Source organism: Corynebacterium sp. S7 (assembly GCF_054401105.1).
In genome coordinates, this window is sequence record NZ_CM136760.1 from 1,945,312 (window position 1) to 2,868,057 (window position 922,746).

The 922,746-nt window shown below is 56.9% G+C and carries 822 protein-coding genes, 18 tRNA genes, 9 rRNA genes, 1 other RNA gene, 6 pseudogenes, 1 riboswitch and 2 other annotated features (2 of these 859 cut by a window edge); of the genes and pseudogenes, 325 read left to right on the forward strand and 531 right to left on the reverse strand.

The features are described from left to right. Together treY and ACXZ66_RS09300 are read left to right on the forward strand one after the other, a co-directional pair. Positions 1–2,004, forward strand: the 3' portion of a protein-coding gene (gene treY, locus ACXZ66_RS09295; RefSeq protein WP_458748325.1) for a malto-oligosyltrehalose synthase. It extends 525 nt beyond the left edge of the window; 2,004 of the gene's 2,529 nt are visible here — the last part of the coding sequence; the start codon falls outside the window, past its left edge; the stop codon is at positions 2,002–2,004. A 28-nt stretch (positions 2,005–2,032) separates the two neighbouring features. Next, complete coding sequence (locus ACXZ66_RS09300; RefSeq protein WP_458748327.1) at positions 2,033–3,037, forward strand: GTP pyrophosphokinase; 1,005 nt, start codon at positions 2,033–2,035, stop codon at positions 3,035–3,037. A gap of 16 nt (positions 3,038–3,053) precedes the next feature. On the opposite strand, the gene ACXZ66_RS09305 is transcribed toward ACXZ66_RS09300, so the two are convergent. From ACXZ66_RS09305 to ACXZ66_RS09315, 3 genes are read right to left on the reverse strand one after another with little or no spacing between them, the layout of a single operon-like run. Next, positions 3,054–3,437 (reverse strand): RNA-binding S4 domain-containing protein, encoded by a 384-nt coding sequence (locus ACXZ66_RS09305; RefSeq protein ID WP_458748329.1) that lies wholly within the window; start codon positions 3,435–3,437, stop codon positions 3,054–3,056. Positions 3,438–3,444: 7 nt separating this feature from the next. Next, a complete protein-coding gene (locus ACXZ66_RS09310; RefSeq protein ID WP_458748330.1) occupies positions 3,445–3,678 on the reverse strand; it encodes a hypothetical protein in 234 nt (77 codons plus the stop codon). Positions 3,679–3,687: 9 nt separating this feature from the next. Then, positions 3,688–4,347, reverse strand: coding sequence for an IMPACT family protein (locus tag ACXZ66_RS09315; RefSeq protein ID WP_458748332.1), 660 nt, complete (start codon positions 4,345–4,347; stop codon positions 3,688–3,690). Positions 4,348–4,399: 52 nt separating this feature from the next. On the opposite strand from ACXZ66_RS09315, the gene treZ reads away from it, so the two are divergent. Continuing rightward, positions 4,400–6,139 (forward strand): malto-oligosyltrehalose trehalohydrolase, encoded by a 1,740-nt coding sequence (treZ, locus tag ACXZ66_RS09320; protein ID WP_458748334.1) that lies wholly within the window; start codon positions 4,400–4,402, stop codon positions 6,137–6,139. On the opposite strand, the gene ilvA is transcribed toward treZ, so the two are convergent. Continuing rightward, complete coding sequence (gene ilvA, locus ACXZ66_RS09325; protein ID WP_458748336.1) at positions 6,136–7,419, reverse strand: threonine ammonia-lyase IlvA; 1,284 nt, start codon at positions 7,417–7,419, stop codon at positions 6,136–6,138. The genes treZ and ilvA overlap by 4 nt on opposite strands. Positions 7,420–7,637: 218 nt before the next feature. On the opposite strand from ilvA, the gene ACXZ66_RS09330 reads away from it, so the two are divergent. Both ACXZ66_RS09330 and ACXZ66_RS09335 read left to right on the forward strand, forming a co-directional pair. Beyond that, positions 7,638–9,422 carry a choice-of-anchor I family protein gene (locus ACXZ66_RS09330; protein ID WP_458748338.1) on the forward strand — a complete coding sequence of 595 codons (1,785 nt, stop codon included), beginning with the start codon at positions 7,638–7,640 and terminating at the stop codon, positions 9,420–9,422. Positions 9,423–9,513: 91 nt separating this feature from the next. Then, the gene (locus tag ACXZ66_RS09335; RefSeq protein ID WP_458748339.1) at positions 9,514–9,855 is read left to right on the forward strand and encodes a hypothetical protein; all 342 of its coding nucleotides are present in this window, start codon (positions 9,514–9,516) and stop codon (positions 9,853–9,855) included. Between the two features lie 97 nt (positions 9,856–9,952). Here ACXZ66_RS09335 and ACXZ66_RS09340 read toward each other — a convergent pair whose 3' ends face one another. The 3 genes from ACXZ66_RS09340 to ACXZ66_RS09350 all read right to left on the reverse strand — a co-directional run bounded on the left by ACXZ66_RS09340 (position 9,953) and on the right by ACXZ66_RS09350 (position 16,283). Beyond that, complete coding sequence (locus ACXZ66_RS09340) at positions 9,953–11,161, reverse strand: cobalamin-independent methionine synthase II family protein (RefSeq protein ID WP_458748340.1); 1,209 nt, start codon at positions 11,159–11,161, stop codon at positions 9,953–9,955. 212 nt (positions 11,162–11,373) lie between these two features. Beyond that, the gene (dnaE, locus tag ACXZ66_RS09345) at positions 11,374–14,934 is read right to left on the reverse strand and encodes a DNA polymerase III subunit alpha (RefSeq protein ID WP_458748342.1); all 3,561 of its coding nucleotides are present in this window, start codon (positions 14,932–14,934) and stop codon (positions 11,374–11,376) included. Between the two features lie 59 nt (positions 14,935–14,993). Then, entirely contained in the window at positions 14,994–16,283 is a 1,290-nt protein-coding gene (locus ACXZ66_RS09350) for an 8-oxoguanine DNA glycosylase OGG fold protein (protein ID WP_458751350.1), read from the reverse strand. A gap of 67 nt (positions 16,284–16,350) precedes the next feature. Here ACXZ66_RS09350 and rarD point away from each other — a divergent pair, with 67 nt between their 5' ends. Continuing rightward, complete coding sequence (gene rarD, locus ACXZ66_RS09355) at positions 16,351–17,244, forward strand: EamA family transporter RarD (RefSeq protein WP_458748344.1); 894 nt, start codon at positions 16,351–16,353, stop codon at positions 17,242–17,244. 1 nt (position 17,245) lies between these two features. On the opposite strand, the gene ACXZ66_RS09360 is transcribed toward rarD, so the two are convergent. The 3 genes from ACXZ66_RS09360 to lspA are packed head-to-tail and all read right to left on the reverse strand — an operon-like array spanning position 17,246 to position 19,226. Next, positions 17,246–17,830, reverse strand: coding sequence for a hypothetical protein (locus ACXZ66_RS09360; RefSeq protein ID WP_458748346.1), 585 nt, complete (start codon positions 17,828–17,830; stop codon positions 17,246–17,248). Further along, entirely contained in the window at positions 17,827–18,753 is a 927-nt protein-coding gene (locus ACXZ66_RS09365) for an RluA family pseudouridine synthase (RefSeq protein ID WP_458748348.1), read from the reverse strand. The genes ACXZ66_RS09360 and ACXZ66_RS09365 overlap by 4 nt, the downstream gene beginning before the upstream one ends. After that, a complete protein-coding gene (gene lspA / locus ACXZ66_RS09370) occupies positions 18,750–19,226 on the reverse strand; it encodes a signal peptidase II (protein ID WP_458751352.1) in 477 nt (158 codons plus the stop codon). Before lspA ends, ACXZ66_RS09365 begins: the two co-directional genes overlap by 4 nt. A 163-nt stretch (positions 19,227–19,389) precedes the next feature. Here lspA and ACXZ66_RS09375 point away from each other — a divergent pair, with 163 nt between their 5' ends. Together ACXZ66_RS09375 and ACXZ66_RS09380 are read left to right on the forward strand one after the other, a co-directional pair. Then, a complete protein-coding gene (locus tag ACXZ66_RS09375) occupies positions 19,390–20,349 on the forward strand; it encodes an oxidoreductase (protein WP_458748350.1) in 960 nt (319 codons plus the stop codon). 70 nt (positions 20,350–20,419) lie between these two features. Further along, on the forward strand, positions 20,420–22,114 hold the full coding sequence (locus tag ACXZ66_RS09380) for an ABC-F family ATP-binding cassette domain-containing protein (RefSeq protein WP_458748351.1): 1,695 nt from the start codon (positions 20,420–20,422) through the stop codon (positions 22,112–22,114). Position 22,115: 1 nt separating this feature from the next. On the opposite strand, the gene ACXZ66_RS09385 is transcribed toward ACXZ66_RS09380, so the two are convergent. Next, a complete protein-coding gene (locus ACXZ66_RS09385; protein WP_458748352.1) occupies positions 22,116–22,688 on the reverse strand; it encodes a hypothetical protein in 573 nt (190 codons plus the stop codon). Between the two features lie 131 nt (positions 22,689–22,819). Here ACXZ66_RS09385 and ACXZ66_RS09390 point away from each other — a divergent pair, with 131 nt between their 5' ends. After that, positions 22,820–23,767 (forward strand): asparaginase, encoded by a 948-nt coding sequence (locus ACXZ66_RS09390; RefSeq protein WP_458748353.1) that lies wholly within the window; start codon positions 22,820–22,822, stop codon positions 23,765–23,767. Here the strand turns inward: ACXZ66_RS09390 and ACXZ66_RS09395 are convergent. Then, a complete protein-coding gene (locus tag ACXZ66_RS09395; protein WP_458748355.1) occupies positions 23,764–25,161 on the reverse strand; it encodes a DNA polymerase IV in 1,398 nt (465 codons plus the stop codon). The genes ACXZ66_RS09390 and ACXZ66_RS09395 overlap by 4 nt on opposite strands. Before the next feature lie 10 nt (positions 25,162–25,171). Continuing rightward, entirely contained in the window at positions 25,172–25,978 is an 807-nt protein-coding gene (locus tag ACXZ66_RS09400; protein ID WP_458751354.1) for an EamA family transporter, read from the reverse strand. Positions 25,979–26,165: 187 nt separating this feature from the next. On the opposite strand from ACXZ66_RS09400, the gene ACXZ66_RS09405 reads away from it, so the two are divergent. Next, on the forward strand, positions 26,166–27,545 hold the full coding sequence (locus ACXZ66_RS09405; RefSeq protein ID WP_458748357.1) for an MFS transporter: 1,380 nt from the start codon (positions 26,166–26,168) through the stop codon (positions 27,543–27,545). On the opposite strand, the gene ileS is transcribed toward ACXZ66_RS09405, so the two are convergent. From ileS to ACXZ66_RS09510, 21 genes are all read right to left on the reverse strand, one after another. After that, the gene (gene ileS / locus ACXZ66_RS09410) at positions 27,542–30,730 is read right to left on the reverse strand and encodes an isoleucine--tRNA ligase (protein ID WP_458748359.1); all 3,189 of its coding nucleotides are present in this window, start codon (positions 30,728–30,730) and stop codon (positions 27,542–27,544) included. The two genes, ACXZ66_RS09405 and ileS, sit on opposite strands and share 4 nt — an antisense overlap. A gap of 441 nt (positions 30,731–31,171) precedes the next feature. Next, entirely contained in the window at positions 31,172–32,302 is a 1,131-nt protein-coding gene (locus ACXZ66_RS09415) for a DivIVA domain-containing protein (protein WP_458748361.1), read from the reverse strand. Positions 32,303–32,561: 259 nt separating this feature from the next. After that, positions 32,562–32,843 (reverse strand): YggT family protein, encoded by a 282-nt coding sequence (locus ACXZ66_RS09420; RefSeq protein ID WP_458751356.1) that lies wholly within the window; start codon positions 32,841–32,843, stop codon positions 32,562–32,564. Positions 32,844–32,956: 113 nt separating this feature from the next. Then, a complete protein-coding gene (locus tag ACXZ66_RS09425; RefSeq protein ID WP_458748362.1) occupies positions 32,957–33,445 on the reverse strand; it encodes a cell division protein SepF in 489 nt (162 codons plus the stop codon). A 59-nt stretch (positions 33,446–33,504) separates the two neighbouring features. Next, on the reverse strand, positions 33,505–34,224 hold the full coding sequence (locus ACXZ66_RS09430) for a YggS family pyridoxal phosphate-dependent enzyme (RefSeq protein WP_458748363.1): 720 nt from the start codon (positions 34,222–34,224) through the stop codon (positions 33,505–33,507). Further along, complete coding sequence (gene pgeF / locus ACXZ66_RS09435; protein WP_458748364.1) at positions 34,224–34,958, reverse strand: peptidoglycan editing factor PgeF; 735 nt, start codon at positions 34,956–34,958, stop codon at positions 34,224–34,226. The genes ACXZ66_RS09430 and pgeF overlap by 1 nt, the downstream gene beginning before the upstream one ends. Before the next feature lie 18 nt (positions 34,959–34,976). After that, positions 34,977–36,206 (reverse strand): cell division protein FtsZ, encoded by a 1,230-nt coding sequence (ftsZ, locus tag ACXZ66_RS09440; protein ID WP_458748365.1) that lies wholly within the window; start codon positions 36,204–36,206, stop codon positions 34,977–34,979. Between the two features lie 176 nt (positions 36,207–36,382). Then, on the reverse strand, positions 36,383–37,060 hold the full coding sequence (locus ACXZ66_RS09445) for a cell division protein FtsQ/DivIB (RefSeq protein WP_458748366.1): 678 nt from the start codon (positions 37,058–37,060) through the stop codon (positions 36,383–36,385). Between the two features lie 6 nt (positions 37,061–37,066). Beyond that, the gene (murC, locus tag ACXZ66_RS09450; protein ID WP_458748367.1) at positions 37,067–38,545 is read right to left on the reverse strand and encodes a UDP-N-acetylmuramate--L-alanine ligase; all 1,479 of its coding nucleotides are present in this window, start codon (positions 38,543–38,545) and stop codon (positions 37,067–37,069) included. Positions 38,546–38,617: 72 nt separating this feature from the next. After that, positions 38,618–39,730, reverse strand: coding sequence for an undecaprenyldiphospho-muramoylpentapeptide beta-N-acetylglucosaminyltransferase (murG, locus tag ACXZ66_RS09455; protein ID WP_458748368.1), 1,113 nt, complete (start codon positions 39,728–39,730; stop codon positions 38,618–38,620). 59 nt (positions 39,731–39,789) lie between these two features. After that, positions 39,790–41,325, reverse strand: coding sequence for an FtsW/RodA/SpoVE family cell cycle protein (locus ACXZ66_RS09460; protein WP_458748369.1), 1,536 nt, complete (start codon positions 41,323–41,325; stop codon positions 39,790–39,792). Positions 41,326–41,331: 6 nt separating this feature from the next. Continuing rightward, positions 41,332–42,792, reverse strand: a complete 1,461-nt coding sequence (gene murD, locus ACXZ66_RS09465; RefSeq protein ID WP_458748370.1) for a UDP-N-acetylmuramoyl-L-alanine--D-glutamate ligase — start codon at positions 42,790–42,792, stop codon at positions 41,332–41,334. After that, entirely contained in the window at positions 42,792–43,898 is a 1,107-nt protein-coding gene (gene mraY / locus ACXZ66_RS09470) for a phospho-N-acetylmuramoyl-pentapeptide-transferase (protein ID WP_458748372.1), read from the reverse strand. Before mraY ends, murD begins: the two co-directional genes overlap by 1 nt. A 6-nt stretch (positions 43,899–43,904) precedes the next feature. Then, positions 43,905–45,446 (reverse strand): UDP-N-acetylmuramoyl-tripeptide--D-alanyl-D-alanine ligase, encoded by a 1,542-nt coding sequence (locus tag ACXZ66_RS09475; RefSeq protein WP_458748373.1) that lies wholly within the window; start codon positions 45,444–45,446, stop codon positions 43,905–43,907. Beyond that, positions 45,443–46,993, reverse strand: coding sequence for a UDP-N-acetylmuramoyl-L-alanyl-D-glutamate--2,6-diaminopimelate ligase (locus ACXZ66_RS09480; RefSeq protein ID WP_458748374.1), 1,551 nt, complete (start codon positions 46,991–46,993; stop codon positions 45,443–45,445). Before ACXZ66_RS09480 ends, ACXZ66_RS09475 begins: the two co-directional genes overlap by 4 nt. Before the next feature lie 70 nt (positions 46,994–47,063). Then, positions 47,064–49,025 (reverse strand): peptidoglycan D,D-transpeptidase FtsI family protein, encoded by a 1,962-nt coding sequence (locus ACXZ66_RS09485; protein WP_458748376.1) that lies wholly within the window; start codon positions 49,023–49,025, stop codon positions 47,064–47,066. A 114-nt stretch (positions 49,026–49,139) separates the two neighbouring features. Beyond that, positions 49,140–49,925, reverse strand: a complete 786-nt coding sequence (locus ACXZ66_RS09490; protein WP_458748377.1) for a hypothetical protein — start codon at positions 49,923–49,925, stop codon at positions 49,140–49,142. A gap of 81 nt (positions 49,926–50,006) precedes the next feature. Beyond that, positions 50,007–51,008, reverse strand: a complete 1,002-nt coding sequence (rsmH, locus tag ACXZ66_RS09495; RefSeq protein WP_458748378.1) for a 16S rRNA (cytosine(1402)-N(4))-methyltransferase RsmH — start codon at positions 51,006–51,008, stop codon at positions 50,007–50,009. A 182-nt stretch (positions 51,009–51,190) separates the two neighbouring features. Continuing rightward, complete coding sequence (gene mraZ / locus ACXZ66_RS09500) at positions 51,191–51,625, reverse strand: division/cell wall cluster transcriptional repressor MraZ (RefSeq protein WP_458748379.1); 435 nt, start codon at positions 51,623–51,625, stop codon at positions 51,191–51,193. A 544-nt stretch (positions 51,626–52,169) separates the two neighbouring features. Then, positions 52,170–52,580, reverse strand: a complete 411-nt coding sequence (locus ACXZ66_RS09505; protein WP_458748381.1) for a DUF3040 domain-containing protein — start codon at positions 52,578–52,580, stop codon at positions 52,170–52,172. Positions 52,581–52,706: 126 nt separating this feature from the next. Further along, entirely contained in the window at positions 52,707–53,159 is a 453-nt protein-coding gene (locus ACXZ66_RS09510; protein WP_458748382.1) for an SAV_6107 family HEPN domain-containing protein, read from the reverse strand. Positions 53,160–53,415: 256 nt separating this feature from the next. Here ACXZ66_RS09510 and ACXZ66_RS09515 point away from each other — a divergent pair, with 256 nt between their 5' ends. The 3 genes from ACXZ66_RS09515 to ACXZ66_RS09525 all read left to right on the forward strand — a co-directional run bounded on the left by ACXZ66_RS09515 (position 53,416) and on the right by ACXZ66_RS09525 (position 56,688). Beyond that, the gene (locus ACXZ66_RS09515) at positions 53,416–53,979 is read left to right on the forward strand and encodes an N-acetyltransferase family protein (RefSeq protein WP_458748384.1); all 564 of its coding nucleotides are present in this window, start codon (positions 53,416–53,418) and stop codon (positions 53,977–53,979) included. Between the two features lie 103 nt (positions 53,980–54,082). Beyond that, positions 54,083–55,213, forward strand: coding sequence for a polyprenyl synthetase family protein (locus ACXZ66_RS09520; RefSeq protein ID WP_458748386.1), 1,131 nt, complete (start codon positions 54,083–54,085; stop codon positions 55,211–55,213). After that, positions 55,213–56,688, forward strand: a complete 1,476-nt coding sequence (locus ACXZ66_RS09525) for an alpha-(1->6)-mannopyranosyltransferase A (protein ID WP_458748388.1) — start codon at positions 55,213–55,215, stop codon at positions 56,686–56,688. The genes ACXZ66_RS09520 and ACXZ66_RS09525 overlap by 1 nt, the downstream gene beginning before the upstream one ends. Here the strand turns inward: ACXZ66_RS09525 and ACXZ66_RS09530 are convergent. After that, on the reverse strand, positions 56,660–57,058 hold the full coding sequence (locus tag ACXZ66_RS09530) for an Rv2175c family DNA-binding protein (RefSeq protein ID WP_458751358.1): 399 nt from the start codon (positions 57,056–57,058) through the stop codon (positions 56,660–56,662). The genes ACXZ66_RS09525 and ACXZ66_RS09530 overlap by 29 nt on opposite strands. Positions 57,059–57,163: 105 nt before the next feature. On the opposite strand from ACXZ66_RS09530, the gene ACXZ66_RS09535 reads away from it, so the two are divergent. After that, positions 57,164–59,479 carry a protein kinase domain-containing protein gene (locus tag ACXZ66_RS09535; protein ID WP_458748389.1) on the forward strand — a complete coding sequence of 772 codons (2,316 nt, stop codon included), beginning with the start codon at positions 57,164–57,166 and terminating at the stop codon, positions 59,477–59,479. A gap of 87 nt (positions 59,480–59,566) precedes the next feature. Here ACXZ66_RS09535 and ACXZ66_RS09540 read toward each other — a convergent pair whose 3' ends face one another. From ACXZ66_RS09540 to ctaC, 15 genes are all read right to left on the reverse strand, one after another. Further along, a complete protein-coding gene (locus ACXZ66_RS09540; protein ID WP_458748390.1) occupies positions 59,567–60,955 on the reverse strand; it encodes a class II 3-deoxy-7-phosphoheptulonate synthase in 1,389 nt (462 codons plus the stop codon). Between the two features lie 84 nt (positions 60,956–61,039). After that, positions 61,040–61,549, reverse strand: coding sequence for a polyadenylate-specific 3'-exoribonuclease AS (locus ACXZ66_RS09545; protein ID WP_458748392.1), 510 nt, complete (start codon positions 61,547–61,549; stop codon positions 61,040–61,042). Between the two features lie 52 nt (positions 61,550–61,601). Then, the gene (locus ACXZ66_RS09550) at positions 61,602–61,790 is read right to left on the reverse strand and encodes a hypothetical protein (RefSeq protein WP_458748394.1); all 189 of its coding nucleotides are present in this window, start codon (positions 61,788–61,790) and stop codon (positions 61,602–61,604) included. A gap of 29 nt (positions 61,791–61,819) precedes the next feature. Then, positions 61,820–62,995: an acyltransferase family protein gene (locus ACXZ66_RS09555; protein WP_458748396.1), complete on the reverse strand. Its 1,176-nt coding sequence runs from the start codon at positions 62,993–62,995 to the stop codon at positions 61,820–61,822. A gap of 133 nt (positions 62,996–63,128) precedes the next feature. Then, a complete protein-coding gene (locus ACXZ66_RS09560; protein ID WP_458748397.1) occupies positions 63,129–63,872 on the reverse strand; it encodes a lysophospholipid acyltransferase family protein in 744 nt (247 codons plus the stop codon). 22 nt (positions 63,873–63,894) lie between these two features. Further along, the gene (locus ACXZ66_RS09565; protein WP_458748398.1) at positions 63,895–64,863 is read right to left on the reverse strand and encodes an ROK family protein; all 969 of its coding nucleotides are present in this window, start codon (positions 64,861–64,863) and stop codon (positions 63,895–63,897) included. 11 nt (positions 64,864–64,874) lie between these two features. Further along, on the reverse strand, positions 64,875–66,029 hold the full coding sequence (locus ACXZ66_RS09570) for a glycosyltransferase family 4 protein (RefSeq protein ID WP_458748399.1): 1,155 nt from the start codon (positions 66,027–66,029) through the stop codon (positions 64,875–64,877). Next, the gene (locus tag ACXZ66_RS09575) at positions 66,030–67,091 is read right to left on the reverse strand and encodes a C40 family peptidase (RefSeq protein ID WP_458748400.1); all 1,062 of its coding nucleotides are present in this window, start codon (positions 67,089–67,091) and stop codon (positions 66,030–66,032) included. Positions 67,092–67,309: 218 nt separating this feature from the next. Further along, on the reverse strand, positions 67,310–68,062 hold the full coding sequence (locus ACXZ66_RS09580) for a C40 family peptidase (RefSeq protein ID WP_458748401.1): 753 nt from the start codon (positions 68,060–68,062) through the stop codon (positions 67,310–67,312). A gap of 10 nt (positions 68,063–68,072) precedes the next feature. After that, a riboswitch (cyclic di-AMP (ydaO/yuaA leader) is annotated at positions 68,073–68,271 on the reverse strand. 432 nt (positions 68,272–68,703) lie between these two features. Beyond that, complete coding sequence (gene qcrB / locus ACXZ66_RS09585) at positions 68,704–70,323, reverse strand: cytochrome bc1 complex cytochrome b subunit (RefSeq protein WP_458748403.1); 1,620 nt, start codon at positions 70,321–70,323, stop codon at positions 68,704–68,706. Then, positions 70,323–71,543 (reverse strand): cytochrome bc1 complex Rieske iron-sulfur subunit, encoded by a 1,221-nt coding sequence (qcrA, locus tag ACXZ66_RS09590; RefSeq protein WP_458748404.1) that lies wholly within the window; start codon positions 71,541–71,543, stop codon positions 70,323–70,325. Before qcrA ends, qcrB begins: the two co-directional genes overlap by 1 nt. Then, entirely contained in the window at positions 71,540–72,385 is an 846-nt protein-coding gene (gene qcrC, locus ACXZ66_RS09595; protein ID WP_458748405.1) for a cytochrome bc1 complex diheme cytochrome c subunit, read from the reverse strand. Before qcrC ends, qcrA begins: the two co-directional genes overlap by 4 nt. A gap of 51 nt (positions 72,386–72,436) precedes the next feature. Then, positions 72,437–73,057, reverse strand: coding sequence for an aa3-type cytochrome oxidase subunit III (gene ctaE / locus ACXZ66_RS09600; RefSeq protein WP_458748406.1), 621 nt, complete (start codon positions 73,055–73,057; stop codon positions 72,437–72,439). 572 nt (positions 73,058–73,629) lie between these two features. Next, on the reverse strand, positions 73,630–74,061 hold the full coding sequence (ctaF, locus tag ACXZ66_RS09605; RefSeq protein WP_458748408.1) for an aa3-type cytochrome oxidase subunit IV: 432 nt from the start codon (positions 74,059–74,061) through the stop codon (positions 73,630–73,632). 18 nt (positions 74,062–74,079) lie between these two features. Continuing rightward, positions 74,080–75,174 carry an aa3-type cytochrome oxidase subunit II gene (ctaC, locus tag ACXZ66_RS09610; protein WP_458748410.1) on the reverse strand — a complete coding sequence of 365 codons (1,095 nt, stop codon included), beginning with the start codon at positions 75,172–75,174 and terminating at the stop codon, positions 74,080–74,082. Between the two features lie 465 nt (positions 75,175–75,639). Between ctaC and asnB the strand changes: the two genes are divergently transcribed. Then, positions 75,640–77,562, forward strand: coding sequence for an asparagine synthase (glutamine-hydrolyzing) (gene asnB / locus ACXZ66_RS09615; protein WP_458748411.1), 1,923 nt, complete (start codon positions 75,640–75,642; stop codon positions 77,560–77,562). Positions 77,563–77,629: 67 nt separating this feature from the next. Here the strand turns inward: asnB and ACXZ66_RS09620 are convergent, their stop codons facing one another. Further along, positions 77,630–77,974 (reverse strand): HesB/IscA family protein, encoded by a 345-nt coding sequence (locus ACXZ66_RS09620; RefSeq protein ID WP_458748413.1) that lies wholly within the window; start codon positions 77,972–77,974, stop codon positions 77,630–77,632. A 197-nt stretch (positions 77,975–78,171) separates the two neighbouring features. Here ACXZ66_RS09620 and ACXZ66_RS09625 point away from each other — a divergent pair, with 197 nt between their 5' ends. Further along, positions 78,172–78,885: a DUF3043 domain-containing protein gene (locus tag ACXZ66_RS09625; RefSeq protein WP_458748415.1), complete on the forward strand. Its 714-nt coding sequence runs from the start codon at positions 78,172–78,174 to the stop codon at positions 78,883–78,885. Between the two features lie 56 nt (positions 78,886–78,941). After that, entirely contained in the window at positions 78,942–79,985 is a 1,044-nt protein-coding gene (locus ACXZ66_RS09630; protein ID WP_458751360.1) for a nicotinate-nucleotide--dimethylbenzimidazole phosphoribosyltransferase, read from the forward strand. A gap of 108 nt (positions 79,986–80,093) precedes the next feature. Here ACXZ66_RS09630 and ACXZ66_RS09635 read toward each other — a convergent pair whose 3' ends face one another. Continuing rightward, entirely contained in the window at positions 80,094–81,200 is a 1,107-nt protein-coding gene (locus tag ACXZ66_RS09635; protein WP_458748416.1) for a branched-chain amino acid aminotransferase, read from the reverse strand. 76 nt (positions 81,201–81,276) lie between these two features. Between ACXZ66_RS09635 and ACXZ66_RS09640 the strand changes: the two genes are divergently transcribed. After that, positions 81,277–82,734 carry a leucyl aminopeptidase gene (locus ACXZ66_RS09640; protein WP_458748418.1) on the forward strand — a complete coding sequence of 486 codons (1,458 nt, stop codon included), beginning with the start codon at positions 81,277–81,279 and terminating at the stop codon, positions 82,732–82,734. Between the two features lie 59 nt (positions 82,735–82,793). Then, positions 82,794–83,222 (forward strand): PAS domain-containing protein, encoded by a 429-nt coding sequence (locus ACXZ66_RS09645; protein WP_458748420.1) that lies wholly within the window; start codon positions 82,794–82,796, stop codon positions 83,220–83,222. Positions 83,223–83,260: 38 nt separating this feature from the next. On the opposite strand, the gene ACXZ66_RS09650 is transcribed toward ACXZ66_RS09645, so the two are convergent. Further along, positions 83,261–83,656, reverse strand: coding sequence for an oxidoreductase (locus ACXZ66_RS09650; protein WP_458748422.1), 396 nt, complete (start codon positions 83,654–83,656; stop codon positions 83,261–83,263). 138 nt (positions 83,657–83,794) lie between these two features. On the opposite strand from ACXZ66_RS09650, the gene sucB reads away from it, so the two are divergent. The 7 genes from sucB to ACXZ66_RS09685 all read left to right on the forward strand — a co-directional run bounded on the left by sucB (position 83,795) and on the right by ACXZ66_RS09685 (position 93,212). Continuing rightward, a complete protein-coding gene (gene sucB / locus ACXZ66_RS09655) occupies positions 83,795–85,924 on the forward strand; it encodes a 2-oxoglutarate dehydrogenase, E2 component, dihydrolipoamide succinyltransferase (protein ID WP_458748423.1) in 2,130 nt (709 codons plus the stop codon). Between the two features lie 146 nt (positions 85,925–86,070). Beyond that, positions 86,071–88,932 (forward strand): aminomethyl-transferring glycine dehydrogenase, encoded by a 2,862-nt coding sequence (gene gcvP, locus ACXZ66_RS09660; protein WP_458748425.1) that lies wholly within the window; start codon positions 86,071–86,073, stop codon positions 88,930–88,932. Positions 88,933–88,953: 21 nt separating this feature from the next. Continuing rightward, a complete protein-coding gene (gene gcvT, locus ACXZ66_RS09665) occupies positions 88,954–90,021 on the forward strand; it encodes a glycine cleavage system aminomethyltransferase GcvT (RefSeq protein WP_458748426.1) in 1,068 nt (355 codons plus the stop codon). A gap of 3 nt (positions 90,022–90,024) precedes the next feature. Continuing rightward, positions 90,025–90,414, forward strand: a complete 390-nt coding sequence (gene gcvH / locus ACXZ66_RS09670) for a glycine cleavage system protein GcvH (RefSeq protein ID WP_458748427.1) — start codon at positions 90,025–90,027, stop codon at positions 90,412–90,414. A gap of 11 nt (positions 90,415–90,425) precedes the next feature. Next, entirely contained in the window at positions 90,426–91,202 is a 777-nt protein-coding gene (gene lipB / locus ACXZ66_RS09675) for a lipoyl(octanoyl) transferase LipB (RefSeq protein ID WP_458748428.1), read from the forward strand. A 60-nt stretch (positions 91,203–91,262) separates the two neighbouring features. Next, on the forward strand, positions 91,263–92,306 hold the full coding sequence (gene lipA / locus ACXZ66_RS09680) for a lipoyl synthase (RefSeq protein ID WP_458748429.1): 1,044 nt from the start codon (positions 91,263–91,265) through the stop codon (positions 92,304–92,306). Between the two features lie 108 nt (positions 92,307–92,414). Beyond that, positions 92,415–93,212, forward strand: a complete 798-nt coding sequence (locus ACXZ66_RS09685; protein ID WP_458748431.1) for a DUF4191 domain-containing protein — start codon at positions 92,415–92,417, stop codon at positions 93,210–93,212. Positions 93,213–93,461: 249 nt separating this feature from the next. Here ACXZ66_RS09685 and ACXZ66_RS09690 read toward each other — a convergent pair whose 3' ends face one another. Beyond that, a complete protein-coding gene (locus ACXZ66_RS09690) occupies positions 93,462–93,935 on the reverse strand; it encodes an RDD family protein (RefSeq protein WP_458748433.1) in 474 nt (157 codons plus the stop codon). 128 nt (positions 93,936–94,063) lie between these two features. On the opposite strand from ACXZ66_RS09690, the gene glnA reads away from it, so the two are divergent. Next, the gene (gene glnA, locus ACXZ66_RS09695; protein ID WP_458748434.1) at positions 94,064–95,500 is read left to right on the forward strand and encodes a type I glutamate--ammonia ligase; all 1,437 of its coding nucleotides are present in this window, start codon (positions 94,064–94,066) and stop codon (positions 95,498–95,500) included. A gap of 60 nt (positions 95,501–95,560) precedes the next feature. Here the strand turns inward: glnA and ACXZ66_RS09700 are convergent, their stop codons facing one another. From ACXZ66_RS09700 to ACXZ66_RS09710, 3 genes are read right to left on the reverse strand one after another with little or no spacing between them, the layout of a single operon-like run. Continuing rightward, positions 95,561–96,187, reverse strand: coding sequence for a glycoside hydrolase family 25 protein (locus ACXZ66_RS09700; RefSeq protein ID WP_458748435.1), 627 nt, complete (start codon positions 96,185–96,187; stop codon positions 95,561–95,563). Further along, entirely contained in the window at positions 96,175–96,864 is a 690-nt protein-coding gene (locus ACXZ66_RS09705) for a PIG-L deacetylase family protein (RefSeq protein WP_458748436.1), read from the reverse strand. The genes ACXZ66_RS09700 and ACXZ66_RS09705 overlap by 13 nt, the downstream gene beginning before the upstream one ends. Before the next feature lie 24 nt (positions 96,865–96,888). Beyond that, positions 96,889–97,416 (reverse strand): NUDIX hydrolase, encoded by a 528-nt coding sequence (locus ACXZ66_RS09710; protein WP_458748437.1) that lies wholly within the window; start codon positions 97,414–97,416, stop codon positions 96,889–96,891. Between the two features lie 47 nt (positions 97,417–97,463). Between ACXZ66_RS09710 and ACXZ66_RS09715 the strand changes: the two genes are divergently transcribed. Beyond that, the gene (locus ACXZ66_RS09715) at positions 97,464–98,141 is read left to right on the forward strand and encodes a hypothetical protein (RefSeq protein WP_458748438.1); all 678 of its coding nucleotides are present in this window, start codon (positions 97,464–97,466) and stop codon (positions 98,139–98,141) included. Between the two features lie 21 nt (positions 98,142–98,162). Here ACXZ66_RS09715 and ACXZ66_RS09720 read toward each other — a convergent pair whose 3' ends face one another. The 3 genes from ACXZ66_RS09720 to thrC are packed head-to-tail and all read right to left on the reverse strand — an operon-like array spanning position 98,163 to position 100,743. After that, on the reverse strand, positions 98,163–99,137 hold the full coding sequence (locus tag ACXZ66_RS09720; protein WP_458748439.1) for a trypsin-like serine protease: 975 nt from the start codon (positions 99,135–99,137) through the stop codon (positions 98,163–98,165). 4 nt (positions 99,138–99,141) lie between these two features. Next, on the reverse strand, positions 99,142–99,288 hold the full coding sequence (locus ACXZ66_RS09725; RefSeq protein ID WP_458748441.1) for a hypothetical protein: 147 nt from the start codon (positions 99,286–99,288) through the stop codon (positions 99,142–99,144). A gap of 9 nt (positions 99,289–99,297) precedes the next feature. Next, positions 99,298–100,743 carry a threonine synthase gene (gene thrC, locus ACXZ66_RS09730; protein ID WP_458748442.1) on the reverse strand — a complete coding sequence of 482 codons (1,446 nt, stop codon included), beginning with the start codon at positions 100,741–100,743 and terminating at the stop codon, positions 99,298–99,300. 133 nt (positions 100,744–100,876) lie between these two features. On the opposite strand from thrC, the gene ACXZ66_RS09735 reads away from it, so the two are divergent. Next, positions 100,877–102,220, forward strand: a complete 1,344-nt coding sequence (locus ACXZ66_RS09735; protein ID WP_458748443.1) for an MFS transporter — start codon at positions 100,877–100,879, stop codon at positions 102,218–102,220. A gap of 3 nt (positions 102,221–102,223) precedes the next feature. On the opposite strand, the gene ACXZ66_RS09740 is transcribed toward ACXZ66_RS09735, so the two are convergent. From ACXZ66_RS09740 to ACXZ66_RS09750, 3 genes are all read right to left on the reverse strand, one after another. Next, entirely contained in the window at positions 102,224–102,502 is a 279-nt protein-coding gene (locus tag ACXZ66_RS09740) for a hypothetical protein (RefSeq protein ID WP_458748444.1), read from the reverse strand. 80 nt (positions 102,503–102,582) lie between these two features. Then, positions 102,583–105,654 carry a bifunctional [glutamine synthetase] adenylyltransferase/[glutamine synthetase]-adenylyl-L-tyrosine phosphorylase gene (locus tag ACXZ66_RS09745; RefSeq protein ID WP_458748446.1) on the reverse strand — a complete coding sequence of 1,024 codons (3,072 nt, stop codon included), beginning with the start codon at positions 105,652–105,654 and terminating at the stop codon, positions 102,583–102,585. A 33-nt stretch (positions 105,655–105,687) separates the two neighbouring features. Beyond that, positions 105,688–107,016, reverse strand: a complete 1,329-nt coding sequence (locus tag ACXZ66_RS09750; protein WP_458748448.1) for a glutamine synthetase family protein — start codon at positions 107,014–107,016, stop codon at positions 105,688–105,690. Between the two features lie 93 nt (positions 107,017–107,109). Between ACXZ66_RS09750 and ACXZ66_RS09755 the strand changes: the two genes are divergently transcribed. Continuing rightward, the gene (locus ACXZ66_RS09755; RefSeq protein ID WP_458748450.1) at positions 107,110–108,708 is read left to right on the forward strand and encodes a CYTH and CHAD domain-containing protein; all 1,599 of its coding nucleotides are present in this window, start codon (positions 107,110–107,112) and stop codon (positions 108,706–108,708) included. Here ACXZ66_RS09755 and ACXZ66_RS09760 read toward each other — a convergent pair whose 3' ends face one another. Further along, positions 108,709–108,945, reverse strand: coding sequence for a hypothetical protein (locus ACXZ66_RS09760; protein WP_458748451.1), 237 nt, complete (start codon positions 108,943–108,945; stop codon positions 108,709–108,711). An 84-nt stretch (positions 108,946–109,029) separates the two neighbouring features. Between ACXZ66_RS09760 and ACXZ66_RS09765 the strand changes: the two genes are divergently transcribed. Next, complete coding sequence (locus ACXZ66_RS09765) at positions 109,030–110,253, forward strand: galactokinase family protein (protein WP_458748452.1); 1,224 nt, start codon at positions 109,030–109,032, stop codon at positions 110,251–110,253. Positions 110,254–110,271: 18 nt separating this feature from the next. Here ACXZ66_RS09765 and ACXZ66_RS09770 read toward each other — a convergent pair whose 3' ends face one another. Both ACXZ66_RS09770 and rnpB read right to left on the reverse strand, forming a co-directional pair. Beyond that, complete coding sequence (locus ACXZ66_RS09770; protein ID WP_458748453.1) at positions 110,272–111,669, reverse strand: RNB domain-containing ribonuclease; 1,398 nt, start codon at positions 111,667–111,669, stop codon at positions 110,272–110,274. A 26-nt stretch (positions 111,670–111,695) separates the two neighbouring features. Then, positions 111,696–112,094, reverse strand: an RNA gene (gene rnpB / locus ACXZ66_RS09775) — RNase P RNA component class A. A gap of 140 nt (positions 112,095–112,234) precedes the next feature. On the opposite strand from rnpB, the gene ACXZ66_RS09780 reads away from it, so the two are divergent. Further along, positions 112,235–112,465, forward strand: a complete 231-nt coding sequence (locus tag ACXZ66_RS09780; protein WP_458748454.1) for a heavy-metal-associated domain-containing protein — start codon at positions 112,235–112,237, stop codon at positions 112,463–112,465. A gap of 16 nt (positions 112,466–112,481) precedes the next feature. Here ACXZ66_RS09780 and ACXZ66_RS09785 read toward each other — a convergent pair whose 3' ends face one another. Genes ACXZ66_RS09785 through ACXZ66_RS09795 form a run of 3 tightly spaced genes read right to left on the reverse strand, consistent with a single transcriptional unit; the run spans position 112,482 to position 115,447 of the window. Continuing rightward, positions 112,482–113,621: a bifunctional RNase H/acid phosphatase gene (locus ACXZ66_RS09785; RefSeq protein ID WP_458748455.1), complete on the reverse strand. Its 1,140-nt coding sequence runs from the start codon at positions 113,619–113,621 to the stop codon at positions 112,482–112,484. Beyond that, the gene (locus tag ACXZ66_RS09790; RefSeq protein WP_458748456.1) at positions 113,618–114,289 is read right to left on the reverse strand and encodes a zinc ribbon domain-containing protein; all 672 of its coding nucleotides are present in this window, start codon (positions 114,287–114,289) and stop codon (positions 113,618–113,620) included. Before ACXZ66_RS09790 ends, ACXZ66_RS09785 begins: the two co-directional genes overlap by 4 nt. Before the next feature lie 15 nt (positions 114,290–114,304). Then, a complete protein-coding gene (locus ACXZ66_RS09795) occupies positions 114,305–115,447 on the reverse strand; it encodes a Nif3-like dinuclear metal center hexameric protein (RefSeq protein WP_458748458.1) in 1,143 nt (380 codons plus the stop codon). Here ACXZ66_RS09795 and ACXZ66_RS09800 point away from each other — a divergent pair. From ACXZ66_RS09800 to ACXZ66_RS09815, 4 genes are read left to right on the forward strand one after another with little or no spacing between them, the layout of a single operon-like run. Beyond that, positions 115,446–116,147, forward strand: a complete 702-nt coding sequence (locus tag ACXZ66_RS09800) for an HAD-IA family hydrolase (RefSeq protein ID WP_458748459.1) — start codon at positions 115,446–115,448, stop codon at positions 116,145–116,147. The genes ACXZ66_RS09795 and ACXZ66_RS09800 overlap by 2 nt on opposite strands. Next, positions 116,134–116,613, forward strand: a complete 480-nt coding sequence (locus tag ACXZ66_RS09805) for a low molecular weight protein-tyrosine-phosphatase (protein WP_458748461.1) — start codon at positions 116,134–116,136, stop codon at positions 116,611–116,613. The genes ACXZ66_RS09800 and ACXZ66_RS09805 overlap by 14 nt, the downstream gene beginning before the upstream one ends. A gap of 6 nt (positions 116,614–116,619) precedes the next feature. Continuing rightward, positions 116,620–117,555 (forward strand): SURF1 family cytochrome oxidase biogenesis protein, encoded by a 936-nt coding sequence (locus ACXZ66_RS09810; RefSeq protein WP_458748463.1) that lies wholly within the window; start codon positions 116,620–116,622, stop codon positions 117,553–117,555. Positions 117,556–117,582: 27 nt separating this feature from the next. Beyond that, entirely contained in the window at positions 117,583–118,191 is a 609-nt protein-coding gene (locus ACXZ66_RS09815; protein ID WP_458748465.1) for a hypothetical protein, read from the forward strand. A gap of 221 nt (positions 118,192–118,412) precedes the next feature. Here the strand turns inward: ACXZ66_RS09815 and ACXZ66_RS09820 are convergent, their stop codons facing one another. The 3 genes from ACXZ66_RS09820 to ACXZ66_RS09830 form a co-directional block, all read right to left on the reverse strand. Beyond that, on the reverse strand, positions 118,413–118,976 hold the full coding sequence (locus ACXZ66_RS09820) for a TetR/AcrR family transcriptional regulator (RefSeq protein ID WP_458748466.1): 564 nt from the start codon (positions 118,974–118,976) through the stop codon (positions 118,413–118,415). A 105-nt stretch (positions 118,977–119,081) separates the two neighbouring features. Then, positions 119,082–119,366, reverse strand: a complete 285-nt coding sequence (locus tag ACXZ66_RS09825; protein WP_458748468.1) for a CBU_0592 family membrane protein — start codon at positions 119,364–119,366, stop codon at positions 119,082–119,084. A gap of 15 nt (positions 119,367–119,381) precedes the next feature. Beyond that, positions 119,382–119,663 (reverse strand): CBU_0592 family membrane protein, encoded by a 282-nt coding sequence (locus tag ACXZ66_RS09830; protein WP_458748470.1) that lies wholly within the window; start codon positions 119,661–119,663, stop codon positions 119,382–119,384. Between the two features lie 284 nt (positions 119,664–119,947). Between ACXZ66_RS09830 and ACXZ66_RS09835 the strand changes: the two genes are divergently transcribed. Genes ACXZ66_RS09835 through ACXZ66_RS09845 form a run of 3 tightly spaced genes read left to right on the forward strand, consistent with a single transcriptional unit; the run spans position 119,948 to position 122,683 of the window. Further along, positions 119,948–120,436 (forward strand): hypothetical protein, encoded by a 489-nt coding sequence (locus tag ACXZ66_RS09835; protein ID WP_458748472.1) that lies wholly within the window; start codon positions 119,948–119,950, stop codon positions 120,434–120,436. Positions 120,437–120,456: 20 nt separating this feature from the next. Next, on the forward strand, positions 120,457–121,965 hold the full coding sequence (locus tag ACXZ66_RS09840) for a molybdopterin-dependent oxidoreductase (RefSeq protein WP_458748474.1): 1,509 nt from the start codon (positions 120,457–120,459) through the stop codon (positions 121,963–121,965). A gap of 13 nt (positions 121,966–121,978) precedes the next feature. Next, positions 121,979–122,683, forward strand: a complete 705-nt coding sequence (locus tag ACXZ66_RS09845; protein ID WP_458748475.1) for a hypothetical protein — start codon at positions 121,979–121,981, stop codon at positions 122,681–122,683. Between the two features lie 284 nt (positions 122,684–122,967). On the opposite strand, the gene ACXZ66_RS09850 is transcribed toward ACXZ66_RS09845, so the two are convergent. Together ACXZ66_RS09850 and ACXZ66_RS09855 are read right to left on the reverse strand one after the other, a co-directional pair. Continuing rightward, positions 122,968–123,043, reverse strand: a tRNA-Val gene (locus tag ACXZ66_RS09850). Between the two features lie 61 nt (positions 123,044–123,104). Continuing rightward, positions 123,105–123,539, reverse strand: a complete 435-nt coding sequence (locus ACXZ66_RS09855) for a DUF3052 domain-containing protein (protein ID WP_458748476.1) — start codon at positions 123,537–123,539, stop codon at positions 123,105–123,107. Between the two features lie 253 nt (positions 123,540–123,792). On the opposite strand from ACXZ66_RS09855, the gene aceE reads away from it, so the two are divergent. Both aceE and ACXZ66_RS09865 read left to right on the forward strand, forming a co-directional pair. Next, positions 123,793–126,522 carry a pyruvate dehydrogenase (acetyl-transferring), homodimeric type gene (gene aceE, locus ACXZ66_RS09860; RefSeq protein ID WP_458748478.1) on the forward strand — a complete coding sequence of 910 codons (2,730 nt, stop codon included), beginning with the start codon at positions 123,793–123,795 and terminating at the stop codon, positions 126,520–126,522. A gap of 157 nt (positions 126,523–126,679) precedes the next feature. Beyond that, positions 126,680–127,267 carry a YdhK family protein gene (locus ACXZ66_RS09865; protein ID WP_458748479.1) on the forward strand — a complete coding sequence of 196 codons (588 nt, stop codon included), beginning with the start codon at positions 126,680–126,682 and terminating at the stop codon, positions 127,265–127,267. A gap of 3 nt (positions 127,268–127,270) precedes the next feature. On the opposite strand, the gene ACXZ66_RS09870 is transcribed toward ACXZ66_RS09865, so the two are convergent. Next, positions 127,271–127,900 carry a M23 family metallopeptidase gene (locus ACXZ66_RS09870; protein ID WP_458748480.1) on the reverse strand — a complete coding sequence of 210 codons (630 nt, stop codon included), beginning with the start codon at positions 127,898–127,900 and terminating at the stop codon, positions 127,271–127,273. Further along, positions 127,884–128,879, reverse strand: coding sequence for an alpha/beta fold hydrolase (locus tag ACXZ66_RS09875; RefSeq protein WP_458748482.1), 996 nt, complete (start codon positions 128,877–128,879; stop codon positions 127,884–127,886). The genes ACXZ66_RS09870 and ACXZ66_RS09875 overlap by 17 nt, the downstream gene beginning before the upstream one ends. Positions 128,880–129,010: 131 nt before the next feature. On the opposite strand from ACXZ66_RS09875, the gene ACXZ66_RS09880 reads away from it, so the two are divergent. Genes ACXZ66_RS09880 through ACXZ66_RS09890 form a run of 3 tightly spaced genes read left to right on the forward strand, consistent with a single transcriptional unit; the run spans position 129,011 to position 131,699 of the window. Continuing rightward, entirely contained in the window at positions 129,011–130,534 is a 1,524-nt protein-coding gene (locus ACXZ66_RS09880; protein WP_458748484.1) for an SLC13 family permease, read from the forward strand. Between the two features lie 36 nt (positions 130,535–130,570). Next, complete coding sequence (locus ACXZ66_RS09885; RefSeq protein WP_458748485.1) at positions 130,571–130,873, forward strand: acyl carrier protein; 303 nt, start codon at positions 130,571–130,573, stop codon at positions 130,871–130,873. A gap of 19 nt (positions 130,874–130,892) precedes the next feature. Next, the gene (locus ACXZ66_RS09890; protein ID WP_458748486.1) at positions 130,893–131,699 is read left to right on the forward strand and encodes an HAD-IIA family hydrolase; all 807 of its coding nucleotides are present in this window, start codon (positions 130,893–130,895) and stop codon (positions 131,697–131,699) included. On the opposite strand, the gene ACXZ66_RS09895 is transcribed toward ACXZ66_RS09890, so the two are convergent. Next, positions 131,700–132,698: a PLP-dependent cysteine synthase family protein gene (locus ACXZ66_RS09895; protein ID WP_458748488.1), complete on the reverse strand. Its 999-nt coding sequence runs from the start codon at positions 132,696–132,698 to the stop codon at positions 131,700–131,702. It lies immediately after the preceding gene. Positions 132,699–132,797: 99 nt separating this feature from the next. Here ACXZ66_RS09895 and ACXZ66_RS09900 point away from each other — a divergent pair, with 99 nt between their 5' ends. After that, positions 132,798–133,409, forward strand: a complete 612-nt coding sequence (locus tag ACXZ66_RS09900) for a GNAT family N-acetyltransferase (protein WP_458748489.1) — start codon at positions 132,798–132,800, stop codon at positions 133,407–133,409. A gap of 6 nt (positions 133,410–133,415) precedes the next feature. Here the strand turns inward: ACXZ66_RS09900 and ACXZ66_RS09905 are convergent, their stop codons facing one another. The 8 genes from ACXZ66_RS09905 to ACXZ66_RS09940 all read right to left on the reverse strand — a co-directional run bounded on the left by ACXZ66_RS09905 (position 133,416) and on the right by ACXZ66_RS09940 (position 140,890). Then, a complete protein-coding gene (locus ACXZ66_RS09905; protein ID WP_458748490.1) occupies positions 133,416–133,763 on the reverse strand; it encodes a hypothetical protein in 348 nt (115 codons plus the stop codon). 229 nt (positions 133,764–133,992) lie between these two features. Then, positions 133,993–134,931 (reverse strand): uridine-preferring nucleoside hydrolase UriH, encoded by a 939-nt coding sequence (gene uriH / locus ACXZ66_RS09910; protein ID WP_458748491.1) that lies wholly within the window; start codon positions 134,929–134,931, stop codon positions 133,993–133,995. Then, positions 134,924–136,387 (reverse strand): uridine transporter UriT, encoded by a 1,464-nt coding sequence (gene uriT / locus ACXZ66_RS09915; RefSeq protein WP_458748492.1) that lies wholly within the window; start codon positions 136,385–136,387, stop codon positions 134,924–134,926. The genes uriH and uriT overlap by 8 nt, the downstream gene beginning before the upstream one ends. 88 nt (positions 136,388–136,475) lie before the next feature. Next, a complete protein-coding gene (locus tag ACXZ66_RS09920) occupies positions 136,476–137,300 on the reverse strand; it encodes a serine hydrolase domain-containing protein (protein WP_458748493.1) in 825 nt (274 codons plus the stop codon). Positions 137,301–137,315: 15 nt separating this feature from the next. Beyond that, complete coding sequence (locus ACXZ66_RS09925) at positions 137,316–138,263, reverse strand: TRIC cation channel family protein (RefSeq protein ID WP_458748495.1); 948 nt, start codon at positions 138,261–138,263, stop codon at positions 137,316–137,318. Between the two features lie 22 nt (positions 138,264–138,285). Beyond that, positions 138,286–138,420 carry a hypothetical protein gene (locus ACXZ66_RS09930; protein ID WP_458748497.1) on the reverse strand — a complete coding sequence of 45 codons (135 nt, stop codon included), beginning with the start codon at positions 138,418–138,420 and terminating at the stop codon, positions 138,286–138,288. 132 nt (positions 138,421–138,552) lie between these two features. After that, positions 138,553–139,308 carry a CPBP family intramembrane glutamic endopeptidase gene (locus tag ACXZ66_RS09935; RefSeq protein ID WP_458748499.1) on the reverse strand — a complete coding sequence of 252 codons (756 nt, stop codon included), beginning with the start codon at positions 139,306–139,308 and terminating at the stop codon, positions 138,553–138,555. A gap of 97 nt (positions 139,309–139,405) precedes the next feature. Then, the gene (locus ACXZ66_RS09940; protein ID WP_458748500.1) at positions 139,406–140,890 is read right to left on the reverse strand and encodes a peptide MFS transporter; all 1,485 of its coding nucleotides are present in this window, start codon (positions 140,888–140,890) and stop codon (positions 139,406–139,408) included. A 67-nt stretch (positions 140,891–140,957) separates the two neighbouring features. Here ACXZ66_RS09940 and ACXZ66_RS09945 point away from each other — a divergent pair, with 67 nt between their 5' ends. Then, positions 140,958–141,608 (forward strand): GNAT family N-acetyltransferase, encoded by a 651-nt coding sequence (locus ACXZ66_RS09945; protein ID WP_458748501.1) that lies wholly within the window; start codon positions 140,958–140,960, stop codon positions 141,606–141,608. Positions 141,609–141,795: 187 nt separating this feature from the next. On the opposite strand, the gene ACXZ66_RS09950 is transcribed toward ACXZ66_RS09945, so the two are convergent. From ACXZ66_RS09950 to ACXZ66_RS09965, 4 genes are all read right to left on the reverse strand, one after another. Continuing rightward, positions 141,796–142,143: a hypothetical protein gene (locus tag ACXZ66_RS09950; protein ID WP_458748503.1), complete on the reverse strand. Its 348-nt coding sequence runs from the start codon at positions 142,141–142,143 to the stop codon at positions 141,796–141,798. 69 nt (positions 142,144–142,212) lie between these two features. Further along, entirely contained in the window at positions 142,213–143,064 is an 852-nt protein-coding gene (locus tag ACXZ66_RS09955) for a hypothetical protein (RefSeq protein WP_458748505.1), read from the reverse strand. Between the two features lie 119 nt (positions 143,065–143,183). Continuing rightward, on the reverse strand, positions 143,184–144,182 hold the full coding sequence (locus tag ACXZ66_RS09960; RefSeq protein WP_458748506.1) for a polysaccharide pyruvyl transferase family protein: 999 nt from the start codon (positions 144,180–144,182) through the stop codon (positions 143,184–143,186). 12 nt (positions 144,183–144,194) lie between these two features. Further along, entirely contained in the window at positions 144,195–146,210 is a 2,016-nt protein-coding gene (locus ACXZ66_RS09965; RefSeq protein ID WP_458748507.1) for a glycosyltransferase, read from the reverse strand. A 95-nt stretch (positions 146,211–146,305) separates the two neighbouring features. Here ACXZ66_RS09965 and ACXZ66_RS09970 point away from each other — a divergent pair. After that, positions 146,306–147,507 (forward strand): IS3 family transposase gene (locus tag ACXZ66_RS09970; RefSeq protein ID WP_458748508.1). Its coding sequence is split into 2 segments (ribosomal slippage): positions 146,306–146,600 and positions 146,600–147,507, totalling 1,203 coding nucleotides; the frame shifts between segments, so codons are not numbered across the junction. Here the strand turns inward: ACXZ66_RS09970 and ACXZ66_RS09975 are convergent. Beyond that, a complete protein-coding gene (locus tag ACXZ66_RS09975) occupies positions 147,414–148,355 on the reverse strand; it encodes a hypothetical protein (protein WP_458748510.1) in 942 nt (313 codons plus the stop codon). The genes ACXZ66_RS09970 and ACXZ66_RS09975 overlap by 94 nt on opposite strands. 139 nt (positions 148,356–148,494) lie before the next feature. Here ACXZ66_RS09975 and ACXZ66_RS09980 point away from each other — a divergent pair. The 3 genes from ACXZ66_RS09980 (at position 148,495) to ACXZ66_RS09990 (ending at position 152,082) form a co-directional block, all read left to right on the forward strand. Further along, a protein-coding gene (locus ACXZ66_RS09980; RefSeq protein WP_458748511.1) for an IS3 family transposase occupies positions 148,495–149,759 on the forward strand; the annotation gives its coding sequence in 2 pieces (ribosomal slippage) (positions 148,495–148,786 and positions 148,786–149,759; 1,266 coding nt in all). Then, positions 148,785–148,916 (forward strand) — a sequence feature (AL1L pseudoknot). Its footprint overlaps the gene before it by 132 nt. A 639-nt stretch (positions 149,760–150,398) precedes the next feature. After that, positions 150,399–151,265 carry an ABC transporter permease gene (locus ACXZ66_RS09985; RefSeq protein WP_458748512.1) on the forward strand — a complete coding sequence of 289 codons (867 nt, stop codon included), beginning with the start codon at positions 150,399–150,401 and terminating at the stop codon, positions 151,263–151,265. Further along, entirely contained in the window at positions 151,255–152,082 is an 828-nt protein-coding gene (locus ACXZ66_RS09990; RefSeq protein WP_458748514.1) for an ABC transporter ATP-binding protein, read from the forward strand. Before ACXZ66_RS09985 ends, ACXZ66_RS09990 begins: the two co-directional genes overlap by 11 nt. 7 nt (positions 152,083–152,089) lie before the next feature. Here the strand turns inward: ACXZ66_RS09990 and ACXZ66_RS09995 are convergent, their stop codons facing one another. The 4 genes from ACXZ66_RS09995 to wecC form a co-directional block, all read right to left on the reverse strand. After that, on the reverse strand, positions 152,090–153,634 hold the full coding sequence (locus tag ACXZ66_RS09995) for a glycosyltransferase (protein ID WP_458748515.1): 1,545 nt from the start codon (positions 153,632–153,634) through the stop codon (positions 152,090–152,092). Further along, positions 153,631–154,932 carry a glycosyltransferase family 4 protein gene (locus ACXZ66_RS10000; protein ID WP_458748516.1) on the reverse strand — a complete coding sequence of 434 codons (1,302 nt, stop codon included), beginning with the start codon at positions 154,930–154,932 and terminating at the stop codon, positions 153,631–153,633. The genes ACXZ66_RS09995 and ACXZ66_RS10000 overlap by 4 nt, the downstream gene beginning before the upstream one ends. A gap of 90 nt (positions 154,933–155,022) precedes the next feature. Next, positions 155,023–155,099: transfer RNA gene (locus ACXZ66_RS10005), tRNA-Ile, on the reverse strand. A gap of 91 nt (positions 155,100–155,190) precedes the next feature. Beyond that, positions 155,191–156,456, reverse strand: coding sequence for a UDP-N-acetyl-D-mannosamine dehydrogenase (gene wecC / locus ACXZ66_RS10010; protein WP_458748518.1), 1,266 nt, complete (start codon positions 156,454–156,456; stop codon positions 155,191–155,193). Positions 156,457–156,730: 274 nt separating this feature from the next. On the opposite strand from wecC, the gene ACXZ66_RS10015 reads away from it, so the two are divergent. Continuing rightward, positions 156,731–156,806 (forward strand) — tRNA-Asn (locus ACXZ66_RS10015). A 54-nt stretch (positions 156,807–156,860) separates the two neighbouring features. Next, positions 156,861–158,060 (forward strand): multidrug effflux MFS transporter, encoded by a 1,200-nt coding sequence (locus ACXZ66_RS10020; RefSeq protein WP_458748519.1) that lies wholly within the window; start codon positions 156,861–156,863, stop codon positions 158,058–158,060. Here the strand turns inward: ACXZ66_RS10020 and wecB are convergent. Then, on the reverse strand, positions 158,053–159,198 hold the full coding sequence (gene wecB / locus ACXZ66_RS10025; protein ID WP_458751361.1) for a non-hydrolyzing UDP-N-acetylglucosamine 2-epimerase: 1,146 nt from the start codon (positions 159,196–159,198) through the stop codon (positions 158,053–158,055). The two genes, ACXZ66_RS10020 and wecB, sit on opposite strands and share 8 nt — an antisense overlap. Positions 159,199–159,416: 218 nt before the next feature. Between wecB and ACXZ66_RS10030 the strand changes: the two genes are divergently transcribed. Further along, positions 159,417–159,677 (forward strand): hypothetical protein, encoded by a 261-nt coding sequence (locus ACXZ66_RS10030; protein ID WP_458748521.1) that lies wholly within the window; start codon positions 159,417–159,419, stop codon positions 159,675–159,677. 8 nt (positions 159,678–159,685) lie between these two features. Here the strand turns inward: ACXZ66_RS10030 and ACXZ66_RS10035 are convergent, their stop codons facing one another. The 6 genes from ACXZ66_RS10035 to ACXZ66_RS10060 all read right to left on the reverse strand — a co-directional run bounded on the left by ACXZ66_RS10035 (position 159,686) and on the right by ACXZ66_RS10060 (position 164,892). After that, the gene (locus tag ACXZ66_RS10035) at positions 159,686–160,636 is read right to left on the reverse strand and encodes a Ppx/GppA phosphatase family protein (RefSeq protein ID WP_458748522.1); all 951 of its coding nucleotides are present in this window, start codon (positions 160,634–160,636) and stop codon (positions 159,686–159,688) included. Further along, positions 160,633–161,202 carry a DUF501 domain-containing protein gene (locus ACXZ66_RS10040; protein ID WP_458748524.1) on the reverse strand — a complete coding sequence of 190 codons (570 nt, stop codon included), beginning with the start codon at positions 161,200–161,202 and terminating at the stop codon, positions 160,633–160,635. The genes ACXZ66_RS10035 and ACXZ66_RS10040 overlap by 4 nt, the downstream gene beginning before the upstream one ends. Before the next feature lie 26 nt (positions 161,203–161,228). After that, entirely contained in the window at positions 161,229–161,720 is a 492-nt protein-coding gene (locus tag ACXZ66_RS10045) for an FtsB family cell division protein (RefSeq protein ID WP_458748526.1), read from the reverse strand. Between the two features lie 81 nt (positions 161,721–161,801). Then, positions 161,802–162,536, reverse strand: a complete 735-nt coding sequence (locus ACXZ66_RS10050; RefSeq protein WP_458748527.1) for a DUF981 domain-containing protein — start codon at positions 162,534–162,536, stop codon at positions 161,802–161,804. 145 nt (positions 162,537–162,681) lie between these two features. After that, positions 162,682–163,959 (reverse strand): phosphopyruvate hydratase, encoded by a 1,278-nt coding sequence (gene eno / locus ACXZ66_RS10055; RefSeq protein ID WP_458748528.1) that lies wholly within the window; start codon positions 163,957–163,959, stop codon positions 162,682–162,684. A 123-nt stretch (positions 163,960–164,082) separates the two neighbouring features. Then, complete coding sequence (locus ACXZ66_RS10060) at positions 164,083–164,892, reverse strand: lytic murein transglycosylase (protein ID WP_458748529.1); 810 nt, start codon at positions 164,890–164,892, stop codon at positions 164,083–164,085. A 217-nt stretch (positions 164,893–165,109) separates the two neighbouring features. Between ACXZ66_RS10060 and ACXZ66_RS10065 the strand changes: the two genes are divergently transcribed. Next, positions 165,110–165,541 carry a hypothetical protein gene (locus tag ACXZ66_RS10065; protein WP_458748530.1) on the forward strand — a complete coding sequence of 144 codons (432 nt, stop codon included), beginning with the start codon at positions 165,110–165,112 and terminating at the stop codon, positions 165,539–165,541. Here the strand turns inward: ACXZ66_RS10065 and ACXZ66_RS10070 are convergent. Together ACXZ66_RS10070 and dnaG are read right to left on the reverse strand one after the other, a co-directional pair. Further along, the gene (locus tag ACXZ66_RS10070; protein ID WP_458748532.1) at positions 165,538–166,167 is read right to left on the reverse strand and encodes a MazG nucleotide pyrophosphohydrolase domain-containing protein; all 630 of its coding nucleotides are present in this window, start codon (positions 166,165–166,167) and stop codon (positions 165,538–165,540) included. The two genes, ACXZ66_RS10065 and ACXZ66_RS10070, sit on opposite strands and share 4 nt — an antisense overlap. A gap of 74 nt (positions 166,168–166,241) precedes the next feature. Continuing rightward, on the reverse strand, positions 166,242–168,137 hold the full coding sequence (gene dnaG / locus ACXZ66_RS10075; RefSeq protein ID WP_458748534.1) for a DNA primase: 1,896 nt from the start codon (positions 168,135–168,137) through the stop codon (positions 166,242–166,244). Positions 168,138–168,324: 187 nt separating this feature from the next. Here dnaG and ACXZ66_RS10080 point away from each other — a divergent pair, with 187 nt between their 5' ends. Further along, complete coding sequence (locus ACXZ66_RS10080; RefSeq protein ID WP_458748535.1) at positions 168,325–168,795, forward strand: guanyl-specific ribonuclease; 471 nt, start codon at positions 168,325–168,327, stop codon at positions 168,793–168,795. Further along, positions 168,788–169,051, forward strand: a complete 264-nt coding sequence (locus tag ACXZ66_RS10085) for a hypothetical protein (RefSeq protein WP_458748537.1) — start codon at positions 168,788–168,790, stop codon at positions 169,049–169,051. Before ACXZ66_RS10080 ends, ACXZ66_RS10085 begins: the two co-directional genes overlap by 8 nt. A 23-nt stretch (positions 169,052–169,074) precedes the next feature. On the opposite strand, the gene ACXZ66_RS10090 is transcribed toward ACXZ66_RS10085, so the two are convergent. Beyond that, the gene (locus tag ACXZ66_RS10090) at positions 169,075–170,349 is read right to left on the reverse strand and encodes a deoxyguanosinetriphosphate triphosphohydrolase (protein WP_458748538.1); all 1,275 of its coding nucleotides are present in this window, start codon (positions 170,347–170,349) and stop codon (positions 169,075–169,077) included. 116 nt (positions 170,350–170,465) lie between these two features. Here ACXZ66_RS10090 and ACXZ66_RS10095 point away from each other — a divergent pair, with 116 nt between their 5' ends. Beyond that, positions 170,466–172,466, forward strand: coding sequence for a TPM domain-containing protein (locus ACXZ66_RS10095; RefSeq protein WP_458748540.1), 2,001 nt, complete (start codon positions 170,466–170,468; stop codon positions 172,464–172,466). A gap of 19 nt (positions 172,467–172,485) precedes the next feature. Here ACXZ66_RS10095 and ACXZ66_RS10100 read toward each other — a convergent pair whose 3' ends face one another. From ACXZ66_RS10100 to ACXZ66_RS10110, 3 genes are read right to left on the reverse strand one after another with little or no spacing between them, the layout of a single operon-like run. Further along, the gene (locus ACXZ66_RS10100) at positions 172,486–172,962 is read right to left on the reverse strand and encodes a hypothetical protein (RefSeq protein ID WP_458748541.1); all 477 of its coding nucleotides are present in this window, start codon (positions 172,960–172,962) and stop codon (positions 172,486–172,488) included. Then, entirely contained in the window at positions 172,959–173,462 is a 504-nt protein-coding gene (locus tag ACXZ66_RS10105; RefSeq protein WP_458748542.1) for a hypothetical protein, read from the reverse strand. The genes ACXZ66_RS10100 and ACXZ66_RS10105 overlap by 4 nt, the downstream gene beginning before the upstream one ends. Continuing rightward, positions 173,462–174,844, reverse strand: coding sequence for a glycine--tRNA ligase (locus ACXZ66_RS10110; RefSeq protein ID WP_458748544.1), 1,383 nt, complete (start codon positions 174,842–174,844; stop codon positions 173,462–173,464). The genes ACXZ66_RS10105 and ACXZ66_RS10110 overlap by 1 nt, the downstream gene beginning before the upstream one ends. 299 nt (positions 174,845–175,143) lie before the next feature. On the opposite strand from ACXZ66_RS10110, the gene ACXZ66_RS10115 reads away from it, so the two are divergent. Beyond that, positions 175,144–175,644: an ArsR/SmtB family transcription factor gene (locus ACXZ66_RS10115; RefSeq protein ID WP_458748545.1), complete on the forward strand. Its 501-nt coding sequence runs from the start codon at positions 175,144–175,146 to the stop codon at positions 175,642–175,644. Positions 175,645–175,783: 139 nt separating this feature from the next. After that, a complete protein-coding gene (locus tag ACXZ66_RS10120) occupies positions 175,784–176,230 on the forward strand; it encodes a Fur family transcriptional regulator (RefSeq protein WP_458748546.1) in 447 nt (148 codons plus the stop codon). Here the strand turns inward: ACXZ66_RS10120 and ACXZ66_RS10125 are convergent. Genes ACXZ66_RS10125 through pdxY (ACXZ66_RS10150) form a run of 6 tightly spaced genes read right to left on the reverse strand, consistent with a single transcriptional unit; the run spans position 176,227 to position 181,428 of the window. Continuing rightward, the gene (locus ACXZ66_RS10125; protein ID WP_458748547.1) at positions 176,227–177,318 is read right to left on the reverse strand and encodes a VIT1/CCC1 transporter family protein; all 1,092 of its coding nucleotides are present in this window, start codon (positions 177,316–177,318) and stop codon (positions 176,227–176,229) included. The two genes, ACXZ66_RS10120 and ACXZ66_RS10125, sit on opposite strands and share 4 nt — an antisense overlap. Further along, on the reverse strand, positions 177,315–178,052 hold the full coding sequence (locus ACXZ66_RS10130) for an isoprenyl transferase (protein ID WP_458748548.1): 738 nt from the start codon (positions 178,050–178,052) through the stop codon (positions 177,315–177,317). Before ACXZ66_RS10130 ends, ACXZ66_RS10125 begins: the two co-directional genes overlap by 4 nt. Positions 178,053–178,059: 7 nt before the next feature. Beyond that, positions 178,060–178,800: a DNA repair protein RecO gene (gene recO, locus ACXZ66_RS10135; protein WP_458748550.1), complete on the reverse strand. Its 741-nt coding sequence runs from the start codon at positions 178,798–178,800 to the stop codon at positions 178,060–178,062. Position 178,801: 1 nt separating this feature from the next. After that, the gene (era, locus tag ACXZ66_RS10140) at positions 178,802–179,728 is read right to left on the reverse strand and encodes a GTPase Era (RefSeq protein WP_458748552.1); all 927 of its coding nucleotides are present in this window, start codon (positions 179,726–179,728) and stop codon (positions 178,802–178,804) included. A 15-nt stretch (positions 179,729–179,743) separates the two neighbouring features. Beyond that, on the reverse strand, positions 179,744–180,568 hold the full coding sequence (pdxY, locus tag ACXZ66_RS10145; protein ID WP_458748554.1) for a pyridoxal kinase PdxY: 825 nt from the start codon (positions 180,566–180,568) through the stop codon (positions 179,744–179,746). Continuing rightward, positions 180,568–181,428, reverse strand: coding sequence for a pyridoxal kinase PdxY (gene pdxY, locus ACXZ66_RS10150; protein WP_458751363.1), 861 nt, complete (start codon positions 181,426–181,428; stop codon positions 180,568–180,570). The genes pdxY (ACXZ66_RS10145) and pdxY (ACXZ66_RS10150) overlap by 1 nt, the downstream gene beginning before the upstream one ends. A gap of 199 nt (positions 181,429–181,627) precedes the next feature. On the opposite strand from pdxY (ACXZ66_RS10150), the gene ACXZ66_RS10155 reads away from it, so the two are divergent. After that, positions 181,628–182,692 carry a 2,3-butanediol dehydrogenase gene (locus ACXZ66_RS10155; protein WP_458748555.1) on the forward strand — a complete coding sequence of 355 codons (1,065 nt, stop codon included), beginning with the start codon at positions 181,628–181,630 and terminating at the stop codon, positions 182,690–182,692. 175 nt (positions 182,693–182,867) lie between these two features. Here ACXZ66_RS10155 and ACXZ66_RS10160 read toward each other — a convergent pair whose 3' ends face one another. The 9 genes from ACXZ66_RS10160 to ACXZ66_RS10200 form a co-directional block, all read right to left on the reverse strand. Beyond that, a complete protein-coding gene (locus tag ACXZ66_RS10160; RefSeq protein ID WP_458748557.1) occupies positions 182,868–184,202 on the reverse strand; it encodes a hemolysin family protein in 1,335 nt (444 codons plus the stop codon). Next, positions 184,202–184,807, reverse strand: a complete 606-nt coding sequence (gene ybeY / locus ACXZ66_RS10165) for an rRNA maturation RNase YbeY (RefSeq protein WP_458748559.1) — start codon at positions 184,805–184,807, stop codon at positions 184,202–184,204. The genes ACXZ66_RS10160 and ybeY overlap by 1 nt, the downstream gene beginning before the upstream one ends. Then, on the reverse strand, positions 184,804–185,811 hold the full coding sequence (locus ACXZ66_RS10170) for a PhoH family protein (protein WP_458748561.1): 1,008 nt from the start codon (positions 185,809–185,811) through the stop codon (positions 184,804–184,806). Before ACXZ66_RS10170 ends, ybeY begins: the two co-directional genes overlap by 4 nt. Before the next feature lie 10 nt (positions 185,812–185,821). Further along, positions 185,822–186,526, reverse strand: coding sequence for a 16S rRNA (uracil(1498)-N(3))-methyltransferase (locus ACXZ66_RS10175; protein ID WP_458748563.1), 705 nt, complete (start codon positions 186,524–186,526; stop codon positions 185,822–185,824). Continuing rightward, a complete protein-coding gene (dnaJ, locus tag ACXZ66_RS10180) occupies positions 186,526–187,656 on the reverse strand; it encodes a molecular chaperone DnaJ (protein WP_458748565.1) in 1,131 nt (376 codons plus the stop codon). The genes ACXZ66_RS10175 and dnaJ (ACXZ66_RS10180) overlap by 1 nt, the downstream gene beginning before the upstream one ends. Positions 187,657–187,675: 19 nt before the next feature. Then, on the reverse strand, positions 187,676–188,692 hold the full coding sequence (gene hrcA, locus ACXZ66_RS10185; protein WP_458748567.1) for a heat-inducible transcriptional repressor HrcA: 1,017 nt from the start codon (positions 188,690–188,692) through the stop codon (positions 187,676–187,678). Between the two features lie 47 nt (positions 188,693–188,739). Continuing rightward, complete coding sequence (hemW, locus tag ACXZ66_RS10190; RefSeq protein ID WP_458748568.1) at positions 188,740–189,846, reverse strand: radical SAM family heme chaperone HemW; 1,107 nt, start codon at positions 189,844–189,846, stop codon at positions 188,740–188,742. A 41-nt stretch (positions 189,847–189,887) separates the two neighbouring features. Next, complete coding sequence (locus ACXZ66_RS10195) at positions 189,888–190,559, reverse strand: hypothetical protein (protein ID WP_458748569.1); 672 nt, start codon at positions 190,557–190,559, stop codon at positions 189,888–189,890. 101 nt (positions 190,560–190,660) lie between these two features. Next, on the reverse strand, positions 190,661–192,526 hold the full coding sequence (locus tag ACXZ66_RS10200; RefSeq protein WP_458748571.1) for an AMP-dependent synthetase/ligase: 1,866 nt from the start codon (positions 192,524–192,526) through the stop codon (positions 190,661–190,663). Positions 192,527–192,667: 141 nt separating this feature from the next. Between ACXZ66_RS10200 and malQ the strand changes: the two genes are divergently transcribed. Beyond that, entirely contained in the window at positions 192,668–194,803 is a 2,136-nt protein-coding gene (gene malQ / locus ACXZ66_RS10205; protein ID WP_458748572.1) for a 4-alpha-glucanotransferase, read from the forward strand. Between the two features lie 14 nt (positions 194,804–194,817). Here the strand turns inward: malQ and ACXZ66_RS10210 are convergent, their stop codons facing one another. Genes ACXZ66_RS10210 through ACXZ66_RS10220 form a run of 3 tightly spaced genes read right to left on the reverse strand, consistent with a single transcriptional unit; the run spans position 194,818 to position 197,120 of the window. Beyond that, positions 194,818–194,958, reverse strand: a complete 141-nt coding sequence (locus tag ACXZ66_RS10210) for a hypothetical protein (protein WP_458748573.1) — start codon at positions 194,956–194,958, stop codon at positions 194,818–194,820. A 6-nt stretch (positions 194,959–194,964) separates the two neighbouring features. Further along, positions 194,965–195,144: a hypothetical protein gene (locus ACXZ66_RS10215; protein WP_458748574.1), complete on the reverse strand. Its 180-nt coding sequence runs from the start codon at positions 195,142–195,144 to the stop codon at positions 194,965–194,967. An 11-nt stretch (positions 195,145–195,155) separates the two neighbouring features. Then, entirely contained in the window at positions 195,156–197,120 is a 1,965-nt protein-coding gene (locus ACXZ66_RS10220) for a M3 family metallopeptidase (RefSeq protein ID WP_458748576.1), read from the reverse strand. Between the two features lie 37 nt (positions 197,121–197,157). Here ACXZ66_RS10220 and ACXZ66_RS10225 point away from each other — a divergent pair, with 37 nt between their 5' ends. Then, positions 197,158–198,435 carry a carboxylesterase family protein gene (locus tag ACXZ66_RS10225; RefSeq protein ID WP_458748578.1) on the forward strand — a complete coding sequence of 426 codons (1,278 nt, stop codon included), beginning with the start codon at positions 197,158–197,160 and terminating at the stop codon, positions 198,433–198,435. A 4-nt stretch (positions 198,436–198,439) separates the two neighbouring features. Here the strand turns inward: ACXZ66_RS10225 and idi are convergent, their stop codons facing one another. Together idi and ACXZ66_RS10235 are read right to left on the reverse strand one after the other, a co-directional pair. Further along, positions 198,440–198,994 (reverse strand): isopentenyl-diphosphate Delta-isomerase, encoded by a 555-nt coding sequence (gene idi / locus ACXZ66_RS10230; RefSeq protein WP_458748580.1) that lies wholly within the window; start codon positions 198,992–198,994, stop codon positions 198,440–198,442. Between the two features lie 93 nt (positions 198,995–199,087). Continuing rightward, a complete protein-coding gene (locus ACXZ66_RS10235; protein WP_458748582.1) occupies positions 199,088–199,663 on the reverse strand; it encodes a hypothetical protein in 576 nt (191 codons plus the stop codon). Between the two features lie 148 nt (positions 199,664–199,811). Here ACXZ66_RS10235 and ACXZ66_RS10240 point away from each other — a divergent pair, with 148 nt between their 5' ends. The 7 genes from ACXZ66_RS10240 (at position 199,812) to ACXZ66_RS10270 (ending at position 209,662) form a co-directional block, all read left to right on the forward strand. Beyond that, the gene (locus ACXZ66_RS10240) at positions 199,812–201,686 is read left to right on the forward strand and encodes an ABC transporter ATP-binding protein (RefSeq protein WP_458748584.1); all 1,875 of its coding nucleotides are present in this window, start codon (positions 199,812–199,814) and stop codon (positions 201,684–201,686) included. 36 nt (positions 201,687–201,722) lie between these two features. Continuing rightward, positions 201,723–202,859 (forward strand): MalY/PatB family protein, encoded by a 1,137-nt coding sequence (locus ACXZ66_RS10245; RefSeq protein WP_458751365.1) that lies wholly within the window; start codon positions 201,723–201,725, stop codon positions 202,857–202,859. A 10-nt stretch (positions 202,860–202,869) separates the two neighbouring features. Then, the gene (treS, locus tag ACXZ66_RS10250; protein ID WP_458748586.1) at positions 202,870–204,627 is read left to right on the forward strand and encodes a maltose alpha-D-glucosyltransferase; all 1,758 of its coding nucleotides are present in this window, start codon (positions 202,870–202,872) and stop codon (positions 204,625–204,627) included. Continuing rightward, a complete protein-coding gene (locus ACXZ66_RS10255) occupies positions 204,624–205,727 on the forward strand; it encodes a phosphotransferase (protein WP_458748587.1) in 1,104 nt (367 codons plus the stop codon). Before treS ends, ACXZ66_RS10255 begins: the two co-directional genes overlap by 4 nt. Before the next feature lie 89 nt (positions 205,728–205,816). Continuing rightward, a complete protein-coding gene (brnQ, locus tag ACXZ66_RS10260; RefSeq protein ID WP_458748588.1) occupies positions 205,817–207,208 on the forward strand; it encodes a branched-chain amino acid transport system II carrier protein in 1,392 nt (463 codons plus the stop codon). Between the two features lie 121 nt (positions 207,209–207,329). Further along, positions 207,330–208,355: an LLM class flavin-dependent oxidoreductase gene (locus ACXZ66_RS10265; protein ID WP_458748589.1), complete on the forward strand. Its 1,026-nt coding sequence runs from the start codon at positions 207,330–207,332 to the stop codon at positions 208,353–208,355. Between the two features lie 119 nt (positions 208,356–208,474). Continuing rightward, positions 208,475–209,662, forward strand: coding sequence for an HNH endonuclease signature motif containing protein (locus tag ACXZ66_RS10270; RefSeq protein WP_458748590.1), 1,188 nt, complete (start codon positions 208,475–208,477; stop codon positions 209,660–209,662). Here ACXZ66_RS10270 and ACXZ66_RS10275 read toward each other — a convergent pair. Further along, positions 209,659–210,582, reverse strand: coding sequence for an AEC family transporter (locus ACXZ66_RS10275; RefSeq protein ID WP_458748591.1), 924 nt, complete (start codon positions 210,580–210,582; stop codon positions 209,659–209,661). The two genes, ACXZ66_RS10270 and ACXZ66_RS10275, sit on opposite strands and share 4 nt — an antisense overlap. A gap of 220 nt (positions 210,583–210,802) precedes the next feature. Here ACXZ66_RS10275 and ACXZ66_RS10280 point away from each other — a divergent pair, with 220 nt between their 5' ends. Genes ACXZ66_RS10280 through ACXZ66_RS10295 form a run of 4 tightly spaced genes read left to right on the forward strand, consistent with a single transcriptional unit; the run spans position 210,803 to position 215,410 of the window. Next, positions 210,803–212,293: an ABC transporter substrate-binding protein gene (locus ACXZ66_RS10280; protein WP_458748593.1), complete on the forward strand. Its 1,491-nt coding sequence runs from the start codon at positions 210,803–210,805 to the stop codon at positions 212,291–212,293. Beyond that, positions 212,290–213,228 (forward strand): ABC transporter permease, encoded by a 939-nt coding sequence (locus tag ACXZ66_RS10285; RefSeq protein ID WP_458748595.1) that lies wholly within the window; start codon positions 212,290–212,292, stop codon positions 213,226–213,228. Before ACXZ66_RS10280 ends, ACXZ66_RS10285 begins: the two co-directional genes overlap by 4 nt. Then, entirely contained in the window at positions 213,225–214,043 is an 819-nt protein-coding gene (locus tag ACXZ66_RS10290) for an ABC transporter permease (protein WP_458748596.1), read from the forward strand. Before ACXZ66_RS10285 ends, ACXZ66_RS10290 begins: the two co-directional genes overlap by 4 nt. After that, a complete protein-coding gene (locus ACXZ66_RS10295) occupies positions 214,040–215,410 on the forward strand; it encodes an ATP-binding cassette domain-containing protein (RefSeq protein ID WP_458748598.1) in 1,371 nt (456 codons plus the stop codon). Before ACXZ66_RS10290 ends, ACXZ66_RS10295 begins: the two co-directional genes overlap by 4 nt. Here the strand turns inward: ACXZ66_RS10295 and sucD are convergent. The 4 genes from sucD to ACXZ66_RS10315 form a co-directional block, all read right to left on the reverse strand. Continuing rightward, the gene (gene sucD, locus ACXZ66_RS10300; RefSeq protein ID WP_458748600.1) at positions 215,384–216,268 is read right to left on the reverse strand and encodes a succinate--CoA ligase subunit alpha; all 885 of its coding nucleotides are present in this window, start codon (positions 216,266–216,268) and stop codon (positions 215,384–215,386) included. The two genes, ACXZ66_RS10295 and sucD, sit on opposite strands and share 27 nt — an antisense overlap. A 2-nt stretch (positions 216,269–216,270) precedes the next feature. Further along, positions 216,271–217,455 carry an ADP-forming succinate--CoA ligase subunit beta gene (gene sucC / locus ACXZ66_RS10305; protein WP_458748602.1) on the reverse strand — a complete coding sequence of 395 codons (1,185 nt, stop codon included), beginning with the start codon at positions 217,453–217,455 and terminating at the stop codon, positions 216,271–216,273. Positions 217,456–217,518: 63 nt separating this feature from the next. Then, the gene (gene thpR / locus ACXZ66_RS10310; RefSeq protein ID WP_458748603.1) at positions 217,519–218,055 is read right to left on the reverse strand and encodes an RNA 2',3'-cyclic phosphodiesterase; all 537 of its coding nucleotides are present in this window, start codon (positions 218,053–218,055) and stop codon (positions 217,519–217,521) included. Continuing rightward, on the reverse strand, positions 218,052–218,513 hold the full coding sequence (locus ACXZ66_RS10315) for a hypothetical protein (protein ID WP_458748605.1): 462 nt from the start codon (positions 218,511–218,513) through the stop codon (positions 218,052–218,054). Before ACXZ66_RS10315 ends, thpR begins: the two co-directional genes overlap by 4 nt. 30 nt (positions 218,514–218,543) lie before the next feature. Between ACXZ66_RS10315 and ACXZ66_RS10320 the strand changes: the two genes are divergently transcribed. Continuing rightward, on the forward strand, positions 218,544–219,452 hold the full coding sequence (locus tag ACXZ66_RS10320; protein WP_458748607.1) for a ribokinase: 909 nt from the start codon (positions 218,544–218,546) through the stop codon (positions 219,450–219,452). Here the strand turns inward: ACXZ66_RS10320 and ACXZ66_RS10325 are convergent. Then, the gene (locus ACXZ66_RS10325) at positions 219,449–219,580 is read right to left on the reverse strand and encodes a hypothetical protein (RefSeq protein WP_458748608.1); all 132 of its coding nucleotides are present in this window, start codon (positions 219,578–219,580) and stop codon (positions 219,449–219,451) included. The genes ACXZ66_RS10320 and ACXZ66_RS10325 overlap by 4 nt on opposite strands. Positions 219,581–219,590: 10 nt before the next feature. Next, a complete protein-coding gene (locus tag ACXZ66_RS10330) occupies positions 219,591–220,862 on the reverse strand; it encodes an alpha/beta fold hydrolase (protein WP_458748610.1) in 1,272 nt (423 codons plus the stop codon). A gap of 29 nt (positions 220,863–220,891) precedes the next feature. Here ACXZ66_RS10330 and ACXZ66_RS10335 point away from each other — a divergent pair, with 29 nt between their 5' ends. Together ACXZ66_RS10335 and ACXZ66_RS10340 are read left to right on the forward strand one after the other, a co-directional pair. Next, the gene (locus tag ACXZ66_RS10335; protein ID WP_458748612.1) at positions 220,892–221,623 is read left to right on the forward strand and encodes an aldose epimerase family protein; all 732 of its coding nucleotides are present in this window, start codon (positions 220,892–220,894) and stop codon (positions 221,621–221,623) included. A gap of 110 nt (positions 221,624–221,733) precedes the next feature. After that, a complete protein-coding gene (locus ACXZ66_RS10340) occupies positions 221,734–223,440 on the forward strand; it encodes an FUSC family protein (RefSeq protein WP_458748614.1) in 1,707 nt (568 codons plus the stop codon). On the opposite strand, the gene ACXZ66_RS10345 is transcribed toward ACXZ66_RS10340, so the two are convergent. After that, entirely contained in the window at positions 223,441–224,067 is a 627-nt protein-coding gene (locus ACXZ66_RS10345) for a DsbA family oxidoreductase (protein ID WP_458748616.1), read from the reverse strand. A 234-nt stretch (positions 224,068–224,301) separates the two neighbouring features. Between ACXZ66_RS10345 and ACXZ66_RS10350 the strand changes: the two genes are divergently transcribed. The 3 genes from ACXZ66_RS10350 to ACXZ66_RS10360 are packed head-to-tail and all read left to right on the forward strand — an operon-like array spanning position 224,302 to position 228,306. Further along, positions 224,302–226,185: a BCCT family transporter gene (locus ACXZ66_RS10350; protein ID WP_458751367.1), complete on the forward strand. Its 1,884-nt coding sequence runs from the start codon at positions 224,302–224,304 to the stop codon at positions 226,183–226,185. 9 nt (positions 226,186–226,194) lie between these two features. Further along, entirely contained in the window at positions 226,195–227,535 is a 1,341-nt protein-coding gene (locus ACXZ66_RS10355) for an FGGY-family carbohydrate kinase (protein WP_458748618.1), read from the forward strand. A gap of 18 nt (positions 227,536–227,553) precedes the next feature. Then, positions 227,554–228,306, forward strand: a complete 753-nt coding sequence (locus ACXZ66_RS10360; RefSeq protein WP_458748619.1) for an FMN-binding negative transcriptional regulator — start codon at positions 227,554–227,556, stop codon at positions 228,304–228,306. A 16-nt stretch (positions 228,307–228,322) separates the two neighbouring features. Here ACXZ66_RS10360 and lepA read toward each other — a convergent pair whose 3' ends face one another. Then, positions 228,323–230,179, reverse strand: coding sequence for a translation elongation factor 4 (gene lepA, locus ACXZ66_RS10365; RefSeq protein ID WP_458748620.1), 1,857 nt, complete (start codon positions 230,177–230,179; stop codon positions 228,323–228,325). A gap of 245 nt (positions 230,180–230,424) precedes the next feature. Between lepA and ACXZ66_RS10370 the strand changes: the two genes are divergently transcribed. The 3 genes from ACXZ66_RS10370 to ACXZ66_RS10380 all read left to right on the forward strand — a co-directional run bounded on the left by ACXZ66_RS10370 (position 230,425) and on the right by ACXZ66_RS10380 (position 232,481). Continuing rightward, the gene (locus ACXZ66_RS10370; RefSeq protein WP_458748621.1) at positions 230,425–231,051 is read left to right on the forward strand and encodes a type II toxin-antitoxin system PemK/MazF family toxin; all 627 of its coding nucleotides are present in this window, start codon (positions 230,425–230,427) and stop codon (positions 231,049–231,051) included. Positions 231,052–231,235: 184 nt separating this feature from the next. Beyond that, positions 231,236–231,499: a 30S ribosomal protein S20 gene (gene rpsT, locus ACXZ66_RS10375; RefSeq protein WP_458748623.1), complete on the forward strand. Its 264-nt coding sequence runs from the start codon at positions 231,236–231,238 to the stop codon at positions 231,497–231,499. Positions 231,500–231,578: 79 nt separating this feature from the next. Continuing rightward, on the forward strand, positions 231,579–232,481 hold the full coding sequence (locus ACXZ66_RS10380; RefSeq protein ID WP_458748625.1) for a CE1 family esterase: 903 nt from the start codon (positions 231,579–231,581) through the stop codon (positions 232,479–232,481). Here the strand turns inward: ACXZ66_RS10380 and ACXZ66_RS10385 are convergent, their stop codons facing one another. From ACXZ66_RS10385 to holA, 3 genes are read right to left on the reverse strand one after another with little or no spacing between them, the layout of a single operon-like run. Continuing rightward, positions 232,482–233,135 carry a LysE family translocator gene (locus ACXZ66_RS10385; RefSeq protein ID WP_458748627.1) on the reverse strand — a complete coding sequence of 218 codons (654 nt, stop codon included), beginning with the start codon at positions 233,133–233,135 and terminating at the stop codon, positions 232,482–232,484. Continuing rightward, positions 233,132–233,524: an ankyrin repeat domain-containing protein gene (locus ACXZ66_RS10390; RefSeq protein WP_458748629.1), complete on the reverse strand. Its 393-nt coding sequence runs from the start codon at positions 233,522–233,524 to the stop codon at positions 233,132–233,134. Before ACXZ66_RS10390 ends, ACXZ66_RS10385 begins: the two co-directional genes overlap by 4 nt. Before the next feature lie 14 nt (positions 233,525–233,538). Beyond that, a complete protein-coding gene (gene holA / locus ACXZ66_RS10395; RefSeq protein WP_458748631.1) occupies positions 233,539–234,465 on the reverse strand; it encodes a DNA polymerase III subunit delta in 927 nt (308 codons plus the stop codon). Positions 234,466–234,642: 177 nt separating this feature from the next. On the opposite strand from holA, the gene ACXZ66_RS10400 reads away from it, so the two are divergent. Further along, on the forward strand, positions 234,643–235,725 hold the full coding sequence (locus ACXZ66_RS10400) for a hypothetical protein (protein ID WP_458748633.1): 1,083 nt from the start codon (positions 234,643–234,645) through the stop codon (positions 235,723–235,725). Here ACXZ66_RS10400 and ACXZ66_RS10405 read toward each other — a convergent pair. Then, positions 235,722–237,362 (reverse strand): ComEC/Rec2 family competence protein, encoded by a 1,641-nt coding sequence (locus ACXZ66_RS10405; RefSeq protein ID WP_458748635.1) that lies wholly within the window; start codon positions 237,360–237,362, stop codon positions 235,722–235,724. The two genes, ACXZ66_RS10400 and ACXZ66_RS10405, sit on opposite strands and share 4 nt — an antisense overlap. Before the next feature lie 225 nt (positions 237,363–237,587). On the opposite strand from ACXZ66_RS10405, the gene ACXZ66_RS10410 reads away from it, so the two are divergent. Continuing rightward, positions 237,588–237,761, forward strand: a complete 174-nt coding sequence (locus ACXZ66_RS10410; RefSeq protein ID WP_458748637.1) for a hypothetical protein — start codon at positions 237,588–237,590, stop codon at positions 237,759–237,761. Between the two features lie 159 nt (positions 237,762–237,920). Here the strand turns inward: ACXZ66_RS10410 and ACXZ66_RS10415 are convergent, their stop codons facing one another. The 18 genes from ACXZ66_RS10415 to ACXZ66_RS10500 all read right to left on the reverse strand — a co-directional run bounded on the left by ACXZ66_RS10415 (position 237,921) and on the right by ACXZ66_RS10500 (position 262,642). After that, positions 237,921–241,688, reverse strand: a complete 3,768-nt coding sequence (locus ACXZ66_RS10415; protein ID WP_458748639.1) for an Ig-like domain-containing protein — start codon at positions 241,686–241,688, stop codon at positions 237,921–237,923. 24 nt (positions 241,689–241,712) lie between these two features. After that, a complete protein-coding gene (locus ACXZ66_RS10420) occupies positions 241,713–245,129 on the reverse strand; it encodes a hypothetical protein (protein WP_458748641.1) in 3,417 nt (1,138 codons plus the stop codon). A gap of 260 nt (positions 245,130–245,389) precedes the next feature. Next, positions 245,390–246,055 carry a ComEA family DNA-binding protein gene (locus ACXZ66_RS10425; protein ID WP_458748643.1) on the reverse strand — a complete coding sequence of 222 codons (666 nt, stop codon included), beginning with the start codon at positions 246,053–246,055 and terminating at the stop codon, positions 245,390–245,392. Between the two features lie 86 nt (positions 246,056–246,141). Then, positions 246,142–246,951, reverse strand: a complete 810-nt coding sequence (locus ACXZ66_RS10430; protein WP_458748645.1) for a DegV family protein — start codon at positions 246,949–246,951, stop codon at positions 246,142–246,144. A gap of 2 nt (positions 246,952–246,953) precedes the next feature. After that, complete coding sequence (locus ACXZ66_RS10435; protein ID WP_458748647.1) at positions 246,954–247,622, reverse strand: histidine phosphatase family protein; 669 nt, start codon at positions 247,620–247,622, stop codon at positions 246,954–246,956. Positions 247,623–247,675: 53 nt separating this feature from the next. After that, entirely contained in the window at positions 247,676–248,149 is a 474-nt protein-coding gene (gene rsfS / locus ACXZ66_RS10440; protein WP_458748649.1) for a ribosome silencing factor, read from the reverse strand. Positions 248,150–248,328: 179 nt separating this feature from the next. Then, the gene (gene nadD / locus ACXZ66_RS10445) at positions 248,329–248,946 is read right to left on the reverse strand and encodes a nicotinate-nucleotide adenylyltransferase (protein ID WP_458748651.1); all 618 of its coding nucleotides are present in this window, start codon (positions 248,944–248,946) and stop codon (positions 248,329–248,331) included. A gap of 22 nt (positions 248,947–248,968) precedes the next feature. Then, positions 248,969–249,886 carry a cutinase family protein gene (locus ACXZ66_RS10450; RefSeq protein ID WP_458748652.1) on the reverse strand — a complete coding sequence of 306 codons (918 nt, stop codon included), beginning with the start codon at positions 249,884–249,886 and terminating at the stop codon, positions 248,969–248,971. A 99-nt stretch (positions 249,887–249,985) separates the two neighbouring features. Beyond that, positions 249,986–251,275, reverse strand: coding sequence for a glutamate-5-semialdehyde dehydrogenase (locus tag ACXZ66_RS10455; protein ID WP_458748654.1), 1,290 nt, complete (start codon positions 251,273–251,275; stop codon positions 249,986–249,988). A 31-nt stretch (positions 251,276–251,306) separates the two neighbouring features. After that, on the reverse strand, positions 251,307–252,215 hold the full coding sequence (locus ACXZ66_RS10460) for a D-isomer specific 2-hydroxyacid dehydrogenase family protein (protein WP_458748655.1): 909 nt from the start codon (positions 252,213–252,215) through the stop codon (positions 251,307–251,309). Then, positions 252,215–253,126 (reverse strand): D-isomer specific 2-hydroxyacid dehydrogenase family protein, encoded by a 912-nt coding sequence (locus ACXZ66_RS10465; protein WP_458748656.1) that lies wholly within the window; start codon positions 253,124–253,126, stop codon positions 252,215–252,217. The genes ACXZ66_RS10460 and ACXZ66_RS10465 overlap by 1 nt, the downstream gene beginning before the upstream one ends. Positions 253,127–253,143: 17 nt before the next feature. Beyond that, positions 253,144–254,064, reverse strand: a complete 921-nt coding sequence (locus ACXZ66_RS10470) for a D-isomer specific 2-hydroxyacid dehydrogenase family protein (protein WP_458748657.1) — start codon at positions 254,062–254,064, stop codon at positions 253,144–253,146. Positions 254,065–254,083: 19 nt separating this feature from the next. Next, positions 254,084–255,247 carry a glutamate 5-kinase gene (gene proB / locus ACXZ66_RS10475; protein WP_458748658.1) on the reverse strand — a complete coding sequence of 388 codons (1,164 nt, stop codon included), beginning with the start codon at positions 255,245–255,247 and terminating at the stop codon, positions 254,084–254,086. Between the two features lie 23 nt (positions 255,248–255,270). Continuing rightward, positions 255,271–256,770, reverse strand: coding sequence for a GTPase ObgE (gene obgE, locus ACXZ66_RS10480; RefSeq protein WP_458748659.1), 1,500 nt, complete (start codon positions 256,768–256,770; stop codon positions 255,271–255,273). 122 nt (positions 256,771–256,892) lie between these two features. Continuing rightward, positions 256,893–257,171, reverse strand: a complete 279-nt coding sequence (gene rpmA / locus ACXZ66_RS10485) for a 50S ribosomal protein L27 (RefSeq protein WP_018296399.1) — start codon at positions 257,169–257,171, stop codon at positions 256,893–256,895. A 31-nt stretch (positions 257,172–257,202) separates the two neighbouring features. Next, positions 257,203–257,508, reverse strand: a complete 306-nt coding sequence (gene rplU / locus ACXZ66_RS10490; RefSeq protein WP_458748661.1) for a 50S ribosomal protein L21 — start codon at positions 257,506–257,508, stop codon at positions 257,203–257,205. Between the two features lie 189 nt (positions 257,509–257,697). Then, the gene (locus ACXZ66_RS10495; RefSeq protein WP_458748663.1) at positions 257,698–260,676 is read right to left on the reverse strand and encodes a translation initiation factor IF-2 N-terminal domain-containing protein; all 2,979 of its coding nucleotides are present in this window, start codon (positions 260,674–260,676) and stop codon (positions 257,698–257,700) included. 262 nt (positions 260,677–260,938) lie between these two features. Further along, positions 260,939–262,642 (reverse strand): alkaline phosphatase D family protein, encoded by a 1,704-nt coding sequence (locus tag ACXZ66_RS10500; protein WP_458748664.1) that lies wholly within the window; start codon positions 262,640–262,642, stop codon positions 260,939–260,941. A gap of 257 nt (positions 262,643–262,899) precedes the next feature. On the opposite strand from ACXZ66_RS10500, the gene ACXZ66_RS10505 reads away from it, so the two are divergent. Further along, a complete protein-coding gene (locus tag ACXZ66_RS10505) occupies positions 262,900–264,423 on the forward strand; it encodes a purple acid phosphatase family protein (protein ID WP_458748666.1) in 1,524 nt (507 codons plus the stop codon). An 80-nt stretch (positions 264,424–264,503) separates the two neighbouring features. Continuing rightward, positions 264,504–264,809, forward strand: a complete 306-nt coding sequence (locus ACXZ66_RS10510) for a GNAT family N-acetyltransferase (RefSeq protein WP_458748668.1) — start codon at positions 264,504–264,506, stop codon at positions 264,807–264,809. Between the two features lie 66 nt (positions 264,810–264,875). Here ACXZ66_RS10510 and ndk read toward each other — a convergent pair whose 3' ends face one another. The 9 genes from ndk to ACXZ66_RS10555 form a co-directional block, all read right to left on the reverse strand. Next, complete coding sequence (gene ndk / locus ACXZ66_RS10515) at positions 264,876–265,286, reverse strand: nucleoside-diphosphate kinase (protein ID WP_458748670.1); 411 nt, start codon at positions 265,284–265,286, stop codon at positions 264,876–264,878. Positions 265,287–265,333: 47 nt separating this feature from the next. Beyond that, positions 265,334–265,645 (reverse strand): hypothetical protein, encoded by a 312-nt coding sequence (locus ACXZ66_RS10520; RefSeq protein WP_458748672.1) that lies wholly within the window; start codon positions 265,643–265,645, stop codon positions 265,334–265,336. 10 nt (positions 265,646–265,655) lie between these two features. Continuing rightward, positions 265,656–266,477, reverse strand: coding sequence for an ATP-grasp domain-containing protein (locus ACXZ66_RS10525; protein ID WP_458748673.1), 822 nt, complete (start codon positions 266,475–266,477; stop codon positions 265,656–265,658). Then, positions 266,470–267,333, reverse strand: a complete 864-nt coding sequence (locus ACXZ66_RS10530; protein WP_458748674.1) for an ATP-grasp domain-containing protein — start codon at positions 267,331–267,333, stop codon at positions 266,470–266,472. Before ACXZ66_RS10530 ends, ACXZ66_RS10525 begins: the two co-directional genes overlap by 8 nt. Before the next feature lie 21 nt (positions 267,334–267,354). Continuing rightward, a complete protein-coding gene (locus ACXZ66_RS10535) occupies positions 267,355–267,714 on the reverse strand; it encodes a DUF4233 domain-containing protein (protein WP_458751369.1) in 360 nt (119 codons plus the stop codon). Positions 267,715–267,816: 102 nt separating this feature from the next. Continuing rightward, entirely contained in the window at positions 267,817–269,424 is a 1,608-nt protein-coding gene (locus tag ACXZ66_RS10540) for a bifunctional folylpolyglutamate synthase/dihydrofolate synthase (RefSeq protein ID WP_458748675.1), read from the reverse strand. Then, positions 269,425–272,118 (reverse strand): valine--tRNA ligase, encoded by a 2,694-nt coding sequence (locus tag ACXZ66_RS10545; RefSeq protein WP_458748677.1) that lies wholly within the window; start codon positions 272,116–272,118, stop codon positions 269,425–269,427. 10 nt (positions 272,119–272,128) lie between these two features. After that, the gene (locus ACXZ66_RS10550; RefSeq protein ID WP_458748678.1) at positions 272,129–273,604 is read right to left on the reverse strand and encodes an Hsp70 family protein; all 1,476 of its coding nucleotides are present in this window, start codon (positions 273,602–273,604) and stop codon (positions 272,129–272,131) included. 37 nt (positions 273,605–273,641) lie between these two features. Further along, positions 273,642–274,640: a malate dehydrogenase gene (locus tag ACXZ66_RS10555; RefSeq protein WP_458748679.1), complete on the reverse strand. Its 999-nt coding sequence runs from the start codon at positions 274,638–274,640 to the stop codon at positions 273,642–273,644. Between the two features lie 353 nt (positions 274,641–274,993). Here ACXZ66_RS10555 and ACXZ66_RS10560 point away from each other — a divergent pair, with 353 nt between their 5' ends. Next, entirely contained in the window at positions 274,994–275,758 is a 765-nt protein-coding gene (locus ACXZ66_RS10560) for a TetR/AcrR family transcriptional regulator (RefSeq protein WP_458748680.1), read from the forward strand. On the opposite strand, the gene clpX is transcribed toward ACXZ66_RS10560, so the two are convergent. The 3 genes from clpX to ACXZ66_RS10575 all read right to left on the reverse strand — a co-directional run bounded on the left by clpX (position 275,755) and on the right by ACXZ66_RS10575 (position 278,614). Beyond that, a complete protein-coding gene (gene clpX / locus ACXZ66_RS10565) occupies positions 275,755–277,032 on the reverse strand; it encodes an ATP-dependent Clp protease ATP-binding subunit ClpX (protein WP_458748681.1) in 1,278 nt (425 codons plus the stop codon). The two genes, ACXZ66_RS10560 and clpX, sit on opposite strands and share 4 nt — an antisense overlap. Before the next feature lie 191 nt (positions 277,033–277,223). Next, positions 277,224–277,871 carry a 3-oxoacid CoA-transferase subunit B gene (locus ACXZ66_RS10570; RefSeq protein WP_458748682.1) on the reverse strand — a complete coding sequence of 216 codons (648 nt, stop codon included), beginning with the start codon at positions 277,869–277,871 and terminating at the stop codon, positions 277,224–277,226. Next, positions 277,871–278,614: a CoA transferase subunit A gene (locus ACXZ66_RS10575; RefSeq protein WP_458748683.1), complete on the reverse strand. Its 744-nt coding sequence runs from the start codon at positions 278,612–278,614 to the stop codon at positions 277,871–277,873. The genes ACXZ66_RS10570 and ACXZ66_RS10575 overlap by 1 nt, the downstream gene beginning before the upstream one ends. A 114-nt stretch (positions 278,615–278,728) precedes the next feature. On the opposite strand from ACXZ66_RS10575, the gene ACXZ66_RS10580 reads away from it, so the two are divergent. The 5 genes from ACXZ66_RS10580 (at position 278,729) to ACXZ66_RS10600 (ending at position 283,485) form a co-directional block, all read left to right on the forward strand. Continuing rightward, positions 278,729–279,508 (forward strand): IclR family transcriptional regulator domain-containing protein, encoded by a 780-nt coding sequence (locus ACXZ66_RS10580; protein WP_458748684.1) that lies wholly within the window; start codon positions 278,729–278,731, stop codon positions 279,506–279,508. A gap of 84 nt (positions 279,509–279,592) precedes the next feature. Next, positions 279,593–280,816, forward strand: a complete 1,224-nt coding sequence (locus ACXZ66_RS10585; RefSeq protein WP_458748685.1) for an acetyl-CoA C-acetyltransferase — start codon at positions 279,593–279,595, stop codon at positions 280,814–280,816. A gap of 2 nt (positions 280,817–280,818) precedes the next feature. Then, positions 280,819–281,583 (forward strand): 3-oxoadipate enol-lactonase, encoded by a 765-nt coding sequence (gene pcaD / locus ACXZ66_RS10590; protein ID WP_458748686.1) that lies wholly within the window; start codon positions 280,819–280,821, stop codon positions 281,581–281,583. Between the two features lie 192 nt (positions 281,584–281,775). Then, a complete protein-coding gene (locus ACXZ66_RS10595; RefSeq protein WP_458748688.1) occupies positions 281,776–283,011 on the forward strand; it encodes a benzoate/H(+) symporter BenE family transporter in 1,236 nt (411 codons plus the stop codon). Positions 283,012–283,023: 12 nt separating this feature from the next. Next, positions 283,024–283,485, forward strand: coding sequence for a hypothetical protein (locus ACXZ66_RS10600; protein WP_458748689.1), 462 nt, complete (start codon positions 283,024–283,026; stop codon positions 283,483–283,485). A 3-nt stretch (positions 283,486–283,488) separates the two neighbouring features. On the opposite strand, the gene ACXZ66_RS10605 is transcribed toward ACXZ66_RS10600, so the two are convergent. Both ACXZ66_RS10605 and ACXZ66_RS10610 read right to left on the reverse strand, forming a co-directional pair. Further along, positions 283,489–284,292, reverse strand: coding sequence for a shikimate dehydrogenase (locus tag ACXZ66_RS10605; protein ID WP_458748690.1), 804 nt, complete (start codon positions 284,290–284,292; stop codon positions 283,489–283,491). Continuing rightward, positions 284,289–285,593 (reverse strand): MFS transporter, encoded by a 1,305-nt coding sequence (locus ACXZ66_RS10610; RefSeq protein WP_458748691.1) that lies wholly within the window; start codon positions 285,591–285,593, stop codon positions 284,289–284,291. Before ACXZ66_RS10610 ends, ACXZ66_RS10605 begins: the two co-directional genes overlap by 4 nt. A gap of 265 nt (positions 285,594–285,858) precedes the next feature. On the opposite strand from ACXZ66_RS10610, the gene ACXZ66_RS10615 reads away from it, so the two are divergent. Next, positions 285,859–287,193: an MFS transporter gene (locus ACXZ66_RS10615; protein ID WP_458748693.1), complete on the forward strand. Its 1,335-nt coding sequence runs from the start codon at positions 285,859–285,861 to the stop codon at positions 287,191–287,193. A 10-nt stretch (positions 287,194–287,203) separates the two neighbouring features. Here ACXZ66_RS10615 and ACXZ66_RS10620 read toward each other — a convergent pair whose 3' ends face one another. The 3 genes from ACXZ66_RS10620 to catA form a co-directional block, all read right to left on the reverse strand. Next, positions 287,204–287,449 carry a muconolactone Delta-isomerase family protein gene (locus ACXZ66_RS10620; RefSeq protein WP_458748694.1) on the reverse strand — a complete coding sequence of 82 codons (246 nt, stop codon included), beginning with the start codon at positions 287,447–287,449 and terminating at the stop codon, positions 287,204–287,206. A 22-nt stretch (positions 287,450–287,471) separates the two neighbouring features. After that, positions 287,472–288,593, reverse strand: a complete 1,122-nt coding sequence (locus ACXZ66_RS10625) for a muconate/chloromuconate family cycloisomerase (protein ID WP_458748695.1) — start codon at positions 288,591–288,593, stop codon at positions 287,472–287,474. Positions 288,594–288,708: 115 nt separating this feature from the next. Beyond that, a complete protein-coding gene (catA, locus tag ACXZ66_RS10630; RefSeq protein ID WP_458748696.1) occupies positions 288,709–289,578 on the reverse strand; it encodes a catechol 1,2-dioxygenase in 870 nt (289 codons plus the stop codon). A gap of 542 nt (positions 289,579–290,120) precedes the next feature. Between catA and benA the strand changes: the two genes are divergently transcribed. From benA to ACXZ66_RS10660, 6 genes are all read left to right on the forward strand, one after another. Then, positions 290,121–291,641 carry a benzoate 1,2-dioxygenase large subunit gene (gene benA, locus ACXZ66_RS10635; RefSeq protein ID WP_458748698.1) on the forward strand — a complete coding sequence of 507 codons (1,521 nt, stop codon included), beginning with the start codon at positions 290,121–290,123 and terminating at the stop codon, positions 291,639–291,641. Positions 291,642–291,688: 47 nt separating this feature from the next. Then, a complete protein-coding gene (benB, locus tag ACXZ66_RS10640) occupies positions 291,689–292,183 on the forward strand; it encodes a benzoate 1,2-dioxygenase small subunit (RefSeq protein ID WP_458748700.1) in 495 nt (164 codons plus the stop codon). A gap of 72 nt (positions 292,184–292,255) precedes the next feature. Further along, positions 292,256–293,842 carry a benzoate 1,2-dioxygenase electron transfer component BenC gene (gene benC, locus ACXZ66_RS10645; protein WP_458748701.1) on the forward strand — a complete coding sequence of 529 codons (1,587 nt, stop codon included), beginning with the start codon at positions 292,256–292,258 and terminating at the stop codon, positions 293,840–293,842. Further along, complete coding sequence (locus ACXZ66_RS10650; RefSeq protein ID WP_458748703.1) at positions 293,842–294,681, forward strand: 1,6-dihydroxycyclohexa-2,4-diene-1-carboxylate dehydrogenase; 840 nt, start codon at positions 293,842–293,844, stop codon at positions 294,679–294,681. Before benC ends, ACXZ66_RS10650 begins: the two co-directional genes overlap by 1 nt. Before the next feature lie 56 nt (positions 294,682–294,737). Continuing rightward, positions 294,738–297,311, forward strand: coding sequence for a helix-turn-helix transcriptional regulator (locus ACXZ66_RS10655; RefSeq protein ID WP_458748704.1), 2,574 nt, complete (start codon positions 294,738–294,740; stop codon positions 297,309–297,311). Positions 297,312–297,355: 44 nt separating this feature from the next. After that, the gene (locus tag ACXZ66_RS10660; RefSeq protein WP_458748705.1) at positions 297,356–299,614 is read left to right on the forward strand and encodes a helix-turn-helix transcriptional regulator; all 2,259 of its coding nucleotides are present in this window, start codon (positions 297,356–297,358) and stop codon (positions 299,612–299,614) included. 50 nt (positions 299,615–299,664) lie between these two features. Here ACXZ66_RS10660 and ACXZ66_RS10665 read toward each other — a convergent pair whose 3' ends face one another. The 7 genes from ACXZ66_RS10665 to ACXZ66_RS10695 all read right to left on the reverse strand — a co-directional run bounded on the left by ACXZ66_RS10665 (position 299,665) and on the right by ACXZ66_RS10695 (position 305,696). Then, positions 299,665–300,963, reverse strand: a complete 1,299-nt coding sequence (locus ACXZ66_RS10665) for an MFS transporter (RefSeq protein ID WP_458748706.1) — start codon at positions 300,961–300,963, stop codon at positions 299,665–299,667. A gap of 32 nt (positions 300,964–300,995) precedes the next feature. After that, positions 300,996–302,195, reverse strand: a complete 1,200-nt coding sequence (locus ACXZ66_RS10670; protein ID WP_458748708.1) for a 4-hydroxybenzoate 3-monooxygenase — start codon at positions 302,193–302,195, stop codon at positions 300,996–300,998. Between the two features lie 13 nt (positions 302,196–302,208). Continuing rightward, on the reverse strand, positions 302,209–302,610 hold the full coding sequence (gene pcaC, locus ACXZ66_RS10675; protein WP_458748709.1) for a 4-carboxymuconolactone decarboxylase: 402 nt from the start codon (positions 302,608–302,610) through the stop codon (positions 302,209–302,211). Next, positions 302,610–303,713, reverse strand: coding sequence for a lyase family protein (locus ACXZ66_RS10680; protein WP_458748711.1), 1,104 nt, complete (start codon positions 303,711–303,713; stop codon positions 302,610–302,612). Before ACXZ66_RS10680 ends, pcaC begins: the two co-directional genes overlap by 1 nt. Positions 303,714–303,733: 20 nt before the next feature. Then, entirely contained in the window at positions 303,734–304,330 is a 597-nt protein-coding gene (gene pcaG / locus ACXZ66_RS10685; RefSeq protein ID WP_458748713.1) for a protocatechuate 3,4-dioxygenase subunit alpha, read from the reverse strand. A 15-nt stretch (positions 304,331–304,345) separates the two neighbouring features. After that, a complete protein-coding gene (pcaH, locus tag ACXZ66_RS10690) occupies positions 304,346–305,059 on the reverse strand; it encodes a protocatechuate 3,4-dioxygenase subunit beta (protein ID WP_458748715.1) in 714 nt (237 codons plus the stop codon). Positions 305,060–305,228: 169 nt separating this feature from the next. After that, the gene (locus ACXZ66_RS10695; protein WP_458748716.1) at positions 305,229–305,696 is read right to left on the reverse strand and encodes a peroxiredoxin family protein; all 468 of its coding nucleotides are present in this window, start codon (positions 305,694–305,696) and stop codon (positions 305,229–305,231) included. 178 nt (positions 305,697–305,874) lie between these two features. Between ACXZ66_RS10695 and ACXZ66_RS10700 the strand changes: the two genes are divergently transcribed. Further along, positions 305,875–306,690, forward strand: a complete 816-nt coding sequence (locus tag ACXZ66_RS10700) for a hypothetical protein (RefSeq protein WP_458748718.1) — start codon at positions 305,875–305,877, stop codon at positions 306,688–306,690. A gap of 85 nt (positions 306,691–306,775) precedes the next feature. Here the strand turns inward: ACXZ66_RS10700 and ACXZ66_RS10705 are convergent, their stop codons facing one another. The 7 genes from ACXZ66_RS10705 to ACXZ66_RS10735 all read right to left on the reverse strand — a co-directional run bounded on the left by ACXZ66_RS10705 (position 306,776) and on the right by ACXZ66_RS10735 (position 315,107). Next, positions 306,776–308,254: an aldehyde dehydrogenase family protein gene (locus tag ACXZ66_RS10705; protein WP_458748719.1), complete on the reverse strand. Its 1,479-nt coding sequence runs from the start codon at positions 308,252–308,254 to the stop codon at positions 306,776–306,778. A 107-nt stretch (positions 308,255–308,361) separates the two neighbouring features. Further along, positions 308,362–309,816, reverse strand: a complete 1,455-nt coding sequence (locus ACXZ66_RS10710; RefSeq protein ID WP_458748721.1) for a carotenoid oxygenase family protein — start codon at positions 309,814–309,816, stop codon at positions 308,362–308,364. Positions 309,817–309,843: 27 nt separating this feature from the next. Next, the gene (locus ACXZ66_RS10715) at positions 309,844–311,406 is read right to left on the reverse strand and encodes an FAD-binding oxidoreductase (protein WP_458748723.1); all 1,563 of its coding nucleotides are present in this window, start codon (positions 311,404–311,406) and stop codon (positions 309,844–309,846) included. Positions 311,407–311,539: 133 nt separating this feature from the next. Further along, positions 311,540–312,850 (reverse strand): PucR family transcriptional regulator, encoded by a 1,311-nt coding sequence (locus ACXZ66_RS10720; protein WP_458748724.1) that lies wholly within the window; start codon positions 312,848–312,850, stop codon positions 311,540–311,542. A 329-nt stretch (positions 312,851–313,179) separates the two neighbouring features. Then, positions 313,180–313,800 carry an ATP-dependent Clp protease proteolytic subunit gene (locus ACXZ66_RS10725; protein WP_018296271.1) on the reverse strand — a complete coding sequence of 207 codons (621 nt, stop codon included), beginning with the start codon at positions 313,798–313,800 and terminating at the stop codon, positions 313,180–313,182. Between the two features lie 23 nt (positions 313,801–313,823). Further along, a complete protein-coding gene (locus tag ACXZ66_RS10730) occupies positions 313,824–314,426 on the reverse strand; it encodes an ATP-dependent Clp protease proteolytic subunit (RefSeq protein ID WP_458748725.1) in 603 nt (200 codons plus the stop codon). A gap of 99 nt (positions 314,427–314,525) precedes the next feature. After that, positions 314,526–315,107 (reverse strand): TetR/AcrR family transcriptional regulator, encoded by a 582-nt coding sequence (locus tag ACXZ66_RS10735; RefSeq protein ID WP_458748726.1) that lies wholly within the window; start codon positions 315,105–315,107, stop codon positions 314,526–314,528. 146 nt (positions 315,108–315,253) lie between these two features. Between ACXZ66_RS10735 and ACXZ66_RS10740 the strand changes: the two genes are divergently transcribed. Beyond that, a complete protein-coding gene (locus tag ACXZ66_RS10740) occupies positions 315,254–316,438 on the forward strand; it encodes an acyl-CoA dehydrogenase family protein (RefSeq protein ID WP_458748728.1) in 1,185 nt (394 codons plus the stop codon). Between the two features lie 3 nt (positions 316,439–316,441). On the opposite strand, the gene ACXZ66_RS10745 is transcribed toward ACXZ66_RS10740, so the two are convergent. Next, on the reverse strand, positions 316,442–316,822 hold the full coding sequence (locus ACXZ66_RS10745) for a tautomerase family protein (RefSeq protein ID WP_458748729.1): 381 nt from the start codon (positions 316,820–316,822) through the stop codon (positions 316,442–316,444). A gap of 17 nt (positions 316,823–316,839) precedes the next feature. Beyond that, positions 316,840–318,042 (reverse strand): annotated as a pseudogene (locus ACXZ66_RS10750) (MFS transporter). A 75-nt stretch (positions 318,043–318,117) separates the two neighbouring features. Between ACXZ66_RS10750 and ACXZ66_RS10755 the strand changes: the two are divergent. Continuing rightward, positions 318,118–318,648: a winged helix-turn-helix transcriptional regulator gene (locus ACXZ66_RS10755; RefSeq protein WP_458748730.1), complete on the forward strand. Its 531-nt coding sequence runs from the start codon at positions 318,118–318,120 to the stop codon at positions 318,646–318,648. On the opposite strand, the gene ACXZ66_RS10760 is transcribed toward ACXZ66_RS10755, so the two are convergent. Beyond that, positions 318,645–319,655, reverse strand: a complete 1,011-nt coding sequence (locus tag ACXZ66_RS10760) for a YeiH family protein (RefSeq protein ID WP_458748731.1) — start codon at positions 319,653–319,655, stop codon at positions 318,645–318,647. The genes ACXZ66_RS10755 and ACXZ66_RS10760 overlap by 4 nt on opposite strands. 71 nt (positions 319,656–319,726) lie before the next feature. Between ACXZ66_RS10760 and ACXZ66_RS10765 the strand changes: the two genes are divergently transcribed. Then, complete coding sequence (locus ACXZ66_RS10765) at positions 319,727–320,656, forward strand: LysR family transcriptional regulator (protein ID WP_458748732.1); 930 nt, start codon at positions 319,727–319,729, stop codon at positions 320,654–320,656. A 23-nt stretch (positions 320,657–320,679) separates the two neighbouring features. Here the strand turns inward: ACXZ66_RS10765 and ACXZ66_RS10770 are convergent, their stop codons facing one another. From ACXZ66_RS10770 to ACXZ66_RS10790, 5 genes are all read right to left on the reverse strand, one after another. Further along, positions 320,680–322,929 (reverse strand): 3-hydroxyacyl-CoA dehydrogenase/enoyl-CoA hydratase family protein, encoded by a 2,250-nt coding sequence (locus ACXZ66_RS10770; protein WP_458748733.1) that lies wholly within the window; start codon positions 322,927–322,929, stop codon positions 320,680–320,682. Positions 322,930–322,931: 2 nt separating this feature from the next. Continuing rightward, positions 322,932–324,104: an acetyl-CoA C-acyltransferase gene (locus ACXZ66_RS10775; RefSeq protein ID WP_458748734.1), complete on the reverse strand. Its 1,173-nt coding sequence runs from the start codon at positions 324,102–324,104 to the stop codon at positions 322,932–322,934. A gap of 193 nt (positions 324,105–324,297) precedes the next feature. Beyond that, the gene (tig, locus tag ACXZ66_RS10780) at positions 324,298–325,671 is read right to left on the reverse strand and encodes a trigger factor (protein ID WP_458748735.1); all 1,374 of its coding nucleotides are present in this window, start codon (positions 325,669–325,671) and stop codon (positions 324,298–324,300) included. Between the two features lie 82 nt (positions 325,672–325,753). Beyond that, a tRNA-Pro gene (locus ACXZ66_RS10785) sits at positions 325,754–325,827 on the reverse strand. Between the two features lie 201 nt (positions 325,828–326,028). Next, positions 326,029–326,102, reverse strand: a tRNA-Pro gene (locus tag ACXZ66_RS10790). Positions 326,103–326,278: 176 nt separating this feature from the next. Here ACXZ66_RS10790 and ACXZ66_RS10795 point away from each other — a divergent pair. Further along, positions 326,279–327,577, forward strand: coding sequence for an MFS transporter (locus ACXZ66_RS10795; protein WP_458748736.1), 1,299 nt, complete (start codon positions 326,279–326,281; stop codon positions 327,575–327,577). Here the strand turns inward: ACXZ66_RS10795 and ACXZ66_RS10800 are convergent. The 5 genes from ACXZ66_RS10800 to ACXZ66_RS10820 all read right to left on the reverse strand — a co-directional run bounded on the left by ACXZ66_RS10800 (position 327,478) and on the right by ACXZ66_RS10820 (position 332,629). Continuing rightward, positions 327,478–329,307: an ABC transporter permease subunit gene (locus tag ACXZ66_RS10800; RefSeq protein ID WP_458748737.1), complete on the reverse strand. Its 1,830-nt coding sequence runs from the start codon at positions 329,305–329,307 to the stop codon at positions 327,478–327,480. The two genes, ACXZ66_RS10795 and ACXZ66_RS10800, sit on opposite strands and share 100 nt — an antisense overlap. 4 nt (positions 329,308–329,311) lie before the next feature. After that, entirely contained in the window at positions 329,312–330,850 is a 1,539-nt protein-coding gene (locus ACXZ66_RS10805) for an ABC transporter substrate-binding protein (protein ID WP_458748738.1), read from the reverse strand. Between the two features lie 20 nt (positions 330,851–330,870). Beyond that, on the reverse strand, positions 330,871–331,635 hold the full coding sequence (locus ACXZ66_RS10810; RefSeq protein ID WP_458748739.1) for an ABC transporter ATP-binding protein: 765 nt from the start codon (positions 331,633–331,635) through the stop codon (positions 330,871–330,873). Beyond that, positions 331,632–332,387: an ATP-binding cassette domain-containing protein gene (locus ACXZ66_RS10815; protein ID WP_458748741.1), complete on the reverse strand. Its 756-nt coding sequence runs from the start codon at positions 332,385–332,387 to the stop codon at positions 331,632–331,634. Before ACXZ66_RS10815 ends, ACXZ66_RS10810 begins: the two co-directional genes overlap by 4 nt. A 167-nt stretch (positions 332,388–332,554) precedes the next feature. Beyond that, positions 332,555–332,629, reverse strand: a tRNA-Gly gene (locus ACXZ66_RS10820). Between the two features lie 165 nt (positions 332,630–332,794). Between ACXZ66_RS10820 and ACXZ66_RS10825 the strand changes: the two genes are divergently transcribed. Together ACXZ66_RS10825 and ACXZ66_RS10830 are read left to right on the forward strand one after the other, a co-directional pair. Next, positions 332,795–333,589 carry a DUF1542 domain-containing protein gene (locus ACXZ66_RS10825; protein ID WP_458748743.1) on the forward strand — a complete coding sequence of 265 codons (795 nt, stop codon included), beginning with the start codon at positions 332,795–332,797 and terminating at the stop codon, positions 333,587–333,589. A 143-nt stretch (positions 333,590–333,732) separates the two neighbouring features. Further along, on the forward strand, positions 333,733–334,557 hold the full coding sequence (locus tag ACXZ66_RS10830; protein ID WP_458748744.1) for an aldo/keto reductase: 825 nt from the start codon (positions 333,733–333,735) through the stop codon (positions 334,555–334,557). A 50-nt stretch (positions 334,558–334,607) separates the two neighbouring features. Here the strand turns inward: ACXZ66_RS10830 and ACXZ66_RS10835 are convergent, their stop codons facing one another. Both ACXZ66_RS10835 and ACXZ66_RS10840 read right to left on the reverse strand, forming a co-directional pair. Then, a complete protein-coding gene (locus tag ACXZ66_RS10835; protein ID WP_458748745.1) occupies positions 334,608–335,081 on the reverse strand; it encodes a ribose-5-phosphate isomerase in 474 nt (157 codons plus the stop codon). 95 nt (positions 335,082–335,176) lie between these two features. Then, on the reverse strand, positions 335,177–335,791 hold the full coding sequence (locus ACXZ66_RS10840) for a mycothiol-dependent nitroreductase Rv2466c family protein (protein WP_458748747.1): 615 nt from the start codon (positions 335,789–335,791) through the stop codon (positions 335,177–335,179). Positions 335,792–335,953: 162 nt separating this feature from the next. Here ACXZ66_RS10840 and pepN point away from each other — a divergent pair, with 162 nt between their 5' ends. Then, positions 335,954–338,359, forward strand: a complete 2,406-nt coding sequence (pepN, locus tag ACXZ66_RS10845) for an aminopeptidase N (protein WP_458748749.1) — start codon at positions 335,954–335,956, stop codon at positions 338,357–338,359. An 11-nt stretch (positions 338,360–338,370) separates the two neighbouring features. Here the strand turns inward: pepN and ACXZ66_RS10850 are convergent, their stop codons facing one another. Together ACXZ66_RS10850 and ACXZ66_RS10855 are read right to left on the reverse strand one after the other, a co-directional pair. Beyond that, on the reverse strand, positions 338,371–339,078 hold the full coding sequence (locus ACXZ66_RS10850) for a GntR family transcriptional regulator (RefSeq protein WP_458748751.1): 708 nt from the start codon (positions 339,076–339,078) through the stop codon (positions 338,371–338,373). Positions 339,079–339,181: 103 nt separating this feature from the next. Then, complete coding sequence (locus tag ACXZ66_RS10855) at positions 339,182–340,318, reverse strand: cystathionine gamma-synthase (protein WP_458748753.1); 1,137 nt, start codon at positions 340,316–340,318, stop codon at positions 339,182–339,184. Positions 340,319–340,519: 201 nt separating this feature from the next. Here ACXZ66_RS10855 and ACXZ66_RS10860 point away from each other — a divergent pair, with 201 nt between their 5' ends. The 3 genes from ACXZ66_RS10860 to chrA are packed head-to-tail and all read left to right on the forward strand — an operon-like array spanning position 340,520 to position 343,003. Then, on the forward strand, positions 340,520–341,449 hold the full coding sequence (locus ACXZ66_RS10860; RefSeq protein ID WP_458748755.1) for a mechanosensitive ion channel family protein: 930 nt from the start codon (positions 340,520–340,522) through the stop codon (positions 341,447–341,449). A gap of 17 nt (positions 341,450–341,466) precedes the next feature. After that, positions 341,467–341,841 carry a globin gene (locus tag ACXZ66_RS10865; RefSeq protein ID WP_458748757.1) on the forward strand — a complete coding sequence of 125 codons (375 nt, stop codon included), beginning with the start codon at positions 341,467–341,469 and terminating at the stop codon, positions 341,839–341,841. 7 nt (positions 341,842–341,848) lie between these two features. Beyond that, complete coding sequence (chrA, locus tag ACXZ66_RS10870; protein ID WP_458748759.1) at positions 341,849–343,003, forward strand: chromate efflux transporter; 1,155 nt, start codon at positions 341,849–341,851, stop codon at positions 343,001–343,003. Positions 343,004–343,012: 9 nt separating this feature from the next. On the opposite strand, the gene ACXZ66_RS10875 is transcribed toward chrA, so the two are convergent. From ACXZ66_RS10875 to ACXZ66_RS10895, 5 genes are all read right to left on the reverse strand, one after another. Then, the gene (locus ACXZ66_RS10875) at positions 343,013–343,633 is read right to left on the reverse strand and encodes a hypothetical protein (protein WP_458748761.1); all 621 of its coding nucleotides are present in this window, start codon (positions 343,631–343,633) and stop codon (positions 343,013–343,015) included. Further along, positions 343,633–344,082 (reverse strand): acyl-CoA thioesterase, encoded by a 450-nt coding sequence (locus ACXZ66_RS10880; protein WP_458748762.1) that lies wholly within the window; start codon positions 344,080–344,082, stop codon positions 343,633–343,635. The genes ACXZ66_RS10875 and ACXZ66_RS10880 overlap by 1 nt, the downstream gene beginning before the upstream one ends. A 10-nt stretch (positions 344,083–344,092) precedes the next feature. Further along, positions 344,093–345,763 (reverse strand): energy-dependent translational throttle protein EttA, encoded by a 1,671-nt coding sequence (gene ettA / locus ACXZ66_RS10885; RefSeq protein WP_458748763.1) that lies wholly within the window; start codon positions 345,761–345,763, stop codon positions 344,093–344,095. Positions 345,764–345,819: 56 nt separating this feature from the next. Continuing rightward, the gene (locus ACXZ66_RS10890; RefSeq protein ID WP_458748764.1) at positions 345,820–346,461 is read right to left on the reverse strand and encodes a single-stranded DNA-binding protein; all 642 of its coding nucleotides are present in this window, start codon (positions 346,459–346,461) and stop codon (positions 345,820–345,822) included. Positions 346,462–346,603: 142 nt separating this feature from the next. Continuing rightward, positions 346,604–348,748 carry a cytochrome c oxidase assembly protein gene (locus ACXZ66_RS10895; protein ID WP_458748765.1) on the reverse strand — a complete coding sequence of 715 codons (2,145 nt, stop codon included), beginning with the start codon at positions 348,746–348,748 and terminating at the stop codon, positions 346,604–346,606. Between the two features lie 119 nt (positions 348,749–348,867). On the opposite strand from ACXZ66_RS10895, the gene ACXZ66_RS10900 reads away from it, so the two are divergent. The 3 genes from ACXZ66_RS10900 to ACXZ66_RS10910 all read left to right on the forward strand — a co-directional run bounded on the left by ACXZ66_RS10900 (position 348,868) and on the right by ACXZ66_RS10910 (position 350,606). Continuing rightward, positions 348,868–349,782, forward strand: a complete 915-nt coding sequence (locus tag ACXZ66_RS10900) for a LysR family transcriptional regulator (protein ID WP_458748766.1) — start codon at positions 348,868–348,870, stop codon at positions 349,780–349,782. 70 nt (positions 349,783–349,852) lie between these two features. Further along, positions 349,853–349,926: transfer RNA gene (locus ACXZ66_RS10905), tRNA-Arg, on the forward strand. A gap of 398 nt (positions 349,927–350,324) precedes the next feature. Continuing rightward, on the forward strand, positions 350,325–350,606 hold the full coding sequence (locus ACXZ66_RS10910; RefSeq protein ID WP_458748767.1) for a hypothetical protein: 282 nt from the start codon (positions 350,325–350,327) through the stop codon (positions 350,604–350,606). A gap of 12 nt (positions 350,607–350,618) precedes the next feature. On the opposite strand, the gene ACXZ66_RS10915 is transcribed toward ACXZ66_RS10910, so the two are convergent. Continuing rightward, positions 350,619–351,533 carry a LysR family transcriptional regulator gene (locus ACXZ66_RS10915; RefSeq protein WP_458748769.1) on the reverse strand — a complete coding sequence of 305 codons (915 nt, stop codon included), beginning with the start codon at positions 351,531–351,533 and terminating at the stop codon, positions 350,619–350,621. A 101-nt stretch (positions 351,534–351,634) separates the two neighbouring features. On the opposite strand from ACXZ66_RS10915, the gene ACXZ66_RS10920 reads away from it, so the two are divergent. From ACXZ66_RS10920 to cmrA, 3 genes are all read left to right on the forward strand, one after another. Beyond that, positions 351,635–352,657, forward strand: coding sequence for an alcohol dehydrogenase catalytic domain-containing protein (locus tag ACXZ66_RS10920; RefSeq protein WP_458748770.1), 1,023 nt, complete (start codon positions 351,635–351,637; stop codon positions 352,655–352,657). After that, positions 352,654–353,715, forward strand: coding sequence for a flavin monoamine oxidase family protein (locus tag ACXZ66_RS10925; protein WP_458748771.1), 1,062 nt, complete (start codon positions 352,654–352,656; stop codon positions 353,713–353,715). Before ACXZ66_RS10920 ends, ACXZ66_RS10925 begins: the two co-directional genes overlap by 4 nt. Positions 353,716–353,961: 246 nt before the next feature. Continuing rightward, positions 353,962–354,762 (forward strand): mycolate reductase, encoded by an 801-nt coding sequence (gene cmrA, locus ACXZ66_RS10930; RefSeq protein ID WP_458748773.1) that lies wholly within the window; start codon positions 353,962–353,964, stop codon positions 354,760–354,762. A gap of 8 nt (positions 354,763–354,770) precedes the next feature. Here the strand turns inward: cmrA and ACXZ66_RS10935 are convergent, their stop codons facing one another. The 4 genes from ACXZ66_RS10935 to ACXZ66_RS10950 are packed head-to-tail and all read right to left on the reverse strand — an operon-like array spanning position 354,771 to position 360,557. Further along, positions 354,771–355,631 carry a PRD domain-containing protein gene (locus ACXZ66_RS10935; RefSeq protein WP_458748775.1) on the reverse strand — a complete coding sequence of 287 codons (861 nt, stop codon included), beginning with the start codon at positions 355,629–355,631 and terminating at the stop codon, positions 354,771–354,773. A gap of 13 nt (positions 355,632–355,644) precedes the next feature. Further along, positions 355,645–357,060: a glycoside hydrolase family 1 protein gene (locus ACXZ66_RS10940; protein ID WP_458748776.1), complete on the reverse strand. Its 1,416-nt coding sequence runs from the start codon at positions 357,058–357,060 to the stop codon at positions 355,645–355,647. Between the two features lie 26 nt (positions 357,061–357,086). After that, positions 357,087–358,505, reverse strand: a complete 1,419-nt coding sequence (locus ACXZ66_RS10945) for a glycoside hydrolase family 1 protein (protein ID WP_458748778.1) — start codon at positions 358,503–358,505, stop codon at positions 357,087–357,089. A gap of 9 nt (positions 358,506–358,514) precedes the next feature. Further along, positions 358,515–360,557, reverse strand: a complete 2,043-nt coding sequence (locus ACXZ66_RS10950; protein WP_458748779.1) for a beta-glucoside-specific PTS transporter subunit IIABC — start codon at positions 360,555–360,557, stop codon at positions 358,515–358,517. A 219-nt stretch (positions 360,558–360,776) separates the two neighbouring features. Here ACXZ66_RS10950 and ACXZ66_RS10955 point away from each other — a divergent pair, with 219 nt between their 5' ends. Next, the gene (locus tag ACXZ66_RS10955) at positions 360,777–361,598 is read left to right on the forward strand and encodes a Cof-type HAD-IIB family hydrolase (protein ID WP_458748781.1); all 822 of its coding nucleotides are present in this window, start codon (positions 360,777–360,779) and stop codon (positions 361,596–361,598) included. Here ACXZ66_RS10955 and nrdG read toward each other — a convergent pair. Further along, positions 361,563–362,138: an anaerobic ribonucleoside-triphosphate reductase activating protein gene (gene nrdG / locus ACXZ66_RS10960; RefSeq protein WP_458751370.1), complete on the reverse strand. Its 576-nt coding sequence runs from the start codon at positions 362,136–362,138 to the stop codon at positions 361,563–361,565. The two genes, ACXZ66_RS10955 and nrdG, sit on opposite strands and share 36 nt — an antisense overlap. After that, the gene (nrdD, locus tag ACXZ66_RS10965) at positions 362,131–364,263 is read right to left on the reverse strand and encodes an anaerobic ribonucleoside-triphosphate reductase (RefSeq protein WP_458748782.1); all 2,133 of its coding nucleotides are present in this window, start codon (positions 364,261–364,263) and stop codon (positions 362,131–362,133) included. The genes nrdG and nrdD overlap by 8 nt, the downstream gene beginning before the upstream one ends. 217 nt (positions 364,264–364,480) lie before the next feature. On the opposite strand from nrdD, the gene orn reads away from it, so the two are divergent. Both orn and ACXZ66_RS10975 read left to right on the forward strand, forming a co-directional pair. Continuing rightward, positions 364,481–365,116, forward strand: a complete 636-nt coding sequence (gene orn / locus ACXZ66_RS10970) for an oligoribonuclease (RefSeq protein WP_458748783.1) — start codon at positions 364,481–364,483, stop codon at positions 365,114–365,116. Between the two features lie 49 nt (positions 365,117–365,165). Further along, positions 365,166–365,238, forward strand: a tRNA-His gene (locus ACXZ66_RS10975). 67 nt (positions 365,239–365,305) lie between these two features. Here the strand turns inward: ACXZ66_RS10975 and ACXZ66_RS10980 are convergent. After that, complete coding sequence (locus ACXZ66_RS10980) at positions 365,306–365,806, reverse strand: HPP family protein (RefSeq protein WP_458748784.1); 501 nt, start codon at positions 365,804–365,806, stop codon at positions 365,306–365,308. A 103-nt stretch (positions 365,807–365,909) separates the two neighbouring features. Here ACXZ66_RS10980 and ACXZ66_RS10985 point away from each other — a divergent pair, with 103 nt between their 5' ends. Beyond that, a complete protein-coding gene (locus tag ACXZ66_RS10985; RefSeq protein ID WP_458748785.1) occupies positions 365,910–366,461 on the forward strand; it encodes a TetR/AcrR family transcriptional regulator in 552 nt (183 codons plus the stop codon). 29 nt (positions 366,462–366,490) lie between these two features. Here ACXZ66_RS10985 and ACXZ66_RS10990 read toward each other — a convergent pair whose 3' ends face one another. Beyond that, entirely contained in the window at positions 366,491–367,732 is a 1,242-nt protein-coding gene (locus ACXZ66_RS10990) for a multidrug effflux MFS transporter (protein WP_458748786.1), read from the reverse strand. A gap of 186 nt (positions 367,733–367,918) precedes the next feature. Between ACXZ66_RS10990 and ACXZ66_RS10995 the strand changes: the two genes are divergently transcribed. The 3 genes from ACXZ66_RS10995 (at position 367,919) to ACXZ66_RS11005 (ending at position 369,988) form a co-directional block, all read left to right on the forward strand. Further along, positions 367,919–368,374, forward strand: coding sequence for a hypothetical protein (locus ACXZ66_RS10995; protein WP_458748787.1), 456 nt, complete (start codon positions 367,919–367,921; stop codon positions 368,372–368,374). Positions 368,375–368,522: 148 nt separating this feature from the next. Continuing rightward, complete coding sequence (locus ACXZ66_RS11000) at positions 368,523–369,233, forward strand: DedA family protein (protein WP_458748788.1); 711 nt, start codon at positions 368,523–368,525, stop codon at positions 369,231–369,233. A gap of 77 nt (positions 369,234–369,310) precedes the next feature. Beyond that, positions 369,311–369,988, forward strand: a complete 678-nt coding sequence (locus tag ACXZ66_RS11005) for a metal-dependent transcriptional regulator (protein WP_458748789.1) — start codon at positions 369,311–369,313, stop codon at positions 369,986–369,988. On the opposite strand, the gene ACXZ66_RS11010 is transcribed toward ACXZ66_RS11005, so the two are convergent. Next, positions 369,989–371,263, reverse strand: coding sequence for an Nramp family divalent metal transporter (locus tag ACXZ66_RS11010; RefSeq protein ID WP_458748790.1), 1,275 nt, complete (start codon positions 371,261–371,263; stop codon positions 369,989–369,991). Between the two features lie 270 nt (positions 371,264–371,533). Between ACXZ66_RS11010 and ACXZ66_RS11015 the strand changes: the two genes are divergently transcribed. After that, positions 371,534–372,736 carry a thiolase family protein gene (locus ACXZ66_RS11015; protein ID WP_458748791.1) on the forward strand — a complete coding sequence of 401 codons (1,203 nt, stop codon included), beginning with the start codon at positions 371,534–371,536 and terminating at the stop codon, positions 372,734–372,736. Positions 372,737–372,746: 10 nt separating this feature from the next. Here the strand turns inward: ACXZ66_RS11015 and ACXZ66_RS11020 are convergent, their stop codons facing one another. From ACXZ66_RS11020 to ACXZ66_RS11075, 12 genes and pseudogenes are all read right to left on the reverse strand, one after another. Beyond that, positions 372,747–373,439 carry an SDR family NAD(P)-dependent oxidoreductase gene (locus tag ACXZ66_RS11020; protein WP_458748792.1) on the reverse strand — a complete coding sequence of 231 codons (693 nt, stop codon included), beginning with the start codon at positions 373,437–373,439 and terminating at the stop codon, positions 372,747–372,749. Further along, entirely contained in the window at positions 373,436–374,704 is a 1,269-nt protein-coding gene (locus ACXZ66_RS11025) for an acyl-CoA dehydrogenase family protein (protein WP_458748794.1), read from the reverse strand. The genes ACXZ66_RS11020 and ACXZ66_RS11025 overlap by 4 nt, the downstream gene beginning before the upstream one ends. After that, positions 374,697–375,557 (reverse strand): 3-hydroxyacyl-CoA dehydrogenase family protein, encoded by an 861-nt coding sequence (locus tag ACXZ66_RS11030; protein ID WP_458748795.1) that lies wholly within the window; start codon positions 375,555–375,557, stop codon positions 374,697–374,699. The genes ACXZ66_RS11025 and ACXZ66_RS11030 overlap by 8 nt, the downstream gene beginning before the upstream one ends. Before the next feature lie 7 nt (positions 375,558–375,564). Beyond that, positions 375,565–376,344, reverse strand: coding sequence for an enoyl-CoA hydratase/isomerase family protein (locus ACXZ66_RS11035; protein WP_458748796.1), 780 nt, complete (start codon positions 376,342–376,344; stop codon positions 375,565–375,567). After that, positions 376,344–377,516, reverse strand: a complete 1,173-nt coding sequence (locus ACXZ66_RS11040) for an acyl-CoA dehydrogenase family protein (protein WP_458751372.1) — start codon at positions 377,514–377,516, stop codon at positions 376,344–376,346. The genes ACXZ66_RS11035 and ACXZ66_RS11040 overlap by 1 nt, the downstream gene beginning before the upstream one ends. A 174-nt stretch (positions 377,517–377,690) precedes the next feature. Continuing rightward, a pseudogene (locus ACXZ66_RS11045) lies at positions 377,691–379,280 on the reverse strand (AMP-binding protein); the annotation flags it as partial. A 43-nt stretch (positions 379,281–379,323) separates the two neighbouring features. After that, a complete protein-coding gene (locus ACXZ66_RS11050; protein WP_458748797.1) occupies positions 379,324–380,088 on the reverse strand; it encodes an SDR family NAD(P)-dependent oxidoreductase in 765 nt (254 codons plus the stop codon). A 58-nt stretch (positions 380,089–380,146) separates the two neighbouring features. Beyond that, the gene (locus ACXZ66_RS11055) at positions 380,147–381,289 is read right to left on the reverse strand and encodes an acyl-CoA dehydrogenase family protein (RefSeq protein ID WP_458748798.1); all 1,143 of its coding nucleotides are present in this window, start codon (positions 381,287–381,289) and stop codon (positions 380,147–380,149) included. Positions 381,290–381,303: 14 nt separating this feature from the next. Then, entirely contained in the window at positions 381,304–382,107 is an 804-nt protein-coding gene (locus ACXZ66_RS11060) for an enoyl-CoA hydratase-related protein (protein WP_458748799.1), read from the reverse strand. Between the two features lie 38 nt (positions 382,108–382,145). Further along, on the reverse strand, positions 382,146–382,826 hold the full coding sequence (locus tag ACXZ66_RS11065) for a TetR/AcrR family transcriptional regulator (RefSeq protein ID WP_458748800.1): 681 nt from the start codon (positions 382,824–382,826) through the stop codon (positions 382,146–382,148). 250 nt (positions 382,827–383,076) lie between these two features. Beyond that, a complete protein-coding gene (locus tag ACXZ66_RS11070; protein ID WP_458748801.1) occupies positions 383,077–384,036 on the reverse strand; it encodes an MsnO8 family LLM class oxidoreductase in 960 nt (319 codons plus the stop codon). A 9-nt stretch (positions 384,037–384,045) separates the two neighbouring features. Next, on the reverse strand, positions 384,046–385,143 hold the full coding sequence (locus tag ACXZ66_RS11075; RefSeq protein WP_458748802.1) for a L,D-transpeptidase: 1,098 nt from the start codon (positions 385,141–385,143) through the stop codon (positions 384,046–384,048). 339 nt (positions 385,144–385,482) lie between these two features. Between ACXZ66_RS11075 and ACXZ66_RS11080 the strand changes: the two genes are divergently transcribed. Further along, positions 385,483–385,555: transfer RNA gene (locus ACXZ66_RS11080), tRNA-Lys, on the forward strand. Between the two features lie 1,150 nt (positions 385,556–386,705). Here ACXZ66_RS11080 and ACXZ66_RS11085 read toward each other — a convergent pair. The 13 genes from ACXZ66_RS11085 to ACXZ66_RS11145 all read right to left on the reverse strand — a co-directional run bounded on the left by ACXZ66_RS11085 (position 386,706) and on the right by ACXZ66_RS11145 (position 393,166). Continuing rightward, positions 386,706–387,278 (reverse strand): phage protease, encoded by a 573-nt coding sequence (locus tag ACXZ66_RS11085; RefSeq protein ID WP_458748804.1) that lies wholly within the window; start codon positions 387,276–387,278, stop codon positions 386,706–386,708. A 16-nt stretch (positions 387,279–387,294) separates the two neighbouring features. Further along, positions 387,295–387,675 carry a DUF2190 domain-containing protein gene (locus ACXZ66_RS11090; RefSeq protein ID WP_458748806.1) on the reverse strand — a complete coding sequence of 127 codons (381 nt, stop codon included), beginning with the start codon at positions 387,673–387,675 and terminating at the stop codon, positions 387,295–387,297. Between the two features lie 11 nt (positions 387,676–387,686). Further along, entirely contained in the window at positions 387,687–388,598 is a 912-nt protein-coding gene (locus ACXZ66_RS11095) for a major capsid protein (RefSeq protein ID WP_458748807.1), read from the reverse strand. 19 nt (positions 388,599–388,617) lie between these two features. Further along, on the reverse strand, positions 388,618–388,839 hold the full coding sequence (locus ACXZ66_RS11100; RefSeq protein WP_458748808.1) for a hypothetical protein: 222 nt from the start codon (positions 388,837–388,839) through the stop codon (positions 388,618–388,620). Between the two features lie 2 nt (positions 388,840–388,841). Further along, positions 388,842–389,081, reverse strand: a complete 240-nt coding sequence (locus ACXZ66_RS11105) for a hypothetical protein (RefSeq protein ID WP_458748810.1) — start codon at positions 389,079–389,081, stop codon at positions 388,842–388,844. A gap of 184 nt (positions 389,082–389,265) precedes the next feature. Next, positions 389,266–389,649, reverse strand: coding sequence for a helix-turn-helix domain-containing protein (locus ACXZ66_RS11110; RefSeq protein ID WP_458748812.1), 384 nt, complete (start codon positions 389,647–389,649; stop codon positions 389,266–389,268). Further along, a complete protein-coding gene (locus ACXZ66_RS11115; protein ID WP_458748814.1) occupies positions 389,619–389,897 on the reverse strand; it encodes a WhiB family transcriptional regulator in 279 nt (92 codons plus the stop codon). Before ACXZ66_RS11115 ends, ACXZ66_RS11110 begins: the two co-directional genes overlap by 31 nt. A 648-nt stretch (positions 389,898–390,545) precedes the next feature. Then, positions 390,546–391,832 (reverse strand): AAA family ATPase, encoded by a 1,287-nt coding sequence (locus ACXZ66_RS11120; protein WP_458748815.1) that lies wholly within the window; start codon positions 391,830–391,832, stop codon positions 390,546–390,548. Between the two features lie 135 nt (positions 391,833–391,967). After that, positions 391,968–392,126, reverse strand: a complete 159-nt coding sequence (locus ACXZ66_RS11125) for a hypothetical protein (RefSeq protein ID WP_458748816.1) — start codon at positions 392,124–392,126, stop codon at positions 391,968–391,970. Between the two features lie 187 nt (positions 392,127–392,313). Continuing rightward, entirely contained in the window at positions 392,314–392,520 is a 207-nt protein-coding gene (locus tag ACXZ66_RS11130) for a hypothetical protein (RefSeq protein WP_458748818.1), read from the reverse strand. Then, complete coding sequence (locus tag ACXZ66_RS11135; RefSeq protein ID WP_458748819.1) at positions 392,521–392,745, reverse strand: hypothetical protein; 225 nt, start codon at positions 392,743–392,745, stop codon at positions 392,521–392,523. Between the two features lie 17 nt (positions 392,746–392,762). Next, entirely contained in the window at positions 392,763–392,960 is a 198-nt protein-coding gene (locus ACXZ66_RS11140) for a hypothetical protein (protein WP_458748820.1), read from the reverse strand. A 2-nt stretch (positions 392,961–392,962) separates the two neighbouring features. Further along, complete coding sequence (locus ACXZ66_RS11145) at positions 392,963–393,166, reverse strand: helix-turn-helix transcriptional regulator (protein ID WP_458748821.1); 204 nt, start codon at positions 393,164–393,166, stop codon at positions 392,963–392,965. A 151-nt stretch (positions 393,167–393,317) separates the two neighbouring features. On the opposite strand from ACXZ66_RS11145, the gene ACXZ66_RS11150 reads away from it, so the two are divergent. From ACXZ66_RS11150 to ACXZ66_RS11200, 11 genes are all read left to right on the forward strand, one after another. Next, positions 393,318–393,923: a helix-turn-helix domain-containing protein gene (locus tag ACXZ66_RS11150; RefSeq protein WP_458748823.1), complete on the forward strand. Its 606-nt coding sequence runs from the start codon at positions 393,318–393,320 to the stop codon at positions 393,921–393,923. Further along, complete coding sequence (locus ACXZ66_RS11155) at positions 393,916–395,055, forward strand: tyrosine-type recombinase/integrase (RefSeq protein ID WP_458748824.1); 1,140 nt, start codon at positions 393,916–393,918, stop codon at positions 395,053–395,055. Before ACXZ66_RS11150 ends, ACXZ66_RS11155 begins: the two co-directional genes overlap by 8 nt. 268 nt (positions 395,056–395,323) lie before the next feature. Next, positions 395,324–397,198 carry a chorismate-binding protein gene (locus ACXZ66_RS11160; RefSeq protein WP_458748825.1) on the forward strand — a complete coding sequence of 625 codons (1,875 nt, stop codon included), beginning with the start codon at positions 395,324–395,326 and terminating at the stop codon, positions 397,196–397,198. After that, positions 397,195–397,905, forward strand: coding sequence for an aminotransferase class IV (locus ACXZ66_RS11165; RefSeq protein ID WP_458748827.1), 711 nt, complete (start codon positions 397,195–397,197; stop codon positions 397,903–397,905). Before ACXZ66_RS11160 ends, ACXZ66_RS11165 begins: the two co-directional genes overlap by 4 nt. Before the next feature lie 299 nt (positions 397,906–398,204). Beyond that, the gene (locus ACXZ66_RS11170; RefSeq protein ID WP_458748829.1) at positions 398,205–399,311 is read left to right on the forward strand and encodes a LacI family DNA-binding transcriptional regulator; all 1,107 of its coding nucleotides are present in this window, start codon (positions 398,205–398,207) and stop codon (positions 399,309–399,311) included. 59 nt (positions 399,312–399,370) lie between these two features. After that, on the forward strand, positions 399,371–400,132 hold the full coding sequence (locus ACXZ66_RS11175; protein ID WP_458748831.1) for an isocitrate lyase/PEP mutase family protein: 762 nt from the start codon (positions 399,371–399,373) through the stop codon (positions 400,130–400,132). Between the two features lie 113 nt (positions 400,133–400,245). After that, complete coding sequence (uxaC, locus tag ACXZ66_RS11180) at positions 400,246–401,652, forward strand: glucuronate isomerase (protein ID WP_458748833.1); 1,407 nt, start codon at positions 400,246–400,248, stop codon at positions 401,650–401,652. After that, positions 401,649–403,010: a mannitol dehydrogenase family protein gene (locus ACXZ66_RS11185; protein WP_458748834.1), complete on the forward strand. Its 1,362-nt coding sequence runs from the start codon at positions 401,649–401,651 to the stop codon at positions 403,008–403,010. Before uxaC ends, ACXZ66_RS11185 begins: the two co-directional genes overlap by 4 nt. Positions 403,011–403,180: 170 nt before the next feature. Next, positions 403,181–405,352, forward strand: coding sequence for a glycoside-pentoside-hexuronide (GPH):cation symporter (locus ACXZ66_RS11190; RefSeq protein ID WP_458748835.1), 2,172 nt, complete (start codon positions 403,181–403,183; stop codon positions 405,350–405,352). A 213-nt stretch (positions 405,353–405,565) separates the two neighbouring features. Further along, positions 405,566–406,066, forward strand: coding sequence for a gluconokinase (locus ACXZ66_RS11195; protein WP_458748837.1), 501 nt, complete (start codon positions 405,566–405,568; stop codon positions 406,064–406,066). A gap of 38 nt (positions 406,067–406,104) precedes the next feature. Then, complete coding sequence (locus tag ACXZ66_RS11200) at positions 406,105–406,668, forward strand: isochorismatase family protein (protein WP_458748838.1); 564 nt, start codon at positions 406,105–406,107, stop codon at positions 406,666–406,668. 10 nt (positions 406,669–406,678) lie between these two features. Here ACXZ66_RS11200 and ACXZ66_RS11205 read toward each other — a convergent pair whose 3' ends face one another. Then, positions 406,679–407,278, reverse strand: coding sequence for a DUF305 domain-containing protein (locus ACXZ66_RS11205; protein WP_458748839.1), 600 nt, complete (start codon positions 407,276–407,278; stop codon positions 406,679–406,681). 59 nt (positions 407,279–407,337) lie between these two features. Then, positions 407,338–407,616 (reverse strand): DUF3618 domain-containing protein, encoded by a 279-nt coding sequence (locus ACXZ66_RS11210; RefSeq protein WP_458748840.1) that lies wholly within the window; start codon positions 407,614–407,616, stop codon positions 407,338–407,340. 91 nt (positions 407,617–407,707) lie between these two features. Between ACXZ66_RS11210 and bcp the strand changes: the two genes are divergently transcribed. Continuing rightward, a complete protein-coding gene (gene bcp, locus ACXZ66_RS11215) occupies positions 407,708–408,181 on the forward strand; it encodes a thioredoxin-dependent thiol peroxidase (RefSeq protein ID WP_458748841.1) in 474 nt (157 codons plus the stop codon). Between the two features lie 2 nt (positions 408,182–408,183). Further along, a complete protein-coding gene (locus ACXZ66_RS11220) occupies positions 408,184–408,825 on the forward strand; it encodes a TetR family transcriptional regulator (protein ID WP_458748842.1) in 642 nt (213 codons plus the stop codon). Between the two features lie 10 nt (positions 408,826–408,835). Here the strand turns inward: ACXZ66_RS11220 and acpS are convergent, their stop codons facing one another. The 3 genes from acpS to ACXZ66_RS11235 form a co-directional block, all read right to left on the reverse strand. Further along, a complete protein-coding gene (acpS, locus tag ACXZ66_RS11225) occupies positions 408,836–409,216 on the reverse strand; it encodes a holo-ACP synthase AcpS (protein WP_458748843.1) in 381 nt (126 codons plus the stop codon). A 13-nt stretch (positions 409,217–409,229) separates the two neighbouring features. Further along, positions 409,230–418,058 carry a fatty acid synthase subunit beta domain-containing protein gene (locus ACXZ66_RS11230; RefSeq protein WP_458748844.1) on the reverse strand — a complete coding sequence of 2,943 codons (8,829 nt, stop codon included), beginning with the start codon at positions 418,056–418,058 and terminating at the stop codon, positions 409,230–409,232. 471 nt (positions 418,059–418,529) lie between these two features. Continuing rightward, positions 418,530–418,611: transfer RNA gene (locus ACXZ66_RS11235), tRNA-Leu, on the reverse strand. A 123-nt stretch (positions 418,612–418,734) separates the two neighbouring features. On the opposite strand from ACXZ66_RS11235, the gene ACXZ66_RS11240 reads away from it, so the two are divergent. Together ACXZ66_RS11240 and ACXZ66_RS11245 are read left to right on the forward strand one after the other, a co-directional pair. Beyond that, positions 418,735–419,208, forward strand: a complete 474-nt coding sequence (locus ACXZ66_RS11240) for a hypothetical protein (protein ID WP_458748845.1) — start codon at positions 418,735–418,737, stop codon at positions 419,206–419,208. Beyond that, positions 419,209–419,619, forward strand: a complete 411-nt coding sequence (locus tag ACXZ66_RS11245) for a DUF3817 domain-containing protein (protein WP_458748846.1) — start codon at positions 419,209–419,211, stop codon at positions 419,617–419,619. Positions 419,620–419,635: 16 nt separating this feature from the next. On the opposite strand, the gene rdgB is transcribed toward ACXZ66_RS11245, so the two are convergent. The 9 genes from rdgB to clpS form a co-directional block, all read right to left on the reverse strand. Continuing rightward, positions 419,636–420,238: an RdgB/HAM1 family non-canonical purine NTP pyrophosphatase gene (rdgB, locus tag ACXZ66_RS11250; RefSeq protein ID WP_458748847.1), complete on the reverse strand. Its 603-nt coding sequence runs from the start codon at positions 420,236–420,238 to the stop codon at positions 419,636–419,638. Continuing rightward, the gene (gene rph / locus ACXZ66_RS11255) at positions 420,232–420,963 is read right to left on the reverse strand and encodes a ribonuclease PH (protein WP_458748848.1); all 732 of its coding nucleotides are present in this window, start codon (positions 420,961–420,963) and stop codon (positions 420,232–420,234) included. The genes rdgB and rph overlap by 7 nt, the downstream gene beginning before the upstream one ends. 49 nt (positions 420,964–421,012) lie before the next feature. Next, positions 421,013–421,783, reverse strand: a complete 771-nt coding sequence (locus ACXZ66_RS11260) for an MBL fold metallo-hydrolase (RefSeq protein ID WP_458748849.1) — start codon at positions 421,781–421,783, stop codon at positions 421,013–421,015. A 50-nt stretch (positions 421,784–421,833) separates the two neighbouring features. Then, entirely contained in the window at positions 421,834–422,616 is a 783-nt protein-coding gene (gene murI / locus ACXZ66_RS11265; protein ID WP_458751374.1) for a glutamate racemase, read from the reverse strand. Positions 422,617–422,699: 83 nt separating this feature from the next. Beyond that, the gene (locus tag ACXZ66_RS11270; RefSeq protein WP_458748850.1) at positions 422,700–423,173 is read right to left on the reverse strand and encodes a MarR family winged helix-turn-helix transcriptional regulator; all 474 of its coding nucleotides are present in this window, start codon (positions 423,171–423,173) and stop codon (positions 422,700–422,702) included. A gap of 157 nt (positions 423,174–423,330) precedes the next feature. Then, on the reverse strand, positions 423,331–423,990 hold the full coding sequence (locus ACXZ66_RS11275) for a rhomboid family intramembrane serine protease (RefSeq protein ID WP_458748851.1): 660 nt from the start codon (positions 423,988–423,990) through the stop codon (positions 423,331–423,333). An 80-nt stretch (positions 423,991–424,070) separates the two neighbouring features. Continuing rightward, the gene (locus ACXZ66_RS11280; RefSeq protein ID WP_458748852.1) at positions 424,071–425,018 is read right to left on the reverse strand and encodes a P1 family peptidase; all 948 of its coding nucleotides are present in this window, start codon (positions 425,016–425,018) and stop codon (positions 424,071–424,073) included. Between the two features lie 24 nt (positions 425,019–425,042). Beyond that, positions 425,043–425,579: a DUF2017 domain-containing protein gene (locus ACXZ66_RS11285; protein WP_458748853.1), complete on the reverse strand. Its 537-nt coding sequence runs from the start codon at positions 425,577–425,579 to the stop codon at positions 425,043–425,045. Positions 425,580–425,651: 72 nt separating this feature from the next. Next, the gene (gene clpS / locus ACXZ66_RS11290) at positions 425,652–425,939 is read right to left on the reverse strand and encodes an ATP-dependent Clp protease adapter ClpS (protein WP_458751375.1); all 288 of its coding nucleotides are present in this window, start codon (positions 425,937–425,939) and stop codon (positions 425,652–425,654) included. Positions 425,940–426,095: 156 nt separating this feature from the next. Between clpS and ACXZ66_RS11295 the strand changes: the two genes are divergently transcribed. From ACXZ66_RS11295 to ACXZ66_RS11310, 4 genes are all read left to right on the forward strand, one after another. Continuing rightward, a complete protein-coding gene (locus tag ACXZ66_RS11295; RefSeq protein ID WP_458748854.1) occupies positions 426,096–426,626 on the forward strand; it encodes a CAP domain-containing protein in 531 nt (176 codons plus the stop codon). 99 nt (positions 426,627–426,725) lie between these two features. Then, positions 426,726–428,066 (forward strand): nicotinate phosphoribosyltransferase, encoded by a 1,341-nt coding sequence (locus ACXZ66_RS11300; protein ID WP_458748855.1) that lies wholly within the window; start codon positions 426,726–426,728, stop codon positions 428,064–428,066. 11 nt (positions 428,067–428,077) lie between these two features. Next, positions 428,078–430,060, forward strand: coding sequence for an ATP-dependent DNA helicase (locus ACXZ66_RS11305; protein ID WP_458748856.1), 1,983 nt, complete (start codon positions 428,078–428,080; stop codon positions 430,058–430,060). A 24-nt stretch (positions 430,061–430,084) separates the two neighbouring features. Further along, entirely contained in the window at positions 430,085–430,822 is a 738-nt protein-coding gene (locus tag ACXZ66_RS11310) for a Crp/Fnr family transcriptional regulator (RefSeq protein ID WP_458748857.1), read from the forward strand. Positions 430,823–430,853: 31 nt separating this feature from the next. Here ACXZ66_RS11310 and ACXZ66_RS11315 read toward each other — a convergent pair whose 3' ends face one another. From ACXZ66_RS11315 to ACXZ66_RS11365, 11 genes are all read right to left on the reverse strand, one after another. Beyond that, on the reverse strand, positions 430,854–431,594 hold the full coding sequence (locus ACXZ66_RS11315; RefSeq protein WP_458748858.1) for a peptidyl-tRNA hydrolase: 741 nt from the start codon (positions 431,592–431,594) through the stop codon (positions 430,854–430,856). Then, a complete protein-coding gene (serB, locus tag ACXZ66_RS11320) occupies positions 431,594–432,847 on the reverse strand; it encodes a phosphoserine phosphatase SerB (RefSeq protein ID WP_458748859.1) in 1,254 nt (417 codons plus the stop codon). Before serB ends, ACXZ66_RS11315 begins: the two co-directional genes overlap by 1 nt. Positions 432,848–433,013: 166 nt before the next feature. Next, positions 433,014–434,708, reverse strand: coding sequence for an aa3-type cytochrome oxidase subunit I (ctaD, locus tag ACXZ66_RS11325; protein ID WP_458748860.1), 1,695 nt, complete (start codon positions 434,706–434,708; stop codon positions 433,014–433,016). A 439-nt stretch (positions 434,709–435,147) separates the two neighbouring features. Beyond that, entirely contained in the window at positions 435,148–436,143 is a 996-nt protein-coding gene (nrdF, locus tag ACXZ66_RS11330; protein ID WP_458748862.1) for a class 1b ribonucleoside-diphosphate reductase subunit beta, read from the reverse strand. A gap of 156 nt (positions 436,144–436,299) precedes the next feature. Beyond that, positions 436,300–437,526 (reverse strand): type III PLP-dependent enzyme domain-containing protein, encoded by a 1,227-nt coding sequence (locus ACXZ66_RS11335; RefSeq protein WP_458748863.1) that lies wholly within the window; start codon positions 437,524–437,526, stop codon positions 436,300–436,302. Between the two features lie 89 nt (positions 437,527–437,615). Beyond that, positions 437,616–438,317 carry a sugar transferase gene (locus ACXZ66_RS11340; RefSeq protein WP_458748864.1) on the reverse strand — a complete coding sequence of 234 codons (702 nt, stop codon included), beginning with the start codon at positions 438,315–438,317 and terminating at the stop codon, positions 437,616–437,618. Beyond that, positions 438,314–439,324, reverse strand: a complete 1,011-nt coding sequence (locus ACXZ66_RS11345; protein WP_458748866.1) for an ATP-grasp domain-containing protein — start codon at positions 439,322–439,324, stop codon at positions 438,314–438,316. The genes ACXZ66_RS11340 and ACXZ66_RS11345 overlap by 4 nt, the downstream gene beginning before the upstream one ends. Continuing rightward, on the reverse strand, positions 439,321–440,472 hold the full coding sequence (locus ACXZ66_RS11350; protein ID WP_458748867.1) for a DegT/DnrJ/EryC1/StrS family aminotransferase: 1,152 nt from the start codon (positions 440,470–440,472) through the stop codon (positions 439,321–439,323). The genes ACXZ66_RS11345 and ACXZ66_RS11350 overlap by 4 nt, the downstream gene beginning before the upstream one ends. Continuing rightward, on the reverse strand, positions 440,469–441,368 hold the full coding sequence (locus ACXZ66_RS11355) for a polysaccharide biosynthesis protein (protein WP_458748868.1): 900 nt from the start codon (positions 441,366–441,368) through the stop codon (positions 440,469–440,471). The genes ACXZ66_RS11350 and ACXZ66_RS11355 overlap by 4 nt, the downstream gene beginning before the upstream one ends. Continuing rightward, a protein-coding gene (locus ACXZ66_RS11360) for an IS3 family transposase (RefSeq protein WP_458748511.1) occupies positions 441,301–442,565 on the reverse strand; the annotation gives its coding sequence in 2 pieces (ribosomal slippage) (positions 441,301–442,274 and positions 442,274–442,565; 1,266 coding nt in all). Before ACXZ66_RS11360 ends, ACXZ66_RS11355 begins: the two co-directional genes overlap by 68 nt. Next, positions 442,144–442,275 (reverse strand) — a sequence feature (AL1L pseudoknot). Its footprint overlaps the gene before it by 132 nt. Positions 442,566–442,590: 25 nt before the next feature. Next, positions 442,591–443,685, reverse strand: a complete 1,095-nt coding sequence (locus ACXZ66_RS11365) for a nucleoside-diphosphate sugar epimerase/dehydratase (protein WP_458748869.1) — start codon at positions 443,683–443,685, stop codon at positions 442,591–442,593. A gap of 922 nt (positions 443,686–444,607) precedes the next feature. On the opposite strand from ACXZ66_RS11365, the gene ACXZ66_RS11370 reads away from it, so the two are divergent. Beyond that, the gene (locus ACXZ66_RS11370) at positions 444,608–446,086 is read left to right on the forward strand and encodes an LCP family glycopolymer transferase (RefSeq protein ID WP_458748870.1); all 1,479 of its coding nucleotides are present in this window, start codon (positions 444,608–444,610) and stop codon (positions 446,084–446,086) included. 127 nt (positions 446,087–446,213) lie between these two features. Continuing rightward, the gene (locus ACXZ66_RS11375) at positions 446,214–446,927 is read left to right on the forward strand and encodes a FadR/GntR family transcriptional regulator (protein WP_458748871.1); all 714 of its coding nucleotides are present in this window, start codon (positions 446,214–446,216) and stop codon (positions 446,925–446,927) included. A gap of 73 nt (positions 446,928–447,000) precedes the next feature. Here the strand turns inward: ACXZ66_RS11375 and nrdE are convergent, their stop codons facing one another. The 5 genes from nrdE to ACXZ66_RS11400 all read right to left on the reverse strand — a co-directional run bounded on the left by nrdE (position 447,001) and on the right by ACXZ66_RS11400 (position 452,201). Then, complete coding sequence (nrdE, locus tag ACXZ66_RS11380) at positions 447,001–449,166, reverse strand: class 1b ribonucleoside-diphosphate reductase subunit alpha (RefSeq protein ID WP_458748872.1); 2,166 nt, start codon at positions 449,164–449,166, stop codon at positions 447,001–447,003. A 55-nt stretch (positions 449,167–449,221) separates the two neighbouring features. Continuing rightward, complete coding sequence (gene nrdI, locus ACXZ66_RS11385; protein WP_458748873.1) at positions 449,222–449,758, reverse strand: class Ib ribonucleoside-diphosphate reductase assembly flavoprotein NrdI; 537 nt, start codon at positions 449,756–449,758, stop codon at positions 449,222–449,224. Positions 449,759–449,935: 177 nt separating this feature from the next. Continuing rightward, the gene (gene nrdH / locus ACXZ66_RS11390; protein WP_458748874.1) at positions 449,936–450,169 is read right to left on the reverse strand and encodes a glutaredoxin-like protein NrdH; all 234 of its coding nucleotides are present in this window, start codon (positions 450,167–450,169) and stop codon (positions 449,936–449,938) included. Between the two features lie 374 nt (positions 450,170–450,543). Beyond that, positions 450,544–450,666: a type B 50S ribosomal protein L36 gene (gene ykgO / locus ACXZ66_RS11395; protein ID WP_013808454.1), complete on the reverse strand. Its 123-nt coding sequence runs from the start codon at positions 450,664–450,666 to the stop codon at positions 450,544–450,546. Between the two features lie 143 nt (positions 450,667–450,809). Continuing rightward, complete coding sequence (locus ACXZ66_RS11400; RefSeq protein ID WP_458748875.1) at positions 450,810–452,201, reverse strand: sugar porter family MFS transporter; 1,392 nt, start codon at positions 452,199–452,201, stop codon at positions 450,810–450,812. 35 nt (positions 452,202–452,236) lie between these two features. Between ACXZ66_RS11400 and nadE the strand changes: the two genes are divergently transcribed. Further along, complete coding sequence (nadE, locus tag ACXZ66_RS11405; protein ID WP_458748876.1) at positions 452,237–453,076, forward strand: ammonia-dependent NAD(+) synthetase; 840 nt, start codon at positions 452,237–452,239, stop codon at positions 453,074–453,076. Here the strand turns inward: nadE and ACXZ66_RS11410 are convergent. The 4 genes from ACXZ66_RS11410 to ACXZ66_RS11425 all read right to left on the reverse strand — a co-directional run bounded on the left by ACXZ66_RS11410 (position 453,073) and on the right by ACXZ66_RS11425 (position 457,008). Next, on the reverse strand, positions 453,073–453,834 hold the full coding sequence (locus ACXZ66_RS11410) for a fructosamine kinase family protein (RefSeq protein ID WP_458748877.1): 762 nt from the start codon (positions 453,832–453,834) through the stop codon (positions 453,073–453,075). The two genes, nadE and ACXZ66_RS11410, sit on opposite strands and share 4 nt — an antisense overlap. Positions 453,835–454,583: 749 nt before the next feature. Continuing rightward, positions 454,584–455,471, reverse strand: a complete 888-nt coding sequence (locus ACXZ66_RS11415) for an ABC transporter permease (protein WP_458748879.1) — start codon at positions 455,469–455,471, stop codon at positions 454,584–454,586. Then, a complete protein-coding gene (locus tag ACXZ66_RS11420) occupies positions 455,468–456,382 on the reverse strand; it encodes an ABC transporter ATP-binding protein (protein WP_458748880.1) in 915 nt (304 codons plus the stop codon). Before ACXZ66_RS11420 ends, ACXZ66_RS11415 begins: the two co-directional genes overlap by 4 nt. Next, positions 456,379–457,008 carry a MerR family transcriptional regulator gene (locus tag ACXZ66_RS11425; protein ID WP_458748881.1) on the reverse strand — a complete coding sequence of 210 codons (630 nt, stop codon included), beginning with the start codon at positions 457,006–457,008 and terminating at the stop codon, positions 456,379–456,381. Before ACXZ66_RS11425 ends, ACXZ66_RS11420 begins: the two co-directional genes overlap by 4 nt. Positions 457,009–457,076: 68 nt before the next feature. Between ACXZ66_RS11425 and ACXZ66_RS11430 the strand changes: the two genes are divergently transcribed. The 3 genes from ACXZ66_RS11430 (at position 457,077) to ACXZ66_RS11440 (ending at position 458,806) form a co-directional block, all read left to right on the forward strand. Beyond that, positions 457,077–457,313, forward strand: a complete 237-nt coding sequence (locus ACXZ66_RS11430) for a hypothetical protein (protein ID WP_458748883.1) — start codon at positions 457,077–457,079, stop codon at positions 457,311–457,313. A gap of 701 nt (positions 457,314–458,014) precedes the next feature. Then, positions 458,015–458,335, forward strand: a complete 321-nt coding sequence (locus tag ACXZ66_RS11435) for a recombinase family protein (protein ID WP_458748884.1) — start codon at positions 458,015–458,017, stop codon at positions 458,333–458,335. A 159-nt stretch (positions 458,336–458,494) separates the two neighbouring features. After that, positions 458,495–458,806, forward strand: coding sequence for a hypothetical protein (locus ACXZ66_RS11440; RefSeq protein ID WP_458751377.1), 312 nt, complete (start codon positions 458,495–458,497; stop codon positions 458,804–458,806). Here the strand turns inward: ACXZ66_RS11440 and ACXZ66_RS11445 are convergent. The 5 genes from ACXZ66_RS11445 to pgm form a co-directional block, all read right to left on the reverse strand. Continuing rightward, complete coding sequence (locus ACXZ66_RS11445; protein ID WP_458748886.1) at positions 458,730–459,032, reverse strand: hypothetical protein; 303 nt, start codon at positions 459,030–459,032, stop codon at positions 458,730–458,732. The genes ACXZ66_RS11440 and ACXZ66_RS11445 overlap by 77 nt on opposite strands. Positions 459,033–459,282: 250 nt before the next feature. Next, positions 459,283–459,355 (reverse strand) — tRNA-Ala (locus ACXZ66_RS11450). Between the two features lie 141 nt (positions 459,356–459,496). Beyond that, positions 459,497–460,228: a DsbA family protein gene (locus ACXZ66_RS11455; RefSeq protein ID WP_458748887.1), complete on the reverse strand. Its 732-nt coding sequence runs from the start codon at positions 460,226–460,228 to the stop codon at positions 459,497–459,499. 33 nt (positions 460,229–460,261) lie between these two features. Next, a complete protein-coding gene (locus ACXZ66_RS11460; protein ID WP_458748889.1) occupies positions 460,262–460,774 on the reverse strand; it encodes a DoxX family protein in 513 nt (170 codons plus the stop codon). A 108-nt stretch (positions 460,775–460,882) separates the two neighbouring features. Next, positions 460,883–462,538, reverse strand: a complete 1,656-nt coding sequence (gene pgm, locus ACXZ66_RS11465; RefSeq protein WP_458748891.1) for a phosphoglucomutase (alpha-D-glucose-1,6-bisphosphate-dependent) — start codon at positions 462,536–462,538, stop codon at positions 460,883–460,885. A 324-nt stretch (positions 462,539–462,862) separates the two neighbouring features. Here pgm and ACXZ66_RS11470 point away from each other — a divergent pair, with 324 nt between their 5' ends. Genes ACXZ66_RS11470 through ACXZ66_RS11480 form a run of 3 tightly spaced genes read left to right on the forward strand, consistent with a single transcriptional unit; the run spans position 462,863 to position 464,998 of the window. Next, complete coding sequence (locus tag ACXZ66_RS11470) at positions 462,863–464,281, forward strand: alanine/glycine:cation symporter family protein (RefSeq protein WP_458748892.1); 1,419 nt, start codon at positions 462,863–462,865, stop codon at positions 464,279–464,281. Between the two features lie 22 nt (positions 464,282–464,303). After that, entirely contained in the window at positions 464,304–464,663 is a 360-nt protein-coding gene (locus tag ACXZ66_RS11475) for a CrcB family protein (RefSeq protein ID WP_458748894.1), read from the forward strand. Then, on the forward strand, positions 464,633–464,998 hold the full coding sequence (locus ACXZ66_RS11480) for a fluoride efflux transporter FluC (protein WP_458748896.1): 366 nt from the start codon (positions 464,633–464,635) through the stop codon (positions 464,996–464,998). Before ACXZ66_RS11475 ends, ACXZ66_RS11480 begins: the two co-directional genes overlap by 31 nt. 23 nt (positions 464,999–465,021) lie before the next feature. On the opposite strand, the gene ACXZ66_RS11485 is transcribed toward ACXZ66_RS11480, so the two are convergent. Then, entirely contained in the window at positions 465,022–467,580 is a 2,559-nt protein-coding gene (locus tag ACXZ66_RS11485; RefSeq protein ID WP_458748897.1) for an ABC transporter permease, read from the reverse strand. A 3-nt stretch (positions 467,581–467,583) separates the two neighbouring features. After that, entirely contained in the window at positions 467,584–468,360 is a 777-nt protein-coding gene (locus ACXZ66_RS11490; protein WP_458751378.1) for an ABC transporter ATP-binding protein, read from the reverse strand. 143 nt (positions 468,361–468,503) lie between these two features. Here ACXZ66_RS11490 and ilvD point away from each other — a divergent pair, with 143 nt between their 5' ends. Beyond that, on the forward strand, positions 468,504–470,225 hold the full coding sequence (ilvD, locus tag ACXZ66_RS11495) for a dihydroxy-acid dehydratase (RefSeq protein ID WP_458748899.1): 1,722 nt from the start codon (positions 468,504–468,506) through the stop codon (positions 470,223–470,225). Positions 470,226–470,334: 109 nt separating this feature from the next. Here the strand turns inward: ilvD and rrf (ACXZ66_RS11500) are convergent. The 6 genes from rrf (ACXZ66_RS11500) to ramA form a co-directional block, all read right to left on the reverse strand. Then, positions 470,335–470,452: ribosomal RNA gene (gene rrf / locus ACXZ66_RS11500) — 5S ribosomal RNA — on the reverse strand. 217 nt (positions 470,453–470,669) lie between these two features. Then, positions 470,670–473,743 (reverse strand): 23S ribosomal RNA (locus ACXZ66_RS11505). 45 nt (positions 473,744–473,788) lie between these two features. Further along, positions 473,789–474,028, reverse strand: coding sequence for a hypothetical protein (locus ACXZ66_RS11510; protein WP_458747730.1), 240 nt, complete (start codon positions 474,026–474,028; stop codon positions 473,789–473,791). A 144-nt stretch (positions 474,029–474,172) separates the two neighbouring features. Continuing rightward, positions 474,173–475,693 (reverse strand): 16S ribosomal RNA (locus tag ACXZ66_RS11515). The 16S, 23S and 5S rRNA genes sit together here, the layout of an rRNA operon. Before the next feature lie 709 nt (positions 475,694–476,402). After that, positions 476,403–477,659, reverse strand: a complete 1,257-nt coding sequence (murA, locus tag ACXZ66_RS11520; RefSeq protein WP_458748900.1) for a UDP-N-acetylglucosamine 1-carboxyvinyltransferase — start codon at positions 477,657–477,659, stop codon at positions 476,403–476,405. A gap of 35 nt (positions 477,660–477,694) precedes the next feature. Next, positions 477,695–478,534, reverse strand: a complete 840-nt coding sequence (gene ramA, locus ACXZ66_RS11525) for an acetate metabolism transcriptional regulator RamA (RefSeq protein WP_458748901.1) — start codon at positions 478,532–478,534, stop codon at positions 477,695–477,697. Between the two features lie 351 nt (positions 478,535–478,885). Between ramA and cysK the strand changes: the two genes are divergently transcribed. Further along, positions 478,886–479,821, forward strand: a complete 936-nt coding sequence (gene cysK / locus ACXZ66_RS11530) for a cysteine synthase A (protein WP_458748902.1) — start codon at positions 478,886–478,888, stop codon at positions 479,819–479,821. Positions 479,822–479,956: 135 nt separating this feature from the next. Continuing rightward, complete coding sequence (gene epsC, locus ACXZ66_RS11535; protein WP_458748903.1) at positions 479,957–480,526, forward strand: serine O-acetyltransferase EpsC; 570 nt, start codon at positions 479,957–479,959, stop codon at positions 480,524–480,526. A gap of 1 nt (position 480,527) precedes the next feature. Here epsC and ACXZ66_RS11540 read toward each other — a convergent pair whose 3' ends face one another. The 5 genes from ACXZ66_RS11540 to ACXZ66_RS11560 form a co-directional block, all read right to left on the reverse strand. Then, positions 480,528–480,836, reverse strand: a complete 309-nt coding sequence (locus ACXZ66_RS11540; RefSeq protein ID WP_458748905.1) for a GNAT family N-acetyltransferase — start codon at positions 480,834–480,836, stop codon at positions 480,528–480,530. A gap of 120 nt (positions 480,837–480,956) precedes the next feature. After that, positions 480,957–481,029: transfer RNA gene (locus ACXZ66_RS11545), tRNA-Phe, on the reverse strand. Positions 481,030–481,050: 21 nt separating this feature from the next. Further along, positions 481,051–481,124 (reverse strand) — tRNA-Asp (locus ACXZ66_RS11550). 301 nt (positions 481,125–481,425) lie between these two features. Beyond that, positions 481,426–481,499: transfer RNA gene (locus ACXZ66_RS11555), tRNA-Asp, on the reverse strand. Positions 481,500–481,529: 30 nt separating this feature from the next. Further along, a tRNA-Glu gene (locus ACXZ66_RS11560) sits at positions 481,530–481,602 on the reverse strand. Between the two features lie 178 nt (positions 481,603–481,780). On the opposite strand from ACXZ66_RS11560, the gene ACXZ66_RS11565 reads away from it, so the two are divergent. Beyond that, positions 481,781–482,167: a metal-sensitive transcriptional regulator gene (locus ACXZ66_RS11565; RefSeq protein WP_458751380.1), complete on the forward strand. Its 387-nt coding sequence runs from the start codon at positions 481,781–481,783 to the stop codon at positions 482,165–482,167. On the opposite strand, the gene ACXZ66_RS11570 is transcribed toward ACXZ66_RS11565, so the two are convergent. Further along, on the reverse strand, positions 482,148–483,149 hold the full coding sequence (locus ACXZ66_RS11570) for a bile acid:sodium symporter family protein (protein ID WP_458748907.1): 1,002 nt from the start codon (positions 483,147–483,149) through the stop codon (positions 482,148–482,150). The genes ACXZ66_RS11565 and ACXZ66_RS11570 overlap by 20 nt on opposite strands. 211 nt (positions 483,150–483,360) lie before the next feature. Between ACXZ66_RS11570 and ACXZ66_RS11575 the strand changes: the two genes are divergently transcribed. Beyond that, positions 483,361–485,520, forward strand: coding sequence for a heavy metal translocating P-type ATPase (locus ACXZ66_RS11575; protein WP_458748908.1), 2,160 nt, complete (start codon positions 483,361–483,363; stop codon positions 485,518–485,520). On the opposite strand, the gene ACXZ66_RS11580 is transcribed toward ACXZ66_RS11575, so the two are convergent. The 3 genes from ACXZ66_RS11580 to ACXZ66_RS11590 form a co-directional block, all read right to left on the reverse strand. After that, positions 485,428–485,958 carry a GNAT family N-acetyltransferase gene (locus ACXZ66_RS11580; RefSeq protein ID WP_458748909.1) on the reverse strand — a complete coding sequence of 177 codons (531 nt, stop codon included), beginning with the start codon at positions 485,956–485,958 and terminating at the stop codon, positions 485,428–485,430. The two genes, ACXZ66_RS11575 and ACXZ66_RS11580, sit on opposite strands and share 93 nt — an antisense overlap. Before the next feature lie 365 nt (positions 485,959–486,323). After that, entirely contained in the window at positions 486,324–486,899 is a 576-nt protein-coding gene (locus ACXZ66_RS11585) for a hypothetical protein (RefSeq protein WP_458748910.1), read from the reverse strand. Between the two features lie 265 nt (positions 486,900–487,164). After that, positions 487,165–487,237, reverse strand: a tRNA-Lys gene (locus ACXZ66_RS11590). Positions 487,238–487,469: 232 nt separating this feature from the next. On the opposite strand from ACXZ66_RS11590, the gene ACXZ66_RS11595 reads away from it, so the two are divergent. The 4 genes from ACXZ66_RS11595 to cydC are packed head-to-tail and all read left to right on the forward strand — an operon-like array spanning position 487,470 to position 493,153. After that, entirely contained in the window at positions 487,470–489,077 is a 1,608-nt protein-coding gene (locus ACXZ66_RS11595; RefSeq protein WP_458748912.1) for a cytochrome ubiquinol oxidase subunit I, read from the forward strand. Further along, positions 489,078–490,082: a cytochrome d ubiquinol oxidase subunit II gene (gene cydB, locus ACXZ66_RS11600; protein ID WP_458748913.1), complete on the forward strand. Its 1,005-nt coding sequence runs from the start codon at positions 489,078–489,080 to the stop codon at positions 490,080–490,082. 3 nt (positions 490,083–490,085) lie between these two features. Next, positions 490,086–491,636, forward strand: a complete 1,551-nt coding sequence (locus ACXZ66_RS11605; protein WP_458748915.1) for an ABC transporter ATP-binding protein/permease — start codon at positions 490,086–490,088, stop codon at positions 491,634–491,636. Then, a complete protein-coding gene (gene cydC, locus ACXZ66_RS11610) occupies positions 491,633–493,153 on the forward strand; it encodes a thiol reductant ABC exporter subunit CydC (protein ID WP_458748916.1) in 1,521 nt (506 codons plus the stop codon). The genes ACXZ66_RS11605 and cydC overlap by 4 nt, the downstream gene beginning before the upstream one ends. Before the next feature lie 95 nt (positions 493,154–493,248). Here the strand turns inward: cydC and ACXZ66_RS11615 are convergent, their stop codons facing one another. After that, positions 493,249–494,754 carry a succinate CoA transferase gene (locus tag ACXZ66_RS11615; RefSeq protein ID WP_458748917.1) on the reverse strand — a complete coding sequence of 502 codons (1,506 nt, stop codon included), beginning with the start codon at positions 494,752–494,754 and terminating at the stop codon, positions 493,249–493,251. 322 nt (positions 494,755–495,076) lie between these two features. On the opposite strand from ACXZ66_RS11615, the gene dusB reads away from it, so the two are divergent. After that, complete coding sequence (gene dusB, locus ACXZ66_RS11620; RefSeq protein WP_458751382.1) at positions 495,077–496,201, forward strand: tRNA dihydrouridine synthase DusB; 1,125 nt, start codon at positions 495,077–495,079, stop codon at positions 496,199–496,201. A 75-nt stretch (positions 496,202–496,276) separates the two neighbouring features. After that, positions 496,277–497,020: a phosphate signaling complex protein PhoU gene (gene phoU / locus ACXZ66_RS11625; RefSeq protein ID WP_458748918.1), complete on the forward strand. Its 744-nt coding sequence runs from the start codon at positions 496,277–496,279 to the stop codon at positions 497,018–497,020. Here phoU and ACXZ66_RS11630 read toward each other — a convergent pair. The 7 genes from ACXZ66_RS11630 to mshD all read right to left on the reverse strand — a co-directional run bounded on the left by ACXZ66_RS11630 (position 497,017) and on the right by mshD (position 504,596). Beyond that, positions 497,017–498,141, reverse strand: a complete 1,125-nt coding sequence (locus tag ACXZ66_RS11630; protein ID WP_458748920.1) for a cytochrome P450 — start codon at positions 498,139–498,141, stop codon at positions 497,017–497,019. The two genes, phoU and ACXZ66_RS11630, sit on opposite strands and share 4 nt — an antisense overlap. A 70-nt stretch (positions 498,142–498,211) precedes the next feature. After that, positions 498,212–498,985 carry a phosphate ABC transporter ATP-binding protein PstB gene (pstB, locus tag ACXZ66_RS11635; protein WP_458748921.1) on the reverse strand — a complete coding sequence of 258 codons (774 nt, stop codon included), beginning with the start codon at positions 498,983–498,985 and terminating at the stop codon, positions 498,212–498,214. Between the two features lie 178 nt (positions 498,986–499,163). Further along, positions 499,164–499,937 carry a phosphate ABC transporter ATP-binding protein PstB gene (gene pstB, locus ACXZ66_RS11640; RefSeq protein WP_458748922.1) on the reverse strand — a complete coding sequence of 258 codons (774 nt, stop codon included), beginning with the start codon at positions 499,935–499,937 and terminating at the stop codon, positions 499,164–499,166. Between the two features lie 35 nt (positions 499,938–499,972). Then, a complete protein-coding gene (gene pstA, locus ACXZ66_RS11645) occupies positions 499,973–500,893 on the reverse strand; it encodes a phosphate ABC transporter permease PstA (protein WP_458748923.1) in 921 nt (306 codons plus the stop codon). An 11-nt stretch (positions 500,894–500,904) separates the two neighbouring features. Next, positions 500,905–502,002, reverse strand: a complete 1,098-nt coding sequence (gene pstC / locus ACXZ66_RS11650) for a phosphate ABC transporter permease subunit PstC (protein ID WP_458748924.1) — start codon at positions 502,000–502,002, stop codon at positions 500,905–500,907. A 265-nt stretch (positions 502,003–502,267) separates the two neighbouring features. After that, a complete protein-coding gene (gene pstS / locus ACXZ66_RS11655) occupies positions 502,268–503,398 on the reverse strand; it encodes a phosphate ABC transporter substrate-binding protein PstS (RefSeq protein WP_458748926.1) in 1,131 nt (376 codons plus the stop codon). Positions 503,399–503,708: 310 nt separating this feature from the next. Beyond that, complete coding sequence (gene mshD, locus ACXZ66_RS11660) at positions 503,709–504,596, reverse strand: mycothiol synthase (RefSeq protein WP_458748927.1); 888 nt, start codon at positions 504,594–504,596, stop codon at positions 503,709–503,711. On the opposite strand from mshD, the gene ACXZ66_RS11665 reads away from it, so the two are divergent. Together ACXZ66_RS11665 and ACXZ66_RS11670 are read left to right on the forward strand one after the other, a co-directional pair. Then, complete coding sequence (locus ACXZ66_RS11665) at positions 504,577–505,422, forward strand: LmeA family phospholipid-binding protein (protein ID WP_458748928.1); 846 nt, start codon at positions 504,577–504,579, stop codon at positions 505,420–505,422. The two genes, mshD and ACXZ66_RS11665, sit on opposite strands and share 20 nt — an antisense overlap. Continuing rightward, the gene (locus ACXZ66_RS11670) at positions 505,415–506,071 is read left to right on the forward strand and encodes a heme-binding beta-barrel domain-containing protein (protein WP_458748929.1); all 657 of its coding nucleotides are present in this window, start codon (positions 505,415–505,417) and stop codon (positions 506,069–506,071) included. The genes ACXZ66_RS11665 and ACXZ66_RS11670 overlap by 8 nt, the downstream gene beginning before the upstream one ends. A gap of 9 nt (positions 506,072–506,080) precedes the next feature. Here ACXZ66_RS11670 and ACXZ66_RS11675 read toward each other — a convergent pair whose 3' ends face one another. After that, the gene (locus tag ACXZ66_RS11675) at positions 506,081–507,007 is read right to left on the reverse strand and encodes an aminodeoxychorismate lyase (protein ID WP_458748930.1); all 927 of its coding nucleotides are present in this window, start codon (positions 507,005–507,007) and stop codon (positions 506,081–506,083) included. Positions 507,008–507,050: 43 nt separating this feature from the next. Between ACXZ66_RS11675 and ygfZ the strand changes: the two genes are divergently transcribed. Both ygfZ and ACXZ66_RS11685 read left to right on the forward strand, forming a co-directional pair. After that, complete coding sequence (gene ygfZ / locus ACXZ66_RS11680; protein WP_458748931.1) at positions 507,051–508,139, forward strand: CAF17-like 4Fe-4S cluster assembly/insertion protein YgfZ; 1,089 nt, start codon at positions 507,051–507,053, stop codon at positions 508,137–508,139. Positions 508,140–508,285: 146 nt separating this feature from the next. Continuing rightward, positions 508,286–508,504, forward strand: a complete 219-nt coding sequence (locus tag ACXZ66_RS11685) for a DUF3073 domain-containing protein (protein ID WP_458748932.1) — start codon at positions 508,286–508,288, stop codon at positions 508,502–508,504. Positions 508,505–508,574: 70 nt separating this feature from the next. On the opposite strand, the gene purM is transcribed toward ACXZ66_RS11685, so the two are convergent. Genes purM through ACXZ66_RS11700 form a run of 3 tightly spaced genes read right to left on the reverse strand, consistent with a single transcriptional unit; the run spans position 508,575 to position 511,609 of the window. Continuing rightward, positions 508,575–509,669: a phosphoribosylformylglycinamidine cyclo-ligase gene (gene purM, locus ACXZ66_RS11690; RefSeq protein WP_458748934.1), complete on the reverse strand. Its 1,095-nt coding sequence runs from the start codon at positions 509,667–509,669 to the stop codon at positions 508,575–508,577. Between the two features lie 5 nt (positions 509,670–509,674). Then, the gene (gene purF / locus ACXZ66_RS11695) at positions 509,675–511,183 is read right to left on the reverse strand and encodes an amidophosphoribosyltransferase (protein WP_458748935.1); all 1,509 of its coding nucleotides are present in this window, start codon (positions 511,181–511,183) and stop codon (positions 509,675–509,677) included. Positions 511,184–511,216: 33 nt separating this feature from the next. Further along, positions 511,217–511,609, reverse strand: a complete 393-nt coding sequence (locus ACXZ66_RS11700; RefSeq protein ID WP_458748937.1) for a sterol carrier family protein — start codon at positions 511,607–511,609, stop codon at positions 511,217–511,219. Positions 511,610–511,782: 173 nt separating this feature from the next. Here ACXZ66_RS11700 and ACXZ66_RS11705 point away from each other — a divergent pair, with 173 nt between their 5' ends. Continuing rightward, positions 511,783–512,790 carry an acyl-CoA thioesterase gene (locus ACXZ66_RS11705; protein ID WP_458748938.1) on the forward strand — a complete coding sequence of 336 codons (1,008 nt, stop codon included), beginning with the start codon at positions 511,783–511,785 and terminating at the stop codon, positions 512,788–512,790. A gap of 8 nt (positions 512,791–512,798) precedes the next feature. On the opposite strand, the gene trhA is transcribed toward ACXZ66_RS11705, so the two are convergent. After that, positions 512,799–513,476 carry a PAQR family membrane homeostasis protein TrhA gene (gene trhA / locus ACXZ66_RS11710; protein WP_458748940.1) on the reverse strand — a complete coding sequence of 226 codons (678 nt, stop codon included), beginning with the start codon at positions 513,474–513,476 and terminating at the stop codon, positions 512,799–512,801. Between the two features lie 163 nt (positions 513,477–513,639). On the opposite strand from trhA, the gene ACXZ66_RS11715 reads away from it, so the two are divergent. Next, entirely contained in the window at positions 513,640–514,704 is a 1,065-nt protein-coding gene (locus ACXZ66_RS11715) for an alpha/beta hydrolase (RefSeq protein WP_458748941.1), read from the forward strand. A gap of 21 nt (positions 514,705–514,725) precedes the next feature. Here ACXZ66_RS11715 and purL read toward each other — a convergent pair whose 3' ends face one another. From purL to purS, 3 genes are read right to left on the reverse strand one after another with little or no spacing between them, the layout of a single operon-like run. Beyond that, the gene (gene purL, locus ACXZ66_RS11720; protein WP_458748942.1) at positions 514,726–516,999 is read right to left on the reverse strand and encodes a phosphoribosylformylglycinamidine synthase subunit PurL; all 2,274 of its coding nucleotides are present in this window, start codon (positions 516,997–516,999) and stop codon (positions 514,726–514,728) included. 3 nt (positions 517,000–517,002) lie between these two features. Next, positions 517,003–517,674 (reverse strand): phosphoribosylformylglycinamidine synthase subunit PurQ, encoded by a 672-nt coding sequence (gene purQ, locus ACXZ66_RS11725; RefSeq protein WP_458748943.1) that lies wholly within the window; start codon positions 517,672–517,674, stop codon positions 517,003–517,005. Further along, a complete protein-coding gene (purS, locus tag ACXZ66_RS11730) occupies positions 517,671–517,901 on the reverse strand; it encodes a phosphoribosylformylglycinamidine synthase subunit PurS (protein ID WP_458748944.1) in 231 nt (76 codons plus the stop codon). The genes purQ and purS overlap by 4 nt, the downstream gene beginning before the upstream one ends. A gap of 376 nt (positions 517,902–518,277) precedes the next feature. On the opposite strand from purS, the gene ACXZ66_RS11735 reads away from it, so the two are divergent. Then, positions 518,278–520,911, forward strand: coding sequence for an ExeM/NucH family extracellular endonuclease (locus tag ACXZ66_RS11735; protein WP_458748946.1), 2,634 nt, complete (start codon positions 518,278–518,280; stop codon positions 520,909–520,911). Here the strand turns inward: ACXZ66_RS11735 and ACXZ66_RS11740 are convergent. The 7 genes from ACXZ66_RS11740 to purD all read right to left on the reverse strand — a co-directional run bounded on the left by ACXZ66_RS11740 (position 520,900) and on the right by purD (position 529,161). Beyond that, positions 520,900–521,391 carry a glutathione peroxidase gene (locus ACXZ66_RS11740; protein ID WP_458748947.1) on the reverse strand — a complete coding sequence of 164 codons (492 nt, stop codon included), beginning with the start codon at positions 521,389–521,391 and terminating at the stop codon, positions 520,900–520,902. The genes ACXZ66_RS11735 and ACXZ66_RS11740 overlap by 12 nt on opposite strands. A 9-nt stretch (positions 521,392–521,400) precedes the next feature. Beyond that, positions 521,401–522,081, reverse strand: coding sequence for a DUF2334 domain-containing protein (locus ACXZ66_RS11745; protein ID WP_458748949.1), 681 nt, complete (start codon positions 522,079–522,081; stop codon positions 521,401–521,403). 44 nt (positions 522,082–522,125) lie between these two features. Next, positions 522,126–524,261, reverse strand: coding sequence for a S9 family peptidase (locus ACXZ66_RS11750; protein WP_458748950.1), 2,136 nt, complete (start codon positions 524,259–524,261; stop codon positions 522,126–522,128). A 49-nt stretch (positions 524,262–524,310) separates the two neighbouring features. Continuing rightward, positions 524,311–525,204 (reverse strand): phosphoribosylaminoimidazolesuccinocarboxamide synthase, encoded by an 894-nt coding sequence (locus ACXZ66_RS11755; RefSeq protein WP_458748951.1) that lies wholly within the window; start codon positions 525,202–525,204, stop codon positions 524,311–524,313. 64 nt (positions 525,205–525,268) lie between these two features. Further along, positions 525,269–526,699, reverse strand: a complete 1,431-nt coding sequence (gene purB, locus ACXZ66_RS11760; protein ID WP_458748952.1) for an adenylosuccinate lyase — start codon at positions 526,697–526,699, stop codon at positions 525,269–525,271. Between the two features lie 43 nt (positions 526,700–526,742). After that, a complete protein-coding gene (locus ACXZ66_RS11765) occupies positions 526,743–527,843 on the reverse strand; it encodes a pyridoxal phosphate-dependent aminotransferase (RefSeq protein ID WP_458751383.1) in 1,101 nt (366 codons plus the stop codon). Between the two features lie 76 nt (positions 527,844–527,919). Continuing rightward, positions 527,920–529,161, reverse strand: coding sequence for a phosphoribosylamine--glycine ligase (gene purD, locus ACXZ66_RS11770; RefSeq protein ID WP_458748954.1), 1,242 nt, complete (start codon positions 529,159–529,161; stop codon positions 527,920–527,922). Positions 529,162–529,201: 40 nt separating this feature from the next. Between purD and ACXZ66_RS11775 the strand changes: the two genes are divergently transcribed. Then, the gene (locus ACXZ66_RS11775) at positions 529,202–529,627 is read left to right on the forward strand and encodes an HIT family protein (RefSeq protein ID WP_458748956.1); all 426 of its coding nucleotides are present in this window, start codon (positions 529,202–529,204) and stop codon (positions 529,625–529,627) included. Here ACXZ66_RS11775 and ACXZ66_RS11780 read toward each other — a convergent pair. The 3 genes from ACXZ66_RS11780 to ACXZ66_RS11790 all read right to left on the reverse strand — a co-directional run bounded on the left by ACXZ66_RS11780 (position 529,624) and on the right by ACXZ66_RS11790 (position 532,790). Beyond that, a complete protein-coding gene (locus ACXZ66_RS11780; protein ID WP_458748958.1) occupies positions 529,624–530,394 on the reverse strand; it encodes a MerR family transcriptional regulator in 771 nt (256 codons plus the stop codon). The two genes, ACXZ66_RS11775 and ACXZ66_RS11780, sit on opposite strands and share 4 nt — an antisense overlap. Positions 530,395–530,428: 34 nt before the next feature. Then, positions 530,429–531,964, reverse strand: a complete 1,536-nt coding sequence (locus tag ACXZ66_RS11785; RefSeq protein WP_458748959.1) for a sensor histidine kinase — start codon at positions 531,962–531,964, stop codon at positions 530,429–530,431. 112 nt (positions 531,965–532,076) lie between these two features. Continuing rightward, positions 532,077–532,790 (reverse strand): response regulator transcription factor, encoded by a 714-nt coding sequence (locus ACXZ66_RS11790; RefSeq protein WP_458748961.1) that lies wholly within the window; start codon positions 532,788–532,790, stop codon positions 532,077–532,079. Positions 532,791–532,914: 124 nt separating this feature from the next. Here ACXZ66_RS11790 and ACXZ66_RS11795 point away from each other — a divergent pair, with 124 nt between their 5' ends. Continuing rightward, positions 532,915–534,258 (forward strand): MFS transporter, encoded by a 1,344-nt coding sequence (locus ACXZ66_RS11795; protein WP_458748962.1) that lies wholly within the window; start codon positions 532,915–532,917, stop codon positions 534,256–534,258. 49 nt (positions 534,259–534,307) lie between these two features. Here ACXZ66_RS11795 and ACXZ66_RS11800 read toward each other — a convergent pair whose 3' ends face one another. The 3 genes from ACXZ66_RS11800 to ACXZ66_RS11810 all read right to left on the reverse strand — a co-directional run bounded on the left by ACXZ66_RS11800 (position 534,308) and on the right by ACXZ66_RS11810 (position 536,701). Next, positions 534,308–535,336: a hypothetical protein gene (locus ACXZ66_RS11800; RefSeq protein ID WP_458748964.1), complete on the reverse strand. Its 1,029-nt coding sequence runs from the start codon at positions 535,334–535,336 to the stop codon at positions 534,308–534,310. A gap of 326 nt (positions 535,337–535,662) precedes the next feature. Beyond that, positions 535,663–535,735: transfer RNA gene (locus ACXZ66_RS11805), tRNA-Thr, on the reverse strand. Between the two features lie 12 nt (positions 535,736–535,747). Beyond that, the gene (locus tag ACXZ66_RS11810) at positions 535,748–536,701 is read right to left on the reverse strand and encodes a diaminopimelate dehydrogenase (protein WP_458748966.1); all 954 of its coding nucleotides are present in this window, start codon (positions 536,699–536,701) and stop codon (positions 535,748–535,750) included. A 95-nt stretch (positions 536,702–536,796) separates the two neighbouring features. On the opposite strand from ACXZ66_RS11810, the gene thrE reads away from it, so the two are divergent. From thrE to otsB, 5 genes are all read left to right on the forward strand, one after another. Next, entirely contained in the window at positions 536,797–538,299 is a 1,503-nt protein-coding gene (thrE, locus tag ACXZ66_RS11815; RefSeq protein WP_458748967.1) for a threonine/serine exporter ThrE, read from the forward strand. Positions 538,300–538,429: 130 nt separating this feature from the next. Further along, positions 538,430–538,789, forward strand: a complete 360-nt coding sequence (locus ACXZ66_RS11820; protein WP_458748968.1) for a hypothetical protein — start codon at positions 538,430–538,432, stop codon at positions 538,787–538,789. Between the two features lie 22 nt (positions 538,790–538,811). Beyond that, a complete protein-coding gene (locus ACXZ66_RS11825; protein ID WP_458748970.1) occupies positions 538,812–540,131 on the forward strand; it encodes an alpha,alpha-trehalose-phosphate synthase (UDP-forming) in 1,320 nt (439 codons plus the stop codon). Further along, positions 540,131–540,601, forward strand: a complete 471-nt coding sequence (locus ACXZ66_RS11830; protein ID WP_458748972.1) for a hypothetical protein — start codon at positions 540,131–540,133, stop codon at positions 540,599–540,601. The genes ACXZ66_RS11825 and ACXZ66_RS11830 overlap by 1 nt, the downstream gene beginning before the upstream one ends. Then, positions 540,601–541,356: a trehalose-phosphatase gene (otsB, locus tag ACXZ66_RS11835; RefSeq protein ID WP_458748974.1), complete on the forward strand. Its 756-nt coding sequence runs from the start codon at positions 540,601–540,603 to the stop codon at positions 541,354–541,356. Before ACXZ66_RS11830 ends, otsB begins: the two co-directional genes overlap by 1 nt. On the opposite strand, the gene ACXZ66_RS11840 is transcribed toward otsB, so the two are convergent. Beyond that, positions 541,314–542,435: a LacI family DNA-binding transcriptional regulator gene (locus ACXZ66_RS11840; RefSeq protein ID WP_458748976.1), complete on the reverse strand. Its 1,122-nt coding sequence runs from the start codon at positions 542,433–542,435 to the stop codon at positions 541,314–541,316. The genes otsB and ACXZ66_RS11840 overlap by 43 nt on opposite strands. Before the next feature lie 139 nt (positions 542,436–542,574). On the opposite strand from ACXZ66_RS11840, the gene ACXZ66_RS11845 reads away from it, so the two are divergent. The 4 genes from ACXZ66_RS11845 to ACXZ66_RS11860 all read left to right on the forward strand — a co-directional run bounded on the left by ACXZ66_RS11845 (position 542,575) and on the right by ACXZ66_RS11860 (position 546,125). After that, complete coding sequence (locus ACXZ66_RS11845; protein WP_458748978.1) at positions 542,575–543,579, forward strand: metal ABC transporter solute-binding protein, Zn/Mn family; 1,005 nt, start codon at positions 542,575–542,577, stop codon at positions 543,577–543,579. Positions 543,580–543,706: 127 nt separating this feature from the next. Continuing rightward, a complete protein-coding gene (locus tag ACXZ66_RS11850; protein WP_458748979.1) occupies positions 543,707–544,408 on the forward strand; it encodes a metal ABC transporter ATP-binding protein in 702 nt (233 codons plus the stop codon). Beyond that, the gene (locus ACXZ66_RS11855) at positions 544,409–545,299 is read left to right on the forward strand and encodes a metal ABC transporter permease (RefSeq protein WP_458748980.1); all 891 of its coding nucleotides are present in this window, start codon (positions 544,409–544,411) and stop codon (positions 545,297–545,299) included. 10 nt (positions 545,300–545,309) lie between these two features. After that, on the forward strand, positions 545,310–546,125 hold the full coding sequence (locus tag ACXZ66_RS11860) for a CE1 family esterase (RefSeq protein ID WP_458748982.1): 816 nt from the start codon (positions 545,310–545,312) through the stop codon (positions 546,123–546,125). Between the two features lie 177 nt (positions 546,126–546,302). Here ACXZ66_RS11860 and ACXZ66_RS11865 read toward each other — a convergent pair whose 3' ends face one another. The 4 genes from ACXZ66_RS11865 to ACXZ66_RS11880 are packed head-to-tail and all read right to left on the reverse strand — an operon-like array spanning position 546,303 to position 552,010. Beyond that, entirely contained in the window at positions 546,303–547,082 is a 780-nt protein-coding gene (locus ACXZ66_RS11865) for an enoyl-CoA hydratase/isomerase family protein (protein WP_458748983.1), read from the reverse strand. Beyond that, entirely contained in the window at positions 547,083–550,025 is a 2,943-nt protein-coding gene (locus ACXZ66_RS11870; RefSeq protein WP_458748985.1) for an AMP-binding protein, read from the reverse strand. Positions 550,026–550,064: 39 nt separating this feature from the next. Beyond that, positions 550,065–550,817: an SDR family NAD(P)-dependent oxidoreductase gene (locus ACXZ66_RS11875; RefSeq protein WP_458748987.1), complete on the reverse strand. Its 753-nt coding sequence runs from the start codon at positions 550,815–550,817 to the stop codon at positions 550,065–550,067. A 50-nt stretch (positions 550,818–550,867) separates the two neighbouring features. Then, positions 550,868–552,010: an acyl-CoA dehydrogenase family protein gene (locus ACXZ66_RS11880; protein ID WP_458748989.1), complete on the reverse strand. Its 1,143-nt coding sequence runs from the start codon at positions 552,008–552,010 to the stop codon at positions 550,868–550,870. A gap of 2,664 nt (positions 552,011–554,674) precedes the next feature. Between ACXZ66_RS11880 and ACXZ66_RS11885 the strand changes: the two genes are divergently transcribed. Further along, positions 554,675–555,475 carry a glycosyltransferase family 32 protein gene (locus tag ACXZ66_RS11885; RefSeq protein ID WP_458748990.1) on the forward strand — a complete coding sequence of 267 codons (801 nt, stop codon included), beginning with the start codon at positions 554,675–554,677 and terminating at the stop codon, positions 555,473–555,475. Next, positions 555,472–557,622: a family 16 glycosylhydrolase gene (locus ACXZ66_RS11890; protein WP_458748992.1), complete on the forward strand. Its 2,151-nt coding sequence runs from the start codon at positions 555,472–555,474 to the stop codon at positions 557,620–557,622. The genes ACXZ66_RS11885 and ACXZ66_RS11890 overlap by 4 nt, the downstream gene beginning before the upstream one ends. A 149-nt stretch (positions 557,623–557,771) precedes the next feature. On the opposite strand, the gene ACXZ66_RS11895 is transcribed toward ACXZ66_RS11890, so the two are convergent. The 9 genes from ACXZ66_RS11895 to ACXZ66_RS11935 all read right to left on the reverse strand — a co-directional run bounded on the left by ACXZ66_RS11895 (position 557,772) and on the right by ACXZ66_RS11935 (position 567,699). Continuing rightward, positions 557,772–559,565: a UvrD-helicase domain-containing protein gene (locus tag ACXZ66_RS11895; RefSeq protein WP_458748994.1), complete on the reverse strand. Its 1,794-nt coding sequence runs from the start codon at positions 559,563–559,565 to the stop codon at positions 557,772–557,774. After that, positions 559,562–561,652 carry an ATP-dependent nuclease gene (locus tag ACXZ66_RS11900; protein WP_458748996.1) on the reverse strand — a complete coding sequence of 697 codons (2,091 nt, stop codon included), beginning with the start codon at positions 561,650–561,652 and terminating at the stop codon, positions 559,562–559,564. The genes ACXZ66_RS11895 and ACXZ66_RS11900 overlap by 4 nt, the downstream gene beginning before the upstream one ends. A gap of 262 nt (positions 561,653–561,914) precedes the next feature. Next, entirely contained in the window at positions 561,915–562,856 is a 942-nt protein-coding gene (rlmB, locus tag ACXZ66_RS11905) for a 23S rRNA (guanosine(2251)-2'-O)-methyltransferase RlmB (protein ID WP_458748998.1), read from the reverse strand. Between the two features lie 27 nt (positions 562,857–562,883). Continuing rightward, positions 562,884–564,275, reverse strand: a complete 1,392-nt coding sequence (gene cysS, locus ACXZ66_RS11910; RefSeq protein WP_458749000.1) for a cysteine--tRNA ligase — start codon at positions 564,273–564,275, stop codon at positions 562,884–562,886. Positions 564,276–564,322: 47 nt separating this feature from the next. Then, entirely contained in the window at positions 564,323–565,117 is a 795-nt protein-coding gene (nagB, locus tag ACXZ66_RS11915; RefSeq protein ID WP_458749001.1) for a glucosamine-6-phosphate deaminase, read from the reverse strand. A 10-nt stretch (positions 565,118–565,127) separates the two neighbouring features. Further along, complete coding sequence (locus ACXZ66_RS11920) at positions 565,128–565,865, reverse strand: alpha/beta fold hydrolase (protein WP_458749002.1); 738 nt, start codon at positions 565,863–565,865, stop codon at positions 565,128–565,130. Beyond that, complete coding sequence (ispF, locus tag ACXZ66_RS11925; protein ID WP_458749004.1) at positions 565,865–566,344, reverse strand: 2-C-methyl-D-erythritol 2,4-cyclodiphosphate synthase; 480 nt, start codon at positions 566,342–566,344, stop codon at positions 565,865–565,867. The genes ACXZ66_RS11920 and ispF overlap by 1 nt, the downstream gene beginning before the upstream one ends. A 9-nt stretch (positions 566,345–566,353) precedes the next feature. Further along, the gene (gene ispD, locus ACXZ66_RS11930) at positions 566,354–567,094 is read right to left on the reverse strand and encodes a 2-C-methyl-D-erythritol 4-phosphate cytidylyltransferase (protein WP_458749006.1); all 741 of its coding nucleotides are present in this window, start codon (positions 567,092–567,094) and stop codon (positions 566,354–566,356) included. A 14-nt stretch (positions 567,095–567,108) separates the two neighbouring features. After that, complete coding sequence (locus ACXZ66_RS11935; RefSeq protein ID WP_458749008.1) at positions 567,109–567,699, reverse strand: CarD family transcriptional regulator; 591 nt, start codon at positions 567,697–567,699, stop codon at positions 567,109–567,111. Positions 567,700–567,979: 280 nt separating this feature from the next. Here ACXZ66_RS11935 and ACXZ66_RS11940 point away from each other — a divergent pair, with 280 nt between their 5' ends. From ACXZ66_RS11940 to disA, 3 genes are all read left to right on the forward strand, one after another. Beyond that, entirely contained in the window at positions 567,980–568,576 is a 597-nt protein-coding gene (locus ACXZ66_RS11940) for a hypothetical protein (protein ID WP_458749009.1), read from the forward strand. 105 nt (positions 568,577–568,681) lie between these two features. Next, positions 568,682–570,061 (forward strand): DNA repair protein RadA, encoded by a 1,380-nt coding sequence (gene radA / locus ACXZ66_RS11945; RefSeq protein ID WP_458749011.1) that lies wholly within the window; start codon positions 568,682–568,684, stop codon positions 570,059–570,061. A gap of 11 nt (positions 570,062–570,072) precedes the next feature. Further along, complete coding sequence (disA, locus tag ACXZ66_RS11950) at positions 570,073–571,128, forward strand: DNA integrity scanning diadenylate cyclase DisA (protein ID WP_458749013.1); 1,056 nt, start codon at positions 570,073–570,075, stop codon at positions 571,126–571,128. A 22-nt stretch (positions 571,129–571,150) separates the two neighbouring features. Here the strand turns inward: disA and ACXZ66_RS11955 are convergent, their stop codons facing one another. Continuing rightward, positions 571,151–571,831: a hypothetical protein gene (locus ACXZ66_RS11955; RefSeq protein ID WP_458749015.1), complete on the reverse strand. Its 681-nt coding sequence runs from the start codon at positions 571,829–571,831 to the stop codon at positions 571,151–571,153. Between the two features lie 100 nt (positions 571,832–571,931). After that, positions 571,932–572,546, reverse strand: a complete 615-nt coding sequence (locus ACXZ66_RS11960) for a carbonic anhydrase (RefSeq protein WP_458749017.1) — start codon at positions 572,544–572,546, stop codon at positions 571,932–571,934. 10 nt (positions 572,547–572,556) lie between these two features. Between ACXZ66_RS11960 and ACXZ66_RS11965 the strand changes: the two genes are divergently transcribed. Beyond that, the gene (locus ACXZ66_RS11965) at positions 572,557–573,441 is read left to right on the forward strand and encodes an HhH-GPD family protein (RefSeq protein ID WP_458749019.1); all 885 of its coding nucleotides are present in this window, start codon (positions 572,557–572,559) and stop codon (positions 573,439–573,441) included. 2 nt (positions 573,442–573,443) lie between these two features. On the opposite strand, the gene ACXZ66_RS11970 is transcribed toward ACXZ66_RS11965, so the two are convergent. After that, positions 573,444–573,614, reverse strand: a complete 171-nt coding sequence (locus tag ACXZ66_RS11970; protein ID WP_458749020.1) for a DUF4236 domain-containing protein — start codon at positions 573,612–573,614, stop codon at positions 573,444–573,446. A gap of 40 nt (positions 573,615–573,654) precedes the next feature. Here ACXZ66_RS11970 and ACXZ66_RS11975 point away from each other — a divergent pair, with 40 nt between their 5' ends. Further along, positions 573,655–574,956, forward strand: a complete 1,302-nt coding sequence (locus ACXZ66_RS11975) for a lipase family protein (protein WP_458749022.1) — start codon at positions 573,655–573,657, stop codon at positions 574,954–574,956. Between the two features lie 86 nt (positions 574,957–575,042). Here ACXZ66_RS11975 and ACXZ66_RS11980 read toward each other — a convergent pair whose 3' ends face one another. The 8 genes from ACXZ66_RS11980 to ACXZ66_RS12015 all read right to left on the reverse strand — a co-directional run bounded on the left by ACXZ66_RS11980 (position 575,043) and on the right by ACXZ66_RS12015 (position 587,369). Next, positions 575,043–577,799: an ATP-dependent Clp protease ATP-binding subunit gene (locus tag ACXZ66_RS11980; protein WP_458749024.1), complete on the reverse strand. Its 2,757-nt coding sequence runs from the start codon at positions 577,797–577,799 to the stop codon at positions 575,043–575,045. Between the two features lie 180 nt (positions 577,800–577,979). Further along, positions 577,980–578,789 carry a MetQ/NlpA family ABC transporter substrate-binding protein gene (locus ACXZ66_RS11985; protein WP_458749026.1) on the reverse strand — a complete coding sequence of 270 codons (810 nt, stop codon included), beginning with the start codon at positions 578,787–578,789 and terminating at the stop codon, positions 577,980–577,982. A gap of 5 nt (positions 578,790–578,794) precedes the next feature. Continuing rightward, entirely contained in the window at positions 578,795–579,808 is a 1,014-nt protein-coding gene (locus tag ACXZ66_RS11990; RefSeq protein ID WP_458749028.1) for an isopenicillin N synthase family dioxygenase, read from the reverse strand. A 121-nt stretch (positions 579,809–579,929) separates the two neighbouring features. Next, a complete protein-coding gene (ptsP, locus tag ACXZ66_RS11995) occupies positions 579,930–581,615 on the reverse strand; it encodes a phosphoenolpyruvate--protein phosphotransferase (RefSeq protein ID WP_458749030.1) in 1,686 nt (561 codons plus the stop codon). 2 nt (positions 581,616–581,617) lie between these two features. Continuing rightward, positions 581,618–582,481 (reverse strand): PRD domain-containing protein, encoded by an 864-nt coding sequence (locus tag ACXZ66_RS12000; RefSeq protein ID WP_458749032.1) that lies wholly within the window; start codon positions 582,479–582,481, stop codon positions 581,618–581,620. A 15-nt stretch (positions 582,482–582,496) separates the two neighbouring features. Next, positions 582,497–584,602: a glucose PTS transporter subunit IIA gene (locus tag ACXZ66_RS12005; RefSeq protein WP_458749034.1), complete on the reverse strand. Its 2,106-nt coding sequence runs from the start codon at positions 584,600–584,602 to the stop codon at positions 582,497–582,499. Between the two features lie 320 nt (positions 584,603–584,922). Next, the gene (locus ACXZ66_RS12010) at positions 584,923–585,717 is read right to left on the reverse strand and encodes an SDR family oxidoreductase (RefSeq protein ID WP_458749036.1); all 795 of its coding nucleotides are present in this window, start codon (positions 585,715–585,717) and stop codon (positions 584,923–584,925) included. 182 nt (positions 585,718–585,899) lie between these two features. Continuing rightward, positions 585,900–587,369, reverse strand: coding sequence for an MDR family MFS transporter (locus tag ACXZ66_RS12015; protein WP_458749038.1), 1,470 nt, complete (start codon positions 587,367–587,369; stop codon positions 585,900–585,902). A gap of 248 nt (positions 587,370–587,617) precedes the next feature. Here ACXZ66_RS12015 and ACXZ66_RS12020 point away from each other — a divergent pair, with 248 nt between their 5' ends. Both ACXZ66_RS12020 and ACXZ66_RS12025 read left to right on the forward strand, forming a co-directional pair. Next, on the forward strand, positions 587,618–589,042 hold the full coding sequence (locus ACXZ66_RS12020; RefSeq protein ID WP_458751384.1) for a GuaB1 family IMP dehydrogenase-related protein: 1,425 nt from the start codon (positions 587,618–587,620) through the stop codon (positions 589,040–589,042). Positions 589,043–589,089: 47 nt separating this feature from the next. Continuing rightward, the gene (locus ACXZ66_RS12025; RefSeq protein WP_458749040.1) at positions 589,090–590,301 is read left to right on the forward strand and encodes an MFS transporter; all 1,212 of its coding nucleotides are present in this window, start codon (positions 589,090–589,092) and stop codon (positions 590,299–590,301) included. Here the strand turns inward: ACXZ66_RS12025 and lysS are convergent. Both lysS and ACXZ66_RS12035 read right to left on the reverse strand, forming a co-directional pair. Continuing rightward, positions 590,298–591,845: a lysine--tRNA ligase gene (gene lysS, locus ACXZ66_RS12030; protein ID WP_458749041.1), complete on the reverse strand. Its 1,548-nt coding sequence runs from the start codon at positions 591,843–591,845 to the stop codon at positions 590,298–590,300. The genes ACXZ66_RS12025 and lysS overlap by 4 nt on opposite strands. Before the next feature lie 31 nt (positions 591,846–591,876). Next, entirely contained in the window at positions 591,877–593,046 is a 1,170-nt protein-coding gene (locus tag ACXZ66_RS12035; RefSeq protein ID WP_458749042.1) for a globin domain-containing protein, read from the reverse strand. 326 nt (positions 593,047–593,372) lie between these two features. On the opposite strand from ACXZ66_RS12035, the gene ACXZ66_RS12040 reads away from it, so the two are divergent. Continuing rightward, positions 593,373–595,451 (forward strand): PhoX family protein, encoded by a 2,079-nt coding sequence (locus ACXZ66_RS12040; RefSeq protein ID WP_458749044.1) that lies wholly within the window; start codon positions 593,373–593,375, stop codon positions 595,449–595,451. An 83-nt stretch (positions 595,452–595,534) separates the two neighbouring features. On the opposite strand, the gene ACXZ66_RS12045 is transcribed toward ACXZ66_RS12040, so the two are convergent. Continuing rightward, complete coding sequence (locus tag ACXZ66_RS12045) at positions 595,535–595,897, reverse strand: winged helix-turn-helix transcriptional regulator (protein WP_458749046.1); 363 nt, start codon at positions 595,895–595,897, stop codon at positions 595,535–595,537. A 108-nt stretch (positions 595,898–596,005) separates the two neighbouring features. Between ACXZ66_RS12045 and ACXZ66_RS12050 the strand changes: the two genes are divergently transcribed. Beyond that, on the forward strand, positions 596,006–596,632 hold the full coding sequence (locus tag ACXZ66_RS12050) for an NAD(P)-dependent oxidoreductase (protein WP_458749048.1): 627 nt from the start codon (positions 596,006–596,008) through the stop codon (positions 596,630–596,632). 3 nt (positions 596,633–596,635) lie between these two features. Here the strand turns inward: ACXZ66_RS12050 and ACXZ66_RS12055 are convergent, their stop codons facing one another. The 16 genes from ACXZ66_RS12055 to dacB form a co-directional block, all read right to left on the reverse strand. Beyond that, positions 596,636–597,436 carry a pantoate--beta-alanine ligase gene (locus ACXZ66_RS12055; protein WP_458749049.1) on the reverse strand — a complete coding sequence of 267 codons (801 nt, stop codon included), beginning with the start codon at positions 597,434–597,436 and terminating at the stop codon, positions 596,636–596,638. A gap of 1 nt (position 597,437) precedes the next feature. After that, positions 597,438–598,127, reverse strand: a complete 690-nt coding sequence (locus tag ACXZ66_RS12060) for a 6PGD fold domain-containing protein (protein ID WP_458749051.1) — start codon at positions 598,125–598,127, stop codon at positions 597,438–597,440. Further along, the gene (locus ACXZ66_RS12065; RefSeq protein ID WP_458749052.1) at positions 598,124–599,203 is read right to left on the reverse strand and encodes a DUF6779 domain-containing protein; all 1,080 of its coding nucleotides are present in this window, start codon (positions 599,201–599,203) and stop codon (positions 598,124–598,126) included. Before ACXZ66_RS12065 ends, ACXZ66_RS12060 begins: the two co-directional genes overlap by 4 nt. A gap of 10 nt (positions 599,204–599,213) precedes the next feature. Continuing rightward, complete coding sequence (locus ACXZ66_RS12070; protein ID WP_458749054.1) at positions 599,214–599,681, reverse strand: DUF3180 domain-containing protein; 468 nt, start codon at positions 599,679–599,681, stop codon at positions 599,214–599,216. Next, positions 599,678–600,166, reverse strand: coding sequence for a 2-amino-4-hydroxy-6-hydroxymethyldihydropteridine diphosphokinase (folK, locus tag ACXZ66_RS12075; protein WP_458749056.1), 489 nt, complete (start codon positions 600,164–600,166; stop codon positions 599,678–599,680). Before folK ends, ACXZ66_RS12070 begins: the two co-directional genes overlap by 4 nt. Then, a complete protein-coding gene (folB, locus tag ACXZ66_RS12080) occupies positions 600,166–600,570 on the reverse strand; it encodes a dihydroneopterin aldolase (RefSeq protein ID WP_458749058.1) in 405 nt (134 codons plus the stop codon). The genes folK and folB overlap by 1 nt, the downstream gene beginning before the upstream one ends. Next, on the reverse strand, positions 600,571–601,425 hold the full coding sequence (gene folP, locus ACXZ66_RS12085) for a dihydropteroate synthase (RefSeq protein ID WP_458749059.1): 855 nt from the start codon (positions 601,423–601,425) through the stop codon (positions 600,571–600,573). Between the two features lie 5 nt (positions 601,426–601,430). Next, positions 601,431–602,015, reverse strand: coding sequence for a GTP cyclohydrolase I FolE (gene folE, locus ACXZ66_RS12090; RefSeq protein WP_458749061.1), 585 nt, complete (start codon positions 602,013–602,015; stop codon positions 601,431–601,433). Positions 602,016–602,019: 4 nt separating this feature from the next. Then, complete coding sequence (ftsH, locus tag ACXZ66_RS12095; protein WP_458749062.1) at positions 602,020–604,497, reverse strand: ATP-dependent zinc metalloprotease FtsH; 2,478 nt, start codon at positions 604,495–604,497, stop codon at positions 602,020–602,022. Between the two features lie 126 nt (positions 604,498–604,623). Beyond that, positions 604,624–605,235 (reverse strand): hypoxanthine phosphoribosyltransferase, encoded by a 612-nt coding sequence (gene hpt, locus ACXZ66_RS12100; protein WP_458749063.1) that lies wholly within the window; start codon positions 605,233–605,235, stop codon positions 604,624–604,626. 89 nt (positions 605,236–605,324) lie between these two features. Continuing rightward, positions 605,325–606,266 carry an ABC transporter substrate-binding protein gene (locus tag ACXZ66_RS12105; protein ID WP_458749064.1) on the reverse strand — a complete coding sequence of 314 codons (942 nt, stop codon included), beginning with the start codon at positions 606,264–606,266 and terminating at the stop codon, positions 605,325–605,327. After that, entirely contained in the window at positions 606,263–606,940 is a 678-nt protein-coding gene (locus ACXZ66_RS12110) for an ABC transporter permease (protein ID WP_458749066.1), read from the reverse strand. Before ACXZ66_RS12110 ends, ACXZ66_RS12105 begins: the two co-directional genes overlap by 4 nt. Then, the gene (locus tag ACXZ66_RS12115; protein WP_458749068.1) at positions 606,937–607,611 is read right to left on the reverse strand and encodes an ABC transporter permease; all 675 of its coding nucleotides are present in this window, start codon (positions 607,609–607,611) and stop codon (positions 606,937–606,939) included. Before ACXZ66_RS12115 ends, ACXZ66_RS12110 begins: the two co-directional genes overlap by 4 nt. Continuing rightward, positions 607,608–608,429, reverse strand: a complete 822-nt coding sequence (locus tag ACXZ66_RS12120) for an ABC transporter ATP-binding protein (RefSeq protein ID WP_458749069.1) — start codon at positions 608,427–608,429, stop codon at positions 607,608–607,610. Before ACXZ66_RS12120 ends, ACXZ66_RS12115 begins: the two co-directional genes overlap by 4 nt. Further along, positions 608,422–609,330: a tRNA lysidine(34) synthetase TilS gene (gene tilS, locus ACXZ66_RS12125; protein ID WP_458749071.1), complete on the reverse strand. Its 909-nt coding sequence runs from the start codon at positions 609,328–609,330 to the stop codon at positions 608,422–608,424. The genes ACXZ66_RS12120 and tilS overlap by 8 nt, the downstream gene beginning before the upstream one ends. Then, entirely contained in the window at positions 609,330–610,592 is a 1,263-nt protein-coding gene (dacB, locus tag ACXZ66_RS12130) for a D-alanyl-D-alanine carboxypeptidase/D-alanyl-D-alanine endopeptidase (RefSeq protein WP_458749073.1), read from the reverse strand. Before dacB ends, tilS begins: the two co-directional genes overlap by 1 nt. Before the next feature lie 88 nt (positions 610,593–610,680). On the opposite strand from dacB, the gene ACXZ66_RS12135 reads away from it, so the two are divergent. From ACXZ66_RS12135 to ACXZ66_RS12160, 6 genes and pseudogenes are all read left to right on the forward strand, one after another. After that, positions 610,681–611,154: an inorganic diphosphatase gene (locus ACXZ66_RS12135; protein ID WP_458749076.1), complete on the forward strand. Its 474-nt coding sequence runs from the start codon at positions 610,681–610,683 to the stop codon at positions 611,152–611,154. A 180-nt stretch (positions 611,155–611,334) separates the two neighbouring features. Continuing rightward, on the forward strand, positions 611,335–612,105 hold the full coding sequence (locus ACXZ66_RS12140; RefSeq protein ID WP_458749077.1) for an NYN domain-containing protein: 771 nt from the start codon (positions 611,335–611,337) through the stop codon (positions 612,103–612,105). A 52-nt stretch (positions 612,106–612,157) separates the two neighbouring features. After that, positions 612,158–612,301, forward strand: a pseudogene (locus ACXZ66_RS12145) (inorganic diphosphatase); the annotation flags it as partial. 248 nt (positions 612,302–612,549) lie between these two features. After that, entirely contained in the window at positions 612,550–612,855 is a 306-nt protein-coding gene (locus tag ACXZ66_RS12150; protein WP_458749079.1) for a rhodanese-like domain-containing protein, read from the forward strand. A gap of 73 nt (positions 612,856–612,928) precedes the next feature. Next, positions 612,929–613,372, forward strand: a complete 444-nt coding sequence (locus ACXZ66_RS12155; RefSeq protein ID WP_458749080.1) for a MarR family winged helix-turn-helix transcriptional regulator — start codon at positions 612,929–612,931, stop codon at positions 613,370–613,372. Positions 613,373–613,375: 3 nt separating this feature from the next. Further along, positions 613,376–617,224 carry a Pls/PosA family non-ribosomal peptide synthetase gene (locus ACXZ66_RS12160; RefSeq protein WP_458749081.1) on the forward strand — a complete coding sequence of 1,283 codons (3,849 nt, stop codon included), beginning with the start codon at positions 613,376–613,378 and terminating at the stop codon, positions 617,222–617,224. A gap of 48 nt (positions 617,225–617,272) precedes the next feature. On the opposite strand, the gene ACXZ66_RS12165 is transcribed toward ACXZ66_RS12160, so the two are convergent. Next, entirely contained in the window at positions 617,273–617,683 is a 411-nt protein-coding gene (locus ACXZ66_RS12165; RefSeq protein WP_458749082.1) for a helix-turn-helix domain-containing protein, read from the reverse strand. Positions 617,684–617,802: 119 nt separating this feature from the next. On the opposite strand from ACXZ66_RS12165, the gene ACXZ66_RS12170 reads away from it, so the two are divergent. Beyond that, positions 617,803–618,474, forward strand: a complete 672-nt coding sequence (locus ACXZ66_RS12170) for an SDR family oxidoreductase (RefSeq protein ID WP_458749083.1) — start codon at positions 617,803–617,805, stop codon at positions 618,472–618,474. Positions 618,475–618,715: 241 nt separating this feature from the next. Here the strand turns inward: ACXZ66_RS12170 and ACXZ66_RS12175 are convergent, their stop codons facing one another. Next, positions 618,716–619,948, reverse strand: a complete 1,233-nt coding sequence (locus tag ACXZ66_RS12175) for an alpha/beta hydrolase (protein ID WP_458749085.1) — start codon at positions 619,946–619,948, stop codon at positions 618,716–618,718. A gap of 59 nt (positions 619,949–620,007) precedes the next feature. Continuing rightward, positions 620,008–620,616, reverse strand: coding sequence for a TetR/AcrR family transcriptional regulator (locus ACXZ66_RS12180; RefSeq protein WP_458749087.1), 609 nt, complete (start codon positions 620,614–620,616; stop codon positions 620,008–620,010). A 126-nt stretch (positions 620,617–620,742) separates the two neighbouring features. Between ACXZ66_RS12180 and ACXZ66_RS12185 the strand changes: the two genes are divergently transcribed. Next, positions 620,743–621,741, forward strand: coding sequence for an ABC transporter permease (locus ACXZ66_RS12185; protein WP_458749089.1), 999 nt, complete (start codon positions 620,743–620,745; stop codon positions 621,739–621,741). A 31-nt stretch (positions 621,742–621,772) separates the two neighbouring features. Here ACXZ66_RS12185 and ACXZ66_RS12190 read toward each other — a convergent pair whose 3' ends face one another. The 5 genes from ACXZ66_RS12190 to groL all read right to left on the reverse strand — a co-directional run bounded on the left by ACXZ66_RS12190 (position 621,773) and on the right by groL (position 626,125). Further along, the gene (locus tag ACXZ66_RS12190; protein WP_458749091.1) at positions 621,773–622,498 is read right to left on the reverse strand and encodes an enoyl-CoA hydratase-related protein; all 726 of its coding nucleotides are present in this window, start codon (positions 622,496–622,498) and stop codon (positions 621,773–621,775) included. 1 nt (position 622,499) lies between these two features. Next, positions 622,500–623,399, reverse strand: a complete 900-nt coding sequence (gene ppk2 / locus ACXZ66_RS12195) for a polyphosphate kinase 2 (protein WP_458749092.1) — start codon at positions 623,397–623,399, stop codon at positions 622,500–622,502. A gap of 172 nt (positions 623,400–623,571) precedes the next feature. Then, the gene (locus tag ACXZ66_RS12200; RefSeq protein ID WP_458749094.1) at positions 623,572–623,709 is read right to left on the reverse strand and encodes a PorA family porin; all 138 of its coding nucleotides are present in this window, start codon (positions 623,707–623,709) and stop codon (positions 623,572–623,574) included. Positions 623,710–623,806: 97 nt separating this feature from the next. Next, a complete protein-coding gene (locus tag ACXZ66_RS12205; RefSeq protein WP_458749096.1) occupies positions 623,807–624,013 on the reverse strand; it encodes a PorH family porin in 207 nt (68 codons plus the stop codon). A gap of 474 nt (positions 624,014–624,487) precedes the next feature. Beyond that, a complete protein-coding gene (gene groL, locus ACXZ66_RS12210) occupies positions 624,488–626,125 on the reverse strand; it encodes a chaperonin GroEL (protein ID WP_458749097.1) in 1,638 nt (545 codons plus the stop codon). Positions 626,126–626,319: 194 nt separating this feature from the next. Between groL and ACXZ66_RS12215 the strand changes: the two genes are divergently transcribed. From ACXZ66_RS12215 to ACXZ66_RS12250, 8 genes are all read left to right on the forward strand, one after another. Beyond that, entirely contained in the window at positions 626,320–627,648 is a 1,329-nt protein-coding gene (locus ACXZ66_RS12215; protein WP_458749098.1) for a M20/M25/M40 family metallo-hydrolase, read from the forward strand. Between the two features lie 307 nt (positions 627,649–627,955). Beyond that, positions 627,956–628,492 (forward strand): acetyl-CoA acetyltransferase, encoded by a 537-nt coding sequence (locus tag ACXZ66_RS12220; RefSeq protein ID WP_458749099.1) that lies wholly within the window; start codon positions 627,956–627,958, stop codon positions 628,490–628,492. 312 nt (positions 628,493–628,804) lie between these two features. Then, entirely contained in the window at positions 628,805–631,774 is a 2,970-nt protein-coding gene (locus ACXZ66_RS12225; protein ID WP_458749101.1) for a Na+/H+ antiporter subunit A, read from the forward strand. After that, entirely contained in the window at positions 631,775–632,266 is a 492-nt protein-coding gene (locus ACXZ66_RS12230) for a Na(+)/H(+) antiporter subunit C (RefSeq protein ID WP_458749102.1), read from the forward strand. Further along, entirely contained in the window at positions 632,259–634,115 is a 1,857-nt protein-coding gene (locus ACXZ66_RS12235; RefSeq protein ID WP_458749104.1) for a Na+/H+ antiporter subunit D, read from the forward strand. The genes ACXZ66_RS12230 and ACXZ66_RS12235 overlap by 8 nt, the downstream gene beginning before the upstream one ends. Beyond that, positions 634,115–634,627, forward strand: a complete 513-nt coding sequence (locus ACXZ66_RS12240; RefSeq protein ID WP_458749105.1) for a Na+/H+ antiporter subunit E — start codon at positions 634,115–634,117, stop codon at positions 634,625–634,627. Before ACXZ66_RS12235 ends, ACXZ66_RS12240 begins: the two co-directional genes overlap by 1 nt. A 3-nt stretch (positions 634,628–634,630) precedes the next feature. Next, positions 634,631–634,906, forward strand: coding sequence for a monovalent cation/H+ antiporter complex subunit F (locus ACXZ66_RS12245; protein ID WP_458749107.1), 276 nt, complete (start codon positions 634,631–634,633; stop codon positions 634,904–634,906). 1 nt (position 634,907) lies between these two features. After that, positions 634,908–635,291: a monovalent cation/H(+) antiporter subunit G gene (locus ACXZ66_RS12250; protein WP_458749108.1), complete on the forward strand. Its 384-nt coding sequence runs from the start codon at positions 634,908–634,910 to the stop codon at positions 635,289–635,291. A 5-nt stretch (positions 635,292–635,296) separates the two neighbouring features. Here ACXZ66_RS12250 and ACXZ66_RS12255 read toward each other — a convergent pair whose 3' ends face one another. Genes ACXZ66_RS12255 through ACXZ66_RS12265 form a run of 3 tightly spaced genes read right to left on the reverse strand, consistent with a single transcriptional unit; the run spans position 635,297 to position 637,438 of the window. Next, positions 635,297–636,436, reverse strand: coding sequence for a glutamate--cysteine ligase (locus tag ACXZ66_RS12255; protein ID WP_458749109.1), 1,140 nt, complete (start codon positions 636,434–636,436; stop codon positions 635,297–635,299). Continuing rightward, a complete protein-coding gene (locus tag ACXZ66_RS12260) occupies positions 636,436–637,203 on the reverse strand; it encodes a LytR C-terminal domain-containing protein (RefSeq protein WP_458749111.1) in 768 nt (255 codons plus the stop codon). Before ACXZ66_RS12260 ends, ACXZ66_RS12255 begins: the two co-directional genes overlap by 1 nt. 10 nt (positions 637,204–637,213) lie before the next feature. Continuing rightward, on the reverse strand, positions 637,214–637,438 hold the full coding sequence (locus ACXZ66_RS12265; protein WP_458749113.1) for a DUF3263 domain-containing protein: 225 nt from the start codon (positions 637,436–637,438) through the stop codon (positions 637,214–637,216). 16 nt (positions 637,439–637,454) lie between these two features. Here ACXZ66_RS12265 and ACXZ66_RS12270 point away from each other — a divergent pair, with 16 nt between their 5' ends. From ACXZ66_RS12270 to ACXZ66_RS12290, 5 genes are read left to right on the forward strand one after another with little or no spacing between them, the layout of a single operon-like run. Then, positions 637,455–638,027 carry a peptide deformylase gene (locus tag ACXZ66_RS12270; RefSeq protein WP_458749115.1) on the forward strand — a complete coding sequence of 191 codons (573 nt, stop codon included), beginning with the start codon at positions 637,455–637,457 and terminating at the stop codon, positions 638,025–638,027. Beyond that, entirely contained in the window at positions 638,028–639,026 is a 999-nt protein-coding gene (locus tag ACXZ66_RS12275) for an N-acetylglutamate synthase, CG3035 family (RefSeq protein ID WP_458749117.1), read from the forward strand. Positions 639,027–639,036: 10 nt separating this feature from the next. Continuing rightward, on the forward strand, positions 639,037–639,834 hold the full coding sequence (locus ACXZ66_RS12280; RefSeq protein ID WP_458749119.1) for an exodeoxyribonuclease III: 798 nt from the start codon (positions 639,037–639,039) through the stop codon (positions 639,832–639,834). A gap of 3 nt (positions 639,835–639,837) precedes the next feature. Beyond that, positions 639,838–641,313: a cardiolipin synthase gene (cls, locus tag ACXZ66_RS12285; protein WP_458749121.1), complete on the forward strand. Its 1,476-nt coding sequence runs from the start codon at positions 639,838–639,840 to the stop codon at positions 641,311–641,313. Between the two features lie 54 nt (positions 641,314–641,367). After that, entirely contained in the window at positions 641,368–642,501 is a 1,134-nt protein-coding gene (locus ACXZ66_RS12290; protein WP_458749122.1) for a Na/Pi symporter, read from the forward strand. Positions 642,502–642,806: 305 nt separating this feature from the next. On the opposite strand, the gene ACXZ66_RS12295 is transcribed toward ACXZ66_RS12290, so the two are convergent. The 3 genes from ACXZ66_RS12295 to ACXZ66_RS12305 are packed head-to-tail and all read right to left on the reverse strand — an operon-like array spanning position 642,807 to position 644,987. Further along, positions 642,807–643,541 carry an ABC transporter permease gene (locus ACXZ66_RS12295; RefSeq protein WP_458749123.1) on the reverse strand — a complete coding sequence of 245 codons (735 nt, stop codon included), beginning with the start codon at positions 643,539–643,541 and terminating at the stop codon, positions 642,807–642,809. Beyond that, complete coding sequence (locus ACXZ66_RS12300) at positions 643,538–644,527, reverse strand: ABC transporter ATP-binding protein (protein ID WP_458749124.1); 990 nt, start codon at positions 644,525–644,527, stop codon at positions 643,538–643,540. The genes ACXZ66_RS12295 and ACXZ66_RS12300 overlap by 4 nt, the downstream gene beginning before the upstream one ends. Next, positions 644,520–644,987: an NUDIX domain-containing protein gene (locus ACXZ66_RS12305; protein WP_458749125.1), complete on the reverse strand. Its 468-nt coding sequence runs from the start codon at positions 644,985–644,987 to the stop codon at positions 644,520–644,522. Before ACXZ66_RS12305 ends, ACXZ66_RS12300 begins: the two co-directional genes overlap by 8 nt. 89 nt (positions 644,988–645,076) lie before the next feature. Here ACXZ66_RS12305 and ACXZ66_RS12310 point away from each other — a divergent pair, with 89 nt between their 5' ends. From ACXZ66_RS12310 to ACXZ66_RS12325, 4 genes are all read left to right on the forward strand, one after another. After that, entirely contained in the window at positions 645,077–646,576 is a 1,500-nt protein-coding gene (locus ACXZ66_RS12310) for a hypothetical protein (RefSeq protein WP_458749127.1), read from the forward strand. Beyond that, on the forward strand, positions 646,576–647,574 hold the full coding sequence (locus ACXZ66_RS12315; RefSeq protein WP_458749128.1) for a glutamate ABC transporter substrate-binding protein: 999 nt from the start codon (positions 646,576–646,578) through the stop codon (positions 647,572–647,574). Before ACXZ66_RS12310 ends, ACXZ66_RS12315 begins: the two co-directional genes overlap by 1 nt. Continuing rightward, positions 647,571–649,967: a serine/threonine protein kinase gene (locus ACXZ66_RS12320; protein WP_458749129.1), complete on the forward strand. Its 2,397-nt coding sequence runs from the start codon at positions 647,571–647,573 to the stop codon at positions 649,965–649,967. The genes ACXZ66_RS12315 and ACXZ66_RS12320 overlap by 4 nt, the downstream gene beginning before the upstream one ends. A gap of 329 nt (positions 649,968–650,296) precedes the next feature. After that, positions 650,297–651,226 (forward strand): hypothetical protein, encoded by a 930-nt coding sequence (locus ACXZ66_RS12325; protein ID WP_458749131.1) that lies wholly within the window; start codon positions 650,297–650,299, stop codon positions 651,224–651,226. Here ACXZ66_RS12325 and ACXZ66_RS12330 read toward each other — a convergent pair whose 3' ends face one another. After that, a complete protein-coding gene (locus tag ACXZ66_RS12330; protein WP_458749132.1) occupies positions 651,227–652,429 on the reverse strand; it encodes an acetate kinase in 1,203 nt (400 codons plus the stop codon). It abuts the gene before it with no gap. Beyond that, positions 652,430–653,806, reverse strand: a complete 1,377-nt coding sequence (gene pta / locus ACXZ66_RS12335) for a phosphate acetyltransferase (RefSeq protein ID WP_458749134.1) — start codon at positions 653,804–653,806, stop codon at positions 652,430–652,432. It abuts the gene before it with no gap. 270 nt (positions 653,807–654,076) lie between these two features. Between pta and ACXZ66_RS12340 the strand changes: the two genes are divergently transcribed. Continuing rightward, positions 654,077–655,444, forward strand: coding sequence for an FAD-dependent oxidoreductase (locus tag ACXZ66_RS12340; RefSeq protein WP_458749135.1), 1,368 nt, complete (start codon positions 654,077–654,079; stop codon positions 655,442–655,444). Between the two features lie 48 nt (positions 655,445–655,492). Next, positions 655,493–655,975 (forward strand): GNAT family N-acetyltransferase, encoded by a 483-nt coding sequence (locus tag ACXZ66_RS12345; protein ID WP_458749136.1) that lies wholly within the window; start codon positions 655,493–655,495, stop codon positions 655,973–655,975. Here the strand turns inward: ACXZ66_RS12345 and purT are convergent. Beyond that, positions 655,959–657,161: a formate-dependent phosphoribosylglycinamide formyltransferase gene (gene purT, locus ACXZ66_RS12350; RefSeq protein WP_458751385.1), complete on the reverse strand. Its 1,203-nt coding sequence runs from the start codon at positions 657,159–657,161 to the stop codon at positions 655,959–655,961. The genes ACXZ66_RS12345 and purT overlap by 17 nt on opposite strands. Next, on the reverse strand, positions 657,161–658,450 hold the full coding sequence (locus ACXZ66_RS12355) for an adenylosuccinate synthase (RefSeq protein WP_458749137.1): 1,290 nt from the start codon (positions 658,448–658,450) through the stop codon (positions 657,161–657,163). The genes purT and ACXZ66_RS12355 overlap by 1 nt, the downstream gene beginning before the upstream one ends. A gap of 69 nt (positions 658,451–658,519) precedes the next feature. On the opposite strand from ACXZ66_RS12355, the gene ACXZ66_RS12360 reads away from it, so the two are divergent. Next, positions 658,520–659,494 carry a diacylglycerol kinase catalytic domain-containing protein gene (locus ACXZ66_RS12360; protein ID WP_458749138.1) on the forward strand — a complete coding sequence of 325 codons (975 nt, stop codon included), beginning with the start codon at positions 658,520–658,522 and terminating at the stop codon, positions 659,492–659,494. Between the two features lie 25 nt (positions 659,495–659,519). Then, complete coding sequence (locus ACXZ66_RS12365) at positions 659,520–659,882, forward strand: PRC-barrel domain-containing protein (protein ID WP_458749140.1); 363 nt, start codon at positions 659,520–659,522, stop codon at positions 659,880–659,882. Here the strand turns inward: ACXZ66_RS12365 and ACXZ66_RS12370 are convergent. The 12 genes from ACXZ66_RS12370 to ACXZ66_RS12425 form a co-directional block, all read right to left on the reverse strand. Beyond that, entirely contained in the window at positions 659,879–661,066 is a 1,188-nt protein-coding gene (locus tag ACXZ66_RS12370; RefSeq protein WP_458749142.1) for an FUSC family protein, read from the reverse strand. The genes ACXZ66_RS12365 and ACXZ66_RS12370 overlap by 4 nt on opposite strands. 109 nt (positions 661,067–661,175) lie before the next feature. Then, positions 661,176–662,210: a class II fructose-bisphosphate aldolase gene (fbaA, locus tag ACXZ66_RS12375; protein WP_458749143.1), complete on the reverse strand. Its 1,035-nt coding sequence runs from the start codon at positions 662,208–662,210 to the stop codon at positions 661,176–661,178. 118 nt (positions 662,211–662,328) lie between these two features. Further along, positions 662,329–663,516, reverse strand: a complete 1,188-nt coding sequence (locus ACXZ66_RS12380) for a glycoside hydrolase family 76 protein (RefSeq protein ID WP_458749145.1) — start codon at positions 663,514–663,516, stop codon at positions 662,329–662,331. Between the two features lie 50 nt (positions 663,517–663,566). After that, the gene (locus tag ACXZ66_RS12385; RefSeq protein ID WP_458749146.1) at positions 663,567–664,220 is read right to left on the reverse strand and encodes a TrmH family RNA methyltransferase; all 654 of its coding nucleotides are present in this window, start codon (positions 664,218–664,220) and stop codon (positions 663,567–663,569) included. Beyond that, positions 664,213–664,767, reverse strand: coding sequence for an orotate phosphoribosyltransferase (gene pyrE / locus ACXZ66_RS12390; RefSeq protein WP_458749147.1), 555 nt, complete (start codon positions 664,765–664,767; stop codon positions 664,213–664,215). Before pyrE ends, ACXZ66_RS12385 begins: the two co-directional genes overlap by 8 nt. Before the next feature lie 10 nt (positions 664,768–664,777). Further along, positions 664,778–665,896 (reverse strand): hypothetical protein, encoded by a 1,119-nt coding sequence (locus ACXZ66_RS12395; protein WP_458749149.1) that lies wholly within the window; start codon positions 665,894–665,896, stop codon positions 664,778–664,780. Positions 665,897–665,925: 29 nt separating this feature from the next. Further along, complete coding sequence (locus tag ACXZ66_RS12400) at positions 665,926–666,765, reverse strand: sulfurtransferase (protein ID WP_458749150.1); 840 nt, start codon at positions 666,763–666,765, stop codon at positions 665,926–665,928. Between the two features lie 19 nt (positions 666,766–666,784). Then, positions 666,785–667,210 (reverse strand): DUF4265 domain-containing protein, encoded by a 426-nt coding sequence (locus tag ACXZ66_RS12405; protein ID WP_458749151.1) that lies wholly within the window; start codon positions 667,208–667,210, stop codon positions 666,785–666,787. 397 nt (positions 667,211–667,607) lie between these two features. Beyond that, on the reverse strand, positions 667,608–670,163 hold the full coding sequence (clpB, locus tag ACXZ66_RS12410) for an ATP-dependent chaperone ClpB (protein ID WP_458749153.1): 2,556 nt from the start codon (positions 670,161–670,163) through the stop codon (positions 667,608–667,610). A 146-nt stretch (positions 670,164–670,309) separates the two neighbouring features. Next, positions 670,310–671,788: an MDR family MFS transporter gene (locus ACXZ66_RS12415; protein WP_458749154.1), complete on the reverse strand. Its 1,479-nt coding sequence runs from the start codon at positions 671,786–671,788 to the stop codon at positions 670,310–670,312. Between the two features lie 257 nt (positions 671,789–672,045). Further along, positions 672,046–673,470 carry a DHA2 family efflux MFS transporter permease subunit gene (locus ACXZ66_RS12420; protein WP_458749155.1) on the reverse strand — a complete coding sequence of 475 codons (1,425 nt, stop codon included), beginning with the start codon at positions 673,468–673,470 and terminating at the stop codon, positions 672,046–672,048. Positions 673,471–673,789: 319 nt separating this feature from the next. Next, on the reverse strand, positions 673,790–675,139 hold the full coding sequence (locus ACXZ66_RS12425) for a sodium/glutamate symporter (protein WP_458749156.1): 1,350 nt from the start codon (positions 675,137–675,139) through the stop codon (positions 673,790–673,792). An 85-nt stretch (positions 675,140–675,224) separates the two neighbouring features. On the opposite strand from ACXZ66_RS12425, the gene ACXZ66_RS12430 reads away from it, so the two are divergent. The 5 genes from ACXZ66_RS12430 to ACXZ66_RS12450 all read left to right on the forward strand — a co-directional run bounded on the left by ACXZ66_RS12430 (position 675,225) and on the right by ACXZ66_RS12450 (position 680,352). Further along, complete coding sequence (locus ACXZ66_RS12430; protein ID WP_458749157.1) at positions 675,225–676,340, forward strand: NAD(P)-binding domain-containing protein; 1,116 nt, start codon at positions 675,225–675,227, stop codon at positions 676,338–676,340. Positions 676,341–676,395: 55 nt separating this feature from the next. Further along, complete coding sequence (locus ACXZ66_RS12435) at positions 676,396–676,767, forward strand: ArsR/SmtB family transcription factor (RefSeq protein WP_458749159.1); 372 nt, start codon at positions 676,396–676,398, stop codon at positions 676,765–676,767. A 2-nt stretch (positions 676,768–676,769) separates the two neighbouring features. Then, positions 676,770–678,008 (forward strand): MFS transporter, encoded by a 1,239-nt coding sequence (locus tag ACXZ66_RS12440; protein ID WP_458749161.1) that lies wholly within the window; start codon positions 676,770–676,772, stop codon positions 678,006–678,008. Positions 678,009–678,089: 81 nt separating this feature from the next. After that, complete coding sequence (locus ACXZ66_RS12445) at positions 678,090–679,169, forward strand: LLM class flavin-dependent oxidoreductase (RefSeq protein ID WP_458749163.1); 1,080 nt, start codon at positions 678,090–678,092, stop codon at positions 679,167–679,169. Between the two features lie 31 nt (positions 679,170–679,200). Next, on the forward strand, positions 679,201–680,352 hold the full coding sequence (locus tag ACXZ66_RS12450) for a hypothetical protein (RefSeq protein WP_458749165.1): 1,152 nt from the start codon (positions 679,201–679,203) through the stop codon (positions 680,350–680,352). Here ACXZ66_RS12450 and ACXZ66_RS12455 read toward each other — a convergent pair. Then, positions 680,335–681,126, reverse strand: coding sequence for a carbon-nitrogen hydrolase family protein (locus ACXZ66_RS12455; protein WP_458749166.1), 792 nt, complete (start codon positions 681,124–681,126; stop codon positions 680,335–680,337). The genes ACXZ66_RS12450 and ACXZ66_RS12455 overlap by 18 nt on opposite strands. Positions 681,127–681,215: 89 nt before the next feature. On the opposite strand from ACXZ66_RS12455, the gene ACXZ66_RS12460 reads away from it, so the two are divergent. From ACXZ66_RS12460 to ACXZ66_RS12470, 3 genes are all read left to right on the forward strand, one after another. Next, entirely contained in the window at positions 681,216–681,461 is a 246-nt protein-coding gene (locus tag ACXZ66_RS12460; RefSeq protein ID WP_458749168.1) for a hypothetical protein, read from the forward strand. A gap of 2 nt (positions 681,462–681,463) precedes the next feature. Beyond that, positions 681,464–682,648 (forward strand): alpha/beta hydrolase, encoded by a 1,185-nt coding sequence (locus ACXZ66_RS12465; protein ID WP_458749169.1) that lies wholly within the window; start codon positions 681,464–681,466, stop codon positions 682,646–682,648. Positions 682,649–682,729: 81 nt separating this feature from the next. Beyond that, positions 682,730–684,499, forward strand: a complete 1,770-nt coding sequence (locus tag ACXZ66_RS12470) for a pyruvate dehydrogenase (protein ID WP_458749171.1) — start codon at positions 682,730–682,732, stop codon at positions 684,497–684,499. Between the two features lie 79 nt (positions 684,500–684,578). Here the strand turns inward: ACXZ66_RS12470 and exaC are convergent, their stop codons facing one another. The 6 genes from exaC to ACXZ66_RS12500 all read right to left on the reverse strand — a co-directional run bounded on the left by exaC (position 684,579) and on the right by ACXZ66_RS12500 (position 691,926). Then, positions 684,579–686,099: an acetaldehyde dehydrogenase ExaC gene (gene exaC / locus ACXZ66_RS12475; RefSeq protein ID WP_458749172.1), complete on the reverse strand. Its 1,521-nt coding sequence runs from the start codon at positions 686,097–686,099 to the stop codon at positions 684,579–684,581. Positions 686,100–686,255: 156 nt separating this feature from the next. Then, a complete protein-coding gene (locus ACXZ66_RS12480) occupies positions 686,256–686,663 on the reverse strand; it encodes a heat shock protein transcriptional repressor HspR (RefSeq protein ID WP_458749173.1) in 408 nt (135 codons plus the stop codon). 23 nt (positions 686,664–686,686) lie between these two features. Continuing rightward, complete coding sequence (dnaJ, locus tag ACXZ66_RS12485; RefSeq protein ID WP_458749174.1) at positions 686,687–687,889, reverse strand: molecular chaperone DnaJ; 1,203 nt, start codon at positions 687,887–687,889, stop codon at positions 686,687–686,689. A 167-nt stretch (positions 687,890–688,056) separates the two neighbouring features. Further along, on the reverse strand, positions 688,057–688,767 hold the full coding sequence (gene grpE / locus ACXZ66_RS12490) for a nucleotide exchange factor GrpE (protein WP_458749175.1): 711 nt from the start codon (positions 688,765–688,767) through the stop codon (positions 688,057–688,059). Positions 688,768–688,845: 78 nt separating this feature from the next. Beyond that, positions 688,846–690,705: a molecular chaperone DnaK gene (dnaK, locus tag ACXZ66_RS12495; protein WP_458749176.1), complete on the reverse strand. Its 1,860-nt coding sequence runs from the start codon at positions 690,703–690,705 to the stop codon at positions 688,846–688,848. A 234-nt stretch (positions 690,706–690,939) separates the two neighbouring features. After that, the gene (locus ACXZ66_RS12500) at positions 690,940–691,926 is read right to left on the reverse strand and encodes a DUF4272 domain-containing protein (RefSeq protein WP_458749177.1); all 987 of its coding nucleotides are present in this window, start codon (positions 691,924–691,926) and stop codon (positions 690,940–690,942) included. A gap of 62 nt (positions 691,927–691,988) precedes the next feature. Between ACXZ66_RS12500 and ACXZ66_RS12505 the strand changes: the two genes are divergently transcribed. Both ACXZ66_RS12505 and ACXZ66_RS12510 read left to right on the forward strand, forming a co-directional pair. Further along, positions 691,989–693,365, forward strand: coding sequence for an AI-2E family transporter (locus tag ACXZ66_RS12505; RefSeq protein WP_458749178.1), 1,377 nt, complete (start codon positions 691,989–691,991; stop codon positions 693,363–693,365). A gap of 77 nt (positions 693,366–693,442) precedes the next feature. Further along, positions 693,443–693,967: a type 1 glutamine amidotransferase domain-containing protein gene (locus ACXZ66_RS12510; RefSeq protein WP_458749180.1), complete on the forward strand. Its 525-nt coding sequence runs from the start codon at positions 693,443–693,445 to the stop codon at positions 693,965–693,967. 5 nt (positions 693,968–693,972) lie between these two features. On the opposite strand, the gene ACXZ66_RS12515 is transcribed toward ACXZ66_RS12510, so the two are convergent. From ACXZ66_RS12515 to ACXZ66_RS12560, 10 genes are all read right to left on the reverse strand, one after another. Continuing rightward, positions 693,973–694,533, reverse strand: coding sequence for a nucleosidase (locus ACXZ66_RS12515; RefSeq protein ID WP_458749182.1), 561 nt, complete (start codon positions 694,531–694,533; stop codon positions 693,973–693,975). A 375-nt stretch (positions 694,534–694,908) separates the two neighbouring features. After that, complete coding sequence (locus ACXZ66_RS12520) at positions 694,909–695,115, reverse strand: hypothetical protein (protein ID WP_458749183.1); 207 nt, start codon at positions 695,113–695,115, stop codon at positions 694,909–694,911. 798 nt (positions 695,116–695,913) lie between these two features. Then, positions 695,914–696,837: a sulfite exporter TauE/SafE family protein gene (locus ACXZ66_RS12525; RefSeq protein ID WP_458749185.1), complete on the reverse strand. Its 924-nt coding sequence runs from the start codon at positions 696,835–696,837 to the stop codon at positions 695,914–695,916. 14 nt (positions 696,838–696,851) lie between these two features. After that, positions 696,852–697,802, reverse strand: a complete 951-nt coding sequence (locus ACXZ66_RS12530) for a sulfite exporter TauE/SafE family protein (protein WP_458749187.1) — start codon at positions 697,800–697,802, stop codon at positions 696,852–696,854. A gap of 2 nt (positions 697,803–697,804) precedes the next feature. Then, positions 697,805–698,542, reverse strand: coding sequence for a sirohydrochlorin chelatase (locus ACXZ66_RS12535; RefSeq protein WP_458749188.1), 738 nt, complete (start codon positions 698,540–698,542; stop codon positions 697,805–697,807). Between the two features lie 32 nt (positions 698,543–698,574). Beyond that, positions 698,575–699,864: a sulfate adenylyltransferase subunit 1 gene (locus ACXZ66_RS12540; protein WP_458749189.1), complete on the reverse strand. Its 1,290-nt coding sequence runs from the start codon at positions 699,862–699,864 to the stop codon at positions 698,575–698,577. After that, entirely contained in the window at positions 699,864–700,778 is a 915-nt protein-coding gene (gene cysD, locus ACXZ66_RS12545; RefSeq protein ID WP_458749190.1) for a sulfate adenylyltransferase subunit CysD, read from the reverse strand. The genes ACXZ66_RS12540 and cysD overlap by 1 nt, the downstream gene beginning before the upstream one ends. Continuing rightward, the gene (locus ACXZ66_RS12550) at positions 700,778–701,560 is read right to left on the reverse strand and encodes a phosphoadenylyl-sulfate reductase (RefSeq protein WP_458749191.1); all 783 of its coding nucleotides are present in this window, start codon (positions 701,558–701,560) and stop codon (positions 700,778–700,780) included. The genes cysD and ACXZ66_RS12550 overlap by 1 nt, the downstream gene beginning before the upstream one ends. Then, the gene (locus ACXZ66_RS12555) at positions 701,547–701,819 is read right to left on the reverse strand and encodes a hypothetical protein (RefSeq protein WP_458749192.1); all 273 of its coding nucleotides are present in this window, start codon (positions 701,817–701,819) and stop codon (positions 701,547–701,549) included. The genes ACXZ66_RS12550 and ACXZ66_RS12555 overlap by 14 nt, the downstream gene beginning before the upstream one ends. Further along, positions 701,816–703,483 carry a nitrite/sulfite reductase gene (locus tag ACXZ66_RS12560; protein ID WP_458749193.1) on the reverse strand — a complete coding sequence of 556 codons (1,668 nt, stop codon included), beginning with the start codon at positions 703,481–703,483 and terminating at the stop codon, positions 701,816–701,818. The genes ACXZ66_RS12555 and ACXZ66_RS12560 overlap by 4 nt, the downstream gene beginning before the upstream one ends. A 327-nt stretch (positions 703,484–703,810) precedes the next feature. On the opposite strand from ACXZ66_RS12560, the gene ACXZ66_RS12565 reads away from it, so the two are divergent. The 3 genes from ACXZ66_RS12565 to ACXZ66_RS12575 all read left to right on the forward strand — a co-directional run bounded on the left by ACXZ66_RS12565 (position 703,811) and on the right by ACXZ66_RS12575 (position 709,018). Further along, positions 703,811–705,163, forward strand: a complete 1,353-nt coding sequence (locus ACXZ66_RS12565; protein ID WP_458749194.1) for an FAD-dependent oxidoreductase — start codon at positions 703,811–703,813, stop codon at positions 705,161–705,163. A 203-nt stretch (positions 705,164–705,366) separates the two neighbouring features. After that, entirely contained in the window at positions 705,367–707,082 is a 1,716-nt protein-coding gene (locus ACXZ66_RS12570; RefSeq protein WP_458749196.1) for an ABC transporter ATP-binding protein, read from the forward strand. Then, the gene (locus tag ACXZ66_RS12575) at positions 707,075–709,018 is read left to right on the forward strand and encodes an ABC transporter ATP-binding protein (protein ID WP_458749198.1); all 1,944 of its coding nucleotides are present in this window, start codon (positions 707,075–707,077) and stop codon (positions 709,016–709,018) included. Before ACXZ66_RS12570 ends, ACXZ66_RS12575 begins: the two co-directional genes overlap by 8 nt. Positions 709,019–709,023: 5 nt before the next feature. Here ACXZ66_RS12575 and ACXZ66_RS12580 read toward each other — a convergent pair whose 3' ends face one another. Continuing rightward, positions 709,024–710,088 (reverse strand): alpha/beta fold hydrolase, encoded by a 1,065-nt coding sequence (locus tag ACXZ66_RS12580; RefSeq protein ID WP_458749200.1) that lies wholly within the window; start codon positions 710,086–710,088, stop codon positions 709,024–709,026. Positions 710,089–710,131: 43 nt separating this feature from the next. Here ACXZ66_RS12580 and ACXZ66_RS12585 point away from each other — a divergent pair, with 43 nt between their 5' ends. From ACXZ66_RS12585 to ACXZ66_RS12600, 4 genes are all read left to right on the forward strand, one after another. Continuing rightward, entirely contained in the window at positions 710,132–710,710 is a 579-nt protein-coding gene (locus tag ACXZ66_RS12585; protein ID WP_458749202.1) for a TetR/AcrR family transcriptional regulator, read from the forward strand. A 101-nt stretch (positions 710,711–710,811) separates the two neighbouring features. After that, positions 710,812–713,589, forward strand: a complete 2,778-nt coding sequence (locus ACXZ66_RS12590; protein WP_458749204.1) for a (Fe-S)-binding protein — start codon at positions 710,812–710,814, stop codon at positions 713,587–713,589. A gap of 319 nt (positions 713,590–713,908) precedes the next feature. Then, on the forward strand, positions 713,909–714,562 hold the full coding sequence (locus ACXZ66_RS12595) for a DUF1707 SHOCT-like domain-containing protein (RefSeq protein ID WP_458749205.1): 654 nt from the start codon (positions 713,909–713,911) through the stop codon (positions 714,560–714,562). A 46-nt stretch (positions 714,563–714,608) separates the two neighbouring features. Beyond that, positions 714,609–715,922, forward strand: coding sequence for a pyridoxal phosphate-dependent aminotransferase (locus ACXZ66_RS12600; protein WP_458749207.1), 1,314 nt, complete (start codon positions 714,609–714,611; stop codon positions 715,920–715,922). A gap of 10 nt (positions 715,923–715,932) precedes the next feature. Here ACXZ66_RS12600 and ACXZ66_RS12605 read toward each other — a convergent pair whose 3' ends face one another. From ACXZ66_RS12605 to ACXZ66_RS12620, 4 genes are all read right to left on the reverse strand, one after another. Then, positions 715,933–716,283 (reverse strand): hypothetical protein, encoded by a 351-nt coding sequence (locus ACXZ66_RS12605; RefSeq protein ID WP_458749209.1) that lies wholly within the window; start codon positions 716,281–716,283, stop codon positions 715,933–715,935. Positions 716,284–716,300: 17 nt separating this feature from the next. Next, positions 716,301–717,611 (reverse strand): UDP-glucose dehydrogenase family protein, encoded by a 1,311-nt coding sequence (locus ACXZ66_RS12610; protein ID WP_458749211.1) that lies wholly within the window; start codon positions 717,609–717,611, stop codon positions 716,301–716,303. An 89-nt stretch (positions 717,612–717,700) separates the two neighbouring features. Further along, positions 717,701–718,783 carry an NAD(P)-binding domain-containing protein gene (locus ACXZ66_RS12615; RefSeq protein WP_458749213.1) on the reverse strand — a complete coding sequence of 361 codons (1,083 nt, stop codon included), beginning with the start codon at positions 718,781–718,783 and terminating at the stop codon, positions 717,701–717,703. Between the two features lie 42 nt (positions 718,784–718,825). Then, complete coding sequence (locus ACXZ66_RS12620) at positions 718,826–720,130, reverse strand: aminotransferase class III-fold pyridoxal phosphate-dependent enzyme (RefSeq protein ID WP_458749214.1); 1,305 nt, start codon at positions 720,128–720,130, stop codon at positions 718,826–718,828. A 224-nt stretch (positions 720,131–720,354) separates the two neighbouring features. Here ACXZ66_RS12620 and ACXZ66_RS12625 point away from each other — a divergent pair, with 224 nt between their 5' ends. Further along, on the forward strand, positions 720,355–720,552 hold the full coding sequence (locus ACXZ66_RS12625; RefSeq protein WP_458749215.1) for a DUF2798 domain-containing protein: 198 nt from the start codon (positions 720,355–720,357) through the stop codon (positions 720,550–720,552). Positions 720,553–720,558: 6 nt separating this feature from the next. Here the strand turns inward: ACXZ66_RS12625 and dcd are convergent, their stop codons facing one another. Further along, a complete protein-coding gene (gene dcd / locus ACXZ66_RS12630) occupies positions 720,559–721,125 on the reverse strand; it encodes a dCTP deaminase (protein WP_458749216.1) in 567 nt (188 codons plus the stop codon). 72 nt (positions 721,126–721,197) lie between these two features. On the opposite strand from dcd, the gene ACXZ66_RS12635 reads away from it, so the two are divergent. After that, positions 721,198–721,271, forward strand: a tRNA-Gly gene (locus tag ACXZ66_RS12635). A gap of 242 nt (positions 721,272–721,513) precedes the next feature. On the opposite strand, the gene ACXZ66_RS12640 is transcribed toward ACXZ66_RS12635, so the two are convergent. Genes ACXZ66_RS12640 through ACXZ66_RS12660 form a run of 5 tightly spaced genes read right to left on the reverse strand, consistent with a single transcriptional unit; the run spans position 721,514 to position 726,377 of the window. Next, a complete protein-coding gene (locus ACXZ66_RS12640) occupies positions 721,514–722,359 on the reverse strand; it encodes an alkaline phosphatase family protein (RefSeq protein WP_458749218.1) in 846 nt (281 codons plus the stop codon). Continuing rightward, positions 722,356–723,459 (reverse strand): ABC transporter ATP-binding protein, encoded by a 1,104-nt coding sequence (locus ACXZ66_RS12645; protein WP_458749220.1) that lies wholly within the window; start codon positions 723,457–723,459, stop codon positions 722,356–722,358. The genes ACXZ66_RS12640 and ACXZ66_RS12645 overlap by 4 nt, the downstream gene beginning before the upstream one ends. Positions 723,460–723,477: 18 nt before the next feature. Beyond that, a complete protein-coding gene (locus tag ACXZ66_RS12650; protein WP_458749222.1) occupies positions 723,478–724,329 on the reverse strand; it encodes an ABC transporter permease in 852 nt (283 codons plus the stop codon). Next, positions 724,314–725,222, reverse strand: coding sequence for an ABC transporter permease (locus ACXZ66_RS12655; RefSeq protein ID WP_458749223.1), 909 nt, complete (start codon positions 725,220–725,222; stop codon positions 724,314–724,316). Before ACXZ66_RS12655 ends, ACXZ66_RS12650 begins: the two co-directional genes overlap by 16 nt. A gap of 3 nt (positions 725,223–725,225) precedes the next feature. Further along, positions 725,226–726,377, reverse strand: a complete 1,152-nt coding sequence (locus ACXZ66_RS12660; protein ID WP_458749224.1) for an ABC transporter substrate-binding protein — start codon at positions 726,375–726,377, stop codon at positions 725,226–725,228. Positions 726,378–726,545: 168 nt separating this feature from the next. Here ACXZ66_RS12660 and ACXZ66_RS12665 point away from each other — a divergent pair, with 168 nt between their 5' ends. Then, complete coding sequence (locus tag ACXZ66_RS12665; RefSeq protein ID WP_458749226.1) at positions 726,546–727,196, forward strand: HAD family hydrolase; 651 nt, start codon at positions 726,546–726,548, stop codon at positions 727,194–727,196. On the opposite strand, the gene ACXZ66_RS12670 is transcribed toward ACXZ66_RS12665, so the two are convergent. Next, positions 727,168–727,941, reverse strand: a complete 774-nt coding sequence (locus ACXZ66_RS12670; RefSeq protein WP_458749228.1) for a GntR family transcriptional regulator — start codon at positions 727,939–727,941, stop codon at positions 727,168–727,170. The two genes, ACXZ66_RS12665 and ACXZ66_RS12670, sit on opposite strands and share 29 nt — an antisense overlap. Before the next feature lie 409 nt (positions 727,942–728,350). Between ACXZ66_RS12670 and ACXZ66_RS12675 the strand changes: the two genes are divergently transcribed. Both ACXZ66_RS12675 and ACXZ66_RS12680 read left to right on the forward strand, forming a co-directional pair. After that, on the forward strand, positions 728,351–729,166 hold the full coding sequence (locus ACXZ66_RS12675) for a M23 family metallopeptidase (protein WP_458749230.1): 816 nt from the start codon (positions 728,351–728,353) through the stop codon (positions 729,164–729,166). Between the two features lie 90 nt (positions 729,167–729,256). Further along, on the forward strand, positions 729,257–730,120 hold the full coding sequence (locus ACXZ66_RS12680; protein WP_458749231.1) for an esterase/lipase family protein: 864 nt from the start codon (positions 729,257–729,259) through the stop codon (positions 730,118–730,120). 26 nt (positions 730,121–730,146) lie between these two features. Here the strand turns inward: ACXZ66_RS12680 and ACXZ66_RS12685 are convergent, their stop codons facing one another. From ACXZ66_RS12685 to ACXZ66_RS12695, 3 genes are all read right to left on the reverse strand, one after another. Beyond that, positions 730,147–731,970 carry a glycoside hydrolase family 15 protein gene (locus tag ACXZ66_RS12685; RefSeq protein WP_458749233.1) on the reverse strand — a complete coding sequence of 608 codons (1,824 nt, stop codon included), beginning with the start codon at positions 731,968–731,970 and terminating at the stop codon, positions 730,147–730,149. Positions 731,971–732,053: 83 nt separating this feature from the next. After that, positions 732,054–733,625: a VanW family protein gene (locus ACXZ66_RS12690; RefSeq protein WP_458751387.1), complete on the reverse strand. Its 1,572-nt coding sequence runs from the start codon at positions 733,623–733,625 to the stop codon at positions 732,054–732,056. A 180-nt stretch (positions 733,626–733,805) separates the two neighbouring features. Further along, positions 733,806–735,005, reverse strand: coding sequence for a glycoside hydrolase family 3 N-terminal domain-containing protein (locus ACXZ66_RS12695; RefSeq protein WP_458749234.1), 1,200 nt, complete (start codon positions 735,003–735,005; stop codon positions 733,806–733,808). 101 nt (positions 735,006–735,106) lie between these two features. On the opposite strand from ACXZ66_RS12695, the gene ACXZ66_RS12700 reads away from it, so the two are divergent. The 3 genes from ACXZ66_RS12700 to ACXZ66_RS12710 are packed head-to-tail and all read left to right on the forward strand — an operon-like array spanning position 735,107 to position 738,881. After that, the gene (locus ACXZ66_RS12700) at positions 735,107–735,589 is read left to right on the forward strand and encodes a universal stress protein (RefSeq protein WP_458749235.1); all 483 of its coding nucleotides are present in this window, start codon (positions 735,107–735,109) and stop codon (positions 735,587–735,589) included. Positions 735,590–735,610: 21 nt separating this feature from the next. Then, positions 735,611–735,808, forward strand: coding sequence for a DUF2613 domain-containing protein (locus ACXZ66_RS12705; RefSeq protein ID WP_458749236.1), 198 nt, complete (start codon positions 735,611–735,613; stop codon positions 735,806–735,808). A gap of 16 nt (positions 735,809–735,824) precedes the next feature. Further along, a complete protein-coding gene (locus ACXZ66_RS12710) occupies positions 735,825–738,881 on the forward strand; it encodes an alpha-(1->3)-arabinofuranosyltransferase domain-containing protein (RefSeq protein ID WP_458749237.1) in 3,057 nt (1,018 codons plus the stop codon). On the opposite strand, the gene ACXZ66_RS12715 is transcribed toward ACXZ66_RS12710, so the two are convergent. Continuing rightward, positions 738,779–739,816: an acyltransferase family protein gene (locus ACXZ66_RS12715; protein WP_458749238.1), complete on the reverse strand. Its 1,038-nt coding sequence runs from the start codon at positions 739,814–739,816 to the stop codon at positions 738,779–738,781. The two genes, ACXZ66_RS12710 and ACXZ66_RS12715, sit on opposite strands and share 103 nt — an antisense overlap. A 108-nt stretch (positions 739,817–739,924) precedes the next feature. Here ACXZ66_RS12715 and ACXZ66_RS12720 point away from each other — a divergent pair, with 108 nt between their 5' ends. Beyond that, positions 739,925–741,079, forward strand: coding sequence for a porin PorA family protein (locus ACXZ66_RS12720; protein ID WP_458749239.1), 1,155 nt, complete (start codon positions 739,925–739,927; stop codon positions 741,077–741,079). Between the two features lie 5 nt (positions 741,080–741,084). Then, on the forward strand, positions 741,085–742,515 hold the full coding sequence (locus ACXZ66_RS12725) for a hypothetical protein (RefSeq protein WP_458749240.1): 1,431 nt from the start codon (positions 741,085–741,087) through the stop codon (positions 742,513–742,515). Here ACXZ66_RS12725 and ACXZ66_RS12730 read toward each other — a convergent pair. Further along, positions 742,490–743,563: a glycosyltransferase family 4 protein gene (locus ACXZ66_RS12730; RefSeq protein WP_458749241.1), complete on the reverse strand. Its 1,074-nt coding sequence runs from the start codon at positions 743,561–743,563 to the stop codon at positions 742,490–742,492. The two genes, ACXZ66_RS12725 and ACXZ66_RS12730, sit on opposite strands and share 26 nt — an antisense overlap. A gap of 29 nt (positions 743,564–743,592) precedes the next feature. Between ACXZ66_RS12730 and ACXZ66_RS12735 the strand changes: the two genes are divergently transcribed. Continuing rightward, positions 743,593–744,366 (forward strand): class I SAM-dependent methyltransferase, encoded by a 774-nt coding sequence (locus ACXZ66_RS12735; RefSeq protein WP_458749243.1) that lies wholly within the window; start codon positions 743,593–743,595, stop codon positions 744,364–744,366. A gap of 183 nt (positions 744,367–744,549) precedes the next feature. Here the strand turns inward: ACXZ66_RS12735 and ACXZ66_RS12740 are convergent, their stop codons facing one another. Next, positions 744,550–746,379: a phosphoenolpyruvate carboxykinase (GTP) gene (locus ACXZ66_RS12740; RefSeq protein ID WP_458749245.1), complete on the reverse strand. Its 1,830-nt coding sequence runs from the start codon at positions 746,377–746,379 to the stop codon at positions 744,550–744,552. Between the two features lie 585 nt (positions 746,380–746,964). Between ACXZ66_RS12740 and trmB the strand changes: the two genes are divergently transcribed. Genes trmB through ACXZ66_RS12770 form a run of 6 tightly spaced genes read left to right on the forward strand, consistent with a single transcriptional unit; the run spans position 746,965 to position 752,752 of the window. Continuing rightward, complete coding sequence (gene trmB, locus ACXZ66_RS12745) at positions 746,965–747,750, forward strand: tRNA (guanosine(46)-N7)-methyltransferase TrmB (RefSeq protein WP_458749246.1); 786 nt, start codon at positions 746,965–746,967, stop codon at positions 747,748–747,750. Then, positions 747,750–748,430 (forward strand): NYN domain-containing protein, encoded by a 681-nt coding sequence (locus ACXZ66_RS12750; protein WP_458749247.1) that lies wholly within the window; start codon positions 747,750–747,752, stop codon positions 748,428–748,430. The genes trmB and ACXZ66_RS12750 overlap by 1 nt, the downstream gene beginning before the upstream one ends. A 17-nt stretch (positions 748,431–748,447) precedes the next feature. Next, a complete protein-coding gene (locus ACXZ66_RS12755) occupies positions 748,448–750,730 on the forward strand; it encodes an MMPL family transporter (RefSeq protein ID WP_458749248.1) in 2,283 nt (760 codons plus the stop codon). Further along, the gene (locus ACXZ66_RS12760; RefSeq protein WP_458749250.1) at positions 750,727–751,788 is read left to right on the forward strand and encodes a lysylphosphatidylglycerol synthase transmembrane domain-containing protein; all 1,062 of its coding nucleotides are present in this window, start codon (positions 750,727–750,729) and stop codon (positions 751,786–751,788) included. Before ACXZ66_RS12755 ends, ACXZ66_RS12760 begins: the two co-directional genes overlap by 4 nt. Positions 751,789–751,798: 10 nt before the next feature. Beyond that, positions 751,799–752,152, forward strand: a complete 354-nt coding sequence (locus ACXZ66_RS12765) for a DUF3054 domain-containing protein (RefSeq protein WP_458749252.1) — start codon at positions 751,799–751,801, stop codon at positions 752,150–752,152. Between the two features lie 27 nt (positions 752,153–752,179). Beyond that, the gene (locus ACXZ66_RS12770) at positions 752,180–752,752 is read left to right on the forward strand and encodes a protein-L-isoaspartate O-methyltransferase family protein (protein WP_458749253.1); all 573 of its coding nucleotides are present in this window, start codon (positions 752,180–752,182) and stop codon (positions 752,750–752,752) included. Positions 752,753–752,940: 188 nt separating this feature from the next. On the opposite strand, the gene ACXZ66_RS12775 is transcribed toward ACXZ66_RS12770, so the two are convergent. From ACXZ66_RS12775 to ACXZ66_RS12835, 13 genes are all read right to left on the reverse strand, one after another. After that, a complete protein-coding gene (locus ACXZ66_RS12775) occupies positions 752,941–754,509 on the reverse strand; it encodes an acyl-CoA carboxylase subunit beta (RefSeq protein WP_458749255.1) in 1,569 nt (522 codons plus the stop codon). Continuing rightward, complete coding sequence (pks13, locus tag ACXZ66_RS12780) at positions 754,484–759,301, reverse strand: polyketide synthase Pks13 (RefSeq protein ID WP_458749256.1); 4,818 nt, start codon at positions 759,299–759,301, stop codon at positions 754,484–754,486. The genes ACXZ66_RS12775 and pks13 overlap by 26 nt, the downstream gene beginning before the upstream one ends. A gap of 211 nt (positions 759,302–759,512) precedes the next feature. Next, positions 759,513–761,354, reverse strand: a complete 1,842-nt coding sequence (locus tag ACXZ66_RS12785; protein ID WP_458749258.1) for a FadD32-like long-chain-fatty-acid--AMP ligase — start codon at positions 761,352–761,354, stop codon at positions 759,513–759,515. A 101-nt stretch (positions 761,355–761,455) separates the two neighbouring features. Next, complete coding sequence (locus ACXZ66_RS12790; protein WP_458749259.1) at positions 761,456–762,388, reverse strand: cutinase family protein; 933 nt, start codon at positions 762,386–762,388, stop codon at positions 761,456–761,458. Positions 762,389–762,412: 24 nt separating this feature from the next. Further along, the gene (locus ACXZ66_RS12795; protein WP_458749261.1) at positions 762,413–762,907 is read right to left on the reverse strand and encodes a hypothetical protein; all 495 of its coding nucleotides are present in this window, start codon (positions 762,905–762,907) and stop codon (positions 762,413–762,415) included. Positions 762,908–762,910: 3 nt separating this feature from the next. Beyond that, positions 762,911–764,833 (reverse strand): alpha/beta hydrolase-fold protein, encoded by a 1,923-nt coding sequence (locus ACXZ66_RS12800; RefSeq protein WP_458749263.1) that lies wholly within the window; start codon positions 764,831–764,833, stop codon positions 762,911–762,913. 331 nt (positions 764,834–765,164) lie between these two features. Continuing rightward, a complete protein-coding gene (locus tag ACXZ66_RS12805) occupies positions 765,165–766,187 on the reverse strand; it encodes an alpha/beta hydrolase (RefSeq protein WP_458749265.1) in 1,023 nt (340 codons plus the stop codon). 82 nt (positions 766,188–766,269) lie between these two features. Beyond that, the gene (locus ACXZ66_RS12810) at positions 766,270–768,072 is read right to left on the reverse strand and encodes a hypothetical protein (protein ID WP_458749267.1); all 1,803 of its coding nucleotides are present in this window, start codon (positions 768,070–768,072) and stop codon (positions 766,270–766,272) included. Between the two features lie 37 nt (positions 768,073–768,109). Continuing rightward, on the reverse strand, positions 768,110–769,102 hold the full coding sequence (locus ACXZ66_RS12815) for a decaprenyl-phosphate phosphoribosyltransferase (RefSeq protein ID WP_458749268.1): 993 nt from the start codon (positions 769,100–769,102) through the stop codon (positions 768,110–768,112). Beyond that, entirely contained in the window at positions 769,099–769,605 is a 507-nt protein-coding gene (locus tag ACXZ66_RS12820) for a phosphatase PAP2 family protein (RefSeq protein ID WP_458749269.1), read from the reverse strand. Before ACXZ66_RS12820 ends, ACXZ66_RS12815 begins: the two co-directional genes overlap by 4 nt. Beyond that, complete coding sequence (locus ACXZ66_RS12825) at positions 769,595–771,538, reverse strand: glycosyltransferase (RefSeq protein ID WP_458751389.1); 1,944 nt, start codon at positions 771,536–771,538, stop codon at positions 769,595–769,597. The genes ACXZ66_RS12820 and ACXZ66_RS12825 overlap by 11 nt, the downstream gene beginning before the upstream one ends. A gap of 181 nt (positions 771,539–771,719) precedes the next feature. Next, the gene (locus tag ACXZ66_RS12830; protein ID WP_458749270.1) at positions 771,720–772,322 is read right to left on the reverse strand and encodes a three-helix bundle dimerization domain-containing protein; all 603 of its coding nucleotides are present in this window, start codon (positions 772,320–772,322) and stop codon (positions 771,720–771,722) included. A 149-nt stretch (positions 772,323–772,471) separates the two neighbouring features. Next, a complete protein-coding gene (locus ACXZ66_RS12835) occupies positions 772,472–772,630 on the reverse strand; it encodes a hypothetical protein (RefSeq protein ID WP_458749271.1) in 159 nt (52 codons plus the stop codon). 268 nt (positions 772,631–772,898) lie between these two features. Between ACXZ66_RS12835 and ACXZ66_RS12840 the strand changes: the two genes are divergently transcribed. Next, the gene (locus ACXZ66_RS12840) at positions 772,899–773,045 is read left to right on the forward strand and encodes a hypothetical protein (protein ID WP_458749272.1); all 147 of its coding nucleotides are present in this window, start codon (positions 772,899–772,901) and stop codon (positions 773,043–773,045) included. Positions 773,046–773,115: 70 nt separating this feature from the next. Here ACXZ66_RS12840 and glf read toward each other — a convergent pair whose 3' ends face one another. Continuing rightward, complete coding sequence (glf, locus tag ACXZ66_RS12845) at positions 773,116–774,294, reverse strand: UDP-galactopyranose mutase (protein ID WP_458749273.1); 1,179 nt, start codon at positions 774,292–774,294, stop codon at positions 773,116–773,118. 212 nt (positions 774,295–774,506) lie between these two features. Here glf and ACXZ66_RS12850 point away from each other — a divergent pair, with 212 nt between their 5' ends. After that, entirely contained in the window at positions 774,507–776,567 is a 2,061-nt protein-coding gene (locus ACXZ66_RS12850) for an N-acetylmuramoyl-L-alanine amidase (RefSeq protein ID WP_458749275.1), read from the forward strand. Between the two features lie 10 nt (positions 776,568–776,577). Here ACXZ66_RS12850 and glpK read toward each other — a convergent pair whose 3' ends face one another. Genes glpK through serS form a run of 4 tightly spaced genes read right to left on the reverse strand, consistent with a single transcriptional unit; the run spans position 776,578 to position 781,084 of the window. Beyond that, positions 776,578–778,059 carry a glycerol kinase GlpK gene (gene glpK / locus ACXZ66_RS12855; protein WP_458749277.1) on the reverse strand — a complete coding sequence of 494 codons (1,482 nt, stop codon included), beginning with the start codon at positions 778,057–778,059 and terminating at the stop codon, positions 776,578–776,580. A 4-nt stretch (positions 778,060–778,063) separates the two neighbouring features. Continuing rightward, positions 778,064–778,915, reverse strand: a complete 852-nt coding sequence (locus ACXZ66_RS12860; protein WP_458749279.1) for an HAD family hydrolase — start codon at positions 778,913–778,915, stop codon at positions 778,064–778,066. Between the two features lie 29 nt (positions 778,916–778,944). After that, complete coding sequence (locus tag ACXZ66_RS12865; protein ID WP_458749281.1) at positions 778,945–779,823, reverse strand: lysophospholipid acyltransferase family protein; 879 nt, start codon at positions 779,821–779,823, stop codon at positions 778,945–778,947. Between the two features lies 1 nt (position 779,824). Then, the gene (serS, locus tag ACXZ66_RS12870; protein WP_458749282.1) at positions 779,825–781,084 is read right to left on the reverse strand and encodes a serine--tRNA ligase; all 1,260 of its coding nucleotides are present in this window, start codon (positions 781,082–781,084) and stop codon (positions 779,825–779,827) included. A 147-nt stretch (positions 781,085–781,231) separates the two neighbouring features. Between serS and ACXZ66_RS12875 the strand changes: the two genes are divergently transcribed. From ACXZ66_RS12875 to ACXZ66_RS12885, 3 genes are read left to right on the forward strand one after another with little or no spacing between them, the layout of a single operon-like run. Further along, entirely contained in the window at positions 781,232–781,984 is a 753-nt protein-coding gene (locus ACXZ66_RS12875; protein ID WP_458749283.1) for a GntR family transcriptional regulator, read from the forward strand. A 53-nt stretch (positions 781,985–782,037) separates the two neighbouring features. Then, positions 782,038–783,075 carry a septum formation family protein gene (locus tag ACXZ66_RS12880; protein WP_458749284.1) on the forward strand — a complete coding sequence of 346 codons (1,038 nt, stop codon included), beginning with the start codon at positions 782,038–782,040 and terminating at the stop codon, positions 783,073–783,075. Then, entirely contained in the window at positions 783,072–783,419 is a 348-nt protein-coding gene (locus ACXZ66_RS12885; protein WP_458749286.1) for a metallopeptidase family protein, read from the forward strand. Before ACXZ66_RS12880 ends, ACXZ66_RS12885 begins: the two co-directional genes overlap by 4 nt. On the opposite strand, the gene ACXZ66_RS12890 is transcribed toward ACXZ66_RS12885, so the two are convergent. Both ACXZ66_RS12890 and pheA read right to left on the reverse strand, forming a co-directional pair. Next, entirely contained in the window at positions 783,416–784,009 is a 594-nt protein-coding gene (locus ACXZ66_RS12890; RefSeq protein ID WP_458749287.1) for a histidine phosphatase family protein, read from the reverse strand. The two genes, ACXZ66_RS12885 and ACXZ66_RS12890, sit on opposite strands and share 4 nt — an antisense overlap. After that, positions 784,010–784,939, reverse strand: coding sequence for a prephenate dehydratase (gene pheA / locus ACXZ66_RS12895; protein ID WP_458749289.1), 930 nt, complete (start codon positions 784,937–784,939; stop codon positions 784,010–784,012). 14 nt (positions 784,940–784,953) lie between these two features. Here pheA and ACXZ66_RS12900 point away from each other — a divergent pair, with 14 nt between their 5' ends. From ACXZ66_RS12900 to ACXZ66_RS12910, 3 genes are all read left to right on the forward strand, one after another. Next, a complete protein-coding gene (locus ACXZ66_RS12900; RefSeq protein ID WP_458749290.1) occupies positions 784,954–785,661 on the forward strand; it encodes a CPBP family intramembrane glutamic endopeptidase in 708 nt (235 codons plus the stop codon). A gap of 76 nt (positions 785,662–785,737) precedes the next feature. Beyond that, entirely contained in the window at positions 785,738–787,030 is a 1,293-nt protein-coding gene (locus ACXZ66_RS12905) for an LCP family protein (protein WP_458749291.1), read from the forward strand. A gap of 168 nt (positions 787,031–787,198) precedes the next feature. Next, positions 787,199–787,456 carry a hypothetical protein gene (locus ACXZ66_RS12910; protein ID WP_458749293.1) on the forward strand — a complete coding sequence of 86 codons (258 nt, stop codon included), beginning with the start codon at positions 787,199–787,201 and terminating at the stop codon, positions 787,454–787,456. Positions 787,457–787,553: 97 nt separating this feature from the next. Here ACXZ66_RS12910 and ACXZ66_RS12915 read toward each other — a convergent pair whose 3' ends face one another. From ACXZ66_RS12915 to ACXZ66_RS12945, 7 genes are all read right to left on the reverse strand, one after another. After that, positions 787,554–788,687, reverse strand: a complete 1,134-nt coding sequence (locus ACXZ66_RS12915; RefSeq protein WP_458749294.1) for an ABC transporter ATP-binding protein — start codon at positions 788,685–788,687, stop codon at positions 787,554–787,556. A gap of 44 nt (positions 788,688–788,731) precedes the next feature. Then, positions 788,732–790,057, reverse strand: coding sequence for an ABC transporter substrate-binding protein (locus tag ACXZ66_RS12920; RefSeq protein ID WP_458749295.1), 1,326 nt, complete (start codon positions 790,055–790,057; stop codon positions 788,732–788,734). Positions 790,058–790,147: 90 nt separating this feature from the next. After that, a complete protein-coding gene (locus tag ACXZ66_RS12925) occupies positions 790,148–791,077 on the reverse strand; it encodes a carbohydrate ABC transporter permease (RefSeq protein WP_458749296.1) in 930 nt (309 codons plus the stop codon). Next, positions 791,077–792,027 carry a carbohydrate ABC transporter permease gene (locus tag ACXZ66_RS12930; RefSeq protein ID WP_458749297.1) on the reverse strand — a complete coding sequence of 317 codons (951 nt, stop codon included), beginning with the start codon at positions 792,025–792,027 and terminating at the stop codon, positions 791,077–791,079. The genes ACXZ66_RS12925 and ACXZ66_RS12930 overlap by 1 nt, the downstream gene beginning before the upstream one ends. Positions 792,028–792,254: 227 nt before the next feature. After that, positions 792,255–793,166 carry a DUF5926 family protein gene (locus ACXZ66_RS12935; RefSeq protein ID WP_458749299.1) on the reverse strand — a complete coding sequence of 304 codons (912 nt, stop codon included), beginning with the start codon at positions 793,164–793,166 and terminating at the stop codon, positions 792,255–792,257. 10 nt (positions 793,167–793,176) lie between these two features. Further along, a complete protein-coding gene (locus ACXZ66_RS12940) occupies positions 793,177–793,890 on the reverse strand; it encodes a glycerophosphodiester phosphodiesterase family protein (protein WP_458749301.1) in 714 nt (237 codons plus the stop codon). Beyond that, on the reverse strand, positions 793,887–795,761 hold the full coding sequence (locus ACXZ66_RS12945; protein ID WP_458751391.1) for a pyruvate kinase: 1,875 nt from the start codon (positions 795,759–795,761) through the stop codon (positions 793,887–793,889). The genes ACXZ66_RS12940 and ACXZ66_RS12945 overlap by 4 nt, the downstream gene beginning before the upstream one ends. Positions 795,762–795,883: 122 nt before the next feature. On the opposite strand from ACXZ66_RS12945, the gene ACXZ66_RS12950 reads away from it, so the two are divergent. Beyond that, positions 795,884–797,779, forward strand: coding sequence for an alpha/beta-hydrolase family protein (locus ACXZ66_RS12950; protein WP_458749303.1), 1,896 nt, complete (start codon positions 795,884–795,886; stop codon positions 797,777–797,779). Here ACXZ66_RS12950 and ACXZ66_RS12955 read toward each other — a convergent pair. Then, positions 797,703–799,376 carry an alkaline phosphatase D family protein gene (locus tag ACXZ66_RS12955; protein ID WP_458749305.1) on the reverse strand — a complete coding sequence of 558 codons (1,674 nt, stop codon included), beginning with the start codon at positions 799,374–799,376 and terminating at the stop codon, positions 797,703–797,705. The two genes, ACXZ66_RS12950 and ACXZ66_RS12955, sit on opposite strands and share 77 nt — an antisense overlap. Positions 799,377–799,545: 169 nt before the next feature. On the opposite strand from ACXZ66_RS12955, the gene ACXZ66_RS12960 reads away from it, so the two are divergent. Next, positions 799,546–800,346, forward strand: coding sequence for a class E sortase (locus tag ACXZ66_RS12960; protein WP_458749306.1), 801 nt, complete (start codon positions 799,546–799,548; stop codon positions 800,344–800,346). Positions 800,347–800,358: 12 nt separating this feature from the next. Next, the gene (locus tag ACXZ66_RS12965; RefSeq protein ID WP_458749307.1) at positions 800,359–800,511 is read left to right on the forward strand and encodes a hypothetical protein; all 153 of its coding nucleotides are present in this window, start codon (positions 800,359–800,361) and stop codon (positions 800,509–800,511) included. Between the two features lie 79 nt (positions 800,512–800,590). On the opposite strand, the gene ACXZ66_RS12970 is transcribed toward ACXZ66_RS12965, so the two are convergent. From ACXZ66_RS12970 to msrA, 3 genes are all read right to left on the reverse strand, one after another. Beyond that, on the reverse strand, positions 800,591–800,731 hold the full coding sequence (locus ACXZ66_RS12970; RefSeq protein WP_458749309.1) for a hypothetical protein: 141 nt from the start codon (positions 800,729–800,731) through the stop codon (positions 800,591–800,593). A 135-nt stretch (positions 800,732–800,866) separates the two neighbouring features. Beyond that, positions 800,867–805,561, reverse strand: coding sequence for a DUF5979 domain-containing protein (locus tag ACXZ66_RS12975; RefSeq protein WP_458749310.1), 4,695 nt, complete (start codon positions 805,559–805,561; stop codon positions 800,867–800,869). Positions 805,562–806,020: 459 nt separating this feature from the next. Continuing rightward, positions 806,021–806,662: a peptide-methionine (S)-S-oxide reductase MsrA gene (msrA, locus tag ACXZ66_RS12980; RefSeq protein ID WP_458749311.1), complete on the reverse strand. Its 642-nt coding sequence runs from the start codon at positions 806,660–806,662 to the stop codon at positions 806,021–806,023. Positions 806,663–806,817: 155 nt separating this feature from the next. On the opposite strand from msrA, the gene ACXZ66_RS12985 reads away from it, so the two are divergent. From ACXZ66_RS12985 to ACXZ66_RS12995, 3 genes are all read left to right on the forward strand, one after another. Continuing rightward, a complete protein-coding gene (locus ACXZ66_RS12985) occupies positions 806,818–807,420 on the forward strand; it encodes a superoxide dismutase (protein ID WP_458749312.1) in 603 nt (200 codons plus the stop codon). A 114-nt stretch (positions 807,421–807,534) separates the two neighbouring features. Next, entirely contained in the window at positions 807,535–808,221 is a 687-nt protein-coding gene (locus tag ACXZ66_RS12990; protein WP_458749314.1) for a MerR family transcriptional regulator, read from the forward strand. A gap of 151 nt (positions 808,222–808,372) precedes the next feature. Beyond that, on the forward strand, positions 808,373–808,840 hold the full coding sequence (locus ACXZ66_RS12995) for a hypothetical protein (RefSeq protein WP_458749315.1): 468 nt from the start codon (positions 808,373–808,375) through the stop codon (positions 808,838–808,840). Here the strand turns inward: ACXZ66_RS12995 and ACXZ66_RS13000 are convergent. After that, positions 808,783–809,673, reverse strand: coding sequence for a LysR family transcriptional regulator (locus tag ACXZ66_RS13000; RefSeq protein ID WP_458749317.1), 891 nt, complete (start codon positions 809,671–809,673; stop codon positions 808,783–808,785). The two genes, ACXZ66_RS12995 and ACXZ66_RS13000, sit on opposite strands and share 58 nt — an antisense overlap. Before the next feature lie 71 nt (positions 809,674–809,744). Between ACXZ66_RS13000 and ACXZ66_RS13005 the strand changes: the two genes are divergently transcribed. Further along, positions 809,745–810,944, forward strand: a complete 1,200-nt coding sequence (locus ACXZ66_RS13005) for an MFS transporter (protein ID WP_458749319.1) — start codon at positions 809,745–809,747, stop codon at positions 810,942–810,944. Between the two features lie 38 nt (positions 810,945–810,982). Continuing rightward, positions 810,983–812,677 carry a cupredoxin domain-containing protein gene (locus ACXZ66_RS13010; protein WP_458749321.1) on the forward strand — a complete coding sequence of 565 codons (1,695 nt, stop codon included), beginning with the start codon at positions 810,983–810,985 and terminating at the stop codon, positions 812,675–812,677. Here the strand turns inward: ACXZ66_RS13010 and ACXZ66_RS13015 are convergent. Further along, entirely contained in the window at positions 812,664–814,151 is a 1,488-nt protein-coding gene (locus ACXZ66_RS13015; RefSeq protein WP_458751393.1) for a TM0106 family RecB-like putative nuclease, read from the reverse strand. The two genes, ACXZ66_RS13010 and ACXZ66_RS13015, sit on opposite strands and share 14 nt — an antisense overlap. Positions 814,152–814,272: 121 nt before the next feature. Between ACXZ66_RS13015 and ACXZ66_RS13020 the strand changes: the two genes are divergently transcribed. After that, positions 814,273–814,908, forward strand: a complete 636-nt coding sequence (locus tag ACXZ66_RS13020; protein WP_458749323.1) for a DUF6474 family protein — start codon at positions 814,273–814,275, stop codon at positions 814,906–814,908. Between the two features lie 19 nt (positions 814,909–814,927). On the opposite strand, the gene ACXZ66_RS13025 is transcribed toward ACXZ66_RS13020, so the two are convergent. Together ACXZ66_RS13025 and ACXZ66_RS13030 are read right to left on the reverse strand one after the other, a co-directional pair. Beyond that, positions 814,928–815,566 carry a LuxR C-terminal-related transcriptional regulator gene (locus ACXZ66_RS13025; RefSeq protein WP_458749325.1) on the reverse strand — a complete coding sequence of 213 codons (639 nt, stop codon included), beginning with the start codon at positions 815,564–815,566 and terminating at the stop codon, positions 814,928–814,930. Next, complete coding sequence (locus ACXZ66_RS13030) at positions 815,563–816,828, reverse strand: sensor histidine kinase (RefSeq protein WP_458749327.1); 1,266 nt, start codon at positions 816,826–816,828, stop codon at positions 815,563–815,565. The genes ACXZ66_RS13025 and ACXZ66_RS13030 overlap by 4 nt, the downstream gene beginning before the upstream one ends. 158 nt (positions 816,829–816,986) lie before the next feature. Between ACXZ66_RS13030 and yidC the strand changes: the two genes are divergently transcribed. Further along, positions 816,987–818,201 carry a membrane protein insertase YidC gene (yidC, locus tag ACXZ66_RS13035; protein ID WP_458749329.1) on the forward strand — a complete coding sequence of 405 codons (1,215 nt, stop codon included), beginning with the start codon at positions 816,987–816,989 and terminating at the stop codon, positions 818,199–818,201. Here the strand turns inward: yidC and ACXZ66_RS13040 are convergent. Then, positions 818,198–818,836 (reverse strand): TetR/AcrR family transcriptional regulator, encoded by a 639-nt coding sequence (locus ACXZ66_RS13040; protein ID WP_458749331.1) that lies wholly within the window; start codon positions 818,834–818,836, stop codon positions 818,198–818,200. The genes yidC and ACXZ66_RS13040 overlap by 4 nt on opposite strands. A 164-nt stretch (positions 818,837–819,000) precedes the next feature. On the opposite strand from ACXZ66_RS13040, the gene ACXZ66_RS13045 reads away from it, so the two are divergent. Continuing rightward, the gene (locus ACXZ66_RS13045; protein WP_458749333.1) at positions 819,001–819,489 is read left to right on the forward strand and encodes a TM2 domain-containing protein; all 489 of its coding nucleotides are present in this window, start codon (positions 819,001–819,003) and stop codon (positions 819,487–819,489) included. A 22-nt stretch (positions 819,490–819,511) separates the two neighbouring features. Here ACXZ66_RS13045 and ACXZ66_RS13050 read toward each other — a convergent pair whose 3' ends face one another. The 5 genes and pseudogenes from ACXZ66_RS13050 to ACXZ66_RS13070 all read right to left on the reverse strand — a co-directional run bounded on the left by ACXZ66_RS13050 (position 819,512) and on the right by ACXZ66_RS13070 (position 823,433). Then, on the reverse strand, positions 819,512–820,321 hold the full coding sequence (locus tag ACXZ66_RS13050; protein WP_458749334.1) for a hypothetical protein: 810 nt from the start codon (positions 820,319–820,321) through the stop codon (positions 819,512–819,514). A gap of 77 nt (positions 820,322–820,398) precedes the next feature. Then, entirely contained in the window at positions 820,399–820,656 is a 258-nt protein-coding gene (locus tag ACXZ66_RS13055) for a GlsB/YeaQ/YmgE family stress response membrane protein (RefSeq protein ID WP_458751394.1), read from the reverse strand. Between the two features lie 210 nt (positions 820,657–820,866). Then, positions 820,867–822,086, reverse strand: a pseudogene (locus tag ACXZ66_RS13060) (IS3 family transposase); the annotation flags it as partial. A 213-nt stretch (positions 822,087–822,299) separates the two neighbouring features. Then, on the reverse strand, positions 822,300–823,199 hold the full coding sequence (locus tag ACXZ66_RS13065) for a universal stress protein (protein ID WP_458749336.1): 900 nt from the start codon (positions 823,197–823,199) through the stop codon (positions 822,300–822,302). A 105-nt stretch (positions 823,200–823,304) separates the two neighbouring features. Further along, a complete protein-coding gene (locus ACXZ66_RS13070; protein ID WP_458749338.1) occupies positions 823,305–823,433 on the reverse strand; it encodes a hypothetical protein in 129 nt (42 codons plus the stop codon). Between the two features lie 22 nt (positions 823,434–823,455). Between ACXZ66_RS13070 and ACXZ66_RS13075 the strand changes: the two genes are divergently transcribed. Together ACXZ66_RS13075 and ACXZ66_RS13080 are read left to right on the forward strand one after the other, a co-directional pair. Further along, positions 823,456–824,430: a pseudouridine synthase gene (locus ACXZ66_RS13075; RefSeq protein ID WP_458749339.1), complete on the forward strand. Its 975-nt coding sequence runs from the start codon at positions 823,456–823,458 to the stop codon at positions 824,428–824,430. Positions 824,431–824,473: 43 nt separating this feature from the next. Continuing rightward, on the forward strand, positions 824,474–825,082 hold the full coding sequence (locus tag ACXZ66_RS13080) for a hypothetical protein (RefSeq protein ID WP_458749341.1): 609 nt from the start codon (positions 824,474–824,476) through the stop codon (positions 825,080–825,082). Positions 825,083–825,187: 105 nt separating this feature from the next. Here the strand turns inward: ACXZ66_RS13080 and rrf (ACXZ66_RS13085) are convergent. From rrf (ACXZ66_RS13085) to ACXZ66_RS13100, 4 genes are all read right to left on the reverse strand, one after another. Then, positions 825,188–825,305 (reverse strand): 5S ribosomal RNA (gene rrf / locus ACXZ66_RS13085). Between the two features lie 218 nt (positions 825,306–825,523). Then, positions 825,524–828,597 (reverse strand): 23S ribosomal RNA (locus ACXZ66_RS13090). Between the two features lie 45 nt (positions 828,598–828,642). Next, a complete protein-coding gene (locus ACXZ66_RS13095; RefSeq protein ID WP_458747730.1) occupies positions 828,643–828,882 on the reverse strand; it encodes a hypothetical protein in 240 nt (79 codons plus the stop codon). A gap of 144 nt (positions 828,883–829,026) precedes the next feature. After that, positions 829,027–830,547 (reverse strand): 16S ribosomal RNA (locus tag ACXZ66_RS13100). Positions 830,548–832,288: 1,741 nt separating this feature from the next. Here ACXZ66_RS13100 and ACXZ66_RS13105 point away from each other — a divergent pair. Continuing rightward, positions 832,289–832,597: pseudogene (locus ACXZ66_RS13105) on the forward strand (dihydroxy-acid dehydratase); the annotation flags it as partial. Positions 832,598–832,706: 109 nt separating this feature from the next. On the opposite strand, the gene rrf (ACXZ66_RS13110) reads toward ACXZ66_RS13105, so the two are convergent. From rrf (ACXZ66_RS13110) to ACXZ66_RS13130, 5 genes are all read right to left on the reverse strand, one after another. Then, a 5S ribosomal RNA gene (rrf, locus tag ACXZ66_RS13110) occupies positions 832,707–832,824 on the reverse strand. Positions 832,825–833,042: 218 nt separating this feature from the next. Then, positions 833,043–836,116 (reverse strand): 23S ribosomal RNA (locus ACXZ66_RS13115). Positions 836,117–836,161: 45 nt separating this feature from the next. Beyond that, positions 836,162–836,401, reverse strand: a complete 240-nt coding sequence (locus tag ACXZ66_RS13120; RefSeq protein WP_458747730.1) for a hypothetical protein — start codon at positions 836,399–836,401, stop codon at positions 836,162–836,164. A gap of 144 nt (positions 836,402–836,545) precedes the next feature. Further along, positions 836,546–838,066 (reverse strand): 16S ribosomal RNA (locus tag ACXZ66_RS13125). 777 nt (positions 838,067–838,843) lie between these two features. After that, positions 838,844–839,218 carry a GntR family transcriptional regulator gene (locus ACXZ66_RS13130; protein ID WP_458749342.1) on the reverse strand — a complete coding sequence of 125 codons (375 nt, stop codon included), beginning with the start codon at positions 839,216–839,218 and terminating at the stop codon, positions 838,844–838,846. Between the two features lie 200 nt (positions 839,219–839,418). Between ACXZ66_RS13130 and ACXZ66_RS13135 the strand changes: the two genes are divergently transcribed. Then, positions 839,419–840,723, forward strand: coding sequence for an NYN domain-containing protein (locus ACXZ66_RS13135; protein ID WP_458749344.1), 1,305 nt, complete (start codon positions 839,419–839,421; stop codon positions 840,721–840,723). Between the two features lie 115 nt (positions 840,724–840,838). On the opposite strand, the gene ACXZ66_RS13140 is transcribed toward ACXZ66_RS13135, so the two are convergent. Then, positions 840,839–841,714, reverse strand: a complete 876-nt coding sequence (locus ACXZ66_RS13140; RefSeq protein WP_458749346.1) for a PspA/IM30 family protein — start codon at positions 841,712–841,714, stop codon at positions 840,839–840,841. Positions 841,715–841,905: 191 nt separating this feature from the next. After that, a pseudogene (gene trxA, locus ACXZ66_RS13145) lies at positions 841,906–842,322 on the reverse strand (thioredoxin); the annotation flags it as partial. Between the two features lie 85 nt (positions 842,323–842,407). Here trxA and ACXZ66_RS13150 point away from each other — a divergent pair. The 7 genes from ACXZ66_RS13150 (at position 842,408) to ACXZ66_RS13180 (ending at position 848,573) form a co-directional block, all read left to right on the forward strand. After that, positions 842,408–842,611 carry a heavy-metal-associated domain-containing protein gene (locus tag ACXZ66_RS13150; protein WP_458749348.1) on the forward strand — a complete coding sequence of 68 codons (204 nt, stop codon included), beginning with the start codon at positions 842,408–842,410 and terminating at the stop codon, positions 842,609–842,611. A 38-nt stretch (positions 842,612–842,649) separates the two neighbouring features. Continuing rightward, positions 842,650–843,675: a pirin family protein gene (locus ACXZ66_RS13155; protein ID WP_458749350.1), complete on the forward strand. Its 1,026-nt coding sequence runs from the start codon at positions 842,650–842,652 to the stop codon at positions 843,673–843,675. Between the two features lie 2 nt (positions 843,676–843,677). Then, positions 843,678–844,013 (forward strand): GNAT family N-acetyltransferase, encoded by a 336-nt coding sequence (locus ACXZ66_RS13160; RefSeq protein WP_458749352.1) that lies wholly within the window; start codon positions 843,678–843,680, stop codon positions 844,011–844,013. Positions 844,014–844,015: 2 nt separating this feature from the next. After that, positions 844,016–844,498 carry a carboxymuconolactone decarboxylase family protein gene (locus ACXZ66_RS13165; protein WP_458749353.1) on the forward strand — a complete coding sequence of 161 codons (483 nt, stop codon included), beginning with the start codon at positions 844,016–844,018 and terminating at the stop codon, positions 844,496–844,498. A 59-nt stretch (positions 844,499–844,557) separates the two neighbouring features. Further along, positions 844,558–844,758 (forward strand): heavy-metal-associated domain-containing protein, encoded by a 201-nt coding sequence (locus ACXZ66_RS13170; RefSeq protein ID WP_458749354.1) that lies wholly within the window; start codon positions 844,558–844,560, stop codon positions 844,756–844,758. A gap of 106 nt (positions 844,759–844,864) precedes the next feature. Further along, on the forward strand, positions 844,865–847,147 hold the full coding sequence (locus ACXZ66_RS13175; protein WP_458749355.1) for a heavy metal translocating P-type ATPase: 2,283 nt from the start codon (positions 844,865–844,867) through the stop codon (positions 847,145–847,147). Positions 847,148–847,244: 97 nt separating this feature from the next. After that, the gene (locus ACXZ66_RS13180) at positions 847,245–848,573 is read left to right on the forward strand and encodes an MFS transporter (protein WP_458749356.1); all 1,329 of its coding nucleotides are present in this window, start codon (positions 847,245–847,247) and stop codon (positions 848,571–848,573) included. Between the two features lie 74 nt (positions 848,574–848,647). Here the strand turns inward: ACXZ66_RS13180 and ACXZ66_RS13185 are convergent, their stop codons facing one another. The 9 genes from ACXZ66_RS13185 to ACXZ66_RS13225 all read right to left on the reverse strand — a co-directional run bounded on the left by ACXZ66_RS13185 (position 848,648) and on the right by ACXZ66_RS13225 (position 857,296). After that, positions 848,648–848,845 (reverse strand): hypothetical protein, encoded by a 198-nt coding sequence (locus ACXZ66_RS13185; RefSeq protein WP_458749357.1) that lies wholly within the window; start codon positions 848,843–848,845, stop codon positions 848,648–848,650. A 206-nt stretch (positions 848,846–849,051) separates the two neighbouring features. Next, the gene (gene dnaB / locus ACXZ66_RS13190) at positions 849,052–850,506 is read right to left on the reverse strand and encodes a replicative DNA helicase (RefSeq protein ID WP_458749358.1); all 1,455 of its coding nucleotides are present in this window, start codon (positions 850,504–850,506) and stop codon (positions 849,052–849,054) included. A 569-nt stretch (positions 850,507–851,075) separates the two neighbouring features. After that, a complete protein-coding gene (gene rplI, locus ACXZ66_RS13195) occupies positions 851,076–851,528 on the reverse strand; it encodes a 50S ribosomal protein L9 (protein ID WP_458749359.1) in 453 nt (150 codons plus the stop codon). A gap of 46 nt (positions 851,529–851,574) precedes the next feature. Beyond that, on the reverse strand, positions 851,575–852,219 hold the full coding sequence (locus tag ACXZ66_RS13200) for a single-stranded DNA-binding protein (protein WP_458749361.1): 645 nt from the start codon (positions 852,217–852,219) through the stop codon (positions 851,575–851,577). Positions 852,220–852,319: 100 nt separating this feature from the next. Next, the gene (gene rpsF, locus ACXZ66_RS13205) at positions 852,320–852,607 is read right to left on the reverse strand and encodes a 30S ribosomal protein S6 (protein ID WP_026196173.1); all 288 of its coding nucleotides are present in this window, start codon (positions 852,605–852,607) and stop codon (positions 852,320–852,322) included. A gap of 176 nt (positions 852,608–852,783) precedes the next feature. Further along, entirely contained in the window at positions 852,784–852,984 is a 201-nt protein-coding gene (locus ACXZ66_RS13210; protein ID WP_458749363.1) for a hypothetical protein, read from the reverse strand. Further along, the gene (locus ACXZ66_RS13215; protein ID WP_458749365.1) at positions 852,984–854,372 is read right to left on the reverse strand and encodes a glycosyltransferase family 87 protein; all 1,389 of its coding nucleotides are present in this window, start codon (positions 854,370–854,372) and stop codon (positions 852,984–852,986) included. Before ACXZ66_RS13215 ends, ACXZ66_RS13210 begins: the two co-directional genes overlap by 1 nt. Before the next feature lie 82 nt (positions 854,373–854,454). After that, positions 854,455–856,689, reverse strand: a complete 2,235-nt coding sequence (locus ACXZ66_RS13220; RefSeq protein WP_458749367.1) for a transglycosylase domain-containing protein — start codon at positions 856,687–856,689, stop codon at positions 854,455–854,457. Positions 856,690–856,927: 238 nt separating this feature from the next. After that, positions 856,928–857,296, reverse strand: coding sequence for a DUF5318 family protein (locus ACXZ66_RS13225; RefSeq protein WP_458749369.1), 369 nt, complete (start codon positions 857,294–857,296; stop codon positions 856,928–856,930). A 121-nt stretch (positions 857,297–857,417) separates the two neighbouring features. Here ACXZ66_RS13225 and ACXZ66_RS13230 point away from each other — a divergent pair, with 121 nt between their 5' ends. The 4 genes from ACXZ66_RS13230 to ACXZ66_RS13245 are packed head-to-tail and all read left to right on the forward strand — an operon-like array spanning position 857,418 to position 860,556. Next, on the forward strand, positions 857,418–858,503 hold the full coding sequence (locus ACXZ66_RS13230) for an inositol-3-phosphate synthase (RefSeq protein WP_458749371.1): 1,086 nt from the start codon (positions 857,418–857,420) through the stop codon (positions 858,501–858,503). A gap of 48 nt (positions 858,504–858,551) precedes the next feature. After that, positions 858,552–859,043 (forward strand): MarR family winged helix-turn-helix transcriptional regulator, encoded by a 492-nt coding sequence (locus ACXZ66_RS13235; protein ID WP_458749372.1) that lies wholly within the window; start codon positions 858,552–858,554, stop codon positions 859,041–859,043. Between the two features lie 57 nt (positions 859,044–859,100). Beyond that, positions 859,101–860,075: a universal stress protein gene (locus ACXZ66_RS13240; RefSeq protein WP_458749373.1), complete on the forward strand. Its 975-nt coding sequence runs from the start codon at positions 859,101–859,103 to the stop codon at positions 860,073–860,075. 10 nt (positions 860,076–860,085) lie between these two features. Next, positions 860,086–860,556, forward strand: coding sequence for a hypothetical protein (locus ACXZ66_RS13245; RefSeq protein WP_458749374.1), 471 nt, complete (start codon positions 860,086–860,088; stop codon positions 860,554–860,556). Here the strand turns inward: ACXZ66_RS13245 and trhO are convergent. After that, positions 860,546–861,463 carry an oxygen-dependent tRNA uridine(34) hydroxylase TrhO gene (gene trhO / locus ACXZ66_RS13250; RefSeq protein ID WP_458749375.1) on the reverse strand — a complete coding sequence of 306 codons (918 nt, stop codon included), beginning with the start codon at positions 861,461–861,463 and terminating at the stop codon, positions 860,546–860,548. The genes ACXZ66_RS13245 and trhO overlap by 11 nt on opposite strands. Positions 861,464–861,593: 130 nt before the next feature. Here trhO and ACXZ66_RS13255 point away from each other — a divergent pair, with 130 nt between their 5' ends. Next, positions 861,594–862,634, forward strand: a complete 1,041-nt coding sequence (locus tag ACXZ66_RS13255) for an LLM class flavin-dependent oxidoreductase (RefSeq protein ID WP_458749377.1) — start codon at positions 861,594–861,596, stop codon at positions 862,632–862,634. 17 nt (positions 862,635–862,651) lie between these two features. Here the strand turns inward: ACXZ66_RS13255 and ACXZ66_RS13260 are convergent, their stop codons facing one another. The 3 genes from ACXZ66_RS13260 to glcB form a co-directional block, all read right to left on the reverse strand. Further along, on the reverse strand, positions 862,652–862,990 hold the full coding sequence (locus ACXZ66_RS13260) for a hypothetical protein (protein ID WP_458749379.1): 339 nt from the start codon (positions 862,988–862,990) through the stop codon (positions 862,652–862,654). A gap of 14 nt (positions 862,991–863,004) precedes the next feature. Continuing rightward, positions 863,005–864,498 carry a DUF1846 domain-containing protein gene (locus tag ACXZ66_RS13265; RefSeq protein WP_458749380.1) on the reverse strand — a complete coding sequence of 498 codons (1,494 nt, stop codon included), beginning with the start codon at positions 864,496–864,498 and terminating at the stop codon, positions 863,005–863,007. 69 nt (positions 864,499–864,567) lie between these two features. Continuing rightward, a complete protein-coding gene (gene glcB, locus ACXZ66_RS13270; protein WP_458749381.1) occupies positions 864,568–866,772 on the reverse strand; it encodes a malate synthase G in 2,205 nt (734 codons plus the stop codon). A 475-nt stretch (positions 866,773–867,247) separates the two neighbouring features. Here glcB and aceA point away from each other — a divergent pair, with 475 nt between their 5' ends. The 4 genes from aceA to ACXZ66_RS13290 all read left to right on the forward strand — a co-directional run bounded on the left by aceA (position 867,248) and on the right by ACXZ66_RS13290 (position 871,617). Then, entirely contained in the window at positions 867,248–868,543 is a 1,296-nt protein-coding gene (aceA, locus tag ACXZ66_RS13275) for an isocitrate lyase (RefSeq protein ID WP_458749383.1), read from the forward strand. A 146-nt stretch (positions 868,544–868,689) separates the two neighbouring features. Next, complete coding sequence (gene rraA / locus ACXZ66_RS13280) at positions 868,690–869,199, forward strand: ribonuclease E activity regulator RraA (RefSeq protein ID WP_458749385.1); 510 nt, start codon at positions 868,690–868,692, stop codon at positions 869,197–869,199. A 31-nt stretch (positions 869,200–869,230) separates the two neighbouring features. After that, positions 869,231–870,043 carry an Fpg/Nei family DNA glycosylase gene (locus ACXZ66_RS13285; RefSeq protein WP_458749387.1) on the forward strand — a complete coding sequence of 271 codons (813 nt, stop codon included), beginning with the start codon at positions 869,231–869,233 and terminating at the stop codon, positions 870,041–870,043. 17 nt (positions 870,044–870,060) lie between these two features. Next, positions 870,061–871,617, forward strand: a complete 1,557-nt coding sequence (locus tag ACXZ66_RS13290) for a bifunctional ADP-dependent NAD(P)H-hydrate dehydratase/NAD(P)H-hydrate epimerase (RefSeq protein ID WP_458749389.1) — start codon at positions 870,061–870,063, stop codon at positions 871,615–871,617. Here ACXZ66_RS13290 and ACXZ66_RS13295 read toward each other — a convergent pair. Then, on the reverse strand, positions 871,596–872,330 hold the full coding sequence (locus ACXZ66_RS13295; RefSeq protein ID WP_458749391.1) for a YwaF family protein: 735 nt from the start codon (positions 872,328–872,330) through the stop codon (positions 871,596–871,598). The two genes, ACXZ66_RS13290 and ACXZ66_RS13295, sit on opposite strands and share 22 nt — an antisense overlap. 45 nt (positions 872,331–872,375) lie before the next feature. Beyond that, positions 872,376–873,257, reverse strand: a complete 882-nt coding sequence (locus ACXZ66_RS13300; RefSeq protein ID WP_458749393.1) for an alpha/beta hydrolase family protein — start codon at positions 873,255–873,257, stop codon at positions 872,376–872,378. Positions 873,258–873,403: 146 nt separating this feature from the next. Between ACXZ66_RS13300 and ACXZ66_RS13305 the strand changes: the two genes are divergently transcribed. Then, positions 873,404–874,210, forward strand: coding sequence for an SDR family NAD(P)-dependent oxidoreductase (locus ACXZ66_RS13305; RefSeq protein ID WP_458749395.1), 807 nt, complete (start codon positions 873,404–873,406; stop codon positions 874,208–874,210). A gap of 145 nt (positions 874,211–874,355) precedes the next feature. Beyond that, positions 874,356–875,321: an NAD(P)/FAD-dependent oxidoreductase gene (locus tag ACXZ66_RS13310; RefSeq protein ID WP_458749397.1), complete on the forward strand. Its 966-nt coding sequence runs from the start codon at positions 874,356–874,358 to the stop codon at positions 875,319–875,321. A 58-nt stretch (positions 875,322–875,379) separates the two neighbouring features. Here the strand turns inward: ACXZ66_RS13310 and ACXZ66_RS13315 are convergent, their stop codons facing one another. The 3 genes from ACXZ66_RS13315 to ACXZ66_RS13325 form a co-directional block, all read right to left on the reverse strand. Next, positions 875,380–875,541 (reverse strand): zinc transporter permease, encoded by a 162-nt coding sequence (locus ACXZ66_RS13315; protein ID WP_458749399.1) that lies wholly within the window; start codon positions 875,539–875,541, stop codon positions 875,380–875,382. 16 nt (positions 875,542–875,557) lie between these two features. Beyond that, the gene (locus tag ACXZ66_RS13320) at positions 875,558–875,848 is read right to left on the reverse strand and encodes an ArsR/SmtB family transcription factor (protein WP_458749400.1); all 291 of its coding nucleotides are present in this window, start codon (positions 875,846–875,848) and stop codon (positions 875,558–875,560) included. 280 nt (positions 875,849–876,128) lie between these two features. Continuing rightward, complete coding sequence (locus ACXZ66_RS13325) at positions 876,129–876,806, reverse strand: alkylmercury lyase family protein (RefSeq protein WP_458749402.1); 678 nt, start codon at positions 876,804–876,806, stop codon at positions 876,129–876,131. Positions 876,807–876,854: 48 nt separating this feature from the next. On the opposite strand from ACXZ66_RS13325, the gene ACXZ66_RS13330 reads away from it, so the two are divergent. Beyond that, positions 876,855–877,658 (forward strand): helix-turn-helix transcriptional regulator, encoded by an 804-nt coding sequence (locus ACXZ66_RS13330; RefSeq protein ID WP_458749404.1) that lies wholly within the window; start codon positions 876,855–876,857, stop codon positions 877,656–877,658. On the opposite strand, the gene ACXZ66_RS13335 is transcribed toward ACXZ66_RS13330, so the two are convergent. Then, the gene (locus ACXZ66_RS13335) at positions 877,650–878,222 is read right to left on the reverse strand and encodes a LysE family translocator (protein WP_458749406.1); all 573 of its coding nucleotides are present in this window, start codon (positions 878,220–878,222) and stop codon (positions 877,650–877,652) included. The genes ACXZ66_RS13330 and ACXZ66_RS13335 overlap by 9 nt on opposite strands. A 152-nt stretch (positions 878,223–878,374) precedes the next feature. On the opposite strand from ACXZ66_RS13335, the gene ACXZ66_RS13340 reads away from it, so the two are divergent. From ACXZ66_RS13340 to ACXZ66_RS13355, 4 genes are all read left to right on the forward strand, one after another. Then, positions 878,375–878,827, forward strand: a complete 453-nt coding sequence (locus tag ACXZ66_RS13340) for an Lrp/AsnC family transcriptional regulator (protein WP_458749407.1) — start codon at positions 878,375–878,377, stop codon at positions 878,825–878,827. Positions 878,828–878,840: 13 nt separating this feature from the next. Next, a complete protein-coding gene (locus ACXZ66_RS13345; protein ID WP_458749409.1) occupies positions 878,841–879,278 on the forward strand; it encodes an SRPBCC family protein in 438 nt (145 codons plus the stop codon). A 139-nt stretch (positions 879,279–879,417) separates the two neighbouring features. After that, positions 879,418–879,816 (forward strand): helix-turn-helix domain-containing protein, encoded by a 399-nt coding sequence (locus tag ACXZ66_RS13350; RefSeq protein ID WP_458749410.1) that lies wholly within the window; start codon positions 879,418–879,420, stop codon positions 879,814–879,816. A gap of 54 nt (positions 879,817–879,870) precedes the next feature. Beyond that, positions 879,871–880,890: a DUF3039 domain-containing protein gene (locus ACXZ66_RS13355; RefSeq protein WP_458749412.1), complete on the forward strand. Its 1,020-nt coding sequence runs from the start codon at positions 879,871–879,873 to the stop codon at positions 880,888–880,890. Between the two features lie 11 nt (positions 880,891–880,901). On the opposite strand, the gene ACXZ66_RS13360 is transcribed toward ACXZ66_RS13355, so the two are convergent. Together ACXZ66_RS13360 and ACXZ66_RS13365 are read right to left on the reverse strand one after the other, a co-directional pair. Further along, complete coding sequence (locus ACXZ66_RS13360; RefSeq protein WP_458749413.1) at positions 880,902–881,600, reverse strand: ABC transporter ATP-binding protein; 699 nt, start codon at positions 881,598–881,600, stop codon at positions 880,902–880,904. Between the two features lies 1 nt (position 881,601). Beyond that, complete coding sequence (locus ACXZ66_RS13365; protein ID WP_458749415.1) at positions 881,602–882,591, reverse strand: ABC transporter permease; 990 nt, start codon at positions 882,589–882,591, stop codon at positions 881,602–881,604. Between the two features lie 113 nt (positions 882,592–882,704). On the opposite strand from ACXZ66_RS13365, the gene ACXZ66_RS13370 reads away from it, so the two are divergent. The 3 genes from ACXZ66_RS13370 to ACXZ66_RS13380 all read left to right on the forward strand — a co-directional run bounded on the left by ACXZ66_RS13370 (position 882,705) and on the right by ACXZ66_RS13380 (position 885,737). After that, the gene (locus ACXZ66_RS13370) at positions 882,705–883,838 is read left to right on the forward strand and encodes a sensor histidine kinase (protein ID WP_458749416.1); all 1,134 of its coding nucleotides are present in this window, start codon (positions 882,705–882,707) and stop codon (positions 883,836–883,838) included. Beyond that, the gene (locus tag ACXZ66_RS13375; protein WP_458749417.1) at positions 883,831–884,439 is read left to right on the forward strand and encodes a response regulator transcription factor; all 609 of its coding nucleotides are present in this window, start codon (positions 883,831–883,833) and stop codon (positions 884,437–884,439) included. The genes ACXZ66_RS13370 and ACXZ66_RS13375 overlap by 8 nt, the downstream gene beginning before the upstream one ends. Positions 884,440–884,549: 110 nt before the next feature. Continuing rightward, positions 884,550–885,737: a restriction endonuclease gene (locus tag ACXZ66_RS13380; protein ID WP_458749419.1), complete on the forward strand. Its 1,188-nt coding sequence runs from the start codon at positions 884,550–884,552 to the stop codon at positions 885,735–885,737. Positions 885,738–885,889: 152 nt separating this feature from the next. Here ACXZ66_RS13380 and ACXZ66_RS13385 read toward each other — a convergent pair whose 3' ends face one another. Then, positions 885,890–886,786, reverse strand: a complete 897-nt coding sequence (locus ACXZ66_RS13385) for an aldo/keto reductase (protein WP_458749421.1) — start codon at positions 886,784–886,786, stop codon at positions 885,890–885,892. Positions 886,787–886,907: 121 nt separating this feature from the next. Here ACXZ66_RS13385 and ACXZ66_RS13390 point away from each other — a divergent pair, with 121 nt between their 5' ends. Together ACXZ66_RS13390 and ACXZ66_RS13395 are read left to right on the forward strand one after the other, a co-directional pair. Then, a complete protein-coding gene (locus tag ACXZ66_RS13390) occupies positions 886,908–887,567 on the forward strand; it encodes a TetR/AcrR family transcriptional regulator (protein WP_458749422.1) in 660 nt (219 codons plus the stop codon). Between the two features lie 30 nt (positions 887,568–887,597). Beyond that, positions 887,598–888,620 (forward strand): FAD-dependent oxidoreductase, encoded by a 1,023-nt coding sequence (locus tag ACXZ66_RS13395; protein WP_458749424.1) that lies wholly within the window; start codon positions 887,598–887,600, stop codon positions 888,618–888,620. A 3-nt stretch (positions 888,621–888,623) separates the two neighbouring features. Here the strand turns inward: ACXZ66_RS13395 and ACXZ66_RS13400 are convergent, their stop codons facing one another. Beyond that, positions 888,624–888,929, reverse strand: coding sequence for a cupin domain-containing protein (locus ACXZ66_RS13400; protein ID WP_458749425.1), 306 nt, complete (start codon positions 888,927–888,929; stop codon positions 888,624–888,626). Positions 888,930–889,054: 125 nt separating this feature from the next. On the opposite strand from ACXZ66_RS13400, the gene ACXZ66_RS13405 reads away from it, so the two are divergent. Beyond that, complete coding sequence (locus ACXZ66_RS13405) at positions 889,055–890,176, forward strand: MFS transporter (RefSeq protein WP_458751396.1); 1,122 nt, start codon at positions 889,055–889,057, stop codon at positions 890,174–890,176. Between the two features lie 18 nt (positions 890,177–890,194). On the opposite strand, the gene ACXZ66_RS13410 is transcribed toward ACXZ66_RS13405, so the two are convergent. After that, a complete protein-coding gene (locus ACXZ66_RS13410) occupies positions 890,195–890,446 on the reverse strand; it encodes a hypothetical protein (protein WP_458749426.1) in 252 nt (83 codons plus the stop codon). 527 nt (positions 890,447–890,973) lie between these two features. Further along, positions 890,974–892,431, reverse strand: a complete 1,458-nt coding sequence (locus ACXZ66_RS13415) for an NAD(P)/FAD-dependent oxidoreductase (protein ID WP_458749428.1) — start codon at positions 892,429–892,431, stop codon at positions 890,974–890,976. A gap of 208 nt (positions 892,432–892,639) precedes the next feature. Between ACXZ66_RS13415 and ACXZ66_RS13420 the strand changes: the two genes are divergently transcribed. Beyond that, positions 892,640–892,789, forward strand: a complete 150-nt coding sequence (locus tag ACXZ66_RS13420; protein WP_458751398.1) for an antitoxin VbhA family protein — start codon at positions 892,640–892,642, stop codon at positions 892,787–892,789. Positions 892,790–893,027: 238 nt separating this feature from the next. Here the strand turns inward: ACXZ66_RS13420 and ACXZ66_RS13425 are convergent, their stop codons facing one another. The 4 genes from ACXZ66_RS13425 to ACXZ66_RS13440 are packed head-to-tail and all read right to left on the reverse strand — an operon-like array spanning position 893,028 to position 897,003. After that, the gene (locus ACXZ66_RS13425; protein WP_458749430.1) at positions 893,028–894,200 is read right to left on the reverse strand and encodes an acyl-CoA dehydrogenase family protein; all 1,173 of its coding nucleotides are present in this window, start codon (positions 894,198–894,200) and stop codon (positions 893,028–893,030) included. A gap of 2 nt (positions 894,201–894,202) precedes the next feature. After that, positions 894,203–895,294 (reverse strand): ABC transporter substrate-binding protein, encoded by a 1,092-nt coding sequence (locus tag ACXZ66_RS13430; RefSeq protein ID WP_458749432.1) that lies wholly within the window; start codon positions 895,292–895,294, stop codon positions 894,203–894,205. A 45-nt stretch (positions 895,295–895,339) separates the two neighbouring features. Then, on the reverse strand, positions 895,340–896,197 hold the full coding sequence (locus ACXZ66_RS13435; protein ID WP_458749434.1) for an ABC transporter permease: 858 nt from the start codon (positions 896,195–896,197) through the stop codon (positions 895,340–895,342). 41 nt (positions 896,198–896,238) lie between these two features. Then, positions 896,239–897,003, reverse strand: coding sequence for an ABC transporter ATP-binding protein (locus ACXZ66_RS13440; RefSeq protein ID WP_458749436.1), 765 nt, complete (start codon positions 897,001–897,003; stop codon positions 896,239–896,241). 403 nt (positions 897,004–897,406) lie between these two features. Between ACXZ66_RS13440 and ACXZ66_RS13445 the strand changes: the two genes are divergently transcribed. From ACXZ66_RS13445 to ACXZ66_RS13480, 8 genes are all read left to right on the forward strand, one after another. Then, complete coding sequence (locus ACXZ66_RS13445) at positions 897,407–897,811, forward strand: Zn-ribbon domain-containing OB-fold protein (protein WP_458749438.1); 405 nt, start codon at positions 897,407–897,409, stop codon at positions 897,809–897,811. Beyond that, positions 897,804–898,958, forward strand: a complete 1,155-nt coding sequence (locus ACXZ66_RS13450; RefSeq protein ID WP_458749439.1) for an acetyl-CoA acetyltransferase — start codon at positions 897,804–897,806, stop codon at positions 898,956–898,958. Before ACXZ66_RS13445 ends, ACXZ66_RS13450 begins: the two co-directional genes overlap by 8 nt. Positions 898,959–898,992: 34 nt before the next feature. Continuing rightward, positions 898,993–899,715: a 3-oxoacid CoA-transferase subunit A gene (locus ACXZ66_RS13455; RefSeq protein ID WP_458749441.1), complete on the forward strand. Its 723-nt coding sequence runs from the start codon at positions 898,993–898,995 to the stop codon at positions 899,713–899,715. Continuing rightward, positions 899,712–900,407: a CoA-transferase gene (locus tag ACXZ66_RS13460; protein ID WP_458749442.1), complete on the forward strand. Its 696-nt coding sequence runs from the start codon at positions 899,712–899,714 to the stop codon at positions 900,405–900,407. Before ACXZ66_RS13455 ends, ACXZ66_RS13460 begins: the two co-directional genes overlap by 4 nt. Next, positions 900,404–902,512 carry a 3-hydroxyacyl-CoA dehydrogenase NAD-binding domain-containing protein gene (locus tag ACXZ66_RS13465; protein ID WP_458749444.1) on the forward strand — a complete coding sequence of 703 codons (2,109 nt, stop codon included), beginning with the start codon at positions 900,404–900,406 and terminating at the stop codon, positions 902,510–902,512. Before ACXZ66_RS13460 ends, ACXZ66_RS13465 begins: the two co-directional genes overlap by 4 nt. A 36-nt stretch (positions 902,513–902,548) precedes the next feature. Next, positions 902,549–903,847 carry a CaiB/BaiF CoA transferase family protein gene (locus tag ACXZ66_RS13470; protein WP_458749446.1) on the forward strand — a complete coding sequence of 433 codons (1,299 nt, stop codon included), beginning with the start codon at positions 902,549–902,551 and terminating at the stop codon, positions 903,845–903,847. Next, complete coding sequence (locus tag ACXZ66_RS13475; RefSeq protein WP_458749447.1) at positions 903,822–904,589, forward strand: enoyl-CoA hydratase; 768 nt, start codon at positions 903,822–903,824, stop codon at positions 904,587–904,589. The genes ACXZ66_RS13470 and ACXZ66_RS13475 overlap by 26 nt, the downstream gene beginning before the upstream one ends. A 194-nt stretch (positions 904,590–904,783) precedes the next feature. Then, the gene (locus tag ACXZ66_RS13480) at positions 904,784–905,695 is read left to right on the forward strand and encodes a LysR family transcriptional regulator (protein ID WP_458749449.1); all 912 of its coding nucleotides are present in this window, start codon (positions 904,784–904,786) and stop codon (positions 905,693–905,695) included. 110 nt (positions 905,696–905,805) lie between these two features. Here the strand turns inward: ACXZ66_RS13480 and ACXZ66_RS13485 are convergent, their stop codons facing one another. Further along, a complete protein-coding gene (locus tag ACXZ66_RS13485) occupies positions 905,806–906,360 on the reverse strand; it encodes a helix-turn-helix domain-containing protein (protein ID WP_458749451.1) in 555 nt (184 codons plus the stop codon). 66 nt (positions 906,361–906,426) lie between these two features. Between ACXZ66_RS13485 and ACXZ66_RS13490 the strand changes: the two genes are divergently transcribed. Continuing rightward, positions 906,427–907,125, forward strand: coding sequence for an AzlC family ABC transporter permease (locus tag ACXZ66_RS13490; protein ID WP_458749453.1), 699 nt, complete (start codon positions 906,427–906,429; stop codon positions 907,123–907,125). After that, entirely contained in the window at positions 907,122–907,448 is a 327-nt protein-coding gene (locus ACXZ66_RS13495) for an AzlD domain-containing protein (RefSeq protein ID WP_458749455.1), read from the forward strand. Before ACXZ66_RS13490 ends, ACXZ66_RS13495 begins: the two co-directional genes overlap by 4 nt. Here the strand turns inward: ACXZ66_RS13495 and ACXZ66_RS13500 are convergent. The 7 genes from ACXZ66_RS13500 to ACXZ66_RS13530 form a co-directional block, all read right to left on the reverse strand. Next, the gene (locus tag ACXZ66_RS13500; RefSeq protein WP_458749457.1) at positions 907,445–908,494 is read right to left on the reverse strand and encodes a cyclase family protein; all 1,050 of its coding nucleotides are present in this window, start codon (positions 908,492–908,494) and stop codon (positions 907,445–907,447) included. The two genes, ACXZ66_RS13495 and ACXZ66_RS13500, sit on opposite strands and share 4 nt — an antisense overlap. A 12-nt stretch (positions 908,495–908,506) precedes the next feature. Beyond that, complete coding sequence (locus ACXZ66_RS13505) at positions 908,507–909,613, reverse strand: mandelate racemase/muconate lactonizing enzyme family protein (protein ID WP_458749459.1); 1,107 nt, start codon at positions 909,611–909,613, stop codon at positions 908,507–908,509. Between the two features lie 99 nt (positions 909,614–909,712). Further along, on the reverse strand, positions 909,713–910,027 hold the full coding sequence (locus ACXZ66_RS13510) for a YciI family protein (RefSeq protein ID WP_458749460.1): 315 nt from the start codon (positions 910,025–910,027) through the stop codon (positions 909,713–909,715). A gap of 39 nt (positions 910,028–910,066) precedes the next feature. Then, a complete protein-coding gene (locus ACXZ66_RS13515; RefSeq protein ID WP_458749461.1) occupies positions 910,067–911,527 on the reverse strand; it encodes a GntP family permease in 1,461 nt (486 codons plus the stop codon). Then, positions 911,524–912,420 carry an NAD(P)-dependent oxidoreductase gene (locus ACXZ66_RS13520; protein ID WP_458749463.1) on the reverse strand — a complete coding sequence of 299 codons (897 nt, stop codon included), beginning with the start codon at positions 912,418–912,420 and terminating at the stop codon, positions 911,524–911,526. The genes ACXZ66_RS13515 and ACXZ66_RS13520 overlap by 4 nt, the downstream gene beginning before the upstream one ends. Positions 912,421–912,457: 37 nt before the next feature. Further along, the gene (locus ACXZ66_RS13525; RefSeq protein WP_458749465.1) at positions 912,458–913,159 is read right to left on the reverse strand and encodes an SDR family oxidoreductase; all 702 of its coding nucleotides are present in this window, start codon (positions 913,157–913,159) and stop codon (positions 912,458–912,460) included. Next, positions 913,160–914,050, reverse strand: coding sequence for a VOC family protein (locus tag ACXZ66_RS13530; protein WP_458749466.1), 891 nt, complete (start codon positions 914,048–914,050; stop codon positions 913,160–913,162). Positions 914,051–914,283: 233 nt separating this feature from the next. On the opposite strand from ACXZ66_RS13530, the gene ACXZ66_RS13535 reads away from it, so the two are divergent. Beyond that, positions 914,284–915,207, forward strand: coding sequence for a LysR family transcriptional regulator (locus ACXZ66_RS13535; RefSeq protein ID WP_458749467.1), 924 nt, complete (start codon positions 914,284–914,286; stop codon positions 915,205–915,207). Here ACXZ66_RS13535 and ACXZ66_RS13540 read toward each other — a convergent pair. Beyond that, positions 915,204–916,388 carry a PucR family transcriptional regulator gene (locus tag ACXZ66_RS13540; RefSeq protein WP_458749468.1) on the reverse strand — a complete coding sequence of 395 codons (1,185 nt, stop codon included), beginning with the start codon at positions 916,386–916,388 and terminating at the stop codon, positions 915,204–915,206. The two genes, ACXZ66_RS13535 and ACXZ66_RS13540, sit on opposite strands and share 4 nt — an antisense overlap. Before the next feature lie 136 nt (positions 916,389–916,524). Here ACXZ66_RS13540 and ACXZ66_RS13545 point away from each other — a divergent pair, with 136 nt between their 5' ends. From ACXZ66_RS13545 to ACXZ66_RS13555, 3 genes are read left to right on the forward strand one after another with little or no spacing between them, the layout of a single operon-like run. Then, positions 916,525–917,742: an FAD-dependent monooxygenase gene (locus ACXZ66_RS13545; RefSeq protein ID WP_458749469.1), complete on the forward strand. Its 1,218-nt coding sequence runs from the start codon at positions 916,525–916,527 to the stop codon at positions 917,740–917,742. Between the two features lie 5 nt (positions 917,743–917,747). Next, entirely contained in the window at positions 917,748–918,938 is a 1,191-nt protein-coding gene (locus tag ACXZ66_RS13550; protein ID WP_458749470.1) for an acyl-CoA dehydrogenase family protein, read from the forward strand. A 15-nt stretch (positions 918,939–918,953) separates the two neighbouring features. Continuing rightward, on the forward strand, positions 918,954–919,790 hold the full coding sequence (locus tag ACXZ66_RS13555) for a 3-hydroxyacyl-CoA dehydrogenase family protein (RefSeq protein WP_458749471.1): 837 nt from the start codon (positions 918,954–918,956) through the stop codon (positions 919,788–919,790). A 30-nt stretch (positions 919,791–919,820) separates the two neighbouring features. On the opposite strand, the gene ACXZ66_RS13560 is transcribed toward ACXZ66_RS13555, so the two are convergent. Next, on the reverse strand, positions 919,821–920,051 hold the full coding sequence (locus ACXZ66_RS13560; RefSeq protein WP_458749472.1) for a hypothetical protein: 231 nt from the start codon (positions 920,049–920,051) through the stop codon (positions 919,821–919,823). A 336-nt stretch (positions 920,052–920,387) separates the two neighbouring features. Here ACXZ66_RS13560 and ACXZ66_RS13565 point away from each other — a divergent pair, with 336 nt between their 5' ends. Together ACXZ66_RS13565 and ACXZ66_RS13570 are read left to right on the forward strand one after the other, a co-directional pair. Further along, the gene (locus ACXZ66_RS13565) at positions 920,388–921,251 is read left to right on the forward strand and encodes a DUF4190 domain-containing protein (protein WP_458749474.1); all 864 of its coding nucleotides are present in this window, start codon (positions 920,388–920,390) and stop codon (positions 921,249–921,251) included. 166 nt (positions 921,252–921,417) lie between these two features. Beyond that, positions 921,418–922,746 carry the 5' portion of a hydantoinase/oxoprolinase family protein gene (locus ACXZ66_RS13570; protein ID WP_458749475.1) on the forward strand. Its footprint extends 702 nt past the window's final position, so 1,329 of the gene's 2,031 nt are visible here — the first part of the coding sequence; its start codon is at positions 921,418–921,420; its stop codon lies off the right edge, out of view.

Sequence of the window (922,746 nt, forward strand, 5' to 3'; positions counted from 1 at the left end):
TATTTCCCGGTCGCGCCCGACACGTGCGAGGGCCTTGAGGATGACCCGCTGCAGGTCTATGACCGGCAGTGTTACAGGTTAATGTACTGGCGCGACGGCGTCATTTCCTACCGCCGGTTCTTCTCCGTCAACGGTCTCGCAGGCATTCGCCAAGAGGACCCCCTCGTCTTTGAACATTCTCACCGCATCCTGCGTGAGCTCATTGCCGAAGACCTCATTGATGGCGTCCGCGTTGACCATCCCGATGGTTTGAGCAATCCTTTCGACTATTTGAATCGCTTGCGTAATCTCGTGGGTCCTGACCGGTGGCTCATCATTGAAAAGATCCTTGACGTTTCCGAGCCGCTTGATCCGCGTCTCGCAGTCGATGGCACGACGGGCTATGACGCACTGCGTGAATTCGACGGTGTGTTCATCTCGCGCGAAGCCGAAGACAATCTGTCCATGTTGGCTCTGCAACAAACAGGCTCCACATGGGACGAAGGCGCAATTGAGGCCACGGAACAGCATTTGAAGCGAGAAGTCGCTCGTGAAGAATTAGGTGCTGAGGTTCGCCGACTTGCACGCGCGATTAGGCGTGATAACTTCTCCACGGCCGGGGTTCTTGTCTCTGAATCGGAGTTGATTTCCACCATCGTCGAGCTTGTGGCGGCCATGCCCGTCTACCGCGCCGACTATGTCTCGCTGTCTCGGATTACCTCGAGTGTCGTCGCAGATATGTCGAAGCGTTTCCCTTCCCGGCGCGACGCTCTCGATCTCATCGCAGCAGCCCTCTTAGCCAACGGCGAGGCTAAGACCCGCTTCGCTCAGGTCTGCGGTGCTGTCATGGCCAAAGGCGTCGAGGACACCACGTTCTACCGGGCATCTCGCCTCGTGGCACTACAAGAAGTTGGCGGGGCACCCGGCAGGTTTGGGGTCTCGGCCGCCGAGTTCCATCTGTTGCAACAAGAACGCCAAACGCTCTGGCCTAAGGCGATGACCACTCTGTCAACCCATGACACGAAGCGCAGCGAAGACACCCGAGCCCGCATTATTGAGTTGACCGAATTCCCCAGCGAATTCGCGGAACTTGTGTCCACGATTAGTGCGGTGGTTCCCTCACCAGACAAGGGAACGAGCCATTTCCTCATCCAAAACATTATCGGGGTGTGGCCGGCAGACGGAGAGATCACTGATTCTCTGCGTAACCGTCTTCATGAATACGCGCTCAAGGCAGTTCGTGAAGCCGGGGTGCACACTTCGTGGGTGGATCAAGACTCAGCCTTTGAAACCGCTATCATCGACTGGATCGATGCCCTGCTCGATGGCCCCGCAACCTCGCAGATCACCGAGTTTGTAAAGAAAATCAATCGCGGTGCAGTCCAAATTTCTCTCGGACGCAAGATGTTGCAGCTCATCGGTCCGGGGATCCCCGATACTTACCAGGGGCAGGAGTTTTTCGACGATTCCCTTGTGGACCCCGACAACCGTCGCTTCGTTGACTACACGGCTCGTAACCAGTCCCTCGAACAAATTGGTGGCGAAGGTGACCTCGAACGCATTGTGGCCGATGCTCGCAATGAGGAATCTGATGAGGAGGTGCTTGGTCCATACCCACATCTGAGGCAATGGAAGGACCGCGCGAAGCAGGCCGTGGTCTACCGTGGTTTAACCCTCCGTCGCCAATTCCCCGATATCTTCCTTCGCGGTGAGCATCAGGCCGTATTCGGAGTTGGCGTGGCGGAAAGCCATCTCGTGGGTACGGCGCGCGGCGATGCGGACCTTCCAGGAACTGATGGAATCGCGGTCATTGCTTTGGCGACGCGTCGTCCGTTGGTCTTGGAAGCAAACGGCGGCTGGCGCGATACTACGGTGACCCTGCCGAAGGGCGATTGGGTCGATCGGCTCACAGGCAAGGTATTTTCAGGCACGGTGCTTGTTTCGGAAGTGCTTGATCTCCTACCGACAGCTCTCTTGGTCTCTCGGCGCTTGGAGGAACTTGCAGCAAGTATGTCCACCAACTAATCAGATGCTCCGGTAGGCTGTGAAAACTATGTCTGCGAACACCATTGCCCTGTTAGGAACGAAGTACCACGATTGGGTGAGGGCACACCCGGGTGCAGCTGAAGACGTAAAAGACGCGTTGGAGGATCTGCTCACCGATGCTGGCGTGAACTTCGACACCGTTGATGCCCGGGTAAAAACATGGAATTCGCTCAAAGCGAAGGCTCGGAAGCGGCGCCCGGACGGTTCGCTTTCCTACCCCAATCCTTGGGAGGACATTCACGATATCGTGGGTGCGCGGATCACCGTGTTGCACTCGACGGAAATCCCAGTGGTGCTTGATATCCTGGCCAATTCCTTCAACATTTTGCGCAGCGTGGACAAAGCACTAGAAACCAAGGTGTCGGGTGGATTTGGCTACGGTTCGCACCACCTTGTTGTCGAGGTGACCGACGACTCCGACGGCTTGGAGGACTATATCGGGCTGGATTTCGAGATCCAGGTGCGCACAGTCTTGCAGCATGCGTGGGCGGAATTCGAACACGATATTCGCTACAAGCGTGGCACAGGTGAGCTGGATCCACAGGTTGATCGGTCATTTACGCTGGCAGCTGGCCTCATCGAGCTTGCAGATCAGCAATTCGACCAGATTGCTGCCCTGCAGGACCCAGAGCATTTCCGCGTCGATGAGTCTGAAATTCAGCTTTCGGAAGAAACCCTGCCCGGAATCCTTGCCATGCTGGTGGGAACTAGGTTCCCGCGCTCACGCTCCGAGCATTATCGGTGGCTGACAGAACTCTTGCATGCCAACGGCGTGACAACGGTACAGGAACTATCCGACCTGCTCAATGACACCGACATCGAGACAGTGTCCAAGGCCATGAAGTACCGCTTCCAGCCGGGCCAGGTGCGCATTATCGACGACCTCCTGCTCAACCGGTTCGGCGAGGACCACATTAAGCGCACAGGCCATTCTGGGAATAGGTCCGAACAGCGCACGGCCCGCCTCAAGCAACGCCTCAAATTATTGCGCAACGCCCAGGCATCGGACTAGGCCAACTACTCGCCAACTACTCGCGGCGTCCTCGGAGCTGGTCGAGTTGACGGCGTTCACGCTTCGTCGGCCGACCCGCGCCACGGTCACGTTGCGGGATAGAAGCCAAGATTTCCTTCGGTGGTGGTGGCGGTGAATGGTCGATATAGCACGACCGAGCCACAGAGGCGCCGACGCGTTTGCGTACAGTCGCGGCCACTTCCACATCAAAGGTGCGATGGTCTTTCCACACCCGAACCCGGTCACCGGGAACAACTTGCTGGGCGGGTTTTGTCGACTCGTCGTTAAGCTTGACGTGCCCGGCGCGCACGGCCTTGGCTGCGTCGCTTCGCGTCTTAAAAAGGCGCACGGCCCACACCCACACGTCGATTCGAACTGGAGAGCCGTCGGGCGAAGTCATGGGTGAATTAATTGTTGTCCTTGTGCTTGATAATCTTTTGAACCTTGTTGTAATTGACCACGCCACCGATAACGGCGACAACGAAACCAATGATCACCAAGGTCCATGAGCCGAAGAGAAGACCCAGAGCGATACCACCGACCACTCCACCGCCTGCCCACAGGACGGCATTCTTGGAGTACTTGCGAACTGCATCTTTACGTGACTGAATAGGGTTTGGATTACGACGCTGCATTGACATGTAACTAGTTTATCCGTTTTTGAAACCGGAGTCGGATTCCACCCATGCATGGCCAGCTTCCGCGGTTTCGGCGCGGCCCTGGGTAATGGCGGCCAGGCGGTCGTCGAGAAGCGTGCGTCCTCCTGGCTCACATGCAAGCGTGTACGTTGCGGCCCGACCGTACTCGACGCCGACGATGGTCACGCCTTGATTGCGCAGCTCCGCCTCGATGCGGCCGGCTTCGGCGTGGGGGAAATCTACCGTGAAAAGGTCCTGCTTGCTGCGGGTGACGCGCCTCACCGAGGGCAAGGCCTCGCTGACCGAGTTGGAATAGGCATGCACCAAGCCCCCGGCACCAAGCTTGATGCCGCCGAAGTAGCGCACTACCACCACCGCGATATCGAGCATGCCCGAGCCTTTTACCACGTCCAACATGGGTTTTCCTGCGGTGCCGGAGGGTTCGCCGTCGTCGCTGGAGCGCTCGATGGGGTTGGACCCTTCCACGTTAAACACATAGGCGGAACAGTGGTGGCGCGCATCCGGGTACGCCGTGCGCGCGGCCGTGATCAATTCGCGGGCTTCTTCCTCGGTTTGGGCGCGCTGAATCCAGGTAATGAACCGCGAACGTTTGATTTCCCAATCGTGGGTAAATAGCTCGCCGGCTGAGGGTAATTCATAACTGGTCAGCATTAGTGAGCATCTTACCTGGCAGACTGTCGGTCTTTTCCATAGCCTAGGAAGCATGATTGCTATGGAACCGTACCAAGTATGGGCACCCATCGCCCACAATGTTCGCCTGCGACTTCAATCCACCCAAGGCCCCGAACTCCTAGAGATGCACCGCGACCCGCACCGTTCGGGGTGGTGGGTCTGCGACCAGATTGCCCAGGTCGATGATCGCTATGGTTTCGAGGTCTTTGATGGCACTGAATGGTCGATTACGCTTCCCGATCCGCGCACAACTTCCCAGCCCGACGGCATTCACGGGCTCTCGCGAATCCTTGACGCGGACTTTGAGTGGACAGACGAGGAGTGGACCGGCCGGATCCTGTCGGCACAGGTCCTCTACGAGTTGCACGTGGGCACCTTTACGCCGGAAGGGACGTTTGAGGCGATCGTCGATAAGCTAGATTATTTGCGTGAGCTGGGCGTGACGACGATTGAGCTCCTGCCTGTCCAACCGTTCGGCGGCGAGCGGAACTGGGGTTATGACGGAGTGGATTGGTTCGCCGTACAGGAATCCTACGGCGGTGCGGCCGGGTTGAAAAAGCTGGTCAACGAAGCCCACCGGAGAAACATCGGAGTTGTGCTCGACGTGGTGTACAACCACTTCGGCCCCGACGGAAACTACACGGGATTCTTCGGACCCTACACAGCGGGTGGCTCCACGGGTTGGGGCGAAGTGATCAACATCTCCGGCAATGGCTCGGATGAGGTGCGTCGCTACATTCTTGATGCCGTGCACCAATGGCTCGACGAGTTCCACATCGACGGGCTTCGCCTAGACGCGGTACATTCCTTGGACGACCGGGGTGCGTTCTCCATCATGGAGCAGATCCAGTATGTCGCCGACCAGGTCGAGGCTCGCACCGGCGTGCCGCGGGTGATCATCGCCGAAAGCGACTTGAATGATCCTCGCCTGATTACTCCGGAAGAAAATGGTGGCTACGGCTTGGCAGGCCAATGGGTCGACGATATCCACCACGCCCTGCACACTGTAGTGTCTGGGGAATCTCATGCTTATTACGAGGACTTTGGCTCAATCGAGATCCTTGCCGACACCTTGCGCAATGGGTTCAGGTTCCGCAATAGCTATTCCGGTTTCCGCGGACGAACGCACGGGCGTGCCCTCGATCTGACCACCACCCCGCCTTGGCGTTTGGTCACTTATACGACAACACACGATCAGACCGGAAATCGCGCCCAGGGAGATCGTCCATCGATGAACCTCACCCCGCGCCAGCAGGTGCTCAAGGCTGCGGTGATCTATCTCTCGCCGTTTACCCCGATGCTATTTATGGGTGAAGAGTTCGGCGCACAGACTCCGTTTCCGTTCTTCTGCTCGCACACTAACGACGAGCTCAACCGCCTGACCAGGGAGGGCCGCTTCCGCGAATTCGCGCGCTCGGGCTGGGACCCGAAGGATGTGCCGGACCCGTCTGCTGCCGAGACCTTTGAATCTGCGAAGTTGGAGTGGAATTTCACATCTGAGCAGCTCGAAATCCACCAGGCTTACACCACGCTGCTGCGCCTGCGAAAGGATCTCCGCCTGGTGCGCTCTGACCTGCGAGAACTCCAGGTCGAGCACGGCGATAACTGGTTGACAATGGGCTACGAGGATGTCGTGCTGGCCGTGAACTTCTCGAACACCGAAGTCACCCTGCCGATTGGCGGGGACTTGGTGTATTCGTTTAGCTCGCCAGAGGTGACCGAAGAAACGACAACTCTCGACGAGTGGGGGTTCGCGCTAATCCAGCGCTAGTTGCCCACGATAAATTCGTACTCAGACGTGCCCGGCATGAGACGCTTGAAGCCAATGGACGAGGAATCCATGCGCTCAAGTAGCGGCTCGAGGTCCCGGGCACGCTGTAGTTCAACGCCGACGAGTGCCGCACCGGTATCTCGGTTGTTCTTCTTCAAGTACTCAAACAGTGCGATGTCGTCGTTTTCTCCGAGCACATCATTGATGAAAATCCGCAGCTGACCTGGCTTTTGTGGGAAGTTCACCAAAAAGTAGTGCTTCAAACCACGGTGCACCAGGGAGCGCTCCATGATTTCTGCATACCGCAGCACATCGTTGTTGCCTCCGGAGATAATGCACACCACCGTTGAACCAGGAGCAAGGTGAACTTCGCTCAGACCAGCCACCGACAACGCACCCGCTGGCTCCGTAATGATGCCCTCGTTTTGGTAGAGCTCGAGCATCTCTGTAGCCACTGACCCTTCATCAGCGCTAAGTAGATGGATCCGGCCGAGATTTTGCTCGACAATCTTGTAGTTCAAATCGCCTGTGCGTTTGACCGACGCTCCATCAACAAATGTATCTACGTCGCTAAGCGTGACCGGTCCCCCGTTAGCCAACGCGGCCTGCAACGATGGTGCGCCAGTTGGTTCGACTCCGACGATGGCGGTGCGTGGCGACATATCTGCCAAATACGAGGTCACGCCGGAGAGTAGGCCTGCACCACCGACGGGAACGAGGATGGTGTCAAGGGACTTGCCCAAACTAGTGAGCTGCGAGACAATCTCGGCAGCCACGGTGCCTTGACCGATGACGGTATCGCGGGCATCAAAAGGCTCGATCATCGTTGCTCCGCGTGCTGCTGCATCTTCGCGAGCAAACTTCGCTGCCTCGTCGAAGTTACTGCCAACGACGACGAGTTCAACCTGGTCACCGCCGTGGACTTTGATGCGCTCACGCTTTTGTTGTGGCGTATTGTCAGGAACGAAAATCCGGCCTTCAACGCCCATCGCACGGCAGGCGTACGCCACACCCTGGGCGTGATTACCCGCGGATGCCGCGACAACACCAGCGTCGCGCTGTTCTGGTGACAGTTGCGTCATGGCATAGTAAGCGCCACGAATCTTATACGAGCGTACATCCTGCAAGTCTTCCCGTTTGAGGTAAACCTCGACCCCATGCTGCTGCGACAGGCGTGGGCAATACTGCAGCGGAGTCGGCGCAATCACGCTGGAAATACTGGCCTGCGCCACCTGTATATCTGATGCGCGGATTGGCTGAAACTCGCTCGATTGACTCATGGGTACTTAGTTTAGACCCTTCGTCGTTTTGGTCTCGAACTGTGCCCTAAGTTAATCCAGCCCAGGATCGCATATTCCTTATGACACGTCACCTAATGTTCATGCCGACTCAACCAATAGGATACTTTCAGTCCATTGCCAGCTTACTTTCAGCTAATAGAAATAACTAGGTTCAGCTCTATTTCCCTAATGTTCTTTTTGTTTGAAAGGTCCCAGCCGTGTCTATCCGCCGCCGTGGCATTGCCATCGCTATTGCAACCGCAACCACGCTTTCAGTTGCAGCCGTTCCTGCACATTCCGCCGTCGTGGACAATGTCTACACCCACAATGCGGACAATCCTTCGGTTTCCCTTGATGCCATCGGCACCTATGAGACCGGTGTGTTCGATGCTTCGGCAGCCGAGATTGTCGCCTACCACGCTGCCTCGAAGCGCATCTTGACGGTAAATGCACAGTCCGGCAAGATCGATGTGCTCAATGCAGCCGATCCAACTCAGCTCACCCTGATCGGCACCGTCTCCGGTGGCGCAGATACCACTATCAACTCGGTTGCCGTGCGCGAAGACGGACTTGCAGTTGCTGCAGTCCAGCCGGCAAACAAGACCGATGAGGGCCAACTCATTTTCTTCGATGCTGCGGCGGAAACCCCCGGTACTGTCCTTGGCAGCGTCAAGGTCGGTGCACTACCTGATGCAGTGACCATGAACCCCGAAGGCACCTACGCTCTCGTTGCTAACGAGGGCGAACCAGCCGAAGATTACAGCTACGACCCAGAGGGTTCGGTTTCCGTCGTTGCACTTAACGACGATGTGACGGCTTCCACCCAAGACCAGGTTCGCACCGCTGATTTCCAAAAATACAATGCTGAGGGCGCACTTCCTGAAGGCGTGCACATCTTCGGTCAGGTCGGCGATTCCAAGACCGTGGCACAAAACCTTGAGCCTGAGTACATCACGGTCTCTGGTTCTAAGGCATATGTCTCCCTGCAGGAGAATAACGCGATCGCGGTCATCGACATTGCTACTGCCTCGGTAGAAGAAATCTGGCCTTTGGGCTACGTGGACCGCACCAAGGTCGCTTTTGATGCGTCCGACCGTGACGACGCCATTAATATGCGCACCGATCTCCCCATCAAGTCCATCCGCCAGCCAGATACAATCGGTTCCTACGAAGTAGGCGGTCAGACTTACATTGTCACCGCGAACGAGGGCGATTCCCGCGACTGGGACGGCTACTCAGAAGAGGCTCGCATCAAGGACCTCAACGGTGTGAAGAACCCAGCATTGTGTGAGGGTTTCCAGGGCATGACGGCAGAAGAGATCAAGTCGTTCCAATCGGATGCTGAAGCCGGTCGCCAGAACATCTCCTTGGCCTTCGGTTTTAACGAAGAGAAGAATTGCTACGAAGAGCTCTACAGCTTTGGTGGTCGCAGTTTCTCCATCTTCACCGCGGACGGCACCTTGGTCTATGACTCCGGCTCCGAGTTCGAAGAAGTCACCGCTGCAGCGATCCCCGACTTCTTTAACTCCAACCACACGGAATCTAAGTTTGACGGTCGTTCTGACGATAAGGGTCCGGAGCCAGAGGGCTTGGCGCTGGGCACCATCGGCGATCGTACCTACGCCTTCGTCGGATTTGAGCGCATCGGTGGCATCATCGTGTACGACATCACCGATCCTAAGAACGCGGCATTCGTCACCTACGTCAACAACCGCGACTTCGCCATTTCCATGGAAGACTTCGAGGACGACGCTGCAGCAACCGCAGAGAACCTGCCAAAGGCCGGAGACCTTGGCCCAGAAGGCCTCGCCTTCGTTGCAGCTGCGGATTCACCAAACAATAAGAACCTGCTTATTGTCGGCAGTGAAGTCTCGGGCACCACCACCGTTTGGCAGGTCGATGACCTCCTCGAAGGCCAAGAAGGACCTGGTGGGGACGGAGATGCGGACTCGAACGGTTCGTCGAAGCTGTCCTCTGGTAGCTCCTTCGGTTCTTCCAACTAGGGCAAAAGTCGTATTTAACCACAGCAGAGCTCCGCGGGTGCGCTATATTAGTTTTCATTCCCGTTTTTTAGAACACCCGTAGGAGTTTCTTGTGAATCGTCGTTTGTCTGTCGCTGTAGCAACCATTGCGGCCACTGCCCTTGCGGGAGTTGGCACTGTCTCTGCTGCAGAGCCCACCCAGGACCAGTCCTCCGTAGCTTCCCTGTCGTCTGGTTCCTCGGTGGACACTGCTCCAACCACTACACCTGGTACCGGTACAGACGAATCTGCTTTCTCCAGCAAGCTGCTGGAATTGAATCAGATCAGCCCAGAGACCCAGAATACTGTTAACCAGGTCAGCCTCGTGCTCACCATCATCGCAGCAGTATTTCAAACGGCAGCCGTAGCAATTCCAATCATCCGCTACTTCCAGCCAGACTTCCTGCGCTTCTAAACAGCGCTTCTAGTCTGCCCACGAAGGAAAACCAGAGGCGCGGTTCCCACCGCAGTAGGTGGAAACCGCGCCTCTTTTGTCGTCGTCAAGCGAATGCTTAGCCGAACAGCTCCTTGGAAGCAATCTCGGCACCCTTGACCAGGGACTCAAGCTTTGCCCATGCGATCTGGTGGTGCAGGCGACCGCCCAAGCCACAGTCGGTGGAGGCAACAACGTTCTCAGGGCCTACGACCTCAGCGAACTGGATGATGCGGTCAGCAACCAAGCGTGGGTGCTCGACTGCGTTGGTGGAGTGCGAAATCACACCTGGGTAAATCAGCTTGCCCTCAGGCAGCTTGCCGTTCTCCCACACGCGCCACTCGTGGCCGTGGCGAGGGGAAGCGCCTTCGAAGGAGTAGCCGCCAACATCGGCGCGGAGGATCTCGTCGATGATGTCGCCGAACTCGACGTCGGTGGTGTGTGGTCCGTGCCAGGAGCCCCAGCAAATGTGCAGACGAGTCTGCTCCTTTGGCAGGCCCTCGAGTGCGGAGTTGATGGCATCGACGCGGACGCGCAGCCATGCACGGTAATCCTCAAGAGTTGGCTCTGGGTTGATCTGGTCCCAGGACTCAGCCAGGTCAGGAGCGTCAAGCTGCACGGTGAAGCCTGCATCGGTGATTGCCTTGTACTCGTGGGAGAGTGCATCGGCACATGCCTGGACGAGCTCCTCGTCGGTGGCGTAGTACTCGTTCTTCAGACGTGCCGCGGATCCTGGGGACAGAGCTGCGATGAAACCGTCGGTTGCTCCAGCCTTCTCCATGGCGTGACGCAGGAACTTTGCGTCTGCTTCGACGTCTTCCTGGCCGATGTAGGTGACCTCACCGGTGAACTTTGGGTTGCCCACCTTGGCGCGACCGGTGAAAATGCCGGAGGTAGGGTCGTTGTATGCCTCAGAGAAGATCACACGGTCACGACGATCGGCGAAGCTGGTCAGCTCAATGTTGCCCGGGGTGGAGCGCTTGACTTCCTGGGAAGCCCAACGGTCTTCGTCGGTCATGGTCAGGCCGCCAAGGCGGGAGAAAGAGTAGTTCCACCATGCGCCGTAATCGACTGCACCGGAGGTGATGTGGCCGTACTCGCCCTCGTTGACGATGTCGATGCCCAGATCAACCTGGCGCTTGACCACATCGTCGGATGCCTTCTGCAGGATCTCGAAGAATTCTGCGTCCTCGATAGTGCCCTCAGCGCGGCGCTTATTAGCTTCCAGCAGCTCAGGGGTGCGCGGCAGGGAGCCCACGTGGGTGGTACGAATCTTGTTTACTGACATAAAAGTCTCAGTCTCCAAAAAATTTATAGTCGGAAATGACAGCCAGGCCGGGGCTCCGGAATTACAGGCTTGCAACGTGCCATTCTAATGTACGGATTGCGCCGTGTTTACATGGCAGCCCGACCGGGGCTCCGGGTTTATGCGACTGCTGCTCCACAGCCTAATGAAACATGGCTGAAAAGAGTACCAATCCCACTATTTTATTCAGTTGTTTAGCCGAGGATTCCCGCTCCCATCGTGGCTTTCAAATCACCCATGAGGCTGCCCGAGCGCTCCACCCGCAGGTGATCACCGAGCACCATGAGCTGGGACGAATCGCCATTGACCAAGTTCAGGTACACATCTGATTCGCCTGGGTTATTCGCCAGGACATTCTTTAGCTTCGTAATGTTGTCTATCGTGCACTGATCGGTGCGCAAGGTCAGTCGCAGCGGCAATCCCGCTCCGTTGCCGGGGCCTAGTTCTGGGACTCGGACGTCGTCGCCAAACAAGCTCATGCGATCGTCGCGGATGGAGACCCTGGCCGAAACCAACAAGATATTGTCTTCCACCAGCTGCGGTGCTGCCAACGAGTATGCCTTGGAGAAAATGAGCACCTCCACCTGTGCACCGTGGTGGTCTTCCAACGTGACAATTGCCCACGGGGAACCATCCTTCTTCGAGAACCGGCGATCCACCGCGGAGACGATTCCGCCGATCACGACATCGGTGCCGTTGCGAAGTTCTCCGGAAATCACTGTGGTCAGCGGGGTGTCCGTCTGTGCCTCTAGTGCTTCCTCGAAGCCATCGAGAGGGTGGCCTGAGACGTACATGCCCAGCATGTCGCGCTCGAGGGCGAGCTTATGCTTGCGGTCCCACTCCTCATCGGGGACATCAATCTTGAATACGCTGTTGGCCTCATCATCGCCACCACCGAATCCTGCGAACAGGTCGAACTGCCCCTTGTCGGCTGCCTTCTTCGTGGTCAATACTGAATCCACGGCATCCTCTTGCACCAGCATGAGGCCCTTGCGGGAATGCCCCAGCGAGTCGAAGGCACCGGCCTTGATCAGTGATTCAGTGATGCGCTTGTTACACGGCAGCAAGTCGATCTTGTCCAAGTAGTCCGAGAACGAGGTGAAGTTGCCCTTGGTGCGCCGAGACTCCATGATCGAATCCACCACTTCACGGCCCACGTTGCGAATAGCTGCAAGCCCATAACGGATGTCCTTGCCCACAGCCATGAAGTCCTGCTCGGACTCGTTAACATCTGGTGGCAAAACTTTGATACCCAGGTGGCGGCAGTCGGAGAGATAGATTGCCGACTTGTCCTTCTTATCGCCCACCGAGGTCAACAGGGCCGCCATGTACTCAGCGGTGTAGTTCGCCTTGAGGTAACCCGTCCAATAGGACACCAAGGCGTAGCCCGCAGCGTGAGACTTGTTAAACGCGTAGGACGCGAAGGGCTCAATTGTGCCCCAGAGCGCGTCAACGGCATCCTTGGAGTAGCCGTTGCTGAACATACCGTTGGAGAACTTTTCGTACTCTTTGGCTAGGACCTCAGGCTTCTTCTTACCCATTGCCTTACGGAAACCATCAGCTTCACCGGCCGTGTAATTAGCCAGCTTGCGCGCGATCTCCATGATCTGCTCCTGGTACACGATCAGACCGTAGGTCTCGCCCAGGATGTCTTTGAGTGGCTCTTCCAATTCTGGGTGAATCGGGGTAATCGGCTGGCGCCCGTTCTTGCGGTCCGCGTAGTTCCAGTGGGCGTTCACACCCATTGGTCCTGGTCGGTAGAGCGCCAGAGACGCGACGATATCGTTAAATCCCGTCGGCTTCATGCGTTTGAGCAGTTCCTGCATGCCACCGCCATCGAGCTGAAACACGCCCAAGGTGTCACCGCGCCCCAGCAGCTCGTAGACAGCCGGGTCGTCGGTAGCCAGGTTATCCAGGTCGATCTCCTCGCCCCGGTTCTTCTTAATGTTTTCTAGGGCATCGCCGATAACCGTGAGGTTACGCAAGCCCAGGAAGTCCATCTTCAGCAGACCAATAGACTCACAGGCCGGGTAGTCCCAGCCCGTGATCAACGCACCGTCAGCGGGGCGCTTCCACATAGGAATATGGTCCATGAGTGGCACCGATGCCATAATCACGGCACAAGCGTGCACACCAGCCTGGCGAACAACACCCTCAAGTCCACGCGCGGTTTCGTAGATCTTCGCAACATCCGGATCGGTCTCGATCATGTTGCGCACCTCGGTCGCCTCGCCGTAGCGCGGGTGCTCTGGGTCGGTGATGCCAGATAGCGGAATGTCCTTCGCCATGATCGCAGGCGGAAGCGCGGCGTTAATGCGGTCAGCCATTTGGAAACCAGGCTGACCGTAGTTCACCTTCGCCGCATCCTTGACGGCCTGCTTCGTTTTCACGGTACCGAAGGTGATCACCTGGGCGATCTTGTCCTCGCCCCAACGCTCTGCAGCGTAGGTGATCATTTCACCGCGACGGCGATCGTCGAAGTCAATATCAATATCAGGTGCGGAAGGTCGCTCAGGGTTCAGGAACCTCTCAAACAGCAGGCCGTGTTCTATCGGGTCGATATTCGTGATGGTCAGCGCGTATGCAACCAACGAACCAGCTGCGGAACCACGACCAGGTCCGACGCGGATCCCAATGGAACGGGCATGCTTAATAATCTCGGCGACGATGAGGAAGTAGGACGGGTAGCCCTTACCGTCGATGACTTCGATCTCGTACTCGGCGCGATCGATGTAATCCTGTGGGATGTCCCCACCGTTGAACCGCTCATGCAAGCCTTCTACGACCTCGTGGTGCAGCCACGTTGTTGGTGTGTAGCCCTCGGGCACATCCGCGATAGGCATGCGATCGTGGGTGTGTTCCTCCCAGATCTCACCGTAGTCTTGGACGCGCTCGGCGACCCACAAGGTGTTGTCACAACCATCAGGCACCATATCGTCCCAGATGTCACGCATCTGCTCGGCCGACTTGATGTAATAGCCGGAACCATCGAACTTGAAGCGATCCTGGTCCAGCAGAGTCTTACCAGTCTGAACACACAACATCGCCTCGTGCGCAGGAGCCTGGGATTCCAGCACGTAGTGGCAATCGTTGGTGACCAGTGGTGGCATATCCAAGGCCTTACCAATACGCAGCAGGTCATCGCGCACCCGGTTCTCAATGGAGAGTCCGTGATCCATCAGTTCGAGGAAGTAGTTGTCCTTCCCGTAGATGTCCTGCCACATCGCCGCGGCTTCCAGCGCCTCGTCGTATTGGCCCAGGCGAAGCCTGGTTTGCACGTCGCCCGAAGGACAACCGGTGGTGGCAATAATGCCATCGGCGTGCTCGGCAACCAGTTCCGCATCCATGCGAGGCCACTTGCCCAGCTGCCCCTCATAGGATGCCAGGGAGGACAGCTTGAACAGGTTATGCAGGCCGGTAGCATTTTCCGCGATCATGGTTTGGTGCAAGTACGCACCGGATGCAGAGACATCGTCGCGTTTTTGATCCGGCGTTCCCCACAGCACGCGCTTCTTGTTAAACCGCGACTCGGGCGCCATATATGCCTCAATACCAATGATCGGTTTCACCCCGGCATCGACCATCGCGCGGTAGAAGGCGTTCGAGCCGAACATGTTGCCGTGGTCGGTCATCCCCACTGCGGGCATGCCTTGTCGCTGGACCTCCTCCGCGAGCAAATCCACCTTGCACATTCCGTCCAACATGGAAAACTCTGTGTGGTTGTGCAGGTGGACAAACGAGGAGTTCTTAGCCATGCCCGTAGTCTAGTCCAGCTGTCAAGAGTTCCAAACCCTCCAGAAACCCTCCCGGAAAATTACCGTTTCCCCAGGTCAACAAGCCTTCCCAGATGAAGAGCATTACCTAAGACCACACCGGTGTTATTTACCACATCGTAGGCGTCGATCTCGCCAGCACGCGAGTGATCGGGATCAGTCAGATCGGGGCGCTCCAAACGAATGAAAGCATCCACATCCTCTTCCGGTGGGTTCGCCTGCGAGAACGCAACAACCTGGGCCACTCCCCGGCGCGCAGTCGGCAGGGTCGCGGTGGGCCGATCGTCGAGAAGCACATCGGCGTTGGACTCGGGGTCAGGCTGCGCCAGGATGCGTACGGTGCCCGCCAGCTGCGGTGCCTTATCGACGATCGTATGTGCCCGTCCGGCATTGTCCCGGTTCGTGAGCTCGGCAACCGGTACTCCCGTGGTGCCGGCCAGCAGGAGCGCCCACGCCTCGCCCGGATCGAGTGTGGTGATCAAGTCGACGGAGACGCCACGGCGCGCGTTGCCGATGGCGATAGTGCGCATTAACGACGAGACGCCACTGCCCTTCTCACCGGTGATCGCGGAGACGGTGCCGGGCGCCAGCGGGCCAAATTTCTTATCCAGTGTGGAAAGCCCCCACGTAGTCGAGGCTGGCAAGTCCCGGCCGAGCAGATGGGCCAAAATCCTGCCCGTGTCGCCTGTAAATGTGACAGGTGTACTCGCCGGCGGGCAATTGAGAAGGGCCAGCTCTAAGTCGGCGGGGTCATGGAATTCGCCTGCCCAGTGATAAAGCACGTCGATGTAGGTGCGGTAGGCCTGTGCGGACCAGGGGCCGGTGGGGTCGATGTTCACGTCCGCGCGGTGCAAGGTCGCTGCCACCTGCGAATCTAACACGAAGGCCTCAGGCGTGATCGCTGCGAGGAAGCGGGTAAAAATCGCCGGCCCGATGTGGCTAAAGGTATTACGCGTGCCCGTGCGGAACTTCGCGTAGGCAGTAACGACGTCCTCGTTGGCTGCTACCGCGATGTCCTGCAAAGTCTGCTGGGCTTGGGCTCCCGAGATCGCGGCAAGCCGGGCCTTATTATTGCGCAGCGAGGTTGCCGAGACACTTGCGATGACTTGCACCATCAGGGTTTGCGCCTGCTCTGGGTCCTCGGGGGCTGCCTGAGCAGACTCCGCGATCACTGCAGCCGACAAGGTAGCTGCGGGGAGGCGGTACTCGATTTTGGCGGCTTTGAGCAGCCGGTTCATCCCAGCCTTATTTACCGGATATTCCTCGACCATGGGGGTTTGGCCAATATGGCGAGCGAGCCACGCGGGAAGGGCTGGGATATCGGGGTTCATCACGTCCTCGATGGTAGCTAGTAGCACTAATGGTTCAAACCATCAGCGGGGAGTAAGGTGCACCTGTGTGACTTACGGACTCATAGCCTATGTGATGTGGGGCCTGTTCCCCGCTTTCTTCCCGCTCCTTTTGCCAGCCGGACCACTGGAAATTTTGGCACACCGAGTCTTCTGGGCCGCCATCATCATGGCAATTGTCCTCTTTTTTACCAAGGGCTGGCGGGAACTGCGTGAGGCGGGGTCGAAGACCTGGCTGCAGCTTGTTATCTCAGGCGCGCTCATCACCGCGAACTGGGGCATCTACGTTGCAGCGGTCAACTCCGGACACGTGGCCGATGCCGCGCTTGGCTACTTCATCAACCCACTGTTCTCGGTGCTGCTTGGCGTGCTCTTCCTCGGCGAGCGCCTGCGGAAATTCCAGGTCGCTGCCGTGGCTATTGCCGCCGTCGGTGTGGCGTGGTTGCTGATCTTCGCTGAGCAGGCTCCGATCATGGCACTGGGAATGACCATTACCTTTGGCCTCTACGGCTTGGCGAAAAAACGCATCTCGCTCTCTCCCACGGTGTCGCTTGCTGGCGAAACTCTCGCGATGATGCCGCTGGCCCTGATCTACCTAATCTGGTTGGAAAGCTCCGGCCAGGGCACCTTCTTTACCGAAGGCGCCTCCCACTCGTTCCTTCTGGTGATCTCCGGCGTGGTGACCGTCTTGCCGTTGCTGTTCTACGGCATGGCTGCCAAGCAGCTCCCGTTGACCACGATCGGCATGTTGCAGTACGTCACCCCGACGATGCAGATGCTCTGGGCACTGTTCGTAACCCATGAGCAACTTTCCCCATCTCGGTGGACGGGCTTCATCATTATTTGGGTGGCTGTGGCTCTCTACCTGTGGGACATTTTGCGCTGGCAGAAAGAACGCAACTCGCGACGCAGACCCGAGAATGACCCCGAGCCAACAGGCTAATTTAAACAGCAGGAACTTCGTGGACGTTGACGGGTTGAATCCCGAAAAGGCCCCACGCCGCATCCGGTGGAAGCGCTTCCACTGTGGCCACGTGGGACTCGTCGCGAAGCGTGCTTAACGTTGCGGGATCATCCCACACCACAACCGCATCGATGGCCTCTGGCACCGGTACGTCGCCGATGCCGCTAAGGCTGTAGGCGATGCGGTCAAGGTCGCGCTGAAACACGTCGGCGCGTCCCTCGCCTGCGATGGGTTCGGGCAGTGGGCGCGCCGCCGCAACACCGATGGTCAGCGCGCTGACGCGGTCGACGCTACCAAGCTGGCTGGCGGCTTCCTCGGGTGTGAGGGACTGGGTGAAGGTGACTAGAGCGAAGGAGCTTTCGGTACTGACCGGGTCGAGGGCTTCGATCGAGGCATCAGCGCGCTGCTGATATTCAACGAAGGATTCACCGGTGTTTTGGCCTAAGTGATCCCCGTTGATGGGTTGAGGGGCCGGTGTGCGCGCGCCGAGGTAGAAGACCAGCCCGAAAAATGCGATGACGCAAACAACGGCCAGGGCCACACGGCCCCGATTGAACGTGCTCATCCGCGCATCTCCTCCAAGGCGTGCGCTAGGTCCTCGGGATAAGGAGACTCGACTTCCATGAAATCTCCAGTGCGAGGGTGATTGAAACCCAGACGCACGGCGTGCAGCCACTGTCGATCCAACCCGACACGCTTGGCCAGATTGGGATCAGAGCCATACATCGGATCGCCCACGCAGGGATGCCCGATCGCGGACATGTGCACACGGATTTGGTGGGTGCGCCCCGTTTCCAAATGCACCTCGATCAGGCTCGCTTCGCGAAAAGCCTCGAGTACCTCGTAGTGTGTCACCGCGGCTTTACCGTCACTGGTCACTGCAAATTTCCAGCCCGACGACGGGTGCCGGCCGATGGGCGCATCAATGGTGCCCACGATCGGATCAGGCAGGCCCTGGACCACCGCGTGGTAGGTCTTGATTACGGTGCGCTCTTTAAATGCGCGCTTGAGCACGGAATACCCCAGCTCGCTGGCCGCAACCACCATCACCCCGGAGGTACCCACATCGAGGCGCTGCACGATACCTTGGCGCTCTGGGGGCCCGGAGGTAGAGATGCGATAGCCTGCGGCCGCCAAACCACCCACCACGGTCGGGCCGTCCCAGCCCACTGTCGGGTGTGCTGCCACACCCACGGGTTTATTCACAGCGATGACGTCGCGGTCGGCATACAAGATGTCCAGTCCCTCGACGATCTCTTCCTTGGGCATCGGCGGGGATTTGGGCACGGGCAGGGTCACTTCGAGTACCGCCCCCTCACTCAAGCGATCGGATTTTGATACCCCTCGCCCATCGACGTGCACGTCGCCCGCAGCTGAAATTTCCGCGGCCACGCTGCGAGAAATGCCAAAAATCTTCGCCACAGCGGCGTCGACGCGCATCCCCTCGAAGGTGTCGGGGACCACCATTCGGCGAAAGTCTCCGCTCATTCGGCCTCCCCTACGGCTTGATTGCGGTTTTCTCCCCACTCTTCGAAAAGAACTGCCAACACGAAGATAATGACGCCCACGGTGATCGATGCATCCGCGATGTTAAACACGGCGAAGTTACCCACGGAGATGTAATCGACCACATGCCCAAACCAAAAACCTGGTTCGCGGAAGAGCCGGTCACACAAGTTGCCCAGCCCGCCTCCAGCAAGAAGGGCCAACCCCAGCGCCTGCCACTTATTTTTGATGCGTGGAGCTGCAATGAGCACGCTGACGACGAAGACCAGCTGGATTGTGGTGAACAGCCACGTGGAATCCTGCCCCATGGAAAAGGCCGCGCCGGGGTTAAAGAGCAGGTAGAAGCGGAACCAGTTGCCAATAATTGGTACGGGAACCCCGGGTTCCAACCAATTCAGCATGAGTTGTTTTACTAATTGATCAATCGCCGCTACAACGACAATGATTGTTACCATGCCGCCAACGATGCGCGCACGGTTGTACCCGCCGTGCGCATTGTCGCTTTGCTTGCTACCTTTTTGTACCTTATCCTCGCCCATCCCCAACCACATTAGTGCCAAGTCAGTGGAATAGAGCTATCAGGCCGTCGCCTAATGGTGGTGGGGTAGTTTCAAAGGTGTGCATTTTCGACAGGTTCTCACCCCACTAGTTCTCTCCAGCGCACTGGTTCTTACAGCGTGCAGTCAGGAATCCGATCCCCTGCAAGATGTCCCCGCATTCTCGGTGGATGTCGCCCGTATCAACGTTGTAGAGCCCGGTACTAACCCTCAGGTGCTGCGCTACAACGATATTTCCGATCCGCAGACGGACCCAGCGCACCAGTACACCCTTGACATCGCCGATGGTTTCGATCAGGTGGTCATCGCCGCGGACGCCCTCGATGCGAAGGCGCCGCAGGATTTCGCGCTCGACCCCACACAGTTCCGGCTCAGTGCGCAGACGAGTCAAGCCCCGCAGGCAGGACAGGACGAAGTCGAAGCTTCGCGACGAGTGGACTTCACCCTTGACGGAACCATTGCCTCGACACAGCGCGCCCAAGAGGATCTCGATTCAAACAATGGCTTCCTCATGTCCTGGCGCGCGACGGATCAAGGCCGCGTGAGCACGTTGAAGCTCCTCTCCCCTGATGGGTCCGTGGACGACGGGCGTGCGGCTGCCGAGGCTGGACTACTGCGGGTCCTGTCCTCCAACGTCATCTTCCCCTCTGAAGGCATTGGCGAGGGCGGCTCGTGGACAGTGGAGTCGCGAGTCACCGGCGACACCACGATGCTGCGCACCACCACGTACACGGTGACCTCTCTCAATGCCGACTCCGTCAATCTGGATGTTGCAGTCCAGGAGCGCCCGGCGCAGGCCACCTTGAATTTTGATGCCACCACCAACCCGGATCTGGCCGGCGAGTCCCTGAAAGTAGAAAGCTCGGATACCTTCTCCCAGGGCAACGTCACCGTTGCTTTTGATTCACCGATTCCTGTTGCGGGAGGAATCACCAGCACCACGCGTGTGGTCTACGCGGGAAATCAAGCTGACTTCCGAATCGTCCAAGACCAAGGCGCAAGTATCACCTACCAGCAGTAGGTTCCTGCACATGCGCTGCAGGAAGTAAGATCAAAGGTACAGCTGTCTCTCCTGCCGGAAGGGTGTCACCATGGTCGCTCCTCAACACTTCAATATCGACGGTGTTTCGTTCTCTTACCCTGGTGGCAATCGCGTGCTCACCGACATTTCCTTCGCCGTGCCCTCGGGCTCGGTCACAGGCCTCATCGGCGAAAATGGTTCAGGCAAGTCAACTCTGCTCAATCTGCTCGCTGGCGAGCTGATTCCTGATGCTGGCACGATCATCACCCCAGAGATCACGGGTTTCATTCCCCAGGAGACCTCCCTGCCGTTTACTGCTCCCGCAAAGGCGCTTATCGACGAAGCCGTGGAAGAGTTGCGCGGCATCGAACGCACCATCGCCGAGCTTTCCGAGGCCATGGCCACCGCCCCAGACACCCCCGGCCTTGCCGAGAATTTCGATCTCGCCCTCGCACGCGCAGAATCCTCGGGCGTGTGGGAGTTAGAAACCCGCATCGCCACAGTTCTTGCTGGTCTAGGTCTTGCCAACGTTAATCTTGACACCCCTCTCGGCGAGATGAGTGGTGGCCAACGTCGCCGCTTCGCACTGGCAACGTTGCTGCTGCGCCCTGTTGACGGAATGGTCCTCGACGAGCCCACCAACCACCTTGACGACGAGGCCGTGGACTTCTTGGTCGCCGAGCTCGCGGCCTTTTCCGGCCCAGTGTTGGTGGCCTCCCACGACCGTTACTTCCTAGATACCGCCTGCGACGGGCTGGTCGATCTCGACCCAAGCCTGGGCCCTGAGGGTGGCTTCGGTGAAGAAACCCGCCAGGGCCAACGCTTTACCGGTTCCTTTACCGATTATCTCATTGCCCGCGAGGCCCGCCGTCAGCGCTGGGCCACCGACTACGCCGCCCAAGAACATGAACGCGAGCGATTAGAAAAGGCCGCCGGGCAAACGGAAGAAGATATCTTCCACAGCCACGAGAACAAAACCGAGACGCGCGCTGCTTCGAAGTTCTTTGCCGACCGCGCGGCGAAAACCGTGGGCAACCGGCTGCGCAGCGCGCGGTCGAACCTCGAAGCACTCGAGCGCGACGCCATTCCGCGTCCCCCTGCACGGCTGCGCTTCCACGGGATTCCGAGCCACGACCCGGCATCACTCGGTGAGCCTGCGGTCACGGCCAAGAACCTGGCCGTGCCGAACCGTCTGGCACCTCTGACCTTAAAGATCCAGCCCGGCGAACAGCTGCTCGTCGAGGGCCCGAACGGATCCGGCAAGTCCACCCTGCTCAAAGTCATCGACGGTGTCATTACCAACTATGAGGGCGAGCTGCGCATTCCGGAGGAGCTGACCATCGATCGCCTCGAGCAGGACGACGATTGGAAGGACCTGAACCAAACCGCCGCCGAAATCTTTAGCGCTCGCACGCCGAAGGGCGCTCCATCGTTGGTAGAGATGGGCCTAATGACAGAAGAGCAATCGCAAAAGAAGCTCGCGGATCTGTCGTTGGGGCAGCGCCGCCGCGTGTCCTTGGGAATCATCTTGGCAAGCCCACCGGATTTATTGCTTCTCGACGAGCCCACCAACCACCTGTCGCTCGCGTTGGCAGAAGAACTCGAGACTGCACTGCTCGATTTCCCGGGCACCGTCATCCTGACCAGCCACGACCGGTGGATCCGCAGGCGTTGGCGCAAGCGCAAGGAGCAAAAAGACAATCGTGCCACACTGTTAACCCTGGAGACCTTGTGGTCTGAGGAAGTGTGGCGCGACGAAAACTAACTTACTGGGCTGGTGCAGGAGCGTCTGAAGCAGCACCCTGCGACGAGGTCGCAGCACACATCTCAGGAACCTGAGATGGATCCACAGTGTTGGTGATCAAGGTGCAGGCCCATGACTGGGAGAGCTGCCATTGGCCGTCTTCGTAGACGAACTCGACGTTCTCTGCCAGCTGGGTTGCCTGATCTGGCTGGGTAAAGTTCACCGTGGTGAGCACGGAGTTTGGTGCGTAACCAGGAAGAACAGGGTCGACGACCTGGAAGTTCGCGCCGGATTCTTCCTGCGACAGTGCCATCGTATCGAACAGTTCAGGTGCGGTCTCGCCACCCTGAACAGTATTGACGCGCTGGTCCATCGGAAGGCTGGAATCGGTGGCGCGAGCAAGCACGTCGTTGAGTTCCGCTGCCGTAGGCAAGGCTGGGGTCTCGGTGGCCGTAGACGCGCTGGATGCAGCCGTCGTTTCAGAGGCGCTTGAGCTAGCGGATGATCCGTTGCTGTCCTGTCCGCTGGAGCATGCCACCAGACTGACAGAAAGACCAAAAGCTGCGATCACTGCCGAGATCTTCTTCGCGTTCACGTATTCTCCTTGAACTAGTTGTTCTGGCGCCGGATTGAGGCCCAGTTTTAGCCCAGTTGATCTGAGGCGCCTTATACATAGCTAACTTATACGTTACAGATTTGTGACCTCAACGCCAAAGTTAAATTGTTATGGCAAGCTTTATTCTTATGCAATTCAAGGCAACTTCCACGGGTCACGTCACAGTCATCGCTACAGGCGGAACGATCGCCTCCACCTCGGACGACTCTGGTGCGCGCGTGCCCAGACTCGACGGCGCAGAACTCGTTGCCCGCAGCGACACGCAGATCCCGACAAAAGTGATCGATTCCACGTCACTGGACTCCTCTTCTATGACACTTGCCGACATCGACGAACTCGTTGGCCACATCCGCACCGCATTCACTGACCCCGCTACAAGTGGGGTCGTGGTCACCCACGGCACGGATTCCATGGCAGAGACAGCGCTCGCGCTCGACATGATGCTTGACGACGATCGCCCTGTTGTTCTCACAGGCGCCCAGTTGCCCGCAGACCACCCACGCCCCGACGGTCCACTGAATCTCGCTGGTGCCATTGAACTCGCCGCCGGCGAGGCACCGCAGCCCGGGGTGCTGATCCATTTCGGGGGCATGACCCTGCCTGCCCGCGGAGCCTTCAAGCGTCACACTCATGAGTTGCAGGCCTTTGCTTCTTCCTCCGATACCCCACTAGTGCGGCCCACACCCGTGGGGGCACACCTTTTGGAAGGCACCAATGTCGTGATCGTCACCGCCTGGCCCGGCGCGAGTGGCCAGGTGGTCGACGCAATCGTCGACACGCGTCCTGATGGCATCGTCGTAGCGGCCCTCGGTGCGGGAAACCTCTCTGCCGAGATGGGCAGGGCTCTGCATCGGCCGTTGCGCGCTGGCATTCCTGTGGTTATTTCCACCCAGGTGCCCTATGGGTCCGTGGCTTTCGACTATGGCGGAGCCGGTGGAGGAAACACCTTGGGTGCGCTTGGCGCGCTCTCGGCGGGCTACCTTTCACCTGGTCAGGCGCGTATTGCGTTGACTGTGGCGCTGGCGTCGGGTGCTGATCCCGCGCAGTTGTTGGCTTAATCTAGCTCTCGCTCGGCCGTGGACAGCCAGTCCTCCCAGGCTAAGGAATCCACGGGATCGGCGGGCTTCAGGTCGGGATCGTCGGCTCGCAAATTAACGATCCGCCCGGGTCCCGTCGCCCGGGTTTCAAAACGCACCGTTACCCAGCCGTGGCCTGCGCCTTGGACCCAACCGTGACCGTGATCGGGGTGGAAAACGTCTTGGGTGGCGCGCCACTGCCCCGGTACTTCGGCAGGGGTGATATCCACTTCGACATTGTTGGCGCCAAAGTGATCGCTGACTCCGGATTCATAATCGCTGTCGGCCGGTGTGGGGCGCACGATTTGTTGGTCGAGTTCGGGAAACATGACGTGTTGCAGCGAGTCCTCCAACCCGGAATAGCTGACCCCGACCAACCTAATCGGACCAACTTCGTCGGGATAGCGCACCAGGCGAAAAGCAAGGGCGCGCAGGGTGTCCTCGTCTTCGGTGGCATAGGGCAAGGTGGCGGATCGCGACTCGATATGAAAATCAGACATCCGCAGCTTTACGCTCACCGTGCGCGCCCCGCGCCCGTCTTTGAGCAAGCGACGATGAGCATCGTCTGCCGCGCGGGTCAGGGCGGCATCGACTTCTGCGGGCGAGGTGAGGTCCTGTGGGTAGGTGTGTTCGGCGGAGATCTGCTTGGCCACGGCACGCGGTGCTACTGGGCGGTCGTCGTGGCCGTTGGCCATTTGCCAGAGTTGTTTGCCCACTACACCGCCGAGGGCGATTTCTACTTCTTTTTCGCTTAAAGCCGCGAGGTCCCCGATGGTCTCGATGTTCATGGTGGACAGGCGCGCCTCGGTCACAGGTCCCACGCCCCATAGTTCGTTGACGTTGAGGGCGTGCAAGGTTTCTAGCTGACGCTCCGGGTCGATGACAAAAATTCCGTCCGGTTTCGCCAGGTCGGAGGAAATTTTCGCGAATTGTTTTCCGCTGCCCGCACCAATCGAAGCGGGCAGGCCAGTCTCCTGCTTGATCTGTGCGCGGAGGTGTTCGGCCCACTCGGTGACCTGTTCCACGGTGGCGTCGACGAGTTCTTCCGGCTCCATGAATGCCTCGTCGATGGAGAGTTGCTCCACTACCTCGACATTGCGAGCAACGATCTCAAAAACGCGTTTCGACGCCGTGGTGTACACCGCGCGCCTGGGAGTCACCAGGACAACCTTGGGCCCGACCAGCTTGGCGGCCCGGTGGGTGGGCATGGCTGAGCGCGCCCCGTATTTCCTGGCTTCGTAGCTGGCACCTGCCACCACACCACGGCCAGACACACCCGCGACAAGCACTGGTCGGCCACGCAAAGTTGGTCGGGTCAACTGCTCGCACGACGCATAAAACGCGTCCATGTCGATGTGTAAGACCCAACGCCGCATGGGTTCCAGTTTAGGGTCGTCGTAAAGCAACTGCGGCAACGATCATGGCAATGCCGATCATTTCTGGCACCGAGAGCCACTGCCCAAGAGCGACCGTGCCCATGACCGCGGCCGTGATTGGCAAGATTGCCAACAGGATCGCGAAGTAGGCGGGGCCGGCTTGGCGCAGCACAATCTGGTCAAGGCTGTACGGGATGACTGCGGAGAGCACGCCGAGCCCCAGGGCGAGGCCCACGATGGTCACCGGTGCCAGGTCCACGGCATCTAAGCCCGGCCACCACCACATGGCCAGCGGGAGTGTGAGAATGGAGGCCCAGGTAAAACCGACGGCCATGCCCGTGCGTGATGAGGCGGTGTTGCCCGCGATGCGGTTGCCGGTAAGGATATAGAGCGCCCGCATAAAAGCCGCGGCGAGTGCAAAAAGCACACCAGCACTGTTGCCGGCCCACTGGGCGCCACTGATGATCACCACTCCCACACCGGCAAGCGCGAGTGCAATCCACTCGCGGACCGTTCGGCTGCCCAGGGCTGCCACCACGACAGGTCCTAAAAATTCAATCGCCACGGCGGTGCCCATGGGGAGTCTGGCAATGGCCTCGTAGAAAGTGATGTTCATAGCGAGGGTGACCACGCCGTACACGGCAGCGTTAAACCCGGTACGACCAAGAAATGCTTTCACATTTGGGCGGTTGAGAACGAGCAGGATCAGGGCAGCTGCTGCCACGCGCATCCAAGCCACCAGTGCGGGACTGAATTGTTCAAACAGCCCGACTGCGAGTGCTGCCCCGGCGTAAAGCGAGAGACCGTCAAAGACCATGAGTAAGGGCGCGGTCCACCGTGACGCTCGAGTTCTATTCACGGTTTTCGGCTTGGATTCTGACACGAAATCTCATGCTACACCACGGAATATGTGGGAATATGTGGCTCTTCGTCCACAATTACTGAACCTCTTGGTCTATTCTCTTGTTAATTTCCACGACAATTGGCGTAATATTCCATGTCTCATGTCCTTACTTACTCCCCAGTCACGCCGGATCGTGTGGATCGCCATCCTGGGCGTTTTCGTCGCCCAGTTGCCCATCAATGCGCTCTCGGTCAGCTTGACCACCATCGCAGGCTCCACTGGAGCTACGACCTCCCAGCTGCAGTGGGTGCAGGCAATCTTCCTGCTCTCTATGGCCATTGCTGCGCTGACTGCCACGGCCTACGCCGTGAACTTTGGCCGCAAGCGCGTAATGGTCACCGCGTTGTGGCTGATGGCTGCTGGCGAAGCAGTAGGAATAGTCGCCTCTGTGTCGGGAGACTACGCCATTGAAGTGCTGTGGGCAGGACAGTTCCTCGCGGGAATTGGTGGCGGCGCGCTCGTGCCGATGACGCTAGCCACCATTTCCACTCGGGTCTCAGATCCGCGCCAACGCCTTGAATTCACCGCGCTGTGGGGCACGGGCACGACGGCGGGACTCGCCTTCGGTGCAGTGTCCTCCGGGCTGATTCTCACCGTAGCTCCCTGGGGGTGGCTGTTCGTACCCAACGTAGCGCTGACGGTCACCACCGCAATCTTGACCATGGTGTTTTTCAAAGAAACTGAGCCTCACCGCATCGGTCTCGATGCGCTGGGGCAAGTATTTGCCGCTATTACAGTGGTAGCGCTTGCTCTCGGGATAATTCAGGCGGGAACCCATGGCGTGTTGTCGTCGCAGGCACTGGTCCCCCTCGCCGTCGTGGCCATTTTTGGGGCGCTGCTGAGTTACCGCGAGCTCAATATTGCGGCGCCCTTGCTTGATCTACACCTGTTTCGGATCCCGCGTTTCGCCTCAGCGTGCTTTGCTGCCGCGGTGGCACTGTTCTCCGTATTGGGCACGGGTTTCCTCTTCGCAATCTTTCTCGGCACCGCGAAGCACTTAGATGCGTGGGGTATTGCTACGTATATCGCGTGCATGCCCGGCACGGCCTTGGTGGTCAGTCCGGTCGTCGCGAAGCTTCTGCGACATGTCCGCCCCGAGCTCGCGCTGGGATTCGGGCTGACCTTGGCCGCCGTGGGAACCTTCTTGATCTCGCGCACGACTGCGCAGTCGACCTACCTCGATGTGTTGTGGCGCATTGTCATCTTCGGGGTCGCCATCTCGATTATGTTGTCATCGGTGTCCATGGTGGCCGTCGCCGCCGTGCCTAGGGTGAAGTCTGCCATGGCCAGGGCCATGAACACGGCGTTTCGCCAGCTCGGCGGAGCACTCGGCCCCGCCGTCATCGGATCCGTGTACTCCTCACGGCTGGCAACGGGCGCGTCCATGTCAGCAGCCTTCGGCGCGACCATGCTGGTCACGGCGACGCTGCTGCTGGTGGCGGCCGTCGGCGTGTTCGCAACCTCGGCCGCTCGGCGCTAGTTCTTCGCTACTGTTGCGTTCACACCAGCAACGACCTCGTGGACATCGCCGTCAAGGGCTTCGGTGGTCACGGTGAAGCTGGTGGACAAGGTCTCAGCGGCAATGTGCTCCGCGTGACGATTCGCCCACTCCTCCTTGTCGGCAGGTACCGACAGGACTGTGGTGATGCGGTCGGAGACCTCGAACTGCGATGCCTTACGAGCATCCTGGAGCCCACGGATCACGTCGGCTGCCCAGCCCTCGGCCTCGAGTTCCTCAGTGACCTCCATGTCCAGCACGACAAGGCCATCAAGGCCATCGATGCGTGCGGTGGACTCTGGGTTCTCGGCCACGAGGCGCTCGGTGTAGAGCTCAGGGGTGAGAACGATATCGCCATCGACGACGACGTTGTCGCCCTGGCGCTCGTAGTTGCCAGCCTTCACGTTCTTGATCGCGCGCTGGACATCCTTGCCCAGGGTAGGTCCTGCGACCTTCGCGTTGACCACAACTTCGAAAGTACCCACGGAATCGACATCGTCGGTCAGCTCCACGTCCTTGACATTGACCTCATCGCGAATGATATCGCTGTAATCGGCCAGCTTCTCCGACTCTTGCAGTGCGACTGTCAGTTTCGGTAGTGGCAAACGGTTGCGCAGCTTATTCGCCTTGCGTACCGACGATGCCGCCGAGCACACTCCGCGGGTTGCATCCATGGCAGCAACCAGGTTGGCATCGGCTGGAATATCGTCAGCCGAAGGGTAATCCGTCAGGTGCACGGAACGCTCGCCGGTCAGACCGCGGTAGATCACCTCAGTGAGGTACGGCAGAAGCGGAGCTGCCACACGGGACAGGACCTCAAGCACGGTGTAGAGGGTGTCGAAAGCCTCCGGGTGAGTTTCCTGGCCTTCCCAGAACCGGTCGCGGGAACGACGCACGTACCAGTTGGTCAGCACATCGGAGAAGATGCGCACCTGGTCGCAAGCACCAGAGATATCGGTCGCCTCAAGGGCCTCGTCGACGCCCTTGACCAAGTCATGCAGCTTCGCCAGGATGTAGCGATCCAGCACGTCGGTGGAATCCACCGACCACTTTGCTTCCTCGGAGGAGTAGAGCTCCAGGAAGTTGTAGGCGTTCCAGATGGGCAAGATAGCCTGACGCACGCCGTCGCGGATGCCTTGTTCGGTCACAATCAGGTTGCCACCGCGCAGGATCGGGCTGGACATGAGGAACCAACGCATCGCGTCGGAACCATCGCGGTCGAAGACCTCGTTGACGTTCGGGTAATTCCCCTTCGACTTGGACATTTTCTGGCCGTCGTCGCCAAGCACAATGCCGTGCGCAACAACCTGCTTGAATGCAGGCTTATCGAACAGCGCCGTGGACAGCAGGTGCAGCAGGTAGAACCAGCCGCGGGTCTGGCCGATGTACTCCACGATGAAGTCAGCTGGGTGGTGCTCTTCGAACCATTCCTTGTTCTCGAATGGGTAGTGGAACTGCGCAAACGGCATCGAACCGGAATCGAACCACACGTCCAGCACGTCGGGCACACGGCGCATGGTGGACTGGCCGGTCGGATCATCGGGGTTCGGGCGGGTCAAGTCGTCGATGTATGGGCGGTGCAGGTCCGTTGGGCGCACGCCGAAGTCAGCCTCGAGCTCGTCGAGGGAGCCGTAGACGTCGGTGCGTGGGTACTCAGGATTATCCGACTGCCACACAGGAATCGGCGAGCCCCAGTAACGAGTACGCGAGATATTCCAGTCGCGGGCGTTTTCCAGCCACTTACCAAACTGGCCGTCGCGCACGTGCTCAGGGATCCACTCGATCTGCTCGTGGTTGAGCTCAACCATGCGGTCCTTGAATTCGTCGACCTTCACAAACCATGAAGGCAGCGCCATGTAGATCAGTGGCTCGCCCGAACGCCAGGAGTGTGGGTAGGAGTGGACGATGGTCTGGTGACGCAGGACGCGGCCCTTTGCCTTCAGATCCTTGATGATGTCCTTGTTCGCATCGAAAACAAGCTGGCCCTCATAGTCAGGAACCTGGCTTGTGAACTTGCCGTCCATGTCCACCGGGATCACCAGGTCGATGCCGTACTTCTTGGTGGTGGCCATATCGTCCTCACCAAAGGCAGGCGCCTGGTGGACGATACCCGTACCGTCCTCGGTGGTGACATAATCCGCCAGCAAGATCTTGAATGCATTCGGCTGATCCTTGAAGTAGTCAAAGATCGGCTCGTAGGTCAGGCCCTCGAGCTCTGCGCCCTTAAACGTTGCCACAGTCTCGGCCTTCTTGCCGAGTTCCTTTTGGTATGAACCCACAAGAGCAGAAGCAAGCAAGAATCGCTTGCCGACGAAGTCCTCTGCCCCATCTTCACCCACCTGCACCAGGGAGTACTCTACTTCTGGGTGCACCGCCAGCGCCAGGTTGGACGGCAAGGTCCATGGAGTCGTGGTCCATGCCAGGGCGGCTGCGTCGTGCAGCTCCGGATGCTCCGCCCAAGTGTCCACAGCTGCGGTACCTTCTTCAGCACCGGTCAGGGGCATGGTCACCGTAAGCGTTGGGTCCTGACGGTCGCGGTAGGAATCGTCGAGACGCGTCTCTTGATTCGACAACGGGGTGTGCTCCGCCCAGGAATAAGGAAGAACGCGAAAGCCCTGGTAGATCAGGCCCTTGTCGTAGAGCTGCTTGAACGCCCAGATGACCGACTCCATGTAATCCAAATCCATGGTGATGTAGCCGTTGTCGAAGTCAACCCAACGACCCTGGCGAGTAACATACGCTTTCCACTCCTCGGTGTAGCGCAGCACCGACTGGGCACAGTACTCGTTGAACTTGGCCAGACCCATTTCCTCGATCTCGGACTTGTCTTTGATGCCCAGCTGCTTTTCTGCCTCCAGCTCGGCGGGCAGACCGTGGGTATCCCAGCCGAACACACGTGGAACGTGGTAACCGGTCATGGTGCGGTAACGAGGAACGATGTCTTTGACGTAGCCGGTCAGCAAGTGACCATAGTGAGGCAAGCCGTTTGCAAACGGAGGGCCATCATAAAATACGTATTCCTCAGCGCCTTCTCGGTTATCCAAAGACGCCTGGAAGGTGTCGTCCTCTTCCCAATACTTCAGAACTTCTAGTTCCATGTCCGGGAACTTAGAGCTCCCTCCGGTCATATCAACCTTCGGGTAGACACCGCCAACGGGATTGTTCATCGTCTGGGTCCGATCCTTTCTTCACACACTGCGTGGGCCTGTTTGTGGCTTTATGCAGGGACGCAATTGCTTGCGCGGTACCACCCTGCTTGGACCCCACCGTTCTGGCTGGGTCCCGCTTCGTTGTGTTGTGAAGAAGGTGACGTCTTCTCTCCGTCCGGTTCTACTGGGCCCCGAATTCGAGGGCTGTTCTTCCGGAAACACTCCCCGGTGATGGCCGGATCATCGTGCGATGTAGAACCTGCGGTTCGAGGTTCCTCAACGGTGTGTCAGTATACACCCTTGGTTGGTTCCGGCGCATTTCCCGGCGCAATTTCCGTGTGCTCGAAAACCCGCGTACACGATTTCGAGCACACGGGAATTCGCCCCTTCAAAGGCCCACAAACAGCAAAAGGCGCAACCCCACCACCGGGGCTGCGCCTTTCACCAGCTAAAGAAGAACTAGCCTTCGTTCTTAGATTCGCTGTTTGGCTCGGAAGATCCGCGGGTCTCCAGCTCCTCGAGCTGGGACTGCAGCAGCGTCTTCAGGCGGGTGCGGTACTCGCGCTCGAAGGTACGCAGTTCCGCGATACGGTTCTCCAAGGCAGTCTGCTGAGACTTCACCGTGTTCATGATCTCGGTGTGCTTCTTCTCCGCGTCAGCCTGCAGGCTTGCGGCCTTCTCCTCTGCCTGGCGGATCTGAGCCTCGGCACGGGAGTTAGCGTCGTTGGTGGTCTCTTCTGCCTGCTTCTCCGCGTCAGAAATCAGCTTGTTCGCGCGGGTTTCGGCGTCCCGGGTCTTGGTTGCAACCTGCTTGTCGGTCTCAGCCAACTGATTCTTCGAACGGGTTTCAGCGTCTTGCAGCTGGGAAGTTGCCTTCGCCTGTGCTTCCTTGAGCTGGTTGTCAGCTGCGGAGCGAGCCTCATCCAGCATGGACTTGGACTCAGCCTGTGCCTCGGAGGTCAGGCGGTCTGCCATCTCCTGAGCCAGACCCAGCACCTTGGCTGCCTGCATGTGGGTATCTGCAGTAGCAACACCAGCAGCAGCTTCACCAGCACCTGCAGCAGGGGCTGCCGCTGCGGCGACCTTCTGGCCGGATTCCGCGTCGGACTTCTTCGCAGCTGCAGCAGCAGACTCAGAGTCCTTCTGAGCCTTTACAGCAGCGTCCGCTTCCTTACGAGCCTTGTCAGCATCAGACTTTGCAGTCTGGGCATCCTTCTGAGCCTTGGAGGCATCCTCTTGAGCCTTCTTCAACTTGGTCTCGTACTCAGCACGCAACTTCTCTTCGATCTGCTTGCGAAGCTCGGCCTCATTGACCTGAGGAGCCGCGTCCTTCTTGGTTGCTGCAACACCTGCTGCACCTGCGGCTGCACCAGCCGCGCCAGTTGCAGCAGCGGTAGTGGCACCCGACGCGCCCTTGCTGTCTAGTTCTTCCACCCGGGCACGCAGGTCATCGTTTTCATCCTGCAGATTAGCTAGGGCGTCCTCGACCAAATCCAGAAACTGATCGACTTCGTCCTCGTTGTAACCGCGCTTGCCAATGGGTGGCTTGCTGAAAGCGACATTGTGCACGTCTGCTGGTGTCAGCGGCATGAGCGTTCCCTTCGAGTAAATTAGTTGTGCCCTAAAATCCGACCTTTGCCACACAACTGATTAGTTTCGCTTGTGACAAAGTCAACGGGTTCTAATGCATTTTAGTTGATTTTCATTGTTCTGCTCCTCCAGTGTAATAAACCCGACACCGGAATGGCACAACAAACACTCTCAATCTTTACCGCAGCTTGAGCTTTTCGACCAGTCGGAGCGTCCAAACCGCGCTTGGAGACACTCCCAAGCGTACCCCCAAATGAGGTTATAAGAACGTCACAATAAGAAGAAGAATGATCTGCAGCACGAAGAACAGCACGAGGACGCTGACGTCCAAGGCCACTCCACCCAGCCGCAATGGCGGAATGAGGCGACGCAGTGCCTTGATCGGCGGATCTGTCAAGACGAAGAAGAACTCCGCTATGACCATAAACCACCGAGGCGGGCTGAATCGCCGAGAAAATGACTGAATCATTTCAATAATCAGTCGAACGATCACGATGAGGGTATAAACCCTCACCAGGGTATAAAGAATTGCTCCGAGCATGCTCACGGTTTTCAAGCCTACCTATTTATCGACATAAGCACGAACACCCGTCTACCGGTGTAAAGAACTCGGTAAACGGGTGTTGTTGGGACCTAACCACCTATCAAAAGCGGTTAGCGCAGGCCTGCCGCGCGCTCTAGCTCCAGGGTGGTGGTGCGAGCGTCCTCTGGCACGACTGCGAAGACCATCCGGTCGGTGTCCGAGTACTTGCCCAAGTTGTGCATCTGGCCACGCAGTGCGAAGCACAGGCCCGCAGCAAAGTCGACCATGCGCTTCTGCAGAGCGCGATCCAGCTCGGTCAGTTCCATGATTACAGCGTCGCCGTCACGGAATGGCTCGCCGATATCTTTTGCATCGTCGAAGGAGCGTGGCTCGACAACAACAATGGTCGGCGCATAGTTACGAGGCTCAGCGACAACGGTCTCGCTGCGTCCGTAACGGTGTCCTGCATCAGCGCGAGCATATGCTGGTTCGCGTTCTACCTCAGGGGCATATGCTGCGGAGCCGTCGTTGTCGTAGCGTGGCTCGTCGTAGTATGCGTCGTAATCGTTCGTGTCAGGCGTGAAGCCGAAAAATTCCTTTGCGCCTTTCATGAAGGACATATGTGTTACTCCTGCCGTTTGTGAGTGGTGTTGTCTGTTCAGTCCCCTGTTACTGTTGGTTAGCCTACGTTGCGTGCACCCAAAACCCCCGTTCCGACACGCACGATATCGGAGCCGTGAGCAATTGCTTTTTCGAAGTCTCCGGACATCCCCGCCGAGAGTAAAAGCTTCCGTCCGACGCGTTCACCAAGCCGGTCAGCTAGCGCCCTGGCCTCGTCAAACACCTGACTCGGATCCGCGTCGAGCGGAGGAACAACCATAATCCCATCAAAGGAAAGATGCTCGGCTTCTTCCAGCACCTCTGCCAGTTCTTCAACATGATCGAGCGGGACTCCCCCGCGGGTCGGATCATTGTCCATCGACACTTGCGCGAGGCAGCCAAGCGCACCCGATTCGCGGTCGCCGCGCTCAATTGCCAGACCCACTCCACGGTCCAAGCCTTGCGCCAACTTCACCGAATCCACAGAGTGCACCTGCTTCGCCCATCGCGCGACAGCGTTCGCTTTCTTCGATTGAATTTGGCCGATCATCGCAATGCTTATCGACGATTCCCCCGCCTCCTTCAGCGCCCCTGCTTTTCCACGGGCTTCCTGTTCCCGGTTTTCTCCGACAAGCGTGATGCCGAGCTGCCCGAGAATCACGATGTCCTCAACGGGGTGAAACTTGGTCACCGGAAGCAATGTCACACTTCCCACTTCCCTGCCGGCCTGCTTCTCGGCTGTGTGTATGCGGTCGTTGATTTCTTCCAGGTTGGTCTTGATCTCGTCGTAACGCGACATTAGTTCCCTGCCTTTCCGGTCAGCCACACCACTCCGGCTTGGCGGCCGGTGGTGCCTTGGCGACGATAGGAGAAGAAGTTTTCGTCGGTGATGGTATCGCGTGGGTCGGCGTCAATATTGGTGATGCCCAGTGACATCAGCTGGCGCACGAGGCCTGCGCGCACGTCGATGCCGGGGGTGCCCTTTGTGGTTTTCGTCTTCGAGCCGGGCAGGTGTGCCTCGACGTCCTCGGCCATGTCTTGGGGAACTTCGTAGGATTCGCCGGCGGCCGCCGGGCCAATCAGCACCTGAATCGAGGCCGGGTTTGCGCCGAGCTCGATCATCTTTTCTACTGTTTTCGGGATAATGCCATTACGCGCACCGATGCGGCCTGCGTGAGCTGCGGCGACGACGCCGTTGGTGTGGTCGGCGAGCAGTACTGGGGCGCAGTCCGCGACCAGCACACACAGCGCCAAACCGGGCTGCGTGGTCACGATGGCGTCGGTGGCTTCCACAGGTTCGGTGACTGGTCCGTCGACCACGGTGACGTTGTTGGTGTGAAGCTGTTCCATCCACACAAAGTTCTCATCGGGCACGCCCAGAGTCTGTGCAAGGCGGTGGCGGTTCGCGGCCACTGCCTCCGCGTCGTCGCCGACATGGGTACCTAAGTTGAAAGAATCATAGAGGGATTGCGAAACCCCGCCTGCACGGGAAGTAAACACCATGCGGACGGGGCGATTTTCTAACTGCGACATACTCCCAAGGCTAGCGCATTAGCGCATGAAGCTTGGCACATCCAGATCGTCATCGTCATCACCGCGACGAGTGGTGCGCTCTGGTTCACGCTCACTGGTGAACAGGCCGGAACGCTGTGGTTCTTCGCGACGTGGTTCGTAGCGGTGGCGGGCAGCTGGTTCTGGGGTGCGCTGCTCGTTGTCGTCGCGGGAGCGCTCGTCGAAAAGCGAACCGCGCGCAGGCGCAGGCGTTGCTGCCTCGGAGACGGGAGCTGGCTTTTCCTGCTCTGGGGTGTTGGAGTAATCCGAGGTCAGCGCGTTGGCCTTCTCGTCGAAGCCGGTGGCGATGATGGTCACGCGGACTTCGTCGCCCAGGTTGTCGTCGATGATGGTGCCGAAGATGATGTTGGCATCGTCGTCAGCCTTCTCTTCAACGATGGAGGCGGCGTTGTTAACTTCCATCAGGCCGAGGTCGGAGCCGCCGGCCACGGAGATCAGCACGCCCTTGGCGCCTTCCATGGTGGACTCGAGCAGAGGCGAATTGATGGCCTGCTGGGTCGCGGTCATGACCCGGTTGTCGCCGCGGGCGGAACCCACGCCCATCAGTGCGGAACCGGCATCTGCCATGACGGAGCGGACGTCGGCAAAGTCGACGTTGATCATGCCCGGGATGGTGATCAGATTGGTGATGCCTTGCACACCGTTGTAGAGCACTTCGTCGGCTGCGCGGAAGGCTTCCATCATGGACAGTTCCTGATCGCCGAGCTGCAGGAGACGATCGTTAGGAATCACGATGACGGTATCGCAAACTTCCTTGAGGTTTTCAATGCCCTCCATTGCCTGGCGGGTGCGACGCTTGCCCTCGAAGGAGAATGGGCGGGTGACAACGCCGATGGTCAGCGCGCCCATCTTCTTGGCGATGCCTGCGACAACCGGCGCCGCACCGGTACCGGTACCGCCGCCTTCGCCTGCGGTGACGAAGACCATGTCTGAGCCCTTGAGGGATTCTTCGATCTCGGACTTGTGATCTTCTGCGGAGGTGCGGCCTACCTCTGGGTTAGCGCCAGCTCCGAGGCCACGGGTGGCCTCGCGGCCGATGTCAAGCTTCGTGTCTGCGTCGGTGAACAGCAGTGCCTGGGAGTCAGTGTTGATGGCCACAAATTCAACGCCTTTGAGGCCCTCTTCGATCATGCGGTTGACCGCATTGACGCCACCGCCGCCAACACCGACGACGCGGATCATGGCGAGGTAGTTGTTCGGGGAAGTCATATGTAAATGCTCGCCTTTCAATTCATGGATGGAGATTGTGTCGCAGTTACTTGTGGTATCCATATTGGGCCAAAGCGAGCGAAAAAGTGGGTTAATTTTCGCGGCGTGTCGGTACCCTCAACCTTAACTTTAGGGTTATACCCTGCGGTTTTGCAGGTAACAGCACTGCGGTACGCCTAGCGCACACCAATTTGTGTGGGATTCGAAATATCAAACTCTTGCCCCTCACGCTTGAGCACTGTATCCAACGCCAACGCCTTGTCGTGATTATCTTCCGACGCGCCCCAAATCACCTTCCGCCCGTCGTTGAGCACGATGACAAAACTGTACGGCCCGTCGGCCTCGATCGAGGCAATTTCGCTCCGCGTTTGCGGGCTTATCGACGAGGCGACTGCCACCACGTTGGTCCGCACAGCTTCGTCGCCGCGGGCGCTACCGGTGATTTCCACCGCCTCCTGTGGTGGCTCCTCAATTGTGAAGTCGGTGCCGGACTGGTTGAGCAGGTGTGCCCCATCAGCCTCGCGGGTAAAAGCCACCGCCTCGTGTTCGACAACCTCTACTTGCAATGTGGATGGCCACCCGCGTTTTACGGTCACAGTGCGCACCCACGGTAAGGCCACCACATGGCGCGCGGCTTGTTCCACATTGACCTGTGCGAGAATCTGCCCCTCGGCCACACCAGTAGCTTCAATCACTTGCTCAGTAGAAACATGTTTGTTGCCCTGCACGTCATACTGGCGGACTGAAAATGCCGGCGTGAAGTAGACAACGATCCCGGCAACAACGGCAAGGACAGCCACCACCGCCACACTGATCCACACGGCGCGGGCAGAAACTCTTTTGGAAATACGCATGAGGAACTATTCCGCTAACGCATCGAGGATTTCATCGGCCAGCATGGTCACCGAGCCCGCACCCATGGTCAACACAATGTCGCCTGGCTGCGTCAGGCGCTTGACCGTCTGCGGAGCCGCCGAGAAGTCCTTTTCGTACACGGCATGATCAGCATCAAGTGTCATCTTGTCCACGATGATGCGCGAATCCACTCCTTCAACTGGGGCCTCGCGCGCACCAAAGATATCAAGCACCACAACCGCGTCCGCCTGGGACAATGCGGCAGCGAACTCGGTGGCAAATTCTTGGGTCCGCGAATACAGGTGTGGCTGGAAGCACACCACCACGCGGGCGCCGCTGCCTTCGGCTTCGACCTTTTCCCGAGCAGCTCCCAATACTGCAGCCACCTCGGTGGGATGGTGTGCGTAGTCGTCGTACACGCGAGTACCTGCGTACTCGCCCTCGGCGACCTCGCCGCGGAACTCAAAGCGACGACGCACCCCGGTAAACTCGCCGAGCCCCGTGGCGAGGCGACGCGGGTCAGCGCCCGCAAGAACTCCAGCCAAGAGTGCAGCTGCGGAGTTCAGCACCATGTGCCGACCAGGGGTCGACAGCGAGTAAGACAAAGACACCGTTGGGGTCACGGTATGTAAATCAACCGTCACCTCAGTCCCCGTGGCTTGCACGTCTTCGTCGGTGATGACCACACCAGCCTTGATATCGCTGTGTCGTTCACAAGCCTCGACGGTGCCATAGCCCACCACGTTGATCCCGCGGTTTTGTGCGTTGCGACCGCATTCGGCCGCGTTATCGTCGTCAAGGCAAACAACCAAGTATCCATCCGGGCTCACGCGATCGGCGAACTCATCAAAAACCTGGTAGTAAGCTTCAGGGCTGCCGAAGTAGTCCAGATGATCGGGCTCAATATTCGTGATCACCGCGATATCAGGCGAGTAACGCAAAAGGGATGCATCCGATTCATCCGCCTCAGCGATGAAGGCCGCACCTGTTCCATGGTGCGCGTTGGTCCCTGCCCTGTTGAGCTGACCGCCAATGGCGAAAGATGGATCTTCGCCCGCGGCCTGAAACGCAACCACTGCCATTGACGTCGAAGAAGTCTTGCCATGTGTGCCCGCAAATAGGACTTGGGTGTAACCATCCATGAGCTCTGCCAGAAGGTCCGAGCGACGAATCACCGGAATGTTCTCCTTGGCTGCGCGCTCCAACTCTGGATTGTCTTTAGGAATCGCGGCAAAACTTGTCACCACAACCGTTGGCAGCTCCCCTGCCAGCTCCAAATTCTTCGCATCGTGCCCGATGGCAATCTTGGCGCCCATGGTCACTAGGGCGCGCACGGGGCGGGAGTTCTTCACATCGGACCCAGTGACAACACTGCCGCGGTTGAGCAGGATGCGGGCCACTCCCGACATTCCGGAACCACCGATACCAATGAGGTGTACACGGCTGAGATCAACAGGTTCAACAGAAGTGTTGTTAGAGCTCACGGTGGGGATTCTCCTTAAATAATCAATTTGAGCATTAGAAACATTTAGTACTTTTCAGAGTTAGAGCCGAAACTACTGCTTAGTGTCTTCAGTGTCTACGGCAGCCACGACGCGACGCGCAAGAGTATCAGCAACGTTGCCTGCCCCGCTGTTGGCAAGAGCCACACACATTTTCTGATACGTATCTTCGTCGGAAAGTATCTCTACAACATTTTTTACCAGGAGATCCGCATTTAGATCCGCATCGTTGATCATGCGTGCTGCGCCGGCCTCGACAAGGTGCTGCGAGTTCAAACCTTGCTCACCATTACCGTGAGGCAGCGGGACATAAATGGCGGGCACGCCGGCTGCAGAATTCTCTGCCACGGTCATCGCACCCGAGCGGCACACCACAATGTCGGCCACGGCAAGAGCCGCAGACATATCGTCGATATATGGCACAGCCACGTAGTTTTCATGGGGCGCAGGCGCATCGTTTTTGCGCCCATAGGCGTGTAGCACTTGGTAGCCAGCCGACGTCAGCTGCTCCACGCTCTCTGCTACCGCCGTGTTCAAGCTCACTGCTCCCTGGGAGCCACCGGTGACCAACACAGTCTTCTTCTCCGGGTCAAGTTTCCAAGTGGCGTAGCCGCGGCGAGCCTTCTCGCCGTCCTCATCCGCGCCAACGGATTGGCGCACAGGGATGCCCACCACTTCACCCTTCATGCCCGAATTGGCCACCGCGTTGAACCCGGTGCCACCAAGACGAACACCTAACTTGTTGGCCACTCCTGCCAGCGCGTTGGATTCCAGCACAAAAAACGGCAAACGCAGCGAAGCCGCAGCCATATATGCCGATGCCGAGACATACCCACCGGTACCGAAAACTACGTCGGCACCAGCATTTTTCATTACCTTCCGCGCCTGGCCTACCGACTTAATCACCTTAAAAGGCAGCGCCAGCAACTTCAGCGGTTGCTTACGCGGCACCGGCACCGGGTCAATCAACTCGAGGTCAAAGCCACGAGCGGGAACGATCGAAGTTTCCAGGCCTTTTGGCGTTCCCAGCGCGACAACCTTTGCACCGTAGTTGTCCCGCAGCACCTCACCTACGGCAAGCGCCGGCTCGATGTGGCCAGCGGTGCCACCTCCGGCGAGTACAACAGTGATTTCCGGTGCATTTTCTGTGGAGTTGTCTTCGGACACGGGGGTGCCTCACCTTCTGCAGTCAACTATTCGTGCGGTTTTCATGAACGAAGCTTCTATTATCGCTCATCGCGTCGACGATCGTTGCGATAGGCGCTCGCAGAGGGTGCGCGGCGCGGGCGTTCGGTGTGGCGGCGCTGCGAAGCGGTCGGCACATTACGCCGTGGTGCTTCGCGACGATCGGCTGTTTGCGTTCGCGCGCGTGGCGGATTGCGTCTTGCTGTGACCGGTTGGCCATACCTGCTCGCCTGATCGTCGTGACGCTCCTTTCCGCCGCGGTGAGCATCGTCTGACTTTTTAGGCTTAGCCGTATTTGCAACGTAGGGCTTGGGTTCTGGTATCCCAAGTATCCGGTCAAAGAATGGGCGTCCATGGTTTTGCATTGATGAAATGGCATCTGGTTCGTGTCGTGCAACGGAGGCCAGAATGCCCATCGAACCAATCGTGATAATCGCGGAGGTACCACCAGCCGAAATCATGGGCAGCTGGATACCGGTGACGGGCAGGAGGCCGACGACGTAGCCAATGTTGATGAATGCCTGTGTTACAACACCCGCTGTCAGTGTTGCAGCCATGAGCGACTGGAATTGTGTTTGTGCACGGCGCGCGGTGCGCAGCCCAAAATAGAGCAATCCGAAGAACAAGGCGATAACTAAGATTCCGCCCCACAGGCCGAGCTCTTCGCCGATGACTGCGAAAATGAAGTCGTTTTTGGCTTCGGGGAGATAGAACCACTTTGCGCGCGACTGCCCGAGCCCAACACCGAACCAGGAGCCATCGGCCAGAGAGAGAAAGCCTTGGTACGCCTGGTAATCAATACCTTGAGTATCCTTAAAGTTGCCAGTCAGGGCATCGAAGAAGGTAGTAAAACGATCAGATCGGAAACCGCCACTGACGAACACGAGGCCCAAGCCGACGAGCGCAATTACAGCGACTACGGCTACTAACATCCACGGAATGCCCGCAAAAATCAGCAGCATAGCAACTTCGATGCCAACGGACATGGCCATGCCAAGATCGCCCTGGGCGGCAATCAAACAAATCGTCAGGGTGGCAACGATCATGAACAATACGTAGCCGTTGTTCTTAGCGAAGATCCTCTGCGGATTCTTATTTGCCAGGATGCTTGCGCCCCAGATAGCAATGGCGACCTTCGCGAACTCTGAAGGCTGCAGCTGGACACCAAACACCGGGAGCCAGGACTGGGAACCTACAGATTCTCGGCCGGTGCCCAATGGGGTGAGCACCAAGATCAGTAGCAGGAGTGCGACACCCATGATCCATCCCGACCACCGCTGTAAGTGCTCCGGTGAGAAACGCAGCATGAACCAGAACACCACCAACCCTGCCACGACCATTAAGGCTTGGCGCAGCGGCTGTGCCCAGACGTTGGCGTTTTCGTACACCGACGTTGACATCGACGAGCTTGTCACCATGACCACGCCAAGCGCCACAAGCACCAGCACGATAGTTCTGATCATGGAATAGTCCAGCAATGGCTGGCCATTCATCCACTCACGGCACTTTTGGACGACCCGCGCAAAGCGCGAACGCGCCGGAGCCTGCTGATTCGGACGATCGCGGGTAGTGGTCATAAGAAGTTACCCTTCTTGAGAGTTCTCTTGTTCAGGTTGGGGAATAATCGCGTGTGTTCGGGCTGCTCTAGCGAAAATATCACCACGTTGCGACATTCCCGTGTACATATCGAGGCTGGCCGCTGCCGGAGCCAAAAGTACCGAGTCTCCCGGCCTGACTCGCTCAGCCACGAACGAGACAACGTCATCCATCGCCTCGTCGGGGTCTTGGGAGTCGGTCACGAAAACTGGAACTTCTGGAGCAAGACGGGAGAAAGCATCAGCAATGATTTCTCGATCTTCTCCGAGGATACCCACCGCACGGAACTGATCGCGATGGGCGCTGATGAGACCGTCGACGCTTGCGCCCTTGAGCTGACCGCCTGCGATCCACGCTACGGTACCTGCACCCTCAAGTGCCGAATGTGCTGCGTGTGGGTTTGTCGCCTTCGAGTTATCTACCCAGGAAACGTCGCCGGCGCGGTGCACGATGGTGCCTCGGTGTCCGTCGACGTGGAAGTTGCGCAGGGCGTTGGCAATATCGTCGGCAGTGGCGCCCTGGCTCCGCGCGACGGCCGCAGCCGCCAAAGCATCAAGGATGCCTGCTTGACCGGCGGGCTCGATACCCGTTGCCGGTGCAAGGCGCGTACCGCTTGCGGTTCCGCCCCAAGCTTCTACCAAGTAATCGCCCACAACACCGTAATCTCCCTCGGCAGGTTCACCTAGGGTAAATCCAATGATGTCATCGCGTCCGGTGGCAGCTACCTGCGCGCGTACCTCGGCGTCGTCGATACCCGCGACTGCGATCGGAGCTTGCAATACCTTGGCCTTTGCCGAGGCATATTCCTCGAAGGAACCGTGCCAGTCGATGTGGTCGTCTGCGAGATTGAGCAGGACGCCTGCATCAGGGACGAGCTGGCTCGACCAGTGCAGCTGGAAGCTGGAGAGCTCGGCGACCAGGATATCCACGCGCTCTGGGTCGATCAGTGCGTCCGAGATGGCAACGCCGATATTGCCGCAAGCTTCCGCGCGAAGACCAGTGTGAAGACCGGTTTCCTTCATCATTGCGGTGAGCATGCCCGTGGTTGTTGTCTTGCCGTTGGTGCCTGTGACTACCAGCCAGGTACGTGGCGCGCCGAATATTTCTGCCCGATCGAGGCGGTAACACAGCTCGACATCACCAATGACTTCGATTCCTTCATCACGCGCGGTGACTAGAAGCGGAGTGTCAGGTCGCCATCCCGGAGAGGTGACCACGTGGGAAAACTCAGAGATACGCGCTTGAGCTTCTGCCACCGACAGCGTCTTAGCACCCGTGAGTTTTTCTACGTTGGCACGGTTGATCTCGTTGTCGTCGGCAACCGAGATGTCTGCATTGAGACCGCTGAGCAGTTTGGCGGCACCGAGCCCGGAAACCCCTGCACCCGCCACCAGGATCGAGCCCTGGAGAAACTCTGGGATAATCGCGAAGTCAGAAGATTCAGACATTAGAGCGAGACTCCTGAAGTAGTAAACCATTCGGCGCAGAAGATTGACAGACCAATCGCTACCGCGATTCCGGTAATCAGCCAGAAACGAATCACCACTGTGGTTTCAGGCCAGCCACCATTTTCAAAGTGATGGTGGAACGGTGCCATACGGAAGACACGCTTGCCGGTGGTTTTGAAGGCTGTCACCTGGATAACCACAGACGCAGCTTCCATCACGAAGATTGCGCCGATGATGACCATGAGCAGTTCTGTCTGGCTAGCAACCGACAGGCCAGCTACAAGACCGCCAAGCGCCAGGGAACCGGTGTCTCCCATGAAGATTTTCGCCGGAGCTGCGTTCCACCACAAGAACCCAGCGCAGGCACCCATGCCCGCAACAGCCAACACGGCCAAGTCCAGCGGATCGCGAACGTTGTAACAACCTGGTTCAGCAGCGACAGCACAAGAATTGCGGAACTGCCAGAAAGTAATCAGAGTGTAGGCACCCATCACGAGAGTGGTTGTACCGGCTGCCAGACCGTCGAGGCCGTCAGTCAGGTTGACCGCGTTCGACCATGCAGCGATCAGCAGGTAGATGAAGACGAGGAAGACGATCGTACCAATGACCCCGCCGCCGACGGCAAGATCAATAGTCGGGATGTCGCGGACGAAGCTCAGCATTGTCGAACCTGGGGTTTGCCCGTGCTCGTTTGGGAACTGCAGAATCAAGATGCCGAACACAACTGCAATGATCAGCTGGGCAACAAGCTTCGCCGTCTTATTCAGGCCAAGGTTGCGCCCCTTATACAGCTTGATGAAATCATCGGCGAAACCGACACCTCCGAGTGCGAGGGTCAGGCCCAGAATGATCCAGCCGGAAGCGGTAAAACCACCACGGCCTACTGCCATGGACCAGAATCCGGCCGCAAGGTAGGCCACGGTAATACCCAGCAAAATGGCGATGCCACCCATTGTGGGCGTGCCGCGCTTGCGCATGTGTGAGCGCGGGCCATCTTCGCGGATCTCTTGGCCGATCCCCTCTGCAGAGAAGTACTTAATTAGTACGGGTGTGGTGAAAATGGACACCAGGAAGCTGACGATTCCAGCAATAATAATTTGTGTCACGACAATCTACCTTGTGTTCCTTTGTTTGTCTTCGAGTAGCGCTTCGGCCACCTTCCATAATCCGAGCGCGTTGGATGCCTTCACCAAGACAACATCCTTCGCCTCACGGGCATGCCAGTCTTCTTCGCCAGCGGGTGACGTTGAAAGGATACCGCGAGTGATCTGAATTGCCTCACCGGCGTCACCGGCAATTCTTGTGAAAATTCCCTTCGCGTGAGCACTTTCGGCCATCGCGCGCACAGCTGGGCTATCGCCGACTGCCACTAAATCGCTGACTCCGTAGCGCGCCAGCTCGTCGCCAAGCGCTGCATGCTCTGCAATCGCGTCATTGCCGAGCTCGCCCATCTCTCCAAGCACAGCAATCGAGCGCGCACCTGGGCGCGCCGCAGCGGTGTATCCCAAGGCCGCGATGCCCGCACGCATGGACTCAGGGTTCGCGTTGTAGGCGTCGTTGATGATGGTCACTCCGTCAGGGCGGGTATTTACGTCCATCCGGTTGGCTGATGCGGTGCGGGCTTGCGACAACGCGGAGGCCACCTCGGCGGCATCCATCCCGGATTCAATGCCGACGGCCGCAGCCGCAAGCGCATTGGAAACCTGATGGGCACCAAACACATTGAGGCGTACCTGTTGCGGTGCATTTCCGGGCGAATGCATGACGAAGGAGGCGCGAGCGATGTCATCTAGCTCGATGTCGGTGGCGTAGTAGTCCGCGCGCGAGGCTGGGGGCTGGGCTGCGGAGTAGGTCACCACGCGTGCCGAGGTGCGCGACTCCATTGCGATCACGAAGGCGTCGTCGGCATTGAGCACAGCAACTCCCCCGTTATCGGCGGTAGGCAGCGCTTCGACGAGTTCACCCTTGGCTTGTGCAATATTTTCGCGCGAGCCGAATTCCCCCAGGTGCGCTGTGCCCACGTTCAGCACGACACCAAAACGCGGCGGGGCAATCGTCGCTAAGTGTGCAATGTGCCCGATGCCACGCGCCGACATCTCGGAAACTAGGAACTTCGTCTGCTCGGTGCAGCGCAGCACCGTATAAGGGTGCCCGATTTCATTGTTGAATGATCCTGGAGGTGCGACCGTATCGCCTGCGCGGGAGAGCACCTGGGCGATGAGGTCTTTGGTTGAGGTCTTGCCGGCAGAACCGGTCACACCCACAATATTTAGTTGATGCTTCTCGGTCAGCTCATGGGCAACAAAGGTTGCAAGCTTAGACATGCCTGCGACGACCGCCTGGGCAGATCCGTCGGGATCATTGGCGGCCAAATCGGAGTTGTCTCCTTCGCGGCCCTCGACCTTGGGCACGACAACAGCGGGCACACCGACAGGGCGCGCAGCGAGCACACCGGTAGCGCCTTTATCCATCGCGGTGCGGGCGAAGTCATGTCCGTCAACCTTCGCACCCGGCAGCGCCACGAAAAGCCCGCCTTCGGTGACCTTGCGCGAATCAAACTCAACGAACCCGGTGACCATCGCCTCCGGGTTGTCGGTGTCGTGCACCTCGCCCCCGGTCAGCTCAGCAATCCGCTTCAGACTTAGTGGAATCATTCTTCCTCCTCCGTGCTTACCTTCTGCGCCCCGCGCAATTCTCCCAGAGCTCGGCGAACTTCTTCCCTGTCATCGAAATGATGCACCTGATCTCCCACAATCTGGCCGACTTCGTGGCCCTTTCCAGTCACCACTACAGCGTCGCCGGGGCGCGCCCACGCCATCAATGCGTCGATGGCATCCGCGCGCGAACCGATCTCGGCTACCTCGACCTCACGGTCTTGAGCTGCGGCTTGATCGCGCGCCCCAGCAACCACGGCAGCCCTAATCGTGGCGGGATCCTCGGAGCGAGGGTTGTCGTCGGTGACGATGACATAGTCAGCACGCTTGACAGCTTCCGCACCCATCAGCGGGCGTTTCGACGAATCCCTGTCTCCACCAGCACCAACGATGACTCCGAGGCGACCATCAACCTGCGCGCGCAGCGTGTCTAAGACAGCGGCAACCGCGCCCGGCTTGTGTGCGTAATCAACAACGGCGACAAAATCCTGGCCCTCGTCGATACGCTCCATGCGTCCTGGCACCCCAGCGGTGGTGATCCCGGACAGGAATTGCTCCACGTCCACACCTGCGCAATACGCCATTCCGGTCGCTAGGGCTGCATTGGCTACGTTGAAGTCGCCCGGCAGCGAGATGTGCGCCTGGAATACTTCGGTGCCGATTGTCAGCTCGAGAGACTGGGCACCGCTTGCCTCGACATCGGTGCGACGAGCACTCAGCGAGAGGCCCTCTTGCCCCTGAGTTCCCACGGTAAAAGGTTCTTCCGCCAGCTCGGACATCCGTACACCCCACTCGTCATCGACGCAGATCACCGAGTGCTTGCCTGCAACCGGCGAGGCCGGATCGAAGAATCGCGCCTTCGCCTCGAAGTAATCTTCCATCGTCGGATGGAAATCAAGGTGGTCCTGGGAGAGATTGGTAAACCCTGCGACGTCGAAGTCTGTCCCGTCAACGCGCCCGAGACTCAGCGCGTGGGACGACACTTCCATGACAACGTGGGTCACACCCTCGTTCACCATCCGGGCAAACAGAGCCTGGAGGGTAGGCGCTTCTGGAGTGGTGAGTTTTGTGGGCACCTCACGCCCATCGATGCGCGTGCCCGTTGTTCCAATAATGCCGGTTTTTTGCCCCGCGGCCATCAGCCCATTTTCTAGGAGATAGGTCGTGGTGGTCTTACCTGACGTACCGGTCACGCCCAGAATAGTCAGCTGCCGCGAAGGGTAACCGTAAATGGCTGCAGAGACATCGCCCAAAATCGAACGCACATCATCAACGACAAGAATCGGGCGACGATCCGAAGTCTTCTGGATCAGCGCCAGACCCTCTTCATCGGTCAGCGTCGCCGCGGCAGGAGAATCAAAGGCATAGGCTGCGCCGTGCACGTGGGTGCCCGGCACGGCAGCAAAGATCCCACCCGGTTCGACATCAGAAGAGCTTAAGCTTATCGACGACACCTGTGTGGGAACCTGGGTGGCGTTGACAATGCGAGCACCAGCGATGCGTGCCACCTGCTCCAAAGTCAGCGCAGTAGTGGGTGTCTCTGCCATGCTATTTCCTTCTTTCTTCTCTTAAGCTGTGTTCTCTTAAGTGGCTCTCAGTCTGCCTGATCGGCGGGCTTTATGGTCTCTGCAACACGATCTGTTCCTCGGAGCCTGGCTGCGGTGCAATGTTGTCGCGGTTGATCAGCCAGTTCGAGATTTCACGGAATATTGGTGCTGAGGACTGGCCTCCTGCACCTCCTTCCAACACTCCACGCTGCGGTTCATCCACCATCACCGCGACAACGAAGCGAGGGTCATTAGCCGGCGCGATGCCAGCGAACGTGATCCAGTACTTCGAATTAGAGTAAGCGCCGGTATCTGGATCCACCTTTTGCGCGGTACCCGTTTTACCCGACAGTTGGTAACCTTCGATGCCTTGGCCTTGGGCAGTACCTGAGTTCAATCCGGTTGGGTCCTCTTGGAATACGCCCTGGAACATGTTGACCACGGTGGCTGCGGTTTCTGGGCTGACAACCTGGGTCCGGTTCGGTTGTTCTTGTTCGATCACGTTGCCCTTTGAATCACGCACTTCTTTGACAATGCGCGGTTCAATGCGCTCACCGCCGTTGGCCAACGTCTGATACACGCTAGCCATCTGCAACGTAGTCCAGCTCATACCCTGACCAATAGGAAGGTTGGCAAAGGTGCCTCCCGACCATTGCTCGAGTGCCGGGTACAACCCTGAGGACTCATTAGGCAACTCAATCCCGGTGGATTGGCCGATCCCGAACTGCTCAAGGTAGTGGGCATACTTCTCCTCGCCCAGTTTTTGCGCAAGCATCAAGGTGCCCACGTTGGAGGACTTACCGAAGATTCCGGCAGTGGTATAAGAATCCACGCCGTGCTGCCATGCGTCGGCCACCGTCACGCCCGCCATTTCAATCTGGCCTGGTACCTGGTGCACTTCCTCCGGAGTGGTCACGCCCTCTTCAATTGCTGCAGCTGCTGTGACAACCTTGGCCACCGAACCCGGCTCGAATGGGTGGGAAATCGACGAGTTTTCAAAACCACGGCCATCATCCAGCTGTGCTTGCAGATCTCCGTTGGGATCAATCGTGCCGGTATTGGCCATCGCCAACACTTCGCCGGTGGCTACGTCGAGCACGACTGCTTCCGCGGACTTGGCTCCCGAGTTTGCCTTTGACTGCTCGAGCAGCTGCTGCACATACGTTTGCAGGTCGAGGTCGATGGTCAATTGCATGTCGGTGCCGTGAACTGCAGGGGCCTCGTCGCGAAGCGTGCCTGGAATCTCTTGCCCCATTGCGGAGACGTCTTGGGTCTTGCGCCCGTTGATTCCGCTGAGAGTTGAGTCGCTGGAGGCTTCGAGCCCGAACTGGCCCTGGCCATCCATGGAGACCTTGCCGATAATGTTTTCACCAATGGCGCCGTTGGGGTACTCACGGATATCTTGGTGGTCTGCGGCCACACCGTAATATTCTTCGGCGATCTTCTCCGCCACGTCCGGGTCAACATTGCGCACTAAGACTTCATATTGAGTGTCAGCGTGGAGCTTGTCCAAGATTTCCTTGGAGTCGACGTCGCCGGAATTTGCTTTGCTTCCCGCGCCACCTTCGGCGATCATGCGTGGAATACCGTCGGCAATCTCTTTGAGCCGATCGTCGAGACGTGCTGGGAGCTGGGCTTCGATTGTCGCCGAATCTACGCCATCCAACGTCAGTTCCTGGGTGATCTGCTGCGAAATTTCGTCACGGAGCCGGACCGGAGAAACAGTCAACGAACGTGCCTGCATGGTGTATGCAAGTTGGTTGCCTTCCGTATCGGTAATCGAGCCACGCCGCGCTGGCTCGACGTAGACGCGCTCACGTTGACTTTGCGCGGACACCGACAGCGCCGGCCCCCAGACGACCTGAACCCATGCAAGACGCCCCACGAGGATTGCCGCAATCACGAGGAATGCTAAAAGTATCCACCCATAGCGCCTCCGAGATACGGAGTACTGGGCTGAGACAGGTGCATTTTTGCGACCATTCTTCCCGCTAGTGCCGTGCGCGTTTCCGTTTCTGCTCGGGGTACCCACGAGAGTTGTTCACCTGCCTACTTCCCTATGTCAATCTATTCTGGTGGCTCCTTCGGGGCCGTTATGTCCGAATTATTCAATATTTTTGGAGCGCCCTCCGCCACAGCGACCAGATTAGAACCGTGCGGGAACGTTGGGGCTATAAGGTGCAACTGCAGGAGCTTGAGGAGCCTGAGGCGCCTGTTGCGCTGGAGCGGGATCGTTGTTGGGACGTGACTCTAGTGACTGAGAAACCTGGTCGGTTTGCTTCGGGTCGCTGGAGGCCTGCCCAGGTCGAACCGGCGCACCATTGACATCAATCATAGGTTGCGTAGCGGGATCCGCCGGGCGACTCTCGGTAACTGTGCCGTCGTTTTGAACTTCCACAATTCCTGGGTTGGTGGGAACAACCATTCCCGCCTCTGATGCCCTGCGAGCGATCTCTGCCGAAGACTGCAAATTCTCCAAGTCACGGTTCAGCGTTTCCACCTGGTTGGACAACTGGTTGTCTGTGGCCTGCAGCTGCTGGATAGTAAAGGTTTGCTGAGTGGACAAGCCGGAAAACACCATCGCCAGGACTACACCGAAAGCTAAAAGCGGAAGCGCAATAATCGACACCGACGAGAAACGACGCTTGACCTCAGTCGTTGGCGTTTCCACCCTGCGACCACGAATCGAAACCACCTGATTGGAGCCGAGACGGCCACGATTGTGAGGCTCGTGGGGACGTACTCCGGGGCGCAGCTTGCGTGGCGCGGGAGCGGTCGTCGTCGCGCTTTGTTCGAACGCTTCACGACGAGCACCTGCCCTCTCGCTCGACCTATCACTAGAGCGATTACTCGGCCTGCGCGCCCCCTTTTCAAGCAGCGTGGCAGAATTTCCAGTTTCGTAACCGGAAGTCAGGTCGCGGCTTGCTCCCATGATGATCGCTCCTTCGGTAGCTGGTTCAATCTGAGTAGTGCTAGTGGGGGTCTAGTTTACTTGTCGGTTATTAGGGTTAGTTTATTTCAGCTGTTCGGGAAGTTTCTCTATACCACGAACCCTAACAGGTGCAGCACGTGGATTTTCTGCGATTTCCGCCTCCGATGCCTTTTCAGCCCCGCTGGTAATGGTCCGGAACTTTGGAGCGGTACCAGGTAAATCCATGGGCAACCCCGGTGGAGTTGTGGAAGCGGTCAATTCTTTGAATGCCGCTTTCACAATTTTGTCTTCCAACGACTGGTAGCTCATAAACACACTCCGGCCACCAACGCCGAGGGCGTCGGCGATCGCCGGAATGACGTTCTTAATGGACTCAAGCTCTCCATTGACTTCGATGCGCAGCGCTTGGAAGGTTCTTTTCGCAGGATGTCCACCGGTGCGACGCGTCGCTGCCGGAATGGTTGCATAGAGCAATTCAACCAATCGGCCAGATCGATCAAACGGTTCTTTCTCCCGTTCTTTCACGATCGCGCTGGCGATTTTTCCGGCAAAGCGTTCGTCGCCGTAGGTTTTCAGAATCCTGGCAATATCACCGTGCGAATAGGTGTTGAGGATGTCTGCAGCCGTGATCCCCGTGGTTTGATCCATGCGCATATCCAAAGGCGCATCCACCCGATAGGCGAAACCACGATCTTCCTGGTCAAGCTGCATCGACGACACACCGAGATCAAAAAGCGAACCAGCGACGCCGAATTCTCTGGCGCGCTCAAAAATCGGACCCTCGCCTTCCGAAATGGCCTCACCAAGCTCGTCGAAACGTGCTTGAACTGGGACAAAGCGATCACCGAAAGGTGCAAGTCGCTCGGATGCATCCCGCAGAGCGTTGGGATCACGGTCGATGCCGATCACCGATGCTGCTGGGAAGACCTTGAGGAAGTGTTCGGTGTGTCCACCTGCGCCGAGGGTGCCGTCAACGATCACGGCTTTGTCTCCGAAGGCTTCGATTGCAGGTGCAAGTAGTTGTGTCACTCGGTCGCGCAACACAGGTACGTGACCGTGGTTGGAATCGATGTTGTAGTCCATTGGCTCTTGCACCCCCCTCTCACTGCCTGCTTGTGGTGAATCGCTACATTTCCCTGAACGTGAATTTCGGGGAACGTATAGGGCCCTACTCGGAGCGGCAGATCTGATGTCGGGGAAGTACACCAGAACGGCTCGCGCTCCGAGCAGAGTCCGTACACGCTCTCCTCTGATTGGCGGCTGAATTACAGCAGACCAGAGAGAATGTCGTCCTCGTCAGCTGCAGCGAATGCAGCTTCCGTCTCTTCTTGGTATTTGGCCCAGGACTCGGCATCCCAGATCTCAAGAAAATCCACTGAACCAATGACCACGCATTCCTTTGACAAGTTTGCGTATTCACGGTGCGCCGGAGACAAGGTGATGCGACCGGACCCGTCGGGGGTTTGTTCATCCGCACTCGCTGCGAGGTTACGGATAAACGCACGTGCCTGTGGGTTCGTGCGAGACACAGCCGCAGCTTTTCTAGCTCTTGCTGCAAATGCTTCCCGCGGGTAGACCGCCAAAGAGTGGTCCTGCCCTTTCGCCACCATTAACCCATCCGCTAGTTCCTCACGGAATTTTGCCGGAAGTGTCAATCTGCCTTTGTCGTCGAGCTTCGGCGTGTAGGTACCCAGAAACATCCCGGGCCACCTTCCTTAGCTTGACTACGCCGGTGCGAATCTTCGTTCAACGACCCTTCCTGAACGCTGGATACGCCCCATCAGCTCGTTGCTGTGCCCCACTTTAACCCACTTTCCCCCACCATCGCCACATTACTGCCACACTTTTCAGGCGGCGCATTTATATCTGCAGGTAGAAAAGATATTTCCCAGTGGGGAGATTTCCCACAGCATTCTTCAGAGCGCAGGAAATCAAGTCCCACCAATCACACTAAAGGGCTTTAAACCCTTCTGTTGCGACGGCAAGGGCTTTGGAATGATCGGCGATGACCTGCACTTTTTAGGAAAGGGCAATATTTAGGGAATGAAGGTGGGGCAAAGTGGGGCGTATTTGTGGGGCAAGGTGGAGAGGCACTCATCCAATTTCAGCGACCCCCCAAAAAGGGGGCCGTCCGACACGCCGACACTTCGACACGCCATCGCCGACTTTTCCGGCACAGAAAAAGACACAGAAAAAACCGCACCCCGCTTGAAAGCGGGGTGCGGTTTGAACGGTTGTTAGATTTTAGCCTTCATTGTCCTCAAAGCGACGACGGAAGTTGTCTTCCATACGAGAGCCTACGCCCCCGCCCTGCCCAGGGGCAGATGCCGACTTATTGCGACTGGAACGTGAGGACGATCCTGCTCCCCCTTGAGGGGAACGCAACACCCAGATTCCAGCTCCAAGCATGACAATGAAACCAACCACGCTCAATGCGATAAACCACAGACTTGCCTGAGCGAGTGCTACGCCGACGATGAGTAGAACGAGGCCGAGAACTGAAAGGGCGATTCCCCGAAACATGGTTCTACCGTTTGGAGCACCACCCCCAAAAGAGCTTTGGGCTGATACAGACGCACCGAATTTTGGGTCTTCAGCGAGCAGTGACTGCTCGATTTCCCGGAGCGCACGCTGCTCCTGCTCTGAAAGGGCCACAATTCCTCCCGGCGATAGATGTTAGGTATCCCTTAAAAATGGAACCTCTTACCCTCTTAACGTACAGCGTAACCTGTTTGTTCCCCGCCGTGGAATCGCCTTTAAAAGCCACCCCCAACTGTAGAATTATGCAGCGGAAACCACCTCAGTTTCGCCCAAAGAATCGCCGTAAGAAACCTCCGCAAAAAACTCCGCAGCGAGACTAAAAACTCGCTCCACCACTGCCCGATTCGGCGAGGTAACAATCCCAGATGCTACGCGCCCACGCAGGGCCGAGTACTGCTCAAATTCTGTGGCCCACTTCTGACCGCTCGCACCCGTAAGAGCAAGGCGCTGCCAAGCACTGGAAGGAAGCCGCTTGCGCTTCCGGATAACCGGAGAATCCGCGTTTACCGCACCCGCAACGCGCAGAGCCGCACGATATGCATACTCAAGAGCTAAGTCAAGCTTGCCTTCCTGAAGGTAAGTCTGAGCCGAGTGAAGAAGTGATTCGGCAGAAGACAAGAACGCACCACTCTTACCCACACGGGTAGGCGCTCCAGAGACTGAGCCGGTAGTTGCTGAAATAACGCTGTTCATTACTGCCCCTTACCTTCGTAGTTGTGAGTAATTGCGGATGCCATACCTGATCAATGAATGAGTTAAGACTAAAACCTGTGTTCGACTGCCACACCCCAATTATAGATCATGTGTTCGAAAAAAGCTAGAGGTTTCGCTCTTTTACCAGCGATAATGCCAAGCCCTTACTCACAACGAACAGCTTTCCTCGAATTTCACCCGGTTTATTCGCCCAAAAGGCTCCCACTTCGACAGCGAACGTGGTTCGATAAGGGGTGTGAGTATAACGATCCGCCGCCTAACGGGGCCCGAGTTCTCGGTCCTAGCCCCGGAGCTCGTCGATATCTATATCGAAGCAATGAGGTACTCACCGTCAATTCGCATGCAACGCATCAACGTATGGCGCCGCGAAATCGTCCAACCGGGGTTTACCGCGCTGATTGCCCAATTAGAAGACCAAATCATTGGAGTGGCCTACGGTTTCCTCGGTTCCCCCGACCGCTGGTGGGATAAACAGCTCCGGCGCGGTTTCAAAGAAGCAGGCGGTGCCACCCCAGAGCAGCTCGAGCTGCTGCATAGCTACTTCGAAGTTGCCGAGATTCATGTGACACCTCGCCTGCAGGTGCGCGGAATCGGTCGTCGTCTCCTGACCGAACTCTTGTGGAACGCTCCCGCCTCTTTCGTCGCGCTTTCCACCCCAGAAGTGGAGCAGGAAAACAACCCAGCATTTGGCCTCTACCGCTCTCTCGGTTTCAAGGACGTCTTGCGCAACTTCTATTATCAAGGTGATGAGCGCCCCTTTGCCGTGCTAGGTCGCGCATTGCCATTGGATGCTCGCTAAGCCTCGCTAAGCCTCGCTACGCACAGTCCGGCTGTAATAATGGTTCCAGCCTCAGGTGGGTACTGTAAGAGGGACGACGATTCACCGACCAAGGAGTTTTCGCGTGAGCGCACCGGATAATCAAGCCCCGGATAATCAAGCCAAGGATCTCCGCAAGCTTTCATTGAATGATGTTCCTGAAGCAACCCAGCACGTACTGGAACAATTCTTCGACGAGCAGTCAGAGAAGGTGGCCAGTATTGGGCGTCCGGTTACTGAGGCGGTTAACTACCTCCGAGACTTTGTTCTCAATGGAGGCAAAAGGGTTCGCCCACTCTACGGCTGGGCTGGATTCGTCGGTGCCGGTGGCTTGAAAACTTCCGCCGAAGACCCGCAGGCAGTGCTGCGCGCCGTAAGTTCGCTGGAATTCATCCAGGCCTGTGCGCTGATCCACGATGACATCATCGATTCCTCCGATACCCGGCGCGGTAATCCCACTGTTCATCGCGCAGTTGAGGCAGCTCACCGCGAACAGAAGTGGGCAGGCGACTCTGCGCACTTCGGCGAATCCACAGCAATCCTTGTAGGCGACCTCGCCTTAGTCTGGGCGGAAGATATGTGGCGCTATTCCGGTCTCTCCCACGCTGCGCTTGATCGCACCGCCGAACCGTGGCGCGCCATGCGCACCGAGGTCATCGGTGGCCAGCTCCTCGATATTTCTTTGGAGGCATCCGGCAACGAAAGCCCCGAGCTCGCCAACGCCGTAAATCGCTTCAAAACCGCGGCGTACACTATCGAACGCCCGCTGCACCTTGGTGCCGCACTAGCCGGGGCTTCGCCAGAAGTCATTGAGGCATTCCGTGGTTACGGCACCGATATCGGCATCGCTTTTCAGCTTCGCGACGACCTCCTCGGCGTCTTCGGCGACCCCTCCGTAACAGGTAAGCCTGCTGGCGACGACCTGCGCGAAGGTAAGCGCACGGTGTTGCTCGCTATTGCTTTATCGCGTGCCGACGAGTCCGACCCAGCCGCCGCAGCAACCCTGCGCGCGGGGGTCGGTTCTGAAACTAATGCCGAGAAGATTAGTGAGCTTGCCTCCATCATTGCCTCGACCGGAGCCGTTGACGTTATTGAAGAGCAGATCTCATCCTTGACCGTCTCCGGGCTCAAGCACCTGACAGATGCTGGAATCGAGCCCGAGGTCACCGAAGACCTGCGTCAACTGGCCATCAAAATGACTGAGCGACGCAAATAATGTGGCAGAAAATAGCAAATGTCTCTCCCACAACCTGGGGCGTGATCGGCACTATCATGATCGCCCTTGGCTCCTTTGGCGCCGGTGCCACGCGCAATCGCGGCGGTGTGATTGATGCCCTGGGGCTGAATTTCCTCGCTTTTGGGCATGCCAAGGGAATCCTTGAAGTTGTCCTTTTAATTGGCATCCTGCTGCTCATTCTTGGGTGGCTTCAAGTGGGGCGCCGGGTGATCGTCGATAAGCCTGAAAGCGATATCGAGCGTTTTGCCACCGTGCGCCGGAGCCTGTGGCTGTGGGTGGCGCCGCTGGTCGTGTCCGCCCCGATCCTGTCGCGCGATGTGTACTCGTATCTCATGCAGGGCGCGATGGTGCGCGACGGATTCGATCCGTACACCGAGGGCGCGGCGATCAATCCCGGGCCATACTTGCTCGAGGTCTCGCACGATTGGCGCAACACCACGACTCCGTATGGGCCACTGCATTTGTGGATAGGTGAAGGGGTCACCACCGTCGTCGGCGATAACGTAGCTGCTGGTGTGATCGCTTATAAGCTGATTTCGCTACTGGGTTTTGCAGCGGTTGCGTGGGCAATTCCAAAGATTGCGGAGAAACTAGGCGGCGATCCCGCCTTAGCGCTGTGGATCGGCGTGGCTAACCCGCTGATGATCCTGCACATGGTCGGCGGTATGCACAACGAATCGATCATGGTAGGGCTCGTGTCCGTTGGTATCTTGTGCGCGCTGAATCGCAAGTTTGTGGCTTCGGTAGTTCTGATCTCTGTTGCGGTATCGCTGAAGGCAACTGCTGCGATCGCGCTGCCATTCGTGGTGTGGATGGCCACCAACTACTTCGCTGGCAAGGACGCAAAACTTGGCCGAAAGGTTCTGGTGTTCTTGATCTCGGGTGTCGTTGGCGTCGCTTTGACGCTGGCCGTGGTCAGTTTTGTCACCTGGGCATCCGGCTCCTCGTGGGGCTGGCTCGCAGAGATTTCCGGCAACTCGAAGGTGGTTAATCCCCTATCGCTGCCGACGCTGGTGACCGACCTTGTCACCCCGTTTATCCAGATTTTCGACGAGCTCTTCCCCTATAACCAAGTACTTTCGGTTGCTCGTACCGTGGGAACCATTGCCATGTTGGTGGGACTGGTGGTGATTTGGTGGCTGTTTCGCCAGAACGATCGCCGTGCGATTATGGGCACAACCCTTGCATATCTGTGGGCGTATTTGGTCAATGCGGTTGCCCTACCGTGGTACTACGCATCGGTAATTAGCCTGGTGGGCACTTTCCGCCCGCCGACATGGGTATTGCGCCTCACCACTGGTGCATCTGTGTTTCTTTCGCTGGCTTTTACCGGCGGAGGAAACCACAGGTTCTATGACCTGTGGTTCGTTGGAATCGGACTGGTTTTGGCATGGCTTGCCGCAACGTATGTCTTCCCGGAAAAAGCTAAAACGCCATCGCCTGCGCACGCCTAATTACTTCGCGCGCGCCGTGGCCATGGAGTGCATCCACGGGACGGCCTGGCAAGGTGTCATCCGCGGTAAACAGGAATCGCAAGATTTCCGCATCGGAATAATCGTTGTCTTTGAGGACGGTGACCGCGCTGGCAACGAATTTGTTTAGTTCGTCTCCGTCCAACAGCACAGCCGGGATGTACTTCTTGCCGTCCACGACATAAGCCACAAGCTTATTGTTATTCAACAGGTCGTGGACCTTAGTAACTACAACACCGAGACGCTCTGACACGTCCGGCAGAGCAAGGAGTTCTTCCCCTTCAAGCAGCGCTGCGAGTTCTTCGGCGGGAACTCCGCTGGTTTGTGCATTATCTTCCGAATCTCCCGAAATGGAATCCGAAACTGGGTTAGTCGCTGAGTTAGTCACAGTAGATAGTTTACGTATTACCCGGGTTCGACTACCACTTGAGCGCCGATGTGCACCATACTTGGTGCCATGAGTCAGCTCGCAGTTGGAGATTATCTGGAGGATAGGTACCGCATCGATCGCCCGATCGCGCGCGGTGGCATGTCCACGGTGTACAGATGCGTCGACGAGCGTTTAGGCCGGGAAGTCGCGGCGAAAGTCATGGACGACAAGTACGTCGATGACGAACTTTTCATGTCCCGTTTTACTCGGGAAGCGCGCGCCATGGCGCAGCTCTCACACCCGAATTTGGTCAATGTGTACGACTTTTCGGTACACGGCGACCACGCATTTTTGATTATGGAATTGATCACCGGTGGCACGCTGCGTGAGTTATTGGCCGAGCGCGGCCCCATGCCACCGCATGCAGCCACATCGGTCATGCGCGCCGTGCTGACGGGTCTATCTGTCGCACACGCGAAGGGCATGGTCCACCGCGATATCAAGCCCGACAACATTTTGATCAACGGCGACAACCGAGTCAAGCTTGCCGATTTCGGCCTTGTCCGCGCCGCCAGCGATTCCAAACATTCCACAGACCAAATCGTGGGCACGGTTGCCTACCTCTCCCCCGAGCAGGTCGATGGCTCCGAAATTACGCAAGCATCGGATGTTTATTCAGCCGGCATCGTCTTATATGAGCTCCTGACAGGAGAGACTCCTTTTTCGGGAGACTCCCAGCTCACGCACGCATTCGCACGCCTTAACGACGACGTGCCCGCCCCCTCGTCAAAGATCGCAGGCGTACCAAAGCTTTTCGACGAGCTCGTGGCCACTGCAACAGCAAGAGATCCGCAGGACAGGTTTAGCGATGCCGGGGAATTCCTCGCAGCTTTAGACGATGTCGCTGCCGAGCTGAACCTGCCTGCCTACACGGTGCCCGTACCAACTAATTCCGCGGCGCACCGAGTGGCAGCGATCCCCACCAATATGACGGCGTCTCGGGACGCTGATGCAGATTCGGGCACTGACCCAACCGAGATCGTCGACGGGCCGGAATCCAAGACGTCAATTCTTGAAAATAACGCCCGCGACAACGCGCAAACCTACGCCTTCCCCCAGGCGGATCCGCAGCCAGTCTCCTCTGCTACTCCTGCTAACGAGACAGCAATCATTCCAGCAGCGGCGTCCCCGCAACCCGAAACCCGCATCGAAACCCAGCAGGCCCAGCCCCAACAGGACCAACAGGCCCAGTCGGCACCCGCTCACCGTGAAGTGGAGCAACACCAACGCGCCGAGGTCAAGTCGCAGGTCCCAGCCCCAGAAACTAATCGTTCCAAAGTCTCTCTCATTGTGTGGTTGGTTGTCATTGCCGTTCTCACAGGAGCCGTGGCCATTGGCGCATGGTGGTTTGGTTCTGGCCGCTACGGTGAGATCCCCCAGGTCTTGGGCATGGATCGCCAGCAAGCGGTCACCGCAATTACCGAAGCCGGTTTCGAGCCAACCACCCAAATCGTCTACGACGACACCGTTCCCGCAGATCAACCCGTAGGCACCGAACCACCCATGGGTGGAAAGGCACTTCCGGGCGATCCCGTGACCCTGCTGATTTCCCAGGGCCGTCCCACCGTGCCTGAAATCCCGGCAGGTATGGGCGTGGAAGACTACCGAGCTTTGGCCAGCGAGCGCACTTTCCAAGTAGCCACCGGAGAGTCGGTCTATTCCACTAGCGCCCCAGTCGGCTCGGTTGCACAGACCGATCCGGCTGCCGGCACGGCCCTCGATATCGGCAGTACCGTCACTGTGGCGGTATCGAAGGGACCAGAGCCCATCGCCGTGCCCGATATCCGCGGAATTCCTCAAGAAGACGCCATCGCGCAAATTGAGGCAGCCGGTCTCAATGTCGGCGAGGTGACCGAGAAATTCGACAAGGAAATCTACGGGGGCAATGTCATCACTACCTCGCCCGCCCGCCTCTCCGAGCTCAAGCGCGGCGACACCGTGGATCTCATTGTTTCCAATGCTCTGACGGTTCCCGACGTCACCGGGTGGAACGCCACCGATGCCAGCGACGCTCTCAAAGAAGCCGGTCTCAGCGTTGGTAAGGCCACCCGCGACGAAGCTGTTGTCTCCGACAACGCCAACCGCGTGATCAAAACCGACCCGGCGGCATGGACAAATCTCGAGCCCGGCAAGGCCGACGTCCGCCTCGTTCTTCCAGGTCGCGTCACCGTACCCAACCTCGAAGGCATGAGCGTCAAGGATGCCCGAGACCAACTCGAAAGCATCGGGCTCAAGCTCAACAAAAGTTCGCGTTACGACGACGAAAAGATCACCTCTCAAACCACGAAGGCCGGAGACGCAGTTTCCGCTGGCACGACAATTAAAGTCAACAGCAAGAAATAGCCCCGCTAAAGCACCAAACCGCCCGCTCCCCCACGCACAAGATGTGCAGGTGGGAGGCGGGCGGTTTTGTCGTCGAGAAGCGAAATCTTAGTAACGCAACATCTCCGCGACGAGGAAGGAGAGCTCGAGCGCCTGCTCGGTGTTCAGACGAGGGTCACAGGCCGACTCGTAGCGACCAGGCAGGTCAACGTCGGTGATATCCTGCGCACCACCGAGGCACTCGGTGACGTTCTCACCGGTTAGCTCGATGTGGATGCCACCTGGGTGGGTGCCCAGTTCCCGGTGTACCTCGAAGAAGCCCTGGACTTCGTCGATGATCTTGTCGAAGTGGCGAGTCTTATACCCGTTCGAGGCGGTGAAGGTGTTGCCGTGCATTGGGTCGGACTGCCAGATCACCTTGTGACCGGAAGCCTCGACAGCCTTAATCACATCAGGCAGCACGGTGCGGACGTTTTCGTGGCCCATGCGTGCCACCATGGTCAGGCGACCCGGCTGGAAGTTAGGGTCCAGCTTGTGCGCGTACGCAACAGCTTCCTCAGGGGTAATCTTCGGGCCAATCTTGATTCCGATTGGGTTCTCGATCATCGCCGCGAAGTTCACGTGGAAGTCTTCGATGCCGCGGGTGCGCTCGCCGATCCAGAGCTGGTGGGCAGAGAGGTCATAGAGCTTCAGCTCACCGTTCTCGTCCTCAGCAAGGCGCAGCATGGCGCGCTCGTAGTCAACCAGCAGTGCTTCGTGGGAAGCGTAAATGTCCGAAGTGCGCAAGTGCTCGTCGTTGACGCCACATGCATCCATGAACGCGAGGGAACGCGAAATCTCGCGGGAGAGCGCCTCGTAGCGCGCACCCGCAGGCGAGTTAGCTACGAACTCGCGGTTCCACTCGTTGAGATTATGCAGATCAGCTGTGCCCGATTGGGTCAGCGCGCGGACCAAGTTCATGGCCGCGCCCGAGTTGGCGTACGCGCGCACCATGCGTGCTGGATCGTGGCGACGAGCTTCTTCGGTTGGCTCGACACCATTGACAATGTCGCCGCGGTAGTTCGGCAGACCGTTCGCGTCCAAGTCAGACGAGCGTGGCTTTGCGTACTGGCCGGCGATGCGGGCCAGTTTCACCACTGGCATGGATGCGCCGTAGGTCAGAACAACGGACATCTGCAGCAGAGTCTTAATGTTTGCACGGATATGCGGTTCCGTATTCGACTCGAAGGTCTCAGCACAGTCGCCGCCCTGGATCAGGAAGGCCTTGCCGTTGGCAACGTCAGCGAACTGCGCCTTGAGCTTGTGAATCTCAGGGGCCACCACAATTGGCGGGACAGACTCAAGGATCTTTCGGACGTTGTCGGCCTGCGCCTGATCCCAGCTTGGCTGCTGATGCGCCGGGCGGGAAATGACGTCTTGGAACTTCTCGTTCAGGTCACCCGGCAGCGGAGGGAGATCCGGGAGCATCGTTTCAGGGATATCAATAGTCCAACTCACATACATAGTTGTAGCACGTAAGCTGGAGAATCCCTAGAAGAGGGAAATAAATGCCCACTTGGTGGGACTGTCAGCGGTGTGCGCTTAGCGGTGTGCACGTCCGCGGCCGTCAATCGGCATGGACCTCATGCAAGCCTTGAACTTGGCAAGGTTGTGGCGGGCATCCACCAACGCGTCGTGATTTCCATCTGGCGATTCCGGCAGGTTCGGACGCCCCGCGATTTCCCAGTACTGCTTCAGCTCGTGGGTGAAACGAGGCAGATTCTTTGGCATCGCGGCCATGTCGCCCCACAATTGAGCGAAAACAACATGGTCATAGGCGCCAACCCAGGCCCACAGCTCGGGACGTGGCACTTGCTTGGTGATGAATGCATGTACCTCGTCACGAATGGTGTCCTTCGACTTCCACACCGGATCCTGCGGATTGGGAAGCTTTGCCAAAACGTTCTCGCGCACCCAAGAGTTCGCCTTGGATGAGTCGAACTCAGTGGACACCGCGTAATACTCGCTGCCGTCTTCGCCCACGATACCGATGGAGACTAAGTCGATCGTCGTCCCATTCTCGATGAACTCGGTGTCGTAAAAGTACCTCACGTGATTGACACGCCCATTTCCATTGAACTTGTATATGTCTGATTCTAGGATTCTAGTGCTGCTCTTGTTTGTTCTTCTTGTTTCCCTGCTTGTTTCGAACAGGTACAAAAAGAACCAGAACTAGCGCCAGCATCAAGATCGGCGAAAGTGTACCAACGTGGAAATTTAGGCTCGCGACAACCAAATATCCGATAATAATCGCCACAGAGAGCGTCAATCGGGTTGCTAGTACTTTATCCATGTAGTGGTTTCTTTCTTAATTCTTACCGTTTAGGTTCGCTGGGAGGCCCCAGAAGACCCAAATGACCCAGACTCTTCGGATACCTGCTTATCGTTTGCACGCTGCGTATCTGGAAGCTCTGTGACAGAACCAAGTTCCGGCAACTTTGGTGGGTAGAGAGTCCAGCGTACTCCTGGGATTTTACCCACCAACCACATGCCCAGTGCACCAAGGCACGCTGCAGCCAAAGCAAGGCCAATCCACAGGTACTTCGACATCCACGGGTTCGTTTCATCCACGCCAATTGGAAGGTCAAAGTACACGCGAGGCAGAGAAATCAGCAGTGTCATTCCGATTGGATGGCCCAGGTAAATCGGTAACGTGTTTTGCCCCAACTTCTGCAGTGGAACAGCAATAAATCGCACATAGGACAGGGCGACCGCAAGCAATACACCGAATGGCAGCATCAAAAAGTACTGCACGAGGTTGACCACCAACTGCACTTCTGCGTGTCCAAACGGGGGGAAATATATCACGGGTATTTCCAGCGGTGCCTCGGAAGCCACGAAGTTATTCCAGGACACAATCAGCGCCACAGCGGTGAGAAAAGTTGCCAAAGCTATTAACAAGTTCACCGGAGACAATCCTCGCTCTGCAAACTCCAAAATGTAGCGTCGCAGGTACGCACCAGCAATGAAGATTGGCATGTACATGATCGCCTTTGCGACGATCGGGATTTCGTGGTTCAGTGGCATGGCCAGAATTGGACTGAGTGAGACCAAGACCGTGGCCCACCACGGCAACTTTTTCGTTGCCCACAGCACGATGTTGAACAACACCAGCGCATAAAGGAACCATGCCATGTTCCTGCCCGTGATTATTTGGGTGAAATAATCCTCGCCCGTTAGTGGCACGGCCCTACCTACTATTTGGGCAGTCCAGTTATATAAACCAATCTCCACCGGCACCCACACAAGATAAGGCACAATGAAGAACCACAGCCGACGACGAAATAGCTCGCCAAAGCTAAAGTTGAATACTTTGGTGGAAAATAGGCCGCTGACAAGAAAAAACAGCGGCATCCGAAGCGGATCTAATAAAGCGTTGGTCTGGGAAAGGAGCGTGTCGCGTGCTCCTGGAATCAGGAGAGAAACGTGGAGAACGACAACGCCCATAATAGATAGACCTTTTGCTACATCGGGCCAAATCAGACGTTGGGATGCCATACCTCAGAAACACCTCAGAACATAAAATTCACATAACAGTAACCTAATGTCTTGCAAATGGTTTCCATCTTACCTGTTCAGAGGCTCGAACCCAAACGCTGTGAAATTTTAAAGTCTTATCAAAAGGCTTTTCTTAGGATTGGACGTCCGGTTCAAGGCCCTTCGGATAGCCCTTGCCTTCCGCCAAAGACTTCTTCACATCGGAAGCATAAGCATCGACATACGGATAGCCGGTCAACTCCGAGAGCGTGTGCATGACGTAATCCGTAAACGGACGCATCACCTCACGAGAATCTGGGTCATAGCCATTTTCCTTCGCCCATTCTCGCGGATTGATCGGCTCACCGATTCGCACCTCCACCTTGACGGGACGAATCAGTGTAGTGCCAATGGGGTTGGCTTTGCCCGTATTGAGCATACCGACAGGAATCACGGGAACACCGCTGGCCATGGCCACTCGTGCCATGCCTGTGCGACCCTTGTATACCCTCTCGTCAGGAGCACGCGTTCCCTCCGGGTAGATGCCAAATAAACCGTCGTCCTCGAAAACCTTTTTCGCGGCTTCGGTCAGCGCATCGCCGGCGTTTTCGGATTCGCGATCAATTGGGATTTGCCCTACCGAAGTGAAGAACCACTTCTGAAAGCGCCCCTTCAATCCAGGCTTGGTGAAGTACTCGCTCTTCGCTGGGAACACAATTTGGCGTGGGCACACCAATGGAAAAGCGAAAGAATCATATACCGACTGGTGATTCGAGGCCATAATAGCTGGCCCCTCCTTCGGGACATTTTCGCCACCGACGTATTTCGGGCGAGACCAGATCCGTGCGAGTGGACCGAGGAGGACGTACTTATATAGCCAATACCACTTATTATGCATTAGTTTCTCCTTGGTAAATACGCTACTGAGTACGTTCGCGCGCTAGATCAGCGACACCAATCATACCTGCCTCAGGGCCGAGTTCCGCGCGAATCACCCGTGCAAGTGGACGATAACCGGCCCCCACAATATTTTTACTCATGACCTGCGTTGCAGCGTCTAGGTAAAGATCAGCATCAGCACTCAGCCCGCCGCCAACCACAATCAGCTCTGGGTCTAGGATGTCCGAAACCATTGCTAGGCCTTGTCCTAGCCACATCGAGAATTCTTCAATCGTCGCAACGCCCAATGCATCTCCGGCGCGTGCTGCATCCATGACGTCATTTCCCGAGGCCCGTTTGCCCACGACCTTGCGGTACAGTTTTGTACTTTCGTAACCACCACGAGTGGCGATCTCCATCGCCGTATCCACAAGTGCCGTACCGGAAGCGTAACGCTCCAAACAGCCCCGCTTTCCACATGAACACGCGCGACCACCCGGAACCACAGTGATGTGGCCAATTTCCGGGGCAGTACCGTAGGAGCCACGGTAAACTTCTCCATCGATCATCAGGGTCGCGCCGATGCCGGTCCCCAGGGCAAAAAACACCCAGGTATCCACGTCTTTGGCCACGCCGTGGCGGAATTCGCCCCAGGCTGCAGCGTTGGCATCATGCTCCAGACGCACGGGAAGCCCTGTTGCTTCCTGCAAAATGGCGCGCACGGGAGCGTCGTCGCGCCACGGGAGATGCGGCGCAAAGCGCACAATTTCGCAGTCTCGGTCCAAGAACCCCGCAACAGCAACACCCACGGCGGAGATGTCATAGGAGGAGCGCAATTCGTCGATAAGCGAAATGATTGTGCGCACCATCTCTTCAGAGGTTTCCGGAGTGCGATCCGAGGCCCTGGCAAGGATTTCGCCGTGTTCATTCACGACGCCGGCGCGTGTATTCGTGCCGCCGATATCGAAGCCAACGGTGAGCGCACCGACTGAAGATGTGGGGGTAGACATAGCGATTAAGCCTATACGTTGCCGTGCTCAACCGCTTCCGCAGGTTCGCCTTCGAGCACCGCGCCGAGCTTTTTGCCTAGGTGGTCCCAGGTCCAGTGCGCGCAGACGTGGCGGCGACCTGCTTCGCCCATCGCTTTACGACGAGGCGCATCCCCCAGCAACTCCAGCAATGCTTCTTCGAGCTCACGTTGGCTATTGCCGTCAACGACGATGCCCGTCTCGGGGGTGACAGTCTCCGGCGAACCCCCCGAATTGCCCGCAACCACGGGCACGCCGCAAGCCTGCGCCTCAAGATAGACGATGCCTAGGCCTTCGACATCGAGGCCCCCTCCCCTAGTCCGCGACGGCATCGAAGCGATATCAGCGGCGGCGACAAGGTCGCGAAGATCGTCGCGTGGTACTGCTCCCGTGAAAGTGACGTTGTGCGGAAGATCCTGGGCCAGCACTTCCAGCGTTGTGCCGTAGTATCCCTTGCCCACGATGACGAGCTGAGCTTCAGGGAATTCCTTAATTACTGCCTCCATCGCACGGATAAGTTGGTCTTGGCCTTTGCGCGGGACGAGCCGAGAGGCACAAACGATAAGTGGCTGATCACCAATGCCAAACCTCTCCCGGGTTTGCAAGCGCTGCTGTGGCGTAGCCGGGCGGAAATAGTCAGTGTCCACGCCCGAAGGAAGGCGGACATACTCTGGGTGAGTGCCAATGGCTGTGCGGAAACGATTCAGCGTGTATTTCGAGATGTACGTGACTACATCGGAAGACTGCCCAATTATGGAGAGCACTTGCCTGGCACCTGGGATCATCGACCATCCGACCTCATGGCCATGGGTGGTAGAGACAACGCGTTGCGCCCCTGCTGCTCGCGCTGCTGCGCCCATGACAGCCAGGGGTGCTGCTGCACCGAACCACACTGTATTAATACTGTGCTCGCGGATGATTTTCTGCATCTCGCGGATAGTTGCCGGGGTAGGCAGCATTACCTTTCGCGGCCAGCGAATTACCTGATAAGGGAAATCTGCATCGAACCTCTCCGCCTCTGCGGCGTCCTGGGTGGATGCAAAGATGATTATTTTCTCAGGCGTTACTGTTGAGACAAAGTCTCTCAAATACGACTGAATCCCGCCTACGGTAGGCGGGAAATCATTCGTTACAAGCAGTGTGACCATTTAGTAGCGGGCTGCGCCCTGAATTGGCATTGAATCATAGGCAACAACCTGGACTGGAATGCCGTAGTCAGAAGCGTGCACAACCTGACCATTACCGATGTACATGCCCACGTGGGTTACACCTGGGTAATAGCCAATGATGTCGCCCGGCTGCAGATCAGAGGTAGACACCGACTGCCCACCGGCGAGCTGCGCCTGCGAGGTACGCGGAATGGACTTGCCCTGCTGCTGGTAAGCCCAGTACATCAGACCCGAGCAGTCGAAAGCGTCTGGGCCTGCCGCACCCCAGCCATATGGGGAACCAAGCTTGGACAAAGCCGCAGAGACTGCAGAAGAACCTGCTGCGGAAACAACCGCAACCGCACTAGAGGAAGACTCTGGCTGGCCAATTGCTGGATTCGGAACCTCAGGCTGATCCTTTTCTTCCCATGCACGACGCTGCTCCGCACTGAGGGAGTCAATGCGCTGCTGCATGTCCTGGACCTGGGACTCGAGAGTGCTGCGCTCTTGGTCCAGTTTCGCATGCTTCGAGTCCAGCTGGTTTTTGTAGAATTCGGCCTCAACTACAGCGATATTGGCCGCGTTCGCACGGTCTGCCGCTGTCTGAGTTGCGTCCTGCAGCTGGCCTAGGGTGCGCTCAGTGTTCCGCGAGATTGCGCCCAAGTACGCTGCACGATCGATCACGGTCTGCGGGTTGCCCGACTCCATGGTGGAAATCAGCGAGTCATTCTGGACATTGCGGTATTTCGATGTTGCAATGCCGTTCACATCGCCCTGGAATCCGCTTTGCACGTTGTTCGCATCTTGCACAGCTGCGTTGGCAACTGCTGCCTCCGAGCCGAGGGCATCGAGCTTGCTCTGCGACTGCTCAATCTCAATCTCGAGCTGCTTTACCGCTTCATTCTTAGCGCCAGCCTGCTGGGAGATGCCTTCCATCTCCTTGATCAGGTCATCGACCGAATCTGCTTGCGCAGGAACAACGACTGTTCCGGCTACGACGGCTGTCGCAATAGAAGAAGCAACAAGAGCGTAACGACGACCGGTTGCGCGGTGCTTTGCCACTGGGAAATCTCCTCTAAAAACACGTCTCCCAAGCCGAGGACCGTGGTTGTCCTGCCAGGCTAAAAGGGAGGAAGTCAAGCTTTAACGGTAGCCACTTTAGCTGTTACCACGATGCATAACAAGCTTAACTAAACCGTTATCTAATATATCTTTGGTGTTGTTGATCACAAATGCCCCGGGGCGCTTTTGGCGCTCACGGGGCATCATATTCGCGCAGACTAGTAGCGCACGATCGAGTGAATTGGCATGTAGTCGATTGGACGCTCTGCCACTGGGGAACCAGAGTTCAGTGCGTCAATCATCATGCCATTGCCCGCGTAGATGCCAACGTGGGAAGCACCGCTGTAGTAGACAATGATGTCTCCTGGCTGGATGTTCTCACGGGAAACGCTTGTGCCCTGTGCTGCCTGCGCTTGGGAAGTACGTGGAATCGTCTTACCTGCCTGCTGGTAGACCCAGGAGGTGAAACCGGAGCAGTCGAAGGAGTTAGGGCCGGCTGCGCCGTAGACGTAAGGGGAGCCAATCTTAGAGCGAGCAATGTCGACAATGTTCTGACCAGTGGATTGCTGAGCAACTGGTGCCGGTGCGGCTGCAGCAGGTGCAGAAGCAGCAGCGGAGTAAGTAGTCTCTGCTACAGGCGCAACCTGAGCCTCTACCCCATTAAGCCACTCGTTGAATCCTGGAACTGCGGCTGTGCCTGGGATCTGGCGAACCTGGTTAATTGCCGCCTGGACGTTGCTGTTGTCGGACTGGCCGGCCAAGGATGGGATCCACTGTTCAATGCCCGGGATGTTCGCAATGCCTGCAATGTTCTCAATTCCAGGAACCTCAGAGCTCAGGTTGGTGCCAGGTACGGTCACCTCAGCTGCGTTTGCAGCGGTTGGCACCAAAAGGGTGGTGCTCAGTGCAACTGCAGATACTGCAGCGATGTTACGTGCGGTCTTCGTATTCAGGCGACGGTGCTGTCCCACGAATGTTCTCCATATCTTCCTATAACGCCTACCGAGTTAGCTGACGGGCTAGGTTTCGGAATTAACCTTCCACCGCTCCATGGCAACGGATATCTGATCCAGCCACCCTTACGATGTCTTCGCCCCAGGAAAACTCTGTGGTTCCCCGGTCCGACCGGACAGCTCCAGGGTGAAACTGTAGATCCGGCCAAGTTCGGCAATATGTGTTCAATTGGTGTTCCGTGCGTACCGTTCGGCCGCAAGGTCTCAATTAGGTTACGAAACGGCAACAAGGTTTGTCCAACGACCCGCTCGTTATCTTCTCGTTATTTAGCTGAAACCATTCCGAGTTCATTGGGAGTGCAATTTTCAGAGGTTTTGAAATCCTCTTGGGACCGACTTGAATTAGTTCACCTGACCAGCAGGTTCCTTGGGGCCATTTTGGCGTACAAACTAGAATTCCTCGGCTAAAATTCCGCCACTAAATAGACCCTGGAACGTGATGTGACCTTCCTCACTTTCCAAAAGAAGTTGTCACATCCACATCAACCACAACATATGAAAACCGGTTAAGTTCACCAAAAGTGCCTCCAGAAGGAATGCGAAAACGCGCCCTACATATATATGTAGGGCGCGTTTGTGAGCGCTAAATCTAGCCGATGTTAGTCACGTCCGGCTTCAATGTCTCGACGACGATTCTCCTCGTTGAGAGCAGCGAGAGCACGCGTTTCTTCGTGATGGTTCTCGCGCTTGATCTGTGCACGACGTGCAGTGATATCAGGATCATCTGGGGAGAAGATACCGGAAGACTCACTGTCGGAGTAACCGAGCTGGTTCATCTGCTTAGGAACGCGTCCGCCGGTGTACTCCAGTGGGATTGCGTTGCCTTCAGCATCTGTGGCCAGTGGCTGGTGGATCTCTACGAATGCGCCGTTAGGCAGCTTCTTGATCACGCCGGTCTCAATGCCGTGCTCCAGGACCTCACGGTCGGAGCGCTGCAAACCAACGCAGATGCGGTAAGTAATGAAGTACGACAACGGTGGCAGGATAATCAGACCGATACGACCAACCCAGGTCATTGCATTCAGCGAGATCTGGAAGTGGTAAGCGAACAGGTCGTTACCGCCAGAGAGCGTCAGCAGCAGGAAGAAGACGATACCCATGACACCGATACCGGTACGAACTGGAACGTCACGTGGGCGCTGCAGCAAGTTGTGGTGAGCGTTATCGCCGGTGGCCTTCTTTTCAATCCACGGGTATGCGAACAACAGGACCACCATGGCACCTGCCATTAAGACAACCCAGAAGGCACCCGGAATCGTGTAGTTGCCAAGGTAGAGTTCCCACGCTGGCATGACACGTGCTGCGCCGTCAGTCCACAGCATGTAGATATCCGGCTGCGAACCAGCAGAGACTTGTGACGGGTTATACGGTCCGAGATTCCAGATGGCGTTGATCGTGGTCAAACCTGCCATTGCTGCAAGTACACCAAAGACCAACAGGCCCATACCGATAGCCTTCGTAGCGAAGACTGGCAGAATGCGGACACCAACAACGTTGTTCTCTGTACGACCAGGACCTGGGAACTGGGTGTGCTTCTGGTACCAGACCAACAGCACGTGAGCCGCGATCAGTGCGAGGAGCAAACCTGGCAGAACCAGAACGTGAAGGATATAGAAGCGATCCAGCATCAAGTCGGACGGGAAGTCGCCGCCGAAGATTGCCCAGTGAATCCAAGTACCGATAATTGGGATAGCAAGGATAATCGCCGACATAATACGCAGACCGACGCCGGAGAGCAGATCATCTGGCAATGAGTAACCCATGAAGCCCTCGACCATGCCAAGCAGGACCAGAGTACAACCGATGATCCAGTTGGCTTCACGTGGGCGACGGAACGCACCGGTGAAGAAGATTCGCATCATGTGCGCAACCATCGACATCATGAACATCAGTGCGGCCCAGTGGTGCATCTGACGGATGAACAGGCCACCACGGACATCGAAGGAAATCTCAAGAGCTGTTGCGTAAGCACGCGACATCTCTACGCCATTGAGGGGCAGGTAGGCGCCGTCGTAGATGACCTTCGTAATCGAAGGGTCAAAGAACAGTGCCAAGTAGATACCGGTCAGCAGCAAGATGATGAAGCTGTACAGCGCAACCTCACCGAGCATGAACGACCAGTGAGTTGGGAAGACTTTATTCAGCTGAGGGCGCAGAAAGCCCGCAATTGTGTAGCGCGAATCAACTGCATTCGCGGCTTTTCCGAGTTTAGTGCTCATTACGACTTACGCTCCCAGAATGCCGGGCCAAGTGGCTCAATAAAGTTGCCCTTGGCAATAAGGTATCCCTCTTCGTCAACCGTGATCGGCAGCTGTGGAAGTGCACGAGCAGCAGGGCCGAAGACTGGCTTGCCGTGCTGCAACGCGTCAAACTGCGACTGGTGGCATGGGCAAAGAATACGATTTGTTTGTGCTTCGAACAGTGAGGTCGGGCAACCAATGTGCGTACAGATCTTGGAGTACGCGTAGTAGTCGCCGTAGTGGAAATCTTCCTGACCTTCGCGCTCGATGACCTTTTGTGCGTCACTGCTGCGCAGGCGAATCAACATGACCGAGTTACGAGGACCGTGGATCGAGTGCATGTGATTCGTGTACACGTCACGAGCGGGATCGTAATTATTGCCATCGTTAACATCCGACTCAGCCAATGGGTAAACAGTTTCCATACCTGCAGCGGCTAGGTCCTCAGGACGAACTCGAACCAGGCGGGAAACGCCGGTCGTCGTGAAGTGAGTACCCGATTCGCCTACATGCTCTTCAGCAATCGCACCGGTATCACGAGCAAGGTACAGCTTCGTGCCTTGATCAAAGAGGTGCCAGCCAGAAGTCCACAGAGTGCCGTCGCCGTTGTAGGTCATCTCTCCTGCACGCCAAGGATTCTTGATCATGCCACCAAGTGGGGCGATGATGATCAAGCCCGCAAGCAGACCGGAGCCTCCGAGGAGACCCTTAATAACCGAACGACGTCCGAGAGTCGAGGTATCCCATGCGTCATTGAGCAACGCAGTGGTGGTACGACGATCAACTTCACTGGAAAGACCGTCGTGTCGGTTTTGTACTGCAACCTCTTCAGGAATGAAGCGCTTGACGTACTGAATAACCGCGACGCCGAGGGAAATAATCGCAACACCCGCGGTCAGGCCAAGAAGTGGCGTGTACAGAGTGTAGACACCCAGGCCCTCATCGCCGTGGAAGCGAGGTTCCCATGGCCAGAAGATGTAGACAGCCAAGAAAGCGATGCCGAAGATGACCGACAGGGCAAGCCAGAAAGTCACATTGTTGGCTGCACGCTTTTCTTCTGGATCGTTCTCGATAGGAAAACGTTCCTTGCGGTACGCCATGGTTACATCGTCAAGCTCGAGACCAAGGGTTGCGAGCTCAGCATCACTCATCTTGTCGAGTTCTGCATCCGTGTAATTCTTCTTCACTTCATTACTCATGAGCGCGATCCAATCCACATCGCGGCAGCACCAACGAGGGTAATGCCAATAATCCACATTGCGAGACCCTCAGAAACTGGGCCAAGTCCACCAAGGGCGTAGCCGGAAGGGCTAGGCGTTTCCTTGGTCGATTTAATGAAGGCAATGATGTCCTTCTTTTCATCAGCGGTGAGCTGACGATCAGAGAACTTAGGCATATTCTGCGGACCGGTCAGCATCGCCTGGTAGATTTCCTGCTCGTTGGCAGCATCTAGCGTTGGCGCGTACTTACCGGAGGACAGTGCGCCACCACGACCGGTGAAGTTGTGGCAGGACGCACAGTTAGTGCGGAACAGTTCGCCGCCGCGGGCCACGTCTTCCGTTTGGATCTGACCGTTGTAGTTCTTGCCACGAAGTTCGCTCATTGCAAGAGTGCCGTCCTCGTTGTACACGAGCTCAGGGCCACCGCCGTTGGCTGCAACATAGGCTGCCAACGCGAGAGACTGTTGCTCAGTGTATCGAGGCTGCTTGCGCTCTGCCTGCGCATCATTCGACATCATTGGCATACGACCAGAGTGAACCTGGAAGTAAACGGCACCTTCACCGACGCCGATTAGCGATGGTCCGCGGTCCTGGACACCCTGCAGGTTTGCACCATGGCAAGTAATGCAGGCAACGTCGTACAGATCCTTACCCTCTTGAATCAGAGCTTGGTCGTCGCGCTGAGCGGTTGCAACCTGTGCATCTGGAGTAAGGGCGGATGCGATGATGCCGGCACCAGTAAGACCTATGGTCAAAGCGGCGGCGCCAGCGACGGTACGCTTCACCTTACGGGTGCGCACCTTCTTTTGGTTCTTATCCATCTTTTTCCCTTTAGTGACTATGTAAAAATTGAAAGTCGCCTGTGAAGGCCACTACTGGATGAGGTAGATCACTGTGAAAACGCCGATCCAAATAACATCGACGAAGTGCCAGTAGTAAGAAACCACCATCGCCGCAGTTGCCTGCGCTGGCGTGAACTTCGACTTAGACACACGTGCCAAAATAATGATGAAGGCGATAATGCCCGCTGTCACGTGAGCCATGTGGAAGCCGGTAATGATGTAGAACACCGAACCGTAAACACTGCTTTGAATGGTCACTCCAGCGTGGATCATCTCGTAGTACTCGAAGGCAACCATGCCCAAGAACACAACACCGAGAAGGATCGTGATGGTGAACCACTTCCTCAGCCCGTATACGTCACCCCTTTCTGCTGCAAAGACGCCGAACTGCGAAGTGACGGAAGAGGAGACCAGGATGATCGTGATGATCAAGCCGTAAATCACGTTGAGATGGGAGGTTTGTACCGCCCAGTCCCCTGTTGCCATACCGTTCGCACGCGATGTGAAGTACATCGCGAAAAGTCCGGCGAAGAACATCAACTCCTGCGCCAGGAACAGGATCGTACCCACGCTGACCATGTTTGGTCGGTTCAGCACGGGCACACGCTGTTGCTGCGCAGCCGTATTTTGGTTAGAAATTGCGCTCGTCACGCCTATCAGTATGGCTGGTAACGACCTGAAAGTCACCTCGTTTACCCCCGAATATTTTTAGAGCTTTATGTGAGCCAAACCGAGTACCAGCGCTTTTATAGGTCATAAAAATGTCAATTAAATAATTCCCAATCCCAGGGAACTTTTTAGGCGTTTTTTCGACGCACGTTATTGCTGGTCAATTGCACCGATTGAAATGTACTACCCGAAGACTGTTTATTTTCCTGCCAGCTATCCAAACTTGTTTCAAAAGCTACTTGGAAGTTTCACAGAATCGTTGAGATTGATGTCACAGTTCCCCAAATTCCAAAATCCGCTGGAACCATACTTTCGGTTGACCCCTCCAGCTCTCCATATCACGCAACTTTGAAAACTGTCTACCCCCATTGACACTCTTTAGCGTGCCAAAATTTCCTGGCTTTTCCGCACGTCCACGCGATTTTTGTGGTATCCGACCCGCGACCCCGGAAGATAAGAAAAACAAAAAAGAGGGTGGAACTCTTTCATAAGAGTTCCACCCTCGGGTGTGGCAAAGAAGGCGAGGCGAAGCTTAGCTCAAAGTCTCAGTTAGCTTAGTGCTTCTCGCGTGGAATGCCGTACTGCAGGTTGAGCATTGTAACGGATCCGATCAAAAAGACCGCACCAAGGACAACCATCCAAAGTTGCCAGAACGCAATGCCTGCGCCCAAGACGAAGATCGAAGCTGCCATTGCGAACGGCCAGATGGAGCTTGGAGAGAAGAAGCCCAGAACGCCTGCGCCATCTTCAACTTCAGCTTCTTCCCAGTCTTCAGGAACAACGTCCATGCGACGCTCAGTGAAGTGAAGGTAGCCGCCAATCATGAGAGCCAAGACGGTAGCCAGGATAATTGCAACGCCACCGGCCCACTCGAAGCCATAGAGATAGGAATCATCGGAGATCCAGCTGGTGCCTAGGGCGTAGACGATGGCGATTACAGCCAAGAACGCCGCAAGACCGTAAAACAGTTTTGATGTAGGTCCCATTTTATTACCTAGCCCTTCCTATGCCGGGTTGTTGTTATCGACGTAGTTCTCGCTGTCGCGGGTACCGGTACGTTCCGACACGAATGGGTGCGTCGAAGTTGCGAACGGTGCCTGACCGATAGATGCGAGTGCCTCAGAGTTCGGGGCCGCCGGGTTATCAATGCGGTACTGCATGTACTGAGAGAATGCTTCTGGGGAGACTGCGCGAACTTCGAAGTTCATCATTGCGTGGTAGGTACCGCACATTTCCGCACAGCGACCAACGAAGGCACCTTCCTCATCGATAGAGGAGATCTGGAAAGAGCGCTCCTGCTGGTTCACCTCAGGGTGGGAGTACACGTCGCGCTTAAACAAGAACTCTGGAACCCAGAAGGAGTGCGAGACATCGCCTGATGCCAAGCGGAACTCAATCGGAGTGTTAGTTGGCAGCACCAGTACTGGAACTTCCTCGGTAGAACCAAGGGTCTCAATCTGGTTGAAGTTCAAGTAGGACTGGTCACCCTTGGACTGGCCATGGATTGGGTTCGCGTTCTTAAGCTCTGGATCGTCGTAACGCGTTGCATCTGCAGCCGCCTGACGCTCAGCGTCCGAGCCTTCGTAAGGCTGGCCATTGGCGGTGAAATTACCGTCAACGTTTGCGTAGCCGAACTTCCAGTTCCACTGGAAACCGGTGACGTCCACGACGACCTGAGGGTTCTTGTCGTTGGCAATCACCTTCTGCTGCGTCTGGACGGTGAAGAAGAAGATCACCATCACGATGACGATTGGGGTAATCGTCAAAACAAGCTCAAGCGGAATGTTGTACTGCAGCTGCTTCGGGAACTCGCCCTCACCCAAGCGCTCTTTGCGCTTGCGGTTCCAGCGGAAAATGGCCACGAGGAAGATGCTCCACATGATGATGCCGATTGTCCAAGCCGCGAGCCAGATCCACACCCAGAAGTTGTACATGCCCTGGCCTTCAGGGGTGACCGGATCCGGCCAACCCATATCCAAAACATTAGAGAGAGCTTCTGGAGGTGCCACTTCACAGCCCGCGAGAGCTAGTCCACCCAACGCAATGGCGCCAACGACGCCCAACTTTCGCGCGAAGCCACGATTGTTTCGCTTTTCCACGTGTGTCTACCTTCCTGTCCACACAACACGCCTCGAATCGAAATTCGAGCATTACTACCTTCTCAGGATAGTTCACTGAACTCTCAGACATGTTTCAGTTCCCCAGATCAATCACACCCCCTACTTTTGAATGACCCATTTTCTTGGCGTCGCCACAGGATATGGGCACGACATCCGCAGGTCGCCACCAACATTTATGAATATAAAGTTGCGCAGGTCACAATCAAGATTCATAACATCATCCATAAGTTGGCCCCCGTTCGGGGACCGGCTAAAGGTGTACCCAAGATCGGTCTTTCAAAACGGAATGTCCGGTTCGCCCGAAAGCCTGGTTCGCCCCTAAAGTAGTGGCATTGAACCGCGTAAGATTTATCGGAGATGCCCGACCACGTTTCTCTCATCAGATTTTCAGGTGTTCGGATCAAAATTTGTTTTACGCCTTATATATAGGAGCGATATTTACACATGTGCGGTCTTGTAGGAATGCTGACCACCAACGGCAATGCGCAACAGTACGTAACAGCCATCGAAGAGGGCCTTCCCTGCATGCGTCACCGTGGTCCCGACGCTGCTGGTACGTGGAATGACGACGATGTCGTGTTCGGCTTCAACCGTCTGGCTATCATCGACCTTGAACACTCCCATCAGCCGCTGCGCTGGGGTCCTGAGGATGAACCGGACCGCTACGCGTTGATTTTCAATGGCGAGATTTACAACTTCGTTGAGCTTCGCGCCCAGCTCCAGGCTGCAGGCTACGAGTTTAAGACTTCCGGAGACTCTGAAACAATCGTCGTTGGCTATCACCACTGGGGCGAGGATGTTGTCGAGCATCTCCGTGGCATGTTCGCATTCGTCATCTGGGACACCCACACCCGCACAATGTTTGCCGCCCGCGACCAGTTCGGCATCAAACCACTCTATTACGCGACCACCTCGGCTGGTACTGTCTTTGCTTCTGAGAAGAAGTCAATCCTCGAGATGGCAGAGGACATCGGTCTAGGCCTGGACCTTGATCGACGCGCAATCGAGCACTACGTTGACCTTCAATATGTTCCTGAACCGGAATCATTGCACAAGGAAATCCGTCGCGTAGAGTCCGGATGCACAGTCACTCTCACCCCCGGTGGCACTGTGGAGGCCAAGCGCTATTTCAAGCCACGCTTTGAAACCAAGCCAGTTCCCAAGGGACACGAGCAGGATTTGTACAACCGCATTGCAGGAGCCCTCGAGGACTCTGTAGAAAAGCACATGCGAGCAGACGTGACCGTTGGTTCCTTCCTCTCTGGCGGCATTGACTCCACGGCGATCGCTGCCTTGGCAAAACGTCACAATCCAAATCTGCTCACCTTCACCACCGGCTTCGAGCGCGAGGGCTACTCGGAGGTCGACGTGGCTGCGGAATCTGCAGCCGCCATCGGCGTAGAGCACATTGTCAAGATCGTCTCCCCTGAGGAATATGCTGACGCGATTCCAAAAATCATGTGGTACTTGGACGACCCTGTCGCCGACCCATCGCTGGTGCCACTGTACTTCGTCGCTCAGGAAGCACGTAAGCACGTCAAGGTGGTCCTATCTGGCGAGGGCGCTGACGAGCTCTTTGGCGGTTACACCATTTACAAGGAGCCGCTCTCCCTGGCACCTTTTGAAAAGATGCCAGATCCTTTGCGCAATGGGCTGCGCAAGCTGGGCCAGGTGTTGCCCGACGGGGTAAAGGGTAAGTCCTTGCTGGATCGTGGCACGCAGCCAATGGAGACCCGTTACTATGGCAACGCTCGTTCCTTTAACTGGGAGCAACTCCAGCGAGTGTTGCCATGGGCAAAGCCAGAATGGGATCACCGCGAGGTCACCGCACCTATCTACGAAGTGTCTAAGGACATGGACCCAGTGGCGCGTATGCAACATCTGGACCTGTTTACGTGGATGCGCGGCGACATCTTGGTAAAGGCTGATAAGATCAACATGGCCAACTCGCTTGAGCTGCGTGTGCCTTTCTTGGACAAAGAGGTCTTCGAGATCGCCCAGACCATCCCGAAGGAACAGAAGATCGCAGGTGGCACCACCAAGTACGCACTACGTAAGGCGATGGAGCAGATCGTTCCGGCTCACGTCCTGCATCGCAAGAAGCTGGGCTTCCCGGTTCCAATGCGCCACTGGCTTGCTGGCGACGAACTCTACGGCTGGGCTCAGGACACTATCAACGAGTCGCAGACCGACGACATCTTCAACCGCCACGAGGTTCTGGAGATGCTCAAGGAGCACCGTGATGGTGTCAGCGACCATTCCCGCCGCCTCTGGACGGTTCTGGCATTCATGATCTGGCACGGTATCTTCGTCGAAAAGCGAATTGATCCGCAGATCGAGCAGCGTGACTACCCTGTCAAGCTCTAGGGACAAACCCAAACAAATATAGCCCCAGAAACCTCATCGGTTTCTGGGGCTATATTTGCGAAAAGCTTTAGTTGAAAGAATCACCGCAAGCGCAGGAGCCACCGGCATTCGGGTTATCGATGGTGAAGCCTTGAGCCTCGATGGAATCTGCGAAATCGATGGTGGCGCCAGCGAGGTAAGGCACGCTCATCTTGTCTACGACCATGCGCACACCGCCGACGATGTCGGCCTTGTCGCCGTCGAGCTCACGGTCATCGAAGTAGAGCTGGTAACGCAGGCCTGCGCAACCACCTGGCTGCACTGCGATACGCAGGGACAGGTCATCTCGACCTTCTTGGTCAAGCAGGCCCTTTGCTTTTGCTGCGGCCTCGTCGGTGAGGATTACACCGGTGGAGGAGGTTGGCGCGGTCATATTATCTCCTTGAAACTTCTAGGAACCTTCTAGATTTTTGCTTTATTCACCGGACAAACAACCGGGTTTGGTGTACACCCTACTCCTAAGAATCAGAAGTTGGTAGGTAGCAAACTACCCGCCGGCATTACATTGTTTAACAACATTGATCCCACCCTTATTCCCGAATTCTTTTCGCACCTTGTAGCCTTAATAGGGTGAAACTCCCCTGGCAGAAATCTGATTCATCCGACACCGACGCACAGTCCGACGCTCAGGCCACCAATAATGCCTCCAGCTCCTCTGCGTCAGAGACCACTGAGAAGCCACTCCCGAAGGGCTACACCCCTCCGAAAGGCAAGGAAACCCCGAAGCGCCGCGATCAGGAGATCGCCCGCGGAGTCGTGCGTGACCCAAATGCTATGACTGCGGCTGAATCCGCTCAGCGTCATAAGGAACTAAAAAAGTCCATGACGAAGTCGGAGTGGAAAGAATATAAGCGCAAGAATCGCGATGAAAACCGCGCACGTAATAAAGAGGTCCAGGCCCGCATGGATGCTGGCGACGAGCGCTACCTCATGGACCGCGACCGAGGCCCAGAGCGCGCCTACGTCCGCAACTGGGTTGATTCCCGCAAGCACATGAACAACTGGGTCATGCCTGGTGCACTGGCTCTGCTAGTTGTTATGTTGCTGGGCCAGTGGTTCCCTGCTTTGGCGAACATCCTGTCGCTTGTTGCACTGGTGTTTATCTTCGTGCTTCTTGTCGAGGGCGTTGCAATCGGCCGCGGTGCCAACAAGGCTGTCCGCGAGAAATTCCCGAATACCACGGTCACCGGCTTCGGCCTGGGCATGTACGCCTATTCTCGTGCGTCCCAACCTCGGAAGTGGCGTACCCCTAAGCCTCAGGTAGCAATCGGCACAGACGTCTAAGGGTTATGCTTGATCCTGCTTCTTTAACCGCGCATCTTTATGGAGTGTGATCTTTGGTGTTCCCCGCCGTTACCCCCCCAGACCAGGCAATTTACTCACGAGTAGGTGCTGCCATCGATTCAACTCCACGGGGCCGTTCGTATGGTCGTTTGACCGGCGTGGGCGCATGGGTTGCGTCTTGCCAGGGCACTATGCAGCCTCACGCATTCGGTCAGATTCGCACTCTCGTCGTTGCCGGTGACCATGGGATTGCACAGCGTGGTGTCTCCGCATTTCAGCCCGAGGACTCGGTCAAGCAGGCAATGGAAATCCAGTCGGGAGCCGGCCCAGTCAATACCATGGCGCGGGCAGCAGGTTCCTCGGTTCGCCTCGTCGATGTCTCGCTCGACCACGAGGCATGGGGCGACGAGCGCGTTTCGCGCTCTACCGGTGCCATCGACGTCGAAGACGCAATGACGCAGGAGCAGTTCGAACGAGCACTGGAGATTGGCAAGCATCTCGCTGACCAGGAGATCGACGCCGGAGCAGACCTGATCATCCCTGCCGATTTAGGCGTGGGCAACACAACCGTTGCGGCTGCAGTTTTTGGTGCGCTAACCCGCACAGAGCCTGTCGTCGCAGTCGGGCCCGGTTCCGGCATCAGCGACGAAGGCTGGAAGCGCAAGGTCTCCATTGTGCGCGACGCAATGTTTAGAGTCCGCACGCAGCGCGATGATGTCGAGGCAGTGCTGACAAAGATCTCCGCGCCCTGCTTCGTGGTGCTCGTCGGTGTGATCGCGCAGTCTGCCGTGCGTCGCACACCGATGCTTATCGACGGCGCGTATGTCGCCGTCGCCGCCTACGTTGCGGAGCGTCTCGCTCCAGGAACCAAGGATTGGCTCCAGGCTGGCCAGCTCTCTCCGGAACCCTGCCACCTGGTGTGTTTACAGGCCTTGGGTTTGACTCCACTGATTGCACTCGAGATGACTACCGGGCAAGGTGCTGGTTCCCTTGCTGCTTTGCCATTGCTCAATGCCGGTGCTGAACTGATTGGTGAAGAGCTGGAGGATCAAATCGAGCACCACAATGAGGCGAGTGAATCGTCGCAAAGCGAAATCTGATCTTAAAAAGGGCCTTAAAAAGGGCAGAGAAAAACTCCGCGGTGAGGGTGGCCGCGGAGTTTTTTGTCTCTGATTTTGTCTCTGAACTTGCCTCTTGGGACGTGCGGATTACGCCGAAACTAAGGTGTGCACCCAACCGTGGGTGTCTTCGACAGTGCCTTGCTGGATGCCGGTGAGGCGCTCGCGCAACTGCATGGTGATGGTACCTGGCTCGTTGTTGTTGACCAGGAACTCGCCGTGGTTAGACAGCACGCGACCGACCGGAGTGATCACGGCCGCGGTGCCACATGCCATAGCCTCGGACATGGCGCCGGAGCGTGCGTCGTCGGCCCACTCGAACTTCGAAATGCGGCGCTCCTCGGTGTCGTAGCCCAGATCGCGCGCAACCTGCAACAAAGAATCGCGGGTCACGCCAGGCAGCAGCGAACCAGAGAGCTCAGGGGTGACAACCTTCGCGTTTTCGCCTTCACCATAGACGAACATGAGGTTCATGCCGCCCATCTCTTCGATGTAAGTGTGCTCGATGGCGTCCAACCAAACAACCTGGTCGCAGCCCTTTTCCTCGGCCTGAGCCTGGGCAAGCAGCGAAGCGGCATAGTTGCCAGCGAACTTGGCATCGCCGGTACCGCCAGGAGCAGCGCGGGTGTAATCCTCGGACAGCCACACAGATACTGGCGTCAGGCCACCCTTGAAGTACGCGCCAGACGGGGAGGCGATGACAGCAAAGCGGTAGGCGTTTGCCGGAGAGACTCCGAGAGAGACCTCGGTGGAGATCATGAAGGGGCGCAGGTAGAGCGCTGCTTCTCCGCCTGCGGCAGGAACCCAATCCCGGTCCGCGTCGACGAGCAGGCGCAGTGCCTCGATGAAGGTGTCTTCCGGCAGCGGTGGCATCGCCATGCGCTTAGCGGAGCGCTGCATACGCTGCGCGTTTTGCTCCGGACGGAACGTCGCAATCGAGCCATCCGGTTGGCGGTATGCCTTCAGACCCTCGAAGATGGCCTGGCCGTAGTGAAACACCGTCGATGCAGGGTCCATCGCGAATGCTTCGTAGGGGCGTAGGCGGGCATCGTGCCAGCCCTTCTCCTCGGTCCACTCGATGGTGATCATGTGGTCGGTGAAGTTTTTACCGAATTGCGGATTGGCCAAGATGGCTTCTAATTCCGCTCCTGTCGTGGGGTTGGTGGTCTTTTCGACCGTGAATTCAAGAGACGTCATGGATACCAACATACTCGCGCCCATTTCCGTGAAGTAGATATGCTCGTGGGTAGTCAACGAAAGGACAACAATTTTCATGAGTTTCACATTGCCTGTTACCGGTCGCGTCCCCATTGTCGAGTTCGCCACCCAGGCCCCGAAGAATCCAGGCGCCATTTTGGTCCCCGTCACCAAGGGCGAATCCCTAGAAGTACCTGTCACCGCTTTGGTTCCGGAGGGTTTGCTGGCCTCACTCGAGGCGGTCGGTGCCACCGGTGCGGCCGACGAGGTCACACGCGTGCTTATCGACGATCAACTGGTCATCTCCTTCGGTCTCGGCGACTCCGATGACATTGATGCTGAGACAGTGCGCCGCGCTGCGGGTTCCGTGGCTCGTTCGCTCAATGGCATCGAGACCGCCGTGGTGAGTTCCGAGTTCGGCATCAGCCCACTCGTCGAAGGCTTGTTGTTGGGTGGCTACGCATGGGATGGGTTTAAAACGGCTTCTTCCGATGATGACTCCACCCCAACCATCACCGTGGTGGGAGATAAATCCGAGAAGGAAGGGTTCGTCACCGCAACGGTTATCGCGGAATCTGTCAACATGGCCCGCGACCTGGTGAACACCCCCTCGAACTACCTCTACCCCGCTGTGTACGCGGAATTTGTGGCCGATGCTGCCAAGTCCGTCGGTCTCAAGGTCGAGGTCCTTGATGAAAAGGCCCTTGAAAAGGGCGGATTCGGTGGTCTGATTGCCGTCGGTCAGGGTTCCGCTCGCCCACCGCGTTTGGTACACCTGACCTGGGCGCCTCGGAAGGCTTCTACCGAGGTTGCGCTGGTTGGCAAGGGCATTACTTTTGATACCGGCGGTATTTCGCTCAAGCCTGGTTCCAAGATGGAAGACATGATTTCGGACATGGGTGGTTCCGCTGCGATGCTCGGTGCCACCATCGCCGCTGCACGCCTAAAGCTGCCTATCCACATTGACACCTGGTTGTCGATGGCAGAGAACATGCCTTCCGGAACTGCTCAGCGCCCGGGCGATGTGATTACCCACTATGGCGGGAAGACCTCGGAGATCATTAACACCGATGCCGAGGGTCGTTTGGTGTTGGCGGATGCGGTTGCTCGCGCCTCCGAAGAAAAGCCAGACTACTTGATTGATGCTGCGACTTTGACCGGTGCACAAATGGTGGCACTTGGCGCGCGCACTGCCGGTGTGATGGGTACCGACGACTTCCGTGACCAGGTTGCCGAGATCGGTCGCAATGCCGGCGAGCCTGCATGGTCCATGCCACTGCCTGAAGAAACCGCCGAGGACTTGAAGTCCCCTGTCGCCGACGTACGTAACAGCCACAACTCGCGCAACGCAGGCATGCTTGTTGCCGGTCGTTACATCGAGGCGTTTGTGGGCGAGGATATTCAGTGGGCTCACATTGATATTGCGGGCCCAGCGTTCAACAACGGTTCGGTCTTCGGATACACGCCGAAGCGCGCCACTGGCTTCGGCGTCCGCACGGTTGTCGATGTTTTGCGTACACTCGCAGAGAAATAGTTAGACTTTTCTCTAATAATTTCTTTTCCAGTCCAACTCTTATCCTCTAGGAGGTCCCCATGAGTGAGAACGCAGAGCTGTCCGCTCGGATCATTTCCGAAACCACGCTCGACGCCGTGATCTATGCCGATAGAAAAGGCGTGATTCGGTTTTGGAATGATGCCGCAACCACGCTTTTCGGTTACTCACGAGAGGAGGCCTTGGGTAAGTCGCTCGATTTGATCGTCCCCGAGAAGCACCGCAATGCACACTGGACGGGCTGGGACCGCGTGATGGAAACCGGCGAAACTCGCTACGGTAAGGATCCCTTGTCCGCTCCTGCGCTGAAGTCCACTGGTGAAAAGATTTCTCTGGAATTCTCCATCACCATGCTCAAGGATTCCGAGGGCAAGATCGAAGGCATCGCTGCCATCCTCCGCGATGTAACCAAGCGTTGGAACGCAGAACGCGCTGTGCGCGAGGAACTGCGTGAGCTGAGAGAGTCTTAATCCTTCGCCCATCACACCACCCGGATATCTCGTAGACGCTAGATATCCGGGTGTTCGCCTTTGTCGAACTTCGCGCGACGTTCGCGTTGCTCAGCGCGCTTCCGCAGAATGCGCTCTTGTTCTATACGACGACGCATCCGCTCTGGATACCCGGTCTCTTCCACGTCGTAGATCGGAATATCAAGCAGTTTCGAAACAGCACCAACGCCTTTCGGTCCACCGATTCTGCGGCGCGTGTGATCGCCTTTTTCGTCGACCAACACGATAGACATTTCATTGACCAAAGTTTCTGGTTCAATGAACCCTTCCACGAAGGCTCGGCCTTGTACCCACTGCTTCAAGTATGTGGCATCCTCAGGCCGAATCGTCTCCCCGGGGCCACGTGGTGGCTTGAGCGGGGACGACCGCTTTTTATTGCCGAATAGGTTGAACACGTCTCCCAGCATACTTTGCAACGGGGGTAGGAAAAGAACACCCAGTGTCTTGACCCTTAAATCCCAGAACACTCATAAAGCGGGTATCCTTGTGGGACAAATGCTTCCGTTTAACTAATTTCGAGGAGACTTTAAAACATGGCGCACTCTGTTGAGATGCCCGAGCTGGGCGAATCCGTCACCGAAGGCACGATTACCACGTGGCTGAAGCAGGTCGGAGATACCGTCGAGGTTGACGAACCACTGCTCGAGGTCTCCACCGACAAGGTCGACACCGAGATCCCATCGCCAGTATCTGGTGTTTTGTTGGAGATCAAGGCCGAAGAAGACGACACTGTCGAGGTCGGCGAAGTCATTGCAATCGTCGGTGAAGAGGGTGAACAGCCAGCATCCGGTGGTTCCGCTCCTGCGGAGCCTGCGGCACCAGCAGAACCTGCAGCCCCAGCAGCTGCCGAACCTGCAGCACCTGCACAGCCAGCTGCTCCGGCAGCTTCTGGTTCCGCCACCGACGTGGAAATGCCAGAACTCGGCGAGTCCGTTACCGAGGGCACCATTACTACTTGGCTCAAGCAGGTCGGCGACTCCGTTGAGGTCGACGAACCACTGCTCGAGGTCTCCACCGACAAGGTCGACACCGAGATCCCATCGCCAGTAGCAGGCACCCTTGTAGAAATCCTCGCCGAGGAAGATGACACCGTCGAGGTCGGCGCCGTCATCGCACGCGTCGGCGACGCCAACGCTGCACCAGCCGCAGCAGCACCAGCTGCCGCACCTGCACAGCCAGCCGCACCTGCACAGCCAGCCGCACCAGCAGAACCTGCAGCCCCAGCAGCTGCCGAACCTGCAGCACCTGCACAGCCAGCTGCTCCGGCAGCTTCTGGTTCCGCAACCGACGTGGAAATGCCAGAACTCGGCGAGTCCGTTACCGAGGGCACCATTACTACTTGGCTCAAGCAGGTCGGCGACTCCGTTGAGGTCGACGAACCACTGCTCGAGGTCTCCACCGACAAGGTCGACACCGAGATCCCATCGCCAGTAGCAGGCACCCTGGTAGAAATCCTCGCCGAGGAAGATGACACCGTCGAGGTCGGCGCCGTCATCGCACGCGTCGGCGACGCCAACGCTGCACCAGCCGCAGCAGCACCAGCTGCCGCACCTGCACAGCCAGCCGCTCCAGCAGAACCTGCAGCCCCAGCACAGCCTGAGGCACCTGCACAGCCTGCAGAGCCAGCTGCACAGGCACAGCCTGCAGCTGCGGCCGCACCTGCAGAACCAAAGACAGCTACGGCTTCCACGCAGGTCAACAACTCCGGCAACGTGCCTTACGTGACCCCACTGGTACGCAAGCTCGCTGACAAGCACGGCGTGGACCTAAACACTGTTGAGGGCACCGGCGTCGGTGGCCGTATCCGCAAGCAGGACGTTCTGGCTGCAGCTCAGGGCGGTGCTCCTGCAGAGGCAGAGGCAACTGCACCGCAGGCAGCAGCAGCACCTCAAGGTGCGCGCGCAAACTGGTCCACCAAGTCGGTTGATCCGGAGAAGGCTTCCCTGATCGGTACCACCCAGAAGGTCAACCGTATCCGCGAGATCACCGCTACCAAGATGGTTGAGTCCCTGCAGACCACTGCACAGCTCACCCACGTTCAGGAAGTCGATGTCACCCGCGTTGCAGATCTGCGCAAGCGCGTGAAGCCGGCATTCATCGAAAAGCACGGCGTGAACATCACGTACTTGGCGTTCTTCATCAAGGCCACCGCCGAGGCTCTGGTCTCGCACCCGAACGTGAATGCTTCCTACAACGCCGAGGCGAAGGAAATCACCTACCACCCAGATGTCAACATCGGTGTGGCAGTGGATACCCCACAGGGTCTGCTGGTTCCAGTGATCAAGAAGGCTCAGGATCTCAGCCTGGCTGGTATTGCGAAGGCCATCGTCGACTTGGCTGATCGTGCACGCAACAAGAAGCTGCGTCCGGATGATTTGGCTGGCGCAACCTTCACCGTGACCAACATTGGTTCCGAGGGTGCCCTGCTGGATACCCCAGTTCTGACTCCTCCGCAGGCAGGTATCTTGGGTACCGCTGCGATTGAGAAGCGCCCAGTGATCATCACCGAGGACGGCGTGGACTCCATCGCGATCCGCCAGATGTGCTACCTGCCATTCACCTACGACCACCAGCTGGTCGACGGTGCAGATGCAGGCCGCTTCGTCACCACCATCAAGGACCGCCTCGAGGCAGGCGACTTTGAGTCTGACCTTGAGCTCTAATCCGACTTAAAGCTCGGATCTGTTGAAGAACGACCGCCGCGTCCCACCCCTGGGACGTGGCGGTTTTGTGATTGCCCGTCGCGAACCTGGAAAACCCAATATGATCTGGGCATAACTAATTTCTCCCAGATATAAGGAGTAGCAGTATGGCATTGCCACCGTTGGCTGAATCAGCGGCCTTCATTCATCGTCATGTGGGGCCTAATGCCCCGGAACGGGAGGGAATGCTTCACAGCGTTGGTTATGAATCGCTCGACGCACTTGTAGATGCTGCGCTTCCTCAAAGCGTCAAGGCCGAGGTGACCCCGCGGCTTCCGGCCGCACTCACCGAGAACGAAGCTCAGAACCGCCTGCGCGAGCTGGCCGGCAAGAACAAGGTGCTCAAGGCGTTCTATGGCCAGGGCTACTCCTCTACTTTGACCCCACCGGTGATCCGCCGCGGCGTCATCGAGGACGCGGGCTGGTACACCGCATACACCCCGTATCAGCCCGAGATTTCCCAAGGTCGCCTGGAAGCCTTGCTAAATTTCCAGACCATGGTCCAGGAACTGACAGGTCTACCGATTTCAAATGCATCGCTTCTCGACGAGGCTTCTGCCGTCGCCGAAGCAGTCGGTCTGATGAGCCGAGCTGTGAAGAAGGGCCGCCGCGTCATTCTGGATCAGCGCCTGCACCCACAAGTCATTGCCGTGGCATCCGAGCGCGCCCGCGCCATCGACCTTGAGGTAGAGGTCACTGCTCTTGATTCCGCCCTTGTCGGCGAGGACTTGGTGGGCGTTGTTATTGCCTACCCAGGTACCGAGGGCGACCTGGTCAATCCAAAGCCGATCATTGATGCCGTCCACGAGCGTGGCGGCTTGGCTGCCCTAACCGCCGACCCGCTGGCTTTGATGTTGCTGGAAAGCCCAGGTTCGATGGGCGCTGACATCGTGGTGGGTTCTACTCAGCGCTTCGGTGTGCCGCTGTTCTACGGTGGTCCGCACGCAGCATATATGGCTGTCACTGACAAGCTCAAGCGCCAGATGCCGGGTCGCCTGGTTGGTGTATCCAAGGATGCAGAGGGCACCCCAGCGTATCGCTTGGCGTTGCAGACGCGTGAGCAGCACATCCGCCGCGAGCGCGCGACCAGTAACATTTGTACTGCTCAAGCACTTCTGGCAGTTACCGCCTCCTTCTACGCTGTCTACCATGGCCCAACCGGTTTGAAGGCTATCGCGAAACAGGTCCATGAGTGGGCGGCGCGCTTCGCCTCGTCGATAAGCGAGGCTGGCTTGACCGTCAAGCACGCCGACTTCTTCGATACCGTGACCGTCGAGGTCCCGGGCAAGGCGCAAGGCATCGTGGATACCTTGGCCGAGTCAGGCTACCTAGTGCGTGCCATCGGCGAGGACTACGTCAGCGTGAGCTTCGGCGAGGACACCTCCATGGAAGACCTGGGAGCACTGCTGGGTGGCTTCGGCATTCTGAAAATCGCCGAGGAGACGAACTTCCCACTGCCCGAGGAGCTGCTGCGCGCGGAGACCCCACTGACCCATGAGGTGTTCAACAAGTACCACTCCGAAACTCAGATCATGCGCTACATTCGCCTGCTGGGCGATAAGGATCTCGCGCTTGATCGCACGATGATCCCGCTGGGTTCGTGCACCATGAAGCTCAACCCAACCGCGGGCCTCGAGGCCATCACCTGGCCGGGTTTTGCCAACGTGCACCCTTACACTCCTGATGCTTATACCGAGGGGTGGCGTGAACTGATCGAGGAACTGGAGACCTGGCTGGCCGAGCTCACTGGATACGCCAAGGTATCGGTGCAGCCCAACGCTGGTTCGCAGGGCGAGCTGGCTGGTTTACTGGCTATTCGTCGCTACCACGTGGCAAGCGGCGACCATGACCGTGACATCTGTCTGATTCCGGCTTCCGCTCACGGCACCAACGCGGCCTCTGCCACTCTGGCGAACCTGCGTGTCGTGGTGGTCAAGACTGCGGACAACGGTGCGATCGATCTGTCCGACCTGGATGCCAAGCTCGACGAGCACGGCCCGCACGTGGCTGCCATCATGATCACCTACCCGTCGACCCACGGTGTGTTTGATCCGGAAGTCCGCGACGTGGCCGATAAGGTTCACGCGGTTGGTGGCCAGGTCTACATCGACGGCGCGAACATGAACGCACTAACTGGTATTGCCCGCCCGGGTGATTTCGGCGGCGATGTCTCGCACCTTAACTTGCATAAGACCTTCACCATTCCGCACGGTGGTGGCGGCCCCGGTGTTGGCCCGATCGGCGTGGCCGAGCACCTCGTGCCATTCCTGCCTACCGACCCAAATGGGGTCGACCCGATCGCCCCTGCACCAGTGGGCACCGGTGTGCCAAACAATGGCTCCAAGTACGGCTCGGCTGGCGTGCTGCCTATCTCCTGGGCATATATTGCTATGACCGGTGCGGATGGTTTGGCACACGCCACGGCGCACGCGATCTTAGGCGCGAACTACATTGCGCGCGAGCTCGGCAACGACTTCCCTATTCTCTACACCGGCAATGACGGTCTGGTTGGCCACGAGTGCATTCTGGATCTGCGCGAGCTGACCGACAAGTCCGGCGTGACCGCCGCAGACGTGTGCAAGCGTCTCGTCGACTTCGGCTTCCACGCACCTACCTTGGCGTTCCCTGTTGCTGGCACGCTCATGGTGGAGCCCACCGAGTCGGAAGACAAGGAAGAGGTGGACCGCTTCATCACCGCAATGCGCACTATCCGCGCGGAGATCCAGGAAATCATCGACGGCAAGGTTGCCTACGAAGATTCCGTCATCGCGCACGCCCCATTTACCGCGCTTTCGGTTTCCCGCGACGAGTGGGAGTACTCGTTTAGCCGCGAAAAGGCCGCCTACCCGGTTTCCGAGCTGCGTCGCTACAAATACTTCTCTCCAGTGCGCCGTATCGACGAAGCCTATGGCGACCGCAACTTGGTTTGTGCGTGCCCACCACCAGAAGCATTTGATATTTCCAAATAAGAATAAGGAGTACTTAAACCCATGGCGCAATCCCCACTTCACGCTGCCCACGAAAAGCTGGGCGCTACGTTTACCGACTTCGGTGGCTGGGACATGCCGCTGAAGTACGGCAACGAGCTCGACGAGCACCGCGCGGTGCGCGAAACTGCAGGCCTTTTCGATCTCTCCCACATGGGCGAGATTTCCGTGACGGGCCCCGACGCCGGTGAGTTCTTGGACTACGCTCTCATCTCAACTCTGTCCACCCTGAAAGTGGGTAAGGCAAAGTACTCGATGATCGTCAACGAAAAAGGTGGCATCCTCGATGACTTGATCACCTACAAGCTTGGCGAAGAGGACTACCTTGTCGTGCCAAACGCTTCCAACGCCGACACTGTGTGGGCTGCTTTTCAGGAGCGTCTTGGTGATTTCGAGGTCGCACTGAGCAACCAGTCCCTCGAGACTGCACTTATTGCGGTGCAGGGCCCGAACTCGGTGGAGATTCTTTCGCCGCTTCTCGACGAGGACCCCGACCGGCTCTCTTACTACTCCGCCGCTCCCATGAGTTTGCAGGGCACCGACGTGTTGGTCGCTCGCACCGGCTACACCGGTGAGGATGGTTTTGAGCTCTACGTTGCTAATGAAGATGCGCAGGTTGTCTGGGATTATCTGGTGGACAAGGCGACCCCGGCGGGCCTGGCTGCACGCGATTCGCTGCGCCTCGAGGCTTCGATGCCGCTCTACGGCCACGAACTAACTCAAGACATCACCCCGGTTGAGGCTGGGATGACCCGCGCGTTTGCCAAGAAGGAGGCGGACTTCGTCGGCAAGCAAGTGCTCACTGACCGTGCTCCCGAATCTGTGATCGCTGGCCTGACCTCTGATCAGCGTCGCGCAGCGCGCGAGGGCGCTGAAGTTTATCGTGGTGATACCAAGATTGGTGTAGTCACCTCTGGCCAGCCTTCGCCAACCTTGGGCTACCCGATTGCACTGGCACACCTCGACCCGGAGTGCTCGGATATTGGCACTGATGTTGAGATTGACATCCGTGGTCGTCGTTATCCGTTTACTATCAGTAACACACCGTTTTATACGCGAAAGGAAGCATAGAATATGTCTTTGCCGAACGATTTTTCCTACTCCGAAGACCACGAGTGGATCAACTCCACCCCTGAGGCAGCTCAAGGCACCAAGGTGCGCGTGGGTATTACCTCTGTTGCTACCGAGCGTCTCGGCGAGGTCGTCTTTGCTGAGCTTCCTGAGGTCGGCGACACCGTGACCCACGGCGAAACCTGTGGCGAAGTCGAGTCCACCAAGAGTGTCTCTGACCTTTACGCCCCTGTCACCGGCACCGTGACCGCTGTTAACGATGCGGTAGACGCTGACTACTCGCTGATCAACTCGGATCCATTCGGCGAAGGCTGGCTCTTCGAGGTTGAGGTCGAGGAAGTTGGTCCTTTGATGAACGCCGAGGAGTACGCAAAAGCGAACGGCGTGGACTAAAGTTTCGGGGTATGACTGCGCCCCGTGATCCATTCTTCCCAGCAGACAAATCTATCCGAGCCTCGGCCGAGCCACTAGACGTGCGCCGGCTGGGGCTTGTTGATTATCAGGAGGCCTGGGATTACCAGGCCGACCTCGCTGCAAAACGCGCCACCGGTGAGGTTGGCGATACCGTTCTTGTGGTCGAGCACCCCAATGTGTACACCGCGGGCAAGCGCACCCAGCCAGAAGACCGCCCCACGAACGGCCTGCCGGTCATCGATGTTGACCGCGGTGGCCGCATCACCTGGCACGGGTTGGGCCAGTTGGTGGTCTACCCCATTATCAAGTTGGCTGACCCGGTAGACGTGGTCGATTATGTCCGCCGCATTGAAGAAGCCCTGATCCACTCGGTGCGCCAAAGCGGCGTGACTGAGGCAGGTCGCATCGACGGCCGCAGCGGTGTGTGGGTCCCCGATACCGTCGCAGCGCTAGATCCTGCTGCGCCGAAGCGCGACCGCAAGATCGCCGCGATTGGCATCCGTATTACCCGCGGTGTGACTATGCACGGCATGGCCCTGAACTGCAATAACACCCTGGACTACTACGAGCACATCGTGGCTTGCGGGATCGACGACGCCGACAACTCCACGATTAGTCTGGAGCTGGGTAAAAACGTCACCACTGACGATATGGCCGATCCTCTCCTCCAAGCTCTGGACGACACGCTCTCAGGGCGAATGACAGTGGCGGACCATTCATTCAAGTCAGCCCCAGACCCGTCAAAGGGCCTGCGCAAGAAGCACTAATAATCCCATAGGGTTATGTGTACTCGACACATCTACAAACGAAAGATAACCTAAGTAACTGTGACTATTGCACCTGAAGGACGCCGCCTACTCCGCATCGAAAAGCGCAACATGGAGACTCCTATTGAGTCCAAACCGCGCTGGATCCGAAACTCCGTTAAGACAGGTCCTCACTACGAGGACATGAAGAAGAAGGTGAAGGGCGCTGACCTGCACACCGTTTGTCAGGAGGCAGGCTGCCCGAACATTCACGAATGTTGGGAGTCCCGCGAGGCTACCTTCCTTATCGGCGGCAATAACTGTTCCCGTCGCTGTGACTTCTGCATGATTAACTCCGCAAAGCCAGATCCCTTGGACCGCGAGGAGCCACAGCGCGTTGCCGAGTCCATCCAAGAGATGAACCTGAACTACGCCACCATTACTGGCGTGACCCGCGACGATCTCGACGACGAGGGTGCCTGGCTCTACGCCGAGGTCGTGCGCAAGATCCACGAGCTCAACCCAAATACCGGTGTCGAAAACCTCACCCCTGATTTCTCCGGCAAGTCTGACCTGCTGCAGGAAGTCTTCGAGGCTCGCCCAGAGGTCTTCGCCCACAACCTGGAAACGGTGCCAAGCATCTTCCGCCGCATTCGCCCGGCTTTCCGCTACGACCGTTCCCTCGACGTGATCAACCAAGCCCACGAGTTCGGCCTGATTACCAAGTCCAACCTGATCCTGGGCATGGGCGAGACCCGCGAGGAAGTTCTGACCACGCTGCAGGACATGGTCGATGCCGGCACCGACATCATCACCATTACCCAGTACCTGCGCCCTGGCCCTGGCTACCACCCGATTGAGCGTTGGGTAAAGCCTGAGGAATTCATCGAGTACCGCGACGCCGCCTACGACATGGGCTTCGGCGCCGTTATGTCCGGCCCACTGGTGCGTTCTTCCTACCGCGCCGGCAAGCTCTACGTCGAGGCCATGGAGAAGCGCGGCCTCGAGCTTCCTGCAAACCTGCAGCACCTGAAGCAGACCTCCCAGGGTGCCACCGATCAGGAGGCATCGACCTTGCTGGACAAGTACGGTGAGTCCACCGACCACCCGGTCGCTGCTCATTAGTTATTCCTTACATAAAGATCTTAACGACGATTACCTGCCGCGCAGGTGGTCGTCGTTAAGTATTGGTGCAGTTAAACAAATGTGGGGCGACCCGCTAAAGTAGAGGCCATGGCTGAATCCAAACGTGACAAGGCTGCCAACAAGGCGGCGAAGAAGGAAGAACGCGCCGCTAAGCGTGCGCAACGCAAGCAAACTTGGTCGCAGATGTGGCAGGCATTCCAGCTGCAGCGCAAGCGTGACAAGAAGCTGATCCCATTAATGGTGCTTGCCGTGGTGGGTGTGGCTGCTGTCTTCTTCCTGCTTGGCCTGATCTGGGGTGGCCATTGGTACATGCTGATCCTGGGCATCCTGGTCGGTGCGGTACTCGCGCTGTGGATTTTCACCCGTCGCCTGGAGAACTCCATGTACGACCAGGTCGGTGACACCCCCGGTGCCGCTGGCTGGACGCTGGAGAACATGAAGAACTCCGTAGGTATCGCGTGGGTGACCAAGACCGGTGTTGCTGCGAATACGCACATGGATACCATTCACCGCGTGGTGGGCAACCCCGGCGTCATCCTTGTCGGTGAGGGCAACCAGAAGCGCCTGAAGCCAATGATGGCCAAGGAGCATAAGCGCATTGATCGCCTGCTGGCCGGCGTACCTATTTATGAGGTCTACGTTGGCTCCGACGAGGAAGCCGGGCAGGTTCCGCTAAAGAAGCTGCAGCGCCACATGCTGAAGTTCCCTCGTAACTACAAGAAGAACGAGGTCTACTCGGTTTCTGCCAAGGTTGATGCCATGGATGCTGTCCATGGTGGCAATATGGCTGGGTTGCCAAAGGGCCCAATGCCACAGCAGGCGCAGAACATGTCTGGCATGAATCGTCGCATGCGCCGTATGCAGGAGCGCCGCGGAGGCAAGTAGTTCTTGGCCTGTTCAGCCTAATTTTGGTTTGACCTAGCTCCCCGCACCGATGGGATTCGGTGCGGGGAGTTTTTGGTTCTCCGTGTGGTCGAAAACTTGGCCACCGATTATCGACCATCCGAAAATCGGCATCGGTTGCATCGTGCAATTCCCCAGGTCAAATGTTGTCGCGGCAACGAAAAATCCCGGATGGTCGATAATGGATTTCGACCACCCGGGATCACCAGCGGGAAAATCTGCCCGCCGCCCCTAAGCTCGGATCACCGTGGTGCCGGTTGCCCGGTCATGCATCCCACGGCCGTCAGAATCAACGAGTGCGGCAGGCAACACGAAGGCGGTCAACAACGTGCGCACTGCGGCACGCCAAAAGCCCACCTGGGCGCCATCAACATCGATGCGCGCAACACCCATGCCCAGCAAGGCCATACCTGGGGTGCGAGCAAAGAGCCAGCCACACAGGATGCCCATGACAATCCACACCATCAGTTGCAGGGTGGCTTGTCCACCGAGCGCATCGGTGAACATTAAGATGAAGGAGGCAATGATCATAGCAATGACCCAGTCAATGAGCACTGCCCCGGCACGACGGGCAACCGACGCTTGAGACCCGGGCCCCTTCTGTGGGAGTCCGATTTTTTCGCCGGGCCACCTGCCTTGACCGACTTCGTCGTATTCACCGGGGATCTCAGGTCCGTCGAGCCAGCTGCGCTTTCTTTCTGCCATACGCACTAGCCTAGCCGGGGTTATTGTGGGGGTAAAAACGTGAGATATTACGCATTGTTTTGATAGCGCGATAGATATTAACGTATGCTCGTTTCACGTACACATTAGTCAAGCGAGGAGACATCACAGTGGCCTTCGAAAATGTTCAGGACATAATCAAATTCATCAAGGACGAGGACATTGAGTTCCTCGATGTCCGCTTCACGGATGTCCCAGGCATCGAGCAGCACTTCTCCCTGCCAGCAAGCGAGTTCACCGAGGATTCCGCTGAAGAGGGCCTGGCATTTGATGGTTCTTCGGTGCGTGGTTTCACCACCATCGATGAGTCCGACATGATTCTCCTGCCAGACCCAACCACCGCACGCGTGGATCCGTTCCGTTCGACGAAGACGCTGAACATGAAGTTCTTCGTCAACGATCCTTTCACCCGCGAGCCTTTCTCCCGCGACCCACGCAATGTGGCAGCGAAGGCTGAGGAGTACCTGCAGTCCACCGGCATCGCAGACACTGCTTCCATGGGCGCTGAGGCCGAGTTCTACATCTTTGACAAGGCAAAGTACTACGCAGGCACCAACAAGGCGTTCTACGAGCTTGATTCCGACGAGGGTTGGTGGAACCGCGGCAACGACACCCAGCTCGACGGCACCCCAAACCTGGGCAACCAGACCCGCATTAAGGGCGGCTACTTCCCTGTTCCTCCCTATGACAAGACCATGGAGCTTCGCGACGCAATGGCGAAGAACCTGCGCGACGCTGGTTTCCACCTGGAGCGTTTCCACCACGAGGTGGGCACCGGTGGCCAGAACGAGATCAACTACCGCTTCAACTCGCTGCTGGCTGCTGCGGATGATCTGCAGTCCTTCAAGTACATCATCAAGAACACTGCTGCACAGCACGGCAAGGTGGCTACCTTCATGCCTAAGCCACTCGCAGGCGACAACGGTTCGGGCATGCACGTCCACCAGTCGCTGTGGAAGGACGGCAAGCCACTGTTCTACGATGAGTCCGGCTACGGCGGCCTGTCCGATATCGCCCGCTACTACATTGGTGGCATCCTGCACCACGCTGGCGCGGTTCTTGCCTTCACCAACCCAACCCTGAACTCCTACCACCGCTTGGTCAAGGGCTTCGAGGCTCCCATCAACCTGGTGTACTCGCAGCGTAACCGCTCGGCTGCCGTGCGTATCCCAATCACTGGTTCCAACCCGAAGGCAAAGCGCATCGAGTTCCGCGCGCCGGACCCATCAGGCAACCCATACTTGGGCTTCTCCGCAATGCTCATGGCTGGCCTGGACGGTATCAAGAACCGCATCGAGCCACACGCTCCAGTGGATAAGGACCTCTACGAGCTGCCTGCAGAGGAAGCAAAGTCCATTCCTCAGGCACCAACCTCTCTCGAGGCTTCCTTGGCTGCACTGGAAGCAGACCATGACTTCCTCACCGAGGGCGACGTGTTCACCGAGGACTTGATCGAGACCTACATCAACCTCAAGTACGAAAACGAGATCCAGCCTTCTCGCGTTCGTCCTACCCCGCTTGAGTTCGAGCTGTACTTCGACGTCTAAGCCAATCGACGTCTAAACCAGACGCGAGCCAAAACCCTGAAGTTTTCTTCAGGGTTTTACTCATGCCCGCACCGCATTAATGTCCACGCTAAAGCCAGCTACCTGCGCCTTCGAGCCGAACTGCCACATCCTAGGAGTCTGCCCGCCCACGGGCCGCGACCACACCTTGGCCTCATCCCCGGGATACAACTCTGCAGGTGTGCCGGGAATATCAGGGCCATAATCCGCCAACCACAGCGAGCCGAATTCCCGCGAGTCTGGGTTGCCCATGCGCCAACGCCAGTATCTGGCATAGGTATAAACACCAGCCACCGGCACACCACGCAAACGAAACTCCGAAATGGCCGCGCGGACATCGCCCGCAGACAAACCGGCTGGGGTCTCGCAGTCGATCCACACAGGAACACCAGGAACACTAGGAACACCAGCCGAGCCCATCACAGCCACGGAAGCCGCAACCTGCTCGGCAACTGTGGTGCCTTCAGAGGGGTTGCGCAGGTAGTGGTAGGCGGAGATTTGCAGGCCTGCGGAGAGGGCGTCGTCGATATGCGAGCGATACGTGCGGTCTTTGTACGTGCCATCCGTCGTGCGCACCACCGCGAACCTGATGCCCTCGGCGGCCGCGCGAACGAGCGAGAGGCCGTCTTGGTGCTCGCTGACGTCGATGCCGAAGGTTACATGTCCCATACGGCGAAGCGCACGGCGCAGGCCGAATCGCCCACGGCGACGGTGTTGAACTCGTGGACTTCGCGCGGCGAGGGGTGATCCGGCAAATCGGCAAGATATTCCTTGTGAGCGGCCAGCGAGGCAATCCCCTTCTCATAAGCCTCGCCTTCGACGTCGACATAATGGGTCGGCGCAGCGTGTCCGCCCACGAGGAACTTGGTGGCCTTGTGCGGCTCGCCGAGCTCGGGGAAAAGCCAACGATTGTCGGCGTCGCGGATGGCGTCGCCTGCCGCCTCGCCGGTAACGCGGTGGTCGATGTGGTTAATGCCCCATGGCGCCTGCCAGGCGAAATTCGAAGTGACTACCCAGTCCGGCTTGAGCTTGCGAATCTCGCCCGCAATCGCGCGGCGCAATGAAACGCCGGGTTCCATCAGACCATCGGGGAAATCGAGAATAGTCAGCGAAGAGACACCCACGATATCGCAGGCATTCTGCTGCTCGACCGCGCGCAGTGGCCCCACGACCTCAGGCGGTCGCTGCATTCCGGCCTCGCCGGCGGTCATCAGCAGGTAATCCACTTGGATGCCTTGCTCAGTCCACGCGGCAACGGCGGCTGAAATGCCGTATTCCAGATCGTCGGGATGGGCAACAACGCAGAGGATGCGGCCTACGCCAGTGGTGTCTAGTTTTTCAGTCATGGCCCCAGACTAGCCAGAAAGAACCTAGTTGCGTTTGGTAAAGCCCATCCGCGGGGTGAACTTCTGCGGGTGCTTGCGCTGCGCTGCGCCATCGGCGATAAGAAGGCGCCATTTTGGGTCCTTCACCGGCATGTGTGCAATAGAGAACCAGCCGACCTCAAGGCTTTCATCGTCGCCAACCACAGGCTCAAGCGTTGGATCGTCGGCCTCGAGGCGCACTGCGATGGACTGGTAGGACGCTTGGTCCCCGTTGGGATGCGTGACAGGACCGACGGTGCCCACGGCCAGCAGTGCGACCGGGGTGACATGAAGTCCTGTTTCCTCAAGAACTTCACGACGAGCCGCATCGTGCGCCTCCTCGCCCGGTTCACAGATCCCAGTCACAGGGCTCCACTCCCCGCTCTCGACGCTCTTAACCAACAGCACCTCGGGCACGGCCCACGGAGAATCATCCGTGGAATCCCGCAGCACAATCGCGGCCGCAGCAGGGATCCACATTGGGTCGTGGCCAATCTTTTTTCGCGTTTCGACGATGAACTCTGGGGTAGGCATGTTCCATACTCTAGCTGGCGTGCCATGGCCTAAGATAACTTGTTGTGATGAGCTCTCCCTCCAACAGTCGCTTCAAGATCCCAGCCGCCGTTCACTACGTTGGTTTCGCGGTACTTCTTGCGGCTGCAATCGTCGCGATTGTGCTGCTGGCACGCCACGAGGCCACTGCTGTCAACCGCCCCGGCAAGACTGCCGGCGTTGAGTGGGGCTACCAGGACATTCCGGCCGATCCGAATCAAACCTTGGCGCAGGTACAGCCCTGGCTGATCAGCAACGCCGAGGTTAGCGATACTCACTCGGGTCTGAAGCTGACTGGCACGCTCACCCAAGATGCAGAGCTCAATCCGAATACCGTGACCGGGCACATCAATGCGCTGCTGTTTGATAACTGCATCAGCGCAATGTCGCTGCAAACTCAGGAGAACATGCAGTTCGATGCCTATGGGTACTGCCATTCCGGCATGGACCCGGCAGCGCTTAGTTCCCTGTACAAGGCAGCACTGGCCAATAACGCAGACGCACTCATGATTGCGGACTTCCCCACCGAAGTGCCACACTCACGCGCGCAGTACGTCTGGTTTGCTAACACCACCGAAGAGATGAACGCCATCATCGATTCCTGGGATTCCTTAGCAAAGACAATGCCCACCCTCAGGCTGGTCACTTTTGTTGTCTATGGTCCTGATGATGCGCAGATGCGCGACTTCTGGTGGACCGGCAGCTAGCCAAAACCTGGCTAGCCGAAATTACCAGGCCTGCTCATTCCAGGTGGCATCGGGAACAATGCGATTGATTACTTCGAGCGCCTGCGCCGAGGTGGAATAAGACATCAACATCTGGCGGCCAGCATCGGTGGAACAGTCACTCACCGAAGTACCAGCCTCAGTCCCGGAGACTACTCCGATGATGGCAGACCGGCCGTTTATGTCGTTGAATACGGGCCCACCAGAGTCACCTTTGGCGGCACAGACCTGGGCGATATCGCCTTGGGTGCGCACTTCTGCACCGGAGTCGGCCATGACAACCTGGGTACGATTCGCCTGTTGAAATGCGCCACAGGTATGGCCCGTTGTGCCACCGGTCTTGCAGACCTCGGCTGTGGGATCACTGTTTAAAACCAGACCGGTTTCGATAGACTGCCCCACGACTTGCATCTCGCGGTTCGGGTCGGTGATCTCAATAATGCCGATATCCGTACCCGTCTCGTTGCCCACCGCTAATTCGGAGTACATCCCGGAATAAATGAAGTGGCCCGCTTCGCTTGCGTAGTCCCAGGCATACATGGCATTGGTTGGCCAGACTAAATCGCCCTCTTTTCCGCAGTGCCCAGCAGTTACCCCGTAGGTGCGTCCGTCTTGGCCACTGAAAGAAAACGCCACAGTGCACGACTGCGCGCTAAACATTTCCCCTGGCTGTGGGTAGTGATCAGTAGTCTGAATCAGGGTACCCGGTGCCCAGGGGGCGGCCAGTGGCGTGAGCACATTGGCAGCACCAGTTGGCGAATTAGCCTGCACACTCGAGTCCGGCGGAGCAGAAGAACTAGAGTCCACCTGTGGCGCAGAGGTGCCCTGCGCATTCTGCTGCCCTGCGGATTCCGTGTACCCCAGCCACGCAACGGCAGCAACAACAAAACTGACAATGACGATCAGGGCCGACCACGAGGTCAGCCCACTATCGCCGCTGCTGGAGCCGGAAGAACTAGTCGAAGAAGATCCGCTCACGGGCCTACTCCGCCTGCGAGTTGTCGTCGTCGGAACGTTCCTGCTCTTCCTCTACGTGCTTTTGCTCAGCCTGAACTTTTAGATCACGGATGAACTTCTCTGGATCGAAAGAAATGTTGTACTCGGGGCCAGCGAATTGCTCCTGTGCCATGCGCTCTCCTTACTTCACGTCCACCGCCGCAATGGAATCGGCGATGAATTGCTTCACCTTCTCCGCATCATTAGGTAGGTCGGTCACGTAACGCTCTGCGTCCATGATGCCAGCGAAGCGCTCCGGGGTGGCAGGCTCTTCGCCGGTCGCTTCGACAATCGTATCCGAGAACTTCACCGGCAACGCGGTCTCAAGGACAACAATGTTGGTATCCACAGCGTCCTGCCAGTCGCGGGCAACCTTCACACCATCGGCGGTGTGCGGATCGATCATCACATCGAAGTTTTCCTTCGTCTCGCGAATAGTCACCAGACGGTCAGCATGTGTCGACTTACCCGACAAGAAGCCATAGGTGTCGCGCACCTTCGAGCGGTATTCTTCGCCCTCAAGGGAGAATCCCCCCTGCTTTACGTCCACACCAAAGTACTGCGCGGTGCGCTCAGCGTCGCGGTCGAGCACGTCGAAGATGAAGCGCTCGAAGTTGGAGGCCTTGGAAATGTCCATGCTTGGCGACGAAGTCGCCACGGTTTCCGCTGCGGAACGAGGAATGTACTTGCCGTTGGTAAAGAAATCGTTGAGCACGTCGTTCTCATTGGTTGCCACGATCAGGCGATCGATGGGCAGACCCATCTGGCGGGCAACGTGGCCAGCGCAGATGTCGCCGAAGTTGCCGGTTGGCACCGAGAAGGACAGCTTTTCGTCGTTAGTGTTAGTCACGCGCAGATACGTGGAGAAGTAATACACGGTCTGAGCCAGCAGGCGTGCCCAGTTAATCGAGTTCACGGCACCGATACGGTACTGCTTCTTAAACTCGGCGTCGGCGTTAACTTCCTTGACAATGTCCTGACAATCGTCGAAGACACCGTCGAGGGCAATGTTGAAGATGTTCGGATCATCCAACCCAAACATCTGCGCTTGCTGGAACGGGGTCATGCGCCCAGCCGGGGTGAGCATGAACACGCGAATGCCCTTGCGTCCGCGCATGGCGTATTCCGCAGACGAGCCGGTATCGCCGGAGGTGGCGCCCAGGATGTTGATGGTCTCGTCGCGACGCGAAAGCTCGTACTCAAAGAGCTCGCCGAGCAGCTGCATCGCCATATCTTTAAACGCCGCAGTCGGACCATCGGAGAGGTGCGCGATGAGCAAGTGCTCGTCGATACGCGTCACTGGCACGATGTCTTCTGTTTCGAAGACGGGGGTGCGGTAGGCGCGCGCGGTGATCGCCTCGATGTCGGCGGCTGGGATGTCGTCGATGTAGAGCTTAAGGATTTCGGCGGCCAGTGCCGCGTAGCCCTTGTCCGCGAGTAGCGTGCGCCACTGCGTGAGAGTCTCGCCGCTGATCTGCGGGTACTCAACTGGCATGTACAACCCGCCGTCGGGCGCCAAGCCGGACAGCAGGATGTCGGTGAACTTGTACGTCGTGCGGGAGGCATCGCGAGTTGAAATGTAATCCACCACCTATACATTACTGATCCTGAGCAACAATGAGGCACTTGGCTCTGGGTTTGTCAGGGTTTAACTGGGTTTGTCTGGCAGCTGTCTACTTGTCACCTGTCTAATTTGTGAATAGGGAGTAGAGTTTGCTCCCATGGCCACACCCGATCCCCGTGAAGTTGTTACGACGAAAGCCCTTACTGTCTGGGGAGCTGCGTGCATTGTCTACATTGTGGCGATCCTCGGGCGCACATCCTTCGGCGTAGCCAGCGTTGACGCGATTGATCGGTTCCAGGTCGATGCCTCCCGTATCGCGGTGTTTACCTCCGTGCAGGTCGGCGTCTACGCCCTTTCCCAGATCCCGATGGGCCTGCTCATCGACCGCTTTGGGCCACGTCGCATGCTGGTCGCGGGTGCGCTGATCATGGGCGTCGGGCAGATTTTGCTTGGCTTTACGACGAATTACTGGGTAGCCATCGCAGCTCGAGTTCTCATCGGCATGGGCGATGCCACGGCCTTCTTGTCAGTCATGCGCATTCTGCCGTACTGGTTCCCACTAAAGAAAACTCCGGTGTTTACCCAGCTCACGGCATCATTCGGGCAGATCGGCCAGTTCCTGTCTGCCGTGCCTTTCCTCTGGTTGCTGAACACGAGCGGCTGGACCGTTGCCTTTGTTACTTTGGGCGCCATTGGAATCTTGGTCTCGCTGGCCGCATTTGTGGCCGTGTCGGATGCTCCGGAAGATTCCACACCGGTAAAGGCCGAGAAAAAGGCAAGGTCCGGTGAAGGGCGTGTCTCCCTCGGCCAGTCGTTGAAGACCGTTTTGACCTCTCCGATTTGCTGGCAGGCCTTTTTTATTCATGGTGTTTCGATGCTTTATGTCAACGTTTTCTCGTTGCTCTGGGGCATGCCGCTGATGACTCTAGGCATGGGCCTGCCCCAGACTCAGGCCGGCATGGTGCTGGTGGTCAATACCATCTCCGCCGTTATCGCGGGCCCTATCCTGGGCATCATCTCTGCGCGTGCAGGCAATAAGCGCACAAACGTTGTCTTCGTCGCTACCGCGATCAATACCGGTGCTTGGGTTCTGTTCTTCCTCAGCCCCGAACCACGTGGCCTCGTCGCGATCATCGTGCTCAACATCATCATGGCGTTTGCAACGCCTGCATCGAACTTTGGTTTCGATCAGATCCGCGAAAAACTGCCGAATGGTGTGGTGGCCACCGGTACTGGGTTCGGCAACATGGGCGGATTCCTTGCCGCGATGATCGCGGCCCAGCTCGTGGGTATTCTGCTGGATCAGCACTCGCATGGCCAGTCCTACCAGTGGCTGGATTTCCGCTTCGCGTGGCTTGCGGTGTTCGGCGTGTGGGCCGTGTACATGGTTGGGCTGATCACCACGTATATCAAGATCAAGCGTCAGAGCGCACAAAAAATCGTCATCGTGGACATGGAAGATCCAGAGGAAAATTCAAAGCCCGACGACGACGAGAACTAGCCCTTATTGGTTCGAGCGAGGTGGCTCCTGGCGGCCAGTAAGAATATCGATCACGCTGCGAATTGCGGCATCGCCGATGTTTGGTTGCGAGGTGGTCCGGTCGTTCGAATGATCGCTGCCCAGCACCGTCACTCCTGGAGTGGTCACGGTGATAGAAAGCTCGGAGCCTTCTAAGTGCAGCGGTGCTCGTTTGTCTACGCCAGCTACTTCGGCTGCTTTGACCAAAGCTACAAGGTCGGAAAAAGTTGCGTCGTCGAGGTTGATTGTCATGTTCAGTGCCATGCCCCCATGCTACGACCGTGGGAGGCGATCGTGCATCGGGGCAAACCCTGAAAACAGACCCTGAAAACAAACCCTGAAAATTATTCGCCGAATTCGTGGCTGGGTTCCTCGCCCCAGAACACTTCCTCCACCACGCGGTGGCTGCGCCTAGTCACCCGCAGGTAATCCTCCAAGAACTCCTGGTTGTTGTGCGGATCGTACCCTGCGGCACCTGCGACCTGCGCCAGCTGCGGGCCGGGGCTTGGCAGCTGGTCACTGCGCTTACCACGCACCAGCACCAGCGCGTTGCGCGCATTCGTTGCCATCAACCAGGCCTCTTCTAATATGGTGACCTGCTCGGGGCGAATAATGTCGGCGGCCTCATCCGTTTTCAGGAAGTCCAGCACTTCCAGCGTCGACGTGTTGTGCAGTTGCGGGTACGTGTGCGCGTGCATCATCGTGATCAGCTGGATCGTCCACTCGATGTCCGAGAGCGCACCGCGACCGAGCTTCGTGTGCGTATTCCTGTCGGCGCCACGGGGCAGGCGCTCATTGTCCACCCGCGCCTTGATGCGACGAACCTCGCGGATATCCGCCTCGCTCGCCCCGTTTTCTGGGTAGCGGAACTGGTCAATGGCCTCAAGGAATTCCCGGCCCACATCCGGATCGCCGGCGACGTGGGAGGCGCGCTGCAGGGCTTGTTTCTCCCAGACTTCTCCCCACTCCGAGTAATAGCGCACGTAGGAGGAGATGGTGCGCGCCACGGGACCGGAGCGACCTTCAGGGCGCAACCCCAGATCCACCTCAATTGCCGGATCCCCGGAAGGCTTGGACAGGCGCCTGCGCATCTGGTCAATGATCTTCGTGGTCCAGGTCAAGGCATCGTATTCCTCAACGCCTTCAACGGGCTCGGCTACGATCATCACGTCAGCATCCGAGCCGTAGCCCAGCTCCTGGCCACCCAGCCGACCCATCCCGATCACGGAAATTCGGGCATAGGGCTCATCGCGATCATCACGCGCAGCAAGATCCGCACGAATCTCGGCCAGCAGCGCCGCTTGGAGCACAGCTTCCCACACCCACGTCAGTTCCATGCACACCTGGCGCACATCCATGAACCCCAGCAGATCCGCCGAAGCGATGCGCGCGAGTTCGCTGCGACGCAGGGCACGGGCAACGCTCACAGCTTTGTCTGGGTCTTTATGGCGTTTCGACGAGGCGATCAAGGCCTTGTACACCTGGTCGGGAGCAGCATCGAGCAACTTGGGTTGCTGGGCGCCATCACCGAGCAACTTCACAACATCGGGTGCCTTAATAATCAGGTCAGCGGTATACGGCGAGGTTCCCAAAATGTGCATGAGGCGCTGGCCGACCACGCCTTCGTCGCGAAGCATGCGCAAAAACCACGTGCGGTCGAAGGCAGCGTCGGAAAGCTTGCGGTAGTTGAGCAGGCCCGCATCGGGGTCGGCGGTTTCTGCGAGCCATTCCATGAGCGTGGGCAGCAAGATTGCCTGCAGTTTTGCCTTGCGCGACGAGCCCTTCGCCAGCGCGGTGAGATGTTCGAAGGCGCGGTCGGGGTGCTTGTAACCCAGCGCAGAGAGCTGCAGTTTCGCGGACTCGGGCGAAAGATTGACCTCGCCGTCGGTAAACGTGACCACGGAATTGAGCAGCGGACGGTAGAACAGCTTCGCGTGCAGGTTGGACACAACTCGGCGCACGCTGCGCAGCTCACGCTGCAGCTTTTCTACCGAGGTGTTTTCCATTGATGAACTCAAACCGATAGTAGAGGCCAACCACTTCAGGTTCTTCGTATCTTCGGGCGCGGGCAGCGTATGGGTGCGTTTGAAGCGGTGTAGCTGCAGGCGGTGCTCGAGCAGGCGGAGGAATTCATAGGCCGAGATCAGGTTTGCTGCGTCCTCGCGCCCGACATAGCCACCATTGCTCAGCGCCTGTAAAGCCTTGACGGTGTTCATCACGCGCAGGGATTTATCCACGCGGCCGTGCACCAGCTGGAGGAGCTGCACGGCGAATTCAACGTCGCGCAGGCCACCGCTGCCGAGTTTCAGCTCGCGGTCGCGCATATCCTGAGGCACTGTTTCGAGCACCCGGCGGCGCATTGCCTGGATATCTTCGACGAAACTTTCGCGTTGGCTGGCCTCCCACACCATTGGGGCGATGCGGTTCTTGTATTCTTGCGCCAGTGGCAGGTGCCCGGTCATCGGACGAGATTTCAACAGTGCCTGGAATTCCCAGGTCTCGGCCCAGCGCTTGTAGTAAGTTACGTGCGAATCCACAGTGCGCACGAGCGCGCCCGATTTACCTTCGGGGCGCAGGTTGGCATCAACTTCGAAGAAGCACGCCGATCCGATCCGGTTGAAGTCTGAGGCCAGACGCGTTGCCTTCGCGGTGGCTGGCTCGGCGATAAAGATGACATCCACATCCGAGATGTAGTTCAACTCTTGTGCTGCACACTTGCCCATGGCCATCACGGCGAGCTGAGTGTCCATCTCCTCCTCGCCATAAACCTGGCGCACGGCAACCGACAGCCCGGCGGTGAGAGCCGCGTCGGCACAGTCGGTTAAAAGAGCGGTGACCTGGGTGAACTCGAGCGTGGGTTCGTCGCCGCCATAGCCCTTGCGTGCGGCAAATGTGCCAGCCAGGTCGGCGGCGGCGATGCGCATCATGAGCGTGCGATATGCCCCGCGCAGTGCCACTTTCGCTTCCTTGCCTTCGATCCCGGCACGGTAGGTCCCGGCGCGATCAAGCTCGTCAGCACCCACGCACCACGGCTCCGGAACGGCTTGAACCGAGGAAAGCATGGTCTGGTAAATCTCGCCGGTGGCCAGATCCGATTTTTCAAACTCACGCCACAATTCCGGGTGGGCAACCAAGTGGTCACCGAGGGCGGTCGAGCCGCCGAGTAGCGCGAAGAAGCGTGTCCGGAGCGTCGCGTTCTCCTGGAGCGCTTCGCGCAGTTCGCTATAGCCAGATCCCGAACGGTCCAGATTGTCTTTGATCCGCCGGGCTGCATTGAGCGCCAGATCCGGATCGCCCGCCCCCGCCAGGGTGTACAACAACTCCTCGGTATTAAAGCCCAATTCGGCGATATCGGCTGAGGCATGTTCGCTGGTCAGACCAAGGCTTGCCGCAGAGGGCAAGGTTGCGCGCGTCATGATAAGTCACTCCAATCCAAGCTGAGAACCAAGCTAGAAACCAAGATTGTGATCGATCTCCCACGGGGTGATTTGCTCGGTGTAATCGTGCCACTCGTCCCACTTCGAACGCAGGAAGAATTCAAAGACCTGCTCGCCGAGCACCTCGGCCATGAATTCAGATTTCTCCATCAGGCGCAGCGCCTCGTCCAGTGAGGTCGGCAGATCACGGTAGCCCAACGCCCGGCGCTCCCGGCGGGTGAGAGAGAATACGTCGTCTTCGGCGGGCTCCCCCAACACGTATTCTTCTCGGATACCACGCAGGCCTGCAGCGAGCACCACGGCGAATCCGAGATACGGGTTGACACCCGAGTCGAGGGAGCGAACCTCCACTCGTCGTGAAGCTTCCTTATTCAACCGGTAAGTGGGCACCCGCACCAGCGCGGAGCGATTGGAAACTCCCCAGGTCGCGGACGTGGGGGCCTCGGCGCCGAACTGAAGGCGCTTGTAGGAATTGACCCACTGGTTGGTCACAGCGGAGATCTCCGGGGCGTGCTCGAGGATACCGGCAATGAACTGCATCCCCGTGGTCGACAGCGCGATCTCATTGTCTGGGTCGTGGAAGGCGTTGGTGTCACCCTCGAAAAGCGAAAAGTGCGTGTGCATCGCCGACCCAGCATGTTCTTTAAAGGGCTTTGGCATAAATGTTGCCTGCACTCCGTTTTTCGCGGCGACGTTTTTGATGAGATAGCGGAAAGTCATCACATTGTCGGCCATGGCGAGCACGTCTGCATAGCGCAGGTCGATCTCCTGCTGGCCCGGCGAGGCCTCGTGGTGGGAAAACTCGGTGGCAATGCCCATAAATTCCAGCGCGAGCATTGCTTCACGACGAAAAGTCGGCGCGGAATTAAACGTCGCCTGATCGAAATAGGCACCGTTATCGGTTGGCGAATGATGCTGGTCACGCTCGAGCACGTAGAACTCGATCTCGGGGGCGGCCATGCAGGTAAAGCCCTCGTCGCCAGCCTTGGTTACTTGCCGGCGCAGCACATCGCGCGGATCGGCATAAGCAGGACTACCGTCAGGAGTGGTGATGTCGCAAAACATGCGCGCGGTTTGCATGTTTGGGATTTCATTATCAAAAGGAAGCACCCGAAAAGTCGACGGGTCGGGCAACAACAAGGTGTCTGACTCGGAGATCCGCGAGAAGCCCTCAATGGAGGAACCATCAAACCCGACGCCCTCTTCGAAGGCGCCTTCCAGTTCAGATGGACTCATCATGATGGACTTCAATGCACCGGAAATGTCGGTGAACCACAACCGGATGAACCGAATGCCACGTTCTTCAACGGAGCTGAGCACAAATTCTTGTTGGCTGTTCATACTCTAAACTGTAGCGGGAATGTGTCAGTAGAATTAACAGAATCAGACCTGCGTGCCTTAAATGCTCGCCCTTACGTGCCAGGAGGCCAAGACGTGTCCACCCCGAGTTTTCTCGAAGTAGAAGCAAAGTTTGCTGTCGACGAAACGACTCCCACCCCAGATCTCACCGCGTTGAAAGCCGTGGACCACATTGCCTCGACCACGCAACATCATCTGTCGGCTATTTACTACGACACACGTGATCTGCGTCTGACCCGCGCGAAGGTAACCCTGCGCCGTCGCACTGGTGGCAAGGATGACGGCTGGCACCTGAAACTGCCCGCTACCCAGGGCCGCTTGGAGCTTTCGGCGGAGCTGACTGATCCGGCCACCATCCCTGAGGAGCTGCTTTCCCAGATCCGCGCGATTGTGCGCGATCAACCTCTGGAGCCCATTGCCCAGGTAGATAACAACCGCACCGAGTCGGAGCTGGCTAGCGCCAGCGAACAGGGAGAAAAGATTGTCGCCGAGTTCTGCGACGACCGGGTCACTGCCTGGTCTCTGCTGCCCGGTGGCGAGCGTACCAGCTGGCGCGAGTGGGAAGTTGAGCTCTCGGGCGAGCTGGCTGGCACGGCGGAAGGCTCGGAGCTGATTCGCCAGGCCACCACCTATCTCATTGCTCATGGTGCGCGGGTGTCGTCGTCGCCAAGCAAGCTTGTCTCTGCTCTTGGCCACACCCAGGATGAGGCACCGCTGCCACCGCATCTGGCCGGCGAGACCCTGGATTTCGATCACCCGGCGCATGCCGTTGTCGAGGCGCTCAAGGCGAACCGTGACTCGCTGATTAGCTGGGACCCGAAGGTCCGCCGCGATGAATGGGATTCGGTGCACCAGATGCGCGTGGCTACCCGCGAGCTGCGCAGCCACTTGGAAACCTTCGAGGGCATCTTGGTCTCGGACAAGCTGGAGTCCATTTCCAGCGAGCTCAAGGAGCTGGCCAATATTTTGGGCAAGGCGCGCGACGCGGAGGTAGTCGAAGAGCGCTTCCAGGAGCTGCTCGAATCTGATGTCACCGGCCTTGTCGACGAGACGGCGGCCTCGCACATTCGCGGCGATATGCGTGCCGAATACGAGGCCGCGCATGCCAAGATCATTGAGGCGCTGGACTCCAAGCGCTACCTCCAGCTCCTCGACGATATCGACGAGCTCATTGCCCACCCACCGGTGGACACTCAGCTAGAAACCGAGCAGGCAGAGGCTAAGACCCCACCGGCTGACGTGCTCTACGACCACCTGGCCGAGGCGTACAAGAAGTTGATGAAGCGCCACCAGCGCGTAGTGGATTACTACAACGACCCAGAGCTCTCTCTGCACGAGCGCGAGGATTACGTCCACGACATGCGCAAGGCCGCCAAGAAGCTGCGCTACGCTGCTGAGGCTGTGGGCGAGGCATCGCATTTAAAGACCACGAAGCTTGCTCGCTCCTGCAAGAAGCTGCAGTCCCTGCTGGGTGATTTCCAGGATGCCGTGACCGCTCGTGAGCGCCTGCATGATTTCTCCGAGGCTGCCCGCGAACGCGGTGAGGATACCTTCGCCTATGGCATGTTGTACCAGGTAGAAATGGATAACGCCGCCGCATCCCTGGAGGGCTACGACGACGTGGTTTCAGATATCAAGTTAGGTTTTTCCAAGTTGAAGAAGAAGCGCGGTTAGTTACTTCTCGTCCTTCTCCCAGGAGGCTGGCTCGCCCCAGTTATCGTCAGCCTCCTCAGCTCGATCTGCTGCCGCATTGCGCTTATTTGCAAGCGACAGTGCTGCGGCGGCTTCCTCGGCGGTGTCGTAGGGGCCCATTCGGTCTTCCCAAGCTGCATGCTTGCCTTGGCTTACTTCACCGCTGGAAGGGCTGTAGTAGAACTTGTCATCGGACACAGTTTGTTCCTCCTTGTTCATTCAGGTGCAGGTTATTCTACTCTCATCATTGGTAGTGTGGTTATATCCTCTAGAGTTTTGAAGTCGAAAGGTTGGTCAATCTCAATGCCATTGTGGACCACACCAGATACCCCACCAGCCGATCGAGTCCGCCAGACCCACGAGCGCATCACCGGTTCAAGGCCCGTGCATGTCGCCGACGCCCCTGGTACATGGGTTCTGATCGGAGAAAACGTCGACCATTATGGTGGTGTCACCATTGTAGGTTTAACACAGCTGCGCGCAGCAGTGGCGTTTTCGATGCGTGACGACGATCGCGTGCGCGTCACCTTCCGCACCGCCGAAGTCGACGAAGCAGGCGGCGAACACGTTAAAGAAGTCATTGGCGAAGTCTCGCTAGCCAATATCAACAAGGCCGAGCCCGGCATGGCCACGCGCTATGCCGGTGTGGTGCATAGTCTGATCTCGCGGCAGATGCTCTCGCGTGAAACCACTGGCCTAGATATCACGGTAGAGTCCGACATCCCGGTCGGCTCCGGCTTGGGTGCAATGTACGCCGCTGATGTGGCTCTTGCCCTAGCACTGCTGGCCGATCACGAGGACATCAACGAGGCCCCTCTGCGCACCAAGATTGCCGAGTTGTGCTCCCAGGCCGTGGATACTTATTCCACGATGCCAGTGCTGCGTGCGCGTCACACCGCTGCCCTACGCGGTGTCGGCGAGACCGTCTCGGTGGTTGATTACGCCGATGGTTCTGTTACCCAGGCCCCGCACCCGCTGCGTTCCGGAGTGGAGATCTTCTCGGTGTCCCATGGTCTCGGCGAGCCCGATTCTTCCCAGGCAGAACTGATCTCGCAGCGCCGTGATTTTATCGACGAAGCCGCGCACAACTTCGGCACCGATTCTCTGCGTTCTATCCCGGATGCCCCGACGCGCGTGGTGGAATGGCTCCAGGCTATTCACCAGGTCCGCGGCACCGAGGGCACCCCCACCGAGGAAGATGCCCGCGATTGGATGCTCTTTAGCGAAAACGAGACCCTGCGCGCCCTTGCCGTGGCCAAGGCTTTGCGTTCTCGTCGGCAAAACGACCTATTTCACCTGCTGAATACGCCACACGATATGCACGGGTTAGATACCCCAGATGATCTGGTGAAGTTGCTAAACCTGCGCGGTGCTCGTGCGGCTCGGCCTGCCGCCGCCGGGATGAGCCAAGCTGTTATCGCCTTTGTGCCTGTCCAGCGCGCGAAAAATTTCGTCGCCGATCTTGTCCACGACGGCTTCTACGTCATGCCCGTTCACCAGGGCGAGGGTGCCCGAGTAGTTAGCTAACAGTAATTAACTAAGGCGCTAGTCCGCTGGCCACGCGAAGGCTACTTCGCGGGTCTGCACATCGGCGCGCACGAGCGAGAAGTTGGTTTCAATCCCCTCCGCTGGCGCGCCGAGCGATTGTCCTAGCACCGGTGGCTCAATGATGAAGATGCGTGACTGCGAAGATTCAGGATTGGATTGCAGCACCACGCCGTTAAAGTTCTGCCCCAGCCACGGAGCAAGTACGGTGGCCTCGGTGAGATTCAGGCAGGCCCGATCCACCGAGTTGGCTAAAGGTGAAGTCCGACCCATTGCCTTGACAACGGCAGGCCCATTTTCTGTCACCCACGATGGAACTTCATAGCCACCGGAAATAGCCAGGCACACCTCGGTGGAATACCTGTCGATCAGTCTGCGCAGCGGTGCTGTGACGTGCGAGTAGTACCCACCGATACCGGCGTGGACTTCAGGTTCCTTCTGCGGCAGTGCGACATAGCCTGCCCCGCGCAGAAGCTTCTGGGCCTCTCGTTGCACTGCCATTCCGCGCGGCGTATCGGGATTAACCACCGATAAGAACTCCCCGATCGGCATGTCTGCATCAAAACTAAAGCCCAGCGCATGGACCTCGTCGCGGAAGACTTTTTCAGATTCTTCAGTTGCTGGGCGCAGCGTGCGCAAGAACCCAATGCCTGCCGATTCCATCATCTGCCCCGCTGCCATGCCCGTGAGCAGGGAGATCTCCGAGTTGTAATCCATAATCGGGTGGCGAGGTTCGATCTGCAATTCGTAGCGACCATCCTCGAGTTCTTCCACGCGCACCGAAGGCAGACGCAGGTTAATTGCGTGCCTGCGCAGAGAGGACTCCTGGCGCAGCTTGCCCACCTCCGGCAAATACTCAATCGAGGGGTGCAGGCACCCAGCATCGAGGTCGGCCTGGACTCCGTCATAGTCCAACCGCGCCACCGAATGCACCAGCGCGCGCTCGAGGTGCACGTTTTCTACTTCACCCTCCTCATCGAGATCAAAGGTCCACAGCACCGCTGGGCGATCCACGTCTGGCAACAGGGAGGCGGAACCCTCCGAGAGTTCTTCTGGGTGTAGGCGTGCTGGCTCGTCCGGCAGGTAGATGGTTTGACCCCGGACCAGGGACTCGTCGCTAAGCAAAGACCCTGGCTCAATGAACGCCGCAACATCGGCGATGGCGTAGTACACTCGGAACCCGCTCTTTGTCTGCTCGATGCAGACGGCCTGATCCAGGTCGCGCGAACCGACTGGGTCGATGGTCACGAGCGGGATTTCGCGGGCATCGCGGCGCTGACCGGCGAAGGAATCCGTCGCGGCCGCCGCCTCCGCGTGGAGTTCGGGCCGAAATGTTGTGGGAATATCGAATTCCGCGGCAATCGGCCGAAAATTTAGGGGTGCGGCATAAAGCTTCATAACTGCCTAGTATGGCAAAAAATTGGCGAATGAGCTGACCTGTAAGCCGGATTCTGTACCATGAGGCGAACCTCGTGGCGGCAATCATCCATCTGGACCTCCCGTTGCCGGGGGCCTCAAGCAGCTACCTTCGAACTAGACGAGCAGCCATAGCGTTCGAACCACCGCGCAGTGTGCTCGGTGTAATGCCTTGCTCCCAGTGGGGTTTACCTGGCCACACGTGTCACCACGCATGCCGGTGCGCTCTTACCGCACCCTTTCACCCTTACCTGGTTTCCCAGGCGGTCTACTTTCTGTTGCACTTTCCCGCAGGTCGCCCCGGGTTGCCGTTAGCAACCACCGTGCTCTGTGGAGTCCGGACTTTCCTCGACGCCTGCCTTCCATGTGACATGGGGTTCAGGAGCCGCGATTGCCCGGCCAGCTCATTCGCGAGTTCCTATTCTACGTCTCTGGCCCTGCGATTCACTAATTCCTTGCCATTTTCGTGCTACTTGATCTGCATCAAGGAACGGGTCCCGCCCGCGCCATAACCTAGGAAGTATCAGGACAAAGAAAGGAAAGAAAAATGCCTAACACATTGAAAAAGACCACACTTCGTTCCGACGAGTTCACCTGCCCCTCGTGTGTAACGAAGATTGAAACCAAGCTCAATAGTCTCGAGGGCGTCGAGGCTGCCGAGGTGAAGTTCTCATCGGGGCGCATCCTCGTCGAGCACGATCCCCAGCAGGTTAGCGTGCGGAACCTCGTCGACGCGGTCGCCGAGGTGGGTTATACGGCAAAGCCCTCGGCCGTTTAGGACCCTTTAGCGCCGTTTAGAGCATCAGGTGCGCTGTGTCATTGACGCGGCGCACCACCGCCGATTCAGGGTAAAACTCCACCACGGAAATCGATGCCAGATCCAAAAACAGGTGCGTAAACGTATCCGCGCCCGAATTTAGCCCCTGGCGCACGAACGACTTCACCGGAGTGACATGCGAGACCACAACCACCGTCTTGCCCGAGTAGCGCTGCTGCAGCTGCTTGCGCACAGCAACGATGCGGTGGTCCATGTCCTCGACAGACTCACCGCCCGGAGGAGCCACGCTATACGACGAATACCAGGCCTGGAACTGCTCCGGATCCGCCTCGCGGGCTTCATTGCGCGTCTTGCCTTCAAATTGACCGAAATCCATTTCGCGCAGGCCATCCACGGTTTCTACCTGGATGCCCGCAACATTTGACACTGCTGCGGCAGTCTCAAGCGCGCGGGTCCGTGGCGAGGAGACGATCACGTCCACTGATTCGGTTTGTGCAATCCACTTCGCTGCCCGCTGGGCCTGATCCCTGCCGACCTCAGTCAGTGCTGGGTCGGAGGAACCGGAGTAGCAGTGCTTGGCAGAGTGCTCTGTTTGGCCGTGGCGCAGGAGGACAAACCTGGTCGGGGCCTCGTCAATGCCGTACCAGTGGGCGTGGCTTGCGACCTCGTGTTCTTGGGACTTCTCCGGTTCTTGGGACTTCGCAGGCTCGGGCTCTGGGTCTTCGCCACCGACCACGCCCGGCGCGGCACCACCCGCGGCCGCATCCATGGCCACGTTGGAAAGTTCGTCGGCTTTCTTATTTTGGTTACGAGGCACCCAGGTGTAGCTCACCTTATTGAAACCCGCGGCAATCTTTTGTGCCTCCAAGGCCAGCTTCTGCATGTCGGGATGTTTAATCTTCCAGCGCCCGCTCATCTGCTCCACCACTAGCTTGGAGTCCATGTAGATGTCTACCTCGGTCGCGCCCAGGTCGCGTGCGGCTTCGAGCCCACGCAGTAGACCCGTGTATTCGGCGACGTTGTTGGTAGCCTTCTGCCCCACCACGTAGGCAATTTCGCGCAGCGTTGCACCCGACTCGTCGTAGACGACCGTGCCAGAACCGGCCACACCTGGGTTTCCCCGCGAGCCGCCGTCAGCGTAAATAGTGACTTTCATCGAACCAGCAACACTCCGCAGTTCGGACAGGTTGGCAATTCATCTTCCGGGGTAGCCAACACCTGGTCACGCTCCGACCCGAGAAGCTGGATGAAGCAGCTGCCGCAAGTGCGGGAATGAGTGAACTCGGCTGCTCCCTGATCGTCGTAGGCTTCCAGCACGTCGGACGGTAGTTGTGCCCGGATCTCTGCAGGATTTTGTTGCTGCACCTCTGGCACTGCCTCTGCGCTGCGCTTTGCCACCTCGATCTTGCGATCTAGCTCGTCCAGCCGCGCGCCGTGCACATCGCGGTTATTGCGCAGTGCTGCGATCTCGTTATGTGCTTCCTTCAGTTCAGAGAGCAGGTCAGCGATGCGCGACTTCGCCGCGTAGCGATCATGCTCCAAATCTTTACGACGATCCGGATCCGTCTCCGCAGAAAGCTGGCGCTTGTCGTCGAGCTCGCGCTTTTTCAGCTTGCGCTCATCTTCCTGGATACGCAGGATTTCCAGCTCCATGTCGTCCACGGCAAGCTGTGCGGAGCCAGTGGCATCTGACATGCGTTCGCGTTCCTTGAGCAGCTTGTTCAGTTCTTGTTGCTCAGGGCTGATCGGGCTTGGCTGGCCGGCACGACGCTCCGCCTCCGCCAGTTGCAGCAGGAGCGGCTGTAAATCTTTTGCGAGTTTCATCCTTAAAGTCTCTTTCTAGTTTTCCGGATGTGCTGACGGGTGTGCTGACACAGTCCACGGGTCGGTGCGAATGGAGATAATTTCCGTTGCAACCCCTAGAGGAGCCACGATACCCGCCGCCTGGGTAGTCCACGGAAATTCGCTGGCCCAGTGGGCAGTATCTATCACGGCTGGCCCGCCCGCACGCAGGTGTTCGTCTACTGGGTGGTGGCGCAGATCACTGGTGACGTAGACATCCACACCCAGCCTGGACACGTCCGCCAAGAAACTATCGCCAGAGCCCGAACTCACCGCCACTTTCTTTACCAGCTGATCTGGGTTACCTGCTGCACGGACTCCCCAGGCGGTTTCGGGCAGTGCGTTGGCCACCTGTTGGGTGAATTCGCGCAGTGTCATGGCCTCGGGCAGCACGCCGATCCGCCCCAAGCCGGTAGCGGTAGCAAGATCCACGTCTTGCTCCATGGACACGATATCGAAGGCTGGTTCCTCGTAGGGATGGGTTCTACGCAATTCGTCGATAAGCTTCCTGCGCAACGTGCTATCCGCAACGAACTCCACCCTCGTCTCTGGGGCCGAGAAGTGCGTGCCCACCTCTCCGTCGGTGGGATCTGCTCCCTCGAGCGGGGTGAACCCACCCTGACCTGCAATTTCGAAGGCACACTCGGAATAATTGCCAATGCGACCAGCACCGACGGCAAAGAGAGCATCCATCACAGTGCGCACCGAGGATTGCGGAATGTGCACGCCCCACTTGTCGCGAGCACGGGGATCTACCACCTTGATCGGGCGACCCGGGGTGATGCCCACGAGCTCGGCCAACTTATCGGAGACTCCTGGACGAGCAGAGTCCGCGTTGGTGTGCGCGGAAAAGAGCGCACAGCCTCCCCTTAATAAGGTGTGAATTACTTTGCCCTTCGGCGTGTTCGCGGCCACGGTATCCACCCCGCGCAGCAAAAGTGGGTGGTGCACGACCAACAGCTGCGCTCCTAGCTCGACTGCGCGCTCCGCGACCGCTTGTGTGCAATCCAACGCGAAAGCCACGCGGGTGACCTGATCGTCCGGGTCACCGCAGACTAGGCCCACAGAGTCCCAGCTCTCCGCCAAAGCGGGCGGATAAGCCCTATCGAGTTCATTGATTACGTCGCCGACAGTAGTCATGCGCACCATCTTAGATCACGCCCTCGACATAGTTTTGTGGGATGCTGGGCAGGTGACTACTTTGCTTTTGGACGTCGATGGAACCCTGATTGATTCCATGCCCGGCATCCGCGCCGGTTTTCTTCACGCCCTTGATTCGGTCGATTGGCCACACCCCGACGAGAAGTTCTTGAGCCGCATCGCAGGACCTCCGATGGAAGAAACCCTGCGCAACTTGGGGCTACCTCGGACTGCGGTGCGCAAGGCCTTTAACACCTACATGGAGTACACGCGCGACGGCGGCTGGGCCAACGCGACGGCCTTCCCAGGCATGCTTGATCTGGTGTCCACGTGGAGCGAAGAGAACTTCCGGCTGATCACAGCCACCTCGAAGGGCGAGGGTTTCGCCCGCGCAATCTTGAGCCGCGAAGGCTTCCTCGACCACTTCGAGTTCCTCGGTGCGGCTGAGGAGGACGGCGCAAGGCGCACGAAACGGGCTGTCATTCAGTATGTCTTCGACAACGTTGACCTCGAGGGCGAAGAAATCCTGATGGTCGGAGATCGCCACCACGACATCGAGGGCGCCGCCCATTTTGGCGTGGACACGGCCGCGGTAACGTGGGGGTACGGCGAACAGGCTGAATGGGACACGGCGCAATATGTTGCGCACTCCCCAGCCGAGCTGGACAAGATTGTAAGGAATATTGATGCTTCACATTGATTTTGTATGCACTGGCAACATCTGCCGCTCCCCGATGGCGGAGGTGATTGTCCGGGACGCATTAAAGCAAAAAGAACTTCACGACGACGTGCGTCTCACCTCCTCCGGCATCGGAAGCTGGCACGTGGGCAAACCCGCTGACAAACGCGCTTTGGCCGAGCTTTCGCACAATGGCTACGACGGTTCCCAACACCGCGCTGAACAGTTTGGCGGCGAACGCTTTGAGGCCGACCTCATCGTCGCACTCGCCCCAAACCACGTCTCCGAACTCGTAGCGCGTGGCGTGGCCGAGGACCGGATCCGCTTGCTGCGTTCCTTTGATCCGGACGCACCCGAGGGCGCGGGTGTCGATGATCCGTACTACGGTGGTCCTGAGGGGTTCGTGGAGACGCGCACCCAAATTGAGTCAGCCGCCCCAGGTATTATTGAATGGGTTCGGTCCAAACAAGACTCGCAGGTAGAGTAGGTAAATGTGAGCCGTACTAGTGTAACTTCCTGGTGGAAAAAGTTTTTAAGCCCCGGTTGGGTGATCACAGCTGTGCTGATTGTGATCTTCTCCTACTTCGCTTTTTCCTTTCTCGCTCCGTGGCAGCTCGGCAAAGATGATGCCATCGTCGAGCGCAACGACCGCATTGAGGCCGCCTACACGGTGGACCCCGTTCCAGTCACGGACGTTGTTGCACCAGACGGCACCTATAACCGCGATCAGGAGTGGACCCGTGTGACTCTTACCGGCCACTACCTGGCGGATTCCGAGGTTCTCCTGCGCCTGCGCCCCGTGGAATCGCACCCCGCTTTCCAGTCCCTAGTGCCCTTCGAGCTCAATAACGGCCAGGTCATTTTGATCAACCGTGGCTGGGTCGATGCCGTCGATGGCACCAAGGTCGCCCCCATTGCCGCACCGCCTTCCAATGAGGTGACGGTTACAGGCGTGTTGCGTGTCGACGAGGGCGTGCACACTTCCCAACCGCTCGTTGACCAGGGCTACCAGCAGGTTTACTCCATTAATACGGACCAAATTGCAAATCTCACGGGCCAGCCCCTGGCCCAGCCATGGATTATGGTCACCGATGAGCAGCCGGGTTCGTTGAACCCTCTTGTTCTTCCTCAACTTGAGCGCGGCAATCACCTCTCTTACGGTTTACAGTGGATCGCGTTCGGTGTGATGGCGCCACTGGGTCTTCTCATCTTCATTCGCTCCGAGTTCAAGGAGCGTCGCCGTGTGCGCGAGGAGGAAGCCGAGCTTGCCCTCGCCGGCCCAGATCCGCACCCTGAGAACGAGCCAGATACGGTTGAGACTTCCCGCGATGACGAGCCTGCTCAGGCTCAGCGGATGCGAAACCGCTACGGGGATTCTCGTCGCAGCCACTGGGCGAAGAACTCAGAGCGCGAGCAGGAGCGCATCTAGTAACTGCGAGGAAAGGACGGCCACGCCATGAGCTTGCCGGAATACTTCAGCATGCCTGTGCTGACTGAATCCGATCACACACTTATCGACGAGTCCGTGGCCACCCTCGAGTGCGTCGGCGTCTTCGCCCACCTGGGCATTGAACACGAGGACATCGAGGACTGCGTTTGCGACGACCTCGCACTGTTTCGCCGCCGCCCGTTGCTTTCCCTGCTTGGCGCCCGCGACCCAGCCGACGACCTGGTTTTCTACCACGTCTACGTCGACGAGTCTTACAGTGCCCGCACGACCCGCCCGGACCTTCTGGCCTTCTTCGCCGAGCTCGCCGAGGCCTCCGGTTCCGCACCTGTTCTTTCCGGGTTTGTTGATTTCCCCGACGCACACTCCACGCGTTCCGGCTCCCTGCGCTTTCAAGTCGGCGAATGGGACGTGCGCGACCTCGAATACAACCTCGACCCCGACTTCGGGGATACCTGCGCCGAGCTCACACTCCCCCAGCTAGTAGCCCAACCCGGCATGCAGGCGCATACCTTCGAAGGCGCCTGCCACTCCAATCCTCTCACCGTGTGGGTGGATCAGCGGGCCGCCGAGGAGATCGGCTTCGCTTCACTGATCCAGGCGGAGCTTTCGCGTTAAGTTTCGCCCGCAAAACTAGGTGCACTTTGCAAGATATCACCATTATTTGACCTGCGGGTTTAGATTTCGCAGTGCGTTAGGTCCGGTTTCTCGCTTTACGACGACGCCCCTGCCGTACCTAACGCCTGGCGAAAAATAAAAGCCCAGGTCGTTTCAAACCAAGACTTGCGAAATGCACCTAATTGAAGGTTCAAGTAAAAATATCGGGGGAACCGGAGTACTTAACCCAGGAAACTCTCCGGCGGAGTCATGCGCTCGACGGTGAGGGCGAGTCGCTCGTCGGAAAGCTCGCCTAATCGAAGACCTCGATATAACAGCACACCTTCGTAGAAGGCATCGATCGAGAGCACCGTACCCTCGTCGAAATAACGCTCCATGACTGCGCGGCAACGCTTTGACCACTGGTCCGTGATCAGGTGAAACCGGGGGCGTCGAAGTGAAACGCAGTAGAGTTCCGTGGCAAGTACCACTGCCTCGTGGTCCTTTGCGGTTTCGGTGAGCATCCGCACCGTGGCTGCTCGAGCCTCAGTTAATGTGGCAACGCCCTCGTAGAACCCTTCGAAAGTGGCCACTGAATTATTCGCGAACTGAAGGAACGCGGCGAAATAGAGGTCATCTTTGCCATCGAAGTAATAGCTGATAGAGCCAGTGGACACGCGCGCGGCCTGTGCAACCTTGCGCATCGTGGCACCTTCCAAACCATTCTGGGCTATGACGCGAATGGTTACCTCCACCAGGTGCTGCCTGCGGTTGGCGTGGCCTTGGGCTGTTAGGCGTTCGGCCAAATCGGGTGCCTCCTTAATCGAGCTTGGTCAAGTTCGGAAAACAATAAACCCGCTAGTTCGCAACGAACTAGCGGGCTGAAAACTACTTGCGACTAAGTGCTAAGTCTAGGCGACTTGAGTCGAGCGATCTTGCTTTTTCTTCTTATTGTTGTAGATTTTCCAAACACCAAAGACGGCAACAATTGCCCAGACGGCCTCAGTGATAAACAGGCCTGGGTTGAATGGTGAGATCGCCGTGTAGACGAATCCGATCGCGCCGAGGAAGTTCAGCGACTGGTAGAGCACGGAATCTGCGGTGACGACGCCGAAGTTAAGCAGCGCCAGGCCGATAACGAAGAATGCGCCGGCGATCAGACCGATCTCGGTGGAAAATGCCAAAGATTCAGACATTGTGACAGGTCCTTTCTAGTTCTGTGCTTGAGCAGTAGTGGTCGTGGAAGCAGACTTGCGGCGCTTGAGGTAAATCTTGACGATGCCGTAAAGGCCAAGCAGGGACCACAGCAGCTCAGTGATGAACACACCGATGTTCATTGGATTTGCAGCGGAAGCGGCGAGGAAGCCAGCACCGATGAAGTTGAGAATCTGGTACGGGTAGGAATCTGCAGTCCATTTACCCAGGTTAAGCATGGCGAATGCAAAAAGTAGTGCGACGGAGGCAATAAGCCCGAAGATGACCATAGCTGACATGGTGATCTCCTTTCGATGAGTGATATCGAGTTCTTATCTGGCGTGCCCAGGGCACTTCTCCGGTAGGCCCAGTCAATAGCACTAGGCAAGTATGACTAATCAATGAGTTCAGGTCGAAGCGAACGCTCAAACTCGGAAAACCGTACGTGCATACTGGCTGTTCATCGCAGTTTCGGGGGTAAAAGCAGCGTCAAAGCAAGATAAACGAAGCCACTCGGACATACAGTAAAACTCGCAACATCCACGGGTCGGTCTCCGGCGACCCCGTACCAATAGGAGTATCCGTGGCTGAAGAAGTCGACGTTCGGACAACCGACGTCAACCACTACATCAAACCCGGACGCAAGCGTGCACCGTTCTTGCGCTACATCCGGATCAATTTGCCGAAGACTACCCGCGCGCTAATTGTGTTAATCTTCGCTCTTCTCGGTGTCAGCGCAGGCTATGTCGCCTATCTTGGCCACCCCGTTTTCGATGGCATCGGCTTAGTACTGTGGGGACTCGTCGCACTCTGCGCCATCGCAGTTGTATTTACCGCATTTACAAAGCTGCGCACCTGGGACTTCCTTGTCCTGCCTGCAGTTGCAGCGCTGATCATCTGGGGCGTGGGCTTTTTCCAGAACGCGCCTTTCGTGTGGAACGGTGGCGGCCTCTATGAGGCTGTGGCCTGGAACATGCTCATGTTCTGTGGCCTCGCCTACCTGGTCATTTATTGGGCACTGAACTACGGCATGCTTGTCGCCTGGCCCGATGACCAAAACTTCAACGACTAACCACCGCAAGGAGAAGAACAATGGATTCTGCAATTCTGACCGACTTCCCCTGGTGGCTGCGAGTCGAACACATAGTCAACATCTTATTCATCACGCTTTTCATCCGCTCCGGTATTGAAATCCTAGGCACCTTCCCAAAGCTGCACTCCTCTGTGCACACCCCGGCTGGCGGGCAGTGGGCGCAGTTCACCATTAAGTCGAAGCGCCAAGCGAAGTACTACCCTGTCTCTGGCGAGTACGACGACTACCACCCTGCAATCTCACTGCCTGGCCACGGCGATCTTGGCCAAGGCCGCTACTGGCACTTCATTTCGGTGGTCCTCTGGGTCACAATGATGTTCATCTACTGGGTCGTGCTCATCTTCACGGGCCAATGGCGCCGCTACTGGCCTGAATCTTGGGATACGTTCGGCCAGGCCTGGCACGACCTGATGATGTACCTTTCCTTCCAGGTCCCACCGGCCATGGACGGTTACCCGTTTAATGCGATCCAGCAGCTGTCCTACGGCTTCGTCGTTGTGATCTTGCCACTGTGGATGATGATCACTGGTGCCTTCCAGTCCCCTGCGATTAACAACCACTTCCCTCGCATTGCAAAGCTCATGGGCGGCCGCCAACGCATCCGCACTGCGCACTTTCTGGGTCTTCTGGCGTACCTGATTTTCATTGTCATTCACGTGTCCATGGTGCTCCTGCACGGCTGGGGCCACGAGACCTCCAAGATGGTCTTTGGCCACGACGGTAACCCAGTCGCTGCTGGCATCATCTACATCGTCGGCCTGGGCTTCATCGTCTGGATCAATATTTGGGCCACCAAGACCTCGACGAATCAGCCGCACATCATCCGCAGCATCCATAACGCGATCTTCCGACCTGTCACGCGCTTCTTGCGCAAAACGTTCCCGTCGAAGCAAAAGGCTTACAAGAACGAAGAGGTCACACCGTGGGGCCAGCACCGCTCCTCGGGCATGCCACCGTCAAGCGAGGCTTACGCGGCGCTCGTCGCTAATGGCTATGACGACGACTTCGTCCTAGAGATCGGCGGCCTCGTCGAAAATCCTATGCGCCTGACCATGGACGACCTGCGCGAGATCAGCCACGGCCACGCGCAAAACACCGTACACCACTGCGTGCAGGGCTTCTCCTCCGTGGGCCGCTGGAACGGCGTCGCATTAAAGGACCTCATCGAGTTGGCTAAGCCCATCGAGGGCTGGACCGACGTCGCCGTGTTGAGCTTCCAGAACATGACGCGTGACGACGACCTCTACTCCGGTTCCTACTACTACGAAACCATGCCGAAGGTCGAGGCTCTGCAGCCACAGACCATGATCGCCACCGGCTACGACGACAAGGAGCTACCGATGCAATCCGGTGCCCCAGCGCGTCTGCGCCTAGAAACGTCCACCGGCTACCGCTCGGCGAAGTGGATTGAGCGCATCGAGATCACCAATCGATTCGACATCATTGGCAATGGTCGCGGCGGCTTCTTCGAGGACACCGATTCTTACGACCGCCTGCAGATGTTCTAAGGAGTTTTTAGCAATGGCAAATCCGCTTTACGACGACATCCAGCTCGACCAGGCCGGCATCTCCCGCGTCCGCGACTGGCTGCGCGAAGTTGACTTCCACCTTCCAGGTGGCACACCTGATGACTTCACCATCAACCCCAAAGCACGCTACATCGGCTACATGTTCCAACAGGAATCCCTCGAGGCCTACGCCATCGGCCTACGCCCCACGCTGGAGCGGCATGCGAGGATGAATACCTTCATTCGCATGTCCCGCGGGCAGTTGCTTGGCGACGAACATCCTCTCAAACTCCCCGTCAACGAGCCAGTCCTGGCCCGCGAAGCCATGACCATGAGGCGCTACTGGGAATCCCCACTGGGCCCAGCCTCCACCGGTATTGATGCCTTCTCTCAGGTCGCCGAGCCAGGTGAGCTACCAGGAGGCAACCAGGACCTCGACATGTTGGAGAAAACCCTGGACGACGCCATCGATTTCCACGAAGGCCGCCCTGTCTACGACAACCTAGAGATCCTCGACCTGCGCGTCTACTGGGGCACCCTGATGGCCGGTCGTTACCCGCGCCTAAAGCATTTTCAGCAGGCGGGCAAACTCTCCGTTGATCAGGAGCAGCGCCTGACCGCCCTCGAAGGAAAGGTCCGCGAGTACGCCTCGGACCTTGACTCAATGGGCCTGGCCACGCTTGAGCGACTGAACACGAAGCCGGTCATAGACGGCTAGGGAATCGTTTCCCCCTCAAAACTAGGTGCACTTTGCAAGATATCACCATTATTTGACCTGCGGGTTTAGATTTCGCAGTGCGTTAAGTCCGGCTTTTCGCTTCACGACGACCCCCTGCCGTACCTAACGCCTGGCGAAAAATAAAAGCCCAGGTCGTTTAAAACAAAGACTTGCGAAGTGCACCTATTTGAAGGTTCAAGCAAAAGCTCTCCTAAAGCACCGTCGCGGAAACAGAAAGAGCCACTCCCCGATTTCTCGGAAAGTGGCTCTACCTGCTCTTACGTTGGTGCGCCAAGAGGGGATCGAACCCCCGACCTACTGGGTGTAAACCAGTTGCTCTTCCAGCTGAGCTATCGGCGCGCTGGGATAAACTTTAACACTGTGTGTGCAGGAATATCAAAACGCCTGCACAACACGTGTTTTAGCGCCCTCCAGGGACCAAGCAAGAACCTTGCCATTCGCCGATTTTCTCGGCTTTCGTCTGCACGAGGCCAGCCAGCTGTGCGGACTCAGAGATATCCCCTGGGGTTACTCCATTGCCCTTGTTTGCAGCTGGAGTCAGAAGCCAGATACGACCGTCTTCGCCGAGGTTACGGCTTGCGTCAACCAGGGCATCGACAAGATCATCGTCTTCCGAGCGGTACCACAAGAGAACTACATCGCAGAGTTCGTCTGTGTCTTCATCGAGAAGTGCTTCACCGATGACCTCTTCAATGGACTCGGAAACTTCCACGTCGGCATCTTCGTCCCAGCCAATCTCCTGGACGATCATATCGCCCTCAATTCCGAGCAATTTACCGTAATCCTTGACACCGGGGGCGCCCACTGAAGTTGTCCTCCTTGAGAAAAGTTGCATTATCACATCAAAGGATACAACTCGAAGCATGGGTTTTCTCCATTTACCAACTTTTTGATAACCCTAACCGCGGAAAAAGACATTTGAAACTCGTTCCCAGATTTGGGAGGTACACCCATACTGGGGACCAAAAATTGCCGTCTAGGCGAACAATTGCAAAGGTACGAACAAAAAATGCGAAGAGTTACGCAATCGGACAAAAGGACGTATTCTGTTAGAAAAGCTTTCTACTACTAATTACGGAGGTCTGTTCATGGCTGATTCGAAGTCCCAGGACGCTGACTCAAACTTCCCGCTTATCCGCGATGGCGTGGCATCGTACTTGCACGATTCGGATCCGGAAGAGACCCGCGAGTGGATGGATTCCCTCGATGGCCTGCTCGATGAGTCGTCGCCTGAGCGTGCTCGCTACCTGATGTTGCGCCTGCTTGAGCGTGCATCGGCAAAGCGTGTGCCATTGCCTTCACTGACTTCAACTGACTTCGTGAACACAATTCCAACCAGCATCGAGCCTGAATTCCCGGGCGATGAGGAAATTGAGAAGCGCTACCGTCGTTGGATGCGCTGGAACGCTGCCATCATGGTGCACCGTGCGCAACGCCCAGGCATCGGCGTGGGTGGTCACATCTCTACCTATGCTGGCGCAGCCCCTCTCTATGAGGTTGGCTTCAACCACTTCTTCAAGGGCAAGGATGCCCCACAGGGCGGCGACCAGGTCTTCTTCCAGGGCCACGCTTCGCCAGGTATGTACGCCCGTGCTTACCTTGAAGGCCGCTTGGACGAGGATGACCTGGACGGTTTCCGTCAGCAGGTTTCTCGCCCACAGGGCGGCCTGCCGTCGTACCCTCACCCACACGACATGCCGGAGTTCTGGGAGTTCCCAACCGTGTCTATGGGCATTGGCCCAATGAACGCGATCTACCAGGCCCGCTTTAACAAGTACCTGCAAGACCGCGGTATCAAGGAAACTGACCAGCAGCATGTCTGGGCATTCTTGGGCGACGGCGAGATGGACGAGCCTGAATCTCGTGGCCTGCTCCAGACAGCTTCCCTGTACGACCTGGACAACTTGACGTTCGTGGTCAACTGTAACCTGCAGCGCCTTGACGGCCCTGTCCGCGGTAACGGCCAGATCATCCAGGAGCTTGAATCCTTCTTCATCGGCGCTGGCTGGGAAGTCATCAAGGTTGTCTGGGCTCGCGAGTGGGATGAGCTGCTGGAGAAGGACGAAGACGGCGCGTTGGTGAACATCATGAACACCACGCTCGATGGTGACTACCAGACCTTCAAGGCAAACGATGGCGCTTACGTGCGTGAGCACTTCTTCGGCCGCGATGAGCGCACCCTGAAGCTCGTTGAGGACATGACCGACGAGGAAATCTGGGCACTGCGTCGCGGTGGCCACGATTACCGCAAGGTTTACGCCGCTTACGATCGCGCGCTAAAGACCAAGGGCAAGCCAACCGTCATCTTGGCCCTTACGGTCAAGGGTTACGGTCTGGGCCACAACTTCGAGGGCCGCAACGCGACCCACCAGATGAAGAAGCTCACGCTGGACGATCTCAAGCTCTTCCGCGATAAGCAGCAGATCCCTATCTCCGATGAGGAGCTGGAGAAGGATCCGTACTTGCCGCCTTACTACCACCCTGGTGAGGACGCGGACGAGATCAAGTACCTCAAGGAGCGTCGCCAGGAGCTCGGCGGTTACCTGCCAGAGCGCCGCGAGAACTACACCCCGCTGCAAGTTCCAGATATCAGCACCTTCAAGTCGCTGATGAAGGACTCCGGCAAGCAGGAAGTCGCTACCACCATGGCTCTTGTCCGCACCTTCAAGTCGCTGATGCGCGACAAGGAGATCGGCAAGCGCGTTGTGCCAATCATCCCTGATGAGGCTCGCACCTTCGGCCTTGACTCCTGGTTCCCAACCCTGAAGATCTACAACCCACACGGCCAGAACTACGTGCCAGTGGACCACGATCTGATGCTGTCCTACCGCGAGGCCACCGACGGCCAGATCCTCCACGAGGGCATCAACGAGGACGGTTCCACCGCATCGTTTATCGCGGCTGCTACTTCCTACGCCACCCACGGCGAGCCGATGATCCCGATGTACATCTTCTACTCCATGTTCGGTTTCCAGCGCACGGGCGACGTGTTCTGGGCAGCAGGCGACCAGATGGCACGCGGTTTCGTCATCGGCGCTACGGCAGGTCGTACCACGCTCTTCGGCGAGGGCCTGCAGCACATGGATGGCCACTCCCCTGTTTTGGCTTCCACGAACCCGGCAGTTATCCAGTACGACCCTGCGTTTGCGTACGAGATCCCTCACCTGATTCGCGAGGGCATCGATCGCATGTATGGCCCTGGTCGCGGCGAGAACGTCATGTACTACCTCACCGTATACAACCAGCCAACTCACCAGCCCGCTGCTCCTGAGAACTTGGACGTCGAGGGCCTGCACAAGGGCATTTACCTCTTCGACAAGGGCGAGACCAAGCAGAACAACGTTTCCCTGCTGGCTTCCGGCGTGGGCATGCAGTTCGCGCTGAAGGCTCAGCAGATCCTGCAGGAAGAGTTCAACGTTGGAGCGTCGGTCTACTCCGTTACCTCGTGGGTTGAGCTGGCCCGCGATGGGGCGAAGAAGAACGTGGAGAAGCTGCGCGATCCTTCGTCGACACCTGAGGAGCCTTTTGTTACCAAGCAGCTCAAGCAGACCTCGGGCCCATACATTGCCACCTCGGACTTCACCTCTGACCTGCATGAGCAGATCCGTCCATACGTCCCAGGTCGCTACATGGTGCTCGGCGCCGACGGCTTCGGATTCTCCGATACCCGCGAGTCCGCTCGTCGCTACTTCAACATCGATGCCGAGTCGATGGTCGTCGCGGCACTGATCGGCCTAGCTGAAGAGGGCAAGATCGATATCTCCGTCGCAGACGAGGCGGCAAAGCGCTTCAAGCTCGACGATCCAACTTCTGTCTAAGAGCATTTCGCTTTACGACGATTACCTCTCCCCCAGGCAACTCCCCACGGAGTGCCTGGGGGTTTTGGTTTCCCATGAAACTATCATTGCCCCATACCCTACCGGGGTATAGCGTTTGAAGGGCATCACCAAACCAATTCTCGAGAGAAGGAATCTCATGAAACGAGCTCTATCTATCACCGCCGTAGCACTGTCAGCCGCACTTGTATTGAGTGCGTGCGGTAGCTCGTCGCAAAGCACTACTTCTTCTTCGAGCGCAACCTCCGAGACCACGAGCCAAGACGCCCACAGTGGCCACGGCATGGAGGGAATGGATCACCCGGCTGATGGCGGTGCCGCTCCGGCAGGCATGGTCGCGGCTGCGAATCCGGCCTACCCAGTTGGCACGAAGGTGACTCTGCACGCTGACCACATGGCAGGCATGGATGGTGCCCCGGCAACTGTGGTCGGGGTGTTTGATACCACGACCTATTCGGTGAGTTACACGCCAACCGATGGTGGAGCGCCTGTCACGGATCACAAGTGGGTTGTCCAGGAAGAGCTTGTCGATCCAGGTCAGGCCCCGCTTGCTAATGGAACCGAGGTTGTTCTGAATGCGGATCACATGTCAGGGATGAAGGGAGCTACCGCGACCATTGATTCGTCTACCCAGGAGCCCGTCTACATGGTCGACTACACCGCTGACGGAATGACCATGAAGAACCACAAGTGGGTCACCGAATCTGAGCTGAGCCCGGCTCAATAACTCTCAACAGTAGAATTTCTCGTTCTCACCGGGCAACCACGCCTCTGCCCTGCCGGCATCTAGGAAAGCCATCTCCAGAGCGTTCGCATTGAGGAGATCAGACGAATCAGTGACTTGAATGTGCACGTGAGGTTGGGTGGAGTTTCCGGTGTTTCCGCACCTGCCCAGTAGGTCCCCGGCGGATACGTGCTGGCCAACGACTACGTTGACGGAGTCGTGCTGCAGGTGCATGAGGGAGACGTACTCGTCGTGAAGCGTCTTGATCATGACCATGTTGCCGGTAATCGCGTGAGTGCCCTCGCGCAGGCGTTTTCTTTGGCCGAGCATGTAACCGACGAGGTGGAATTGCGAGCGTCTGGCCACGTGGTCGTGGGCTTGTGTGTGCGCTGCTTCGATGATGCCGTCGCAGGGGGCGAGGATGGGGCGTCCGAACCCGGGGAATCTGTGATTCGGCTCGGTGAGGAAGGTGGAGGCGAATCCCCAAGGGGCTAGTTTTGCGCGATCGTCGAGGCCAATGAAGTCGATGGCGTAGCCGCTGCCCCCGAACCAGGTGCCGTGGGAAGGGACCCGGCGCGCCGGTGAATTCCGTGCCAGCCAGTGGCCGGTGAAGGGAAATCTAAGTATCGTGGTCATTTTTTATTGCCCGTTTGATAAGTCGCTGGATGGCGGCGGTTACCACCTCGGGGGTTTCAATGGGCAGCATGTGCCCGGCGTTCGGAATGACCTGCAGGTAAGCCTCGGGCCAAATCTCGTTGAGCCGGTCCGCCTGTTCCAAGGGAGTGACCTCGTCTTTCGCACCCACCAGGATATAGCCAGGCACGCCTCTGAGATAGGGGCCTGCGGAAATTTCCTCGTGTTCTTGCAGGTCATCGAAGAATCCCACGAAAGTCTCCAGCGGAGTTTCGTGGATCATGGCTGCGTGGAAGTCCACGAGCCCCATGTCGGTGTCACGCTGGAACACGGCCACCGCTAGGCCCGGCGCGAGGATTTTGGTGACTTCCTCGCGGAATCTATCGGCCTCAGCAGCCGAGGCCTCCACTGCGTTATAAACCGCCTCGGCCGCCGGCGTTGCCAGGATCTGTGGGATGCCCTGATCCGAGAGCTCCTCCACCGAGGAGTTGATCATGATCAATCCCGCCAGCTCGAAGCGTTGCGCGTAGCGACGAATCAAGCTCAACCCGACCAGACCGCCCAGGGAATGACCCACGACAATCACGGGCCCGGTGACCTTGCGGTCTTCCATCACGGCCCAGACATCGTCGGCGGCAAGATCAACGCTGCACTGCTCGGGGCGCACCGCTCCTGTTTGCCCGTGTCCACGCAAGTCAAGCAGCACCTGGCGCACGTTCGCCTCGCGCAGCGCATCCACTTGTTGGAAGTACGCTTCGGCGGCCAGCGTGAATCCATGCACATAGACAACTGTCACCGGCGCATTGGCGGGCCCCACCTCGTAGTAGTGCACGCCAACCCCGTTATTGTCCACGACCCCTTGCGCATCCAAGTTTGTCAGACCTGGGGTGCGCTGGGTGGAGTGCAGCCGTCCGCGCGCCATTGCGAGCTGCCTGCGACCAGCCGGGGTGAGCGCGCGGGCGTAGAGTGCGGGGTTTTCCATGCATCCATCCTAGACACGTAACCCAGGCCTAATAGTAGCCAATGTCATAACCAGTTGAGTAGATCACTATTTAATTAAGAAGTAATGTCAATAACAGTAATGTTCTTACTTCGTGCAAGGAGTTTGGTCTTATGTCCTCATCTCACGTCGATGCCACACAGGCTCCAGACCAGGCTCCCAACCAAGCACCTCCAAAGAAGAAGCAAACCTCAACGGGCAAGGCGATTTCTTTTGTCGCAGCGTTCGTCGCACTCGCCGTTGTGCTCGCCCTGCCCATCGACTCGCTTGAGCGCCAAGGTCAGATTGCACTGGCCATGCTCGCATTCGCGGTGATCATGTGGGTGACCGAGGCCGTTGTCTACCCGATTAGCTCGATTATGATCGTTGCGCTGATCGCGATTCTCCTCGGCTTCTCCCAAGACCCCGCCACCGGTGAGATCGTGGGCACGGGCGAGGCACTAGGCGTGGCCATGGCTGGCTTTTCGACGAGTTCCGTCGCCCTCGTTTTCGCCGCGCTCGTCCTGGCAGCAGCCATGCAGGCTACAGGCCTGCACAAGCGCATCGCGCTGGCGGTCTTGAAAGTCGCCGGCGAAAAGACCTCCAACATTGTCATTGGCGCAATTGTCATCTCCACGATCTTGGCCTTCTTTGTGCCCTCGGCTACTGCGCGTGCTGGTGCCGTGGTTCCCATTCTGCTGGGCATGGTTGCGGCCTTCGGCCTGGCGAAAAACTCTAAGCTCTCCGCTTTGTTAATTATCACCGCAGCTCAGGCCGTGTCTATCTGGAATATCGGCATCAAAACTGCGGCTGCGCAAAACCTTGTTGCGGTGGGATTCATTGAGCAACAGATGGGACAGACCGTGAGCTGGGGCCAGTGGTTCCTCTGGGCAGCACCTTGGTCGGTGCTGATGTCCATTGCGCTGTTTTTCATCATGCGCGCCACCATCAAACCTGAAACCGAATCCATCGAAGGCGGCCGCGAGCTGATCAAAAAGCAGCTGGCAGAACTCGGCCCGATGACCGCCGCCGAAAAGCGCCTGGCCGTGATCGCGGTGGTCCTGCTCGGCTTCTGGGCAACCGAAGGCACGCTGCACCCCATCAGCTCTGCGGTTACCACCGTGATTGCCGTAGGTTTCATGCTTGTCCCGAAAATCGACGTGATCGATTGGAAGGAAGCGCAAGAGAAGGTCGACTGGGGAACGCTCATCGTTTTTGCCGTGGGAATTTCACTGGGCACCTTCCTGCTCGAAACCGGCGCGGCCTCGTGGCTCTCCGAGCAAACCTTCGGCGCGCTGGGCTTAAGCGAGATGCCAATCTTGGCCACCATCGCGATTGTCTCGCTGTTTAATATCCTGATCCACTTGGGCTTCGCTTCGGCTACCTCGCTGGCATCGGCACTGATTCCGGTGTTCATTGCGCTCGCCTCAACCCTGGACCTCCCCAACGGTGGCATCGGCTTCGTGATCATTCAACAGTTTGTGATCAGCTTCGGATTCCTCCTACCGGTCTCTGCGCCACAGAACATGCTCGCGTACGGCTCCGGCGCGTTTACCACCCGCCAGTTCCTGAAAACGGGTATCCCGCTGACCATCGTCGGATACCTGCTCATCTTGTTGTTCTCCGCGACGTATTGGAAGTGGCTGGGGCTTATTTAATCTTGTCTAGGACCTATTGCCCGCTACCATGAACTCATGGAGCTCTCGCAACGCATCAACATTTCCCTGCCACAAGAGCAGGCGGAGGATCAAGTAGATAAGGCGCAACCTCACGACATTGAGGGGCGCCTTGCCCAACTTATTGCAGAGACCACCGGTGTCGATGCAGAAAAGGTCACGGCCGAATCCACTACCGATTCTTTAGGCTTAGATTCGCTGTCCAGGATCGAAATTGTCGTCCGCGCCGAGGAGGTGTTTGGCGTGCGCATCGAGGCAAAAGATGCAGAAAGCTTTACGACGATCGGCGACTTGGCCACTTACCTCGCGGAGCACGAGTAAAAGGTGCACAATGGGCGGTGTGAACGCACCTATTTCTTATCTGACTGACATGGATGGTGTCCTCATCAAAGAGGGCGACATCATCCCCGGCGCCGATAAATTCATTGAGACCCTGCGGAAGAACAACATCCGTTTTATGGTGCTCACTAACAATTCCATGTCCACCCAGCGCGATCTGTCGGCTCGCCTGGCTTCGATGGGCCTGGATGTGCCCGCCGAGAATATTTGGACCTCAGCGGCCGCAACGGGAACCTATCTTTCTTCCCAGGTCAAGGCATCAACGGCCTACGTTATCGGTGAAACTGGCCTGACCACTGCCCTGCACGAAAAGGGCTGGATCTTCACCGAAAAATCCCCGAAGTTTGTCATTCTCGGTGAGACCCGCACCTACTCCTTTGAGGCAATCACCACTGCATGTAACCTCATCATCCAAGGTGCGCGCTTCATCTGCACCAACCCAGATGTCACCGCTCCTGGCCCACAGGGCGTCTTGCCCGCAACTGGTGCAGTAGCTGCCATGATCACCGCGGTCACCGGCAAGGAGCCTTACTACATTGGCAAGCCAAACCCGGTGATGATGCGCTCGGCGCTCAACAATATCGGTGCTCATTCGGAGCGCGCAGTGATGATCGGCGACCGCATGGACACCGACGTCAAGGCTGGCCTCGAGGCCGGGATGCGCACTATCTTGGTTCGCTCCGGCATCTCCGATGACGCCGAAATTGAGCGCTACCCGTACCGCCCAACCATGACCGTTGGTTCGGTCGCTGACCTCACCGACAAGATCTTCGACCCATTCGAGGACGGCTACTACAAGAAGGCCTAACTACTTCTCGCGCTTGTACAGGTCAGTGGAGAGGTACTTGTAGCCGTTATCCGGGTAGATCACCACAATGTTCTTACCCGCAGCCTCCGGGCGCGCCGCAATCTGAATCGCAGCGTTGAGCGCGGCCGCAGCGGAGGTACCCAGGAACAGCCCATCAGTTTCGGCTGTCTCCTGGGCAGTTTTATATGCATCCTCGGCTGCAACGTCGATGATCTCGTCCATAACAAAACCGTTGTCGCGGTTCGAGCGGATCAAGGTTGGCACGAACTCCTCTGGAAGATTACCTACAGGAAGCGTGCCGTCGATGATGTTGCCGGTGAAGTTTTCATTCTCAGGCCGCGAGGTCTCCGCGCCCTGCACACCCACGACGGTGATGTCCGGGTTCTTTTCGCGCAGGTAACGCGCCGTGCCCACCAGGGTGCCCGCGGTTCCCGCAGTAGCTACCAGGTAATCCACCTGGCCATCGGTGTCTTCCCAGATCTCTGGGCCAGTGGTTTTGTAGTGGTACTCTTGGTTCGCCTCGTTGACCGTCTGACCAGCGTAGTAGTAACCCTGTTCCTCAGCGATACGCTCCATACCGGCGATCAGATCGTCGAGGTTGAGCCCCTCCTGCTCGAAGTTGGCAATCTCTTCAACGTCGGTAAACGAGCGGATATCCAGGCCGTAGCCTTCAAAGATTTTCACGCGCTCTTCGCTGGTTCCCGGCTCCAAATATGGGATGAATTTCAGGCCTTCGGCATGCCCAATCCCCGCAAGGGAGATGCCGGTGTTTCCGCTGGTGACGTCGATAAGCGTGCTACCTTCCTCGATCGCGCCCTTGGCGCGAGCGTCCTCAATGAGCGCGACGGCGAGCCTGTCCTTGCTGCTGCCGGTAGGGTTGAGGTATTCGAGTTTGCCAATGATGTGCGCGCCGAGGCCGTGCTTCTTTTGGTAATTTGTCAGCTCCACGAGTGGGGTGTTGCCAACGAGCTCGATGATTGAGGAGTGAATCTTCGCCATTGCCGAAATGTCCTGTCTAAACTAGATGAACCACTTAGTCTGTTTGAGGATACATTAGCGCGCAGGCCGTGTCCGGTCAATGGATTACACTGTTGCCCTATGACAGATACGCTGATTACTGCCCACATCAATTCTCCGGAGGGCAAGTTCCTTCTCCAGGAGCTGGACGCTGAATATTCCACCCGATACAAGGGCTATCAGGGCTTCGGCGAGGATACGGAAGCCACTGATGATTTGGAGATTTTCCCACCCCTCCTATTCGAGGAGCCACTGGGCACACTTTTGATCATCCAGCGCGACGGCCAGCCGATCGCGGCCGGCGGATTCATTTACCTCGACGAGGAAACAGCCGAGGTCAAGAGGGTGTGGACGTCATCGCAGCATCGTCGTCAAGGGCTCTCACGCAAAATCATGGAGGCACTCGAGCAGGCCGCCGCGGAGCGCGGGTACCGCAAGATTTACCTCACCACGGGGCCTCGTCAGCCGGAGGCAGTGCGGTTGTACACCTCACTGGGCTACACCCCGCTCTTTGACATTGAAGCGGACCCGGAGACAATCGTCCACCTAGCTTTCGAGAAGCAGATCAGCAACGCAGCAGGCATCACAGTCCCGCCCGAGCTCGAGGAAAAGGCAGCGCAGCAGCGCGAGTTTGTAGAAGATACTTATCGACGACGCTCCCGCCCCGAAAACCGTTTGGGAAACGCTACATAGCGCTAGTTAAGCTCGCTCGACCGACACAGTGAAGCCGTGTGCGCACGCAAGTGACTCGAGCGCATGGACAAAGCGGTCTGTTTCTTCGCGGGATGCGGTGATGACCTCACGGCAGCGGACTCCACGTGCCCCGAAGGTGGTGCGGTCGGGCTGCCACCGAGTAAACCACTGCATATCCCAGATATCGGCGCCCGGATAGGTCTCGGGCTCTGCCGGCGAAAGGCATTGCTCCATCAGCTCTTCGACCTGAGGGCGCAGCTGAACGGGCATATTGGAGATAGTGAGGACACTCGCCACAGGCTGTGCGCATACAGGCTGCCAAGTGACGGTGGGTGCGGCCAACGTTGTAGTCATGTGGGGATCCTTTGTCTATAAAATGGCACACCACAACTGGCACAAACTAATGTATGCCAAAAATGGTGTGAGACGAGTTCCGTCTTCCCCAACGGCCTCAAAATTCTCGTTTTGTCCCTGAAGGACACTTCCGATTCTCGCCCCACACACGGCCCACCGGCAACCCTAAAGTATTCCTTTATCCCCCATTTAATAAAGTTTCACTTTAGGGTTGAGGTTGACTTATTGCCTAACCGATTCGCTCAATCGCGTCAGTTACAAGCGCCCAAAACTTCGGCGCATCCAGCTTCACGGCTACCTGAGTTGTGCAGTCCTCAGGCGCCGGAGCGCGGAAATCCGCCACCGTCATGCCCACGGTGAGATTACCCGCTAATTCCACATCCAGTGGGACCTTGCGCGTTGACACGATTGACGGGTCAATAATGTACGCGATGGTGCAGGGATCGTGCACCGGCGGATTTTCAAACCCCTGTGCATCCTGATAGTTCTTGCGGAACGCCCCAAACAGACCAACAACGAAGTCTGCCACGTCTGTACCCAGGGCTTTGATGCCTGCCTCTACCTCGGGAGTGGCAAGCGCCTGGTGCGTCAGATCCAGGCCCACCATGGTCAAAGGCCACGGCTCATTGAAGACGATGTGGGCTGCTTCCGGATCGATCTTGATATTGAACTCGGCAACCGCGGACCAATTGCCTTCGTGGTAGCCCCCGCCCATGAGCACGACTTCCTTGACGCGCGGGATGATCTTTGGCTCAAGGCGTGCAGCCAGGGCAATATTTGTCAAAGGACCGGTAGGCACCAGGGTGACGGTGCCGGGTTCTTCGCGCATGATGGTGTCGATAATAAACTGCACGCCACTACCCTCGCTGACCTCCACCTCGGGGGTAGGCAGCTCGTAGCCGTGGATCTCCATTCCTGTGTCACCGTGAATGTCCCCAGCGACTTCAACAGGACGCACCAACGGCCGCGTAGCTCCTGCATGCAATGGTGTATCGGTGATGCGAGCAATCGTCATTACTTGGCGCGCGTTGTAGGTCACCTTCTCCAAAGTCTGATTGCCGCCCACTGTGGTAATGCCCAACAGGTCAATCTCGGGGTTACCGTGCGCGAGCAGGATCGCCACAGCATCGTCGTGGCCAGGGTCGCAGTCGAGGATGATCTTATGCATTGGTTGCTCCTTGGGTTTTCCCCTGTGCTTCTTCCAAGGCGGCTTTCGCCGCTAGGGTGTCAGAGATGGTTTCGGGTTTTGGAATCATAAACGAGGTGACAAAGGCTAGCGCCAGCAGGATCGCGCCTGCGGTCATACCCGCGGCGTAGCCACCTGAATTTTCCACGAAAATTGTCGCCACCGCGAAGAGGATCGCGAACGAGATTCCCGCGCCCAAATTGAAGGCTCCGGCATTCATACCCGGCAGATAACCTTGGTTGTCTGCCGGGGAGAGCACGATGCCCAATCCGTTGAGCATGATATTTGCGGTGCCGGCGTACATGATGCCAACGAATACCGAGACAATCAGCAAGAGCACCGGTGTTGGGTTTTGGGTGATGAAGATTGCGAAAAGCACACCAATAAACGAACCACCGATGCCGATCTGCAAGATGATCTTGTAGCCAAACTTCGCCGCCATTATGCCGGCAATCGGGCCGAAAGCAAGACCTGCCAGCGCGTAGGGGGTGAGTGTCCACCACGAGACCACTTCTGCGGCAAGGCCCGGCCCATTGACCGAATCCTGTGCAAGGTTTGGTATCAGGCCGTTCATGATCGCGAAGACGCCTGTCATGGTGAGCAACGTGGTCAAAAGCAGCGCCCAGGTGCGACGTTGCTTCATGTACTCGATGGTGACAAGTGGGTGCTTGACCCGCTTTTCTACGTTCCAAAACGCAATCACACCGACCACACCAATGGCAACAAGCAGCAGCACGAACCACCAGTTTGCATCCTGGATCTTGCCAGCCTCGTTGAACGCTGTCAGCAGCGCACCAATTGCAATGGCCAGTGGCACAACGCCGGCCCAGTCCATTGGGTAGGTCTCGCGCGCACGAGATTCCTTGGTGAACAGTTGCAGAGCAATCACCGCCGCGATGCAGAACCCGGCCATGACCCAGAAAATGGACCGGAACCCGAAGGTACCTGCCAACCAACCACCGGCCAGGGCATCCACGCCGCCGATGCCGCCATTGACGGAAGTAAGGATGCCCAGATACAGGGCATATTGTTTCTCGTTGGGCACCTGTTGACGCAGCATGATCAAAGCCAACGGAACAGTGGGCCCGGCCACGCCTTGGATCACGCGGCCGAGAAAGAGGATTGTCACATTCGGGGCAAGAGCTGCGACGACACAACCGATGCCGGTAACAATCATCATTCCCACCAGCACCTTCCTGCGACCTATCAAGTCACCCCAGCGAGGCAGGAAGAGCGAGAACAAAGCAGCCGCCGTGAAAAATGCAGTTTGCGTCAACCCGATCTGGGCTGCGCTGGCATTGAGCTCTACTTCCATTGTGGCGAGAGCTGGAGAAAGCATCGATGCATTGAGCTGGAACGCGAACACCGCGATAAGCAACGCGAGCAGGATCGCCACCGCTTCCCCGGTGGGGGTACGTCTCGCTTCTTGCACAGTCATTAGATAGGTCCTTTCAATCGAAGCGACTAACCTATCATCATCTTCCTCCCGAATTCGCAGGTTAGCAATGGAATTCTTGCGAATTAACTCAATTGAGAAGATCGGCCACGATTGCTGTGTTCGTCTCCTCCCACAGCGGCTTCGCCCAGTCACCAAAATCGCGATCAGTCAGCGTCACTCCGGCCGTACCTGCTAGCTCATGCTCGCTCCAGGAAGGCACCGCCCACAAGTACGTCCCACTAATGCCAAAGTGCCCTACGGTCTCCGGAGGCATGTTGTCGCCGGTCCAGTGCGGGTGCTTTGCTCCCTTGATCTCAAAACCCAAGCCCCACGGATTCGGCTTCTGCATGCCGTATCCCGGCACAGTGCCAATTAGATCCGGGAACTGCACGGTGAAGGCCTCGCGCACGGTGGACTCGGCAAGCAGCGTCGGGCGCAAAAGCTCCTCGGCAAACTTGGACAAATCCGCTACGGTCGAGCGCGCGTCGTGGCCCGAAGAGCCCCAAATCACCGTCGAGTCCATGCCGAGTGGCTCAAAAATACCCAGCAGCGCGTAGTTGCCAAATGCAAGGCCAGTTTCCTGCTCAAGGATTTCCTGCAACCATTCGAAATCAGCCGAGGAATAAATCCGCCTCTCCCCCGGTGCCCTCTGCGACTTTCGCATCGCAGGAGAAACACCAGAAGCATGAGAAATCAAGTGCCGCACCGTCGACCCCTCTGGGCCAGCGGGCTGATCCAACTCAAACACACCCTCTTCCACAGCCATCAAAAACGCATAGGAAGAGAGCAGTTTGGTCACGCTCATCAGTTCGAACTCACGGTTAAGGTCACCATAGGTTGCAGAATGCTTGCCGACGATTGCCGCCGCCACATTATCAACCGGCCAGGATCCCAAGTGTTCAGAAAGGTTCATGGCTCTAGATCCTACTTAAGATTCATCCTCACCTTTTTCGTCGTGGTTTTTGCGCCGCTTCCGATCACGCCGCAGAGTCCACTGCTCGTTGGTGTTTTCCTCATCGGTTTCATTGAGGAGCATGTCCAGTGCTTCCTCGACGTCCTCGTCATGGGACTGCGCCTCGTCGTCACGCGAATCTTTTGTTTTCTTGCGCTCGAGGGCCTTTTCCATTTGCTCGTGGCGCCAACTGCGCACCTTGGGTGGTTCGATGCGACGACCGACGGAACGGCCGCGTTCCTCGGCCATTTTCATCAGGCTGCGGACCTGCGATGCCGTCATGTTGACGGGGGCGAAATCTTGGCGGGCGGGGATGTACCAGCCTCGCCAATAGGACAGCATGGCCAGTGCTACGGCGAGCAGTGGGGAGATGATCATGCCGGTCATGGGGTGGCCGAATTGATAGAAAATATACACCGAGACGGCAGCGACCACCGCAGGGACGGCGTAAAGCTGCTGCGAGCTGAAGATGCTGGGGACCTTGCCGATGGCGATGTCGCGGATCATGCCGCCGCCGACGCCGGTAAGCAAGCCCATGAAAACACACGAAAGGAAGGGCAGGTTGTAATTCATGGCCTTGACGCAGCCAGTAACGGCCCACGCGCCGAGAATGATCGCGTCGCCGTGGAATTGGAAGATCTCCCAGGCTTTGCCTTTGAAGTCGGTAACCAGGGCAACGAGTGCGCCGGCTAGGGCAAGGATGAGATATTCCGGGTTCGCAATGGCGGCAACGGTGCCTTGGCCAATCAGCACGTCTCGAAGCATGCCGCCACCAAGGGCGGTCAACAGGGAGAGAAAGAAGAAGCCAACAATGTCGAAGTTCTGCTTCCGCGCTATCGTTCCTCCGATAATGCCCATCAGGAATACGCCTGAGACATCTAAGAAGCGGTAGAGGGATGCAATCTCTGGGGCTGCATTTTCCACGGGCTCCAGTTTAGGACACGGATTAAGTGCGTGGCGGACGGATACTTTCCAACCAAGCCAATTGAGTGAGTTGGTCGATCTCACCGGTCTGCGAACTGACCAGCCCGGCAACGCCAAGGGCAGAGACTGCAATTATCGAAGAAATCTGATTTCGCATTGGCTCCCCCGCCCTGATTGATGGTGTTCGCATTGCCTTTAAGTCTTTGCACAGACAACGCCCAGAATGCCTACCCACAAACTTTAACTTATTAATCTGACCTTGTACAGCGGTCGTCGAAATTACTTGCTGCTACATGCTCCAAGCAGCGGCCGCGGCGAGCGCACCCACGGAATTCAGCGACCAGTGCAACCCGATCGGAGCGAGCACCGACTTCGTATGCGCGCGCAGCCAGGTAAACACCACGCCCGCGGCCGAGGTGGCCACAACGGCAAGGCCCACCCCGACCCACTGACCGAAGGTGCCGGTGCCCAGCACGCTGGAGAGCCCCGAGTTCGAGGCCGTCAAGCCTAACGACGAGGCCACGTGCCACAACCCGAACAGGGTCGAACCCGCAATCAGCGCCAACCGGGCTCCGCCAAGTCGATCCAGGGCGCCGTGCAGGACTCCTCTGAATGCGAGCTCCTCGGGCAGGACTGTCTGCAAAGGAATCAGAACCAGAGCCGCAAGCAGGGCATAGCGCGCATTGGAATAGGTCTGATTCAGGAAGAACTCACGAGTAAACGGCAGCAGGACGCCAATGCCAACTACGGCCGTGACGACGATGGCCGCCAACGAACCGTACTGCAGACCTTTGCGCACTGTTGCAGGCGAGATGCCGATATCACTCCAAGTCAGGCCCGCGAGTTTGGCCATGACTAGGAGTACGAGGACGGAAACGGGAATAGTCCAAAACCACTGGCCTGCAAGAGTGAAGTGTGCCGAGAGGTTAACAGCTACCAGGCTCGCGATCACTGCGAAAACAACGGCGATATCTTTGACGGGGATACGGCTTTGGATCTGAAGTCGGACCGGGAGACTGCGGGCAGTAGCTGTAGCTAAAGTCATTACGATAGCGTAACTGCGCCACACCTACCCGCCAACAGGAATAGAGTGAATCCAGGAAATTAACAGCGAAGTGCTAGCACACTAACTAGCGCCCTAACTAGCGCACGTCGACGAGCTTCTTCAGAATCCATTTGCGCATCAGCACCAACACAACACCGACCGCGATCGCTGCAACACCAATAATTATAAAGAACTGGCGCTCAGCATCAGCCGAAGTTGGGTCGTAGAAGCCACCAAGGGTGCCTGATAATGCCGTACCGGCTGACACCGCCATGAGCCAGACCGCGAACATACGCGACTGGAATGCCTTCGGCGCCACCTTCGTGGCCAAGGAGTTACCCACTGGCGAGAGCAAGAGCTCACCCATGGTGAACAGGAAGAGGATCCACACGATGACATAGAGTGGCGTCGAGTTCTCCCCGCCACCTGCATAAGGTAGGAAGAAGAACAGCGAAGCACCAATAATCATGTTGGCTACGCCGAATTTCACCGCCGAGCTCCACTGGCGCTTGCCCAGCTTGGTCCACATGGCCGCGAACACGCCCGAGAACAAGATGATGAAAATAGGGTTGATCGATTGAACCTGTCCCGGGGTGAGCTCTATGCCAAGGAAGCTACGATCCAGCCGCTGGTCCGAGTACACCGCCAGGATGGTGAACTGGGACTGGAAGATTGCGAAGAAGGCAATGCCACCGATGAGCAGCGGGATATAGCCCACGATGCGGGACTTTTCCACGGCCGAGGTCAAGTTGGAGTTGTACATCTGCACCAGCAGCACCACGATGGCCAGCATCGCGATGATTGCGGTGATCGTCGATAGCCATTCAACGCGAATAACTCCCGTGGCAATCAGCGCCACCACAACGCCAACAACTACAACGGCGCCGAGAGCCCACTTCCCGTATTCGGAGCGTGGCAGCGGGTTTGGTACTTCGTGCCCGGCTTCCTTAATAGTGGTCTGGCGCATTGCCAGGTATTGCGCGAGGCCGAGCGCCATACCGATCGCGGCAATACCGAAGCCCCAGTGGAAACCGCCCATGCCGTAGACCCAGCCGGTGATCAGTGGGCCAAACAACGCGCCGATGTTGACGCCCATGTAGAAGATGGAAAAGCCCGCGTCACGACGAGGGTCGTCACGCGAGTACAGCTGGCCCAGCACCACCTGCGCGGAGGTTTTCACGCCACCGGAACCCAGCGCAATAAACACGAGACCAAGTGCGAGGCCCAGGTATCCAGGTACTAGGGCGAGCAAGATGTGGCCGAGCATGACCACAACTGCCGACCACATCAGTGTGCGCTCGGGGCCAAGGATGCGGTCAGAGAGCCAGGAGGCCACCAACGAACACATGTAGACAAGGCCACCGTAGGCACCCACGATGGAGAGTGCCTGAGCCTTCTCCATTCCCAGGCCACCCTCGCTTACCGAGTAATAGAGGTAGAAGGCAAGAATGGATTGCATGCCATAGAAGCTGAAGCGCTCCCATAGCTCGACTCCGAAGAGATTTGCTAGGCCCCAGGGCTGGCCGAAGAATTGGCGTTCCTTCGGCTGCTCCTCCTGGGCCAGCTGGTTGTTGTTAGTCATCTCTTAAGATTTACTCTTGATTTTGGGATGAACCTAACTGAATTGACATTTCACTACTGTGTAAGCCATGGCCTCCCAACCCCAGATCACCTACCGCCCGTACGCACCTGCCGACGCGCCAGCAATCCAAGACATGCTCAACGAGGCCTTCAACGTCCATCACCGCTTCCGCGAGCCGGCGCTAACTCCCCTGCTCAGCATGGATCTGCAGCAATCACTTTTCGACGCCACCTTTACCCGCATCGCGGTCCGCAACAGTAAAGTCGTCGGCATCATCATCGGCAAAATCCACGGCCAGCCCAAGCAAGAGGCCAGACTCAAGCGCGCTGGCACGATTGCCACAAATATCGCACAGTCGCTCCCCCAACTCGTCCCGCAGTTCACGGGTTTGCGCGATTGGGTCCGCGAGCAGCGCTCCTATGCCAGAGCCACGCGCATGGCACGCAACCGAAACACGCCCCTGGACAACGAAATCATCTTGTTCATCGTCGATTCGAGCACCCGCGGCCAAGGCGTAGGCAAGCGCCTCTTCACCTCATATACAGATGAACTACAACGCCACGGCCAGCGCGACTTTTTCCTCTACACTGACTCCGAGTGCACCTGGCAGTTCTACGAGGCCCGTGGCATGCGACGCGTAGGGTTTTCCAGCTACGCATCACTTCTCAAAGAATCCCCCGCCGAAATAGAAAGCTACGTCTATGCAGGCTCCGCCTAATCCCAGAAATCGCCTCGGCGACTTTGCGCTCATACTAGCAATTCGCGATGCTCCAAAACGCTCCTCGGCCTATGCCTTGGTAGTTTCCATAGGTGGGTTCATCATCGGCTTTCTCACCTATTTATTCTGGATGGCCTGGCACATCAGCAACCCATAAAAGCGCGCTGACAGACCTACTGCTTTCGGCTTACTTGCCGTTCAACAGGCCTGGGACGAAACTAAGGCCCTCAAAGAGCTGATCAATCATGTTCAGCAGCGCGCCAAGTACTGGCAGAATCTTTAGCAGCAACGGCGCGAATGGTCCCGCTTGGCTTTCTACAAGCTGCGAGCTCTGCTCTACGAAAGGATCCTTCGGCGTTTCAGGAGTCGTGGTTTCACCGGCACCGCTTTGCGACGACAACGTGCCCGAATCCAAAGTGACCGTCTGCTCAGCGGGATTCTGCCCTGGGTTGGTCTCAGCTTGAGCAATGCCTGCACCAGCAAAAGTGAGGGAAACGGCCGTGGCAGAGGCGACGACGAGGCGAGCGATCTTCATTTCAGTATTCCTGACTATCAAGTGTCTGTTACACGTTGACTATCGCCACCGTGACCGGTTTGTTACAAACTAGGCTACGGGTCGAGTTCTGGTACTAAAGATTTCTACCTCGGCTAGGTTCTCGGTCAAACTAGCCCAACTTTCCGATTCTAAAACTACTTCCAAAACAGCCTGAAACGACTGGACATCGGGACCAATATGGCCTTCACCGAGGGCTTTCACAATCGGGTAAATCTTGATTTCCGAATTGAGTACCTGTTCAAATGGTTTCCAATGATTGTTGTAATGATCAGAGTCATCACGATTTTGAATGTAAACAATTTCGAGCTCGTGATTTTCCTCGTACGTTTGCAGCACCGAGGTCGTGACTGGCAACGATTCGGCTCCGTTCCAAGCAATGTTGCGGTACGTCGGATAGTACGAAAACAGCTTGATATCCGTTTGAGGATTCGACACGACGACGCGAACACCAGGAATCCTTGATCCCTGGAGCAGCGCAGCAAACCCTCCTCCTGACGCACCAAATAAAACAAGAGATTGGTTTGCGGCGAACACTTTCAAGATGAGAGTCAATTGATCCAAATATTCAGGCTGAGATTCATTTCCCAGATACCACGCTAGGTTCAGATCCGCATCCATCGCCAGGGAAGGATCCGAAACCATGAGGACGTTTGCATTAAGAGTTTTTGTCAGACCCCAGCCCGAAAAAATTGGAACCTCGCTCGCCTTGTTCCTAGATATTGCTGCGGAGAAGGTCACGATAGTATTTTTGGCTCGACGATTGATCCACCGGAACTGAAGAGGATTAACGTCGTTGATCTCAATGTTTGAAGTCTCCATTGAGCATTCAAATGTTCTTACAAACTCGTCGACACTAGAAAACTCAATTGCTTGAAATGATTCTCGGGATTCGCGTTTCATCTATTTCACCAAATTTTTTCGGACCGATTTCTTAAGAAGGCTCTACGCCTAAACCAGTCCAAGTGACGGCCCTGGTTTCTAAAGTTTTTGACCTTCCGATAAGCCACCTGCACTATTAATTAATCACCAATAGCCGAAGCTATCGACGACTTCAGGTGTTCATATCCCTTCGTGGATTCGCGCGACAACCAGTAGCGAACTCGACCCGAAATCTTTGCCGGATAATACGAAAGGTGCTTGTACAGCTCAGGATTCGTATAGCTTGCCAACATCTCGGGACGTTCAATCATCTTCAAGAAGTTCCGGTTCTTTGGTGTAACTGACATTGCGATAGTCGGAATCCCGTACATCGTTGCCACTACCATCCCGTGGAATTTGATAGATGCCAAGGCATCACAGCTGGACACCTCTGCGCAGAGCTCGCGAAGATCCTCGCTGACGAACAATTCTTCGTCCTCCTCTCGAATTATCTCTGCGCGTGTGAGATCCGCAGCACCAAGAGATTTATTCGACAACACCAAGTGCTTGATTTTGTAATCCATCGATTTCGCCTGGTTAATCAAGTCACGCAGTGGGCCCATGTCCTGATCGAGAGACCTGTGTTCTCGCATCACAACACCGAGGGTTTTATCTTTCGATGTCCTTTTCGCTGGGCGGTTCAGGGCACAAACGGGATCTGGATACCAGGTTAATTTGTCTCCAGGTTCAAGATTCTTCTCAATCCAATCGTGGCTTTCTTGGTCACGAGCAACCACCAACCTGCAATTCTCATGCTGCATAAACTTGCGGTAGTGATCAATCGTTGTAGTGCGCTGGCGACTCGTATTGGGAACGCCGATCCCAAAAATGAACACCGGCTTTTCCAGGAACGCTTCCTGCCAGTACAGCCCCGAGACATTGACCGGATTGATTAGGTCTCCGCCGCCGATCAAAACTGCATCGACTTCACTGACGATCTCCTCTACAGGTCGAGAGAAATAGGGAGCCTCAAGCAAATCGTTTGCAACAATCAGTTCATACTCGTCGGCCAAAAACTGATGATGGGCTTCAAGAAACAGCTCATCCCCGAAGTTACCCCAACCGAAATAGCCAACCAATAAGATCTTCTTCATTTTCATATTTCCAGTTCTTTAAACAGTGGCGAGATAGTCGTTAAGGTCAGCACCGTACAGTCCGGCAATTTCTTGGAGGGTACGTTTTGCGCTGGCCTGATTGTCTTCTGGGGTTTGACGCAGTTTCACCAGGTACCAATTCCGGATGAAGTTGTCCAGGTGATTATCTTTATAGATTTCAAGAAGATCGAGTTTCTCCAAGGCACTAACTTGCGCGCGCTCTAGCTCGAGACTCTTCGCGAAGTATTCTGGGTCCACCTTGTTGGTTACTGAGTCAGATCGATCTGCGTAGTAAACAATGTATGCAGTATCGACGAATGCGATTTTCCTCGCTGTCGCCAGAACTTCCCAGCCGTACAACGTATCTTGGCCGAGAGCCTTCTCCACAAAACGGATGTTGTTATTGGTCAGCATGGCCTTCCTGATCACGGAGGCCTGCGTAGACACCACGGGGAATTTTCCTTTCTCGAAGAATTCCTGTCGTGCCGAGTCAACTAGGCGCGTGGCTCCTGCTGTATGTCGACCGGTGTATTTCACGGTATTTGTGACTTTCACTTGGTAGCCACTTACAGCATCAATTTCAACGCCGGATTTTTCGAGCTGGACAAATTCTTCGTAGAGATTGTCGTAGCCGCCCGTGGAAATCTCATTATCTGGGTCTAAGAAAGTCACCAAGTCTGCGGTTGCGAGCTCCACGCCCTTATTTCGTGGTCGTGAAGCGCTACCGCTTCCTCCGTCACCAAACGAATGCACCCTTATATTCTGGTACTTGTCTTGCAGCTGCATACAAGTCAGAACCGTCGATTCATCACTTGAGCCGTCGTCAATGAGAAGGATTTCCATTGCCGACCAGAGTTTATTTCGCCGCAGGCTCGGAATGCACTTTCCGCTTAAGAAGGCACCATTGTTATACACAGGAATGATGACAGTGAGCAAAGGCTTCTCGGTGAAGCGTGGAGTCAAATTCGCAGCTACATATTGTACATAGCCGACACCGAATGGGTCAGCAGAATACCCCTTGCCGCGAAGTGACTTTAGGTCCCCAGCAACAAACGCTTTTACGTCGGGATGATCTGTCGAAACCATCGTGAGTTCACGTTCATCGGCACTATCGACGAACTCGTGTGTAGGACCCTGAACAAATTCTCCATCGACAAATCGAGATCCTTGAGTTGCAAAGAGAGAATCAGTGTAGGTAAATACGTTCTTCCTGCTCAGAAGATACTCAGATTCATAGTTGAGGTCCTCTCGCATCGCAGCAACATAGCCGAATTCTGACGCATCCAGATCAAGAGCCCTGAATTCATCCAACGAGACAAGCGAGAATTCGACCCCTTTTTGCAAACGAAGTTTTTCCTCAATGGTGTTCCAATCACCAAGAGCGACAACGAGGATTCGATCGTTTCGTGTCTGCAATGGAGGCAGGTTTGTCAGTCGTGCAAGCTCTCCAACGACGTGGAATGAGGTGCGCGAGGCGAAGAGCTCGTTCATCAAATGGTTCGCTGATTCCAGCTCCTCAAATAGGCAATCATCTGATTCAATCTCTCCAAGCGATGTGTCATTCGCGACGATTCGAATCGCTGGAAATTTATTGAACACCGATCGGGCATAGTTTGAAATGATTGGCTTGCCCTGCGCTTGAAGTTCATAAACTCTCATCGCGCACATCGTTGGACTGTCTTTAATGGAGTTAAAGTTCAGGCTCCAGCGGAACAGACGGTGCATCTTTTGCAATACCCCGTGTGGAACTGGACCGAGGATTGACGATTGGACTTCTGCAGGAAATCCGAAATCTTGGCTTTCGAAATTTCGATCAAGAATCACTAGGTTCTTAGCTGTTTCGGGGATCGCTGAAAATATGAGATTCATATCCGCGCAGCGTTCTGGGTAGCGTTCTGGGTACGATCCAGCGAAGAAAGCCTTATTTAGATTGTGCCGAAATGAACCAATCGGATTGTTAATCACTGGGTTCGCGCCATACTCACCGTAGTAGACCTGCTCGTGTCCGAGCTCGCTCTTATACCGCTCAATCATGTCGCTATCAGAGGTGAATACATAGTGGACCTGACCCCCGTTTGGTAGACACCTAACATCCCAACAATCTGGGACTGAAAGGTAATCTCCACACCATGCCAAGCAAGACCTACACCGAAGAGTTCAGACGCGATGCCGTCGCGCTCTACGAGAACTCCCCGGGCACCTCGCTCCAGACCATCGCCACTGATCTTGGGATCAACCGTGCCACCCTGCATAACTGGCTGAAAAAATACGGCACCGGTGCCCGCACCAAGATCAGCTCTAAGGATTCAGCTTCCCCGGCCTCGGTGACGGAGGCCGAGCGGATTCGACAACTCGAACGAGAAAACGCCCGGCTCCGGGAAGAACGTGACATCCTGCGGAAAGCCGCTAAATATTTCGCGGAAGAGACGAACTGGTGATCCGCTTCCGGTTCGTTGATGACGCCCAGAAGAACCATTCGGTTAAGCGGTTGTGCGAGGTGTTAAAACTCAACAGATCTTCGTTCTATAAATGGAAAAACAGCAGTTCAGCCCGCAGGAAACGCCTCATGTCCGACGCGATCCTCGGCGCCCGCGTCAAGACTGTATTCGCTGCCGAACGCGGTTGCTATGGGGCGAAACGGATCACGGCTGAACTCAAAGACCAGGCCGGTCATGGCCCCGTGAACCACAAGCGGGTTGCCCGAGTCATGCGCGAACTCAAGCTGTTCGGATATACAAAGAAACGCAAGGTCACCACGACCGTCTCAGATCAGAAGAAACCCGTGTTTCCTGACCTTGTCGGCCGGAAATTCACTGCCGATAAACCAAACCAGCTCTACGTCGGGGACATCACCTACCTGCCGATTGCGGATGGGTCGAATATATATCTGGCCACGGTCATTGATTGCTATTCTCGCCGACTTGTTGGTTTCGCGATCGCGGATCATATGCGCACGTCCCTGGTGCAGGATGCTTTGCTGATGGCTAAGGGCCAGCGTGGAAGCCTTAAAGGTGCGATTTTCCACTCGGATCACGGCAGCGTTTACACCTCTCACGCATTCCAGGACACCTGCAAAGAGCTTGGAATTAGGCAGTCAATGGGATCAATCGGCACCAGTGCGGACAACGCGTTAGCGGAGTCTTTCAACGCTGCGCTGAAGCGGGAAGTCCTCAAGGATTCCAAGACCTTTGAGAATCAATTGCGCTGCCGCCGGGACGTGTTCCGCTGGTGTATCCGTTACAACACGGTGCGCCGACATTCCTGGTGTAAATATCTCGCGCCTGCGGTGTTTGAGGAGCGCGGTCCTGCTATCCTGAAATCTGCTTCCTGATTAAATCCTCCGTGTCCACTTCCCGGGGGTCGGGCCCAGTCGAACTTCGCCGCCACGGGCAGGAAGTATTCGAAATTCGACGGATCTTCAATTGTTTGGAATATGGTCGGCGTGCCATTTGCGCGAGCATAATCCAGCACTGCATCTAATGCCTTCATTGGCTTTTCGCGGAATTTGACGCCCTTCCATTCCTCGCCGTTCATCCCCTTCCAACCCGTTACGTAGATGACGGCATCAATAGACTCACTCGTGAGGATCTCTTGGTAGTTGTCAGGCGACAGATAGAAGACTTCCCTGAATACATCTTTGTAAAAGTTAAACATGTACTCATCGGTGATAATCGCAATGTTGGCAGGAATTTTCCCAAAATGATGCGACCCATTCGATTCAGGGAGCGCTGCAGCCATTTCAACCAGCAGCTCACGTGCAAGGTGTTCTCTGCTCTGAGAGATAGGGCCATCGTTTCTAGAATCCCGAGCAGCATTAGGCTGAGTTAGAGCAACATTCCCTGATTCCCCAAGAAGGAAATCTTCGAAATGTGCGCCCAAGCTTTCAATATGTGACTTGAGTGAATCGATCTCACCATAGATCGCACTTGCAATCGAATTCGATTCAACTGCCTCTTCGAGCTGGAGAACCTGGATCCGATTCGACCCTTCGGGTTGGCTCTCAACAGTTGCAAAACTCAAGTGGATTCGATCAATGGTTACTTCACCAACGCCTGCAAACCTGATGGTAGGCAGCACATACTTGGTCGCAGGCAGCAGAGTTCCACGAACTTGCGCATTGGGACCAACGTTCAATTCACCGATGCGTTTACGATTTGAGTCATACTCAAGAACAACCACATTCGAGCGGACCTTGGGCCCTGCGGTAAGCCCAGTCTTTATAATCAGGGCATTTGATTCACCCACTGAAATGCCGGAATCTGTATGAGGCGGCCTGGGTTGGTCGGAGACTAGGTTTTACCCTAGGAGGAAGATCAGCATGGCACGACCCAGTCAGTACGACGCAGCCACGCAGGAGCGCGCGGTGCGCATGTACTTCGAGCGCCTCGAGGAAGGCGATATCTCCAAGGCGGGCGCCCGCCGGGAGATCGGTGAACTTCTCGGTGTGAAGGAATCCACCCTGCGCAACTGGATCCGCAAACAGGAAAAGCAGGCCGAAGCTCCTGAGCCTGGTTCCCTGTCCTACGAGCAACTCCAGGCCGCCTACGACGAGCAGGCCAAGGAAGTGGCCAAGCTGCGACGCGCGAATGAGATCTTGAAGACGGCGTCGGCTTTTTTCGCCCAGGCGGAGCTCGACCGCAAACTTCGGTAATCGTGGATTTCATCCGCACCTACCGCCACCGCTTCGGGGTCGAGCCAATCTGCGAAACCTTGACTGCCCATGGCATCGCGATTGCCCCAAGCACCTTTTACGACCATCAGGCCCGCGGCTTCGGCCCTTCGGGCGCCGAGTTGGATGAGGCCTATGCCGCTCACCGCATCTACCGGCTGTGGGAGGCCAACCGCAAGGTCTACGGCCGCCGTAAACTCTGGAAGGCCGCTGTCCGCGACGGCATGACTGTTGGCCGTGACCAGGTCGAACGACTGATGAAGATCACCGGAATCAAAGGCGTCTCACGTGGAATGCACCGTAAGAAAACCACCGTGGCCAACCCGGCCCACCGCCGGCACCCGGACCTGATCAACCGGCGGTGGAGCTATCCGTCGCACCCGAATCAGTGGTGGATCGCCGACTTCACCTACGTGTGGACACGCCAGGGCTTTTGTTACGTCGCCTTCATCGTCGACGCGTACTCACGGATGATCCTCGGCTGGGTCGTGACCCGGGTGATGGACACCCGGATGGTGCTCATGGCCCTGGAGCATGCCCTGTTTTCCCGCCGGCGTACGAAGATGGACTTCACCGCCACCGGCATCGTCCACCACTCGGACGCGGGTGCCCAGTATACCTCGCTGGCGTTTACCGACGCGCTGACGGAGGCCGGGTTGCAGGGCTCGATCGGCTCGGCCGGTGACGCGTTGGATAACGCGATGATGGAGTCGACGAACGGGCTCTACAAGACTGAGCTCATCGACTTCGACCCTGCACGGACATGGAGGGACGCCAAGGAGGTCGAAACGGAAACGGCCTCGTGGGTCTACTGGTATAATCACCAACGTCTGCACTCATCGATCGGTGACGTTCCCCCGATCGAATACGAGCAGGACTACGAGGAATTCAACACCACTCGAAAAGCCCAGTAAGGCTTTTAACCGTAGTCTCCGAAAAACTCAGGCCGATTCAGTATGAAGCTCTTTGAAATCCCGTTCGTTTCCACCAGCAACCAAATACGTGGGCGACGACGAAGTTAATCGAACGACGGTCCTTTTCGAAGAATCCTCTCCTACCTCGGGTGGATTTGTCAGACTCGAAGCCCAGGTTTTATCCGCAATGACATCCCCATTAACCTGATTTAGCACATGCGCCTTGTACAATTTCGAGCTCACCTTTCGTACTAACTTATGATTCAGGATTCTTAAAAGAAACTTCCGTTGTGGATAGTTCAATCGGAACCATTTCATTCTTGTAGAGCTCTCATTCTTCGTTTTGTCCACAAACTATCTAAATTCTTTGCATCCACTGTGAAGAGCCCCAGTCATTGCATAATGATTCTTTCACATGTTCTAGACTTTGGCCGGGCAAAAGTACTTTCATTAAGATTAATTTTGAAGTCTTCCGAGTTAATCTGGCGTTAACCAACTTTCAGCACCAGCGGACCAAAAACCTATCATCAGAAAAGTATTATTTTTGCGTCTAAGATATGTGGCGTTGATGCCTCGAGCTATCGATGGCATCGAAGTTTTATTTTCCGGGGCCATAAAATGTGGTCGTTTTGAAGCCGTATGAAGGGACTCCAGAAAGTGCTAGTACTGGTCGCTGACGAGGGATTACACAGACTTAACGTACGACCGAATATTCCCGAATACTTAAATCAACTCTGGAACCGCCGCCACTTTATTAAGGCTGAAGCTCGATCAAAGGCCTTTAGTACCGGAAGGAATACATACCTCGGCAAACTCTGGTTAATTTTGGATCCAGTTTTGCAGGTTTCATTTTACGGGCTGGTATTTGGTGCCATTTTGCGCGTTGACCGTGGTATGGATAATTTCATCGGATTCTTGGTCATTGGCGTGGTGTATTTTGGGTTCATTTCAAAAGCAATTAACTCGGGCGCGAATTTGATCCAAAGGTCTAGGAATCTCATCAATGCCTTTTCTTTCCCCCGGGCTGCGGTAGCAATTTCTGCATCACTTCGACAATTCCTTGACAGCATTATCCCCGCGATCGTTGCCGTGATCATAGCTCTTCTGTTTCAGCTGGATAAACCGGTTTCCTGGTCTGTCATCTTTGTTGTTCCGCTATTTGTGCTGATACATTTGTTCGGGTTGGGAGCCATCTTTATTGTTGCTCGACTGACTGCATTTGTGCCCGATTTTAAGTCCCTCGTAGCGCTTGGAACGCGCGGACTATTTTTCCTCTCGGGCGTCTTTTTCTCGCTAGACAGATTCGATACCCACCCCACGTTGAAACTATTGGTGGAAATGAATCCCATTTATCAGTTTTTGATGGCAGTTCGAACTTGCGTCCTTGATGGTGCCATTCCAAATCCGGAAGTGTGGATGTACCTCATTTTATGGTCCGTTGTTACAGTCATCGTCGGATTTGTCTTTTTCTGGCAAGCAGAAGAGCGATATGCCCATGTCAAATAAAACAACAGTAGTTGTCAGAAACCTGAATAAGTCGTTTTTCATCGACCGAAATGGCTCGGAAAAGAGCGTCTGGAATCGTAAGAATAGGAAGGAAGTCAAAGCGCTAAACGGCATCAATTTTGTCGCTTACGCTGGAGAAAGTATTGGCGTAATTGGCCGAAATGGGTCGGGAAAGTCCACATTGCTTAATATCATTGCCGGCAACGAACGCCCTTCTTCCGGAGAGTTACTCGTTTCCTCTCGGCCAACCATCTTGGGCGTTTCTGCAGCGTTGCAAGGGCATTTGGACGGCAGGGCCAACGTTCGTCTTGGATTACTCGCAATGGGGATTTCGCCGAATCAAGCAGAAGAAATGGTCCCAAGCGTATTGGAGTGGGCTGAGCTCACTGAAGCTGCAGACAGGCCAATGAGCACTTATTCATCAGGCATGAAGTCCAGGCTAAAGTTCGCAATCGCAACTGCGGTTCGTCGAGAGATTCTTCTCGTCGATGAAGCTCTTGCAACGGGCGATTCAAGCTTTACCAGCAAAGCGGCAGATCGCATGGAATCTTTCCTCACAGAGGCAGGCACAGTTTTCATCGTGTCGCATTCGACTGGGACGATTGAAAAGAATTGCAATCGAGCTATTTGGATGCATGATGGTGAGCTGATCGCCGACGGCAACCCCACTTTCGTCACAAAGCTGTATCGGGCTTGGTCGAGGAATATGTCTAATGGCGACACAGATATCGCGGATGGCATCATCACCAAACGCAAAGAAGTTTTCGATACTTCGGAGATCGTGTTTGAAAGTGAAGCGGTTGATGCCCTCGGATGAGGGCCCATCAGCCCTTTTTAGGCGTGTAAATGCCCTGCAATATTTCCGCATTCCGGTCCCAAGTGTGGCTCTTCACCCAGCGGGTTGAATCGGATTCGCGTGGATTATCTAGGCATTTACGAATAGCTGCGCCGAGTACTTCATGGTTCTCTGGTTCAACGTAGACTTCCAAGTTGCCCGTGATCTCCCGTAATGCTGGTAAATCGGATGCCACAATTGGGACTCCTAGTGCCTGCGCCATCAACGTTTTAATGGGAGTGACACTCCTAGTGACGTCCAGGTCTTTTCTTGGTACAACAAACAGGTCTAGGGCGGCGTACCATTTCCAAATATCCACAGTCGGCTTCTGTCCAACCAGAAGCACCCGCTCTTTAATTCCGATGTCACTTGCAAGTTTCTCGAGCTTCGGTCGTACAATGCCCTCTCCAACGATCAAACAGGTAACATTCTCCAGCGGCTCGATCGCACGTAAGAGCGTGTCCAGCCCTTCATAGTCCACGACCGAGGTCACTGTGCCTACGATCTGGCCATCTGGCAGGCCAAGCTCCGCGCGAATTGCTCCGCGATCAAATGATTTATCAATCGCTTTTTCATCAACAGCATTCGGGACGACTGTAATCTTTCCCGGATCGACTCCCCGAGCGATCATTCTTTGCCGCGCAACTTCGCTTAGCGCCACAACCGCGGAGGCAGCATTCATTGCCTGGGTTTCCTGTTTCCGCGACAACTCATAAAATTCTGAGCTCTTGGCAATTATTGCATCACGTGCATTGTGCCTAGACAACCATGTGTTTTCGAGTTCGCCACGGACTTCATAAACCCACGGAATATGTAGTTCTTCTGCAGCCCGCGCGGTCACAATCGCATTCTGAAAATCAGTCGTTGTGTGCAAGATGTCTGCTTGACATTCTCTAGCCACCTGCACCAATTTTTGTACCGCAAGATCTTCCCTAGTGCCCAGCGACGCCGGATATATCCACGGCAAGATTCGATGATAGGCGATCTGTTCAACTACTTGAACGCGGGATCGCGGAAGTTTTCCCACCACAATCGGATATCCGAGACGGGTCACTGCTTCAACTCGTATGCCATGATTCCTCAGCGCCGTCAACGTCTTCTGGCTTCGCAGGGTATAGCCAGAATGAGTAAATGGCTCACTATTCGTCAAAAAGAACAAGACCCGAGGACCATCGGAGTCGTGCTCGATGCCACCGATTGAATTGCCCTGAGGTATCACCCGGCGAAGTTGAGTTAGTTTGTCTGCGGCTTGTTGCGCGATCAGGCGATCAGGCCTTTTCGACAGATCTGCCGTCTTGATCACCTTACTCAACAGGCCGAGTTCCACATCTTGGCGTAGCTTGCTCGGCCGTGTGCGCCCCACTTTTGCCAGGGTGCGACCACACCATGTTCCAACAGAATTGTTGCTGGTACGCAACAACTCCACGACTTTTGCGCGAAACACTTCCGGATTATCGCAAGCCATTCCCCACATGGCCGAAGCAGTCAACGAGATCAACCGAATCCAGTGCAGAAGATTCGTCGTAAAGCTCACTTCTTTCCAACCGTTTCGACGAGCTGTAGAAGCAACTGCGGCGCCACGTTGTCTCGCTCGTTTTGGACCCATTCTTCTCCTCGGGAATCAACTCTAAGCAGGTTTGGGGAGTGCGCAAGCTTCTTCCACAGCGTCGCAAGTTCGTATGGAGACTCAGGTGCCACCACATGACCAGCACCAAGTTCTTGAATTAGATTCGCAGACTCTCCATCTACAACGGCAGTAATGTGCAGGCCAACCGACATTAACTCGTACGTCTTCGACGGAACCGCATTCCGAAGCGCAGGCCAATCCGTCAGATGCACCAAGGCCGTATCGGCCCAAGCATAGTGTTCCTGGAGATGCTCGGCTTCCTGGCGCGGGAGAAACTCAGCACTTATGCCGATTTCGTCGGCCTTCCTCCGTAACTCGGGCCTTGCGTCGCCCGCACCAACAAATCTGAGATTTACCCTCGTCCCATTTTCCCGTGCCAGCTTCGCAGCTACCAGCGCGTTTGTCAGATTCTGAGCCCGACCCAGAGTTCCCGCGTAAAGCACATTCAAAGTGCCCCGTTCAAAATCGCTCTTTTCCGCGGCTTGATAATTAGTCAAAGGAGGGAACACATTTCGGACGACCGTGATCGCAGTTTCGCTTTTCGACGATTGCCTGGTCCTTCGGTTGCGTAGCTGGTTAGCTAAATCCGCAGAAGTGACCATCAAGGCATTCGCTTGATCAAAGCTAAAGTTCAGCGAAGCCCTCGTGACAAAAATTAATACCTGCAGCGGGCCCTTGGATAAGATCCGCTCGCGCAGCGATGGTGCGCCAACGCTCTTATTCCATTGCCTTGACTCCTGTAACAGATCCGGCCAAGCATCACGCAGGTCAATAATAAAAGGGGTCCGATAAAATCGGGCAGCAAAGAGGGTAACTACCGCTGTCGGTAAGGCCGGTACAGTGCCGATCACTAGGTCAGGAGAATACCTTCGAAGTAGCCCGGACGGCTTGATCAGCTTCCACACTGCGCCGACAGCAACCGATGCCTGGCCAATAATGCGACGAGTGAGTGATCGGTCCGCGGGGATGAATCCACTTCGGATAATTTGTTCACCCGAGGGTCCTTCCGCGGCTTCTTCTGACTGGCATTGACCCCGATTCTTCCACCACGTCTTGAGATTGATTTTCCGCTGGTAATGCGGAGGCGGAGCAAGCACAGTAACTTCATGGCCAGTCTCGACCAGAATTTTTGTTAACCACGACCAGCGTCGTTGTGGCACTCCATTTTCCGGGGCCCAATACTGGGAGATCACTAAGATCTTCACTGTTGTCGCCCTTCAATCAAAGTTGTGCGGCCGATAGTAACTTTCCCTTTGTTCATTTAAAGGAAATCAATCGAAGGGTAAAACGCGCTGTGGTGGGGCTAGCGGGGCTCGAACCCGCGACCAACGGATTATGAGTCCGCGGCTCTAACCGACTGAGCTATAGCCCCAGCGTGATGATTATACCCAAATGATTTTTCTTGCTTGTTAATCGGGCCTAGTTTAAGACCGACGCAGATTGGATGATCTGTGAATGACCAGTCACCTCCAAAGCCCGCGTGTATCAATAAAAGGCTTTCCGGCTAGTTCATCCTTACTAATTGCCTTGAACTCTTTATGGTCCACCAGAAGCAAAATGAGATCGGCATCCGAAATCGCGGATTCCACATCCTGGAGCTTTAGGTTTGGTTGCACAGCCAATGCTTCCGGAAGTGCGTCGATATTTGGTTCAACAACGCGAATGTCAACATCTGGACGGTTCTGCGAGAGCTCTTTCACGATGTTCAAGGAAGGAGACTCCCTTAGATCATCAATGTCAGCCTTAAATGCAATGCCGAGTGCTGCTACTACTGGAGAATTTGTTTCTTCAATCAGCTTCTCCAGCTTTTCTAGAACGTAACAGGGCTTATTGTCATTGATTTCGCGAGCCGTCTTGATAATCTTTGCTTCCTCCGGTGTGGACGAAACAATAAACCACGGGTCGACAGCGATGCAATGCCCTCCAACCCCCGGACCAGGTTGCAAAATGTTGACGCGGGGATGATGATTCGCAAGCTCGATGAGCTCCCACACATCTATTCCTAGCCGATCGCAGATTAGCGAGAGTTCATTGGCAAAGGCAATGTTGACGTCACGGAAGGAATTCTCTGTCAGCTTTGCCATCTCAGCAGTTGTTGCATTAGTTTGCAACAGTTCAGCTGTGCAGAAAGTACTGTATAGCTCCGTAGCTCTTTGAGTGCCGCGAGGAGTTAGACCACCAATGACTCGGTCATTGCTCTCCATTTCCTCCATGATTTTTCCTGGTAGTACACGCTCTGGGCAGTGCGCAACGAATATCGCATTCTCATCGTCTTCGTCAAGAGATAGATCTGGGCGAAGTTCAATGATGTACTCGGCCATCTTCTTGGTGGTGCCTGGAGGGGAAGTTGACTCAAGCACAACCAATGCACCGGGTTTCAAAAATGGAGCCATGGCTTCTACTGCCGAATTGATGTATTTGGTGTCAACAGCGTGGTCTTCTTTAAACGGAGTTGGCACACAAACGATATAAGCATCTGCTTCTACTTGGTCAGCTCTAGCTTCTAAAACACCGTCGTTGACAACTTGCTGCAGCAGAGAATCAAATCCAGGTTCAACAAATGGGACTTCTCCCCTATTGATCGAATCAACATAAGTAGGGTTCACATCGACCCCTGCCACTTTTATCCCTTTTGAAGCGATAAACGCCGCAGTAGGCAACCCGATATATCCAAGTCCAACCACGCAGACTCGCTCGAACTTAGTGGGGCTAATTACTCCAACAGTCACACGGCACCTTCCCCTCAGCGATTTCCCTTAGTAGTTACACGATCAGATTGGCCCGATATTTTTTAATTTCAGCGCCGGAGAAAAATAGTATCACCAACAATGCATACTTTCTCGGCGAAGAGTAAAGATCCTTGCATAAGCTTTTTAGCCTCGAGAATCAGGTGCACTTATTTGCCCCTTTTTTACTTCCTGAACAGGCGATTTGTATTAAATGTCATCCTCACGCTAAAGTAACTAATCGTTGCAGAGAGCAAGACAGCAACAGACAAATTAATCCCGCATAGCTCAGTTGGCAGAGCATTCGACTGTTAATCGAAGGGTCACTGGTTCGAGCCCAGTTGCGGGAGCCACTACCCGGAACGCTTGCGTTCCGGGTCTTTTGCTTTCCAAACGCGGAGGAAGAAATGGCTCGATCAAAATCAACCGATGGGATCTCGTCCCCGATCCTGATTAGTCTTGCACTGTGTAGTGGATATGCGCCCTTTGCAATTGATACTTACCTAGTGGGAATGCCGGCGATCACCGATGATTTTCAAACAACTGCCTCACTGACACAATTCACTCTCACCGGATTCTTATTGGCTCTAGGCCTCAGTCAGCTCATCATCGGCCCGCTTTCCGACAGCGTTGGACGCCGGAAACTATTGCTCGGCGGGCTATTTGGTGCAGTTATCGCTTCGATTATTTGCGCCATGGCCCCGAATATCTGGGTGCTTATTTTGGGCCGCATTCTGCAGGGAGCTTTCGGGGCAGCCGGTGTTGTTCTCTCCCGTGCCATCGTTGGCGATTTGGGCCGCGGGATAGGGATTGCCCGCGCGTTTGCCCTTCTCATGTCGATTCAGTCATTGGCCCCTCTCATCGCACCGATCATCGGCGGGCTATTAATTCCAACATTGGGCTGGCGCAGCGCCTTTTGGTTCCTCGCTGGGCTGGGGCTTCTAACCTTCATTTTGGTAATGAGTTTTGTACCTGAATCGCTCCCTCCCGAAGAACGAACTACTGGAGGTGCATCGAATACCGTCAAGGACATCGCTTCGCTTCTCCAAAAAAGCCGATACGTACTTCCGCTCACGGTATTTGTCGGATCTTTCGCCATGATGTTTGCGTACATCGCCGCGTCACCCTTTGTGTTGCAACGAATTGGTGGACTTAGCGAAACCAGCTATACGATTGTATTTACTATCAATTCATTCGTAATTTTGATCATGAACTTGGTCAGCCGTAACCTCGTGCCAAAGTACGGACCTTACAAGTTGATCTCCGCAGGTGTCGCCATCGCTGCCATTGCATTCGTGTGGCTTTTCATTGGAGTCGTCTTCTTTGAATCGGCCCCACAGGCCATAATCCCTGGTTTCATGCTCGTCGTGTCAGCATCGGGTCTTATCCTGCCCAACACTTCGGCTATCGCGGTCGAGGCATCCGGTGACAAACGCGGTACCGGTTCTGCACTCCTTGGGGCTTTCCAGTTTGGATTGGCCGCCGTTGTGGCTCCGCTCACGGGAATCGGAAATGGAACGACTGCTATTCCCATGATCATCATCATGGGAATAGCAGTCGTTGTTCAGGTAACTGCTTTAGCTTTCCTGAAACGTAGTTCTAACTAGCGCCTGCTAAAGCAGGAGCAAAATCTTCAATCCGCTCGCCGACGCCAGTCAGCTCTGCAATTGCTGCAACCACTCGCGCAGCGGCATTTCCGTCCCCGTACGGATTTACCGCGTTGGCCATGGTGTTGTACGCCACCTCGTCGTCAAGCAAAATCTTTGCTTCTTCAACGATCGTGCCCCGACAGGTACCAACTAGCTTGACGGTACCTGCATCAACAGCTTCTGGACGCTCAGTGTTTTCTCGCATGACTAGGACGGGTTTACCAAGTGCTGGAGCTTCTTCCTGGACCCCGCCCGAATCAGTGAGCACTAAATACGAAGCATTCATTAAAGCCGTGAACTGGTCATACGGCAGTGGATCCGTGATAATCACGTTGTTCAGAAACTCGATTTCAGGCAGTATCGCTTCACGGACCTTAGGGTTCAGATGCAGCGGTAAAACGAACTGAATTTCTGGATAGGCACATGCAAGCTCTTGGACTGCACCGCCGATTTCGTGCATTACATCGAGATTCTCTCGACGATGAGTGGTTACCAATACGATGCGCTGGCCACTAGACACCACTTTTTGAATCCGCGCATCTTCAAACTTCGTATCCCAAGAAGATGCCTTGAGCAAGGAGTCGATCACCGTATTGCCGGTGACAACAATGTCATTAGGATGAAAATTCTCTTTTTGAAGGTTCTCTTTTGCTTCGCATGTCGGTGCCAAATGCAAACTTGCTACTTGGCCAATAATCCGACGATTAGCTTCCTCCGGGAAAGGAGAAAAAATATTGCCCGTCCGAAGACCTGCTTCCAAGTGCACTACTTGGACTTCGCGGTAAAACCCCGCAACTGCAGCTGCCATGGCCGTCGTCGTATCACCTTGGGCGATAATGACATCAGGTTGCACCTGCAAAATAACTTCTTCTAGCCCTGCGCCGGCTCGCGAGCCTAAAACGTTAAGACTTTGACCATGTTGCATTAGCTCAAGATCAAAATCAGGTTCGATACCGAACATTTTGTTGACTTGTTCTAGCATTTCTCGATGCTGACCAGTTGAAACAGAAATTGATGTGAAACGATCATCCGCTTTCAAGCGCGCGATAACTGGAACTACCTTGATTGCTTCAGGTCGTGTACCGTACACGGTCATCACTTTTGGTTTGAGCGAAGACAAGAAAAATCTCCTTCGTAATTAGTTGAATGATGAGAACCAAAGCAGAGCAATCCAAATAAATAAACAAACGTTATTTAAATGCTGCTTTATGGTTCAATCAGACATTAACGTATTACCAAAGATTTTTCCCGACAAAAGTGAAAGTAAATTTATCGACTCCTACGCCAGCAAGTCATGCCTGTATTATGGCAACCATGATTCAATTCGTCGTCGGAGCAGCTGCCGGTTACGTGCTCGGCACGAAAGCTGGCCGCAAGCGCTACCACCAGATTAAAGACGCAACTGCAAAGGCCATTAACTCTCCTGTGACCAAACAGGTCGTTCAGTCCACACGCAAGGCATTGGCGGATCGCCTAGACCCGAATCCGCGCATGAAAGAAGTGAAAAATCTGCGCGGAAAAAAGGGCTCCAAGATCAATGACGACACAATCATCTTGGAGCCCGACGAGGATTAAATCCTGGATTAAACTTCAGCGAGACCTGCAACGATTCCGTCGAGGATGTCCTTCTCGCTAATCACGAACTGATTGAGCCCAGTCAGCTTTTCGATGGCGTTCATGATCTCCTCCACAATGACCGAGCCCGAGCCAATGACATCGGCACGGCCAGGATGTATCACGGGATTCGCTGCCCGTGCCTCCGAAGGCGTCCGGATAAGCTGGCCGGTAATTAAGCGAAGTGCGTCAAACTTCAGCTGAGACATGTGGATCTCTTTTGGATCATATACCTCTAGCCCCTGCGCCAGCGCAGAGAGCGTGGTAAATGTTCCGGCGCACCCGACGAAGGTGCGAGCCTTCGCAAAAGGCACGATATGCGATGTATCTTCGAGACGCTCGGCGATATAATCGCGCGCAACCTCCTGCTCAGATTCAGTCGGTGGGTCGGTGCGCATAATGCGTTCGGTCAGGCGCACACAGCCCATTTGAGTGGAATGCGACCCCAGGATCGTGCCGTCTGCTTCCCCGACAATAAACTCAGTTGAGCCACCACCCAGATCAATGACGCAATAAGGCCCACGATCGTCGGGAACATCAAAGGTGGCCCCGCGGAAAGAAAGTGCTGCCTCTTCCTCTCCAGAGATCACCTCAGCCTGAGCCCCAGGGCTAATCGTGCCTAGGAGCCGTGCTGTCATATTGAAGAAGTCATCGCGATTCGAGGCATCCCTAGTAGCCGAGGTGGCAACCATTCGAACCGCTTCGACCCGCTCTTGTTGCATCATTTCTACAAATTCATGTAGTGCTTCCTCGGTGCGTTCGAGTGCCTGTGGATTGAGTTCTCCAGTGGCGTCGACGCCCTCGCCAAGGCGAACAATGCGCATTACTCGCGCAATCTCTTGGTGTTTTTCTGAAGAAACATCGGAAATAAGCAAACGGATCGAATTTGTTCCGCAATCGACGGCTGCAACTCGCGTCATAGCAATGGCTCTCCTGTCATCTCAGTGACTGCCTCATTAACTGATGCAGTGATGCCTAGGCTATCCGCAGTTGGCCAATCCTGCGGGATAGCCGTGCCGCGCAACTCTGGAGTGTGGTCGGCTGCAAGAGCGACAGACTCAGTGCCAAGGCGGAAATGATCAGGACCTTCTGCAAGTGCGTACGCGATAAGAACGTGCAAGCACTTCACACGATCCGGCATGCCTCCCCCGGAGAAATCAGTGCCCAAGTCTTCGATCTTGTTGCGCTCAGCGAGGTAGTGCTCATGAGCGGCTTGGTAATCCTTGGCGAGTTCTTCGTCTTCTCCTAGCCGGCGTTCCATCCACTTCATTACTTGGGCAACCTCGAGGCGGGAAGCCTCCGCGGTGAGGCGCGGATCCGTGAGGTAGTACAGGGTTGGAAATGGGGTTCCATCGTCGAGCTTTGGCGCTGTTTTTACTACTGCAGGCTGTTTATCGGGCGTGCGGTAGGAAATCTCGAGCACGCCACGGGCAGGGCGCCCGAGCTGCTCTTGAACAATATCTAGGTCGGCTTGGCTGACAGTCATGGGAACTATTGTTCCACAAGACCTAGCTAAGGCTGCTCTGGGGACGATAGAGAGTTCCACACGACCTTCGGCCAAGGGATCTGTTCTGGTGGCACGTTCTGCGGATCCGTGGTGACTCCGTCTTGCTTATCCATCCGAGGATCCACAATGCGCCAGGCTGTTTCACCTTGCTCTATCATGCCAAGACGCCGCCGCGCCTCCTGCTTGATGTATTCCTCGTCGGAGTACTTATTTATGTCCTGTTGGAGCTGGTCACGGCGCTGTTCCTGCGCGGCAATCGATTCGTTGAGCCTGGCGATTTCACTGCGCCCTTCGTAGTAGGTACGCAGTGGAACAGCAATTGCAATGAGTACAATCAGGACGACAAAAATAATGATAGCGACGCCAACAAAGTCACCCTTGAGGGTGAACTTGCTTTCCTTCTTTGGCTTAGGCTTCGCATTTTCGGCATCACGAGACACCACCGGAACCGAGGTAGGAATCCGGCGGGGTCGACGCGATGATGCTTGAGAAGCCATGATGTAGATAGTCTACTCAACTGTCACATGCGTAACCGATTCCGGCTCGCATCAAATTTTTGCTTTGAGGGACAGCGGGTTCTACATCGTGTTTACAATCAGGCCGATGTGGGTGTAAAAGTTCATCGCACCAAAGAGAATGAATACAACACCCGCGATAAGCCACAACCAATGCACCCAAGTACCCACGGTTCCGGATTCTTCACCGCGGGCAACCTTATTGTTCGCAATTGGCAGGAGGACTGCCCCAAGACCCACCATGGCGAAAAGAATTCCCATAAATGTTGCTTCAAGGATTGGCCATGCACCGAAGTAGCCAGAGATTGGCTCCTGCGGAGGTGCTGCGAAAAGTTGGTACACGATTCCAGCAAGTGCGATTGCAAACAGCGCAAGTCCAAGGCCAGCGATAAAGATCGAAAGTGGCTTTAAAGCCTGAGCGATCGTCCGGCTCATATTTTCACTTTCAAGAATCTTTTCTTGGCGACGCCAGAGATAAATCGCAGCAGCTAACATGAGGACGCCGAAGGCGAGCGAAGTTTCACCGAACACAATATTGTCGAAGGCGAAATCTGGGGCAAGCGGCCATGTCAGGGTCATGTGGAGACCAGTAGCAGTGAGAATAAAGCCGAGGACACCAAAAGTTAATGCCCAACCATCTAGGCTGACCTCCTTGCCTTCCTTCTGAATAGCTCGATTAAATAGCACTAATGCCACCAATCCAGCACCAACCGCTATTGACATGATGGTGTTATAAGTAGGCAACGTTTCCCAGGCAATTGCCCCAGGCGTTGATACGCCCATAAAGAAGTCACGCATTTTCTTACCTTTCGTAAATTAGTTGAACTTTAAATGAAGTTCATATTCGATGGTAAGCCTAAAGTGTGACTTTTTCAATATTTAAACAATCCCCAACAAAAAAGCCTAGCCCGGATTCCGGGCTAGGCTTTCGTCGTGAAGCGAACTATGCGTTGAATCGTGGGAACGCGGAACGGCCCGCGTACACTGCAGCGTCGCCGAGCTCCTGCTCGATGCGCAGCAGCTGGTTGTACTTAGCTACGCGCTCGGAACGAGCTGGCGCGCCAGTCTTGATCTGGCCGCAGCCCAGCGCCACAGCGAGATCGGCGATGGTGGTGTCCTCGGTCTCGCCGGAGCGGTGGGACATCATGGTGCGGTAGCCGTTGCGGTGAGCGAGATCGACAGCGTCGAAGGTCTCGGTAAGCGTACCGATCTGGTTGACCTTAACCAGCAGAGCGTTTGCAGCCTTGCGCTCGATACCCTCAGCTAGGCGCTTCGGGTTGGTGACGAAGAAGTCATCGCCGACGATCTGAACCTTATCGCCGATCTTCTCGGTGATGGAGACGTAGCCTTCCCAGTCATCCTCATCCAGTGGATCCTCGATGGAAACGATTGGGTACTCTGCCACGAGGTTCTCGTACACAGCAATCATTTCCTCAGGAGTGTGCTGGCCACCCTCGAAGTTGTACTTGCCGTCCTCGTAGAACTCGGAAGATGCAACGTCGAGTGCAAGAGCGACGTCCTTGCCCGGCTCGTAGCCGGCCTTCTTGATGGCCTCAAGGATGAGATCCAGTGCTTCCTTGGTGGAATCAACGGAAGGAGCAAAGCCGCCTTCGTCGCCCAAGCCGGTGGAGAGGCCACGGTCATGGATAACGTTCTTCAGGTTGTGGTAGACCTCAGCGCCCATGCGCAGTGCCTCGGAGAAGGACTCAGCGCCGATTGGAGCGATCATGAACTCCTGAACGTCCACGCCAGAGTCTGCGTGGGAGCCACCGTTGACAATGTTCATCATTGGAACAGGCAGGATGTGAGCGTTAGGGCCGCCGATGTAACGGTACAGTGGCAGGCCAGCGGACTGGGCCGCAGCCTTCGCAACAGCCATGGAGACACCAAGGATGGCGTTTGCGCCCAAGCGGGACTTGTTCTCAGTGCCATCGAGAGCGATCATTGCCTGGTCGATCAGGCGCTGATCATCGGCCTCGAGGCCAGCGATCTCGTCTGCGATTTCCTCGTTGACGAACTCAACAGCCTTGAGCACACCCTTGCCCATGTAGCGGTCTCCACCGTCACGCAGCTCGTGTGCCTCGTGTGCACCGGTGGATGCACCGGAAGGAACACCAGCGGTGCCCACCGAGCCATCGTCCAAAAATACTTCTGCCTCAACGGTTGGGTTTCCGCGGGAATCCAGGATTTCGCGGGCAAATGCATGAATGATGTCAGCCACTGTAATTTCTCCTCTTAGGGGCTAGAAAGTAAAAGCTTTGTCCTCGACCCATTCTTCCAGAAGATTGTGGTGCGCGGGCGGTTCAACCCCGAAAGTTAAGTAGATTACGTCACTGAGCTGAAACTAACGCACGGCAGGCTGCTCGATCGCGTATGCTGCGGCGGCGTCGCGAACTTTCAGCACGTAATCATTGGACTGGTTGTACGACAAAATAGCCTCCTGCCAGCCCTCCTGGGTGGAAAGATCGCGGTCATTGGAGCACAAAAGATTTGCTGCGGCCAATGCTGCATCGTCGATCTGTTGCGGATCAGCAATGCCGTCGCCATCGGCGTCACGGCCGTACTTGGCCCACGACTGCGGAATGAACTGCATTGGGCCAACGGCACGGTCGTAGGTGGTGTCGCCGTCGTACGTTCCGGCATCGGTGTCGAGGATCTCGGCGAAGCCTTGGGATCCGTTAAGTGCGGGACCGACGATTGGCGGGGTGGCAAAACCGTTTTCATCAAGGTGGCCTTGGTTCAGGGCGTTGCCGGAGTATTTTCCGTGGCGGGTTTCTACCCAGCCAATACCTGCCAGCGTGTTCCATTTCAGGTTGCACTGTGGCCAGGCTTCGCGCGCAATAAGCTCCGCGTTGCCATAGGCACGGATCGCTTGCGGATCCACGTTGACGGCACCGGCGATGGGAGCTGCCCAATCGGCCAAGTTATCGGCGGTGCGCCCAGCGGCATGGACGTCGATCAGGTGAGGCGGTGCACCCGCTGCTGGCGGAATGGTATCGGGTACTGGGAGATAGGAACGCGCTGATTTAACCGGGTTAAAAGCACTGAGCAACCACCCCACCAGTGCAATAACCATCACGATTGTGAGTACTACAGCAGAGACGGCTGCAAGTCCACAGCCCGCCTTTTGTTGCCCCCGTGTTCGTGAAGTCATGAGGGTCGACCTTACCCGGATTGGCCTAAAAACTACGAACCACAAACGGAGACGAAGCGGGATTCACAAGGGTTTCCCAGAGAAATTGACCCCACCCCTCAAAGTTACGGTTAAATAACAATACTCACTTAGGAAACTTTAATCACATGTGTAACAACTATGGTCAGTGATTGTTGTCTCCCATCGCTCCCGTACACACCTTTGAGAGGACTCTCCCATGGCAAAAATCGCTCGTATTGGTCTAGCAGCAGCCGCAACCGCGCTCACCGCAGGCCTAGTCGCTCCGGCGGCACAGGCACAAACCGGCATCCTAGACTTGATCAGAATCGTGAACGAAGGCGTAGACAACGCCAACTGCGACACCCTTGGTACCGCGTTGCGTGGTACCAACATGGTGGGCACCGACACCACCCGCGGCGAGCTTGTAGCCAACCTAAACAAGGCAATTGGCGACGACTCCACGCTGAAATTGGTGGCTGCATCGACCATTAACAAGGTCGGCGACCGCGCCCTAGAGTGCAAGATTGTGAAGGCAGACCAGCTCACCCCAACCGAGCAGGCAATCCAGTTCTCCTCGCAGCTCTCCTCCCAGTTCGGTCTACCAGAGGCACGTAACCTGCTGCCTGCCCTACCGATTCTCGGGTTCTAGTTCTTCGATTTGTCTTTCTCTTCCCGCGCTTTCCCTTCCTCCCAGAGGCGTTCTTGTTCCTTCTCGGACACAATGCCGTCGGATCCATCGAACAGGTAGGGGGCGCGGGATTTCATTTTTTCGGTAAAGCTTGCGGCGACGTCCTGGAAGTCGAAGGCGCCTCGTCGTGAAGCGATCTCTGAATGGAACAAAACCTGCAGCAACACGTCGCCGAGCTCTTTCTTCAGGGTCTCGTCGCTGGCACCCGAACGTACGGCGTCGGCGAACTCGCGGGACTCTTCCTTCAGGTAAGGCAAGAGCGACTCGTGGGTTTGGCCAATCTCCCACGCACCCCGGTTACGGGAGTTGTGCATGGTGCTCACGGCCTCCTGGACCTTGTCATCGAGGCTGGGCACCCTATATACCGACTCGCCGCGAGCGATACGGCTGCGCACTTCCGGGGCCTGTGGGTCTGTAGTGAGAAGTGTGCCCCATCCCGTCAAGGATTCATTGGTGGGTAAATCGGTCAGGGACCAACGAACAGAAACCGGTACTTCACCAGTGACAGAGATCGGTGCTTCCAAATGCGACACTGCGCCCATTGGGATCATGTCGGGCCACCGCGGATCGAGAACTACTACAGCCATGTAACACATCATAGACGGGTAAAGCTGTTCGTCGGCGAAGTGCCGTAATTGGAACTAGTGCCCGCTAGTTCCCCCTAGTTGCCGCGAAAGGCACGATCATTCAGGTCGCGGCGGGCCTGCTCGAGGGCAACCAAATCGGAAAACAGCGAGTTGTAGGCCACCTCGTCATCGGAAGGACGCATGCGCTGCAGCTGCGACTTCAATTGCGCGATCTGATCGCCGACGCGGGTTTCCTGCAGCCTAGAGAGCACAGAATCCGCGTAGACGCTGATGTCGTCGGCGTGGATCGGCTCCACGGCAAGCTCAGAAACAAAGTTGCGCCCGGCAAGGTCGAGCATCTCCCCCGCCACTGCGGCGAGCCAATCCACGCCCTCCTGTGCCTTGGAGGTCCCGCCTGCCCTGGAGATCGCTTCGCGCACCTGTCGGTAGGCAGGGTTGGTGAAGGCATCGGGATTAATCCCGTCGAAGTAGCTGCCCGCTTCCTGCGGAAACTGCAAAGCCACCTTGAGGGATTCGCGCTGCGGCCACAATGTCGGGTCCTTCGGATCTGGCGGGGTCAAAGAAGGCTGCGCGGTAGATACCGGCTGATTGTTTGCGGGCTCGCGCACAACCACCCGTTCCTTCTTCTTGGTCGGATGCTTAGCCTCGTTGCGCACCTGTTGGAGCACCTCGTTGGGGTCAGGCCAACCAACCCAACCCGCAAGTAAGCGGGCGTATTCCGTCTGCAAGGACTTATCGCGTATCTGGGCCACAATAGGCACCGTGCGGCGCAGTGCCTGCAGACGCGATTCTGCAGTATCCAGGCTGTAATCCTTCAAGATTGACTGGATGACAAACTCGAACATCGGGATCCGGCTGGCCACCAAGTCACGCAGGGCAGAATCACCCTTGGCTAGGCGAAGGTCACATGGGTCCATCCCGTCGGGGGCTACTGCCACGAAGGACTGGCCGGTGAACTTCTGGTCGCCTTCAAAGGCGCGCAGGGCTGCCTTCTGCCCCGCCTCGTCACCGTCGAAGGTGTAGATCAGCTCTCCGCGGAAGTAATCGTCGTCAAGCATGATGCGTCGCAGGATGGAGAGGTGGTCCGAGCCGAAGGCGGTGCCGGACGAGGCGACTGCGGTTTTTACCCCGGCGGCATGCATGGCCATCACGTCGGTGTAGCCTTCGACCACCACGGCCTGGTGCCCGGCGGCGATATGCTTCTTCGCTAGGTCCACGCCGAAGAGCACCTTGGACTTCGAATACAGCATCGTGTCCGAGGTGTTCATGTACTTGCCCATGTTGTCATCGTCGAAAAGTTTGCGGGCGCCGAAGCCGATGACGTTGCCGGAGAGGTCCTTGATGGGCCACAGCAGGCGGCGGTGGAACTTATCAATCGGGCCGCGCCTGCCCATTGTGGAAATGCCCGCGGCCTCGAGCTCCTTGAAGTCGAAGCCCTTGCGCAGCAGGTGCTTGGTGGTGGTGTCCCACCCGCCCGGCGCGTAGCCGCACTCGAATTCGTAGATGATCTCCTGGCCGAAGCCACGGTTGAGCAGGAAATCACGCGCGGGCTGAGCCTCGGGGGTTTCTAACTGCTCGCGGTAGAACTCATGAGCCGCCTTGTTCGCGGCGATCAAACGCGCGCGGGTACCCGGCTTGACGTCGCGTGCTCCAGTACTGCCACCTTGGTAATTGATGTGGTAGCCGATGGTTTCAGCCACCGATTCCACGGCCTCGGGGAAGGTCAGATGCTCCATTTCCATGAGGAAGGAGAACACGTCGCCGCCCTTGCCCGTGGAGAAGCAGTGGTAGTAGCCGCGCGCGGGGCGCACGTGGAACGAGGGAGTTTTCTCGTCCTTGAATGGGCTTAAGCCCTTCATCGAATCGTGCCCGGCGGGCTTGAGTTGGACGTACTCGCCGACGATGTCTTCAATATGAGCGCGCTCGCGGATTGCCTGTACGTCGGAATCCGGAATTCTGCCCTTTGCCATATCGGCAATACTACCGCGCGGGTCAAATTACCAATGTGCCCAAGATCACTCTGAGAATTTAATGGCCAATAACTTAGTCATAGTAGGCCATTCTGGCAGGGCGCGGGGTCCGTCTGCACCATTCGGAATCTTTTGCGGGGCATTTGCAATGCCGGAAGTTTTGGCCGGTCATGTCACAATATGGGCCATGGCTGAGCAGTCTCCCAGGGGCACAAGTTCTAAGAAATCGTGGCCCGCAATCATCGCGGGCATAGCCGTAGTCGCCATTGCCGGATTCTTCGGCATCGACCTTGCGGGTAATTCTTCGAATTCCGCATCCCCCGGAATGACAGCGAGTACGAGTGCCACGCAATCGTCGTCAAGCGATCAATGCCCTATCAATACTCTTCCTGCTGAAGCCCACGACACCCTTGACGACATCTCTGCCGGCGGCCCCTTCGAATACCCGGACAACGATGGAGTTCGCTTTGGTAATTACGAGGGCCAGCTGCCCGCCGAACCTTCCGATTACTACCATGAATACACGGTGGACACGCCCGGCCTAAACCACCGTGGCGCGAAGCGAATTATTACCGGTGGCGGCAGTGAAACCGACCCTGACGTGGTCTATTACACCGACGACCACTACGAAACCTTCTGCGAGGTGCCAGATGCATAACCAACGGCACAATCGTGCTTTCAATCCGATCCTGCTGACGCAAGAGATCGATTCCCTCCAGGACCTTTATGACGGCATCGCCGACGTGGTCTACTCCGACGATCGCCCCGCACCGACCAACCTCGATGGGCTGGCAGACATGTTGCGGGAGTCGCATGTGCGCAAGGTGATCACGTCGCATTGGTCGCTTAACGACGAGGCGTCGCGCAAGGTCAACCGCGTATTTAAAGACGTCGGTGTAAGTTTGGTTCGGTAATTTTCAGGAGCGCTTGGGCCCCACTAACCCATAAAGAACCCGGACAACCCCGCGGCGCGCTTCGCCGTGCGCTCGAGGCGTGATTCCGTCATCGAAGCGATCTGGTCAATGATCACGCGGGCACGTTGCTGGTCGTTCTCGGCTTCTTCCCACCACTGCCGGTAGATGGTGTCCAGGGTGCCTGGCGCGCCCTCAGTGAGGTAGGCATGGACGCGGTTGATGCGGTCGCGTTGGCGGTTCTGGCGCCGAATATGTGTAGGTTTGTCCATCACGTAGAGCACCGCGATGGTTTTCAGCAGGCGCACCTCGGCCTCTGCGTCGGCTGGAATGATCAGCTGACCATGCATCCGGCCGAGCTTTGGCTGATGGGCTTTTAAGGTGGCAGTAGTTACGGCACCCACGTAGCGGCCCACAAGCTCACTGGTGAGCTTCTTCAAATTGGTCCACCCGCGCAGGGTGTAATCGTAGTCAGCACCACCCTGGATAATCTGCAGGCCGCGCAGCCGGTCGGCGGCTTCGAGCAATTCTTCGGCGGTACCTCCGAATGCGGCCGCGCCTTTGTCCGCCAGGTTGGCTAACTCGACCAGATCCCACAGAACATTGAGGCTGATACGACCCGAAATGATGCCGTCTTCCACATCGTGCACGGAGTAGGCGATGTCGTCGGAAAAGTCCATCACCTGTGCTTCCATCGGAGGCCGATTGTCGGTGTGACCTTCGCGAACCCAGGCCAGGATTTCTGCGTCCTCGTCGTAGGCGCTGTACTTGCGGTTCTTAGTACCGTTCGCGTTCGTCGCAGTCCACGGATACTTGCAGGCTGCGTCCAGTGCTGCCCGGGTGAGATTAAGGCCAAACGAGCGATCGTCGTGAAGCACTTTCGGCTCGAGCTTGGTCAAAATCCGCAGGGTTTGGGCATTGCCCTCGAACCCCCCGGCCTCTTCTGCCAGGGCGTTTAGCGCAGTCTCGCCGTTGTGCCCGTAGGGCGGGTGGCCAATGTCGTGGGTCAGCCCTGCCATGTCGCACAGATCGGGATCTAGGCCTAGGCCCGCGCCAATTCCGCGGGCGATTTGGCCAACTTCGAGGGAATGCGTCAACCGCGTACGAGGAGTATCCCCGTCTTGCGGGCCAACAACCTGAGTCTTGTCGGCCAGCCGACGAAGAGCTGCGCTGTGCAGCACCCGCGCCCGGTCGCGGGAGAACACACTCCGATGCTCAGATTCAGTGTTTTCATACACAGAACCCTTGGGACCTTCAGGCGCAAAGCGCTGCATGTCAGCTGCTGAATATTCGTAGGCCATAACAATTGTTCAGCCTACTTCGAAAAGTGTGATTTGCCTGCTGGACACAGCTTGCTTTTCACGTGCATTCAGTTGGTTTCGGGCGACAATGTCCAAGTCCCGGTAAGTTGAATACCATGAACGCGCGTTACCTGAAAGTACTTCTCACCGCCCCTGTCATCGGTGGCGCTCTGGGCATGGCGGTGCTCGCCGGCCCGGCGACTTCCGCGTGGGCCGCACCGGCCACAGTTGCACAAGCACAGGCAGAAGTGACTGAACTCGCTCCGGGCCGGTTGACCGACTCGGTGACAGACGTGTCGGGTGTCTTGTCCTCTTCCGATATTCAAGCTATCGACGATGCCATCCGGCAACTCCAGCAGGAGAAAAACCGCCACGTATTCGTGGTGTACATCCCTACTTTTGGTTCCTACACTCCTGAGCAGTGGGCCACGGCTGCTGTCGAAGCCAACGGCGGTGGCAGCACTGGCGTGATGGTGATTTCTCCAGAAGAGCGTCTCTTCTGGTTTCAAGGTGGTACCGATTGGAGCCAGTCAGAGATAGACACGGTGTACAACGCGGCCTATCCACGGCTGGCAGAGGATGATTGGGCGGGTGCCGCTATCGAAGGGCTTTCCTCGGTCACCGCTGGGGGTGGCAGCGGTGAGAACGCCGCCTGGTTGGCAGCCGGAGCTGGAGCCGTCGTTGTGGCTGGCGGTGGAATCTGGGCGTACTCGCGCCGAAACAAGAAGAAGCAATCGGCTGCTAATCTCGCCGACGGTCGCGAGATCGACCCGAGTGATATTCGCGCGCTCAACCAGCTGCCTACCGATACGCTGGAGCAGCTGGCCAAGGACACTTTGGTCACTGTGGACGAGTCGCTGCGCCTTGGCCAAGAGGAGCTCACCCTGGCGAACAACGAGTTTGGCCCGGAGCGCACACGCCCCTTTACTGCAGCGATGAATTCCGCTAACTCGGCTTTGCAGCGCGCGTATAAGATCCAGCATCGTCTGACAGATTCCATCCCGGAAACTGAGCCAGAAAAGCGTGCCATGTTAGTAGAAATCATCTCTTCCGCGGGCCAGGCGGACCAGGAATTGGGTCGCCGCTCGCAGGAGTTCTCCGAAATGCGCGACCTACTCATCCAGGCTCCTGATGTGATTCACAAGATCACCCAACGCACCGTGGACATTCGCGCTCGCATCGAGCCTGCACGCGCCACCTTGGCGGACCTGAAGTCGCGTTACGACGACAACATGCTGGAATCCATCTCCGACAATGTCGACCTTGCTGTTGCCTCGCTGGATGAATCCGAGAAGGCCTTGACAACCGCACGCGAGCTCGAAGCCAAGCCTGCCGGCCAACAGGGCGCGCTTGTCGACGTGATCCGCACCGCAGAGCATGCCGTCGAAGTGGCCGACCACATGCTGGAATCCGTCGAGCACGCAGATGCCAACATCCAGTCGGCGCAAAATAACCTCCCAGCCCTGTTCCAAGAGATCCAAGATGAAATCGATCAACTGGGTGAGCTCAAGGGTGCGGCCTCTTCTGGTGCACAAATCAACGTGGAAAAGGTTGAGGCATTGCGCCAACGCGCTGCGCAGGTCCTGCAGGAAGCTCAGCAGATTTCCACCACCGATCCGTTGACGGCATTTACAAATCTGACACACATTGATGCAGATCTCGACGAAGCCATCGCCGAAGTCCAGGGTATCGCCCAAGACCAGCAACGCATGCTGAGTATCCTCGACCAGCAGCTCAACGCTGCCTCTGCACAGATTCAGGGCGCCGAGGACATGATCGCATCCTACGGTCGTGTTATCGATTCGAAAGCACGAACCTTGTTAGCCGAGGCGAAGCATCAGCACGCCAGCGCCCTCAATGACCGCGTGCGCGATACCCGAGGTGCAATTGACATGGCACGTGCAGCTACTGAGACTGCACGTCGCGCCGCTGAAGCTGCAAAGAACAACATCAACCAACACCGCCAGCGCCAAGCTGCCAGCACCTTCGGCGATGTTGCCCAGGGCATCATCATTGGCTCGATGCTCTCCGGTGGCCGTGGAGGCGGTGGCGGATTCGGAGGTGGCGGTGGTGGCTTCAGCGGTGGAGGCGGCGGTGGCCGCGGCGGGTCCTTCTAAACTTGGAGCTAGGTCAGAGTTAGGTCAGGGTCCGGCGCACTGGTGAGTCCACCAACACCAGCCCCCACGTCATGAAGACAAGATCAATGGGGGGCGCGTCGTCGACAGCTGGACCGTCGAGGACCTCCACCTTGCCTGAAATCAAAGGCCGCACCGTGGCCACAACGTTATTGCGCGTATCGGTGATCTCACGCTGCTTGCTCCACCACTGGGTGCGATCGAGCGAATACTTTCGGCCGTCGCACGCCGCTTCTAGGTGGGAGACGGTAAACCCGTCTTGCACCATGCGGTACAACTTTCCGTTATCGGAAGTGGCACGCACGGTGAAATACTGTGGGCCGGGGCTGTACTCAATTAAGAGACGTCGGCCACCCACAATGAGCACGTCCGAACGGACCTGGGCAATCGAGCGGCCGTAGGAATCGAACAATTCATTGCCGTCCCACACCCACTTATCCCCCGAGGCCTTCGAGTAAATGCCCGCCTTGTTGGTCACGAGAACCACACGATGATGACCACAAGGGACAAGAGCACGAGCGTCGCGATGAGCGCGTTATTCGTGCCCATGGTCTTCCTCTCCAGCGCGAGACGAGACACCCACGCCAGCGCAACAATGTCGTTCAGAGGCAGCTCAGTCTCTCCCTCGAACTCGAGGTTGGCTTTGCGCACGCCCTGCTTCTTGCCGGAAAATTGTGCAACTTTCTCGCCACGTTCGTCGTCGATGATCCAGTCGGTGGATTCTTCGTTGACCAACATGTAGTTGCGACCCTCGACGTTGACCGGGATGTTCTTCTCGCGCTTGGTTGGCCCCGAGCGAACAATTTCTTTTCCATCAACAGTGGCTACGGCACCTGAGACTTCGGTGTACGCCAGATCCCAGCGCTCGCCATTGACCAGCGCCGAGCGATCGTCGAAAATTGCAAGCGTTTCAGGACCGTCCTCAACCAGCAGACGTGGCTTGTCGCGGTCCGTGCGATCCCATGAAACCCAGTGCATTAGCAACCTACCAAGCGAGCTGCGAGGTAGCCCTCCAGCTCATCGAGTGAAACGCGTTCCTGCTCCATGGTATCGCGTTCGCGCACGGTTACAGCATTATCTTCGAGAGAATCAAAGTCGAAGGTGACGCAGAACGGGGTACCAATCTCATCCTGGCGGCGGTAACGACGACCGATCGCGCCGGAGGTGTCGTAGTCCACGTTCCAGTTCATACGCAGCTTGTCAGCCAGTTCCTTCGCAGGACCGGAGAGCTCTTCTTTCTTGGATAGTGGCAGAACGGCGACCTTGACAGGCGCGAGGCGACGATCCAGCTTCAGTACTACGCGCTTGTCCACGCCACCCTTGGCGTTGGGCGCCTCATCCTCGTTGTAAGCGTCGATGAGGAAGACCATCATCGCACGACCAAGGCCTGCAGCAGGCTCAATGGTGTACGGAATCCAGCGCTCTTCGTTTTCCTGGTCGTAGTAGGACAGGTCTTCGCCGGAGCCCTCGGAGTGCACGCGCAGATCGTAATCGGTACGGTTTGCAATGCCTTCGAGCTCGCCCCACTTGGATCCCGAGAAGTTGAAGGCATACTCGATATCAACGGTGCGCTTGGAGTAGTGCGAGAGCTTTTCCTTCGGGTGCTCGTAAAGGCGCAGGTTGTCTGGATTCACACCCAGATCGAGGTACCACTGGTAGCGGTTGTCAATCCAGTACTGGTGCCATTCTTCGTCGGTGCCAGGCTTGACGAAGAACTCCATTTCCATCTGCTCGAACTCGCGGGTGCGGAAGATGAAGTTACCCGGGGTGATCTCGTTGCGGAAAGATTTACCGATATTGGCGATGCCAAATGGGGGTTTCATGCGAGCAGACGTCATAACGTTTTTAAAGTTGACGAAAATTCCCTGTGCAGTCTCTGGGCGCATGTAGTGAAGACCCTCTTCGTCATTCACAGGGCCCAGGTACGTTTTCATCAGGCCAGAGAACTCGCGTGGCTCGGTCCAGTTACCAGGCTGGCCGGTTTCCGGGTCATTGATGTCTGCTAGACCATTAGCTGGTGGGTAGCCATGCTTCTCTTCGTAAGCCTCCAGTAAGTGATCCGCACGGTAGCGCTTGTTGGTGTACAGCGATTCCACCAAAGGATCGGTGAAAACTTCGACATGGCCGGAAGTCTCCCAGACCTGACGAGGCAGGATAATCGAGGTATCTACACCCACGACGTCGGAGCGGGACTGCACCATATGACGCCACCACTGACGCTTGATATTGTCTTTGAGCTCAACACCGAGTGGACCGTAATCCCATGCGGAACGTGTGCCGCCATAGATTTCGCCAGCTGGGTAGACCAAACCTCGGCGCTTACACAGGTTTACAACGGTATCAATCACGGACGCAGCCATTGAAAGGGTTCTCCTCTGGTAGGGGGATTAAAACTTTTTCCTAGTCTAGCCGTCGACCTGATTGTGTTCAGCAGTCCCCCCGCTGGTTACACCGTTTGCTAAAATTGCGTACATATCAACGATAGAAGATACCCAAGGGGGTATTGCCCCCAAATGGGCGAACTTTAATGTTTATTTAACGTGTCACGTTATTCTTATTCTCTATCGTTGGATAAACTAAATATTAATTACTTGACTACCAATTCCGCGCTTGGATTGCTCGGCCCCAGTAGTCGAACATCAATGAAAGAAGCAAGTGCATGCTAGAACGTACAGCGGTCGGAGACGACGATATCTCCACCGCTACCCGAGTCATCAGCGCCTTGGATTCTCCTCTGCGCATGAAGATTCTTGCCCTGCTCAACGAGCGCAGCCATGTTGTCCATGAATTAGTTTCCGCTCTGGAAAAGTCTCAACCCTTGGTCAGCCAGCACCTGCGCGTGCTAAAGAAGGCCGGACTTGTGAATGCGGATCGGATGGGTCGTGAGGTCGTCTACAGCCTAGCTGCCCCCGATGCCATTGATTTGATTCTCGAAGCTGCGGCGATCGCGCGCAAGCTGGACAGTGACCAGGACGGTGATCAGGACAGTGATTCTGCCAAGGACGAACTCAAGGAAAAGCGCGCAGTCACCTCAAATACTCTGCCTTCTACCCCTGAGTCCAATGGCGCGGCAGCCGCTGCGCTGATCGGCGCACCTGATGAAAACACCGCGGATGTGGACCCGGGAGTTGTTCCGCAGACACCAAGCCCGATCAACTAATAGCTGGAAGTGTGCGTTCCACACAGTTAGGTGCTATTTTCGGTAAGCTGATTCTTGTTTAAACTAATTTTCAAACAGCTTTTATCATCCGTCACTTAACGATGTACCTCTTCGGCTACACGTGTTGGCAAGGAGCCCAATGTCCGCACGCAACTCAGTCCCAAAACTGGGCGCACGCAATACTCGGCAGCGCACTGCAATTGTCAATGTCCTGAGGGACATTGATCGCTTCGCTTCGACGAAAAAGATCCACCAGGAACTCGAGCAACGTGATGAAAACGTTGGTTTGACCACGGTGTATCGCACGCTGCAATCTTTAGCTGAAATCAATGCAGTAGACGTGCTGCACATGGCCAACGGCGAGACCTTGTACCGCCACTGCATGACCGACGATCACCACCACCACTTAGTGTGCGGGGTGTGTGGGCGTACTGAGGAAATCAAGGGCGGCCCGGTTGAGCAGTGGGCACGTGAGACTGCAGAGTCTTACGGCTACACTCTCACCGGCCATGATGCCGAGATTTTCGGCACCTGCCCGGCATGCCAGGCCCTGGCAAAAGAACAAGCCCAAGAACAGGGCAACTAGCCCACTAGTTGCCCGAAGAAGGCACCTAGCACGTAGGTAATGCCAGCGGCACCCAGGCCAATGGCCAGCTGGCGTAGTGCGCGGGTAAGCGGTGGTTTACCGCTCAAGATTCCTGTGATTCCGCCCGTAAACAACAGCGCGATCGAAACCAAAACTAGGGCAATCACTGCGCCAACGGTAGGGCTCGCACCGAAGATAAACGGAATGATTGGGATGAATGCGCCGACCGCAAAGAACAAGAACGACGAGATCGCCGCGGTCCAGGCCGCGCCTGCGCCCTTGTAGGAGTGGTGCTCCAACTCGTCGATACGGTTTCCGTGCTCAATCGCGGCGAAATTGTCTGCCGCACGGCGCTCTGCGTCCTCTTGGCTAAGTCCCCTGGCTCGATAAACCAGCGCCAGTTCGTTCTCGTTGACGTCGAGTTTGTTAACCATTTGGCGGGTCTCGGGATCGGGCGTGGAGGCTTCGAGCAGCTCGTTCTGTGACTTCACTGAGACGTACTCGCCCGCTGCCATGGACAGTGCACCGGCCAGAAGGCCCGAAATACCGGTGAGCAAAATGTAATTCGAGCTCACGCCAGAGCCCATCACGCCGATGATCAGGGCCAGGTTGGAGACCAGCCCATCATTGGCGCCGAAGACGGCGGCACGGAAATTGCCGGACATCTTCTCGCGGCCCTTTTGTGCGAGTGCGCGCACAACTTCGGCGTGCATCGCTTCGTCGGCAGCAATCTGGTCGGAGGCATCCTCATCTTCGAGGTAGGGGCTGCGCTGTTCCGCCGACTGCATCAGCGCGAGCGTGAACACCGAACCGAACTTGCTGGCCATGAAAGCCATGAATCGGGTGCTCAAGTCCGGGGACTGCGGCATGCCCACATGTTCGCCGAGTTTGTCCTGCCAGTAGCGCTCGTGGCGAGACTCCGCATCTGCGATGGCGAGCAGGATCTCGCGCTCCTCACCTTCGCGCTTCTTCGCCAACTCGCGGTACACCGCGGCCTCGGCACGCTCGTTAGCCAGGTAGCGGCGCCACTTTTTGACCTGCTTCTTTGTCGGTGTTTGATCTATATCGCTCTCCGCGAGTGCGTTCACTTAGTTCCTCCAAATCTGCGGTCCCGCTTGGCATATTCCAACACAGCGTCGTACATATCCTGCGGAGTAAAATCCGGAAACAGTTTATCCTGATACACCATTTCTGCATAAGCGGACTGCCAAATTAAGAAATTGGAGGTGCGCTGCTCGCCCGAGGGGCGCAGGAACAGGTCCACGTCCGGCATGTCAGGGCGGTAGAGGTAGTTCGACATGGTCTGCTCGTTGAGCTGCTCGGGGCGGATCTTGCCTGCTTGAGCATCCAGGATGAGTTTGCGGCCAGCGTCGACAAGCTCGGCGCGACCGCCGTAATTCACACACATCACCAGCGTCATTGCGGTGTTGTTCTTGGTTAGCTCTTCGGCAATTTCTAGCTCGCGGATGACGCTGCGCCACAGGCGGGGGCGCCTGCCTGCCCACACGATGCGGACGTTCTTCTCATGCAGCACGTCACGCTGCCGACGCAGCACGTCGCGGGAGAAGCCCATGAGGAAGCGGACCTCGTCGGCCGCACGGCGCCAATTTTCCGTGGAAAAGGCATACGCAGAAAGCCACTTCACCTCACCCAGAGCAAGGCACGCATCAACGCATTCCATCAGGACGGCTTCGCCCTTCTTATGGCCTTCCGTGCGCTTCAGGCCTCTGTTTTCGGCCCAACGCCCATTGCCATCCATCACCAATGCGATGTGCTTGGGAATAAACTCAGCAGGAATTTCTGGAGGAGGTGTTACGTTCACTCCCCCATTATGCCTGTTCCATGATCTTGAGCGATTTAACGCCCTGCTCCACGTGCCATTGCAGGTGCGCCGAAGTCAGGCGATGCACCTGGGCACTAACTTGGGTATCGGCAATATCGCATGCAGCAGCGAGATGACTATTTTGCAGCAGCCACATCACGTGCAGGGTCTGTTCGAGAACCTCAGCAGATCCCTGTGGGCGACAGTTGTTACACACTGCCCCGCCGATTCCAGGGTGGAATGCACGGTGCGGGCCGGGCTTTTGGCAGTTAGCGCAATCGAATAGCGCAAGGCCCCAACCGGAGTGTTCAGTGGCGCACAGGATGAACTTGTCCAGCACAAGCGTGGTCTGCTCATGCGACTGCAGCTCGCCAAAGGCCTGGGTAACGGCGTTGAACAGATACGGGTCGTCGTCGGCACCTGCGTAGGCGAGGCGCTCGGCGGACTCCAAGATCGCGCAGCCGGCGGTGTACTTGTCGTAGTCATCGATGATGCCCGAGCCATAGTAGTTGACGGTGTCTGCCTGCGTGATCGTAGCCAGGTTGCGACCAGGATAAAGCTGGACATCAATGTCCACGAAAGTCTGCAGGCGCGAGCCAAAGCGCGACTTTGCCCGGCGCACGCCCTTGGCCACGGCGCGCACCAGCCCGTGGTTTTGGGTGAGCAGAACGATGATGCGATCGGCCTCACCGAAATCGTAGGACCGCACCACCACGGCGCGATCGCGATACGACTCCCGGGTAGCCATTTTAGAAGCCCAACCTGCCCAGGGACTTCGGGTCCGACTGCCAGTTCTTCAAAATCTTAATGCGCAGGTCAAGGTGCACGTTCTGGTTCAGTAGTGCCATGATCTCCTTACGGGCACGCTGGACCAGCGAACGGAAGCGACGGCCATCAGAGCCCTCGATAATGCGTTTCTGGCCTGGGCGCTCCAAGTACAAGATGGCGTGAATGACCAGCTTGTCAGGGTTGTCTTCGTCGGGAAGCATCTCGTCGATCTCTACCGCCACCGAGTGCGGCAGCTCCTCACGCAAACCAGAAAGCGCAGCCTCGCGGATCAGCTCGGAGATACGCGTTTCCATGTCCTCATCAGTAACGTGATCGACTGGGTAGAACCGTGGGCCCTCAGGCAGATTCTCAACAATCACATCCATGAGAGTGTCCAGCTGGGTCGCCTTGGTGGCCGAGACCGGAACCACGTCGGCGTCGCCGCCGAGCATGTCGTGGAGTTCCAGAAGCTGCGCGCCAACCTCATCCTTACCGGCCTTATCCAGCTTGGTCACTACCCCGATAATCGGGGTTTTCGGTGCCACCTTGCGCACGTTTTCCAGAATCCAGCGGTCACCCGGACCGATCTTCTCATCTGCCGGGATGGTCAAACAGATCAGGTCCACGTCGGCGTAGGTATCTTGCACGACTTCGTTGAGGCGCTCGCCCAGCAGCGTGCGCGGGCGGTGCAGTCCCGGGGTATCCACGAGCACAACCTGTGCGTCCTCGCGGTTGACAATTCCACGAATTGGCCGGCGGGTGGTTTCTGGCTGGTCAGCGGTGATGGCGATTTTCTGCCCCACCAGCGCATTCGTCAGCGTTGACTTTCCCGTGTTTGGGCGACCAACAAAACTAACGAAGCCAGAACGAAAACCTTCCGGCGTGTCCGTGAATGAGTCTATATCCATAAGTACTAAGTGTAGCTAGTCTACTCGCTGTGCCACGAACCGAATCGGCGGGGCAACAATCAGCTCTTGCTTTTCAATCAGAGGCATCTCGGGCAAGCCGCCCGCAACAGTCGCCTCAACCATGCCGTAAAGCGTGCCCGCCATGTGCTCGAGCGCAACCTTCGGCCCCTGCCGATGCAGCGCGGTAAACAGCGCCGCCGCCAGGTCGCCCGTGCCCACAGTCTTGCCACCCATCCGTGGCGTTTCCACGTACCAAACCTCGTCCGGATACACCGCCAGCATGCCAATGCGTCCCTCACCTGCCTCACACGAGGTCACAATGGTGCGAGGATGCAGCGCGCGTGCCGCATCAATCGTTTCGCTTATCGACGACAGCTCCCGCCCCACCAACAGCCCCAACTCCCATTGGTTGGGAATGATGTAGTCTGCTGCTGGAATCACGGTGTCGCGCAATAGGTCCGGGATCTCCGAGAGCACAAAAGAGCCACGTTCCTTATTGCCGATGACTGGATCGCAGACGTAGACGGCATCCGGGTTCGCTTCCTTTACCTGCTTGGCAGCATTCACAATCACTTCCGCTGTGTCGGGGCTGCCCAAGTAACCGGAGAGGCAAGCGTCGACAAGCGGAAAAACCCCTCGCTCCGCAATGCCGGTGATGACCGCATCGATCTCGCTCGCGGCCAGCATGGGTCCGCGCCATGTGGGGTACTCGGTGTGGTTAGAGAAGTTGACCGTGTTCACGGGCCAGACTTCGTGGCCGAGGCGCTGCATGGGGAACACCGCGGCCGAGTTGCCCACGTGGCCCAGAGCCACTGCCGACTGGATCGAGAGGATGTTCATTAGAGTGCGCGCGCCGTGAACTGCATCCGTGGATTGGCGTAGAACTCTTGGGCTTCGACGAGTTTGAGCTCGCGGGAATCGGCCTCGTGGGTGAGTTCGAGCAGGTCAAAGACGCTGGATGCAGTCTTGGCCAGGGCGTCGGCGGCATCGCCGGACTCGATGTAGTGGCCGGTAAACAGTGCCGCGGTGACATCGCCGGAGCCATTGCGCTTGAAAGGTAGGTATGGGGTCTGGATGATCCAGGTGCCCTTCGGGTCCGAGACCAGCATCTCGATGGTGTTCTCCTCGCGGTCTGGGCGCAGCACGGAGGTGACCAGCACGGTCTGCGGGCCCATCGCTTTAGCTGCGTCGACGGCCTTGAGCGTGGACTCCAGGTCGTCGGCCTCGAGCCCGGTGAGGTAACCCAGCTCGAACTGGTTCGGCGTAATGATGTCGGCGACCGGAACAACCTTGTCGCGCAGCAGTGGCGGGATGTTGTCGGAGACATGGCAGCCGGACTTCGCGTTGCCCATCACGGGGTCGCAAGCGTAGACCGCATTCGGGTTTTCCGCCTTGACGGCTGCAACTGCATCCACGATCACTCCAGCGATCTCATCGCCGCCCTGGTAGCCGGACAAAATGGCATCGATCTTGCCAAACATGTCGCGCTCGCCGATCCCCTTGATCACGTCGGCAACATCCGGTGCCGGAATCATCGGGCCACGCCACGCGCCGTAGCCCGTGTGGTTGGAGTAGTTCACCGTATTTACGGGAAGCACTTCGTGGCCGAGGCGCTGCAGCGGAAATACTGCCGCCGAGTTGCCGACGTGGCCATAAGCCACCGCCGACTGGATCGAGAGAATATTTTTCATGACATACATCATGCTTGGTGGCTGGTTCAGCGCAAAGTCCACCCCCGGTTAATTTTCATGAACCAGTGGTGAACTAGGCGTGTCTACTTTCTCACATAGCAAAATAAACATCACACCATAAGCAAATTGCATGACTACACTTGAACACGTACACGGAAATCCCTAGAGCGGGCACCGAGTCTGCTCTACATACTTGAGGAGTACGACTATGCGCGCAGCGCGTTACTACGGCAATAAAGACATCCGCATCGAAGATATCGACGAACCAACCGCCGGCCCCGGCCAAGTGTTGATCAAGGTGGCTTGGTGCGGTATTTGCGGTACTGACCTGCACGAATACCTCGAAGGTCCTATTTTCACCCCACCTCATGGCCACCCACACCCAATCTCTGGCGAAGAGAACCCAGTCACCCTTGGCCACGAAATGTCTGGCACCATCGAGGCACTCGGTGAGGGCGTCGATGATCTCAAGGTTGGCCAGAAGGTCGTCGTCGAGCCATACATCATTCGCGATGACGTCGACGAGAAGACCGACCCACACTACAACCTCTCCCCTGACATGAACTTCATCGGTCTAGCTGGCCGCGGTGGCGGTCTCTCCGAGAAGATTGCCGTTGAACGTCGCTGGGTTCACCCCATCGCCGACCACGTCGAACTGGACGAGGCAGCACTGATCGAACCTCTATCTGTTGGCCACAACGCCTTTAAGGCTTCTGGCGCGAAGGAAGGCGACGTTGCCTTCATCGGTGGCCTCGGCCCCATCGGCCTTCTCACCGCAGCAGTGCTGAAGGCTTACGGCCTGACTGTTGTTGCAACCGAAACCTCGAAGCTGCGCCGCGAGAAGGCAATTGAGACCGGGGTTGTCGACCACGCACTGGACCCAACCCAGGTCGATGTTGTTGAGGAAGTAAAGAAGCTCACTGGTGGCGTTGGCGCCGACGTGGCTTTCGAGTGCACCTCGGTCAACGTGGTGCTGGACCAGCTGGTCGAGGCCCTTAAGCCTGCCGGCACCTTGGTCATCGAGTCCATCTGGTCCAAGAAGGCCGAGCTCGATGTTCACGCTGTTGTGATGAAGCAGCTCACCATTACCGGCATCATCGGCTACGCCCACGATCACCCAGAGACGATCAAGCTGGTCGAAGAGGGCAAGGTTGACCTGAAGCCGTTCATCACCGGCAAGATCGGCCTCGATGGACTTATCGACGAGGGCTTCGACACCCTGATCAACCACAACGAGACCGCAGTGAAGATCCTGGTCTCGCCAGATCTCTAGGATTTCTACGGAGGCCATGGCCGGAAACCCGCTTGAATCCCACTTTGGGCTAATTGTGGATAGCTAATTAGCGGTGTTTTCGGCCCAAAACGGTGCAAATTAGCTATGCACAATTAGCCAAACGCGGCCTGCAATCCTCAACCATTGATCTGGCGCTTAGCTCGGCGAACCTCCCCTAGTCCGCGAAGTGGTGATCGACGTACGGTTCGTTTTGCTCCGGAACGTCGATCACCACGCTGGTCACCTTCATGCGGCCGCGGCGATCACGTCCGCCCTCCGCAGTGAAACGCAGGCCTTCGAACTCCACATCCGAGCCTGGCAGAGGCACACGCCCTAGCCCGTAAGAGATTAGGCCGGCAACGGTATCGACTTGGTCCTCAACTTCTTCGTCGAATTCCAGGTCGTAGTCCAACTCGTCATCGAGGTAGGACTTCAGGTCATCCAAGGACAGTCGCGCCACCGCGCGGTATTGACGCTCACCGATCTCTTCAATCGGAGCTACTTCGCTTTCGTCGTATTCGTCGGTGATCTCGCCGACGATTTCCTCGAGAATATCCTCCATGGTCACAAGGCCAGCGATGCCGCCGTACTCGTCGACAAGCATTGCAATGTGCATGTTGTCGCGCTGCATCTCTTGGAGCAACTCGTCGAGAGGCTTGGACTCGGGTACGAAGAATGCGGGGCGCACAATGTCGCCGACCTTCACGCCGCGGCCGCCGTCGGTACGGTGATAGGTCTCGCGCACGATGTCTTTGAGGTAGGCGATGCCGACGATGTCGTCGACGTTCTCGCCGATAATAGGCACACGCGAGTGGCCGGAGCGGATCATTAGGGTCGTGGCTTGGCCGGCGTTCTTGTCGGCCTCGAGCCAGATCATCTCAGGTCGGGGCACCATGACGTTTTTGGCATAGGTGTCGGCCAGATCGAAGATATTTTGGATCATGCGCTGCTCGGTCACTTCGACGATGCCGTGCTCCTGGGCAATATCGACCATTTCGCGCAGCTCGACCTCGGTGGCGTATGGGCCGTCGCGGAAGCCGTGGCCGGGGCTGAGTAGGTTGCCCAACCAAATCAGCAGCTTGGATATTGGCCCCAAAATCTTATTGATCACTGACAGCACCTGCGCGGAGCTCAGTGAGACCGAGTAGGGGTTGCGCTTGCCTACCGTGCGGGAGAATACGCCCACCACGCCAAAGCTGAGTAGGGAAACCGACGCAATCGCAGCGGTGATAGCCCAGGCATCAGAGGAAATAATGTCCATGGCCATCATCGCGGCAAACACGGCTGCGGTGGCATCGAGGATGGTTTCCAGCATCACCAACAAGTTGATGTGATTCGCCCGGTGGTTGAGCACGCGCAAAAGCGCGGCCGCCCCGCGGACGTCATCCTTGACCATGTTTTCCACGCGAGCCCGTGAAATGGAACTAACTGCGGCCTCCACCGTGCCCACTAGGCCCGAGGCTAAGAGTGCAACAACGGCGACGATGCCGTAAATGACCCATACTTCCACTAGCTATCGCCCTCAGCATCTTGCTCTTTTTCCTGCCCCGATTCCTGCTCAGCCACCAAACCGTCAAGCTCCTCGCGGTCCGCAGCGGTGGGGAAAGCGTGCTTGCCTGAAGGTTTAGGCTGGTAGGAGACGTCTTTTTGAGCAAGGTAGTCGTACCAGTCGGCCAAGACCTCGTTTTGCAGGGCGAACATCTCGCGCTCGTCCTGCGGAGTGGCGTGGTCGTAGCCCAACAGGTGCAAGGTGCCGTGCACGGTCAGCAGCGCGAGTTCGTGGCCCAGCGAATGCCCGGCGGCGCGGGCCTGTTTATCGTCGTACTCAGGGCACAAAATGATGTCGCCGAGCAGAGCTGGCCCAGGTGCAGCGGCATCGGGGCGGCCACTGCCGGGGGTGAGCTCGTCCATGGGAAAGCTCATCACATCGGTGGGACCTGGCAGGTCCATCCAGCGCTCGTGCAGATCCGACATGGTCTCGGAATCCACCAAAGTAATGGTCACCTCGGTATCGGGGTGGACATCCATGGCGGAAAGCGAGAACGAGGCCACGTCGATTAGCATCTCTTCGTTGACGCCGTCATAGCCTGATTCGTTGAGTACTTCGATGCTCACTGTTGTTCCTCCTCGCGCTGGGCTGCGCGCTTTTCTTCCTGTTTCGCGTCGAATTCGTCGTAAGCGTTGACAATACGGCCCACCAGCGAGTGACGCACCACATCGCCAGAGCCAAGCTCGGAAAAGTGGATGTCTTCCACACCGCGCAGGATGTGGCGCACAAGCCGCAGGCCTGAGATCTGACCACGGGGCAGGTCCACTTGGGAAATATCGCCGGTGACCACCATCTTCGCACCGAAGCCCAGGCGGGTGAGGAACATCTTCATCTGCGCCGGGGTGGTGTTTTGGGCCTCGTCGAGGATCACAAATGCATCGTTAAGCGTGCGACCGCGCATATACGCCAGGGGCGCGACCTCGATGATGCCAGCTTCCATAAGCTTGGGGATCATCTCGGGATCGAGCATATCGCGCAGCGCGTCATAGAGCGGGCGCAGGTACGGGTCAATCTTGTCGTTGAGCGTGCCAGGCAAAAAGCCCAGCTTTTCGCCTGCCTCCACGGCAGGCCGCGTCAAAACGATGCGCTTGACTTCCTTGGATTGCAGCGCCTGGACGGCTTTGGCCACCGCAAGATACGTCTTGCCCGAGCCTGCGGGGCCGATTCCGAAGACGATTGTGTTCTGATCAATAGCGTCGACGTATTCCTTTTGCCCGATTGTCTTCGGACGCACGACCTTGCCGCGCCGAGCGATGATTTCGGCGCCCAAGATGTCGGAGACTGACTCCGGGGAGTTCTGCTCAAGGATCTGCACGGCTTGGGTCACGGCGTCTTTCGACACCACAACTCCGCGCCTAGCCATGGATTCCAATTCGGCCAAGACCTTCGTGGCCTGGCTGACTTTGTGAGCTGGTCCGGTCAACGAGACGCGGGTACCGCGTGCGAATACATCAATGCCAAGCAAGTTGGACAGGACCTTCAAGTTCTCGTCCGACACGCCGAAAATTGTATGTGCGTAGGCCGAATCCACATCGACTGCGTGCGAAATGACTTCGGGGGATGATTCCATGGGAGTCACTCTACCAGCGCGAACTCAGCACGCCGATGGCAGCAAGGCCTACCGCGGCAGCAGTCGCCGTCCGCAGGACCTCAGGACCCAGTTTCACAGGGATTGCACCAAGCAGCTCCAGCTCATCGTCGCCGACCCCGCCCTCGGGGCCGACGATGAGGTAGATCTCGTCGGCCAAAGAGATATCGCGTATCGACGATTCCGCGTCCTCGTGCAGGATAAGAGCCTGCTTCCCCGCGATGATGTCTTTGAGCTGGTTACTCGTTACAGGTCCGCTCACCTCCGGGATGAAGGTGCGCCGCGATTGCTTGGCCGCCTCGCGGGCTGTTGCCTGCCACTTCTCCACATTCTTGTCCACCTTCGGGCCACTCCAGCGCGCAATGGTGCGGTGCGAGATCCAGGGGATGATCGCATCGGCACCTGTTTGGGTGGCCAGGTCGACGGCAAGCTCAGCACGCTCCGATTTCGGAATGGCTTGGACCACCGTCACTTTTGGGGTGGGCGCCTCGTCGATACCCTGCTCTAACACCTCGCCTTTGAGCAATTCCTTGCCCGTGGTGTCGGTGACGCGCACGCGCGCCCACGTGCCACGCCCGTCGGTGAGCATGATCTCTTCGCCGGGTGCGATGCGCTTGACCGTTACGGCGTGGCGCCCCTCAGCTCCGGCGAGCTGGCCGGACAGGGGCGCCTCGGTGATGAAGTGTGGCAGTGACATTAGCGCTTGAACTTGTCGCGCAGGCGGCTAAAGAAGTTGCCGTCGCCGCCTTCGTCCTCAACGGCTGGTTTGTCGCCGTCGCGGGCTGCGCGCAGGTTCTCCAGGGCATCGCGGGCCTCGTCGGAAAGATCCTTTGGCACGGTGACCTGAACATCGGCGATGAGGTTGCCGCGGCCCTCGGCGCGCAGGCGTGGCATGCCCTGGTTCTGCAGGACAATCTTTTCGTTTGGCTGGGTGCCTGCTGGAACCTCAATGGTGTACTCGTTGCCGCCGAGATCAACGCCGGTGAGCTCGGTGCCTAGGGCTGCATCGAGCATAGGCACGCGCAACTTCATCTTCAGGTTGTCGCCTTCGCGCTGGTAGACAGGGTGGCGCTGGGTGGTGACCTCAACGTAGAGATCGCCAGCTGGGCCACCGCCGTGGCCAACTTCGCCCTGGCCTGCCATGCGGATGCGCATGCCGTCGGCGATGCCGGCTGGGATGGTAACGGTGAGGTCGCGGCGAGCGCGCACGCGACCCTGGCCGGAACACTTCCGACATGGATCTTGGATGATCTCGCCGTAGCCTTCACACTTCGGACAGTCCATGGTGGTCATGACGTTACCCAGGAAGGAACGCTGCACCTCTTGGACCTGACCCGATCCCTGGCAGTTGTCACAGGTGACAGGCCTGCTCTTAGACTCGGAACCGGTGCCCTCACAGTGATCACACACAATGGCGGTGTCCACGGTGACGTCCTTCTTCACGCCAGAGAATGCATCTTCTAGGGTGATTGCGGTACGCAGGAGCGCGTCGTTGCCGTGTTGGACACGGGAACGTGGACCGCGGGAGCCGCCTCCGGCTCCGCCACCGAAGAAGGCCTCGAAGATGTCTCCGAAACCGCCACCGCCGGCACCAGGTGCGCCTTGGCCCTGCTCCATCGGATCGCCGCCCATATCCACGATGCGACGCTTCTCCGGATCGGTGAGCACCTCTTGAGCCACCGATATCTCGCGGAACTTCTCCGCAGCCTCATCGGAGGAGTTAACATCCGGATGGTACTTGCGTGCTAGTTTGCGGTACGCCTTTTTAATTTCCGCATCGGAGGCGTTTTTGTCCACCCCGAGAATCCCGTAGTAGTCACGAGCCACTGTGTGTAAAGTCCTTTCGTTATTCGCCGGCCAGCACGCGCGAAATGTATCGCGCTACGGCGGCAACCTTTTGAATCGTACCGGGGTAGTCCATATATGTCGGGCCGAGCACTCCCAATCCGCCCAACGTTTCACCGTCGGAACCGTACCCCGCGGTCACCACAGCGGCCTGGGAGAGGCCCTCTTCTTCGTTTTCGCGCCCAATGCGCACACTGACATCGCCTAGTTCGGGCACATTAGTCAGCAGTTTGAGCACAACAACCTGTTCTTCCAACGCATCAATGACCTCATGTAATCCCTCCGGCATGTGCGTCAGGTTTGCCGCACCGGCAATGATGAGGCGATCTGTGGGTTGATCCACCAGTGTTTCGAGCAGCACGGTGGCCGCCCGCATCACATGATCGGCAATCTCAGGAGGCGCGGTAGCTGCAAGTTCAGCCACGGAAGTCGAGGCATCAGCGAGTGTTTTGCCCTGCAGTGCGTTGTTGAACATGTCACGCAGCGCGGCCACACCGGCGTCGTCGATAGTCCGTGAGAGCTCCACATTGCGCTGATCCACGCGCCCCGCATCGGTGATCAACACCAACAGCAGACGCCGAGGCGAGAGTGACACCACCTCGCAGTGCTTGACACGCGAAACATTCAGCGTAGGCAACTGCACCACCGCAGCTTGCCGGGTGAACTGCGCCAGAAGTTGCGCCGAGCGACGCAGCACGTCCTCCAAATCCACGCCCCGCTCGATGAATTCGATGATGGCGCGACGCTCCGCCGCAGACAGCGGTTTGACCTCGTGGATCGAGTCCACGAAGGCGCGATAGCCCTTCTCCGTAGGCATGCGTCCAGACGACGCATGCTGCTGCTGGATATAACCTTGCTCCTCCAGCGCTGCCATATCGTTGCGGATCGTCGCTGGTGACACCTTCAGTTGATGCCTATCTACCAGCGCTTTCGAGCCAACGGATTCCTGTAGGGCGATGTAGTCGGCGACGATGGCACGCAAAACTGCCTGCCGTCGCGTCTCCGTTGCATTCGCCATAGTTAGCACTCTCCTTCCCTGACTGCTAACTATACTGTAATCACCAATCACTCAGCTGCCAAGATGTCGGTCACAATACCGTCGGCAAGCAGCCTTCCGGTCTTCGTCACACGCACTTGCTTATCGACGATTAGCCTGCCCGCTTCCTCATGCCGGCGCACAACGGGTAGTGCTGCGTCGGCGATCCACTCCAGCGGGATTCCTTCCTTCAGCCGCAACCCCAGCATGATCTTTTCCATGTGCTCGTCATCGGCCGTGAGTCGTTCACGATCGGCGATAGGCAACTCGCCCGCCGACAGCAGCTGGTTATATTTCTCGGGGCGCTTGACGTTATAGAAGCGCTCGTTGTCCATGTAGCTGTGCGCTCCAGGACCCGCACCCCACCAGCGTCCGCCGCGCCAGTAGATCAGGTTGTGCTGGCACTCCCCGCCCGGCTTGGACCAATTGGATACCTCGTACCAGTCAAAGCCCTCGGCCTCTAGGGTGCGCGCGATTAATTCGTAGCGATCCGCAAAGGTGTCCTCGCTAGGTGCTGGCAGTTCTCCGCGTTTGACCTTGCGGGCCATGGCCGTGCCGTCTTCCACAATCAGCGAGTAGGCCGAGACGTGATCCACCTCTGCCGAGAGGATGTGGTCGAGCGTTTTCTTCACGTCGTCTTCGGTCTCTGTGGGCGTGCCATAGATCATGTCCAAATTGACGTGCTCGAATCCCGCGCGCTTTGCCTCACGCGCGGCCTCAACGGCACGCCCCGGAGTATGTGTGCGGTCGAGGACCTTCAGAATCGGCGTGGACGCCGACTGCATGCCTAAGCTCACGCGCGTAAAGCCGGCCTCGCGAATGCCTTCAAAGAAGCCAGGATCGGTAGATTCTGGGTTGGATTCTGTAGTGACCTCGGCCCCTGGGGCGAGCCCGAAATTATCCTTGACCGCCTTCAGGATCCGGCACAATCCCTCAGCTCCCATGAGCGAAGGAGTACCACCGCCAATAAATACGGTGTCAGCCTGCGGGCCCTCAGCTAGGGCGAGCTCGCGCTCCAGGCTATCTAGGTACTGCTCATAGGAGGAGTCGACCTCGGTAGGTGTATAGGTGTTGAAGTCACAGTACCCGCAGCGGGTCGCACAAAAAGGGACATGGATATACACACCAAAAGACATGCGTGTCAGTGTAGCCGCTGGCTGGTGTTGCTTCTAAAAGCTTAAGCACCCTTCCGCGAGCGCTTCGCTGCGACCTTGGCCACCACCGCGTCGATACGCGAACGCTCCGCCAAGAACGCCGGTGGGTTCGAGCCGCGCATGGAGCGGGTGAAGGCCGGATGTTCCTTGGCCACGACCTCGATCCAGCCGTCCACGGCGATGCGGACGATATCGCCCACGCGCGCATAGAGGTGTGGCAGGGAGACGATGCCGAGTTCCCGGGCAACCATGTCGGTTTGCTCGAGGACGTATTCAACAACTTCGCCAAGATGCTGGACAACGAGTTCCGTGCGCGATTCCAAGGCGTTGTGGATGTCGTCGACACGCACTAGTGCGCCGAACACCGGGAAGAGGTCAGTTAGGCCTTCGCCATCGAGCATTTCTGGCTCGGGGACCTTTTCTTCCTCGGAGGCCGATGCGGAAAGCACCCCGGCGCGCAGACCGGAGGTCAGGGCTTGGCGAAGCCCAACAAGTTCGCCGACGATGCGACGCGAATCCACGCGTGCATCCTCGATGATTTCGTTGAATTCTGCGAGGCAGTCCTCGATGAGTTCGCCGTCATAGTCGGCGATCGCCTCGGCCAAGTGCTCGATATACTCGGCAACTTCGTCGCCGATGTTGTAGATCTCCTGGGTCAGCTCACGGTGACGCAATTGGGCAGCAATTTTTTGCACCGAGGGCTCCCTTCCAAGACTTGAACTTAACTCTTAGGGACTTTATTCGAATTCGGGCGCTATCTCGCGATGGCGCGCCGAAGTGTTCTCACAGCTAAATGTTAACGTTCGTACAGTTGCTCGATCTCCTTGGAAAAACGCTCTGCCACGACGTTGCGCTTTACCTTCATCGTCGGGGTCAGCTCGTTTTCTTCCTCGGAAAGGTCGCGCTCGAGGATCCGGAACTTCTTGATCTGCTCCGCATGGCTCACTGTCGCATTTGCCAAATTCACCGCGTCTTGTACCTCGGCGTGCAAGGCAGGGTTTGTCACAAGGTCCTTCAACTCGGTGCTCTCGGGGATGCCGTGGGCAGCCTTCCAGCGTTCCAGTTCGTCCTTATCCAGGGTGACAAGCACGCCGATGAATGGCTTACCGTCGCCAACAACCAGTGCCTGGGAGATCAGCGGGTCCTTGCGCATGATCTCTTCGAGTGGCTGCGGGGAAATGTTTTTGCCACCGGCGGTGACGATCAGGTCCTTCTTCCTGCCCGTGACGGTGATGAAGCCGCGCTCGTCGATTTCGCCTAAGTCGCCGGTATTAAACCAGCCATCCACCAGCGCCTCGCGCGTGGCTTCTTCGTTATTAAAGTAGCCCTTGAATACGCCGTCGCCCTTGATCAGGATTTCGCCGTCGGCGTTGATCTTTGCCGCGTATCCGCCGAGGGGGCGTCCCACGGAACCGATCTTGGTGTCCTTGCCAAAGTTCACCGCCGCAGCAGCGGTGGTCTCGGTCAGGCCGTAGCCCTCGTAGGCAGGCACGCCGATGCCGCGGAAGAAGTGGCCCAGCTCCGAGCTCATTGCAGAACCGCCGGTGATGGCGTATTCCACTTGACCGCCGAGGGCGTCCTTGATCTTGGAGTAGACCAGCTTGTCGGCAACCTTGCGCTTGGCTTCTAGGAAACGCGATGGGCCATTGGGGGTATCCAGCGCCTTGGAGTACTCAATGGCGGTGGCTTCTGCCTGCTTAAACACGTTACGGCTGATTGTCCCGCCGTCCATGGCCTTGTGGTACGCGCCGTCGCGGACCTTTTCAAACACGCGGGGCACGCCGAGCACCAAATTAGGGTGGGTGCGTTGCAGCTGCATGGTCAAGGATCCGGTATCCGACCAGTGGGTCTGGGTCGCCCCACCGATGGTCAGGCCAATAGCTACCGCACGAGCAAGCACGTGTGCCATGGGCAGGTAAGTCACCACGTGGGTGCCTGGACGCGCAATCTCACCGATCGGGTGCGTGAGCAGGGCGCGCACCTGGTGGATCCAATTCTTATGCGTCAGGATGCACCCCTTCGGCTTACCTGTGGTGCCGGAAGTGTAGACAAGAGAGCCCAAGTCGTCGTGCTTGATAGTCAACACACGCGCATCTACCTCAGAATCTGGGATATCGCGGCCTTCAAACTTCAACGTATCAATGGCCGAGGAGTTGATTTCCAGAAGTCGACGCAGCTTTGTCGACGAGCCAAGAAGCGGGGCACGCCCTTCGTCGTCAAGCACTAAATTCGTGAGCATATCGGTGTGCTCACGGGTTTCGGTGATCGCAAGAACCGCCTCGGAGTCCTCGATGATCCACTGGATCTGCGACGCCGACGACGATGGGTAGATGGGCACGCTGGCAGCGCCGGTGGCCCAGATGGCGAAATCGAGTAGTGCCCATTCGTAGCGGGTTGCAGACAAAAGCGCGACGCGATCACCCGGCTGCACACCAAAGGCCATCAGGCCCTTTGCAACTGCGAAGACCTCGTCGAGGAATTCGCCGGCGGTGACATCGACCCATTCATAATTCTGCGGGCGCGAATATAACACGAGGTGGGGGTTGGATTTGCACAGCCCGATCAGCGCGGTAATGCAGTTGTCGTCGTCGGCAATCTGAAATTTCGCTGGAGTTTCGTAGTACTCGCGAGTGTTTGCAGAACTAGGTGCTGGGTCAGTCATGTAAAGATGCCTTTCTCCCGTGATATTTTTTAAATCCATTGCATTCTATAGTGCTCTATATTGTGCTCAACAAGGGTAAATAGGGTTGGTGAAACGCCGAAACACGACGCGAATCGGTTTTCTTTGGCAATATGGACACTCGTGATCAACGTAGAGCTTCTCAACACTCTCGCTAGTGCCTACGGGTTGTCGACGCGCTACACCAGTTCAGACGGAAAAGAGATCATTCCGCCGTCCGAGTCGCTGGTTAAACTGCTGCGCGCCTGTGGGCTTTCGCTAAGCGACGAGCCCACTGACGACGAATTAACCGCTGCCCTCGAGCACCATCGCTTGGTTGAGGCGACGCGCCCCCTGCCCCCATCAGTCATTGCCAAGGAGGGCGAGGAAAAGCGCTTTAATATCCACGTCCACGCGGGTTCTCCTGCGAATGTGTGGATCGAACTTGAAGATAGCTCAACCAGGCCTGCTTTCCAGGACGAGAACTGGGCAGCCCCAGTCGAGTCCGACGGCATTACCTGGGGCGAGGCCACCTTCCACATCCCCGGCGACCTGCCACAGGGTTGGCACACATTGCACCTGGAATCCGACCAGGTCAACGAAACAACCACGCTGATTGTCACCCCGCCACGCCTGACCACCACGGACACCTACATCAAGGAGCCTGTTTACGGTGTGATGGCGCAGCTGTACTCGGTGCGCTCGAAGGACTCCTGGGGAATGGGCGATTTCCACGATCTAGGCCACTTGGCTGAGATTCTGGCCTCGCACGGCGCAGACTTCCTTCTGATCAATCCGGTCCACGCGGGTGAGCCATTTCCTCCCGTGGAGGATTCGCCGTATTTGCCGACCACTCGTCGCTATGTGAACCCGATTTATATTCGCGTCGAGGACGTACCTGAGTACAGCAACTTGGACGCTGAGGCGATCGCCGAGATCACGGAGATGATTGCTCCGCTGCGCGCGAAGAACACCTCACCAGATGCCATCGAGCGCAACCCGATCTACGAGGCGAAGCTCAACGTGCTGCGCGAGATCTTCTACACGGAGTTCACCGAGCCTCGCCTGCGCCAGTTCGAGGACTTCATCGAGCAGCAGGGCCAGGGCCTCAACGACTTTGCCAATTGGTGTGCACGCCGCGAGCTCGATCGAGAGCAGAACTCGAGTGCCCACGCGTTCGAGAGCGAGATTGAAGAGCTCGAACGGTTCTACATGTGGCTGCAATTTCTTGCCGACGAGCAACTCGCCGCCGCACAGAAGCGCGCCGTTGATGCCGGGATGAAGATCGGTATCATGACCGATCTGGCAGTGGGCGTGCACCCTGGTGGCGCCGATGCCACCAACCTTGCCGACGTGCTCGTGGCGGATGCCTCCGTAGGCGCGCCACCAGACAACTACAACCAGCAGGGCCAGGACTGGTCACAGCCACCATGGAACCCAATTCGCCTGGCCGAGGCGGGATACCGTCCGTGGCGCAACCTTTTGGCTACGGTGCTGCGCAATTCCGGTGGCATCCGCGTGGACCACATCCTGGGGCTTTTCCGCCTGTTCTGGATGCCACGCATGGAACACCCGCGCAATGGTACGTACATGAACTACGACCACGAGGCGATGCTCGGTGTGCTGGCTCTTGAAGCAGAACGTGCCGGCGCAGTCGTCGTTGGCGAGGACCTGGGTACTTTCGAGCCGTGGGTCCAAGATGCACTCGCCGAGCGCGGTGTGATGGGTACCTCGGTGCTGTGGTTCGAGTCCTCCCCGACTTCCGATGGTCCGCGCAAGCAGGACGAGTACCGTCAGGCGGCACTGTCGTCGGTAGGCACACACGATCTGCCCCCGACGGCGGGATATCTGCAGGGCGCTCACAACGAGCTGCGCGAAGAGCTTGGCTTGCTCGAGGAACCTGTCGAAGAGGTCGACGCCGAGGACGCACTGTGGCAGGGCCGCGTGCTGGATGCGGTGCGCGATGCTGGTGAATTTGGCGATGCGAAGACCCCCGAGGGCAGCTTTACCAAGCTGCCTCGCGACGAGCGCGGTGACGTGGAAGATCTTTTGGTCGCACTGAATCGCTATATCGCGGGCACCTCGTCAGCTCTGACGTGCACCAACCTGGTGGACATGGTGGGCGATACCCGGATTCAGAACCAGCCGGGTACCAATTCGGATCAGTACCGCAACTGGTGCGTGCCACTGACTGATGGAACGGGCACGCCGGTTTTGATTGAGGACCTCGAAGGCATGGAGCTCTTCCACCGGGTGGCCGAAGCCTCCAAGAGGCACTAGTGGGGCTAGCGGGGCTAGAACATCCCCACTAGTGCCGCAATGATGATTAGCGCAAGAAGGATCCACAGCGACTGCGTCACGCGGGATTGGGGGTACTTCCGGCGTGCCTTCGGAAGCTTCTGATCCTGCTTCCGCAGATTCTCTGGGTTTGCCATAGTTGCTTACCTTACTTCCTTTTCTGCCTGCCTCCGAAATGTGGTCGAAAGGCCCACGCCGACCGCATCAATGATGCGCAGCAAGACTACCGCAACCACCCCGGCGATGGGTAAGACCACCAGCAATACCAGGGGCAATTGAATCCAGATGGAGGCCTGCGTCAGGGCCTGGATAAGTTGGTCCATAGCCTTGTGCCCTACACCTTCACGCCTTCGAGTCCACGGCGCACGAGCAGCGGGCGCACGTCCTTGTCCCGACCCCGGAATGCCTTGTAAGCCTCGCCGTAATCACGCGAAGCACCTTTGGAAAGGATGGTGTCGCGGAAGAGTTGGCCAGTTTCGCGGTTGATGCCGCGTTCTTCCACCAGCTGGTAGCCGTCGGCATCGAGCGCCTCTGCCCAGAGGTAGGAGTAGTAGCCAGCCGAGTAACCACCGGCGAAGATGTGGTTGAACCAGGTGGAACGGTAGCGGGGCTCCAGCCCATCCACGTCGAGGCCAATTTCGTGCAGGGTTTGGTTTTCGAAGGCCTCGATATCGGTGGGCACTTCCCCCTCGAGCGAGTGCCAGGCCAGATCGATCGCACTAGCTGCCAAGTACTCGGAAGTGGCAAACCCCTGGCCGAACTTGCGTGACTCGATCACAGCGTCCATCAGCTCATCGGGGATAACTTCGCCTGTGTCCACGTGGCGCGCGTAGTTGCGCACAATTTCCGGGGCGAAGGCGTAGTTCTCGTTGATCTGGGAGGGGAACTCCACCCAGTCCCGGGGCACAGAGGTACCCGACATCGACGGGTAGCGCACGTTGGACAGCAGTCCGTGCAAGCCGTGTCCAAACTCGTGGAACAAGGTGGTGACCTGGTCGATGGAGAGTAGCTCGTCGCTCACGCTCATGACGTTGACTACCACCGGCTTCGTTCCAGCGAGCTGCGATTGGTCCACGAAGGAGCTCATCCAGGCACCGCCACGCTTGGTGGGCCGGGCACCATAGTCGGTAAGTAGCAGGCCCAGGCCGGTGCCGTCTTCGTCGAGCACCTCCCACACAAAGACGTCATCGCGGTAGGCGTGCAGATCTTCGCGGCGCTTGACAGTGATGCCATAGAGCAGGTTGGCGGCATAGAACACACCGTCTTCGAGCACCTGCTTGAGCGGAAAATACTTCCGCAGCTCGGCTTCGTTGATGTGCAGGTCGCGCTCCGCACGCTTGGCTTGCCAATACGGCCAGTCGGCGCCGTCTAGTTCTTCGCCTGCCATTTCCCCGGCAAGTTTGCGCTCCCCTTCTGCCTGGGCCGCGGCCGCCGGCGCGAGGTCGCGGATGAGGTCGCGGGCAGCAGAGGCCTCGCCGGCGGTTTCCTCGGCGATGACGTAATCGGCGTGGGTGTCATAGCCCAAAAGTTTCGCGCGTTCCTGGCGCAGCTGCACCGATTCGACGACGATGGCGCGGTTGGATTCGGAGCCGCGTTTGCGGGAAGCGTCAAACAATTTATGGCGAGAGGAAGACGACTCCAGCTGCGACTGCGCTGACTGCGTGGTGGGCAGCTCAATAGGGATCACGTAGTCCCCGGATTCCTCGTCGAAGCTGGCTTGGATCAGCTCCTCGGACAGGCCTGCAAGCTCCTCTTTGGTTGAAAAGTGCACAGCCAGCTCGCGGGTGTCTTCGATCAGGTTGCGGCCAAACTTTTCGGAAAGCTCGGAAAGGCGCTGGTTAATCGTCGATAAGCGATCTTTGTCTGCGTCCGAAACGTCTGCGCCGCGGCGCGCAAATCCACGAAGCAACTTGTCGTGGAGGCGCTGCGACTCCTCGTCCGCGGGAGCGGTGACCTGCTTAATCCGGGCGTAGAGCTCGGCATTTTGGTAAATCGCGTCGGAGTGCGCGGAGAGCTTGGGCACCCACTCGTCTGCGATCTCGTTGAACTCCTCGGTGGCGTCGGTGCCCTGCAGGTTGAAAAACCACGAGGTCACGCGCTCGAGGTCGGCGCCGGAGAGCTCGAGGGCCTCGACGGTGTTCTCCCAAGTGGGCTCGGCCTCAGACACAATCGCCTCGATCTCGCGGCGCTGATTTTCCAACGCAATGGGAAAAGCTTCCCGGACATGGTCCAATGTAATGGCTCGAAAATCGGGCAAGTTGTAGGGCAAGGTGGAAGGTGCCAGGAGAGGGTTCGTCATAAGGCACCATGGTACCCCGCAAGCTAGATTGGATAACATGCATTCCGCTGAAGTGACGTGCCCCGCAGGAACGATTGTTGGCGCAAGCGACGGGGTGGTTGATTCCTACTTTTCCATCCCCTACGGGCAATTTCGCACCCCCTTCTCCGATGCCACCGCTGCTCCTCGAGGATTGATGATTGACGCGACGGTGTCCAAGCCCGAGGAGGTCGCGCTGACGGTGACCACGCCTGCGGGTGCCAGTGATGCCGACGATCTGCCCGTGGTGGTCTATATTCATGGCGGCCGCTTCGAGGGCGGCAGTCACACGGACCCGCGTGGTTCTGGCTACGCCACCGCGACGCAGTCGGTGATCCACGTCCAGGTCGGCTACCGGGTGGGGCTGGCTGGTTTCGCCACCTTCCACGACGACGACCCCAACCACTACCGCGGCATCGACGATTGCAACCTCGCCCTGGAATGGATCCAGCGCAACATCGAGTCCTTCGGCGGGGACCCCACCAACGTCACTGTTGTGGGCCAATCGGCGGGCGCGGCGATCGCTTTGTGGTTGGCTCGCCGCGACCATTATCGCGGTGCTTTTCGACGAGTGCTTGTCCTCAGCCCAGCCTTCCCCCGCAAATCCTACGACCAGCGATCCGATAGCCTCCGGGCAGCGTTTTTCGGCATGCGCCTGACACGCGAGGAACTCATCAAGGCCAGTCCACGGCGCATCGACGCAGCATATAAGCGTTTCCGTAGGCGCCACGCCCTCGATGTCGCGCTCGGGCCAAGCCCGCTTTCCCCACAGGAGTTGGCGTCGGTGGATGTGGTTGTTACTTCGCTTCGCGACGAGTTCTATGGCCACCCGATTGCGCGGCGGGCCGACAGGCTTGGGCTTGGAGCTGCGATGGTGAAGGCGGTTGGCCCTGCCATGGGTCTCATTGTCGACGAGGCCGACGAGTGGATTTCGGCAGCACGTGCAATTGATTCGGCACATATTGCGGGGCGCTTTATCGGCGATGCCATGATTCGCCACTGGGTTGATCAGGTTGCGGAGCTGGCCCCTGGGCGGGTCTGGCAAGCAGAATTCTTGGCTGACTCTTTTGGTCCCGCAGAACATTGCCGCGATCTGCAACCACTATTTGGCAACAAACCCTACGAGGCCGGCCAAGGGCTACATGCTCAGCTGCTTAACTTTGCGCGCACCGGCGAGCCGGGGTGGCAGGAATACTCGGCCGACACCGGTCGCATTGCTATGTCGACCACCTTGTCCTGCGAAAATGCCCACGAGATCCGAGACCCGCTGGGATACGTGCGCAGGGCTTTTCGCTAGAGCGCTATTGTGCTTCCAGCACTGAGCGCAGCCTTGTATCCTGCAGCTCCAGGGAGAACCAGGGGCTAAAGGCCCACGGGGTGGCGTCAACCGCTGTGAGCAAGTCCTTCGGATCGACCCACACGAAGGCATCTACTTCCTCAGGGTTCGGCGAGAGCGAAGCACCCTCGTGCATGCGAACAGCAAACACTGGGCAGACCTCGTTTTCTACCTGCCCATTGGAGTCCACGGCGCGGTAGCGGAAATCAGGGACAACCTCGCGGACCTCGGCGATGAAGTCAGATGAGAGATCGATCTCATCACGTGCGCGGCGCCGAAGCGCGTCGGGGATTTCTTCGCCCGGTGCTGGGTGACCGCAGAAACTGTTCGTCCACACCCCTGGGAACGTCTGCTTGCTTAGTGCACGGCGAGTGACCAAGACGTTGCCCTCCGAGTCGAACAACCAGGCTGAAAATGCGAGGTGAAGCGGGGTTTTCGTGGAGTGGACCTCGTCTTTGTAGGCCACGCCTTCAGGCTCACCCATAATGTCGAGCAATACAACCTGTTCGCGTTCAGACACTGCGACGCACACTTCCTTTGTTTGGGCATTGTTTGGGCATTGTTTGGGGACTCAGAATTCTAAGAATTCTTGCCCCTGACAATACCAGCACGTCTAGCGACTGAGATTTCCCGTAAAGGTGACATTCCCAATGGTGAATTCGGCAGACCACAGGTTTGAAGGGGCCACATCAAACACGTATTGCACGTTGCTGGTTGCGCCAGAACCAAGCTGCTGATCGAGGCCCACCTGCCCCTTAAACCCTGCATTCGCCGCGCTGAGTTCGCTCACCGAATTCAAACTGCCCGCGGAAGAATTTCGGTAGCCCAACTTTGGTGTACCCAGCGCGTCCGGCGGCATTGGTGCATCAGAGTTATTGCGCACGGCAACCGTGACAACCGACCCACCATTAGGCGCGGAAACAACACCCTGCCAGTGATAAGTTATTGGCATCGCTGGATCTTCTACCGGACCGGAAAGATCGTTGGTGCTGGTAGGGTCACGGTGCTCGACAGGAAATTCAGTTGCTGCTGCTTCCGCTGTCGTAGCTACGCCCGTGGTGGGAGTGATGGTCTCCGCCGCATTCGTGCTCTCACTGTTGGAGGAACACGATGCTAGGGCCAGACTTACTCCAGCGACTGCGATCAGTGCCGTAGCGCGCGTGGGGATTCGCGTGGGTAAATAAGCCATGGCCTGCCTTTCACGTTGAGAACTTGATTCGACCTCTCGAATACGTACATCGCACTACTCTAGCGTGTTGCCTAGACTGAACACGTTGTGACTCGATAATCAGTACCCACATCAAGCACAGAAAGTGATTGAGGAAAACACACCACTCATGAATTCTTTATGGCGCGTCCTGCGCAGCGCTTCGGCGTTATGGCCGTTCTACCTTGCCATCGTCATTTTGGCGGCAGTGGTAGCACTTCTCGGTCTGGTTAGCCCTTTCATTTTGCGGGAGGCGACCGATTCTATTGTTTCCGCGGTTTCTGGTGATATCACCGTTGCAAGTGTCACCCAAAAAATCATTTGGTTGGCGATCGCGCTGTTTGCGGCGGATGTTGTTACGACCCTGTTGCAAAATCTCAGCGGTTACTTCGGCGACGTGATGTCGATGCGCCTGCGTCAGATCTTGTCCACGCGCTACTACGCGAAGTTGCTGGCGCTGCCGCAGAAGTATTTCGACAATCAGATCACAGGCACGGTGATTGCCCGACTCGATCGGTCGATCACAAACGTCACCCAGTTCATCCAGTCCTTCTCCAATAACTTCTTGCCAATGGGCCTGCAGGTCATTGTCATTTTGGTGATCACCACCATCTACTATTGGCCGCTGACGATCTTGCTGGCAGCCCTCTTCCCCATCTACATGTATCTCACCGCGCTGACCTCGAAGCGCTGGCAGCGCCTTGAAGGCGAGAAGAATAAGCAGATCGACGAGGCCAACGGCCGCTTCTCCGAGGTCATCGGCCAGGTCAAGGTGACCAAGTCGTTTGTCGCTGAGGTCCGAGAGCTGAATTTCTTTAGCTCGCGCTACGGCAAAACCGTAGAGATCACGCGCCCGCAATCGCGCTGGTGGCACTCGATGGACAGTCTCCGTGGCTCCGCCATGAATGTCATCTTCTTGGCCATCTACCTGGTGCTTTTCCTGCGCACTCTGAATGGCTTCTTCACGCTCGGCGACATGGTCATGCTCCTCCAGTTGGTCAATTTGGCCAAGCAGCCGGTGTACATGATGAGCTTCATGGTCGATTCGGCGCAGCGCGCAATCGCTGGCTCGAAGGATTACTTCAAGGTGATGGAGGAGGAATTCGAGCCAACGGCGAACTCCCAGCTCGTTGCCACCACCGAAGCCTCCGGCGTACCCGAGCTACGCGACGAAGTCATCGCCCCTCTTGAAACGCAAAACCCCGTGGTCCGCTTCGATGACGTCGACTTCGCCTATCTTGAGGGCGAGCCCGTCCTCGAAGGCATTAGCTTCGAAGCCGCACCGGGCGAAAGGGTCGCGCTCGTCGGCGAATCCGGCGGTGGCAAGTCAACGATTATCAACCTGTTGCTCGGCCTCTACCCCATTTCCTCCGGCGAACTTTCGGTGTGCGGCCACAATGTCAACGACCTGACCGCGGCGAAACTGCGCGCATCGGTTGGCGTTGTGTTCCAGGAGCCGAACCTGTTTTCCGGCACGATCCGCGAGAACATCGCCTACGGCAAACCGGACGCCACCGATGAAGAAATCTTGGACGTGTCCCGGCGCGCGAATGCCCACGATTTCATCATGAACTTCCCCGAAGGCTACGACACGGTGATCGGCGAGCGCGGCCTGCGCCTGTCCGGTGGCCAGAAGCAGCGCGTCGCCGTCGCACGCGCCATGCTCAAGGACGCTCCGCTGCTGCTTCTCGACGAGGCCACCTCCGCCCTAGACAATAAGTCCGAGCGCGCGGTGCAGGCCGGCCTCAATGAGCTGATGAAGGATCGCACCACAATCATCATTGCGCACCGCTTATCGACGATTGCCGACGTGGATAAAATCATCACGCTCGACGGCGGCAAGATCGATGAGATTGGCTCGCCAGAGAAACTCGCGGTCTCCGGAGGTATTTATTCAGAGCTGCTCCAGTTGACGGCTTCTTCCTCGGAGGCCGACCGCAGCAGGTTGAAGAAGTTCGGCTTCGTTTCCGACGATGACGAAAATCACCCCGAGGAACACGCATAAGTATTACGTACTACTCTGTCTAGTATGAATTCGAAGATCCAGTTTCCAAGCATTGCAGAACTCAGGGCCCGCGGGACGCGCAAGTGGACGCAATACGACGATGACGTGCTCCCACTGTTCATCGCCGAAAGCGACTTCCCCACTGCCGCTCCCGTGAAGGAGGCTATCCAGCAGGCGGTCGACAACGAGTCCTTTGGCTACACCCCGGCGCACTCGGGCCTCCCCGAGGCTCTTGCTGATTTTTATGAGCGCCGATACGACTGGCGCCCCGACCCAGCCAAGGTGTTTGCTGTAGCCGATGTCGTGCGCGGCATGCTGCTGGGTATCCAGTACTTCACCAAGCCGGATTCAGCAGTTATCGTCCCCGTCCCGGCCTACCCCCCATTCTTGGAACTACCCGAGACAGCCGGGCGCGAAAAGGTAGAGGTCAGTGCTGAAACCGGACTCGATATGGCAGAAATCGAAGAGGCATTCAAAAACGGCGCCGGTTCGATCTTGCTCTCTGCGCCGAACAACCCGTGGGGCTACGCCTTTAGCGAGCAGGAACTCCGTGAGCTGACCGACCTAGCTGCGAAGTACGACGCTCGAGTGCTTTCCGACGAGATCCATGCCCCCATCATCTTGGAAGGCAAACACGTGTGCACGGCCGCGGTTTCCGAGGCAGCAGCCGACGTCACCCTCACGGTTACGGCTACTTCCAAGGCCTGGAACATCGCTGGTTTGAAGTGCGCCCAGATGATCTTCTCCAATGATCGCGACGTGGAGATCTGGAAATCTCTGACAGGTGTGGCTAAGGATGGCACGGGCACCCTCGGTGTCTACGCTTCCGAGGCTTGCTACCGCTACGGCGAGGAAGCGCTTGAGGCTCAGCTCGAGGTCCTGCGTGCCAACCGCGACTGGCTAGTAGAGCATCTGCCAGCGGCTATCCCGGGCATTAAATTCACCAAACCAACGGCTACGTATTTGATGGTGCTGGATTTCACGGATACTGCCATCGGTCACTTGGAGCAACCGGCGCAGTGGCTTCGTCGTGAAGCGAAAGTCGCTTTAAACGAAGGCACTACCTTTGGCACGGGTGGCGGATACAAGGCGCGCCTGAATTTTGCCACTAGCCCGGAAATTTTGGAGTTGGCCGTAAGGCGGATGTCTGCAGCGATCGCCAAATCTGCCTAATCTAGAGGGCATGGACGAGACGACCTACACACCGGAAACTGATCCCGATGGCATGATCATCGAGCCTGAGGCGGAAGACTTTGATACTCCAACGCCTGCCCCGGGCAATGAGCCTTGGGCGCGCGGCGACCACGAGTGGTACAAGGATGCCGTGTTCTATGAGGTGCTGGTGCGTGGGTTCTATGACCCAGAGGGCACTGGTTCGGGCAGTCTGAAGGGCGTGACCGAGAAGCTGGACTATATCCAGTGGTTGGGCATCGATGCCATTTGGTTGCCGCCGTTTTATGATTCCCCGTTGAAAGACGGCGGCTATGACATCCGCGATTTTCGTAAGGTGCTGCCGGAATTCGGCACGGTGGAAGATTTCGTGGAACTCGTCGACCAGGCGCACCGCCGTGGCCTGCGCGTGATCACTGACTTCCCTATCAATCACACCTCTGATCAGCATCCATGGTTCCAGGAGTCCCGCCGCGATCCGAAGGGCCCTTACGGCGACTTCTACGTCTGGAGCGACACCGACGAGAAGTATGAGGAAGCGCGCATCATCTTCGTTGATACCGAGGACTCGAACTGGACATATGATCCGGTGCGCAAGCAGTACTTCTGGCACCGTTTCTTCAGCCACCAGCCGGATCTGAATTACGACAACCCGGATGTCCAAGAGGCAATTTTGGACGTGATCCGCTTCTGGCTGGATCTGGGTATGGATGGCATTCGGCTCGACGCGATCCCGTACCTTTTTGAGCGCGACGGCACCAACGGTGAAAACCTGCCCGAGACGCACAAGTTCATCAAGCGCGTGCGCAAGATGTTCGACGAGGATTACCCCGGCCGCTTCCTACTGGCTGAGGCGAACCAGCTGCCCGACGAGGTCGTGGCCTACTTCGGTGAGCCCGACGTGGGCGACGAGTGCCACATGGCCTTCCACTTCCCGGTCATGCCACGCATTTATATGGGTCTGCACCAGGAGAGGGCGCAGCCAATCATCGACATTTTGAACGAGACTCCAGATATTCCGGAGTCCGCGCAGTGGGGCATGTTCCTGCGTAACCACGACGAGCTCACGCTGGAAATGGTCACCGAGGAAGAGCGCGACTACATGTACACGCACTTCGCCAAGGAACCGCGGATGAAGGCAAATGTGGGTATTCGGCGCAGGCTCACTCCCCTGCTGGGCGGCCACCGCGACCGCTTAGAGCTGGCACATGCCATCCTTTTGTCCCTGCCGGGTTCGCCGTTCTTGTACTACGGCGACGAAATCGGCATGGGTGACAACATCTGGTTGCCCGACCGCGACGGTGTGCGCACCCCGATGCAGTGGTCCAATGACCGCAATGGCGGATTCTCCCGCGCGGAACCCGAGCGCCTCTACCTGCCCGCCATCCAAAATGACCAGTACGGCTACCAAACCGTCAACGTTGAGGCCCAGATGGGCCGCGACAACTCGATTTTGCAGTGGGTCCGTGAGCGCGTACTCATCCGCAAGCAGTACAAGGCGTTCGGTCGCGGCGGGCTGGAGTTTGTCAACCACGCCAACGAGACCGTGTTGGCTTTCGTCCGCGAGTATGAAGACGAGCGCATCTTGTGCGTCAACAACTTGAGCTCGCGCCCGCAGCCAGTGGAAATGCACCTCGCCCACTACGCCGGCATTGTCCCGCGCGAGCTTTCGGGCGGTGAGTACTTCCCGGAGATCGGCGAGCTGCCGTGGCTTGTCACCCTTGCCCCGCACGGCTTCTTCTGGTTCGACATTTCGGGTGATCCGAAGTGAGCCTTGCACAGTCCCTCGCCGCCGAGCGTTTCTACGGCGCCAAGTCCGAACCCATCGACTCAGTAGAAACAGTCCGCTCTTCTCCTGCCGATGAATTCGAGTGGCGCATCGTCGAGGTGGCGCACGGTCGCAGTCGCGATTTGTACCAATTGCTTCTCGACGATTCCACCGACGCCCTGTCCACCACCCGCGGTGCCCAGGCGTATCTTTCCAACGCGGCTTCATTCGGCGAAGTTCACGGAGAAATCGACGGAACCTCCGCCGTGCCCATGGGTGCCGAGCAGTCCAACACCAACCTCATCGTTGATGACCAGTGGGTGCTGAAGGTTTTCCGCAAGCTCGAGGCCGGCCTCAACCCGGACGTGGAGCTGCTCACCCAAATCCCGGACTGTGCGCACGTCGCCGGCGTGCGTGGCTACACTACCGCACAGATTGGCGGGAAGGACTACACCCTGGCTATGATGCAGCAACGCATTATCGGCGGCACCGATGGCTTCGATCTTGCTCTTTCATCCGAGGATTTCGGCGCTCTCGCTTTCGAGCTCGGCCAGGCGACCCGCACGGTGCACGAGGCTCTCGCCTCAGCTTTTCCAACGCAGGAGGTAACGGGGGCATCGATCGTCGATAAGCTTCATGCTCACCTCGACGAACTGCTGCCTCTCGCCCCACAGCTTGCCATACTCGAGCCCGACATTCGGGCGCTTTACGACGAGCTCCCGCGCGAGCCGGTGACTGTGCAGCGCGTGCATGGGGATCTGCATTTGGGCCAGACGCTGCGGACTGCGGATCGTTGGTACCTGATTGATTTTGAGGGCGAGCCTGCACGGCCGCTGGCTTCGCGCATTGAGCCTGACCATGTGCTTAGGGATGTGGCCGGGATGGTGCGCTCCTTCGGCTATGCCGCGGCCATGTCCTCGCATCCCAAAGGCTGGGAGGGCTCAAATGTGTCGCGTTACTTGGAAGGATATGGTACCGGCGATGTTGCTCTTTTGAGGGCGTATGTAGTGGACAAAGCCGCATATGAGGTGGTCTACGAGGCAAATAATCGCCCGGACAATGTCGGCATTCCGTTGGGAGCGATTTCAGACTTAGTCAAGTAGTGATTGAGATTACCCCCAGATGTTCAGCTCTTAGGCAGGGTTAGTAGGGTTTATTCGTAAATTACTACTGACCGTTTAGGAGGAGCACAGTGTCTAATACAGTGTCCAGCCCCGCTAAGAATGAGAAGAAGGCAGGGGCAGTCACACTTTTGGTGACCTCGCTGATGCTTTTCTCAATGTTTTTTGGCGCGGGCAATCTCATCTTCCCGCCGATGATCGGTGTGCAAGCAGGCGTCAACTTCTGGCCTGCCATCATCGGCTTCATCGGCTCGGGCGTCATCCTTCCCGTGCTTGCCGTGATCGCGATTGCTCTGTCTGGCAATAACGTCCGTGACCTGGCACGCCGTGGCGGCTCTGTCTTCGGGCTCTTCTTCCCGATCCTGGCGTATCTGTCTATTGGCGTGTTCTACGCGCTGCCTCGTACCGGCGCCGTATCCTTCGAGACCGCGATTACCCCGCTGACCGGCTGGGATTCCACCCTGGCCGCGGGCATCTTTAATGTGATCTTCTTCGGCATCGCGCTGGCGCTGTCGTGGAATCCGAACACGATTATGGACACGCTGGGCCGCTACCTCACTCCTGCGCTGGTGATTCTGCTAGCCATCTTGATCACTTTGTCGGTGACCACCATGAATGGTCAGCCCGGCGCCCCAACCGAGGCTTATGCAGACGCACCGATGGCGAAGGGCCTGCTTGAGGGCTACCTCACCATGGACTCGATTGCCGCTCTGGCCTTTTCCATCGTGGTGATTTCCTCGCTGCGCTACAAGGGCTTCGAAGAAGGCAAGCAGCTGACCCAGGGCACCATCTTGGCAGGTCTTGGCGCTGGTATCCTGCTTGCGGCTATTTATCTTGGCCTTGGTATTATCGGCCAGGTTATTGAAAACGGCGATCAGTACGCCAACGGAGCACACCTGCTCTCCGATGCTGCGTTGCAGACCATGGGCCAGCCCGGCCAGATCATCTTCGCGCTGATCGTTCTGTTGGCATGTATGACGACTGCGGTGGGCCTGGTTACCTCTACTTCCGAGTTCTTCAACACCTTGACCCCGGGTATTTCCTACAAGGCATGGGCTGTGATCTTCTCAGTCGCTTCCGCTGCCATGGCAACGCTTGGCTTGAACACGGTGCTGGCCATCGCTGCACCGGTAGTGACCTTCCTGTACCCACCGGCTATCGCGCTGATTTTCATCGCACTTGTCGAGCCACTGCTGAGCAGCAAGGTCTACTTCTACTGGACATACCGCCTCCCGCTGTGGGTAGCCGTGATTTGGTCGGCGTTCTCTGTGCTCCTGGATCTGGGCTGGCTCCCATCGAGCTTCTCGGTGGTTGTCGACTGGGCACCAATGCAGAGCGTTTCCCTGGGTTGGGTCCTGCCTACTGTGGTCGCATTCGTGATTGGCCTGATCATTGACTTTGTGCAGAAGCGCGAAGCACCTGAGGATCATCGTTCCTTCGCTGCGAGGGCCTTGGCGCAGTAGCTCTTTTGGTAGCTCTTTTGGTCGCCCTTTTGGTCGCCGACGGAATAAATCCACCTTGACTAGGGTTGAAATTGCAGGCTTTTTATATCTGAATTTCAAGTAGTTAAAGGTGGATTTTTCTATGTCTCGATTGCCTTTGTCCCTCATCGACTTCTGCACTATCTACGAAGGCGAAACCGCCGGCCAGTCCATGCAGCGATCCGTTCAACTCGCACAGACCGCTGAGCGGCTGGGTTATTCGCGCATCTGGTACTCGGAGCATCACAATATGCCGACGATTGCCTCGTCGTCACCTGCTGTTTTGATCTCTCACATCGGCGCGCGCACGGAGAAGATTCGCCTGGGCGCTGGTGGTGTAATGCTGCCGAACCACGCCCCTTATGTCATTGCTGAGCAGTTCGGTACCCTCGGTGAGCTTTACCCTGACCGCATCGATCTGGGCCTTGGCCGTGCGCCTGGCACCGACCAGAACACCCTGGGTCGCGCGCTTCGTCGTGATCCGAATTCTGCCGAGCGCTTCCCTAACGATGTCGTTGAGCTCCACGGTTACTTCACCGGAAATTCCCAGGTTCCAGGCGTGGCAGCGATTCCTGGCGAGGGCGTGAAGATGCCACTGTACATCCTCGGTTCCTCCATGTACGGCGCTACTTTGGCCGCAAAGCTTGGCCTGCCCTATTCCTTCGCTTCCCACTTCGCACCGCAGCACTTGGTGCAGGCCACCACTTACTACCGCGAGCACTTCGAGCCTTCCGACGTCCTCTCCGAGCCTTACGTCATCGCCGCAGTCAACGTCACTGCCGCCGACACAAAGGAAGAGGCCGCGGAGCAGACGAAGGGCGTGCACCGCAATCGCGTCAAGTCCATGATGGGTCGTCGTGGGCTCGTGCTTAACGACGATCAACTCGACCAGGTAGTCAACTCTGCCCAAGGCCAGCAGATCATTGAAATGCTGAAGTTCACTGCAGAGGGTACCGGCGCGGATGTTGTGGCTTATTTGGAGCAGTTCGCAGAGCTTGCCAAGGCCGACGAGCTAATGATTTCCCTGCAGGGCCGCAATCACGATGAGGCGCTGCGTTCTATGGAAATCCTGGCCGATGCATGGGACCTCGACCCGGCAAATACGGCCGGTGCACCTGGAAACTTCTAACTTCCCGTTACCCCAGGTCAAAGTCTATTTCCTGGCCATGTCTAGCCCCTGTTATATAGTTCAAGTGTTCGATAAAAGTCGAGCGGAAACTACTTCACTTCGAGGGGTGTGTTCAGCACATGAACGCGAAGTTTTACTCCATCTGTCAACCTGATTCGCCTCGGGCCCAAGCCATGTTGGCTGCCCGGCGCGCCGAGTACGAGGCATGGCGTATTGCCTACACCGTGCCCATTGATGAAGACGATCGAGATTGGACCGAGCACGCCGCGTCAATCCGCGCGGATGTTGGCGGTTCGGATGGTTTTATCGCCGACCGGTTGGTGGCGCTGGCGGTCGTCGATAAGCTGCCTTTATTTCGTGCACACATTGAGTCGATGTGGCACCTTGACATGTACACTCTCGCGCGCATTGGCAAGGCACTGGAGGGGTTTCTGGTGTCCACGAGCGAGCGCGATCAGGAGGTGTGGCCGTTTGTGGATGAGTTCCTCACAAGCTACCTCACGCCCAAGCGTGTGCAGCAGCAGATGCCCTCGGCGAATCAGATTGTGCGCAAGTTGCACGACTTTCTTGCTCAGTTCGACGATGCTAGCGATGAATCTGACTCGCCCACCGACCTGAACCTCGGGTTCAGCGTGCATAGCTTCGGCAACGGTTCCACACACATCGGAGTCACGCACGATGATGCTACGGCATTGCTTATCGACGAAGCTGTGCGCTCCTATGCCCGCGACAATGACATCTCGCTGACCGCTGCCCACGCGGAGCTGATCCTGGGCAAGGCCACCGTCAGGGTTGTGGTCAATACTTACCAGGCCTGTGACGTTCCGGATGCGCCTGTCTGGGTGCCGGGGCTCGGGTTCCTGCGCGATTACTCCGGGGACTACCTGAACTGCCTGTCGGAGCATACCCGCAACCTCATCGGTGCCGAGTACGAAGAAGTCTCGGCCTACCGGGTTTCTACTTCCCTCAAGGCCTACTTGGAGGGCCGAGACGGAACTTGCAGGTGGCCGGGATGTGAGAGGCCAGCCCACCGCACCGAAAAGGATCACCGCATCAATTGGGCCGACGGTGGACCGACCACTGCCTCGAACATGATCTGCTTATGTTCGCACCACCACAACCGGAAAACGGATCAGGTGGTGCAGTACATCCTGGATCCAATCACAGCCGATGTCTATTGGTTGTTCTCCGATGGAACCTGGGTGGTTGACCAGGCCGAAGGGCCGCTGACGCCAGCGAACCGCAACTGGGTGCGAACGCTAGGCCAGAAACTGCAAAGTCGCCAACCGGCGAAGGCGGCGGCCTAACTCAGCCCGCTGCCAAAGAGCAGACCAATAATAATCAGCACTGGGAAGGAGACCAGAGTCGACGCAACACCTGAGTTACGCGCAAGCTCGCTGGCAGCGCCGAAGCGCAGAGAGTACGTCAGCACGTTTTGCGCCGTCGGCAATGCACCAAGAACCACAGCGGTGTAAAGGTCGTGGCCTTCCATTCCGAAAAGGAAGTAAGCCAGCAGGCCAGCCACGATGGGGTGGACAAAGTTTTTCATTATCACTGTAAGAGTGACGCCGCGCGTGAGCTTCAGCTTCATGCCATAGAGCGACATTCCGAACACCATCAGGGCAAGTGGCACCGCAGCGCCCGCCAAGATAGACACGGGCTCGGAAATAATCGGGGGCACGTCCCACCCCGTAAGCGCGATGGTCATACCGATCACCGCGCCAATCAGCATGGGATTTTTCAGAGCAACAGCGATGTTGTGTTTCCACCCACCACCTTCGCCCTCCGAAGTGGTGATGTCCAACCACGTCAAGGTAATCGGCGCATAAAACGCCACCTGGAACAGGATCATGGGAACGACGGCGGTGGCGTCGCCAAGCAAATACACGGCCAGCGGAATGCCTAGGTTGCCACCATTGGCATAACTGGATGCCAACATGCCCACGATTGAGCTCGACTTATCCCAGTGCCGCAGCCGAAATAACGTATAAGCCATCAGGCCAACGATCACGGCCGAGGCAGAAATAACCACAAAATTCGGGCCGAGCACGTCGCGCGGATCGGTGTGGATCAGGCGGTCGATGAGCAAGGAAGGTGTAGCCACGGCATAGACGATGGTGGCCAAGGTCTTCTGTTCTTCCTGCTTCAAAATACCCAATCGGATGAGAAAATAGCCCACCGCGATCACGATGATAACTACCCCGAAGCCTTGGAGCACACCGAGCATGTGTTGTCCTTCCCATCCAAATCACCCAAATCACACAAGCAACCCAGGGTAACACCAATAAGTTTTACCTTCAGTGTGCTCTGGAAAAAGGCCTAAGACAATTCGAAGGAGAATTCGCGGCACCCCACAACCCGGCTCCATGATGCTGTTGCATGATTAAGGCGTAACAGTTTCCGAATAGTTTCACTTTGTTTACCATCACCCTCTACCCTTAATGGCCATGGTGAATTCACGAGCTACCCAGGGGTTAGCCGTCATCGCTGCAGCGTCTTTGCTCGCGTCATGTTCGGCGGGCTCGACTGCCAGCGAGGTCGGTCGCGTCCAGGGCGCCGGCATCGTCGTCGGCACGTCAGGCGCGCCCTCCTCCCTCGACTTCACAACCACCGGTGGCGCCGCGATCCCGCAGGCGCTCATGTCTAACGTCTACGAAACCCTCGTGCGTATCGACGACAACGGCGAACCCGTCCCCCATCTCGCCGAGGACATCGCAATTAACGACGATCGCACCACCTATACCTTTCACCTGCGCCAAGGAGTGCGTTTCTCCAATGGAGATCCCTTCAATGCGGAATCGGTGAAGTTCTCTATTGAATATGTCCAAAACGAGTGGACGAATGGCCTGAAATCCCAAATGGATCCGGTGATCGCCGTCGACGTGATCGATGAGTACACCGTCCAAGTCACACTGAAGGCACCGTCGAACCGGTGGTTGTGGTCGATGGGAACGCTTACGGGTGCGATGATGACGCCTGCGGGCATCGACACCTTAACCAGTGACCCGATCGGGACCGGGCCGTACACCGTGAATCGCTTTTCGGTCGGTGAGTCCATTTCCTATACCGCCCGCGACGACTATTGGGGAACACCAGCAAATCAGGATGCGGCCATCCGTTACTTCTCGGACTCGGTGGCTACGGTCAACGCATTGCGAGCCGGCGACGTCGATGTGGTTTGGTCGCTCCAGGCCCCCGAGCTTTTAGATTCCCTGCCCGAGGATTACGGCGTACAGGTTGGCACTACCAACGGCGAGGTGGTGTTTTCCATGAACAACAAGACCGCGCCTTTCGACGACCCCACGGTCCGCCAAGCAGCTGCCTACGCCATCGACCGCGATGCCTTAAACCAAGTGGTGTGGGAGGGCATGGCCACCAATACCGGTGGCGCACCCGTCCCTCCGACCGACCCGTGGTACACCGGCCGGGACTACTACCCCTTTGACCCGCAACGCGCAGAAGAGCTGCTGGGTGGGCGTACCCCGGAAGTTACTATCTCGGTGCCGTCTTTGGCCTATGCCCAGACCGCCTCGGAGCTGATCTATTCGCAACTAAGCCAGGTCGGATTCAAGGTCACCCTAGAAACCGTGGAGTTCCCAGCTGTCTGGCTGGGTCAGGTGTTGAACCAGCACAATTACCAAGCCTCAATCATTTCTCACGTGGAACCCCGCGACATCCCGGCGCTGTTCGGCAACCCCAACTACTACCTCGGCTATGACTCGCCTGCACTGCGCGAAGACCTCCAGCTCGCCGACCAGGGAGACCTTGCCGACGAGACCACCCGGATGATCGAAGCCGTAGACGTCATCATGGCCGATGCCGGAGCCCTGACCTTGGCGAATTCCCCTAACGTCGTTCTTACCGCGCCGGGAGTGACCGGCATCGAGGCCAACATTATTACCGACGCCCTACCTCTCGCGGGAGTGAAGAAACAGTGATTTTCAAACTCATCGCTCGCTTTGTTGTCATGCTCTTCCTCGCCAGCGTGATTATCTTCGTCCTGCTACGTGCCATCCCCGGCGACCCCGCTCGTATCGCGCTCGGCGTAACTGCCACCGACGAGGCCGTCGCCGAACTCTCCTCACGCCTTGGCACCGACCGGCCGCTAATTAACCAATACCTCGAATGGATGGGCGGGCTGCTCACCGGCGACTTCGGTATCTCGCTGACCAGCAAGCAAGACATCACCCCGCTAGTTCTCGACCGAGGCGCAGTCTCGCTGATCCTAGCGGGCACCTCCATGGTTATTTCGCTGCTCATCGCCATCCCGCTGGGAATCTACTTAGCACGCAAGGCAGGCACCAAACAAGCAGCCGTTGTCTCCGCAGGTACGCAGCTGGGCATCGCCGTGCCAAGTTTCCTCGTCGGTATCCTCTTGGTGGCCGTCTTCGCGGTGCGCCTCGGCTGGCTCCCGGCGAATGGCTGGGTCCCGCCGAATGAAAACTTCGGCGCATTCTTAGCCCGGCTGGTCCTGCCAGTCATCTCGCTCTCGCTCGTGCAGGCGGCGATCCTGACCAGGTACGTCCGCAGCGCCATCTTAGAAGAGTTGAACAAGGATTATATCCGCACAGCCAGGGCGACGGGCTCGTCGCAAAGCGAAGTCCTTTACAAACATGCACTGAAAAATGCAGCGCTGCCCGTGCTCACCGTCACCGGCGTGCAACTGACCAGCTTGATCGTGGGTGCGGTGGTCATTGAAAGGGTCTTTGTTATCCCGGGGTTGGGGTCGATGCTTCTCGACGCCGTGTCCAACCGCGACCTCACCACAGTCCAAACAGTGATGATGTTGCTTGTCCTATTTACCCTCGTGGTTAATTTCGTGGTGGATCTGCTGTACCGCCTCATTGACCCGCGTATCAAGGTGGCGCCATGAGAATCTCCGGATGGATTGGCGCGGTCATCGTCGCCATTGTCTCGCTATGTGCACTGCTGTCGCTGGTGTGGACACCTTACGATCCCACCTTGGCGATCCCGGCCGATCGCCTACAGGGCCCGACGTGGTCGCACATCATGGGCACCGATCAGTTCGGGCGCGACATTTTCTCCCGCATCCTCGATGGCTCGGCGATCACCCTGGCTGTCTGTGTGGTGGGTGTGGGCATCTCGACTCTCATCGGTGTGCCACTCGGAATTACCGCAGGCATGCGCCGTGGCTGGATCGAGACCATTATTATGCGGGGCAATGACCTGCTGCTCGCCTTCCCTGCACTGCTGCTGGCCATCGTGTTTACTGCGGTTTTTGGCGCGTCGACGGGCATTGTCATGCTGGCCATCGGCATCGCAGGGATCCCAGGATTTGCCCGCGTGGCTCGCGCCGGCACCCTGCGCGTGATGACGCAGGACTATATCCTCGCCGCTCGCATCTCCAAAGTCCCCGGCCCCGTGATTGCCGTGCGGCACGTGCTGCCCAACATCGCAGGGGTGGTCATCGTGCAAGTCTCCGTCTCTTTCGCGCTGGCCATCCTTGCCGAGGCCGGGCTCTCCTTCCTCGGTCTGGGAACCCCGGCACCGTACGCCTCCTGGGGGCGGATGCTGCAGGCCTCGCAGGGCTTCCTCGCCTCGGCTCCGCATCTGGCCATCTTCCCTGGCATCGCAATCGCCGCCACCGTGTTGGGCTTCAACCTGCTTGGCGACGGTCTGCGCGACGCACTCGATCCGACGAGCCGGAAAGTGAGAACTTCTGCATGATCCACGTTGATAACCTCTCCATCGACGGCATCTTGGAGGACATCTCCTTCGATATTGCCCCTGGTCAGCGCCTGGGCATCATCGGTGAATCAGGCTCCGGAAAATCCCTGACGGCGCTCGCCGTGATCGGGCTTTTGCCGTCGAATCTGAAGGCCACCGGTACCGTGGAAGTCGACGGAACTGACATGATTGGCTCTCGCGAATCGGTGCGCCGCAAGATCCGCGGCACCAAGGTCGGCATGGTGTTTCAGGAACCCATGAGCGCGCTGGACCCGTTGATGCAGGTGGGCCGACAAGTCGCCGAAGCAAGCAATCCCGAGCGCGCCCGAGCTCTGCTCCGCGAAGTCGGCATCGACCGATTTGAGGCCTACCCGCACGAACTCTCCGGCGGGCAGCGCCAGCGCGTGCTCATCGCCGTAGCCATCGCGGGCGACCCCGACCTGCTGATTTGCGACGAGCCGACCACCGCCCTCGACGTGACCACCCAGGCCGAGATCCTCGATCTACTCGACCGTCTCGTGGCCGAGCGCGGCATGGCACTCATGTTCGTCAGCCACGACCTTGCCGTGATCAAACGCATGACCGACCGCGTGCTCATCTTTCAAAACGGCCGCATCGTCCCGAGCGATTCAGACTATGCCCGCAACCTTATTGCAGCAGCCAAACCCGGCGCGTCCGCCACACCCTCCGCAGTCGGCGAGCCCATCATCTCCCTCGAGAAAGTGTCGCTGACCCGCGGAAAAACGCTCGCCGTTGACGAAGTCTCACTGGAAGTTCGTCGCGGTGAGCGCCTCGGCATCGTCGGCGGCTCCGGCTCCGGAAAAACCTCGCTGCTGCGCCTGATCGCGGGGCTCTCCACGCCTGACACCGGCACCGTCCGCGTCGACGGCTCCCTGCAGATGGTCTTCCAAGACCCACAATCCTCACTCAATCCACGCCTCAAGGTGGGCAAATCCATCCGCGAGGCAGGGGTCAATCAAGCGCGTTGCGACGAAGTCCTAGAACACGTCGGGCTACCAGGCGTCTCCGAGCGCTTCCCCCACGAATTCTCCGGCGGGCAGCGCCAACGCGTCTCCATCGCACGGGCGGCAGGGCCGCGTCCAGATATTTTGCTTGCCGACGAACCCGTGTCCGCACTCGATGTAACCGTGCGCGCCCAAGTGCTGGACTTGATCAATTCTCTCGTTCTGGATGACTCACTGACCTTGGTGTTTGTCTCCCACGATCTTTCGGTGGTGCGCCACGTCTGCCCCACCATAGCCGTCATCCACGAAGGAAAGATCGTGGAAACCGGTCCCACCGAGAAGATCTGGGCCAACCCCCAGCACCCGTATACACGGTCACTGCTGGAGGCAATCCCTCATTAGCTGGGCAGCATGCGAAGGGGTGCTCCCCACCTTCACGCCGACTGCTTCCAGCGCCTGCTTCTTTGCCTCTGCGGTACCCGAGCTGCCGGAGACAATCGCACCAGCGTGGCCCATGGTCTTACCCTCGGGTGCGGTAAAGCCAGCGATATAGGCCACGACCGGCTTGGTCACGTGCTCCTTGATGTACTGGGCCGCGGCTTCTTCTGCGTCGCCGCCAATCTCACCGATCATCATGATCGCCTTGGTATCCGGGTCCGCCTGGAACGCCCGGATCGCGCTGATGTGGGTAGTGCCAATAATCGGATCACCGCCAATCCCAACGCAGGTGGTGAATCCGATATCGGAGAGCTCGTACATCATCTGATAGGTCAACGTGCCCGACTTGGACACCAGGCCTAAAGGCCCAGGATTCGGAGCCGTCTCGGCAGGGATGATGCCCGCGTTGGACTTGCCCGGGGAAATAATTCCCGGACAATTCGGACCAATGATCTTGGTATCCGATTCCCTGGCCAGCGCATAGAACTCGGCGGTGTCTTTGACCGGCACGCCCTCGGTGATCACCAAAACCAGTGGCATGCGGGCATTGATGGCCTCCACCACCGCTGACTTCGTCGCAGCAGCAGGCACGAAGACTACGGAAACGTTTGCGCCTGTAGACCGCATCGCCTCGCGCACCGACCCGAAAACTGGGACGTGCACGCCACCCTCGAACTGCACGGACATTCCGGCCTTCTTCGGATTCACACCGCCAACGACTGCGCTGCCAGAATTCAGCATGCGCTGGGTGTGCTTCATGCCTTCTGCACCTGTCATGCCTTGGAAGATGATCTTTGAATCTTGATCAAGAAAAATAGTCATGCTTATTGTCCTCCGTTGGCATCGGCGAGTTCGGCAGCCTTGCGCGCCGCGGCATCCATGGTGTCTACCTGTACAAGCAGGGGCAATTGCGCCCGGTCGAGGATCGCTTTGCCTTCTGCTGCGTTGTTTCCATCCAACCTGACCACCAAGGGCTTGGGTTCAATGCCTTCGGACTTGAGGATGCGATAAGCCTGCACGATGCCCTTTGCCACCTCGTCACAGGCGGTAATCCCGCCGAACACATTGACGAAGATCGAACGCACCTGCAGATCTTCTAGAGTCACCTCGAGGCCATTGGCCATCACATCTGCGTTCGCGCCGCCTCCGATATCCAGGAAGTTCGCGGGCGTGGGTTTGCTTGGCAAATCGGATCCCGCATCGGCGACCACATCCAGCGTGGACATCACCAGACCTGCGCCGTTTCCCACCACTCCCACTGACCCATCGAGTTTGACGTAGTTCAGGCCCATGTTGGTGGCTTTCGCCTCCAAAGGATTCATCGAACCGTGGTCGGCCAACTGGGCGTGGTCGGGGTGGCGGAAGTCGGCGTTATCGTCCAACGTGATTTTGCCATCGAGCGTAATGATTTCGCCTGAAGCAGTTTTCACCAGCGGGTTAACCTCGACTAGGGTCGCGTCCTCTTCGTCGTACACGCTGTAGAGCTTTTTCAGCACCGGCACGAGTTTCGCGGTGTCCGTCTCGTCGAAACCTGCTTCCTTGGCCATTTCGCGGGCAAGGGTATCGGTGAACCCGTCGAGCGGTGAGAAGTTGCGGCGCACGAGGGCCTCGGGCTTTTCTCGTGCGAGGGTTTCAATTTCGACCCCGCCTTCTTTGGACAACATGGCCATGTAGCGACGCTTCGTGCGATCCAAGAGGATGGAAAAATAGTATTCTTCGGCAATGTTGACGGCCCTGGCCACCATCACGCGACGCACGGTAAATCCCTTGATTTTCAGGCCGAGGATCTCGTCGGCAACCTGCGCTGCCTCGTTGGCATCCTTGGCTAGCCGCACACCGCCGGCTTTGCCGCGCCCACCGGTTTTTACCTGGGCTTTGATTACTACCGGACCACCCATGGCGCGCGCGGCACGTTCGGCTTGAGTGGCAGAGGTGGCAACTTTTCCGGGAACCACGGGAACGCCGTGGTCCTCAAACATCTGCCGGGCCTGGTACTCGTACAGGTCCATTCTGGCTCCATTCGCAGGGAGAAACGGTATTTCCGCCATGCTAATGAAAAACGCCAGCCTCGGCTACAGCCTCACCTCTCCCACCAGCTCATAACGCGGGCCGCCAGAGCGCCCCTCGCCCAAGTGGGATTCATACAAGCCCACAGAAGAAGCATTCCAGGCAGGGCCGCGGTAGACGCTCAGCGCCTGGGTCAGATCCCCGATCAGCCACGGATCCGCTAATCGACGATGCGCCCGCGCCACCGTAAGATGCGCCCGCTGGCGTTTCGCTTCCTCGGGATCCAGCACACAGCCCGCCATAAACTTGCGCAACAAGGCCGTCTGCCCACCCACACCGATCCACAGGGTCGCACCAGAAAAGGAGCCCGCACCCGCTAGTTCCAAGGTCATCGGCCCCACACTCGCCGCAGCCAGGTGCGCCAGAAGTTCCTCGGGGTCCTGCGCCGTCTCGCCATAAAAGGCACAGGTGATGTGCCAATTATCGGGATCGCTAAACCGCAGCTGGTTCTGATTCTGCGCATGAATCTCCCGCAAGGCCATCACGAGGTGCTCGCGGGCCTCGTCGGGAAGTGCAATCGCTGCAAATAAACGTTTGCTCATTCCCCCACTTCTACCGCAAGATGCTTGTTCACTGCGTCGAAAACGAGAGTGTAGTTGCCAGGGGTGTCGTCGATAAGCGATGCAATCGGCCCCACCCGCGGCACATTCACAAAGGACACAAGCTTCGCTCCAGTATCGGAATGCAGCACCACGCGGCCTAAACGAGGCACGCCGAGGACACTGATTAAGGCCCGCGGCATCTCAAGCGTTGCGTTGGGGTCCGGCACTTCGACGTTCAGCGCATAAATGCCGTTGCCGCGATCGACCAGATCTGAGTCCGCCACGAACCAGGAAGGCCCGTCGGCGCGAACGACGCGGGAGCCGTCAATGGCGAAGTTTCCCGCCTCGGCAATCGTGCGCACGGCAGGCCGCGGGTAGGGGGAAGTGTCCAGCATGGTTTGAAGATCGTCGCGTCCGGCGTCAAGTTCGGCAGAAATCCACTCAGCGATAGGCGTCATGACCCCGATCCTAACCACTATATTGGGGATATGAGCAGCAACTATATTGCCGTTGTCGGATCCATCAACGCCGATCTCACCGTCACCGTCGAGCGCCACCCCACCCCCGGCGAGACTCTCCTTGGCCAGGGTGGTCACATTACCGCAGGTGGCAAGGGCGCAAATCAGGCACTTGCCGCCGCCAAGTTGGGCACGAAGGTGTCCATGGTCGGCGCCATCGGCCGCGATGCCTACGCCGAGCCCGCCACCGCACTGCTGCGCAAAGGTGGCGTGGATCTAAGCGCCGTCGCCGAGACCGACGAGGTCACGGGCCTTGCAGTAATCACCGTTAGCCGCGACGGGGAGAACACGATCATCGTGGTGCCGGGAGCAAATTCGCTTGTCGACGACACCTACGTGGCAACTCACGCCGAGCTGATTCGGGATGCCACCGTGGTGTTATTGCAGGGCGAGATCCCTGCTTCTGGCTTCGAGAAGGCCGTCGAATTGGCCACCGGACGCGTGATTGTTAATCTCGCGCCCGTCGTCGAAGTGAATCATAAGGCCCTGCTCACCGCCGATCCGCTGATGGCCAACGAACACGAGGCAGGCCTGATCTTGGCCCAATTCGGCATCGAAGCCGACGAGTCTCAACCGGAAACAATGGCGAAATCTCTGCGCGAAGTTGGTTTTAAATCGGTTGTGCTCACCCTGGGCGGGGCCGGCGCGGTAGTAGCAGAAGGCGATGAACTAACCGCCATTCCCGCAGTTCACGTAAAGGCTGTGGACACAGTGGGGGCAGGTGACGCGTTTTCGGGCGCACTGTGTCACCGCATTATTGCAGGTGACTCACTTGTGGAGGCAGCACGCTTCGCAAACCGAGTGGGGGCCTTCGCCGTGACTAAGTCCGGCGCCCAGCCCTCCTATCCTTCTGCTACGGACGAACTGCCTGAGCTCTAGTTAATGTAGAGCAGCAGTGTTGGATCGAGGAGATGTTCTTGCTTTACTTCAAAAGTGCCCGCTAGTTCATCAAACTCGTCGAGTTCACTAGGTGTGAGCTGGATATGCTCACGAGGGTTTGGTGCCATACCGCCGATCCTAGCCCCTTTCGCGCACTAAGGCATAAAGCTTCGAAAAAACTTCTTCTCCGGCGCGCCGAATCCCATCGTGTTGCAGTTCGGATGTCTCCCAAACCCGCACATCCCGGATTGTTTCTGCGGTTTCGAAGGACAGTTCGCGAGGCACATAGATATCGTTCGTGTACACCGCCGCCGCACACACAGTGGGCACTTCTGCCAGGACTTTCGGGGAATACAGCGGTGCCCAATCGTCTTTGTATGCCAATTGGTTCGCTGCTTCTTCGAATGGAACCAGCGCCGGATCCTCCTCGAATTGGAAGGGGAAGATGTGCTCGCCGGTGAGATAGAAGGGCCCGCTACCAGTCGGTGAGGCATCCGGGGCGAACCCCTCAAGCTCCTCGGAGACGCGCTGCGCACTCCACGCGGTCGCCCCTGGAACAGTCCCGCCATAAATTGACTCGTGGATCACCCCATAAAGCGGTGCCTTTTCAAAGCTCACCCGCTCGCCGATGTCGGCAAGCACGTCAGTGCGCAGGCGCTTCTCGCCGCTCACCTTGTGGAAAGGTGCTTCCAGCACTCCGGCCAGGTCGCCGAATCCGACTCCGCGGCCCAGGCCCACACCGATTGTGCGGAAGCGTCGCGACGAGAGCCTCTCCCCGGTAGGCAAACGCTCATCCGAGTTGTCTAGGTGATGACAGATCTCGCGCACACGGCCTTCGGCAAACGGAATCTCGGCAAAGAACTCCTTTTGGCGCGCCTCAAGCTTGCTAAAGGTGGCCCGGTAAACGTCGTCGGCGTGGCAATTGATTGCAGGTAGGCCCCCGGTGAAATAGGCGTAGCGCACCGACTCGGGGGCCACCGACAGATAGTGGGCAATACAGAACCCACCGAAGGACTGCCCCAATACGTCCCACTGTTCGATTTCCAAAGCTTTTCGCAGGTCTTCGGCGTCGGCAACGATGGAATCGGCGCGCAGCAAGGGATAGAGGTGATCGTCGATAAGCGATGCTTTGTCTATGCGTGTGGAACGTCCCGTGCCTCGCTGATCTAAAAGCACGATGCGGTAGTGCTTGAGTGCTTCGGCCATCCAGCCGGTGATTTCGGCGGGGCGGGGCACGGGGTTGCCGGGGCCGCCCTGCAGGAAGAGCAGATATGGCAGGGATTCGTCGGCGACAAGCTCGCGGGCGAAGACCTCGAGGGTGCCAAGAGCGGGGTTCGCTCGGTCCCAGGGCACCTCAATAGTGTGTTCATGCACACTTAAGCCGTATTGGTCGTAGGAAATCGTCTCCATCGTGTCGATTCTATCGGTAGGATTTAGGAATGAAACAGATCACCATTCCTGAGTTCGGCGCACACATCACATCCGCGCCCCACCCCACCGGAAACCTCTTCTTCGTTTCTTCGAAGGCCATCCTTGACGGTAGCGCCCCCATCCGCGGCGGCTTGCCCATCGTGGCCCCTTGGTTCGCAACCTTTTTGGGCGACGAGCAACACGGTTGGGCGCGTACCAGCAAGTGGGACGTCGACGGGCAACGCGCAACGCTCACGCGTGACCACCTCGCTCTTGTCTTCGAAGTAGAAGCTGTCGAAAACGGCTACCGCTTCGCACTCTCCGTGACCAACGAGGGTGACACTAACCGCGAAATCCAGCTTGCTTTCCACCCATACTTCGAGGTCAGCGCCGTGGCCGACGTAGAAGTCACCGGTGTGGAGCGCACCAAAATCTGGGACCGCGCCCACCACGACAAGTTCAACCAACAGGGCCCGTTCACTTTCTCGGGCCTGACCGATCAGATCAGCCTGGAGCCACGCGAGGTCACCTTCACCGATGCGAAGCGTGAAATCACCGTCACCCCAGAGGGCACCGACTGCACCGTGTTGTGGAACCCGGGCGCCGACGCGGGGGCTCGCATCGACGATCTCGGCGAGGGCGAGTGGGACCAGTTCGTCTGCGTGGAGCCCGCCCTGTTGGGTAAGAACCACGAGGGCGTTGAATTGCGCTCGGGCGATACCCGCACCATCGCAATGACGGTCAAGGCGAAGGCGCTGTAGCTGGCGTCTATAGTTGGTACTACCGTTAATTTGTCGCCTTGGCTCCCAGTGGAGCCGGGGCGGCTTTATTGTTGATTTTGTGATTTTTTCATTTCGCGAAGGAGTAGGTAGTGACCGATCAACGAACCCGCGACGCAGTGGCGAAAGAGCCGTTGCCTGAAAGACCCAACCCCTGGCGCCTATTTACCGCCATCCACTCTTCTGCCCCACGCTGGCCGGGTGCCCTGCGCGCAGCTATCGCAGTCACGGTGCCCGGCGCGATCGCACTCCTGCTTGGGCATGAAAACGCCATCGTTCTTATCGCCTCGGGTGGCTTCATTGTCATCTACGGCGAGGGCCACCCCTACCGCTCGCGGCTGAAAGTCATGACCATTGCAGCAGTGCTACTGGTCCTCGGTGCCACCGCCGGAGCATTCGTCGGCTCGGTGATGTGGGCGCAACTCAACGCAGGCGGTTCGCACTGGTGGCTGATGCTCTCGGGCATGTTTACGGTGCTGTTGGCCACCATCGGCGCCTACGGCCAAAATGCACTCCAACTGCGGCCACCGGGTGTGTTTTTCATTGTCATGGTCGCGGGTGGCTCCACGATGCTGGCGCGCAACGGGCTTAACCCCCTAGAGGTCGGTGGCTGGGCCATCTTGGGTGCTGCCTCGGCAATCCTCGTGGGTATGTCGGGCGCGCTTGTTCACCCGCACGGGCCTGAGCGCCAGGCCGTGATCACCGCGGATAAGGCGGTGGCCAATTTTGAAGAGTCCGACCCCAGCATCGGCAAGCACCACCAGGCCCAAACGGCCGTCTCTGATGCGTGGTCCGCTCTCGGCGACGCCGGTATCATCTCCGGCGGCAAGGTCGTGCAATCCTCCCAGCGCCACCTCGTTGAACGCACCCAGGATGCCCACCGCAGGCTCGTCGTGCGCAATTCCGAGGTCGGCTATTCCCACAACAACGACTCCGATTTGGGCGTGCTTTTCGACGAACAGCGCATGGCCATCCCGCACACTCGGCCCTCGGTGATGTATCGCTTGACCCGCTCAGCCAACCGCCATTCCCATGCCTACATCACCGCAGAAAAGGTCTTCATTGCCACTACTTTGGCAGCACTTGTTGGCGTGAGCCTCGGCTTCGATCGCCCCGACTGGGCTGTGGTTTCCGCTCTCCTCATGCTGCAATGGGGCCCTGACCGGATTCCGGGACAGGTCCGCGGCATCCATCGGCTGGTCGGCTCACTGATCGGTATCGGCTTGTTCGGTGTCTTCCAATACTTCGAGGTGTCCGGGTGGTCACTGCTGCTCGCGCTGGCTATCTGCCAATTCGGGGCCGAGATCTTTGTGGTGAAGAACTACGCCATTACGGTTATCTTCACTACCCCGCTCGCGCTGCTTATGGGAAGTTCGCTGACCCAACCTCTCAGCGAAGTGTTTATCGCGCGCACCGGCGAGGTCTTCCTTTCTATCTTGTTCGGCTCCCTCGTCTTGTGGCTGTGGCGCCCGAATGCCGAACGCCAGAATCACTACCGATTGCTGCTGCGCTGCCAAAAGGCCATGGGCTCGCTGCTCGGTGCGCTGATGGTCACCACCCCCGAAGGCGCAAAAGAAGAACGCCGCGACCTGCAGTACGAGCTGCTCTCGGAACGGCGTTCTGTGAATTCTTTGGCCATGGACCACCCAGACGATGCGCTTGAGGTGTGGGCAGATCACGTCGAGGTCCAGGAATCCGGCTACGCAATGCTGGACTACTGCAATGCGCATAACGACGAAGAACTAACGCCCGCTCAGATCACCGAACTTGCCGGTGATCTCAAGCGCTTACGCGACTAGTTACATTGTTTTAACTTGCTCAATCGCCTGGGTAAACACCTCAGGCGGCTGAGCGCCCGAGACAGCCAGCTTGCCGTCAAAGACGAAGAATGGCACACCGTTGATGCCAATCTTGCGGGCCTGGTCGATCTCTTCTTCCACGTTTTCTGTGTATTTATCGGTGGCCAGGACGTCGTCGATAAGCGCGGTGTCTAGCCCGATCTTCTCGCCGACCTCCTTCATCGTCTCTGCCGATGCCACGTTCTTGCCCTCGGTGAAGAATGCGTGCTTCATCGTCGCATCCCACTCATTGCCCACGCCATGTTCGCGAGCGAGATGGCCCACGCGGTGGGCGTCATAGGTGTTCGCGGAGATTTGTTCTTTCCAGTTGAAATCTAAGCCGACGGCGGAAGCGCGCTGGGCGAGGCCCTCCATCATCTGCTCGACCTGAGCAGTTTGCATGCCCTTTTTCTCCACGAGGTGCTCTACACCCGTTTGGGTAGGCTCCTTGGGAGCGGTAGGATCGAGCTGAAAAGAGCGCCAATTAATTTCGACGTCTCCGTCGTAGTTTTCCAAGGCCAGGGACAAATGCTTCTCACCGATTGTGCAAAAAGGGCAGACGTAATCGGACCAGATATCAATACGCATAATTGGTACAACCAACCGCGGCAAGATCTATTCCTTTTTCCCATGTGAATTTTGTTGTGGTTAGATGGGGCCCTGCAAAAAGGAACTGCAAAAAGGAACACTGTAACTGTCCTCAACTTGGCCCTAAAGCCACTCGTCACTATTTCTTGTGACTGTGACTCGTGCGCGCCTCTAAGGAATTGAAAACTTATGGCCGATAACAATTCGTCCATCAAATCACCGGCAGGCAAGGCAATGCGCCAGGCCCGTCGCAAAGGCAAGACCGTCGACGTGGGCCTCTACCCGCACAACATGCACCCGGGTCTTGTGCCCGGCATTAGCGTCGACGAGCAGCGCCACACATTCGGCCTGGACAAACTTGTCTTCTGGCTCACTGCAGCCGCCATTATTGCCTTCATCATCTGGGGTGTGACCAACCCGCAGTCCGTGGCCGATACCGCCGCCACCGCCTTCGACTGGGGCATGACCAACGCCGGGTGGTTGCTCAACATCGTGATGATCCTGGGCATCGTGCTCATGCTTATCCTCTCCTTCTCCCGCCTCGGCCGCATCACGCTGGGCAAAGACGGCGAGAAGCCCGAATTCTCCCGCTTCTCCTGGATCGCCATGATGTTCGGCGCCGGCATCGGCGTGGGCATCTTCTTCTTCGGCCCCTCCGAGCCGCTCTGGCACTTCCTCTCCCCTCCCCCAAACACCGTTGAGGCCGGCACCCCTGCGGCGCTGCACCAGGCCGTGGCCCAGTCGCACTTCCACTGGGGCCTGTCCGCGTGGGCGGTCTATGCGTTCGTCGGTGCGGCCATTGCATATAGCACTTATCGACGAGGGCGTCGCTCCCTCATCTCTTCAGTATTTACTCCGCTGCTTGGGCTGGGTAAGACCCAAGGTGTTCTCGGGCGCGCAATTGATATGCTGGCCATCGTCGCAACGCTCTTTGGCACTGCTGCAACCTTGGGCCTGTCTGCCACCCAGATCGGCACCGGCGTGGAAATTATCAGTGGTATCGGCGAGGTGGGCAATAACGTGCTCATTGTGATCATTGCCGTGTTGTCTGCCGGGTTTATTATCTCGGCGGTCTCGGGAGTCTCGCGCGGTATCCGCTACTTGTCGAACATCAATATCTCGCTGACCTTGCTGCTTGTGCTCTTCGTTTTCCTTGCGGGCCCAACGCTCTTTTTGCTCAACCTGATTCCTTCGGGCACGTTGTATTACCTGTCCAACTTCCTGGATATGGCCTCGCGCTCGCTATCCTGGGGGCCAGAAACCTTGGAATTCCAGGAATCCTGGACCGCCTTCTACTGGGCATGGTGGATCGCGTGGACCCCGTTTGTGGGCATGTTCATCGCGCGCATTTCCCGAGGCCGCACCCTGCGCGAATTCACGCTGACCACAATGCTGATTCCTACCACGATCCTGATTTTGGCATTTACCGTCTTCGGTGGCACCGCGATTACTTTCTCGGAGCAGGGCGTGCCTGGTTTCGACGGAAACTCGTCGTCCGAACAGGTGCTCTTCGCCATGTTTGACCAGCTCCCGCTGGCCCAAATCACCCCGTTTATCCTGATTATTGTGTTGGCGATCTTCTTTGTCACCTCCGCAGACTCGGCTTCCGTGGTGATGGGCACGATGAGCTCGAAGGGCGATCCTTCACCTAACAAGGCCGTTGTAGTGTTCTGGGGCCTGTGCATGATGGGCATCGCGGTTGTCATGTTGCTCACTGGCGGCGAGAACACGCTGTCCGGCCTGCAGAACTTGACCATCTTGATCGCACTACCATTCTCGGTGGTGCTGCTGGCCATGATGGTGGCCTTCGTGAAAGACCTGCTCACCGACCCCATGGCCATTAGGCGCACCTACGCCCGCAGCGCCGTGGAAAACGCGGTTGTCCGCGGCCTTGAGGAACACGGCGATGACTTCGAGCTTTCCGTCTCACACGCCGAAGAGGGCCGCGGCGCTGGCGAAGACTTCGATTCCACCGACGAGAACCTCACCGGCTGGTACCAACGCCACGACGAAGAGGGCAACGAAGTCGACTATGACTACGAAACCGGCGAGTGGGCCGACGGCTACGTCGACGAGGAACTCATCGAGACTACCGGCGAGGACACTGAAAAGTCCTAGACTTAGTGCGTGATCACTCTCGCAATCGACCTAGGTACCTCTGGCGCGAAAGCCGCGCTGATCGGCCCAGACGGTGCAACCTCTAGTTGCACCACCGCCTATCCCACCCACACCGGCCAGGCGGGTGAGGTCGAGCAGGATCCCCGCGATTGGCTGCGCGCGGTGCGCGCCAGTGTGGAAGGCCTCTCGGGAAACTATGACGCGATCGCAGTGACCGGGCAGATGCAGGACCTCATTCGCTACACCCACGGCCACCTCGCAGGTCCAGCGTGGCTTTATTCTGATAGCCGCTCACAGCACGAGGCCAAACAACTTAACCGCGAGCTGCCCGACTGGGAAGAGCTGACCGGCAACGAACAAACCGCCACCTCAAACGCCGCGATGCTTCTGCGCGCTGGAGTTTCGCGTGACGACGAGTTCCTCTTCTCCCCCAGCGCAGCGCTGATCAAGGAGCTGGGCTTGGGCAGCTTCGTCGATCCCACCACAGCCAGCACGACCGGACTTTCGAACGGTTCGCAGTGGCTTGATCCTGTACTCGAGCGCGTCGGGGTGAGTCGCCCCCAGCTGCCCACGATTGCTCAAGGCTTCATCGGCACCACCCAAGCCAATGACCTGGGGCTTCGTTCCGGTGTCCCCGTGTACTTGGCTCCCGGGGATGCTGGGGCAACCACGGCGGGCATCGTGGGACGCGAACCCGGCGCCGATTATCTTTACCTGGGAACCACCGGCTGGCACGCCCGCGTCATGGACCGCCCCTCCCAGGCTCTGGGCACCGTACACCGCCTCGCCTTCGGGGAGCACACCTTGCAAATTGCTGCCCTGCTTGCTGCTGCCTCCGCCGGAGATTGGGCACGCAACCTCTATCTGGGAGGGATTTCGCCCGCCGAGGCCGACAAGCTGCTTACTACCCGCGGCTACTCGGGTTTGACCGCGATACCTAGTATCCACGGCGAGCGTTTCCCGGTGCGCAGTGAGAAGTTGGGCGCGGGAGTCGTCGATAAGCGAGCCACGACCACCGCCATCGAGTGCTATAAGGCCGTCCTCGAATCCGTCATTCTTGCTCTGTCGCTGGCCTGCGATCCGGCCGAGCGCGGCCCTCTCGCGGTGGTCGGCGGGGGTTCGCGGTCCACGCCGTGGATGCGCATGGTTGCGGATATTTTGGGTCGTCGCGTCGTGCTTTTCGACGACTCCGACGCCGCTCTTCACGGGGCTGCCTTATATGCCGACCCCGACTTGCGCCCGTTGGCGCACACTCCGACGCGCACGATAAACCCCGATGCGGGTGCGCACGAGTCCTATGCGGGAGCCGCTGAGCGGCAACTTCGGCTGATGAAGTTTTTGGCCGAATAAATCCGTACAATTTATCCCATGTACGTCACTAACGCTTACCGGATGGACGAATCCGAGGCTCTCCAGCTTGCTTCCGAGATCGGTATTGGTCAATTCATTAGTTCCTCGCCTGATACCGGGCTCGAGGCTACCATTATGCCCTTCGTGCTCAAGCGCGACGAGGCTGGTCAGGTTCATGTTCAGGCGCATTTTGCCAAGGTGAACCGGCAATGGGAGGACACTGAGGTGATGATCATTGTCCAGGGCCCTACCGCCTACGTGTCCGGCTTGGATCAGCCAGCGGAGCCCGCGGATGCAAAAATGCCACGCGTTCCCTCGCTGGATTATGTCGCCGTACACCTGAAAGGGATCATGCGCCACCGCGACGGTGACCGGGCTTTTGCCGTCGCGCATTTGAAAGAGCTGGTGGAAAAGTTTGACGATACCTGGCGCGTGGGCACCCACTCCGACCCGCAGCTAGTCAACGGGGTGCTTAACGCGTTGGTCGCCGTTGACATTGAGATCACCTCGGTGACCGGGAAGTGGAAGCTACACCAGGGGCTGGCGCCTGACGAGATTGCACACACTGCTGCGTCGCTTCGGGCCCGAGGGTCTGACGAGGTCTCGGATTCCGTTGCGGTAGCCGATCTGATGGAGAGCCGGGCTGTGCCGTGGGCGCGCGAGCGGGCTGCGGAGGTCTCTGGGCAAACAGTAAAGCCGGCACGGTTGCCCGTGCCGGATCCTGCTCAACCTCGGCCCTCGCATGTGTACAGGTACGACGGCCGGTTCTAGCTTTCGAGGAAATGCCCTATTCTTCGTCGGTAGACAGCGCCGCGACGAATGCCTCTTGTGGCACTGTCACCGAACCGATGGACTTCATGCGCTTCTTACCGGCCTTCTGCTTTTCCAGCAGCTTGCGCTTACGCGAAATATCGCCGCCGTAGCACTTAGACAACACGTCCTTGCGCAGGGCGCGGATGTTTTCACGCGCAATGATCTTGGAACCGATCGCCGCCTGAATTGGCACCTCGAACTGCTGGCGTGGGATCAGCTCCTTGAGCTTCTTCGTCATCTTGTTGCCGTACCACTGCGCATTATCGCGGTGCACGATCGCAGAAAACGCGTCCACCGGCTCACCCTGGAGCAGAATGTCCACCTTGACTAGGTCGGCTTCCTGCTCGCCGGCCTCTTCGTAGTTCAGCGAAGCGTAGCCCTTGGTGCGGGATTTGAGCATGTCGAAGAAGTCGAAGATGATCTCGCCGAGTGGCATGACGTAGCGCAGCTCGACACGGTCCTCCGAGAGGTAATCCATGTTCTTCATCTGACCACGCTTTTGCTGGCACAGCTCCATGGTCGGGCCCACGAACTCGGTAGGAACGATGATGGTCATGTTCACAATTGGTTCATAAATCTCGCGCAGTTTTCCTTCCGGCCAGTCCGAAGGGTTGTGCACGAGTTGCTCCGTGCCATCCTCGGCAACCACGCGGTAGGTCACGGAGGGGGCCGTGGAAATCAGGTCCAGATCAAACTCGCGCTCGAGTCGGTCGCGTGTGATTTCCATGTGCAAAAGACCAAGGAAGCCACAGCGGAAACCAAAGCCCAAAGCCACGGAAGTCTCAGGCTCCCAGGTCAGCGAAGCGTCGTTCAGCTGCAGCTTTTCTAGCGATTCGCGCAGCGCCGGGAAGTCCTCCTGAGAGACCGGGAACAGGCCCGAGTACACCATCGGTTTGACCTCTTCGTAGCCCTGCAAAGGCTCCGTGGCACCGTTGACCGCCGAGGTCACGGTATCGCCGACCTTGGTTTCGCGCACATCCTTCACGCCAGTGATCAGGTAGCCCACCTCGCCTGGGCCCAAGCCCTTGACCTTCTTCGGGGTCGGCGAAACCACACCAATTTCCAGCAGCTCCAAGTTGGTGCCGGTGTTCATCATGTGCAGCTTTTCACCCTGGCGCAGCTCACCGTCGACCATACGGATATAGGTGACAACGCCACGGTAAGTGTCATAGACCGAGTCGAAGATCATGGCACGTGCAGGAGCATCAGCACCATTGGGGGACTCAGGTGCTGGAACCATCTCAACAACCTTGTCCAGCAGCGCTTCCACGCCTTCACCGGTCTTACCGGAGACACGCAGCACATCTTCTGGTTCACAGCCAATAATGTTGGCGATCTCGAAGGAGTACTTTTCAGGATCTGCCGCCGGCAGGTCGATCTTGTTCAACACCGGGATGATTTCAAGACCCTTATCAATGGCCATGTACAAGTTGGCCAAGGTTTGCGCCTCGATGCCCTGAGCTGCATCGACCAGCAAAATCGCACCCTCACACGCTTCAAGCGCACGAGAGACTTCATAGGAAAAGTCGACGTGACCTGGGGTATCAATCATCTGCAAGACGATCTGCTGACCCTCAAACTCACCGGAGCGAGGCACCCATGGCAGACGCACGTTCTGCGCCTTGATGGTAATTCCGCGCTCACGCTCGATGTCCATGTTGTCTAGATACTGGTCACGCATATCACGTGCATCGATCACGTTCGAGAGCTGCAGAATTCGATCGGCCAGGGTGGACTTACCGTGGTCGATGTGGGCGATAATGCAGAAGTTACGGATCCGAGCAGGATCCGTAAACGTAGTCTCGGCGAAATTCTCAAGCTTTTTTGCCATTGCCACACGGGTCCCTTCTAGTAATTAACCCTACCCACTCTACCCAAGAAAGGCTGTAATTCTGAACCCGGGGACTCACACCCGCAACCAGCAGTTTTCTGGCATCGCGGCAAGAGTTCATCGCGTATCGACGATTGACCTTCCCTCCGCCTTTCGGTGGATTGAATCTGCTAGCCTAGAGTCATTACGGTTAGTCACCAATAGCACTCCCCCAAAGCTCCAAACGCAACGCGAAAAGAACGACTATGAGCATCCTTCGTCCTCGCCGAAACTCCACCAAGGAAGATACAAAGGAAGATTCGGCAGGCACCAACCCAGCAACACTATTCGGCCGCGGCCTACAACGCCGAGCTGAAAAGAAAAAGGCTGCGAAAAAAGATCAGGCGCAGGGGAAGGCTCGCAAGCTCACCTCGTTAGATAAAGGCTTATCTCAGCTCAATCAACGCCTGGGCAATACCACCGACAAACACACTCACCGTGTAGCCGAAGCCCTTCAGGTAGATCCCACCGAGCATCTCGCGCGGTCGATCTATTACTCCTCGGACCTGGATGGCTACGCTGAGCCCGGCGAAGTCGTCTGGGTCACGGTGCCGTCCACTCCCCCGCAGGAACGCTCCATGTTGGTCATTGGCAGGAACATGCAAAACGTTTTGGGTCTACTCATCTCCTCTCACGAAGGCCACGCCAATAAGTCGGAATGGCTAGAAATTGGTAATGGCGAATGGGACACCTCGGCCACACAATGTTGGCTGCGGCTGGACAAAACAATCGTTGTTCCCGAAACCCAAGTCAGCCGACGCGGTATCCTCTTTCCCCGCTCGCGCTTCGAGCTTGTAGCGAACCGCCTCCGCGCAACCTTCCGCTGGGTTTAGTGATTTTGGTTCTCTAAGGGCCCACCTGCTAAAGTCGACGTGTTGTTCACGCCCACTTTCATGCGGGGTGCGCCAGCAACGCGGGCAGGACCTTGGGTTCGCGTCTTAAAAATGCTGGTGCAGGTATCTTCGCGTGGGTAGATCGACTGGTTTCATTCAACATCGATATTCAAGAGGTATCTTCATGGCAAACATCAAGCAGCAGCAGAAGCGCGTTCTCACCAACGAGAAGCGTCGCCTGCGCAACAAGTCCGTCCGTTCCGCTGTCCGCACCGAGCTGCGTAAGTTCCGCGAGACCGTTGAGGCTGGAGACAAGGCAGCAGCTGAGACCCAGCTGCGCGTTGCATCCCGCAAGCTGGACAAGGCAGTTACCAAGGGCGTCTTCCACCGCAACAACGCGGCGAACAAGAAGTCCAACATGGCACAGGCCCTGAACAAGATGGCTTAAGCCTCAAGCTTGAACTTTTAAAGCCGGTTTATCGCGAATTTTGCGCGATGAACCGGCTTTTAGTTTAGGCTTTAAAAGCATGCTGAAAACTTCCCGTCGCCTGATCGCAGGCATTTTTGCTTTGGCCTTTTCTGGGGCCCTTTCGGGTGCAGCCTTCGCACCTGCAGCAACCGCTCAATCTGCGTCTTCAGAATTGTCGTCAGCTCTCGGTGCAGTTACTAATGCCACAAGTCCTCGCACCACCGTCACTCACAACGTTGATGGCCGCTCCTACAATGTTGTGGTGCCTGAGTCATTTGCTCCCGAGGCCGATACTCAAGTGGTCTTAATGTTCGGAGGTTGGCAACACAGCGCTAGCGAAACTCAGGGTTACGCAAATCTAGAAAACTACCTCGACTCGAATACGTTGGTGGTTTATCCTGAGGCATCGTTAACCAACAACCTCCATGCATGGGGTGGCGCCCCCTATTCGAACACATCGGTCAACGATGACGTGACCTATGTCCGTAGTGTCATCAGTGACTTGGTCAACCGCTACGGAGTAATTCAGCACGAAATCTACGCTGCAGGCCTCTCCAACGGTGGTGGGATGGCCTTGGCGCTTGGCTGCCACGCCCCAGATTTAGTTGCTGGAGTTGCAGGTGTTGCGGGGGCATATTACGACCCGACCGTCACCAACTGTGCAACCGGCAATGTTCCCACCTTGATCATGCACGGAACTAACGACGATACGGTTTCCTACACCGGTGGCACCCGCTGGGATGCACCGTACCAATCGGTCAACCAGGTCTTTGACACGATGGCGGAGAGGAACAACTGCTCCACCACCTCCACGCAACAAGAAGTTGGCAACACCACCGTTTTTAACCGCGAGAATTGCGCTGCACCAACTCAGGTCGTCCGCGTCAACGGTGGCGGCCACACTTGGTTCACGGTGCCATCTGCTAGCCAGCAGGTAGCCACGTTCTTCGACAGCCTTTAGTTAGTAAATCGCCAGCAACCCTGTCACCCCGCGGGTAAACAGAAAAACACTGGCCACCAGGAAGAATAGCCCCGCAGCAATGTCGATGTAGGGCCCGGCGCGCAGCAGCGCCTGGCGCACGCGTTGAGTGGAAATGACCAGGCTCAGCACCACAAAGACAATTAACGACGAGAAAAACAGCGCCACAATCACAGTCAGCGCCACCCCAGCTGATGGCGAAGGTGGCAAAAGCGGTGCGACAAGGGCCGCCAAAAACAGCACGATTTTTGGGTTTGAGAGATTCGTCGTCAAGCCTTTAACGAACGCGCTGCGCACACTGCCCAACCGTGCTTCCGCCTCCTCGGTGTCGGCCGGCGGGTTCTCGCGATCTTTGATGCCGCCGCGGATCATGGAAATGCCCATCCACATGATCCATGCGCCACCGATGATCTGGATGAATTCCAGGATCCACGGGAAGGCGTGCAAAAGTGCTGCCGCACCAAGCACCGTGAGGGTGCACCAAAAAAGGACACCAACGTGAATGCCTGCGGTGGTGGCTAAGGCGTGCTTACGAGACTTCGTTGCTGTGCGGGTGATCAGGACGATATCGGGTCCCGGTGTCATGGCCCCGACCATGTTGACAAGGACGATTGCCCCGAGGTCGGCTAAATTCACTTCTCGAACTTGGCAACGAGGTCCTCGCGGCCAAACATCCGCGCTGTGTCCACCGAGTTGGGTTGACCTGCGAGGGGGTCCGCGCCGGCTTCCAGCAGCGCGTCAATGATCTGGTCTTCCTTCTTGAAAATCACGCCAGCGAGTGGGGTCTGGTGGCGATCATTCTGCTTATTCACGTCGGCGCCACGAGCAATCAAGGCATCTACCAGCTCGCCGTGGCCGGAGTATGCCGCGAGCATGACAAACGTGTTGCCGTCTTGATTAGTCATGTTCACGTCAACGCCCTGATCGATGTACTCGGCGAGCGTGAGATCTCCGTTGCGAGCAAAGTTGAACAGCTTTGTTGCAAATTCTTGAATGTCTTCAGGTACCTCATTGCTAGTGCTCATAATCTAAAAATTTATCATGCCAATTTTGCGATGCGCCGGACAGCGTCCTCAAGGGCATACTCCGGCTGGCCGCCTTGGCCTTTGACCTCAGCATCCAAATCGGCAACGATGATCACCGCCTGGCTGATCGCATCACCCGACCACCTGCGTGCCACCTGCATCGTCTGCTTCACGCCATAAGGGTGCATGCCCAGGGTGCGCGCGATCTGCTGGTGGTCCCCGCGCGTAGTGTAGAGCTTGGCAATATCCCCCACCTTCATCGCCAGTGCCGCAGAAATTGCCGCCGGGCTAACCCCTAATTGCAGTGCCCTGCGCGTGGATCCAAGCGCACGGTTTACATCGCCTCGAAGGGCTGCGTCGGCGATATCGAATCCAGAAACCTCGGCCACGCCCGTGTAGTAGGCACGCACGGTGGCCACGGTAATTTCACCCTCGCTGTCTTCAACCAACTGCTGCACCGCAGAAGCCAGCTCCCGGAGATCGGAACCCACCGATTCCTGCAATGCCGCCACCACGTCGGGGGTCGGCCTGACGTTGTAGCGCCGGAACTCGGCTGCCACCCACTTGGTTAAGTTGTCATATTTCAGCGGGGCGGCATCGTGGACTTCACCGGCCTTTTTAAACTTCGCGACGAACGCCTTATTCCTTCCGCCTCCCGAATGACACACAATCATGGTCATTCCCGGTGCCGGATCAACCATGGCACTTAACACGAGCTGTGTTGTGTCTTTACTGGCGAGCTCCATCTGCGTAATCACCACGATGCGTTCCTCGGCGAACAGACTCGGGCTGGTCGCCTGCAGTAGTTCCCCTTCAGTCACTTCGCTGGCCTTGAACTTGCTCACGTCGGCGCGCGGATCTGCCTGATCAATAATCATTTGCGTGGCGCGTTCCTGCAAGAACGTATCTTCACCAACAACGAAGTGGACGGGATTTAACATGCTCCAAGTTTAGCGTCCCTCGCTCTGTTCAAGTTCTCCGCTCAGCAGAGTGAATTATTGGCAAATAGTTTTAATATTGCTGAAACTTATATTTATATAGATTAAGGTCCCTGCTTGAACTCCAGATCGAATATCCCCCAATTGCTCTTAAGTTGAAATTGCCTCCTGAGGAGAATTATGAAACCCAACGGCTCCCGCACTTTTTGCTCTCGCTTGGCCACATTGTTTCTAGTCGGAACAGCTTCAATTTCGTTAGGCGCCTGTTCAAATTCCGGTGGCGAAGAGGCTTCCAGCGTTGTCACCATCACCCAAACGAAGTCCGTTGCTCCGGCACCTTCCTCGGATACCGTTCATGCTGCACCGGAAATAGTTGAGATTAATGCGTCACAGGCCTACGCCAAGGTTTTAGCGAACCCGTCTGCATACCCTGTCAATCCTGCTGCCGAGCACGAACCTGATGGCACCTATTCATACGCAGTCGTGGAAGCTACCGGCGATTCCACTCCCGAGCTTTTGGTGAAGGTAAACGGCAAAGAATTTACGCCAGTCATGGTCTTTTCTATCGACCAATCAACAGGAGAAGTCATCCACTCCCCGCACGTGCTAATCGCCGGTGCACAATCCGCTGGTGGCGGCCGCCAAGACGTTGCTGGCTCGTTGTCGGGAACCGGGATTCACGAATTGAGCTGGCAATCTATTTCCCCGACTGCCAAAAATACCTTCTATCAGGTGCAAGGAGACCTCCTAGTTCCCACCGCCACCGATACTTTTGCACTAGAGACTGGGCTACCCGATCACGCCCCCCTTACATGGTTCGATACAAACGACCCGAGCCAATTGGGCTTTATCCAAAACGCTTCGCCGACCCTCGGCCAAGCAGCACAACCTGAAACAACTACCGCGCCCGCCGGCGAATACGTCTTTTCAGGAACAGTGATCAATCAGACAACTTCCGAAGCGATGAATGGACGACGTGCCCCCAATGGCGAGGCCGACGTACCTGGTTACATTCAACTGGTTTTGGATGCTCCGCAAGAAGTTACGGCAGTTAAAGCCGGAGGTATGCACACCGAATCCGTTCAGAAAATTCGCCTTGCAGTACCAAACGATCCTTCTGGCTCCCCTATCAACTGGGAGCAATACGTCGGCCAGCACATCACCGTGGCAACCTCACAGCAGAACTTGGGATATCCCTCCGATACCTCTATCCCTCTCGGAATGTTGGCCATCGATGGCTCGCCAACAATCTCATTGAGCTAAAACCTCCCATCAGCGGCGTGCTGCGTACCATCAACGTGCAACGAGACTTCCCCATCCCGATTCGGAAATATCACCGGTATCCCACCCGCCGTACTCGTTCCACGGCCAGCTCGCTGCCCTGAATCATCCAACACAACTACCAGCTGCGTGCCGGCAGGTATGGGCTCAATATCCTCTCGCGTCTCGACGACATGCGCAACCAACTTCTCTAGTGGCACCTCCGGTGCGCGTTGCTGCCCCGTCGCCCCCACCGCGATGAAGAGAACAGCGACAATCCCAATAGTCACCCCGGCACGCCGGTACAGAAAGCCCGCGAAGATCCACCCGTACCCGATGATTACTGCGAGCGGAGCCGCCGCAATGATGGCCTGTGGAAACCCTGCAGCACTATGCCCCACGGTATAAATCCACCAGGTAAACGGCTGGATCAGCGGAAACAGCACCACTTCAAAGCCGCCTGGTAGCGCCGCCAGTACTGCAGCCACTAATCCCAAAATGGTCACGGGTGCCGTCGCCGCGGCAACGAGGACATTTGCCACCACCGAAACCAGAGAAACCTCCCCTGTCATCAAAGAAATGATGGGCATTGTCATAATGTCCGCGGCGATAGCCACACTGAGCGCGCGCACCAGAATGTCAGGCCACCGCGTTGATACGAGCGCGCGGTAGAAGAAAGGATGCATGACGACGATTCCCACCGTGGCAGCAATCGACAACGCAAATCCGTAGTTCACCGCTAAATCTGAGTTGATGAAAACCAATGCGATCACGGCTAGGCACAGTGCGTGAATGGGCTCTGCCCGCGACGAAGCTAATACGGCAACAAGTCCGACCAAGCCCGTCAGTGTTGCCCGCAACACGCTCGGTTCGGCCCCGACAATTCCGGCAAAGATGACCACGGACACAGCTGCGCACACGATCTGGGTATAGAGCCCGGCTCTCATTGCTCGGGCGATAACGACGACCGCTGTGACCACTATGGCCACGTTTGCTCCACTGACCGCGCTGAGGTGGCTTAGCCCCGAAGCGATATAGACATCTTGTTCGGCAGCGGACTGCAGCGATGTATCTCCCAGCACCATCCCAGGGATCAGTCCTTGGGAATGTTCGGGAACATGAGCTTCTACTGAGGCACGGAATGCCTCGCGAACGAACGCAACAAATGCATCAAAGCCTTCTGGGCCTTTGAGCACGGAGACTTCCCCATTGATGCTCACCTCTCCGACACCGGGACGCGATGATTCCCTGACGGCGCCGTGCATAACCACCTTGGTTCCGGTGACCAACCCGTCAGGAGTAGAATCGCTAAACACGGGAATCTCGGAAGGGTACCCTTTTACGCGCACGCGAACGAGCCAGCCGCCGGTAAAAGTTTCCGTTGGCGCGCTCGACACCGTAGCGGAGAGTTCTTTGTCAAAGACGAATTTGTCTGCTGAATGGCGCCGCAGGCTAGTCAGCAGCGCAGCCACTGCGCTGATGCTGGCTGTAAGCACCACCTGGCCCCATTCCTTAAAACAACCCATTACCCCCACAACTAAGAGAGAAAGGACAAGGCCCAGCCACGGCATACCGACGAGGATGCACAGCGTGATGCCCCAGGCTAAGGCGGCGGCTGGAACAAGGCGAAGTTCGCTCATACCCGCAGGTTAAGGGGTATAGCTCGGCGAAGCTGATGCCTGACTTTTTTCTGTGGAAAACTGAGATGTCACGTCACCTATCTGGTGAGTTATCCACATTCTTGGTGCCCTCCAAGGCGTGGCAGATAACAAAATTCTATAAGAACTCAGCGAACCATCCACCGTTCAGGCTATATTGAGCGAGGAAGAACTTCGTCTCCACCAACTTTCCTGAAAGGGCCCGTCATGTTTCAGCTCCCACAGCTTCAAAACTTTTCGCTAAAAGATGCTTTTCAGCTCGCAGCCGCAGCAGTCTCCCTTGCCGTCGCCCTTGCTGGTGCATCGAGCACATTTGGTCTGAATGAAGGTAGCAGCGCTGCCGACGCTGGTACCGATACTAATAACTCGTCCCCAGAGTAGTCGCTAGCACAAAAAGTAGGTTGTGTATTTAGTCTCGGTCGGAGGCTGATTTTCCACAATCTTTGCAAGTCGAATTTCCTACACTTAGTAGCGAAAGAACAAAAAATGCTCCCCACTCCTTGGTTAAGTAACCAAGAAGTGGGGAGCATTTCTCGCCTTTTACTTCGATGAGTTGAACATCTTTTGGAACTCACTCCACCAATTGCTTGATGAAGCGGAGCTGCCAATATTGGAGCCACTATTCGTGGAGATAATACTTGATCCCGCCATAAAGGCGGTAGCGATGAGAAGCACAACGCTCCACAATCCGCCTTGAGACGAGTTTGAGGAGAGCAGGCTGCTCAAAGTCTCTAGGAAGTTCAAGTTGCCATCCTCAGTATCCGCAGAGGCAACAGTCAAATTGATTTGCTGCGTGAACCGGTTGCCATCAGCATCAGTTCCTGCAATCGTGAAAATTGCTGGGCCAACCTGGGTTGGAATTCCTTGCACCCGACCATCGATGAGTTCTAATCCTTCTGGCAGGGATCCGCTCTCAAGTGAAAGATCGTTATCGCCTTCAACACCGAGTAATTCGTCGTACAGGGTATCAACGACCGCTGGAGGTAACACCCGAGGAGCACGCTCTTTCGGATCCGCTGGATGTATTGTGACAATTACTGCACGGGTGAATCGCTCGCCGTCCGCCTGTGTGCCCGTCAGCGTCAAAACGAACGTGCCTTCCTCGGTAGGAGTACCACTGAGGTGCTTACCTTCAAGATCAACTCCAGAAGGCAATGTGCCTTCAACTTCGACGTTTACTTCATCACTTTCCGAGATCTGAGCATCAAGGAATTCACCGATTTTTGCATCCACCAAGATATCGTCTTGAACGATAGTGTCCCGGTCATTGATTTCGAAACGCACATCCTGAATGAAACGCTCGCCCTCAGCATCAATTCCGCGAATGGTAAAGCTATGGATTCCCGACTCTGTGGGAGTACCAACTAATACACCATCAACAATTGTGAAAGATGCAGGAATATTTTCGCCGGTAATCGACGAATCACCTGGCTGGGTAACCAGCGAGTGGTTAAAAGTATCTCGGACCCGGCCAGATGGCAGAATCAACATTTCGCGCTCTTGTGGTCGGTCGTCGATAACTGCCTGATTCGGAATTACGGAAACTTGTTCCGGCTCCGATACTGACCTCTCAAAGGATGCAAGTGGAGTTTCGACACCAGAGAATTGAGCTGTGACCTCATAGGTTCCACGCATCGGGAATTTGTAGTTGAGAACTGCTGTTCCCACACCATCGGTAATGGATACTGGCTGGTTACCAATCAACTTACCTTCGCTGTAAAAAGCAACCCACGCAGGGATGCCACTCGGGAGTTCTCCTTCTGCAGCGGAAACGGTTGCAGTAATTATGGTTTCATGGCCAGCAGTAACTTCCGTGTCCAATTCGATGACAGTTGCAGTTTTGTGTTCTGGTTTTCCAGCAACAGTAACTTCAACAGGTTCCGAAGTTGAAGCTCCGAAAACATAACCACCTTGGCGCTCGCCAAAATAGCGAGCAGTAATTTGATAGGTATCAGGCTGCAAATTAACTCCGGTCAGAGTTGCAATGCCATTTTCGTCCACGCGAACCTCTCCACCAACATCGATACCATTGGCACGAAACTGCACGAATGCTCCACCTGGCAATTGTGGACCATTTGTGCTCAGGGTCGCGGTTAGGTCAACAGACTCACCGTAGGCTACTTGCGAAGCAGAGGCCTGAACTTCTACCGCTGTTGTGTAGTCGGGGTGCAAGGACACAACCGCAGGCGCTGAGAGCTCCGATGCTGCAACTTCGACAAACCCTTCATCGAAACTTCCCGCATTAACTCGAGCTGTATAAACAAAGTCAGTCGCTACTTCGACGCTTGGCAAAACGTTTCGAAGCTGAGCAATGCCGCCCGAAGCCACAGCTGTTCCGATTGCTTCATCATCGCGGTAAAAACTCACCTCGGTGCCATCGGGAAGTTCAACCCCGTCGTCGGTGCTCACCGTCGCAGTCAGAGCAACTGGGGTTCCAGTCACAGTAGTTTGTCCAGCGTTAGCCTCGAGACCAACATGTGGGGTGATAGTGGTGATCGGGTGCTCCAAGTCGAGCACAGTCTTGCCTTCCGAGGCCTTATACGCATGGATACCGGTCTGAGTTCCAGGGTAGCGAACCATGTATTCAAACTTATTTGCCCCAGCAACGGTTCTTACAGAATCATTTGTAGAAACTTGACCATTGGCATCAGTTAATGCAGTGGCGATGAACTCGTCCCCACGGAAGATCTGAACTTCAGTGCCCTCTGGAACTTGACGGCCATCGTCGCCTACAACAGTTACGTTTGCCGTAACCGTAACTTCGGTGTCGTCACGCTTTACATCACTAGCAACTGCATTGACGACGACCGACGTTTGGTGCTCGCGTATTTCACCATCGACGGTGACTCGCTGCTCAGTAGATGTCGAGGGAGCGAAAGAGTTGAATTCATCGATCACGATCCCGTTAAACCTTGCCGAGTATGAGTACTCGGTGGATTCGCCCTCGACCGCTGTTGCCACGTTTAATAAGTGAGCTTCGTTGCCTATGAGATCGACCGTTTCGAGTTCCTCATTGTTCCGGAAGAAAGTCACCGTAGTATTGGCGGGGATCGCGTCACCGGTGGTGGCAGACACATTCGCTGTCAAAGCAACCGAGGTGTCGTCGCCAGTTCGATTGCCAGGCAGTGCTTGCAGCTGAGTGACGGTATTTGCAACCAGCGCCTCAGGGTTGATTGTAGCCTCTACCCCCTGAGAATCCTGGGACTGGCTGAAGCGAGCCGTACCATCAAAGCTGGCCGTGATCTGAAGAGCGACAGGAGAGCGTCCTTCGTTGTCTGCAAAGTCCCAATTGAGAGTCGCGGTTCCGTTTTGCACGTTTGCGGTGCCGATTTCTGTCCCATTAGAGAAGAAACGCACTACTCCGTCGTTGACCGTTTCACCATTTTCGGCGGAAACTTGAGCCTTGAGGGCCATCGTCTGGTCAGTACCTTGCTGAACGGTGAGGTCAGTCTCGGTACTGGTCATATTGAGGTCTGTGCCGACTGCCACAACCTGAGTTGAGAACAGGTTGGCTGCACCGGCACCGGGCGTGCACCAGAATTCCTGGTTTGCATTACCAAGTTCGTCCTCAATGAATGACATGAAGTTCTCGGATCCATTACGTTCCGGGGTCTGACCGGAACCACGCAGACCAAAGGAAACTTGTTGACCAACAGACTGCGGAGCAGTAACAGTCAACTTCATTTTGGGCAGCTGAAAATTGGAATTTGCGCTTGCAAATAAACCAAACTTCGGGTGATTTGCCTCAGCATACGGACCGTTATTGACCGTATAGATACCGGAAACTCGAGCAAATGCACCGTTCGGGTTAGGTGAACCGTTCGCATCGATCCGCTCCGCACGAGTTTCACGGTACTGCGGATTATCAAGTAAACCGCCATCTCCGTGCGAGAAGCCGTAGCCACCCTCAAACTGCACGTTTGTTATTGCTGCATTGCTTGGCAGCACGACATCATACTTAAAACGCCCTGCATCAATGGACGTACTTTGTGGCCCGGGCTGAATAGCTACTTCGAAAGTCTCTCCGGGATACACTCTGTCTGGGTATGTGACGCTCACATTAGATGGAGTGTTTACTCCCAATTTGTCATTACCAATGTTTGCCCAGATTCCATTTTCGGCACCGTACCAAGTTGTGCCCATCTGGCGACCCACACATTGGTTCTGCTCGATGTTTACCGTCTGATTTACTGAAGTACCGGCTGGGGTTTGTGCTTCAGCAATATTTGGAACTGCGAGCGCGCCAGCCACCAAGGCCAGCACTGTACCCGCGCTAGTCAGAGCGCGGGAAAATAGATTTCTTTTCATAATCTCTGTCTTGCTTTCTCCGCGCTAGAAGCGGAACAGATTCTTCAGGAAATTGATTAGTGGCAGGAGCGCCGGAAGAATCCCGCTCCAGAGGTTGGATGAGCTCGAGGAGCCACCGGAATTAGTCTGGTCGTCTCCCAAACCATCGATTTCATCTTGTTCCAAAGTCGGACCAACAAATGCTGCCATGAAATTAACGCGCATTTCTGGCTGACCCAGAGTGACCCGGTCTGCCCCCGTGATTGAGAACATCTCAGAAGCAGATCCGACCTGGGTGCCATCAGACAGGAAGAATGTCGCCGTAAGATTCTTCTGTTCCGGGTCGGAACCAAGCCACTGAACATTGAGATCGGCCACACCGTGTGCGACTGGAATCTGAATCTCATTGCCCGACTCGTCAAGCAAGATCTCGCCGTTGTTCGAGAGCTTTACAAATCCCTCTACCTCAGCAGTCTCGCTTTCCCCAGATTCGTTGATGAATACCTGGACTGCCACGTTCTCGCCAGTCTGTGCAGACGTGATTGGTGCGTACATTGCAACTTCGAGATCATCTACAGAAACAATAGGTGCAACGGCGTCAATCTCGAGTTCAGTGAAAGACCTTGCTGCTAGTCGCGGATCCGCAGGAACAAAATCTACTCGAACTTGGTATTTATCCGCATCTGTTGCAGGGAACTTCAGTGGAACACTTGCCACACCGGCAACTACCGGGATTCCGGCTGCGGCTTCGATGCCGTCAATGCTGATAGTGGCCGTTCCATCCACGGCCTCGTCGATACGCAATTCGAACGCGGATTCTTTTCCGGCTACAGCGGTACCGAACAAAGTCGCGGACGGTTCAGGGGCATCGACGACCGAGACTGTGGTGGCTGTCGTGGCGCTCTCCTGCCCATTGTCTAGGGCTGGGGTATAAGTCGCAGTTACCTCGTAATCACCGGCAGCGCCGACCACAATCGAAGCCTCCGCAGAACCATCGACGACATTGGAAGTCACCGATTCCCGCCCAACAGAAAAAGTAACGGTTCCATCGGAATTCAATGCTGAGTCAGAATCGCGCACAGTTGCATGAAGTTTTAGCTCGTCGCCAGGACGGACAATGCTAGGCACGGTGCCGAAGACAAGTTGAGTACCACTGAATTCTGCTACGTCAAACGAGTTAGTTACGGTTGCCGGTCCAAAAGCTGATTGCGCGGTCGGGCTAAAAGTCGCCACAACCGAATTCAATCCAGCTTCGGGTAATGAGAGCTGCACCTGAGCCATACCCGTTTCAGGATCAACAGTTGCAGAAGAACTGATTTCGCCCGAAGAGAACGTCACAGTGCCACGCGCCCCAATGGGAAGCTGTGCGTTAAAGCGAGCCGGAACATTTTGATAGATCGTGTCCTGGGGGCCAATCAATTCCAAGGTGGCATCCCGCTGCGTAATCTGAATGGTCTTTGTCGCAGAAGCCGGTGCGATACCTGTGCTAGAAGGCACGAAATTGACCGACAGTTGCTGTTCACCTGCAGTGCTAGCCTGGAGTTGGGCGGTTGCAACTCCCGTTGAGGGGTCAACGTCCGCACGAACTTGTTCAGTTCCAAGGCGGAAAGTCACGCTACCTGCGGATGCTGGGGATACGTCGACCGACAGATCGATGGTCTCCCCGATGTGCGCGGTTTCCGGTGCATAAACGGTCAATGAGGTTGCCTGATTCGACACACGAATGTTTGCCGAAGTGGTGGATGGATTGTATCCAGGGGTAGTCGGCGTAAACGTTGCACGGATGGAATGCTCACCCAAAGAATTGAAGGTCATCGCTGCTGTTGCGCGACCCGTAGCTGGGTCAACTTGAGCTTCGACAGAGTTCGAACCCGATAAGAAGGTCACAGCACCCTCAACTCCAACAGGGACAACGGCTGTGATGTCAGTAGTCTGTCCGATCGATGTCGACTGCGGAAGCTCGAGGGAAAGCTGCGACTCCGCAGCACCAACGACAATATTGGCACTCGCCTTGGCTCCCAAGGTGTTCTGATGGGCTGGGATGAACTCAGCTGAAACCGTCTTTGTACCAGTGGAGGCAAAGGTCAAGCTAGTGGTCGCTTCGCCAGTTGCAACATCAACTTCAGCATCGACAACTTGGTCGCCTGATGTGAAGCGAACGATTCCTTCTGCTGCCGGAGAAATGGTCGCTGAAATTTCAGTTTCGCGGCCAACGGTTGATTGAATAGGCACGCTGAGCTGAAGGGCAGACGAACGCGCCCCAACAGTGAAGGTCTCGGTTGCACTGGATGGATTGTGCGATGAGTCTGTTGGGGTGAACCGAGCAGTTACATTCACATCACCGAGCGCGTCGAAGACAAGATCGCCGCTTGCCCGCCCCGTGTTGGGGTTTACCTTCGACGTGACGGACTGGTTTCCGCTTGTGAAAGTGACATCACCCTCGACTCCTCGAGTTACAGCAGCGGTAAATGTCGTTGGTACCCCAACCTGAGGCGACTTTTCTGCAACAAGAGTTGTCGAGGTTTCTGGATCAACGATGTCAAATGTATTCAACACACCGTTGTCTGTTGGAACCGTGAGCGGAGGCAATGGATTTCCTGCAGCATCCTCTTGGTCCATGCTTGTCCCAGCTGGAGTCGGGCCACAATAGAGAGGGCTGGTTAAAGAAGTATTCACAGAGCCGACTACCGGAACCGGGCCCACGCTCGCATCGGTGCTGATGAAGGCCGCGATGGAATCGGTAGCTGCGCCTGTAGTTGGTGTCCGCAGCCCTAATGAGGCGTTTTCTTTAGCTTCGGTCGCGCGAAGTTTTAGCGTAATCGTTGGTACTGAAAACTCGATTGTATTGCCTCGGATATCGTAACCAAGACCTCCTCGCCCATTGCCGTTGTTGCTCGAATTGCCCACGGAAGTATTAGACGAATCGACAACGCGAAGGATATTACCCGCTGGATCTGGCTGGCCGGATTCGTTGACGGTGATAATGGTTGCGCCGTCGAAAAGGCCTGAGGTGTCGCCCGAGATCTCGAAATCCACGAGTTCTGTGCCTGCAGGTTTTTCCATATCGAGCTTCAAGCGCGAAAGGAAGGTATTCGACAAAGTCACGCCCACGTCAAGGCCCGAGAGCAGCTCATCGATGTTGAAAGAGATGACACCACCATCGCTTCCAGAACGATCGGTGGTAACCACAACTTCAAACTCCTCGCCGACACTTACTTCGGTTGGCGCCGTTACTTGAAACGCCAAAGGATTTTTCGTGTCATAGGGCAAGTATTTGGAAATTGCGTCGGAGGCAAGCCCGTCGACCAACGAGTTTGCAATAGTTACGTCTGCATCGCAGCGGAGGTAAACATTGGAAACAGATGTAGTCGCTTCGTCTGCCGACGAGATAATTGGGACAACTGCGATGGCAAATGCGGTCGTTGACGCGGCAATAATCGCAGTGGGGGTACGCCAACCCATGGCGCTCCTCTCACTAAAAATGGTTAATCGTCAAAGCGAAAAAAATAATCGCGATCCCTCACTCGCATCATTCCTGACTGAATCCAATCTGGACCTATAAGTCAGATAAATCAAAACTCTTCTTGGAACTAGCGAATCATTAGAAAGATCATTGAGGCACTATACCCTTGCCTTGGAAAGCTTTCGGAGAAAGGTATGTTAATTCTGGAACCAAACTGTGACAATCCTGCAAGAGGGGAATCACACGGTCACTTACTGCCTCAGAGCGTGACATCATCCTTGATCTTGGCGAACTTGGCCGGACCAATTCCGCTGACGTCTAGGAGCTGCTCCACATCGGTAAACGTCCCGATTTCCTCGCGGTGCGAGATGATCGATGCAGCGGTTGTCTCCCCTACCCCGCTAAGCTCCATCAATTGCGTCGCATCTGCGGTGTTGAGTGAAATCAAGCCACTCCCCGCGGAGGCAACTTCGGCGTGCCCTAGAGCTGGCGCTACTCCGACCGGCAGCACGTGAAGTTGCTGGCCGTCCACTAAAAGCTGAGCTTGGTTCAGCGAGACCACATCCGCGCTAGGCAACGGCACCGCATGTGACAGCGCGTCCGCCACTCGTGAACCCTGGCTAAGCGTGACTAGGCCGGCATGTTCGACCTCTCCGACAACGGAAACAACCACGCTCTCCGGCGCAGGTGTGGGCTCTGCAATCGCCTCCCAACTCTGGGCGTGTTTTGCTGGGGCAACCGTGTCGGGGCTCGGACGAGAAACGAACCAGACTGCACAAGCCACGAGGATGACAGCTGCAACAATCAAGGCATGTTTGAGGGAGACCGAAAACCTAGGCGAAGGGTAGCTGACCTGAAGGAGGTCTTCTTCTCCCGTTGGCTTGGTAAGTTCTTTGATCCGGTCGAGTGCATTGACTCCATTCATGCCCACAGGCTAGAAGGAAACCGCGCCGCGCTCAGGATCGGTGCTAATTCCTGTGGATAGCGTGCCCGATCGGACACCACACCAAGCTATTTTGCGGTTTTCTCCACAGGATCTTCGGCAAACACCCCTGAGATGCCGACGGCGCCAGGGCCTGTGTGGACGAACAGTACGTCGTTGAGCTCGGTAACAAGGACAGTGGAGCCCTTCGGCAGCACCTCGTTGAGCATGTCTTCTAACAGGTCTGCGGATTCTTCTGCGTCGGCGTGCTGCACAGCGACGAACGCGGGCTGATTGTGCGCGTGCTCCATCACAAGTTCCACGAGCTTGGTAAAGGCTTTGGTTTGGGTGCGGGTCTTGCCGGCAAGCTCGAGTTTTCCATCCTTGACCTGCATGATCGGCTTGGTGGCAAGCAGTGCCGCGGAAAGGACAGTGGTGGTCGTCGATAAGCGACCGCTCTTGCGTATATCATCCAGTTGATGCAGGTAGACCCACGTTTGGCTGCGACTAAGCGTGTCCTCGGCGACGCGCTCGCATTCGTCGAGACTTGCCCCCTGGTTGGCAACGGTGGCTGCTGCCATGGCCGCGGCGCCCACCGCCATACCCACGGTGCCAGTATCGACTACGCGCACGGCATCGTTGAACACGGCGGCGGCCGCAACTGCCGACGACCACGTGGACGAGAGTTCCTTAGACAGGTGCAGCGCGACCACACCGTCGTCGCCGCCTCGTTCAAGCTGGCGTGCATAGGTGGCAGCCAATTCCAGGGAGGTCAGGCCACTGGTGGAACGTTCTGCTTCCTCTCCCATGACGTGCAGATCAACCACGGTGATGTCGAGCTCGTCGATGATATGCTGCGGCAGGCCAGACGAGGTGTCGGTGACGATGCGGACGGGCATGATTACTCGCACCACCCTTGATTCCAGGCATCCAGGTACCACTGGGCGTCGACGTGGTCATCGCCGGTGAAATCACCAACAGCGGCACCCTCGATGAAACGAGGCCGCGCCGTCAACTGGGAGGTGTTCGTGTTTTTTAGACCCGAGAGCAAGGGGTACTGCGCCGGCGCCAAACCCAGCAAATTGGAAGTCAGGGCAGAAATGGTTCCGCCGTGGGCGACGATGAGAACGGCGTGGCCCTCCCATTCGGGAAAAGTTTCCATCAATTCATCAATCGCGGGCCTGGCTCGCGTGGCCACGTCTAGCCGTGATTCCCCCTCAGGTGGAGCCCAGCCTGGGTTATGGCGCCACGCGGCTCGCGCGCCGACGAATTCACCATCAACTTCGGCGTGGGTGCGCCCCTGCCACTGCCCCAGATGCGTCTCTCGAAAACGAGCATCAACGGTAACGTCCAAGCCCAGTGCATCCGCGATAATCTCGGCGGTGTCCCTGGCACGGGCGAGATCCGAGGAAATGATCTTGGCAATGTTTAAAGATGCAACGTAGCGCGCTGCCGTGCGGGCCTGTTCAATTCCGACCGGAGAAAGCTGGGTGTCCAGCTGGCCCTGCATCCGATGATTCGCGTTGTAGTCAGTCTGTCCATGCCGAAGCATTACCAACTGCCGTCCCATGTTGAACCTCCTCGAAAGTCTGACCACCTGAAAAAGGAAAACTACTTCAAATCTTAGTAATCCTCGTCCTCGTCGCTAGGGCCTTCGCCTGCAAGTGGAAGATCATCAATGCTATCGATTTCTCGCACATTGACCTCGTTTGCCCAATCACCGGGGGTAGGTGCGGTTTCGACGCCCTCAACCTCAATGCGAGGGCAATCGGCGTAGAGGCGATCAAGGCCGTAGAACTCGCGCTCGGATTCGCGCTGCACGTGGATGACGAAGGAGCCGTAATCTAGCAATACCCAGCGGTTCTCGCGGTTGCCTTCGCGACGCTTCGGCTCCGCGCCCTTCTCAGTCAGGGCATCTTCGACTTCCTCGACGATGGCGCGGACCTGGCGGTCGTTGGCACCGGAAATGACCACGAAGATGTCACTGATTGCCATGACATCGGAAACATCAATCACCGCGATGTTGGTGCCCAGCTTGTCATCTGCTGCCTGGGCAGCGATGGAAGCTAGCTCGATAGACTGTTGCGATGCACTCAAATGCTTAAGTTCCTTTTCTAAAATTCAAAAAATCCCAGCGTGATACCTAAGAAATACCTATCCGGGTTCGATTCTTCCAAGTCTCCCACGTTCAAGGCTACTTTTTCCACTTGACAGTGGGTGTTTTTGAAATTCAGCTTCAAATTCCCCCGAGCCCGAACGTTAAAACAGCCCAAGATCTAGTCGGTGTAGAGCTTATTCTTCGCGATGAACTGCACCACCCCGTCCGGCACTAAGTACCACACGGGGCGCCCGTCCTTGGAGCGCTTGCGGCAATCGGTCGAGGAAATTGCCATGGCTGGAACATCAATCAGGTGAACTCGGCCATGATGCTTTTCCGGCAACATTTCCTCGGTCAGCACGTAGCCCGGGCGGGTCACTCCCACGAATTCTGCCAGGTCAAACATGTTTTCCCAATCTCGCCAGGACAGTATCGACGAGAGCGCATCCGCCCCAGTAATGAAGTAGAGTTCATCGCCTGGGTATTGTTTGCGTAGGTCAATGAGTGTGTCAATGGTATAGGTTGGGCCCGGTCGGTCGATATCGACCCGAGAAACCTTGAACCGCGGGTTCGATGCCGTGGCAATCACGGTCATCAAATAACGGTCCTCAGAAGCCGTGACCTTCTTTTCTGCCTTCTGCCACGGTTCACCGGTGGGCACGAAGATGACCTCATCCAAAGCGAAACGGTCCGCCACTTCGCTGGCCGCCACTAGGTGGCCGTGGTGAATGGGATCAAACGTGCCGCCCATGACGCCAATCCGGCGGGGCACACGCGATTGACTCGGAGTACTCATAACCGGAAAGTGTAGCGACTTCCTAACGCGCGGCGTCTACCCACTGCCCAAAAGTATCCGCGACGTGGTCGTCCCAGGGAGATTCCTCAAGGAAATAATTTGCATGGACCCCCGGTGTGGTTGCTGAGGCGACAAGGATCTCCACCGATGTGTCACACACTAAATCAATGGGCAGGCAGTAATTCAGGCGATTGTCAGTGGCAGCAGTGGTAATTGAGTTCCACGGGGTATTTCCCAAGAATCCACCGGCACCGTTTTCCACCCCGACCATGGCGGGATCCTGATAATTCGTCATCGGGTTACCAAAATATAGGACCCCTGCAAGCTGGCCACGATCGGCCAATTCCCGTTCTTGGCCTTGGAGGATCGAGGCCCCCTGCGAATAGCCAATAAGGATATAACTTGGGGCACACCCGGTTTCGGCCTCGTAGGCATCAATCTCACCTATTACCCCAGTATGGCCTTGGGTAAAGGATTCCACCATCGAAATGGCCAGTGAAGGAAGCTCGTCGATTATCGAGGGGCCAGGTCCCACGATCCGCGCTAACTCTTCCATGATCGATTCTTCCGATTCCAGGTCCGGCATATCGGCTTCTTGCGGATTCGCGGGGTAGGTGGTGTCGTCGATCCCGATCACGTCGACGCCCTTCATCAAGGACTCGCCTGCGTGTGTTTCTTTATACCGGGCCTCGCTCAAGTGCAGAAACGCACGGATGTTTTCGGCCTCCCACCCATTAGAAGCTCGCGAATCCTCCACCGAATATTGGGTGGGATAGATGTGGGTATTTTGCCCCGATCCGCGTGCGGCGACCACGGCCACATCCGCGCAACGCTGCTGTTCCTGCTGCGCTTCGCCGGCGTAGGCCGCCTGGGTTGATGCAAAGAAGGCCACTAATACGGCACCGAAACTAGTAAAAACGTGCTTAAGGCGACCAGACATAAACCATGCCTTTCGGACAAGTTAGCTAAAATGTATTAATTTCACTTATGCTAGCCAAGCCCGCAGACAAACGCATCTCAAATTAGGTGGTACCTAATCTTATGGTCGGGTTTGGCCGGTACCTTCCAAGATCCACTTCGTACTGGTCAGCTCAGGCAAAGCCATTGGGCCACGCGCATGCAGCTTCTGGGTGGAAATGCCAATCTCTGCCCCCATCCCAAACTGTTCGCCATCGGTAAATGCCGTGGATGCGTTGAGCATCACGGCCGCGGAATCCACCTCATTGGCAAACTTCTGCAGCGTATAAGCATTCAAAGACGCAATGCCCTCAGTGTGTCCGGTCGACCACTGGGCAATGTGTGCAATCGCACCGTCCACGCCATCAACCACAGCGCATGCGATGTCGAAGGAGAGGTACTCGTCCGCCCAATCGGCTTCCTCGGCTTGAACAATATCGGCAGCGCCGAGGCCCTCAAGCTCGGCCTTTTCTCCGTGCACGGTGACCCCGGCTTCCTGCAGGGCCTCGATCACGCGGACTTTGTCTGCGCCGGCCAAGGCCTCGTCGAGAAGCACTGTCTCTGTCGCATTACACACAGAACACCGCCTGGTCTTGCCGTTAATAACCATGTCGATGGCGGAATCGAGCTCAGCGTCACGGTCGATATAGAAGTGGCAATTACCGGTGCCGGTCTCTATCGCAGGCACCGTCGCGCCGGTCACCACCGCGTTGATCAGGCGAGCGGAACCGCGCGGGATAACCACGTCAACTAGGCCACGGGCCGTGATCAAGTCCTGGACGGAATCATGGGACTGACAAGGCAAAAGCTGGACAATCTCCCGTGGCAGGCCATGATCGGCGGCAACCTGCTGCAAAATCTCGACCAGCTTCTCGTTGGAGAAACGCGCCGTCGACGAGCCGCGCAGCAAGGCTACATTGCCTGATTTTATGGCTAGACCAAAAGCATCCACTGTCACGTTTGGACGTGCCTCATAGACCATGCCCATCACGCCAAGGGGCACACGAACCTGCTTCATCTGAATGCCGTTAGCCATCACGGAGCCCCGCAGCACCTCGCCGACAGGATCTTTGAGCCCCGCCACCTGGCGCAGACCACCCGCAATGCCTTCAATGCGCCCCGCATCAAGCGCAAGGCGGTCCACCAGCGCCTCGGACATCCCACCTGCACGACCAGCCTCAATGTCTTGCTTATTTGCCGCCAGGATCTCCTCGGTGCGCGCAATGAGCACCTCAGCCGCAGCGAGCAGCAACTCATCCTTCTTCACCGTCGGCAACGTTGCCAACACCGGAGCTACCTTCTTCGCGGCAGCAGCTTTAGTAAGGACGTCGTCGCGCTCAGCAGCGCGCTGTTCGGCAGTTTGGGTTCCCATAGGTGCTTAGCTTAGCCGGAGTCGAACCAGACTAGTACCCTCGCTCAATATCGATCTGGGTTGGCATCCGCCGGCCTGCCTCAAACGCCTCAGCATTGGCAATAATCGTCGGCGCAATATAGTTGCGCCCCATCTCATCGGTGGTTGCCGTGTGCGGAGTGATCAAGCAATTATCCATGTGCCACAGCGGATGGTCCTCCGGCAAAGGTTCCGGGTCGGTTACGTCCAAGCCCGCCCCCGCAATCTCACCGTTTTCCAGGGCAGAGACAAGAGATCGCGTATCGACGACCGCCCCTCGCCCCACATTGACAAAGATCGCGTGATTGGGCAGGGCCTTAAACACGGTTTCGTTGATCAGCCCTTTAGTCTCTTCTGTCAGAGGCAAAATATTCACCACGATATCGGCACGTGGCCATACCTTGTCCATATCTCGCAGCGTGTGCACCTCGTCGGCACCTGCGACGGGACGCCCACTGCGATTGACCGCGATGATGTTGACCTGGAAGACCTTGAGCAGCCGGATCAGCTGCGCACCGATCCCGCCGGCACCCAGGATAACCACGGTGCGGTTGGTGTTCGTCAGCAGCTGGAGGCGCTGATCAATCTCGTCGTAGGCGTCGAAAGAACCCGAGGTGATGGCCAGTTTGTGCTGGTGCATCACAGACAGGATGTGCGCCAAGGCCGCCTCGGCCACAGGTTCGGCGAAGGCGCCCGCGGCATTGGTCCACGGCACGTTGGTTTTGCGGATCAGGTGCGCGACCCTGTTGATGCCAGCCGCGTGGAATTGGACCCACTTGATGTTCGTGGGAAGCGAGTCGAATTCTTCGCCCCGGTGAATCAGAAAGTCAGCCTCAGTCAGTTCGGAAACGTAAGTGTGTCCAGCGTCCTCCACCTGTGCCACAACGTCGTCCCAGGGTTCGCCGATAAATGTGAACTTCATTAGTAGCCTCGGGCTGCGTCTACCTCGGTAGGCATCCGCTCGCCTGCTTCAAGGGCCTCCCAGCTGCGTACGGTCAGCTCGCCGACGCGTTGGTGGAGGAAGCGCGCCGTGTTGGCAGTGTGTGGCGTGATGACAACGTTGGACATGTTCCACAGGGGCGAATCGTCGGGAAGCGGCTCTGGGTCGGTGACGTCGAGGCCCGCACCTGCGATGGTGCCGTTCTCTAAGGCCGCGATGAGGTCTTCGGTGACGACGAGCGGGCCGCGGGCAACGTTGATGACTACGGCGTTGGGCTTCATTTTTGCCAGTACCTCGGCATTGATCATGCCGCGGGTCTCATTGGTCAGTGGGGCCAGGATGACGAAATAGTCCGCTGCGGGCCAGACGCTGTCTATCTCTGCGAATGAGAGAGATGTGGTCGCGCCGGGGACGTCCCTGCCTGTCCTGGTTACGGCGATGGACTTCGTGCCGAAGGCGTTGAGAAGTGAAATGAGGCGACGACCGATGCCACCCGCGCCGATTACTGCGACGGTTTTGTCCTCGAAGAGGAATTCGGTCTTAGCTTCGACCTCGGGGCGCACATCCCAGCTGGTGACTTCCTTGTGACGGTGCAGTACGGCCAAGAGGAGGCCGATGGCGGATTCGGCAACGGTGTCGTCGTAAATTCCTGCGGCATTGGCCCAGCGCACGCCCGACGATGCGAGGATCCCGGCCTGATCGAATGCCTCGACACCAGCGAAGGCCGCTTGGACAGCCTGGACGCTTTCAGGCAATGGGTCCGGAAAATCGTTCGGCCCGCCGTTAAAGACCAGCATGTCCGGGGACTCATCAAGTCCTACGTGTTGGTGGCCCTTGAATTCGATATCGGCCACGGAGTCGGCCCAGACGTTGGGAAGCATCGTAAATTTCATGTCCCCACCCTAGCGAACTAGTAGCCGCGAGACGGGTCGATTTCGGTGGGCATCACTTCACCGGCCTCAAAAGCGCGGGCATTCTCCACAATGCACGGCGCGATGAACTTCCGGCCGGTCGAACCCGTTGTGGCTGTGTGGGGCGTGATGATGCAATTAGATTGCCGCCACAGTCCGTGACTGTCGGGCAGCGGTTCCGGATCCGTGACATCGAGGCCGGCGCCCGCAATGGTTTCGTTTTCAAGGGCAACGAGGAGGTCATCGGTATCCACCACGGGCCCGCGGCCCACGTTGACCACAATTGCATGATCGGGCAGGGCCGCGAAGACGTCTTTGTCAATCAGACCGTGTGTTTCCGGGGTGAGAGGCAGCAAGTTGATCACCACGTCGCTGCGTTGCCAGATGCCTGAAATATCGTCGAATGTGACTACCTCGTTTGCTCCCGGGACGTCGCGTCCCGAACGGTTCACGGCGATGGTGTGCACGTTGAATCCCTGCAGCATTTCAATCAAGCGCTTGCCAATTCCGCCTGCGCCAAGGATTGCGAGAGTGCGGTTGTTGTCGGCAAGCACTTGGGTGCGTGAATCGATCAGACCACGGGCCCGGAAGGTAGAGGTGGCTACGGCTACTTTGTGCTGGTGCATCACCGAGAGGGTGAGCGCAAGCGCGGCCTCGGCCACAGGAGCACCGTAGACACCTGAAGCGTTCGCCCAGCGTACCCCCGTTGCTTTGGAGGTACTGCGGATGAGATCAAGAATACGATCAATCCCCGAGTAAACGAACTGCACCCACTTGATATTCGCGGGTAGTTCCTGGATTCCTTCGCCCCGGTAGATCAGGAAATCGGCGTCTTCCAACTCGGGGACGTAAACGTGACCTGCGGCTTCAACTTCTGCGTCTACTTCTTCCCAAGGGGAACCAAGAAACGTGAACTTCATGGTGCCAGCCTATCTATTGCTACAGCCTCGACGCGTAGTTGGACAGATAATCTGCATGGACAACGGGGCGGCGCTGATCCTCGGGAAGGTCAGGGGTGTGCTTGCCTAGGATGCCGTTCAGCACCGCAGCGTCGTAGTTGACTTCGCCGCGTCCGACCTGTTCGCCGTTCGGACCAAGGATTTCGACGATATCTCCGGCGTGGAAATCACCCTCGACGGCAGTAATCCCCACGGCCAACAGTGAGGTACCCCCGCGGGTGACGGCCTTGACCGCGCCCTCGTCGAGACGCAAAATCCCTTCAGCGTCCGCTGCATAGAGCGCCCAGAACTTCCATGCGTTGAGCTGGCTTTCGGGCCGGGTATGAAACACGGTGCCCACCGATGCATCCTTCAACGCAATGTCGATCTGGTCGGAAGCCGCAAGCAGCACGGGGACTCCGCCACGGGCAGCAAGGCGCGCCGCCGACACCTTCGACGCCATGCCTCCGGTGCCAAGCTTGCCGCCGTCACCTGCCGAAACATCGGTTAAGTCTTTACCCGTGCGGACCTCTTCGATGAAGCGTGCGTTAGGGTCGGCGGGGTTCTTGTCGTAGAGCCCGTCGACGTCCGACAAGAGCACCAGCGCATCGGCGGCCGTGAGCGTGGACACGAGCGCCGAAAGCCTATCGTTATCGCCGAAGCGCATTTCCGAGGTGGCCACCGTGTCATTTTCATTGACAATGGGCACAGTGCCCAGCTGGCGCAGGCGGTCGATGGTGCGCTGCGCGTTGCGCGCACGCTCACGCTGGCCGACATCGGCTGCTGTGAGCAGTACCTGCCCCACCGTACGGCCGTAGCGAGCAAAGGACGCGGCCCAAACCTGAGCTAGGTGCATCTGCCCCACCGCCGCCGAAGCCTGCTTGGTCGCTAAATCTTGGGGGCGGACCTTCAAACCGAGCGGGGCCAAACCCGCTGCAACTGCGCCCGAAGAGACCACGACGATGTCCGAGCCTGCAGCCATGCGGGCCTCAAGCGCGTCAACTAAGTGGTCAATCTTCTCGCGACTGACAGAAAGGTCGTCGTTGACCAGACTCGATGTTCCGAACTTGACCACGAGGCGCTTGGCGGTGGCAATCTCATCGCGCAGGGGCGAGGAGAGCTTTGCTCTCGAGGTGGAAACGGGGCTAGAGGTAGAGCTAGTCATGAACCCTAATCCTAGTGGACTAGCTAGCCTTGCCAACGCTCGCGTTCTGCCTCGCGGCCATCGCCGTAATCGTACTCGTCGATCAGGCCGCGGCGAGCCTGCGAAGCGCGCTTGCGTTCCTCAGGCGAGGCACGCTTGGTGTGGTGCATGCGGGCATCGTGGCCACGTCCAGCCAGGGTCGGATCGCCAGCCAAGGATGGCTCCCAGTCGAAGGAAATCTCGCCGATGGACACTGTCGCGCCTTCCTTCGCCCCGAGCTTGCGCAGCTGGTCTTCGACACCTGCCTTATTCAGACGGTCGGAGAGGTAGCCAACGGCCTCGTCGTTTTCGAAGTCCGTCTGGCGGACCCACCGCTCGACCTTCTCGCCGAGAACCACGAACGCACCTGGGAAGTCCGGATCCGGTTCAACAACAATGCCACTGCGCTGATCCACAGCCTGCGGGCGAATCACTGTTGCTGCTGCCGCCTTCTCTGGCTTCGGACGCTTCTTTCGGGCCTTCTTCACAATCTCCCACAGCGCCCAGATCAGCTCGTCGAGGCCCTGACGCGCCACTGCAGAGATAATAAATACTGGCCAGCCGAAGCGCTCCTCCAGATCCGCCTTCACAAACTCTGCGAGGTCACGTGCTTCCGGCACATCGGCTTTGTTCAGCACGATCAGGCGGGGGCGATCGCGCAGATCTCCTAAGCCTGAGTCATGGTCGAGGGCCTCAGCGTAGGTGTTTAGCTCCGCCTCGAGCGCCTCGATGTCAGATTCTGGGTCACGGCCCGGATCCATGCTTGCGGTATCAACCACGTGCACAAGCACGGCAGTGCGCTCAATGTGGCGCAAGAAATCCAACCCCAAACCCTTACCCTGGCTGGCACCCGGAATCAGGCCTGGCACATCGGCGATGGTAAAGGTATCGTCACCGACGTTAACCACGCCAAGGTTTGGCTTCAAGGTGGTAAATGGGTAGTCGGCGATCTTCGGCTTGGCGGCAGAGAGCACAGAAATTAACGACGATTTACCTGCCGAAGGAAAGCCCACCAAGCCAACATCGGCCATGGACTTCAATTCAAGCGTGAGATCTAGCATCTCTCCTGGCTCGCCCTTCAGCGCAAAACCTGGGGCCTTGCGCTTCGTGCTGGCCAGGGCCGCGTTTCCCAGGCCACCAAAGCCACCCTGAGCTGCGATAAAGCGAGTACCAGGAACAACCAAATCCGCGAGGATCTCGTCCTTGTCATTCTTAACCACGGTGCCCACTGGAACAGGGAGAATCAGATCTTCGCCACGTGCACCATTGCGGTGGTCACCCTCACCATTCGCGCCACGACCGGCTTTAATGTGCGGTCGGTACTGGAAGTCCAGCAGGGTGTGAACCTGAGTGGACACTTCAAACACGACGTCGCCGCCGTGGCCACCGTTGCCGCCGTCTGGGCCGCCGAGTGGCTTGAACTTTTCGCGGTGCACGGAGACACATCCGTGCCCGCCGTCCCCTGATTGAAGGTGGAGGACTGCGCGGTCAACAAATTGTGCCATGATCGTGCCTTTCTAGCATGTGTAATATTGCCTGATGGTAGCAGCATTTGTGCTGGGGCAAAAAGACTAATACCGCTACTTGCCCGGGCTCCGGGAAGTAGCGGCATTAGTTTGAAGATTGCTTACGCAGTTGCTTCAGCGACCTGCTCTTGAGCAGGAACGATGTTCACAATGCGACGGTTGCGCTTGATACCGAACTGAACGGAGCCAGCTGCAAGAGCAAAGAGAGTGTCGTCGCCGCCGCGGCCTACGTTCTCACCTGGGTGGAACTTGGTACCACGCTGACGGATGATGATCTCGCCTGCCTTCACCTGCTGACCACCGAAACGCTTGACGCCAAGACGCTTTGCCTCGGAGTCACGACCGTTCGAGGTGGACGATGCGCCCTTCTTACTTGCCATGTTCTTCCTCCTTTAAGGAAAATTTCTCGGCTTACTTAACGCCGGTGATCTTCAGAACAGTCAATGGCTGACGGTGGCCCTGACGGCGCTTGTAACCAGTCTTGTTCTTGTACTTCATGATATCGATCTTCGGGCCCTTACCGTGCTCGACGATCTCTGCAGAGACTGCTGCCTTAGCAAGGTCTTCTGGCTTTGTGGTGACGTTGGCACCATCGACAAGTAGAACCGGGGTGAGAGCCACGGCGTCGCCTGGCTCACCCTCGATCTTCTCGACCTTGACGAGGTCGCCTTCGGCAACCTTGTACTGCTTTCCGCCGGTCTTGACGATCGCGTACATAGAGGGTCACCCCTTATCTAAACTCGCTGGATAGCCACAGTTGTGTGGCTATCTCGATGGACAATGATTGTTAATGTGTTCCAAGGCGCGGACCTCCTGCCACAACTCCACAAGGGAATGTTGGCGGGTGCACCTTAAAACAACGACTGTCAAAGATTACACCGGAACAGGCTGAATCTCCAAAACGCCTTAACTTTGAGAACTTCGCCTCGTCGCACGGCGACGCCCACGTCCCCGCGACTGTTCCGATCCCTGGGAAGTTTCAGTCTTCACCTCAGTCTTTTCCTCGGCAGGTGCCGTCTCCACTGGAGTGGTCCTGCGCACCGCGCGGCGCCTGCCACGGCTTGATCCGGAAGTCCTTGTATCAAGGACCTTTTCGACGACAGGCTGACCCGATCGCTTCGGTGCCGCCTGCACTGGCTCTGGCTCGGCTACCTCTTCAACCTCTTTGACCTCTTTGACAAAGTCTTCCTGGCGAGGACGATGATCGGAGCGAGAATTTCCACGGGTCTTCCGCTTGCGACGAGGCGAGCTTTCAAATTCTGCAACCGCCTGATCGAAGGACTTCTCCCCTTCACCAACTACGCCTGCGGAATCGTCGTCAAGCGCTTGATCTTCTGTGACCTCGCTTGTCTTCTCGCTCACCTGCTCATTCGTGCGACCCTTGCCACGTCCCCGGCCTCGACGGCCACGGCGCTTGGAGCCACGGCGAGTGGACTCTTCGGAGCTGGACTCGCTCGCCGAATCCTGCTCCGAATCCGGCTCCGAATCCGGCTCGGTGATGCCAATCACAGAATCGGCCAGGGCTTCAAAATCCTTTGCGGGCTCAGCAGTTTCGCGGGAGCTTTCGCGGTTTTGCTGTTCCTCGTGCGACTGCGTCTCCGGCGCGATCTCGCGCGAATGCATTGCTACAGCTGCCGGATGCGACGAAGGATCATGCTCCGACTTGTGGTGCTTCTTTTCCCACTTGTCGTGATGATTCTGGTCATGTTCAACCGGATCATCCTGGATAATAATGCCGCGACCACCACAGCACTCACACTCGGTGGAGAAGGTCTCCAGCAGCCCGGTGCCCAGGCGCTTGCGAGTCATCTGCACCAGACCAAGTGAGGTCACCTCGGAGACCTGGTGGCGAGTGCGATCGCGCCCCAGCGCCTCCTTCAGGCGGCGCAGCACCAATTCCTGGTTTTCCGGCAGGATCATGTCAATGAAGTCAACGATGATCATGCCACCCATATCGCGCAGGCGCATCTGACGCACGATCTCCTCGGCCGCCTCCAAGTTATTGGAGGTAACGGTCTCTTCCAGGGAGCCGCCCGAACCCGTAAATTTGCCGGTGTTCACATCGATCACCGTCATGGCCTCGGTGCGATCGATCACCAAGGTACCGCCGGAAGGCAGCCACACCTTGCGACCGAGTGCTTTTTGCAGTTGTTCGTCGACACGATGCTCTTCAAAGGCATCAGCACCGCCGTGGGCACTTCGATCGAACTTGACCAAACGGTCAGACAGATCCGGCGCAACCTTATCTACGTAATTGTGCACGACGTTCCAGGAGCGATTGCCGTCGACGATGAGTTCCTTGAAGTCCTCATTGAACAGGTCCCGAATGACCTTGACCAGCATGTTCGGCTCTTCGTAGAGAGTGACCGGCTTTGCGCCCTTCGAGGATTTCTCCTTCTCGGCCTGCTCCTGAATTGCCTCCCACTGGGTGTGCAGACGATTCACGTCCGCCGCAATGGCTTCCTCAGATACGCCCTCTGCCGCGGTGCGGATAATCGCACCACCCTTACCTGGGACAACATTGTTCAAGATATCCTTCAAGCGCTTGCGCTCAGGAGCCGGGAGCTTCCGCGAAATACCGGCGCTGCGGCCACGAGGAACGTACACAAGGTAGCGGCCAGCCAAGGAAATCTGCGTAGTCAGGCGCGCACCCTTATGCCCCACGGGATCCTTGGTCACCTGCACGACCACCTGGTCGCCGGACTTCAGCGCATGCTCAATCTTGCGCGAACGTCCGCCCAGACCAGCAGCCTTCCAGTCCACCTCGCCGGCATAGAGCACGCCATTGCGACCCTGCCCGATATCAATGAATGCAGCCTCCATCGACGGCAGCACATTTTGCACGCGCCCCAGGTAGATGTTGCCAATCATCGAGTTGTTCTCATCCGAGGTGACAAAGTGCTCAACCAGCAGGCCGTCTTCCAACACGCCCACCTGTGTAATCCGGCCGTGGTGATCGTGGCGTTCACGTTCGCGGACAATCATCGAACGCTCCACTGATTCCCGGCGCGCCAAGAATTCCGCTTGCGAGACAATCCGGGAGCGCTTGCGGCCCTCTGCGCGACGCTCGCTGGTGCGACGACGTTGCGCCTCCAGCCGCGAGGAGCCCTTAATTGCCACTGGCTCGTTGTTCAGCTCCGGCTGTGCTTCTTCGGAGTCTAAGTCTTGGTCAGCGGCATCGTTGTCAAGCACTGCTTCATCGACGCTTGGATTGTTCGCTTCGCGACGATTTTCCCGCTCCGGTTGGTTGGCGTCGGTGGTACGACGAGCGCGACGGCGCTCTGAGCGCTCGGGAGCCTTAAACACTGGCGCGTATGCCTCTGCCATGGTGTCCTCGGCAGGTGCAGGGGTGATCTCAGGTGTGATGTCAGACAGTGGCTCATCGTCTACATCATCTACAACGTCTGAATCGTCTGAATCGTCTTCGTGGCTAGCTAGATCCGAATCAACCTTGGCTTCGATCTGGTGGATTTCGTTTTCCACATCTTTGCGCACGCGCTCGCGGATCTTTTCGTCGGCTTCGGCCGCGACATCCTCTGGCACCATCGAGTCCACGTTGGGATCAGCGGCCGCACCTTGGAGGGTATCAATTAACTGCAGAGCTTCCGCACGGGTCAGTGTCGATTGGGCGACTTTGACCAAGCCCATGCCATTGAGGGCAATGACCACGTCTTTCGACGGCAGGCCCAACGCCTTGGCAAGGGAGAAGACGCGGATTTTCTCACCGATCGTGGAACGGTCAAAGGACTCCAGTTGGCTTTTCTCCTTGGCAGGCTCTTTCACCGGTGCCTTCTGGGTGGCCTTCTTGGTAGCCCGCTTGCGGGTCTTCTTTGCAGGCTGCGCAGTATTTTCTTGTTTTTCTTGATTGTCACTATTTTCAGCCACGACGGTCTCCTATTGTTACGCCCGTTGGACATAGCCACCGGGCGCTGGCAATGTAATCTGCGGGTTTCTTACCGCATCGCCGCCGCCACACAGGGACCACACTCACAACGGAACTGGTGTTGTAATACCAAAAGCTTGTTCGGCGCGCCATGATGCCAAGCCCCACTTGGGCTTGGCCGGTACGCGCTGCTCTCCATTGTGGCACAGCTCGCCAAAGAATCGGCGTTCAACCTGCATTAAAAATGTGATTACTAGCGCACTCTTACTGGATGAATCCCGCCTCCGGGGACCATTGCTTGGTCACCGCAAGGTGCACAGGTGCGTTATCTACCTCAACATCGGAGACGCGGTAGTACTCCATGGTCACGTCCGCAGGGTGAATGCTGACCACTGCGAAACCGTGAGCATCGAAGTCGAGGTGCTTGACCCACGGGTTCTGGCCTCGGACAATGTCTTCAACCATGAGGCTGACCTGGTTGTTTTCAGGCACGTATTGGCCAGTATTCGTGGTGATGATCTCGTCGACGTTTGGTGCCGAGATACTCGTACCAACAAGTTCCGCGCCGATGCGCTCGTCGCCAAGGTAAATCTCGTTGGCCCACTCGGAGTGGATATCTCCGGTCAGGAACAAGATATTGCTGCCCTTATCCTTGAGCTCTTGGAGCAAAATGCGCCGATCGTTGGCATAGCCGTCCCACTGATCCGAGTTCAGCGCGATGCCTGTGGAGCGTTCGCTGATCCACCCGATTGCCTCATTGGCAGAGGATGCCTGGGAGCTGGTTTCCGGGATAGTGCCAAGCTTCAGCGGAGCCATCATCACCGAATTGCCCAGCACATTCCAGCTCGTCTGCGAGGTGCGGATCTGGCTGCGCAGCCACTCGAATTGCTCGCTGCCTAGCATCGTGCGGTCTGGGGCATTGAAGTACGCCGAGCTGGTCTCGGCATCGCGGTAGGTGCGTAGATCCATCATGGTCAGCTCGACCAGGGAACCAAAACGCAGCGAGCGGTAGAGATGACCGCCCTCAGATGGGTTCGATGCACGCACCGGCAGCCACTCGAAGTACGCCTGCATGGCTGCATTCTTGCGATCGATCCATGCGCCCTCAGCGCCCTCGGTGTGGTTTTCCGCGCCATCACGCCAGGAGTTATCCGCGGTTTCGTGGTCATCCCAAATCACAATCCACGGTGCGGCATGGTGTGCTTCTTGGAGGTAAGAGTCCTGCTTGTAGCGGCCGTGACGAGTGCGGTAGTCCCGCAGGGTGAGTATCTCGTGTGCTGGCCAGTGCGGGCGCGAAACGCCAGATTTACCCGCGTAGCCACCGTTTTCGTATTCATAGATGTAGTCGCCGAGGAAGACTACGGCGTCAATGTCACCAGCCAGTGCCTTATTTGCCAGTCCCCGGTATGCGGAGAAGTAACCCGACTCCCAGTTTGCACACGAGGCAACACCGAAATTCACCTCGGTGTTTTCCTCTGTGTAGTCCGGTGCCGTCTTGGTCCGTCCAACTGCCGAAGTCTGCCCAAGAGCATGGAAGCGGTAGTAATAAATACAGTTTGGCTCGAGCCCGTGCGGGTCAACGTGCACGGTGTGGTCGGCAGCCGCGGTAGCCACGACATCGCCCGAGGTAACAATCGAGGCAAAGTCCTCGGTTGAAGAGACTTCCCAGCGCACCACGACGTCGTCGCCAAGCCCCGAGCCCGGCACTGCCTCCTCGCTTGAGGTTACGCGCGTCCACAGGACCACGGAATCCGGGATCGGGTCACCCGAGGCAACACCGTGCATGAACACGGTGGTCGGTGGTGTGACGAAGCCCGGCAGCGCCCGGGCCCCAGGAAGCACCGAGCTTGACGACGAAGACTGTGCCTGCGCGGGTACCGCTCCGGCTGCCGCAACTGCGGCGGTGGCGATGGCTGTGGATTGCAGGAATCGACGGCGGGGTACTCCGTGGGATGTTGAATTGTTCACGCTGAACAGTTTTCAAACGCAGTATTTGCTTGGCAAGCTGTTAAACCAACTATTAGGCCAATCTTTTCCGAATATTTACCCAGTTAACACACTAGTAACCTTCAGGCAATTCTTAGTTTGCCCCAACAAAGCTCAATTCTTTTAGCGTTCACTCAAGTGCCACATTTCAGACATATCACTCCGATTTAATAGCTTGGTCATTCTTTTCCCTGCCGCCATAGTTATCCGTATTTTTCGCAAAATCGAAGAGGTTTTCCGTGCGTCGCACTTCTCCCGTAGCCATTATCACCGCGCTGGCGCTAGCCGCATCGACCGCATTCGGTGCCCCTGTAGCAACAGCTCAAGATGACCCAACCTTCCGCACAATTCTCGGCGTTGGCCCAGATAATTCTGGTGTCCAATTGTCTTGGCGCTCCGACTACGAGGGCCAGGAATTCGTCCGCGTACACCCTGTCGATGCTCCTGATCAGGTGCAGGAATTCTCCGGCTACGACGTTGACGGCGGCGCCCATATGTTCAATTCCAAGCACGCCGAGGTCACGGGCCTTACTCCTGCCACCAAGTATTCCTACTCGATAGGCTCGGATGCTGCAGGTTGGTCACCGGCTTATGAGTTCACCACCGACGATACCGACGCCAACTGGAACTTCCTCGCCTACACCGATGCCCAGATCGGTGTGGACCTCAAGGTAGAAGAAAACGGCCAGACCTGGCGCGACACCACTGCTGTCTCCACAGCTAATTACCCAGATGCATCCTTTCTCCTTCACCTAGGCGATCAGGTGGAAGGCTGGGGCGACAAGGTCGCGCAGTACGCACAGTTCCTCTCCCCTGACCAGGTGCGCGAGTACCCCACCGCGGTTTTGTACGGAAACCACGAGGACTACCAGCTGGGAAAGCACTACTTCGACGAACACTACAACCTGCCCAATGAGCAGGGCGACAGCGCCAACTACTACTTCGAGCACAACAATGTTTTGTTCATTGGGATCAACTCGATGTTCAGCACGCCGGAGGACATTGCGCGCCACCAGCAGTTCATTCGCGACACCGTGGCAGCCCACGGTGGCGATAAGGACTGGATCATCGCAGGCATGCACCACGCCCCATTTTCCCAGGGCAGCCACACCCACGACGCTGACGTCGAAGCTGTCCGCGAAGGCTTGACTCCAGTCTTCTCGGAGACTGGGGTGGACTTGGTGATGTCCGGCCACGACCATATCTACACCCGCTCCCACCTGATGAACGGCACGACTCCGCAGGTCCCTGAGGCTCCCGCACAGGTCGGCGATCGCATTGTTCCTACCGAAGGCGAGACCCTCTACGTCACCCTCACCACCGCTACAGGTTCGAAGTACTACGACTTCTACGACCAGCTTGGTAACTCACACGCTGATGCCTCTCGTTCGGACACACTGGGCACTGGCCTCGAGCTTCCTACTACCGCCTACTGGCAGCAGGACTACACCCCGGATTACACCAACGTGCAGATCAGCGCTGACGAGATCACGCTCACTACTCACAACACCTACTCCGACGAGCTCGTCGACCAGGTCACTCTTTCAAAGTCCGGCACGCCAGCGCCAACGACTCCGGGCGAACAGATTGCCCCAGCACCGGAGGATCCACGTGATCCAGCAACGGTCATGGCTAATTCGGGATCTTCCCAAGATGAGCTACTCGACCTGCTTGATTCCGTTCTGCTTGCTGCCGATGGGTCCATCGGCCAGTACGTTCCGTACTACCGACGCGTAGCCAACGCCTTGGGTATTCGCTTTTAACCCACTGGCTCACCCGCAAACTAGCCCTGTTTCGGTGTGTGGAGTGTTTAGGAAATGTCCGTTTCGTCTAACATGGCACCATGGAAGACAAGCAGAACAATAAGGTTGACATCAAGCACGACCAGGACCTGCGCCGTTACACCATTTCTTATCAGGATGGCGAAACTCCTGCAGGCTACCTCGAGTACGAGGTTTACGGCACCGACCGGTATTTCACCCACACCGTGGTGAAGGAAGAATTCGGTGGGCGTGGCCTTGCAGGTCTCTTGGTCGGCGAAGCTGCCAAGGACACCTCCAGCAAGGGCCTGACCATTGTTGCAGAGTGCCCGTATGTAAAAGACTGGATGAAGAAGAACGACTACCAGGGCGATTGGCGCAATGCTTAAGCTAGAAAACAACTAACTCCCGTTCACAGCAATCAAATGCTGGGAACAGGAGTTTTTAACTTGGTCTTACTTGTTTGGGAACCAGATGCCAATCTCGCGCTCTGCGGACTCTGGCGAGTCGGAGCCATGGACAACGTTCTCGCCCACGGTCAAAGCAAAGTCACCGCGGATGGTGCCTGGGGTTGCCTTGGATACAGGATCGGTGCCACCAGCAAGCTGGCGCCAAGCTTCGATTGCACGCTCGCCCTCGACGATGCCAGCAACCAGAGGTGCGGAGGTGATGAAGTCAACCAGCTCGCCGAAGAATGGCTTGTCCTGGTGCTCTTCGTAGTGCTTCTCCGCGGTTGCACGGTCAGCGGTGCGCAGATCCAGCTCAACGAGCTTGAGGCCCTTGCGCTCGATGCGGGAGATGATCTCGCCAACGTGGCCGTTTGCAACGCCGTCTGGCTTAATAAGGATGAGTGTACGTTCAGTCATGCTAGATAGATTACAAGACACTCAAACAAGACGCAGGACCAACCTCCCTAACGGTCTAGTTCACGTACAAGGCGCTGTGCATCCTCTGCCGAGGCATAGCGAAACCACATGTGCACCTGCCGGATCGCCCCGGATTCATTGCCTTCGCGCTTCATTTGGCGAAGCGTATTCTTCTGATCTTCAGTCAGTTCCAGCTTCTCTGGCTCCATCTCGGACGCCTTCTTCATCAAGCCGAGCACCAAAAATACGGCAGCCGCAGCCAGGGCCACCCACGCCAACCAGGTCGAAGCACCGGTCCAGGTCAAAACCAGCGCCGCAATTGTGAACACCGCAGCAAGAACAAAGTACAAAATCCGCATAGTGGCCAGACTAATCGAGTCCCGCCGACTTGTCCGGACAGCCCAAACTCTTCGCAATGAACCTTAAGTGCTCCGGCACAATATCAATGTCGGTATGTGTATACAGCATGCGTGTGCCCACCACATCCTCGATCTCATTGAGCACCCATCCTCCTGCATGCGGCAGAAGATCAATGCCCACGAAGCTTTCCCACAGACTCGGCAGCGCCGCCACAATCTGCTCGACTAAACCGCGCTCCTGCGCACTGAGATCATAAACCCGCGCGCTACCACCGAGCGAAAAGTTCGAGCGAAAATCACTCGCCGATTCCCTCAGCATCGCCGCCACCACTTCCCCACCCAGCAGATAGATCCGCAGATCCACGCCCGGGGTATCTCCCGGTTGTTGCGCAATCAACGCATTGCTTCGCGACGAATAGCCCGCCCAATCCTTCGGCCCGCGCACTAATTCGACACCGTCTCCCCCATGCCCATCGACGGGTTTGATCACAAACGGATACTCGAAGGGCACTGACTCAAAAACCTGCACCGTCGGAAGCATCGGGACTCCGCGCGCGGAAAAATACTCGTAGGTAGACCACTTGTCATTAGTCACCGAGGCCACATCGGTGGGGTTGTGTACCGGGATGCCTCGGCGCTCACACTGCGTGCGTAACTCGGGGGCCACGCAACGAAAGATCGCTGCATCGGGGCGCTCGGCTAGCGGGGGCAGGTGCTCGTCGAGAAGCGAAATCTTGATCCCTTGCTGCGCGCCGCATTCGATGTAATGGTCGATCATCCACTGGTTACGGGCACGACGCTCAGCGTCGTAGACGAGCCAGAAGTTAAGCACGGGAGGTCTGCTCGCGGATATAGGCCATGATCGCGTCACCGATGTCGATGCCGGTGGTGCGCGACATGTTCACGAAGTGGGCGTTGGAGTTGACCTCGCAGACAATGGGGGTCCCATCGGCGTCGATGAGCAGGTCCACGCCCGCGAAATCTAATCCCAGGTGTGCCGAGGCTTGCAGCGCAGCGGTGCACTGCGCCTCGGTGGGAGTGATGGTGCGCGCGGTGCCACCGTGGGTAAGGTTCGCGCGGAACTCGCCGTCGGACGCGGTGCGCTCGATGGCGGAGACCACCTCGTCGCCCACCACTTGCAGGCGCAGGTCGTGGCCGGCGGCGGCCTCAACGAACTTCTGCAGCAGGCCCGCGCGGGTGCCCAGCTGGTCCAACCAGGACACCAGATCCTCGCGGGTGTGCATCAGGTGTACCTGGGCACCGAAGGAACCGAAGGACTCTTTTGCTACGAGCGGGAGGGAAAGGGCGGCGATGGCCTCGTCGATAAACGGCTCGTCTTGCCAGGACACCGGTGTATACCGCAGAGGGACAAGCCACGTCTCGGGTTGGGCAACCCCGCTATCTAGCAGCCGAACGTAGGTGAAGTATTTGTCGTCGCAGGCCTCGATGGCGGCTGCGGAATTGAAACAGCGCACGCCACTGGCTTCTATGCGCCGAGCCATATGCACATCTTTATCCCAGAACAGCACCCAGTCCGGGGTGGTGTGCGCAAGTCGTCCCTGGACCTGCGCATTGGTAATTAGCTCCGCGGACAGGCCAGCGCGTGCGGCGGACCGCTGTAGCCAGGCGTGAAGTTCATCGAACTTCGGCGAAGAGTAAAAGTGGTTCACCACAATCCAGCCGGACATCGGTGGCTCCTTAAGCAGGTTTTAGCCCATGTGCTGGGTGACCAGCAGGCCGCGTTCCATGCGATCGAGCAGGTTGCGACGCAGAGTAAGCACGAACCACCACACAAGGGCAAAGATCACGCCAATGGCGAAGATGGACCAGTGGATAAATATGCCCAGCAGCAGGAAGACCTGCAGGACAATCGCTGCGGGCAGGGCCCACTTGAAGCGGGTCATGAAGGCTAGCACGGTGTGCGCGGTGCCGAGTGCTACGAGGTAGACCCAGTTGGGAGTGGTCCACAACACGCCGTCGTCGATACGCAAAATTACTGTCAGCGACAAGAAGATGGTGATGGCCTCGAGGATCAGGGTCGCCGAGATCACCCCGTTGAGGCCCTTCATGGGGTCCTTCGCTGGGGCGTGGCCCTTGCCCAGCGGACCGACGGTATCGTCAGTGCCGTTTGCGGGGCTGCCTTCTGTTCCTATGGTCTCGTCGTTGCTCATCTAGGAGTCCTTTCCATACAGTGCGCGCGCTTGTCCCGCGGTAACAACCGAGCCGGTCACCACGATGCCGGTGCCAAGCTCAGCCTCTTCTTCGTCCAATAATTCACGAGCCATCTCCACCGCTGCGGGCAGATGCTCCTCAACATGGACGCGCTCATCACCGAAGATCGTGCGCGCAATTTCTGCCAGCTCGTAGGTGTCCAATGCGCGCGGCGAGTCCGGCTGGGTGACAATCACCTCGGCTAACACCGGCTCTAGTGCGGCAAGAATACCCGCGGCATCCTTATCCTCCAAGATACCCACCACGCCGATCAAGCGGGTGAAATCGAAATCACGCTCAAGAGCTTCGGCAAGTGCAACGGCACCGGCCGGGTTGTGCGAGGAATCTACAAAAGTTGTAGGCGTGGAGCTGACGCGCTCAAGTCTGCCCGGGACCTCCACTGCCGCGAACCCGCGCCGGATGGTGTTCTGGTCGAGCTGGTGTTCCGAGTTGGCACCGAAGAAAGCCTCGACGGCGGCCAATGCCACAGACGCGTTGCTAGCCTGGTGCGCACCGGACAGCGGCAGGAAGATCTCCTCGTAGGTGCCGCCGAGTCCCTGCAGGGTCAAGGTTTGGCCACCCACGGCCACAGAGGATTCCTTCACGTCGAATTCGGAGCCAAACCGAGCCACTGCGCTATCGGTTTCCACCGCACGCTTGAGGATCGCCTCCATGGCTTCAGGTTCTTGCTCGGCCACCACGACTACGGCATCCGGGTTGGTGATAATGCCGGCCTTCACCGATGCGATCTCACCGAGGGTACTGCCAAGGAAATCCGTGTGGTCGAGGGCGACCGGCATGATCACGTCCACGTCTGCCTGGATCACGTTTGTGGCATCCCAGGCCCCGCCCATGCCGACTTCGATAATCGCCACATCGACAGGCGCATCCGCGAATGCTGCATAGGCAATCGCGGTGAGCACCTCGAACTTGGACAGCGGGGTGTCAAAGCGCTCGTCGACAACAGAAATGTACGGCTTGATCTCGTCGTAGGTGCGCACGAAATCCTCGGGGTGGATCGGCGCACCATCGATGCTGATGGTGTCGGTGATCGATTCGAGCTGAGGGCTGACGAAATAGCCCACCCGGCGGTGGAATGCCTCGAACAAGGTCGAGATCATCCGCACCACGGAGGTCTTTCCGTTCGTTCCCGAGACGTGGATCGTCTTAAAGTTTTTCTGCGGCGAGCCGAGGATATCCATCAACATGGCGATCTTCTCAGTCGATGGGTCAATTTCGCGCTCGGAGGCGCGGGAATCCAATTCGGCTACCACGCGCGCAAGTTCTGCAAGATCGGCCTCGGTGGCAGGACGATCAATCGGCTCGACGGTCTCAGTTTCAAGATCGTCATAATCCGGCTCGTCATCGACTGCCTGGTGGCCCGCGTCTGCGCGACTGAGGTTCAAGGTAATGCCGTGATCGGTGGTCTGAATGTCAAAGTTCGGCTGTTCAGGAAGCTCCTCATCAGCGTCGAAATCTAAATCCTCCGCAGACACCGAGCCGGCATCGATCGCCTCGAGGATGCGCTTGATGGACTCGTCGTCTGAATGAGACTTTTGATCAGCCATTTACTTCAATGCCTCCAACCGGGCAGATACTCGCTCTGATTCTTCTTGCGCCAACTGTTGACGGTCGCGGATCTTCGCCACCACAGCCTCCGGCGCGTTGGCCAGGAATTGCTCGTTGCCCAGCTGCTTCGCCGTGGACTCGAGCTCCTTCTGTGCGGCGGCAAGTTCCTTCTCCAGGCGCTTGCGCTCTGCCGCGACGTCGACGGTGCCCGAGGTATCCAGGGCCACGTCCAAGGTGGTCTGGGAAAGACGCATTTCAATGCTTGCCGACGAGGCGAAGTCCCCGCCCGGCGCTTCCACCTTCGCGATATCGCGCACCAGGGTTTCTTGGCCCACCAGGTCTGCCGCAGCGAAATCAATCTGGCCCGGCACTTTCTGGGAAGGCTTAACTCCCTGGTCGGCGCGGAAACGACGCAGCTCGGTAATCAACTTGATCGCATCTTCGATGCGGCGCGCTGCTACCCCATCAGTTTGCGCTCCACCATTGGTGTCTGCAGAAGTTGGCCATGCAGCCTGAGTGATGGTCTCTTCCTCCGTCAGAGCCTGCCACAGCACCTCGGTGATAAATGGCATGGTTGGGTGCAAAAGACGCAACACCACATCAAGAGCGCGACCCAGCACGATCTGGGTGTTGCGGCCCTGTTCGGTGACTTCGTCGCGTGGGATCTGTGTCTTGGCAATTTCCAAGTACCAGTCACACAGCTCGTCCCAAACGAAGTGGTAGAGGTCCTCGTTGGCCTTGGCGAACTGGTAGTCATCCAGGCGCTCGTCGACACGCGAACGTACTTCTTCGAGGCGGTCCAGGATCCAGCGGTCCGCATCGGTGAGATCCTCGCGTGCTGGCAGCTCGCCAACGGCAGCGCCGTTCATCAGGGCGAACTTGGTGGCGTTGTAGAGCTTGGTGGCGAAGTTGCGCGCTGCCTGCGCGTTGTCCTCGCCGATGGGCAGGTCCACGCCCGGGTTCGCGCCGCGAGCGAGGGCGAAACGCAGCGCGTCGGCGCCGTACTCTTCAACCCAGTCCATCGGGTTGATGCCGTTGCCCAGCGACTTGGACATCTTGCGACCCTTTTCGTCGCGCACCAAGCCGTGCAGGTAGAGATCGTGGAAAGGAACCTGGGGGCGACCTTCAGGGCCCTCGCCTAGAACCTCAGGGGTTTCCTTGCCTGCGAAGGTGCCAAACATCATCATGCGGGCAACCCAGAAGAACAAGATGTCGTAGGCGGTGACCAGCACAGACGTCGGGTAGAACTTTTCCAACTCGGCGGTTTTCTCCGGCCAGCCCATCGTAGAAAATGGCCACAGCGCGGAGGAGAACCAGGTATCCAGTACGTCTGGGTCCTGCTCGTAGCCGGCAGGTGGCTCCTCATCTGGACCAACACAGACAACTTCGCCTTCCGGCCCGTACCAGATTGGGATGCGGTGACCCCACCACAACTGGCGCGAAATTGTCCAGTCATGCATGTTGTCGACCCACTCGAAGTAGCGCTTTTCCATGCTCTCCGGGTGGATTTTGGTGTCGCCTTCTCGCACGGCGTCGCCTGCCATCTTGGCTAGCTCTTCAACCTTGACAAACCACTGCAGCGACAGACGAGGCTCGATAGCCTCGCCGGAGCGCTCGGAGTGGCCGACCGAGTGCACGTAGGGGCGAACTTCCTTGGCAATGCGGCCCTGCTCGGCTAGTGCCTCGCGGACCTTCACGCGGGCATCCTCGCGGGTCAGACCATCAAACTGGGTGCCGGTATCAGCAATGCGGCCGGTTTTGTCCATGATGATCGGCATGTCCAGGTTGTGGCGCAGGCCCATCTCATAGTCATTCGGGTCATGGGCAGGCGTGATCTTTACAGCACCAGTACCGAATTCCATGTCCACGTAATCATCGGCGACAACCTTTAGCTTGAGATCGTCGCGGAATGGGTGGTCGAATTCCTGCCCGATGAGGTCCTTGTAGCGCTCGTCCTCAGGGTGCACGGCGATAGCCACGTCGCCGAGCATGGTTTCCACACGAGTGGTGGCAACGATGAGGTGCGGCTCATCGTCGTTAAGCGAACCGTAACGAATAGAGACCAGCTCACCCTCGACGTCCTTGTACACGACCTCGATGTCGGAGACAGCGGTTTCCAGAACCGGCGACCAGTTGACTAGGCGGTAGTCGCGGTAGATCATGCCCTTGTCGAAGAGCATTTTGAAGATGGTCTGCACCGCACGCGAGAGATTGTCGTCCATGGTGAACGCTTCACGGGACCAGTCCACCGAATCGCCGATCGCGCGCATCTGCGTGGTGATCGTGCCACCGTACTGCTCTTTCCACTCCCACACGCGCTTGACAAATTCCTTGCGGCCGTAGTCATAGCGATTCTTGCCTTCGGTCTCTTGCAGCATCGCTTCAACCTTGGACTGGGTAGCAATACCCGCGTGGTCCATGCCCGGCAACCACAAAACCTCATAGCCCTGCATGCGCTTGCGGCGCACAAGTGAGTCCGCCAACGTGTGGTCGAGCGCGTGGCCCATGTGGAGCTGGCCCGTCACGTTTGGTGGCGGAAGAACAATGGAATACCCGGGCTTCTCGCTGGCTGGATCGGCCGTGAAGTAGCCCTTCTCCACCCAGTTGTTGTAAATATCCGCCTCTAGGTGCTGCGGCTCCCAATTCTTCGGGAGCGCATCCGCACGATTCTTTCCCACTAATGCATCAGTCACGCCGACTAGTTTAGCCGGTTGCTGCGCCGACCCCTACCTCGGCTTGGACTGTTACTTCAAACCCGTCGTCGAGCGCAATGTGAATCGTAGCCACACCGTCAGAGTCAATGGTGATGGTCTCGCGCACCAGCGGACCAGGTCCCGAGCGAGCGATTTCCACCTGCTGGAGATTAGCCACGTCACGCAGGTCCCGCTCGAATGGCACGCGGACTTCCGCTAGCACCGAGAAATCACCGGGACTGTCGTCATCCATGCTGGAGTACTCCACGTAGCGGAACACACCAACGTTGTGCGCGGCCTGGTAGTTTCGCGTCACTTTAATTTCGCCTTCGCTTGTCGACGAGTCCTCCGGCCCGACCAATTCATCGAAGCTGATCGTGGCACCTTCGTCTTCCTCGCGGAACACGCCGATGCGCCTGGCTAGGCGATCACGCAGTTGAACAGCAGAATCTGGGTCCGCGGCAATGGCCAACCCGACAGCTGTGGATGCCGTAGGAAGTGGCGAGCGGTGCACCCTGCGACCGAAACGCTCGCGCAAGATTCTGGCCACTAGTGGCAGCGCGGAGGCCCCGCCGACGAGGTACAGCCCGGCGATCTCAGTCTCGCGCAGCGAATCCTGCTCACCGAGTAAGGGTTTGAGCGCCTCGACAGTGCTTTCCACCAGCGGTGTTGCAGCCTCAAAGAAATCCGCCACTAGAACTACAGCCTCACCCTCTGGCAGGTCGATGAGGATTCTCCTGGATTGGGGCTTGATTTGTTCCTTTGCCTGGCGAATCGCATCCATCGTGCGTACTGGTACGCCCGCGGAGAGCTGCTCCGGGGACAGAACCAATCCGGCAAGGACATCATCGAAGTCGTCGCCGCCTAGGCGCGCAATACCCGTGGAGCGCTCCACCACGTGGTCAAGCCCATCGATGCGCAACAGAGTGGCATCAAAGGTGCCTCCGCCAAGATCGAACACAATGATCGAGGTGCGTTTCGTGTTCAGTGTGCGGGAATACCGGTGGCTGTATTCAAAGCCAGCAGCACTTGGCTCATTGACTAAGCCAAGGACGGTCGCGCCTGCCCTTGTGAAGGCATCCACCGTAAGCAGACGCTGCGCGGAACGCGCGTGAGCTGGCACACCTAAGATGATCTCGATCGGCTCATTGTCGGCGAGGTTAGCCTTCAACTGCTTGACCACGTAGGTGGCAAATTCTCTGAGCACCGTAGAGAGGGGAAACTTCTTGTCCCCCACCTTGATCTGGGTGTGCGCCGAGACATCCGGGGCCGAGAGATAACGCTTGAAAGAGCGCGTCAATTCAACCCCGTCTAAAGCTTCGGCATCCCAGCCCGACAGTAGTTTCCCATCGTGGTGGGCGACTACCGTCGGGATGAACTCCTGCGGGTCACCTTGAGTATCGGTGACATTAACAACCGGGTAGTTCCCCCGATCGACCTCCGCGATTACCGTTCGGGTGGTTCCAAAATCTATGCCGTAGCGCATGAATCCACCTTAGCCCGGATCACCGGAGCTGGCAGGTTTACAGCAGGTCTGACACAGAGTCCCGCTCAGCTTGGAGCTCAGCGATATTTGCTTCAATCCGCTCGCGCTGGAAGTCGTTCAGGTCAAGGCCCTCGACAACCTTCCATTCACCATTCTCACCGATAGCTGGGAAGCCGAAGACCAGGCCTTCAGGCACCCCGTACTCGCCACGCGAAGGCATCGCGACTGTAGTCCACGAACCGTTGGTGCCCTGGACCCAATCACGCATGTGATCTACTGCCGACGACGCAGCCGACGCCGCCGAGGACTTTCCACGCACCTCAATGATCTCGGCGCCGCGCTTTGCCACGCGAGGAATGTACTCATCGGTGTACCAAGCCTGATCGACCTCGTCGATAAGCATCTTGCCACGTGCAGTAGCAAAGCTCAGATCAGGGAATTGGGTTGCGGAGTGGTTGCCCCACACAACGAGCTTCTCAATTTCACGGGTATTGATCCCGAGGTTGGTGGCCAGGATCGATTCCGCACGGTTGTGGTCCAAGCGCATCATCGCGTTGAAGCGCTCGGCGGGAATATCCGGGGCAGAATGCTGAGCGATCAGTGCGTTCGTATTGGCAGGATTGCCCACGACGAGCACGCGAACATCGTCAGCAGCATGATTGTTCAGCGCTGCGCCCTGTGGTCCGAAAATGGGGCCATTGCCCTTCAGCAGGTCGGCGCGCTCCTCGCCCTTTCCTCGTGGTTTTGCGCCAACGAGGAACACTGCATTAGCGCCGTCGAATGCCACGTTGGCGTCGTCGGTGACATTGACTGCAGAGAGCAGGCCAAGGGCAGAATCTTCCAGCTCCAAGGCGACGCCTTCGGTTGCTCGGACTCCCTGCGGAATGTCGAGCAGGTTCAATTCCACTTCGCGATCGGGGCCGAACACATCGCCGCTCGCGATACGCCACAGCAATGAATAAGCAATATTTCCGGAGGCTCCAGAAACCGCTACCTTTACGGGGGTCTGAGCTTGGGCCTGTTGGGAGTTCACCATGTGATCGTCCACCTCATCTTCATAGGGTCAAATCGACGTTTTTCCTTCCCCCCACTGTACATTTTTTGCCCCTGCTTTAACTGCCGTTCACTCTTCCGGAAACCTTGGCGTGCCGTTCGAGCCGCCGCCACCATGAAACTCGAATGGAATGATCATTGTTCTCCGTTAGGGTGCCAGATTTGACCCCAGAGGTTCAGGGAAAATACCCCTATTCCCCCCTATTAACCGGGGATTTTCCCCCAAAATATTGGGAAAAACATACTTGTTCACAATTTTAGGTGGGTTTCGGGCACGATAGATAGCGAATGTTGATTGCAACAATCCTTGCGATTGTTGCTCGGAGGAAAGTGAACATGACTGAAAGCAGAAATGCTCAGGAACAGGAACCCTTCGAGGCCGATTTACCGGAAGCCTCGAGTGGGGTCCCCGTTGAACATGTCATTTCCATCGCCCTCGATCAGTTTTCGGAGCAAGGTTTCGCCGACACCAAACTAGATGCCATTGCCAAAGAATCTGGCATGTCCAAGCGAATGATTCACTATCATTTCGGCGACAAAAAGGGCCTCTATCAACAGGCACTGATCTATGCGGTTGGCGCCATGCAGCCCCCCGCCGAAGTACTCGACCGCTCCTATGCGGTACCAGTCGAGGGCGTGCGTCGCTTCGTCGATGCGCTCTATTATCGGATGGCCGAGCGCCCTGAGGCGCTACGCCTGCTCATGCGCGAAAGCCTCAACCCAGTCCTCGAACTGCAAGAGATGTCGTCTATCACCGACACCTCGGATCTCACGCTCCACCTTGAGCGCTTGCTCATGATGGGCCAAGATGTTGGCGCATTCCGCCCCGACATTTCCGCGGATGACATCTTGGTGTTGATCATTTCGTTGACCAGCTACCGGGTGACCAGCCGCAATCTCACCCTAAACTTGTTTAACATCGACTTGCTCAGCCGAGAAAACACCGAAGGCATGCGCCGCTTCATCATCGATGCGGTGCTCGCCTTTTTGACCTCGAATATCCCAGATTCTGGTCATTCCAGCTATCTCGTACAAGAATCGCCGCTACCACGCGATTCGGGTAACGGCGAACTCTACGAGATTGATAGCGAGATCTACTAGGCGCTCTTCTCTTCGTCGGCAAGCACAAACGTTGGCTCCGCCTCACCGCGCACAACCCCGTCGGAAATGATGACCTCGACTACGTCATCGCGATCCGGCAGCTCGTACATGATGGGAACCAGAATTTCCTCCATGATGGCGCGCAGACCACGAGCACCGGTGCCACGCTCGGAGGCCTTATCCGCAATTTCGCTGAGCGCTTCATCCGTGAAGGTCAGCTGTGCATCATCCATAGCAAAGAGCCGCTCGTACTGCTTGACCAGGGAGTTCTTCGGCTCGGTGAGCACGCGGACCAGCGATTCACGATCCAGGTTTTCCACTGTTGCCACAATAGGAAGACGGCCGATGAATTCAGGGATGAGGCCGAACTTGACCAGATCCTCCGGCTGAGCCTGCGCAAAAAGGTTCTGCTTATCGCGCTCGCTTGCGGAATCAATCTCGGCACCGAAACCGATCCCCTTCTTGCCCACGCGCTCAGCAACCACCTTGTCTAGGCCCGCGAAGGCGCCGGCGACGATGAACAAGATATTAGAGGTATCCACCTGGATGAATTCCTGGTTCGGGTGCTTGCGCCCACCCTGTGGTGGCACCGACGCAACAGTTCCCTCGAGGATTTTCAGCAGCGCCTGTTGCACGCCTTCGCCGGAAACATCGCGAGTAATCGAAGGGTTCTCGCTCTTGCGCGAGATCTTGTCCACCTCATCGATGTAGATGATGCCGTGCTGCGCACGATTGACGTCAAAGTCAGCGGCTTGGAGCAGCTTCAGCAAAATATTCTCCACGTCCTCGCCGACGTAGCCCGCCTCAGTCAGGCTTGTTGCATCTGCGATCGCGAAAGGCACATCAAGCATGCGTGCCAGCGTCTGCGCCAGATACGTCTTGCCCGAGCCCGTCGGGCCAAGAAGCAGGATATTCGACTTGGAGATCTCCACACTGTCGTCGCGTTTGCTTCGCGACGAGGTGTGCTCCTCAGCCTTGATCCGCTTGTAATGGTTGTACACGGCCACAGACAAGGTGCGCTTGGCACTGTCCTGGCCAATTACGTACTGGTCAAGGAAAGCAGAGATCTCAGAAGGCCTCGGTAGACGGCTCTCCTCGGAGGTGTTCTCATCTTGGGAAGCCTGGAGTTCCTCTTCGATGATTTCATTGCACAGCTCGATACACTCATCGCAGATGTACACGCCACCGCCGGCGATGAGCTTCTTGACTTGCTTTTGGCTCTTCCCGCAGAAGGAACACTTGAGCAGGTCGGAGCTATCTTGGGTGATTGCCATATGTGAACTTAAACTCGCTTCGCTGTACTCGAGACATCTTGATTTGCAACTTGATTAACTACTGCACATCTCAACGCCAAAAGAGTCGAGATTATTGCTGTCAGGTGAAGTTAGATTGTATCGTCCCCACCCGACATAGTTCCTCTAATTCTAATCGGCGAGTCAAGTTCAACGAGTCTTTCTACTTCAAGCTACTTCAAGCTATCCGCGAGCTCGTAGGGAGCCTCAGTCACTTCGCGAACCGAATCGAGGGTCTCACCTTCTGCAACCTCAACGAGAGTCAGGCCCTTCTTCGAATCAACTTCGAAGACCGCGTAGTTGGTCACGATCAGATCGACGCACTTCGAACCCGTCAGAGGAAGCTTGCACTCGGTGAGGATCTTGGAATCACCCTTCTTCGTGGTGTGATCCATCATCAAGATGATCTTCTTTGCGCCGTGGACCAGGTCCATTGCGCCGCCCATACCCTTGACCTTCTTGCCTGGGATCATCCAGTTCGCCAGGTCTCCGTACTGGGAAACTTCCATCGCACCGAGCACAGCTACGTCGATGGCGCGGGAACGGATCATTCCGAAGGACTCAGAGGAAGAGAAGAAGGAGCCGCCAGGACCAATGGTGATGGTCTCCTTGCCGGCGTTGATCATTTCTGGATCAACTTCGTCTTCCTTTGGGTATGGTCCGACGCCCAGGATGCCGTTCTCGGAATGGAGAACAACCTCGAGGCCTTCCGGAAGGAAGCCAGGAATCAAGGTAGGCATGCCAATGCCCAGGTTGACGTACTGGCCGTTTTCTAGCTCTTGGGCGGTACGTGCCGCCATTTGTTCACGAGTCCAAGTCATTAGTTGCTCACCGTCCTGTTTTCAATGCCCGTTTCCTGCGGTCCGACCTCGACCACACGGTCGACGTAAATACCTGGCAGGTCAATGTCTTCTGGGCCAATTTCATCGACCACGTACTCTGCTTGGACGATGGTCACCTTGCCGCTCTTTGCAGCATCAGGGTTGAAGTTCTGCGCGGTCTTCGAGAACACGACATTGCCGTAACGGTCGGCCTTATGTGCGTGAACGAAGGCGAAATCTGCGCGAATGCCCTCTTCCATCACATATGCCTCACCGTTAAACTCGCGGACTTCCTTCGGACGAGAGTATTCCGCGATGGTCCCATCGGTGTTGTAACGCGTTGGGATGCCGCCTTCAGCAAGCTGAGTGCCAACGCCAGCCTTGGTGTAGAAAGCGGGAATGCCGGCGCCGCCTGCACGCAAACGCTCGGCGAGAGTGCCCTGCGGGGTGAATTCCACGGTCAGCTCGCCGGAGAGGTACTGGCGTGCGTATTCCTTGTTCGAACCAATGTAGGAACCGATGGAACGCGTGATCTTGTGGTCCTCGAGCAAGAGGCCGAGACCAAAGCCGTCGGTGCCAAGGTTGTTGGAAATGATGGTTAGGTCTCCGGCACCTTGGGCGCGAAGAGCATCGATCAGTCGGGCAGGGATGCCAACCAAGCCAAAACCACCAACGGCGATGGAAGCACCGTCAGGGATGTCAGCCACGGCCGCATCTATGGAAGCGATTGTCTTATCAAGCATGGGTCCACCTTACATGCCCGTTCACTTGTTGCACAAGGGTTCACAAAGCGTACTTTGTTCGCTAAGCTAACCATCACACCTCATACCGTTAAGACCACAAAGGAGGGGCACAGCATGGCGGAATCCCCACACGTCCAGTCACTTTCGCGTGGCCTGGCAGTGATTCGATCCTTCAATGCGCAGCATCCTCGCCAGAATCTGTCCAGCGTCGCAGAGGCAACGGGGCTCGCTCGCGCCACCGCACGCAGGTTCTTGCACACCTTGGTTGCTGAGGGCTACGCAGATACCGATGGCTCGGAATTCTGGCTCACCCCTGCGATCTTGGAGCTGGGTTACTCATATTTGTCTGGCCTCGGCCTGCCCGCCATTGCCCAGCCCCACCTAGAAAAGCTCTCGCGCGCGACAGATGAGTCTTGTTCTTTGTCGGTTCTTGATGGCACTGAGGTGGTTTATGTTGGCCGCGTCCCGGTGCGCCGGATCATGACGGTCAATATCATCATCGGCACCAGGTTTCCCGCTTATGCCACGTCGATGGGCAGGGTGCTACTTGCAGGGCTCTCCCCTGACGCACTCGATCGATATTTTAAGTCCGCCGAGATTAATACCCTGACACCGATAACGAAAATCGATGAAGTCGATTTACGTGCCACGCTGCAACAAGTGCGCAATGATGGATGGTGCCTGGTCGATCAAGAGCTCGAACCAGGGCTGCGCTCGCTTGCAGCACCAATTCATAACTCATCAGGAGAAGTGATCGCCGCGGTGAATATTTCCACCCAAACGTCCGTGCGTTCAATGGACACGCTGCTGGAAGAATTCCTCCCTGAGCTCCTCGATACCTGCAGAGACATTTCAAAGGACCTAGCAACTACGACAACTACGGCCCAGTCTTAGAAGTTTCTGCGAACTAATTTCATACGTTTCACCCCAGCACTGCTCCCGCAGTGAGCCACATATAGCTCCACAGAAAGGCACCTCATGTCTAACCCCACCGATATTGTCATCTGTAACCCAAAGCGCACCCCGGTCGGCCGCTACGGTGGCGCGTTCACCGGCATTCCTGTGCAGGATCTGGCGTCAATCGTCGTCAAGGCTGTCGTTGAGGAGTCCGGAATCAGCCCAGAGCATATCGACGATTTGATCTTGGGCCAGGCTTCACCCAACGGCGCAGCCCCAGCTCTTGGCCGTGTCGTTGCGCTTGACGCTGGTTTGGGCGAGTCCGTGCCTGGTATGCAGTTGGATCGTCGTTGTGGCTCCGGTCTCCAGGCTATTGCTACCGCGGCCGCGCACATCACCGCAGGTGCTGCTGACCTCATCATTGCTGGTGGCGCTGAATCCATGTCGCGCACCGAGTACACCATCGACGCTGACATCCGCTGGGGCAAGAAGGGCGGCGACATGGTGCTCCACGACCGTCTCGCCGAGGGCCGCGAGAAAGCCGGCGGCAAGAACCACCCAATCCCAGGTGGCATGATCGAGACCGCTGAGAACGTCCGCATCGAGTACAAGATCCCGCGCGACGAGCAGGATGAGATGGCTTACAACTCCCATATGCGCGCAGCGGCAGCCACCGACGCCGGCTACTTCAATGCCGAGATCGTCCCTGTTGCTGTCCCACAGCGCAAGGGTGACCCGATCATCGTGGACAAGGATGAGCACATCCGCCCAGAGACCACCCTTGAGTCCCTGGCAAAGCTGCGTCCCGTCATGGGCCGTCAGTTCGACGACGCGACCGTCACCGCAGGAAACGCCTCTGGCCAAAACGACGGCGCCGCAGCAATGATCGTGACCACCCGCGCCAAGGCCGAGGAGCTCGGCCTGACCCCATCGGTCACCCTCAAGGGCTGGGCCGTCGCAGGTGTCGCACCGGAGACCATGGGCATCGGCCCAGTTGCAGCAACCAAGAAGCTCTTCGACCGCCTCGACCTCACCTTCGACGACATCGACCTGATCGAGCTTAACGAGGCCTTCGCAGCGCAGGCACTGGCTTGCTTGCAAGAGTGGGGCATTTCGCCTGACGACGAGCGCCTCAACCCTTCGGGCTCCGGCATCTCCTTGGGCCACCCAGTTGGTGCGACCGGCGCTCGCATGATGGTTACCGCATCGCACTACATGGCACGTACCGAGGCGAATCGCGCACTGGTCACCATGTGTATCGGCGGTGGCCAGGGCTTGGCGGCAGTCGTCGAAAAGGAAGCTTAAACATGACAATCTTGCACTACGTCGAACGCGGCGACGCAAACAACCCAACTGTGGTTTTCTTAGGCTCGATCGCATCGACCACAGAGATGTGGGCGCCTCAGCTCGACGCGTTAGAGGGCACCCACCACCTCCTCGCCCTCGACCACCGTGGGCACGGTAATTCCCCTGTCGCCGATGTCGCACCTGGTGAAACCTCCGTCGCCGATCTGGCGCAGGACGTCCTGGACACCCTGGACGAGGCTGGCGTGGACTCCTTCAAGGTGGTCGGCTTATCCATGGGCGGAGCAATCGCGCAGTACCTCGCTGCAACTTCCGATCGTGTAGAAAAGGTCGCCCTATGCTGCACCGCCACCAAATTCGGCGGTCCCGAGAAGTGGCAGGGTCGTGCAAAGCTCACACGTGCAGAGGGCATGGAACCCATGGCCGACGGCGTTCTCGACCTCTGGTTCACCGACGACTTCAAGGAAAACAACCCTGCAGAAGTTGCCAAGTACCTTGAGATGATCAAGTCCACCTCGGGTGAGGGCTACGCGCAGGGCGCCGACGCACTTGCTTACTGGGACTTCGCCGATCGTCTCGGCGAGATCACCGTTCTTGTGCTCACCATCGCTGGTGACCAGGACAAATCCACCCCACCATCGGCGTTGGAGGAGATCGCCTCTGGTGTCTCTGGCGAGGTCACCTCCGTCGTGGTCTCCCCCGGCGCGCACGTGCCAACCGTGGAATCGCCAGAGCAGTTCACCAAGGCATTGGTGGACTTCTTGTAGGCCAATCGTCGTATAGCCCTCTGGGTGTGCTTTTTGCGAAGTGCACGCAGGGGGTTATTTTTTCACCGCCGACTCCATTAGGGACTTTCTCTAGGGGCAGAACTAGGGAAAACTCCTAGGTAACTGACAGATAACCCCGTAGCATGGGCAAATCTGTCAGTTTAAATGTCTAGATCAGGAGTTGAGATTGAAGTGAGCCTTTTCCCGCTCCTCGCCGTCGAGCGCCCGACCTTGCCCCGGCCCACACTGAAAGAAATTGCCCGCGACCTCGGCCCGCAGGAGTTCGGTAATGGTCTGGTAGCGCTGATCTTTTCGGCCTCGGGTCCCATCGCTGTGATCCTTGCCGCCACGGCCGCAGGTCAACTCACCCCGCAGGAGACCTCGTCGTGGATCTTCGGTGCCTTCCTCGGCAACGGAATCCTCACGCTAGTGATGACGTACCTGTACCGCTCGCCGATGGCGTTTTTCTGGACAATCCCCGGCACCGTTCTTGTCGGCGACGCACTCACCCACCTCAGCCTCCAAGAAGTCGTCGGCGCCTATATGGCCACAGCCGTACTGGTTTTCCTGCTTGGTTGGACGGGCCTGATCGGCAAGATCATGGACCTGCTCCCGGCCACGATCGTCATGGCCATGGTTGCGGGAGTGTTCCTGCGCTTCGGCACGGACTTAATATATTCGCTTATCGACGATCCGCTCATCGCCGTCCCGATGGTCGTCGTCTTCGTAGTACTCACAATGTTCTCAACGGTGGGCAAGTACCTTCCGCCGGTGGCCACAGCAGCAGTGCTGGGAACTTTGGTGGCCATCTTTGCGGGTCGCCTGCAGGGCGGAATTCTAGATAACGGCGTGATTGCACGGCCCCAATTGGTCACGCCCGAGTTCTCTTGGGCGGCAATGGTCGAGCTTGTCATCCCACTGGCGGTCACTGTTGTTTTCGTGCAAAACGGTCAGGGCTTGGCGGTTCTGCGCGCGGCTGGCCACAAGCAAGGAGTGAACCTTTCTGCCGCCGCCTCCGGGTTATGGTCTATCCCAGTTGGCTTGCTCGGTTGCACCTCGACGTGTTTGACGGGCCCCACCAACGCACTAATTACTTCTGGAAAGGATAAGTCCCGGCACTATGCAGCCGCGATGGTCACTGCGGTGGGCGCGATCATCGTCGGAATCTTTTCGCCTGCTTTTGTTGGATTCATGCTTGCCATGCCCGCATCATTCATTGCGGCTTTGGCTGGAATTGCCATGTTGACCCCGCTCAAAAATGCCTTTGTGGCAGGTTTTAGTGGTTCCTGGTCAACGGGTGCGCTGGTATGCTTCTTAGTAACTATCACTGAGGTGACTTTCCTTGGTTTATCAGCACCTTTCTGGGGCCTAGTCGCTGGGGTGATCGTCGGTAAGTTGCTAGATCCTGCGCCCGATAAAACCAAGTAGGAAGGCACTGAGATGGGCACTACATTGAGCACGCCACGGATAATCGCAAGTGCGGTAGCCAGCCTGTGCGTCGCAACGGGGCTTGTCGCGTGTGCGCCACAGAGCCCCTCGAGCCCCTCGAGTGCCCCGCCGAGCGCATCGGCACCTGTCCCTACTATGCAGCCCATTGCCTCGACTCATGGTGCCCCAACTACTACCCTGCCGCCAGAAGCCAATTGTGAGTGGACACCAATTGAGCAAGTAGAGCCCGGCCAGCTAGGCGCACTGTACTGTGACGGGTCCTGGGCAAACCTTGGGTTGGCACAAACCGATGGGTTGTATTTTGTGCGCTACATCAACCAGCAATGGGAGGTCGTTCCACACGTCGGTACCACGTGGACTGGGTTCCCTTGCTATGACGTGGAGTACTGGAAAGAACAAGGTGCTCCACAAGCAATTACCGATCGCATGCTCGTGTGCGATGTAATTTCCTAATGCTTAAGCATCAAACGAGGCAAACGTGGCAGCCATGCGAGCTTCGTTCGCCTCTCTCCCGGTGAACAATTCGAAGGCATCTACCGCCTGGCCCACTGCCATCCGCGAACCATCCAAAGTCATGCAGCCAATCGCCTTTGCACGACGCAGCAACTCCGTTTCCACGGGCATGTACACCACGTCCGAGACCCACATATCCGGTGTGAGCAGCGAGGTATCAAAGGCTGGCTCTGGGTGGGCAGGCATGCCACACGGAGTTGTGTTCACCACACCGGTGGCGGTGGCGATGTCGTCGTAAAGCCCGACCCTGGCACCGACCTGCTCCGCGAGATGCCGTGCCTTCTCTTCGTCGGGATCCACGATGATTAAATCCTCGACACCCGCGTCGTGCAGCGCCCACGCAACCGCAGAGCCTGCACCCCCGGCACCGAGCTGGACCACGTGGCTCAGATCGGGGTCATCGAGGGAGCGCAGCGCGCGGGAATATCCGCTGAAATCCGTGTTGTAGCCATAAGACTTGCCCTCGCGGAAGACCACCGTGTTCACAGCGCCTAAGTTGCGGGCTTGCTCATCGATCTCGTCGAGGTAGCCCATAACTTCTTGTTTAAAGGGGTGCGTGACGTTGGTTCCGTCGAATCCCACTTGTTGCACGGCCTCGAAGAGTTCGGGGAACGGGGTAGTCACGTGCGCTGTATCGATTGGCTTATAAACGAGGCGTAGTCCCTGTGCCTGGCCTTCCTCTTCATGCATGCGCGGAGTGCGCGAGAGCTGAATATCGGAGCCGATCAGTCCAATTAGATAGCTCATGCGCGCACCGCGTCAATCTCTTTGAGGGTGAGGTTTTTGGTTTCGCGCGCCGTCATCGCGGCGATGGCAGAAACAATGCACACGATGATCACAGCCACGGCAACCGCCTGGTAGTTGTCGCCGTTTGCTCCCGCCACCCAGCTGGCCAACACCGGTGCGAAGCCTCCCGAGACTGCAAAACCGATCTGTGTGCCAAGCGCCAGGCCGGTCACGCGGACCTGCGATGGGAGCATCTCAGCGTAGAAGGCTGGCCAAGTCGCGTTCGCCATGGAGTAGAACGCACCCGACATGAGCACGCCACAGGTAAAGATCAGGGCCCAATTCCCGCTGGCAATGGCGTTGAGGTAGAAGAACATCATGATTCCCGAGCTCAGCGCACCGGTGATAAACACGATCTTTCGGCCAATTTTGTCGGCCAGGCGCCCTGATAGTGGGATCACGATCAGAGCCAGAGCATTGGCGGCCACGCTCACCAGCAGCATCGTGGAGCGATCTAGGCCCACGATGGAGGTAGCAAAGCTGAGCGACCACACGGTGAAAACCACATTGACTGTATTAATTAGAGCGGCGCACGCGATTCGCACGACGGCAGCCTTGTGGTGTGCAAGCACTTCGCGCAGTGGGTTCTCACTCTTCGACTCGTAGAAAGTCGGTGGCTCAGTCAGGTTCCTGCGAATCAGGTACGCCGCGGCCACAACCACAGCCGAGAGCAGAAACGGAATTCTCCAGCCCCAGCTAAAAAGCTGCTCCTCGGTGAGTAATAGCGTAAATGGCAGGAATATGGCGGTGGCCAACAGCGTGCCGAATTGGGTGCCGTGCAGAGTCCAGGAAGCCGTGTATGCGCGTTTGTCTTCGTCGGCATGTTCCAGCGAAGTAGAAATTGCCGACGATTGCTCGCCTGCAGCCGACAGGCCCTGGAATATGCGGCAGACCACCAACAAAATTGGTGCAAGAATTCCCACTTGCTCATAGGTGGGCAACAGGCCAACAGCAAAAGTGGCAGCGCCCATCATGAACAAGGTGAGCATGAGTACGAAGCTACGGCCGTATCTATCGCCAAGTGGCCCCATGATCAGCGCGCCAAGCGGGCGAACAACATAGGCAATTCCAACGGTGGCCATCGAACCCAAGATGGCCACCGCTGGAGAGGCGTCCTCCGGAAAGAACAGGTGGTTGAGCACCAGCGCCGCTGCGGTGCCGTAGACCGCGAAATCGTAATACTCGAGCGCTGATCCGATCCAGCTTGAAAGCGCCGCCCTTTTAGGAGTCTTGGTCTGTGGCGTCACAACATGTGTTCCCATAAAGAATCATTTTCGTCGGATTGGGGTGGGAGGGGAAATTGGGCCGGAGATCCCCTGCCCCGTTAGCCCCGCTTGCCCCGATATTAAGAATTCCTGAATTTAATTTAGATGTTTCTCAGCTAATAGGCTAAATTTCTCATTCGTACATAATTTTCGTACATAACTGAACAGTCCGTGACGCCGAGAGCCCTTGAGCCGAACGGAACCAGCTGCCCACTCTGAATCGGGTAGTTGTTCCCTCTTCGACGTAGCAAGGATGCAACTTTTGTCTACCCAGATAGATATTCGATCGCGTATCGACAACTCACGTATGACTGGCTACCAGTGGCTCATCATCGCCCTAGTCACCTACCTCAACGCCCTCGACGGCTATGATCTCGTCGCTACGGCGTACTCCGCAAACTCCATCACCGAGGAATTCGGGATCGGTTCCGCAGCACTTGGCTGGCTACTGTCGGCAGCTCTGATCGGTGTGGGCATCGGTGCCCTTTTCCTCGGCCCAGCCGCCGATAAATACGGTCGCCGCAAGATCATCATCCTGGCCACCGTGATCGACCTCGTTGGTCTCGCCATGACAGGACTTGCCACCTCCTTCGGTGGCCTGATGTTCTGGCGTGTTGTCACCGGCATCGGTGTGGGTGGCATCCTCGCGTGCATCACGGTTGTGGTCTCTGAGTTCTCTAACCGTAAGTACCGCGGCCTGGCCATGGCTATCTACGCCTCCGGTTATGGCATTGGTGCCGCAGTGTGTGGTGTGCTCGCTGGTCGCTTCATCCCGACCATCGGCTGGGAATGGATCTTCTTCACCGGCGCTATCTTGACAGCAATCGGCCTTCTCGGAGTCCTGGTGATCCTGCCAGAATCCACCGATTACCTCTCCAACCGCCGCGACATCGATGCAGTACGCAAGATCTCTGCACGCATCGGCCACGGCACCGATGTTGAGCTCAACCCAGTGGTCAAGCAGGACAAGGCACCGATTCGCCAGCTTGTGTCCAAAGAATTCTGGCCGGTCACGATCCGCCTCTGGATTGCATTCTGCTTCGTCAACTTCGGCTTCAACTTCGCTAACTCCTGGACCCCTCGCCTACTTTCCGAGTCCGGCATGACCGCCCAACAGGGCATCCTCGGCGGCATCATGTTGTCCTTCGGTGGCACGATTGGTTCGATTGTCTTCGGCATCATCACCACCAAGGTCTCGGCGCGCAAAGTTCTGATCGCCTTCTCCATCCTCGGCGCAATCGCGCTGGTAGCTTTCATCTACTCAGTCTCGATCCCAGGCGTCGCCTTCACGCTCGGAGTGCTCGTCGGCATGCTGCTCAATGGCTGCGTGACCGGCATGTACACCGTCACCCCGGCCGCCTACCCGTCGCATCTGCGCGCCACCGGCGTGGGCACAACCCTTGCGGTTGGTCGCATCGGTTCCGTCCTCGGCCCTGTCATCATCGGCTATCTCGCCGAGGCAGGTTGGAGCCCGCAGGCGCTCTACATCACCGCAGCAGCTGTGTTCGTGCTTGCCGCGGTCGCACTGATCGGCTTGAAGTCGCCGCAGACCGAGGTCCAGGCTTCCACCGAGGTGCAAGGCAAGGTCAGCGCTTAAAAGAGTTCGCTTATCGACGAGCTAACGCCACCACTTGTACCTCTAGCCAGGGAAAGAGGGGCAACCCCGCGAGAAATTCGTGGGGTTCTTCCATTTCTACGATTCCCGCCACAGCTGGCTTACCAACGACGCGGTGAAAAGAATCCAGGTAATCGTCGTCAAGCATCTTTCTTGTGCGTTCAAAAAGGTCAGCTCGGACCTCCGGGTCCATCTCTGGCGGGGTCCGAGCTTCGAGGGTGATGAGGTAGCGGTTCACCGCTCTTAGTTTAGTGCGCGCACTAGTCGCGGGCGAAGGCCTTCACCTTGTCCCAGTCAGGGTCGAGGCCAAGACCTGGGCCTTCTGGCAGGCGCACTACGCCGTCCTCGTAGACGAGATCCTCGGTGGTGTAGGACTCCTTGAGCAACATCGGACCGAAGAGCTCGGAGCCGAAGGTGATCGCTGGGGTCGAGCACGCGAAGTGCAGCGAAGCCGCGGTGCCGAAAGGACCCTCCAACGAGGTTGCACCGTGGCAGGCCAGGCCTGCTGCTTCTGCGATAGCGGCGGTCTTCTTGGACTCCTGCAGGCCACCGAGCTTGGTGGTCTTAATAGCAATCACGTCGGCTGCCTGCGCCTTGACCACGGCAAGCGCATCCGCGGGCGAACATACCGACTCATCGGCCATCACTGGTACGCCGATCCGCGTGGTGATCTCGCGCAGGGTGTCTAGGTCATCGGCAGGAGTTGGCTGCTCGAAGAGCTCGATGCCGGCATCCTTGAGCCGAGGCAGGTAGCGCAGCGCGGTGAGGCGATCCCAGCGGGCATTGACGTCGATGCGCAGGCCGACCTTGCCATCAAGTGCCTTGGACAGCTCGGCGATGCGCTTAGTGTCGCGGTCGGGGTCGCCGGAGCCCATCTTCAGCTTGAAGGACTTATGCCCGTGGGAGGCGATGCGCTCCTCGATCTCGGCCACGGCCTCGTCGAGAGGCAGCACCCCGAGTGCCCAGGTCACGTCAATCTCGTCGCGCAGGCGACCGCCAAGCAGGTCGCGCACCTGAATGCCGAGTGCGCGAGCCCACGCGTCGTGCATAGCCACGTCGACGGCAGCCTTCGCGAAACGCATGTTGGCAACGGAGCCCTCAAAGTCCTTGAGGATTCCAACGAGCTCATTGACCTCACGGCCAACCATGATCGGGGCCAGGTGGTGATCAATGATGACCTTCATGGTCTCGGCGGACTCGCCACCCCACCATGGTCCACCTGGAACAACGCCTTCGCCGTAGCCCTTAATGCCGCCCTCGAGGAGAACCTCGACGAGCAGGATGGGCTGCGAAGTTGCAGTGTAGGTGGCAAAACCGTGGGGACGGATCAACGGGACATCGAGCAGAGTCGTGTTGACCTGCGCGATTGTTAGATCGGACATTCTTACTCCTTTATTTGCAGCTTAAACCTAAAAACAGCTAAACCCCCGCACCCACAATAGCGGGGTGCGGGGGCTATTCATCAGACAAAATTAGCCGGGCTAATTAGTCTTCCTTCTAGTCTTCCTTGTCCAGCGCGAAGCTGTAGTTAACCAGGTTGTTGCCATCTTCGGTCTTCTGTGGGTCCAGGATCAGCTCTGGCTTCACAGCGGTTGCAACGTCGTTCTCAATCCAGTCGCCGCCCTGGAAGTAAAGCTGGGTGGTGATCTCACGGTAACCTGGGTGCTTGATGCGCAGGTGCAGGTGAGCTGGACGCCATGGGTGGCCACCGTAGGAAGCGATGAACCAGCCGGTTGGGCCGTCGGTTGGGATCTGGTACGGAGCAGGCTGCAGAGTCTTGATCTCGTACTCGCCGTTCTCGTTGGTGCGGATGGTGCCGCGCAGGTTCCACTCTGGGATACCAGGTGCGAACTGGGAGTAGTAGCCCTCTTCGTCTGCGTGCCACAGCTCAACGGTCGCGCCGCTGAGGCCGTTGCCATCAACATCGGTGACCTGACCCTTGAAGATCAATGGGGTTGCAGCCTTGTCCTGCTCGCGCATTGGCATTTCGGTGTTCCAAGGCAGCTCTGGAGCGTTCTCCACGTAGTAAGGGCCCTCGATGGAACCCTTGGTGCCGGTGTAGCCCTTGCGATCGTAGTTAATCTGCTCGATCTCGTGCTCGAGGAAGACATCGAGCCACAGTGGCCACTCGCCGTATTCGCCGACCTGGATGAGCCAGTTCTTCAGCACGCGGTACTCGTCGTAAGTGACCTGGTGCTTACGAGCAACCTCGCCGAGTGCCGCCAAGGTGTCGGTGTAGATTGCGTTAGCGCGCTCCGTGGAAGTGTCGGACTTTACAGACTCTGTCTTGAACTTGTCAGTTGCTGCGTTGCCGGAACCCTTTGCGGTTGGATCGCCCTCAGCGCCGGAGAGATTATCGAAGGACATGTAGATGCTCCTAATTGATTGGTGGATGGTGCTCGTCGCATTTGCCAGTGTACTGAGCAGTTCATGTTTAAGTGATCTGCCTGGTTGGCCCACCTAGAGTGTGTCCCAAGACACGGGGGACTCGCAAGGGGGTAGATGTCTCAAACGGTCGGATTTCACATCGTTGTCGCAGCGCAGACGGTATATGCGCAGCTAGCGAACACATCGTTCACCTAACGAACTTCAATCCCCTAGGCAACCCTAGGATATGCCCTAATAATCGGGGGCAGTTCCCTACCTGATACTACTTTTCGCCCGCAATTGCCCCAATGAGCTGCCTTTATGTCTCGTTAGAATTTGACCCCCTAATCACGCCTAGGACATTCCCCAATGTGATGCAGTTCATTCTTTGACAGCATTGTGGCATCCCACCCCATTGATTAATGGAGCTGCGCCCCGCAGAGCAGCAGGTTAAGCGCCGAATCAACACTTGGTGGAAGTCAAGAGATAAACCCCGTTTCAACCAGTCCAATCTTGAACTCTAGTTAGCAAAGGAACGCCCCATGACGTCACCGACCGCAGATGTTCGCGAAATCCTCTCCCGCGCCCTCCAGAACGAGCCAGAAGAAGGCCGCGTTCGCCTCAACCGCGAAGTCTTCACCGACGAAGAAATCTTCGAACTCGAGATGAAGTACATCTTCGAAGGCAACTGGATCTTCCTCGCACACGAGTCGCAGATTCCTAATGTTGGCGACTACTTCACCACCAACATCGGTCGTCAGCCGGTTGTGATCACTCGTTCCAAGAACGGTGAGCTCAACTGCATCGTCAACTCCTGCTCACACCGCGGCGCGATGTTGTGCCGCAAGAAGGTCGACAACCGCACCACCCTGACCTGCCCATTCCACGGCTGGACCTTCTCCAACGACGGCACCTTCCTGAAGGCCAAGGACGAGGCCAACGGCGGTTACCCAGACAACTTCAAGACTGAGGGCTCCCACGACCTGCGTCGCATCCCGAAGTTCGAGTCCTACCGTGGCTTCCTCTTCGGTTCGCTAAACGACGATGTCGTCCCTCTCGAGAACTTCCTCGGTGACACCCGCGTCTTCCTAGACATGCTCATCGACCAGTCCCCAGAGGGCCTCGAGGTTCTCAAGGGCACCTCGACCTACACCTTCGACGGCAACTGGAAGCTGCAGGCAGAAAACGGCGCCGACGGCTACCACGTTTCCTCGGTGCACTGGAACTACGCTGCTACCACCGGCCGTCGTACCACCGGCGAGTCCGAGAACGACACCAAGGCTATGGACGCTGGCAAGTGGGGCGAGCAGGGTGGCGGCTACTTCTCCTTCCCTCACGGCCACCTTGCACTGTGGAGCCAGTGGGCAAACCCTGAGGACCGCCCAATCTACGATCGCCTAGACGATCTCAAGGAACTGCACGGTAAGGAGCGCGGCGAATTCATGGTCGGCGCATCGCGCAATCTCTGCCTCTACCCGAATGTCTACATCATGGATCAGTTCTCCACTCAGATCCGTCGCCTCGAGCCGATCTCCGTAGACAAGACCGAGGTCTCCATCTACTGCATCGCTCCAAAGGGCGAGTCTGCCGAGAATCGCGCGAACCGCATCCGCCAGTACGAAGACTTCTTCAACGCAACCGGCATGGCAACTCCTGACGATCTGGAAGAGTTCCGTTCCTGCCAGAAGACCTACCTGGCATCGTCCTTCCCTTGGAACGACATGACTCGTGGCCTGAAGCACCAGGTCGAGGGAACCAACGAGATTGCAAAGGACCTGGGCATGAACGAGGTCCTCTCCTCCGGCGCTCGCACCGAGGACGAAGGTCTTTACCCAATCCAGCACACCTACTGGGAAGAGGTCATGGAAAAGGCCGTCGACCAGGAAGACGCTGACCGTGAGGCTCATACTTCGAAGCATGTGCGTGACGACGAAGAGTCCGCAGCCGCAACCGTCGCATTCGCTAAGGAGCGCGCAGCTGCTAAGGCAAACTCCTCCGCTTCCGGGGCAACTGGCGAAACCAGCTCCACCGGCCGTCGCGTTCGTCGCAAGCGCTCGCAGTAATTACCTCTCGTTCTCACCCTTACACCAACTTCCAAGGAGTTTCGCCAATGTCTGAAATCACTCGCGATCAGATCCAAGATTTTCTTTACTACGAAAACCGTCTCCTCGATGATCGCCAGTTCGAGGAGTGGCTGGAGTGCTACCGCCCAGATGCTTCCTACTGGATGCCAGCATGGGACGTCGATGAGCAGCTGACCACCGATCCGCAAAATGAAATCTCGCTGATCTACTACCCCACCCGCGCAGGCCTGGAGGATCGCGTCTTCCGTATCCGCACCGAGCGTTCTTCCGCAACTTCTATTCCGGAGCCACGCACCAGCCACAATGCCTCCAACATTGAAATCCTGGAGCAACGCGACGGCGAAGTAGACATCCGTTACAACTGGATTTCCTACTACTTCCGCTACAACACCACCGATCACTACTTCGGCACCACGTGGTTGACCATCGACTTCTCCGGTGAGAAGCCACAGATTGCAAGCAAGAAAATCGTGTTAAAGAACGACTACATCCACCACGTTGTAGATATCTACCAGCTCTAATTCACTCTGGTTTTTCTCGCAATTTAAGTTCAGTATGAGAACCCACGCGTTGGGTAGAACAGGAGGCCACACATGGCTGACCCACAAGTTGCTCTGACATTCGAAGACGGTGTGACTCGTTTCATCACCGTTGAAGAAGACCAGACCATCACAGATGCAGCGTACAAGGCGCGAATTAACATCCCTTTTGATTGCCGCGATGGTGCCTGCGGTACCTGCAAGGCATTCTGTGAGTCCGGCGAGTACGAAGAGGGCGAGTACATCGACGACGCCATGACCGAAGAGGAGGCAGAACAGGGCTACATCCTGGCTTGCCAGACCTACCCTCTCGAAGACATGGTCGTCCAGATTGCCACTACGTCTGCAGCGGCGAAGGCTGGCGCGGCGACGTTAATTGGCAACATCACCGAACTCGACCGCCTTTCGGAATCGACAGTGCGATTTGCCGTGCAGCTAGAAGAGCGCGACCAGCTCAACTACCTGCCGGGTCAGTACATGAACATTGCCCCACCAAACGCAGACTTCCACCGTTCTTACTCTTTCAGTTCTGGGCCTAGCGAGGACATTGTGACCTTCTTGGTGAAGTACACCAAGGACGGCAAGATGACTCGCTATCTCACTGAGGAAGCAAAAGTGGGCGACCGCCTGAACCTGACCGGCCCGATGGGCTCCTTCTTCCTGCGCGAGCCGCACGCACCAGTAACCCTGCTCGCCGGTGGCACGGGCCTGGCACCGATTCTGGCTATTTTGGAGAAGCTCGCCGAGAGCCCTGATCTTGACCAGCCTGTTCGCCTGATCTATGGCGCGACTTTCAACCACGACATCGTCGAGGTGGAGCGCCTGAATTCTTTCAAGGACAAGATCAAGGACTTCGATTGGTTCTCTGTGGTCTCCGCCCCGGATGAGGAACACGAGCGCAAGGGCTACGTCACCCAGTTCATGACCGACGAGCACCTGCATGACGGCAACGCAGACATCTACCTGTGTGGCCCACCACCAATGGTCGAGGCTGTACGTACCTTCCTCAACGATTTGGATAACCCACCAGCCAACTTCTACTACGAGAAGTTCACGCCAAATGCTGCTGCCGCTGCCGGTGAGAAGAAGCCAGAGCCAACGACCACCGTGCCCACAACCACCAACGTTGTTGAAGATGGCCTGTCGAAGACAGTCACCGCAGATAAAGCCGGCGGTATCGAAACCGGCCACATCCTCACGGCTAAGACCAACTCCGAGGCACAGTTCAACGCGCTCATGGCGCTCGAGCTCGGCGTGGTCACGCTCATGATAGACAAGCTTGACGACGAGGATTACGCCGAACTTCGCCAACTCGCCGATGAGTGCAAGAAGCACATCGCGGGCGACACGTTCCTCCATGCAACCGCCTACACCGAGGCGAACCACAACTTCCACAACTACCTCTTTGAGCGCTCAGGTAACCCTGCATTGCAACAGGCCTACCACGTGCTCGACGTCGTGGAAGTGATGCATGAGCAACTCGCTGATAAGGGCTTCGTTGCACCTGGAGTTGTCGAAGACCACTACGAATTCATTGATGCGCTTGAGGCACATGACTTTGAAGCGGTGCGCACCATCGTTGAGCGCCACCACCGCAGCGCAATCAAGACCGTTCACACTGCTATCGAGGAGGGCAATTAATGGCCAAAGGTGAGATGCCAACCGGCGCAGGGATCGAGGGATCGCCCGAGCTGGTCACCCCAAACCGATTCAAGGACCAGGTTGTCCTGATCACAGGTGCCGCCCAAGGCATTGGCCTGGCAGTGGCGAACCGGATCGCGCATGAGGGCGCTCAGCTTTTCCTTGTCGACCGGGCCGAACTTGTCGGCGAGGTCGCCGATGAGATTGCTCAGCGCTCCGGTGCCCAGATCGGCTGGGCAACGGCCGATCTTGAGACCTATGCCGGTGCCGAATCCATGGCTCAAGCTGCCCGGGATAAGTTCGGCCGGATTGATGTTGCGATCAACGTTGTTGGTGGCACCATCTGGGCCAAGCCTTTCGAACACTACGCCCCGGAAGAGATTGAAAAGGAAGTCAACCGTTCCCTATTTACCACCTTGTGGTCCGTACGCGCGGAACTTCCTCACCTGATCGACAACGGTGGCGGCACGATTGTTAACGTGTCCTCAGTTGCTACCCGCGGTGTGAATCGTGTGCCTTATGCAGCATCGAAGGGTGGCGTCAATGCTCTCACCGCGGCGTTGGCAGTGGAAGCAGCGGAGAAAAACATCCGCGTCGTTGCAACTGCGCCGGGCGGCACGCTGGCTCCTGAACGCAAGGTGAAGCGTGGCCCGGGACCCGAGGGTGAGCAGGCGAAGCAGTGGTACCAGGCCATTGTCGATCAGACCATCGACTCCAGCTTGTTCAAGCGCTACGGAACATTGGATGAACAAGCGGCACCGATCGTGTTCTTGGCTTCTCGCGAAGCTAGTTACATCACCGGTTCCGTGCTTCCAGTGGCCGGCGGTGACCAAGGATAATTACTTAGGGGTTAGTTAGGCATTTCCCTAACTAACCCCGAGTAAGGTTAACGAACATGGCATATAGCGCAGCAACCGACACTCAACGCGTCGTCGAGCAGATTGTCGGCTCCCCTGCTGGGACCGGAACAATTGTCATCCTCGCCGGACCTGGCCCATCTGATGTTGTGGACCGAGTGGTGCGAACCCTCCCCGGATTTGCCATCGCGCGAGCATCCGCAATGCAATGGCGCAGCTCCGATCAAGGATGGTTGAGTACTCAGCTGCAGCGCGACCTCGGCGACTTTAACGAACTCGATACCGCGAAAACCGCGCAGGCCATCGTAATTGAAAATGCCCAGTGGGCAGACGAGTCCTCACTGCACGAAATTATCGAGCTCGTCCAATCCACCAAGAAGGGTCGCTTGGTCTTGCTGTTGGCCACCACGTCGAGCAGCACTGTCGAGAGTTATCGCTACGTGGCAGACCTCACCATCACCTTGCCGCCCTTGGGCATCGACGATGTCGCAGCGCTGAGCCTGCGCCACCGAGGGGTGCACCTCAACCCCGACTTAAGCAACCGCGTCCTAGAAGTTACGGGCGGCGACCCCGGCCTCATTCGCGATCTCCTTGACGCTGTGCCTGAAGATCACTGGCGCCAGAACAATCCCTACCTGCCACTTCCCACCCATTGGCGCCATGCCTTCGAGGAACGCACCAAAGATTTACAAATCACAGCGGCACTCCAGGCAGTCAGCGCGTGCAGTGACCTCGATGCCCTCGAGGATCTTATCGACGACCCACTGCAGCTCACCAAGGCATTCGCGAACGGGATCGTGCACTCTGTTCCTGACGGCACTCGTCGCGTAGTGGTCTTTTCTCATCCCACCGACCTTGCGGTCATTCGCGCTTCTACCCCACCTGAGGAACTGCGCGCGATTCATCAGCGCGCCGCAGCATGGTTCCGCGCACAGGGCAACGAAACCGAGGCTCTGATGCATGATGCGCAGGGCCTAGAAGAAAGCTCGGATGAACTTGCCGAGGTAATGACGAAGAAGGCGCGCCAGCTCAGCATGGCTGGCAATTATCGTTTGTCGTTTACGATGCTCAGCTTGGCCTCCCAAGTGGCCAGCGACTCGTCGCTAAGCGAAAAGCTCACTCTGCGTGCCATCGAATCGCTGATCTCCGACTCCGATATCCCGCGTGCGCGGCAGTATGCGCTGCAAATGCGCGGGCATGGAAATAATGCGCATGTGGATTCGATTCGTGGCTACCTTGCGCTGCATGAGGGGCGCAGGTTTGATGCGAAATCGCTGATTGAGCGCGCTTGGGCGACATTGGAGGCGCACGATAGTAAGGACGCGGAGATGCGCACGCGCGTTGCGAGTCGGCAGGTGCTGCTCTCGCTGTGTGAGTGGCAGCCGGAGAAATTGGTGGGCTGGGCGGCCACGAGTAGTCAGTGGGCTGAACCACAATCCGCGGCGAACTTGGAAGCGCACTATATTTCCATTATTGGTAAGGCTGCGACAACTGGTGTGGCTCCCGACGATGCTACTGTGCCCTGGGAAACTGAGATTATGGCGCAGCGTCGCCACATGGCCACGGGCTGGGTCGCGCTAGTCCATGACGATCTCACCGCGGCGCGCCAGCACTTGCTGGTGCAAAGTTCTGGCGAGGGCTCGGAACGCATTGGTACCTGGATGGATGCGTGGCTTGCCCGCGCGTTTTACCTCTCGGGGGATCTGGATTCTGCAGAACGCGCCGTGGAACGCGGGTTGGCTAGGGTCGAGCGTTTTGGCATTACTTTCTTGGAGCCGCTTTTGTTGTGGACCGCGTCGGTGGCTGCCAGTATGCGCGGCGATCGCGAGCTGACCAGGATGTACACCAGTCGGCTGACGCTGAGCCACGATGCCTTCCCCATCCAGCAAATTCCTTCAGCAATGACGCGGATGCACGTCGCCTCCACCGACGCGGATCTGACCACGGCGCTGCGTTTCGGCCAGCACCTCGTGGACCTCGATAAAGAGGTAGACACCTCGCAACCCGGCTTTTGGCCGTGGCACGACGTGTGGGTAAACACGCTGGTGCAGGCGGGTCGGCTTGAGGATGCGGAGGCCCAGCTCGATCGCGACTTTGACCGCGTCAAAAACTCCAGCATCGATTCCGTCAAGGCTAAATTAAACACCTCGCACGGTCGCTTGCTGCTTGCGCGAGGCGAGGTGACCAAGGGAATGCAGCTTTTCGACGACGCCATGTCCATGATCGAGCCTCTGAATGCGCCGGTCTACACAGCCCGAATCCTGTTCGAGTACGGCCAGGCGCTGCGCCGCGTCGGTAAGCGAAAACTTGCCGACGACCGCTTCGCCCGCGCCGCCGAACTCTACGCCGCAATGGGCGCTGACTTCTTCGTCGAGCTCTGTAACCGCGAACGCCGCGCTGGTGGCCTGGGTTCCCGGGAGCCGTCGCCGAATGGGCTGACTCCTCAAGAGATGGAGATTGCCACACTTGTTGCTGACGGTGCCACGAACAAGGAGGCTGCGACTGAGCTCTACCTCTCGTCGAAAACTGTGGAGTATCACCTCACGCGGGTCTACCGAAAGCTGGGGATTCGTACGCGCTCGGAGCTTTCGCGCGCGCTGCGTAATCAATAGGTCGACTCAGCCCTAGTTGGCGGGGTGACCTAGGCTAGGAGATTATGAAAACTCGGACGAGCAACTTGCTGCGCAGCGACATCGTGGACAAGATCACCTCGTTGGTTTCCGCGCATAGCCACCGCCTCATCGTGCTGCCCACCACCGTGGGCATGGGTACGAAGGAGTTTCTGGCTTCGTTGGTGGGCTCGCTGCCTTCCGAGCGCACCTTCGAGTTGAGCGTTTTTCCTTGGGAGCGCGACAAGCCCGGCGCGCTGCTTGCACAGGTACCTGACACGGCCGCCCCGATCCTGGTGATTCATGAATTCGACCAGGCCGACGAGGACTCCTTTCACGCGCTGATCGCCGCAGCGAAAAGGGGCAGCACAACGATTATCGCCTCGGTGTCTTCGAACCGGGTGCACCACTTCGCCGATGAAGTAGTCACGCTGCCCCCTTTGACCATGCGTGAAACGGATCAATTCGTGCGTCTGATCACTGGGCATAAGCTGCCAGCTCTACTCGTTGAGGAGCTCTACCTTGCCAGCAGGGGTCGCCCCGAATTTATCGCTGAGATCTTAGACGAAGCGCCACGGGATTCCTGGTCGCGCCCTGATGCAACACTTGCTATCCCCGCCTCCTGGCACGATGATTTCGCAGTTCAGACCGCTTCGCTGGGCCCTGATACCCGCGAGGCACTCTATGCCCGCCCGCTTCAGGCCGAGGATCTGCGCGAAGCCATCGAGGCCGGGCTGATCGATCTGCGTCCCTCGGAACAGGGGCGCGCCCCCATATTTAGAGACCCACGCTTCGCCGCCATCACCGAGGCCGCCACGCCTACCTCCCCACGCGCGACAAACCCGGTGACCCGCGAGAAGCTCCTCTTGCAGAAGGCTTCTTCTCACTCCTGGCATTTGGATCTGGCCAGCACGGAGCTATTCCTGCAGGATTGCACCGGCATCGTCGATGTGGAACAACGCGATTCCTTGACCGGCTACATCGCCTTGTACGGCGGGCACCGCAATCAAGCCACGGCGTTTCTGCGCCAAACCACGAACTCGGCCGACCAGTCCGCCAACGGTTCTGTCTTTGATCTGTCCAACTGGGATTTCCACGCTGTATCCCAGCGCTCTGCGCACATCATGTCGATCACCGATCCCACCTCCGAGCACCACGAAGAAGCCAAGATCCACCACGCGTTCGCCCACCACGTGCTCACAGGAGAACAACCGCAGCGCAGCCCCGAATTCAACCATGCCATTTCCCGCGAACGGGCCAACCTCTTTGCCGGGTGGACCGCGCTTGCCGACGACGATCCCAACAGTGCACGCGTAAAGTTACGCCACGTGCCCGGCGGCGCCCTGTCCGTGGGAATGTGGCGCGACGCGATCCTTGCCCGCACGCTATACGTCACCGGCGAGTGGAAAGCTGCCAAAGAAGTCGTCGAGCGAGGCCTGTCCGCCTGCGAACTCAACGGCATCGCCCTACTCCAGCCGTTGCTCTTGTGGACAGGCGCCCAAATCGCCGCGATGGAAGGCAACGAAGCACTCGCCAATTCCTACATGAAGCGAATCAACGTCGGCAACGACTCCTTCCTAATCCAGCGACTGCCCGCCGCGATGGGCAAAATGATCGTCGCAGCCAGCGTCAGCGATCTCCCCATCGCGCTCGACGCCAGCGCCGAACTTGCGCGCACCGTCGATGGCGTCGACCTTTTCCACGCCGGCTATTGGCCCTGGGAAGACGTCTACGCCCAAACACTCATCCGCGCCGGACGCATCGACGAGGCCGACCAAATCATCACCGAAGCCAACGATCGATCCCGCTCGCTTCACCTCAATTCCGTCTTCGCCAAGAACGCCGTGCCGCGTGCCTCGATCATGATGCAGCGCGGACAGACCACAAAAGCATTTTCGCTTTTCGACGACGCCGTGGACTCCATCGAGCACTCCGACATGCCCGCTTACGCCGCACGCGTACTTTTCGAATATGGTTTGGTCCTGCGCCGCGGGGGCCGGCGCTCCTTTGCCGACGAGATCCTGCGTCGCGCCTCCGACCTCTTCCTGGATATGGGCGCGCATGCCATGGTGGAGCGCTGTAACCAAGAGCGACGCATCAGCGGTGTCGGCGGGCACGTCCAGAGCAAGCTGGGGCTCACGGCCAAGGAGGAACAGGTGGCCCACTTGGCCGTCGAGGGCACAACGAATCGGGAAATCGCCCGCCAGCTGACCATTGCACCCAAGACCGTGGAATATCACCTGACCCACGTGTACAAAAAGCTGGGTGTCAAGGGCCGCGAAGAGCTGGCAGCGGTACTGAAGTAGGTCGGCTTAGCCCCTTCGGGCCCCGAGAAACAGACCCAGAAGAAACTGGCCTAGCTCACCGACTGCGGTTCAGTTTCCTGCATCACCTGGGTGCGCTTCTTATACAGCGGCCTGGTAATGCTCATCAGGATCGCGCCCAACAGACCCACGGCCGCGTAGGCGAAAAAGCCCCACGGATAGGCCAGGTTGTAGCTGATCAAGAGGCCACCGAGTACCGGGCCACTGATCGCGCCGAGGCGGCCAATACCAGCTGCCAGTCCCATGGCAGTTGCGCGCAGGTTGGAAGGATGGTTTTCGCCGACGAAGGCGTAGACCAGGTTCTGCGAGGAGAACACGAAGATACCCGTAATAAATACAGTGATGTACAACGCGGTCATCGGCATCCGGATAGCCATCAGGGCGAGGAACACAGCCGACATCACGAACCAGAAGATAGAGGTCACGCGTGGCGAGATCCGGTCGGAAACAGCACCAGCGATGATCAGGCCCACGACAGCGCCAATGTTGAGCACCATGAGGAAGCCCAGCGAGTTGCCCATGTCGTAGTCGGCAGCGCGCATGATCTGTGGCAACCAGGTGTTCAAACCGTAGACCAGGAGCAAGCCCATGAACGAGGTCGCCCAAATCGCCAGCGAGTTGCGCAGGTAAGGCGGCTTAAGCAGGGCCTTTACTCCGGTCTCTTCGGAGTGCTCGGCAGCCTCGCGGTCCATCTCGTCGACAAGTTCTAGCCCGTACTTGTCTGCGATCTCTTGTGCTTCCTTGGTGCGGCCCACAGCGTTGAGGTACTGCGGGGACTCTGGCAGCAGGAAGTACATGACGGGTGCCAGGATCAGGCCTGGGATTGCACCGATGATGTACATCGCGTGCCAGCCCAGTGGCTCGATAACGAAGATACCCAGCAGTGCGGTCAGCACTGCGCCGACGTGGTAGCCGGTCATGACCGTGGTGGTCGAGGAGCCGGCCTTGTCGCGTCCGCGGAATTCCGTGACCATCGAGATCGCTGTGGGCAGGCAACCGCCCAGACCCACACCGGCGAGGAAACGTAGCAGAAGGAATAGCCAGAAGCTGTAGGTAAAGCCCATCGCAAGCGTCAGCAGTGAGAAGGTGGACACCGCAAAGATCATCACGTTGCGACGACCGAGCCTATCAGTTGCAGCACCGATCACCAGCGCGCCGATCATCATTCCAAACAGGCCAGCGGTAGAAATCTGGGTGCCCTGAGCTGCGGTGAGGTGCCAATTCGGGTCATCCATCATGGCCGGCAGCGTGGCGCCGAGGACGACCATGTCAAAGCCGTCGAGGAGAACAGCGACCCACAGCAAAACAACAACAATTGTAGGTGAACGCAAAGGTTCGCCCCTTTCAAAAAACTAGAACTGAATTAGATATCAAACTTCGGCAGGTCGAAGCCGACATACTGCTCCGCCTGGTACTTGCGACCTGCTTCTGAAGACAGCATGGAGCGCAGTTCGCCGCGGCGGCGCTGGGACTGGAAGTACTCTTCGTTTGGGGTTGCGTGCAGCATGGAGCTCATCCAGTAGGAGAAGTGCTGGGCCCGCCACACGCGTGGGATAGCCAGCTCGGAGTACTTTTCCAGCAGGTCGGTGTTGGACTTCTTCACCGCGCGAATCAAGGCAGGGGCAAGCACGGCCACGTCGGCAACAGCCAGGTTCAGGCCCTTTGCGCCAGTTGGTGGGACGGTGTGTGCTGCGTCGCCACAGATGAATAGGCGACCGCGCTGCATCGGTTCGGTCACTGCGGAACGGAAGCGCAGGACGGACTTGTCGAAGATCTCGCCTTCGGAGACCTGCAGATCGTCGGAGTCAACGCGCAGGTGGAGCTGCTCCCAGATCCTCTCGTCAGACCACATGTCCACGGAATCTTCTGGGTCGCACTGCAGGTAGTAGCGCTGCACGGTCTCGGAGCGGGTAGAAATCAGCGCGAAGCCAGCGTCGTGGGTAGCGTAGATCAGTTCCTTCTGGGTTTGCGGTGCGTTGACCAGAATGCCAAACCAGGCATATGGGTACTCGTGGCGGGCACGGTGTGCACCTGGCACCTCCAAGATTGGCTTGCGGTATGGGGATTTCGAGCCGTCGCCAGCAACCACATAGTCCGCGGTCAGGGTGTGCTGCACGCCTGCCTCGTCGGTGTAGGTGACGGTACACAGGTCCTCGTCATAGCCGGTGACATCGTCGACCGTGGTGTTGAACAGCAGTTCCCCACCGTCTTCAATCCGCTTGGCAATAAAATCCTTGAGGTACTCGTGCTGCGGGTAGACCGCCATGTGGTAGCCGGTCAGTTCGGTCAACGCGATGCGAGTGCGCTGGTTGTCCACTGAGATGTCGATGCCTTCGTCGATATCTGCTTCCGCGTCCATGCGCTCGCCCACGCCGGTTTCGCGCATCATCTGCATGGTGCCCTGCTCGAGCACGCCTGCACGCACGGTCTCTTCAACATCCTTGCGCGAGCGAGTCTCGAAAACAATGGACTCCACTCCCTGCAGGTGCAGCATGTGTGCCAGGGTCAGGCCAGCAGGTCCAGCGCCGATAATGGCTACGGGGACGTGTGATGGGGTTGTCATTCTAGTTCTCCTTTTAGTTACTGTTCAGTTCTTTTACGGCCGCATCCAGCAGCTTGAATCCGTGATTAGAGTTCGGCACGCCCGCATACACGGCGGTATGCAGCATGACTTCCCCGATCAGATCTGAGTCAACGCCTGCTCGCAAAGCGGCGCGGATATGCATATCCAGCTCGCCGTAGTTGCCCAATGCACACATAATCGCGATGGTGATCAAACGGCGCTGAGTGTGATCTAGTCCCTCGCGGTTCCAGACATCACCCCAGGCAGTGCGAGTAATAAAGTCCTGGAACTTCTCAGTTACTTCGCTCTTGTTCTCATTCGCGCGATCTACGTGCGCATCGCCGAGCACAGCGCGGCGGTTCTTCTCGCCTACTTCGGCAGCAGCTTTGCGGCCTTGTTCATAAAGTTCGTTCATTAATTGTCCTTCGCTAAAATTTCATCGACGATCGCCGTCGCGTTCGCAGTGTCCGGGGCATCGCCACAGCGAGCAGACATAGCTTGCTTATCGACGACCAGCCCATCCAGCGCAGCGCCAATCCGATTCAGGGCACTGGCTGTGCACGCCACGATTTCGCGCACGGTCTGCCACTCGGCGTGCCAGCTTCCGACTCCGCGCTGGGCCCGGGAATCTAGAGCGTCGAGAAGGGTGGCCGCCAGCGCCGGGGTGCGCCTGGCGTAGCCGTCTGCTGCTACCGAGGCCGCCGGGTTGGCCTTGTGCGGCATCGAGCTGGAACCGCCAGGTGCGGCTTCCCGCAGCTCAGCGACCTCGGTTGCCGAGTACATGACAATGTCACCCGCAATCTTGCGCACAGCTCCCGCCACCTGCGCCATGACCACGCCGACTTTGGCTATAGGCTGGCGATTCGTGTGCCACACCAACGGCCGCGCTGCAAGACCCAAATCGGCCGCGAGTTGGTCGTGGGTATCAATACCACCTGGCATCGCGCCGACAGGGCCCGCGTATTGCACGGGAAAGACCAAAGATTCCGCTTCGCGACGAGCCCCTCGCACCCCTTCCAGCCACCCCGCAGCGACGAGGCCAAACGTAGTAGGAAGTGCCTGCTGGCCAAGGGTCCTGGCCATCACCGGGGTTGTCCGGTGCTCCGCGGCTAACTCGGTCAGGAGGTGTTCCACGGCGCGGGTCTCGTCGATAAGCAATGCCACCGCACGGCTTAGACACAGCGAGAGCGCCGTATCGATCGCGTCTTGGCTGGTTGCCTGGTAGTGGATCGCCGTGGTGTCGCTGGCCAGTGCCTTGAGCGCCTTCGCGATGGGGATGGCGGGATTGGCACCGGCTGCGGAGGCATCCGAGATTTCCTCGACGTCCAGCGTCAGGAATTTCGTCGCCGCGCGTGCTTGTTCTGCCTGCTCAGTGGTGACTTTGCCGGTAGTTTCGGCAGCTGTAGCCAGTGCTGCTTCGAATTCGATGATGGCGGTGAGGAACGCCTCGTCGGAAAGCAATGCGTGGATGTCGGTGGCACCCGAGGCGCGATCCGAATAGGTGTTGCGGGATAGCACGAAACGCTCCCCTTTCGTTGCTAGATACGGAAGAACGGGGTTTCTTGCGAGAGGTCCTCGTGCTGCACGTAAATGTTGAGGTGGTAGCCGTTGTCGGTCTTGTCGGCGACAAGAAGCTGGCGACGAGGCTCGTCAACTGCCTGCAGAACTGGGTCGTTTGCATTCGCCTCGGCGTTTTCCGGGAAGTAGAGGCGTGTGTTGAGACGCTCGAGCATGCCGCGGGCGAAGACGCCAACGTTGAGGTGTGGAGCCTCGCCCTCGAAACCACCTGGGATCAAGGTGGTGAAGGTAACGGAGCCGGTCTCATCGACCATGCCACGACCGAGGCCGCGGAAGCCTTCGACGGTTTCGGTGTTGAAGGTGCCGTCTGGCCGGGCCTGCCACAGCTCGATCATCGCGTCGGCGATCGGATTGCCGTCGCCATCAAACACGGTGAAGCTAATTGGGGTGCCATTTTCTTCAACCATGACCTCGGAATTGTCCAAAGTCAGGCCAATGTGGACGTAGGGGCCTACGGTTTGCGAAGGGGTGATGCCGAACTCGACGTGGTCTTGATCGTGTGCGTCGTTGGCCGTATCAGGGTAACGAAAGCCCTCGTGCTGACCTGTTTCAATCATGATGGTTCTCCTGTACTAGTGCTTGTGGGTTTCGAAGTAGGTCTGGTTCTTGCCGCGCAGCACAATGTCGAACTTGTAGCCCAGGGAGTAGTTCGGCTCAGTCTTGTCGTAATCGAAAACGGCGATCATGCGCTCGCGTGCGCCCTGTGGGACCGAGTTGTAGATCGGATCCTGGAAGAACATTGGGTCGTTCGGGAAGTACATCTGGGTCACCAGGCGCTCAGAGAACTGACGGCCGTAGAGCGAGAAGTGGATGTGCGCTGGACGCCATGCATTGTTGTGATTGCCCCATGGGTACAAGCCTGGCTTGACGGTGTAGAACTCGTAGTAGCCGTCGGCATTGGTCATGGTGCGTGCAACACCGTTGAAGTAAGGGTCCAGCGGGGCTGGCCAGGAATCGTTCTTGTGGCGGTAGCGACCCGCTGCGTTAGCCTGCCACACCTCAACCAGAGTGTTGGCCACTGGCTTGTTGTCCCACCCGAGAACGCGACCATGAACGCGGATGCGCTGGCCGATGGCCTCGCCACCGTTGGCATGGGTCATGTCATTGTCCAAACCGCCCAAGTCGCGGTCGCCGAGAACAGGTCCTGATAGCTCGCCTAAGCGCTGCGGGGTCAGGATCAATTCGTTGGTCGGGTTGCGCTTGATAGTCGTGCGGTATTCCGGGAAGTGCAAAGGTGCGAAGACACCGTCAGTTGGTGCGGTGTATTGGTTGTTATCAGCACTCATGATGATCCAGTGCTCCTTACTGGGTAGTTGGTGATGTATGCCACTTTATGAGTTGGTGGACATGTGGACAATTGGGGTGACATGGGAAAACCCGCCTTAAAACCAGGAACTGCGGTTTTCCTGTGGCCCAGGGTATAACTAGGGGTGGGAACAAGGGTGGCAAGTTGGGTTAAGGGTATGACTCCGACAACAGGCTTCCAAGGAGAAATCCAAGTGCCAAGTCATCGATCTGACCGAAATGGGTTTGCCTGACCCTGCCCTGGCGATCCACCAACATTGTGGTGGGGGTTCCCTCGAGGCGATATTTCTTCATGGTCGCCGGGATAACGCGCCCTTCCCTCGGCAGGTCTATGGCAACGGGAAAATCCACACCAAACTCTGAACAGAAGACCTTCAACGCTTCTGGCCCCATCACCTCATGATGCTCAAAGACGCTGTGCAGTCCAATGACTTGCAGCTGCGCCCCATCAACCATCTTGTGAACTTTCTTAGCCTGCGGAATCGCGTGGTTCACACAACCTGGACACAACATTTGAAAGACCTCGATGAGTACCACTTTCCCCTCAAAATCCGGGGCCCGATCGTCAGGCGTATTTAGCCACTCTTGGACATCTAACTCCAACTGCGGAACATCCATGACACACTTCCTAACTGTTGTTTTGATCACACTTTCTTAGGATCCATTTTGGATGAGTCCCATAGGTTTGGCCATACCTCTATTTCCATTAAGGGATCTATTAATTTGACATATGATTAGGAGTCTGGCTTTAATTGACGCGGTAACTATCTTTCCTAACCGCTGAAAGGCGCTTCACATGAAGTTCAAGAAGTCCTGGCCCGCACTCGCTGTGGCAACCGCACTCGGTGTTTCCACACTTCTCAACCCGTCTGCTGGTGCAGCTCCGCTGAGCTTTGGCTCTTCCAACGCAACTGCAGGCACCCCTACCGCTGGTGAAAAAACCGACGATGAGCGTGATGTGGCCTCGGGCGACAAGTCCTCAAAGTGCAACCTGGATTTCAATGCGAACTCGGAATGGTCAACAGAAGGCAAGCACACGGTAAATAGCTTGGTCTACACCCCGTTCGCACAAGATGAGAAAGAAGCGGCCAAGTATGTAGAGTCCGCGGGCTTCCTTGAGACTCACGGCTGGGGCGACATCCGTCGCGTCATCGCCGGTACCGTCTACCCGCTCAATGATGCGAAGCTGACCGTCACGCTGCCTGAAGGCGTGAAAGCTGAAGAATTGACCGTTTCTACGGAGACGGATTTCCTGTGGGGCGCTAACGTCGTCTACGGCACATTCGGTGAGCGTTTCACAAACAAGATCGAAGACGCTGATAATAAAACCAAGAAGGAAGGCAATGTGATCACCGTCGACCTCGGTGATCTGGAAGCTCTTTCCGCCATCGACCTGCGTATCCAGGGCGCAGGCCTCGACTCCATTGACGCCGAGCTGACCGGCACGTGGGATCCAGAGGAAGTAGCTGAATTCCAGGCACCAGAGGCCTTCTCTGAGGCAGATCGCGACGCTGTGGACGAAGTTCGCCCAGATTGCGAGGCTGCCGCTGGAAGCTCGAATTTCGGATCTAGCTCCAGCTCTTTCGACGGCCTGCTCTCTCTGCTTAAGTAGAGTAGCCAAAACGGCCGGTTTCCTGAACAACGGATTGTTCAGGAAACCGGCCGTTTTTTCGTCGTAAAGCGACTGTCTTGTCGAACTAGATTGGGTAGTCGCCTGGCTCGGACTGCACGCCGATCCAGTGATCGGTGGTGAACTCCTCGATAGCCCACTCGCCGTTGAAGCGGCCCAGGCCGGAGTTCTTCTCGCCACCGAACATCACGTGAGCTTCGTCGTTCACTGTGATGTCGTTGATGTGGGTCATGCCAGCCTTGATACCGCGGCCGAACTTCACGCCACGCATCAGATCCTGGGTAAACACTGCAGAGGACAGGCCGAACTCGGTGTCGTTGGCAAGCTCGAGAGCGTGTGCCTCATTATCTGCCTTGACAATGCCCACTACAGGGCCGAAGATCTCCTCGCGGAAGAGCTCCATGTCAGGGGTGACATCAGCGAATACGTGAGGCGGAACAACACGGCCAACGATCTCACCGGAGACAACCTCGCGGGCACCGTCTGCGCGTGCCTGCTCGATCTTGCCGGTCACCGACTTGAGCTGGGAATCGTTGATGATCGGGCCAACGCAGTTATCTGGGTTGGTCTGATCGCCGTAGGCAATGCCGGAGACGCGCGCTGCGTACTTTTCCACGAACTCGTCGTAGACCTTGGCATCGACGATGATGCGGTTAATCGCCATACAAATCTGTCCCTGGTGCAGGAACTTACCCATGGATGCTGCTGCGACAGCCTTATCCACATCCGCGTCGTCGAGCACGACCAGAGGTGCATTGCCACCAAGCTCGAGGGCGACCTTCTTAATGTACTTGCCGCCAACAGCGGTAGCGCCGACGTTCTTGCCCACTGGCGTGGAACCGGTAAAGGAAATCAGGGAAGGCACAGGGCTTTCCACAAAGTGGTCACCGATCTCGGAGCCGGAACCGATGACAACATTGAGCACACCGGCTGGCAGGCCAGCAGCCTCGAAGATGGTGGCAAGCATGGTGCCGCCAACAACTGGGGTATCCGATGCAGGCTTCAGAACAACTGCGTTACCCAGTGCCAGAGCTGGTGCGACGGAACGCATGGACAGGCCGAATGGGAAGTTCCATGGGCTGATCACGCCGACAACACCGAGTGGCTCACGGAACACGTAGTTGGTCTTGCCTGGGGTGTTCGATGGGTGGATCGTGCCATGCACTCGCGTTGGGAAGGATGCGGACTCGCGGATGGAACCAACAGCGATGCCCACCTCGGTGCCAGCCTTGATCATGGTCGAGCCGGACTCACGAGAGATCAGCTCGGCGATTGCTTCTTGGTTTTCTTCGATGTAATCAGCGGCAGCGTGGATGATGCGTGAGCGCTCTGATGGTGGCAATGCCGCCCACTCGACCTGGGCCCTCTTTGCGGTCTCGTAAGCATCGTCGACATCCTGCTTGGAGGCCTGCTTAAACGTGGTGATCTCCGAGTTGTCGTACGGATTGGTGGACACGGTGGTGCCCTCAGAGGTGCCCTCAGAGGTGCCCTCGCGCCAGCCTCCGATGTAGAGCTTGTCGGAAACCAGGTGTTCGTAGGAAGCCATGAAAGTTTTTCTCCTTGAAAATCTTTTGAAGTCTTGAAAAGATGTGGCCCCAGTTTAATGAAAACTGGGGGATTGTGTACGGGGTTACCTCAGGGTGAGGGGTAGGGCTAGTTCTTGCCCTCGTCGGCAAGCACCTTCAGCGACTGCTCGATCTCGTCGCGACCTGCCCAGGAACCGTGGAACCCGAATGGCACGCGACCTGGCAGCGGGATGCGTGCCAGCGGGGTGCGACCGAAGTCTTCGGTGTCGTAAATGCACAGCTCGGACTTGCCGGTTGCGCGGTTCCACCAGATGGAGAGCAGGTAGCCTGCGTCTTCTTTGTCGGAGCCTTCGCGTGGCACGAAGATCGGCTCGGAGGGGTTGGTCAGGTCGTCGAGGCCCTCGATGACGGTGACCGTCTCGCGATTCAGATCGTTCTTCGCCAGGCCGTCACTCATGGTGTCTTCGGCAACGCCACGGGTGGTCACGAAGTAGCCGAAGTTGTGCTTGCGGCCCAGGTTCTTCGGGTTGATCATTGGGAACTCGCCGGCGATGTTGGAGGTCACTGTGTCGCGCACGGTGCCGGTGGCAAAGTCCACTTCCCAACGCCATGGAATTGCGTTGTTGAACCACTCATGCGAGGACAGTGGGTTGTTGGTCTGCTCGATCGGGGTACCGAAGCGGTCGATGCGCGGCGCCTCGATGACGATCTTGGTGCCCTCTTCGTAAGCGTTGAAGAAGTGGGTTGGGAAGAAGGCATCCTCGACGCGGAAAGTCCGCACCTCGTGAGTCTTGCGGTTCATGGTGACGATTTCCACGCCACCTTCGGTCGCAGCCTCATCCCAGATCAGGCCTGGATTGCCCTTGGCCACATTCTCGCCAAGGAAGAGCGCTGGGGTAACGAAGAAGATGGCGTAGTTCTCGCTGATGGCGAAATCATGGAACATCGACGGTGCCTTGACGTTAAAGGCGTGCGAATCGATGACTTGTCCATGGGAATCTGCCTCGTACCAGGTGACCAAGGTTCCCTGGTAGGAGTAGAAGAGCATGTTGCCGTTGTCAGGGTCGACCTTGTAGTGCGCGGTACAGGTGAAAGGCACGTCGCCGTTGAAGTCGTAGGTGCCGTGAGTCTCCAGGGACTCAGGGTGCATCTGGTGTGGGAGGCCACCTTCGAAGAAAACGAGGAGGCGATCGCCCTGGATGCCGACGTTGGTGTTCGGGACGTTCTTCATCTGTGGTGCACCCTCAGGCAGAGCTGGGATGGTGCCGCCGTTAACGAAACCGGAGTAAATAGCCTCGCCTGCTTCGACCTCGACCTTAAGGGCATCGGTGTTGACCCACTTATTCTTGTACGCAGCCTTGCCATCGCGCAGGTAGACGGCGTAAACCATGCCGTCGCCTTCAAACCAGTGGTAACGATCCACGTTGCGTGGCTTGTACTTCGGGTTAGAGCCGGTGCGGAACAGTGCGCCATTGAGTTCCTGGGGTACTTCGCCGATGATCTCCAGGTCGAACTGCTCGGTTTCTTCGTGCCATGGTTCGAATGGGCCGTTGAGGAACTTGTTGTTTGTATCAAATTGCATGATGTTCTCCTAAGTTTCAGTTTGTGTCTAGACGTGCAGGTGTTGTTGGGAAGTGCCCCAGATACCGTGGTTTCCGGGAGACAGGATGCCCTTTGGATCAAGCGCATCCTTGAGCGTGGTGTACAGGTTGTGCAGGGCACCATCGTTGAAGGTGTAAGCAGAGACCACCTCGTCGATGATGTGTGGGTGAGCGCGGTATTCGCTCCAGCCGCGTTCGACTGCGTATTTGCCCATCTTCTTCACCGCACGCACTGCGCGCTTGCGCTCCTCGGCGTCGTTGGTGTCGAAGAAGACCATGTTCACCGCCGCGATGGAGCGCGCCGATCCGATCCAACCGAAGGCTGCCACCAGGTCCTCTTCGCGCAGTACCTTCTGGGCATAGGCTTCGAATTCGGCTGCTGGCTTGCCCTCGAAAGGCATGACTGGCGAGAAGTCGATGTGGCCGAAGCTCTCGCCGAAGTGTGCCTTGAGCACATCGAGCAAGAACATGTTCGGAATACCCATTGGAACCAGGTCCAGCGGGTGTACTTCTTCGGCCTTCGCATCGCCTGCGTAGGTCCGCAGTTCAACGGTGACTCCCTCGATGCCTTCGACGGCCGCGCGGAGTTGGCGTTCCTTGACCTCATTGAGTTCAGCGGTGCCGTAGAAGGCCACGCGTGCGTTGAAACGTCCCGGCGGAAGGGATGCCGAGAGCTTGTACAGCTTCGATTTTCCTGCGGTATCAGTTTCCGGAGTCGCGCGTTCGCCTTCTGGAGGATGTGGCGCGCACGTCATCAGTGGCTGGCCTTGGATGACGCCACTAGCGACGAGTGGCTGCAACGCATCCAAAACAGTTGCGATGTTTTCGTCGTTATCGCAAATCACGGAACCCGTGGTGACGGACTCTGGCTGCGGCATTAGCCACACGCCCACCTTGGTCACAATGCCAAAGTTGGACTGCATGAAAAGCGAATCCACGGACGGACCGAATCCGCGCTTGTGGCGGTGCCACATTTCACTATTTGGGATCGCACCGAGTCCAGTACGCACGAGGGTGCCATCGGCGAGAACTACTTCCATGCCACAAATGGCGGAAGCGTGATCGCCATAGACCGAGTAGCCCATACCGTGCTCGAGAGCGTTGCCCGTTACGGAACCCCATCCGAGGTCGGGAACCGACATGGACAGCTTGTAGCCACCAACTTGAATGGCGTTATACAGATCGAAGAAGCTCACACCAGGCTCGACCTCTGCGTAGGCTGCCTTCTCGTTGATCTCAATGACCTTGTTCATCCGACGCAGGTTGACCACTACCGTTTGATCAACAACCGGAGCCCCGCCACCGTAACCATAATTGCGGCCAGTGGAGTTCGTCCACAGGTGGATTCCGTGTTCGTTGGCAATGCGGACCACTGCTTGGACTTCTTCCACCGTGGCCGGCTGGACGATAATGATCGGTTGTTCTCCGGGTGCCTCCTTGGAGGTATACGGATCACTAAATTCCTTGATATCGGCCTCGGAAGTTTTAATACCTTCGGGCCCGACTGCTGGCTCAAAAAGTGCAGCAAGTGACTCCACTGTGAATTGAGTCCGTCTTTGAGCGATGCTCATACTCTCTCCTATCCGTTCGGTAGAAGAGAATCTAATGTGCTCTATGCCACATCAATAGGCCTCATAAGACATGAAGCACAGCTCATGTTTGTTGCGGGGCAACAAACATGCAGGATAGCACGACCAAAGAAAACTACTTTTCCGGCGTCTCGGCACCAAAAAGCTCAGGAAGTTCTTTCAAAATGCGCAACGCGGCGAGCAAACCACCAACATCAGTCTCATCTCCCAGGGTGATCCCCGCCTTTTCTAACGCCTGGTCGACGCGATAGGCCACCGTGTTTGGCGCAAGCGCCAAGTCTTTCCCTGTCGCTTTTCTACTGCGCCCAAGGGCAATGAAGCTTTCCAAAGTGTCACGTAGCTCGCGATTTCTTGGCGAGTCCAAAACAAGTGGGCCCAGCCGTGCTTGAAGAAATCGAGTCAAACCCGGGCTTTCGATATCAATGAAGGAAAAGATTTCCCCCACCTCAGACCCGACCACATCAGCTCCAGTCGCCCCTCTGGCGGGATGTTGCGCGACCCGAAGGGATGCTCGCGCTTCATCGATAGCCGCAGGCAGGTTCAGCTCTCCACGCTGCATCGAGGAATACCCGGCAATTATCTCTGCCGGCAACTGTAGCAATTGCCTGGGCCTGCGTCGTTTGCCGTTTACCTGCTCACGCACAATAACGAACACACCTCGCGCTACCACCTGGACTAATACCGCCTTAAATCCAACGGCATCCGCGACTAGGCGAGCGAGTTCATCAGCCTCGTCCGCTGATCCGAGCAGATTTTTAACTTGTCGGCCCCGCACAAGGAGAACAGCGAATGGTTTATCCAGGTCAAGGCCCAAATATCTTCCGATACCCAGAGGCTGCTGCTCCCCTTCTAAAAGCGCTTCGATGAGTACCCGCTTCCGCTCTGGCGAAGCACCGTCCCCCTCACCTTCCTGCTGCTTATACGCAACAATCAGGTCGGCGATATAGCGTTCTACCACGATATTCATGCGGGTATATAGAATTTGCAACGCGTCGGCACCGTTCAGCGGGTCGAGGCGCCTTTGCTGGATAAGAAGTTCTTCTTGCACCTTATTGTGATGCACCCAGACAAACCTGATGATCGAGGGCAGTGGAACGCCTCGTCGATACGCGTCAATGGCATGATCTGTAATATTTTTCGGAGTTTTCCACTCCTTCGACTCGCTGACCAGTACACATAAGGTAGTCAATACCCCCGCAATGGCAGCTTTTCGCTCCATTGCGCTGATTTGTTCACTCGACGTCGCGTCTGCAAGCATCCGAGTTTCCTGGGCTTTATCGGCAGCCTCATGTGCCACGTTGATAGCCCAGTTGAGCGCGCTTGGGGTGAGAGATTCGGTCGCCCTCTGCCACCCATCAAGTTCCGCATTGTTCAAACCATGATCAGGCACGGTGTCACAAGAAAGTCGCTGAATCCACGAAAACATGGCGTTTGGTCTCCCTTCGTTTTCGACCTCACGCAATTCGGCACAGTCTACCTGGGCGATGGAATTTCTAGGAGCAGGCCCAAACTTAATCACTTTGTATCCTGCTACCCCCTCAGGTACCCACGGGGGTAAATACCTCTACGACGCTTGCGCTCCACAAGATCCGAAAGCTTAATCTAAACCCGCTTCCATAAAGTTCAACGCACCGGCTCCGCATTCGGGGTCGGTGCGTTTTTGGGTTGTACACGAGTTAAGGGCGTATCGACGAAAAACGGCGCACCCCTGAGAAGCCAATAGCTTCGGGGTGCGCCGTTTAACCTTCGCAGGTATTAAGCGTTGAGCTTGCGGTAATCGAAGACCTGATCGATCAGGCCGTACTCGACAGATTCCTCTGCGGTCAGGATCTTGTCGCGGTCGGTATCGATGCGGATCTGCTCTGCGGTCTGGCCGGTGTGGCGAGCCAAGGTCTCCTCCATGAGGCGACGCATACGCTCGATCTCCTTAGCCTGGATCTCCAGGTCCGAGACCTGGCCCTGGGTGCCCTGGGTAGCAGGCTGGTGGATCAGAATGCGCGAGTTTGGCAGCGCAGCACGCTTGCCAGGTGCGCCTGCAGCAAGCAGCACAGCCGCAGCAGATGCAGCCTGACCGAGGCAGACGGTCTGCACATCTGGGCGCACGTACTGCATCGTGTCGTAGATAGCCATCAACGAGGTGAAGGAACCACCTGGGGAGTTGATGTACATTGTGATGTCGCGGTCTGGGTCCTGGGACTCAAGCACCAAAAGCTGCGCCATAATGTCGTTTGCAGAGGTGTCATCGACCTGGGTGCCCAGGAAGATGATGCGCTCTTCGAACAGCTTTGAATAAGGGTTGGTTTCCTTGGTCCCGTACGAGGACTGCTCGATAAAGCTCGGCAGAACATAGCGGGAGCTAGGCATTTGGAAAGACATAGACTTTATTCTCCTCTTCAGTTCTAGTTTTTAATCGAGCCGTTGGATGCATGTTCGATGACGTGGTCAACGATGCCGTATTCCTTCGCTTCTTGAGCGGTAAACCAGCGGTCACGGTCAGAGTCCTTGGAGATCTGCTCGTAGGTCTGGCCGGTGTGCTCCGCGATCAGCTCTGCCATCTCTCGCTTGGTCTGTGCGAACTGCTCTGCCTGAATAGCGATATCGGCTGCAGTACCACCCACACCAGCGGAAGGCTGGTGCATCATAATGCGTGCGTGAGGCAGCGCGTAGCGCTTGCCCTTGGTTCCGCCCGAGAGCAGGAACTGACCCATCGATGCGGCCATGCCCATGCCGTAGGTACGGATATCACACGGCGAGTACTTCATCGTGTCGTAGATAGCCATGCCGGCACTGACCGAGCCACCTGGAGAGTTGATGTAAAGCGAAATGTCGCGGGTAGGGTCCTCTGCCGAAAGAAGCAGGATTTGCGCACACAGCTTGTTCGCAATGTCATCGTCTACCTGCTGGCCAAGGAAGATAATGCGCTCACGCAGAAGGCGCTCGTAGACAGGATCTCCGGGGTAGCCTCCGGATGCCCCTGATTCCATCTTTGTTCCGTCAGTCATGGTTGAAAAACTCCTGTTAATAGTGCTAATTCCAATGAGAACCAACGTACCAGCGGAGCGAAGCATTCCGCTCCTTTGTTCGCTATCAGCGTAGGAGCACTATTTTTCCGTCGCACCTACTGCCGCAAGAGCATAGTTAGCGTAAAGAATACCCAATTCTTCGGCCGAATATTTACCTTCTGGGCTGAACCAGACCGATACCCCAATGCCCATATCGATCAACGCGTAGCAGGTGATCTCGGCATCGTCGACAGTAAAAATACCTTGACGACGACCCTCCTCCACAATTTCTACCCACCGAAGAACATAATCACGACGCATTTGGAGCACTTCCGACTTAGTTGGCTCCTCCAGGCTATGAATTTCGGAGTTCACAACGCGTACCGAACGTGAATAATTCGCGTGAGTCTTCACATGCGAGATCATCGAAGCTTTCAGCTTGTCCACGGGCCCTTCGGCGCGGGCAACGGCGAGCGCGTGATCGTCGAGAAGCTGCTGCATTGACCCTGTAACGAGCTCTGCTAAGACCTCTTGCTTGCTGCGCACATGGTTATACAAGCTGGAGGTGCCCATGCCGATTTCTCGGGCGATGTCCTCCATACCCGTGCCGTGGTAACCGCGGGTGCTGAAGAGCATGAGGGCGGCTTCGGCGATCTGCTGCTTCCTTTGTTCATTGGCCATGCCAGAAGAATGTACCAGTAAAACCCTGAAGAGTTTCACGCCACTAAGCAAATATTTTATGCCTCACCCCTCACTTGACAAGTGATGTAAGTTACACCACACTTGCGGGTAACGAATTGCAGTTCGTATCAGATGAAAGGACGATCATGACTGATACACACAATCCCCTCTCCGGTGCCCCCACCGACTTCTACAACGTTTTTTCCGACGTCTCGGGCGAGGATTTAAAAGCGTGGCAAGATGCCGCCACCTTCGGCGCCGAAATCGCACCTCATGTGAATGAAGCATGGGAGAAGGCCGAGTACCGCATCGACTTGGTCGAACGGGCTGGCGAACTAGATCTCCTCCTCGACGGAATCGAGATCCCAGGCCACCGCTCCATGTCGCGGCTTGCCGTGGGCCTTGTGTACATGGAGATCGCGCGCGCCGACGCTTCCATGGGTACCGCGCTTGCCGTTCAGGCCGGCTTGGCCATGCAGTCCATTGATCAGTGCGGATCGCAGGCGCAAAAGGATCAGTACCTAGACAAGATGGCAAAGGGCGAAATTCTCGGTGCCTTTGCACTGACTGAGCCTGACCATGGTTCGGATTCCGTTGCGCTGGAAACGTCCGCGGTGCTCGACGGCGACGAGTGGGTCATTAATGGCGAAAAGAAGTGGATCGGCCAGGGCTCCGTCGGCCACATCTCCGTGGTCTGGGCACGCATGGAAAATGGCGAAGTCTCAGGCTTCATCGTCCCGCAGGACTCCCCTGGCTACGAAGCCCAGACCATCGAGGGCAAGGGCGGACTGCGTGGAATCCCGCAGGCACACATCAAGTTCACCGACGTGCGCGTGCCAAAGGAGAATCGTCTCGAGGGGGCGAATTCCTTCCGCGATGTCGCCACAGTGCTCACCGGCACCCGTTCGTCCGTGGCCTGGGCAGCGCTGGGTATTGCAATTTCCAGCTTCGAAACCGCGCTTTCCTACGTCAAGGAGCGCGAGCAATTCGGCAAGCCACTGGCAAAGATGCAGCTTATTCAATATCGTCTGAGTAACATGCTCCAAGATCTCACAGCGATGGCGCTCTACTGCCGTCGCCTGGTCACCATGGAAATGGACGGCACGATGACCGAGCAGCAGGCATCGCTTGCAAAGGTGCATAACACCCGCAAGGCACGCGCCATTACCGCAGACGCCCGCGACATGCTTGGCGGAGTGGGCATGCTGCTGGAAAACAACGTCATGCGCAACCTTGCCGATATCGAGGCCCTACATACTTACGAGGGCACCGATACCATCCAGAATCTGATCGTGGGCAAGGAAATCACGGGGATGAGCGCGTACCGCTAAAAGCTAGTCCGCGTACTGCGCTACTCCCCCGCCGAAGGACCAGTTCTCCTTCGGCACCTCGACCAGATTGATAAACACGTCCTCGGTGCGCATTCCCACCGCATCTTGCAGCGCATCGGCGAGCTCTCGGTAAAAGCGCTTCTTCAGCTCCACGTCGCGCCCCTCATTCAACGTAATTTGAATGATCAGGGCGCGATTGGTGCGCCTGACCAAATACGACTGATCCATGACCAGATTCTCTAGCTTGTGCGCATTGACGATCATGAATTTATCGTTCACCGGAGCACCCAGCACGTTTACCAACGTGTCGTAGATGGTTTCGACAATGGTGTTTCGCTGCTCCACGGGTGTGAGCTCGGGTAGGTCTATTCTTACTAAAGGCATGATTGTTTCCTTATTAATTAGGTCTGAGTGGTTTTGATTGGCTTCTCGACGACAAAAAGATTGAGCACCGCTGCAACGAGGCTAAGCGCCAAGGCAAGAATCCAGATTGAATCGTACGACTGAGTTTGCTCGAAAATCAGCCCTCCGAGCCATCCTCCAAGGAATGAACCAATCTGATGCAAAAGAAAAGCAAGTCCAGTCAGCATGGCAAGATTTTTGACCCCAAACATCGACGCGATGACACCGTTAGTCAGCGGGACCGTGGCTAACCACAAAATACCCATGACCGAGGCAAAGACATAGGTCGATCCCGTCGTGAGAGGTACTGACAAGTAGATTGCAAATGCGATCGCGCGCGAAACATAGATTGCTACAAGAAGTCGTGGCTTAGAAAACCTGGATCCGAGCCAACCTGCGGCAAGGGTGCCGAAGATATTGAACAAGCCGATAAGAGCCAAAGAATTGGAGCCCACTGATGCAGCAAGGCCGTGGTCTTCTACGTATGCAGGTAGATGCGTGGCGATGAAAACAACGTGAAATCCGCAAACAAAGAATCCGAGCGAAAGTAACCAAAATCCACGATGGCTTAGCGCATTTTTCGCAGCTTCGCCTGCAGTCAATTCAGCTCCAATTTATTCGGTTCCTGTGGCCTTGACTGAGCGGAGGATTAGCGACAATGGCAAGATCAATGCGGCAACAGCCGAGGACAGCACCAAGGTTCGTACCCAGCCGATGCCTCCAATGAGCTCGAGTACCGCTGGCATCATCGCGAACTGGCCCAACGACCCCACCGACATGGCCACGCCAAAGGCCAACGATCGTTTCTCGGCAGGCAGGGCACGGCTAATGGCAGCGAAAACCACTGGCATTGTTGTACCCGCCAAACCCAGCCCGACAAATCCGCCAGCGAACAGCATAAACATGGCTTGATTCGGTGCCCACGACATCCCGAGCAAGCCCATCACATAAAAGACGGCACCACTAAAGATGATCTTCTTTGCACCTAGCTTATCTGCGAGGACTCCAACAACCGGTTGAACGAATCCCCACACTAGGTTTTGGATTGCAATGGCAAAGCTAAAGACTCCCCTGCCCCAATCATGGGCTTCACTTACAGGCTGCAGGTAAAGACCGAAGGAATGGCGCAATCCCAAGGAGATCAGAAGGACTAGCGAGCCGGCAGTGAGAGTGACCCGCGCTGTGTTTGAAAGCTTCTTCATATCACCTAACTTTCTTTAACGAAGTTAATATCTTGTGTGAGACAATACCGTAAACGGAGAAAGATGGAGGAGTAAATGCCACTACGATCCGACTGGTCTGAAGAAATGTGTCCAATTCAGCGCTCTCTCAACGTCGTTGGAGATCCCTGGATTCTGCTGATCATCCGTGATGTATTGCACGGAAATGGCCGTTTCGACCAGCTCCGAGACAATCTTGGAATTTCAGAGGCCGTGTTAAGCCGTCGGCTGAGCGACATGGTGGAGGCCGGGCTGCTGACCCGAGCCGAGTACAAAGACGGCAACCGCACACGCCAAGGCTATGTCGCAACGGAAGCCGCAGCCGAGCTACTGCCGATTCTGCAACAGCTCGCTGTCTGGGGCGAAAAGCACACAAAGTTGCCCGCCGGTGGCGCACACATGACAATGATCCACGAAACTTGTGGCCAAGAAACCACCCAGGGACAAATCTGCAGTGCTTGCGGAAGGCCAATGCACAGTAACGAAATGGTGTGGGTCAAGCCCTGGAAAGACGCCCGAGATCAACTTGTCGCAGCCGGTACGCTGAGTCCGCTTAAAAGCACTTCGCTTCACGACGACGAACCTTAGGAACCAAAAACATACACTCCTGCAAGAGAAACACACATGATGATGCAGGTAGAGATCAGCCCGAGGACAACCGGCTTCGCACCAACCTTGACTAATGCGCGGAAGTTCAAGCCGAGCCCGAGCGCAAACATAGCAGCCGCAAGCAACAGTGTTTGTGCAATCTGAATGACTCCCAGAACGGACTCAGGCAAGATCCCGGTTGTGCGCACCAGCATCGCCACAATGAATCCCACGATAAACAATGGCACGATCGGCGCGTTGTTTTTCCCGACTGTTTTTCCGCTACGTTTCATTGCCCATGACACTCCAGCAATCACGGGAGCCAGCATGAGTACGCGGGCAAGCTTGACTGTGACCGCAACACCGAGAGCCGCCCCGCCGACCGCCCCACTTGCAGCTACTACTTGGGCGACCTCGTGCGTTGAGGCACCAATCCAGATCCCCATGTCGTGCTCCGGCATCCCAAGGAGGCCACCCAAAAAAGGAACCAGCGGAATCATGATCGTTCCAAACAACACGACCAGGCCGACGGCCGTAGCCACCTCTTCCTTCTTCGCCTTCACGGTATCGTCCATCGCCGCCACCGCCGCCGCGCCACAAATGGAAAACCCGGAGGCAATGAGTATGCGCTGCGTCAGGTTAATGCCCAGTCGCTTGCCCACCCACAGGGTGGAAACGAACGTGACAGACACTGCTGCGATCACAATCACCAAGACTCCCACGCCAAGGTCAAGGATGGCCGACAGCGACAATTGAAATCCCAGCAGCACAATGCCTGCCCGAAGTAAGCTTTTCGACGAAAAGGCGATCCCCTCGTCCAACCTTTCCGGTACCGGGGCAAGGTTGCTCCAGAGTGCTCCAATCACGATGGCAATAAGTAAGGCGCTCACTCCAGGCAGATAGCGCGAAATTGCCCACGATGCCACGGCTGCGATGCTTGCAACAAGCACCCCCGGAAGAGTTCTCCGTAACTTTCCATTGGCCGTAACCAGGGCATTTTTATTCATGTATCCAGGTTTTCACCAACCCTGCGATTGTTGTAGCCCCCAACTTGCCAATGCGGTTATATCATCTTGATATGTCTCCGCAGATTCCCAACGTCGACCAATGGCTCAGTTTGAGCATGTTGCGCCTGCTCACCGGTGTAGCCGAGCTCGGCAGTCTTAGCGCGGCCGCGCAATCGTGTGGAGTTGCGCAATCCAATGCATCGCGGTCTATGAAAACTCTCGAGAGAAGACTTGGGTATCCGCTTCTGCACCGCAGTACCCACGGATCAACATTGACGCAGGAAGGAAAACTTACCGTGGAATGGGCCCGGGGAGTTCTCGACGCCGTCGACCGTCTCGCTGTCGGGGCGGAATCCCTTGCACACGCTGGACAAGAACAACTTTCCATCAGTGCCAGCATGACTATTGCCGAACACCTTCTCCCCGGCTGGCTGGGAGAGTTCAGAAAACAACAGCCCCACGTGTCCACAAAGCTTCAGGTGGCCAATTCTGCCGATGTCATTGCTTCTGTCGAGTCGGGAGCTGCGGCGCTGGGATTCGTCGAAACGCCAACTCTTCCGACAACCTTGCACTCTGCCCCTGTGTGGACGGACCAACTTGTTGTTGTGGTGGGTGCCAAGCACCCCTGGGCAGCGCGAAGTACCCCGATTGACACCGAGGAGTTGGCCACCACTGCACTCATCGAGCGCGAAGAGGGCTCCGGGACGCGGGCGTTCCTTGATTTCTTGGTCAGCAGTGATCGCCCGGCCCCGCTTCTCGAGCTCAATAGCATTTCGGCTATTTGTCACGCCGTGATGGAGGGCATTGGCCCAGCCGTGTTGAGTCGCCTTGCGGTGGACAGTTACTTAAGGGCAGGTCAGTTGGTGGAAGTTCCCACCGAGGGCGTCACTCTCAATCGGCTGATGCATGTTCTGTGGCGCGGTGAGGCCGATAATGCGGAAGCCGTGAGGAATTTTCTTGCCGTGGTAGGAATGAGAACCCGCACCACCAACGAGCGGTAGTGCGGGTTCTTGTAGCCGCCCAATTAGTTGCGCAGCGGCTGGCGTGGGTTCTTATACATCTGCACCACGCGGTCGATGTTTTCTTGGTGCTCGATCAAAGGAACTGTGTTGCGGGTCTCGCGCTTGCCCATCTCAAAGGAATCGATGGTCTCGCCGTCACCATCTTGAGCGGTGTAGGTGTGGCCAATCGCCTGAGAGATTCGCAGATCGGTGGCAGTGCCCTCGGTGTATTCCAGCGCTGGTGCATCGGCTGGGTACAAAGGCAGCTCCCGAGTGCCGGGTTCGGTGTAGCCATTGGCAAGTTCACGAGCAAGCCCAAGCGCATCGGCGACAACGTGCTGCGCAGACAGGACAATGTGGTCACGGTCTGCCCGCAGGAATCCTTGGTCTTCTAGCGCGTGTGCCGGGACCGGCTTCGCAGACATGATGAAGTTGAATGCAGCCCAGTGAGGGTTGTCCACATCGTTGTCGACTAGCCGCTCGAGGGAGCGCACGGTTCCGCCCCAGCCAGGGATGATGCCCACATTTGGTTCTGGGAAACCCAACCGAGTCTCGGCGTGAATCACGGTCGCGTCGCAGTGCATCACTGTTTCCAGGCCTCCGCCAAGCGCGACTCCGCGCACGGCACCTACCACGGGGAAGGGTGCTCGGCGCAGCTTTTCCAAAGTTTCAGCACCTTGCCGCAGCACCTCGCGAAACACCGTCTCGTCTCGTGCTTTGGCCAGTTCAGAAAGGAGTTTCAGGTCGGCACCGGCAGAAAATGCGCGGCTTTCATCGTTGGCAATAACTAGAGCGCGAAGGTCTTCGCGTTGCGAGGCAGCCTCCATGGCCTCAAGCACGGAACGCTCGAGAGAGTTCATGGGGGTGCGCATGGCCAGGATGGCCACCTCGTCGTCAAGCTTAAATACCTGTGCCCCCTCGGTCTCGATGATGACCTCGGCGCCGTCGGTGAGCTGTGCTACCGTGACCACGCCTTCGCGCTCGGGCAGGTCAATGACCTCGCCTGACGACGAGAGCACCTTGCCCTCTGCGGGGTAGAAACCACCGGCCGCCTTCGCCGCAGTGAGCAACTCTGGGACGTCGTCGCCGTATGCCTCAACCAGCCAATCAATGCCGATGGAATCGGCGAGCGCGAACGGGCCCTGCTTCCAGCCGTAGCCGAGCGCCATGGCTTCATCGATCTGGCTGACGGAATCGGTGATTTCTGGGGCAGTGTCGCAGCAGTAACGCAGCGTGGTCAAAAATACCTCGCGGGCGTAGCGACCTGCCGGGGTGTCCCTTTCCATCAGTGATTTGGCGTCGCGCTCGCGCAAGGCGGCGTCGTCGAGGGCGATGCGTGCTCGGTAATCGCCAGCCTGCGGATCGTAGACTTCCTGGCCTCGGTTGCGGTAGAAGCCGGCCCCTTCTGGGTTCGTGCGGCCGGTCAGGCCCTTGTCCAGCAGCTGCTTGACCACGTCGGCCTGGGTGATGTCGTAGGAATGGTAGGCATCGGATTCCGGCAAGGCCTTGAGCAATGAGCCCCAGATCGCCGGGACGAGTTGGAGGCCAACATAATCGAAGAGCCCGAAAATGCCGGTGCGCGGGACGCCGAATGGCTTACCGAAGGCGGTGTCTGCGAGTTCGGGCGCGATATCGTCGCGAAGCGCTACGGCCGCACCCACGGCCATCCAGAAATTACCGATGCGGTTCGCAATGAAACCTGGGGTGTCGCGGCAGTCAATGACAACCTTGCCCAGCTGCTGCTCGCAAATGCGGGTCAGCGTGGTTGCGGTGGCCTCAGATGTCTCGGTGCCGCGGACGAGCTCGACTAATGGCATCACACGTGGCGGGTTGAAGAAGTGGATGATGGCGAAGTCCGGCAACATCGCCGCATCCATGCCTTCGGAAAGGACCGACAATGGGATCGTGGACGTATTCGAGCTCACCGGTGTGCCAGGTGCGCGGTGGGCTGCGATCTTCGCGAAGGTGTCGCGCTTGACCTTGATGTCTTCGAACACGGCCTCGACGATCCACTCGGTCTCGGCCAGACGATCAAGGTGGTCCTCGATGTTGCCTGGGCGGACATTCTCGGCAAACCTCTTCGACATGAAGCCGCGGGCCTTGAGCTGATTCTGAATGCCGGCTTTGGCGCGCGCATCGCGGTCGTCGCCCTGCGCTGGGACATCGAATAGGTCCACTTGGACGCCCGAGTTGGCCAGGTGTGCAGCAATGCCTGCACCCATCGACCCGGCACCGATGACGGCTGCGCGAGAAATAAACTTTCGGTTTTGCATGATTAGACCTCCACGATCAAAGCGATACCCTGGCCGCCACCGATACACATGGTGACCAGGCCGTAGCGCAAATTGTCTGCCTTCAAGCGGTGAATCAACTTCACTGTCAAAATCGCGCCAGTGGCACCGATCGGGTGGCCGAGCGAAATCGCGCCACCGTCCACGTTGGTCTTCTCCGGATCCAAGCCGAGGCCATCCTGGACAGCAAGTGCCTGCGCTGCGAATGCCTCGTTGGACTCGATGAGGTCCATATCGTCGAGCTTGAGGCCTGCCTTAGCCAATGCGCGTGGCACGGCTTCAACTGGGCCACAACCCATGTACTTCGGATCCACGCCCGCAAAGCCCCAGGACACGATGCGTGCCAGTGGCTCGAGCCCATGGGAATCCACTGCGGTCTGAGAAGCAACAACCACTGCCGCGGCTGCATCATTCATGCCGGAGGCGTTACCTGCGGTGACGGTTCCGCCCTCTTTGAAGGCCGCCGGCAGCTTCGCCAAAGACTCAAGGGAGGAGGCGCGCGGGTGCTCGTCGGTATCAAAGACAATGTCGCCCTTGCGACCCTTCACGGTCACCGGGACGATCTGCTCTTTGAAACGGCCAGCCTCGATCGCAGCTGCTGCACGAGTCTGCGAAAGCAGTGCGAATTCGTCCTGGCGCTCGCGACTGATGCCGTATTTCTCGGCTACGTGCTCGGCGGTGATACCCATGTGGCCGTGGCCCATGGGATCAGACAGAGCGCCGGTGAGCCAGTCGTCCAACTTGCCGGGGCCCATCTTCTGGCCCTTACGCATTCCGCGCACAGAGTAGATTGCCTTGGACATGATCTCGGTGCCTCCGGCGAGGGCCAGCTCTGAGTCGCCGGTGATGATGTTCTGCGCGGAAGTGACAATGGCCTGAACTCCGGAACCGCAAAGGCGGTTGACGCCGACTGCATGGGAGGACTGCGGCAAGCCGGAATCAAGGCCCACCACGCGCGAGGTGTAGAGGTCGCGTGGTTCCGAGATAACAATGTTCGCGAAATTAGAGCTGTCAATGGCCTCTGGGTCTACGCCTGCGCGAGAAATTGCTTCCTTTGCAGCGACCGTGCCGAGGGAAATAGGCGTCTCGTTCGACAACGTACCCATAAACGTTCCGATTGGGGTACGGGCTCCCGAAACAATGTAAATGTCTTGCATGTGTTTTCCTTTGCAGCTAGTGTTTTCGTTCGCAAACACGAATTGCGATTCGTATCTCGCGTTTCCAACGAGTGTAATGTGCGTCACCTAATTGCGCAAGCATATTCCCAAAAGGGCAGAAAAAAGACCGTTCCCGCTGGTTAAAGCGGGAACGGTCTAAAAGTTTTGGGGCGTGTGGCCCTAGCTCAAAGAATTACTCTTCGGTTGCCTTGGGTGCATCAGTAGCCTCAGCCTCAGCATCCTCTTCGGTCTCACCGAAGTAAATGTTTGGGTCGATGGAGTTGCCCTCATCGTCCTTCACGGTGGTGCGGGCAATCGCAGCTGCGAGTGCCTTGCCGCGGCGCACGTCAGCGAACAGGTTCGCGATCTGGCCGGACTGCTGCAGCTGGCCAACGAACTGGTTTGGATCCATGCCGTAGGACTGCGCGGTGAACAGAATGTGGTCGGTGAGCTCCTGCTGGGAAACCTCTGGTTCCTCTTCCTCTGCAACAGCGTCGAGGAACAGCTGGGTGCGCACGGACTCTTCAGCCTGCTCACGGGACTGCTTGTCAAACTCTTCGCGAGTGGTGCCCTGTGCCTCAAGAAGCTGAGCCAAAGAGTTCTCGTCGTGAGCCATTTGACCCAGCAGTTGGTGGAGCTGGTTGTGCACCTGCTCGTCAACAACGGACTCTGGAAGAGCGAACTCGGACTGTGCCAGAGCAGCCTTCAGGACCTCGTCGCGGATGTCAGAAGCCTGCTGTGACTTCTTGGAATCTTCCAACTGGCTCTTGGTGGATTCACGCAGCTCCTCGACGGTGTCGAACTCGGAAGCCATCTGCGCGAACTCGTCGTCAAGCTCAGGAAGCTTGCGCTCCTTGGTCTGCTGAACGTGGACCTCGATGGTGGCTTCCTTGCCCTGGAACTCGCCAGCCTGCATCTCAGCGGTGAACTCAGCGTCCTCGTCGGACTTCAGGCCACGCAGCGCGGTGTCAAGGCCCTTGATCAGGTCGTCGGAGCCAACTTCGTAGGACAGGCCCTCGGTGGTAGCTTCGTCGACGGTTTCGCCGTCCACGGTTGCCTCAAGGTCGATGACGGCAAAGTCACCGGTCTTCAGCTTGCGCTTGGTGTCCTTGAGCTCGCCGAAACGCTCACGCAGGGAGGTCAGCTCTTCGTCGATAGCCTCATCGTCGATCTTGATTGCTGGGACCTCAACCTCGATGGTGGAGAAGTCTGGCACGGTGATCTCTGGGCGAACGTCTACCTCAGCGGTGAACTCGACAAACTTGTTGTCCTCGATCTGGGTGACTTCGATGTTTGGCTGGCCGATGACCTTCAGGTCATTCTCCACGCATGCTGCCTCGTAGCGGTTTGGCAGCATGTCATTGACAACCTGCTCCAAGATTGGGCCGCGGCCAAAGCGTGCGTCGATCAGCTGACGTGGCGCCTTGCCCTTGCGGAAGCCTGGAATGGTGACCTGCTGAGCGATCGATGCGTAAGCCTGGTCAATTTCAGAACCGAGTTCCTCGAATGGAACGTTGACGGTCAGCTTCGCACGGGTATCGCTGAGCTTCTCGACGGAAGTCTTCACGAGTAACTCTCCTGGATGTGTTCGATGGATATGAAGATTTTCTCGGCTGGCCATTCCCGAACAGGGAATGGATGTCCCGATGTCGGGGCGACAGGATTTGAACCTGCGACCCCCTGCTCCCAAAGCAGGTGCGCTACCAAACTGCGCCACGCCCCGTAAGTTTCAGATTCGCCTGAAACGTACTCGCCTGATTCTACAGAAGCCAAAAGACACGGCGCTCACTTGGGGTCCCACTAGCACTTCGAGGTTGCTCAGGTCCCCGTTCAAGAGATCGCTTTACGACGATTCCCCTGCCGCGCCCCGCAACAACAAAAAAGGACTTTCCGTTAAACGGAAAGTCCTTTTCTATAAATACTGTCGGGGCGACAGGATTTGAACCTGCGACCCCCTGCTCCCAAAGCAGGTGCGCTACCAAACTGCGCCACGCCCCGTATTTTGTTGTTCGTACCTGCGGTACTTGAAGTACTTTACCCACAAACTGTCAGCAAAAGGAAATCGCCAGGTTACGGTGGGTTTTCATAACTTAGGTCCGGGGATCTAACACCCCGCAGCAAGACTCCACTAGGGTAGATTACTGAAAATAACTTTCATTTCCCTTTGGTGCTATTTGCCCAGGCACGAAAATCTACAAAAGGAGCCGGTGGAGATCGCACGCACCCCAGCCAATCAACCGAAACGAGTGCTGGCTCAGTTTCTTGCATTACCACCGATCATTCGGCTGTTATTGATTACTCAACTCGCCTTTAACGTCGGGTTCTACCTGGTTGTACCCTTTTTGGCTACCTACCTCACGGAATCTCTCGCAGCCAGCGGGGCAATCGTGGGGCTTGTCTTGGGGCTGCGCACTTTTAGCCAGCAGGGATTGTTTTTCCTCGGTGGCGGTTTAAGCGACCGTTGGGGAGTGCGACCTGTCCTCTTGACCGGAATTCTGATTCGTGTGGTCGGCTTTCTTGTCGCAGGTTTTTCCGACAACATCCCCCAATTAATCGTCGGGGTGATCTTGATCGGTTTCGCCGGTGCGCTCTTCTCCCCCGCCGCTGAATCTGCGCTCGCCATTGCTGGCGGACAAGTACAAGCCGAGGGAGGAGCCACCCGAACCGAAATTTTCGCGCTTGACACCCTCTTCTCGCGCACTGGAGCTCTTGCCGGTCCCATTATCGGCGCCTTGCTCATCGAGGCGGGTTTTCTGGTGACCTGTGTCGTTGCCGCAGCGCTCTTTGCGCTACTTTTCCTCGCGCACTTCTTTATTCTTCCCGACCTCCGGCCCGAAAACCCGACCCCAGTACTTTCGGGATGGTCCACGGTACTGCGCAACCGTACCTTTATGCTGTTTGCCCTTGCCTACAGCACCTATTTGGTCACTTATAACCAGCAGTACCTATCGCTGCCCGTCGAATTAACTCGGGCACGTGGCAATCAAAACGATCTCGGCGCGATGTTCATCTATTCCGGAATCCTGATTCTGCTTCTTCAGCTCCCGCTAACACGCCTCTCCCAACGCCTGGGAAGGCGCACCAGCCTCGGACTGGGGTTTGGTTTAATGGCCCTCGCCTTCCTCATCCCCGCCGCATGCGCCCCAGTGACCCCACCTGCCGGAATCGCCGCGCTCCTGCCCGCAGTATTGATGCTGGCACTTCTACACACCGGCCACATGATCGCAGTTCCGGTTGCACGCGATCTAGTGGGCGTACTTGCAGGGGAACGCAACCTCGGTGCCTATTTCGGCTTCCTCAATACGTTTGGTGGCATCGCCGTTCTGCTTACTTCGCTACTGCTCGGACCGCTTCTCGACGACGCCGCTCACGCTCAGCCATCTGCAGCGCTGCCCTGGCTGCTGCTCACGGGTATGTGTGTTGCCTCAACCTGGTTACTGCTGCGACTAGGTCGTCGCTTTCCCGAAGCCTGAATCTGGCTGTGATTAGTTGCCGTGGTCTCCCGCCGGCGTGGTGGTAGCGAGGAAAGCGAGACAGCCAGCATGGACACCAAAATCAACGCCGTCGCAGGAGCAAGAACTGCCCAGGGGGCGCGCTCAACGTAATCAATTCCTTCTGAGAGCACTAAGCCCCATTCCGGTGCAGGAGGCTGCGAACCAAGGCCAAGGAAACCAAGCGCTGCCAGAGACAACGCCGTACCCGGCAACCGCAGCGCTGCGTGCCTGGCCACCGTGGGGATCACTGAGGGCAAAATATGTCGAAGCATTGCCCGAACCTTGCCCACCCCAAGGACCGGAAGCATGACCACATGTGGTTGATTGCGTACCTCTGTGACCAATGAACTCGTGTGCGCAGCAAGCGGTGCCCAACTAACCGCCGCAACCGCGATCGCTGCACCTGTCATGCCCGGTCCCATGACCGCGGCAACAATCAAACCGGCAATAACTGGAGGTGCCGCATTGGCTATTTCAGTTGGACCGGTGGACGCTTGCGGGAAGCAGCCAAGAATCAAACCAATAACAAGGCACACTGCAACAACGACTAACGCGGTTCCCACCGTGGACACCGCACCGTGTGCAACGCGCGCTAGCAGATCTCGTCCGCTGGAATCTGCTCCGAAAGGTAAGGCCCACGAAGGATCTGCGAGGCGGGTGGCCACAGATGTATAAGGATCCCGTGGGAGGCCACTGAGCACCATCACCACAAGCACCGTGAACACAGTTACCGGAACCACGAGGTCACGTGGTCGTCGATAGCGTTGCGGCTGCTTGACCGGCACAACGGGATAACGCGCAGCCGGGCCAAGTAATAGTCGACGAGCAAGTCCACTCAGCGCTCCCACAGCCACAGCAAGCAGAACTAGAACCAGCACTCCGAACTGAAGGGTGGGAATGTCTTGGGATGAGGCAGCGCTGAGTGTCAGGCGACCCAGACCAGGTATCGCGAAGACCTGCTCCACAGCAACGGCACCACCGGTCAGTCCAATAATCGATAGGCCGACTTGAGAAATCACAGGTGTGAGTGCGCGTCGCAGCACAGCAAGAAGCAATTGTGGAGTTTTCACCCCTGCCATTCGCCACGTGTCCACCCACCGCTCGGTAAACGTCCCCGTAATGGCCTCGGAAAAGAGTCGGCCCAGATATCCGCCTGTAGGAATACCCATTGCCAAGGCAGGAAGGACCACGTACTCCGGTCCTCGCCAGCCGTAGGGAGGAAACCACCCCAGCAAAACTGCAAAAACAACAAGCAGCACGGCCGCAAGCAAGAACTCAGGCAGTGCGGTTAGTAGAACTGCCAGAGCTCCCGATCCCCGGCGCGGATTACCCCGGATGCCGTTTACTACCGCGGGAATACACAGCAGCGTGGCAATGATCAATCCCACTACCAGCGCCCAGCCCATCAGTGACAGCGACACTCCAAGTGCGGGAAACACCTGCGGAGCCACCGGTTTGCCACTAATCCAGGAAGTACCTGCGTCTCCGTGAAGCAGCCCGCTAAACCAGTTCAAAGAAATCTTCAACGGCCCTTGGTCGAGGCCCAGCTGGGTCCGAATGGCTGCAAGGTTTTCCGGTGTCGCCTCCAGGTCTGCGTAGCGAGCACGCAAAATGGTGTACTCAGGTCGACTGCCCGAAATCCATGGAAGGAGCCCAATCAGCAGCACCACTCCGACAATCGACAACGCTCGTGAAATACCCGCGATCATTGGACTAAGAGTTTTTCTCGGTCCGGTTGGTAATCAGCATGCGCTCGCGTGGGTCGCGCTCTACCCCGCTGACTGCCGCTGATTCGCCCTGGATCACGCGCTCGTGCAGCAATGGAATTGCTGCATCCTGGCTCAGAATGAGGGCTTCGGCCTTCATGATTGCAGTATTGCGATCAGCACCGGGTTCAATCTTGCTTGCCTCGTCGAGAGCTTGGTCCACTTCTGGATCGCAGAACTGCGAGATATTAAATGATCCCTCGCACGAGAAGTCACTGACCATATATGCCACTGGGTCACCGGAATCAAGCACGGTTGCGCGCGACAGGATGAAAGCATCAAAGGCTCCATCGAGAGCGTCGGCCTCAATGTACTGGTATTCACGGACGTCCTGCGTGACGACGAATCCCACTGCCTCCAGTTCTTGCTCCAAACGCACTGCCACCTCAGGAAGCTCGGCTCGATCTGTGAAAGTACCTAGGGTGATTTCAACCCCATCGACAGTCGCCGGAGTCGCTCGAGAATCTAGGGTTGTGCGGTAGTCCGCAGAATCTCGCAGAGGTGCAGCCCACGGAAGTGCAGGTCCCAAAAGCCCGGCGGCGACATCGGCATGACCTTCGTATTCGTTTTCGACGAGGGCCGCTCGGTCAATCGCTTCACGTGCTGCGGCACGGACTTGCGGGTCAGCGAATGGCCCAGATTCCGTGTTGAGGTAAAGCGTGTTGGTACGTGGCATCGGGACCTCATGCACCAGGTTCGGATCAATCTGCGTAATTTGTCCCACCGGGACCGCTTCCACAACATCTGCTTCACCGGTGCGAAGGGCAGCAGCTCTTGCAGTTCCGTCTGGAACGAACTCGACATCGATACCGGAAGCTAGTGCCTGTTCGCCCCAGTAGCCGTCGAAGCGGTCCAGTGTTGCTGCAGTGTTTCCATCGACGTTGACTAATTCGAATGGTCCGGTACCCGCGCCGACCGGATCAACAACGCCATCGTCGCCATAGGCCGACGGAGAAAGGATAGACAACTGCGGGCTAGACAGCCGTTGTGGCAGCAATGGGTCCTCCTCGCTGGTACTTACGAGGACATCGTTGCCATCTACTTCCACTTCAAGCCCAACGCCGTCAAGGATGCGTGGCTGGGGAACAGCCTCATTTGCTCTCCGCAACACATCGGCGACGTTTTCGGCATTCAGTTCAGTCCCGTCGTGGAACTTCACTCCTTCACGAATAGCGAAACGCCAGGTGGTTGGTGTTTCCCGCGACCAAGAGGTTGCAAGCGCAGGTTGCGCCACAGCATTTTCATCGAGCACGATCAAAGTCTCAGCAGTGCTCCAGCGAGAGAGCTTAAAGGCATCGTCGCTAAACGGACTCAGCCCGCTGCGAGGAGGCAGAAGCATGGCCACCGAAACTCGGGATTCATCGGAGCTTGTTGTGTCGGTAGACGCGTTGCCTACGCAGGAAGTCAGCGCGAGTGAACTCGCTGTCAGAGCGCTGATGAGCGCGATTTTTCGGGAGCGCCCAGAACGAGACGGGAAACGAGACATAGTGGGTTTTTCCTTTGTATCTAGATGGAAGTAATTTTTGGTAGTGATTCAATGAGGAGTTGGGTTTCGGGATGTTGTGGATCGCTCAAAAGCGTGTCCATCTCACCCGATTCCACGACTTTTCCGGAGAACATCACAAGCCCGTGACTACACAGTTGGCGTGCCGCCCCGAGGTCATGGGTGACCATCAGAATGCTCATGCCACGGAGCAATGAAATTTCGTTTAGCAGTTCGAGCACCTCGTCGCGCAGCGGAAGATCAAGTCCGCTCACCGGTTCATCAGCCAGCAAGACTGAAGCACCAGTGGCCAGCGCTCGCGCAATTGCGACTCGCTGCGCTTGGCCTCCGGAAAGTTCACTACGCCTGCGGTGTAAAAATTCAGGGCCAAGGTGAACTTGCTCTAAGGCTCGGTGGAGGTGTTCTTCGTGGTCCCCGGGGACTTTTAATCGTTTAAGAGGGTCCGTGATCAGTTGCGCAACGCTCAATCCCGGATCGAGGCTACCTGCAGGATCTTGCGGAATGTATTGCACTTCCCTGCGATACCAGCGCAGCTCTCGAACCGTTCCTGGTTCAATTCTCCGGTTTGCATAGGTAATTTCACCCGCATCAGGTTTTTCCAGCGCGAGGAGCATACGCAGCAACGTCGATTTTCCGGACCCAGATCTGCCGATCAAGGCAAGTCGATCACCCGGGTCTAGTGTGAGACTGACCCCATCGACTGCCTGTGGCCCAGCGTTGAACTTCTTTTCCAACCCCTTGGCTTCGAGGACACCTGCTGAACTCACGCGACACTCTCCATTGCTTTACGAGCACGTTGCGTCAACGCACGGCTGACGGGATGATGCGGATCGTCGAAAAGCTGCTTCAGAGTGGTGTCCTCGACGATGCGCCCAGCGTCGAAGACAACAACCCTTTCGCATAGTTGTGCGGCCACGCTGAGGTCATGGGTAATAAAGACCAGCGTGGATACCTCTTTGAGCGCTGTCAGTACACGCGCTTGACTGATGAGGTCGAGGGCCGTGGTGCATTCATCGGTGATGAGTAGTCTTGGTCGGCACGCCAGGCCAAGCGCAATGCACACCCGCTGACGTTGACCTCCGGAAAGCTGTCCCGGAAAACTCCTCAGGATCCGTTCGGGATCTTCGAGACCTACGCTGTTCAGCAAGTCCTGCGATTTTTCGGCGATCCGCTGATCCGATTTCTCTCCGAGAGAGCGAAACGGAATTGCCAATTGCTTACCCACCCTGACCAGTGGGTTAAGCGCATCAGCGCTGTCCTGTCTCACCAGCACAAGATCATTGATTCCACTCGAGTTCCGAGCGCGCAGCTTGCCATCGAAATACACCTCTCCTGAGCTTTCAAGCGTGGGAGGTGTGACACCCGCCAGTGAGGAGGCGAGCAAAGATTTTCCTGACCCAGATGAGCCGATCAGGGCCACGCGCTCACCGGCGAAGACCTCAAGTTCAATCTGATCGACTAGTTTTTGTCCGGAAACGGTGGAAACGCTCAGACTTTTAGCCTGTAGTACAGGGCGCATGGCCACTCCTCTCGTCAATCCCTACTGGCTGAAATCGGAAAGGAAAGCCATGGCGGGTGTACATGGCACACATTATCTGTAATGATTTTCATTCTCAATACAGGGGGTGGGCAGAATAGCAAAAAGCAGGCCTCACAGGTGGAGTACCTGTGAGGCCTGCTTTCAATTGGAGGGAATGACGGGAATCGAACCCGCGTCTTCAGCTTGGAAGGCTGAGGTATTAGCCACTATACGACATTCCCATGTCGCGATAACACGCACTGAAAGACATTAGTGTATTGCTACCCAATTCACCAAAATGCGTGCTGGTTAGCCCCGAGCTGTGGCGATAGGGAACCATTTTTGTCTCCATCGCGTTAGAGTGAGAGATAAGAAATTTGTGTACCCCACCGTACAAGGAATGTGACATGCTGGATATCCTCGTCTTGCTGGCTATCGCTGGCGGCGCCGTTTGGTTCTTCAACTCCAGGAAGGACAAGAAGCAGCAGCAAGAACTCGAACAGGTGAAGTTTGACGATGCCATTGCAGACGCACGTCGCTGGGTTGACCGTCTCGGAAACCAGGTTCTCACCATTTCGGGCGATGACACAGCCTCCACCCAGGCCATGGCGGATGCATCGGAGCGTTATAACTCCGCAGCTTCTGCTCTTTCCTCGGCAACGACCGTCAAGCAGGCTCAGCTCGCTCGTGAGTCGGCGCTTGAGGGCATGCATTACGTCAACGCAGCTCGCGAAATCATGGGCATGACTCCAGGCCCTGAGCTACCTGAGCTGGAAGGTCAGCGTCGTGCAGGCAAGGTCACTGAGCGTCGCACGATTCAGCAAGAAGACGGCACCACACTAACCGCGTCCCCTGTGGCTACGGATGAGACCCCGAACTACTACCCAGGTGGCAACGTTGCGGGCCGTCCGGTTCCTGCCGGTTGGTACTCCGCTGCTTGGTGGGCTCCCGCCATGATGTCCGGTATGTGGACCGCTAGCTCCATGATGATGTTCTCGGCCATGTTCGCTGGCATGGCTGGTACCCCTTCCGCTGAAGAGTTCGCTGCAGGTGATATGGGAGGCGACATGGGCGGAGACATGGGCGATGCTGGTGGCGACATGGGCGATGCTGGTGGCGACATGGGCGGAGACTTCGGAGGAGGAGACTTCGGCGGCGGCGATTTTGGTGGCGGATTCGACTTCGGTGGATTCGACTTCTAAGACTCGCCTCTGATTACTTAGCTGCAAAACCCTATAGAAAGCGGCCGGTGCGACACAGCGCGCACCGGCCGCTTTTGTCTGCGCAGCTCAAGAATTACTCGAGACCTTAAAAAACTTGACCAAGCGGAGTAAAATGTCATCTTATGGTTCCTCGCATTGAACTCAACGATGGCAATTCGATTCCTCAGCTTGGTTTTGGCACTTTCGTCGTCGACCCGAATGACTCCGAACGAGTTGTCTCGGACGCCTTAGAGGTCGGCTACCGCCATATTGATACCGCTGCTGCATACGGCAACGAAGAAGGTGTCGGCCGAGCAATTGCTAAATCCGGTATCCCTCGCGAGGAAATTTTCGTCACCACAAAGCTGTGGAATGATCGCCACGAGGACGCAGACGTAGCCCTGGCAGAATCCCTCGAGCGATTGGGAATGGACTATGTAGATCTCTACCTCATTCACTGGCCAGTGCCTTCCCGCAATAAGTATGTTCAAGCCTGGAAAACTATGGTGGGGCAACGAGAACAAGGACTCACCAAATCTATCGGCGTGTGCAACTTCCTTCCAGCGCATCTGGACAAACTCGAAATGGAATCTGATGTGACTCCGGTGGTCAATCAGATCGAATTGCACCCCTGGTTGCAGCAGTGGAAAGACGTCGATGCCGCGAAGATTCACAGCATCGCCGTTGAGGCATGGGCACCGCTGGCGAAGTTCCAGTACGACTTTGAGGACTACCCCGAAATCATGGACCCAGCCGAAGCACACGGGGTGACCCCTGCGCAGGTGGTTCTGCGTTGGCATATCCAAAACGGCACGATCATTTTCCCGAAGACCACCCACCGCGAGAGGATGGAAGAAAACTTCGACATCTTCGGTTTTGAGCTCACTCGCTCAGAGATGGAAGGCATCATCGGCCTAGACGAGGGCGAATTTGGTCGCCTGGGCTCCCATCCCAACGAGAAGGAATAAGAAATGGGCCGATCCCTGCCAATGGCAGAGCCAGCCCGAAAATCTTGAACCTATGCTCCAGGAACTTCCGGAGCCACACCGGTCTCTTCGTACTCAGACAAGATGTCAATGCGGCGTTGGTGACGCTCCGCTACTGACCAGGACTGATCCAAGAAGGCATCAACGATCGCAAGCGTTTCCTCCTTGGAGTGCATCCGGCCACCGATTGCGATGAGCTGTGCATTGTTGTGCTCGCGGGCAAGGCGCGCGGTGTCTACCGACCAAGCCAGAGCGCAACGTGCTCCCTTGACCTTGTTGGCCGCAATTTGCTCGCCGTTGCCGGAACCGCCGAGCACGATTCCGAGGGCGCCTTCGTCGTTAACTGTCTTTTGTGCTGCATCGATGCAGAATGCTGGGTAGTCATCGTCTGCGTCGTAAACGAACGCTCCGCAGTCAACTACCTCGTGGCCGGTTGCTTTCAGGTGCTCGGCGATCTCATTTTTCCGCTCGAACCCTGCATGGTCTGCTCCAAGATATACGCGCATGTTAAGCGAGTGTACTTCACCCCGTTTAGTCTGCGCGCACAAGTAGCGTTCTTTTTACAGCCTTGTCACCAAATTAGTGGTCTCCTGCCAAGAACTTAGTTCTGGGGAGACTCGAAGCGGTTGCGCTTGATCTCGAAGAAGTATGGGTAGCCAGCAAGGGTGGCGTAGGCATCAAAGAGCTCACCAGCAGCTTCGCCTTCTGGGAAGCGGGTGATTACTGGGCCGAAGAATGCGTTGTCGCCTACTTTCACCACAGGGGTGCCCGCCTCGCCGCCGACGGCATCCTGGCCGAGCTGATGGTACGCGCGCAGGTCCTCGTCCATTTCCTCGGTGTTGGCTACGTCTGCGTAGGAGGCATCAAGGCCAACCTCAGCCAGGGCCTTCTTGATTACCTCGTCATAAGCGCCGAAATCGCTCTTGCCACCCTCACCCTGGGTGTGCACGAGGGTACCCATTGCGGTGTAGAGCTCGCCGACCTTCGCAGGTTGCTCGTTCTTAACCTTTGCGAAGACGCGGGCTGGGCCCCAATTAGCCTTCATCTTCTCTGCGTAATCTTCTGGGATATCTGCGCCCTCATTGAGGATGGACAGAGACATTGGGGTCCACTCAACCTCGAGATCGCGGACAGTCTCAACTTCCTTGATCCAACGCGAAGTCTTCCATGCGAATGGGCAGGATACGTCGAACCAGAAAGTTACTTGCTCAGCCATTGTTTATTATCCTCCAGGTAAATTACTTTTATTAAGCTCTATCCAGCACTGTCTAGGATAGCGGAACTACTCTGTCTAGCAACCACGCCTTAGCTTACAAAACTTTCAACCATTCGTCGGGTGCTTAATATTCCAGTCGGTGTTCATGGCTACAGTGGAATTATGAACACAAAGTCTTTGACCCGCGATCATGCGAACCTCCGCTCTAGCGTGATCAGCAATGTGCACTACTCCATCCACCTGGATATCACCGGCGCGGAGACATTCTCCTCCCGCACCACGGTCACCTTCGATGCTAGTTCCGCCCAGGAAGTCTCCATCGACCTCACCGCAGACGCTTTTGAGGCATCGCTTAACGACGAGGCCCTGGGTGGACTCGTATTCACGCCACGCGAGGGCGCAAACACCCTGGTCGTCGACGCGACAATCTCCTACTCCCATACCGGCGAAGGCCTGCACCGCTTTGTCGACCCGGCAGATCAGAAGGAATACCTCTACTCCCAGTTCGAGCCCGCCGACGCACACCGCGTCTTTGCCTGCTTCGACCAGCCAGATATCAAGGCGACCTACTCCATCAGCGTGGATGCGCCAGAGAAGTACACCGTTGTTCTCAACGAGCCCACCACAGTCAATGGCACCACTCACTCCTGCGAGATCGATTACCCGCTGTCGACGTACTTAATTGCTTTTATCGCCGGCGAATACGCCTCTGTCCACGACACATACAAAGATGAGCACAAGGAGATCCCGCTGGGCCTCTATGCTCGGGCGTCCATCATCGAGCACTTGGATTCCGAGCGGCTCTTCCGCGAAACCAAAGAAGGCTTCGGGTACTACCACGAGAACTTCGGCACGCCGTACCCATTTACCAAGTACGACCAGATCTTCTGCCCTGAATTCAACATGGGAGCAATGGAACACGTTGGCGCAGTCACGATTCGCGACGAGTATGTGTTCACCTCCGAGACCACCCCGTACATGTACGAGCGTCGCAACGACACCATCTTGCACGAGATGGCACACATGTGGTTTGGCGACCTGGTCACCATGAGCTGGTGGGATGACCTGTGGCTCAACGAGTCCTTTGCCACTTGGTCTGCAGCGATCGCCCAAGCCGAGGCCACGGAATACTCGAATGCGTGGGTTACCTTCGCCAATGTGGAAAAGGCTTGGGCCTACGAGCAGGACCAGTTGCCTTCCACCCACCCGATCTCCACCGATGCCCCTGATGTCGAGACTGCCGAGCAGAACTTCGACGGCATCACCTACGCCAAGGGCGCCTCTGTGCTCAAGCAGCTTCAGGCCTACGTCGGCCGCGACGCATTCTTTGCCGGTGTGCGCGAGCACTTCAAGAACCACGCATTCGGCAACGCCACCTTCGCTGACCTCCTCGGCGCCCTAGAGAAGGCCTCCGGCCGCGACTTGTCTACCTGGGCTGACCAGTGGCTAAAAACCACAGGGATTTCGCACCTCACCCCGGAGATCACCGATTCCAGCTTCACCGTTGTGCAAGATTCCGAGGTCCAGCGCACCCACCGCATCGGCGTGGGCCTATATTCGCTGCAGGGCGACGAAGTCGTACGCACGCACTTCATCGAGGTCGATGTCAACGGCGAGCGCACCGAGATCCCCGAGTTCGCCGGCGTCAAGCACGACCTCGCGCTTGTCAACGACAACGATCTGACCTACTGCCTCATGGGCATCAACGCGAAGCAGCGTGGCTTCCTGCTCAACAACCTGGGCAAGATCACTGACCCGATGGCGCGCACCCTCGCCTGGTCCGCCGCTTGGCAGGACACCCGCGACGGCAACCTGCCCGCCATCGAATTTGTCCGCCTAGTGTCGCGCTTCATTGGTTCCGAGGATCAGCCCTCCGTCCTCGAGCGCCTCGCCGGCCAAGCCACCCTCGCAGCAAAAAATTACGTCTCCCGCAAGCACCGCGATGACGCGTTTGCCATGCTTAACAAGGCGTTCCGCGGGGCCGAGCCCGCAGGCGTCTTCGACCGAGCGCTTGCACGCCTTCCGCTTGACGACGATTCCGCTGCCTACCTTTCGAAGCTGCTGGAAACCTCGGACAACCAGGAAGTTCGTTGGCTTGCACTCACCGCTCTTATTGCGCGCGGGGACCGGGAGCTCGCTGACGTAGATAAAGAAAACGACCCGTCCTCTACCGGTGCAGTATCCAAGCTGCGGGCGCAGGCAGTCGTCGATAAGCAATGGGCGTATGAGCAGATCACCTCGGGTAAGCGCAGCAACATTGAAACGCGCTTCCTCATGGACGGGCTGACTTTTAACCGTAAGGGCCTGAGCAAGTTCACCGATGTGTACTTTGAACAGGCGGAGGGGCTCTGGGAGTCGCTGTCCTCGGAGATGGCGCAGCGTACACTAGTGGGGATTTACCCGAAGTGGGATATCAGCCTGAAAGCTCTGGGTAAGGCCGATGACCTACTGGCGAAGGAACTTCCGCATGGTCTGCGCCGGATCATTTCGGAGGAGCAGGACAAGGTGGCGCGCAGCCTGCGCAACCGCAGCGTGGACGAGAACCACGAGATCAAGCGCTCGTCTTAAGCCCGCGGGTGCTAGTTGGTGGTGACTACCTTGACCTGCATCGCATCCGGTCGGATCGCGAGGTAGGAAAAGGAGACCACCTCATCACCGACGAAAGACTTGCGCATCATGCGCAGGAGCTGGGCACCACCTAAGACCTCGAGCACTCCGCGCTCGTATTCGGTTGCCGCACCCGGCGTGATCACGTCTTCCCTGCGGTCAATCTTTTTGCCGAGCAGTACCGAGAGGGCGTCAATCGAGGACAGGTCGAGGTGGTCGACGATGGCATCGTATTCGCGTGAGACAAAAAGGGCCTCAACCATCGCGGGCACATCGGAGATGAGGCGCAGCACCTCAACCTGAAAGACTTCCTCGCCTTGCTCGACACCAAGAGCTTCGGCAATCGTGTGCGAGGCCGGAACAAAAGCGCGGCTGAGCACTCGGTGAGACTGCTCGATCCCCATTTCTTCCAGCTGCCGGTTAATCCCTTCCATGCGGGTGAGTTCCAGCATCGGGGGCACGGTGCGCACGAATGTTCCACCGGTGCGGCCTCGACGCCTATCGATGAGGCCCTCCATTTGGAGCAGGTCGAGCGCATGGCGAATAGTCATACGCGCAACATCGAACTCAGCGACGAGTTCGCGTTCCGCGGGCAACCGGTCACCGGGTTCGTACTCCCGGGACTCAATGCGTCTGCGTAAGACTTCTGCGATGGCCACGTAGGCAGATTTGCGAGCCATGGTTCCCTTCCAATGTTTAGGGAGGCGCCCTACCCCGCCGATCAAGACGTGGCGCTCTGTTAATTGTTTCTAGACATTATTGCAGATCGCCAGCGTGCTAGACCTACAATTGAGCAAGCGCTTGCTCAATATCGGCGATCAAATCGTCGATATCTTCAATTCCGACCGAAATGCGGACCAATTCGCGAGGAACAGCAAGCTCCGAACCTTCGACCGAGACGTGAGTCATTGTTGCTGGGTGTTCTAGGAGAGATTCCACCCCACCGAGAGACTCCGCCAAACAGATCAACTTCGTCGACTTACAGAACTTCTGCGCCTGCTCCTCAGTCTGGAAAACTACCGACACCATTGCGCCGAAGCGCTTCATCTGCTTCTTGGCTACTTCGTGATGTGGGTGCGATTCAAGGCCCGGGTAGCACACGCGCGCTACTTCCGCGCGACCATCGAGGTACTCCGCCACCTTTTCCGCATTATCGCAGTGGCGCTCCATGCGCACGCTCAGGGTCTTGATGCCACGCGCAGTGAGGTAGGTATCAAACGGCGAAGGAATCGCACCGACCCAGCCGAAGAAGAAGCGCAGCTGCTCTTCAAGATCCGTGTCATTCGCGCACACAAGACCACCGATAACATCGGAGTGCCCGCCGAGGTACTTCGTGGACGAGTGCACCACCACATCTGCGCCGAGCTCGAGTGGCTTCTGCAGATACGGCGACGCAAAGGTGTTATCCACGACGAGGGTCGCGCCACCTTTGACCTCGGCTACGGCAGCGATATCGACGACGTCCAGCGCCGGGTTCGTGGGAGACTCCACCCACAGCACCTTGGTGTTTTCCTGGATTGCCTGCTTCACGTCTTCTGGGTTCGTGGTGTCAACGACGGTGTGCGTGATCTCCCACTTGTTGAAGATCTGGGCGATGAGGCGGTAGGTGCCGCCGTATGCGTCATTGCCGATAACGATGTGATCGCCTGGCTTCAACAAGATGCGCAGGATCGTATCAATGGCCGCCATACCGGAGGAGTACGCCACTGCGTACTTCGAGCCTTCCAGAGCCGCTACGGTTTTTTCCAAGGCAGTGATGGTGGGGTTGCCCACCCGTGTGTACTCGTAGCCATTGCGCAGCTCGGCGAGACCGTCTTGAGCAAACGTCGTCGACGCGTAAATGGGAACGTTGATGGAACCGTACAGGCTATCTGGCTCGTAGCCGGCGTGGATGGAGTCAGTGGAGAAACCGGAAGTCATTGTGACCCTTTCTTAATAGAGATCACGAATATAATAGACCAAGCTGTTCATTGTTCGTCGAATTATATGCACGACTAGACTTCGGTGTTAAAACGGGCGGTTTAGGTCCGTTGCAAGAACCTTCTACCAGTAAAAAGGAGACCTAAAATACTCGCACAGGATACTGCTCCGTCTACTGCTCCGACTGCTGTCAATGATGCCGTGGACAGCGTGACCAGCTGGTGGGCTGACCCCGACACCCGCGCATGGCTGATTGAACGCCCAACGAAAATCATCGCGATTATCCTCATCGCACTGATCGTGCATTGGATCGCACGGCGGGTGATCAACCGGTCGGCCCAGCACAACATCGAGAATCAAGGCAAAGCCTTCCCGATGATGCGCCGCCGCGAAGAAGAGGAAGAGACTACTGCTGTTCAAAAAGCCCAGGAGGAGCGCAGAAAGCAACGGGTGTTAACCTTGGCTAATGTGGGTCGTTCCGCAGCGGCAGTTGTGATTTGGACCTGGGCACTACTTGGTGTTCTGGATCAGCTCGGGATAAACGTTGGCCCGCTGGTTGCCTCTGCTGGCGTGGTTGGCGTGGCTCTCGGTTTTGGTGCGCAATCCTTGGTGAAGGATTTTCTCTCGGGTATTTTCATGCTCCTCGAGGATCAATATGGTGTCGGCGACACCATCGAGGTCAACGGCATTTCCGGCGAGGTCGAGGAAGTCACCTTGCGCATCACCACTGTCCGCGACATGGACGGCACGCTGTGGTACGTCCGCAATGGCGAAATCCTTCAGGTGGGTAACTTCTCCGACCGTTACTCGGTCGCCCGCGTGCAAATCCCCGTGGCGCTGGTAGCCGATCCCGATTTGGCCGCCGAAACCATCGAGAGATCGGCCAAGAATGCCATCAAGGATTCTGAGTACGCTGCGGATGTCTTGGAGGAACCAGTACTTAACGGTGTCACGGAGTTCGCTATCGATCACATGAGCTTCCGGGTCACCGTAAAAACCTTGCCGGGCCGCCAGTGGGGTGTTCAGCGTCATCTCAATCGGCGCATTATCGACGACTTACAGGATGCCGGTATTCCACTGCCCTACCCCCAGGGCAAGCTGCAGCTCGGAGCGCACGAAACTAAGGAGTAGCCCGTAATGTATGGGGTATGTCCACTAGTTTCTACGAAGCCGTTGGTGGGGATGAATTCTTCACCAAGTTGGTCAGAGGTTTTTACGACCAAGTCAAAGAAGATGACCTCGTTGGTCCCATGTACCCCCAGGATGATTGGGATGGTGCCCAGGACCGACTGAAGTGGTTCTTGGCTCAGTATTGGGGTGGACCGTCCACCTTCAATGAAAAGCGCGGGGCACCAATGCTGCGTCGTCGCCATTTCCCCTATGAAATCGATGAAGAAGCTGCCCGTCGGTGGCTGTCCATGATGGAGAAATCCCTGGACAACGTTGAAGTATCCGAAGAGCACCGCGCGGCCTTGTGGGATCACATGGTTCGGGTTGCCGGCATGATGATCAATAAGGAGTAGCCCGGCCGTGAGTGCGCTAGGTGATGTTGCAAAGAGCTTTGGCTACCTTGGGTTAACCTCCTTTGGCGGCCCGACTGCCCACCTCGGATACTTTCGTACTGAATTTGTTGAAAAGAAAAAGTGGCTCGACGACCGCACCTACGCGGACGTTGTCGCCCTCGCCCAATTCCTTCCCGGTCCAGCATCCTCGCAGGTGGGTATGGCTCTGGGCTATCACCGCGCAAGCTGGCCAGGATTGTTTTTGTCCTGGTTTCTGTTCACCTTCCCCTCCGCCCTTATTCTCGCGTTATTCGGCCTGTTCTTAGGCAGCAATTCTGACGTTGCTAACTCCGGTTGGATCGCAGGCCTACTTGCTGCCGCCGTCGGGGTGGTCTTTCACGCCGTGTCCGGCATGGCAAAGAACCTGGCCAACACAGCCCTGACGGCCACCATCGCCGTCGCTGCTGCCCTAGTGGTTCTCGCCGTTGATGGGTCGTGGGTAATGATGCTGGTAATCCTGGTTGCCGGTGTCATTGGCTATTTCGCCTTTCGTAACGACGAGGAAGAGCGCGAGCACACCACAAAGTTCCGGCCGGTCTCGCTGACCGCGGCCGTTGTCTGCCTCGTAGTGTTCTTCGTGCTCCTTGTGACGCTGCGCCCACTCGGGTTTGACCGCGCTGCCGCCTATTACGAATCGGGCGCCCTTGTCTTCGGCGGAGGCCACGTTGTCTTGCCCCTTTTGGAATCGCATTTCGTGGGCAACGGCTGGGTGACTCAGGCGGAATTTCTAGCCGGGTACTCCGTGGCTCAGGCCGTGCCGGGCCCGCTGTTTACCTTTGCCAGCTACCTCGGCGCCGTCGACGGTGGGGTCTGGGGAGCCATTCTGGGCACAGTGATGATCTTCCTGCCGTCGTTCCTGCTGATGGTAGCAGGCCTGCACTTTTGGAACCGTTTCGATTTCCTCCGCCCAGCCTTCAAAGGCGCCAACGCTGCCGTGGTGGGTCTTTTGCTCGCAGCACTAGTCACCCCAGTATTTACACACGGGGTGATGGATGCAGATGGCGCGATGAACATCACCAAGCTTGGTATCGCAGCCGTAGCGTGGCTGGGCCTTGCACAATGGAAAGTGCCGCCATGGGCAGTCATGGCGGCAGCAGCTCTCGCAGGGTGGATCCTGCTCTAGCGTGGAGCTCTAGACAAACAGCCCAAGCCGGGTGGAGCGGTACACGCTGCCATAAGGTGCGTCGATCCGCGTCCACCTCCCCACGGTAGATACCCGCAGGTGACGAGGCACATCCATCGGCGCAGAAAACCCCGGAATCAATCCCAGCGAAGTGCACGCGAAGATCATTCGCATGGGAATCTCCACGTCATTGTCAATGGTGATCACCGTCTGATCAAGCAACGACTTCGGCGGGCCGAGCGGGCCCGAAAACTGGCGCGCCAGTTCCCTGCCCTGATCCGCCAATTCCCGCACGACGGTCACCGGCACCGTTTCGCGTTCCTGGAACCCAGTCTTCGGCGGCAAGGCACCAGCCCAGTTCGGGTCACGGGCAGTACCAACTTCTGTGGTGTCGTTGTTCAATGCCTCTAACAAATCAGAGGCAGCAACGACTGCACCGTCGCGCGAACTGGTGCCTTGGACCCGACGAGAAGCAATCACCTCAAACGGTGTGGTCACGAAAACGTCCACGTAGTCGTCGTTAAGCTGCGAAAAGCGTGCCGACGCCGACGCGTCCAAGCCCACTGCCCTGCCGACCAGCGAGCGTAATCCTGGCGCACCGGCGGTGACCACCAGCGACTCGGTGACCACTAGTTCGAACCGGCTTCCTTGCCGTCAGACTCATCATCGGCATCCGGAACCATGGTGAGGATGCCAATTTCCTTCTTCGTCAGCGAACGCGGACGCTGAACCGTCATGTCAATGGCAACCTGAACCGTTTCAACGACACAGGTGACGCGGCCCTGGCGGTCCTTGATTTCCTGGCGCGTGGTGAACGAGGTGTTCCCGATCTCTACGACCTGGGTTTCCACCACGGCCTCGGTGGTATCAGGCAGCATCGGACGCAGGTAGTCGGAGGCTATGTGGCGTACGAAGACCGCAAACTCGTGTCCGCGGCGCTCGAAGTGCTCGTTCGCGAACTCATAGCGGGCTTCTTGAGCGATCTCGATGAAACGGGCGTTCATGATGTGCCCGTAGCGGTCGAAGTCGCCCCACCTCAGAGTCACCGAGTGGGTATGGATGTGATTCTGCTCCGTCATGATACCGATACTAACGTGTCAACTTTCGGTGGGTGACTCGAGATGGCTTTGCGGCTTCCTCACCGAGGCGCTCCACCTTGTTCTTTTCGTAATCGCCGAAGTTACCCTCGAACCAGTACCACTTGCCTTCCTCGACGTTGCCTTCCCACGCAAGGATGTGAGTACAGGTGCGGTCCAGGAACCAACGGTCGTGGGAAATGACCACGGCACAGCCTGGGAACTTCTGCAGAGCATTTTCCAGGGAACCGAGGGTTTCCACGTCCAGGTCGTTTGTCGGCTCATCGAGCAGGATCAGGTTTCCGCCCTGCTTCAGAGTGAGCGCCAAGTTCAAGCGGTTGCGCTCACCACCGGAAAGCACTCCGGACTTCTTTTGCTGATCCGCGCCCTTGAAACCGAAAGCCGACACGTAAGCACGCGATGGCATTTCGTTTTGACCGACAATGATGTAATCCAGACCGTCAGAGACGGTCTCCCAGACGGACTTCTCTGGGTCGAGGTTCTCACGGCCCTGGTCAACGTAAGACAGCTTGACGGTCTCGCCGATGTCTACCTTGCCTGCGTCTGGCTCTTCTAGGCCCACGATGGTCTTGAACAGGGTGGACTTACCCACACCGTTCGGGCCGATCACACCGACGATACCGTTGCGAGGCAGCGTGAAGGAGAGGTCCTTGATCAGAATGCGGCCATCGAAGCCCTTGTCCAAGTGCTCAACTTCAACGACCTTGTTGCCCAGGCGAGGAGGCGTTGGAATCTGGATTTCTTCGAAGTCCAGCTTCTTGTACTGCTCTGCTTCTGCCGCCATTTCTTCGTAGCGATCAAGACGAGCCTTGTTCTTCGCCTGACGAGCCTTTGGCGAGGAACGCACCCACGCCAACTCGTCCTTCAGGCGCTTCTGCAGCTTCTGGTCCTTCTGGCCCGAGATTTCGAGGCGCTCTGCCTTCTTCTCCAGGTAGGTGGAGTAGTTGCCCTCGTAAGGGAAGAGCTTTCCGCGGTCAACCTCACAGATCCATTCCGCGACGTTGTCCAGGAAGTAACGGTCGTGGGTCACGGCCAAGACAGCGCCCGGGTAGGACTGCAAGTGCTTCTCCAGCCACAGCACCGACTCGGCGTCAAGGTGGTTCGTAGGCTCATCGAGCAGCAGAAGATCTGGCTCTGCCAAAAGCAGCTTCGCCAGTGCTACACGACGACGCTCGCCACCGGAGAGGTGGGTGACGGGCTCATCTGCAGGTGGGCAACGCAGGGCATCCATGGCCTGCTCAATCTTCGAGTCGACCTCCCATGCGTCAGCTGCGTCGAGCTCCTCTTGCAGCTTGCCCATTTCTTCCATGAGCTCGTCGGTGTAGTTGGTTGCCATTTCTTCGGCGATCTCTTCGAAGCGCTGCTTCTTTTCCATGATGTCGCCGAGGCCTTCCTCGACGTTTTCACGAACAGTTTTCTCTTCGTTGAGTGGTGGCTCCTGGAGCAGGATGCCAACAGTGGCACCTGGGGCCAGGAAAGCCTCACCGTTGTTTGGCTGATCAATTCCCGCCATGATCTTCAACAGCGACGATTTACCCGCGCCGTTGGGGCCCACGACACCAATTTTGGCGCCCGGGTAGAAGGACATGGTGACATTGTCCAGGATGACCTTGTCACCGATGGCCCGACGAACGTTTTTCATCGTATAGATGAATTCGGCCACGAAAACCCCTTTGTGTAAGAGTGCGATTATCTACACCAAAGGGTACATCACAACCTTTAGAACGGTGCCTCGCTATCGGCCTGTTCTCCCACATGTTCGCTACCGGCACCCTCTGAAGCGGCATAGGCATCAGCTGCGGTATCGGTGATGATGGGCTGCGACAATTCCTCGGCTGTTTGGATTCGCATTTCTTTCATCCCAGTCGGGGTATGAGAATTATTGGTGGTCTTTGCGCTTGCGAGCTGATGCCTACTCATTTCAAAGCTGATCTGCTCGGCGCGCAGCTTGATCCGGCTGCGGTTGACTTGGCCCCCCTCAGCCTGGTCATCTTTGACGCTCCATGAATCCGTGACCAGATACCCGGTCGCCACGACCGGCGAGCCCTTGCGCAACGATGCCTTGGCATTGGTGGCCAGTTCTCCCCAGCACTCCGCGTCGATGAACAAGTTGTCCACGTCAGCCCACTGGTATTCTTCGGTGACTTGTGGGGTTGAGGTGGACTCCCCGAGTTGCCCATAGCTGCTCGACGATGAGGTGGCCTGATTCTGGGAGTTGTCATTGACTGGTTTGGTTACTTTGACTCGCGCACGCCGGCTAGATGCGATGCGCAAACGGCACAAGGTGGAGCCTGTATCGAAAGACGTGAACTCGGGATCAGCGGTGAGGTTTCCGGAAATAGTAACTGGGATCTGTGCCATGGTGGACTCCTTAGCTAGAAGTGAATGTTTGGTAGTGAGTGACGGTGCGCCTCTCATCATTGCGTGGTTGTCCACTTGGCGTTTTTGGGCAGAAAAAATCTGTGGATAAAAACTAGTTATCCACAGATTTTGGGCCCGTGCGTTAGTTCGAGTTGCCATCCTCGGGATTGTCTGATCTAGTATCGGACTGTCCGTCTGCGGGTTTATCGCCTCGTCGCAAAGCGATCTTTGGCCCGATCTTGTGATTGCCAGCAAGACCAAGCATCTCGGTTTCTTCGGGCTTTGCGCCGGTCCAAGCGCTCGTCGATACGCGTGGCTGTTCTCCCTGCGAGTAGGCAGCAAGCATGTCGTTGTAGGACTCCCACTCGGTGTCGTCTTCGGCGTCGAGCTTCTCGTCGACCTCGGCGGACTGGCTCTTGTCCTCGCGGCGCCATGTCACCAGCAAAATACCGATGACCAGGGCCAACGGGAAGGATCCAGAAGCCCACGCAATACCGCCACCGACGCGCTGGTCAGCGTGCAGATCAGGGTTCCACGGCAGGAGGAGGGAACTGTAGAACTCCTCGCCCAACACGCTGGTCATCTGCATGAGGTAAACACCCATGAACAGGTGAATCGGCATGGAAACGAACACAACGGCCAAGCGCACCGGGGTGGATTTCCGGCCGCGGATATAGTCCGGCCCGACAAGTTCCCAGAAATAGAAGTAACCAGACACCAAGAAGGCCGCATTCATAATCACGTGACCCGCGTGCTCCGAGATGGCCAACTGGTAGAGGTCAGGGAACACGTAAATGACGTAGAAAACGGTCAAGAATTGAATCGTCGAGATAACCGGGTGGGTGAAAAATTCCACAAACCTTGAGTTCTGGAAAGCCTCGGCCCAGGCACGCGGATTGAATTCGTCGGCTGGGTAGGCCTCACGGATCAACGTCAACGGTGCGCCAAGGGCAAGGAAAAGCGGCACGACCATGGACAAGATCATGTGCACAACCATGTGCATAGAGAAAGACGCCGGCATGTACATGCCCATCCCCGAGGACATGGTCACGCCTAAAGTGATACAACCCGCGAGCCACCAGGCGGTGCGCTTGTGGTTCCAGTTCGGCACGCGGCGCAAGAGGTGAAGGTAGTAGACGGCAAGCAAAATGCCGATCACCGTGAACAAGACCTCGAAGCGCCAGTTAGTAAAGGTCGCCTGAATTGACGGTGGTTCGTAGAGGTTGTAGCCCATTTGAATCTGCATCGCCGTCAGATTCGGGTCGCGTGGCGGTGGTGGCGGAGTGCGCCCCATGGTCACCGCAATGCCTGCGACGGCGGCCATAATCATCACTTCAACGGTAGCGAGCCTTACGAAAGCGAAGCGATCGGTGGACAACTTCGGAATCGTAATCTGGCGATGCGCGAATCCCATCAGCCCCAAAATGACGGTGCCTACCATCTTCGCCACGATGATCAGGCCATACCTGGTGGTAAAAAGGTCCGACAGTTCGATGCGGATGACCATGGAAATCAGACCCGAAATGGTCACGGCGAGGAACGCAAACAGGGAAATCCGCGAGTACCTGGCCACTGCATTTTCCATGTGCGGGCCAAGGCGCCTACCGTGCGCGATCAGGGCGAAGAGGCCACCGATCCAAATCATGATGAATACGAGGTGCCACAGGTACGCGTTGGTGCCATAGTCATGGTCGCCACCGGTTGCCGCGTGGCCCTCCATGCCAAGCGGGATGATCATCAAAATCGCCGCGATGAAAAGCGGTGGCTGCGACATCCACGTGCCAAAGATGTACCCAAGCACGCCAACAGCCAAGGCAATCAGGGCAACAATGCCCCACACTGCAGATTCCGCGACCTGATTCACCGCGGTCGCCCAGGCCGAGGGCTGGAAAAGCACCTGCGAAAGCGGTGTGCCCGACACATCCGAGAGCACCATCGGGATCATTATGGCGGCAATCACTGCCAGGCCCAGCGCAGCCGAGGAACCGGTGCGCGCCGCAATATGCCCGTCTACCGTCAGTTTCGCCTCGCGCAGATTCTTATTATCCGGCGGGATCAAAAACGCCGAGAAGAGAAATGAGCCGATTGATAATGCAGCCAGCAGCCACGCAACCGCGCGCAGAGCCGGGAGGCCGAAAGTTGTCGCGGGCCCTGGGTCTGGGATTCCGAGTGCTGCGAGCGATTCAGCGAGGAAGGAGTAAGAGATCGAACCGGCGATGACCGCGCCGATGAGAATTGCAACAAGATAAATCGGCCAGCTAGCCTTGACCGCTTGTTTTGTAGACATGCCTGACACGATACTTCCCCAAAGTGAACTTACCGAACCATCGCCTCGTATCTTCCCCTTATGGGTGTCCCACTGCGCTCCCAGTTCGGATTCATAAACGGATGGTAGTATCTCGTCTCATGGATTCTCGGCAGCTGCATTATTTCCGCACAGTGGTAGACACAGGTTCTTTCACCAAAGCCGCCGAAGCGCTCGGGCTCACGCAACCTTCGCTCTCGCTGGCTATCCGCAAACTCGAAGATGATCTCCAAGCACACCTATTAAATAGGAATCGCGCCGGCGCCACACCCACCGAAGCTGGCAAGTACCTCTATCAGGTAGCTAGTCGCATGGACTCGCTTTTCGACGATGCACAGCGCCGCGTCAGCGACATCACCGCAGGCATCTTCGGGTCGGTTCGTATCGCGTCGATGCCTGTGTTTAATTGGGATTTCTTACCTGAGGTGCTGCACCGCGTTTTGGAAGCTCACCCATCCTTGGACATCTCGCTGGAAGATCCAAAGCCTGCCTCGGCTATCGAATACGTAGAAACAGGGAAATCCGATATCGGCCTCGTTGCACTTGCCGAGCCTCAGGAATTCATCGCACACTACCGCACTGTATTTAACGTCGAGCACGTCCAAGATTTGGAATACCGCATTGCTGTACCGGAGCGGTTGAGCCATCTTCCGGAGACCGTTTCGTTCAAAGATCTTGCCGACGAGTCGCTTATCCTGCCCTTCGGTGGACAAAGGTTCGCGGATCTCACCCCTCAGCTGCAGGGTTTATGGGACACTGACCCGACAACAAAGCCGCGTCGCGTCATTCACACCTCTACTATGCATGCAGCAATCCCCCTTGTTGCAGGAGGCGTTGGTGTAGCAGTGATGACCGAAAACGCAGAGGCGATGGCCGGCAATCGGCTTACTCTGAAGCGCCTCTCCGATCCTTTGCCTCCCGCAGGGGCCGTGGCGTTCCATCTCCAACAGCGCTCGCTCTCCCCTGCGGCCCAGTATCTCTTTGAAGAGCTACTCAAAGTCGGTCGCGAAAGATAAATGCGCTACACTGTTGGGCGCTGCTTTAGCTGGTTTTAAGAGTCAGTAGTTTGAGTAGCCTTGGTAGCCCGCCTCCATAGCTCAGTGGATCAGAGCAATCGGCTTCTACCCGATCGGTCGGGGGTTCGAATCCCTCTGGGGGCACAACTGTGAAAGTCTCGCGACATCGTTCCGACGGTGCGCGAGACTTTTTGCTTGAAACTTCAAAGAGGTGCACTTTGCAAGATATCACCTTCCAGCGACCTGCGGTTTTATTTTTCGTCGTGCGTTAGGTCCGGTTTTCGAGCATCTGGGGCCTCACTCCGCGGACCTAACGCACGACGAAATCTAAAAGCCCAGGTCATTTAAAACAAAGTCCTGCGAAGTGCACCTTTTGACCATGGGAACCAACCATGGGAACCAATCATGGGAACCAACCCATAATTTCCGGTAATGGGCTCATTCAACTCAATGGACTACTCTCCGCGCAAATTCGCCCTTAAGTTGGAGGCTAGGCGGGAACCAGAATCTCGTCGTGAAGCGAAAACGAAAGGACGCCCACTATGGCTTATCTACAAATCACACTTGATGTCGCACCTGAGAACCGGGAAAGCGCGGCAGGCGTATACACGGAATACAAGCAGCCATTCCTAGACACCATTACTGGTGCACAGAGCAAGGAACTTCTCATCCGTAATGAAGATGTCCAGGTGCTGCACGGTTTTGATACCGCTGAAAATGCACAGGCTTACCTGGCCACCGACCTATTCAAAAACGATGTTGTTGCTGGTCTCGCACCGTATCTCAAGTCTGACCCAGAAATCCGCGTCTACGACGTAGCGTAATTTCTCCGGACTCTAGGAACTAGAGGTAATTCGATCTGCGAGCTGCCCGAGCGTGTTTGCCAGGGCAGACGCTGGATCCCACACGGCTTCGTAGAAGATTTCTACTTCGTGGCCGTCTTCCTGCAACGCCATGACCCCGTGATTACCTGCGGTTACCTTCGATTCGGGAAGAATTGCCATACCAAGTCCCAGATTGGCCCACTGCTCTAGCACTCGGTAGCTCGAGGCTTCACCCGAGTAAGTGTTGTAGGCCACGCCGCGAGTAGAAAATAGATCCTTGGTGAAGGTGGTTAACCCACAAGCATCGGGAACCAGAATCAAGGGTTCAGTACCAATGTCACCGACGTTGATGCTGGCCTCTTCCCTCGCATTTTCCGTAGACGCGTTTTCACCAGACCCGCACACTAGCACGACGGGCTCAGAGTCAATGATCCGATGCGTAAACCGAGGTAGTGGCGCCACCGAGGGAATGAGAATGATGTCCAGCTCGCCACTTTGCAGGGAATCTTGCAGCTCCTGCATATTTGCCTCACGTAGTACGAGTTCGCGCGGACCATTCTCCTCCGGCAGGCTACGCGAAGCATTGTAGGCTGCAGCAATCAGGCGCGGATCAATCAACGGCGAAACGCCCATCTTGATACTGCTGGTTTTCCGCTCGCTGAGGCGCCCTGCCTCCGCAGTAACTCGGTCTATTGAAGCAAGCGCGTTGGTTACATAGGGCACGAGCTGCTCTCCGAACGCGGTGAGTGTGACACCTCGCGGAGAACGTTCAAAAAGCTGCCCGCCGAGGCGCTCTTCCGCCTTCGCTATGCCATTGGAAAGCGCTGGTTGGGTTACCCCATATGCCCGCGCTGCGGCGCTGAATGAACCAGTTTCCACCACGGCTTGAACATAGCGAAGCGCCTCTAAACTTACTTGACTTGCCATAACCAGAGGTTATCACCATATACCCGATCGGTACCTACAAGAATCCGAAGACCTTCATTAGCCTGTGAGAAGGTAATTACACGCTGGCAAAGGATTCACGTATGTCCGAAAATTTTCGCATCGCCCAGGTTCGCTCTGCGGGTGGCCCCCTGGAGATTCACCAGGTTCCCATCCCTGAAACCCGGCCAGACCAGGTGCTCGTGCACGTTCGCGCCAGCGGAATGTGCGGCGCAGATATTGGAACAGCGCGCGCACGCGGGGGCCAGTTGCCAGTCACTCCGGGCCATGAGGTCGCGGGCACCGTTGAGAAGCTAGGTAGCAGTGTCCAGGGCTTTGCGGTGGGCGATCGCGTGGCCGTCGGGTGGTTCGGCGGAAGTTGTGGTCATTGTGACGCGTGTCGACGAGGCGATGTCGTCCACTGCCCCAAGCGGCAGGTGCCCGGACTTTCCTACCCCGGCGGCTGGGCGGAAAAGATTCTCGTGCCCGCAAGCGCGCTTGCTCATATCCCGGATCAGCTCTCTTTTGAAGAGGCCGCCCCGATGGGGTGCGCTGGCGTGACCACTTATAATGCTTTACGCAATGCGCACCTTGCTCCTGGCAGCCGGGTAGCCGTGTTTGGCATCGGCGGGCTCGGGCACATGGCAGTTCAGTTTGCCGCGCAGATGGGTTTTGAAGTTGTCGCCATTGCGCGCGGTCCGGAAAGGGAGGAAGCGGCTGAGGAACTCGGAGCGACTTATTATATTGACAGCTCAGTTGCCGAGCCGGGTCAAGCACTCGCCGATCTCGGCGGCGCCGACCTTATCCTCACCACGGCTTCGTCTACCGATGCAGTCACGGGCCTGATTTCCGGACTGCGCACTCACGGGCGCCTGACCATGATCGGCATCGACGGCGGCTCGGTGGAAATTCCGGCAGCTCGCCTTGTCATGAATGGCATTTCTCTCTCGGGCCATCTCACCGGCAGCCCCACCGACATTGAGGACGCCATGCACTTTGCCGCAGTCACCAGGGTTCGCCCCGTCACCGAAGCACTGCCTTTAGACGATGCCGCACAGGCACTTGACCGGCTCCGTTCCGGTGCTGCGCGCTTCCGGCTCGTTCTGACCACGGAGCCTGTCCAGTGAACAATCAACCTCACGGCACAACCATGGACGTCATCATCGTGGGAGCGGGGATCGCGGGACTCACGGCGGCAATCGTCGCGAAGCAAAATGGGTTGAACGTGCTTGTCCTAGAGGCCCGTCCCCGAGTTGGCGGGCGGGCGTGTAGCCGTAGCGTTGACGGTGGCTCAATCGACCTCGGGGCGACGTGGTTTTGGCACAACGAGGCCACGATCACCTCCTTCTGCGAGCAGCTCGGCGTATCAACGTTTGAGCAATATCTTGCCGGCGATGCCCTCTACGAAGCCCCCGGCCAGCCCGTGCAGCGGCTGCAAGGCAATCCCATCGATGCCCCATCCTCGCGGTTTGCACACGGTGCGCAGCAACTTGCGGATGGCCTAGCTTCGCAATTGCTTGACGACGAGCTCCTGCTCAACTCAGCAGTACAAGCAATCACGGCTACGCCCTCTGCTGTGCATGTGCACTCGGAATCGACTGTTTTTGAGGCTGACCAGGTAATTCTTGCTATTCCGCCGGCACTTGCTGTTGAGCAGATCACATTTGCTCCGGAGCTACCGCAGGACGTGCGTGACCTGGCTAGCCAAACCGCAGTGTGGATGGGCAACATGGCCAAGGCGGTTGCTGTATATGAGTCGCCTTTTTGGCGTGAGGCGCAATTGGCGGGCGCGGCAATGAGTTATGTCGGGCCATTTCGAGAGATTCATGACCATAGCGGACCCGACGGCTCACCTGCGGCGCTGTTTGGTTTTGCTCCTGCTGCCGCGGTTGCGGGTCGAACCGAAGCGGAGATCGCCGAGGCTTTCCAAGGACAACTCACCAGGTATTTCGGCGAGGAGGCAGCGGCGCCGATGGAGATTCAGGTGATTGACTGGAGCCGCGAGAAATACACTTCACCGGTACATGTTCATGGTCAAGCTTCGAGTCAGTTCTATGGGCACCCGCTTTTCCAGCAACCAGTGCACAAGCGGATTCGCTGGGCTTCGACGGAGACTGCTTCCGATTTCGGGGGTCACCTTGAGGGCGCGATCCGAGCTGGGATTTCCGCAGCTCAGGCTTTGTAATTTTTTGCTTGAAACTTCAAAGAGGTGCACTTTGCAAGATATTACCTTCCAGCGACCTGCGGTTTTATTTTTCGCAGTGCGTTAGGTCCGGTTTTCGAGCACCTGGGGCCTCACTCCGCGGACCTAACGCACGACGAAATCTAAAAGCCCAGGTCATTTAAAACAAAGTCCTGCGAAGTGCACCTTTTCAAGCACACGGACGCAACCGCCGAGAAAATCACCCAAAAATAGCGCTAACATTGCCCCATGACTTTCCCTCAACCCTCCGTTGATTCGTATGCGCTTGTCACCGGCGCCAGCCAGGGCATCGGCGAAGCCATGGCCCGCGATCTGGCCAAGGCCGGCCACAACCTGATCATCGTGGCCCGGCGCGAAAGCGTGCTAAATACCCTCAAGGCCGAGCTCGAGGCCGCCCACGGCGTCGAGGTCGTTGTGCATGCGGCGGATCTTTCCAGCCACGATGCAGTGACCACACTTATCGACGAGCTCGAGACCCGCAAGGTCACCATCTGCATCAACAGCGCAGGGATCGCCTCCTTTGGCCCGTTCATCGAGCAGGATTGGAACTACGAGGTCAACCAGTACAACCTCAACGCCACGGCTGTGTTCCGTCTCACCAAGGCCGTGCTGAACCAGATGGTGCCGCGCAAGCAGGGCGCGATTTGTAACGTGGGCTCGGCCGCTGGAAATATCCCAATCCCAAACAATGCCACCTATGTATTTACTAAGGCTGGCGTGAACGCCTTTACGGAGGCCTTGCACTACGAGCTGAAGAAGCAAGGCATTCACGTCACGCTTTTGGCTCCGGGCCCTGTGCGCGAAGCCGAAGTGCCTGCCGAGGAACAATCCATCGTGGACAAGGTTGTACCGGACTTCTTGTGGACAACCTACGAGTCTTGCTCGCAAGAAACCCTGGAGGGCATGGCAAAGAATAAGCGCCGAGTTGTGCCCGGCCCTCTGTCCAAGGCCATGGACTTTGTCGGTTCCTACGCCCCGCGCGGAGTGGTCGCACCGATCGTGGGTAAGTTCTACTCCAAGATGGGCTAAACCCGTAACTAGTACGGGTCGTTGACCAGGCGCGCGACGTGGAGGGCGAGGTAGGACTCTTCATCCTCGGTAAGTTCCGTGCCCAAGCGCAGCTGCAAAAGCTCAGCCAGATGGGCTGCGCAGCGCACCGCGTCAGGGTGCTCGAGTGCCAGCGAGCGGCGCAGCACCGAAATGTCGTTGTCTATCTGCCTGCCCTCATGGGCACGGACGAAAAAGTAACGCATGTGGGTAATAAACCTGGCGGAGTTGACTGAGTGGCGGTCGATGGTGATGCCGAAAGCTTCGTCAATCTCGTCGAAAAGTTGGCCAAAGAGACCTGTCATGGCGTAGGTCTCGGCCAGATCGCCCGAGCGGAAACCCGCGTTAACCAGGTGCATTGCAACTGAGGTGCTCTCGGCCTCAGGCAATGCATTTTCGCCGCGCGTTTCCAGCCACTCGTTCGCGGATCTAATAATCTTGCGCGCAGCCGCCAACTCAGCGGGATAGAGGTTGGCCACTTCCGCTGCCAGCGGGTGCGCTTGATCGCGATGTTCGGGATCCAAACGGTGACGATGCACCGCCATCTGCAGGTGGTCGGCCAGCGCAACTACGGTCGCCGAGCTGATCGGGGCCTGCAAAGGCATCTCAGCAGGATCGAGCAAGCGGGTTGCTAAGTCGATATAAGCCAGGGGCACGGCCGCGACTAACTCGGCTAAGTTGTCGGAATCCCGGTTGTTTTCGGGAACGAAGACTTGTTGGATCCGGGCCTCGTCGATAAGCGATCCTGGCTTTGCTTTGTGCCCAATGCCCAGCCCGGTCAGTACAACAGCAACGTTGTCCTCGCGCAGTGCGAGGACAACATTGTTGTTCAAAACTCTAAGAGTTTTCATGCAGACTTGTCACTTATGCCTTCAGGCTCGCGCCATTCGTGGCAATGACTTCCTTGTACCAAGAGAATGACTTTTTCCGGTACCGATCAAGCGTACCGGAGCCATCGTCGTTGCGATCGACGTAGATGAAACCGTAACGCTTGGACATCTGGGCGGTGGACATGGCCACAAGGTCGATCGGACCCCAGGTGGTGTAGCCCATGAGTGGCACGCCGTCGTCGATAGCTTCGCCGACCTGCACGAGGTGATCATTGAGGTACTCGATGCGGTAATCATCCTCCACGGTCTTACCGTCGGGGCCACCGTCGACGAGTTCGTCCTTCGCGCCGAGCCCATTTTCGACGATGAACAATGGCTTCTGCCAGCGGTCCCAATAATCGTTGAGAATGATGCGCAGGCCCACCGGATCGATCTGCCAACCCCACTCGGAGGCCCGCAAAGTCGGGTTCGGCACGCCTCCAACAACGTTGCCCTCGCCCTTCACGTCCTTCTCAGGATCGGCCGTTTCGCACACCGACATGTAATAGGAGAAGGAGACGAAGTCCACGGTGTGGGTCAGGGCCTCGCGGTCCGCATCAGTAACATCCAGCTCGATGCCGTGCTCGCGGAAGTAGCGCATCATATAACCCGGGTACTGACCGCGGACGTGGATATCACCGAAGGCATAATCCATCTGCGATTCGTACTGGGCCTTGCGCTGATCCTCAGGGTCCGGGGTGAGCCCGTAGCGCGGGATGGCGATGATCATGCAGCCGACCTTGTTCTCTGGGTCGATCTCGTGCGCCACCTTCGTGGCCAGGCCAGAGGCCACAAGCTCGTGGTGCACTGCCTGGTAGAGCTCTTGCTCAGAGAGTTCCTCGCGTGGCACCTCGATGCCACCAGCGGTAAAGGGGTTGTGCAAAATCGCGTTGACCTCGTTAAAGGTCAGCCAATACTTCACGCGCCCCTTATAGCGCTGCATGACGGTGCGGGCGAACTTTTCGAAGAAACCAATTAGCTCGCGGGAGCGCCAACCGCCGTACTCGCGGGCAAGCGCCAGTGGAGTTTCGTAGTGACTTAAGGTCACCAACGGTTCCATGCCGTACTTTTCCATCTCGTCGAACACCCGATCATAGAAAGCGAGGCCTTCTTCGTTGGGCTCGGACTCGTCGCCACGCGGGAAAATGCGCGACCACGCAATCGAGATGCGGAAGACCTTAAAACCCATCTCTGCAAACAGTGCGATGTCTTCTGGGTAGCGGTGGTAGAAATCGATTGCCTCGAGGGTGAGGTTCTCCGGCGTCGGGCCTTCCGTGGGTGCCTGGTGCAAGCCCTTCGGCAGGACGTCGCGGATACTTAAGCCCTTGCCGCCCTCGTCGTACGCGCCCTCGATCTGGTTCGCCGCGGTGGCGCCGCCCCAGAGGAATCCTTCGGGAAATGTCACGGACATCTGTGTACCTTCTCTTTCTGCTTGTTTTACTTTTCGACGAGGCTCGCGCCGTTGGATTCAATTACCTGCTTGTACCAGTCAAAGGACTTCTTGCGGTAGCGCGCCAAGGTGCCGGTGCCGTCATCGTTGCGATCGACGTAGATAAAGCCATAGCGCTTAGACATTTGCTTCGAGGACATGGACACCAGATCGATCGGGCCCCAGGAGGTGTAGCCGATTACAGGGATCTCATCCTTGATGGCTTCGGCCACCTGAACCAGGTGATCATTCATGTACGAGATGCGGTAATCGTCCTCGACGGTCTTTCCGTCAGGGCCACCGTCGATGAGCTCGTCCTTGGCGCCAAGGCCATTTTCGACGATGAACAATGGCTTGTGCCAGCGGTCAAAGAAGTTGTTCATGGCAATCCTGATGCCCACCGGGTCAATCTGCCAGCCCCACTCGGAGGCTTCCAAAGTGGGGTTCTGTACGCCACCCATAATGTTGCCCTCGCCCGACACATCGAGCTCCGGGTCAGCCGTTTCACAGACCGAGTTGTAGTAGGAGAAGGAGACGAAGTCCACCGTGTGGCTCAATGCTTCGCGGTCTGCATCAGTGATCTCAAGGGTGATGCCGTGCTCGCGGAAGTAGCGCTTGAGAGTGTGTGGGTACTCGCCAAAAACGTGGATGTCGCCGAAGGCATAGTCGATCTGGGATTCATACTGTGCCTTGCGCTGATCAGCAGGATCTGGGGTCAAGCCGTAGCGAGGCGAAGCGATCACCATGCACCCCACCTGGTTGTCAGGATCGATCTCGTGAGCCACCTTGGTGGCCAAACCTGAAGCCACCAATTCGTGGTGAATTGCCTGGTAGAGCTCCTGCTCGGAGAGCTCCTCACGAGGCGACTCGATGGCACCTGCCAAGAACGGCTCGTGCAAAATCGCATTGATTTCATTGAAGGTGAGCCAGTACTTCACGCGCCCCTTGTAGCGCTCGATGACGGTGCGGGCGTACTTTTCGAAGAAGCCAATCAGCTCGCGCGAGCGCCAGCCACCATAATTGCGGGCCAGGTTGAGCGGGGTTTCATAGTGGCTCAGCGTGACTAGTGGTTCGATACCGTGCTTCTCCAACTCGTCGAAAACACGGTCATAGAAGGCCAAGCCTTCTTCGTTCGGTTCCGCGTCGTCACCGTTGGGGAAAATGCGCGACCAGGCGATGGAGATACGGAACACCTTGAATCCCATCTCGGCGAACAGCGCAATGTCCTCGGCATAGGTGCGGTAAAAGTCAATGCCCTTGAGCGTGAGGTTGTCCTCGGTGGGTTCCGGCGTCGGCGGGGTTTTAATGCCGTTGGGCATCACATCTTGGATGCTTAAGCCCTTGCCGCCCTCGTTGTAGGCACCTTCGATTTGGCAGGCAGCGGTTGCGCCGCCCCAGAGAAAATTGTCAGGAAATGTCGCGGTCATGTTGTGCTCCTATTTCGTGATGTCGATGATGGTGTCGTTGTGGCCCACTGTGCCAGATTCCCTGGTCGGGGTGACTGCAGTGAGTTTCTTGGTGTTGGTGACAATCACCAGCGTTGTTGCGGGGTATCCGGCTGCCTCGATTGCGGCAAGGTCTGCACGGCCAATGTGCTGGCCCGCTTCAACCATGTCGCCCTTTTCAACGAGGGTTTCAAAGCCCTCGCCCCTCATCTTGACGGTGTCGATGCCAACGTGGACGAGAACCTCTACCCCATTATCGCCCTTGATTCCGTAGGCGTGCCCGGTCTTTTGCACGGCGACCATCTTGCCGGCCGTCGGTGCGTACACCTCGCCACTGGTGGGCTCGATTGCAATACCGGCGCCCATCGCGCCAGAGGCGAAGACCTCGTCTGGCACCTGCTCCAGCGGGGTGAGCGTGCCGTCCACCGGTGCAGCGACAGTGGCGGTTTCGGTGGCGGTCTCAGTTTCTGTTTCGGTAGCAACCGCAGTTGCCACGGCAGCCCCGGCACCAGCACCAACCGTTGAAGCAACCGGCTGAGCCTCAGCCTCCTTCAAGTCCGCTCCTTCAGCAGTGGCCATGGCCGAGGGGTTGTCGCTTTCGGCATCGTCAACTACCTTGGTCACGTCCTTGTCGTATTTATTCTCAATCCACGGCAGAGCGATGAAGGTCACCACGAAACCGAGCACCGTAGCCACAGCAGAACCAATCACCAACGCGGCGAAGGAGCCATGGTTCATACCTGCTGGGAAGGCCAGGATCGATGGGAAGACGAACGCATCGAAAGCATTGCGGCCAGCGCCGATGATTGCGCCACCGATGGCACCCGAGACACAGCCGATGTAGAACGGGATTTTCAGTGGCAGGTTCACACCGTAAACCGCAGGCTCTGTGACTCCGGCAAGGAACGCAGACAATGCTGCTGGGCCCGCCACTTTACGACGAGCAGCGTTACGCGAACGCAGCGCCACTGCAAGAACAACGCCTGCCTGTGCCAAAACGGCAGCCATTGTCGGCGAGCTGAGGTAACTGAATCCCTGGGTGGACAGGTCGTTGAGCATGACAGGAACGAATCCCCAGTGCAGGCCAAACATCACGAAGACTTGCCAGAAGCCACCCATCAGTGCGCCAGCCAGCCAAGGGACGTAGTCGAAGACAATGCCAATTCCGCCGGAGATCCAGTTCGACAGGGTGACCGTTGCAGGACCCACGGTCATCAGGGTCAGTGGCACCATGACAGTCACGGTCAGCAGTGGAGTGGTGAAGTTACGGATTGCAGAAGGCAAGACCTTGTTCAACCAGCGCTCGAGGTAGCTCTGTACCCAAATAGCCACAACAATCGGAATGACCGAGGACGAATAGTTCATCATGACTACTGGGATGCCGAAGAAGGTAACATCTCCGGCCCCCGGTTCTGCCAGCGCCACAATGCTTGGGTAGAGCAACGCCGCGGCCGTGGCCATAGCCACAAACTCGTTACATTTGAACCTTCTCGCCGCGGTCACAGCCAAGAACATCGGTAAGAAGTAGAACAGGCCGTCATAAGTGGCGTAGAGAATTGTGTAGGTCGTGGACTCTGGATCTAACCAGTTGAAGTTCAGAGCAAGCGTCAGCGCTGCCTTACCCAGTGCAATACCAGCCAAAGGCCAGATCAGCGGAGTAATCAGCGCCGAGATCAGGTCAATGAATTGGTCAATAATGCTCTTCTTTTCGCCCGGCTCATCCGCGGCATCGTCTACTTCGTCGCCATCGGTCTGATCCTTGACGGACTTCTTGGCCATGCCAGGAATATCCATGACAGCTTCGTAGGCATAGGGGACATCATTGCCCACCACAACTTGGTGCTGGCCACCGGCTTTAATCGCGGTAATCACGCCGTCCACCTCATTCACGGCATCGAGGTCGGCTTTGCTGCTGTCTTTGACTACGAAACGCAGCCTTGTTGCGCAGTGAGTAAATGACTTGATGTTGTCAGGCCCGCCGAGGTCTTTGACCACGTTTTGGGCCAAGGATTCAAAGGCCGTTTTATTTGCCATCGGGATCCTCTTCCTTTCATTAGGTTCTCCCGAAAATGCAAAAAGACCCGAGCCATGCGTAAATGCATGTCTCAGGTCTTGCCCCGTTGGCGGGTCACAAGCCACATTTCTAGGAGAAAAGTATGACAGTTCCAAGTATGAGAAATTTTGGTCACAAAGTCAATCGGAACGTGATGCACCACACGCCACAAACTCACAGGCCTTCGCTAGGCTGAATCCATGATCGTCTTTCTCGATATCGACGGAACCTTAGTCGACTACACCAACCACATCCCTGAATCCGCAGGTCAAGCCATTGCCACTGCCCGGAAGAACGGCCACCGCGTCTACGTGAACACCGGCCGCTCCCGGGCCGAAATCAGCGACGCCATTTGGGGGCTCGGCATCGACGGCATGATTGGCGCCAACGGTGGCTACGTCGAATCCGACGGCGAAGTGATCTTCCACAACAAGCTCCCCCGCGAATCAGTCGCCGCCTTCCGCTCCTGGTTTAAGGGGCGCGATATTGTCTACTATTTGGAGGCCAACTCGGGCTTGTATGCCTCCGATGGTTTTGAAGACGGCGCGCGCGAGGCGGTTTTCGAGTATCTCAAGCCGGAGGATCGCCACAAGTTCACCTCGGTTCTGGAGGTGTTCCACGGCATCATCGTCGGCCAAGACGAGGACCGCGACGACGTAAACAAGATCAGCTATGTGCTGAACACCCTCGAGGATTTCGAGTCCACCCGCGACAACTTCCCCGGCTTCGAGCACGGCACCTGGGGCGGTCACGAGGGCAAGAAGCTCTTCGGCGATGTCCGCCCGGAAGGCATTTCCAAGGACGTGGCCATTCACAAACTCCTTGATCACCTCGGCGAAAGCATCGAGCACACCGCAGCGTTTGGCGATGCCGTTCCCGACATCCCCATGTTCCAGGTCTGCGCCACCGGCGTGGCCATGGGCAACGCCACCGAGGAGGTCAAGGCTGCAGCCGACATCGTCGTCGCCGATGTCACCGAAAATGGTCTAGCAGAAGGTTTCGATCGTCTCGGTCTGCTGTAGTTCGACCACATCGTCACAGCTTAACGACGATTTCACGTCGATCAGTCGCTGATTGCTCGAACCACGGAAAGGTGGCAGGTGGCCTTCGTCGCGAAGTTCTCTATTGAACTGGCCATCGATGAGCACGTCGAGAAGCCCCAGCAGCTCGGCGCGTTCGTCGCGGAACTGCCTCAGGATTTCGAAGCGATATCCGGTATACGACCAGATGGTTTTTTCCGGAAATTCGCGGCGCACCCTGGTTACTAGCGGGAGGAGCCACTTCGCGCTGAGCATCGGCTCGCCGCCACACAGCGTGAGCCCCGCAACGTGTGGGTTACTCAGGTCGGTAAGGATGCGTTCTTCCAGTTCAGGGGTATATTCTTCGCCGTAGCCCTTCTTCTGCGCTGCCTTGTTGTAGCAGCCCGCACAGTTGAAAGGGCAGTAGCTGACGTAGAGCGAACAGCGCAGCCCCTCACCGTCGAGGACTTGGAAGGGTTTGTAGTCGGCGATTCTGAAGGTGTCTGTTTGGGCGAAGGTGCGGGAGCGTTCGTCGTTAAGCATGCTTGACACGGCTAGCTATCTCCTCCTGCTTGCCGGCAACCACCGGACGCTTCATGGGCGCGCCAAGATACCCGCACAGGCGGCGGATCACACTGGCCTTGGTCTCGTCGCGATTCCCACATGACGGGCACACATAGCCTTGCGCGTCGCAGGAAAACTCGCCTTCGAAGTCGCAAGCGAAGCAGGTATCCACGGGCGAATTTATGCCAAAGTACCCCACATGGTCATAGGCCTCGTCCCAAATCGCCTCGAAAGCGGCCGGATTGTCGCTGAGATTGGGTGCCTCGACGTAGTACATGAAGCCGCCTGGGGTCAGGGGCATGTACTCGGCCTCGAAATTGATCTTGGCCACCGGATTTGTGTCAAGGTAGCTGGGGAAATGGAAGGAATTCTCGTAGTAGCCGCGGTCGTTAACACCCTCGATCTCACCGAAACGGGAGCGGTCGATCTCGGCGAAACGATCACACAAACTCTCCGACGGCGTCGCATACACACTCAGATACGCATGAAAATCGGGCTGAGCTGCATCGATGCGCTTGTTAATCGCGCGAAGAATGTCCTGCGAAAGCTCGCGGCTGGTCTTCTCCGCGTGCCAGTGAGTGTTGCCGGTCAGCGCGACCATCGCGTTGTGGAGGCCAATGTAGCCAACACTTATCGACGAGGCCTTGTCCCGCGCCCCCGTGTAATAATCGCGCACGCTGGTCTTTCCCGCTGGATCCCCGAGGCCGCCCTGGGTGTACATGATTGGTGCGGAAGCCATGTCGACGTTAAGGATCCCTTCCTCGCGAATCTTCAGCGCGTGCAGCACAAGGTCGAGGGTTTCATCGAGGAGCTCGAAGAAGGCTTCTTGGTCATTTTCTGCCTGGACCGCAAGATGTGTCAGGCTAAGTGACACAACGCCGAGGTTGTTGCGCCCTAGGAGCTGATTTTGGCCGTTTTCATTGCGCCATGGATGCAGGAAGCTGCGGCACCCCATCGGTGTAATGAGTTGACCCTCCTTGATTTCGCGGATTCGCGGAGCTGCGATCATGTCCGGATAGATCCGTTTGCGCGAGCAGCGCATGGCCATTTGTTTGATGTCGTAGTTGGGGTCACCGGGGTTTTTGTTGATTCCCTCGTCGACAAAGAAGAGCAGCTTCGGGAAGATGGCAGTTTCTCCGCTCATCCCCTGTTCACGGATTTTTAGAATCGCCTTTTGGATTTCCCGGCCCAGCCAGCTCGTGGTTTGCCCGAAAGAAATGGAGGTGAAGGGGGTCTGCGCTGCCGAGGTGGTCAGGGTGTTGACCTGATACTCGAGTGCCTGCATCGCATCGTAGATATCTTTCTCAGTTTTCTTTCGCGCGGGTTCCTCAAAGTCTTCGGTGACCGCTTTGAACAATTCACGATTCTTCTCGTGGGTGCGCTCGGCATAGGGCTCCAGCAAACGGTCGATCTCGTGGACCGAGATTCCGCCGTATTGTTCCCCACTGATCGCACCGAGTAGCTGGACAATCAGCGTTGCAGCCACACCTATCGACTGCGGAGATTCAATGTGAGCGTTGCCCAGCGTGAACCCGTTGCGCAGCATGAACTCAAAATCCGGCAGAGAGCAATTGGGCATGCCTTGGTATGGGGAACGGTCGAGGTCATGGATGTGAATGAGCCCCTTGATGTGCGCCGCTCGGACCTCATCGGGAAACATGGCCAAACCCTTGGCCTTCGTCACTGTGCCCGCGACCAAATCGCGCTGGACGATGAAAGTGCGGGAATCTTTGTTGCCGTTTTCATTGCGTACTTTTGCTTCGCCTACGCGTGCGAGCTGCACCCTCGCGTCGGTACTCTGAATGAACTTTGTGCGCTTGGCCTCTGCATATTTGCGGGCTTGTTTGAGTGCGCCCGGTTCATTTTGAAGCTCTGCCTCGAGTAATTGGGAAAGCTCCGCCGCGCTCACAGCCGCTCTTCCCGCGATGCGCTGAAGGATGGACTCCGTGATCTCGTCTGTGCTCCTATTCCACGTAGTCCCCGAAACCCGTTGCACGCTTGCCAGAGCATTGCGAATGTTTGATGCCCGGAAGGCGACGATGCGCCCATCGCGCTTGAGCACTGTGCTTGGTGCGGGTGACGTGGTTGCTGCGGGCCTAGACACGGGATCTCTCCTAGTTTCCACCACCCGCTGAAGGGCAAACGGCCGGTGGAATTACATGGATGTAAATAACTCTTCTCGTAGTACCTTATTACTTTTATTGTCCCTGTAAATGGCATTCGCACGGAACATCTTGTGGCATTATTCACTCGTGATCCCACATCTTGTGCCCCTACCCCTCCTCCGGTCCCACGGCTCGACTCCGACTACGCTGAATCGCATGAGTGAAGCAGTACCTGCAAAGAATGACCGCCTCGTCTGGATCGACCTGGAAATGACCGGGCTTGATCTCAAGCGCCACGTCATCGTGGAGATCGCCGCGCTAGTCACCGACGCAAACTTGAATATTCTCGACGAAGGCGTCGACCTAGTCGTGCATGCCACCGAGGAAGAGCTTTCCGAGATGGACGACTTTGTCACCAACATGCACAACGAGAACGGACTTACGGCGCAAATCCGCGAGTCCACGGTCACCATGTCCGAAGCAGAAGAAGCGGTGCTCGCCCTCGTCGAAAAGCATTGCGACTCTGAACACCCCGCGCCGCTGGCCGGCAACTCGATCGCCACGGACCGGGCATTCTTGCGCGAGCAAATGCCGAAGCTGGATGCGGCGCTACACTACCGCATGGTGGATGTCTCTTCCATTAAGGAGCTCACGCGACGCTGGTTCCCGAAGGTGTACTTCAATCAGCCGGATAAGGGTCTGGCGCACCGAGCGCTGGCCGACATTGTGGAATCGGTTCGCGAGCTGGACTACTATCGTCGCGCCGTTTTCGTTGAGCAGCCTGGCCCTAATTCTTCGGAGGCAACGAAGGCAAAGCGCGAGGCGGAGGCCGCCTACCAGCGGTTTTTGTAAATCTGGTGTCTTGGACTAATGTTAATCGCGCTGTTGAAACACAGCGATGGTGGCTGTAGTTCAGCTGGTAGAGCACCAGGTTGTGATCCTGGGTGTCGCGGGTTCGAGCCCCGTCAGCCACCCCGATGAGATACCCCTGGCCTTGGATTTCAAGGTCAGGGGTTTTCTGCGTTTTGGGCAGATACGCAGCTACCACCAATAAGTTGGATATGTACCTTTAGTAACTGCAGATCGAAGCAATCCAAACAGAACGAGTACGAGCGCTGCAATTCCTGCGCAGATAACGAACGAAACCTGCCCCTCAGTAAGCATTGCCCCGATGACAGCGGTTGCTGCTGCAGGTGAATGTGATGTGCGCGTGAGCAACATCGCCCCTAGAGCAAGGCCGCCAGCAATGGCCGCTGCCCAAAGCGAATTACTCACCAACCCGACTCCCACTCCAACAATGGCCGATATGACTTGTCCCCCAATCACGTTTCGCGGTTGCGATAAAGGTAGGGATGGCGCACCCGCAATCAGGGCCATACTCGCTGCCATCGGTGGAATAAGCAATAAATGCCCAGATAGCTGCCCTAATGCGACGAGGGTGGTCAAAGCCACTACCGAGGTGATGGTTGCCACGAATATAGCTGCGAATGATGGACGCTGAGGAGCTTTGCTAGTCAAGCTAATACTTCGAATTGATTGCACGGCGGGTCCTTTCGACCAAACGGGAGAACGATCGTTCTCCGATTGTTTGGTAGTCTAGAGAACGATCGTTCTTATCGCAATACGTGAAGGCCAGTGATTAAACATGTCATCCCAGAATGACCTCGATAGCTTGTTGGACGCAGCCGAGAATCTCTTCTACGAGCGCGGCTATCAATCCGTTGGAATGGATACGCTTCGCGCCGCTTCTGGATTGTCACTGAAGCGCATCTATTCCCTTCTTCCCAGTAAGGAAGCAATTGCAGTCGCGATGCTTGATCGACGCGATGAACGATGGATGACCTCCCTTGCTGAGTACGTCTCCCACGAGACGCAACCAAGGGGTCGGGTACTAGCAATCTTCGACTGGCTATCAAATTGGCTCGGGGGCGAAGGACATCGCGGATGCGCTTGGATTAATGCGTTTGGAGAGCTCGGAGGAATATCACCTGCAGTTGCCGAGTCCGTGCGTCGACATAAAACACGCCTGCGAAATTATGTCGACGCTCTTGTCTCCGAAGTGGACAACTCTCCCGACGTGGCCAATGGAGTCTTTCTGCTCATCGAAGGTTGCATGGTCACAGCGGGAATCTCCGGTAATCCAGACTCCGCCAATCAAGCAAAAAATGTGGTCGACAAGCTATTAGGCCATGACTGAGAAGAAGTGGCAATCAAGCGCTTGCTTTACTAGGCGGCTGTCTTATCTCGTCGTAAAGCACGTGCCCCGACCCCAATCGACGCTGTAGCAATCAGCGCGGTAGCAACCATCACTGCCGTCATTGCAACGGGCTGCGACACTCCCGCCGAGGCGATCACGCCAACCAGCGGGGAGATCAACCCCGCGATGGCAAACTGACCAGCGCCCATGAACGCGGATGCGGATCCGGTCGCGTTCCCGGCGCGAGAAATAGCTAGCGCAGAGTTGTTGGCAAAGTTGATGCCCATCGAGGCCACCACGACGAAGAGTCCGGCAATAATGAACCACCGAGAGGCGTCGAGAAGTGCGACGATCAGCAGGTAGACCGTGGCGCCAAGCAAGACGGCATTACCGATGCGCGAAAGCTTCAATGGCGCAATCCGATTGACCAACCTGGCGTTGATGAGCGAAACGATGAACATGCCTGTGGTATTCATGGTGAAAATGAGTGAGTACTGTACCGGCGTGAATCCGTAGTACTCCTGCAAGATGAAGGGCGAGGCCGACACGTAGGCGAACATGGTTGTAAAGCTGAAAATGAAGCCGAGGGTGAAACCAACGTAGGCGCGGTCGCGCACCAGTTTTCCGATCGCAGTGCGCAGCGATTGTCCCCCACCTGTGGTGCGCTTTTCTGGGGGAAGAGTTTCGGGAACGAATCGCCAGATCAAAAAAGTGGCTAAGAGGTTGAGGCCAGCCAGGACCCAGAACACGCCTCGCCAGCCAACGCCGTCAACGATTAGGCCGCCCGCAACGGGGCCGATCACCGGCGCGATGCCGCCCATGAGCATCAACAGGGAAAATACCCGCGCAAGCTCGGGGCCTCTTGCTAGGTCGCCGGCGACGGCTCTGGCCAGCACCACCGATGCACCAGCGGAAAGTCCCATGAAAAAGCGGGCGGTAAGCAGCACCCATGCGGAAGGCGCGAGAGCACTTGCCACCGTGGCAATCACCAAGACAACAGATCCTGCGATGAAGAGTTTGCGTCGCCCTCGCGCATCAGAGGTCGGCCCGGTAATTAACTGCCCAAGCGCCATACCCGCTAAGAAAAACGTCACGGTCAATTGGGCAGCCGCTTGGCTCATCCCAAGATCTGCTCCAAGTTGCGGAAGACCAGACAAGTACATGTTGATGGATAGGGGCTCTACAGCCGAGACTAAAGCCAGCACTCCCAAGAGAACCGGCGGGATAAGTTTGGTCGGGCTTTCCTTTTTTGAAAATGATTCCTGATTCACAAAAGGTCACCCTAGCAAACTATACCCATGGGGGTATTTCCAAGTTTGGCGAACCGCGTCCGCGCCCCCATAAGTAGATTTGAAAAATCGACGAAATTGTCTAGCATTTTCCTGTGCGGGGCATGTCCTTTCCCTTGGCATGCGCCACGCATTCCTATCCATTCTCACAGAAAGAAAGTTTGACCCATGGGATTATCGTCGTTTCGTCGAGGCGTTCTTGCGACCGCTGCAGCTACCGCAATTGCAATGAGCGCAGCCACACCTGCACATGCTTCTTCGTCGGTAATAGAAACGAGCAGCAATTCAGATGCAGCTGTAGTTCTCGGAGCCGCCGCCGTCTGTGCCGCAGGAACCGGACTCGTTGCCGGAGGCGCATCAATTGTCTCGCAACTCAATATTGCGGGCCTGGGCGATCTCGCTGCAGAAGCCGACCGCAGGGTGAAAGAAGCCATCAGCGGAATTCAGCAGGACACCGGAATCTACAACGAAGAGCTGGCCCAAATGGCAGATCGAGCCTCTCAGTATGCACCCCAAGCAGCAGGTGCCATCGCCGCCACCGTGGGCTTCGGCGCATGTACGGCAATGGTTTCAAATGCCCTACTAAGCAATCAAAATGTCGAGGGCGAAGACATCATTAATTAGCTAAAACAACTCCCTTTTGCGAAGTCTTCGCAGGAAGAAGTGCAGGACAAGCACTATTTTTCAGCCCGCCACCGATTTACTGAAAGTTTGCTGTGAGGCCCTTTTCTGGCTAGTGATATGACCTAGCGCAGGAGTAGCGTTTCCAGTCATGAACTTCCTCCTTGCAGATTCGGTGAACCAGATGGCCCTCGGCGGCTCATTAATGGACCCGATGTATCTCCTCTCCGGCTCGGGACCTTTCGGAGCATTCATCTTGCCAGCAATGCTGGTCATCGTGTTCATCGAATCCGGGCTGCTCTTCCCTCTCCTCCCAGGCGATTCGCTGCTGTTCACCGGCGGCCTGCTGGCTAACCAGCCCGACGGATTCGCGCCACTGTGGCTCGTCATGGTGCTTGTCCCAATCGCTGCAATTCTGGGCGACCAAGTCGGCTACTGGCTCGGCAAGAAGTTTCACCCATACCTTGAAAAGCGCCCCGATGGACGCATTTTCAAGCGCGCCTACCTCGTTCGCACCGAGCAGTTCTTCGAAAAGTACGGCCCAGCGACCATCATTTTGTGCCGTTTCGTCCCTATCGTTCGCACCTATGCTCCGCTCGTTGCAGGTATGGCCGGTATGCGTTACCGCACCTTCCTCCCTTTCAACATCATCGGTGGCATCCTCTGGGGCGCCGGAGTCGTCGCACTCGGCGCACTTCTTGGCCAGTTCGATTTCGTCCGCAACAACATTGAGCCGATCTTCCTGCTCATCGTGTTCATCTCCATCCTTCCTGCGCTCATCGGTGTTGCACGTAGCCTCGTCGCAAAGCGCAAGCCTGATACGAAGGTCATCGAAGAGTCGCAGCCAGAGACCGCGAAGTAGTTTTCGCTTCACGACGACGCCCCTGCCGAACTTAGAACTCCAATGGGTCAAAGTTTTGAGTTTGGTAGGATTTGAGCATGTCGGTGATGGAATTATCGGAAAGCAACCAAGACTATCTCAAGGCGATATTTAGCCTTGGTGAATGGTCTGATGAACCAGTCACAACATCTGCAGTAGCCGCCCGCGTGGGAGTAAAACTCTCCACTGCCTCAGATGCAATTAAGAAACTGACTAGTCAGGGCCTGCTTGTTCACGAGCGCTACGGCGCGATCACCTTAACCGAGGAAGGCCACAGCTACGCCGTGGCCATGGTGCGTCGCCACCGCCTGATTGAAACTTTCCTCGTTGACGTTCTTGGTTATGGATGGGACCAAGTCCACGACGAGGCGGAATCGCTGGAACATTCCGCCTCTGATTTCATGATTGAACGCCTCGATGCGCTGCTTAATTATCCCAAGCGCGACCCCCACGGCGACCCAATTCCTTCTCCCGATGGCACCATCGAGTTCCCCGAGACGACCCTGCTCAGCGAGGTTGAACCAGGACGCAAAGTTCGGGTGGAGCGCGTTTCCGACGACGACCCCGAACTTCTCCAGTATGTTTTTGACCATGGGGTTCGCTGCCAAAAGGAAGTTACAGTGCAGCCTTCTGCACCGTATTCAGACACGATTACCCTTCTTGCCGAGGGCCACGACATACCTCTTACTCTGGGCCGCCAGGCCGCAAGTTCGGTCAGAGTCAGCGAGCTCAGCTAGTTAGGCACCCGGCATGAACTGAAACACGAGGATTGCAATGTTCAGCGCAATAATCAACGCTGTCACAATCCACCCCACTGCTGTAGTCCACGGCTTATTTACCGCAATGCCCATGACTGACTTTTTCGAGGTCAGCCAGATCAAAGGAATGATGGCGAAGGAAATGCCGAAGGACAAAATCACCTGACTGGTCACAAGGGCCGAGGTGGGTTCAACACCAATTGCAAGCACAATGATCGCGGGAACAATGGTGAGCACGCGACGCCAGAATGGTCGCATCGTGCTGTGGAAAAGACCGCCGATAATATCGCTGCCTGCATACGCGCCGACTGCTGTAGATGCCAGGCCCGAGGCTAATAAAGCCAGAGCGAACATGAATCCAGCTGTGTTTCCCAAAGCATTCTCAATGGCCAAATGGGCACCTTCGAGCGTGTCTGTTCCTGGCACGCCTGGAAGCACCGCAGCTGCAACCAACAACATCGCAAGATTGACCGAACCTGCGATGGCCATGGCTACGGTGACGTCAACCTTCGTTGCTCGAATCAGCTTGTTCAAGGAATGATTTTTGTCTTCCCCAAAGCGATCGCGCACCAGCGAGGAGTGCGCATAGATCGCATGCGGCATCACCGTGGCACCCAAGATACTGGCGGCAAGCACAACCGAACCGGGTCCTTCAAAGCGTGGAATTAGACCCTGAACTGCCTGAACGGGATCGGGCTTTGCAAGAAAGAGGCTATAGAAGAATCCCGCCATGATAATCAAAATGAAAGCCAGGATTGCGAACTCAAAGTGCTTCGCACCGAAACGCGTTTGCCCTTGCAGCAAAACCGTGGAAATAACACCGGTGATGATGGCGCCAATAACCAGGGGCACGTTGAACATTATGTTAAGCGCCACCGCGCCACCGATTACTTCGGCAACGTCGGTAGCAATGGCAACAAATTGCGCCTGTGCGCCGTACAGGATCCTGGCTGTGCGGTTTTTAATCCTCTGACCGAGCAGTTCCGCCAGGCTTTGACCTGTAGCAAGCCCCAATTTCGCCGACAGGTACTGCACCAGCCACGCAGCGGCATTCGCCGCGACGAGCACCCAGACTAAAAGGTAGCCATATTCTGCACCCGCAGACATATTGACGGCGACATTTCCCGGGTCAAGATAGGCCACACCAGCAACAAGAGCTGGCCCGAGGAGCCACTTGCTTTGTTTCTTTGCGGACTTGCCCGACTTTTCAGCGCTGACTGCGGACACAGAGCCACCGGAGGTTTCTTCGCTCATTCCACACCCTCCTTAATGAAACTAATATTCACAAAATTCGCAATCTCTAATATCAGAAGTTCGATGATCCGAACTTTACACCCGCATGCGGCACCCGAGTCAAGAAAGGTCAACAAAGTTAAAGAAAGTGCGCCTCGCCACACCCTGCCCGAACCCAGAATTATGCAATTCAACTTTCAATCCCTTCCCAATGAAAGGTAATTTGTGTCACAATTGAGCTCAGATTGAACGCCCGTTCACCTTCGTCTCTTCCCCAAAGGATTCCTCACAATGACGCAACTCAAGGAAGCATTTCTCGTCTCCGGTGCTCGCACACCCGTAGGAAAATACGGAGGCGCGCTGTCCTCGGTCCGCCCCGATGATCTAGCAGCTCTAACCATCAAAACCGTTGTCACCGACGCTGGCATTGACCCTTCCGTTGTCGATGAAGTCATCCTCGGCAATGCGAATGGCGCCGGCGAGGAAAACCGCAACGTTGCCCGCATGGCCTGGCTGCTTGCAGGCTTCCCCGACACCGTTCCCGGTATGACGGTCAATAGGCTTTGTGCCTCCGGCATGTCTGCAATCTCGGTGGCAGCAGCCATGATCAAAAGTGGCCAGGCGGACATCATCGTCGCTGGAGGTGTGGAGTCGATGTCGCGCGCCCCGTGGGTCGTCGAAAAGCCAAAAACTGCATTTGCGAAACCCGGTGAATCCTTTGATACCTCCATTGGTTGGCGTTTCGTCAACCCGATTTTTGCCAAGCAAGGCAACATCACGCTGAGCATGCCGGAGACCGCCGAGGAGGTTGCCCGCCAGTTCAACATCACGCGCGCGCAGGCCGACGAGTTCGCCGTCGCATCGCAGGCCAAGGCATCCGCGGCGATCGCGGCCGGCCACTTCGACTCCGAGATCGTGCCCGTGGAGGTCAGAGATCGCAAGGGCAACGTCACGCTGGTCACCACCGATGAAGGACCTCGCCCCGGCACGTCCATGGAAGGCTTAGCAAAGCTGCGTCCGGTCGTCGACGAGGTGGTCACGGCAGGCAATTCATCGGCGCTTAACGACGGGGCCTCGGCGGTCATCGTTGCCTCGGAAGAAGCCATTGAAAAATACGGGCTGAACGCACGAGCCCGGGTTGTGGCCAGCACCCAAACCGGACTTCACCCATCCATCATGGGCATGGGGCCGGTAGAGGCCAGCCGCAAGGCACTGGGGCGCGCTGGCTGGAGCATGGACGATTTGGATGCCGTGGAACTCAACGAGGCATTCGCTACCCAGTCTTTTGCGTGTATGAATGAGATGGGTGTGAACCCAGAGATCGTCAATACTTGGGGAGGTGCGATCGCGCTGGGTCATCCGCTGGGTTCTTCGGGATCCCGCATCACCCTCACCCTGCTGAACCGCATGGATAAGGGGGACTTGAAGCGCGGCCTGGCCACGATGTGTGTTGGTGTGGGCCAAGGTACCGCGCTGTTGCTGGAAAAGGTCTAACTGGGGAGAATTACATAGTCAGGCCACCAGATACCGAAAGTACCTGGCCCGTGGTGAATCCCGAGTGTGGTCCTACGAAGTAGGCCACAGCCTCGGCGATCTCCTCGGGCGTTGCGGTCCGACCCTTCGGGATGGCACGCACAGTACCGCCCATCACTTTGGCGGTCAGGCCCTCCCCCTCGAGCATGCCCCCAAGCAATCCGGTGTCGGTTGGGCCTGGGCTGACAATGTTGATGGTGATGTCTTTGCGCGCCGTCTCCCTGGCAATGGAGCGTACGAAGCCCATGAGCCCGGCGCGGGCTGCGGAGCTTGCGGCGTCGCCAAGCGTGCCGGCCTTGCCGGAATCCGAGCCGATGATCACAATCCGGCCATAGTCGCCGAAAACATTTAGGGCACCACGTACAAGATTCATTGGGCCCAACAGCTCGGTGCGAACGATCTCCTCGGACAGCTCCGGGGATTGGCGCGCGAAGAAATCTAGATCGTGCCTGTGCCCCGTGGTCACCACCAAAGTGTCAAACTGACTAATCGAGCCAAAAACTCGTTCCACCTCGGCAGCAGAGGTGGCATCGAGCTGGACCGAGTCGAACTCGTCCGGACGATGGCGGTGGTAGGTGGTGGTCACAGTGGCCTCGTCGCTAAGCAATCTGCGTGCCACCGCCGTACCGATACCTCCCGTGCCTGCGATCACCGCGTGCATCATGCTCCCGTCATTGCGTTGTGCGTTGTAATTTTGCGCCCGATCAACAGCGATTGGATGAACTCAGTGCCTTCATAGGTGTGCACGACTTCCATGTCCGTCATGTGGCGCACGACGTGGAAATCAAGCAGCAAACCGTTGCCCCCGAGCAGGTCACGGGCCTTGCGCGCCACCTCGCGGGCGCGGTCCGCGGAATGCATCTTGGCAATCGAGGCCATCGTGCCCGACCAGGAGCCTTCTTGTTGCAACTGGGCCATGCGGTGGCACATCAGCTGGATCGAGGTGACATCCGCGGCCATCGATGCCAGGGCGTTTTGCACCAACTGGGTCGCGCCGATGGGACGGCCGAACTGATCGCGATTCGCAGCATAGGTCGTCGCCGCTTCAAAACACGCAATCGCATGCCCGAGCGCCTCCCAGGATGCGCCGCCGCGGGTCGTGGCCAGCACGCGGGACACATCCTTGAAGCTTTCACAGCCCGGAAGGCGGTTCGCCTCAGGAATGCGCACATTCTCGAAGAACATGTTGGCCTGCAAAATCGCACGCTTACCGGCCTTCTTCGTGATCACCTCGTAGCTGAAACCCTCCGGACGATTGTCAGGGTCGCGGGGATCTTCGCGCTCCATGACGAAGGCCTTAACGTTGCCGTCGGCCTCATCGCGAGCAAACACGATGACATTGTGCGACATCGAACCATTACCAATCCACCGCTTCGCGCCGTTGATGATCCACTCGTCGCCCTCCCGGCGCGCACTCGTATCCAGGTTCACCGAGTCCGATCCGTGGCGAGGCTCCGTCAGCGCAAAGCACCCAATCTTCTTCAACTGCGCCATCTCGGGCAACCAGCGCTGCTTTTGCTCCTCGGAACCCAACATGTTGATCGTGCCCATGGCCAGGTTCGCCTGCACACCGAGGAAGGTGTTTATCGAGCCGTCGCCGCGCGAGAGCTCCTGAATCGCTATCCCCTGCGCCAGGCGCGACAGGCCCGGACACCCATACCCCGAAATCGCAGCACCCACAACGCCCGTTGCTGCCAACCCGTCCAACAGCTCATAGGGGAACTCGGCGCGCTCCCAGTAGACATCGATCACAGGAAGCACTTGCTTGTCGACGAACTCCCGCACGCGATCCCGGACCTGCACCACATCCTCGGGCAAGTCCTGTTCCAGCAGATAGAAGTCGGTGCCGCGTGCCGTGGTGAGTCCTTCTTTGAGCTCATCGAGGTAATCCGCGGTATCTTGTTTCCAATCAATTGGCTGCTCATGCATAGTCGTACCAGCCCTTTCCGCTTTTGCGGCCGAACTCGCCGGCCTCGTATTTCTCGGTGATCAAAGGATGTGGCTTCTCATTTTCATCGCCCGTGACCTCGTAGGTTGCCTGACGAATCAAATACGTCACGTCAATGCCGACCAGATCCATGAGCTCAAACGGCCCCATCGGGTGGCCAAGTGCCGACTTCGCCGCAGTATCAATATCCTCGACCGAGGCAATGCCTTGTTCATAAAGGTTGATCGCCTCGGTGCGAATCGCACCCATCAGCCGGTTCGCCACGAAACCCGGAATTTCCTTGTTCAGCAGCACCGGATCCTTGCCCATTGTGCGTGCAACATCCATGACAGCCTCGATGGTCTCATCAGAGGTCTTCTCGTGGCGCACCACTTCCACGGCCTTCATCACCAGCGCTGGGTTAAAGAAGTGCATGTTGCACACCTGCTCCGGGCGGTGCGTTGCATCGGCCACAAACGAAGAGCCATAGGTTGAAGAGTTCGTGGTCAAAATCGCATGAGCGGGTGCCAACTCGTCGATCTGCGCGAACACAGAACGTTTCACGTCGAGCTTTTCGGTGGCCGCCTCGATCACCAGATCAGCATCACCAACTGCGGTGGGCAAATCCGCGGTAAACGTGATCCGTGACCAGGCCGCCTCGGCCTCCTCTTCTGTCAATCGTCCCTTAGCCACGCGACCATCAAGCCAGGTACGCGTATCCTGCTCGGCCTGGGCCACCGCGTCTTCAGAGATGTCTTGCACCACAGAATCAAAACCACTGACAGCAGCAACCATCCCGATTTGGCGCCCCATCACACCCGAGCCGATCACGGCAATCTTCTTAATTTCTGCCATGATGCGCTCACTTTCCCTGGAAGTGCGGAGTGCGCTTGGACAAGAACGCATCCGCACCTTCCGCCTTGTCTTCGGTGGTGTACAGCAAGGTTTGCGCCAGGCGCTCGAGCAGCAAACCGGTGCGCTGATCGGTTTCTGCACCGTTGGTAATCACAAGTTTCGCCAACTGGATCGCCAGTGGGCCCTTGCTTAAGATCTTCTCGACGATCGCCCGCGCCTGCCCAAGCAGCTCCTCCTGGGAGTAGATCCCTGTGACCAACCCATAGTCCAGCGCTTCGGTAGCGCTTAAGATTCGGCTGGTCAAGATCATTTCCACGGTCCGACCCTTGCCCACGAGACGGGAGAGTCGCTGGGTCCCACCGGCACCGGGTAGCACTCCCAACGTGGTTTCTGGCAGGCCCACCTTGGCGTTGTCGGAAGCAATCCGGATATCGCAGCTCATGGCCAGCTCGAGGCCACCTCCCATGGCCACGCCGTTGAGCGCAGCGAGTGTGGGTTTGGGGTAGGCCTCGATCTCGTCGTACAGCTTTTGCATTGTCCCACTGAGACCGTAGGGCAAATCGTAGTGGGCCAACTGGGAGATGTCGGCGCCTGCGACGAAAGCCTTCTCCCCTGCCCCGGTGAAGATGATCGCGCCCACCTCTGGGTTCTCGCGCCAAGCATCGAGTACCTCGCGGACCTCTGCGAGTACTGTCTTCGATAGTGCATTGCGCTTGTCGGGGCGATTGATGGTGATGGTGCCGATCTGGCCATCTACCTCAGTGAGGATTGTTTCAAACGTGCTCATTAGTTACCTCCGGTGGCGCTGAATGCTCCGACGCCGGTGATGAAACGACCCAGGGTGAGCTGGTGGACTTCGTCGGTGCCCTCGTAGGTGCGCACTGATTCGAGGTTGTTGGCGTGGCGCAGTGGCGAGTAATCCAAGGAGATGCCGTTGCCGCCGAGCATGGCGCGGGCGTCGCGGGCAATCCCGATGGCAACGCGGGTGTTATCCAGCTTGCCGGTGGAGATCATCTCCGGGGTGATCCCGGTGGTGTCTTTCTTCCTGCCGATGTGATGTGCCAGGTGGTAGCCCTTATTGATGGCCACTGCCATGTCTGCAAGCTTCGCCTGGTGCAGCTGGAAATGGTTCAGCGAGGTACCAAACTGGGTGCGGTAATTGCCGTATTCTAGTGCCGCGTTGAAGGAGTCGCGGGCAGCACCCATGACACCCCAAATGATGCCGTAGCGTGCTTCATTCAGACACGAGAACGGGCCACGCAGGCCAACCGCGGTATCCAGCGGCAGCATCGCCGTGGATGGCAGGCGCACGTTGTCTAGGTGGATTTCGCACTGGATTGAGGCACGCATGGACAACTTCGGCTCGATGACCTCGGCGGAGAAGCCTGGTGTGTTGGTGGGCACCACGAAGCCGCGCACGCCGCGGCCGTCGCCGATCTCGCCAGTCTGAGCCCAAATGATGGCCACGTCGGCGATGTTAGCCAGGCCGATCCAGCGCTTGGAACCGTTGATTACCCAGTCGCCGCCCGGCTCCTGCTTCGCCACCGTGCGCATCGAGGCAGGATCGGAACCCGCGGTGGGCTCGGTCAAACCGAAGCACCCCACGGCCTCGCCTTTGGCCATCTTCGGCAACCACTCCAGGCGCTGGTCAAGCGAGCCATGCTTGTAAATTGCGCTCATGGCAAGCGAGCCCTGCACCGAGACGAAGGTGCGCAGACCCGAGTCGCCGGCTTCCAGCTCCTGGGCTGCAAGGCCATACTCCACGGCGGAGTTTCCTGGGCAGCCGAAGCCCTTCAAGTGCATTCCCAGCACGCCGAGTTTGCCCAGTTCTGGGATGATCTCGCGTGGGAAGTGTGCGTCGTTGTACCACTGTGCAATATTCGGCCGGATCTCACGATCCACGAAGCTGCGCACCTTGAGTGCAACCGCCTTCTCTTCCACGGAGAACAAGCTGTCCATCTGGGTGGTATCCACCGGCCCCCACCAGGAACCATTGCGGTTGGCCACAACAGGCGGAGCAGTGACCTGACCAGGGGTAACAGCGTTGGCGCTGCTTTCTTTTTCCTGCTTGAGTTGCTCTGCTACCTGCGCTAAGTGCTCGCGCAGCTTGAACTTCTGTGGCTTGCCGGAAGGCGTACGCGGCAAGGCGTCGCTGACCTCGAGGTACTCCGGCCAATAAGGTTTGGCAATGTTGGTGGTTTCCAGATGCGCCTTCATCTGCTCCATGGTCAGCGGTGGGCGTCCGTGTTCCATGACAACCACTGCCGCCGCGATCTCTTGGAGGCGGTCGTGTGGCATGCCCACGACCGCAACATCGGCGATATCGGGGTGCTGCACCAGGGCATTTTCCAGATCAGCCACCGGCACATTCTCGCCGCCACGAATGATAACGTCCTTGGACCTACCCGACAGGGAAACGAATCCGTCCTCGTCGATGACCGCAAGGTCGCCGGTAATAAACCAATCGCCGTCGAATTCCTCGAGAGTCTTGTCCAGCATGTTCAGATAGCCGCGGAATAGGAAGGCACCCTTGACCTGGAGATTTCCTTCGATTCCCGCTGGGAGCTCGTTGCCCTGATTATCAACAACACGGATCTCCATGCCCGGAAGTGGTTTGCCATCGGTGGTGATGATCTTTTCTACCGGATAGTCCGGGTGGCCCATGGTGGACAGGCAGCACTCGGTCATGCCCCAACCGCCGAACACGCTCATCTGCGGGAGGCGCACTTTTGCATCGGTAACAAAGCTGCGCGGAATCGGTGCTCCCATACAGCAGAAGTTCTTCAGGCTCGACAGATCGTAGTGGTCCAGGTTTTCAGCATTGAGCAGGTCATGCAGGAAAGGAGCCGCGCCCGAGGTGTGGTTGATACCGTACTTCTCCACGAGGTAGACGAAGTAATCCACGTCCCAAATATCTTGGAAGACACCGGTGGCACCAAGCATCAGTGGCAGGCTCACACCGTAAAGATAGCCGGTCAGGTGACCGAAGGTGGAGGCCATGTGGACCACGGAATCGCTGCTTAGCCCCATCTTGTCTGGCCACGGCAGCGCACCCGCGAGCACGGTGTTGTGGGTATGCATGACACCCTTCGGCTTGCCTGTGGTGCCGGAGGTGAACATGATCAAGGCAAGGTCGTTGGGATCAGGTCGCAGTGGGCTGAAGTCCGCAGGGTTTTCTTCGCGACGAATGCGCCCGATCTCCATGAAATTTTCAAATAGTTCGAAGCCCTTGCGCTGCACCTGACCGCGCACAACGATGGTCTTTTTCAGGTCCGGGAGGTCGTCGCGAAGCCTATCGACCATATCCATGTAGTTAAAGCGACGGAACGTCTCTGGGATAAACAGGACTGAGACCTTGGCGGTTTTTGCCATGTGGCCGATTTCGCGGTCGCGGTAGATCGGGATCAGCGGGTTGGTTACGGCACCAACTCGGATGATGGCGAGGTGGATGACCAACCATTCGTACCAGTTGGGAAGCTGGACACCGACGACGTCCTTGGGCTCCACTCCGATTTCCAGCAGGGCGTGAGCGACGATGTCCACATCTTCTGCAAGGCGGCTGTAGGTTTGGCGATTGTTCCGCTCGACGGTGCAGAGCTTGTCCGGGGTGGCGGCGACGGCATCGTCAAGGTAGTCGATGAGCAGGCGATTCTTCCAAACGCCGGACTCGGTGTTTCGCTGGATCTCCGCGTCGGTGAGCAGCATGTCAAAGTAAGAGCGCATTGTCCTGGGTCCTTTCAAAACTTACGAAGATAGAGCTAAAGCTTTAGATCATGGTCAGGCCGCCGGAGACAGACAGCGTCTGGCCGGTGACATAGGAGGTGTTGGGGTTAGCGAAGAAGGACACGGCATTGGCCAGATCTTCTGGCTGCGCCAGGCGACGCAGTGGAATAGACTTCTCCAGAGCAGCGCGCAGCTTCGGGTTCTCTTCGGAAATTTGTGCAAAGAGCGGAGTATCGGAGGGACCAGGGCACACGGCATTTGCAGTGACACCGTAACGGGCCAGCTCGCGGGCGAGGGTCTTGGTGAAGGCAACCACGCCACCCTTACATGCCGAGTAGACAGCCTCGCCGGAGGAGCCGACGCGGGCTGCATCGGAGCCGATGTTGATAATGGTGCCACCGCCCTGTTCCACCATCTGGCGAGCCACAGCCTGGGAGCAGTGCAACGTGCCGTACAAGTTGATGTTGATAATGCGGTCCCAAACATCGGGATCATTGTCGAGGAAGGGACCGACCTTATCCCAACCCGCATTGTTGACTAGGACATCGATTCGGCCGAACTTCTCCACGGTCTCTGCCACCATGACGTCGATGGCGGCACGGTTGGTCACGTCGACGGTGACGCCGATCGAATTGTTGCCAAGCTCGGCGGCGGTGGCTGCTGCCATTTCACCGTTCAGGTCAGCAACGACAACGGTGGCGCCGTCGTTGGCTAGACGTGTGGCAATACCTTTGCCAATACCTTGGGCGGCACCGGTGACGATGCAGATTTTGCCGTTGAGATCGGTGATTTCGATTGCGGTGCTCATTGTGTACTCCTAAGTGTGCGAAGTGGGATAGCTCAGGGGCTTGAGGGGTTTTAACGGTTTATGGTGCGAATTCGCGGCCGAGGTTTTGGCGGGCAATGATCAGCTTCATAATCTGAGCGGTGCCGTCACCGATCTGCAGGCCCAACACATCGCGTAGGCGCTGCTCAATGGGGTAATCCCGCAGGTAACCGAACTGGCCGTGGGAGAGCAGACACTGGTTAATAACGTCGTAGGCCACTTTGGGTGCCCACCACTTACACATGGCGGCTTCCTTGGTGTGCGGCTGGTCATTGTCTTTCAGCCACAGCGTCTTCTGGCATAAAACGCGAGCCGCGGTGAGCATGGTGTCCGCTTCGGCGAGCGGAAAGGACACTCCCTGGAACTTGCTGATGGGTTGATCGAAGGCTTGGCGCTGGCTGGCGTATTGCCAGGTCTCGTCGAGAGTGACCTGCGCAGAGCCAATCACTTGGAGGCCGATGAGCGCTCGCGAGAAGTCGAAGCCCTGCATCACCTGGGTAAAGGCCTGGCCTTCCTGGCCAAGCAAGTTGTCCTCAGGCACCCACACGTCTGTGAACTCCACAAAGCCACGTCCGACCGAGAGCGTGCCCATGTCGTTGGCACCGTTTCTGTTGATGCCGTCGCGGTCAAGCTCGACGATGAAGGCGCTGATTCCGCGTCCGCGACGATCCTCGGAGGTGCGCGCGAAAACCACTGTTGCACCTGCATGGAGCGCGAAAGACATCGACTTGGTGCCGTTTATGACCCAGCCGTCGTTTTCCCGGCGCGCCGTCATCGTGGGGCTTCCCGCGTCGGATCCGCCGGAGGGCTCGGAAAGACCGATGGCAACGATGTCCTCGCCGCTGGTGATCTTCGGTACCCATTTCTCGGCCACGGACTTCTTCGCGTTTCGAGCCAACACCTGGCCCACCAGCGAACCAACTACCTGCACGTAGGAGACGTTGATATCTGCGCGGGAGATCTGTTCAATAACCATGCCAGAGGTCAGTGCGCGTTCGCCGCGGCCGCCGAGTTCAACAGGTAACTCCGGTGCGATCAAGCCACGGGCACCCATTTCCTTGCGTACTTCGAGTTCAACCTTGCGTTCGGCTTCGCGCTTGCGCAGGTCAGGGGCGATCTGTTCGCTTAAGGCGGCAGCGGAGTCGATAAAGCCTTGCATTGCCGCATCAATGGTGAAATCCATGAACTGTGTCTCCCCTAGTGAGCCGCTACTTTGGAGGCAAAGTCAGGTGCGCGCTTTTCAGCGAAAGCGTTTGCGCCTTCCATTCCCTCTTCGGATACTGCGTAGAGATCCAGCGCCGACATCGCCATGTTGGACAGGCCCGCTTGGTGGTCGGTATCTGCGTTGAAGGACTGCTTGAGGAAGCGAATAGCTGTCGGTGACTTTTCTGCAATCTCGTCGGCCCAGGCCATCGCCTCGTCGAGAAGCTTCTCTGGCTCAACGATCTCGTTGACTAAGCCCCAGCTCATGGCCTTTTCTGCGTCGTACTGGCGGCAGAGGTACCAGATTTCGCGGGCGCGCTTCTCGCCGACGATGCGTGCGAGGTAGGCGGAGCCGAAACCGGCATCGAAGGAACCAACTTTAGGGCCCGACTGGCCAAAGCGTGCGGTGGACGACGCGATGGTGAGATCACACAGCACTTGCAGGACGTGTCCACCGCCGATGGCGATACCGTTGACCGCGGCGATGACGGGCTTTGGAATATCGCGAATGGTCTTGTGCAGCAGGCCGATTTCGAAAAGCCCAGATTCGCTCGGGCCGTAATCACCGGTCTCGGCGCGCTGCTTGACATCGCCGCCGGAACAGAATGCCTTCTCGCCTGCACCGGTCAGAATCACGGCTTGCACACCGCGATCTGCCCAGGCCAGCTTGAAGGCCTTGATCAATTCCTCGACGGTCTGCGCACGGAATGCGTTGTAGCGCTCTGGGCGGTTAATAGTGATAATCGCGGCCGCGTTGCGACGCTCATAAAGGATGTCTTCAAACTGCTGTGCGCTCATGGTAATTGATTCCTTCATTGTGTCGAGGCGTGTGGTTTTTAAGCGTTGTTGATCAGGTCGGCGTAGGTTTCGTGGTGTTCCGGCTTGATGGCGCCGGCCAGGGTGATAGAGAGTTGCGTTGCGACGAATTCCTCAAAAGACATCCGCTCGGAGAAATACCAGTGCTTTAATGCCCAGGCCTGCGCAATGATGAGCAGGTCATAAGAAAAGACTCGGGCATTCATCTCGCGGAACAGGCCCGCATCAATTGCAGCCTGGGTAGCTTGGAGCATCGGCTGGCCGGTCTGCAGCTCGAGGGACTTGACTTGCCCTTGACCTTCTCGGTCGAGGATGTAGGTCTCGCGGTAGGTCAGCAGGGTGGCGCGGCGGTTGTCGCGGATCAATTCGGCGTAGGCCGTAAAAGCGGCGGCGACTCGTCGCACTGGGTCCTGCACGGGTTCGATGGCACGAGGGATTTCGTAGGCCATTTCATCGAGCACGCCGACGATAACAGCCTTGACCAGCGCTTCCTTGTTCTCGTAGTAGCGGTAGATCAATCCGACGGACATCCCGACTTCATCGGCGATGGCTTTCATAGACACTCGATGCGAGCCACTTTGCTGCATGAGTTTTGCAGCAGCGTCGAGGATCTGCCGGGTGCGCACATCCTGTCTAGCGGAGCGCGCCTCTTTGTCGGCGTCTAATTTCGATGCCAGTTGAGCGGGTGTGGAGGGTGCCATGAAAAGCCTTTCCAGCGAAGATTCGCAAAGGGTGAAACCGTTCGTGTGAATGTGTATTCATTTTGAATGAACGCTCATTCACTGCGATTGACACTATCCTGCCACCAATGTGTTTGCAATCACTTTTTAGAAAATAATTTGAAGTGGATCACATTTAAGTAGCCATGGACCCTAGGCGGAGAAAACGCAAAACCACTCGGCAGAGTTGGAAAAACTGCTCTACACAAGTGGTTTTGGTAAGTGGGTTAGCCTAGCTCGTCATCTCCGCCAGATAACGCTCGCTTTTCGCCTGGCCGTCCAAGTCCGTCATCGCGCCGGTGACCAGGAATTCATCGGCGCCTGTATACGCAGCCATGTCTGCAAGCTGTGCGCGCACCGATGCGGGCGTGCCATAGATGCTCATGGCGAGTCCTTCGTCGACACGGTTTTGTTGACGCTCGGTGAGCTGCACGGACGCAGCATCCGGGTCCATCGCATCGAAAGCGCCGGTAGACCGCGAGAGCACCTCGGCGACAATCTGCGGCATGAGCAAATCTCGCGCCTGCTCCTCGGAATCTGCAACGGCAATATTGGCCGAAATAATTACCTGACCTGCGGGATGTTGCTCACGATAGCTCTCCAAATAGGGATGTTTCGGCTCGGCCCGGTCGAACAGGCTCGGCCCGCCCACGATCACATTTATTCCAAGCTCAGCTGCCGTGATAATTGACTTAAATCCTGCCAGCAGCCACACCGGCGTGGCCCCATTATTGGCCGGTCGCGCGGTGATGTCGGCGGTGCCGTTCAAGAATGCGAGAAGCTCTTGGAGCTGACCTGGAAATTGCTGCTTCAGCTCCGTCGGGTCACCTTGGCGCAGCGCCTCGCGCACGGGTGCCGTAAACCCAACCGAATTACCAATGCCGGCATCGATGCGCCCAGGGAAAAGAGCCTCCAAAACGCCGATCTGCTCCGCGGCCACCAAAGGTTGGTGCGCCGGCAGCATAATTCCGCCAGTGCCCACGCGTATCGACGAGGTGTTGGCCGCCACCGCTGCCGCCAGTACCGTCGGCGCCGATCCTGGGATGCCAGGCACGCCGTGGTGTTCAGCAACAAGAATGCGCTGAAATCCCAGCTCCTGGACCTGTTGTGCGTGTGCAATCACTCGGCGCAGCGGATCCGCGTCGGACTCTCCGCGAATGGTCTGTGCGCGGTCAAGGACGGAAAAGCGCATCGTGTCTACCTAGTACGCAGACCCGGTTTCCGCGTTTCCTTTCTTCCACGTCTCCCAATCAATGTTCCAATAACCGAGGCCGTCAGAGCCGGACAACGTATCTCCCGTGGTGTTCTTCACGGTGATCGGATCGCCGCGCTTGACGTTTTCCTGGAACCACTGTGCATCAGCAACCGTCATGTTGATGCAGCCATGAGACTGATTGTATTTACCCAGCGCGCCCTCCGCCCACGGTGCGCCGTGGACATAGATTCCAGAGTAAGACATTTGGGTCGCGTACTTCACGGGGGTGACATAGCCACCTTCTGAAGGTGAGTACCCAAAGGTGTTTGAGTCCATCACCAGCGACTCATGAGAATCTCCGATCACGTAGATTCCGTTGGGCGTGGACCACCGACCTCCATCGGTACCAAGAGACACTGGAATGGTGCGCAGAAGCTCGCCGTTGCGATAGACCTGCATGGTCTTTGTAGCATCATCCACAATTCCTTCCACCTTGTCGCCGATGGTGAAGTTTGTGGCGTTGTCGTCGGATCCGTAAAGACCGTTGCCCATGTCCAGGCCGTACAAGTTGGCCTGGACGCTAACTGACGTTCCCGGCTCCCAGAATTCCGCTGGACGCCAGCGCAATTCATAAGGGTCAATCCAGTAGAAACCGCCCTCGGTGTTATTGGATGTCTCCACCGTGATCGCCTTCTCCACCGCTTCGCGGTCATTTGGCGCCGTGGTGAAGCGGAAGGTGATTGCCTGGCCTACGCCTACCGTTGATTCAGCCAAAGGCCCCAACGCAACACCCGTCGTAGTACTCGGGGTGGGAGTGGCAAAAGTAGTGGTGGTGGTATTTCCGTTCACGTCCGTAGCTTCCACGGAGTATTCACGGTTGTACCCCAGCACCTCCGTGGTGGTCCACTGAGTCTTGTCAGCGTTGAATTCCGCTTCGACGACCTTGCCATCCTGGTTGGTCATCTCCACCGACTGAAGCTCCGATGCCGAGCTGACCGTCACAGGAACCGATGGATCAACCTTCGTTGCTCCGTCCTGCACGGATACCACTGGGGTTTCACTTTGGGCTTCTTTGCGTGCAGCCGCCGGTGACACGTCAGACATATTGCCTGTATCAATCGTGCATGCAGTCAGCCCTCCGAAGAGTCCCACGGTTGTTACTAAAGCAAGAAAAGTTCTCGCACCGACTTTAAATTTCACTACATCCCTTGCCACTTCACAAGATTTCCACTCCAGCGGTTACTGGCGCTTATCGTAGCCAGCCTATGCCCGATTGTTTTGATGGCATAGGCAAAACACCCTTTGTTATCACTTTGTATCCAATACGTTGTTCTTTTATAGACACTCTGAAAAACCCCGTATAACCAGGCGATTTTACCTAGTTAAACAAACGGTGTTATATTATTTCTCGTTGCAAAGACAGCAACAAGGAAAACAAAATAAGCGCCATTAGCTCAGTTGGTAGAGCAGCTGACTCTTAATCAGCGGGTCTGGGGTTCGAGTCCCTGATGGCGCACAAAAGGCCAGGTCAAAGGTAGTTTTACTTTTGGTCTGGCCGTTTTTCGTTTCAAAGTGGCAAAGTAATGGCAATGAATTACGGGCGGCCAATCGAACACGCTTCCCCACCCGGGTCGTCCAGGGCCAGCACGTCCAGGCGGCCGGGCGCTCTTACAAGGAACCGGCCGCCGGGCGCGTAGCGACGAGGTGGCGGCCAATGTTTCACAGGGAACCAATAACCCTTTTGACCTGCGAAAACACGGGGCGCTAGAATCGCCTATAAGCGTTTCAGGTAGGCAACCATACGCCCCCGGTTCCTTAATCGCCTTAAAACGGCTTGTAGCGGTTCACTTTTCGACATGCTCTTACGAGGATCCCCCAGGGCGGCGCGTAGCGAGCACGTCCAGGCGGGCGGGCGCTCTTGCGAGGAACAGGGCGGCCACGTCCAGGGCGCGTAGCGAGCACAAGGAACCCGCCGGGGGAAGTCGCATAGCGCGTAGCGAGCACGTCCAGGCGGGCGGGCGCTCTTGCGAGGAACCGGCCACGTCCCCCAGGGCGAGCACGTCCAGGCGGCGCGTAGCGACGAGGTGGCGGCGGGGCGCTCCTGCGAGCACGTCCACGAGGAATCCGTCAGGGCGGCCGTAGAACGATCAAGGGGCCACAAACAAACAAGACTTCAACCCGGCAACCACAACACGCCAAACAGGCTTCCAGGCCACGAAAACACCGGAAGCCAAACCACGATAATCCCAGCACAACACGGGGAGAGAGAGGACGAATGGCAAGATGAACGGGGCGGGGTTCCTCCGGCATATGGTCTAATATTTTCGGCGGGCGGGTCATTGTCGCTGTCCGTTGTGGTCAGCGCGTGTTTTGGTTCGCCGTTTGGTAGACCAATTGAGTTAATGGTCTAGTCTGTGGTTGTGTAGTTTTGTCCACGAGGAAGCCGCCGTGGCGGGCGCGTTTCCCTTGTTCGCCACTTACGTGCTCCGCATTGTGTCCAGGCATAGGAAAAGCGGCCAAACACCGTAGTGCTTGACCGCTAACCCAGCCAACGCCCGTCAAAACGTTTGTACCGGTGGGGAGAAAGAGAATTGAACCAATATTACCTGTGACATGCCGTAGCACATCACCCAACAAGTGTAGCACACCTGTTCGACTATTTTAGGTTAGCGGACCCACCCGTTAGGCAACGAGGATTCACTAGCTTGTGGATCAATGCCGTAACCAATTTCCATACGCGGAATTTCCTTACCACGATTCAATGCGTGTACCGTGGTTTCCTTGTCCTTATCGTACGCGGAGATCCAGCGCTCACGATCATTAGCGGAAGCTTTACCAAGACGAATTGCTTGGTCTACTACCTGTTCTGCTTCCCCACGGTGTTGTTGGTTGTGGGCACGTAGCCCGGTTTTCAGGTGCTGTTGCATATCGTTCCAAACTGTGCCATCAACAAGAACAGGTTGGTTTGCGGCGGCCGCTTTTACTTCCTTGCCTTGCTCTTCAACGATCTTGTTGATCTGTTCGTTGGTGGCTTCAGCAAGTGCGGTGACGGTGGAAATCACATCATCGGGCGTGGCGGTGGATTCCAGTTCCAGAACGGAAGTCAGCGTGTCCCATTGCTCCTTAGTGAAAGTGTGTTCTTCCGGTTCCTGTTCCGGTACGGCCACGGGATCCAGGGGCACATCTTCCGGTGGTGTTGCTGCAAGATTGAACTTCATGTTCTTGATCTGTTCAAACATTCCCATTGTTGTGCTCCTAGTTGTTCAGGGAGATAAGGGCCGGTTCGTTGGCGGCGGCGTTATCCACGGCGTAGCCTACAACGGTTCCGGTGGTGTGCTTGACGGCCATGCCGCCCGCCCCCACTTCCACGAGGTCCCCCGGGGTCAACACGGAACCGGCGGTTACGGTAACCACACGGGAAGATCCACGGGCTACCCCAACGAGGTCCCCATCAACGGCGGTGTACTTGGCCACCCCGGCCGCGTGTGTTCCGGCGGTGGCGGTGGCCACGTTAATCAGGTCGTTCTTCAACGGCCCTGCGATAGCCACGAAAGTGCTTCCGGTAATTGTTCCGGTGGCCACGGCCGTCAAATCAGTACCCGGGTTAAAACGGTCTTTCATTTGGTCTTGGTACATTGTTGTGTTCCTTAAAGTTCGTATTCGTGGAAAGTGATAGCGGCGATAGCACTAGGCAAAGTGATTCCCATAACAGGCATGGCGTAGCCTTGTGTCCACGTTTGGCGGTGTTCTTCATCACGCCACGTATTCACGGTTAGTGGTTCCTCATACTTAACAAAACCGGCTTTACCGGGGTCAACGAGGTAAGTAGTTTCATCGTCCGCGTAGTTCGACGAAATGAGTTCCAGGCCAAAGGAATCCAGCATGTCGTTAAGGTCAGTGCCGTAGGCGGTGCGGATCTGTGCCTTAGTCATAGGGGACACAATCATTTTTGTGTAGGTGATTCCCATGTCCTGTTGCTCAGCAAGTGCGAACACGTCAGCCAACGCGGCCGTAGGACGATCAGCACTAGGGGTAATCAGTGTTGGGTCACCAACAAGATTAAGGTTGCCCCACCCCTTATTGGCACCAATCACGGCAAGATTATTCGTTTCATTGGAATCAACGGCGGCCTTAACAGTCTCCATAGCACGTTGGTTCAACTTGCGGGTAATGGTGTTCGCCAGGGCGGTAACGTCGTTGTCGAAATCAACGTTGGAGTTGCGGTTGCGTGCTTCATCGGAAGTGGCGAACTTACCGCCGTAATCTTCAACACGGGCAAGTTCGGCGGCCGGGCGCTCACGATACACAACGGAATATTCATCACCCGGTTGGCGGGCGGTCACATCGTTGTCGGTGTAAAAATTCTTCTCCGTAGTCTTAGAGAAGATTACCGCCCCGCCCTCTACGGGTGTGGAATCGTTGGAGAAGATCGTTTCAACAAGCAAGTTCTTGGAAGCGATTTCCGCAATACGGTCCGCAATAACGGTAGGGCTGTTGAGTGCTTCATCAACTGAAATAACGCCGTTGTTGTAGTCGGCGCGGCCAGGATAAAATGGCATGTTTTTAGGCTCCTAAAATTTAGTTGTTGTTGTCGGCGGCGGCCTTGCCAGACCAGTAGCCAACTACCCAAGCGGCCAAGTGCTCCGGATTCTCATACACCGGGTTATCTGCAAAGTTGTATACGGGATCCATGGTGAACCCCACCCGGTCGCCCGGCTTAGAAACAAGATTGTGTTGGCGTGGTGCGAACTGCATAACACCAGAAAGTGACATTGGAAGTGACTTTGGAATTTCGGACATTTTTACTGCTCCATAATTTGTTGAAGTGATTTCAGGGAATCCACGGCCGGGGGTGTTGCTCCGAGAAGTGCTAAACCTGTTAGTGCAAAACGGTGCATGGTTCCGCCGTGTTCATAGTTGGCGGTGGCTTCAATGGATCGTTGTGGGTAGGCGGTAGGAAGTTGCTTCCCCAACCATGCGGGGATCTCTTCCAGGTCCCCAATAAGGGTGTTGCCCTTATCGGCGGTGCGAAGATTACGCACTACACCCACGGCGGGGGAACCATCAAAACGGGGATCAATGTGGCCTAGTTTCACAATGGGTTCCGGTAACGTTTTTGACGCTGTTACAGCGGAAGTAATATCTGCCCGTGTGATTGTTACCGGCCCGGTTGACGCGTTCCACGTCCCTGTTTTTACGAGGTCCACGCCGGGGAATGAGCAAGTGTTACCGGAAGTCCCGGTAAGTTTCGACGTCTTCCCGGTTGAAGAACCAACGCCCGCCGTTACGGGTTCCGGGGATCCGGCCCGTGTCTGCAAGTTTCCGGGCGTACCTGTCGGAACAACCCAAAATATTTGCGGCTTCCGTGGTGTCGATTTGCTCATATTGGATAGTGTATTCGGGTGTTTCTGCTGGTTGTTCCGTTGTTCCGTTTGCGGATTTGATTTGTGCGGCCAACTGTAGTAAGCGGGGGTTTACCCTCATGCCTTGGCGGGCGGCCATGTCTGCGGAAGCCAGCACAATTTCAGCCATACCGGCCGCGTCTTGTTGGGTAAGGATCACGGAACCGGTGGGAATGATTACCGGGTGTGTTTGCTTTTCGGGTTCCACTTGTGCACCTCCCCTGCCCAGATTCCGGTGGCGTTGTGCTCTTTGGCTTCCGCCCGGCAATCAGTTTGTAGTGGGCATGTGCGGCAGTGGAATTGTGCGCGGCCTAATCGTCGTTTCCACGTATCGTTTTCTTCTTCCGGGCCGCGTTCGTCGAACAGGGTGGGGTCAACGTTGTGGCAGTTTGCCCCGTTGAATTTGCGTGTTGGTAGGAACTGTGCTAACAGGTCCGAAACATCGTTTGGGTTCAAGTTAGTTTTCGTTTTCTCCTTGTGAGTCCAGTACGTCTACTTGGTCAAGTAGGGCGGTGCATAGTTCGATTACTTGCGCGCGGTTGAGTTGGAATCGTGGGGCGGTTGAGATAGTTAACCGGCCGGGGTAGTCGGCGTTGGGTTCAATGATGACTGTTACGGGTTTATTGCGGGCGGGTGTTTGGAATGATGTTTTGCTCATTGTTTCTCCTATTCGTTTGTGTGTTCGATTTTAAGGGTGTGTGGGTGTGGTTTTAAGTGTGTGTCCGTGGTGGTTGTGTTGGGTTGTCTACGGCGCTTCCAGGCGTGTTTTTGACGCTCTTACGAGGTGGCGGCCGGGCGGGGGATCCCCCAGGGCGGGGCGCTCTTGCGAGCACGAGGAAGCCGCGTAGCGACGAGGTGGCGGCCAATGTTTCACGAGGAACAATCCATGAGGAAGCCGCATAGCGAGCACGTCCAGGCGGCGGGCGCTCTTGCGAGGAAGTGCCCACTTTCTTAGAAAACGTGTTCTACTAGTGAACCTAGTGAACCTAGTGAACTTGCTGGTCAAGTGTGGTGCCAACTTCACTACTAGATAGTGAACCTAGTGAAGTGGGAAAGTGCGCCGTATTACACTTCACTAAGTTCACTTCTAGGTAGTGAACTTATTTAGGGTGTTTGACCAGGCAGTTCACTAGGTTCACTAGGTTCACTACCTGTTAGTGAAGTGTCAGAAATAGGGGCATACCGGCCATACCCCGCTTTAACAATTTGTCCAGCCTTAGCAAGTTGAGCAAGGTTGTTACTCGCAACCTGCTTATCAATGTCCAGCGCAATCGAAACTTCATGCGGCGATACCGGCGCACCCGGCATAGCCCGATTGACAACTTCCAGAATTTTCCGCTTCCGGTCCCCAAAGTTGACTGCCTTGTCATTCGCCTTGACCTGTTCAGCGGCCGCTTCCGACTGCGCAAGTGACCCACCAATCAGTGACCACTTACCCCCCACAGTGCGCAACGCGTATTCCGTTTCATTCTCAATATCACGTCCAGTGAGTTGCAAAATACCCTCATCAGACTGCCTAGAACGCTTCAACACCAACAAAGTGTCATACGCGCCCGCCACGCCCTGCGTACCGCTAATACCGTCCAGGAAGTCCTCATGCGCCCCCTTGTTAGTGTGGTGGACAACAAGAACAGCGGAACCCGCCACACGATTAGCCAACCGCTCCTGCAACATCGCACCGTCTTTATAATCCGCGTCATACTGCGATTGCGAGGAAGTCTTGCCTTGCTTAACCCGGCCAAGTGTGTCCACGATAATCAACGGCGCTTCCCCCTCATAAAGATCTTGAAAAACTTGACCGAGAAGAATCACATCGTTCAAGTCCCTTGCTTCCGTAATCAAGTGAAAGTTTGTTGGGTGGGGCGCGCCGTCAGGCATTAACGCACGGATACGCTTTTTCAACCGGCGGCGGTTATCTTCCAACGCGAAGTACAAAACGGGGCGTTGCTTCACTTCGATACTTCCGAGCGCCCGGCCACCCATGGCAACGGCCAAACCAACTTCAAGAACAAACCACGATTTACCGATTTTTGGGGCCGCCGCAATCATGCCTAACCCCTCCGTAAGGATCCCGGGGACAATCCATTCAGGATCAGGAAGATCCAACGCGTCCAGTTCATCTGCTCCGATTGCGAGCCGTTCAAACCTTGCAATAAGGGATTCCTGCGCCGCTTGCTCTTGTTCAGCGGTTGGGCCGCCCGCCACGTCCAGGGGTTCATCATCACCATCAATGATTTGGAAGTTGCTCTTACGCTCTTCACGTTCCGCTTCCCCCCATGGTGTCGGTTCATCGTCGTGAGTATCCGGCCAGATTCCCAATTGGCTTTCGGGGATACCCTCTAGGCGCGCCTGTTCCCGTGGTGTCAACTTGCCTTTTTTAGGGAAAGTCATGCTATAATACCCTTATCTTTATGTTGAGTTTTACCCCCGCCGGTTTCCGCCCGGCGGGTTTCTTTTTGCCCACTTGTAGGGCTTGTGCCTGCCGGGGGAATCGAACCCCCGTTTAACCGTTCAGGCCACGCGTTGCTATGACGCGTAAATATTGAACCCGTTAGCCGTGTAATCACGGCCCCAATAACGTTTAGCGGCCTTGCCGCGGCGTTCTAGGCGGCGCTTCACTTCCAGGGCGTGCGCCCGGCGCTCCTTGTCGGTTAGCTGCTTCTTGGGTACAATCGTTTCTTGCATTTTGATTTCTCCAATCAAAGTTTTGTGCCCCTTGTAGCTGTAACTACGAGGGGCGTTTTCTTACCAGGAATATTTTTTTCGGCGTTGGAACCTGCGTTTCGTTTCTAGGAAATGCGCGTACTCTTCCGGTGTGAGTTTCGATCCACGCGGCGGTGTTGGGTACTTCGCTTCCGGTTCCTTGGTTTCGTTAGTCATTCCGCTCAACCTCTTCCAGTGGGTAAACCGCCCCGCCGTAAACACGTTGGTCACACCCTGCGCAACGATCAGCAACACCACCAATCAAGTCAGCGTCAATGTCCACCACGAACAGGCCACCCGTAAGTAGCGAGGATTCCAAGATTGAATCCTGTTCACCGTTCACGAGGTCGATAGCGCACGAGAAACACGCAACCATTTAGCGCACCTCTTCCAGCGTGTAGTCAGCCCAGCCGTGCATGGCCACACCTGTTGCTTCCACGGTGTAGGCGACTTCCTCACGATTCCGGGCGGACATGTCCCAGTAGTAGGGAGAGTTCACAAGTAGCGCGTCCAGGGCGGCGCTAACAGGTTGATCTTGAAGTAGTTTCAGTTCACGGCGTGACGTGTAGCGGCCGTGGCGGATTGTTTCAACGAGGTTCATTTTTTAGTCACAGTGCCTTAAACATCTGCTAGTGCTTCATGCGCGCGATCAGTCAACGCGTAGCGAATAGGGTGTTCTTCCACCGGGCGCTGTTCCATACAGGAATCAACGGCGGTAAGAACGTAGTTGGCGAGGTCTTTAGGATCAGTTGGCGAGGTTGAAAACATTGAAATGTATTCAGCCAACGCGGCCGCTGTTTCGTTGCGGATTCCCATTGTTAGGCGCTCTTCTCTTCAGGGGCGTTGTCCAGGCCAAGAAATTCAAGAAGTGGTTTCGTAGGCACGATGTAGCGGGTTCCAACGCGGCCGAGCTTCACGGGAAAAGTCCCTTCACGGGCGGCTTGGTATGCAGTTGACTTAGCAACGCCCAAAATTTCTGCGGCTTCCGTCAAAGTGATTGTTGGTGTGGTAGGGATTCCCATTGTCCCAAATCCTTCCGATTTTAGAATATGTGCGAATATCGAATAACGAACAGTAACACACGGGCGCGGAATAACACAAGTCAATTTCGCAACTTTTCTATAATCGCACTTCGATGGACATGACTAAAGCCAATATGGCAAACTTGCCAATATGACAAACGTGGAAGAACGGCGCAAAATAATCGGGGCAAAACTACGAAACGCCCGGCAAGCAATGAACCAAACACAAGAATGGGTAGCCGAGCAATCAACAAAACGCGGCGCAACAATGGGGCCAAGCGTCATAGCAAAAATAGAATCAGGGAAACGCGGCCTTGAAATCACGGAAGCCCAAACACTTTCAGACGTTCTAAATATTCCGTGGTCTGCTCTTTACATTCCGGCAAATGACGGCGAGGAACTACCCATTGAAAGACTGCAACGATTAGCGGCCGGAACACTTGGAAGCGTTCCCCCACAATTAGAATCCCTAGCCGATAAATTTGGGGATCTAAGCAACGTTCTAATTGAGTGGAACGAATTGGAAGAACCTTACAGATTAACTACAGATTCAATCAACGAGGTTGACCAGGAACTGAAAGAAGTCTCCAAGGCGCTTGAAGCAATTTTGAAATCAACCCTGCAAATAGGTGGCGCGCTTAACGTTGGAACCGGCGTTGAAATCAACGAACATGGCGAGATAATCAACCCCCCGGCACTCTTCATTCAACCGCTATGGCAACGCATTGAATATAACGAGGTCCACCGCCATGAGTAGGGGCCAACCACGCTTAGCGCCAGGAACCGTAGGCGATATTGGCTTTACAACCCTGCCTAACGGCAACGTTCAAGCCAATGCCCAAATAAGGCTAGACAACGGTAAATACCGGCGGATACGACGTACCGGAAAAAGTCAAGCGGAAGCCAAACGAAAAATAAAAGTTGCCGTCACTAAAGTTTCAGCGGCCGACACTTCCGGCGAATTACGCTCAACTAATACGGTTTCCGAGCTACTTGCCTATTGGGAGAAAAACCACGACGTAACCAAAGAGACAATGGACGTGTACAAGTCAGCGATACGCAACCACATTTCTCCCGCGTTAGGTGACCTGCAAATTAACGAAATCACAACGGGCCGCGTTGAATCCTTTATCAGGTCACTGGAATCACAACCATCGGCGGCGAAACAATCCCGGGTAGTTCTAAGTTCTGCTTTTAGTGTCGCTGTTCGTTTTGACTTGCTACCCGCTAACCCGGTACGGGAAACAACGGCACCGAAAGTTCCACGACCAAAACCGAGGGCAATTACCCCGAAAGAAATGGCCGGGTTTAGGGCAATGGTTTCTTACTACAGTTCAGCCGAGCGCCCCGGCCCGAAAAATAGGGCGGGCGGATTCAAGAACCTTGTTGATTTTATTGCCGGAACGGGCGTGAGGTTATCGGAAGCTTTAAGGCTACGTTGGGAAGATGTGGATCTTGCTACGTCTCCTGCCACGGCGGTAATCCGGCCAACTAAAGACGGCGGGGAATCCACAAGGACTATTCAACTTTCAGACATTGCGGCCAACGCCTTGCACGACCAGGAACGGAATAACCAACGATTCTTTGAATGGGTGTTTCCGAGTGCCACGGGTACGCATATTTCTAAGTCAACGGCCGAGCGGTGGATTAGGTCAGCGCGTGAAGTTTGGGGAGAGTCTAAGGAATCCAAAGAGTACCCGCCGGTTGATTGGATTACTTACCATTCAATGCGGCGTAATGTGGCAACGATTCTAGCGGATAAGGTTTCTCTGCTTGTGGCTTCGCAACAACTTGGTCACGCGGATTCAACGATTACGGAACATCACTATATTGAAAAACCTAAGGAGGGGCCGGAAGTTGCGGCTATCTTAAACGAACAGTTGATCTAATGAAATTGTGGCAAAGTAATGGCAAAGTATTATCCGATTCGTTTCATAATTCTCAATTCCGCCCGTACTTTCAAGCCTTTTACCAGCACAATTGAAGCGTTACTACATAATTGGCAATACTGTCAAGTCCCGAGATTCCAAATCAGCGGGTCTGGGGTTCGAGTCCCTGATGGCGCACAATTTCCAAGGCCAAAGCCATTTTCTGAGAAATCAGGAAATGGCTTTTCGCTTTTCTGTCCGCACCGAGTTCGCACTAAGCTTAATGCCCATGAGTCCCAATTCCCAGCCGCAGTTGCTGCTCATTGACAACTATGACAGTTTCACTGGGATCCTCGCCCACCTCATCGCGGAGGCCACCGGGTCACACCCTGCAATTTTGCCCCACGACGATCCACGTCTCACGCGCGAGCTCATCAACGGCCAAGACGCGGTAATCATCTCGCCTGGTCCCGGAAATCCCCACAACGCTAGCGATCTTGCGGGCTCGGCACTCGCCGTGGAGCAAACCGAGGTGCCGGTACTAGGCATTTGCCTCGGCATGCAGGCCATCGCGGCCGCCGCGGGTGCCACTGTTTCTGCGGCCGCGCATCCTATGCACGGCCGGACCAGCATGATCGACGGATTTGCGGGCCTGACTGGCCCCATCGAAGTAACCCGCTACCACTCGCTTGCGGTCGATCCCGCAACCGTGCCGGAGTCACTCGAGGTCACTTCCCTGGCAGACGATGGCACGATTATGGCTTGTCGACGAAGCGATGCGCCACAATACGGCCTCCAATTTCACCCCGAGTCAGTGGGGACCCGGCGCGGCACCGAAATTATCCGTGCGGCATTAGCTGAACTTGGTGTTCCCCTTCCACCACTGCACCGTTGGACATCCACCCTTTTCAGCCCAGCCGGTTCTCTACCCAAGTTAGCTGTGGCGCTAAATAGCCAGTCCAAGTCCCTTGCCTGGCTTGATAGCGCCGATGCGACTCACCCGACGGGCCAGCGCAGCATCCTCGCCGCCGATCTTGGTTCCGGCTTCTCCGCGCAGATTGCGCTTCCCGCCGAGGAACAGTTGCTCCACTCCCCGATGCTCACTGAAGTTTCCGGAGGTGGCACTTTCCAACCAGGCCATTTCCTTGTCATTGATTACGCGGGCACCTCGGGCCTCCTACTGACCCCCGACATCGTCTTTGTCGAAGAGGCCGGCGAGATCTGGCTCTACCTGCGCGAGGGCACCGCGCTGCCCCATCTCACTACCACGCCACCTCAGTCCTCCGCGCCACCTGCACTACTACAGTCTCCGCAGGCTGATCTTGATCGTTCGAAGTATCTCGAAGCAGTAGAAAAGTGCCAGGACTTCATCTCCTATGGCGACTCCTACGAGCTCTGCATGACCACGAGTGTGCGCGCGGAGCTCGTCGATAAGCCTGATGCTTTTAGCCTTTATCTTCGTTTGCGGCAGACCTCTCCTGCTCCGATGGCAAGTTTTTGGCGTATCGACGACACCGTGATCCTCTCGGCCTCTCCCGAACGGTTTCTGTCCGTGGAAGCGGACCGAACCGTGCGCGTCAGCCCGATCAAGGGGACCCGCGGGCGCGGAGCCACGGCCGAAGAAGATGCGCTGTTGCGCGATGAGCTCGGTGCATCAGTGAAAGACCGGGCCGAAAATCAGATGATTGTGGACCTGATGCGCCACGACATTTCGCGTTTTTGTGAGCCTGGTTCAGTGCATGTTCCGGAACTTTTCGGTGTGCACACTTTTGCCACGGGACATCAATTGATTAGTACTGTGTGTGGCCACCTTCGCAGTGATGCCGTGACATCTGATCTGGTCCGAGCGTGCTTGCCGCCGGGGTCGATGACTGGGGCACCGAAGAAACGCACGGTGGAACTTCTTGCTGGCCTCGAGCCTGAGGCGCGCGGGTGGTATTCGGGTGTGGCGGGCTACATTGCTGCTGACGGAACTGCCGATTTCGCGGTGCTGATCCGCAGCGCCGTCCTCCAAGGCACGCACCTGAGTTACGGGGCGGGCGGCGCGGTGACAGCGCTGAGCAGCCCAGACGAGGAAGCCGACGAAGTACTGGTGAAGCTTCTTCCGCTACGCCAACTTTTGGGACTTACTGAGTCTGACAACTGGCTTCAGGGGTGGTCATGAGCGAACTTCTAGCAGCAGATTCTTTTAGTGTGCGCGATGGGAAAGTGCGCGGATTAAGCCTGCACTTGGCGCGTTTTCAAAGCGCCTGTGCCGCGCGGGGACATTCGGTGGATTTGAAGGAACTTACCGCGTTAGTTGCTGGAGCGCAGGGTTCTCCGCGACTGGAGCTGTGCGCGAGCGGAGTCAGCCTGCGGGTTCGCCCTGCTCGGGAAGAAACGGACACTGTGACTGTTGCTCCAAACGGCGTTGCAGATGCTCGGGTCCTGCCCCTTATCAAGGGCCCAGACTTGGAGTGGTTAGGGGCAGTCTTGTCCGAGAGCGAGTACGACGAGGTTCTACTCCTCGATAACCAAGAGAACGTGGTTGAGGCCTGTTTTTCTACTCCGGTTATGTTTCAGCCTGTTGGCGTTGGTGACAGAGTTCGGTGGGAGGCAATATTTCCACGCCATCCGAGACAACTAGACAGTGTCACAGCCCAACTCGTGCGTTCGGCTTTGGCTGGGCTGAATGTCGAAGTATCCGATGGTCCCCCAACAACTTTAGGTGGACTGCTTGGCCAACCAGCATGGTTGCTTAATGCCACCCACGTCCGGAGAATTGAAAATTCTGCCACTCCTGCTTGGCCTGAAGAATTGCTTCAGCTGCAGCGCGATGTTGTGTTGTTGCTGGATGCTCACGCGGAACCTATACCTGAAAGATCCCTATAGATCCCAAAAGATTAAGGTAGCAATCCACTGATGTGCGGTGGGCCACTCGTTACAATGAGAGGCGCGACGCCTGGGGCGCCGCGCCTTTCATACATTGTTCAACCTAAGTCCAACCTAATTCACATTTAGTTGTTTAGGCATCAGTGCCAGCGGGTTCATCACTTCCCTTGGCATTTCGAAAGTGTAGCATTGCTTTCTTCTCGTGGATACGGTATTTAGATGAACTTTAAAAAAACTTTCATTCAACATTTATGCGCAGGCAGGTCTTCGCATCTGATCTGCAGTTAAGGTAGTGGCCTATGACACCGGAACGTCCGGATAAGACTCCGCAACCAACATCACCGATCACAATTTATGATATTGCCGAAGTCGCGGGCGTTTCACCCTCAACGGTGTCGCGGGCGTTTTCTCGGCCTGATCGAGTCAGCTTTAAAACCGCGGAGAAAATCCGCAGAATCGCGAGAGAGCTCGGCTACAGGTCCACCTTAGAAACCCGAAACTCCGTCAGTGAGCATAAGGATGTCATCGGTTTCATCGCGGCAGACCTTCGCAACCAATTCTTCGTCGAAATTCTGCGTGGGGCCTCGCACGCAGGCTGGGTCGAAGACGTCTGGGTACAGGCCAGTGACGTGCAGGAATCCGCAGTGAAAGCCCACACCGCAGTGGAAAAAGTTTCGCCATATGTTGACGGGCTGATTCTTGCTTCCTCTCGCCTCACCAACGCTGAAATCCAGAAAATTGCCCGCACTACGCCCACCGTGGTGGTCAACCGTCCTGTCCCAGGTGTGCCAAGTGTCCTCGTTGACAACTACGACGGAACGATCCGTCTTGCAAACCATTTAGTCCACCAAGGCATTAGGTCTGTGACATACCTCTCGTGGCCTAGTGATTCCTGGGCGGATTCGATGCGCTGGCGTGCACTGCGTGACACATTCGAAGATAACGGTAACGATGACGCACCGTTAATTACCCGGTATAAACCACAGCAGGGTCCGACGTCGAGCAAAAACACCTCCGTGAAATTGCATCGGATTCAGCTAATTTCTCCCGACACTCGCGGTGGCCAAGACGCCTTTCTCCAATGGAAAAATAACCCTACCGATGCCGTGGTCTGCTTCAACGACTTAAGTGCGGTGGGGTTTCAGAATCAGGCAAGAGTAGAAGGTGTCAGCATTCCAGATGAAGTCCTCGTCGCTGGTTTCGACAATATTGAATTAGCCAGTCTGACCACCCCGCGCATCACCACGGTCGCCGGTCCACTGCGCGCAGTGGGGCGAGTCTCTGCGGCCAACCTCATCGCACTAATCCGTGGCGTGAAGAAACCGTTGACCAAGCCTCGCGTGCTACCGACCCGATTGATCGTGCGGGAATCAACCTCAACAACCTTGCATAGAGAATCTCGTTAGGATGGGCGTCACAGTTACTTTCAACGGAACTAGTCGCACAAATTAGGAGATGTACCGCTATGTCTATCAATCGCGAACTCGCCCACGAATTGTCTACCGCTCACGCCTCCGGTGAAACTCTCGTCCTTCCTACTGTATGGGATGTCTGGAGTGCACAAATCGTCGAAAAGGCAGGCTTTAAGTTCCTCTCCATCGGTTCTCACCCTGTGGCCAACGCGATCGGCGGCCAAGACGGCGAAAAGATGGACTTCAACCAGTACATGACTATTACTAGGCACATCGTCGAATCGGTGTCGATTCCTGTCTCCGTGGACGTGGAATCTGGTTACGGCCTTGCTCCCTCGGACCTTTTGCACCGCGTTGCCGAGACCGGCGCTGTGGGCGCAAATATCGAGGATACCGTGCACGTGGACGGTGGTCGGATCCGCAGTGCTGAAGAACACGCGGAATACATTTCTGGGGTTCGTTCGGCAGCAGACGAATTGGATCTCGAGTTTGTTATTAATGGCCGCACCGATGCCATCAAGCACGGCGAGGCGGTATTCGAGGACCCAGAGGCCGAGGCAATCAAGCGAATGAAGCTGATGGCCGATGCAGGTGCGCGTTCACTCTACCCAGTCGGGGCAACCACGCCCGAGCAGATTAAGCGCCTCGTTGCAGCAACCAGCCTTCCGGTCAACGTCACTACTGATCCGATTGCCCAAACTCCGGCCGATCTTCAGGGGCTAAAAGATCTGGGAGTGCGCCGGTTGACGTGGGGCCCGAAGTGGCAGATGGCACTTGAGCAGGTCCTTAGCAACTCTCTGAGCGCTTGGCTCTAATATCACCGAAAACGTGATACCTTTCACGTGCATGGGGTGGATCACAAATGAAAAGTGATGCAACAACTGGCAACTGCTTGAATGTGAGTTAAATCGTAGCTGACAATGGAGCCATGAGTAGCTCACATGCATCCCATCCTGACCGCTTACTACCGGCAGACCCCGGGACCCGCGAGATTGCCCGCAGGCTCCTCGCGAATGTCGAAGATCTGCCAATCATTTCCCCCCACGGCCACCTTGAGGCTCAAATGTTCGTGGACGACGCAGCGTTCCCGAACCCAACCCAACTTCTGATTTCCCCAGACCACTATCTCACCCGAATTTTGCACTCCGCTGGCTACGAGCTCTCCGAGCTCGGTGTCGGTGGACATGACGCCGATCCGAAGGAAGCGTGGCGGATCTTCTGCTCCAACTGGTCACTCTACACAGGAACCGCCACCGGCTACTGGGTTGAGCAAGAATTTGAGCACGTTTTCGGCATCAATCCTGATCGCATTTCTGCAGAAAACGCCGACGATATTTACGACGAACTCTCTGCGATCCTCGCTCGCCCAGACTTCCGCCCTCGCGCACTCGCCGAGTCCTTCAACCTAGAAGTCCTGGCAACCACGGACGATCCTTTGGACGATTTGAAGGCACACAAGACGCTTGCCGACGATCCATCGTTTACCCCTCGCGTCCTGCCAACATTCCGCCCTGACGCTCACACCAAGTTCTACAACGCGAAGTTCGCTTCCAATGTTGAACAACTCATTGATCTCTACGGTGGCGGCAAGACTGGCTACGAGGGCTACCTTGAGGGTCTGCGCAATCGTCGTCAATTCTTTAAAGAGAACGGCGGCACCTCCAGTGACCACGGCACCCACAACGCGGAATCGACTCCGCTGGACGCCGCGGAAGCCTCCCGCCTCTTCGACAAGGGCCGCGACGGCTCCTGGACCTGGGACGAGGCTTATGCCTTCGAGGCCAACATGACTTACCGCATGGCCGAGATGGCGCAAGACGACGGCTTGGTCATGACTCTGCACCCAGGTGTTTACCGCAACCACTCCACCTCCGCGTTTGAAAAGTACGGTGCCGATGTCGGCCACGATATCCCGTTCCAGATGGAATACACCAAGGGCCTGCAGCCACTGCTGTCCAGCTTCGGCGAAAACAAGGACTTCAACTTCGTCCTGTTCACCATCGACGAGACCACCTTCTCCCGCGAAATCGGCCCGCTGGCAGGCTACTATCCATCTGTCTACGCAGGTGCGCCTTGGTGGTTCATCGACGAGATCGATGCAATGGCACGCTTCCGCGCTGCCACCACCGGCACCACCGGCTTCTCCCGCTACTCCGGCTTCATCGATGACACCCGCGCATACTGCTCCATCCCGGCACGCCACAACACCTCGCGTCGCGTTGAGGCCGGCTACCTGGCACGGCTTGTCGCAGAACACCGCATCACCGAAGACCGAGCAGCAGAAATCATTGTCGATCTCATCGACGCATCCCCAAGGAGGACCTTCAAGCTATGAGTCAGGCACTCAATCGCACAAACTACGACGCGCCGGCTCCAGCTATCCGCCTCGTTCACGTCGGTCTCGGCGCTTTCCACCGTGCACACCAGGTGTGGTACACCGAGAAATCAGATCCGAACTGGGGTTATGCTTCCTTCACCGGCCGCAGCGCAGGTGTTGCCGATGCCTTGCAGCCACAAGATGGTCTCTACACCTTGGTCACACGCTCCGGCGACGGAGACTCCCCTGAGGTCATCACCTCGCTCGTCGAGGCGCAGCCTGCAGCAAACCTTGAGCGTTTCAAGGAACTGCTTGCTTCGAAGGCAGTTGCCGTTGTCACTTTGACCGTCACCGAGGCCGGGTACCACCTGGCCGAAGATGGTTCCTTGAATACTTCAAGCCCCGATGTCATCTCCGATCTTGCAGCGCTCAAGGCGGGTAACCCAGATTCCCTGGATACCGCCGCTGGTCGCATTATCGTGGGGCTGCAGGCTCGCCGGGCTGCCGGCCTCGGCGGAATTGCCGTGATGAGCTGCGACAACGTCGCAGAAAACGGCCCACTGACCAAGGCTTCCGTCTTGGGCATGGCTCGCGAGGTCGATCCCGATCTGGCTTCGTGGATCGAAGCGGAAGTGACCTTCCCATCGACCTCCATTGACCGCATCACCCCGGCCACCACCGACGAGTTAATCGCTGACGTTGAGGAACAAACCGGATTCGCCGATGCGGCCCCAGTTGTCACCGAGCCTTTCGCCTCCTGGGTCATCGAGGGGGACTTCCCCGCAGGTCGCCCAGAATGGGAGCGCGCCGGCGTCATCTTCGTCGACGACATCGAGCAGTTCGAGCGCCGCAAGTTGTGGCTGCTCAACGGTTCCCACTCGCTGATGGCTTATTACGGGCAGCTTAAGGGCTACGCCACCGTTGCAGAAGCAATTAACGACGATGACGTGCGCGCCCGGGTCAACCAACTCTGGGACGAAGCGGCTCATCATCTCACCGCCGACGGCCTGGATATTCCTGGTTACCGCAAACAGCTCATTGAGCGCTTCGAAAATCCGCGGATCCGTCACAATCTTGCTCAGATCGCCATCGATGGCGGCACCAAGCAGCGTATGCGTGCCGTACCTATCATGAAGGCTGAGCTTGCAGCTGGACGTGACGGTGCAGGTGCAGCTCTCTCGATCGCCGCGTGGGTGGAATACATTCTGCGCGCTGACGAGATTCAAGATGCACGCGCCGCAGAGCTTGACCAGGCTCGCAAGTCATCAGATCCGGTCAAGGCACTGGTCGCAGCTCTCGACGAGGATCTGGCAAACAATGCTCAGGCCCTAGAGCTGATTCGTTCCATCAACGGTGAATTGAAGGAGCTGAACTGATTAGGCACAAGTAATCCGCAGTAATCACAGTATCCGTACCGTTTAGCCAATTTACAAAGGCCATAACAGATTTTCAAGAAAATTTCCGCCTCGGTTTGTGGGCTTGTCGCAGGAAAGTAAAAGCGACACCCCCGCTTACCTGCTTCCACGGTCACCACTAGGAGTGAAAAATGACCACCGCAACCAAGCAACAGGAGAATGCGGCCGACACCAAGTTGCCCGGCCACAGAATCCTCACCTATACATTTGGCGATGTTGCAAACAACCTGACGTTCATGATGACCTCGATGTTCCTCATGGTCTACATGACGGACATCGCAGGTCTGACAGCTGGCGTCGCTGGCGCAATTTACGGCATTACCAAGATTTGGGCTGGCTTCACTGACCTGTTCGCCGGCCAGACAGTCGACCGAGCCGATACCCGCTGGGGTAGGCTCCGCCCATGGATCCTCTTCGGTTCCACCCCATTGGCCATCGTCTTCGTCTTGCTCTTCTCCACCCCAGCAGGGCTCAGTAACACAGCCACTATCGCCTGGATCTTCCTCTTTGATGCGTTATTCCAGCTGTGCTACTCGTTTGTGAACATCCCCTATGGCTCCCTTGCTTCTGCAATGACGCAGGACCCAGTCGACCGTTCCAAGCTCACAGGTGCGCGTTCCATCGCATCTTCGCTGACCACGGTCGTCCTCTCTGCAGTTGTGGCACCTCAGTTTTCGGATACCACGGCAGACGGTATCCGCCTGAAGTTCACCATTACTTGTATCATCCTCGGCATCATTGCCGTGATCTTGTACTTGATCTGTTTCGCTAACTCCCGCGAGGTTGTTCCTCGTGGCCAAGGCGAAATCTCCTTTAAGAACACCATGAAGATGGTTGCCAAGAATCAACCATTGATCACTCTGTGTTCCGGTGCATTCTTCCTGCTGACCGCAAACTTCATTTTTAACGCGATTGGTATGTACTGGGCCCGTGATGTCCTCGGCAATGGTAACTGGTACGTCTTCCTGACTGCAGCTTCGACTGTGGGTACGATCCTCGCCGCGTCTTTCGTGCCTACAGTGACCAAGCGCTTCGGTAAGCGCAATGGCTACGTTGGTTACGGCATCCTGATCATCCTCGGTTTCTTGCTGCTGTACTTTGTGCCAAGCGGTGCTCTACCTCTGGCACTCATCGCATGGTTTATCTATGGCCTTGGCAATGGCGGCACCAACTCGTTGATGTTCTCCATGCAGGCAGACACTGTTGACTACGGCGAGTGGAAGACCGGTATCCGGGCCGAGGGCGGTTCTTATTCGATCCTCTCCTTCACCCGTAAGGTTGGCCAAGGTGTTGGTGGCTGGCTTGGTGGCGCTATCATCGGCGCCTACGGTTATGTCTCCGGTGCTGCTACCCAGACCCCAGAGGCTATCCATGGTATTAGCGTTGCCATTGGTCTTGTCACCGCAGCATTCGCCGTCGTCGCAATTGTTGTGATGGCTCGCTACCCATTGGATACGAAAACCCACGAGGGAATTATCTCGGATCTGAACGAGCGTCGCACCCAGGCCGCTATTGGTAAGGCCAAGGATGTCGACCCTGCCCGCACCGTTATGGCCGATGACACCCTTGTCGGCGATGGACGCAATACCTTGCTGCGCAAGGCCGAGGAAAACCATCCTCCAATCGTGACAGTCTTCGGTTTGCGCGGTTCCGGTGCAACAGATATTGCACCAATGATTGCAAAGGAGCTCGGTGTCGAGTACATCGGCCAGGCCTTCAGTTCCACCGAACTCGCACAGGTGGAGAAGAAGGACCTCATTTCGGATAACACCTTCGACCGCTGGATGCGTGCAATTTCTGCTGGTGGCCTCCAAGACGGCGACTTGGACTCCGCTGTTTCGCAGTCCGCGAACCGCAATCTCGCGTCCCAGAACACCGAGTTCGTCCTGAACGCGGTAGACAACGGTGGCGTCATCTTGGGCCGTAACGGCGCACACGTCCTCGGTGATGTCTACGGTGCAATTCACGTGCGCCTCATCGCCCCGCTTGATAAGCGTGTCGAGCGCGTTATGGCGCAAACGGGTCTCAGCTACAAGGAAGCCCGCGAGCAATGTATCACTGAAGACCGGATTCGCGCCGAGATGTCTGATCGTCTCTACTCGTGGGATCCAAACCACGACTCGGACTACGACCTCGTGCTCAACACTGGTTCGGTAACCTACAAGCAGATCGCTGAGTTTGTTGCAGCGGCGTTCCGTTCGAAGTACCCAGATTCGAAGCCTAACGATGCTTCGCGGAAGGCTGCGCCGGACGAGAGCGAGCTTCCGGACGAGAATAATCCAATGGAACCTTCCAAGGATTAAGTTTGTGAGAAGCTAGAACCGGGCGTGGGATTAATTTCGGCGCCCGGTTTTTCGTCGCTAAGCATTGCCCAAATCACATAAAGATCATACCAATCGGTATCGATCTCGAGTATCCTGGATTCATTAGGCTATGAAAGTGCACGATAATGCTGATTAACTTTAGCCCCACTACTTATTTTCCAATCCACACATCAAGCACCGTTGGAGGTCACAATGACTAAGCACATCGTCGTTATGGGGGTGTCCGGTTCAGGAAAGTCCACTGTCGGCGCCATGTTGGGTAAGGCCCTCGACCTTCCTTATAAGGACGGAGACGACCTGCACACCCAAAATAATATCGACAAGATGGCGAAGGGCATTCCGCTTACCGACGAAGACCGGTGGCCTTGGCTTCAGCACATCGGCGAGTGGCTCGTAGACCACCCCGACGGCGGAATCATCGGCTGCAGCTCGCTGAAGCACTCCTACCGGGACAAGATTCGCGAATACGCCCCGGATGCTGTGTTCATCCATGTCCATGGCAGCAGGGATCTGCTCTACTCGCGCATGTCGGAGCGCCCTGGCCACTTTATGCCGGCCTCCTTGCTCGACTCGCAGCTGGACACTCTGGAAGAGCTGCGTGACGACGAGCGCGGGGACGTTTTCGATGTCTCGCACTCCCCAGCCGAGATCGTTGACGAAGCAGTCAAGTGGATCAAGGCCAACGACAAGTAACCCGCATTTTGCCGGTGCGGTGGCGGTAGACTGGCGTCATGACTAATCGCGCTCTGATCATCGTCGATGTCCAAAATGACTTCTGCACCGGCAGCTTAGCAACTCAACGCGGACCTGAGGTTGCTGCCAGAATTGGTAGTTTCCTGGGGTCCGAAACTGCGGATCTCAACGCATATACCCACATCGTGACCACGCAAGATTGGCACATTGATCCAGGTAGCCACTTTTCTGAGAACCCAGACTATGTAGACACCTGGCCGGTGCACTGCAAAGCCGACACCGAGGGCGCCGAGATTCACTCAGCTATTGATACCTCGAAAATTGAAGCCTTCTTCCGCAAGGGAGAATACGCAGCCGCCTATTCCGGTTTCGAAGGAAAAGCAGACGGCGTCGGCCTGGCTGAGTGGCTGCGCGCAAACCACGTAGACGCCATTGATGTCTGTGGTATTGCTACCGACCATTGCGTGCGCGCAACTGTTTTCGATGGTCTTAAAGAAGGCTTCAGCGTGCGCATCCTTACCGGTATGTGTGCCGCCGTTGACAATGCGCGCGGCGACCAAGCATTGAATGAAGCCCACGCAGCAGGGGCTGAACTGCTGTAAATAGTTTGGGCTACTGGGGGTTCGGTACGTAGCCCAATAGATCTTCCATCTCTGCCATTTCGGCAGTTTGGACCTGAATCATTTCGGCGGAGAGCTCTTTCAGCGGCTCATAGCCACCGTTATCCACTTCGTCCTGGGTCATCGCAATGACCTCGGCGTGGTGGTAATGCATCAGTTCGAGGAAGCGCGTGCGCAACTCATCACCTTGCAGCGCGGAATAGTTATTCATGACGGTCGGATTGACCATGCCGTTCGCGATGTGGTGCGAGTGTAGGTCCATGGCTTGTTGTTGGCCCCACTGGGCACCCCACTCCGCCATGATCTCATTTTCACGAGCCTGACCGTCGCGGATCCTCTGCGCAAGATCACGCACGGCTTCATCTTGCACGTCAGAGGCCAAGAGTACGTCACTCATCTCAATTGCCTGTTCATGGTGCGGCACCATCATGCCCAAAAAGTGCACGTCGGTCTCGTTGGCCTCGGCTGGCATTGTTGGAGAATCTACAATGCCTGCTTGCTCCACGTTGGAATTGCTGGCTGGAGCATCTGGAGAAGAACAACCCACCAGAACCAGGCACGCTGCTACAGGCAGCAAAAAACGGCGCATCATCTTTCCCCTTTTAAACAACTAACTCTAAAAAGATGATCTTAGCGCCGTTTGCAGTAACTCTAAGAACGCTCAGCGAGAATGCGCTGTAGCTCCTTCAGGTTCTTCTTCTTTTTGCGGCCGTTAACCACGTTAAGCACGATCAAACCCACGACAGCAGCACCGATACCGAACAGAACCTTCTGGACCGTTGGGTCCTGCAGCTTTTCGCTTGCCTGGGTCTTCGCATCATCGACCAAGTTCTGTGGCTTGGTGCGGTTTGCCAGCTCGTCGAGTGTGCCCGCCAGCTGCTGACGGGTACGTTCGATGTCGCGCTGGATATCGTTGATGTCTCGTGCCACTGTTCAAACTCCGTTTGTTGTCAAGTAATTAATGGTGCTTTGTTCCCACAATAGTGTAGTCACGAATTCAATGTCCGGTAAGGTATTAGACATGACTGAATCCTCACGTCTGGCCCCAGGCGACACTGCTCCTGCTTTTACCCTTCCCAATGACAAAGGCGAGCAAGTTTCGCTTTCAGATTTTGCGGGTAAGCGCGTACTCGTCTACTTTTACCCTCAAGCAAATACTCCAGGCTGCACCACCGAGGCCTGCGACTTCCGTGATAGCTTCGCCCAGCTCAATGGACTTGGCGTTGATGTTGTAGGGATCAGCCCCGACAAGCCGGAAAAACTGGCTAAATTCCGCGCTGACCACGATCTGAATTTCACTCTTCTCTCTGACCAGGACAAGTCGGTTATGAAGGAGTGGGGCGCGTTTGGCGAAAAGAAGAACTATGGCCGAGTGGTCCAGGGCGTAATCCGCTCGACTTTCTTGGTTGATGCCGACGGTGTCATCGAATCTGCACAGTACAACGTGAAGGCCACCGGTCACGTTGCGCGAATCCTGCGGGATTTGCCGCTATAAAAATGGCTGAAGACCAGGAACTTCTCGTCCCGCGACGCAGGCCTGCCCAGGCCCGCTCGCGGGAGAGGTTTGACCGGATCTTAACCTCCGCGCGCTCCGTCCTTGTCGACGTTGGCTTCGAATCCTTCACCTTTGATGAAGTTGCCAAACGCGCCGAGGTGCCTATTGGCACCCTCTATCAATTTTTTGCGAACAAATATGTTCTCATCTGCGAGCTCGACCGCGTCGATACCGCAGAAACCGTCGCCGAACTTCGGCGCTTCTCGGAGCAAGTTCCTGCACTGCAGTGGCCAGATATTCTCGACGAGTTCATCGACCACCTCGCCCGCATGTGGCACGAGGACCCCTCCCGCCGCGCAGTCTGGCATGCGGTCCAATCAACACCTGCAACTCGCTACACCGCGTCAGTGACCGAGCGCGAAATGCTGGAAATCATCGCGGATATCATGCAACCGCTCGCAACAAACGCGCCCCTTGAGGTGCGCTACAACCTTGCCGGCCTACTCGTGCACACGGTGTCGTCACTGCTCAACTATGCCGTGCGCGATCTAGACATTGAGGGCGGGGAAGCCTCGTTTAACGGGGTCGTGTCTGAGATCAAGCGAATGGTTATCGCCTATCTCTTCGCCGTGGCCCAGGGCTAGCCCACTACAACTAGCCCGCCACGATGCAGGCCGCCATGGCGTAGTCGCCATCGTGGCTGATGGACAACGACTGTGCTGGCAAAGCAACCGAGGCCACCTCACCGTGCAACTCCAAGGCAACGCGCCCGAATCGGTCCGCCACTACCTCGATCTCGGAGAAATCCACACGGTCGGGCTCGATCTTGTTGGGCAGGCCGTAGAGAGCCTGCGACCATGCCTTGATGAAGGCTTCCTTCGCCGCCCAGCGTCCCGCTAAATGCTCGGCGCGATCCTGTTTGGTGTTGGCTACCCGCAGCTCACGGGCAGAAAACACCGACTCGAAGGTGGAACCGGGCAGAGCAAGCTGCTCGCGGAACTCCGAGATACACACTAGATCGACACCGATATGCATTATTAGCTCTCCATTAGTTTTCCGAACTTGCTTCCCCGGTACGCAGAACGCCTTCGACGAGGCGGGCTGAATCGTCGAGAAGCACTGCTGCTTCAAGCTCCTTGCCTCCATGACCTAGGTTACGGTCAACAGGGCGCTCATACAGCGAATCGCCGCCATGAATAGCATCGTTGATCCGGGCCAATCCCGCATCTTCACGGGCAGCGGCGCGCGCGGCCCAGCCATCGGCGTCCAAACCGGCGTTGCGCAGCGCCGAGAGGAACGCACCTGGGTGAACCACAGCCACCAGCGCAGAGACGTGGCCGAAGCCAAGCGAGGTGACCAGGCCGGCCTTCGACACGAGCTCGGTCGGCTTGCGCAACCAAACCATGTGGGAATCCTTGCGCAGCGCAGGATCCACGCAGTCGAGTGAGCGGTTTGCTGGAACCTGACCAGAGCGCAGCACTTGGGTCAGACCCACCATCTGGAAGGCAGCGGCGCCGCCCTTGGCGTGGCCGGTCAGCGACTTCTGGGAAATCACGTAGAGCGGGTTGCCCTCAGAACGCCCCAGCGAGCGCGCGATACGCTCGTGCAGGTCCGACTCGTTCGGGTCGTTGGCGTTGGTGGAGGTGTCGTGCTTGGACACGATACCGATTTCATCGGCAGATACATCCAGGTCACGCAGAGCAACCGCCAGGCGTGAGTCCATGCCACCGCGAGCCGCTGACAGTGCGCCAAGACCAGGTGCCGGGATGGACACGTGCGCGCCATCGGCAAAGGACTCCGCAAAGCCAACCACACCCAGGACAGGCAAGCCCATCTCATAGGCCACGCTGCCGCGAGCCAGAATCAGCACGCCGCCGCCCTCGGACTCGATGAAGCCACCACGGCGCCTATCGTTGGCGCGCGAGAAGTAGCGGTGTTCGATGCCCTTGGCTTCCATCGCAGCCGAGTCAGCGGTAGCGGCCATGTCGCCGAAACCGGTGATGCCTTCGATGGACAGGTCGTCGATACCACCGGTAACCACAACGTCGGCCTTGCCCAGGCGCAGCTTATCCATGCCCTCTTCCACCGACACAGCGGCGGTGGCACACGCAGCAACCGGGTGAATCATCTGACCGTAGCCACCGATGTAATCCTGCATCACGTGCGCAGCCACAACGTTCGGCAGCGACTCCTGCAAGATATCGTTCGGGCGAGGCTCTGCCAAGATTCCATCAACATAGAGCGAGCGCAGCGATTCCACGCCACCCATACCGGTGCCCATGGTCGAGGACACGCGCGCCGGGTGAATCGAACCAAGCAGTTCAGCAGGACTAAAGCCCGAGCTGAGGAACGCATCCACGGTGGCCACCAGGTTCCACAGTGCAACACGGTCAAGGTTATCGATCATATCGGCCGGGATGCCCCACAGCGCCGGATCGAAGTCCTCCGGGATCTGACCGCCGACGAAACGCGACATGGTCACCCGGCGCGGCACGCGCACAGGAGTACCAGCCTGACGAGTCACACTCCACTCCGCCCCATCGAATGTGGCGGTGGTGTGCTCAGGATCGGAGTCCACATAGGTCTTCGCGGTCTCGCGGTCGTCCACCGTGAACGTCATATCGCGCTCGAGGTAGATCGTGGTCAGCTCAGGCGCGAGATTGTTCACCATGTGGAAATCGTCATGGTAACGACGCACACCAACCCGACCCAGTACCTCATCGTGGTAGGCATCGTAGATATCAGCCTCATTGAGCTCATTGCCCGCAGCGTCTTCCCACTGGCCATTCTCGTAGTGGATCAGACCCATCGACCACGCCAACTCAATCACACCAGCCGCAGTGAGATCGCCGGTCAGCTCCGCGTCGAAACGCGTACGCGAGGAGCCATACGGCCCGACCTCGGCAGCACCCACGATGACCACCATGTCGTCGATATCTTGCTTGACATCGAAGTCCGGCTGCGTCCACTCGATGCGCTTATAGGGTGTCGGCAGCGCCTTCACCGTTCGCGGTGCTTCCGTTTCTTGCTTATTGACGACCGGCGCCTGCCCTGCCTCACGTGCAAGTTCAGGCAGGTTGATATCCGCCTCGCCGAGACCACCCGTGAAGTCCGCTACTACCGGGCTTTCGGCAGCCTGTGCCCGAACCTGCGGGGTAATCTGGCCGAGCAACAACTCCGCGATCTCCTCGGTGGAGTAGGTTCGCACACCCTTTGCTTCTACGGCATCAACCAGCGGATCGTTTCCGCCCATCAGGCCAGTGCCGCGCACCCAACCAATCAGCGCGTGCACAAGACTGTTGCGCTTGCCCCAAACTGGTTCTGCGTGCCAGCGGGTAACCACCGCATCGAGCGCCGCCTTGGCTTCACCGTAGGCGCCATCGCCGCCGAAGCGACCACGGTTCGGGGAACCCGGAAGCACGACGTGGACGCGGTTGCCCACGTGGGTATCAGCGCCGAGGGCCGACAGACCTGCAATAAGTCGCTCAACCGACCACAGCAGCAGGCGCATCTGCGCTTCCGCTGCTGGACCAGCATCGGCAAGTGTGCCGGACACACGCGGTGCCGCGAATGGGAAGAGCAGGGTTGGCACGAGTGCTGGCTTGGTTACCTTCTTTTCTGCACCCACGGTGGTGGTTTGCTCGGTGCCAATCCACTCGATCAACGCATCCAGGTCGTTCATTGCCGACAGGTTTGCAGGCACAACCCACAGCTGAGCGGTTCCACGGGCATTCTCACGGTAGAGCTCCTTGTAGAACTCCAGGCGATCGTGGCCCAAGTGCGAGGTCGTGACAATCACGGTCGCTCCCCCAGCCAGCAGGCCGCCGGCCACAGCAGCGCCAATGCCATTAGGAGAGGCACCGGTCACCACGGCTACATCGCCTGCATAAGCTAGCGGGGATTCGTCGCGAGCCTGCGCTGCTTGGGCAGGCTTGCCCAGGTACTCGGCCATCACGGCGACTTCCTCGCCAAGCCCGGTGACGTCTATGTCGAGCCCCGTGGCAAGGTCCTCGCGTGCAGAGGCCCAGCGGTCGTCGAGAAGCACTGCTTTGTTGGCGTCGAAGGAAGGCGCGACCTGGCGTGGCCAATCCGAGCCGAGCTCGCGGGTAACCAGCTCGAGAATGTCCTCGTCTGCTTCCTCGAAACTCTCGGGGTTGGTCTGCTCGTGGCCGAGGCGACGCAGCAGCTCACGGGCGGTTTCTGCAAGCACGCCGGACTCACCGGTAAGTTGCTCTGCAAATTCACCGAGTGCTGCGGAATCCACAACGCCACCTGCACCCGCGCCCGAGGACGGCAGGCTAACAGCAATGCCACGCTCCTGCGCGACTGACTGAACTGCAGCATCGATGAGGGCGTCTAGCTCGGTGGCGTTGGAAGCCTCCGGCAGCGTGGCCAGGTTGCCACCGCGCAGGGAGGCGCCCTCGCGAGTACCCATCACCACAGCAGCGGTGGTCTGGTCAGCCCAGCCCTGGCCCAGCTGCCACACATTGGTGACGCGCTCGGCAACGTAGCCAGGCTTCTTGCCGGTCGGGCCGGTGATGCGGCGCAGCGAATCGGCAACGGTATCGCCGAGGACCGGGCCAAAGGCCGTGTAGCCCTTCGCCATCTTCGTCACGGTCGCCTTCAGGTCGTTGAGCTCCGCGTCAGCGGCACCGTCGATAGCACCCAGGCCGAACTCGACGCCGAGGTCGAGGAGCAGCTGATTGCGTCGCGACGACACGCCTTCCACCAAAGTCTCAATGGAGTCAGTCGCGCCCATCTGATCGGGGCGGACCTTCGTCCACACGCTGACCAGCATCTCGGTTGCATCAGCCGGGGTAAATGGGATGTCTGCAGGACGCTCGCCACCGGTAGCTACAGGTACGGCCGGAAGCTCGGTCGGAGCTGGGTTCGGCGACTGTTCTACAGCCTCTGCAGGTGCTTCTGGTTCCTCAACCTCTTCAACCTCTTCAACCTCGCGGACGACTTCGTCGGTGGCAAACACGCGCGCGCGATCGCGCTCAAGGTTGTTGACCTCAATCTCGCTACCGGCAAACTTCGGCAGGGCCAGCGTCTGGCCCAGCATGTTGGCAAGGGTTGGGGACGCGCCGACACCAACTTCGACGAAGCTCTCAATGCCCAGGTCGGTCAGGATCAGTTCCTGCGTTTCAATCCAGCGCACAGGAGAGGCGAACTGCCAGGCCAGAAGCTCGATGAGTAGGGTGCGTCCCAGCTTCACGGAGTCCTTCGCGGCGGCGTCGAAATCCTTCAGGATTTCTGCGATGTATGGCGAATCGACGACCTCAGCAATGGACTCTACGAACTCACGGGTCAGCTCAAATGGGCGTGCCACGAGGTTTGGAATGTAGCGACCTTCAAGCGAGTGCAGGTCTACGTCGGCCGGGATCAATGAATCCAGGTGAGCACGGAAATCGTCCACGCCACCAAGCAGCTTCGAGGAGTGGAAAGGCACGTCGATGCCAGGGATCATCACCAGCGCACGCTGGCCGGGGCCACGCTTCTCGGCATCGGCGCCAAGGGCACGCAGGCCAGACAAGGTGCCTGCCACAGCGTACTGGCGGCCGTCGATGTTGTAGTTCACGATCTCGAGGAACTCACCGGTGGCCTCGGAAAGCTGCGCCACGTACTCTTCCACATCGTCGCCAGCCAGGCCCATCTTGTACGGGCGCAGTGCAGCCAATGCGTAGTTGGAGTTGCCGTTCTCGTCGCGCTCGACCAGGCGGTGCATGGTCAGGCCGCGGCGGTAGACGATCTCTACAACAGCCTCAAGCGAGAGCACTTCAGCGTAAGCAGCCAGCGCGTTGTACTCACCCACCGAGTGGCCTGCGAAGTACGCATCTTCGTTGAGCACATGTGCCTCGCGCATCTCTGCGACCTGGGCACAACCCAGGGTTGCCATGGCCACCTGGGTAAATTGGGTGAGGAACAAAGTTCCATCTGGGTGATGGAACGCTTCTCCATCGACGACGACCTCGGCCGGGTTATTGCGCACAATCTCCAGGATGGAAAAGCCCAGCTTGTTGCGTGTGTGCTGGTCGGCGCGGTCCCAGACGGCGCGGGCCGCAGGAGAAGAAGCATAAGACTCCATGCCCATGCCCTGGGACTGGATGCCCTGGCCTGGGAAGCCGTAGAAGGTGCGCGGTTCGCGCAGCACTGCGGTTGCCTTCACGGCAAGCTCATCGCCCGCGGTCACCGAAACGGTGCGCACTTCGCCACGGCCCACGCGGTCGTCGATACCCGTGCGCTCCACGTCGATGGAGATTTCCGAGCCCGGCAAAATCGTTGCCAGCATTGTGGCGGTGTATTCGATGATCTCGCCGCCAGCGTCAACGGCCATGAGCTGCGCGATGGCAGAAGTCCACATACCGTGCACGATCACGCCGTTAGGAAGTCCGGCCAGGCGCGCCGCGTTGTCGGAGACGTGGATGGGGTTGCGGTCGCCGGAGACAACGGCAAATGGCAGCATCGACTGCGGAGTCATCACCTGGGCGTAGCCGCGGTGCGAGTGCGGGGTGTCAATGATCGACGGCAGCGCCGAGGAGTTCGTCGTGGCCGTAGCCTTGCCGGCGCGCCCGCGGATGGCGAAGCGCTCGGACAAGGTAGCCAGCTCTTCGCCGTCGGCGGAGATCTCCGCGCGAACGACGACCACGCGGCCAAGGCCGGTGTCGGCGACCTCGTCGGTGTGAGCGGTGATGGTGAGTTCCACGTCCTCTTCTGGGAGCGGAGCCAGCATGGTCAGGTGGTGCTCAAGGTGCACGAGCGAGAGCATGCCTTCGACGGCAAGGTCCTGGGTGCCTGGGATCTTGGCATCAGCAACGGCCGCGAAGACAGCGGGCCAGGCCTTGCCCACGAGCACGTCAGGGGCGCCGCCTGCGGCAGCAGGCAGGTAGCCCGCGGTGACGTTATCGTAGTCGGCACGATCGTGCCTGGTCAGAGAGGTAGTCCAGGTGGCAATGCCATCGGAGATCGGTGCCAGCTCGCCGCCCGCAGCAACGCGAGTCAGCTCCAGCATGGCTTCCTCCGCATCTGCCTGGGAGACCCGTGGGCTAAAGGCCGGGTCGGTTGGTGCCTGAATCTTGATGGTCAGGTCAGTCTGGCCCACGTTGACAGTCAACGCGGCAGTATCAGCGTCGATGTCTTCGAGGGTGTATTCGGCGTCGCCGAGTCGGGTGATCAGGCTGGTCTGCTCGAGACCTGCCCAATTCAGGCCCGGAGCTCGCAGAATGCGCTCCGAGGCAGTGGAATCGTCGTGAAGCGGCGTTGTACCAATCGCATCAATGCCGGCCTGCTCGAAGCGACCCAACAGCTCAGCGACGGGTTCGTTCGCGCGCTCGATGCCGTCGACGGCGACGATGCCTGGGATGATGCACACGGCATCGGCGTCGTAGCGCTCGTCGTGGGCCTGCCACAGCGAGTCCGTGCGGTAGCTGCGGCGCAGGTCAGCGTCGATGGCTGGGACGAATCCGACGGGCTTGCCCGGGCGGCGGCACAGTGCGACGAACCAATCGGTGTCGGCAGGGTGCAGCTTCTGCGTGGCGGCCTCAGGGTAGGCGGCCGCCAATTCGTCGATCAGTGTGTTCGGATCGTCCTCGAATTCAGGTGCCACGACCGGGGTGAATTCGCCGTGGTCCTGCTCGTTTAGGCGTGCCTCGGCGCGCTCGAGCATGTCCGCGAAGCGCGTGTACCAGGTGATATCCACCCAGCCGGTGCCGTTCGGGGCAGAAAGTTCCGCGTATCGACGAAGCCACTGCTCATAGCTCATTGCCGCGGTTTCACCGAAGTAAGGCCTGCAGGTTGTGGCAAGTGCGGCGATGATCTCGTCGCGACGCGCCTCTGCTGCCTCAGCATCACCATTGACCTCGTCGATGAGGCGACCCGTGCGGGCCCAGGAGTTATCGATTTCGTAGAGGTCGGCGCCGAGCTGGGAGATCGCCGAGGCCATGCCGTCGCGGCCCTCGCCCTTGCCAACCCAGCCTTCGATGCTGTGAGTTTCAGCGAGCAGCTGTTTGACGGATTCGGAGGCCGTGGATTCCTTCGTAGCCATGGCTGCGGTGCCCACGAGGATGCCGTCGACAGGCATTGCTGGCAGGCCGTGCTTAATGGACCACTGACCGCTCAGGTAGTCTGCGGCGCCTTGCGGGGTACCCACGCCACCGCCAACGACAAGCACAACGTTGTCGCGTGCGCGGATATCTGCGTAGGCCGCGATGAGCATCTCATCGAGGTCCTCCCACGAGTGGTGTCCGCCGGCCTTGCCGCCCTCGAGTTGCATGAGGATCGGGGTATCGGACAGGTCGTCGGCGATCTTGAGGATCTTCGAGATCTGGTTCACCGCGCCCGGCTTGAACGCTACCCATGGGATGCCACTTGCGCGCAGGCTCTTCACCAGGGCGACAGCATCGTCGTGCGGAGGGATGCCCGCGGATACGACGACGCCATCGATTGGAGTGCCGTTGCGACGAGCGCGTGGAACCATGCGCTTGCCCTCAATCTGCATGCGCCATTGCTGCGGATTAAGGAACATCGAGTTGAACTGGGCGTTGACACCTGGCTCAAGCAGCTCGGTGAGCCGTGCCAGGTTTTCTTCCAAGATTTCTTCGGTGACCTGGCCACCGCCGGCGAGCTCAGCCCAGAAGCCTGCGTTTGCCGCGGCTGCGACGATCTCGGGATCAACTGTGGATGGCGTCATGCCTGCCAGCAGGATCGGGCTGCGCCCAGTAACTTCGGTGAAGCGGGTCTGCAGGCGGTTCTTTCCGCCGCGCTCAATAATCTGCGGCGCGAACTCCGAATACGCGCGAGGAGCAACTGGTGCCATGCCGTAGTCAAAGAGGCGGGACTGGCCTTCTGCGTCAGCCACTGCAAGCACACCAATGCCAAGACCTGCGACGTTCGCCTTGGTCAGGCTTGCGACGCCCTTGGTTGGGCCGATTTCGAGTACCCAGCGCACACCTTGATCGGCGAGGTCTCGGGTTTCTTCCAGCCAGTCGACGGGCTCCACGATGACCTTGTTCGCGAGATCGCGTGCCAATTCAGTATTCAAACCTGCGGTCTTCGCCCAAGCTTCCACCTGGTCTGCTGCTGGTTCAAGCGCTGGGTGATGGAAAGCCACCTGAATATTTAGTTGTGCAAAGGTTGGGTTGAATGGCAGGCCGCCACGCTTCTTGTTCTCTACGGCCTGCTTGTCCTTGGCAGCCGCAGCTTCAAGGCGCTTGACTACCAACTCAATCTGGTCGGTGGCGCCACTGACCACGTAATTAGTCCGCCCGTTGCGAAGTGCTACTGCGATGTCGGTTCCGGTGAGTGCCTTATCAAGCTGCTCGCGGGTGACATTGCCAATGGAAACCATCGGAGAAGCATCGACCGTGCGCATCAGGCCCTCTAGGCGGCCACCGCGGGTGATGGCAACACCGATCAATTCGGCAATGGCAAGAACTTCCGCGGGATCATTGTCCAGCGCTGCCACGCCGAGCACGCCCTGGGAGTGGCCGAGTGCGGCGCTGCGATCGTCGATAATTAGCCCTTGGCGCTTCAAACTTTCCAGTACCGCAAGCTGAGCTACGAGGGTGCCGGGGACGCTGACTGCGGCATCGGAGGCGTCGAAGGCCTGGTTGGACTCGCTTTCTGCCCACGCCACGGGATCGAATCCGAACGGGCGATAGGCCGCAAGTTCATCGCCCAGAGGGAGCAGAAGCTGGCGAGACTGCTCCACCAGTGCAGTCATGGTCGAGCCAACGCCAGCGGTCAAAGCGCTGTTCAGAGTTGGCAACCAATCAAACCCTTGCCCGGAAAAGGACACGGCAAAAGGTTCTTGACCTGAGCCGGTGCCAAGCTTTTCGTTGAGGCGAACCTGACCCGGGTTGGTTTGTGCATCTGTCACGCGGAAGACTCCTACTAAGGTGTTGGACTAGTATTTGAGCTGTAATTTACGTTTTCGCTGGAGATGACGTGGGTAACAAGGGTAAATGCACCCAAAAATCGCCCTCTAATCGTGAGGATTCCGTCATCTTTTCAGCCGTGGAGAGAAATATTACCTCTTAAAGGTGATCAAGTCATTTCACACAAGAAACTGTCTCAGGTTAATCAGATGACCTGATTTTGAACTGGTGGGCTTTGGAGCAAAAAGGTGCACTTCGCAGGACTTTGTTTTAAATGACCTGGGCTTTTATATTTCGCAGTGCGTTAGGTCCGGTTTTTCGCTTCACGACGATCCCCCTCCCGGACCTAACGCACGACGAAAACTAAAACCGCAGGTCGCTGAAAGATAATATCTTGCAAAGTGCACCTCTTTGAAGTTTTAAATAAAAAATCTCGCAACACCGCCGGAACGGTGCTGCGAGATATCACATTGTGGGCCTGGGGAGACTTGAACTCCCACGTCCTAAGACACTGGAACCTAAATCCAGCGCGTCTGCCAATTCCGCCACAAGCCCGTAGCTCGTATCATTTTACTCATGACTTTCAGATCACAAAATCGCGCCGTCCACGGGCTCCTCGAGCCCACCTAGAAGTGCGGAATGTTACAACTTTAGTTCGACTTGATACACTCGAACATTGTGAGCGATACTAAGGATTTCCACGAGGCAGAAGGCGCTGAGCAGCCCGCCGAGGGTGCTCCAAAGCGTTCGCGCGTCAAGATTAAGGCGTGGCACATTGTGCTTCTCGTCGCCGCCGTGATTACTACCTTGTTGCTGGCGTGGTGGCAGTGGACTCGTTTCCAAGAAGGATCCGGAACTTTCCAAAACCTAGGCTATGCCCTGCAGTGGCCGCTGTTTGGTTTCTTCTTTGTCTACGCCTACCGGATGGGCATCAGGATGGAGAACGAGAAGATTGATGCCGAAAATAGTGCCGACGATCTGGACTATCTCTATGAGGCCGATCTGAAGGAATTCGGTGACGCCGAGAAAGAGCCAAAAATCACCGAGATCAAGGAAGATTTCCTCCCCGAGCGGCCTGAAATTAACGTCGACGAGTTCAATGCCTTGAACCAACCACGTCGTCAGCGCCCTAAGAATTCAGAAAGTGACTAGATGACCACCCCTTCGAACCCGCCAGCTGCGAGCACAGAGAGCACCGAGAGCACCGAAAACAAGGCACGCAAGATCCACCCGGAGCGCAAGCGCCGCGTCAAAACCGCGCTGAACCTCTTCTCGGTGACCGCGTGGATTACCGGCATCATGCTGTTGCTTCTTGTTGTCCGCATGGTCATGCAATACCTGTTGCACATGGACGTCAGCGCGCTCGGCTGGGTGGCTATCGCCCACGGCTGGTGCTACCTGCTCTTCTTCCTCGCTGCTCTGAACCTCGGCCTGAAGGCGCGTTGGAGCATGCCGCAGTGGATCGTCACGGTGCTCGGTGGCGTCGTTCCGTTCCTCTCCTTCTTCGTGGAGAAGTGGCGCCGCAACGAGGTCACCAAGAAGTTCCAACTGAACGAAGCCTAGCCCTGCCTAAAACAAGCTAATTAGCTAGCTGCGCAATCCACGGCGCGAGTTCACGCAACGCCTGCCCCCTATGGGAGCGGGCGTTTTTCTCGTCCGGGGTCAATTCCGCACTTGAGCGGCCAGGTGTATCGGCTGGCTCGAAGATTGGGTCATAGCCAAAACCGTTCTCGCCACGCGGCTCCTCCAAAAGAGCACCCTGCCAACGCCCTTCAGCGGTGTGCTCGGCCCCTCCCGGAATGACAAGTGCGCAGCAGGAGACGAAGGCTGCGTCGCGAAGCGAAATGTCTTTCATCTGCGCCAACAACAGTTCGTTGTTGGCTTGATCGTCGCCGTGGCCGCCCGACCACCGCGCCGAGAGCACGCCCGGCATCCCGTTCAGCGCCGCAACAGCCAGGCCCGAATCGTCCGCGATACACGCCATGCCGGTGGCCTCGGCGCCCGCACGCGCCTTAATCAGCGCGTTCTCCTCAAACGTCAGGCCCGATTCCACGGGCTCAGGGTAGGCAGGCACGTCCTTCAAGGAGTGCAGCACAACACCGCTTATCGACGATTCCTGCAACACGGCCTCAAGCTCCCGGAGCTTCTTGGCGTTGCCGGAGGCGACTAGGATGTCTACCATCCCAGCGCCGCCTTTTGAGCTGCGATGAGTTCCGTGCAGCCCTTCTGTGCAACGTCAAGCATGGCATCGAGGTCTTCACGGCCAAAGAGTCCGTGCTCGCCGGTGCCCTGGATCTCCACGAAGTTTCCGGACTCCTGCATGACCACGTTCAGGTCGACCTCTGCGCGAGCGTCTTCCTCATAGGGCAGATCCAGGCAGACGTGGCCATCGACGATGCCCACAGACACCGCTGCGATTGGCTGCAGCAGTGGTTCGCCAGGAACGACGCCACGTTGCTTGAGCACCTCAATAGCATCTGCCAGGGCCACATAGGCACCCGTGATCGAAGCGGTGCGCGTTCCTCCGTCGGCCTGCAGCACGTCGCAGTCGAGCTGGATGGTGTTCTCCCCCAGCTCAGACAGGTCAACGGCAGCACGCAGCGCACGCCCGACAAGGCGCGAAATTTCGTGTGTGCGGCCCTTGACCTTGCCCTTCATGGATTCACGAGGCATCCGGTCATGGGTGGCGGAAGGCAGCATCGCATACTCTGCGGTCAGCCAGCCCTCGCCGGAGTCCTTTTTGAACCGGGGTACGCCCTCTTCAACGCTGGCGGTACACATCACGCGGGTGTTGCCGAATTCCACCAAAACGGAACCGGCTGGGTTGTCGGTGAAGCCGCGGGTGATCCTTACTGCACGAAGTTGATCTAGTTCTCGGCCATCGGCGCGTTGGAAAGTTTCAGTCATGGATCCAAGGTTACTAGGCTCCTCGCTTTGCAGCCCGCTGCCTCCCACGCTAAAGGTTAAATTCCTGGCCTGGATAGCCGATGATGATCTCACCGTCGAATTCTTGCGCGGCGGCGGCAACCGTCGCTTCCTTGTCCGCCCACGGCTGAATGTGGACGAGCACGAGGACTTTCACGTTTGCTTCGCGGGCAACTCGGCCGGCTTCTGCACCGGAGAGATGCATGTTTTTGGTCTTGCCCTCACTGCTGGGACCCCACGCGGCCTCGCAGAGGAAGAGATCCGCATCGCGGGCGGCGTCGACAAGCAAAGGCGTATAAGCCGAGTCACCGGAATAGGTGATTACTTTTCCAAGGGAGGATTCCTCGACGCGCAGGGCATGCGACTCTTGTGCCGGATGCACTACAGGGTACGGGGTGACCGTGGCATGACCCAGGAGTTCTTTTTGGTAAGGAATCCACGGGGCAACTGCAAAGGTGTCCGAGATATCGTCGAAATCATTCGGGCCATCGGCACCCATTCGGCCAAAGAGCTCGGCAGCGTAGGAGGGGCCAAACAGCAGGTTACGTCCCTGCGCAGCAAGTTCTGGGTGATATCTGCGCCAAATTGCCAGCGATGTAAAGTCTGAACAGTGGTCTTGGTGGAGGTGGGAAAACACTAGGTGTGCGTCCGAAGGATTACGCAAAGCTTGCAGTGCTGCGACGGAACCCGGCCCAAGATCCATCACAATAGCTGGAGAATCATGGACCTCGACCAGGTACGAAGAACCTGGATTGCCCGGAGACCCGAGGGAGCCGGAACAGCCTAGAATGGTCAACTTCATAAGTACACTGTCCCACGTATCACGCAGAAATTCAGGTGACACGACAAATTTTATGCCGTGTCAATGTGCTGAACATTCTGCAGCACAGGACCCAGAAATCTACTTGCCAACTGTTTAAAGGTGCGAACATCACCAGTCGCTTCGAATTCCACCACTGGTTCATGGTCAGGGTCGGCGAACATGTCCTTTTCCGTCAGCACACGCATGACGTCTTTGGTTGTCTCTTCAGCCGATGACACAAGCGTAACGTGATCGCCAATTGCAAGTTGAATTACACCCGATAACAAAGGGTAATGGGTACACCCGAGGACCAAAGTATCTACGCCAGCGGCTTGGAGGGGCTCGAGGTAGCCTTCTGCAACCCCCAGGATTTGGCGCCCCGATGTCACTCCGCGTTCCACAAAGTCCACGAAGGCCGGGCATGCCGCGGCAGTAACTTCAACGTCGGGATTCAAGGAGAACAGATCCTGATACGCACCGGAGTTGATCGTGCCGACCGTTCCAATAACTCCCACTTTTCCGTTGCGGGTAGTCGACATTGCGCGACGCACTGCAGGCCGGATCACTTCCACAACGGGTATGTCGTAGCGCTCGCGGGCATCGACAAGGAAGGCGGCGGTTGCGGTATTGCAAGCGATGACAAGCATTTTGCAGCCACGTTCGACGAGTTCGTCGGCGATCTTCATCGCGTGTCGACGAACATCTGCAATCGGTAGCGGACCGTATGGGCCATTTGCAGTGTCGCCAATATAGATTATCGACTCCCCGGGCAGCTGCTCCATGATCGCTCGCGCAACCGTGAGCCCTCCAACTCCTGAATCAAACACTCCAATGGGAGCATTGTGGTCAACCGGCTGTTCTCCCGGTGCTGAGTTCTGCTGGCCGTTTAAGTTCGATACAGTCACAAATCTGAATCCTACGCGGTTCTGTCAGTGTGCAAAGCATCCACAATTTTTGCCATCGCGGAATCCAATGCTCCAAGTTCATAATCGGTGAGATTGTCGAAGAAGATCCGGCGAACTTCCGTGGTGTGCTCTGGTGCAGCCGTTTCAACGACTTTATTACCTGCATCAGTCAACTCTGCAATGGTGGAGCGCCCGTCGTGCGCGTCGGGAATGCGCCGTACAAGGCCACTTTTTTCCAAGCGCGTAATCACACGCGAGAGGTGAGACAACGACATATCCGTAGCTGTTGCCAAATCACTGAGCCGAATTGTCCCATGCTCGCTCACGGCAATTTGCCACAGAGCCATAAAGTCAAAGTGGCCGATTCCAGCTTCCCGCTTTAGGCGTGCATCCAACTTGGAGGGAAGTGCCATGTGTAATGCCCATAAATTCCCCCAAGTCCGCGCTTCTTCCTCATTTAGGAAATTGCCTAACTTTTTATCCATATTTGGCATTGTACGTAACGAATTCATAAAGATAGAGTTACAAACCGATCAGATGAAACTTGCTGTAGTAACTACCGAAATAACCAGCAATAATGTAAATATTATCAAATGGCTACTATGAAACTGCCAAGGAATCCCCAGCTAATCACAGGAACCTTTAGCGACCTAACTTCCTGGCCCGTCTCTGTTGTCGCTTGGCCTGCAACGCCGGCGGATCATCGGAAGTAATAATCATGCCGGCAAGGAAGCCACCGATAGCACCGAAGAGGTGTGCCTGCCAGCTCACCCCTGGAGTACCTGGCAGCATGCCCCAGACCAAGCCGGAGTAGGCGAACCCGAGGACGACACCCAGCAGGATCTGGCGGAAAGAGCGGTTGAAAATTCCGCGGACAATCAGGTACACCAACCAGCCGTAAACAAGACCCGACGCACCAATATGGTTCGTGCCAATCCCGCCGAACAGCCACACTCCAACACCGTCTACGACCGTGACAATGGCCGTGACCTCCCAAAACACCCTGTGGCCGGAGAACCCGATCAGGAAACAGAAGATCGCACCAGGTATCGAGTTAGAAATCAAGTGTTCAAGGTTGGCATGCAAAAGCGGCGAGACGAACATGTTCAACAAACCAGAAGGGTCCAACGGGTGGATACCGAAGGCCTTCAAGTTACCGTAGAAGAAGATCTCGTCGACAAAGAAAACCGACCAGATCACAACGAGGTAGCCGACGGCATAGAACAATCCGGTCTTCGCCCCGTAGCTTTTCGCGTGACGACGAGGCGCCTGGTTAGGCACCTGATTTCCGTAAGGCTGCATGGGCCGTCTCCCCGACGGCTGTTGCGAGTACGGGGAGTTGTAGCTGGAGTTTGGCGGATAGTAAGTCATCACCAGCTAGCTTACTGTGCAATCTCCTGCCATGTCCGCACGTCATACCCAACTCCGGCACTCTTCACAGCATCTACGATTGCCTCCTCGACGCACCACGCAGCAGCTTCACAGAGGCGACCGACTACAAGTGAGTCCTGGACCTGCGTACTTTCTGCCGTGGACACGGCAAATAACGTATCCCCGTCAAGGGGTGAATGCGCAGGTCGCACCGCCCGAGCCAACCCGTCATGGCCGGTCATGGCCAGGCGCTGCAGCTGAGCCACAGGCAGAGGCGCGTTCGTGGCAATGACGCCAATGGTCGTGTTCAGCTTCGATGTGGGTCGTTCAAGAGCATTAAAAGATTGCTTGTCGACGACGCCGTGATCCCCGGTAGCGAAGAACTCTCCAGTCGCCTCGTCGATGACATTTCCCATCGGATTAGCTACGACTGCCGCGGCGACCACGTATTCGTCGACAAGCGATGAAGCCTGGCCGAAACCGCCCCGCAGTACCCCCGCGGTCGCCCCGCACCCGGCACCGATGCTTCCCGACGATGCATCGGGCGCCTCGAAGGCTGCTGCGACAGCGCGCGCACCGTCCTCTGCGGACGGGCGGATTGGTTCGCCCACGACCAGGTCGAAGATGACTGCCGCCGGAACGATGGGCACGCGTGGGCCGGGATTACCCTCTCCGAAGACGGCGAATCCCCTACCGCGGGACTCCAACTCGCGCATCGCGCCGTCGGCTGTGGCGAGGCCGAATGCCGAACCGCCGGACAACATGATGGCGTGGACGCGCTCGACGGTGTTGTGGGGCGCAAGCAGATCCGTTTCGCGCGTTCCGGGGCCACCTCCGCGCACATCGACGGCACCGACCATGCCGCCCGGCGCGTCTGAGACGATGGCTGTCACCCCGCTGGAACCTAGTGATTGATGTCCAACGCGAATACCGGGGACATCGAGGATCGTTCCGCTCATGGCCATACCTATTTCTATTTCGCTTTATTTCGCTAAAACGTCAAGCAAGCTCTCCTGGCAGTACCCCATCCACTCAACCAGATTCTGCCGATCTTGCACCGCACCCTCTCCACCGCGCTCGTCTGCGGAAACATACAGGCGCAAGTCATTGAGCCCGGCGAGGAATTGATGTGCCTCGGCCTCGTCCAACGAGACCTCAACCCCGCCGTCCGGCCCCAAGACGGTGTTCATGAGCTGGAGGTTTTGTAACTTCGACTTAATAATGTCGGTTTCGTGCAGGCTGCGCAGCAAGGAATTGTCGCCGTCATACTCCTCATCGCCGTCGCGTTCGAAGTCCGGCAGCAAACGCGCAAGAGAGGGATCCTGCGGTGCATCCTTATGCCCAGAGGGCAGATCCATCATCTGCGCCAGTTCATCCTTCGGCGCGGATTGGGCACGTCCGATTAATGCCTCGGAGACCGTTGCTGTGAGATCACCCAAGATCTCGCGCTCCATTGGATCAAATTTGGTGGTGTATTTGACGCTGCGCATCAGGCCCTTTTTCCTGCGCCAAGCCTCCATAAAACTTCCTCTCCGCTGGTTCTGCTTGTCGTGTGCCCAACTAATACTTCTGCTGTGGCAAGTTGGGGCGTGTTAGCCTGCCTGCTGCATGGTCGCCCACAGCCCAGCTGTGTGAAGCTTTTTCACGTCGCCTTCAACTTTGTCTTTCTCGCCAGTAGACACGACAGCCTTGCCTTCGGTATGTACTTGCATCATCAGCTCGTTGGCCCTTTTGCGGTCATACCCCAAAACAGTTTGAAATACGTAAGACACGTAGCTCATCAAATTGACGGGATCGTCCCAGACTATGCACATCCACGGTAGGTTCTCCGCGGACGCGACATTAACCTCTAACTGTTCGTCGAGTTCCGGGGTAGCCATAGGGGATCCCATGCGTGGATTTCCGTTCATGCTACTAAGGATACTCAAAGTATACTGTGAGGTACATGCGGGTCAGCGCATTGATCTCCTATAAGTTAGGATTTACTTAAATCCAGCTGATAATTGCTTGAATAACCCTTATTTTAAAGGAATCCCATGCCCAACTTTGCCTCGGTGCTTGACCGCTACAAAGATCTCTTTCGGCCTGTTGTGGCTGCACTAAGTGTTGTTTTCGCGCTCCTATCCACGATTTTTACTGCGATGAACTCCACCGCCCCGGACACTTCAAGCGTAAATGCCCGCGCAAATGGGTACGTGGCTCCGCCCTACACACAAAGCCAGAACCTCGAGCAAATCCGCGGTGATTTCTTTTATGCAGTCTTGTCTCTGCGCGCTGACGAACCTGGAATTGATCCAGTTGCAATCAACCTAGATCTGCAACGAGTGGCACAACTCCACGCTGAGGGCAATGCGGTGACCGGCAACGAAGCAAACCTGGACATGAGTGTTGCGATGGTCCAGCACCACCTGCCTATCGATCAAGCCACCGGTAGATCACTTCTGGATGCTTTCCTTTATTCGCCCGAGCACACTGCAGTTTTACTCGATTCACGCCACAAAAACATTGGTGTCGGCGTGGCTCAGGGCCACGAGAATGTGTGGATCACCGTCGTCTTCTCCCAGTAGTTCCAGCAGCATTTCCAGCTCCTCTGCGTGTACCGCTGCACGTGGCGTCCGCATTTTTCCCTCGCTGTGACGTAGGTCCCTACGATATGCTGGAAAACTGTGAATGAATCTTCCTCTACTAGCCCAGACCGCTCAACATCGTTTCTCACCGATAAATATGAGTTAACAATGCTTGAGGCAGCGCTGCATGATGGCACAGCGCACCGCATTAGCACCTTTGAGGTGTTCTCGCGCAAACTCCCCAATGAGCGCCGCTACGGTGTTGTCGCAGGAACTGCACGCGTTCTCCGAGCGATCAGGGATTTTCGTTTCACTGAGGAACAGTTAGCCACCCTCGATTTCTTAGATGCGGACACCATTGAGTACCTGCGCAATTACAAGTTCTCCGGCGACATGGATGGGTACCGGGAAGGCGAACTGTATTTTCCTTACTCCCCGATTCTGACTCTGCGGGGAACTTTCGCAGAATGCGTTGTTTTGGAAACAGTTATCTTGTCCATCATGAACTCGGATTCCGCTGTGGCCTCCGCAGCGGCACGAATGGTGACGGCAGCTGATGGCCGCCCGATCATCGAGATGGGTTCGCGCCGCGCGCACGAATACGCAGCCGTGACCTCTGCGCGCGCAGCTTACCTCGCCGGGTTTGAGGCAACTTCCAATATGGAAGCAGAGTTCCGCTACGGAGTTCCTGCTTCGGGTACCTCGGCACATGCGTGGACGCTGTTACACATCAATGAAGATGGCTCCGCAAACGAGAAGGAAGCGTTCCGCTCCCAAATTGAATCTCTCGGCGTGGACACTACCTTGCTCGTAGATACCTATGACATCACCCAGGGTGTCAATAACGCTATCGAGGTCGCAAGCACCGAGCTTGGCGGGGTGCGCATCGATTCGGGTGATCTCGGAGCAGTCACCCGCCGCGTGCGGCGCCAGCTCGATGAGCTGGGCGCCTACAACACCAAGATTGTGGTCTCCTCCGACCTCGACGAATTCGCCATCGCAGGCCTGCGCGGCGACCCTGTAGATATCTATGGTGTGGGCACCTCCGTTGTCACCGGCTCCGGTGCCCCGACTGCAGGCATGGTGTACAAACTCGTCGAGGTTGATGGGCACCCTGTGGCCAAGCGTTCCCGCGGAAAGACCATGATGGGCGGGGCAAAGACCGCGGTGCGTGCATACAGGAATACCGGTGTCGCAGTGGAGGAAGTAGTGACCCCCGCCGACCATCCGGAACCAGAGAAGGCTGGGTTAACCTGTCGCCAGCTGGTTGTTCCACTGATCCGTGCGGGCGAGATTGAACCCCAGCCTACGCTCGAGGAATCCCGCAACTACCTCGCGGAACAAATCCACACCCTGCCGTGGGAAGGATTGGCCCTATCGCGCGATGAACCTGCTATTCCTACCCGGCTGGTTGGCTTTCCGGAAGACGATAGTCGCTAGACTCTTTCGTTGTGAGTGACCAGCCTCTAAACCAATCAACCACCGACCTGCTCAGCGCCGCCGTCGCTGCCCTTGGGGGCGCCGAGCGTCCTGGCCAGGTCGCAATGGCAAAGGCGGTTACCAAGGCCCTCGAATCCGAGCGTCACCTCGCGGTCCAAGCCGGCACGGGCACGGGTAAGTCTCTGGCCTACCTCGTCCCCGCCATCCGCCACGCCCAAGCCAGCGGGACCACGGTGATCGTCTCCACGGCGACCATTGCGCTGCAACGCCAGCTCGTCGAGCGGGACCTTCCCCGCCTCGCCGACGCACTTGAGCCCCTCGTCGAGAAGCGACCTACCTTCGCTATCCAAAAAGGGCGCTCGAACTACGTGTGTTTGCACAAGCTCGCGGTCCCAGATGAGGCACCAGAGGCGCTTTTCGACGACGAAAACTCCTCGCAAACTTCGTGGATGGGGAAACAAGTCGCACGCGTGCACGACTGGGCGCAAGAGACTGAGACCGGTGACCGCGATGACCTCGAGCCGGGTGTGCCCGATATGGCCTGGCGGCAAGTCTCCGTCACCTCAGCGGAATGTCTAGGCGCAACGCGGTGCCCGCATGGCACAGAATGCTTCGCTGAGCTGGCAAAAGCGCGTACGAAAGACGTCGATATCGTGGTGACCAACCACGCGCTTTTGGCCATTGATGCCTTAGCCGACGTGGATATTCTCCCTGAGCACGACGTTGTTATTGTCGACGAGGCCCACGAGCTCGATGGTCGGATCACCTCGGTGGCAACCTCGGAGATCTCGGCACGCGCACTAACTATGTCTGCACGCCGCGCCGGCAAACTCAATGCGACGAAAGAGAAAGACGATCTGGAAAAGGTCGTCGACGATTTCACCGCCACCGTTGATCTGGAAGAACCCGGTCGCTGGGAGAACATCTCGGATTCGGCCCGTGGTGCCTTCGTCGGTGTCCGCGATGGCCTCTGGAAAACCCGGGAGGCCATTTCCAGGGCACCCGAGGGTGAATCCACCAACGACCCGGAACGCTTCGCGGAGCGGGAGAACCTGAAGAATCACCTCCAAGACCAGCACGATGCCGTGGTGCGCATCCTGGACGTGTTCGATGAGGACAATCCCGCCGACTACGACGACGTGGTCTGGCTGGAGCGCTCCGAGCGCTATGGCGACACCGTTGCTGTTGCTCCCCTGTCCGTTGCAGGTTTACTGCGCGAGAAGCTCTTCGGCGAGCAAACTGTCGTGCTCACTTCTGCCACTTTGAACGTGGGTGGGAATTTCAACGCGATGGCCGCAAGTTGGGGTCTGCCCCAGGATTCGTGGGATGCCCTCGATGCGGGCACGCCTTTCAACCCGCGCAAGTCCGGGATTCTCTACACCGCCAAGCACCTGCCGCAGCCCGGCCGCGATGGCCTTGCTGAGGAAACCCTCGACGAGATCGCCGGGTTGATCACGGCTGCCGGGGGTCGCACGCTGGGGCTTTTCTCGTCGAAACGCGCAGCTCAGCAGGCTGCCGAGGCGATGAAGAAGCGCCTTCCCTTCGACATTTTGGTCCAGGGGGAGGATTCCACGGGGGCACTCGTCGAGAAGTTCTCTGCGAACGAGAATGTCTGCCTCTTCGGTACCCTCACGCTCTGGCAGGGCGTGGATGTGCCGGGGCGTTCGCTCTCGCTGGTGATCATCGACCGGATTCCGTTCCCCCGCCCCGACGACCCCTTGCAGCAGGCGCGCGTGAAGGCCGCGGACGCTGCCGGGCGCTCAGGCTTTATGGAAGTGTCGGCGACGCACGCGGCGCTGCTCATGGCGCAGGGTGCGGGCAGGCTCCTGCGCAGCGTTGACGATCGAGGTGTTGTCGCCGTGCTCGACCCGCGCCTGGAAACCAAGCGCTACGGCAGTTTCCTGCGCAAGAGTTTGCCCGATTTTTGGTCGACCACAGATCCCGACGTTGTGCGGGGCGCTTTACGACGATTAGTCGCACCCCCTTCCAAATAAAACCGAATCAGATAGTGTTAAAACATGGCTCGAAATCCTGTTCGCTCAAGCTGCGCCCAACCCCACGAATGTGGCCTTGACGTGCGCTTGAACGCCCTCGCGCGCAATTCACTTACCAAGCACTTGAGCCACGATGACCACCTTGTGCTGGATACCTACCTCTCCGCATGGGCATGGGGTCCGGACGAACCGATCCTTTTTGCCGGCGAGGAAAGCGAGGGCAGCTACCTGATTGTGCATGGTCGCGCGCGAGTCAGTCGCGACACCGCCGACGGGCGAAATATCACCATCGATATTGCAGCCCCCGGCGACATTGTCGGGCCGATCTCCTCACACATTGCAATTGCCGAGAACTCCGTCTGGGCGATGGAAACCACCTGCGCCCTCTACCTCGAGCACACCGCCCTGGCGGAAGTTCTACAACGCTGGCCCTCTGTTGGCGTCGAGCTACTGCATCTGCAACAGACCCGCCTCGCCGAAGCGAATGACCGCGGGGTCGCCCACGTTTCACGTACGGTTGATCAGCGCGTTGCGGCGGTTTTAGTGCGTCTCGACGAGAAAATGGGCCAGCGGATGTCCGACGGCACGCATTTGATCCAGGTAAGGATTCGTCGAGAAGATATTGCTGGTATGGCAGGCACTACTGTTGAATCCGCATCGCGAGCCATGTCAGCGCTAAAGAAGCAGGCCGTCATCGATTCCGGACGTGAGTGGGTGCGCATTCTCGATGCTGAGCGTCTCGCGGATATCGCCCAGAGCTGAAAATGGAGTGACTATTCTTTAGGTTTACTCGTCAGACCGAGGCTGGTCGTGCTGCCACGGTGATCGAGTCCGGCGCAACCTCGGTAAAACCAGCGTCTCGAACTAACACGGCGCTGTCGTGGGCGATGAATTCACGGAACTCCTCGCCTGAAATTTCGACGACATTAAGCGGGAACCCCTGCTGCGACCACGCCACAGCCTCCTCGGTGGGAAGTGCAGCCGCGAAGAGCATACTTGCGTGGCCCACCTGGGCAGCGGCCTTGCCAGCAGTCATCTGCAGAGAAGCGTCAACGGCAATCGTTGGAAATTGCGGATTGAATTGATCCTCGTCTCCAGCGGGAACGTCGGTTCCTTGAATTTGCAGCTTGCTAATTGCTGCTGGGACTTCGCTAACGGCTGAAGAGATAAATGCCCGGGCCTGCGCACTTCCAAAGCTGGCAGTTACGCCGGCGAGTCCTTGCACGTCATCCCAAGCCTTGTTTCGGCCACGCCGAGCTACTTTACGGATCAGGTGGCCGTACCACTGTTCCAAGTGGGAGTGCCATTTTTCATCACTTATTGCTTCCGGCGCCATGCACACACCGACAACCGCCTGCGCCGCTGCAACGAGCAGGTCATTGCGGGTCGGCTGACCAGTTTTCGGAATGTGCAGTGCGATCTGCATCGCCTGTACTGTTGCCGGATCTCCCGGGTCCTCCCCGCGCTGGCTTCGATCACTGGCCACCGACGAGGCTAAGAACTGGTGTGCTTGAGCAATAAGTTCTGATTGCATTACTGCAACGGTACTCGCCTGTAGGTGCCCTCTTCCAGATCAGAGGAATCAATCTCACTGCGTGGAATGCCCATGATGTGCAGCACGGAGTCGAGGAAAGGAGTGGTGATCGAAGTATCTGCGACTTCTTTCAAGGCTGGACGAGCATTAAAAGCAATGCCTAGTCCGGCAGCTGAAAGCATGTCAATGTCATTGGCGCCGTCGCCCACAGCCACGGTCTGCGCCATTTCTATGCCCGAATCCTCAGCGAACTCAGCAAGGAAATCTGCCTTCGCCTTGCGGTCAACGACCTTTCCGATGACGTTGCCCGTGAGCTTTCCATCAACAATCTCAAGAGTGTTCGCACGAAGGTAGTCCAGCTCGAGCTCTTCTCCCAGATCTGCTAGGACCTGAATGAACCCGCCGGAGACAACTGCTGTGCTGTAGCCCATCTTCTTCAACGTGCGAATTGTGGTCCGTGCGCCCGGAGTCAGTTCAATATCGGCAGCCACCTCGTCAATCACCGACTCATCCAGGCCTGCCAGTGTTTTCACGCGCTGACGCAAGGACTCTTCGAAATCGATTTCACCACGCATCGCGCGTTCGGTGACTTCGGCAACTTCAGCTTCCTTGCCTGCATGCGCCGCAAGCATCTCGATGACCTCACCGGTGATTAGTGTGGAATCGCAATCGAAGCACACCAGGCGCTTCGCACGACGGGTCAAACCAGCTTCTTCAATAGCTAGGTCGACTCCCAAACGCGGTGCAAGCTCTCCCAATGCTTGGCGGATCGCCTTACCGTGCTCATGCGCCGACTCTGGAATCGTGATGTAGAGCTCGAGGCCTGTGACAGGATAATCGGAGATACCGCGAATACGGTCAATGTTCGCATCGAAGTTTGCGATGGTCCGACCAACTTCGGACACGTGCTCTGCTGTAACCGGGTTACCCAACATCACCACAACGTGGGTCGAACGTGGCCGACTCCGAGTTGCTACCTCAGCTCCCACTTCTAGGGTGACGCGCTGACCGTAGCCCTTCAATGTCTCAGTAAGGCCCTCGTTGAGCTGAGGCACCTTTTCTTCATTGACCCCAATGAATGCTGCGAGATACAGGTTGCCACGGAAGTTGGCTTGCTCAACGTCGAGGAGCTGAACACTGTGGCTCGACAGCACGCGGAATGTTGCTGCTGACACGCCCGGGCGATCCGGACCGGTCACAGTTACAACTGCATGCTCAAGCCCTGGCTGCAGTTCGACTACTTCAGTGGTCACGAGGAAATCTCACGTCCTTGAATGTTGTTTCTTTAGTATTTTTCTGACAGAACCCTGCAAAGGGTGTAGTGTACCCACCCTATTAAACCCTAAACCCCCAAGACTCGGTTAAACCGAGTCTTGGGGGCAGAACGTAGTCAGTTAGTTCTTAGGGCTTGTGCGACTCTTAGTGGGAGCCGACGTGCGCTTCCCTGCGCATTCTCTCAACCATGTGCGGGTAGTGCAGCTCGAACGCTGGGCGCTCAGAGCGAATACGTGGAAGGGAGGTGAAGTTGTGGCGAGGAGGAGGGCAAGAGGTTGCCCACTCGAGGGAGTTGCCGTAACCCCATGGGTCGTCGACGGTAACAATCTCGCCGTAGCGCCAGGACTTGAAGACATTCCAGACAAGTGGGATGACCGAAGCGCCTAGGACGAAGGAGAAGACGGTGGAGATCTGGTTGAACAGCGTGAAGCCGTCGGAGTCCAGGTAGTCCGCGTAGCGACGAGGCATACCCATGTTGCCCAGCCAGTGCTGGATCAAGAAGGTGCCGTGGAAGCCGATGAAGGTCAACCAGAAGTGCCACTTTGCCAGACCTTCGTCTGCCATACGTCCGGTGATCTTCGGGAACCAGAAGTACACACCAGCGAAGGAGGAGAACACCACGGTGCCGAAGAGGGTGTAGTGGAAGTGGGCAATCAGGAAGTAGGAGTCAGCCAGGTGGAAGTCCAGTGGTGGAGATGCGAGCATAATGCCGGTCAGACCACCGAAGAGGAAGGTCGACATAAAGCCCATTGCCCAAATCATTGGAGACTGCCACGTGATATGGCCGTTCCACATCGTGCCCACCCAGTTGAAGAACTTCACGCCGGTTGGAACGGCGATCAGGAACGTCATGAAGGAGAAGAATGGCAGAAGGACTGCACCGGTGACGTACATGTGGTGAGCCCACACAGCCATGGACAGACCAGCAATTGCCAGCGTTGCGAAGATCAGGCCGATGTAGCCGAAGATTGGCTTACGGGAGAACACTGGAACGATCTCGGAGATCACACCGAAGAATGGCAGTGCGAGGACGTACACCTCAGGGTGACCGAAGAACCAGAACAGGTGCTGCCACAGGATGGCGCCGCCGTTTGCGGAGTCAAAGATGTGGCCGCCAAGCTTACGGTCGTACAGAACGCCAAGTGCTGCTGCGGTCAGCAGTGGGAAGATCATCAGGGCGATGATCGAGGTAGCCAAAATCGTCCACGTAAAAATTGGCATACGGAACATGGTCATGCCTGGTGCACGCATGGTCAAGATGGTGGTGAGCATGTTGATTGCGGAAGCAATCGTACCGATACCCATTGCACCAACACCGATGATCCACAGGTCAGCGCCAACACCTGGGGTGTGAACCTGATCCGACAGTGGAACGTACATGGTCCAACCGAAGTCAGCCGCACCGCCTGGGGTAAGGAAGCCAACCAGAACTGCAATAATGCCGGCCTGGGTAATCCAGAAACCGAAAGCGTTCAGGCGTGGGAATGAAACGTCAGGTGCACCGATCTGAAGAGGCAAGATGTAGTTAGCGAAGCCCCAAACGATTGGCGTACCGAATGCCAGCAACATGATCGTGCCGTGCATGGTGAACAACTGGTTGAACTGCTCGTTGGAGAGGAACTGGAGACCTGGGGAGAACAACTCCGCACGAATCAGCAGTGCCATCAAGCCACCGACAAAGAACCAGATAAACGACATGATCAGGTACCAGACACCGAGTGTCTTGTGATCTGTCGTGGTTAGAATTTTATAGAGCTTTGAGCCTTTTCGGTCATTGCCGAAAGGCTCCGGCCTTTCCGGCGCGACGTGGTCGTCGAGCCTTGGCGCCACTGCGGTCATGCGATCCTCCTGACTACTGACGGGCCTTGCCATGCAATTCACATTGCACATCAAGGACTCGCCCATTTTGCTACCAGATCATCGTAGATGATCGGTACAACGATTTCCTAGCCACAAGTGGCCAGCAACGAAGTTGAGTTTATCCCTTTTTGAAAACATGGAAGTTAAAAGCCCACAGGTCCCCCCAATAAGTTGATGAAAAATCCAGCACGCAGGCGATATTGGCGCAGGTTGTGGCCTTCGACCCATTTGCTTAGCTAGATTCACACCCGCTTCACCCCCTAATGAGGTTCAAACTAATGGTTGACCAAAACGGTGGACAGCACGCCCCTTGACAGCAACCTGAGAACCGCCTGTAGAGAAACAGAGGAAACCCCTCAGTAAGATGCATATAAATACTCTTACGAGGGGTTTTGTTGACGCATCCGCGGATGTTGAATTAGAAATCCCAATCGTCGTCAGTAGTTTCCTCTGCCTTACCGATGACGTAGGAGGATCCCGATCCTGAGAAGAAGTCGTGATTTTCATCGGCGTTCGGTGACAGCGATGCCAGGATGGCTGGCGACACACGAGTCTCGTCGGCTGGGAAGAGGCCTTCGTATCCCAAGTTGTTTAGCGCCTTGTTTGCGTTGTAGCGCAAGAAACGCTTGACGTCTTCGGTCCAACCAATCGGATCGTAGATATCTTCGGTGTACTGCGCCTCATTTGTGTACAGGTCGAACATGAGGTCAAAGGTGTACTCCTTGAGCTCGTCCTTGCGGGTTTGGTTTTCCTCCGCGAGACCCTTTTGATACTTGTACCCAATGTAGTAGCCGTGAACGGCTTCATCACGGATGATCAGACGAATGATATCTGCGGTATTTGTCAGCTTCGAGTGAACCGACCAGTTCAGTGGCAAGTAGAAGCCCGAATAGAACAAGAAGGATTCGAGCATGACCGAAGCGATCTTCTTCTTCAGCGGATCGCCGCCTTCGTAGTAGCTCTGAATAATCTTGGCCTTGCGCTGAACCTCTTCATTTTCCTCAGTCCAACGGAACGCATCATTAATCTGCGGCGTCGAGGCCAGTGTCATGAAGATGTTGGAGTAGCTCTTTGCATGCACCGATTCCATGAAAGCAATATTGGTGTATACAGCTTCCTCATGCTGCGTGCGGGAATCTGGCAGCAATGAGATCGCGCCAACGGTGCCTTGGAGTGTGTCCAGGAGTGTCAAATTCGCGAAAACGCGCATCGTTGCGAGCTGCTCGTCCTGGTTCAGCGTCTTCCAACTTGGAATGTCATTGGACACAGGAATCTTCTCTGGCAACCAGAAGTTTCCTGTGAGGCGATCCCACACCTCGAGGTCCTTCTCATCTGGAATTTCATTCCAGTTAATCGCCTTTACAGGTTCCTTGTGCGTGCGCAGGTACTCGTCGTATTCATGCTCGTCAGGCATGCCCACCATTCCTTAGCTCCAGATTTTTCGAGGTTGTGCTTTGTTCAGCCAATTCAACCCCCCTTTCTATAAATGAAAGGGTTTCAACGGGTGAATCTTACTCGAAATATTAGGTGTCCTCTATCCGTGGTGGTGGGCGCAGTGGTGGGAGCTCCTTTACACCTCAGCCTCGGCGAGTTCCCAACGATTGTTTTGCAAGAATTGGTTCACGTTCCACTTCTCGCGAACCAACGTCAACCCTTCCGCATTCCTTATATATACGGCAGGAAGATACTCAATAAACATCGGTTGATGGCTCAATGTATAGGCGCCGACCTTTTTGAAAATGATCCGGTCCCCTTCCTTGAGCTCCACATCATCCGTGAGTTCCATGAGACGATCGCTTTCCATGTAGGTAAATCCACTGATGATCTGACGTGGAACAGTCGTCGTCGAATCTGACTTGAGCTCAATTTGGAATGGTTTCGTGCGCTTAAACAACGGATCGATATTTGTCCGACTTGCATCCGTAACCACAAATGTTGCGACATCGTTGTTTTTTACGTCAGTAACGGAAGCATGAAACTCGAACGGAACCGCAACCAGTGCGCCACCTGGTTCCACAATGAGCCGTGTCTGGTTCACATCGATCACAGGATCAAGGGCCTCACGAATCGCAGACACATAATCTGCGTATGTCGGCGTGACGTTAATGCCCCCGAAGAAGCCGCCTCCAATATCAACCCAGTCCAGATCGAGATCGTGCCGCCTAATCAGGTCTGCTGCGAGGCTCGCGGCGGCTCGGTACACGTCAACGCTTTGTGTGCGTGAGTTTCGGTGCATGTGTAGACCTGCAACCTTCACCCCGCCTTTCGCAAGCTCGTCTAGAGCACGATCCAATTCGCCTGATTGCTCATTAAACCCAAACCGGCTGCCGTCCTCGCCGGCATTGCTTTGTCCGGGACAGTAAGCTTCCAAATCCCAATTGATTCGCAGCCCCACCTTGATCTCTAGATCAGGTCGTTCCTGGGCTAACTCAGAGGCCCAGCGAATATCGCGGTTCGCGTCCAAGTTAACAATGGACCCCTCGAGCAGTGCCGACCGAAGACGGTCTCGGCTCTTGATCAGGCCGTTGTACACAATTTTGTCTGGGGCGTATCCCAGCGCTAGCGCCAATTCATATTCCGTGTCAGATACAACCTCGGCCCATGCGCCTCGTTCACGCATGAAATTCACCAACCACGGCAAGGCATTGGTTTTAAAGGAATAGGACAGGATCGATCCCGGCCAATGCTGATCCAAGGCTGACTGGAAACCATCAACTAAGGTCTCGAGGACTGGAACATCGACGACGAAACTAGGAGTAGGTGGATAAAGTTCTTCGGAAGAAACATGCTCGTTCATGGGAATAGCCTTTCACTAGGTGAATTACTGCCAAGAAGCGTGGACTCAGAAAGATTGCTGGTGCGTCGCCATGCCCGAATTGCTGCGGTTTAGGGAGTTTCCGATGGATTCGGCGGCTGAGAGCCACTCTTCAGAGCTCCTGCAGATTCATGTAGCTGAGGAGTTCGGTACGTGTCTAATCCTTCAGTCTCGTCCGCTGCATCAGGGAGGATTCCTTCTCTCCGGATGACGACAAAGACTGTACGTACTAAGATATCCAAGTCTTGGCGAAGTGTTGCGGTTTTCGCGTAATTGACGTCCAAGGCCAGCTTTTCGTCCCAATTGAGTCGGTTCCGCCCTCGTACCTGCGCCGCACCCGTGATACCCGGACGCATAGAATGGCGGATGCGCTCTTCCTCGGTGAAATAAGGCAGATAGTCCACGGGAAGAGGTCGGGGGCCGACGATTGACATTTCCCCACGGACAACATTGATCAGTTGCGGGATTTCATCGAGGCTAGCCCTACGTAAGAATGTCCCGAATCGAGTGTGCCGTTCGGTTTCCTCGAGTGTGTTTCCGTCTGCGTCTATCTCTGGCAGCATGGAGCGAAACTTCAGTACCTCGAAGACTCGATCGTCCTTTCCAACCCGTTCCTGTTTGAAGAAAACTGGCCGGCCCATGAAAATTCGTACGAGGACTGCCATAACTGCTCCCAGAGGGATCGTAATCGGTGCTGTGACTAGTACAGCTGCGGTGTCTAAGAAGCGTTTGGTGAACAACGTCGACCGCTTCGGAAGCCTATTCTTTGTCATGATACTTTCACCGCTTCTACGTACTTGCTGCCCACGGTACCGGGGAGACTACTTAACCAATCTGGATTGACGGGCAGGCCCGCAGCCCATGCCACATAGGCACTCGGAACGTGCGCCCCCGCTAAATGAGAGAACGGATACCCGCCACCAAACCGAGGGTTAACGTCAATGACAAAGGAATTTCCCTCGGCATCGATCATAAAGTCCAGGTCAATGAGCCCTGGGTGGGGGACGAGAGATGCAACTTTCTCGGCCTGGGCGACAAATGAATCAGGTCGAACCGTTTCTGCACGATCTGTTTCCCCGGCGCGCATTGAGATTTTTCGACGTGCGAGTGCCGCAACATAGGAGCCAGCAAGATCACACACCACATCGACGCCATACTCAAGGCCTGAGATACGTTCTTGCACAATGACCAGCGACCGAGGATCAACCTTGTCTTGCTTCAAGGCTGCTATCCCCTGCCGTGTGGTCACTTCGTGTGTTGCCAAATCGATTGCTGCTTCAAGCCCGTCCGCGTCCGTGAATTGTAGACCCCGTGAGGCGCTTCCAAATCGACCTTTGGTGACATATGAAAGGTCTGGGTTCATGGAGTTTGGCAGGTTGTCCGCCAACCACGTGCGTGGTGTTCGGACTCCCCCTTGGGCAAGTGCGTCGCCCATTTCAAACTTGTCCTCCACCAAATTTTGAATTCCTGGTGAGAGTCGGATCAATGGGGACCAGAATTTTACTTGGGGCAACCGTGCCCATTCGGACAACTCAAAATCATTAATCGACACAGCGATCTCGATGTCATATCGCTTCAAGGTATTGGACAGCCACCCGATATACGAAGGTTCGTCCACGCGTGGAGCAATGACAAAATGATCTGCGAAGGCTTGCGACGGTGCGAACGGATCTAAATCTGCTGCGATCACAGAACCTTGAAGGCCATTTGCGTGCAAAGCTTCTTGGAACCACCGCACCAGATATGGTCGACGTCCAACCGACGATAAGAGGATATTCATGAATGCATCTCCAAGAACTCATGTATTGCCTTGTCGACCCTATCTAAGTCCGCGCTACTCATCGCAGATCCGCTTGGCAGCGATAGACCTGTGTTAAATAACCGCTCACTAGTTCCATCGATGAAGGCCCGGCGATTCTGATGGACCGGTTGCAAATGCATAGGCTTCCACAACCGGCGCGCTTCAATCCCTTTGGTTTCGAGGAAGACCCTTAACTCCTCGACGGAGAAGCCTGCCTCAGGCTCATTAATCGTTATTGACGTTAGCCAAAAATTGTCGTGGGTGTCTCCGCCTTCAGCCCCCGAAGGTTCGCCGAAGATTGCCACCCCTGGAACATCGTGGAATAGCTCTTTGTAGTGGAGTCGATGCCCACGGCGGATTTCCACCATTTCATCAAGTCTTTTCAACTGTGCACGACCAACGGCCGCCAATAGATTAGACAACCTGTAATTAAAACCGATGTCGGTATGTTCGTAATAAGGAACCGGCTGCTTCGCTTGAGTGGACAGATAGAGAACTTTTTCGGCAAGTTCTTTGTCGTCGGTAAGCAATGCCCCGCCACCAGAGGTCGTCATAATTTTGTTGCCGTTGAACGAGATCGCCGAAGCAACGCCGAAAGAGGCCGAAGGCCGCCCATCACGAGTCGCACCAAACGATTCCGCTGCGTCAGAGAGCACTACTGCCCCGTATTTCTGTGCAATGCTGGCGATCTTGTCGTGATCAGCAACCTTGCCCAGCATATCCACAGGAACGATCGCTTTGACCTTTTGTCCCTCCGCATCCAACGTGCGCATCGTCTCTTCGAGAAGTTCAGGATTCATGTTCCCGGATTCATCGCAATCCACCAACACGGGCTCAGCCCCCGTGTAAATGATTGCGTTCGTTGTCGCGGCAAAGGTAAACGACGATGTCACGACAATGTCACCTGGACCTACTCCAAGCGCTAAAAGTCCTAAATGCAGCGCAGCAGTTCCCGAAGATAACGACACTGCGTAAGACCTGCGAGAGTACTCGGCCAATTCGGATTCAAAGGCTTGTACCTCGGGACCGAGTGGAGCAATCCATCCCGACCGAAAAGCTCGAATTAGGCCATCCTCTTCTGCCTGAGTTACATCAGGAGGTGACAGAAAGATCCGGGGTTGGCTCATTTAGTTAGTTCTTTCTGAGACTGCTGCGGCTTCAGATCCTGCTTAATCTCACTGAGGTACTCTTCCGTATCCAAATCTTCGGGATCCAGCTTTTCAGCCTTTGTATGAGAAATCAGCGGGTGAAAAGGCCGGAACTCGGTTTCATTGTCTGCGATGAGCTCTTCGTGAAGTTTTTCTCCCGGGCGCAATCCAGTGAATTTGATTGGGATATCTTTGCCAGAAATCTCAATCATCTGCTTGGCAATAGACAAAATGTTGACTGGCTCACCCATATCCAGGATCAAAACCTCACCAGCACTGCCGATGCCTCCGGCCTGCAGCACCAACTGACAAGCTTCAGGGATGGTCATGAAGTACCTGGTCGCCTGAGGATCTGTTACCGTAACTGGTTTGTCTTCAGCAATTAAGCGCACAAACGTTGGAACCATCGACCCACGGCTACCAATCACGTTGCCGAAACGCACAGACAGGTATTTTTTCCCGGTGTTGGCACCCGTCCAGGCAGTCAGCTTCTCTGCGTAGCGCTTCGAAAACCCAAGCACACTCGTCGGGTTCGCGGCCTTATCAGTGGAAATATTGATAAACGCCTCTACGTCCGCGGCACGAGCAGCCTCGAGGACATTCTTTGTGCCGTGCACATTTGTCTTCCAAGCTTCTAGCGGATACTGCTCGAGCATTGGCAGATGCTTCAAAGCCGCAGCATGGAACACAACCTCGGGTTTTCGATCAAGGAAGATCTGCTTCAGTGTCTCCTTATCCCGAATGTCTGCGAGAATTACCGCATCTGTTGAATCGGCCTGAGTTTTTCGGAGACTACGGTTAAAAGCCTTACTGGGCTTTTCGAGTGGTGTTGAATTCCTCGTAGTCCTGCTCGTATTCGATCGGGGGAACGTCACCGATCGATGAGTGCAGACGTTGGTGATTATACCAGTAGACCCACGAGGCCGTTTCCGTTTCGACCTCCTTGGCGTCCCTCCATGTCCGTGCAGGGTCGAAGTCGATGAGCTCAGTCTTGTAGAGCCCGTTCGTCGACTCCATCATCGCGTTATCCAACGCGTCACCGGCCGAGCCGATCGAGCCCTGCAACCCGGCCTCCGTCAGCGCGTCGGTAAACGCCAGCGAGGTATACTGGGCACCCGCGTCCGAGTGGTGGACGATGCCGGTGGCGGTGAAGTCCATCTTCGTACGCCGGCGGGAAAACAGGGCATGCTCCAGGGCCATGAGCACCATCCGGGTGTCCATCACCCGGGTCACGACCCAGCCGAGGATCATCCGTGAGTACGCGTCGACGATGAAGGCGACGTAACAAAAGCCCTGGCGTGTCCACACGTAGGTGAAGTCGGCGATCCACCACTGATTCGGGTGCGACGGATAGCTCCACCGCCGGTTGATCAGGTCCGGGTGCCGGCGGTGGGCCGGGTTGGCCACGGTGGTTTTCTTACGGTGCATTCCACGTGAGACGCCTTTGATTCCGGTGATCTTCATCAGTCGTTCGACCTGGTCACGGCCAACAGTCATGCCGTCGCGGACAGCGGCCTTCCAGAGTTTACGGCGGCCGTAGACCTTGCGGTTGGCCTCCCACAGCCGGTAGATGCGGTGAGCGGCATAGGCCTCATCCAACTCGGCGCCCGAAGGGCCGAAGCCGCGGGCCTGATGGTCGTAAAAGGTGCTTGGGGCAATCGCGATGCCATGGGCAGTCAAGGTTTCGCAGATTGGCTCGACCCCGAAGCGGTGGCGGTAGGTGCGGATGAAATCCACGATTACCGAAGTTTGCGGTCGAGCTCCGCCTGGGCGAAAAAAGCCGACGCCGTCTTCAAGATCTCATTCGCGCGTCGCAGCTTGGCCACTTCCTTGGCCTGCTCGTCGTAGGCGGCCTGGAGTTGCTCGTAGGACAGGGAACCAGGCTCAGGAGCTTCGGCCTGCTTTTCCTGTTTGCGGATCCAGTTGCGCAGGGTGGATTCCTTCACACCGAGAAGTTCACCGATCTCCCGGCGGGCGCCCGCCTTGGAGATATCGCCTTCCTCGAGGCGCTCGAAGTACATGCGCACCGCGCGCTCCTGCGTGGCTGCGTCGTACTGACTGGGTCGTGCCATGCTGATCTTCCTCCTAGGGTAAAACCTAGTCTCCGACCAACCCAGGCCGCCTCACTGTGTCCAATAGACCATTGCCAGCAACGTTGATTAGTGCCGTTTGCAGCCCAGTCTCGTCCCGGTCAAGCATCATTAATTCCGCCGGGTAAAATTTGGCGATTTCGGAACACAACTGCGAGCCGATCGATCCACCCGCTCCTGTGACCAGAACGCGCTTTCCCGTGAGGTAGGAAGCAATTTCACCGACGTTGGTTTCTACTTGCGTTCGTCCGAGCAGATCTTCGATCGCGAGATCGCGCAGATCCTGCGTCCTAATTTCATCTCCAACAACGTTTTCAAGGGAACCGACTACCTTTACCTTGATTCCCAAGTCCTTTGCCCGTTGCTGAACATCACGGAATAAGGATCCGTCTGCATTAGAGATGGCGACGATCAAGATTTGGGCGCCAGTCTCTCCAACTGCTTTGTCCAAATCGTCGAGGGTTCCCAGAACGCGGACTCCACGCACACGAAGGTTCTTGGCCTGCGGATCGTCGTCAAGAAATCCCACTGGGCGGTAGGTCGAATCGGGACTAGACATCATCCAATCAACCATCATCCTGCCTACATAGCCTCCTCCATAAACCAAAGCAGCTGTGGATTGATTGCTCGGACGATTGGAGCGTTCTCGCTTGACGCGAATTATGTATCTGCCAGCGAACATAAATAGCAGTGCCAACAGCGATGCCATGAGGAAAATGCTTGCGCCAATATTCAATGGCGAATTAGACAGAGCTGGCACGAGCCACAAAACCAGTCCAATGCCTCCAACTATCAAGGCAGACGTCATTGCCTCATCTATTCCGCCTACCCGCGCGTATCGGGTGCGACCATAATGCCTGAATGTGTATCCGAGCACGAACTGCAGGAACCATGCAGCAACGATAAATCCGAAAAGCCTAGTCCAAGGTACTGCCTGTAGGTCAAACTCCAAGCGGATAATTGCGGCGATAACGAATGCAACCGCCCATGACGCGACATCTAGCCCATACATGGCCAAGTCATGTCGAACGGTGTAGTGCGCACGCTTTGAAGAATTTGGCGTTAGATTCTGGGGGACGGTTGTTTGAGTCTGAGCTGACATAATGGTTCTCTCTCCGGCTATAGCCGTTACGTGATTGTCAATTCTTAAAAAAGCTCAGCTGTCGTCGTCTTTCATTCTTGTAGGAAAACCCTGTAGGAAATACAGGGGTAATTGGCCTTTGACGCGGATAACTGGGTCTCCAACATTTACTTGTATTGCTTGCGATCACCTTGCGATAACGCTGTTACAGCTACATTGTTGCAACAGCCGAGATAACGGATCTTAAGGAAATCCGTTCCCCTCATTGCGCTGGGCACTCAAGAGCGAATAAGTAACCAGCGCACAGTCGACGGCGAACTGCACTATCAAGCCACTAATCAAGCCCCATTTAATGGGGGTTCGTGGCACATGCGAATCCACATTTTCTTCCCACTAAGAAAATTCCACTTCACATCGCATTTCTCGCCGGGGCTGCAATAGTGAAACCTCTGGCAAGAGATGAAGCGATGAACTTGTAATCCTGTCGAGAAAGAAATTTCGCATGGTCACAAATTTTGGTGGCCTATTGTCCGCCGGATGCCGGTTGGCACCTTGCAAATATCGCTTTTTGTTGCGCCGCTTCCCCCTTACCTTCGCGGCAGTAGTTTGTCGGAAATATTAGAAGATCGTTGGTTTCTATAAAAATTACCGTGTCCTTAGGGTGAATATCCAGAGAAAACTCAGAAAACTGCACTTGAGAGCGATTTGGGAGCAAAGTCCATGGTCGTTTGGGGGTAATAAAGAGACTATTAATATCCTATTTACCATTTTGAGTCCAAAATGTTTCCTTAGTAAGCAAGGTCTGCCACGCACCAAAAACCCCAATAGCCCCAACTGCCCCATCCCGCTAACGTCCGCCTCCTGTTTTTCAGATGAATCCACCGCCAATTAAGAACCAATTGAGTACCGTAAATAGAAAATTCGGACATCCCAAGGAGATGCCATGGCTTCAAGTCCGCATGCCAAACCGCAGTCTCAACGCTGGCTTTCTGGCCTGACTTTGGTACTTGTGGTGCTCTGCTTAATTTCTTGGGCAATCGCACTTTTCACGTCATTTCGCATCCTGGCTATTCCGACGAACTATCTCGTTATTTTCTGGGTCATCTACTCTGTGATCCTGGCCCTTCTCCTTTGGGCAGCTTGGAAACTTTCACGCGCAGCCAAGATTGTCTGGCGAATTCTCGCCATTGTGTTGGTTGTTGCTCTAAGTAGCTTTCACACGTACATCGGCACTGTGTCGGCCGAAAGCAGACAAGCGATTCGCAGTTTCGAATCGCCCGCCCAAACAAGCGTGGAGTTTCTCGTCGTCGCTAATTCATCTACGCCGGATTCAGCTGCGCTTCTAAAGAATGCAGGCCGCACCGTGGGAGCACTGAGTGGTGATCTCAATGAATTCACCATCGAAACCGACATCAAAGAAGCTGATTCCGAGCTAGAAAATTCAACGTTCGTACCCCATGACAATCTCAGTGAACTTGTCGCGGCTCTGCAGAACAACTCCATTGAACTTGCCACAATGCGCCGGACTGCTTTCGACGCTTTGCAGACTTCCTTGCCAGAACTCGAAGGCGCCTTTGCCATCATTGGTTCCTATTCCGCAGAAGCAAAAAACAGTGATACGGAAAATCAAGCATCTCGCAGCAACGCCACATTGGAGCCAACAACTATCTACATCAGTGGCATTGACTCCGCGGGAGATATTGACACAACAGGCAGAAGCGACGTCAATATTTTAGCGACGGTCAACCCGCAGACCCATAAAATCTTGTTGGTAAACACTCCACGTGACTATTACGTTCAACTCGATGGCACGACGGGCACCAAGGACAAGCTCACGCATGCAGGCATTTACGGGGTTGATACCGCACGACGCACAATGGAAAACCTGTACGGAATTGATATCCCCTACCATGTGAGAGTCAATTTCACGACGTTCTTGGAAATCATCGATATCATCGGCCCAATCGAAGTGTATTTGCCCAACGATGTAGGTCGGTTCGAGGCAGGCCTCCACAACTTCAATAGCGAGGAAGCCCTGGAGTTCTCCCGCGTCCGTTATGGGCTCGACGGGGGCGATCGCCAACGAGGAAGCAATCAACTAATAGTCCTCGAATCGATTCTCTGGAAAATGAGCATTTCCCGGGACCCTGCAATGCTGCAGCGCGTTACTGATCATATTTCCGGTTCATTGGAAACCAACATAAGCTCAGAACTCATCGGAAACTTTATCCAAGACCAGGCACTTTCTAGGCAGTCCTGGGAGTTTGAGCGATTTAGCGTCAATGGATCTGATGCAACAGAAACCACATACAGTATGCCCGGCCATCAGCTATATGTCATGGTCCCCGATGAAACTACTGTCGACGAAGCCCGCAGGCTAATAAACAATGTGCTCACAAATAATGATGATAGGTCAACCTAAGTCGCAAACTAAGAGTGATTGTTGCGTAAACTATAAGTAAATGGTTCGGTAGTACCAAACCAATGGCCCTGTTAACCAAAGCCCCTGCCCCGCAGAGTAATTAAGAAGCACAAGGATGGTTGCAATTATGCCCACCACGCCCGAGTCGCCCGCCGCACCGCTCCTGAACACGGTCCTCGACCAGCTCGGCGGCGAAATTGTCTCAGGTACCCTCGCGGAGGGTCGTACCTTTACTTTGCAGGACATTTCTGCCCGTTTCGGCATCTCTCGCACTGTTGCCCGCGAAGCAATGCGCGCGCTTGAGCAGCTGGGCCTCGTCTCCTCTTCGCGTCGCGTCGGTATTACGGTGTTGCCCGAAAGCTCGTGGGCTGTGTTTGACCAATCGGTAATCAGTTGGCGTCTTGCCACTGAGGAACAACGTTCCAAGCAGCTGCGCTCCCTGACGGAGTTGCGCGTTGCTATTGAGCCGATCGCCGCCTACAACGCAGCAAATAACGCCACCGAGGAGCAAGCAGACAAGATTGTCCAGCTCGCTGAGGAACTCCGTGAGCTGGGCACGCGAGACCGCGGCGCCAGCAACGAGTTCCTTGAGGCGGACAAACAGTTCCACAGCCTCATTTTCGAGGCTTCGGGCAACGAGATGATCATCGCGCTTGCCCCCTCGCTGCTTCACGCGCTCGAGGGGCGCACCCGCTACGGCCTCCAGCCGGAGCAACCCGCGCAGGAGGCGCTGGATGCCCACGAGTCGCTCGCCCAAGCCATCGCCAGCGGCAACGCTCACGAGGCAGAAGAGGCATCGCGTTCGCTGCTCGCAGAGGTCCGCGGAGCGCTCTACACATAAGAAAAGCTTTACGACGAAGCCCCTGCTGCAGATTTTCCATTCTGCAACAGGGGCTTCGTCGTCAAGCAAGTCTTTAAAGCATGCAGGACACGCAACCCTCAACTTCGGTGCCGGCCAGAGCCATCTGGCGCAGGCGAATGTAGTAGAGGGACTTGATGCCCTTGGTCCACGCGTAAATCTGGGCGCGGTTGATATCGCGGGTAGTCACGGTGTCCTTGAAGAACAAGGTCAGTGACAGGCCCTGATCAACGTACTTCGTGGCTACTGCATAGGTGTCAATGACCTTCTCATAGCCGATCTCGTACGCATCATCGAAGTACTCGAGATTGTCGTTGTCCAGGTGAGGGGCCGGGTAGTACACGCGGCCGATCTTGCCTTCCTTGCGGATCTCAATCTTGGAGGCAATCGGGTGGATCGACGAGGTCGAGTTGTTGATGTAAGAGATCGAACCAGTTGGCGGAACGGCCTGCAGGTAGCGGTTGTAGATACCATCGCGGGCCACGTCTGCCTTAAGCTGTGCCCAGTCCTCGGCGGTTGGGACGTGCGCGGTGGAGTTCTCGAACAGTGCCTTAACCTTGTCGGTCTTTGGCTGGAAGTCCTCCGGGTTGTAGCGATCGAAGAACTCACCGGTGGCGTATTCGGACAACTCGAAGTCGCGGAAGCGCTCCCCTGTTTCCACTGCGATCTTGTGCGATGCCTTGATCGCCTCATACATGATGGTTGCGAAATAAGCGTTGGTGAAGTCCAGGCCTTCTTCGGAACCGTAGTGGATGTGCTCGCGACCGAGGTAGCCGTGCAGGTTCATCTGGCCCAAGCCGATGGCGTGGGAGGCATCATTGCCTTCGCGAATCGAAGGAACCGAATCGATGGAAGTCTGATCAGCCACAGAGGTCAAGCCGCGGATAGCGGTTTCAACGGTGCGGGAGAAGTTGGTCGAGTCCATGGTCATCGCGATATTCAGCGAACCGAGGTTGCACGAGATGTCCTCGCCGACGGTGTCGTAGGTCAGGTCCTCATTGAGCACGGAAGGAGTGTTGACCTGCAGAATCTCCGAGCACAGGTTGGACATGTTGATGCGTCCGGTCTTGACTGGGTTCGCCTTGTTCGCGGTGTCCTCGAACATGATGTACGGGTAGCCGGACTCAAATTGGATCTCAGCAATGGTCTGGAAGAACTGACGTGCCTTGATCTTCGACTTGCGGATCCGTGGATCCTCGACCATTTCTTCGTACTTTTCAGTTACCGAGATGTCGGCGAAAGGCTGACCGTAGACCCGCTCCACGTCGTATGGGGAGAACAGGTACATGTCGTCGTTGCGCTTGGCCAGCTCAAAAGTGATGTCCGGGATGACAACGCCGAGCGAAAGGGTCTTGATACGGACCTTCTCATCCGCGTTCTCGCGCTTGGTGTCTAGGAAGCTCATGATGTCTGGGTGGTGCGCGTTGAGGTAGACAGCACCTGCGCCCTGACGCGCACCGAGCTGGTTTGCGTAGGAGAAGGAGTCTTCCAGAAGCTTCATCACAGGGATCACGCCGGAAGACTGGTTCTCAATGTGCTTAATCGGTGCGCCGGACTCACGAATATTCGAGAGCAAGAGCGCCACGCCGCCACCGCGCTTGGACAGCTGCAGCGAAGAGTTAATCGCGCGGCCGATGGATTCCATGTTGTCCTCGATGCGCAGCAGGAAGCAGGACACGAGCTCGCCGCGCTGCGCCTTACCAGCATTGAGGAAGGTGGGAGTTGCTGGCTGGAACCGGCCGGTCATGATCTCGTCGACAAGCGCGGAAGCAAGCTCGCGGTTGCCGCGTGCCAGGAACAGCGCGGTCATGGAGACGCGGTCCTCGAAGCGCTCAAGGTAGCGCTTTCCGTCGAAAGTCTTGAGCGTGTACGACGTGTAGTACTTGTACGCGCCCAGGAAGGACTTGAAGCGGAACTTGTAGGAGTACGCGCGCTTGAAGGTGTCTTTCACGAAATCCCAGTCGTATTGCTCGATGACCTCGGACTCGTAGTAAGCGTTGTCTACCAGGTATTTGATCTTTTCTTCCAAGTCATGGAAGTAGACGGTGTTCTGGTTGACGTGCTGCAGGAAGAACTGGTTGGCAGCTTCGTGGTCCTTATCAAACTGAATCTTGCCGTTCTCGTCGTAGATATTCAGCAGTGCGTTCAGCGCGTGGTAATCGAGCTGGTCGGACTGGTTAACCGGTTCGGCGACAGCTTTACCCAAAGTTGGGGAAGACACAGGCGAGGACCTTTCTTAATGGTGAGTTAGGTGATTTAGAGATTCAGGGCCAATGCTACGCGTTTGAGTGTGTGGCGTAGCGGGCCCGTAGTCGCGCAAGACGATCTGTAGATTCTTGCAATTGTGCCGCCTGGGCTTGCTCGACGACTGCCAGGGAGTGCGCCGCGACCGGACGCAGACCCAATTTTTCCGCCTTATCGACGAGCTCAGTGCGGACGTGGTGCACGTCTTCCGGCGTGCCCATGAGCTCGAACCTATAGAGGAAGGGAACATCGCACTTCTTCGCGATTACGTCACCGGCAACACAATAGTCAGGCCCAAAATTGGAGTTTCCAGCTGCGATCACTCCGCGGATCAGGCCGCGGTTGTGCTCGTCATTCAAAAACCTGATGACTTGCTTCGGCACTGGGCGGGAGTTCTCGTGATTCAGCGATGCCCCACCACCATAGGTTGGACACACCAACACGTAGGGCTCGTTGACTACGAGCGGTGCGTCATTGCGGTAGATCGGGATCCTGCGGGCGGGCAGGCCTAGCTTATCGACGAACCGGCGGGTGTTCTCGGTGACGGAGGAAAAGTACACGACGAGCACGTGCGACTCACTTCCCTTCCTGAAAAGAAATGTGAGATTAGGGCGAATATGTTTTTAGTACTTCTCAGTTCTTCCCAGTTCACAACAGCGCAAAGCAAATGGCCACCTAAATTTCGAAGAATCGGTGGCCGGATGTCCTTGCGGTCGTATCTGGGGAGTGAAGTTTTTAAGAAGCTTTTAAGCGGCTGCCTCTACGAGGGAGCGAATCCGCTCTGGGCGGAAACCGGACCAGTGCTGGCCGTCAACCTCAACCACTGGTGCCTGAAGGTAGCCGAGGGCGAGAACGTAATCACGGGCGGAATCGTCCAGGCTAATGTCCACAAGGTTGTACTCCAGGCCTGCCTTATCAAGAGCCTTCTTGGTCGCGGTGCACTGAACACAAGCTGGCTTGGTGTAAACGGTAATGGACATCTTTTCCCCTTCTGTTCCCACTGGAATTTTCACTTCGCAGTTGTATTTCCTGTTGTTTCCGTAGTCATTTCCACGCTTCGTGGTGACAAGATAAGACACTATACTTTGTGCCCTTTTAGCGCAACTAGCACTACATATAGTAGTTACACCGATGAAACTCCCAGGATGTCAGCTCCAAATAACCTACATGTAGTTCTCAACCTAGCCCACCTTCCAAAGCCTCGAGTTACACGAGTGGAATTAAGCTCGGTTGATAACGAAAAGTTCATATTTGATTAACCTTATAACTCCCCCGCAAAGGGGTGAACAACAAAGTGCCCCTTACCGCTCCACAAATGTGGAACAGCAAGGGGCACCTGCGTAGGGCGAAAAGCTTAGCCCTGACGAGCCTTGAAACGTGGCTCCTTCTTGTTGATCACGAAAACCTTGCCACGGCGACGCACAACCTGGGCGCCCGGCTTGTTCTTCAGCGACCGAAGCGACTTGCGAACCTTCATCGGGCGCTCCTTTCTTTTCTTAATAAGTCTAAATAAGTTTATGGACAACCAGCGGGATGCCGGTATCCGCAATGACTTCCCCGCAAGGGTTAGTCATGACACGGGCGTTAATGTTACCCGAGATGGCCCAGAGAACCAAAATCTTACTTTGAGTACTTTGCTTCGAGTTCGTGACTGACTTCTTCCAAGCTGCGCCCCATGGTCTCCGGCACCATCGCACGCACAAACCCAAGCGCAACAAGGCCAAGCACACCGAACATGACAAAGGTGGAGGTCGCCCCAAGCGCCTCGACAAGTGGAAGGAAGAACTGTGCAACGGCCCAGTTAGCCACCCAAAGAGCCAGGCCGGCCAGACCCATGCCCAACCCCCTGATCCGGGTTGGCACGATTTCCGAGATCAACAGCCAGGTTGTAGGCGACACAGCGGCCTGTTGGGAGGCAATGAATCCAGCCATTAGCGCCAAGGACAGCAGTGCCAGCCCTGTGTTTCCTTGGGCCATGCCATACACAGGTGCGAGCGCGAACAGGAAGACAATGTTGCCCGTCAGGCCGATGGAGAGCAGCTTCTTCCGCCCGATCCGGTCCACGAGCTGGAGGCCTACCCAGCAGGCAATCACGCTGACGATGCCAATGATGATAGAGGTATACACCGAGTTCTCAGTCGATAGCCCAACCTGGTTCATCATGGTTGGAGCAAAGTAGACAACCGCATTCACACCGGTGATCTGCTGGGTCACGCCCAAAAGCGCGGCAACCAACACCGCAACGCGCATCCAGCGGTTCTCCCGGAGGGTCTTCCACTGGCCTTGCTGTGCAGCACGGTCCGCTGCGTCCTTCTCGGTGATTTCGGTCAGTTCGCCAAGGTCCATCCCGGCGCGCTGAGCCGTGGAACGCGCCTCGTCGATACGCCCATTACGAGCAAGCCATACTGGAGTGTCAGGCAAAAAGTACATGCCTACGGCCAAAATAACGCCCGGGACCGCAGCTAGGCCCAGCATGAGGTGCCAATTGCCTGACGGCGCCAACACCGAGTTGACCAGGTAAGCGAGTAGCTGACCAACCACGATCATCAGGGTATTGAGCGAGACCATCCTGCCGCGCACGTTTGCCGGCACCATCTCCGAGATGTACATCGGCGCGACAATACTTACCGCGCCTACGGCGAGGCCCAGGAAGGTACGTGCGGTAGCCAGCATTTCCACCGAGTTAGAGAAAGCACACCAGATGGAGCCAATGACGAAGACGATGCCACCGATAATCAGTGTGGTGCGTCGACCAATCTTATCGGCAACGGTCGAGCCAACCAGAGCGCCGACTGCCGCGCCAACAAGCAGCATCGAGGTAACAAAGCCCTCTTGGCCTGCCGACATACCAAACTCGGGGCTAATAAATAGGAGTGCACCACTCATCACTCCGGTGTCGTAACCAAAAAGCAAACCACTAAAGGCGGCAATCGCCGCGACGGTTAGTACGTAGCGCCGGATCTCTGCCGGGGTATACGGCGAATCCGCGGGGGTAGTTGCAGAAGAAGTCATGCACACTATCTTGGTCGTTAACTACCATTACTGCCATGTCGAATAACAGCGCTACCACCCAGGAGTCCATCATAAAAGCGCTGGATGTCCAGCCCTTTATCGATTCAGAGAAAGAGATCACCAAACGGGTTGATTTTTTAGTGGATTACCTAGTATCAACGGGTTCCAAAGGGTTCGTCCTGGGAATTTCAGGCGGTCAGGATTCCTCCCTCGCCGGTAAGCTATGCCAGCTCGCGGTAGAAAAGCGACGAGAACAAGGCGGCAACGCCGTCTTTTACGCGGTGCGCTTGCCCCACGGCATCCAGGCGGATGAGGATGATGCCCAAATGGCACTCGATTTCATCCAGCCGGATAAGCGCGTCACAGTCAATATCCAGCCCGCAACCACTGCGATGGAGTCTGCCGTCGCGCAGGCCCTGAATATCGAGGAGATCGGTGATTTCAATGCCGGCAATATCAAGGCCCGCCAGCGCATGATTGCCCAATACACCATTGCAGGAGAGCTCGGCCTGCTTGTCGTGGGCACCGATCACGCAGCCGAAAACGTCACCGGCTTTTTCACCAAGCACGGCGACGGCGCAGCCGACCTACTTCCGCTCGCCGGCTTGAACAAACGCCAGGGCGCGCAGCTGCTCCAGGCCTTGGGAAGCCCCGCGGCGCTCTACGAGAAGGTCCCTACCGCCGACCTCGAGGAGGATCGCCCGGCACTGCCCGACGAGGAGGCATTGGGTATTTCATATTCGCTTATCGACGATTACCTGGAAGGCAAGCAGATCCCCGATTCTGCCCGGGAGCGCATCGAACACTTGTGGAAGGTAGGCCAACACAAGCGCCACCTTCCTCCAGGACCGGCAGAAACCTGGTGGAAAAACTAGCCCAGCAGGGAAATCGTGGCCCGGGCCGCTTTTTCCAGTTCACGCTCGTAGCCGCTGCCATGCGTTAGCGTATGCACGGCGAGCGGGTGGAGCTGATGCACAGGGATGCGCTCGCGCCAGCCCGGTTCCAATGGCGTGACAGTCTCATACCCTTCCACCAACTCCTCGAAATGGCTCACTCCGAAAAGTGAGAGCATGGCCAGGTCGGTGTGGGCGTGGCCACCGTGAGCTGATGGATCAATAAAGTGCGGGCCATCAGGACTAAACATCAAGTTACCCGACCAGAGGTCGCCGTGAATCCTGGAGACCACCGCGTCCGCGTCTTCGTTTTCAATGGCTGCGCAGGCCCTTTTCACCAGCATCAAGCCGTCGGCTGAGAGGCTGCCGTTCTTCGCTGCTGCCTCTGCAAATGGAAGTACCCTCTGGCTGGTATAGAAAGGTGCCCACCGATTCGTCGGAGTGCATTCCTGCCTAATCCGGCCGATGAAGTTCGGCCCTTCCCACCCCTCCGGAGGTGAACCGAATGCTGGGGCACCCGCTGCGTGGATCTTGGCCAGTTCCGCTCCTGCCCACCGCGCCGCTTCCGCAGTGGGCCGAGCGCGGTCTAGGCGTCTGAGCGTGAGCGTGTTCGCCTCAACGTCAAGCCGGACAACTTGCACAACTCGATCCGATGCCTCGCGGAGCCAGCGCAGACCAGCAGCTTCTGCTGCGGCTGATTGAGGACTAGAGCCCTTCTTGGTAAATGTTGCGCTTTCCATACCTTTCACACTACAGGTAATAGGTTTCGCGGTAAATACTTCTTCGCCTATTTATGGCCAGCCCTGAGGTGCCCTCCACAAAAAATACTTGCCCCTGCGATCATTCTGGTGTCCCTAACTGGTTGGACAAGCTGCTCCCCAATCTCGAAATCGAAAGTGAACGCTTACTCACTCATTTAAACAACAAACAACGGACTCAGACCCAATTGGCCGCAGCCCGTTAAGGTTCAGCAGCGATCTAGTTCTGCGTAATGCTCGCCTCGAGACGGGACTCCTAGCCCAGTCTCGCGGTGAACTCTGGGTCTTTCTCCTTATTTTCCCCTAACTAGGTTCCTCGTTGTCTGTTTGCGTCCACCCCTACCCTCAGGCATTAGGGCCACTACCTGCGTAGACACAAGAAAACCGCTGGTCATAAGTGACCAGCGGTTTTACTATTTGTGGAAGCAATTGAGCGCTGTGGGAGCTGTGGGAACAGACGACCACGGGTTCCGAAGCTCGTTTCCGCGTGGAATCAAGGGTCTCAGCGGGGCTGCGACGAGGTAGACGATGCCGACGACGCTCTGATCGGTGCGTCAGCGGAACCAAAGAAACAACCTCGAACACGGCTCACGGAAAAGGAAGTGGACGCTATGCGAACAGCCCGTGGGCGTGGCGTTAGTGTGAACGCGGTGGCTCGCCAGTTCGGGGCTCATCGGGGCACGGTATGGATGAAGACCCTATGACAGTGCAGGATCGACCTGCGCCGAGACTCATACGCGATTCTGGAACGAGCGCCCGATGCGAAGCGACGCCAAGATGGTGAACGCGACCGCGATCAGCAGGAGCGCGGCTTGGACAAGCCACGGGCTGAGGGTCAGGTCTCCGAGGTCGAGGGTGAAACCGTAGAACTCGGCAAGTACGTCTCGTACCTTCTCGTTCCCGTCTGCGAGCGTGTTCAGCGCGCTGCCCGCGAGGGGTTCGCGCAGCAGCATCGCGGCGGGAGAGAACGGCATGGAATTCAGCGCGGTGCCGATGCCGTCCGAGAGCGTGCCGATCGGGAGGTACGCGCCTGCAATGAACCCGAGCACGGTGCCGACCGTGACGCTGACCCCGGTGAACCCAGCGCGTGTTTTCACGAACGTCATGATGAACGATGACAGTGCGGAGAACACGAAAGACAACAGCAGCACATACCATCCGGCGGCGAGCATGTCCGAAACCTCGGGAGCCTGCCCTGAGACGACCGTGAGCGCGATCGTGCCGATGACAAGGATGATGGAGCTCATGATGACGGCGACGATGAATGCGGCGAGCTGATAGCCGAGGACGAGTTGGTAGCGGCGGATCGGTGAGACGCGAAACTCGGCGAAACGCCCGGTGGCACGGTCATCGACGAAGGTGCCGAGCGCCCCCAGTCCCGTGGTGAACGTCACGATCATGACCATGCCTGCGAAAACCCAGGAACTGACGAAGAACTGTACATCGCCCTCGGGGGCGGCGGGCAGTTGCTCGGTGATGCGGTCAATCTGTAGCTTGCCGAGGAAAAGCGAGTACAGCCCGAGCAGGATTGCTGCGGAAAGCAGGGAGAGTGCGACGCCCCCGATTTCGCGAAAGTAGAGGACGAGGTTGCGGCGTACGAGCGCGAGCGTGACGGTCATGCGTTCTTCCGATCCGTGGTGAGGCCGATGAACACGTCATCCATCGTCCCCTGGATGTATTGGAAGTCAGCCACGGCTTCCGTAGTCTCGGTAAGTAATTGCCGGACGGCGCGGGAATCGGGTGCGTCCGCGAGTATCGCCCCGCCCTGCTCGAACCAGCCCTGGCCTGGCAGCAGACGCTCAACCGCCGCTATAATGGCCTGACGTCCTCCGGGTGCAGCGACTAGGGAGAGGCGTGCGGTGGAGTGCTGAGCGCGCAGCTCCATCGGGGTGCCGGTGGCAAGCACCTGGCCACGGTTGATGACGAGCACCTCATCGGCGGCCTCAGTCTCGTGCATGTAGTGGGTGGTCAGAAGCACCGTAAGGCCAAGCGACGCCCGCAGATGGCTAATCGCTTCCCACACTTGTTCCCGGCTGGAAGGATCAAGCCCGGTGGTCGGCTCATCGAGCACGAGGACTCGCGGCCGATGCAACAGCGCCCGCGCGATATCGACGCGACGTTTCTCGCCACCGGAGAGCACACCGTACCGACGGTTGAGAAACCCTGAGAGGTCAACCTGGCGAACCACTTCGGTAATGCTCTCAGGTGTCACCCCGTAGAATTTCGCTCGAAGCCTAAGATTTTCGAGAGCAGTGAGCTGGGGGTCGAGCAGCGACTGTTGAAACACCACTCCGATCCGCTCACGAATCCTGTGATCTTCTGCACCCACCCGAAGCCCATCGACGGTGATCGTTCCCTCGGTGAAGTTCAGCAGCGTCGTCAAGCACGAAATCGTGGTTGTTTTTCCCGCCCCGTTGGTGCCCAGGAACGCGAACAGTGACCCTTCTGCCACGGTGAACGAAAGGTCTCTGACCGCATACACGTCCTTGAAACGCTTCGAGAGGCGGTCAACAACGATCATCCCGCTCATCTGAACAGCCCCTTCTCAGCAGTGACGTGCGCCTGTGCGATCCTTCGCAGCCCCGCCGCGAGCGTGTCCCCGAGCACGGTTCCCGTCACCATCAGCTCTGTTCTCGCCGTGCGATCCTCGATAGACGCGAGCGCCCCCAGGTCGGCAGCAGCTTCCTCATTCGCTGCCCGCGCATAAGCGTCGAGATACTCGTCATCCACAAAGAATCCGAGCCGCTCGAACGTATCCAACGTCCGAGCCACAATGATCCGCCCAACGTTGGTATCGGCATTGCTCCACCCCATGCGGACGGCCACGGCCTCGACGCGCCCCAGACTTGCTAGGGAAGGCTCCTGCCCTTCCGCGATCCCAGGGCTGACGAGCACATGCTGAGCGATGTCGAACGTCTCACCGAGCGGCAACGCAGGATCATCAAGAGCACCCAGCACCGCCTGCACCGAACTGATCGGTAACTTCCCAACGTCAACCAGCGCACGAATGAGACGTAGACGGTGCACATGCGCGTCGGAGTACTCGGTGCGAGTCTCATTGACCCGCTCCCCGCCACCAAGCAAGCCCTCGCGAATGTAGTATTTGATCGTCGGCATAGGAGTGCCAGACGCTTGCGATAGCTCAGAGATCTTCACAACTCGATAGTACCACTATCGAGAGTGGTACTGTCGAGTTGCAACTCGACACTGCTAGCCTACGAACCTTGCCCTACCTAGGTCTCCCGAAAACAAGCAAGACCTCCGTTGCTACCGAGAACCTTGGATTAACCTCACCGGCCCAGAATCGGCCTGCCATGGCCGGGGCTGCTGTGGGACGAGCGGGAGATGCGGAGTTGGCGTTCGCGTTCTGCGAGCATGCGGGCGGTCTCGCGTCTCTCTTCCTCGGCTGCACGAGTGAGCGCGATCCGCTCGACAGCCTCGTCCGGTGTGAGCGTCCGTAGCTTCTCGACTTCGCCGCGGGCTTGCCGGGCAGTGCGGGTCGCGTCCTCGACCTGCCGTACGCGGCGGGCGTTGACGTAGGCGCCGGGGTCTTCCTCACGGCTACTTCGCCGAATACACGGGCGGAGACGCTGATGCTCGACCATGGGTTCGTTTCGATCACAGCGTGGAGGGCTAGCGCGGTGGTGGCATGCTGCTGCTCGGTGTCGACCACACGGGGATCAGCATCGATGCACGGCCGGGGTGCGCTCGGCGCGAGGTCAGGCACAACGTCAGGGAATGATCCACGGCAGCTCCGCCTCCGCACGATCCGGTGTGGCGAACCGGACATAAGCAAGCTGGTGGAGTGGGTACTGAACATCACGCGGGCACGTTGGGAGGCCTACCGAGCTGGGGAGCCCGACCCTTACGACCTCCCGATTCCTCCGAACCTGAGCCGCCTGTCAGACCGGAGAGGCCGAGTAGAAAATGAACCCGATCCCGAGCAGTTGCACCAACGAAGGAGCACCGCATGACCACCACTGCTCCCTCCATCGCCACCCTAGACGCGGAGGCGGGCGACAAGCCGGTGTAACTGGCTGTTTCCTACCTGCGCGTCTCGGCTCGTAAGCATGCCGGGCGCGGCGGAACCGAGGAAGGGTTCTCTATCCCCGCCCAGCGTGAGGCGAACCACCGCAAGGCAGACGAACTCGGCGCGCGCATCGTGCGCGAGTTCGTGGACGCGGGCGACGTGAAAATTCACGAGGCACTCATAGGCGCAGGCGTTACCCTCGTTTCCGCTACCGAGTTGATTGACCAGACACCGTCGGGCATGCTCGTGCACGGCATAATGTCGAGCATCGCGGAGTTCTACAGTCGCAATCTGGCGACCGACGTTACGAAGGGGTTGACGCAGAAGGTCGCCCAGGGCGGCACTCCGATGCGCGCACCAATCGGCTACTTGAACGTCCGCCGCACCGACGACAACGGGCGCGAGAATCGCACCGTCGAAGTTGATCCCGACTGGGCACCGCTTATCACTTGAGCGTTCGAGTGCTACGCCGAAGGTGAGATCTCCTTCACCGGCCTGATCCTCGAATTGATCCCGCGGGGGTTGCTGACGGTGCCGACGCCTTAGCGGCCTTCGAAGCCGCTCGGGAAGAACACGCTCTACAAGCTCCTGACCAACCCGTACTACAAGCTCCTGACCAACCCGTACTACGCGGGTGTGATCCGCTACAAAGGTGCCCTGTACCCCGACGCGCATGACTCCATCGTGGAACCGGCACTATTCGACAAAGTGCAATCACTGTTGAAAGCGCGGAGGGCGAAGATGATCCGCCACGTCCAACACGCCCCCACCTCAAAGATCTGCTGCATTGTGGCACCTGCGGGTCGAGGATGCTGCTCGACTTCGCCACCAACCCGCGCGGCGAGACCTACACCACTTCATCTGCTCCGAGAGAGCCGGAAAGAAAACAAGTTGCACGAGGCGAGCTGTGCCAGTTGCTGTTGATGAACGTCCCGCTGCGGACTCCTACGTGAGCATCACGATCAGCGACGCCGCTTACCAACGTGTCCCGGCCGAGGTTGACGCGGCATTCGACGAGCGCAACGCAGGGAACGATCAAGAGCTGGCGGACCGCACCGCGAACCGAGCCAGGATGGAATCCGAGTCCGACAAGCTGCTCGCGGCGCACTTCGCCGACGCCATCGGCCTCGACACGCTCAAACGCCACCAAGACCGCATCCGCCTGCTGACCGACGTGGTACCGTGCCTACGCGCACTTCGGCGACGCAGACCGGCGAATCGCGAATCAAGCGTTCTACACGCGCCTCGACATCACCGACGACGAACACTCCGCCCGACCTTGGCAAAGCCGTTCGCGACGATCTTCCGCGAAGCACACGACAGCGGTTACGAAGGCAGGGAAGCGAAATGGGAACACACCACATCTTCCGATGTCGCGTGTTCCCGTAAGAAACTTTGGGTGGAGCTAAGGGGATTCGAACCCCTGACCCCCACACTGCCAGTGTGGTGCGCTACCAACTGCGCCATAGCCCCGTACTAGCAGTGTCTATACAGTGTTAATACATTGCCAAGTAACTTTGTTTACCTTACATCACTGCGCGAACCTCAACCAAATCACTCTCGGTTCAGGTTCGTCGCAGTAAAGAAGCCAGGTCAAGATGCCAGGTAAAGAACCTAAGCTACAACAGCGTCGATCCACTGGTTGATCTGCGGAACATCGACGTCCTTGCCATCTACAAGCACGCGAGGGGAAGAGACTTCGCCAGTCTTCTCATTGAGGTAGTCAGCGTTGCCCTGTCCGATTCGTGTCGCATCGTCAGTGTATGCGCCGTCACGGATGGCCTTGACAGTCTCAGAGTCGGCGCCAAACTGCTCAGCCAGGTTGGCATAGTCATCGCCGTTCCAGGAGTTGTAGATCTGCTGCTGGTTCGCCATCAAGTACTCACGGAAGTTCCAGTACAGCTTGGCATCGCCAGAATCGGCCGTGGCTAGGGCTGCTGCCAACGCGTGAGTGGAGTTGCCCTCGGCGCCGCGGTCAAGGAAGGTCAACGGCCGGATATCTACTGCAAGATTGCCGCCTTCAATCTCCTGAAGCATCTGCGTATCCGTATCAGCTGAGAGCTGTGCACAGTAGTGGCACGAGAAGTCCTCGAACAGCTCTGCGCTAGGCACAGAAGCATTTGCGTTCTCAGCCTCCAGAGTGACAATTCCCGCGTCCTTATTAAAGCTCATGGACACGCCATTGACATCGGTCATGTTCTCAGCAACGGCCGCTGCCTTGTCACTGCGACCGTTGAATACGATCAATCCAACTGCCACCGCAGCGATGACGATCACCGCAATAATGGTCCACAGAAAGGCAGTATTGCCCTTTTCGTTGGGATTCTGAACCTTTTTGTTACTCACTTATTTTCACCTTGCCAATTTTTCTTATGGGTTTTACGGGTAGATCGCGAATTTCTTGAACGGGCGATAAACAATGAACAAGCTCATCGCAAAGTAGACAACATCCCGCAAAATCGTCGCCAGATAGTTCGTGGCCTCTTGATTCGGATCTGGGTTGAAGCAGCCACAATTGATCTCTAGACCACGTGCCCATGCCGAACCTAGTCCAATTATGAACAGAGTCAGCACTACTGCCGACAGCTTCGCCGAAGGGCGAAGGAAGACACCGAAAATGAGCAAAAGACCACCGATTATTTCCAGCGGCCCAATTACGCGCGCAAGCAAATCCGACCATGCTGGGGTGAAAATTTCATACGCTTCAATCGTCTGAGTGACATTCATATGGTCACCCATCTTGGATAAACCGGCAGAGAGCCAAATATAGCCAAGATAGAAACGACAGATTGCCCCAATTACATCGAGGATCCTGTCCTTGGTAAAGAAATTCTTCTTCAGCCCAGGCGAGTCTGATTCTGCTGTTACGCTCTGCTCATTCGTCGTGGTCACAAAATGACCATAGCGAAAAACCTAGACGAAACCCATAGCAGGCCCTGTGAAATAACTGAATAGGTCACCAAATCTGCTATGAGCCTTGTCACTCCTATGTAGAAATGTTTATCCCAGAACGTCGGAGACGACTTGCTGTGCTTCCTTCTGCACCTGCGCGAGGTGTTCTTCACCCTTGAAGGATTCGGCGTAAATCTTGTACTTGTCCTCGGTTCCCGATGGTCGAGCCGCGAACCACGCATTCTCCGTGGTCACCTTCAGGCCACCAATAGGTGCGCCGTTGCCAGGAGCATTAGTAAGCTTTGCGACGATTGCCTCGCCGGCTAGCTCGGTCGCCTTCACGTCGTCGGGCGACAGGGCCTTGAGCTTCGCCTTTTGCTCACGGTTAGCTTCGGCATCGGTACGCGCGTAGGCCGGTGCACCGAATTCCGCGGCCAATTCTGCGTAGCGCTGAGAAGGAGTCTTGCCGGTCTTTGCGGTGATCTCCGCTGCGAGAAGGTCCATGATTAGACCATCCTTATCCGTCGACCACACGGTTCCGTCTTGGCGCAGGAAGGATGCACCCGCAGATTCCTCGCCACCGAAGCCAACAGAGCCGTCGATAAGACCAGGGACAAACCACTTGAATCCAACGGGCACCTCAACAAGCTTGCGTCCAAGCGATGCAACCACGCGGTCAATCATCGAGGAAGACACCAAGGTCTTACCCACTGCGGTACCTTCGCTCCAACCTGGACGGTTTGCGAAAAGATACTCGATGGCCACGGCCAGGTAGTGGTTCGGATTCATCAACCCGTGATCAGGGGTGACAATGCCGTGCCGGTCTGCGTCAGCATCATTGCCGGTGGAGATGTCATACTTATCGCGGTTTTGCACAAGAGAAGCCATGGAGTTCGGGCTCGAGCAATCCATACGGATCTTGCCGTCAGTATCTAGGGTCATGAACCGCCAGGTGGCATCGACATTTGGGTTGACCACTGTCAGGTTGAGCTTGTGCGCTTCAGCAATAGCACCCCAGTAATCCACCGATGCGCCACCCATGGGGTCTGCGCCGATGGACAGGTTGGAAGAACGAATTACATCAATGTCGACCACGTTCGGAAGGTCGGCCACATATGTATCTAGGTAGTTGTGCTTCTGCGCCCGGGCATCCAGCACGCCGGTCACCGAGGTGCGCTTGACGCCTTCAAGGTTCGCACGCAGGTAATCGTTGGCGCGATTGGCAATCCAATCCGTCGCATCCGTGTCCGCGGGGCCACCTGAAGGCGGGTTGTATTTAAAGCCACCATCACGAGGAGGGTTGTGAGAAGGAGTGATCACGATGCCATCGGCGCGCTTCGGATCGGTGCCCGTCACTCCCCCAGCCAGGTTGGCATTGTGAGCGAGAATCGCGTGACTGACGGCAGGGGTCGGGGTGTAGCGCCCGCGATCGTCGACAAGCACTGCGATCTCATTAGCAATGAGCACCTCAAGTGCCGAAACCATCGCAGGCTCGCTGAGCGCATGTGGGTCGCGGCCGATGTAGACGGGGCCGCCGATGTTGTTGTCGCGGCGATAATCGACGATTGCCTGGGTGGTCGCCCAGATGTGCTGCTCGTTGAAGGCATTGTCCAGAGAAGAACCGCGGTGACCGGAGGTGCCGAAGGCGACCTGCTGATCTGGGTTTTCCGGATCAATATCTCGCGTGTAGTAGGCGGTGACCACCTCTGCGATATCGATGAGGTCTTCCGGTTGAGCAAGTTGTCCCGCACGCTCATGTGCCATGACGGTTCTCCTTTGAGAGTTTTTGAAAATGCTTACTTTCCATTGTGGTCAAAGGAGAACTATTTGGCCACGAAACTTGAAGTTCTTCACCTTTTCGCCATCTTTAAGGTGAGCTTTAGGGTGGGCTTTAAGAGGGCCAGCTGGAAAATCAGCAGCGGATTATACTTTTCCCAGAAAGTTTTGAAATTCGCTCCAACTTTCGGACCATATATCCTGCAAATTCCCCAGGAACTTTTAACTAATCCACCCCCACATACGGGGTCTAAAGATATCACCTTAAAGAATGGCGTTTCGTTGATTTCTGGTAAACACTAGTTTTTAACCATGACCGAGACAATAAACGACATTCTTGTTGCCGCATCCTCGTTTGTGTGGGGCCCATGGCTGCTGATCCCACTCCTTCTAGGTACCGGGCTCTTTCTGACCTTTCGTTTGGCAGGAATCCAATTCCGCACTCTCGGTCGCGCGCTGCGTTTCGGCCTTTTCGACAAGCAAGAAGACGGCGAAGGCGATATCTCCAACTACCAGGCGCTGACCACTGCTTTGGCCGCCACAGTGGGCACCGGCAATATCGTCGGTGTCGCTACCGCAATTGCCATGGGCGGCCCAGGTGCTTTGTTCTGGATTTGGTTTACGGGCCTCGTCGGCATGGCATCGAAGTACACCGAGGCCTACCTCGGTGTGCGATTCCGTACCACTGACAGTAAAGGCAACCAGGCCGGTGGCCCGCAGGAATATCTGCGCCGCGGCATCCCAGGACCCCTCGGCCAGATCTTGGCGTTTACCTTCATGCTCTTCGCCGTGATCGCTTCCTTCGGCATCGGTAACCTGACCCAGGGCAATTCCGTGGCAGCGGGCATGGAAGATACCTTCGGAGTCGACCCGTGGATCACCGGCATCATCATGTTCGTCGCCGTTGGCGCTGTTCTGTTGGGCGGTATCAAGTCGATCGGCAAAATCACCGCGGGGTTTGTCCCATTGATGATCTTTGTCTACGTCACTGGTGGCCTCGTTGCTCTTGTGCTCATGGCCGATCAGCTCCTGCCTGCTCTCGGGCTGATCTTTACTGATGCCTTTACCGGCACCGCTGCCACCGGCGGATTCCTCGGTGCCGGCATCATGATGGCCGTGCGCTATGGTGTGGCCCGAGGCATCTTCTCTAACGAATCCGGCATGGGTTCGGCAGCTATTGCGGCTGCGGCGGCAAAAACCTCCCACCCTACTCGCCAAGGCTTAGTCTCCATGACGCAGACCTTCATTGACACCATGATCGTTGTCTCCATCACCGGCCTTGTCATCGTGGCCTCCGGTGTGTGGGATATGGGCTCCGAGAACGCCGCAGTGATGACCAGTGCAGCCTTCTCCACTGTGCTTCCAGGCGAATGGGGCGGAACGATCGTCTCCGTCTCCCTGATCTTCTTCGCCTTCTCTACCATTATTGGCTGGTCCTACTATGGTGAGCGTTCCTCGGTTGCGCTGTTCGGTGAGTGGGCCTCTCTGCCCTACCGACTCATTTTCACCTGTGTCGTCTTCATCGGTGCAACCACAGAGCTCGACATCGTCTGGAACTTCTCCGACCTAGCAAATGGCCTGATGGCGCTGCCGAACCTGATCGGCTTGATCATCCTCTCGGGGCTGGTGGCACGAGAGACCAAGGCTTATCTCAAGTTCGATCCGGACCTGCGCAAGTCTCCCGAGGAGGTGCGCCAGTTCGTCGAACAGCAGCAGATGAATTGGAAGTAGCCGAAGAAGTAAGATCGTGTAAATGATCAAAGAAGGATTGCTCGTAGGGGTTGGTGCCGCACTCGGTGCGCTGACCCGCTACGGGCTTCTTTTTGTCGTCGCAACGCTTCTGCCCTCACCCGGAAACGACGTAGCAGTCACCCTGGTAATTAATATTGTCGGCTGCTTTGCCATGGGATTATTCGCACCGGGGTTGTTCTGGGGGACCGGATTTCTGGGCGGTTTTACCACCTATTCAGCCTTCGCACTCGCCGTCGCTCAATCGGAATTCACCGACGCAGTCGTACTCGCTGCAGTCACATTTATCGCATCGGTGGGCGCCTACCTCCTGGCAGACTTTCTCCGGGGGAGGTGGAAGAAATCGAGCCGCTCATTGTCATAGCGCTAGTTGGCTGCGGTGGATTTCTGGGCGGCATCTCGCGCTGGGCCCTGGCTAAAATTCCAACGCCTTTCGTCGGCACCTTCGCTGCGAACATTGTGGGAAGTGTAGTACTTGGCATCGCCGTGATGGGCCCAGGCTACATCCCCTTGGCCTTCGGCACGGGTTTCGCCGGTGGTTTATCCACGTGGTCCACGCTCTCGCGTGAACTAGGCCAGCTCATCAAGGCTAAGAAGTGGCGAACGCTTGTCATCTACGCAGCAGCAACACTAATTATCGGCATCATTGCTGCTTGGCGTGGCACGATTTGGGGTGGCCTGATTTTCGCTGCTTGGTAGCGCAGGCCACCACCTTTAATCCTTTAATCGGTAATCGCATCCAGTGGCGGAGTCTTCGCTGCCTTTTGTGCTGGCCACAAAGCTGCCAAAACACCGACAACTCCCGAACCGATGAGCATGGTGACAAGTAAGTTCCACGGGATCGAAATCGTATTCAGCCCTTGGTCCGCAAGAACTGTCAGGAAGGCCCAACCCAAGGCAAGACCGATAATCATGCCGGACACGGCACCAAAGACTGAGATCTGTATGGACTCAAGAATGATCATGATCCGAACCTGATTCCGCTGCATACCCACCGCACGCAGCATGCCGATCTCTTGACGTCGTTCAATCACCGAGAGGGTCAAGGTGTTCACGATGCCCAAAATCGCAATAATCACGGCAAGCGCAAGCAGGGCGTAGAGAATCGACAGCATTTGGTTAATGGCCATCGATGCTTCGCCGACCATCTCATCGGTGTCACGAACTTGAACAACGATCGCGTCTCGCACCGCTTGCTCCAGATTCGCGCGGAGCTGCTCGTGGTCGGCTGTGCCGTCACCATTAACACCGACCATCATCACCGTGGCAGCCTGCGGCGGCACGATCTCGGATACTGCGTCATAGGAAATCAGGAAGCTTTGGAAAATTCCCATTTCCCCAAAAATTCCCCCAACCTTCAGGTCCACCGTAGCGGGGCTCATGCCAGGTGCACTCAACGTTACGGTGTCGCCTACGTGCCAGTTGTTCTCGTCGGCAAGCGGACGCGGCACGATGACCGTATTACCTGTTAGATCTGCCGACCCTTCTTGAACATCCATGTTGACAAGCCGTGAGGGATCGCCACTGATGACATCCGACATGCCTTGGCCACCACCGTATTCATGCCCGTAGTGCCCATCGATTGCAACTGGGACCTGCGAATACGTCACAACCTCATTGACTCCGTCAACACCGCGCACGATATCCGGGACATCACTAGGAACCGGGAACCCACCCGTCTGCGGACCGGACAAAACGAACTCCGCGCTCACCTCGTTTTTCGCGAAATCTGCAATCGAGTCACGCATCGTCGCACCGAACATACCGATGGCCGTGACCAAAGCAACGCCGAGCATTAGCGCAAACGCCGTCGCGGAGGTCCTGCGCGGGTTGCGCTGCGTATTTGTCGAGGCGAGCTTGCCCACGGAACCGAAAGGCAATCCGATCAGACGCCCGAATGGTGGAACCAATGGCAGCGACAGTGCGGGACCGGCAAGGAAGAATCCGATGATTACAAGCAACGTTCCCACGCCGACAAGGCTGGCGCGATTGCCGGTCGACCCCGCCTCCCATTGCACGGCCCACCCTGCAACGATGAGACCGGCGGCGATCATCACCACGCCAATAATCGTCCGATTCCTCAGCGGTTGCGGCGAGGCGGATTCGCTCGAGCGCATCGCTTCCACCGGCTCAACCTGACCCGCGCGACGCGCCGGTGCCCACGCCGAAATGACCGTGACTAAGGTACCCACGACCAGAGGAATCACAATGGCAGACACCGACAACCCGAGCCCAGAGTTAGGAAGCGGATTACCGGTCTGCGCCATCACAGCCTTAATCACCGCAACTAGGCCAGCGCCAGCGACAATGCCCAACGCCGAACCAATCAGGCCCACGATGAACGCTTCCGCCACAACGGAACGGCTGATCTGGCCCTTCGAAGCGCCAAGCGCACGCAGCAGCGCAAATTCCTTCGTCCGCTGCGCAACAATCATCGAGAACGTATTCGCAATCAGGAAGGTGCCCACGAGCAGGCCAACCAGTCCAAACGCAATGAGGAAGTAGTTGACAAAGCTCAGCGCGTCAGAGATAGATTGAGAGACTTCGTCGGCAAGCTTTTGCCCCGTCTCGACCTTCACGTCTGGATATGTCTGCTGCAGGTGCGTGACCAAATCCTCCGGGCTCACCCCCGCGGCCGCAGAAACAGAAAGCCCCGGATAGAACACACCATCGGTGTATTGCTCGAGGTAAGAGGCACTATCCATCAGCAAATTGATCGACGTACCCTGATCAAGCTCCACATCGTAGAGACCCACCACGTTCACCTCATGGCGCGCGAGCGGATCGACCACGATCAATTTCTGCCCCACCGAAATCCCAAACTTTTCGGCGGCCTTCGCATTGACCACAACCTCGTCGAGCCCTTGCGGCACCACACCCTGAGTCATGTCAAGGTTCTGGCCGACCCGCTGCTCCGGGGGATAAAAGATACTTATCGACGAGCTGCCGCCCCCAGTTTGAATCGCCTCGCGTGCATCGTTTGCCACTACCACCGTCGTACTGCCGGAGACGTTAACTTTGTCTACCTGCGCATCGGCTGCGATGGCATCGCCAGTTTCTTTAGGAACCCCGGGTTGGTTGTCACCTGCGCTGACAACAACATCGACGCCCTTGTAGGAGGTGTTCATCACCGAATCGAAGGTGTTCTGCAAAGAATTGGTGAACATAAACGAGCCCGAAATGAATGCCGTTCCCAATACTACCGACAGCACTGTCAGCGCGAGACGCACCCGGTGTGCCGCAATGTTGCGCAGCGACACTTTTCGCATGGTGGAATTCATGAACTACTCGATTCCCGTCATCGTGGCCAAGATCTTGTCGATCGTTGGATCGCGCAGCTCATTGACGATCTGGCCATCAGCGAGGAAAATTACTCGATCAGCATACGAAGCCGCGGTCGCATCGTGGGTCACAATGACGACGGTCTGGTTGTCGCTATCTACAGCGGTACGCAAAATATTGAGCACTTCTTTAGAAGAATTGGAGTCCAGGTTGCCGGTGGGCTCGTCGCCAAAGATAATCTCCGGACGAGACACCAATGCGCGTGCACAGGCCACGCGCTGCTGCTGACCACCGGAGAGCTCTGCTGGCCTGTGCGTTAAGCGGTTGGTCAGCCCGAGGCGAGAGGTCACTTCCTCGAACCAGGCTTGGTCGAGTTTGCCATCGGCAATGTCGGTGGGCAGCGTGATATTTTCGGCTGCGGTCAGTGTGGGCACCAAGTTAAACGACTGGAAGATAAAGCCCAAGCGATCTCGGCGCAGGTTTGTCATTTCTTTATCGTTCAACGTGGACAGGTCTGTATCACCGATGAATGCCGAGCCCGACGTCGAGGAATCCAACCCCGCCATCGTGTGCATCAATGTGGACTTGCCCGAACCGGACGGCCCCATAATCGCTGTGAACTCGTTGCGGGCAAACTCCACGTTGACATGGTCAAGTGCCACGACTGCCGTATCGCCTTCGCCGTACTGCTTGAATAGATCTACTGCGCGAGCAGCCGCTGCCTTCGATTCAGAATTGGGCGTGGAATCTGCGTCATCCTCAGCCCGGTGCTTGGCCATCATGGGAACCTCTTTTCACCAAAGTTATGAACCTCTTCATCGTACTTTCCCTGCACCCCGTGAGCACAGTTGCTTGAATGACTGGTCTGGGCATACTTTTTCCTACCCTGTCTAAAGTCTGGGATTCGCCGTAGAATGCGGACATGGACGACACAACTGAGCACACAACTACAGACCGCGTTGATATCAAGCCCCGTTCACGCGATGTCACCGACGGAATCGAAAGTACGGCCTCCCGCGGCATGCTCCGTGCTGTGGGGCTTGGCGACGACGATTGGGACAAACCCCAAATTGGTGTCGCTTCTTCTTGGAACGAAATCACACCTTGTAACCTGACGCTAAAAAAGCTGGCGGAATTCGCTAAGGACGGTGTGCACGAATCTGGCGGCTTCCCACTGGAGTTCGGTACGATTTCTGTTTCCGACGGTATTTCTATGGGCCACGAGGGTATGCACTACTCGCTGGTTTCGCGTGAAGTCATCGCTGACTCCGTTGAAACGGTCATGTCCGCCGAGCGCCTCGACGGTTCGGTACTTCTCGCAGGCTGCGATAAGTCCATCCCAGGCATGCTCATGGCAGCAGCGCGCCTCGATCTTTCCTCGGTATTCCTCTACAACGGTTCCACTATGCCCGGAACTGCCAAGTTCGAGGACGGTACCGAAAAGGAAGTCACCCTCATCGATGCTTTCGAAGCTGTTGGTGCCTGCCGTGCCGGGAAGATGAGCGAGAAGGACCTCGGTGCCATCGAGCGTGCAGTCTGTCCAGGCGAGGGCGCATGTGGCGGCATGTACACTGCTAACACCATGGCATCTGCTGCTGAGGCGATGGGGATGTCCTTGCCAGGCTCCGCTGCCCCACCAGCTATCCACCGCAATCGCACCGAATACGCGCGCGCATCGGGCAAGGCAGTAGTCGGTCTTTTGGAAAAGGGCATTACCACTCGTGACATCATCACCCGGGAGTCTCTCCTCAACGCCGTGGCAGTAGTCATGGCTCTGGGTGGCTCCACCAACTCCGTGTTGCACTTGTTGGCTATTGCGCACGAGGCCGAGGTAGACCTCACTCTCGATGACTTTAATGCCGTCTCCGACAAGGTCCCTCATCTGGCCAACGTGAAGCCCTTCGGCCAATACGTCATGAACGACGTCTTTAAAATCGGTGGCATCCCTGTTGTCATGAAGGCACTTCTCGACGCCGGCCTCCTCAACGGCGATTGCCTCACCGTGACAGGCAAGACAGTGAGGGAAAACCTCGAAAGTGTTTCTCCTCCAGATCCTGACGGCAAGATCCTTCGCGCACTCGATGATCCCATCCACGCCACCGGTGGCCTCTCCATCCTCAAGGGCTCGTTGGCTCCAGACGGAGCAGTGGTGAAGACCGCGGGTTTCGACGCCGATGTCTTCGAGGGCACCGCTCGCGTCTTCGACCAGGAAAAGCCCGCCATGGATGCCGTTCTCAACGGTGAGCTGAAAAAGGGAGACGTTGTTGTCATCCGCTACGAGGGGCCAAAAGGCGGCCCAGGTATGAGGGAAATGCTCGCCATTACCGGCGCAATCAAGGGTGCTGGGATTGGTAAGGATGTCCTGCTGATCACCGACGGGCGTTTCTCGGGTGGATCCACCGGCCTATGCATCGGCCACGTCGCACCCGAAGCCGTCGACGGCGGCCCCATCGCCTTTATCCACGACGGAGACCCCATCAAAGTCGACATCCCCAACCGCACCATCGACATACTCATCGACGACGACACCCTCGCTGCCCGACGCACAAACTGGACACCACCCCACAACCCCCGCCTGCACGGAGTCCTTGGCAAATACGCAAAACTCGTCCACACAGCAGCACACGGCGCCGTACTCTACTAACCCACACCCACCAACCCTGTTTGTGGGCATGGGTAAAGCCCCGGGTAAAAAACCTTAATGGTTTCTTACCCGGGGCTTTACACATATGTAGTTATCTATTCTGTTTAAAGGTCGGCGGTAACTTACTCTCCCACATCCTCCCGGATGCAGTACCATCAGCGCGGGCGGGCTTAGCTTCCGGGTTCGGAATGGGACCGGGCGTTTCCCCGCCGCCATCAACCACCGACACACCCTTGGGGTGTACCAGCACTGTCACTAGGCGACTAGCAGACACATGAAGATACATATTCACTTACACAAGACACACCCACCACCACACAATAGTGGTAGCCGTGTGTGCTGTGTCAGACACTGCACAGTGGACGCAAACACCAAACCCTTGGTGCATAATCATTTTTTCGTTTCGCAAAACACGCTCACCCACAACCACACAGGTTGCAATTTGTTGGGTGTTTGTCGGTCTATTAGTACCAGTCACCTCCACACCTCACAGTGCTTCCAGATCCGGCCTATCAACCCCATAGTCTCTAGGGAACCTCAAAAGAAACCTCATCTCAAAACAGGCTTCCCGCTTAGATGCTTTCAGCGGTTATCCCTCCCGTACGTAGCCAACCAGCCATGCCCCAGGCGGGACAACTGGCACACCAGAGGTACGTCCGTCCCGGTCCTCTCGTACTAGGGACAGCCTTCTTCAAGTTTCAACGCGCGCGGCGGATAGAGACCGAACTGTCTCACGACGTTCTGAACCCAGCTCGCGTGCCGCTTTAATGGGCGAACAGCCCAACCCTTGGGACCTACTCCAGCCCCAGGATGCGACGAGCCGACATCGAGGTGCCAAACCATCCCGTCGATATGGACTCTTGGGGAAGATCAGCCTGTTATCCCCGGGGTACCTTTTATCCGTTGAGCGACACCACATCCACAAGTAGGTGCCGGATCACTAGTCCCGACTTTCGTCCCTGCTCGACCTGTCAGTCTCACAGTCAAGCTCCCTTGTGCACTTACACTCACCACCTGATTGCCAACCAGGCTGAGGGAACCTTTGGGCGCCTCCGTTACTCTTTAGGAGGCAACCGCCCCAGTTAAACTACCCACCAGGCACTGTCCCCAACCCAGATCATGGGCCAAGGTTCAGGTATCCACTACGGTCAGAGTGGTATTTCAACAACGACTCACACACAACTAGCGTTGAATGATCACAGTCTCCCACCTATCCTACACAAACCGCACCGAACACCAATACCAAGCTATAGTGAAGGTCCCGGGGTCTTTTCGTCCTGCCGCGCGAAACGAGCATCTTTACTCGTACTGCAATTTCACCGGGCCTGTGGTTGAGACAGCAGGGAAGTCGTTACGCCATTCGTGCAGGTCGGAACTTACCCGACAAGGAATTTCGCTACCTTAGGATGGTTATAGTTACCACCGCCGTTTACTGGGGCTTAAATTCTCCGCTTCGACCACAAGTGGCCTAACAGGTCCTCTTAACCTTCCAGCACCGGGCAGGCGTCAGTCCGTATACATCAACTTCAACGTCTTCGCACGGACCTGTGTTTTTGATAAACAGTCGCTTCCCTCTATTCTCTGCGACCCCACACAGCTCACGTCGAAAAAACGATCACCATATAGGGTCCCCCTTCTCCCGAAGTTACGGGGGCATTTTGCCGAGTTCCTTAACCACAGTTCACCCGACCGCCTTAGTATTCTCTACCTGACCACCTGTGTCGGTTTCGGGTACGGGCCATATACACACATCGCTAGAGGCTTTTCTCGACAGTACAGGATCACCAACATCACCCAAAAAGGGCTACGCATCACGCCTCACACACAATGAACCCCGCATTTCACAAAGGTTCGTGCCACACGCTTACACCACAATCCAATAAATGGCTCGGCTACCTCACTGCGTCACCCCATCACTGAACTACTACAGATCAGGCCCCACGCACACACAACAACACATGATCCGAAGATCAATCAGTCACAGTGCACGGGTGGTTAGTATCACTGCCTCGCCCTTGGTCGCACATATACGGGTACGGGAATATCAACCCGTTAACCATCGACTACGCCTGTCGGCCTCGCCTTAGGACCCGACTCACCCTGGGAAGACGAACTTGACCCAGGAACCCTTAGTCATTCGGCGGATAAGATTCTCACTTATCACTCGTTACTCATGCCTGCATTCTCACTCGCACACAGTCCACAGCCCCTTACAGTACTGCTTCACCCCATGCACGACGCTCCCCTACCCAACAAACAAAAGTTCATTGCCGCGGCTTCGGCGGTGTACTTGAGCCCCACTACATTGTCGGCGCAGAATCACTCGACCAGTGAGCTATTACGCACTCTTTCAAGGATGGCTGCTTCTAAGCCAACCTCCTGGCTGTCTTCGCGACCCCACATCCTTTTCCACTTAGTACACCCTTAGGGGCCTTAACCGGCGATCTGGGCTGTTTCCCTCTCGACTATGAAGCTTATCCCCCACAGTCTCACTGCCATGCACCACTTAACCGGCATTCGGAGTTTGGCTGACATTGCTAAGATAATAGTCCCGCTCAACCAACCAGTAGCTCTACCTCCGGCAAGCTAACACAACGCTGCACCTAAATGCATTTCGGGGAGAACCAGCTATCACGGAGTTTGATTGGCCTTTCACCCCTACCCACAACTCATCCCCTCAGTTTTCAACCTAAGTGGGTTCGCGCCTCCACAACCTCTTACAGCTGCTTCACACTGGCCATGGGTAGATCACCCCGCTTCGGGTCCAGGACATGCCACTCAAACACACTATTAGTATTCGCTTTCGCTACGACTACCCCACACGGGTTAACCTCGCGACATGCCGCTGACTCGCAGGCTCATTCTTCAAAAGGCACGCCATCAACCACACGAGGGTCTCTGACGGATTGTAGACACACGGTTTCAGGAACTATTTCACTCCCCTCCCGGGGTACTTTTCACCATTCCCTCACGGTACTATCCGCTATCGGTCACACTAAGTATTTAGGCTTACCGGGTGGTCCCGGCAGATTCACAGCAGATTCCACGAGCCCACTGCTACTCGGGAAAACAACAACACATATGATTACGCCTTCATGTACGGGGCTCTCACCCACTCCGGCAGGCCATCCCAGACCACTTCCACTAACACAACCACACACGCACCAAGTCAACAGCCCTGGTAAGTCGCATCCCACAACACCGCACACGCAACCCCTGTCAGGTATCACACGCACACGGTTTAGCCTCATCCACGTTCGCTCGCCGCTACTAGCAGAATCATTAAATTTATTTTCTCTTCCTACGGGTACTGAGATGTTTCACTTCCCCGCGTCACCCCCACACAGACTATGAATTCATCTGCAGGTCGCACCACATAACTAGTACGGGGTTTCCCCATTCGGACATCCTCGGATCAACGCTTAGTTGGCAACTCCCCGAGGCATAACGCAGCCTCACACGTCCTTCATCGGCTTAGCATGCCAAGGCATCCACCATGCGCCCTTAAAAAACACACAACCACACACCCACCCACGAGTAGGCAAGCATGTGGGGCAAACACATTAACTCAACAAAAAACACACACAAAAAAGAATAAAGATGCTCGCGTCCACTATACAGTTCTCACACAACACACCACCACCAACAACACCACAACCAGAACACCCGGCCACAGCGCTATCACGCAGTGATCTTAAAAAGGAAACAACAATGTTGCCCCAGACACCCAACAGTGCACCAACATACTCAAGTCCCACAACAACCCCCCACAAGGAAATCATCGCCGTGTATTGAGAATTCATGTCCCCAGCCATCCCCATCACACACCACTGAGGTATGCGGGTATGTCTCCACCCGGAAATTTAGAAAAAAAACAGCAGTAGAACATCCGCCTACTCAACTATTGTTACCCCACAACTGCGAGGCCAAAAAATATAACTCCTTAGAAAGGAGGTGATCCAGCCGCACCTTCCGGTACGGCTACCTTGTTACGACTTCGTCCCAATCGCCGATCCCACCTTCGACAGCTCCCCCCCACTAAAGGATAGGCCACTGGCTTCGGGTGTTACCAACTTTCATGACGTGACGGGCGGTGTGTACAAGGCCCGGGAACGTATTCACCGCAGCATTGCTGATCTGCGATTACTAGCGACTCCGACTTCATGGGGTCGAGTTGCAGACCCCAATCCGAACTAAGGCCGGCTTTAAGCGATTAGCACCACCTCACGATGTAGCAACGCGCTGTACCGACCATTGTAGCATGTGTGAAGCCCTGGACATAAGGGGCATGATGATTTGACGTCATCCCCACCTTCCTCCGAGTTAACCCCGGCAGTCTCTCATGAGTCCCCACCATCACGTGCTGGCAACATAAGACAAGGGTTGCGCTCGTTGCGGGACTTAACCCAACATCTCACGACACGAGCTGACGACAACCATGCACCACCTGTACACCAACCACAAGGGAAACCGTATCTCTACGGCGATCTGGTGTATGTCAAGCCCAGGTAAGGTTCTTCGCGTTGCATCGAATTAATCCACATGCTCCGCCGCTTGTGCGGGCCCCCGTCAATTCCTTTGAGTTTTAGCCTTGCGGCCGTACTCCCCAGGCGGGGCGCTTAATGCGTTAGCTACGGCACAGGAAACGTGGAAGTCCCCTACACCTAGCGCCCACCGTTTACAGCATGGACTACCAGGGTATCTAATCCTGTTCGCTACCCATGCTTTCGCTCCTCAGCGTCAGTAACTGCCCAGAGACCTGCCTTCGCCATCGGTGTTCCTCCTGATATCTGCGCATTCCACCGCTACACCAGGAATTCCAGTCTCCCCTACAGCACTCAAGTTATGCCCGTATCGCCTGCACCCCCGGAGTTAAGCCCCGGACTTCCACAGACGACGCGACAAACCACCTACGAGCTCTTTACGCCCAGTAATTCCGGACAACGCTCGCACCCTACGTATTACCGCGGCTGCTGGCACGTAGTTAGCCGGTGCTTCTTCTACAGGTACCGTCACTTACGCTTCGTCCCTATCGAAAGGAGTTTACAACCCGAAGGCCGTCATCCCCCACGCGGCGTCGCTGCATCAGGCTTCCGCCCATTGTGCAATATTCCCCACTGCTGCCTCCCGTAGGAGTCTGGGCCGTATCTCAGTCCCAATGTGGCCGTACACCCTCTCAGGCCGGCTACCCGTCGACGCCTTGGTAGGCCATTACCCCACCAACAAGCTGATAGGCCGCGAGCTCATCTCATACCGCAAAAGCTTTCCACCACCATCACCAAACAGTGGTCCTATCCGGTATTAGACCCAGTTTCCCAAGCTTATCCCGAAGTACAAGGCAGATCACCCACGTGTTACTCACCCGTTCGCCACTCGAGTACCCCGCAAGCGGGGCCTTTCCGTTCGACTTGCATGTGTTAAGCACGCCGCCAGCGTTCATCCTGAGCCAGGATCAAACTCTCCACAAAAACAATTTCAGCCAAATAAATCAACCAAAAAAGCTAGAAAAATCTAGGCCGTGAAAAGCCCAAACCCAACCAAAAACAAACAATCCAGCGCAAAAACAAAAATTTTGACGCGATTGTCCAAAAAAAGAATTACAAAACAAAAAACAACCAACCCCACTCCGACGAGGAAAAAAGGGCCGATCAACGTAAACAAAAACAAAAGTTTGTTCACAAATGTCCGAATATCAATCCGCACACCCAATTATTTCGCACCGAAAATAAAACCACACCACCACCACGGAAGTAGCAGCACGACCGGCACACACCCACCACAACACCACCACCCACAAAGAGCAGCACCATTACATGGCAGGGAAACAACCAAGCACACAAACCAACACACAAACAAAAGTACATTGGCACACTATCGAGTTCTCACACAACATCAGCACACTAACTCACCCGAAACCACACAGAATCGAACTCACTAGCAGCGAAGATTGACCTTAAAACACACCATGACACAAAGTCAAAACCATGTTTATTGGCTCTACAATCATTTTGCTTGTCTGCGGTAGTTTTCCTGACCACCATCTCACCAGACCCTTCAAGGTCTTAGCGGGGCGTTGTCGGTCTCGCTGACTCACATAAATTTACACACCCACCCACACAACAACAAATCACCAGGTCAATCCACATAAGCGGAAGACCTGGCGATGAGTTATGGCGACTATTCCTGCACTCGTTCTACAGTTGCGCCGAGCGAATTGAGCTTTTCAACGAAGTGAGGATATCCCCGATCAATGTGATGTACATCGTGGACGGTTGTTACCCCGTCGGCGACAAGACCCGCGAGGACGAGGCCCGCTCCCGCGCGGATATCCGAAGCCCACACATCAGTGGACGACAATTCTTCCTTGCCGTGAACCACTACGTGATGGCCATCAACGTTGGCATCGGCACCGAGACGCAGCATTTCGTCGACGAAGCGGAAACGAGATTCGAAGACGTTCTCGGTAATGATCGAAGTGCCGTTGGCAATGGCGGAAATCCCGATCGCCATTGGCTGTAGGTCCGTTGGGAAACCGGGAAAAGGCAAGGTCTGGTAATCCACTGCACGTGGCCGGCTGTCCATCCGCACTCGAAAACCGAAGTCGTACGTTTCTACTTCAGCTCCTGCACTCTTGAGCTTTTCCAGCGCAAGGTGCAAATAGCGAGGCTGAATTCCGCCCACGACGATGTCGCCTTGAGTCATCGCCGCTGCATACGCCCACGTTCCGGCGACAATACGATCACCAACAACAGTATGAGTCGTCGGCTCGAGGTGATCTACACCCTCGATACGCAGAGTAGAGCTACCCTCGCCAGTGATCTTTGCACCCATTGAGTTGAGCATGTTGCACAAGTCAATGATCTCAGGTTCTCGAGCCGCATTATCCAGAACAGTAGTTCCTTCAGCCATCACGGCAGCAGTCAAAATGTTTTCGGTAGCACCAACCGAAGGGAAATCAAGTTTGATGTCCGCACCGACAAGCTTGTCAGCACGTGCAACAACAGCGCCGTGCTCGATATGAGTGGTCGCCCCAAGCTTCTCTAGGCCGGATTGATGCATATCCAATGGGCGCGAACCGATTGCATCGCCGCCCGGAAGAGCCACGATTGCCTCACCACATCTCGCGGTCAGCGGACCCAGGACACACACCGACGCTCTGAACTGGCGAACCGCATCAAAGTCAGCATGTGAGGACAATTCCGCTGGCGTATCAATGGTCACAGTTTGACCATCGATTACCACTGAACAACCGAGCCCTTCCAGGACATCTTTCATCAACGGCACGTCGAGGATCTCGGGGCAGTTATTTAACGTTGTGGTCCCCTCCGCCAGAAGCGCGGCAGCCATAAGCTTGAGCACGCTGTTCTTGGCACCATCAACGCGTACGGAGCCCTGCAGTCGGGCTCCGCCTGTCACTAGAAAACGTTCCTTCACGTCTCCTACCCTACAGAAATAGCACTAAAGAATCTTTAGGGAAGTGCACCGATCCTGCGTGCTGCGTTTACTGCCTCATAGCGCGTGTGCGCTCCGAGCTTGCGCATGACGCTTCGCAGGTAGGACTTGACCGTCTCTGCACCGATACCCATTTCTTCCGCCGCTTCGACGTTGGTGTGACCCAAGGCCACGCAGGAGAGAACGTCGAGCTCGCGCGCGGAAAGTTTTGTGGATTGCTTGACCCGTACTGGCGAAACCATTTGATCGCAGAGTTGCTCCAGCTCTTTGCGCAGTGCATCGTCTTCCACACGGTTTGCCAGCATGCGGAGCTTGGAGTGAGTAGAACGGACTTGCTCCCACTCCGCGCCGTTCATTACCCGTCCGGCTTTGGCCCCAGACTTTCCACCCTCTGCACGGCGCAATGCCGAGTTCACTGCAAGATCCTGTTCAAGGGTGCGAGCAGTAGCAGTTACTTCCTCAATGACTTTGTCGCCGAGACGAACAGGTGAATGCACCCCAACATAAAGAACACCGCGAATTTCCCGCTGCACGATCACAGGAACTGCCACGATGGAATGAAGACCTTCATCTTGGATAGCGCGATCATGTTCGTGGGAGATGACGTTGGCGCGAGTGTAATCGGAGACGCCTACCGCTCGTCGCGTTGCGACGACCCTGCCACCAACACCAGCACCCGGATCAATGATCAGGTTCTGTAGTGCGGGGGTACGCAGGCCAATCCACTGTGTGATTTGCAACCGGTTATCGACCAGCAGTGTGCCGTACATGGTCACTGGGATTCCTGTTGCCGTCTTCAACGACGTCAGTGCTGCACGAATGGCATCGTCGTCATCTTTGACCCGTTGCGAATCCATGATTTCTCCTGTCGAGTATTACCCCGAAAGAGTGTCCCGTACTGGGGGCAAGCTCAGTCGGTCTTTCGTTAACACTTACCGAGCATACCCTTAATCGGGGGGTAAGAAAAAGTCGGTTCCGAAAAATGGAACGAATCGGCATTTCTGTCAACCCGCACCAACAGAGCTACCCCCTCGGTACCCCCTTGAAAAACATTACTCTACCTGCGCTAACTTGATAGTCTATTCTACACATACCGCTCTGTCTAGATGTTGTGTGTAGAGTAATGGGCAGAGCCGAGGCGATTCGCCAGAAGGCTGAGCTAAACATCAATACATACGAACTTTCATTACGAAGGAGAGCACTGTCTCATGGCAAAGGTGTACGACAACATCCTTGAAACCATCGGCAACACCCCACTGGTAGAGCTGAAGGGCGTCACTGAAGGAAAAGGCGCGCGCGTCCTGGCAAAGCTGGAGTTCTTCAACCCAGCCAACTCCGTTAAAGACCGTATCGGTAAGGCAATTATTGACGCAGCTGAGGCCTCCGGTCAGCTGAAGCCAGGTGGCACCATCGTCGAGGGCACGTCCGGTAATACCGGTATTGCACTTGCGCTTGCTGGTGCAGCTCGTGGCTACAAGGTCATCTTGACCATGCCAGAGACCATGTCCAACGAGCGTCGCGTTGTTCTTCGCGCTTTCGGCGCTGAGATCGTTTTGACTCCGGGCTCCGCTGGTATGCAGGGGGCAGTGGACAAGGCAAACGAGATCGTTGCGTCCACCGAGAACGCTGTCCTTGCTCGCCAATTCGAGAACGAGGCGAACCCGCAGATCCACTACGAAACCACGGGCCCAGAAATCTGGAACGACACTGACGGCGAAGTTGATATCTTCGTTGCTGGCGTCGGCACCGGCGGCACCATCTCCGGTGCAGGTAAGTTCCTCAAGGAGCAGAAGCCAGAGGTAGTCAACGTTGCGGTTGAGCCAGCTGCTTCCCCACTGCTCTCTGAGGGCAAGGCAGGAGCTCACAAGATCCAGGGCCTCGGCGCAAACTTCATCCCAGGCACCTTCGATCGCAATCAGGTCGATGAGATCATTACCGTGTCCAACGAAGACGCTGTTGCAGTTTCTCGCGAACTCGCTGTGAAGGATGCGATCCTTGGCGGCATCTCCACCGGCGCAAACGTCAAGGCAGCCCTTGAGCTGGCTGACCGCGAAGAGAACAACGGCAAGACCATTGTTGTTATCGTCCCCGACTTCGGCGAGCGCTACGTCTCGACCATCTTGTACGAAGACATCCGCGACTAAATCGTTTGACCCCGATAATTCCCACTCTTCCGGCTTTTTGCTGGTCGGGTGGGTTTTTCGTCGTAAAGCGATCCTTTGAATAAAAAGACGATCTCTTAAAGATTTAAGTGTTGTGAGCTGCTAGACTCTAGCCCCATGATTAATGTGGTGAAGATGATTCGGGAGGACTTGGCAAACGCCAAGACCCACGACCCAGCTGCTCGCGGTGATGTTGAGAATGCCATCGTTTATTCGGGCTTGCACGCGATCTGGATGCATCGCTTCTGCCACAGCCTGTGGAACAAGGGTTTTAAGGGTCTTGCGCGCGTGATCGCGCAGTTTAATCGATTCCTTACCGGCATTGAGATCCACCCGGGAGCGACCATTGGACGCCGCTTCTTTATTGACCATGGAATGGGCATCGTCATCGGTGAGACGGCAGAGATCGGCGACGATGTCATGCTCTATCACGGTGTCACCCTCGGCGGACAGGTACTTACTCAGACAAAGCGCCACCCGACTCTGGAGGACGGAGTTACCGTGGGCGCGGGCGCGAAAATTCTCGGCCCGGTGATAGTCGGCGCGGGATCATCTGTGGGTGCCAACGCTGTGGTCACCAAGGACGTGCCACCGGACAGCATTGCTATCGGTGTGCCGGCCAAGATCCGCCCGAAGAAGAAGGAAGAGCATAAGTTGCTCGTCGATCCTGGTTTCTACGTAATTTAAGCTAATCTGCTTGGTTGCTTTCAACGCTCTTCTCAACGAGGTCTGTAAAGGCCTCGTTTTTGCGTATAAAGCTCTCGACAGCACTGCACGAAGGAATAACCGTATGACCGGCCTTACGCGTGTCATGGAGGGCTTCTAAGAGGAGCGCTGTGGCCAAGCCTTGGCCACGGTAGGCCGGGTCAACCACAGTGTGGTTGAAGTCGCGCACCGTCTGCGAACGGTATTCATAAGCGGCGTAGCCGGCCTCTCTACCGTTTGCCAAAATTACATAGCGGTTCCGCTCTGGCTGATGAACTACTTCAGTGCGCACCAAGACACTCTCCTAACCTAGCTTAAAGCTCCTTACTTCTGTTCTTACTCCAGTATCGACTAGAAGCTAGGCGAAAAAACACGAAACCCCCTTACCGGGGGTAAGGGGGTTTGAAGAGTGTGGCCAGAGCCGGGATCGAACCGGCGACCCCACACTTTTCAGGCGTGTGCTCTACCGACTGAGCTATCTGGCCAGAAACGCTTTCGCGTTTCTGCGACCCTGACGGGACTTGAACCCGCGACCTCCGCCGTGACAGGGCGGCGCGCTAACCAACTGCGCCACAGGGCCTTCTTCAATTGTGTGCAATTTCTGGTGTTAATCTAAGTGTTTAACTTAGTGTTTAACACTGTCTTTCGCACGAGTTAATACATTACACAGGAGTGCTGAATAACAACAAATCAGCAGGTAGAACACACTTCCCTTACTATTCCCTTACTCTGCAGCGCACTCCAGAGTGTGCACGGGAATTACATGCCACCGAACCTGCCCCGCACGCAGCTACGTACACAACCCGCACGCAGCTAGACAAAACAAAACACCGGAACACACTGCAATAAGCAATGCATTCCGGTGTAATGCGAAATAAACGCGACCCTGACGGGACTTGAACCCGCGACCTCCGCCGTGACAGGGCGGCGCGCTAACCAACTGCGCCACAGGGCCTTCTTTATTTATATAGAGAATAAATCTCCGTACTCCCAACGGGATTCGAACCCGTGTTGCCGCCGTGAAAGGGCGGAGTCCTAGGCCTCTAGACGATGGGAGCTAGAACATCGTTTCCACACTTTAGTCAGTGTTTCTCGACTCCGTTAAAGTTATACGACCCAACCATAGTTATGCAAAACGTATGGTCAAAGCCATTTTCCCCGACATAACACGCACTGTACTTATACCCCATGAGGGTATAACATTGACTTATGTCTGAAACAAACTCAACAACTTTGATCCCATCCGACGCTACAGAAGACGCTACAGAAGTAGTCACCGAAGTAGTCACCGAAGTAGTCACCGAAGTAGATGCAGCCGAATCCGGCGGTGAAGTCTGCCACGGCGAACATGGCTATAGCGCAGATCGAGCCAAATACCTCGCCCGCGTGAAGCGCATCCAGGGCCAGGTCGGTGGCATTCACCGCATGATCGACGAGGACCAGTACTGCATTGATATCTTGACGCAGATTTCTGCGATTACCTCGGCATTAGAAAACGTTGGCCTCGCCCTTCTCGAGGACCACCTCCACCACTGCGTAACTGGAGCTGTCGCAGAAGGCGGAGACGTAGCCGACGAGAAAATTACCGAAGCAATGACCGCCATCAAGCGGATGGTGAAGTAACTATTTCAGCCTGCTTGGGTCGCTCCTGACGATCAAGCGGAATCCGGCGCATTATGGCTGCGTAAATCGCGCCAGTGATGTTATGTAGCACCGCAGCAACGGCACCAGGTAGTGCCGCCTCCGGAGAGAAGAATTTCAGTGACATTCCCGAGGCCAGCCCCGCAGATTGTGTGCCAATCTCAATGGCCATCGTGCGCGATTGCGCCTCCGGCATCTTAAACAGTCGGCCAGTGAAGTAGCCAAGGATGTAGCCAAAAACATTGTGCAAAAGCACTGCCACAAACACGATGGCCCCTACTTGCGCGAGTCGCTCGACGTTTCCCGCCACGGTTGGGAACACCACACCACCGATACCGAGAATCGAAATCCAGGGCAGAATTGGCGAAATTTTAGTCACGAATGCGTCAAAGAAGTAACGAATAACCAGGCCGCCAATGACAGGCAGCAGCACCGTCTGCGCGAGTGTCATGGCCATCCCCTGAGCATCGACATCCGTTCGTTCGCCGGCCAGCCACAACATCAATAGTGGCGTCATAATTGGCGAAACCAAGGTCGAAACTGACGTCATTGCCACCGAAAGGGCCACGTCCCCCTTCGCCAAATACGCAATCACATTTGACGAAGTGCCACCAGGAACCGACCCCAGCATCAGCAAGCCAATACTGAGTTCGGGACTGAGATTGAGCAATCGCGCGACAATAACGGCTAGTAGCGGCATGATCACAAACTGTGCAACCACGCCGATCAGGACAGGTAGCGGACGTTTAGCAATCACCTTGAAGTCAGGAATGGTCAACGTCAGCCCCATTCCAAACATGATGATCATCAGAAAGTACGTGATGTAATCACCCAAAGGTAAAAATGGCTCGGGGAAGAAAAAGGCAATAACCGTTCCCGCGAGAATAAAAAGCGGAAATGCTGTGACGGCCAGCGCCGCCGAGCGATCTTCTTTATCGTGTGCCACATCGGAAGTAATAGACATAAACGGTGTCTCCAGAAGAATTGCAAACAGACGGACAATTAGGTCATGGGGCGGCAGGCCTAATGGTGGGGATACCGCTTGCGGTCACCAGGTGTGGCGACTATGACACTATAAGTCACGCCTTATACGTATCGACGATTGCCTAAAACCCTTGCAAATTTCCTTCATTTATCCGTTGAACTATACCCCGAGGGGGTATACGGTTGGTGTTATGAAGAACTCGGAGCATCAAACAAACCATGCCGAGCACGTAGATCAACTAGATACTGCCCACCAGCATGAACACCACGAAGACCACGAACATACGGACCACATGCAGCACATGGAACACAGTGGCCATGAAGGGCACGAAGGCCATATGGATCACAGCGGCCACGGTGGGCACATGGGCCACGTCGCCATGTATCGCCGCCTCTTCTGGATCATGTTGGTCATCGCCATTCCTGTCGTGATCTTCAACGACATGTTCGCCGACATCATCGGATACACGCTGCCGGACGGAAGCTGGGTCAAATGGGTCTCCCCGATCCTGGGCACCGTCATGTACATCTGGGGCGGACGCCCGTTCCTCACTGGTGCGGTTGACGAGTTAAAACAGCGTTCCCCCGGCATGATGATGCTGGTCTCGCTCGCAATTACCGTGGCGTTCTTCGCCTCTTGGGCCGCCACCTTGGGCCTTGTATCCCATGAGTTGAACTTCTGGTGGGAAATGGCGCTCCTGATCGTCATTATGCTGCTGGGCCACTGGATTGAGATGCGCTCGCTCGCTCAAACCTCATCTGCGCTCGAGAGCTTGGCCGAGCTGCTGCCTGATACCGCAGAAAAACTCGATGCCTCTGGTGAAATCACGTCGGTCGCCCCGAGCGATCTCGCGGTTGGAGATGTAGTCCTTGTCCGACCCGGCGCGACCGTGCCTGCCGACGGCGAGATCATCAACGGCGAGGCCCACCTAGACGAATCGATGATTACAGGCGAATCCCGCGCTGTGCGCCGTGGCGAGGGCGATAACATAGTCGCGGGTACGGTATCTACGGACTCCGCCCTGCAGGTCAAGGTCACCGCAGTTGGCGACGACACCACGCTGGCCGGTATCCGGAAGCTGGTCAGTGATGCGCAGAATTCGTCGTCACGCGCTCAACGCATCGCAGATAAGGCCTCCGGCTGGCTCTTTTGGTACGCGGTCATTGCGGCTATCATTACGGCGATCGTCTGGACGGCGCTCGGCTACCCCGAGTCCGCTGTCGTGCGCACGATTACGGTACTGGTCATTGCTTGTCCTCACGCTCTCGGTCTGGCCATTCCGCTGGTCGTCTCGATCTCTACCGAGCGTGCCGCTCGTGGCGGTGTGCTGATCAAGGATCGCCTTGCACTGGAGAATATGCGCAACGTTGATACGGTTCTGTTCGACAAGACCGGCACCCTGACCGAGGGCTCCCCTGAGGTCACCGCAATTGTGCCTGCCAGCGACGAGTACACCGAGGATCAGATCCTGCAGATGGCCGCTAGCGCCGAGTCCCCCTCCGAGCACCCGCTTGCTACCGCGATTGTCCGCAGTGCCGAGGCTCGTGGCCTTGAGCAGTCGGTAGCCACGGACTTCAGTTCCGCACCTGCAGTGGGCGTTCGTGCGCTTATCGACGACCGCGTGGTCCAAGTCGGCGGCCCGTATCTACTTGAGCAAGAAGGCGCAACGGAACTGCATGAGGTTGAGCAGTGGCGCGATGAAGGTGCGATTATCTTGCACGTGCTAGTCGATGGAAAAGTGATCGGCGCGCTGCGATTGGCGGATGCAATTCGTCCGGAGTCTCGCGAAGCAGTCGACGCGCTGCACAAACTGGGCATCCAGGTGGTCATGATCACCGGCGACGCCGAGGCTGTGGCAAACTCTGTCGCGTCCGAGCTGGGCATCGATCGCGTCTTTGCTGGAGTACGCCCAGAAGACAAGTCCGCCAAGGTTGCCGAACTCCAGGAGGAGGGGCGCACCGTTGCCATGGTCGGCGACGGTGTCAACGATGCCCCGGCACTTGCGAAGGCCGATGTCGGTATCGCGATTGGTGCCGGCACGGATGTCGCAGTGGCATCTGCTGGCGTGGTCTTGGCCTCCTCGGACCCACGCTCCGTAGTCTCGGTCATCGAGCTGTCCAATGCCTCCTACCGCAAGATGGTGCAAAACCTTTGGTGGGCAGCAGGCTACAACCTAATCTCGGTGCCACTGGCAGCAGGCGTTCTGGCCCCAATTGGATTTATCTTGCCGATGAGCGTGGGCGCCATCTTGATGTCGCTATCGACCGTTGTGGTCGCCCTGAACGCTCAAACTCTGCGACGACTCGACCTCTCCCCCGAGGCCAGCACTGCCCGCGTACTCGAGAAGTAGCGCTCGATCCCCCGTCGCAGGCCGGATCACCGGAAATCCGTGCCGCTCGTAGAAGCGATGCGCATCGTGATCCGCTTCGTCGACGGGGATCTGCAGGTCTTCGACACCGCGGGCACGCGCCTCACTCAGAATCATTTCAAAGACCTGCGCGCCGATGCTTTCACTGCGGCGCGCAGGAACCGTATACAACTCGTCGAGAATCGCTGCGGGTCCTGCGCTCCACAGTGCCGGCCGCAAGGTGACAAACCCGAAGGAAACGATCGGGTGTCCGGCAACCACGCTGAATGCGGAGCCTCCGGCAAGGGCGCGGGAGATGCGTTCCGCTAAGACAGCTTCAGCGGGCGCTGGTTCACCGAATTCAGCGTTGAAGGCACGCAGGAGAACGGCGAGTTCCTCGGCGTCGTCTGGGGTAGCTAAACGAACAGTGACATCCAACATGGGTGCCACTGTAATCGTTTAATTGGTGTTAATTATTGCCTTTGTGTTCCGTCAACCGCAGCGAACCGCTGCTTGGAGCAAATGAATACTTTTACTTGATAGTTTCTGGCGGGATCAGGCCACGCGGGGGCTGAAAAGTAATGATGTCCGCTCCACTTGACGGGGTTGACTTACGCATAACTTCCCAGCCTTGCGCGTGTGCTTTTGCTGCCAAGGCAAATGCGGTTTGTATCGACTCCCGCGAAACTTTGGAGGAATCCAAAACTAACTTCCCGTCAGTCTCGGATCCTTCCGCGAGCAACTTCGTATAGTCAGTTCCCCATGTCACCCGCGACAGAGCTTGGACAACGGATTTTGGGCGCTCATCAATCAAACAGTGGTGCCATAATTTTGCACGTGACCATATCTCCTTCTACACGCGCATCCACGATCCACCCAGCGTTTTGCAGGGCCTTCAGTGATGCGTCGAGAAAGTCGCTTTCGATTTCATCGATGGGGTTGTGAGAAAACTCAAGGATTCGCGAGTCAACCTCGCGGACATTGTCCCATAATTCTGTCGCCCCGTTTTGTAGGACCTGCTGTGCCCGCGTAAAAATGCAAGGTTCAGATTCGCCGACTGAAATAAGACACCTGGGACTAACAAAGAGAGCCATGAAGCCTTCGCTGCGCCCGAAATTGGCCTGTTGGATGGAATATCCGGCGGACTTCAGCCTTGAGCAATCGTCGAAAAATGCTTTCAACTCTACTTCGGTGTAACGCCCGTTACTTTCCTCGGGAAAAACAACGACCGCGGTCTGGTTGCCATGGCCAACGCCGAATTGGTGCCACAGAGGTGATTCTGGGGGATTGAGAGCATCGTAAATCGCAGAAATTTCCTCGTCCAACACTAGCTCGCACTTGTTCTGGAAAAGTATCCCCTTGCTCGACACCTTGCTCGCCATACTTCCAGCTCTCCTTGTTGCCCGTTGAAACGATTTGCAGTACAAGACAAATTCCGAATTGCGCCCTTTTAGGCACGACAAGCTTTGTGGACAAAATTTCCTAACCCATAAATCACATCATATGTGAAGAGGTGTAAAAGGGCCACGCCTTATCAATAATAACCGTGAAAACTATCACACGCGGTCTGCAAGATGCTTATCAAATCAACGGAACAATAGAAGCCCCGAAACGCCTTGTATTTTTGGCGTTTCGGGGCTGTAACGGTGGGCCCTGTGGGGATCGAACCCACGACCTGCGGATTAAAAGTCCGTAGCTCTACCAACTGAGCTAAAGGCCCGTCGGAGATATCCTAGCGCTTCGCTTGCAGGAGAAGAAATCGGCCCTTTTTGAATCCGATTGAAACGGTTGACCCCTTAATAGGTCAGCCTTTACAAACGGGAACTATTGGCAAAGAATTAACGACAATCGATTACAAGGGAATTAAATTCTTCCCAACGATTGATGCTGAATGACGCCATTCGTCCAAGAGCGGTGGCGCGGCGCAACCTGACCGTCATGGAGAAAAGTTCATGGAACTTGACCTAGTTGATATATCCCGTTGGCAGTTTGGGATTACAACTGTCTACCACTACATATTCGTACCGTTAACCATTGGTCTTGCACCGATGGTGGCCATCATGCAAACCATGTGGCACCGCACTGAAAACGAGGCGTGGTACCGCGCCACAAGATTCTTTGGAAACCTCTTCCTCATTAACTTCGCGATGGGTGTTGTCACCGGCATCGTCCAAGAATTCCAATTCGGATTGAACTGGTCCGAGTACTCAAGTTTCGTCGGCGACGTGTTCGGCGCACCACTCGCCTTCGAGGGCCTAGCGGCCTTCTTCTTCGAATCCATCTTCTTAGGCATCTGGATCTTCGGTTGGGGGCGCATTCCCAAATGGGCGCACCTAGCATCAATTTGGACCGTCGCCATTGCCGTCAATGTGTCCGCCTACTTCATCATCGTGGCCAACTCCTTTATGCAACACCCAGTCGGCGCGGTATATAACCCAGACACCGACCGTGCAGAACTCGTGGATATCTGGGCACTTTTGACGAATCCGACGGCGCTCCAAGCCACTCCACACGCCATCTTCGCTTCTTGGATGCTCGGCGGCACCTTCGTTTGCGCCATCGCAGGCTGGTGGATGGTCAAGGAAAAGCGCAAAGGCGATCCCGATGGAGCCGCGCAAGACATCTGGCGCAAGCTCACTCGCTTTGGTGCCTGGGTGATCCTGATTGCTACCGTCGGAGTCTCCCTCACGGGCGACCAATTGGCCAAGCTCATGTTCCAACAACAGCCAATGAAGATGGCCTCGGCGGAGGCGCTCTGTCACACCGAAATGGACCCCTATTTCTCGATCCTCTCCGTTTCCACAATGAACAACTGTGACACGGCAGTACACCTCATCGATGTGCCTTGGGTGCTCTCCTTCCTAGCAGAAGGCAAGTTCACTGGCGTCGAGCTGCAAGGCGCACTTGAACTCAATGCCCAATACCAGGACCTCTACGGCGCGGGCAATTATATTCCGAACCTGTTCGTTACCTACTGGGCTTTCCGCCTCATGATCGGGTTCATGGTTGTCCCTATCATCTTGGCACTCGGTGCCCTGTGGCTGACCCGCAAGAACCGGGTTCCTTCGGCGCGCTGGATCCAGATTGGTAGCCTGGTTGCTCTTCCTGCGCCATGGCTGTCCAACTTCGCAGGCTGGATCTTCACCGAAATGGGTCGCCAGCCATGGGTGGTCCACCCGAACCCCGAATTCCAGGGAACAAATTCGGCTGGTGGAGAGCAAAACATTCACATGATCGTCGATTATGGCGTTTCCGATCACGAGCCGTGGCAAGTCCTCACCAGCTTGATCATCTTCACATTGCTCTACGGCGTACTCGCCGTGGTGTGGTTCTGGCTGATGCAAAAGTACGTGCGCTACGGGCTCGACCAACCCGGGATCCACAAGGGCGATGCCGACCACATCGCTGAGGTCACCTATGGCCCCGCGGAAGATTCCGAGCTTGCCCCATTGACATTTAGCGACGACTCCCCGGACGCGGAATCTGGGGGCAGTGAATCGTCGCGAAGCGGCACAACAGCCCTGAAAACCGATCCCAAAAATAACGAGGGTGAGAAGTAAATGGATCTGAACACCATTTGGTTTGTTGTAATCGCGTTCTTTTTCATCGGCTACTTCATCCTTGAAGGATTCGATTTCGGCGTTGGTATGTTGCTGCCATTTGCGGGCGGCAAGGACAAAGAAGAAAACGATCGGCGTCGCTCGGCGCAGATGACCACGATTGGGCCGGTGTGGGACGGCAACGAAGTGTGGTTGATTACCGGTGCCGGTGCCCTCTTCGCGGCCTTTCCGGAGTGGTACGCCACCTTGTTTTCCGGGTTCTACATCCCGCTGTTGCTGATTTTGATCACCTTGATTGTTCGTGGTGTGTCCATCGAATGGCGCGGAAAAGTGAATACGTATCAGTGGCGCAAGCGCTGCGATATCGGCACCATGATCGGTTCCTATGTCCCCTCTTTCTTGTGGGGTGTGATTTTCACAAATATTGTCATCGGCGTTCCGATGAACGAGGCGGGTCGCATTAATTCGTTGACCGATGGCTTCATTGGCTTGTTCACTCCGTTGGCTCTGCTCGGTGGCCTGGCATTCGTGCTGGTGTTCATGCTGCATGGTGCAATGTTCATCGGGCATAAGGCTGAGGATCCACTGCGCAGCCACATGCACGACTTGGCAAAGAAGTGGCTTGTCGTCCCGGTTATTATCGTCGCGGCCGCCTACCTCATCGGGCTGCAGCTTAGCGTCGGTGTTAATTGGACCTGGATTATTCTCGGCCTCACGGTGCTGGCATTGGTGGCCGCAATTATTGCGCTCTTCAAGGCACACGACGGCTGGGCCTTTGCATTCACCGCACTGACCATTGCCGGCGTCGGAATTATGCTCTTCGGTTCTTTGTTCCCCGACGTCATGCCTTCGACAAGCCAGTTCCCAGGCTGGGATATCTACAATGCTGCGTCGAGTCCCTACACCCTCAAGGTCATGAGCTGGGGTGCCATACTCTTTGTGCCTGCGATCCTCGTAGGCCAGGGATGGGCATACTGGTCGTTTAGGAAACGGGTGAAGGTTTAACTCGTGGCCTCACCGGTTGATCCCCGCCTAATTCGCATAGCTCCTCCGGTCCGCCAACTTATCGTGCGGACCGGGCTCACACAGGGCATAAATACCGTGCTGATTGTTGCCCGCGGGGTGCTCCTTGGCATCATCGTCGCTTCGGCAATTGAGGGGCGCGAGGCGAATTATGTGGCCCTATTTATTGCTCTTGCGCTTGTAGTTGTGGCGCATGGCTCGGTGGCCTGGGCCGCGAAACGAAACTCGACACAAGCGGTGGGCGAAACTGTAGATACCCTGCGTGAGCAGGGCCTCCGGGCTCTTTCCCGGCGCGACCCGCGTGAAGTCCAGGAAAACGCGGCCTCGTGGCGCCATATTCTTACTCGCGGGCTCGAGGACTTCCGCCCGTATCTGAGCGATTTCCTTCCCTCGCTGATTGCCCTGGTGATTGCGACACCGACGGTGCTCATCGTCATCTTCGTATTCGATTGGGTCTCCGGGATCTTCGCACTGGTCACATTGCCGCTTATCCCGGCCTTTATGATCCTGATTGGCAAGCTCACGGCCACCCACACCGAACGCCGCCTGCGCGTCACCTCAGGTCTCGGCGACCAACTCGCTGATCTCCTCTCTGGCGCACCGACGCTGCGTGCACTGCATGCCACCGAGCGCCCGGCGCGCCAGATCCGAGAGACCGGCAAACGCCACGAGGAGGCCACCATGGGTGTGTTGCGCCTAGCTTTCCTTTCCTCGTTCGCACTGGAATTTTTGGCTACGCTTTCCGTCGCGCTCGTCGCGGTCAGCATTGGCCTGCGTCTCGTCTACGGCGACATGAGCCTGCTCGCGGGCTTGGTTGTGCTCATCATCGTCCCCGAGGTGTTCAACCCCGTGCGCCAGGTGGGCACGAATTACCACGCTGCGGTAGATGGGCTCGAGGCCGCCGATCAGCTACTCACGCTCATCGACGCCGAACCAAGTACCACCGGTGCCTACCTGAGCCACGGTGTCCCGGGTGTGCGCGCGGAGGCCCTCTCGGTGAGTGGCCGCGACGGTGTGCGCCCCGAGAACCTCTCCTTCGACGCACTGCCCGGTCGCGTCACGGTACTTGCGGGCCCGAACGGTTCCGGCAAATCCACGGTGTTTCTCGCTGCGCTGGGATTGCTTCCCGACGACAAGGTCACCGGGTCGATTTCGGTGACCGGTGACGTCGCCTACCTGCCCGCCCGTCCCGCCACTGTCCCAGGAGATGTGGAGGACAACTTGGTCCTCATGGGCTCAGCCACCACACCCGCCTCGCGGGAGGCCGTAGGCCTCGACATGCCCCTCGACCAACAGGTCGGCCCCGCCGCCGAAGGCATTTCGGCAGGCCAACTTCAGCGCATCGGGCTGTCGCGCACGCTTGCAAGTGAGGCACCGGTTTTGCTTCTCGACGAGCCTACTGCCCACCTCTCCCCCGAATTGGTAGAAAAAGCTCTGGACGCTATCCGCGCCGAAGCTGCCAGCGGGAAAACGGTTGTTGTCGCTTCCCACGACGAGCGCGTCTACTCTGTCGCAGACGAGGTGGTCAGGCTATGAACGATCTCAAATTCCTGCTCCGTTTTGCTGGTGTCCGGCGCCGCGATCTTGTCTGGGCAGTGATTGCCGGATCCATCACGCTGCTCTCCGCGCTGAGCCTCACCGTGCTGTCGGGTTGGTTGATCACCAGGGCCTGGGAAATGCCCCCGGTACTGCACCTTTCTGTGGCAATCACGGCAGTTCGCGCACTCGGCATTTCTCGGGCCGTATTCCGCTACCTGGATCGGCTTGTGTCGCACAAGCTGGGGCTCACCGCCCTGACCACACTGCGCGCGAGGGTCTATGACGCGCTGGCTTCGTCGTCAAGTGTCTTGACTCGCGGCGAAGGCCATGTCCGCCTAGTCAACGACACGGAGCGCATCACCGATCTTGTCGTGCGCACCGTGGTCCCCGTCGGTGTGGCTATTGTCCTTTCCATTGCAGCCATTGCATTTACTGCGTGGCTGAGTCCGCTGGCTGCTGTGGTGATGGCGGTGGCGTTTGCTGCAACGGGGCTGCTTATTCCGGCGATCGCTGTACGGGTGTCGCGGGGAACGCGCAACGTTGAGGCAAGCGACGAGTTCAATGTGCGCCTTGATGCTGTCCTCGAGCACCGGGCGGAGTACTACGCTGCGGGCAAAGCCGAGGAGCAAATTACTTCAGCCGTTGCCGCCTCGAAGCGTTCAACTGCCGAGTCCGTCGCTGCCCAGCGGCCCCTTGCCATCTCCGAGGGGATCCAGGCCTGGGCAACTGGTCTTGCTGCCCTGCTGGTCACGCTCATCGGTGTGACTACCTATACCGGCGAGCCCGTCTGGCTGGGCATGCTGGTGATGATCCCGCTTGCTGCCTTCGAGGCGCACGGCCCACTTGCTGAGGCAGCGGTGCACGCCGAGGAGGCCAAGATCTCGGCGGCCCGGCTGCGCAAGCTTGTGGAGGCTCCCGCCACGCCAGAACCTACCCCTGAGGCAACCGCGGCGGTTGATGCGCGGGATCTGCACACTGTGTGGGGCGATACCGTGTGGAATTTCCACCTCGACGCGGGCGGCCGCATGCTCGTCCGCGGCCCCTCCGGTTGTGGCAAAACGACGATGCTCCAAACCGTTGCGGGCCTGCTTCCAGAAGCCTCCGGCCAGGTGACCAAACCCGAGGGCGCTCGCTTCTTCGCCGAGGACGCGTGGCTATTTTCCACCTCAGTGCGTGAAAATATCCGCGTTGCCGCACCCCAGGTCTCGGAAGAGGTGATGAATGAAGTATTGGAGGCCGTCGGCTTCGAATTCGACTTGGACTTTGTCCTGGCAGATGGCGCCGAATCGCTCTCCTCGGGTCAACGCCGCAGGCTACTTCTCGCCCGAGCGCTGTGCAGCGACGCAGATGTATTGCTTCTCGACGAGCCCACCGCCCACCTTTCGCCCGATGCAGCTAACTCAGTTCTGGACATGCTTTTGCACCAGAACCTGCCGGGGGCTAAGCCGCAGCGCACTGTTCTTGTGGTTGCGCACACGGACGGCCCGGTTGGCGTGGAGGTGAGCACTACTTAGCTGGCCATTTTTTGCCAGTGTTCGATACCAGCATTAAACAACAAAAGGCCGGTACCACCTTGAGGTGGTACCGGCCTTTTGTCGTGTAAGAAGTCTTACTTCTTCATGGAGCCGTTCTCCAGCATGCGAACGTGGAAGTCGAATGCAGTCTTCAGATCATGAGGAGTTGCCTGGTATGGCTGTACGGACTGAGCGCGCTCGAAGTACTCCTGCAGCAGTGGCTGGTAATCAGGGTGAGCGATCTCGATCATCTTTGGCACACGGTCACGAGGAGCCAAGCCGCGCAGGTCTGCGTAGCCGCGCTCGGTGATGATCACCATTGCGTCGTGCTCGGTGTGGTCGATGTGAGCTGCGAAAGGAACGATGGTGGAGATATCGCCACCCTTTGCCTCGGAACCAGAGATGAAGGAGGAAACGAAAGCGTTACGGGTGAAGTCACCGGAGCCACCGATACCGTTCATCACGCGGGTGCCGTTGACGTGAGTGGAGTTGATGTTGCCGTAGATGTCAGCTTCGATCATGCCGTTGGTAGCAATCAGGCCTAGTCGACGAATGACCTCAGGGTGGTTGGACACCTGCTGAGGACGCAGGATGATGCTCTTGCGGTAGCGGGCAGCTTCGTTGTTCATCTTCTCTGCGTACTCAGGAGAAAGAGAGAAAGCGGTTGCGGAAGCAACGGTCATCTTGCCAGCATCGATCAGATCGACCATGCCGTCCTGGATCACTTCGGTGTATGCCTGGATGTTCTCGAACTTGGAATTCAGCAGACCTGCCATCACAGCGTTAGGGACATTGCCCACGCCGGACTGCATGATGTAGCGGTCGTAGGAGAGGCGACCAGCCTGAACTTCGTCTTCGAGGAACTGCAGGAAGTTGCCAGCGATTGCCTTGGAGACATCATCCGGTGACTTGAAAGGCGCATTGCGGTCAGCAGCGTCGGTCTTCACAACTGCGACGACCTTGGATGGGTCAATCTCGATGAAGCTGGAACCGATGCGGTCACCGACATTGTTGATTGGCACAGCCACACGGTTAGGAAGCTTGCTGTTCGACCAGATGTCGTGCATGCCCTCGAGATCACGAGACTGCCAGTCGTTGACCTCGATGATGATCTTTTCTGCAGCCTTCAGGTACTCAACGGAGTTACCCACGGAGGAGGAAGGAACCAAGTTACCTTCCTCAGTGATACGCACAACCTCGACGATGGCAACGTTGATCTTGCCGAAGAAGCCCTGCTCAACGTAGAGGCCGGACTGGGACAGGTGAATGTCCTGGTACTTCATCTCGCCCGAGTTGATCTTGTTTCGCATGGTTGGATCCGACTGGTATGGCATGCGGTAGCGAATCGCATTTGCTTCAGCCAGAACGCCATCGCAATCATCTGCGGTGGAAGCGCCGGAGAATACGTCAATTGCGTACTCTTCGCCTCGGCTGTGAGCTGCCTTTGCCTTCTCGGCGATTGCCTTTGGCAGTGCCTTTGGGTAGCCAGAGCCGGTGAAGCCGGAGATGCCGACCTTGTCACCGTCTTTAATAAACTCCGCTGCCTCCTCGGCAGTCATAACCTTTCCACGCAGTGCTGCATTTGCGATGCGGTCGCTCATATCGGGAATTCACCTCTATATCGATTGGGATTAAGCAATTGGTGTCCAGCATATTGTAGCGCAGATTCCAGTTCCATGCCACAAGGTTTGCCCAAGTGATTATTATTCTTCACACGCCTGCAAATTAGCCAGGTAAAACAAGATATTTCAAACTTTGCTAGCACCACTAAACAGGGGTGACCTCCCCTTTCACTCACCCCCAGAGGCACCCCCACAGAAATTGAAACCCACACTGGGGTTTCGGTGCCACGTGGGTTTTGACAACCAGCCCTAGACTGCAACAATAAGCGTTGTGAATCACCCTCAACTACGCATTGGCGACATGGACCTCTCCTCGCCTGTCATCCTCGCCCCGATGGCAGGCGTGACAAATATGCCGTTTCGTGTTTTATGCCGCGAAATCGAAGAGGAAATGACCGGCACTTCGTCGGGACTGTATGTGTGCGAAATGATTACCGCACGCGCGCTCGTCGAGGGCAATGAAAAAACCTTGCACATGACTTCCTTCGCCGACGTGGAGAAGCCTCGCTCCATGCAGCTATATACGGTCGATCCTGAATACACCTATAAGGCAGTACGCAAGATCGTCGAAGAAGACATCGCAGACCACATCGATATGAACTTCGGTTGCCCCGTGCCCAAGGTCACTCGTCGCGGTGGCGGCTCGGCAATCCCTTATAAGCGTCGCCTGTACGGAAATATTGTTAATGCCGCTGTCCGTGCTGCCGAGGGCACGGGCATTCCAGTCACGGTCAAGTTCCGCATCGGCATTGACGACGACACGCATACCCACCTGGATGCCGGCCGAATTGCCGCTGAGGAAGGTGCAGCAGCAGTGACCCTGCACGCCCGCACCGCAGCCGAGCGCTACTCCGGTCAGGCCCACTGGGACGAAATTGCCCGCCTAGTTGAGCATATGGATGGCTCCGGCGTTCCAGTCTTAGGAAACGGTGACATCTTCGCCGCCGAGGACGCACAGCGCATGATGGACCAGACCGGCTGCGCAGGCGTCGAGGTCGGTCGCGGTTGCTTGGGTCGCCCATGGCTCTTTGCCCAACTTGGAGCTCAGCTGCGCGGCGAGCCAATCCCTGCCGATCCCACCCTGGGCAAGGTCACTCAGATCATTTATCGCCATGCCGAGCTTCTGGCTCAGCACGACGGCGAGGCCCGCGCGTGCCGCGATATTCGCAAGCACATCGGCTGGTATTTGCGTGGCTATCCCGTCGGCGGCGAGATGCGCTCTGCGCTAGCGAAGGTGAGCAGCCTTGCCGAGCTCGCCGAGAAACTCGCACCATGGGCAGATTCTGATGCGCTTGCCGACGATGCAGACGGCGCACGCGGTCGCCAAGGTTCTTCGTCGAAAGTTGCGCTGCCGGACGGCTGGCTGGATGACCCAGAAGACGCTTCCGTACCCGTGGGCGCCGAAATTGAAAACAACGGTGGATAGGGATTCACCCCCACACTCACGGTCGTTTTTTCACTCATCGCGCAATTTTTTCAGACGTACCTTATGATTACACGCATGCGCACTGTCTACCGTGAACACCTCGATGCGTTTGCACATGATCTTTTGGTCATGTGCGATTCCGTGCGTGCAATCATGGAAAAAGCGTCCGAGGCACTACTGCGAGCATCCCTAGAGAAGGCTGAAGAAGCCCTCTCCTTCGCCGACCCATTAGAAGAAATCAAGGTCCGTTGTGAGGAACGTGCGGTTCAGCTCCTCGCTCTAGAAAACCCCGTCGCCTCTGACCTGCGCCAGGTCGTTTCGTCTATCTATATCGTTGAGGATTTTGACCGCATGGCGGCGCTGGCTATGCACATTGCTAACACAGCGCGTCGTCGCCACCCTGAATTCGCAATTCCGGAAGACGTTCGTGGCTATATCGAAGAAATGGTGCGTCTCGTAGACGACATGGGCGAAAAGACCCATGACCTGCTCGTCGCACCTGATGCGGACGTTGCCCTCATTCTTAATCAGGACGACGATGCCGTCGACGATCTCAACTACTTCCTGCTCAATCTGCTCACTGAGCGAGAGTGGAAGCACTCCACGAAGGAAGCCGTGGATCTCACGTTGGTATCGCGCTACTACGAGCGCTACGCGGACCACTGCGTCAACGTCGGCGCCCGCATCGTCTATCTCACCACAGGCCTCATGCCTGAGGAATACATCCAGAAAAAGGAAACTGACCGCGCCGATGCCGAGATGAAGCAGCGCTTCGCTGATCTTGAGCGCCAGTTCACGCGCGGCCGCAAGCAAGACTAAAGCCGGTTCATCCGAATGGGCAGCGCTTCCCACCCTCCCGACGGGTACACCTCGCGTGTGCCTTCTTCTGTCTGCTCCACCGAAGCGCGCGCCAGAATCGCACTGATAATCGCGCGCAGCTCTAACATCGACAGCCCTCGGCCCGGGCATGCATGCGGGCCGGTTCCCCACACAAGGTTGTGCTCGCCGTGTGCGTTAGGGTCAAAGGTTTCAGGCTTATCGACGACCGCACCATCCCGGTTTGCAGCCGTCCACACCAGCCGGATCCGTTGCCCAGTGTTAAGGTCGTTGCCGGCAAGGGTGACTGGGCAGGTGGTGATTCGTCGATTAGTAACAAATGGGCTATCCAGGCGAAGGAACTCGTCGATAATTGCTTCGTATTCTCGAACGGAAATATCTTGGCGAAGCCGCTCCTGAACACTCGGATTCTGAGCGAGCCCGTGCAAAATAATGCCGATGCAATAGGCCATCGAGCTAAGGTCTCCCCCAGTCCAATTGCGCAAAATAGAGACAATTTCGTCGAAGTCGAGGGGGCGTCCGAGGAATTGGTCGTGGATGAGCTGGCTTGTGACGTCGTCGGTGGGATTTTCCAGCCGCGGTTCAACCACGCTTTTAATGATGCTGTCAAAATCTTCTGCAACTTGTGCAGTCTCGTGCGCATCTCCTGCCCGGGTTGCTGCAGCATTGCTTATCACCCACGCAATGAGTCGGGGCGCAATCTCCTTGGGCCAATTCAACCACGCAATCATGGCATGCACGGCAAAATGAGCCCCTAGCTCGCCGACTGCGTCAATCGAGTCCTCGCCGATGAACTTGTCCACCGTTTCCTGTGCAACTGCCTCAAATGCAGGCTGGAACTCCGCTACGGCTTCATCGGTGAGATAGCGCTCGATAAGTGCGCGGAATTGTGCGTGCTGCTGCCCATCGAGCCCATTGGGGATCTGCAAGTGGGACGAGACAGCGGAAGAGAACTGCTCAGGTTGCTCAGCCACATGGCGAGTAGCACTATGCCCCATGACGAGAACCTCGCCTTGGGGCGTGAGCACAGTGTGTTCGTCCTCGGCCAGAAGTGCGTCCCCAAGCTCTCGAGCATCTTTGCCTGTCGGGTCAACAGTTTTCACTCATGCGCTCCTTTGCGTGCCTTGTTCCAGGCCTGCTGTCAAGTCCTACTGTCAAGGCCTGCTTCCCAGGCTAGCCGAAACGCCCTGCTACGTAATCTTGTGTTTCCTGATTCGAGGGGTTGTTAAAAATGGTTGTTGTGTCGCCAAATTCGACAAGCTTGCCGGGCTTTCCGGTCGCTTCGAGAGAGAAGAACGCGGTCTTGTCAGAGACGCGGGCTGCCTGTTGCATATTGTGGGTGACGATCACGATGGTGTAGTCCTGCTTCAGCTCATGAATGAGCTCTTCTACCGCCCTCGTTGAAATTGGGTCAAGTGCAGACGCGGGCTCGTCCATAAGCAATACCTCAGGCTCGACGGCAATCGCGCGCGCGATCACCAACCTTTGCTGCTGACCACCCGAGAGGCTACCGCCGGGCTTGTCTAGCCTGTCCTTGACCTCATCCCACAGATTGGCTCCGCGCAGCGACTTTTCAGCTACTTCCTTGAGCTTCTTCTTGTTGGTTTCGCCGCCAAGCCTCAGTCCTGCCACTACGTTGTCCTCGATGGACATGGTTGGGAAGGGATTAGGCTTTTGGAACACCATGCCGATGGTGTTGCGCACTGATACGGGGTCGACGCCTGGGGCGTAGATGTCTTGACCGTCTAATGTGACTTCCCCAGTAACACGCGCACCGGGGATCACTTCGTGCATTCGGTTAATTGTTCTAAGTACCGTGGACTTTCCGGTGCCAGAGGGCCCGATAAAGGCAGTAACGGCCTTCTCTGGGATGCTCATATTGACGTCTTGGACTGCGAGGAAATCGTTGTAATAGGTGTTTACGTTGGTGAGTTCGAGCTTCGACATGATCTCTCCTGTGAGTTCTAATTGGTCGTCTCACCCCGTATAGCATATGACATGTCAACAATATTCCCGTCGCGATTTCTACCCTTTTACCTGCATCTTTTGAGATTAGCAGGGCTTACACAACGCAAAAACCTGCCCCAACCAAAACGGTTGAGGCAGGCTTTAGGATTTGGCTGGATTAGCCGAAACGACCAGCGATGTAGTCTTCGGTCTCCTTGCGGGAAGGGTTCTCGAAGATGGTCTTGGTGTCATCGAACTCGATGAGCTGACCTGGCTTGCCGGTTGCTTCCAGAGAGTAGAAAGCAGTCTTGTCGGACACGCGAGCTGCCTGCTGCATGTTGTGGGTCACGATCACGATGGTGAATTGTTCCTTCAGCTCGTGGATCAGGTCCTCAACAGCAAGAGTGGAAATTGGGTCAAGAGCGGAGCAAGGCTCATCCATGAGCAGAACTTCTGGCTCCACTGCAATCGCGCGTGCGATGCAGAGACGCTGCTGCTGACCACCGGAGAGGCCGCCGCCTGGCTTGTCCAGACGATCCTTAACCTCTTCCCAGAGGTTTGCGCCGCGCAGGGACTTCTCGGCAACTTCCTTGAGCTTCTTCTTGTTCTTCTCACCAGAGAGCTTCAGGCCCGCAACAACGTTGTCCTCGATGGACATGGTTGGGAATGGGTTCGCCTTCTGGAACACCATACCGATGGTGTTACGCACCGACACTGGGTCGATGTTCTTTGCGTAGATATCCTGACCGTCCAGCTTGATTTCGCCCTTGACGTAAGCACCAGGGATGACCTCGTGCATACGGTTCAGGGTGCGAAGCACGGTGGACTTGCCACAGCCGGATGGGCCGATGAAGGCGGTCACAGCCTGTGCTGGGATCTGCAGGTTAACGTTCTGCACGGCGTGGAAATCGCCGTAGTAAATATTGACATCATTGAGTTCGAGCTTAGACATCGTGTCTCCTCTTAGGTTTTCTGGACTTCGGCGTTTTATTTCTTAACGGAGAACTTCGCTGCGATGTAGCGTGCAATGAGGTTGATAGCCACAACCAAGATCACGAGAGTCAGCGCGGCGCCCCAAAGCTTGTCCATGAGCGGCTGGGTAGTACCAGCCTTGTACATGTCAAGCATCATCAGCGGCAAGGAGGACTGCGGTCCACCGAATGGATTCCAGCGGATCTGGCTGGTGGAACCCACCAAGATCAGCACTGGTGCGGACTCACCCATCACGCGGGCAACAGCGAGCATGACACCGGTGACGATGCCGGACATCGCGGTTGGAAGCACGATTCGAGCAATCGTCTTCCACTTCGGAACACCAAGTGCATAGGAGGCTTCACGCAAGTCCATTGGGACGACTCGCAGCATTTCCTCGGTGTTACGCACGACGATTGGAATCATCAGCAGGATCAACGAGAGCGCCACGGCGAAGCCGGAACGGCTCTGACCGAGAACGGTAATCCACAGGGTGTAGATGAACAGTGCAGCAACGATGGAAGGAACACCGGAAAGGATGTCCACCATGAAGGTGGTAATGCGGCCCAGGCGGGATCCGTTTGCGTACTCCACCAAGTAGATCGCCGTGAAGACACCGACAGGGATCGAAACGATCGACGCAATGAAGGTCTGAACCAAGGTACCGATGATGGCGTGCAGTGCACCGCCGCCTGGCAGAATCCTGGTCGTACCGGACTGGTCCTGGGTCCACCAATCAAGGGTGAAGACAACGCCAGAACCCTTAGCGATAACTGTCCACAGCACCCACACCAGTGGGATCAGGGCGACGATCATCGCGCCCCACATCAATGTGGTAGCAAAGGTATTTGTTGCTTTACGACGAGGAGAGATATCTAAGAAGGTCGGGCCACTGGCGCCGGACACTCGCTGGTCTGTAGGGGTTACAGTACTCATTTTCTTTCCCCTTACTTCTTGTTCACGATCGCACGAGCGATCGAGTTGACGATAAAGGTCAGCAGGAACAAGACCAAACCAGCGGCGATGTAAGCACCAGCACTAATTGGGTTGTTGAACTCTGCTGCGGCGGAAGCAATCGCAGTAGCGAAGGTCGTACCGCCATCAAACAGGGAGCCACGGAATTCGGTGGACGGAGAGACCACCATGTACAGCGCCATGGTCTCGCCCAGTGCACGACCAAGGCCGAGCATCGAGCCGGAAACGTAGCCGGACAGACCGAATGGGATCACGGTCATGCGAACAACTTCCCAACGGGTAGCACCCAAGGCAAGAGCAGCCTCGATCTGTCCCGGAGGGGTCTGCACAAAGACTTCACGCGCAGTAGCTGCGATAACAGGCAGAATCATCACTGCCAGCACGATGCCACCGGTAAGCATGTTACGGCCGGTCTCGAACGAAGGAGAGTTGGAGTAGGTGGCGAAAAGGAAGAAGCCACCACCCCAACTGTGAATCCAGTTATAGAAACCAGACAGCGCTGGGCCAAGAACCTGCCAGCCCCAGAGACCGTAAACGATGGAAGGAACTGCGGCGAGCATATCGACCAGGGTGCCCAGCGGGCGGATCAGGCGCTTTGGCGCCCAGTTCGACAAGAACAAAGACACACCCAGTGCGACCGGCATAGCAATAATCAATGCAATCAATGAGATCGTCAGAGTGGACATAAACAAGTTCGGAATACCGAACTGCATGTTCTCTAGGTCATTGGTCTGCCAAGTGCCGGTGTATGTGAAGAAGCCCCACAGTCCGCCCTCGTTACGAGAGACCGGTGGAATCGCCTGGATCAACAGGAAGAGGCCGATTGCAGCAATGAGAATAGTGATCAGAGTTGCCGACGCAACAGAGAGGAACTCGAATACACGGTCGCCTGGACGCTTAACGCTTGCGCCCTTGGTTTGTTGGATTCCGTGCTTTTCATTGCCACCGGTTGGCTGTGGTCCAGCGAGAGGGGCAGCTGCAGAGCTCGTCAAAGTTGGGTCAGATTCGGTGGCAACGTCGCCAGCGCGAAGAGGCTCGTTCGCGTTCAGTGGCTCGTTAGTGGTAGCCATAAGGTTCGAATCCTTCGAAGTATGAGGGGGACAAGAGCTACGTGCAGCAACTCTTGCGGTCGGACTGGGCCATTCCGGAAAACCGGAAGTATGCAAACCCTGGCGACAATGATCATCATCTAGTCGAATTCACATACACGGCGGACCCCTGGCCCGTCTTTGGCGGACTGGGGAACTGCTAGAAGCAGCCCGGTCAATATAGAGACCGGGCTGTTCTAGTGCCGATCTAAGGTTGATCTAAGATCGCCCAAAGACGACGTATCGACTACTGGATTGCGTCGACCGCAGCCTGCAGGCGCTCACCGTGAGTGCCTGTGACTGGGATGAAGCCGAGCTCCTCAAGGGTGGAATCCTGGGACTGCAGAGCAACGTTCAGGAAGTCCTTGACACGAGCGGAGGTCTCCGCGTCGTAGCCAGCGGAGCAAACGATCTCGTAGGTGGTCAGGATCAATGGGTAGGAGTTCGCCTGGTTGGAGGAGAACAGAGCGTCGGTGTCAACGACCATGTCGTGGCCCTCAGTCTTGAAGGTCAGGCCGTCAAGAGCGGTACCGACGTTTGCAGAGTTGAGCTCGGTTGGGCCTGCACCGAAGTCAATGTTTGCAATAGACAGGCCCTGCTGCTTTGCGTAGCCGGACTCAACGTAGGTGATGCCACCGGAGATGTTGGAAGCCTGGGTGGAAACGCCGCCGGAACCCTCAGCGCCCTCGCCGACCTCGCGTGGGAACTGCTGGCCGGTGCCAGTCCAGTAGCCGCCGGTTGCTGCAGCGAGGAACTTCTGGAAGTTGTCGGAGGTACCGGACTCATCAGAGCGGTAAACAACGCCGATCTGCTGATCTGGAAGAGTGGTGCCTTCGTTTTCTGCAGCGATCTTAGGATCGTTCCAGTTGGTGATGGTGCCGTTGAAGATCTCAGCAACGGTCTGAACGGAAAGGTTCAGGTTGTCAACGCCTTCAACGTTGTAAGCGATTGCAACTGGGCCCACAACCATTGGGAGGTGCCAAGCATCGTTGCCACCGCAACGCTCCTTAGCTGGCTCAATCTGGTCATCGCTCAGTGGGGAGTCAGAGCCAGCGAAATCAACCTGGTTTGCAACGAAGTTACGACGGCCAGAGCCGGAACCGGAAGAGTTGTAAGCGAGGGAAGCGCCAGATACTGCCTCGGCGTAACGCTGACCGAAGTAGTCCATTGCGTTTGCCTGGGAAGAAGCACCCTCACCGATGAGCTCACCAGTGGTGCCGGAGAGACCGTCTGCAGAGACAGCAGAGCTGTCTGCTGCGGAGGAACCACCTGTGGAGGAGCTGGAGGAAGAAGAGTCGCTGCTGCAAGCAACGAGGGAAACTGCGGTAGCTGCGGCAACGCCGACGGCGGCGATGGAACGCTTGTAATTACGGATCACGGGATACCTTTCCGGTGCGAATTCAGATTTGAAAGTCCGAGCATCGGCCCCTGGCAAGGGAGGAGATACCACCTGTGATTTCACATGATGATGCCATCCGATTGCTCACCCGAAAAAAGTTACGGTGGCCACGTTAACCACATGTGTATCAAATAGTGAACAAAGGGTTAATTTTTCTGCAGCCTGCGTGAAATTCCCCGCTCGCTGCTATCAAACACAAAAAGAAGTGCAATGAGCATCACATTTAAATTTGTGGATTTCCCAGGCTTTCCGAAGCATTCGGGGGCACTTGCGGGGGTAAATCCTGCTATTAGATGCGCTTATACACAACGTGATCCTCAGTAACCACAAAACCGAGGTCCTCATAGCGGGCTACAGCCGGAGCATTATCCGCTTCCACATACAGAATGACTTTTTTCGCCCCCTTCTGCACAAGGAATTCCAGTCCAACGCGAAGCAGCGGATCCCCCATTCCACGCCCGCGGAATTGCGACGCCAAACCAACTACATAAACCTCGCCGACTGCATCTGGGTGCATCTTCGTCCAGTGGAAACCTGCTAACTGATCACCCGAGTAGAGAAACAACACCCCGGCGGGATCGAACCACTCAGCTTCCATGCTGCGGTGCAAATGGTCTAGATCCCAACCCCCCTGCTCCGGATGCCAGGAAAATGCGTCATTGTTGGCATCCAACCAGGCCTGTTCCACCGCCTCCCGGCCAAAACGCTCGACGGCCTGCGGGTAGGACAGCGCCTCAATGCCATCCGGAGCGCGAAATACGGCTGCGTCCTCCAAAGCTTGGCCCCCTACAGACATCACCAGTAACCGGCGGGTGGCTGACAGTCCCAGCGATTCTGCCAGCTGTAGGGCCTCCTGCAGGTTTCCGTGCGCCCACAGGGAGGCGTTGTCTACCTCTTCCAGTACTTTCTTCACCAGCTGCGTGCCACGGCCCTGGCGTCGAACTTCAGGTGCGACTACCAGCTCCACGCCTCCGTCGGGAGCAATAGCTGCCAAGGAGGAATCGTCGATAAGCAAATGCTCGTGCCCTAACCGCCCATCCTGAAGACCATTGATATACGCCTCAGAGAACGGTGCTACGCCGTCATTGTCCTCGGCGCGACGCAGCACGTCTTCAATGGCTGCCCGCAGCTCAGGCTCAGTTGAAAGGTGGTGCTTGGTGATCTCGAAGTTCGTCATGCACCCAGGTTACGGTAGAACTAAAGATGTGAAGACTGAATCTCTCCTGCACAGGTTCGCTCGGCCGCTGAGCATTATTGCTGGCGTGATTATTGTCCTGGCAGTAGTGCTGGTGGCCGATAGCCTTTCTGCGGCGCGGGTGGAGCAGCGTATTTCGCAATCGGTGAAAGATGAGTCGCGCCTTGCCACGCACCCGCAGGTCAATGTCGGCGGTTTCCCCTTTGCACAGGTGCTGATCACCAACGAGATCCCCAGCCTCAGCATTAATGCGCTTGACGTTGATATCAAAGATCTGGGTATTGTCAACGCTTCCACCGAAATTCACAATATAAAGGTCTCCGCCAAAGACGCCTACAACGGAGAATTGGTTGGCGCGCAGGCCGAACTGATGAAGCGCCTAGTCAGCCTCGACGGCGTGGCCATGGGCCAGCTCTTAGGCATGACCGATCTGGATATTTCCAACCCCTACGACGTTTCTCCCGGCGGTGGCGTCGCCAGCGAAGCGCAGCTTTCAGGCACGCTGCCGGGCATGGATCAGAAATCAACAGCGGTGGTCAAGCTGCGCCTCGACGGTCCCACTTTCACGATGGAGCCAATGACGCTTATCGACGACGCCGGCGCCCCCGATCGCGTCCGCGACGGCTACACATTGACTTTTGACACCCGCGATCTGCCTCTTGCAGGTCCCGCCAACTTGGTGCAGATGCGTGGCGGTTCGATCCAGTTTGAAGCGGAACGCCGCAACATCACGATCCAGCCAACCGATTTAACGCCGGTAGAAACGGGAGATTCTGAGTTCACGGACTACGCTAGTTCCTATGAGTGAAACCAACAATAGCGAATCGAATACAGCCAACCAGCAGCCCTTCAACGGCAACGAAGCGATCAATCTCGCCGAGGAGCAATCGAAGAACACGGCACACCGCAATATTCCGCCGCAGGGGCTAGATGAAATTCCGCTTCACGACGACACCGCGAACCTGCGCCAAGGCCCAAGCCTGCATGACGGATTGTTGGCCTTGCTCCCCCTCGTTGGCGTGTGGCAAGGCACGGGACAGGCTACCGACGATAGCGACTACGCCTTCGGCCAGCGGTTGGTTATCTCGCACGACGGAGAAAACTACCTCCGCTTTGAATCTCGCATCTGGCGGGTGGATAAAAACGGCGAGTCAACTGGAGCAGATCAGCGCGAAACGGGCTTTTGGCGGATCAACTTGAAGGACGAGATTGAAGTCACACTGACGAATTCCCGCGGACTCGTAGAAATCCTCTACGGCGAGCCAGTCAACGAACGCGCATGGCAGCTCGAGAGCGCATCAACCATTGTCACCGCAACTGGCCCAGAAGCACACGGCCCGGGCAAGCGCCTCTATGGGCTTATGCCAGATAACAGCCTGGGTTGGGTTGATGAGCGCCTCGTCGATGGTGCGATGACCCCGTACATGTCTGCCCAGCTCAAGCGCATTGCAGGCTAGTTAGTTTGGCTAGTTAATCGCTGCGGTTAACGCCTTGTCAAAGAGCTGGCGCAGCTCAGCCTCATTCTCCGGGGCGGGGAGCTTAACGTCGTCGATACGCTTTACTCTCGTTGCAATGCGCGTCGAACTGACAAGCCAGACCGATTCTGAAGCGACGAGATCGGCGACAGTAAGGTCCCGTGCCTTGCAGCGCCACCCTTTGGTCTCTGCGTAATCAAAGATAGCCTTCTGTGTGGTGCCATGGAGTACATCGATGCCCGGGATAGGGGTGCGCAACTTCCCTCCCTTTTTCACGACAACAACAGTTGACGTCGCCCCCTCCAAGACTTGTCCGGTGGCGGGCTCAATATAGATGACCTCGTCAAAATCGAATTTGCGCGCCCACCGCAGGGCTGCCATATTCGCTGCATAGTTGATCGTTTTCGCCCCGACCGCCAGCCAAGGCGCGGCCTCTTTGCTATCAGGCAAATTCGGCGTAATCGAATACCCTCGCGGCGCCGTCATCGCCTTGACTCCGTTTTTCCTTTGATCCAAGACTGCCTGGGGCACTTCACTCAGAGTAATCCAGGCAGAAGGCACCCCCGTGGAAGCGCGTCCGCGGGTATAGGTCCAGGTGCATTTGGCATCAGGGGTCTTCCCTCCCCGATCCCGCACGAAATCCTCGGTTGCTTGCAAGGTGGCATCCCGCCACGACGCTACCACCGGCTCAGGGAGCTCCAGCAGCTTCGCGGATCGCGCGAAGCGCTCAAAGTGGCCCTTGAAGTTCACTGGTTTACCGTCGCGCACCAAGATCGACTCAAACACCCCGTCGCCGCGCGTGACTGCGGCATCGTCGTAGAAAACGTGTGGAAGGTTGTTGTTTTGTCGGCGAATCGAGCCTCCAAAAGGTTCGATGATGTAAATAACTGGCTGCGGTTCCAGCGGATTAGTCCCCATGGCCCCCTATTATGCACCGAGAGAGACGTCTAGTATCGGCCTTGTGACCAATTCGAACGCTTACCGCTCCCCGCTCCTATCTGTTCCAGGAGCACAAGAACTTACCGACGAGACACTGCTCGACGCCAAAGGTGTCGCTTGGCATTATGGCAATCCGCTCGGTGAACAACGCGCGATCGAGCGCTCTGGCGTGGTGGTTGATCGTTCTCAGCGCAAGGTGCTCAAGGTCAGCGGCGAGGATTCCGCCGAGTTTCTCAATAACCTCTTAACGCAGAAGCTCGATGATGCTGCGGATGGTTTTTCTTCCAGCGTGCTCGACCTGGATATTCAGGGCCACATTTTGCATCAGGCCGATGTCACCCGCGTTGGACAAGATTTCTACCTGGATATGCCCAGCTACGTCTTCGCATCCTTTTCAGATTTTCTAAACAAGATGATCTTTTGGTCGAAGGTTGAAATCACTGAGGTAGATCTTGGTATTTTGACCTTGTTGGGATCAGTGGGAGATCTTCCGCCTGGCCTGAACGCTGTTTTTGTTCGCACCACCGACTGGGACGGAGTCGAGCGCTACGACTTAGCAGTGCAGCGTGCACAGCTGCGCGCCGTAGCCAAGTTATTCGGCGACGCAGGCATTCCCCTCGCCGGATTGATGGCGTTTACTGCCGAGCGGGTGCGCGCTGGAGAACCTGAACTCCGCGCTGATTTAGACGATAGGTCGATCCCTCATGAGGCTCCACGTTTGATCAACCGTGGCAACACCATCCGTGCCGTCCACCTAGAAAAGGGGTGCTACCGCGGCCAAGAAACCGTGGGCCGAGTAGAAAACTTGGGGCGCTCCCCCCGTTTACTCGTGTTATTGCAGCTCGATGGGTCTTCACCGGGTGATGCGAACCCCGGATCGGACATTGAAGCGAATGGTCGGCGAGTGGGTCGGCTCGGCACAGTGGTTCATGATTGCGACTACGGCCCGATTGCTCTGGGGTTGCTTAAGAGAAGCGCGCTTGGGGCCGATGAACTGGTAATTAGTGGGGACAGCACCATTAGTGCCACTGTTGACCCAGACTTCATTCCACAGGAAGAGGAAACCAAAGCCGGGCGCGAGGCTATTGCGAAGCTTCGGGGACAAAACTAACAATATAGTTGCTAGTCAGGGGCCGAAGAAGCATTTTTTCGTATTTCACGCTATTGTATGTGTCAGGAATAGACACTGAATCGAAAGCAGATGGGGCCGCCCGAATTCCCTGGGCCGCCCTCTCCACACCTCAAGGGGGTCACGCCATGGGTCGCGGACGCGCCAAAGCAAAGCAGACCAAGGTTGCACGCCAGCTAAAGTACAACTCTCCCGATATGGACCTGGACTCGCTCCAGCGCGAACTTGCAGGGAAAACCTCGCCTCGCCGCTGGGACAACGAGGAGGTTGAAGAGGATCTCGAGGTCGATGAACAGTACGCAGAATATGCGGACTGGGACCCCGATGAGGACGACACTCGTCGCTGAGTGCTCAGCTGCGCAATAACTTTCGAATAACACCCTGCTTTCCTATATTCCTGGAAGCAGGGTGTTATTTTTAGTATGTCGGGTTTTCTCCGTGCAGGACTGCGCGAGCTTCTTCGCCTTCCTGAGCGGAACGGACCTGACCCAGCTCCCAGCAATCAATGTGGCGGGCGGTCAGCATCGCTAGTGCGCGGTCCTTGTCGTTCGCCGAGACAACGGCAACCATGCCGACACCCATGTTGAAGGTTTTCTCCATTTCATCGCGTGGCACCTTACCCAGCGATTCAATGGTGCGGAAAATCTGGTGAGGAGTCCAGGTATTGCGATCCATTTCTGCAACCATGCCTTCAGGAATGATGCGTTCCATGTTTCCCGCCAGTCCGCCTCCGGTGACATGGCAGAAGGTACGCACATCACACTCGTTAGCCAAAGCCAGGCAATCGAGCGCATAGATCTGCGTTGGCTTAATCAGCTCTTCGCCGAGAGTTCCACCGAGTTCCTCAACGTAGGAGTCAACGCTCAGGCCGGCCTTGTCGAACAGGACGTGGCGCGCCAAAGAATAGCCATTGGAGTGCAAGCCAGACGAGCGCATGCCAATGATGGCATCGCCGACGCGAACATTCTCTGGGCCGAGCAGTTCGTCGGCCTCAACGACGCCGACGGCAGTGGCCGAAACGTCATAGTCGTTTTCGCCCATCACACCTGGGTGCTCCGCGGTCTCGCCGCCGAGCAGAGCGGCACCCGCTTGGACACAGCCCTCAGCGATACCTGAGACAATCTCTGCAATCTTTTCGGGCACTACCTTGCCCACTGCGATGTAGTCCTGCAGGAACAATGGTTCTGCGCCGCAGACGACGAGGTCGTCGACGCACATGGCTACTAGGTCAATGCCAATGGTGTCGTGCTTGTCCATTGCTTGCGCGACCACAAGCTTGGTGCCCACTCCGTCCGAGCCCGAGGCCAGAAGTGGCTCCCGGTACTTGCCCAAGGCAAACAGGCCAGCAAAGCCGCCAATCCCGCCTCTTACTTCGGGACGAGTTGCGCGCAGCGCGTGGGTTTTCAGCAGCTCAACTGCCTTGTCACCCGCTTCTATGGAAACACCGGCTGCCTCGTAGGAGGTGACAGAGTCACCCGTTGCGGATTCAGGATGCGATTCAGGCATAGTCATAGTCTTTAGATTCCTTCTTTAATCCGGCGAACGGCCTCTGCGTTCGGGTTGCCTTCGGGTAGACCAAGCGGATAGTGCCCATCAAAACAGGCAGTGCACAGTTCGTTCGCTGGACGAGTGGTCGATGCAATCATGTCTTCTTCGGAAACAAACGCGAGCGAGTCTGCGCCGATGGCATTCTTGATGTCATCAACCAAGGACTCTTCCTTATCGCCCTCGCCATTGTTCGCGATGAGTTCTCCAGGACTTGCAAAATCGATGCCATAGAAGCACGGCCACTTAACTGGTGGCGATGCAATCCGCACGTGAACCTCAGCCGCACCGGCCTCACGCAGCATTCGAATCAACGCGCGCTGGGTGTTTCCTCGCACAATAGAGTCGTCGACGACAACGAGGCGCTTACCCTCAATCATTTCGCGCACTGGGTTGAGCTTGAGGCGAATGCCAAGTTGGCGCAATGTCTGCGAAGGCTGGATGAAGGTACGCCCAACATAGGCATTCTTCATCAAACCCTGACCGAACGGGATCCCAGATTCACGGGCATAGCCAATCGCGGCCGGGGTACCAGATTCCGGCACTGGCATCACCAAATCAGCGTCAACCGGGCTAGTACGAGCGAGACGCTCCCCGATCTCAATGCGTGTGGCGTTAACGGAGCGACCATTGATAACGGAATCCGGACGAGCCAGATAAACGTACTCAAAGACACACCCGGCGCGGCGCTCTTCGGCAAAGCGCTCAGAGCGAACCCCCGCCTCGTCGATAATGATCATTTCTCCCGGCTGCACGTCGCGCACGAAGGAGGCGCCAACGATGTCGAGCGCCGCGGTTTCACTCGCGACAACCCAACCGGTGTCCAGCTTGCCCAGGCTCAGCGGGCGCACGCCGTGCGGGTCGCGCGCAGCGTAGAGGGTGTGGCCGTCGGTGACGACGACGCAGAAAGCGCCCTGGAGGCGTGGGAGCAAGTCGCGGAAAGCCTCAACGAGTGTTTTGTTCTTCGACGTATCGTGGGCGAGCAGCGCCGACATCACGGTGCTATCCGACGAAGAACCCTGTCCATCTACGGATTCCGCGGGAATCAGGCCTTTGGCTATGGCTTCATCGCGCAACTCGACGTAATTGACAAGGTTTCCGTTATGGCCGAGAGCAATATCGGTGTCATCGGTAGCTGTACGGAAGATAGGTTGTACGTTTTCCCACGAGCTAGACCCCGCCGTGGAATAGCGTGTGTGGCCAATAGCCACATCTCCCTGGAGGGCCCCGAGGATTGGTTCATCAAAGACCTGGGACACAAGACCCATATCCTTGAAGACGACGATGCGGTCGCCGTCACCTGCGGCGATGCCCGCACCTTCCTGCCCGCGATGTTGGAGGGCAAATAGCCCAAAATAGGTTAATTTAGCTACTTCTTCACCTGGCGCCCAGACACCGAAGACTCCACATTCTTCGCGCGGTTCGCGCTCCGGAGTATCTTCTGGCCGGTCGCCCCGGTGGGTGACGTCTGTGATGTGCACGCCAATTACCTTAGTAGATTGCTGCGCTACTACCTAGTAGAGCGACAAAGGAGTCACAGGAAGACCCTCGCTGACCTCGAAAGCTCTGGTCCCAGATGCCTCGATTGCGCCCGCCTCCCACTCCGCTTCAAGTGTTGTGAGACCAGTGGCCAACCGGAGCCAAGTAACAGGCGCCATCTCGACCACGTTCGGGGGTGTACCACGTGTATGGCGTGGCCCTTCGACGCATTGCACAGCCACGAACGGGGGCACGCGCAGTTCAACGGAATGACCTGGGATTTCTGCTGCCAGGGCACGAGCTGTACGACGAACGGCGTTGGCAATTTCTGCGCGAGCAGGTGCTTTGGTGCGCTCAGGGTCCCTTATCCAGTCTTGAATCAGCTCAACTGCTACACGGGTCTCCGCGGGGTAATTCTTTGGTGCCATATCCTACATCTTATGTCAGGGGTAAAACGCCCTTTTGCCAGCAAACTCGTTACGCTAAGCGGTACTGTCCAGCACTCGCAATTTGAGTGCTAGTAAGTTACGAGCTAATCCAGATTAGTTGTTAAGTCCACCGTATTGAGATAAGTCTCTAGAAAAACTCAGAAAGTTGCCCCATGACGAGTACTCCTGTTGAATCCACCAAGTCGCCGTCCGTCACGCTTCGTTTTATGGCTGCCCCAACTGACGTGCTAGTAGCGGGCGCCCAGGGTATTTCTGGTGGCCGCGTGCTGGAATGGATCGATAAGGCGGCCTACGCCTGCGCAGTGCAGTGGTCATCGACGTACTGTGTCACGGCTTATGTGGGACATATTCACTTCAACCGGCCAATCCCCTCGGGCCACCTGGTGGAGATTCGCTCCCACATTGCCATGACGGGTCGCAGTTCCATGCATATCGTCAACGAAGTGCTCTCTGCTGACCCGCGCGAGGGTGTGTTCACCCGCGCCTGTGACTGCTTGGTTATCTTCGTGGCAAAAGACCCCGCAACGGGGCGTTCCACTCCTGTTCCCTCCTTCGTGCCTACCACCGATGAGGAAAAGCGCGTCGCTGCCGCAGCGGAATCTCGGGTTGCTCTGCGCAAGGAAATTGAGAAGGAAATGCTCTCGCAGACCTACGACGGGGAATCCGATGCGCCTCGCGTCGTCCACCGCTTCTTAGCAAAACCGACGGACGTGAACTGGGGTGGCAACGTCCACGGTGGCACAGCGATGGAGTGGATCGACGAAGCTGGCATGAACTGCACAATGGAGTGGTCAGGCGAGCGCACTGTCGCTGTCTATGCCGGAGGTATCCGCTTTTACAAGCCCATCCACATCGGTGACCTCATCGAGGTGGATGCCCGGCTGACTCGTACCGATGCTAGGTCCATGCACGTTACAGTCCACGTTAACGTTGGAGATCCCCGTGGAGGAAACGAAAACCTCGAGACCGCAATCCACGCAACATTTACCTACATCGGAATTAGCATCGATGGCGAACCACTCGCTGCGCGTCAGTTTATCCCCCAAACGGAGGAGGATAAGCGTCTATCCGAGCACGCCGCAACGCTCAAGCGATTGCGTTCGACGTATGCCCCAATGCCGCTCGTACCTGAGCCTGCCGCACCAAAATTGGTGAACTAGTTGCTGGGTTAGACTACGACCATCCACACCGCAACAAGGTGAATAATCGCAGCGATGATGACCGCGGTGTGGAAGTGCTCATGGTAGCCGTAAATCCGCGCGTTTCTGCCGGGCCAGCGGAACCCATACATCAGCGCACCGAAGGTGTAAACGATGCCCCCTGCAAGGAGTAGCCACACCACTGTCGGCCCGGCCTGAGACCACAGCTGCGGAATCAGAGGCACAACAAGCCAACCAAGCACGAGGTAAACCGTGACACTGAGCCAGCGCGGGTGATTGATCCACACCAGGTTCATGATCACGCTGCCGATAGCACCTGTCCACGCGATGGCAAGCAGCCAGGTTGCTTGGCGGGGTTCCAACACAATCAGTGTCATTGGGGTATAGGTTGCCGCGATAAAGACGGCAATGGTGGAATGGTCCGCCCTTCGCCACCATTGCACAGTGGGCTGATCGCGCCACGGCCCACGGTGATACAGGCCGGACACGGCGAAGAGGAGAAAGAATGCCACGGCGTAAATGGTGACACCGAGCGCCTGCCACCAAGGCAAAGTCATCCACGCATAGGTGGATAAAACGCTGCCGGAGATGGTAGAAAGCAGCGCCGTTACTAGGTGAAACCAGCCGCGCGTAATGGGGCGTTGACCTCGATCAACGTAGACCACCGTGCGTTCAATCAGGCTCATAAAATCCCTAACCTTCGGTAGCGTAAGTTACGACACTCCAAAGTCTACGCACAATTGGCAATGGCTTCGTGTTTTTCTTGCCGGTCACCCCCAAGCACGAATTTGTCGGCTCGAGAGATTACGATCAGACGGTTAATCTTTCCCCAGAATTTCCGGAGTCTATGTGTTTACACTCACCGTCCGCCGACGCGTCGCTAGCACGCTAGCAAGCGCGCTCGCTGCCTCCCTACTCGTTGTGGGAGCTCCGGCTGCTTCTGCTCAAAGCTCCGCCGGCGCAGCGCTCGGTTCGGCCCTGGGTTCATCGCTACCCTCCATTGGATCCTCAACGGTCGGTGATCCTGCCGTTAACCCGGATTTCACGCCGGCTCATATCGTCGATAAGCGACATCTTTCGGGCAACGAGTGGGAGGTGGATATCTACTCCCCTTCCAACGACATGGTGATCACAAACACGATTGTGATGGCTGAGGGCACCGAGCCGCGGCCTAACGTGGTGCTCTTGCCTGGTCTTGGTGGTGGCGAGAAGGAGCATTGGTCGCGCAACGCGGATCTGCCGGGCTACTTTGCAGGAGAGAACGTCAATGTGTTGTCCGTACACGGCGGGGCGGGCTCGATGTTTACGGATTGGGTTAACGAGCATCCGGAGAATGGTCGTGTGGCGTGGGCGACCTACTTGGGCCAGGAACTGCCGCTTGTGTTGGAGCAAGAACTATATGGCAACGGTAAGAACGCCATCGCGGGTATCTCCATGTCGGGTGGACCGGCGCTCGATATTGCCGGGCGCTACCCGGAAAGCTATGTTGCCGCTGCATCCTTGTCGGGATTTCCAACGAGCTCGGGGCTGTTTGGCTGGGGAATGCTCGCCTATGTGACCATGTCGCATGGCGGAACACCCATCGATGTCTGGGGCACCGTGTTTAATCCGGCGTGGCAGGACCACGACCCTTCCGAGACCACCCAGCGGCTGCGCGATAAGGCCGTCTTCGTGGGGCACGCCACCGGCAAGCCGAGCGAAATCGATCAAATGAATGACAACGACCCGTTTTTGGTCACCATCTCGGAGATGATGTCGGCGGAATCGTCGCGCTATTACGTAGAAAAAGCCCGCGCCGACGGGGTCGACGTGGACTATGTGGTGTTGCCGGAGGGCCGTCACACCTTTGGAGTGTTCGAAGCCCTCCTGCACCAGGCGTGGGAAACCACCTTCGCCGAGGCACTATACAACTAGCAGCGCCTCGGCAAAAAGGTTTTACTCCACAACAGCGTTAGCGCCCACGGCGTGGCCGAAGAGCTCAGGCAAGGTGTTCGACCATGCCTGGAAGACCTCGTCCAAAGCCACCTCGACGCCAGCGAAGCTCAGCGTTGCGGTGGAGTTGGTGGTGCCAATCTGAGCTGCAGGAATACCCAGCTCAGCCGCGCGAGCGAGCAGCGCGTCAACGTGGTCAGCGGTAGTTGCAACAACGACGCGCGAAGCGGACTCAGAGAACAGAGCGGTGGTCGGATCCTCGTGCACTGCAGCAAGATCTAGATCCACGCCCACACCGTTGCGCTTAGCCATCTCGAACACGGTGATCCCAAGACCACCCTCGGACACATCGTGTACAGCGGTCAAAGCGGTGTTGTCCACGAGGAACTCAGCAAGCTTTTCCTCGTTAGCCAGATCCACCTGAGGTGGCAGGCCGGACAGACCGCCGCCAAATACCTGCTGGTAGATCGAGCCGCCGAATTCTTCCTTGGTCTCGCCGAGCGCGATGAGCACCTGCGGCTCCTCGGTGGCAAGCAGATCCGGGGTATGCGACTGCGACACATCATTGATCACACCGAGCACACCAACCACAGGGGTCGGCAGGATCGGAGTATCACCGGTCTGGTTGTAGAAGGAAACGTTGCCGCCCGAGACAGGGATGCCTAGCTCAACTGCGCCGTCTGCCAGACCGTGCACGGCCTCACGGAACTGCCACATCACGTCAGAATCCTCCGGCGAACCGAAGTTCAGGCAGTTCGTCACAGCCACCGGACGCGCACCAGTGGAGGCCACATTGCGGTACGCCTCGGCCAAAGCAAGGCGCGCACCCATATTTGGATCCAGGTAGGTGTAGCGACCAGAAGCGTCAGCTGAAATTGCGACACCGCGGCCGGTTTCCTCGTCGATACGCAAAACGCCCGCATCCGCATGCTTTGCCTGCACGGTGTTGCCGCGCACGTAGCGGTCGTACTGCTCGGTGATGTAGTCGCGCGAGCACAGCGCAGGCGATGCGACCATGTCCAGCAATGCTTGCTTCAGGTCTTCTTGCTTATCGACGATTGCCTGCTCCTGCACCTCGTCCTGCCACTCAGGGCGGGCAAACGGGCGCTCATAGACAGGGCCTTCATCGATGGTGGACGCTGGTGCATCGATGACAAGCTCTCCCTGGTGGTAGACCAAGTAGCGATCCTTGTCCGCTGTAACTTCGCCGATCTCGGCAACAGTGACATCCCACTTGTTGCAGATGTCCTTGAACTTCTGCAGGTTCTCCGGGGTCACAACTGCACACATGCGCTCCTGGGACTCGGAAGCCAGGATCTCTGCCGCGCTCATGTTTTCTGCGCGCAGTGGCACGTTGTCCAAGTTGACGGTCATGCCACCGTCGCCGGCTGCTGCAAGCTCCGAGGTAGCACATGCGAGGCCACCGCCACCGAGGTCCTGAATGCCCACAACGACACCTGCCTGGTAGAGCTCCAGGCAGCACTCGATGAGGACCTTTTCTGCGAATGGGTCGCCGACCTGCACGGCGGGCAGCTTGCGCTCTTCGCCCTCTTCGAAGGAGGCGGAACCCAACACAGACACGCCACCGATGCCATCAAGGCCGGTGCGCGAACCGAAGAGCATGACCTTGTTGCCGGCACCCGATGCGAAGGCAAGTTTCAGGTCTTCGACCTTCAAAGTGCCCACGCACAGCGCGTTGACCAGTGGGTTGCCCAGGTAGGCTTCGTCGAAGACGGTTTCGCCACCGATATTTGGCAGGCCAAGGGAGTTGCCATAGCCACCGATACCGCTGACCACGCCTGGTAGGACGCGGGAGGTATCTGGTGCGTCAGCTGGGCCGAAACGCAGCTGATCCATCACGGCGATAGGGCGTGCGCCCATGGCCATGATGTCGCGGACGATGCCACCCACGCCGGTTGCTGCGCCTTGGTAAGGCTCTACGTAGGAAGGGTGGTTGTGGGATTCAACTCGGAAGGTCACCGCGTTGCCGTCTCCGATGTCCACCACACCAGCGTTCTCGCCAATGCCGGCGAGCAGCTTGGAACCCATTTCTTCGGTCATGGTTTCGCCGAAGTAGCGCAGGTGCACCTTGGAGGACTTGTAGGAGCAGTGCTCCGACCACATCACGGAGTAGACGGTCAGCTCGGCATCCGTTGGGCGGCGACCAAGAATGTCCTTGATCTTTTGGTACTCGTCATCCTTGAGGCCGAGTTCTACGTAAGGCTGTTCTACATCAGGGGTTTCCTGAGCGTTGCCGACGGTGTCGTTAGCGAACATGAATTACGCTCCAATCTTCGAAATCGCGGACAGGAACAGACCCAGCCCGTCGGTGGACGGCCCGGTGAGCAGCTCCACTGCGTGCTCTGGGTGAGGCATGAGACCAACGACGCGGCCAGTGTCATTCGTGATACCCGCAATAGCGTTGATCGAGCCGTTGTAGTTGTCCGTGTAACGGAACACAACGCGACCTTCTGCCTCAAGCTCATCAATGGTGTGCTTTTCCGCCTGGAAGCGACCCTCGCCGTGCTTCGCTGGCACAAGGATCTTCTGGCCCTCCTCGAACTGGCTGGTCCAGGCAGTATCAGTATTAACTACCTCGAGGTAGGTGTCGGTGCAGTGGAAGTGGAGACCCTCATTGCGGGTCAGTGCGCCTGGGAGCAGGCCCGCCTCGGTAAGGATCTGGAAACCATTGCAGATACCCAGCACCGGCATACCCTTGTTCGCCGCTTCCACTACCGACTGCATCATCGGCGCGAGTGCCGCAATAGCACCCGAGCGCAGGTAATCCCCGTAGGAAAAGCCACCGGGGACAATAACGGCGTCTACTCCTGTGAGATCAGTATCGGCGTGCCACAGCTTGACCGGCTCGGCGCCAGCAATGCGCACGGCGCGCAGTGCATCAACGTCGTCGAGGGTTCCGGGAAAGGTGATTACCCCAATCTTTGCGGTCACCGAACCACCTCAAAGTCCTCGATCACGGTGTTAGCCAGCAGCGTCTCTGCAACCTTGCGCAGGTCCTCATCGCTGACGGAATCATCTACTTCGAGTTCGAAACGCTTGCCTTGGCGAACATCGGAGACTCCTGTCACACCGATTCTGCCGAGCGCACGAACTACTGCCTGACCTTGCGGGTCTAGGATCTCAGCCTTGGGCATGACATGTACAACTACACGGGCCATAGGGGTCCCCTTTGCGGTGATTGAATAGGTCGTTTCAACAGCGTTAGTATACCCCGCTGGCAAACTTCCCAGGACCCCTCCCCCGCGACCCTAACCAACCTGGGCAAATGGGCGAGAACAAGGGAAAACATCGATGTTACGCAAGTGGCTCACGATGTTATTGGTGACACTAATAGTGAATAGATTCTTGCTAAGCAATTTCTATTCAATGAATTTCCTAACAATTTAATATGAATTACCTGTTCGCAATTTTTCGACGGAGCGCGAAAACCTACAGCATGCGTTAAACTTACGTCTCAGGCCTCGGACATATTTAGTACACATTTAGTAATTCCCGTGCCGAGGCGAACCTTTTCCCCGTTTTTGAAGGATACCCATGTCATTTTTCAGTAATTCTCGCCGTGCGGCCGCCTTTGCGGTGGCTCTGGCTGCTGGCAGCGTCGTTGTCGCTGCCCCACAGGCGCTGGCTGCTCCCGATGGCTCCAACGTAGTTATCAATGAGTTGTACGGCGGAGGTGGAAATAGTGGCGCACCTCTAAACAATGATTTCGTTGAGCTCTACAACCCCACCTCAGAACAAATCGATATCACCGGTTGGGAGCTGACCCAAATATCAGCTGCAGGCAACGTCTCTAACCGCGCAACACTTGCGGGCATTATTCCAGCGCACTCCTACTTTTTGGTCCAAGGAGCTTCAGGAAACAACAGCCCGGCACCACTGCCTCCGGCTGATTTCGTAGCGCCCACCCTCGGCTACGCCGCCACCAACGCCAGCGCTGAGCTACTCGACGCCAACGGTAATTCGATCGACCTCGTCGGCACCGGTACGGCCGCCCGCGTCGAGGGTGCAGCTGCCTCTGTGATGTCCAACTCGACCTCAGTCGAGCGCACCGTTGCAGGTGTAGATACCGACAACAACGCAGCAGATTTCAGGGTTGCGAATCCACCGACCCCGCAAAACTCCACGGGCAGTCAGCCAGTCGATCCTGTTGATCCTGTAGATCCTGCCGAACCAGCAACGATCACCCCAATCGCTGAGATCCAGGGCACCGGCGCAGCCACACCTATGGAGGGCAAGACTGTCACCACAACCGGTGTTGTCACGGGTGTCTACGCCGAGGGCGGACGCAACGGCTACTACATCCAAACCGCAGGCACGGGTGGTACTCTCCAAAACACTGGTGACGCTTCCCATGGCATCTTCGTCTACGTCGGCACGCGCGGATCCTACCCTGCCATCGGCGATTCCGTCGAGGTCACTGGCACTGCCACCGAATACTACGACGTCACCCAGATCTCGAACCCGCAGATGAAGCTCCTCCCAGAGCCACTGGCACCTGTCACCCCAGTCGAGATTGATTCCCTGCCGGCAGGCGACAGCGCCCGCGAACCGTATGAGTCCATGCTTGTTCTGCCAACGGGTGCCTACACCGTCACCAACAACTACGCACTCAACACCTTCGGCGAGGTCGGACTTGCACCTGGTACCGAAGCCTTCCGTCAGCCCACTGACGTCGTGTTGCCTGGCGACGAAGCCAACGCTCTCCAAGCTGAGATCGACGCACAGCTGGTCACCTTGGACGATGGTCGCACCCCGAACTACATGAACAGCGACAAGTCCACCCCGCTGCCCTACATTGCCACCGAGGGCACAACCAACAAGTCTCTGCGCACGGGCGATACCGTCGATTTCCAGAACCCGGTAGTGGTCCACTTCAGCCACGACTCGTGGCGCTTTCAGCCGACCACTCCAATCACCGGCAACAACACCGCCGCTGAACTCCCCATCTCCTGGGAAGATTCCCGTGCAGCTGAGCTGGGTGTTCCAGCTGCAGTGAAGGGTGAATACTCCGTGGCCACCTTCAACGTGTTGAACTACTTCACCTCACTCGGCCAAGACGAGCCAGGGTGCAAGGCATACAACGATATGTACGGCAATCCAATTGCCACCAACTACTGCGACGTTCGTGGCGCTTACTCACCCGCTGCCTTTAATGACCAGCAAATCAAGATCATCAACGCGATTAACCAGCTGGATGCCGATGTCATCGGCCTGGAAGAAATTGAAAACACGGCTAAGGTCACGGGCGATATCACGCGTCGCGACGAGTCCGTTGCCCACCTCGTCGAGGTCCTTAATGTTTCTGCAGGTTCCAACAAGTGGGACTACGTAGAATCTCCAACCCAGGTTGGAACCGATGAGGATTACATCCGCACCGCGTTCATCTACCAGCCTGCCAAGGTTGAGTCGGTGGGAGAATCCCGAATCTTCGACGATCCTGCTTTCACCGGTATTGCGCGTCAGCCTTTGGCACAGGAATTCCGCCCAGCCGGAGGTGGCGAGTCCTTCGTCGCTATCGCAAACCACTTTAAGTCCAAGGGTTCCGTAGCCAACGGCGATGCCGATCAGGGCGATGGCCAGGGCAACAACGCGAACCTGCGCGTGGAGCAGGCGACTGCCTTGATTGAGCACTTAAATAAGCAAGATGACTGGGCAGATCTGCCAGTTTTCGTTTTGGGTGACCTTAATGCCTACTCACAAGAGGACGCTGTGCGCCGCTTCGAGCAGGAAGGCTTCACCAACATCAATGAGTCTCACGCTGGCTCGACCCCAACGTACCAATACGATGGTCTACTGGGATCCCTCGATCATGCGCTTGGAAACGAAATCGCTATGACCAAGGTCGTCGACGCAGCCGTGTGGAACATCAACGCCGACGAGTCGGTTGCTTATGAGTACTCTCGCCGCAACTACAACACCGTAGATTTCCACGACGAGAGCCCATTCCGCTCCTCTGACCACGATCCAATCAAGGTCGGTTTCACCCTGGGTGGCCAGGTCGCACCTGAGGAGCCGGGCGAGGAGCCGGGTGAGGAGCCAGGCGAGGAGCCGGGTGAGGAGCCGGGTGAGGAGCCAGGCGAGGAAGTACCAGTAGAGGATTCTCCATCTAGCTCCTCACAGCTGAGCTCGACGAGCTCCCGTGGCTTCTTTGGTCGCCTATTCGGGTAGCTTTTCCTCGATCAAGGACACTACGTCCGGGTCGTCCGGTGTGATCTCAGACCTAAACCGGGCGACCACCTCGCCGTCGGCATTAATCAGGAACTTTTCGAAATTCCATTTCACGTCTCCTGCTTCGCCGTCGGCATCTTCGTTTTTCGTCAATTCTTGAAAAACAGGATCTGCGCCTTCACCGTTGACTTCCACCTTGGACAACAGTGGGAAACTCACGTTGTAATCATCGGCGTAGTGCTTCTCGATCTCTTCGTCGGGCAAAGGTTCCTGGCCGCCGAATTGGTTGCAGGGTGCGCCGATGACGGTCAAGCCACGACCACCGTAGGTTTCTTGGAGGTTTTCCAGCTGGTGGAGCTGCGGAGTAAAACCACACTCTGAAGCTGTGTTGACCAGGAGTATAAGGTTATCTCCTGCAATGTCGTTGAGCGTTGCGGACGTTCCGTCATTCAAAGTGATTTCAGTATCGCGAAGTGTCATGCCCTAAGGCTACCGATGAAGCAATCGGTAGTCACTAGGAATTGCGCCAGTATCTGCTGCTGTCACTGCAGCGGATACGAAGTCGCGGGCAACTTTCTTTTCCGCCAGGTTCCTCCCCGAAACGGACAGGCGGATGGAATTTCCTTTCTCCGCGCCACGCTGCGCAGCGCGAATGATGTTTCTGCGCCACCACTTCGCTGCGCCGAAACCCTCGCCAAGTGAAAGATTGCGCGCGGCAAGAAATTCGCCCGTAGTCAGGTTATATAGTCCCTTTGTCGAGGCTGCAACGGTGAATCCAAATTCTGGCAAGACCTCCAGCGTCCCGTCCGAGAGCCGCCACCTGGGCGGGGCAAAAATATCCAGGTCAAAACCAATGCTTTTCATCTGCCTGGTAGCGCCTTTAAGCCGCAGACGAGCCTCGTGCGCTTCTAGGTTTGCGAACTCGGAGCGTCGCCCCTGAACAGCCTGATCGAATCCATTGAGGATCAGCGTTCGGCCAGACTCTTGTTGCTCCGCCAGCCACTCCCGAGTGGCCTGATCCTTGGCTAGATGCCAATTTCCATCGATGTGCGGTGCCACCAAGAGCGAGACGGGAATTCCTTCTTGGTCAAGCCTGGTGACAAGTTTGACCACGTCCTTGCGGGTGCCATCAAAAATAGATGAAACGGAGACAAGGAGGTGGCCACTCATAGGTAATATTCTTTCACACACCGGGTGCATATGCTCGCTAGAGACTACTTACTTGAAGGACCCACAGCCGTCGAGGTCTTCAGCGTCCACGCATACTCAAACGCCGTTTGGCGCCAGCGATCGTAACGGCCCGAGACACCGCCGTGACCGGCGCTCATTTCGCACTTCAGCAAGAATTCGCCGCCTGTTGCCGTCGCACGCAGCTGGGCAATCCACTTCGCGGGTTCAACATAGAGCACGCGCGTATCGTTCAGGCTGGTCACCGCGAGGATATCCGGGTATTGCTTGGCCTCAATGTTTTCGTAGGGCGCATACGAGGCCATGTAGTCATACACCTCAGGGTCGTGGTATGGGTCTCCCCATTCATCCCACTCGGTCACGGTCAGGGGCAGCTCAGGCATCAAAATGGACGTCAGCGGATCCACGAATGGGACGATGGCCTGGATGCCGGCGAACTTCTCCGGTGCCATGTTTGCAATCGCACCCATCAGCATGCCACCGGCAGATCCACCCTCTGCGACGAGTTGGGAAGATGAGGTCAGGCCCTCGTCGATAATCATGTCTGCTACTGCGATGAAGTCTGTGAAGGTGTTTTTCTTCTTCAGCAGCTTGCCGTTGTCGTACCAGAGGCGGCCGAGCTCGCCACCGCCGCGGACGTGGGCGACGGCGAAGACCATTCCGCGATCCATCAAAGAGAGGCGCGCAATGGAGAAACCCGGGTCCGTCGAGGACTCGTAGGAACCGTAGCCGTAAAGCAAGGTGGGCTGAGGCTTAGTACGATCCAAATCAGCGCGGTGCACCACGGAGACGGGCACCTGGGTGCCGTCATCGGCCGTGGCCCAGAGGCGGTAGGCGGTGTACTCCTCAGCGTTGTAGCCGCCGAGGATCTCTTGTTCCTTCAGCAGTGTTTTCTCGCCGGTGTCCACCCTGTAGTCGAAGAGCTGAGCGGGCTGGGTGAAGGACACATAAGACAAGCGCACCACGGGGGCATCCCACTCGGGATTGCCGCCCACGCCAACGGTGTAGAGCTCTTCGTCGAAGCTCACTTCCTCGAACTCGCCGAAAGAATCGCCATTAAATTTCATAAACGCGGCCCGGCCGATCCCGCCACGACGGTAGCCCATGAGCATGAAATCCCGATAGGTATCGACTCCTTCGAGGCGAACCTGGTCATCGTGGGCGACAAGCTCGTCGAGCTCACGCAACGGCACGACAGAATCCACGCGACACTGACCGACCGAGAAGTTCGGGCCGAACGCGTTATGCATGACCACCCAGTACTCGACGCCACCTAGCTTGACGTAATCTGCGCCGTACTCGATGCCCTGCTCGCGGGGCCACAGCACCTTGAATTCGCCCTCTGGATCCTCCAAGTCGAGGACGCGAATTTCGGAGGTGATCTTTGAGGCCGACTCAATCATGAGGAAGCGCTCGGCACGGTCCCCTCCGACACCGACGTTGAACTTCTCGTCCTCCTCGCGGTAGATCAGCACGTCTTCTTCCACAGGCGTGCCCAGCTTATGGCGCCAGACGGAATCCGGGCGCCAGGCTTCGTCGACGCGCTGGTAGAACAGGTATTCCTCACCTGCCCAGGTCGCACCGTAGAAGATGCCCTCGAGGGTATCGGGCAGCAGCTCGCCGGTGTCCAAGTTTTTGATGTGCAGGGTAAAACGCTCATCGCCTGCAGTGTCTACGGAATAAGCCAGGAGGCGCCCCGAGGTAGTCACCGTGGACGCACCCACGGAGAAGAACTCATGGCCTTCGGCGAGCTCGTTCATGTCCAAGATGATCTGCTCGCCGGGAAGACCTGAGCCGTCCTCCGGCAGCTTCGGTGCCGTCCACGGATCGGTGCCCTCCTCGACAGGAATGCGGCAGCTCAGCCCGTAATTCTTTCCCTCAATGGTACGGCCGTAGTACCAAAAATCCCCCGCTCGCTGCGGGATGGACATATCGGTCTCTTTCGTCCGGCCCTTAATTTCCTGGTAAATCTGCTCCGTTAGGCCATCCAGGTCAGCCGTCTGCTGCTTCGTGTAAGCATTCTCTGCTTCCAAATACTCCAAGGTCTCCGGGGATTCTTTATCACGGAGCCACTCGTAGTTATCCACAAAATCGCGGCCATGGAAACTGCGCGTTGTGGGATGGATAGGGGCTACAGGTGCAGAAAGCAGATCATGAGTCATAATCGCCCATGCTATCAACTGGCCCCGACACTGCTAATAGACGCAGCAACTAAACGCAGTCACCCAACCAGGAACGGAATTTTTTCCCACTCAAACGCTCGTAAGCCTCGATGTAGCGGTCACGGGTTGCTTCCACGACAGAACCAGGCAAAGCAGGTGGAGGGGTTTCGCTGCCCGGCTCCCAACCGGACTTCTCACTGGTCAGCCAGTTGCGCACGTACTGCTTGTCAAAGCTTGGCTGGACTTGGCCCTCTTCATAAGTATCCGCTGGCCAGTAACGAGACGAATCCGGGGTCAGCACCTCGTCGCCAAGCACGAGCGTGCCTTCCTTATCAAGGCCGAACTCCAGCTTGGTATCTGCCAAGATGATGCCCTTTTCCTCAGCAATGTGGGAGGCCTCGGAGTAGATTTTCAGCGTCGCGTCACGCAGTTCGTTGGCGCGGGCTTCGCCGAGCTTATCGACGACGTACTCGAAGGAAACGTTTTCGTCATGGTCACCCTGCTCCGCCTTCGTGGCTGGGGTGAAGATAGGCTCGTCCAGCTTGGAGGCCTCAGTCAGGCCCTCTGGCAGCTCAATGCCGCACACGGTGCCGTTTGCCTTGTATTCCTTCAGACCCGAACCCGTGAGGTAACCGCGAGCAACACACTCGAACGGGATCATCTCAAGGCGCTTGACCACGAGTGCGCGTCCCAGAACTTCCTCTGGGATGCGCTCATCGTCGATCGGGCCTGCGAGGTGATTCGGGAAGTCGATCTTCTCGAAGAAGAACACACTCGTTGCTGTGAGCACGCGTCCCTTATCCGGGATCAAAGGCTCCAAAGCAAAGTCAAAAGCAGAAATACGGTCGGTTGCCACCATCAACAGGGTGTCCGCGTCGATCTCGTAGATTTCGCGGACCTTACCTGCAGAAAGGTGGGTGTAATCGGACAACTCTGGTCGCATGGGACCACAGTCTAGTCCCCTGTGCCCTACGGGGGAAACGGAACCGAAAACTCTGGGAGATCCCTTAGAGAATTTCCCCTGGCGTATACTTTGCTGCCTCTGGGTAGCGGTTCACCAAATCCTGAATGCGGTGCAGGACGTTGTTCACCTGAGTTTCCGAAGCACCAATGAAGACCTCGCGATCAGCCAGTACGTCGTCGAGCTCTTCCTGGGTCATGTTCAGGCGACCATCCTTGGCCAGGCGCTCCGTGAGGTTTTGTTCAGCACCTTCTTGGCGCATATCCAGTGCCATGGAAACTGCATTTTCCTTGATGACTTCGTGGGCGGTCTCACGGCCGACACCCTTGCGTACGGCAGCCATGAGGATGCGGGTGGTGCCTAGGAACGGCAGGTAGCGCTCGAGCTCGCGGTTGATCATGGCAGGGAAAACGCCAAACTCATCAAGGACGGTGAGGAAGGTTTCTAACATGCCGTCCATGGCGAAGAACGCGTCTGGCAAGGCAACGCGGCGAACCACGGAGCAGAAGACATCGCCTTCGTTCCACTGCTGACCAGCAAGGTCCGCGGTCATGGTGAGGTAACCACGCAAAATGACCTGGAAGCCACAAACTCGCTCACAAGAACGAGCATTCATCTTGTGCGGCATTGCCGAGGAACCCACCTGGCCTTCCTTGAAGCCCTCGGTCACGGTCTCGTTGCCTGCCATCAAACGGATGGTGGTGGCCAGCGAAGATGGGCCGGAACCTAGTTGCACCAGCGCCGAGACCACGTCGAAGTCAAGGGAACGCGGGTAAATCTGGCCCACCGAGTCGAAGATTTGGGAGAAGCCCAAGTAATCCGCAATGGAGGTTTCCAAGGCGTGCAACTTGATCTGGTCGCCGTCGAGGAGGTCCAACATATCCTGGGAGGTACCCATTGGGCCCTTGATGCCGCGCAGTGGGTAGCGCCCCAGGAGATCGTCGATACGCGCCATTGCAACAAGCATTTCGTCTGCGGCCGACGCAAACCTCTTGCCCATCGTGGTTGCCTGAGCAGCAACGTTGTGGGAACGACCGGCCATGACCAGTGTCTTGTACTCAGCGGCGCGGTTGCCGATCCGACTCAGCACGGCGACAGCTTTGTCGCGAATAATCTCAAGCGAGCGGTAAATCTGGAGCTGCTCAACATTTTCGGTCAGGTCACGGCTGGTCATGCCCTTGTGGATCTCTTCGTAGCCAGCAAGCGCGTTGAACTCTTCGATGCGAGCCTTGACATCGTGGCGGGTGACGCGCTCACGAGCTGCGATGGACTCAAGATCGACCTTGTCGACGACTGCCTGGTAGGCCTCGATTGCGCCGTTAGGAATGTCAATGCCCAAGTCCTTCTGGGCTTGCATCACGGCGATCCAGAGATGGCGCTCGAGAATAATCTTGTGTTCCGGGCTCCACAGCTGCGTCATTTCTGGCGAGGCGTAGCGGGTGGAGAGCACGTTTGCGATTACTGGTTTATTTGCCACAGCAGCGTTTTCCTTTATAGTTAGAGGCTTCTAGTTCAGGCTTCTAGTTCAAATAAGTATCGAGGCGGGCACACGCTTCGCGTGCCTGCTCAGGGGTGGAACACAAGCTCAATCGTACCCAGGTGTTCCCACTGACCGGATCAAAGTCAATGCCCGGCGCGAATGCGACTCCGATCTCGTCGACAAGCTGGATGCACCATGCCTCGGAGTCATTGGTGTACTTCGACACGTCGAGCCAGAGGTAGAGGCCACCGTCTGGGTCTGCCATCGTATCCAGGCCAATCTTCGGCAGCTCCTCGAGGAACACTTCGCGCACGGCACGATAATCCTCGACGTAGCCATCCAAGGTTGCTCGGGAAGCTTCAGAGAATGCGCCCTTCGCCGCTACCTGAGACACGGCCGGGGCACACAACGCCAGCGAGGCCTGGAGGTTTTCCACGGGCTCGAGCAAGGCATCGGGCAAGATGAGCCAGCCTACGCGCCACCCCGTCATGGAATAGTACTTCGACAAGGTGCCCACGACGATGGCGTTATCGGAGAATTGGCGTGCCGTCGCTTCAGGGCGACCGAAGCTCATGCCGTGGTAATCCTCATCCGAGATCAACCAGGCACCGTTGTCGTCGCACCACTTCGCAATGCGCTCGAGTTCGTCTGGGTCAATGATCGTGCCGGTGGGGTTACCGGGACTGGTCACCATGACGGCATTGGGTTTGAGCTCATCGAGCATTGCGGCAGTTGGTTGGAAGCGGGTAGAAGCGTCACAGACCATATCGACGACGGTGCAACCCAGCGACTCCAAAATATTGCGGTACGCCGGGTACCCGGGACGCGGCAAAGCCACCGTATCGCCAGCATCGAGGCAGGCCAAGAACACATTAACGAAGCCGCCGGAAGAACCGGTAGTGATAATGACGTTGTCCGCTTTGGTAGTTACCCCGTAGGTCTCGGAGTGCCAGTTGGCAATAATCTCGCGCAGCTCTCGGTCGCCCACAACCTCGGTATATCCCAAGGCATCGGTATGCAGCACCTCGGAGACCGCATCAAGGGCAGGAGCCGGGGCTCCCGTGGAGGGCTGGCCGGCGCACAACATAATGGTGTCAATGCCCTCACGCTTGCGACGCTGAACGAGGTCGAGCATGCGCATCACGCGAAATGGCTGCACCTGCCCGCGCTGAGAAACTTTCTTTGAGCTACCTTGCGAAACGTTCATATCCTTTAGCTTAAACCGTGATCTCTCCGTCTAACGCACGCCGTCCGATATCACGACGGTAGAAGGAACCCTCGAGGGAGATCTGCTCGATCTGTGCGTAAGCATCGGCGCGAGCCTGCTCGAGATCGGCGCCTACGCCCACAACGTTGAGCACGCGCCCACCGCTGGAGACAAGCTCACCGTTTTCATTGGTAGAGGTGCCAGCGTGAATAGCGCGCTCCAAACCTGCACCGGTGATCACGCCACCGGTCACCGGCGCTGCCGGGTAGTCCTGTGCTGCCAGCACAACGGTAATGGCCGAGCCATCCTTCCACTGCAGCTCAGGCTGCTGCGCAAGCGTTCCATTTGCGGTTGCTGCAAGAACATCTGCCAAAGGAGATTCCAGCAAAGCCAACACAGCCTGGGTCTCTGGGTCGCCGAAACGAGCGTTGAACTCAATGACCGACGGGCCCTGCGCGCCCCAAGCCAAACCGGCATAGAGCAAGCCGGAGTAAGGAATTCCGCGCTTGACCATTTCCTTGGCCACGGGTTCTACTACCTCGGAGACGATGCGCTGCACGCCGCCTTTTGGCAGCCAGGGCAGTGGTGCGTAGGCACCCATGCCACCTGTGTTGGGGCCCTCGTCGTTGTCGTAAGCACGCTTGTGATCCTGAGCTGGCAGCAGCGGAACAACAGTCTCACCATCGACTAGGCAGAACAAGCTGACCTCGGGGCCGTCCAGGAAGGACTCCACGAGCACTGGGTTGCCACCTTCGATGACACTGCGGGCATGCTCAGCTGCTGCCTCGCGGTCTTGGGTGACCACAACACCCTTGCCACCTGCCAGACCATCGTCCTTGACCACATAGTTAGGGCCAAAGTTATCCAGCACAGCATCAATCTGGCTGACATCGGTGATGCGCTCGGCATGCGCGGTGTTTACACCAACAGCGGCCATCACGTCTTTAGCGAACGCCTTCGAGCCTTCAATCTGGGCTGCTTCCTTTGAAGGGCCAAATACAGCAAAACCGGCTTCGCGGAGCGCGTCGGCGGCGCCTGCCACCAACGGGATCTCCGGACCAATGACAACAAGGTCAGCCTGGACTTCGCGGGCTACCTTCACCACATCGAGGGGGTCTTTCACGTCGCAAGGCAAACAGGTAGCCATCTCAGCGATTCCCGCGTTACCTGGGGCGACGAACAGCTCGTGTTCATCCATGGCCTTAGCAAGGGCGTGCTCGCGACCACCGGATCCAATAATGAGTATGCGCATGTCGCTCATCGTAGCCTGGGAATGGGTAAGGTTTTGCATCATGAGTAGCGTATTCACAAAGATCATCAACGGAGAGCTCCCCGGCCGCTTCATTTACCGCGATGAAGAGGTTGTTGCATTCCTGTCCATCAACCCGGTCGCCTACGGTCACACCCTGGTTATTCCTGTTGAAGAGGTTGATAAGTGGACCGATCTCAAGCCAGAAACCTGGATGGCGCTCAACGAGGTCGCCCAGAGCATTGGCCGTGCGCTCGTCGATTCCTTCGGTGCGGAGCGTGCCGCTTACCTCATTGCGGGCTTCGAGGTTCCTCACACCCACATCCATGTCTTCCCTGCGAACGACATGTCGGGCTACAACCTCTCGGCGGCGATGTCCACCGACGAGACTGATCCAGAAAAGATGGACCAGGCCGCAGAAAAGCTCCGCGAGGCCCTGGGCACCGACGAGAACGGCTACCCGCTCTAATCCCAGTTCGGCTCTGTTATCCCCTCGTGTGCTGCCTGCTTCGCCACAAGCTCAAGCAGGTAGGCCTCGTTGCCCCCGTATGCAGCAGAAAAACGTTGATCCTGCGTATACATCTGCGCAAGCAGCCACTGACGCTCTCGTGAGCATTCGTACCACTTCTCGATGCCCGCGCGGTGGCGTTCGACGAGTTCGAAGGCCTCCTCGCTGCCCGGCTCTACGCCCGCTTCTTTCGCAGCAGCCAAATCGCGGGAAAACTCCGCTTGTTCCTGCTTGATGCGCGCCATATCTTCCTCGGTGAGTTTTCCTACCCGCTCCTGTGACTGCGCCCATGCATCCGAGCCACCCCAGCGCTGCTCGGCTTGCTTTTGATATTCCGGCATGTTTTCGCCGAAGTAATTCGCCATTTTCTCCATGGTCGATTCTCCTTTTTCTGCCTGAGCAATTAATTCATCGACCGATTCAAGCTGACGCAGAAGAGCATGTTGCTTATCGACGAGTCCAGCGCGGTGCTCGCGCAATGCCCTCGTAAGGTGCGAGCCACGTGCGTCGTCGATAAGCGCTGCTATATCTGCGAGCTTGACCCCCGCTGCCTGGTACAACACGATGGCGGCACCCCGCTCGAGGTCCTGCTCGGTATAGAGCCGGTAATCGGACCAGGTGCGCCATGTCGGGGTGAGCACACCAATCTCGTCCCAGTGCCGCAGTGCTTTGGGAGTAACTCCGAGCAGCTTGGCGGCTTGGCCTATGGTGAACTCTTTGTCGGTCATAGTGGCCAGTGTGCGCCTTGCCGCAGGGGCAAGGTCAAGCCTTCGACTTTTCGGAGATTTTTTCGTTCTTTTCGTCCTCGAATGAATCGCGCAGGCGAGGCAAGGTGACGGTGAAGGTCGAGCCCTCCCCTTCCACTGAGGTCACCGAGATGGTGCCGTTGTGCTGTTCTACCAGGGACTTGGTGATGGCCAGCCCAAGGCCGGAGCCACCACCGTTGCCGCGGGTGCGCGAGGTGTCTGCGCGGTAGAAACGCTCGAAGATGTGCTTGGATACCTCTTCATTCATGCCCACGCCGTTGTCCGCCACGTCGACATAGACGTAGTCATTGTCTTGGCGCAGCACGAGGCGCACTTCGGCCTCGGCACCGCCATGCTTGAGGCCGTTGACCACCAGGTTGAGCAGGATCTGGTGCATGCGGTCCGGGTCGCCCTTAATCAACGGCACTGACGCTGTGGCGTTTTCCACGGAGATGGTGCGATCGGGGAAGGCTGCGCGCGCAGAGCTTGCCACCGCGAGGGTGAGCTCTAACATGTCAACGGCGTTGAGGTTGAGGCGCGTGCCCTCGGCACGAGTCAGGGCGAGCAGGTCTTCGACGAGGAACTTCATGCGCTTGGATTCGTCGTCGATTTTCCCGAGCACGAAATCCACGTCGTCGGTTGCGCCCTGGCGATACAGTTCGGTGTAGCCGCGCAAACTGGTCAATGGGGTACGCAGCTCGTGCGATGCGTCGCCGACGAAACGGCGCATCTGTTCTTCCTTCGCCGTGGCTTCTTCAACGGAATCGGTCAGGCGACCGAGCATCTTATTCAGTGAGTAGGACAGCTCGCCGACCTCGGTCCCACGTGGCCACTCGGGCACGCGTCGATCCAGATCGCCGTCGGCGATGGCAAGAGCAGTGGTTTCTACCTCGCGCAGTGGGCGCAGGGCACGGCGCACGAGGTAGTGAGCCGCGATGCCGATCAGCAGCAGCACGATGACGGCGATGACAGTCTGGATGGCCATCAGGCTGTGGAGCAGGTTGTCCTCTTGATCGAGGGACTTCGCCACGATCGTGATCGAACCGTCCGGGCTCGGTGCTGCGATGGCGCGCCACTCCCGATCCTCCAGGGAGTGGTCCATGGATTTGATGGTCATCGGCACACCGTATTCGGTGATCTGAGTGTAGTCCGGTGGGCTTCCCTGATCGTTGACAATCCGGATGGAACCGTGTGGAGACAAGGTCATCTGGCAGTAGTCAGAGGGCAGACCCGAAACGGAGGAGGCACGCTCAAGTTGGTTGCCGCGCGCCCACGAATCAATGCCGGCCGTGAGATCGTCGTCGACGCGCTGGTACAGCACTTCGCGAAGAATCGTATGCACGGCCAACGAGCTTCCAATTAGCCCGGCGCCCGAAATCAACACGACCAACATGACCAGCCACGTCCGCATCGGAAGCGGTGGCCGTTCACCATTCCTCAATCTAGCCAATTTGCTACCTTTGGTCCCGGTGGCGGATCTTGCCCCGGTGGCCTCTTTCTCCGACTTCTCCGATGAAGAACGTTGTTCTTCGTCGGTAACTTCTACTGCCATAAGTTAACGACCCTAAATTACGTTCCCGGAAAATGCTTGAGAATACTCGGGAAGATGGGTAAGTGTTCGAGCTGGCCTGCTACTGGCCTTTTGCTGGCCAGTGACTGGCCTACTACTGGCGGGGTGTGCGCAAAACGTAGCCTACGCCTCGCACGGTGTGGATCAGTGGAACGTCACCGGTGTCGATTTTGCGACGCAAGTAGGAGATGTAGGACTCCACCACGTTGCCGTCACCGCCGAAGTCGTAGTGCCACACGTTGTCTAGAATCTTCGACTTGGACAGGACGACCTCTGCGTTGAGCATGAGGTAGCGCAACAGGTTGAACTCTGTTGGGGAAAGATCGATGATCTCGCCGCCCTTGGTTACTTCGTGGGTCTCATCATTCAAGGTCAGGTCGGCGTAGCGGATGGTCGAGTCTTCGCCGCCTGTCTCCGTGACGTTGCCGCGGCGCAGGATAACGCGCAGGCGAGTGATCACTTCCTCCAGCGAGAAAGGCTTGGTCACGTAATCATCGGCGCCAATGGTTAGGCCGTGGATGCGGTCTTCTACTGCGTCCTTCGCAGTCAGGAACAGCACTGGGCCATCAATACCTTCTGCACGCAGCTTGCCTAACAACTCGAAGCCGTCCATGTTCGGCATCATTACGTCGAGGATGTAGGCATCGGGGTTGAACTCGCGAGCGATGCGCAGCGCCTCTTGTCCAGAGCTTGCGCTTTCTACTTCAAATCCCTGGAATTTTAGGGAGACGGTGAGCAATTCAACGATGTTTGGTTCGTCGTCTACGACAAGGACCTTCACGTTCTGGGTGTTTTGTGAATCAGACATTACAATTCTCCGCCTTCTGTACGATTTGTTCTCTAGTCAACTCCTCAAAGCTGTACGTTTGCTGAACGCCTGCTGTACATCGCTTCCGAGGGCAAAACATGGCCTCTACCTCTACTATCAAGCTATGACGACTCACCAGAAAGCTACCCCGAGCGCTGCCTCGCAACGGACCGACAAACTCTCCGTTGCTGCCTGGTCGGCGTGGGACGCGGGCTCCGCCGCTTTTAACGCCGTCCTACTCACCTTCATCTTCTCTGTCTACTTGGTCGACACTGTAGGCAAGAACGTTGAGGGAAGCCTTACTGCCTCCCAATGGTACTCATTTGCCATGGCTGCAGCGGGAGTCTTTATCGCGCTGGTTACACCAGTGATGGGCCAACGCGCAGATCAAAAAGGCACCCGTAAACGCTCGGTAGTGATGTGGACAGCTTTGACTATCGTCGCTATGGCCCTGCTCTTTTTTGTGAAGGACAGTTCGGCGCAGTATTTCTGGCTGGGTGTCATTTTGCTGGCTGTGGCTTCCGTGACCATTGAATTTGCCGAAGTTTCCTACTTTGCCATGCTCAATCAAGTCTCCACTCCCGAAACCGTAGGCAAAGTCTCCGGCATTGGTTGGGCTGCAGGCTATGTCGGTGGAATCATTTTGCTGCTGGTCTGCTTCGTTGGCTTCATCTCGGGCGACGGCGACACGCGCGGACTGCTCAATTTATCTACCGAAGAAGGCCTCAACATTCGCCTTGTTGCACTCTTCGCCGCGGCTTGGTTCCTTCTGCACGCGCTGCCATTATTGTTTCGCGTCCCGGAAATCGAGGCACAAGATTCCACCTTCAAGGAATCCTTCGCCGACTCCTACAAGCGCCTCTTCCGCGACATCAGGCAGATGTGGTCCACCAACCGCAACGGCCTGACCTTCCTCATCGCCTCGGCAGTATTCCGCGATGGCCTCGCCGGCGTATTCACCTTCGGCGCGATCCTCGCGGTCACCGTTTATGGTCTCTCGGCCAGCGATGTGCTTATTTTCGGCATTGCGGCCAATGTCGTCGCGGCCATCGGTGCAGCGCTCGGCGGGCTTCTCGACGATAAACTCGGCCCCCGCTCAGTAATCATCAGCTCGCTTACCTTGATGATCCTCGCCGGTGTGGGACTGTTCTTCGCCAACGGCTCAACTGCCTTTTGGATCCTTGGCTTGATCCTGTGCATGTTCGTCGGCCCTGCACAATCTGCCGCGCGTTCTTTCGTTGCACGCGTTGCTGAACCAGGCAAGGAAGGCCAGATCTTCGGCCTTTACACCACTACAGGCCGTGCCGTTTCCTGGCTCACCCCGGCACTGTTCGGTCTATTCGTTGGCATGGGCAACATGGGCGATCGTGCGGGCATTATCGGCATCATCGTGGTTTTGCTCGCGGGTCTGTTGCTTCTGTTGCCGGTGCGGGATCCGGTGCGTGAAGGTCTAGCTGAAGCGCACTAATTAAATGTGCAGTCGTCGTAAAGCTTTTTACTTTTTCGGCTAGAGCTTATTACTGGTACGGATCATTTGCTCGACAGAATTCCACTTCATTTGCAGCTATGCAGTCCGCCCACCAGGTGTGCGACTCAATCTTCAGTTGATTTAGGTCATTACCAAATTCGTCTGTACCATAGCCACATTCTGCTGCTGAGCATGTACCACCTTCAGAGTATGGGATAGTGCTCGGGTCGCGAAGGGCTTGTTCCGCCGGCATTGCTGCATTTGGCCCCCAATACAAATCATAGGAGGGGTCTCCACCCAAGTTTTCAGCAGTGCACAGCGCCGGATCATCGACCCACGCGTCGGTCGCCGCACATTGGTAGCCCACCCCGGGTTCATTGAATATTGAAGCAACTTCTTGCCCGGAAGCATCCGATGCTGATTCTGTGGGAATTACACTTTCTGATTGAACTGTCGATTCAAGTCGAACAGAATCTGGCTGTGTTGAAAGTTCCATGGTCGAATTAATTTCTGGAATCTTCCATTTTCCATTACCGATAGTAAGAAACTCTGCATTCACAGGAATTAGGAAAACCCCGTTAACTTTCGCTTCTTTACCTTCTCCAATTTCATCCTCCCAGGTGTACTCAGCGTCGGAGCCACAATTTTCGGCCCTTGGTGCAGACACTATTGTGTCGTTTTCAAGAACGACATCTGGGAGTCGCAGTGCAACAGTAGACGCCTCTTCTGCGGACTTCGTCACTTTGACTTCTGCTTCGATTTCTAGAAAATTCTCGACTTCAGAACGGTCTTCTTGATTCGAGTGATCATTAGTGACTCTGCAGCCATAAAATGCTTCGAGCTTCGTGACAGTAACGTCGATCTCGCATGGCGATTCAGTGGGACAAATACCCATTGCAGTTTGCCCTACCTGCAGAATCTTAGGTTTACTTTCAGGAGTTGGCACCGCTTCGGAGGTCAGTGAAGATTCTGCACCCGAGAAACCCCCCGATTCGCTAGCGCACCCTGAAAGGAGCAACACCACAAGTCCAATCATGGCGCCAAACCCAGACCGTTTTAAGACAGCATCGCTTTTCATCTACGTCACTTTCCCAGAAGACCAGAAGATTCGTCTTAATCGAATCTATTGCATTGGAAAGTAACTGTATCTGCATTCCTTTTGGAAACTGGACAAGGGTGGAAATAGCTGGTTTCACGGCCACACTTTTGATTTGTCTCTGCCAATCAAACGAAGTTCTCGATCCGCAACGGAGAAACTTGGTTCTCCAATTGATCCTTTAGCACCCAGCAGCTCGTAATTAAAACAAATCGCTTTCTCGGAGTAACAAAACTATTTCAGCACTAGTGCAATAAAAAAGACCAAGTAAGAGACTGTTAAAAACAGTGTCCTACCTGGCCTTTCAGAGCTGGAGACGAGACTTGAACTCGCAACCTACGCATTACAAGTGCGTTGCGCTACCGATTGCGCCACTCCAGCACTGAAATGAGCTTACACGTCGCGGGCAATGAGGTCATCCAGCGGGGTAGGCGAAATGAGAAATGGTGGAACCTCGAGAACTGAATATGCACCATAAGCCTGGTTTTCGTGCATGCGCACGGCCGCGCGAGCGTAGGCAATTGCCACGGCACCGGTGAAGTCAGGGTTACGTTCAAGCTCGAGTGTGTACTCAATGAGGTGGTGATAGCCGCCGGTATCGCCGGTGGTGACAACGTGGCCGCCGTGAGGCATTCCGGTGTGCTCTGCATCGAAGGTGGCCTCGTCGACAAAGTTCACTTCGACCTGGTAGCCCACGAAGTAGTCAGGCATGGTGCGGATCTCGTTTTCGATACGCTCCTGATCTGCTTCCTCAGCCACGATGTAGCACACACGCTTGTGGGCGCTCTTGCCGTCAAGGCCCTCGGTCTCGCCGTTGCGTGCACGCTGCAAAGCGTCCTCGGCGGGGATGGTGTACTGGACTGCCTTAATCACGCCGTCGATGCGACGCACCGCGTCCGAGTGACCTTGGGACAGGCCCGGACCCCAGAAGGTGTTCTGCTTCGCGTTCGGTAAAATTGCCTCGGCCATCGCGCGGTTGAGAGAGAACATGCCTGGATCCCAACCGGTGGAAACAATGGCCACGGTTTCGTTTTCTTCAGCGACCTCGTTCATCACTTGGCGGTGGCGCGGGATGTCACGGTGGTTATCGTAGGTATCTACGGTGTTGACGTACTTGGCAAATTCTGGTGCCTGCTCTGGGATGTCGGTGGCCGAGCCCAGGCACAAAATCGCAACATCAATCTCGTCGCTGTACTTCGCGAAATCGGCTACCGGTAGCACCCGATTTTCGGTGTCTAGCGTCTCGCGGCGGGAAAAGATTGCGCCTACTTCCATGTCTGGTTGCAGTGCGACGAGTTTTTCCACGCTCTTGCCTAGATTTCCGTAGCCGACGATTCCTACGCGCATGTGTGACGTGCTCCTTTACGTTGGGGGTGAGTGTTTTCCACCCTACCCTGGTGCATCAATAGTCCGAGAAATACTCCAGGCGTTAAGGTGCGTATGTGCCCAATGTGTTTGAGAAACTGCGGGATGCCATTCGCGGCGGTGGGCATGTAGCCACCATCGACGCCGCGATCACTTCCCCGCCACCGTCGCCCCTTGCACCAGTCGACCTCACGGATCCTGCCCAGGTCGCTGCAGTGATGAATATCGCCGCTCGAATCGGCGATATTTTGCTTTCTTCCGGCACTTCAAACGCCGATACTCGCGCTCAGGTCCACACGGTGACTTCGTCCTACGGCCTGCACTATTGCCATATTGACATCACGCTGAATTCAATCAGCTTGCACACCACAATTGGCACCTCGGTCAAGCAACCGGTCAGTGTCATGCGTGTTGTCAAAAACATGGACACGAACTTCTCGAAGCTCTCGGAGGTCGACCGGCTGATTCGTTCGATCCGCTCGGGCGCAACTCCCCCTGAGCTGGCGGAGAAAATTCTCGACGAGATCTACCTCTCCCCTCCCCCTCACGGTCCTCGACTCGCACTTCTGGGCTGGGCCGCCATGGGCGGTAGCGTGTCCATCTTGTTCGGCGGCGACTTGTACATGGCGCTTACGGGCGCGATCACTGCTTTCCTGATCATGGTGGTCAATGGGTGGCTTGCCAGGCATGACCTGCCTTACTTCTTTCAGTGTGTCCTCGGAGGTTTCCTGGCTACGGTCCCCGCCTATATTGCCTACGAAATTGGTGGAAATTTCGGTAGACAATTCTCGCCGAGTTTGGCCATCGCTTCAGGCATCGTCGTCCTGCTCGCTGGCCTGACCCTGGTGCAATCACTGCAGGACGGAATGACGGGGGCACCGGTGACAGGCAGCGCCCGATTTTTCGAAACGCTGCTCAATACCGGCGGCATCGTCGCCGGGGTGGCCACCGGCATTCAGCTTTCGGCCCTCGTCGGCACGGGCCTGCCACCGATTCAAACTGGGACGGTGACACCGACCTTCGGCTCGGCGATAGCAAGCATCACCGCAGGCACTGTTGCTGTGGTTGGCTTCGCTCTGGCAAGCTACGCCGACCGGGCCGCGTTGTGGGTCTCTGGCCTCACGGCTGCGATCGGTTCGATTACGTACTACCTGCTTCTGTTGCCCGCAGGCGTGAGCTCCGTCTTCGCGGCCGCAGTTTGTGCCACCATGATCGGCCTCGCCGGTGGTTTGCTCGCTCGTCGATTCATGGTTCCACCGCTGATCACCGCGATTTCCGGCATTACACCCTTCCTGCCCGGCTTGGCTGTCTACCGAGGCATGTACGCTGTGTTGAACGACCAGGTCGTCGTCGGCATTACCAACTTGGGTATCGCGGTGGGCACGGCATTGGCCCTGGCGGCCGGGGTGACGCTCGGCGAGTGGATCGCGCGACGCATTCGTCGTCCTCAAGTCATGTCGCCCTATCGCGCGTTCAGGGCCGCCGGGCGCATCACCTTCCAGCAGATCCGCCGGGCAGAGCAGGCCGCGCGTTCGCGTCGCAATACAAGGCCCGCTAATCGACGAGGCAAACAGCCCTAACGCGGATTCGGGAGGCAACCGGGCGAGTTGGCCCCTAGGTAGCGTAGAATAGACGCACCTAGGTTTAGCTCACCTTTAGCTCACGCTTAGTGTGTTTTCGTTTCCCACCACCATTCAGGAGGAATTTTTCGTGCCCCCAAAGATCACGGATAGTCGCCCCTCGGCCGAGGCCGTCCACGAGGTTGAAGAGCAGACCGCACTGGGAGCCCGTCGCATTGTGGCCACCTATGCGGAGGATCTCATGGACGGTGTCACCCTGATGTCCATGCTCGGTGTGGAGCCTGAGGGCTTGGTGTATAAGCGCTTCGAGGAAGAGTTTTCCCCGCAGGAAGACGCTGCGGACGCGGCCGCGGAAAAGACGGCCGCCAAGAAGAAGGCGACGAAGAAGAAAGCCACCAAGAAGAAGGCTACGAAAAAGAAGACCACCAAGAAGACAACTAAGAAAACCACAAAGAAGGTCACTAAAAAGGCCACCCCAACGGCTGAGTAGAACGAATCGAACTTCGTAACGGATGTACGGCGACAACTCATTTGTGGTAGCAGCGAATCGCCTGCCAGTAGATTTAGTCGAAGACCGCTGGGTGCCATCGCCCGGGGGTCTTGTCGCTGCGCTTGAGCCAATTCTGCAGGAGCACCAAGGCTGTTGGGTCGGCTGGCCCGGGGTCGCCGATGCTTCTATGGAACCGTTTCACAACGGGAATGTGCTTCTGCACCCAGTCCAGTTGTCGTCGGAAGATTTCGAAGAATTCTACGAGGGGTTCTCCAATGCGACCCTGTGGCCGCTTTTTCATGATCTGATTGTCCACCCCACCTACGATCAAGCCTGGTGGGAGCGCTACCGCCTGGTCAACGAAAAGTTTGCCAATGAAGTAGCCCACGTTTCTGCTCAAGGCGCTACGGTGTGGATTCAGGATTACCAGCTCCTGCTCGTCCCAGGGCTGTTGCGGGAGATGCGCCCCGATCTTTCCATCGGCTTCTTTCTCCACATTCCTTTCCCTTCCCCGGACTTGTTCCGCCAGCTGCCGTGGAGCGATGAAATCATCGCCGGGGTCAGTGGCGCTGACTTAGTTGGTTTTCAGCGCACCCGGGACGAAAGTAACTTTTCCGCGATCACAAACGGTTCGGTTGCTACGGGCACGTTTCCTATTTCTATCGACCCGAGTGGCTTCGGCGCTGTTGAGTCAGACACTGTTGCAGATTTGCGGGCCAAGCTTGGATCCCCACGCACCGTCTTGCTCGGAGTTGACCGCCTTGATTACACCAAGGGCATCCTGCAGCGACTTGTGGCTCTCGAGGAACTTTTGGAAGAAGGCCGTCTCACTGATGTCGCCTTCGTTCAAATTGCTACGCCATCGCGCGAGCGCATTGACCATTATCGCCAAACCCGCAGCGCGGTAGAAGAAGCTGTTGGCAGGATTAATGGGCGTTTCGGGGAAATTGGCCGCCCGGTTGTGCACTATTATCACCGTTCTATGAACCGGAAGCAGCTTCACGCCTACTACGGCCTTGCAGATATTATGCTGGTCACGCCGTTTAAAGACGGCATGAACCTGGTAGCCAAGGAATACGTAGCCAGCCATCCAGAAGGCGACGGGGCCCTTGTGTTGTCCGAGTTTGCTGGCGCCGCCGTCGAGTTGGATAAGGCGCACTTGTGCAATCCTTTCGACATCGTGTCCATCAAGGATGCCATCATGAACGCAGTCACCGCGCGAGAAACTGCGAATGCGCGTGACGCGATGCTCAGTATGAACCGTCAGGTCAATGAATTTACAGTGTCTCGCTGGGCACAAACTTTTCTTGAATCGCTCACTGCAACGAAAGGGGCTTCCTAGTGCGTAAAGCCTTTATCAGCATCATTGCAGCTGCTGGTCTCCTCGTGGGTTGCTCGAGCCAACCCCAAGAAGATTCCATGGTCGGCCCAACGTGGCAGATAGTCAGTCTCTACACCACCCCTGGCTCACCCGATGAACTTCCACAAAGCGCGGCCGGGGCAGCCCGGATAGTATTCGGTGAGTCGTCGATAGTTGGCAATACCGGCTGCTTCCCCTTCCAAGCTGCCGTGCGCTTCACCACCGGCGGAGAAGAAGTTGCAACGATCGACGCTGCCGAAATGACCATCGACAATATTGAGTACCTCGAGTCTGGTTCCTGTGAAGGCGGCTCTCAATATGTGCACGATGAGTTGTCAGGCCTGCTTTCCAAAGATTCCACATTCGACATCAAACACCTCACTGACACCGAGATCGTGCTCACGAAAGCCGATAGCGGGATTGAGCCGCCCTCGATAAGGCTGATGAAATAATGACACCCGCTGCAACGCACGCCATAACGCACCTCGCTCAAGCCGAGAGCCTCCTGCTGGTCACGGATTTCGACGGCACAGTAGCCCCACTTCGGCCCGACCCCATGTCCGTTGTTGCCAACCCGACCTCCGTGCGAGCCCTAGAATCACTGGCTACGCTGCCTAATACCGAGGTAGTCATCTTGTCCGGGCGTCACTTGGACGGTCTCATGCAGGTCTGTCCCATGCGCGAGCCGGTGGTTCTTGTTGGTTCGCACGGTGCCGAGCAGACCGATGGGGGCTTGGTGCTTAGCGACGACGACCAGGCCTACCTCAATGACATCGAGCACATCTTGCGCGAGCTGATTGAGGATTATCCACTGGCAAATATCGAGGTCAAGCCCTATCAGAGAGTCGTGCACGTAGCGATGCTTGCAGAGGTTGATCCTGAGGCAGCGGAATCGATCTTGGATTCAGCATTGCAGATTAACACTGGCGGACGTCCGAAAATTGAGGGGAACAATATCGTCGAGTTTTCGGCTGTGAGTTTCACCAAGGGGATGTGGGTTGAACGCCGCAAACGCAATTTCTCTACCACCCTTTTCGCCGGCGACGATGTCACTGACGAGTCTGTCTTCCCCGTGCTTTCCCAGGGGGATGTGGGTATCAAGGTCGGTACTGGAGAAACTGGGGCTACGCTGCGCCTTGACACGGTCGATGCAATGGCCAATTTCTACGCCAATTTGTCTGCCGTGCGCGGAGCTGCCACGGTTTGACCGCGGCTAAGCGTGGTCGGGATGACTACGTGAGGCGCGGGATTTTCTGGGGCCTTGTCTTCGACTCGGGCACTGACTAGGTCTTCGAGAATTCGCCCCACCGTGGCACCCTTCCTGCGGTTTGGCTGATTCACCGTAGTTAGTCCGCGCATGTGGGCGAGGTCAACCCCGTCGAATCCGGTTACGCTCAAATCCCCTGGTACGTCAATGTCATGGGCAAGACAATAATCCAGCACGCCGAAGGCCATGGAGTCTGTTGTACACAGCACCGCGGTGAGATCAGGATGCGTTTCTAGGAGCTCGCGGGCCGCATCGACGGCCGCGGCGTGATCGTTAAAGTGCCTAGTCACAATCGGTACATCAGTAATCCCGCTGCTTTCAAATACATCTACTGCGCCCAAGATGCGCTGACGTTGGACATGTAAGTCTGCCGTTTTCACTTGGCTTAAGGAAATATGCCCATCGAATTGGCCGCGGTGGGTTCTTTTTGCCAGGATGCCGATGCGGCGGTGCCCCTGTTCAATCAGGAGTTTCGCGGCAGGTTGAATTGCTGCAAAATCGTCAATTCCAACGAAAGGCAGGTCAGTGATTTCGTAGGGTTGGTCGACGATCACGATGGGTAGTCCACGGCTGCGGGCGACCATGAGGTGCGGATCATCGGCCGCAACCGAATACATAACGAACCCGTCAACCACGGCTTGCGAAATGAGCTGAGGGGCTTCGTCGTCAAGCGGTCCAACCGGAACCAAGGTCATCGTGTTCTTGCTGGCGTAAGGACTATCGCCGAGGCCTGCGAGGAAGTCGATGGAGGCCAAATCTTCGAAAGCGAAGGACAGTCGCTCGGTGAGGATCACGCCGAAGGAGCCGACTCGACGGGTGCGCATGCTGCGTGCCATGGGGTCTGGGCCGGAGTACCCGCGGGCCGCTGCTGCTGCCAGGATCCTTTCGCGGAGCTCCGGTGAGAGCTGATCGGGATGGTTGTACGCATTGGATACGGTGGTGCGGGAAACGCCGAGATCGGCGGCGATGGAAGCGAGTGTTCCGCGTCGAACTCCTCGTTGGGCTGGGCGTGATGCCATGGTGTCAATGTATCAGTTCGCGGTAGGGCTCTGGACTAGCACTGGATTAGCACAGTGTTTATGGAGCTTTCAGCAGACTTTCCGTTTTCATTAAGTTTTCAAGTTGACAACCTTTTTCATTAAGGGTTTATTAGTAGTTATGAACAAACGCCTCCCTATCCTGGCCACGCTTGTCGCTGGCGCGCTTTTCGCCACTTCTTGCTCAAGCACAGACGCCACCAACGCAGACTCAACTTCTACCGTGCCAACGGAATCGGCTGGCCTGAACATCGTTACGTCGACGAGCATCTGGGGCGATGTTGCCTCGGCTGTTGTGACCGATGAAAATGCCACGATCACCCCGATCATAGAGGGCAATGTCGCTGATCCACACCACTTTGAGCCCTCCGCGGCCGATCTAGCAGCAGCCTCCGAGGCCGATATCGTCGTTGTCGGTGGCGGCGGTTATGACGCATGGCTGTACAACGTGGTGGATGAGAGCAAGATCGTGCACGCACTCCCACTTTCTGCTGATCCTCACGCGGGCCACGACCACGCGGCTGAAGAAACCGATGCTGAAGCTACCGATGCCACGGCAACCGAGGCTGCAGCTCCTGCCGATGCTCAAGCCGACCACACCGGCCATGACCACGGCACCATCGAAGCTATCGATGGCAACGAGCACATCTGGTACGACACCGCTGCTGTGGAATATGTCGCTGAAGAAATCCAGGCAGCTGCCCAGGCTATTAACCCTGATGTCAAGGCCGACGCACAGCCAGTACTCGACCGGATGGCCAGCATGAACACCTTGATTCATGATCTACCAGCTGCAAACGTCGTGCAGTCTGAGTCTGTAGCCGATTACATTATTCATGATTCGGCACTTGAGGATGTCACTCCTGAGTCTTATCGAGCAGCAATCTTGAGCGAGTCCGAACCAGCTGCAGCTGATCTTGCTGCAATGTTGGACACGCTCAAGAGCGGCGATGTGAATATGCTTATCTTCAATCCACAAACTGCGACCGACACCGCCAATCGAATTCGCACCACCGCGGAAGAAAATGGCGTCGCTATTGTTGAGATTAACGAGACACCCGAAGCTGGCGTGAACTTCTTGGATTACTTCGAAGATCGCGTCCAGGCTCTCTCGCAGGCAGCTTAGACTCAGTTCGAACTTCCGGTTCAGTTCTTAAGTCCTTAAGTCCAAGCCTCTGGGTTCTCCCAGGGGCTTTCGGGCTTTCTATCCTGGCGAATTTTCTCCAGCACTATTACTCAAATTAAGGAACAACATGCTCGTTCAATTCCGAGACGCGGCGGTGGATCCGCTGTGGTCTGGGCTTGATCTCACCGTAGAACCGGGCGAGTTCATCGCAGTTCTCGGCCCCAACGGTGTGGGTAAATCCACGCTTCTCTACACAATTATGGGAACGCGGGAACTGACATCGGGCACCGTCGAGGTTCCTGGACGCTACGGATATATCCCACAGCAGCGCATGTTTCAGGTCGATCTGCCAATGCGTGCCCGTGACTTGGTTTCGCTTTCGCTCGCACACGGTGTATTCAAACATCGCCACCCCAAGCGCAGCGAAGTAGATGCCTTGCTGGAAAGCGTCGGCGCCACCGGTATTGCCGACCGCCCCGTGGGTACGCTCTCAGGCGGCCAACAGCAGTTGGTACGCCAGGCACAGGCCTTCGCCAACGACCCTGAACTGATTCTTGCCGACGAGCCACTGCTCTCCCTCGACATCGCGAAACAGCAGGACATCGTTCAAAGGCTGGATAAGCGACGCCGTGAGCGCAACTCTGCCATCTTGTTTGTCACCCACGGCATCAACCCCATTATCAACGTCACCGATCGGGTGCTCTACATTGCCCCCAATGGCCACACCATTGGAACGATCTCCGAGGTGATGCGCTCTGATGTCCTTTCCGAGCTCTACAACACACACGTGGATGTCGTCGAAGTCGATGGCCGATTGGTAGTGGTGTAAATGCAAAAAATTATCGACGATACGACCTACCTACTCAGCGTCGACTTCGTTCAAACTGCCCTGATTGCCTCCGCATTCTTGGGCATCCTCAGCGGCGTAATGACCAGCCTGATCGTGCAAAGAAACATGTCATTTTCTGTGCACGCCACCTCGGAGCTCGCGCTGATGGGTGCCGCGGCCGCCCTGCTCTTCGGGCTCAACGTCGGATTCGGCGCCGTGATCGGCTCGATTGTGGCTGCCATTGTCTTGGCCCTGCTCGGTTTGAAAGGCCAGCAAGATTCCGCGATCGGCGTAGTCATGAGTTTCGGCATGGGCCTTTCAGTGCTCTTCCTCCACCTCTACCCCGGCAACTCGTCGACAGCTATGAGCCTTTTGACCGGCCAGGTCGTGGGCATGTCCACTAACTCGCTGGGGCTTCTCATTGCCACCACCGTGATCATCGTCGGCACGATCACTTTGTTCTGGCGCCCCATTTTGTTCGCGTCCGCAGACCCTGTGATGGCCCGAGCTTCGGGCGTGCCCGTGCGCGCTATTGCCGTGGGCTTTGCGGTACTCGTCGGCTTAGCGGCTGCCCAGTCAGTTCAAATCGTCGGCGCCCTTTTGGTCATGTCACTTCTGATCACCCCCGGCGCCGCCGCGATCCAAATCACGGCCAATCCCGTCAAGGCGGTGCTCTGGTCGACCATCTTTGCTGAGGTCGCCGCAGTCGGAGGCCTCATTCTCTCGCTGGCTCCTGGCGTGCCCGTCAGTGTGTTCGTTTCCTCAATTTCATTCGCCATTTACATCATCTGCCGCATCATCGGTGCACGTCTACGCCGTGGCGCCACGCGCGATGAAGTCCAAGCCGCAAAACGTCAAGAACCTGCCCCACATCACGACCACGACCACTAACATCAAATCAGTGAAAGTCCACCGCTCCTCCCTCGTACACGATCGCCGCGACCGCCTCTACATCACGATCACGCCGGACGAACTTCCAGAGTCACCCACACTCCTGTTGTTCCTGCACGGTTCGATGCAATCGTCCAACGTTGCTCGTAATTTCACGGGCCACACGTTTGAGGGCCTCGTCGATAAGCATGGCCTGATTTTGTGCTACCCGGACGGAGTCAACCACCATTTCAACGATGCCCGGCGCGACCTCACCGAGGACACACGGTGGATGCGCATCGACGATGTGGATTTCTTGCGGCAGCTCATCGCTTCGCTTCGCGACGAGTACCAGGTCTCCCGGGTGATCGCCGCAGGTTATAGCAATGGTGGCCAAATGGTCACGCGCCTGATGCACGATGCGCCTGGAACCGTGCAGGGCGGGGCGCTTTTTGCTGCACCTGTGCCGACGAAGAAGAACATGCTCTCCACCGCTGACGGCTGGATTCCGACCCCGATCGTGATGGTGCATGGCACTGCCGACCCGATGGTTCCCTACGACGGTGGGCAGGCTGGTTTCGAGGGTAATTCGCGCGGTGATGTGCGCAGCGCGAAGGATTCCTTGGAGTACTACGCGGCTCTGAACGGTTCGAGTGAGTTGGAGGAGCTGCGCCCCTTCGAGAATGTGATCGTGGATCGCTACACCGAGGGTGCCGCCACTGAGCTGTGGACGGTGGAGGGCATGGGGCACGTCGTACCCAGCAGCAAAAAGCTCGATTCCCGGGTGGGGCCAGGAACCGAGCACTTTACGGCCGGTGAGGTCGTGGAGGAATTCTTCGAGCTGTAGCTCTTTTCCCACATCCCCCGCTTCCCACATCCCCGCCTCCCACATCAACGGTTGAGGATTAATGAATGCCCAGGTCGCGTTTTGGTACTACCACTTCGCGACCTGGGCATTCGTTGATCTGTAACCATCAATCTGGGATGGCGGGGCAATCTGGGATCGGGGCGAGAGAAAAGCGGGCTACTTTCCCTCGAAGGCGGGCTTGCGCTTTTCAAGGAAGGCCGTTGCGCCCTCGACCTTGTCCGAAGTGGTGTACAGCACCGTTTGGGCCAGGCGCTCGAGAAGCAAGCCGGTGCGCTGGTCCGTCTCGGAGCCTGCGCGAACAACTAGTTTGGCCAACTGCACAGCCAACGGGCCGCGCCCGAGGATTGACTGGGCGCACTCGCGTGCTGCACCGATGAGTTCCTCAGCCGTTGTCACCGTGGTGACTAGGCCTGCGGTGAGTGCTTCATCTGCTGAAAGGGTACGGCCAGTAAGTACCATTTCCACAGCCCGGCCCCTGCCAGCAAGGCGCGACAGGCGCTGGGTGCCACCTGCACCGGGAAGAACTCCGAGGGCTGTTTCCGGCAAACCGAGCTTCGCTTTTTGCACCGCAATGCGGATATCGCAGCTCATGGCTAGTTCGAGTCCGCCGCCCAAAGCTACACCGTTAATCGCGGCGATTGTGGGTAAGGGGTAGTCCTCGATCTCGTCGAAAAGCTTTTGCATGTCTGCCTGCAACCCATACTTCAGGTCGTAGTTGGCTAGATCGGCGATGTCGGCACCGGCGACGAAGGCCTTCTCCCCGCTGCCGGTGAACACCACCGCGGAGACCTCGTCGGTGCTGCGCCACGCGTCCAAGGCTTGGCGCAATTCCGCGACGACCTGGTTGGACAGCGCGTTCATCTTCTTCGGGCGATTGATGGTGATAGTGCCGATGCCTTCAGTTGCCTCGAGGGTGATTGTCTCAAAGGTGGTCATTTACTTTGCTCCCTGTGGTGCGAATGCATCGAGTCCGGTGACCGCGCGGCCAACTGCCAGCTGGTGCATTTCTTCGGTGCCCTCGTAGGTGCGTACCGATTCGAGGTTTTCGGCGTGGCGCATTGGCGAGTAGTCCAAGGTGATGCCATTGCCACCGATGATGGTGCGCGCCTGCTGAGCGACCAGGAGAGCGGTGCGGGTGTTGTCGAGCTTGACCGCGGAGACCATCTCGGGGGTGGTGCCGGAGGTGTCCTTGATTCGTCCCAGGTGGTTGGCCATGACGTAGCCACGGTTGACGGCTACGGCCATCTCGGCAAGCTTGGCCTGGGTGAACTGAAAACTAGCCAGCGGATATCCGAACTGTTCGCGGTCGAGGGAGTACTCGCGGGCTGCGTTAAAAGAGTCGCGGGCGGCACCCATGACACCCCAGGTGATGGAGTAGCGGGCGTCGTTGAGACACGCGAAGGCACCACGCAGGCCAACCGCGGAATCCAGTGGGAGCATCGCTGTGTATGGCAGGCGGACGTTTTCCATGCTGATCTCGCCCTGAATAGAGGCTCGCATGGACAACTTAGGCTCGATCACAGAGGTTGAGAATCCCGGGGTGTCCGTCGGAACCACAAAGCCTCGCACGCCCTTGCCGTCCCCGATTTCTTCCGTTTGTGCCCAGATAATGGCTACATCCGCGATGGGTGCCATGCCAACCCAGCGCTTCGTGCCGTTGAGCACCCAGTCGCCGGAGGCATCTTGCTTCGCGGTGGTGAGCATCCGCGAGGGGTCGGAACCTGCGGTGGGCTCGGTCAGGCCGAAGCAACCGATGATCTCACCCTTGGACATTCCCGGCAACCACTCGGCGCACTGGTCCAAGGAGCCGTGTTTGCGAATGGCCGCCATGGCCAGCGAGCCCTGCACCGAGGCAACGGTGCGAATTCCGGAGTCGCCGGCCTCGAGTTCGGAGGCTGCCAGGCCATATTCCACTGCGGTTCGACCAGGGCACCCGTAGTCCTTGAGGTACATGCCCAGCACACCGAGCTTGCCCAGCTCACGCATCAGCTCACGAGGGTACTGGCCGTCGTTGTACCACTGGCCAATATTCGGCCGGATCTCCTTATCTACCCACTTGCGTACGGTGAGTGCGAAGTTCTTTTCCTCAGGCGTAAACAGCGAATCCAGCCCGGTCACATCCACCGGCCCCCACCAGGAGCCGCGCTTGGACTGCAGCTGCACAGGCCCGGTGACGGTACCCGGCGCGGACTTGATTACGTCGGTGTCCTCGCCGGCCTTGTTCTGCTCGGCGACCTCGGCCATCATCTCGCGCAGCTTAAACTTCTGCGCCTTGCCGGAAGGGGTACGTGGCAGTTCTTCGACAATCTGGAGGTACTCCGGCCAGTACGGCTTTGCAATGGATTTCTCACCCAGGAACTTCTGCATCGATTCCATGGTCAGCGGCTTCGCCGGATCCTTCGGCACGACCACAGCTGCGGCGATCTCCTGCAGGCGATCGTGCGGCATTGCCACGACTGCCACGTCCGCCACATCCGGGTGCTGCACCAGGGCATTTTCCACATCGGCGACTGGGATGTTCTCGCCACCGCGGATGATGATGTCCTTGCTACGACCAGAGAGGGTGACAAACCCGTCCTCGTCGATAGTTGCAATATCACCGGTGTTGAACCACTCGCCGTTCATCTCCTCGTGCGTCTTGTCCAGCTGCTTCAGGTAGCCGCGGAAGAGCAGCGGACCTGTGACCTCGAGGGTGCCCTCGGTATTTGGCTCCTGCGGCTCACCTCCCGAGTTCACAATGCGCGCACACATACCCGCCAGCGGGTAGCCATCGGTGGCCACACGCTTTTCCTTCGGATAGGACGGGTGACCCATGGTGGACATGCCACACTCGGTCATGCCCCAGCCACCAAACACACTCATCGTGGGCAGCTTCGCCTCGGCAGTGGTGACGAAGCTGCGCGGAATCGGCGCGCCCACACACACGAAGTGCTTCAGGCTGGACAGGTCGTAGTGCTCGAAGTTTTCCGCGTTGAGGAAGTCGTGCAAGAACGGCGCCGCACCGGTGGTGTGGTTCACGCCGTACTTTTCCGTCAGATAAAGGAAGTAGTCCACGTCCCACACATCCTGGAACACACCGGTTCCGCCGAGCACGATCGGCATACTCACGCCCCAGAGGAAACCGGTGAGGTGGCCAAACGTCGAGGCCATGTGGATCACCGCGTCGGAGTCCAGGCCGAGGTTGTCATCCCAGGGCGCGGCACCCGCGATCATGGAGTTGTGCACGTGCATTACGCCCTTCGGCTTGCCGGTCGTGCCCGAGGTGAACATGATCAGCGAGAGGTCGTTCGGATCAGGTCGCAGTGCGGCGAAGTCCGCAGGGTTCGCTTCACGACGAGCGCGTCCCCGCTCCATGAACGTTTCGAAGAAAGTGAAGTGTTTCCGGGGCTTATCGGACACCGGCCTGACAACGATGGTGTGTTTCAGGTCCGGGAGGTCGTCGCGAAGCCTATCGATCATGTCCATGTAGTTGAAGCGACGGAAGGTCTCTGCGATAAAGAGCACTGATACTTCCGCGTGCTTGGCCATGTAGCCGATCTGCTGGTCGCGGTAGATCGGGATCAGCGCGTTGGTGATCGCGCCGACGCGGATGGTGGCTAGGTGCAGGACAACCCATTCGTACCAGTTCGGGAGCTGGATACCGATTACATCGGCGGGTTGAACTCCCAGCTCCAGCAAGCCGTGAGCTGCGGCATCGACGTCGTCGGCCATTTCCTTGTATGTGTGGCGTCCGGCGCGCTCGACTGCTGCAAGCTTGTCTGGGGTGTTTGCTACTGCCTCGTCGAAATAGTCGATGAGTAGGCGGTTTTTCCAATGTCCTGCCTCGGTGAACTCCTTGATGTCGGAGTCCTTGAGCAGCATTTCGAAACTGGTAGGCATGATGTTTTCCTTTTGGCTGGCTGTGTGGGTAGTCGGCGCTTATTGCATGGTCAGGCCACCGGAGACAGACAGGGTCTGGCCAGTGATGTAGGAGGAGGATGGGGAGGCGAAGAAGGCAACGGCGTTAGCGATGTCTTCTGGCTGGCCCAGGCGACGCAGTGGGATGGCCTTTTCTAGGGCGGTGCGCAGCTTCGGGTTCTCCTCCGAGATGCCTGCGAACAGTGGAGTATCGGAAGGACCTGGGCAGACAACGTTGGCGCTGACTCCGTAGCGGGCGGCTTCGCGGGCAAACGTCTTGGTGAAGGCGATGATGCCGCCCTTTGCTGCCGAGTACACGCCCTCGCCGGAGGAGCCTGCGCGGCCAGCATCGGAGCTAATCGAGATCACGGTGCCGTGCTGCTGCTCGACCATAACTTTGCCCACCGCGTAGAAGCAGTTCAGTGGGCCGTAGAGGTTGATGTCGATGATCTTCTTCCACACGTCGCGGTCGAGCTCCAAGAACGGTGCAACCTTGTCCCAGCCTGCGTTGTTGACCAGCACGTCGATGCGACCAAACTTTTCCACGGTGGAAGCCACCAAGGCATCTACGGCGTCGCGGTCGGACACGTCGACGGCCAGACCAATGGAATTGTTGCCCAGCTCGTTTGCTGTTGTTTGTGCAGCCTCGCCGTTGAGGTCGGCAATGACAACGGTCGCGCCTTCCGCGACGAGTCGGGTGGCAATACCCTTGCCAATGCCCTGAGCTGCGCCGGTAACGATGATGATCTTGTTTTCGAGGTTGTTTTCAGACATGGTTGTCTCCTTTGAGTGGTTGAAGTGTCTTGCGGGTTCTTGCCGGTTCTTTAGGGCGCGAATTGGCGGCCGAGGTCATTGCGTGCGATGACCAACTTGGCAATCTGATCGGTACCATCTGCAATACGCAGGCCCATCACGTCGCGGAGGCGCTGCTCGTGTGGGTAGTCCTTGAGGTAGCCGTACTGGCCGTGGAGCATGAGGCAGGCGGTGATCACTTCCCAGGAAACCTTTGGTGCCCACCACTTGCTCATGGCTGCTTGCTTGGTATGTGGAAGGTCTTGGTCTTTCAGCCACAGCGTCTTGTGGCACACCATGCGCGCACCCTCGAGTTCGGTGGCTGCTTCCGAAAGTGGGAAGGCCACACCCTGGAACTTGCTCACCGGCTGGCCGAATGCTTCGCGGTGCGAGGTGTAGTCCAGTGTTTCGTCATAGGTTGCCTGTGCCGCGCCGATACCCTGAAGACCGATCAATGCGCGGGAAAAGTCGAAGCCCTGCATGACCTGAGTGAAGGCCTCGCCTTCCTTGCCCAGTAGGTTGCCGGCCGGGATCTCTACATTGTCGAATTCTACGAACCCACGGCCAACAGACAGCGTTCCCATGTCGTTGGCACCGGTCTTGGTGATCCCGTCGCGATCGAGCTCGACCAAGAAAGCGCTGATGCCGCGACCGGGGCGGTCTTCGGAAGTGCGAGCAAAGACAACTGTTGCACCGGCGTGCAGCGCGAAGGTCATGGACTTGGTTCCGTTGAGAATCCACGAGTCGCCCTGGCGTGTCGCAGTCATATCCGGGTTACCCGCATCGGAGCCTCCGCGTGGCTCGGACAAGCCGATGGCCACGATGTCCTCTCCACTGGTGATCTTCGGAACCCACTCCTTGGCCAGTTCTGGGCTGGCGTTGCGGGCAACGACCTGGCCTACCAAGGAGCCCACGAGCTGCACGTAGGAGACTCCGAGGTCGCCATATGCAACCGCCTCGATGAGCAAACCGGTGGTCAGAGCGCGCTCGCCCTGGCCGCCGAGTTCTTTGGGAAGTTCCCCGCCGATCAGGCCAAGGGAACCCATTTCACGGCGCAGTTCAGGATCAATAATGCGATCCTCCTCGCGCTTGCGGTAATCCGGCGCGATGTCCTTGGCAAAAGATTGGGCGCGCTCGAGGAGCTGCTGCTGCGCGCTATCGAGGGAGAAGTCCATTGTGTCTCTTTTCTTCAAATGTGGAGAACGTGAAGGATTGAACACGGATTCAGCAATGTTGAATGTCCGTTCAATGAGGACCAATGTATCCCACGCCACATATGACAACAATCACAATTTCAGATAGCGACGATTGGAATCACTTCTCAGTACATAGGTATTACAAATCGAACCATTGGGAGAAACAACAAAACCGGTGGTGAGCCCGCTACAAAAGTAACGGGCCACCACCGGTTAGTAGACCCTGTACAACGCCCCCACAGACGCACATCCCCGCCCCCCAAATCAATGGTTGAGGATTAACGAATGCCCAGGTCGCACAAATACGCTGTTAGGGGTGAATGCGCCGCCTAGTTGTTGTGTCAGTATCTCAATTAGGGTGTATCCGTACAGGACCTGTCGTGGTGTTTTATTGAGTTCGATTTGGAATCCCTGACAAATCCTGAAACGAAATTCGGGGTGACCTCGACTTTGACAATTCCTCAACCGCTAATCTGGCAGGTCGAGGTTTACAACCCTACTTCTCCTCGAAGGGCAATACTCGAACTGCAACGACCGGAGGTCTCAAACTCGAAAGAGGGTACGCCTCTGAATTTTGTTTGTTTCTGACGCTGGCTGCCCAGTGTGAAGAGGGGATCTACGGACGCTGGTTCTGGTTGGGCGAGTGAATCATTGGCCTCAGGCCCATGAGAGCAGCTGTGGACGAAGAGATTAACCAGCCATGCCACTCCATCGATCCGGAGGCGGTGTGAATGAGGATCGGCCATAATCCCGAATAAAACCTAGCACTCACCTTGATCGGAACCTTTAAGGACCGCATCAAGACGATACCCACACCAAATGCCATGTCAGTTTATGAAGGACCCTGAACCTGGGACGTGATTCATGGAGCTGCCAAACGACACGAAATTACCACGCTCGGATGCGTCCCTTCTAAAAACACCTGGAACTACCGTGCACAAGCAAAAGCCCCGACGAGCAAATCGTACTGGGTGGGATGGTAATTATCGGAGCACACCTGGGTGGAGAAGACAAGGCAGCTATGTCTTCGGTAGAGGCAACCATAGGAGACCTCCCACTTCGAGCTGTATCACCAGCGCTTACACGTTCCTGGAGAATTTCTGACGGCATTCCGGATAGAAGAAGGAATTCTGTCCAGCCGGCGAAAACCGGTCAGTTCAAGTTGAAAGAGCTGAGTTCGTGCTCGCAAATCGTCACTCGTTCCTATTCTTTGAGCAACTTCGGGGCAGAACCGAAGGCCATGTCGCGCGTCCGGTCTTCGCCCAAATAGTCTCTCCAGACGCGTTTTTTAAGCGACTCAATCAGTTCTGTGAATCTAGTGCACGTCCTAAAATCCCTGGCAGCCCGCCGAGCTGCCGGTAGGATGAGTTTCTAACCATCGTCGCAGCGCGTGGACGTTTCCGGCGATAGCGGCCAGTTAAACGCCTGTGGGGAGATACTCCCTGCAAGATCTGTCACGGCCGATTATTAAATTCAACTTCGACTCCGTCCAGACGCCTCTGAAAGTACACGGATAAGTCAGTTCGTATCGAAGAACGCAGCCACGCCAGCCCCTTGGTGTTTTCGTTGTTTCCTCACTGCCACGGCGAACGAGGATTGCAAAAATACACCGACATCGTCACCCGCCTCGCATATCCTTGAGCCGGGCCATGACCTACCCCTAGTCCCAGGTCAACGACTTACTCATGCCCGCAGGGGCAGAGTCAAAGGCTGATGCTACCCTCGCGGTCACCGCGTCAAAGCTTCGGAACTCGATGTATTGCCGGTCGCTCCCAGGGAAAGCAAAGGTTGTTAGTGCAAAGTCGGGTGGGTTACCGAGTAAGTCAACATGCGTGGTTTAAGAGGATTGTCTGACTTTGATCATTCCAGGGCACTTCTTCCCTCCCCAACATTGCAACCACACCTCGGCCCTAAGGAAACCCTGATCCTACCCGAGCGTCACTTTAAAGCACCACTCGGTGCCATTTATTACGAAACACGCTTTTACGAAAAGAGATTACCAGTCATTGGTGTTGTACTGGGAGCTACCAGGGGGTGATCAACCACCTTTCTTAATTTGCTGAACCTACGAACGGAGGTAAACTTGACCGAGTAAATACTTGAAAATAGAGTTGTTTAGGCTGGTAATATGACTTCTCGCGAAATCGGACAGATTGAGGTTGAACTCTTAAAGGGCGGCGAAACCTGGCAAGTCTGGAACTTGACTTAATGGCCACCATTCCGACAGTGGAGATATGGGGTATATCCAGAAAAATGCCGAAGAATTCGAGGCCAATCCGCGTGGAGATGTTCCTCGAAGCCGCTGAAAGTGCCAGTCATTAGAGGCTGCGGTTGGATTGCTTCGAGCTGTCTACTAGCTTCTGATGTAAGCCCCAATTCCAGTCACTATAAATAGCTGGTGTCGTTTTTGGAAACCTGGCAGTCATAGACGAACAAAAGGGTCAAAGCCAATCGCCATATTAGTTAAAGATGCAAGCAGAACCTTCATCGACGAACTTAAAGAGATCTATAAACAGCATCAGATGAGCTGACCCATGCTCTAGTTGCCCTTATTCAAAAAAAGAAAATATGAGCACAGGTCAAATACCACCTCCCCGACACCCCGCCGAAGTTGCCAATAATGACCATTTGAGGTCGCAGTTTATGCGGCAACTCATTATTCGTTCGAGCATGAAGCTTTCAGCGCCCTCCTTCAACTCAACCACTCCACCTGTACTCGTGCAGTTCTGGGATGATTCCAGCTCGATACCGAAAGATGTGCAGGCCTGTTTGGAATCTTGGGCACCACTCGAAGACGCGGGCTTTACGCGTATTCTGTTTGACGACCAATCAGCACGACGCTTTATCACTGCGCATTTTGGGCCTCGGCACGTGTCCGCCTTTGAAGCTTGTGCCCACCCAGCAATGCGTGCTGACTACTTTCGCCTCTGTTTTATGCGACAACATGGCGGGATGTATGTTGACGCTGATGACGAATACCTGGGAGTAAGTTTGGAGCCGCTCATCAAGGACGGTCGGTTACGGTTGCAAGCACTTTGTTATGATGTTCGCTCCGATTCGATGAGCGATCCTTCTCTGGCTTTCGAGAGCGACGAGAGTGACGAACAGATATTTTATGTCAATAATAATCCGCTTATCGCCAGTTCGAATCACCCTGTGATCACAATTGCTCTGGAGCGTGCCACCGAGTCATTGAACGGTTGCATTGACTCGAATCGGGATATCCAGTCGCTTACTGGGCCCGGCAACCTGACTGCCTCTCTCGTTCAATACGCCGCAGAGTTAGATCTAGCGGATAAAGAGCATGACTTTGAGATATTAACTTCCTGGGATGAGGTAGCGGTGAGTAAATGGCCACTGGATTATCGCAAGGATGGACGTAATTGGAGAATATGGGCTCAAGGTGAGGCTGTCCCCAATCAAGAGAAACCGGCAAACTCATGAACAAGCTTGAATTTGCCGACTTTAAGAAGTCGCTGCTTCATCACCTGCGATTGCGCCTCAGGAGGCTCGATTGGAGGAGGAAAGCAGCGGTGTTTTCTCGCGATGGTGAAAGAGACTCGCTGCAGCGTATCTACGTGATCAATCTCGACCGGCGCCCCGACAGGTGGCAAAGAGTATGCGACGAGCTAGACCGCTTCTCCGATCGGCACGGTGCGCGCCTGTCGACGCTTACGCGTAGGTTCTCTGCTATAGATGCACGATACATGGATGAAGCTCCCGACCCCGAAGTGCTTATCCCGAAGTACACTCTGGCTGACCAGCTGACTGTCGACCCGAATCCGCTCCTGCGCATCGACACCGAAAACCGAGCACGCGAGATTCAAATGACCCCACAGGAAATCGCGATCGCGCTCTCCCACGTCGATGTCTGGAAGCTCATTGCCGACGGTGACACACCTAGTGCACTTGTCCTCGAAGACGATGTGTACATGGAATTTGGGTTCGCTGGCGAATTTGCACGAACTTGGCAGTCGTTAGACCGCGAGCAGGAGGGACAAGGCTTTGACCTGCTCTACCTAGCGTTTGAGGAGGTCGGCGAAATCCCCCGAGTCGAACCTGGAAAGAGCCTAAGACGATTGGACGGCCCTGGTATCTGGGAAGCTTCCGGTTACATTCTCACCCGTGAGGGGGCAAACAAGCTACTCGATCAGCTCCCTGTCTTCGGCCCGATTGACCTTTGGTTGAATTTCCAGTTCAAGCGGCTGAACGCGTTCACTTCTGCGAAACCGATCATTGCCCAGCGAATAGACGAACCGTCGACGAATTCCTATTCCGTACTCCCAGTACTCTCGCAGGTTGGAGTGATCACACGTGAGAAACCGCTGTTGCCAACATCCAAGCACTTGCCCGGTCCAGTTGTAGCTGTCGGTAATCCCGGTTCAGGGCTGACAGCCCTCGCCACTGCGCTCTCGATGATCGGGTATACCTGTCTGAGCGATATCGACCGGATGCCTACTGCTGAAGAAGAAGCCCTTAACGCGGGGCGACGCTCCTGCACCTTCAACGCCTACGTGAACGTTGGTTCGCACGAAGCCGAGACACTAGCACAGATTGCCTCGGCTAATCCCAGCGCACTCTTTATTTCGACATCCCTAAGTACTTCACTACCTGGAATTGATCCACGTCGCATCCTTCGGCTCGCTCCCAAAGTGAAAGATAAATGGGAAGCGTTGACGGAGTTCCTTAAAGTGGAATACCCCGCACTTCCCTACCCGGTTACGTCGGATATCGAGATGCGGTCACTGGACGAATCAGTGAGCACACTAAGAGCTCGCCGAGCTATAGATTTAGTTGCCGACAGCGGACCTTGGATCCTGTCAGGAAAACCCGCCTCGCAGCACGGCATCAGGGTGAAGCCAACCAACATCAAGCAGACAGACATGCCACCCGTCAACTGGGTTGCAGGAAAACCTTTCGACAAGCAATTGTGGGCCCTACGCTCCGACACCTTTCCTAGTAATCTCGCGATGTTTTCCCCTGATAATGTTACTGTGATCGACGACGAGACTCTTCTGACTTTGAGACAAGAGCAAACGCCCGTGCGCGAATTCACCTCTGGGGCAATCGCCAGCGTCGCTTCCTACCGGTATGGGCGCTTTCGCGCTTCGCTTCGCCCATCGGGGGTCCAAGGGCTCGTTACGGGCATGTTCCTACACCGCAATGGGCCGCACCAAGAGATTGATATCGAGTTCCTCGGCGAAGACACGACTAAGATGCTCATTAACGTCTTCTATAACCCTGGGCCCGCGGGAACCAAACTCGAGTATGGCTATAGGGGCACGCCCACGCTCATTGACCTTGGTTTTGATGCCGCCGAGGATTTCCACGATTACGAAATCAACTGGCAACCAGGCATTATCCAGTGGAGTGTCGATGGAGAAGTGATTTACGAGCGGACCATCTGGAATCCAACTCCGATTCCTGACCAGTCGCTTCAATTTAATTTCAACCTCTGGCATTCCCGTTCCAAAGAACTGGCAGGCCGATTGAACGTAGCTAGTCTTCCCGCTACGGCGAGCATTCGGTCCATCGAGATCCAAGGCGTTCGACAGAACGATACCAGTAAGTCGATGAGAATGGGAATTTAGTCAACTTTAAACCCCGGGGTGAGACCTTTAATGGGACTCCGTGTAATAGGAGATGAGTGACGGGGGTCCTTTTAGATTTTCAGGCATTGGTTCTTACCCGCTCTGCGAACTTGCCTGTATTCGATGATGTGGACGCAAAACAGATGAATTCATGCTTCTGAAGTCAGTGAGAGGGTCGTTTCGTCCGCAAACTCAATTGAAATTACGTTCTCCCTCCCAACCCATGCAGTAAGTGTGGCGAGAGCGTTCTCATCAAGCTTTTGTACGAACAACAGGGATAAGTTATGTTTGGCCCGCGAAGCAGCGACATAAAATAAGTTGCGTGACCTCTCGAAGCTAGTCCGCTCCCTTTCGTCCAGATCGTCTCGTCTGGGATAGTTCGACAGCATCTTTGAAAAGTCATACCTGCTCCATCCCCGCCCGAGGACAACGATCACGTCATCGAACTCGGCACCCTTGACCGCATGCTTTGTTGAGAATACTGTGCTGTCCGACAGGTATTCGTTGAGAGCTCGTATTTCGGTGTATGCGACTGCACGAAGCTTCTGGTGCTCGACCAATCTCCGGGGTGTTTTGAGCTCTTCACCTGGGCTAAGGGTTTCGAGTGCCTCTCTTAACTCCTGCTCTCTTTTTCCTACACGGGTGGGCAGCGCAAAAAGTGACTGCTTGACGAGCAGGTCGAGCATATCACCGACCGTGCCATTCTCGCTGGTCGAGATGAGCTGATGGAAGAAGTCGTTCCAGCGCACCTTGTCGCGAGGTGACCCTAAGATAGGCCGCCGGCCTCCGAGTACGTCGAAGAGATCGCCGAAACGGTGTCGTTCGAAAGACCCCAATGCAGGCTCGATGGTGTCGATCAAGTACTCAATCACTGGGTCTTCCTTACGAATAAATGCATCGTTGCGCTCAAAGACCGTAGGCAACGTGGAATAACCGAGCTCGTTTGCGATCGTGGTGTGAGTCAGCATGAGAATCTTCAGGGTATCCGCGCCATGAGAATGTTCTCCGATCGACGTCACTGGATTCAGCCATGACAAGCATGCTCGTGTGGCTTCGTGAGAAATCTGACCTTTCCAGTGTCCTGCAAGACGAGTTCCGGGCCACTCGTTAGTGTGATAGACAGTGACGCTACCATTCGTGGCATCCGATGTCGGTTTTTGAGCAAGCTCCGGACGCAAGTGGTTAAGGAAACTGACGATGGAACGGTCTGAGCGGAAGTTGGCATTTTTTGGAATCGCTGTGAGCGTAGGGTGGTCGATAGACCCGCAGGTGCGGTCGTAGATCTGTTGCCAGTGGTCTCCGAAAAATCCGATTACGGGACTCCGGTGGTTGGTGCCTTCTCCCGACAACATTGCTTCCGCCAATCCGGCGGGTGTGTCCTGATACTCATCGATGAAGATAATAGGGAAGCGGTCGGTAATCAACGTCCGAAATTTAGAGTTGCCGAAAAGCTCGATCGCGAAGGTGGGAATGTCCTCGTGGTGCAGGGTAATTTTTTCCTCGTTGATGCTGCGAAAACCCAATTCGTAATCAATGGGCAACTCATTGATCTCTTGCCCCTCTTCCAGGATTTTTGCCCAGGCTTCAGACTGGAGCAGCGAGGCTTGGAGGGATTTCTGAAAGGGACGGATCATCTCCCAAAGGAATCCGTGCAGTGTATCTGCGAATATGAAAGGGCTTTCGTCAGTGCGTGCGATAATCTCGTCTCGCGCAACTTTCGTAAAAGTAAGGCATGCAATGCGTTGATCCCCACGGGGCAGGTAGGTGCTTCGCCGCGCCAGTATGTGTTTAAGTGCTTGGATAAGTGAATATGTCTTTCCAGCTCCGGCTCCAGCTTCCAATTTGAAGTTGCGCCTCTCCTCCAGTGAGTAGAACACCGCAGCTAGCGCCTCTTTGCCAGCTTGCTCTGCCGTGTTAACAGCGTGACCTTTTGGAGTGCTCACTTGACGACTGCCTCGGTAATCTCGGTACTAGCGATGTCACTATCTGGAGTAGCTGGATAAGCACGCAGCCAAGTGAGCCCACGTCGAATATATCGTGGGGTCTGCCATTCTGTTCTTTCAATCGCGAAGCACAGGGCGAAGGTGCTCTTCTTCTGTTTTTGGGCCAGATCGCGGGCCGCATTTTCGTCCTCGGCCATTTCTCCGGTTAGCGTGAGGCCAAATAATTCAGGGTTGGCGAGTATAAATGCGTCTTCGAAAGTCCTTCCACACGCTTGTTGACCTTGTTCTGGAACTTGGTAGGCAAGATACCGTCCTTGCCTGATAATCGCTTGTGTTTCAGCAGCCTTCAGCAGCTCAGGGGGAGCCAGGTGACTGTCCGAGAACCACTGCTTGATTGTTGCATTGCTCGTTCCATCTCCTTCGTGAACACTCGTAGCTGCACTTCGTGTTTCCACATTCTGCTTGCTGACGGTGTCGATATCGGTAATGATGAGGGCAGGGATCCCTAGGAAGTCAAGGAGAGGGAAGAACTTGTGGGCATAGGCCCCACCCACTTCCATCAGAGTAACGTACTGATTCGTGAGAGTTGGTGCGATCTTCTTGATTGCTGTGGGGACGATAAGACGCTCGCTGGTCCCTTCGACCAAGATTGCCTTGTCGGCGAAGAACAGATCGGATCGGGTGAGTGTCAAATACTGGTGTAGGAAATTTTCATCGAGTTCTGGGGCACAGCTCAGGTCAAGAATCTCGGCCTGTTTTACTTCCTGACCTTCGCCCGCTGTCACCACACGGAAATAGCGGATCGAGGAAAAATTTGCTCGATTTGCGATGTGTGACGAGTGCGTCGAAACGACGAACTGCGGTGCCCACAGATGGTCTCGTCCGTCCAGCGTCGGGAAAAGTTCGGCAACGCCTGCAAGCTGTTCGATGAACACTTCCTGCATCTGTGGGTGAAGATGCGCTTCTGGTTCTTCGACGAAGATCAGGTGCAGACTTGGTGTGGTGTCCCTCGTTGCGTATTCGCGGTAGTAGCCCAGCAGGGTGAAGAGCATCAGAATGAGGTTGCGCGACCCTAAGCCGCTATATGACTCAGGGAGGGACACCCCCGCCACGCTTCGGTATCGGATACTGGTGTAGTTTGCCAGTAGCCTCGTCATGTCCAATGTGGTCACTGCTTCCATTTGCGGATTATTTAAACCCGGGTAACCGAAGCTCTCCAATGCCGGGACGAGGTTTGTCATCATGGAGCTGACCTTGTCGCCTAGGTCGCGTTCTATGTCTGCGACGGCGTCAATGAGTTCATCAGCGATTGCCTTCTGTTTCGTGTCGTCGCTTGCCTTCATCGCGGCTTCAAATAGTGTTTGGAAGACCTTTCCGATGAGGTCCTTCGGGCGTTCCTTCTCATCGTCGAGCCCTCGCTGTGCCTTGAGAAAGTTCACAGTAACCAGGCTGCGAACAGCTTCTATAGTTAGGTCTCTGGTATTTGAGGAATCTTGGGGGTCGATTGCGGTGATTGTCCTGCCGAACAGGCTGGGGATCCGCGTGGCCAGTACTTGCAAAAAAGCCTCGATGCCTGAAGTAATTTCCGCACCAGTATCAACACCCAGATCCTCAAATAGATCGTCGAGACGACCTCCCTGCAGTGAGTACGCGAACCTCACAATTGCTTCGGTGCATTCCGGATCGAGGTCAACGATTGCAGCAGCTAAGGGTCCATATTGAAATAAATCGGCACCGTACGTGATCTTGAGCGTGAGCGTAATTTCGGGAAGCGCTTTGCGCGCGTCTGCTTTCTTACCCCCGTGGTAATGCTGCGCTGCCTGGTAGAACTGCCGATAAGTTTCCGTAGAGAAATCTGCGAGATCGAACTTGGGAGCCTGGGTATCGAGAAAATATGTCAAGGCTTCGGCCAGCGTTGTTTTACCGGAGTTGTTGCGCCCGACTAACACCGTTGTTTCGCTGGCCAAATCAACCTTGACCTCACGTAATAAACGGAAATTACACACTTCGATACTGGATACACACAGGTGATATTGCGGGCGACCGTTTTCGGTCTGATTTTGCTTAGCCGCATCGTGCTGAGTCATTCGCGGTCCTTTCATGAGAGGACCGCCGTCTAGCGTTCCTGCGGATTTAATTAGAGAACCAACTTCAAAAATAACGTTGACACTGTGTCAAGCATCAGCATCGAACGCGATCCTGGTTGGACAGAAAGCTCACAACAGAGCCACTCAAAGTACGAGAGCCTTCTAAGAATCGAACTTCTCACTTCGCGGCCTGAGCCTACACCGAGCTCCAACCATTAGTCTGGCGAAGCGATCTTCGGCAGGGCCGGGCAGGACAGAAACCCTAGCTCTCCAAGCGACGCTGGCGCGCAAATTCGCTCAGCACAACACCCGCAGCAACAGAGGCGTTGAGCGACTCGACCCAGCTCTCCATTGGCACGCTCATGATCACGTCACAGTTCTCGCGGACAAGCCGAGAAATGCCCTTGCCCTCTGAACCAACCACGATAACCACGTTGTCCGTGCCGCCGTCGTAGGTATCCAGGGTGTGCTCGCCACCGGCATCTAGGCCGACTACCTGGTAGCCATTCTTCTGGAACTCTTTGACCGTACGCGTCATGTTCGTCTCACGCGCAACCGGCAAACGCGCCGCGGTACCCGCAGAGGTACGCCAAGCCACACCGGTGACCTGCGCCGAGCGACGCTCCGGAATGATCACGCCGTGGCCACCAAAGGCCGCGGTGGAGCGAATCACAGCACCCAGGTTGCGCGGGTCAGTGATGTTATCCAGCAGCACAAACATGCCCTTCTCGCCGCGCTCGCTCACACCGGCAATCAGGTCAAACACGTTGGAGTACTTGTACGGCTGGATCTGCAGACCAATGCCCTGGTGCATGGAGTTGCCCACCATGCGATCGAGCTCGTGGCGCTGGACCTCACGAATCGGGATGTTCCGGGAATGAGCAATGGCCACGGCTTCGGAGAGGCGATCGTCGTTACCCGTGCCCTGCGCCACAATCAACTGCTCAGCCGGAACGTGGGCGTGCAAGCACTCGATGACAGGGTTGCGGCCAACAACCAAGTCCGGCTCGTCGCGCTCATGGCGGCCCTGATCCTTGCGGTCGCGGTACTGCTTCGCCTTGTATTTCGCGTGGTAGACGCGCTCGTCGGCCTTCGGGGTCGGGCCCTTGCCCGCAAGACCTCGACGACGATTACCGCCGGAGCCCTTGGTAGCACCCTTTTTGTTTACCTTGCGCTTGTCGGGGCGCTCGTATGGTTTAGCCATGTTCTATTATCCTGCCCTAATTCTTCGCTAGTTCTTCAGCGACCACTGCGGGCCGTCGGCGGTATCGGTCACGTCAATCCCGGCATCTTCCAACCGATCGCGGACTGCGTCGGCGGTTGTCCAATCCTTCTCAGCGCGCGCGGTGGCGCGACGGTCCAGCTCGGACTGTACAAGTACGTCTAAAGCGTGATTCGCATTTTCGCTTGTCGACGATACACTCGCCCACTGCTCATCCTGCGGATCAACCCCCAAAACCCCGGCCATGGCGCGCACCTGGCCAGCCAGCTCCTGCGCGCGAGCAAGGTTGTTCTCGGAGAGTGCCTTGTTTCCTTCGCGCACTGCAGTGTGGATCTCGGCGAGGCCACGAGGGACGCCAAAATCGTCATTAAGAGCTACCTCGAAGGCATCTGTCCAGGTAGTGGGCTCAACCTCGCCGACACGAGCGAGGAATTCCTCGATGCGGCGATAGCCTGCTGCTGCCTCTTGGAGTGCCTCCGGGGAGTACTCCAACACGCTGCGGTAATGCGCGGAGCCTAGGTAGTAGCGCAGCTCCACGGGGCGGACCATTTCCAACATGTTCGGCACCGAGAGCACGTTGCCCAAGGACTTGGACATCTTCTCGCCGGCCATGGTGACCCAGTGGTTGTGCATCCAGTAATTAGCAAACCCATCGCCCACGGCGTGGGATTGTGCTTGCTCATTTTCGTGGTGCGGGAACTGCAAGTCCAGGCCACCGCCGTGAATGTCGAAGGTTTCACCCAAATACCAGGTGGACATGGCCGAGCACTCGAGGTGCCAGCCCGGGCGACCGTCGCCCCACGGGGTTGGCCAGGAAGGCTCCCCCGGCTTGGCGGCCTTCCACAGCGCGAAATCCAGCGGACCACGCTTGCCCACGGTGTCGGTCTCTCCCTGCTCCATCTCCTCTGGGCGGTTACCCGACAAACTGCCGTAGTCCGAGCCCTCGGCCATGACCCACGCGTTAACGTCGAAATACACCGAGCCCTCTGCCGCATAAGCGAAGCCATTATCCATAAGGCGCTGCATATAATCGACCATCTGAGTCACATGCCCCGTTGCGCGTGGCTCCACCGATGGCGGCAGCACGCCGAGGGTGTCATAGGCCTTGGTAAATTCGCGCTCGTAGGTGGAAACCCACTCCCACCAGGGCCGACCATGCTCGGCGGCCTTGTTTAAAATCTTATCGTCGATATCCGTAACGTTGCGCACGAACGCCACGTCATTGCCCTGGGCGATGAACCAGCGGCGCACAATATCGAAGGCGACGCCCGAGCGGACATGCCCAATGTGTGGCTGCGCCTGAGGGGTCGCACCACACAGGTAGATCGAAACATGTCCGGGGCGAACCGGTTCGAAGTCTCGCAGAGTGCGGGTTCCTGTGTCGAAGATGCGTTGAGTCACGCATCCTAGTTTAGACCACGCACCAGACACTCCGCGGGCGCCTGCGACTACCGCTTCGGCAGGCCGTCAAGGCCCTTCCACTCTGGGCGCATAGCCTCCATGTGCCGGTAGTACTCCACCTCTGTGAGCTGGGAGGCGGCCGATTCATCCACGATCACCACAGCATTCGGGTGCAGCTGCAGCACCGATGCAGGACAAGCAGCACTAACAGGGCCCTCAACTAGATCGTGTACTGCCTGCGCCTTGCCCGCACCGGTTGCAATCAGCAGCGCCTGACCCGAACGCAAGATTGTCCCCAACCCTTGGGTGATGGCGTATTTCGGCACTTCTTTTTCGGAATCGAAGAAGCGGGCATTGTCGCGCACTGTTTGCTGGTGCAGGATTTCCACGCGGGTCGTCGATGCCAGCGATGTTGCCGGTTCATTGAAGCCAATATGCCCGTTGCGCCCGACTCCCAACAGCTGCAGATCAATCCCGCCTGCATCAATAATTGCGTTTTCATACTCGTCGGCAGCCTCCCACGGCTTCTCCGACATTCCGTTCGGCGAATGCACATCCACGTCGTTGAAATCAACATGGCGAGTAAATTCGTTGCGAATTACGTAGTGATAACTCTGCTCATGATCACCGGGCAGACCAATGTATTCATCCAGGCAGAACGCCTGCATCCCGCGAAATGAAATCTCGCCCGCCTGGTATCTACGAATCAGTTCCTGATACGTCTCCAGCGGCGTCGAGCCTGTCGCCAGCCCGAGGACCTTTCCTGGGTTTAGGTGCTCGCAGATAATATCGGCGGCCGCCTGCGCGACGCCGCTCGATGTCTCACGGATCAAAACTTCCATGAGTTGTACTCTAACTAAGAGTTTGGAAGTGGCGCTGGACAACCGCCTCATAAGCTTCCGGTTGTTCACGACGGATGCAGTGGCCAGCGTCGAATTCGCGGTAAGGCAGCACAAGATCTCGCTTATCGACGATTGAACCCGCCCCATTCCCAACCAGCACCAACGCCGGGACCCCGGTTTCTCCCAACTCGGCTTGGACCTCTTCCCAGTCCCGCGATTGAGCCACCACCCCAGTGCGCAGAAACTCCTGCTGTGTTTGGTGGTGCGCCATTGCCCAGGCGAGCGTTTCCACTTCGCTCCAGCCCTGTGCCTGCCGCTCCTCCATCGCCTTGGGCATATTGCTCAGGTTTCTCAGCTTGGACAGTGCGCGCGCTTCCCCGATATCCTTGCGCAAGTCCTCGTCCGCATGGAACCAGGCAGGGTCTTCCAACACCAGTGCCCGAACCAGATCTGGGCGCTTAATCGTGGCCTCAGCCGCCACTGCCCCGCCCATCGAATGGCCTAGAACAATAGCTGGGCCTTCCACCTCGAGCACGGCAATGAGATCCTGAACCAGTCGCGGAAAGGGATCTGCCAGGTCGGCGTCGCTGAAACGTGGCGAGTGCCCGTGACCGCGTTGGTCGATGGCAACCACGCGGTAATCGTCGCGAAGCGATGCGATGAAATCGGACCACCCTGCGCCATTGTCGCCGACGCCGTGAACAAGGACGACCGTGGGGCCGCTGCCGACTGTGATCCGGGCGAGCATTAAAGCTGGACCAAGGCGGTTGCGATGGCGGCGCGGCCTTCGCCTGAGCCGGTGAAACCCATGTGGTCGGTTGTGGTTGCACCGACCGAGACCGGCGCCCCAAGTGCCTCCGAGAGAACCTGCTGGGCCTCCTCACGTCGCGGACCCATCTTCGGAGTCTGCCCAATCAACTGCACCGACACGTTGATCACGGTGTGGCCGTGCTGCTGGAGTAGTTCGCGCAGCTCATGCAGCAATGCTGCGCCTGTGACCCCGTCATATTCAGGGCGACCGACGCCGACAAAACTGCCCAAATCACCTAAATTGCAGGCGGACAGAACCGCATCAACGATGGCGTGGGAGACCACGTCGCCGTCGGAATGCCCCTCGCAGCCGTCTTGGTCTTCGAATAACAACCCGGCGATCCAGCAGGGCTTGCCCGCTTGGATCTGGTGGGCGTCGAATGCGTTACCGACTCGAAGATTGGTTGGCGCAGGCAAAATGAGCTCCTATGATTGGTTGATTTTTCCGGAGACCTCAAAGACGGTAGGTTCCGCCTCGTCAGTGATGGTTTTGGCCAATAACAAATCGATCGGGGTGGTGATTTTAAAGGCCATCGGGTCGCCCTGAACGGTGCGCACCGGAGTTCCGTACCATTCCATCAGGCTTGCGTCATCGGTGGCCACGAACCCGGGATCGTTTGTGGCGAAATATTTCTGGTTGGCCGCGCGCAGGGCCGATAATTCAAAGCCCTGCGGGGTTTGCACGGCTCGCAATGAGGCACGATCGGGCGTATCGACGACTACGTGCGAGGTTGCGCCATTGACACGTTTGATTGTGTCCGCGACAGGCACGACCGGCACCACAGCTGGTGCACCGGCTAGCACCGCTTGGGCGACGCGGGCGATCATTCCCGGGGGAGTCAGGGCTCGGGCGGCATCGTGGATAAGTACCACGGCTTCTTCATCCTCGATGGATTTCAGACCCTCCCAGATGGAGTCCGCGCGTTCCCCACCCCCGTGGACAAAGCGCACACCAGGGTGATCTTTGAGAGTGTGCCGGGCAACAGCTTCCATGTCTTTGCTGACTAGCACGATTATCTCGTCAACGACCTCAGAGGTCTCCATCGCCGTGACGGAGCGCTCCACCAAAGTGCGCCCGCGCAGAGGAACGAAGGCCTTCGGAACTTCTGCACCGAGCCGTGTCCCCTGCCCGGCTGCAGCCACGAGGGCTATGACGCGACGTGCCACAGATCTACTCTTGATTACTCTTCGTCGTCGAAGCTCAGATCGTCCAAGTCAACGTCATCGAAGTCTTCGTCAGTAGCGGTTGGGTTCGGATCTGCAACGACACCAGCCTTGACGTGGCGGTCAATGATCTCCTGGATCTCGGCGGTCATCTTGTCGGCTTTTTCCTCATCCACTGGCTGCGCCAGCGCGAGCTCACCCACGAGGATCTGGCGCGCTTTGCCCAACATGCGCTTCTCACCTGCAGAAAGACCGCGGTCCTGGTCGCGGCGCCACAGGTCACGAACCACCTCAGCAACCTTATTAATGTCGCCGGAAGCGAGGCGCTCTTGGTTTGCCTTGTAGCGACGAGACCAGTTACCGGCCTCTTCCACGTCTGTTTCACGCAGGACCGAGAAAACCTTCTCCAGGCCTTCCTTACCTACAACATCGCGAACGCCAACCATTTCAACGTTCTTGATAGGAACGCGGACTTCCAAGTCAGACTGGAGAATCTTCAGCACTAGGAACTCAAGCGTTTCCCCGCCCATCTCGCGCTGCTCGATGTCGGCGATACGTGCCGCCCCGTGGTGAGGGTAAACGACCACTTCTCCGACCTTGAATTCCATTCCAGCTCCTTGGTTTTCGCCCTAGTTTTCGAAACATGCACTTAACCCCACCATTCTACCATCATCAGGTTTGAAAAGAATGTCAGTCCGGGGTTGATGAAATGCCCGCTCACACAGGATGCAGGGCTAAGCAGGTACGGAAAGATTAACCCCGGTTTACCCCGGCAAGTTCAGCTCACATGGGCACGATTCACCCCAAACTGTGTTTTAAGTTGGGATTCAGACTAAGGTAATCAGGTGATACACGCTTTGTGAACTACAACGATGGAGGACACTCACAGTGAAGTCCCAGAAGTCGGCTGTTCGTCGCGGATTAACCGTTTCCGCCGCTGCCATGTCTGCTTTGCTTCTCGCATCCTGCTCTGCAGGTCAGATTTCCCAGACCGCTAATCAGGTCGCCGCAGTTGATGGTGCAACTGGCTACACCGAGAACAAGGAAGTCTCCGTCCAGGACGTTCACGTCATCCTCGACCCGGCGACCGGCGATGCAGCCTTGAAGTTTACCGCCACCAACCAGGATCCTTCGCACCGTGAACACACGCTGCAGTCGGTACGGGTCGCGGGTCAGAACGTTAATCTCGGCACTGTAGATCCACTTTCCTACAACTGCACCCTCGTTGCTGATTCCGCTGATGGCCTAGAAGCCATGCCACAGGCAGACGCAGAAACCGCCTGCATTCAGTACGTCGAAGCTCCTGTGAACAACAAGGACTTCGCTTTCGGCGGTAACCAGGAAGTTATTTTCAACTTCGATTCCGGCCAGATCAACATGGATGTCACGGTTTCCGCACCTAACTTGGAAGCCGGCAACGTCGAGCGTGGTCCAGAGACCAACATCTCTGACGGCCAGCAAGAGCAGATGGGCAACGCTCACTAGTTCACTGGTCTCAGTAAGCTCCAACCCGCTACATCCTCCCAGGATATGGCGGGTTTTTTGCGCCTCCAACAAGTCGTGTCTAGTCCATGTCCTAGGCTTTATGCCATGGCAAAGAAACCCCGCAGCATTCACACCTGCTCAGAGTGTGGCTACTCCTCTCCTAAATGGTTGGGCCGTTGCCCCGAGTGTGGTTCGTGGGGCACCCTACAGGAATCAGTTGCGGCAGCCACTTCGTCGTCAAGCGGTGCTTCAACCGCTCGTGCGCTCACCCCAACGTCTCCCGCGCAGCCCATCACCGCGATTGATCCCACGGCGACGAAGACGATGCCGTCGGGGATCGGAGAGCTTGATCGCGTGCTTGGCTCGGGCGTTGTGCCTGGGTCCGTGGTGCTCATGGCGGGTGAACCAGGTGTGGGTAAATCGACGCTGCTGCTCGAGGTGGCTAGTCGGTGGGCTGATCTGGGTGGTCGTAAGGCGCTCTATGTCACGGCCGAAGAATCTGCCGGTCAGGTTCGCGCCAGAGCCGAGCGCACCGGAGCGTTAAAGGAAACGCTCTACCTCGCTGCGGAATCGAATTTGGATGTGGTGTTTGGCCATGTTGAACAGATCAAACCATCGCTGATCATCGTGGACTCGGTGCAGACGATGACGGCCTCGGGCGTGGAGGGAGTCCCGGGTGGCGTAGCGCAATCTCGCGCGGTTACCGCGGCGCTGACCACGCTGGCGAAAACCACGAATATTCCGATTCTGCTCGTGGGCCACGTAACTAAAGATGGCAACGTTGCCGGGCCCCGCGTGCTGGAGCACCTGGTGGATGTGGTGCTGAACTTTGAGGGTGATCGGCAATCTAGTCTGCGTATGCTGCGCGGCATTAAGAACCGTTTCGGCGCGACAGATGAAGTGGGCTGTTTTGAGCAAACCGCCGACGGTATTCGGGAGGTACCGGACCCCTCGGGGTTATTTCTCTCGCACCGGGGGAAAACTCCGGATGGTTCCGCAGTGACGGTAGCTATGGATGGCGTTCGCCCGATGTTGGCCGAGGTGCAGGCACTGACCGTGGATCCGGTGGCAAAAAGTCCACGGCGTGTAGTTACCGGCCTCGATTTCAATCGGGTACCGCTCGTGCTCGCGGTTCTACAGGCCAGGTGTGGTCAGCGCACCAATGATAAGGATGCCTATGTGGCCACGGTTGGCGGGGTTAAGATCACCGAAACCGCCACGGATCTGGCGGTTGCATTGGCCACCTGGTCCAGCCTGCACGAGACTCCCCTACCGGAGAAAACCGTGGTTATCGGGGAGGTTGGACTTGCAGGAGAACTTCGGCGCGTGCCTAATCTGGCTCGGCGTCTCCAGGAGGCTGCACGGTTGGGGTATGAGCGCGCGATTGTCCCTGCTGGAGAGAAGCTGGTGGTTAAAGGAATGCGGATCAGTCAGGCTTCCACTCTTTCGGATGCCATTGCACTGTTAGATAGGGGAAGAAACTAAACTTCTGTGTCATGAGTGGCAATAGTTCAGCAACCCTGCGCGGGACCCTGATTCAACTCGCCCCAGGTACGCATTTGCGCGATGGCCTCGAGCGCATCCAGCGCGGTAAAACCGGCGCGCTGATCGTGCTAGGCAACGAAGACGCTGTCACCGAGATCTGCGACGGCGGCATCACTTTCGATAGCCCTTTTTCGCCCACGTTGATGCGGGAGTTGTCAAAGATGGACGGCGCCGTCATCTTGTCCACCGACTGCACCCGCATTGTTCGTGCGAATGTGCAGCTTGTTCCGTCGCCCTCCTATCCCACTGTGGAATCGGGCACCCGCCACCGCAGCGCGGAACGCACCGCGCTGCAAACAGGCAGCCCGGTTATATCAGTATCCGCCTCAATGGGCACGATCACCCTCTATGTTGAGGGAGAACGCCACGTCCTGGAAGAGCCAGAAGTGATCATGACTCGCGCCAATCAACAATTGGCCACCATGGAGCGCTACCGCTCGCGCCTTGACCTTGCTAACCAGCGCCTTTTCGTCGCCGAGATGAATAACTACGCTGTAGTCTCCGACGTGATCAACGTGCTGCAGCGCGAGCTGCTACTCAAGCGCGCAGGCCAAGACCTCGACCGCGATGTCATCGAGCTTGGCACCGATGCTCGCCAACTTAGATTGCAGCTCACCGAACTGCGTGGCGACAATGACACCCAGATCGAGCTTTTGCTGCGCGACTACCTTGTCACCCCTGGGGTACCTCGGGGCGAGGAGGTCGCCGAGGCCGCCGCGGCTCTAGATCGCTTGCCGGATTCCGAGGTCATGTCCGCCGGCACCATCGCACGCATTCTCAATCTGCCCGGCACGGAAGAGTCACTGCTGCGCGAGATCAGGCCCCGCGGTTACCGGGCACTTTCTCGTATTCCGCGCGTGCAAGAGTTTCTCATGCACCGCCTCGTGGAAGCTTTCGGTGATCTCAACGGGCTGATGGAAGCAAGTGTCGACGAGCTCGGGCAGGCCGAAAACATCTCGCCACTCTGGGCCCGCCACGTCCATGACGGGCTGAAGCGCTTGAGCTAGGTAGTCAGTCTAGGTTGCCAGACTAGGTAGCCAGGTTGAACGGAGCCGCGTCGGAGGCGTTATTGCCAATCACTCCGTGCAGGAAGTAAGAACCTTCAGGTACTGGGGTCCGGTCGCTGCACTGGCCCGGCGCGGATCCGGCACGAGACCAGACCGCCTGGAAGTTACGCGCGCCGTTGGCTGGGAAGACTTCCTCACCGGAAATGACAGAGGCGTAGCAATCCGTATCCGCCCACACGCGTCGGTTCGAATCTAGGGCGTACACCTCGAAGCGCAGTGTGTCGTCGGCAAGTGTGATCTTGCAATCGGAATCGGTCGGGTTTTCAACCTTCATGTACATCGTGGGCTGCTCGTTGGCCTTATAGGAAGGTTTGTCCGTTGACGCGGTAATGCGCAGGTCCTTGATATCGCAGGTTCCCTTGGCAGCCGTATCGGTGGTGGAGGTTTCCGCAGACGAAGTCGGGGTCGGTGCTTCCGAAGACGATGGCTGCGTAGTCTCTGGTGCCGAAGTTGGAGTCTCGGGTGCCGTTGACGTTGCCTCGCTAGCAGCTTGGTTCGTTTGATCCTGCGATGAGCGACCCCACGCCACGAGGCCCCAGATGATCAGGGCAACAACGACAAGGATAATCAGCAGAGCAGCTACACGGCGGCGAATGTAGTACTTCTGCGGAAGTCGGTGATGTCGTTGAGGTGATTGCGTCACAACCTCAACTGTAATTCGCAGTGCAGGTAAAGCCGCGTATTCACCTCGCGGCGTGTCCCTTTAATCCGGGCAAAATTATCCGGGCCAATTTAGACCGGAGTTAAGCCACACCCCAGGTGCGAACATCATTCACATGGCCATCAGAAAGACGATAGTGGGCAGCCACCACACCGATCTTGCCTTCCTTGAGGCGATCGTTCACCACAGAAAGGCGGTGAATGATCTGATCTGCAGTGATCAAAGCGTGTTCCGCCTCCACCTCCTCAGCGGTGGTGCCGCCCTTCACGCGGGATTGCAACACCGATGGGATGATCTTCTCCACCAACACGCGCTGAGAATCCACCGGTACCTCGGCGTGGTCAACCGCTTTGATCGCCGCGCTGACTGCACCACAAGATTCGTGGCCGAGCACCACAATGAGACCCACATTCAGGTTCTTCACCGCAAACTCAATCGAGCCGAAAACTGCTGGTGCGACGGTCTCGCCTGCTGTTCGCACCACAAACAGGTCCCCGAAACCCGTGTCGAAAATGTACTCCACAGGTGCACGCGAATCAGAACAGGACAAGATCACGGCGATCGGCTCTTGGCCACCTTGCAGTTCTTTGAGTCGCTTCACCGAGGAATGCGGATGCTCAGCGGCTTCGCCTGAAAAGCGTTTGTTTCCCTCTTTCAGGGAATCCCAAATTTGCTGAGGCGTCTTATTATGAGGCATAACATTTATTATGACACTGACCGACGGATTCCCAACACACACCATCACCAAATGGTTCGAAATTAGCGCGCGCCCGCTCCCCTGGCGCGCAGCCGGGACGTCTGCCTGGGCAGTTTTACTTTCCGAGGTCATGAGCCAACAAACCCCCGTCGCGCGTGTCGCACCGATCTGGGAGGAGTGGATGGCACGCTGGCCCGACCCGCAGGCATTTTCCGAAGCCGCACCCGACGAGGTGATTCGGGCATGGGGCACGCTGGGCTACCCGCGCCGTGCGCTGCGTTTGCTGGAGTGCGCGCAGGTAATCGTCGCAAAGCATGGCGGCGAAGTGCCCCGCGATGTCGACGAACTCCTCGCCCTGCCGGGCATCGGAGATTACACGGCGCGGGCGGTAGCGTGTTTTGCGTACGGGCAGAATGTGCCGGTGGTGGATACGAATGTGCGGCGTGTGTATGCGCGGATGGTCGACGGCCGTCCGATTGCGCCACCTGCGTCAAAGCGCGAGCTTGAGCAGGTCGCCGCGTTGCTCCCCGAGCGCAAGGGCCCCGTTTTTTCTGCCGGGTTGATGGAGCTTGGGGCGGTGATCTGCACGGCGACGAGCCCGCGCTGCGATCAGTGCCCGGTGGCCGATTCCTGCCGTTGGCTCATCGAGGGTCGCCCCGAGCCAACCGCCGACGAGCTGCGCAAAAAGAAGGTACAAAAATTCGTGGGCACCGACCGCCAGGTCCGCGGCAAAATCATGAAAGTGCTCCGCGAGGCTGAGCGCCCCGTCGCGCAATCCGAGATCGACGTTGTGTGGCCCGATGCGGCGCAGCGCTCAAGGGCGCTTTATTCGCTTCTCGACGATGGCCTCGCCGAACAAAACGAGCGCGGGCTTTTCCACCTGCCCGGAAAATAGTCCTACTTCCAGCGGCCGCGGAAGTTGAGGCCGCCGGGCAAATTTACCCACATGCCACCGCGTGAATTCAGTGTGACGGGCCCGATTTTCGTGGAAGTGGACACCCCGGAGCCGGAAATGTTGATCCACGAATTCTTGCCGATTTTCTTCTTATCGCGATATTGCAGTCCCATACCCATGGATTATAGCGAGCTCCGCCATTAGAATAAACGAATGACTATTCGTAAACGACTACTTTCCCTTGGATTAATCCCCACACTCATTGCCACTGCCTTAACCGTGGGCGTTCACACTGCCAATGCACAGACGTCCAGCCAAGCGGATTCCGCTGTCACCTGGGATGACCCCTTCTACACTCCGCCTGAAAGGTTGCCACCGGCGGGTTCGCTGATACGCACGCAGCCGGCGCCACAACTACTCAACATATTGGGGCCCGACTTCCCCGGGTACGCCGAGAAGATCCTCTATTCATCAACAACAATTCATGGGGATCCCGTCGCGGTCTCTGGGTTCACCATCGAACCGGCTCATCCGTGGCAGGGTGCAGGACCAACCCCAACTGTTGTGTTCGCCCCCGGCACCCGTGGCGCCGGTGATGCTTGCGCGCCCTCGAAAGGACCGGGTTTCATCGGCCAGTACGACCCACAGGCCCAAGCTTTAGGCACCAACTACGAATCCCCCTTCTACTCTGCGGCATCACTTTTGGGCATGCGCATCGTGGTCACCGACTACATCGGGCTGGGCACTCCCGGCGAGCACACCTATGTCTTGCACACAGAAGAAGCCCACGCTGTTTTGGACGCGGCGCGAGCTGTCGTACCTGAGGGCACCCCGGTCGGCCTATTCGGTTACTCGCAAGGAGGGGGCGCGGTAGCGGCTGCAGCCGAACACCACCAGTCCTACGCGCCTGAGATCAATTTGCAGGGCACTTTCTCAGGTGCAGCTCCCGCCGACCTATTGAGCGTGATGGAAAGCGTGGACAACTCCTCCATCGTCTCCGTGTTGGCCTTCGCCTACCACGGCTGGGGAGAGCGCTTCCCCGAATTCAAAGAGCCCGTCGATGCGGTAGTCAACGAACGCGGACGAGAGTTCCTCGATTCGAACCGAGACTCCTGCCTCAGCGACTCCGCCCTGCGTTGGGGGCTCACCGATTCAAGGTCTCTGACCACAACCGGAGAGTCAATTCCGGAGGCGGCCTTCCGCGATCAGCGCGTCGTCGACCTGCTCAATTCCCAAAAACTCGGCCAACGAGCACCGGCCACACCAATTCTTGTGGCCACAGACGGTAGCGACGATCTCGTGCCCTCCCCACAAACGACGCAAATGGCCCTCGATTACTGCGACCTCGGTGCCGACGTGACCTACCTCAACGACGGTGCGCCCGCCCTTACTCCGGGGCTAAAGCTCGGGGCCAACCACGCCAATGGCATGCTCAGCCAAGTCCAGCCAGCAGTCCAGTGGTTGGCAGATCGCTTTAATGGGGTCCCAACGACTTCCTCGTGTGGGACCTTCTAGGTTTCGAAGGCACCGCAAACAGACAAAAGTCCGCTGCACCCAGAAAAGTTCTGGGTGCAGCGGACTCGTCGTAAAGCGACTACCTGCTACCGTGCTTGACCGGCACCGGCAGGACCTTCGTCCTCGCCTGGGTAGGTGTCAGGAACATCGACGTTGAGGGTGTCGAAGTCATCGCCGCCTTCGCTGGACTTTGCGCCGACCTCGATAGGAGCCTCGATCTCGCGAACCTCCTCAGCCTCTGCCTCGGTGAAGGTGCCCTCAGGCAGTGGCTTCGGACGAGGAGTGAAGGTGAAGGTTGCACCGTCGGTGTTCTTGGACTCGCCGTCCCAGCCATCGACATCGACGGTGATGATCTCGCCGGCACCGATCTCGCCGTAGAGGATCTTCTCGGACAAAACGTCCTCGATCTCACGTTGGATGGTACGACGCAGAGGACGTGCACCAAGCACTGGATCGAAGCCGCGCTGAGCCAAGAGGTTCTTCGCCTTGTCGGTCAGCTCGATGCCCATGTCCTGCTGTGCAAGAGCCTTGGACACACGACCGATAAGCAGCTCGACCATCTGAACGATCTGCTCCTGAGTGAGCTGGTGGAAGACCACGATCTCGTCGATACGGTTGAGGAACTCTGGGCGGAAGTGCTTCTTCAGCTCGTCGTTGACCTTGTTCTTCATCCGCTCGTACTGAGCGTCCGAATCGGTCTCGTTGGAGCCGGAGAAGCCCAAGCCCACAGCCTTCGAAATATCGGAGGTACCCAGGTTCGAGGTGAAGATCAAGACGGTGTTCTTAAAGTCCACCACGCGGCCCTGGCCGTCGGTGAGGTGGCCCTCTTCGAGCACCTGCAGCAAGGTGTTGTAGATCTCCTTGTGCGCCTTCTCAATCTCGTCGAACAGGACCACAGAGAATGGCTTGCGGCGAACCTTCTCGGTCAGCTGGCCACCCTCTTCGTAGCCGACGTATCCCGGAGGAGCACCGAACAGGCGCGAGGCGGTGAAGCGGTCGTGGAACTCACCCATGTCGATCTGGATCAGGGCATCTTCGTCACCGAAGAGGAACTCTGCCAGAGCCTTGGACAGCTCAGTCTTACCAACACCGGACGGGCCAGCGAAGATGAACGAGCCGGATGGGCGCTTCGGATCCTTCAGGCCAGCGCGGGTACGACGGATCGCACGCGAAACTGCCTTGACTGCTTCGTCCTGGCCGATGATGCGCTTGTGCAGCTCTTCTTCCATGCCCAGCAGACGGTTGGATTCCTTCTCCGTCAGCTTAAACACTGGGATACCGGTCCAGTTAGCCAGCACTTCTGCGATCTGGTCCTCGCCGACTTCGGCGATTTCCTCCAGGTCACCGGAGCGCCACTGCTTTTCCTTCTCGGAACGCTCTTCGCCCAACTTGCGCTCGGTATCGCGCAGGCCAGCCGCCTTCTCAAAGTCCTGTGCGTCGATCGCTGCTTCCTTCTCGCGGCGAACATCCGCAATCCGGTCGTCGACCTCGCGCAGACCCTCAGGTGCAGTCATGCGCTTGATACGCATGCGCGCACCTGCCTCGTCGAGGAGGTCAACTGCCTTATCTGGCAAGAAACGGTCGTTGATGTAGCGCGAAGACAGGTTAGCTGCTGCAACCAGTGCATCATCGGTGTAAGACACGCGGTGGTGCGCCTCGTACTTGTCGCGCAGACCCTTCAGGATCTTCACCGTGTCCTCGACAGAAGGCTCGTCGACCTGCACAGGCTGGAAACGACGCTCAAGAGCCGCATCCTTCTCAATGTGCTTCCGGTACTCATCCAAGGTGGTAGCACCGATGGTCTGGAGCTCACCACGAGCCAGCTTTGGCTTCAGCAGGGAGGCAGCGTCAATCGCGCCCTCTGCTGCGCCGGCGCCGACCAGGGTGTGGATCTCGTCGATAAACAGGATGATGTCGCCGCGCTGGTTGATCTCCTTAAGAACCTTCTTCAGGCGCTCCTCGAAGTCACCGCGGTAACGGGAACCTGCAACCAGGGAACCCAGGTCAAGCGAGTAAACCTGCTTGTCCTTCAGGGTCTCTGGAACCTTGCCGTTAACAATGTCAAGAGCCAGGCCCTCAACAACTGCAGTCTTACCAACGCCAGGCTCACCGATCAGAACTGGGTTGTTCTTGGTACGGCGAGACAGCACCTGCATGATGCGCTCGATTTCCTTATCGCGCCCAACAACAGGATCCAGCTTGCCTTCCTTGGCAGCCTGGGTCAGGTTGCGACCGAACTGATCTAATACGAGCGAATTGGAACGCTCGCCCTGGTTACCGCCCCGTGGAGTGGCACCTTGACCAGATGCTGGGCCTGCACCGGCACCAGCGGTTGGGCCAGCGCCGAGCTGGCCACCCTGTGCACCACCCTGCTCTGGGACCTCAGGGTTTTGACCCTGGCCGCCCTCATAGCCGGACAGCAACTGAATAACCTGCTGACGTACACGTGGCAAGTCAGCGCCGAGCTTGGTAAGGACCTGAGCTGCAACGCCCTCGCCCTCACGGATCAGGCCGAGCAACAGGAACTCGGTGCCGATGTACTTGTGGCCCATCTGAAGGCCCTCACGCAGAGAAAGCTCCAGTACCTTCTTGGCGCGTGGTGTAAACGGAATGTGTCCGGTGTGTGGCTGAGTGCCGTGGCCGATGATTTCCTCGACCTCACGGCGGACATCTTCCAAATTAATACCCATGGACTCGAGCGCCTTTGCTGCGACGCCCTCGCCCTCATGGATCAGACCGAGCAGGATGTGCTCAGTCCCGATGTAGTTGTGGTTGAGCATCCTTGCTTCTTCTTGGGCAAGGACAATGACGCGGCGTGCCCGGTCAGTAAACCGCTCAAACATGTGGCAACCCCTTTATCTAAGTTTCGTCCTAATGTGTCACCCACAATAACGCGCGCGAGGGGGTACGTATTCAACCTTTTTGAACACCCCTCCCTAAAAACAGGTGTTTTCGCAGGTCAAGGGCATGTACGCCGGTAGCGAACAGCCCTTAATTGGCCCCAAATTGACTCTTTTCAGCCCCTAATGGACTGGGATTACAGCCGAGCCGTAGGTCTGCGTAATCCACGCGGATGTCTCTTCCGAAAACAGCGCATCCACTAGCGCTTGTACCTGCGGATCTTGTGCTGATTTTTCGTTAGCCACAACAATATTTGCGTACGGATTATTCTGCGCGCTCTCCGAAATCACCGCGTCCGCCACCGGATCCAGCCCGATATCCATCGCGTAATTCGACGACGCAATCACACCCGCCACCGACGTATCTTGCAGCGACTGAATTACAATCTCGTCTGCTACCGGCACAATCTCAATATCCTGCGGATTCTCCACAATCGAATCAACATTGATCTTCGACACGTCCGCAGGATCGAGCTCACCATCCAACTTCAACAGCCCATGATCTTGAAGGAGCAGCAGCGCACGCGCGAGATTGCTCGAACTATTCGGCACCGCAATCCGAGCACCGTCACCCAGCTCACCTATCGAACCCACCGAGTTCGAATACATCGACATCGGCTCAATGTGAACGCCCCCAAGATCAACAAGATTTTCGCTTGACGACGATTCCCAGTCCCGCAGGTACGGCAAATGTTGGAAGAAGTTCAAGTCGGCACTTTCGTCAGCAACCGACATGTTTACTTCTGGTCCACCCGAGACCACTTTGATATCCAGGGCGAACTCGTCGTGTTGCTCATCTACCCACGCCAAGATCTCTTCATGTGGCACGGCTGTGGCCAGCACCTTGAGCTTATCTTGCCCAGTACCGCAGCCCGTCAGCAGCGACGCCACTAGTGCGGAGGCTGCAATCGTCGATACGATCTTTTTTCTCATGTGCCCTACACCAACGATTCCGCGAGCTCAGCGTGGAAAATTTCCGTGGTTTCCGGGTGGGCGCGCAGGCGGGACTTGAGCAGGTTGCGGCCGGAAACGTCGTAGATTTCCTGCCCCTCGAGGTCCTTGCCAGCGCCCGGTGCTTCCTTCGCCAATTCTGCGGGAAGCTCCACATGTGGCAGCGCGGCATCCAGGCTTGGGGTGAGGAAGAACGGGATGGAGTAACGGTCCTTGCCTGGCTCCGGTGGGAGCACGCGGTGCTTGGTAGCTACAAGATAGCCGTCGGTGGCCACTTCGAGCAGCTCACCGATGTTGACGATGAAGTGGTTGGGCAACGGCTCCACGTCGATCCACTGGTTGTCCTTGAGTACCTGCAGGCCTGTGGAATCTTCCTCGATGAGCAACAAGGTAAGCACACCGGCATCGTGGTGCGCGCCCACGCCCTGCTCGGACTCCTGCTTCAAAGGCGCTGGGTAATGCACCAGTTTCAGCAGAGGGTATGGCTTCTCGAATGCCGGCTCAAAGAAATCTGCGGGCTGCCCCAGCGACTCCGCCCAAGCGCTCAGCAGCTGGTTGGAAATCTCGGTGAGCTTGTTTTGCCAATCAGTCACCTGATTTTTAACCTGTGGGAGCGCCGATGGCCACGGGTTCGGCCCTTCCAAAACGCGCCACGGGTGATCTTCGAGGCCTTCGGTTTCTACTGGCCGATCCGCCGCGTAGTCGATCTGCTCACGCCAGTCGACCTTTTCCTGGGTGCGTTCGTCGCCAAGCTTTGCGTAACCACGGTAGTGCGGATTTTTTAGGTTCGAGATTTCTTCCTTCTGTTCCTGAGGAAGGGAAAAGAACTCCTTCACCGTGGCAAATAGCTCATCTTGCTGCGCTTTCGGCACGTCGTGGTCGGCTAAATAAAAGAAGCCAATTGTGTGGGTCACTTCGCGGAGACGGGCGATCTCTTCTTCGCGATTGGGACCTTCAACGATCTTGCGCAGAGAAATGATTGGCAGCGACGGGGTAGACATGGGTTAACGCCTTTCATTAATTAATGGACTAAGCTGTCTAGAAACTCTAAACGGCTTAGTTTCAAAAAGGCGATTTAAATTCACAGGCGTTGCGGGGGCGGGGCTGACCTGGCCACAAAACCTAGAGCAGGTCCTTCACAATTGGGTCAGCCATAGCCAATGCCACTTCGCGGGCCTTATCCGCAGTCGGCGCTGCCAGGGCCTGGGCCGCAATCGCACGGCAGGTCGCGTGGTCGTGCAGCTTCAGCGCGGCGCGAACGGCAGTGACCTTGGAGGGGGCCATCGACAGGGAGGTCACGCCGAGGCCAACCAGGACCAGCGCCATCAGCGGGTCGCCGCCGGCCTCGCCACAGACACCAATGTGCTTGTCGGCCTTGGCACCGCCCTCGCACGTGGCCTTGACCATTTCCAACACGGCTGGTTGCCATGGGCTGAGCAGATCGGCCAGCTCGCCTTGCATGCGATCGGCCGCCATCGTGTATTGGGACAGGTCGTTGGTACCAATGGAGGCGAAGTCCACCTCGGAAAGCACCTGCTCAGAGCGGATCGCCGCCGCCGGCGTTTCCACCATCACGCCAACGCGCTGGAGACCAAAGCTACGGGCCTTCTCAGCAAACCAACGCGCTTCCTCCACAGTGGCAACCATCGGAGCCATGACCCAAAGGTCCGCCTCCGTGGCTGCGTTGGCGTTTGCTAGTGCCTGGAGCTGGGTATCCAAAAGGTCCTCGCGAACCATGGAAAGGCGCAGGCCACGACGGCCAAGCGCTGGGTTGTCTTCCTCGCCCAAGTCCGCGAAACGCAATGGCTTGTCCGCGCCCGCATCCAGGGTGCGCACCACCACGCGACGGTCGCCGAAGGCATTGAGCACCTCGGTGTAGGTCTCCGTTTGCTCCTCTACCGACGGCGCGTCATCGCGACCCAGGAAGAGGAACTCAGTGCGGAACAGGCCGGAGCCCTCGAGGTCGAAGCCGGCGGCCTTGCGTGCGTCGTCGGCGGTGCCAATGTTGGCCAGCAGCTTGATTGGGTAGCCGTCGCGCGTCATGCCGCGCCCTTCCGAGCCAGCAAGAGCCGCTTCACGACGAGCCGCTCGCGAAGCCAGCTCGGTGAGATCGTCGTCAAGCGGTGCGACAATGACCTCACCTGCGCCGCCGTCGAGCGCCACGGTGTCACCCTCGGAGACAACGTCGTAGATCTCGGAAGCCTTGACCACTGCCGGAATACCAAGCTGAGCTGCAAGAATAGCGGTGTGTGAGGTGGGGCCACCGGCGGAAGTGATGATGCCGCGGACCTGATCGGGATCAAGCGTGGCGGTTTCGGCGGGCGCGAGATCCTCTGCGATGAGCACGCTGGGCTCACTCATTTCAGGCAGGCCCGGCTCGGGCTGGCCGAGGAGGCGGGAAATCGCGCGGTCGCGGATATCGTAGAGGTCGGTGACGCGCTCGGCCATGTAGCCGCCGATCTTGCGCAGCTTCTCGGCGAACTTTTCCACGGCATCGTGGACAGCGCGGGTCACGCCGGAGCCCTTCTTCAGCTCCTTGTCGATACCGCGGATCAGGCCGCGGTCGGTGGCAAGTCCTGCGGTGGCCTCGAGGATTTCCTTGGCCGAATCCGAGGCCCCCTCGGCGCGGTCGCGCAGCCCATCGGAGACAGCTTGGAGCACCTCTCGGACGCGCTGGCCGTCTGCCTCAGGATCGGTGCTGGAGGACTCATCGGGATTAAAACTTGCAGCCGGCACGACGAAAACTGCTGGTCCGTGGGCGGTTCCTGTGGATACGCCGATGCCGAAGATACGAGTACGGGTAGACATTTTTACTCCTTGTTACTACTGACGCTTGTGTGGCTGTCGTGCCTGGCGCCGAGCCTGGCTACGTGCAGGGTGAGGTATGAAATTTCGTCGCTGCTGAGTTCAACGTCAAAGCGAAGTTCGATTAACGAAGCTATTTTATTGGCAGTCTCAAACGATTGGGGGTAACTTTCCTGAATTTGCTCCGACAGGGCAGATTTCTGGCCCGTGAGCTGGTCATTCCGGGCGATGCGGGTAAACAGGTAGCGCAGGTGGGTAATCAGGCGCGCAACGCTAATGTCGTTGCCCAGCGAGGTCCCTAGATCAGCTTCGATCACAGCTAGGAGCTGCTCAATCAACCCCGTCATCCGGTAGGTAAACGCCAAGTCACCGGTACTAAAACCCGCGTTGACGAAGTGCAGCGCTAAGGCGACGGCCTCTGATTTCGGCAGCTCCACGCCGGCGCGCTCGCTGAAGTTGGACAGGAAATCGTCGGCAAGCGAAAGCTCTTCTGGGTATAAATGCGCGACCTCCGCCTCAAGTGGATAGACAATGACCTCGCCGGTGCCGGCTCGCTTGATCGCGTTATTTAAGTGGTCGGCGATGGCGACGACTAGCGTGATCTTCTCGCGCAATTCCTTCGGCGCGTGGATAGCATCGAAGGTGTCGTTGACCTTCGCCACCACGTCACCGGGAATATCGGCGAGCATGATGGCCAAATGGTCTGGGTCGCGGCCTTCCGATGGGACAAACACCTTGTGAACTTTGGTTTCGTCGACCAGATCGCCCTGCTTCGCGCCGAAGCCAACACCGCGTCCGGTCACAACAACTTCGCCGCTTGGGCCCTTCGCCAAAGCGACGTTGTTGTTGAAAACTCGCAAGATGTGCATCACTATCTAGCGTACCTACTTGGCCACATTGATAACTGTGTCGCCAGACTCAACATGTCCGCTGGTTGCCGGGGTCACAGATTCAAGCGACTTGGAATTGACCACCGTCATGATCACGGTCGGGTCAAAGCCCGCCGCATCCACAGCTTCGAAGTCCACGGTAGCTAGCAGGTCGCCTTCCTCCACGTGCTGTTTCTTCTCCACGGCCGGGGTGAATCCCTCGCCCTTCATCTTCACGGTATCCACGCCGATGTGCACGAGAATCTCCACGCCATCGTCGGTCTTGATACCATAGGCATGCCCAGTTTTCGCCACCGAAATCACGGTGCCGGACACGGGCGCAACGATTTCGCTGCTTGTTGGCACGATACCCACGGCCTCGCCGAGTGCGCCCGATGAGAATGCCGCGTCTTTAATATCGGCCATCGCCACAAGTTCACCGGACACGGGCGCCGACAGGAACTGGGTCGCAGGCTGCGTCAAGGTAGCCACGGCGGAAGGTTTTTCGCTTAACGACGACTCCCCTTCCCCTTCCGTTGCTGCCATCGCTGGAGCTTCCTGAGTATCTTCGATTACTACGGTGTGGGATGCTTCGCCTTCTGCCTCTGCAGCCTCTTGAGCATCGCGTGCTGCCTCGAACTCCGCCTTCTCTTCTGGAGTGCGGTAGTCGGTGAGGATGATCAGGATCATCGCGGTAAAGAAGGCCACTGCGATAGAGATCAGGTACGGCACGATTGGCTTGAACACCACTGTGGTCAAAAGCGAGGTGAACACAAAGGCGTTGGTCTGCACACCGCCGGAGCTTGCCGAGAGGATCGCAATGGTGACGCCACCGACAAAACATCCGACGAGCATGCGTGGGTAGATCTTCTTATAGCGCAGGTGAATACCGTAGAGGGAAGGCTCCGAGATACCACCGAACAGGCCAGCTGCGAGAGCGGATGCGGAAGTCTGGCGCATCTGGGTGTCGCGATCACGCATGGAGATGTAGAGCACGCCGGCTGTGGCGCCGAAACATGCGAAGTTCCACACGCCCATCGGGCCTTGGATGAAGTCGTAGCCCAAGGTGTTGATGTTCACCAGCATCAGGGCGTTCAGTGGCCAGTGCAGTCCCAGCGGAACCAGGAATGGGTAGAGCATCGGGATCAGGATGGCGAAGAGGAATGGTGCATTGCCGTTCAGCCAGGCCAGGCCAATACCCAGGTAGTTGCCGATAACCACACCGAATGGGCCGATCAGGAATGCCGTCAGTGGGATCACAATGGCCAGGGTCAGGAATGGTACGAAGACCATGTGCACCGAAGCCGGGATAATCTTTTGTAGTCCCTTGTAAACCAGAGCTGCAATAGGTGCCATGATCAGCGGCACGAAGACGTTTCCGCCGTAGTCATTGAGCAGCATCGGCAGGCCGAAGACCTCGATGACGGTGGTTTCGGTGCCCAGGAACTGGTTGGTGGTGGTCACCGCATCTGGGTGGCTAGACAGGCTCATGAACTCCGGAGTCATCAGCGCCAAGATCACTGCAGCTGGGACCCACGGGTCAATGTTAAGTTTCTTACCGGCGTTATATGCCACGTAAACCGGCAGGAAGTAGAACACGGAACGCCACATGGCATCCACGAATTGCCAGCCCGGGGTTTTCACTTCGGCGCGGAAGTCGGCCACGCCGAAAGCATCCATCACCGCGGCGAACGCGATAATCAGCGAGGCGCCGAGCAGCACGCCAAGCAGTGGTCGGAAGGAATCCGAAAGGTATTCGAAGAAGGCATCCAACCAGGAGTATTTGCCCTTGGTTTTCGAGCGTGCCTCGGCCTTGACATCTGCGTCGGATTTTCCGGATGTCGCTTGCCCGTCGCGCGATTTCATTTCGGGAAGTTGGTTCATTGCGTTATACACGCTGGCAACGTCGCCACCGACGACGACCTGATAGTGGCTACCGCCCTGAGCAATCGCACCCATAACCTTCGGGTTTGCTTCAAGGCGTTCTTTGTCCGCCAGGCTCGGGTCCTTGAGCTCGAACCGGAGGCGGGTAGCACAGTGGGTAAATGACGAGATATTGTCGGCTCCGCCGACGCCAGCCAAGATGTCTGCAGCATTGTCCTGCAGCGATGCCTTCGCCATTTTTCGCTCCTTTAGTATGTGAGTTGTGGTTACTTGAGCTACTTCAGGAATGAAAAAAGACCTGGGACAGCGCATTTATTGCACTGGCCCAGGTCTTGCCCCACCAAAGGTTCCTAAAAGGCTGGAGGGTAACAACCCTGAAGATTGCTTACAGGAAAACCTTAACACCTTCACAGCGTGATGTCACTAACTCATACCGCTTTAAGTGTTGTAAACCACATCTAGCGGGGGTGCGGCGCCAAATCAACATCGACCAATGTTGCTAAAACACACTATATACAGCAGTTTTAACGATATTGGTCGATATCAGAGCCTAAAAGTTACACGTCGAAACCGCTGATAACGTCAGCCTGGTAGGCAGCAATTGCCTCGCGGATCTCCGGGTGAGTGAAAATATGGCGACGGCCTGCACGAAGCGCATCGACCACCATGTCGCCGACATCGCGAGGCTCAAGAACACGCGACTCTACCTGGAATTCTTCCGTCTGATCGGAATCGGCATCGAAGTCAGGGCGCTGGCGAGAGTTTTCCGTAATGTTGCTGCGCACCATTGCTGGCATCAAGGTTGCGATGCCCACAGTATCGTTGCCTTCTGCCCGCAGCTCCAGGTCGACGGTATCGCCCACCGAGAGGATCGCGGACTTCGAAGCGCCATATGCGGCAGTACCTTGACCAGGCAAAACCGCGGCAACAGAGGCCGTGTTCACGATGAAGCCACCGTTGTCGTTTCCCTTCAGGTATGGCAAGAAGGTCTTCATGCCGTGAATGACGCCACCCAGGTTGATCTCAAGAACCCAGCGGAAGTCTTGCAGGCTCATCGACTCGAAAGTCTCGAGTGGGCCGACGCCAGCGTTGTTCACCACGATGTCCACGTGGCCGCACTCTTCCACAACGGATTTGGCCAGTTCGTCGACGCTGACCGGATCAGAGACATCGACGCGTCGTGCGAGCGCGCCGATCTCTTTCGCGGTTGCCTGGGCGCTTTCCTCGTTCACGTCGGCGATGACAACGGTCGCCCCAGCAGCAATAAGTGCCTCGGCAATGCCGCGGCCGATGCCTGACGCACCGCCGGTGACAACGGCGACACGGTTTTCGAATGTATCAATCTTGACCATTTTGTACTCCTCTAGATAGTGATGTGTTCTTTAAATCTTCTGTCGTAGCTCTCATACCTAAAGGGGACAATCATTACCAGCAAAAACAGCCAATCAAGACTGCCGGTAATGATGCTATGAGAGCCACTCCAAGGTTAATTGAATTTCACGCATCGCGTCGGAGCACTAAAACATTCTTTCGACTAAACGGTCTCAGGAACGGTCTCAGGAGCTGCCTCAGGAGCAGATTCGGAAACAGTCTTCGGAGCCTTGTCCAAAGCCGTAACGAAAAACGAACCGGCAATGGCAACAATCCCGAGGATGCCACCAGCAAGGAAGGCTTCCTGGGTACCCGCAGCCTGCGCGGCCGCCCCAGACATCCCCGCCGCGGATGCACGCGCGGCACCGATGGACATCGCTGCAATCATGATTGCGGTACCGGCCGCGCCACCAAGCTGCTGCAAGGTGTTCATAATCGCGGAGCCGTGTGAGTACAGGTTCATCGGCAACGATGACAACGACACAGTCATCAGCGGTGTCATCACCAATGCCATACCAATATTGAAGATCACGTGTGCGGTCACGATCAGCCACAAGGAGGTGTCATCGGAGATCATGAAGTACAGCCACCACTGCGAGCCCGCCATCAAAATAGCGCCTGGTACCGCCAAGGGCCGAGGACCCACGTTGTCGTAGATACGCCCAATAAATGGGGACACAATTCCCTGGAGCAAACCGCCAGGGAGCAGAAGCAAACCAGTCAGCAGTGGCGTAACCAGCAGGGCGGATTGCAGGTAGATCGGCAACACGTTGACGGTACCCAGCATCATAGCCATCGCACAGAACACCGTGATCACGGAGAAAGTGAAGTTCCGTACCGAAAAGGCCGACATGTCCAGCAGAGCACGTCCGCGCTTGCCCAGCACGATCTGTCGATAGACGAAGATGGCGAGGAAAACAATGCCACCCAGGAACGCAACCATTGGTGCCGAAGAGGTTCCGCTGATGAGCTGGCCAATCGTCGAAAAGCCATAAACAATGCCGCCGAAGGCGAGCGCGGAGAGGATGACCGAGAATACATCGAAGGGAATCGCCGAGTTTTGGCCGACGTTTTGGAGCAGGAAGAAGCCGATAACCAGGCAGATCACGGCAATGGGGACCATCAGCCAGAACAGGTAATGCCAGGTGAAGAAATTCAGAATCAGGCCGGCGATGGTGGGGCCGAGGGCTGGTGCCACCGAGATCACGATGGAGTTGATGCCCATCATGGCGCCACGGCGCTCGGGCGGAACAATAGTCAGTGTGACCGTCATCAGCAATGGTGTCATGATTGCGGTGCCACAGGCCTGAACAACGCGGGCTGCCAGCAGCACGCCGAAGGATGGTGCGAGTGCGCCCATGAGCGAGCCGATAATAAACAGCGCCATGGCCACGAAGTAGATGTGGCGGGTTTTGAAGCGTTGAATCAAGAAACCGGTGGTGGGGATGACGATGGCCATGGTGAGCATGAAGCCGGTGGTCAGCCACTGGACAACATCGGCGGTGACATTGAAGTCCGCCATGATGGAGGACAAGGCGATGGAGAGCGTGGTCTCGTTGAGAATCATCACCATGGTGGAGATGACCAATACCGTCAAAATGGCGCCGACGGAGCGCTGTTTAGTTTCAGCCATTGAAGTGCGTGAGCCTGCCTTTGCTGTGAGATTTACTGTGAGATCTAAGTGAGTAGAAACAACTGAGCCGCCCGGAAGCAGAAGGCTTCGAGCAGCAGAATCAACAAAGTACTAGAATTGGAAAATTTTCATAAGCCAGGACCCCGGATGCTATGTACCCCGAAAGGGGTATTCTCCTGCGAAAACATGCCAAGAAATACGCGTGTACCATGGTTGCCGACATCAGCCCATTCCCTCAGGAGATCCCCGTGCGTTTCCTTAACAACAACGTCCCGCCGTACGAACTGACCTATTCCGATGTGTTCATGGTCCCGAGCCATTCCGAGGTGGGTTCGCGCATGTCCGTCGATCTGGCCACCCAAGACGGAACGGGCACGAACATTCCCCTGATCGTGTCGAATATGACGGCGGTTGCTGGCCGCCGCATGGCCGAGACTGTGGCCCGGCGCGGTGGCATGGCCATCATTCCGCAGGACGTGCCCGCCGAGATCATCGCCGAGACGATTGCCAAGGTCAAAGCCTCGCACACGGTCTATGACACTCCGATCACGGTCAAGCCGCACCACACGCTGGGGTATACCCGCAACCTGATTCACAAGCGTGCCCATGGTGCTGCGGTGGTCGTCGACGGCGAGCGTCCGGTGGGCATCATCACCGACCGCGATATGCGCGGCGCCGACAACTTCAGCCAGGTGCGCGATTTCATGTCGCGGGACCTCATGACGCTTCGCGACGACACCACTCCCCGCGAGGCCTTCACGCTGTTGAGGGAAGCAGGCCGCAAACTTGCCCCGGTTGTCAGCGCGGATGGCTCACTCGTAGGTTTAATGACCCGCGATTCAGCCCTGCGTTCCTCCATCTACTCCCCTGCCTTAGATAGCAATGGGCGCCTCCGCGTCGGTGCCGCGATTGGCATCAACGCTGACATCGAGCGCGAAGTGGAACTGCTGGCTGATGCAGACGTGCTGGTCATCGATACCGCACATGGCCACCAGCAGGGCATGATCGACGCCATCAAGCGGGTGCGCGCCGTGGGCGTGGACGTGCCCGTTGTGGCCGGCAATGTGGTCACAGCAGAGGGCACCCGTGACCTCCTCGAAGCGGGCGCCGACATTATCAAAGTCGGTGTCGGCCCCGGCGCGATGTGCACCACGCGCATGCAAACCGGCGTGGGCCGCCCACAGTTCTCCGCAGTGCTTGAGTGTTCGCAAGCGGCCCGGGAGATGGGCGGTCACGTCTGGGCCGACGGTGGCATCCGTGACCCGCGCGACGTCGCTCTTGCCCTTGCTGCCGGCGCATCGAACACGATGATCGGATCCTGGTTCGCCGGTACCTTTGAGTCGCCGGGCGACCTGCACACAGACTCCGACGGCCGCCTCTACAAGGAATCCTTCGGCATGGCCTCGCGCCGGGCCGTGACCAACCGCAATACGGACACGGAGGCCTTCGAGCGCGCACGTCGCTCGATGTTCGAGGAGGGCATTTCCACCGCCCGGATTTACCTCGGCGACAACGGCGGCGTAGAGCAGCTTATCGACGACATCACCTCCGGCGTGCGTTCCGCCTTCACATACGCGGGTGCGGCAGATATTCCCGCTTTCCAGGACCGTGCCGTAGTCGGTGTCCAGTCTCAGGCTGGATTCGTTGAGGGGATGCCCCGCTCAACCCGCTAGCTCGACTCGCTAGTTACTCATGGTGACGCCGGCTACACTTACGCCTCGTGAATAAAAATCGCGCGTACACGTCAAAGATCCTCTGGGTGCTGGCCGGGGCACAGATCATCGCCGGGCTGGCCCAGGGGGTTTCATTTTCCATGGGCTCGCTGCTGGCCGCCGAGCTCGGTGGCACGGCCTGGGGTGGGGCGGGCGCAACCATTACCACCTTGGGTGGCGCGATTTGGGCGCTCCTTTTGGCTCGTGCTGCCATTAAAGGTGGACGCCGACCAGCGCTGACCTTGGGTATGGTGCTGGCAGTCTTCGGTGCCATCTTGGCTTTTATCGCTGCACACACCGGGGTCCTTGCCGTGCTCTTGGTGGGATTCTTCCTGCTTGGCGGCGCAACTGCGGTGGGTCTGCAAACCAGGTTCGTCGCCTCGGATGTCTCTAACGAAGAAAACCGAGGGCGCAACCTATCGTTGATCATGTGGTCGACAACCATTGGCGCGGTTATTGGCCCGAACCTGTTCGGAGTCACCGAGGCCATCGGCAACGCTCTAGGCTTTGCGCAGTACGCGGGCGCGTATTTCGTTGTCGCAATCTTGCAGGTTCTGGCCATTGTGCTCATTCAGATCGGCTTGAGGCCGGATCCGTTGCAGAATCAAGTACAGACACAAGAAGCAGAAAAACCACAGAAGGTGAAGCTGCACGCACCGACGTGGCTGGCCATCGGCATGATTGCGGTGGCGCACGCATCGATGGTGGCAATCATGGCCATGACACCGGTGCATATGACTGGCCACGGTGCCTCGCTGACCATTGTGGGCATTACTATCAGTGCGCACGTTGCCGGAATGTATGCGCTCTCCCCCATCTTTGGCATCCTTGCCGATAAGTGGGGCCGAGTTCCTACCGTGTTCCTGGGTTTTGGCATGCAGGCGCTGTCGGCCGTGCTTTTGATCGCTTTCCCTACCTCGCAGACCGCGTCAGTTGTGGCACTGATTCTGCTGGGCCTTGGGTGGTCTGCAGCCCTAGTCGGATCCTCTGCCCTACTCGTTGACGTAACCCCTGCAAAGGACCGCGCGTTCGCGCAAGGCCGCAGCGACTTCGTGATGTCACTGGTGGGCGCGGGCGGTGGTGCACTCGCGGGTCCGGTGGTCAGTGCTGCCGGGATGCCCGCTTTGGCCGCAATCGCGCTGGTGTTTTTAGTTGGCGCGACAATAGCAGCGAGCGCGCTGCATCGAAAGATTCAGCGCGCTCAAAATGGTTCTGCTTAGTTATTTGTTTCCGGCTTGACCAGCGGGAACAGCACGGTCTCGCGGATACCCAGGCCGGTCAGGGCCATGAGCAGGCGGTCAAGGCCCATGCCACAACCAGCTGTTGGTGGCATGCCCTGTTCCATGGCCTGGAGGAAGTCCTCGTCAAGCACCATGGCTTCGTCGTCTCCGTCTGCTGCCAAGCGGGCTTGGTCCACGAAGCGCTCGCGCTGGATCACGGGGTCAACCAACTCGGAGTAGCCGGTGGCCAGCTCGAAGCCGCGCACGTAGAGGTCCCACTTCTCGGTCACGCGTGGCTTGGTGCGGTGGTCGCGAGTCAAAGGCGAGGTCTCCACTGGGAAGTCCTTCACAAAAACTGGACCGTAGAGCTGATCTTCACAGAGCAGCTCCCAGATCTCTTCTACTAGCTTGCCATGGCCCCAGCCCTGGCCCTTAGGAACATCTAAGCCGATCACACCTGCAATACCGAGCAGCTCGTCCACGGAAGAGTCCACGGTCACCTCAGGCTGACCCGGGAACTTCTTCTGCAGTGCCTCATTAAGTGAGGTGTACATGTCCAACACAGGCCACTCGCCACCTAGGTCGTACTCAGTGCCATCAGCCAAAGTCACGGTGGTGGAACCGAACACTTCCTGGGCCACGAACTGCACCAACTCGCGCATGGTGCGCGCGCCGTCAGTGTAGTCACCCCAGGCCTGGTAAGTCTCCAGCATGGTGAACTCAGGCGAGTGGGAGGAATCCACGCCCTCGTTGCGAAAGTTGCGGTTGACCTCAAAAACTCGATCGATGCCGCCGACCACGGCGCGCTTGAGGTAGAGCTCAGGCGCAATACGCAGGTACAAATCAATGTCCAGCGAGTTCGAGTGCGTTACGAAAGGACGTGCCGCAGCGCCACCATGCAGGGTTTGGAGCATCGGGGTTTCAATTTCCACGAAGTCCTCGCCTGTGAGGAATTTGCGCAGCGCTGCCACGACCTTCACACGAGTCATCGCGTTCTTGCGTGCGTCCTCGCGCATGATCAGGTCGGTGTAGCGGTGGCGCACGCGCTGTTCTTCGTTCATATCAGCGAAGGCAACGGGGAGCGGACGCAGCGCCTTCGAAGCCATCCGCCACGACTGCGCCTGGATGGAAAGCTCGCCGCGCCTGGAAGCAATCACCCGGCCGGTCACCGACACGAAATCACCAATGTCAGTGTCAGACTTCCAGTTCGCCAGCGATTCCTCGCCGACCTCAGCCAGCGACAGCATGATCTGCAGCTGAGTGCCGTCACCTTCTTGCAAAGTGGCGAAGCACAGCTTGCCCGTGTTGCGTTGGAAGATGATGCGGCCGGCGACTGAGACTACATCATTGGTCTCCTGGCCGGCCTCAAGCTTAGTTTCGCCGTCGCCCTGGCCCTCTTCGACAATCTCGTATTTCTTCCTGATCGCGGAAAGCGAGTGGGTACGCTCTACTACGGCTGGGTACGGATCGTGGCCGTCGTCGATAAGCTTTTCGCGCTTTGAACGGCGAATCTTCTGCTGCTCTGAAAGGTCCTGATTAGTCACAACTCACCAGGGTAGTCGATGAGTGCGACAACTAATTGATCAACCAATCGTTAGGGCTAAACAGCTCGTAGTACACGGCCTTCGGAGCCTTCTCCGCAGGCAGGTTCTCCAGCCCGGCGCGGATCGCCTGCAGGAATTCATTGCCGCCACACAGGTAGACATCGGAGCCCGCCACGTCGAGGGCTGCAACGTCGATAAGTTCGCCGTTGTTACGGTAGGTCGCATTGAGCTCAGCGTTATCTAGCTTTGCGACGATTGCCTCTGCCGCACTCTTCTGAGCGAAGGTCTCCTCCGACTCGTCTGCATGGACAAAGGAGACCTTGCGATCAGAATTCTTGCGTGCCAGGTAGCCCAGCATGCCGACCATCGGGGTCGAGCCGATACCCGAAGACACTAGGGTTGCGGGCGCGTTGGAATCGCGCAGCACCAGGTCACCTGCTGCCAAAGTGGCCTGAATTGTATCGCCGACCTCGACGTTGTCGCGGAGGAAGTTCGAGACTTCACCGTCGGCTTGGACTGCGATGGTGTAGCTGTTCGCGTCCGCCTTCACAATGGAATATTGGCGCAGCTGGCGGGCACCGTCTGGCAGGACCACGCCGACCGAGGTGTACTGGCCGGGCTGTGCCGTGGTAAGTTCGCCTTCGAGAGTGTACTGGGTGACGTTTTCGGAGAGCTGCTGCTTTGCGGTCACTGTGACATCCCGGAAGACGTCGCCTGGTTCCACACCTGCAGAGGCGTAGAGCTCCTCTTCATGAGAGATGAGGACGTCAGCCATTGTCCAGTAGACCTCGGACCAGGCGTTTGCTACTTCTTCGGTCACTGCCTCGCCAAGCACTTCGGCGATGGCCTCCAGAAGGTACTTGTGCACGATTGGGTACTGGTCGCGAACGATGCCCAAGGAAACATGCTTGTGCGCAATGCGATTGAGAAGGCCGACTGGGTCGGGCGCGTTGTCGTCGACAAGCATTGTGGCAAAAGTGGCCACCGATGCTGCGAGCGCCTTTTGCTGTTCGCCGGACTTTTGATTACCGCGGTTGAAAGTGTCGCGGAGGAGTTCGGGGTGAGCCGCAAACATCTTGTTGTAGAACACCGGCGCGATCTCGCCGATCTTTTCACCGACCAGCGGCAGGGTTGCCTTGACGATTTCGTGGCTTTCCTCGGAGAGATGCTGCTTAGTGTTCGGCATCGTTGTTACGTGCATGTGGATGTAGTCCTTTTGAATCTTTCAGTGAGTCCGAATGGATATGTCCTCGACCGTACCTCCAAAAATTTATTTAATACAGTTTTTCCCGTGTTTAATAGTGAGAGAAGTGTTACATCGCTATTCACTGTTCATGCACGTTTCATTTTGATAGGCAAATTTATCTACCTAATCTTCACTTGAATATCACTTAGGTGTCCATGGCTATACATGTGACGCACTTACGCTGTCATCCGTTCGACGATTTTTATTCCCGTTCAAATTTCACAGCGCATTTCTCTGAAAAAAGAGTCAGCGAAGCTGGTGCGACAAGCCGAGGAGACACCATGGCACTTAAGGGCCGTAACCTTTTCACTAATCTTTTCCATTCCAATCGTTCTTCCCTGACCTGCACCTACAAGTGTGGCAACGCATGTTTCGGTGAGTGTGGCAATAAGACTGACAACGAGTACTTCGGCGACATGACCCGCCGTACCGCACTGAAGGCAGGCGGCCTCTCCGTACTGACCGTTGGTGGCGCTTCCCTTCTGGGCACACAGACCGCAGCTGCTCAGTCTTCCCTCTCTTCCGGTTCCTCCCTGCCAGGTTCTTCCTCCGATAAACCTGTCGCTGGTGTCAAGGGCCTCGACTTCGAGAACGTCGCACCAAACACCAACGATGCTGTCACCGTGCCAGCTGGCTACACAACCAACGTGCTGATCGCATGGGGCGACCCCGTGTATAAGGACGCACCTGAGTTCGACATCAACAACCAGACTGCAGCAAAGCAGGAGCAGCAGTTCGGCTTCAACAATGACTTCGCTGGCTTGATCGAGCACCCATCTGATCCAAACCGCATGATCTACATGTGCTCCCACGAGTACACCACCGAGCCACAGATGATCCCGAACTACGATCCCAACAACCCAACCGAGGAGCAGGTCAACATCGGCCTCGCAGCACACGGTCACACCATCCTTGAGGTGTCCAAGGTTGAAGGCTCCGGCGAGCTGAAGCGCGAGTTCGGCCGACTGAACCGTCGCATTACCGCTCAGACCCCATTCAAGCTCGTTGGCCCAGCAGCAGGCACCGACATGCTGAAGACCAACGCTGACCCAGCCGGCACCACCGTTCTGGGCACCCTGAACAACTGTGCTGGTGGCGTTACCCCTTGGGGCACCATGCTCTCGGGCGAAGAGAACATCGACCAGTACTTCACCAACGCTGATGGCCTCACCGGCCGCAACAAGGAGTACGCAGACCGCATCGGCGTTGACGGTTCCGGCCAGTCCCAGCGCGGCTGGGAGCTCTACCACGATCGCTTCGACCTGTCGAAGGAGCCAAACGAAGTCAACCGTTTCGGCTACATCGTCGAAATCGATCCAACCGATCCAGAATCCACCCCGATCAAGCACACCTCCATGGGTCGCTTCAAGCACGAGGCTGGCAACGTCTATGTCACCAAGGATGGCACCGTAGTCTGCTACTCCGGTGATGACGAGCGCTTCGAGTACATCTACAAGTTCGTCTCCTCCGAGAAGATCATCGAGGGCGACAAGGCACACAACATGCAGATCCTCGATTACGGCACCCTCTACGTTGCCACCCTCGAGGGCAACTCCCCTCAGGATGAGATCGACGGCGGCGGCGAGCTCCCAGAAGACGGCGCATTTGACGGCACCGGCGTGTGGCACCCACTGCTGACCGTGACCCGCGACGGCGCTACCTCCCACATCGACGGCTTCACCGCAGAAGAAGTTGCTGTGTACACCCGCCTGGCAGCTGACAAGGCCGGTGCAACCAAGATGGACCGCCCTGAGGACTTCGAGGCAAATCCTAATGACGGCAAGCTCTACGTCGCCCTGACCAACAACTCCTACCGTGGTGCTACCGGCGCAAACGCTTCGAAGAACGAGGAAGACGTTCGCGAGTGGGCTCCAATCAAGGAGAACAAGAACGGCCTGGTCATGGAGATCGAGGACGACCACGCTGGCACCAAGTTCACCTGGAACATCTTCCTGGTTTGTGGCGACCCAGATGAGTCTTACTCCTACTTCGGTGGCTTTGATAAGTCGAAGGTTTCCCCAATCTCTTGCCCAGACAACGTGGCATTCGATTCCTACGGCAACCTGTGGATCTCCACCGACGGCAACGCACTGGGCTCCCACGACGGCCTCTACGCTGTGCCTACCACCGGTCCTAACCGCGGCGAGCTGAAGTGCTTCCTCACCGTTCCTACCGACGCTGAGACCTGTGGCCCAATCGTCGACGACCGTCGCGTGATGGTCAACGTGCAGCACCCAGGCGAGGGCGACACCGCTACCGTTGAGAACCCATCCTCCCACTGGCCTGAAGGTGGCAACTCCAAGCCACGTCCTGCAGTTGCAGTTACATGGAAGACTGACGGCGGCAAGATCGGCTTCTAGGCTGCCGCTTCGCTAGATTTCGCTTTACGACGAATGCCTGCGCTGTAACATTTCCAGCGCAGGCATTTTCGCTATTTCTGTGGCTAGGTCTGGCGCGTTTCATACACCTGGGTCATATGTTCCACTGTCCAGTCGATCAACCCTTGAACTGCGGGCAGTGCGGAACGACCGAGTTCAGTAAGCTCGTACTCCACCCGCGGCGGAACTTCTTTGTATTCTGACCGCGCGACAAGACCATCCGCGACCATGCCGCTCAGGCGCTGCGCCAGCATCTTCTGCGAGATGCCATCGACGGCCTGTTCCAGATCGCCAAAACGCAGCGCTCCATCGGCCAACGAGGCGAGAATTAGGATGGCCCACTTGTCGCCGATGGAGTTCAGCAGCCCGCGACTCGCGCAATCCCTACTAAAGGGATTCCACGCTATATCGGATTCTTCCTCGCTCATGGGCATTACCTTACCTCAGACAAATTTAATACTTTACTTTAGTAAGTATCAAGCATAGAGTGGGTTTTTGTTCGTGTAAAGCAGATTTTAGTATCCAAGGAGAAGCATATGTCCCGCATCAGCATCATCGGAGCCAACGGCATTTTCGGCAGCGCAATGGCTCAGGAAGCCGTCAACCGCGGCCACGAAGTAGCAGGTACCAGCCGCTCGGGCTCTTCAGAGTCCCCAATTGAAGGTGTTGAATACCGCACCCTCGAGCTCACCGACACTGATGCGGTGAAGGAACTGGCAGATGAAAGCGACGTCACGATTATCTCCGTGGCTGGCGGACGCGAGACCGGTGATTACAGCCCCGTCATCAAGGCTCACAAGGACCTCATCGACGCAGCCCCAACTTCACGCATTTTCGTCGTCGGTGGTGCCGGTGGTCTGCAAACCGAGGACGGTACCCTCCTCATCGACACCGGTGCCATTCCCGAGGAGTACGGTGCCGAACCACGCGCGTTCATCGAGGTGTTGCGCGCCTACCAGGGTTCCCCTGAAACCCTCGACTGGACTATGCTCGCACCTTCACCTGACATCGCCCCAGGCGAGAAGGCTAATTCCTATGTGCTCCAAGATGACGTCATTGCGGGTCCTTTTGTCACCACCGGCACTTTCGCAGTAGCAGCACTCGACGAAATCGAGAACCCTGCTCACCGCCGAGCACGCTTCACTGTCGCCGACGGTGAGTAAAAGTTAACTGTCGGCTTCGATATTTTTGAAGCCGACACCCACGGGCACACCCACGTTATCTACAAGGTGCACGCCCCCGAAGTCCACTCCAATGAGCAGGCGGGCATCGCCAAGCTCAGGGGCTGGGCCAAAGTTCAAGTCGCGCAATTCCAAGTACGTCGGTTCTACGCCACCGGCTTCGAGAACACCACGAGCCGTTTCCAGGATCTTCTCCGGGCCAAGTTCAGCCGCATGCGCGCCAGCCGTCAGCGCGGCCGCAACAACAATCGCCTTGTCGCGGTACTCCTCAGGCACCTCGGAATTCCGGTTCGAAATGGCTAGCCCATCGGGCATGCGCACCGTTGGCACACTATGCAGCTGCACGTTGAGTTGCAAGCCGGAAACCGCATGTTGGATCGCTACGAGCGCCTCAAAATCTTTCTCGCCCAGCACCACATCAGTCGCGCCCGATGCAATGGTGGCGGCCAAGACGCGAGCCACGTACTCGTCGATAAGCGAAGGCTCCTCTAAGTGGTCAAGCGTCGTGCGCACCGCAACCCCGTGCGTCGGCAGCGTGCCGTGGAAGACCACGTCGACCTTCTCCTTGGCGAAGTCCTCGGGGACTTCCTCGCCGGAGAACGTGACCATGGTGATCGCGCCGGTGATCGAGCGCGCCGCGCGGATCATCGAGATATGGCCCGCATGCACCGCCGTGCCCAAAGGCACCAACACCACGCGCTTGCTGGTTTTGCGGAACGCGCGGCCGTAGGTCTTAAACATTTCTGGGTCGGTCACCACGGTGGCTTGGCCGGTTTCGAAACTCATGTCACTCCTTGTAATTGAGCTGCGAAATCGCCCACAGCTCGAGGTTATGGTCATCGCGCACTTCCGCGTTTCGGCGCACGACGGAGGCGAACAGGTTCGCCCTTCCAGGATCACTTATCGACGAATGCTGCCGCGCCAATTCCTCAACGTCCGGCAAAAACGGCTCCTCGGGCGCGGCGGGAATCAGCTCTTCGGCAACATCGGGGCTATCCAACACTTCCACGAGCATCTGCTGGGCGTCGTTGTGCATGGAGTTGGCCAGTTGCGCATAAGTCAGGGCTGTCTTCAGCGCCAGGCGCTGCTGGTCGCTGACCATAATGGCGCGACCTCCCATTTCCCCGACGAGTAATTCGACGATGGTTTCGCCAAGTTCATCGGCCGCGGCGGTGGCCCAGACGTGGTCGGTGAGCTGGTGCGCGGCGACGACAACTGCTCCGGACGTCTCCACGGGATCGAGCACCTGAACTCCATGGTCAAGTGCGGTGTGCAGGTAGATCTGACCGCGCCGGGCAAAGGGAGCCGTTTCTTCAACTACCTCTTCGAGCTCGTCGCCCTGCGCCCCGAACACGATAAGGTCGTATTCTGAGGCGTCGGCGGGCTCGATGAATGTCACGCTATGGCCGGCTTCGCGCAGGTAGTGGCTGATACTTGGTGCACCGATAAGCCCCACATTGAGACGGGGTGCACTCACTCCTTGTCAGCTTCCTTCATCCGTGCCATCAGTTCGGCAACGGAAACACCGGTGTCGGTTTCATCGCTGCGACGACGCCTGCGACCCGCATCCTCTTGCTCGTGGGCATGCTGTTCGCGGTCTTCGGCGCGACGACGGCCACGGTAGGACACTTCTTCGGTCTTCTTCACTTGCTTCGTCTCTTGCTTCTCGGCCTTCGCTTCGGGCTTCGCTTCGGCCTTCTTTTCAGGCTTGACCGCTGGGAACTCTTCACGGTGCGGAGCCTCAGGGGCAGCTTCGGTTGCGAAAACCGTTGTGGCAGCCTGCTCCGTTTCCTTCTCCGCTTCCTTGGCAGAATCCTTGGCGGCGTCCTTGGTGGCGTCCTTGGTGGCCTGCTGCGCAGCCTCGCTCTTCCGCTCGCTGATCAGCTGCGACAAAGGATTCGACTCTGGGATCTTTGGCTCCTCGTAGCCACCAACGCGACCTGCCACCGCATCTGCCGAAGGTGCCTTCGACTTGTGCGGTTCTGGCTTTGGCACCTCGGACTCAAGAGGCTCCATTGGCTCAGGGACCACAATTGGGGTTTCCGTGGTGTTTGGAGATGCGTTAGCAGTTTCTTCCGCAGTAGTCTGCAGCTCCATGATTCGCCGTGCCTCGGCACGCAGTGCTGCGGGTTCGTAGCCGAACTCCTGGCCAGAAAGTTCCTCCAGCTTTGCACGAACTACGGCGAGTTCCTCGCGGATTTCTTTAAGCAGCGCCGTGTCTTCATCAGACAGGCCGGTCTGGGTGGTGGCCTGCCCCTGACTTTTTTCCAATGCTTGGCGATCCTTCGCAGCATTGGCTTCCACGGCTTTCAGCTCTGCCTCGTGCGCCTGCTGAGCTGCTTCAAGTTGCAGGGTGGCTTCATTTTTTTCGTTCCGGGAACGATAGACCAGAAAGAAGCCAACGGCAGCTGCCCACAAGGCGGCAATGAGAGCGATCTTCAACCATGCACCGGAGTTGGTGAACAACATAATGATGGTTGCAAGAATCGCCAAACCTACCAGGGCATACAGACCGATCTGCCCACGGTCTGGAGTGCGATTTTGCTCAGTCATAGATTCCACCTTATCCAACTGGTTCACCATCAGCGGGTGGCGACACCTCGCATGCCCGCTCCAAAATTACTCCGCACACACTTAATGCCACTCCGCCCAAAGCACTGGCCAGCACTCCGGGGAAGTCATCCTGCGCCGCAACTAACGTACCTAAGTTAGGAACAATATACGTTCCAATGCCTATATATGCACCACCAACGATGGCTCCCGTCCACGCGCTGGCTTTGCCGATGAGCATAAAATTGGTCACCATCATCGGGTTCAGCTGCGAACGATCCAGGCCAATCAGGCCGTCCTCGCGTCGTTTTTTCACTACATAGGCCAGTGCAAGACACACTGCGGCAAGTACCCACAATGTCACTGAGACCACGGGAGAAATCGCCGAGAACCGACCGTAGAATCCCCAGGTCACAATGGCCAGCGCGGCAGCAGAGAATAAGCCTGCACCGACAAGGCCCGAGATGGGGGTTCTTTTCATCGCTCTTTTAGCCTTATCTGCTCGATTTCTTGCTGATCCAGCTGGTCAAGCCACGTCTGAATACTTTTCCCCTGCAGCGTTGCCTCCGGGTCAGCATCCAGCCACGGCACGAGAACAAACGCGCGTTCATGCGCCCGGGGATGAGGAAGAGTTAGTTCCGGATCGTCGCTGGTAATTTCGGCGCCGGAATCGTCGTGAAGCTGCACGATGTCAACGTCAAGGGTACGCGGCCCCCAGCGAACCTCGCGGACGCGGTGTGCGTCCTCTTCGAGGCCTTGGCAGCGGCGCAGCAATTCCATGGGTTGCTGAGCAACTTCGACAATCAGGATCTGGTTGAGGAAATCGCCTTGTTCCACCCCGCCCCACGGTGGGGTGGAATAGACACCCGACGAACTGACGATCTCGTCGGAGAATTCATAGGCGACGCTTTCGAGGTGTGTCCAGGAATCCTCGAGATTCGACCCAATGGACAAGACGGCACGCATTAGGCATCCCTCAACTTTGCCGGGATGATCGACGGGCCGGACTTCCTTGAGCGGCGCGCGACTACCGCTACGTCGTCGAAGGACAGCGGGATCGGGGCATGTGGCTTGTGCAGGGTGACCTCTACAGAATGCAACTGCTGATAGGTCTGAAGTGCTCTGTCAGCGATCTCGGTTGCTACCGTTTCGATGAGCTTGCGCGGGGTTCCTGCAGCAATATCAAAGGCGAGCTGAGCCAGCTCGGCGTAGTTGATTGTCTTCGACAGGTCGTCGGTTGCTGCGGCTTCTGCGAAATCCACCCAGCAGGTGATGTCGATGGTAAATGTTTGGCCGTGCTCGGTTTCATGCTCAAGCACGCCATGGTGGGCGTAGACCTTCAGTCCCTTGAGCTCAATGCGATCTGCCATTTAAGAAAAGTCCTTTCCCTTTTTCCACGCCGCGGCAACGTCCACCGCGTCACGCGAAACAGCTACCTCGTGGACACGCACACCCCACGCGCCGATCTGCGCGCTGAGTGCGGTCACCGCAGCAGTTGCCGGGTCCGCGTCGATCGGGCCGTGGTCGAGACCACGGGCCGCCCTGATTTCGGTGAGGAATCGCTTGCGGGAAGCACCAACCAAAATGGGAAACTCACCGTCCACGAACTCCGGCAGTGCCTTGAGCAGCGCCCAATTATCTGCCGCACTCTTCGCGAATCCAAGGCCCGGATCGAGCACGATCTGATCGTGTTCGACGCCGGCTGCCAGCGCATTTTCCACCACCCGGTCAAGTGTTGCGTGGACATCGTCGACCACGTCACCGCCATGGTCCGCCACCCCAGCCGCGTCGCCGAACTGCACGGTGCGCCAGTGCATCAAGCAGACAGGAATGGCCGCATCTGCCATCACCTTGTACATGTTTTCGTCGGCAAGCCCACCGGAGACATCGTTTATCATGTCCACCCCGGCCTCGGCCGCAGCCAACGCCGTAGAGGCACGCATCGTGTCCACGCTGGTGCGAATGCCTGCCTGCGAAAGTTCCTTGATCAACGTGGCCGCACGCTTCGCCTCTACCTCAGGTGGCACGCGCGTGGCACCGGGGCGGGTCGATTCTGCGCCCACATCGATCATGTCAGCGCCCAACGCGATCAGCTCATGGGCATGCGCAACGGCGGAATCGAGCTCAATCCACCGACCTCCATCGGAGAACGAGTCCGTGGTGACGTTCACAATTCCCATCACCATGGTGCGCTCAGGCTGCGTTAAATCGCTGACTTTTACCATCGCCTCTACTTCCTGATCAGGCTCAACACTTCGGCGCGCGACGCCGCGCTGGTCTTGAAACCGCCACGCACAGCACTCGTCGTGGTGATCGCCCCCGGCTTGCGGATACCACGCATTGCCATGCAGAGGTGCTCGCACTCAATCACGACGATCACAGATTGAGCAGCAAGCTTATCGACGAGCGCATCTGCGATTTGTGAGGTCAGGCGCTCCTGGACCTGCGGGCGCTTCGCATACAAATCAGCCAAACGGGCCAACTTCGAAAGACCAGTCACCTTGCCATCTTTGCCCGGGATATAGCCGATATGGGCCTTACCGAAAAATGGGACGAGGTGGTGTTCGCACATGGAGTAGATCGGAATGTCGCGCACGAGCACGAGCTCCTGGTGATCTTCCGCGAAAGTCTTCTCCAACACGCTCGTGGGATCTTCGTAGAGCCCCGCGAAGGTCTCCTGGTAGGAGCGAGCAACACGCTCTGGTGTTTCCTGGAGGCCTTCACGGTCGGGGTCTTCGCCGACGGCAATGAGAAGTTCGCGGACTGCCGCTTTGGCGCGGTCGAAATCAAATGAGTTAGGCACGGAAGGTTCCATTACTCTAATCCTTCCTGTGGTTACCGGTTGAATCTGAATCGTTCGAGTCTGAGCCGTCTGAGCCCTTTGAGCCCTTTGGATCTTGCACCCGTGGCATCTGCGTGGTGGCGTCATCTGCTGGGCTTGAATGTTTCTGCTCAGGATGATCAGGGCGCTCATTTTCTGGCAAGCGGAATCCGATCAGCTCTTCTTGCTCATCGGGTTTCTGCTCAGGAGCCTGCGCTTCCTGCGGCGCCTGAGGAGCCTTGCTGTACGGGTTCTTCTCCGTAGCATCGCCCCAACCGTAGTTGGATACGCCAGGGTGCTGGGCTTGCTGCGGATCATCGCCCGAGTCCTGCTGTTCCTGCTGGTCCTGCTTGTTCTGGCCCGGCCATGCACCACCTGGGACCTGCCACCCCTTGGGTGGAGTGGAATCCCCGTAGTAAGGAGTCGTGCGCGCAGAAGAAGCACCTACTGGGGCTGGATCCTTCTTCGACTTCTCCTCGCGTTCCTTCTGCCGCTGTGCACGCACCTTCTGGGAGGCCTCAAGGAGGGAGAACTTCTTTGGTGGTTCCTCGCCACGTTCTTCAGCCAGCTCGACCGGAGTTTTCACTGGTTCGCGGTCATCTTGGCGTGGGAAGCGGTAGTCCACGATGTCAAGACCAGAGTCCTCTTGTGGCATATCGCCGAAGATGGCTTCCAGGTCAGGTCGTCGTAAAGTTTCTTTCTCAAGCAGTTTCTCTGCAAGCTTGTCCAGGTAGTCGCGGTTGGCACGCAAGATCTCATAGGAGCGCTTGTGTGCTGCATCGAGGAGGTCGTGGACCTCTTTATCAATGGTTTCCGCGATTTGTGGGGAGTAATCCAGTGATCCCCCACCGCCACGGCCGGAGAATGGATCGCCGTCCTCGGTGCCGTACTTCACGGTGCCCAGCTTGGAGCTCATGCCGTACTCGGTCACCATGGCGCGGGCAATCTTGGTTGCCTGCTCGATGTCCGAGGACGCACCAGTGGTGGGCTCACCGAAAACGAGTTCCTCAGCTGCGCGACCTCCCATGGCGAAGACCAGGCGAGCGTAGAGCTCGTCGCGGTTGTACATGCCCTTGTCGTCTTCTTGAGCCGTCATTGCGTGTCCGCCGGTGCGACCGCGTGCCAAGATGGTCACCTTGTACACCCGGTCGATGTCCTTGAGCGCCCACGCCGACAGAGTGTGTCCGCCCTCGTGGTATGCGGTGACCTTCTTTTCCTTCTCGGAAATGATCTTGCTCGAGCGACGTGGACCACCGATAACGCGGTCGGTAGCTTCCTCGAGTGCGTCAGCGGTAATCACATTGCCGCCGATACGCGCGGTCAAAAGAGCTGCCTCGTTGAGCACGTTGGCCAGGTCCGCACCGCTCATGCCGGCGGTCCGCTTTGCCAACGAATCCAAGTCGGCGTCAGGGCCGAGAGGCTTACCTTCGGCATGCACCTTCAGAATCTGCTCGCGGCCCTTCAGATCAGGGTTGGTCACAGGAATCTGGCGGTCGAAGCGGCCTGGACGAAGCAGCGCTGGGTCCAAAATGTCCGGGCGGTTTGTCGCCGCGATGAGAATGACTCCCTCGCGGTCGCCGAAGCCGTCCATTTCCACCAGTAACTGGTTCAGCGTCTGCTCGCGCTCGTCGTGTCCGCCACCCGTGCCGGAGCCGCGCTGGCGACCCACGGCATCAATCTCATCGATGAAGATGATGCACGGCGAATTCTCACGGGCCTGCTTGAACAGGTCACGCACGCGGGATGCACCCACGCCGACGAACATCTCAACAAAATCCGAGCCCGAGATGGAATAGAACGGCACACCGGCCTCACCTGCAACAGCACGGGCAAGCAGCGTTTTACCGGTTCCGGGAGGGCCGTAGAGAAGGACACCACGTGGAATCTTCGCGCCCAACTTCTCGTAGACGGAAGGATCCTGGAGGAAGTCCTTGATTTCCTGGAGTTCATCTACTGCCTCATCAGCACCCGCAACGTCGGCGAAGGTGTTCGTCGGCATGTCCTTGTTCAGCTCTTTCGCCTTGGACCCGCCGATACCGAACATGCCGCCGCCGGATTGCATGCGATACATGAAGTAGAAGAGCAGACCGAAGATCAAGACCATCGGCAGCATGAAGGACAACATCGACATCAGGAACGAGTCCTGGGTGACGTTTGTCGTGTACTTTTCTGTATCGCTGGCCTGGACGGCATCAAAAATTTGCGGTGCCGTACGAGCCGGGTATTGCGTCATAATCTCGGTGACGCCCTCGCGCTGATCAACCGTGATGGGCTCTTTGAGCTCCAAGCGCAAGCGCTGTTCACGGTCGTCGATCTGAGCAACCGAGACGTTATTGTCCTGCAGCTGCTGCACAGCAATCGAGGTGTCCACGCTTTGGTAGTTGCGTGTTTGATCACCGAAAAGGGTAAAGAGGTACAAGACGATCAGCACTACTGCTGCTATCGCGCCGTACCGCAGAACTCTGTTGTTTTTCATCTATTACTTTCACTTAACGTGAGTTGTTCTCCCCGGGATGGAGCCCCGGGGAGGGGTTTATGGGGAATCTACGCCATGTTCTTCAACGGACACAACCGAAAGTTGGTTCCGGGCCACAGCAAGATCCTAGGAAACTTGTCCCGAATACACACGAGGATGCAGCAAGCCCACAAAAGGCAGATCGCGGTAGCGTTCCGCGTAATCAAGGCCGTAGCCAACAACAAATTCGTTCGGGATATCAAAGCCGACTGCCATCAGATCCACATCCGCGGTCTGGATCTCCGGCTTACGCAGCAAGGTGATCGCGCGCAGCGACTTCGGGTTACGGCCCTTAAGGTTCTTCATCAGCCACGACAAGGTCAGGCCCGAGTCAATGATGTCCTCAACGATCAACACATCGCGGTTCTCAATTTCCTTGTCCAGGTCCTTGAGAATGCGCACCACACCAGACGAGGTGGTGGAGTTGCCGTATGAGGACACCGCCATGAATTCCATCTCCGATGGGATGGACAGTGCGCGGGAGAAATCGGTCAGCAACAGCGCCGCACCCTTAAGCACGCAGACCAAAATGAGATCTTCTTCCGCGTCCTTGTACTCTTCGCTGACAATATCTGCCAGTTCTTTGATGCGTTTTTTCAAGGCTTCTTCAGAAACCAGCACTGCTTCTACATCGTCCCCATAGCGAGTATCGGGAACGTTGTAATCTCTGTGATCGTACAGCTCAGTTGGCACGGCCATCGTCATTTAATCTCTTTCTGCTCATGAACCCCAAGTGCAATATGGCTATTGTAGTCATTCGCGGTAGTCAGATGACAGAGGAGTTCGCGCTACTGGTTTAGGTAGTCGCGTGCGATGACCGCGGGCTCGGCCTTTTCATCGCCCACGTTGCGCAAGTTCATGGCCACCAGGTCCCCGGTAGTCAGCTGCGCGTTGAGAGTATTCAGTGCATCAATCGCTTCCTGCGGAACCGCATCTGCCCGGTAAATAGGCAGCACGTTTTGTGGCAACACCATGTTCTGTGGGTCCTCGAGGGTCACTAGGTCAACCTCTTTGCCATCGGAATCAAGGTGTGGCGAGGTGGTGTAAATATCGGCCACATTCGCTTCTCCCGACAACAGCGCAGCAACGGTCAATGGCCCTCCACTATCAGAGATCGAGTTCATGGAGATCTTGTCTGCAGGCACGTTGTAGATCTTGGTGAATCCCTCCGGGCCATAGGGGCGCTGCGCCAATTCGGGATTGCCCGCGAGCACGACCTGATCCAGTTTGGACAAATCCCCAATAGTGCTCAAACCAAACTCGGTTGCAGTTTGGGCAGTCACCACAAACGAGTCCTTAGATTCCGCCTGAGCAATGCTACCTGCAGAAAGGTCCTCGGGGAGCACCTGTTGGACAGCAGCGTAAACGGCATCCGAGTCAGCCCCAGATTCAACTTCCGCGCCGTAGAATTGCGCCAAGTTGCCCGTGTATTCAGGCACAATGTTGATCTCGCCGCTTTCCAAAGCAGAAAGGTACACCTCGCGCGAACCAATCCCAGAGGTGACTTCCACGTCGTAGCCATTGGCGCGCAGTTGCTCGGCCCAGATCTGACCAATGATCTCGGATTCAGGGAAGTTCGCCGTACCGATCTTGATGGTTGGCCCCGTGCCACTCCCCTCGGACTGCTGGGTAGCCAAGGGGTCGGAGTTAGAGCATGAGGCAAGGCCGAAGGCAGCGGCAGCAGCAGCGAGCGTGACGACGATTTTTCGCGCAAAACTCAAGTTGGTCATGTCGGATTCAGTCCTTTCGGGGCCGCCCACTTCTGGCAGGCAGCGAGTATTAAATCAATGACAAGCGCAAGCACAGCCACCAGCACAGCTCCGACCAGCATCTGTGGGTAATCCCGCAGTGCCAAACCATCGATGAGATAGCGACCTAACCCGGATAATCCAATGTATGCGACAATCGTCGCCGTTGCGAGCACTTGGACAGTTGCCGATCGAATTCCCCCAATAATTGTTGGTGCTGCTAGTGGCACTTCCACTTGCGCAATGATTTCTCTCTCGGAGTAGCCGGTGGCGCGTGCGGAGTCGACCACCTCGCGTGGGATAGCCGCGATTCCCGATACAGTCGCGGCCAGCATTGGTGGTGCCGCCAACACGACGAGAACGATGGTCGCCGGGATGATCGGCATGCGAATTCCAATGCTCATCTCCAAGGTCAACCAGGTCAAAAGCCCCAGCGAAGGCAGTGCTCGCAACGCTCCCGCGGCGGCAACGACGGCGTTCGCCCCGCGCCCTGTGTGCCCGATGAGCAGTCCTAAAGGCAGCGCTATGGCCGCAGAAATAATAACTGCAATCGCCGTATATTCCAGGTGGTCGAGCATGCGGGTACCAATGCCGGTTGGCCCGGCCCAGTTCTCGGCGGTGAAAATGAAGGAAAGGGCTTCGATTAAGAAGTTCATCGGCGCACCTTCCGCCTAGTCCCACTCCTAGTCCCTCTTCTAGTCCAGGGCATCAGCGCTTTACCCGTGACCACCAGCACCAAATCGCAAATAATGGCCAGCACCACGGTACCGATCAGCCCGGCCATGATCTGCGTGGGAAAATTGCGCTGAAAACCTTCGGTAAAAAGTGTGCCCAAGGATTGCACCCCAATCAACGAGCCCACCGACACCAGCGAAATCGTCGACGCCGTCACCACACGCAACCCCGAAAGAATCACCGGTCCTGCCAACGGAAAATCAACGCTAAGTACCCGACGCACCGTGGAATAGCCCATCGCCATGGCCGATTGCCGCACGTCAAGGGGCACAGTATCAAAAGCGTCCGTGGTCGATCGGACCTGCAGCGCCAACCCATAGAGCGTCATCGCCACCACCACGTTAACTGGCGAAAGCATCGAAGTACCCAACACCAGGGGCAAAATAATGAACAGTGCCAGCGAGGGAATCACGTATAACGCGCTGGTCAGGGCAACAATCACGTCGCGTAGGCGCTGGTAATGGTGCGCCGCCCAGCCAATGGGTAAGGCTAGCAGGAAGGCTGCCAGCACCGCCGGCACTGTCAACATCAAGTGATCTACGGCAAGGCCTGCGATGCGCGGAAAGTTCTCCCAAATCCAGCCCCACCTCATTGCGCAGGTCCCGCCTCCGCGATGCCCACCACTTTCCCGTTGGGGTCCACCACCACGTCGTGTCCACCGCGAGTTTCTGTGTGCAGGTGCCGCGCATCCAGCCCCACAAAGTGCCGCACCTGCTCATTAGCAGGCGAAGTAATAAAGTCCTCAGCCGTGCCCGCTTGCTCGATGTGGCCGCGCTCCCCGAGAAGGACGATGTCGTCGCCAAGCAAAAAAGCCTCATCGATGTCATGGGTAACCATGACTATGGTCTTGCCCATCGTGGCCTGCAGCTCCAGGATTTCTTGCTGCAGCTCGCGGCGCACCACCGGGTCGACCGCGCCGAAGGGCTCGTCCATGAGCACGATATTGGGATCGGCGACCAGCCCGCGCGCCACGCCCACGCGCTGCGCCTGGCCCCCGGAGAGCTCCGCGGGATAGCGCCCGAAGAGGCTGGAATCTAAATGCACGCGCTCCAGCCACTCGCCCGCGACCTGACGCGCAGCGGTTTTGGAAGCGCCATTGAGTTTCGCCACGGCCGCAACGTTCTCCAGCGCCGTCTTATGCGGCAGCAGCCCGGAATTCTGCATGACATAACCGATTGAGCGCCGCAGCCGCACGGGGTCTTTGCCCGCAATGTCTTCCCCATCGATGAGCACGGCACCACTCGACGGCTCAACCATCCGGTTCACCATCCGCAATAGCGTGGTTTTGCCACAACCCGACGGCCCCACGATCACCGTCGTCGATGCTGTTCGCGCTGTGTAGCTAAACCCCTCGACCGCGGGCGTGGCCATTCCGGGGTAGGCGGCTGAGACATCGTTGTACTCAATCATGATTCCCCCAGCGTAGCTTCGAAGCGCGCAGCCGACCATCAATTCTTCGCACCTGCAGCCCGCCGCCCACGTGCACAGGCCCCTGACCGTGCCATTCGGTGCACAGAGCAAGGACATCGCTTATCGACGATTGACTGGCTCCCGCCCCAAGATCATTTAGCCAGCGTGCCACCTTGCGAGTGCGCAGCGCCGGCGGGTCCGCGGCTAGCTCGGCGCAGTCTGTGGTGACTTCCAGGTTGTCCTCTATATAGGCGTTATCTTCTGCGATTCGATTGGCCGTGGTAGCTAGGGCCCCGGTGGCATCGCCTCCGAGGATCTCGCTCAAAAGCGGGATGACTTCGTTGCGCACACGCACTCGTCGAAAAGCGGAATCTGTATTCATGGGATCGTGCCACACCTGCAATCCCAGCTCCGCGCAGGCGCCCACGGTGTCGGCGCGCCGGACGCCAAGCAGGGGGCGCACAAGGGTGCCCGAACGCGCACTCATGCCGGAGGGGTTCCCGCGAAGGGCACCCAGGATCAGGGTCTCGGCTTGGTCATCGGCGGTGTGGGCAACCCACACGTCGCGCGCGCCTGCGGCCTTGTGCAGAGCTGCGTAGCGAGCCTCCCGCGCCGCGGCCTCGAGGTTATCTCCTGTGACTTTGACAGGCACAACAGTTGCTTTTATGCCCAGGTTACGGGCTTGTTCGGCGGCTTTTTCGGCCACCTTTCGGGAGCCCTCCTGAAGGCCGTGATCCACAACAACGGCCTCGACATCCTTGCCCTCTGCTGCTGCGGCCGCCACCAAGCTAAGCGAATCCGCCCCGCCCGACAGGCCGATCACGGCCGGGCCTTCAAACGGGCGCACCGCCACACGCAGCCGCATAAAATGCGGGGAATGCCTGGGCCAGAAGGGGCGCATTAGAAGTCTCGCAGCGACGATGCCATTTCGTCCATCGCCCGGCGCGCCGGTTCGATCTCTACCCCGTTGGATAAAAATGCGAAGGTGTACACGTTGCCCACATCGCTGGTAACCGTTCCGACCAGCGCGTTTACGCCGGTCAGAGTGCCGGTTTTCGCGCGCACCCAGCCCTTGCCTTCGAGGTCGCCGTAGCGAGTAGTCAACGTTCCTTCGCCGCCTGCGACCGGAAGTGTGGTCACGAGAGGGCGCAGTTGTTCGTCGGAGGTGGCGCGGAGCATGATCTCGTTGAGAAGCGCTGGCGTGATCAGGTTGTGCTCGGACAGCCCCGAGTTATCTGCGAGGGTGACACCGGTGAGATCGAAGCCATTTTGGGTGAGCACATCGATGGTGGCCTGCGGGGCTTGCGTACCGGTGGCCGTTGCCACTTCGCGGCCGATGGCCTCGGCCATGACGTTGTCGGAGTTCTTCATGGTGGTCCGGAGGCGTTCGATCAAGGTGTCGGACTCAACGCTGGCGATCGTCTCGGTGCCTGCGGGGGCAACCGCATAATCCACGGTCTGCGCGCCCACTTTGTCGGCCACTGCTTGGGCAACATCGAGGGCCGGGGTGTGCGAGCGAGGCACGTCGCCCTCGGTTGCACCGATGCGACCAGCGTGAATCATTGCGGGTTCAAGTGGAGCGACATAGCCACTATCAACGTTGTCGGATGCCCAACCCGGCATCAATTTCTCCTGGCCGTCCCAGATAGAGGTGTCAATGAACACGGCATCGGCCTGACCGATCTGGGCGGCCAGTTCGTCGATACGCGCGGAGTCCATCCACACGTCACCGGCGGCTTTGATCACCACTTCACCCGGATTTGCACCTGCCACCACCTCGGAGGTGATGGTGTCGGAGGGGTTTAGCGTTAACAATGCGGCGGCGGCGGTAAGCACCTTCGTGGAGCTGGCCGGGGTCAGTGCTTGGTCCGATTGGGAATCAAAAACGGTCTCGCCAGTAAAGGCATCGGAGACCTTGGCATGGAACACACCCAGGTCTGTATTGGCCGCATGCTCCTGCAACGTCGCAGCCAGCGCCTGCTTATCCACCGGATCTGGGGACGCCGGAACCAACACCGACTCGGCCTCCGGCAACGCATACGCCGGGGCAACCTCCAACTGGGAGACCTGATCATGAACGTAGTAGCCAATGCCAGCGACCCCGCCGACAACACCGAGGGCCACCACGGTTCCCACTACACCTGCAATTTTCTTGCCACTCATCAGCAACCACAGTAGTCCACGGTAAGGTAGATGATGTTTTACACGTCCCGCAATGTTTTGGTTTGAAGCAAATAAGGAGATTGCCACAATGGCTATCGAAGTCACCATCGAGATTCCAAAGGGTTCCCGTAACAAGTACGAAGTTGACCACGAGACTGGCAAGGTCTACCTCGACCGCTACCTGTTCACCCCAATGGCATACCCAGCCGACTACGGCTTCATCGACCACACCTTGGCCGACGATGGCGACCCATTGGATGCACTCGTAATCACCCCAGAACCAGTGTTCCCAGGCGTAATTGTCAAGGCTCGCCCAATCGGCGTGTTCAAGATGACCGATGAGGCTGGCGGCGACGACAAGCTGCTCTGCGTTCTCGATGACGTGCGCTACGACAACTACCAGGACATCGACGATGTTTCCCAGTTCGTTAAGGACGAGATCGAGCACTTCTTCGTGCACTACAAGGACCTCGAGCCAGGCAAGGAAGTCAACGGCTCTGGTTGGGGCAACCGCGCTGAGGCTGAGGAGATCTTGAAGGCTTCCATCGAGGCGTACAAGTAGTTATTGAATACTTTTGGCCGGCTCTCGCTTTGCGCGGAGCCGGCTTTTGCGTTTCTTTAGCACTTCTTCCAAGTATTTGCTACGCTGACCAATAACACCCTTGCCGTTGACCCTCCATATATCAAGGAGAGCGCCGATGACAAGGGTTAAAATAATTCTCACTTACTTGAGGTGTAGGGATTGGGAAAGTCAGCAAATAAGCGGTCTTATTCCACACGCCCAATTGTTACGGCGGTCTTAGTTGATGGTGGATTCTACCGTCGTCGCGCCTACAGCTTGTTCGGAGACAAATCTCCCGAAGACCGAGCACAAGAATTAGTTAAATATTGTCGTCGCCATATCACGGAATCGCGGAGTAGCCTGTATCGCATTTTCTATTACGATTGCCCGCCTTCAGAGAAAGTGATCTTCCACCCCCTAACAAGAAAACAGGTAAATCTTGGCAAAAGTGACCAATTTGAGTGGACCAATCAATTCTTTGCTTCCCTGACCAAGAAGCGAAAAGTTGCACTTCGACGGGGAGAAGAGTTAGAAACGCAGCGTGGATACACGCTAAAACCCAAACCCCTTAAACGGCTTTGCAGCGGAGTAATTTCAGTTGGTGATCTCACCGAAGATGACTTCCTGCTCGAAATTACTCAAAAAGGCGTGGACATGCGTATCGGCCTTGATATCGCTTCGCTTGCCGAGAGAGGCACCGTCAATCAAATAGTTATGATCACCGGTGATAGTGACTTTGTTCCAGCCGCAAAACACGCCCGACGTGAAGGAATCGATTTTATCCTCGACCCGCTTTGGGCAACGGTGACTCCGAGCTTGAGTGAACATGTCGATGGCATTCGACAATGCGTACTGAACTCGCCGAAAAATACTAATGATCCTCTTCACGAGAGTCAGCTCATGGTTAAAAAAGCCCAATCCCCCTTGCCCGAGGATGATGAAGAGCTTTAGGGAAGTGGGATCCCACCCAGAGCAGATTTTCCCATGCGTCCTCGACGACGCATACCAGTTCCTCAAGGACGAGATCGAGCACTTCTTCGTGCACTACAAGGACCTCGAGCCAGGCAAGGAAGTCAACGGCTCTGGTTGGGGCAACCGCGCTGAGGCTGAGGAGATCTTGAAGGCTTCCATCGAGGCGTACAAGTAGTTTTTGGCTCAGTTTCGCTACTACAGGCCGGCTTCCACTTCGGTGGGGGTCGGCTTTTTGCGTTGGTTGAGGTTCCCTGTTTGCAAATCCCAGCATGAGGATCCCCGGGAACCGCGGTCACAGCTTTGGTATTACGAAAGGTGAAAACGCCCTGACCACGGTACCCCGCAATCCTCAACCATTGATTTGCGAAAATTGGACCCGCCACACCTAACTCGACCGCCACCACCCGCGTAGACTCAACCACTATGAAAGAAGTACACGTAAACGAAGTCCCAGCCGGCGCACAGTTCATTGATGTCCGCGAACCAAACGAGTACGCAGAAGCTCACGCGGAAGGCACCGTCAACCTGCCCCTGAGCGAGTTCACCTCCCTGGCCGATCAGATCGATCCTGACCAGCCCGCGTACATTATTTGCCGCTCCGGCGGACGCAGCGCGCAGGCCGCAGAATATCTGGAGCTGGCCCGTGGTTGGGACAACGCAATCAATGTTCTTGGCGGCACCATCGAATGGATTGAGAAGGACCTACCTACCGTTCGCCCAGCTAGTTAATAGGGCCACCGGATAATGGTTGGCGGACGCCAATCATTTTACTAACTAACGATTGTTGCCTACCATAGGTTTTATGGCAACAAATAACGATCTCCCTGCAGCTCTCGTCACCTCGCCATCGTTCCAGGTGGAGCGGGTCCGTCGCCGGACCCGCGACGAGGTCGAGTCTGAAATGAGCAAAAACGGCACTACTATGCGCGAGTACTGGGTTCTGACGTGCATCGTCGACCAGAACGCCGCCAGCCAGTCACATCTCTCCGCACTGCTGGCCATTGATGCCTCTGATATGGTCCGCTTGATTGATTCTTTAGAAAAGAACGGTTGGGCGTCCCGCGAGCGTGACCCGAAAGACCGTCGTCGTCAGATTGTTGCGCCAACAAAAGAGGGCACCAAAATGCAGGCCAAGCTTTCCAAACTCGTCGCCGCCGCGGAGGACCGCGCGCTGGATGCAACGACCACCAAGCAGCTCAAGCATCTGCGCAAGCTAGCGCAAGCCATCCTTCAAGAGGAGGCGTAGCCGGTGCAGCAGTTCCTTGCCGGTGACAGAGCGCCGGCTCCCCGAACGCTCATTGATGTCTTCGTAGCCACCGCCACCGAGAATCCCGAGGCAGCAGCTATCGATGACGGGGACATCATCACTTACTCCGAACTCCTCGACGACGTCCAGGCGTGGGCGTCCGAATTGCACCGCAACGGCATCCGCCGCGGTGACCGGATTGGCGTTCGCATGACTAGTGGCTCCAAGGAGCTCTACACCGCGATTCTTGCCACCATGTACGCCGGCGCGGCTTATGTCCCCGTCGACGCCGATGACCCCGACGAACGCGCCGACCTAGTCTTTTCAGAGGCAGGCATCGACGGCCTGTTCAGCGACGATGGGTTCCGCATGTTGTCACCGTCGCACGAGGGTGACACGGAGCTTCCTTCGCTTAACGACGACGCGTGGATCATTTTCACCTCCGGTTCCACAGGCACCCCCAAGGGTGTGGCAGTAAGTCATCGTTCCGCGGCTGCATTCGTCGATGCGGAAGCGCGCATCTTTTGCGTCGACAACCCATTGGGTACCGAGGACCGCGTTCTGGCAGGTCTCTCCGTTGCCTTCGATGCCTCTTGTGAAGAGATGTGGCTGGCGTGGCGCTCCGGTGCCTGCCTGGTTCCGGCTCCTCGCGCGCTTGTGCGCTCCGGCCAGGACTTGGGCCCGTGGCTGATTCGCCGCGACATCACCGTTGTTTCCACCGTGCCTACCTTGGCTGGTCTGTGGCCTGCCGAGGCGCTCGATCACGTGCGCCTGCTCATCGTGGGTGGCGAGGCTTGTTCCTCGGAACTCGTCGACCGTTTGGCAACCCCCGAGCGCGAGATGTGGAATACCTATGGGCCCACCGAGGCCACCGTGGTTTCTTCTGCAACGCAGCTTTATCCCGGGAAACCGGTAGGTATTGGTCTTCCGCTTGATGGCTGGGACCTGGCTGTCGTCGATAAGCAAGAAAATCAAGTCGGCTACGGCGAGGTCGGCGAATTGGTCATCGGTGGCGTCGGCCTGGCCCGCTACCTCGACCCTGAAAAGGACGCGGAGAAGTACGCGCCGTGGGGCGACTGGGAGCGCGCGTATCGCTCCGGCGACCATGTGCGTATGGAAGAAGATGGCCTTTATTTCGTTGGGCGTATCGACGACCAGGTGAAAATCGGCGGCCGCCGCATTGAGCTCGGCGAGGTCGATGCGAATGTTGCTGCACTTGATAACGTGTACAACTCTGCTGTGGCCGTGCAAAAGACCGGCGCGGGCGACTCCGTACTGGTGGGCTATGTGTCGCTGGAGGATCCTGAGGCGGGCTTTGATCACCAGGCGGCGCACGAGCAGCTGGCAGAAACCATGCCGGCTGCACTCGTTCCGCGCATCTGCGTGATGGATGAGCTGCCCGTGACTACCTCCGGCAAGGTGGACAAGAAGTCCCTGCCGTGGCCACTTCCAGGCGTGGGAGTTGAGGCCCAGGGCCTGACAGCTACCGAGGCGTGGCTGGCAGAAATCTGGGTCGACGTCCTTGGCGTGGCCGTGGAAGATAAAAACGCCGACTTCTTCGAGCTCGGTGGTTCTTCCCTGGCTGCGGCGACGTTGGTTGCACGAATCCGTGAGAAGGTCCCTACCGTTGCGGTCCGTGATCTCTATGACCAGCCCCGGCTGGAAAAACTCGCCGAAACGGTGGACCGGATCGCCGAGGAATCCGGCATCGATATGGGCTCTGCCCAGCCAATTGAGCCCCGCGAGGTCAAGCCTGTCGGTGCGTGGATGCGCATTCGGCAGACCCTGTTCCAGGTGATTGCGATGACCTTGAAGGCTGCTACCTTCGTCTCCTCGTGGCTGATCATCTCGAACGTCATGGTGCTATTGGGCATTGACTGGGCCGTGCACACCAACTGGTGGTTGGCAGTGGGCTTGTTCATTGTGTTCGGCACTCCAATTGGTCGGATCCCCATCGGCGCGCTCGGTGCACGTTTGCTCACTGCCGGGATTAAACCCGGCGACTACAAGCGTGGCGGCTCGCAGCACTTCCGGATTTGGGCCGCCGAGCGTTGGGCTGATGCCTCTGGCTCGCAGTCTGTTTCTGGTGCGACCTGGGTAAATTATTATGCCCGGCTCCTGGGCGCGAAGATTGGCAAGGGCGTCGACTTGCACTCCCTGCCACCGGTGACCGGCATGCTTACGCTTGGCGACCACGCCGCAGTCGAACCAGAGGTTGACCTGACCGGATACTGGGTCGATGGCGATATCGTCCACGTCGGCGAGATTTTCATCGACGAGGATGCCCGCATCGGCGCACGCTCCACGCTATTGCCTGGCACCAAAATTGGTGCCGACGCGCACATTGAAGCAGGTTCCACCGTTACCGGCGACAAGAACGTGAAGAAGGGCGCGCGTTGGTCCGGTTCCCCGGCCAAGAAGGTCGGCCGCTCCAAACACCGCTTCCCCGAGGAACATCCGCCACGTCGTTCCTACTGGGTATGGGGCTACGGCCTGACCTCCATCGCACTAGAGATCCTGCCCATGGCCGGCGCAGTCCTGGCCATCGCGTCTGTTGTCTGGCTGATCGAAGCCACCGGCGGCAGCCCGTACGTCGGCTCCGTGCTCTTCGCACCGGTTGGCGCGCTAGTCCTGTTCGCCTTCACCATGGTGGCCACCTGGCTCGGCGTCCGCCTGCTCTCCATTGGGCTCAAGCCCGGCGTGACCCCGGTGCGCTCGCATCAAGGTTGGCGGATTTGGACGATCACCAGGCTTATGGACGACGCCCGCACCCGCCTCTTCCCGCTGTACGCGGGCGCGCTCACCCCGCTGTGGTTGCGCTCGCTGGGCGCGAAGATTGGCAAGGATGTGGAAATTTCCACGGCCGTGATGGTGCCGAAGTTTTCCGAGGTCAAAGACGGAGCATTTCTTGCCGACGACACCCTGCTCGGCGGCTACGAGCTCGGCGGCGGTTGGATGATGACTGGCGAATCCGTCGTGGGCAAGCGCTCCTTTGTGGGTAACTCCGGTATTACTTCCCCTGGGCGCAAGCTGTCGAAGAACTCCCTGGTTGCCGTGCTGTCCTCGACGCCAAAGAAGGCGAAGGCTGGCTCAAACTGGTGGGGTTCACCTCCAGAGCGCATGCGTCGCGTTGAGGTGGATACCGAAGATGGAGAATCGCGTACCTATTCCCCATCGCTTGGTTTGAAGATTGCCCGTGGCCTGATTGAGACTCTGCGCCTGCTGGCACCGATTACCTTCGCGATGATCGCCGCTGGGATCCTCTCCGCCATACACATCCTGCTGGTTGAGGTCGGTGTGTGGGCACCGTTCGCCTTCGGTGGTCTCATTCTCATGGCTGCTGGTTTGGTGGCCGTGGTGGTTACCGTGGTGGCGAAGTGGGTGTGTGTAGGCAAACACCGCAAGGGCGACCACCCGCTGTACTCCTGGTTCGTCTGGCTCAACGAGCTGCAAGACACCTTCGTCGAGGCAGTTGCTGCACCATACTTCTTGATTCCTGCCTCCGGCACTGGCGAGCTTAACCTCGCGCTTCGTGCACTTGGTGTCAAGATTGGTAAGGGTGCCTGGATTGAGTCCTACTGGTTCCCAGAAACCGACCTGTGTTACGTCGGCGATGGCGCCACCGTGGGCCCGGGAACAGTGGTGCAGACTCACCTCTTCCAGGACCGCGTGATGAGCCTGGATACCGTGGAAATCGGTAATGGGGCAACTCTTGCGTCGCACTCGGTGGCGTTGCCCGCCTCGTCGATAGGCGAGGGTGCAACCGTGTGGCCTGGATCCCTGATGATGCGTGGCGACAAGGTGCCGGGCTCTACCGTGTGGCAGGGTAACCCGATTGAGCCGCGAAGTTAGCGCTGCATAAAAGAAAGAGCGACCTGAATGGGTCGCTCTTTCTTTTATTTAGTCCTCGAAGGGATCGTCGTGCCGATGGTTGAATTCTCGCAGCACTTTGAATGTCCTGTCTCGTTCGGTCTCACGTCCTGCTTCGAACTGCAGGACATCATCTCGAAGAAAACGGGTCTGGGAATTGACTTTGTGCGACGGTATTTTCTCTTCCCTCGCCCATTTCATTAGCGTGGTTTCGGTAACACCTAAGAGCTCCGCCGCAGCGGTGCTGGACAATTCATCCGACATCCGAGAAAGCGTGAATTCGCCTGATTCCGCGATGGAACGCAATGCCTGCAAAAGCAGAGTTTCAACGTTTTCGGACACGGGAATCGGTTGCCCATCGGCTCCAAATATCTTTATCGAAGCACCTTCCGACAAGTCCATTCCACGTATTTCTTCAATAGTGCTGTCATCGATAGTCAATTGTCAGCTCCTTCGACGGTTAAGGGTAATTGACGTGCTGATTCAATCAGGAATATTTGTTGCCCAAACTATGGTTGTATGAAAGAGAACGCATTTCCTCAACATTGTAAGGAGAAGTCGTGTACACAATCACCATCATCGGAGGCCACGGCAAGGTCGCACTGCGCACTGCCCCACTGCTTGTAGAGGCCGGCCATACCGTGAAATCAGTTATTCGAAACCCGAATCATGCCGAGGATGTTGCGGCAACCGGAGCAACTCCAGTCATCGCAGACATTGAGAATATGAACGTGGCCGAAACCGCCGAGCTCCTCGAGGGCAGCAACGTGGTTGTGTGGGCGGCTGGCGCCGGTGGCGGTAACCCAGATCGCACGTGGGCCGTTGACCGTGACGCAGCAATCCGCACGATGGACGCAGCGCAGTCCTTAGCAATTCACCGCTATATTATGGTCTCCTATTTCAATACCCGTTTGAAGAATGGGCGCGTGCCAGGCGTTGTCGAAAGCGATGGCATGTACCCGTACTACAACGCAAAATCGCAGGCCGACGAGCACCTGAAAATGAGTGGGCTGGACTGGACTATCCTCGGCCCATCCGGGCTCACGCTCGATGAGCCCAGCGGCAAGATCACCGTGGACAACAGCGGTGCTCAGCTAGACACCGACGTCCCACCAACCTCGCGTGGAAACGTGGCCCAAGCAATTGCTGCAGCTGTAGAAAACTCCACCTCGATTGGCAAGCTGTTCTCCTTCCACGATGGAGACAAGCCGATTACCGAGGCGATTCGCTAAATAAAATGATCACCTTTCCGGAAAACCATTTGCCCGGAAAGGTGATCATTTTTCTTAGCGCTTGGGAGTGGCAAGTTGCCGAGTGGCTGCAAGCGCCAGCGAGAGACACATTTTCCGGCACTCGTCGACCCTACTCGTGTGACGTTGAGGCCCTTCGGCGGAAAAGCAGCATGACGTTCCTGCGTCCGAAGCGTCGTGCTTTAGGATGGAGCCCGCTTGTCACGCGGCCTAGATCGAAAAATTAGTACAGGCTTGGGCGAATATACTCCCAGGCTGGAGCCAATTCTTCCTTCAGGTTCGGCCAATCGTGCAAGCCAGGCCCCTTGTAATGCACCGTGTAATTAGTAGCACCCTGGTTCGATAGGGCGCGGTCCAGTTCACGAGTACAGGTCAGCACACCGCGCTCCAAAACGCTGCCAATTACCAGATTCGATGTCGTAATCGAATCAATGTTTCGGCCTGGTGCGATGCTGCCGTCTGCCGAGGCCAAGTACACTGCCATCTGCGACAACCCCGATGGATCGCTCGCAACATCGTGTCGAATCCATTCCTCGGAACCTTCTGGCCCCCACATATTTTCTACGTCTGCGCCTCGCGATTCTGGAACGATGCGTGCGATCTGGGAGCCGATCGGGGACGTCGTCGAGTAGCATCCTGAGATACCAAAGGTGGCATCGAAAAGGTCAGGGTTCGTGTTGGCAATGTGCACGGCCCCGGACGCACCCATGGAGATGCCGCCGATAGCGTGGTGCCCGTTGAACGCGATGTCGGGCTGCGCCTCAATCAAGGGGAGCAGCTCATCGACGATGAACGTCTCCCACTTTTGTCGTCCTAACACCTCATCGTCGGCGACCCAATCGGAATACCAGGTACCGTTCGCGTCGAGTGGGAATACCAGGGTCGCAGCCTCGTCGGCGAACACTTCGTTGACATCTTCCGCGCCAGCCCCATAGAGCCAACCGGTGTTAATGGGCGCGACAATGCCATCAAGCACGGTGACAATCGGGCCCGCCTCGGTGAGCTGGGGCCGCACGTCGACAAGAATGTTGCGCCCCATCGATGGGGATGCCACGGTCCACCGTTCAATATCAAGACCCGCAGCCGGAGAGCTCACCCGCGAGATCAGCGCGACCTCAGTGATCGTTTCGTCCACAGGATATGGGTAATCGGCGGGCACTTGCTGAAACTCTTCGGGAATAGCGAAATCACTCGAACCAACAACGCCCAGGGAGCTCAGCAGACCATTCAGGGTAGCTCCCGACGAGCCCGGCCGCTCACTTGAGGCAATCGTCCAAGCGCGAAGCACGCTTTCAAGTTGAGGGTCAGTGAGCGTGCTCGCGCTCGACCCCGCACTAGACAAGGAGGAGCCATTGCTTGACGACGATTCCTGCGCGTTTCCTGGGACCGCACCGATAGTGCCTGCAAGCGCGACGGTGAGAGCTGCAGCCAGTATCGATTTTCCTGTGATTCTCATGTGTAGAAACACTACACAGCGTTACGAATGTTGCCGAGTGGAAACAGTTTCGGGGGTAACTAAATGTGATCTGCCTGATGCTCCAAGCCGTCCAAATACACCTCGATCAGCCAGCGGCTCGCTCCGGGCAGAACCTCGGTCGTTGTCTTCGGCAGCGGTCTGCTTGTTGCTACTAGCCCGAGGTGAAATCGCAGTGGTTCGAGGTTTTTGTCGACCAAGCCCGCTCGTTTTGCCGGCATGAGAAGACGTTCATATGCCTTCTCAAGGCGATTGACCATGGCAAGTAGCGAGGATTTCTCTGAATCCTCCAGCAAATTCAACGCCTCTCCCGTTCCATGGTCCAGCTCGAACAAGCCAATCATTCCTTGTCCAAGTGCTGCAATCTCGAGCTCGGAAATGGCGAAAACCGTTTCCCGCCAGAACTTTTTCGGCTCCGCATCTAATTTTGGGAAGTACTCGTCGACAACTTCCTCGATGTCTTGCACAGCATCGTTAAGCACGGCAAGAACCAAATCGTTGCGCGTTGGAAAATGACGGGTCAAGGTAGCAATGCCCAAGCCAGCTTCGCGTGCGACGGCACGCATTGATGCCCCCGCATCCCCATGAGAAAACATTCGGCGCGCGGTGGCGATGATGGTGTCGCGATTGTCTCGCGCATCTCTTCTCATGACTCCCCTTGCTTTCAATCCCAGTCAACTACAGACTACTTGACACAAATTTAAATGGAACATTATGATCCAAATGTAAATTGGAACATACTGTTCCACAAAACTCCACTATCGATGGAAGAGATCGTGTCAGCTACCGAAACCACTCAAAAGCACAACCAACGCAAGGCACCACCACCTGCAGCACAAGCCATAGGTTTGATCATCTTGGTGCCCATCATCATCGGGCTAATGCTCTTTGCCTTTCTGGCTCCTTCCCAGGCATCCGGCCCGAAGGACGTACCCATCGCCGTATCCGCACCAGAGCCCGTAGTCACTCAAATACAGGAACGCTTAGGCGCTGATCCCGACAATGCGCCCGAACTCATCGAGGCTTCCAGTGCGAACGACGTCGAACAGCTCATCTTGAATCGTGAAGCTGTCGGTGGCATGGCCGTAGCTCCAGAAGGTGCCACCGTATATACAGCCAGTGGCAACGGCGCCGTGTACACGCAAATGCTCACAGGCATCGCAGACACCTTCCGCTCCTCCGGCCAGACCGTAAATATCGTCGATCTTGCGCCGACCAGCGCTGACGATCCAAATGCCACCGGTATCGCGACCCTTGGCCTCCCCTTAGCCTTCGGAGGATTGGTCTCTGCCGTGGCCGTGACCTTCCTCATGCGCGGCCGCAAATGGCTTAAAACCGCAACCCTCATCGGCATTGCCGCAGTTGGCGGACTTGTTGTCACATGGCTCCTACACACCGTCTATGGCACGTTGACCGGAAGCTTCTGGTTAGAGTTCCTCGCCATCGCACTCGGTATCGCAGCCACCTCACTATCTGCCGCGGGCCTCGCCGCAGTGCTTGGATTCTCCGGCCTCGGCCTCGCCGCGATTGCCACAATCTTCATCGCCAACCCGTTGTCCGGCCTAGCCACCGGCCCATGGTTGCTTCCTGCAGGCTGGTCAACGCTGGGTCAGTGGATGACCATCGGGGCCACCGGACACCTTGTGCGCTCGATCTCCTTCTTCGATGGCGCAGGTGTTGGATCAGCGTGGTGGGTACTGATCATCTGGGCGGTTGCCGGGCTCCTCCTGCTAGCAGTCGATCGCTCGAAGCCGAAAGCAGTAGTGGCGAACTAAGAACTAAGACAAGGTGGGCTTACCCCCAGCCCTATCGCCCCGTAAACTTCGGGTCTCTTCCCTGCTTACGTGCGCGGGCCACTTCGAGGCGATCATCCGAGTTCCATGCCGCCTCACGCGCTTCATTGCGCTCTGCGTTGGAAAACGCGTCTCGGGCGAACTCCATCCTCAGTTGTTTAACGGTCAAAGGCGCCTTCCGCGTCAACTCCAAGGCCATCTCAATCGCATCGTCCAGGCTGCCCTGCTGCAGAGCGAAGCCACAATCTACAGCTTCACTCGACGGCAAACCCCAACCGTAGAGCAGCATCGCACGAGCACGCGATCCACCTACTAGGCTTTCCAGCGCTTCCACAGTGGCTGAGTCGACGCCGATGGCCATGTCTGAGACCGGGAGCCGGAATCCAGCCAGCGGCGATGCAATACGTATGTCGCAGGCCATTGCCAGCATGGTACCTGCGCCAATAGCCGGCCCGTTCACGTAAGCAATCAACGGGATAGGCAAGGTGGTCATGACGTGGATCAAGTGCTCGATTGCCGGGTAGAGCTCACCGTGGAAGTCTTTCTCATCCAAATCCGCGCCGGCGCTAAACACGCTACCCGCACCCGTAAGCACGATGGTCCGCGCACCTTCCTCAACGCACTTCTCCATCGCAGCACCGATCTCGGTGCACAGTTCTACGTTGAGTGCGTTGCGCTTTTCATCTCGATTAATTGTAAGCACCCAGACGGCACTGGCAATCAAACGAGTTTCCACCATGCTAGTCACCGATCTGATCACGACCTCGCTTCACCAGCAGTGGATCAGGCTGACCAACTAGCTCATGGTCCTTGTTGGTGTACTCAAACTTGCTCAGGATGTAGCGCATCGCGTTGATACGTGCGCGCTTCTTGTCATTGGACTTGATGGTTACCCATGGCGACTCATCGGTATCCGTGTAGCGGAACTGCTCTTCCTTGGCGCGGGTGTAGTCATCCCACTTGTCCAGGGAGGCCAAGTCCATCGGGGAAAGCTTCCACTGACGCACAGGGTCCACCTGGCGGATTGCAAAGCGGGTGCGCTGCTCCTTCTGGGTTACCGAGAACCAGAACTTTGTCAGCGAGATGCCGGAACCAAGAATCATGTTCTCCAGCATGGGAACCTCACGCAGGAACTCCGCGTGCTGAGATTCGGTGCAGAAGCCCATCACGCGCTCAACACCGGAACGGTTGTACCAAGAACGGTCAAAGAAGACGATCTCGCCTGCTGCTGGGAAGTGCGCGATGTAGCGCTGGAAGTACCACGAGGTGCTCTCTTTTGGCGATGGCTTCTCCAAAGCCACCGTCCGCGCACCACGAGGGTTAAGGTGCTCGTTGAAACGCTTGATGCTGCCACCCTTGCCGGCCGCGTCACGGCCTTCAAACAGGATGATGTGGCGCTGACCCGTTTCCTTGGTCCAGTTCTGCCACTTCAGAAGTTCGATCTGCAGAGCACGCTTGGTGTGCTCGTATTCCTTGCGCGTCATGCGCTCTTCGTATGGGTAGTTTTCGCGCCAGGTCTCAATAGGAGTGCCTTCAGCGGTGAGAAGAACGGGATCGTCCTCATCAGAATCATCGACGGTATAACCCGCCGTTTCTGCGAGGTTGATCATCGGCAGTTCGTCATCCTTGTGGTCAGCCATGTTCTAGATATTACAGCGCAGTCACGAATGCTGCCCGGCGACATAAATATTTCTTCGCAGGGCATAAGGTATTTCACTTAGCGACGATTGCCTGCGCCTAATTTTGGGCATGCAAAAAGCCCACCGCATGTGCGGTGGGCTTCGTCTACGCCGTATGTGGCGTGGGGGTTACTTATGCAACCAGGCCGATGAGCTTAGAAGCAGCCTTTGCCCACTCAGCGATTGGCTCGATCAGGGTGATGAGGGAATCAACGATACCGGTGGAGGAAAGTTCGAACCAGGTGCCGAGGAAGTTAGAAGAGGTGGTCATGTTTTTCTCCTTGAAGAAGGTGGTGGCCGCGAATTTTTCCGCAGTCCAGAGTTAGTTGAGGGGTGCAAGCAGCCGTTAGGCTACTGGCGAAGTGAAATTACTCTCCGGAAATGGAAGAGCCACCGATGATGGAGGAGGTCTCCAGGGTGGAAGAGGTGTCAACGAGAGCGGAGGAGCCGTCGCCGTATGCTGCGTACTCGAGCAGGTTGCCGATGATGATAGCAGGAAGCTCCATGAAGTCGCGGATGTTCTCGCCGAAGGTGCCGAATGCGCCGAGCAGGTCGCCGATAAAGGAAAGGTCCATGATGTTCTCCATCTGAGAGGGCCAGCGGAGCTGGCAAGTATTTGACAGTTGGCTGACACCCCTTCGGGCGCCATCGATGAATATTCTTGCACACTTTTAAGGGCTGTCAACTGGAAAAAGCCAAATTAGTTTTATCTACCGTGATCGAACCGTAATTAACCTGTAGTTCATTTTTAACGCAGTACTGACAGGACCTTGCCAATAACCTGCACGAATTCCACAGCGTCAAATTAACGTAACACTAAATTTTTCAGCTAACGTAACGCACTCACCCTCTATCCGATAGAGGGAAAGTTACGCAGGTCACATGATCCGGCAACCTTCTTCAGCACCCCCATTTGGGTTAAAAGCTCGGTTCAGTCGAGGATTAATATAACCTATTTCTCCTGTGCACAGCGACGAAAAGGCCCTGTCTCTCCAGTGCGGAGAGACAGGGCCTCGTCGAAAAGCGAGTAAAAAAGCGAAACGCTTCTATTACATCATGCCGCCCATTTGGTCAGCCTCACGCGCAGCCTGGCCTGCTGGCTCAGGCTTGTCCGCAACCACTGCCTCAGTGGTCAGGAACAGCGCAGCGATGGATGCAGCGTTCTGCAGAGCAGAGCGGGTGACCTTCGCTGGATCGTTGATGCCAGCGTCCATCATGTTGACGTACTCGCCGGTTGCAGCGTTCAGGCCCTCGCCGTCAGGCAGGTTAGCTACCTTGTCTGCAACAACGCCTGGCTCCAAGCCAGCGTTAAGAGCAATCTGCTTCAAAGGAGCAGACAGCGACTCACGAACGATCTTGACGCCAGTTGCCTCGTCGCCCTCAAGGCCGAGGTCGTTTTCTAGGCCTGCGGAAGCCTGCAGCAGCGCTACGCCACCGCCGGCAACGATGCCCTCTTCAACAGCTGCCTTAGCGTTGCGCACAGCGTCCTCGATGCGCAGCTTGCGCTCCTTGAGCTCGACCTCGGTGGCTGCGCCAACCTTGATCACTGCAACGCCGCCAGCAAGCTTTGCCAGGCGCTCCTGGAGCTTCTCACGGTCGTAGTCGGAGTCGGAGTTCTCCATCTCAGCGCGGATCTGCTTGACGCGACCCTCGATCTGCTCCTTGCTGCCAGCACCCTCGACGATGGTGGTCTCGTCCTTGGTGATGACAACCTTGCGTGCCTGGCCCAGAAGTGGCAGGTCTGCGGTCTCAAGGGAAAGGCCGACCTCTTCTGCGATGACCTGGCCACCGGTCAGAACTGCGATGTCCTGCAGCATTGCCTTACGACGATCGCCGAAGCCTGGAGCCTTCACGGCAACGGACTTGAAGGTGCCACGGATCTTGTTCACAACGAGGGTGGAAAGGGCTTCGCCCTCAACGTCCTCAGCGATGATCAGCAGTGGCTTGCCGGACTGCATAACCTTCTCCAGCAGTGGGAGCAGGTCCTTGACGTTGGAGATCTTGGAGGAAACCAGGAGGATGTATGGATCTTCCAGGACAGCCTCGCCGCGCTCCATGTCGGTAGCGAAGTAAGCGGAGATGTAGCCCTTATCAAAGCGCATACCCTCGGTGACCTCTAGGTCAACGCCGAAGGTGTTGGACTCTTCAACGGTGATGACAGAATCCTTGTTCACCTCGCCGTTGCCCACGGCGTACATAGCTTCTGCGATCTTCTTGCCGATCTCAGGGTCGGAGGCAGAAATACCAGCGGTGGAAGCGATCTCTTCTTGAGTTTCAACTTCCTTCGCTGCCTCGAGCAGGTTGGAGGAAACCTTCTCTACGGCAGCTTCGATGCCGCGCTTGATGCCCATTGGGTTGGAGCCAGCAGCAACGTTGCGTAGGCCTTCGCGAACAAGTGCCTGAGCCAGGACGGTAGCGGTGGTGGTGCCGTCACCAGCAACGTCGTCGGTCTTCTTTGCTACTTCCTTAACCAGCTCTGCGCCGATCTTCTCGTATGGATCCTCGAGATCGATCTCGCGAGCGATGGTGACACCGTCGTTGGTAATGGTTGGCGCGCCCCAGGACTTCTCCAGGACAACGTTACGACCCTTTGGGCCAAGCGTTACCTTGACTGCATCAGCCAGCGTGTTCAGGCCATTTTCCAGGCTGCGGCGTGCTTCCTCATCGAATGCGATCATTTTTGCCATAGTGTGTTTGTTGCTCCTTATATATACGGAAAGCGACGACACTCTTCGTCTGGGTCCAAGCAGGCGCCCGCGACGGCAAGGCTGCTGAGTGAATGCAACCCCATCCCACTCGGTAATCGTTTTTAGCACTCTCACGGTTCAAGTGCTAACTACTTTTCTAGCACTCAATCCAAACGAGTGCAAGAATTGAGCCTATGACTCCAATCCGCGAACGTATTTTTAAGAACTTGTCAGAGATCGTCTCCTTCAATTCGGTGCATTCAGTACCCGAACTTGTCGGCGAGCATCAGGGCGCGGGACAGTGGGTCGTCGAAAAGCTTTCTGCTGCCGGACTCACCACCACCGCCCACGACACCGTCGACGGCACCCGCACCATCATTGGCCGCAAACCTGCCGTCGGTGATGCGAAGACCGTGCTGCTCTACTGCCACTACGACGTCGTGCCTGCCGGCGACCGCAACTCCTGGACCAGTGACCCATTTACCCTGACCGAGCGCGATGGCCGGTGGTACGGCCGTGGCGCTGCGGATTGTAAGGGCAACTTGGTCATGCACCTTGAGGCGCTGCAACTGCTCAAAGAGGCCGGTGGCAGCGACGTGGGCATCATCGTCGTCGCCGAAGGCTCCGAAGAAATGGGTGGTCAAGGACTTGCCGAGCTGATCCGCTCCAAACCAGAGCTCTTCGAATCCGACGCCATCTTGATCGCCGACACCGGCAACGCCGCTGTAGGCGTACCCACCCTGACCACCATGTTGCGCGGCGGAGCCCAGCTCACGCTCACCGTGGACACACTCGAGGCACCCGTCCACTCCGGACAATACGGCGGGGCGGCACCCGATGCGGTGGCAGCACTCGTGCGCATTTTAGATTCGCTTCGCGACGAGCACGGGCGCACCACCATCGACGGCGTGGAATCCACGCAGAAATGGTCCGGCACGCCTTACGAGCGCGCCGACTTCCGCAGCGACGCCGGGATCCTCGAGGGCGTGCAGCTGATGGGCACAGTTGACGACGAGCCCGCCGACATGGTGTGGGCGCGTCCTGCAATCTCGATCATTGGTTTCACCTCTACTCCTGTCGCCGAGGCAGTCAATGCCGTCCCCGCCACTGCGTCTGCCCAGCTCAACCTGCGCGTGCCACCTGAGATGGACTCGGCCGAGGTGGCCGACAAGTTGATCGCCCACCTAGAGGCACACACTCCGTGGGGCGCAAAGCTGACGGTAGAAGCCAGTGACATCAATGCACCATTCGCCACGGATACGTCCAAGCCAGCAGTGGCATTGCTGGGTCAATGCCTGGCACAGGCATACTCGGCCGACACTTTCGCCCAGACTGGTTCCGGCGGATCAATCCCGCTGACCTCGGAGCTCCAGGAGGCCTTCCCCGACGCCGAGATCGCACTCTTTGGCGTAGAGGAACCGCAGTCAACCATCCACTCGCCGAATGAGTCGGTTGACCCCACGGAGATTGAAAACATTGCCGTCGCTGAGGCGAATTTCTTGCAAAAGTACGCGGCACTCTAGAGCCATTTCATAACAAGACATTGGCCAAGTAACCACCAGTCCTTCGCAAAGAAACGATCTACCAAAAAGCCCCGTCACGCGGGGCTTTTTCCATCTTGCTAATTCAGTGTTGCTTGTCACAGTGACATAAGTTACTATGACGTACATGACAAAGAATCTTCTAGCGGTACTACGAGTGACGAAGGCTACGCACCTCGGCGCACATCAGGGCTGATTCCCTGCGCGCGGGGCAGTAGTCGGTAAGACGTACCAGCATTCGGGAATCGGTCCAAAAACTGATAAGTACCAAACTCGAAGGATTCTTTCCGTGAACACCACAATGACTACCCAGTCCTCCACCCGTACCCCACAATTTTCTTCCCCAATCACCAAGCCGGATACCCGCGACGCATTGCAGATCCGCTTCGGCACAGACCGAGCACTGCCAAAGGAACTGCGGGAGGAATCCGCAGGAATGAATTGGCACCTGTTCGCGGCAACCTACGCACCGAACGCAACTCTGCAGATCAGCTACACCGGTTCCAAGAACATGGACCTGCTGACTAGCATCTACTCCGCAGAGATCACCGAGCACTCCAAGACTGAGCCCCCGCACACCTTCAACCGTGAGATCAAGGCATCGGGCCCAGCGAGCGCCTTCTCACACATGTTGGCAGATGCAGGGCGCCACATTGAGATCTTGAAGTTCCACCAGATCGAGCTGTTCGAGGCAACCGTTACCATCATCAAGGCTGCCCACCAGGTCGACGAGGAACGCACTGCTTGGGCAATCGGCTTCGGCGCTACTTCGGAAGCATCCATCGCTCACGCCCTGAGCTCCGGCGCACAGCGAATTTACGGTTAAGACCGCACGCTTGCCACAACAAAAGTCCTAACAAATGGCCTAGCCGAACGGCTAGGCCAAAACTTTTGCCCAACTTAGCCACGCAGGTCGCGCACAAGCACCTATTAATACAGACACTTCGCAAATGTGTACCTTTCGCGGTAAAGTCGACTATGTTGGCCGCGCCAAATGGTTGCCGCCTTTTTATTGGGTGTTTCTCAGTGTTTTATTTTTTCTTAAATTAACTGCCGCTGGGGCAGCACGCATATGGCGGTGAGTTTAGGCACGGCATTGACCATGTCCGCCCTAGCACCCAAGGGGAGCTGCAGATACGTGCTTTTACTGCTCATTGCCCTAGCTATCGCCACAGTTGCTGCGCCACTGCTCATTAGGGCATTTGGCAGGCCTGCATTTGGTATTTTGGCATTAGTTCCCGCTGCCGGATTTGTCTGGATAGTCAGTCTTTTTAGCTCTGGTACTTTCGCCCAAGGTGACCAGATAATTGCTGCCTACGAGTGGATGCCCGCAGCACACCTCAATTTAGAGTTTCGATTAGACCCACTAGCTGGCATTTTTAGCTTGATCATCCTTGGCGTTGGTGCCTTGGTGCTGATTTATTGTTGGGGCTATTTCGATTCCAACCCGCGCCGGCTCTCTATTTTCGGTGCAGAGCTGGTTGGTTTTTCCGCCGCGATGTACGGACTTGTCATTTCCGACAACTTCTTGTTGATGTACATCTTCTGGGAAATTACCTCGATCCTCTCCTTCCTTTTGGTTGGTTACTATGGCGAACGCGCCTCGTCGCGACGCGCTGCGAATCAGGCCTTGATGGTGACCACCCTTGGCGGTTTGGCCATGCTGGTGGGCATTATTTTGTTTGGTCGCCAGACTGGCATCTGGAAGATCTCCGAGATCGCCACCTTCGGCGACATGGAGACTACGCCTTACGCCACGGCTGCAATCGTGCTGATCCTGCTTGGCGCGTTAACGAAATCTGCAAACGCCCCATGGCACTTCTGGCTGCCCGGCGCGATGGCCGCGCCGACTCCAGTTTCTGCGTATCTGCACTCGGCGGCAATGGTCAAGGCCGGAATTTATCTGGTTGCCCGCCTCGCACCTGATTTCAACGTGATCCCCGCGTGGCACCTTATTGTCATCCCTACCGGTGTGTTCACGATGCTGTTGGGTGGCTGGATGGCCCTGAAACAAAAGGACCTGAAGCTGATTCTGGCTTATGGCACCGTCTCCCAGCTGGGCTTTATCATGGCCATCATTGGCATCGGTTCCCGCGAGGCGATGCTTGCGGGTCTCGCGCTTACTATCAGCCACTCGCTGTTCAAGGCAGCATTGTTCATGATCGTCGGTGCGATCGACCACTGCACCGGAACCCGCGATATCCGCGAACTTTCCGGTTTAGGCCGAAAGCAGCCGTTTATTGCCGTGTTGGCAACCATTTCCGCGGCATCGATGGCCGGTATTCCACCACTGTGGGGATTTGTGGCAAAAGAAACTGCGATCCAGGCAGTCTTGAGCGAAGAACTCCTCGTGGGCATGCCCGGCCAGCTCCTGCTCGTCGGCATCGTCGTTGGCTCGATCTTGACCATGGCCTACTCCTTGTACTTCCTCTGGGGTGCGTTCGCCACCAAGGATCACAAGGAAACATCAGAGGCCGTGGAGAACATGCACCCGATCGGGTTCTCTTTGTGGATCGCCCCCGGTGTGCTCACCGTGTTCACCATCGTCTTCGGTCCGTTCCCAGGCTGGCTGGATCATGCCATTGGCACACACTTGGATTCCCGCTTCCCCGGCGAGGAAAGCCCGCACTTGGCTCTCTGGCACGGCGTGACAGTTCCGTTGATCCTGACGTTGGTCATCATCGCGGTGGGTTCATTTATCTTCTGGCGTCGCAGGTCGCTGCGTTACTTCTACGGAGAACTTCCGATGCTGGGCGACGCAGACGCCGTCTACGACAACACGCTGCGCGGCTTGAGCAACCTGTCGTTGCGCCTGACTGCTTCCACCCAGCGAGGTTCCTTGACCTACAACCTGGGCGTTATTTTTGGTGTGTTGATCGTACTGCCACTTGCGGCACTCATCCTAGGAGATCGCACCGAAGTGCGTATGCGTCTGTGGGATTCCCCGTGGCAGGCAATTGCTGCCATCATCATCATATTTATGGCCTTCGCCGCCACCCAGATGGAAAACCGACTCTCAGGCGTGATTACCGTGGGCATGACCGGCTACAGCATCGCGTTTATCTTCGCGCTGCACGGTGCTCCTGATCTTGCGCTGACGCAGGTGTTGGTAGAAACCATCATCATGGTTGTATTCATGCTGGTACTGCGTAAGATGCCCACAAATGTCGAGCCGCGCCAGCACCAAGACAACCGACTGCGCGCCTGGCTTTCAGTTGCCGTGGGTCTCTCGGTGACCATCGTGGCCATGTTCGCCATCAGCGCTCGACAGGAACGTCCGATCTCGGATCTGATGCCGGATCTGGCCTACGAAATCGGCCACGGCGCGAACACCGTCAACGTCTTGCTCGTGGACCTCCGCGCGTGGGATACCTTCGGCGAGATCTCCGTGCTGGTCATTGCCGCAACCGGCGTTGCCAGCCTGATCTACCGCACGCGCAGGTTTGATCGGCCGGTCCGCCGTCCGCGTCCAAACCTTAACGCCCGGCGTTGGCTGGCCGCCGATGTGGACTCGGAGAGGGCTCAGAACCGTTCCCTTATGGTCGATGTAGTTACTCGTGTGCTCTTCCCATCCATGATGGTGCTCTCGATCTACTTCTTCTTCTCTGGCCACAATGCCCCTGGCGGTGGCTTCGCCGGTGGTCTCGTCGCAGCCTTGGCATTAACACTGCGCTACATCGCAGGCGGCCGCGCTGAACTTGATGCGGCTCTGCCGCTCGAGCCAGCGAAAATTTTGGGGTCCGGCTTGATTATTTCGTCGATAGCAGCTGTGTGGCCGATGTTCCTCGGACGCCCACCACTGACCTCCGACTATGCAACCATGACCTTGCCGCTTATCGGCGAGATCACAATTCCTTCCGCGCTCCTGTTCGACCTTGGTGTCTACCTCATCGTGATCGGGCTGATTATGCACATCCTGACTTCCATGGGTGGCCAGCTCGACCAGGAAGAGGAAGTGCGCAAGCAGCGAGCGCGCGATCGTGCACGCTCGCTGAAACGCAAGGCAGAATTCCGCAGACGAGAACAGGAACTGAAGAAGCAACAAATGGCAGAATCCGCAGCTGCAGCAACTACAGCGCCGCAAGCACAAGAAAGCGAGGAGAAATAAATGGAAGCAAACCTTTTCCTCCTCCTCGCCTCGGGCGCGTTAATCGCAGCCGGGACCTACCTCATGCTCGACCGAGCAATGACGCGCATGCTTATGGGTACCTTGCTCATTGGCAACGGCGCGAACCTGCTGATCCTGCAGGCCGGTGGGCCCGGCGGCTCGCCTCCGATTCTGTTCCGCGATTCTGAGATTTATGGTGAACAAACCTCAGATCCGCTGGCCCAGGCCATGATCTTGACGGCGATTGTTATTTCGTTGGCCATGACCTCGTTCATCTTGGCGTTGGCGTATCGCCAGTACCGCTACCGCACTGCGGACGTGATCGAGGATGACCTCGAGGATGCAGCAATTGCTGCGCGTCCGGCCACGGCTGTGGCAGCCCCTGACCACGACGCCTCCGATGACCCCGAGACCGGCCGTTTGACCGCCGAGGGCGATTCCTTCGGCCCGAAGTCCTTCGAGGAGCCCGTCAAGGAGGCCGACGATGCATAGTATTGAGCTCCTCGTGGCCTTTGTCCTGCCGTATATGCCCTATCTCATTCCGCTGCCAATTCTTCTGCCTGCAGCGGCAGCGGCTGTGATTTTGTTATTTAGCCGCCACCCGAACCTCCAGCGCCTCATTGCTATTTCCACCTTGATTGTCATCGTGGTGCTCTCGGGCGCGATGATTCTCGTGGCTGACCTTGAAGGCATCCAAACCGTGCAGATTGGCGGCTGGGATGCACCGGTTGGCATCACGCTGGTGGCCGACCGGCTGTCTACGGTCATGCTCTTCGTCTCTGCCATCGTGTTGTTCTGCGTGATGTGGTACGCCATCGCCCAGGGTATTCGCGACGGCACAGACGAAGAACCAGTGGCGGTGTTCCTGCCCGTGTACATGCTGTTGACTATGGGCGTGAACCTATCGTTCCTGGCGGGTGACCTATTTAACTTGTACGTCGGATTCGAGGTCTTCCTCGTCGCCTCGTATGTGTTGCTTACGCTCGGTGCCTCACCGGAACGAGTCAGAGCAGGCATCAGTTACGTCATGGTGTCCATGCTCTCCTCGATGATCTTCCTGTTTGCCCTGGCCGGCGTTTACGCCGCAGTGGGCACCATGAACATGGCCCAAATTGGGATTCGCATGGAAGAGATCCCCGACGGCACTCGCAACGCAATCTTCGCCACACTGCTTGTCGCCTTCGGCATTAAAGCAGCAATCTTCCCGCTGGATGCCTGGTTGCCGGACTCTTACCCCACCGCGCCTTCCCTGGTCACGGCGGTCTTCGCAGGCCTTCTGACTAAGGTCGGTGTCTACTCCATCATCCGGATGCGATCAGCTGTATTTACCGATGGTTCCCTAGACACTTTGTTGATGTGGGTGGCACTGGCCACCATGCTCGTGGGTATCCTCGGTGCATTGGCTCAGAATGACATCAAACGTCTATTGTCCTTTACCCTGGTCAGCCACATCGGCTACATGATCTTCGGTATCGCACTGGGTTCCGCCCAGGGCCTCTCCGGTGCTATTTTCTACGCCGTGCACCATATTTTGGTGCAGACATCGCTGTTCTTGGTGGTCGGGCTCATCGAGCGTCAGGCGGGAACGTCGTCGCTTCGTCGTCTAGGTTCCTTGCTCTACACGGCACCCGTGATTGCCATTTTGTATTTCATCCCGGCGCTCAACCTGGGTGGCATCCCACCGTTTTCCGGTTTCTTGGGCAAGATCCTTTTGCTCCAGGCCGGTGCCAACGAGGGCTCATGGCTGTCGTGGGTCCTGATCGCTGGCGCGGTGGTTACATCCCTGCTGACCCTCTACGTGATGATGCTCGTGTGGTCCAAGGGCTTTTGGCGCGACCGCAAGGACGCACCGGAAGGCGAATTGGTCGCGGCTCGCCCGGCACCGCTGATGGATGTCACCGACACCGTGAAGCTCAAGGAGCGCGAGGACGTGGGCAAGCTTCCCTTCGGCATGGTCGCATCCACGGCGACACTGGTCATTGCATCCTTGTCCATCACGGTCCTGGCTGGCCCAATCTCGGCGATCACGGGTCGCGCCGCCGAATCTGCCCAGGACGTAACGATCTACCGCACGGCAGTCCTCGGCGACAAGGCAGACAATCCGTCGCGCACAATCAATCAAGATCGTCTCGACGACGGCGCGGATACCTTGAATCGTCGCCAACATGAGCTGCCTGAACCGGCCCCAATCATCGAGCAATCTGAAGGCGAAACGCAGCAACAAACGATTACCGCACCGACATCGACGGGCGAAACAACTACGCAGATTCCATCTCCTGCGTCGCGCACAAATGCGGTCACGGAAACCAACACAGAAATCAACACGGAGGTGACACCGTAATGATCACAAAATTGCGCAGTAGCCTGCGGATCTCCTTCGTCTTGTGGATTACATTCATGTGGATCGTCCTCATGGGTGAACTCTCCTGGGCTAACTTCTTCGGCGGCCTTGCAGTTGGCTTCGGCGTGGTCCTGTTCTTCCCGCTGCCAGCCATGCCGATCTCGAATATCAGGATTAGCTGGGGCCCACTGTTCAAGTTCGTGATTCAGTGGTTTGGCGATCTTATCGTTGCCTCGGCAAAGGTGTCTTGGTTGGCGCTGCGGCCGCAGAAACCGCCAAAGACCGCCATCTTGAACGTCCCCATGCGCGTGTCCAACGAGCTGGTGCTGTACTTCGCCACCTCGGCCTACAACCTACAACCGGGTGGCACGGTGACAGACATCGACATTGCCAATCGCATGTGGACGATTCACGTTCTCGACGCAGATGACGACGAGGACATCCAGCGTGAAATTAACAATGTCGCGGAACTTGAACACCGTATGATCACTATCTTTGAGAAGGGGCATTAAGCAATGGACCCCACAATTTACAACTACTTCCTGATCGTCCCGGCAATCCTATTGTCGGCAGGCTTCATGATGATGGCGTGGAGGATTGCCACCGGCCCTGACTCCCTCGACCGAGTGTTGGGCCTCGATGGCGTCGTCGCAATGCTGCAGTGCGCCCTGGCCACCTACATTGTGTGGACTATGGACTCAACCGTGGTCAACGTCATGATGGTCATCGCCCTGCTCGGGTTCATTTCATCACTGTCCGTGGCTCGTTTCCGCAAGAGGGATGGTTCCTAATATGACTCTTGAGTTTTTCACCGATATTCTTTCGCTGATTTTCATCTATTCCGGCGCGATCCTCGTGTTCTCTGCGGCGGTGGGGGTGTTGCGTTTCCGTGACACGCTGAGCCGTGTGCACGCGATCACGAAACCGCAGACCACCGGCCTGATTTTGATGGTGGTGGGCACGATTATCCACCTCGTTGGCTCACCTGATTTCTCGGTTGCTGAACGCTCCGACGTGGGCATGTTGATCCTGCTGGTGCTGTTCGCGCTAATGACCAACCCGGTCACGGCGCAGCGCCTGGGCCGTGTTTCTCGTCGTGAATCGCTCTACGGTTCGAAGCGCGAGATGTCGCGCAACGACGCACCGGCCGATAACCGTCCGCGCCGTGCCAAATAGTTAGTTCAGGCTGAAGGCCACGTCAGCCGTTCCATCTCGTCGCAAGAATTATCGACGACCTGCTTCCAATCTCGGCTGACTTGGAAAATGCGGCGCTGGCGCTGATACCCTGCGCCGCGCTCGAGAATTTCTAGGACGATGTTCAACTCGTCGGTGCAGCCGAGGCGCTTAGCGGTGGGGCGCAACTCGTCGACAAGTTCTGTAATCTCTTCCGAAATCCACCGCTCCTCGGTGTCCCTTGATGTGATCACTAGGGCTTCGAGGCCGTAGCGGGCGCCACGCCATTTATTCTCCGCGTTGTGCCATGGCTGCAGTGTTGGCAGCTCCTTGCCCTCGTCGATCATCTGATCGAAGTAGACAACCAGGCAGTGGGTCAGGGCGACCACGCCAGCGAGCTCGCGCAGGTTCGAGGTGGCATCCGAAATACGCACCTCGATGGTGCCCCACTTTGCGGCAGGACGGATATCAAAGTGCATCGAGCCTGTGTGACTAATTACGCCCGAGGTGTTTTGGTCCGTCATGAACTGGACCCATTCGTCCCAGTTATTGAAATGGTAGGGCATGCCCGCGGTGGGCAGCTGCTGGTAGAGCATTGTGCGGTTTGAGGCGTAACCTGTGTCCAGCCCGTCCCAGCCCGGAGAGGACGCAGAAATGGCAAGCAAGTGCGCATACTTGGTCATCAGAGCATTGATGATTGGCCAGACGCGATCTTCGTGACGAATGCCAACGTGGACGTGAATTCCCCACAGCAGCATTTGCTGGCCCCAATACTGGGTGCGGTTAATGATCTCCGCATAGGTCATCTTCGGAGAGACGGGCTGGGTGCGGAAATCAGAGAAAGGGTGCCCGCCGCTTGCCCACAGGCGCAGGCCCTTTTCAGTAGCTACCTCACGGATCTTCCCCAAAGTATCCGTCAGGTAAGCCACTGCTTCCGGGGTGGTGTGGCACACCGGGGTGACTAGCTCGATGGTGTTCTGGAGGAACTCGCGTTCCAGGTGGATCTCGGGATAGCGTCGCTCGACCTCGTCGATGACCTCAACTGCACGAGGCACAAGGTCGCGGGTAACGGGATCGACGACCCCGATTTCCCATTCGACGCCCAAGGTGGGCTCTGGTGAGCGCTTAAAATCCCGATATGGATCCACTACAGGTTGACCTCTCCCGCTAGAACAAGAGTGAGGGCACCGCCCTCGGTTGCTTCCTTAGGAAGATTAGCAACATTTTGCTGGGCAACACCACCGACGAGGTCGGCAAGTTCGCGTGCGCGGGTTTCTGCACCGGATACGGCTGGGTCATAGAAGACCGTGGTCTTTGGCAGAATCATCTGGTCTTCGGTGATGTTGCCGTTGGTGATTTGGATGTCGTAGCCGCGATCGCGCAGCGAAGTGGATACGTTAGAGGCAAGCCCCTGCACCGTGGAGTTGTTGTATACGTTGACAACGTCTGCGCGAGGTTGATTGGCGGCTGCTGCGCCTTGGCCGCCGGCCTGGGTTCCAGGTTGAGCGCCGTTTTGCGCTCCCGAGGAGGTGCCAGGTTGCGCCCCATTTTGCGCTCCCGTGGAGTTGGCAGGCTGGTTAGCTTGGTTTGCAGGGGTGTTGCCCTCAGATGCCGGAGCACCCGCGCTGGTGGGAGCCGCTCCCGGCGTAGATGAAGCGTTGGGAGCTGGGCTTGCTGCAGGGCTTTGTTGCTGGGACGTGGTGGTCTGCTTGGAGGCAGCATTTTGGGATCCATCGCCCTGGGTTAAGGCGTATACACCCCAGAGGCCCAAAAGCACGGCGACGGTAATTAGCACCATGGCCAGGCCACGGAATGGGAAACTGCTGGCAGCACCAGTGGACTTTGCGGCGTGGGCGCCTCCAGTGGACTTACTCTCTGGCTGGCTGTCTTGATTATCAGGATTCACGTTAGTCACACGCGTAACATTAGTACGTTTCCGTATCTGTCGCGTCACGGACACGCTGCAATCTGCGAACCAGCTGCGGCCGGGCAGCCAGGGCGTCGGGGTCGTCGATAAGCATGTTGAGGCGCTGAAAATACCGCACCGGCGTCAACCCGAGCTCCTTGCGAATTGCTTCCTCCTTCGCACCGATGGAGCGAGGGGCGCGTGCCTCAAAGTCGAGCAGGTTGAGGTCGGAATTTGTCAGCATGCCTAAACTGTATGTCATGACCATTCGACCCATCGTGATTTACGGCGACCCCGTCCTCCACACCCCCACCGCGGAGGTCACGGAGCCTATCGCCGACGTACAAGAACTCATTGCAGACATGCACGAGACCATGGATGCAGCCAACGGAGTCGGGCTTGCAGCAAATCAGATTGGCGTGTCCAAGCGCATTTTTGTCTACCATTGCCCCGACGGCGAAGTAATGCGTCGCGGCACTGTAATTAACCCGACCTTGGAAACTTCCGAGATCCCCAAGACAATGCCTGCCGACGATGGCTCCGACGACGAAGGTTGCCTCTCTGTTCCTGGTGAGGGTTTCCCCACGGGTCGCGCCGAGTGGGCCAAGGTCACAGGTCTCGACGAGAATGGCGAGCCGGTCGAAGTAGAAGGCCACGGATTCTTCGCGCGCTGCTTGCAACACGAGGTGGGCCACCTGGATGGGTATGTCTATCTTGATGTGCTCACGGGCCGCTACAAGCGCCAGGCGAAGAAGGCCGTGAAGGAAAACGGGTGGACCGTGCCCGGCTTGACTTGGATGCCGGGCGAAGACGAGGACCCGTTCGGGCACTAAATGTCACGAATCTTTCGCTCCGATCACGTCAGCGTTGGCGAGCGTGTGGTGGTCCGCCGCAAAATCGGCGATGGTTTCTCCGATGTAATTGGCCACGTCGTCTCCGTCGACCCACTAATTCTGCGGCCCCAAGAAGCCGGTGGTTACCCCTCCTTCAAGGAGGAGATCGAGGTCGCCCCCGAAGAGCTGCACATTATTAAACGTCTCTCGCCGAGGCGGATCCGCAATTCGGACATTCGCGCAGTAGAGGTCGCTACTGCGAAATCTTTCCCGGGACGTGAATCTCAATGGTTCGGCGGGTGGCTTGCGCGCGCCGGCGAAGAAATCGCCGAGCGATCCAATTCGGCTACGCCGCTTGGGCGCTCGGTGGGTTTCGAGCCCGTGCCCATTGCAGAAATCACCGAGTTCTACCGCTCCCGCGACATGCCCGTCCAACTGCTGGTCCCAGAACGCATCGGCGCGGGCGCAGAGAAACTCGTGCAGTCGCAGCCAGGCTGGACGCTCTCGCCTGAGATCCTGGTGCTGACCCGCGAGCTCACCGATCTGCCCGCCCCTGATGGCCCCCTCGAGTTTCGCCTCGACGACGCCCCTGATCAGGATTGGCTGTCCATGTACCACTTCCGTGGCCAAGACTTGCCTGCCGCGGCTCTGCGTGAGCTCTCGCAGCGCATCGACGGCACGCTCGGCTTCGGTCGCCTGCTCAACGCCGAGGCCGAAACAGTGGCTATTACCCGTGGCACCATTACTGAAACCGATGACGGGCGGGTGTGGCTTGGTTACTCTGCTGTTGAGGTTGCGGCAGCCTATCGTCGTCAAGGCTTGGGCACCGAACTCGGCCTACAGATGCTGCACTGGGGCGCGAACAACGGAGCAACCCACGCATACCTGCAGGTCATCTCCACAAACAAGGCCGGGCAGGCACTGTACTCCAAGCTCGGTTTCATCGAACATCACCGGCACCGCTACGCAACATACGCTCCACAGGCTTCCCTAAAGTAGGCTAAAACCCATGCGCATAGCCAACTGGAACGTGAATTCGGTACGCACGCGTGCCGAGCGCATCATTAGCGCTTTAGAACGCAACGATATTGATGTGCTCGCCATGCAAGAAACCAAAGTCTCGGACGATAAATTTCCCTATTCGTCTTTCGAGGCCGCGGGCTACGAAGTTGCGCACGTGGGCTATAACCAGTGGAACGGCGTGGCCATTGCTTCAAGGGTGGGTTTGGACAACGTCCAGGACCACTTCAACCGCCAGCCCGGCTATAACAAGGACGCGAAGGCCGAGCAGGAGCTCGAGGCCCGCGCTGTGGGAGCTACCTGCGGTGGCGTAGAAATCTGGAGCCTCTACGTGCCCAATGGCCGCGAGATCGGCGACAGCCACTACGAATACAAGCTGAAGTTCCTCTACGAGCTGACCAATTCGGTCAACCCGCAGGTCCCCCAGGTCTTTTCGGGCGATTTCAATATTGCGCCTCGCGACGAAAACGTGTGGGACATTTCCGCCTTCGAGGGAAAAACTCACGTCACCGAGCCCGAGCGCGCGGCCTTCCAGATGCTGCTGGAATCCGGTCTGACCCAGATCACCCACGAGGAACCCTATTCCTACTGGGATTACAAGGGCATGCGCTTCCAAAAGAACGAGGGTATGTTGATCGACTTCCAACTGGTCACGCCGCCCATGGCTCGTCGTAAAGCACATGCGTGGGTGGACATCGCCGAGCGCGAGGGCAAGGGGGCATCCGACCACACGCTGGTCATCGCGGACTACGACCTCCATGACCTAAGCCTCGACGAGGTGCGCTGATACATGGAAGTACTCGCGCACTTCACCACGTGGCAGTGGATCGGCCTGCTTGCCGAATACACGATTAAGATCGCTGCTATCGGTATCGTCCCAGAAGGCCGCAAGCCCGGCACCGCGAACGCTTGGCTGCTGCTGATCCTTTTCCTGCCCATCGTTGGCCTGCCGCTTTACCTCATCCTCGGCTCGTCCTACGTCAGCCGTCGCCGCCACCGCATCCAGCAAGAGGCCCAGGTGATGATCGAGGACGTGCAGCGCGATGTCCCAGACATCCCTGCAGGCACATTGCTTGACGACGACACCGCCGGCATCATTCACCTCAACCGCCAACTCACGGGGTATCCCGCCACTCACGGGCACGTGAAAAAGCTCTGGTCGGACTACGAAGCCACCATGAATCGCATGGCCGAGTGCGTGGATCAGGCCGAGGAATACGTCCATGTTGAGGTGTATATCCAGGCCTGGGACTCGCGCTCCGACATCTTCTATTCAGCTCTGGAGCGCGCGGTGAAACGCGGGGTCAAGGTGCGCCTCATGTTCGACCACATTGGTTCCTGGAAGTACCCCAACCGGTACAAATTCCGCAAACACTTGGACTCCATTGGTGTTGATTGGCGCCTCATGATGCCACTGATTCCGTGGAAAGGCCGCTTCCGTAGGCCGGATCTGCGCAACCACCGCAAGGCCATCATCATTGACGGCAAGGTCGGATTCATGGGCTCCTATAACCTCATCGACCGCTCCTATCTGATGAAAAACCACGTCAAGGCAGGCCGCCAATGGATCGACGTGATGGTCGAGCTCACCGGCCCCATTGTCACTTCGCTGGAAACCATGTTTGCCACTGACTGGTATACCGAATCCGGCGAAACCCTGCCCATTCAGCCACCTAGCGACGATGACCCGGCGCTGCGCGACGTCAACGTAGTACAGCTTGTCCCCTCGGGCCCTGGCTATACCGACGAGCCCAACCTGCGCCTTTTCAATTCCATGATGTATCACGCCCGCGAGCGCCTGATCATCTGCTCGCCGTACTTCATTCCCGACGAATCCCTGCTCATCTCGGTCACCACCGCGGCCCAGCGTGGCGTGCGCGTGGACCTTCTGGTTGGCGAAAAAGCCGACCAGTTTATGGTCCAGCACGCCCAATCCTCCTACTACCAGCAACTTCTGGAAGCAGGCGTACACATTTGGGAGTTTCCTGCGCCCTATGTTTTGCACACCAAGTTCGCTATTGCCGATCCCGGCATCCCGGGCCAGTTGGCAGTCGTGGGATCATCCAACATGGATATGCGCTCCTTCTCGCTGAATTACGAGAACAGCCTTTTTGTGGCCGAAGGCACTTTGTTGGCAGATTTGAATGATCTGGCAGATAATTATCTCAAGGTTTGTTCCGAGCTCACGCTTCAACGCTGGAACGAACGCCCGTGGACTAGGCGCTACATCGACAACGTGATGAAGCTGACCTCTGCGCTGCAATAATGCTGATAGTGAAGTTTTTCGGACCTTTTTCAAGACCTTTTTGAAGGGAGCGCTATGCCTGGACCCGGCACCGTCTCAGACGTGTTTCCCGTCAAGCACGGTCCCGATAGAGTTGCACTTTCAGCAGCTGGCAAAGCTGCCCGCATCGCAGCAATCGCTGGCGCTGTTCTGCTTCTCATTTTCAGCGTCTACATGGTGGCCAAAGGCGTCAATGAACTCGGGCATGCTAGCGCGAGATCCATCTTTGCCCTCGCCGCAAACCCCCTCGTTGGGCTAGCGGTAGGCCTGCTGGTCACTGCAGTTGTGCAATCCTCTTCCACTACCACCGCGCTGACAGTGGCAACTGTTGCTACAGGTGTGATTGGCTTGGAAACGGCAATCCCGATCATTTTGGGTGCAAATATCGGTACCACCGTCACACCCCTGATCGTGTCCTTTTCCTATATTCATAACAAGGAAGCTTTCCGCACCGCGCACTCCACTGCGGCACTCCACCTGTGGTTTAACACAGTCATGGTGGTCATAATCTTCCCGCTTGAGGCCATCTTCGGCGTCGTGCGCAAGATTTTGCCGTCCATAGAGATTCCCAGCGGAACCTTTACGTTCCGCCCTTTTTCCGAGCTGGCACAATTCATTCCCATCCAAGGCGGGTGGGCTATCTTCGTAGGCGCTGTTCTGCTCTTATTGAGTATCCGTATCATCGATAGGCAACTGCGCCACCTGCTCACTCCCTTGGCTTGGATCATCCTCGGACACTCCACCCATCGTTCTACACTGGTTGGTTTCGGAGCCGGTCTTGTTTTAACGATCCTGATCCAAGCCTCGTCGGCCACCATTAGCGCGATACTGCCCTTTGCCACCGCGAAACTTTCCGACGCCCGCGGCTACCTGTCCATCATCCTGGGCGCAAACGTGGGCACCACTTTGCTTGCCGTGCTTACCGCCTACGCAACTCCCGGCGATTTCCCGATTCTGGCCTCCCAGGTCGCGCTGGTTCACGTGGCCTTCAACGTGGTGGGTGCAATCGCAGTGGCCCTCATCCGCCCACTGAGGCAGCTGATTTACAAGCTCGCCGACTTCTCCGGCCGAATCGCTGAAAGATCAGCATTTGCTGCGTTTAGCTTCATGGCCCTTTTCTACTTCGTGATTCCATCACTCGTGATTGGGTTTTACACGCTGGTGCCTTAGGTCTGGGGTGGTGGGCCCGTGTGCTTGAAAAGGTGCACTTCGCAAGATATCACCATTATTTGACCTGGGCTTTTAGATTTCGTCGTGCGTTAGGTCCGCCGAGCTAGCCTCAGATGCTCGAAAACCGGACCTAACGCACTGCGAAATCTAAAACCGCAGGTCGCTGAGAACAAAGACTTGCGAAGTGCACCTAGTGGGACGCGACCAAGGAAATTGGCCAGGCTGGGGCCAGGCAGGGGCCAAAAAACCGCGCCCCCTTGAAAGGGACGCGGTGGGAAAGGTAGTGCGGGGTCTTTTAATCGTCGTTAAGCATCTCTGCGCTCGAGCACGAAAATGCCTGCAACCCACAGCACCACTGCCCAAATCCCGAAAATGCCGAAGGATTCCCAAATGGTCCAGTCTTGGCCTGGGGCATTCATGACAAAGCTGTTGATGTTGTGCATAGGCAGGTACTTGTACACCGCGTCGCCAACCTTCGGGATCATGTTGACTGCGCTTTCAAGGAACAACCACCAGAACAGCACGAGGGTGATCGAACCTGCGGTCTGGCGCAGGAGCCAGCCGATGCCCTGGCAGAACATGACCATCAAAACCACAGCTAGAGGAACTGCCCATAGCGCGCGGGTGGCGGTTTCTTGCTCTCGCCAGGCGAATCCGCCCTCGACGAGCGAGTCGGCCAACATGTACGAAGCCAAAAGGGCGACGAAGGAGAGAATTGCAGCGATGATTGCGTAAAGTACGTACTTCGCCACTGCTACTTCCCAGCGCACCGGGGTGACCTGGAAGTTTGTGCCGGAAACCTTGAAGCGGTACTCCGTGGTCACGACCATGGTGGCCATCACGATGATGGCAACCAGCGAGCCGGTCCAAAACGAGGAGATGATGAACTCGGAGGCGCCCAACACAACGCTGCTGTCTCCGAGGCCGAAGGTCAGGCCAGTAAAGCCGAGGGCAATCGCCAGAATCAGCCCAGAAGTCCACCAGAATGAAGCGGTGGTGCGCAGCTTGGTCCACTCCGCGAGCATATTGCGAACGATCATTTGCGCTCCTCCTCTTCTGCCTCAGCCGGCGCTGCCTCAGTCGGTGCCTCGGCCTTGTCAGCTCCGCCACTAACTCCGCCGTGATACTCGACTGCATCCTCGGTGGTATTCATGAATGCCTCTTCCAAGGAAGCCTGTCGTTCGCTGAGCTCGGACAACATGACACCCGTGGAGAATGCCAGCGCGCCGATCTCGTCGGAGGAGCGATCTGGAATCTCCAGAATGTCGCGGGCATCCTCGTCCTGAGTCTGCGTGAAGTCGATCTTCTCGCCGGTCAGAGCTTGCTTGAACTCGTCGAGGTTCTTGGTGCGCACGATCGTGGTCACGGTGGAGTGATCCTTGATGAACTCGCGCACGGAAGTATCCGCGACAAGCTTGCCGCGGCCAATGACCACGAGGTTGTCTGCGGTTAGTGCCATCTCGGAAAGCAGGTGCGAGGACACCAACACGGTGCGACCTTCTGCAGCCAAGGACTTCAGCAGGCTGCGAACCCACCGGATACCTTCTGGATCAAGGCCGTTGACCGGCTCGTCCAAAATCAGCACCTCAGGATCACCGAGCAGCGCACCTGCAATGCCGAGGCGCTGCCCCATTCCCAAGGAAAATCCGCCGGCCTTCTTGCCGGCTACATCGGTCAGGCCCACGAGGGAAAGCACCTCGTCGACACGCGCTGTTGGAATCCCCGATGCCTGAGCCATCCACAGCAAGTGTGAACGTGCAGAGCGCGCCGGGTGTGTGGCCTTCGCATCCAGCAAGGCACCTACCTTGTGCAGCGGATTGCGGATTTTGCGGTAAGCCTGCCCATCAATGGTGGCAGTGCCCGCGGTTGGTCGGTCCAGGCCAAGAATCATACGCATTGTAGTCGATTTACCCGCACCGTTTGGACCAAGGAACCCAGTAACAACACCAGGTTTTACATCAAAGGTGAGATCATCGACTGCCCGGACCTGACCATATTGCTTTGTCAGGCCACTAATTTCAATCATGACTTCTAGAGTGCCATAAAAGTGTCTCTAATGACTGCTCGAACGCCGGAAGGAGTGGAAAATCGGCAATATTTTCCAATTCCACCCAGCGCAACTCCAAGGATTCCTCGTTTGCGTGCGTTTCAATAGGTTCGTTGTCGCGTGTGCGGGCAATAACGGTGGTGTATGACCAACCGGACTCGAACGGCCCGGCGGTGACCACCTCGTCGACAACGCGAACGAGCGAGGTATCAATGGCAGTTTCTTCTACCGCTTCGCGCAGAGCAGTTTCCTGCACCGACTCATGAGAATCCCGTGCTCCCCCAGGTAACGCCCAGGTTCCCCCGTTTGCAGTCCAGGTCGCGCGATGCTGCAACAAAACCTTATTTCCCGCGAGAAGGAACAACCCCGCGGCCCCGAAACGGCCCCAGAACCGGGCGCCACCCGGCCCCGAAACCCAACCATTACCGTCACCAATCATGGTTCTAGAGTACGCGAGGAATTCCGCCCCATCCCCCAACATGTCTCCCCTGGTGGTAATAAGGACGCAATTAGCGTTATTGTGAATTCATGACGCGTACCACAGGGGCTGAGGGAGAGGAGTTTTCCTCACGCTCCGCCGGTGACACGCTTATCGACGATGCCGCCGACGTTCCAGATCAACCTGTCAGCGAGGGCTTTGACCCTGCTGGCGAAGACGCATGGCTGGACCGCATCCAGGAAAAACCAGAAAAGGAAACGTGGCGCCAGCGCATCGGGCGGTCCTTTGCTCAGCCGAAACATTGGATCAGCAAGACCTGGTCCTTCATCAGCACAACCCCCGGCATGATGGTGGCTATTTCCATCCTGTTGACCATAGCCATTTTTGCTGCGGGTTATGCCATGTCGCAGTCGTCGGCTATTCGCCAGAGTTCGCTGGATACCTTGGTCACTGCGACCGAGCCGATGAGTAATTCTTCTCACGTTCTCTACACCTCACTTTCGGCTGCTGACACCGTGGCCACCGCCAGCTTTGTCGAGTTCGGTTCGGAGTCGCCGGCGAGTCGTCGTGAATATTTTGCCGCAATCGATCGCGCCATCGTGGCCGCAAACCAGGTGCTGACCAACTCGTCGTACTCCGATATTGCCGAGACCACCGAGATCCAACAGCTGGTCAATGAGATCCAGCGCGAGATTCCGATCTACTCGGGCATGGTGGAAACAGCGCGCGCCAACAACCGGATGGGCAACCCGCTCGGCGCGACGTATATGGCGGATGCTTCCTCGCTGATGCGCGAGGGCATGCTGCCAAAGGCCTCTAGGCTGTTCGACATCACCCGCCAGCAGGTGGCTACCGAACAACAACGCTTGTCGTTCCCGCAGCTCATCCCGCTTTCTGGGTTGCTTGCCGCGATCGTGTTCCTCTTGCTTGCGCAGTGGTGGCTGGCCAAGGTCACTCACCGCCGCCTGAACCAGGGCTTCCTCATGGCCACGGCATTTATGGCCGCGGCGGTGCTGTGGGTCTCGGCCTCGAACTACGGCACGTGGCTCGCCGGCACCCGTGGCTTCGAGGACGCCGCACAGCCGTGGGACGAGCTGACCACGAGTCGGATCGCGGCACAGGAATCGCGTACCGACGAAACACTCGCCCTGGTGCGCCGCCAGTCCAAGAATGAATCTGCGATCAACTTCGACAAGACCTACAACCAGGTTTCCCAAGCCTTGGATAATGCGGCGACGGAGAATAATCAGCACCTCATCAACGCGGCTCGAACCAGTTTGGAGGACTGGCGCACTGCCCACTACCAACTCACCGGGGCGATGGACAACGGTGATTACGAGGAAGCAGTGCGCATCCTTACCGCGCAATCCGTTCCGGCGGGCAAGGACGCCACTGCGGCGATGTCTTTCGACCGCCTCGATGCCACGCTGTCTCAGCTCATCTCGCAGTCACGCGAGAGTATGCGCCAATACATCAACGAAGGCTTGGCGGCAACGAATTTGGTATCTGTTTCGGTGATGATCTTGTCTCTACTGTCTATCCTTGCCGTGTGGTTGGGGATCCGCCCGCGGATCCAGGAGTACCTGTGATGCGCAAACTTTTCGTCCTTACATCACTCACGTTGGCAGCCGCGATGGGCTTGTCTGCGTGTGGCACCCCGACTAATCGCTACGCCGTAAGCGAGCCACCCCCGCTCTACCGCGCCGGCCCGCCACTGCCGAATGGATCTATCCGCGAACCTGCAGATTCGCAGCAAGCGCAGGCACTGTCCACCAATGAGCCACTGGGTTCTCTTGCCCCGACCAATGCCCCTGCCGAGGAGCTTGTCCCAGATATCGTCAACCGTGGGCGCATCATCGTCGGCGTCGACCAGGCGCAATACCTGCTGAGTTTTCGCAACCCCATTACCGGCAACCTCGAGGGTTTCGAAATCGAGCTTGCCCGCGAGATCGCCCAAGACATTTTCGGTTCTACCGCAGCAGTTGATTTCCGCTTCATCGATGCCAACGACCGCACGGCCGCTCTCAACGAGGGCCGAGTGGACATGGTGATCCGCACAATGCCGATTAGCCGCGACCGCCAGACCTCAGTGAGTTTCTCCTCCCCGTACTTGGAGTCGAATCTGCGGATGCTGGTCCCCCGCGGGTCCAACGTGCGTTCGTTGGACACCCTAGGCCACGGCACTGTGTGCGTTGCCACGGGTTCCACCGCGGTTGATGTCGCTCGCCTCCAGGCCCCAGATTCCACATTGCTTCTGACCGAGAACTGGGCCGACTGTTTGCTCGCGTTGCAGCAGTTCCACGCAGATGCAGTGCTTGCCGACGACACCATCCTCTCCGGCATGGCTGCGCAGGACCCCTCGACTGAAATGGTGTCGCTGCCCTTGTATCGCCAGCAATATGGTGTTGCGGTAAAGCTTGGGAATGACAACTTAGTGCGCCAGATCAATTCCACTATGGAACGCATCCGCAGAGACGGAACGTGGTGGCGTATTTACAACGACTGGTTCGGTGACTATCTAACTACGCCTGGGCCACCCCAGCTGAATTATCGCGAGGAAGATCTACAACCGGAGGGGACCCAATGAGCGCTGAGAAAGAATCCCCAGAGAAGGCACCCGAGAACGCCACCGAGGCCGTCAAATTCGATCCCTTCGCCTCCGACGAGGAAACCGGCACCTCTGCCGTAGCCTTCGACCCCTTCGCCGATGATGATGACGAGGAAGACGCAGGCGATAAGGAATACGAGGCCCTAGGGGACCTTGGTGGGCTGCTGAAAAACCTCGATGAGCTGCGCGATTCGCATACACCTCAGGAACACACTTCCGAGCGTTCCCGCAGGCAGGCGATTAGTACGTTCCGCGAGCTTCACGGCACGCAGCGCCAGTCTCGATGGGTAGCCGACGGCATGGTCGAGCTGCCCTGGATTCCACCGACGAAACCGGCGGACGCCCTCAAAGACCCGGTCAAAGCTGTCAAAGAAAAGGGAATCCCGGCCCCGCAGCTGCGCCCTGGAGACATTCTTGCGGGCCAGTACGAGATCCTGGGTGTCATTGCCCACGGTGGCATGGGCTGGATCTATCTTGCCGAGGACCACTTCGTCTCCGAGCGCCTCGTCGTGCTGAAAGGAATGCAGGCGGAAAAGTCAGCCGATGAAACCGCCGCCGCGGTAGCTGAACGCGAGTTTCTCGCCGATATTACCCACCCCGGCATCGTGAAAATTTTCAACTTCATCGATGACCCCCGCGTGCCCGGCGGGTTCATTGTCATGGAGTTTGTCGGTGGTCCTTCTCTGCGCCAGCGCCGAAAGGAGCACGAGGGTGACCTCTTCCCCGTCGATCTCGCCTTGGCGTATATCCTCGAGATTCTTCCCGCGCTCGACTATCTGCACTCCCGCGGCGTGGTCTACAACGATCTCAAACCGGACAACGTCATTGTCACTGAGGACCACGTCAAGCTCATCGATCTGGGCGCGGTATCCGGTATCGGCGCCTATGGTTTTATCTATGGAACAAAGGGTTTCCAGGCACCCGAAGTTGCCACCGAAGGTCCCTCGATTGCCTCCGACATTTACACAATCGGCCGCACTCTCGCTGCCATGACAGTCAATCTGCCAAAACAAAATGGCGTCTTCACACAGGGTTTACCCTCGCCTACGACAGAACCCACCTTCCGCAGATTCTTGTCCTTTTACCGCTTCCTCCAGCGTTGTTGCCATCCGGATCCGAAGCGCAGGTTCTCGTCGATAAGCGAGCTCGAACCGCAACTTTATGGTGTCCTGCGCGAGGTCATCGCGCTTCGCGACGGCATCACCCACCCCGCGCAGCACTCCCTGTTTTCGCCGCAACGTACCACGTTTGGTACGAAGCACCTGGTGTTTCGCACGGATCAGCTCCTCGACGGCATCGACCGAACCGTGGAGATCACCTCGCAGGAGGTCGTCTCGGCGATCCCAACGCCGCTGATTAATCGCGAGGACCCCGCCGCGTCGATCCTGTCGGGTTCCTCCTACGCAGAGCCGCAGGAAACGCTCGAATCGCTGCGCCAGGCCATGCAGGCCCCCGAGTACGAGCATTCCGCCGAAATCCCTTTCGCCGTTGTGCGCTCAATGCTCGAGCTCGGCCTGACCACGCAGGCGCGCGAGTGGCTCCAATCGCTGGCGGATCGCCTCTCCAGTGACTGGAGGTACCAGTGGTATTCAGGGATCACAGAATTGCTTCTCGACGATTTCACCGCCGCCCAAGCAAGCTTCGTCAGCGTCCTTGAAGTACTGCCCGGAGAGGCCGCCCCAAAGCTTGCCATCGCGGCCGTCGACGAGCTGCTTTTGCAAGAGCAGGGAAATGCAGAGGTCGAGCTTCTCGACGACGCTACCGCCCGCGCCACCTCCGGCATCACCTCGCACCTAGGCAATCTGGACCCGGAAAAGTTCGAGGATCTCACGGCTGACTGGACGCACATCACCACGAATCCCACGGACCTGCGCTTTAACGCGATGCGCCTGTATTCCCTGGTCTGGTTGACTAACCCGACTACGGTCTCTTCGGCTTTTGGCTTGGCTCGTCAACTGATGGCCGAGCGCCAAGTCGAGCTGGCTGTGGCCGCGCTGGATAAGGTGCCGCAGTCCTCGCGCCACCACAGAATGGCGCAGCTGACCACGATTTTGGACCTGATTTCGGATACGCTCACCGAGTCCCGGATTCGCCGCGCTGCCCGGCGCCTCGAGGAAATCCCCACCAACGAGCCCCGCTTCCTGCAAATCAAGGTGGCCGTGCTCAACGCTGGTCTAAACTTCCTGCGCGACGCAAACGTGGACGCCGCGGCCTCCCCGAACCAGCTCTTTGAATACGACTTCACCCAGACAGGTTTGCGCTACGGGCTCTCATTCACACTTCGCCAGCAGGCTCGGCTCTCCCCGTACCCGCGGCACCGCTACGCCTTGGTGGATATGGCCAATAAGGTGCGCCCGCTGACCTGGTTCTAGCCTGGTTCTAGCATGGTTCTAGGGTTTCGCGGCCCCGAGTCCTTGAAAAGGTGCACTTCGCAAGATATCACCATTATTTGACCTGGGCTTTTAGATTTCGTCGTGCGTTAGGTCCGCCGAGCTAGCCTCAGATGCTCAAAAACCGGACCTAACGCACTGCGAAATCTAAAACCGCAGGTCGCTGAGAACAAAGACTTGCAAAGTGCACCTCGTGGGGCGCGCCCCACGAAAACGAACCCACGAAAACCCTAAACCAAGCACGCTCCGCTCCGACCCCCTATCCTCCTGAAGTGGAAGTGCTTCGAGGGGACAGGAATTCCGGGGGAACCATGGATCCACTAACCGTGTACACGCGCGAAGAATTGCGCAACAAATACTCACTCAGTAAAAGGCAGTTCGAGCTGCGGGTTTCAACCGGTCAGTTCACACAAATCGCCCGCAATATGTATCTCAAAGATCCGGTCAGCCCAGCTGCGTTAGTGCAGGCGCTGGCTAGGTCCGAGACGCCTGCAGTGTTCACCGCCCAAACCGCCATGGAAATCCACCAGGAACAGCAGCTCACTTTCCCCGTCCACGCGCGAGTCCCCGAGACCACGCGCAAGCGCGATACTCCCTATCTGCGCACGTACCCGAAGCGGGAAGCCCCGCATAAGCAGATCAAGAAAGTGCCCGTGGTCCGACCTGCCGTAGCCGCCCTGGATGCCTACAATGCCCCCGAAACGTGTCCTGAGGTGGCCGAGTTCCTCCGCATCTCCTACGACGGCCGAATCGGCAAGGAGAAACTGGCTCAAGACCTCGGCGAACTTTCCCGCGTGCCCGATTCCTTCAAGGAATTCCTGAAAACAATCCGGCTCGGGGCAGACAGCAAACTCGAGCGCCAGTTCCACCACGCCCTCGAGGGCCGCGGCCTCAAGTTTGAAAACAACGTGCTCATCGCGGGCATGATGTGGGATTTTCAGCACGCCACTGAACGCAAGCTACTCATCGAGGTCGGCGCTTACGATTTTCACCGCGAGACCAGCACGAATCTGGGCTGGCAAAACTATATCCGCGACGTGTGGAAGGCCAATTGGGCAGCGCTCAACGGATACACCTTGTTGCAGTTCACCGCGAAATGCGTCGACATTGAGCGCGGCCGCTGCCTCGACGCTGTGGAGGAAGCTCTCCAACAACGTCGGGGCGGTGGTCGTCGTCTAGCGTGGTCGGAGCCGTGGAAATGGCACCGTGGCCTGCAAGACGACCACTACCATCTGTGGTAGCTATGCCTTTTGCGCCAAGGCTGCTGCCTTCTGCGCGATGGCAAGCTCCTCGTTGGTGGGCACGACGAAGACGCGCGTCGTCGAGTCGTCGGTGGAGATCAAGCGCGCACCGTCTGCGCGGGTTTCGTTGCGCTCCGGATCGATCTTGATGCCGTAGTGCTGCAGGCCTCTAAGAGCGTCACGACGAGTGGCCACATCATTTTCGCCCACGCCCGCGGTGAAGGTAATCGCGTCCACGCGCCCCAGCGCGATCATGTAGGAACCGATCACGCGACGCAGCTGGTGAATGTAGACATCGTAGGCCAGGGCTGCATCGTCGTTATCTTCGTCGATCAAGCGGTGCAGGTCCCGGAAATCGTTCACACCGGACAGGCCCTTCACACCCGATTTACGGTTGAGAAGGTTATCGATCTCATCGATGCTCATGCCACCGTTGCGCGCCAGGTGGAAGATTATACCTGGGTCGATATCGCCACAGCGAGTACCCATGACTAGGCCTGCCAGTGGGGTCATGCCCATGGAGGTGTCAATCGGGTGGCCACCGCGCACCGCGGAAGCCGAGGCACCGTTGCCCAGGTGCAGCACGATCTGGTTGACGGAACCAGCTGGCATATCCAGAAGCTGTGGGACCTGGCCAGAGATGTACTCGTGGGAAGTGCCGTGGAAGCCGTATCGACGAATCTGGTTCTCTTTAGCTACCTCACCATTAATAGCGTAGATAGCCGCGGCTGCTGGAAGGTCGCGGAAGAAGCCGGTGTCGAAGACAGCCACATGAGGCAGGTCTGGGAGCAACTTACGTGCCACCTCGATGCCATCAATGTTGGCTGGGTTATGCAGTGGGGCGAGCGGAATCAGGTCGCGGATCATCTCAACAACCTGGTCATTGATCAGCTCTGGTGCCGAGAAGACCATGCCGCCGTGGACCACGCGGTGGCCAACTGCAATAATGTCCACCTGGGTCGGGCCAGCGCCGAGGCCTTCGAGCATCTTCATTGCAGCTTCCAAACCAACGGTGTGGTTTGGCACTGGCTGCTGCACTACGTGCTTCTCGCCTGCGTGCTTGATGGTGATGCGGCCGCTTGGCTCGCCGATTTGTTCAACCAAGCCGGAGACAAATGGTTCTGCTGAGGCGTCCGCGTTCGGGTCGACGATTTGGAACTTGACCGAGGAAGACCCCGAGTTAATAACAAGAGCATAGGACATTTACTTGTTCCCTCCGGCTTGAATAGCGGTAATTGCGACGGTGTTGACAATGTCAGGAACAGTCGCACCACGGGATAGATCGTTGACTGGCTTGTTCATGCCCTGCAGGATGGGGCCTACAGCCAATGCGTCGCCGACGCGCTGGGCCGTCTTGTAACCAATGTTGCCTGCTTCCAAGTCAGGAAAGACGAAAACATTAGCGTGGCCCGCAACTGGGGAGTCTGGCATCTTGCGCTTTGCCACACCTGGGTCACAGGCAGCGTCGAACTGCATTGGGCCGTCAACGCAGAGGTCTGGGTCGATCTCGCGAGCCCTGTCCACGGCCTGACAGGCACGCTCCACGTCAGGGCCTGCACCGGAGGAACCGGTGGAATAAGACAGAATAGCTACCTTCGGATCAATGCCGAACTGAGCAGCGGTACGAGCGGAAACAACTGCGATTTCGCCGAGCTGCTCCGCGGTTGGGTTCGGGTTCACAGCACAGTCACCGAACGCCCACAAACGGCCACGCATAACCATCAGGAAGATCGAGGAGACAACGGAGGCCTCAGGCGTGGTCTTAATAATCTGCAATGCAGGACGAATGGTGTGCGCGGTAGTGTTCGCTGCGCCGGAAACCATGCCATCTGCCATGCCCTTGTACACCATCATGGTGCCGAAGTAGGAGATGTCCTTCATGGTTTCGCGTGCCTCTTCAATGGTCACGCCCTTCTTCTTGCGCAACTCGACGAAGTCCTGTGCGAACTCTTCCTGGAGAGGAGAAGTGAGGTGGTCCAGCAGGTGTGCATCAGAGAGGTCAACGCCGAGCTCGTGTGCTCGGTTTTCCATATCCTCTGGGTCACCGATGATGGTGATTCTTGCAATGTTCTGCTTCAGGAGCTGGCCAGCGGCGAGCAGGATGCGGTCATCGTGGCCTTCAGGCAGAACGATATGTGCTCCCACTGCGCGGGCGCGCTCAAGCAAAGCAGCTTCGAATACTGGCGGCGAAATCACTGGCTGTGCATCTACCTTGAGGTAGTTCGCAATCTTGGCGGAATCCTGGAGTTCCTCTGCTGTGACGGTGGCGGCCACAACTGCGTGGACGCGCTTTGCGGAACGCTCGCCCAGCTCAGCGTGGCGACCCTTTCCATCGTGAAGCAGAATGAATGGAACCCCGAGAGCGGCTGCCGCTTCGGCGTCAAATGTGTTGTTACCAGTACCGATGATGAGCGCTGGGCCCTCGTCGAGAATATGCGCGGAGTAGATCGCTGCGAGGGAGGATTCGAAATCATCGAGCTTGACCACACGTAGACCCAGATCTCGTGCCAGAGAATTCAGATCGACGCCGTCGAAGTTGCGATTTACTGCGGAGACCAATGCTGACCGCTGCTCTGCCATGGGGTTGCCTTTCCGTTGGGTGCAGGGGGTGGTTTCAAAATGGTAGAGAAAGTCGTACTTTTTCTGGACTGCGCTTGCTTTGTGCCCTGCAAGAGCAAGGTGTGATGCACGCCCAGGCTTGTGGACCATTGTAGCCCGAAACACACTACACATTTGTGTGAAAGTGAATGTAATAACACCAATAATTTTTGGTTCTTCGGCTCAAACCTCCGTCGCCTATACTTTGGTGAGAGGAAAACATATTTAGAACATATTAAGGTGAGGAAATTCATGAGCACTCCCCTACGCGTTGCCGTCGTAGGATCTGGCCCAGCTGGCATCTACGCCTCTGACCTGTTGGTTAAATCCGATGTCGAGGTTTCTATCGATTTATTCGAACGTATGCCAGCCCCCTTTGGCCTCATCCGCTACGGCGTTGCCCCTGACCATCCACGAATCAAAGGTATTATTCGTAGCCTTCATAATGTATTGGATAAACCCGAGATTCGCTTGATTGGCAATGTCGAGGTGGGCAAAGACATCACTGTTGACGAACTTCGCAACTTTTACGACGCAATCATTTTCGCCACCGGTGCCACCGCCGATAAGGACCTCAATATCCCGGGCAAGGAACTCAACGGCCACTACGGTGCGGGCCAATTCGTCGGCTTCTACGATGGCAACCCAGACTTCACGCGCGACTGGGATCTCTCGGCGCAGCAGGTTGCCGTAGTTGGCGTTGGTAACGTCGCCCTTGATATTGCCCGCATCCTGGCGAAAACCGGAGACGAGCTCCACACCACCGAGATTCCGGACAATGTGTACGAGAACCTCTCCCAAAACGCCGCGAAGGAAGTTCATATCTTCGGTCGTCGTGGCCCTGCTCAGGCGAAGTTCACGCCGCAGGAGCTCAAGGAACTCGACCACTCCGATACCATCGAAGTCATCGTCGACCCAGAAGATATTGATTACGACGAGGCTTCTGAGCAGGCTCGCCGCTCCTCGAAGTCCGTTGACCTGGTCTGCCAGGTGCTGGAGAGCTACGCCATGCGCGAACCAAAAGACGCTCCGCACAAGATCTACATCCACTTCTTTGAGTCTCCGGTGGAAATCCTCGGCGAAGATGGCAACGTCGTCGGTTTCAAAACGGAGCGCACCGAACTCGATGGCAATGGTTCCGTGCGTGGCACCGGCAAGTACACCACCTGGGATGTGCAGGCCGTTTACCGTGCAGTTGGCTACCGCCCCGAGCCAGTCCTCGGCGTTCCCTTCGACTCGGAAAAGTCGGTCATGCCGAACGACAATGGCCACGTCCTCACCGAACCAGATGGCGAGATCGTCCCGGGCCTCTACACCACCGGCTGGATCAAGCGTGGCCCGGTGGGCCTGATCGGCAATACCAAGTCCGATGCAAAGGACACCACGGCAATGCTGTTGGAAGACTACGAAGCAGGCAAGCTCACCCAAGCACCGCAGCGCGACTCGCAGGCAATTCTCAATTTCCTCGAAGAGCGCGAGATCCCCATTACCACCTGGGAAGGCTGGGCAAACCTCGATGCTGCAGAGCGGGCGTTCGGTGAGGCCGAGGGCCGCGAGCGCAAAAAGGTTGTGGAATGGGACGACATGATCAAGCACGCGCACCCGGAATACGAGATCTAGTCACCCAACGCTGCCAATCCCGGCGGAAAAGACGTTAAACTCGGGTTTATGAATAACCTAATCTCGGCAGTCCGTCTCATCGACCTTTCCGCCCTCGAGGTTCACCAACTCTACAAGTTGCGCGTGGATGTCTTCGTCCACGAGCAAAAAACGCCATACGCAGAAATCGATGATACGGATGCCGAGCAGGATACGTGGCATATCATCGCGAAGCGGGCCAACACCATTGTCGGTTGCGCCCGCATTTACCCGCACGAAGACTCAACTAAGTTCGGTCGCTTCGCCGTCGCCGAGGCAGAGCGTGGCACGGACCTCGGCTCTGAGGTCTTCCTCGCCGCAATGAAGCAGGCCCGCAAGGTCTGGCCCGAGCGCGAAGTAATCCTAGACGCACAAGAGTCGTCCAAGGAGTTTTACGCACAGCGCGGGTTCGAGGAGGTCGGCGAGCCATACGAAGACACGGGTGTTCTGCATCAGCCGATGCGCCTCACGGTGGCCGGGCTCTCCTACTTCATTTCTAACTCTGAACAGTAATCTGCGCAGTCGCTTCCTTCGCGCGGGCTTTTGCCTCGTCGATGGTTTCGGCTGTGCTGGTTACTACACCCATGCGGCGTCCAGGGTAGCCGGTAGGTTTGCCGAAGAAACGCACGTCAGTTTCAGGAACCGCTAGCGCTTCTGCCACTCCGGTATAAGAAACTGTCTCCGAGTCTTCGGGCGCGTGGATATAGCGCGCCGCACCTGGGGTGACCAGGGTGGAGTCAATGGGCAGGCCCAAAATTGCGCGCGCATGCAGGTCAAACTGCGAAAAGCGCTGGGTCTGCGTAGTCAGGCTGCCCGTGTCATGCGGGCGTGGGGTGACCGAGGAGAAGTACACGTCATCGCCCGCCACGAACAGTTCAACGCCGTAGACACCGCGCCCTCCAAGAGCATTGGTGATGCGCGCGGCCATCGAGCGCGCGTTGCCCATCGCCCCTTCGGACATCGGCGCGGGCTGCCAGAACTCCACCAGCCTGCCGTGGGAGTGCCTGCGCCCAATGGGTTCGCAGAACCAGGTGGCTAGCTCGCCCGTGTTCGGATCGATGGAACGTACCGCCAGAATGGTCACCTCGAAATCGAAGTTCACAAACCGTTCGACACTGACGTAGCCCGCCGAGTCAGGCTGTTGCGCCTCATCCCAGGCCTGTTGCACGCCTTCGGCGTCGCGCAGGAGGGTATGGCCCTTGCCTGAAGAGGAAACCGCGGGCTTGACTATGCAGGGGTAGCCCAATTCGTCCGCGGCCGCGCGCACTTGTTCGGGGGAGAAGGCAAAGCGGTACGCGGTCGTCGGCAAGCCAAGCTCTTCGCTCGCTACACGACGAATGCCCTGGCGCGACACCGTGAGCTCGCATGCGCGTGCCGAAGGCACGACCATGGCTTTGCCGGAAGCCTCAGCGCGCGCCAAGACGTCGGCGGCGACGGTTTCGATCTCGGGAACGATGTAATCCGGCTGGATCTTCTCAATGAGTTCCTCGATCTGGCCGGCATTCATCGTGTCGGCGACGTAGGCGTAGTGCGCCGACTGGTGAGCGGGAGCGTTCGCGTACTGGTCAACCGCATGGACCTCGAGACCCAAGCGCTGAAAGGACAGGGTGAGTTCCTTCCCGATCTCGCCGCTCCCCAAGAGCAAAACCTTGGTGGCATTGGGGGTCATCGGGGTACCAAGCGGATGTGAAACCATAATTAGCGCTCCATCACGTCGTGGCGGACAATCGTCTGATCGCGGCCGGGGCCCACACCGATGTAGCTAATCGGTGCGCCGGAGAGCTCTTCAAGGCGCAGAACATAGTCCTGAGCCTTCTGCGGCAGCTCCTCGAAGGTGCGGCACTCGGTGATGTCTTCGTCCCAGGCAGGCATGGTTTCAAAGATTGGTTCCGCGTGGTGGAAGTCCGACTGGGTCAGTGGCATCTCGTCGTGACGCACTCCGTCAACATCGTAGGCCACGCAGATCGGGATCTCGCCGATGCCGGTGAGCACGTCAAGCTTGGTCAGGAAGTAGTCGGTGAAACCGTTAACGCGCGAGGCGTAGCGGGCAATCACCGAGTCGTACCAGCCACAACGGCGCTTACGACCGGTGTTCACGCCGACCTCACCGCCGACAGTTTGCAGGTAATCGCCCCACTTGTCGAAGAGCTCGGTGGGGAATGGGCCGGCACCCACACGCGTGGTGTAGGCCTTGATGATGCCCAGGGAGGCAGTGATACGGGTGGGGCCGATGCCCGCGCCCACGCATGCGCCACCGGCGGTAGGGTTTGAGGAGGTGACAAACGGGTAGGTGCCGTGGTCCACGTCCAACATGGTGGCCTGGCCGCCCTCCATGAGCACGTGCTTGCCCTCGTCGAGCGCCTTGTTCAGTACGTACTCGGATTCAATGACCATCGGGCGCAGGCGATCGGCGTAGCCCAAGAAGTAATCCACCATGGCATCGACTTCGATGGCCTTGCGGTTGTACATCTTCACCAGCATCTGGTTCTTCACATCGAGTGCGGATTCGATCTTCTGGCGCAGTATCGACTCGTCGAAAATGTCCTGCACGCGGATACCCACACGCCCGACCTTGTCCGAGTATGTTGGGCCGATGCCGCGGCCGGTGGTGCCAATGGCGCGCTTGCCCAGGAAGCGTTCCTGCACACGGTCAAGCGTCTGGTGGTACGGAGCCACTAAGTGCGCGTTCGCAGAGATACGCAGGCGCGATGCATCGGCGCCACGTGCCTCCAGGCCGTCGATCTCCTCGAAGAGTGCCTCCAAGTTGATCACCACACCGTTGCCCAGAATTGGGACGGCATTTTCCGACAGAACACCCGCTGGAAGCAGCTTCAGTTCGTACTTTTCACCACCGACAACAACGGTGTGACCTGCGTTATTACCACCATTGGGTTTGACAACGTAGTCGACGAGACCACCAAGGATATCGGTAGCTTTACCTTTACCCTCGTCCCCCCACTGTGCGCCGACGATTACGATTGCCGCCATATGATCACTTCCGATCAATCGATGTACTTGTGCAAAGCTAGTGTACTAGGCACGATAGGATCTACGGACATGCGCCTTATCTTCATTTCGTGTGGCGGCCCTCTGCCCTACCCCGAATTACTGGATTCAGCCGGCATTCCGCGCAATCCGGTGACCGATTATGTGGAGGTTTCCGAGGTACCCACCCGCACGGAACTGAAATTCTTGGATGAGATCGCGCACGAAGAATTGCCCGTCGATCCCACCCCTTCCCTCGATGAGATCGCAGCACAACCCGATGTCGCCCACTTGGGCACCCCCGGATTCGCTCCGCAGCACCTCGTCCGCCCTGTCCGCGTGGTCGTGGCCGGCTCCGATGCGGCACTTTCCGCCGTGCTCACCCGCATGATGCGCGCCGACTACATGTGGATGGAAATCGCCTACCTGCCCGTCGATTTCACCTCGTCCGCCGCCATCAATTGGGGCCTCAGCTCAGTCAACGCCCTCGACGTCGCCCTCAACGGCCAGGTGCGTCCCGTGCCCACGATCCGCACAGACACGTCGACGGTGGTCGCGGGTTCCGCGTCGTTGACGCGTTTTTCGCTTGACGACGACACCCCTGGCCAGGAATCAGTCGGCGAATACATCGGCGAAATCGTGGTTGATTCCGAGCTCATCGTCTTGCGCTCTGAGCCTAAAGATGACTCCGAACCTGATGCCCGCTTCTACGGCCAATTCGGCGCTCGCCTTGTCCCTATGATCGACGCCCCCGGCATCGCAGCAGTACCTTTGGTGACTCCCCGAATCAGCAGCGGCACCCTGACCAAACATGATCCCCGCGAGTTGCAGCAGTGGTCCTCGAATTCCCTGCTGCGCTGGCGCACACGTGGCAAGGCTGTGCCCACCAATCAGGTCGATGGTAACCGGATGAAAACTGGTCGCGCCGTGCAATCGGGCGGAGTAGACATCTTGATCACCATCGATGGAGTCGATCACCCTCGCCCGGTCAAGCGGGTGACCTTCTACCGACATTTGAGGGACATGCAGGCTGTTCGCCCTGCATAGAGATTTGGGGGAGTAGATTGGGGGCATGACTGATTCTGAGACTGCCCCACGCAACGTCGACTCCCTGCTCAATGCCACAGTCTTCGACAACCTCGGTGAGAAAATTGGCACTGCCTCGGACGTCTACCTCAATGACGAGACTGGCCAGCCGGACTTCATTGAGCTCAAGCACGGTCTCTTCGGGGCCAAGAGCTCCATTGTTCCGCTGCGCGGACACGACTTGAAGCAAGATGGCATCCACGTCGCTTTTCCCAAGGACAAGCTCGACGACGCCCCAGAGATTGGCATGGAGGGCCACCTCACCGCCCCTGATCGCCACAAGTGTTACAAGCACTTTGAGGTCAAGGATTTAGATGATGTCTCGGGGTACCAGACGCTCAAGTCCTAGGACTTCTTGTGCTCATCCTCGTCCCACACCTCCGGCGGGTACGCCGGGGTCTCTGAGGTAGGAGAAAGCACGGCCAAAGCAGATTCGCGCGACATTCCGCAGACCTGCAGCAGGTCAACGATGATGGAGCGCGACTGGGCCAAAATGACATACGCGCTAAGTACACTATCTTCTTCGATAACATCCATCGAGGCTTCGGAGCCTAGCTGGCGCAGCTTATTCACCAATACCGGGATCTCCTGGGACTGACTGAGTTCCGTATTCACTTCGTACATATCCGAGAGATCTAGGAAGTACTTCGCCAGCGCATCAATGATCTCGATCTGACGATCACTTACGGTATCCCCGTCTTCAACCAGCACATGTGCGCGCCGGGCAAGGACACGTACGTTCCTAATCGCGTTATCCACGGGCTCGATCACGCGTTCCAGGGAACGGACATACCTGCGGGTGGCCCACAAGAAGGGAGAAATTCTCGACGATTCGGCGCCCGACTTCGTGGCTGTAAGCATGGCATCGATGCCACTTTGAGTTCCGCGGATGGCGGCCAGTGCATCGTCGATAAGCTCGGCGTCGTTGTCGCGCAACCCCTTCGCCACATCGTCGAGCACCGACGACGCAATACCTAGCACCTTGGCTATTTCGTGGCGTGCCGACGACAGTGGCGACGAAGGCAAAAACGCGATCACCAGGATTGCAATGGTGGACCCCACAAGGGCGTCGAGGGTGCGGTCGATGCCGGTGGTTTCCGCGCCGGGTGGCATGATCGTGGCAATCAGGATCGCTCCGATGGCAACTTGGTTATTGACAAGCACGGAGCTGGTGAAGAATCCCGCCACTATGAGGCTCACTCCGACGGCAAGCGCAATCTGCCACCCGCCGGTGCCAAGCGGGGCGATGAGCAGGTCGCCGACAAGCACGCCGAGGACACAGCCCATGGATAACTCGAAAGCGCGCTTGACCCTGTCTCCGCCAGAGACGGACAGGATGATTACCACCGAAATCGGGGCGAAGAACGGGGTGGCGTGGCCGATGAGTTCTTGGGCCACCCAATACGCCAACCCGGAGGCAAGCGCAGTCTGGATAATCTGCCACCAGCGCTTGCGCAGGCGCGCGAGGCGGGACTGCAGCGAGCGGTCGATCGCGTGCAAGCGCGCACGCGTGCCCATGCGTTCTTTTGCCACAAATTCACCCCGATTCTTCCGTTAATTACTGCTCATCAAAGGATACTCGAAGCGAAAAGCTCCCGCGCCGTTGCGCGGGAGCTTTTGGGTAACTGGCGTTACTTGGTGCTTACTTGGTTACAGACTTGCCAGCCGACTTCAGGTCCTTGCAGGACTCGATGACGCGCTCGGACATACCCTGCTCTGCCTTCTTCATGTAAGAGCGTGGGTCATAGACCTTCTTGTTGCCCACTTCGCCGTCAACCTTGAGAACGCCGCTGTAGTTCTCAAACATGTGGCCCACGATTGGGCGGGTGAATGCGTACTGGGTGTCGGTGTCAACGTTCATCTTGATAACACCGTAGGTCAGTGCCTCTTCGATCTTTTCCTTCTCGGAGCCGGAGCCACCGTGGAAAACAAAGTCGAATGGCTGAGCGGAAGCATCCAGGCCAAGCTTCTTAATGGCTGCGTCCTGGCCCATCTTCAAGATTTCTGGGCGCAGCTTCACATTGCCTGGCTTGTACACGCCGTGTACGTTGCCGAAGGTTGCGGCCAGAAGGTAACGGCCGTTCTCGCCGGTACCCAGAGCGTCAATGGTCTTCTCGAAGTCCTCTTCGGTGGTGTACAGGTTAGCGCCGGCCTTTGCCTCAACGCCGTCCTCTTCGCCGCCGACAACGCCGATTTCAACCTCAAGGATGATGTTGGCGTTGCGTGCCTTCTCCAGGAGCTCCTGAGCGATCTCAAGGTTCTCGGCGATTGGCACTGCGGAACCATCCCACATGTGGGACTGGAACAGTGGGAGTTCGCCACGGTCCACGCGCTCCTGGGAAATAGCGATCAAGGGGCGTACGTACTCGTCCAGAACTTCCTTCTGGCAGTGGTCCGTGTGCAGGGCAACGTTGATGCCGTAGTGCTTTGCTGCCTCGTGAGCGAAAGCTGCCAGCGCCTGTGCTCCTGCGACCTTGTTCTTTACTGCCAAGCCGGAGCCGAACTCTGCACCACCAGTGGAAAACTGGATGATGCCGTCGGACTCAGCCTCGGCGAAACCCTTCAGGGCAGCGTTGATGGTCTCGGAAGAGGTGCAGTTGATGGCTGGGAATGCGTAGCCACCTTCCTTTGCCTGATCCAGCATTGCGTTGTAGACCTCGGGAGTTGCAATAGGCATGAGCTGAGAAATCCTCCATTGTTGAAATACTGAGATTCTTTCCCAGTATGCCTTGAAATAGAAGTTTTGGCTTGACAATCACACCCGCACACCCGAAATTGCGCACTAGCCTTCGTCGCTAGTCTTCATCGCTAGCGCTCACGCGCGCCGCCGCCTCCAACAACATCCAACCGGAGAGCTGCACCGAGAGATCACGCTCGTCGATGCGAATCATGCCCATGGCTTCGGGCACCGACGACGGGCCGAGGCCGTAGTTGTGTGGCAGGCGCGCGTCTTGGGTCCAATCGGACGAGAAGATTGGCAGGCCATCAACTTCGAGGCGGTGGTTCCACACCGACTCCGCTGAGGCCACGACAATGCGCTTGGCCACCTTCTTCGTCGCCGTATTTGCCGGTGAATCCTCCGGCAAGCGCACCGCAATATCGGCTAAGTACCTGGCCAGGATGCCTTTGAACAGGCCTCCGTCCCCGTCTCCGCCGCCGAGAATGACACCTTGGGGCGAAGCCATGTGCAAGGCAATCGCCTGCATCAGCGAACGAATGTGAGTGACATATGTAATCGATTCGTCGGCCTTGGAGGCATCATCGTAGGAGTCCACCGCCTCATCCTGGCCCAGCCCCGCGCGCTGGCGTAGAGCAAGCACAATTTCCAGCGAGGCGCCGAGCAGCACGCCCTGGTTGTAGGTATACGTTTTGTCCACGATTTCTGGGCCGTGCATGCGCATGCGCACACCGTCCATGACCAGGCCATTGTCAGCGAGCAAATTATCGTAGATCCAGTCCACGATCTCGCGTGCCTGATCCAGCCTGCCTGTGCGAGCCATCATGATCGCAGCGGGACCATTCGAGGGAACATTGTAGTAGGTTTCCCCCTCACGCCAGGGCAGCACACCAGTGACCGAATCAATGCCCGCGATGAGGTTGAACTCCAGCTCGCTGAGCTGCTTCGGCGCCTTCACACGGTTCAGGTTGCCAGCCCGGCGCATGGCAAGCGCCATCCAAGCCTTGTCATCAAAATAGCGATTATTCACCAACTTGCCCAAGTTGCGGATTTGTATTCCGCGCATGGTATCCGTGATGCGCCGACGACGCGTCTTCGTTTCGCGCCGCAGCGCTGCGTCCACCTGGCAATCGAGATATTGCGCCTGCCACCAATAATGCCAATGTCCAAAGAGTTTCTCTTTGGTGGTGGGTGGCCAACTGACCACCGCAAGGTTGGTGCGGGGCATCCCCCACAGCCGCGACGCGTGACGCTCATTAATCGCGGATTCAGCAAGGTCGGCGCGGTGCGCCCATGTCTCAGGCACTACTCTCCTCAATCGAAGGAAACTTCATCAATATTTACCATATCGTGATTTCACCACGAACGTTTCAGATCAGCGTGCTGGCGAACCCACGCATGCATGGCAATGCCTGCCGCGACTCCGGCGTTGATCGACCGGGTAGACCCAAACTGAGCTATCGAGCACGTCATTACCGCTGCACCCTGGGCTTCTGCTGTGACTCCCGGCCCTTCTTGTCCAAAAACAAGCATACAGTTTTTCGGCAACTCGGCGGTTTCTAGCGGAGTCGCCCCGGGGGTATTATCAATCGCCACAATCGGCAGGTCACGCTCGATGCACCAGGCCACCAAATCCTCAATGGTCGCATGATGTTCCAGGTGTTGATACCTATCGGTGACCATCGCCCCGCGTCGATTCCATCGCTTCTTGCCCACAATGTGCACCGTATCTGCAGCGAACGCGTTCGCCGTACGCACGACGGTGCCAATATTCGCATCGTTTTCAAAGTTCTCAATAGCCACGTGAAAGGAATGACGTCGGGTGTCAATGTCGGCGATAATCGCCTCGCGCGTCCAGTATCGGTATGCATCGACCACGTTACGACGATCACCTTCGCGCAACAACGCCTCGTCGTAACGCGAATCGGTAGGCCATTGGCCCTCCCACGGCCCGACCCCGTGGCGACCCTCGCCCCATTCGGTCGGGCCGGGCTCCGAGGTACTACGCAAGACCAAGGTCCTCCAGGCCGAGCAAGTAGCGATACTCCACGCCCGCCTCGCGGATCACCGCTTCCGCACCGGTGGCACGATCAACCACCGTTGCCACAGCAACAACTTCAGCGCCTTCCGCACGCACGGCCTCAACCGCGGTCAGCGGCGAGTTACCGGTCGTGGTGGTGTCTTCGACAACGAGCACTCGCTTGCCGACGATCGACGGGCCCTCAATGCGACGCTGCATGCCATGCTTCTTCGCTTCCTTGCGCACAACGAATGCGTCGACCGGGTCTCCTTCAGCGTGCATGATCGCGGTAGCAACTGGGTCGGCGCCCAAGGTCAGGCCGCCAACTGCAACATAGTCGAGGTCAGAGGTGATCTGGCGCAAAAGCTGGCCGATCAGGCGGGATGCTTCGTGGTGCAGCGTGGCACGACGCAGGTCCACGTAGTAGTCAGCTTCCTTGCCCGAAGACAACGTGACCTTGCCGTGAACAATGGCAAGCTCTTTGACCAGGGCTGCGAGCTTTTCTTTTGCTGCGGAATCGACGCGATTATCAGTCATGCGCCATATGTTAGTCGCCGAAGATACTCGGTGGTTTCAGCTCCCTGGTTATCCGGGTGCCATCGTTGACGGGGCCCTCGTACTTTCCGTCGGCGATGGCTTCTACCTCGTCGCCGCCGATGGCGTGATGTTCCATGATTCCGTGCACGGTGCCCGTTGTTCGCGTGGGCAACTCGAGTGGTTCTTCAGGACGCACGATATGCACACCAGTGTCAGGTTCCTCGGTGTGGGACTCCGCAACGGGGAGCAGGACCGGCTGGCCCATTTCACGAGTTGGCCGATCAAATTCCAGGAACTGCCAGGTCTGCGGAGGGAGCACGCGGGCGGCATCGGCAAGCAATCCCAGTGGCGCAAGCATTGCGTCCCAGTCATCGGGAGTGCTCCCTTGTTCGGTTTGCGCCAGCACCCAGTCGGTTTCAAACCACACCGCGCTAACTACTTCGGGCATGTTTTCTAGGGCAATGAGCACGCGATCATCGAGGATTCGCTGCGCCGGACCAACCTCGGTGGCATAGACCCTAAAGCCACCAATCGTGGACACTTCAAGCAGGTCGTCGGAGGACTCAGCGTCAAACCCCTCGCGTCGCATATCGACGACCACGTCACTGACCACCCCGGTGCGCATAGCCATGACGTTTGTGCCACCCAGGTCCATCAGCAAAGTTTCGTGGCCGTAGGAAACACCATGGACGATATCTTTTGCTGCTACGCCCGAGGAGGCTGCCCCGCGGGTCCATTCGTCAAGCAGGTAGTTGTCGGTGCGCTGGTACTCGTAGCCGTGCTGCTCGGCCCACGAGCGCCGATCCCTGCGAGTAGCTCCTGGAAAATGCAGGCCTGATTTGCGCACGGGACGCGGAGCGGGCTGCGGAGCTGGCTCGGGTTCGGGCTCGGGTTCTGGCTCGGGTTGCTCGACCACGACAGGTTCGGCCTCGGGTTCAGCCATGGGTTCGGCCACGGTGGACTCTTCTTCCGCGGGCGGGAGCGTCGTCGTTAAGCGAGGCTCTTCTGCGACATCTTCCACGGGATCTTCTCGATCCGGTGGATTCTGAGCGTTACGAGAACCGAAGTACCACAAAACGCCCGCTCCCACGAGAGCGAGCACTGCGAGGAAAAGCGCTAAGTATGCCATCAAGTAGAACTTTAGCGTCTTGCCCGTGCTTAGACGTGACGCGCCACCTCATTGGCCGTATCTGCACTCCACTGCGACCAACCGCCAACGTAGTGAGTGACAATGGGCAGACCGACGTGAGCCATGGCCGCGAGCAGCATCGCCGAGTGATTCCCGGAACCCGAATAGGTGACAACATCTGCTGGATCCGTGTTGTGGTCAATGCCTTCCTGGGCCAAACGCGCGAGCACCTGGTCGGTCGGCTTGATCTTGTTGTCCTTGTCAAACAGCTCGGAGACAGGCAAGTTCACAGCACCCGGGATGTGGCCGGCTTTGAGATCCAGAATCTCGCGGCGACCTTCAAAGCGACTCTCGCCGCGGGCGTCGAGGAGTGTGCCATCGAAGCGCTTCACGTCCTCGATCTCAATCGTTGGCAAAGAATGTGGCTGAACCTTTACGTCCGAACCGACTGTGATATTGCCCGGACCGCCGACTGTGGGCAAGCCAAGGCGATCCCACTCGGCACGGCCACCGTCGAGGATGTAGACCTCTTCGATGCCGGCCCACCGCAGGACCCACCACGCACGCGAAGCGAATACGCCCATGCCTGGGTCAAAGACCACGACTGGGCGCCCCTTCTTCAGGCCCCACTTGTTAATGGACTGCTGAAGGGACCGCACCGAAGGCATCGGGTTGCGGCCATCTTCGCTGCTAGGGATGCCTGCGAGTGCAAAAGCCGGATCGCAGAACAATGAGGTTGGGATGTGGTTCGACTGGTAAATCGCCTCGGCATCACCCTCAAGCGGTGCCCAAATGGTTGAGATTACAGTCTGGTTTTGTCCGTGTCGGATGTAGTCTGCGAGCTCGTTTGCACTGATGAAGACAGTCATGACTGCCATACTAAGGGGATTAGTGACTTTCCGCCGTATATCCCGGAGCTACCTGGATCTGGCCATCATCTTCGAGAGACTCCAGCCACTCCTGGATGCCTTCCCAAGGACAATCCGGCCCGATCGATGCCGCGAGCATCCCGCCTGGACCGATTTCGACACGGCACCCGAAAGCGAGCAAAGTTCCCGCGATATCTTCTGGACCTTGGGGCAAAATCCGGATGGTAGATGCACCACCGCGTACAACAACTTGGTTGACGTGGAATTGCCCACCAACCCTTACGCATTCAACAATGTCCCCGACAGCCAAAGTGGTGTCAACGAATGGAACGCTGGCCACAACAAAGTGCCCATTTCCAAGATCGTGAGCTGCAAGTTCTTCGTTGTTGATGCCCGGTAACGGAACCCTAGTAACAATTGTGGTTGTTGGCGTTAAGGACGTCATTCCCTCATCGTAGCCGGTTGTGGCAAAAAAGGAATCAGCGCGGGTTTTACATGCGGGGACTGGTATCGGTGCCGTTTGTTTTATGTGTTGCAGGCTACACATAAAGGGGCTGATCCTCAAACGCACGCACTACTCGTTAGCTAACCAACCGAACCGGTTCACAACTACTTGACATACGTCGTTTTCAGCACATCCGTCGATAGTGCGGGCCGAATTGGGCCGGCGATATCGAAGTCCTGTTTTTAATGTCTGCTAGATCGCACGTAATGGCCCATTTTTGGGCAGTTTTTTGCCAGCGTTCGATATCGCGACAAGTGGCAAGCAGCAAGCGACAAGTGCCAGACAGCAAAAAGCCGGTGGACCCCCTGCAAAAGGGAGTACACCGGCTTTAAAGCGATTACTTCGCTGCTACCGTGAGCGACTCGCCGTCCTCGGCAACGTCCACCGCAACGGTGTCGCCGTCAACAATATCGCCCGCAAGCAGGGCCTTTGCCAGCTTGTCGCCGATAGCCTGCTGAATCAGACGACGCAGCGGACGGGCACCGAAGTCGGGATCGTAGCCACGCTCGGCCAACCAAGACTTCGCAGCATCCGAGACATCGAGCTCGAGTCGGCGACTTGCAAGACGGTCCGCCAGGGATTGCAGCTGAATGTCAACGATGCCAACCAGCTGTTCCTGAGACAGTGGATCGAAAATGACCACGTCGTCGAGGCGGTTGATGAACTCCGGCTTGAAGGTCCGCTTCACAGCATCCATGATCTGCTCGTGGCTTCCACCTGCGCCCAGGTTCGAAGTCAGGATAATCACGGTGTTGCTGAAATCAACGGTTCGACCTTGGCCGTCGGTGAGGCGACCATCGTCGAGAACCTGCAGCAAGACATCGAATACGTCCGGGTGAGCCTTCTCCACCTCGTCGAAAAGCACGAGGGTGTAAGGGCGACGGCGCACGGCCTCGGTCAGCTGACCGCCCGAATCGTGGCCGACGTATCCCGGAGGGGCACCGACCAAGCGGGAAACGGAGTGCTTCTCGCCGTACTCGGACATGTCGATGCGGACCATGGCCTGCTCGTCATCGAAGAGGAACTCCGCGACGGCCTTCGCCAGCTCAGTCTTACCAACGCCGGTAGGACCAAGGAAGAGGAAGGAACCGGTTGGTCGGTTCGGATCCGCAATACCTGCACGGGAGCGGCGGACCGCATCAGAGACTGCCTGAACAGCTTCGTGCTGGCCGACGACGCGCTTACCCAGTACTTCTTCCATGTGCAGCAGCTTCTCGGTCTCACCCTGCATCATCTTGCCTGCAGGAATACCGGTCCACGCACTGACTACTTCGGCGATCACATCAGGGGTGACTTCCTCGGCAATCATGGTATTTCCGGAGTCGTGGGCCTGCGATTCAGCCTCGGCGACCTCTTGTTCTAGCTCTGGGATCCGGCCGTAGCGCAGCTCGGAAACCTTTGCGTAGTCACCGTCGCGCTCCGCGATCTCGGACTCGTTGCGCAGTTTCTCCAGTTCTTCCTTCGCTGCCTGAACCTTGTCAATCGAGCCCTTCTCGTTTGCCCAACGAGCTTTCAGCTCGCCGAGTTTCTCGCGCTCGTCGGCAAGTTCTTGACGCAGTTTCTCAAGGCGATCCTTCGAGGCCGCATCCGACTCCTTCTCCAGGGCGATCTCTTCGATCTCGAGGCGGCGAACGACGCGCTCAAGCTCGTCGATCTCCTCTGGAGACGAATCGATCTCCATGCGCAACCGTGACCCAGCCTCGTCGACGAGGTCAATGGCCTTGTCTGGCAGGAAGCGGTTGGTGATGTAGCGGTTTGACAGCTCGGCGGCGGCGACTAGTGCAGAGTCCTGGATGCGCACGCCGTGGTGCACCTCGTAGCGCTCCTTGAGGCCACGAAGAATACCGACGGTGTCTTCCACGGAAGGCTCACCGACGTAGACCTGCTGGAAACGACGCTCGAGAGCGGCATCCTTTTCGATGTACTTGCGGTACTCGTCAAGCGTGGTTGCACCGACTAGTCGCAGCTCACCACGGGCAAGCATTGGCTTAATCATGTTGCCGGCATCCATCGAGCCTTCGCCCGTTGCACCAGCGCCGACGATGGTGTGCAGCTCATCGATGAAGGTAATAATCTGACCGTCAGAGCTCTTGATCTCATCGAGGACTGCCTTCAGGCGCTCCTCGAACTCACCGCGGTATTTCGCACCTGCGACCATCGAGCTGAGATCCAGGCTGAGCAGCGTCTTGCCCTTCAGCGACTCAGGAACGTCGCCTGCGACGATACGCCGAGCAAGGCCCTCAACAATCGCGGTCTTACCAACGCCAGGCTCACCAATGAGCACTGGGTTGTTCTTGGTACGGCGGCTAAGAACCTGGACGACACGGCGAATCTCCTGGTCACGCCCGATTACAGGGTCGATCTTGCCCTCGCGAGCACGAGCAGTCAGGTCGGTGGAGTACTTCTCCAGCGCCTGGAACTGATCTTCCGGATCCTGGCTGGTGACCTTCTTGCTACCACGCACAGACGGGAAAGCCTGCTTAATTACGTCATAGGTAGCTCCGCGCTTCTTCAGCAGCTCAGCTGCCTCATCATTGCCACGAGCAATGGCTGCGAGCAGCACCTCGGTGGAAACGTATTCGTCGCCAAGTTCACCTGCGAGCTCTTGCGCCGTGTTCAGCGCGTTGAGAGCATCGCGGTTAAAGTTCGGGTTTGCTAAATTCTGGCCTTCGGCCTTTGGGTAGCCATCGACGATCGCTTCTGCCTCTTTCGCGACAGTGTCCGGATCGACGCCAGTAGCTTGCAGGACAGGGCGCGCAATGCCCTCTTCCTGGGTTAAAATTGCATTCAAAAGGTGTGCCGGACGGATATCCGGGTTACCGTTTGCGCTTGCTTTCTGCAGCGCCTGTTGCAGGGCTTCCTGCGTTTTCGTAGTTGGGTTGAACGAGCTCATATAGTTGCCCCTTTCGTCTTAAAGTTTTGTTAGTCATTAGGTATAACGCACAAAGAGTTGAGTCTGTTCCACTCAAGTACGAAAAAGGGGCAACTATTTTAGGCATTCTTTAGTCTCGCCCGCTCAACTTTAAATTCTACCAGTTCTTAACGAGGATCCGCCGTTTCCACAGTCTTCGTGGTACCGGACAAGTTCGGTCGCTGAACAAATAGCGAGAACGCTAGGGCCACGGTCAACATGATTGCGGCCACCAAGAATGCACGGGCACCGCCCTCACCTTGTGCCTCAGGAGTGCCACCTCCAGCAGCACTAGTCACATCGAAGATAGCGATTAGCACCGCAGTACCGGCCGCGCCAGCCAGCTGCATCAGCGTATTCAAAATGGCAGAACCGTGGGAATAGATCTCGTCGGGAAGCGAACTCAACGATGTGGTCATCAGCGGCGTCAACGCGAGGCCGATACCCACCGACAAAACAGCGAACATCACCACAATGAACCACACCGACGTCGTGTGGTCGACGGTTGCCATGGCAAAAAGCGCAGCCACGGAGATCGCCGCACCCGGGATGACAAGTGGGCGCGGACCAATGCGGTCATAGAGCGCACCAGAGATGGGCGAAATGAGCGTTTCGACGATTCCACCTGGCAGGTTGACCATACCGGCAACCAGTACCGACACGAGCAAAGCGCCCTGCAGGTAGAGAGGAAGCGTGTTCGACACACCCAGCAGAGCCATTTGGAAGATCATGATCACTACTACAGCAATGACATAGTTGCGCACACGCAGCGGAGCCAGGTTCAGCAGAGCCTTGCCGGTTTTTGCCATGGCCAGCTGACGCCAGACAAAGAGGACAAGGCCAACTACGCCGACGATGAAGATGATGATCGCGGCGGTCGCGCCTGGTCCTTCGGTGACAATTTCACCAATTGAGCTCAAGCCGTAAACGAGACCGCCGAAGGCAAACGCCGAGAGCACAACAGAGACGAAGTCGAGCGGAGCATCCTTGGTTGTACCAACATTTTGGAGGTAGCGCACGCCAACTAGACCTGCAATGGCCACGAGGACCGCCATGATCCAGAAAGTCATATGCCAGGTAGCAAACGACATGATCAGGCCCGCGAAAGTTGGGCCAAGAGCTGGCCCCACGGCCATTACAATAGAGATGATTCCCATGATGGCGCCACGGCGGTGAGCTGGGACGATGTTCATGGCAACGGTCATCTGCAGTGGCATCACGATGGCTGTACCAATGGCCTGCAACACACGACCCAGCAGCAAAACCACGAATGTTGGCGAAAGTGCCGCAACAATCGAACCGATGAGGAAGAAGATCACGGCAAAGAAATAGACCTGGCGCGTGGTAAACCGGTCAAGGATCCAACCGGTCATTGGCATCACGATGGCCATGGTCAGCATGACACCGGTGAGCGCCCACTGCGCAACCGATGCGGTGATATCAAAATCAGCCATGATCTCGGGCAGTGCGACCGACAGCGCGGTCTCGTTGAGCATCATCACAAAAGTAGTGCCAACCAGCACAGCAATAACTGCGATGACCTTGCCAGACAGCTTGTCCGAAGGCTGTGATTGCGGGCTTGGTGGGGATCCGTTCACAGGTGTCACGGTAAGAAGCTCCTTATTAACCAATAATGGGCGCACCTAACTAGGTACGCCGCAATGAGAACAAAACAAAGAAAACCGCGCCTCAGCCTATCTGCTCAAGGCAGGAAGGCTGGGTTGCGGATTTTCATTTTGACATTAACGGCAATTCGTGTCCGTTTATGCCAAAGCACTTTCCAGTTTGGTTGAAAGTGCAAGTTCTGTCAAAACTTGGTGAATAAGAGCACAAAGATGTGCTCGTTGTGTCTACTTCTCCATGTCTACTTCTCCGAGGTCGGTTCCACCGTCTTCGTCGAGCCCGAGAGGTCAGGACGCTGAACGGACAGAGCAACAAGGACACCGATGGTAAGAAGCACGGCGCCAAGGAGGAAGGCCTGCGCTGCACCATCGCCCATTGCTTCAGGGGTGCCGCCACCGGCTGCACTGACGATATCGAAGATAGCAATCATCACTGCCGTACCGGCAGCACCAGCCAGCTGCATCAGGGTGTTCATAATTGCGGAGCCGTGACTATAGACCTCGTGATCTAGGGAGCTCAGCGCCGTGGTCATCATTGGAGTGAGCACCAGCGACAGACCACCGGAGAACACCACGAACATGAGCACAATGAACCACACCGAAGTGTTCGAATCTACGGTTGCCAGGCCATACAGCGAAGCAGCAGCAATGATCATGCCTGGGATCACGAGTGGGCGAGGTCCAACGCGGTCATACATAGAACCGGAGAATGGCGAGATGATTGCCTGCAGGAGGCCGCCAGGAAGGTTGACTAGGCCAGCGACCAAAACGGAAGTCATCAGTGCACCCTGAAGGTACAGTGGCAGCGTGTTGGAAACACCCAGCATGGTGGCCTGGATGAACAGGATCGAAACCAAAGCGACGACGAAGTTCTTCACCTTCAGCGGAGCCAGGTTCAAAAGTGCACGGCCTTCCTTCGCCAGGTTGATTTGGCGGCGAACAAACCAGACCAGTGCGACGAGGCCAACGATGGTGATCACAAGCGCAGCTTGTGCGGCTGGGCCGCCGGTCACTGCCGTTCCAATGGAGCTGAGTCCGTAGACAAGGCCGCCGAAAGCAAAGGCTGCCAGGATCACGGAGAACACATCGAGTGGGGAGTCCTTCGTGGTGCCCACGTTCTTCAGGAATTTCACGGCGAACAGGCCGGTGATAGCTACGAGCACTGCCATGATCCAGAAGGTGGTGTGCCAGGTAGAAACCGTCATGACCAAGCCGGAGAATGTTGGGCCAAGCGCAGGAGCCGTAGCCTGAACGATAGAGATCAGACCCATGACGGTGCCTCGTCGATTAGCAGGCACAATGATCATGACGACGATCGACTGCAACGGAATCAGAACTGCAGTACCTGCTGCTTGCAGGACCCTGCCGAGCAACAACATGCCAAAACTAGGCGACCATCCGGCGATGATTGAACCAATAAGGAAAGCAATCAGCGCGAAAAAGTACACCTGACGGGTAGTGAACCTATCCATGACCCAACCAGTAGTCGGCATCACGATGGCCATGGTCAACATCACGCCGGTCAGCGACCACTGAGCAGTGGACGCGGAGATATCAAACTGCGCCATGATCTCGGGCAGTGCGACGGACAGGGAGGTCTCGTTGAGCATCATCACGAAGGACGTGACGACGAGGACGCCAATCACGGCAATTGTGCTGCCGGACATGCGCTCATTATTCTCGCCGGAATCTGCTTTTTGGTTTCTATCGGGTGTTTTTCGGGCTGCGTTCATATGTTCTCCAGTGATAATTGGTTAAATTGCAAAAGTCTTTTCGATCGCAAAAGCGGTGTACCCGATTAGGGGTACACCTACAGAGTTTTTTTGGGGGGCTTCTAAAGTGATTGGTCGCCTTGCCGGAAGCGCGGACTAGGCGTTGCTCGGGACAAAGGGAAAACTTTTCGAATAAGTTTCCTTTTGCGAAGCAGATCAAGATTCTCGAGCAGACTTAAAGCAATGTCAACTTATCGTGATGCACATCACACTCCTAATCGGTTGTTCCCCCGCCGGGTCCGTCACCTTGGACCGGAATCCACTTCAAGGCGTAGGACATAATCAGGATCGCGGCAGCGATGGCAAAAGTAATCCAGCCAAATCCGGCGGTCATTCCTGCTATAACAGCAATCGGCGCGAGGATGGTCATGCCAATCTCAAACGGGGCAAAGCCAACATAGGCCACGCCATATTCGTTCAGCGTGCCTGAGCGCAGCTTCGGATCGACCATCTTCAACAGAGCGATACCTGTTGCCACCGCAGCGGTTGCCCAACCCCAGCCAAAGAGGCCACGTTCAATCCAGCGATTACCAAAGAAGATTGGTGCCATGACCAGCAGATAGAAGAGGCAGAAGATGGTGCCCAAAACGAAGAGCAGAACGAGCTCGACCCAATAGTCGGCAAGTGCCGCGGGCACAATCGAGGCGATACCGAAGGCGATCATGTAGTCGGTCGCGGCACCGGAAATCGTGCTTACCGTTTGCTTGTCCAGATAGTTCTGGCGCTTAAACATCCGCATGATCACACGACCGATCAGGCCAACAATAAAGGAAGTGGCGAACAGCGGGATGGACACGTTGGGCCACTGCCCGCTAATTAACTGGTTGACGTAATAAGCCACCAGCACGGTGAAAATGATGAACCCGAGGTGCAAAGCAAGTGGCTCGATGGCCGAAGGGTTCGTGGTTGCCTTACCAATGGAAGGTCGGTCCTCCTCCCGCTCGATGTAGCCTTTGCGAAGCTCGTCGGGAAGCTCGCCTTCAAGTTGGGTTGCCTTGCCCGTGCGTATGCCCCAGTTGGCCACGGCGACGCCACCGATAATGGCAACGAGGGTACCAATGGTTGCGGAGGTAAAGCCTAACGACGATGCCGCCTCGGCACCGACAGCCTCAAGCGAGGAGCCCACTGCCGCTGCGGTGCCAAAACCGCCAACAAAGCCGACAGGAAGCATCATGCCGAACCAGTCTTCGGTGCCGAAGACGGGTTTGAACAGGTACACGCCGAGCAGAATGAAGATGCCCCATTGGAACATGAACATGGTGGTGGAGTAGCTCCACATATTGCGCGCCCCTTTAGCCACCGACCCGCCGATATCCATTGACCATGCCATCGAGGCGAAGATCACGGCAATCAAAATGGTGGTATAAGCACCAATCTGGTCGGAGAAACCGATCCACCCAAGCACTTCAGGGCCAAGCAGCAAGCCGATCAGGCCGGCGGAGATGGGTGCCGGCAGAAGAAGCTGCTGAAACAGGCGCAGGCGGTTACGCAAAATATTGCCAACGATCAGCAGGATGGAGATCCAACCAACGTCGACCAAAATGCTATACGGGGTAAACTCCATATAAGTCCCTTCTTGTGAATTTTCTGAAGCTAGCCTACAGCTTGCCCACGGGCTTTTGACGGTGAACTAGGATAAACTTGCGCACATGTCAACAAAAACTTATTCAGTCATTATTATCGGCGCGGGTCAGGCCGGCCTCGCTGCAGCCCATGAACTTATCCGCCGTGGCATTGAAAACTTCCTGGTCATCGATGCAAATGCGGGCCCTGGGGGCGCGTGGAGACATAGGTGGGACTCGTTAACCTTAGGCAAGGCCCACGGGATTGCTAATCTTCCCGGATTAGATATGGAACGCCCGGACCCCAACGTTCCTGCAAGCAAGCTGGTAGCCAAGTACTACGGCGCCTACGAAAAACACTTCAATATTCCCGTCCTACGCCCAGCGCGCGTCACTTCTGTCACGGGCGGAACCAACGGCGAACTATTTACCGTGACCACCCAAACCGGCGAACAATTTAGGGCCAAGATCGTCATTAGCGCCGCCGGAACGTGGGACAGCCCGTATGTCCCGTACATCCGTGGCATCGAAAAGTTTCAGGGCAAGCAGCTGCACACGAAGAATTACCGCCGCAAGGAAGACTTTGCCGGGCTCAAAACCTTAGTTGTCGGTGGCGGCCTGTCCGCCGTGCAGTTCCTCCTCGAGTTAGAAGGCGTAACAGAGACGATTTGGGCCACCCACAAGCCACCGCAATATGTCCGCGGGTTCCAGGAAGGCGACTGGGGTTTGCAGGTGGAAGAGCGCGTTCGCGAAAATACGTTTACAGGCGGCATTCCCACTTCGGTGGTTTCGAATACCGGCATCGGGATGATCCCGGATTACCTCGAGGGAACGGAGCGAGGCACGTTGGTTTCGCGGGGCATGTTCAACGAGATCACCGAAGACAGTGTGATTTTCGAGGGGACGCAATCGTCGACAAGCGAACTTGAAGTGCCCGAATCCTGGAAACCGTTCGAGGCCGGACACGTTGAGCAGGTCGACGTGATCTTTTGGAACACCGGTTTCCGCGCGCACATGCCGCATCTTGCTCCGCTGAAGCTGCGCAATGCCGGTGGCGGCATCACGATGAAGGACGAGGTCACCCCGGAGCGCAATGAGCGGATTCTGCTGGCGGGATACGGCTCGACGGCATCGACTGTGGGCGCGAATCGTGCGGGGCGCAAGGCTGGCACGAAGGCATGGAAGTTACTGAAGGAGAGCTAAAAGCATCGCTTAACGACGAGGTTGCCACGTCGCATTCATATGTTATTATCTGCGCATGAATGCGGATAGTAAAAAATGCGGAATGGATCCGGAATCGGACTATGTGGACCTCGCAGCCGAGGTTCTCAAGATCCTTGCCGACCCAACACGAATCAAAATCATTCTCGCCCTGCGCCGAGATAAAGAGCTCTCGGTAAATGCGCTGGCTGAAATCGTCGATAAGAAGCCCTCTGGTGTCTCCCAACACCTTGCGCGGCTGCGCATGGCGCGCATTGTCACCACCCGCCAAGAGGGAACCAGCGTGTATTACCAGCTCACAGACGAGCACGCTGTGAAGCTGGTTACTGAGGCGATCCGCCAGGCCGAGCACTCAGTATCTAACGGCCAGCTTCCACCCCACCACCATGCGCCTGCGGACCGCGGCTAATCATGCTTTCTGTTTTAAGAAAACCGACCTACGCAAAACTCTTTAGTGCGCAGATTGTTGCACTGCTGGGAACGGGCCTGCTTACTGTCGCGCTCGGATTGCTGGCTGTGCAAATTGCAGGGTCCAACGCTGGCATTGTGATGGGCACGGCCATGACGATCAAAATGATCGCCTACGTCGGTGTATCTCCGCTTATGTCGGCGATTTCCTCTCGCTTCAAGCCCAAGCACGTGCTGGTTGCTGCCGATGTGCTCCGCGCCGGAGTCGCCCTCTGCCTTCCCGTGGTCACCGAAGCCTGGCAGATCTACATCCTCATCTTCCTGCTGCAATCAGCCTCGGCCACGTTTACGCCGACGTTCCAAGCTGTCATCCCGGCCGTGTTGCCCGACGAGGACGAATACACCAAGGCACTTTCTCTCTCCCGGCTCGCCTACGATCTTGAGTCCCTGGTTAGCCCAATGATTGCGGCAGCGCTACTCACGGTGGTTACATACAACAATTTGTTCGTTGGCACTGCGGTAGGTTTTATTGCCTCTACCCTGCTTGTTCTCTGGGCGAAGTTCCCGGATGTGCCTCACACCGAAGAAGCTAGTTTCACAGACCGCCTCACCCGCGGTGTGAAAGCATTTTGGGCCAAGGCCGAACTGCGCAGCCTCATGGGGCTGAACCTAACCGTCGCGGCAACCTCAGCAATGGTGATTGCAAATACCGTAGTGATTGTTCAAAACGCACTGGGCAGGTCCGAATCGGACGTGGCACTCCTGTTGGCTGCTAATGGCGCAGGCTCGATGATTGTTGCTTTGTCTATGCCGCGTCTTTTGCAAAGGATCACCGACCAAACAGCGATGCTTGCTGGCGGCACTGCGCTGCCCGTCTTACTCTTGCTGGTTGCGGCATCGCTGGCCTGGCTCGATGGAAGTGTCCAATGGGTCGTGCTGTTGCTGTTGTGGTTCATCATTGGAATGGCAACCTCTGGCGTACTGACTCCTTCGTCACGTCTGCTCCGGCGCAATAGTACCGAAGAGAATCGCTCTGCCGTTTTCGCTGCCCAGTTCTCCTTGTCACACGCTTGCTTCTTAGTTACCTATCCGCTGGCTGGAATCGTGGGCACTTCGATTGGGCTCTCCAACATTGCTGTTGTGCTCTCGGTCCTGGGATTTCTTGGCCTTGGCTATGCGCGTCGAAATTGGAAATCCACTGAATCCCGGCCCGCGCCTATTGGAATGGGCCAAGGGAAATAGGTCCGTCGGAATAAATTCTTCGCGTTTTCCATTACACTTGTTGATAAGAACACAAAGTTTCAAGTAATTAGGGAGAGTGCAATGAAGGCGTTCGGCTTTTTAAGCTTCGGCCACCATGCAATAGGCAACCAACAGGGCCCCGATGCGGCCCAGGTTCTCAAGGACCAATTAGAAATTGCGAAGGCAGCAGACGAGATCGGCGTGAATAACGCATCCTTCCGCGTCCACCACTTCGCACCGCAGGGTTCCAGCCCCATGCCGATGCTCGGTGCCGTTGTTGGTGCCACCAAGCGCATCGAGGTAGGTACCGGCGTGATTGATATGCGCTACGAAAACCCTCTCTACCTCGCCGAAGAGGCAGCCTCCCTCGACCTGCTTTCCGACGGTCGCACCGCCCTCGGTGTCTCCCGTGGGTCACCAGAGCCTGCCGATCAGGGCTGGAAGTCCTTCGGTTATGGCGGCAAAGCTCCCAACGGTGCCGATATTGCCCGCGAGAAGTGGGAGCTCTTCCTATCCGCCATCGACGGATACGGCGTGGCCAAGGCAGCACCTGCCGACCAGCAGTACCCACGCATGTACCGCGAGGGCACCCCGCTGCCGGTCTTCCCACATTCGCCTGACCTGCACTCGCGCATGTTCTGGGGCTCGGGCTCGAATAGCTCCGCGGTCCAGGCCGCGAAGGACGGCGTGAACCTCATGAGCTCCACCCTGGTTTCTGAGGCCGACGGCCGCACTCTCGGCGAGGTTCAGCGCAGCCAGATCGATACCTACCGTGCCGCATGGAAGGAGGCCGGCCACGCCAGGAACAACCCTCGTGTGTCGGTTTCGCGCTCCATTTTCCCGATCATCGACGATGAAACCCGCAGCTACTTCTCTACCCAGGCCAGCCACGAGGATCAGATCGGCTCGCTTGGCGAGGGTTCCAACGTCACTTTTGGTCGTACCTACGCTGACGAACCGGACAAGTTGATCGAGCAGCTCAAGGCCGACCCTGCTATCGAGGCCGCCGACACCGTTTTGATCACCATTCCGAACACCATGGGCGTGGACTTGAACGTGAAGATCCTCCAGGGCTTCGCCGAGCACGTCGCTCCTGCACTTGGTTGGATCCCGAACACCGAGGGTCCCGTCACCGGTTACGACGTAAGCGCCTTCGACTAATCCGCTTACTCCGCTAGCTATGCTTGGTGATATGTCTGATTCGGCTTCCACCTTGGCGGATGTAGGTGCGCTCGTGCGCGAGCGCGGGGATAGGTTACGCGCACTCGTCCATAAGCAATTCTTGGAGCTTGTGCCCGAGGCCCGCGGGATCTTCCCGGAAGATCTCTCCGGTGCGCACCGTGAGCTGCCGCTGGCCGTCGCGTGGGTGCTCGAGCATTCGCTTATCGACGAGCCCCTGCCCGAGAAAATCACCACACGAGTGCGCTCCCTGGGTACTGATCATCGTCGTCACGGCTTCCCAGCGGATACCTATGACTCCTTCGGCGAGATTCTTGGCAGCTCCCTTGCCGAAGTAATAGGTACCGATCTGCCCACTGAGCGCGTTACCGCTGCCCAAGCGGTGATTACGCAGATCTGTCAGACGATGAAAGAGGCGGCCACCGAGGCGGACTTCGCCGGTGTTGCCCCTGCTCACGCCGCAGAAGTTTCCTCGGTCGAGCGGGCTTCTCGGTCTGTGAGCATTGTGTATCTGGAGTCTCCCACCCCGGTCGATTATGCCCCGGGCCAGGTGCTTCCTGTGATGCTGCCATCGCGGCGTGGATCGTGGCTGAAACTCGCCCCGGCGCTGCCCGCGAATCAATTTGGCCAGCTGGAATTCCACGTCTCGGCCGACGTTCCCGCTCAGCGCGGGGACTACTGGACAATTGGTACCGCTCTTCACGGGTTTGAAGGTGATCTAGAAACCCGGCGCGACGTGCTCCTAGTTGCATTAGGCACAGGCCTGGCACCGATCAAGTCCCTGCTCTTCCATCTTCTGGAACAAGAAATTCGGCCCAATGTCAGCCTGATCATCTCAGCTAAGAGCGCAGCGGACCTCTACGATTTGGCCACGTTTGTTCGCCTCGCCCAAGCCAACGAATGGCTCAGCGTTACCTTGCACGTCGAACAATCTGCTTCTGAGCCTTTGACCATTGCCGATGAGACAATTGTTCCGGTCTCGGTGCCCATTACAACGCTGGTTTCCGGCCTAGGCATGTGGTGGGGGCGCACTGTGTTTATTGGCGGTGACAAGGCTGCGGTCGACCCTGTTTATTCCGCCCTGGTCAGCGCAGAGGCGTACCCTGCAGATATTTTCGTCTCTACTCCCGAAGGCAACGATGACTGGTTACAGGACCGGCAATGATTTCCGCGCCTTCTTAGTCAGCTCCGGATCAATGTCTACCACCAGCACGTCAGGTTCGTAACCTAGCTCGGCCACCTGTTCGCCAAACGGGTCAATGACGCACGAGTGTCCAACCCCCGTTGGCCCGCTCTCCTTGCCTGCTTCTGAGTTTCCGCCGGGCCGCGCCTGGCCTGCAGCAGCAATGAACACGTTGGAATCCAGCGCACGCGCCGCAGTAAGCACACGCCACTGATGCAGTTTTCCCTTCCCATCGGCCCAGCTGGTGGGCACAACAATGACCTCCGCCCCCTCGCGCGAAAGATCCTGGAATAGCTGCGGGAAGCGAATATCAAAGCACACGGCAACACCAACGTTGACGCCGTCTACAGGCACGATTACCCGCTCGGAGCCGGGCTTGACGGTATCGGATTCCTTGAACTTAAAGGCGTCAAAGGTATTGATCTTGTTGTAGCCCTGGTGCATGCCCCGCCCCGTAATCAGCGCAGTGTTATAGACGCGGTGGATGGCTCCTTGCACGTCAGCGGGCTGGAACATGCCTGCCACAATGACCACGCCCAACTCGTCGGCAAGTTCTTTCATCGCGGTAGAGAACTCCCCATCGAGGCCCTCTGCCTGCTTGTCTAGCCTGCCGGTGTCAAACGCCTGCGCCGTCGCCTCCGGACACACGATCAAGCTGGCGCCCTGCTCTGCCGCCTTGCGAATCCCCTGCTCCGCAATACGGAAATTATCCATCTTATTATTGCCGGTAGTAATTTGCACGAGTCCAATACGCATGACCCAACAATATGTGGATAACTCAAAAGTATCCACAGGTTTTCCAGGCCCTATTCGCCAAATCCTTGCGTTACGTCCATGCTCAACCCATGGATACTCTGCGTTTTCAGACCACCACGGCGCCGCGCCTCGCCTCGCTCGTTCCCCGCTGGCCTCCACCGCACACCAACAATCCGCTTGAGCTTTCGGCGGCTTCCGTCGCGTTTGACACGGCGACGGGGGTCTGGCACGAGCATATTAAGCGTGATAGTTCGCGCGCAAGCGAGCACGCACGCGAGGTCGTGGCATTTCTGCGGGAAGCCCAAGCACTCGACGAGTCCTGGGAGCTGCCCTGACCATGACAAAGACCTCCATTGCGCCACAACGCTACGAGGCGGCGCGCGAAGAGTTAAGCACATTGCGCGCGGGTATCGACGAGCGCATCGCCGCCATTGCGTCAGCGATCACGCTGCTTGACGACGAAGAGTTCCTGGGTTCTGCAGCCGATGCCGCCCGGGCGCGGTTTAGGGGACTTCGTGCGAATCTTGAGGTGACGCGCAACAAGATCACAGAGGCAATGGATGTCCTCCTGCTCGCCCACGTGGCCGAAGTTTTGTGTGTTTCTACGATGAACGCCGCTATTCGGGTTCGCCCGCTGATGCCCGAGGCTGTGGGTTTTATCGCGCTGATGCAACTTGAACGCGCACGCATAGATACCCAGGTCGCCGCTGCTTTGGCGCTGATGAGCCATGAGGTTGCCGAGCCCGAGATGGCCTTGCTCTTTGATGCTTCAGATGTTCCGCTATCTCAATTACATTCCACCAACTTAGAGAAGCTGTCGGCCCGTGATCGCTTACTGGTCGCAGAACACAACGGTGTGGTGTTGGAAGCCGGCGAGGGTGGGATGTCGGTGCTGCTTGGGGTTGAGCCCGCAGAGATCGAATCGGTGCAGCCGCATGCGATTAATACTCTTGTGGCGGGAGTCGGATCCTCGGATGCAGCAGCCCTTGGTTCCTACCTCGATCGTGGCTCCACCTTGGCCAAAAACACAGGCACGCCGACGGTGGTCTGGTTAGGCTATTCTGCCCCGCAGTCTCTTTTATTCGATGCTTCCTCTGAGCAATACGCGCAGGCGGGTGCCGATAATCTCTCATTTTTCCAGGCCGGGTTGGCTGACCGGTTTCCCACGGCAACCCACACGGTGTTGGCCCACAGTTATGGCACGGTCGTGGCAGTCGAGGCAGCCAAGACGCATGGGTTGCACGCCGATAATCTAGTGTTGATGGGCTCTCCGGGAGTCAACGCCTTTCATGTCAGCGAGCTCCACCTGCACTCGACGGATCCTCAGGTGTATGTTGCCGATACCTTCGACGATGAGATTCAGCTGCTGCGCTACGGAGATTATGCCTTCCACGGCCGGAATCCGGCCTCGCCGTACTTCGGCGCGCGCCGGATCCCCGACCTTGGAGGTGGAGGCCATGCCGGGCATTGGGAAAGCCTGCCGTTGCATCATGCGATTCGAGAGATGAACTCGCCACGGTGAAACAGGGGCAGGTGTAATTCCACTCTGAAAGTGCCCTTCATTGGGAGTATCATGAGGACTCGACAACGAAGGAGAAAATTTATGGCTGACAATTTCGCAACCCAAGTCGTCAAAATGCTCGAAGCTCAAGGTGTAAAACGCATCTTTGGCCTAGTCGGCGACTCCCTCAACCCGTTCTCAGACGCAGTGCGCGACAGCTCCATCGAGTGGGTCCATGTCCGCAATGAAGAGGCAGCGGCCTTCGCTGCTGGCGCAGAATCTCTTGTCACCGGTGAGCTTGCAGTGTGTGCCGCTTCCTGTGGCCCGGGCAATACCCACCTCATCCAGGGCCTCTACGATTCGCATCGCAATGGGGCGAAGGTGCTTGCCATCGCTTCGCACATCCCAAGCTTGCAGATCGGTTCCCAGTACTTCCAAGAAACCCACCCTGAGCAGATTTTCCAGGAATGCTCTGGCTACTGCGAGATGGCCCATTCCGCAGATCAGGGCGCGCGTATTTTCCACAACGGTATCCAGTCGACGATGGCAGGCAATGGTGTCTCCGTCATGGTCGTTCCAGGTGACGTGTTTAAACAAGATGCTGTTGAAGGCGGACCCGCTGCCTCTGTAATTGCTCGTGGTTCTAATGCCAAGGTCTTCCCTGACCCTACCGAGGCTGCCGCACTCGTCAACGCCATCAATGAAGCCAAAACAGTCACCCTGTTCTGTGGCGAGGGCGTGAAGAATTCTCGCGAGCAAGTCCTCGCACTTGCCGAGAAGATCAAGTCCCCGATCGGTCACGCCTTCGGCGGCAAGATGTACATCCAGTACGACAACCCCTTCGATGTCGGCATGTCCGGGCTATTGGGCTATGGGGCCTGCCGCGATGCGATGTTCGAGGCCGACCTGCTCATTTTGATCGGCACGGACTTCCCTTATAACGATTGGTTGCCAGAGAAGAACGTTGCCCAGATTGATATCAACGGCGCCCATATTGGTCGGCGCACCACCGTGAAGTACCCAGTTATCGGCGATGCCGGCTGCGTCATTGAAAACATTCTGCCTCACATCCAGGAGAAGACTGACCGGTCCTTCTTGGATAAGCAGCTCAAAGCGCACGCGCGGGCGCTGGACAACGTCATCGGTGCGTATACGGGCAAGCACCCGGAATCCGCTAAGCCACTGCACCCCGAGTACGCCGCAGGCATCATCGACCGTTTGGCCGCCGATGATGCCATCTTCACTGTGGATACCGGCATGTGCAACGTGTGGGCAGCCCGCTACATCACTCCGAACGGCAAGCGTAAGGAGATTGGTTCCTTCAAGCACGGCACCATGGCCAACGCATTACCCCAGGCCATCGGCGCACAAGCAGCGGATCGCAACCGCCAGGTCATCTCCTTTTCCGGCGACGGCGGTTTAAGCATGCTGCTTTCTGAGTTGCTCACCGTGAAGCTGCATGATCTTCCGATCAAGATCATGGTGTTCAACAACTCGTCGTTAGGCATGGTCAAGCTCGAGATGATGGTCGACGGGCTCCAAGAGTTCGGCACTGACCACGAACATGTGAATTTCTCAAAGATTGCCGAGGCCATTGGTATCAAGGCATTCCGCATCGAAGACCCGGAGGATCTGGAATCCACCATCGCCGAGGCACTGGCCTACCCTGGCCCAGTGCTGGTGGATATGGTCACTGATCCAGATGCCCTGTCGATTCCGCCAAACATCACCTGGGAAATGATGCTCGGGTTCTCTAAGTCCGCTGCTAAGACTGTTTTCAGCGGCGGGGTCGGTCGCATGGCCAACCTTGCGCGCACCAACCTCCGCAACATTGGCGCGGCCGCAACTATTGGCACGAATCACCTGGCTTAAGCAGCTAAACAGCTGAAGCACACAAAAGCGGTGCACGACCTTCGACGTCATGCACCGCTTTTATGTAGCCAGAAACGTTCTAGAACAGGCCGGTCTCGGTCTCTGCGTAGGAGACGAGCAGGTTCTTGGTCTGCTGGTAGTGGCCCAGCATCATCAGGTGGTTCTCGCGACCAATGCCGGATTCCTTGTATCCACCGAAAGCAGCGTGAGCTGGGTAGGTGTGGTATTGGTTCACCCAGACACGACCCGCCTGGATGTCGCGTCCCGCACGATAGGCGGTATTTCCGTTACGGGACCACACACCGGAACCAAGACCGAAGTTGGTGTCGTTCGCAATCTTGATTGCCTCGTCGTAATCCTTGAACGTTGCCACCGACAGGACCGGGCCGAAGATCTCCTCGCGGAAAATCCGCATCGAGTTATCGCCCTTAAACACCGTTGGCTCGATGTAGTAGCCGTTCTCCAGGCCATCGATCTTGTTAATCGCGCCACCGGTCAGGGTCTCAGCGCCTTCCTGCGGGCCAAGGTCGAGGTAGCCGGTGATCTTATCCATCTGCTCCTGGGAGGCCTGCGCGCCCATCATGGTCTCGGTATCTAGTGGGTTACCGACCTTGATGTTCTCCACGCGCTTGACACCCAGCTCAAGGAACTCGTCGGCAATCGATTCGTGCACAAGTGCGCGCGAGGGACAAGTACATACCTCGCCTTGATTCAGTGCGAACATAGCGAAGCCCTCGACGGCCTTGTTGCGGAACGCATCGTCCTTGTCCATCACGTCTGGGAAGAAAATCGACGGGGACTTGCCGCCAAGCTCGAGGGTGACTGGGATGATCTTGTCGGAGGCGGCCTTGTTAATGAGCTTACCCACGGGGGTGGAGCCGGTAAATGCAATCTTCGCGATGCGATCGGAACCCGAGAGCGCCGAACCGGCCTCGTCGCCGAAGCCGTTGACGATATTGACTACACCATCAGGGATTAGGTCACCGATAATGTTCATCAAGTAAAGAATCGACGCTGGGGTCTGCTCAGCAGGCTTCATCACCACGGCATTGCCAGCAGCCAGAGCTGGAGCGAGCTTCCACGTTGCCATCAGAATCGGGAAGTTCCACGGAATGATCTGCGCCACGACACCGAGCGGCTCGTTAAAGTGGTAGGCCACGGTGTCGTCGTCAATCTGCGAAAGGCGTCCCTCCTGGGCGCGGATCGCTCCGGCGAAATAGCGGAAGTGGTCAATTGCCAGCGGGATATCGGCAGCGAGGGTTTCTCGCACTGCCTTGCCGTTATCCCAGGTCTCAGCAACCGCGATCTCCTCGAGGTGCTCCTCCATGCGGTCCGCGATGCGGTGCAGGATCAGTGCACGCTCTGCTGGCGAGGTCTTGCCCCACGCCGGGGCAGCCTTGTGTGCTGCGTCAAGCGCGAGTTCGATATCTGCAGCGGTGCCGCGGGCTGCCTGGGTAAACACAAGGCCGTTGACCGGCGAGACGTTATCGAAGTACTCGCCTTCCACTGGTGGCACCCACTGGCCACCGATGTAATTGTCGTACCTAGCCTCGTAGTTAACAATCGAGCCTTCGGTTCCAGGATTTGCGTACACGGTCATTTAACTTGCTCCCATTCCACTTTCCACTAGGGATCCCTAGTGACTTGAGTTACATACTAAAGGGGATATGGTGTGCGCCTCAGGAACTTTTTGTTAAGGGGGTAATCAGCAACCTTTACAAAAAGAAAAGCACCACTTGTAGGTGGTGCTTTTCTCCTATTGTGCTTGACGACGACGCCGCGGCGTCCACATCGCCACTGCCGTCGAGCGGGGGACATGAACCAATTCCGCACCTTGGCGGTAGCCATGCGTGAGTTTTCCGCGCAGCTCCTGGTTCTCTTCCTCGACATCCGACAGGCGGTTCTGCAAGTCTTCGATCTCGCTGGAGAGCTCAATTATGGTTTTAATTCCAGCAAGATTGACCCCTTCTTCCTGGGACAAGCGTTGGACGGTGCGCAACAGATTAATGTCACGGCGCGAGTACCGTCGCCCACCACCCGCAGTCCGGGCAGGGGTGACAAGTCCTAGTCGGTCGTAGGTACGAAGGGTTTGGGCGTGCATCCCGGTCAGCTCTGCAGCCACCGAGATGACGTAGTACTCCTCTTTGTCTTTCGAATCAGCCATGCTAACTTCACCTCCTCGCCTGCCTAGTTAGCCCCGGCCCACCCACGACGTGGGTTATAGCCAGAGTCCTTCTCAGCTTGGGCATAGGAGCGCAGAGCGCTCGTGGCCGATGCATCCAGATTCTTCGGGATCTGCACATCTACGGTAACCAGCAAGTCTCCTGCCTGCCCGGACTGCTTTGGCACTCCCCGACCGCGAACGCGCAGCGTCCTGCCATTGGGTGTTCCTGCCGGAATCTTCACCTTGACGTGCTTGTCCAAAGTAGGAACTGTCACAGTGCCGCCGAGTACAAGCTCGTGGTAGGAAACTGGGACGGTCACTTCAAGGTCGTCGCCGGAGCGGGTGAACACTTTGTCGGGGCGAACATGGACGTGAACGAACAAATCACCTGCTGGGGTTCCATTCGGACCGGCCTCGCCTTGGCCTGCAAGGCGCACCTTCTGCCCATCAATCACACCAGCTGGGATGCGGACTGTGATCGAGCGAGTGCGGTGCACTGTGCCACGGCCATAACATGTTGGACATGGGTCTTCGATGACCTGGCCTGTGCCTCCACAGTTAGTACATGGGCGCGACATTCCGAAGGCACCCTTTTGTTCACTAACAAATCCGGAGCCGGAACAGACGCTACATGTCACGGTTTTCCCTGAGCGGGATCCTGATCCGTGGCACGTGGTACAAGGTGCCTCACCGGAGAGTTCTAGGGGGATAGTGGTACCTTGGGTTGCCTCGCGGAAATCTAACGTAATTTCCGTTTCGACGTCCGACCCCCGCGTCGGCCGAGTTGTCCGGCTAGTACCGCCGCTACGATTAAAGAGGCCGCCGAAGATGTCACCCAAACCGCCGTCCGAAGAAAATCCTCCACTGGATCCGTCTCCGAATCCGTCCCCGAAGAGGTCCGAGAAGTCGTACTCCCCCGACGTTTCGCGAAACCCACCGGGCGATCCGGCACCTCCGCCCCCTCCGAAGCGCTGGAACCCTCCAGAACCAATCATAGATTTGAGCTGATCGTATTCCTTGCGAGTCGCCTCGTCACCGATGACATCGTATGCCTCCGCGACCTTTTTGAAGCGGTCTTCTGCCTTCTTGTCGCCCGGGTTCTGATCCGGGTGGTTCTCACGTGCGAGTTTACGATAAGCCTTCTTAATTTCATCTGCTGAAGCAGACGAGGAGACACCCAAGTCCGCGTAATAGTCTTTATCTGCCCATTCACGATTCATAGCCACGGGCCATCCCCTCCTTTCTAATTATTATCTGCGTTGAAGTTTTTCTAAATTCTTTTGTCTAAAAATTACTAAAATGATGAAGTTATAGCTATCTGCGAGCCAAAATGGCCGGGGTGAAGTGACGTACGTGCTTCACTTCCCCGGCCATTTACTCTATCGCTCTCTAATTACGCTTCCGAGTCGGACTGCGTCGAACCCTCAGCTGGACTGGCCGGGTCAGCAATGATCACCATTGCGTTGCGCACAAGGCGTTCTCCCAACCGGTAGCCCTTGCGGAGCACGGTGCCTACAACCTTTTCGTCACCGGTAGAAAGGTCTTGTACCGCTTCGTGGATCTCCGGGTCGAAGGCGTCGCCTTCCTCACCGAAAGACTTCACGTTCTGGCCTTCCATCACATTATTAAACTTGTCGCCGATAGACTTCAGCGGACCATCTTCCAGATCGCCGTGCTGGCGAGCGAGTTCCAAATCGTCGAGCAGCGGCAGCAACAGCGTAATCAGGTTTGCTTTCGCATTATCGGAGATCACGGAGCGCTCACGCTCGGTACGACGACGGTAATTCGCGTACTCAGCGCTCAGGCGCTGCAAATCCTCGGTACGTTCCGCCAACTCCTCTTCCAAGGTCTTCTCCTGAGCGTCAGCCTGCGCTTCCGCTTCGACACCAGCAAGTGCCTCGTCGATTTCAGCTTCTAGCTCAGGGTCAATCTCAGAAGATACGCTCTCGCCTTCAGTTGCCGCATCTTCTGCAGCATCCGCACGTGCGTCTTCTTGCGCTTTCGCCGCGTCCTGTGCTTCCTGCTCAGCCTGGTCAGGGCTGATGTTCTCCGGGTCGGTGTTCTCAGGATTGCCAGGATCGTTCGGCATTGAATTTGAAGCCATAGGGCTTCACCTTGCCTTTCTTTTAATCAGGCGACGCCCCGTGTAACTCGAAAGGAATTAACGGGGTGCCGCGAGCGATTACTTCTTGTCCTGGCCCTTGTCAGCGCCTTCTGCTTCGTCATCTTCGACAACTTCAGCATCAACGACATTGTCATCGCCTTCTGGAGCACCGTCTGCCTGGGTAGCACCGGTGTTGGCCTCAGCCTCGTAGATTGCCTTACCCATCTCCTGGGATTCGGTGGAGAGCTCATCTACTGCGGACTTGATTGCCTCAAGGTCATTGCCCTTAAGAGCTTCGTCGACCTTGTCTGCTGCAGCGGTGACCTTAACCTTCAGGTCTTCGGAGACCTTGTCGGCGTTCTCGTCCAAGAACTTGCGGGTCTGGTATGCCATGGATTCCGCGTTGTTGCGGGTCTCCTGCTCTTCGCGGCGCTTCTTGTCTTCCTCAGCGTGCTCTTCAGCATCCTTAACCATGCGGTCAATTTCTTCCTGCGACAGCTTGGAACCATCCTGAATGGTGATGGTGTTTTCCTTGCCAGTGCCCTTGTCCTTAGCGGAGACAGACACGATACCGTTTGCGTCGATGTCGAAGGTGACCTCGATCTGTGGGACGCCACGTGGTGCAGGTGCAATACCGCCGAGCTCGAAGGAGCCAAGCAGGGTGTTTGCGGATGCCATTTCACGCTCGCCCTGGAAGACCTGGATCTGCACCGAAGGCTGATTGTCTTCAGCGGTGGTGAAGGTCTCGGAACGCTTGGTAGGAATGGTGGTGTTGCGCTCAATCAGCTTGGTCATCACACCACCCTTGGTTTCAATACCAAGAGACAGTGGGGTGACGTCGAGCAGCAGCACGTCCTTGACTTCGCCGCGCAGAACGCCAGCCTGCAGAGCAGCGCCGACTGCAACAACCTCGTCAGGGTTCACGCCCTTGTTTGGCTCCTTGCCACCGGTGAGCTCCTTGACTGCATCGGTTACGGCAGGCATACGGGTCGAACCACCGACCATGACAACGTGGTCAATCTCAGAAACAGAGAGGCCAGCGTCCTTCACAACCTGGTTGAAAGGTGCCTTGGTGCGATCCAGCAGGTCAGAGGTGATCTTCTGGAACTCAGTGCGAGACAGGGTCTCATCCAAGAACAGTGGGTTCTTGTCTGCGTCCACGGTGATGTAAGGCAGGTTAATCGATGCCGACTGGGAAGAAGACAGCTCAATCTTTGCCTTCTCAGCTGCCTCACGCAGACGCTGGAGAGCCATCTTGTCCTTGGTCAGGTCAATGCCGTTAGCGGACTTAAACTTCTCTACCAACCAGTCAACGATGCGCTGATCCCAGTCATCGCCGCCGAGCTCGTTATCACCAGCGGTTGCAAGAACCTCAACAACGCCGTCGCCGATTTCCAGCAGGGAGACGTCGAAGGTACCGCCACCAAGGTCGAAGACCAAAATGGTCTGCTCCTTGTCAGCCTTTTCTAGGCCGTAAGCCAGTGCTGCTGCGGTTGGCTCGTTGACAATACGAAGAACGTTCAGGCCTGCAATCTGGCCAGCTTCCTTCGTTGCCTGACGCTGTGCGTCCTCGAAGTAAGCAGGAACGGTAATAACTGCATCAGTAACTTCCTCGCCCAGGTAGGACTCTGCGTCGCGCTTCAGCTTCATCAGCGTACGTGCGGAGATTTCCTGTGCTGTGTACTTCTTATCGTCGATCTCCACAGACCAGTCAGTGCCCATGTGGCGCTTGACGGAGCGGATAGTGCGGTCAACGTTGGTAACTGCCTGGTTCTTTGCCGACTGGCCAACCAGGACTTCGCCGTTCTTTGCGAAAGCAACGACGGATGGGGTGGTGCGTGAGCCCTCAGAGTTTGCGATAACTACTGGCTCACCGCCTTCTAGAACAGATACAACCGAGTTGGTGGTACCCAAGTCAATGCCTACTGCGCGTCCCATATGTATTTCCTCCTATATAGATGATGTTCATTGTTAAGTTGATTGGCTTCTACTCAACTTCTGAAAACACTCTAACACATCGTTTCCGCAACCTTGAGCATGAAGCACTCAACTCTTACAACGAAATCACGCGAGAGTTATTCCAACCACACTCAACTTTATTATTTATCGCAGGTCAAAGCCATTAATTTATCTACCTGTGGACTTAATGTGAGTCCGTGCAAAGCGAAAATATTAAATAACCCGCTCACTTTGCCCCCACTGCCCTTCCGGCCACAGCGCCCAGCCTAGGGCGCGGTTCCACCCGCGCGCAATGCGTTTGCCTTCCGAATCTAGCCAATCGGGCTGCGAATGATGCAGCAGATGCACAAGGTCCAAGGCAACAACGCATTCTTCAACGCTTTTTAGTTGCCCATCCCCTGATCGCAACACGTCAATGCGCCAGGCAGCTGGGTCCAGTTCGGAAGCATGCAGGCGCGAGCCCGCCACCTCGATCCTGCCAATTGCCCAAGCAAGCGCCTCGGCTGCTGCCGTGGCAGTGAGGTGGACAAGCGCCTCGTCGTAAAGCGAGCTTGAAACGCTAAACCGCTCCCCCGGTGCCATCATCGCACCGACCTCGCGGAGGAAATCCCTCTCGCGCGGCGACATTAGCTCACGTCCGACGCTGACAAGATCATCGGTCTCCGGCGGCTCGCCTGCAAGAACCAGCCCTGCGATATGACCGACGAGCGATTGTATGCGCATCATCGCGCGCAGCTCGTCTGCCGGACGCAGCCTCGCCTCACGGATGCCAAGCACAGGTGGCACGGCGGAATCGACGGCGTAGCCTCGGGCATCGAGCTTGCTTATCGACGATTGCCTGCGCCGCACCGCGTCCTCTGCCACAGGGACCTTGATTTCCATACCTGGGGCTTGCAAGTTTTCGCCATCGATATTGCGCAGAGGCCCGTTTCCGATCTGGAAAACTGTGGGACCTTGTGCCGCAAGATCAGAAAATTCGACAAGTTGGACGGGCTTATAATCCTCGTCCCGGTAAAACTGATACACGGCTGCGGCCCTAGTGACTAGCCGAGCTAGTGCATGCGAGTCTGCGACATCCGCGCCGGTCACGGGCAGTCCTGCGTCGGCGAGAGCATTGATTAAGGAACCGATAGTTTCGGAAATATTCTCGGCAAACTGTTCGTCGTTGGGCGCAATAGTTGTGATGGCGGTGACCTGCATGGGTTCAATTTTGATCTATCTTGCGTCGTTGTGCAGCCCAATCTCTGGCAAGATAAGGAAGTGTGAATAAGAACGAAGACTTTAACGACTCGCTAGAAGCGGCAGTTGAGGGACCTCACTCAGGGACGCCGCAGCAATCCACATCTGCGGACTCCGCCGTTGAGTTGTCTGACGAAGTAGTAGATCGTTCCACGATCATCGCCGATGACGCGCGCACCCTCGCCGGGTGGGCGCTGCGCTTTATCATCGTGGCAATTGCCGCTGTCCTTTTGTGGAAGGGCTTGAGTTACGTCTGGGTAGGCATCCTGCCGGCGATCTTGGCCCTAATTTTTGCCACCGTGCTCTGGCCGCCCGTGCGCTGGCTGCGTAGGAAGAATGTGCCCTCTGCGTTGGCGGCACTTATCGTCATCATCGCGTTCTTTGGCATTATCTTTGGCATCTTTGCTGCCATGGCGCCGACGATTCGCAATCAGGGCCAGGCCCTCTGGACTCAAGCTCAAGCAGGCATTGACCAGATCATGCAGTGGCTCTCACAGGGCCCACTGCAAATTGACACCACGCAGTTTGACTCGGTGCTCCAGGAACTGCAGAACTTCCTTACCAACCAAGCCTCCACTATTGCCTCTGGTGTGTTGAGCGGTGTCTCCATTGCCTCCAGCGTGGTACTGACCATCGTGTTGATGCTGGTTTTGGTGTTCTTCTTCCTCAAGGACGGCGACAAGTTCTTGCCATGGGTTCGCCGCTACGTAGGCGCTAAGGCTGGCTTCCACATCACTGAAGTGTGCATGCGCTCGTGGAACACGCTCGCTGGCTTCATCCGTGCCCAGGCGCTGGTGTCCATGGTTGATGCTTTCTTCATCGGCTTGGGCTTGGTCTTGCTGAATATCCCGCTAGCGTTCGCCCTGGCTGTGATTACGTTCTTCGCGGGCTTCATCCCAATCGTCGGTGCCTTCACCGCGGGCGCTCTCGCCGTGATCATCGCCCTGGTTTCTAAGGGCTTCACCACCGCGGTGATTGTCTTGATTCTGATCATTGCCGTCCAGCAGATCGAGGGCAACATCCTGCAGCCGGTGCTGCAGTCCCGCGCGATGGGCTTGCACGCCGCCGTGGTCCTGCTTGCTGTGACCATCGGCTCGACGCTCTTTGGCATCATCGGTGCGTTCCTCGCGGTTCCTGTAGCTGCGATCGTGGCGGTCTGGTTCCGCTACCACGCCGAGATGGTCTCGCTGCGCTCCGGCGAGATTACCGCGGACGATATTCAGATCTCTACCCAACAGGGCGAAACAATGTCCTCGCGTGAAACCTTCGAGGCGGTGCGCGATCACCTCAGGAAGATATCGCGCAGGAAGTCGGATCCCGACGAGGACGAGAATTACGGCGCGACCAGCTTGAAGAAGTTGCGCAAAGACGAAGATGCTGCCGAGGAAAATAAGGTTTAGCCAAGCATTTTTGGGTGAAAACACTTATGGTGGGGGTCAGGAACGACTCCCACCATTTCCTTTTTAGGAGCTTGAACATGGCACATCTCAACGGCAAGACAATCGCAGTCATCGCCACGAATGGATTCGAGGACGCTGAGCTAGCCAGCCCAGTCGAAGCTGTCAAAGCTGTTGGCGCCGAAGTAAAAATCATTTCCACCGACGCAGGCACGATCAGTGGCAAGAACTGTACCCATGAGACCGTCGATATCACCACAGCCGAGGCCAACCCAGAGGATTTCGATGCATTGATCCTGCCCGGTGGCGCTACAAACGCAGACAGGATTCGCATGGATCAGGCTGCTGTGGATTTTGTTAAAGACATTTTCGCCGCCTCCAAGCCCACCGCAGTCATCTGCCACGGCGGTTGGATTCTCACCGATGCCAACGTTCTGCACGGCCGCACACTCACGTCCTACCCATCACTGAAAACCGATCTTTCCAATGCCGGCGCCACCTGGGTCGACGAAGAAGTCCACGTGGACAACGGCTTGGTCTCGTCACGCACCCCCGCCGACCTCGAGGCCTTCAACGCCGCCATGATCGAGGAATTCGCGAAGTAACTTAGTTACACAATCAGTTTCAGCGCGTCGGCCAAGTCGTGGGCGGCACGCTCAAGTGCGTCTGCCCACAGGCCACCCGCGGTTTCATCGGCTGGGTCCGAGACATTTTTCAGCAGCGTCACCGGCACGCCAAAGGTTTGCGCGGCAGCGGCGACAGCGTAGCCTTCCATGTCCACGAGGTGGGCTTCTTTGCTTAACGACGACCGCAGCTGCGAATCCTTCACGAACGTATCCCCCGTAGCCAACCGCGTCACTGGGAGCTTCCCGCTGGTTTCCATGTCCAGCCACCGGGGAAAAATGTGCTGACTAATGCCTGGCACCTCTTGCGCAGAAAAGTCATGCTTGGTCACGGCTTCGATCTCGAAGGTTCCCCAGTTGTCGTCGATAAGCGATCCTGCGGTGCCGACATTGATCACGCGCTCCGGCAGCGGGCCGGATGCGAGCCTGCGCGTCACGGCGATTGCGGCAGGCACTGTGCCTACTCCTGTGACCAATACTTCGTGAGAGGTTGTTTCGTGGATGACGGCGGCCTCAGCGGGCACGGCAGAGACGATCAGCAGTGACATGCCTTCTATTATCGCCCGCTAGCGGTTTTGGGCAAGAAGGCACCCCACTGGTTCAAGCTCGGTGCAGTGGGGTGCGGTGAGGTGGAGGGAGGGACTAGAAGATGGCCGAGGATAGTTGGTACAAAACCCACAGTGGGTAATGCACGACAACACCGAGTGTATGAAGCAGAATGGCGACCACGCCGCCGATAATTGTCAACATGATTCGTACCTTTCCTAGTGTGATGTGGACAACACTATCCTAGCAACCCACCTATTGAAATGAAAGGTTTTTTCTACATAATTAATTTTGTTTTGCCAGAAATTGAACAATTTTCTAATTGAAAGCAAAAAACGCCCCACAGCTCTGGCTGTAGGGCGTTAGAGAAGGTCGGCTTATTTGTCGCCTTGATCCTCTGTGCCAGGAGCCTCTGGGCTAGGATCCACTGTGCCAGGATCCACTGGATCAGGATCCACTGGATCAGAGGACAAATCCGAGAAGCTAAAGTTCTCAAAGATGGTCGACGGCAGCTGGACGATACCCTTCAGCGCGTCTAGTAGTGCGGTGAACTGTTCAACAATGAGATCAAGAATTTCAGACATAAGGTTCTCCCTTCAAACTTCTTTCAATTACCTCATTAACTCTATTTATTTCCAGAGACTACGCAAATCGAATATTGATTATTGACGCGTTGAGTGACTGACCTAACAATTAGTCGACGATTCATTCGCGGTCTAATTAAAAGCAAAAAACGCCCCACCGCCAATGCGGTGAGACGCTTACAAGTCTCTACTGATTTAAATCAAATTAGAGGACGTTGGAGGACAGCTCGGTGAGCTGCTCCACTGGGTAGGTCAGAACAGCCTTAACGATGTCGAGGAGCTGGCCAAATACGTCGCCGATGATGTCAAGCATGATGAGTGCCTTTCAGATTAATGAACAATGTATGAACTGACGATAACAGTTAAATGTCGATTACACAACATTCTCATAAATTTATGACTCTAGGAAGTGGATTCCACCTCCAGAACTGCATCACCTTAGATATCGTAGGCGATCCATATTCGTTACAGAAATTATGAAAGTACTTTTGCCTTCTTTTTGAAGGCAGGTAAACAAAAAAGTTCCACCGCCAAAGCGGTGGAACTTTCCCTCAATCCTGACAGATGGAAATCAGATTAGAGGATAGTGGAGGACAGCTCGGTGAGCTGCTCCACTGGGTAGGTCAGAACATCCTGGACGATGGAGAGGAACTGTGCGAATACGTTGGAGATAATTTCGATCATGATGATTGCCTTTCAGGTTGATGAACAATGCGAGACCCAGACTAAGGCCATCCCCATCTGATTGCAATCGTTTTATGGAATCTTTTTATTATAGGTTTCTTTAATGCCCCTGAATTAGTAGTCAGAAGATTGTGGCAACTTTGTTACATCTGCTTCAATAGTTACTGGTCCAGACAATTTTCGTGCACGACGAGCGCCAACTATTGTGATAGAAAATCCGATCGCAATAATCACAGCGCGCAGCACCCACATGGTCGTCTCAGACCATCCCAAGCCACCGAAAACGGCCGGCACGTTGAGTACAATCAGCACGGTTCCCACGAACCCACCCAATAGGTAAGGGTTCAAACGCGAAACTGCCCAAGCCGCGATTGGTGCCGCGATCACGCCACCAAGAAGCAGCGCCATAATGATCATGGCGTTCTCCACGAGCTGGTCCCACATACTCACAACAAAGCCAGCCGTGCCGCCAATAGACACCAAAAATTCAGCAGCAGAAACGGTGCCCACAATCTTGCGCGGTTCTGACTTTCCCAGCGTCATCAGAGTTGACACCGTTACTGGGCCCCATCCACCCCCGCCCGTGGAGGACAGGAAGCCGCCTATGGCCCCCAATCCGAAGAGCATGGGTTTCGAAGTCGGTGAGTTTGTTTGTTCGCTTGTCGGCGCTGATTTCTGGGACGCACCTCGCGAGAAGCGGATCACTAGGTGCACGCCTAGGACCATCAAAATGATGCCCGTCAGGGGCCGCGCTGCTTCAACGGGGAGATTAGCCAACACCGTTGCACCAATAAACGACAAAATCATGCCGGGGATTCCCAGCATGAGTGAGTGGCGCCAATTTACATTTCCGAAGCGCCAATGGCTAATGCCCGAGGCGAGGGTGGTACCCAGCTGCGCCGCATTGACGGCAGCGACAGCCTGCGCAGGGCCAAGACCCGCAAGGGCAATCAAGATAGTCGTCGAGGTAATGCCAAAGCCCATCCCCAGGCCACCGTCAACGAGTTGAGCAGCGAATCCTGCTAGGGCAATGAGCAAAAAAGTCCTCAAAGCTACTTACTTTCTATTGTCTGCGTTTCCTCGCTTGGTCGAACTAGTTCACTATTGGAATCTACAACGCCTTGCTCCGCTTCCGCAGCAGCTTTGGAGTTCTTCCGTGCGCGCTTAACCCCCAACAGCGAGAGGCCAGCGCCGATAACTGCAACAACCACCTGGATGATCCACACGTGAGTCACACCGAACGGCTCAAGCACCGTTGGGATATTCAGCAGCACAATCAAGGTACCCACAACGCCACCGAGCAGGATCGGATTCATGCGCGTGACCAGCCATGCTGCAATCGGAGCGGCAATGACACCGCCAATCAGCAGTGCAACAACGGCTGCAGCGTTAGTCACCAGGTCTTCCCAGAGCCCAACAACAAAGCCTGCGGTTGCAGCGGCAGTAACAATGAACTCTGCAGTATTAACAGTGCCGACGATGCGACGTGGTTCGCTCCGGCCTGCAGCCAACAGCGTCGACGTGGTCACCGGGCCCCAGCCGCCGCCACCGGTAGCATCAACGAAACCACCCACAAGGCCTAGGCCTCCGAGGAACTTCTTCGAATGCGGCTTCGCGTCGATCTTGCGCTGCGTGATTCCGCGGGAGAAGCGCAGCATCAAGTTGATGCCAATCAGCACCAAGATCGCCGACATGATTGGGCGTGCCGCTTCGGTGGACAGGTTGGACAACACAGTTGCGCCAGCGAAGGCTCCGATGCCACCGGGGATGCCGATAGCTGCGACAACTTTCCAGTCCACGTTGCCGAAACGCCAGTGGCTCACACCAGAGACGAACGTGGTTCCCAGCTCCGCGGCGTGCACCACGGCTGAGGCCTGTGCCGGGCCGAGACCCGCCAGCGCAATCAAAATAGTTGTCGAGGTGACGCCGAAGCCCATGCCAAGGCCACCGTCGACAAGCTGTGCCGCTAGGCCTGCAATCGCGATGAGGATGAGAGTTTTCATGGTTATGCTGTCTTTTCTGCTCCGACCAGGCTTCCCGCAAAATCGCGGTAGCGCTGGGCAACAATGGGGACTAGATCCTGAAGCAATGGGGCTGAGTGTGTCAGCACCACGCCAGTTTCGTCTTGAACTGTGCTGAATTTGTCCACAATGGCATCAAGAAGTGTGCCGTGTGTAACAAAAAGTGGGAGCACATGCATTCGCGAAGTGTTCGCCGCTACCTCGCGTAAGCCTTCAAGGCCGCGCCCCTCCCCTTTGCCCGTTGCCGAAACAACCCAGACTTCGTGCCCGGAAAGTTCTGCCAGGCGTGCACCCAACTTTTCGGTGCGCCGTGCCGCGACCTCATCCGAAGTCCCTACCGGGTAGAGCACCACGGTGGCATCCGCGTGGGCGTCTAAGCTCACGCGCCGCGCCAATACCGTTGCGATGTCTTCGCCCTGCCCCAGCGTCTGTGCCAAGTACAGACGCAGACCAGTGTGCTCCTCTGCTTGTTTTACAGCCGCGGGAACATCAACTTTGGCATGGTAGGCATCAGTAAAAAGCAGTGGCACAACAATAGCTTCATCGTGGCCCTGCGCGTACAAGATCTCTGCAGCCTTCGATAGCGTCGGCGAACTGAAATCCAGGTGCGATTCCACCGCCTCCACATCGAGGCACCGCGCGGCTGCCCTGGTGATAGCGCGCACACCAACTTCCGCCTCTGGGTGGCGGGAGCCGTGTGACAGTGTGATTAACGCAGTCATAGTGGTCCTCAATGTGTAGGTAGTGGTTAGGGTTAGCCCAGTCGCGTGCCGACGAGGCCTGCAGCCAGGGTGTTTCCCGAAGCTTGATCGATGAGCAGGAAATTTCCTACGGCGCCACGTGCCGCGTAATCCTCAACAGGAAGGTCGCTGGCTACCATGATGGTCACGTGGGCAATGTCGTTGAGCCCGAAGTTTTCTGGCTCAGAGACTGGGTTTTCGCCATCGATATCGACGATGCGGTCCACCGAAGCAACGCGGCCACGCACCAGAGAGGTGCCGTAGCGCACCTTCACCGCCTGGCCCGGCGCGATTTTCTTCTCGGTAAGGCCGACCACGGTGGCGTAGAACTCGCGCACTGGCTCAGGGCGTGAACCCGCTGCGAGAAGATCGCCGCGCACCAGATCGATGTCGTCGGCAAGCCGTAGTGCTACTGCGTCGCCGGCGTGTGCCTCCTCGACCTCGCCGTCGGAGGTATCAATGTGCGTGACGGTGGTGGTGCGACCTTCCGGTGCGGTGATTTCCTCGCCGACGCGGATCGAGCCTGCAGTAATGGAGCCCGCGTACGCCCGGTAGTCCGTAGCATGCTCGCGCAGGACGTACTGGATGGGGAAGCGGAAATCTAGCTCAAGCGCACGACCGGAGTTGACCGGGATCTCTTCCAATAACTCAAGTACGGTCGGGCCTTTGTACCAGTCCATCTGGGTGGAGCGCTCGACAACGTTGTCGCCCTTTAAGGCAGAGATTGGCACAACATATGGATCGCTGATGTCCAGTGCTTCTGCCTTGGCCAGGAACTGGTCGCGGATTTCGTTGAAGACCTCTTCGGAGTAATCCACTAGGTCAATCTTGTTCACTGCAAGAATGACGGTTTTCACGCCGAGCAGCGCTGCCACGTTGAGGTGGCGCACGGTCTGCTCGACAACACCGTGACGAGCATCAATAAGCAGCACAACTACCTGCGAGGTGGACATGCCAGTAACGGTATTGCGGGTGTACTGCACGTGACCTGGGGTATCGGCCAGGATAAAGGTGCGCTTGTCGGTGGCGAAGTAGCGGTAGGCCACGTCGATGGTGATGCCCTGCTCACGCTCGGCGCGCAGGCCGTCCACCAGCAAGGAAAGGTCTAGGCCCTCGAAGCCACGGTCAGCCGAAGTCCGCTCAACGGAAGCCAGCTGATCAGCCAACACCGACTTCGTGTCGTGCAGCAGGCGACCCACGAAGGTGGACTTGCCATCATCGACAGAGCCTGCGGTGCACAGACGCAACGTCTGGCGATCCGAAATCACATCAGTTGCGGACTGGGTAATAGTTGGGGCGCTCATCAGAAGTAGCCCTCCTTCTTGCGGTCTTCCATTGCGGATTCGGACAGGCGATCGTCGGCACGCGTTGCGCCGCGCTCGGTCAACGTCGAGGTAGCAATCTCTTCCAAAACATCATCGATGGTGGTGGCTGAGGACTCGACGGCGCCAGTGCAGCTCATGTCGCCGACGGTGCGGTAACGCACTTGCTTGACGACGATTTCCTCGCCATCCTTCGGGCCACCCCACTCACCTGCGGTGAGCCACATTCCGTCGCGGTTAAATACCTCGCGCTCGTGGGCAAAGTAGATCTCCGGCAACGCGATATTGCGCGCACCGATGTACTCCCACACGTCTGCCTCAGTCCAGTTGGAGATGGGGAACACGCGGATGTTCTCGCCTGGCAACTTCTCGCCATTGTAGAGATTCCATAGCTCAGGACGTTGACGACGAGGGTCCCAACCGCCGAAAGAGTCGCGCACTGAGAAGACTCGCTCCTTGGCGCGGGCGCGCTCTTCGTCGCGACGCGCGCCGCCGAGCACAGCATCGTAGCCAGCCTCGGCAATGGTCTCCACAAGCGGGACTGTCTGCAGCGGATTACGCGTGCCGTCGGGGCGTTCCTGCAGGTCACCGCGGTCGATCCAGTCCTGGACATGCGCGACGCGCAAACGAACGCCGGTCTCCTCGACGAGGCGATCGCGGAACTCGATGACCTCCGGGAAGTTGTGACCGGTGTCGACGTGCAGCAGCTCAATCGGCATTGCTGCCGGTGCGAACGCGCGACGTGCAAGCTCAAGCACGACGCAGGAATCCTTGCCGCTGGAGAACAGCAATCCGATCTTGTCGAACTGTCCAGCTACCTCGCGAAGGATATGGATCGACTCGTTTTCCAAGTCCTTCAAGTGCGGCGACAACGCCGTAGTTGTTTGAGTGGTCATTATGAGTGCAACCCACATTCTGTCTTGTTCTGGCCCGCCCAACGGCCGGCACGGGGATCTTCGCCTTCAGCGACTGGCAAGGTGCATGTTTCGCACCCAATCGAGGGGTAGCCCTGCTTTGTCAGCGGGTGAATAATCAGGGTCTTGTCCTCGATATACTTCTCCGTGTCCTCGAGGGACCAGGTAATAATCGGGGAAATTTTCAACCGACCAGTCTTATCCAGGCTCAGCGCAGGTGCCTGGGCACGCGTTGGCCCATCTGCGCGACGCAGACCGGTAATCCAGCCGACGTAGGGAGACAAGCTCACAGCCAATGGCTCCACCTTGCGCATCCGGCAGCACGCCGTAGGATTCTTCGCGTACAGGTTCAGCCCGTACGTTTGATCCTGCTCTGGCCTGGTCAAAATGGGCTGAGCGCGGACAAGTTTCTGCTCCGGGTACCTGGCCTCAACCTGGTCAGCCACATCGATGGTCTCCGCGAAGTGGTAGCCGGTATCCAAAAACAGGAAGTCGGCGCGCGGCAGGTGGTCTTTCGCGAGCTCCGCCAGCACGGTGTTCTCCATGCTCAAGGTCACTGCCAAATCGCCCGGTGCGTGGGTGTTGGCCCAGTCCAGAATGTTTTCGGCCGTTTCGTCGTAAAGCTTTTCTGCGTACTTATCGACGAGTTCCTCGTTGATCCTTGCTGTCTCGCTACTCAGCGGCGCGGTGTTCTTCTGACCTTCCGGACTGACCTCCGGATCCCGGTAGTTCGCTGAACCGCCGAGCAAATTAACGCTGGTCATTGTGCCTCTCCTTTCGTAAGACTTCAGTGTATCCGTGCTTGGCCAATGATTCTTGGTAAGCCTGTTCTGTAGATTTCGCAGGTGCCGGGGCGTATTCTGGGTCATCTTGTCCATAAAACTTCACTTCGAAAATGCGTAGACATTCATGGCATTTCCATGCGAAGTCGGACTCCTCGTTGGGATAGAGATCCTCACCCGCGCAGTAAGGGCAATGCGTCGGATGGTTCCGGTTCGGGTTCGGCGCCCTGCGGAAACTCACTTAATGTCCTCTTCATCGGCGCGCAGCAGCCACTCACCGAAGAGCTCGCCTTCATTGCGCTTCTCGGTGTAGTTCTTCACCACACGGGTGACATAGGGGGTCAGTTCGGAGGAAAGCACCTTGTGTCCGCGGATCTTGCGGCCGAAGTTGGCGCCCTCGCCGAGGGTGCCCCCGAGGTGGACCTGGAAACCTTCGACGCGGTTGCCGTCCTCGTCGGTGACGGTCTGGCCCTTCAAACCAATGTCGGAAATCTGGGTGCGAGCACACGCGTTCGGGCAACCGTTCAGCGCGATGGTGATCGGGGAATCCAGGTCGCCGAATTGTTCCTCGAGCTCGTCGGCAAGTTCGATCGCGCGCGACTTCGTGGTCACGTGTGCCAGTTTGCAGTATTCCAGGCCGGTGCAGGAGAGCAGGCCGCGACGGAACTCGGAGGGCTGGGAGAACAGGCCCATCGCGCGCAGGTCGTTGGTCAGCGGGGTGACCTTATCTTCTGGAATGTCCAGGAAGAGTAGCTCCTTGAACGGGGTGAAGCGCAGGCGGGTCAGGCCGTGGGACTCTGCCAGGTCCGCAACCGCGATGAGCTGCTCGCCGGAGAGGTGGCCAAGAGTTGGTTTTACACCTAAGTAATAGTTGCCGTCTTTTTGCTCGTGCAGACCGATGTGGTCGCGCGCGATTGGGTTCTTTACTGGGTCCGGGCCATCTGGCAGCTTGTAGCCCAAGTAGTCGTCTTCGAGAATTTGGCGGAACTTCTCTGGGCCCCACTGGGCAACCAGGAACTTCAGGCGCGCGCGGTTGCGCAGGCGACGGAAACCATAATCACGGAAGATGCCCACGACTGCGTTCCACACCTCTGGGACCTGCTCGAGAGTGACAAACGCACCAAGTGACTGCGCCAGCATCGGGTTGGTGGACAGACCTCCGCCGACGAAGACCTGGAAGCCAGCACCGAGCTCAGGGTGAACTACGGCTTGGAACGCAACATCCTGGATCTCGTGTGTGACATCCTGGCGCGAGTTGCCGGAGATTGCCGTTTTGAACTTGCGGGGCAGGTTCTGGTTTTCTTCGCGCAGCAAGTAGTTTTCTTTGATTTCGTCGATTGCCGGGGTGGCATCGATGATCTCGTCCTTGGCAACACCCGCAACAGGCGAACCCAGGATCACGCGCGGCACGTCGCCACAGCCATCCAAGGTGTCCAGACCGACAGATTCCAACTTGTCCCAGATCGCCGGGACGTTTTCAATCTCAACCCAGTGCATCTGAATGTTCTGGCGATCGGTCAGGTCGATGGTAGAGCGTGCCCAATCCCGCGAAATCTCGCCGACCGCACGAGCCTGCTCGGTGGTAACTCGCCCGCCGTCGAAACGGATGCGCATCATAAAGTAGCGATCCTGCAGCTCCGAGTTGTCCTTACCGGTGTGCTCGCCGCCTAGGTTCTGCTTGCGCTGGGTGTACATTCCGATCCACTTGAAGCGCGGTGCAAGATCGTCTGCGGGGATGGAATCGAAGCCCTGCTTGGAGTAAATGTCAATCACGCGCTGCTTTACCTGCAGCATGGGCTCTTCCTGCTTGACCACTTCGTCGTGGTTCAGCGGACTATTACCGTCAATCTTCCACTGGCCTTCTGGCTTCTTGGCGCGGGGCTTCTTGGTTGTAGGGGCTGTCATCTCAGGCTCCTTAGTGATGCTTGGGTGCGTTGTTCAAGCATCACAGTTTTAGACATATTGTGAACTGCTTGGTCTATTTCTCTTCCATCTCGGAAGGTTCCTGCAGAACACTATCCGTACAAATCGGTCTAGTGCAATAGGTCTAAAAATATTCATGTCGATTTACCTACACTGACCTTGGTTTACATGCATGAATGTAAAACGTTTGCCCAGAAAGGCTTGAATATAATTCCGGGCAAACACTTTGCATTTTCTCAAATCAATGCTAATACTTTAGACCAAGTTGTCTAGCAATTGTTCCCAGATACATACCGAAAGGACGCCCACATGAGTTTGCGCGTTGCAGTTATTGGAGCCGGCCCCGCTGGTATTTACGCATCAGACCTTCTGATCCGCCACGAAGAACACGACATCTACGTCGACCTTTTCGAGCAAATGCCCGCCCCGTTTGGCCTCATCCGCTACGGTGTCGCCCCGGACCACCCGCGCATCAAGGGCATTGTCAAGAGCTTGCACAACGTGTTGGACAAGCCACGCCTGCGCTTGATCGGCAACACCACCGTGGGACGCGATGTCACCATCGATGAGCTGCGCGAATACTACGACGCCATCGTCATTTCCACCGGCGCCGTGCGCGACAAGGCCCTCACCATCCCCGGCGGCGAGCACTCCATCGGAGCGGGCGAATTCGTCGGTTTCTACGACGGCAACCCTCGCTTTAACCGCGACTGGGATCTTTCCGCTCGCCAGGTCGCCGTCATCGGCGTAGGCAACGTCGGACTCGACATCGCCCGCATCCTGGCCAAGACCGGCGACGAACTCCTAGTCACCGAGATCCCCGACAACGTGTACGCATCCTTGGCCAAGAACCAGGCCGAGGAAGTCCACATGTTCGGCCGTCGCGGCCCCGCACAGGCAAAGTTCACGCCGAAGGAACTCAAGGAGCTCGACCTTTCCGACACCATCAACGTCGTCGTCGACCCAGAAGACATTGACTACGACGATCAGTCCGTCGAGGCCCGTCGCTCCAACAAGTCCACCGATCTCAACTGCCAGGTCATCGAGCAGTACGCCATCCGCGAACCGAAGGACGCACCCCACAACCTCCACATTCACTTCTTCGAGGAGCCCGTCGAGGTGCTCACCGAAGCCGGCCAGGTCGTGGGCCTAAAAACCGAACGCCAAGAATACGACGGCGAAGGCAACGTCGTGGGCACCGGCAAATTCACCGAGTGGCCGGTCCAAGCCGTCTACCACGCCATCGGTTATCGCTCCGAACCCATCGCGGGAGTCCCCTTCGACTTCGATAAGAACGTCATCACCAACGACGGCGGCCACGTCACAGGCGCCGAAGGCCTCTACGCCACCGGCTGGATCAAGCGCGGCCCGATCGGCTTGATCGGTAACACCAAGTCTGATGCCAAAGAAACAACAGACATGCTTATCGACGATGCCCTGGCCGGCCGCCTCACCCCACGCAAGCATGAAGATCCCGGCGCGATCATCGAGTTGCTAGAGTCCCGCGAAATCCCCTACACCACCTGGGAGGGTTGGTACCGCCTCGACGGTGCAGAGCGCGCCGCAGGCGAGGGCTGCGAGATCTACGGTCGCGAGCGCAAAAAGATTATCGAGTGGGAGGAAATGGTGTCCCACGCCCGCGCGGTGCCGGTGGTTTCTTAACCGTTTCTGCAGGGCCACCTGCGTTTCTAGCCTCTTGGTCGATTCCAGTATCGACCAAGAGGTATTTTTTGTTGTTACAACAACATCTGACCTGCGTAAATGCAGGAGCTGAAATGACGTGGTCGATTCCGGCCTGTCACGCACCTGAAAAAAAGTCTACAATGGGCTAGCTTTTGATAACTTCAATCGAAAAGGCCTCACCCATGGACCTTCTGAGAATACTAGTATCCCGCTCGAAACCTTATGCGGGATACGTCCTAGCGGTCGTGGTGCTCCAAATAATCACCACCGCCGCCACACTCTACCTACCGTCGCTAAATGCGGACATCATTGATCAAGGTGTCTCCCTTGGCAACATCGACCACATCTGGAGCGTCGGGCGCGTCATGCTCGGCGTCGCGTTTATACAGGTCATCGCCGCAATCGCCGCTGTTTGGTTCGGTTCGCGTACCGCGATGGGCCTTGGTCGCGATGTGCGTAAACAGGTCTACCGCAAAGTCACGTCCTTCTCTGCCGAGGACATGGCGAAATTTGGTTCGGCCACGCTGATTACACGCAGCACCAACGATGTGCAGCAAATTCAGATGGTGTACATGATGATCCTGAACTTCATGGTCAGTGTGCCCATCATGTGCATTGGTGGCATCATCATGGCCCAGCGCGAAGATGCTGGCATGTCCTGGCTGGTCTGGGTCTCCGTGGTCGTACTCGCTGTGGTGATCGGTGCGTTGATCTTTAGATTGATGCCACTGTTCACAACCATGCAAGACAAGATCGACAATATTAACGGCACCCTGCGCGAGCAGCTCGCCGGCATCCGCGTAATCCGCGCCTTCGGCCGCGAGCGCTTTGAGAAGGACCGCTTCACTGATTCGAATAGGGATCTCACAGAGGTATCACTCAAGATCGGCTACCTGTTTGTTCTGATGATGCCGCTGATCACCATGGTTCTCAACGGTGCAACCGCCGCGGTGCTGTGGTTCGGCGGAGAGCGCGTCGACCAAGGTTTGGTCCAGGTCGGCTCGCTCACGGCGTTCTTGCAGTACCTGCTGCAGATCTTAGTCTCGGTGATGATGGGTACCTTCATGGCCATGATGCTGCCCCGCGCCATCATCTGTGCGCGCCGCGTCACCGAAGTACTGAATCACGAGCCATCCATCGTCGAACCAACCGAGCCAGCAGTCCTCGGTGAGCCCCGCGGCGAGGTCGAGTTCCGCAACGTCAGCTTCAGCTACCCAGGCGCCGAGGAGCCAGTCCTTCAAGACATTTCCTTTAAGGCACACCCCGGCACGACCACGGCGATCATCGGGTCGACGGGGTCGGGCAAAACGACGCTGATTTCGCTGATTCCGCGCCTGTATGCGCCGACAAGCGGAGAGGTGCTTATCGACGACACCTCTGTCTCCGATATCTCCCGCAAAGACCTGGTACAACGCGTTTCCTTGGTTCCCCAGAAGCCATATCTGTTCTCTGGCACGGTGGCTTCGAACCTGCGCATGGCAAATCCAGAAGCCACCGATGAGGAACTCTGGCGCGCCCTTGACATTGCCCAAGCGAAGTTCGTGGACGACCTAGACATGCCTATTGCCCAGGGCGGAACCAACGTCTCGGGTGGTCAGCGCCAGCGCTTGTCTATTGCGCGCACGATCGTTGCGAACCCAAAGATTTACCTTTTCGACGATTCCTTTTCCGCACTGGACGTAATTACTGATCAGTTGGTCAGGGAGGCGATGAAATCGTCGATAAGCGATGCAACCATGATCATTGTGGCGCAGCGCGTGTCGTCGATCATGGACGCAGATCAAATCATTGTTGTAGATAATGGTCGCGTTGTTGGCCAGGGTACGCACGACGAACTTAACGCGACCAACCCAACGTACCGCGAGATTGTAGAGAGCCAGGTGGCACACAATGAGTGATCTGACTGATGACCAGCTCGCGGAGCTGGAAACCCAGACGGCAGGCGATGAATGGTCGGGCTCGGCGCCTCGTCAGGCGAAGGAGTTCTGGCCGTCGGCGAAGCGCCTATTTGGCCTGCTCGGCGAGCACAAGTGGAAGATGTTCGCGGTCATTGTGTTCAACATTGCCTCCGTGGTGTTGAACGTGTGGGCGCCGAAGGTTCTTGGCCAGGCCATGGACGTGATTTTCTCCGGTGCTATTTCGAAGCAACTTCCTGCTGGCGTATCTAAGGAACAGGTCATTGAGGGGCTGCGTGCGCAGGGCCAGGATACCTTCGCGGATATGGCCTCGGCGATGGATCTGACGCCGGGTGTGGGCATTGACTTCCCGCTGCTTGCGCGGATGATCGTGTTCGTCTTGGCCCTGTACCTCTTTTCCAGTGCTTTTAGCCTCTGGCAGGGCCGGATTCTCAACCGGATGACCATGGATGTGGTGTTCAAGCTGCGCGAACGCGTGGAGGCAAAGATCCACTCGCTGCCACTGTCGTACTTTGATACTCGCCAGCGTGGCGATCTGCTCTCGCGCACAACCAACGATATGGATAACGTGCAGCAGGCACTGCAGCAAGCAGTCGCACAGTTGCTCTATTCTGTCTTCTTGATCATCGGCATCACCGTGATGATGTTCTCCATCTCTTGGCAGCTTGCGCTGCTGGCTCTGTTGGCCATCCCGCTGACCGGTATCGTGATTGGCATTATCGGGTCGCGTTCGCAGAAGCAGTTCAAAACTCAGTGGAAGGCCACCGGCGAGCTCAACGGCCACACCGAAGAGACCTTCTCGGGCCACAACCTAGTGCAGATTTTCGGTCGTACCGAGGCCATGCACGAGGAATTTGACCGCAAGAACGAAAAGCTCTTCTCATCTGCATCGATGGCGCAATTCCTCTCCGGCATGATGATGCCAATCATGCAGTTCATCTCGTATCTTTCCTACGTGGCCATTGCGGTATTCGGCGGCCTCAAGGTGGCTAACGGTTCCATGACGCTTGGCGACGCCACCGCGTTCATCCAGTACTCCCGCGAGTTCAACCAGCCACTCGGCCAGCTCGGCGGCATGGCGCAGATGATCCAGTCCGGTGTTGCCTCTGCTGAGCGTGTCTTCGAGTTCCTCGACGCCGAGGACCAGAGCCCAGATACCGCCAAGGCTTCCTTCGACGGTCGCGCCACTGGCCTGGTTGAATTCGACCACGTCAACTTCTCCTACACCGACGAGCCGTTGATCCAGGACCTCAACCTGCGCGTTGATCCTGGTCAGACGGCCGCGATCGTAGGCCCGACCGGTGCCGGCAAGACCACGCTGGTCAACCTGATCATGCGTTTCTACGAAATCGATTCTGGCCAGATCCGCATCGACGGGATTGACACGAAGGACCTCAGCCGCGCCGAGCTGCGTTCCCAGATCGGAATGGTGCTTCAAGATGCCGTGCTGTTTAAGGGCTCCATCATGGACAACATCCGCTACGGCCGCCTCGACGCCACGGACGAAGAGGTCATCCAGGCGGCGAAGGCCACCTACGTGGATCGCTTCGTGCACACCCTACCCGATGGCTACGACACCGAGATCGACCAAGACGGCGGTTCCATTTCCGCAGGTGAGCGCCAGCTGATCACCATTGCTCGCGCGTTCTTGGCCCAGCCTGCCCTGCTTATTCTCGACGAGGCCACCAGCTCCGTAGATACCCGCACCGAGGTGTTGGTCCAGCAGGCCATGGGTGCGTTGCGCACGAATCGCACCAGCTTCGTCATCGCACACCGCTTATCGACGATTCGCGACGCCGACACCATCCTGGTCATGGAAAACGGCCAGATCGTGGAACAGGGAACCCATGAAGAACTCATTGCGATGGAAGGCTCCTACTGGCGTTTGAACCAGACCCAGTTCGCAGAAGACGAATAATTCTTCTATTTCTGAGCAAGCGCCAGCATCAGTTCCACGAACTGGGCTGGCGCTTCGCCGTGGAAGTTATGACCTGTGTCAGCCTCGACAAACTCCGCCCCCGGCATGGCCTGTATTGCCCGCGCTGCTTCTTCGTTGCTGGCGGCTGCCTGGAGAATCCCATCTTCCCCGATGACTTCCTTCGTATGGACGTAAGTAATGGGTGCTTGGATCGCGCCAAGAGTTGCGTCTAGGTCAACGCCGTTGTTCCAGGTCCCGTCGTAGAATGCCTCACCAAAGTGCGGGTCGTACGTCATACTCCACCTAGCCATTTCAGCCATGACACCAGGCATGTAGAACACATTGATGGGCTGATCGGGGTGCTTCGCGTGATACTTCAAGCCATCGTTAATAATGTTTTTCGCTCCGTCCCCGAAGAACATCCACATGCGTTGGTGCTGCCAGTAGTAGGCCGGCCAATCTGTTTCACCCTCGGTATTGAAGTTGTGCGCCGAGGTGGCCAGGTCTTGCCAGTTCCAGGTTTCTTTGGCCCGCGGAAGCTCGGTGGCGAAAAATGGTGGATCCTCGAAGAGCACTCCCTTTACTTGCTCTGGGTGCGCGGCTGCGAAGCTTGCTGCGATAAGACCACCGGATGAGTGCCCGGAGACGTAGGCAGGCCCACCGATGACCTGCGCCGCAAAAGCGGAGACCACCTCCGCCATCTCCGGTGCCGTGTAGTGGCCTGGCATGCGATCGGATCCGCCGTGGCCCGGTACATCAACTGCATAGACATGGAAGTGTTTACCCAGGTCACCGAGTACTTTGTGGTAGCTTCGCCATTCCGAGCCTTGCCCGTGAATCAGCAGGAGTGCTGGTTTGTCCTCTCCGCCGGAGTTTTCGCCGTAGGTAATTTTGACGCCATCAACGGTGGTTTCCTTTTGAATGAAGCCAGCTCGCGCCACGCGTTCGTCGAGACGCGAATTCCATGTGACATTGCGCCACACGTACCACCCGCCGACTCCCACCGCCACGACGGCAAGTACACCGACAACGGATAAAACTCCCACCAGAATTTTCTTGCCAGTTCTCACGATGACTCCTTTTTAATACGGATGTATGATATAAAATTTTAACATGCCGGCCATCATCGATCACGACGAAAGACGCAATGAACTCGCCCACGCAGCCCTCGAGCTCGCCGCGCATCACGGGCTCGAAGGCGTGACTATTCGCCGCATCGCCACGGCCACGGGTTATTCGCCGGGCACGGTGCAGCACTACTTTCCCACACGCACCGACATCATCAATCACACCTTTGACCTGCTCGGACAGATCCAGCGCGAGCAATTTTTAGCACTTGACCGCAGTCAGCCGCCACGCGCTTTGATCCTCGATGCCGTGCGCGCTTATCTGCCCACAAATGATGAGGAGCGCATCGTCGCAGCAGCCGGGGCGGCGTTTTATTTGGCATCGCTTTACGACGAGGCGCTGCGCAGACAAACCTCTTCGGGACCTACGACTCTCATCTCCGTGATCACCCGGATTCTCGAAGTTGCTGAGCGCGACGGGCAGCTCGCGCCCGGAACCGTACCTGCCCGCGAGGCCTCTATATTGTGGGGTTTCTTCGACCCCTCGCCGGTCCTTGCAGGCTATAGAACTGCTGAAGAATCCCTTGCAACTGTGGAGTACTACCTCGACCGGATATTTATATAATCGCAGGTCAAGGTCGTTCTGAATACAAGAGACCCTAAATGTCGAGCCCACGGTTTAGGCTGTAGGAGATACACTGCAGGCGCATTCGAAAGGAACTGTGAATGACCACCGTCTTGGGCTGGATTGGCATCATCTTGTCTGTCCCCGTGTGGGCCTATTTCATCTACCGCGCAATCGGCGTCGTGCGTTTCGTGGCCTCGGGCGGGCCAACTCTGGGAGAGCGCACCGACCACATCGGCCAGCGTTTGTGGCGAGTTATTGCAGAGGTTTTCGGCCATTCACATTTCAAGGGCAAACCCCTAGTTAATGCCGCGCACTGGATTGTTATGGTGGGCTTCCTCTTCGGCGTGGTGGTCTGGTTCGAGGCCTATATTCAGACCTTTAATCCTGCAGGTGGTTGGCCATTTTTGTCCACCTGGCCTGTCTATCACTTCCTCGAAGAAGTCTTGGCCGTGGGCACAGTTGTGGGCATTTTGTTCCTCATCGGCGTGCGCCTAAAGCTGGGTGCCACGGAGCGCGGTAGCCGTTTCTACAACTCCCAGATGGGCGCGGCGCGGGCTATCGAAGCCATTGTGTTCATCGAAGGTTTTGGCATGCTCATGGTCAAGGCAGGCAAGATCGCTACTTACGGCGGGGGCTCGCTGTGGGCGGATTTCTTGTCCATTCACATTGCTAAACTGCTGCCAGCTTCCGAGGTGATGGTCAGCTCGTTTGCCCTGATTAAATTGCTCGGCGGCATGGCCTTCTTGGTCCTCGTTGCGCGCAATCTGAAGTGGGGCGTGGCCTGGCACCGCTTCACCGCATTTTTCAACATCTTCCTCCAGCGCAACCCCTCCGGGGAAAAGGCCCTGGGCAAAGTTCTTACTCCTGACCTGGACAATGCCGAGGACATCGAGGAGGCAGTCGCTCCCGGCAGCTGGAAGATGCTGCTGGATTCCACGGCGTGTACCGAGTGCGGTCGCTGCCAGGAACTCTGCCCCGCATGGAACACCGGCAAGCCGCTGAGCCCCAAAAAGCTGATGATGGACATCCGCGATACCGCGCTGGATTCCTACGATTCCCATGCCGGCGTGGACGTACTCGCCCTGGCCAACGAAATCGACCCGGACGTGTTGTGGTCCTGCACCAACTGTGGCGCCTGCGTGGATCAGTGCCCCACCGATATCGAGCACCTCGACCACATCACAGACCTGCGCCGCTTCAAGGTGCTGGCCGAATCCGAGTTCCCTTCCGAGCTGACCAGCCTGTTTAAGAATATTGAAACCAAAGGCAACCCCTGGGGCCGCAATAACTCCGAGCGCGCCAGCTGGGTCGAGGAAGCCCGCCACGACGGCCTTGAGGTCCCCATTGTTGGCGAGGATCTCCAGGATTTCTCAGACACCGAGTACCTGTTCTGGGTTGGTTGCGCAGGCGCCTACGACGAGGCAGGCAAGCGCACCACCCGCGCGGTCGTCGATCTGCTAGAAACCGCGGGAGTGAAGTACGGCGTGCTCTCCACCGGCGAGTCCTGCACCGGCGACCCCGCTCGCCGCGCTGGCAACGAGTACCTATTTCAGATGCAGGCCACCAAGAACGTGGACACGCTCAACGAGGTCTTCGAGGGCGTTCCCGAAGGTCAGCGCAAGATCATCACCACGTGTCCGCACTGCTTCAACACCATCCGCAATGAGTACCCGGACTTCGACGGCCACTTCGACGTCTTCCACCACACCCAGTTGCTCAACCGCCTGGTCCGGGACAAGCGCGTCGTCCCCGTTCCACGCGGACCTGAGAATCGCAAGCCGATCACCTACCACGATCCTTGCTTCCTCGGTCGCCACAACAAGGTTTTCGATCCACCCCGCGAGCTCCTCGAATCCACCGGCGTCCAGCTCAACGAGATGGACCACAACCGCGACGAGGCCTTCTGCTGCGGAGCCGGCGGTGCCCGCATGTTCATGGAAGAAAACATCGGCCAGCGCGTCAACGAGTTCCGCACCGAGCAAGCCCTAAACACAGGCGCCGAAGAGATCGCCACCGGCTGCCCGTTCTGCAACAACATGTTCGGCGGAGGCGTCAAGGCTCTCAATTCGGAGGCCAAGGTCAAGGACGTCGCGGTCATGCTCCGCGACTCAGTTCTCGTCGACGGCGCTCTCCCCGCCCCCGCGGACAAGTCCTTCGTCAGCCCGTCGCGCACCACGTTAACCTTGACACCACGCAAGCAAAAGCCACTTCACGACGACGCTCCCGCCCCTTCTTCCACGGCCACGCCGTCTGCTCCATCGGCTCCAGCTGCACCTGCGACTCCTGCGGCTCCCGCGGCACCTTCTGCACCTGCGGCACCTAGCGCACCAGCTGCTCCAGCTGCGCCGTTGCCTAGCGCATCAGCGGCCCCACCAGCAGCTTCTGTTCCAGCTGCGCCGACCGCCCCTGCAGTCCCGGCCGCCCCAGCTGCGCCGACCCCTCCGGCAGCACCCTCGTCGACAAGCACCCCTGCCGCTCCAACCCCGCCTGCGCCTAGTAAACCCGCAGCACCTGCAGCTCCCGCGGCGCCTAGCGCACCAGCGCCCCCACCAGCAGCTTCTGTTCCAGCTGCGCCTGCCACCCCTGCAGTCCCGGCCGCCCCAGCTGCGCCGACCCCTCCGGCAGCACCCTCGTCGACAAGCATTCCAGCTGCTCCTACCCCGCCCGTGCCTAGTGCCCCGGCAGCTCCCGCGGCACCTAGTGCCCCAGCTGCACCTGCCGCCCCTATACCTCCGGCCCCACCAGTCACGAACACCCCGAGCGCACCAAACGTGCCAGGCGTTCCACCCGCGCCTAGCGTGCCAACTCCACCACCAGCCGCATCAACTCCGGTACCACCTCCGCCTAGCGAGGACGAGAACGAAGATCAGAGCTAAAAGGTGCACTTCGCAGGACTTTGTTTTCTGCGACCTGCGGTTTTAAATTTCGCAGTGCGTTAGGTCCGGTTTTCGAGCATCCGGCACCCAGCCTTTGGACCTAACGCACTACGAAATCTAAAAGCCCAGGTCATTTAAAGGTAATATCTTGCAAAGTGCACCTTTTTCGCCTGCTTCGGCCCGTTTTCGACCACAAGAACAACCCAAAAAACCCACACAGCGAACCCACAACAAAGCCAAGCTGAACGCGAACGGAATCCAAACCGAACCCGAATTGATACAAGCGGGCTCTAAACTTGACAGGGCTATAATCAAAACTGTGAATCAATCTTTCCGCCCAAGCAACCCGCAAATGCGACTTAGCGATAACGAGCGCGCCGACGCCATGTCCGCGCTTGGCCGTGCTTTGGCCGAGGGACGGTTGAGCATGGTTGAGTACGATGACCGCATTACCGGAGTGGTCGAAGCCGAAACCCGCGGCGACCTTGTACCTCTATTTAAGGACATTCCGCAGACACCAGCTGCGGGAAATTCCGCCGAGGTAGCCACATATTCAGCCAATGAAATCGAAGAGACCCACAAGCGCGGGCAGAAAACCCGCGCAGGAGTCATGGGGCTATCCACAGTTGCCTCACTAGCTCTGACAATCCTTGCAGGTAGTGCAGGTTTCGGCGGTCTCAGCGCGGTGGCCTTATTGATTATCCCGACGGTGTTTATCCTTCTATACGTAATGAAGGTGGGCCCCAAATCTTGGTATGTGCCAAGTCCTCGCCAACTCGAGCGCCAGCGCTTCCGTGAGATTCAATCGGCCAAGGCTCTCGAATCGGCTCAGCGCAAAGCCGAGCGCAAAGAGCAGCTCGAAATGATCACCGGAGATGCAATGGGAATCGCGCAACGCGCCCTGAACCGGTTAAGCGACCCAGGCAAGAAAGACCCAGACAAAGACACAGACAAAGACACAGACAAGAAGTAGCCACAGAAAGTAGTAAACACGACACGAAAGTGGCAGAATTACCGCCATGAGTAAGTCGGAAGAGACACCCCAAGAGCCCAAAGAACAGACCCAGCAAGAAAAGCCTTCGAAGAAGAAGGCGGCGGCGCCTCGTCGTAAAGCGCGCCGTGTCTTTGCGGAATCTGACAAGCTGCACGGTGTCGCCTACGACATTCGCGGCGAAGTCACGGCTGAGGCCGAGCGCATGGAGCTCGATGGCCACACCATTCTCAAGCTCAACACGGGTAACCCGGCCGTCTTCGGTTTCGATGCGCCCGACGTGATCATGCGCGACATGATCGCCAACCTGCCTACCTCGCAGGGCTACTCCACGTCGAAGGGCATTATCCCAGCTCGGCGTGCGGTGGTGACGCGATACGAACTTATCGACGATTTCCCGCGCTTCGATATCGACGATGTGTACCTGGGCAACGGCGTCTCCGAGTTGATCTCCATGGTCACCCAGGCGCTGCTCAACAACGGCGACGAAGTGCTGATTCCTGCGCCGGACTACCCACTGTGGACAGCTTCGGTCTCTCTGTCTGGTGGTACCCCGGTGCACTACATGGCCGATGAGGAAAATGGGTGGAACCCTTCGCTGGAGGATATCCGCGCTAAGGTCACCGACAAGACCAAGGCAATCGTGGTGATCAACCCGAACAACCCAACGGGTGCCGTGTACTCGCGGGAAATCCTCGAGGGAATTGCAGATATCGCGCGCGAGAACGATCTGATGATCCTCTCTGACGAGATCTATGACCGGATTCTTTACGACGATGCGAAGCACATCTCCATGGCTGAGGTCGCACCGGATGTTTTCACCGTGACCTTCAACGGCCTGTCCAAGGCTTACCGCGTGGCAGGTTACCGCGCTGGTTGGCTGGTTCTCACCGGCCCGAAGGAGTATGCAAAGGGCTTCATCGAGGGCCTTGAGCTGCTCGCCGGCACCCGCCTGTGCGCTAACGTGCCTGGTCAGCATGCTATTCAGGTAGCTTTGGGAGGGTATCAGTCCATCTACGATCTCACCAATGAGCACGGTCGCTTGCGCAAGCAACGCGATGTTGCGGTGGAGAAGCTCAACGAGATTCCGGGCGTTTCCGTGGTCAAACCAATGGGCGCACTCTACGCGTTCCCGAAGCTGGACCCGAACGTCCACGAAATCCACGACGATGCCAAGCTCATGCTCGACATCCTGCGCTCCGAGAAAATCTTGATGGTCCAAGGTACCGGATTCAACTGGCCTACCCCGGATCACTTCCGCATTGTCACGCTGCCATGGGCATCGCAGCTGGAAAACGCGATCGAGCGCATCGGCAACTTCCTGTCCAGCTACAGGCAGTAAGCGTTTTTCGCTACTCGACGATTGACCCGTCCGGTAGCTCGACCTGAATCTTCATGTCGCCGCTGACATAAAAGCCGGCACCAAGATCATGGGCGAGCGACCGGGCGGTTTGTTCTGCCCCAGGAACGTTGATGCGCGCCCAGACGAAATCCTTCGCCACAAAGTACTTCGTTCCATCCCAGCCCGGGCTTGGCGAGTACTGCGTATACAAGGTTTCATACCAAGTGGTGAGCTCTTGGGTGGTGGAGTTCGAGTCGTCGTCGAATTCGGCTGCCTGGTCAAACCAATACAGAAAATCCTGGATATCGTCGTGCGGAACTTGATCCAGATCAAAAGCAACGAAGGCGCGTCCAACACTCATGGTGTCTATCCTAGCGCCTAGAGATTGCGACCAAGCGCACGCATCTCCCATCCCGCACCCTGCCACGCCTTCACGTCAAGAACATTGCGGCCATCGATGATCTGCTTCTCTTTCACCAGCTCACCGACGTGGACAGGATCCATCTGACGGAACTGTTGCCACTCAGTGGCCAGAATGACTAACTCGGCACCTTTGAGTGCCTCGTCGAGCGACTCGGAATATTCGAGGGTGGGGAAAACCTTTGCCGCGTTCTCCATCGCTTCTGGGTCATAGACGCGCACCGCTGCACCTGACAAACTGAGCTGACCAGCAACGGACAGCGCTGGCGAGTCACGCACGTCATCCGAATTCGGCTTGAAGGCAGCGCCGAGAACCGTGATGCGGCGGCCAAGGACTCCACCGAGAACGTCCTGAGCAAGCTCCACCATGCGTGTGCGACGGCGCATGTTAATCGCATCCACCTCACGCAGGAAGGTTAATGCCTGGTCAGCGCCGATTTCTCCGGCACGAGCCATGAACGCACGGATATCCTTGGGCAAGCAGCCACCGCCGAAGCCAAGGCCTGCCCCCAGGAACTTGCGGCCAATGCGTTCATCGTAGCCAATGGCATCGGCGACTTGGGTGACATCGGCGCCGGTGTTCTCACAGACCTCGGCGACGGCGTTAATGAAGGAAATCTTCGTGGCCAAGAACGCATTCGCGGAGACCTTGACTAGCTCGGCCGTAGCCAGGTCAGTGACCAAAAATGGTGTATCTGCTGCAATAGCCTTGGCATACACTTCGCGAGCGATCTCGCTGGCACCAGACCCCTCACGCTCACCGATCACAATACGGTCGGGCGTAATCGTATCCTGGACTGCGTAGCCCTCGCGCAGGAATTCAGGGTTCCAAGCGATTTCCACAGAGGTACCGGGAGCCGAGAGCTCGTCGGCACGCTTTTGTAATGCTTCAGCCGTGCCGATCGGAACTGTCGACTTTCCCAAGATCACATGTTCGCCCTTGAGCAGCGGAACGAGCGACTCGACCGCAGCGAAAACATAGGAGGTATCCGCAGCATACGAGTCGCTCTTCTGCGGGGTGCCTACGCCGAGGAAGTGCACATTGGCGAACTCGGCGGCCTGCTGATAGTCAGTGGTGAAACCGAGGCGACCAGCGGTGAGGTTCTTCTGAAGGATCTCGGGAAGCCCTGGCTCATAGAACGGAACTTTGCCCGCTGCAAGTTGCTCAATCTTTGCTTCATCGACGTCCACGCCCAAGACTTCGTGGCCAAGTTCAGCCATACAAGCGGCATGGGTTGCGCCGAGGTATCCAGTGCCAATAACGGTCATACGCATACCCCTCATTATCACCCATTCCCCGCAACTTGGCAGCGCAAAGAGATATGCGCAAGGACACGTCTGAGCTGCGCAGAGCCGACCTATTGTACGACCATTGAACTACCAAAGTCAGCGGATACCTTTAGGTAGTCCCGCACCGCCACAGCCGCGGCCCGCCCGGCGCGGTTCCCACCGATGGTACTTGCCGAGGGGCCGTATCCGACGAACTGGATCCGCGGATCAACGGCGCTAGTAACCGTTGTTTGCACATCGTGGTTTCCGGGCAAAAGTTGGATTCCGCCATACTCGCTTTTGAGTTTCAAAGGCGCCAAGTGACCGACATCGTGGCGAAATCCCGTGGCCCACAAAATGATGTCCACCGGCTCAAAGGAGCCATCGGCCCACCTCACACCATCGGCCTCAATCGAGCTAAACATCGGGCGACGACGCTCATAGATACCGGTGGCAGCCGCTGCCATTTCCTGCGCCCGCAAGTGAATGCCCGAGTATTCCGACGATCTTCGTGGCACCCGGCCTTCAAGGACGCTTTCTTGCACGCGCGCAATCAAACTGCGACCTGTGAATTCACCATTCGCGCGACGCGGGGGACGACGAGTCACCCACACTACGTCACTGAGAGTGGCAATCTCACCGATAAACTGCGTTGCCGAAGCCCCCGCACCAACGACGACGACTCGCTTGCCTCGGAAGTGCCCTCGTCCGGGGTAGTCCGCGGTGTGTATTTGCTCGCCGTGAAATGTCTCTTGGCCCGGATAATAGGGAATAAAGGGTCTGCGCCAGGTTCCGGTCGCATTGATCAAGGTCTGCGTGACCCATTGCCGATCACCGGCGCGAACTAGAAGCATCCCGTCTAGATCTTCCACGGCGTCAACATCTACTGGGCGGATAATCGGTAAGTAATGCTTGTGCTCGTATGCTCCGTACCAGGCAGGTACGACCTCATTGGCACGCGCGCTCGAGGATTTCGGGGCAATTGCTCCAGGCAGATCGGCGACATCGTGGACATCATTCATTGTTAGCGAGTCCCAGCGGTGCTGCCATGCACCACCAGGCCCGGCGTTGGCGTCGAGCACGACGTGACTAATACCTAGGCGCTGCAGGTGATAGGAACTAGACAGTCCCGCCTGACCAGCACCGATGACGAGTGATTGAAGGGCCTCCATATTTATTGAAACATAAAGTATGCAGGCCCTATTCCTTACCTATTACTTACCCTCGAGCGCGACAATACCCGCCTCAATTGCATCGAGACCCGTGTTCAAATCCTCCTCAGAAATGATCAGCGGCGGCGCAATGTGAATACGGTTTCCGCTCACCAGCGGCCACACGCCATGTTCCTTCACGGTCTTGCCAAACGGAGCCATCGGAGCAGCTGCCTCACCGGACGCATTGAACGGGATCAGCGGCTCACGAGTCGCCGAGTCCTTCACAAACTCAACAGCCCAGAACAGCCCAATACCGCGCACGTTGCCCACCACGTTGTACTTTTCACGCCATTGTTCCAGACGAGGCTTGACCACGCGCTCGCCCAGATCGCGGGTGCGCTCCAGGATGTTCTCCTCCTCGAAGACTTCGAAAGTAGCCACGCCAGGGGCACACGCCAGCGGGTGACCCGAGTACGTCAGCCCACCGTGATACGCAGTCTTCGACCACGTATTGGCAATCTCCTCAGAGATAATCACGCCACCCAGCGGCACATAACCCGAGTTCACACCCTTCGCAAAAGTAATCAGGTCAGGCACAACGCCCCAGTTGTCCACGGCAAACATTGCGCCGGTCCGGCCGAATCCAACCATGACCTCGTCGGCAATGTAGACGATGCCGTACTTATCGCACAGCTCGCGCACACCCTGCAGGTAGCCCTCCGGCGGCACAATCACACCTGCGCTGCCCACCACCGATTCCAGAATCAGCGCCGCAATCGTCTCGGAGCCCTCCAGAATAATGGTCTGTTCCAAGTGCTCGAGTGCACGCGCGCACTCCACTTCCTCGCTCTGCGCCCAGAACGCCGAGCGATACTCGAAGGGGCCGAAGAAGCGGACTACAGAGGTGTCGGTCGGCTCGTTCTTCCAGCGGCGAGGATCGCCCGTGACAGCGATCGCAGTCGCGGTCGAGCCATGGTAGGAGCGGTAAGCAGAAAGAACTTTACGACGACCGGTGTAGCTCCGAGCCATACGAATAGCATTTTCGGTCGCTTCCGCACCGCCATTGGTGAAAAACACCGACTTGAAGTTGTCTCCAGGGGCTGCCTCTACAATGCGACGAGCAAGCTCGCTGCGAGTGGAATTCTTAAACGCTGGCTGGACAGTAGTAAGAACGTCAGCCTGATCCTTAATCGCCTGCACCAACTTTGGATGCTGATGACCAAGGTTGGTGTTGACCAACTGGGAGGCGAAATCCAGATACTCCTTGCCCTCCGAGTCCGTGAAGCGCACGCCTTCAGCAGACACGATCTCAACTGGATTAATCAGATCCTGGGCTGACCAAGAGTAAAACACATTGTCGTCCATATATACTGCCTTCTTTAATTCAGGTGGGCTGATTATGGCCGTAGCCTATCTGATTTGCTCGCCAATTTCTCTAGATATTTTGAAGAAATACGGTTGCCAAAGTGCTTCTTCAAAGATCACGGCTGGTGTGGTTATTCCAGCCCTCGACCCTTTTCGAGATGCAGTCGCACCGCATTCATGCGATGAACGAACCCGAGGCGCCACGTCAGTGCCTTTGATCAGGAATGGGTCTCATCCTGGGCGGCGGATTCTCCATGGAATGGCTCCGCAGCTGGCCAGTGTCCATCATTGTCGCGTGGCCGATCGCGTTCATCATCACGATGTTCGCATGGCCTACCTCGACAAAGCTCGCCGGCGTGGTGCTCGGCTCCCACGGCGGATCCCGCACGAAGGAAGAACAAGCGCCTGCGGCCGCAAACTAGCCCCTGCTAATCCCGGAAATTCAGGTATGCCTTCGATGGGGTCGGACCGCGTTGCCCCTGGTACTTGGAACCAAGCGCTCCGGTGCCATAAGGAACTTCGGCGGGCGAGGACATCTTAAACAGCGCGAGCTGCCCCACTTTCATCCCCGGCCACAGGGTAATTGGCAGATTTGCCACGTTGGATAACTCGAGCGTGATGTAACCGCTAAAGCCCGGGTCAATGAACCCAGCGGTGGAGTGAGTCAGCAGGCCAAGACGCCCAAGAGAGCTCTTACCTTCCAGACGACCAGCAAGATCGGCTGGCAAGGTGAATTTCTCTAACGTCGAGGCCAAAACGAACTCCCCGGGGTGCAAGACAAAGGCTTCACCCTCTGGGACCTCAACCAGTGTGGTCAGGTCCTCCATCTCCACCTTCGGATCAATGTGGGTGTAGCGGGAGTTGTTGAACACTCGGAAATACTTATCCATCCGGACATCAACACTTGACGGCTGCACCAGCTGTGGGTCATACGGTTCGATGCCGAGGTGGCCTGCGTCGATAGCGTCGCGGATATCATGGTCAGACAAAATCACAGTGTCTACTCTACGGCAGGACGTGGGCGAATTTATGTGAGGGCACCGGCAGTGCTAAACTTCTTTAGCATTGCCGGCGTAGTTTAGTGGTAGAACATCAGCTTCCCAAGCTGAGAGTGCGAGTTCGATTCTCGTCGCCGGCTCCAATAGCTCCAATATAAAATCTCGCCACATCGTTTCCCTGATGTGGCGAGACTTTTTTATTTCAATCTTTAAATAGGTGCACTTCGCAAGATATTACCTTCTAGCGACCTGCGGTTTTAGTTTTCGGCCGACGTTAGGTCCGCCACGCAGGTCCGAGCCTGTACCTAACGCACCACGAAATTTAAAAGCCCAGGTCAGATAATGGTAATATCTTGCAAAGTGCACCTTTTAATGTGTTGCGGGTTTAGCGCGCAGCAAGAGCCATGCGAGCAAGCTCGTGTGGGAGGATCTCGTCCGGCCAGCTAGGGATAAACCCATCGGTCGACCAGGTGACAACCCAAGATTCACGTTCACGGGCAGAGTCACCGCCGTGTCCGCCTTCATCGCGATGTCCATGATCGGTGGTGATGACTACCAACCACTCCTCGTCGTCACGCGCACTTATAGCAGTGACCAGGTCGTTTACATGCTGATCTACGCGACGAATGGCGTTCCTATAAGGGTCGCCTTGCAGACCATAGACATGGCCGGCATCGTCGACATCGCAGAAATACACGAAACCGGCGTCGAAGCCTTGCCCGAACCGTAGTTTTGCAAGCGCGATATCCGCGACTTCCGCATCGGCCTTTTGGTACCCATACGTTTCACCGTCGCGCACGATCACGTTGTGCAAACCCGCATACTGCTGCTCCATCCGAGGATGGATGATCGGACCCAGCCCGTTCGGATCGACAAGAACTGGCCAGCCGGCAGCCGCAAACGTGCGAGTCCGCTGGTCCTCATAGAAGGCCAGGGACAAAAAGTCCGGGTAATTCCAAGTCCGTCCGCCAACCAGGGAGTTGTCCCGCAAGCCGTGATCGGCATGGGTCGACCCCGTCAGGATGGAGCCCCATCCCGGCGCAGAAATCGTTGGGACTTCCATGGTCATTTTGTGCCAACTGCCCTGCCGGGAGAGCTTGGTAAGATTTTCGCCCACACCCTCCTCAGCAACGATGTCCCACCTGCAGCCATCGATGCCGATCATGACTAGGTGTCGTTTCGAGGGCTGCTCCTGCTGCTGCGTAGAAGCATTCCTCAGGAATGAATTCATTTCGCAGCCCAGGCCGCTTCGAGGCGACTCATCGTTTCAAGTTCATCGTCATTCGCAGCATCGATCACGGTGTCTGGGCGAGAAATCCGCAAAGACACGCGATCGCCGACGCGGTATTCCTGAGCTTCACGGGAAGGAAGGTCAACGCGAAGATGACCCTTGCCCAGCGAGCCTTCCACCACGACAGAGGTAAACATGCCGCGCAGGAGGTGGTCGGTCACGGTGTACATGCCGTTCTCGTCACGAGTCATGATGAGCTGCTCAGGACGAATCAGAGCAGTCGCGACCGGCTCCTGTGCGATTGTGGAGGAGTGGTTGACAATGTCCAAGTCGGTATCAAGCACGTGCAGCTTCTTGCCTTGGACCTTGCCGACGACGCGGTTCGCAACACCCACGAACTGGGAAATGAACGGCGACTGTGGGTGCAGGTACAGCTCGCTTGGGCTACCGATCTGCTCGATGCGACCCTCATACATAACGCCGACGCGATCGGCCATGGTGATCGCCTCTTCCTGATCGTGAGTCACCATCAGGGTTGCGATGCCCTCGGACTGCTGGATACGGCGGATTTCGTCGCGCAGCTGAACACGAACCTTGGCGTCAAGTGCAGACAGTGGCTCGTCGAGAAGCAAAACCTCTGGCTCAATCGCCAAAGCGCGAGCAAGCGCAACGCGCTGCTGCTGGCCACCCGACATCTGATTCGGGAACTTGTCCATGTGGTCTTCGAGGCCAACCATTTCGAGAAGCTCTTGTGCGCGCTTCTTGCGACCAGCGGAATCGCGACCGCGGATCTTCAAGCCGTATGCCACGTTATCGGTGGCCGAAAGGTGTGGGAACAGGGAGTAGGACTGGAAAACGATGCCCATGTTGCGCTCGCGGGTCGGCTTGCTTGCAACATCGTTGCCCGCAATCAGGACCTCGCCGGAATCTGCCATTTCAAGGCCAGCAAGAATACGCAGGCAGGTGGACTTACCGGAACCCGAAGGACCGAGCAGCGCGACGAGCTCACCCTGGTCGATGTAGAGATTGAGATTATCCAGCACTGTGACTGGACCATAAGTCTTAACAATATTTCGAAGGTCAACGTGTGGTTGATTCATGAATTTTTCCGTTCTTCCTTACTTCCGCTTATTACCGGCATTTGCGAGTGCGGAGATTGAGACAAGCAACAGCCACGTAATGATGGTGACAATGAAGGACAGAGCCGCAACGCCCTTCGGAGAGCTCGAAGAAACCTGCACCATATATACAGGGAAGGTGTCGTGCAGCAACAGCGATGCCATTGCGAACTCGCCAAAAACTCCGGAGATGCACAGCAGTGCTGCAGAAAGCATGCCCACGCGCAGGTTTGGCAGGATGACCTGGATCAGGGTGGTCCAGGTACTTGCCCCAAGGGAGGACGAGGCGGCAAACATGGTTTGCAGATCGAGCGACTTCACGCCTGCGTCGATGGCGCGGTAGCACAGCGGCATCACGATGATCACGTACAGCGGAACCAGCGACCACATCGAGGTGAGGAATCCCGGGATCAAAGCTCGGTAGAGCTCGGATACGCCAGAGACAAGTGCAACGGCGGGCACCACCATCGGAAGGATCGACAGAACTTCGGCGACCTTCGCAAGCTGTGGTGCCTTCATGTTCAAGAACACGATGGTTGGAACCAGAAGCACGAGCATCAACACGGTCGTTGCAGCAGTGAGCAAGAGCGTATTGACGATCGAGCGGCCAGCACCTGCAGTAGAGAGAACTTCAACCAGTGGCCCAAAAGTGAAGGGCTGACCTGGACGAGAGAAACCATATGCTGCCGCAGCCAACCAAGGAACGAGCAGGCCGATCATCGAAACAACGAGGATCGCAATCGAGCCCCAGTTGTAATCACCGGAGGAAGCGAGGCCCCGGGACTTTTTCGCCACCGGTGCTGCCTTTGGAGGTGCAATGGGAGTTTCTTTGACTGCTAGTTGTTCAGCCATGCGTCACTCTTCCTAGTCAGATAGAAACGGATACCCATGGCAACGAGGATGATGACCATCATCCAGGTCACCAGTGCAGCCGCGAGGCCTGGGTTGAGCAGCACGTTGCCGCTGATGTAGAAGCCAATCAAGATCGGAACTAGGTTCAAGGAACCGCCCGCGAGGGCGTAGGCCGTTGCGTATGCAGCGAAGGCGTTAGCGAACAGCAGCAGGAAAGAACCAATGATCGACGGCCACAGGACAGGGAAGACAACGTCACGCATGTACTGCCAGCGCGTTGCGCCTAACGACGAGGCCGCTTCCTGCCACTGACTCTTGATTCCGCCCATTGCAGGCAGCATCAAAATTGCCATCAGTGGAATCTGGAAATAGAGGTATACCAAGGCCACACCGGAGAAACCAGTGATCGAGAAATCACCAAGGAAACCTGGGAAGACACGGTTCAGGAAGACTGTGAGAATACCTTGGACACCGAGCAGCGCGATGAATCCGTAAGCCAAGCTCACGCCACCAGACTGGGAAGCCAAAGCGGAAAAACTGTTGACCAAAGAATTGAGCCACGCTGGCTTACGGCCGTTCTGCAGTGCCCACGCGAGGATCAAACCAACGACAGCACCGATAGTTGCAGTGATGAGGGAAAGCTCAGTTGTAAGGACGAACGCTGGGCGGTGTGCACTGTTCATTGCCTGAGCCATGGTGGAAAACGAGAAGCCACCACTTGGTGCCGTAAACGCGGTAATGACGTTTGCAATGATCGGGAAAATCAGGAATGCAGCAACAAAGAGGAAGAAAGGCAACGATCCCAGCCACGACCCAGCACTCAGGTTTGACCAGGAAAGTCGCTTCTTCTTTTCTGTTTGCTTCTCCTGGGATGCAGGATGAGCAACAGACATGATTTAGTACTTAACCTTCTCTGCCCACTGGGTAGCGATGACCTGGTTAGCTGCGTCGCCCTGCTCTGCGGAAGGCAGCTTTACCTTCTCGACGATTGCTGGATCTGGAAGAGAAGCCAGTGCTTCGTCGGAAAGCTTGCCAGCTGCAGCCAGCTCAGTGAAGCGTGCAGGGATAGCGCCGCCGAGTGCGTACTGCTCGGAGCCTTCATCAGAGGTCAGCCAGTCGACCCAAAGGCGAGCAGCGTTAGGATGTGGCGAGCCGATGGTAGCTGGCTGTGCGTAGTAGTTACCGAATACGCCATCTTCCAGAACGGTGTACTCGAAGTTCACGCCATCCTTCTTCAGCTGCTCTTCACGGCCGAGCCAGTTGTAGTTCCAGTCGAAGATGATTGCTGCTTCACCGGTGGTCATGCCAGATGCTGCATCAGACACGGTGGTGAGGTTGCCACTGTCAGCCAGCTGTGCAAAGAAGTCAATGCCTGGCTGGATGTCATCCAGGCTGCCACCATTAGCGAGCGATGCCGCGAACACTGCCGCGATGGAGGATGCGCCCTTACGTGGGTCACCTGGGATTGCGATCTGACCCTTGTACTTAGGATCAAGCAGATCCTGGAAGGAGGTTGGAACGTCCTGAACGAGATCCTTGTTCACACCGATGGAAACAACGCCGTAGTATGCGCCGACCCAGTTGCCTTCAGGATCCTTCAGGTTGTCTGGAATGGAGTCCCAGTTGGAAGGCTTGTATGGCTCAACAAGACCCTGCTGGATAGCTGGGTTGGTGAAGGAGTAGCCGATATCAAGAACGTCTGGCTGAGTGTCCTGGCCCTTCAGGTTCTGCACTGCCTGGAGCTCCTCCGCAGAAGATGCGTCTGGAGAGTCCACGACAACCTTGACGCCGTACTTGTTCTCGAACTCAGCAAAGTGACCCTTGTAGTTTGCCCAAGTTTCTGGGTAGGCAATCAGGCGAACTTCGCCCTCTTCCTTTGCCTTGGTTGCAATTTCATCGAGGTTGCCACCAATAGCGGAAGCATCAGTTGCACCGCCGCTGCCGGAGCCACAAGCAACAAGGCTTGCGGACATCATCAGCGCAGCTGCGCCAACAGCAACGGAACGAACGATCGACGGGCGGTTTTTCTTGAATGCGGAAACCAACATGAGATTCCTTTCTCAGCTTTTCCGATGAAGCCGGCGCTTCATCTCAAGCCGCAAGATTATCCCTCTCAGAAATCCTTCAGATTATTATTAAGTGAACAGCAGCAAAACGTTGACATATACATTTACGCTGGTGGGTATACTTTTATTCTGTCCTCTATGCTCTTCCGTATGCACCCCAGCACCCCCTCTGCCCTGCTTGCAGACACCACCGGAATTCTCTTCGATTTCAACGGAACCTTGAGCAATGATGAGTCTTTGCTCGAATCCAGTTATGCCCATGCCCTCACCGAACTTGGCTACTCTCCGCTGCTAGAAAACGAGTATTCCTCGCTGCTTGGGCTAAGTGAGCCAGACATTGCCGAGGCACTCATCCGATCCCGAACAGATTCCGATGTGAGTTCTCGCTCTGAGGAACTCATCGACGCATTCGCACTTCAATACCAACAGGCATGCAGGATTCAACCGCGTGTCTCCGGCGCGACAGTGGACATGGTTCGCCGGCTCGCCGATTCCCACCGCCTGGGAATTGTCACCGGAACCCTGCGCAAGCTCATCGAACCGGTTCTTGCGGACCTCCAAATCGACACCTATTTTCAAGTTATTGTGACCATCGAAGACGTTCAAAAGGGCAAACCAGATCCCGAAGGGTTCCTGCTTGGAGCTAAATCGATCGGAATTGAGCCACATTCAATTGTTGCGGTAGAAGACTCAAAGGCAGGCATTGCTTCAGCTCGGGCTGCCGGAATGCATGTCGTAGGAGTTGGACCGTCAAGCGGAATGGACAACTACCTCAATCGAATCGAGGACTTTTTCCCTTAAAAGTCTCACCCGTTCGCACTTGAATCTGGGTGCTGTCAGAGCGCAGCAGGTCGTTGGAGTATTCAATGGCCAGCCCATTTTCATCGCGAGCAACCCGACTGATACGCAACAGGTTAATACTGTCCGTGGTGTTCAGGAGCTCACGTTCTTCAACGTTGGCACCTGAACCTGTTACACGCTCTACTTTTGACGTCGGCCGATGTTGCAAGTTTTGCAGTAATTCATAAATTGACTGAGTGAGATCTGCCTCCAGCATGCGTGGAAAGACCTCTGCCGGAAAATATGAGTCTTCTAAAAGGGACGGCACACCGTCGAATCGACGCAATCTCACAATATTAAAGAGCGGACTTCCGACCTTTACCTCTAAGAGTTGAGCAAGAGAGGTCGAAGCAGCAACTTTCTCAGCTTTCAGCACACTTGAATCCACATCTACTCCACGCTCGCGCATTTGGGGAAGGATCCCTTCAATACGCGTTAATTCAATTGCTGGAGGTTCAGCCCGAACGAATGTGCCCCCATTGCGACCGCGACGCCTGTCGATGAGTCCTTCGAGCTGAAGAATTTCGAGGGCATTTCGAATGGTAGCCCTTGCCACATGGAACTTGTCCGCGAGTTCACTCTCGGCGGGAAGCTTGTCTCCCCTAGCCAGCTGACCGGAGATAATTTGTTCGCGGATCCAGCTAGCTATTGTCCGATAGACAGGCTGAGAGTAGGGACCTCCATCCCCGAACTGTTGAGAATTCACGACCTGGCCTGCATTTCACGTTGGTGTCGAACTGGATCTGAATCTAAAGAACACTTTAGTCAATTATTCCACGGTCGTTGCTCCTGCCGATACGCCAATTCGCTTAACCTTTCCGTTACCAATCGGCGGTTCCAGCGACGATTTACTGCACAGAAGTACGCTTGTACTGCTATCTTGGAGAAGATTTAAGTATTTAAACTTCTCCCCCGAAAAGGTGAATACTCGGAGCTTCACTCACTACTAAACATGCAGGTAGATAAATGAACTCTATTACTTCCGCAAAGTAGCTGCCAACCCGTAACGAAGGCTTAAAAATCTCCGATAGCCAGATCTTGGACTTGCGCTAGATATTCCAACAGGTTACAGTCGTTGCCTAGTAACAAAATGGTAACAGAATGAGAGAAGCTTAATGCGACTTAACACACGACCTTCAAACGCGGGGAAGCACCGCAAGGTCTCTTCCCGCTCCACGGGTCGCGTTGCAATCGCGGCAGCAGTAGTCACCACCGTATCCTCCGCAGGCATCGGTGGCGCGGCGGCTGCAACCCTCACCACCGACGATCAGCCACAGGCCGCTGACGTCAACTTGGTCAACGACAGTCAGGCTATCACTGACGCGCAGAACTCTACGCCTCAGATCCTGAACATCAACGAGCACAAGCCGACCGCAAATGCTGGCGACCAGCTCAACAAGGCAGTTGACTACAGCAACCAGCGCGCAGCCGATGCAGCAGCAGCTGCTCAGGCTGAAGCTGACCGCATCGCAGCAGAGGCAGCAGCAGCTACCTCCCAGGGCAACTTTGAAGCAGCAGCTGCCAACTCCAGCGACATCTCTGGCGCAGCAGTGGTCAAGCCAGCTCAGGGCACCTTCACCTCTGGCTTCGGCCCACGCTGGGGCACCATGCACAACGGCATCGACATTGCTAACAGCATTGGCACCCCAATTCTGGCTGCTATGTCTGGCACCGTCATCGATTCTGGCCCAGCTTCCGGCTACGGCCAGTGGATCCGTATCCAGCACGACGATGGCTCGATGACCGTCTACGGCCACATGTCCACCTTGGCTGTGTCTGTCGGCGAGCGTGTTCAGGCCGGTCAGCAGATCGCCGGAATGGGCAGCGAAGGCCAGTCCACTGGCTCGCACCTGCACTTCGAGATCCACCCTGCAGGCTCCGGCCCAGTCGATCCTCAGGCTTGGTTGGCTTCTCACGGCATCTCGCTCTAAACCGCGCAGAGCTTAAAGCGCAGAGCTCAACGCACAAAGGGACGTGAATTTTCACGTCCCTTTTTTGCTGCGCAATTACACTGGTCCTTTGTGTCGGATTTTCTTCGAGCAGTCAGCGCCGTAACGTGGCGCTATGGAATTGCGCCTGCAGCTTTGAAACCACAGAACTCCGTGGGTCGGCCGGTGTTCAATAATCCTCATTTCCGCCCCACCCATCCCACACCTGTACTGCTTGTTCATGGTCGCACCGATAATTCTAGGCACTGGTACTGGGCCGCGCGGAATCTGCAACAAGCAGGCTTTAGTGTGTGGGCGTTCGACTATGGCACTGATTCCAATTCGCTTCTTTCCCTAGTGCCCGGTGTGTATGGGCTTGGTGATCTTGAGTCCTCCGCCCAAGAGCTGGCTGCACAGATCGAGTGGGTGAAGCAAGAAACCGGGACGCAGAAGGTCGACGTTGTGGCCCATTCTCAGGGCGCAGCCATGGTCAAGCTCTACACCAGTGAACTCGGGGGAGCTCACAATCTGCGCCGTGTCGTCACGCTCGGAGCAACATTCCACGGCAGCACGCTGGGTGGACTCGCTGAGCGTCTTTCGCCTCTCGTGCGCAAGATTCCAACTTTATCGCGCTGGCTCGCCAGCGAAGGTGGCGTGCAGCAGTTAGTGGGATCAGAATTCGTCGACAAGCTTGATGCTTTGCCTGACACCCACCCCGGTATTGTCTATACCAGCATCTACACCACCACCGATCAGGCGGCCACCCCCTCGAGCACTTCTCACCTGAGTACTACTACGGGGGCAGATGTGGCGAATGTGGACATCGCGCGTCGGTTTACGCTTGAGCGTCCGGTGACTCATGGCGGGCTGATCACGCGCATCGTCAGCGTGAAGCTGATGTATTGGGGCCTGACAAGGCCTCGTGGTGAGACGAGGCCCCCGTTCGCCGACAAATAGCCGACAATTAGCCGACAAGTAACCCGCTACGCACCACGCGCCTGAAATAGAGCGTGGGCCGCCCGCACCACGCCGAGATGTGAAAAAGCCTGCGGGAAGTTGCCAGCAAGGCGCCCGTGCTCGGGGGAATATTCCTCGGCAAAAAGGCCGAGCTCGGTGCCCACGGAGAGGACTTTTTCCATCTTTTCCTCGGCCTCGGCAACGCGTCCCGACTTTGCATACTGCTCGACCAACCAAAAAGAACACATGATGAAGGGGTACTCGGAGCCAGAAAGGCCGTCGGAGCCGGTGCCGGTTTTGTAGCGATGCAGGAACCCGGCGTCGTCGAGAAGTTCCTGCTCAATGCGCTCAACGGTGCTGAGCATCTTGGGGTCGTTATAATCGATGAAGCCGATCTGCGCGAGCTGCAGAAGCGATGCGTCGACCTCGGTGTTGGAATACTTCTGGGTAAACGACTGAATCTCGTCGTTGAAACCAAGGTCCATGATTTCGGCGCGCAGTCGATCGCGCAGGGCTCGCCAGTTGTCCACTGGGCCGGGGAATCCGTACTGCTCAACTGCCCTGACTCCGCGGTCGAATGCAGCCCACATCATGGCGCGGCCGTGGGTAAACATGTCAGGGTCCGAGCGCATCTCCCATAAACCATGGTCAAGTGTGTCGAAATTCTTTTCCTGGAAATCCAGTAGCGCGCACTGCAAATCCCAGCTGAATTCGTCTTCTTCCAGACCTGCTTCGCGCAAGGCCTCAAGCGCGAGCATCACTTCGCCAACCACATCGGCTTGATACTGCTCTGCCGCCCCGTTGCCAATCCGCACTGGTGTGGAATTTTCGTATCCCGAAAGGTGCGGAAGTTCGTGTTCGGGAAGGTGGCGCTCGCCTTGGAGGCCGTACATGATGCGCAGCTGGCTTGTATCTCCCGCAATCGCTCGCAGCAACCACTTGCGCCACTCCCCGGCGCGATCCGTAAACCCCGACTGCACGAGCACCTCAATGGTTAGGGCGGAATCGCGGAGCCACACGTAGCGGTAGTCCCAGTTGCGCTCACCCCCGAACTCCTCGGGAAGGGAGGTCGTGGGTGCTGCGACGATCCCGCCGGTGACAGAATCGGTCAGGGCGCGCAGCACCAGCAGCGAGCGACGGGTCCACGGACTGTACTTACCGGCCACGGTGGCCTCGCCGATCCACTCCTCCCAGAACCTCGTGGTCGTATCAAGCGAGTTGGAATAGTCCACCTTCGCCGGCTGCTCGCCGTAGGAGGTAGCCCACAACATTGCCCATTCCAGGCGCTCCCCTGCTACCAGGTGGAAGGTTTTGAAGTGGTGCTTGTTTTCATCGTCGTGGTCGAGCTGAGGTCCGCGGAAATAAATCGCGTCGGGCCCGGCCACCGCAAGCATTTCCTCATCACCGGGCCTATCACCGGCGCTATCCTCATCATGGCGATAACGCAGGTAAGGCACGGCTTGACCGTAATCGAAGCGCATCCGGATGGCCGTATCCACATCTACTTCACCGCTCGTGCACTCCACGCGTCGCAGCAGGTCAGCATTTTGGAAGTACCGCCCGTCGGTGCCCACAGGCATAAAGTCAGTCACCAGCGCCGTACCTGTCTCCGAAGTCCACTCGGTCTCCAGCACGAAGGAGTCCCCCCGATAACTCCACTTTGTCACTGTGGCATCCTCGACGCTGATGCTCCAATGCCCGTTGTCTTTCGTGCCCAACAGCTTGGCAAAAACAGCCTGCGAATCGTAGCGAGGCATACACAGCCAATCCACCGATCCCGTACGCGAGACCAACGCCGCCGAGTGCGTATCGGAGAGCAATGCATAATCTTCAAGCGGAGTAGACGTCATGGCTCCACCCTAAAGAAAACTTCACGACGAAGGGCCCACCCGCTTAGGTGAGCCCTTCACATTTAGTTTCTTCCTAACAAGCCTTACTTACAGGTAACAATCGGCTGCGGATCGTACTTAGTCGTCGTCGTATTGCGCGAAATCTCGTTACCACTGAGATCGCGCACGATCCGGGTATCCGAGGTGGTAAAGCCTTGGTTGCCTGACGATGGAACACACTGGTCGCCGGAGACTTCCATTGGCTTTGGTTCGGTTTCATCCCAGCGCCCGCCATTGATGGATTCCACCTGAACGGTCTTGGTACCCATCAGGCGGACGGTAACGCTGTCGCCACCTACCGAGGTTTCAATGCGGACTGGGTACTTGGAATCGTTGCGGAAAACCAGATCGATCGCGCCCTCGTACACGGTTGCCTCACGTCCCGCTGGGTAGCGGGAGATGTAGTAGGAGTGCGGGGTGTGCGCAATATCAGTCATGCCGCCGAAGTACGCAGCGTTGTACAACGTGGTGGCAAACTGCGAGATGCCACCGCCGACTGCCTCACCCGCGTGACCATCGATAATGATGCCACTTTCCACGTAGCCCTGGGCTGTTCCACGAGGTCCGGTAAAACCGTTCAGGGAGAAGGTCTCACCAGGACCGACAACTGCGCCGTTAACGGCCGCTGCGGTCGTTGCAATGTTGTGCCCCGATGCCTCGGAGTAACCGCTGGTGGTGAATTCGCCTACAACCTCGTTGTAGGTTGCTGACTGCGCCATCTCCGTGGTGAAGGTGGCCTGTGCGTCTTCGTAGGCAGCATCCCAGGTGCGGCCCTGGTCGCCTAGGACGCGGTCTTGGAAGTCCTTCATGGTTTCATCCCAGTTCACCTGGGTGCCATCTTTGCTCGGGTTCACCGAGCCATCGGAGTTGTAGGAAGCATTGACCATCTTCACCTCGGAGGCAGCCAAAGGCTCCGCCAGGATCCCCTGCGCCACCTCGGCATCGACCTCGGGGCGAATGGTGCCCTGGTCGTTGACAAAGTGGACGAACTCACCGATGCGATCAACAGGGATCTCTGCGGAAACATTTTCGTGGCCGTTGACTACCAGTGGGCTGGCAATAGCCTTTGCTGCAGGCCCGTCAGCTGCTGCTTTGAGCACGTTGCTATTAATTGCTGGCTGAACTTCAGTTGGTTCGAGCTTGATGCCAGCAGGATCGAGCCACCCGGTGCTCACGCGCTGGGTCAGCTCATCGCGGTTGACGCCCTGTCCCAGCACGGGATCAGTGATCTCTACCTTGCCAGCGTTAATAGCAAGCGAGCCGTCAATGGGTGCCGAGGAAAGCTCTTGTGCAACGCGGTCCATCTCTGGTTGCAGCGCGGCCTCGTCGACTACGGGAACTACATCAACCTCGTGGGTGCCAAACAGCCCGCGTAGGCGCGTCACCGGGTTCAGCGATTCCTCGCCGGACTGGGAGACAGTGGCGTTCCAGTCAATGCCAAGGCCTGCCTGAGCCGGAATGACCTGACTGTGCAGCTCGCCAGCAGCAATCTGAACGGGAGTAGTGGCTTGATCACCGAGCTCTCGCTCAAGTGTAGAGACTGCCTCATCGTGGGTCATCCCGCCGATGTCAACGCCCCCCACCGCTGTTCCACGGGGGACGTTGCTGCGGTTCATCGCCACGTCGGCGGCATAAATCGCAGCGAGGATTGCGAGCACACCGATCACTACACCAAGAGTGATTTTGGCTGCCCGATTTTTCGGAGCGGATGAATTAGTTGAACTCACAACCACTAGGTTATCGCTCAACTACCCCTTTTTCCTATCCGGCCCCAGTAAAAACAGCTAATAAGATGCCTATAAACCCTCGTGAATGTACTGCTGTTGGACGTGGAGGGCGGCGTCGTCGATACGCTCTTGTGAGATTTCTCCCGCCTCAACAGCGCGAACTACTTGATCGATGCTCTCGGCAATGCTGTCGCCTGTGGACCACAGAACTTGGTCCGCACCTGCACTAATGGCTGCGGTGACGGCCTCGGGGGTTGTCATGCGGTCGCTGATTGCGCGCATTCCCGACATATCGTCGGTGACAATGAGTCCGTTGTATGGCGAGCCACCCGGGTAATTTCCCGAGCGCAGCAATTCGTAGGCGGCGGGGTTAATCGTCGAAGGTGTCTGGCCGTCGCCGAGGCCCGGCACGACCATGTGGCCGACCATCACCGCCGCTTCGGGCACGGCAGGCAGTGCCGAGGTATAAGGCACGAGGTCGAGCTGCTCCAATTCGCTCAGCGGAGGCGTAACAGCCTCGCCCAAGTGCGTATCACCGCTGGCCCGCCCGTGACCCGGGAAATGCTTATAGGTCGGGGTGACACCCGCGTCGACGAGCCCCTGGGCAAAGGCCGCACCGTACTCCGCCACAGTCGCGGCATCGGTGCCAAAAGCGCGATCGCCGACGATATCCAGGCCTGCCGCATCCACATCAAGCAGCGGCGCGAAATCAACGGTGACACCGTATTTGCGCAGCGAGGTACCCATCTCAAACGCAGTCGCGCGGACATCTTCCGGGGTGCCCTGTGCCATCACGCGTGGCGAGGCCCATTCACCAAACACATTCGTGTGACGCTGAACGCGGCCGCCTTCGAAGTCAATGGAGACGCTAAACGACCTGCCCACCTGTTCGCGCAGCGCAGCGATATCGCGGCCTGGCTCCGTAAAAATACTCGAATCCGCCCAGCTCGGAATGAAGATTCCGCCCACGCCAAGCTCAAGTGCTTGCAGCGCAGTGTCGTAATCAGTTACGCCCACAACCATCAGGCTCGCGGCCTTGGCGCGCAGATCCTCCGGCACGCGGTCCTGCGCGGTGGTCTCACTGGTTGTCGCCGACGCAGCAGACGTCGATGGTGCAGCGGACGTCGCGGTGGACGTCACGGTCGCCTGCGTACTTTCGCTTATCGACGACGCCGCTCCCTGATCCTGCGCCCCCGTCGAACAAGCAGTGAGCGCAAAAGTACTTCCGAAGGTCAGTGAAAGTGCAAGTGCAAGACCGCGGCGATTCATCGTGTCAGTTCCCTTCAAGTCCTTAATTAATGTTCAATCGATAAGCAATAACCTACGTGGTCTTCGTGCTTACCCCCTTCTGCCACCCTATGCTGGAGCCTATGAATTCCCCGACGCACCGGCCTACCTCCATGCTCATTGCCTATGACGGTACCGACTTAGCCGCGCATGCACTGCGCTCAGCAGCTGCGCTTTTGCGGGCCACCAACGTGGAAATCATTACAGCGTGGGAGCCCGCGGCCCGGACCAATGCGCGCGCAGCAGGCTTTACTGGCTCGCACCAACCTGCGCTGACCGCAGAAGCGGATCCCGCCTATGACTACGCGGAAAATATTTGCCGCCAAGGCATCGAGCTCGCCGAGTCCCTGGGGCTCACGGCTCAAGCCCACCTGGTGGAGCAAACGTCCACGGTCGCCCAAGCGATCGTGGAGGCCGCCGACGAGCTCAACGTTGATGTGATTGTCGCTGGCACCCGAGGAATTTCAGGCGTGCGGTCCTGGTTCAATTCCTCAACGGCAGAAAATGTGCTCCAGAACGCAAATTGTCCAGTATTTGTGGTGCCGTCGTCTGGGGAAAATGAGTAATTGCCTGTTAGGGTGGGCACTATGACTAATCAATCCGCTTCCCTTCCGCGCCGAACTGCAGGTCCGGTCTTGGCAAGCGCGATCGTCGGCATCGCCTTGGGTGTTGTCGGTGTGATTGGTATCGCGAGTTTCTCCGGCCAGTCCACCGTCCCACAGGGCAACGCTGTTCCCGCTGATCAGGCGGTTCTCGGCGGGCCGGAATACGGTTCGCGCACCTAAATTAAGTTGACCACCCGTGGTGCACCTAGTTGGCTGGGTCTTCCTGACCCTCCTCTCGTTTCTCCAGGAGCCTGGTCGCACCGCCGCCGATACCAAACTTGACCTCGCGCTCGACCCCGCGGGGTTTTTAGGCCAAGCCACCAGCGCCTATACCGACACGTTCACGCTCGGCCAGATCCAGAACCAGGCCTACGGGTACCTTTTCCCGCAGGGCCTGTTTTTCCTGCTCACCGAACCCCTGCCGGATTGGGTAGCACAGCGTGCCTGGTGGGCTTTACTGATGGGTATCGCCTTTTCAGGCACGGTGATCCTTGTCCGCAAGATGGGCATCTCGCAGGCCGTCATTCCCACGGTTGTCCCCGCCGTGCTCTACGCGCTGAGCCCGCGCATCTTAACCACGCTCACCGCCATTTCCTCCGAGGCGTGGCCAGTCGCGCTTGTCCCGTGGACTCTCATCCCGCTGGTTGGAAAGAACGTCACCTGGAAAAACGCCCTCATCGCGGTTATCCCAGTTGCTCTCATGGGTGCCGTCAACGCCACCGCCACACTCATGGCGTGTATCCCGGCGGGCCTGCTTCTGCTGTGGCGCAAGCAATTCAAGGCTCTTGCAATCTGGCTTGCAGGATGCGCCGCTGTGTCAGCCTGGTGGATCGGCCCGCTGCTTGTCCTCGGCCGGTATTCTCCGCCATTTACCGACTACATCGAGTCCTCCTACACCACCACCTACTGGCTCAACCTCGCCGAGATCTTCCGCGGCACCACCAGTTGGGCCCCATTCGTCGAAACCGAGCGCATCGCCGGCAACCTGCTGGTCACCGAACCTGTCTTCGTTCTGGCCACCATGGCCGTCGCGGCCCTCGGCTTCGCGGGCCTCGCCTCGAAATCGATGCCGTGGCGCGGCTACCTCGTCCTCATTTTGTGCGTGGGTGTGGCGTTGATGGGCATGGCGCACGGTCCCTTTGGTCAAGCTTGGATTTCGCTTCTCGACGATTCCCTCGCCCCCTTCCGCAACCTGCACAAACTCGACCCGCTGGTCAGGTTGCCTCTCGTCTTAGGCGTCGCCCACATACTGACCCAAGTGCAGTGGAAGCGCGTGCCTGTGCTTGTTGCCGTGGTGCTGATTACGGTCACAGCTACCGCTCCTGCCTGGTCGCTGCGCCTGGCTCCAGAGGGAACCTGGGAGGAGGTGCCTTCGTATTGGTATGAGGCGGCAGCCTTCGTCGATAAGCATGCTGCGGATACGAGAACTTTGGTGCTGCCTGAGGCCTCCTTTGCGCGCCAGGACTGGGGGTGGACGCGCGATGAGCCGATTCAGGCGCTCACCGAGGTGCCTTTTGCTGTGCGCGATGCCATTCCGTTGGTTGATCCGGAGGCTATTCGTGGGCTCGACGGGGCGATTGCTTCCCTCGGGTCCAACTCTGATCCGGAGGATGCCAGCGAAGCGCTGCGTGCCATCGGGGTAGGTGTGGTGCTGGTGCGCCATGACCTAGAAAACGGCCCGGCAAATAGCACTGACCGGGAGTGGAACCTGCCCGGCGAGAAGCACACCTTTGGCGAGATCGATGTCTATCTCATCGAGCCCGAGCGCGACATGATGATCACCTCGGATGCGCCGGTCACGGTGGCCGGGGGCGGCGAATCGCTCGGGTTGCTTAATTCCTTGTACGGCTATTCGCCGCGCGAGTTGGTCGCCTCTGATGCGCAGATTGTTACCGATACCCCGGCGCTGGCGGTGCGCAATTATGGCACGCTCATAGGGCCGGTGTCGGCGCACCTGCGTGATCTCGGCGAGGGCTCCGATGTGCGCAACCGCGTGCCTGACTATGAATCTGCAGGTCCGCGTGTTGGTGTCGTGGAGACCGGGGGCAGCGCCTCGGCGTCAAGCTCCGCCGCAGATGCTTCCTCCTTCGGCGGGGCGCAACCCTCGCGCTCACTGACCGCGGCCTTCGACGGCCGCACCGACACCGCGTGGTGGCCACAGCCTGGCGATACGGGCTGGATCGAATCGAGCGTGGAGGGCGGATCCGTGACCATTACCGCCACGCAGTCAACGCGCGTGCGCGTAATCAGCGGCTCCTTCGACAAGGAAGTCTCGCTGTCGAGTTACTCACCGCGCTCTATCCGGGTTCCCGGAGACACCGTGCGTATCGAATTGAGCGAACCTGTGGGCATCGCGGAGCTAGACACCGGCGTCACGCGTCTGGTCACGGTCCCCGATACCTCGCCGAACGCGCAGGTCTTTATGTTCCAGCGCCTCATGCCGAATACCACGGTGCTGCAGCGCGGGTTCACCACGCATAACGACGAGACGTGGCAGCTTTCCGCCCCCGCAACCATCGACGGGGAAGACTTTGAGGCCGGCCCAGTGGACCTTCCGGCCGGTAGCCACGTGCTTGAAACAGATGCCGAGGTAATTACTCTGGAACGCGACCGGCCCGCCGCTACGTGGGAGCCACTCACCGGTGAAGTTCAGGCCTCGGATCAAGAGCAAACCGTAGTCACCACACGTGCCTTCAACTCGGGCCTGCGCATGAGCGTTGGCGGCACCGAGATTAGCCCGCACAAGATCGACGCAGGCCAAACTGCCTTCACGGTCCCTGTCGGAGTCTCGGGCGCTGTGGAGTTCAGCTTTGTGGGTACCCAGCCTTATCGGTTAAGCCTGCTCATCGGCGGGGTATTAGGTGCACTGACCCTTGTAGCCTGCATCGTCCTAGCAGTGCTATCAAGGCGAACCCCACAAGAACCGCAGGAACCGCAAGAACCCTTCGTACCCGAAAATAATTCGTCGTTAATTGCACCTGTTGTGGCAGCCATCCTCGTCGGTGGCCCCTGGGGCCTCGCCGGTGTTGCAGGAGTGGCGCTGACCTGGGCCGTTCGCCGATTTACGCTCATCCCCGCCTGGGGTTTGGCCGGCGGCCTCGTTGCTTTCATGGGTCTGTGGCTGGCACGCGCGCCGTGGCCGGAAGCAGGCTATGCAGGAACTTCGCTGGCCGTCACTGTGGCAGGTTGTGCCGTCTTGGCGTGCTTGGGAATGTGGAACCAGCGCAAGGCCGGGCGCTCCACAAACTCATAAGACAAGTAGGCCACCGCAATACTGATCACGGTAGTTGCAACCAATACGGCCCAGAAGTGCCCGCTAAATAGTGACACCCCGAGAATCGGGAAGACCACTGCCAGCACCGCAACGTGCCACAGGAAGATCGAGTAGGACCACTTTCCCAGCGACTGCATCACGGGCCCGGCAAGTACCCCGTTGCCCGGCGCGAGCGCATAGGGTGCCACCACCAAAGCACAAAACACAGCACCCAGAGCAATGCGCACGTTGAACTCCAGCGGTGTCGGATGGGTCAGACCCGGCGGTCCCACAACCCCAGAAATCCACGCCACCACCAGCGCGAGTGACCAATACACCCAGCGATACCTCAGCACTCGCTGCACCCGCGCCGGGATGTGGCCTTCCAGCTCAGCGCAGATCAAGCCCACCGCGAACCACGGCGCATAAGAAAAGGGCCAGATCTGCAGGTTCACGTTCCAGGTATCAATCGAGCCGGTCACAAAAGGCAACCACGGCCACACAAAGCCCAACACGCTAAACCCAATCAGCACCACCACCCGATCCTGGTGCCCCAGCACTAGGTAGGCCGGCAGGACCAGGTAAAAGGCCACTTCAACGCACAACGACCAGAGCTGCGTCAGCCCAGGAATCAACCCGTCGGGCACATAAATCTGCACCATAAATAGGTTCGCCAGCGCCTGACCGAAAGAGACTCCACTGGCATCAGGCAGCGCAATCAGCACGAAGCCCACGCACACGATGTAGGCAGGGGCGATGCGCGAAAACCTTTTGCGGTAATAATTCTTCGAGTGGTCTCCGCGCCCGAGCAGGAACGCCGAGAGCGCGAAAAAGACCGCAACAAAGTAATCAAAGCGCTCGAAGAGCACGGACGGGGTGCCCGTTTGGAAGGCAACGTGGGTCACTACAATGCCCAGTGCCGCCACTGCGCGCAAGCCCTCCAATTCTGGAAGGAAAGTACTCCGGTAAACTTCAGTTCCACCTGTCATAATGAAGTGATTGGTCGCATGGTAGCGATCATAGTGGAAGGAAAACTCTGGCCCATGGCGGTACGCGATCAAGCTCCGACGAAGCGTGGCATTATCATCACTGCCGTGATCGCCGTGGTGGCCATTCTCATCGGTAGCGCCGCGCCACCGCTCGTCGTCCTCTTGCTCAAGTTGCTGCCCAACGGCGCGCACATTGACTATCAGCTGTCCGCCGAGGACGCCACGATCGTCGATATTAGGGCATTGCTTAACGACGAAGGGGCCCACCTCATTCAAGGTCCCGCCGCAATCGAGCGCACGACTGTGACCTCCAAGACCAATAAGTTCATGGAGACCAACGTGGATTCAGAGGTGACACTTAACTTCGACGGCGATGTCATTGCCCAGCTCGTTGACTATCAGCGCCTCAACCGCGACTCCGCGTTTCCGGTCCTCGAACCCGTCGCTCATGAGTCAGTGACCGTGCCAGCTTTCGGAGACCCTGCTGCGGGCACTGTTTCTGAGACCGGCCCTGAGACCCGCGAAGGCCTGCGCTACCTGTTCCCCTTTGCCACGGAGCGCCGTTCCTATGAATTCTCCGATGAGATTGTGCCGGGTACGGTTCCCCTTGACTACGTCGACCCCGTGGAGATCGCAGGTCTAAGAACGTATAAGTTCCACACGAAGTTGCCTGCCACTCAGCTGTTTGAGCAAGAAGGTCTCAGCACGGGCGAGGCGGTAGCCGATCAATTCGGGATCAGTGCGTCGCAGGCTACAGCCATCGACAACTTTCTCACCGGTCCCGCGCAGAATTTTTACTCGCCCGAGGAAATGGACCGCTTTGGCTACGCTGAAAACCAGATAGTCACCATGGCCCCCTATTACACCGCTGAGCGGATCTTTTTCATCGAGCCAAAGTCCGGCACCGTCCTTGACGAATACAACGCCATTAACGTGTACTTGGCAGCCGATAATCCCCAGGCCGATGAGATGGCGCAACAGGGACTCTTCAGCCCAGCGCGGACGCTCTTCTCGGGAGATTTCGCTCTCGACCAGGTTTCTCAGCAGGCACAGCTGGACCAGGCGCGCCCCATGATCACGCAACTGCGAATTCTGCAGGTTGTCTCGCTCTTTGCCAATTTGATCACGTTCGTCGCGCTGGTGGCGCTGATCATCCAGATCGTGCGTCGTCGTAACGCGCTTTCCCAGACCACCCCGAGCGCAAAGTAACTACCGTGCCCGCCGCCAGCTCTGCCCGTCTGAACGTCACTACTGTGGCGCTGATCGCGTGGGCAACTCTGCTGGTTGGCGCTATGACCTGGCCGTTTTTTGGCCCCGGCGAGTTCGCGCTGCGCGACATGGTGATCCTCGAGCGGCCGTACCTTTCCCACGCAAGCCTTGGCTTCGGCGATATTCCTGGCCGCAACGTTCCACAAGACGGGGTGCTCGCGCTGGTGGCCACCATCATCCCTGCAACCTGGCTCGTGCGCCTGCTCATGGTCGCCTCCGCCGCACTCGCAGCATTCGGCGCTACCAAGCTCGCCGGGACAGGCGCGTGGGCCAAGGCCGCAGCGATGGCGATTGCGGTGGCCAACCCTTATGTTATCGAGCGTCTCCTCCAGGGCCAGTGGTCGCTGGTGATCGCCGCCTGGCTGCTTCCGGTGATCGCGGCCGCGGGGCTGCAAGGGCGCACCGGAGTGCAGATCGTCGCGCTCTGGGTCGCCTCGCTGACCCCCACGGGAGCCATTGTTGCTACCGCCACTGCGTTTTTCACCAATCGCAAACCGATCCTGATACTTGCCGGAGCCGTCTCATCTGCCCCATGGATAGTCACAGGCCTCATGCATTCCGGAGCTGGGCGCTCCGCGGCCATCGGCGCCGAGGTCTTCGCCCCGCGCGCCGAGGGCTACGTGGGCACGCTTGGCGCGATGCTCGGACTCGGCGGCATCTGGAACGGCGACACCGTCCCCGCCTCCCGCGAGGTGGGTTTCGCCGTCTTCGGCATCTTCTTGTTTGCGGTGCTCCTTTCCGCTACACGACGAGTCCCCCGCCCCCTGCTCATCCTGGCCGCCGTCGGGTTCGCTATCGCCTGCGTTTCCTGGCTTCTACCAGGGCTGATGGGCCTCATCATCGAACATGTCCCCGGCGCGGGCCTGCTCCGCGACGGTCAAAAGTGGCTGATCCTGGCCATCCCCGCCTATGTGTGTGCCGCTGGTCACCTGCGCCCCGTCCTCGCAGCTCTCGCGCTGGCGCTGAGCCTGCTGCAAACTCCCGATGCTCCCATGGCCCTCCAGGTTCTTCGCCCAGTCCAAGTCTCGGTGCCACAGATCGACCACCAGGGCCGCGACGTGTATTTCGTTGACCGGCCGAGCCTAATCGAGCGCTCCGACGGGATCCCCGTGGTGGATCCAGCAACCAAGGCGATGAACGTTGTCGAATCCGGTGGGCTCACCGTTGACGGCCACGTCGTGGACCAGGATTCGACCCGCTACCTGGAAGGATTAGCTGATCCCGCAGCCCACGGAATCGGCCTGATTGTCTACCCCGACGGCCACATCGAAGATACAGGGGCCCCAGCGCGCCCCCTCGAGCCGCTCGGTCTGGCGCTGCTGGGCCTGTGGTGTCTTACTCCGCTGTTGGCTATTCGCCTGCGACGTTTTCGATAAGCTGCGCGAATCGCGCCCCCGTCTTTTCCCAGGAAAACTGCGCGGACCATTTCTTGGCGTTGGCACCCATTTCGGCGCGGCGGGGCCCGTCGTCGAGAAGCGATCTGGTTGCTGAAATCATCTGTCCGCGTGACTCCACCAACAACCCGGTCTCACCGTCGCGGATGGAATCGCGCAGGCCACCCGCCGAACGATAGCCAATCGACGGAACACCGTGCTGGGCGGCCTCGATGACCGCCAGGCCCCATCCTTCCTTCGCGCTGGGCATCAGGTGCAGCGCGGCCCGCGCAAGCAATGAGTGCTTATAATCCTCGGTGACCTGCCCGTGGAAAATCACTTTGTTGCCCAGCGGCTTGGCGTATTCGCGCAGGCGATCCTCCCACCAGCCGGAACCGATGACATCCAGCACAACGCCGTCCATCGTGGCCATCGTATCCATGGCATCTTCGATGTGCTTGTGCGGGACCAGCCGCGACAAGGTGACCACATGGGTCAAACCATCATCGGGCAACGCCGGTACCTGCTCCGGTACCGGATCCACGCCGTTTTCAATGATGGTGATGTCTGCCTCGCGCACGCCAAGGTCCACCAGGTCGGCGGCACTCGCCTCCGACACGGTGACATAGGGCGAGCCACGATAGACCAATGGCGCAAGCTTGGACTCCAAGAACCACCCCACTTTCGAGAGCACCGGCCCCGCCACCGGCCACTGCTCGCGGTGGCAATGGTGCGTGAGCAAAATGACGGGCTTGCGAGTAACGAGTTTGGCAAAGAACGGAATCCCGTTTTGGGTATCTACCACCACATCGGGGCGATGCTTCATCACGCCCCACAGACCCGCCAGGTAGACGGTGTATTTGCCACCGGCGCGCTCAAACCGGATTCCGTCGCGGGTGCTGTGATGGCGCGCATCGGTATGCCCCGCCGTCCGGTAGATCACCTCGTGGCCCTGAGCTGCGAGATACTCGCCCACCCGCTCGAGATATCGTTCGGAGCCGCCACCTTGAGGATGCGTAGTGTCACGCCAGCACAACAGAAGAATCTTCATAATTGAAGCCAATGCTACCGTGGACAAGTGTGACACTTTCTCGCACCCGCCGCTTTGCCACTTTGTCTCGCTCCTGGTCCTTGCTGCGCTCCTTCCGCTTCGAGCAGACACAGCCCGCAATTTTCTACGGGGGCCTAGCGCTTGATACAGCACAGCTTATCGACGAGCTCACCTCCGACCTTGACGGGCCGCCACTGTCAGGCGCGCGCGTTCTAGATGTCGGGGGCGGGCCTGGCTACTTTGCCAGCGAGTTTGAGTCCCGCGGTGCCTGGTATGTCGGCGTGGAACCCAACGCTGGCGAGATGGCCGCGGCTGGCCTGTCTGGCTTCGGCTCCGTTCGTGGCGACGGCTCCAACCTGCCCTTTCGCTCCGATAGCTTTGACATCGCCTATTCTTCCAACGTTGTCGAACACACCCCAGACCCCTGGGGCATGGGTGCCGATATGCTCCGCGTCGTGCGCCCCGGCGGGCTCGTGATGATTAGCTACACCATCTGGCTCGGTCCCTTCGGCGGCCACGAGACCGGCCTGTGGCAGCACTACGTGGGCGGGGAATTCGCCCGAGACCGCTATACCCGCACGCACGGGCACCCGCCGAAAAACGTCTTTGGTGAGTCCTTGTTTAATGTCTCCTGCGCCGAAGGTCTGAAGTGGGCGAGCTCCGTTGAGGGTGCAACTTTGGTTGCCGCCTTTCCGCGCTACCATCCGTCCTGGGCTTGGTGGCTCGTGCGGGTCCCTGTCCTGCGCGAGTTTTTGGTGTCCAACCTTGTTGTGGTGCTGCGTAAGGATGAGGCCTCGTCGTAAAGCATCTTTTTTGCTTAAAAAAGGTGTACTTCGCAAGATATTACCATTATTTGACCTGGGCTTTTATTTTTCGTCGTGCGTTAGGTTCGCCAAGTATGCCCCAGATGCTCGAAAACCAAAAAGGTGGCCCGCCTAGTCCGAGAACTAGTGCGGGCCACTTTATTAGCTTGAACGCTTCAGGAATTACTTCTTAGCTTCCTCGGCGCGCTTGGCCAGTGCTTCCAGCTGGGTGAAGATTTCTTCTGGAATGCGATTGCCCAGGGACTCAAGGTAGAGTTTCGACTCTGCTGCGTCCTTTGCCCACAGCTCTGGGTCTGGGTAGAGAGCTTCCTTGACATCCTCGATTGGGGTGTCCAGGCCGGTCAGGTCCAGATCCTCTGCGCGGGCGGTGTAGCCCACAACAGTCTCGTCAGCGCCAACCTTGCCCTCGAGGCGCTCGGTGATCCATTTGAGCACGCGGGAGTTCTCGCCAAAGCCTGGCCACAGGAAGCGGCCATCGTCGCCACGGCGGAACCAATTCACCAGGAAGATGGAAGGCATACGGTCGCCGCCCTTTTCTCCCATGTCGATCCAGTGCTGCATGTAGTCACCGACGTTGTAGCCGATGAACGGAAGCATCGCCATTGGATCGTGGCGCAGTGCGCCGACCTTTGCCTCTGCAGACGCAGCGGTCTGACCGGAGGCCAGCATTGCACCCATGAGGGTGCCGTGCTCCCAGTCGTGGGACTGGGTTACCAGTGGCACGGTGTCTGGACGACGTCCACCGAACAGGATGGCGTCGAGCTTGACGCCCCTCCAGTCGTCGAACTCTGGAGCTGCGGTTGGGCACTGCTCGATGGCAACGCAGTAGCGGGAGTTCGGGTGTGCAGCCTTATTGGCGGACTCTGGAGTCCAGTCATTGCCCTGCCAATCGATGAGGTGGCTTGGAGCGTCGCCGTCCATGCCCTCCCACCAGATGTCACCGTCGTCGGTCAGTGCAACGTTGGTAAACAGGGTGTTTCCTGGCTCCATGGTCTTCATCGCAATTGGGTTGGATGCGTAGTTGGTGCCCGGTGCCACGCCGAAGAAACCGTTTTCTGGGTTCACTGCGTAGAGACCATCTTCGCGCAGGTGCAGCCATGCGATGTCGTCGCCCACGACCTCGGCGGTCCAGCCTTCGATGGTAGGAGTGATCATCGCGAGGTTGGTCTTGCCACATGCAGATGGGAATGCGCCAGCAACGTAGTAGCTCTTGCCTTCAGGGCTGTTCAGCTTCAGGATGAGCATGTGCTCAGCCATCCAGCCCTCTTCCTTTGCCATAACGGAAGCGATACGCAGGGCGTAGCACTTCTTGGCCAAGATTGCGTTGCCGCCGTAGCCGGAACCGTAGGACCAGATTTCCTTCGTCTCAGGGAACTGGGAAATGTACTTGGTGTCATTGCATGGCCATGCAACGTCTTCTTCGCCCTCTTCGAGTGGTGCACCCACCGAGTGGAGGCAAGGCACGAACTCGCCGTTGGTGCCGATCTTATCCAGAGCCTGCTGGCCCATGCGGGTCATGATGCCCATGGACAAAACAACGTACGCAGAGTCCGTCAGCTGCACGCCAAGCTTTGGATCAGGATCGTTGATTGGGCCCATTGCGAAAGGCACCACGTACATGGTGCGGCCTTTCATGGAACCGTTGAAATGCTCGCGCATTTCTGCCTTCAGAGCGTCAGGTGCCATCCAGTTGTTGGTTGGACCTGCGTCTTCTTCCTTCTCCGTAGAGATGTAGGTACGGGACTCAACACGAGCCACGTCCGAAGGGTTGGAGCGAGCAAGGTAACTGTTTGGACGCTTCTCTTCGTTGAGCTTAATCAGCGTGCCACTCTCGACGAGTTCGGCCGCCATACGGTCCCACTCTTCTTGTGATCCGTCGACGAAGACCACGTCTTTCGGCTGAAAGAGTTCAACAGCGTCGTTGATCCACTCAATCAACTGTTGGTTTTCCGTAGGTGCCTTGCCAACAAGGCCCTTAATAGCGGTGGTCATCTAATCTCCTGACTGATTTCCTACATGTGGCGTTTAGTACCTCTAAGATTATCGAAGGAAAGAGCTATAAGCTCGCCCCTTTTACGTATGACCTTTAAGCCCAGGTAATAACCAGTGAGCTAAACCACTTTTTCGCACGCTCTGCTGTGACGTTTGGCACCGAAACCGCTCATCCACCTACACCCGAAATAAGGTATTGCAAACCTTGCTAATAGGCATTTTAGCAAGGTTGTTACAGCCGGTTAATTGCCCATTTTCAAGCACTGAACCCGAGCGGGATTCACATACGAAAACGGCCGCCACGCAGGACTAAGAACCAATCTTTCCCGACCCAATAGCACAATCCACTTCAAAAGCAGAAAACGGCAATCCTCCGCGTCAAGCCATTTTCAGCCCCTCCAATTTCCGATTAATACACCCGAACGGGGGAGAGGGGGCATGCCAGTGACGCTTCCCTCAGCGAAATTGAGGGGGATTTGGCCCACTTCTATCTAAGCCGACTAAGACCATTCACGTATAAATATTGGCGAAATCGCCTGAGAAAAGTTTTACATTTTCGCATGTCACGTGGACAATAAGGAAGTGATGAATAATTCTGATTTTTCTTCCGCCTCACAACCGCGCCCCGGAACCGGTGAATTGCCTGCTGGCAGGCCCCTTCAAACCGAGTTCAACGATGGGCTGGACTACCCACGTCTGGGCTCGGTCAGCTTTCGGCGTGGCACCCTCACAGAGAATCAAGAAGCGCTTTTCGACGAGCACTGGCCTCGCCTGGGAACTCTCCTCGAGGACGCGGAACTAGACATCAATACGTGGTTCGGACGCAGTGGCCATCCAACAATCGTCGAGATCGGCTCCGGAACCGGCACCTCCACCGCAGCGATGGCACCACTGGAAGCCGACACCAACATCATCGCCGTGGAGCTATATAAGCCCGGTCTTGCCAAACTCCTCGGCACCGTCGTTCGCGAAGACATTGACAACATTCGAATGGTGCGCGGAGATGGCATTGAAGTCCTCTCGCGCATGATTGCTCCCGAGTCGCTCGATGGCGTCCGTATTTTCTTCCCCGATCCATGGCCGAAAGCCCGCCATAATAAGCGCCGGATTATCCAATCCGGCCCGCTCAATTTGATTGCATCCCGCCTCAAACCGGGTGGCGTTCTACATGTCGCGACCGATCATGCCGACTATGCTGAATGGATCGACGAACTAGTTCACGTCGAACCGCAATTGGAATTTATGGGCTGGCCCTGGGAAGACTGCCCGATCCTCACCGATCGCCAGGTCATTACCAAATTCGAAGGCAAAGGCCTTCATAAGGATCACGTCATCAAGGAATACTTGTGGCGGAAAAGAGATAATTCATAATGACCGATTTACACGAAATTACCCACCCCTATAACCCGGGCGCTGAGCACGGCCCTGAATCTCTCCTTCTCGTCTGGGACGCACCCAATCTTGATATGGGCCTCGGCGCCATTCTTGGTGGTCGCCCGACTGCCGCGTACCGCCCACGGTTTGATGCCGTGGGCCGTTGGCTTATCCAGCGTGCCGAGGAACTTTCTACTGAAGCTGGCTCGCACATTGAGCCAGAGGCAACAGTGTTTACCAACGTCACTCCTGGTGGCGCTGATGTGGTTCGTCCGTGGGTTGAGGCCCTTCGGAATGTCGGTTTTGCGGTCTTTGCAAAGCCAAAAACCGACGAAGAATCTGATGTCGACCCTGATATGCTCCGCCACATTCAGCGTCGTCGCTCTGAGGGCGTGCTACGCGGAGTCGTCGTAGCCAGCGCCGATGGCCAGAACTTTCAGGACACCCTGGAAGAACTAGCAGCCGAGGGAATGCCTGTTACCGTCATTGGTTTCCACGAACATGCTTCGTGGGCTGTGGCACACGAGACCATCGATTTCGTTGATCTCGAAGACATTCCGGGAGTATTCCGTGAACCACTTCCACGAATCAGCCTGGATCAATTGCCGGACGAGGGCGCGTGGTTGCAGCCTTTCCGTCCGCTGAGAGCACTGTTACACAATACGCGACAGCACTAGAACGCAGGAGGACCCGAATGTTCTACAGGTGGGGACATTTTGCCTACCGTCACCGACGGATCATCCCGCTGGTAGTTGTAATCGTCATCCTGGCGATGCATTTCTTGTTCGGCACGAAATTAGACGAACGGATGAGCCAGGAGGGCTGGGAGGATCCCGGCGCCGAATCGACTGCAGCTGCCGTTATCGAGCAGGAGACGTTTGGCCGGGATAATTCCGGCGATGTCGTCTTGCTGGTCAAGGCGGCGGAAGGTCAACAAGTCACTGATCCTGTGGTTTTCAACGCAGCAAACGATGCCATCAAGGGCCTCGAACGCGACTATGAGGCCCAGATCGACTCAGTTACCAGCTATTTCGCTTCACCGAACCAGCAACAGATCTCTAGCGATGGGCGCTATGCCTTTGCCGCGATCGGCTTGTCCGGCGACGGCGAGCAAACGCTGAAGGATTACCGCATCATCGAAGATGCCGCGAAGTCGATTGAACTTCCCGCAGGCGCCACCATGGAAGTGGCCGGCTCCACTGCTATCGCAGATGCTCTCGACGACGGCATGGCCAATGACATCAAACGCGCCGAAATTTTGGGCGTAGCCCTCGTCGCTGTCATCTTGCTCTTCGTCTTCGGCAGTGTGGTCGCTGCGGCGATGCCGTTGATTGTGGGCATTTTATCCATCATCGGGTCTTTGTCGATCCTGGCCATCTTGGCAAGCTTTTTGCAGGTCAATATCTTCGCCCAGTCCGTGATCACGTTGCTCGGCCTCGGCCTTGCCATCGACTACGGCCTCTTTATGGTCTCCAGATTCCGCGAGGAGATAGATAAAGGCACCGAGATTGAAGAAGCGGTGGCCGTCACCACCGCCACAGCCGGTAAAACCGTGTTCTTCTCCGCCCTGATGGTGGGCGTGTCTCTCTCGGGTCTGCTCATGTTCCCACAGGCCTTCTTGAAATCCGTGGCTTACGGCGCGATCAGCGCTGTTGTGCTCGCAGCAGTGATCTCGGTGACTGTGTTACCGGCAGTATTCGGCATGCTGGGTAAAAACATTGACAAGTGGTCAGTGCGTCGCACCTCGCGCAAGGGGCGCAAGATCGAGGACACGATCTGGTTCAAGATCCCACAGTGGGCAATGAAGCATTCCAAGAAGACGATCGTGGTTATCGCCGGTGGCTTGATCCTGCTGACCGTTCCAGTAACCGGAATCCAATTCGGTGGTATCAACGAGAGCTACCTGCCGCCGACCAACCAAACTCGTCAAACACAAGATGAGTTCAACCAGGTCTTCCCGCAATACCGCACTGACCCCATCAAGCTCGTGGTTACCAACGCCACCAACGACCAACTCGTCGACGTGGTCATGCAAACCCGCCAGATCGACGGACTTGCCTCCCCACTCGCGCCTTCTACCTCTACCGTCAACGGCACGACGATTTTGTCCGCGGGTCTTGCCGACCGCAACGAGGGCCAGTACGTCATCGATCAGCTCCGCGAGATCCAAGCGCCCGAAGGCGTACAACTCTACATTTCGGGCACCCCGGCCATGGAAGTCGAATCTATCGAGGCCCTCCTAGAGAAATTGCCGTGGATGGCCTTGTACATGGTCTTGGCCACGTTCGTATTGATGTCCCTGCTCTTCGGTTCACTCATCTTGCCGATCAAGGCAGTGATCATGAACGTCCTTGGCATCGGCGCAACATTGGGCTTCCTCACGGTCGTCTTCGTCGACGGCGTCGGCGCCGAATTATTCAACTTCACTCCTGGCCCGCTGATGAGCCCCGTGTTGGTCCTGATCATCGCCATTCTCTATGGCCTGTCCACGGACTACGAAGTCTTCCTCGTTTCACGCATCGTCGAAGCGCGCGACAAGGGCGCTACCACGGACCAAGCCATCAAATACGGCACGGCCCATACCGGTGGCATCATTACCGCGGCGGCCTTGATCATGATCGTTGTGGCGGCAGCGTTCGCGCTTTCGGAAATCGTCATGATGAAGTACATCGCCTTCGGCATGATCTTCTCACTCGCGCTGGATGCAACGCTGATTCGTTTGTTACTCGTCCCAGCGGTCATGCACGAGCTTCGCGAGGACAACTGGTGGGCACCGAAGTGGATCAAGAAAATCTACTACTCGATCGGCGAGGGCGAATCGCAGCCGCAGACCAGTGCTTCGTCGTTTAGCGATGAAACGCGTATCGACGACACCGTGCTCGCACCCTCGCATGCGCGTTCCGGCGTGACAACGTCGGAAGACAGTGAGCTGATTCCATTCAGCGAGCTGAAAAAACGTCTCGAGCAGCAAAAGTGAACCCCGCGCTCAAGAAGTGGATCAACTGGCTGACACCACTAGTAGTACTCATTGTGCTGCTCGTGGTGTTCCGCGACAAGCTGCCATTTTTGGGCGAAGCATTTTTTACCCTGCTTGCTGCACACCCGCTGCCTTTGGTTTTCGCGGTCATCGCGGCAATTTTGGCACTCGTTGCCATGTCAGAGGTGATGCGGCTGCTGATCAACTCAGACGAAGACTTGAATGTCTCACTCAAAGAGACAACTGATATCACCCTTGCCTCGAATGCCTGGTCGACATCGTTTCCTGGTGGTGCTGCCTTTTCCGGTTGGCTGACTTTCCGTGTTCAGCGCTCCTGGGGTGCTTCGGTGGCGTTGTGCGGGTGGTTCTTCGTTGTCTCTTCAGTGATTTCGACGATGTGGCTCGTACTCATTGGTATCGGTGCCGTTCTTTTCCTCGGCGCAAACCTGTCGCTGACCTCACTGATTGTCACGCTGGTACTGACCATCTTCGTGATCTGGGGTGTCTATTGGGCAACCACGCACCCTGCGGTGTTGAGTTCTTGGGCGAAGCGCCTGCCGGTGAAAATCCGCGCTAAGTCATTGCAGATTGTCGATCAGCTTGCCACTGTGCATATGACTCCGAAGGCGTTTATCGGCGCCTCGGCAGCTTCCTTGGCCAATCGTCTGCTTGATGCGGTCACCTTGTACTTCACAGTGTGGGCCGTGCTGGGCAGCCCACCGGGAATTGTGGCAAGCCACAACCACACCACGATCATGGGGGTCGCCCTCGCGTATGTCATGGCGAAGCTCGCCGGCATCGCGCAGGTCACCCCCGGCGGCGTAGGCACTGTGGAAGCGCTCACCGCCGGCGCGCTCGTCGCGTCAGGCATGACGCTTGTCGACGCAACCGCTGCCGTGGTGATCTACCGCATTATCTCGTTCGGGCTCATTACCGTGATCGGATGGATCGTTTTCTTAGTGAAGTACTCGGGCAAGGGTTTCATGCTGGGAAAGTTTAACTTTCACCATGCTGATGAAACCGACAAGATTGACCCTGCCGATCGAGACAAGGAGTAGGGTAACAACCGTGAAGAAATCCACCGCCTTTGTTGCCGATCTCGTTGCAATTGTCGTTTTTGCTGTCCTCGCCCGCATGGCGCACCAATCTGCAGAGATGCCATTCAATTTCGCTGGTATCTTGTCCACGCTGTGGCCCTTCGCGCTTGGGTTGGTTATCGGCTGGCTTGTCACTCGTGGTGGCCGTGGCGTGTGGATCTGGTTGATCACCGTTGTAGTCGGCCTTGCTATTTGGGGGCTCCGCAATGCCGCTATTCCGCACTGGTCCTTCATTCTGGTGGCAACAATCATGTCCGCGCTCCTCATGCTGGGCTGGCGTGGAATCTACGCGTGGACTCAGCGGAAGAAGAAAGCCGTAGTCTAAAGCTCCTGAACTTAGTAGCATCGGGATATGGAGCGTATTGAGCAAGCAATGGACGCGGTGCGACGGGCCGATTTCCTCCCGGAGGAATACGCCGAGCACGCGCATATCGATGCCCCACTAGCAATCGGGCACGACCAAACAAACTCCCAGCCCACAACGGTTGAGATTATGTTGATGCTTCTGGATCCCCGCCCCGGCAATAAGGTCCTTGATGTTGGTTCGGGCTCAGGCTGGACTACCGCCCTGCTGGCTGAACTTGTCGGCGAGAAGGGTTACGTGTGGGGCGTAGAACTTGTCCCCGATTTGGTTCGAATGGGCCAAAAGAATCTCGCGTCCTATCTCGAGAAAACGGGCGCTAAGAACGCTGAGATCCGTCAAGCACGCAGAAGGAAGCTTGGGCTTGCCGAAGAGGGCCCCTTTGATCGCATCTTGGTCTCAGCGGAGGCAAAAGAAGTCCCGGCGGAGCTGGTTAAACAGCTCGCACCGGGAGGTACGCTAGTAATCCCCGTTTCAGGGATTATGCATCGGTTGTGCCTCGATGTCCACGGGCACGCGACGGTGTCTACTCATGGGCGGTTCCGCTTTGTGCCACTTCGGTAGACGGCCCGACTAAGAACCCCTTATGAACCCATATATTCTAGCGGGTTCGATGCTCCCAGGGCCGATGCCAGCCAGACGAAGTAGTTCGCGATCTCAACGAAAAGGTCCATAACACTGCTCAACATAAGTTCAAGCTCCTTACAAGGCGATTGATGTTTTAAATCTTATCGTTGGCCATCTTACAACTGTTACAGCGGGGAGATGGTGTGCTTCTTCGGAAGATCCTTCTCATCCTTCGTGGCCAACTGCCGCAATGCCCTACGCAGGGCAATTCGCGTTTGCGAGGGTTGAATCATTGCGTCTATGTACCCCCGCTCGGCGGCAACGTACGGGCTGGTCATGTTCTCGTCGTAGAAGTCCATGAACACTTTCTTCATGTGGGCGCGCTGGTCTGGATCTTCAATCTGCGCCAGCTGCTTGCCCTGAATCATCACAACTGCGGCAGCAGAGCCCATCACTGCAATCTGTCCAGTAGGCCAGGCCAAGTTAATGTCACCTGAGAGGTTCTTCGAACCCATCACCGCATACGCGCCACCGAAAGCCTTACGCACAATCAAAGTTACCTTCGGCACGGTGGCCTCCACGAGCGCGAAGGCTAACTTAGCGCCACGGTGAATCAGACCAACTCGTTCTTGTTCCACACCAGGCAGGTAGCCAGGAGTATCAACGACGAAAACGATCGGGATGTTGTACGCATCGCAGGTACGAATGAAACGCGCGCCCTTATCGGCCGCATCCGCGTCGATACAACCCGCGAAGTGCATCGGGTTATTGGCCACGAAGCCCACCGACTTGCCGTCGATGCGTCCAAAGGCGCAGATCAGGTTCGGGGCGTAGTTCTCTTGGATTTCGATGAGGTCTTCATCGTCGCCAAGCTGAACCAACAGGTCCATCATGTCGTATCCGGCGTTGGTGTCGTCGGGCATGAATTCGTCGAGAGCCGAATCATCTAAGTCTTCGTCGGCCGGTGCCCATACTTCTGGGGTCTCATCGAAGGTAGATGTAGGCAGGTAACCCAGCAGATCGCGGACGAATTCGAAAGCTTCATCCTCAGATCCAACGACTGCCTGAACATTACCGTTGAGCTCTTGCTGACGCGCTCCACCCAATTCGGCAGAGGTAATGTCCTCACCGGTGACCTCGCGGATCACGGCAGGGCCGGTGACATACATTTCTGACTGGTCTTCGACAGCAATCACGAAGTCCGTGGTCACCGGCGCATACACAGCGCCACCCGCAGATTTACCCAGCATGATGGAAATCTGCGGTGCACGCCCCGACTGCGGCAGCTGACGGCGCGCAATTTCGGAGTACATGGCCAAAGAAGTCACGGCATCCTGGATACGTGCGCCACCGGAATCTTGGATACCAATGATCGGGCAGCCGACCTTGATACCGAGCTCCATGACCTCGACAACCTTCTTGCCGAAAGTCACGCCGACGGAGCCACCATAAACAGTCTTATCGTGTGCATAGACCACCACTGGGCGGCCGTCGACGCGACCATAACCAGTCACCACACCATCGGAGTACACAGCATCTTTGTCACCTGGGGTTTTGCCCAGTGCGCCGATTTCCACGAAGGAATCGTCGTCAAGCAATGCGTTAATGCGCTCGCGTGGCGTGGTCTGCCCGGCGTCGTCGCGCTTCTTGCGGGAGCGCTCGGAGCCTGGGTCCTTCGCCGTTTCTAGACGAGCTCGCAGGTCAGCGAGCTTTTCAGCGGTATTCAACTTAGCTGTACCTCTCAATCCACTCATTCATATGCTTGCCGACGATGCCGATAACCGGCTCATCTGGCATAGCCAAGTGATCACCCGGGCACTGCACAATGGTCAGATTCTTTACGATCTGGCCCCAGTTGCCATCCTCAGCAACATGGGCGTAGCGAGGCTCCAGGGTAATCGCGCCGTCGTGCATCCGCTCGGAGCGGAACAGCAGCACAGGAACATCCACACCAGACCACCGGGAGAAGTCGATCTTGCCCAGAATCTGGTTATCCACGAAGCTCGCGCGCTGGTGCTCGAGCACACCCGCGGACAAGCCGTGCGCGGAGGCATCGGTGGTTGCCAGGACGTGCTCCAGCATGCCCATCAGGGCTTCCTCGCCTGCGGTTTCCAGCAGCTCGAACGGTACCTCAAACTCGAGGCCGTAGGTATCGGCGGCGAAGTCCGCGTAGCGCTGCCAGCGGGCCTTTGTTTCCTCCATCGTGTCCGGAATCGGATCGGTAGGCTGGGTTGTGTCCAGCAGCGAGATGAACGCGACTTCGACATCGGTGTCCTGCAGTTGGTGCGCTACCTCGTAGGCAAGTGCTCCGCCGAAGGACCAGCCGCCCAGTACGACCGGTTTGCCGGCCGAGAGGCGCTTGATGTCGTCGATGTAGGCCGCGGCGCGCTCCTCCAGCGAGCCCTCGAGACGTTCCACGCCGTAGACAGGGACGTTTTCCGCTAATCGACGAGTCAACGGCTCATAAACTACGGTGGTGCCACCTGCTGGGTGGAACATAAACACGCTAGGAGCCTCGTCCGAGGTGCGTTCGCGCAGCACGCGGATGTTGCCCTCCACCTCGGTTTCGAGGCCCTCGCGGACTCGGTTAGCCAAAGGCTCCAGAGTCTCGGCTTCGCTTACTTCAGTTCCGGTGATGGTGATGCCAGAGCGCTCAGTCAGGTGAGCGGCGATGTTATCTGCCTGCTCTTGCGAGATCTTCGGCAATGCCGAGGTCACGCCAGCTGCTGCGGCTCCGGTGTACTTCGCCCAGGAACCGAAAACCATGCGCTCGGAGGCATCGCGCGGAGCAACGCCCACGCCCTGAACTGGCTCGTCGGAGCCTTCAGCAGGCTCGGAGGCTTCAATTACTGCAGAAGGTTCGGAAACCTCAGCAGGTTCCTCAGGCTCAGATACAACACCTGCGACTGCTTCCTCGACCATGGTGATCACGTCAGCAACCGAGGCGTCACGCAGGACCTGCACGTTCAGAGGTGGGATCTGGAAATCGTTTTCCACGCGGTTCTTAATGCGCATGCCCATCAAAGAATCCAGGCCAAGATCGATCAGAGGAAGCTCCAATGGGAGGTCATCCACGTCGTAGCCCATCGATTCACCCACGATGGAACGCAGACGCTCTTCCACCGTTTCCCCGCTGGCAGGGTCCCAGCGCACCTGTTCCACGTCGATTTCGGTAAATGAAGGTGCCTTGGCCTCTACCGCGTCATCGACCGGGGTGTATTCAGCTACTCCTGGGACTGCCTGAGGCGAATCGAGCGCAAGCGTCGTCGCAAAGCCTTCTGCTACAAGCTGATCCTCAGCCCAAACCTTGATGGTCAATCCACCCAATGACTGCTCGACGATCGTGGTCACTTCGCCGTCGGACGGCAGCGAACCGCGCTCTTCTGCGGCGACGATCTTCGCGCCAGGCGCGACGATTTCGGCGGCGGCCTCGATCAACTGGTGCGGGCTGAAGACCTGGTCGGCTTGAGCGCCGAAAGCAATCTTTCCGTCCGGCAGGTTCACGCGCGCGCCAGGAAGCGCATTGGCACCGCCAGCGCTTGGGCGAGCTGCAGTCCAGTACTTGGTTTTCTTGAACGTGGTGTGTGGCGCGGAGATGATCGGGCCGTCGCCGTAGAAGGCGCTAAAGTCCACGTTTTGGCCAGCAACGTACATCTTCACGGCTAGATCGCGGAGGGATTCCACCTCGTCGACCTTGCGTTTGAGCGTGTACAACAGCTGAGCATCAGGCTTGCCCACCGAGAATGCGGTGTTCATCATGCCCATCATGGCCACGGGGTTCGGGCAAACCTCCACGAAGATCATGTGGCCTGCGGCAAATGCCTGCTCGGTAGCATCCTGGAAGTAGACCGACTGGCGCGTCATGCGCAGGAAGTAATCGTCGGTGTGGACAACCTCGCCGGGCTGGTGGGTCACGCCACGATCAACCGAGGAGAACAGCGGAATCTGCAGTGGCTTCGCTTCGATGCCGGAGATCTCGGCCGCGAGATCGCCCATGATCGGATCCAGCGCAGAAGTATGGCCTGCGCCACGGACCTTCATCATGCGGGCAAATTTGCCCTCACCGTCGAGTTTTTCCACGAGGAAGTTCACAGCCGGAGCCGGGCCACCCACTGTGGTCATGCCAGGGCCTGCATATACGGCAGCTTCGACGCCCTTGGCCTCGTCGTGAGTGTCCACGAATTCGGCGAGTGCTTCGCGGGACAATTCGACAACCGCCATGGCACCTTCCTGATCGGTGCCCGCGGTCATTTCCTCGCCTTCGCCCATGAGGCGCGCGCGGTGGCAGGCGATCAGCATGGCATCGCGATCGGAGATACCGCCCGAGGCATAACCCGCGGCGATCTCACCCATCGACATCGCGCTGACTGCAGCTGGCTTAATCCCCAGCTCCGCCAGCAGGTCCGTCAGCGCGATCTGAATCGCGGTGATGGTGACCTGCGCAGTATTCGTGTCATAGGTTTGCTCATCGTCAAGGATGAGATCCATCATCGACCAGCCGGCCTCAAAGTCCACGACCTGGTCCAGTTCTTGCATGCGCGAGGCGAAGAACGGTGACACCTGGACAAGCTTCTTCGCCATCTTGCGGTGCTGGGAGCCGAAGCCCGAGTAGACAAAGACGGGACCGGCCGTATTCGGCGCGTCCGCGGCAGTAATACCCACAGACACCTTCCCGTCGGCGATCTGGCGCAAACGCTTGACCGCATCTTCAACGGTGTTCGTTTGCACGACCGCGCGGGAGCGGCCGTGGTTCCGCTTCGCCAACGAGCGTGCGACGGGCACGAGGTCCTCGTCGGCAAGCGGCTCAAGGAAGTCAGCCAGAGTTGCGGCCGCCGCTTTACGACGAGAGGGCAGCAACCCACTGACTGGCAAAGCGACAGCATTCGGGTTTTCTGGATCAAAGAGCTGCGCCGGCGCATGGGTTGCTTCCACGTCGTACTCGGAAACATCGAGGTCAGCGACAACAAGGTGCGCGTTGGTTCCGCCGAAACCGAATCCGGAAACACCGGCGATGCGGCGACCCGAGTACCTTGGCCACTCGCGGGCATCCTCGACTACCTCGAGGCGCTCCTTATCAAAGTCAATGAAGTGGTTCGGCTCGGAGAAGTTGATGCTTGGCGGCAGGGTATCGTGCTCCATGGATTCCAGCACCTTGATCAGTGCAACAGCACCAGCTGCGGACTCCGAGTGGCCGATATTGGACTTCGCCGAACCCAGCAGGGTTGGGTGCTTGAGTTCGCGGCCCTCGCCCAGGACCTCGCCTAAGGCAGACGCCTCGATCGGATCGCCCAGAATTGTGCCCGTGCCGTGGGCCTCAACATAATCCACCTGCGTTGGATCCACCCCAGCATCGGCGTAGGCGCGACGCAGCACGTCAACCTGGGCATCTGGGTTCGGTGCTGTCAGGCCATTGGAGTGACCGTCGGAGTTCGTTGCCGAGCCCTTAATCACAGCCAGAATGTTGTCGCCGTCGCGCAGCGCGTCGTCGACACGCTTCAAAATCACTACACCTGCAGCATCCGCGCGAACGAATCCGTCCGCATCGTCGGAGAACGCGTGGATCGCACCGGTCGGGCTGATCACGCCGAGCTCGCCGAAGGCCGTGGAAACGAATGGGTTGGCCAGCACGTTGACGCCACCGGCGACGGCTACCTCTGCCTCGCCGTCACGCAACGCACGCACAGCGTGGTGCACTGCCACCAGCGATGAGGAACAGGCGGTATCCACATTGACAGATGGGCCGCGGAAATCGAACGCATAAGAAATACGGTTCGGGATGATCGAGCTTGCCGTTCCCGTCAGCGCATAAGGGTGGGCCTCAGAAGAATCAGAGGTGACCAACATGCCGTAATCATTGTTCGAGGAGCCGATAAACACACCGACGGACTCGCCGCGCAGCTCATTTGCGGGCAGGTGTGCGTCCTCCAAGGCCTCCCAGGTCAGCTCAAGCAAGATGCGCTGCTGCGGATCCATGTTGGTGGCTTCCAGCGGAGACAACCCAAAGAACTCGTTGTCGAAGGTGGCGATATCGTCGAAGTATCCACCAGAAGTGTTTTGCTGCTTCATCTTGGCAGCCATAACAGGGTCGCCGGAATATTCGGACCAGCGGCCTTCTGGCAGTGGACCGGTAGCACCGCGACCTTCAATGAGCATGTCCCAGAACTCATCGACGTTGGCGGCCTTCGGGAAGCGACCAGCGCGACCAATAATGGCAATGTCATGCGTACCCGGTGTGCTTGACTGAGGAGCAGAGTACGTGCGCTTGTGCTTTCCTTGGTCCTTGCTCTCACCTTGCACGAGGAACTTCGCCAACTCAGAAATGGTGGGGTACTCGTAAGCAATGGTCGCATCCAGCTGGCGACCAAGAAGGTTTTCCAGCTCGCCGGAGAGAACAACTGCGTCGCGCGAGGCAAGCCCGAAGGATTCCAAGGGCTTCTGAGTGTCAAGTTCTTCTAGTGGCACCTCTGTTGCCTGGGACACCCAGTTCAACATCCACTGCGAAAGTTCTTCCTCAGTCATATTGTGAGTGCCTGCGCTTTCAGTCATTTACGCTTACCCATTCCTTCCAGTTTTGGCAATGCCGCCGGCTTTAATTCGCCAGCAAAGTCAATGAAGCCTACCAGCATATCGCTTGATTGTCGCATTTTGTTTCACTATGAAGAAGTTTTGCCAATCGCGCAAGCCTAGTTTGAACTAATAATAAGCAAAAAGGGAGGCAACCCAAACGTTGTGTTCAGGCCCCTCCCCTATTTAGCTTCTAGTCTTGCTCAGCCAAGTAGTTCTTCTGGTTCACACGGCGAGCGATCTTACCGGAGGAAGAACGCGCGATCTTGCCAGGAGCGAAGAAGCGAACAACGTCTGGTGAAATTCCGTGCACCTTGGTCACGGCCGCGCGGATCGCCTCGTCGGCGGCGGCGTCGCCGTCCTCGGTGGCGTCGTCGGCACGCTCAACAAAGAGAACCAGCTTCTCCACATCGTCGCCAGGAACTGCGAATGCAGCAATTGAGTCTGGGCGCACGTGCTCGGAAGCCTCAGAAACGGTTGCCTCAATGTCCTGCGGGTAGTGGTTACGACCAGCGATAACCACCAGATCCTTCAGGCGGCCGGTGATATAGAGCTGCCCATCGACGATGGTGCCCAGGTCACCGGTGGCCAGCCAGCCGTCGGCTGGGGCATTGGGAACGCGGGTGTCGCTGAGCAGTTCGCCGATGGAGTTTTCGAAGGTTTCCTTTGTTTCTTCTTCGCGGCCAAGGTAGCCCACTGCCATGTTCTCGCCGTGCGCCCAGAGCTCGCCGATCTCGCCGTCAACGAGTTCGGCCTTGGTCTCTGGATCCACGATGGTGAAGAATAGGTTGGACACAGGCTGGCCGTTCGAGGCGAAGGATACGCCGTCCTCGGAAGGCACTGCCTTGCCTGCAGCCAACTGCTCGCGGTCGAACTTTGCGAAGACTGGGCGCTCTTCGGTCTGCGGGGTGGACAAAAGCAGCGATGCCTCTGCCAGGCCGTAGGAAGGGCGCAGGGTCTTGCGATCTAGACCGTATGGTTCAAAGACAGCTGCGAAAGCTTCCACTGCCGATTCCATCACTGGCTCCGAACCGATGATGATGCCGTCCACGCGGGAGAGGTCAAGGGTTTCACCCTCGGCTGGCTTGCCATAGCGCGATGCCAGCTCAAGTGCGAAGTTTGGCACCACAGCGTAGATGTTCTTCTCTTCGTCGCCTTCGCGCTTGTTCAGTTGATCGATCCAGCGCTTCGGCTGCTGCACGAAGTCGCGCGGAGCCATCAGCTCAAACTCGAGGCCCAAGATGACTACGAACAGGGTCAAGATAATGCCCATGTCGTGGTGCAGTGGGAGCCAGGTAGACAGGCGCAGTGGCATCTTCAGCTGTGCGCCGGTGTAGATCTGCAGCACGTTAGTCAAGATGGAACGGTTGGTCAGCTCCACGCCCGCGGGGTTACGGGTGGAGCCCGAGGTGTACTGCAGGAAGGCCGAGGAATCAATCGGCATGCTGGTCTGCATCATCGCAGCCATTTGACCTTCTGGAGTTGCCGATGGGTTGACGTAGGACTGTGCCAAGGTATCTGGCAGCGAGTCCACCGCTACCACGCGAGGACGCTCACGAGATGGCAGCTCCGAGAAGTATTCGCGCACGGTTCCTGCGGAAGTGGTGTTGGTAAGCACGGTCTTGACCGTGGCATCAGCCAACACGGACTTCAGGTGATCGCCGTGGCCTGGCTCTTCCGGATCATACAGTGGAACAGGAACCTGACCTGCATAAAGAGCTCCGACGAAGCCGAAGATATACTCCGGAGAGTTGCCTGCCAAAATAGCAACGCGATCGCCCAATTTGCCAACCTGCTGCAGACGCGCTGCAACAGCTTTGATCCGCGTGTTGATTTCTGTTCGGTTGAAGTCCACCGGAGTGCCGTCGCGGTTTTCCGAGTAATCCCAGAAACGCAGGCAGTGGCGTTCGCCGCCGCCGAGCTGCAAGTCACCCATGTACATCATTTCTGCCATGCCGGCCAGGGTGAGCTGTGGGGCAAGCTTGATGTTGCCGTTCTCATCGTAGAAATTGGCAATGAGCTTAGAAAGATCCATGTGGTTCCTTTTGTTAATTTACGACATTCTTTTTAACAGAAAACAATACTTCTTATAATATCCAAACTAAGTAACGGAAATGTTACAGCAGTAAGCGAAGATTAAAGATTGTTAATCGTCTGACGCGCCCAATCGACTACCCATTGATTTGCCGTCGTATTTGGAATCACGTCCGGGTTCGATGCGTACATAGAGTGAAGCCCATTCGCGGCAACCAGATCCTGTGCCCGTCCCAGTGCATTGCCCACGTCATAAGGCGCGTCACAAATCGAGTCATTAGGTGCACAAATCTGATAGGAACGATCCTGCAGCGACCCGAATCCACCTTCGCGGGCACCGCGCATGGACGCCCCCGGCACGATGGGTTGCACCAGACCCGCAACGGGCTCAAGAGCGATCTCGGCACCGACTCCGCCAAGCTCGTTTCCTGGGTTGATTCCTACCCCATTTTCACGGCGACCGTCCGCAATCATCGCCGTTCCGAGGACCTTGTCCGCAGGGACAACGCCACGGCCCTGCCCGATCTCCGAGGCGATATCGCCGACAATGACGGCGCCTTGGGAGAATCCGGACAAAATGTACTTTGTGTTCGGGCAGACCCCGTTCATGTAGCTCAGCTCCGCGTTGAGCGTTGCCGTGCCTTCGTTGCGGGAATCGTCGTAAGTCATCTCGTCGCGCGACTGAATGGACTGGAATTGCGCCGTGTACGGCAGTGTCCACACCTTCACGTGGTCCGGCGTGTAGTCCTGCTGCAGTGGCTGAGTGATCGACAGCATGAAGCTATATTGGTTCGCTTGTGGGTTGATCGGATCATCGCTTTTCGACGATTCCCACGTGCCCGGTGCCGCAATGAATTCCACGGCAGGACACCAGTCCGGTTGCGCCTCCGGTGGTGCAGCCTGACCGCCGCTATCAGGGCTCACCGGCGAACGCTGATTGGTGGTGAAGTACTGGTAGGTACTCATGCCAATCAGGGCGATAATCACAATTACTGCTGTGATGATGATGGATTTACGCACAGGTTTACGGCGCATAGGGTGCGTGCTCCTTTAACACATTTAACACAAGTGTGCGTGCGCGGAATCGTCGAGAAGCTTTGCAAGCTGTTGTTGCGTCAGGTCACTGCGACCTTGCTCAATAAGCTGCCCTGCGACCGCATCACGCGTGACGGTATCGCCCCCACAAATTGTCTGGGCGGTACCAATCAATTGGTCCTGAACGGAGTCGACATTAACCTGACCAGCTGTGACTTCGTCGAGAAATGCCTGTTCTTCTGGTGAATATTGCACCGACTGCGTTGGCACCTCATCAACCTCACGCGCACCAATATCAGCTGGCTGCCCCGAAGATGAGGCTGGTGCCTGGCGCGTAGACGACGCCTTGTCTGTTGTGGTCGGCGAAGCTGACTGCGAGGAGGAAGGCGCCGGTGCCGAAGATGAGGCAGGTGGCTCGGCTGAAGTGGTCACGTCTTCACTGTTGACGGTTGCTCCACCACACGCTGCCAGCGACACGCTGGCAGCTATGGCGATAGCTCCAACTAGTAGTTTTCGCACGGTCTAGTTCCTAGTCTCCTGAACCTGTCCGTTGGTCTCGGTCATTGAGCCGCCCTGGAAATCAATCCTCAGGCCACCGGCTGAGATGGTTTCCATATCAGTGGTTGGGAAGCCGTATGGGCCCTGCTCCCAGAGAGTCTCGCCCCACTTGTCGAAGATGCCACCGTAGTAAATGACGTGAGCGCCGGTCTGTGGCGACCAGTAAATACTGCCCTTCTCGAAGGTCTGGTAAGCCCCTCCTTCGAGGGTGCGCTCATTCGAGGTTGGGTATCCAAGTTCCGAGCGTGCGGTGTTCAGTTCACCGTACTTGGTGGCAATAGCACCGTGGACAATGTAGTGCTTGCCATCCGGGTTACGCGTCAGGAAACCACCCTGGTACGGCTGGACGTATCCGTTACCGATGCTGACTGCTTCACCGGTTGGGTAGCCCAAGTGTCCGCGCTCGTAGTTGTTCTCACCCCATGCGTTGAACATGTCGCCTGGGACTGCCCACGCGCCAGTAGAAGCGGTCCAGTAGATGGAGCCGTTCTCGAAGTGAACGTAGTGGCCTTTGCCGTCTGGGGTCAACGTTTCACCAGTCTTCGGGAAGCCGAGCCAACCGGATGGACCACCGAGCTCGTTGTAACGAGCCAAGATCGATCCGTACAGCGGCTGAGCGCCCGTTTCAGGCGACCAATAAGCGGTACCGTTGCGGAAGTCCTCTGCCTTACCCCTGCCGTCAGCAACGTCATATTCGTTGTTGAGGCACTCGCCGATGATGCCACCCTTCGTGGCCTCCGCAATCGCACCGTAAGGAGAACAGTCAGCCCCGCGATCGGCCTCTGAGAGTTCGAGCGCGTTAGCAATCTCCGGCCACGCCTGGGCCATCTCGAACTGCCAGTAGCCCCAAGAGTGCACGCCGGATGGGCGGTAGCGGGTAATGATGTCAACGCCTGCGTCGCGCGCAAACTGTTCGAAAGTGTTCGTCGACATGCGAGAAATAACCTCAAGGCCAACGCCTGCAGGGTTGTTTGCCCAGTCCATCGTCGGGCCGGTATCAGCGAGGTCCTCGCGACCATTGCCTGCAGAAACGTACACAACCGTGTCCTTCAGGGCGGCCACGCCAAGCTTTGGATCATGGTCGATCCAATCCTGGGAGTTAAACTCTCCCCACATGGCACGCGAGTTGTAGCCACCAGCATCCATCTGAGCAGCAGTAATTGCTTCAGGCATGCCTGGCGTGGTGGTGTCGAGGTAGCCAGAGAACGAGCCAACGAAGTCGAACATTCCTGGGTTACGCTCTGCCAAGTTCATTGCGGCAGTACCGCCCATGGACAGACCCACCACGGCACGACGCTGGCTGGAGCGGAACTCATTGTTCAGGATTGGGACCAGTTCCTGAGTCAGGAAAGTCTCCCACTTGTAGTGCTTGCCATTGTCCGGCTGCTGCCAATCCGAGTAGAAGGAGGACTCGCCACCGACCGGCAAAATTACGTTGACGTTCTTGTCAGCGTAGAACTGCTCGATGTTCGTCTCAATGGTCCAGCCGCTCTCGTCTTCACGCGCGCGCAGACCGTCGAGCGCCCAGACTTCTGGGAACGTCGCGCCCGGGTTGGAGTGCCAGTCACGGGCCAGGAGGATCTGCACCTGGATCAGCTCGCCCGGCATCGCTGCGGATTCAATGAAAACCGCTACACGACGATTGGTAATCCACTCGATACGGTCAACCGCAACGCCTGCTGGGAGGCCTTCGATGACTGGGCGGTAGTCCGTCTCAATCGGGGTTCGCTGTGGTGGATCCGATGGTCGGATGTGGTCCGACAGGCTGGAGCTTGACTGTGCATTGGCAGGCGTAATGGAAATACCCATTGCCAGCGCCGTTGGAATCGCAATTGCCGCGACTAGTGAGCGTCGGCGAGCTTGGCGGGGGAAACGAATTTTGCGCATGAATTCCTGTCCTTGATTACGGTTTACTTCGAGATAACACAAACAGACCTCTGCTCTATCTGCATGTGCCTGAGGGTTCCCCTCCCCCAGGCAGACGCATTGTCGGTGATAGTGCATTGGTTTTCGTGTTGGCGTACTAGTCGGTAAGTAACGCCTCAAGTTTAAGTTCAACTTTAGACTTTAGGTAGCGACACACCGAATCGTCGCCCCCAAGTTGATGTACCTAAACTGAAAAAGCACTGGAAGAGGTCTAGCTAAAAACATGTCTCGCCGTGCATTAATACGCACGGCGAGATATACATACTTATTGCGTACTAGAACTTACTAGTACTTAGAAGCCCCATGCGTTCATGGTCTCCAGAACGCGTGGACGGGTTTGCTCCAGCTGGTAGCCGAACTGGTTCCAGTTGTGCATGCCAAACGGTGGGTAGTTCTCGGTTGGGCCGATGCCTTCTGCATGAGCCTTCAGTGCCCACAAGCGGGTAGATGCATTTGCCAGCATCTCTAGAGCGGAACCGGATGCTTTGTGCTCAGGTGCAATGTTTGCATCTGCTTCAGATGCGATACCGGTACCAGCGGAGACATAGACATCCTTGCCACGCAGGCCTGCCATGTTCAGGAATGGATCATTTTCGAAACGGCGAGGAGAAATCAAAGAGCCGTACATTGCATTCAGGTTGAACCCGCCCGCATCCAGCAGTGCGAAGCGCAGAATCGTCTGCGCGCCTGGCAGCGTGGTGGTCAGGTAGCCGGAGTACGACAGTGCTTGTTTGAACTGACCTGGGTGTTTTGCAGCAAGGTTCAATGCAGCAGTACCGCCCATGGAAAGACCCGCGATGGAGTTGTTAGTTGGGTCAACTCCGAAGTTGTCCTGCAGGTACACAGGAAGCTCAGAGGTAAGGAAGGTTTCCCACTGGTAGTTCACGGGATTGTTTGGGTCATATGTTGCTGGGGCATCCCAGTCAGCGTAGAAGGAACCTGCGCCGCCAATAGGCATGACCAAAGTAATGTTGTCATTGACGTAGGTCTCCGCTGCGTTGACATCATGGAGCCAAGCGTTGGTGTTATTGGTAGCACGCAGGCCGTCAAGCAGGTACAAGCCGGCGTTGCCACCGTTCTTTGCGGGCTGGATCTGCACGGTAATTACACCGCCAGTTGCCTCGGACCATACGTCGCAGCGCTGAACCCAGAAATTAACTGGGTCCCATTCACAGGTTCCGGTCGCGTCAGGGCGTTCCCAATCGCGGTTTGCAGCGTTTGCTGAGCCAGCACCCACCACCATGAGCGAGACAGCAGCCGCGATAGCTGTAATAAGAGCTATGACGCGGCGACGCGCAACAGTAATTACGGACATGTTTCTCCTCGAAATGCTTCGGAAATCTTTGGCTTTCGTTGAAATATCGCCGATTGTTACCTGCACGTTACCAATTTATGATCTATCGGTCCAACCAGGCGATTTGTTGACCCGTCAATCCTGGGTCCTCTCCTGCATCAATTTTCTCTTTTGTTTCTGTGTCCAGGTAGTTTGCCGGATCATTAGAAATTTCCAAGGTTCTACCCGTCGTCAAAGAATATTTAATATTCTTCCAGAAACGCTCTTTACTCATCGGTTCACGTGACGTTGCCAACAACTCTGCAATCTCCGGAGTGCGCAGGGCGGCGCGCGCTTGCTTCGCTACTGTGGCATCCATCCACGAGGGCAATTGATCCAGGTCGGCGGCAGTATCTGCCACTTGCCATTCCACCGGCAAGTTCTTATCGTGGCCAATTCGACCATCGGGGTTGCGTGGCATCCTGGCTCCTAAAGGCGTTGCCAGCCCAACTGTGTCAAGTACGCGCACATCAAGATCAGCATTCATACTGGTCATGCCCAGGTTGATCAGATATAGCGTTGTCGGCTGTGCTTGCAAATCCGTCTCAGCTTCAGTGCGTGGCAAAAGCTGCCAGGAATAACGTTCGACGGGTTCCTTCTCCAAGATAATCAAGATCATCTGTGCGGAATTCTGCTCACGCGCTTGGTCCAGCCTGGTTTGCCAATCTGGGCTGAGCACCTTCGCTGGCAGGAAGTCCTCCGCGTATTGAGGTGGCTGGCCTGGTTCGGACAAAGTGGCATTTGACCAGAATTCACGCTCGTCAACGATGTTGAGCTCGTTGGTTTCGAAAGTATTCCAGTCGATCGGGTGAGCTCGCACAACAATCACGGTGGCCCACACGGCTACGGCGGTAATAATCGCGCCGGTGACCTTATTTACTGGGATGACCATCAGCGGTAGCAACAGTGCAAATAACGGAAGCAGCCACATCCGGCCATGCATAAAGTCACCGCCAACGCGCAAGATATACAGGATATGTAGAGCTGCCACCACGTAGACCAGCAAGAATACTGTGCGATCGCGCCCGTGAGTGGACTTACCTAACCAGATGGCCAAACCTACGGCTGCGATCAGCGGAAGATACAGCGCATACGGTGCCAAGAGGTCCCAGGCATAGACAAAGCCTGCACCCCAGTCGGAATCCGATGCCGACTTGGCCACGGCAGTATGGGGGGTAAGCAAGCCGTAGTAGCCCATGCGGAAAATCTGATACGCAGCGGGCACTGGCAGGGCTGCCGCAAGGATACCCAGGATCTGCTTCCACTTGCCCCGGGTTGCAACCAACAGCACAATGCCGGTCAAACCGCCATAGAGGGCGAGTTCCGGGCGAACTAGCCACGAGAGCCCAGACCAAAATGCCAGCCAGTACCCTACCGGCAACTTCGATCGCTTTCCAGAAGGCTGCGCCCAACCCACAAGCAGCGCCCACCAGACGGCGATCCAGGCCAAAGACAGGCCCCATTCCAGACCGGAAGTGGAGAAATCGCGCGCCGGTGGAAGCGCAAAGTAAATCAAAACACCGAAGGGGGCAACGATTCCGCCCCAGTACTTCCCGCTGGCAAGCACGGCGACGACAGCAGCAATCGTCGTCAAGCCTAATGCGAGCCACATGGCGATCGTCTCTAACCTGCCGTCCGTGACCCACGCGACGGCCGCAATCAGGTACTGCCACAACGTTGAGGTGTTGGCTTCGACGCGCTCACCAGCGTTGAAAACCGGCCCGTTGCCCGCGAGGATATTGCGCACGGTGCGAAGGACGATGAGCCCGTCGTCGCTCATCCAGCGACGCTGCCAGCCGCCATAAAATGCAAAAAAGCCCGCGATGATTGCGGAGACAATCAGTGAAATGCGGGCGTTTTTCGTCATGGAAGAGATGCTACATCAGAGGGTTGCGCATCAAACATTATGCCAACGCCGGAATGACGTAGACCGCCATCACAATGCAGGCAAGCCATGCAACTGCCAGAAGCTGGAGCACGCGGTCGCTCAGGGCGATCTCGTCTGGGGCACCGCCCTGACCACGGTCGACGTCGGCTGCGTAGCGCAGGATCGCGATCACGAATGGGACAAGCGAAATCTGGTACCAGAGCGAGCCCGGACCAGGCACGCTAGCCAGCTCGAATGCCCACAGCGCGTAGCTCATCACCACGGCCGTAGCTGCCAAGGTCCACACAAACCGCAGGTAAGTCGGGGTGTAGCCCTGCAGTGCCTTGCGGATCTTCGCGCCGGTGCGCTCAGAGAGCAAAAGCTCGGCGTAGCGCTTACCAGAGGCCATAAATAGCGAACCGAAGGCGGCCACCAGCAAGAACCACTGGGACAGCTCGATACCGGCTGCGACACCACCGGCCATTGCGCGGAGCATGAAACCGGAGGAAACAAGTGCGATATCGATCACCGGAATGTGCTTCCAGCCGAAGCAATAGCCCAACTGCAAAGCGATGTAGACACCCACCACAGTAGCCAGCGCCGCACCAGATGTAGCCAGGAAGGACAAGCCAATGGCCAAGATGATCAAGACAACCGCCATGGCGTAGGCCAAGTTAATTGGCAGCATGCCCGATGCAATCGGACGATAGCGCTTCGTGGGGTGCTCACGGTCGGATTCCACGTCGCGTGCGTCATTGACCAGGTAGATCGACGAAGCCGCAAGACAGAAAACAACGAAGGCCAGCGCCACGTCCAACAGCGTGCGGGAGTTGAAAGCCTCCGCGCCTGCTGCCAGCGGTGCCGCGACAACGAGGACGTTTTTGACCCACTGCTTTGGACGTAGGCCCTTGATCATTGCATCAAGGAGGTTCTTCGGCGGCTGCTTCTTCCGGTTGTACTCAACGCCCTCGGTATGAGGCTCCGACTTCAAAAATGGCTCGTGTACTGGCTCGTTTTGTGGCTGGCTCACGCCGTTTTCCTCTCGATTTCAATCGCAGCTCGGGCGCACGCAGCTCCTAACAGGGCACCTGCGAGGGTGTCGGTTGGGTAGTGCACTCCCAAGACCATGCGGGAGGTCATCATAATCGGAATTCCAATATACGGCACCTTCGAGCCCGTAATATCTGCCAAACTCACCATTGCGGCTGTGGTACTGGTCGCATGTGAAGAAGGGAATGACATCTTCGACGGTGTCCCCACACCAATCCTGATGCGCGGATCGTTCGGGCGCTTGCGACGCACGATGCGCTTAATCACCACCGATGCGGCATGGGCACAAAAAGCACCCGCGCCAAGCGCAATCCACTTCCTGCGACGAGGCTTATCGACGATTGCCCCCGCCACCGATAGTCCCGTCCAGCCAAGCGAGTGCTCGCCGAAGTGAGACATCGTCCGCGCGGCAGGCACTACGCCGGGAACGTCGTAGAGTGCGTCCTGGATTTTGACCAGCAGGTCAACTTCCTTATTGCTCATCGAATACCTTCTTCCAACTGTCACGGGCAGTCAATTGTGGCTTTGCAGCACGGTAGGTGGACTTTAGATCGTCCCAGTTCTCGCGAATCTGCTTGTGCAGTTCCTTGGTCTCGTCGAGAAGCTCCTTAGCAAGATCGCGGTCGCGCTTGCGGAAGGCCACACCGGTACCACCTGCGGTAGAAACGGTCGCGGAATCGACGCGAGAGAGCGTGTACCAACGGGCCTCGTCTGGGGTGAGGTTGAGTTGTGGCGCTTCCCAGTGGGAGCGGTCTTCCTTTTGCACCAAGTGCTTGAGCCCCTTAAGCGCCCACGGGATCTTCTTGATCTTGGCTAGGCGTCCGCCAACGTTGCGGGTGGGAACGCCCGGCGCGCCGGTGGCAGCTGGAAGCTGCGAAGCAGATTCGATGATGACGGCATCCGAGTAGTTCTGACGCAGCTTGTTGATGCGTGGCAGTGCAGTCTCGAGAATGCTGAAGAGCTGATCGGGGCCTTTGAGGAAGTCCTTCATTGCCTCGATCTGGATGGCCAGGGTGGAGTACTCCATGCACATGATGTGCTTGTAGGTGGACTTCATCATGGACTTCAAGATGCCGTCGACGTCGCCTTCGTGGTACATCGAGGCCACGATGAGACGGTTGCGCAGGTGGAAATATGCCTGCCAGTCAATCGCATCGTCCTTATCTGCCCACGCCATGTGCCAGATTGCGGCGCCTGGCCAGGTTACCGTTGGGAAACCAGCCTGCTTCGCGCGCAAAGCGTACTCGGTGTCGTCCCACTTGATAAACAGTGGCAGCGGCAGGCCCATCTTTTCGGCAACCACGCGTGGGAAAAGGTTCATCCACCACCCGTTGTAATCCACATCAATGCGGCGGTGCAGCGCGCGGGAGTTTTTGGCATCGGGGTTCTTTTCGTCTTCTGGGCGGCCCAAGAATCCCAGTGGGTACTTCGCAAAGTCGTGGTCATACACCGCATGAGGTGCAGCACCCCACATGAAGTCTTGCTGGTTGACTGCTTCACCGGTGGTACGCAGCTGGGAGCGGTCCTGCAGGTTCAACATCTGGCCGCCGACAAGAATCGGGCTCGCCGCATAGCGAGCTGCCTGGACAACGCGCAGGATCGAGTCTGGCTCGATAGCAATGTCGTCGTCCATGTACAAGATATAAGGTGCGTCGGTCTGGCCGAGTGCTTCGTACATAATGCGCGAATAACCACCGGAACCGCCGAGGTTGCCCTGCGAGAAGATCTGCAGACGGTCGCCGAGGTCGGCCTTCGCCTGCGCGAAGGTTGGCTCATCTGCTGGGTGCTGATTGCCCTGGTCAGGCATCAAAACATCAGTAATTGCCGCGAGAACCTCGGGATCTTCCGCCAACGCATGCAGGGCATTGACCGCGTCTGCCGGGCGGTTGAAGGTTGGAATGCCAACTGCGACTTCCTTCGCAAACGGGCCGACCGTAGTGCCATCAGGCATGGTCTGGGCCTCAGGTTCCTGCGAGGAGTACCACCCGGCATTGGAGATGACCGTGTCCGTCTCTGCTGTGATGTCGAACCAGAGCCAGCCGCCATCTTCGAAGTTCTTCAGTGCAAGCGGGATTTCTACGCGCTGTGCGCCTGCTTCCACAACCTTATTTGTCACTGAGATGCGGGTGCCGTCTTGCTTCGAGCGGTACACCGAAATGGTTGCGGAGCCATCCAGATCCATAGCCAGGATCACCTGGTCGAGTTGCGACCAACGACGCCAATAGGACGCCGGGAAGGCATTGAAATAAGTCTGAAAAGATGCCTCTGCCCCAGCCGGAACCGTCACTTGGGTGCGATCAGGCCAGGTGAGGCGCTCTTTGTTGTGCTCGGCCTCGATGAGGTAGAGCATCCGCACATCGTGCGGTTCACCCTTGCGGGGGAGGAGGACGCGCTGGAGCACATCAACAGCTTGCACTGTGTTCACGTTTCTCACTTTCGGTGTCGGGACACTCTTCGAACTTCTAGAGTAGTGCTTCCCTGCCCTCAAGTGATGTGACGGCGCGCGCCCTTAAAGTCAGAAAAGTAGCCGGGTCAGAACTCTGAGAGTCCTGACCCGGCTACTTTTAGTGTTTCTTCTGAGCGATTAGCAGTTAGCCCTACTTAGCGGCCACTGCTGGCTGAGAAACGTCGATCCCGAGGGATGCGGCACCAGCGTAAACGCGGGCGGTGAGATCGTCGACAAGTTCACGAACCTCGTCGAGCGACATGCCGTCGGCGCGTTCAACATCCCACACCTTGTAGTGACGACCTGGACGGTCGTGATCCTCGTTTTCGCCGATGTAGATCACCAAGTCTGCAGCTTGAACCGTGCGGGTTTCTGCAGGCATGTCTGCTGGTGGAACCAGGCCACGCTCATCCATTACCCACTCGAGCATTTCGTCGGTGGAGTTTTCTGGGTGTGCGGGTGCGACTGAAGCGACGACACGACGGTTGGTGAGCTGACGTGCGATTGCCGCTGCAGTGCGAGCCAGGGTCTGGTTCTCGCGGGAGACGAACTCAATGCGCAGGGCAGGTGCTGCATAAGCCGTAAGCTCTGCATATGCATCGCGACCAGCGAGTACTGGAACGAAATCCTGCACCTTTGCTGTCTTTGAATGTGCGTCCACCGCGGCATCGAGCACTTCGTCGATGCTGGTAGTTGGAATTGCGTACGCAAATCGTGCGTACAGGTCCTTGCGGATATTATTTAGAGCGGTCATGGCAGCCTCCTTTCATTGAGTTTTCATTGCCATGAATTGGTGGGGTGTATGAAGTTTTTGCCGTACTTATGTTTCCGGCTGTGAATGCCTCTGCGGTCTGAGACCGATACAGTGACTTTGACAGTGATTCGGTTGAGTTAGGTACTGACTTAGTTGCGGTGCATGATTGCAGCCGCAGCGATCCAGGCGTTGAGGCGCTCCGCATCGCGACGCTGCTCCTCACGAATTTCTCGCGAGTTCAGGCCCTTGTCGGAAAGTTGAGTTCCGGTGTTTCCGGTTACTCGTTGTACGAATGATTTGACGCTCATTGCGGATCCTCCTTTCTGTTTACCTTTAAGTTAACTAACCGTTCATTTGTTAACCTACCGTTAACCTTAGTCAACGCTTAACGATTCGTCAAGTCTTGACCTGCGCCTTTGTTTCAAAAACGCTGTGTCCAGCGGGTTTATCCCAATAATGGGCACTTCCCCAGTGTTCACTTTAAGTTAACCTTCTAGTCACTTTAACGACTTGTTGCCCTCTTCTATTCCCATTGAGGTCGGCGTGTCGCCAGCGGAATCGTGAAACAATCGCTGCATGCAAAGAAATACAGTCATGATGGCCGTCGCCGCACTAGCGCTCATCGGCGTTGTCCTCTTTTTCATCGGCGGGACGTGGGCAAATATTGTCGGCCTGGTATTTGTCGCCATCGCCATCGTGCTGGCCGTGCTTGGAAATCGCTAAACCCCACCGACCTTTTCGAGGGCTAGTTCGAGGTCGGTGGGGTTTTAAGTGTTCGAAATGAAAGCGGAGACTAGTGTCCGCGTTCCTGCTTGATTGGCTCGCCATTTTCAAAGTGCGGGCGCAAGTGATTATCAAATAGGGACAGCGCTGCACCAATGGCCATATGCATATCCAAGTACTGGTAAGTGCCTAGGCGTCCGCCGAAGAGTACCTGATTCTCCACCGACTCCTGGGCGGCACGTTCGCGGTACGCCAGCAGCTTTTCCCTGTCCTCTGGCGTGTTGATTGGGTAGTACACCTCGTCGTTATCTTCTGCGAAGCGTGAGTACTCCTTCACAATCACTGTCTTATCAGTCGGGTAATCGCGCTCTGGGTGGAAGTGACGGAACTCGTGGATGCGGGTGTATGGCACGTCCGCATCGTTGTAGTTCATCACCGGTGTGCCCTGGAAATCACCGGTGCCGTGGAGAACTTCCATGTCAAAGTCCAGTGTGCGCCAGCCCAAACGGCCTTCCGCGTAGTCAAAGTAGCGGTCCACTGGTCCGGTATAGACAACAGGGATGCCCTTGTAGTTGTCTCGCACATCGAACCAGTCAGTGTTTAGCTGCACGTCAATGAGCTCCGAGGACGCCATGTTCTCCAGCCACGCCGTGTACCCCTTTACCGGCAGGCCCTCATACTTATCATTGAAGTAGCGATTGTTGAAGGTGTAGCGCACTGGAAGCCGCGAAATGATCGAGGCCGGCAGCTCCGTCGGATCCGTCTGCCACTGCTTCGCGGTGTAGTGCTTCACAAAGGCTTCATAGAGCGGCTTACCAATCAGCGCAATGCCACGTTCTTCCAAGTTCTTAGCATCCGCCGGATCCATGCCCTCAGTCTGGTCTTTGATCAGCGCCCGTGCCTCATCCGGGGTGTAGTACTTGCCGAAGAACTGATTGATCAGGCCAAGTCCCATTGGGAACTGGTAGGCCGTTCCGTCGTGCATCGCGAACACGCGGTGCTGGTAGTCCGTGAATTCTGTGAAGCGGTTGACGTACTCCCAGACCCTGTCGTTCGAGGTATGGAAGAGGTGCGCACCGTACTTGTGCACCTCAATCCCGGTTTCAGGCTCGGCCTCCGAGTAGGCATTGCCGCCGATATGCTCTCGCTTTTCGACGACCAATACGCGCTTACCCAGTTCACTCGCGGCTTGTTCCGCAACCGTCAGCCCGAAAAAGCCTGATCCAACAACAATGAGGTCATAGTTCATGAGCTCTAGGCTATCGGACCACTTCCAATGTGGAGAGTTTTGGAGGGGCGTGGCACCAGAGTTCCCACGAATGGTTTCCGGAAAAACCAGTGAACAATGGATAAATACTTTAAAAAACCTTCCCCAAATCTATCAATTTTCACACAAGTCCCATAAGATACACTTTGGCCTATTTTTATAACACCAGTATCAAATTTTTCAGGAGTCTAACCGTGATTCAACGACGCAGGCTAACTAAGCCATCGTCCCCAGCCAACCCAGTTGTGGCTGTGCTGATGACCGCGGCACTGGGAGTCACCGCAGTTTTCGGCGGCAACGCAGTTATGAAGACACAATCCCTCGGCGGCGGAAGCATCGAGGTGCAACAATCAAGCGCTTCGCTGGCAGACGGTGAAAACGTCATCGTCGATGACGCTGCCGTAGCCACTCAAGGCGAGGGTGACGCTTCACGTACGGTAAAAGAATTCACTCGCGACGAAGAGTTCTCCCAGTTCGCACTGACCTGGCAAGGTAACTCCGACTTCGCTGCCTATGTTCGCGCAGATCGCGGCGACGGTCAGTGGAGCGAGTGGTATTCCTTGGATCCGATCGAGCAAGAAAACGCTGCCCTCAATGGCACCGAGCTAATCTTCATCGAACCAACCAATCGAATCCAGGTCAATGTCAGCAACGTCGATCTGGTTACCCCGGATTCGGCATCACCTGCAGCTGAAGCACCAGTTGAGATTCCGGCTGATCAGGCACCAGTTGAACAGGCGCCAGCCGAAGAAGCCCCTGTTGAGCAGGCGCCAGCCGAGCAAGCTCCTGCGGGAACCCCACTTCCAACGAACCACGGCAATATCCAACCAGTTGCCGAAACTGTTGACGCAAACTCAACCGGCGGCACCACCGCTGCAAATATCGATGCTATTTTCATCGACGGCGGCAGCGGAACAACCGGAGAAATCACCCCGACCAGCACCGATGGAATGCCACAAGTGATTTCCCGCTCGGCCTGGGGAGCCAACGAAAGCCTCCGGTGCAGCAACCCTACCTACACCGACCCGGTCAAGGCCGTGACTGTGCACCACACCGCCGGATCAAATAACTACACCGAAGACCAGGCGGCAGGCCAGGTACGCGGGATCTATGACTACCACGCACGCACTCTTGGCTGGTGCGATGTGGGCTACAACGCCATGGTGGATAAGTACGGCAATATCTACGAAGGCCGTTACGGTGGCCTTGACCGTGCAGTTGAGGGTGCCCACGTAGGTGGATTCAACAAAAACACCTGGGGCATCTCGGTCCTGGGTAACTACGATACGGCTGTGCCTACCCAGGCATCTCTCGAGTCTGTTGGCAATCTCGCTGGCTGGCGCTTAGCGCAGGCTGGTCAGAGCCCAAACGGCAGCACCTACCTCGCTGCTAACTTCACATTCGGTGGTTCTAAGTACAGCGCCGGACAGGGCGCAACCTTCCCGAACATTAATGCGCACCGAGATTTCCATTACAACCAATGCCCAGGCGACAATCTTTATGCGCAGATGGGCACGATCCGTACCATCGCAACGGCGAAGTACAACTCTATTCAGGACGGCACTGCCGGTACATCGTCTCCAGGAACGACCACTCAGGAAACTTCGACGCAGACCACAACGCCAAGCACTACGCAGCAGGCTCCCGGAGCTAATCAAGGCACCGTAGACAATGGCAATGGAACCACAACAACCGTTGTAAATAACGGTGGAAGCGCTACCAGTTCGGCAGACACCGTCTCTGGTGTGCTCGCAGGCGAGCCAGCAGCAATCGCCACCGCTGGTGGCACTGTGGCAGGTGCGCTGCTCCAACTCGCTGCCTCCAACGGATTTCTGCCAGGTGGTGCAACCACCGTCGCGGACATCGAACTCCTTCCGGGGCTGACCGTGTCAAAGATCGCCCCATATGTCGGCTCAATCCTCTCCATTACCGGCAACGAGGAATACGCGACTCTGTGGGCCAACATCGAACCAACCCTAGGCACAAGTCTGGGTGCCACTGACGGTGTTGGCGGTGCGCAGTACTCCTTCTATGAAGATGGCCTCGGTGTGTACAACCCTGACGCTGGCCAGGCGATCGCGCTGCTGGGACCAATTGCTGACGCCTGGCTGCAGCAGGGCTTGGATCTCGGCCCACTCGGACTCCCAGTCGCGGATCAATATGCAGCAAACAACGGTGACATGCGCGTTGATTTCCAGGGTGGTTCGATTAGCTATAACGCTGAGAAGAACACCATTGACATCAACGTCAATTAGTGGCTTCTAACTAGGCAAGCCCGTAGGAGCGCGTCACCGCGTCCTCCCACTGTGCAATGAGCCGGTCCCTTTCGGGGCCGGTCATTTCGCTTGCCCAAGTTGTGTCGTCGCCAAGCGACAATGGCTCACTGAGCACCCCTGCCCCGACCGCGGCTGCCGACGCCGCGCCCATCGCTGTTGTTTCGATGTTGCCGGGTCGCACGACGCGAGCGTCGAGGATGTCGGCCTGCATTTGCATGAGCAACTCGTTGGCGGTCATTCCCCCATCAACTCGCAGCTCGGTGAGCTTGATTCCCGTGTCTGCTTCCATGGCGCGCGTGACCTCCAGGGTCTGCAGGCATGTGGCCTCTAGCGCGGCACGCGCAATGTGGCGCTTGTCTGCAAAGCGCGTCAGACCGGTGATCACGCCTCGAGCGTCGGCACGCCACCGCGGCGCGAACAGGCCCGAAAATGCCGGAACGATAGTCACTCCGGCTGAGCTTGAGACCTCACGGGCAAGTACTTCGATCTCGCTGGATGTAGAAATAATGCCTAGCTGATCTCGCAGCCACTGTATGAGGGAGCCACCGACTGCAACTGATCCCTCAGTGGCATAGATCGGGGCGTGGCCTTCCTGCTGGTAGGCCACCGTTGTTAACAACCCGTGCTTGGAAAAATGCGGGGTGTCGCCGGTGTTCAACAACATGAACAAACCGGTGCCATAGGTCATTTTCGCCTCCCCTTCTTCCAAGCAGTTCTGGCCGAAAAGTGCAGCCTGCTGATCGCCGAGGACTCCGGTAATTGGCACACCGGCCAAGGTTCCCCGCTGGCGGACGTGACCGAAAAGTCCGATGCTCGGTTTGATCTCGGGCAACATTGCCAGCGGGATCCCGTAGTCGGCGCAAATCTCTGCATCCCACTCACAGGTGCGAATATCCATCAGCATTGTGCGGGAAGCATTGGTGACATCGGTGGCATGGACTGCCTCGTGCCCGTCGTCACCAAAGGCACCTCCGGTCAACTGCCACATCAGCCAAGTATCAATGGTGCCAGCGAGCAATTCTCCTCGTTCGGCCCGCTCACGTGCACCTTCTACGTTGTTCAGAATCCACGCCCACTTCGGGCCCGCTGGGTAAGAATTGGCAAGCAAACCGGTGCGCGACATGTATTCGGTCAGCTCAATATCTTGGTCTGCTGTGCGCGTATCTTGCCACACAATCGCGTTATAGATCGGCCTGCCCGTGGACTTTTCCCAGATCACAGCGGTCTCGCGCTGGTTAGTCACACCGAGTGCACTAATTTCACCTGCGGAGACATCCAAGTCAACCATGACATCGGAGACCACGCGGCGTACGTTGCGCCAAATCTCAATGGGATCGTGCTCGACCCATCCTTCCCGGCGCATAATCTGCTCGTGCTCGTACTGTGCTTGCGCAAGCACGTCGCCGGCGGGATTTATGATGATGCACCGGGTGGAGGTGGTGCCTTGGTCGATGGCAGCGATCAGGGTCATTCAGTTATTCTTGCATGTCTGAGTGATCCACAGACTCAAAAAGGTGCTCGAGCTTGAGCGCCACACCATAGTCATCGTTCGAGGTGGTCACCACATCCGCGACATCACGAACCTGGGGGGCGGCATTTCCCATGGCTACACCCGTTCCTGCCCATGCCAACATTTCAATGTCATTGGGCATATCGCCAAACGCCACAACATCTTTCTGCTCAATGCCATACATTGCGGCGAGCGTGGACACTCCAGTTGCTTTAGTCACCCCAGGTGCCGAGACTTCTAACAACCCCGCCGACATGGAAAAGGTCACGTGGGCCTCTTCCGGATCAATCCTGTCAGCGATGGCATCAAACATCTCCTGGGCAATCATGTTTGAGTTGCGCAGAATCAATTTCACCGCTGGCTGCGAGACAAGCTCGTGAACAGGAACAACACCGTGGTCTTCCGTCCACAAATCAGTGCGATACCCAGGACTGGTCAAAAACGATTCGTCCTCCGGGTCAAAGGCTGACTGGCCCGCGCGTTCGACACCAAAGGCCACTCCCCCGAAAGGCTCAAAGACTTCTTGGGCTGTATCTGTAATCGATGCCAAGGTTTCCGGTGACAGGTTGTGTGCGCTGATGATCTTGTCATCTGCCGAGTCATACAACACCGCACCGTTGGAGCACACGCACATCGGCCGAATCGGAAGCTGGTCTAGCACGGGGAAGATCCAGCGGTGTGGGCGCCCCGTGGCGAGGGCGAACTTGGCGCCTGAATGCACAGCCTTCATCACTGCGTCGCGCAAGCGCGGTGTGACACGGTCCTTAGAATTGAGAAACGTCCCATCAATGTCGCTGGCGATCAGGCGGGGAGTCATAAGCGTTCGTCACGTCCTTTTCAGGGTGGTTAATCGCGTTTCTTCGCGCGTCTCCCCAGTTTACGCGACTTTTTCGCGTCCTTCTTCGCCTGCTTTTCAGCCTTTACCCGGGCATTAATTTCGTCTGCTTCTTCCGGGGTGGGGGCGGAGCCACCCATGGAAGCGGGCAGCCAATCAAGGCCGTCTTCGAAGGGACCGAAGCGCCTAGTGTATTCCGCGCGGGATTCGTCGAGAAGCTTTTTCATCTCTTCGCGCAATCGCTCGATGACTTCCTCGGGGGTGCCGCTGATATCAATCGGTGCGCCGTAGCGGATGATCACCGGATAGCCGTTGCGGCCAAGTTCTTTCTTGCGGCCTTTTGTCCAGAAACGTTGCGATCCCCAGGTCACCATTGGGATCAAGGGAGCATCTGCCTGCTGTGCGATGCGCGCCGCGCCATTTTTGAAATGGGAGATTTCAAAGGAACGCGAAATTGTTGCCTCAGGAAAGATGCCCACGATCTGGCCGGCTTGCACTCGTTCAACCGCAAGGCCGACGCTGCCGCCGCCAGCGGAGCGATCGACTGGGACGTGATCCATATACCGCATCGCCGTTCCGACGAGAGGGGTGTCGAAGACTTCCTTCTTCGCCATGAAGCGCAGGAGCCTGCGGCCACGAATATGCGGGCCAACCTCGCCAAAGATGAAGTCGTAGTAGCCGGTGTGGTTCATGGCTACAATCGCACCGCCGTCCGCGGGCAGATTCTCCGCACCATAGACTGTGACCTTGATCTTCTGGAACCGCAGCAACGCTTTCAGCCGGCCAATGACGAACTGGTAAAAGCGCTCGTTCGACTCAACTGGGTGGTCAGGAACAGATACGAAGTTGGCGGGAACCTCAAACTGCCCACCTGCGATGCGATACTCCATGCTATTTAACCGGGGTGATGACGTCTTTACCCATGAGCGGACGCAATGCTTCAGGAACAACAACCGAGCCGTCTGCCTGCTGGTTATTCTCCAGGATGGCCACCAACCAACGCGTGGTGGCAAGGGTGCCGTTGAGCGTAGCCACGGTCTGAGTCTTGCCCTCCGCGTCGCGGTAGCGGGTATTCAAGCGACGGCCCTGGAATGTGGTGCAGTTCGAGGTCGAGGTGAGCTCGCGGTAGGTTTCCTGCGTAGGCACCCATGCCTCGGTGTCGAATTTACGCGCAGCCGAGGAACCCAAGTCGCCGCCGGCCACGTCGATGACGCGGTAAGGCACCTCAACGCTAGCGAGCATGTCGCGTTCGAGCTGGAGGAGCTTTTGGTGCATCTCGGTGGCATCTTCCGGCTTGCAGTAGACAAACATTTCCAGCTTGTCGAACTGGTGGACACGCAAGATACCGCGGGTGTCCTTGCCATAAGAGCCCGCTTCACGACGAAAACAGCTCGACCAGCCTGCGTAGAGAACAGGGCCATCTGACAAATCGATGATCTCGTCCTTGTGGTAACCAGCAAGCGCTACCTCAGAGGTACCCACGAGGTAAAGGTCATCGCGCTCGAGGTAGTAGATCTCGTCGGAGTGCTCGCCCAAAAAGCCGGTACCCTGCATAATTTCGGGGCGGACCAGCACTGGCGGGATCATCAGCTTAAAGCCTGCTGCGCGGGCCTTTTGTGCTGCTAGCTGCAGCATGGCCAGCTGCATCCAGGCGCCGTCACCGGTGAGGTAGTAAAAGCGTGCGCCACCAACCTTGGTGCCGCGTGCCATATCGATCATGCCCAGGGATTCACCCAGCTCGAGGTGGTCCTTCGGCTCGAAGTCAAAGGTAGGGGTTTCTCCCACATGCTCGAGAACCACGAAGTCATCTTCGCCACCGGCAGGGGCGCCTTCGACGATGTTGGAAATCTTGTATTGCAGCTCGGTGACGCGATCTTCGGCCACCTTCTGCTCTGCCTCGGCTTCTTTTACCTTGGCTTTGAGCTCGTTGGATCCTTCCAACAGCGCGGGGCGATCTTCCGGAGAAGCCTGGCCAATCTTCTTGCCAAAGGCCTTCTGCTCGCCGCGCAGCTCATCGGCCGCTTGAATTGCAGCGCGACGAGATTCGTCGGCTTCGAGCAGCTGGTCAACCAGCGCTGGGTCCTCGCCACGGTTGCGCTGGGAAGCGCGAACAACGTCTGGGTTCTCACGGAGCATTTTCAGATCAATCACAGTTCCATACACTACCGCCATTCACCCGGAAGTTTCGTCCACACCCCAGCAAAAACCGGCAATTAGCCCCGAACAGTAATTTCTAAGTGATGCCCAGTACACTTGGTCGACCAGCCTGGTCATAACCAGTGGGGTAAGATGGTATGTATGGATCGCACTCCCCAGGCTTTACCCAAACGGCCTATCACTGAAGGGCCCGCACCCAAGCATGCCCAGCTGCGTGAAATCTTGGAAGAATTGATCACCACTACCTTGACACCGGGTGACTTACTTCCCGGGGAACGCGTTCTCGAGGATACCTACGGAGTTTCCCGCATTACGGTGCGTCGCGCAATCGGAGATCTCGTTTCTGCTGGGCGCCTGCGGCGCGTGCGCGGCAAGGGTACCTTTGTCGCACCGAACCCTTTGGTCAGCAGGCTCCATCTCGCATCTTTTTCCGACGAGATGAAGGCCCAGAACGTGAAGTCCTCGTCGAAAATATTGCTTTCCGCGCGCGCTGTCCCACCGGCCATCGTTGCGGAATATTTTGGCACCGACTCTAATGTCCACCATGTCCATCTCCGCAGGCTGCGCCTCGGAGATGGACAACCCTATTCCATCGACGACGCATGGTACAACGGAACCCTTGCCCCTGACCTGCTAGAAAACGACGTCTATAACTCGGTGTACACATTGTTGGAAAATGAATACAACATGCCCATCACCGAGGCCGACCAAACTGTCAGCGCCGTCGCCGCCGACGAGCAACAAGCCACGCTACTCGATGTTTCCCCAGGTGATCCACTTTTGCACATTGTGCGCCTGGCCCAATCCGGTGATAAACCCGTGGAGTTATGTTCCTCGGTTTACCGCACAGACCGATATCGGCTAACTACGCGAGTCGGCCGCGAGACAACCTAATTTCCGCATAAGGTTGGACTTACTTACCTTGTCGCAGGCACAATGGAGAAATTATGGCTTCAAGATCAACTTGGCGATCAGGAACGGGTGTGCGCACCCTGCTTCTTGCTGCGCTCTCAGGAACCGTGGCAGTTGGCTCTTATTCCCTCGTCGCAAACGGCACAGTGGGTTCCGGTTCGTCGGCCGGGTCCAGCACCCATTCGTCGCAAAGCACCCAGCCTGTTGCTCCCTTTACTACCGCTGACCAGGGAGCGTGCTTGACGTGGCAGCTCGACGATCAGGGCGCAATCACTGCGTTCGAGCAGACTGACTGCAATAGCGAGCACCGCTTCGAGGTGTCTGTGCGCGAGAATCTTGCTACCTATCCCACCAGCGAATTCGGTGCAGATGCCGCGCTGCCGAATCAAACGCGCCAAGCACAGCTGCGCGAGGAGCTCTGCCAGTCGCCGACCGTGCGTTACCTCGACGGCAAGTACGATCCGAACGGCAAGTACTCAATCGCGCCGATCCTGCCTTCCGCCGAGTCATGGGCCGGCGGTGACCGGACCATGCTCTGTGGTCTCCAGGTCACCGATGACAAAGGTGTTCCTCAGCCCACCTCGGGTCGCGCCGCTGACCAGGATCAGGCCCGTGTCGCCGAGGAAGGCCAGTGCCTGCGCGTTGATGGTTCCAGCGTTTTGCACGCCGTTGATTGCAAGGAAGACCACAACATTGAGGCCACACTCAAGGTCGATTTGGCGCCGGTGTTCCCTGATCACACACCAAGCATCGAGGAGCAGGACAATCACCTGCGCGACGTGTGCACCCAGGCCGCCATGGATTATCTCGGTGGCGAGGAGCAGCTCTACCAATCCACGCTGCAGCCTTACTGGGGCACACTTCCCGCCGAGAGCTGGGACGGCGGGTCCCACTCGGTCAACTGTGGCCTAGTCTTTGGCAACCAACAAGACAGTTTTGCCACGTTGAAAGGCTCGGCCCGCGATGGCCGCGATGGCTTTACCATTGACGGCCAGCCTCCCGCCGAGCAGCCCGCGCGTGAACCGGTTCGCGGTGCGGGAGCAAGCGAAACCGCGGGAGCCCCGGCACAATGACACCAGTAAGCGACGAGTTTTTTGAGTCGCTTATCGACGATGCACTCGACGAACTGCCCGAGAATTTTCTCCGGAATATGAAAAATGTTGTAGTCCTCGCGCGCCCATACAACGAGGACAACCCCAATCTGCTCGGGCTGTTCGAAGGCGTTCCACTCCCCGAACAGCATTCCAACCACAGCGGATTTTTGCCCGATGCCATCTTTATTTATAAAGACACGCTGGAGGCGCAAAGCCGGAATGAGGATGAGCTTCGTCGCGAAGTGAAAACTACCGTCTTCCACGAAGTCGGGCATTACTTCGGCCTTGAGGAAGCTGACCTTCACCGCCTCGGCTGGGGCTAGTACATCTTCTCTCCCCAGCGCACGAGCTTCCACTTTCCAAAATCGTCCTGCGGATCGAGCACCACAAAGCGACAATTCTGCAGTGGGTTCATAAGCGCAAAACCTGGATCGATCGTTGCAGCCCGCGCAGCAAAAGTACGAATCGCCGAACCGTGCGTGACCACCACCGAGTCCCTTTCTAGCAGGTCAGAGACACCATTTTGGTAGCGCTCAAGAAACTGCGGCAGGTTCTCCCCGCCCGGGATGCTCGCCTTGGTATCTCCGGCGAAAAACTTATGCACGACCGTGTGATAGGCAATGTGTGCTTCTTCTGAGCTTTGCATTTCGTGGTGGCCTGCGGCGATCTCTTGCAGCCCGGCAACAGCCGGTATCTCGTTAAAGAAGGTGCTAAACGCAAGCGAGCCGGTCTGCCTAGCGCGCAATGCTTCCGAGGTCACCACCGAGGTAGGGCCATATTGATCCATGATCTCCGGTCCCACCTCGCGCGCTTGCTTCTCACCGAGAGTGGTCAATGCAGCACCTGGAAGTTGGGTATCTAGGGCTTGCTGCACGTTCGATGTCGTCTGACCGTGACGCAGCAGAATTAACAATTAGCGTCCTTCCCGGGCTTTCCTTACCCATTCAGTTGCGGCCTCGAGGCGTTCCATGTCCCGCGCAAGTGCCTCTTCATTGGCATCGTTGGTGCTTGATGGCCACGAGCCCAAAAATGTAATGGAATTGGCACGTAGCCACAGGTTCCTGAGCGCTTCAGCCACAGGAACATCATCGATGTGGCCGTCCAAATCCACGTAGAAATTATACGTTCTGGCGACCTTTCTCGTTGGGCGTGATTCAATCCGCGACATGCTCACTCCCCGATACGCGAACTCTTGCAGTGCCTGAACCAAAGTACCTGGCTCATTCGGCAGGTCGAAGACCACGAAGGTCCGATCATGGCCGGTCCGCGCCGTCGGCTGACCGGTTGGCCCGACTACAACGAAACGCGTCTGCGCGGTGGCCAGGTCCGCAATTCCTGAGGCATGAACCTCTAAGTCGAAGAGCTCAGCCGCCCGGATCGGCGCTGCCGCCACATCCGCCTTCCCCTCAGCAACCGCCTGCGCCGCAGCCGCGTTGGAACTTGCGCTAGTGAATGTCACCTGCGGCATGTTCTCTTTTACCCAGTTTCTCACTTGCCGCTCCGCAACCGGATGGGTGGAAAACCGCGACACATCCGAAAGCTGAACTCCTCGGCGCGTCATCATAGCGAAGCTAATCGCAAGCTCCAGCTCATGATAAATCTGGACACCCGGTGCCTCGATAAACGCGTCCGAGGTGGCTGTAACACCTCCATCGACGGAGTTTTCAATGGCCACGACCGCCCACTCCGCACGGCCTTCACGCACCGCGTTCAGAGCCGCAGAGGGGGAATCCACCGGCAGCGTTTCAATATCACCGTCGCCGAAGCACCCACGCTCCTGAAATTTCCACAGTGCTTCTTCGGTGAATGTTCCCGCTGGGCCAAGGTATGCGACGGTAGTCATGCCTATACTTTACAGTGGGCACGGTGAGTCGTATTTCAAAAGAGATCCTCCTGGTTCTCACCATCACTTTCGGTATGAGTGGCGTGCGTTCGTTGCTTGGCCTTATCGACGATTTGCTCTCTCCCGTTCCTTTAAATGAGCAATCACAGACGCTTTACGACGAAGCCAGCCAGATCGGTTGGCTCGACCTTGCACTGCAAGCAGCCAGTGCCGCGACCTTGATTGCCTGGGGTTTGCTCGCCCTGTTCCTGTTGGGCACATCTATGCCGAAGATGCGGTGGAGCGACTTGGGTTGGGGCGCTTTCCTTGCCGCGATCATCGGCATTCCAGGCTTGGGCCTCTATATCTTTGCTCTGCACGTTGGTTTGTCCAAAGAGGTCATCCCGACGACTCAAGCTGTGGAAATCCCGGTCCTGCTTTTGTGGTCTGCAGCAAATGCTTTCGGTGAGGAAGTTGTCGTGGTGATGTACCTGATGACTCGGTTGAAGCAATTGAACTGGCCCGCCTGGGCTGCCATCGGAGCCTCGAGCATATTGCGAGGTTCCTATCACCTCTATCAAGGAGTATCCGCAGGTTTCGGGAATATCATCATGGGAATTGTTTACAGCTTCTTCTATTACAAGACGGGGAGAATCTGGCCTTTGATAATCGCGCACTTCCTCATTGATTCTGTGGCATTTGTAGGCTATCTCGTCTTGGATCTGAGCTGGCTCGGTTTATAGGAAAAATAAGGAATACATCAACAAAACTTTTCACTTGAGTCACAATGTTAACTACTGAGGGGCTACCATATTGAGCATGTCTAGGGGACCTGGATCAAACGACCCACGCGATAACGAGGAATACGTCCTCGGGCAGGACGGAAAACCACTGGTAGACCGATATGGCCGCCCAGTGCGTCGTCGTCACGCGCAAAAACGTGAACCGGAATCGACCTCCCAGTCAGCCTCCCGCGACTCCCAATCTTCTCACCGTCCCCGGCAGCAGTACCAACCCCGACACCAGGCTCAACAACAGTCCCAACAACAGTCCGGATACCAACCCCGGCAGGCGCCCTATGAGCAGCGCCGCCAATCTGCAGCGCCTCGGCAGCAACCCCCGAGACAGCAGTCTCGGGGCGAGCAACAGGTTCCAATGCAAGTTTCGCAGCGACCTCGCGAGCGTGGCCGGAACCAGCCACGCATTCCGCGTCGCAGGGGCAGTCGTCGCCTCGGGTGTGGCGGTATTTTTGCGCTCTTCCTCGTCCTAGTTTTGCTTTTTGCCTTCTGGATGGACGCGCGTTTTACTCGCGTTGACGCTTTCCCCGATACGCCTATATCTAATACTGCGGGCACGAACTGGCTGCTCGTCGGATCTGATTCCCGTGCAGGTCTCTCGGATGAGGAGGCCCAACGTCTCGGCACCGGCGGCGACCTTGGCAATAGTCGCACCGATACCATCATGATTTTGCACATCCCATTGTTCGGGGAATCAACCTTGGTCTCTGTCCCCCGCGATTCCCTGGTCAACATTCCTGGGTACGGCGAAAATAAGATCAACGCGGCCTTCGCCTTCGGTGGCCCGAAGCTGCTTTCCGAGACGATTGAGCAGTCGACAGGATTGCGGATCGACCACTACGCCGAGATTGGTATGGGTGGCCTTGCTGGAATCGTCGACGCGGTGGGTGGGCTCGAGCTGTGTCCTTCGGAGCCGATCCAGGATCCATTGGCAAACCTCGATGTCCAGGCCGGATGCCAGAAAATGGATGGTGCGACCGCACTGGGTTATGTGCGTACCCGTGCCACCGCTCAAGGCGACCTCGACCGAGTCGAGCGCCAACGAGAATTTTTCAGCGCACTCATGTCCAAGGTCTCCAGTCCAGGCACTTTGCTGAACCCTATCCGGATGATTTCGCTGGCATTCACCGGCACCAAAATGCTCATCCTCGGAGAGGGCGATCACCTCTGGCATTTGGGTCGCCTGGCTATTGCTATGGTCACCGGTGTGAAATCCGAGACCGTTCCTATCGGCAATTATTTGGATACTTCCGTCGGAGCAGTGTTGGTGTGGGACGAAACCGGATCGGAGCAACTCTTCAACTCGATGCGTTAGTGTGCACCCGCACTGGTGTGGCCTTCCCCACTTATGTTTGATTGGCTAGACTAAGCAGTGTACGACCTTGAACCCGTCGCCTCATCCACATATCAACTAGCACCCACAATCACGTGGCTGCTTTTGCGCACCCACGTGGCTCAGCAGAATGTAGCGAAGGGAATTCTCATGAGCACCGCATTTGCAGGCAGCGTCATCGACCCCATCGATGACAAGTACATTGACCAGCGTCAAATGGTGTCAGAGGGTGGCCCACTCGGTCCGGAAAATTTCCATGATGGATTTAATGGCGATAGTGAGGCACCCGCGGACACCCTCGAACCGGATCTCGAAGCAGACCTCGAAGACATCGACGAGGAATACCAACGCCAACGCAGAATGGTGTGGGAGGGTGGACCTCTCGGTCCTGAAAACTACCACTGGTAGTCCTCTGATTCTTTGACATAGCTGATGACATACCCGAAAAGGGAGTTACGGCAACGCATGCCGTAGCTCCCTTTTCAGCTAGCCGGAACCGACCGGTTTAGAGGTAGTCCAAGTTAATCTCGGTCTCTGGGTCAAAGAAAACGCTCTCACCAATAATTGGGCGGACGTAAAGCATGTCGCCCTGCTCAATGATTTCTTTGCCACCACGCACCGTGACGCGGTTTCCACGCACGGAGACCGGGGAATCCGGAGTCATAATTGGAGCGCAGTAGGCGTATTGCTCAGAGCCGAGGTGCTCCACGATCTCAACTTGGATAGGAACCGTGGTTTCTTCAGGTGCTGGCTCATGGTTGATCGAGACGATCTCCCAGTTCTCTGGGCGCACACCGAGGATGACCTTGTCACCCTTGACCTTCGATGCCTGCTCAGCAGTCATACCAAGGTCAACACGGTGGCCCTCACCCATGACCGCACGGTCTTCTTTCACGGAGATGCCGTCGAGCAGGCTCATCGCAGGTGAACCAATGAAGGTTGCTACAAAGGTGTTGCCTGGGTTGTCATACAGAGTAGTTGGGGAATCTACCTGCTGGATAATGCCAGAGTTGAGCACGCAGACACGATCGCCGAGGGTCATTGCTTCAGTCTGGTCGTGGGTCACGTACACGGTGGTGGTACCCAGTTCACGCTGCAGTGCAGCGATCTGTGCACGGGTAGACACACGCAGCTTCGCGTCCAAGTTGGACAGCGGCTCATCCATCAAGAACACCTTTGGGTGACGCACGATTGCACGGCCCATGGCCACACGCTGACGCTGGCCACCAGACATTGCAGAAGGCTTCTTATCAATGAGATCTTCCAACTGCAGCATCTTAGTTGCGAAATCAACACGCTCCTGGATGACAGCCTTGTCAGTCTTCTTGTTCTCCAGTGCGAAGGACATGTTCTGGCGAGCGGTCATGTTTGGGTACAGCGCGTACGACTGGAACACCATAGCCACGTCACGGTCACGGGCGCGAGTTTCAGTCACGTCCTTGCCGTCAATCAGAATCTGGCCCTCATCGATAGGCTCAAGGCCCGCAAGCATGCGCAAAGTGGTGGACTTGCCACAACCGGACGGCCCAACCAACACGAGGAATTCGCCATCAGCGATGTCGAGGCTAATGCGGCTGACTGCCGGAGGACGAGCAGGATCATAAATACGAGAAGCTTGGCGGAATTCAACTGTTGCCATAGTGCTTCACCGTCCTTTCAATTAGGGCTTTAGCTTTACGACGATTACAGAAGCGGCTGCACGTCACGGTCGATGGCAGTCTGGGTATCCTTTGCCAGAGTCTCGAAGGTGCTGGTGACGTCTGCCTGGTTGAGGGTGATCTCGTCGAGAGCTGCACCGATGCGCTGACCGCCGCCTGGAACGAATACGCGAGCGTAGTCCTGTGGCTGGGTGTTCTCATTCAGCTGATCAATTGCGGTGCGTGCGTTTGGATTCTCTTCCAAGTACTTAACCTCGTCAGGGTGCTCGAGTGCATCCTTGCGCACTGGCATGTAGCCGGTGGACTGGGAGAACTTGATGGTGTTCTCGGTGTTGGTCAGGAAGCCGATGAACTTCAGTGCATTCACCTTGCGAGTATCTGCAATGCCGGATGGGATGCCAACGCCTGCGCCACCGGTGGCACACGATGGGCCAGGACCAGGCAGGAAGGTGGTGATGAAAGGAACGGTTGCGGTCTGAGTCAGGCCGCCAAGGGAACCAGTGGACTGCAGAAGGGCTGCAGCGTTACCGTTACCGAATGCGACGGTCGGATCGGTGGAGATCTCGATGTTGCCGTCTGCGACCTGCTGCTTCAGGAACTCGCCAGCCTCGATGGAGGCTGCCTCGGTGAAGGTTGGGGTCCACTCCTGGGAGTATGCGCCACCGAAAGCCCAGATCATGCCCTGGAAGTACCAGTCCAGGTAGTTCGAGCCGTCTGGAACAACCACGACTGGCTTGTCGCCATTGACTTCGCGGATCTTTGGAGCCCACTCCGCAAATTCCTGCCAGGTCTCTGGACCACGATCTTCAGGAAGGCCTGCTGCCTTGAGCACGTCGGTGTTCCAGTACATCAGGCAGGTAGAGCGAGCGTAAGGCACACCGTAGTGGCCACCGTCGAAGGCGTAGTCCTCGCGTAGGGTGTCAACGTAAACAGTGGGGTCGATCTCAGCCTGGGACCAGAAGTCATCCAGGTTGGTGGTCTGCTTGTTCAGTGCGAAGTTGAACCAGGTCACATCGGAAGCAACGATGATGTCGGGCAAGTCGCCGCCCGACAGAGCTGCGTTGAAGCGTTGGGAGAGTTCCTCGTAGTTGGAACCAGCCGTGATCAGTTCAACCTGGATATCAGGGTTGGCGGCATTCCATTCATCGACGATGCTCTTCTCGATGTCCTGCGAGGAACCTGGGTGGTTGGTCCAAAACTGGATTGGACCGCCCTTGTCTTCTGCCTGGCTGCCAGTGCCACTTCCGCTGGTGCTGCCACCTGCACAAGCCGTCAGTGCGAGGGAGGAAGCTGCAACTGCGCCAAGGCCCAGTGCGGTACGACGAGAAAGCTGAGCGTTCAACGGGTTCATGATGTTCTCCTTTTAGAGACTCAATAGATAGAGGTAGAAAGAGTGAGTTGGATTGGTTGGATCAGGGGTGTTGGGAGCCGGACGGACTTTCTAGCCCTTCACGGCACCAGCCGTCAGGCCCTTGATCATGTTCTTTTGCAACAGCAAGAACACGATGATCATTGGCAAAGTGGTCAGGACCGTACCTGCCATCACAGGACCCCAGTTGGTCAGGCCTTCGGCGTCCTGCAGGCGGGTCAGACCGACTGGAAGTGGAGCTGTTGCTTCGGTATCTGTGATCAAGAATGGCCACAGGTACTGGTTCCACTCGCCCACCACAGTGATCAAGATGAACGCGGACAAGGTCGGCCAAGACATTGGAAGTACGACGCGGAACATGGTCGACCAGAAGCCAGCTCCGTCCATCGACGCTGCCTCGAGGATTTCCTTTGGCAGCGACATGAAGTGATTGCGCATCAGGTACGTACCGAATGCCACGGCAGCCAGGGGCAAAATAACGCCGGCGAAGGTGTTGCGCAGCCCCATGTTTGCAATCAGAGAGTAGTTCGAGATGATGGTGATCTGGTTAGGCACCATCAAAGTTGCGATGACCAGCAGGAAAAGAATGTTGCGGCCTGGGAACTTCACGAACGCGAAACCATAAGCACTCAACACACCAAGCGTGACCTCGATAACCGTCAACACGGAAGTGATGATGATCGAGTTGCGCAGGTAATAATTGAAGCCGGAGAGCTCCAACACTCGGACGTAGTTGTTCCACTCCATTGGATTCGGCCACCAGGTGATGGGGTCCGCATAAACATCAGCATAGGTCTTGAGCGATGTGATCACGATGAAGTAGAGCGGCACCATGATCACCAAAATGGTGATGATCAAGGCAATATAACCGAGGATCTTGCCGGTCACTGAGCCTTGTCCGACACTGCCGTCTTTACGATTGCGCTGTTTGTCAGTAATAACTGGCTCACCAGCTACCTGGGAACCCGGTACCGGGGGAAGAACGGGATTAGCTGCAGTCATTAGTCATTTCCCTTCTCTTGGTAGCGGACCTGGATCGCGGTGATAATCAAGACAACGATGAACATGATGGTTGCAACAGCTGCACCGTAGCCTGCGCGGCCGTCAACGAATGTTGCCTGATAAACCTGGTACACCATCGTCGTGGTGCCATTGCCGAATGGGCCACCCCTAGTCATTGCGTGGAGGATGTCGAACACCTGGAAGGAGTTCAGCAGCACCGTGATAGACAGGAAGAAGGTCGTGCCTCGCAGCTGTGGCATCAGAACACGGAAGAAGCGGCGCACAGGCGAGGTTCCGTCAATTTCCGCAGCTTCGTCGAGGTCATCGCGACGACCCTGCAACGCAGCCAGGTAGATGACGAACACGTAACCTACGTTCTTCCAGATATAGGTCACCGTGACCATAAAGAGTGCCCAGTTTGAATTCTGGTAGAAGTTCGGCACCGGAATATTCAGAGCATTCAGGAAGAATTGGATCAGGCCGTAGTTCGGGTCGAACACAAACTGGAAAGCCACACCAATCGCCGCACCTGAAATCACGTACGGTGCGAAGACAATGGAGCGACCAGCTGCACGGCCAAACAATTTTTGATCCAGCAACAGCGCAAGCGCCAAGCCAATAACCATGGAGCCAACAACTGCGGCAACGGTAAACACCACGGTATTAAAAACAATGCGCCCAGTATCTGGGGATGTAAACCATTCAATGTAGTTGTCAAGGCCAATGAAGGTCATGACAGGGGAAGAAATATTCCAATGGTAGAAGGAAAGCCGAATATTGTCGAAGAGCGGACGGTAAGTAAAGATTGCCAGCAAGATGAGGTTTGGCCCCACAAGCAGCAATCCCAGACCGACTTGCCCCCAGTTAATTTTTTCACGCTTCTTTTTCGAGTTCGCGTACTCTTCACTAACTACGGGCTTATCAGTCACAGCAGGAATTAGACTGGACATGCCTAGAAAATTAAAGGCCTGATCTGACCTTTCGGTTAACTTGCGGGGCTAATCCAGATAACTCGGACTGAATAATATGAAACTCTGTAAAGATTTCTTGGATTTTCCTGAATTATTGAACTTTTATGCCAATTTGCTTTATAGGCAACATTGGGGGAACCAGTTCAAAGAAGAAGGTACTGCCTTCCAAACGGAAGACAGTACCTTTAGACCTTTCAGGAGAAAATCTAGATAGTCACCTGACGCGACTTAATGTTCTCAAGCTGACGGCGCTCCTCCGACGTCAGTGACTCCGAATTCGAGTATTCCTTCTCGATTTCTTCGCCCAGCTTCTTCAGCGCCTCGTCGTAGCTATTGAAGTCAACCTCTGGGTCCAGGTCGAATACCGGCACGGTCAGGCCGTGTGCGCGAAAGGCACCGGCGAACTTAGTTCCCTCGCCGAGGTTGAGCTCGCCACGTGCACCGATGCGCGCCAGGGCGTTGAGCAACTTGTTTTCGTTGTCCTCGGGACGCACCCAGCGGATGTGTGCTTTACCGCCACCTGGGTTTACCCACCAAATGGCACCATCAAGCTCTGTGGCGACCGCGCGGGATGGAATAATCGAGTCATTAGCCTGGGCCAATGCCTGCTGGATCTCGAGCGGAATACCTTCGCCTTCAGCAAACCACCAGTTGAAGTCATCGTGGGCGACGATGTCGAGTTTTACGCCTTCGTCGAGAAGCTCTGTGATCTTTGGCTGACTGCCGTCCGCAACGGTGGACTCGAGGGACTCCCCTGGGGCCGCATTGATCACCCAATTGAGTGCGTATGCAAGATCGCGCCCTGGGTTATGCGAGTGGGACTTAACCTGTAAAGCGACGAACCGCTCCCCACCCTGAGATTCTTCACGGACCAGCGCCGCGACAGCACCTGGCAAGACGGTGACAATGTTGACTTCCGTCCCCTTGACCTCGACCTTGGCCACGGCAGAAGGAACGAATTCCTGCAGCGCGATCAGCTGAGTCTCGGCTGCGAGACCGCCGTAGGGACGGGGATCTTTTTGCAGGGCCTCACGTTCTGCGGCGCGTGCCGCCAGCTTTGCCTGACGGCGGCTCATGCCCTCAGGAAGCTCTTCTTTATTCCGATTCTTCTTCGCCATGCGCACTAATCTACCGCAAGGTCTCCAACGCCCGTTCAGGCAGGTTTGTCGCCATCACATCAACGCCATGTTCCCGGCACCAAATCATGTCTTCGGCCTTATCAACCGTCCAAATATAGGTAGGCAGGCCACGAAGGCCAACTAAGTTCGCATCAATTTTTGCCTCCATGATCGAGGGTCCAACACCATAAGGCGAAGATGCGAACTGATGCTTTGGATTCCACCGGCGATGCCGAGGATTGACCAGGTAGTAGGTGTTCAGCTCGGGCAACAAGCGCCCGAACCTGCGAATCGCGGCGTGAGAGAAAGAAATCAGCGAAACTCGCAGATCCTCGTGCAACCCCGCGTAGCGCAGGTGCACGGCCGTTTGCTCCTCCACCTCGGGGCCGAAGCGTGAAGGGTGCTTCGTTTCGACGAAGAGTTCCTTGTCGGGGTAATCCTGCATCACTTCAAGCAGCTCGCTGAACAACATCACTTGCTGTGGTTCTTCTTCAGTGCCCACATTGAGTTTGCGAAGATCGGCGAAATCCATTTTGGCTACAAGCCCTGAACCATTCGAGGTACGGTCGACCTCTTTATCGTGGAAAACGACGAGCTTGCCATCCTTAGTCAGGCGCACGTCGCACTCGATGCCGGCGATGGGCAACTTGAGCGCCTCGACGAAAGCCCGACGAGTTAGCTCAGGATACTTACCTGCGTATCCACGATGCGCCACGATTTTCACAGCGCGTTCTCCCAGCTCGAGATCCGGCGCAGCTGCTGGCGATTCTTGCGCTGGGAACGACCGAGCTTGGCCGACATCTTTTCCAAGATACGGATTGCGTCCGTAATGTGCGGGCCCTTGTTCAGCATGACGCACTCGGCGCGCAGGGCGTAACCCACGTCAGTCATTTCGGCACGCGAAGGCAGACCAGTCTTTGCCAGGTTCTCCAGAATCTGGGTTGCCATGATCACCGGAACGTGAGCGGCTTCTGCCATTTGCATAATCAGGCGCGGAACTTCAGCCATGCGCTCGAAGCCCAGTTCCACGGCGAGGTCACCGCGGGCGATCATGATGCCCAGGTTCGGGTGGCGCATGCCCTCGAGGAGGACGCTAGCCAGCTGCTCATACGCCGGGATCGTCTCAATCTTCAACACGATGCCTAGGTTGCGAATTCGGTCTGCTTGATCCGGAGATTCCAGTGCCATCTTCTCCAGAGTCTCCAAAACGAAGGAGACGTCTTCAGGAGTACGGATGAACGACACCGCAGCGATTTCAGCATTGTGCGCAACAAATTCGAAGGCCTCGAGGTCTTCTGCGGTCAAGCTAGGCAATGGGATATCGGTATCTGGCAGGTTGATGCCCTTGTAGGCTGCCAGGTTTGTGCCGGTCTCCTTCGCGCGGGTGATGGACAACACAGCTTCGGTGTCTTCCCCGTTTTGGCGTACTTCGGTGACTTCTGCGGCGATCGCGCCATCGTCGAAAAGCACATCGTGGCCGACCTCGAGTGCGCTGACGGCCTCGGGAGCGGTACAGCCGATGGTGGTCGGGCCCGTCTCCGAGACCACCGCTGGTTCTTGCGACGTGGTGAGAATCAGTGTGTCGCCTGGGTAAAGGCGAATCTTCTGTTCTAAAGGCTTGATACCGGAGACCGAAGTGGTCTCGCCGTCGTGCTCAAGAATCGTGGTATCTGCGACATACGCATTCTTCTTGCCGTGGGCGATAACTAGCCCGTCTTCCCGGACCTCAGTGACTTCGAATTTGCGCTTCTTGCCGCGGTTGTCCTTGAACTTAATGGTCGATCCGACTTTGAGGTCTGCCAGCCACTGCGCGTCGACCTTGAGGTTCAGACCTGGACGACCTGTCTCCTCTGGAGGTGTCAGTTCTTCGGTACCTTCCGCCGAAAGATACAGCTTAGCTGGGGAAATAACCTCGCCCGAGTCCGAGCGCGTAACCCGCGCACGTTCCACTGCTGGGCCAGGTTCGATGGTGCCAGTGCGCACCTTTGGGCCTGCAAGGTCCATGGAGACCTTGATCTCGCGACCTATTTCCTCGGCTGCGCGGTGCACATTGTCGATCATCCGGCGCCAGCAATCTTCGCCATCATGAGCACAGTTAATGCGAGCTAGTTCCATTCCCGCCTCGGCGAAGCCCTTGACCAGCTCGTAATCGTCCGCTGCCTCGGTAGGAAGCGTGACCATAATGCGCGAGTGGGTTTCTTCCGAAGTTTGGCCCAGCAGGATGTCCGCGTGGGATTCCAAGATATCGTCCGCATCGGCGAACGCATCGGTGATTTCTTGCTGTGGGTAGGTCAGTTCCTTGCCCGCAAGCGCGTCAAGGACATTGTGCGCTGCCTGCAACCTAGCCATAACAGCAGGCTCGGTGGTACTCAGGCGCGTCGCGCCCACAGAGGCGAGGCCGGCCTGAAGCTGACGGACATCGTGATTACGAAGAGAGGTGTAATGCACCAAGTTTTTCGCACCATTGCGATGCGTTTCTGCTACGCGATTGATTTCATCACTTTGAGCCTCTTCTTCTTCTTGCAAATCCTCAATGATGTCGTCGAGCTTGCCAATTAGGTCTTCTACGAGAGTTTCGGGGTCCACATCATCTATTGTGCCTGCCCTTTTGGGATTCCGCAGTACAACGAGGTCCATTTTCTCGCAAGTGAGGGAGCCGGCGAGAAAGCACCCCAACGAGAATGCGTGACCAGTGAAATTCTGAAAGAATGGCCCGTATGAACAAAGTGGCACGAATTGCGCTTCGGGGAGCTATCGGCGCGCTGAAGGCGACTCAATTCGCGCTTGAAGTTTATGCCGATCTCTCCCCCTTAATCCGACTGCGTGGCCCACGCAGATTGTCGAAAAATATGGGGGCAGGAGTGCTCGGTGCCGAGGTAGCAACGTGGTGGGCACTTTCTCCTTCGCTGTTGCCCCGAAAATGGTGGATCACCGCCGCCAACGTGGCATTTGTCCAGGGTTTTGGCCACGCCGTCGGGACGGGAATCAGCTTCGTTTCGCGCCGCATTCGTCGCAAGTTCAATATTGCCCCGCACATGGGCGATATGCCACGGCTCAATGCCGTCCTCCATATCGGCCTTGGGACAACCACAGCCATTGTGGCATTGCGGACCCCCTCGAGGCACGCAAAGCAAGTCCAACTCGCAACCGAGCGCAACGCATTTGGTTTGAATAGCGCGATCGTGGGCATGGCTGCTGGCACTGTCGGGTACGGAATCCTGCTCGCAATTGGGGAGGCCCTTCAAAACTGGGTGGACAGCACGAATCGGCAGCTCGCGCGCTGGCTGCCACCAGTGGTGAGCTGGCCAATTGCGTTAATCGGTGTCATCGCCACCTTGTACTTCGCTACCGACAAAGTTGTTCTGCGTCGCGCGCTCTCGCAACTTTACGCCCGCGCGGAAAAACTCAACCAAGAGGTCATGCCCGGCGCGACCCCACCGACGGAGCCAACCCGCTCCGGTTCCCCCGAGAGCATTGAGGAGTGGGACAACCTCGGGCGTCAAGGTCGATCAGTGATTGCGGCGGGTCCGCGTATCGACGACATCCGCTCGGTAATGCAAGAGCCTGCGCACGAACCTATCCGCATCTACATCGGCCTTACTGAAGGCCGTACTCCCGAGGACCAGGCAAAGCTCGTACTCGAGGAAATGGAACGCACGAACGCGTTCGATCGCGAAGCAATTGCAATCATGTCTTCGGCAGGAACCGGGTGGCTGAATGATTTTGTCACCAGCCCTTTTGAGTTTCTGATGCGCGGGGATTGCGCCATCGTCGCTATGCAATATTCCTTTCTCCCCTCTGCCGTCTCCTACATCGCTGACCGCACCACGCCTGTGACCTCCTCGCGCGTGTTAATCACGGCAGTACGAGAGCGCCTAAATCAGATCCCCGAGGAGCGTCGCCCCAAGCTTTATGTTGCTGGCGAATCTCTTGGCGCTTACGGCGTTGCCGATTCCTTTGATTCGCTCGATGACCTGCTGGAAACTGTCGATGGTGCCCTCTTTACCGGCGCGCCAGGATTTACCCGCCTGCACACAGAGCTGACCAACGCGCGCGATCGAGGCACGATTCAGCGCCTTCCGGTTCTCGATGGTGGCCGCCATGTCCGCTTCGTGGCCACTGAAAACCATTTGAACCACGATTTTCGGGGCGATGAGTTCGCCAACGAGTGGGAATTTCCCCGCGTGGTCTTCGCACAGCACGCCTCCGACCCGGTTGTGTGGTGGGACTGGAAGTTGTTCATCCTTCAGCCGGATTGGCTCCGCGAGCCCGGCTCCCGCGGAGTGCCAGCTCCCGAAGCTCAGGAGCTGGATGTTTTCGACGGTCTGCGGTGGGTGCCGTTCATCACTGGCTGGCAGGTCGGCCTCGACCAAGTAAATTCCCTGGATTTCCTCCCAGGTCACGGGCATGTTTACCGCTATTCCACGATCAAGTACTGGGCCGCAGTACTGGACAAAGAGATCAGCGACGAGCAAGCCATCGGGGTAGCGAAGTGGGTCCGCAAGGACATGGAACGCGTGCGCAACGAAGAGGTGCCTAAGCCAACCGTGATCCGTCAAACGATAGAGTCGGGCCAGGGTTCACTGGGGAACCTGCGATCTCGACGTCGCTAACCCGCATCCAGGTCATGGAGACGCTGCTCTCCGTGACCTGCGCAAGCGCGTAGCCATGCGCATCCAGATCGACGTGGCTGATGTGCGGGTTGTGTTCGAGCACGACGCTTTCCGCGAGGTGGGACAGCGACGAGTCCTGCGGCAGCCCCATCAGGTCGTCGATATTAGGTGCACTTATCGACGAGCACACGAACTCGGCAGCCACAACGTTGCCCTCGTACTCAATGTGGTTGGCCCACTCCGAGTGAATGTCACCCGTGAGAAATACAGTGTTGCCCTTCAAGCTGGCGAGTAGCCTTTGGCGATCGGCGATGTAGCCATCCCATTGGTCCACGTTTACCGGGGTTCCACCGAGATCGACGCCCACCATATCTGCGAGCGGCTTTGCCACGCTTCGATCAAGAGGTTTGAGATTCAACGGTGCCATCATGACCGAGGTCCCAATGAGATCCCACGTCGCTGGCGAGAAGTTCAGTCTCCCGTGCAGCCACGCAAACTGCTCCGATCCCATGATCGTGCGGCTGACGTCGGTACGACTGGCAGGCAGGAACTCACCCGGAGCACTTCGGTAAGAACGCAGGTCAAGCATGTGGATCTCGGCAAGAGTACCGAAGGTCAGCGAGCGATAAATCCGGCCTCCGCGCGATGGTGATGTCCCTCGCACTGGTAACCACTCAAGGTAGGCCTGCATCGCAGCATCCCGGCGCGAAGACCAATCGCCATCTGTTTGGGCATGGTTCTTAGCTCCACCCGACCAGGCATCGTCAGCGATCTCATGATCATCCCAAGTGACCACCCAGGGGACTGCACTGTGAGCTGCTTGGAGGGACGCGTCTCGTCGATAAGCACCGTAACGTGCACGATAATCGCTGAGAGTGCGAATGGCATGCATCGGAGTGTGAGTGCGAACGACTCCGTGCTTGCCGGGGTACTCGCCGGACGCGAACTCGTAGATGTAATCGCCCATGTGCACGACGAGGTCGATCTGCCCGAGAGCGGCGCGCTCCGCGATGTCCTGGTAGCCCTGGAAATAGCCGGACTCGAAGTTCGCGCACGAGCACACGGCGAGATTGAGCTGGTCGACGCTCTCGGTGGGTGCAGGTGCAGTCTTCGTCGTTCCCACAGGCGAGGTATACCCGAGAGCGTGGAAGCGATAAAAGTAAGTGGTTCTGGGATTCAGGCCGAATGGATCGACGTGAACTGTGTGATCCTGGGATGCATCTGTAGTCGTTGAGCCTCGGCGAACGAGCTGGGTGAACTCCGGATCGGTGGCAACCTCCCAATCGACCTGGACTGGCTCACCGAGCTGCGAGCCTGGGATCGCACTGGGCTCAGGAGTCACGCGCGTCCATAAAATAACGCTGGCCGGGAGCGGATCGCCCGAGGCTACACCGTGCATAAACACGCCGTATTCGTCGAGCGAATAGGCAGCGAGCTGATACTGGCTGGAATGCGAATTATCGCTTGCGCGGACTTCGCCCACCAGCTGCGCGGTATTTTGGGAAGTAGGTAAGGCAGCAACCGCGCCGACTATCAACGAGGATTTTAAAACCCCACGACGCGAAAACTGTGGACCTGTACGCTTTGCCCGCTGCACACTTAGCATTGTCGGCCTTCGGTGCCGGTTTCGCTTGGTTCGTTCGCGAAAGTTCATGCAGGTGAACGCATGGTTACCTCTTGGTTGGATGTAGCACTGGCGAGGCGTGGCCACCCGAACAGGTGCTGTAAACTGTGTAAAGATAAATTTCACAGCAAGGTTGGTTTCAATGAATCAAAGCTTTGCGCCAAAGCGACGGCGCGGGGTCTTGTCCCGCGTTCTTGGCGACATCCTAATCACGATCGGAATCCTAGCCTTGCTCTATGCCTTTTACGAAGCGGTGTGGACCAACCTCGACTCCAGACAGCGCCAATCGCAGGTCGACGACGCGCTAGTGCAAAGCTGGTCGGAACAGCCGGCTCCAACCCTGGGTGATGGCATCGAGGCAGCGGCACCGCCGCCCGTCGCTGGCGAGGCTTTTAGCCGCTTGCACGTCCCCAGCTTCGGAGGCGATTTCCAATACGCGATCATGGAAGGCACCGACGAGGAAGCTCTGCGCACGGGACCGGGCCGTTACGTGGATACCCAGATGCCGGGCGAGAACGGCAACTTCGCCATCGCCGGTCACCGCTCCGGATATGGCGAGCCCTTCGACGACATCGACAGGTTGCAGGTCTGTGACGAGTTGATCGTCGAGACGGCCACGTCCTTGGAGACCTACAAGGTCCTGCCTTACGGTGTCTCGGCCGCGGAGCGAGCAAGCCAGGCTTCAAGTTGTTTCACCCCGGAGCAAACCGAGGCGATTGTTCACGGCACCTACGCCCATGTAGCAGGCCAGCACATCACTAACCCATATGATGTCGGTGTGCTCTCTCCGGTCCCGGGGCAGCCGTCCAACGCAGCTGATCAAACCGAAGGCCTAATCACCCTGACTGCCTGCCACCCGCGCTACTCCAACGCAGAGCGCATCATTGTCCACGGCATGTTGGTGGATTCCACACCGAAGTCCGGCGCCCCCACTACCTCCTAGGAGTTCACGAATATGTATAGCTGGTTTTGGCGTATTCTCCCCGGCCCTGCCTGGTTGAAGTTCATCGTCGTAATAATACTGCTGGTGGCGGTTTTTTTCCTCTTGATGGAAGTCGTCTTCCCCGCCGTATCACTGCTGTCGCCTGAAGCAAACGTGGTGGGCTAACGATAGGAATAACGAAGCGGTCCCGCTCCTCGGAATTGAGGAGCGGGACCGCTTTTAGTTCTTCAGCGGTACTGTCTGATTACAGCACGATGGTGCTGGAACCGATTGGGCCCAGGACATCATACAAGAAGATCGAGATCCGTGCGAGGAGATCGAAGACGGAAGAACCGGTTTGCTCTAGGCCTTCGATGTTCGAAGACAGTGGGATAACGCTCAGCATTTCTGCTCCTTAGTATTTTGAGTACCTTGTGTGGGTGATTTATTCGACGCGTTGGCCCCGAACTGAAGCAAGAACGTTCGGGGCCACACGGGGAAGGGCTGACGTACAGGGCCTTCCCCTAAGCTTTACAGCGGATTAGGCTTCGTTGCGACGTCCGCGCAGTGCCAACCAGGCACCACCCAGGATCAGAACGAGTGCTCCGCCGACAAGCCATAGAACGTTTGCACCAGTGACAGCCAGAGCGGAACCGCCCTGCTGTGCGGCAGCCGTGCCGTCGGAACCGTCAACCATTGCAGGCTGTCCGGTCTCTGGCTTTCCAGGAATACCAGGAGTGCCATCAGATGGCTGACCTGGTTTTCCGGGTTTTCCGGGTTCTCCGGGCTCACCCGGGGTTCCAGGTTCTCCAGGTTTACCGGGTTCACCAGGTTCACCAGGTTCACCCGGCGTACCAGGATCTCCAGGGGTCCCAGGGGTATCAGGGCCCGGTGGGGTCGAGGAACCTGGGAAATCTGGCAGGTCAGGAATTGGCAGTGGGATGATGATCAGGCCGTTAGACGAGATCTTGTTCTCCAGACCAAAGGTCACTGACTCAGAACCGTCACCGTTGATGGTTGCAACTGTTGCAGTCTCATCACCTTCGACTGGCTTGACCTTTGCACGCCCCTCGTCAACTGACCAGATGATATCCTTCCAATTGACGTTGTCAACACTGGTGTATGCACCGGTCTCCTTGAGGGTGATCTCGGTGTTCAACGGCAAGTAAACCTTGCCGTTGATTACAGTCGCATCGCACTCCGCAGTCGGCTGAGCCGGCTGTCCAGGCACAACGTTGAGGATGCAGGAACGCTCGAAGCCATCGATGTCGTTCCAAGACGCGGTGACTTGGAAGAGTACCTCGGTGTCACGCTCGACTTCGCCACCCTTGAATCCTGTGACTTCCTTGTCGATGTCAACTTCAGTTGTTGGCTCTGCACGGTTAGTCACGTCGATGACGTGGTTGCCATCAGCATCAACGGTGATCGTGTTCTCGTAGCGAGGCAGACCCCAGTTGTAACCGGGGACGGGCTCTGGAGCAATTTCGTGGAAGGTCACGATGGTGTCCTTTGGCAGGATCTTCTCGGATTCCCAACGGAAGTTGTTCTCAGCATTGAGAACAATCACGTCACCCTCAGCGATGCCAGCGCCCTCTGGCAGGGTCTTGCCTGCTGGGAAGGTAATTGTATCGATCTGGATCTGGAACTCGGTGCCTTCTGGCAGGCCGAACTCATCAGCAGGAGTGGTTTCACCATCAAGTTCTATCAGCTTCTCGAAGCCGATGGAGCCAGGCTGCCATGTTGCCTCGTTGCCGAGGGTGATCAGTCGGCCTTCAGCTGGATCGTCGGAGACGATTCCAGTGACGGATCCGTCAGAGTTGGTATGCAACCAATTCTCGCCGTTCGTGCCCCAAGTAATGGCACCCCATTCAACGCCAGCTACCTCTGGACGAGGACCCTCGGTGAAGGTGACCTGAGTTCCAACGGGGAGCATTTCTCCAAGGTTAACTGCCTCTCCAGCCCGTAGGGTGAGCAAGCGAGACTCGAACTCAGTACCGGACTGCCAACGAGCAGTAACGGTGAACTCGGTATCCTTGTCAACGCCTTCTGCAGCCTCACCACTGATCTGCTTGAGCAGGCGGAAGGTGCCATCATTCGTGTCAACGTAGTTCTTCACAGTGACCTCAACTGGGTTGAGGCCGACGGTCACAACTGCGTTATCTTCTTCGTCGAAGGTGACTCCATTGCCTGAAAAAACGGGAGCGGCCCATGCAAGGCCATTACCGTTCTCAGGAACGATCTCAGAAAGGGTGACCTTCGTGCCACTTGGCAGCGCTTCGCCGAAGTCGACAACAGAGCCGTCTGCAGGCAGGACTAAGTTCTTGCTCTGCTCAACCCCGTTCGCGTCCTTCCAGGTTGCAACAACAGTGAAGGATTCTGGGACGTTATCGTTGTACTGCTCTGGACCCTCGAGTTTCTTCTTCAGAGAGAAGGTGCCCTGGGTGATATCAGCTGTGTTAGTCAGCGTCACAGAGTTGGTCTGTGGGTCTCGGCCCACGGTGACAGTGTTGCTTGGGGAAAACTGTGGTTCGCCCCAGGTAATAGCATCCGTGTCTGCGGGCTGGATCTCAGAGTAAGTGATCTCAGTTCCGATAGGAAGGTCAACAAGGTTCCAGGTCTCGCCAGCCTTGATGGTGTGAGTCTTGGTCTCATCCTGACCATTTCCTGGGCGATCGATCTTCGCATTAATGGTGAAGTTAACACCAGCGGCAGCGCCAGCTGCTTCACCATTGACTACCTTGGTGATCGAGGCGCTGCTGTGCGATGCCTTGTTCTCCAGCTGTACCTGGACATTTTCACGAGGCTCGGTGATTTCAACGACGGCAGTCGTGCCATCCTCGGAAACCTCAACGCCCGGAGCTGCCTTGAACTGGCCTGGCTCGAAGTACACGCCCTCGACGTTAGGGAGATCAATCTCGGTTAGCCGGATCTTCCAGCCAAGTCCGCGAGAGAACTGACCGTTCACAGGAGTGCCATCAGCCTTGACGGTAATGTTGTACGTGTTGTTAGGAGAGTCAGTTGCCAGATTAGTACCTGGCGCGAACTCCTCAACCTTGACGGTGAAATCGTGCGCGTTCGGATCAATGCGCACAGAATCCCATGCCAAGTTCTTCTGCAGAGCGAAGGAACCACGGCTTACGCCCGTACCGGTGCCGCCACCGCCGTAGTTGAAGGTGGCCTTGCTGCCGAACTTCTCGCCCAGGCCTTCAATCTCGTTGCTGTAGGAAGTACCACGAACATCGACGCCACCACTTGCGGTGCAGAGGGTGTAATCAATGACGTAGACCCAATCGCGGCTGTACTTTCCATCAATCTGCGGCAACTCAAATGTGATCTGGTTCGTCTCCGGATCGTGAGAGACCTTGGTGCCGGCTGTGACATCGACGGACTCGTTCGCCTGATTACCTGTCACGTAGTCTCGCGCGGTGACCTTTAGGTTGAGTGCATCCTTCAGGTCAGCTCCGGCTGGAGCACATACTTCCTGAGTGTCAGAGTAAGTATCGGTGATTCGGAATGGTGCCTCCGAGCCTTCCATCAACTGGCCAGGAGTCTCAACATGCCAACCGATGGTAGTGCCCCATGGGAACTCCTCGCCAGCGATTGTGATCGGCTTGTAGTTAATCTCGCCCTTCTTCGAAGGCTTGAAACTACGACCGTTTACGTCGGCGGAAACGGTCGCACCGTTCACCACTGCATTGTTGGTGAAAGTGTCTTCACCTGCAACTGGAATGTCGTCCTTGTCTACCTGTGTGTAGTAGACAATTTCGTAAATCTTGCTCGCTTGGAAATCAAAGCTTTCCTTAGGAGTTGCCGTCATATCAAATCCAGTACCGCCCTCAGCAACTTCGAGGTCAATGGTGAACTGATCGGTAACGTTGCGCCATGGAGTATTAGTCTGGTCGAGCGCAGGAAGATAGTCCCGCTCTTGGATCAAGAGCTTGAGATCCTTTTCACTGTCGACGGAATGACCACCGGTAAAGGTGTCGGTCAAAGTGAGGGACGCAGCGTTGTTTGCCGTCAACCAATTGCCTGGCACCGCGACATACCAACGCAGAGAACCATAGCGATCGGTCTGCTCGAGCGTACCGCCCTTATACGGTTCGGTTCGCGGGCTAAAGGTTGTGCCGACGCCCTGACCGTACTCAATGCCGTTAATATCTACGTAGTTGCTAAACTTCGCGCCCTGAACGTAGCCCGCTGTCGCCTTCGTAACGTAGATGATGCGGTACATCTCGTTCGCATTAAATCCTTCGCCACTGTCGATCTTGAGCGTCAGAGGACGATAAGCGTCGTCGCCTTCGCCTTCGACATTGTCTTGGTTGATAGTGACGCTGCCGCCTTCAACTGCGCTCCAGTCGCCACGACCCGATTCCAGACGTGGCGCTGGAGGGTTGTGCAGCTCCATGTTCGCCGACAAGCGGTCGTCTAAGGTGACCGTAGAACCATCTGTGGATAGCTGGGACAGGACAGAACCGGGGACCTGAATGGTCCACTCTACAGACTGCTGATCATTGCGCAGACTTCCGGTCTTCTGGGTATCGCCCATCTCAAAACCGTCGCTGATACCACCTTCGCCAGGAAGGTCGACAACGACGACTTTCCCGTTGACGCTGAAGTTGAGTTGTTCGGCATTCGTAGATTGGACAGCAGTAGTCCACAGGTTCCACTCGCCGTGGACATCTTCAGGACGGTCGATAACTGCATCTGACAGTGTGCAGGAAAGCGTGTTGTCTGCTGCAACTACGCAAGTACCCCAATCGGTGCCGTCGGCACCTGTCAGCGGGAAGGTAAATCCAACTGGAGGAAGAGACAGCTCTGTTGGGAATTGGATTTCAAAGTTGTCGCCCGGCTGCGGGTTCGCGGTGGATGCGTCCCAAGTTCCGGCGACAAAGACCCTGTCATTGATAGTAATTTGGTCGTCCGAAGTGAGATGCTCCGAGCGAATCTCAGTGACCTTAACGTTAATTCCGTCATTGATCGCAAACGGAGCAATTAATTCGGCATTCAGTGCTGGCGGGTCCAGCCCGCTTTCGCCGGTTCCGAAGCCCTCGCCCTCGGTGCCTGCTGGAGCAGACGGCTGGGCAGGAGTCTCGTTATCGGAGTTGTCAATCTCGATCGGACTAGTTTCAACGCCAGAATCATCGGCGATCTCATTCAAGTTATCGGCGATCTGAGATGCGGCCCCGTCATCAGCGCCGTCCTGAGCAGATGCAGACTGCGCGGGGATAACGAGCATAGTTACAGCCAATGCAAAAATTGCAATGATTGCCGCTATGGATATCGAGAAGGACACCCCCTTTCCGTGCTTTCCAATCGTTATATTATTGTTCATTTACCCTTCTTAAGATCATAAATTTTGGATTTACCACAGGAAAAAGCGTGGTTACGGTCAGGATTGAGAGGCTGCGAAGCCTAAAGCTAGCTCCACATAACAGGGAATGATAAGCACATTCACAGGATTAGTCCATTTCAAAACTTTCAATCTTCTATTGAGATTATTGATGGGTAAGCTGAACTTTATGCAAGGTAAACAAAACGGTAAATGACCAGCCCTTTAAAACTCACCAACCGCCACGGGCTTGCACTAACAAGGGTTAACCTCGGGGGTAGTGGCCAGAACGCGACTGGCACAAAAAACGGGAATGCTGCAAAAGCATTCCCGTTAAAAGGTAAGAGTCGTCGAAAGGTCTACTAGCTAAATCGCACAAGCAACACCAGTGGAGTGATGCGGACAGTACCCATTCGGCACCTTATAGAGGTACTGCTGGTGTTCGTCTTCTGCCAGGTAGTAATCCACGCCTACCTTCACTTCAGTGGTCACCTCGCCGAAGCCCTCGTCGGCAAGCTGCCTTGCGTATTGTGCGATCCACCCGCGGATCTGCTCCACTTCTTCCTCTGTGTCCGGGTAGAACGCAGAACGGTACTGGGTGCCCACGTCATTGCCCTGGCGGAAACCCTGGGTTGGGTCGTGCGCCTCCATCGCCATGCGGACGAGTTCTTTCAGCGAGATCCGTTCGGGATCGTAGACCACCTCGACAACCTCGGCATGGTTAGTCATGCCGGAGCAGACTTCGCGGTACGTCGGATTCTTGGTTTGGCCACCCGCGTAGCCCACCGAAGTGCCCTCAACACCCTCGGTTTCCCAGTACATTTTCTCCACGCCCCAGAAACAGCCGATGCCAATAATCAGGCGTTTTTGCCCTTCCTTCCACGGCCCCGTAATGGGCGTGCCAAGAACGGCGTGGGCAGATGGATGGGCTAGAACCGGGGTATCACGGCCCGGGAGTGTGTCTTCGGGGGCAACAAGTTCTGGGGTGCGTTGAAAGATCCACGACATGCCCTATTCAACGCATGAATCGGCGAATCTGTTCCACCCACCCCATTTGTGGACACGTACACAATAAATCGTTGCCAAATTTTCAAAACTGCCTATCATGGGGTGCAGCGCCTGAACTTTAGCGGGCGGAAATTTTTACGAAAGGAATCAAGAACATGGCTGTATATGAACTTCCAGAGCTGGACTACGCGTACGACGCGCTCGAGCCACACATCTCCGCAGAGATCATGGAGCTGCACCACACCAAGCACCACGCAACCTACGTTGCAGGCGCAAACGCAGCACTTGAGGCACTCGAAGCAGAGCGCAACGGCGAGGCTAACCCAGACCGCGTTCGCGCACTGTCCAAGAACCTTGCGTTTAACCTCGGTGGCCACACCAACCACTCCGTTTTCTGGAAGAACCTCTCCCCTAACGGTGGCGGCGAGCCAACCGGCGAGCTCGCAGAGGCAATCAACAACGACTTCGGTTCTTTCGAGAAGTTCAAGGCTCACTTCTCCGCAGCAGCTCTCGGCCTGCAGGGCTCCGGCTGGGCAGTCCTGGGCTACGACAAGGTTGCTGGCCGTCTCGTTATCGAGCAGCTCACCGATCAGCAGGGCAACACCTCCATCGGCCTGACCCCACTGCTCATGCTGGATATGTGGGAGCACGCATTCTACCTGCAGTACAAGAACGTCAAGGCAGATTACGTCAAGGCTGTCTGGAACGTCTTCAACTGGGATGACGTTGCTGCACGCTACGCAGAGGCAAAGAAGTAATTTAGCTTTACCTTTTTGGATCAACCGCTCCTTCGGGAGCGGTTTTTCGCTTTACGACGAGTTCCTTGGCCAAGCGCTTGACCCTAACGCCACGTCATAGTTCATGATGTAGATATGAAGATTTCAGAAGTCGCAGACGCCGCGGGGTGTTCGATCCGCGCGATCCGGCATATGCACGCCAGCGGTGCAGTCCCCGAACCAGCGCGCCTACCCAACGGCTACCGCGATTACGCGATCACCGATGTCGCCGCGATCATGCGCGCCCGCGCACTCATCGACGCCGGCGTCCCCCTGTCCCAGATCAACACACCCAATGCGGTGCCTGAGGCCCTCTCGCTTATCGACGATCAACTCGCCCACCTCGAGCTCCAGCGCACAAAGCTCCTGGCACTACAGGACAACCCTGCTGGCACCCCAGCTGACATTCGTGAATCGATTCTGGCGCATTTTGGCGATTCCCAAACCCCGCGCGCAGATTTGGACAGCTTGGATCTCATGGCCTTCGCCGGTGTCGCTACTCCTGCTACCTGGGATCAGCTGCGCACAAACCTCGCAGATTCGACCTGCCTCGCGTCGTCGCAAAGCTATTTCATCTTGTGGGAAAAGCTGGCCGAGCTGCCCGCCGCAACCGATATCTCGGCGGAAATCGACGAACTTGCGGGGCTGATCTCCGCAGGGTTTATGCGCGGGGTCTTCGAAACGCTGCGCCCCGGCACGCTGCCACTTTCGCGTAGTGATGTTCCCTTGCAGGGTGCACAGGCCAAGGCGTTCAAGGCTCTTACTGGAGCTATCGATGCTTAAAACATTGCTCAGATTCCTCCAACGACACCCCGCATTCAAACTTGCGCGGTGGGAACTCGGCATGTGGCACGACCTTTATCGCTGGGCGAGAGGAGAGGTACTCATTCCCGCAGATGCCACACCACTTCCCCACCAGCCAGGAAGATTACAGATGGTTGCAGCATTTACGGTGGTCATCGCCATCGAAGCCGTGATTGTGGACTTCCTAATTTCAGTACCTTGGCTGCGTATCGTCGCAGTAATTCTGGCTGTGTACTCAGTCATCCTGATCTGGGGCATACTCGCTGGCGAACGCATCCGCCCCCACTACCTAGGCGCAGACCACCTCGTTCTGCGCCGGGGCCGCAAGACATTCGCCACGATTCCCCTCGCAGCAATCGCGAGCACCCGCCCCGAGCGCACGTTCAACTCCGAAATGCACGAGCTTCGCGACGATTCTCTGACCCTCGGAGGATCCCACGGCACTGACACCACTCTTGCCTTAAGCACACCTGTCTCCGTGGCTCATGACACCTGGCCCTGGCAGGAGAAACGCACGTCCGAGGTCAGCACAATTTCGCTCTACTCCGGCAACGTGGCCGAGTGGCTCCCGCGGCCCGCAACGAACTCTCGGAATTGATCCACCGGTGGAGCTTCCGTTGCGTCGAGGCGCCACACCATCCCTAAGTCTCGGAAAACAGGCGGTGTGATTTCTCGCAGCACCACTCCCGAAACGGCTAAGTACGGGTCATCCATCGGGAGCAGCGCAACGCCAAGACCTGCGGAAACCAGTCCTGCCACGGTGGTAAGCTCCATCGACTCGAAAACGAAATTTGGGGTGAAGCCAGCCTGAGCGGTGAGCTCGTCGAGAAGCGTGCGTGTGCCATAGCCCGGCAACATTCCCACCCACGGTGAGTCAGCGACCTCCTCTAAAGCGATTGGACCTGAGTCTGCTTCGCCCGCGGGGAAGGCCACGGCGAGGCGCTGGCGAGCAAGCGAGACCCAACCGATCCGCTCGTCGGTGGGGCGAGGCCCGACGAGGGCGACGTCGGCGTCGTCGCGAAGCACTCGTTCTACCAGTGCGTTTGCGGGACCTTGGTGCAGAGAAAATTGCACGTGTGGGTGATCGGCGCGGTAATCGCGGAGGAGATCGGGGACCAACCAGGTGCCAAGCGAGTGCATGAAATCGAGGCGCACCGAGCCACGTTCGGGATCCATGAGTCGCGCGACTTGGGCACGTCCAGCCGAGAGCTCGTCGAGGACCGTCTCTGCATGCACCGAAAACGCACGACCGCGCGAATTCAGGACCATCCTGCCACTCACCCGGTCGAAGAGCTGAGCTCCAGCAAACGATTCCACGCGCTGCACCATGCGGGACAGCGTCGGCTGGGCAACGTGCAATTTGTCGGCGGCGGCACCCAAATGACCAATGTGCACGACAGCTAGGAACCCTTCAAGATCAGCAGGCTTCATGCAGTTATTGAATCACATTCGACTAATTTGAGCATTTTACACATGACCCTTGAGGCGAGAAGATGGGAACCATGAGAAAAGGAACGGTGGCTTATAAGCGCGCGACCCTTGCCATGCTGGCCGTAGGCCTGGCAATTTTCATGACCCTGTATTCCACCCAGGCGCTGCTCCCCTCCTTCGTCTCCGACCTTGGCATCACGCCAACCCAAGCCGCATGGACCGTTTCCGCCACCACGGGCGCATTGGCCATCTGCGTTGTGCCCGCCTCTATCCTTTCGGAGCGCTTTGGGCGCGGTCGCGTGCTCATCATCTCGGCCCTGCTCGCGACAGCGATCGGCCTCCTTCTCCCATTCGCCCAAGACGCGACCCAATTGATCCTTTTGCGCGCCCTGCAAGGAGTGATGGTCTCGGGCACCCCGGCTGTCGCCATGGCCTGGCTGTCAGAAGAGATCCACTCCGAGGACCTGCCCGGCGCGATGGGCCTCTATATTGCGGGCACTACCGTCGGTGGACTCTTTGGCAGGTTTATCCCCACGGGACTCCTTGAATTCACCAGCTGGCGAGGCGCCCTCGCCACCACCGCTGCCATCGCCTTCATCTTCGCCATCGTTATGGCACTGCTCCTGCCCAAACAGCAAAACTTCACCCCGAAATCAATCAGCCCCAAATCCGAGCTGCTTGCCATGGCGGGCCACCTGAAAAACCCGCGCCTGGTCTCGCTTTTCCTCATTGCTTTCTTCGCCATGGGCACCTTCGTGTCCATGTACAACTTCCTTGGCTTCCGGCTCATCGATCATTTCGGGCTCGCCCCGTCACTCGTCGGTCTTGTGTTCCTCATGTATCTCTCGGGCACGTGGTCATCGGCCCAGGCTGGAAACATGATCAAGCGCTTCGGCCGTGGTCGCGTAGTTCTCGGGGGCGCCGTGCTGGTGTTCGTCGGCCTCCTCCTGTGCGTTTCGGGAAGTATTTGGGTCACAATGCTCGGCCTACTCATCTTCACCGCCAGCTTCTTTGCTATCCATTCCACCGCCTCCGGTTGGGTCTGCCAGATTGCCACGAAAAATCGCGCGGAGGCCTCGAGCCTGTACACCTTTTGTTATTACCTGGGCTCGTCGGCAATTGGTGGCTCCACCGGCTGGATCTTCGAGAGCTTCCCGTGGACGGGCTTCGTCGGCACGCTCGCTGCCATCCTGATTGTCGTGGTGGTCATCGCCGTCGCACTTGCGCTCGCAGAGAAGCGCGCGGAGAAGAAGGAACCAGTTCGCCAATAGCTTTTGTACGGCTATTTCCGTGAGTACTATACGAAAGTATGACTAGGGTGAACGCCACGGCGAAAGAATCCAGCGAAAAGCTACCAACCAAAGAATGGTCCCGCAAAAGTTGGCACCGCCGAGCCAGCAAACCCGTCACCGTCTGGATGATGATCTTCATCATCGCCGGGCTTATTCACCTCTGGATCCCCGAGTACCGCTGGGTACTCATCCACATTTTCACTCTCGGCATTGTTACCAACTCCATCATGTTATGGAGCCAGCACTTCACCGAGCGTTTTTTGCAGCAAAAGCTTGACGACGAGCGGCGCCCCAGTCAGCTACGCCGCTTCCAAGCACTCAACCTCGGCATTGTGATCACGATTATTGGCGAGATCTTGGTGAAGTGGTGGGATACGCACTGGATTGTCACCCAGATCGGCGCGACCATCGTGATCCTTGCCCTGCTCGTCCATGCTTTTAGCCTGCTGCGCCAATGGATGAGCTCGGACAAGATTAAGAAGTACCGCCCTGCAGTGTTCGGCTATGTCATCTCCGCGCTCTTCCTCCCCGTCGGCGGTTTCTTTGGTGCGCTTCTCTCCATGGAGCTACCGGTGGGCTTGCACGAAAACGTTCGCCTAGCCCACTTGATCACCAATGTGCTTGGCTTTGTAGGACTCGCTGCCGCGGCTTCGCTGTCCGTGCTGTTCCCCGCCATCTGGCGCACCCGCGGCCGAAAAGACCGGACCGGTTTAGTCATCGGGCTGCTCACTTTCGGCGTAGTAGTTGCCACCGTGGGCTGTTTCGCGGACTCCACCTGGGTCGCTGGTGCCGGCCTGGCCGTATACACCTTGGGGTGGATCGTGGCTCTGATCAGCTGGCTTGGCAATGTCATCGACGTGCTCAAAGACCCCCGCGACCGCGTCAATTACGCCTCAGGCTCCGTGCTCATGTCGGTACTCTGGCTGGTGGGCATCCTCATTTGGCTCACCTTAGAAGTCTTCCTTGCCACCGACCTTCCCAAAGTCTCACTGCCTTCGACCGTATTACTCATCGGTTTCGGCGCGCAGCTGCTCCTCGGCGTGATGAGCTACCTGTTGCCCACCACGATGGGCGGTGGTCCAGGTGCCGTGCGCACTGGCCTTGCTGTGTTGAATAAAGGTGGCCTGTTCCGCCTAACCTTGATCAACCTGGGCCTGATCCTGTGGCAGGTGGCCACCTATTCATGGCTCAAGGTGGTGCTGTCCTTCTTTGTCTTCGGCGCGCTGGTCGCCTTCATTCCGCTGCTCATCCTTGCGGTCCGCGCGCAGCGGAAAGTCTTGCTGGGCGAAGCGGAACCTACGCCAAAAGACCCAAATGCCAAACCCGCATGGAACCAACTCACCGCCGGGCTGGCGGTGCTGACGTTTGTCATCGTGATGTTCGGTGGCCTCGCAGGCCCCACAACAGGCGGCCAACCCACGCAATCCACGGGGGCAGAAAACGTCACGAGGGTAGAAATCTCCACGGTCGGGATGGCCTTCGAGCCAAATGTCATCGAGGTACCCACCGGCAATTCACTCGAGATCGTCCTGACGAACAATGACACTCAGGCCCACGACCTGCGCCTTGCCAACGGAGTCGATTCGGGTCGCCTCGTCCCTGGCGATTCCATCACCATCGATGCCGGAGTCATCACCGCAAACGTCGACGGCTGGTGCACCATCGCCGGCCACCAAGCCATGGGAATGACCTTGACAATTATGGCCGTGTAACTTCCCACACTCGCGGGATCCCCGGCGCGCCAGCATCGAGGAATTCCCGCACCGACCGGGTGGCTCGGCAGTCGTCTTCGTTGTAGCGCAGCAGCAATTCTCGTGCGTTCGTGTCACCGAGGCGAGCTGATCGTCGATAAGCAATCGATGCCTCGCCGTCGACCTCGTCCTCCCAGTCGTAGCCTGCGAGCGGTGCCACCACCTTGAGCCCGAGCCCATCGACGCCGACGAACTGGCGACGCACATACGCAAACACGTCGATCCACTCGTCGGACTGGATGAAGCTGCGCACCTCGGCCTCATCGACCGTGTTGAAGCGCCGCGCCGAGCTGATCAGCCAGTGGTTTTCGCCGCCGGCCGCATAACAGTAGGCCGCGAAGGTTTGTCCCGCTTGCAATGCCGCTTCGCGACGACCCATCAGCCAGGTCCAGAACGCTGTGAACATGGCCGACTCTTCCTTGCCTCCGACTTCATCCCAAGTCACGAAGGCGTGGTAGGTGTCTCCGTCGTAGGCTCCCCACAAATAGGCGCCCTGGTCGAGGTAGGCCTCCATGTCGATGTCGATCTCCACATCCGCCCGGGGAACGGACGTTTCATCGGTGCGCGCAAGCACTGGGATGTTTTCCCGCCACGCTTGCGCAACCACAGAAAGCTCGCCCAAATCGGCATCGATCGCACCCTCGATGGTGTGAATGCCGAGGTCACGAAAGGGTCGGGCGCGCTCACCGGAGAACACGAGTGAGATCTCGTCCATCTCGCGCAGCTCGGGTTCGCAGAGCTCCCAAAACCGGCAGCTCGCGCACTGTTTCAAACGTCGGGGCTGATCCGGTGTGGGCTGCTGTAAGGCTTCGCGCAGCGACTCGACATAGGGTTCGACCGGAACAAGAAAAGCCTTTGTCCGATCTTGACCGATCACGCCCGCTTGCTCGGTGCCCAGACCCATTTTGTCGAGAAAGATCTTCGCGGCTGCGACGCGGTAGCCATCAAGCGTGTGGTGCCTAGGCTTCGCGCCGTACTCCAGCGGAGCGCCCAGCCCAAGGCGATGGGTGGGAATGGCCTGCATCTTCTTCGATCGAGAGGGCCGTGCCACCCGGTGATTTGAAATCTGGATGGGCAGATACGTGCGGTCGTCTTGGCGTACGAGCACGTCAACGCCGGTGGTGACGTAGTGCCCATCGATCCAGCCGGACAAGGTGGCATTTGTGATCAGGTGCGCTCGATCGTAGATCGCCTCGTAGGTCGCAAGCTCGGTGTCCTCGCCTTCTGCTGCCTGCAGGTCGACTCGTCGAAAAGCCTTCCCGCGGCCGTCTCCGAGGGCAGGCTTAGTGGGAAGGAGGTTCAGAACCGCATCTCGGGCAGCCTCAACCCGCGTCATGCGAGCTTCTCCCTCGCGTGACGGGCCAATCTCCGGATGCAGATGCCTTTGGCGCAGACGGTACCTACAGCCGACAAGGTCCGAGGGGCGCACTTCCATAGGTGCGGTGCCTCGGGATCCGGTGGAAACTTTGTAATTTGTCACGTTGACCCTCAAGCCTAATCGCTAATTAGCGGTAAGGTTGAATCCGAAAACGAAAGACGAATAAGGAGACACATCCATGGGCCTGTTGAAGTCGATCCAGAAGTCTCGCCGCAAGACTAAGGCCGAGGTTGCTGCCGCTAAGAAGCGCGCCGTGCAAGAGGCAAAAGAAGCGGCAAAACTAGAATACAAGCGCGACAAGCTCGTAGACAATGCCGAAAAGCGCCTTCTCAAAGAAGAAAGGAAGGGCTTGAAGAACAAGCGTAAGCACGAGCAGAAGCTGGCAAAGAACGAGCTTGCAAAGTTGCAGCAGGGCCAGTTCAATGCCAAAACGGTCAATCGCTGGGTTGGCGGACTGCGCGTAGCAATTCCTGTACTTTTGCCGCTGGCATACCGGGGCCTTGTAGCGTGGCGCGAGCGCGACATTAATAAGCGCGCCCACCAAGTTGGTGTCAGCTCCGATGAAATGGCCCAGTACTCGGGCCACGGCTCCGAGCTCAAGGCCCGCATCGAGGGTGTGCGCAAGAATCTAGATTCCAGCTCGAGCCTGTCGGCTGGCTTCAAGCGCGATGCCAACGATCGCCTCAAGGAACTCCATACCGCGGTAAATAACGCCGAGTACATGAATCCTGACCAGCGTCGCCGCGCTCACCAGGCAATCGAGCGCGATGTGGAAGCGCTGACCCTCGAAATCCAGGCGAAGATCAACGCTTAATATTTTCTTTGGGCTTTCTTTAGAGCACTCCCTGTTCCCGTGCCGCAGCAACAGCTGAGGTACGGGAACGGACACCCAATTTGTCGTAAATATGCACGAGGTGGGACTTCACAGTCGCCTCGGAGAGCATCAATTCCTGGCCGATTTCGCGATTCGACGCGCCACCTGCAACAAGCTGGAGCACTTCGAGTTCGCGTGGGGTAAGCGAAGAACGCGGGGTCTTGTCCCGCATTTCTAAACGGTCGCGCACGATCGGGCTCATCGCCTGATCCCCCTTTGCAGCAGAGCGCACCGCAGCCAGCAGCTGTGCCGGTGGGGCATCCTTCAAAAGGTAGCCCACAGCACCGGCTTCAATCGCCCCGAGAATATCAGCATCCGTGTCGTAGTTCGTCACAACCAGGACCTTCGGCGGATACTCCATTGTCGAGCGGATCTCCGCAGTCGCCTCCGCGCCTGTAGTGACCCGGGTTCCTTCGGCACCCGCGCCAAACCGCAAGTCCATCAAAATGACGTCAATGCCACCTGCCTGTGCGGTTGCGATGGCACCTTCAGCAGTTGCAACCTCGCCAACAACGATAATGTCGTCGGCATCTTCGAGCATCGCACGAAGACCGAGCCGTACGATTTCGTGATCGTCGGCCAGCAAAACTCGGATCATCTATCCTCCTCAATCTTTCGATTGATACTACTCTCTTCGTCGTCAATTGTGGTCACTGGCAACGCCACAGATAATGCGGTAGGTCCCCCTGGAGACGATTCCACCAGCAATTCTCCCCCCATCTCGCGAGCCCTGCTGCGCATGGCATCAAGTCCCACGTGACCAAGCCCGGAAGGGTGTTTGTCGAGGGATTCCGGATCAAAACCTTTTCCGTTATCTACCACATCTAAGCGAACTTCCGTCGGCGAGAAGGTCAACGAAATCTGTGCCCGCGTCGCCTCAGCATGTTTGACCACATTGCCGGTCGCGCCTTGTGCAATTCTTAATAGCCCGGCTTCCACACTCATCGGAAGCACTTGTACCTCGCCGTCAGTGACCACCGAAATTTCAATATCTCCCGCCTGCGAAAAACTCTTCGCAATGCGCTCGAGCGCACCCGTTAGTGAATTCTCCGACAGCGGTGCCGGCTCCAACGCCGCGATCATCGCACGGGCCTCCGCCAAGTTATCTGCTGCTGCTTGACGTGCAGCATCGATCCTTTTCAACGGCTGCTCCAATTCATCTTCAGTCAGCCGGGTTGCGTGCAAGTCGCGCTCGGCTGCATGCAGCAACATTTGAATGCTGGACAGGCCTTGTGCGACCGTGTCGTGGATCTCGTGTGCCAAACGCTGCCTTTCCTGGATCATCCCTGCTTCTCGTTCACTTTCTGCGAGTCGATCCCGAGTGGCCAGTAACTCGTCGATAAGTGCCTCTCGCTCCGCCGAGATCCGTACAATCGCGCGGAAAGAATAGTGGATAGCCAAGACGACACCGGCGGAGACGGCTGGGCCCATAATTCCGCCGAGCGTGAGACCGTGGGGAATTTGCACCACGATCGAGATCACCAGCGCGGCGATGACGGAGGCGATGCCGCGCCAATCGTCCATGACTCGGAGGTAGAGGAAGAAAAGAATGAATACCCAGTAGACAGCCACCGGTGAAACAAATAGTTCCACCACCCAGACACCAGTAAGCGCAAAGACCCACAGAATCTGGATCCATTCCGCCCAGCCACTGCGGTAGTACGCCCCATAGAAGTAGAGGAATCCGAAAAGCGCCGTGAGGACGAGGTGGATTGCTGCTCGATCGAACGGGTATCCCACTGCAGCAATTGCCGAGACCGCAAGCAGTGTAATGGTGAGTGCATGCACACCTGTATCTAGCGCGCGGTGATCTCCGAGATCCACGGGGTCACGCGCTATTGTCACCTGAGTTGAGCTCATGTGTGAAAGCCTACTGGAGGCTGTACAGGCACTTGAGGTCCTAGTCGTCTCAGCCAGTCCCGGCATGCTTTACCATTAAGTTCACTAGCGACGAAGCACGGTGCACGCGCTTCGCTTAATAATTTTCCTTAACAACTCTTTCAAGGAGATCCACAGCAATGCAGGAAACACTCGTTCTACCGGTTTCAGCTGTGATGAAATTCTGGCACTGGTTATTGGCCGATGTTTCCGGATTGAGCAATTCCGTTTCCTGGGTGCTTTCCGTTGTGCTCTTGGTGTGTACCATTCGCGCAATTCTGGCCCCCTTTACCTGGTCTTTGTACAAAAGCGGCAGAACGACCATGCTGATGCGCCCCGAGCGGGCAGCGCACGATGCCAAATACGCTGAGGTGACCACTCCAGAGCAGGCGAAAGAAGAACAAGACGCGCTGAAGGAGCTGAACGAACGCTACAAGTACAAGCCACTCGCCGGCTGTATTCCCCCGTTGATCCAGTTCCCCGTCCTCATTGGTTTGTTGACGCTCCTACGGTGGATGGCCATCCCCGACGAACGCCACGAAAGCGGAATCGGTCTGCTCTCACCTGAAGATATTGTTTCTTTCCGTCAGGCAGAATTCCTCGGTGCTCCGCTAACTGCCTACTTGAACATGACACCCGAAGGCTTCGCCGAGCTGGGCACCACAGAGGCCGAAGTACGTGCAGTGTTCATCCCGCTGATGGTGTTGGCCATCATTTTCACAACCGCCAACCTTGCCATCTCAACGGCGCGTTCGACCAAACAGCTGGACTGGTCGATGAAGGCGGCCCGCGGCGCCAACCAGATGCAGATCATCATGACCATCACCATGCCATTTCTGATCCTGTTCCTCGGTCTCAGTGGTGTGCTCCCAATTGCGCTGATGCTTTACTGGGTGACAAACAACCTTTGGACCGCCGTGCAAACAGCAGTATTCTGGGCAGCTTCGGTAAAGAAATATCCGCTTGACGACGTCCACCGTGAGCACAACGCCGCCGAAAAACAGGCTGCAAAGGAAAAAATCCGCGAAAAGCGACATGAAAAGTGGAGTCGCCGTCGTCGTCGCCTAGCTTCGCTCTTCCGCCCTAGCGAATTTAAGGCGATCAATCAGGAAATCGCTGCCGAAAAGAAAGCAAAAGCGACCGCGAAGAAGGAAGCTAAGGCCGAGCGGAAGGCACTTCGAAAGCAGCGCTCGCAGGCCCAGCTGGAAATGCGCCGTCAAGCTCGTGAGGCGGCGAAAAAAGAGGCCGCGAAGAAAGAGGCAAAAACAGATTCTGCAGAGTCTTCTGGTGTTGAGGCGCCTTCTGATTCTGACGCTCAGCCGGATCAGCCGGACCAGCCGGACCAGAACGACTAGATGGAGTAATCCGCTGGCGGAGCTCCCAGCATTTGCTTCGCCAGGTCACGCGCAGTGACCAACGGGCCCACATCGCGTACCAAGCGCGCTCCCGACATGCCACCGTCAAGGAAGATCAGCAACTGATCAGCCTGCGTCGACGAAGGGTAGCCGTTTTTCTTGGTCAGCAGATCTGTCATCGTGTCATGCATCCAGGTGCGGTGGTCACGACAGGCCGCGACGATCCCCTTCTCCGATTCCGTTTCGGGCCGTGGGTATTCGTTTGCAGCATTGAGGAAGTGCGAGCCGCGGAAATCTTTCTTCGGTTCTTCGTCAATCGCCATGTCGAAGAAGGCAAGAATTTTGTCCTCATATTCGGGCAGGTCCTTGGCCCGTTCCTCCCAATCTTCGCGATATTTCTCATCGAGTGTTTTGATGTACTCAATGACCAAATTATCTTTCGACCCGAACAGCGAATACAACGAAGCTTTCGCCACGTCAGCTTCCCGCAGAATCCGATCAATGCCAATCACTCGGATGCCTTCGGTAGAAAACAGCTGCGTCGCGGATTCCAACAACCTAGTACGTGGGCTCGGCCGATTACGCCGCCTCGGGGTCGACTTGCGCTTTGGTTCGGCTTTACCTTTTTCGGTCATGATCTCGCTTCGTCCTTTCTCAATAGACTTCACATCTCAATATAGACAAACCGGTTCGTTCATTCCAGTAGCGCCCATAGACTGCTCCCACGATTTCCGCCAAAGTGGTTAGATTGAAGCACGAGGGATCTAAATCTGATCTCTAGAATCCTCTGAGGAGAACAATGTCTACACCAAACGGCGGCAATAACTACGAGCACAACCCTTTTGACCGCCCCCAGAGTAACCAGCCCTACAGCGCTAACCAGGGTTACCAGGGCAGCCAGGGTTACCAGGATTACCAGGGTTACCAGCAAGCACCGTACCAACAGCCTCCATACCAGGCTTACAACGAAGACGGTCTCCCGGTTCAGCCTCAGTTCAACCAGCAGTATGGTTTTCAGCCTCAACAGGCTCGCCCAAAATCGAAAGTTGTGGCTGCCGTACTTGCCTTCTTCCTCGGCTCTCTGGGATTGCACAACTTTTACCTGGGCTACAACAACCGTGGCATCGCTCAGCTCGTGACCTGGGTCGTCGCACTTATCACGACGTTCGCCTTTTTCGGCTTGCTTATTTACATGGTCCTCGGGGTCTGGGTGTTCGTCGAGTTCATCTTGATCCTCATCGGCGGCGGGAAGTATAAGTACGATTCGCGTGGCATCGAGCTGGAATAGGCCCTTCTAGTTGGGCCGGCACTCAGGCTAGTTCCCAAACGCGTGCGGCCCGCACATGCTCGCCACACTCCGAATATAGGTTTGCGGCATGCTTGCAGGCTGCGCGTGCTGCTTGTTTGTTATTTAGAGCAAGGTATCGACGAGCAATGCTCTCGGTAACTTCGGCACGCCACCTAATTGCATCCATGTCGCTAGAGGCCAATTCCTCTCGTTGGAGCATTTCTTGCAAGATTCCAATCGCGGATTCGGCATCCCCTGCCTTTAGGAAAGACTGCGAAAGCTGTTCCACTGCCTGTATTTCAAGCTCTATGCTTCCTGCTTGCCGTGCGAGGCGCGATGCCAGCAGCGCTTGCTCATGCGATGTGCGATATTCCTGCAGCTGAAATAGTGCTCGCGATTCATTGATGCGTGCCTGCGCGGCCTTCTCCAAGACTCCGACCTGGGCGAAGTCAAGCCCTGCGGCGCCGTACAAGTTTGCCTTCAGTTGTGGCTCTTGACTGTGCGAGGCGACGACGAACATCAGCGCTGCACGCTTAGCCACATCTACCCGCTCGAGGCGGTACGTTGAGCCCGCGAAAAAGGCCACAACTCGTTCAGCCACTGTCGCCGCTCCCTGAAGCTCCTGGCGCCCATGTTGAAGGTGTATGAGTTCAGTGGCCGCAATCGCGATATCTGTGTAGACGTCTCGTTGACCGGATTGCTCAATCGAGTCTGCGATCGGCATCGCATGAGACAAGAACTTTCCCAGTGCTTGCTCGCAACCCGACAGATCGCCCGCCGACTTACATACTTCAGCAACTCTCAAGTGCTGACGATAGGTTGCAGATTGCATGAGTTAAGCCTACCCCCATGCGAAAGGGCCCCGGGATCAGTGTGAACTGGTCCTCGAGGCCCCTCAACAGCGCTGGTTTAGTTCTTCTTGACCATATTGATAATCGTCAGAAGAATTACCGCACCAACTGTTGCCGAGATGAAGCTGATAACAAGGTTGCTGCCCGAGTTAATGCCAACGAGCGAAAACAGGAAGCCTCCGATGAAGGCACCGACCACACCCGCGACGATGTTCGCGACAATACCCATACTTGCGTTTTTGCCTTTAATCATCGACGCGACCCAACCAGCAAGCCCACCGATAATGATCCAACCGAGAATTCCGCCTGCCATCATGAGAGTTTCCAACCTCCATAGTTTGGCGCCCAAGGCGCGCTTGAACATTTTCGTTCACTATTTTCCACGCCCGACTATGCTTGCGCTACCCCATATGGCTAATTTCTAATAAATATTTCTTAAAAATTTCATCTCAGATTTTGGTGACAAAACAAAAACGCCCCGCCCAAAAAATTTGAACTAGCCCCCGAAAGTTGGACTGGTTTAATTCTAGGTGGTTTGGTGTTCAAGGGGCTGATTCCGATATTGCATCGGGGTCAGGCCCTTAAATCGTGCTTGTAAACGTTCGTTGTTATACCAGACGATGTAGTCATCGACAGCGCGGTAGAACTGCTCACCATCGGTAAAGAATTCACCGTGATACATCTCAGACTTCAGATGACCAAAGAAGTTCTCGACGATCGCATTGTCATAACAGTTGCCCTTACGCGACATAGATTGCACACCTCCTATTGACACGACGAGACCACGCCAGCTCGAATGCTGATACTGGAAACCCTGATCAGTATGAATAACCACACCCAGAGGTGGGGCATGGCTTTCCACTGCATCGTGTAAAGATTTCGAGGTAAACGCAGTATGCGGTGAACTCGACAATTCGTAAGACAAGATAGAGCGGTCGTACAAGTCCATAATCGGCGATAAATACACTCTGCGGCCAGCTACCCGAAACTCGGTGACATCGCTGACCCACGCCATATTTGGTGCCTCAGGGGTGAAGTTGCGATCAAGAATGTTCTTAAGCGATATGGCTCAGCGTTCCTTTATAGGAGTTGTACTTCTTTTTGCGCCTGACCTTGGACGCAAGCCCCAGCTGGCGCATGAGTTTGTAAACAAGCTTGTGATTGACAATCCAGCCGTTATGGCGCAACGCCAGGAGTACTCGGCGGTAGCCGTAGCGCTTTTTCGATCGGTGAAAGATCTCGGTGATTGCTTCTTTCAACCGTGAGTGTTTATCCGGGTCCCGACGTCGTTTTTGATGATAGAAAAAGGTTGAGCGGGCAAGACCCGCGGCTTTCAAAAGATCATCGAGTCGATGGTCTGACTTGAGAATGACGATTACTTCGGCTCGTAGCCTCGCCTCTGGTTCCTCAAGTCCCGCAATTTTTTTAGATACGCGTTTTCCGCACGCAACCGTTCGAGCTCTCGGCGTAGTCTGTCTTCCTCCGTCGCAGGCGTGGCTGGACTAGTACCTTTCGGCCGGCTGTTGGCCTTTGGTTCAAGCCCTGCAAGTCCGTCTTTGCGCCACGCACGAACCCACCCTGAAACGAGTTGGTCAGAGGATAAGCCGAATTCGGCGGCTAGGTCCATCTTGGATTCACCAGCGTTGAAACGCTCGACGACTTCCTTTTTCACCTCGAAGGGGTACTGCTGTTTAGTTGGTTTCTCCACAAGGCACAGCCTGCCATGAAGTTTGAATCGACGCTCCAGTCTTCGAGCAGCATCACGACCGAGACCGCATTGCTTTGCTGCTGCCCGGCATCCGACTCCTTGTTCAAACAACAAAACAAGTTGCTCACGTTGATACTCACTTAAAGAACTACGTGCTCTCATAAAACTACTCCCCACTAGTTGATGTCTGATTTCTCAGTCCAACTAATGGGGAGCAGTTCATTTCTTTGGGCGAGGCGATCTTCTAGAACTTATGCATTGTGGCTTGGGCGGACAACCATCATTGGGCACGGTGCGCTTTGCAGCAGTGCTCGAGAGGTAGAACCAAGCAGCATTCCCTTGAAGCCTCCGCGGCCGTGGGAGCCAGTGATCAGCAGCTGTGCGCCTTCCGATTGCTCAACAAGGGTGCGTACCGGGCGATCACGGGAGATGACCTTCTTCACCTGTACGTTCGGGTACTCCTTCTCCAGCGGAGCGAGACGCTCAGAAAGCATCGCAATTTGTTCTTGCTCCACAACTTCCCACTGCTCTTGCGCTGCTGCAAGACCAGCCATGGAAGCCTGAACCTGCATATCCATCCAAGTGTGAACGGCAACGAGCTCAGCGCCACGTGCATCAGCCTCCTGGAAAGCAACCTCGGTGGCCTTCTCGGATACCTCGGAACCGTCAACACCGACCACAACTGGGCCGTACTTAGTGGTTTCGTTTACTGGGTTATCCTCGCGGACGACAACAACTGGGCAGTCAGCGTGGGAGACAACAGCCGCCGAGACGGAACCAAGAACCATGCCAGAAAGCCCGCCAAGGCCACGAGAACCCATGACTATCATGGTGACGTCCTTAGACATCTCCAGCAGCATGTCAATCGGGGAGCCTTCAGCGATGGTGTGGCCAATCTTGATGTCTGGAGCGACCTCGAGGGCGATCTCGCGTGCAGCTTCAACCTTATCTAGGGTTTCGCGCTGGAGATCGTCGAAAAGCTCTTGCGGTGGAACCATTCCTTCTGCGTAGAGGAACTGTGGCATCGTGTAGCTCGATGCCAATCGCAGGGGAATTCCACGTTTCATGGCGGTGTTGGCCGCCCAACGAACTGCATTGTTCGATGCATCTGAGCCGTCGACTGCTACGACTACAATATCTTCCTTGGCCATCAGTATCGCCCTTTCATTGGAGGCTGGTCTCTTTCGATACACCTCCAGTGTACAGCGTCATGACACGTTGGTCAGCTGGTTAGTACCAGTTGTTTCGAATCACAATTAGCTGGCTGGGTCAGCATTAGATGGGAACAAAAGATTGAAGAGGAAGTCGAACAAGTCAGCGAGGAAGGTTCCCTGATTAGTCGACGAGAAGGCAGTTACGGAGTCAATGATTGCGTTAAAATCCATGTCGAATAAGTTAGTACATACGATGAGCAGGAAAAAGTCTGGCCACAAAGGCCCCCTCCCCCCACGTTCCGGCCTTGGAGCATCGCGCATCCGTGTGCCCGAAGGCGTAGCTGTAACTGCTGGGACGCTTGTGACTAGAGTGGTGTTTTCTCAGCACCACCGACACCCGCAGGACGATGAATCGGCTATCGCCGAACGCTTCGATGCTGGCGAAGTGGTCCTCCGGAATGGCACAGTCCTTACCCCCGATACGCTCGTTGCGCCGGGGGAAGATGTCTTCTTCTATAAGCGGCCAGCTCCCGAGCGGGAAGTGCCCTACAAGATTGAAATTGTCTTCGAAGACGACGACATCATGGTGGTAAACAAGCCACCATTTTTGGCGACTATGCCGCGCGCCGCGCACATTACGGAGACAGCTACTGTTCGCCTCCGACGAGCCACTGGTAACGAAGAATTAACGCCAGCACATCGACTGGACCGTATGACCAGTGGTCTGCTCCTGCTTACAAAAAGGCGCGAAGTTCGAGGCGCATATCAGCAACTCTTCGCCACGCGCCAAGTCCACAAAGTCTACGAAGCCATCGCACCGCTGCGCGATATTAAAGCCCCAACGCAGTGGGCACATCACATCACGAAGACCCATGGAGAGATTGAAGCAAAGCTTAGCGACGAAGCACCAAATTCCTTTACAAACCTCAAACTCATTGAGCCTGTAGATCCATCGCTCTTCAGCATGCACGGTGTGAGCGGTCAGCTGGCTCGCTACATTCTGGAGCCGATTACTGGCAAGACCCACCAGTTGAGAATCCAAATGCTTGATGCGGGGGTTCCTATTTTGGGCGACCCAGTATATCCCGTAGTCCAACCTTTCGAGGAGGAAGACTACTCCATACCGATGCGCTTGGCGGCGATCCAGCTTCAATTCGAAGATCCACTATCTGGGAAACCTCGACATTTTGAGGCTATTGGGCATTCGGCGATGCCGTATCCGAATTAGTACCATGTTCCTATCGGACCACTGATTCTGGAGGAGGCTATCCATGGACAACTCAAATAGGGACAAACCCACAGATCAACAGCGCCAGGAACTCCAAGAAGAGCTCGTTCAAATTGTTGGTCGAGGCAGAATACCCGTGTCCGAATTCGACGAACTCGTAACTACCATCTGGAGTACGGACGACCCCAAAGATCTCGCACTCATTCGTTATCGCTACCTTGGTGGCCCTGAGGTAGAGCCAGATTCACACGAAATCGAATACGTGGCGCCTCAGCCTGGCACTGCCAAACCAATCAAGGTGAATTGGGAGCTTAAACGCACGGGTACTTGGACAGTGCCCAAAGAGTCCTTCTATGAAGTAAAGGGTGGGACCCTACTTTTGGACTTTCGTGAAGCGTCCTTCGAATCATTGCTCACTAAGATCCATATCAATGCAACTTGGATGGCCACTGTAGAAGTCATCGTTCTACCTGAGTTTGGAGTTGCAGATAATACAGACAGAAAGTGGTGGAGTGATTCCAACGCTTTTGAGCCACGGAAGGCTCAGAGCAACTATCCGACAATAATCATTGAAGGAGCCGTAGTCGGCGGCAGCCAGATCCGAATCAATACAAAAGGACCTAAGAAGCGACTATTCGTATTCGGCGACTAGACGCACATGTCTCTTATAGCAATGGGAAAAGGGAGTGTGACTGCAAGGAGTCCAAAACACGACTCTACTCACAACCACACTCCCTCAACCACTATCAAATTATTTGGTCGGCGGTAACTTACTCTCCCACATCCTCCCGGATGCAGTACCATCAGCGCGGGCGGGCTTAGCTTCCGGGTTCGGAATGGGACCGGGCGTTTCCCCGCCGCCATCAACCACCGACACACCCTTGGGGTGTACCAGCACTGTCACTAGGCGACTAGCAGACACATGAAGATACATATTCACTTACACAAGACACACCCACCACCACACAATAGTGGTAGCCGTGTGTGCTGTGTCAGACACTGCACAGTGGACGCAAACACCAAACCCTTGGTGCACAAATCATTTTTTCGTTTCGCAAAACACGCTCACCCACAACCACACAGGTTGCAATTTGTTGGGTGTTTGTCGGTCTATTAGTACCAGTCACCTCCACACCTCACAGTGCTTCCAGATCCGGCCTATCAACCCCATAGTCTCTAGGGAACCTCAAAAGAAACCTCATCTCAAAACAGGCTTCCCGCTTAGATGCTTTCAGCGGTTATCCCTCCCGTACGTAGCCAACCAGCCATGCCCCAGGCGGGACAACTGGCACACCAGAGGTACGTCCGTCCCGGTCCTCTCGTACTAGGGACAGCCTTCTTCAAGTTTCAACGCGCGCGGCGGATAGAGACCGAACTGTCTCACGACGTTCTGAACCCAGCTCGCGTGCCGCTTTAATGGGCGAACAGCCCAACCCTTGGGACCTACTCCAGCCCCAGGATGCGACGAGCCGACATCGAGGTGCCAAACCATCCCGTCGATATGGACTCTTGGGGAAGATCAGCCTGTTATCCCCGGGGTACCTTTTATCCGTTGAGCGACACCACATCCACAAGTAGGTGCCGGATCACTAGTCCCGACTTTCGTCCCTGCTCGACCTGTCAGTCTCACAGTCAAGCTCCCTTGTGCACTTACACTCACCACCTGATTGCCAACCAGGCTGAGGGAACCTTTGGGCGCCTCCGTTACTCTTTAGGAGGCAACCGCCCCAGTTAAACTACCCACCAGGCACTGTCCCCAACCCAGATCATGGGCCAAGGTTCAGGTATCCACTACGGTCAGAGTGGTATTTCAACAACGACTCACACACAACTAGCGTTGAATGATCACAGTCTCCCACCTATCCTACACAAACCGCACCGAACACCAATACCAAGCTATAGTGAAGGTCCCGGGGTCTTTTCGTCCTGCCGCGCGAAACGAGCATCTTTACTCGTACTGCAATTTCACCGGGCCTGTGGTTGAGACAGCAGGGAAGTCGTTACGCCATTCGTGCAGGTCGGAACTTACCCGACAAGGAATTTCGCTACCTTAGGATGGTTATAGTTACCACCGCCGTTTACTGGGGCTTAAATTCTCCGCTTCGACCACAAGTGGCCTAACAGGTCCTCTTAACCTTCCAGCACCGGGCAGGCGTCAGTCCGTATACATCAACTTCAACGTCTTCGCACGGACCTGTGTTTTTGATAAACAGTCGCTTCCCTCTATTCTCTGCGACCCCACACAGCTCACGTCGAAAAAACGATCACCATATAGGGTCCCCCTTCTCCCGAAGTTACGGGGGCATTTTGCCGAGTTCCTTAACCACAGTTCACCCGACCGCCTTAGTATTCTCTACCTGACCACCTGTGTCGGTTTCGGGTACGGGCCATATACACACATCGCTAGAGGCTTTTCTCGACAGTACAGGATCACCAACATCACCCAAAAAGGGCTACGCATCACGCCTCACACACAATGAACCCCGCATTTCACAAAGGTTCGTGCCACACGCTTACACCACAATCCAATAAATGGCTCGGCTACCTCACTGCGTCACCCCATCACTGAACTACTACAGATCAGGCCCCACGCACACACAACAACACATGATCCGAAGATCAATCAGTCACAGTGCACGGGTGGTTAGTATCACTGCCTCGCCCTTGGTCGCACATATACGGGTACGGGAATATCAACCCGTTAACCATCGACTACGCCTGTCGGCCTCGCCTTAGGACCCGACTCACCCTGGGAAGACGAACTTGACCCAGGAACCCTTAGTCATTCGGCGGATAAGATTCTCACTTATCACTCGTTACTCATGCCTGCATTCTCACTCGCACACAGTCCACAGCCCCTTACAGTACTGCTTCACCCCATGCACGACGCTCCCCTACCCAACAAACAAAAGTTCATTGCCGCGGCTTCGGCGGTGTACTTGAGCCCCACTACATTGTCGGCGCAGAATCACTCGACCAGTGAGCTATTACGCACTCTTTCAAGGATGGCTGCTTCTAAGCCAACCTCCTGGCTGTCTTCGCGACCCCACATCCTTTTCCACTTAGTACACCCTTAGGGGCCTTAACCGGCGATCTGGGCTGTTTCCCTCTCGACTATGAAGCTTATCCCCCACAGTCTCACTGCCATGCACCACTTAACCGGCATTCGGAGTTTGGCTGACATTGCTAAGATAATAGTCCCGCTCAACCAACCAGTAGCTCTACCTCCGGCAAGCTAACACAACGCTGCACCTAAATGCATTTCGGGGAGAACCAGCTATCACGGAGTTTGATTGGCCTTTCACCCCTACCCACAACTCATCCCCTCAGTTTTCAACCTAAGTGGGTTCGCGCCTCCACAACCTCTTACAGCTGCTTCACACTGGCCATGGGTAGATCACCCCGCTTCGGGTCCAGGACATGCCACTCAAACACACTATTAGTATTCGCTTTCGCTACGACTACCCCACACGGGTTAACCTCGCGACATGCCGCTGACTCGCAGGCTCATTCTTCAAAAGGCACGCCATCAACCACACGAGGGTCTCTGACGGATTGTAGACACACGGTTTCAGGAACTATTTCACTCCCCTCCCGGGGTACTTTTCACCATTCCCTCACGGTACTATCCGCTATCGGTCACACTAAGTATTTAGGCTTACCGGGTGGTCCCGGCAGATTCACAGCAGATTCCACGAGCCCACTGCTACTCGGGAAAACAACAACACATATGATTACGCCTTCATGTACGGGGCTCTCACCCACTCCGGCAGGCCATCCCAGACCACTTCCACTAACACAACCACACACGCACCAAGTCAACAGCCCTGGTAAGTCGCATCCCACAACACCGCACACGCAACCCCTGTCAGGTATCACACGCACACGGTTTAGCCTCATCCACGTTCGCTCGCCGCTACTAGCAGAATCATTAAATTTATTTTCTCTTCCTACGGGTACTGAGATGTTTCACTTCCCCGCGTCACCCCCACACAGACTATGAATTCATCTGCAGGTCGCACCACATAACTAGTACGGGGTTTCCCCATTCGGACATCCTCGGATCAACGCTTAGTTGGCAACTCCCCGAGGCATAACGCAGCCTCACACGTCCTTCATCGGCTTAGCATGCCAAGGCATCCACCATGCGCCCTTAAAAAACACACAACCACACACCCACCCACGAGTAGGCAAGCATGTGGGGCAAACACATTAACTCAACAAAAAACACACACAAAAAAGAATAAAGATGCTCGCGTCCACTATACAGTTCTCACACAACACACCACCACCAACAACACCACAACCAGAACACCCGGCCACAGCGCTATCACGCAGTGATCTTAAAAAGGAAACAACAATGTTGCCCCAGACACCCAACAGTGCACCAACATACTCAAGTCCCACAACAACCCCCCACAAGGAAATCATCGCCGTGTATTGAGAATTCATGTCCCCAGCCATCCCCATCACACACCACTGAGGTATGCGGGTATGTCTCCACCCGGAAATTTAGAAAAAAAACAGCAGTAGAACATCCGCCTACTCAACTATTGTTACCCCACAACTGCGAGGCCAAAAAATATAACTCCTTAGAAAGGAGGTGATCCAGCCGCACCTTCCGGTACGGCTACCTTGTTACGACTTCGTCCCAATCGCCGATCCCACCTTCGACAGCTCCCCCCCACTAAAGGATAGGCCACTGGCTTCGGGTGTTACCAACTTTCATGACGTGACGGGCGGTGTGTACAAGGCCCGGGAACGTATTCACCGCAGCATTGCTGATCTGCGATTACTAGCGACTCCGACTTCATGGGGTCGAGTTGCAGACCCCAATCCGAACTAAGGCCGGCTTTAAGCGATTAGCACCACCTCACGATGTAGCAACGCGCTGTACCGACCATTGTAGCATGTGTGAAGCCCTGGACATAAGGGGCATGATGATTTGACGTCATCCCCACCTTCCTCCGAGTTAACCCCGGCAGTCTCTCATGAGTCCCCACCATCACGTGCTGGCAACATAAGACAAGGGTTGCGCTCGTTGCGGGACTTAACCCAACATCTCACGACACGAGCTGACGACAACCATGCACCACCTGTACACCAACCACAAGGGAAACCGTATCTCTACGGCGATCTGGTGTATGTCAAGCCCAGGTAAGGTTCTTCGCGTTGCATCGAATTAATCCACATGCTCCGCCGCTTGTGCGGGCCCCCGTCAATTCCTTTGAGTTTTAGCCTTGCGGCCGTACTCCCCAGGCGGGGCGCTTAATGCGTTAGCTACGGCACAGGAAACGTGGAAGTCCCCTACACCTAGCGCCCACCGTTTACAGCATGGACTACCAGGGTATCTAATCCTGTTCGCTACCCATGCTTTCGCTCCTCAGCGTCAGTAACTGCCCAGAGACCTGCCTTCGCCATCGGTGTTCCTCCTGATATCTGCGCATTCCACCGCTACACCAGGAATTCCAGTCTCCCCTACAGCACTCAAGTTATGCCCGTATCGCCTGCACCCCCGGAGTTAAGCCCCGGACTTCCACAGACGACGCGACAAACCACCTACGAGCTCTTTACGCCCAGTAATTCCGGACAACGCTCGCACCCTACGTATTACCGCGGCTGCTGGCACGTAGTTAGCCGGTGCTTCTTCTACAGGTACCGTCACTTACGCTTCGTCCCTATCGAAAGGAGTTTACAACCCGAAGGCCGTCATCCCCCACGCGGCGTCGCTGCATCAGGCTTCCGCCCATTGTGCAATATTCCCCACTGCTGCCTCCCGTAGGAGTCTGGGCCGTATCTCAGTCCCAATGTGGCCGTACACCCTCTCAGGCCGGCTACCCGTCGACGCCTTGGTAGGCCATTACCCCACCAACAAGCTGATAGGCCGCGAGCTCATCTCATACCGCAAAAGCTTTCCACCACCATCACCAAACAGTGGTCCTATCCGGTATTAGACCCAGTTTCCCAAGCTTATCCCGAAGTACAAGGCAGATCACCCACGTGTTACTCACCCGTTCGCCACTCGAGTACCCCGCAAGCGGGGCCTTTCCGTTCGACTTGCATGTGTTAAGCACGCCGCCAGCGTTCATCCTGAGCCAGGATCAAACTCTCCACAAAAACAATTTCAGCCAAATAAATCAACCAAAAAAGCTAGAAAAATCTAGGCCGTGAAAAGCCCAAACCCAACCAAAAACAAACAATCCAGCGCAAAAACAAAAATTTTGACGCGATTGTCCAAAAAAAGAATTACAAAACAAAAAACAACCAACCCCACTCCGACGAGGAAAAAAGGGCCGATCAACGTAAACAAAAACAAAAGTTTGTTCACAAATGTCCGAATATCAATCCGCACACCCAATTATTTCGCACCGAAAATAAAACCACACCACCACCACGGAAGTAGCAGCATGACCGGCACACACCCACCACAACACCACCACCCACAAAGAGCAGCACCATTACATGGCAGGGAAACAACCAAGCACACAAACCAACACACAAACAAAAGTACATTGGCACACTATCGAGTTCTCACACAACATCAGCACACTAACTCACCCGAAACCACACAGAATCGAACTCACTAGCAGCGAAGATTGACCTTAAAACACACCATGACACAAAGTCAAAACCATGTTTATTGGCTCTACAATCATTTTGCTTGTCTGCGGTAGTTTTCCTGACCACCATCTCACCAGACCCTTCAAGGTCTTAGCGGGGCGTTGTCGGTCTCGCTGACTCACATAAATCTACACACCCACCCACACAACAACAAATCACCAGGTCAAGTGTGTTAAATATTCAGCGATAGAACTAAGAAATGGTTTGCTCTTATTCTCAAACTTAGCAAGAAAGTTGAGTGCTTCTTGTGCATTTGGGTTTTCGACAAAGTTAAACAGGTTGAGCTCAAGGATTCCTCGCCTTTCGGCAGATGCCTGTTCCGTGTGCAATAGGACTGAAATGGGATCCAGGTGTACTTTTCGCTGAAGTCTCCATGTTCATCACGGCGGCATGGCCACCAACTATTGGCGATGGAAATGAACTGGTCGCCATTTGCTTCAAGGAGATTAAATAGTCTAAAAACTGGTTTTGTAGGCATTTCGAAAGCAATGTTTGTTCGACCTCAGGCCGCGCCGGCGGGAAAGGTCAGAAAGCTGGTCGTGTCTTCGCAAGTCTGTCCTGCGGTCACAACATAAATGTAAGAACATTCGATACCGAATGGACCCAAGGTGGAACGCTTCACAGGCTTATCTCGTCACCGGTCGCTGGGAAACGAAACACAGCTTGAGTATAGAAAAGCGGTAGCCGCCGAACGTCGGAGCTCGTAGGATCGCCTAGTCCAAAGTATTGAATCCAATAATTCGAGCTAGAACGTTTCGAGTTCCGAGCAACAAGCCGGGGTTTAGCCTCTGAGACCCGTTTCGGAAACACTAGTTACCGAAATTGAAGTCGCGTGCCTCTAGTGATCCACAGGTAGACCTGATTGGCCATACTAAGAACCAATGACGAAATAGTATTGTCACTCCTTCACCTGCGGCAGCTCAGATTTTGGATCCGGCCATAAATCATTTCAAGGTCCCCACGCACCAGCAAAGCCGTTACACAGCTATAATCATGAATCCTCGTGAAACCCTGAAGTAGTTTGGTTCAGCATTGATTGCAAATACCCTCAGCTTCGCTCACAAAGAGATGCAAAATTTCAGTAGAACAATGAGCGCTCGAAAGAGCGCAAAATCACAGGGATCGATCAGGAAAGCTAAATTGCGAATCCACGAATTACTTGCCTCGTCCTGCAAACCTGTCGACGGGCGCGCCGAGCACATCTCTCCGCCTGGATCATTGGTCAGGAGCTAGCCATCAGGGTGCTGGGATTGGTAAGGATGTCCTGCTGATCACCGACGGGCGTTTCTCGGGTGGATCCACCGGCCTATGCATCGGCCACGTCGCACCCGAAGCCGTCGACGGCGGCCCCATCGCCTTTATCCACGACGGAGACCCCATCAAAGTCGACATCCCCAACCGCACCATCGACATACTCATCGACGACGACACCCTCGCTGCCCGACGCACAAACTGGACACCACCCCACAACCCCCGCCTGCACGGAGTCCTTGGCAAATACGCAAAACTCGTCCACACAGCAGCACACGGCGCCGTACTCTACTAACCCACACCCACCAACCCTGTTTGTGGGCATGGGTAAAGCCCCGGGTAAAAAACCTTAATGGTTTCTTACCCGGGGCTTTACACATATGTAGTTATCTATTCTGTTTAAAGGTCGGCGGTAACTTACTCTCCCACATCCTCCCGGATGCAGTACCATCAGCGCGGGCGGGCTTAGCTTCCGGGTTCGGAATGGGACCGGGCGTTTCCCCGCCGCCATCAACCACCGACACACCCTTGGGGTGTACCAGCACTGTCACTAGGCGACTAGCAGACACATGAAGATACATATTCACTTACACAAGACACACCCACCACCACACAATAGTGGTAGCCGTGTGTGCTGTGTCAGACACTGCACAGTGGACGCAAACACCAAACCCTTGGTGCACAAATCATTTTTTCGTTTCGCAAAACACGCTCACCCACAACCACACAGGTTGCAATTTGTTGGGTGTTTGTCGGTCTATTAGTACCAGTCACCTCCACACCTCACAGTGCTTCCAGATCCGGCCTATCAACCCCATAGTCTCTAGGGAACCTCAAAAGAAACCTCATCTCAAAACAGGCTTCCCGCTTAGATGCTTTCAGCGGTTATCCCTCCCGTACGTAGCCAACCAGCCATGCCCCAGGCGGGACAACTGGCACACCAGAGGTACGTCCGTCCCGGTCCTCTCGTACTAGGGACAGCCTTCTTCAAGTTTCAACGCGCGCGGCGGATAGAGACCGAACTGTCTCACGACGTTCTGAACCCAGCTCGCGTGCCGCTTTAATGGGCGAACAGCCCAACCCTTGGGACCTACTCCAGCCCCAGGATGCGACGAGCCGACATCGAGGTGCCAAACCATCCCGTCGATATGGACTCTTGGGGAAGATCAGCCTGTTATCCCCGGGGTACCTTTTATCCGTTGAGCGACACCACATCCACAAGTAGGTGCCGGATCACTAGTCCCGACTTTCGTCCCTGCTCGACCTGTCAGTCTCACAGTCAAGCTCCCTTGTGCACTTACACTCACCACCTGATTGCCAACCAGGCTGAGGGAACCTTTGGGCGCCTCCGTTACTCTTTAGGAGGCAACCGCCCCAGTTAAACTACCCACCAGGCACTGTCCCCAACCCAGATCATGGGCCAAGGTTCAGGTATCCACTACGGTCAGAGTGGTATTTCAACAACGACTCACACACAACTAGCGTTGAATGATCACAGTCTCCCACCTATCCTACACAAACCGCACCGAACACCAATACCAAGCTATAGTGAAGGTCCCGGGGTCTTTTCGTCCTGCCGCGCGAAACGAGCATCTTTACTCGTACTGCAATTTCACCGGGCCTGTGGTTGAGACAGCAGGGAAGTCGTTACGCCATTCGTGCAGGTCGGAACTTACCCGACAAGGAATTTCGCTACCTTAGGATGGTTATAGTTACCACCGCCGTTTACTGGGGCTTAAATTCTCCGCTTCGACCACAAGTGGCCTAACAGGTCCTCTTAACCTTCCAGCACCGGGCAGGCGTCAGTCCGTATACATCAACTTCAACGTCTTCGCACGGACCTGTGTTTTTGATAAACAGTCGCTTCCCTCTATTCTCTGCGACCCCACACAGCTCACGTCGAAAAAACGATCACCATATAGGGTCCCCCTTCTCCCGAAGTTACGGGGGCATTTTGCCGAGTTCCTTAACCACAGTTCACCCGACCGCCTTAGTATTCTCTACCTGACCACCTGTGTCGGTTTCGGGTACGGGCCATATACACACATCGCTAGAGGCTTTTCTCGACAGTACAGGATCACCAACATCACCCAAAAAGGGCTACGCATCACGCCTCACACACAATGAACCCCGCATTTCACAAAGGTTCGTGCCACACGCTTACACCACAATCCAATAAATGGCTCGGCTACCTCACTGCGTCACCCCATCACTGAACTACTACAGATCAGGCCCCACGCACACACAACAACACATGATCCGAAGATCAATCAGTCACAGTGCACGGGTGGTTAGTATCACTGCCTCGCCCTTGGTCGCACATATACGGGTACGGGAATATCAACCCGTTAACCATCGACTACGCCTGTCGGCCTCGCCTTAGGACCCGACTCACCCTGGGAAGACGAACTTGACCCAGGAACCCTTAGTCATTCGGCGGATAAGATTCTCACTTATCACTCGTTACTCATGCCTGCATTCTCACTCGCACACAGTCCACAGCCCCTTACAGTACTGCTTCACCCCATGCACGACGCTCCCCTACCCAACAAACAAAAGTTCATTGCCGCGGCTTCGGCGGTGTACTTGAGCCCCACTACATTGTCGGCGCAGAATCACTCGACCAGTGAGCTATTACGCACTCTTTCAAGGATGGCTGCTTCTAAGCCAACCTCCTGGCTGTCTTCGCGACCCCACATCCTTTTCCACTTAGTACACCCTTAGGGGCCTTAACCGGCGATCTGGGCTGTTTCCCTCTCGACTATGAAGCTTATCCCCCACAGTCTCACTGCCATGCACCACTTAACCGGCATTCGGAGTTTGGCTGACATTGCTAAGATAATAGTCCCGCTCAACCAACCAGTAGCTCTACCTCCGGCAAGCTAACACAACGCTGCACCTAAATGCATTTCGGGGAGAACCAGCTATCACGGAGTTTGATTGGCCTTTCACCCCTACCCACAACTCATCCCCTCAGTTTTCAACCTAAGTGGGTTCGCGCCTCCACAACCTCTTACAGCTGCTTCACACTGGCCATGGGTAGATCACCCCGCTTCGGGTCCAGGACATGCCACTCAAACACACTATTAGTATTCGCTTTCGCTACGACTACCCCACACGGGTTAACCTCGCGACATGCCGCTGACTCGCAGGCTCATTCTTCAAAAGGCACGCCATCAACCACACGAGGGTCTCTGACGGATTGTAGACACACGGTTTCAGGAACTATTTCACTCCCCTCCCGGGGTACTTTTCACCATTCCCTCACGGTACTATCCGCTATCGGTCACACTAAGTATTTAGGCTTACCGGGTGGTCCCGGCAGATTCACAGCAGATTCCACGAGCCCACTGCTACTCGGGAAAACAACAACACATATGATTACGCCTTCATGTACGGGGCTCTCACCCACTCCGGCAGGCCATCCCAGACCACTTCCACTAACACAACCACACACGCACCAAGTCAACAGCCCTGGTAAGTCGCATCCCACAACACCGCACACGCAACCCCTGTCAGGTATCACACGCACACGGTTTAGCCTCATCCACGTTCGCTCGCCGCTACTAGCAGAATCATTAAATTTATTTTCTCTTCCTACGGGTACTGAGATGTTTCACTTCCCCGCGTCACCCCCACACAGACTATGAATTCATCTGCAGGTCGCACCACATAACTAGTACGGGGTTTCCCCATTCGGACATCCTCGGATCAACGCTTAGTTGGCAACTCCCCGAGGCATAACGCAGCCTCACACGTCCTTCATCGGCTTAGCATGCCAAGGCATCCACCATGCGCCCTTAAAAAACACACAACCACACACCCACCCACGAGTAGGCAAGCATGTGGGGCAAACACATTAACTCAACAAAAAACACACACAAAAAAGAATAAAGATGCTCGCGTCCACTATACAGTTCTCACACAACACACCACCACCAACAACACCACAACCAGAACACCCGGCCACAGCGCTATCACGCAGTGATCTTAAAAAGGAAACAACAATGTTGCCCCAGACACCCAACAGTGCACCAACATACTCAAGTCCCACAACAACCCCCCACAAGGAAATCATCGCCGTGTATTGAGAATTCATGTCCCCAGCCATCCCCATCACACACCACTGAGGTATGCGGGTATGTCTCCACCCGGAAATTTAGAAAAAAAACAGCAGTAGAACATCCGCCTACTCAACTATTGTTACCCCACAACTGCGAGGCCAAAAAATATAACTCCTTAGAAAGGAGGTGATCCAGCCGCACCTTCCGGTACGGCTACCTTGTTACGACTTCGTCCCAATCGCCGATCCCACCTTCGACAGCTCCCCCCCACTAAAGGATAGGCCACTGGCTTCGGGTGTTACCAACTTTCATGACGTGACGGGCGGTGTGTACAAGGCCCGGGAACGTATTCACCGCAGCATTGCTGATCTGCGATTACTAGCGACTCCGACTTCATGGGGTCGAGTTGCAGACCCCAATCCGAACTAAGGCCGGCTTTAAGCGATTAGCACCACCTCACGATGTAGCAACGCGCTGTACCGACCATTGTAGCATGTGTGAAGCCCTGGACATAAGGGGCATGATGATTTGACGTCATCCCCACCTTCCTCCGAGTTAACCCCGGCAGTCTCTCATGAGTCCCCACCATCACGTGCTGGCAACATAAGACAAGGGTTGCGCTCGTTGCGGGACTTAACCCAACATCTCACGACACGAGCTGACGACAACCATGCACCACCTGTACACCAACCACAAGGGAAACCGTATCTCTACGGCGATCTGGTGTATGTCAAGCCCAGGTAAGGTTCTTCGCGTTGCATCGAATTAATCCACATGCTCCGCCGCTTGTGCGGGCCCCCGTCAATTCCTTTGAGTTTTAGCCTTGCGGCCGTACTCCCCAGGCGGGGCGCTTAATGCGTTAGCTACGGCACAGGAAACGTGGAAGTCCCCTACACCTAGCGCCCACCGTTTACAGCATGGACTACCAGGGTATCTAATCCTGTTCGCTACCCATGCTTTCGCTCCTCAGCGTCAGTAACTGCCCAGAGACCTGCCTTCGCCATCGGTGTTCCTCCTGATATCTGCGCATTCCACCGCTACACCAGGAATTCCAGTCTCCCCTACAGCACTCAAGTTATGCCCGTATCGCCTGCACCCCCGGAGTTAAGCCCCGGACTTCCACAGACGACGCGACAAACCACCTACGAGCTCTTTACGCCCAGTAATTCCGGACAACGCTCGCACCCTACGTATTACCGCGGCTGCTGGCACGTAGTTAGCCGGTGCTTCTTCTACAGGTACCGTCACTTACGCTTCGTCCCTATCGAAAGGAGTTTACAACCCGAAGGCCGTCATCCCCCACGCGGCGTCGCTGCATCAGGCTTCCGCCCATTGTGCAATATTCCCCACTGCTGCCTCCCGTAGGAGTCTGGGCCGTATCTCAGTCCCAATGTGGCCGTACACCCTCTCAGGCCGGCTACCCGTCGACGCCTTGGTAGGCCATTACCCCACCAACAAGCTGATAGGCCGCGAGCTCATCTCATACCGCAAAAGCTTTCCACCACCATCACCAAACAGTGGTCCTATCCGGTATTAGACCCAGTTTCCCAAGCTTATCCCGAAGTACAAGGCAGATCACCCACGTGTTACTCACCCGTTCGCCACTCGAGTACCCCGCAAGCGGGGCCTTTCCGTTCGACTTGCATGTGTTAAGCACGCCGCCAGCGTTCATCCTGAGCCAGGATCAAACTCTCCACAAAAACAATTTCAGCCAAATAAATCAACCAAAAAAGCTAGAAAAATCTAGGCCGTGAAAAGCCCAAACCCAACCAAAAACAAACAATCCAGCGCAAAAACAAAAATTTTGACGCGATTGTCCAAAAAAAGAATTACAAAACAAAAAACAACCAACCCCACTCCGACGAGGAAAAAAGGGCCGATCAACGTAAACAAAAACAAAAGTTTGTTCACAAATGTCCGAATATCAATCCGCACACCCAATTATTTCGCACCGAAAATAAAACCACACCACCACCACGGAAGTAGCAGCATGACCGGCACACACCCACCACAACACCACCACCCACAAAGAGCAGCACCATTACATGGCAGGGAAACAACCAAGCACACAAACCAACACACAAACAAAAGTACATTGGCACACTATCGAGTTCTCACACAACATCAGCACCTAAAATCAGCACCACTTTCAAAGTGTTTCTGAACTTCAGGACCGGATTTCAATCTTACATTCTCGTTAACTTCAAGTCAATTCGATTGAAACTCTCTGCCGCTCGTTCCGCTTTGCAGCGTTCCTTGCGACTTGAAGAACTATATCCCGAAATTTTATTAGCAAACAAATCGCCAGGTGAAAGCATATAAATTTGAGTAGAGAGTACTTCTACAACTTCAAGGAGGGCCGAGACGAGGCCCCTTCCTGCCTTTGTTGCATTTCTTTGATCAAATCACTTTTAGTTCATGGAAATTTTACTTAACCCACACGGTTCCGCCCGACAATTAGCGTCACAGTTACGTAATTACTGATACATTCCCCGGCTTTCTGCAACTCTTTCAACCAGTTCATGTAGTTCTGCTCGCGAATAGTTCAACCTGACGGCCTCGTCGATAAGCGGTGCTATATATGTCCCTGCAAACTCCTTGCTCCGACTCTCCACGATGCGCTCTCGCGCGTCGGGAGCGACGAAGGTTCCCACCCCTCTGCGATTTTCCAAGATGCCCTCATCGCGCAATAGAGCGAGACCCTTCCTGGCGGTTGCGGGATTGATCTCATGAAAGTGCGCAAGATCGTTGGTCGATGCGACTCGATCACCGGGTGTGTATTCGCCATCGACAATTGCGTCTGCAATGAGTGTCGCAATTTGCCGAAAGAGGGGTTCTGCTTCGTTGTCCATCGATTCGCCTTCCGCACAGTTGGTTAGTTAGTAGTGTAACCAACCATGGAAGTCAGGGAACCAAAAAGGAAGAAAATTCGTTGAATACAATGGAATGCCCATAGTTTTGCCTTTCACTGTCGACTAAATCGGACATTGTCAGGCAAACTAGTGGGGTAAAGAAAATTAGTTAGAACGAAAAGATACGGAATTTAGGAGCCATGCTTGAACGCACACTGGTCTTTGTTGACACGTCTTACCTGCTCGCGAGCTTTTACAACTCGTGGGATACGGGGGCACGTTCCCAATTAGAAATTGACCTTCCCGAGGTAGTCAACACCCTCGGGGAAATGATTACCCAGCAACTTAATCAACCTATTCATCGCCAGTATTGGTACGACGGTATTCCAGATTCTGGTCCTCACCGCTACCAACGCGCATTACGTACATGTAACGGAGTCCAACTCCGCACGGGTCAACTGATCGAGTGGGGTGAACGCCGCACGCAGAAAGGCGTAGACACTCGCCTGGTTACTGACATCGTCGTCAATGCGCTTCGAGGCCAGTTCACTGACTTCGTTCTCGTCTCTGGCGATGCCGACATGATCCCGGGCGTGGAGGAAGCCACCAATGCAGGTGTTCGTGTGCACCTTTACGGCTTTGGCTGGGACTCCATGTCCTCTGCACTGCGTCACGTGTGTGACTCCACCACGATTTTGGATCCGCGCGAGGATTTCTGTGACGCCATGCAGCTTCGGGTGCTTGAGGGCCCACTCCCTCCGACGATTCGCGAGCGGCCGATCGACGATGCCGAACCTATTGAGCAATTCGACGGTATGACGGCTGTTCCCGATCCTCATGGACCAAAGTTTCCTTCAACCTCTGGCGCAGACTCACCTGATGAAGCCCCAGCCAAAGTGGAAATTGGAATCGGAGAAGCTTTTCCCGAACGCACTTCAGCTGCTCCAAAGCCGGGCGAGGAGAAAGAACCGGGCAAAGCCCCGGCCGCTGCTCCAACCCCTGCTCCTCCGGTGACCCATGAAGCGGAAGAACCAAGTGAAGTCGAGACTGAACTTGTCAATTCTCCGTTTGTTTCGCCTGCGGAAAAAGAATTCTCGTCGGAGTCCGCGAATGTGCCGGCGGAAAGCACTACTCCAGGAAATTCAAATGATTCGGGTCCGAAGCCCACTCCTAAACCATCAATGATGGCGCCCCGGAGGAAGCTTCGCTCTCGTTACCTTCCTCTTCCGGAGGAAGTATGGTCTTCTGCCGGATTCCAAACCCCATTTGATGTTGGCCAGCAATATGCCACGTGGTGGTATGAAAATGTTGCTTCCGGCGAGCAACGCGACAAGGCACATACTCTTTCGGGAGGTGGCCTACCTGCCGAAATTGATCGTCCGTTGTTGCAATTCGCCTGTGAGACTCTTCACGAGTACACGCTCAGTGAAAACCAACGCGTCAATTTGCGCGATGGATTCCACTCGGGAATTCGTGGGCTCTTGATTAACATCCACAAGGACTAGGCCCGAGAGACCCAACCGAGAGACCCAATCCAAAGGAAAGGCCCCTGAGAGTGATCACAAGAAATGATCTGCTCTCAGGGGCCTTTTGCTGCCACTAAGTCGCTATGACAGGATCTTATTTCTGCTCAGAGTTACCCTCAGACTTATCTTCTGCCAGGTAAGCCTCTGCGTCTTCAATGCCCGAAAGATGTTCCGAACCCTTGTCCGAACCCTTGTCCGAAGCAGCACCGCTACCCGCAGCATCACCCGAGCCAGCGGTGATCTGCTCCTGCGTACGCATGGAGGCGCGAATTTCGTCGAGCTTGGCGGAGGCCTTCATGTCAGTGCCTGCAGAGGTAATCTCGGACATCCGATCGTTGACGGTGTTACCCAGAAGTTCCTGCTGGCCAAGGGCATCGGCGTAGCGGCGCTCAATCTTGTCTCGAACACCGTCGAGAGTAGGAACCGAATCATCGGACTTAAACTGGCCGATGCTATCCATCGCCTCAGAGGTCTTCTGCTGCATTTCGGCTTGGTCAGCCTGTGCCATCAACTTGTCTACCTCAGCAAGCTGGCTCTTCAGGCGAGCTTCCGACTCCTTCTGCTGCTTCTGAGCCTGAGCCGCAGCTTGATCTGCCTGCTGGTACAAGTTCTTGGTGTTTTCCAGTTCTTGTTCGACGGCGACCAACTGGGAAGCGAAGATCTCTGCGGTGTTGCTGAACTGCTGAGCCTTTTCAGTATCGCCCTCAGCAGTGGCCTTATCCGCTGCCATCAACGCCGTGCGCGCCTTCTGCTGGTGTTCTTCCTGAGATTTCTGCAGACGATTCATCTGCATCTCAAGCTGCTTCTTATTACCGATGACGCTTGCCGCTTGCTCAGTGATCTGTTGGTGCTGCTTCTTTGCAGCGGCGACTGCTTGCTGGATTTGAACCTTCGGATCGGCATTCTCGTCGATCTTCTGATCAAACGAAGCCATCAAGTATTTCCAACCCTTGCTAAACGGATTTGCCACTGGAGTGCTCCTTGTTTTGTTAACGGCAACGAACTATGGATAGTCTTCACCAGTTTACGTCCGGTTTCTCCACTTCGCCGTGGCCATGTTTCGAACAAGACAACAGCGGTTCGAGATTCGCCTACAGCGCACAAAACCCACCCCGTTTTGGGGTGGGTTTCGGCGGGAACAAAGGCTAAAGAATTGTGTTCTTAGTTCTGTTCGTTCTTCGCGTTCTGCTCTGCCACCTGGCGGCGAACATCGTCCATATCCAGTGCCTTAACCTGGTCGATCAGGCTATTGAACGCAGCAGGAGGAAGTGCTCCGGCCTCGCGGTAGACCAAGATGCCGTCGCGGAATGCCATCAGCGTAGGGATCGCCTGAACCTGAAGAGCTGCAGCTAGCTGCTGGTTTGCTTCGGTATCAACCTTTGCGAAGGTGATGTCTTCGTTCTCTTCGGAGGCCTTCTTGTAAGTAGGCGCGAATTGCTTACAAGGACCACACCAGTCTGCCCAAAGGTCGACGAAAACGATTCCGTCTTGGGTGACTGTCTTTTCAAAAGTGTCTTCGGTTACATCAATAGTAGCCATGTATTCTCCCTGTTTATTCGTATCTTTTGTAAGGTTCCCTTATACGCCCCAACGATACATGGGGTCGGGATATTCCCACGGGATAATCCCGAAGAACCTCAACGCAGCTAAAGGAGTACATGCAGTGACGAAAAATTACACAGTGAAGGGCCTCGAGAGCCAAGAAGATGTGGACGCACTAGTGGCAGAAATCAGCGAGGTTCCCGGTACCCAGGGCACAGACGTCGACTTGAACTCCGGTCGCGTCTCCGTATCAGGCGAGGGTTTTGCAGACGATCAGATCCTCGATGCGATCGAATCAGCAGGGTTTTCGCTTCTCGACGATTAACCTAGCGGGGCGCGGCCAGGCTCACGTAGCCTTATGACATGTCCACAACAGAACAAAACCCCGAGCCCCTCGATCTCACTCCGCAGGCCCCGACCTGCAGCAATGGGGCCAAAGTTGAAATTATTACTGCGCGCGACGTCCCATTAGGTGGTGTGCGTGCGATGACTGTCCACCGCACACTCCCGCAGCGCCAGCGCTCCTTGATTGGGGCGTGGTGTTTCGCAGACCTCTATGGCCCTGACGATGTGTCGGTGACCGGCGGTATGGACGTTGCACCACACCCGCACACCGGCCTGCAAACTGTTTCTTGGCTCTTCGAAGGCGAAGTTACCCACCACGATTCTGGAAACAACCATGCAGTTGTACTCCCCGGTCAGGTAAATTTAATGACCGCGGGGGCAGGCATTTGTCACTCTGAAGTGTCCACTCAGTCGACCACGACTCTGCACGGCGTGCAGTTATGGACAGTTCTGCCCGATGCCGTTCGCCATGGAGAGCGCCGCTTTGACCATTACGAACCTGAACTTTTAGAACTCGACGGCGCCCAGGCTCTCGTATTTATGGGTTCACTATTCGGCGAGACTTCCCCGATCCCCACGTTTACCCCGCTCGTCGGCGCCGAAATCCGCCTCGACCCAGGTACAACACTCCCGATTGCCGTCGATTCTGCCTTTGAACACGGTTTGCTTGTCGACGAGGGCGAGGTTGATTTGGAGGGCGTCGTCGTAAAGCCTCATGAACTTGCTTATACCGGCATCGGTGAGACGGAACTGCGGGTCCGGAACAACGGTACTACCCCGGCGCGACTGATTTTTATTGGCGGCGAGCCATTCACCGAGGACGTTGTGATGTGGTGGAACTTTATTGGCCGCACGCATGACGAAGTAGAGCAATATCGCGAAGAGTGGGAAAACCATTCGGAGCGCTTCGGGGAAACACACGGGTATATCGCTCATCACGCTGACAGCTTGGATAGATTGCCGGCGCCGGCGTTCCCGAAGACTCGCCTCAAAGCTCGCGTAAATCCCGACCCAGTAGCCCGCCCAGAACAAAGGATTGATTAATCATGAGTGAAGTACGCAAGGCTGACAACCATTTCGAGATCATCGCCGATGATGGCAACGTTGCAGGTCGGATGGATTTTCTCGACCATAACGGCGAACGCATTATCTACCACACGGAAATCTCCGAGCAGTACGGCGGCCAGGGTCTGGCTGGCGCTATTGCCCGCGGTGGATTAGAGGCAACGAAGGATGAAGGCCTTTCAGTCGTGGCAGTGTGCCCATTTGTGCGTGGTTGGCTGGAGAAGCACCCCGCGGACGTTGAAGCTATGGGCGTTCAGTGGCGCAAGCCGCGCCCTGCAGATCTGCAGTGGCTAGATGATGAATTGAAGGAGCAATAGAGATGACCGAAATTCCTGCGGAAACGCAGCGCGTGCCCAACCTGGGAAAGTTCTTTCCAGAGGTGTTCAAGGGCCAGGGCCGAGTGGTCATGCAGATGCGGAAGGTCTATCCCGAGGTTGATCTCTCGGATGCCTTAGTCGAGCTAGTAAGCACTAGGGTCAGCCAGATTAATGGCTGCGCTGCATGTCTGGATACTCACGCTCCGGCTGCGCGCAAGGCTGGCGTGTCTCAAACCAAGTTGGATGTTCTTCCCGCTTGGCGCGAACTGCCCAACATCTTTGATGAGCAGGAGTACATGGCACTCGAACTGGCTGAGGAGCTGACTATTTTGCCTCGTGGCAGCCGCCACACAGATGTGGTTCGCAAGGCGTGCACCGTGTTTGCGGAAGAGCAGGTAGCGGCCCTGGAATGGGCAATTATCTTGATCAACACGTACAACCGGATCTCCATCGCCTCGGAGCACCAACCTCGCATGCCTCGTTGACATGTACCCCCCTGGGGTATAATGTGAGCGTCATTAACCCCCGAGGAAAGGACATCACCATGGCAGTAAAGAGCTACACCGTTGAAGGAATGACCTGCGGCCACTGCGAGGCAAGCGTCAAGGAAGAGATCTCCGAGATCGCTGGCGTCACCGCCGTTACCGCAGATCACAACACTGGCGCTGTTGAAGTTACTGGCGAGGACTTCACCGACGCACAGGTCGCAGAGGCAGTCGAGGAAGCTGGCTACGCAGTCAAGTAACCCCCGCCCCGCAATGATCCCGGAGGAATCCCTCCGGGTTTTTTCATCCTTGCGTTATACCCCTAGGGGGTATAACCTTGACGGTAGCAACTCGAAAGGAGCCCCGATGACATCCGCAGATGTAGACAATGTGCCGGTCAACCTCGCGCATATAGATCTCGGAGTAACAGGAATGACCTGTACTTCCTGCTCAAACCGCGTAGAACGCAAACTCAACAAGGTAGACGGCGTCGAAGCCAATGTGAACTTCTCCACGGAAACGGCAACGATCCAGTACGACCCAGAGAAGACCGATAGAGACGCACTCATCGAAGTGGTGAAGGGGGCTGGATATGACGCTTTCGCGCTGTCTGATGGGAGCTCGTCCGATGCGGCTACGGAATCGTCGATAAGCGGAAATGCCCACGACCAGATCGATGACGCCCGCGAGCGCGAAGCCGCGAACCTAAAATCGAAGCTGATTGGTTCGGCGATCTTGGCTGTGCCGATCATGTTGATCTCGATGATCCCGGCCCTGCAATTTACTTATTGGCAGTGGGCAGTGTTCGCGATGACCACGTTGGTCTATGTCAACGGTGGTGAGCCTTTCCACCGGGCGACCTTTGCCAACCTGCGTCATGGCTCGACCACTATGGATACTCTGATCACGCTGGGTACGTCCGCGGCGTATTGGTGGAGTGTGTGGGCGCTCTTCTTCGGCAATGCCGGCATGACTGGCATGAAAATGCAGATGAGTCTGCTGCCGTCGGATGCGCAGATGGACGAGATCTATTTCGAGACCGTCGCAGTGGTGATCACCTTCCTGCTGCTTGGTCGCTGGTTTGAGACTCGGGCGAAGGGCAAGTCCTCGGAGGCGCTGCGTGACCTGCTAAACATGGGCGCGAAGGACGCCGCCGTCATCCGTGACGGCAAGGAGATCCGCATCCCAGTCGGCCAGCTGCAGGCAGGCGACCACTTCATCGTTCGTCCGGGCGAGAAGATCGCTACCGACGGGCGCGTGGTCAGCGGTTCCTCAGCTGTCGACGAGTCCATGCTGACTGGTGAATCCATCCCCGTGGAAGTCACTGAAGGCTCCACCGTCACCGGCGCAACGTTGAACACTTCCGGGCGCATCATCGTTGAGGCAACTCGCGTAGGTTCGGAAACCACCTTGTCGCAGATGGCAAAGCTTGTCTCTGATGCACAAGCGGGCAAGGCTCCGGTGGAGAAGCTGGTTGACCGCATCTCCTCGGTTTTCGTTCCTACTGTGATCGTCATTTCGATCATTACCCTGCTTGTTCACTTAGGCCTTGGCCACGGCACGGCCTACGCATTCACCGCGGCAGTTGCCGTGTTGATCATCGCTTGTCCGTGCGCCCTCGGTTTGGCTACCCCAACCGCTATTTTGGTCGGTACCGGTCGCGGCGCTCAGATGGGTCTGCTGATCAAGGGCCCTGAGGTCCTTGAGTCGACCCGCCAGGTCGACACCATTGTCATGGACAAGACCGGCACCGTTACGTCCGGCGAGATGAGCGTTTCCCAGGTTGTCGCGGCAGAGGGCGCTACTAACGACGAAGTCCTAGCTCTCGGCGCAGCCGTGGAAGCAGGCTCCGAGCACCCGATCGCACAGGCCATTGTAAAGGAAGCTGAGCGTACGGCGACTATCCCTTCGGTCACTGATTTTAAGAACGAAGCCGGCCAGGGCGTCTCCGGTCTGGTTGATGGTAAGCGTGTTGTTGTGGGGCGCCCAGCGGGTTCTCTTGGCGCGCTTCAGTCCGCGTTCGACGAAGCTCAGACTGCTGGCGGCACTCCCGTTGTTGTCTCCGTGGACGGAGAAGTATTCGGTGTGATTACCGTGCGCGATACCGTCAAGGAGACCTCCGCGGAAGCCGTGGCCATGTTCAAGGAGCTTGGTCTCGAGCCTTACCTGCTCACTGGCGACAACCGCGGTGCTGCTGAGGCCGTTGCTGCCGAGGTTGGCATTCCTGCCTCGAACGTGATCGCGGAGGTCGTGCCCGAGGACAAGGTCAACGTGGTGAAGAAGCTGCAGGGTGAGGGCAAGCTGGTGGCCATGGTGGGCGACGGCGTGAACGATGCCGCAGCCCTGGCCACCGCAGATCTTGGCCTGGCCATGGGAGCCGGCACCGACGTTGCCATCGAAGCCTCCGATATCACCTTGATGAATAACGACCTGCGCTCTGCAGGCGATGCAATCCGACTGTCCCGCAAGACTCTGGGCACCATCAAGGGCAATCTGTTCTGGGCATTCGCCTACAACGTCATCCTGATCCCCGTGGCTGCCATCGGTTGGCTCAACCCAATGTTGGCGGGTATCGCCATGGCGTTCTCCTCGGTCTTTGTGGTTTCGAACTCCCTGCGCCTGCGCGGATTCAAGTCCGCACATGCATAAACCTTACTTAGGCCTTTACAGGTCCACCCCCGAATCTTGACAGCTTCGAATCAGAAACTGTTAAGGTTCGGGGTTTCTTGTAATAAGGTAAAAAGACGTGAACGAACCACAAACTCCTGAGCAACAGCTCACGCGTACCGAGAGGCTCGACCGCCTCCCAGTCACAAACAAACACAAAAAGATTCTCTTCGGTTCCGGCATCGGTTGGGCCCTGGATGCCATGGATGTTGGTCTCGTATCCTTTGTTATCGCGGCACTGGCCGTGCACTGGGATTTAGACAAGACCACCACCAGCTGGATCGCCTCGGTGGGCTTCATCGGTATGGCAATCGGCGCCTCGCTGGGCGGCTTACTGGCCGACAAGATCGGTCGCAGACAAGTCTTTGCCCTCACGTTGCTTGTCTACGGTCTTGCCACCGGTGCCTCCGCCCTCTCGGTGTCCGTCGCCATGTTGATGGTCTTCCGTTTCTTTACCGGTCTCGGTTTGGGCGCAGAGCTTCCGGTCGCATCGACTCTGGTCAGCGAGTTCGCCCCGCGCAAAGTCCGCGGACGCATGGTGGTCTGGCTCGAAGCGTTCTGGGCGGTGGGCTGGATCCTCGCCGCGATCATTGGCACCTTTGTTGTCGCCGAAGGCGAAAACGGTTGGCGCTGGGGTCTCGCGATTGGCGCAGTTCCCGCAGCCTATGCGATCTACGTGCGCATGAAAATCCCTGAGTCCGTCCGATTCCTCGAGTCAAAAGGGCGTCACGACGAGGCCGAGGCGATCGTCCGCGACATGGAAGAAGGGGTTGACCCGGCCGACTATGACACCTCACCTGTACCGCCGGCCGAGGAACACACCGAGGGTGGCATCTGGTCCAAGTCCATGCGCAAGCGCACGTTGGCCTTCTGGATCGTCTGGTTCTGCGTCTCCCTGTCCTACTACGGCGCGTTTACGTGGATCCCGTCGCTTCTTGTCGAGCAGGGCTTCACACTCGTGCGCTCCTTTACCTTCACCCTGATCATCACTTTGGCACAATTGCCCGGCTACGCCGTGGCCGCCTGGCTCATCGAGGTCTGGGGTCGCCGCGTCACCCTGGCAACTTTCCTCGCCGGATCGGCAAGTTCTGCAGTACTGTACGGTCTGGCTAGCTCCGAGTGGCAGATCATTGCCGCTGGCTGCCTGCTTTCCTTTTTCAACCTCGGTGCCTGGGGCGCACTCTACGCCATCGGCCCCGAGCTCTATCCCACCGCGATCAGGGCCACGGGCACGGGATCGGCCGCCGCGTTCGGCCGCGTCGGATCGATTTGCGCACCACTCATCGTGCCACCACTGCTGGCATTTGGTGGCCAGATTGCCGTATTCGCCGTGTTCGCTTCGGCCTTCGCCATCGCGGCCATCGCCGCGTTCACCCTGCCCGAGCAAAAGGGCAAGGTACTAGATTAGTTTTTGGGCTTAAAAACGCTTAACGACGATCACCTTTCCGGTGATCGTCGTTATTTTTTAGTTCGGCGTCTAACTTATGCGAAGAGTGCCTTCAACTTCGAGAAGAAACCTGGGCGCTCGGACTGCGTTGCTTCGTCCAACTCATCGATCGAACGAGGCATATTCAGCAACATCGTTGATTCTTGGGTGTGGGCGACAGTGATGGAATCATCCAGGCGTGCCATGGTGGAAGCGCAGGCCGGGGATGCATTATCAATGGATCGAATGGTCACAGCTAGCTCCTTTCTGTTTCCCCTAAGACTAGGGATGAAATCACCCCCTGTCACCGTTGGTAAGGCAAACCTAACTCGATTTAATAATCTATAGGTAGCCTTGACCTGGGAAAACACCTTAAGGCATAGATACTTAAACCACACTAGGGGGTGTGGGTGTGACTTGCGTCACTACCCCCGACTGTGACCCTCCCCGACCCAGTCCCCTAACCGTGAGCCATGTTAACAAAGCGCGAGTAGTGCAGCTGGTGAGCGACCGGAATGGTGTCAATGGGTCCACCACGGTGCTTCGCGACGATAATGTCTGCCTCGCCCGCACGCTCATCGTCTTTGTCCTGTGAGTCTGGGCGATAAAGCAGGAACACCATATCGGCGTCCTGCTCGAGGGAACCCGATTCACGCAGGTCGGCCAGCTGGGGCTTCTTATCTGTACGAGATTCCGGGCCACGGTTGAGCTGCGAAATAGCAACTACTGGGACTTCCAGTTCCTTTGCTAGCAGCTTCATCTGACGCGAAAACTCCGAGACTTCTTGCTGACGCGATTCCACCTTCTTACCCGAGCTCATCAGCTGCAGATAGTCCAGCACCACAAGGTCGAGACCATGCTGCTGTTTCAGGCGTCTGGCCTTTGAACGAATCTCCATCATGGTGAGGTTCGGCGAATCGTCGATAAAGATCGGTGCATCCTGGATCTCAGACAACCGCGAGGTCATCTTCTCCCAATCGCCTTCCTCCATCGTGCCGGCGCGCATCGACGACAGCTTGATCTCGGTCTCCGCGGACAACAAGCGCATGACAATTTCGGTAGCTGACATTTCCAGGGAGAAGATCGCAGAGGTCTTACCATGATGAATCGAACAGGAACGCATGAAGTCCAAGGCCAGGGTGGACTTACCCACGCCAGGACGAGCCGCAATAATGATCATCTGTCCGGGGTGGAGACCATTGGTGAGCTTATCTAAATCAATGAAACCGGTAGGAACACCGGCTTCTAGTCCACCACCCATTTCAATCTTGGTCAGCTCGTCGACGGTAGGTTTAAGCAGGTCAGACAATGCCTGGTAGTCCTCGGTGGTGCGAGACTGCGCGATACCGTAAACCTCTTGCTGAGCAAGGTCCACGACGGCCTCGACATCCATACCTTCCGAGCCCTCGTAGCCCATCTGCACCACGCGAGTACCAGCGTTGACCAACTGACGCAGCACCGACTTTTCAGCGACAATCTCGGCGTAGTATCGCGCGTTGGCCGCGGTAGGAACTCCGGAAATCAGGGTGTGCAGGTACGGTGCACCACCTGCACGTTCGAGCTCATTGAACCGGTCCAACCGGCCGGACACAATCACCGGGTCGATCTCGGAGCCCTGCGAATACAGGTCCATGATGGCCTGGTAAATCAGTTGATGTGCTGGAAAGTAAAAATCTTCCGGGGTCAGTTCCTCGATGACATCGAGCACCGTGTTCGGGCTGAGCAGCATCGAACCCAGCACGCCCATTTCCGCCTGGCGGTCATGGGGTGGCTGGCGGTATTCCTGCATGGATTCATCTTGGCGGTTGAAATTACGTTTCCGACCATAACGCTCTGAGCCCTGCTGCGAATCTTGTGGCTCTGGTGGTGGCGTATATCCGTCGTCGAAACTGGTTGAATCATCTGGCGATGTCACTATCGTGCCCCTTCCTTCTGCGCTTATTTTACCCATCTAGAGTGCCCCGAGTAGTCGCGCCGGCATGCGCTGGAAGATCTGTGGAGAAGTCGCAAATTCGGCGAGTTTTCCACCGTTTTTCGGCGCGACTTTTCCACTTATCCCCAACTATCTGTGGATAACTGCTAATTCTGCACGTCGCTGCAGGGCCACTCGTGGACACACATGTGGATAACTGGTGGATAACTTGTGGATAACTTTCAGTAAACCAAAACGATGAATTTATATGACAAGGTCAAAGGGTTATTGCTTCTGTGAACAAAACCGTACAAACGGTGTATAACTATCCAGGGCCACAGATACATAAAGGCTTCAATATCACTATTTGCCAGCCAAATTCGGGTAAATGCCCAAACTAATAGGCTGAATTGTCCCCATTTTCGTCAACTTTGTCCACAAGGAAACCAATTGGATTTCAAACAAAAAGAAACGGGCCCCGCACACCTCACATGTGCAGGACCCGCCTCTAATGCTGTTGTCGTTTGACCTACCTGAGCTTCACGCTCAGCTGGTCGTCGTAAAGCGAAGTATTACTCGCCTTCGACCGTGAAGTTCACCTTAGCTTCCACCTCTGGGTGGAGCTGGACCTTGACCTGGTAGTTGCCGGTCTTGCGTACGAGATCCTTTGGCAGATCAATGGTGCGCTTGTCCAGCTGTGGTCCACCTGCGGCCTTGATGGCCTCAGCAATGTCGGCTGCCTTAACGGAGCCGAAGAGCTTGCCATTCTCCGAGGTGCGTACCTTGACCGTGACGCCAGTCAGCTGGTCGAGGGTGTTACGCAGTTCCTTTGCGTGATCGAGGTCGCGCACTGCACGAGCCTCTTGGGCACGCTGAATGCCCTGAATCTGCTTCTCTGCGCCGCGGGTGGCAACAATTGCCAGGCCGCGTGGAAGCAGGTAGTTACGTCCGTAGCCGTCCTTGACCTCGACAATTTCGCCGGGAGCGCCAAGGTTATCAACGGCAGCGGTGAGGATCAGCTTCATGATCCATACCTTCCTTCAGTTGAATATTGGTCGTTGTGTGTTGGCTTTAGAACGGAGGCTCGTCGTCCATCCCACCGAATCCACCGGCGGGAGGTGCAGAGTTCCACGGATCATTCTGTGGCTGCTGGTTTCCCTGTTGAGGCTGGCTCTGTGGAGAGCCTTGGCCGCCTTGCTGGCCGCCGAAACCACCTTGATTTTGATTGCCACCGAAACCACCGGTGTTACCTTGATTAGCCTGCTGAGGTTGATTCTGACCGCCGAAGCCGCCGGACTGCTGACCACCCTGGTTGCCGCCGCCCCAGTTACCGCCGGACCCACCCTCACGTGGGTTGCGGTTTACTTGAGCAGTTGCATAACGCAGAGATGGACCAACTTCGTCCACTTCAACTTCGAACACGGTCCGGTTTTCACCTTCGCGGGTTTGGTAGGAACGCTGACGAAGACGACCGGAAACAATGACGCGCATGCCCTTCTTCAGGGATTCGGCCACGTTCTCGGCGACTTGACGCCAAACGTTGCATGTCAAAAACAGGGCTTCGCCGTCTTCCCACTGATTGGTATCGCGGTTGAACGTGCGAGGGGTAGATGCAATACGGAAATTAGCTACTGCCGCACCCGATGGGGTGAAACGTAGTTCAGGGTCAGCAACAATGTTGCCGACAACGGTAATTGGTGTATCTCCCTGTGCCATGTTTTTTAGCCTTCCTTACCTAAGCCCCTAATACAAGGTCTTCTTTGAACTCGCTTGAGCGATTCGAGCCTATTACTGGTGTTCTTACCAGAATCCGCTCTTACTTGTCGGTTCGCAGAACCTTGGTACGCAGGATGGTGTCGTTCAGGTTAAGAACGCGATCCAGCTCTGCAACAGTGTCAGCCTCGCACTCGAGGTTAACTACTGCGTAGATACCTTCGTCCTTCTTGTTGATTGGGTATGCAAGACGACGCTTGCCCCACACATCAACGTTCTCCACCTTGCCGTTATCCTTGCGGACGTTCTCGAGGAACTTATCCAGGGACGGGGCAACGGTGCGCTCATCTTGTTGCGGATCAAGGATGATCATTACTTCGTAGTGACGCACGGACCTCATCACCTCCTATGGTCTTATGTATTGGTTTTCGGCCATCACCATTTTTAGTGATAGCAGGAGGGTTCGTTGCGTCAAGCAACTTACCCAGGGTACCGCATCGAAGCTCTATCAAGAAATCGCTGAAAAAATCGCTACCGGCCAAAACGCCTCGTCGTAAAGCGAAGTCTTTAGCCCGCGGAGCCTTCTGGCACCGCGACGAACACCGCCAGGCTGACAGGGATCACTGTCATGAAGAGGAAGGCAATCACGATGACGGGCACCCAGACTTTCCATGATTTCTTCTTCATTGCCAAGTAAAAGGCCGTGCCGAACAGCGCGAAGGAAATGAAGATCGAGATAATACCCAGGATGGTTGTTAGCGAGAGCATTAAGTTTCTTTCTGAACCCACTGATTCGGGGTGGTCAATAGAGGGTCATGACCATGATGCGCGGCGGCGACACGGTCCGGAATTTTCCCAAGAATTTGCATGATTACCAGGACAATCATCACGACGATGAAACCATCGCGCACCAACACCACGAGGTTGAGCACCTCGCCTGGCAGTCCTTTATTGTCTGCGCCAAGCATATGCCACATCAAGATCGGCCAGACCATCATGTCCACTGTCATCCAACTGAACAGAAGGCGCCAATGGGGCAGCGCAAGCACCGCGGGGATGACCAGCCACAGGGAATACTGCGGGCTCCACACCTTGTTAAAGAGCAAGAAGAACGCGACGATGAGGAAGAGCAGCTCGGCGATCCGAGGGGTACGTGGCGCTTTGAGCCCGAGGATCAAAATGCCCAGGCACGCGGCCGCGAAGAGCAAGAAGGTCACGGCGTTGAGGATCTCGGGTGCGCCCGCGCCCGAGTCGAATCCCGTCCAGCCTGTCATCCGGGAGATCACCGCGTAGATTGTGGTCCATTCCCAACTACGTTCCGAGTTCAGGCGGGTAAATTCCGCCCATGCTTGCGGGTAGGCCACCATGATCGGCAGGTTAACCACAAGCCAAGTCACAGCAGCGGTGCCTAACATCTTGAGGAAAGGCCCAAAACTACGTTTACGGATGGCAACCACCAGGTAGGCACCGAGCACAAACAGCGGCCACATTTTAAAGGCAGTGCCCGCGCCTATCATTACGCCCGCCCAGAGGAAGTGCTTATTGCGTGCCAGCAGCAGGGCAGCGACGAGGAACAAAATCGAGGGAATATCCCAGTTGGTGAAGGCGTGGACTATCACTAGTGGCGATGCCGCAACTAGGACCGTGTCCCAAATCCGATTGCCCGCAAGCTCTGCCACGATGCGAATCGTGCAGATCCACATGATCGACAAAACGAATGCCGTGAGGTAGAAATACCAGCCAGCGCTGGGCAGGAACGAATCCACCAGGCCGTAAGTATTTCGCGCGATCCACCCCATCACCCCTTGGAAAAGCCCCGCCAAAACCGGGTATTCCATGTACCGGGTGAGGTCCCCCTCAACCCAGGAATAGGCATAGACAAATCCCGGCTGATCCAGCCCACGGCCACTATAAAGCGGGGTGATGTCGTTATAACAAAACGAGGTATATTGCCGATTTCCCGCCCAATTCAGAGCGATCAGCCCATCGGAGGTACGAACTCCACCGGCGCAGTTCGCCTTGGAGAGCACCCCGAACGCCAGAAACACCCACGCCACGGCGATGAGCACACGCAGTGGCGTCCACCACCGCGCCCGGCCGATGCGCGCGAAGCGCCCCATCGGACCGCCCAGGAAACGCACCACATCCCGAGCCATCGGCTCAGTGTGAGCGGGTTGGACACGCTCGCTGGGGTGCGGTGCTTTTTCGCTTATCGACGATTGCCTCACGCCTTAGACCCTACAGCTGCAAATCAGGCACAGTGATTGTTGGGATTTCGACCTGCGGAATCTCGATAATTGGACTTGGCACAGGTGCTGGCTCTGGCGAAGGTGCCGGTGCTGGTTCTGGCGAAGGTGCTGGTTCCGGCTCTGGCGACGGCACTGGCTCCGATGAAGGCACAGGTTCGCTCGACGGAACTGGTGCCACCGACGGAGCTGCCGTAGTCGCCCGAGGCGCCGTGTAGCTCGGCTGCGGTGCGACTGAGGTGTAGTTTCCGCCCGGTGCTCCCGAGCCCCAATTGATCGGATCTGCAACGGGGAAGGTAGTTATCTCGCGGCCTTCCAAGGACCTATCCATGACCTGCTTCCAGATGGAGGATGCACTACCTGAACCGTACATATTTCCGCCCCACTCGTTGTAGATGGCGTTGGTGCCGTCTGCGGTGCCGACCCACACTGCGGTGGTCAACTCGGCAGTGGTACCCACCATCCAGGTGTCCTTGTTCGCACCGGTATCTCCCAGCTGAGAGGTACCCGTCTTCGATGCTGAAGGCCTACCGTACGCGAGGTTCTTTCCGGCATTCCCGGCAACTGGCTCCATTGCATTGATGGTGGCGTCCGCAACCTGTGCATTGACGCGACGCTCTGAATAGGTCGGGTCAAATTGGTACAGCACCTCTCCATCGGCGGTTTCTACGCTCTCGACGAAGTGGGTCGGATGCCACACACCGTGGTTAGCCAGCGTGGCCACCGCAGTTGCCATATCAATAGCGCGCGACTGGTACTGGCCCAAAACGATACCTTCGTATGGCTTCTCACCATTTTCCGTCAGAGTCTGCGGAATTCCAGGAAGCGACTCTGCCATACCAAGTGCGTGTGCCATATCAGCAGTGTCTTGTGTGGTGTTCTCCAAGTCGTATTGCAGGCGAATGAACGACGTGTTGTAGGAGTGCTCCAGTGCCGTCGCGATGGAGGTGACGCCAGCGTTGCCGCCGTCCCAGTTTTCCACTTCGATGTTGCCCGGCAGCGTCACCGGACCCGAATCATAAGCTGCGGTCAGTGGGATACCCTGCTGCAATGCGGCAGCGAGCGCGAAGACTTTAAAAGTTGAGCCTGTTTGCAACGCTGCGTCTGCGTAGTCCCAGCCGTTCGCATCCTCGCCACCGTAGTAGCCACGGACTGCGCCTGTTCCTGGTTCAATTGTTACAACAGAGGAACGCGCATCATCTTGCAGGGTGGCCAGGTTTGAATTCACAGCGTCAATCGCCGCCTGCTGGACATTTGTGTCGATCGTGGTGGTGATCTGAAGGCCACGATTAGTGATGTCTTCTTCAGAAATACCAATCAGTTCAAGCTCACGGATGACCTGATTCTTGATCATGCCGTTGGAGCCGGTGGCCTCGGTGTAAGCGGAGTACTCGGCAGGGTCCCGAGTTTCTGGAAAGACCATCCCGTCGCGCTGCTCCTGCGAGATCGATCCCATGTCTACGAGGCCATCAAGAACGTAATTCCACCGCTGTTCCGCACCTTCACGGTTCGTCCATGGATCTAGCTGACTAGGCAGCTGAATCATCGAGGCCAGCAGAGCGCTCTCTTCCACGTTCAGCTCAGATGCAGACTTGGCGAAATATGCGTTCGCTGCAGCTTCAACGCCGTAAGCATTTCGGCCGAAGTACACAGTATTGAGATAAGCAGCAAGAATCTCTTCCTTGCTCCACTGATTGGTCATTTTGACCGAATAGACCAACTCGCGAGCCTTACGAACATAGGAATGCTCATTGCCCACCAACGCGTTTTTCACATACTGCTGGGTAATTGTGGAGCCACCACCGGCCGAAGAATTGCCCGTGAGTTGGCCGAGCACTGCACGTGCAAAACCGGTAAAGGAAAAGCCCTGGTTGGTCCAGAACTCTCGATCCTCCGCGGCCAGCACTGCATCTTGAAGATGCACTGGCACTTCTTCGAGGGGGACCTGGGTCCTATTTCCTTCAGGAGGCACAAGACGCGCCAGTTCCGTCGTCGAGTCATTCGCGTAAATCGACGAAACCTGGGCGGCTTGCAGCTCCTGAGGTTGAGGGATATCGGCCCTAGAGTAGGCGACACCAAAAATGATCAGCGGGATCGCGATGATCGCCACAATAATAATTGCGAGCGTGGTCCACAGCCCGTTCCGGTTTTTGGCTGCGGATGCACCCTTTTTCGAGCTGCTGCTCTCCTGCTTCGGAGTCTTGTTTTCATTAGTGTTTTCAGCCACGTAGAATTCCTACAAGTTCGAAGGCAGCAGTGCGCACGTTCCTGCAAGTCCCTACACAGCGCTGCCCATGCCAAAATAAATGCCGATTCCAGTGTTACAGGAAAAGAAGAATGCTTCCCTAATTCCCTACTCCACTGTTATCTAGTGTTTCTATTGTTATCTATAGTGCAGATTACTTCCTTGCCCAAGGTTATGGGAATTGGAAGCACCCTAATATTCCTATTAATTGCATAGACCCCTAGGCCGATGCCTTAATGTCTGCCTGCGCCTCCGTAAGAAGATGGTTCCAGGAACAGTTTGGGCAGACCTCTACATTATGTACCGTCACTGGACCAGATTCCTGAACAATTGCCAAAATTTCGTCGTCGCTACGCGCTGTGCCGGACCTGCGACCCAACTGCTCGCCGTAAATCCACTTCACTGTGCGCAGCTCGCCCTCGCAGATCGGGCACGGACGACCCGCCAGCACGCCGTGAAACTTGGCTGCGGTGATGAGAAGGAAATCCGCATCGCAGACCTCCTCGCGCTTAATTCTGCCGGCCTGAACGTGGCGCAGAACGTTTCGGCGCTCCCACTCATGTGAGATTTGATGACTATAAATAATCACGCTTTCTACCTTACTTGATCGATTAACACTGCAATTTGCCCTCTTGAAACGTGCTTTTTATTTGGTCGGCCCATAGGCTTTCATTCGAAAGTTTCACTGAAATCGAAGGGAAGTTTTAACAGTGAGCAAAATTCGTGTGGCCATCGCGGGCGTGGGCAACTGTGCCACGTCGCTGATCCAGGGCGTTGAGTTTTATCGCAACGCACCAGTGGACCAGAAAGTCCCGGGCCTCATGCATGTCCAGTTCGGCGACTACCATGTTGGCGATCTTGAATTCGTCGCAGCATTTGATGTTGATGCCACCAAGGTCGGCGTCGACTTGGCCGATGCTACTGAAGCTGGTGAAAACAACACCATCAAGATCGCAGATGTTCCACAAACCGGCGTGACCGTTCAGCGTGGCCCAACGCTCGACGGCTTGGGTATCCACTACCTGGACACCATTGAAGAGTCCACTGCAGAACCTGTCGATGTAGTTCAGGTACTGAAGGATAACAAGGTTGATGTCCTTGTTTCCTACCTTCCAGTGGGTTCCGAAGAAGCTGACAAGTTCTACGCGCAGGCTGCCATCGATGCAGGTGTCGCATTTGTCAATGCACTGCCAGTGTTCATTGCTTCCGATCCTGAGTGGGCACAGAAGTTCAAGGACGCAGGCGTGCCAATCGTCGGCGACGACATCAAGAGCCAGGTCGGTGCAACCATCACCCACCGCGTGATGGCGAAGCTCTTCGAAGATCGTGGCGTGCGCCTCGATCGCACCATGCAGCTCAACGTCGGTGGCAACATGGACTTCAAGAACATGCTGGACCGCAACCGCCTCGAGTCGAAGAAGATTTCCAAGACCCAGGCAGTGACCTCCAACCTGAAGGACTCTCCGCTCGCTGGACGCAAGGAAGACCGCAACGTCCACATCGGCCCTTCCGACTACGTCGCATGGCTCGATGACCGCAAGTGGGCCTACGTCCGCTTGGAAGGCACTGCATTCGGCGAGGTTCCGCTGAACCTGGAGTACAAGCTAGAGGTATGGGACTCGCCAAACTCCGCTGGCATCATCATCGATGCAGTTCGTGCTGCGAAGATCGCACTGGACCGTGGCGATGCGGGCCCAATCCTGCCAGCCGCTGCCTACCTGATGAAATCCCCACCAGTTCAGATGGCTGACGACGAAGCCCGTGCGGAGCTTGAAAACTATATTGCTGGCCAGTAGTCGTTTCGACCTAGCAAGTAGTTATAAGTTTGTGATTACAATGGGGTCATGACCTCATCCGATCCATCGGCACCAATTGACCCAATGGACATTGCGCGGCGCGTGCGCCCCTCAATGACCAAGTTATACGTCACTTACTTCCGTAAATCCGAGCAATCGGATCTTACCGGCCCGCAGTTGTCAATTATGACAAGGCTGCGGGACAACGGTGCCTCCCGCATTAGCCAAGTAGCTAAAGAGGAAGGTATCCGCATGCCCACCGCATCCAATGCGCTGCATCAATTGGAGCAGCGTGAATTGGTCCGCAGAATCAGAGAAGAAAAGGATCGCCGCGGTGTGCGTGTAGAACTGACCGAGCTCGGTGAACAGGAACTTGATCGGGTTGGCGAAGAGCGCACCCGCTATCTTGCCGACATGCTCTCGTCCTTGGATCAAGACAGTTTGCGGAAAATCAGCGAACTCGCTGATGTGATCAATGTGTTAGCAGATTCCTACGGTGTTGAACAAGATACAGAGCAGATTTCCGATAAGAACGGCTAACCGTACATAATGGGGGTTACGGTATCCGTTTACTCCAACGAAGCGTTTCCACTTCTTATGTCGAATCATTCATCAAACCCCTTACACACAAGTGACGCCATTTTCGATCGTCCGTTGCGTCTGCTTGTCGCATGGGATCCAGGCGACTCCGCCTCCGGCGGCCGCGAGGCACTAGAATTTGCTGCCTGGCTCGGCCGCAGTTTACCCGTATCCATTCGGGTTACATCGACATTTTTACGCCCCTGGCCTGCAACAATGAGCATGCTGGGAAGCAAATACCAAAAATGGCGCGACAAGGAATCAGCCGCCTGCACCAAAGCCGTCTCCGCCGCGCTCAAAGATCTTGAGGTACCTGCTGAGCAGTGGGATGAGGAATTCTCAACGTTTACGGATGGCCAGAATGAGGCGCAGTTGCTTACCGACGAAGCCGTGCGCTTCAACGCCGATATGATTCTGCTTGGTTCCAATGCTGCAGCCTCGAAGGGCCGCTTCCTTGCTAGCTCCACAGCTGACACGTTGATGCACTCCTCTCCGATGGCGCTGGGGCTTGCTCCTCGTGCAGTAAAACTTTCTAAGAAGGGCATCACCCGCGTCAACTTCGCGTTCTTGGAAAACCGCACTGAGGATTCTCCAAGCTTGCAATTTGCGGCGGATATCGCGAACCATCTGGATGTGCCACTGCGGATAATCGCCTTTTCGCCGACGGGTATCGGCGATGTCACGCTGTCCAACGCCAAGGGCATCGGCAATGAGATTATCGACGAGTGGAATGAGCACGCCCTAGGCATGCTGGATCTCGCCCGCGATCGTGTCATGGAGTACCACGATTCCTTGGATGTGGAAACAGAAATTGGCACCGGTAAAGGCTGGGCAAACGCGGTGGATTCACTGAAGTGGAAGAAGGGCGATCTGTTGTGCATGGGTTCTCAACCCATCGGTACTTTGGAGCGAGTGTTCGTTGGCTCCACCGCATCTGAATTCCTGCGCCACGTCCCAGTACCCGTGGTTATACATCCAAACGAAAACGCCTAGGCTAGAGGGCATGACTCACCCAGAAAACGATCTCTCCGGCGACGCCGACTACTCTAATCGCGTGCGCCCTGAGGCCGAGTCTTTCGACGATCTGGCTGATCAACCAGACCCGTTAGTCGTCGCAAAGCGAAATAACGCCTCCACCAAACAAGCGATCATATACATGCTCGTCTCCGTAGTGGGCACCCTTGTATTCGCAGGCCTGCTCGCGGTGATCTTCCGCATGATCGGTGGCCCCTTGTGTGACGCGGGCGAGGCCACCTGGCTGTGCAGCACGAGCCAGCGCACATGGTGGGCAGTGCTGACCTCGATCCCACCTGTTGCCGCGCTGATCGGTTGCGCGGTGATCATGGTGCGCAAACTCAATCGCTATGAGCGGTGGATGCCGTGGATGGGCGTGTTTTGGCTGCCACTGGTGCCGTTTACCATGGTGTGGCTGACCACCACGGTGGGCATGCTGGCCACCGACTTTACGCCTTAAGCTCTGCGTTCTTTTCCGCGTTCTTGTCAGAGCACTCCTTGCAATAAGGGTTTTCTTCCCAGCAGGCCTCGCAGCTGAGATACTGCTGCCTGCAGTGTGGCTCATTGGTGCAGTTGTAGAACTGATTCGTTCCCGTACCGCAGTGGACGCAGTGGCCGAGCTGGATGAAGTTCGGGTCGTTGTCGATGCCGAACTCGGTGTGCATGCGATCGTCGAAAACGAAGAGCGAGCCCTCCCATAAGCCCTGGTTGCCATACTTTTCTCCGTATCGAACAATGCCACCGTCGATTTGATAGACATCGTTGAATCCCCGGTTCTTCATCAATGAAGAGAGGATCTCGCAGCGGATTCCGCCGGTGCAATAGGAGATGACGCGCTTATCCTTCATCCAGTCGTATTTGCCGGACTCGAGCTCTGCGATGAAGTCGTGGGTAGTTTCCACATCCGGCACGACGGCGTTTTTAAACTTGCCAATCTCAGCTTCGCGGGCATTGCGACCATCAAAGAATACAACGTCGTCGCCGTATTTTTCTACCATCTCATTGACCTCGTGTGGCTTGAGGTGCTGGCCGCCGCCGATCACGCCGTGTTCGTCGACCTTAAGCTCACCGGCAGCGCCGAAGGCCACGATTTCATCGCGCACCTTCACCGAGAGCTTCGGGAAATCATCCCGGCCGCCCTCGGACCACTTGTACTCCATCCCGCGGAAGTACTCCTTGGTCTTCTTCGCGTAAATCTTGCAGTTTTCCATGTCCCCGCCGACGGTGCCGTTGATGCCGTGTTCGGAGATGAGGATGCGACCATACAAGTTGAGTGACTCGCACAGGTCGCGCTGCCACAGCCGGATCGCTTCAGGGTCGGGGATGGGGCGGAACTGGTAGTACAGGAGGATTTTGCTCTGCGACATAGCACTTATTCTAGTGCTGGGGTCCTATGCAACCTAAATGTGTTATTGGGAATGACTCTTAGGGAATGGCACGGCCCTTGATAAGGTTGAATGTTGACGTAACCACAAATTAACTCTTAAGGAGCCCACCATGGCTATCGAATTCGGCCTCGATACTTTCGGCGACGTTCAGTCGGACCTCGCCGGTAACCTTCTCCCGCACGCACAGGTGATCCGCAACGTCGCCGAGGAAGCTGTGCTTGCCGACGAACTTGGCTTTGATGTCTTCGGCATCGGCGAACACCACCGCGCAGATTACGCGGTTCCCTCCCCCGACATGATCTTGTCCAACGTTGCCGCACGAACCAAAAACATCCACCTGACTACCTCGGTTATTGTGCTCTCTTCCGATGACCCGGTTCGGATCTTTGAGCGCTTCTCCACCTTGCAGGCGCTTTCCAACGGGCGCGCCGAGATGACCCTGGGCCGTGGTTCTTTTACCGAGTCCTTCCCCCTTTTCGGCTACGACCTCAACGACTACGAGGCGCTATTCGAGGAGAAGCTCGACCTAATGCGCACCATCCTCGATGCAGACCAGTCCGGGGAACCTTTTAGCTGGTCGGGCACCACCCGTGCGGCTCTGGAGAATGCCACTCTCTATCCGCCAACTGAAACTCCGATCCCGACGTGGGTGGCCGTAGGTGGCTCACCAGAGTCAGTCATCCGTGCAGCTCGCCAGCGGATGCCGCTGATGCTGGCAATTATCGGTGGCGCACCAGTGCGCTTCAAGCCTTTTGTGGACCTATACAAGAGGGCCAACGATCAGCTGGGCCAACCGCAGCAGAAAGTCGGCGCGCACTTCTACGGATTCGTTGCCGACACCGACGCCGAGGCACAAGAAATCCTCTACCCGTACTGGGAGCGCTCGCAGATTCTTGTTGGCCGTGAACGCGGTTGGCCGGCGCCTACCCCAGATCAGTTCCAGCGCGAGATCCTCCATGGTGCTGCCCACGTCGGTTCCCCAGAGACCGTGGCCCAAAAGACTGCGAAATCTATCCGCGAACTAGGGCTTGACCGTTTCGTGTTCAAGTACTCCAACGGACCGATCCCGCACGAGCACTCCATGAACGCAATTCGCCTCATCGGCGAGAAAGTTATTCCGCGCGTTCGCGAGCTACTCGACGAAAAGTAACGCGGAAAACAAAAGAGCTAATACTCCAGCTCGAAATCATCGGCTTCGGCGGCGCTCATCACTTCACGCAGCGCCGCCGCATCGCCCACGAGTTTCCCCAGTTCAGCCTTGAGCGCCTCGGTAGATTCTAAAGACCCGTTTACTGAGAAAAAGTTCAGCGAGCTATCCCAAGCGAATGGGCCCTCAATCCGGTCACTTTCGTAGAGGTATTGCGCGATGCGCTCCCAAAAATAGCCGCTGGGACTAAACCCCGCCTCGACGATAACGGAGTCAACCTCAGTAGTGCCTGCCTCGAAAAACAGGGTGTATCCACCGATAAACTCAACGTGTTGAAAATTTGTTGCCTTAGAATCCATGTAACTCAGCCTACCTAGCGCTTGTGGTACAGCCCTTTTCGCCAGTACTGCGGATCGGACGTCACCAGAACGCCGAGGTTACGGAAGATGTCTTCGTCCACGCTGCCCAAAATTGTGGTGGTGTGTGCTTCGCAACCAGCCAGCGACTTCAACTGGGCAAGTGCCCGGCGCGACGCTTCGTTGTGTGCAGCAGAGACGGAAAGCGCGATCAGCACTTCGTCGGTATGCAAGCGCGGGTTCGACGAGCCGAGGTGAGCAGTTTTCAGCGTTTGGATTGGCTCAATGGATTCGGGAGAGAGCAGCAACTCCTCCTTCGCAATCCCCGCCAGATGCTTCAGCGCATTGAGCAACACACCAGCCGATGGGCCGAGCAGCTCGGTGGTCTTACCTGTAAGAATTGTGCCGTCGGGCAGCTCGAGGGCGGCACCTGGATTTCCGGTGGCCTCGGCAACCGCACGCGCAGGTGCGACAACGCGACGGTCCTCGACGGAGCACTCCGCCTTATTCATAATCATGCCGATGCGCGAGGAAACAGTGTCGTCCGAGTCGTTGCGGCGCTCGTCGACAAGCGCTTTGAAGTATCGACGAATGATTTCCTGGCGCGAGGCCTCACGGCACACCTCGTCATCGGAGATGCAATAGCCTGCCATATTCACGCCCATATCCGTGGGCGACTGATAAGGAGTAGTGCCTGTGACCTGCTTCAACAGGGCCTTGAGCAGAGGAAATACCTCGACGTCGCGGTTGTAGCTGGTCACTCGCTTATCGTAGGCGGCCAGATGATAGGGGTCGATGAGGTTGATGTCGTCGAGATCCGCGGTTGCAGCCTCATAGGCGAGGTTGACGGGGTGCTCGAGGGGAAGATTCCAGATGGGGAAGGTTTCAAACTTCGCGTAACCTGCAGCAATACCGCGCTTGTGCTCGTGATAAACCTGCGAGAGACAGGTGGCCAGCTTGCCAGAGCCCGGGCCCGGCGCGGTCATGACAATGACATCGCGGGAGGTTTCCACGTAGTCGTTGCGGCCAAAGCCCTCCTCGGAGACAATCCGGGCGGTATCGGTAGGGTATCCGGGAATGACGCGGTGACGAGCAGTTTTCAGCCCAAGGCGATTGAGCCGCTCAACAAATTCCTCGGCCTGAACATTGCCCTCTTCAAGCTGCGTCATCACCACGTTTTCTACCAGGAAGCCGCGCTCGCGGAACACATCAATGAGACGGAGCACGTCGTCCTCGTAGGTGATGCCAAGGTCCGCGCGCTTCTTCTGCCGCACCAGATCATACGCATTGATACAGACCATGATTTCCACATCGTCTTTAATGCGCTCCAGCATGGCGATCTTATTGTCCGGGGTGAACCCGGGCAGGACGCGGGAGGCATGCATGTCGTCGAAAAGCTTTCCTCCCATCTCGAGGTAAAGCTTTCCGCCGATCTCTTCTCGTCGTTTATTAATCTGCTCGGACTGCATCTCGATGTAGCGTTCGCGGTCGAATCCGATTGCATGTGGCACGACGAGTGACCTCCCAGTCTCGCTCAAAATATGAACGCAAATATGAACGAGGCTATCTTAGCGCAATGACTACGCCAGGCCCATTACCTGCTTGAACTCGCGACGACGCACATGCAGGATTGGCTCCGTGTAGCCCGACGGCGACTGGGTGCCATTGAGGATCAGGTCCTTCGCTGCCTGGAAGCCGATGGACTGCTCGTAGGAGGCAGACATCGGGCGGTACAGTGGGTCACCCTCGTTTTGCTTATCGACGACGACCGCCATACGTTCCAGTGACTCGATGACCTGTTCCTCGGTGACCACTCCGTGGGTGAGCCAGTTAGCCAGCAGCTGGGAAGAAATACGCAGGGTCGCGCGGTCTTCCATCAGGTCGATGTCGTGGATGTCTGGCACCTTGGAACAGCCAACGCCCTGCTCAACCCAACGAATGACGTAGCCAAGAATGGACTGACAGTTGTTGTCTAGCTCTTCCTTCTTTTCTGCGTCCGACCAGTCGGTGGATGGGGAGACTGGGACGGTGACCAGGTCGCGGAAGGTGTCGCGGCGACCTGCTGCGCGCAGCTCGTCCTGGACTGCGAAGACGTCGACCTGGTGGTAGTGGGTAGCGTGCAGAGTTGCACCAGTTGGTGATGGAACCCAAGCGGTGTTTGCGCCCTCGCGTGGCTGACCGATCTTGGTCTTGACCATGTCGGACATCAACTCGGTAGCGGCCCACATGCCCTTACCGATCTGCGCCTTGCCAGGCAGTCCGCGAGCGATACCGGCGTCGACGTTATTGTCCTCGTATGCCTGCTTCCATGGGGAAGTCTGCATCTCGGCCTTGCGCACCATCGCGCCTGCCAGCATGGAGGTGTGGATCTCGTCGCCGGTGCGATCGAGGAAGCCGGTGTTGATGAATACCAGGCGATCAGCAGCCTCGGCAATACATGCATCCAGGTTGACGGAGGTGCGGCGCTCTTCGTCCATGACGCCGACCTTGACGGTGAATGGGTCCAGGCCGAGGAGCTGCTCCACGCGGGTAAAGATCTCGTTGGTGAAGGCAACTTCTTCTGGGCCGTGCTGCTTTGGCTTCACGATGTAGATGGAGCCGGTGCGCGAGTTGCGGCGCTCATTATCCAGGTCCAGGCCTGGCAGTGCAGCTGCAACGGTGATGGCCGCATCCATCAGACCCTCGGGAATTTCCTCGCCATCGACAAGGATTGCAGGGGTGGTCATGAGGTGGCCAACATTGCGGCACAGCAACATGGAGCGACCATGCAGGCGACCTTCGGAGCCATCTGCTGCGTTGTAGGTGACGTCATGCTCGAGGACACGCTCGAAGGTGCGATCGCCCTTAGACACGGTTGCCGAGATGTCGCCGGTGTTCAGACCGAACCAGGTCTTGTAGCCCAAGGTCTTATCGGTGCCGTCGACAGCTGTGACGGAGTCCTCAAAGTCCATGATCGCGGAGACCGCGGCCTCAAGGATGACGTCGGCGACGCCAGCCTTATCAGCCTTACCCACTGGGTGGTTGGCATCCAGCTTGATGATCAGGTGCAGGCCATTGTTGCGCAAGACGATGCCAGTTGGGTTGGATTCCTCGCCCTGGTAGCCACGGTATGCGTCAGGGTCCTTAAGCTCGACTGCGTTGCCACCAACGGTGATAACCAGCTGGCTGTTTTCTACGGCGTAGCTTTCAACATCTGCATGCGATGCACCGTTGAGCGGAACTGCCTTGTCCAGGAAGTCACGTGCCCATGCGATGACCTTGTCACCGCGAACTGGGTTGTACTTCGCACCCTGCTCAGCACCGTCGGTCTCTGGGATCACATCGGTTGCGTAGAGCGCATCGTAAAGCGAGCCCCAACGTGCGTTTGCCGCATTGATGGCGAAGCGCGCATTCGTAATAGGAACAACCAGCTGTGGGCCGGCCATGGTTGCGAATTCTTCGTCGACGTTCTCGGTGCGAATTGGGGCGTCTGCTGGACGCTCGACCAGGTATCCGATCTCGCGCAGGAACTCTGCATGAGCGTCAGGGTCAGGCTGGCCTGGGTTCGCACGGTAGTAGTCGTCGAGCTGGGTCTGCAACTCGTCGCGACGCGCGAGCAATTCGCGGTTCCGAGGAGTCAGATCCTTGACCATCGATGCGAAGCCAGCCCAGAATGCTTCTTGGTCGCGGCCGATCTTTGGCAGCAGTGTTTCGTTTACAAATTTGTACAGTTTTGCATCGACCTGAAGGCCGGCAGCTTCAACGCGCTCGACATTGCTCGACAGCGGAGCCTGATTGGATGACATAAAAACAGATCCTTTCTTGGAGGGTCTCGGGATAGAAGCCTTGTGTTCCCTACGGCAAATCCCGCGTGTTGTGCGAAACACCTAACGACAGACTAAGTGATGGTCATCACTCGGTAAATGACTTCGAAGCCTTTGCATGCCAAGCCACCCCTGTTCATGCGAATCAAAAGTCGTAATCTGGGTCACATACGATGGTTTTGGTTATAAAGCCACCTCATTAACCCTTTTACATACATGCAAGTCAGCGCACCCCATTCGATATGGACTAGTCCTTTTTGCAAGTCTTTACATTTGCAATCTTTGCAAGAACCACCCGTTACCCCCATGCGAAAACTAACAAACGCATTACGTTGACGAACCATGTCCGGTCTGTGGATACTTACTCCCAACACCCCAAGGACGTGACTAGCTTCACAGCAATTCCTTCGGGTAACTCCGAGCACATCCTCCCGCAGTTCGAAGAAAGGGTCCTTCCATGACCACCACAGGACAAGCACGTACCGCAGCAGAAATCCAGCAGGATTGGGATACCAACCCACGCTGGGAAGGCATCACCCGTAACTACACCGCAGAGCAGGTAGAGCGTCTGCAGGGCACCGTCATCGAGGAGCCAACCCTGGCTCGTCGCGGCGCTGAGATCCTCTGGGACGAAGTAACCAAGGGCGACGGCTACTACATCAACTCCCTGGGCGCACTGACTGGCAACCAGGCAGTGCAGCAGGTTCGCGCAGGTCTGAAGGCTGTCTACCTCTCCGGTTGGCAGGTTGCTGGTGACGCAAACCTCTCCGGCCACACCTACCCAGACCAGTCCCTGTACCCAGCGAACTCCGTTCCTAGCGTTGTTCGTCGCATCAACAACGCACTGCTGCGTTCCGACGAGATCGCACGCGTCGAGGGCGACGACTCCGTTGACAACTGGCTCGTTCCAATCGTTGCTGACGGCGAGGCTGGCTTCGGCGGCGCGCTGAACGTCTACGAGCTGCAGAAGGCAATGATTGCAGCTGGTGCTGCAGGCACCCACTGGGAGGACCAGCTCGCTTCCGAGAAGAAGTGTGGCCACCTGGGCGGCAAGGTTCTCATCCCAACCCAGCAGCACATCCGTACCCTGACTTCTGCTCGTCTGGCAGCTGACGTGGCAAACGCGCCTACCGTCATCATCGCTCGTACCGACGCTGAGGCAGCAACCCTGATCACCTCCGACGTTGATGAGCGCGACCAGCCATTCATCACCGGTGAGCGCACCGCTGAGGGCTACTACAACGTCAAGAACGGCATCGAGCCTTGTATCGCTCGCGCAAAGTCTTACGCTCCTTACGCAGACATGATCTGGATGGAGACCGGTACCCCTGACCTGGCACTGGCAAAGCAGTTCGCTGAAGCAGTGAAGTCTGAGTTCCCAGACCAGCTCCTGGCTTACAACTGCTCCCCATCCTTCAACTGGTCCGCACACCTTGAGGCAGACGAGATTGCTAAGTTCCAGAAGGAACTCGGCGCAATGGGCTTCACCTTCCAGTTCATCACCCTGGCTGGCTTCCACTCCCTCAACTACTCCATGTTCGACCTGGCTTACTGCTACGCACGCGAGGGCATGACCTCCTTCGTTGACCTGCAGAACCGCGAGTTCAAGGCAGCAGAAGAGCGCGGCTTCACCGCTGTCAAGCACCAGCGCGAGGTTGGCGCAGGCTACTTCGACGACATCGCTACCACCGTTGACCCAACCTCCTCCACCACCGCTCTGGCTGGTTCCACCGAGGAAGGTCAGTTCCACTAATCACTAGCCTCTGTCACAAGAGCTAGCAAGATTTAAGGGATAGACCCAGCACAGGGAGGCGCATGCACGGCGCCTCCCTGTGTGCTTTTCTACTTGTGCTTTTCTACTGGCTTCAAAAAATTCAGGCATCTGAGGAGACTCCCACCATGACCGACACCAACACCGAAAACAATCAAACAGCTACTTGCGACATTGCCGACCTCTACGGCGACAAAGTCCAATCCTGCGATACCCAATTCTTCAACTACGGCGGCAAGACCTCTTTCTGTGGCGAGATTTCTACCATCATCTGCTTCCAGGACAATGGCTTGGTGAAGAAGGTCCTCAACTCGCCGAAGAAGAACGGTGTCTTGGTCATCGACGGCCACGCAAACATGCACACCGCTTTGATGGGCGACATGATTGCGCAGGCAGCTATTGATAATGGTTGGAACGGCGTGATCATCAACGGTCCCGTGCGCGACCGCGCAGCACTAGCGAAGATGGACCTTGGGGTTAAGGCCCTGGGTTCCAATCCGCGCAAGTCGGCGAAGGACGGTGTGGGCACCGTTGATGGCCCAGCCGCTTTCGGTGGCGTGACTTTCCACCCGGGACACTATGTATATGCCGACCTCGACGGTGTTGTGGTCACTCCTGAACCTGTAGCCATGGATTAGGGTTCCGCCCGAGCTGGCTAAGCTAGTCCTTATGCCTGAAGGACACGTTATTCACCGCTTAGCCAACCGGCTCAATGCTGGTTTTCGCGGCCAGGACCTCGTGGTGACCAGCCCCCAGGGCCGGTTCGCCTCCGAAGCCGCAACCTTGGACGGCTCGCAGATCACGCGGGCCGACACCTTCGGAAAGCATCTCTTCGTCGACTTCGATGTCGATCACCCGGAGCACATTGTCTACATCCACTTGGGGCTGATCGGCCACCTGCGTTTCGAGCCCCTGGAAAGCTACTGGGGCCAAATGCGTCTGCGCATCGAATCCGAGGATCTGGCAGCCAATCTTCGCGGACCTCAGTTCTGTCGCCTCTCCACCGAGGAAGAAGTAGATGCCATCCTCGCCCGCGTAGGCGAAGACCCAATCCGCCCCGATGCGGATCCCTCCCGCATTAAAAGCCGAGTACTGAAATCACGACGTTCCATCGGCGCCATGCTCATGGATCAAACCCTTTTCGCTGGTGTTGGCAATATCTACCGCGCTGAAACACTATTCCGCCTCGGCATTTCTCCTTTTACCCCAGGAACCGCACTCCACCCAGAGCAGTTCGATGCCATCTGGGCCGACCTCGTCGTACTCATGCGCCTCGGCGTCGAGCAGGGAGAGATTAATACGGTACGCGCCGAGCATATGCCCGAGTCGATGGGACGTGTCGCGCGTGACGACGACCACGGCGGCGAAGTCTACGTCTACCGCAGGGCAGGAATGCCCTGTTATATCTGTGGCACACCAATCCAACAGAAGGATATGCAAGGCAGGAACCTGTTTTGGTGCCCAAACTGCCAGCCCGAATAGTCCCTACAATCGGGAGTATGTACGCATACACAGCAGACCAGATCCGCGCAGCCGAGAAACCCCTGTTGGATGCGCAGGATTCCACCGATCAATTGATGCAATCTGCAGCTCACGCAGTGTTTGAAGCAGCCGAGACAATGCTTGCCTGGCCAACTGCGGGCGCGCCCGAGCGCAACCGCACCCTCCTCCTTGTTGGCCCAGGGGGCAACGGCGGCGACGCGCTTTATGCTGGCGCCGAGCTGGCCATGCACGGCCATCCCGTCGACGCATGGCTCATCGCAGGCAAGGCCCATGAGCCAGCGTTGACTGCATTTAAGAATGCAGGGGGCACGCTTATCGACGATCCACTTCCCCACTCGACCACCTTGTACAGACTCACCATCGATGGAATGTTTGGAATCGGTGGCCGTGGTGGCCTTTCCCTCGAGGTAGGCAACCTCTTAGAAGTCTTGGAAGTGAACACGGATATTCTTGCCGTGGATGTTCCCAGTGGAGTCAACGCCGACACTGGTGAGGTGGCCGATATCTACGTCACCGCAGACGTCACAGTGACGTTTGGCGGATGGCGCCTAGCTCATGGGCTTGCGCCAGAATGCGGTGAACAGCTTCTGGCGGATGCGGGAATTCCAGGACGCACCATTTCCGACGAGCTCCTGGCGCAAAACGACAGCTCGCAAGTAACGCAGGTCTATCGAGCAACACATGGGCAGAACAAATGGCCGGAGAGCCTCACCCGACTTACAGCCGGGCGTATTTCTGCAAACAATCCCGGCCCCTACGACAACAAATACACCGGCGGAGTTGTGGGAATCTGCGCTGGTAGCGGCAAGTATCCGGGGGCTGCAATCCTGTCGACGGCCGGTGCGGTCAAGGCAACGCCAGGGATGGTGCGCTACGCCGGTCCGCAAGCACTCGAAGTGGTGCGCGCGCACCCCGAAATTGTGGCCACCGACTCAATTGCCGATGCCGGTCGAGTTCAGGCCTGGGTGTATGGCCCCGGCGCGGGCGTGAACGACCCAAGCAACCTGGGTGAGTTACTCAAAACTGACACGGATCTGATTATTGATGCAGATGGGCTGACTTTGCTTGCGGAAAATGAGGAGCTGCGGGAGCTCGTCGTAAAGCGAAAAGCTCTTACAGTGCTCACGCCGCACGACGGTGAATTCGAGCGCCTGCGCGAGGCGATTCGGTTGCCGGCCGCGAACAGGTTGGATGAGACTGAGGATTTGGCCGTGTATTTGGGGTGTGCGGTGGTACGCAAGGGGCGCACGACGATCATTGTGAATCGGCCGTTGGGTGATGTGGAGGTCGTGGACACGGGGAATTCGTGGGCGGCAACCCCTGGCTCGGGCGATGTCTTGGCGGGGCTGATGGGTGCGCGGCTGGCTCGTGATGTGGCAAAGTTCGGCCCAGGGGCAAGCTACGGCCTGGCGGATTCCGTCCAAGTGCATGCGCAGGCAGCCCAATTGGCGGCCCGGACGGAGTTTGGGGAGGAATCGACGACAGCTTCGGCGATTGCGGAACACATCCCGGCCGCGACTGCGAAGTTGACTCAGCCGTTGCGTCGGTTCTGAGGCCACACCCAGGTCATTCCCGCCCACAAAGCGGGAAGCGCTCCGGCGAGCAACACGATGTACCACGGCCACTTGGGTAACAGGTCGAGAATGGAGATGCCTCGGGATTTGCGGGCTAAGAATCCATAGTTGCCGCCGGTGACCTTATTCATTACGCCGGCGAAAATTGCCCAGGCAACCGTGATGCCAACGGTGATGCGCCAATCCTTCCAATTCGGGCGGTAATCCATACCGAATGTGAGCACGACTGGCACAACCAACGCCATGCCGTGGAAGAACCAGTAAGCCACCTCTTGGAGCTTGCGATTGTCCAGCACGTAGGCCATATCCGGGGTCAGCAGCGCCATGGAGTTGAGCAGTGTGCCCCAGTAATAGGACAGCGCGGAAGCCGTTGGGTTGCCTGCCACGGCAAAGGGCGTGGCAATGCGGAGGAAGTCCGACACATGGAAAGGTGCGGTTTCATCCCAGACGATACGCTTCGGGTGCAACACGTAGGCGTAGTAGGTAACCACCAACACGCCGAGGATCCAGGCGCAGATTTGCCGAGTCGCCTTCACCACGTTCTTCGGGAGCTTCTTCACCGTAACCACCAGAATCCCCGAAATGATGATCAGCAAGACCAAGACCGTGAAGTGAGTCCGATCGAACTGGGTGATGGTGGGATACGAGCGCTTCGTGTGTCTCGACGTCCAAGTTGGTGGTTGATAAGGCACAGAATTACTCTAACGAAACTTTTTGGTTGTGGCCAAGCTTCGCGCTCAGCGGGTAGCTAGTTCGGCTGGGAACAGTTTCTCCCACAGCTTTTCTCGGCCGCGGTAGTAAAGCCCCATGTGACCTATCTTTTCTTCGCCAAGTTCTTCAGGTTTGTAGCGACGCTGCGTGATTTGCGCTCCCGAGTAGTATCTTTCCAGATGAGCGCTGGCTTTAGCCGACATAACGTCGTCGTCGGTAAAGGTCACGGCGGTGATCGGTGTTTTCACATTGGCGAAGGTAGCGCGATGTTCCGGCATATCATCGAGCATGTAGCCAGGTTGACGACACCACTTACCCCACTGGGTCATCACGGGACCAGGGATATCGCCAAGAATTTTCAACGTTTTGCCGGGAAAATAACCCTTGATTTTTACCGAGACTGGCGCAATCACCCACCACAGTAGCGGGGTAATAAAAAGGTTCGGCGGATCGCTCAGCCGCCAATACCCGGTGCCTCCACAAGTAAAAATGGCTTTGTCTATTTTCGTGTGATCAGTAAAGGCGAAGACCTGGGTACCCAGGCTGTGCCCGATCCATGTCAGTGGCAACCCTTTAGCATCCGTGGATACAAAGTCGACCACTGTTTTGGCATCCCGAGTCCACGTCACAAAATCAGCTTTCACCTCTTTAAGCGGAGTATGCGCCGACTCTCCATATCCCTGATAATCGAAAACATAAACGCGAAACCCCTGCTCCACCAGCCACTGCGCGAAAGCATCATAGAATCTCGCCTTCGTGGCAATGGCCGGGGCGATCAGTACCGCTCCGCGTGGTGCGGTGTCAGGGTCGCGTCGCGTGCCGACGATCGGCTCACCATTTTCCGCGGTGAGCGTAAATTTTCCAGGTGTAGCTGCAGAATCCTTGTTTACGAATTGTGATTCGCTCATGCATGCAGCCTACATGGAATTGCCCCTATGATCTATCCCACCTTTTGTCACCTCCAGTTCCCTGAAGTCTGATCATTATGTCCGTACGCTGGGAATTAACCCGCATCCACCGCAGGGTTTCACCTATACCAAATGGAGGAATTCACATGTCTGAAGCACCACAGGCACCAGAGCAGGCAAAGGTCTACCCCGTCCTTGAGGGCAAGACGGCCATTATTACCGGCGCCGCGATGGGCATGGGCGAAGCAACTGCCCGCCTTTTCGGCCAGGCTGGCGCCAATGTTGTCGTTGCTGATTTCAATGAAGAAAAGGGCCGAGAAGTTGCCGCGCAAATCGCCGAAGAAACCGGTGCGAAGACCCTATTCATCAAGGTAGATGTGTCCAATTCGCAGATGGTTCAGGACATGGTTGCCAAAACGGTTGAAGAGTTCGGCTCTCTCGACGTTGCCGTCAACAATGCAGCAATGACTCCGGACAACGGCTTGGCTTCCGAATTCGATGAAGAGTACTGGGACAAGCTCATGGCAGTAGACCTCAAGGGAACAGCACTCTGCCAGAAATACGAGCTCCAGCAAATGATCAAACAGGGCAACGGTGGCTCGATTATTAATATTTCTTCTGTATCTGGCCACCGCCCACAGCCAAACAACATCGCCTATGTTGCCGCAAAGCACGGCGTAGAAGGTCTAACCAAGGTCGCTGCGATGGAAAACGGTGCACACAACATTCGAGTCAACACCGTGGCTCCCGGCGCGATCGATACCCCCATGCTGCGCGGTGCCATTAAAGAGTTCGGACTCGACGAGGTGACCTACGCGCCGCAGCTTTCCCTGCTCAACCGCTTCGGCCAAGCTCACGAGATTGCACAGGCAACTTTGTGGCTCGCCTCTGACGCATCCAGTTACCTGACCGGCACAACGATCCACGCCGACGCTGGCTACGTTGGTCGCTAATCTATCCACCAAATGAGGCCCGGGCCTTGCACTCACAATCTGAGGGCAAGGCCTTTAGCGTCGCGCACTATTGCCCCAAACCAGCCGCCAGCTTTCCCGCTACACTTAGTGCAAACAATATTCATTTCCATCTAAGGAGCGCCCAATGGCAGAACCAAATCAACCTTCCCATTGGGATGTCATCGTTGTCGGTGGCGGATCAGCCGGTTTAAGCGCCGCCCTCACTTTGGGGCGGGCACGGCGAAAGACTCTCGTTTTTGACACCGGCAAGCCAAGAAACCGATTCGCTTCCCACATGCACGCCGTCCTTGGAAACGAAGGAACCAATCCCCTAGAGCTTGTATCGAAGGGCCGTGCTGAATGTGAAATCTACGGCATCGAATTCACAGCCCAAGAAGTAACCACCGTGCGTGAGGTCCCCAACACAGCAGATGATAGCCCGCGCCTCCTCGAGGTCACGGCAAGCGACGGATCCGTCCATCTCACCCGAGCAGTGATCGGCGCATCAGGGCTTCACGACGAGCTCCCGTCAGTGCCAGGACTTTCAGAGCGTTGGGGCGATAATGTGGCCCACTGCCCCTACTGCCACGGCTACGAGTTTTCCGATCAACGCATCGGTGTGCTCGGGTTTAGCCCCGCCGGGCTTCACCAAGTCGAGATGCTCCGCCAGTGGACTGATCGGCTCACGCTATTCAGTGGTGGAATGGGAGAGCTGGACCTTGATCATGTTCTTCGCCTGGAATCTCGTGGAATTCGCATCGAACCAGCTCCCGTGAAGGCGCTGCGTGGCGAAATCAATGGCCCAATTGAAGTGGAACTTGCCACTGGTGAATCCCAGACCATCGACGCAGCATTTACCTATGGCCAGATGGTGCCCAATGACGGTTACCTTGAGCAGCTCTCGCTCGAGCGCACCGATGTGCCATTTGGAGGAAACTTCATCAATGTTAATGCGCAAGGACAAACTAGCAATCCTCGCGTCTGGCTCGCGGGCAATGTCTGCCAACCGAGTGCAAATGTTCCAATGTCGATCGCTGCCGGTAATGTCGCCGCAGCGGCATGCAATATGGCGCTGATCACGGAAGATTTCGATCTTGCACTCAAGCAATAGCTATCTTTAAACAGCAAAAAGGCCCCGCTTGACGCGTAGGCCTTTCGACTTAGTTCTTTTAGTTCTCGCCGTGCTCGTCGTAGTGATCGCCGTGCTCAGCGTGGCGGTGGCCATCGTGGATGTAATCTACGTGGTCGCCATGCTGGACAGCCTCGTGGCCGCAGCCTTCGCCGTGCTTGTGCTCTGCAACAGTGTGCTCTGCAGTTGTGTGGTCGCTCATGATTTATCTCCTTTTGTCAGTTTTCTTCCTGGGAATGGGCAATTGCATCGTCTATCACGTGGGAAACGTGATGGTCCGCCAAGCTGTACTCCACTTCGTTGCCGTGCCGGTCAGTTGTGACAAGCCCGGCTTGACGCAGAGTTCGAAGGTGCTGAGACACTAGTGGCTGCGACATCCCTGTTGCATCCACAAGAGCTCCAACGGCCCGAGGTTCCTGTCCGATTAAGTGCAGGAGTCTGAGCCTCGACTCATTGCCCAATACTTTGAACAACCGAGCCGCCTCACTCAGGTCTGGTGCATCGCTCATGACTTCAACCCTAACCCAAACATATCAACATTGCAATACAGTTATATAGATTTATTTCATGAGGTCGTCAAAACAGGCACGCGAATTGATTCAGGACAGCAGACAAGTGGGGCGTAAAATCGTCGTCAAGCACAATTGCATGAAGCGCGGGGACTTGACCTTGACACTATTGTCAAGGTTTATTTTGTGCGCATGGTTTCGGAACCCAATAACGACACCAACTCCACATCGATCGAGCTGTGCAAGATCGGCTCAGGTGGTGTCGCTGCGCTTTCTGACTCTAAGGCAGCTTCCAAAACTCCCCGGTCAAACCAACTTCTTCGAGAATCTGTTGATTCTGAGCAGAAGAGTGGGGCGTGAAATCGTCGTCAAGCCTATCGCCGTACCATGGCACCGCAAGGTCCCAGACTTGCTTGAGCGGTGCAACGTAGCCCTCCCCTGGCGCGTTCTTCTGCGTCCATTCCGCGGCGTGATCAGCGCTGCAGAAGGTGCGAATATTAGTGCAGGTGTGCACGACGTCGGGCCACCACTGCGCGGCTGGGCGCGGGAATCGCACGGCTAGATCCGCCTCGGGAGCAAGCGTTGGTCCGGCGGTGTAGCTCAGATGAGTGCCACATTGCGGGCAGGCGGTGTCGATGCGCACGTCAACGCCCACGGCGGCGCTCATACCGAAGGAGTCCCAGGCGCACCCTCCCCACCAGCGCCGATCATCGAAGCCGTCGAGCGGGGTGACGGTAAATGCCATGGGGGAGGCCGAAAATGGGTGCGACATGCGGATCGCATCGCCGTCACTTGTTAGCACCACGGCGTGTGCCTCGGCCAACTCGCGCAGCACCTCGTTCATCTGCTCGCGGGTGACTTCGTGGACGCGTGCGAGTTCGGCTACCGAAGGAGCATCGCCACGCTCGGCGAAGGTCTGATAAATAAACTGACGGGTGTGCTCTGCTAAAGGTGTCATGCTCTTAGTGTTTCCCAGGGCCTTTCAAAGATCTTGTACATTTATGACATGGGTATGCACGGCAGTTCGGGCGCGGCGGAACTCGCGCGCGCCTGGAAGCCCGCAGTGCCCAAGATCCACGAGGTGCTCCGCGAAGTTCACCGTGACCACGCTTATCCTGTGCATTCCCACAGTTCGTGGTCGCTCATGGAGGTCGACCGTGGTGCCGTCGCCTATGAGCTTGACGGGAGAACGCACCACATCCCCACTGCGAGCCTTGCGCTGCTTCCGCCGCGCGTCCCGCACACCGGTCGATCCGCCGCAAGGGGTAAGCAATACGCAAAGACCTCGCTTTACTTGGACGAGGAGTGGTTGCCGACGCACCTTACCGGCGCCAGCGTGGACACGCCCCTGATCAGCGATCCGCAGGCGCTGCGTACTTTCAGGCGCCTTACCGACGCGCTCCAGCCCGGTGACCAGTTTGCCGCCGAGGTCGAGTTGGCCACGCTGTGCGACCAGCTTTCCGCCCACCTCGGCGCAGGGTCCCCAGCGCAGCGCGATGATGTCCCGTTGGCGCGACGTTTTCGCTCGCTTCTCGACGATCACCTGCCCCACACCCCGACTCTCGAAGAAGCAGCGGCCGAGCTCAACACCCACCCGAGCCACCTTTCGCGCTCATTCTCGAAGGCGTTCGGGATCAGCCCGCACCGCTACGTTATTAGCCTGCGCGTCGAGCACGCCCGCACCCTTCTTCTCAAAGGTCTACCCCTCGGCGAGGTTGCCCTACAGTCCGGATTCTACGACCAAGCCCATTTGACCAGGCACTTTCGTTCCCTACTGGGCACAACACCCGGGAGGTTTGCGTCAAATTAATTGCTCGACAAGTAGCACCAGGCCAAGCACAATCATGATCAAGCCGGAAAGATAGGACACGATGCGTGCAGCTCCTGGCCGGGTACGCAACAGGGCCCGGGCCCCATAGGCCACGCACACATAAACTATCGACACCGTAACCATGTGCAGCAAACCAATGGCGAATAATTGCACGCCCACCGGTAGGAATTGATTCGGATCCACAAATTGCGGCAAGAGCACCAAGATCAGCAGGTAGAGCTTCGGATTTAGGCCGCTGACGCCGAGACCTTTCAGGGCCTGCTTGGACACCGAGTCCTGGGCGACGGCTTCGCCTCTTTCAATTGTCGGTGGGTTGCGGAACATCCCGATTCCAAGCCAGATCAGATAGAGCGCGCCTACAACCGAAAGTAGCGTCAGCACCCAAGGGAACTGAGCAACGGCCGCGCCCACGCCTGCCGAAACAATCACGACTACGAGGAAGTGCCCAGTTAAGAGGCCGATGACCGCCGGCAGAGGCGACTTATTCTTCAACGCCGCCGCAATGATGTACGCCCAATCGGCTCCCGGCGTGATGCTCAACATGAGCGATATGCCCCAGAAACTTAAGGCCAAACTCAGATCCACTGTTTTCTTCTCCCTGCCCAATTCTCAATTGAGCAAGAATAGGTCATTTTGGCAGGGATATTTTCTCTACTTTCGCCATTTTCGGACGGTTCAGTGCAATAATTTTCCATATGGACCGTGCCGATAGGAAGATTCTTTCTCTGCTGCAAGACGATGCACGCATGACCATCACCGCACTCGCCGACGCCACCCACCTCAGCGTCTCAGCGTGCCATCGCCGCGTCCGCGAACTCGAGCGCTCCGGCGTGATCGAAAGCTACCGCGCGAAGCTGAACCCCGAGGCAGTCGGGCTCGGATTTCAAACAATCATCTTCATCACCATGCGCGACGGCGAAAGTTCCATCCTCCAAGAATTCGAGGAAGCCATCGCCGCCATCCCCGAAGTCACCGACGTTGACCGGCTCTTCGGCGACCCAGATTTCCTCGTGCGCGTGAGCACCAAGGACCTTCCAGCATTTCAAAAGCTTTACGACGAGTCGCTCACCGCACTCCCGGGCGTTCTCAAACTGACTACGACCCTGATCATGAAATCGGTGGTTGAGTCTCGCCCGGCACCCTTCTGATACCCTAGGGGGTATGCAAAATTGTTTTGTGTCAGTTGACCGCTTTATCCCTGCAGAACCCCAGACCATCTTCGATCTCGTGGCAGATCCAGCCGAGCATCCCCGCATTGACGGCTCCGGCACCGTCAAGGAAACAAACGTCGAGGGCCCCGAGAAACTCTCCCTCGGCGATTCCTTTTCCGTAGACATGAAAATGGGCAAGAGCTACCGCATGACAAACACTGTCGTGGAAATTGAAGAAGGACGCCTCATTGCCTGGAAGCCAGGCGGCGACTACGTCTGGCGCTACCGCTTCAAGCCAGTCGAAGGCGGCACCATTGTCACCGAAGAATGGGACGCACGCAATTCAAAGCGCTGCTTCATGATGCAGCTGCTTGGCTTCCCGCGTCGCAATCGCCGCGGGATCACACAAACGCTCGAACGCATTCACGAGATTGTCGCGCCGAGCTAGGTTTTTTGGCGCTTGCCTTAGCTTTTGCTCCGCAAGTGGACTAGTGTTCAATAGTAAACTACTGTCATTTATGACATCTGTTTCATTTGTGACATCCATACAGGGATTTATTCATTCAAAGGCAAGGAGGGAATCGATCATGCACACCATTCCCACTTCTCAAATTCACTCTGACCAGCTTCAAGAAATTAAGCTGATTGCTGAATCTAAAGCATCTCCTGAGGTTCGAGACCTGCTTCTACAAATTGTTTCTTCCATTCGCGAAGGCGAGAAAATTGTAGCTACAGATTCAGATGAATCTCTCACACCGAGCCAAGCCGCCAAACACCTCGGCATGAGCCGAACCCACCTCTACAAATTGCTAGACCGTGGTGATATCTCCTACTTCTCGGTTGGCCGAGATCGTCGTATCCAATTACACGACGTTCTCGCATTCGCCCAAAAACGACACCACGACCGTTCCGAACTTGCAGAGCGATTTTCTCGTCAGCAGAAAAGTACAGTTTCGGCCGATGCAGAGATCGCGGATCTGCTCTAGTTCTTCAAATATTATTGGGCACCATTTCGCCTGACTCTTTGAGATCATAGTTTCATGCACAATCGTCGGGCTAGACCAACGTTACGAGTACTCCGTGAGGATCTAACCTCTGATTGGGACTCTCCACATCCACTTCGGTTACTCAAGGATGACAAGTTCGACGAACTTCATCCTCTTAGCGAACTTCCCCACCCTATTGTTCGAAAAGCCGTCGAATCGTTTAGTGAGAACGCTGAAGATGACATTTATGTCACGAGGATCCACTCGTCAACGCAACTGCAACTTCTTGAAATCAAGCAGTCCCAGTGGCGGGGTGGAGTTTGGCAGGACCCCAGCGATGGAGTTTGTTGGTTACTAGTCGCTGGGCTTGCAAAGGGTGGTCATCTCGACACTGACGATTTTTATAAGGTAATCGAACGCGAAAACGATTCTGATTCGATAGACCGATGGCTCCCGACAGAGGAAGACCATCAACTTCTGAAGAGAGAAACTGCTGCTCGTCTTCGTACCGAATGGGAACTGAATATTCAACAGGAAGTCCTTAAAATCCTCCAAGACATCCACTCTGGTGGGACTGCCCGCATAGCCATTGACCACCCGATCAAAAATCAGGGCCATTTCGCAACGATCCAGTTCGAAGTGCCCCAAGCCCATGTCGAATTAACTTCCGAGGATTTTATCGACACGGAAGAATTCTTTATCGAAATTCACCCAGATTCTAAGTATGCCGGTTCGAATCTGCTCTGGGCGATGACAATCCGCATCTTGATCTCGATCAATCCGCCCGAGCAAAATTGGGATCGCTTCGGAAATACTTTCTCGGCAATGGAAGAGCCCGGCACCTGGCTCCGCAGAATCGAAACCCTTTCTCAACTGGTTGAATCAGGCGAATTAGGCAGTTCGGTTCCTGGCGAAGTGAGCCACTATAGCCACCGAAAACACCTCGCAGGTAAGACGATAAATGGTTCCGCCGTACGCAGTCTGTGCGGCAAATACTTCGTTCCGCGTCAAGATCACGAATCACTTGCAAAATGTCTCGAGTGTGAGAAACTCTATTCGGCGCTTCCCAACTGAGTCCACTCCAGCTAGCCCACAGTTTCCACCTCGCGCACTTTCCCATCCGCCACCTCCACAACGCGAGTTGGCGCGTCGCCCACGCCGATCAGCGAACGGTCATGGGTAACAAACACGCAGGCCACGTCCGAATCGACCACGATCGAGGAAAGAAGCTCAACAATGTCGCGGGAACGCGCGGCGTCGAGTGCGGCGGTGGGCTCGTCGGCAAGCAAAAGCTGTGGCTCCCCCATCAGCGCACGCGCAATGCCCACGCGCTGACGTTGGCCACCGGAGAGCTGCTGCATGTGGCGATCGCCAAGACCGGCGAGGCCGACGCGGGCGAGGAGCTCGTCGGCACGCGTGCGCCTGGCGCGAAGTGCAGAACCTCGCAGGCCGCGTAGGTGATCGGTGACGAGGAGCTGGTCGGCGACGCTGAGCGAACTGATCAGATTGGCCTGCTGGAAGATAAATCCGATGGATTCGAGGCGCGCCGAGGCGGTGTCTTTCAGCGCGGTGAGCTCAGTTCCGGCCACGGTGACGGTGCCGGTATCGGGCCTGGTCAGGCCAGCAGCGACGGAGAGCAGCGTGGACTTTCCGGAACCGGACTCGCCAACAAGGTAGGTCATTTCTCCGGCGTTGGCCTGCAGAGAGACGTGGTCGAGGGCGGTGATGCGTGTGGCGCCGTCGGGGAAGGTGACGGTGACGTCGTCGATGGTCAAAATAGACATGTTAGGCAACTCCTCCGAGTGCAAGTTGAGGGTCAATTTTCGTGATGGAACGGGTGGCAAAGGCAGCACCAATCATGCCCAGCGCCCAAATGCCCAGGGCCGGGCCCAGGATCGTGACTGCCGTAAGCGAGAACGGAACGGCACCGGCTGCGAGTGCGCCAAGGCCCTCTGCGAGCAGCGTGCCGACGATTACGCCAACGCCCAGGATCACCGCTGCCTGCCCGAGGGCGTCCTGCATGAGGTAGCGAGTGGAGGCGCCAATTGCCTTGAGAATGGAGAGATCGCGGGTCCGCTGCATTGTCCACACGGTTAGGAAAGCCACCGTGACCAAGGCGGAGATAACGTAGAGGAAGCCCTGCATCATTTGCAGCGAACCCTGTTCAGATTTGTACGCAGGCAGCGCCTGGAAAGACTGTGTGAGGGAGAGCCCGGCATCAGAGGGTTCGCTGCTGAGCATCACGGTGCCCACTGCATCGGTGTGTGTGGCGGTCTGCCACGTTGCGGTGGGCACCCAGATCACTGGCGAATGGGAATAGTACTGGTCGGCGGCGTTCGCCTCGACGTCGATGTACGCTGCACCCAGGCTAATCGTTTCACCTGGTTGTAGGCCAAGTGAAGAGGAGGCGATGGCTTCGTCGTGAAGCATCGTGCCATCTGGCAGGACCGTACCTGAGGGTAGACCGAGGACCGCGACGGAGGCTTGGGTGCCGTCGGCGCGCTCGAGGAGTGTTTGGGTGGTGCCCAGCGGTGTTCCCGGTGTCTGCGCGGCGAGCTCGGGTGAGATGCGCGAGGTGGAAAACGAAGGCGCGGACATGTCGGAGAAGACCACCGACTGCGGGTTTAATGCCTCGAGGGCTGAGGTGTTTTGCTTACCTAGGCCGGCGGTCAGGCCGGTGAGCATGACGATGAGAAGGGTGATCAGCCCGACGACGGTGGCGATCAACCCGAAGCGGCCTTTAGCGTGAATGATGTCTCTGATTCCAACGAACATGTGCTTAATTGTGGCCGTGAGCAGGGGTGTTCCACATCGCGCGAGCGGTGGAAAGAAAAATCAACCGATCGGTTGAGCCTGGATCAACCACGGGGTTACTAGGTTTAAGAGATGTGACCACTACCCCTCGCATCCTGTTGTTTCTGCGCATCGGCCTCCACGTCTTGGTGGCGCTGCTATTGGTCATTGGTATTGCTGGCGCCTGGGGCAACCTTCCCGCGGTTCTTCTGGCCGTGGTGTTTGCGCTGGTCTATGTTGTGGGCACCGTCTGGCACAACCGCGGGCTTGCTTTCTCGAAAGCGGCGGGCTGGGCGTGGCTGGCGCTCATTTCCGCGCTCTGGGTGGGGATGACGTTGCTCGCCCCGACATTTGTCTGGCTGCTATTTCCGCTGGTCTTTCTGATTTTGTACCTGGTTCCGCTGCCTCTCGGGCCAGTACTGGCCGTGATCGCCTGGGCTGTGGCCGTGGCGGTGACGGGCCCGGCGTATGGCGTAGGCGGTTTCGTTGGGCCTGCCATCGGCACGGTCTTGGCCATTGTCATCTACTACTCCTACGAAGCGCTCAAGCGCGATGCCGAACACTACCGCGCGCTGGCCCAGACCTTGGCGGATACGCGCGAGGAGCTCGCAGAGAGTCAACACGAAGCTGGAGTGTTGGAGGAACGAACCCGCCTATCGCGCGAAATCCACGACACGCTCGCTCAGGGTTTGAGCTCAATTGTGCTGCTTACGCGCTCGGCTTTGAAAACTCTGCAGGTTGACCCACAGGCCACGGCCGAAACCCTGCGCGTGGTCGAAGAGACCGCGAAAGACAACCTCGATCAGGCACGCCAGCTTGTTGCCGGCGAGGTCCCCGCGAGCCAAAGTTTGGAGCAGCGCGTTAGAGAGCTCGCGCGCCAGGCCGAAGCCCGTCAGCGCGCGCTCGGCCACAAGTTTTCGGTGCAGTGCACGGTTTCTCCGGGCATCGATGGGCCAGTGGCCGACATCGCCGAGCGCGTCGTGCGCGAGGGCTTAAGTAACGTGGTGCGCCACTCCCAGGCCACCCAGGCCGTGGTGACAATTGAGCAGGTCGGCTATGAAATCACCGTCGATGTTTTCGACAACGGTCGCGGGATTTCCGCGGAGCCGGGCTATGGCCTGCGCGGCTTGCGCGCACGAGTCGAAGAGGCGGGCGGTGAGTTGGCGGTGGAATCGTCGTCAAGCGGTACGGTGCTTGCGGCACGGCTGAAAGGACAGGCTCATGATTAATGTGATGCTTATCGACGATCACCCTGTGGTTCGTGCGGGACTGCGCAGTATTTTGAACAGCTTCGATGACGTGCACGTGGCCGCGGAAGGCTCGGACGGTCGCGCCGTGGATGATATGCCCGCGGGCATCGACGTGGTGATCACCGATATTCAGATGCCTGTGGTTGATGGAATCGCGGTGACCCGGAAGCTTCGCGAGGCAGGCGGGCCACCGGTGTTGGTGCTAACCACCTACGACACCCAGGCCGATATCGTCGCAGCTATCGAGGCCGGTGCCATGGGTTACCTGCTTAAAGATGCCCCCGAAGAGGAGCTGCACCGCGCGGTTGTCGCGACCGCAGAGCGCCGTCGCACGCTCTCTCCCGAGGTTGCCGGTGTGCTGGCCGAGCGCACGATGCGCCCTGACCAAGCATTGAGCGCCCGCGAGATTGAGATCTTGCAGGCACTGCAAACGGGCAAATCCAACCGTGAGATTGCGGCCTCGCTGTTCATTTCTGCGGCGACGGTGAAGACGCACCTGGTGCATATTTACACCAAGCTCGGTGTGGACAACCGCACCGCCGCGGTAGAGGAAGCGCGGGTGCGGCGGTTGTTGCACTAGCTCTTACTTAAGAGTTCTACGCGATCTTCGTTGAGTTTGAACCTCCGAGGCAATATTTTCAGCGCGAGAATTTGCAGACTGGGATTGTATACCGTGGGACAATCTCAGGCATGGAGTTGAAAGAAATGCTCGATCGGCTTAATCGCACCGAAGCAATATTACGAAAGCTTGAAAATATTTGGGAACAAGCAAAGCCACACATCCCACAAGGCCCTAGCGCTGGGACAACACCCGAGTATGAGAACTTACGTCGTACCTGGAGTGACCTTATAAAAGGACTTCCCCTAATTGAAGGATCGACAATTGTCGACGAGCTTCCAGACATCGATGACCTCGGAAGATCATTCCTGGTTTATCAAGAAATGGGTTTACCTCCTTATGACGCGTGGACTGCAGCCGACAAGCCGGGTCTCGATCTTGCAGAATATGGTTATAAACTTGGAAAAGTTCGACGAATAGCAGTCCGAGACCGCTCCGCGATTTTGATCGAATCAGCCGAAGCGACGCTTCCGCTAGTGGTAGACCGAGTCGACCGAATGTCCTTCGAAGTTGTTACAGGCGAAGATGTACTCAAACTACGAAATGCTTTCGGTGAAATTGACTTACTGATGAACTCGATGCCAAAGAAGAGTGATCGCTGGGGAGATTTGAATCGTCATCTAAATTTTGGACAGGGCCAAGACTGGCACGACATTCAAACGATCGATTGGCCCAGTATCAAACCTGACATCATCGCACTCAGCGCTACAGATTTCGACCCACTCCCTGTACCCGAAGACTTCGATTTGATGAGCGAGGCAATAAAACCACTCTCTGGCCCAATTTCGTTACAACTGGCTTGGAAAAACTTGAACGCCGAACAGTTTGAATCGCTCCTCTTCAACCTCATCGGTGATTTAGATAATCACGAAAATGTAGAACGCCTCCAGAAAACTAATGCACCGGATTCTGGTCGCGATCTATCCTGCCTACGAAGAACAGATACTGGAGCTGGAGAATTTCGAACAGAAAGGGTCTTAGTACAAGCCAAGCACTGGCAATCAAAAAGTGTTTCTCACCATGAAATCATGAAAGCTGTGGATGATACTAAATTATGGCAGAACTCGAAGTTCCATATTATTGTCTTTGCTACTTCAGGTAGTTTCACAGTAGATGCTTTGAAGTATGCAGAGGCTCATAATGACCAGCACACAAATCCGCACCTCGAGCTGTGGCCCCAAGATCGCCTCGAGAAGTTATTGGCGAGCCGTCCCGCTCTAGTAGAAAGTTTTGGACTCCGCCGAGCAGACGGGCCATAGATTTAATATTACCTTAGTAACGAAGCGCAGGTTGGCATCTTTGCAACTATCGAAGTCGGCTCGATTAGCAACGCTTCAAAGACCCGCTAAAAGATAACCGCACCGCCGCGGTAGAGGAAGCGCGGGTGCGGCGGTTGTTGCACTAGGGGTTTCTAGGAGTTATCAATCACCGCCGGGAACATCTCGGTATCCACCAGCGCTGGGTCCGGGCCGCCACGCAGTCCGGTGTCCAAGGCGTCGATGGCTTTAAGGTCCGCGTCGGTGAGCTCGAAGTCGAAGACATCGAAGTTTTCCTTGATGCGCTCGGGTCGCACCGACTTTGGAATAGCGGAACGCCCCTGCTGCAGGTGCCAGCGAAGCACTACCTGAGCTGCGGTCTTTCCATACTTCTTGGCAATCTCGGTCACGGCTGGGTCAAGCAAAACGTTCTTCTGCTCGGCCGGATCGTCGCTCGAGTACACGTTGACGCCGCCAATTGGCGACCATGCCTGCGTCACAATCCCGTGCTCCTTGTCGTAGGACTCAAGTGGCTTTTGCGTGAAATAAGGATGCAGCTCCACCTGGTTTACGGCCGGGACGATCTCGGTACGATCGGCCAATGCGCCCAGATCCTGCGAGCTGGAGTTACACATGCCGATCGCACGGGCGCGACCGTCCTTCAAGATCTGCTCGACGGCTTTCCAGGACCCAACGGTCTTTTCAAAATCCTTTGGCAGAGGCCAGTGCATCAGATAGAGATCGACGTAGTCGGTGCCGAGGCGACGCAGGCTGGCATCGAAGGCGACCATGGTTTCGTCGTAACCATAATCGCTGATCCATAGCTTCGTGGTCAGGAAAGTATCCTTCCGCTCTACGCCAGAGCGACGCATGCCTTCACCGACTTCGCGTTCGTTGAAATAGGCCGAGGCTGTATCGATCAAGCGGTAGCCGGTTTCCAGTGCAGTCTGGACCGAAGAAACCGTATCTTCGGGACTCGACTGATAGACGCCGAAGCCTAGAGCTGGCATTTCTACGCCGTTGTTCAGGGTGAGGTTGGGGTTAGTGTTCATGAGTTTTCTCCTCGTCGTTTTAAGCTCTTCAAGCATTTCCTAAGCGGATATCTCGTATCCACTAATTTCACAATACCACGAAATGGATATTGTCAATCCACTTGTGGGCTAAGATACAAATATGGCCGAAGAATCGTTACGCAAAGACGCAGAGCTCAACCGTCAAAAACTCCTCACTGCGGGGCGTGAAGTTTTCGCCCAGCGGGGACTTGGCGCAACACTAAACGACGTGGCCCACCACGCCGGAGTTGGCGTTGGCACCGCTTATCGCAGGTTCGCCAACAAGGAAGAACTCATAGAGGCCATCTTCAAACAGCAGGTAGAAGAGCTGGTTGCTTTCCTCCGCGAATCACTTTCCACACCCGACGCCTGGGAGGGGCTCGTTGACTACATGGAGCGCTCCATCGCCGTACAAGTCAACGATCGCGGCTTAGCCCAAGTACTTTCCGGCCGGTGGATGCCCGCAGAAAGCAGCGATTGGGGCCGCGACCAAATAGCACCGCTGGTCAATCAGCTCGTCGAGCGCGCCCAGGACCAGGGAAAAGTCCGCGCCGATCTCGCCGGAACGGACATCATTTTCGCCCAGATCGGCATCATCGCTATTGCCGAGGCCACCCGCGGCAGCGCCGTCGCCTCCGCGAGGGGCCCTGAAGAGCAGCTCTATCGTCGTCACCTGTGGCTCTTCCTCGACAGCGTGCGCACCGATCGTTCCGAAGAACTCCCACTCCCCGCCCCCGCATTAACCACCGAAGAGACCCACCACCTGCTCACCGAATCCTAAATGCCACCGCGAGGCTCACGATTACCTATCATGGATTCCGTGAGCCACTACCCAGTTATCATCATCGGCGCAGGTCAAGCGGGCCTTGCCACGGCATACTACTTGCGCAAGCAGGGCATTGAGCCATTGCTTCTCGACGATCAGCCCGGCCCCGGAGGCGCGTGGCAGCAATACTGGGACTCACTGACCCTGTTTTCCACTTCGGGTTTTTCCAATCTGCCGGGGATGCCGATGCCGCATTACGATGGCTACCCACCGCGCTCGCATGTGGTGGACTATTTCACCAAGTATGAGCAGCGTTACCAATTCAATATTCGTCGCCCGATGCACGTGCACTCGGTGGAACATGATGGTTCTCTGTTTACTATTACTGCAGGTCCAGCGGATAATTCGCATGGTCAGGCGGAAACCTTCACCGCCGACAATGTAGTTACCGCGACCGGCATCTGGTCCTCGCCATACGTCCCCTCCTACCCCGGCACCATCACCGGCCAGTTCTGGCATTCGGCGAATTACCCAGGCAAGGACATTTTCCGCGGCACCAAGGTTGCCGTAGTTGGCGGCGGGAACTCCGGCGCGCAGATCGCCGCGGAACTCACCGAAGTTGCCGATGTAGTCTGGCTAACCCAGCGCGAACCACGCTGGATGCCCGACGACATCGACGGTTCCGATCTGTTCAAGCGCAACCGGGAACGCTACCTTGCGGTCTCCCGCGGCGAGGCCGATCCGGGTGGGGTCGATCAACTCGGCGACATCATCATGGTGCCCGAGGTGTTAAAGGCGCGTGATTCCGGCAAACTGAAGGCAACCCCGATGGTGGAAAACTTAGACGAGTTGGATGTCAATCACTTGATCTGGTGCACGGGATTTAGGCCCGCTTGGAAGGTTGTGCGCAAACTGGTCGACTTGGACACAGGTCAGCCACTAGTTGATGGGCTGTACCTGGTGGGATTCTCCGAGGCCAACGGGCCCGGCGCGGACACGATTATGGGCGTTGGCCCTTTCGCGAAACAGGCGGCCGCAAGCGTCTCGGAGCGAGTCAATGCAAAATAAGCGCTAATCAACCACCGTGGTCAGCAGGAATACCGAATGCTCCAGCGCAGTGACAGTGCGACGTTGGTGGTTAGGCACAAAGAACTCGCCCTCCTGGACCTTGGTGTCTCCCACCGAAATCTCGCCCATGAGCAACAAGATCGATTCACACTTCGGCGCCTCATGCTCTGAGGTTTCCACCCCTTTGGCAAGGGCGATCGCCGTGTGGCGCAACACGCCCTCGTTAATGACTACTTTGGCCGCGCGGCCGTGTGGATGGTTGATGGCTTTGGCTAGAAGGTCACGAGCTTTTGCGTCAAGATTTTCCATGACCTCACTCTACTGCGATGTGAGCTATAACACACGGAGTTTTCTCCATTCGGCGGAAACTAGGTAATGGTCGTACCGTTAGGCGCGTGAATACCGCCAAGTTCCCGTACGTGCCACTCATTTCCATGAGTTTCGCCGCGTTCGTCTACGTCACCTTCGAAATGTTCGCCGTGGGCCTGATCACCCCGATGGCCCAAGATCTAGGCGTGACCGAAGGCCAAATCGGCCTGCTCATGACCGTCTATGCAGGCATCGTCGCGGTAGTGACCATCCCGCTGATGTACCACTCCCGCAGATTTAATCGAAAGCCATTGTTCATGGTCACGCTCGGGTTCTTGCTGGTGGGAATCATCCTGCAAGCCTCTGCATCGTCGTACGCCATGCTCGTTGTTGCCCGCGTCGTCGCGGCTCTCACCCACGGACTTTTCTGGTCGGTAGTCAATCCCATGGCAGCCCGCCTGGCACCCTATGGATCGGCGGGCAAAGCCATCGGTGTTGTCTCCATGGGATCGACCATGGCACTCGTCGTCGGCTCTCCGCTGGCCACTTTCGTCGGCGGCCACCTAGGGTGGCGCCAGGCCACGTGGTTGCTGGGAGTGTTGGTCATCGTCGCTTTTATCTCCCTGCTTTTCAGCTTGCCGACGATGCCCGCCGTGGAGACAGGCGCCCACCAAATGGGTTCGGCAAAGCGCAGTGCACTGCCTTCGTTGGTGATTTATTTGACGCTCATAGTCACCGCAGCTTTTGCCGCCTACACCTACCTAGGCCTTATCGTTGAGATCACGTCCGGCCCAGAACTCGTCGCTATTGGCTTAGCAGCCTTCGGTGGCTTCGGCGTGATCGGCGTGCTGCTAGCAACGCGACTTGTGGACAGGCGCATGCTTCGTCTCAACGCTTTTGTCGCAGTCATGCTGGTGCTCGCCTCTGGCCTGGGCATTCTTGCCTTCCGCGCGGACATGCCTGCCTCGGTGGCGCTGATCTTCCTCATGATCGCCGTCTTCGGCATCGGCTACGGCGCACTGCCGACCGTGGCCACCACCATCTTCTTGCATGCTGGCCGCTCGAACCAGGATCGCGCCTCGTCCATTTACGTGGTGACCTACCAGGTGGGCATTGCCGCTGGTTCCGCTCTGGGTTCCGTGGTTGTCGATGCTGGCCATGTGTCCGGCACCCTCGTGCTCATGGGAGTGCTCGCAGCAGTTGCGGGCGCAACCCTGGCACTGTGGTCACGCCCGCTGCTGCGCTAGCTCGTCGTTAAGCGTAAATTATGCGTGACAACCGCGGGTATCGAACAGGTTGCACTGTTCGAATCCAAGAAGCGACGGCACCATCGCCGACAGGATGATCGGCGCCCAGAACAGGCCTGTGATCAGTGACCATGCTGCGGCAACCGGATCCTCGACCAACGCCGATGAGTTACTTGCTGCGGATTGAACAAGAGCGTTCGCCGGGGCGGGCGCCGATACACCCAACGTGAGGGTAGCTGCGACGGTGAGGGCCGCGATCTTCTTCCGCATAGGAGTCTCCTTCATCTGGTGGCTTCGTGTTATAGCTGGGTACTGTATTCCGCTGATGCTACGGGAGCCAGCAAACTATGTCACTAGACAAAATCATCTAAGTAGATCGAAAAACCTCGACAACCCGCACAATCGCTTAGTTAACGGTTGGATAAATTGTTGGCAGTGATCCAACCAGCATCATTTTGTATCCCACAAGATACTTTTAATTGTTGCGGAGCTAAAAGTTCTCAAACTAAAGACGATGACAAAGCAAATACTCACCTAATACAAGCCAAGAAATTTGGCCTTTGGAATTGAAAATTGAGAAATGGGACCCGAGCGACAACCTCGACACCGAAAGGGAAAACCTTCATTCCAAACAATTGCCAAGGCTTTCAATGCCTTGGGCGGGCACTAGGTAATCGTGCACCGCCAAAGCGCCTGCGTAATTGCTCCGCCCGCACCTCAGCGACCTACTCAATGGAGTTCTTGAATGTTTTTGGGGCGGGAGCTCGTCGTAAAGCGAAATGCGAAACGGTTGAACTTTAGATGGAAAGCTTCGAACCGTCGTGGAAGCGACTAAAACGGAAAGATGTCGGGTCGATGGAAGGCTGCTTGCCTGCGACGATCTGTGCCATGAGGCGACCGCCAGCCGGGCCGAGCGAAAAGCCTTCGCCGGCGTATCCGCTGTTGACGTAGAGGCCGGGGATGTCGTGAATTGCGTCGATGACTGGGAGGGAATCGGGAAGCGCGTCCATGCTGCCACCCCACCTCTCGATGACCTTGGCGTTCTTGGTGTCGGGGAAGACCTCCTCGATCGCCGTGAACACCTTCTTATGACCAGCGGGAATGTGGCGGCTGGTGAGCATGCGCACGCGCTCGAACTCGGTGACTTCATCATTGCGCCAATGGCGCTTGCGCTTGAGTGAATTGATGAGATCAGAACCAATCGAAATGCGCAGCGGGACATTCAGCGGGTCCTTAAGTAGCTCGGTGAGTGAGCCCATGAATGCGGGAAGCACCTTGAAACTATTGATCTCCACGGGGATGACATGTTGGAGGGTACCGATGGACACCGTGCCTGGGAGCTCATCGCGCCAGAAGATGTCGCCGCCCAGCGCCGCGCCCGGACCTGCTTTCGCGTCGCTGAAGCGCAGGATTGACGACGCGATGTTCTGCTGTGGCAGGTTAATGCCAAGGTTGTTCAAGAAATAGCTGGTCCAGGAACCGCCTGCGAGAACGACCTTCTTCGTGCGGATGCTGCCATGTTCAGTGACAACTTTGTCTATCGCTTTGCCTGCGTACTCGAAACCGCGGACCGCAGTGCGCTCGAAGATTTTCACGCCTTCTTGGCGAGCTCCCTTGGCAATCAGCGGGACGGCGTGGGAGGGCTCGGCCATCCCGTCGCTTGGTTGATAGAGTGCTCCCGCGAACATCTTGCCCGTGCCAGGAACCTTCTTTTCCAGTTCTTCTCTGTTGAGGATCTGAGCGTCGATGGTTGGGGCTTTTTCTTTCGCCATGGAAAGCCACTCGCGGTGCTGATTGAGATCTTGTTCCGTGGGAGCGAGGGTGAAATTACCGGTGCGACGGGCGGTGACATCAAAGCCAAAGCGATCTGCGAATCCAAACCATTGCTCCTTGGCCTGTTCCGCCATGTGCAGAAGGTCTTCAGCGAGAGCATTGGAATAGACCCAGCCGAAATTGCGGCTAGATGCCTCGTTGCCGACGTTGCCCTTTTCGAAAACGACCGTTTTCAGGCCGAGTTCGTTGAGGTAAAGCGCGGTGGAGATTCCGGAGATGCCGCCACCAATAACGACGACATCTGCTTCCTCTGGAATTTCAGAGATAGGGCCGGTTTCAATGTGGATCGCCCTCGACGTCTCCGATTGGGTGTACCAGGGATTCCTACCGGCGATGAGGAGTCCCGCCGTAAGTCCGGCGGCTGCTCCCCCGAGTACCGTCAAGAGGGAGCTGGAATTGATTTTTGATTTTCGGATAGCCACAGTGACCTCCATTGTGTGAGCCGATGCTCTTGGTAGTCTTTGAAAAGCATCGACTCGAAGAAACATTCGTCCACACGCCACCAGTTCCGCTGGCGTCGCGTGGACCGGACCTCACAGGTGTCCCAGCGTGACATTATACAAAGAGGTATGGGGTGTGGGTGATATGCCGGAAAGGTAACGGATTATGTACTCCCACGGTCAAAGAGCTATGTGGGCCGATCAAGCGAAGCATTCTCTGTCCCTTGAAGGCCTTAGAGCGAGCAAAGAATTCAACAGCGACACTGATTCTTACATCGCTGGAGAAATTAGTGCTGACCAACTAGTCGAGAAAACTCGTGCACGATTCGGTCTTTTGTAAAACAAGTGCCGGTTCGAGATACCTAACTAACAACGGGATCACGGATCTTCCAAAAAGTAGTTTGGATTAACTCAGCAGAACAGGAAAACCCTTTGCAGGTAGAAAGTCTAAAGGCGGCAAAAATTATCTAGGCCAGGAGAATTAAAGACCAAGCAGCACGCGTTCCATTGGTACACATTAAAAATAGGATGGCCCGACCAGAAGTTCCTGGTCGGGCCCCTTGTTAGCTTCTGAAACCTTATTTGAATGCTGAAATTCCGGTCAGGTCACGGCCCAGAATTAACGATTGCATAAACTCAGTGCCTTCGTATGTATGCACGACTTCCATGTCAGTCATATGACGAGCAACATCGTTTTCTAGCAGAAGACCATTTCCTCCTAGAAGTTCTTTTGCCGCCGCGCAAATATCGAGGCCCTTCCTGGCAGTGTGAAGTTTCGCAAGCGACGCCATTTCAACGGTCCATTCGCCTGACTCCTGCAAGACTGCCATTCGATGGCAAATTAATTGCATTGATGTTAGTTCTGTAAGCATCCACGCTAGCTTGTTCTGTACCAGCTGGAAACTACCGATCGGCTTTCCAAACTGATTCCTAGTTTTGGAGTATTCCGTTGCAATTTCCAGACAAGCTTCCGCATGCCCAACGGCTTCCCAAGAAACCCCTCCTCGAGTTCGAGCGAGAACGCGGTTCACATCTCGAAACGAATTAGCTCCAGGCAATCGATTCTCCTCAGGAACCCGGACATCCTTTAACTGAATATCTGGCTGCAGGATAGCGCGTTTACCAACTTTTCCAGTAATGACTTGAGCTGTAAAACCACTTACATACTCGCCCCTGTTTGGTTGTTCAATTACGAAAGCTTTCACCTTCGAATCAGCCGTGTCACGGGCCCAAACGATTACAAGATCTGCCCATGAAGCATTACCAATCCAACGCTTCTCGCCGTTAAGAATCCAAACGTCGCCATCTCGCGTTGCAGTTGTTTCAAGTGCAACTGAATCTGAACCGTGTTCTGGCTCAGTTAGAGCCCAGGAACCGATCTTTTCGAGCTTTAAGAGATCAGGGAGCCAGCGTTGCTTTTGCTCTTCGCTGGCGAGCAAATTGATAGTACCGATAGTAAGCCCCGACTGAACTCCGAAGAATGCATTCACAGAACCGTCGCCTCGCGAAAGCTCTCGAGTCACGAGACCTGTCGCGAGCGGGGAGAGTCCCGGACCACCGTATTCATCAACTGCTCCGCCTACAACACCCAGCTCCGCCAGCGGCTCGAGCAACTCATACGGGAACTCTGCCCGTTCCCAATAGTCATTAATAACAGGATCCACATAGGTGTCGACGAATTCACGTACCTTTTGTACGATTTTCTGCTCTTCCTCTGGGATCAGATTTTCCAGTAAGTAGTAATCGTGCACTGTTATCCCTCTTTCCATTCGTCGGCTTGCTTCTTCACGGCTGCCTCGTCGAACTCACTTGCTTTTTTGGTGATCGACATATCTGCGGTACCCATGGCATCAACGTTGCCCTCAACGAGCTTGTACTTAGTAAAGAAATCCGCTGCGGATTGAATATTCTTGTCGTTTAGGTACCCCCAGATTCCATCATCACCAGGGGATCCTCGACCTGCCCATGCATTTTTTGTAACCTCAACTGAGTTTGCGAGCTCAGCATCAAAATTCTCTGCCGAAGGCCGCTGGTCAGGGTGGGCCTTCCAATAAAGTTGGACTGCCGCCTCTGGATTCTGGTTTCCGAAAACATAGCCTTGGTACGTTCCTCGAAGGAACTTTTCAATTGCCTCTGGTTTTTCTTCCAGTGTCTTTGCTTTAACTACATAGGCAAGTGAACCCTTTACCTCATCGAGCGGCGAAGGGAGCGGGCGCAGTCCTTTGGATGTAAGCGAGCTAACGATATCGAGAGGACCATCATATGATGAGTATGCAGAAACCCGATTGGATTCAATCGCCTCAGTGGCCTGCGTTCCGTTGCCAATTGGCAGCCATTGAACATCGGCTTCAGGATCCATCCCAGAGGAAGCAACAATCGCTTGACCATATTGATAACTTCCCGATGTCATCGAAATTACACCGATGTCCGTACCTTTCAATTGTTCAACGGAAGTAATGTTACTTTCTTCGGGAACTGCGATTCGCCAAGGGTTGTGTGGCGTATAGGAAACAATTCTCAGTTCAGGATTCGCAAGCGCAGCGGAATAGGTTGTGTTAGTGCCCGAGACGGCGATGTCGGCGCTCCCACCTAACACTGACTGCAGGGCCGCTGATGAGCCTTGGGAATAGACAGTTTTGACATCAAGTCCTTGTTCAGTCCAATAACCCATTTCGTCTGGGACGGAAGTGTACGGGGCCATTGAAATCTGGGGGTTTGCCGAGCCTACGTCATAGACGATCGACTGATTCGCCTCATTTGACCCAGCGCTGCTGCAAGAGGACAATGCAAGGCCAGCGGCTCCAATTAAAGCAACTAGAACACTTGAAGTTTTAGTAAAGTTCATTTCTCATACCTTTAAATTAGCGGGTGTAAGGAAGGGAGCACCGAATTACCGTGGCGCAATGCTCGGAGGAAGAATTCTGCGAATCCCCTGAGCCAGAGACTTAAGAACAATTCCAAGAATTGCTAAGAGAATTAGTACTCCGTACATCGATGCAGAATCTCCAAAGGATTGCCGTTCAACCAGCAAGTATCCAAGACCTTGTTGTGCACCGACCAGTTCCGCAGCTACGGCACCAAGGAGCGCCATAACAACTGCCACGTCAAGCGATGGAAAAACATATGACATGGCGTTAGGTAGCCGAAGGTATCGAAGTTCTTGAAGCTTGTTGGCTTGCGTCGCCTGCATGAGTTTGTACTCGTCTGGGTTTACATTTGTAAATCCCGCAATTGCGGCGGACATCACCGGAAAGTATGCCATCAGTGCAGCGATAATGATTTTAGGCTCGGGTCCGTAACCGATCGCGACGATTAGCAATGGTGCGATAGCGACCTTAGGCAATGATTGAATTGCAATTACAAGCGGATAAAAAGCCTGGTAGACAGTACCAAGGAACGCAAAAATAGCTCCAATCACTAGGCCGGAGATTACTCCAATTGCAAAGCCCGCAACCATCTCATAAAGGGTCATCCCAATATGGGGCCACCATAATCCACCGAATAACCCTCGGCTAAGGGACTGCCAAACATCTCCGGGCGATGGCACCAAAAGTGGGCTGACCATATCTCGACTTGTAATTACATACCAAACCACCAAAAGCACTGCAAAAACCAGAAGTGGATTTACATACTGCTTCCATACATTCTTCAGTTGGACATTTCGATTACTAGATTTCTTTGGTTTTGGTTCAGGAACGTCTGCGACGATCATTTCTTCATGAGGGGGTGGGCTTGTTTGCGTTGACACTGTTCGGGAGCTCCTAATAGAGACTTGATTCGTAGTCATGATCACTGTCCAGGATTAATTTGAAGTCGCACATTTGCTGTAATTTCATAAAACTTTGGATCTGTGCGAAGCGAAGGCAGCCGAGGCCGTTCAAGGGGGACTTCAACAATATTCTCGAGCTTTCCTGGTCGCGCGCTCATCACCCCAATTCGATCAGACAAATAAACCGCTTCGGATATGTTGTGAGTTACGAAGATCACCGTTTTAGGACTCTCTCTCCAAAGACGTAGGAGTTCATCTTGAAGTGTCTCGCGTGTAAATTCGTCAAGTGCCGAAAAGGGTTCGTCCATCAGCAAGATTTTGGGGTCCGCTACGAGTGAACGGACGATGGCCGCGCGTTGCTGCATACCTCCAGAGAGTTCTTGAGGATAACGGTCGATCGTGTGAGAAAGACCAACCATCTCCAGGAGATGTTCAGCATGCTGGCGAGTCTCTTTCGTCGCCGTACCTGCAATCTTTGAAGGCAGCAGGACATTATCCATAATCGTGAGCCAACGAAGTAGAGTTGCATGTTGGAATACAATGCCGGTTGAACGCTGCGGCTTCTTAATCTGCTTGTCACCAATCAGAATTTCCCCTGTCGAAGACGGGAGTAGACCTGCAACCATATTAAGTAGCGTGGACTTACCGCAGCCGCTCGGCCCAACCAGCGAAAAGAACTCCCCGGGTTTAAGCTCGAGATCTGTGGTCGTTAGGGCCAAGACAGGCTCAGCATTTGAAGATTCATATGTTTTTGACACGTTCCGGATGTCAATTCCGACAACCATGCTTCGGCCTCCTTATGTTTAGATTTCGATTGCAATCCGCGTTTCAGGGCAATCAATTTGCCACAGAAGGAATGCGGGACATTTTGGACAACCTTCAAGTGTTTTCAGCCACTAGCAATTTCATAATGTGACTTGTTGCACTTTTTGGTTTCCTTGATGCTATGCCCACGCGCCACCGGTAGTCCATTTTAAAAAATCGAACGAAGCCTTTGATGGATGGAAAAACCACAGCTCACGGCACTTTCCGCACGAGAATGAGTGGGTGTTCATAAAATTTTGAAACCCTCTTCGAATTCTTGTGATGGATATCACTGGGGGGCCATGTTTATGTTTAAGTCATTCCCAAATTCTTGAGTAATCAAATTTGAGAGAACCTAACGACTGATAAGCAGACAGGAAAGCCATGGAACTAAAGCCATTTTCAGAGGGCGGTGTAGATAACCGCTACTTTGAATTCTTAAAGAAGGGTCTTTTTCGCATTCCATTATGCGGAAGATGTGGAAAATACCATTTTTATCCAAGAATCATTTGTCCTGAGTGCGGGTCGATGGAACTGACATGGGCCGAGCCCACAGGCAGAGGAACAGTCTATTCCACAACGACTGTCAGAAAAGAAAGTGGCGATTACAACGTCGCACTTGTGGATTTGGATGAAGGTCCTCGATTGATGTCCCGCGTAAACAACATCGAACCTGATCTGGTCTTTATCGGGCAAAAAGTTCAAGCAGCTATTGATTCTGATGGTGAGTCACCATTGTTGGTCTTTTTCGCTGCCCCACAAAGCTTTGATGGGGTTCAAAATGGTTAAAGCATCTGGCAAAATCAGCATTCTTGGAACAGGTCTGGCAGGTCTAGGACACGCTGGGGGCTTGAGCGAACAAGACATTATTGCCCAGGCAGCACAAAAAGCAATCGCAGAGAGTGGCCTGGAGCTACACGAAGTGGACGGCATTATTACTTCAAGTCTCACTTCCCCGTGGTGGACGATGAGGATTGCCGAGTATCTTGGCATCACACCCAAGTTCTCAGATACGTCGATGTTCGGTGGCTCGTCTTTTATCGCAGATCTTGAGATTGCTCGGTTGGCGATTAATGAAGGTCTTTGTGAGAATGTCCTAATTTGTTACGGAGCTACTCCACGCAGTTCACCAAGTAGTTCCCAAACCAATAACCTCAGAGCACAACTTGATCCACAAGTTTATGAGCATCCATACAAACCATTCAATCCCGTTTCAAGTTACGCCCTTGCTGCCCAAAGGCACATGTACGAATTTGGAACGACTCGAGAGCAACTAGCCGAAGTAGCAGTTGCTGCAAGGAAATGGGCTCAACTCAATCCTGACGCATTCAGGCGCGAAGACTTAACAATTGAAGACGTCATTTCCTCGAAGATGATCTCCGACCCATTAAGTGTTTTAGATTGCTGCTTAGTTACTGATGGTGCTGCCGCATTTATTGTAACCAGCTCTAAGTCCGCGCAGAAAAATACTTTGCCCCAAATTGAAGTTCTGGGTGTTGGGCACAACCATACTCACCGACAAATCTCTGAGATGCCAGATTTGACGGTCACTCCAGCAAGAGAATCTGGGCGACAGGCGTTTGCGAAAGCCCAGGTAACACCTGACGAGGTCGACTTCGTCGAACTATACGACGCGTTCACCATTACCCCAATCCTTTTTCTTGAGGATCTTGGATTTTGCGATAAAGGTGAAGGTGGCTCCTTCGTCGAAGATGGAAGAACCGCCCCCGGCGGCGAACTGCCGATGAACACTAACGGCGGAGGTCTGTCTTGTGTACATCCTGGAATGTATAGTGCTTTCCTCGTCGTGGAAGCTGTCGCTCAATTGCGTGGTACTGCCGGGGAACGCCAGCTTTCAAATGCAGAAATAGGACTCGTGCACGGTAACGGCGGAGTGCTCTCAAGTGAGGCAACCGCGATTCTAGCGCGTGTCTAAACACTCGACTAAGCCACTTAAAAAGGACCAAGTGATGATAAACAAGTTTGTCAGTTCTTTAGATGAAGCAGTGAGCGGAATTTTTGACGGAGCGACAATTTACGTAAGTGGTTTTGGTCTGGCCGGCCAACCCAATCAGCTCCTCGAAGCTCTAATCCGTCAAGGGGCAACGGATCTAACGATCATATGCAATAACGGAGGGACTGGTGATGAGGGTCTCGCTTCGCTTATCGCACATGGTCGGGTAAAGAAGTTGATCGCATCTTATCCGAGAGGCGCGGATGCCCAAGCATTCGAAACTGCCTATGCGAACGGAACTCTGGAATTTGAGTGTGTCCCTCAGGGCACTCTCGCAGAACGAATCCGGTCGGCTGGGGCGGGGATTGGTGGTTTTTTTACCCCAACTGCTTTCGGCACACCGCTCGCGGAGGGAAAGGAAGTCCGGAGACTCGGTGGCAAGGACATGGTGTTCGAAATTGCTCTACCTGCTGATTTCGCATTGGTACAAGCAAAGACCAGCGATCCCTGGGGCAACCTTGTTTACGAACAAGCAGGTAGAAATTTCGGCCCGATCATGTGCATGGGTGCGACGACGACGATTGTCGAGGTTTCAAACCGAAAAGCATTGGGGGAGATCGACCCAGAAGTGATAGTGACTCCAGGAATATTCACCGACATTATTGCTGTCGCTGAGGACACTAATCCGGTGAACGATCTCAATCCAGCAAAGAATCGAGAAGGAGAGTCCGAAAAATGAAAAAACTAAGTAAAGCGGGAATCGTTTCGAAGGCAGTTCGCGATATCCCCTCGGGATCCTATGTGAATCTAGGTATCGGGATGCCCGTGATGGCTCTCGACTGTTGGGCTGGAAGCGACAACGTCATCATCCATAGTGAAAATGGGATTCTTGGAATGCGGCGGTTGGAAGACAATGAATCACCATCACGCAATCTCATAAGCGCCGCGAAAAACCCGGTTGGCGTTGTGCCTGGAGCTGCATTCTTTCACCATTCTGATTCTTTCGCCATGATGCGCGGCGGCCACATTGACTACTCAATCCTGGGTGCTTATGAGGTATCAACCAACGGCGACTTAGCAAACTGGAGTTTAGATCGGCCTGGTGTTGCGGCAGCTGTCGGTGGCGCTATGGATCTTGCTGTCGGCGCCAAAAACGTATGGGTGGTCATGGAACATGTATCTCAAAAAGGTCTACCACGACTAGTAGAGAACTGCACTCTTCCACTAACGGGACCTGCATGTATTTCTCGGATTTACACAGATCTCGCGACAATTGCCATCACCGAAGTTGGATTTTCAGTACTTGAATTAACAGAAGGCGTAACTCCTGACTATTTGCAGTCAGTTACAGCAGCACCACTGGATTTCTCATCACTTTCGAAAGACGAGTCCGAAGAATCAAAAATTCGGGAATTCAAGGAGCAAAAATGAGTATTGAACCTGTCACCACTTCGACTTCAATTGAGGAAGTGGTCAAGTACCAAATCCAAGGTGAAGTCGCGATAATCGAAATCAATAATCCTCCAGTTAATAGCATCGGTTGGGAGGTCAGAAAAGGTATCTATGATGCAATCAACACAGCTCAAGGGGACGATGTCTCTGCGATTGTCATAGCAGGTTCGGGTCGCGCATTCGGTGCTGGTGCTGACATTAACCAATTCAATACCCCAGCTGTAAATGCGGAGCCTACAACACGCCAAATAATCCAACTCATTTCCACTTCTCGGGTCCCAGTAGTCTCTTCAATTCACGGCTTTGCATTGGGAGGAAGTTTCGAGCTTGCGCTCGGATGTCACTACCGATTAATGGAAAGAAATGCCTCTATTGGTCTTCCAGAAGTAGGAATCGGAATTATTCCAGGAGGCGGAGGCACCCAACGTCTTCCACGGATCGCAGGAGTATCGGCTGCGCTAGACATTATCACGTCCGGACGCCGCGTCTCTGCGGATGAAGCTCTGGATCTTGGCGTTGTCGACGAAGTTTTTAGCGGCAATCCTGTCGACGCTGGCATCGCTTTCGTACACTCACTTTCTTACGAAAGTCACCCACACCCAGACCGCATTGAATCCCCGGCACACGATGAGGAAGTATTTCAGGCATTCCGAAAAAAAATTCGCTCAAAAGCTCCGAATCGTCTCGCAATGTTGGCAGCAATTGATGCGATTGAGTTCTCCACTCAAGCGATGCTTTCAGACGGACTGAACAAGGAACGAGCCATCTTTTCCGAATTAGTTGAAAGCCCTGAGTCAAAGGCCCTCAGATATCAATTTGCTGCCGAAAGAGCTGCCAGCAAAATTAAGAACCTTTCTAATGACATTGAGCTGCGCCAGATTGAAGAGGTTGCGGTTATCGGAGCCGGGACCATGGGGAGCGGAATTGCAATGGCAGTTGCCAATTCAGGTACAAAAGTAACTTTGATCGATGTTAATCGTGAAGGCCTAGAACGCGGACAATCGATGATTAACGAGAATTACCAAATCTCGATAACACGTGGGAAACTTTCCCAAAGTGAAGTGGATGAACGTCTTGGTCTCATTAATTATGGTCACGCGTTGCGCCATGCAGGCTCTGCTGACTTGATTATTGAAGCAGTATTCGAAGACATGGATGTAAAAAAACAAGTGTTCGGTGAGCTCGAAAAATTCAGTAAGCCTCGAGCGATTCTTGCAACCAACACTTCAAGGCTTGACGTAAATGAAATCGCCCAATCCACTTCTCGCCCGTGTGACGTCGTTGGAACACACTTTTTTAGTCCCGCAAACGTGATGAGACTTCTGGAAGTTGTTCGAGCTGACAGTACGTCGCAAGAGGTCCTGGCTACCATTCTGGCCTTTGCAAAACGCATTTCGAAAGTGCCCGTTGTAGTAGGGGTATGCGAGGGTTTTGTCGGAAACCGGATGTTAACCCCCTATTGGCGTGAAGCTTGGTTCCTACTTGAAGAAGGAGCTTCCCCCTCTGAAGTTGATTTAGCATTGGAGAATTTTGGAATGGCAATGGGGCCTCTTGCAACGGCTGACTTAGCCGGCCTCGATATCAATTGGGCGACCCGAAAAAGGCTTGAGCCTACTAGGAATAAAGATCTTCGGTACCCACTAGTAGCGGATCGAATCTGCGAAGCAGGACGTTTCGGCCGCAAAACGAAAGCTGGATACTACAAGTACGAAGATGGAAGCCGACAGCGCATTGACGACCACGACGCTTTAATAATCATCGAAGATACGTCGGACGAGCTTGGCATCCAACGTCGAATGATCGATCCAGATGAGATCGTCGAGCGTTGCATTCTAGCCCTCGTGAATGAAGGCGCTCAAATTCTCGAAGACGGAATTGTCCAACGAGCTTCGGATATCGATGTTGTTTACGTCAATGGATATGGGTTTCCAGCATACTTGGGCGGACCGATGTACTACGCGGAGCAGCAGGGCTTACCGAATGTTCTCGCCAAGATTGAGAATTTACACCGCATTCACGGCGAACATTGGAAACCCGCACCGCTTTTGAAAAAGTTGGTTTCAGAAGGAAAAACGCAATTTTAATCCCCTGCAATGGAACCATGAAGAAATGGAAAACTTATGTTGGACCAGTCACTTAAGGGAATCAAGGTACTTGATCTCTCTCGCATTATGGCAGGACCATGGTGCACCCAAAACCTAGCGGACCTAGGGGCGGACGTTCTAAAGGTAGAAAACACTGGACGCGGGGATGACACCCGTGGTTGGGGTGCTCCTTACTTAGAAGGGACCTCGGAACGTGACGGCTTCTCTTCGTATTTTACCAGCGCTAATCGAGGAAAAAGGTCACTTTCAATAGACTTCGCGGACCCCGAGGGGGCGAAAATAGTCCAACAACTGGTTTCGGAAGCCGATATCGTCGTAGAAAATTTCAAGGCTGGAACCCTGGCGCGTTATGGACTTTCTTACGATCAACTTGTTCAATCAAATTCTGAATTGATTTACATTTCGATTACCGGATTCGGACAGAATGGTCCACTTTCTACTCAGCCTGGATACGACTATGTATTCCAAGGCATGGGGGGCTTAATGAGCTATACGGGCCTGCCAGACGGTCAACCCGGAGCAATGCCTTTGCGCGCAGGCATTCCCATTATTGATATTTCAACTGGGATGTACGCTACGGCAGCAGTATTAGCGGCCCTTTTCCAACGAACCACTACCGGGAAAGGCCAATACATCGACATCGCGCTTCTCGATGTAGCTGTAGCTTTAAACGCAAACCAAGGCGCCAATTATTTGCTCTCCAATGAAAATCCAAAGCGCAGCGGTAATGTGCACCCTAATTGTGCGCCTTATGAAGTGTTTGAGACTGCTGATGGATTCATCATTTTGGCTATTGGTAATGATGCACAGTTTCGAAAGTTTTGCGCCACTACCAACTACCCTGAGCTCGAAAGCGATCCACGCTTTCTGACCAATAGTCAACGGCTTAGTGGGATGAGCGAACTCAGACCAATTCTTCGTGAAATCATGAAGAGAAAGACCAATAGTCAGTGGCAAGCAGATCTAGACGCAGCCGGTGTGGCGTGGGGCCCAATTAATAACCTGTCGGAAGTATTCGAGAATCCCCAGGTCAAGCATCGCCAACTACGCGTCGACGTAGTACACCCTGAGCATGGGCGAATTCCGATTGTTCGTAATCCACTGACTGCGGCGCATCCTGATGCCATTCCTACGCAAGCTCCACCAGCTAAGGGCGAGCACTCGAGACTCATCCTGTCCCAACTGGGAATTCCAGCAGACGAAATACAAGGATTGTTCGACTCAGGAATTGTTGCTGAGTATGAGCGTGAAAGCCCCCAAGACATCTACAAACAAGGGAGTCAAATTCATGACCACATCCATTCGACACGTTGAAATCAGCGTTGAATCTGAGATTGCAACCGTAACTTTGATCAATGCAAAAACAATGAACATCCTAAATACTTCGGCGATGAATCAACTAATTGATTCCTTCCAGCAGCTTGGTTCCCGACGGGATGTTCGAGTTATTATTCTGCGAGGATCTGGCGATAAAGCCTTCTTGGGCGGTGCGGATATCAATGAAATGGTTAATCTTAATGAAGAATCTGCGCGTGATTTCATGAGTACTCTCCTCGAAGTTGGCGAAACTATTCGATCTGTTCCTCAGCCAGTTATTGCAAGAATGTCTGGTTGGACCTTAGGCGGGGGAACTGAGGTAGCAGTAGCTTGTGATTTCAGAATCGCAAGCTCCGACGCCAAAATCGGAATGCCGGAGGTGGCGGTCGGAATACCATCTGTACTTCAATCTGCGCTCATTCCAAGGCTTATCGGAAGAGGCAGGGCTACCCAGTTACTTATGATCCCGGATCCTATTGATGCAACAACAGCTCTAGAGTGGGGTCTAATTAACGCCCAAGTTGAAGCAGAAGAATTGGATTTAACTATTACACAGTGGTCCGAAAGACTAAAAAGTATTGGATCCCAGGTTCTCGCCCAACAAAAGGAACTGATGAACAACTGGGAGAATCAGCCCCTGTCATCCGCGATGGAAGACAGCATCGGCTATTTCTGCGATGCATATAGTACGGGTGAGCCACAGCGGCTTATGGAAGATTTTGTTAATCGCAAACGGTAATGCGGTGGGGCAGTATATTTTCATGTTTTCGCCCCACCTAAGCCATTCAATTAATGAAGGATTGCAAATCCACCGTCCAAATTGATCGAAATTGAACATCCCGTCTTATGTACGACTTGATCTACTTTCAAAAGCAAAACTGTTATGCTTCCACATGACGTATCTCAAGGATCGATCCCAGAAAAGGTATTTAAATGCACTATGAGTTGACCGACCTACGCCTTTTCTTTGCGATTGCCGAAGCGCAGAATCTATCGGCAGGGGCCGCATCGTTATTCATGAGCGCATCGTCGGCAAGCTATCGGCTTAAGAACCTTGAGAAAGCAATGGGAACGGCACTTTTCCTTCGTACCCCCAAAGGGATGGAACTGACCTCGGCTGGGGAAACAGCATTGTCATACGTCACCCAAGTACTTGCGACTACAGACGAGATGGACAGCGACATCAGCCGATTTTCGTATGGCGAGCGTAGAAACATCCGTGTTCTGGCGAACAGCAGCTCCCTCAACGGATTCGTAACCCCGGTAATCGGAAGATTTCTCTCAGAAAATCCATACATTAACGTCCAACTTGAAGAAATGGCTAGTCAAAAGATCATTTCATCAGTTATCGCTGGCTACGCCGAAATTGGCATCGCAGCAAGTGTTGCCGATCTATCCGAGGTTCAAGCCGAAGTTTTCACTACAGACGAACTTGTAATCGTAAGCAGTCTCGATCACCCTTTGGCAAACAAGAATTCTGTCAAACTTATCGACACAATCGCGCATGACTTTGTGAGTGTCGAAAGGACAAGCAGCAATTATCTATTCCTTTCCTCCACCGTACGACAAGCTGGCGGCCGCCTAAATATTCGGGTTTATGCAATTGGTTTCAATAGTGCATTGCGAATGGTATCGGAGGGAATCGGTATTGCTCTAGTTCCTCGAAGTGTTGCAACTAAGGCTATCGAGGAAAGGCGAGTAACGGCGATTTCTCTCGATGAATCTTGGGCAAAGCGAGAATTGGCTATTGTAACCCCTTCAAACCGTGAGAGCCCGGAATATGTAAGAAGCTTCGTGGACTTTCTCCTCGATAGCACAAGAGGAACTAACCCCACAGAACTCTAGTGCACCCGCGATAAAGCTAACTAGAAATTTTGTGAATCCTTCGGCAAAGGAACAAATGTCTTAAGTTGATTATCAGAGCTCCAATCGAAATGGGGCACCGGTTTCTATTTCTAAGAGCTCTCTATCACCGAAACCGCCGTGCTGCCCGGGTCCAACGCCTCAAAGGTATGCGCTAAATCGCCCGGGTAGCGCAGGTAATCGCCCTGGCCTAGCTCGTAGCGCTGCCCGTTAACCTCGACCAGAACGCGCCCCGTTGCCACAACAATGTGCTCAATTGTCCCCGCATGGTGCGGTTCGGAGGTCTTGATGTCGCCGGGCTCGGCGGAGACGAAGTAGATGTCGCGCTGAGCCCCAGGAGGCGAGGTGGAAATCAAGGACACGGTGTAGGAACCCGCCTCGGAATGAAGCTCGGGGAGGTCGCCTCGTCTGATCAACTCTATGTCTGGCTGAGGCGGATCAAGCAATCGGGAGAGCGGGACTTGGTACGCCGTGGCGAGTGCCCAAAGGGTCTCTACGCTGGGGTTACCTGATCCGGATTCGAGAATGGACAAGGTGGACTTGCCGATCCCGGCTTTGCTCGCGGCCTCGGTGAGGCTCAGCCCGGCGCGCTTTCGTTCGCGGCCTAAGGCTTGAGCCAGTTGGTCATGGTCGAAGGAAGACTCCATATGTTCTTTATAGTGGAATTTGTTCCGGTTTGACGAACCATCCTCCAAAAGTCCATTATAGTGAACATGGATCGGATATATAGAACGCTTGTGGGACCGTTTGAGCCCGGCATGACCCCGGCGCGACTGCGTACCTCATTAGTGATCGCGTTGTCCATGACTTTGGTGGCGGTATCCTACGGCTCACTCTCCCACGAGGTGGGAATGCTGCCGTGGCAGACTGCGCTGCTTGCGTTCTTCGTCTACGGTGGCGCCTCCGAGCTGCTATTTGTTAGCGCGCTTGCCGGAGGAGCAGCTATCCCCTCGGCTGCGTTAGCAGGATTGGTGGTGAATTCACGCAATTTTGCCTACGCGATGAACGTAGGCCAGTATGCCCCGCGCGGTTGGCGCCGCATCCTTGGAGCGCACTTAATTCACGACGAATCCATGGCCCTCGGGCGTCTTGGCAAAACCAACGAAGAGCGGTGGAATCTTTTTCGCTTCATCGGAATCCTGCTGCTTTTCTGTTGGGTAGGAGGAGCGCTGCTCGGACAATTCCTGGCAGGAATGGTAGATACCTCGGCGCTCGGATTGGACGCGGCCTTCCCCGTCATTTTGATCGCAATGGTTTTCGACGATCTCCGCAAGCGCTCCACCTTGGTTTTCGCCCTGTTGGGAGCGCTTATTGCAGTCGTGGTGACGCCACTAGTTCCAGCCGGGCTAGGGGGAATCGCAGCCTTACTCGCCCTTATCCCCTGGTTCCTCGCAGAAAGGAATCCTCGATGAGCACAACAGGCTTTCTCACCGGCCTTTTGATCTTGGCCGTGGGCACCTATCTCATCCGACTATCCGGAGTTTTAGTGGGCGCGAAGACGCAGGGCGACTCGGCTCAGCAAGTCCGCCTCTGGCTGGATCGGGCCGCCGTGCTCATCTTGCTTGGAGTTGCGGTAACGCAGATGATGTACGACGGATCCGAAATTGCAGGTCTTTCGCGGATTATCGGTGTTATATGCGGAGTGCTCGCCTTGGCTTGGAAACGCTCATTAATTCTCGCCGTTGTCGTGGCCATGGCGGCAACGGCGCTGTTGCGGATTCTTGGTCTGGCTTAGATCGTGGCCACCGGCGTTACCGGTGAGCCCGTTGCGCCGGGCAGCCTCAACGGTGGCGCGGTGAGAAGGAAATAGTTCCGTTTCCGTTCCCGCAAAAGCAGCGACAATTCAGCGAGGTCCCACAATTCACCGAGCGGAATTCCCTGCTTGAACAGGCAATGCTCATGCAGTGGGAGCGTCGAATGCGCCCCTTCAGTTTCGGTTGCCGGGTACAGCTCCACTGCATAATTGTCGGCGGCGATTGCGGCGATTCCCGAATCGGTAATCCACTGCAAAAGCTTTTGATCACGCCCATCAAGCACTGCAGCGTAGTTGTGCAGGGTTTCCGGATCGGGATTACCTTTACTTTCGACGAGCTTTTCCGCGAACCCGGTATGCAGCACGAGAATGTCTCCGGGTTCAACGACGATCTCGTCTTTCTGAAGGATCTCTTGCAATTCGTCGTAGCCAAATAGCATGCGCTCAGTGCCGAAATGATGCGCAATATCAATCAGCACACCGCGACTTTGAATTCCTGAGGTGGCCAGCGAATCCACGCCGAGGACTCCGGCGTTGCTGGTGGATTCACTGGAAATAGAATCCAGACCGGCGCCTGCGAGATCCGCTGGCCCTAGAACCTCGACACCAGCACGAAAACCGTTGTAATACACGGGAACCAGTTCCCCATTGCCCTCAACATCAAACTCGGATCCCACGTGCGCGAATGCATCCCATTGCGTTGAATACTGAGTATGCAAAATGACAAGGTCATCGCTCAACACATCGGTGACATCCGCATCAGCCAGAATCGCCCGGTAATTCATATTCACTTTTCCGTGGCGCAGATTCGGTCGCACGATCGGAGGTAGCCGGTTCGCGTTTAGCCCAGTGCCACCGGGAAGATCCAGAGGCAAACTCAGGCACAAAGTAATCCCATCCACGACCTCGGCCACCGCCTGTTTGACCTTTTCTGGCGTGATGAGGTTCAGCCTGCCAAGGAAATCGTTCTCACCAAAATCACCCCAGTTGGACCCTTCGGGGCGTTGTACCCACCGTTTATTGCTCATGTTTGCTGCCACCTATTTGTCAAGACGGTAGTAATCCAACTTGCCCTCGTCGATAAGCGCACCGTATCCAGCGTTCTTCGACACAAGAGCGTACCCATCTTCGATCTTGATGGGCTCGGCCTGGAGATCGTCCTTCATGTCAAGGAAGTTGGACACTTCTGCCGGGAGTTGCGAGGTTTCCAGGAACGCCGCACCGAAAGCAATGGTTGCCAGGGACCCAATCTGCGTATCGATTTGATTGCCCAAGACCATGTCCACGCCTGCGGATGTGCACAGACCCCAGATGCGAAGTGAATCGGTGAAGCCTGTTCGCGCGGTTTTGATTGACACGGCGGTTCCGTCACCGTCTTGCAGGGAGCGCCAGACCGCGGTGGGGGTCGGTGCGGATTCGTCGACGATGAAGGGGATGGAAGAGTTTTTCACTATACGACGACGGCCAAATCCCTCGGATGCTGGATTGAGCTCTTCGATGAACTGCAAATCCAGGTCTTCCATCTCCTTGATGGCGAAGGCACTTTCACGTGCGTTCCACCCTCGATTTCCATCAATGTAGAGGGTCATTTCCGGGCCGAATTCGTCGCGAATTGCTCGACAAACGTCGATATCATCTTGAACTGGGCGTCGACCGACCTTCACCTTGTAGGCATCAATGCCGTACTTTTCGGTGAGGTGATTAATCTCTTCGATGATCTCTTCTGGGGTAGCAAACCCCACCATATGAGAGATTTTTACGCGATCGGTATAGCCACCGAGTAGGTCCGTGACGGTGGATCCGGTGATCTTGCCCTTAATGTCCCACAGGGCAATATCAATCGAGGCCTTGGCCACGTTGTTGTTTACCGTTCTGTTCAAAATTTCCGCCACCTGGGATGTGGCGAAGGCGCTCTTGCCAATCAGTGCCGGGGCAAGAATCTTATTGATTACAGCAACGATAGATTCCTGGGTCTCGCCGTAAGTATATGGACGTGGAGGCGCATCGGCGATACCGACGATGCCGCTTTCCGTGGTCACTCGCACGAGGACATGATCGGCCTTATCAACCATGCCTGAGGCAAAGCGCAAAGGAGTTTCGTAATCGATGGTGTACGGGATTGCTTCAATACTTTTAATAATGGGCATTTTCTTCTCACCTTTAGGGAGTAATTTTGCTGGCTTGTAGTTTGATAGAGAAAAGTGAATGTACCTCGCCCAATGTAGTGGGGAGGTACATCGTGTTCGCTATTCGGGGTCGAGGGCTTTTGCGTCGTAGTTACCAGCAGTGCCAAACGCTAATGCCCAACGACGAACCGTGATGTGGGTGACGAATCCGTCGACAACAAAGCGATCGACTGCAAGAACCTCTCGAGCTTCTTCGGCTGTTTCAGCAGGAACGATATACACCCCGGATGTCGAACCGTTTCCCGTTGCGCGGCCCGCCGCTGCAATCTTTCCGGTATTGACCATCTCTTCGATGTACTTGCGATGTGTCGGACGCAGTGCGGTCATTTCCTCGGTGACCTCGCCGTAGTGACATTCCACAAGGAAAAGTTTCATAGGTTCTACTCCTGTTGAAATATTTCTGATGACCTGGCGTTAATACAAGACCATGGAGAGCGGGATCATAAGTGCCACAACTGAAAGTGGGACAACAACGGTCACTGCCGCAATATCTTTGTAGGACTGCCTGTGGGTCAGGCCTGCGACTAGGAGGACAACGATCACGGCTCCGTTGTGCGGCAAGGTATCGAAGCTGCCTGCTGCCATTGCAGTGAGTCGGTGCATGACTTCCAAGCTAATTCCTTGCTGATTGGCCATTTCGATGAGCTGGGGGCCGAAGGAATTCAGCGTGATGGTCACGCCACCTGTTGCGGAAGCGGTAATGCCGGAGATCACAGCTGTAACCACGACGGACGACACGAGTGCGTTCGGGAAAAGCTCGAAGACGTTATCCTGGAGCACTGAAAATACGGCGAGGGAGGAGATAATCGCACCGTATCCAACCTCGGAACCTGTGGTCACCAAAGGCAAGGTTGCATTCTTCGCGCCTTCAGCCAAGGCGCCAAAGAGCAGCCGAGCATTTCGCAAATTCAGCAGATAAATAACCAGGATGGCAACAAGCATCGCGATGATGACGCCCCATGTACCAGACACCTGGGCAACCGTTTTCTCTCGGTACAGTGCCGTGCTTAGGTAGTCAGTGTTCATCGCGGGAATCAACCAAGTCACCGAAACATAGTTCATCACAATCACGACGATCAGTGGAACAAACGGCTTCCAAGCGGATGTTTCCACCAAGTGTTTCGAATGTAGCTTCTCGGCTACTTCGAGTTCTTCGCCGGAACCGATCGGGTTTCTAGTCTCGGGTTCTGAGGAAGCCCCGGAAGCCCCGGAAGCCGTCGATCCGGCAAAAACGTTGAAGCTTTCACCCTTGGCTTTCAATGACTTAGCCCGGTATTCAAGCCAGGCCATGCCAAGCAGGAAGATCAGCGTGCCACCGATGATTCCGAGCAGTGGAGCCGCAAAGGTGGTGGTGCCGAAGAACTGAGTCGGAATAATGTTCTGCACCTGCGGGCTGCCGGGAATGGCCGACATTGTAAATGTTGCAAGGCCAAGCATGAGAGTTGCCGGGATCAGTCGGCGCGGGATATCTGCTTCACGGAACAGTGCCCTGGCCAGCGGATAAGCCGCAAACACCACAACGAAAGAGCTCACTCCACCGTAGGTCAGAATCGCTGTACTCAGTACCGTAGCCAGAATTGCAAACTTCGGGCCTAGGGCGTTAGTGAGAAGTTGCGCAATCCTTTCTGCATACCCAGTGACCGTCATTAGTTGGCCGAAAATTGCACCTGTAAGGAAGATCGGTAGGTAGTTGGCGGCGAAGTTGCCCAGGGCCGGCATGAAGATCTCGGTATAGCCACCCAATAGGGGTGCACCAGAAAAGAGCATCGCGACGACCGCAGCCAGCGGGGCTGCAATGATAACGCTCCACCCGCGGTACGCCAGGAAGATCAGGAGGAGTACGGAAACAATAATTCCGATAAGAGGAATGATCATGAGGTGCTGCTTTCAGGTGCGTGACTTTGTGCCCGATAGACCTCGATAACTCGCGAGGAATCCTTCTCCCCCAGCCCGGCTTCCTTCGCCTGCACCAAAACCTTGTTTACAGCTTCTAGAACTGGGATATAGCTGCCCGCGTTGTGCGCCGACGATTCAATAAGCTCGGCATCCTTCATGAAAATGCGCAAAAGTGCACGCAGTTTCGAGGGCTCGTCGTGAAGCATCTCGGGACCAAATTCTGCAAGCGACCAGGAATATGCTGCGCCACCGAGGAGCCCGCCAAGGATTGCTTCTAGGTCAAGATCAAGGTCCTCAGCGAAGCTGAGAGCTTCTGCCGCAACAACAACATGGGTGGTAACCAAAAGGTTGTTGACCAGCTTGGCTGCTTGGCCATGTCCTGGCTTCGTGCCGATGTTCAACACTTCTCCGAACGATTGCAGGTAAGGCCGGACGGCCGTGACTGCCTCTTCGGGTCCGGAAGCGTACATCTTGAGCTGGCCCTTTTCTGCACCGGTTACGCCGCCGGTGACAGGAGAGTCGATGACGTAAACGCCGCGGCCTTCAAGAGCTTCGCTGACCTGCACAATTGGCTCAACGCCGATTGTGGACATGATTACAATGACGCCGTCTTCGGGAAGTTTTGCAGCAAGGTTATCCTCAAGAACGACCTGGTTTACTTGCTCGGCATTAGCAACCATGATGATTGCGTGGTTAACTTCCGGCAGATCTTTTACTGAAGCGACAGCATCTAGGCCGTGCTCCCGACAGCGATCGCGCGCTGCCTCGAATGGATCGACGACGATGACGTCCGCGTTTTCTTGCAGTCGGAGCGCCATTGGGAATCCAATTGCGCCGGCTCCGACGAAGGCAATGGTAGGTACCAAAGACATGGGTATTTTCCTTCTAGGTCGAATTTCTTGAGGCTCGTCACACCGGTGCTTGGCCAACAGAGAGGCCACCGCACACATAAAGGGTCTGGCCAGTTACAAAAGAGGAACGCTCCTCTAGGAAAAACGCCGCTGCCTGGCCAATATCGCTCGGCTGGCCCATTCTTCCAACTGGAATATTTCGAATAATTGCTTGAGTTGCTGCGGAGTCTTGTGGGTTTGCTGCTTCGAAAAGTTCGGTAGCAATTGGGCCAGGTGCAACCGCATTTACCGTGATGCCGTACTCACCGAGTTCAAGCGCCCACACACGGGTCACACCGATCAGGGCGGCTTTGGTTCCGGCATATGCAGTGCGCATCGTTTTTCCAAGAGCGGCTCGCGACGACATGTTCACCACGCGGCCGAAACCTGCTTCCTTCATACCTGGCAAAAGTGGTTGCAAGCAGGTCAAAGCAGATTGGACGTTGAGGTCCCACGATTGACGCATTTCTTCTGACGTTTGCTTTTCCACGCTTCCCAAACGCACCGCACCAACGTTGTTGACAAGGCGGGTGATGGGTCCGTCTTCTAGCGCTTCATTAATCGCGGCAAGGGTGTTGGGAATGTCGGTGACATCGACATTGAGATCCCCATTTTGTCGATCCAGAGTGATGACATCGAAGCCATCTTCGCGACACCGCTGCGCGATTGCCGCTCCGATTCCCGCAGCTCCTCCGGTGACAAGTACTCGTTCCTTTGTCATTTATGCGTCCACCTGATCAACCTGATGGATTTCGATGATGCGCCCGGATGGATCCGGAAGGAAGATCTGGCGCCAGGTTTTAATCGCCCAACGCTCGTAGTCAGAAAATGGAACACCCTTCGCTTTGAGACGATCGATAACCGCTTCAATATCGTCGGTGCGGAATGCATAGTGGCCGTTGATTAGGCCATTAACGTTCTGGCCATTGTCGTAGCTGGCATAGGCTCGTCGCGTAGTTGCGTGAAGTTGCAGCTCATTACGGTCACCGGCGTGGAAGAACTGAGCAGAATCTCCCCACTGCTTATCGTCGCCATCATCGCCGGTCATACCAGGGGAAGGCAGGCGCTCCAGTCCTAGGACCTTGTTGTAGAAGTGATTGAGCTCGTCGATGTCATCGCCGCACACGTTAACGTGGTGGAGGCGAAGATGACCTTGCGGGGTGAAATCCTCGAGCTCAGTCATGTCATCAACCTGGTGGATTTCGATGATGTTGCCGGCTGGGTCACTGACGAAAATTTGATGCCAGTCTTCGATGGCCCAGTAGCCGTAGTCAGAGTAAGGAACGCCGTACTCGTCCAACCGATCGGTGACTTCTTTTAGGTTGTCGGTGCGGAAACAGAAGTGTCCGTGCTGCAGTGGGTTGATGCACTGACCATATTCAAAGTTTGCATACGCGCGGCGCTTCGTCAGGTGGACCTGCAGCTGGTTCGTGTCACCCGCTTCGAAGAATGCAGCGGTTGCACCCCAGACCTTGTCGTCTTCATTGTCGGTGTCATCACCAGTCATTGCAGGGGGAGCAAGTTCCTTCAGACCTAATGCGTCGGCGTAGAACTCTCGCAGCCCTTCCATGTCATCTCCACAGATGTTCATGTGGTGCAGTTTCAAAACCATTTTTCTTACTTCCTTTTTTTGGGCTTGTTTAGGGGAGTGCCCGCAGCCTGTCAGCCGTTCAGCGTGAAATTTTGAGGTATGAACAGACGCAGATGAAAAGTGCGCTATGTCATTGGAAGCAAGATTAGGATCTAAGTCACATTCACACAATGTCTAAAATGAACTGTATTAGGTTCTAAGTTGAATCAACGCTGTAAGAGGAAATTTTTAGACGAAAACAATGGAGGAAAATTGTGGAACTTCGAGAGTTAGAAGCATTCGTTGCAGTATCAGAAGAGCTCCATTTTGGGCGCGCGGCAGAACGCTTGCACATGACCCAGCCGCCCTTGAGTCAGAGAATTCGCAGCCTTGAACGCCAACTTGGATTCCCTCTTTTCGACAGGAACACCAGGACAGTGACCCAAACAATCGAGGGACAGAGCCTCTATCCTGCAGCTAGAGAGGTTTTACACGCCTTCGAGCGATTCAAAACCACCTCTGCGGCCATGGCCTCCGGCAGTACCGGCCGATTAAGAATCGGGTTTTCCGGCGCCGCTACCAGCCAGATCCTTCCCATTCTTGCGCGCGATATCCGTGCAGAGTTTCCAGACATAGACCTAGTGATCAATGGATATATCTACTCCAAGACTGGCCAAGAACTGATCCGAAAAGGCCAGCTAGATCTTGCATTCTCCAGGTTGCCCATCGAACAAGAAGACATCGGCTACCTGCCGCTTTACGAGGAAGAGTTGATTGTTGCCCTCCCCGATACGCATCCGCTGGCCAATGAAAAAGAAGTTGATCTGGAAGACCTTGCCTCCGAAACCTTCATTACCTTTCCCGCTGATTCAGGATCCATGCTTCAAGACGCGCACAAGGAAGCTCTCGAGCAGACCGGGCTGACCGATGTAGATATCCAAGAGGCCACCGATTCCTACACAATTTTGTCGCTAGTAGCTGCAGGAGCTGGGGTTTCACTGACGCTGTCCTCGGTGCGTCACGTACAAACCACGGGGATCGTTTATCGTCGTATAGCTTTTCCAAAGATCAAACTTCAGCAGGTACTTATCTGGGATTCACGGCGCAAAGACAAGATGCTGCGCAATGTCCTCGAGTTGTGTGCCCAAAGCGTCGTACAGTTCCGCAAGACTCTGAGTGCCATCGATCTGGATGCTTAAGAGCTGGCCTGAAGTTCCTCTGAAAGGGGGAATTGCGCGATCAGCCTGAGCGCGAAGAGAATCTCGGCATGCAGCGTTGCATCCGTGATGTCAATCCCGGAAATGTCGTTTAACCTCTCTAAACGGTAGTAGACCGTCGATCGGTGGATCTCGGCTTTTCTCGCAGTTTCTTGGATATCGCCGCCGGATTCCACGAATACTTGCAGGGTGTCCAGCCACCTCCGCGCGTTGCGATCACGAAGAATGGCCACGATTGGCTCTGGGAGATCTTCGGGTTTTAGCTCGTTAATCGGGATGGATGCGATAAACCCATTCATCCCGGACTGCCTCCACGTCACGGAGGTGCCGTACTCATCTTTTAAGCGCGTGCTTGCGCGCAGCGACCAGATCGCTCGTTGGTACGCCGAGTGAAAATCACTGATACGCACCATGGGAGCGATGGCCGCGCGAACTGGAGCTACTCCAGGTTCCTCTAAAAGACGATTGAGCTGGTCTTGTTGGACTGGTCGAGGGAAAATCAGCACTCCCTTTTCCTTTCCCAGCATGCCGCCCAAGATCTGCAGGGTTGATCTCGAGTTCACAAAACGCAGCACCGAAGCCACGGCTAGGCGAACGCGGTGATCGTCTTTCGCGCTGGTTATCGTACTTCCGGGCCCAACTAAAACAAGGCTGTAGCGTTCCGCGAGCGCGATCAATTTTCTATCGTAGAGCTCCTGAACCGCTACTTCCCTAGTGAATTCTTCCGGAGACACGAGATCTTTCAATAGCCCCGAGACTATTGGGCTGAAGGTGTCCTGGATGTTCTTTTCAATCTCAACCAACGAGCGCACGGTTTCAAATTCTTCGATCTGTTGAACCGATTGCGCAGCGGCCACCCCTTCACCTTCCTCCAGCGGGTACACCAGCACGGCAAGAAGATGCAGGTCAGCACCTACAAGGGGAATTAGGGCAATATTGCCCAGTTCATCGAGGCTTCGCACTTCAGTTTCGTACCGCGAAGGCCCCGAGGATTCCCACAAGTCACTATGCGTCATCACATGGGCGAGGCGCGCGCGATCCTCCAACCTCTCATGGATCGAATACGCCATCACGGAGAAATCCGCTGCTAGGAGGACTAATTGACGCCCACAAGCAACCGACAACTGTTGCAGCGCATTCCGCAACTCTAAATTCTGTGACATAGATCAATCCTAAACCCTTTGCGACAATTTGTCGCAAAGTAGATATGCATTTCCTACAGTTCCACCGAGTTTTGTGACACGCTACACCACTAACCTTTCCTGTTACTGAGAGCACACCACCTGAAAGGTTTTTCACATGTCGACGACTTCACTTTCAAAAAATATGCGCATCGCCATCGTCGGTGCCGGCGTCAGTGGCCTCACCTTGGCCGCTGAGCTCAGCCGCCAAGGCTACCAACCACAGCTCTTCGAGCAGGCTCCGGAAATGGGCGTTGTGGGAGCGGCACTCTTCGTTTCCGCTAACTCCATCCGGATTTTGGAAGATCGCGTACATGCCACCGATAAGCTCATCGAGCGCTCCTTCCCCGTTGAGAGCGTGATGGCCAAGGACGCTTACACCGGTGAAACCATCAAGACACTGCTCACCGGCGACGAGTATGAGCAGAGGTACGGATTCCGCGGATACGGCATTCACCGCGCCGAGCTGCAGTCCTTGCTTATTCAGATTGTTGGCATGGAAAACATTCACTTGGACAAGCGCCTTGTTGGCATTGACGACGACGGCAGCGAAGCAGTACTGACCTTCGCCGACGGATCAACCCATGCAGCAGACCTGGTCATCGCAGGTGACGGAGTCCGCTCGCTGCTGCGCCGTCACGTTGTTGGATACAACGACATGTTGTACTCGGGCTGCTACGCCTACCGCGGTATGGTCTCTCCTGATTCGGCAAATATCCCCGACCACGGTTCAATGCAATTCTGGATGGCCGATAACGGTCACGCCCTGCACTACCCAATCGCAGATCAGAACCACAACTTCCTGGTAGTCAAGCGCTCTGCCGGCCCGTGGCCACACAAGACCTGGACCGTAGATGCCAATGAAGGCGATCACCTGCGCGACTTCGAAGGAGTTGCACCTGAACTACGCGGCATGCTCGAGCAAATGCCAACGGGCAAGAAGTGGGCAATGTTCTATAGCTACCCGCTGCACCAGTGGAGCCGTGGCCGCGTGACCCTGATGGGCGATGCCGCCCACGCGATGCTTCCTCATTACGGCCAGGGCGCAAACACCTCGATCGAAGATGCCATCATCCTCGCAGACGCTCTGACCCACGGCATTGAAGCCGGCGAAGACCTGCGCGATGTACAGCAGCGCTACCAGGACCTGCGCATCGAGCGGACGCGCAAGATTCAGATCGCATCAGCTGCAACCGGCGAGCAAATGCATATGGCTGATTCCGAGGCGAAAGAACGCCGCACCCAGAAAATCAATCGTGCGGGCATGTGGGATTACATGGTCAGCTGGGTTCACAGCTACGACGCAACCACCGCTGTGGCCAATTCGCTGAAGTAGATCCGATGACTGAAAGCACCTTCACGTCCGATTTCCTCGACACCGAGAGCATGCTCTCCGACGACGACCACGCCCTCGTTACACGTGTCCGCAACTTCGTCGACACCGAAGTCACCCCGATTATCAACGAATACTGGGAGAAAGCAGACTTCCCCTACCAACTCATCCCGAAATTCCGGGAACTCGGCATCGTCGGCACCACCATCCAAGGCTACGGCGCACCAGGACTCACCCCACTGCAAGCAGGACTCGTTGCCCGCGAACTCTCCCGCGGCGACGGCTCGATTAACACCTTCAACGCCGTACACTCCGGCCTAGCCATGGGCTCGATCTACCTCCACGGCTCGGAGGAACAAAAACAGCGCTGGCTACCCGCGATGGCCAACTTGGACAAACTCGGTGCCTTCGCCCTGACCGAGCCTGACCACGGCTCCGATACTGTCCTTCTAGAAACCACAGCCCGCCTCGATGGGGACCACTACGTCCTCAACGGGCATAAGCGTTGGATCGGCCTAGGCCATGTCGCTGATTTGGTGATTGTTTGGGCACGTGATGAAGCCAATGGCCGCATTGCTGCTTTCGTGGTGGAAAAAGATGCCGAGGGTCACTACCCCGACGGCTACGAAGCCGAAGCAATTACCGGCAAGATTGCCAAGCGCGCCATCCAGCAGGCCGATTTCACCATGACGAATGTGCGTGTGCCGAAAGACAACAAGCTTGAGGGGGCGATTGGTTTCGGTGCCGTGTCCAAGGTGCTGCTGCGTACCCGCTCGCTGGTGGCGTGGGAAGCGTTGGGGCATGCGTGGGCGGCGTTTGATTATGCCGCCGAGTACACCGCGAATCGGAAGCAGTTTGATAAGCCGATTAATAATTTCCAGTTGGTCCAAAACAAGTTGGCCACCATGTTGGCTGACTTGGCTGCGATGCAGTTGATGTGTATCCGCTGTGGTGTGTTGCAGAATGCGGGGGAGTTGTCGGCGGAGCGTTCCTCGATTCAGAAGATGTTTGTTTCTGAGAAGTCGCGCAATCTGTGTCGCGATGCCCGCGACCTGATGGGTGGCAACGGCCTGCTTTTGGAGAACCATGTGGCCCGTCATCTCACTGATATGGAGGTTGTGCATACCTATGAGGGCACGCACTTCATTCAGTCGTTGATTGTTGGCCGCAGCATCACCGGCGTCAACGCAATCAGCTAACCGGCAAGGAGAACTATGTCTATACCTAAGTACGTAGGCGTCCTCGGCGGTGGCCGAATGGGGGCCGGAATTGCGCACTCTTTTATCGCAGCAGGAGCCAACGTCACAGTTGTTGAAGTCAACGACGAAGCTGCGGATGCGGCGAAGCAACGCGTCCTGCGCGATATTTCCAAGTCCTTCGAGTACGGCGCGCAAGGCTCAAAAACCGAGTGGGAGCAGCGCTTAACCGTGACTACTTCCACGTTGGACTTCGCCAACGCCGAGCTCGTAGTTGAGGCGGTTCCAGAGAATTTGGAGCTGAAACTCAAGGCCTTTTCCGACATCTCTACCCACGCCCCGCACGCCGTGATTGCGACCAATACTTCGTCGTTATCGGTGTCAGAGCTGGCTCAGACCGTCACCAATGATGTCATTGGCCTGCACTTTTTCAATCCGGTTCCGGCCTCAAAGCTTGTCGAAATCATCGTGGCCACCTCTACTCCGGAGTACCTCATAGATACGGCACGCGAGTGGGTTGCCGATTTGGGCAAGACCCCCGTGGTGGTTAAAGACGCACCTGGTTTCGCCTCTTCCCGACTCGGCGTAGCCATCGCCTTGGAGGCAATCCGGATGGTCGAGGAGGGTGTGGCCTCGGCCGAGGACATCGACAATGCGATGGTTCTTGGCTATAAATTTCCGATCGGCCCGCTCGCGCTGACCGACGTTGTCGGCCTGGACGTGCGGTTGGGCATCGCCGACTACCTCGCCTCGACTTTGGGCGAGCGCTTCACTCCGCCACAGTTGATGCGCGACATGGTCGCCCGCGGCGAGCTTGGGCGCAAGTCAGGCAAAGGCTTTTACGATTACGTCTAACGCCGTTTGCAAGAAGCTTAGCGACGAGGCTTATCGACGAGCGAACGCCCAATAAGCAGCCGGGCCGAAACCATTGACGGCTTGGGCGGCAGCCCATGCCCACTTCGGTCCACGGATTTTGTCGGCAGGCCTGCGGGAAAGGTCGACGAGCGCTGCAATCTTTGCAGTGGCGTCTACTGTTGCGGCCACAACGATGCCTACTTGTGCTGGGGTGGGAAGTTCGCTGAACTTGATGCGTTCTTTTTGGGTTTCGGTGCTCATGTGTTCAGGCTAGCGATTTTTATTAGCCTGGAATTGAATGCGACTAAATTTACACCTGATTACCCCCGCCGCTCAGTGTTGCACCAAAGGTAATTAGATCAAAAATATTTTCATCCAAAACTAAAAGGTCAAGCCTCGTTTCGTAACTACGAGTCCAGATCTCAAAATTTGAAAAACAACTTTTCTAGACAACAGTTCCTTGCTCATACATTCGAATTTTTCGAGAGATTTATTGGAATTGTCTGAGCGCCAGCTTAATATTCCCTAGTCATAATAAATTTTCTGCGGAAACCACTTTGTTTCACGACTTCCGCACTTCATTTCTAAGGACTCGCGTTGTCTAATCAGATTTCAGAGCATCAATATTCTTCTGCCCCGGAAGGCTTCGATGCCCCTCAGAAGAAAGAAAAGAACGTTGTCGGCATCATCGCCCTGATCTGTGCGATCGTCGGCTTCATCTTTGCCTGCGTTCCAGGTGCACTAATCATCGGGTGGATCCTGCTTCCGATCTCCTTCATCCTCGGAATCGTCGGGCTGTTTATGAAAGGCAAGCCGAAGGGAACTGCCATCGGCGCAATTATTGTCTCCATCATCGGCACCATCGTCGGGGTCTTTGTCTTTATTGGTGTAGTAGGCCAATCCTTCGATGAGGCGTTTAACGAAGACGTATCCGTCTCGGAAAATACGTCAAATGGTTCGTCCAGCCTCGACAGCAACGGCGAGTCTGCGGCGTCCGCTGCAGTAGGTTTCGCAGACACTTCTGCTGAAGCAGGTGCATCCCGTGAAAACCCTCTACCACTGGGCTCGACAATCGAAAGCGATGAATGGTCGGTCACCGTTAACAGTGTCGATTTGAATGCTACTGACGCTGTGATGGCGGAAAACCCTTACAATGACGCTCCGGAAGAAGGATCTTCCTACATCCTTGTGAACATCACCGCCACGTACAAGGGCTCAAATCCTCAGGGCGAATACCCTTGGACAACTGTTAAGTATGTGACCCCTGAAGGAACCACAATTAATTCCTATGACACGTTTGCCGTTGTTCCCGAGGAATTCGATGATGTCAGCACTCTGTACTCCGGTGGCTCAACGACCGGGAACGAAGCATTTGTAGTAAATACTGCTACAGCAGCAGATGGTGTGCTCGCAGTTGATGTGGATATGTTCTCGGACACTAAGTTCTTTGCAGTTCAATAAGGTTCCCTAGGGCCCTTTCAGCAAAGTAAAACGAACCTCAAGTACCCACAACTATCGAACATGAAAAGAGTGGGTACTTTTCTATTGGTCCCACCCAACCCCGTGATTTAGTCGACGGTCTGTGCCATCCTGGGAACAACCACACCAACCGCGAGGTAACCCAGGCATGACTTCCCACGACTCCCCAATCGAAAACACCGGACTCCAGGTCGCCGTTGATACTGGAGGCACCTTCACCGATATCGGGGTGCGCAGGGAAGATGGATCCATCGCAGTGTGGAAACTCCCTTCTACTCCACACGCGCCGGATGAGGCAGTGATCGACGGAATCGCCGGCGCCATGGAGCAACAAGGGCGACAAGCAGAAGAGATCACCCGCCTCGTCCACGGCACTACGGTAGCAACGAACACCATCCTGACCAGGACGGGAGCAATAGTCGGCCTGCTTACCACCAAGGGGTTCCGCGATGTCCTAGCCATCGCACATCAGGCCCGCCCCAGTCTCTACGACAACAGCCAACACCGCCCCGACCCGCTGATTCCCAACGAACTCATCGCAGAGGTCGACGAACGAATGAGCGCCGAGGCCGAGATCCTTCGGCCACTCAACGAATCAGAACTCAACACCATCGCAGATGAGCTGCGTGCACTAAAACTCGATGCACTTGTGGTCTCCTTCCTCAATGCTTACGCCAATAGCGAGCATGAGGACCAAGCGGTGCGCTACCTCCGAGAACTCAACGTCGCACCTATCATCTCTGCTGCCACGGACATCACCGCCGAGATGCGTGAGTACGACCGCACCTCTACGGCTGCGATCAACTGCTACGTGCAGCCGAAGATGTCGGGGTACATGGAACGTCTCAACGCAGGCGTGCACAACCTCGGCATCCCCTCGAAGTTGTGGGTGATGCAGTCCAACGGTGGTCTGCTGGATCCTTCCATGGCCGGGACCCACAGCGCCCGCACCGTCCTTTCAGGCCTGGCGGGCGGGGTCGTGGGCGCCGCGAACTGGGCCCGCCAGCTCAACTTGGACAAGGTGGTCAGCTTCGATATCGGCGGGACCAGCACCGATATCGCCCTGATCCGTGGTGGCGAACCCGACGAGACCACCACCGGCGAGATCGACTCCCTGCCACTGCGCCTGCCCAGCGTGGACGTGCACACTATCGGTGCCGGTGGCGGCTCGATCGCGTGGCGCGATTCCGGAGGTAGCTTGCGCGTCGGCCCGCACAGTGCCGGAGCAGATCCCGGGCCCATCTCCTACCAGCGTGGAGGCACCGAACTTACCGTCACCGATGCGCACCTTGTCCTCGGCAGGTTAGGCAACGGCCTACTCGGAGGCAGGTTCGAGCTCGACTTCGATGCCGCCCACACCAAGATGACGGAGTTCGGCAAGGAGCTGGGTTTAAACGCCGAAGAGTGCGCCGACGGGATCCTCAAGGTCATTGCGGCGACCATGGCGCGCGGGATTCGGAAGGTCAGCGTCGAGCGT

What these genes read in the sequence shown, in the direction of transcription:
- ACXZ66_RS09300 (WP_458748327.1), top strand. Translation starts at nt 2,033, where the DNA reads ATGTCTGCGAACACCATTGCCCTGTTAGGAACGAAGTACCACGATTGG.
- ACXZ66_RS09305 (WP_458748329.1), bottom strand. Translation starts at nt 3,437, where the DNA reads ATGACTTCGCCCGACGGCTCTCCAGTTCGAATCGACGTGTGGGTGTGG.
- ACXZ66_RS09310 (WP_458748330.1), bottom strand. Translation starts at nt 3,678, where the DNA reads ATGTCAATGCAGCGTCGTAATCCAAACCCTATTCAGTCACGTAAAGAT.
- ACXZ66_RS09315 (WP_458748332.1), bottom strand. Translation starts at nt 4,347, where the DNA reads ATGCTGACCAGTTATGAATTACCCTCAGCCGGCGAGCTATTTACCCAC.
- treZ (WP_458748334.1), top strand. Translation starts at nt 4,400, where the DNA reads ATGATTGCTATGGAACCGTACCAAGTATGGGCACCCATCGCCCACAAT.
- ilvA (WP_458748336.1), bottom strand. Translation starts at nt 7,419, where the DNA reads ATGAGTCAATCGAGCGAGTTTCAGCCAATCCGCGCATCAGATATACAG.
- ACXZ66_RS09340 (WP_458748340.1), bottom strand. Translation starts at nt 11,161, where the DNA reads ATGTCAGTAAACAAGATTCGTACCACCCACGTGGGCTCCCTGCCGCGC.
- dnaE (WP_458748342.1), bottom strand. Translation starts at nt 14,934, where the DNA reads ATGGCTAAGAACTCCTCGTTTGTCCACCTGCACAACCACACAGAGTTT.
- ACXZ66_RS09350 (WP_458751350.1), bottom strand. Translation starts at nt 16,283, where the DNA reads ATGAACCCCGATATCCCAGCCCTTCCCGCGTGGCTCGCTCGCCATATT.
- ACXZ66_RS09360 (WP_458748346.1), bottom strand. Translation starts at nt 17,830, where the DNA reads ATGAGCACGTTCAATCGGGGCCGTGTGGCCCTGGCCGTTGTTTGCGTC.
- ACXZ66_RS09365 (WP_458748348.1), bottom strand. Translation starts at nt 18,753, where the DNA reads ATGAGCGGAGACTTTCGCCGAATGGTGGTCCCCGACACCTTCGAGGGG.
- lspA (WP_458751352.1), bottom strand. Translation starts at nt 19,226, where the DNA reads ATGGTAACAATCATTGTCGTTGTAGCGGCGATTGATCAATTAGTAAAA.
- ACXZ66_RS09380 (WP_458748351.1), top strand. Translation starts at nt 20,420, where the DNA reads ATGGTCGCTCCTCAACACTTCAATATCGACGGTGTTTCGTTCTCTTAC.
- ACXZ66_RS09390 (WP_458748353.1), top strand. Translation starts at nt 22,820, where the DNA reads ATGGCAAGCTTTATTCTTATGCAATTCAAGGCAACTTCCACGGGTCAC.
- ACXZ66_RS09395 (WP_458748355.1), bottom strand. Translation starts at nt 25,161, where the DNA reads ATGCGGCGTTGGGTCTTACACATCGACATGGACGCGTTTTATGCGTCG.
- ACXZ66_RS09400 (WP_458751354.1), bottom strand. Translation starts at nt 25,978, where the DNA reads ATGGTCTTTGACGGTCTCTCGCTTTACGCCGGGGCAGCACTCGCAGTC.
- ACXZ66_RS09405 (WP_458748357.1), top strand. Translation starts at nt 26,166, where the DNA reads ATGTCCTTACTTACTCCCCAGTCACGCCGGATCGTGTGGATCGCCATC.
- ileS (WP_458748359.1), bottom strand. Translation starts at nt 30,730, where the DNA reads ATGAACAATCCCGTTGGCGGTGTCTACCCGAAGGTTGATATGACCGGA.
- ACXZ66_RS09415 (WP_458748361.1), bottom strand. Translation starts at nt 32,302, where the DNA reads ATGCCGCTGACACCAGCAGACGTGCACAATGTCGCTTTCAGCAAGCCA.
- ACXZ66_RS09420 (WP_458751356.1), bottom strand. Translation starts at nt 32,843, where the DNA reads ATGCTCGGAGCAATTCTTTATACCCTGGTGAGGGTTTATACCCTCATC.
- ACXZ66_RS09425 (WP_458748362.1), bottom strand. Translation starts at nt 33,445, where the DNA reads ATGTCCTTCATGAAAGGCGCAAAGGAATTTTTCGGCTTCACGCCTGAC.
- ACXZ66_RS09430 (WP_458748363.1), bottom strand. Translation starts at nt 34,224, where the DNA reads ATGTCGCGTTACGACGAGATCAAGACCAACCTGGAAGAAATCAACGAC.
- pgeF (WP_458748364.1), bottom strand. Translation starts at nt 34,958, where the DNA reads ATGTCGCAGTTAGAAAATCGCCCCGTCCGCATGGTGTTTACTTCCCGT.
- ftsZ (WP_458748365.1), bottom strand. Translation starts at nt 36,206, where the DNA reads ATGACTTCCCCGAACAACTACCTCGCCATGATCCGCGTCGTCGGTGTT.
- ACXZ66_RS09445 (WP_458748366.1), bottom strand. Translation starts at nt 37,060, where the DNA reads ATGCGTATTTCCAAAAGAGTTTCTGCCCGCGCCGTGTGGATCAGTGTG.
- ACXZ66_RS09460 (WP_458748369.1), bottom strand. Translation starts at nt 41,325, where the DNA reads ATGACCACTACCCGCGATCGTCCGAATCAGCAGGCTCCGGCGCGTTCG.
- murD (WP_458748370.1), bottom strand. Translation starts at nt 42,792, where the DNA reads ATGTCTGAATCTTCTGACTTCGCGATTATCCCAGAGTTTCTCCAGGGC.
- ACXZ66_RS09475 (WP_458748373.1), bottom strand. Translation starts at nt 45,446, where the DNA reads ATGATTCCACTAAGTCTGAAGCGGATTGCTGAGCTGACCGGGGGCGAG.
- ACXZ66_RS09480 (WP_458748374.1), bottom strand. Translation starts at nt 46,993, where the DNA reads ATGGCAGAGACACCCACTACTGCGCTGACTTTGGAGCAGGTGGCACGC.
- ACXZ66_RS09490 (WP_458748377.1), bottom strand. Translation starts at nt 49,925, where the DNA reads ATGGGAGCAAGCCGCGACCTGACTTCCGGTTACGAAACTGGAAATTCT.
- rsmH (WP_458748378.1), bottom strand. Translation starts at nt 51,008, where the DNA reads ATGGACTACAACATCGATTCCAACCACGGTCACGTACCTGTGTTGCGC.
- mraZ (WP_458748379.1), bottom strand. Translation starts at nt 51,625, where the DNA reads ATGTTTCTGGGTACCTACACGCCGAAGCTCGACGACAAAGGCAGATTG.
- ACXZ66_RS09510 (WP_458748382.1), bottom strand. Translation starts at nt 53,159, where the DNA reads ATGAACAGCGTTATTTCAGCAACTACCGGCTCAGTCTCTGGAGCGCCT.
- ACXZ66_RS09525 (WP_458748388.1), top strand. Translation starts at nt 55,213, where the DNA reads ATGTGGCAGAAAATAGCAAATGTCTCTCCCACAACCTGGGGCGTGATC.
- ACXZ66_RS09535 (WP_458748389.1), top strand. Translation starts at nt 57,164, where the DNA reads ATGAGTCAGCTCGCAGTTGGAGATTATCTGGAGGATAGGTACCGCATC.
- ACXZ66_RS09550 (WP_458748394.1), bottom strand. Translation starts at nt 61,790, where the DNA reads ATGGATAAAGTACTAGCAACCCGATTGACGCTCTCTGTGGCGATTATT.
- ACXZ66_RS09555 (WP_458748396.1), bottom strand. Translation starts at nt 62,995, where the DNA reads ATGGCATCCCAACGTCTGATTTGGCCCGATGTAGCAAAAGGTCTATCT.
- ACXZ66_RS09560 (WP_458748397.1), bottom strand. Translation starts at nt 63,872, where the DNA reads ATGCATAATAAGTGGTATTGGCTATATAAGTACGTCCTCCTCGGTCCA.
- ACXZ66_RS09565 (WP_458748398.1), bottom strand. Translation starts at nt 64,863, where the DNA reads ATGTCTACCCCCACATCTTCAGTCGGTGCGCTCACCGTTGGCTTCGAT.
- ACXZ66_RS09570 (WP_458748399.1), bottom strand. Translation starts at nt 66,029, where the DNA reads ATGGTCACACTGCTTGTAACGAATGATTTCCCGCCTACCGTAGGCGGG.
- qcrB (WP_458748403.1), bottom strand. Translation starts at nt 70,323, where the DNA reads ATGAGCACTAAACTCGGAAAAGCCGCGAATGCAGTTGATTCGCGCTAC.
- qcrA (WP_458748404.1), bottom strand. Translation starts at nt 71,543, where the DNA reads ATGAGTAATGAAGTGAAGAAGAATTACACGGATGCAGAACTCGACAAG.
- qcrC (WP_458748405.1), bottom strand. Translation starts at nt 72,385, where the DNA reads ATGGATAAGAACCAAAAGAAGGTGCGCACCCGTAAGGTGAAGCGTACC.
- ctaF (WP_458748408.1), bottom strand. Translation starts at nt 74,061, where the DNA reads ATGGGACCTACATCAAAACTGTTTTACGGTCTTGCGGCGTTCTTGGCT.
- asnB (WP_458748411.1), top strand. Translation starts at nt 75,640, where the DNA reads ATGTGCGGTCTTGTAGGAATGCTGACCACCAACGGCAATGCGCAACAG.
- ACXZ66_RS09620 (WP_458748413.1), bottom strand. Translation starts at nt 77,974, where the DNA reads ATGACCGCGCCAACCTCCTCCACCGGTGTAATCCTCACCGACGAGGCC.
- ACXZ66_RS09635 (WP_458748416.1), bottom strand. Translation starts at nt 81,200, where the DNA reads ATGACGTCTCTTGAATTCACGGTCGAAAAGACCACCAACCCCACGACA.
- ACXZ66_RS09640 (WP_458748418.1), top strand. Translation starts at nt 81,277, where the DNA reads ATGAGTTTCACATTGCCTGTTACCGGTCGCGTCCCCATTGTCGAGTTC.
- ACXZ66_RS09645 (WP_458748420.1), top strand. Translation starts at nt 82,794, where the DNA reads ATGAGTGAGAACGCAGAGCTGTCCGCTCGGATCATTTCCGAAACCACG.
- sucB (WP_458748423.1), top strand. Translation starts at nt 83,795, where the DNA reads ATGGCGCACTCTGTTGAGATGCCCGAGCTGGGCGAATCCGTCACCGAA.
- gcvP (WP_458748425.1), top strand. Translation starts at nt 86,071, where the DNA reads ATGGCATTGCCACCGTTGGCTGAATCAGCGGCCTTCATTCATCGTCAT.
- gcvT (WP_458748426.1), top strand. Translation starts at nt 88,954, where the DNA reads ATGGCGCAATCCCCACTTCACGCTGCCCACGAAAAGCTGGGCGCTACG.
- gcvH (WP_458748427.1), top strand. Translation starts at nt 90,025, where the DNA reads ATGTCTTTGCCGAACGATTTTTCCTACTCCGAAGACCACGAGTGGATC.
- lipB (WP_458748428.1), top strand. Translation starts at nt 90,426, where the DNA reads ATGACTGCGCCCCGTGATCCATTCTTCCCAGCAGACAAATCTATCCGA.
- ACXZ66_RS09685 (WP_458748431.1), top strand. Translation starts at nt 92,415, where the DNA reads ATGGCTGAATCCAAACGTGACAAGGCTGCCAACAAGGCGGCGAAGAAG.
- ACXZ66_RS09690 (WP_458748433.1), bottom strand. Translation starts at nt 93,935, where the DNA reads ATGGCAGAAAGAAAGCGCAGCTGGCTCGACGGACCTGAGATCCCCGGT.
- ACXZ66_RS09700 (WP_458748435.1), bottom strand. Translation starts at nt 96,187, where the DNA reads ATGGGACATGTAACCTTCGGCATCGACGTCAGCGAGCACCAAGACGGC.
- ACXZ66_RS09705 (WP_458748436.1), bottom strand. Translation starts at nt 96,864, where the DNA reads ATGACTGAAAAACTAGACACCACTGGCGTAGGCCGCATCCTCTGCGTT.
- ACXZ66_RS09710 (WP_458748437.1), bottom strand. Translation starts at nt 97,416, where the DNA reads ATGCCTACCCCAGAGTTCATCGTCGAAACGCGAAAAAAGATTGGCCAC.
- ACXZ66_RS09715 (WP_458748438.1), top strand. Translation starts at nt 97,464, where the DNA reads ATGAGCTCTCCCTCCAACAGTCGCTTCAAGATCCCAGCCGCCGTTCAC.
- ACXZ66_RS09725 (WP_458748441.1), bottom strand. Translation starts at nt 99,288, where the DNA reads ATGGCACAGGAGCAATTCGCTGGCCCCGAGTACAACATTTCTTTCGAT.
- ACXZ66_RS09735 (WP_458748443.1), top strand. Translation starts at nt 100,877, where the DNA reads ATGGCCACACCCGATCCCCGTGAAGTTGTTACGACGAAAGCCCTTACT.
- ACXZ66_RS09740 (WP_458748444.1), bottom strand. Translation starts at nt 102,502, where the DNA reads ATGGCACTGAACATGACAATCAACCTCGACGACGCAACTTTTTCCGAC.
- ACXZ66_RS09745 (WP_458748446.1), bottom strand. Translation starts at nt 105,654, where the DNA reads ATGACGCGCGCAACCTTGCCCTCTGCGGCAAGCCTTGGTCTGACCAGC.
- ACXZ66_RS09750 (WP_458748448.1), bottom strand. Translation starts at nt 107,016, where the DNA reads ATGAACAGCCAACAAGAATTTGTGCTCAGCTCCGTTGAAGAACGTGGC.
- ACXZ66_RS09760 (WP_458748451.1), bottom strand. Translation starts at nt 108,945, where the DNA reads ATGAACAAGGAGGAACAAACTGTGTCCGATGACAAGTTCTACTACAGC.
- ACXZ66_RS09765 (WP_458748452.1), top strand. Translation starts at nt 109,030, where the DNA reads ATGCCATTGTGGACCACACCAGATACCCCACCAGCCGATCGAGTCCGC.
- ACXZ66_RS09770 (WP_458748453.1), bottom strand. Translation starts at nt 111,669, where the DNA reads ATGAAGCTTTATGCCGCACCCCTAAATTTTCGGCCGATTGCCGCGGAA.
- ACXZ66_RS09780 (WP_458748454.1), top strand. Translation starts at nt 112,235, where the DNA reads ATGCCTAACACATTGAAAAAGACCACACTTCGTTCCGACGAGTTCACC.
- ACXZ66_RS09785 (WP_458748455.1), bottom strand. Translation starts at nt 113,621, where the DNA reads ATGAAAGTCACTATTTACGCTGACGGCGGCTCGCGGGGAAACCCAGGT.
- ACXZ66_RS09790 (WP_458748456.1), bottom strand. Translation starts at nt 114,289, where the DNA reads ATGAAACTCGCAAAAGATTTACAGCCGCTCCTGCTGCAACTGGCGGAG.
- ACXZ66_RS09800 (WP_458748459.1), top strand. Translation starts at nt 115,446, where the DNA reads ATGCGCACCATCTTAGATCACGCCCTCGACATAGTTTTGTGGGATGCT.
- ACXZ66_RS09795 (WP_458748458.1), bottom strand. Translation starts at nt 115,447, where the DNA reads ATGACTACTGTCGGCGACGTAATCAATGAACTCGATAGGGCTTATCCG.
- ACXZ66_RS09805 (WP_458748461.1), top strand. Translation starts at nt 116,134, where the DNA reads ATGCTTCACATTGATTTTGTATGCACTGGCAACATCTGCCGCTCCCCG.
- ACXZ66_RS09815 (WP_458748465.1), top strand. Translation starts at nt 117,583, where the DNA reads ATGAGCTTGCCGGAATACTTCAGCATGCCTGTGCTGACTGAATCCGAT.
- ACXZ66_RS09825 (WP_458748468.1), bottom strand. Translation starts at nt 119,366, where the DNA reads ATGTCTGAATCTTTGGCATTTTCCACCGAGATCGGTCTGATCGCCGGC.
- ACXZ66_RS09830 (WP_458748470.1), bottom strand. Translation starts at nt 119,663, where the DNA reads ATGTCAGCTATGGTCATCTTCGGGCTTATTGCCTCCGTCGCACTACTT.
- ACXZ66_RS09840 (WP_458748474.1), top strand. Translation starts at nt 120,457, where the DNA reads ATGGATTCTGCAATTCTGACCGACTTCCCCTGGTGGCTGCGAGTCGAA.
- ACXZ66_RS09845 (WP_458748475.1), top strand. Translation starts at nt 121,979, where the DNA reads ATGGCAAATCCGCTTTACGACGACATCCAGCTCGACCAGGCCGGCATC.
- ACXZ66_RS09855 (WP_458748476.1), bottom strand. Translation starts at nt 123,539, where the DNA reads ATGCAACTTTTCTCAAGGAGGACAACTTCAGTGGGCGCCCCCGGTGTC.
- aceE (WP_458748478.1), top strand. Translation starts at nt 123,793, where the DNA reads ATGGCTGATTCGAAGTCCCAGGACGCTGACTCAAACTTCCCGCTTATC.
- ACXZ66_RS09865 (WP_458748479.1), top strand. Translation starts at nt 126,680, where the DNA reads ATGAAACGAGCTCTATCTATCACCGCCGTAGCACTGTCAGCCGCACTT.
- ACXZ66_RS09870 (WP_458748480.1), bottom strand. Translation starts at nt 127,900, where the DNA reads ATGACCACGATACTTAGATTTCCCTTCACCGGCCACTGGCTGGCACGG.
- ACXZ66_RS09875 (WP_458748482.1), bottom strand. Translation starts at nt 128,879, where the DNA reads ATGGAAAACCCCGCACTCTACGCCCGCGCGCTCACCCCGGCTGGTCGC.
- ACXZ66_RS09880 (WP_458748484.1), top strand. Translation starts at nt 129,011, where the DNA reads ATGTCCTCATCTCACGTCGATGCCACACAGGCTCCAGACCAGGCTCCC.
- ACXZ66_RS09885 (WP_458748485.1), top strand. Translation starts at nt 130,571, where the DNA reads ATGGAGCTCTCGCAACGCATCAACATTTCCCTGCCACAAGAGCAGGCG.
- ACXZ66_RS09895 (WP_458748488.1), bottom strand. Translation starts at nt 132,698, where the DNA reads ATGGCGAAGATTCACTCCTCAATCATCGAGCTCGTTGGCAACACCCCA.
- ACXZ66_RS09900 (WP_458748489.1), top strand. Translation starts at nt 132,798, where the DNA reads ATGACAGATACGCTGATTACTGCCCACATCAATTCTCCGGAGGGCAAG.
- ACXZ66_RS09905 (WP_458748490.1), bottom strand. Translation starts at nt 133,763, where the DNA reads ATGACTACAACGTTGGCCGCACCCACCGTCACTTGGCAGCCTGTATGC.
- uriH (WP_458748491.1), bottom strand. Translation starts at nt 134,931, where the DNA reads ATGCATAAGATCATCCTCGACTGCGACCCTGGCCACGACGATGCTGTG.
- uriT (WP_458748492.1), bottom strand. Translation starts at nt 136,387, where the DNA reads ATGACTGTGCAAGAAGCGAGACGTACCCCCACCGGGGAAGCGGTGGCG.
- ACXZ66_RS09920 (WP_458748493.1), bottom strand. Translation starts at nt 137,300, where the DNA reads ATGAACCTTTCTGAACACTTGGGATCCTGGCCGGTTGATAATGTGGCG.
- ACXZ66_RS09930 (WP_458748497.1), bottom strand. Translation starts at nt 138,420, where the DNA reads ATGCGAAATCAGATTTCTTCGATAATTGCAGTCTCTGCCCTTGGCGTT.
- ACXZ66_RS09935 (WP_458748499.1), bottom strand. Translation starts at nt 139,308, where the DNA reads ATGACTTTAGCTACAGCTACTGCCCGCAGTCTCCCGGTCCGACTTCAG.
- ACXZ66_RS09940 (WP_458748500.1), bottom strand. Translation starts at nt 140,890, where the DNA reads ATGACTAACAACAACCAGCTGGCCCAGGAGGAGCAGCCGAAGGAACGC.
- ACXZ66_RS09945 (WP_458748501.1), top strand. Translation starts at nt 140,958, where the DNA reads ATGGCCTCCCAACCCCAGATCACCTACCGCCCGTACGCACCTGCCGAC.
- ACXZ66_RS09950 (WP_458748503.1), bottom strand. Translation starts at nt 142,143, where the DNA reads ATGAAGATCGCTCGCCTCGTCGTCGCCTCTGCCACGGCCGTTTCCCTC.
- ACXZ66_RS09955 (WP_458748505.1), bottom strand. Translation starts at nt 143,064, where the DNA reads ATGAAACGCGAATCCCGAGAATCATTTCAAGCAATTGAGTTTTCTAGT.
- ACXZ66_RS09960 (WP_458748506.1), bottom strand. Translation starts at nt 144,182, where the DNA reads ATGAAAATGAAGAAGATCTTATTGGTTGGCTATTTCGGTTGGGGTAAC.
- ACXZ66_RS09965 (WP_458748507.1), bottom strand. Translation starts at nt 146,210, where the DNA reads ATGATTGAGCGGTATAAGAGCGAGCTCGGACACGAGCAGGTCTACTAC.
- ACXZ66_RS09985 (WP_458748512.1), top strand. Translation starts at nt 150,399, where the DNA reads ATGAAGGGACTCCAGAAAGTGCTAGTACTGGTCGCTGACGAGGGATTA.
- ACXZ66_RS09990 (WP_458748514.1), top strand. Translation starts at nt 151,255, where the DNA reads ATGTCAAATAAAACAACAGTAGTTGTCAGAAACCTGAATAAGTCGTTT.
- ACXZ66_RS10020 (WP_458748519.1), top strand. Translation starts at nt 156,861, where the DNA reads ATGGCTCGATCAAAATCAACCGATGGGATCTCGTCCCCGATCCTGATT.
- wecB (WP_458751361.1), bottom strand. Translation starts at nt 159,198, where the DNA reads ATGACCGTGTACGGTACACGACCTGAAGCAATCAAGGTAGTTCCAGTT.
- ACXZ66_RS10030 (WP_458748521.1), top strand. Translation starts at nt 159,417, where the DNA reads ATGATTCAATTCGTCGTCGGAGCAGCTGCCGGTTACGTGCTCGGCACG.
- ACXZ66_RS10035 (WP_458748522.1), bottom strand. Translation starts at nt 160,636, where the DNA reads ATGACGCGAGTTGCAGCCGTCGATTGCGGAACAAATTCGATCCGTTTG.
- ACXZ66_RS10040 (WP_458748524.1), bottom strand. Translation starts at nt 161,202, where the DNA reads ATGACTGTCAGCCAAGCCGACCTAGATATTGTTCAAGAGCAGCTCGGG.
- ACXZ66_RS10045 (WP_458748526.1), bottom strand. Translation starts at nt 161,720, where the DNA reads ATGGCTTCTCAAGCATCATCGCGTCGACCCCGCCGGATTCCTACCTCG.
- ACXZ66_RS10050 (WP_458748527.1), bottom strand. Translation starts at nt 162,536, where the DNA reads ATGCGTGACTTCTTTATGGGCGTATCAACGCCTGGGGCAATTGCCTGG.
- ACXZ66_RS10060 (WP_458748529.1), bottom strand. Translation starts at nt 164,892, where the DNA reads ATGACTTCACGAACACGGGGGCAACAAAAGGCGGGCTGTGGACTTGCA.
- ACXZ66_RS10065 (WP_458748530.1), top strand. Translation starts at nt 165,110, where the DNA reads ATGGCAAAAATCGCTCGTATTGGTCTAGCAGCAGCCGCAACCGCGCTC.
- ACXZ66_RS10070 (WP_458748532.1), bottom strand. Translation starts at nt 166,167, where the DNA reads ATGGCTGTAGTAGTTCTCGATCCGCGGTGGCCCGACATGATCCCAATG.
- dnaG (WP_458748534.1), bottom strand. Translation starts at nt 168,137, where the DNA reads ATGGCAAAGGGCAGAATTCCGGATTCCGACGTACAGGCAATCCGCGAG.
- ACXZ66_RS10080 (WP_458748535.1), top strand. Translation starts at nt 168,325, where the DNA reads ATGGCTGAGCAGTCTCCCAGGGGCACAAGTTCTAAGAAATCGTGGCCC.
- ACXZ66_RS10085 (WP_458748537.1), top strand. Translation starts at nt 168,788, where the DNA reads ATGCATAACCAACGGCACAATCGTGCTTTCAATCCGATCCTGCTGACG.
- ACXZ66_RS10090 (WP_458748538.1), bottom strand. Translation starts at nt 170,349, where the DNA reads ATGGCCTACGAATATTCAGCAGCTGACATGCAGCGCTTTGCGCCTGAA.
- ACXZ66_RS10095 (WP_458748540.1), top strand. Translation starts at nt 170,466, where the DNA reads ATGAACGCGCGTTACCTGAAAGTACTTCTCACCGCCCCTGTCATCGGT.
- ACXZ66_RS10105 (WP_458748542.1), bottom strand. Translation starts at nt 173,462, where the DNA reads ATGCACTGGGTTTCATGGGATCGCACGGACCGCGACAAGCCACGTCTG.
- ACXZ66_RS10110 (WP_458748544.1), bottom strand. Translation starts at nt 174,844, where the DNA reads ATGGCTGCGTCCGTGATTGATACCGTTGTAAACCTGTGTAAGCGCCGA.
- ACXZ66_RS10115 (WP_458748545.1), top strand. Translation starts at nt 175,144, where the DNA reads ATGCTAGAACGTACAGCGGTCGGAGACGACGATATCTCCACCGCTACC.
- ACXZ66_RS10120 (WP_458748546.1), top strand. Translation starts at nt 175,784, where the DNA reads ATGTCCGCACGCAACTCAGTCCCAAAACTGGGCGCACGCAATACTCGG.
- recO (WP_458748550.1), bottom strand. Translation starts at nt 178,800, where the DNA reads ATGGCTACCCGGGAGTCGTATCGCGATCGCGCCGTGGTGGTGCGGTCC.
- era (WP_458748552.1), bottom strand. Translation starts at nt 179,728, where the DNA reads ATGGATATAGACTCATTCACGGACACGCCGGAAGGTTTTCGTTCTGGC.
- pdxY (WP_458748554.1), bottom strand. Translation starts at nt 180,568, where the DNA reads ATGAACATCCTCTCGATCCAGTCGGCAGTGGCTCTGGGCCACGTGGGC.
- pdxY (WP_458751363.1), bottom strand. Translation starts at nt 181,428, where the DNA reads ATGTATGTCATGAAAAATATTCTCTCGATCCAGTCGGCGGTGGCTTAT.
- ACXZ66_RS10155 (WP_458748555.1), top strand. Translation starts at nt 181,628, where the DNA reads ATGCGCGCAGCGCGTTACTACGGCAATAAAGACATCCGCATCGAAGAT.
- ACXZ66_RS10170 (WP_458748561.1), bottom strand. Translation starts at nt 185,811, where the DNA reads ATGGAATCATCCCCCGAAGTCATTTCGCACGCAGTCGATGTGGATTCG.
- ACXZ66_RS10175 (WP_458748563.1), bottom strand. Translation starts at nt 186,526, where the DNA reads ATGTCACTGCCACACTTCATCACCGAGGCGCCCCTGTCCGGCCAGCTC.
- hrcA (WP_458748567.1), bottom strand. Translation starts at nt 188,692, where the DNA reads ATGGCGAATGCAACGGAGACGCGACGGCAGGCAGTTTTGCGTGCCATC.
- hemW (WP_458748568.1), bottom strand. Translation starts at nt 189,846, where the DNA reads ATGTCTTTTGGTGTGTATATCCATGTCCCTTTTTGTGCGACCCGCTGC.
- ACXZ66_RS10200 (WP_458748571.1), bottom strand. Translation starts at nt 192,526, where the DNA reads ATGACTGACCCAGCACCTAGTTCTGCAAACACTCGCGAGTACTACGAA.
- ACXZ66_RS10210 (WP_458748573.1), bottom strand. Translation starts at nt 194,958, where the DNA reads ATGGCAAACCCAGAGAATCTGCGGAAGCAGGATCAGAAGCTTCCGAAG.
- ACXZ66_RS10215 (WP_458748574.1), bottom strand. Translation starts at nt 195,144, where the DNA reads ATGGACCAACTTATCCAGGCCCTGACGCAGGCCTCCATCTGGATTCAA.
- ACXZ66_RS10220 (WP_458748576.1), bottom strand. Translation starts at nt 197,120, where the DNA reads ATGACGAACCCTCTCCTGGCACCTTCCACCTTGCCCTACAACTTGCCC.
- ACXZ66_RS10225 (WP_458748578.1), top strand. Translation starts at nt 197,158, where the DNA reads ATGCATTCCGCTGAAGTGACGTGCCCCGCAGGAACGATTGTTGGCGCA.
- ACXZ66_RS10235 (WP_458748582.1), bottom strand. Translation starts at nt 199,663, where the DNA reads ATGGCTTATTTACCCACGCGAATCCCCACGCGCGCTACGGCACTGATC.
- ACXZ66_RS10240 (WP_458748584.1), top strand. Translation starts at nt 199,812, where the DNA reads ATGAATTCTTTATGGCGCGTCCTGCGCAGCGCTTCGGCGTTATGGCCG.
- treS (WP_458748586.1), top strand. Translation starts at nt 202,870, where the DNA reads ATGGACGAGACGACCTACACACCGGAAACTGATCCCGATGGCATGATC.
- ACXZ66_RS10265 (WP_458748589.1), top strand. Translation starts at nt 207,330, where the DNA reads ATGTCTCGATTGCCTTTGTCCCTCATCGACTTCTGCACTATCTACGAA.
- ACXZ66_RS10270 (WP_458748590.1), top strand. Translation starts at nt 208,475, where the DNA reads ATGAACGCGAAGTTTTACTCCATCTGTCAACCTGATTCGCCTCGGGCC.
- ACXZ66_RS10275 (WP_458748591.1), bottom strand. Translation starts at nt 210,582, where the DNA reads ATGCTCGGTGTGCTCCAAGGCTTCGGGGTAGTTATCATCGTGATCGCG.
- ACXZ66_RS10280 (WP_458748593.1), top strand. Translation starts at nt 210,803, where the DNA reads ATGGTGAATTCACGAGCTACCCAGGGGTTAGCCGTCATCGCTGCAGCG.
- ACXZ66_RS10290 (WP_458748596.1), top strand. Translation starts at nt 213,225, where the DNA reads ATGAGAATCTCCGGATGGATTGGCGCGGTCATCGTCGCCATTGTCTCG.
- ACXZ66_RS10295 (WP_458748598.1), top strand. Translation starts at nt 214,040, where the DNA reads ATGATCCACGTTGATAACCTCTCCATCGACGGCATCTTGGAGGACATC.
- sucD (WP_458748600.1), bottom strand. Translation starts at nt 216,268, where the DNA reads ATGACTATTTTTCTTGATCAAGATTCAAAGATCATCTTCCAAGGCATG.
- sucC (WP_458748602.1), bottom strand. Translation starts at nt 217,455, where the DNA reads ATGGACCTGTACGAGTACCAGGCCCGGCAGATGTTTGAGGACCACGGC.
- thpR (WP_458748603.1), bottom strand. Translation starts at nt 218,055, where the DNA reads ATGAGCAAACGTTTATTTGCAGCGATTGCACTTCCCGACGAGGCCCGC.
- ACXZ66_RS10315 (WP_458748605.1), bottom strand. Translation starts at nt 218,513, where the DNA reads ATGACGCCTATCGCTGAGTGGATTTCTGCCGAACTTGACGCCGGACGC.
- ACXZ66_RS10320 (WP_458748607.1), top strand. Translation starts at nt 218,544, where the DNA reads ATGAGCAGCAACTATATTGCCGTTGTCGGATCCATCAACGCCGATCTC.
- ACXZ66_RS10325 (WP_458748608.1), bottom strand. Translation starts at nt 219,580, where the DNA reads ATGGCACCAAACCCTCGTGAGCATATCCAGCTCACACCTAGTGAACTC.
- ACXZ66_RS10330 (WP_458748610.1), bottom strand. Translation starts at nt 220,862, where the DNA reads ATGGAGACGATTTCCTACGACCAATACGGCTTAAGTGTGCATGAACAC.
- ACXZ66_RS10335 (WP_458748612.1), top strand. Translation starts at nt 220,892, where the DNA reads ATGAAACAGATCACCATTCCTGAGTTCGGCGCACACATCACATCCGCG.
- ACXZ66_RS10345 (WP_458748616.1), bottom strand. Translation starts at nt 224,067, where the DNA reads ATGCGTATTGATATCTGGTCCGATTACGTCTGCCCTTTTTGCACAATC.
- ACXZ66_RS10350 (WP_458751367.1), top strand. Translation starts at nt 224,302, where the DNA reads ATGCGCCAGGCCCGTCGCAAAGGCAAGACCGTCGACGTGGGCCTCTAC.
- ACXZ66_RS10360 (WP_458748619.1), top strand. Translation starts at nt 227,554, where the DNA reads ATGTACGTCACTAACGCTTACCGGATGGACGAATCCGAGGCTCTCCAG.
- lepA (WP_458748620.1), bottom strand. Translation starts at nt 230,179, where the DNA reads ATGGCAAAAAAGCTTGAGAATTTCGCCGAGACTACGTTTACGGATCCT.
- ACXZ66_RS10370 (WP_458748621.1), top strand. Translation starts at nt 230,425, where the DNA reads ATGAGCATCCTTCGTCCTCGCCGAAACTCCACCAAGGAAGATACAAAG.
- rpsT (WP_458748623.1), top strand. Translation starts at nt 231,236, where the DNA reads ATGGCAAACATCAAGCAGCAGCAGAAGCGCGTTCTCACCAACGAGAAG.
- ACXZ66_RS10380 (WP_458748625.1), top strand. Translation starts at nt 231,579, where the DNA reads ATGCTGAAAACTTCCCGTCGCCTGATCGCAGGCATTTTTGCTTTGGCC.
- ACXZ66_RS10390 (WP_458748629.1), bottom strand. Translation starts at nt 233,524, where the DNA reads ATGAGCACTAGCAATGAGGTACCTGAAGACATTCAAGAATTTGCAACA.
- holA (WP_458748631.1), bottom strand. Translation starts at nt 234,465, where the DNA reads ATGTTAAATCCCGTCCACTTCGTTGTTGGTGAAGATACGTTCTTGCAG.
- ACXZ66_RS10400 (WP_458748633.1), top strand. Translation starts at nt 234,643, where the DNA reads ATGAAACCCAACGGCTCCCGCACTTTTTGCTCTCGCTTGGCCACATTG.
- ACXZ66_RS10405 (WP_458748635.1), bottom strand. Translation starts at nt 237,362, where the DNA reads ATGAGCGAACTTCGCCTTGTTCCAGCCGCCGCCTTAGCCTGGGGCATC.
- ACXZ66_RS10410 (WP_458748637.1), top strand. Translation starts at nt 237,588, where the DNA reads ATGTTTCAGCTCCCACAGCTTCAAAACTTTTCGCTAAAAGATGCTTTT.
- ACXZ66_RS10415 (WP_458748639.1), bottom strand. Translation starts at nt 241,688, where the DNA reads ATGAAAAGAAATCTATTTTCCCGCGCTCTGACTAGCGCGGGTACAGTG.
- ACXZ66_RS10420 (WP_458748641.1), bottom strand. Translation starts at nt 245,129, where the DNA reads ATGGGTTGGCGTACCCCCACTGCGATTATTGCCGCGTCAACGACCGCA.
- ACXZ66_RS10425 (WP_458748643.1), bottom strand. Translation starts at nt 246,055, where the DNA reads ATGAATGGAGTCAATGCACTCGACCGGATCAAAGAACTTACCAAGCCA.
- ACXZ66_RS10430 (WP_458748645.1), bottom strand. Translation starts at nt 246,951, where the DNA reads ATGCCCGTCCGCATCGTCACCGACACCTCGTCTGGCCTGCCGCAGCAT.
- ACXZ66_RS10435 (WP_458748647.1), bottom strand. Translation starts at nt 247,622, where the DNA reads ATGGGACGGCAGTTGGTAATGCTTCGGCATGGACAGACTGACTACAAC.
- nadD (WP_458748651.1), bottom strand. Translation starts at nt 248,946, where the DNA reads ATGAGTACTCCGAGTCAATCGCGTGTGCCCCGCCGGATTGGCGTCATG.
- ACXZ66_RS10450 (WP_458748652.1), bottom strand. Translation starts at nt 249,886, where the DNA reads ATGTCTGGTCGCCTTAAGCACGTTTTTACTAGTTTCGGTGCCGTATTA.
- ACXZ66_RS10455 (WP_458748654.1), bottom strand. Translation starts at nt 251,275, where the DNA reads ATGGGAACCCAAACTGCCGAACAGCGCGCTGCTGAGCGCGACGACGTC.
- ACXZ66_RS10460 (WP_458748655.1), bottom strand. Translation starts at nt 252,215, where the DNA reads ATGAAGTTCACATTTATCGGCGAACCCTGGGACGACGTTGTGGCACAG.
- ACXZ66_RS10465 (WP_458748656.1), bottom strand. Translation starts at nt 253,126, where the DNA reads ATGAAATTTACGATGCTTCCCAACGTCTGGGCCGACTCCGTGGCCGAT.
- ACXZ66_RS10470 (WP_458748657.1), bottom strand. Translation starts at nt 254,064, where the DNA reads ATGAAGTTCACGTTTCTTGGTTCCCCTTGGGAAGAAGTAGACGCAGAA.
- proB (WP_458748658.1), bottom strand. Translation starts at nt 255,247, where the DNA reads ATGACTAGCTCTACCTCTAGCCCCGTTTCCACCTCGAGAGCAAAGCTC.
- obgE (WP_458748659.1), bottom strand. Translation starts at nt 256,770, where the DNA reads ATGGCACAATTTGTTGACCGCGCAGTCCTCCACCTTCAATCAGGGGAC.
- rpmA (WP_018296399.1), bottom strand. Translation starts at nt 257,171, where the DNA reads ATGGCAAGTAAGAAGGGCGCATCGTCCACCTCGAACGGTCGTGACTCC.
- rplU (WP_458748661.1), bottom strand. Translation starts at nt 257,508, where the DNA reads ATGTACGCGATCGTCAAGACCGGCGGAAAGCAGTACAAGGTTGCCGAA.
- ACXZ66_RS10510 (WP_458748668.1), top strand. Translation starts at nt 264,504, where the DNA reads ATGGAAGACAAGCAGAACAATAAGGTTGACATCAAGCACGACCAGGAC.
- ndk (WP_458748670.1), bottom strand. Translation starts at nt 265,286, where the DNA reads ATGACTGAACGTACACTCATCCTTATTAAGCCAGACGGCGTTGCAAAC.
- ACXZ66_RS10520 (WP_458748672.1), bottom strand. Translation starts at nt 265,645, where the DNA reads ATGCGGATTTTGTACTTTGTTCTTGCTGCGGTGTTCACAATTGCGGCG.
- ACXZ66_RS10530 (WP_458748674.1), bottom strand. Translation starts at nt 267,333, where the DNA reads ATGTCCGGCTGGATTGTGGTGAACCACTTTTACTCTTCGCCGAAGTTC.
- ACXZ66_RS10535 (WP_458751369.1), bottom strand. Translation starts at nt 267,714, where the DNA reads ATGAAGGGCCTCAACGGGGTGATCTCGGCGACCCTGATCCTCGAGGCC.
- ACXZ66_RS10540 (WP_458748675.1), bottom strand. Translation starts at nt 269,424, where the DNA reads ATGGCTGATCAAAAGTCTCATTCAGACGACGAGTCCATCAAGCGCATC.
- ACXZ66_RS10550 (WP_458748678.1), bottom strand. Translation starts at nt 273,604, where the DNA reads ATGCGCTACGGCATAGATTTTGGAACCACCCGAACGGTAATCGCGGAG.
- ACXZ66_RS10555 (WP_458748679.1), bottom strand. Translation starts at nt 274,640, where the DNA reads ATGGTGAACTCCCAACAGGCCCAAGCTCAGACCCCCGTAAAGGTAGCG.
- ACXZ66_RS10560 (WP_458748680.1), top strand. Translation starts at nt 274,994, where the DNA reads ATGACTGAAAGCAGAAATGCTCAGGAACAGGAACCCTTCGAGGCCGAT.
- clpX (WP_458748681.1), bottom strand. Translation starts at nt 277,032, where the DNA reads ATGGCAATCACCCAAGATAGCTCCGACCTGCTCAAGTGTTCCTTCTGC.
- ACXZ66_RS10570 (WP_458748682.1), bottom strand. Translation starts at nt 277,871, where the DNA reads ATGACTTGGACTCGTGAACAAATGGCGGCACGTACCGCCCAAGAGCTA.
- ACXZ66_RS10575 (WP_458748683.1), bottom strand. Translation starts at nt 278,614, where the DNA reads ATGCTTGATAAGACAATCGCTTCCATAGATGCGGCCGTGGCTGACATC.
- ACXZ66_RS10580 (WP_458748684.1), top strand. Translation starts at nt 278,729, where the DNA reads ATGGCGGAATCCCCACACGTCCAGTCACTTTCGCGTGGCCTGGCAGTG.
- ACXZ66_RS10585 (WP_458748685.1), top strand. Translation starts at nt 279,593, where the DNA reads ATGTCTAACCCCACCGATATTGTCATCTGTAACCCAAAGCGCACCCCG.
- pcaD (WP_458748686.1), top strand. Translation starts at nt 280,819, where the DNA reads ATGACAATCTTGCACTACGTCGAACGCGGCGACGCAAACAACCCAACT.
- ACXZ66_RS10600 (WP_458748689.1), top strand. Translation starts at nt 283,024, where the DNA reads ATGGGCACTACATTGAGCACGCCACGGATAATCGCAAGTGCGGTAGCC.
- ACXZ66_RS10605 (WP_458748690.1), bottom strand. Translation starts at nt 284,292, where the DNA reads ATGAGCTATCTAATTGGACTGATCGGCTCCGATATTCAGCTCTCGCGC.
- ACXZ66_RS10610 (WP_458748691.1), bottom strand. Translation starts at nt 285,593, where the DNA reads ATGGGAACACATGTTGTGACGCCACAGACCAAGACTCCTAAAAGGGCG.
- ACXZ66_RS10625 (WP_458748695.1), bottom strand. Translation starts at nt 288,593, where the DNA reads ATGTCCGATCTAACAATCGCGCAGGTCAACACGACTCTGCTCGATGTC.
- catA (WP_458748696.1), bottom strand. Translation starts at nt 289,578, where the DNA reads ATGTCCTTCGATAATCTCTCCGGCGCTGAGGGCGATCCAACCGCAAAG.
- benA (WP_458748698.1), top strand. Translation starts at nt 290,121, where the DNA reads ATGACGTCACCGACCGCAGATGTTCGCGAAATCCTCTCCCGCGCCCTC.
- benB (WP_458748700.1), top strand. Translation starts at nt 291,689, where the DNA reads ATGTCTGAAATCACTCGCGATCAGATCCAAGATTTTCTTTACTACGAA.
- benC (WP_458748701.1), top strand. Translation starts at nt 292,256, where the DNA reads ATGGCTGACCCACAAGTTGCTCTGACATTCGAAGACGGTGTGACTCGT.
- ACXZ66_RS10650 (WP_458748703.1), top strand. Translation starts at nt 293,842, where the DNA reads ATGGCCAAAGGTGAGATGCCAACCGGCGCAGGGATCGAGGGATCGCCC.
- ACXZ66_RS10655 (WP_458748704.1), top strand. Translation starts at nt 294,738, where the DNA reads ATGGCATATAGCGCAGCAACCGACACTCAACGCGTCGTCGAGCAGATT.
- ACXZ66_RS10660 (WP_458748705.1), top strand. Translation starts at nt 297,356, where the DNA reads ATGAAAACTCGGACGAGCAACTTGCTGCGCAGCGACATCGTGGACAAG.
- ACXZ66_RS10670 (WP_458748708.1), bottom strand. Translation starts at nt 302,195, where the DNA reads ATGACAACCCCATCACACGTCCCCGTAGCCATTATCGGCGCTGGACCT.
- pcaC (WP_458748709.1), bottom strand. Translation starts at nt 302,610, where the DNA reads ATGAACGAACTTTATGAACAAGGCCGCAAAGCTGCTGCCGAAGTAGGC.
- pcaG (WP_458748713.1), bottom strand. Translation starts at nt 304,330, where the DNA reads ATGATTGAAACAGGTCAGCACGAGGGCTTTCGTTACCCTGATACGGCC.
- pcaH (WP_458748715.1), bottom strand. Translation starts at nt 305,059, where the DNA reads ATGAGTGCTGATAACAACCAATACACCGCACCAACTGACGGTGTCTTC.
- ACXZ66_RS10695 (WP_458748716.1), bottom strand. Translation starts at nt 305,696, where the DNA reads ATGGATGTTCCGCAGTTGGAGTTAGATGTCCAAGAGTGGCTAAATACG.
- ACXZ66_RS10700 (WP_458748718.1), top strand. Translation starts at nt 305,875, where the DNA reads ATGAAGTTCAAGAAGTCCTGGCCCGCACTCGCTGTGGCAACCGCACTC.
- ACXZ66_RS10705 (WP_458748719.1), bottom strand. Translation starts at nt 308,254, where the DNA reads ATGGCTTCCTACGAACACCTGGTTTCCGACAAGCTCTACATCGGAGGC.
- ACXZ66_RS10710 (WP_458748721.1), bottom strand. Translation starts at nt 309,816, where the DNA reads ATGCAATTTGATACAAACAACAAGTTCCTCAACGGCCCATTCGAACCA.
- ACXZ66_RS10715 (WP_458748723.1), bottom strand. Translation starts at nt 311,406, where the DNA reads ATGAGCATCGCTCAAAGACGGACTCAATTCACAGTGGAGTCACTTGCT.
- ACXZ66_RS10720 (WP_458748724.1), bottom strand. Translation starts at nt 312,850, where the DNA reads ATGTTTTCGTGGATTCAGCGACTTTCTTGTGACACCGTGCCTGATCAT.
- ACXZ66_RS10725 (WP_018296271.1), bottom strand. Translation starts at nt 313,800, where the DNA reads ATGTCTTTCCAAATGCCTAGCTCCCGCTATGTTCTGCCGAGCTTTATC.
- ACXZ66_RS10730 (WP_458748725.1), bottom strand. Translation starts at nt 314,426, where the DNA reads ATGACTGACGGAACAAAGATGGAATCAGGGGCATCCGGAGGCTACCCC.
- ACXZ66_RS10735 (WP_458748726.1), bottom strand. Translation starts at nt 315,107, where the DNA reads ATGGCCAATGAACAAAGGAAGCAGCAGATCGCCGAAGCCGCCCTCATG.
- ACXZ66_RS10740 (WP_458748728.1), top strand. Translation starts at nt 315,254, where the DNA reads ATGACTGATACACACAATCCCCTCTCCGGTGCCCCCACCGACTTCTAC.
- ACXZ66_RS10745 (WP_458748729.1), bottom strand. Translation starts at nt 316,822, where the DNA reads ATGCCTTTAGTAAGAATAGACCTACCCGAGCTCACACCCGTGGAGCAG.
- ACXZ66_RS10755 (WP_458748730.1), top strand. Translation starts at nt 318,118, where the DNA reads ATGCCACTACGATCCGACTGGTCTGAAGAAATGTGTCCAATTCAGCGC.
- ACXZ66_RS10760 (WP_458748731.1), bottom strand. Translation starts at nt 319,655, where the DNA reads ATGAATAAAAATGCCCTGGTTACGGCCAATGGAAAGTTACGGAGAACT.
- ACXZ66_RS10765 (WP_458748732.1), top strand. Translation starts at nt 319,727, where the DNA reads ATGTCTCCGCAGATTCCCAACGTCGACCAATGGCTCAGTTTGAGCATG.
- ACXZ66_RS10770 (WP_458748733.1), bottom strand. Translation starts at nt 322,929, where the DNA reads ATGCAAAACCGAAAGTTTATTTCTCGCGCAGCCGTCATCGGTGCCGGG.
- ACXZ66_RS10775 (WP_458748734.1), bottom strand. Translation starts at nt 324,104, where the DNA reads ATGCAAGACATTTACATTGTTTCGGGAGCCCGTACCCCAATCGGAACG.
- ACXZ66_RS10800 (WP_458748737.1), bottom strand. Translation starts at nt 329,307, where the DNA reads ATGATCGCGGGTATTTCACGAGCGTTGTCGATTGTCGGAGTGGTGCTG.
- ACXZ66_RS10805 (WP_458748738.1), bottom strand. Translation starts at nt 330,850, where the DNA reads ATGTCTCGTTTCCCGTCTCGTTCTGGGCGCTCCCGAAAAATCGCGCTC.
- ACXZ66_RS10815 (WP_458748741.1), bottom strand. Translation starts at nt 332,387, where the DNA reads ATGCGCCCTGTACTACAGGCTAAAAGTCTGAGCGTTTCCACCGTTTCC.
- ACXZ66_RS10825 (WP_458748743.1), top strand. Translation starts at nt 332,795, where the DNA reads ATGCTGGATATCCTCGTCTTGCTGGCTATCGCTGGCGGCGCCGTTTGG.
- ACXZ66_RS10830 (WP_458748744.1), top strand. Translation starts at nt 333,733, where the DNA reads ATGGTTCCTCGCATTGAACTCAACGATGGCAATTCGATTCCTCAGCTT.
- ACXZ66_RS10835 (WP_458748745.1), bottom strand. Translation starts at nt 335,081, where the DNA reads ATGCGCGTATATCTTGGAGCAGACCATGCAGGGTTCGAGCGGAAAAAT.
- ACXZ66_RS10840 (WP_458748747.1), bottom strand. Translation starts at nt 335,791, where the DNA reads ATGGCTGAGCAAGTAACTTTCTGGTTCGACGTATCCTGCCCATTCGCA.
- pepN (WP_458748749.1), top strand. Translation starts at nt 335,954, where the DNA reads ATGAACACAAAGTCTTTGACCCGCGATCATGCGAACCTCCGCTCTAGC.
- ACXZ66_RS10850 (WP_458748751.1), bottom strand. Translation starts at nt 339,078, where the DNA reads ATGGCTCGCAAATCTGCCTACGTGGCCATCGCAGAAGTCTTACGCAGA.
- ACXZ66_RS10855 (WP_458748753.1), bottom strand. Translation starts at nt 340,318, where the DNA reads ATGACTTCCGGTTTCTCCACTGACTCCATCCACGCCGGCTACGAGCCA.
- ACXZ66_RS10865 (WP_458748757.1), top strand. Translation starts at nt 341,467, where the DNA reads ATGTCCACTAGTTTCTACGAAGCCGTTGGTGGGGATGAATTCTTCACC.
- ACXZ66_RS10880 (WP_458748762.1), bottom strand. Translation starts at nt 344,082, where the DNA reads ATGACGGAGCAGAATCACATCCATACCCACTCGGTGACTCTGAGGTGG.
- ACXZ66_RS10890 (WP_458748764.1), bottom strand. Translation starts at nt 346,461, where the DNA reads ATGGCACAGATCCCAGTTACTATTTCCGGAAACCTCACCGCTGATCCC.
- ACXZ66_RS10895 (WP_458748765.1), bottom strand. Translation starts at nt 348,748, where the DNA reads ATGTCTACAAAACAAGCGGTCAAGGCTAGCTGGCCGATTTATCTTGTT.
- ACXZ66_RS10900 (WP_458748766.1), top strand. Translation starts at nt 348,868, where the DNA reads ATGGATTCTCGGCAGCTGCATTATTTCCGCACAGTGGTAGACACAGGT.
- ACXZ66_RS10910 (WP_458748767.1), top strand. Translation starts at nt 350,325, where the DNA reads ATGGCTTATCTACAAATCACACTTGATGTCGCACCTGAGAACCGGGAA.
- ACXZ66_RS10915 (WP_458748769.1), bottom strand. Translation starts at nt 351,533, where the DNA reads ATGGCAAGTCAAGTAAGTTTAGAGGCGCTTCGCTATGTTCAAGCCGTG.
- ACXZ66_RS10920 (WP_458748770.1), top strand. Translation starts at nt 351,635, where the DNA reads ATGTCCGAAAATTTTCGCATCGCCCAGGTTCGCTCTGCGGGTGGCCCC.
- cmrA (WP_458748773.1), top strand. Translation starts at nt 353,962, where the DNA reads ATGACTTTCCCTCAACCCTCCGTTGATTCGTATGCGCTTGTCACCGGC.
- ACXZ66_RS10935 (WP_458748775.1), bottom strand. Translation starts at nt 355,631, where the DNA reads ATGAAAACTCTTAGAGTTTTGAACAACAATGTTGTCCTCGCACTGCGC.
- ACXZ66_RS10940 (WP_458748776.1), bottom strand. Translation starts at nt 357,060, where the DNA reads ATGTCCGTGACATTTCCCGAAGGATTCCTCTGGGGCGGCGCCACCGCG.
- ACXZ66_RS10945 (WP_458748778.1), bottom strand. Translation starts at nt 358,505, where the DNA reads ATGACCGCGACATTTCCTGACAATTTTCTCTGGGGCGGCGCAACCGCT.
- ACXZ66_RS10950 (WP_458748779.1), bottom strand. Translation starts at nt 360,557, where the DNA reads ATGGCAAATAAAACGGCCTTTGAATCCTTGGCCCAAAACGTGGTCAAA.
- ACXZ66_RS10955 (WP_458748781.1), top strand. Translation starts at nt 360,777, where the DNA reads ATGATCGTCTTTCTCGATATCGACGGAACCTTAGTCGACTACACCAAC.
- nrdG (WP_458751370.1), bottom strand. Translation starts at nt 362,138, where the DNA reads ATGCTTAACGACGAACGCTCCCGCACCTTCGCCCAAACAGACACCTTC.
- orn (WP_458748783.1), top strand. Translation starts at nt 364,481, where the DNA reads ATGAGTGAAGCAGTACCTGCAAAGAATGACCGCCTCGTCTGGATCGAC.
- ACXZ66_RS10985 (WP_458748785.1), top strand. Translation starts at nt 365,910, where the DNA reads ATGTCATCCCAGAATGACCTCGATAGCTTGTTGGACGCAGCCGAGAAT.
- ACXZ66_RS10995 (WP_458748787.1), top strand. Translation starts at nt 367,919, where the DNA reads ATGGGATTATCGTCGTTTCGTCGAGGCGTTCTTGCGACCGCTGCAGCT.
- ACXZ66_RS11000 (WP_458748788.1), top strand. Translation starts at nt 368,523, where the DNA reads ATGAACTTCCTCCTTGCAGATTCGGTGAACCAGATGGCCCTCGGCGGC.
- ACXZ66_RS11005 (WP_458748789.1), top strand. Translation starts at nt 369,311, where the DNA reads ATGTCGGTGATGGAATTATCGGAAAGCAACCAAGACTATCTCAAGGCG.
- ACXZ66_RS11010 (WP_458748790.1), bottom strand. Translation starts at nt 371,263, where the DNA reads ATGAGCGAAGAAACCTCCGGTGGCTCTGTGTCCGCAGTCAGCGCTGAA.
- ACXZ66_RS11015 (WP_458748791.1), top strand. Translation starts at nt 371,534, where the DNA reads ATGACGCAACTCAAGGAAGCATTTCTCGTCTCCGGTGCTCGCACACCC.
- ACXZ66_RS11020 (WP_458748792.1), bottom strand. Translation starts at nt 373,439, where the DNA reads ATGATGCACGCGGTGATCGCAGGCACGGGAGGTATCGGTACGGCGGTG.
- ACXZ66_RS11025 (WP_458748794.1), bottom strand. Translation starts at nt 374,704, where the DNA reads ATGCATGAGCAGCCAATTGATTGGAAACAAGATACCGCGGATTACCTC.
- ACXZ66_RS11030 (WP_458748795.1), bottom strand. Translation starts at nt 375,557, where the DNA reads ATGGCAGAAATTAAGAAGATTGCCGTGATCGGCTCGGGTGTGATGGGG.
- ACXZ66_RS11035 (WP_458748796.1), bottom strand. Translation starts at nt 376,344, where the DNA reads ATGAGCACGTTTGAAACAATCCTCACTGAGGTAGATGGCCAGATCGGC.
- ACXZ66_RS11040 (WP_458751372.1), bottom strand. Translation starts at nt 377,516, where the DNA reads ATGGACAGCTTGTTCTCCGTGGAAGAGAAGGCGGTTGCACTCAAGGTG.
- ACXZ66_RS11050 (WP_458748797.1), bottom strand. Translation starts at nt 380,088, where the DNA reads ATGAGCACCGCAATCGAAATCACCGATCTCAACGGCAAAATCTGCATC.
- ACXZ66_RS11055 (WP_458748798.1), bottom strand. Translation starts at nt 381,289, where the DNA reads ATGGATTTCACCATTGATGCGGCAATGCAAGGCTTTATCGACTCCGCT.
- ACXZ66_RS11060 (WP_458748799.1), bottom strand. Translation starts at nt 382,107, where the DNA reads ATGAGCGCACAGCAGTTTGAAGACATCCTTTATGAGCGTCGCAACGCG.
- ACXZ66_RS11065 (WP_458748800.1), bottom strand. Translation starts at nt 382,826, where the DNA reads ATGGCACCCTCCACACCCGCTCAACTGGCATCGAAATTAGACGCCGAC.
- ACXZ66_RS11070 (WP_458748801.1), bottom strand. Translation starts at nt 384,036, where the DNA reads ATGCGCTTTTCCGTCCTTGACCGCGCACAGACCATTCGCGGAGAGTCC.
- ACXZ66_RS11075 (WP_458748802.1), bottom strand. Translation starts at nt 385,143, where the DNA reads ATGTCTGACGTGTCACCGGCGGCTGCACGCAAAGAAGCCCAAAGTGAA.
- ACXZ66_RS11085 (WP_458748804.1), bottom strand. Translation starts at nt 387,278, where the DNA reads ATGTTTGAACAGATCAAGAACATGAAGTTCAATCTTGCAGCAACACCA.
- ACXZ66_RS11090 (WP_458748806.1), bottom strand. Translation starts at nt 387,675, where the DNA reads ATGTACCAAGACCAAATGAAAGACCGTTTTAACCCGGGTACTGATTTG.
- ACXZ66_RS11095 (WP_458748807.1), bottom strand. Translation starts at nt 388,598, where the DNA reads ATGCCATTTTATCCTGGCCGCGCCGACTACAACAACGGCGTTATTTCA.
- ACXZ66_RS11100 (WP_458748808.1), bottom strand. Translation starts at nt 388,839, where the DNA reads ATGTCCGAAATTCCAAAGTCACTTCCAATGTCACTTTCTGGTGTTATG.
- ACXZ66_RS11120 (WP_458748815.1), bottom strand. Translation starts at nt 391,832, where the DNA reads ATGACTTTCCCTAAAAAAGGCAAGTTGACACCACGGGAACAGGCGCGC.
- ACXZ66_RS11125 (WP_458748816.1), bottom strand. Translation starts at nt 392,126, where the DNA reads ATGCAAGAAACGATTGTACCCAAGAAGCAGCTAACCGACAAGGAGCGC.
- ACXZ66_RS11130 (WP_458748818.1), bottom strand. Translation starts at nt 392,520, where the DNA reads ATGGTTGCGTGTTTCTCGTGCGCTATCGACCTCGTGAACGGTGAACAG.
- ACXZ66_RS11135 (WP_458748819.1), bottom strand. Translation starts at nt 392,745, where the DNA reads ATGAACCTCGTTGAAACAATCCGCCACGGCCGCTACACGTCACGCCGT.
- ACXZ66_RS11140 (WP_458748820.1), bottom strand. Translation starts at nt 392,960, where the DNA reads ATGGGAATCCGCAACGAAACAGCGGCCGCGTTGGCTGAATACATTTCA.
- ACXZ66_RS11145 (WP_458748821.1), bottom strand. Translation starts at nt 393,166, where the DNA reads ATGGGAATCCCTACCACACCAACAATCACTTTGACGGAAGCCGCAGAA.
- ACXZ66_RS11150 (WP_458748823.1), top strand. Translation starts at nt 393,318, where the DNA reads ATGACAAACGTGGAAGAACGGCGCAAAATAATCGGGGCAAAACTACGA.
- ACXZ66_RS11155 (WP_458748824.1), top strand. Translation starts at nt 393,916, where the DNA reads ATGAGTAGGGGCCAACCACGCTTAGCGCCAGGAACCGTAGGCGATATT.
- ACXZ66_RS11160 (WP_458748825.1), top strand. Translation starts at nt 395,324, where the DNA reads ATGAGTCCCAATTCCCAGCCGCAGTTGCTGCTCATTGACAACTATGAC.
- ACXZ66_RS11165 (WP_458748827.1), top strand. Translation starts at nt 397,195, where the DNA reads ATGAGCGAACTTCTAGCAGCAGATTCTTTTAGTGTGCGCGATGGGAAA.
- ACXZ66_RS11170 (WP_458748829.1), top strand. Translation starts at nt 398,205, where the DNA reads ATGACACCGGAACGTCCGGATAAGACTCCGCAACCAACATCACCGATC.
- ACXZ66_RS11175 (WP_458748831.1), top strand. Translation starts at nt 399,371, where the DNA reads ATGTCTATCAATCGCGAACTCGCCCACGAATTGTCTACCGCTCACGCC.
- uxaC (WP_458748833.1), top strand. Translation starts at nt 400,246, where the DNA reads ATGAGTAGCTCACATGCATCCCATCCTGACCGCTTACTACCGGCAGAC.
- ACXZ66_RS11185 (WP_458748834.1), top strand. Translation starts at nt 401,649, where the DNA reads ATGAGTCAGGCACTCAATCGCACAAACTACGACGCGCCGGCTCCAGCT.
- ACXZ66_RS11190 (WP_458748835.1), top strand. Translation starts at nt 403,181, where the DNA reads ATGACCACCGCAACCAAGCAACAGGAGAATGCGGCCGACACCAAGTTG.
- ACXZ66_RS11195 (WP_458748837.1), top strand. Translation starts at nt 405,566, where the DNA reads ATGACTAAGCACATCGTCGTTATGGGGGTGTCCGGTTCAGGAAAGTCC.
- ACXZ66_RS11200 (WP_458748838.1), top strand. Translation starts at nt 406,105, where the DNA reads ATGACTAATCGCGCTCTGATCATCGTCGATGTCCAAAATGACTTCTGC.
- ACXZ66_RS11205 (WP_458748839.1), bottom strand. Translation starts at nt 407,278, where the DNA reads ATGATGCGCCGTTTTTTGCTGCCTGTAGCAGCGTGCCTGGTTCTGGTG.
- bcp (WP_458748841.1), top strand. Translation starts at nt 407,708, where the DNA reads ATGACTGAATCCTCACGTCTGGCCCCAGGCGACACTGCTCCTGCTTTT.
- ACXZ66_RS11220 (WP_458748842.1), top strand. Translation starts at nt 408,184, where the DNA reads ATGGCTGAAGACCAGGAACTTCTCGTCCCGCGACGCAGGCCTGCCCAG.
- acpS (WP_458748843.1), bottom strand. Translation starts at nt 409,216, where the DNA reads ATGCATATCGGTGTCGATCTAGTGTGTATCTCGGAGTTCCGCGAGCAG.
- ACXZ66_RS11245 (WP_458748846.1), top strand. Translation starts at nt 419,209, where the DNA reads ATGACCACCCCTTCGAACCCGCCAGCTGCGAGCACAGAGAGCACCGAG.
- rdgB (WP_458748847.1), bottom strand. Translation starts at nt 420,238, where the DNA reads ATGGTAGACATCCTAGTCGCCTCCGGCAACGCCAAGAAGCTCCGGGAG.
- rph (WP_458748848.1), bottom strand. Translation starts at nt 420,963, where the DNA reads ATGACTGAAACTTTCCAACGCGCCGATGGCCGAGAACTAGATCAACTT.
- ACXZ66_RS11260 (WP_458748849.1), bottom strand. Translation starts at nt 421,783, where the DNA reads ATGAAGTTGACCATTCTAGGCTGTTCCGGCTCCCTCGGGTCTCCGGGC.
- ACXZ66_RS11270 (WP_458748850.1), bottom strand. Translation starts at nt 423,173, where the DNA reads ATGGATAAAAAGTTAGGCAATTTCCTAAATGAGGAAGAAGCGCGGACT.
- ACXZ66_RS11275 (WP_458748851.1), bottom strand. Translation starts at nt 423,990, where the DNA reads ATGCAGCCTTACGGAAATCAGGTGCCTAACCAGGCGCCTCGTCGTCAC.
- ACXZ66_RS11280 (WP_458748852.1), bottom strand. Translation starts at nt 425,018, where the DNA reads ATGAGCGGAACGATCCTCGATGTCCCCGGTATTCGCGTTGGACATCAA.
- ACXZ66_RS11285 (WP_458748853.1), bottom strand. Translation starts at nt 425,579, where the DNA reads ATGGAGGCTTGGCGCAGGAAAAAGGGCCTGATGCGCAGCGTCAAATAC.
- clpS (WP_458751375.1), bottom strand. Translation starts at nt 425,939, where the DNA reads ATGGCTACCCCGGAACTCGACGAACAGTTAGAGGTTAATGTCGCGTCC.
- ACXZ66_RS11295 (WP_458748854.1), top strand. Translation starts at nt 426,096, where the DNA reads ATGCCCAACTTTGCCTCGGTGCTTGACCGCTACAAAGATCTCTTTCGG.
- ACXZ66_RS11310 (WP_458748857.1), top strand. Translation starts at nt 430,085, where the DNA reads ATGGCTCGAAATCCTGTTCGCTCAAGCTGCGCCCAACCCCACGAATGT.
- ACXZ66_RS11315 (WP_458748858.1), bottom strand. Translation starts at nt 431,594, where the DNA reads ATGCAATCAGAACTTATTGCTCAAGCACACCAGTTCTTAGCCTCGTCG.
- ctaD (WP_458748860.1), bottom strand. Translation starts at nt 434,708, where the DNA reads ATGACCGCAGTGGCGCCAAGGCTCGACGACCACGTCGCGCCGGAAAGG.
- nrdF (WP_458748862.1), bottom strand. Translation starts at nt 436,143, where the DNA reads ATGCCTGACGAGCATGAATACGACGAGTACCTGCGCACGCACAAGGAA.
- ACXZ66_RS11335 (WP_458748863.1), bottom strand. Translation starts at nt 437,526, where the DNA reads ATGAACGAGCATGTTTCTTCCGAAGAACTTTATCCACCTACTCCTAGT.
- ACXZ66_RS11340 (WP_458748864.1), bottom strand. Translation starts at nt 438,317, where the DNA reads ATGACAAAGAATAGGCTTCCGAAGCGGTCGACGTTGTTCACCAAACGC.
- ACXZ66_RS11345 (WP_458748866.1), bottom strand. Translation starts at nt 439,324, where the DNA reads ATGAATATCCTCTTATCGTCGGTTGGACGTCGACCATATCTGGTGCGG.
- ACXZ66_RS11350 (WP_458748867.1), bottom strand. Translation starts at nt 440,472, where the DNA reads ATGAGCCAACCCCGGATCTTTCTGTCACCTCCTGATGTAACTCAGGCA.
- ACXZ66_RS11365 (WP_458748869.1), bottom strand. Translation starts at nt 443,685, where the DNA reads ATGTCAGCTCAGACTCAAACAACCGTCCCCCAGAATCTAACGCCAAAT.
- ACXZ66_RS11370 (WP_458748870.1), top strand. Translation starts at nt 444,608, where the DNA reads ATGGCTTCAAGTCCGCATGCCAAACCGCAGTCTCAACGCTGGCTTTCT.
- ACXZ66_RS11375 (WP_458748871.1), top strand. Translation starts at nt 446,214, where the DNA reads ATGCCCACCACGCCCGAGTCGCCCGCCGCACCGCTCCTGAACACGGTC.
- nrdH (WP_458748874.1), bottom strand. Translation starts at nt 450,169, where the DNA reads ATGTCCATTACCGTTTACACCAAGCCAGCTTGTGTTCAGTGCACCGCG.
- ykgO (WP_013808454.1), bottom strand. Translation starts at nt 450,666, where the DNA reads ATGAAGGTTCGCAAGTCGCTTCGGTCGCTGAAGAACAAGCCGGGCGCC.
- ACXZ66_RS11400 (WP_458748875.1), bottom strand. Translation starts at nt 452,201, where the DNA reads ATGACTTCTTCTGCAACTACCCCCGCGGATTCGCCGTATACCCCGGCA.
- nadE (WP_458748876.1), top strand. Translation starts at nt 452,237, where the DNA reads ATGTCGAATAACAGCGCTACCACCCAGGAGTCCATCATAAAAGCGCTG.
- ACXZ66_RS11410 (WP_458748877.1), bottom strand. Translation starts at nt 453,834, where the DNA reads ATGGAAAGCGCAACATTTACCAAGAAGGGCTCTAGTCCTCAATCAGCC.
- ACXZ66_RS11415 (WP_458748879.1), bottom strand. Translation starts at nt 455,471, where the DNA reads ATGACCGTCACGCTCGCGCTCGTACGCCGCAACCTCGTCCTCTACTTT.
- ACXZ66_RS11420 (WP_458748880.1), bottom strand. Translation starts at nt 456,382, where the DNA reads ATGAGCGGGATGATCGTTGTTGACCGCCTCTCGAAGCGTTTCAAGGAC.
- pgm (WP_458748891.1), bottom strand. Translation starts at nt 462,538, where the DNA reads ATGGCACATGAGCGTGCGGGACAACTTGCTCAACCGGAAGACCTCATC.
- ACXZ66_RS11470 (WP_458748892.1), top strand. Translation starts at nt 462,863, where the DNA reads ATGACCGAGACAATAAACGACATTCTTGTTGCCGCATCCTCGTTTGTG.
- ACXZ66_RS11475 (WP_458748894.1), top strand. Translation starts at nt 464,304, where the DNA reads ATGATCAAAGAAGGATTGCTCGTAGGGGTTGGTGCCGCACTCGGTGCG.
- ACXZ66_RS11485 (WP_458748897.1), bottom strand. Translation starts at nt 467,580, where the DNA reads ATGAATTCCACCATGCGAAAAGTGTCGCTGCGCAACATTGCGGCACAC.
- ACXZ66_RS11490 (WP_458751378.1), bottom strand. Translation starts at nt 468,360, where the DNA reads ATGGCCAAGCACCGGGCTGAGGATGACGCAGATTCCACGCCCAATTCT.
- ilvD (WP_458748899.1), top strand. Translation starts at nt 468,504, where the DNA reads ATGGACGACACAACTGAGCACACAACTACAGACCGCGTTGATATCAAG.
- ACXZ66_RS11510 (WP_458747730.1), bottom strand. Translation starts at nt 474,028, where the DNA reads ATGAATTCTCAATACACGGCGATGATTTCCTTGTGGGGGGTTGTTGTG.
- ramA (WP_458748901.1), bottom strand. Translation starts at nt 478,534, where the DNA reads ATGGATTCGCAACGGGTCAAAGATGACGACGATGCCATTCGTGCAGCA.
- cysK (WP_458748902.1), top strand. Translation starts at nt 478,886, where the DNA reads ATGGCAAAGGTGTACGACAACATCCTTGAAACCATCGGCAACACCCCA.
- epsC (WP_458748903.1), top strand. Translation starts at nt 479,957, where the DNA reads ATGATTAATGTGGTGAAGATGATTCGGGAGGACTTGGCAAACGCCAAG.
- ACXZ66_RS11570 (WP_458748907.1), bottom strand. Translation starts at nt 483,149, where the DNA reads ATGTCTATTACTTCCGATGTGGCACACGATAAAGAAGATCGCTCGGCG.
- ACXZ66_RS11575 (WP_458748908.1), top strand. Translation starts at nt 483,361, where the DNA reads ATGAAGAACTCGGAGCATCAAACAAACCATGCCGAGCACGTAGATCAA.
- ACXZ66_RS11580 (WP_458748909.1), bottom strand. Translation starts at nt 485,958, where the DNA reads ATGTTGGATGTCACTGTTCGTTTAGCTACCCCAGACGACGCCGAGGAA.
- ACXZ66_RS11585 (WP_458748910.1), bottom strand. Translation starts at nt 486,899, where the DNA reads ATGGCGAGCAAGGTGTCGAGCAAGGGGATACTTTTCCAGAACAAGTGC.
- ACXZ66_RS11595 (WP_458748912.1), top strand. Translation starts at nt 487,470, where the DNA reads ATGGAACTTGACCTAGTTGATATATCCCGTTGGCAGTTTGGGATTACA.
- cydB (WP_458748913.1), top strand. Translation starts at nt 489,078, where the DNA reads ATGGATCTGAACACCATTTGGTTTGTTGTAATCGCGTTCTTTTTCATC.
- cydC (WP_458748916.1), top strand. Translation starts at nt 491,633, where the DNA reads ATGAACGATCTCAAATTCCTGCTCCGTTTTGCTGGTGTCCGGCGCCGC.
- ACXZ66_RS11615 (WP_458748917.1), bottom strand. Translation starts at nt 494,754, where the DNA reads ATGAGCGACCGCATCGCAAATGCAGCACTGCGTGGAAAGGTTATGACT.
- dusB (WP_458751382.1), top strand. Translation starts at nt 495,077, where the DNA reads ATGGACCTCTCCTCGCCTGTCATCCTCGCCCCGATGGCAGGCGTGACA.
- phoU (WP_458748918.1), top strand. Translation starts at nt 496,277, where the DNA reads ATGCGCACTGTCTACCGTGAACACCTCGATGCGTTTGCACATGATCTT.
- pstB (WP_458748921.1), bottom strand. Translation starts at nt 498,985, where the DNA reads ATGTCGAAGCTCGAACTCACCAACGTAAACACCTATTACAACGATTTC.
- pstB (WP_458748922.1), bottom strand. Translation starts at nt 499,937, where the DNA reads ATGTCTAAGCTCGAACTCAATGATGTCAATATTTACTACGGCGATTTC.
- pstA (WP_458748923.1), bottom strand. Translation starts at nt 500,893, where the DNA reads ATGAGTACTGTAACCCCTACAGACCAGCGAGTGTCCGGCGCCAGTGGC.
- pstC (WP_458748924.1), bottom strand. Translation starts at nt 502,002, where the DNA reads ATGGCTACCACTAACGAGCCACTGAACGCGAACGAGCCTCTTCGCGCT.
- mshD (WP_458748927.1), bottom strand. Translation starts at nt 504,596, where the DNA reads ATGACGAACTTCGAGATCACCAAGCACCACCTTTCAACTGAGCCTGAG.
- ACXZ66_RS11670 (WP_458748929.1), top strand. Translation starts at nt 505,415, where the DNA reads ATGAGTGAAACCAACAATAGCGAATCGAATACAGCCAACCAGCAGCCC.
- ACXZ66_RS11675 (WP_458748930.1), bottom strand. Translation starts at nt 507,007, where the DNA reads ATGGGGACTAATCCGCTGGAACCGCAGCCAGTTATTTACATCATCGAA.
- ACXZ66_RS11685 (WP_458748932.1), top strand. Translation starts at nt 508,286, where the DNA reads ATGGGTCGCGGACGCGCCAAAGCAAAGCAGACCAAGGTTGCACGCCAG.
- purM (WP_458748934.1), bottom strand. Translation starts at nt 509,669, where the DNA reads ATGACTATGCCTGAATCGCATCCTGAATCCGCAACGGGTGACTCTGTC.
- ACXZ66_RS11700 (WP_458748937.1), bottom strand. Translation starts at nt 511,609, where the DNA reads ATGGCACCAAAGAATTACCCCGCGGAGACCCGTGTAGCAGTTGAGCTG.
- ACXZ66_RS11705 (WP_458748938.1), top strand. Translation starts at nt 511,783, where the DNA reads ATGACGAGTACTCCTGTTGAATCCACCAAGTCGCCGTCCGTCACGCTT.
- trhA (WP_458748940.1), bottom strand. Translation starts at nt 513,476, where the DNA reads ATGAGCCTGATTGAACGCACGGTGGTCTACGTTGATCGAGGTCAACGC.
- purL (WP_458748942.1), bottom strand. Translation starts at nt 516,999, where the DNA reads ATGTTCGCTAACGACACCGTCGGCAACGCTCAGGAAACCCCTGATGTA.
- purS (WP_458748944.1), bottom strand. Translation starts at nt 517,901, where the DNA reads ATGGCCCGTGTAGTTGTACATGTCATGCCCAAGGCTGAGATCCTAGAC.
- ACXZ66_RS11735 (WP_458748946.1), top strand. Translation starts at nt 518,278, where the DNA reads ATGTCATTTTTCAGTAATTCTCGCCGTGCGGCCGCCTTTGCGGTGGCT.
- ACXZ66_RS11740 (WP_458748947.1), bottom strand. Translation starts at nt 521,391, where the DNA reads ATGACACTTCGCGATACTGAAATCACTTTGAATGACGGAACGTCCGCA.
- ACXZ66_RS11745 (WP_458748949.1), bottom strand. Translation starts at nt 522,081, where the DNA reads ATGAGTGGCCACCTCCTTGTCTCCGTTTCATCTATTTTTGATGGCACC.
- ACXZ66_RS11750 (WP_458748950.1), bottom strand. Translation starts at nt 524,261, where the DNA reads ATGACTCATGATCTGCTTTCTGCACCTGTAGCCCCTATCCATCCCACA.
- ACXZ66_RS11755 (WP_458748951.1), bottom strand. Translation starts at nt 525,204, where the DNA reads ATGCGACCAGAGTTGTCCGATTACACCCACCTTTCTGCAGGTAAGGTC.
- ACXZ66_RS11765 (WP_458751383.1), bottom strand. Translation starts at nt 527,843, where the DNA reads ATGCGCATGCTCGACCTCGTTCAGCGTCGCAAGCGTGAGGGCATTGAC.
- purD (WP_458748954.1), bottom strand. Translation starts at nt 529,161, where the DNA reads ATGCGCATACTCATTATTGGATCCGGTGGTCGCGAGCACGCCCTTGCT.
- ACXZ66_RS11775 (WP_458748956.1), top strand. Translation starts at nt 529,202, where the DNA reads ATGAGTAGCGTATTCACAAAGATCATCAACGGAGAGCTCCCCGGCCGC.
- ACXZ66_RS11780 (WP_458748958.1), bottom strand. Translation starts at nt 530,394, where the DNA reads ATGACCGACAAAGAGTTCACCATAGGCCAAGCCGCCAAGCTGCTCGGA.
- ACXZ66_RS11785 (WP_458748959.1), bottom strand. Translation starts at nt 531,964, where the DNA reads ATGGCAGTAGAAGTTACCGACGAAGAACAACGTTCTTCATCGGAGAAG.
- ACXZ66_RS11790 (WP_458748961.1), bottom strand. Translation starts at nt 532,790, where the DNA reads ATGTCTGATTCACAAAACACCCAGAACGTGAAGGTCCTTGTCGTAGAC.
- ACXZ66_RS11795 (WP_458748962.1), top strand. Translation starts at nt 532,915, where the DNA reads ATGACGACTCACCAGAAAGCTACCCCGAGCGCTGCCTCGCAACGGACC.
- ACXZ66_RS11800 (WP_458748964.1), bottom strand. Translation starts at nt 535,336, where the DNA reads ATGAAAAGCGATGCTGTCTTAAAACGGTCTGGGTTTGGCGCCATGATT.
- ACXZ66_RS11810 (WP_458748966.1), bottom strand. Translation starts at nt 536,701, where the DNA reads ATGCGCGTAGGAATCGTCGGCTACGGAAATCTAGGCAAGAGCGTGGAA.
- ACXZ66_RS11825 (WP_458748970.1), top strand. Translation starts at nt 538,812, where the DNA reads ATGTACGGCGACAACTCATTTGTGGTAGCAGCGAATCGCCTGCCAGTA.
- otsB (WP_458748974.1), top strand. Translation starts at nt 540,601, where the DNA reads ATGACACCCGCTGCAACGCACGCCATAACGCACCTCGCTCAAGCCGAG.
- ACXZ66_RS11840 (WP_458748976.1), bottom strand. Translation starts at nt 542,435, where the DNA reads ATGGCATCACGCCCAGCCCAACGAGGAGTTCGACGCGGAACACTCGCT.
- ACXZ66_RS11845 (WP_458748978.1), top strand. Translation starts at nt 542,575, where the DNA reads ATGAACAAACGCCTCCCTATCCTGGCCACGCTTGTCGCTGGCGCGCTT.
- ACXZ66_RS11850 (WP_458748979.1), top strand. Translation starts at nt 543,707, where the DNA reads ATGCTCGTTCAATTCCGAGACGCGGCGGTGGATCCGCTGTGGTCTGGG.
- ACXZ66_RS11855 (WP_458748980.1), top strand. Translation starts at nt 544,409, where the DNA reads ATGCAAAAAATTATCGACGATACGACCTACCTACTCAGCGTCGACTTC.
- ACXZ66_RS11865 (WP_458748983.1), bottom strand. Translation starts at nt 547,082, where the DNA reads ATGACCACCTTTGAGACAATCACCCTCGAGGCAACTGAAGGCATCGGC.
- ACXZ66_RS11870 (WP_458748985.1), bottom strand. Translation starts at nt 550,025, where the DNA reads ATGCCTACCAGTTTCGAAATGCTGCTCAAGGACTCCGACATCAAGGAG.
- ACXZ66_RS11875 (WP_458748987.1), bottom strand. Translation starts at nt 550,817, where the DNA reads ATGTCTGAAAACAACCTCGAAAACAAGATCATCATCGTTACCGGCGCA.
- ACXZ66_RS11880 (WP_458748989.1), bottom strand. Translation starts at nt 552,010, where the DNA reads ATGGACTTCTCCCTCGATAGCGCGCAGCAGCAGCTCCTCGAGCGCGCC.
- ACXZ66_RS11885 (WP_458748990.1), top strand. Translation starts at nt 554,675, where the DNA reads ATGCGGCAACTCATTATTCGTTCGAGCATGAAGCTTTCAGCGCCCTCC.
- ACXZ66_RS11890 (WP_458748992.1), top strand. Translation starts at nt 555,472, where the DNA reads ATGAACAAGCTTGAATTTGCCGACTTTAAGAAGTCGCTGCTTCATCAC.
- ACXZ66_RS11900 (WP_458748996.1), bottom strand. Translation starts at nt 561,652, where the DNA reads ATGACTCAGCACGATGCGGCTAAGCAAAATCAGACCGAAAACGGTCGC.
- rlmB (WP_458748998.1), bottom strand. Translation starts at nt 562,856, where the DNA reads ATGGCTAAACCATACGAGCGCCCCGACAAGCGCAAGGTAAACAAAAAG.
- nagB (WP_458749001.1), bottom strand. Translation starts at nt 565,117, where the DNA reads ATGGAAGTTTTGATCCGTGAGACATCGAGCGGCGTCGCGCAGGCGGCC.
- ACXZ66_RS11920 (WP_458749002.1), bottom strand. Translation starts at nt 565,865, where the DNA reads ATGCTCGCCCGGATCACAGTCGGCAGCGGCCCCACGGTCGTCCTTGTT.
- ACXZ66_RS11935 (WP_458749008.1), bottom strand. Translation starts at nt 567,699, where the DNA reads ATGGAATTCAAGGTCGGAGAAGTGGTCGTTTACCCTCACCACGGGGCG.
- radA (WP_458749011.1), top strand. Translation starts at nt 568,682, where the DNA reads ATGGCAAAGAAACCCCGCAGCATTCACACCTGCTCAGAGTGTGGCTAC.
- disA (WP_458749013.1), top strand. Translation starts at nt 570,073, where the DNA reads ATGAGTGGCAATAGTTCAGCAACCCTGCGCGGGACCCTGATTCAACTC.
- ACXZ66_RS11960 (WP_458749017.1), bottom strand. Translation starts at nt 572,546, where the DNA reads ATGCCTCATAATAAGACGCCTCAGCAAATTTGGGATTCCCTGAAAGAG.
- ACXZ66_RS11965 (WP_458749019.1), top strand. Translation starts at nt 572,557, where the DNA reads ATGACACTGACCGACGGATTCCCAACACACACCATCACCAAATGGTTC.
- ACXZ66_RS11970 (WP_458749020.1), bottom strand. Translation starts at nt 573,614, where the DNA reads ATGGGACTGCAATATCGCGATAAGAAGAAAATCGGCAAGAATTCGTGG.
- ACXZ66_RS11975 (WP_458749022.1), top strand. Translation starts at nt 573,655, where the DNA reads ATGACTATTCGTAAACGACTACTTTCCCTTGGATTAATCCCCACACTC.
- ACXZ66_RS11980 (WP_458749024.1), bottom strand. Translation starts at nt 577,799, where the DNA reads ATGTTTGAGCGGTTTACTGACCGGGCACGCCGCGTCATTGTCCTTGCC.
- ACXZ66_RS11985 (WP_458749026.1), bottom strand. Translation starts at nt 578,789, where the DNA reads ATGAGAAAAAAGATCGTATCGACGATTGCAGCCTCCGCACTAGTGGCG.
- ACXZ66_RS11990 (WP_458749028.1), bottom strand. Translation starts at nt 579,808, where the DNA reads ATGTCTACCCCGTCGCTGCCAATCATTTCTCTGCGCAAGATCGTTGAA.
- ptsP (WP_458749030.1), bottom strand. Translation starts at nt 581,615, where the DNA reads ATGTCTACCCGTACTCGTATCTTCGGCATCGGCGTATCCACAGGAACC.
- ACXZ66_RS12000 (WP_458749032.1), bottom strand. Translation starts at nt 582,481, where the DNA reads ATGCACATCTTGCGAGTTTTCAACAACAACGTCGCTTTGGCGAAGGGC.
- ACXZ66_RS12005 (WP_458749034.1), bottom strand. Translation starts at nt 584,602, where the DNA reads ATGGCGAAGGCATCGCTGCAGGACAATGCTGCAGACATCTTGGCTGGC.
- ACXZ66_RS12010 (WP_458749036.1), bottom strand. Translation starts at nt 585,717, where the DNA reads ATGGTCAAGATTGATACATTCGAAAACCGTGTCGCCGTTGTCACCGGC.
- ACXZ66_RS12015 (WP_458749038.1), bottom strand. Translation starts at nt 587,369, where the DNA reads ATGGCTGAAACTAAACAGCGCTCCGTCGGCGCCATTTTGACGGTATTG.
- ACXZ66_RS12035 (WP_458749042.1), bottom strand. Translation starts at nt 593,046, where the DNA reads ATGCACGTAACAACGATGCCGAACACTAAGCAGCATCTCTCCGAGGAA.
- ACXZ66_RS12040 (WP_458749044.1), top strand. Translation starts at nt 593,373, where the DNA reads ATGGCACTTAAGGGCCGTAACCTTTTCACTAATCTTTTCCATTCCAAT.
- ACXZ66_RS12045 (WP_458749046.1), bottom strand. Translation starts at nt 595,897, where the DNA reads ATGAGCGAGGAAGAATCCGATATAGCGTGGAATCCCTTTAGTAGGGAT.
- ACXZ66_RS12050 (WP_458749048.1), top strand. Translation starts at nt 596,006, where the DNA reads ATGTCCCGCATCAGCATCATCGGAGCCAACGGCATTTTCGGCAGCGCA.
- ACXZ66_RS12055 (WP_458749049.1), bottom strand. Translation starts at nt 597,436, where the DNA reads ATGAGTTTCGAAACCGGCCAAGCCACCGTGGTGACCGACCCAGAAATG.
- ACXZ66_RS12065 (WP_458749052.1), bottom strand. Translation starts at nt 599,203, where the DNA reads ATGACTGAGCAAAATCGCACTCCAGACCGTGGGCAGATCGGTCTGTAT.
- ACXZ66_RS12070 (WP_458749054.1), bottom strand. Translation starts at nt 599,681, where the DNA reads ATGAAAAGAACCCCCATCTCGGGCCTTGTCGGTGCAGGCTTATTCTCT.
- folK (WP_458749056.1), bottom strand. Translation starts at nt 600,166, where the DNA reads ATGCGTGCCGTCTTGTCCATTGGGTCGAATCTCGAGGATTCCTGGACA.
- folB (WP_458749058.1), bottom strand. Translation starts at nt 600,570, where the DNA reads ATGGCAGATCGCATTGAGCTCAAGGGACTGAAGGTCTACGCCCACCAT.
- folP (WP_458749059.1), bottom strand. Translation starts at nt 601,425, where the DNA reads ATGGTAAAAGTCAGCGATTTAACGCAGCCTGAGCGCACCATGGTGATG.
- folE (WP_458749061.1), bottom strand. Translation starts at nt 602,015, where the DNA reads ATGGAACCTTCCGTGCCTAACTCATTTGATTTCGACCGCGCCAAAGCG.
- ftsH (WP_458749062.1), bottom strand. Translation starts at nt 604,497, where the DNA reads ATGAAAAACAACAGAGTTCTGCGGTACGGCGCGATAGCAGCAGTAGTG.
- hpt (WP_458749063.1), bottom strand. Translation starts at nt 605,235, where the DNA reads ATGGCCGTGCCAACTGAGCTGTACGATCACAGAGATTACAACGTTCCC.
- ACXZ66_RS12105 (WP_458749064.1), bottom strand. Translation starts at nt 606,266, where the DNA reads ATGACCAACTTGAGTTTTGCGCGAAAAATCGTCGTCACGCTCGCTGCT.
- ACXZ66_RS12110 (WP_458749066.1), bottom strand. Translation starts at nt 606,940, where the DNA reads ATGAACTTCTTAATCGAAGCCCTTTCCTTCATTTTCACCGCCGAGAAC.
- ACXZ66_RS12115 (WP_458749068.1), bottom strand. Translation starts at nt 607,611, where the DNA reads ATGAGGTGGGGCTGGATTTGGGAGAACTTTCCGCGCATCGCAGGCCTT.
- ACXZ66_RS12120 (WP_458749069.1), bottom strand. Translation starts at nt 608,429, where the DNA reads ATGATTGAGTACAACGATGTCTCAGCCGCCTACCCCGGAATGGCCACG.
- tilS (WP_458749071.1), bottom strand. Translation starts at nt 609,330, where the DNA reads ATGCGCCCCTTCTGGCCCAGGCATTCCCCGCATTTTATGCGGCTGCGT.
- dacB (WP_458749073.1), bottom strand. Translation starts at nt 610,592, where the DNA reads ATGAGTGGCAAGAAAATTGCAGGTGTAGTGGGAACCGTGGTGGCCCTC.
- ACXZ66_RS12135 (WP_458749076.1), top strand. Translation starts at nt 610,681, where the DNA reads ATGGCTATCGAAGTCACCATCGAGATTCCAAAGGGTTCCCGTAACAAG.
- ACXZ66_RS12150 (WP_458749079.1), top strand. Translation starts at nt 612,550, where the DNA reads ATGAAAGAAGTACACGTAAACGAAGTCCCAGCCGGCGCACAGTTCATT.
- ACXZ66_RS12155 (WP_458749080.1), top strand. Translation starts at nt 612,929, where the DNA reads ATGGCAACAAATAACGATCTCCCTGCAGCTCTCGTCACCTCGCCATCG.
- ACXZ66_RS12175 (WP_458749085.1), bottom strand. Translation starts at nt 619,948, where the DNA reads ATGAGAATCACAGGAAAATCGATACTGGCTGCAGCTCTCACCGTCGCG.
- ACXZ66_RS12180 (WP_458749087.1), bottom strand. Translation starts at nt 620,616, where the DNA reads ATGAGAAGAGATGCGCGAGACAATCGCGACACCATCATCGCCACCGCG.
- ACXZ66_RS12190 (WP_458749091.1), bottom strand. Translation starts at nt 622,498, where the DNA reads ATGGTGGAAACTCGTTTGATTGCCAGTGCCGTCTGGGTGCTTACAATT.
- ppk2 (WP_458749092.1), bottom strand. Translation starts at nt 623,399, where the DNA reads ATGGCTGACCACAAGGATGACGAACTGCCGATGATCAACCTCGCAGAA.
- ACXZ66_RS12200 (WP_458749094.1), bottom strand. Translation starts at nt 623,709, where the DNA reads ATGACCACCTCTTCTAACTTCCTCGGCACCTGGTTCGAACTTTCCTCC.
- ACXZ66_RS12205 (WP_458749096.1), bottom strand. Translation starts at nt 624,013, where the DNA reads ATGGACCTTTCCTTTATCGGCGACCTGCTCGGCGCATTCGGCACCTTC.
- groL (WP_458749097.1), bottom strand. Translation starts at nt 626,125, where the DNA reads ATGGCAAAAATGATCGCATTCGATGAGGAAGCACGCCGCAGCCTGGAA.
- ACXZ66_RS12215 (WP_458749098.1), top strand. Translation starts at nt 626,320, where the DNA reads ATGACTCCAATCCGCGAACGTATTTTTAAGAACTTGTCAGAGATCGTC.
- ACXZ66_RS12230 (WP_458749102.1), top strand. Translation starts at nt 631,775, where the DNA reads ATGGAAGCAAACCTTTTCCTCCTCCTCGCCTCGGGCGCGTTAATCGCA.
- ACXZ66_RS12235 (WP_458749104.1), top strand. Translation starts at nt 632,259, where the DNA reads ATGCATAGTATTGAGCTCCTCGTGGCCTTTGTCCTGCCGTATATGCCC.
- ACXZ66_RS12240 (WP_458749105.1), top strand. Translation starts at nt 634,115, where the DNA reads ATGATCACAAAATTGCGCAGTAGCCTGCGGATCTCCTTCGTCTTGTGG.
- ACXZ66_RS12245 (WP_458749107.1), top strand. Translation starts at nt 634,631, where the DNA reads ATGGACCCCACAATTTACAACTACTTCCTGATCGTCCCGGCAATCCTA.
- ACXZ66_RS12250 (WP_458749108.1), top strand. Translation starts at nt 634,908, where the DNA reads ATGACTCTTGAGTTTTTCACCGATATTCTTTCGCTGATTTTCATCTAT.
- ACXZ66_RS12265 (WP_458749113.1), bottom strand. Translation starts at nt 637,438, where the DNA reads ATGCTGACAAATTCCGACCTCAACCTGCTCGACTTTGAGGCACGCGCC.
- ACXZ66_RS12270 (WP_458749115.1), top strand. Translation starts at nt 637,455, where the DNA reads ATGACCATTCGACCCATCGTGATTTACGGCGACCCCGTCCTCCACACC.
- ACXZ66_RS12275 (WP_458749117.1), top strand. Translation starts at nt 638,028, where the DNA reads ATGTCACGAATCTTTCGCTCCGATCACGTCAGCGTTGGCGAGCGTGTG.
- ACXZ66_RS12280 (WP_458749119.1), top strand. Translation starts at nt 639,037, where the DNA reads ATGCGCATAGCCAACTGGAACGTGAATTCGGTACGCACGCGTGCCGAG.
- cls (WP_458749121.1), top strand. Translation starts at nt 639,838, where the DNA reads ATGGAAGTACTCGCGCACTTCACCACGTGGCAGTGGATCGGCCTGCTT.
- ACXZ66_RS12290 (WP_458749122.1), top strand. Translation starts at nt 641,368, where the DNA reads ATGCCTGGACCCGGCACCGTCTCAGACGTGTTTCCCGTCAAGCACGGT.
- ACXZ66_RS12295 (WP_458749123.1), bottom strand. Translation starts at nt 643,541, where the DNA reads ATGATCGTTCGCAATATGCTCGCGGAGTGGACCAAGCTGCGCACCACC.
- ACXZ66_RS12300 (WP_458749124.1), bottom strand. Translation starts at nt 644,527, where the DNA reads ATGATTGAAATTAGTGGCCTGACAAAGCAATATGGTCAGGTCCGGGCA.
- ACXZ66_RS12305 (WP_458749125.1), bottom strand. Translation starts at nt 644,987, where the DNA reads ATGATTGGTGACGGTAATGGTTGGGTTTCGGGGCCGGGTGGCGCCCGG.
- ACXZ66_RS12310 (WP_458749127.1), top strand. Translation starts at nt 645,077, where the DNA reads ATGACGCGTACCACAGGGGCTGAGGGAGAGGAGTTTTCCTCACGCTCC.
- ACXZ66_RS12315 (WP_458749128.1), top strand. Translation starts at nt 646,576, where the DNA reads ATGCGCAAACTTTTCGTCCTTACATCACTCACGTTGGCAGCCGCGATG.
- ACXZ66_RS12320 (WP_458749129.1), top strand. Translation starts at nt 647,571, where the DNA reads ATGAGCGCTGAGAAAGAATCCCCAGAGAAGGCACCCGAGAACGCCACC.
- ACXZ66_RS12325 (WP_458749131.1), top strand. Translation starts at nt 650,297, where the DNA reads ATGGATCCACTAACCGTGTACACGCGCGAAGAATTGCGCAACAAATAC.
- ACXZ66_RS12330 (WP_458749132.1), bottom strand. Translation starts at nt 652,429, where the DNA reads ATGTCCTATGCTCTTGTTATTAACTCGGGGTCTTCCTCGGTCAAGTTC.
- pta (WP_458749134.1), bottom strand. Translation starts at nt 653,806, where the DNA reads ATGGCAGAGCAGCGGTCAGCATTGGTCTCCGCAGTAAATCGCAACTTC.
- ACXZ66_RS12340 (WP_458749135.1), top strand. Translation starts at nt 654,077, where the DNA reads ATGAGCACTCCCCTACGCGTTGCCGTCGTAGGATCTGGCCCAGCTGGC.
- ACXZ66_RS12345 (WP_458749136.1), top strand. Translation starts at nt 655,493, where the DNA reads ATGAATAACCTAATCTCGGCAGTCCGTCTCATCGACCTTTCCGCCCTC.
- ACXZ66_RS12355 (WP_458749137.1), bottom strand. Translation starts at nt 658,450, where the DNA reads ATGGCGGCAATCGTAATCGTCGGCGCACAGTGGGGGGACGAGGGTAAA.
- ACXZ66_RS12360 (WP_458749138.1), top strand. Translation starts at nt 658,520, where the DNA reads ATGCGCCTTATCTTCATTTCGTGTGGCGGCCCTCTGCCCTACCCCGAA.
- ACXZ66_RS12365 (WP_458749140.1), top strand. Translation starts at nt 659,520, where the DNA reads ATGACTGATTCTGAGACTGCCCCACGCAACGTCGACTCCCTGCTCAAT.
- fbaA (WP_458749143.1), bottom strand. Translation starts at nt 662,210, where the DNA reads ATGCCTATTGCAACTCCCGAGGTCTACAACGCAATGCTGGATCAGGCA.
- pyrE (WP_458749147.1), bottom strand. Translation starts at nt 664,767, where the DNA reads ATGACTGATAATCGCGTCGATTCCGCAGCAAAAGAAAAGCTCGCAGCC.
- ACXZ66_RS12395 (WP_458749149.1), bottom strand. Translation starts at nt 665,896, where the DNA reads ATGGCATACTTAGCGCTTTTCCTCGCAGTGCTCGCTCTCGTGGGAGCG.
- ACXZ66_RS12400 (WP_458749150.1), bottom strand. Translation starts at nt 666,765, where the DNA reads ATGACTGTCTTCATCAGTGCAAACGAGCTCGCAGACTACATCCGACAC.
- ACXZ66_RS12405 (WP_458749151.1), bottom strand. Translation starts at nt 667,210, where the DNA reads ATGACGTCCTTAACGCCAACAACCACAATTGTTACTAGGGTTCCGTTA.
- clpB (WP_458749153.1), bottom strand. Translation starts at nt 670,163, where the DNA reads ATGAGCTCGTTCAACCCAACTACGAAAACGCAGGAAGCCCTGCAACAG.
- ACXZ66_RS12420 (WP_458749155.1), bottom strand. Translation starts at nt 673,470, where the DNA reads ATGTCCGGCAGCACAATTGCCGTGATTGGCGTCCTCGTCGTCACGTCC.
- ACXZ66_RS12425 (WP_458749156.1), bottom strand. Translation starts at nt 675,139, where the DNA reads ATGGAGTTTACCCCGTATAGCATTTTGGTCGACGTTGGTTGGATCTCC.
- ACXZ66_RS12430 (WP_458749157.1), top strand. Translation starts at nt 675,225, where the DNA reads ATGTCAACAAAAACTTATTCAGTCATTATTATCGGCGCGGGTCAGGCC.
- ACXZ66_RS12435 (WP_458749159.1), top strand. Translation starts at nt 676,396, where the DNA reads ATGAATGCGGATAGTAAAAAATGCGGAATGGATCCGGAATCGGACTAT.
- ACXZ66_RS12440 (WP_458749161.1), top strand. Translation starts at nt 676,770, where the DNA reads ATGCTTTCTGTTTTAAGAAAACCGACCTACGCAAAACTCTTTAGTGCG.
- ACXZ66_RS12445 (WP_458749163.1), top strand. Translation starts at nt 678,090, where the DNA reads ATGAAGGCGTTCGGCTTTTTAAGCTTCGGCCACCATGCAATAGGCAAC.
- ACXZ66_RS12450 (WP_458749165.1), top strand. Translation starts at nt 679,201, where the DNA reads ATGTCTGATTCGGCTTCCACCTTGGCGGATGTAGGTGCGCTCGTGCGC.
- ACXZ66_RS12455 (WP_458749166.1), bottom strand. Translation starts at nt 681,126, where the DNA reads ATGCGTATTGGACTCGTGCAAATTACTACCGGCAATAATAAGATGGAT.
- ACXZ66_RS12460 (WP_458749168.1), top strand. Translation starts at nt 681,216, where the DNA reads ATGGATACTCTGCGTTTTCAGACCACCACGGCGCCGCGCCTCGCCTCG.
- ACXZ66_RS12465 (WP_458749169.1), top strand. Translation starts at nt 681,464, where the DNA reads ATGACAAAGACCTCCATTGCGCCACAACGCTACGAGGCGGCGCGCGAA.
- ACXZ66_RS12470 (WP_458749171.1), top strand. Translation starts at nt 682,730, where the DNA reads ATGGCTGACAATTTCGCAACCCAAGTCGTCAAAATGCTCGAAGCTCAA.
- exaC (WP_458749172.1), bottom strand. Translation starts at nt 686,099, where the DNA reads ATGACCGTGTACGCAAATCCTGGAACCGAAGGCTCGATTGTTAACTAC.
- ACXZ66_RS12480 (WP_458749173.1), bottom strand. Translation starts at nt 686,663, where the DNA reads ATGGCTGATTCGAAAGACAAAGAGGAGTACTACGTCATCTCGGTGGCT.
- grpE (WP_458749175.1), bottom strand. Translation starts at nt 688,767, where the DNA reads ATGGCTTCAAATTCAATGCCGAACGATCCTGGCAATCCTGAGAACACC.
- dnaK (WP_458749176.1), bottom strand. Translation starts at nt 690,705, where the DNA reads ATGGGACGCGCAGTAGGCATTGACTTGGGTACCACCAACTCGGTTGTA.
- ACXZ66_RS12500 (WP_458749177.1), bottom strand. Translation starts at nt 691,926, where the DNA reads ATGCAGGTCACCGCCATCACAACTATTGCGCCCAACGACGAACAGTTT.
- ACXZ66_RS12510 (WP_458749180.1), top strand. Translation starts at nt 693,443, where the DNA reads ATGGCACATCTCAACGGCAAGACAATCGCAGTCATCGCCACGAATGGA.
- ACXZ66_RS12515 (WP_458749182.1), bottom strand. Translation starts at nt 694,533, where the DNA reads ATGTCACTGCTGATCGTCTCTGCCGTGCCCGCTGAGGCCGCCGTCATC.
- ACXZ66_RS12520 (WP_458749183.1), bottom strand. Translation starts at nt 695,115, where the DNA reads ATGTCTGAAATTCTTGATCTCATTGTTGAACAGTTCACCGCACTACTA.
- ACXZ66_RS12530 (WP_458749187.1), bottom strand. Translation starts at nt 697,802, where the DNA reads ATGAAAACTCTCATCCTCATCGCGATTGCAGGCCTAGCGGCACAGCTT.
- ACXZ66_RS12535 (WP_458749188.1), bottom strand. Translation starts at nt 698,542, where the DNA reads ATGACTGCGTTAATCACACTGTCACACGGCTCCCGCCACCCAGAGGCG.
- ACXZ66_RS12540 (WP_458749189.1), bottom strand. Translation starts at nt 699,864, where the DNA reads ATGAGCGCCCCAACTATTACCCAGTCCGCAACTGATGTGATTTCGGAT.
- cysD (WP_458749190.1), bottom strand. Translation starts at nt 700,778, where the DNA reads ATGACCACTCAAACAACTACGGCGTTGTCGCCGCACTTGAAGGACTTG.
- ACXZ66_RS12550 (WP_458749191.1), bottom strand. Translation starts at nt 701,560, where the DNA reads ATGACCAGCGTTAATTTGCTCGGCGGTTCAGCGAACTACCGGGATCCG.
- ACXZ66_RS12560 (WP_458749193.1), bottom strand. Translation starts at nt 703,483, where the DNA reads ATGACAGCCCCTACAACCAAGAAGCCCCGCGCCAAGAAGCCAGAAGGC.
- ACXZ66_RS12565 (WP_458749194.1), top strand. Translation starts at nt 703,811, where the DNA reads ATGAGTTTGCGCGTTGCAGTTATTGGAGCCGGCCCCGCTGGTATTTAC.
- ACXZ66_RS12570 (WP_458749196.1), top strand. Translation starts at nt 705,367, where the DNA reads ATGGACCTTCTGAGAATACTAGTATCCCGCTCGAAACCTTATGCGGGA.
- ACXZ66_RS12575 (WP_458749198.1), top strand. Translation starts at nt 707,075, where the DNA reads ATGAGTGATCTGACTGATGACCAGCTCGCGGAGCTGGAAACCCAGACG.
- ACXZ66_RS12585 (WP_458749202.1), top strand. Translation starts at nt 710,132, where the DNA reads ATGCCGGCCATCATCGATCACGACGAAAGACGCAATGAACTCGCCCAC.
- ACXZ66_RS12590 (WP_458749204.1), top strand. Translation starts at nt 710,812, where the DNA reads ATGACCACCGTCTTGGGCTGGATTGGCATCATCTTGTCTGTCCCCGTG.
- ACXZ66_RS12600 (WP_458749207.1), top strand. Translation starts at nt 714,609, where the DNA reads ATGAGTAAGTCGGAAGAGACACCCCAAGAGCCCAAAGAACAGACCCAG.
- ACXZ66_RS12605 (WP_458749209.1), bottom strand. Translation starts at nt 716,283, where the DNA reads ATGAGTGTTGGACGCGCCTTCGTTGCTTTTGATCTGGATCAAGTTCCG.
- ACXZ66_RS12610 (WP_458749211.1), bottom strand. Translation starts at nt 717,611, where the DNA reads ATGACCGTTATTGGCACTGGATACCTCGGCGCAACCCATGCCGCTTGT.
- ACXZ66_RS12615 (WP_458749213.1), bottom strand. Translation starts at nt 718,783, where the DNA reads ATGGAGGCCCTTCAATCACTCGTCATCGGTGCTGGTCAGGCGGGACTG.
- ACXZ66_RS12620 (WP_458749214.1), bottom strand. Translation starts at nt 720,130, where the DNA reads ATGGACGACAATGTGTTTTACTCTTGGTCAGCCCAGGATCTGATTAAT.
- ACXZ66_RS12625 (WP_458749215.1), top strand. Translation starts at nt 720,355, where the DNA reads ATGGGTCTCATCCTGGGCGGCGGATTCTCCATGGAATGGCTCCGCAGC.
- ACXZ66_RS12640 (WP_458749218.1), bottom strand. Translation starts at nt 722,359, where the DNA reads ATGAATTCATTCCTGAGGAATGCTTCTACGCAGCAGCAGGAGCAGCCC.
- ACXZ66_RS12645 (WP_458749220.1), bottom strand. Translation starts at nt 723,459, where the DNA reads ATGAATCAACCACACGTTGACCTTCGAAATATTGTTAAGACTTATGGT.
- ACXZ66_RS12650 (WP_458749222.1), bottom strand. Translation starts at nt 724,329, where the DNA reads ATGGCTGAACAACTAGCAGTCAAAGAAACTCCCATTGCACCTCCAAAG.
- ACXZ66_RS12655 (WP_458749223.1), bottom strand. Translation starts at nt 725,222, where the DNA reads ATGTCTGTTGCTCATCCTGCATCCCAGGAGAAGCAAACAGAAAAGAAG.
- ACXZ66_RS12660 (WP_458749224.1), bottom strand. Translation starts at nt 726,377, where the DNA reads ATGTTGGTTTCCGCATTCAAGAAAAACCGCCCGTCGATCGTTCGTTCC.
- ACXZ66_RS12665 (WP_458749226.1), top strand. Translation starts at nt 726,546, where the DNA reads ATGCACCCCAGCACCCCCTCTGCCCTGCTTGCAGACACCACCGGAATT.
- ACXZ66_RS12675 (WP_458749230.1), top strand. Translation starts at nt 728,351, where the DNA reads ATGCGACTTAACACACGACCTTCAAACGCGGGGAAGCACCGCAAGGTC.
- ACXZ66_RS12685 (WP_458749233.1), bottom strand. Translation starts at nt 731,970, where the DNA reads ATGACGTCTACTCCGCTTGAAGATTATGCATTGCTCTCCGATACGCAC.
- ACXZ66_RS12690 (WP_458751387.1), bottom strand. Translation starts at nt 733,625, where the DNA reads ATGAACCGCAGCAACGTCCCCCGTGGAACAGCGGTGGGGGGCGTTGAC.
- ACXZ66_RS12695 (WP_458749234.1), bottom strand. Translation starts at nt 735,005, where the DNA reads ATGAATCGCCGCGGTCTTGCACTTGCACTTTCACTGACCTTCGGAAGT.
- ACXZ66_RS12700 (WP_458749235.1), top strand. Translation starts at nt 735,107, where the DNA reads ATGAATTCCCCGACGCACCGGCCTACCTCCATGCTCATTGCCTATGAC.
- ACXZ66_RS12705 (WP_458749236.1), top strand. Translation starts at nt 735,611, where the DNA reads ATGACTAATCAATCCGCTTCCCTTCCGCGCCGAACTGCAGGTCCGGTC.
- ACXZ66_RS12720 (WP_458749239.1), top strand. Translation starts at nt 739,925, where the DNA reads ATGGCGGTACGCGATCAAGCTCCGACGAAGCGTGGCATTATCATCACT.
- ACXZ66_RS12730 (WP_458749241.1), bottom strand. Translation starts at nt 743,563, where the DNA reads ATGAAGATTCTTCTGTTGTGCTGGCGTGACACTACGCATCCTCAAGGT.
- ACXZ66_RS12740 (WP_458749245.1), bottom strand. Translation starts at nt 746,379, where the DNA reads ATGACCACCGCTATTAAGGGCCTTGTTGGCAAGGCACCTACGGAAAAC.
- trmB (WP_458749246.1), top strand. Translation starts at nt 746,965, where the DNA reads ATGAATAATTCTGATTTTTCTTCCGCCTCACAACCGCGCCCCGGAACC.
- ACXZ66_RS12750 (WP_458749247.1), top strand. Translation starts at nt 747,750, where the DNA reads ATGACCGATTTACACGAAATTACCCACCCCTATAACCCGGGCGCTGAG.
- ACXZ66_RS12755 (WP_458749248.1), top strand. Translation starts at nt 748,448, where the DNA reads ATGTTCTACAGGTGGGGACATTTTGCCTACCGTCACCGACGGATCATC.
- ACXZ66_RS12770 (WP_458749253.1), top strand. Translation starts at nt 752,180, where the DNA reads ATGGAGCGTATTGAGCAAGCAATGGACGCGGTGCGACGGGCCGATTTC.
- ACXZ66_RS12775 (WP_458749255.1), bottom strand. Translation starts at nt 754,509, where the DNA reads ATGAGTGGATTGAGAGGTACAGCTAAGTTGAATACCGCTGAAAAGCTC.
- pks13 (WP_458749256.1), bottom strand. Translation starts at nt 759,301, where the DNA reads ATGACTGAAAGCGCAGGCACTCACAATATGACTGAGGAAGAACTTTCG.
- ACXZ66_RS12785 (WP_458749258.1), bottom strand. Translation starts at nt 761,354, where the DNA reads ATGGATCTTTCTAAGCTCATTGCCAATTTCTACGATGAGAACGGCAAC.
- ACXZ66_RS12790 (WP_458749259.1), bottom strand. Translation starts at nt 762,388, where the DNA reads ATGCGCCGTAAACCTGTGCGTAAATCCATCATCATCACAGCAGTAATT.
- ACXZ66_RS12800 (WP_458749263.1), bottom strand. Translation starts at nt 764,833, where the DNA reads ATGCGCAAAATTCGTTTCCCCCGCCAAGCTCGCCGACGCTCACTAGTC.
- ACXZ66_RS12805 (WP_458749265.1), bottom strand. Translation starts at nt 766,187, where the DNA reads ATGTCCGTAATTACTGTTGCGCGTCGCCGCGTCATAGCTCTTATTACA.
- ACXZ66_RS12810 (WP_458749267.1), bottom strand. Translation starts at nt 768,072, where the DNA reads ATGACGAAAAACGCCCGCATTTCACTGATTGTCTCCGCAATCATCGCG.
- ACXZ66_RS12820 (WP_458749269.1), bottom strand. Translation starts at nt 769,605, where the DNA reads ATGAGCAATAAGGAAGTTGACCTGCTGGTCAAAATCCAGGACGCACTC.
- ACXZ66_RS12830 (WP_458749270.1), bottom strand. Translation starts at nt 772,322, where the DNA reads ATGACCGCTCTAAATAATATCCGCAAGGACCTGTACGCACGATTTGCG.
- ACXZ66_RS12835 (WP_458749271.1), bottom strand. Translation starts at nt 772,630, where the DNA reads ATGAGCGTCAAATCATTCGTACAACGAGTAACCGGAAACACCGGAACT.
- ACXZ66_RS12840 (WP_458749272.1), top strand. Translation starts at nt 772,899, where the DNA reads ATGCAAAGAAATACAGTCATGATGGCCGTCGCCGCACTAGCGCTCATC.
- glf (WP_458749273.1), bottom strand. Translation starts at nt 774,294, where the DNA reads ATGAACTATGACCTCATTGTTGTTGGATCAGGCTTTTTCGGGCTGACG.
- glpK (WP_458749277.1), bottom strand. Translation starts at nt 778,059, where the DNA reads ATGACCCTGATCGCTGCCATCGACCAAGGCACCACCTCCACCCGGTGC.
- ACXZ66_RS12860 (WP_458749279.1), bottom strand. Translation starts at nt 778,915, where the DNA reads ATGACTCCCCGCCTGATCGCCAGCGACATTGATGGGACGTTTCTCAAT.
- ACXZ66_RS12865 (WP_458749281.1), bottom strand. Translation starts at nt 779,823, where the DNA reads ATGGAGTATCGCATCGCAGGTGGGCAGTTTGAGGTTCCCGCCAACTTC.
- ACXZ66_RS12875 (WP_458749283.1), top strand. Translation starts at nt 781,232, where the DNA reads ATGGATCGCACTCCCCAGGCTTTACCCAAACGGCCTATCACTGAAGGG.
- ACXZ66_RS12880 (WP_458749284.1), top strand. Translation starts at nt 782,038, where the DNA reads ATGGCTTCAAGATCAACTTGGCGATCAGGAACGGGTGTGCGCACCCTG.
- ACXZ66_RS12885 (WP_458749286.1), top strand. Translation starts at nt 783,072, where the DNA reads ATGACACCAGTAAGCGACGAGTTTTTTGAGTCGCTTATCGACGATGCA.
- pheA (WP_458749289.1), bottom strand. Translation starts at nt 784,939, where the DNA reads ATGACTACCGTCGCATACCTTGGCCCAGCGGGAACATTCACCGAAGAA.
- ACXZ66_RS12905 (WP_458749291.1), top strand. Translation starts at nt 785,738, where the DNA reads ATGTCTAGGGGACCTGGATCAAACGACCCACGCGATAACGAGGAATAC.
- ACXZ66_RS12910 (WP_458749293.1), top strand. Translation starts at nt 787,199, where the DNA reads ATGAGCACCGCATTTGCAGGCAGCGTCATCGACCCCATCGATGACAAG.
- ACXZ66_RS12915 (WP_458749294.1), bottom strand. Translation starts at nt 788,687, where the DNA reads ATGGCAACAGTTGAATTCCGCCAAGCTTCTCGTATTTATGATCCTGCT.
- ACXZ66_RS12920 (WP_458749295.1), bottom strand. Translation starts at nt 790,057, where the DNA reads ATGAACCCGTTGAACGCTCAGCTTTCTCGTCGTACCGCACTGGGCCTT.
- ACXZ66_RS12925 (WP_458749296.1), bottom strand. Translation starts at nt 791,077, where the DNA reads ATGACTGCAGCTAATCCCGTTCTTCCCCCGGTACCGGGTTCCCAGGTA.
- ACXZ66_RS12930 (WP_458749297.1), bottom strand. Translation starts at nt 792,027, where the DNA reads ATGTCCAGTCTAATTCCTGCTGTGACTGATAAGCCCGTAGTTAGTGAA.
- ACXZ66_RS12935 (WP_458749299.1), bottom strand. Translation starts at nt 793,166, where the DNA reads ATGGCGAAGAAGAATCGGAATAAAGAAGAGCTTCCTGAGGGCATGAGC.
- ACXZ66_RS12950 (WP_458749303.1), top strand. Translation starts at nt 795,884, where the DNA reads ATGAACAAAGTGGCACGAATTGCGCTTCGGGGAGCTATCGGCGCGCTG.
- ACXZ66_RS12960 (WP_458749306.1), top strand. Translation starts at nt 799,546, where the DNA reads ATGAATCAAAGCTTTGCGCCAAAGCGACGGCGCGGGGTCTTGTCCCGC.
- ACXZ66_RS12965 (WP_458749307.1), top strand. Translation starts at nt 800,359, where the DNA reads ATGTATAGCTGGTTTTGGCGTATTCTCCCCGGCCCTGCCTGGTTGAAG.
- ACXZ66_RS12970 (WP_458749309.1), bottom strand. Translation starts at nt 800,731, where the DNA reads ATGCTGAGCGTTATCCCACTGTCTTCGAACATCGAAGGCCTAGAGCAA.
- ACXZ66_RS12975 (WP_458749310.1), bottom strand. Translation starts at nt 805,561, where the DNA reads ATGCTCGTTATCCCCGCGCAGTCTGCATCTGCTCAGGACGGCGCTGAT.
- msrA (WP_458749311.1), bottom strand. Translation starts at nt 806,662, where the DNA reads ATGTCGTGGATCTTTCAACGCACCCCAGAACTTGTTGCCCCCGAAGAC.
- ACXZ66_RS12985 (WP_458749312.1), top strand. Translation starts at nt 806,818, where the DNA reads ATGGCTGTATATGAACTTCCAGAGCTGGACTACGCGTACGACGCGCTC.
- ACXZ66_RS12990 (WP_458749314.1), top strand. Translation starts at nt 807,535, where the DNA reads ATGAAGATTTCAGAAGTCGCAGACGCCGCGGGGTGTTCGATCCGCGCG.
- ACXZ66_RS12995 (WP_458749315.1), top strand. Translation starts at nt 808,373, where the DNA reads ATGGTTGCAGCATTTACGGTGGTCATCGCCATCGAAGCCGTGATTGTG.
- ACXZ66_RS13000 (WP_458749317.1), bottom strand. Translation starts at nt 809,673, where the DNA reads ATGAAGCCTGCTGATCTTGAAGGGTTCCTAGCTGTCGTGCACATTGGT.
- ACXZ66_RS13005 (WP_458749319.1), top strand. Translation starts at nt 809,745, where the DNA reads ATGAGAAAAGGAACGGTGGCTTATAAGCGCGCGACCCTTGCCATGCTG.
- ACXZ66_RS13010 (WP_458749321.1), top strand. Translation starts at nt 810,983, where the DNA reads ATGACTAGGGTGAACGCCACGGCGAAAGAATCCAGCGAAAAGCTACCA.
- ACXZ66_RS13015 (WP_458751393.1), bottom strand. Translation starts at nt 814,151, where the DNA reads ATGGAAGTGCGCCCCTCGGACCTTGTCGGCTGTAGGTACCGTCTGCGC.
- ACXZ66_RS13020 (WP_458749323.1), top strand. Translation starts at nt 814,273, where the DNA reads ATGGGCCTGTTGAAGTCGATCCAGAAGTCTCGCCGCAAGACTAAGGCC.
- ACXZ66_RS13025 (WP_458749325.1), bottom strand. Translation starts at nt 815,566, where the DNA reads ATGATCCGAGTTTTGCTGGCCGACGATCACGAAATCGTACGGCTCGGT.
- ACXZ66_RS13030 (WP_458749327.1), bottom strand. Translation starts at nt 816,828, where the DNA reads ATGAGCTCAACTCAGGTGACAATAGCGCGTGACCCCGTGGATCTCGGA.
- yidC (WP_458749329.1), top strand. Translation starts at nt 816,987, where the DNA reads ATGCAGGAAACACTCGTTCTACCGGTTTCAGCTGTGATGAAATTCTGG.
- ACXZ66_RS13040 (WP_458749331.1), bottom strand. Translation starts at nt 818,836, where the DNA reads ATGACCGAAAAAGGTAAAGCCGAACCAAAGCGCAAGTCGACCCCGAGG.
- ACXZ66_RS13045 (WP_458749333.1), top strand. Translation starts at nt 819,001, where the DNA reads ATGTCTACACCAAACGGCGGCAATAACTACGAGCACAACCCTTTTGAC.
- ACXZ66_RS13050 (WP_458749334.1), bottom strand. Translation starts at nt 820,321, where the DNA reads ATGCAATCTGCAACCTATCGTCAGCACTTGAGAGTTGCTGAAGTATGT.
- ACXZ66_RS13055 (WP_458751394.1), bottom strand. Translation starts at nt 820,656, where the DNA reads ATGATGGCAGGCGGAATTCTCGGTTGGATCATTATCGGTGGGCTTGCT.
- ACXZ66_RS13065 (WP_458749336.1), bottom strand. Translation starts at nt 823,199, where the DNA reads ATGGCCAAGGAAGATATTGTAGTCGTAGCAGTCGACGGCTCAGATGCA.
- ACXZ66_RS13070 (WP_458749338.1), bottom strand. Translation starts at nt 823,433, where the DNA reads ATGGATTTTAACGCAATCATTGACTCCGTAACTGCCTTCTCGTCGACT.
- ACXZ66_RS13075 (WP_458749339.1), top strand. Translation starts at nt 823,456, where the DNA reads ATGAGCAGGAAAAAGTCTGGCCACAAAGGCCCCCTCCCCCCACGTTCC.
- ACXZ66_RS13080 (WP_458749341.1), top strand. Translation starts at nt 824,474, where the DNA reads ATGGACAACTCAAATAGGGACAAACCCACAGATCAACAGCGCCAGGAA.
- ACXZ66_RS13095 (WP_458747730.1), bottom strand. Translation starts at nt 828,882, where the DNA reads ATGAATTCTCAATACACGGCGATGATTTCCTTGTGGGGGGTTGTTGTG.
- ACXZ66_RS13120 (WP_458747730.1), bottom strand. Translation starts at nt 836,401, where the DNA reads ATGAATTCTCAATACACGGCGATGATTTCCTTGTGGGGGGTTGTTGTG.
- ACXZ66_RS13130 (WP_458749342.1), bottom strand. Translation starts at nt 839,218, where the DNA reads ATGGACAACGAAGCAGAACCCCTCTTTCGGCAAATTGCGACACTCATT.
- ACXZ66_RS13135 (WP_458749344.1), top strand. Translation starts at nt 839,419, where the DNA reads ATGCTTGAACGCACACTGGTCTTTGTTGACACGTCTTACCTGCTCGCG.
- ACXZ66_RS13155 (WP_458749350.1), top strand. Translation starts at nt 842,650, where the DNA reads ATGTCCACAACAGAACAAAACCCCGAGCCCCTCGATCTCACTCCGCAG.
- ACXZ66_RS13160 (WP_458749352.1), top strand. Translation starts at nt 843,678, where the DNA reads ATGAGTGAAGTACGCAAGGCTGACAACCATTTCGAGATCATCGCCGAT.
- ACXZ66_RS13165 (WP_458749353.1), top strand. Translation starts at nt 844,016, where the DNA reads ATGACCGAAATTCCTGCGGAAACGCAGCGCGTGCCCAACCTGGGAAAG.
- ACXZ66_RS13170 (WP_458749354.1), top strand. Translation starts at nt 844,558, where the DNA reads ATGGCAGTAAAGAGCTACACCGTTGAAGGAATGACCTGCGGCCACTGC.
- ACXZ66_RS13175 (WP_458749355.1), top strand. Translation starts at nt 844,865, where the DNA reads ATGACATCCGCAGATGTAGACAATGTGCCGGTCAACCTCGCGCATATA.
- rplI (WP_458749359.1), bottom strand. Translation starts at nt 851,528, where the DNA reads ATGAAGCTGATCCTCACCGCTGCCGTTGATAACCTTGGCGCTCCCGGC.
- ACXZ66_RS13200 (WP_458749361.1), bottom strand. Translation starts at nt 852,219, where the DNA reads ATGGCACAGGGAGATACACCAATTACCGTTGTCGGCAACATTGTTGCT.
- ACXZ66_RS13210 (WP_458749363.1), bottom strand. Translation starts at nt 852,984, where the DNA reads ATGCTCTCGCTAACAACCATCCTGGGTATTATCTCGATCTTCATTTCC.
- ACXZ66_RS13215 (WP_458749365.1), bottom strand. Translation starts at nt 854,372, where the DNA reads ATGGCTCGGGATGTGGTGCGTTTCCTGGGCGGTCCGATGGGGCGCTTC.
- ACXZ66_RS13235 (WP_458749372.1), top strand. Translation starts at nt 858,552, where the DNA reads ATGACCTCATCCGATCCATCGGCACCAATTGACCCAATGGACATTGCG.
- ACXZ66_RS13240 (WP_458749373.1), top strand. Translation starts at nt 859,101, where the DNA reads ATGTCGAATCATTCATCAAACCCCTTACACACAAGTGACGCCATTTTC.
- ACXZ66_RS13245 (WP_458749374.1), top strand. Translation starts at nt 860,086, where the DNA reads ATGACTCACCCAGAAAACGATCTCTCCGGCGACGCCGACTACTCTAAT.
- trhO (WP_458749375.1), bottom strand. Translation starts at nt 861,463, where the DNA reads ATGTCGCAGAGCAAAATCCTCCTGTACTACCAGTTCCGCCCCATCCCC.
- ACXZ66_RS13255 (WP_458749377.1), top strand. Translation starts at nt 861,594, where the DNA reads ATGGCTATCGAATTCGGCCTCGATACTTTCGGCGACGTTCAGTCGGAC.
- ACXZ66_RS13260 (WP_458749379.1), bottom strand. Translation starts at nt 862,990, where the DNA reads ATGGATTCTAAGGCAACAAATTTTCAACACGTTGAGTTTATCGGTGGA.
- glcB (WP_458749381.1), bottom strand. Translation starts at nt 866,772, where the DNA reads ATGTCATCCAATCAGGCTCCGCTGTCGAGCAATGTCGAGCGCGTTGAA.
- aceA (WP_458749383.1), top strand. Translation starts at nt 867,248, where the DNA reads ATGACCACCACAGGACAAGCACGTACCGCAGCAGAAATCCAGCAGGAT.
- rraA (WP_458749385.1), top strand. Translation starts at nt 868,690, where the DNA reads ATGACCGACACCAACACCGAAAACAATCAAACAGCTACTTGCGACATT.
- ACXZ66_RS13285 (WP_458749387.1), top strand. Translation starts at nt 869,231, where the DNA reads ATGCCTGAAGGACACGTTATTCACCGCTTAGCCAACCGGCTCAATGCT.
- ACXZ66_RS13290 (WP_458749389.1), top strand. Translation starts at nt 870,061, where the DNA reads ATGTACGCATACACAGCAGACCAGATCCGCGCAGCCGAGAAACCCCTG.
- ACXZ66_RS13300 (WP_458749393.1), bottom strand. Translation starts at nt 873,257, where the DNA reads ATGAGCGAATCACAATTCGTAAACAAGGATTCTGCAGCTACACCTGGA.
- ACXZ66_RS13305 (WP_458749395.1), top strand. Translation starts at nt 873,404, where the DNA reads ATGTCTGAAGCACCACAGGCACCAGAGCAGGCAAAGGTCTACCCCGTC.
- ACXZ66_RS13310 (WP_458749397.1), top strand. Translation starts at nt 874,356, where the DNA reads ATGGCAGAACCAAATCAACCTTCCCATTGGGATGTCATCGTTGTCGGT.
- ACXZ66_RS13315 (WP_458749399.1), bottom strand. Translation starts at nt 875,541, where the DNA reads ATGAGCGACCACACAACTGCAGAGCACACTGTTGCAGAGCACAAGCAC.
- ACXZ66_RS13320 (WP_458749400.1), bottom strand. Translation starts at nt 875,848, where the DNA reads ATGAGCGATGCACCAGACCTGAGTGAGGCGGCTCGGTTGTTCAAAGTA.
- ACXZ66_RS13325 (WP_458749402.1), bottom strand. Translation starts at nt 876,806, where the DNA reads ATGACACCTTTAGCAGAGCACACCCGTCAGTTTATTTATCAGACCTTC.
- ACXZ66_RS13330 (WP_458749404.1), top strand. Translation starts at nt 876,855, where the DNA reads ATGGGTATGCACGGCAGTTCGGGCGCGGCGGAACTCGCGCGCGCCTGG.
- ACXZ66_RS13335 (WP_458749406.1), bottom strand. Translation starts at nt 878,222, where the DNA reads ATGTTGAGCATCACGCCGGGAGCCGATTGGGCGTACATCATTGCGGCG.
- ACXZ66_RS13340 (WP_458749407.1), top strand. Translation starts at nt 878,375, where the DNA reads ATGGACCGTGCCGATAGGAAGATTCTTTCTCTGCTGCAAGACGATGCA.
- ACXZ66_RS13345 (WP_458749409.1), top strand. Translation starts at nt 878,841, where the DNA reads ATGCAAAATTGTTTTGTGTCAGTTGACCGCTTTATCCCTGCAGAACCC.
- ACXZ66_RS13350 (WP_458749410.1), top strand. Translation starts at nt 879,418, where the DNA reads ATGCACACCATTCCCACTTCTCAAATTCACTCTGACCAGCTTCAAGAA.
- ACXZ66_RS13355 (WP_458749412.1), top strand. Translation starts at nt 879,871, where the DNA reads ATGCACAATCGTCGGGCTAGACCAACGTTACGAGTACTCCGTGAGGAT.
- ACXZ66_RS13360 (WP_458749413.1), bottom strand. Translation starts at nt 881,600, where the DNA reads ATGTCTATTTTGACCATCGACGACGTCACCGTCACCTTCCCCGACGGC.
- ACXZ66_RS13365 (WP_458749415.1), bottom strand. Translation starts at nt 882,591, where the DNA reads ATGTTCGTTGGAATCAGAGACATCATTCACGCTAAAGGCCGCTTCGGG.
- ACXZ66_RS13375 (WP_458749417.1), top strand. Translation starts at nt 883,831, where the DNA reads ATGATTAATGTGATGCTTATCGACGATCACCCTGTGGTTCGTGCGGGA.
- ACXZ66_RS13380 (WP_458749419.1), top strand. Translation starts at nt 884,550, where the DNA reads ATGGAGTTGAAAGAAATGCTCGATCGGCTTAATCGCACCGAAGCAATA.
- ACXZ66_RS13385 (WP_458749421.1), bottom strand. Translation starts at nt 886,786, where the DNA reads ATGAACACTAACCCCAACCTCACCCTGAACAACGGCGTAGAAATGCCA.
- ACXZ66_RS13390 (WP_458749422.1), top strand. Translation starts at nt 886,908, where the DNA reads ATGGCCGAAGAATCGTTACGCAAAGACGCAGAGCTCAACCGTCAAAAA.
- ACXZ66_RS13395 (WP_458749424.1), top strand. Translation starts at nt 887,598, where the DNA reads ATGGATTCCGTGAGCCACTACCCAGTTATCATCATCGGCGCAGGTCAA.
- ACXZ66_RS13400 (WP_458749425.1), bottom strand. Translation starts at nt 888,929, where the DNA reads ATGGAAAATCTTGACGCAAAAGCTCGTGACCTTCTAGCCAAAGCCATC.
- ACXZ66_RS13405 (WP_458751396.1), top strand. Translation starts at nt 889,055, where the DNA reads ATGAGTTTCGCCGCGTTCGTCTACGTCACCTTCGAAATGTTCGCCGTG.
- ACXZ66_RS13410 (WP_458749426.1), bottom strand. Translation starts at nt 890,446, where the DNA reads ATGCGGAAGAAGATCGCGGCCCTCACCGTCGCAGCTACCCTCACGTTG.
- ACXZ66_RS13420 (WP_458751398.1), top strand. Translation starts at nt 892,640, where the DNA reads ATGTGGGCCGATCAAGCGAAGCATTCTCTGTCCCTTGAAGGCCTTAGA.
- ACXZ66_RS13430 (WP_458749432.1), bottom strand. Translation starts at nt 895,294, where the DNA reads ATGAACTTTACTAAAACTTCAAGTGTTCTAGTTGCTTTAATTGGAGCC.
- ACXZ66_RS13440 (WP_458749436.1), bottom strand. Translation starts at nt 897,003, where the DNA reads ATGGTTGTCGGAATTGACATCCGGAACGTGTCAAAAACATATGAATCT.
- ACXZ66_RS13445 (WP_458749438.1), top strand. Translation starts at nt 897,407, where the DNA reads ATGGAACTAAAGCCATTTTCAGAGGGCGGTGTAGATAACCGCTACTTT.
- ACXZ66_RS13450 (WP_458749439.1), top strand. Translation starts at nt 897,804, where the DNA reads ATGGTTAAAGCATCTGGCAAAATCAGCATTCTTGGAACAGGTCTGGCA.
- ACXZ66_RS13455 (WP_458749441.1), top strand. Translation starts at nt 898,993, where the DNA reads ATGATAAACAAGTTTGTCAGTTCTTTAGATGAAGCAGTGAGCGGAATT.
- ACXZ66_RS13460 (WP_458749442.1), top strand. Translation starts at nt 899,712, where the DNA reads ATGAAAAAACTAAGTAAAGCGGGAATCGTTTCGAAGGCAGTTCGCGAT.
- ACXZ66_RS13465 (WP_458749444.1), top strand. Translation starts at nt 900,404, where the DNA reads ATGAGTATTGAACCTGTCACCACTTCGACTTCAATTGAGGAAGTGGTC.
- ACXZ66_RS13470 (WP_458749446.1), top strand. Translation starts at nt 902,549, where the DNA reads ATGTTGGACCAGTCACTTAAGGGAATCAAGGTACTTGATCTCTCTCGC.
- ACXZ66_RS13475 (WP_458749447.1), top strand. Translation starts at nt 903,822, where the DNA reads ATGACCACATCCATTCGACACGTTGAAATCAGCGTTGAATCTGAGATT.
- ACXZ66_RS13480 (WP_458749449.1), top strand. Translation starts at nt 904,784, where the DNA reads ATGCACTATGAGTTGACCGACCTACGCCTTTTCTTTGCGATTGCCGAA.
- ACXZ66_RS13485 (WP_458749451.1), bottom strand. Translation starts at nt 906,360, where the DNA reads ATGGAGTCTTCCTTCGACCATGACCAACTGGCTCAAGCCTTAGGCCGC.
- ACXZ66_RS13490 (WP_458749453.1), top strand. Translation starts at nt 906,427, where the DNA reads ATGGATCGGATATATAGAACGCTTGTGGGACCGTTTGAGCCCGGCATG.
- ACXZ66_RS13495 (WP_458749455.1), top strand. Translation starts at nt 907,122, where the DNA reads ATGAGCACAACAGGCTTTCTCACCGGCCTTTTGATCTTGGCCGTGGGC.
- ACXZ66_RS13500 (WP_458749457.1), bottom strand. Translation starts at nt 908,494, where the DNA reads ATGAGCAATAAACGGTGGGTACAACGCCCCGAAGGGTCCAACTGGGGT.
- ACXZ66_RS13505 (WP_458749459.1), bottom strand. Translation starts at nt 909,613, where the DNA reads ATGCCCATTATTAAAAGTATTGAAGCAATCCCGTACACCATCGATTAC.
- ACXZ66_RS13510 (WP_458749460.1), bottom strand. Translation starts at nt 910,027, where the DNA reads ATGAAACTTTTCCTTGTGGAATGTCACTACGGCGAGGTCACCGAGGAA.
- ACXZ66_RS13515 (WP_458749461.1), bottom strand. Translation starts at nt 911,527, where the DNA reads ATGATCATTCCTCTTATCGGAATTATTGTTTCCGTACTCCTCCTGATC.
- ACXZ66_RS13520 (WP_458749463.1), bottom strand. Translation starts at nt 912,420, where the DNA reads ATGTCTTTGGTACCTACCATTGCCTTCGTCGGAGCCGGCGCAATTGGA.
- ACXZ66_RS13525 (WP_458749465.1), bottom strand. Translation starts at nt 913,159, where the DNA reads ATGACAAAGGAACGAGTACTTGTCACCGGAGGAGCTGCGGGAATCGGA.
- ACXZ66_RS13530 (WP_458749466.1), bottom strand. Translation starts at nt 914,050, where the DNA reads ATGGTTTTGAAACTGCACCACATGAACATCTGTGGAGATGACATGGAA.
- ACXZ66_RS13540 (WP_458749468.1), bottom strand. Translation starts at nt 916,388, where the DNA reads ATGTCACAGAATTTAGAGTTGCGGAATGCGCTGCAACAGTTGTCGGTT.
- ACXZ66_RS13545 (WP_458749469.1), top strand. Translation starts at nt 916,525, where the DNA reads ATGTCGACGACTTCACTTTCAAAAAATATGCGCATCGCCATCGTCGGT.
- ACXZ66_RS13550 (WP_458749470.1), top strand. Translation starts at nt 917,748, where the DNA reads ATGACTGAAAGCACCTTCACGTCCGATTTCCTCGACACCGAGAGCATG.
- ACXZ66_RS13555 (WP_458749471.1), top strand. Translation starts at nt 918,954, where the DNA reads ATGTCTATACCTAAGTACGTAGGCGTCCTCGGCGGTGGCCGAATGGGG.
- ACXZ66_RS13560 (WP_458749472.1), bottom strand. Translation starts at nt 920,051, where the DNA reads ATGAGCACCGAAACCCAAAAAGAACGCATCAAGTTCAGCGAACTTCCC.